Annotated in this window: 775 protein-coding genes, 12 tRNA genes, 3 rRNA genes, 1 other RNA gene, 16 pseudogenes and 3 riboswitches (2 of these 810 running past the window's edge); of the genes and pseudogenes, 346 read left to right on the top strand and 461 right to left on the bottom strand. The window is 73.3% G+C overall.

All coding sequences use genetic code 11. From position 1 onward, the window contains the following. From prfA to ACSLIC_RS19145, 10 genes are all read right to left on the bottom strand, one after another. Positions 1-883, bottom strand: partial view of a peptide chain release factor 1 gene (gene prfA, locus ACSLIC_RS19190; protein ID WP_436738939.1) — the 5' portion only. Its footprint begins 194 nt before the window's first position; 883 of the gene's 1,077 nt are visible here — the first part of the coding sequence; the start codon lies at positions 881-883; the stop codon falls past the left edge of the window. Positions 884-1,020: 137 nt separating this feature from the next. Beyond that, on the bottom strand, positions 1,021-1,242 hold the full coding sequence (gene rpmE, locus ACSLIC_RS19185; protein ID WP_436738938.1) for a 50S ribosomal protein L31: 222 nt from the start codon (positions 1,240-1,242) through the stop codon (positions 1,021-1,023). A 281-nt stretch (positions 1,243-1,523) separates the two neighbouring features. Continuing rightward, entirely contained in the window at positions 1,524-2,669 is a 1,146-nt protein-coding gene (locus tag ACSLIC_RS19180) for an LCP family protein (RefSeq protein WP_436738937.1), read from the bottom strand. A gap of 470 nt (positions 2,670-3,139) precedes the next feature. Further along, positions 3,140-5,191 carry a transcription termination factor Rho gene (rho, locus tag ACSLIC_RS19175; RefSeq protein ID WP_436738936.1) on the bottom strand — a complete coding sequence of 684 codons (2,052 nt, stop codon included), beginning with the start codon at positions 5,189-5,191 and terminating at the stop codon, positions 3,140-3,142. A 383-nt stretch (positions 5,192-5,574) separates the two neighbouring features. Next, positions 5,575-6,492, bottom strand: coding sequence for a homoserine kinase (gene thrB / locus ACSLIC_RS19170; protein WP_436738935.1), 918 nt, complete (start codon positions 6,490-6,492; stop codon positions 5,575-5,577). 398 nt (positions 6,493-6,890) lie between these two features. Then, positions 6,891-7,949, bottom strand: coding sequence for a threonine synthase (gene thrC, locus ACSLIC_RS19165; RefSeq protein ID WP_436738934.1), 1,059 nt, complete (start codon positions 7,947-7,949; stop codon positions 6,891-6,893). 6 nt (positions 7,950-7,955) lie between these two features. Next, positions 7,956-9,248 carry a homoserine dehydrogenase gene (locus ACSLIC_RS19160; protein WP_436738933.1) on the bottom strand — a complete coding sequence of 431 codons (1,293 nt, stop codon included), beginning with the start codon at positions 9,246-9,248 and terminating at the stop codon, positions 7,956-7,958. Positions 9,249-9,361: 113 nt separating this feature from the next. After that, a complete protein-coding gene (gene lysA / locus ACSLIC_RS19155; protein ID WP_436738932.1) occupies positions 9,362-10,753 on the bottom strand; it encodes a diaminopimelate decarboxylase in 1,392 nt (463 codons plus the stop codon). Positions 10,754-10,771: 18 nt separating this feature from the next. Next, entirely contained in the window at positions 10,772-11,746 is a 975-nt protein-coding gene (gene nrtL, locus ACSLIC_RS19150) for an ArgS-related anticodon-binding protein NrtL (protein WP_436738931.1), read from the bottom strand. 155 nt (positions 11,747-11,901) lie between these two features. Continuing rightward, on the bottom strand, positions 11,902-12,354 hold the full coding sequence (locus ACSLIC_RS19145; RefSeq protein WP_436738930.1) for a response regulator: 453 nt from the start codon (positions 12,352-12,354) through the stop codon (positions 11,902-11,904). A gap of 163 nt (positions 12,355-12,517) precedes the next feature. Between ACSLIC_RS19145 and ACSLIC_RS19140 the strand changes: the two genes are divergently transcribed. The 4 genes from ACSLIC_RS19140 to ACSLIC_RS19125 all read left to right on the top strand — a co-directional run bounded on the left by ACSLIC_RS19140 (position 12,518) and on the right by ACSLIC_RS19125 (position 17,808). Then, positions 12,518-12,589: transfer RNA gene (locus ACSLIC_RS19140), tRNA-Arg, on the top strand. Positions 12,590-12,894: 305 nt separating this feature from the next. Continuing rightward, positions 12,895-13,284, top strand: a complete 390-nt coding sequence (locus ACSLIC_RS19135; RefSeq protein ID WP_436738929.1) for a hypothetical protein — start codon at positions 12,895-12,897, stop codon at positions 13,282-13,284. Between the two features lie 1,126 nt (positions 13,285-14,410). Continuing rightward, a complete protein-coding gene (locus ACSLIC_RS19130; protein WP_436738928.1) occupies positions 14,411-16,558 on the top strand; it encodes an AAA family ATPase in 2,148 nt (715 codons plus the stop codon). Further along, positions 16,555-17,808, top strand: a complete 1,254-nt coding sequence (locus ACSLIC_RS19125) for an McrC family protein (RefSeq protein WP_436738927.1) — start codon at positions 16,555-16,557, stop codon at positions 17,806-17,808. Before ACSLIC_RS19130 ends, ACSLIC_RS19125 begins: the two co-directional genes overlap by 4 nt. 700 nt (positions 17,809-18,508) lie before the next feature. Here the strand turns inward: ACSLIC_RS19125 and ACSLIC_RS19120 are convergent. The 4 genes and pseudogenes from ACSLIC_RS19120 to ACSLIC_RS19105 form a co-directional block, all read right to left on the bottom strand. After that, positions 18,509-19,315, bottom strand: coding sequence for an SAM-dependent methyltransferase (locus ACSLIC_RS19120; RefSeq protein ID WP_436738926.1), 807 nt, complete (start codon positions 19,313-19,315; stop codon positions 18,509-18,511). 79 nt (positions 19,316-19,394) lie between these two features. Further along, positions 19,395-20,461 (bottom strand): annotated as a pseudogene (locus tag ACSLIC_RS19115) (aldehyde dehydrogenase family protein); the annotation flags it as partial. 107 nt (positions 20,462-20,568) lie between these two features. After that, positions 20,569-21,027: a hypothetical protein gene (locus tag ACSLIC_RS19110; RefSeq protein WP_436738925.1), complete on the bottom strand. Its 459-nt coding sequence runs from the start codon at positions 21,025-21,027 to the stop codon at positions 20,569-20,571. A gap of 75 nt (positions 21,028-21,102) precedes the next feature. Then, complete coding sequence (locus tag ACSLIC_RS19105; RefSeq protein WP_436740417.1) at positions 21,103-21,999, bottom strand: RNA polymerase sigma factor SigF; 897 nt, start codon at positions 21,997-21,999, stop codon at positions 21,103-21,105. A gap of 521 nt (positions 22,000-22,520) precedes the next feature. On the opposite strand from ACSLIC_RS19105, the gene ACSLIC_RS19100 reads away from it, so the two are divergent. Then, positions 22,521-23,327 carry a DsbA family protein gene (locus tag ACSLIC_RS19100; RefSeq protein ID WP_436738924.1) on the top strand — a complete coding sequence of 269 codons (807 nt, stop codon included), beginning with the start codon at positions 22,521-22,523 and terminating at the stop codon, positions 23,325-23,327. Continuing rightward, positions 23,324-24,238, top strand: a complete 915-nt coding sequence (locus ACSLIC_RS19095) for a cytochrome c biogenesis CcdA family protein (RefSeq protein ID WP_436738923.1) — start codon at positions 23,324-23,326, stop codon at positions 24,236-24,238. The genes ACSLIC_RS19100 and ACSLIC_RS19095 overlap by 4 nt, the downstream gene beginning before the upstream one ends. Before the next feature lie 339 nt (positions 24,239-24,577). Here the strand turns inward: ACSLIC_RS19095 and ACSLIC_RS19090 are convergent, their stop codons facing one another. Next, positions 24,578-25,660 carry a Ku protein gene (locus ACSLIC_RS19090; RefSeq protein WP_436738922.1) on the bottom strand — a complete coding sequence of 361 codons (1,083 nt, stop codon included), beginning with the start codon at positions 25,658-25,660 and terminating at the stop codon, positions 24,578-24,580. A 73-nt stretch (positions 25,661-25,733) separates the two neighbouring features. On the opposite strand from ACSLIC_RS19090, the gene ligD reads away from it, so the two are divergent. The 4 genes from ligD (at position 25,734) to ACSLIC_RS19070 (ending at position 30,158) form a co-directional block, all read left to right on the top strand. Next, complete coding sequence (gene ligD, locus ACSLIC_RS19085; protein ID WP_436738921.1) at positions 25,734-26,639, top strand: non-homologous end-joining DNA ligase; 906 nt, start codon at positions 25,734-25,736, stop codon at positions 26,637-26,639. Positions 26,640-26,785: 146 nt separating this feature from the next. Further along, the gene (locus tag ACSLIC_RS19080) at positions 26,786-27,157 is read left to right on the top strand and encodes an SH3 domain-containing protein (protein ID WP_436738920.1); all 372 of its coding nucleotides are present in this window, start codon (positions 26,786-26,788) and stop codon (positions 27,155-27,157) included. A gap of 143 nt (positions 27,158-27,300) precedes the next feature. Then, positions 27,301-28,698, top strand: coding sequence for an FtsW/RodA/SpoVE family cell cycle protein (locus ACSLIC_RS19075; RefSeq protein WP_436738919.1), 1,398 nt, complete (start codon positions 27,301-27,303; stop codon positions 28,696-28,698). Continuing rightward, positions 28,695-30,158: a penicillin-binding transpeptidase domain-containing protein gene (locus ACSLIC_RS19070; protein WP_436738918.1), complete on the top strand. Its 1,464-nt coding sequence runs from the start codon at positions 28,695-28,697 to the stop codon at positions 30,156-30,158. The genes ACSLIC_RS19075 and ACSLIC_RS19070 overlap by 4 nt, the downstream gene beginning before the upstream one ends. A 30-nt stretch (positions 30,159-30,188) precedes the next feature. Here ACSLIC_RS19070 and ACSLIC_RS19065 read toward each other — a convergent pair whose 3' ends face one another. Both ACSLIC_RS19065 and ACSLIC_RS19060 read right to left on the bottom strand, forming a co-directional pair. After that, positions 30,189-31,295, bottom strand: a complete 1,107-nt coding sequence (locus tag ACSLIC_RS19065; protein WP_436738917.1) for a ferritin-like domain-containing protein — start codon at positions 31,293-31,295, stop codon at positions 30,189-30,191. Positions 31,296-31,592: 297 nt separating this feature from the next. Further along, positions 31,593-32,747: a hypothetical protein gene (locus tag ACSLIC_RS19060; RefSeq protein WP_436738916.1), complete on the bottom strand. Its 1,155-nt coding sequence runs from the start codon at positions 32,745-32,747 to the stop codon at positions 31,593-31,595. Between the two features lie 157 nt (positions 32,748-32,904). Between ACSLIC_RS19060 and ACSLIC_RS19055 the strand changes: the two genes are divergently transcribed. Next, on the top strand, positions 32,905-33,168 hold the full coding sequence (locus ACSLIC_RS19055; protein WP_436738915.1) for a hypothetical protein: 264 nt from the start codon (positions 32,905-32,907) through the stop codon (positions 33,166-33,168). 176 nt (positions 33,169-33,344) lie between these two features. Beyond that, positions 33,345-34,451, top strand: a complete 1,107-nt coding sequence (locus ACSLIC_RS19050) for an NlpC/P60 family protein (protein WP_436740416.1) — start codon at positions 33,345-33,347, stop codon at positions 34,449-34,451. A 151-nt stretch (positions 34,452-34,602) separates the two neighbouring features. On the opposite strand, the gene ACSLIC_RS19045 is transcribed toward ACSLIC_RS19050, so the two are convergent. The 5 genes from ACSLIC_RS19045 to ACSLIC_RS19025 are packed head-to-tail and all read right to left on the bottom strand — an operon-like array spanning position 34,603 to position 40,394. Continuing rightward, the gene (locus ACSLIC_RS19045; protein WP_436738914.1) at positions 34,603-35,847 is read right to left on the bottom strand and encodes a styrene monooxygenase/indole monooxygenase family protein; all 1,245 of its coding nucleotides are present in this window, start codon (positions 35,845-35,847) and stop codon (positions 34,603-34,605) included. Positions 35,848-35,904: 57 nt separating this feature from the next. Then, the gene (locus tag ACSLIC_RS19040) at positions 35,905-36,534 is read right to left on the bottom strand and encodes a GTP-binding protein (protein ID WP_436738913.1); all 630 of its coding nucleotides are present in this window, start codon (positions 36,532-36,534) and stop codon (positions 35,905-35,907) included. Further along, positions 36,515-36,916 carry a DUF742 domain-containing protein gene (locus tag ACSLIC_RS19035; RefSeq protein ID WP_436738912.1) on the bottom strand — a complete coding sequence of 134 codons (402 nt, stop codon included), beginning with the start codon at positions 36,914-36,916 and terminating at the stop codon, positions 36,515-36,517. Before ACSLIC_RS19035 ends, ACSLIC_RS19040 begins: the two co-directional genes overlap by 20 nt. Next, on the bottom strand, positions 36,913-37,413 hold the full coding sequence (locus tag ACSLIC_RS19030) for a roadblock/LC7 domain-containing protein (protein ID WP_436738911.1): 501 nt from the start codon (positions 37,411-37,413) through the stop codon (positions 36,913-36,915). The genes ACSLIC_RS19035 and ACSLIC_RS19030 overlap by 4 nt, the downstream gene beginning before the upstream one ends. Then, on the bottom strand, positions 37,410-40,394 hold the full coding sequence (locus ACSLIC_RS19025) for a sensor histidine kinase (protein WP_436738910.1): 2,985 nt from the start codon (positions 40,392-40,394) through the stop codon (positions 37,410-37,412). Before ACSLIC_RS19025 ends, ACSLIC_RS19030 begins: the two co-directional genes overlap by 4 nt. A gap of 331 nt (positions 40,395-40,725) precedes the next feature. Between ACSLIC_RS19025 and ACSLIC_RS19020 the strand changes: the two genes are divergently transcribed. Next, complete coding sequence (locus tag ACSLIC_RS19020) at positions 40,726-41,577, top strand: hypothetical protein (RefSeq protein ID WP_436738909.1); 852 nt, start codon at positions 40,726-40,728, stop codon at positions 41,575-41,577. A gap of 75 nt (positions 41,578-41,652) precedes the next feature. Here ACSLIC_RS19020 and ACSLIC_RS19015 read toward each other — a convergent pair whose 3' ends face one another. Next, positions 41,653-42,108, bottom strand: a complete 456-nt coding sequence (locus ACSLIC_RS19015; RefSeq protein ID WP_436738908.1) for a MarR family winged helix-turn-helix transcriptional regulator — start codon at positions 42,106-42,108, stop codon at positions 41,653-41,655. A gap of 186 nt (positions 42,109-42,294) precedes the next feature. On the opposite strand from ACSLIC_RS19015, the gene ACSLIC_RS19010 reads away from it, so the two are divergent. Next, complete coding sequence (locus ACSLIC_RS19010; protein WP_436738907.1) at positions 42,295-43,119, top strand: lysozyme; 825 nt, start codon at positions 42,295-42,297, stop codon at positions 43,117-43,119. A gap of 140 nt (positions 43,120-43,259) precedes the next feature. Further along, the gene (locus ACSLIC_RS19005) at positions 43,260-44,084 is read left to right on the top strand and encodes a polysaccharide deacetylase family protein (RefSeq protein ID WP_436738906.1); all 825 of its coding nucleotides are present in this window, start codon (positions 43,260-43,262) and stop codon (positions 44,082-44,084) included. A 103-nt stretch (positions 44,085-44,187) separates the two neighbouring features. On the opposite strand, the gene lon is transcribed toward ACSLIC_RS19005, so the two are convergent. Beyond that, complete coding sequence (gene lon, locus ACSLIC_RS19000; RefSeq protein WP_436738905.1) at positions 44,188-46,599, bottom strand: endopeptidase La; 2,412 nt, start codon at positions 46,597-46,599, stop codon at positions 44,188-44,190. Between the two features lie 487 nt (positions 46,600-47,086). Next, positions 47,087-48,532, bottom strand: coding sequence for an argininosuccinate synthase (argG, locus tag ACSLIC_RS18995; protein WP_436738904.1), 1,446 nt, complete (start codon positions 48,530-48,532; stop codon positions 47,087-47,089). 114 nt (positions 48,533-48,646) lie between these two features. Between argG and ACSLIC_RS18990 the strand changes: the two genes are divergently transcribed. From ACSLIC_RS18990 to ACSLIC_RS18950, 9 genes and pseudogenes are all read left to right on the top strand, one after another. After that, positions 48,647-49,276, top strand: a complete 630-nt coding sequence (locus ACSLIC_RS18990; RefSeq protein ID WP_436738903.1) for an RNA polymerase sigma factor — start codon at positions 48,647-48,649, stop codon at positions 49,274-49,276. After that, positions 49,273-50,151, top strand: coding sequence for a zf-HC2 domain-containing protein (locus ACSLIC_RS18985; RefSeq protein ID WP_436738902.1), 879 nt, complete (start codon positions 49,273-49,275; stop codon positions 50,149-50,151). Before ACSLIC_RS18990 ends, ACSLIC_RS18985 begins: the two co-directional genes overlap by 4 nt. Positions 50,152-50,159: 8 nt before the next feature. Beyond that, positions 50,160-50,936 carry an ATP-binding cassette domain-containing protein gene (locus ACSLIC_RS18980; RefSeq protein ID WP_436740415.1) on the top strand — a complete coding sequence of 259 codons (777 nt, stop codon included), beginning with the start codon at positions 50,160-50,162 and terminating at the stop codon, positions 50,934-50,936. Further along, positions 50,933-52,309 (top strand): hypothetical protein, encoded by a 1,377-nt coding sequence (locus ACSLIC_RS18975; protein ID WP_436738901.1) that lies wholly within the window; start codon positions 50,933-50,935, stop codon positions 52,307-52,309. The genes ACSLIC_RS18980 and ACSLIC_RS18975 overlap by 4 nt, the downstream gene beginning before the upstream one ends. A gap of 109 nt (positions 52,310-52,418) precedes the next feature. Next, positions 52,419-53,027: a hypothetical protein gene (locus ACSLIC_RS18970; protein ID WP_436738900.1), complete on the top strand. Its 609-nt coding sequence runs from the start codon at positions 52,419-52,421 to the stop codon at positions 53,025-53,027. Between the two features lie 157 nt (positions 53,028-53,184). Beyond that, positions 53,185-53,382: pseudogene (locus ACSLIC_RS18965) on the top strand (spermidine synthase); the annotation flags it as partial. Positions 53,383-53,477: 95 nt separating this feature from the next. Next, complete coding sequence (locus tag ACSLIC_RS18960; protein WP_436738899.1) at positions 53,478-54,218, top strand: response regulator transcription factor; 741 nt, start codon at positions 53,478-53,480, stop codon at positions 54,216-54,218. Continuing rightward, on the top strand, positions 54,215-55,300 hold the full coding sequence (locus tag ACSLIC_RS18955) for a HAMP domain-containing sensor histidine kinase (protein WP_436738898.1): 1,086 nt from the start codon (positions 54,215-54,217) through the stop codon (positions 55,298-55,300). Before ACSLIC_RS18960 ends, ACSLIC_RS18955 begins: the two co-directional genes overlap by 4 nt. 270 nt (positions 55,301-55,570) lie before the next feature. Further along, positions 55,571-59,329 (top strand): multifunctional oxoglutarate decarboxylase/oxoglutarate dehydrogenase thiamine pyrophosphate-binding subunit/dihydrolipoyllysine-residue succinyltransferase subunit, encoded by a 3,759-nt coding sequence (locus ACSLIC_RS18950; protein WP_436738897.1) that lies wholly within the window; start codon positions 55,571-55,573, stop codon positions 59,327-59,329. Positions 59,330-59,396: 67 nt separating this feature from the next. Here the strand turns inward: ACSLIC_RS18950 and fxsT are convergent, their stop codons facing one another. The 3 genes from fxsT to ACSLIC_RS18935 all read right to left on the bottom strand — a co-directional run bounded on the left by fxsT (position 59,397) and on the right by ACSLIC_RS18935 (position 65,221). Beyond that, positions 59,397-62,402: an FxSxx-COOH system tetratricopeptide repeat protein gene (gene fxsT / locus ACSLIC_RS18945; RefSeq protein WP_436738896.1), complete on the bottom strand. Its 3,006-nt coding sequence runs from the start codon at positions 62,400-62,402 to the stop codon at positions 59,397-59,399. A 165-nt stretch (positions 62,403-62,567) separates the two neighbouring features. Further along, a complete protein-coding gene (locus tag ACSLIC_RS18940) occupies positions 62,568-63,977 on the bottom strand; it encodes an aKG-HExxH-type peptide beta-hydroxylase (protein WP_436738895.1) in 1,410 nt (469 codons plus the stop codon). Continuing rightward, positions 63,974-65,221 carry an FxsB family cyclophane-forming radical SAM/SPASM peptide maturase gene (locus ACSLIC_RS18935; RefSeq protein WP_436738894.1) on the bottom strand — a complete coding sequence of 416 codons (1,248 nt, stop codon included), beginning with the start codon at positions 65,219-65,221 and terminating at the stop codon, positions 63,974-63,976. Before ACSLIC_RS18935 ends, ACSLIC_RS18940 begins: the two co-directional genes overlap by 4 nt. Before the next feature lie 527 nt (positions 65,222-65,748). Between ACSLIC_RS18935 and ACSLIC_RS18930 the strand changes: the two genes are divergently transcribed. Beyond that, positions 65,749-66,111, top strand: a complete 363-nt coding sequence (locus tag ACSLIC_RS18930) for an antibiotic biosynthesis monooxygenase family protein (protein WP_436738893.1) — start codon at positions 65,749-65,751, stop codon at positions 66,109-66,111. 351 nt (positions 66,112-66,462) lie between these two features. Here the strand turns inward: ACSLIC_RS18930 and fxsA are convergent, their stop codons facing one another. The 5 genes from fxsA to ACSLIC_RS18905 form a co-directional block, all read right to left on the bottom strand. Beyond that, positions 66,463-66,663 (bottom strand): FxSxx-COOH cyclophane-containing RiPP peptide, encoded by a 201-nt coding sequence (gene fxsA, locus ACSLIC_RS18925; protein ID WP_436738892.1) that lies wholly within the window; start codon positions 66,661-66,663, stop codon positions 66,463-66,465. Positions 66,664-66,701: 38 nt separating this feature from the next. After that, positions 66,702-70,100, bottom strand: a complete 3,399-nt coding sequence (locus tag ACSLIC_RS18920) for an SAV_2336 N-terminal domain-related protein (RefSeq protein WP_436738891.1) — start codon at positions 70,098-70,100, stop codon at positions 66,702-66,704. A 6-nt stretch (positions 70,101-70,106) separates the two neighbouring features. Next, a complete protein-coding gene (locus ACSLIC_RS18915; protein ID WP_436738890.1) occupies positions 70,107-71,129 on the bottom strand; it encodes an AAA family ATPase in 1,023 nt (340 codons plus the stop codon). 120 nt (positions 71,130-71,249) lie between these two features. Then, a complete protein-coding gene (locus tag ACSLIC_RS18910; protein ID WP_436738889.1) occupies positions 71,250-73,514 on the bottom strand; it encodes a trypsin-like peptidase domain-containing protein in 2,265 nt (754 codons plus the stop codon). Further along, positions 73,511-74,029: a CU044_2847 family protein gene (locus tag ACSLIC_RS18905; RefSeq protein ID WP_436738888.1), complete on the bottom strand. Its 519-nt coding sequence runs from the start codon at positions 74,027-74,029 to the stop codon at positions 73,511-73,513. The genes ACSLIC_RS18910 and ACSLIC_RS18905 overlap by 4 nt, the downstream gene beginning before the upstream one ends. Positions 74,030-74,310: 281 nt before the next feature. Between ACSLIC_RS18905 and ACSLIC_RS18900 the strand changes: the two genes are divergently transcribed. Then, positions 74,311-74,493: a DUF6104 family protein gene (locus tag ACSLIC_RS18900; RefSeq protein WP_037695221.1), complete on the top strand. Its 183-nt coding sequence runs from the start codon at positions 74,311-74,313 to the stop codon at positions 74,491-74,493. Positions 74,494-74,525: 32 nt separating this feature from the next. Here ACSLIC_RS18900 and ACSLIC_RS18895 read toward each other — a convergent pair whose 3' ends face one another. Next, positions 74,526-75,380 carry a hypothetical protein gene (locus tag ACSLIC_RS18895; protein ID WP_436738887.1) on the bottom strand — a complete coding sequence of 285 codons (855 nt, stop codon included), beginning with the start codon at positions 75,378-75,380 and terminating at the stop codon, positions 74,526-74,528. Positions 75,381-75,551: 171 nt separating this feature from the next. Here ACSLIC_RS18895 and ACSLIC_RS18890 point away from each other — a divergent pair, with 171 nt between their 5' ends. Both ACSLIC_RS18890 and ACSLIC_RS18885 read left to right on the top strand, forming a co-directional pair. Next, positions 75,552-76,490: a DUF4097 family beta strand repeat-containing protein gene (locus ACSLIC_RS18890; protein WP_436738886.1), complete on the top strand. Its 939-nt coding sequence runs from the start codon at positions 75,552-75,554 to the stop codon at positions 76,488-76,490. A 1-nt stretch (position 76,491) separates the two neighbouring features. Further along, positions 76,492-77,571, top strand: a complete 1,080-nt coding sequence (locus ACSLIC_RS18885; protein ID WP_436738885.1) for a helix-turn-helix transcriptional regulator — start codon at positions 76,492-76,494, stop codon at positions 77,569-77,571. Positions 77,572-77,758: 187 nt separating this feature from the next. On the opposite strand, the gene ACSLIC_RS18880 is transcribed toward ACSLIC_RS18885, so the two are convergent. The 3 genes from ACSLIC_RS18880 to ACSLIC_RS18870 form a co-directional block, all read right to left on the bottom strand. Further along, positions 77,759-78,358, bottom strand: a complete 600-nt coding sequence (locus ACSLIC_RS18880; protein WP_436738884.1) for a GNAT family N-acetyltransferase — start codon at positions 78,356-78,358, stop codon at positions 77,759-77,761. Positions 78,359-78,377: 19 nt separating this feature from the next. Next, positions 78,378-79,343 (bottom strand): zinc-binding dehydrogenase, encoded by a 966-nt coding sequence (locus ACSLIC_RS18875; RefSeq protein ID WP_436738883.1) that lies wholly within the window; start codon positions 79,341-79,343, stop codon positions 78,378-78,380. A 336-nt stretch (positions 79,344-79,679) separates the two neighbouring features. Then, positions 79,680-80,903, bottom strand: coding sequence for an NAD(P)-dependent malic enzyme (locus ACSLIC_RS18870; RefSeq protein ID WP_436738882.1), 1,224 nt, complete (start codon positions 80,901-80,903; stop codon positions 79,680-79,682). 534 nt (positions 80,904-81,437) lie between these two features. On the opposite strand from ACSLIC_RS18870, the gene ACSLIC_RS18865 reads away from it, so the two are divergent. The 3 genes from ACSLIC_RS18865 to ACSLIC_RS18855 are packed head-to-tail and all read left to right on the top strand — an operon-like array spanning position 81,438 to position 84,127. After that, on the top strand, positions 81,438-82,391 hold the full coding sequence (locus ACSLIC_RS18865; RefSeq protein ID WP_436738881.1) for an ABC transporter substrate-binding protein: 954 nt from the start codon (positions 81,438-81,440) through the stop codon (positions 82,389-82,391). A 30-nt stretch (positions 82,392-82,421) separates the two neighbouring features. After that, a complete protein-coding gene (locus ACSLIC_RS18860) occupies positions 82,422-83,369 on the top strand; it encodes an amino acid ABC transporter permease (protein ID WP_436738880.1) in 948 nt (315 codons plus the stop codon). Then, the gene (locus ACSLIC_RS18855; protein WP_436738879.1) at positions 83,366-84,127 is read left to right on the top strand and encodes an amino acid ABC transporter ATP-binding protein; all 762 of its coding nucleotides are present in this window, start codon (positions 83,366-83,368) and stop codon (positions 84,125-84,127) included. The genes ACSLIC_RS18860 and ACSLIC_RS18855 overlap by 4 nt, the downstream gene beginning before the upstream one ends. Before the next feature lie 95 nt (positions 84,128-84,222). Here the strand turns inward: ACSLIC_RS18855 and ACSLIC_RS18850 are convergent, their stop codons facing one another. Continuing rightward, positions 84,223-85,035, bottom strand: a complete 813-nt coding sequence (locus tag ACSLIC_RS18850; protein ID WP_436738878.1) for a class I SAM-dependent methyltransferase — start codon at positions 85,033-85,035, stop codon at positions 84,223-84,225. Positions 85,036-85,130: 95 nt separating this feature from the next. Between ACSLIC_RS18850 and ACSLIC_RS18845 the strand changes: the two genes are divergently transcribed. Further along, positions 85,131-85,727 (top strand): CGNR zinc finger domain-containing protein, encoded by a 597-nt coding sequence (locus tag ACSLIC_RS18845; RefSeq protein ID WP_436738877.1) that lies wholly within the window; start codon positions 85,131-85,133, stop codon positions 85,725-85,727. On the opposite strand, the gene sodX is transcribed toward ACSLIC_RS18845, so the two are convergent. Further along, on the bottom strand, positions 85,664-86,134 hold the full coding sequence (sodX, locus tag ACSLIC_RS18840; protein WP_436738876.1) for a nickel-type superoxide dismutase maturation protease: 471 nt from the start codon (positions 86,132-86,134) through the stop codon (positions 85,664-85,666). The genes ACSLIC_RS18845 and sodX overlap by 64 nt on opposite strands. Positions 86,135-86,476: 342 nt before the next feature. Here sodX and sodN point away from each other — a divergent pair, with 342 nt between their 5' ends. Further along, positions 86,477-86,872, top strand: a complete 396-nt coding sequence (sodN, locus tag ACSLIC_RS18835; RefSeq protein ID WP_003950798.1) for a superoxide dismutase, Ni — start codon at positions 86,477-86,479, stop codon at positions 86,870-86,872. 252 nt (positions 86,873-87,124) lie between these two features. Here the strand turns inward: sodN and ACSLIC_RS18830 are convergent, their stop codons facing one another. The 3 genes from ACSLIC_RS18830 to ACSLIC_RS18820 all read right to left on the bottom strand — a co-directional run bounded on the left by ACSLIC_RS18830 (position 87,125) and on the right by ACSLIC_RS18820 (position 91,484). Beyond that, a complete protein-coding gene (locus ACSLIC_RS18830; RefSeq protein ID WP_436738875.1) occupies positions 87,125-87,715 on the bottom strand; it encodes a GNAT family N-acetyltransferase in 591 nt (196 codons plus the stop codon). Positions 87,716-87,919: 204 nt separating this feature from the next. Then, a complete protein-coding gene (locus tag ACSLIC_RS18825; RefSeq protein ID WP_436738874.1) occupies positions 87,920-88,963 on the bottom strand; it encodes a family 2 encapsulin nanocompartment cargo protein polyprenyl transferase in 1,044 nt (347 codons plus the stop codon). Positions 88,964-90,077: 1,114 nt separating this feature from the next. Beyond that, the gene (locus ACSLIC_RS18820) at positions 90,078-91,484 is read right to left on the bottom strand and encodes a family 2B encapsulin nanocompartment shell protein (protein WP_436738873.1); all 1,407 of its coding nucleotides are present in this window, start codon (positions 91,482-91,484) and stop codon (positions 90,078-90,080) included. Between the two features lie 187 nt (positions 91,485-91,671). On the opposite strand from ACSLIC_RS18820, the gene ACSLIC_RS18815 reads away from it, so the two are divergent. The 5 genes from ACSLIC_RS18815 to ACSLIC_RS18795 all read left to right on the top strand — a co-directional run bounded on the left by ACSLIC_RS18815 (position 91,672) and on the right by ACSLIC_RS18795 (position 95,704). Next, positions 91,672-92,133, top strand: coding sequence for an RrF2 family transcriptional regulator (locus tag ACSLIC_RS18815; RefSeq protein WP_436738872.1), 462 nt, complete (start codon positions 91,672-91,674; stop codon positions 92,131-92,133). Positions 92,134-92,289: 156 nt separating this feature from the next. Then, on the top strand, positions 92,290-93,513 hold the full coding sequence (locus tag ACSLIC_RS18810; protein ID WP_436738871.1) for a globin domain-containing protein: 1,224 nt from the start codon (positions 92,290-92,292) through the stop codon (positions 93,511-93,513). Positions 93,514-93,690: 177 nt separating this feature from the next. After that, entirely contained in the window at positions 93,691-93,921 is a 231-nt protein-coding gene (locus ACSLIC_RS18805) for a hypothetical protein (RefSeq protein WP_436738870.1), read from the top strand. 174 nt (positions 93,922-94,095) lie between these two features. Then, positions 94,096-94,689 carry an N-acetylmuramoyl-L-alanine amidase gene (locus ACSLIC_RS18800; protein WP_436738869.1) on the top strand — a complete coding sequence of 198 codons (594 nt, stop codon included), beginning with the start codon at positions 94,096-94,098 and terminating at the stop codon, positions 94,687-94,689. A 31-nt stretch (positions 94,690-94,720) separates the two neighbouring features. After that, the gene (locus tag ACSLIC_RS18795) at positions 94,721-95,704 is read left to right on the top strand and encodes a 1-aminocyclopropane-1-carboxylate deaminase/D-cysteine desulfhydrase (protein WP_436738868.1); all 984 of its coding nucleotides are present in this window, start codon (positions 94,721-94,723) and stop codon (positions 95,702-95,704) included. A gap of 7 nt (positions 95,705-95,711) precedes the next feature. Here ACSLIC_RS18795 and ACSLIC_RS18790 read toward each other — a convergent pair whose 3' ends face one another. Beyond that, entirely contained in the window at positions 95,712-97,307 is a 1,596-nt protein-coding gene (locus ACSLIC_RS18790) for a Na+/H+ antiporter (RefSeq protein ID WP_436738867.1), read from the bottom strand. 78 nt (positions 97,308-97,385) lie between these two features. Here ACSLIC_RS18790 and ACSLIC_RS18785 point away from each other — a divergent pair, with 78 nt between their 5' ends. From ACSLIC_RS18785 to ACSLIC_RS18775, 3 genes are all read left to right on the top strand, one after another. Beyond that, on the top strand, positions 97,386-97,646 hold the full coding sequence (locus ACSLIC_RS18785; protein ID WP_436738866.1) for a UBP-type zinc finger domain-containing protein: 261 nt from the start codon (positions 97,386-97,388) through the stop codon (positions 97,644-97,646). 218 nt (positions 97,647-97,864) lie between these two features. Further along, positions 97,865-98,278 (top strand): anti-sigma regulatory factor, encoded by a 414-nt coding sequence (locus ACSLIC_RS18780; protein WP_436738865.1) that lies wholly within the window; start codon positions 97,865-97,867, stop codon positions 98,276-98,278. Then, positions 98,275-99,372 carry an RNA polymerase sigma factor SigF gene (locus ACSLIC_RS18775; protein WP_436738864.1) on the top strand — a complete coding sequence of 366 codons (1,098 nt, stop codon included), beginning with the start codon at positions 98,275-98,277 and terminating at the stop codon, positions 99,370-99,372. The genes ACSLIC_RS18780 and ACSLIC_RS18775 overlap by 4 nt, the downstream gene beginning before the upstream one ends. Positions 99,373-99,376: 4 nt before the next feature. On the opposite strand, the gene ACSLIC_RS18770 is transcribed toward ACSLIC_RS18775, so the two are convergent. Continuing rightward, the gene (locus tag ACSLIC_RS18770) at positions 99,377-99,802 is read right to left on the bottom strand and encodes a hypothetical protein (protein WP_436738863.1); all 426 of its coding nucleotides are present in this window, start codon (positions 99,800-99,802) and stop codon (positions 99,377-99,379) included. Between the two features lie 101 nt (positions 99,803-99,903). Here ACSLIC_RS18770 and ACSLIC_RS18765 point away from each other — a divergent pair, with 101 nt between their 5' ends. Together ACSLIC_RS18765 and ACSLIC_RS18760 are read left to right on the top strand one after the other, a co-directional pair. Beyond that, complete coding sequence (locus ACSLIC_RS18765; protein ID WP_436738862.1) at positions 99,904-100,872, top strand: diacylglycerol/lipid kinase family protein; 969 nt, start codon at positions 99,904-99,906, stop codon at positions 100,870-100,872. Positions 100,873-101,189: 317 nt separating this feature from the next. Then, positions 101,190-101,447: a WhiB family transcriptional regulator gene (locus ACSLIC_RS18760; protein WP_003950777.1), complete on the top strand. Its 258-nt coding sequence runs from the start codon at positions 101,190-101,192 to the stop codon at positions 101,445-101,447. Between the two features lie 233 nt (positions 101,448-101,680). On the opposite strand, the gene ACSLIC_RS18755 is transcribed toward ACSLIC_RS18760, so the two are convergent. Next, entirely contained in the window at positions 101,681-103,147 is a 1,467-nt protein-coding gene (locus ACSLIC_RS18755; RefSeq protein WP_436740414.1) for a sensor histidine kinase, read from the bottom strand. A 616-nt stretch (positions 103,148-103,763) separates the two neighbouring features. Here ACSLIC_RS18755 and nagB point away from each other — a divergent pair. Beyond that, positions 103,764-104,546 carry a glucosamine-6-phosphate deaminase gene (nagB, locus tag ACSLIC_RS18750; RefSeq protein WP_436738861.1) on the top strand — a complete coding sequence of 261 codons (783 nt, stop codon included), beginning with the start codon at positions 103,764-103,766 and terminating at the stop codon, positions 104,544-104,546. A gap of 145 nt (positions 104,547-104,691) precedes the next feature. On the opposite strand, the gene ACSLIC_RS18745 is transcribed toward nagB, so the two are convergent. The 4 genes from ACSLIC_RS18745 to ACSLIC_RS18730 form a co-directional block, all read right to left on the bottom strand. After that, the gene (locus ACSLIC_RS18745) at positions 104,692-106,185 is read right to left on the bottom strand and encodes a glycoside hydrolase family 3 protein (RefSeq protein WP_436738860.1); all 1,494 of its coding nucleotides are present in this window, start codon (positions 106,183-106,185) and stop codon (positions 104,692-104,694) included. 5 nt (positions 106,186-106,190) lie between these two features. Further along, on the bottom strand, positions 106,191-107,090 hold the full coding sequence (locus ACSLIC_RS18740) for a carbohydrate ABC transporter permease (RefSeq protein WP_436738859.1): 900 nt from the start codon (positions 107,088-107,090) through the stop codon (positions 106,191-106,193). Continuing rightward, the gene (locus ACSLIC_RS18735) at positions 107,087-108,094 is read right to left on the bottom strand and encodes a carbohydrate ABC transporter permease (protein WP_436738858.1); all 1,008 of its coding nucleotides are present in this window, start codon (positions 108,092-108,094) and stop codon (positions 107,087-107,089) included. Before ACSLIC_RS18735 ends, ACSLIC_RS18740 begins: the two co-directional genes overlap by 4 nt. A 91-nt stretch (positions 108,095-108,185) precedes the next feature. Beyond that, complete coding sequence (locus ACSLIC_RS18730) at positions 108,186-109,484, bottom strand: sugar ABC transporter substrate-binding protein (protein ID WP_436738857.1); 1,299 nt, start codon at positions 109,482-109,484, stop codon at positions 108,186-108,188. A 285-nt stretch (positions 109,485-109,769) separates the two neighbouring features. Between ACSLIC_RS18730 and ACSLIC_RS18725 the strand changes: the two genes are divergently transcribed. The 5 genes from ACSLIC_RS18725 (at position 109,770) to ACSLIC_RS18705 (ending at position 117,567) form a co-directional block, all read left to right on the top strand. After that, entirely contained in the window at positions 109,770-110,558 is a 789-nt protein-coding gene (locus tag ACSLIC_RS18725; protein ID WP_436738856.1) for a GntR family transcriptional regulator, read from the top strand. Between the two features lie 504 nt (positions 110,559-111,062). Then, a complete protein-coding gene (locus tag ACSLIC_RS18720; RefSeq protein WP_436738855.1) occupies positions 111,063-113,285 on the top strand; it encodes a carbon starvation CstA family protein in 2,223 nt (740 codons plus the stop codon). Next, complete coding sequence (locus tag ACSLIC_RS18715; RefSeq protein WP_436738854.1) at positions 113,282-113,524, top strand: YbdD/YjiX family protein; 243 nt, start codon at positions 113,282-113,284, stop codon at positions 113,522-113,524. The genes ACSLIC_RS18720 and ACSLIC_RS18715 overlap by 4 nt, the downstream gene beginning before the upstream one ends. 354 nt (positions 113,525-113,878) lie before the next feature. Beyond that, positions 113,879-114,001, top strand: a riboswitch (cobalamin riboswitch). Between the two features lie 138 nt (positions 114,002-114,139). After that, positions 114,140-116,515: a ribonucleoside-diphosphate reductase subunit alpha gene (locus ACSLIC_RS18710; protein ID WP_436738853.1), complete on the top strand. Its 2,376-nt coding sequence runs from the start codon at positions 114,140-114,142 to the stop codon at positions 116,513-116,515. Continuing rightward, on the top strand, positions 116,515-117,567 hold the full coding sequence (locus tag ACSLIC_RS18705; RefSeq protein WP_436738852.1) for a ribonucleotide-diphosphate reductase subunit beta: 1,053 nt from the start codon (positions 116,515-116,517) through the stop codon (positions 117,565-117,567). The genes ACSLIC_RS18710 and ACSLIC_RS18705 overlap by 1 nt, the downstream gene beginning before the upstream one ends. An 88-nt stretch (positions 117,568-117,655) precedes the next feature. Here ACSLIC_RS18705 and ACSLIC_RS18700 read toward each other — a convergent pair whose 3' ends face one another. The 8 genes from ACSLIC_RS18700 to ACSLIC_RS18665 form a co-directional block, all read right to left on the bottom strand. Then, on the bottom strand, positions 117,656-119,023 hold the full coding sequence (locus tag ACSLIC_RS18700) for a bifunctional albaflavenone monooxygenase/terpene synthase (RefSeq protein WP_436738851.1): 1,368 nt from the start codon (positions 119,021-119,023) through the stop codon (positions 117,656-117,658). Further along, positions 119,020-120,117, bottom strand: a complete 1,098-nt coding sequence (locus ACSLIC_RS18695) for a terpene synthase family protein (protein WP_436738850.1) — start codon at positions 120,115-120,117, stop codon at positions 119,020-119,022. The genes ACSLIC_RS18700 and ACSLIC_RS18695 overlap by 4 nt, the downstream gene beginning before the upstream one ends. A gap of 309 nt (positions 120,118-120,426) precedes the next feature. Continuing rightward, positions 120,427-121,083, bottom strand: coding sequence for a peptide deformylase (gene def / locus ACSLIC_RS18690; protein WP_436738849.1), 657 nt, complete (start codon positions 121,081-121,083; stop codon positions 120,427-120,429). 115 nt (positions 121,084-121,198) lie between these two features. Further along, complete coding sequence (locus ACSLIC_RS18685; RefSeq protein WP_436738848.1) at positions 121,199-122,191, bottom strand: tetratricopeptide repeat protein; 993 nt, start codon at positions 122,189-122,191, stop codon at positions 121,199-121,201. Between the two features lie 233 nt (positions 122,192-122,424). Beyond that, positions 122,425-122,733 carry a mycothiol system anti-sigma-R factor gene (gene rsrA / locus ACSLIC_RS18680; protein ID WP_436738847.1) on the bottom strand — a complete coding sequence of 103 codons (309 nt, stop codon included), beginning with the start codon at positions 122,731-122,733 and terminating at the stop codon, positions 122,425-122,427. Beyond that, positions 122,730-123,407, bottom strand: a complete 678-nt coding sequence (locus ACSLIC_RS18675) for a sigma-70 family RNA polymerase sigma factor (protein ID WP_436740413.1) — start codon at positions 123,405-123,407, stop codon at positions 122,730-122,732. The genes rsrA and ACSLIC_RS18675 overlap by 4 nt, the downstream gene beginning before the upstream one ends. Positions 123,408-123,676: 269 nt before the next feature. After that, positions 123,677-124,363 (bottom strand): alpha/beta hydrolase family protein, encoded by a 687-nt coding sequence (locus ACSLIC_RS18670; RefSeq protein ID WP_436738846.1) that lies wholly within the window; start codon positions 124,361-124,363, stop codon positions 123,677-123,679. 102 nt (positions 124,364-124,465) lie between these two features. Continuing rightward, a complete protein-coding gene (locus ACSLIC_RS18665; protein ID WP_436738845.1) occupies positions 124,466-125,326 on the bottom strand; it encodes an SOS response-associated peptidase in 861 nt (286 codons plus the stop codon). A gap of 91 nt (positions 125,327-125,417) precedes the next feature. On the opposite strand from ACSLIC_RS18665, the gene ACSLIC_RS18660 reads away from it, so the two are divergent. The 5 genes from ACSLIC_RS18660 (at position 125,418) to hisN (ending at position 130,055) form a co-directional block, all read left to right on the top strand. Beyond that, complete coding sequence (locus ACSLIC_RS18660; protein WP_436738844.1) at positions 125,418-126,140, top strand: M50 family metallopeptidase; 723 nt, start codon at positions 125,418-125,420, stop codon at positions 126,138-126,140. 89 nt (positions 126,141-126,229) lie between these two features. Next, positions 126,230-127,582, top strand: coding sequence for a 3-phosphoshikimate 1-carboxyvinyltransferase (gene aroA, locus ACSLIC_RS18655; RefSeq protein WP_436738843.1), 1,353 nt, complete (start codon positions 126,230-126,232; stop codon positions 127,580-127,582). Positions 127,583-127,598: 16 nt separating this feature from the next. Further along, positions 127,599-128,615, top strand: a complete 1,017-nt coding sequence (gene rsgA / locus ACSLIC_RS18650; protein WP_436738842.1) for a ribosome small subunit-dependent GTPase A — start codon at positions 127,599-127,601, stop codon at positions 128,613-128,615. A gap of 115 nt (positions 128,616-128,730) precedes the next feature. After that, on the top strand, positions 128,731-129,054 hold the full coding sequence (locus tag ACSLIC_RS18645) for a DMT family transporter (RefSeq protein WP_436738841.1): 324 nt from the start codon (positions 128,731-128,733) through the stop codon (positions 129,052-129,054). Between the two features lie 194 nt (positions 129,055-129,248). Then, positions 129,249-130,055, top strand: a complete 807-nt coding sequence (gene hisN, locus ACSLIC_RS18640) for a histidinol-phosphatase (RefSeq protein WP_436738840.1) — start codon at positions 129,249-129,251, stop codon at positions 130,053-130,055. Positions 130,056-130,127: 72 nt separating this feature from the next. On the opposite strand, the gene ACSLIC_RS18635 is transcribed toward hisN, so the two are convergent. Beyond that, the gene (locus ACSLIC_RS18635) at positions 130,128-131,579 is read right to left on the bottom strand and encodes a catalase (RefSeq protein ID WP_436738839.1); all 1,452 of its coding nucleotides are present in this window, start codon (positions 131,577-131,579) and stop codon (positions 130,128-130,130) included. 144 nt (positions 131,580-131,723) lie between these two features. Between ACSLIC_RS18635 and ACSLIC_RS18630 the strand changes: the two genes are divergently transcribed. Continuing rightward, complete coding sequence (locus ACSLIC_RS18630) at positions 131,724-132,140, top strand: Fur family transcriptional regulator (RefSeq protein ID WP_436738838.1); 417 nt, start codon at positions 131,724-131,726, stop codon at positions 132,138-132,140. Positions 132,141-132,300: 160 nt separating this feature from the next. On the opposite strand, the gene ACSLIC_RS18625 is transcribed toward ACSLIC_RS18630, so the two are convergent. After that, positions 132,301-132,374: transfer RNA gene (locus ACSLIC_RS18625), tRNA-Met, on the bottom strand. A 135-nt stretch (positions 132,375-132,509) separates the two neighbouring features. Then, positions 132,510-132,911, bottom strand: a complete 402-nt coding sequence (locus ACSLIC_RS18620; RefSeq protein ID WP_436740412.1) for a RidA family protein — start codon at positions 132,909-132,911, stop codon at positions 132,510-132,512. Positions 132,912-133,012: 101 nt separating this feature from the next. Here ACSLIC_RS18620 and ACSLIC_RS18615 point away from each other — a divergent pair, with 101 nt between their 5' ends. Beyond that, complete coding sequence (locus tag ACSLIC_RS18615; RefSeq protein ID WP_436738837.1) at positions 133,013-133,396, top strand: winged helix-turn-helix transcriptional regulator; 384 nt, start codon at positions 133,013-133,015, stop codon at positions 133,394-133,396. Between the two features lie 344 nt (positions 133,397-133,740). Here ACSLIC_RS18615 and ACSLIC_RS18610 read toward each other — a convergent pair whose 3' ends face one another. The 3 genes from ACSLIC_RS18610 to ACSLIC_RS18600 form a co-directional block, all read right to left on the bottom strand. Further along, a complete protein-coding gene (locus tag ACSLIC_RS18610) occupies positions 133,741-135,522 on the bottom strand; it encodes a sel1 repeat family protein (RefSeq protein ID WP_436738836.1) in 1,782 nt (593 codons plus the stop codon). A gap of 340 nt (positions 135,523-135,862) precedes the next feature. Next, positions 135,863-135,936, bottom strand: a tRNA-Met gene (locus ACSLIC_RS18605). 41 nt (positions 135,937-135,977) lie between these two features. Beyond that, entirely contained in the window at positions 135,978-138,974 is a 2,997-nt protein-coding gene (locus ACSLIC_RS18600) for a UPF0182 family membrane protein (RefSeq protein ID WP_436740411.1), read from the bottom strand. A 179-nt stretch (positions 138,975-139,153) separates the two neighbouring features. Between ACSLIC_RS18600 and ACSLIC_RS18595 the strand changes: the two genes are divergently transcribed. Beyond that, a complete protein-coding gene (locus ACSLIC_RS18595) occupies positions 139,154-139,714 on the top strand; it encodes a PPA1309 family protein (RefSeq protein ID WP_436738835.1) in 561 nt (186 codons plus the stop codon). Positions 139,715-139,800: 86 nt separating this feature from the next. On the opposite strand, the gene ACSLIC_RS18590 is transcribed toward ACSLIC_RS18595, so the two are convergent. The 4 genes from ACSLIC_RS18590 to ACSLIC_RS18575 all read right to left on the bottom strand — a co-directional run bounded on the left by ACSLIC_RS18590 (position 139,801) and on the right by ACSLIC_RS18575 (position 143,242). Continuing rightward, positions 139,801-140,901, bottom strand: coding sequence for a YlbL family protein (locus tag ACSLIC_RS18590; RefSeq protein ID WP_436738834.1), 1,101 nt, complete (start codon positions 140,899-140,901; stop codon positions 139,801-139,803). A gap of 25 nt (positions 140,902-140,926) precedes the next feature. Then, a complete protein-coding gene (locus ACSLIC_RS18585; RefSeq protein ID WP_436738833.1) occupies positions 140,927-141,184 on the bottom strand; it encodes a hypothetical protein in 258 nt (85 codons plus the stop codon). A gap of 210 nt (positions 141,185-141,394) precedes the next feature. After that, positions 141,395-141,877, bottom strand: a complete 483-nt coding sequence (locus ACSLIC_RS18580; RefSeq protein WP_436738832.1) for a molybdenum cofactor biosynthesis protein MoaE — start codon at positions 141,875-141,877, stop codon at positions 141,395-141,397. A gap of 102 nt (positions 141,878-141,979) precedes the next feature. Further along, positions 141,980-143,242: an SDR family oxidoreductase gene (locus ACSLIC_RS18575; RefSeq protein ID WP_436738831.1), complete on the bottom strand. Its 1,263-nt coding sequence runs from the start codon at positions 143,240-143,242 to the stop codon at positions 141,980-141,982. 192 nt (positions 143,243-143,434) lie between these two features. On the opposite strand from ACSLIC_RS18575, the gene ACSLIC_RS18570 reads away from it, so the two are divergent. Further along, the gene (locus ACSLIC_RS18570; RefSeq protein ID WP_436738830.1) at positions 143,435-144,922 is read left to right on the top strand and encodes a zinc-dependent metalloprotease; all 1,488 of its coding nucleotides are present in this window, start codon (positions 143,435-143,437) and stop codon (positions 144,920-144,922) included. Beyond that, positions 144,919-145,455 carry an NUDIX hydrolase gene (locus ACSLIC_RS18565; RefSeq protein ID WP_436738829.1) on the top strand — a complete coding sequence of 179 codons (537 nt, stop codon included), beginning with the start codon at positions 144,919-144,921 and terminating at the stop codon, positions 145,453-145,455. Before ACSLIC_RS18570 ends, ACSLIC_RS18565 begins: the two co-directional genes overlap by 4 nt. A 523-nt stretch (positions 145,456-145,978) precedes the next feature. On the opposite strand, the gene ACSLIC_RS18560 is transcribed toward ACSLIC_RS18565, so the two are convergent. From ACSLIC_RS18560 to ACSLIC_RS18545, 4 genes are all read right to left on the bottom strand, one after another. Then, entirely contained in the window at positions 145,979-146,731 is a 753-nt protein-coding gene (locus ACSLIC_RS18560; protein WP_436738828.1) for an AIM24 family protein, read from the bottom strand. Positions 146,732-146,746: 15 nt separating this feature from the next. Further along, positions 146,747-147,427 carry an AIM24 family protein gene (locus ACSLIC_RS18555; RefSeq protein WP_436738827.1) on the bottom strand — a complete coding sequence of 227 codons (681 nt, stop codon included), beginning with the start codon at positions 147,425-147,427 and terminating at the stop codon, positions 146,747-146,749. Between the two features lie 11 nt (positions 147,428-147,438). After that, positions 147,439-149,151: a TerD family protein gene (locus ACSLIC_RS18550; RefSeq protein ID WP_436738826.1), complete on the bottom strand. Its 1,713-nt coding sequence runs from the start codon at positions 149,149-149,151 to the stop codon at positions 147,439-147,441. A 163-nt stretch (positions 149,152-149,314) separates the two neighbouring features. Further along, positions 149,315-149,848, bottom strand: a complete 534-nt coding sequence (locus ACSLIC_RS18545; RefSeq protein ID WP_436740410.1) for a M48 metallopeptidase family protein — start codon at positions 149,846-149,848, stop codon at positions 149,315-149,317. 328 nt (positions 149,849-150,176) lie between these two features. On the opposite strand from ACSLIC_RS18545, the gene ACSLIC_RS18540 reads away from it, so the two are divergent. Both ACSLIC_RS18540 and ACSLIC_RS18535 read left to right on the top strand, forming a co-directional pair. Further along, the gene (locus tag ACSLIC_RS18540; protein WP_436738825.1) at positions 150,177-151,379 is read left to right on the top strand and encodes a ThiF family adenylyltransferase; all 1,203 of its coding nucleotides are present in this window, start codon (positions 150,177-150,179) and stop codon (positions 151,377-151,379) included. Positions 151,380-151,420: 41 nt separating this feature from the next. Next, a complete protein-coding gene (locus ACSLIC_RS18535; protein WP_436738824.1) occupies positions 151,421-152,896 on the top strand; it encodes an ABC1 kinase family protein in 1,476 nt (491 codons plus the stop codon). Between the two features lie 110 nt (positions 152,897-153,006). Here the strand turns inward: ACSLIC_RS18535 and ACSLIC_RS18530 are convergent, their stop codons facing one another. From ACSLIC_RS18530 to ACSLIC_RS18515, 4 genes are all read right to left on the bottom strand, one after another. Beyond that, positions 153,007-153,345, bottom strand: a complete 339-nt coding sequence (locus ACSLIC_RS18530) for a hypothetical protein (RefSeq protein ID WP_436738823.1) — start codon at positions 153,343-153,345, stop codon at positions 153,007-153,009. Further along, positions 153,342-153,713: a WhiB family transcriptional regulator gene (locus ACSLIC_RS18525; protein WP_436738822.1), complete on the bottom strand. Its 372-nt coding sequence runs from the start codon at positions 153,711-153,713 to the stop codon at positions 153,342-153,344. Before ACSLIC_RS18525 ends, ACSLIC_RS18530 begins: the two co-directional genes overlap by 4 nt. A gap of 160 nt (positions 153,714-153,873) precedes the next feature. After that, positions 153,874-154,188 carry a hypothetical protein gene (locus ACSLIC_RS18520; protein WP_436738821.1) on the bottom strand — a complete coding sequence of 105 codons (315 nt, stop codon included), beginning with the start codon at positions 154,186-154,188 and terminating at the stop codon, positions 153,874-153,876. A 160-nt stretch (positions 154,189-154,348) separates the two neighbouring features. Beyond that, the gene (locus tag ACSLIC_RS18515; RefSeq protein ID WP_436738820.1) at positions 154,349-156,532 is read right to left on the bottom strand and encodes an ATP-dependent DNA helicase UvrD2; all 2,184 of its coding nucleotides are present in this window, start codon (positions 156,530-156,532) and stop codon (positions 154,349-154,351) included. 225 nt (positions 156,533-156,757) lie between these two features. On the opposite strand from ACSLIC_RS18515, the gene ACSLIC_RS18510 reads away from it, so the two are divergent. Beyond that, complete coding sequence (locus ACSLIC_RS18510) at positions 156,758-157,015, top strand: mycoredoxin (RefSeq protein ID WP_436738819.1); 258 nt, start codon at positions 156,758-156,760, stop codon at positions 157,013-157,015. Positions 157,016-157,084: 69 nt separating this feature from the next. On the opposite strand, the gene nudC is transcribed toward ACSLIC_RS18510, so the two are convergent. From nudC to ACSLIC_RS18485, 5 genes are all read right to left on the bottom strand, one after another. Beyond that, entirely contained in the window at positions 157,085-158,029 is a 945-nt protein-coding gene (nudC, locus tag ACSLIC_RS18505; RefSeq protein WP_436738818.1) for an NAD(+) diphosphatase, read from the bottom strand. 135 nt (positions 158,030-158,164) lie between these two features. Then, positions 158,165-159,568, bottom strand: coding sequence for a dipeptidase (locus ACSLIC_RS18500; protein ID WP_436738817.1), 1,404 nt, complete (start codon positions 159,566-159,568; stop codon positions 158,165-158,167). Positions 159,569-159,577: 9 nt separating this feature from the next. Then, positions 159,578-163,087: a UvrD-helicase domain-containing protein gene (locus tag ACSLIC_RS18495; RefSeq protein WP_436738816.1), complete on the bottom strand. Its 3,510-nt coding sequence runs from the start codon at positions 163,085-163,087 to the stop codon at positions 159,578-159,580. A gap of 172 nt (positions 163,088-163,259) precedes the next feature. Beyond that, on the bottom strand, positions 163,260-166,487 hold the full coding sequence (locus ACSLIC_RS18490) for an ATP-dependent helicase (RefSeq protein ID WP_436738815.1): 3,228 nt from the start codon (positions 166,485-166,487) through the stop codon (positions 163,260-163,262). A gap of 405 nt (positions 166,488-166,892) precedes the next feature. Further along, positions 166,893-167,273 (bottom strand): MGMT family protein, encoded by a 381-nt coding sequence (locus ACSLIC_RS18485; RefSeq protein ID WP_436738814.1) that lies wholly within the window; start codon positions 167,271-167,273, stop codon positions 166,893-166,895. Positions 167,274-167,625: 352 nt separating this feature from the next. On the opposite strand from ACSLIC_RS18485, the gene ACSLIC_RS18480 reads away from it, so the two are divergent. The 3 genes from ACSLIC_RS18480 (at position 167,626) to ACSLIC_RS18470 (ending at position 173,872) form a co-directional block, all read left to right on the top strand. After that, on the top strand, positions 167,626-170,379 hold the full coding sequence (locus ACSLIC_RS18480; protein WP_436738813.1) for a lysylphosphatidylglycerol synthase domain-containing protein: 2,754 nt from the start codon (positions 167,626-167,628) through the stop codon (positions 170,377-170,379). Between the two features lie 103 nt (positions 170,380-170,482). Then, on the top strand, positions 170,483-172,069 hold the full coding sequence (locus ACSLIC_RS18475) for an alpha/beta hydrolase (RefSeq protein WP_436738812.1): 1,587 nt from the start codon (positions 170,483-170,485) through the stop codon (positions 172,067-172,069). A 186-nt stretch (positions 172,070-172,255) separates the two neighbouring features. Further along, positions 172,256-173,872: an alpha/beta hydrolase gene (locus ACSLIC_RS18470; protein WP_436738811.1), complete on the top strand. Its 1,617-nt coding sequence runs from the start codon at positions 172,256-172,258 to the stop codon at positions 173,870-173,872. Between the two features lie 190 nt (positions 173,873-174,062). On the opposite strand, the gene moeZ is transcribed toward ACSLIC_RS18470, so the two are convergent. From moeZ to ACSLIC_RS18435, 7 genes are all read right to left on the bottom strand, one after another. Beyond that, entirely contained in the window at positions 174,063-175,241 is a 1,179-nt protein-coding gene (gene moeZ, locus ACSLIC_RS18465; protein WP_436738810.1) for an adenylyltransferase/sulfurtransferase MoeZ, read from the bottom strand. Positions 175,242-175,322: 81 nt separating this feature from the next. Next, entirely contained in the window at positions 175,323-176,072 is a 750-nt protein-coding gene (locus ACSLIC_RS18460; protein WP_436738809.1) for a spherulation-specific family 4 protein, read from the bottom strand. After that, positions 176,060-177,076: an NAD-dependent epimerase/dehydratase gene (locus ACSLIC_RS18455; protein ID WP_436738808.1), complete on the bottom strand. Its 1,017-nt coding sequence runs from the start codon at positions 177,074-177,076 to the stop codon at positions 176,060-176,062. Before ACSLIC_RS18455 ends, ACSLIC_RS18460 begins: the two co-directional genes overlap by 13 nt. 141 nt (positions 177,077-177,217) lie before the next feature. Continuing rightward, positions 177,218-178,567: a hypothetical protein gene (locus ACSLIC_RS18450; protein WP_436738807.1), complete on the bottom strand. Its 1,350-nt coding sequence runs from the start codon at positions 178,565-178,567 to the stop codon at positions 177,218-177,220. Continuing rightward, positions 178,564-181,212, bottom strand: coding sequence for a DUF3492 domain-containing protein (locus ACSLIC_RS18445; RefSeq protein WP_436738806.1), 2,649 nt, complete (start codon positions 181,210-181,212; stop codon positions 178,564-178,566). The genes ACSLIC_RS18450 and ACSLIC_RS18445 overlap by 4 nt, the downstream gene beginning before the upstream one ends. Before the next feature lie 199 nt (positions 181,213-181,411). After that, a complete protein-coding gene (locus tag ACSLIC_RS18440; protein WP_436738805.1) occupies positions 181,412-182,737 on the bottom strand; it encodes a DUF3152 domain-containing protein in 1,326 nt (441 codons plus the stop codon). An 8-nt stretch (positions 182,738-182,745) separates the two neighbouring features. Continuing rightward, positions 182,746-183,792, bottom strand: a complete 1,047-nt coding sequence (locus ACSLIC_RS18435; RefSeq protein ID WP_436738804.1) for an alpha/beta fold hydrolase — start codon at positions 183,790-183,792, stop codon at positions 182,746-182,748. Between the two features lie 246 nt (positions 183,793-184,038). Between ACSLIC_RS18435 and ACSLIC_RS18430 the strand changes: the two genes are divergently transcribed. The 4 genes from ACSLIC_RS18430 to ACSLIC_RS18415 all read left to right on the top strand — a co-directional run bounded on the left by ACSLIC_RS18430 (position 184,039) and on the right by ACSLIC_RS18415 (position 186,052). Further along, complete coding sequence (locus ACSLIC_RS18430) at positions 184,039-184,281, top strand: hypothetical protein (protein WP_436738803.1); 243 nt, start codon at positions 184,039-184,041, stop codon at positions 184,279-184,281. A 205-nt stretch (positions 184,282-184,486) separates the two neighbouring features. Then, positions 184,487-185,128 (top strand): TetR/AcrR family transcriptional regulator, encoded by a 642-nt coding sequence (locus ACSLIC_RS18425; RefSeq protein WP_436738802.1) that lies wholly within the window; start codon positions 184,487-184,489, stop codon positions 185,126-185,128. A gap of 140 nt (positions 185,129-185,268) precedes the next feature. Then, a complete protein-coding gene (locus ACSLIC_RS18420) occupies positions 185,269-185,499 on the top strand; it encodes a DUF3107 domain-containing protein (RefSeq protein WP_436738801.1) in 231 nt (76 codons plus the stop codon). 277 nt (positions 185,500-185,776) lie between these two features. Then, positions 185,777-186,052: a hypothetical protein gene (locus tag ACSLIC_RS18415; protein ID WP_436738800.1), complete on the top strand. Its 276-nt coding sequence runs from the start codon at positions 185,777-185,779 to the stop codon at positions 186,050-186,052. A gap of 22 nt (positions 186,053-186,074) precedes the next feature. On the opposite strand, the gene ACSLIC_RS18410 is transcribed toward ACSLIC_RS18415, so the two are convergent. Continuing rightward, positions 186,075-186,806 (bottom strand): ferritin-like fold-containing protein, encoded by a 732-nt coding sequence (locus tag ACSLIC_RS18410; protein ID WP_436738799.1) that lies wholly within the window; start codon positions 186,804-186,806, stop codon positions 186,075-186,077. Between the two features lie 493 nt (positions 186,807-187,299). Between ACSLIC_RS18410 and ACSLIC_RS18405 the strand changes: the two genes are divergently transcribed. Further along, positions 187,300-189,342, top strand: coding sequence for a DEAD/DEAH box helicase (locus ACSLIC_RS18405; protein WP_436740409.1), 2,043 nt, complete (start codon positions 187,300-187,302; stop codon positions 189,340-189,342). Between the two features lie 87 nt (positions 189,343-189,429). After that, positions 189,430-190,296 (top strand): alpha/beta fold hydrolase, encoded by an 867-nt coding sequence (locus ACSLIC_RS18400; protein WP_436738798.1) that lies wholly within the window; start codon positions 189,430-189,432, stop codon positions 190,294-190,296. A gap of 168 nt (positions 190,297-190,464) precedes the next feature. On the opposite strand, the gene ACSLIC_RS18395 is transcribed toward ACSLIC_RS18400, so the two are convergent. Next, entirely contained in the window at positions 190,465-191,370 is a 906-nt protein-coding gene (locus ACSLIC_RS18395) for an NYN domain-containing protein (protein ID WP_436738797.1), read from the bottom strand. Between the two features lie 291 nt (positions 191,371-191,661). Here ACSLIC_RS18395 and ACSLIC_RS18390 point away from each other — a divergent pair, with 291 nt between their 5' ends. Then, on the top strand, positions 191,662-191,814 hold the full coding sequence (locus ACSLIC_RS18390) for a hypothetical protein (RefSeq protein WP_436738796.1): 153 nt from the start codon (positions 191,662-191,664) through the stop codon (positions 191,812-191,814). A gap of 95 nt (positions 191,815-191,909) precedes the next feature. Here the strand turns inward: ACSLIC_RS18390 and ACSLIC_RS18385 are convergent, their stop codons facing one another. Next, on the bottom strand, positions 191,910-192,515 hold the full coding sequence (locus tag ACSLIC_RS18385) for a MarC family protein (RefSeq protein ID WP_436738795.1): 606 nt from the start codon (positions 192,513-192,515) through the stop codon (positions 191,910-191,912). Between the two features lie 126 nt (positions 192,516-192,641). After that, positions 192,642-193,520, bottom strand: a complete 879-nt coding sequence (locus ACSLIC_RS18380) for a PHP domain-containing protein (protein ID WP_436738794.1) — start codon at positions 193,518-193,520, stop codon at positions 192,642-192,644. 227 nt (positions 193,521-193,747) lie between these two features. Here ACSLIC_RS18380 and ACSLIC_RS18375 point away from each other — a divergent pair, with 227 nt between their 5' ends. Beyond that, positions 193,748-194,998: an MFS transporter gene (locus ACSLIC_RS18375; protein WP_436738793.1), complete on the top strand. Its 1,251-nt coding sequence runs from the start codon at positions 193,748-193,750 to the stop codon at positions 194,996-194,998. Between the two features lie 76 nt (positions 194,999-195,074). On the opposite strand, the gene ACSLIC_RS18370 is transcribed toward ACSLIC_RS18375, so the two are convergent. Continuing rightward, complete coding sequence (locus ACSLIC_RS18370; RefSeq protein WP_436738792.1) at positions 195,075-195,692, bottom strand: suppressor of fused domain protein; 618 nt, start codon at positions 195,690-195,692, stop codon at positions 195,075-195,077. A 569-nt stretch (positions 195,693-196,261) separates the two neighbouring features. Between ACSLIC_RS18370 and ACSLIC_RS18365 the strand changes: the two genes are divergently transcribed. Next, a complete protein-coding gene (locus ACSLIC_RS18365) occupies positions 196,262-197,377 on the top strand; it encodes a magnesium and cobalt transport protein CorA (protein WP_436738791.1) in 1,116 nt (371 codons plus the stop codon). Between the two features lie 246 nt (positions 197,378-197,623). Beyond that, positions 197,624-198,154: a hypothetical protein gene (locus tag ACSLIC_RS18360; RefSeq protein WP_436738790.1), complete on the top strand. Its 531-nt coding sequence runs from the start codon at positions 197,624-197,626 to the stop codon at positions 198,152-198,154. Between the two features lie 13 nt (positions 198,155-198,167). On the opposite strand, the gene ACSLIC_RS18355 is transcribed toward ACSLIC_RS18360, so the two are convergent. Continuing rightward, positions 198,168-198,941, bottom strand: a complete 774-nt coding sequence (locus tag ACSLIC_RS18355; protein WP_436740408.1) for a hypothetical protein — start codon at positions 198,939-198,941, stop codon at positions 198,168-198,170. A 296-nt stretch (positions 198,942-199,237) separates the two neighbouring features. On the opposite strand from ACSLIC_RS18355, the gene ACSLIC_RS18350 reads away from it, so the two are divergent. The 3 genes from ACSLIC_RS18350 (at position 199,238) to ACSLIC_RS18340 (ending at position 202,397) form a co-directional block, all read left to right on the top strand. Next, complete coding sequence (locus ACSLIC_RS18350) at positions 199,238-200,512, top strand: magnesium transporter MgtE N-terminal domain-containing protein (RefSeq protein WP_436738789.1); 1,275 nt, start codon at positions 199,238-199,240, stop codon at positions 200,510-200,512. Then, the gene (locus ACSLIC_RS18345; protein WP_436738788.1) at positions 200,505-201,122 is read left to right on the top strand and encodes a DUF1003 domain-containing protein; all 618 of its coding nucleotides are present in this window, start codon (positions 200,505-200,507) and stop codon (positions 201,120-201,122) included. Before ACSLIC_RS18350 ends, ACSLIC_RS18345 begins: the two co-directional genes overlap by 8 nt. A gap of 138 nt (positions 201,123-201,260) precedes the next feature. Then, positions 201,261-202,397 (top strand): Mrp/NBP35 family ATP-binding protein, encoded by a 1,137-nt coding sequence (locus tag ACSLIC_RS18340; protein WP_436738787.1) that lies wholly within the window; start codon positions 201,261-201,263, stop codon positions 202,395-202,397. 90 nt (positions 202,398-202,487) lie between these two features. Here the strand turns inward: ACSLIC_RS18340 and ACSLIC_RS18335 are convergent, their stop codons facing one another. The 5 genes from ACSLIC_RS18335 to sigE all read right to left on the bottom strand — a co-directional run bounded on the left by ACSLIC_RS18335 (position 202,488) and on the right by sigE (position 207,819). Then, positions 202,488-203,231, bottom strand: a complete 744-nt coding sequence (locus tag ACSLIC_RS18335; RefSeq protein WP_436738786.1) for a hypothetical protein — start codon at positions 203,229-203,231, stop codon at positions 202,488-202,490. A 158-nt stretch (positions 203,232-203,389) separates the two neighbouring features. Continuing rightward, entirely contained in the window at positions 203,390-203,833 is a 444-nt protein-coding gene (locus ACSLIC_RS18330; RefSeq protein ID WP_436738785.1) for a sec-independent translocase, read from the bottom strand. A gap of 194 nt (positions 203,834-204,027) precedes the next feature. Further along, positions 204,028-205,947 (bottom strand): trypsin-like peptidase domain-containing protein, encoded by a 1,920-nt coding sequence (locus ACSLIC_RS18325; protein WP_436738784.1) that lies wholly within the window; start codon positions 205,945-205,947, stop codon positions 204,028-204,030. Between the two features lie 178 nt (positions 205,948-206,125). Then, positions 206,126-207,013 (bottom strand): zf-HC2 domain-containing protein, encoded by an 888-nt coding sequence (locus ACSLIC_RS18320; protein ID WP_436738783.1) that lies wholly within the window; start codon positions 207,011-207,013, stop codon positions 206,126-206,128. Beyond that, positions 207,010-207,819: an RNA polymerase sigma factor SigE gene (sigE, locus tag ACSLIC_RS18315; protein WP_436738782.1), complete on the bottom strand. Its 810-nt coding sequence runs from the start codon at positions 207,817-207,819 to the stop codon at positions 207,010-207,012. The genes ACSLIC_RS18320 and sigE overlap by 4 nt, the downstream gene beginning before the upstream one ends. Positions 207,820-208,021: 202 nt before the next feature. Between sigE and ACSLIC_RS18310 the strand changes: the two genes are divergently transcribed. Further along, positions 208,022-208,795 carry an O-methyltransferase gene (locus tag ACSLIC_RS18310; RefSeq protein WP_436740407.1) on the top strand — a complete coding sequence of 258 codons (774 nt, stop codon included), beginning with the start codon at positions 208,022-208,024 and terminating at the stop codon, positions 208,793-208,795. A gap of 98 nt (positions 208,796-208,893) precedes the next feature. Here the strand turns inward: ACSLIC_RS18310 and ACSLIC_RS18305 are convergent, their stop codons facing one another. Continuing rightward, complete coding sequence (locus ACSLIC_RS18305; protein ID WP_003966491.1) at positions 208,894-209,061, bottom strand: DUF3117 domain-containing protein; 168 nt, start codon at positions 209,059-209,061, stop codon at positions 208,894-208,896. 340 nt (positions 209,062-209,401) lie between these two features. Between ACSLIC_RS18305 and ACSLIC_RS18300 the strand changes: the two genes are divergently transcribed. Beyond that, complete coding sequence (locus ACSLIC_RS18300) at positions 209,402-210,202, top strand: enoyl-CoA hydratase-related protein (RefSeq protein WP_436738781.1); 801 nt, start codon at positions 209,402-209,404, stop codon at positions 210,200-210,202. A gap of 65 nt (positions 210,203-210,267) precedes the next feature. On the opposite strand, the gene aac(6') is transcribed toward ACSLIC_RS18300, so the two are convergent. From aac(6') to ACSLIC_RS18285, 3 genes are read right to left on the bottom strand one after another with little or no spacing between them, the layout of a single operon-like run. Next, on the bottom strand, positions 210,268-210,750 hold the full coding sequence (gene aac(6'), locus ACSLIC_RS18295; protein ID WP_436738780.1) for an aminoglycoside 6'-N-acetyltransferase: 483 nt from the start codon (positions 210,748-210,750) through the stop codon (positions 210,268-210,270). Continuing rightward, positions 210,747-211,352, bottom strand: coding sequence for a DNA-3-methyladenine glycosylase I (locus ACSLIC_RS18290; protein WP_436738779.1), 606 nt, complete (start codon positions 211,350-211,352; stop codon positions 210,747-210,749). Before ACSLIC_RS18290 ends, aac(6') begins: the two co-directional genes overlap by 4 nt. After that, positions 211,349-211,750 (bottom strand): DivIVA domain-containing protein, encoded by a 402-nt coding sequence (locus ACSLIC_RS18285; RefSeq protein ID WP_436738778.1) that lies wholly within the window; start codon positions 211,748-211,750, stop codon positions 211,349-211,351. Before ACSLIC_RS18285 ends, ACSLIC_RS18290 begins: the two co-directional genes overlap by 4 nt. A 138-nt stretch (positions 211,751-211,888) precedes the next feature. On the opposite strand from ACSLIC_RS18285, the gene folP reads away from it, so the two are divergent. Then, positions 211,889-212,749, top strand: a complete 861-nt coding sequence (gene folP / locus ACSLIC_RS18280; RefSeq protein WP_436738777.1) for a dihydropteroate synthase — start codon at positions 211,889-211,891, stop codon at positions 212,747-212,749. Positions 212,750-213,039: 290 nt separating this feature from the next. On the opposite strand, the gene ACSLIC_RS18275 is transcribed toward folP, so the two are convergent. Beyond that, a complete protein-coding gene (locus tag ACSLIC_RS18275) occupies positions 213,040-213,474 on the bottom strand; it encodes a DUF2000 family protein (protein ID WP_436738776.1) in 435 nt (144 codons plus the stop codon). Between the two features lie 49 nt (positions 213,475-213,523). On the opposite strand from ACSLIC_RS18275, the gene ACSLIC_RS18270 reads away from it, so the two are divergent. Further along, on the top strand, positions 213,524-214,330 hold the full coding sequence (locus ACSLIC_RS18270) for an AraC family transcriptional regulator (protein WP_436738775.1): 807 nt from the start codon (positions 213,524-213,526) through the stop codon (positions 214,328-214,330). 53 nt (positions 214,331-214,383) lie between these two features. Here ACSLIC_RS18270 and ACSLIC_RS18265 read toward each other — a convergent pair whose 3' ends face one another. Together ACSLIC_RS18265 and dapE are read right to left on the bottom strand one after the other, a co-directional pair. Then, positions 214,384-215,175, bottom strand: coding sequence for a TIGR00730 family Rossman fold protein (locus ACSLIC_RS18265; protein ID WP_436738774.1), 792 nt, complete (start codon positions 215,173-215,175; stop codon positions 214,384-214,386). Positions 215,176-215,330: 155 nt separating this feature from the next. Then, positions 215,331-216,410 carry a succinyl-diaminopimelate desuccinylase gene (gene dapE / locus ACSLIC_RS18260; protein WP_436738773.1) on the bottom strand — a complete coding sequence of 360 codons (1,080 nt, stop codon included), beginning with the start codon at positions 216,408-216,410 and terminating at the stop codon, positions 215,331-215,333. A gap of 62 nt (positions 216,411-216,472) precedes the next feature. On the opposite strand from dapE, the gene ACSLIC_RS18255 reads away from it, so the two are divergent. The 3 genes from ACSLIC_RS18255 to ACSLIC_RS18245 all read left to right on the top strand — a co-directional run bounded on the left by ACSLIC_RS18255 (position 216,473) and on the right by ACSLIC_RS18245 (position 218,899). Next, positions 216,473-217,390, top strand: coding sequence for a hypothetical protein (locus tag ACSLIC_RS18255; RefSeq protein ID WP_436738772.1), 918 nt, complete (start codon positions 216,473-216,475; stop codon positions 217,388-217,390). Positions 217,391-217,441: 51 nt separating this feature from the next. Beyond that, a complete protein-coding gene (locus ACSLIC_RS18250) occupies positions 217,442-218,257 on the top strand; it encodes a pyridoxamine 5'-phosphate oxidase family protein (protein ID WP_436738771.1) in 816 nt (271 codons plus the stop codon). Positions 218,258-218,488: 231 nt separating this feature from the next. Then, positions 218,489-218,899 carry an ATP-binding protein gene (locus tag ACSLIC_RS18245; RefSeq protein ID WP_436738770.1) on the top strand — a complete coding sequence of 137 codons (411 nt, stop codon included), beginning with the start codon at positions 218,489-218,491 and terminating at the stop codon, positions 218,897-218,899. Between the two features lie 61 nt (positions 218,900-218,960). On the opposite strand, the gene dapC is transcribed toward ACSLIC_RS18245, so the two are convergent. Beyond that, positions 218,961-220,079, bottom strand: coding sequence for a succinyldiaminopimelate transaminase (gene dapC / locus ACSLIC_RS18240; RefSeq protein WP_436738769.1), 1,119 nt, complete (start codon positions 220,077-220,079; stop codon positions 218,961-218,963). A gap of 122 nt (positions 220,080-220,201) precedes the next feature. Next, positions 220,202-220,522, bottom strand: coding sequence for a ferredoxin (gene fdxA, locus ACSLIC_RS18235; protein WP_030669097.1), 321 nt, complete (start codon positions 220,520-220,522; stop codon positions 220,202-220,204). Between the two features lie 143 nt (positions 220,523-220,665). Here fdxA and ACSLIC_RS18230 point away from each other — a divergent pair, with 143 nt between their 5' ends. Beyond that, the gene (locus ACSLIC_RS18230; RefSeq protein ID WP_436738768.1) at positions 220,666-221,673 is read left to right on the top strand and encodes a GNAT family N-acetyltransferase; all 1,008 of its coding nucleotides are present in this window, start codon (positions 220,666-220,668) and stop codon (positions 221,671-221,673) included. Beyond that, positions 221,673-222,506 (top strand): transglutaminase family protein, encoded by an 834-nt coding sequence (locus ACSLIC_RS18225; protein WP_436738767.1) that lies wholly within the window; start codon positions 221,673-221,675, stop codon positions 222,504-222,506. Before ACSLIC_RS18230 ends, ACSLIC_RS18225 begins: the two co-directional genes overlap by 1 nt. Positions 222,507-222,920: 414 nt before the next feature. Here ACSLIC_RS18225 and ACSLIC_RS18220 read toward each other — a convergent pair whose 3' ends face one another. The 5 genes from ACSLIC_RS18220 to ACSLIC_RS18200 form a co-directional block, all read right to left on the bottom strand. Continuing rightward, complete coding sequence (locus ACSLIC_RS18220; RefSeq protein ID WP_436738766.1) at positions 222,921-223,784, bottom strand: ABC transporter substrate-binding protein; 864 nt, start codon at positions 223,782-223,784, stop codon at positions 222,921-222,923. A gap of 189 nt (positions 223,785-223,973) precedes the next feature. After that, complete coding sequence (locus ACSLIC_RS18215; RefSeq protein WP_436738765.1) at positions 223,974-226,031, bottom strand: hypothetical protein; 2,058 nt, start codon at positions 226,029-226,031, stop codon at positions 223,974-223,976. 222 nt (positions 226,032-226,253) lie between these two features. Continuing rightward, the gene (locus tag ACSLIC_RS18210) at positions 226,254-226,718 is read right to left on the bottom strand and encodes a DUF6113 family protein (RefSeq protein WP_436738764.1); all 465 of its coding nucleotides are present in this window, start codon (positions 226,716-226,718) and stop codon (positions 226,254-226,256) included. Next, positions 226,715-227,638 carry an N-acetyl-1-D-myo-inositol-2-amino-2-deoxy-alpha-D-glucopyranoside deacetylase gene (gene mshB, locus ACSLIC_RS18205; RefSeq protein WP_436738763.1) on the bottom strand — a complete coding sequence of 308 codons (924 nt, stop codon included), beginning with the start codon at positions 227,636-227,638 and terminating at the stop codon, positions 226,715-226,717. Before mshB ends, ACSLIC_RS18210 begins: the two co-directional genes overlap by 4 nt. A gap of 81 nt (positions 227,639-227,719) precedes the next feature. Further along, positions 227,720-227,914: a hypothetical protein gene (locus ACSLIC_RS18200; RefSeq protein WP_003950656.1), complete on the bottom strand. Its 195-nt coding sequence runs from the start codon at positions 227,912-227,914 to the stop codon at positions 227,720-227,722. 216 nt (positions 227,915-228,130) lie between these two features. Between ACSLIC_RS18200 and ACSLIC_RS18195 the strand changes: the two genes are divergently transcribed. Continuing rightward, on the top strand, positions 228,131-230,272 hold the full coding sequence (locus ACSLIC_RS18195) for an alpha/beta fold hydrolase (protein ID WP_436738762.1): 2,142 nt from the start codon (positions 228,131-228,133) through the stop codon (positions 230,270-230,272). Here ACSLIC_RS18195 and ACSLIC_RS18190 read toward each other — a convergent pair. The 14 genes from ACSLIC_RS18190 to ACSLIC_RS18125 form a co-directional block, all read right to left on the bottom strand. Continuing rightward, entirely contained in the window at positions 230,269-231,267 is a 999-nt protein-coding gene (locus ACSLIC_RS18190) for a hypothetical protein (RefSeq protein ID WP_436738761.1), read from the bottom strand. The two genes, ACSLIC_RS18195 and ACSLIC_RS18190, sit on opposite strands and share 4 nt — an antisense overlap. A 736-nt stretch (positions 231,268-232,003) precedes the next feature. Then, a complete protein-coding gene (locus tag ACSLIC_RS18185) occupies positions 232,004-233,239 on the bottom strand; it encodes an ABC transporter ATP-binding protein (RefSeq protein WP_436738760.1) in 1,236 nt (411 codons plus the stop codon). Continuing rightward, positions 233,226-234,206 (bottom strand): ABC transporter ATP-binding protein, encoded by a 981-nt coding sequence (locus ACSLIC_RS18180; RefSeq protein ID WP_436738759.1) that lies wholly within the window; start codon positions 234,204-234,206, stop codon positions 233,226-233,228. Before ACSLIC_RS18180 ends, ACSLIC_RS18185 begins: the two co-directional genes overlap by 14 nt. 13 nt (positions 234,207-234,219) lie before the next feature. Further along, positions 234,220-235,206: an ABC transporter permease gene (locus ACSLIC_RS18175; RefSeq protein ID WP_436738758.1), complete on the bottom strand. Its 987-nt coding sequence runs from the start codon at positions 235,204-235,206 to the stop codon at positions 234,220-234,222. After that, the gene (locus tag ACSLIC_RS18170) at positions 235,199-236,122 is read right to left on the bottom strand and encodes an ABC transporter permease (RefSeq protein ID WP_436738757.1); all 924 of its coding nucleotides are present in this window, start codon (positions 236,120-236,122) and stop codon (positions 235,199-235,201) included. Before ACSLIC_RS18170 ends, ACSLIC_RS18175 begins: the two co-directional genes overlap by 8 nt. An 86-nt stretch (positions 236,123-236,208) precedes the next feature. Then, a complete protein-coding gene (locus tag ACSLIC_RS18165) occupies positions 236,209-237,840 on the bottom strand; it encodes a peptide ABC transporter substrate-binding protein (RefSeq protein ID WP_436738756.1) in 1,632 nt (543 codons plus the stop codon). Between the two features lie 203 nt (positions 237,841-238,043). Continuing rightward, the gene (locus ACSLIC_RS18160) at positions 238,044-239,192 is read right to left on the bottom strand and encodes an ABC transporter ATP-binding protein (protein WP_436738755.1); all 1,149 of its coding nucleotides are present in this window, start codon (positions 239,190-239,192) and stop codon (positions 238,044-238,046) included. Next, the gene (locus ACSLIC_RS18155; protein WP_436738754.1) at positions 239,185-240,243 is read right to left on the bottom strand and encodes an ABC transporter ATP-binding protein; all 1,059 of its coding nucleotides are present in this window, start codon (positions 240,241-240,243) and stop codon (positions 239,185-239,187) included. Before ACSLIC_RS18155 ends, ACSLIC_RS18160 begins: the two co-directional genes overlap by 8 nt. Before the next feature lie 11 nt (positions 240,244-240,254). After that, positions 240,255-241,223: an ABC transporter permease gene (locus ACSLIC_RS18150; RefSeq protein ID WP_436738753.1), complete on the bottom strand. Its 969-nt coding sequence runs from the start codon at positions 241,221-241,223 to the stop codon at positions 240,255-240,257. Further along, positions 241,216-242,145: an ABC transporter permease gene (locus ACSLIC_RS18145; RefSeq protein ID WP_436738752.1), complete on the bottom strand. Its 930-nt coding sequence runs from the start codon at positions 242,143-242,145 to the stop codon at positions 241,216-241,218. The genes ACSLIC_RS18150 and ACSLIC_RS18145 overlap by 8 nt, the downstream gene beginning before the upstream one ends. A 138-nt stretch (positions 242,146-242,283) precedes the next feature. Next, on the bottom strand, positions 242,284-243,906 hold the full coding sequence (locus tag ACSLIC_RS18140) for a peptide ABC transporter substrate-binding protein (RefSeq protein WP_436738751.1): 1,623 nt from the start codon (positions 243,904-243,906) through the stop codon (positions 242,284-242,286). 508 nt (positions 243,907-244,414) lie between these two features. Continuing rightward, positions 244,415-246,322: a translational GTPase TypA gene (typA, locus tag ACSLIC_RS18135; protein ID WP_436738750.1), complete on the bottom strand. Its 1,908-nt coding sequence runs from the start codon at positions 246,320-246,322 to the stop codon at positions 244,415-244,417. A 181-nt stretch (positions 246,323-246,503) separates the two neighbouring features. Beyond that, entirely contained in the window at positions 246,504-247,256 is a 753-nt protein-coding gene (locus tag ACSLIC_RS18130) for a hypothetical protein (RefSeq protein ID WP_436738749.1), read from the bottom strand. Positions 247,257-247,517: 261 nt separating this feature from the next. Then, positions 247,518-249,788 (bottom strand): ABC transporter family substrate-binding protein, encoded by a 2,271-nt coding sequence (locus ACSLIC_RS18125; protein ID WP_436738748.1) that lies wholly within the window; start codon positions 249,786-249,788, stop codon positions 247,518-247,520. Positions 249,789-250,138: 350 nt separating this feature from the next. Here ACSLIC_RS18125 and ACSLIC_RS18120 point away from each other — a divergent pair, with 350 nt between their 5' ends. Next, on the top strand, positions 250,139-250,558 hold the full coding sequence (locus ACSLIC_RS18120) for a hypothetical protein (RefSeq protein WP_436738747.1): 420 nt from the start codon (positions 250,139-250,141) through the stop codon (positions 250,556-250,558). 3 nt (positions 250,559-250,561) lie between these two features. Here ACSLIC_RS18120 and ACSLIC_RS18115 read toward each other — a convergent pair whose 3' ends face one another. The 7 genes from ACSLIC_RS18115 to ACSLIC_RS18085 form a co-directional block, all read right to left on the bottom strand. Then, on the bottom strand, positions 250,562-253,192 hold the full coding sequence (locus tag ACSLIC_RS18115; protein ID WP_436738746.1) for a SpoIIE family protein phosphatase: 2,631 nt from the start codon (positions 253,190-253,192) through the stop codon (positions 250,562-250,564). A gap of 339 nt (positions 253,193-253,531) precedes the next feature. Beyond that, positions 253,532-253,939 (bottom strand): ATP-binding protein, encoded by a 408-nt coding sequence (locus ACSLIC_RS18110; RefSeq protein WP_436740406.1) that lies wholly within the window; start codon positions 253,937-253,939, stop codon positions 253,532-253,534. Positions 253,940-254,192: 253 nt separating this feature from the next. After that, entirely contained in the window at positions 254,193-254,630 is a 438-nt protein-coding gene (locus tag ACSLIC_RS18105; protein ID WP_436738745.1) for a (deoxy)nucleoside triphosphate pyrophosphohydrolase, read from the bottom strand. Between the two features lie 38 nt (positions 254,631-254,668). Next, positions 254,669-254,839, bottom strand: a complete 171-nt coding sequence (locus ACSLIC_RS18100) for an SPOR domain-containing protein (RefSeq protein WP_436740405.1) — start codon at positions 254,837-254,839, stop codon at positions 254,669-254,671. A gap of 304 nt (positions 254,840-255,143) precedes the next feature. Next, positions 255,144-255,896 (bottom strand): GntR family transcriptional regulator, encoded by a 753-nt coding sequence (locus ACSLIC_RS18095; RefSeq protein WP_436738744.1) that lies wholly within the window; start codon positions 255,894-255,896, stop codon positions 255,144-255,146. Positions 255,897-256,029: 133 nt separating this feature from the next. Next, entirely contained in the window at positions 256,030-256,932 is a 903-nt protein-coding gene (locus tag ACSLIC_RS18090) for a DUF4190 domain-containing protein (RefSeq protein ID WP_436738743.1), read from the bottom strand. A 261-nt stretch (positions 256,933-257,193) separates the two neighbouring features. After that, on the bottom strand, positions 257,194-258,777 hold the full coding sequence (locus tag ACSLIC_RS18085; RefSeq protein ID WP_436738742.1) for a S8 family peptidase: 1,584 nt from the start codon (positions 258,775-258,777) through the stop codon (positions 257,194-257,196). 346 nt (positions 258,778-259,123) lie between these two features. Here ACSLIC_RS18085 and ACSLIC_RS18080 point away from each other — a divergent pair, with 346 nt between their 5' ends. The 8 genes and pseudogenes from ACSLIC_RS18080 to ACSLIC_RS18045 all read left to right on the top strand — a co-directional run bounded on the left by ACSLIC_RS18080 (position 259,124) and on the right by ACSLIC_RS18045 (position 269,420). Next, entirely contained in the window at positions 259,124-261,889 is a 2,766-nt protein-coding gene (locus ACSLIC_RS18080) for a glycosyl hydrolase family 65 protein (RefSeq protein ID WP_436738741.1), read from the top strand. Between the two features lie 671 nt (positions 261,890-262,560). Next, a pseudogene (locus tag ACSLIC_RS18075) lies at positions 262,561-263,196 on the top strand (SUKH-4 family immunity protein); the annotation flags it as partial. A 124-nt stretch (positions 263,197-263,320) separates the two neighbouring features. Further along, positions 263,321-264,502, top strand: a complete 1,182-nt coding sequence (locus tag ACSLIC_RS18070) for a hypothetical protein (RefSeq protein WP_436738740.1) — start codon at positions 263,321-263,323, stop codon at positions 264,500-264,502. Beyond that, positions 264,493-266,121, top strand: coding sequence for a hypothetical protein (locus ACSLIC_RS18065; protein ID WP_436738739.1), 1,629 nt, complete (start codon positions 264,493-264,495; stop codon positions 266,119-266,121). The genes ACSLIC_RS18070 and ACSLIC_RS18065 overlap by 10 nt, the downstream gene beginning before the upstream one ends. A gap of 124 nt (positions 266,122-266,245) precedes the next feature. Then, complete coding sequence (locus ACSLIC_RS18060; RefSeq protein ID WP_436738738.1) at positions 266,246-267,622, top strand: AAA domain-containing protein; 1,377 nt, start codon at positions 266,246-266,248, stop codon at positions 267,620-267,622. 543 nt (positions 267,623-268,165) lie between these two features. Then, positions 268,166-268,510, top strand: coding sequence for a hypothetical protein (locus tag ACSLIC_RS18055; protein ID WP_436738737.1), 345 nt, complete (start codon positions 268,166-268,168; stop codon positions 268,508-268,510). Between the two features lie 123 nt (positions 268,511-268,633). After that, complete coding sequence (locus ACSLIC_RS18050) at positions 268,634-269,356, top strand: hypothetical protein (RefSeq protein ID WP_436738736.1); 723 nt, start codon at positions 268,634-268,636, stop codon at positions 269,354-269,356. Beyond that, positions 269,347-269,420, top strand: a tRNA-Lys gene (locus tag ACSLIC_RS18045). The genes ACSLIC_RS18050 and ACSLIC_RS18045 overlap by 10 nt, the downstream gene beginning before the upstream one ends. Before the next feature lie 70 nt (positions 269,421-269,490). Here ACSLIC_RS18045 and ACSLIC_RS18040 read toward each other — a convergent pair. Continuing rightward, positions 269,491-270,771, bottom strand: coding sequence for a M6 family metalloprotease domain-containing protein (locus ACSLIC_RS18040; protein ID WP_436738735.1), 1,281 nt, complete (start codon positions 270,769-270,771; stop codon positions 269,491-269,493). A gap of 393 nt (positions 270,772-271,164) precedes the next feature. On the opposite strand from ACSLIC_RS18040, the gene ACSLIC_RS18035 reads away from it, so the two are divergent. Continuing rightward, positions 271,165-273,105: a putative bifunctional diguanylate cyclase/phosphodiesterase gene (locus ACSLIC_RS18035; RefSeq protein ID WP_436738734.1), complete on the top strand. Its 1,941-nt coding sequence runs from the start codon at positions 271,165-271,167 to the stop codon at positions 273,103-273,105. A gap of 9 nt (positions 273,106-273,114) precedes the next feature. Here the strand turns inward: ACSLIC_RS18035 and ACSLIC_RS18030 are convergent, their stop codons facing one another. Continuing rightward, positions 273,115-273,726, bottom strand: coding sequence for a TetR/AcrR family transcriptional regulator (locus ACSLIC_RS18030; protein ID WP_436738733.1), 612 nt, complete (start codon positions 273,724-273,726; stop codon positions 273,115-273,117). Positions 273,727-273,790: 64 nt separating this feature from the next. Between ACSLIC_RS18030 and ACSLIC_RS18025 the strand changes: the two genes are divergently transcribed. Further along, positions 273,791-274,621: an SDR family oxidoreductase gene (locus tag ACSLIC_RS18025; RefSeq protein ID WP_436738732.1), complete on the top strand. Its 831-nt coding sequence runs from the start codon at positions 273,791-273,793 to the stop codon at positions 274,619-274,621. Between the two features lie 18 nt (positions 274,622-274,639). Here ACSLIC_RS18025 and ACSLIC_RS18020 read toward each other — a convergent pair whose 3' ends face one another. The 3 genes from ACSLIC_RS18020 to ACSLIC_RS18010 all read right to left on the bottom strand — a co-directional run bounded on the left by ACSLIC_RS18020 (position 274,640) and on the right by ACSLIC_RS18010 (position 277,556). After that, entirely contained in the window at positions 274,640-275,725 is a 1,086-nt protein-coding gene (locus ACSLIC_RS18020) for an LLM class flavin-dependent oxidoreductase (RefSeq protein ID WP_436738731.1), read from the bottom strand. A gap of 81 nt (positions 275,726-275,806) precedes the next feature. Continuing rightward, positions 275,807-276,538, bottom strand: coding sequence for a maleate cis-trans isomerase family protein (locus ACSLIC_RS18015; protein WP_436738730.1), 732 nt, complete (start codon positions 276,536-276,538; stop codon positions 275,807-275,809). Positions 276,539-276,716: 178 nt separating this feature from the next. Beyond that, positions 276,717-277,556, bottom strand: coding sequence for a maleate cis-trans isomerase family protein (locus ACSLIC_RS18010; protein WP_436738729.1), 840 nt, complete (start codon positions 277,554-277,556; stop codon positions 276,717-276,719). Positions 277,557-277,827: 271 nt separating this feature from the next. Here ACSLIC_RS18010 and ACSLIC_RS18005 point away from each other — a divergent pair, with 271 nt between their 5' ends. After that, complete coding sequence (locus ACSLIC_RS18005) at positions 277,828-278,832, top strand: D-2-hydroxyacid dehydrogenase (RefSeq protein ID WP_436738728.1); 1,005 nt, start codon at positions 277,828-277,830, stop codon at positions 278,830-278,832. Between the two features lie 124 nt (positions 278,833-278,956). Beyond that, positions 278,957-280,450, top strand: coding sequence for an amidase (locus ACSLIC_RS18000; protein ID WP_436738727.1), 1,494 nt, complete (start codon positions 278,957-278,959; stop codon positions 280,448-280,450). Positions 280,451-280,559: 109 nt separating this feature from the next. Here ACSLIC_RS18000 and ACSLIC_RS17995 read toward each other — a convergent pair whose 3' ends face one another. Beyond that, the gene (locus tag ACSLIC_RS17995) at positions 280,560-281,063 is read right to left on the bottom strand and encodes a DUF3830 family protein (protein ID WP_436738726.1); all 504 of its coding nucleotides are present in this window, start codon (positions 281,061-281,063) and stop codon (positions 280,560-280,562) included. Positions 281,064-281,159: 96 nt separating this feature from the next. Between ACSLIC_RS17995 and ehuB the strand changes: the two genes are divergently transcribed. The 5 genes from ehuB to ACSLIC_RS17970 all read left to right on the top strand — a co-directional run bounded on the left by ehuB (position 281,160) and on the right by ACSLIC_RS17970 (position 285,201). Beyond that, entirely contained in the window at positions 281,160-282,041 is an 882-nt protein-coding gene (ehuB, locus tag ACSLIC_RS17990; RefSeq protein ID WP_436738725.1) for an ectoine/hydroxyectoine ABC transporter substrate-binding protein EhuB, read from the top strand. Beyond that, positions 282,038-282,775 (top strand): ectoine/hydroxyectoine ABC transporter permease subunit EhuC, encoded by a 738-nt coding sequence (gene ehuC, locus ACSLIC_RS17985; RefSeq protein WP_436738724.1) that lies wholly within the window; start codon positions 282,038-282,040, stop codon positions 282,773-282,775. Before ehuB ends, ehuC begins: the two co-directional genes overlap by 4 nt. Further along, positions 282,772-283,422 carry an ectoine/hydroxyectoine ABC transporter permease subunit EhuD gene (ehuD, locus tag ACSLIC_RS17980; RefSeq protein WP_436738723.1) on the top strand — a complete coding sequence of 217 codons (651 nt, stop codon included), beginning with the start codon at positions 282,772-282,774 and terminating at the stop codon, positions 283,420-283,422. The genes ehuC and ehuD overlap by 4 nt, the downstream gene beginning before the upstream one ends. Next, complete coding sequence (gene ehuA / locus ACSLIC_RS17975) at positions 283,412-284,227, top strand: ectoine/hydroxyectoine ABC transporter ATP-binding protein EhuA (RefSeq protein ID WP_436738722.1); 816 nt, start codon at positions 283,412-283,414, stop codon at positions 284,225-284,227. Before ehuD ends, ehuA begins: the two co-directional genes overlap by 11 nt. 230 nt (positions 284,228-284,457) lie before the next feature. Beyond that, positions 284,458-285,201: an IclR family transcriptional regulator gene (locus ACSLIC_RS17970; RefSeq protein WP_436738721.1), complete on the top strand. Its 744-nt coding sequence runs from the start codon at positions 284,458-284,460 to the stop codon at positions 285,199-285,201. 31 nt (positions 285,202-285,232) lie between these two features. Here ACSLIC_RS17970 and ACSLIC_RS17965 read toward each other — a convergent pair whose 3' ends face one another. After that, complete coding sequence (locus ACSLIC_RS17965; RefSeq protein ID WP_436738720.1) at positions 285,233-285,667, bottom strand: pyridoxamine 5'-phosphate oxidase family protein; 435 nt, start codon at positions 285,665-285,667, stop codon at positions 285,233-285,235. 197 nt (positions 285,668-285,864) lie between these two features. Between ACSLIC_RS17965 and ACSLIC_RS17960 the strand changes: the two genes are divergently transcribed. Continuing rightward, positions 285,865-285,938 (top strand) — tRNA-Lys (locus ACSLIC_RS17960). Between the two features lie 257 nt (positions 285,939-286,195). Here the strand turns inward: ACSLIC_RS17960 and ACSLIC_RS17955 are convergent. Both ACSLIC_RS17955 and ACSLIC_RS17950 read right to left on the bottom strand, forming a co-directional pair. Further along, positions 286,196-287,578: an SPFH domain-containing protein gene (locus ACSLIC_RS17955; RefSeq protein WP_436738719.1), complete on the bottom strand. Its 1,383-nt coding sequence runs from the start codon at positions 287,576-287,578 to the stop codon at positions 286,196-286,198. A 93-nt stretch (positions 287,579-287,671) separates the two neighbouring features. Continuing rightward, the gene (locus tag ACSLIC_RS17950) at positions 287,672-288,490 is read right to left on the bottom strand and encodes an NlpC/P60 family protein (protein ID WP_436738718.1); all 819 of its coding nucleotides are present in this window, start codon (positions 288,488-288,490) and stop codon (positions 287,672-287,674) included. A gap of 408 nt (positions 288,491-288,898) precedes the next feature. Between ACSLIC_RS17950 and ACSLIC_RS17945 the strand changes: the two genes are divergently transcribed. The 3 genes from ACSLIC_RS17945 (at position 288,899) to ACSLIC_RS17935 (ending at position 293,323) form a co-directional block, all read left to right on the top strand. Next, positions 288,899-288,972: transfer RNA gene (locus tag ACSLIC_RS17945), tRNA-Lys, on the top strand. A gap of 434 nt (positions 288,973-289,406) precedes the next feature. After that, positions 289,407-291,383, top strand: a complete 1,977-nt coding sequence (locus ACSLIC_RS17940; protein WP_436738717.1) for a glycosyltransferase family 2 protein — start codon at positions 289,407-289,409, stop codon at positions 291,381-291,383. Further along, entirely contained in the window at positions 291,380-293,323 is a 1,944-nt protein-coding gene (locus ACSLIC_RS17935) for a galactose oxidase-like domain-containing protein (protein ID WP_436738716.1), read from the top strand. Before ACSLIC_RS17940 ends, ACSLIC_RS17935 begins: the two co-directional genes overlap by 4 nt. Before the next feature lie 81 nt (positions 293,324-293,404). Here the strand turns inward: ACSLIC_RS17935 and ACSLIC_RS17930 are convergent, their stop codons facing one another. From ACSLIC_RS17930 to ACSLIC_RS17920, 3 genes are all read right to left on the bottom strand, one after another. Further along, a complete protein-coding gene (locus ACSLIC_RS17930; protein WP_436738715.1) occupies positions 293,405-294,433 on the bottom strand; it encodes a glycoside hydrolase family 6 protein in 1,029 nt (342 codons plus the stop codon). A 148-nt stretch (positions 294,434-294,581) separates the two neighbouring features. Then, positions 294,582-295,409 (bottom strand): class F sortase, encoded by an 828-nt coding sequence (locus tag ACSLIC_RS17925; RefSeq protein WP_436738714.1) that lies wholly within the window; start codon positions 295,407-295,409, stop codon positions 294,582-294,584. 2 nt (positions 295,410-295,411) lie between these two features. Further along, a complete protein-coding gene (locus ACSLIC_RS17920) occupies positions 295,412-295,978 on the bottom strand; it encodes a hypothetical protein (protein WP_436738713.1) in 567 nt (188 codons plus the stop codon). Between the two features lie 196 nt (positions 295,979-296,174). Here ACSLIC_RS17920 and ACSLIC_RS17915 point away from each other — a divergent pair, with 196 nt between their 5' ends. Continuing rightward, positions 296,175-296,954, top strand: coding sequence for an HAD-IIA family hydrolase (locus ACSLIC_RS17915; RefSeq protein WP_436738712.1), 780 nt, complete (start codon positions 296,175-296,177; stop codon positions 296,952-296,954). A gap of 13 nt (positions 296,955-296,967) precedes the next feature. Here the strand turns inward: ACSLIC_RS17915 and ACSLIC_RS17910 are convergent, their stop codons facing one another. After that, complete coding sequence (locus tag ACSLIC_RS17910) at positions 296,968-298,350, bottom strand: hypothetical protein (RefSeq protein ID WP_436738711.1); 1,383 nt, start codon at positions 298,348-298,350, stop codon at positions 296,968-296,970. A 235-nt stretch (positions 298,351-298,585) separates the two neighbouring features. Between ACSLIC_RS17910 and ACSLIC_RS17905 the strand changes: the two genes are divergently transcribed. Then, a complete protein-coding gene (locus tag ACSLIC_RS17905) occupies positions 298,586-299,704 on the top strand; it encodes a Gfo/Idh/MocA family oxidoreductase (protein WP_436738710.1) in 1,119 nt (372 codons plus the stop codon). A 46-nt stretch (positions 299,705-299,750) separates the two neighbouring features. On the opposite strand, the gene ACSLIC_RS17900 is transcribed toward ACSLIC_RS17905, so the two are convergent. Both ACSLIC_RS17900 and ACSLIC_RS17895 read right to left on the bottom strand, forming a co-directional pair. Next, positions 299,751-300,512, bottom strand: a complete 762-nt coding sequence (locus ACSLIC_RS17900; protein WP_436738709.1) for a YidC/Oxa1 family membrane protein insertase — start codon at positions 300,510-300,512, stop codon at positions 299,751-299,753. 142 nt (positions 300,513-300,654) lie between these two features. Continuing rightward, positions 300,655-300,987 carry a DUF6412 domain-containing protein gene (locus ACSLIC_RS17895; protein ID WP_436738708.1) on the bottom strand — a complete coding sequence of 111 codons (333 nt, stop codon included), beginning with the start codon at positions 300,985-300,987 and terminating at the stop codon, positions 300,655-300,657. A gap of 200 nt (positions 300,988-301,187) precedes the next feature. On the opposite strand from ACSLIC_RS17895, the gene ACSLIC_RS17890 reads away from it, so the two are divergent. Next, a complete protein-coding gene (locus ACSLIC_RS17890) occupies positions 301,188-302,201 on the top strand; it encodes an SEC-C metal-binding domain-containing protein (protein WP_436738707.1) in 1,014 nt (337 codons plus the stop codon). Between the two features lie 83 nt (positions 302,202-302,284). Here ACSLIC_RS17890 and ACSLIC_RS17885 read toward each other — a convergent pair whose 3' ends face one another. From ACSLIC_RS17885 to ACSLIC_RS17870, 4 genes are all read right to left on the bottom strand, one after another. After that, a complete protein-coding gene (locus ACSLIC_RS17885) occupies positions 302,285-303,514 on the bottom strand; it encodes a DNA cytosine methyltransferase (RefSeq protein ID WP_436738706.1) in 1,230 nt (409 codons plus the stop codon). 215 nt (positions 303,515-303,729) lie between these two features. Next, positions 303,730-305,556, bottom strand: a complete 1,827-nt coding sequence (locus ACSLIC_RS17880; protein WP_436738705.1) for a DEAD/DEAH box helicase — start codon at positions 305,554-305,556, stop codon at positions 303,730-303,732. Beyond that, positions 305,553-306,959: a transcriptional regulator gene (locus tag ACSLIC_RS17875; protein WP_436738704.1), complete on the bottom strand. Its 1,407-nt coding sequence runs from the start codon at positions 306,957-306,959 to the stop codon at positions 305,553-305,555. Before ACSLIC_RS17875 ends, ACSLIC_RS17880 begins: the two co-directional genes overlap by 4 nt. Before the next feature lie 81 nt (positions 306,960-307,040). Further along, positions 307,041-307,718, bottom strand: coding sequence for a hypothetical protein (locus ACSLIC_RS17870; protein ID WP_436738703.1), 678 nt, complete (start codon positions 307,716-307,718; stop codon positions 307,041-307,043). 236 nt (positions 307,719-307,954) lie between these two features. On the opposite strand from ACSLIC_RS17870, the gene ACSLIC_RS17865 reads away from it, so the two are divergent. Further along, positions 307,955-308,716 carry a helix-turn-helix domain-containing protein gene (locus ACSLIC_RS17865; protein ID WP_436738702.1) on the top strand — a complete coding sequence of 254 codons (762 nt, stop codon included), beginning with the start codon at positions 307,955-307,957 and terminating at the stop codon, positions 308,714-308,716. Positions 308,717-308,835: 119 nt separating this feature from the next. Here ACSLIC_RS17865 and ACSLIC_RS17860 read toward each other — a convergent pair whose 3' ends face one another. Next, on the bottom strand, positions 308,836-309,804 hold the full coding sequence (locus ACSLIC_RS17860; protein ID WP_436738701.1) for a GlxA family transcriptional regulator: 969 nt from the start codon (positions 309,802-309,804) through the stop codon (positions 308,836-308,838). A gap of 144 nt (positions 309,805-309,948) precedes the next feature. Here ACSLIC_RS17860 and ACSLIC_RS17855 point away from each other — a divergent pair, with 144 nt between their 5' ends. Next, on the top strand, positions 309,949-311,256 hold the full coding sequence (locus ACSLIC_RS17855) for an MFS transporter (RefSeq protein WP_436738700.1): 1,308 nt from the start codon (positions 309,949-309,951) through the stop codon (positions 311,254-311,256). Here ACSLIC_RS17855 and ACSLIC_RS17850 read toward each other — a convergent pair. Continuing rightward, on the bottom strand, positions 311,226-312,635 hold the full coding sequence (locus ACSLIC_RS17850) for a DUF445 domain-containing protein (RefSeq protein WP_436738699.1): 1,410 nt from the start codon (positions 312,633-312,635) through the stop codon (positions 311,226-311,228). The genes ACSLIC_RS17855 and ACSLIC_RS17850 overlap by 31 nt on opposite strands. Before the next feature lie 383 nt (positions 312,636-313,018). Between ACSLIC_RS17850 and ACSLIC_RS17845 the strand changes: the two genes are divergently transcribed. Beyond that, complete coding sequence (locus ACSLIC_RS17845) at positions 313,019-314,338, top strand: SGNH/GDSL hydrolase family protein (protein WP_436738698.1); 1,320 nt, start codon at positions 313,019-313,021, stop codon at positions 314,336-314,338. A gap of 13 nt (positions 314,339-314,351) precedes the next feature. On the opposite strand, the gene ACSLIC_RS17840 is transcribed toward ACSLIC_RS17845, so the two are convergent. The 4 genes from ACSLIC_RS17840 to ACSLIC_RS17825 form a co-directional block, all read right to left on the bottom strand. Then, positions 314,352-315,023, bottom strand: a complete 672-nt coding sequence (locus ACSLIC_RS17840; RefSeq protein ID WP_436738697.1) for a DUF1707 SHOCT-like domain-containing protein — start codon at positions 315,021-315,023, stop codon at positions 314,352-314,354. 111 nt (positions 315,024-315,134) lie between these two features. Further along, positions 315,135-316,178, bottom strand: a complete 1,044-nt coding sequence (locus tag ACSLIC_RS17835; protein ID WP_436738696.1) for an ABC transporter ATP-binding protein — start codon at positions 316,176-316,178, stop codon at positions 315,135-315,137. Positions 316,179-316,280: 102 nt separating this feature from the next. Next, positions 316,281-317,150, bottom strand: a complete 870-nt coding sequence (locus ACSLIC_RS17830) for an ABC transporter permease (RefSeq protein WP_436738695.1) — start codon at positions 317,148-317,150, stop codon at positions 316,281-316,283. Further along, positions 317,143-317,964, bottom strand: a complete 822-nt coding sequence (locus ACSLIC_RS17825; RefSeq protein WP_436738694.1) for an ABC transporter permease — start codon at positions 317,962-317,964, stop codon at positions 317,143-317,145. The genes ACSLIC_RS17830 and ACSLIC_RS17825 overlap by 8 nt, the downstream gene beginning before the upstream one ends. Before the next feature lie 223 nt (positions 317,965-318,187). On the opposite strand from ACSLIC_RS17825, the gene ACSLIC_RS17820 reads away from it, so the two are divergent. Beyond that, positions 318,188-320,548 carry a transglycosylase domain-containing protein gene (locus tag ACSLIC_RS17820; protein WP_436738693.1) on the top strand — a complete coding sequence of 787 codons (2,361 nt, stop codon included), beginning with the start codon at positions 318,188-318,190 and terminating at the stop codon, positions 320,546-320,548. Positions 320,549-320,615: 67 nt separating this feature from the next. On the opposite strand, the gene ACSLIC_RS17815 is transcribed toward ACSLIC_RS17820, so the two are convergent. The 3 genes from ACSLIC_RS17815 to ACSLIC_RS17805 all read right to left on the bottom strand — a co-directional run bounded on the left by ACSLIC_RS17815 (position 320,616) and on the right by ACSLIC_RS17805 (position 321,869). Continuing rightward, the gene (locus ACSLIC_RS17815) at positions 320,616-320,936 is read right to left on the bottom strand and encodes a DMT family transporter (RefSeq protein WP_436738692.1); all 321 of its coding nucleotides are present in this window, start codon (positions 320,934-320,936) and stop codon (positions 320,616-320,618) included. A 33-nt stretch (positions 320,937-320,969) separates the two neighbouring features. Next, a riboswitch (guanidine-III (ykkC-III) riboswitch) is annotated at positions 320,970-321,042 on the bottom strand. Between the two features lie 56 nt (positions 321,043-321,098). After that, a complete protein-coding gene (locus ACSLIC_RS17810) occupies positions 321,099-321,440 on the bottom strand; it encodes a GroES family chaperonin (RefSeq protein WP_003950575.1) in 342 nt (113 codons plus the stop codon). A gap of 75 nt (positions 321,441-321,515) precedes the next feature. Beyond that, complete coding sequence (locus ACSLIC_RS17805) at positions 321,516-321,869, bottom strand: DUF3618 domain-containing protein (protein WP_436738691.1); 354 nt, start codon at positions 321,867-321,869, stop codon at positions 321,516-321,518. 147 nt (positions 321,870-322,016) lie between these two features. Here ACSLIC_RS17805 and bcp point away from each other — a divergent pair, with 147 nt between their 5' ends. From bcp to ACSLIC_RS17790, 3 genes are all read left to right on the top strand, one after another. Next, the gene (gene bcp / locus ACSLIC_RS17800) at positions 322,017-322,484 is read left to right on the top strand and encodes a thioredoxin-dependent thiol peroxidase (RefSeq protein ID WP_436738690.1); all 468 of its coding nucleotides are present in this window, start codon (positions 322,017-322,019) and stop codon (positions 322,482-322,484) included. A 172-nt stretch (positions 322,485-322,656) separates the two neighbouring features. Continuing rightward, positions 322,657-324,156, top strand: coding sequence for a glycine betaine/L-proline transporter ProP (gene proP / locus ACSLIC_RS17795; protein ID WP_436738689.1), 1,500 nt, complete (start codon positions 322,657-322,659; stop codon positions 324,154-324,156). Between the two features lie 42 nt (positions 324,157-324,198). Then, positions 324,199-324,281 (top strand) — tRNA-Leu (locus ACSLIC_RS17790). Positions 324,282-324,421: 140 nt separating this feature from the next. Here ACSLIC_RS17790 and rdgB read toward each other — a convergent pair. The 4 genes from rdgB to ACSLIC_RS17770 all read right to left on the bottom strand — a co-directional run bounded on the left by rdgB (position 324,422) and on the right by ACSLIC_RS17770 (position 326,934). After that, positions 324,422-325,024, bottom strand: a complete 603-nt coding sequence (rdgB, locus tag ACSLIC_RS17785; protein ID WP_436738688.1) for an RdgB/HAM1 family non-canonical purine NTP pyrophosphatase — start codon at positions 325,022-325,024, stop codon at positions 324,422-324,424. Positions 325,025-325,346: 322 nt separating this feature from the next. Next, positions 325,347-325,730: a hypothetical protein gene (locus ACSLIC_RS17780; RefSeq protein WP_436738687.1), complete on the bottom strand. Its 384-nt coding sequence runs from the start codon at positions 325,728-325,730 to the stop codon at positions 325,347-325,349. 132 nt (positions 325,731-325,862) lie between these two features. Beyond that, positions 325,863-326,588 carry a ribonuclease PH gene (rph, locus tag ACSLIC_RS17775; RefSeq protein ID WP_436738686.1) on the bottom strand — a complete coding sequence of 242 codons (726 nt, stop codon included), beginning with the start codon at positions 326,586-326,588 and terminating at the stop codon, positions 325,863-325,865. Positions 326,589-326,700: 112 nt separating this feature from the next. Beyond that, positions 326,701-326,934: a glucose PTS transporter subunit EIIB gene (locus tag ACSLIC_RS17770; RefSeq protein ID WP_436738685.1), complete on the bottom strand. Its 234-nt coding sequence runs from the start codon at positions 326,932-326,934 to the stop codon at positions 326,701-326,703. A gap of 165 nt (positions 326,935-327,099) precedes the next feature. On the opposite strand from ACSLIC_RS17770, the gene ACSLIC_RS17765 reads away from it, so the two are divergent. Beyond that, positions 327,100-328,386: a PTS transporter subunit EIIC gene (locus tag ACSLIC_RS17765; RefSeq protein ID WP_436738684.1), complete on the top strand. Its 1,287-nt coding sequence runs from the start codon at positions 327,100-327,102 to the stop codon at positions 328,384-328,386. A gap of 57 nt (positions 328,387-328,443) precedes the next feature. Here the strand turns inward: ACSLIC_RS17765 and ACSLIC_RS17760 are convergent, their stop codons facing one another. The 9 genes from ACSLIC_RS17760 to clpS form a co-directional block, all read right to left on the bottom strand. After that, positions 328,444-329,193 carry an MBL fold metallo-hydrolase gene (locus ACSLIC_RS17760; RefSeq protein ID WP_436738683.1) on the bottom strand — a complete coding sequence of 250 codons (750 nt, stop codon included), beginning with the start codon at positions 329,191-329,193 and terminating at the stop codon, positions 328,444-328,446. A 263-nt stretch (positions 329,194-329,456) separates the two neighbouring features. Continuing rightward, on the bottom strand, positions 329,457-330,407 hold the full coding sequence (locus tag ACSLIC_RS17755) for a PLP-dependent cysteine synthase family protein (protein ID WP_436738682.1): 951 nt from the start codon (positions 330,405-330,407) through the stop codon (positions 329,457-329,459). Then, a complete protein-coding gene (locus ACSLIC_RS17750) occupies positions 330,407-330,691 on the bottom strand; it encodes a MoaD/ThiS family protein (protein WP_436738681.1) in 285 nt (94 codons plus the stop codon). Before ACSLIC_RS17750 ends, ACSLIC_RS17755 begins: the two co-directional genes overlap by 1 nt. Positions 330,692-330,796: 105 nt before the next feature. Then, positions 330,797-330,952, bottom strand: coding sequence for a putative leader peptide (locus tag ACSLIC_RS17745; protein WP_436738680.1), 156 nt, complete (start codon positions 330,950-330,952; stop codon positions 330,797-330,799). 129 nt (positions 330,953-331,081) lie between these two features. Next, the gene (locus ACSLIC_RS17740; protein ID WP_436738679.1) at positions 331,082-331,516 is read right to left on the bottom strand and encodes a Mov34/MPN/PAD-1 family protein; all 435 of its coding nucleotides are present in this window, start codon (positions 331,514-331,516) and stop codon (positions 331,082-331,084) included. Positions 331,517-331,618: 102 nt separating this feature from the next. Further along, the gene (locus tag ACSLIC_RS17735; RefSeq protein ID WP_436738678.1) at positions 331,619-333,064 is read right to left on the bottom strand and encodes an amino acid permease; all 1,446 of its coding nucleotides are present in this window, start codon (positions 333,062-333,064) and stop codon (positions 331,619-331,621) included. A gap of 368 nt (positions 333,065-333,432) precedes the next feature. Further along, positions 333,433-334,551 carry an ABC transporter substrate-binding protein gene (locus ACSLIC_RS17730; protein WP_436738677.1) on the bottom strand — a complete coding sequence of 373 codons (1,119 nt, stop codon included), beginning with the start codon at positions 334,549-334,551 and terminating at the stop codon, positions 333,433-333,435. Between the two features lie 261 nt (positions 334,552-334,812). Next, positions 334,813-335,415, bottom strand: a complete 603-nt coding sequence (locus tag ACSLIC_RS17725; RefSeq protein ID WP_436738676.1) for a DUF2017 domain-containing protein — start codon at positions 335,413-335,415, stop codon at positions 334,813-334,815. After that, entirely contained in the window at positions 335,415-335,729 is a 315-nt protein-coding gene (gene clpS / locus ACSLIC_RS17720; RefSeq protein WP_030696422.1) for an ATP-dependent Clp protease adapter ClpS, read from the bottom strand. Before clpS ends, ACSLIC_RS17725 begins: the two co-directional genes overlap by 1 nt. Before the next feature lie 172 nt (positions 335,730-335,901). Between clpS and ACSLIC_RS17715 the strand changes: the two genes are divergently transcribed. Beyond that, entirely contained in the window at positions 335,902-337,296 is a 1,395-nt protein-coding gene (locus ACSLIC_RS17715; protein ID WP_436738675.1) for a nicotinate phosphoribosyltransferase, read from the top strand. 107 nt (positions 337,297-337,403) lie between these two features. Continuing rightward, the gene (locus tag ACSLIC_RS17710; RefSeq protein WP_436738674.1) at positions 337,404-337,994 is read left to right on the top strand and encodes a nicotinamidase; all 591 of its coding nucleotides are present in this window, start codon (positions 337,404-337,406) and stop codon (positions 337,992-337,994) included. Between the two features lie 192 nt (positions 337,995-338,186). Here ACSLIC_RS17710 and ACSLIC_RS17705 read toward each other — a convergent pair whose 3' ends face one another. The 4 genes from ACSLIC_RS17705 to ACSLIC_RS17690 all read right to left on the bottom strand — a co-directional run bounded on the left by ACSLIC_RS17705 (position 338,187) and on the right by ACSLIC_RS17690 (position 344,328). Further along, entirely contained in the window at positions 338,187-338,522 is a 336-nt protein-coding gene (locus ACSLIC_RS17705) for a hypothetical protein (protein WP_436738673.1), read from the bottom strand. Between the two features lie 121 nt (positions 338,523-338,643). Then, positions 338,644-341,049 carry an immune inhibitor A domain-containing protein gene (locus ACSLIC_RS17700; RefSeq protein ID WP_436738672.1) on the bottom strand — a complete coding sequence of 802 codons (2,406 nt, stop codon included), beginning with the start codon at positions 341,047-341,049 and terminating at the stop codon, positions 338,644-338,646. A 1,085-nt stretch (positions 341,050-342,134) separates the two neighbouring features. After that, on the bottom strand, positions 342,135-342,803 hold the full coding sequence (locus ACSLIC_RS17695) for an RDD family protein (protein ID WP_436738671.1): 669 nt from the start codon (positions 342,801-342,803) through the stop codon (positions 342,135-342,137). Positions 342,804-342,882: 79 nt separating this feature from the next. After that, on the bottom strand, positions 342,883-344,328 hold the full coding sequence (locus ACSLIC_RS17690) for an RDD family protein (protein ID WP_436738670.1): 1,446 nt from the start codon (positions 344,326-344,328) through the stop codon (positions 342,883-342,885). Positions 344,329-344,636: 308 nt separating this feature from the next. Between ACSLIC_RS17690 and ACSLIC_RS17685 the strand changes: the two genes are divergently transcribed. Continuing rightward, the gene (locus ACSLIC_RS17685) at positions 344,637-345,113 is read left to right on the top strand and encodes an SsgA family sporulation/cell division regulator (RefSeq protein ID WP_436738669.1); all 477 of its coding nucleotides are present in this window, start codon (positions 344,637-344,639) and stop codon (positions 345,111-345,113) included. A gap of 81 nt (positions 345,114-345,194) precedes the next feature. Here ACSLIC_RS17685 and ACSLIC_RS17680 read toward each other — a convergent pair whose 3' ends face one another. Together ACSLIC_RS17680 and hppD are read right to left on the bottom strand one after the other, a co-directional pair. Then, positions 345,195-346,619, bottom strand: a complete 1,425-nt coding sequence (locus ACSLIC_RS17680; RefSeq protein ID WP_436738668.1) for an FAD-binding oxidoreductase — start codon at positions 346,617-346,619, stop codon at positions 345,195-345,197. Positions 346,620-347,039: 420 nt separating this feature from the next. Beyond that, the gene (gene hppD, locus ACSLIC_RS17675) at positions 347,040-348,203 is read right to left on the bottom strand and encodes a 4-hydroxyphenylpyruvate dioxygenase (protein WP_436738667.1); all 1,164 of its coding nucleotides are present in this window, start codon (positions 348,201-348,203) and stop codon (positions 347,040-347,042) included. Between the two features lie 132 nt (positions 348,204-348,335). Between hppD and ACSLIC_RS17670 the strand changes: the two genes are divergently transcribed. The 9 genes from ACSLIC_RS17670 to ACSLIC_RS17630 all read left to right on the top strand — a co-directional run bounded on the left by ACSLIC_RS17670 (position 348,336) and on the right by ACSLIC_RS17630 (position 355,813). Next, complete coding sequence (locus ACSLIC_RS17670; protein WP_100457756.1) at positions 348,336-348,806, top strand: Lrp/AsnC family transcriptional regulator; 471 nt, start codon at positions 348,336-348,338, stop codon at positions 348,804-348,806. A 39-nt stretch (positions 348,807-348,845) separates the two neighbouring features. After that, positions 348,846-349,493, top strand: a complete 648-nt coding sequence (locus ACSLIC_RS17665) for an ABC transporter permease (RefSeq protein WP_436740404.1) — start codon at positions 348,846-348,848, stop codon at positions 349,491-349,493. Next, a complete protein-coding gene (locus ACSLIC_RS17660) occupies positions 349,486-350,808 on the top strand; it encodes a betaine/proline/choline family ABC transporter ATP-binding protein (protein ID WP_436738666.1) in 1,323 nt (440 codons plus the stop codon). The genes ACSLIC_RS17665 and ACSLIC_RS17660 overlap by 8 nt, the downstream gene beginning before the upstream one ends. Then, entirely contained in the window at positions 350,805-351,668 is an 864-nt protein-coding gene (locus ACSLIC_RS17655) for an ABC transporter permease (RefSeq protein WP_436738665.1), read from the top strand. The genes ACSLIC_RS17660 and ACSLIC_RS17655 overlap by 4 nt, the downstream gene beginning before the upstream one ends. Then, a complete protein-coding gene (locus ACSLIC_RS17650; protein WP_436738664.1) occupies positions 351,665-352,648 on the top strand; it encodes a glycine betaine ABC transporter substrate-binding protein in 984 nt (327 codons plus the stop codon). The genes ACSLIC_RS17655 and ACSLIC_RS17650 overlap by 4 nt, the downstream gene beginning before the upstream one ends. A gap of 120 nt (positions 352,649-352,768) precedes the next feature. After that, entirely contained in the window at positions 352,769-353,425 is a 657-nt protein-coding gene (locus tag ACSLIC_RS17645) for a helix-turn-helix domain-containing protein (protein ID WP_436738663.1), read from the top strand. Further along, positions 353,422-353,610, top strand: coding sequence for a hypothetical protein (locus ACSLIC_RS17640; protein WP_436738662.1), 189 nt, complete (start codon positions 353,422-353,424; stop codon positions 353,608-353,610). The genes ACSLIC_RS17645 and ACSLIC_RS17640 overlap by 4 nt, the downstream gene beginning before the upstream one ends. Then, positions 353,607-354,920, top strand: a complete 1,314-nt coding sequence (locus tag ACSLIC_RS17635; RefSeq protein ID WP_436738661.1) for an MFS transporter — start codon at positions 353,607-353,609, stop codon at positions 354,918-354,920. The genes ACSLIC_RS17640 and ACSLIC_RS17635 overlap by 4 nt, the downstream gene beginning before the upstream one ends. Next, positions 354,917-355,813, top strand: coding sequence for an aminoglycoside phosphotransferase family protein (locus tag ACSLIC_RS17630; RefSeq protein WP_436738660.1), 897 nt, complete (start codon positions 354,917-354,919; stop codon positions 355,811-355,813). Before ACSLIC_RS17635 ends, ACSLIC_RS17630 begins: the two co-directional genes overlap by 4 nt. A 24-nt stretch (positions 355,814-355,837) precedes the next feature. Here ACSLIC_RS17630 and ACSLIC_RS17625 read toward each other — a convergent pair whose 3' ends face one another. The 3 genes from ACSLIC_RS17625 to ACSLIC_RS17615 all read right to left on the bottom strand — a co-directional run bounded on the left by ACSLIC_RS17625 (position 355,838) and on the right by ACSLIC_RS17615 (position 358,159). Then, positions 355,838-356,635, bottom strand: a complete 798-nt coding sequence (locus tag ACSLIC_RS17625; protein ID WP_436738659.1) for a YlbL family protein — start codon at positions 356,633-356,635, stop codon at positions 355,838-355,840. 80 nt (positions 356,636-356,715) lie between these two features. Beyond that, complete coding sequence (locus ACSLIC_RS17620; protein ID WP_436738658.1) at positions 356,716-357,357, bottom strand: IclR family transcriptional regulator; 642 nt, start codon at positions 357,355-357,357, stop codon at positions 356,716-356,718. A gap of 283 nt (positions 357,358-357,640) precedes the next feature. After that, on the bottom strand, positions 357,641-358,159 hold the full coding sequence (locus ACSLIC_RS17615) for a DinB family protein (RefSeq protein ID WP_436738657.1): 519 nt from the start codon (positions 358,157-358,159) through the stop codon (positions 357,641-357,643). Positions 358,160-358,274: 115 nt separating this feature from the next. Between ACSLIC_RS17615 and ACSLIC_RS17610 the strand changes: the two genes are divergently transcribed. Beyond that, positions 358,275-359,438: a helix-turn-helix domain-containing protein gene (locus ACSLIC_RS17610; protein WP_436738656.1), complete on the top strand. Its 1,164-nt coding sequence runs from the start codon at positions 358,275-358,277 to the stop codon at positions 359,436-359,438. 13 nt (positions 359,439-359,451) lie between these two features. Here the strand turns inward: ACSLIC_RS17610 and ACSLIC_RS17605 are convergent, their stop codons facing one another. From ACSLIC_RS17605 to ACSLIC_RS17595, 3 genes are all read right to left on the bottom strand, one after another. After that, on the bottom strand, positions 359,452-359,661 hold the full coding sequence (locus ACSLIC_RS17605; protein WP_436738655.1) for a DUF397 domain-containing protein: 210 nt from the start codon (positions 359,659-359,661) through the stop codon (positions 359,452-359,454). Between the two features lie 116 nt (positions 359,662-359,777). Further along, positions 359,778-359,987 (bottom strand): DUF397 domain-containing protein, encoded by a 210-nt coding sequence (locus ACSLIC_RS17600; RefSeq protein ID WP_436738654.1) that lies wholly within the window; start codon positions 359,985-359,987, stop codon positions 359,778-359,780. After that, positions 359,984-360,814 carry a helix-turn-helix domain-containing protein gene (locus ACSLIC_RS17595; protein WP_436738653.1) on the bottom strand — a complete coding sequence of 277 codons (831 nt, stop codon included), beginning with the start codon at positions 360,812-360,814 and terminating at the stop codon, positions 359,984-359,986. Before ACSLIC_RS17595 ends, ACSLIC_RS17600 begins: the two co-directional genes overlap by 4 nt. 104 nt (positions 360,815-360,918) lie before the next feature. Here ACSLIC_RS17595 and ACSLIC_RS17590 point away from each other — a divergent pair, with 104 nt between their 5' ends. The 3 genes and pseudogenes from ACSLIC_RS17590 to ACSLIC_RS17580 all read left to right on the top strand — a co-directional run. Further along, complete coding sequence (locus tag ACSLIC_RS17590) at positions 360,919-361,089, top strand: hypothetical protein (protein WP_436738652.1); 171 nt, start codon at positions 360,919-360,921, stop codon at positions 361,087-361,089. Next, positions 361,086-361,280, top strand: coding sequence for a hypothetical protein (locus ACSLIC_RS17585; protein WP_436738651.1), 195 nt, complete (start codon positions 361,086-361,088; stop codon positions 361,278-361,280). The genes ACSLIC_RS17590 and ACSLIC_RS17585 overlap by 4 nt, the downstream gene beginning before the upstream one ends. Beyond that, positions 361,277-361,645, top strand: a pseudogene (locus ACSLIC_RS17580) (hypothetical protein); the annotation flags it as partial. The gene ACSLIC_RS17585 and the pseudogene ACSLIC_RS17580, both read left to right, overlap by 4 nt. Positions 361,646-362,040: 395 nt before the next feature. On the opposite strand, the gene ACSLIC_RS17575 reads toward ACSLIC_RS17580, so the two are convergent. Next, positions 362,041-363,822, bottom strand: a complete 1,782-nt coding sequence (locus ACSLIC_RS17575) for a DEAD/DEAH box helicase (protein WP_436738650.1) — start codon at positions 363,820-363,822, stop codon at positions 362,041-362,043. Positions 363,823-364,107: 285 nt separating this feature from the next. Here ACSLIC_RS17575 and ACSLIC_RS17570 point away from each other — a divergent pair. Further along, a tRNA-Cys gene (locus tag ACSLIC_RS17570) sits at positions 364,108-364,179 on the top strand. A 21-nt stretch (positions 364,180-364,200) separates the two neighbouring features. Here the strand turns inward: ACSLIC_RS17570 and ACSLIC_RS17565 are convergent. The 9 genes from ACSLIC_RS17565 to ACSLIC_RS17525 all read right to left on the bottom strand — a co-directional run bounded on the left by ACSLIC_RS17565 (position 364,201) and on the right by ACSLIC_RS17525 (position 376,292). Beyond that, positions 364,201-366,504 carry a xanthine dehydrogenase family protein molybdopterin-binding subunit gene (locus ACSLIC_RS17565; protein WP_436738649.1) on the bottom strand — a complete coding sequence of 768 codons (2,304 nt, stop codon included), beginning with the start codon at positions 366,502-366,504 and terminating at the stop codon, positions 364,201-364,203. Then, positions 366,501-368,420, bottom strand: a complete 1,920-nt coding sequence (locus ACSLIC_RS17560; protein WP_436738648.1) for a 2Fe-2S iron-sulfur cluster-binding protein — start codon at positions 368,418-368,420, stop codon at positions 366,501-366,503. The genes ACSLIC_RS17565 and ACSLIC_RS17560 overlap by 4 nt, the downstream gene beginning before the upstream one ends. Next, positions 368,417-369,313 (bottom strand): FAD binding domain-containing protein, encoded by an 897-nt coding sequence (locus ACSLIC_RS17555; protein WP_436738647.1) that lies wholly within the window; start codon positions 369,311-369,313, stop codon positions 368,417-368,419. The genes ACSLIC_RS17560 and ACSLIC_RS17555 overlap by 4 nt, the downstream gene beginning before the upstream one ends. A 340-nt stretch (positions 369,314-369,653) precedes the next feature. Then, entirely contained in the window at positions 369,654-371,291 is a 1,638-nt protein-coding gene (locus ACSLIC_RS17550; RefSeq protein WP_436738646.1) for a beta-N-acetylhexosaminidase, read from the bottom strand. A 1-nt stretch (position 371,292) separates the two neighbouring features. Next, positions 371,293-372,126 carry a carbohydrate ABC transporter permease gene (locus ACSLIC_RS17545; protein ID WP_436738645.1) on the bottom strand — a complete coding sequence of 278 codons (834 nt, stop codon included), beginning with the start codon at positions 372,124-372,126 and terminating at the stop codon, positions 371,293-371,295. Then, complete coding sequence (locus ACSLIC_RS17540) at positions 372,123-373,079, bottom strand: carbohydrate ABC transporter permease (protein WP_436738644.1); 957 nt, start codon at positions 373,077-373,079, stop codon at positions 372,123-372,125. Before ACSLIC_RS17540 ends, ACSLIC_RS17545 begins: the two co-directional genes overlap by 4 nt. 31 nt (positions 373,080-373,110) lie before the next feature. Further along, entirely contained in the window at positions 373,111-374,415 is a 1,305-nt protein-coding gene (locus tag ACSLIC_RS17535; RefSeq protein WP_436738643.1) for an extracellular solute-binding protein, read from the bottom strand. Between the two features lie 949 nt (positions 374,416-375,364). After that, a complete protein-coding gene (locus ACSLIC_RS17530) occupies positions 375,365-375,658 on the bottom strand; it encodes a DUF3039 domain-containing protein (protein WP_047142095.1) in 294 nt (97 codons plus the stop codon). A gap of 61 nt (positions 375,659-375,719) precedes the next feature. Further along, on the bottom strand, positions 375,720-376,292 hold the full coding sequence (locus ACSLIC_RS17525; protein ID WP_383173471.1) for a YqgE/AlgH family protein: 573 nt from the start codon (positions 376,290-376,292) through the stop codon (positions 375,720-375,722). Between the two features lie 351 nt (positions 376,293-376,643). Here ACSLIC_RS17525 and murA point away from each other — a divergent pair, with 351 nt between their 5' ends. Continuing rightward, positions 376,644-377,984 carry a UDP-N-acetylglucosamine 1-carboxyvinyltransferase gene (murA, locus tag ACSLIC_RS17520; protein ID WP_436738642.1) on the top strand — a complete coding sequence of 447 codons (1,341 nt, stop codon included), beginning with the start codon at positions 376,644-376,646 and terminating at the stop codon, positions 377,982-377,984. A gap of 303 nt (positions 377,985-378,287) precedes the next feature. On the opposite strand, the gene ACSLIC_RS17515 is transcribed toward murA, so the two are convergent. From ACSLIC_RS17515 to ACSLIC_RS17500, 4 genes are all read right to left on the bottom strand, one after another. Beyond that, on the bottom strand, positions 378,288-378,569 hold the full coding sequence (locus tag ACSLIC_RS17515) for an HU family DNA-binding protein (RefSeq protein ID WP_003950507.1): 282 nt from the start codon (positions 378,567-378,569) through the stop codon (positions 378,288-378,290). A gap of 405 nt (positions 378,570-378,974) precedes the next feature. After that, positions 378,975-380,405, bottom strand: a complete 1,431-nt coding sequence (locus ACSLIC_RS17510) for an NAD-dependent malic enzyme (RefSeq protein ID WP_436738641.1) — start codon at positions 380,403-380,405, stop codon at positions 378,975-378,977. Between the two features lie 511 nt (positions 380,406-380,916). Further along, entirely contained in the window at positions 380,917-383,298 is a 2,382-nt protein-coding gene (locus ACSLIC_RS17505) for a HelD family protein (protein ID WP_436738640.1), read from the bottom strand. A 131-nt stretch (positions 383,299-383,429) separates the two neighbouring features. Beyond that, entirely contained in the window at positions 383,430-384,017 is a 588-nt protein-coding gene (locus ACSLIC_RS17500; RefSeq protein ID WP_436738639.1) for a CGNR zinc finger domain-containing protein, read from the bottom strand. A 170-nt stretch (positions 384,018-384,187) separates the two neighbouring features. Here ACSLIC_RS17500 and ACSLIC_RS17495 point away from each other — a divergent pair, with 170 nt between their 5' ends. Then, a complete protein-coding gene (locus tag ACSLIC_RS17495; RefSeq protein ID WP_436738638.1) occupies positions 384,188-384,805 on the top strand; it encodes a GNAT family N-acetyltransferase in 618 nt (205 codons plus the stop codon). 350 nt (positions 384,806-385,155) lie between these two features. Here ACSLIC_RS17495 and ACSLIC_RS17490 read toward each other — a convergent pair whose 3' ends face one another. The 4 genes from ACSLIC_RS17490 to ACSLIC_RS17475 all read right to left on the bottom strand — a co-directional run bounded on the left by ACSLIC_RS17490 (position 385,156) and on the right by ACSLIC_RS17475 (position 390,637). Continuing rightward, positions 385,156-386,505: an acyltransferase family protein gene (locus ACSLIC_RS17490; RefSeq protein ID WP_436738637.1), complete on the bottom strand. Its 1,350-nt coding sequence runs from the start codon at positions 386,503-386,505 to the stop codon at positions 385,156-385,158. Further along, positions 386,502-388,670, bottom strand: coding sequence for a polysaccharide deacetylase family protein (locus tag ACSLIC_RS17485; protein WP_436738636.1), 2,169 nt, complete (start codon positions 388,668-388,670; stop codon positions 386,502-386,504). The genes ACSLIC_RS17490 and ACSLIC_RS17485 overlap by 4 nt, the downstream gene beginning before the upstream one ends. A gap of 11 nt (positions 388,671-388,681) precedes the next feature. Beyond that, complete coding sequence (locus ACSLIC_RS17480; protein ID WP_436738635.1) at positions 388,682-389,485, bottom strand: hypothetical protein; 804 nt, start codon at positions 389,483-389,485, stop codon at positions 388,682-388,684. A gap of 189 nt (positions 389,486-389,674) precedes the next feature. After that, positions 389,675-390,637: a LysR family transcriptional regulator gene (locus ACSLIC_RS17475; protein WP_436738634.1), complete on the bottom strand. Its 963-nt coding sequence runs from the start codon at positions 390,635-390,637 to the stop codon at positions 389,675-389,677. Positions 390,638-390,720: 83 nt separating this feature from the next. Between ACSLIC_RS17475 and ACSLIC_RS17470 the strand changes: the two genes are divergently transcribed. Continuing rightward, complete coding sequence (locus ACSLIC_RS17470; RefSeq protein ID WP_436738633.1) at positions 390,721-392,127, top strand: MFS transporter; 1,407 nt, start codon at positions 390,721-390,723, stop codon at positions 392,125-392,127. 51 nt (positions 392,128-392,178) lie between these two features. On the opposite strand, the gene ssrA is transcribed toward ACSLIC_RS17470, so the two are convergent. The 5 genes from ssrA to ftsE form a co-directional block, all read right to left on the bottom strand. After that, positions 392,179-392,565: a transfer-messenger RNA gene (gene ssrA, locus ACSLIC_RS17465) on the bottom strand. A 154-nt stretch (positions 392,566-392,719) separates the two neighbouring features. Continuing rightward, complete coding sequence (gene smpB / locus ACSLIC_RS17460) at positions 392,720-393,199, bottom strand: SsrA-binding protein SmpB (protein ID WP_436738632.1); 480 nt, start codon at positions 393,197-393,199, stop codon at positions 392,720-392,722. Positions 393,200-393,217: 18 nt separating this feature from the next. Then, on the bottom strand, positions 393,218-394,387 hold the full coding sequence (locus ACSLIC_RS17455) for a S41 family peptidase (protein WP_436738631.1): 1,170 nt from the start codon (positions 394,385-394,387) through the stop codon (positions 393,218-393,220). A gap of 68 nt (positions 394,388-394,455) precedes the next feature. Next, positions 394,456-395,373: a permease-like cell division protein FtsX gene (ftsX, locus tag ACSLIC_RS17450; RefSeq protein WP_436738630.1), complete on the bottom strand. Its 918-nt coding sequence runs from the start codon at positions 395,371-395,373 to the stop codon at positions 394,456-394,458. Between the two features lie 27 nt (positions 395,374-395,400). After that, positions 395,401-396,090, bottom strand: coding sequence for a cell division ATP-binding protein FtsE (ftsE, locus tag ACSLIC_RS17445; RefSeq protein ID WP_436738629.1), 690 nt, complete (start codon positions 396,088-396,090; stop codon positions 395,401-395,403). A 290-nt stretch (positions 396,091-396,380) separates the two neighbouring features. Here ftsE and ACSLIC_RS17440 point away from each other — a divergent pair, with 290 nt between their 5' ends. Continuing rightward, positions 396,381-396,572, top strand: a complete 192-nt coding sequence (locus ACSLIC_RS17440) for a hypothetical protein (protein ID WP_436738628.1) — start codon at positions 396,381-396,383, stop codon at positions 396,570-396,572. Positions 396,573-396,751: 179 nt separating this feature from the next. Here ACSLIC_RS17440 and ACSLIC_RS17435 read toward each other — a convergent pair whose 3' ends face one another. The 4 genes from ACSLIC_RS17435 to ACSLIC_RS17420 all read right to left on the bottom strand — a co-directional run bounded on the left by ACSLIC_RS17435 (position 396,752) and on the right by ACSLIC_RS17420 (position 402,976). Then, entirely contained in the window at positions 396,752-397,465 is a 714-nt protein-coding gene (locus tag ACSLIC_RS17435; RefSeq protein ID WP_436738627.1) for a hypothetical protein, read from the bottom strand. A 307-nt stretch (positions 397,466-397,772) separates the two neighbouring features. After that, on the bottom strand, positions 397,773-398,888 hold the full coding sequence (prfB, locus tag ACSLIC_RS17430; protein ID WP_436738626.1) for a peptide chain release factor 2: 1,116 nt from the start codon (positions 398,886-398,888) through the stop codon (positions 397,773-397,775). A gap of 633 nt (positions 398,889-399,521) precedes the next feature. Next, positions 399,522-400,784 carry a protein kinase domain-containing protein gene (locus tag ACSLIC_RS17425; RefSeq protein ID WP_436738625.1) on the bottom strand — a complete coding sequence of 421 codons (1,263 nt, stop codon included), beginning with the start codon at positions 400,782-400,784 and terminating at the stop codon, positions 399,522-399,524. A gap of 521 nt (positions 400,785-401,305) precedes the next feature. Next, positions 401,306-402,976, bottom strand: coding sequence for a serine/threonine-protein kinase (locus ACSLIC_RS17420; RefSeq protein WP_436738624.1), 1,671 nt, complete (start codon positions 402,974-402,976; stop codon positions 401,306-401,308). Between the two features lie 599 nt (positions 402,977-403,575). Between ACSLIC_RS17420 and ACSLIC_RS17415 the strand changes: the two genes are divergently transcribed. The 10 genes from ACSLIC_RS17415 (at position 403,576) to ACSLIC_RS17370 (ending at position 417,321) form a co-directional block, all read left to right on the top strand. Continuing rightward, on the top strand, positions 403,576-403,875 hold the full coding sequence (locus ACSLIC_RS17415) for a hypothetical protein (RefSeq protein WP_436738623.1): 300 nt from the start codon (positions 403,576-403,578) through the stop codon (positions 403,873-403,875). 1 nt (position 403,876) lies between these two features. Continuing rightward, positions 403,877-405,145, top strand: a complete 1,269-nt coding sequence (locus ACSLIC_RS17410; RefSeq protein ID WP_436738622.1) for an enoyl-CoA hydratase/isomerase family protein — start codon at positions 403,877-403,879, stop codon at positions 405,143-405,145. A 63-nt stretch (positions 405,146-405,208) separates the two neighbouring features. After that, complete coding sequence (locus ACSLIC_RS17405) at positions 405,209-406,123, top strand: hypothetical protein (protein ID WP_436738621.1); 915 nt, start codon at positions 405,209-405,211, stop codon at positions 406,121-406,123. 5 nt (positions 406,124-406,128) lie between these two features. Further along, positions 406,129-407,100, top strand: a complete 972-nt coding sequence (locus ACSLIC_RS17400; protein WP_436738620.1) for a hypothetical protein — start codon at positions 406,129-406,131, stop codon at positions 407,098-407,100. Between the two features lie 35 nt (positions 407,101-407,135). Next, positions 407,136-407,846 carry a hypothetical protein gene (locus tag ACSLIC_RS17395; protein ID WP_436738619.1) on the top strand — a complete coding sequence of 237 codons (711 nt, stop codon included), beginning with the start codon at positions 407,136-407,138 and terminating at the stop codon, positions 407,844-407,846. A gap of 273 nt (positions 407,847-408,119) precedes the next feature. Further along, positions 408,120-411,110, top strand: a complete 2,991-nt coding sequence (locus tag ACSLIC_RS17390; RefSeq protein WP_436738618.1) for an FHA domain-containing protein — start codon at positions 408,120-408,122, stop codon at positions 411,108-411,110. A 342-nt stretch (positions 411,111-411,452) separates the two neighbouring features. Then, positions 411,453-412,787: an ABC transporter substrate-binding protein gene (locus ACSLIC_RS17385; protein WP_436738617.1), complete on the top strand. Its 1,335-nt coding sequence runs from the start codon at positions 411,453-411,455 to the stop codon at positions 412,785-412,787. A 3-nt stretch (positions 412,788-412,790) separates the two neighbouring features. Further along, a complete protein-coding gene (locus tag ACSLIC_RS17380; RefSeq protein ID WP_436738616.1) occupies positions 412,791-414,119 on the top strand; it encodes a carbohydrate ABC transporter permease in 1,329 nt (442 codons plus the stop codon). Further along, positions 414,116-414,979, top strand: a complete 864-nt coding sequence (locus tag ACSLIC_RS17375) for a carbohydrate ABC transporter permease (protein ID WP_436738615.1) — start codon at positions 414,116-414,118, stop codon at positions 414,977-414,979. The genes ACSLIC_RS17380 and ACSLIC_RS17375 overlap by 4 nt, the downstream gene beginning before the upstream one ends. 179 nt (positions 414,980-415,158) lie before the next feature. Then, positions 415,159-417,321, top strand: coding sequence for a bifunctional glycosyltransferase/CDP-glycerol:glycerophosphate glycerophosphotransferase (locus ACSLIC_RS17370; protein WP_436738614.1), 2,163 nt, complete (start codon positions 415,159-415,161; stop codon positions 417,319-417,321). Here ACSLIC_RS17370 and ACSLIC_RS17365 read toward each other — a convergent pair whose 3' ends face one another. From ACSLIC_RS17365 to ACSLIC_RS17345, 5 genes are all read right to left on the bottom strand, one after another. Continuing rightward, on the bottom strand, positions 417,322-418,509 hold the full coding sequence (locus ACSLIC_RS17365) for a glycosyltransferase (protein ID WP_436738613.1): 1,188 nt from the start codon (positions 418,507-418,509) through the stop codon (positions 417,322-417,324). It lies immediately after the preceding gene. After that, positions 418,506-421,406 (bottom strand): CDP-glycerol glycerophosphotransferase family protein, encoded by a 2,901-nt coding sequence (locus tag ACSLIC_RS17360; RefSeq protein WP_436738612.1) that lies wholly within the window; start codon positions 421,404-421,406, stop codon positions 418,506-418,508. Before ACSLIC_RS17360 ends, ACSLIC_RS17365 begins: the two co-directional genes overlap by 4 nt. Then, the gene (locus ACSLIC_RS17355) at positions 421,403-424,975 is read right to left on the bottom strand and encodes a CDP-glycerol glycerophosphotransferase family protein (protein WP_436738611.1); all 3,573 of its coding nucleotides are present in this window, start codon (positions 424,973-424,975) and stop codon (positions 421,403-421,405) included. Before ACSLIC_RS17355 ends, ACSLIC_RS17360 begins: the two co-directional genes overlap by 4 nt. Before the next feature lie 199 nt (positions 424,976-425,174). Continuing rightward, complete coding sequence (locus ACSLIC_RS17350) at positions 425,175-425,987, bottom strand: TylF/MycF/NovP-related O-methyltransferase (protein ID WP_436738610.1); 813 nt, start codon at positions 425,985-425,987, stop codon at positions 425,175-425,177. Positions 425,988-426,054: 67 nt separating this feature from the next. Further along, positions 426,055-427,251 (bottom strand): acyltransferase family protein, encoded by a 1,197-nt coding sequence (locus ACSLIC_RS17345; protein ID WP_436738609.1) that lies wholly within the window; start codon positions 427,249-427,251, stop codon positions 426,055-426,057. Positions 427,252-427,436: 185 nt separating this feature from the next. Between ACSLIC_RS17345 and galE (ACSLIC_RS17340) the strand changes: the two genes are divergently transcribed. After that, positions 427,437-428,399 (top strand): UDP-glucose 4-epimerase GalE, encoded by a 963-nt coding sequence (galE, locus tag ACSLIC_RS17340; RefSeq protein WP_436738608.1) that lies wholly within the window; start codon positions 427,437-427,439, stop codon positions 428,397-428,399. Positions 428,400-428,486: 87 nt separating this feature from the next. On the opposite strand, the gene ACSLIC_RS17335 is transcribed toward galE (ACSLIC_RS17340), so the two are convergent. From ACSLIC_RS17335 to ACSLIC_RS17325, 3 genes are all read right to left on the bottom strand, one after another. Then, positions 428,487-433,412 carry an NAD-glutamate dehydrogenase gene (locus ACSLIC_RS17335; RefSeq protein WP_436738607.1) on the bottom strand — a complete coding sequence of 1,642 codons (4,926 nt, stop codon included), beginning with the start codon at positions 433,410-433,412 and terminating at the stop codon, positions 428,487-428,489. Between the two features lie 778 nt (positions 433,413-434,190). After that, a complete protein-coding gene (locus tag ACSLIC_RS17330; RefSeq protein WP_436738606.1) occupies positions 434,191-434,859 on the bottom strand; it encodes an HAD family hydrolase in 669 nt (222 codons plus the stop codon). A gap of 72 nt (positions 434,860-434,931) precedes the next feature. Then, on the bottom strand, positions 434,932-435,441 hold the full coding sequence (locus tag ACSLIC_RS17325) for a DUF6912 family protein (protein WP_436738605.1): 510 nt from the start codon (positions 435,439-435,441) through the stop codon (positions 434,932-434,934). A 318-nt stretch (positions 435,442-435,759) separates the two neighbouring features. Between ACSLIC_RS17325 and ACSLIC_RS17320 the strand changes: the two genes are divergently transcribed. Further along, complete coding sequence (locus tag ACSLIC_RS17320) at positions 435,760-436,230, top strand: Rv3235 family protein (protein ID WP_436738604.1); 471 nt, start codon at positions 435,760-435,762, stop codon at positions 436,228-436,230. A 23-nt stretch (positions 436,231-436,253) separates the two neighbouring features. On the opposite strand, the gene ACSLIC_RS17315 is transcribed toward ACSLIC_RS17320, so the two are convergent. The 3 genes from ACSLIC_RS17315 to secA all read right to left on the bottom strand — a co-directional run bounded on the left by ACSLIC_RS17315 (position 436,254) and on the right by secA (position 442,592). Further along, positions 436,254-437,156: a LysR family transcriptional regulator gene (locus tag ACSLIC_RS17315; RefSeq protein ID WP_436738603.1), complete on the bottom strand. Its 903-nt coding sequence runs from the start codon at positions 437,154-437,156 to the stop codon at positions 436,254-436,256. A gap of 1,447 nt (positions 437,157-438,603) precedes the next feature. Beyond that, entirely contained in the window at positions 438,604-439,104 is a 501-nt protein-coding gene (locus ACSLIC_RS17310) for a hypothetical protein (RefSeq protein WP_436738602.1), read from the bottom strand. 671 nt (positions 439,105-439,775) lie between these two features. Then, complete coding sequence (secA, locus tag ACSLIC_RS17305; protein ID WP_436738601.1) at positions 439,776-442,592, bottom strand: preprotein translocase subunit SecA; 2,817 nt, start codon at positions 442,590-442,592, stop codon at positions 439,776-439,778. Positions 442,593-442,779: 187 nt separating this feature from the next. Here secA and ACSLIC_RS17300 point away from each other — a divergent pair, with 187 nt between their 5' ends. Next, positions 442,780-443,397 (top strand): GNAT family N-acetyltransferase, encoded by a 618-nt coding sequence (locus ACSLIC_RS17300; protein ID WP_436738600.1) that lies wholly within the window; start codon positions 442,780-442,782, stop codon positions 443,395-443,397. Positions 443,398-443,617: 220 nt separating this feature from the next. After that, entirely contained in the window at positions 443,618-444,859 is a 1,242-nt protein-coding gene (locus ACSLIC_RS17295) for a winged helix-turn-helix domain-containing protein (protein WP_436738599.1), read from the top strand. 56 nt (positions 444,860-444,915) lie between these two features. On the opposite strand, the gene ACSLIC_RS17290 is transcribed toward ACSLIC_RS17295, so the two are convergent. The 7 genes from ACSLIC_RS17290 to mtnA form a co-directional block, all read right to left on the bottom strand. Beyond that, a complete protein-coding gene (locus tag ACSLIC_RS17290) occupies positions 444,916-445,719 on the bottom strand; it encodes a response regulator (RefSeq protein WP_436738598.1) in 804 nt (267 codons plus the stop codon). 190 nt (positions 445,720-445,909) lie between these two features. Next, positions 445,910-446,602, bottom strand: coding sequence for a ribosome hibernation-promoting factor, HPF/YfiA family (gene hpf / locus ACSLIC_RS17285; protein WP_436740403.1), 693 nt, complete (start codon positions 446,600-446,602; stop codon positions 445,910-445,912). Between the two features lie 314 nt (positions 446,603-446,916). After that, positions 446,917-447,723, bottom strand: coding sequence for a ComF family protein (locus ACSLIC_RS17280; RefSeq protein ID WP_436740402.1), 807 nt, complete (start codon positions 447,721-447,723; stop codon positions 446,917-446,919). 214 nt (positions 447,724-447,937) lie between these two features. After that, positions 447,938-449,692, bottom strand: a complete 1,755-nt coding sequence (locus ACSLIC_RS17275; RefSeq protein ID WP_436738597.1) for an LpqB family beta-propeller domain-containing protein — start codon at positions 449,690-449,692, stop codon at positions 447,938-447,940. 130 nt (positions 449,693-449,822) lie between these two features. Continuing rightward, the gene (gene mtrB / locus ACSLIC_RS17270) at positions 449,823-451,985 is read right to left on the bottom strand and encodes an MtrAB system histidine kinase MtrB (protein WP_436738596.1); all 2,163 of its coding nucleotides are present in this window, start codon (positions 451,983-451,985) and stop codon (positions 449,823-449,825) included. 1 nt (position 451,986) lies between these two features. Next, positions 451,987-452,664 carry a two-component system response regulator MtrA gene (mtrA, locus tag ACSLIC_RS17265; RefSeq protein WP_003950455.1) on the bottom strand — a complete coding sequence of 226 codons (678 nt, stop codon included), beginning with the start codon at positions 452,662-452,664 and terminating at the stop codon, positions 451,987-451,989. A 15-nt stretch (positions 452,665-452,679) separates the two neighbouring features. Next, entirely contained in the window at positions 452,680-453,825 is a 1,146-nt protein-coding gene (mtnA, locus tag ACSLIC_RS17260; RefSeq protein ID WP_436738595.1) for an S-methyl-5-thioribose-1-phosphate isomerase, read from the bottom strand. Positions 453,826-453,961: 136 nt separating this feature from the next. On the opposite strand from mtnA, the gene ACSLIC_RS17255 reads away from it, so the two are divergent. Next, positions 453,962-455,248, top strand: a complete 1,287-nt coding sequence (locus ACSLIC_RS17255) for a hypothetical protein (RefSeq protein WP_436738594.1) — start codon at positions 453,962-453,964, stop codon at positions 455,246-455,248. 1,206 nt (positions 455,249-456,454) lie between these two features. On the opposite strand, the gene rrf is transcribed toward ACSLIC_RS17255, so the two are convergent. From rrf to ACSLIC_RS17200, 11 genes are all read right to left on the bottom strand, one after another. After that, positions 456,455-456,571: ribosomal RNA gene (rrf, locus tag ACSLIC_RS17250) — 5S ribosomal RNA — on the bottom strand. A gap of 97 nt (positions 456,572-456,668) precedes the next feature. Beyond that, a 23S ribosomal RNA gene (locus ACSLIC_RS17245) occupies positions 456,669-459,790 on the bottom strand. 309 nt (positions 459,791-460,099) lie between these two features. Then, positions 460,100-461,624: ribosomal RNA gene (locus ACSLIC_RS17240) — 16S ribosomal RNA — on the bottom strand. The 16S, 23S and 5S rRNA genes sit together here, the layout of an rRNA operon. Positions 461,625-462,160: 536 nt before the next feature. Further along, positions 462,161-462,460 carry a hypothetical protein gene (locus ACSLIC_RS17235; protein WP_436738593.1) on the bottom strand — a complete coding sequence of 100 codons (300 nt, stop codon included), beginning with the start codon at positions 462,458-462,460 and terminating at the stop codon, positions 462,161-462,163. A gap of 1,139 nt (positions 462,461-463,599) precedes the next feature. Then, positions 463,600-464,277: a hypothetical protein gene (locus ACSLIC_RS17230; RefSeq protein WP_436738592.1), complete on the bottom strand. Its 678-nt coding sequence runs from the start codon at positions 464,275-464,277 to the stop codon at positions 463,600-463,602. Positions 464,278-464,418: 141 nt separating this feature from the next. Further along, a complete protein-coding gene (gene ahcY, locus ACSLIC_RS17225; protein WP_436738591.1) occupies positions 464,419-465,873 on the bottom strand; it encodes an adenosylhomocysteinase in 1,455 nt (484 codons plus the stop codon). Positions 465,874-466,109: 236 nt separating this feature from the next. Further along, a complete protein-coding gene (locus ACSLIC_RS17220; RefSeq protein ID WP_436738590.1) occupies positions 466,110-467,081 on the bottom strand; it encodes a cation diffusion facilitator family transporter in 972 nt (323 codons plus the stop codon). Between the two features lie 121 nt (positions 467,082-467,202). Next, a complete protein-coding gene (gene manA / locus ACSLIC_RS17215; protein WP_436738589.1) occupies positions 467,203-468,366 on the bottom strand; it encodes a mannose-6-phosphate isomerase, class I in 1,164 nt (387 codons plus the stop codon). 122 nt (positions 468,367-468,488) lie between these two features. Beyond that, entirely contained in the window at positions 468,489-469,646 is a 1,158-nt protein-coding gene (locus ACSLIC_RS17210; protein WP_436738588.1) for an SIS domain-containing protein, read from the bottom strand. A 255-nt stretch (positions 469,647-469,901) separates the two neighbouring features. Next, positions 469,902-470,084, bottom strand: coding sequence for a Trm112 family protein (locus tag ACSLIC_RS17205; RefSeq protein ID WP_436738587.1), 183 nt, complete (start codon positions 470,082-470,084; stop codon positions 469,902-469,904). Between the two features lie 578 nt (positions 470,085-470,662). Next, positions 470,663-472,045, bottom strand: coding sequence for a phosphomannomutase/phosphoglucomutase (locus tag ACSLIC_RS17200; protein ID WP_436738586.1), 1,383 nt, complete (start codon positions 472,043-472,045; stop codon positions 470,663-470,665). A 124-nt stretch (positions 472,046-472,169) separates the two neighbouring features. On the opposite strand from ACSLIC_RS17200, the gene ACSLIC_RS17195 reads away from it, so the two are divergent. Beyond that, entirely contained in the window at positions 472,170-472,739 is a 570-nt protein-coding gene (locus ACSLIC_RS17195; RefSeq protein WP_436738585.1) for an N-acetyltransferase family protein, read from the top strand. 372 nt (positions 472,740-473,111) lie between these two features. Here the strand turns inward: ACSLIC_RS17195 and ACSLIC_RS17190 are convergent, their stop codons facing one another. Continuing rightward, entirely contained in the window at positions 473,112-473,507 is a 396-nt protein-coding gene (locus ACSLIC_RS17190) for a DUF3499 domain-containing protein (RefSeq protein WP_436738584.1), read from the bottom strand. A 410-nt stretch (positions 473,508-473,917) separates the two neighbouring features. On the opposite strand from ACSLIC_RS17190, the gene ACSLIC_RS17185 reads away from it, so the two are divergent. Next, positions 473,918-474,301 carry a metallopeptidase family protein gene (locus ACSLIC_RS17185; protein WP_436740401.1) on the top strand — a complete coding sequence of 128 codons (384 nt, stop codon included), beginning with the start codon at positions 473,918-473,920 and terminating at the stop codon, positions 474,299-474,301. Between the two features lie 65 nt (positions 474,302-474,366). Here the strand turns inward: ACSLIC_RS17185 and ACSLIC_RS17180 are convergent, their stop codons facing one another. From ACSLIC_RS17180 to ACSLIC_RS17170, 3 genes are all read right to left on the bottom strand, one after another. After that, the gene (locus ACSLIC_RS17180) at positions 474,367-475,899 is read right to left on the bottom strand and encodes a DUF5719 family protein (RefSeq protein ID WP_436738583.1); all 1,533 of its coding nucleotides are present in this window, start codon (positions 475,897-475,899) and stop codon (positions 474,367-474,369) included. Further along, positions 475,896-479,651, bottom strand: a complete 3,756-nt coding sequence (locus ACSLIC_RS17175; protein WP_436738582.1) for a glycosyltransferase — start codon at positions 479,649-479,651, stop codon at positions 475,896-475,898. The genes ACSLIC_RS17180 and ACSLIC_RS17175 overlap by 4 nt, the downstream gene beginning before the upstream one ends. Positions 479,652-480,287: 636 nt before the next feature. Then, positions 480,288-480,551, bottom strand: a complete 264-nt coding sequence (locus ACSLIC_RS17170; protein ID WP_003950432.1) for a WhiB family transcriptional regulator — start codon at positions 480,549-480,551, stop codon at positions 480,288-480,290. Positions 480,552-481,457: 906 nt separating this feature from the next. Between ACSLIC_RS17170 and ACSLIC_RS17165 the strand changes: the two genes are divergently transcribed. Genes ACSLIC_RS17165 through ACSLIC_RS17155 form a run of 3 tightly spaced genes read left to right on the top strand, consistent with a single transcriptional unit; the run spans position 481,458 to position 484,232 of the window. After that, positions 481,458-481,970, top strand: a complete 513-nt coding sequence (locus ACSLIC_RS17165; protein WP_436738581.1) for a cysteine dioxygenase — start codon at positions 481,458-481,460, stop codon at positions 481,968-481,970. Between the two features lie 4 nt (positions 481,971-481,974). After that, positions 481,975-482,931 carry a 2-phospho-L-lactate transferase gene (gene cofD / locus ACSLIC_RS17160; protein WP_436738580.1) on the top strand — a complete coding sequence of 319 codons (957 nt, stop codon included), beginning with the start codon at positions 481,975-481,977 and terminating at the stop codon, positions 482,929-482,931. Continuing rightward, positions 482,928-484,232: a coenzyme F420-0:L-glutamate ligase gene (locus ACSLIC_RS17155; protein WP_436738579.1), complete on the top strand. Its 1,305-nt coding sequence runs from the start codon at positions 482,928-482,930 to the stop codon at positions 484,230-484,232. Before cofD ends, ACSLIC_RS17155 begins: the two co-directional genes overlap by 4 nt. 18 nt (positions 484,233-484,250) lie before the next feature. Here ACSLIC_RS17155 and ACSLIC_RS17150 read toward each other — a convergent pair whose 3' ends face one another. The 3 genes from ACSLIC_RS17150 to ACSLIC_RS17140 all read right to left on the bottom strand — a co-directional run bounded on the left by ACSLIC_RS17150 (position 484,251) and on the right by ACSLIC_RS17140 (position 488,286). Further along, positions 484,251-485,303: a DNA-3-methyladenine glycosylase family protein gene (locus ACSLIC_RS17150; protein WP_436738578.1), complete on the bottom strand. Its 1,053-nt coding sequence runs from the start codon at positions 485,301-485,303 to the stop codon at positions 484,251-484,253. Positions 485,304-485,631: 328 nt separating this feature from the next. Next, positions 485,632-486,723 carry a sugar phosphate nucleotidyltransferase gene (locus ACSLIC_RS17145; protein WP_436738577.1) on the bottom strand — a complete coding sequence of 364 codons (1,092 nt, stop codon included), beginning with the start codon at positions 486,721-486,723 and terminating at the stop codon, positions 485,632-485,634. A 117-nt stretch (positions 486,724-486,840) separates the two neighbouring features. Next, positions 486,841-488,286, bottom strand: coding sequence for an N-acetylmuramoyl-L-alanine amidase (locus ACSLIC_RS17140; protein ID WP_436738576.1), 1,446 nt, complete (start codon positions 488,284-488,286; stop codon positions 486,841-486,843). A gap of 127 nt (positions 488,287-488,413) precedes the next feature. Between ACSLIC_RS17140 and ACSLIC_RS17135 the strand changes: the two genes are divergently transcribed. The 5 genes from ACSLIC_RS17135 to ACSLIC_RS17115 all read left to right on the top strand — a co-directional run bounded on the left by ACSLIC_RS17135 (position 488,414) and on the right by ACSLIC_RS17115 (position 496,509). Then, positions 488,414-489,166 (top strand): TIGR03089 family protein, encoded by a 753-nt coding sequence (locus tag ACSLIC_RS17135; RefSeq protein ID WP_436738575.1) that lies wholly within the window; start codon positions 488,414-488,416, stop codon positions 489,164-489,166. Between the two features lie 135 nt (positions 489,167-489,301). Further along, positions 489,302-490,585 carry an LCP family protein gene (locus ACSLIC_RS17130; RefSeq protein ID WP_436738574.1) on the top strand — a complete coding sequence of 428 codons (1,284 nt, stop codon included), beginning with the start codon at positions 489,302-489,304 and terminating at the stop codon, positions 490,583-490,585. 323 nt (positions 490,586-490,908) lie between these two features. Beyond that, positions 490,909-492,642, top strand: a complete 1,734-nt coding sequence (locus ACSLIC_RS17125; protein ID WP_436738573.1) for an LCP family glycopolymer transferase — start codon at positions 490,909-490,911, stop codon at positions 492,640-492,642. An 81-nt stretch (positions 492,643-492,723) separates the two neighbouring features. After that, positions 492,724-494,634 carry an LCP family glycopolymer transferase gene (locus tag ACSLIC_RS17120; protein ID WP_436738572.1) on the top strand — a complete coding sequence of 637 codons (1,911 nt, stop codon included), beginning with the start codon at positions 492,724-492,726 and terminating at the stop codon, positions 494,632-494,634. A 384-nt stretch (positions 494,635-495,018) separates the two neighbouring features. Next, on the top strand, positions 495,019-496,509 hold the full coding sequence (locus ACSLIC_RS17115) for an LCP family protein (RefSeq protein ID WP_436738571.1): 1,491 nt from the start codon (positions 495,019-495,021) through the stop codon (positions 496,507-496,509). A gap of 42 nt (positions 496,510-496,551) precedes the next feature. Here ACSLIC_RS17115 and ACSLIC_RS17110 read toward each other — a convergent pair whose 3' ends face one another. Further along, positions 496,552-497,106 (bottom strand): acyl-CoA thioesterase, encoded by a 555-nt coding sequence (locus ACSLIC_RS17110; RefSeq protein WP_436738570.1) that lies wholly within the window; start codon positions 497,104-497,106, stop codon positions 496,552-496,554. Between the two features lie 119 nt (positions 497,107-497,225). Here ACSLIC_RS17110 and ACSLIC_RS17105 point away from each other — a divergent pair, with 119 nt between their 5' ends. Then, positions 497,226-498,488, top strand: a complete 1,263-nt coding sequence (locus tag ACSLIC_RS17105) for an LCP family protein (protein ID WP_436738569.1) — start codon at positions 497,226-497,228, stop codon at positions 498,486-498,488. Between the two features lie 63 nt (positions 498,489-498,551). Beyond that, positions 498,552-498,635: pseudogene (locus ACSLIC_RS17100) on the top strand (DUF397 domain-containing protein); the annotation flags it as partial. Positions 498,636-498,717: 82 nt separating this feature from the next. Here ACSLIC_RS17100 and ACSLIC_RS17095 read toward each other — a convergent pair. From ACSLIC_RS17095 to ACSLIC_RS17075, 5 genes are all read right to left on the bottom strand, one after another. Beyond that, positions 498,718-499,674, bottom strand: a complete 957-nt coding sequence (locus ACSLIC_RS17095) for a hypothetical protein (protein ID WP_436738568.1) — start codon at positions 499,672-499,674, stop codon at positions 498,718-498,720. After that, positions 499,671-500,927, bottom strand: coding sequence for a protein phosphatase 2C domain-containing protein (locus ACSLIC_RS17090; protein ID WP_436738567.1), 1,257 nt, complete (start codon positions 500,925-500,927; stop codon positions 499,671-499,673). The genes ACSLIC_RS17095 and ACSLIC_RS17090 overlap by 4 nt, the downstream gene beginning before the upstream one ends. Position 500,928: 1 nt before the next feature. Continuing rightward, positions 500,929-501,594 carry a vWA domain-containing protein gene (locus ACSLIC_RS17085; protein WP_436738566.1) on the bottom strand — a complete coding sequence of 222 codons (666 nt, stop codon included), beginning with the start codon at positions 501,592-501,594 and terminating at the stop codon, positions 500,929-500,931. 62 nt (positions 501,595-501,656) lie between these two features. After that, positions 501,657-502,139 (bottom strand): hypothetical protein, encoded by a 483-nt coding sequence (locus ACSLIC_RS17080; RefSeq protein ID WP_436738565.1) that lies wholly within the window; start codon positions 502,137-502,139, stop codon positions 501,657-501,659. Continuing rightward, positions 502,136-503,410, bottom strand: a complete 1,275-nt coding sequence (locus ACSLIC_RS17075; RefSeq protein ID WP_436738564.1) for a hypothetical protein — start codon at positions 503,408-503,410, stop codon at positions 502,136-502,138. Before ACSLIC_RS17075 ends, ACSLIC_RS17080 begins: the two co-directional genes overlap by 4 nt. 195 nt (positions 503,411-503,605) lie before the next feature. On the opposite strand from ACSLIC_RS17075, the gene ACSLIC_RS17070 reads away from it, so the two are divergent. The 11 genes from ACSLIC_RS17070 (at position 503,606) to ACSLIC_RS17020 (ending at position 509,523) form a co-directional block, all read left to right on the top strand. Beyond that, positions 503,606-504,346 (top strand): tellurium resistance protein TerA, encoded by a 741-nt coding sequence (locus tag ACSLIC_RS17070; protein WP_436738563.1) that lies wholly within the window; start codon positions 503,606-503,608, stop codon positions 504,344-504,346. A gap of 361 nt (positions 504,347-504,707) precedes the next feature. Next, positions 504,708-505,217 (top strand): GNAT family N-acetyltransferase, encoded by a 510-nt coding sequence (locus ACSLIC_RS17065; protein ID WP_436740400.1) that lies wholly within the window; start codon positions 504,708-504,710, stop codon positions 505,215-505,217. Between the two features lie 198 nt (positions 505,218-505,415). Beyond that, positions 505,416-505,682, top strand: coding sequence for a hypothetical protein (locus tag ACSLIC_RS17060; RefSeq protein ID WP_436738562.1), 267 nt, complete (start codon positions 505,416-505,418; stop codon positions 505,680-505,682). A 310-nt stretch (positions 505,683-505,992) separates the two neighbouring features. Continuing rightward, positions 505,993-506,202, top strand: a complete 210-nt coding sequence (locus tag ACSLIC_RS17055; protein WP_436738561.1) for a hypothetical protein — start codon at positions 505,993-505,995, stop codon at positions 506,200-506,202. Further along, a complete protein-coding gene (locus ACSLIC_RS17050) occupies positions 506,186-506,710 on the top strand; it encodes a DUF6879 family protein (RefSeq protein WP_436738560.1) in 525 nt (174 codons plus the stop codon). Before ACSLIC_RS17055 ends, ACSLIC_RS17050 begins: the two co-directional genes overlap by 17 nt. Continuing rightward, positions 506,700-507,542 (top strand): helix-turn-helix domain-containing protein, encoded by an 843-nt coding sequence (locus ACSLIC_RS17045; protein ID WP_436738559.1) that lies wholly within the window; start codon positions 506,700-506,702, stop codon positions 507,540-507,542. Before ACSLIC_RS17050 ends, ACSLIC_RS17045 begins: the two co-directional genes overlap by 11 nt. Positions 507,543-507,580: 38 nt before the next feature. Next, on the top strand, positions 507,581-507,895 hold the full coding sequence (locus ACSLIC_RS17040) for a hypothetical protein (RefSeq protein WP_436738558.1): 315 nt from the start codon (positions 507,581-507,583) through the stop codon (positions 507,893-507,895). A 38-nt stretch (positions 507,896-507,933) separates the two neighbouring features. Beyond that, complete coding sequence (locus tag ACSLIC_RS17035; RefSeq protein WP_436738557.1) at positions 507,934-508,164, top strand: DUF397 domain-containing protein; 231 nt, start codon at positions 507,934-507,936, stop codon at positions 508,162-508,164. Positions 508,165-508,256: 92 nt separating this feature from the next. Further along, positions 508,257-508,730 carry a hypothetical protein gene (locus tag ACSLIC_RS17030; RefSeq protein WP_436738556.1) on the top strand — a complete coding sequence of 158 codons (474 nt, stop codon included), beginning with the start codon at positions 508,257-508,259 and terminating at the stop codon, positions 508,728-508,730. Positions 508,731-508,765: 35 nt separating this feature from the next. Further along, positions 508,766-509,146: a DUF7848 domain-containing protein gene (locus ACSLIC_RS17025; protein ID WP_436738555.1), complete on the top strand. Its 381-nt coding sequence runs from the start codon at positions 508,766-508,768 to the stop codon at positions 509,144-509,146. Between the two features lie 251 nt (positions 509,147-509,397). Further along, positions 509,398-509,523: a hypothetical protein gene (locus ACSLIC_RS17020; RefSeq protein WP_436738554.1), complete on the top strand. Its 126-nt coding sequence runs from the start codon at positions 509,398-509,400 to the stop codon at positions 509,521-509,523. Positions 509,524-509,720: 197 nt separating this feature from the next. Here ACSLIC_RS17020 and ACSLIC_RS17015 read toward each other — a convergent pair whose 3' ends face one another. Next, positions 509,721-510,878 (bottom strand): acyl-CoA dehydrogenase, encoded by a 1,158-nt coding sequence (locus tag ACSLIC_RS17015; RefSeq protein WP_436738553.1) that lies wholly within the window; start codon positions 510,876-510,878, stop codon positions 509,721-509,723. Positions 510,879-511,089: 211 nt separating this feature from the next. Here ACSLIC_RS17015 and ACSLIC_RS17010 point away from each other — a divergent pair, with 211 nt between their 5' ends. Further along, complete coding sequence (locus ACSLIC_RS17010; RefSeq protein ID WP_436738552.1) at positions 511,090-512,433, top strand: UDP-glucose dehydrogenase family protein; 1,344 nt, start codon at positions 511,090-511,092, stop codon at positions 512,431-512,433. Positions 512,434-512,446: 13 nt separating this feature from the next. On the opposite strand, the gene ACSLIC_RS17005 is transcribed toward ACSLIC_RS17010, so the two are convergent. Then, positions 512,447-513,130, bottom strand: a complete 684-nt coding sequence (locus tag ACSLIC_RS17005; protein WP_436738551.1) for a response regulator — start codon at positions 513,128-513,130, stop codon at positions 512,447-512,449. Further along, positions 513,127-513,990 (bottom strand): sensor histidine kinase, encoded by an 864-nt coding sequence (locus tag ACSLIC_RS17000; protein WP_436738550.1) that lies wholly within the window; start codon positions 513,988-513,990, stop codon positions 513,127-513,129. Before ACSLIC_RS17000 ends, ACSLIC_RS17005 begins: the two co-directional genes overlap by 4 nt. Before the next feature lie 76 nt (positions 513,991-514,066). On the opposite strand from ACSLIC_RS17000, the gene ACSLIC_RS16995 reads away from it, so the two are divergent. Next, positions 514,067-514,783, top strand: coding sequence for an ABC transporter ATP-binding protein (locus ACSLIC_RS16995; protein ID WP_436738549.1), 717 nt, complete (start codon positions 514,067-514,069; stop codon positions 514,781-514,783). Continuing rightward, a complete protein-coding gene (locus ACSLIC_RS16990) occupies positions 514,780-517,071 on the top strand; it encodes an FtsX-like permease family protein (protein WP_436738548.1) in 2,292 nt (763 codons plus the stop codon). The genes ACSLIC_RS16995 and ACSLIC_RS16990 overlap by 4 nt, the downstream gene beginning before the upstream one ends. A 19-nt stretch (positions 517,072-517,090) precedes the next feature. Here the strand turns inward: ACSLIC_RS16990 and ACSLIC_RS16985 are convergent, their stop codons facing one another. Both ACSLIC_RS16985 and ACSLIC_RS16980 read right to left on the bottom strand, forming a co-directional pair. Further along, positions 517,091-517,600 carry a CGNR zinc finger domain-containing protein gene (locus tag ACSLIC_RS16985; RefSeq protein ID WP_436738547.1) on the bottom strand — a complete coding sequence of 170 codons (510 nt, stop codon included), beginning with the start codon at positions 517,598-517,600 and terminating at the stop codon, positions 517,091-517,093. Positions 517,601-517,626: 26 nt separating this feature from the next. Continuing rightward, complete coding sequence (locus ACSLIC_RS16980) at positions 517,627-519,435, bottom strand: flavin-containing monooxygenase (RefSeq protein ID WP_436738546.1); 1,809 nt, start codon at positions 519,433-519,435, stop codon at positions 517,627-517,629. A 244-nt stretch (positions 519,436-519,679) separates the two neighbouring features. Here ACSLIC_RS16980 and ACSLIC_RS16975 point away from each other — a divergent pair, with 244 nt between their 5' ends. Continuing rightward, on the top strand, positions 519,680-520,699 hold the full coding sequence (locus ACSLIC_RS16975; protein WP_436738545.1) for an SMP-30/gluconolactonase/LRE family protein: 1,020 nt from the start codon (positions 519,680-519,682) through the stop codon (positions 520,697-520,699). Between the two features lie 13 nt (positions 520,700-520,712). Here the strand turns inward: ACSLIC_RS16975 and ACSLIC_RS16970 are convergent, their stop codons facing one another. Further along, entirely contained in the window at positions 520,713-521,264 is a 552-nt protein-coding gene (locus ACSLIC_RS16970; RefSeq protein ID WP_436740399.1) for a TetR/AcrR family transcriptional regulator, read from the bottom strand. A gap of 157 nt (positions 521,265-521,421) precedes the next feature. Between ACSLIC_RS16970 and ACSLIC_RS16965 the strand changes: the two genes are divergently transcribed. After that, positions 521,422-521,778: a VOC family protein gene (locus ACSLIC_RS16965; protein ID WP_436738544.1), complete on the top strand. Its 357-nt coding sequence runs from the start codon at positions 521,422-521,424 to the stop codon at positions 521,776-521,778. 75 nt (positions 521,779-521,853) lie between these two features. Here the strand turns inward: ACSLIC_RS16965 and ACSLIC_RS16960 are convergent, their stop codons facing one another. The 3 genes from ACSLIC_RS16960 to ACSLIC_RS16950 are packed head-to-tail and all read right to left on the bottom strand — an operon-like array spanning position 521,854 to position 524,730. Beyond that, on the bottom strand, positions 521,854-523,071 hold the full coding sequence (locus ACSLIC_RS16960) for a dipeptidase (RefSeq protein ID WP_436738543.1): 1,218 nt from the start codon (positions 523,069-523,071) through the stop codon (positions 521,854-521,856). 10 nt (positions 523,072-523,081) lie between these two features. Next, positions 523,082-523,624: a 5-(carboxyamino)imidazole ribonucleotide mutase gene (gene purE / locus ACSLIC_RS16955; RefSeq protein ID WP_436738542.1), complete on the bottom strand. Its 543-nt coding sequence runs from the start codon at positions 523,622-523,624 to the stop codon at positions 523,082-523,084. Then, positions 523,621-524,730 (bottom strand): 5-(carboxyamino)imidazole ribonucleotide synthase, encoded by a 1,110-nt coding sequence (locus ACSLIC_RS16950; protein WP_436740398.1) that lies wholly within the window; start codon positions 524,728-524,730, stop codon positions 523,621-523,623. Before ACSLIC_RS16950 ends, purE begins: the two co-directional genes overlap by 4 nt. 244 nt (positions 524,731-524,974) lie before the next feature. Between ACSLIC_RS16950 and ACSLIC_RS16945 the strand changes: the two genes are divergently transcribed. Beyond that, a complete protein-coding gene (locus tag ACSLIC_RS16945; protein WP_436738541.1) occupies positions 524,975-525,520 on the top strand; it encodes a GtrA family protein in 546 nt (181 codons plus the stop codon). Positions 525,521-525,536: 16 nt separating this feature from the next. Here the strand turns inward: ACSLIC_RS16945 and ACSLIC_RS16940 are convergent, their stop codons facing one another. Next, the gene (locus ACSLIC_RS16940; RefSeq protein WP_436738540.1) at positions 525,537-526,775 is read right to left on the bottom strand and encodes an ATP-binding protein; all 1,239 of its coding nucleotides are present in this window, start codon (positions 526,773-526,775) and stop codon (positions 525,537-525,539) included. A 33-nt stretch (positions 526,776-526,808) separates the two neighbouring features. Then, positions 526,809-527,486 carry a response regulator transcription factor gene (locus ACSLIC_RS16935; RefSeq protein WP_436738539.1) on the bottom strand — a complete coding sequence of 226 codons (678 nt, stop codon included), beginning with the start codon at positions 527,484-527,486 and terminating at the stop codon, positions 526,809-526,811. Positions 527,487-528,013: 527 nt separating this feature from the next. Between ACSLIC_RS16935 and ACSLIC_RS16930 the strand changes: the two genes are divergently transcribed. Continuing rightward, a complete protein-coding gene (locus tag ACSLIC_RS16930) occupies positions 528,014-529,504 on the top strand; it encodes a peptide MFS transporter (RefSeq protein WP_436738538.1) in 1,491 nt (496 codons plus the stop codon). Between the two features lie 476 nt (positions 529,505-529,980). Here ACSLIC_RS16930 and ACSLIC_RS16925 read toward each other — a convergent pair whose 3' ends face one another. Then, on the bottom strand, positions 529,981-530,763 hold the full coding sequence (locus ACSLIC_RS16925; RefSeq protein ID WP_436738537.1) for an MBL fold metallo-hydrolase: 783 nt from the start codon (positions 530,761-530,763) through the stop codon (positions 529,981-529,983). 92 nt (positions 530,764-530,855) lie between these two features. Between ACSLIC_RS16925 and ACSLIC_RS16920 the strand changes: the two genes are divergently transcribed. Then, a complete protein-coding gene (locus ACSLIC_RS16920; protein WP_436738536.1) occupies positions 530,856-531,458 on the top strand; it encodes a TetR/AcrR family transcriptional regulator in 603 nt (200 codons plus the stop codon). A gap of 405 nt (positions 531,459-531,863) precedes the next feature. On the opposite strand, the gene ACSLIC_RS16915 is transcribed toward ACSLIC_RS16920, so the two are convergent. Both ACSLIC_RS16915 and ACSLIC_RS16910 read right to left on the bottom strand, forming a co-directional pair. After that, complete coding sequence (locus ACSLIC_RS16915; RefSeq protein ID WP_436738535.1) at positions 531,864-532,382, bottom strand: ATP-binding protein; 519 nt, start codon at positions 532,380-532,382, stop codon at positions 531,864-531,866. 254 nt (positions 532,383-532,636) lie between these two features. Further along, positions 532,637-533,005 carry an STAS domain-containing protein gene (locus ACSLIC_RS16910; protein WP_436738534.1) on the bottom strand — a complete coding sequence of 123 codons (369 nt, stop codon included), beginning with the start codon at positions 533,003-533,005 and terminating at the stop codon, positions 532,637-532,639. A 242-nt stretch (positions 533,006-533,247) separates the two neighbouring features. Between ACSLIC_RS16910 and ACSLIC_RS16905 the strand changes: the two genes are divergently transcribed. Continuing rightward, a complete protein-coding gene (locus ACSLIC_RS16905; RefSeq protein WP_436738533.1) occupies positions 533,248-534,234 on the top strand; it encodes an RNA polymerase sigma factor SigF in 987 nt (328 codons plus the stop codon). An 89-nt stretch (positions 534,235-534,323) separates the two neighbouring features. Here ACSLIC_RS16905 and hutI read toward each other — a convergent pair whose 3' ends face one another. From hutI to ACSLIC_RS16890, 3 genes are read right to left on the bottom strand one after another with little or no spacing between them, the layout of a single operon-like run. Continuing rightward, complete coding sequence (gene hutI / locus ACSLIC_RS16900; protein ID WP_436738532.1) at positions 534,324-535,538, bottom strand: imidazolonepropionase; 1,215 nt, start codon at positions 535,536-535,538, stop codon at positions 534,324-534,326. 51 nt (positions 535,539-535,589) lie between these two features. After that, positions 535,590-537,002 carry a formimidoylglutamate deiminase gene (locus ACSLIC_RS16895; protein WP_436740397.1) on the bottom strand — a complete coding sequence of 471 codons (1,413 nt, stop codon included), beginning with the start codon at positions 537,000-537,002 and terminating at the stop codon, positions 535,590-535,592. Continuing rightward, positions 536,999-538,279 (bottom strand): allantoate amidohydrolase, encoded by a 1,281-nt coding sequence (locus ACSLIC_RS16890; RefSeq protein WP_436738531.1) that lies wholly within the window; start codon positions 538,277-538,279, stop codon positions 536,999-537,001. The genes ACSLIC_RS16895 and ACSLIC_RS16890 overlap by 4 nt, the downstream gene beginning before the upstream one ends. A gap of 134 nt (positions 538,280-538,413) precedes the next feature. On the opposite strand from ACSLIC_RS16890, the gene ACSLIC_RS16885 reads away from it, so the two are divergent. From ACSLIC_RS16885 to ACSLIC_RS16860, 6 genes are all read left to right on the top strand, one after another. Further along, a complete protein-coding gene (locus ACSLIC_RS16885) occupies positions 538,414-539,838 on the top strand; it encodes a diaminopimelate decarboxylase (RefSeq protein ID WP_436738530.1) in 1,425 nt (474 codons plus the stop codon). Positions 539,839-539,936: 98 nt separating this feature from the next. Then, positions 539,937-541,322, top strand: coding sequence for an APC family permease (locus tag ACSLIC_RS16880; RefSeq protein WP_436738529.1), 1,386 nt, complete (start codon positions 539,937-539,939; stop codon positions 541,320-541,322). A gap of 451 nt (positions 541,323-541,773) precedes the next feature. Further along, complete coding sequence (locus ACSLIC_RS16875; protein ID WP_436738528.1) at positions 541,774-542,184, top strand: hypothetical protein; 411 nt, start codon at positions 541,774-541,776, stop codon at positions 542,182-542,184. Continuing rightward, positions 542,181-542,984: a transcriptional regulator gene (locus tag ACSLIC_RS16870; RefSeq protein WP_436738527.1), complete on the top strand. Its 804-nt coding sequence runs from the start codon at positions 542,181-542,183 to the stop codon at positions 542,982-542,984. Before ACSLIC_RS16875 ends, ACSLIC_RS16870 begins: the two co-directional genes overlap by 4 nt. A 38-nt stretch (positions 542,985-543,022) precedes the next feature. Beyond that, positions 543,023-543,532 carry a roadblock/LC7 domain-containing protein gene (locus tag ACSLIC_RS16865; protein ID WP_436738526.1) on the top strand — a complete coding sequence of 170 codons (510 nt, stop codon included), beginning with the start codon at positions 543,023-543,025 and terminating at the stop codon, positions 543,530-543,532. Positions 543,533-543,591: 59 nt separating this feature from the next. Continuing rightward, on the top strand, positions 543,592-543,966 hold the full coding sequence (locus ACSLIC_RS16860; RefSeq protein ID WP_436738525.1) for a hypothetical protein: 375 nt from the start codon (positions 543,592-543,594) through the stop codon (positions 543,964-543,966). Positions 543,967-544,013: 47 nt separating this feature from the next. Here the strand turns inward: ACSLIC_RS16860 and ACSLIC_RS16855 are convergent, their stop codons facing one another. The 3 genes from ACSLIC_RS16855 to ACSLIC_RS16845 all read right to left on the bottom strand — a co-directional run bounded on the left by ACSLIC_RS16855 (position 544,014) and on the right by ACSLIC_RS16845 (position 547,551). After that, positions 544,014-544,553 carry a hypothetical protein gene (locus ACSLIC_RS16855; protein ID WP_436740396.1) on the bottom strand — a complete coding sequence of 180 codons (540 nt, stop codon included), beginning with the start codon at positions 544,551-544,553 and terminating at the stop codon, positions 544,014-544,016. A 151-nt stretch (positions 544,554-544,704) separates the two neighbouring features. Further along, a complete protein-coding gene (locus tag ACSLIC_RS16850) occupies positions 544,705-545,538 on the bottom strand; it encodes a MurR/RpiR family transcriptional regulator (RefSeq protein ID WP_436738524.1) in 834 nt (277 codons plus the stop codon). A gap of 615 nt (positions 545,539-546,153) precedes the next feature. After that, positions 546,154-547,551, bottom strand: a complete 1,398-nt coding sequence (locus tag ACSLIC_RS16845) for a cystathionine beta-synthase (protein WP_436738523.1) — start codon at positions 547,549-547,551, stop codon at positions 546,154-546,156. Between the two features lie 171 nt (positions 547,552-547,722). Here ACSLIC_RS16845 and ACSLIC_RS16840 point away from each other — a divergent pair, with 171 nt between their 5' ends. The 3 genes from ACSLIC_RS16840 (at position 547,723) to ACSLIC_RS16830 (ending at position 551,484) form a co-directional block, all read left to right on the top strand. Further along, entirely contained in the window at positions 547,723-548,772 is a 1,050-nt protein-coding gene (locus ACSLIC_RS16840; RefSeq protein WP_436740395.1) for an SGNH/GDSL hydrolase family protein, read from the top strand. A 366-nt stretch (positions 548,773-549,138) separates the two neighbouring features. Next, positions 549,139-550,359: an acetyl-CoA C-acetyltransferase gene (locus ACSLIC_RS16835; RefSeq protein ID WP_436738522.1), complete on the top strand. Its 1,221-nt coding sequence runs from the start codon at positions 549,139-549,141 to the stop codon at positions 550,357-550,359. Between the two features lie 324 nt (positions 550,360-550,683). Then, the gene (locus tag ACSLIC_RS16830) at positions 550,684-551,484 is read left to right on the top strand and encodes a hypothetical protein (RefSeq protein WP_436740394.1); all 801 of its coding nucleotides are present in this window, start codon (positions 550,684-550,686) and stop codon (positions 551,482-551,484) included. Positions 551,485-551,581: 97 nt separating this feature from the next. Here ACSLIC_RS16830 and ACSLIC_RS16825 read toward each other — a convergent pair whose 3' ends face one another. The 6 genes from ACSLIC_RS16825 to ACSLIC_RS16800 all read right to left on the bottom strand — a co-directional run bounded on the left by ACSLIC_RS16825 (position 551,582) and on the right by ACSLIC_RS16800 (position 555,696). Next, the gene (locus ACSLIC_RS16825) at positions 551,582-551,893 is read right to left on the bottom strand and encodes a hypothetical protein (RefSeq protein WP_436738521.1); all 312 of its coding nucleotides are present in this window, start codon (positions 551,891-551,893) and stop codon (positions 551,582-551,584) included. Positions 551,894-551,994: 101 nt separating this feature from the next. Next, positions 551,995-552,927, bottom strand: a complete 933-nt coding sequence (locus ACSLIC_RS16820; protein WP_436738520.1) for a Bax inhibitor-1/YccA family protein — start codon at positions 552,925-552,927, stop codon at positions 551,995-551,997. 324 nt (positions 552,928-553,251) lie between these two features. Next, positions 553,252-553,509, bottom strand: coding sequence for a hypothetical protein (locus ACSLIC_RS16815; protein ID WP_436738519.1), 258 nt, complete (start codon positions 553,507-553,509; stop codon positions 553,252-553,254). A 51-nt stretch (positions 553,510-553,560) separates the two neighbouring features. Next, positions 553,561-553,827, bottom strand: a complete 267-nt coding sequence (locus ACSLIC_RS16810) for a helix-turn-helix transcriptional regulator (RefSeq protein ID WP_436738518.1) — start codon at positions 553,825-553,827, stop codon at positions 553,561-553,563. A 10-nt stretch (positions 553,828-553,837) separates the two neighbouring features. Then, positions 553,838-554,737 carry an ABC transporter permease gene (locus ACSLIC_RS16805; protein ID WP_436738517.1) on the bottom strand — a complete coding sequence of 300 codons (900 nt, stop codon included), beginning with the start codon at positions 554,735-554,737 and terminating at the stop codon, positions 553,838-553,840. Next, complete coding sequence (locus tag ACSLIC_RS16800; RefSeq protein ID WP_436738516.1) at positions 554,734-555,696, bottom strand: ABC transporter ATP-binding protein; 963 nt, start codon at positions 555,694-555,696, stop codon at positions 554,734-554,736. Before ACSLIC_RS16800 ends, ACSLIC_RS16805 begins: the two co-directional genes overlap by 4 nt. Positions 555,697-555,891: 195 nt before the next feature. On the opposite strand from ACSLIC_RS16800, the gene ACSLIC_RS16795 reads away from it, so the two are divergent. Beyond that, positions 555,892-556,497 (top strand): GrpB family protein, encoded by a 606-nt coding sequence (locus tag ACSLIC_RS16795; protein ID WP_436738515.1) that lies wholly within the window; start codon positions 555,892-555,894, stop codon positions 556,495-556,497. A gap of 273 nt (positions 556,498-556,770) precedes the next feature. Here the strand turns inward: ACSLIC_RS16795 and ACSLIC_RS16790 are convergent. Next, a tRNA-Leu gene (locus ACSLIC_RS16790) sits at positions 556,771-556,853 on the bottom strand. Between the two features lie 630 nt (positions 556,854-557,483). Here ACSLIC_RS16790 and ACSLIC_RS16785 point away from each other — a divergent pair. Then, positions 557,484-558,254: an ABC transporter ATP-binding protein gene (locus ACSLIC_RS16785; RefSeq protein ID WP_436738514.1), complete on the top strand. Its 771-nt coding sequence runs from the start codon at positions 557,484-557,486 to the stop codon at positions 558,252-558,254. 75 nt (positions 558,255-558,329) lie between these two features. Next, on the top strand, positions 558,330-560,855 hold the full coding sequence (locus tag ACSLIC_RS16780) for an ABC transporter permease (protein WP_436738513.1): 2,526 nt from the start codon (positions 558,330-558,332) through the stop codon (positions 560,853-560,855). A 95-nt stretch (positions 560,856-560,950) separates the two neighbouring features. Here ACSLIC_RS16780 and ACSLIC_RS16775 read toward each other — a convergent pair whose 3' ends face one another. The 18 genes from ACSLIC_RS16775 to ACSLIC_RS16690 all read right to left on the bottom strand — a co-directional run bounded on the left by ACSLIC_RS16775 (position 560,951) and on the right by ACSLIC_RS16690 (position 580,968). Further along, positions 560,951-562,423 (bottom strand): class I SAM-dependent methyltransferase, encoded by a 1,473-nt coding sequence (locus tag ACSLIC_RS16775; protein WP_436738512.1) that lies wholly within the window; start codon positions 562,421-562,423, stop codon positions 560,951-560,953. A gap of 275 nt (positions 562,424-562,698) precedes the next feature. Then, positions 562,699-564,090: an NAD(P)/FAD-dependent oxidoreductase gene (locus ACSLIC_RS16770; RefSeq protein WP_436738511.1), complete on the bottom strand. Its 1,392-nt coding sequence runs from the start codon at positions 564,088-564,090 to the stop codon at positions 562,699-562,701. 634 nt (positions 564,091-564,724) lie between these two features. Further along, a complete protein-coding gene (locus ACSLIC_RS16765) occupies positions 564,725-565,681 on the bottom strand; it encodes a Ppx/GppA phosphatase family protein (protein WP_436738510.1) in 957 nt (318 codons plus the stop codon). Then, positions 565,678-566,250, bottom strand: a complete 573-nt coding sequence (locus ACSLIC_RS16760) for a DUF501 domain-containing protein (RefSeq protein ID WP_436738509.1) — start codon at positions 566,248-566,250, stop codon at positions 565,678-565,680. Before ACSLIC_RS16760 ends, ACSLIC_RS16765 begins: the two co-directional genes overlap by 4 nt. Before the next feature lie 24 nt (positions 566,251-566,274). Next, a complete protein-coding gene (locus ACSLIC_RS16755; RefSeq protein ID WP_436738508.1) occupies positions 566,275-566,784 on the bottom strand; it encodes an FtsB family cell division protein in 510 nt (169 codons plus the stop codon). 174 nt (positions 566,785-566,958) lie between these two features. After that, the gene (gene eno, locus ACSLIC_RS16750; protein ID WP_436738507.1) at positions 566,959-568,245 is read right to left on the bottom strand and encodes a phosphopyruvate hydratase; all 1,287 of its coding nucleotides are present in this window, start codon (positions 568,243-568,245) and stop codon (positions 566,959-566,961) included. A 477-nt stretch (positions 568,246-568,722) separates the two neighbouring features. Next, on the bottom strand, positions 568,723-569,409 hold the full coding sequence (locus ACSLIC_RS16745) for a transglycosylase family protein (protein WP_436738506.1): 687 nt from the start codon (positions 569,407-569,409) through the stop codon (positions 568,723-568,725). Positions 569,410-569,414: 5 nt separating this feature from the next. Beyond that, a riboswitch (cyclic di-AMP (ydaO/yuaA leader) is annotated at positions 569,415-569,604 on the bottom strand. A gap of 175 nt (positions 569,605-569,779) precedes the next feature. Beyond that, positions 569,780-570,763, bottom strand: coding sequence for a transglycosylase family protein (locus tag ACSLIC_RS16740; RefSeq protein ID WP_436738505.1), 984 nt, complete (start codon positions 570,761-570,763; stop codon positions 569,780-569,782). A 129-nt stretch (positions 570,764-570,892) separates the two neighbouring features. After that, entirely contained in the window at positions 570,893-572,209 is a 1,317-nt protein-coding gene (locus tag ACSLIC_RS16735; protein WP_436738504.1) for a cytochrome P450 family protein, read from the bottom strand. Between the two features lie 33 nt (positions 572,210-572,242). Continuing rightward, entirely contained in the window at positions 572,243-573,232 is a 990-nt protein-coding gene (locus ACSLIC_RS16730) for a nucleoside triphosphate pyrophosphohydrolase (protein ID WP_436738503.1), read from the bottom strand. A gap of 61 nt (positions 573,233-573,293) precedes the next feature. Then, positions 573,294-574,079 (bottom strand): hypothetical protein, encoded by a 786-nt coding sequence (locus tag ACSLIC_RS16725; protein WP_436738502.1) that lies wholly within the window; start codon positions 574,077-574,079, stop codon positions 573,294-573,296. A gap of 206 nt (positions 574,080-574,285) precedes the next feature. Next, a complete protein-coding gene (locus ACSLIC_RS16720) occupies positions 574,286-575,806 on the bottom strand; it encodes a protein kinase domain-containing protein (RefSeq protein ID WP_436738501.1) in 1,521 nt (506 codons plus the stop codon). After that, positions 575,803-576,519 carry a hypothetical protein gene (locus tag ACSLIC_RS16715; RefSeq protein ID WP_436738500.1) on the bottom strand — a complete coding sequence of 239 codons (717 nt, stop codon included), beginning with the start codon at positions 576,517-576,519 and terminating at the stop codon, positions 575,803-575,805. The genes ACSLIC_RS16720 and ACSLIC_RS16715 overlap by 4 nt, the downstream gene beginning before the upstream one ends. A 203-nt stretch (positions 576,520-576,722) precedes the next feature. Further along, positions 576,723-577,502, bottom strand: a complete 780-nt coding sequence (locus ACSLIC_RS16710) for an HNH endonuclease family protein (RefSeq protein WP_436738499.1) — start codon at positions 577,500-577,502, stop codon at positions 576,723-576,725. After that, positions 577,483-577,989, bottom strand: coding sequence for a transposase (locus ACSLIC_RS16705; protein WP_436738498.1), 507 nt, complete (start codon positions 577,987-577,989; stop codon positions 577,483-577,485). Before ACSLIC_RS16705 ends, ACSLIC_RS16710 begins: the two co-directional genes overlap by 20 nt. A gap of 524 nt (positions 577,990-578,513) precedes the next feature. Next, entirely contained in the window at positions 578,514-579,059 is a 546-nt protein-coding gene (locus tag ACSLIC_RS16700; RefSeq protein WP_436738497.1) for a class IV adenylate cyclase, read from the bottom strand. 70 nt (positions 579,060-579,129) lie between these two features. Then, positions 579,130-580,233 carry a radical SAM protein gene (locus tag ACSLIC_RS16695; protein WP_436738496.1) on the bottom strand — a complete coding sequence of 368 codons (1,104 nt, stop codon included), beginning with the start codon at positions 580,231-580,233 and terminating at the stop codon, positions 579,130-579,132. A gap of 357 nt (positions 580,234-580,590) precedes the next feature. Further along, positions 580,591-580,968 (bottom strand): hypothetical protein, encoded by a 378-nt coding sequence (locus ACSLIC_RS16690; protein ID WP_436738495.1) that lies wholly within the window; start codon positions 580,966-580,968, stop codon positions 580,591-580,593. 198 nt (positions 580,969-581,166) lie between these two features. Here ACSLIC_RS16690 and ACSLIC_RS16685 point away from each other — a divergent pair, with 198 nt between their 5' ends. Further along, positions 581,167-582,441, top strand: a complete 1,275-nt coding sequence (locus ACSLIC_RS16685; protein WP_436738494.1) for a transcriptional regulator — start codon at positions 581,167-581,169, stop codon at positions 582,439-582,441. Here ACSLIC_RS16685 and ACSLIC_RS16680 read toward each other — a convergent pair. Together ACSLIC_RS16680 and mfd are read right to left on the bottom strand one after the other, a co-directional pair. Further along, a complete protein-coding gene (locus ACSLIC_RS16680; RefSeq protein WP_436738493.1) occupies positions 582,422-583,081 on the bottom strand; it encodes an HAD family hydrolase in 660 nt (219 codons plus the stop codon). The genes ACSLIC_RS16685 and ACSLIC_RS16680 overlap by 20 nt on opposite strands. 228 nt (positions 583,082-583,309) lie before the next feature. Beyond that, a complete protein-coding gene (gene mfd / locus ACSLIC_RS16675) occupies positions 583,310-586,843 on the bottom strand; it encodes a transcription-repair coupling factor (RefSeq protein WP_436738492.1) in 3,534 nt (1,177 codons plus the stop codon). A 420-nt stretch (positions 586,844-587,263) separates the two neighbouring features. Here mfd and ACSLIC_RS16670 point away from each other — a divergent pair, with 420 nt between their 5' ends. Beyond that, positions 587,264-588,256, top strand: coding sequence for a helix-turn-helix transcriptional regulator (locus ACSLIC_RS16670; RefSeq protein WP_436738491.1), 993 nt, complete (start codon positions 587,264-587,266; stop codon positions 588,254-588,256). A gap of 48 nt (positions 588,257-588,304) precedes the next feature. Here the strand turns inward: ACSLIC_RS16670 and ACSLIC_RS16665 are convergent, their stop codons facing one another. From ACSLIC_RS16665 to ACSLIC_RS16655, 3 genes are all read right to left on the bottom strand, one after another. Then, a complete protein-coding gene (locus tag ACSLIC_RS16665) occupies positions 588,305-588,469 on the bottom strand; it encodes a hypothetical protein (RefSeq protein WP_436738490.1) in 165 nt (54 codons plus the stop codon). Between the two features lie 89 nt (positions 588,470-588,558). Continuing rightward, positions 588,559-588,951, bottom strand: coding sequence for a DUF6415 family natural product biosynthesis protein (locus ACSLIC_RS16660; RefSeq protein WP_436738489.1), 393 nt, complete (start codon positions 588,949-588,951; stop codon positions 588,559-588,561). Further along, positions 588,951-589,361, bottom strand: a complete 411-nt coding sequence (locus tag ACSLIC_RS16655) for an ATP-binding protein (protein ID WP_436738488.1) — start codon at positions 589,359-589,361, stop codon at positions 588,951-588,953. Before ACSLIC_RS16655 ends, ACSLIC_RS16660 begins: the two co-directional genes overlap by 1 nt. A 267-nt stretch (positions 589,362-589,628) precedes the next feature. Here ACSLIC_RS16655 and ACSLIC_RS16650 point away from each other — a divergent pair, with 267 nt between their 5' ends. After that, positions 589,629-590,987, top strand: a complete 1,359-nt coding sequence (locus tag ACSLIC_RS16650) for a hypothetical protein (protein WP_436738487.1) — start codon at positions 589,629-589,631, stop codon at positions 590,985-590,987. A 3-nt stretch (positions 590,988-590,990) separates the two neighbouring features. Here the strand turns inward: ACSLIC_RS16650 and ACSLIC_RS16645 are convergent, their stop codons facing one another. Beyond that, positions 590,991-592,022, bottom strand: coding sequence for an NAD-dependent epimerase/dehydratase family protein (locus tag ACSLIC_RS16645; protein WP_436738486.1), 1,032 nt, complete (start codon positions 592,020-592,022; stop codon positions 590,991-590,993). Positions 592,023-592,128: 106 nt separating this feature from the next. Here ACSLIC_RS16645 and ACSLIC_RS16640 point away from each other — a divergent pair. Further along, positions 592,129-592,266: pseudogene (locus ACSLIC_RS16640) on the top strand (helix-turn-helix transcriptional regulator); the annotation flags it as partial. Positions 592,267-592,314: 48 nt separating this feature from the next. Here the strand turns inward: ACSLIC_RS16640 and ACSLIC_RS16635 are convergent. After that, positions 592,315-592,494 carry a hypothetical protein gene (locus ACSLIC_RS16635; protein WP_436738485.1) on the bottom strand — a complete coding sequence of 60 codons (180 nt, stop codon included), beginning with the start codon at positions 592,492-592,494 and terminating at the stop codon, positions 592,315-592,317. A 54-nt stretch (positions 592,495-592,548) separates the two neighbouring features. Then, complete coding sequence (locus ACSLIC_RS16630; protein ID WP_436738484.1) at positions 592,549-592,920, bottom strand: hypothetical protein; 372 nt, start codon at positions 592,918-592,920, stop codon at positions 592,549-592,551. 125 nt (positions 592,921-593,045) lie between these two features. Here ACSLIC_RS16630 and ACSLIC_RS16625 point away from each other — a divergent pair, with 125 nt between their 5' ends. Together ACSLIC_RS16625 and ACSLIC_RS16620 are read left to right on the top strand one after the other, a co-directional pair. Continuing rightward, the gene (locus ACSLIC_RS16625; protein WP_436738483.1) at positions 593,046-593,867 is read left to right on the top strand and encodes a helix-turn-helix domain-containing protein; all 822 of its coding nucleotides are present in this window, start codon (positions 593,046-593,048) and stop codon (positions 593,865-593,867) included. Beyond that, positions 593,851-594,054 carry a DUF397 domain-containing protein gene (locus ACSLIC_RS16620; RefSeq protein ID WP_436738482.1) on the top strand — a complete coding sequence of 68 codons (204 nt, stop codon included), beginning with the start codon at positions 593,851-593,853 and terminating at the stop codon, positions 594,052-594,054. The genes ACSLIC_RS16625 and ACSLIC_RS16620 overlap by 17 nt, the downstream gene beginning before the upstream one ends. A gap of 442 nt (positions 594,055-594,496) precedes the next feature. Here ACSLIC_RS16620 and ACSLIC_RS16615 read toward each other — a convergent pair whose 3' ends face one another. The 3 genes and pseudogenes from ACSLIC_RS16615 to ACSLIC_RS16605 all read right to left on the bottom strand — a co-directional run. Further along, positions 594,497-595,462, bottom strand: coding sequence for an FAD-dependent oxidoreductase (locus ACSLIC_RS16615; protein ID WP_436738481.1), 966 nt, complete (start codon positions 595,460-595,462; stop codon positions 594,497-594,499). Positions 595,463-595,548: 86 nt separating this feature from the next. Continuing rightward, entirely contained in the window at positions 595,549-596,580 is a 1,032-nt protein-coding gene (locus ACSLIC_RS16610) for an XRE family transcriptional regulator (RefSeq protein ID WP_436740393.1), read from the bottom strand. A 138-nt stretch (positions 596,581-596,718) separates the two neighbouring features. Beyond that, positions 596,719-596,931, bottom strand: a pseudogene (locus ACSLIC_RS16605) (helix-turn-helix domain-containing protein); the annotation flags it as partial. A gap of 205 nt (positions 596,932-597,136) precedes the next feature. On the opposite strand from ACSLIC_RS16605, the gene ACSLIC_RS16600 reads away from it, so the two are divergent. The 3 genes from ACSLIC_RS16600 to ACSLIC_RS16590 are packed head-to-tail and all read left to right on the top strand — an operon-like array spanning position 597,137 to position 599,849. Continuing rightward, a complete protein-coding gene (locus ACSLIC_RS16600) occupies positions 597,137-598,138 on the top strand; it encodes a Gfo/Idh/MocA family protein (RefSeq protein ID WP_436738480.1) in 1,002 nt (333 codons plus the stop codon). Continuing rightward, positions 598,135-599,391: a DegT/DnrJ/EryC1/StrS family aminotransferase gene (locus ACSLIC_RS16595; RefSeq protein WP_436738479.1), complete on the top strand. Its 1,257-nt coding sequence runs from the start codon at positions 598,135-598,137 to the stop codon at positions 599,389-599,391. Before ACSLIC_RS16600 ends, ACSLIC_RS16595 begins: the two co-directional genes overlap by 4 nt. Then, entirely contained in the window at positions 599,388-599,849 is a 462-nt protein-coding gene (locus tag ACSLIC_RS16590; protein ID WP_436738478.1) for an NUDIX hydrolase, read from the top strand. The genes ACSLIC_RS16595 and ACSLIC_RS16590 overlap by 4 nt, the downstream gene beginning before the upstream one ends. Before the next feature lie 75 nt (positions 599,850-599,924). On the opposite strand, the gene ACSLIC_RS16585 is transcribed toward ACSLIC_RS16590, so the two are convergent. Both ACSLIC_RS16585 and ACSLIC_RS16580 read right to left on the bottom strand, forming a co-directional pair. Next, positions 599,925-600,188 (bottom strand): hypothetical protein, encoded by a 264-nt coding sequence (locus tag ACSLIC_RS16585; RefSeq protein WP_436738477.1) that lies wholly within the window; start codon positions 600,186-600,188, stop codon positions 599,925-599,927. Further along, positions 600,185-601,471 carry an amidohydrolase gene (locus tag ACSLIC_RS16580; protein WP_436738476.1) on the bottom strand — a complete coding sequence of 429 codons (1,287 nt, stop codon included), beginning with the start codon at positions 601,469-601,471 and terminating at the stop codon, positions 600,185-600,187. Before ACSLIC_RS16580 ends, ACSLIC_RS16585 begins: the two co-directional genes overlap by 4 nt. A gap of 207 nt (positions 601,472-601,678) precedes the next feature. Here ACSLIC_RS16580 and ACSLIC_RS16575 point away from each other — a divergent pair, with 207 nt between their 5' ends. Further along, on the top strand, positions 601,679-601,855 hold the full coding sequence (locus ACSLIC_RS16575) for a thiazolylpeptide-type bacteriocin (RefSeq protein WP_026048345.1): 177 nt from the start codon (positions 601,679-601,681) through the stop codon (positions 601,853-601,855). An 83-nt stretch (positions 601,856-601,938) separates the two neighbouring features. On the opposite strand, the gene ACSLIC_RS16570 is transcribed toward ACSLIC_RS16575, so the two are convergent. From ACSLIC_RS16570 to ACSLIC_RS16515, 12 genes are all read right to left on the bottom strand, one after another. Next, the gene (locus ACSLIC_RS16570; protein ID WP_436738475.1) at positions 601,939-603,945 is read right to left on the bottom strand and encodes a TOMM precursor leader peptide-binding protein; all 2,007 of its coding nucleotides are present in this window, start codon (positions 603,943-603,945) and stop codon (positions 601,939-601,941) included. 266 nt (positions 603,946-604,211) lie between these two features. Further along, entirely contained in the window at positions 604,212-604,967 is a 756-nt protein-coding gene (locus tag ACSLIC_RS16565; protein WP_436738474.1) for an ABC transporter permease, read from the bottom strand. Between the two features lie 39 nt (positions 604,968-605,006). Then, a complete protein-coding gene (locus ACSLIC_RS16560; RefSeq protein WP_436738473.1) occupies positions 605,007-605,954 on the bottom strand; it encodes an ABC transporter ATP-binding protein in 948 nt (315 codons plus the stop codon). 51 nt (positions 605,955-606,005) lie between these two features. Further along, positions 606,006-607,121, bottom strand: a complete 1,116-nt coding sequence (locus tag ACSLIC_RS16555) for a site-2 protease family protein (protein ID WP_436738472.1) — start codon at positions 607,119-607,121, stop codon at positions 606,006-606,008. After that, positions 607,118-608,185 carry a lantibiotic dehydratase C-terminal domain-containing protein gene (locus ACSLIC_RS16550; protein ID WP_436738471.1) on the bottom strand — a complete coding sequence of 356 codons (1,068 nt, stop codon included), beginning with the start codon at positions 608,183-608,185 and terminating at the stop codon, positions 607,118-607,120. Before ACSLIC_RS16550 ends, ACSLIC_RS16555 begins: the two co-directional genes overlap by 4 nt. Then, positions 608,182-610,947 (bottom strand): lantibiotic dehydratase, encoded by a 2,766-nt coding sequence (locus ACSLIC_RS16545; protein WP_436738470.1) that lies wholly within the window; start codon positions 610,945-610,947, stop codon positions 608,182-608,184. Before ACSLIC_RS16545 ends, ACSLIC_RS16550 begins: the two co-directional genes overlap by 4 nt. Further along, the gene (locus tag ACSLIC_RS16540; RefSeq protein WP_436738469.1) at positions 610,944-612,551 is read right to left on the bottom strand and encodes a SagB family peptide dehydrogenase; all 1,608 of its coding nucleotides are present in this window, start codon (positions 612,549-612,551) and stop codon (positions 610,944-610,946) included. The genes ACSLIC_RS16545 and ACSLIC_RS16540 overlap by 4 nt, the downstream gene beginning before the upstream one ends. A 51-nt stretch (positions 612,552-612,602) precedes the next feature. Beyond that, complete coding sequence (locus tag ACSLIC_RS16535; RefSeq protein ID WP_436738468.1) at positions 612,603-614,555, bottom strand: TOMM precursor leader peptide-binding protein; 1,953 nt, start codon at positions 614,553-614,555, stop codon at positions 612,603-612,605. Next, positions 614,545-616,761, bottom strand: a complete 2,217-nt coding sequence (locus ACSLIC_RS16530) for a TOMM precursor leader peptide-binding protein (RefSeq protein WP_436738467.1) — start codon at positions 616,759-616,761, stop codon at positions 614,545-614,547. The genes ACSLIC_RS16535 and ACSLIC_RS16530 overlap by 11 nt, the downstream gene beginning before the upstream one ends. A 6-nt stretch (positions 616,762-616,767) precedes the next feature. Beyond that, positions 616,768-618,654: a BTAD domain-containing putative transcriptional regulator gene (locus ACSLIC_RS16525; RefSeq protein ID WP_436738466.1), complete on the bottom strand. Its 1,887-nt coding sequence runs from the start codon at positions 618,652-618,654 to the stop codon at positions 616,768-616,770. Between the two features lie 8 nt (positions 618,655-618,662). Beyond that, positions 618,663-618,890: a hypothetical protein gene (locus ACSLIC_RS16520; protein WP_436738465.1), complete on the bottom strand. Its 228-nt coding sequence runs from the start codon at positions 618,888-618,890 to the stop codon at positions 618,663-618,665. Positions 618,891-619,301: 411 nt separating this feature from the next. Then, the gene (locus tag ACSLIC_RS16515) at positions 619,302-620,069 is read right to left on the bottom strand and encodes an NPP1 family protein (protein WP_436738464.1); all 768 of its coding nucleotides are present in this window, start codon (positions 620,067-620,069) and stop codon (positions 619,302-619,304) included. 303 nt (positions 620,070-620,372) lie between these two features. Here ACSLIC_RS16515 and ACSLIC_RS16510 point away from each other — a divergent pair, with 303 nt between their 5' ends. Beyond that, on the top strand, positions 620,373-621,254 hold the full coding sequence (locus ACSLIC_RS16510; protein WP_436738463.1) for an alpha/beta fold hydrolase: 882 nt from the start codon (positions 620,373-620,375) through the stop codon (positions 621,252-621,254). A gap of 262 nt (positions 621,255-621,516) precedes the next feature. Here the strand turns inward: ACSLIC_RS16510 and ACSLIC_RS16505 are convergent, their stop codons facing one another. From ACSLIC_RS16505 to ACSLIC_RS16495, 3 genes and pseudogenes are all read right to left on the bottom strand, one after another. Further along, complete coding sequence (locus tag ACSLIC_RS16505; RefSeq protein WP_436738462.1) at positions 621,517-622,509, bottom strand: cellulose-binding protein; 993 nt, start codon at positions 622,507-622,509, stop codon at positions 621,517-621,519. Positions 622,510-622,647: 138 nt separating this feature from the next. Next, positions 622,648-623,592 carry an LCP family protein gene (locus tag ACSLIC_RS16500; RefSeq protein ID WP_436740392.1) on the bottom strand — a complete coding sequence of 315 codons (945 nt, stop codon included), beginning with the start codon at positions 623,590-623,592 and terminating at the stop codon, positions 622,648-622,650. A gap of 196 nt (positions 623,593-623,788) precedes the next feature. Beyond that, positions 623,789-624,010 (bottom strand): annotated as a pseudogene (locus tag ACSLIC_RS16495) (SDR family oxidoreductase); the annotation flags it as partial. A gap of 195 nt (positions 624,011-624,205) precedes the next feature. Between ACSLIC_RS16495 and ACSLIC_RS16490 the strand changes: the two are divergent. Beyond that, positions 624,206-624,598 carry a DUF4440 domain-containing protein gene (locus ACSLIC_RS16490; RefSeq protein ID WP_436738461.1) on the top strand — a complete coding sequence of 131 codons (393 nt, stop codon included), beginning with the start codon at positions 624,206-624,208 and terminating at the stop codon, positions 624,596-624,598. Between the two features lie 84 nt (positions 624,599-624,682). Here the strand turns inward: ACSLIC_RS16490 and ACSLIC_RS16485 are convergent, their stop codons facing one another. Then, positions 624,683-627,190 (bottom strand): SUKH-4 family immunity protein, encoded by a 2,508-nt coding sequence (locus ACSLIC_RS16485; RefSeq protein WP_436738460.1) that lies wholly within the window; start codon positions 627,188-627,190, stop codon positions 624,683-624,685. Positions 627,191-627,195: 5 nt separating this feature from the next. Then, on the bottom strand, positions 627,196-628,173 hold the full coding sequence (locus tag ACSLIC_RS16480; RefSeq protein ID WP_436738459.1) for an SMI1/KNR4 family protein: 978 nt from the start codon (positions 628,171-628,173) through the stop codon (positions 627,196-627,198). Between the two features lie 875 nt (positions 628,174-629,048). Between ACSLIC_RS16480 and ACSLIC_RS16475 the strand changes: the two genes are divergently transcribed. Further along, positions 629,049-629,483, top strand: a complete 435-nt coding sequence (locus ACSLIC_RS16475) for a YwqJ-related putative deaminase (protein ID WP_436740391.1) — start codon at positions 629,049-629,051, stop codon at positions 629,481-629,483. Continuing rightward, positions 629,483-629,989 carry an SUKH-3 domain-containing protein gene (locus ACSLIC_RS16470; RefSeq protein ID WP_436738458.1) on the top strand — a complete coding sequence of 169 codons (507 nt, stop codon included), beginning with the start codon at positions 629,483-629,485 and terminating at the stop codon, positions 629,987-629,989. Before ACSLIC_RS16475 ends, ACSLIC_RS16470 begins: the two co-directional genes overlap by 1 nt. A 128-nt stretch (positions 629,990-630,117) precedes the next feature. On the opposite strand, the gene ACSLIC_RS16465 is transcribed toward ACSLIC_RS16470, so the two are convergent. Then, positions 630,118-631,497, bottom strand: a complete 1,380-nt coding sequence (locus ACSLIC_RS16465) for a sensor histidine kinase (protein WP_436738457.1) — start codon at positions 631,495-631,497, stop codon at positions 630,118-630,120. A 227-nt stretch (positions 631,498-631,724) separates the two neighbouring features. Here ACSLIC_RS16465 and ACSLIC_RS16460 point away from each other — a divergent pair. The 4 genes from ACSLIC_RS16460 to ACSLIC_RS16445 all read left to right on the top strand — a co-directional run bounded on the left by ACSLIC_RS16460 (position 631,725) and on the right by ACSLIC_RS16445 (position 635,259). Then, a tRNA-Gln gene (locus ACSLIC_RS16460) sits at positions 631,725-631,795 on the top strand. 142 nt (positions 631,796-631,937) lie between these two features. Continuing rightward, the gene (gene glmU / locus ACSLIC_RS16455; RefSeq protein WP_436738456.1) at positions 631,938-633,383 is read left to right on the top strand and encodes a bifunctional UDP-N-acetylglucosamine diphosphorylase/glucosamine-1-phosphate N-acetyltransferase GlmU; all 1,446 of its coding nucleotides are present in this window, start codon (positions 631,938-631,940) and stop codon (positions 633,381-633,383) included. A 143-nt stretch (positions 633,384-633,526) separates the two neighbouring features. Beyond that, positions 633,527-634,501 (top strand): ribose-phosphate diphosphokinase, encoded by a 975-nt coding sequence (locus tag ACSLIC_RS16450; protein WP_436738455.1) that lies wholly within the window; start codon positions 633,527-633,529, stop codon positions 634,499-634,501. 545 nt (positions 634,502-635,046) lie between these two features. Then, positions 635,047-635,259: a hypothetical protein gene (locus tag ACSLIC_RS16445; RefSeq protein WP_436738454.1), complete on the top strand. Its 213-nt coding sequence runs from the start codon at positions 635,047-635,049 to the stop codon at positions 635,257-635,259. Here the strand turns inward: ACSLIC_RS16445 and ACSLIC_RS16440 are convergent. Beyond that, positions 635,244-635,636, bottom strand: a complete 393-nt coding sequence (locus ACSLIC_RS16440; RefSeq protein WP_436738453.1) for a hypothetical protein — start codon at positions 635,634-635,636, stop codon at positions 635,244-635,246. The genes ACSLIC_RS16445 and ACSLIC_RS16440 overlap by 16 nt on opposite strands. A 252-nt stretch (positions 635,637-635,888) precedes the next feature. On the opposite strand from ACSLIC_RS16440, the gene ACSLIC_RS16435 reads away from it, so the two are divergent. The 3 genes from ACSLIC_RS16435 to ACSLIC_RS16425 all read left to right on the top strand — a co-directional run bounded on the left by ACSLIC_RS16435 (position 635,889) and on the right by ACSLIC_RS16425 (position 637,811). After that, positions 635,889-636,467 carry a 50S ribosomal protein L25/general stress protein Ctc gene (locus ACSLIC_RS16435; RefSeq protein WP_436738452.1) on the top strand — a complete coding sequence of 193 codons (579 nt, stop codon included), beginning with the start codon at positions 635,889-635,891 and terminating at the stop codon, positions 636,465-636,467. Between the two features lie 123 nt (positions 636,468-636,590). Then, positions 636,591-637,178, top strand: a complete 588-nt coding sequence (gene pth / locus ACSLIC_RS16430) for an aminoacyl-tRNA hydrolase (protein WP_436738451.1) — start codon at positions 636,591-636,593, stop codon at positions 637,176-637,178. Between the two features lie 102 nt (positions 637,179-637,280). Next, entirely contained in the window at positions 637,281-637,811 is a 531-nt protein-coding gene (locus ACSLIC_RS16425) for a hypothetical protein (RefSeq protein WP_436738450.1), read from the top strand. A 93-nt stretch (positions 637,812-637,904) separates the two neighbouring features. On the opposite strand, the gene ppc is transcribed toward ACSLIC_RS16425, so the two are convergent. Then, positions 637,905-640,583 carry a phosphoenolpyruvate carboxylase gene (gene ppc, locus ACSLIC_RS16420; protein WP_436740390.1) on the bottom strand — a complete coding sequence of 893 codons (2,679 nt, stop codon included), beginning with the start codon at positions 640,581-640,583 and terminating at the stop codon, positions 637,905-637,907. A gap of 351 nt (positions 640,584-640,934) precedes the next feature. Here ppc and ACSLIC_RS16415 point away from each other — a divergent pair, with 351 nt between their 5' ends. Together ACSLIC_RS16415 and ACSLIC_RS16410 are read left to right on the top strand one after the other, a co-directional pair. Further along, positions 640,935-641,924, top strand: coding sequence for an acyl-CoA desaturase (locus ACSLIC_RS16415; protein ID WP_436738449.1), 990 nt, complete (start codon positions 640,935-640,937; stop codon positions 641,922-641,924). Continuing rightward, positions 641,921-642,598 (top strand): TetR family transcriptional regulator, encoded by a 678-nt coding sequence (locus ACSLIC_RS16410; protein ID WP_436738448.1) that lies wholly within the window; start codon positions 641,921-641,923, stop codon positions 642,596-642,598. Before ACSLIC_RS16415 ends, ACSLIC_RS16410 begins: the two co-directional genes overlap by 4 nt. 94 nt (positions 642,599-642,692) lie before the next feature. Here ACSLIC_RS16410 and ACSLIC_RS16405 read toward each other — a convergent pair whose 3' ends face one another. Together ACSLIC_RS16405 and ACSLIC_RS16400 are read right to left on the bottom strand one after the other, a co-directional pair. Further along, positions 642,693-643,061, bottom strand: a complete 369-nt coding sequence (locus ACSLIC_RS16405) for a VOC family protein (RefSeq protein ID WP_436738447.1) — start codon at positions 643,059-643,061, stop codon at positions 642,693-642,695. After that, positions 643,061-643,891: a trans-aconitate 2-methyltransferase gene (locus tag ACSLIC_RS16400; RefSeq protein WP_436738446.1), complete on the bottom strand. Its 831-nt coding sequence runs from the start codon at positions 643,889-643,891 to the stop codon at positions 643,061-643,063. Before ACSLIC_RS16400 ends, ACSLIC_RS16405 begins: the two co-directional genes overlap by 1 nt. Before the next feature lie 120 nt (positions 643,892-644,011). Here ACSLIC_RS16400 and ACSLIC_RS16395 point away from each other — a divergent pair, with 120 nt between their 5' ends. Continuing rightward, positions 644,012-644,509 carry a MarR family winged helix-turn-helix transcriptional regulator gene (locus ACSLIC_RS16395; RefSeq protein ID WP_436738445.1) on the top strand — a complete coding sequence of 166 codons (498 nt, stop codon included), beginning with the start codon at positions 644,012-644,014 and terminating at the stop codon, positions 644,507-644,509. A gap of 434 nt (positions 644,510-644,943) precedes the next feature. Here ACSLIC_RS16395 and ACSLIC_RS16390 read toward each other — a convergent pair whose 3' ends face one another. Both ACSLIC_RS16390 and ACSLIC_RS16385 read right to left on the bottom strand, forming a co-directional pair. Further along, the gene (locus ACSLIC_RS16390) at positions 644,944-645,138 is read right to left on the bottom strand and encodes a DUF397 domain-containing protein (protein WP_436738444.1); all 195 of its coding nucleotides are present in this window, start codon (positions 645,136-645,138) and stop codon (positions 644,944-644,946) included. Continuing rightward, complete coding sequence (locus ACSLIC_RS16385; protein WP_436738443.1) at positions 645,117-645,959, bottom strand: helix-turn-helix domain-containing protein; 843 nt, start codon at positions 645,957-645,959, stop codon at positions 645,117-645,119. Before ACSLIC_RS16385 ends, ACSLIC_RS16390 begins: the two co-directional genes overlap by 22 nt. A gap of 175 nt (positions 645,960-646,134) precedes the next feature. Between ACSLIC_RS16385 and ACSLIC_RS16380 the strand changes: the two genes are divergently transcribed. The 5 genes from ACSLIC_RS16380 (at position 646,135) to ACSLIC_RS16360 (ending at position 649,104) form a co-directional block, all read left to right on the top strand. Then, the gene (locus tag ACSLIC_RS16380; protein ID WP_436740493.1) at positions 646,135-646,311 is read left to right on the top strand and encodes a hypothetical protein; all 177 of its coding nucleotides are present in this window, start codon (positions 646,135-646,137) and stop codon (positions 646,309-646,311) included. A 175-nt stretch (positions 646,312-646,486) separates the two neighbouring features. Then, the gene (locus ACSLIC_RS16375) at positions 646,487-646,903 is read left to right on the top strand and encodes a hypothetical protein (protein ID WP_436738442.1); all 417 of its coding nucleotides are present in this window, start codon (positions 646,487-646,489) and stop codon (positions 646,901-646,903) included. A 40-nt stretch (positions 646,904-646,943) separates the two neighbouring features. Then, a complete protein-coding gene (locus tag ACSLIC_RS16370) occupies positions 646,944-647,084 on the top strand; it encodes a hypothetical protein (RefSeq protein ID WP_436738441.1) in 141 nt (46 codons plus the stop codon). 575 nt (positions 647,085-647,659) lie between these two features. Continuing rightward, positions 647,660-648,118 (top strand): NUDIX domain-containing protein, encoded by a 459-nt coding sequence (locus tag ACSLIC_RS16365; RefSeq protein WP_436738440.1) that lies wholly within the window; start codon positions 647,660-647,662, stop codon positions 648,116-648,118. Continuing rightward, a complete protein-coding gene (locus ACSLIC_RS16360; RefSeq protein WP_436738439.1) occupies positions 648,115-649,104 on the top strand; it encodes a hypothetical protein in 990 nt (329 codons plus the stop codon). The genes ACSLIC_RS16365 and ACSLIC_RS16360 overlap by 4 nt, the downstream gene beginning before the upstream one ends. Before the next feature lie 268 nt (positions 649,105-649,372). On the opposite strand, the gene ACSLIC_RS16355 is transcribed toward ACSLIC_RS16360, so the two are convergent. Further along, positions 649,373-649,654 carry a GntR family transcriptional regulator gene (locus ACSLIC_RS16355; protein ID WP_436738438.1) on the bottom strand — a complete coding sequence of 94 codons (282 nt, stop codon included), beginning with the start codon at positions 649,652-649,654 and terminating at the stop codon, positions 649,373-649,375. Between the two features lie 180 nt (positions 649,655-649,834). Between ACSLIC_RS16355 and ACSLIC_RS16350 the strand changes: the two genes are divergently transcribed. Genes ACSLIC_RS16350 through ACSLIC_RS16340 form a run of 3 tightly spaced genes read left to right on the top strand, consistent with a single transcriptional unit; the run spans position 649,835 to position 650,670 of the window. Further along, positions 649,835-650,152: a hypothetical protein gene (locus ACSLIC_RS16350; RefSeq protein ID WP_436738437.1), complete on the top strand. Its 318-nt coding sequence runs from the start codon at positions 649,835-649,837 to the stop codon at positions 650,150-650,152. Next, complete coding sequence (locus ACSLIC_RS16345; protein ID WP_436738436.1) at positions 650,133-650,474, top strand: hypothetical protein; 342 nt, start codon at positions 650,133-650,135, stop codon at positions 650,472-650,474. Before ACSLIC_RS16350 ends, ACSLIC_RS16345 begins: the two co-directional genes overlap by 20 nt. Before the next feature lie 13 nt (positions 650,475-650,487). Next, positions 650,488-650,670, top strand: a complete 183-nt coding sequence (locus ACSLIC_RS16340; RefSeq protein ID WP_436738435.1) for a hypothetical protein — start codon at positions 650,488-650,490, stop codon at positions 650,668-650,670. Positions 650,671-651,005: 335 nt separating this feature from the next. On the opposite strand, the gene ACSLIC_RS16335 is transcribed toward ACSLIC_RS16340, so the two are convergent. The 4 genes from ACSLIC_RS16335 to galT form a co-directional block, all read right to left on the bottom strand. Beyond that, entirely contained in the window at positions 651,006-651,767 is a 762-nt protein-coding gene (locus ACSLIC_RS16335) for a LuxR C-terminal-related transcriptional regulator (protein WP_436738434.1), read from the bottom strand. 349 nt (positions 651,768-652,116) lie between these two features. Beyond that, positions 652,117-653,304 carry a galactokinase gene (gene galK / locus ACSLIC_RS16330; RefSeq protein WP_436738433.1) on the bottom strand — a complete coding sequence of 396 codons (1,188 nt, stop codon included), beginning with the start codon at positions 653,302-653,304 and terminating at the stop codon, positions 652,117-652,119. After that, the gene (gene galE / locus ACSLIC_RS16325; protein ID WP_436738432.1) at positions 653,301-654,305 is read right to left on the bottom strand and encodes a UDP-glucose 4-epimerase GalE; all 1,005 of its coding nucleotides are present in this window, start codon (positions 654,303-654,305) and stop codon (positions 653,301-653,303) included. The genes galK and galE (ACSLIC_RS16325) overlap by 4 nt, the downstream gene beginning before the upstream one ends. Beyond that, a complete protein-coding gene (galT, locus tag ACSLIC_RS16320; RefSeq protein WP_436738431.1) occupies positions 654,302-655,369 on the bottom strand; it encodes a galactose-1-phosphate uridylyltransferase in 1,068 nt (355 codons plus the stop codon). Before galT ends, galE (ACSLIC_RS16325) begins: the two co-directional genes overlap by 4 nt. 227 nt (positions 655,370-655,596) lie before the next feature. Between galT and ACSLIC_RS16315 the strand changes: the two genes are divergently transcribed. Together ACSLIC_RS16315 and ACSLIC_RS16310 are read left to right on the top strand one after the other, a co-directional pair. Next, positions 655,597-657,270, top strand: coding sequence for a sodium:solute symporter family protein (locus tag ACSLIC_RS16315; protein WP_436738430.1), 1,674 nt, complete (start codon positions 655,597-655,599; stop codon positions 657,268-657,270). Positions 657,271-657,303: 33 nt separating this feature from the next. Next, the gene (locus ACSLIC_RS16310; RefSeq protein WP_436738429.1) at positions 657,304-657,660 is read left to right on the top strand and encodes a hypothetical protein; all 357 of its coding nucleotides are present in this window, start codon (positions 657,304-657,306) and stop codon (positions 657,658-657,660) included. Between the two features lie 34 nt (positions 657,661-657,694). Here ACSLIC_RS16310 and ACSLIC_RS16305 read toward each other — a convergent pair whose 3' ends face one another. From ACSLIC_RS16305 to rsmI, 9 genes are all read right to left on the bottom strand, one after another. Further along, positions 657,695-658,426, bottom strand: a complete 732-nt coding sequence (locus ACSLIC_RS16305) for a helix-turn-helix transcriptional regulator (protein ID WP_436738428.1) — start codon at positions 658,424-658,426, stop codon at positions 657,695-657,697. A 328-nt stretch (positions 658,427-658,754) separates the two neighbouring features. Further along, positions 658,755-660,641 carry an outer membrane protein assembly factor BamB family protein gene (locus tag ACSLIC_RS16300; RefSeq protein WP_436738427.1) on the bottom strand — a complete coding sequence of 629 codons (1,887 nt, stop codon included), beginning with the start codon at positions 660,639-660,641 and terminating at the stop codon, positions 658,755-658,757. Positions 660,642-660,747: 106 nt separating this feature from the next. Then, positions 660,748-662,487, bottom strand: coding sequence for an outer membrane protein assembly factor BamB family protein (locus ACSLIC_RS16295; RefSeq protein ID WP_436738426.1), 1,740 nt, complete (start codon positions 662,485-662,487; stop codon positions 660,748-660,750). A gap of 147 nt (positions 662,488-662,634) precedes the next feature. Continuing rightward, positions 662,635-664,446 (bottom strand): ABC-F family ATP-binding cassette domain-containing protein, encoded by a 1,812-nt coding sequence (locus tag ACSLIC_RS16290; protein ID WP_436738425.1) that lies wholly within the window; start codon positions 664,444-664,446, stop codon positions 662,635-662,637. A gap of 68 nt (positions 664,447-664,514) precedes the next feature. Then, positions 664,515-665,462: a 4-(cytidine 5'-diphospho)-2-C-methyl-D-erythritol kinase gene (locus tag ACSLIC_RS16285; protein ID WP_436738424.1), complete on the bottom strand. Its 948-nt coding sequence runs from the start codon at positions 665,460-665,462 to the stop codon at positions 664,515-664,517. Between the two features lie 57 nt (positions 665,463-665,519). After that, on the bottom strand, positions 665,520-666,425 hold the full coding sequence (gene rsmA, locus ACSLIC_RS16280) for a 16S rRNA (adenine(1518)-N(6)/adenine(1519)-N(6))-dimethyltransferase RsmA (RefSeq protein WP_436738423.1): 906 nt from the start codon (positions 666,423-666,425) through the stop codon (positions 665,520-665,522). 140 nt (positions 666,426-666,565) lie between these two features. Then, complete coding sequence (locus ACSLIC_RS16275; protein ID WP_436738422.1) at positions 666,566-667,453, bottom strand: TatD family hydrolase; 888 nt, start codon at positions 667,451-667,453, stop codon at positions 666,566-666,568. Positions 667,454-667,805: 352 nt separating this feature from the next. After that, positions 667,806-668,264, bottom strand: a complete 459-nt coding sequence (locus ACSLIC_RS16270; protein ID WP_436738421.1) for a hypothetical protein — start codon at positions 668,262-668,264, stop codon at positions 667,806-667,808. A 150-nt stretch (positions 668,265-668,414) separates the two neighbouring features. Next, positions 668,415-669,281, bottom strand: a complete 867-nt coding sequence (gene rsmI, locus ACSLIC_RS16265) for a 16S rRNA (cytidine(1402)-2'-O)-methyltransferase (protein ID WP_436738420.1) — start codon at positions 669,279-669,281, stop codon at positions 668,415-668,417. Between the two features lie 137 nt (positions 669,282-669,418). Between rsmI and ACSLIC_RS16260 the strand changes: the two genes are divergently transcribed. Continuing rightward, positions 669,419-671,155, top strand: coding sequence for a dolichyl-phosphate-mannose--protein mannosyltransferase (locus ACSLIC_RS16260; RefSeq protein WP_436738419.1), 1,737 nt, complete (start codon positions 669,419-669,421; stop codon positions 671,153-671,155). A 44-nt stretch (positions 671,156-671,199) separates the two neighbouring features. Here the strand turns inward: ACSLIC_RS16260 and ACSLIC_RS16255 are convergent, their stop codons facing one another. Continuing rightward, positions 671,200-671,547 carry a DUF1330 domain-containing protein gene (locus tag ACSLIC_RS16255; protein WP_436738418.1) on the bottom strand — a complete coding sequence of 116 codons (348 nt, stop codon included), beginning with the start codon at positions 671,545-671,547 and terminating at the stop codon, positions 671,200-671,202. Positions 671,548-671,934: 387 nt separating this feature from the next. Between ACSLIC_RS16255 and ACSLIC_RS16250 the strand changes: the two genes are divergently transcribed. Beyond that, positions 671,935-672,390 carry a MarR family winged helix-turn-helix transcriptional regulator gene (locus ACSLIC_RS16250; RefSeq protein WP_436738417.1) on the top strand — a complete coding sequence of 152 codons (456 nt, stop codon included), beginning with the start codon at positions 671,935-671,937 and terminating at the stop codon, positions 672,388-672,390. Here ACSLIC_RS16250 and ACSLIC_RS16245 read toward each other — a convergent pair whose 3' ends face one another. Further along, on the bottom strand, positions 672,391-673,497 hold the full coding sequence (locus ACSLIC_RS16245) for a lipocalin family protein (RefSeq protein ID WP_436738416.1): 1,107 nt from the start codon (positions 673,495-673,497) through the stop codon (positions 672,391-672,393). It abuts the gene before it with no gap. A gap of 630 nt (positions 673,498-674,127) precedes the next feature. Between ACSLIC_RS16245 and ACSLIC_RS16240 the strand changes: the two genes are divergently transcribed. The 5 genes from ACSLIC_RS16240 (at position 674,128) to ACSLIC_RS16220 (ending at position 680,302) form a co-directional block, all read left to right on the top strand. Then, complete coding sequence (locus tag ACSLIC_RS16240) at positions 674,128-675,750, top strand: penicillin-binding transpeptidase domain-containing protein (protein ID WP_436738415.1); 1,623 nt, start codon at positions 674,128-674,130, stop codon at positions 675,748-675,750. 129 nt (positions 675,751-675,879) lie between these two features. Beyond that, positions 675,880-677,583: a penicillin-binding transpeptidase domain-containing protein gene (locus tag ACSLIC_RS16235; protein WP_436738414.1), complete on the top strand. Its 1,704-nt coding sequence runs from the start codon at positions 675,880-675,882 to the stop codon at positions 677,581-677,583. Between the two features lie 505 nt (positions 677,584-678,088). Next, complete coding sequence (locus ACSLIC_RS16230) at positions 678,089-678,349, top strand: hypothetical protein (protein ID WP_436738413.1); 261 nt, start codon at positions 678,089-678,091, stop codon at positions 678,347-678,349. Between the two features lie 553 nt (positions 678,350-678,902). Continuing rightward, a complete protein-coding gene (locus tag ACSLIC_RS16225) occupies positions 678,903-679,454 on the top strand; it encodes a YbaK/EbsC family protein (RefSeq protein ID WP_436738412.1) in 552 nt (183 codons plus the stop codon). Next, the gene (locus ACSLIC_RS16220; RefSeq protein ID WP_436738411.1) at positions 679,451-680,302 is read left to right on the top strand and encodes an EamA family transporter; all 852 of its coding nucleotides are present in this window, start codon (positions 679,451-679,453) and stop codon (positions 680,300-680,302) included. The genes ACSLIC_RS16225 and ACSLIC_RS16220 overlap by 4 nt, the downstream gene beginning before the upstream one ends. Positions 680,303-681,363: 1,061 nt before the next feature. Here the strand turns inward: ACSLIC_RS16220 and ACSLIC_RS16215 are convergent. After that, a complete protein-coding gene (locus tag ACSLIC_RS16215; RefSeq protein ID WP_436738410.1) occupies positions 681,364-682,593 on the bottom strand; it encodes a serine hydrolase domain-containing protein in 1,230 nt (409 codons plus the stop codon). Positions 682,594-682,876: 283 nt separating this feature from the next. Between ACSLIC_RS16215 and ACSLIC_RS16210 the strand changes: the two genes are divergently transcribed. Next, positions 682,877-683,335 carry an SsgA family sporulation/cell division regulator gene (locus ACSLIC_RS16210; RefSeq protein ID WP_436738409.1) on the top strand — a complete coding sequence of 153 codons (459 nt, stop codon included), beginning with the start codon at positions 682,877-682,879 and terminating at the stop codon, positions 683,333-683,335. A 78-nt stretch (positions 683,336-683,413) separates the two neighbouring features. Here the strand turns inward: ACSLIC_RS16210 and ACSLIC_RS16205 are convergent, their stop codons facing one another. Together ACSLIC_RS16205 and ACSLIC_RS16200 are read right to left on the bottom strand one after the other, a co-directional pair. After that, on the bottom strand, positions 683,414-685,672 hold the full coding sequence (locus tag ACSLIC_RS16205; protein ID WP_436738408.1) for an MMPL family transporter: 2,259 nt from the start codon (positions 685,670-685,672) through the stop codon (positions 683,414-683,416). A 183-nt stretch (positions 685,673-685,855) separates the two neighbouring features. Continuing rightward, on the bottom strand, positions 685,856-686,428 hold the full coding sequence (locus ACSLIC_RS16200; RefSeq protein WP_436738407.1) for a TetR/AcrR family transcriptional regulator: 573 nt from the start codon (positions 686,426-686,428) through the stop codon (positions 685,856-685,858). A gap of 218 nt (positions 686,429-686,646) precedes the next feature. Here ACSLIC_RS16200 and ACSLIC_RS16195 point away from each other — a divergent pair, with 218 nt between their 5' ends. Together ACSLIC_RS16195 and ACSLIC_RS16190 are read left to right on the top strand one after the other, a co-directional pair. Continuing rightward, the gene (locus ACSLIC_RS16195; RefSeq protein ID WP_436738406.1) at positions 686,647-689,997 is read left to right on the top strand and encodes a S41 family peptidase; all 3,351 of its coding nucleotides are present in this window, start codon (positions 686,647-686,649) and stop codon (positions 689,995-689,997) included. Positions 689,998-690,097: 100 nt separating this feature from the next. Then, complete coding sequence (locus tag ACSLIC_RS16190) at positions 690,098-690,283, top strand: hypothetical protein (protein ID WP_436738405.1); 186 nt, start codon at positions 690,098-690,100, stop codon at positions 690,281-690,283. 79 nt (positions 690,284-690,362) lie between these two features. Here ACSLIC_RS16190 and ACSLIC_RS16185 read toward each other — a convergent pair whose 3' ends face one another. From ACSLIC_RS16185 to ACSLIC_RS16175, 3 genes are read right to left on the bottom strand one after another with little or no spacing between them, the layout of a single operon-like run. Next, entirely contained in the window at positions 690,363-691,238 is an 876-nt protein-coding gene (locus tag ACSLIC_RS16185; RefSeq protein WP_436738404.1) for an SDR family oxidoreductase, read from the bottom strand. Then, the gene (locus tag ACSLIC_RS16180; RefSeq protein ID WP_436738403.1) at positions 691,235-692,152 is read right to left on the bottom strand and encodes an alpha/beta fold hydrolase; all 918 of its coding nucleotides are present in this window, start codon (positions 692,150-692,152) and stop codon (positions 691,235-691,237) included. The genes ACSLIC_RS16185 and ACSLIC_RS16180 overlap by 4 nt, the downstream gene beginning before the upstream one ends. Beyond that, complete coding sequence (locus ACSLIC_RS16175; RefSeq protein WP_436740389.1) at positions 692,149-693,699, bottom strand: flavin-containing monooxygenase; 1,551 nt, start codon at positions 693,697-693,699, stop codon at positions 692,149-692,151. Before ACSLIC_RS16175 ends, ACSLIC_RS16180 begins: the two co-directional genes overlap by 4 nt. Before the next feature lie 133 nt (positions 693,700-693,832). On the opposite strand from ACSLIC_RS16175, the gene ACSLIC_RS16170 reads away from it, so the two are divergent. Then, complete coding sequence (locus ACSLIC_RS16170; protein ID WP_436738402.1) at positions 693,833-694,507, top strand: MerR family transcriptional regulator; 675 nt, start codon at positions 693,833-693,835, stop codon at positions 694,505-694,507. Positions 694,508-694,543: 36 nt separating this feature from the next. Here the strand turns inward: ACSLIC_RS16170 and ACSLIC_RS16165 are convergent, their stop codons facing one another. Next, entirely contained in the window at positions 694,544-695,338 is a 795-nt protein-coding gene (locus ACSLIC_RS16165) for an exodeoxyribonuclease III (RefSeq protein ID WP_436738401.1), read from the bottom strand. A 98-nt stretch (positions 695,339-695,436) separates the two neighbouring features. Here ACSLIC_RS16165 and ACSLIC_RS16160 point away from each other — a divergent pair, with 98 nt between their 5' ends. Further along, positions 695,437-695,970, top strand: a complete 534-nt coding sequence (locus tag ACSLIC_RS16160; RefSeq protein WP_436738400.1) for a GNAT family N-acetyltransferase — start codon at positions 695,437-695,439, stop codon at positions 695,968-695,970. Positions 695,971-696,180: 210 nt separating this feature from the next. On the opposite strand, the gene ACSLIC_RS16155 is transcribed toward ACSLIC_RS16160, so the two are convergent. The 8 genes from ACSLIC_RS16155 to galU form a co-directional block, all read right to left on the bottom strand. Continuing rightward, on the bottom strand, positions 696,181-696,984 hold the full coding sequence (locus ACSLIC_RS16155) for an alpha/beta fold hydrolase (protein WP_436738399.1): 804 nt from the start codon (positions 696,982-696,984) through the stop codon (positions 696,181-696,183). 415 nt (positions 696,985-697,399) lie between these two features. Beyond that, positions 697,400-697,473: transfer RNA gene (locus tag ACSLIC_RS16150), tRNA-Ala, on the bottom strand. 73 nt (positions 697,474-697,546) lie between these two features. Then, on the bottom strand, positions 697,547-698,686 hold the full coding sequence (gene sepX, locus ACSLIC_RS16145; RefSeq protein WP_436738398.1) for a divisome protein SepX/GlpR: 1,140 nt from the start codon (positions 698,684-698,686) through the stop codon (positions 697,547-697,549). Positions 698,687-698,908: 222 nt separating this feature from the next. After that, positions 698,909-699,469, bottom strand: a complete 561-nt coding sequence (locus ACSLIC_RS16140) for a GNAT family N-acetyltransferase (protein WP_436740388.1) — start codon at positions 699,467-699,469, stop codon at positions 698,909-698,911. 59 nt (positions 699,470-699,528) lie between these two features. Next, the gene (locus tag ACSLIC_RS16135) at positions 699,529-700,041 is read right to left on the bottom strand and encodes a MogA/MoaB family molybdenum cofactor biosynthesis protein (RefSeq protein ID WP_436738397.1); all 513 of its coding nucleotides are present in this window, start codon (positions 700,039-700,041) and stop codon (positions 699,529-699,531) included. Beyond that, positions 700,038-700,568, bottom strand: a complete 531-nt coding sequence (gene moaC / locus ACSLIC_RS16130; protein ID WP_436738396.1) for a cyclic pyranopterin monophosphate synthase MoaC — start codon at positions 700,566-700,568, stop codon at positions 700,038-700,040. The genes ACSLIC_RS16135 and moaC overlap by 4 nt, the downstream gene beginning before the upstream one ends. Before the next feature lie 82 nt (positions 700,569-700,650). Then, positions 700,651-702,057 carry a molybdotransferase-like divisome protein Glp gene (gene glp, locus ACSLIC_RS16125; protein ID WP_436738395.1) on the bottom strand — a complete coding sequence of 469 codons (1,407 nt, stop codon included), beginning with the start codon at positions 702,055-702,057 and terminating at the stop codon, positions 700,651-700,653. 4 nt (positions 702,058-702,061) lie between these two features. Then, entirely contained in the window at positions 702,062-702,964 is a 903-nt protein-coding gene (galU, locus tag ACSLIC_RS16120; protein WP_436738394.1) for a UTP--glucose-1-phosphate uridylyltransferase GalU, read from the bottom strand. An 87-nt stretch (positions 702,965-703,051) separates the two neighbouring features. Here galU and ACSLIC_RS16115 point away from each other — a divergent pair, with 87 nt between their 5' ends. Then, positions 703,052-703,660, top strand: a complete 609-nt coding sequence (locus tag ACSLIC_RS16115) for a 5-formyltetrahydrofolate cyclo-ligase (protein WP_436738393.1) — start codon at positions 703,052-703,054, stop codon at positions 703,658-703,660. Between the two features lie 73 nt (positions 703,661-703,733). Here the strand turns inward: ACSLIC_RS16115 and ACSLIC_RS16110 are convergent, their stop codons facing one another. Further along, entirely contained in the window at positions 703,734-706,562 is a 2,829-nt protein-coding gene (locus ACSLIC_RS16110; RefSeq protein WP_436738392.1) for a penicillin acylase family protein, read from the bottom strand. Positions 706,563-706,889: 327 nt separating this feature from the next. Between ACSLIC_RS16110 and ACSLIC_RS16105 the strand changes: the two genes are divergently transcribed. The 6 genes from ACSLIC_RS16105 to mscL all read left to right on the top strand — a co-directional run bounded on the left by ACSLIC_RS16105 (position 706,890) and on the right by mscL (position 713,405). Continuing rightward, on the top strand, positions 706,890-708,344 hold the full coding sequence (locus ACSLIC_RS16105; RefSeq protein WP_436738391.1) for a potassium/proton antiporter: 1,455 nt from the start codon (positions 706,890-706,892) through the stop codon (positions 708,342-708,344). 257 nt (positions 708,345-708,601) lie between these two features. Beyond that, entirely contained in the window at positions 708,602-709,927 is a 1,326-nt protein-coding gene (locus ACSLIC_RS16100) for an MFS transporter (RefSeq protein ID WP_436738390.1), read from the top strand. A gap of 67 nt (positions 709,928-709,994) precedes the next feature. After that, positions 709,995-710,339 carry an FmdB family zinc ribbon protein gene (locus ACSLIC_RS16095; protein WP_436738389.1) on the top strand — a complete coding sequence of 115 codons (345 nt, stop codon included), beginning with the start codon at positions 709,995-709,997 and terminating at the stop codon, positions 710,337-710,339. Positions 710,340-710,455: 116 nt separating this feature from the next. After that, positions 710,456-711,349: an S-methyl-5'-thioadenosine phosphorylase gene (locus ACSLIC_RS16090; RefSeq protein WP_436738388.1), complete on the top strand. Its 894-nt coding sequence runs from the start codon at positions 710,456-710,458 to the stop codon at positions 711,347-711,349. A gap of 820 nt (positions 711,350-712,169) precedes the next feature. Next, on the top strand, positions 712,170-712,733 hold the full coding sequence (locus ACSLIC_RS16085; protein ID WP_436738387.1) for an RcpC/CpaB family pilus assembly protein: 564 nt from the start codon (positions 712,170-712,172) through the stop codon (positions 712,731-712,733). A 141-nt stretch (positions 712,734-712,874) separates the two neighbouring features. Further along, the gene (gene mscL / locus ACSLIC_RS16080) at positions 712,875-713,405 is read left to right on the top strand and encodes a large conductance mechanosensitive channel protein MscL (RefSeq protein ID WP_436738386.1); all 531 of its coding nucleotides are present in this window, start codon (positions 712,875-712,877) and stop codon (positions 713,403-713,405) included. 107 nt (positions 713,406-713,512) lie between these two features. Here the strand turns inward: mscL and ACSLIC_RS16075 are convergent, their stop codons facing one another. The 3 genes from ACSLIC_RS16075 to ACSLIC_RS16065 all read right to left on the bottom strand — a co-directional run bounded on the left by ACSLIC_RS16075 (position 713,513) and on the right by ACSLIC_RS16065 (position 715,057). Continuing rightward, a complete protein-coding gene (locus tag ACSLIC_RS16075) occupies positions 713,513-713,692 on the bottom strand; it encodes a hypothetical protein (RefSeq protein ID WP_436738385.1) in 180 nt (59 codons plus the stop codon). Positions 713,693-714,007: 315 nt separating this feature from the next. Beyond that, positions 714,008-714,838 (bottom strand): radical SAM protein, encoded by an 831-nt coding sequence (locus ACSLIC_RS16070; protein WP_436738384.1) that lies wholly within the window; start codon positions 714,836-714,838, stop codon positions 714,008-714,010. Between the two features lie 84 nt (positions 714,839-714,922). Further along, entirely contained in the window at positions 714,923-715,057 is a 135-nt protein-coding gene (locus ACSLIC_RS16065) for a hypothetical protein (RefSeq protein WP_436738383.1), read from the bottom strand. 392 nt (positions 715,058-715,449) lie between these two features. On the opposite strand from ACSLIC_RS16065, the gene ACSLIC_RS16060 reads away from it, so the two are divergent. Together ACSLIC_RS16060 and ACSLIC_RS16055 are read left to right on the top strand one after the other, a co-directional pair. After that, entirely contained in the window at positions 715,450-716,622 is a 1,173-nt protein-coding gene (locus tag ACSLIC_RS16060; protein WP_436738382.1) for a P1 family peptidase, read from the top strand. 320 nt (positions 716,623-716,942) lie between these two features. Continuing rightward, positions 716,943-717,695 carry a DUF6227 family protein gene (locus tag ACSLIC_RS16055; protein WP_436738381.1) on the top strand — a complete coding sequence of 251 codons (753 nt, stop codon included), beginning with the start codon at positions 716,943-716,945 and terminating at the stop codon, positions 717,693-717,695. 275 nt (positions 717,696-717,970) lie between these two features. On the opposite strand, the gene ACSLIC_RS16050 is transcribed toward ACSLIC_RS16055, so the two are convergent. Continuing rightward, positions 717,971-718,969 carry a sigma-70 family RNA polymerase sigma factor gene (locus ACSLIC_RS16050; RefSeq protein WP_436738380.1) on the bottom strand — a complete coding sequence of 333 codons (999 nt, stop codon included), beginning with the start codon at positions 718,967-718,969 and terminating at the stop codon, positions 717,971-717,973. A 173-nt stretch (positions 718,970-719,142) separates the two neighbouring features. On the opposite strand from ACSLIC_RS16050, the gene ACSLIC_RS16045 reads away from it, so the two are divergent. Then, positions 719,143-719,703 (top strand): N-acetyltransferase family protein, encoded by a 561-nt coding sequence (locus ACSLIC_RS16045; protein WP_436740387.1) that lies wholly within the window; start codon positions 719,143-719,145, stop codon positions 719,701-719,703. Positions 719,704-719,736: 33 nt separating this feature from the next. Here ACSLIC_RS16045 and ACSLIC_RS16040 read toward each other — a convergent pair whose 3' ends face one another. Then, positions 719,737-720,519, bottom strand: a complete 783-nt coding sequence (locus ACSLIC_RS16040; RefSeq protein ID WP_436738379.1) for a dioxygenase family protein — start codon at positions 720,517-720,519, stop codon at positions 719,737-719,739. Positions 720,520-720,606: 87 nt separating this feature from the next. On the opposite strand from ACSLIC_RS16040, the gene ACSLIC_RS16035 reads away from it, so the two are divergent. The 7 genes from ACSLIC_RS16035 to ACSLIC_RS16005 all read left to right on the top strand — a co-directional run bounded on the left by ACSLIC_RS16035 (position 720,607) and on the right by ACSLIC_RS16005 (position 726,733). Further along, positions 720,607-721,134, top strand: coding sequence for a MarR family winged helix-turn-helix transcriptional regulator (locus ACSLIC_RS16035; protein WP_436738378.1), 528 nt, complete (start codon positions 720,607-720,609; stop codon positions 721,132-721,134). A gap of 828 nt (positions 721,135-721,962) precedes the next feature. Further along, the gene (locus ACSLIC_RS16030; RefSeq protein WP_436738377.1) at positions 721,963-723,240 is read left to right on the top strand and encodes a M6 family metalloprotease domain-containing protein; all 1,278 of its coding nucleotides are present in this window, start codon (positions 721,963-721,965) and stop codon (positions 723,238-723,240) included. A gap of 176 nt (positions 723,241-723,416) precedes the next feature. After that, on the top strand, positions 723,417-723,821 hold the full coding sequence (locus tag ACSLIC_RS16025; protein WP_436738376.1) for a hypothetical protein: 405 nt from the start codon (positions 723,417-723,419) through the stop codon (positions 723,819-723,821). An 88-nt stretch (positions 723,822-723,909) separates the two neighbouring features. Next, entirely contained in the window at positions 723,910-724,413 is a 504-nt protein-coding gene (locus ACSLIC_RS16020) for a helix-turn-helix domain-containing protein (protein ID WP_436738375.1), read from the top strand. A gap of 344 nt (positions 724,414-724,757) precedes the next feature. Next, the gene (locus ACSLIC_RS16015; protein WP_436738374.1) at positions 724,758-724,991 is read left to right on the top strand and encodes a chaplin; all 234 of its coding nucleotides are present in this window, start codon (positions 724,758-724,760) and stop codon (positions 724,989-724,991) included. Between the two features lie 158 nt (positions 724,992-725,149). Beyond that, positions 725,150-725,917: a chaplin family protein gene (locus ACSLIC_RS16010; RefSeq protein WP_436740386.1), complete on the top strand. Its 768-nt coding sequence runs from the start codon at positions 725,150-725,152 to the stop codon at positions 725,915-725,917. A gap of 489 nt (positions 725,918-726,406) precedes the next feature. Beyond that, positions 726,407-726,733 carry a hypothetical protein gene (locus ACSLIC_RS16005; RefSeq protein ID WP_436738373.1) on the top strand — a complete coding sequence of 109 codons (327 nt, stop codon included), beginning with the start codon at positions 726,407-726,409 and terminating at the stop codon, positions 726,731-726,733. A gap of 90 nt (positions 726,734-726,823) precedes the next feature. Here the strand turns inward: ACSLIC_RS16005 and paaK are convergent, their stop codons facing one another. Together paaK and paaI are read right to left on the bottom strand one after the other, a co-directional pair. Then, on the bottom strand, positions 726,824-728,176 hold the full coding sequence (gene paaK, locus ACSLIC_RS16000) for a phenylacetate--CoA ligase PaaK (RefSeq protein WP_436738372.1): 1,353 nt from the start codon (positions 728,174-728,176) through the stop codon (positions 726,824-726,826). Beyond that, entirely contained in the window at positions 728,173-728,724 is a 552-nt protein-coding gene (paaI, locus tag ACSLIC_RS15995; RefSeq protein ID WP_436738371.1) for a hydroxyphenylacetyl-CoA thioesterase PaaI, read from the bottom strand. Before paaI ends, paaK begins: the two co-directional genes overlap by 4 nt. Before the next feature lie 93 nt (positions 728,725-728,817). On the opposite strand from paaI, the gene paaN reads away from it, so the two are divergent. The 9 genes and pseudogenes from paaN (at position 728,818) to paaE (ending at position 736,840) form a co-directional block, all read left to right on the top strand. After that, positions 728,818-730,536 (top strand): phenylacetic acid degradation protein PaaN, encoded by a 1,719-nt coding sequence (gene paaN, locus ACSLIC_RS15990; RefSeq protein WP_436738370.1) that lies wholly within the window; start codon positions 728,818-728,820, stop codon positions 730,534-730,536. Position 730,537: 1 nt separating this feature from the next. Continuing rightward, complete coding sequence (locus ACSLIC_RS15985) at positions 730,538-731,749, top strand: thiolase family protein (RefSeq protein ID WP_436738369.1); 1,212 nt, start codon at positions 730,538-730,540, stop codon at positions 731,747-731,749. Next, positions 731,746-731,910, top strand: a pseudogene (locus ACSLIC_RS15980) (enoyl-CoA hydratase/isomerase family protein); the annotation flags it as partial. The gene ACSLIC_RS15985 and the pseudogene ACSLIC_RS15980, both read left to right, overlap by 4 nt. A 68-nt stretch (positions 731,911-731,978) precedes the next feature. Beyond that, complete coding sequence (locus ACSLIC_RS15975) at positions 731,979-732,860, top strand: 3-hydroxyacyl-CoA dehydrogenase family protein (RefSeq protein WP_436738368.1); 882 nt, start codon at positions 731,979-731,981, stop codon at positions 732,858-732,860. A gap of 5 nt (positions 732,861-732,865) precedes the next feature. Further along, a complete protein-coding gene (gene paaA / locus ACSLIC_RS15970; RefSeq protein WP_436738367.1) occupies positions 732,866-733,846 on the top strand; it encodes a 1,2-phenylacetyl-CoA epoxidase subunit PaaA in 981 nt (326 codons plus the stop codon). Next, positions 733,843-734,163 (top strand): 1,2-phenylacetyl-CoA epoxidase subunit PaaB, encoded by a 321-nt coding sequence (paaB, locus tag ACSLIC_RS15965; protein ID WP_436738366.1) that lies wholly within the window; start codon positions 733,843-733,845, stop codon positions 734,161-734,163. The genes paaA and paaB overlap by 4 nt, the downstream gene beginning before the upstream one ends. Before the next feature lie 53 nt (positions 734,164-734,216). Further along, the gene (gene paaC / locus ACSLIC_RS15960) at positions 734,217-735,077 is read left to right on the top strand and encodes a 1,2-phenylacetyl-CoA epoxidase subunit PaaC (protein ID WP_436738365.1); all 861 of its coding nucleotides are present in this window, start codon (positions 734,217-734,219) and stop codon (positions 735,075-735,077) included. Next, entirely contained in the window at positions 735,074-735,727 is a 654-nt protein-coding gene (paaD, locus tag ACSLIC_RS15955; RefSeq protein ID WP_436740385.1) for a 1,2-phenylacetyl-CoA epoxidase subunit PaaD, read from the top strand. The genes paaC and paaD overlap by 4 nt, the downstream gene beginning before the upstream one ends. After that, on the top strand, positions 735,728-736,840 hold the full coding sequence (gene paaE / locus ACSLIC_RS15950) for a 1,2-phenylacetyl-CoA epoxidase subunit PaaE (protein ID WP_436738364.1): 1,113 nt from the start codon (positions 735,728-735,730) through the stop codon (positions 736,838-736,840). Between the two features lie 163 nt (positions 736,841-737,003). Here the strand turns inward: paaE and ACSLIC_RS15945 are convergent, their stop codons facing one another. Further along, on the bottom strand, positions 737,004-737,414 hold the full coding sequence (locus ACSLIC_RS15945; protein WP_436738363.1) for a rodlin: 411 nt from the start codon (positions 737,412-737,414) through the stop codon (positions 737,004-737,006). Between the two features lie 284 nt (positions 737,415-737,698). On the opposite strand from ACSLIC_RS15945, the gene ACSLIC_RS15940 reads away from it, so the two are divergent. Continuing rightward, a complete protein-coding gene (locus ACSLIC_RS15940) occupies positions 737,699-738,109 on the top strand; it encodes a rodlin (protein ID WP_436738362.1) in 411 nt (136 codons plus the stop codon). A 207-nt stretch (positions 738,110-738,316) separates the two neighbouring features. On the opposite strand, the gene ACSLIC_RS15935 is transcribed toward ACSLIC_RS15940, so the two are convergent. Further along, a complete protein-coding gene (locus ACSLIC_RS15935; protein ID WP_436738361.1) occupies positions 738,317-738,817 on the bottom strand; it encodes a DUF5949 family protein in 501 nt (166 codons plus the stop codon). A 109-nt stretch (positions 738,818-738,926) separates the two neighbouring features. Next, positions 738,927-739,094 (bottom strand): hypothetical protein, encoded by a 168-nt coding sequence (locus ACSLIC_RS15930; protein ID WP_436738360.1) that lies wholly within the window; start codon positions 739,092-739,094, stop codon positions 738,927-738,929. A gap of 89 nt (positions 739,095-739,183) precedes the next feature. Between ACSLIC_RS15930 and ACSLIC_RS15925 the strand changes: the two genes are divergently transcribed. After that, on the top strand, positions 739,184-740,911 hold the full coding sequence (locus tag ACSLIC_RS15925) for a translation initiation factor 2 (protein ID WP_436738359.1): 1,728 nt from the start codon (positions 739,184-739,186) through the stop codon (positions 740,909-740,911). On the opposite strand, the gene ACSLIC_RS15920 is transcribed toward ACSLIC_RS15925, so the two are convergent. Further along, positions 740,899-742,989 carry an NB-ARC domain-containing protein gene (locus ACSLIC_RS15920; protein ID WP_436738358.1) on the bottom strand — a complete coding sequence of 697 codons (2,091 nt, stop codon included), beginning with the start codon at positions 742,987-742,989 and terminating at the stop codon, positions 740,899-740,901. The two genes, ACSLIC_RS15925 and ACSLIC_RS15920, sit on opposite strands and share 13 nt — an antisense overlap. A gap of 320 nt (positions 742,990-743,309) precedes the next feature. On the opposite strand from ACSLIC_RS15920, the gene ACSLIC_RS15915 reads away from it, so the two are divergent. After that, positions 743,310-743,385, top strand: a tRNA-Arg gene (locus tag ACSLIC_RS15915). 623 nt (positions 743,386-744,008) lie between these two features. Here ACSLIC_RS15915 and ACSLIC_RS15910 read toward each other — a convergent pair. Then, positions 744,009-744,494: a cold-shock protein gene (locus ACSLIC_RS15910; protein WP_436738357.1), complete on the bottom strand. Its 486-nt coding sequence runs from the start codon at positions 744,492-744,494 to the stop codon at positions 744,009-744,011. Positions 744,495-744,759: 265 nt separating this feature from the next. Here ACSLIC_RS15910 and ACSLIC_RS15905 point away from each other — a divergent pair, with 265 nt between their 5' ends. After that, entirely contained in the window at positions 744,760-745,596 is an 837-nt protein-coding gene (locus ACSLIC_RS15905; RefSeq protein WP_436740384.1) for a hypothetical protein, read from the top strand. Positions 745,597-745,802: 206 nt separating this feature from the next. Here the strand turns inward: ACSLIC_RS15905 and ACSLIC_RS15900 are convergent, their stop codons facing one another. After that, positions 745,803-746,093: a helix-turn-helix domain-containing protein gene (locus ACSLIC_RS15900; protein WP_436738356.1), complete on the bottom strand. Its 291-nt coding sequence runs from the start codon at positions 746,091-746,093 to the stop codon at positions 745,803-745,805. Positions 746,094-746,205: 112 nt separating this feature from the next. On the opposite strand from ACSLIC_RS15900, the gene map reads away from it, so the two are divergent. Further along, positions 746,206-746,973 carry a type I methionyl aminopeptidase gene (gene map / locus ACSLIC_RS15895; RefSeq protein ID WP_436738355.1) on the top strand — a complete coding sequence of 256 codons (768 nt, stop codon included), beginning with the start codon at positions 746,206-746,208 and terminating at the stop codon, positions 746,971-746,973. Between the two features lie 9 nt (positions 746,974-746,982). Here map and ACSLIC_RS15890 read toward each other — a convergent pair whose 3' ends face one another. Then, positions 746,983-748,791, bottom strand: coding sequence for an MFS transporter (locus ACSLIC_RS15890; RefSeq protein ID WP_436738354.1), 1,809 nt, complete (start codon positions 748,789-748,791; stop codon positions 746,983-746,985). A gap of 152 nt (positions 748,792-748,943) precedes the next feature. Further along, the gene (locus ACSLIC_RS15885; protein WP_436738353.1) at positions 748,944-751,973 is read right to left on the bottom strand and encodes a serine hydrolase; all 3,030 of its coding nucleotides are present in this window, start codon (positions 751,971-751,973) and stop codon (positions 748,944-748,946) included. Positions 751,974-752,172: 199 nt separating this feature from the next. Here ACSLIC_RS15885 and ACSLIC_RS15880 point away from each other — a divergent pair, with 199 nt between their 5' ends. The 3 genes from ACSLIC_RS15880 to ACSLIC_RS15870 all read left to right on the top strand — a co-directional run bounded on the left by ACSLIC_RS15880 (position 752,173) and on the right by ACSLIC_RS15870 (position 754,773). Then, the gene (locus ACSLIC_RS15880; RefSeq protein WP_436738352.1) at positions 752,173-752,934 is read left to right on the top strand and encodes a GOLPH3/VPS74 family protein; all 762 of its coding nucleotides are present in this window, start codon (positions 752,173-752,175) and stop codon (positions 752,932-752,934) included. 347 nt (positions 752,935-753,281) lie between these two features. After that, positions 753,282-754,139: a helix-turn-helix domain-containing protein gene (locus ACSLIC_RS15875; protein ID WP_436738351.1), complete on the top strand. Its 858-nt coding sequence runs from the start codon at positions 753,282-753,284 to the stop codon at positions 754,137-754,139. A 424-nt stretch (positions 754,140-754,563) separates the two neighbouring features. Beyond that, the gene (locus ACSLIC_RS15870) at positions 754,564-754,773 is read left to right on the top strand and encodes a DUF397 domain-containing protein (RefSeq protein ID WP_030697854.1); all 210 of its coding nucleotides are present in this window, start codon (positions 754,564-754,566) and stop codon (positions 754,771-754,773) included. A 100-nt stretch (positions 754,774-754,873) separates the two neighbouring features. Here ACSLIC_RS15870 and ACSLIC_RS15865 read toward each other — a convergent pair whose 3' ends face one another. Then, positions 754,874-755,989, bottom strand: coding sequence for an ADP-ribosylglycohydrolase family protein (locus tag ACSLIC_RS15865; protein ID WP_436738350.1), 1,116 nt, complete (start codon positions 755,987-755,989; stop codon positions 754,874-754,876). A 430-nt stretch (positions 755,990-756,419) separates the two neighbouring features. Here ACSLIC_RS15865 and ACSLIC_RS15860 point away from each other — a divergent pair, with 430 nt between their 5' ends. Both ACSLIC_RS15860 and ACSLIC_RS15855 read left to right on the top strand, forming a co-directional pair. Further along, positions 756,420-758,225 (top strand): SpoIIE family protein phosphatase, encoded by a 1,806-nt coding sequence (locus ACSLIC_RS15860; protein WP_436738349.1) that lies wholly within the window; start codon positions 756,420-756,422, stop codon positions 758,223-758,225. Positions 758,226-758,290: 65 nt separating this feature from the next. Next, the gene (locus ACSLIC_RS15855; RefSeq protein WP_436740383.1) at positions 758,291-759,037 is read left to right on the top strand and encodes an N-acetyltransferase; all 747 of its coding nucleotides are present in this window, start codon (positions 758,291-758,293) and stop codon (positions 759,035-759,037) included. Positions 759,038-759,187: 150 nt separating this feature from the next. On the opposite strand, the pseudogene ACSLIC_RS15850 reads toward ACSLIC_RS15855, so the two are convergent. The 12 genes and pseudogenes from ACSLIC_RS15850 to ACSLIC_RS15795 form a co-directional block, all read right to left on the bottom strand. After that, positions 759,188-760,679 (bottom strand): annotated as a pseudogene (locus tag ACSLIC_RS15850) (glycoside hydrolase family 6 protein); the annotation flags it as partial. A gap of 243 nt (positions 760,680-760,922) precedes the next feature. After that, the gene (locus tag ACSLIC_RS15845) at positions 760,923-762,065 is read right to left on the bottom strand and encodes a Rieske 2Fe-2S domain-containing protein (RefSeq protein WP_436738348.1); all 1,143 of its coding nucleotides are present in this window, start codon (positions 762,063-762,065) and stop codon (positions 760,923-760,925) included. A gap of 338 nt (positions 762,066-762,403) precedes the next feature. Further along, entirely contained in the window at positions 762,404-763,045 is a 642-nt protein-coding gene (locus tag ACSLIC_RS15840) for a hypothetical protein (RefSeq protein WP_436738347.1), read from the bottom strand. 101 nt (positions 763,046-763,146) lie between these two features. Further along, on the bottom strand, positions 763,147-763,908 hold the full coding sequence (locus ACSLIC_RS15835) for a CPBP family intramembrane glutamic endopeptidase (protein WP_436738346.1): 762 nt from the start codon (positions 763,906-763,908) through the stop codon (positions 763,147-763,149). Positions 763,909-764,366: 458 nt separating this feature from the next. Next, on the bottom strand, positions 764,367-766,946 hold the full coding sequence (locus tag ACSLIC_RS15830; RefSeq protein WP_436738345.1) for a bifunctional FO biosynthesis protein CofGH: 2,580 nt from the start codon (positions 766,944-766,946) through the stop codon (positions 764,367-764,369). Positions 766,947-766,989: 43 nt separating this feature from the next. After that, on the bottom strand, positions 766,990-767,307 hold the full coding sequence (locus ACSLIC_RS15825) for a cupin (RefSeq protein ID WP_436738344.1): 318 nt from the start codon (positions 767,305-767,307) through the stop codon (positions 766,990-766,992). Positions 767,308-767,352: 45 nt separating this feature from the next. Continuing rightward, positions 767,353-767,961 (bottom strand): GNAT family N-acetyltransferase, encoded by a 609-nt coding sequence (locus ACSLIC_RS15820; protein WP_436738343.1) that lies wholly within the window; start codon positions 767,959-767,961, stop codon positions 767,353-767,355. Next, entirely contained in the window at positions 767,958-770,144 is a 2,187-nt protein-coding gene (locus ACSLIC_RS15815) for a penicillin acylase family protein (protein WP_436738342.1), read from the bottom strand. Before ACSLIC_RS15815 ends, ACSLIC_RS15820 begins: the two co-directional genes overlap by 4 nt. A 468-nt stretch (positions 770,145-770,612) precedes the next feature. Next, positions 770,613-770,825 (bottom strand): hypothetical protein, encoded by a 213-nt coding sequence (locus ACSLIC_RS15810; protein WP_436738341.1) that lies wholly within the window; start codon positions 770,823-770,825, stop codon positions 770,613-770,615. Between the two features lie 17 nt (positions 770,826-770,842). Further along, positions 770,843-771,322, bottom strand: coding sequence for an NUDIX domain-containing protein (locus ACSLIC_RS15805; protein ID WP_436738340.1), 480 nt, complete (start codon positions 771,320-771,322; stop codon positions 770,843-770,845). A gap of 271 nt (positions 771,323-771,593) precedes the next feature. Further along, the gene (locus ACSLIC_RS15800; RefSeq protein ID WP_436738339.1) at positions 771,594-772,250 is read right to left on the bottom strand and encodes a pentapeptide repeat-containing protein; all 657 of its coding nucleotides are present in this window, start codon (positions 772,248-772,250) and stop codon (positions 771,594-771,596) included. Between the two features lie 68 nt (positions 772,251-772,318). Next, positions 772,319-773,446, bottom strand: a complete 1,128-nt coding sequence (locus ACSLIC_RS15795; protein WP_436738338.1) for a hypothetical protein — start codon at positions 773,444-773,446, stop codon at positions 772,319-772,321. Between the two features lie 279 nt (positions 773,447-773,725). Here ACSLIC_RS15795 and ACSLIC_RS15790 point away from each other — a divergent pair, with 279 nt between their 5' ends. From ACSLIC_RS15790 to ACSLIC_RS15775, 4 genes and pseudogenes are all read left to right on the top strand, one after another. Next, positions 773,726-776,749 carry an AfsR/SARP family transcriptional regulator gene (locus tag ACSLIC_RS15790; protein ID WP_436738337.1) on the top strand — a complete coding sequence of 1,008 codons (3,024 nt, stop codon included), beginning with the start codon at positions 773,726-773,728 and terminating at the stop codon, positions 776,747-776,749. 271 nt (positions 776,750-777,020) lie between these two features. After that, complete coding sequence (locus ACSLIC_RS15785) at positions 777,021-777,164, top strand: hypothetical protein (RefSeq protein ID WP_436738336.1); 144 nt, start codon at positions 777,021-777,023, stop codon at positions 777,162-777,164. Positions 777,165-777,372: 208 nt separating this feature from the next. Continuing rightward, positions 777,373-777,744, top strand: a pseudogene (locus ACSLIC_RS15780) (VOC family protein); the annotation flags it as partial. 55 nt (positions 777,745-777,799) lie between these two features. Beyond that, positions 777,800-778,324 (top strand): GNAT family N-acetyltransferase, encoded by a 525-nt coding sequence (locus ACSLIC_RS15775; protein ID WP_436738335.1) that lies wholly within the window; start codon positions 777,800-777,802, stop codon positions 778,322-778,324. A gap of 22 nt (positions 778,325-778,346) precedes the next feature. Here ACSLIC_RS15775 and ACSLIC_RS15770 read toward each other — a convergent pair whose 3' ends face one another. Then, positions 778,347-778,958: a TetR/AcrR family transcriptional regulator C-terminal domain-containing protein gene (locus ACSLIC_RS15770; RefSeq protein WP_436738334.1), complete on the bottom strand. Its 612-nt coding sequence runs from the start codon at positions 778,956-778,958 to the stop codon at positions 778,347-778,349. A gap of 65 nt (positions 778,959-779,023) precedes the next feature. Here ACSLIC_RS15770 and ACSLIC_RS15765 point away from each other — a divergent pair, with 65 nt between their 5' ends. Then, on the top strand, positions 779,024-780,274 hold the full coding sequence (locus ACSLIC_RS15765; RefSeq protein ID WP_436738333.1) for a beta-ketoacyl-[acyl-carrier-protein] synthase family protein: 1,251 nt from the start codon (positions 779,024-779,026) through the stop codon (positions 780,272-780,274). A 32-nt stretch (positions 780,275-780,306) separates the two neighbouring features. On the opposite strand, the gene ACSLIC_RS15760 is transcribed toward ACSLIC_RS15765, so the two are convergent. Beyond that, positions 780,307-780,858 carry a hypothetical protein gene (locus tag ACSLIC_RS15760; RefSeq protein ID WP_436738332.1) on the bottom strand — a complete coding sequence of 184 codons (552 nt, stop codon included), beginning with the start codon at positions 780,856-780,858 and terminating at the stop codon, positions 780,307-780,309. 154 nt (positions 780,859-781,012) lie between these two features. After that, positions 781,013-783,388: an outer membrane protein assembly factor BamB family protein gene (locus tag ACSLIC_RS15755; protein ID WP_436738331.1), complete on the bottom strand. Its 2,376-nt coding sequence runs from the start codon at positions 783,386-783,388 to the stop codon at positions 781,013-781,015. A 623-nt stretch (positions 783,389-784,011) separates the two neighbouring features. On the opposite strand from ACSLIC_RS15755, the gene ACSLIC_RS15750 reads away from it, so the two are divergent. Both ACSLIC_RS15750 and ACSLIC_RS15745 read left to right on the top strand, forming a co-directional pair. After that, positions 784,012-784,659 carry a TetR family transcriptional regulator gene (locus ACSLIC_RS15750; protein ID WP_436738330.1) on the top strand — a complete coding sequence of 216 codons (648 nt, stop codon included), beginning with the start codon at positions 784,012-784,014 and terminating at the stop codon, positions 784,657-784,659. A 288-nt stretch (positions 784,660-784,947) separates the two neighbouring features. Continuing rightward, positions 784,948-785,622, top strand: coding sequence for a pyridoxine/pyridoxamine 5'-phosphate oxidase (locus ACSLIC_RS15745; RefSeq protein ID WP_436738329.1), 675 nt, complete (start codon positions 784,948-784,950; stop codon positions 785,620-785,622). A 79-nt stretch (positions 785,623-785,701) separates the two neighbouring features. Here ACSLIC_RS15745 and ACSLIC_RS15740 read toward each other — a convergent pair whose 3' ends face one another. Beyond that, positions 785,702-786,142: a peptidoglycan-binding domain-containing protein gene (locus ACSLIC_RS15740; protein WP_436738328.1), complete on the bottom strand. Its 441-nt coding sequence runs from the start codon at positions 786,140-786,142 to the stop codon at positions 785,702-785,704. A gap of 194 nt (positions 786,143-786,336) precedes the next feature. Beyond that, a pseudogene (locus tag ACSLIC_RS15735) lies at positions 786,337-787,215 on the bottom strand (GNAT family N-acetyltransferase); the annotation flags it as partial. A 262-nt stretch (positions 787,216-787,477) separates the two neighbouring features. On the opposite strand from ACSLIC_RS15735, the gene ACSLIC_RS15730 reads away from it, so the two are divergent. Next, a complete protein-coding gene (locus ACSLIC_RS15730) occupies positions 787,478-788,785 on the top strand; it encodes a flavin-containing monooxygenase (protein WP_436738327.1) in 1,308 nt (435 codons plus the stop codon). 1,017 nt (positions 788,786-789,802) lie between these two features. Here ACSLIC_RS15730 and ACSLIC_RS15725 read toward each other — a convergent pair. From ACSLIC_RS15725 to ACSLIC_RS15715, 3 genes are all read right to left on the bottom strand, one after another. After that, positions 789,803-790,273, bottom strand: coding sequence for an ATP-binding protein (locus ACSLIC_RS15725; protein WP_436738326.1), 471 nt, complete (start codon positions 790,271-790,273; stop codon positions 789,803-789,805). A 475-nt stretch (positions 790,274-790,748) separates the two neighbouring features. Further along, positions 790,749-791,276 (bottom strand): EF-hand domain-containing protein, encoded by a 528-nt coding sequence (locus tag ACSLIC_RS15720; RefSeq protein WP_436738325.1) that lies wholly within the window; start codon positions 791,274-791,276, stop codon positions 790,749-790,751. Positions 791,277-791,506: 230 nt separating this feature from the next. Then, on the bottom strand, positions 791,507-791,917 hold the full coding sequence (locus tag ACSLIC_RS15715) for an STAS domain-containing protein (RefSeq protein WP_436738324.1): 411 nt from the start codon (positions 791,915-791,917) through the stop codon (positions 791,507-791,509). A 443-nt stretch (positions 791,918-792,360) separates the two neighbouring features. Between ACSLIC_RS15715 and ACSLIC_RS15710 the strand changes: the two genes are divergently transcribed. Both ACSLIC_RS15710 and ACSLIC_RS15705 read left to right on the top strand, forming a co-directional pair. After that, positions 792,361-792,930 (top strand): RNA polymerase sigma factor, encoded by a 570-nt coding sequence (locus ACSLIC_RS15710; protein WP_436738323.1) that lies wholly within the window; start codon positions 792,361-792,363, stop codon positions 792,928-792,930. Further along, positions 792,927-794,045 carry a zf-HC2 domain-containing protein gene (locus ACSLIC_RS15705; protein ID WP_436738322.1) on the top strand — a complete coding sequence of 373 codons (1,119 nt, stop codon included), beginning with the start codon at positions 792,927-792,929 and terminating at the stop codon, positions 794,043-794,045. Before ACSLIC_RS15710 ends, ACSLIC_RS15705 begins: the two co-directional genes overlap by 4 nt. Before the next feature lie 77 nt (positions 794,046-794,122). Here ACSLIC_RS15705 and purU read toward each other — a convergent pair whose 3' ends face one another. From purU to ACSLIC_RS15685, 4 genes are all read right to left on the bottom strand, one after another. Further along, complete coding sequence (gene purU, locus ACSLIC_RS15700; RefSeq protein WP_436738321.1) at positions 794,123-795,028, bottom strand: formyltetrahydrofolate deformylase; 906 nt, start codon at positions 795,026-795,028, stop codon at positions 794,123-794,125. Between the two features lie 1,023 nt (positions 795,029-796,051). Next, positions 796,052-796,549 (bottom strand): SCO4402 family protein, encoded by a 498-nt coding sequence (locus ACSLIC_RS15695; RefSeq protein WP_436738320.1) that lies wholly within the window; start codon positions 796,547-796,549, stop codon positions 796,052-796,054. A 927-nt stretch (positions 796,550-797,476) separates the two neighbouring features. Further along, entirely contained in the window at positions 797,477-799,009 is a 1,533-nt protein-coding gene (locus ACSLIC_RS15690) for a hypothetical protein (RefSeq protein ID WP_436738319.1), read from the bottom strand. Positions 799,010-799,283: 274 nt separating this feature from the next. Continuing rightward, positions 799,284-800,666, bottom strand: coding sequence for a transcriptional regulator (locus ACSLIC_RS15685; RefSeq protein ID WP_436738318.1), 1,383 nt, complete (start codon positions 800,664-800,666; stop codon positions 799,284-799,286). 439 nt (positions 800,667-801,105) lie between these two features. Between ACSLIC_RS15685 and ACSLIC_RS15680 the strand changes: the two genes are divergently transcribed. Together ACSLIC_RS15680 and ACSLIC_RS15675 are read left to right on the top strand one after the other, a co-directional pair. Then, on the top strand, positions 801,106-801,759 hold the full coding sequence (locus ACSLIC_RS15680; RefSeq protein ID WP_436738317.1) for a bifunctional DNA primase/polymerase: 654 nt from the start codon (positions 801,106-801,108) through the stop codon (positions 801,757-801,759). Between the two features lie 302 nt (positions 801,760-802,061). Beyond that, complete coding sequence (locus ACSLIC_RS15675) at positions 802,062-802,910, top strand: ABC transporter ATP-binding protein (RefSeq protein WP_436738316.1); 849 nt, start codon at positions 802,062-802,064, stop codon at positions 802,908-802,910. Positions 802,911-803,422: 512 nt separating this feature from the next. Here ACSLIC_RS15675 and ACSLIC_RS15670 read toward each other — a convergent pair. The 3 genes from ACSLIC_RS15670 to ACSLIC_RS15660 form a co-directional block, all read right to left on the bottom strand. After that, positions 803,423-804,301: an alpha/beta fold hydrolase gene (locus ACSLIC_RS15670; protein WP_436740382.1), complete on the bottom strand. Its 879-nt coding sequence runs from the start codon at positions 804,299-804,301 to the stop codon at positions 803,423-803,425. 928 nt (positions 804,302-805,229) lie between these two features. Beyond that, on the bottom strand, positions 805,230-805,430 hold the full coding sequence (locus ACSLIC_RS15665; protein WP_436738315.1) for a hypothetical protein: 201 nt from the start codon (positions 805,428-805,430) through the stop codon (positions 805,230-805,232). 24 nt (positions 805,431-805,454) lie between these two features. After that, positions 805,455-806,147 carry a metal-dependent transcriptional regulator gene (locus ACSLIC_RS15660; RefSeq protein ID WP_436738314.1) on the bottom strand — a complete coding sequence of 231 codons (693 nt, stop codon included), beginning with the start codon at positions 806,145-806,147 and terminating at the stop codon, positions 805,455-805,457. Positions 806,148-806,424: 277 nt separating this feature from the next. On the opposite strand from ACSLIC_RS15660, the gene ACSLIC_RS15655 reads away from it, so the two are divergent. Beyond that, positions 806,425-807,219, top strand: a complete 795-nt coding sequence (locus ACSLIC_RS15655; protein ID WP_436738313.1) for an SIS domain-containing protein — start codon at positions 806,425-806,427, stop codon at positions 807,217-807,219. Positions 807,220-807,298: 79 nt separating this feature from the next. Here the strand turns inward: ACSLIC_RS15655 and ACSLIC_RS15650 are convergent, their stop codons facing one another. Together ACSLIC_RS15650 and pdxH are read right to left on the bottom strand one after the other, a co-directional pair. Next, a complete protein-coding gene (locus ACSLIC_RS15650) occupies positions 807,299-808,693 on the bottom strand; it encodes a PAS domain-containing protein (RefSeq protein ID WP_436738312.1) in 1,395 nt (464 codons plus the stop codon). 500 nt (positions 808,694-809,193) lie between these two features. Next, positions 809,194-809,883, bottom strand: coding sequence for a pyridoxamine 5'-phosphate oxidase (gene pdxH, locus ACSLIC_RS15645; RefSeq protein ID WP_436738311.1), 690 nt, complete (start codon positions 809,881-809,883; stop codon positions 809,194-809,196). A gap of 221 nt (positions 809,884-810,104) precedes the next feature. On the opposite strand from pdxH, the gene ACSLIC_RS15640 reads away from it, so the two are divergent. After that, entirely contained in the window at positions 810,105-811,214 is a 1,110-nt protein-coding gene (locus ACSLIC_RS15640; protein ID WP_436738310.1) for a citrate synthase 2, read from the top strand. A gap of 71 nt (positions 811,215-811,285) precedes the next feature. Here ACSLIC_RS15640 and ACSLIC_RS15635 read toward each other — a convergent pair whose 3' ends face one another. Continuing rightward, positions 811,286-812,914: an alpha/beta hydrolase gene (locus ACSLIC_RS15635; protein WP_436738309.1), complete on the bottom strand. Its 1,629-nt coding sequence runs from the start codon at positions 812,912-812,914 to the stop codon at positions 811,286-811,288. Positions 812,915-813,382: 468 nt separating this feature from the next. On the opposite strand from ACSLIC_RS15635, the gene ACSLIC_RS15630 reads away from it, so the two are divergent. Continuing rightward, positions 813,383-814,654 (top strand): eCIS core domain-containing protein, encoded by a 1,272-nt coding sequence (locus ACSLIC_RS15630; protein WP_436738308.1) that lies wholly within the window; start codon positions 813,383-813,385, stop codon positions 814,652-814,654. A gap of 176 nt (positions 814,655-814,830) precedes the next feature. On the opposite strand, the gene ACSLIC_RS15625 is transcribed toward ACSLIC_RS15630, so the two are convergent. Further along, positions 814,831-815,628 carry a TIGR03084 family metal-binding protein gene (locus ACSLIC_RS15625; RefSeq protein ID WP_436738307.1) on the bottom strand — a complete coding sequence of 266 codons (798 nt, stop codon included), beginning with the start codon at positions 815,626-815,628 and terminating at the stop codon, positions 814,831-814,833. A gap of 299 nt (positions 815,629-815,927) precedes the next feature. Here ACSLIC_RS15625 and ACSLIC_RS15620 point away from each other — a divergent pair, with 299 nt between their 5' ends. Then, complete coding sequence (locus ACSLIC_RS15620) at positions 815,928-817,175, top strand: RICIN domain-containing protein (RefSeq protein WP_436738306.1); 1,248 nt, start codon at positions 815,928-815,930, stop codon at positions 817,173-817,175. Between the two features lie 28 nt (positions 817,176-817,203). On the opposite strand, the gene ACSLIC_RS15615 is transcribed toward ACSLIC_RS15620, so the two are convergent. After that, on the bottom strand, positions 817,204-817,800 hold the full coding sequence (locus ACSLIC_RS15615) for a TIGR03086 family metal-binding protein (protein ID WP_436738305.1): 597 nt from the start codon (positions 817,798-817,800) through the stop codon (positions 817,204-817,206). 180 nt (positions 817,801-817,980) lie between these two features. Here ACSLIC_RS15615 and ACSLIC_RS15610 point away from each other — a divergent pair, with 180 nt between their 5' ends. The 4 genes from ACSLIC_RS15610 to ACSLIC_RS15595 are packed head-to-tail and all read left to right on the top strand — an operon-like array spanning position 817,981 to position 820,992. Beyond that, positions 817,981-819,561 carry a WXG100 family type VII secretion target gene (locus ACSLIC_RS15610; RefSeq protein ID WP_436738304.1) on the top strand — a complete coding sequence of 527 codons (1,581 nt, stop codon included), beginning with the start codon at positions 817,981-817,983 and terminating at the stop codon, positions 819,559-819,561. Between the two features lie 25 nt (positions 819,562-819,586). Next, complete coding sequence (locus ACSLIC_RS15605) at positions 819,587-819,982, top strand: hypothetical protein (RefSeq protein ID WP_436738303.1); 396 nt, start codon at positions 819,587-819,589, stop codon at positions 819,980-819,982. A 37-nt stretch (positions 819,983-820,019) separates the two neighbouring features. Then, positions 820,020-820,625 (top strand): hypothetical protein, encoded by a 606-nt coding sequence (locus tag ACSLIC_RS15600; RefSeq protein WP_436738302.1) that lies wholly within the window; start codon positions 820,020-820,022, stop codon positions 820,623-820,625. A gap of 25 nt (positions 820,626-820,650) precedes the next feature. Beyond that, the gene (locus ACSLIC_RS15595) at positions 820,651-820,992 is read left to right on the top strand and encodes a hypothetical protein (protein WP_436738301.1); all 342 of its coding nucleotides are present in this window, start codon (positions 820,651-820,653) and stop codon (positions 820,990-820,992) included. Positions 820,993-821,234: 242 nt separating this feature from the next. Here ACSLIC_RS15595 and ACSLIC_RS15590 read toward each other — a convergent pair whose 3' ends face one another. Next, complete coding sequence (locus tag ACSLIC_RS15590) at positions 821,235-822,233, bottom strand: EamA family transporter (RefSeq protein ID WP_436738300.1); 999 nt, start codon at positions 822,231-822,233, stop codon at positions 821,235-821,237. Between the two features lie 188 nt (positions 822,234-822,421). Between ACSLIC_RS15590 and ACSLIC_RS15585 the strand changes: the two genes are divergently transcribed. Continuing rightward, on the top strand, positions 822,422-823,300 hold the full coding sequence (locus ACSLIC_RS15585; protein WP_436738299.1) for a LysR family transcriptional regulator: 879 nt from the start codon (positions 822,422-822,424) through the stop codon (positions 823,298-823,300). A gap of 20 nt (positions 823,301-823,320) precedes the next feature. Here ACSLIC_RS15585 and ACSLIC_RS15580 read toward each other — a convergent pair whose 3' ends face one another. Next, positions 823,321-826,194 carry an FAD-binding and (Fe-S)-binding domain-containing protein gene (locus tag ACSLIC_RS15580; RefSeq protein WP_436738298.1) on the bottom strand — a complete coding sequence of 958 codons (2,874 nt, stop codon included), beginning with the start codon at positions 826,192-826,194 and terminating at the stop codon, positions 823,321-823,323. A 570-nt stretch (positions 826,195-826,764) separates the two neighbouring features. Between ACSLIC_RS15580 and ACSLIC_RS15575 the strand changes: the two genes are divergently transcribed. The 7 genes from ACSLIC_RS15575 to serC all read left to right on the top strand — a co-directional run bounded on the left by ACSLIC_RS15575 (position 826,765) and on the right by serC (position 833,787). Further along, entirely contained in the window at positions 826,765-828,387 is a 1,623-nt protein-coding gene (locus ACSLIC_RS15575; RefSeq protein ID WP_436738297.1) for an ATP-binding protein, read from the top strand. After that, positions 828,384-828,800 carry a roadblock/LC7 domain-containing protein gene (locus tag ACSLIC_RS15570; RefSeq protein WP_436738296.1) on the top strand — a complete coding sequence of 139 codons (417 nt, stop codon included), beginning with the start codon at positions 828,384-828,386 and terminating at the stop codon, positions 828,798-828,800. The genes ACSLIC_RS15575 and ACSLIC_RS15570 overlap by 4 nt, the downstream gene beginning before the upstream one ends. After that, positions 828,800-829,153, top strand: coding sequence for a DUF742 domain-containing protein (locus ACSLIC_RS15565; RefSeq protein WP_436738295.1), 354 nt, complete (start codon positions 828,800-828,802; stop codon positions 829,151-829,153). Before ACSLIC_RS15570 ends, ACSLIC_RS15565 begins: the two co-directional genes overlap by 1 nt. After that, on the top strand, positions 829,134-829,793 hold the full coding sequence (locus ACSLIC_RS15560; RefSeq protein ID WP_436738294.1) for a GTP-binding protein: 660 nt from the start codon (positions 829,134-829,136) through the stop codon (positions 829,791-829,793). The genes ACSLIC_RS15565 and ACSLIC_RS15560 overlap by 20 nt, the downstream gene beginning before the upstream one ends. After that, positions 829,790-831,148: a cytochrome P450 gene (locus ACSLIC_RS15555; RefSeq protein WP_436738293.1), complete on the top strand. Its 1,359-nt coding sequence runs from the start codon at positions 829,790-829,792 to the stop codon at positions 831,146-831,148. Before ACSLIC_RS15560 ends, ACSLIC_RS15555 begins: the two co-directional genes overlap by 4 nt. A gap of 95 nt (positions 831,149-831,243) precedes the next feature. Next, positions 831,244-832,545, top strand: coding sequence for a cytochrome P450 family protein (locus ACSLIC_RS15550; protein WP_436738292.1), 1,302 nt, complete (start codon positions 831,244-831,246; stop codon positions 832,543-832,545). 123 nt (positions 832,546-832,668) lie between these two features. Continuing rightward, positions 832,669-833,787 (top strand): phosphoserine transaminase, encoded by a 1,119-nt coding sequence (gene serC / locus ACSLIC_RS15545; RefSeq protein WP_436738291.1) that lies wholly within the window; start codon positions 832,669-832,671, stop codon positions 833,785-833,787. 85 nt (positions 833,788-833,872) lie between these two features. On the opposite strand, the gene ACSLIC_RS15540 is transcribed toward serC, so the two are convergent. Next, the gene (locus ACSLIC_RS15540; RefSeq protein WP_436738290.1) at positions 833,873-834,841 is read right to left on the bottom strand and encodes a pyridoxal-phosphate dependent enzyme; all 969 of its coding nucleotides are present in this window, start codon (positions 834,839-834,841) and stop codon (positions 833,873-833,875) included. 138 nt (positions 834,842-834,979) lie between these two features. Beyond that, positions 834,980-835,228, bottom strand: a pseudogene (locus tag ACSLIC_RS15535) (ABC transporter permease); the annotation flags it as partial. Between ACSLIC_RS15535 and ACSLIC_RS15530 the strand changes: the two are divergent. Then, a pseudogene (locus tag ACSLIC_RS15530) lies at positions 835,229-835,438 on the top strand (TetR/AcrR family transcriptional regulator C-terminal domain-containing protein); the annotation flags it as partial. Between the two features lie 11 nt (positions 835,439-835,449). Here the strand turns inward: ACSLIC_RS15530 and ACSLIC_RS15525 are convergent. Next, positions 835,450-836,469 carry a WD40 repeat domain-containing protein gene (locus ACSLIC_RS15525; protein ID WP_436738289.1) on the bottom strand — a complete coding sequence of 340 codons (1,020 nt, stop codon included), beginning with the start codon at positions 836,467-836,469 and terminating at the stop codon, positions 835,450-835,452. Positions 836,470-836,572: 103 nt separating this feature from the next. Here ACSLIC_RS15525 and ACSLIC_RS15520 point away from each other — a divergent pair, with 103 nt between their 5' ends. The 5 genes from ACSLIC_RS15520 (at position 836,573) to ACSLIC_RS15500 (ending at position 839,906) form a co-directional block, all read left to right on the top strand. Continuing rightward, positions 836,573-837,286, top strand: coding sequence for a GDSL-type esterase/lipase family protein (locus tag ACSLIC_RS15520; RefSeq protein ID WP_436740381.1), 714 nt, complete (start codon positions 836,573-836,575; stop codon positions 837,284-837,286). Between the two features lie 191 nt (positions 837,287-837,477). After that, complete coding sequence (locus tag ACSLIC_RS15515) at positions 837,478-838,353, top strand: nitroreductase/quinone reductase family protein (RefSeq protein WP_436738288.1); 876 nt, start codon at positions 837,478-837,480, stop codon at positions 838,351-838,353. A gap of 363 nt (positions 838,354-838,716) precedes the next feature. Beyond that, a complete protein-coding gene (locus ACSLIC_RS15510) occupies positions 838,717-838,851 on the top strand; it encodes a hypothetical protein (RefSeq protein WP_436738287.1) in 135 nt (44 codons plus the stop codon). Then, positions 838,841-839,143 carry a hypothetical protein gene (locus tag ACSLIC_RS15505; protein WP_436738286.1) on the top strand — a complete coding sequence of 101 codons (303 nt, stop codon included), beginning with the start codon at positions 838,841-838,843 and terminating at the stop codon, positions 839,141-839,143. Before ACSLIC_RS15510 ends, ACSLIC_RS15505 begins: the two co-directional genes overlap by 11 nt. Next, a complete protein-coding gene (locus ACSLIC_RS15500) occupies positions 839,136-839,906 on the top strand; it encodes a hypothetical protein (RefSeq protein ID WP_436738285.1) in 771 nt (256 codons plus the stop codon). The genes ACSLIC_RS15505 and ACSLIC_RS15500 overlap by 8 nt, the downstream gene beginning before the upstream one ends. A 31-nt stretch (positions 839,907-839,937) precedes the next feature. Here the strand turns inward: ACSLIC_RS15500 and ACSLIC_RS15495 are convergent, their stop codons facing one another. The 6 genes from ACSLIC_RS15495 to ACSLIC_RS15470 all read right to left on the bottom strand — a co-directional run bounded on the left by ACSLIC_RS15495 (position 839,938) and on the right by ACSLIC_RS15470 (position 843,904). Continuing rightward, positions 839,938-840,969 carry a hypothetical protein gene (locus ACSLIC_RS15495; RefSeq protein WP_436738284.1) on the bottom strand — a complete coding sequence of 344 codons (1,032 nt, stop codon included), beginning with the start codon at positions 840,967-840,969 and terminating at the stop codon, positions 839,938-839,940. After that, positions 840,957-841,625 (bottom strand): hypothetical protein, encoded by a 669-nt coding sequence (locus ACSLIC_RS15490; RefSeq protein WP_436738283.1) that lies wholly within the window; start codon positions 841,623-841,625, stop codon positions 840,957-840,959. Before ACSLIC_RS15490 ends, ACSLIC_RS15495 begins: the two co-directional genes overlap by 13 nt. Positions 841,626-841,953: 328 nt before the next feature. Further along, complete coding sequence (locus tag ACSLIC_RS15485; protein WP_436738282.1) at positions 841,954-842,076, bottom strand: hypothetical protein; 123 nt, start codon at positions 842,074-842,076, stop codon at positions 841,954-841,956. Between the two features lie 288 nt (positions 842,077-842,364). Beyond that, positions 842,365-842,802 carry a hypothetical protein gene (locus tag ACSLIC_RS15480; RefSeq protein WP_436738281.1) on the bottom strand — a complete coding sequence of 146 codons (438 nt, stop codon included), beginning with the start codon at positions 842,800-842,802 and terminating at the stop codon, positions 842,365-842,367. Between the two features lie 234 nt (positions 842,803-843,036). Next, positions 843,037-843,369, bottom strand: coding sequence for a YkvA family protein (locus ACSLIC_RS15475; RefSeq protein WP_436738280.1), 333 nt, complete (start codon positions 843,367-843,369; stop codon positions 843,037-843,039). Between the two features lie 31 nt (positions 843,370-843,400). After that, positions 843,401-843,904, bottom strand: coding sequence for a hypothetical protein (locus ACSLIC_RS15470; protein WP_436738279.1), 504 nt, complete (start codon positions 843,902-843,904; stop codon positions 843,401-843,403). A gap of 87 nt (positions 843,905-843,991) precedes the next feature. On the opposite strand from ACSLIC_RS15470, the gene ACSLIC_RS15465 reads away from it, so the two are divergent. Continuing rightward, positions 843,992-844,987: an aldo/keto reductase gene (locus tag ACSLIC_RS15465; RefSeq protein WP_436738278.1), complete on the top strand. Its 996-nt coding sequence runs from the start codon at positions 843,992-843,994 to the stop codon at positions 844,985-844,987. Between the two features lie 243 nt (positions 844,988-845,230). Here the strand turns inward: ACSLIC_RS15465 and thpR are convergent, their stop codons facing one another. The 3 genes from thpR to ACSLIC_RS15450 form a co-directional block, all read right to left on the bottom strand. Continuing rightward, on the bottom strand, positions 845,231-845,821 hold the full coding sequence (gene thpR, locus ACSLIC_RS15460) for an RNA 2',3'-cyclic phosphodiesterase (protein WP_436738277.1): 591 nt from the start codon (positions 845,819-845,821) through the stop codon (positions 845,231-845,233). An 82-nt stretch (positions 845,822-845,903) separates the two neighbouring features. Beyond that, complete coding sequence (locus tag ACSLIC_RS15455; RefSeq protein WP_436738276.1) at positions 845,904-847,250, bottom strand: MFS transporter; 1,347 nt, start codon at positions 847,248-847,250, stop codon at positions 845,904-845,906. 112 nt (positions 847,251-847,362) lie between these two features. Further along, complete coding sequence (locus tag ACSLIC_RS15450; protein WP_436738275.1) at positions 847,363-847,800, bottom strand: MarR family winged helix-turn-helix transcriptional regulator; 438 nt, start codon at positions 847,798-847,800, stop codon at positions 847,363-847,365. Between the two features lie 198 nt (positions 847,801-847,998). On the opposite strand from ACSLIC_RS15450, the gene ACSLIC_RS15445 reads away from it, so the two are divergent. After that, a complete protein-coding gene (locus tag ACSLIC_RS15445) occupies positions 847,999-848,271 on the top strand; it encodes a hypothetical protein (protein WP_436738274.1) in 273 nt (90 codons plus the stop codon). 78 nt (positions 848,272-848,349) lie between these two features. Here ACSLIC_RS15445 and ACSLIC_RS15440 read toward each other — a convergent pair whose 3' ends face one another. Beyond that, positions 848,350-849,795: an NCS2 family permease gene (locus ACSLIC_RS15440; RefSeq protein WP_436738273.1), complete on the bottom strand. Its 1,446-nt coding sequence runs from the start codon at positions 849,793-849,795 to the stop codon at positions 848,350-848,352. Positions 849,796-850,118: 323 nt separating this feature from the next. Here ACSLIC_RS15440 and ACSLIC_RS15435 point away from each other — a divergent pair, with 323 nt between their 5' ends. Together ACSLIC_RS15435 and ACSLIC_RS15430 are read left to right on the top strand one after the other, a co-directional pair. Further along, entirely contained in the window at positions 850,119-850,385 is a 267-nt protein-coding gene (locus ACSLIC_RS15435) for a DUF2530 domain-containing protein (RefSeq protein WP_436738272.1), read from the top strand. A gap of 169 nt (positions 850,386-850,554) precedes the next feature. Then, entirely contained in the window at positions 850,555-852,993 is a 2,439-nt protein-coding gene (locus tag ACSLIC_RS15430) for an HAD-IC family P-type ATPase (protein ID WP_436738271.1), read from the top strand. A 92-nt stretch (positions 852,994-853,085) separates the two neighbouring features. Here the strand turns inward: ACSLIC_RS15430 and ACSLIC_RS15425 are convergent, their stop codons facing one another. The 3 genes from ACSLIC_RS15425 to ACSLIC_RS15415 form a co-directional block, all read right to left on the bottom strand. Then, positions 853,086-853,946 (bottom strand): calcium-binding protein, encoded by an 861-nt coding sequence (locus ACSLIC_RS15425; protein ID WP_436738270.1) that lies wholly within the window; start codon positions 853,944-853,946, stop codon positions 853,086-853,088. A 498-nt stretch (positions 853,947-854,444) separates the two neighbouring features. Further along, positions 854,445-857,636 (bottom strand): sacsin N-terminal ATP-binding-like domain-containing protein, encoded by a 3,192-nt coding sequence (locus tag ACSLIC_RS15420; RefSeq protein ID WP_436738269.1) that lies wholly within the window; start codon positions 857,634-857,636, stop codon positions 854,445-854,447. Positions 857,637-858,404: 768 nt separating this feature from the next. Continuing rightward, positions 858,405-859,265 (bottom strand): DUF3027 domain-containing protein, encoded by an 861-nt coding sequence (locus ACSLIC_RS15415; RefSeq protein ID WP_436738268.1) that lies wholly within the window; start codon positions 859,263-859,265, stop codon positions 858,405-858,407. Between the two features lie 372 nt (positions 859,266-859,637). On the opposite strand from ACSLIC_RS15415, the gene ACSLIC_RS15410 reads away from it, so the two are divergent. The 4 genes from ACSLIC_RS15410 (at position 859,638) to ACSLIC_RS15395 (ending at position 863,357) form a co-directional block, all read left to right on the top strand. After that, positions 859,638-861,098: an MFS transporter gene (locus ACSLIC_RS15410; protein WP_436738267.1), complete on the top strand. Its 1,461-nt coding sequence runs from the start codon at positions 859,638-859,640 to the stop codon at positions 861,096-861,098. Between the two features lie 29 nt (positions 861,099-861,127). Continuing rightward, a complete protein-coding gene (locus ACSLIC_RS15405; RefSeq protein WP_436738266.1) occupies positions 861,128-861,646 on the top strand; it encodes a DUF2771 domain-containing protein in 519 nt (172 codons plus the stop codon). A 20-nt stretch (positions 861,647-861,666) separates the two neighbouring features. Next, the gene (locus ACSLIC_RS15400; RefSeq protein ID WP_436738265.1) at positions 861,667-862,392 is read left to right on the top strand and encodes a futalosine hydrolase; all 726 of its coding nucleotides are present in this window, start codon (positions 861,667-861,669) and stop codon (positions 862,390-862,392) included. A 71-nt stretch (positions 862,393-862,463) separates the two neighbouring features. Next, entirely contained in the window at positions 862,464-863,357 is an 894-nt protein-coding gene (locus ACSLIC_RS15395; RefSeq protein WP_436738264.1) for a 1,4-dihydroxy-6-naphthoate synthase, read from the top strand. A 99-nt stretch (positions 863,358-863,456) separates the two neighbouring features. Here the strand turns inward: ACSLIC_RS15395 and ACSLIC_RS15390 are convergent, their stop codons facing one another. Beyond that, positions 863,457-863,840: a cold-shock protein gene (locus tag ACSLIC_RS15390; protein ID WP_436738263.1), complete on the bottom strand. Its 384-nt coding sequence runs from the start codon at positions 863,838-863,840 to the stop codon at positions 863,457-863,459. A gap of 142 nt (positions 863,841-863,982) precedes the next feature. Between ACSLIC_RS15390 and ACSLIC_RS15385 the strand changes: the two genes are divergently transcribed. The 3 genes from ACSLIC_RS15385 (at position 863,983) to ACSLIC_RS15375 (ending at position 865,468) form a co-directional block, all read left to right on the top strand. Further along, complete coding sequence (locus ACSLIC_RS15385; protein ID WP_436738262.1) at positions 863,983-864,234, top strand: hypothetical protein; 252 nt, start codon at positions 863,983-863,985, stop codon at positions 864,232-864,234. A 185-nt stretch (positions 864,235-864,419) separates the two neighbouring features. After that, positions 864,420-865,115, top strand: a complete 696-nt coding sequence (locus tag ACSLIC_RS15380) for a DUF6232 family protein (RefSeq protein WP_436738261.1) — start codon at positions 864,420-864,422, stop codon at positions 865,113-865,115. Then, the gene (locus tag ACSLIC_RS15375; protein WP_436738260.1) at positions 865,112-865,468 is read left to right on the top strand and encodes a hypothetical protein; all 357 of its coding nucleotides are present in this window, start codon (positions 865,112-865,114) and stop codon (positions 865,466-865,468) included. Before ACSLIC_RS15380 ends, ACSLIC_RS15375 begins: the two co-directional genes overlap by 4 nt. Positions 865,469-865,482: 14 nt before the next feature. Here the strand turns inward: ACSLIC_RS15375 and ACSLIC_RS15370 are convergent, their stop codons facing one another. Genes ACSLIC_RS15370 through ACSLIC_RS15355 form a run of 4 tightly spaced genes read right to left on the bottom strand, consistent with a single transcriptional unit; the run spans position 865,483 to position 869,481 of the window. Next, positions 865,483-866,457, bottom strand: coding sequence for an ABC transporter substrate-binding protein (locus tag ACSLIC_RS15370; RefSeq protein WP_436738259.1), 975 nt, complete (start codon positions 866,455-866,457; stop codon positions 865,483-865,485). Next, positions 866,454-867,305 carry an ABC transporter ATP-binding protein gene (locus ACSLIC_RS15365; RefSeq protein ID WP_436738258.1) on the bottom strand — a complete coding sequence of 284 codons (852 nt, stop codon included), beginning with the start codon at positions 867,303-867,305 and terminating at the stop codon, positions 866,454-866,456. Before ACSLIC_RS15365 ends, ACSLIC_RS15370 begins: the two co-directional genes overlap by 4 nt. Next, positions 867,302-868,417 (bottom strand): FecCD family ABC transporter permease, encoded by a 1,116-nt coding sequence (locus tag ACSLIC_RS15360; RefSeq protein ID WP_436740380.1) that lies wholly within the window; start codon positions 868,415-868,417, stop codon positions 867,302-867,304. Before ACSLIC_RS15360 ends, ACSLIC_RS15365 begins: the two co-directional genes overlap by 4 nt. 2 nt (positions 868,418-868,419) lie before the next feature. After that, positions 868,420-869,481 (bottom strand): FecCD family ABC transporter permease, encoded by a 1,062-nt coding sequence (locus ACSLIC_RS15355; RefSeq protein WP_436738257.1) that lies wholly within the window; start codon positions 869,479-869,481, stop codon positions 868,420-868,422. Positions 869,482-869,625: 144 nt separating this feature from the next. Here ACSLIC_RS15355 and ACSLIC_RS15350 point away from each other — a divergent pair, with 144 nt between their 5' ends. Further along, positions 869,626-870,321, top strand: coding sequence for an HAD family hydrolase (locus tag ACSLIC_RS15350; RefSeq protein ID WP_436738256.1), 696 nt, complete (start codon positions 869,626-869,628; stop codon positions 870,319-870,321). Positions 870,322-871,288: 967 nt separating this feature from the next. On the opposite strand, the gene ACSLIC_RS15345 is transcribed toward ACSLIC_RS15350, so the two are convergent. Beyond that, a complete protein-coding gene (locus ACSLIC_RS15345) occupies positions 871,289-871,840 on the bottom strand; it encodes a GNAT family N-acetyltransferase (protein WP_436738255.1) in 552 nt (183 codons plus the stop codon). Between the two features lie 171 nt (positions 871,841-872,011). Here ACSLIC_RS15345 and ACSLIC_RS15340 point away from each other — a divergent pair, with 171 nt between their 5' ends. Continuing rightward, on the top strand, positions 872,012-873,019 hold the full coding sequence (locus ACSLIC_RS15340; RefSeq protein WP_436738254.1) for a YihY/virulence factor BrkB family protein: 1,008 nt from the start codon (positions 872,012-872,014) through the stop codon (positions 873,017-873,019). 119 nt (positions 873,020-873,138) lie between these two features. Continuing rightward, complete coding sequence (locus ACSLIC_RS15335) at positions 873,139-874,989, top strand: acyl-CoA dehydrogenase family protein (RefSeq protein ID WP_436738253.1); 1,851 nt, start codon at positions 873,139-873,141, stop codon at positions 874,987-874,989. Between the two features lie 108 nt (positions 874,990-875,097). Here the strand turns inward: ACSLIC_RS15335 and ACSLIC_RS15330 are convergent, their stop codons facing one another. The 7 genes from ACSLIC_RS15330 to ACSLIC_RS15300 form a co-directional block, all read right to left on the bottom strand. Beyond that, the gene (locus ACSLIC_RS15330; RefSeq protein ID WP_436740379.1) at positions 875,098-876,411 is read right to left on the bottom strand and encodes a cytochrome P450; all 1,314 of its coding nucleotides are present in this window, start codon (positions 876,409-876,411) and stop codon (positions 875,098-875,100) included. Between the two features lie 124 nt (positions 876,412-876,535). Further along, entirely contained in the window at positions 876,536-877,144 is a 609-nt protein-coding gene (locus tag ACSLIC_RS15325) for a GTP-binding protein (RefSeq protein WP_436738252.1), read from the bottom strand. Continuing rightward, the gene (locus tag ACSLIC_RS15320) at positions 877,119-877,493 is read right to left on the bottom strand and encodes a DUF742 domain-containing protein (RefSeq protein ID WP_436738251.1); all 375 of its coding nucleotides are present in this window, start codon (positions 877,491-877,493) and stop codon (positions 877,119-877,121) included. Before ACSLIC_RS15320 ends, ACSLIC_RS15325 begins: the two co-directional genes overlap by 26 nt. After that, positions 877,490-877,891: a roadblock/LC7 domain-containing protein gene (locus ACSLIC_RS15315; protein ID WP_436738250.1), complete on the bottom strand. Its 402-nt coding sequence runs from the start codon at positions 877,889-877,891 to the stop codon at positions 877,490-877,492. Before ACSLIC_RS15315 ends, ACSLIC_RS15320 begins: the two co-directional genes overlap by 4 nt. Next, a complete protein-coding gene (locus tag ACSLIC_RS15310; RefSeq protein ID WP_436738249.1) occupies positions 877,888-879,096 on the bottom strand; it encodes an ATP-binding protein in 1,209 nt (402 codons plus the stop codon). The genes ACSLIC_RS15315 and ACSLIC_RS15310 overlap by 4 nt, the downstream gene beginning before the upstream one ends. A 362-nt stretch (positions 879,097-879,458) precedes the next feature. After that, entirely contained in the window at positions 879,459-880,637 is a 1,179-nt protein-coding gene (locus tag ACSLIC_RS15305; RefSeq protein WP_436738248.1) for a UDP-N-acetylglucosamine--N-acetylmuramyl-(pentapeptide) pyrophosphoryl-undecaprenol N-acetylglucosamine transferase, read from the bottom strand. 44 nt (positions 880,638-880,681) lie between these two features. Continuing rightward, entirely contained in the window at positions 880,682-881,761 is a 1,080-nt protein-coding gene (locus tag ACSLIC_RS15300) for a hypothetical protein (protein WP_436738247.1), read from the bottom strand. Between the two features lie 400 nt (positions 881,762-882,161). Between ACSLIC_RS15300 and ACSLIC_RS15295 the strand changes: the two genes are divergently transcribed. Beyond that, a complete protein-coding gene (locus ACSLIC_RS15295; protein WP_436738246.1) occupies positions 882,162-884,813 on the top strand; it encodes a helicase-associated domain-containing protein in 2,652 nt (883 codons plus the stop codon). 39 nt (positions 884,814-884,852) lie between these two features. Here ACSLIC_RS15295 and ACSLIC_RS15290 read toward each other — a convergent pair whose 3' ends face one another. Further along, positions 884,853-885,176, bottom strand: a complete 324-nt coding sequence (locus ACSLIC_RS15290; RefSeq protein ID WP_436738245.1) for a helix-turn-helix domain-containing protein — start codon at positions 885,174-885,176, stop codon at positions 884,853-884,855. Continuing rightward, the gene (locus ACSLIC_RS15285) at positions 885,176-885,541 is read right to left on the bottom strand and encodes a type II toxin-antitoxin system RelE/ParE family toxin (protein WP_436738244.1); all 366 of its coding nucleotides are present in this window, start codon (positions 885,539-885,541) and stop codon (positions 885,176-885,178) included. The genes ACSLIC_RS15290 and ACSLIC_RS15285 overlap by 1 nt, the downstream gene beginning before the upstream one ends. Before the next feature lie 197 nt (positions 885,542-885,738). Between ACSLIC_RS15285 and ACSLIC_RS15280 the strand changes: the two genes are divergently transcribed. Next, positions 885,739-887,376, top strand: coding sequence for a DNA repair helicase XPB (locus ACSLIC_RS15280; protein ID WP_436738243.1), 1,638 nt, complete (start codon positions 885,739-885,741; stop codon positions 887,374-887,376). Between the two features lie 33 nt (positions 887,377-887,409). On the opposite strand, the gene ACSLIC_RS15275 is transcribed toward ACSLIC_RS15280, so the two are convergent. Continuing rightward, the gene (locus ACSLIC_RS15275; RefSeq protein WP_436740378.1) at positions 887,410-887,733 is read right to left on the bottom strand and encodes a hypothetical protein; all 324 of its coding nucleotides are present in this window, start codon (positions 887,731-887,733) and stop codon (positions 887,410-887,412) included. Positions 887,734-887,963: 230 nt separating this feature from the next. Between ACSLIC_RS15275 and ACSLIC_RS15270 the strand changes: the two genes are divergently transcribed. The 7 genes and pseudogenes from ACSLIC_RS15270 to ACSLIC_RS15240 all read left to right on the top strand — a co-directional run bounded on the left by ACSLIC_RS15270 (position 887,964) and on the right by ACSLIC_RS15240 (position 891,539). After that, positions 887,964-888,929: a helix-turn-helix domain-containing protein gene (locus ACSLIC_RS15270; protein ID WP_436738242.1), complete on the top strand. Its 966-nt coding sequence runs from the start codon at positions 887,964-887,966 to the stop codon at positions 888,927-888,929. Next, positions 888,883-889,011: pseudogene (locus ACSLIC_RS15265) on the top strand (DUF397 domain-containing protein); the annotation flags it as partial. The gene ACSLIC_RS15270 and the pseudogene ACSLIC_RS15265, both read left to right, overlap by 47 nt. 61 nt (positions 889,012-889,072) lie before the next feature. Further along, entirely contained in the window at positions 889,073-889,291 is a 219-nt protein-coding gene (locus tag ACSLIC_RS15260; protein ID WP_436738241.1) for a DUF397 domain-containing protein, read from the top strand. A gap of 90 nt (positions 889,292-889,381) precedes the next feature. Then, the gene (locus ACSLIC_RS15255; RefSeq protein ID WP_436738240.1) at positions 889,382-889,825 is read left to right on the top strand and encodes a VOC family protein; all 444 of its coding nucleotides are present in this window, start codon (positions 889,382-889,384) and stop codon (positions 889,823-889,825) included. 56 nt (positions 889,826-889,881) lie between these two features. After that, positions 889,882-890,148, top strand: a pseudogene (locus tag ACSLIC_RS15250) (N-acetyltransferase family protein); the annotation flags it as partial. 33 nt (positions 890,149-890,181) lie between these two features. Then, entirely contained in the window at positions 890,182-891,123 is a 942-nt protein-coding gene (locus ACSLIC_RS15245; RefSeq protein ID WP_436738239.1) for an aldo/keto reductase, read from the top strand. A 65-nt stretch (positions 891,124-891,188) separates the two neighbouring features. Continuing rightward, a complete protein-coding gene (locus ACSLIC_RS15240; RefSeq protein WP_436738238.1) occupies positions 891,189-891,539 on the top strand; it encodes a MerR family transcriptional regulator in 351 nt (116 codons plus the stop codon). Between the two features lie 39 nt (positions 891,540-891,578). On the opposite strand, the gene ACSLIC_RS15235 is transcribed toward ACSLIC_RS15240, so the two are convergent. Further along, positions 891,579-892,013: a VOC family protein gene (locus ACSLIC_RS15235; protein WP_436738237.1), complete on the bottom strand. Its 435-nt coding sequence runs from the start codon at positions 892,011-892,013 to the stop codon at positions 891,579-891,581. Between the two features lie 271 nt (positions 892,014-892,284). Here ACSLIC_RS15235 and ACSLIC_RS15230 point away from each other — a divergent pair, with 271 nt between their 5' ends. Next, complete coding sequence (locus ACSLIC_RS15230; RefSeq protein ID WP_436738236.1) at positions 892,285-893,778, top strand: glutamate-cysteine ligase family protein; 1,494 nt, start codon at positions 892,285-892,287, stop codon at positions 893,776-893,778. Positions 893,779-893,875: 97 nt separating this feature from the next. On the opposite strand, the gene ACSLIC_RS15225 is transcribed toward ACSLIC_RS15230, so the two are convergent. Beyond that, positions 893,876-895,060: a glycosyltransferase 87 family protein gene (locus ACSLIC_RS15225; RefSeq protein WP_436740377.1), complete on the bottom strand. Its 1,185-nt coding sequence runs from the start codon at positions 895,058-895,060 to the stop codon at positions 893,876-893,878. Positions 895,061-895,532: 472 nt separating this feature from the next. On the opposite strand from ACSLIC_RS15225, the gene ACSLIC_RS15220 reads away from it, so the two are divergent. Next, positions 895,533-897,644, top strand: coding sequence for a HelD family protein (locus tag ACSLIC_RS15220; protein ID WP_436738235.1), 2,112 nt, complete (start codon positions 895,533-895,535; stop codon positions 897,642-897,644). A 118-nt stretch (positions 897,645-897,762) separates the two neighbouring features. After that, on the top strand, positions 897,763-898,704 hold the full coding sequence (gene bla / locus ACSLIC_RS15215; RefSeq protein WP_436738234.1) for a class A beta-lactamase: 942 nt from the start codon (positions 897,763-897,765) through the stop codon (positions 898,702-898,704). Positions 898,705-898,764: 60 nt separating this feature from the next. Here bla and ACSLIC_RS15210 read toward each other — a convergent pair whose 3' ends face one another. After that, positions 898,765-899,478, bottom strand: coding sequence for a copper homeostasis protein CutC (locus ACSLIC_RS15210; protein ID WP_436738233.1), 714 nt, complete (start codon positions 899,476-899,478; stop codon positions 898,765-898,767). Between the two features lie 226 nt (positions 899,479-899,704). On the opposite strand from ACSLIC_RS15210, the gene ACSLIC_RS15205 reads away from it, so the two are divergent. Beyond that, on the top strand, positions 899,705-900,391 hold the full coding sequence (locus tag ACSLIC_RS15205; RefSeq protein ID WP_436738232.1) for an HD domain-containing protein: 687 nt from the start codon (positions 899,705-899,707) through the stop codon (positions 900,389-900,391). Positions 900,392-900,476: 85 nt separating this feature from the next. On the opposite strand, the gene ACSLIC_RS15200 is transcribed toward ACSLIC_RS15205, so the two are convergent. The 6 genes from ACSLIC_RS15200 to ACSLIC_RS15175 all read right to left on the bottom strand — a co-directional run bounded on the left by ACSLIC_RS15200 (position 900,477) and on the right by ACSLIC_RS15175 (position 905,940). Further along, complete coding sequence (locus tag ACSLIC_RS15200) at positions 900,477-900,665, bottom strand: hypothetical protein (RefSeq protein ID WP_436738231.1); 189 nt, start codon at positions 900,663-900,665, stop codon at positions 900,477-900,479. Positions 900,666-900,713: 48 nt separating this feature from the next. After that, positions 900,714-902,336 (bottom strand): ABC transporter permease, encoded by a 1,623-nt coding sequence (locus ACSLIC_RS15195; protein ID WP_436738230.1) that lies wholly within the window; start codon positions 902,334-902,336, stop codon positions 900,714-900,716. Then, entirely contained in the window at positions 902,333-903,235 is a 903-nt protein-coding gene (locus tag ACSLIC_RS15190; RefSeq protein ID WP_436738229.1) for an ABC transporter ATP-binding protein, read from the bottom strand. Before ACSLIC_RS15190 ends, ACSLIC_RS15195 begins: the two co-directional genes overlap by 4 nt. Before the next feature lie 86 nt (positions 903,236-903,321). Beyond that, positions 903,322-903,720 (bottom strand): hypothetical protein, encoded by a 399-nt coding sequence (locus tag ACSLIC_RS15185; protein WP_436738228.1) that lies wholly within the window; start codon positions 903,718-903,720, stop codon positions 903,322-903,324. A 282-nt stretch (positions 903,721-904,002) separates the two neighbouring features. Further along, positions 904,003-905,187 (bottom strand): sensor histidine kinase, encoded by a 1,185-nt coding sequence (locus ACSLIC_RS15180; RefSeq protein WP_436738227.1) that lies wholly within the window; start codon positions 905,185-905,187, stop codon positions 904,003-904,005. Positions 905,188-905,268: 81 nt separating this feature from the next. Beyond that, the gene (locus tag ACSLIC_RS15175) at positions 905,269-905,940 is read right to left on the bottom strand and encodes a response regulator (RefSeq protein WP_436738226.1); all 672 of its coding nucleotides are present in this window, start codon (positions 905,938-905,940) and stop codon (positions 905,269-905,271) included. A 439-nt stretch (positions 905,941-906,379) separates the two neighbouring features. Here ACSLIC_RS15175 and ACSLIC_RS15170 point away from each other — a divergent pair, with 439 nt between their 5' ends. Continuing rightward, on the top strand, positions 906,380-907,612 hold the full coding sequence (locus tag ACSLIC_RS15170; protein ID WP_436738225.1) for a Cmx/CmrA family chloramphenicol efflux MFS transporter: 1,233 nt from the start codon (positions 906,380-906,382) through the stop codon (positions 907,610-907,612). Positions 907,613-907,652: 40 nt separating this feature from the next. Further along, positions 907,653-908,768, top strand: a complete 1,116-nt coding sequence (locus ACSLIC_RS15165) for a GNAT family N-acetyltransferase (protein WP_436738224.1) — start codon at positions 907,653-907,655, stop codon at positions 908,766-908,768. A gap of 18 nt (positions 908,769-908,786) precedes the next feature. Here the strand turns inward: ACSLIC_RS15165 and ACSLIC_RS15160 are convergent, their stop codons facing one another. Further along, on the bottom strand, positions 908,787-908,906 hold the end of the coding sequence (locus ACSLIC_RS15160) for a DUF4031 domain-containing protein (RefSeq protein ID WP_436738223.1). 156 nt of this gene lie beyond the right edge of the window; the window shows 120 of its 276 coding nt (coding positions 157-276); its start codon lies off the right edge, out of view — the gene reads right to left on this strand; it ends in the stop codon at positions 908,787-908,789.

Below are 908,906 nucleotides of genomic sequence, written 5' to 3'. Positions count from 1 at the left end.
CGTCGGCGGCCTCGCGCTCGGCCTCCTCCTGGGCGGCGGCCAGCAGCCGCGAGCGCAGGATGCGCATGGCCTGCTCCTTGTTCTGGAGCTGGCTCTTCTCGTTCTGGCAGGAGGCGACGACGCCGGTCGGCAGGTGCGTGATGCGGACCGCGGAGTCGGTGGTGTTGACGGACTGGCCGCCGGGCCCGGAGGAGCGGTAGACGTCGATCCGCAGGTCGTTCTGGTTGATCTCGACGTCGATCTCCTCGGCCTCGGGCGTCACCAGGACACCGGCGGCGGAGGTGTGGATGCGGCCCTGCGACTCGGTGGCGGGCACGCGCTGGACGCGGTGGACGCCGCCCTCGTACTTCAGTCGGGCCCAGACGCCCTGGCCGGGCTCGGTGGCGCCCTGGCCGCCCTTGGTCTTCACGGCGACCTGGACGTCCTTGTAGCCGCCCAGCTCCGACTCGGTGGAGTCGATCAGCTCGGTCTTCCAGCCGGCGCGCTCGGCGTAGCGCAGGTACATCCGCAGCAGGTCACCGGCGAACAGGGCCGACTCGTCGCCGCCCGCCCCGGCCTTGATCTCCAGGATGACGTCCTTGTCGTCGCTGGGGTCGCGGGGCACCAGCAGCAGCCGCAGCTTCTCGGTCAGCTGCTCGCGAGTGGCTTCCAGCTCCTTGACCTCGGCGGCGAAGTCCGGGTCCTCGGCGGCCAGCTCACGGGCGGTCTCGATGTCGTCCCCGGTCTGCTTCCAGGAGCGGTACGCGGTGACGATCGGCGTCAGCTCGGCGTAGCGCTTGTTGAGCTTGCGGGCGCCGGCCTGGTCGGCGTGGACCGCGGGGTCGGCGAGCCGCTTCTCGATGTCGGCGTGCTCGCCGATCAGTTCCTCGACCGCCTCGAACATCTTCGGGCTCCTGGTTCCTGCTGGTGACTGCGGGGGCTGGGAGGCGGCGGGGCCGGGGGCCGGGCCGCTCAGAACGGACAAAGCGCCGGTCCCGGCCGCCCGCTGAGGGGCGGCCCGAGGACCGGCGCAGTGGCTCGCTACTTCTTGGTGCTGCCAGCCTTGCCGAAGCGGGCCTCGAAGCGGGCCACGCGGCCACCCGTGTCGAGGATCTTCTGCTTGCCCGTGTAGAACGGGTGGCACTCGGAGCAGACATCGGCGCGGACGGTGCCGCTGGCGATGGTGCTGTGCGTGGTGAACGCCGCACCGCAGGTGCAGCTCACCTGGGTCTCGACGTACTCGGGGTGGATGTCGCGCTTCAAGGTGTCTCCTAGTTTCGGGAGGGCGCCGGGTCGTACGCGCGGTTTGCGCTCACGTGAACCGGGGCCGACAGTCCAGTCTGCCAGGGACCGCCGCATCTCCCAAAACCGGGGTACGGCCCCGCGTATTCCCCGCACCGGCCCGGCCGGCGTTCGAGCCAATCCGCGGCCTCAACTGTCAACGAATCCCGGCCACTCCCGGCCCGGCCGGCGCTTGAGGCCGCCTGTGACTCCAGGGGTCGCCACCCGCACCCGGAACCGGAAGCCCTGCCGGCCCCGCCGGCTCACCCGGCGCTGACGACGCCGTCGATGTCGGCCTTGTCCCCGGCCGACCCCTCGGTCGCGGAGGCGGGCACCTCCCGGTCGGCCCGCAACGCCTTCCACACCTGCGCCCCGGCCTCCTCCTGGGGCAGCACCCGGTTGGCGTCGACCGGGTCGTACTCGACCGGCAGCGTCAGCATCTCCATCCCCCCGGGCTTGAGCCCCTTGAGCCCCTGGGCGAAATCGAGCAGCGCGGGCACCGAGTCGAGCTCGGCGTCGGTGGTCAGGGACCTGGTGGCCGCGTCGGCGACCCCGTACAGCTTCTTGGGGCTGGTGAGCAGCCCCATGTCCTGCACCCGATGCATCAGCGCGGTGAGGAAGGTCTGCTGGAGCTGGATGCGCCCGAGGTCGCTGCCGTCGCCGACCCCGTGCCGGGTGCGGACCAACCCGAGGGACTGCTCGCCGTCGAGGATGTGGGTGCCCGGGTCGAGGTGGAGGCCGCTCCTGTCGTCGTCTATCGCCTTGCCGGTGGTGATCTCGACCCCGCCGAGCCGGTCGATGATCTGCTGGAAGCCGCTGAAATCGACCTCCAGGTAATGGTCCATGCGGACGCCGGACAGCTGCTCGACGGTCTTGACCGCGCAGGCCGGACCGCCCAGTTCGTAGGCGGTGTTGAACATCTGCCGCCGGCCACCGGAGACCGTGGTGCCGTCCTCGGTGCCGCAGTCGGGGCGGGTGACGAGGGTGTCGCGCGGTATGGAGACGACGGTGGCCTTCTTCCGGCCCTCGTGGAGGTGGACGACCATCGCGGTGTCGGAGCGCGCGCCGCCCTCGTCACGGCCGTACCTGCCGTTGTCGCCGGAGCGCGAGTCGGAGCCGAGCACCAGCAGGTCGAGCGAGCCGTCGTCGGCCTCCTCGGGCCGGTCGCTGCCGAGCGCCGCGTTGATGTCGACGCCCTGGAGGTTCCCGTTGAGCTTCACGTACGCGAAGCCGAGCCCGGCGCCCCCGACCAGGATGCCGCCGGCGGCGGTCCAGGCGGCTGCGGCGAGTATCTTGCGGCGGCGGCTGCGCGGACGGCGGCGCCGCCCGGTGGGACGCATCCGCCGCGTACGCCGGGCGCTGCCATCACGCTCGGGCGTACCGCCGTCCTGACTCGTCTGCTCGGCCATGCTCCTCAGTCCCTCGTGGCGCTCGTCGGCGGTCTGCTCCCCTGCGGGTCGGGGGGGTGGGGGCTCCGTCGGTCTTCCCTGGTGGGCGGGCGAAGTACGCCGTACGGAGCGGGCCGGGGGCTGCCGGCCGTCCGCGACACCGGGGTGCACGGGGGGGCGCCCCACCACGTGTACGCGCTCGTCCGACGGCGAGACCTGAAGAAGGGTTGCACAGGCGTCTGTGAGCGCGGCGTGAGCGGACGGGCCCGAGAACCACGCTCACGGCGACCGCGCGTACCGCTGCGACCAGGGGTTTCTTCGCCCTTGAAGATCACCTTTGGGGGCCTTTGCGGCCGGGGGGTGTGTGGTCAAGGTCTCGCCGGGGGCGGCGGTCGTGCGTGCTGTTCGCAGGCGCACAGCGAAGCGCCCCCTCCACCGCGGTGGAGGGGGCGCTTGTGGCCCTGCCGGAACCGGTCCGGCGAGGAGATCCGTCAGTCGTTTCCGCCCGCGGTCGGCGTCGTCTTCTGGATCTGGAGCAGGAACTCGGCGTTCGACTGCGTCTTGCGCATCTTGTCGAGCAGCAGCTCGATCGCCTGCTGCTGGTCGAGCGCGTGCAGCACCCGGCGCAGCTTCCAGACGATGCCCAACTCCTCGCCGCTGAGGAGGATCTCCTCCTTGCGGGTACCGGAGGCGTCGACGTCGACGGCCGGGAAGATCCGCTTGTCGGCGAGCTTCCGGTCGAGCTTGAGCTCCATGTTGCCGGTGCCCTTGAACTCCTCGAAGATCACCTCGTCCATCCGCGAGCCGGTGTCCACCAGCGCGGTGGCGAGGATGGTCAGCGAGCCGCCGTCCTCGATGTTGCGCGCCGCACCGAAGAAGCGCTTCGGCGGGTAGAGCGCGGTCGAGTCGACACCACCGGAGAGGATGCGGCCGGAGGCGGGCGCGGCCAGGTTGTAGGCGCGGCCCAGGCGGGTGATGGAGTCCAGCAGGACGACCACGTCGTGACCCAGCTCCACGAGGCGCTTGGCCCGCTCGATGGCCAGTTCGGCGACGGTGGTGTGGTCCTCGGCGGGGCGGTCGAAGGTCGAGGAGATGACCTCGCCCTTGACCGACCGCTGCATGTCGGTGACCTCTTCGGGCCGCTCGTCGACGAGGACGACCATCAGGTGGCACTCGGGGTTGTTCTGCGTGATGGCGTTGGCCACGGCCTGCATGATCATGGTCTTGCCGGTCTTCGGCGGGGCCACGATCAGACCACGCTGGCCCTTGCCGATCGGCGACACGAGGTCGATGATCCGCGTGGTCAGCACGCCCGGGTCGGTCTCCAGGCGGAGCCGGTCCTGCGGGTACAGCGGCGTCAGCTTGTTGAACTCCGGGCGGCCTCGGCCCGATTCGGGTGCCATGCCGTTGACGGAGTCGAGGCGGACCAGCGCGTTGAACTTCTCGCGGCGCTCGCCGTCCTTGGGCTGGCGGACCGCGCCGGTGACGTGGTCGCCCTTGCGCAGGCCGTTCTTGCGGACCTGGGCGAGCGAGACGTACACGTCGTTCGGGCCCGGCAGGTAGCCGGAGGTCCGGATGAACGCGTAGTTGTCGAGGATGTCGAGGATGCCCGCGACGGGGATCAGCACGTCGTCCTCGTTGACCTGCGGCTCGCCGACCTCGTCGCGGCCACGGCGGCCCCGGCGGTCGCGGTAGCGGCCCCGACGGCCGCGACGGCCGCCGCCGTCATCGTCGAAGTCGTCGTGGCGGTCGCGGTTCTGACCGCCGCCCTGCTGCTGGCGGTTGCCGCCGCCCTGGCCGCCGTCGTCACCCTTGCGGCGGTCACGGTCACGGTCACGGTCACGGCCGCCACGGTCGGAGCGCTCGCCCCGCTCGCGGTCCCCGCGGTCGCGGTCCCGGCGGTTCTGGCGGTCGCGGCGGCCCTCGCCACCGTCCTGCTGCTGGCCGGAGCCGTCGTCGCCGCGGGCCTCGCCCTTCTGGTCCTGCTGCTTGACGGTGCGCTCCTGCTTGGTCTCGGCCTGCTCGGGGCTGCCCGCCTCGGCGGTGGCGCGGCGGCGGCGGCGCTCACCGGCCGGCTGCTCGTCCCCGGCGCCCTGGCCGGGGATGTCGATCTGCTGCTGGGAGCCCTGCTGCGCCTCGGGCTCGGCCTGCTCGGCCTTGGCCTGCTTCTTCTCGGCGGCCTTGGCGGGCTTCTGCGCCGCTTCGGCGGCCTCGGCCTCGCCGGTGCGGGCCTTGGAGGTGGCCCGGCGCTTCGGCTTGGCGGCGGCCTCGGTGTCGCCCTTGGCCGGGGCGGCCGCGCCGCCACCCGCCTGCGCTTCCTTGATGACCTCGATCAGCTGGCTCTTGCGCATGCGCGCGGTGCCCCTGATTCCGAGGCCCGAGGCGACCTGCTGAAGCTCGGCCAGCACCATGCCCTCTAGGCCGGTGCCGCGGCGCCGCCGGGAACCGGCCGCAGGCGCCGCTGAGGCGTCCGTGGCGGGCGCGGCAGCGGAATCGACCGTGCTGTCGGCAGTCACGCCCATCAGATCGGTGGTGTCGCTCACGAAGGGTCCTTCCCTGGAGCGGACGTCGGCCTGTCTGGCTCGGCGACCGGTTGTGCTGTCCGGCAGGTCCTCGGTGTGCGGATGTGCCGGGGCGATGGTCCGCCTGAGGCGGCGGAGGGATTCACTGGGTTCGCTGGCGATCGGCTGTGCCTGAGCCGTGGCGCCGAGGTGCTGTGGCACGCGGCGGCTCTCTCACGCCAGCTCCGGAGCATGCTCGGCGCTGCTCAGTGCGGTGCACAGGGCAGTTTGGGAGGCTCCCAGAAGAATGTCTGTCCCGAACGGGGACAAGAAGCACCTCGCCGTGCTGAGGTCGGGTGCGTACTTGAGGTTAACACTACCGGACTCCACGCATATTCCCCCTCTTCATGGTGCGGCGCCGCAACTCACGGCGCCAGCGGCAGCACACCGGCACCCGACAGGTCGAGTGCCAGCCGGTTCGCGGCCCAGCCGTCCCCGGCCAGCCGGGCGACCTTCTCCGCGGCGCCGTCGGTGGCGAAGGCCAGCACGGTGGGTCCGGCGCCGGAGATGACCGCCGGGACACCGTCCGCCCGCAGCCGCTCCACCAGAGCGGTGCTGTCGGGCATGGCGGGGGCCCGGTACTCCTGGTGCAGCCGGTCCTCGGTGGCGGCCAGCAGCAGCTCGGGGCGCCGGGTCAGGGCCTCGACGAGCAGCGCGGCGCGGCCGGCGTTGGCGGCGGCGTCGACGTGCGGGACGGTCCGGGGCAGCAGGCCGCGGGCGGTCTCGGTGAGGACGGGCTTGCCGGGGACGAAGACGACCGGCACGACGGAGGGGGCAGGCTCCATCCGGATGGCGCGGGCGGCCCCGGCATCCGTCCACGCGAGGGTGAATCCGCCGAGCAGGCAGGCGGCGACGTTGTCGGGGTGGCCCTCGATCTCGGTGGCCAGTTCCAGCAGGGCCGCGTCGTCGAGCTTGGCCTCGGCGCCTATGGTCACGGCGCGGGCGGCGACGATGCCGGCGCAGATGGCGGCGGAGGAGGAGCCCAGGCCCCGGCCGTGCGGGATGCGGTTGGCACAGACGATCTCCAGACCGCGCGGCTGTCCGCCGAGGAGGTCGAAGGCGGTGCGCATCGCCCGTACGAGCAGGTGGTCCTCGTCGCGGGGCAGCGTCTCACTGCCTTCGCCCGCGATGTCGATGTGCAGTCCGGAGTCGGCCACCCGGACGACCACGTCGTCGTAGAGCCCCAGCGACAGGCCGAAGGCGTCGTAGCCCGGTCCGAGGTTGGCGCTGGTGGCGGGGGTGCGCACCCGGACGGCGGCGGCTCGGAAGGCGGGACCGGCCATCGCTTTGATGACTCTCCTTGTGACGGCGATACGTGCGGGACGTACGGGCGGTTCGGCGGGCTGGGACGCGGCGTGGCGGTGGTGGTGTCTGGCGGGGTCTCGGCGGTGTCTTCCCGTCGGCGGGGGCGGATGCGCACCCGGCTGCGGAATCACCCGTGGCCAACACGGCGGCAGCACTCCGACTCGGGCGGCGACGCGGGTTGGTACAGCCTATCGAAGGAAGGATGCCTGGCGACATAGGGCGCACGGGAGGCGCACGATGCGTGTCGTAGGAACCGTTGTGCACCTGTTCCCCACGCTTTCACGCTGTACGCCCGGCCCGGCGCCCTCACCGGTACGCCCGCGGCCGGCCTCGCCCGGGGAGGGCGGGACCGGCCGCGGACGGCACGGCGGCGGCGTTACGCCAGGCCGAGCCGCTCGGCGGCGGCTGCGGCGTCGACCGGGACGGTGAGCGGCTGCGGGGCGCCGGCGACGGCCCAGTCGGGGTCCTTGAGGCCGTTACCGGTGACGGTGCAGACGATGCGCTGCCCCGGGTCGACCTTGCCCTGCTCGGCCGCCTTGAGCAGCCCGGCCACCGACGCTGCCGAGGCGGGCTCGACGAAGACGCCCTCCTGGGAGGCCAACAGGCGGTAGGCCGAAAGGATCTGACGGTCGGTCACCTCGTCGATGAAGCCGCCCGACTCGTCCCGCGCCTGGATGGCGTACTCCCAGGAGGCCGGGTTGCCGATCCGGATGGCGGTGGCGATGGTCGCCGGGTCCTTGACGACCTCGCCGCGGACCAGCGGCGCCGAGCCGGACGCCTGGAAGCCCCACATGCGCGGCGTCCGGGTCGCGACCGCGTCGGCGGCGTACTCGCGGTACCCGCGCCAGTAGGCGGTGATGTTGCCCGCGTTGCCGACCGGGAGGACGTGGATGTCGGGGGCGTCGCCGAGGAAGTCGACGATCTCGAAGGCGGCGGTCTTCTGGCCCTCGATGCGCACCGGGTTGACGGAGTTGACCAGCGCCACCGGGTACCGCTCGGAGAGCGCGCGGGCCAGCGTGAGGCAGTCGTCGAAGTTGCCGTCGACCTGGAGGATCTTCGCGCCGTGCACGAGGGCCTGGCCCATCTTGCCGAGCGCGATCTTGCCCTGCGGCACGAGGACGGCGCTGACCATGCCGGCCCGGACCGCGTAGGCGGCGGCCGAGGCGGAGGTGTTGCCCGTGGAGGCGCAGATGACCGCCTGCGCGCCCTCCTCCTTGGCCTTGCTGATGGCCATGGTCATGCCCCGGTCTTTGAAGGAGCCGGTGGGGTTGGCCCCCTCGACCTTCAGGTGGACCTCGCAGCCGGTGCGCTCGGAGAGCACCTGCGCGGGGACGAGCGGCGTCCCGCCCTCACGGAGCGTGACCACCGGCGTCGTGTCGGAGACGGGCAGCCGGTCCCGGTATTCCTCGATGATTCCGCGCCACTGGTGGGTCATTGCTCGTTACTCTCCTTCAACCCGCATGATGCTCGCGACACCGCGGACGGTGCCGAGGTTCCGCAGCGCCTCGACGGTTCCGCTCAGGGCGGCGTCGTGAGCGCGGTGAGTGACGACGACGAGGCTGGCCTCGCCGTCCTTGCCCGACTGGCGCACCGTGTCGATGGACACGCCGTGCTCGGCGAAGACCGTCGCGACCTGGGCGAGGACACCCGGCTTGTCGGCCACGTCGAGGCTGATGTGGTACCGCGTGACGACCTTGCCCATGGGGCTGACGGGCAGCCGGGTGTACGCGGACTCGCCGGGGCCGCGCGAGGCGGCGAGGCGGTTGCGGCAGACGGCGACCAGGTCGCCGAGGACGGCGGAGGCGGTGGGCGCGCCGCCCGCCCCGGGACCGTAGAACATGAGCTGGCCTGCGGCCTCGGACTCGACGAAGACCGCGTTGTACGCCTCGCGGACGGAGGCCAGCGGGTGGGTGAGCGGGATCATCGCGGGGTGCACCCGGGCGGTGACCGACTCTCCGTCGGCGGCCCGCTCGCAGATGGCGAGGAGCTTGATGGTGCAGCCCATCCGCCGGGCCGAGACGATGTCGGCGGCGGTGACCTCGGCCATGCCCTCGCGGTGGACGTCGTCCAGGCGGACCCGGGTGTGGAAGGCGATCCCGGCCAGGATGGCGGCCTTGGCGGCCGCGTCGAAGCCCTCGACGTCGGCGGTGGGGTCGGCCTCGGCGTACCCCAGCGCGGTGGCCTCGTCCAGCGCCTCCTGGTACCCGGCGCCGGTGGAGTCCATCTTGTCGAGGATGAAGTTGGTGGTGCCGTTGACGATGCCGAGAACGCGGTTGACCTTGTCGCCGGCGAGGGACTCGCGCAGCGGGCGGATCAGCGGGATGGCGCCGGCGACGGCGGCCTCGTAGTAGAGGTCCCGGCCGTTCACCTCGGCGGCGGCGTGCAGGGCGGCGCCGTCCTGGGCGAGGAGCGCCTTGTTGGCGGAGACGACCGAGGCGCCGTGCTCGAAGGCGGTGGTGATGAGGGTGCGGGCGGGCTCGATGCCGCCGATCACCTCGACCACCACGTCGATGTCGCCGCGTTTGACCAGTGCCGTCGCGTCGGTGGTGACCAGGGAGGGGTCGATGCCCTCCCGGACGCGGTCCGGGCGGCGGACGGCGACCCCGGCCAGTTCGACCGGGGCACCGATCCGCGCGGCGAGGTCGGCGGCGTGCGTCGTCATGATGCGCGCCACCTCTGAGCCGACTACCCCACAGCCAAGGAGCGCCACCTTCAGCGGACGCGTACGCATCATCCGACCTACGCCTTTCATCAGAGCCTCAGTCCCGGAATTCCCTCAGTTGCTCCAGTCTCGCCCACCCCTCCGGACTTTCCGCGGAAAGTCCGGATGATGAGACGGGTATTTCATCACCCGACATCGAGCCGCAGGAGGTCCTCCTCCGTCTCCCGGCGCACGACGACGCGCGCCGACCCCTCGTCCACGGCCACCACCGGCGGGCGCAGCGCGTGGTTGTAGTTGCTGGCCATGGAGCGGCAGTAGGCCCCGGTGGCCGGTACGGCGAGCAGGTCGCCGGGGGCGAGGTCGGCGGGGAGGAACGCGTCGCGCACCACGATGTCGCCACTCTCACAGTGCTTGCCGACCACCCGGACCAGCATCGGCTCGGCGTCGGAGGTCCGCGAGGCGAGCGTGACGGTGTACTCGGCGTCGTAGAGCGCGGTGCGGATGTTGTCCGACATCCCGCCGTCCACCGAGACGTACGTCCTGAGCCCCTCCAGCGGCTTGACGGTCCCCACCTCGTACAGCGTGAAGGCGGTCGGCCCGACGATCGCGCGGCCCGGCTCCACCGAGATGCGCGGGGTGGCCAGCGCGGCCGCCTCGCACTCGCGGGTCACGATCTCGCCGAGCGCCTTGGCGATCTCGTGCGGCTCGCGCGGATCGTCGTCCGGGGTGTACGCGATGCCGAGGCCGCCGCCGAGGTCGATCTCGGGCAGTTCGACGCCGTGCTCGTCGCGGATCTCGGCGAGCAGCCGCACGACACGACGGGCGGAGACCTCGAAGCCGGCCATGTCGAAGATCTGCGAGCCGATGTGCGAGTGGATGCCGATCAGCTCCAGGCCGTCCAGCTTCAGCGCGCGGCGGACGGCCTCGGCGGCCTGGCCGCCGGCGAGCGCGAGGCCGAACTTCTGGTCCTCGTGGGCGGTGGCGATGAACTCGTGGGTGTGCGCCTCGACGCCGACCGTGACGCGGATCTGCACCGGCTGGCGCACGCCCAGTTCGTCGGCGACGTGCGCGACGCGGACGATCTCCTCGAAGGAGTCCAGCACGATCCGGCCGACGCCCGCCTCGACGGCCCGGCGGATCTCGGCGGTCGTCTTGTTGTTGCCGTGGAAGGCGATCCGGGCGGCCGGCATACCGGCGCCCAGCGCGGTGGCCAGTTCGCCGCCGGAGCAGACGTCGAGGTTGAGCCCCTCCTCGTGCAGCCAGCGGACGACGGCGCGGGAGAGGAACGCCTTGCCGGCGTAGAAGACGTCGGCGTCGGCGCCGAAAGCCTCGCGCCAGGCGCGGCAGCGGGCCCGGAAGTCGCTCTCGTCCAGGAAGAAGGCGGGGGTGCCGAACTCCTCGGCGAGGCGGGTCGCCGGCAGACCGCCGACGGTCAGCACGCCGTCCTCGTCGCGGCGGACGGTACGCGCCCAGACCTTGGGGTCCAGGGCGTTGAGGTCCTTCGCCGGGGCGCTGTAGTGGCCCTCGGGCAGGACGTCGGCGTAGCGGGGCCCGGCGGGGTGGGCGGAACGGCTCATGATGCGGTCTCTCTCAGGTCACAGATGATCGGGTGCGCTGATGCCGAGCAGGGACAGGCCGCCGGCCAGCACCGTCCCGGCGGCTTCGGCGAGCGCCAGCCGGGCGCGGTGGGCGGCCCCGGGTTTCTCCCCGCCCCGGGGCAGCACGTCACCGCTGTCGTGGAAGTCGAAGAAGGCGTCGGCGAGGGTGACCAGCTGCCGGGCGAGCCGGTCGGGCGCCCCCTTGCGCGCCGCCGCCGCCAGCACTGCCGGCTGCTCCCCGAGCAGCCCCACGAGCACCCGCGCGGCGTCCCCCGGCACGGGCCCGGCCTCGGGTGCGAAGCCGAGCGCGGCCCCGCCCGCCACCAGCGCCCGGCTGCGCGCGTACGCGTACCGGACCCGGAAGAGCGGATTGCGCGCGCGCTGCTCCAGTACCTCGGGGCCGTGCGGCACGTCGTGCGGCGCGGGGTGCAGCAGCGCCCAGCGCAGCCCGTCGGCCCCGAGCGCGGCCTCGTCGCGCCGGTCCGCCCCGGCGGGCACCGGCGCCGCTCCGCCACCCCGGACGCTCCCCCCCTGCGCCCGCACCAGCCGCCCGGCCGCCTCGGCGACGAGCAGGGCCCGGACCTCGGAACCGTCCGGTACGGGGACGAGCGGGGCGCCGTGCAGGGCGTCCCCCCAGCCGTACGCGTCCCCCTCGGCGGCGATCCGGGCGACCAGCGTGCCGACGGGGTCGCCCGCCAGGGTCACGTTCAGGAATCCGGGCCCGGTCACCTCGACCTCGGCGACCCCCGGAACAGCGGCCAGCCTGCCGCGCAGCACCTCGGCGACCTCCCGCGGCGGCCGGCCGGCCTCCCGGGCCAGCCGCAGCGCCACGTTGCTCGCCCACTCCCCCGCCCCACCGGGCCCCGGCCGCTCCACCACCACCCGCTCGGGCACGGCGACCGCCAACTCTCCCCCGTCCACGGCGGAACGCACCGCGCTGAGCACGGCACGGGAGAGGTCGGCGGGGGTCACAGGACAAGGGTAGGGAGGTCGGGGGCGCTGAGGCGAATTGATTCCGGATGATGGGCGGAAGCTCGGCGCCGGGTACGCCAGAGGGCCACGCTCGTCCCCGGCCGGAGCCCAGCGGCGGGCGCGCCTCACGAGGCGTGCCCGCCCACGGGGCGGTCTCACCCCTGGGCGCGTCCCGCACCCTCGGGGAACTCGCCCTCGTCCTCGTCACCCCGGTCGCCGGAGTCCTGGGCCCCGGGCGCCCTGCGCCGCTCCCGCAACTGCCCGACCACCCGCACCAGCTCCTGGGGGTCGAACGGCTTGGCCAGGAACGCGTCCACCTCCGCATCGGCCGGACCCGGGGCGGCGGCGCCGTCGCACCCGCTGACCATCACGATCGGCACGTCCCGCGTCCGCTCGTCGGCCCGCAGCCGCGCGGCGGTCCGCACCCCGTCGAGCCGGGGCATGACCACGTCCAGCGTCACGACGTCCGGCCGCACCCGGTGCACCACGTCCAGGCACTCGGCACCGTCGACCGCGGTCACCACCTCGAAGCCCTCCAGCTCAAGGTTGACCCTGATCAGTTGCCGAATCACCTTGTTGTCGTCGACGACAAGCACTCGGCCGCACATGCCTGGCACACCCCAGAGAGTAGGACGCCCCCTCCCCCGCCGCCCCCGTTTTCCCCACTTCCGCCCCCTCCGGGTGACCCGCCCCGCCTCCCACGAAACCGGTTCCGACCCACCCCCCACAAGCTGGTAGTGTTCAACCCGTCGCCGAGCAACACCGGCGGACGCCCCCGTAGCTCAGGGGATAGAGCAACGGCCTCCGGAGCCGTGTGCGCAGGTTCGAATCCTGCCGGGGGCACTTCGCAGGAAGTGTCCTGAGGCTCTGACCAGTAGAAATACCGGTCAGAGCCTTTTTGCGTCGGTGCGTTGCCCTCTCGTTCTCCTCCCCCTGCCACGCCGCCGCCCGTGCCGTGTGTCGCGGCCGACCGGTACGAAGGAGCGGACTGCTGGGCGAGGAGGGGATGCGACGCGGACGTCACTGGCCCGGCGGGCCGCCGCGGGGTGGATCGAGTTGAGCGGCTGCTGGGTCGCGGGGACCGTGCAGTGGGACGGTCTGGCTCGCGATCGCGGCGTGTGGACCCCGTTCGTCTCGGAGTTGCCGCCATGCTGGCCACGGTACTGGTCTTCGTGGTGGCCCTCGCTCCGCTGCTGGTGCAGATGCAGTTCCGGCTCACCGCCGGACTGGCTGTCTCCGCCCTGGACGGCTCGTACGCGGTCTTCATCTCGGGCACCATCCTCCCGGTGCTGGCGGGGGCCGTTCCCTCCGACCGACCACGGTCGCGGTGGTGGCCGGTCCTGCCGGTCCTCGGCTCGCTGGTTCCCGCCGTTCTGCTCTTCGTGCGCAGGCTCAGGGCGAGCTGGCTTCTTCAACGCCGGGTCGCCCGCGCGGAGGCCAAGCCCCTCAGGCCCGTGCGCAACGAGGCCCGGTGCGGCGGGGACTGGCGCCGTTCGACGCGGTCAGGGCGACGGCGGGACCGACCCGTGTGGTCATGAGGCACGCCGGCGACTCGCACGACGACCGGAACGCGGCCTGGCAGAGCGCGGTCCGACTGGTGAGAGCGGCCGCGACCACGGACGCCTTCGCCCGGCGCCGGTGGATCGTCCAAGAGATCAAGGCGCTGACCTGGCTGGGCAGGGAACACCACAGCGCCTCGGTACACCGCGACGTGGTGCACACCATCGAGAGTGCCGCGCGCAGCGGACCCGTCGACAGGGCGGGAGATCATCTCCACGGTCCTCACCGGCTTGCCCAGCCGGGGCGAGGGGAACGGCGTCACTTCCACAGAACAGCTGGAGCTGCCGCGGGCGGCCGGGGACATCACGTTGCCGTGGATGGTGTCGACTTCCCCTACGGTCCGCCCCATGACTCGCGAAGGCGCAAGGAGCCGACCCGCCCCGAGAACACCGCGACGCGGCCGACGTGGGCAGGCTGGCGTTACGAAATCGCTCGCGTGGTAGTTCGGGAGGTACTCAACCGGGTTGTCCAAGCCGTACGCGAACTCGTCGGTCCCCCGTTGTGACAGACAGACGACGGCCGTTCCTCGCGCATGCAGGCACACATATTCAGCGGGGGATGGCGTGCCTCGCCGAAGAGCTGCTGAAGGCGGACTGCTGGGGCGACCACGGTCCGGTCATCGAGTGCCCGGGACTCTGACACGAGCACAGATCGAGGCTGGCCGGAGCGCATCTACGCCTCGGCACCGACGGAGGATCAGCAATTCCCGTACGCCGTCGAGCTGAAGGCGGTTTCCCCCGGACGGCAGTTCTCGGCTGTCGTCCGGTGTGGATCTGGACCACGAGCAGTCTCCCTCCCCCGCCACCTCACGCTCGACGCGCTCGGCCGGCTCGCGCGCTGCCCTGTCTGTCACGGGGGTTCCGCCGCCGACCGAATGCCCGGCTGGTGCCCGGCCTGTCGTGGCCTGCGGTGGCATCCGGATCTCCCCCCGGCCGAGGATGCGGTCGTGCGCGTTGTCGGCAGCGGCAGCGGCAGCCGGCGGAGCGAAGCGGGAACTGAGTTGCACTCAACTCCTCGACGTAATGGCTGGATGACTCCGCACGTCGCTCCATATCCTGGACAGCCGTCAGCCGTACCTCGACCCCGGAGCCGGAGTCCCCCCACATGTCTACCCGTCAGGCCCGTACCAAGCCGCGTACCCGCCGCTCCATGGAGATCCTCGCGGAGCAGTCCGAGGACATGCACCACGCCGAGCTGTGGACGCAGGTGCGTGAAGAGCTGCCGCCGGACGCCGAGGACGCCGAGACGTACGACAACGGCCAGGAGAAGGCGGAGAACGCCTGGCGTTGGCAGACCTCGGATCTGGTCATGGCGGGCTGGCTGCACAAGAACAACGGGCTGTGGCGGATCACCAGTCTCGGCCGGTCCGCGCTGGGCGAACACCCCGACCCGGCCTCCTTCTACGAAGCGGGCCAGGCAGCACTGTCGTACTGGAAGCGGCACAAGCCCGGTTTCGCGTACGCCGCCCGCCTGGTCCGTGCGATCCCCCGAGGCCGGTGGCTGTCCCTGGACGACCTGTCGGCCGCGACCGGCTGCGACCGGGGGCCGCTCAGCCGGTGGCTCTGGGGCGTCCGTCCTCCGGGCGCGCACCGGGTGCTGGGTTCCGACGGCCTCCCTCCACCGGAGGTGCTGCCTGACGACCGGGAGGCCAATGCGGTGCTGCGCGCGGTCGCCGCCGAGCAGGGCCGTGCGGACGCCGCGGCTGCGCGCGAGGACCACCGCATCGGTGTCGCCGGCCTTCAGCCCCACCTCGCCTCCGAGGAGCCGGCGGGGCCGAGAACTGCCAGCGCCTGGCTGCTGCGTGGCGGCGGCGAGGCCGGACGGAACATGGTGACGCAGTGGCGGGAGACGGGATTCTGCTCCCTGGCGGCATCCCGGCTCGGGCCGGTGGAGCCTCCGGTCACCAAGGAAGAGCTACGCCTGCGGGTCGAGGACAGATACGCCTACCTGTCCTACAACAAGCGGGGTGAACTGGCCGCCGAGTTCGATCTCTTCCTGAACCGGATGCGCGAGGATGATCTGGTCTGCGCCACCAACGGGGGATTCCTCTTCCTGGGACGGGTCGCCGGCGACCCGGAATGGACGAGTGCCCCGGACCAGCATGCCGTTCTGCGGCGGGCGGTCGAGTGGTCCGATCTGGCTGTGGCGCACGAGGAGCTTCCGCAGGAGCTGCGCGGCCGGCTCCAGAGCCAGCACGACGTGGTGGACCTGACCGGTTCCATCAGCCTCGTCCGCGAGCTGACCGGAACGGGCCGGGCCGCCGCTGCCGGGCGTGAGGTACCAGAGGACGAATCCACTCTGCTCTCCCAGAGCACCCCCTCGGCAGCCTCCCGCTCCGGCGCCGAGCTTCCGGTTCCCTCAGCCTCGCTGGCCTCGAAACTCCTGGTGGACGGGGAGTGGCTGCGCGAGGTGCGTGACCTGTTGCAGGACTGCCGTCAACTGATCTTCTACGGACCGCCCGGAACCGGCAAGACCTACCTGGCACAGCACATCGCCGAGCACCTGGCCGGCGACCCCCGGGCGGTCAAGCTGGTCCAGTTCCACCCTTCGTACGCCTACGAGGACTTCTTCGAAGGCATCCGGCCGGTCGTCCAGGACAAGGAGGGAGCGGGGCCCCTGTCCTTCGCCCTCCGGCCGGGCCCCTTCCGCCAGCTCGTCGACCTCGCGGACGAGGACCCGGACACGCCGTACTTCCTGATCATCGACGAGATCAACCGGGCCAACCTCGCCAAGGTGTTCGGCGAACTGTACTTCCTCCTGGAGTACCGCGACAGCACCATCGACCTTCCGTACTCGGGTGAGTTCCGGCTCCCCCGGAACGTGTTCCTGATCGGCACGATGAACACCGCCGACCGGTCGATCGCCCTGGTGGACGCGGCCATGCGCCGGCGCTTCGCCTTCATGACGCTCCATCCCGACCAAGAACCCGCCAGGGATCTCCTGACGCGTTGGATCGAGCGGAAGGAGGGGGCAGGCGAGATCAGCCCGGGCGAGGACGTTCCCGCGCTGCACCGGGCGCTCAACCAGCTTATCGAGGACAAGGACTTCAGGATCGGCCCTTCGTACCTCATGCGGCCCTCGGTCTACGAGGAGGGCGGGCTGGAGCGGGTGTGGCGGTCGGCGATCCTGCCCCTGCTCGAAGAGCACCACTACGGAGACGACCTGGTCGACGTCGAGGCCCGGTACGGTCTCACTGCGTTGCGCGGGGCTGTCGGCCAAGCCACCCCGGCGGGGAACGGTCTCGCGCCGTGACGGCCGAGCCCGAGGTGACCCGCGTGGATCTGGTGGAACACGGCCCGTGGACCGGGACGTCCCTGCCGCCGGAGGTGGGATGTGCGCTGGCGGCGTCCGGCATCGTGGACGCACGGCCCGACCCGTTCGCCGCCGGCACCGGCTCCTCCTGGCAACTGCGCGGGCTGGCCAAGGTCGGTGCGGTGCGGCTGGGCGACGTGGAGGTGCACATCGCACCCAAACTGCCCGTGGGCCGCCTCTTCTTCCTCCTCGGCTACACGGCCGACCCCGAGCGGCACTGGCGCCGCGGCTTCGGGGAGGTGGAGGTGGGCGACGAGGAGGAGCTGCTGCCCACGCTGGCTGACGCCTTCCTGCGGCAGGCTGAGCGCGCCTTGGGGCCGGGCCCGCTCCAGGGCTACCGCACCAGGGACGATGCTCTGAGCGTGGTACGCGGGCGGCTTAGGCCGGACGAACAGCTGCGCCGGCGCTTCGGGGTTCCGCTGCCGGTGGAGGTGACGTACGACGAGTACACGGTGGACATCGCCGAGAACCAGTTGCTCCTGGCGGCCTGTACGCGTCTGATGCGTGTCCCGGGCCTGGCCCCCGCCGCCCGCCGGCGGCTGTCCCGGGTGCGAGCCCGCCTTGTGGATGTCACCCCGCTCGCCCTCCGTGACCGGCTCCCCGTCTGGCGCCCCACTCGGCTCAATCAGCGCTACCATGTCGCGCTGCGCCTTGCCGAGCTGATCCTGGCCGAACGTTCTGCCGAACTGCCGGGCGCGGGTGTCCGGCTGGACGGCTTCATCATCGACCTCGCGGTGGTCTTCGAACACTTCGTCTGTACGGCACTGTCCCGCGCCCTCCGCCGCCACGGGGGACGCACCGCCGCCCAGGACCGCCACTACCTGGATGTATCGGCGGAGGTACGGCTGAAACCGGACCTGATCTGGTACGACACCTCGGGTCGGCCGCTGGCGGTAGCCGATGCTAAATACAAGGCCGAGAGGCATGGCGGGTTCCCCGGCTCCGACCTCTACCAGATGCTCGCCTACTGCACGGTGCTGGGCCTGCCTCGCGGCCATCTGGTCTACGCCAAGGGGAACGAGCCCCAGCGGAGCCACGTGGTCCGGGGTACGGGCACAGTTCTCCTCCAGCACGCGCTCGATCTCGGGCTTGCACCCGGAGCCCTCCTCGACTCGGTCTCCGCCGTCGCGGACACCATCGCAGCTGATTCCGGCTCGCGTCCGCGCGGCGTCACCTGGCCCGTCGCATGAACCACACCCGCGTTTGCCACGCTCTGTCCCCCTTGCGCCCCGGGCACGCGCGGTTGAAGCACCGCCAGTACCACTCCCCGTTACGCCAGGGCGCAGGTCCACCTCGTCCCGTCGGCACACACACCGCACTTCGGCGGAGCGGCGAAGTCTTCCACGTACTCATGAGTGAGGATCTTCCGGGCGAAGTGAGCGCCGCTGATCTCGTGCGGCCAGGCGCCGTCGGGGACGTGGCCGAGCTGGCGTTGCCGGACGGCAAGTGGGCGATCGACGGGACCTTGTCCACCTTCGAGGGGCAGCGGTGGGTGCGCGTGGTCGGGGTGAGAGGGGGACACCGACGTCGAGCGAACCTGTACCTCGCGTAGATGAACAGCCCCACCGAGCCGACCGGGCCGCGGTACGTCATCTCGCAGCCGTGGGAGAGCCGGGATCGGGTGGTGGGGAACCCGTTCGCCAACGAGGAGCCCGAGCCGGTCATGGGCCCGAAGGGGCAACTGCACATCGCGCACTCGGGCAACGGGAACGGGAGCGACCAGTACAGCGTCGCCTACCTGCGGCCGCATAAGGGCGGCGACCCCTGGTCCGTCTGGGACTGGTACGAGTCCAACGGCTGCCTCTTCGGTTCGCACCGGGAGACGATGGCGCCAGGGGGGCCCGACGCTGTACGTCTACGGGACTGGGCTACTTCGAGTAGGGCGCCCCCTCACCCCTTCCGCCCCACCCCGCACACCGCATGCCCCCGGATCGCCGCCCCCGGATACACCGACAGCTCCGGCCGCCAGTCCGGGGTGGGCACGACCCCGGGCTCCACCAGGTCGAGCCCCTCGAAGAACGTGGCGATCTCTTCCGGGGCCCGAAGGTGGTATGTGTGCGCCGACTGGGAGTTGTAGGCGGCGACCGCGGTGTTGAGGGCCTCGCTGGTGTCGGTGCCGTCGCTGAGGGCGAGGTAGCTGCCGGCGGGGAGGGCGGCGAGGAGTTCGGCGACGACGGCGGCGGGGTTCTCGTCGTCGGAAAGCTGGCCCATGATGCCGAGCAGGGTGAGGGCGATCGGCTGGTCGAAGTCGAGGGTGCGGCGGGCCTCGGTGAGGAGGTGTGCGGGGTCGCGGACGTCGGCGTCGACGTAGGCGCAGTGGCCTTCGGGGGTGCTGGTGAGCAGGGCGCGGGCATGGACGAGGACCAGGGGGTCGTTGTCGACGTAGACGACGCGGCTCTCGGGGGCGATGCGCTGGGCCAGTTCGTGGGTGTTGTCGGCGGTGGGCAGGCCGGTGCCGACGTCGAGGAACTGGCGGATGCCGGCTTCGCCGGCGAGGTGGCGTACGGCGCGGGCCAGGAAGTGGCGCTGGAGGCGGGCGACGGCGGCGAAGTCGGGGAAAGCGGTGAGGATCTGCTCGCCGATGGCGGCGTCCGGCGGGTAGTGGTCCTTGCCTCCGAGGAGGTAGTTCCATACGCGGGCGGAGTGCGGACGGTCGGTCCGGAGGCGGGCGGCGCGGCGGTCCCCAGGAGTCGTCATGCGGAGGATCATCACACGATCGGCGCCGCTCCCTCCCGTACGGAGGGGGCGGCGGCGCCCGGGCGCGCGGTGTGGGCGGTCAGCCCGCGATGCCGTGGAGTTCGGTGTCCGGCGGGAGGACGCGGACGAGCCTCCTGTCGACGAACTCGCGCATGCCGAGGTGGCCGAGTTCGCGGCCGTAGCCGGAGCGCTTGTTGCCGCCGAAGGGGAGGTCGGCCTGGGTGGGGGTCGGGTGGTTGATCCAGACCATGCCGGTCTCGATGTGTCCGGCGACGCGGCGGGCCCGGTCGGTGTCGGCGCAGAAGACGGTGGAGCCGAGGCGTTCTCGCTGTCGTCGGCCAGGGCGATCGCCTCGTCCTCGTCGTCGACGCGGTACACGACGGCGGCGGGGCCGAAGAGTTCCTCGGCGTAGGCGCGCATGCCTGGCTCGACGCCGGTGAGGATGGTCGGCTCGACGTACGCGCCGGGGCGGTAGACGCGCTTGCCGCCCATGACCAGTTCGGCGCCCTGGCGGACGGTCTCCTCGATCTGTTCGACCAGGGTTTCGGCGGCCCCCTCGGAGGAGAGCGGGCCGAGCGTGGTCGTCTCGTCGGCCGGGTCGCCGGGCTTCAGCCGGGCGGAGGCGGACCTGAGGCCGTCCAGGAACGCGTCGTGGTGCGCGTCGAGGACGATGAGGCGCTTGGCGGCGACGCAGCTCCGGCCGGTGTTGGCGAGACGGCCCGCCGCGGCGGCCTCGACCGTGTGCTCCAGGTTCTCCCCGTCGCGGACGACGAGGGCGTCGCTGCCGCCCAGTTCCAGCAGAGGGGGCTTCACGTTGGCCCCGGCGCGCTCGGCGACCTTGGCGCCCGCGCCCTCGCTGCCGGTGAGCGAGGCGCCGCGCACCACTCGGCTGTCGATGATGCGGGAGACCTCGTCGTGGCCGACGAAGAGATCGGTGTACGCGCGCGGCGGGAGTCCGGCGTCCTGGAAGACCTTCTCCAGGGCCAGCGCGGACTGGGCGCAGATCCCGGCGTGCTTGACCAGCACGGTGTTGCCGAGCACGAGCTTGGGCCCGGCGAAGCGGACGACCTGGTAGAGCGGGAAGTTCCACGGCATCACGCCGAGCAGCACCCCCAGCCGCTCGCTGACCAGGTATGCCTGGCCTTCACCCTTGCCCGCCGGAGCTCGGGGCAGCCGAGCGCCCCGGCTCCCACCTGGCGGAACAGGGGAATCCGGGGCGTTCACGGCGTCGGGGCGGACCCCTGCGGACCGGCTCAGGCGCGGGCCGCTTCGCCGGGCTCGGGCTGCCCGCCCGCACCGGGTGCGCCGCCCTGCGGTGAGGCCGGGGCGCCCTGCTGCCGGGGCGCGAAGCTCGGCGGGGGCGGAGCGCCCTGCGGGGGGCGCGGGCCGGACGGGACCTGCGGGCCGCCGCCCCGCATCGCCGCGAACCCCTGCGCCGAGGCGGGGCCTGCGGGGCCCTGGGGGCCGGGAGCGCCGGAGCCGCGCCGGGGCGCGGGCATTGCGGCGGCCGGGGAGCCGGGGCCGGGAGCGGGGGCGCCGGGGCCCTGCTGGGGGCGCTGGTGCTGCTCGGGGCGCCGCGGCGGGAGGATGCTGCTCCAGTCGAGGGCGCTCTGAGCCTCCAGACGGGCCTGGTCGGCGACTCGACGCGTCTCGGTGAGGACGTCGCCCTGCTCGCGTACCAGCTGGTCGTAGATCGGAGGATTCGGTGACACTTCGGTTGGGTCTTCCCTTGTGCGGTCGTGCCGACGAGCGGCTTGCAGTCGCCCACCGTACTGGGTGGCGCCGACTCACTCCTCGGCGAGCATCCCCGAACGCAGCCGGGTCAGGATGCGCGACAGCAACCGGGAGACGTGCATCTGGGAGATTCCGAGCTCGGCGCCGATCTGCGACTGGGTCAGTTCCTCGCCGAACCGCATTTCCACGATGCGCCGTTCACGGTCGTCGAGGGTCTCCAGGAGCGGGGCGAGCGCGTGCAGGTCCTCGACCAGCTCCTGGGCCGGGTCGGGGGCACCGAGGGTGTCGGCGAGCGAGCGGGGGCTGCCGCCGGCGCGGTTGTCGTCGCCGGACTCGGTGGGCACGTCGAGCGACCCGGCGGTGTAGCCGTTGGCGGCCACCAGGCCCTCGACGACCTCCTCCTCGGTCCGGCCGAGCTTGGCGGCGAGTTCCTTGACGGTGGGCTCGCGGTCCAGCTGGGCTGCGAGCGACTCCTTGGCCTTGGCCATGTCGACGCGCAGCTCCTGGAGCCGGCGCGGGACGTGCACGGCCCAGCTGGTGTCCCGGAAGAACCGCTTGATCTCCCCGACGATGTACGGCACGGCGAAGGTGGTGAACTCCACCTCGCGGGAGAGGTCGAAGCGGTCGATCGCCTTGATCAGGCCGATCGTGCCGACCTGGACGATGTCCTCCATCTCGCCCGGGCCACGGTGCCGGAAGCGCCCGGCGGCGTAGCGGACCAGGGAGAGGTTCATCTCGATGAGGGTGCTGCGGGCGTACTGGTGCTCGGGCGTGCCCTCCTCCAGCGTCCGGAGGCGGTCGAAGAAGATCTTCGACAGGTCCCGGGCGTCCTGCGGGGCGATCTTGCCGCCGTCCTCCACCCAGGGCAGGTCCGCGGCCGCTGCGGGGCCGCCGGCCGGGGCGACCGCGGTCCCCTTGCCCCGTCGTCCCTCTTCAGTCTGTGCGGACATCGCCGTCATCAGTACCCTCCCCTTCGCGCGTGGCCGGTCGCCGGTGGGCCTGTGACCCGAGTGCCCGGCCAATCCGCCCCGAAACCAGCGACCTTGACATCACTGTTCGATAACGGCGCCTTCCCGCGACGGAGCCGCGCATGCGCGTCCTCCCGGAACTTCTCTGTGCGATACGCAACTCCACCGCCGGGAACCACTCGTTCCGGCCAGGGGGCACCGCTTCCCGGCCGCCCTCACGCACCCGTGCCCGCCACCTCGCGGACCGGTGCGGAACCCGTCCCTCCCTCCTTCCGCGCGGGCGCCCCTGACGCCCGGTCATCCTGGCCGGGCACCGGGCGCGTCACCCCTCCGGCCCACCGCGTGCGCCCCCTGCGGCGGCGCGCCGGTGTCGCCTCGGGCCGCGCGCCGGGGGTGTCCTATCGTGGTCGCGGGCAGGCCGGGCCGCACGCCTGCGGGCCCCGGCCCGGGAGGGCTCCGGCACCCCCGCATCACCGAGCCGACCGAGCCAGGAGCCCCGCGCCATGACCTCCGCGCCGCCCGCCGCCCGTCCCCCTTCCCGTTCCCGACGGCCCCACCGCCGCAAGGTCGTCGCCGCGCTGGTGCTGGTCGCCGCGCTGGTCGGCGGGACCTTCGCACTCACCCTCGACGGGAGCCGCGACCGGGAGCGGGAGCGCTCGGACCGGACCGCGACCGAGGCGAGTTCGGGACCGGAGGAGCGGGACGAGGCGCTGCTGAGGCTGGCCCGGCGGGAGAAGGGCGACCCGATGGCGGTCGGGGACGTGGACGCGCCGGTGGTGATGATCGAGTACTCCGACTTCCAGTGCCCCTACTGCGGGCGGTTCGCGCGCGAGACCAAGCCGGCGCTCCTGCGCGAGCAGGTCGAAGAGGGCGTGCTGCGCATCGAGTGGCGCAACTTCCCGCTCTTCGGGGAGGAGTCGGAACGGGCCGCGCTGGCCGCCTGGGCCGCCGGGCGGCAGGGGAAGTTCTGGGAGTTCCACGACCTGGCGTACGCGAAGCCGCGCAAGCGCAACTCCGGCGCGTTCTCCGAGAAGGCCGTGGTGGACATGGCGGAGGAGGCCGGTGTCGGCGACCTCGGCCGGTTCCGGAAGGACCTCGGCGGGGCCGAGGGGCGGGCCGCCCTCGAACGGGACCAGCAGGAGGGCTCGGGGCTCGGCGTGAGCAGCACCCCCGCCTTCCTCGTCAACGGGCAGCCCATCCTCGGCGCCCAGCCCGGTTCCACCTTCACCCAGGCCGTCGAGTCCGCCGAGGCGGATGCCCGGCGCAACAGCGAGGCCGCCGGGCCCGACGCCGAGGACGCCGCCAAGTGACCGAGGCCGGGCTGCTGATGGCCTTCCTCGGCGGCCTGCTGGCACTCCTCAGCCCATGCGGCGCGCTCCTGCTGCCCGCCTTCTTCGCCTACTCCTTCGCCGGCCCGACCCGGCTGCTGCTGCGCACCCTGTTCTTCTACGCGGGGCTCTGCGCCACGCTGGTGCCGCTGGGCGCGGCCGGGGCGCTGGCGGGACGGCTGCTGACCGGCCACCGCGAGCTGCTGGTGGCCGTGGGCGGGTGGACGCTGGTGGCGCTGGGGCTGACCCAGATCGCCGGGCTCGGTTTCGGCTCGCGCCGGATGCAGCAGGCGGCGGGCGCGCGCCGCGACGGGTCCGCGCTGTCGGTGGCGGCGCTGGGCGCGGTCTACGGGCTCGCCGGGTTCTGCGCCGGGCCGATCCTCGGCTCGGTGCTGACCGTCTCCGCGGTGGGCGGCGACCCGGTGCGGGGCGCGCTGCTGCTGGCGGTGTACGCGCTGGGGATGGCCGTACCGCTCTTCCTGCTGGCGCTCGCCTGGGACCGCTTCGAGCTGGGGCGCAGGCGGTGGCTGCGCGGCCGGGCGGTGCGGCTGGGCCCGCTGACGGTGCACTCCACGTCGGCGGCGGGCGGGCTGCTCTTCGTCCTGACCGGGGTCGCCTTCCTGGTCTTCGACGGCATGGCCTCGCTCGGCTCCGTGGTGGACCTGGAGACCGAGTACGCCTGGGAGGAGCGGCTGGCCGAGGTGGGCGCACTGGTCTCCGACCGCACCGTGCTGCTGGCCCTCTGCGCGGTGGCCGCCGCGGGCGCGCTGGCGGTGCTGCTGCGGCCGGGGCGGCGCACGGCGGACCCGGCGGCCGACAGGACGGCGCCCGAGGCGGCCGGCGAAGAGGCCGGGGGGGCGCGCGAGAGAGAGCCGTCCGGCGGGGGCGGCTGAGGCGGGGTACCCGGGGCACGTACGCGGACGTCCCGGCCGGGTACCCGGCGAGGCCGGGGCGTGCGTAGGGGGTGCGGACGACCCGCGAGGAGACGGCGGCGCGGGCCGTGCTCAGGCCCGTCGGGCGGACCGGCCGAGGCATCCTTTCCGGCTGCCGCTTCGGCCTCGACTACGGCGTGCTGCTGGACGCCGTCCACGAGAACCGCGCCCCGGGTGTACTCCGCGTGGGCCGCGTCTTCCCCGGCGCCCTGCGGGGCGGGCGGGAGCGGGTCGGGGTGCACCGTGACGCTCTGCCGGGTGTGGGCCAGGCCGCCCCGTCGCGGGAGCCGGGGCGGCCGGTCAGGCGGAGCGCTTGCGCGAGGAGGCCGCCTTCTTCTTGGTGCCCGAGGAGGAGGACTTCTTCGTGCCGGAGCCGGAGGAGGCGGACTTCTTGGCGGTGGAGCGCCCGGAGCCGCTCTTCGCGCGGGAGGACGAGGAGGCGGACTTGCCCGCGCCCGAGCGGCTGGACGCCGTCTTCTTCGCGGGGGCGGACTTCTTCTCGGCCCCCGAGCCGGAGCCGGACTTGGCGCGGGTGCCCGTCTTGCGGCGCGAGCTGAGCGAGGTCACCTCGGCGTCCTTGCCCTTCTCACCGCCCTCGTCCTCGCCCCGGGAGCGCTTGGCTTCGCGGACGCTGCTCTCCAGGGCCGACATGAGGTCGATGACGGTGCCCTCGCCCTGCGCCGGCTCCTTCTCGGGGGCCGGTTCGCGTCCCTCCGCCTTGGCGGTGACCAGTTCCTCGACCGCCTCGCGGTAGTCGTCGTGGAGGGAGTCGAGGTCGACGTCGCCGAGGGTGTCCATCAGGGCGTCGGCGAGGTCCAGCTCGGCGTCGCGGACGGTCACGTCGGTCTCGGGGGCCGCCTGATCGGGTGAGCGGATCTCGTCGGGCCAGTGCAGGGTGTGCATGGCGATGACGTCCTCGACGACACGGAGCATGCCCAGGCGCTCGCGGCCGCGCAGGGCGAACTTGGCGATGGCGACCCGCTCGCTGCGCCGCAGCGCCTCCCGCAGGAGGGCGTAGGGCTTGGCGGCGGGGGCGCCGTTGACCATGAGGTAGTAGGCGTTGCCCATCTGGAGCGGGTCGATCCGCTCGGACTCCACGAAGGCGACGATGTCGATCGTGCGGGTGGTGGGCAGCGGCAGGCTCGCCAGGTCCTCCTCGGTGATCGGGACGATGGACCCGTCCGCGTCCTCGTACCCCTTGCCGATCTCGGAGGAGGGCACCTCCTTCTCCTCCAGCTCGCAGACCTTGCGGTAGCGGATGCGGCCGCCGTCCTCCGTGTGGATCTGGCGGAACGAGACCGCGTGGTTGACGGTGGCGTTCGCCAGCTTCACGGGGATGCTGACCAGGCCGAACGAGATCGCGCCGTTCCATATCGACTGCACGCTGAGCACCTTCCCGGCCATCGGTTTGGAGAGGTATCGGCATTGTGTGGCGTTTTCGTGCGATTCTCATCGTATGACGCCCATCACCCACGTGGAGGGGCGGCGGCTCGCGCTCAGCAACCTCGACAAGGTCCTCTATCCGGCCACCGGCTTCACCAAGGGTGAGGTGCTGCACTACTACGCGTCCGTGGCGCCGGTCCTCCTGCCGCATCTGCGGCACCGGCCGCTCTCCTTCCTGCGCTATCCGGACGGTGCGCGGGGCGAGACCTTCTTCGCCAAGAACGTGCCGCCCGGTACGCCCGACTGGGTACGGGTGGCCGAGGTGCCGCGTTCGGCACGGGACGCCGCCGGCGCGCGGCAGGTGGTCGTGGACGACCTGCCGTCCCTGATGTGGGCGGCCAATCTGGTGACCGAGTTCCACACACCGCAGTGGCGGGCCGAGGAGCCCGGCGTCGCCGACCGGCTGGTCCTGGACCTCGACCCGGGCGAACCGGCCGGGATCGCCGAGTGCTGCGAGATGGCGCTGCTGCTTCGCGAGCGACTGGCCGCCGACGGGCTGGCCGCCTTCGCCAAGACCTCCGGGTCGAAGGGGCTCCACCTGCTGTCCCCGCTGACCGGTGCCCCCTCACGCGAGGTGACGGCGTACGCGAAGGAACTGGCGCTGGCGGCCGAGCGGGCGGCGCCCGGACTGGTCGTACACCGGATGGCGAAGCGGCTGCGCGCCGGCAAGGTCTTCGTCGACTTCAGCCAGAACTCGGCGTCGAAGACCACCGCCACCCCCTACACCCTGCGCGCCCGGCCCCGCCCGACCGTCTCGGCACCCCTGACCTGGGACGAGGTCGCCTCCCGGGGCGAGGGGAGCCGGCTGCCCGGGTTGCGGATCGAGGCGGACGAGGCGCTGGCGCGCGTCGAGCGGCACGGGGACCTGCTGGCGCCGCTCGCCACCGGGGAGGCGGCGGCACCGCTGCCGGGGAGCTGACGGCCCGACTCCGCCTCCGGGCCACCCGTCCGGCGGGCCGTTCCGGCGGACGGCCTAGCTGACGCCCCGTGCGGTGGCGGGACCGACATACCCCTCATAGCGTCAGATCCGTCGGAACAACACCTTCGTTCTCTCAAGGAGAGTTCATGTCCCTGCGGTCCCAGGTCATCAAGGTCGGCACTCTCGTCGCCGCCGGCACCCTCGCCCTCGCCGCCCCGGCCGGCGCGCTCGCCCCCGCGCCCGACGACGCCCAGGCGTCCACCCAGGCCGCCGCCCCCGCGGTCTACAAGGGCCGGGTCATCGCGAAGACGGGCCTGATCCTGCGCGACGCCCCGACCCGCGGCGGCGCGCCCGTCGGCACCGTGCCCTACGGCAAGGTCGTCGACATCCGCTGCAAGGTCGAGTCCGGCGACGTGGTGGACGGCAACCCGCGCTGGTACCTGCTGACCAACGGCACGTGGGCCTGGGGCTCGGCCCGCTACATCGAGAACATCGGCGAGGCCCCGCGCTGGTGCTGACGTAGCCCCACACGCAAAGGAGCCCGGCCGGAGCCCGCGAGGCACGGTCGGGCTCCGGCGTGTCCCGGACCGCCGGGAAGACCAGTGCCCGGACATAACGGCGCGCGGCGGACATCCCGCCCGATACTTGCTACGTTCCCGCCATGACCGGAACGACGACCGGCCCGACCACCGGTCCCCCGCCGCGCCCGGTCGCCCCGGGCGAAGGCCCCACCGGTCCGGCGGCCGACGGGCCGAGCCGGCGCGGCACCGAGTTCTTCCTCGTCCTGGTGGCCGTCCTGCTCTCCGTCTCCGGCTACCTGGTGGTGGGCCTGACCCTGCACGGCGCTGCCCCGCCCGACACCCTGCGGTACGCCGCCGGGCTCGGCGCGCTGGCGCTGCTGGCGCACGGCGCCGTCCGGCTCGCCGCCCCGTACGCCGATCCGCTGCTGCTGCCCATCGCGGTACTGCTCAACGGCATGGGGCTGGTCCTGATCCACCGTCTGGACCAGGAGACGCCGCACGACCAGGCGGCCGGATCGCAGCTCGTCTGGTCGACGGCGGGGGCGGCCCTGTTCATCCTGGTGGTGCTGGTGGTCCGCGACCACCGGGTGCTCCGGCGGTACACCTTCCCGCCGGTGGCCGCCGCGCTCACCCTGATGGTGCTGCCGGTCTTCTTCCCGCCGGTCAACGGCGCCCGCATCTGGATCAGGTTCGGCGGGTTCTCCTTCCAGCCCGCCGAGTTCGCCAAGGTGCTGCTCGCCGTCTTCTTCGCCGGGCACCTGGCGGCCGGGCTCACCGTGCTGCGTGACAAGGGGCGCACGGTGTGGGGGGTGCGGCTGCCGACCGGCCGGGCGCTGGGCCCGGTGGTGGCGGTGTGGCTGCTGAGCGTCGGCGTCCTCGTGCTGGAGCGGGACCTCGGCACCTCGCTGCTCTTCTTCGGCCTCTTCGTGGTGATGCTCTACGTGGCGACCGGCTGGACGGGGTGGATCACCGTGGGGCTGCTGCTGGCCGGAGCGGGGGCGTGGGCGGTGGGGCGGCTGGAGCCGCACGTCCACGCCCGCGTCACCGACTGGCTGCACCCGCTCGCCTCCATCGAGGCGGGCGAGGGCTCCAGCCAGCTGGCCCAGTCGCTCTTCGCCTTCGCCTCCGGCGGCCTCTTCGGCACCGGCCTGGGCGCCGGCCACTCGGCCCTCATCGGCTTCGCCGCCAAGTCCGACTTCATCCTCGCCACCGCCGGCGAGGAACTGGGCTGGGCGGGCCTGGCCGCGCTCTTCGTGCTGTACGGGCTGCTGGTGGAGCGGGGCTTCCGGTGCGGCCTGGCGCTGGGTGACCCGTTCGGGCGGCTGCTGGCGACGGGGCTGGCCTCGATCGTGGCGCTCCAGGTCTTCGTCATCGCGGGCGGGGTGACCGGGCTCATCCCGCTGACCGGCATGGCCATGCCCTTCCTCGCGCAGGGCGGTTCCTCGGTGGTGACCAACTGGGTGATCGTGGCACTGCTGATCCGGCTCAGCGACTCCGCCCGACGCCAGGCGCCCGCCCTCGGGGAGGACGGCCGGTGACCCGCTGCATCCGCCGCGCGGGCGTGCTCTGCCTGCTCCTCCTGCTGGCCCTGCTGGTCCACACCGCCCGCCTCCAGCTCTTCACCGGCGCCGAACTCAGCGACAGCTCCGCCAACCGGCGGACCGCCATCACCCGGTACGCCCAGCCGCGCGGCGAGATCCTGGTCGGCCAACGCCCCGTCACGGGCTCCCGCGACACCGGCGAACTCCTGCGCTACGAACGGACCTACACCGACGGCCCGCTGTACGCCCCGGTGACCGGCTTCGCCTCCCAGCAGTACGGCACCAGCCTGCTGGAGGAGGCCGAGGACGGCGTGCTGTCCGGCACCGACCCGGGGCTGGCCCCGCTGCCGTTCTGGAACGACCTGACGGGCGGTCGCAGCCCCGGCGGCAGGGTCGCCACCACCATCAGTGAGGCCGCGCAGCGGGCGGCCTACGAAGGGCTCGCCGGGCGCAAGGGCGCGGTGGCGGCCCTGGAGCCGTCCAGCGGCCGCGTCCTCGCCCTGGTCTCCTCGCCCTCCTACGACCCCGGCCGCCTCTCCGGCACCGGCCCGGCGGCGGCCGGGGCGTGGCAGGAGCTGACCCGCGCCCCCGACGAGCCGATGCTCAACCGGGCGATCCGGCAGACCTATCCGCCCGGATCGGCCTTCAAGGTGGTGACGGCCGCAGCCGCCCTCGACTCGGGCACGGTCACCGACCCGGACGCGCCGACCCGCTCCCCCGACCCGTACACCCTGCCGGGGAGCGAGAACCAGCTGAGCAACGAGGTCCAGGGGTGCGCGGACGCCTCGCTGCGGTACGCCTTCCAGTGGTCGTGCAACACGGTCTTCGCGGGGCTCGGGGTGCGGGTGGGGCTGGAGGGCATGGTCGCCGCCGCCGAGCGGTTCGGCTTCAACGACCGGGGGCTGCGCGTCCCCTCACGGGTCGCGCCGAGCACCTTCGCCACCGGGATGGACGACGCGCAGCTGGCCCTCTCCTCGATCGGGCAGTACGACACCCGCGCCACGCCGCTGCAGATGGCGTCGGTGGCGGCGGCCGTGGCGGCGGGGGGTTCGCTGCGTCCGCCCCGGCTGGTCGAGGGGACCACCACCGGGTCCGGCTCGCCGGTGTGGACCGGTGGCCCGCCCGGATACCGCCAGGTGATGAACGCCGGGACCGCCTCGGTGCTGCGGCGGATGATGCGCGACGTCGTGGAGGACGGCACCGGCACCAACGCCGCGATCGAGGGCGCCGAGGTCGGCGGGAAGACCGGCACGGCCCAGCACGGGGTGGGCAACGCGGGCGTCCCGTACGCCTGGTTCATCTCCTGGGCGCGCGCCGAGGAGGCGATCGAACCGGCGGTGGCCGTCGCGGTGGTGGTCGAGGACGAGGGGGCGCGGCGGGAGGCGATCAGCGGCGGGGGGACGGCCGCGCCGATCGCCAGGGCGGTGATGGAGGCGGTGCTGGGAGAGGGAGAGTGAACCGGCACCGCCCCCGGGCGCCGCGCGCCGTCAGCTCTCGGCGCCCGCGCGGATGGCGTCGGTGACCTCGCCGACCCGCTCCCGCTCCTCGGCGGCGAACCGCTCGGCGTCCAGCTTCTCGGCGATCTCCTCGTCCTGGGCCATCAGCAGGTCGAGGTTGTGGTCGCCGAGGTCGAAGACGCCCATGTCGACGTAGGCCCGCTGGAGGCGTTCGCCCCACAGGCCGATGTCCTTGACGCAGGGGACGATCCGGCTGAACAGCAGTTTGCGGAAGAGGTGCAGGAACTCCGACTGCTCGCTGTACTCGTGGGCCTCGGCCTTGGGGATGCCGAAGTTCTCCAGCACCTCGACGCCGCGCAGCCGGTCGCGCATCAGGTAGCAGCCCTCGATGACGAACTCCTCGCGCTCGCGCAGTTCGGCGTCGGTGAGCTGGCGGTAGTAGTCGCGCAGCGCCATCCGGCCGAAGGCGACGTGCCGGGCCTCGTCCTGCATGACGTAGGCGAGGATCTGCCGGGGCAGCGGCTTGTCGGTGGTGTCGCGGATCATCCCGAAGGCGGCCAGCGCCAGCCCCTCGATGAGGACCTGCATGCCGAGGTAGGGCATGTCCCAGCGGGAGTCGCGCAGGGTGTCGCCGAGGAGCGACTGGAGGTCGTCGTTGACCGGGTAGAGCATCCCGATCTTCTCGTGGAGGAAGCGCCCGTAGATCTCGGCGTGCCGGGCCTCGTCCATGGTCTGGGTGGCGGAGTAGAACTTGGCGTCCATGTCCGGGACGGACTCCACGATCCGGGCGGCGCAGATCATCGCGCCCTGCTCGCCGTGGAGGAACTGGCTGAACTGCCAGGAGGCGTAGTGCCGCCGAAGCTCCGCCTTGTCACGCTCGGTCATCCGCGCCCAGTGGCGGGTGCCGTGCAGGGTCAGCGCCTCGTCGGGGGTACCGAGGGGGTCGTACGGGTCGACCTCCAGCTCCCAGTCGATGCGGCGGGCGCCGTCCCACTGCTTGTCCTTGCCCTTCTGGTACAGGGAGAGCAGGCGGTCGCGGCCTTCGTCGTACTCCCAGCTGAAGCGGGCGGCGCCGGTGGCCGGGACCTGCCACAGGGGGTCGGCGGGGGGTTGGGTGTAGAGATCACGGGTCGACACGGTGGCACTCCTCCACTCGGTCCGGGGCGAGACATGCCGCCGGGCCGGGCGGCAACGCCCGCTCGCAGGCTCACACGCCCGGGGGGCGTGGTCAACGGGGCGTGCGAGGGGAGTCCGCGGCGTGCGGTGTCGCACCGGGCACCCGGTGTAACCCTGGGTTACCCCCAGGTGGGGAGAGTGCTCGACCCATGGGTCACGTTTCGGCCGGGCTGGATTTCCAGCCCGGCCGGCGATTGAGGCCATCGGTGACCGGGGCCCAGGCGCCACCCCGGCCCCTCACGGCCCGGCCGGGGCGGGTCAGAACCGGACGACGGCCGCCACGCGGCCATCCCCGGTGAGGGTTCCGTCCGGAACGAACCGCACCTGGGCGTCCCCGTCGAGGGCCGTCTCGACGAGCGTGTCGACGATGTCGGTCCCGGCCGACACCCCCACCTCGACATCGAGCGGCGGCTCGGTCCCCTCGGGCACCTCCTCCAGGTGGAGCCGCCCCTCCTCGTCCACCTGCCCCACGGCCACGAAGCTCTCCTCGACCAGCAGCAGCCCGACCCGGCGCTCGGCCGCCATCGTCCACACCTCGGGCAGGCCCCCGGCGAACCGCTTGGCGCTGCGGGCGTCGTCGAGCGCGGCCATGTCCTGCCGGACCCGCTCCCTGGCCCACTCCTCGCGGGCGGGGACGAGCCGTTCGGCCAGCTTGGTCCGGCTGTCCGTGTCCTGTCCGGCCAGCTCGACGCGCCCGGCGAACCTGGCGGCGTGCCGGGTGACCTGGTCGAAGCGGGAGAGCACCTCGACCCCGCCGACCACGAAGAGCGGCAGCGGCTGGGCGTCCAGCGCCCGGGTGAGCCGCTCGTCCACGTCGGTCATGTACTGGCGGACGCGCTCCTCGCGAATGGCGCTGGGGCTGCGGCCGTAGAGCGGGCCCGGGACGGCGTCCTCCGGGTCGGGGATCCGGGGCGGGGCAGGGAACCCGTGGTCCTCCACCTCGGTCAGCCGCTCCCCCTCGCCGACCCACAGCCGGCTCGTCTCCTGGTCCAGGACGAGGACGTAGTACGGGTGGGCGTGCAGGCGGGCGTTGACCAGCGAGCGGGTCAGGTAGGTGTCGGAGAAGACGATCCGGGTGGGCACCTCCACCGGGGTGGACAGCTGCCAGGTCTGCAGCTCCTCACCGGGGGCGACGAGCAGGAGCAGCCCGTCACCGGCGTAGACGATGTCCTCGAACTCGCGGAAGGACTCCTCGCTCAGCTTCCCCTCCAGCTCCAGCCGGGCGTCGCGCTCCACCCGGGGGTCCTCCCGCAGGCGCTTGCGGGCCTCGGAGAGGAGGTTGCGCAGCCGGATGAAGTCCTGGTCGCGCTCGGGTCGGGTTCGGTGCGTCGGCATGAGCAGCGAGACCGCCGGGTAGGGCCGGGGCCTGCGCAACTCCTTCAGCACGGCCGGGGTCAGTTCGCTGGTGTGCATCGACGGCTCCCAGTGCGCTTCGGCGAAAGGTCCACTCCAGGGGAACACCGGCGGGGTGATCCCGCGACTCGCGTGCCCCGGGGCCCCCGGGGGAGGACCCCGCCGGTGAGAACCTCCCGCGAGCGGCGGCGCCGGGCGCGTGGGCGACACTGGGCGGGTGAGAACCGAGGACACCGCCTTCGTCGGAGGGCCGCTGGACGGCCGCGTACTGCCCGTGGTGACCGGGCTGACCGGCCAGGTCCCGGCCCGCTACGAGGTCCCCGTACCCGAGGGCGACACCCTCGTCTACCTCCGCGAACCGGCCGCCCGAGGCCGCCGCACCGGCATCGTGCGCGGCTGGCTGTACGTGTACGCGCCCGACACCCCGCCCGGTGGGCGCCGGGTGCGCTGGCCCTGGTCGAAGCGGGAGGCCCGCGACTGACCCACGCCCGTGCGGCGGAACGGGTGACAGCACCCCCCGGGGTGGCCCATCGCCGGGCGCGGGGCCGCCGGTGGACCCGCAGGCTCACAGGTGCGGGGCGGAGGGCCCGCCCCGCTCCGGGAGGTGCGCGGGTGTCGGGCAGATGGAGGGCGGCCGCGACCGCGGCACTGGCGGCGATGGCGCTGGGGTCGGCGCCGGGGGCTCCGGCGGCGCCCGATCCGGCGGGCGGCGGACCCGCCCGGCAGGTCGGCGGTCCCGCCCGGCTGCTGACGGAGCTTCAGCGGCTCCACCGGGAGCTGGGCGAGGCCACCGAGACGTACCAGGCGACCGCCCGCACCCTCGCCGAGCGGCGGGCGCACAACAAGCGCCTCGGCACCGGGCTGGCCAAGGCCAGGGTCGCGCTGGCGGCGGGACGGGACGCGGCGGGGCAACTGGCGCGGCGGCAGTACCAGGGCGTGGTCGAGGTCTCCCCCACGCTGCGGCTGCTGCTGGCCGCCGACGCGCAGGGCGCCCTCGACCAGGAACACGTGCTGCGCCGGGCCGCCCGCGACCGGGTGGCGACGGTGGAGCGGCTGGCCTCGGCCGAGCGGCGCGCCTCCGGGCTGGCCCGCCGGGCGCGGGCGGCTCTCGACGAGGAGCAGGTGCTGGCGGCCCGGCAGCGCGCCGAGCACCGGGCGGCGCGGGACAAGCTGGACGAGGTGGAGTCGCTGATCTCCTCACTCTCGCCCCGGCAGCTCGCCGAGGTGGACGGCCTGGAGGCGGACCGGGGCCAGGAGGCCCGGCGCGACCTGGTGGCGGCGGGCGCCCTCAGCTCGGCCTCGGCGGTGCCGACCCGGCGCGGTCAGCGGGCGGTGCGGTTCGCGGTGGACCAGATCGGCAAGCCGTACGAGTGGGGCGCCGAGGGGCCCGAGGCGTACGACTGCTCCGGGCTGACCCGGCGGGCCTGGGGGGCGGCGGGTACCGGGCTGCCGCGCACCAGTCAGGAGCAGTGGGCCCGGCTGAAGCGGGTGCCGCTGCGCGGACTGCGCCCCGGCGACCTGGTCGTCTACTTCCCGAAGGCCACCCACGTCGCCCTCTACCTCGGCGACGGCCTGGTCGTCCACGCCCCCCGCCCAGGTGCCGACGTCAAGGTCTCCCCCGTCGCCGCCAACCCGGTCCTCGGCGCGGTCCGCCCCGACCCCGACGGCCCCCCGGTCGCGGAGTACGAGCCGCCGGCGCTGCCGGAGGGCGCGCGCGAGGGGGCGGACACCGGGTACGCGCGGGAGGCGGCCCCCGAGGGGTGAGGCGCCCCGGCCGACGCGCGAGGGCGGTGCCCCGGGGTGGCCGTCGCGGTCGTCCTGGAGGCGGGGCTGCGTACCCCGGGGCGTCCCCGGGGTACGCCGGGAGCCGCCCCCCGGAGGCGGTCCGGGGGGCGGCTCCTCACAGGCCGGCCGGTCAGGCCGCTTCCGCCTGGGCCACCTGGGCCAGGTACGCCTCCGTCTTCTCGGGCTCGTAGAAGAAGTGCTCGAAGTCGGCCGGGTTGTTGAAGCCGTTGGCGACCCGGTTGGCGACTTCCTGGTACCGCATGCCGGAGTGGAGCAGCTTCAGCACGTGCTCCGGCACGGCGCCGAGCATGGAGTTGGTCCACTTCACGACGGGCTGGGCGGTGTTCCAGTAGCTGTCGAAGGCGGCCTGCATCCACTCCGCGTCGAACGGGCGGTCGCCGTGTCCGAGGATCGAGGAGAGGTAGGAGGCCGCGCACTTGGAGGCCGAGTTGGACCCCTGCCCGGTGACCGGGTCGTTGGCGACGACCACGTCCGCGACGCCGAGGACCAGGCCGCCGGAGGGCAGCCGGCCGATCGGCTTGCGGACGGTCGGCGCGTACCGGCCGGCGAGGGTGCCGCCCGCGTCGGTCAGCTCGACCTGGGTGGAGCGCGCGTACTCCCAGGGCGTGAACTTCTCCATCAGCTCCAGGGTGAGCGCCAGGTGCTCGGAGGGGTCCTTGATGCCCTTGAAGGCGTCGACGGGGCCGCCCGGTATGCCCTCCCAGAACAGGATGTCGGCCCGCCCGGAGGTGGTGTACGTCGGCATGACGAAGAGTTCGCCGACGCCGGGGACCAGGTTGCAGCGGACCGCGTCGAACTCGGGGTGCTCGGGACGCGGTCCCATGCCGTGCACGTAGGCGACCGAGAGGGCGCGCTGCGGGGTGGTGAACGGGGAGCGCGAGGCGTCCCGTTCGAACATGGAGACCAGCTCGCCCTTGCCCGCGGAGACCATGACCAGGTCGTAGGTGCGGGCGAAGTAGTCGAGGTCGGAGACGGCGGCGCCGTGGATGACGACCTGGCCGCCGCGCTCGGCGAAGGTCTCCATCCAGCCGGCCATCTTCACCCGCTGGTCGACGGACTGGGCGTGGCCGTCGAGCATGCCGACCCAGTCGACGGCGCGTGAGGAGTCGGGGGCGGCCACGGAGAGGCCGAGTCCCTTGATCTTCGGGGCCTGCGACTCCCAGAAGTTCGCCTGTATGTCCCGCTCGTGCTGGAGGGCGGTGTGGAACATGCACTGGGTCGACATGACCCGCCCGGTCCGGATCTCGTCCGCGGTGCGGTTCGACATGAGGGTGACCTCATAGCCGCCTGCCTGGAGTCCGAGGGCGAGCTGGAGGCCGGACTGGCCGGCTCCGACGATCAGTATTCTCCGCATGGCTGGTTCTCCTTGCGTTGCGCGCGCGGCGATCGGTCCGCCGCGGCTCGCCTGCTGCTATTCGGGGGTGACGTCGAGCGCGTGGCCGACCAGCGTGAGCAGCGTCTCGATGGCCGAGACCCGCATCCGGGCGTCCATGACGATCACAGGGATGTGCGGCGGCACTGTCAATGCCTCCCGCACGTCCTCGGGCTCGAACTTGGTACTCCCGTCGAAGTGGTTGACGGCGACGACGTAGGGCAACCCGCAGCTCTCGAAGTAGTCGAGGGCGGGGAAGCAGTCGGAGAGCCGCCGGGTGTCGGCGAGGACGACGGCGCCGATGGCGCCGCGCACCAGGTCGTCCCACATGAACCAGAACCGCTGCTGCCCCGGCGTGCCGAACAGGTACAGGACCAGGTCGTCGTCGAGGGTGATGCGGCCGAAGTCCATGGCGACGGTGGTCGTCGTCTTGTCCGGCGTCTCGGTGAGGTCGTCGGTCTCCTCGCTGGCCTGCGTCATCAGCGCCTCGGTCTGCAGAGGAGTGATCTCCGAGACCGTGGTGACGAGCGTCGTCTTGCCGACGCCGAAGCCGCCCGCCACCACGATCTTGGTGGCTATGGGGGCCCGGGTCTTGTCCCGCTGCCAGGGCTGGAGGGGCTCCTCCGACTCGTCGGCAACGGGGAGGAGGTCAGAGACGGCGGAGTCCATTCAGCACCCTTTCGAGCAGTGCGCGATCGGGCTGGCCCGGGCCGTGCCCGTTGCCGTACACGCGGATCTTTCCCTGGTCGGCGAGGTCGCTGAGAAGCACCCTCACCACGCCGAGCGGCATCTTCAGCATCGCCGCGATCTCGGCGACGGTGCGCATGCGCCGGCAGAGTTCCACGATCGCCTGCATCTCGGGCATGACCCGGGCCACGCCGAACGTGCCGTTGGGCAGTTCCTTGCGCTCCTCGGGTGCCTCCAGGGCGGCGACGAAGGTCTCCACGAGCAGGACGTGCCCGAACCGGGTCCGGCCGCCGGTCAGCGAGTACGGGCGGACGCGGGCGGGTTTGCGGTCCCCGCCCCGGCGGGGCAACTTGGCGGTGCTCACTTGGCGTTCTCCAACGACTGGCGTAGTTCACTGCGGAGTTCGGGGGTGAGCACGTGTCCGGCCCGGCCCACGAACAGCGCCATGTGGTAGGCGACGACGCTCATGTCGCAGTCGGGGGTGGCGTGGACACCGAGCAGCGAGCCGTCACTGATGGACATGACGAAGAGGCTGCCCTCCTCCATGGCGACCATCGTCTGCTTGACGTTGCCTGCTTCCATGAGCTTGGAAGCCCCGATGGTGAGGCTCCCGACGCCGGAGACGATGGTGGCGAGGTCGGCGCTGGAGCCTTTCGGGCCCTGCGGAGCCTCTCTCTTCTCGGGCTCGTTCCTCCCCGGGTCGGAGGAGAGCAGCATCAGCCCGTCGGAGGAGACCACCGCGACCGAATTGAGCCCCGGCACCTCCTCCACGAGGTTGGTCAGCAGCCAGTGCAGGTTCCGTGCTTCTGAGCTGAGACCGTTCTGACGGGAAGTAGCGGATGTCGGACTGGACGCAGTCAACTGCGAGCCTCCTCGGCTGAGTCCCCCTGAGCTTCACCGGTTGGTCCTGCCAGGTCCGGCTGGTCCGCGATCTCGGCTTCGACATCGCGGCGGCCGGCCTGGGCCCCCGAGTGGAATCCGCCGAGCCGGTGCCGCAGCTTCTCGGCGTCGACACCGCCGACGCGCTTCTTCGGCGCGGCGGTCGGGGCGGTCAGTTTCGGGGTGCGCTTGGGCAGTCCCTTGTCCGTGACCCGCTCGGCGGGTTCGGCGGGCTGCTGGTCGAGGGCCGGCCTGGGGGCCGGTACGGAGTCGGACGGAGCGGCGGCCTCGTCCCGGGTGCGCTCGTGCGCGTCGGGCCCTATCGCGTACGGGCCCGGGGCGGCGGGCCCGTCGGCCGCGCGCTCCTCCTCGGCGGCGGCCTTCCCGGCGGCCTCCTGCTCCTCGGCGGGGGCCGGCTGCTCGCGGCGCGGGGAGGGGAGGTGCAGCTCCATCGTCGTCTCGGGGGACGCCTTCGGTGCCGTCTCCCCGGCCGGGGCCCGCGTACCGGCCGCGGCGTCGGCGGCGGCCGTCTCCTCGACGGCCGTCTCCTCGGCGGCGGGCTCCTCGGCGACCGGGGTCGCCAGCTCGTCGGCGGACTCGGCGGCGACCGGGGCGGCGGACTCGGCGGCAGCCTGGGCGGCGGGTTCGGCGGCAGCCTGGGCGCGGGCCTTGTCCGCCGGCTCACCGCGTTCCCGTACGGCCTTCTCGGCGGCGGCGATGACCCGGTCGGTGGAGCCTCGGGCCAGCGAGTCGTCGTCCTGGGAGTCGCGGCGCGGGGCCGGCAGGACGTTCGAGTTGGCCTCGGCGTCCGCGCCCGGCAGCTGGACCGCGGCCGAGCCGCCGGCGCTGTCGGCGGAGGGGGGCAGGGTGCCCGAGGGGGCGGCGGCCAGGATCGACTTGGGCAGCACCACGACGCTGGTGACGCCGCCCTGCTGCTGGGTGCGGAGCTGGACCCGGATGCCGTGCCGGGCCGCGATGCGGGCCACCACGTACAGGCCGAGCCCGAGGCCGCCGTCGCCGTCCGGCTCGTAGAGGCCGTCCGTGCCGACGCGGGCGAGGCGCTTGTTGAGCTCCGCCAGGCGCTCCTCGGCCATGCCGATGCCCTCGTCCTGCACGGAGAGCATCACCTCGCCGTTCTCCAGCAGCCAGCCGGAGACCTCGACCTGCGCGTCCGGCGGGGAGAACGAGGTGGCGTTCTCCATCAGTTCGGCGAGCAGGTGGCTGAGGTCGTCCGCGGCGAAGCCCGCGAGGTGCGAGTGCGGGGGCAGCGTGGAGATGCGGACGCGCTCGTACCGCTCGGTCTCGCTGACGGCGGCGCGGGCGACGTCGACCAGCGGGACCGGGCCCGCGTGGCTGTGTCCGTGCTCGGCGCCCGCGAGGACCAGCAGGTTCTCGCTGTGGCGGCGCATCACCGTGGCGAAGTGGTCGAGCTTGAAGAGGGTGGCGAGGCGGTCCGGGTCCTGCTCGCTCTCCTCCAGGTTCTCGATCACGGTCAGCTGGCGCTCGACCAGGCCGAGCGAGCGCAGCGCCAGGTTGACGAAGGTGCCGTGGATGGACTGGCGGGCCCGCTCCAGGTGGACGGTGGAGGCGGCCAGTTCCTTGCGGAGGGCGTCGCGCTCCTCGGCCATCGAGACGCGCTCGCCGACCAGGTGCTTACGGTCGGTCTCCAGGCCGGAGAGCCGCTCGTGCAGGCTCGTGAGGTGGGCGTGCAGGGCGTTGACCGAGCGGACGACCTCGGCGAACTCGTCGTTGCGGCCGGTGAACTTGACCGGCTCCTCGCCCGCCGGGTCGGCGGCGAGACGGGCGGTGCCCAGCCGCAGCACGGCCAGCGGCCGGGTCAGCGAGCGGGCCATGCCCATGCTCATGCCGGCCGCCAGCAGCAGGCAGAGCCCGACCAGCCCGATCTGGATCTCCAGCGCCAGCACGTCCTCGTCGCGCTGCTCGGCGAGCTGCCCGGTGCGGGCCGCCGCCAAGGCGTTCTCCACTCCGCGCATCTGCTCGATCCGCGCGGTGAGGGCGGCGTCGACCTTGTCCGGCTTGAGCGCGGCGTCCTCGTCCGAGAGGGTCGGCGCGCTCGTGAGCCGCGCCAGGTACTTCTCGGCGGTGGTCACCTCGGGCCCGCTGACCGTGTTCCGGTACGACGCCTTGTTCTCCGGGGAGGCGCCCCGCTCGAACGCCGCCAGCGCGGCCCGCTCGGCGACCTGCGCCTGCTGGGCGGCGGCGCTGAGCGCGTTGCGGGTACGGGTCTCCTCGGCGGCGGGGGCCTGGGTCTGCACGGGCAGGCCGGTGACGGGGTCGGTGCCCGTCTGCGGGGCGCCGCCCGGCACCGCGAGGGCGGCCAGCAGCAGACCGCGGGCGGCGGTGGCCTGCTCGACGGCACGGTCGAGGTCGGTGAGGGCGAGCCGGCCGGGGCCGCTGCGGGTGGGGAGCCTGGCGACCAGTTCCTGGGCGGTGCCGTGGAGTTCGTCGATCGCGGTCGCGTACGCGTTGTGCGCGTCGAGGGCATCGCCCTTGCCGGTCAGCGCCTGGCGGCGGACCGAGCCGATGGCGTCCAGGATCTCCCGCAGGGTGCGCGGGGCGCCCGCGCGGATCTCCTCGATCTGCAGGTCGACCCGGGCGCTGCGCTTCTCGGAGAGGCCGCTGCCCTCGGGTCGCCCGGCCGCGATGTAGGCGGTGACCTCGTCGCGTTCGTCGGCCAGCGAGTGGGAGAGCGTCACCGCCTGCTGGGTCAGTTCGGAGAACTCCACCAGTTCCTGGGCGTCCGTGGCCTGCCCGGAGGCGGTGACGACCGAGGGGACGCCCGCGCCCGCGACGGCGGCCGCGACGACGGCGACGGCGATGATCAGGCGGTTGCGCACGCGGGCCTTGCGCGCGGGACGGGCGGCGGTCTCGGGGGTCGGGGCGGGGGCGTCCGACTGGTTGCCCGTCCGGCTGTCCTCGCCCCGCGGCCTCTTCTTCTGCACCGGTGCTCGCATTCTTGACTCGTCTACCCAAGGGCCCGGGTGACGTCCTGTCAGCACGAGCTCCCTTCCGGAACGGCTCTCGACCCTCCCAGTGCGTGTGAGCAGTGGTCGCACATCGTCTGCCGGGCCACCCGAAGGAGTGAACATCGACCGGGAGTTGACGGGCAAGTCTTCCCGCCCCCGCTGACGACGTACGCGGAGCGCCGGTTGGACGTTACCCGTCCGCTTTGGCAGGATGCCCCGCCCCCGCAGGGCCGGAGTTGATCATTCCAGGCAAAACCCGGCGGCGTGGCCGAGCGTCCCTCACCTGCCGCCGCGGCCAGAGCCCATCATGCAGACTGAGCCGGTGCACATCGACCTGACAACGGAACCCGGGGCCCCGGATCACCCGAACGAGGACTACTGCTCGGTCGCGCTTCCCGCACACGGGCACGGGGGTTGCCTCGTCCTGCTGGACGGGGTCACGCCTCCGGAGGGGGCCGACGGCTGCGTGCACTCGGTGCACTGGTTCACCGCGCGGCTCGGCGGGGCCCTGCATGAACTGTCCGCTTCCCGGAGGGATATGACGCTCGGGAAGATCCTGGCGGAGGGTGTCGCGCGTACCGCCGAAGCACACCGCCAAACCTGTGACCTTTCTCACCCCCGGACGCCTCAGGCGACGGTGGTGCTGGCGCGTTGGGACGAGGAGGCCGTCGAACACCTCGTCCTCTCCGACTCCACGCTCCTGCTGGAACGCGCCGACGGCACGCTCGTCCCGGTCCAGGACGCGCGGCTCGACGAACTGCCCGCCCCGGTGCCCGAACTGCGGGCGGCCGTGCGGGCACTGCCCGACCACACCCCGCCGCCCCGGCGCGAGGCCGCCGTACGGGCCTACGTCGACGCCGTCGAGGCACTGCGGAACGCCGAGGGGGGCTTCCACACCGCCGCCGCCGATCCCGCCGTCGCCCGGCTCGCCGTCACCGGCCGTACGCCGCGTGCGGATCTGCGCTCCCTGACCGCGATGACCGACGGCGCCACCCGCTGGGTGGACCGCTTCGGCGGGACCTGGGCCGGGGCCCTGGACCTCGTCCGCTCCCAGGGCACGGCCCACCTCGTCCAGGCCGTCCGCGACCTGGAACGCGCCGTCCCGTCCCCCCGCGGCAAACGCCACGACGACGCCACGGCGGCGTACGTGGCCCTCTGATCCCCCTTGCCCTCAAACGCCGGGCGGGCTCCTTGGCCTCAAGCGCCGGCCGGGCCGATCTCCCGCCCGGGAAGGCTAGTCCGGGTCGGTCAGGACCCCGTTGAGGCGGCGCAGGAGCCGGGCCAGCTCCCCCACATCCCGCCGCCCCCAGCCGGCAAGCCGCCGCACGTAGACGCTCCGCCGCGCCGCGGCCACCGCGGCCACCCGCTCGGACCCGAGCGACGTCACCCGCAAGAGGGACGCCCTCCGGTCCGCGGGGTCCACCGCCCGGTCGATGAGGCCCAGCCCTTCCAGCCCTGAGAGCTGCCTGCTGATGGTGGCCTTGCCGACACCCATGTAGGCCGCGAGGTCGGTGGCCCGCTGGGGCCCGCCCTCGATGAGCCGGACGAGGAGTCCGTACGCGGCCGGTTCGAGTTCGGGGTGGACCGCCCTGGCCAGTTCGCCCTGCCCGGCCCTGGCCCGCCGGAAGAGCAGCGAGAGTTCGCGCTCCAGGGCCAGGAACTCCGCGTCCGCCTCGCCGTCAACACCCATGTACCGATTTCCGTCCCTGAAAGATTCCCCGCGCCGGGGCCGGTCCTCCCAGCTTGGCGCAGTCCGCCGCAGGAGTAGACCACCGGCGGGGCCGGAACCCTCTTCCCCGCTCCCGGTCGACGCGCGTAGTTTTCGTGCGGCATGCACACGTCAGGTCACGCTCGCCCACCGCCTCGGAGGCCCCCCATGCGCGTACCCAGGTCCGGAGCCCGCCCTTCCCGTCGCACCGCGGCAGGGGCGCTCCTCGCCGCCCTCTCCCTGTTGGTCACCCTGCCGTCGGCCGCCCACGCCGCGGACCGACCGGAGCGGGGCGAGGCCCACATGGGCATGGGCGTCGTCGAGCACGACGGCCGGGGCTCGGCGCGGGGCGTGGCGCCGCTCGCCGAGCAGACGGAGGGCGTGGACGTCTCCAGCCACCAGGGGAACGTCGACTGGAACGCGCTGTGGAACAGCGGCGTCAAGTGGTCGTACGTGAAGGCCACCGAGGGCACGTACTACAAGAACCCGTCCTTCGCGCAGCAGTACAACGGCAGTTACAACGTGGGCATGATCCGCGGCGCCTACCACTTCGCCACGCCCGACAGCGCGAGCGGCGCCGCCCAGGCCAACTACTTCGTGGACAACGGCGGCGGCTGGTCGGCCGACGGCAAGACGCTGCCCGGCGTCCTGGACATCGAGTGGAACCCGTACGGCGACCAGTGCTACGGCCTGAGCCAGTCCGCGATGGTCGAATGGGTTCGCGACTTCCTCAACACCTACAAGGCCCGCACCGGCCGCGACGCGGTCATCTACACCGCGACCAGCTGGTGGAGCTCCTGCACCGGCAACTACGCGGGCTTCGGCGCCACCAACCCGCTCTGGGTCGCCCGGTACGCCTCCTCGGTGGGTGAACTCCCGGCCGGCTGGGGCTTCTACACGATGTGGCAGTACACCTCCACGGGCCCGATCGTCGGTGACCACAACCACTTCAACGGCGCGTACGACCGGCTCCAGGCGCTCGCCAAGGGCTGAGCCCGCACGACCGGACACCCGCGTCCGCCACGAAGGCCCGGTGACTCGGTCACCGGGCCTTCGCCAGGTCCGGCGCGGGGTGCGGAAGAATTTTCCGGGGCAAGGCAACCGTTCGACTATGCACCTCATCTATACACGACGTGAACACTCTGACGCGCCCCGAGCCCAGCCCCCGCCCCCCGCGCCGCACCCGCGGCCGTCGTACCGCCGCCGCCGCTCTGGCGCTGGCCGCCCTCACCGCACTCAGCGCCTGCACGCCCGGCACGGTCGCGCCGGCCGACGAGCGCACCGAGGCCCACGAGGCGGGCGGTGACGGGAAACCGGGGGCGCGGGTGAAGCCCGCCGAGGGCGAAGTGGACTGCGCGGTCGCCAAGTGCATCGCGCTGACCTTCGACGGCGGTCCCGGCAAGGACACCCCCGAACTCCTCGACCTGCTCCAGCGCGAGGAGGTGCCCGCCACCTTCTTCCTGCTGGGAAAGAAGCACATCGAGAAGTACCCGGAGACGGTCCGCAGGATCGCGAGGGAGGGGCACGAGGTCGCCAACCACACCTGGAACCACCCCCGCCTGACCGAGATCGAGCCGGACGAGATACGCGAGGAACTCACCCGTACGCAGAAGGAGCTCGCGAAGCTCACCGGCTCCGAGCCGACCCTGATGCGCCCGCCGCAGGGCCGCACCGACGACACGGTCTCCGAGATCAGCAAGGAGCTGGGGCTCTCCCAGGTGCTCTGGTCCACCACGGCGAAGGACTACTCGACGAACGACTCCGCGCTGATCACCGAGCGCACCCTGGACCAGGCGGGCCGGGACGGCATCATCCTGCTGCACGACATCTACAAGGGGACGGTCCCGGCGGTGCCCGGCATCATCCACGCGCTGAAGGAGGACGGGTACACCTTCGTCACCGTCCCGCAGCTCATGGCCCCGGCGAAGCCGGAGCCGGGGACGATCTACCGCCCCTGAGCCGTCCGGCGCCGGGCGGGGCGTCCTGCGGTACGGCGGAGCCCGGGCCGGTCCCCCGGTAGGGACCCGGCCCGGGCTCGGGACGGTGGCGCGGGGCGGCGGCTCAGGCGGCGGCCGGGACCGCCACGCCGGCCGGGGCCAGGGCGATCTCCAGCACCTGGCGGACGTCGCTCACCGGGTGGACGTCGAGCCCTTGCAGGATCTCGGCGGGGACGTCGTCCAGGTCGGCCTCGTTCCGCTTGGGGATGACCACCGTGGTGATCCCCGCCCGGTGCGCCGCCAGCAGCTTCTGCTTGACGCCGCCGATCGGCAGCACCCGCCCGGTCAGCGAGACCTCGCCGGTCATCGCCACATCGGTGCGGACCAGCCGCCCGGAGAGGAGCGAGGCGAGGGCGGTGGTCATGGTGACACCCGCGCTCGGCCCGTCCTTCGGGACCGCCCCGGCCGGGAAGTGGATGTGCGTGCCCCGGTCCTTGAGGTCGGCGACGGGCAGCTCCAGTTCGGCGCCGTGCGACCGGAGGAAGCTCAGCGCGATCTGCGCCGACTCCTTCATGACGTCACCGAGCTGACCGGTCAGGGTCAGGCCGGACGCCCCGGTCTCCGGGTCGGCCAGCGACGCCTCGACGTAGAGCACGTCGCCGCCCGCGCCGGTGACCGCCAGTCCGGTGGCCACGCCCGGCACCGAGGTGCGGCGCTCGGACGGGTCCTGGGCGGACTCGGGCACGTGGTGCGGCCGACCGATCAGACCGCGCAGGTCGGCGTCGGTCACGGTGAACGGAAGCTCCCGCTCGCCCAGTTCGTGCTGGGCCGCGACCTTGCGCAGCAGCCTCGCCACGGAACGCTCCAGGTTCCGCACACCGGCCTCGCGGGTGTACTCCCCGGCGAGCCTGCGCAGCGCGGAGTCGGCCAGTTCGACCTCGCCGGGCTCCAGACCGGCCCGCTCCAGCTGGCGCGGGAGCAGGTGGTCGCGGGCGATGACGACCTTCTCGTCCTCGGTGTAGCCGTCGAGGCGGACCAGTTCCATCCGGTCGAGCAGGGCCTCGGGGATGGCTTCCAGGACGTTGGCGGTGGCAAGGAAGACGACGTCGCTGAGGTCGAGTTCGACCTCCAGGTAGTGGTCGCGGAAGGTGTGGTTCTGCGCCGGGTCGAGGACCTCCAGCAGCGCCGCCGCCGGGTCGCCCCGGAAGTCGGAGCCGACCTTGTCGATCTCGTCGAGCAGGACCACCGGGTTCATCGATCCGGCCTCCTTGACCGCCCGGACGATGCGGCCGGGCAGCGCGCCGACGTAGGTCCGCCGGTGGCCCCGGATCTCCGCCTCGTCGCGGACGCCGCCGAGGGCGACGCGGACGAACTCGCGGCCCATCGCGTGGGCGACGCTCTCACCGAGGGAGGTCTTGCCGACGCCGGGCGGGCCGACGAGGGCCAGCACGGCACCGCCGCGCCGTCCGCCGACGACGCCGAGGCCCCGGTCGGCGCGGCGCTTGCGCACCGCGAGGTACTCGGTGATGCGCTCCTTCACGTCCTCCAGGCCCGCGTGCTCGGCGTCGAGCACGGCCCGCGCGCCGGGGATGTCGTAGGCGTCCTCGGTCCGCTCGGTCCAGGGGAGTTCCAGGACGGTGTCGAGCCAGGTCCGTATCCAGGAGCCCTCGGGGCTCTGGTCGGAGGCCCGCTCCAGCTTGTCGACCTCCTTGAGGGCGGCCTCGCGGACCTTCTCGGGGAGGTCGGCGGCCTCGACGCGGGCGCGGTAGTCGTCGCTCTCGTCCTCGCCGTCCTCGCCGTTCAGCTCGCGCAGCTCCTTGCGGACCGCGTCGAGCTGGCGGCGGAGCAGGAACTCGCGCTGCTGCTTGTCGACGCCCTCCTGGACGTCCTTGGCGATGGTCTCGGCGACGTCCTGCTCGGCGAGGTGCTCGCTGAGGTGCTCGGTGGCGAGCTTCAGCCGGGCCACGGGGTCGCCGGTCTCCAGCAACTCCACCTTCTGCGCGGTGGTCAGGAAGGGGGAGTACCCGGAGTTGTCCGCGAGGGCTCCCGGGGTGTCGATCTGCTGGATGCGGTCGACCACCTGCCAGGCGCCGCGCTTCTGCAGCCAGGAGGCGGCCAGCGCCTTGTACGCCGTCATCAGCTCGGCCACCGAGCCGGGCAGCGGCGAGGGCGCCGTCTCCTCGACGGGGCTCCCCTCGACCCAGAGCGCGGCGCCGGGCCCGGTGGTACCGGCCCCGATCCGCACCCGGTTGCGGCCGCGCACCAGCGCTCCGGGGTCGCCGTCGGACAGCCGTCCGACCTGTTCCACGGTGGCGAGGACGCCGACCGCCGCGTACGTGCCGTCCACCCGTGGGACGAGCAGCACCTGCGGCTTGCCGCCACCGGGTCCGGCCGCGGCCTGCGCGGCTTCGACGGCGGCCCGCACATCGGTTTCGTTGAGGTCCAGTGGCACGACCATCCCGGGCAGCACCACTTCGTCATCGAGCGGCAGCACCGGAAGAGTCAGCGGTGTGTTGGCCTGGGACTCAGCAGCCATGATCTCCCCTTCGGCAGTCAAGTTGAGCTATACCGACTCAATGCTTCTGCGTCTCCAGGTGTTCCCCGGGACTGTTCGCTGTGAGCGAACCGGTGGCGGACCGGCCGTGGGGCTTCGCGAACGCACCCGGCCCCGGACTCCGGCTCTCGCCCTGGGCAACACCCCGCAGGCGCTGCGGATTCCTGGCGGGACGGCTCGCTCCGGATCGCGGGACGTACGGATGGGGGCCGGGCTGAGCCGCTGTCAGACGGGAGGGGCGGCCACGCCCGGGGGCGATGGAGCGGCGGGCGCCACCGGCCGCGGGCGCGGCCCGGGGCCCGCCACCGACGGGCGGCGGCTCCACGAGTCGCCGAGTGGACGGCGGTTCGGCCCACAGCCGCGCCGGACCGCGGCCGGGCGGATCGCCCCGGGCGAGCGCGCCGCCGACGCGCGACGGCGGGCCCGGCCGTGATGGCCGGGCCCGCCGTGCGGGGCGTACGGAGCGGAGTCAGTCGGTGCCGGACTCGATGGCGGCGCGGTCGAGCGCCGTCTCCTCCTCGGTGGTCTCGCCGCGCGAGGCGATGGCCTCGGCGCCGCCCCGGTCCATGGCGCCGATCAGGCCGGTCGAGGCCGCCTGGGCGGCGCCGATCGTCGGGTGCTCGGTGCCGACGATGCCGATGCCGGCGTACTGCTCCAGGCGGGCGCGGGAGTCGGCGATGTCGAGGTTGCGCATGGTCAGCTGGCCGATGCGGTCGACCGGGCCGAAGGCGGAGTCCTCGGTGCGCTCCATGGAGAGCTTGTCCGGGTGGTAGCTGAGGGCGGGGCCCTGGGTGTCGAGGATCGAGTAGTCCTCGCCGCGCCGCAGCCGCACGGTGACCTCACCGGTGATCGCGGAGCCGACCCAGCGCTGGAGCGACTCGCGGATCATCAGCGCCTGCGGGTCCAGCCAGCGGCCCTCGTAGAGCAGCCGGCCGAGGCGGCGGCCCTCGTTGTGGTAGGCGGCGACCGTGTCCTCGTTGTGGATGGCGTTGACGAGGCGCTCGTAGGCGAGGTGCAGCAGCGCCATGGCGGGGGCCTCGTAGATGCCGCGGCTCTTGGCCTCGATGACGCGGTTCTCGATCTGGTCGGACATGCCGAGCCCGTGGCGTCCGCCGATGGCGTTGGCCTCCATGACGAGGTCGACGGCGGAGGCGAACTCCTTGCCGTTGATGGTGACCGGGCGGCCCTGCTCGAAGCCGATGGTCACGTCCTCGGTGTCGATCCGCACCGACGGGTCCCAGAACTTGACGCCCATGATCGGGTCGACCGTCTCGATCCCGGTGTCCAGGTGCTCCAGGGTCTTCGCCTCGTGGGTGGCGCCCCAGATGTTGGCGTCGGTGGAGTACGCCTTCTCGGTCGAGTCCCGGTAGGGCAGCTCGTGGGCGAGCAGCCACTCGGACATCTCCTTGCGGCCGCCCAGCTCGGAGACGAAGTCCGCGTCGAGCCAGGGCTTGTAGATCCGCAGGTGGGGGTTGGCGAGCAGGCCGTAGCGGTAGAACCGCTCGATGTCGTTGCCCTTGAAGGTGGAGCCGTCGCCCCAGATCTGCACCCCGTCCTCCAGCATCGCCCGCACCAGCAGCGTGCCGGTGACGGCGCGGCCCAGCGGCGTGGTGTTGAAGTACGGGCGCCCGCCCGAGCGGATGTGGAAGGCGCCGCAGGCCAGCGCCGCCAGCCCTTCCTCGACCAGCGCGGCCCGGCAGTCGACGAGACGGGTGATCTCGGCGCCGTAGGCGGTGGCCCGGCCGGGCACGGAGGCGATGTCGGGCTCGTCGTACTGGCCGATGTCGGCGGTGTACGTGCAGGGGACCGCGCCCTTGTCACGCATCCAGGCGACGGCGACCGAGGTGTCGAGCCCGCCGGAGAAGGCGATGCCGACGCGCTCGCCGGTGGGGAGGGAGGTCAGGACTTTGGACATAGCAAGAGTATGCAACGGAACGCATGCTCATGCAACGTCGGCAGGTCGGGGGCTCGTGCGAACCCGCACGCGTACCTGTGAACCGTTCGCGCCCCGCCCGTCGATAGAGGGGACGTGAGACTGTTCCGCCCCGTGGGGGCACCGGAGGAGAACGACGCGGCCCTGCTGCGCGCCGTCGCCGCGGGCGACCCGGCGGCCCTGGCCCGGCTCTACGACCGGCACGCCGGCTGGCTCCAGGTACGGCTGACCCGGCGCTGCGCGGACCCCGAGACGGTCCGCGAGGTCCTCCAGGACACCTTCGTGACCGTGTGGCGCTCGGCCGGGGCGCACCGGGGCGGCGAGGCCGGCGGCTGGCTGTGGACCATCGCGGCCCGGCGGCTCGTGGACGCGTTGCGGGTACGCGAACGCGCCGAGCGGTACACGCCCGCCCCCGCGCCGCCCGCGCCCTCGGCCGAGGACCGCGTCCTGGACGGCCTGGAGTACGGCGACGTCGGCACCGCCCTCGGTCGGCTCGGCCCCGAACTGCGGGACGTACTGCGCGCCACCGTCGTCGACGGGCTGACCACCCGGGAGGCCGCCACCCTGCTCGGCGTCCCCGAGGGCACCGTCAAGTCCCGGGCCCTGCGCGCCCGCAAGGAGCTACGGGCCGCCCTCGCCCGGATCGCCGGGGAACCCGGTGCCCCGCCGCCCCCGGCCACCACTCCCCCTTCTCCGCTGCGCCACCCTCTGGGAGACCCCGCATGACCGCGCACCGCACGGGCCCGTCCCGGCGCCACCTGGACGCCGCCACGGCCGCCCGCTACGCCTCGGGGGAGATCCCCGAGCCCGACTCCTGGCAGGTCGAACGCCATCTGGAGGGCTGCGGCACCTGCGCCGGCCGGGTCTCCGCCGCCGCCCGCTCGGGCTCGGCGGGCCCGTCGCTGGCGGCGGTGCGCTCGGCACTGCTGGCCGAGGTGGCGGGGTCCGCCCCCGCCCCGGTGCGGGCGTTCGGCCGGTGGCGGCGGCTGCGCTGGGCCGCCGGGCCCGCCGTGCGCGGCCCCTGGCTGCCGGCGGTCGCCGGGGTCTGCCTGGTGGCGCTGGCCCTGGCGCACGGCGGGGCACTCCCCGGGGCGCGCCCGGCCCTGCTGCTGCTGGCGCCGCTGCTGCCGCTCGCCGGGGTGGCCCTGTCGTACGGCCGGCACACCGATCCGCTGCACGAGTTGGCGGCGGTCTCGCCCGGGGGCGGTCTGCGGCTGCTGCTGGTGCGCGGCGCCGCCGTGCTGGCCCTGTGCGTACCGGTGCTGACGGTGGCCGGGGCGCTGCTGCCGGCGGTGGAGGGCGGGCCGGGACCGGCCGCGTGGCTGCTCCCGGCGCTGGCGCTGGTCCTCGGCACGCTGGCCCTCGGCTCGTACCTGGGGTGCCGGAGCGCGGCGGCGGTGGTCGGCGGCCTGTGGGCGCTCGGGGTGCTCGCCCCGGTGACGGTCCGGTACGGCGCCCTCCCGGCGGAACTCCTCGCCCGCGCCCTCACTCCCTGGTTCTCCTCCCCCGCCGCGCAGGCCGGCTGGGCGGGCGCGGCCGTGTGCTCGGCCGCGCTGCTCGCCGTGCGCCGCCATTCCTTCGACCGACCGGAGTTCTCGTGACCACGACCATGACCACGATCAGGGTGGACGGGCTGCACGTCCGCCACCGCAGGACCACCGCCCTGGACGGGGTGGACCTGGACTTCTCCACGGGGGTGCACGGACTGCTCGGGCCCAACGGCGCGGGGAAGACCTCCCTGATCCGGGTGCTGGCCACCGCCGCCGGACCGGCGGCGGGCCGCGTGGAGATCCTCGGCCACGACCTCGCGGACCGCGCAGGGCGCACCGAGGTGCGGCGCCGGCTCGGCTACCTGCCGCAGCACTTCGGCCACTACCCCGGTTTCACCGTGCGGGAGTTCGTCTCCTACATGGCGTGGCTCAAGGAGGTCCCGGCGGCGCTCGCCCCCGGGGCGGTGCAACGCGCCCTGGACCGGGTGGGGCTCGCGGCCGGCGCCGACACCCCGCTCAAGCGGCTCTCCGGCGGCATGGTCCGGCGGGCCGGGATCGCCCAGGCCCTGGTCAACGAACCGGCGGTGCTGCTGCTGGACGAGCCGACCGCCGGGCTCGACCCCGAGCAGCGGCTCGACTTCCGGGCGCTGCTGCGCTCGCTCGCCGACGACACCACCGTGCTGGTCTCCACCCATCTGGTGGAGGACGTGGCCGACGCCTGCTCGACGGTGACCCTGCTCGACGCGGGCCGCGTCGCCCTGCGCGACACCCCCTCGGACCTGGCCCGCAAGGGCACCGAGGCGCCGAAGGAACTGGGCGGCAGCGCCCTGGAGCGCGGCTACACCCTCGCCCTGCGCGACCACCGCTCGGCGCCGGCCACCGGGGGTGCGCGATGAGCGCGCCCACCGCGACCCGCCCCGCGCCCGCTCCCCCGTACCCCGGCGCGGCCCCGAGCCCCTGGCGCAGCGAACTGCGGCGCGGGCTCGCCCTCTGGGCCGGGGCGGCCGTACTGCTGACCACCGCCGTGACGATGGGGGCGAAGGCGGCCCAGTGGCAGGGCGACTGGGCCCAGACCCACGGCCTGCTGCGCTGGACGACCATGCTCCTCCTCGGCCCGCTGGCAGCCGCCGCCGGCTGCTGGCAGGGCGGCCGGGAGGCCCGCCGGGGCACCGGTGACCTGCTGCGGCAGGCGGTACGCGGCCACGGGTCCCGGACGCTCCCGGCGCTGGGCCCGCTGGCGGCCTGCGTGGTGGCGGCCCACTTCCTCGGCACGGCCGGGGTGTACCTGGCGACCTGGCCGTACTCGATGGGTGGCGGGCTCACCTGGGGGCACGGGCTGCTGCACGGGGCCGACGCGGTGTTCCTGGCCGGGACGACGGCGGTCGGGTTCGTGGTGGGGCGGCTGGTGCGGTGGCGGGGGGCCGCGCTGCTGGTGGCACTCGGCTGCTACGTGCTGCTGGGGATCTCCACGTACGCCGACTCCTTTCCGGGGTGGCTCACCCCGGCGCGGAAGCCGGAGCTGAGCGAGGAGATACCGGTGCTCTGGCTGGCCCCGGTGATCGCGGTGTGGGTCGGCGGCCTCGCCCTGGCCGTGCTGGTGGGCCACCTCGCCCGCCGCAAGCAGCTCGCCCTGGTGCCCCTGGTGGCCGCCGCACTGGCCGGGACCGTGCTGGTCCAGACCGGCGACGCCGCCTGGCGCACGGACCCGCGCGGCCAGCGGCTGGTCTGCGACGACGGGACGCCGCAGATCTGCGTGACCGAGCGGCACCGGAACATGCTCGCCCCGGCCGGGGAAGCGCTGTCGGGGCTGCGGAAGCGGCTGGCGGGGGCGCCCGACCTGCCCGAGCGGTTCGTGGAGGAGCGGCAGGGACACCGCGTCCGCCGGGGCTCGGGGGACGTCCAGCTCCCCTCGTTCACTCCGCTCGGGCAGAGCGTGGTGCGCGGTGAGCTGACCGACCATGCGGTGTTCACGTGGGAGACGGTGGCGCCGCTGCTCTCCCCGGACTGCCCGGACCCCACCGGCGGCACGCTGGACGACGTGGTGTGGACGTACCTGGCCCCGGCCCACCAGCGGAACCTCAGTGATCCGCAGGACGCCCTCCACAGGGCCGAGCGGCACTGGGGTGCCGAGAGGGCCGCCGAGACCCGTGCCGGCCTCAAGAAGCTCGACCGCCTCCGGGCCCTTCCCGAGGCTGAGCGCGCCGCCTGGCTCGGGGCGTACATCACCGCCGCCCAGCGCTGCGACTTCGCGGCCCAGCCGGCCCTCTGACCGTGCGCGGGACGCCGCCCCACGAGGGGAGGGCGGCGCCCCGCGCACCGCACCGCACCACGCCCGCACCCCGCCGGAGACACCCCGACCAGATTGGACCAGACCTCTGATGGCCACCGCCGCGAGCACCGCAGCCCCACCCCTGCTCCACGCCCGCCTCCACCGCCTCGCCCCGGCCGCCGCCTGCCTCGCCCTGCTCGTCGCCGCCGTCTGGTGGACCGGCGCGGCGTCGGCCGGTGTCGGCGACCAGGACCGGGCCCCGCTCGCCGCCCTCGCCCCGGCACTGGCCGCCGCCCTCGCGGTGGGCACCTCGGCCTCGTGGGGGCCGGAGGTCGAGGTGGGGGCGGTCCGGGCCCGCTGGTGGCTGCGCCTGTGGCCGCTGCTGGCGCTGGCCGGGCCCGCCACCGCCCTGGTCGCCCTCGCCCCCGGCGCCGACGCCGCCGCGACCGTGCGGAACGCGGTCGGCGCGGCCGGCCTCGCCGCCGGTGCCTCGGTCCTGGCCGGGGCGCCGCTCGGCGCGCTGCTCGGCCCCGTCCACGCGGTGGGGGTGTGGCTGGCGGCGCCGCCCGTCCACGGTCGCCGGTACGAGGTGCTGGCCTGGCCGGCCGCCGGAGCCGGAGCGCCGCTCGCCTGGGCGGTGGCGCTGGTCGTGGGGGTGGCGGGGATCGCGGTGTGGCTGGTGCGGGGGCCGCGTGCGGTGCGGGCCGCCGTCAGGTGAGCCCGGGCTCCGGACCCGGCCGGGTGGACCGCGCCCGATCGGCTTGTCGCCCGCGCCGCCGCCCGGCCAGGCTGGGGGCTGCCACCGCACACCGCACCCCTTCTGAAGTCACCGCCGTGTCCGCCCCGTACGCCCTCCCCTCCGCCCCTGAGGACAGCTGTACGCACCGGCCGGTCTCGCCGCCCGCGCCGCTCGGCTGACCGGCGGCGGAGTCCTCGCCGTCTGGTCGGCCCGGCCGTCCGCCGCTTTCGAAGGAACACTGCGCAAAAGCGGATTCCGGGCGGTCCGTACCGAAGAAATCCCCGTTGCCCGGGGCGTCCCGGACGTCGTGCACCTCGCCGTCAAGGCCGCGTAGCCCCGAGCCCCGTCCAGCCCTTACGCTGCTCACCATCCCCCGGATCTCCCCACGAGGTCCGGCACACCAACCAGGCGCACTTCCAGGGGCGGGCGATGGAGCACACACAGACCTCCCACAGCGGCAACTCGGCGGCGACGCCGGGTGCACAGCGCCGGGTGCTGGTGGTCGAGGACGACACCACGATCGTCGAAGCCATCTCCGCCCGGCTGCGGGCCGAGGGCTTCCTCGTGCAGACGGCGATGGACGGGCCCTCGGCGGTCGACACCGCCGAGGCGTGGCAGCCCGATCTGCTGATCCTCGACATCATGCTGCCCGGCTTCGACGGCCTGGAGGTCTGCCGCAGAGTCCAGGCGCAGCGCCCCGTGCCGGTGATGATGCTGACGGCGCGCGACGACGAGACCGACATGCTGGTCGGGCTCGGCGTCGGCGCGGACGACTACATGACCAAACCGTTCTCCATGCGGGAACTGGCGGCCCGGGTGCACGTCCTGCTGCGCCGCGTCGAGCGGGCGGCGCTCGCCGCGGCGACGCCCCGCAGCGGCATCCTCCGCCTCGGCGAACTGGAGATCGACCACGCCCAGCGCCGGGTGCGGGTGCAGGCGGAGGACGTCCACCTGACGCCCACCGAGTTCGACCTGCTCGTCTGCCTGGCCAACACCCCGCGCGCCGTCCTCTCCCGGGAGCAGCTGCTCGCCGAGGTCTGGGACTGGGCCGACGCCTCCGGCACGCGCACGGTCGACAGCCACATCAAGGCACTGCGGCGGAAGATCGGCGCGGAGCGCATCCGCACCGTCCACGGTGTCGGCTACGCCCTGGAGACGCCGACGCCATGAGCGGCCCAGCGGCCCCCCGGGGCGGGTACCGGCCCTTCTCCGTGAAGACGAAGCTCGGCGCGCTGGTCGTCATCTCCGTGCTGATCACCACCGGGCTGCTGATGGTCGCCGTCCGCACCGACACCGAACTCCGCTTCATCACCGTCTTCTCCATGATCGCCACGCTGCTGATCACGCAGTTCGTGGCGCACGGCCTGACGGCGCCGCTGGACGAGATGAACGCCGTGGCCCGCTCCGTCTCGCACGGCGACTACACCCGCCGGGCGCGCGGGGCGGACCGCCGCGACGAGCTGGGCGACCTGGCGCACACCATCAACAAGATGGCCGACGAACTGGAGTCGCAGGACCTGCACCGCAAGGAGCTGGTCGCCAACGTCTCGCACGAACTGCGCACCCCCATCGCGGCGCTCCGCGCGGTGCTGGAGAACGTCGTGGACGGGGTCTCGGCGGCCGACCCGGAGACGATGCGCACGGCGCTGAAACAGACGGAGCGGCTGGGCCGGCTGGTCGAGACCCTGCTCGACCTCTCCCGCCTCGACAACGGTGTCGTCCCCCTCAAGGCCCACCGCTTCGAGGTCTGGCCCTATCTCTCGGGGGTGCTGAAGGAGGCCAACCTGGTCGCCTCCCAGCGCCGGACCACCTCCGGGTCGGGCAACCACAGCCGTACCGACGTCCACCTGATCCTGGACGTGGAACCGCTGGACCTGACCGCCTACGCGGACGTGGAGCGGCTCCACCAGGTGGTGGCCAACCTCATCGACAACGCGGTCAAGCACTCCCCGCCGAGCGGCGCCGTCACTGTCCGTGCCCGGCCGGGTCCCGGTCCGCAGTCGCTGGAGCTGGAGGTGCTGGACGAAGGGCCGGGCATCCCCGAGTCGGAGTGGCACCGGGTCTTCGAGCGGTTCAACCGGGGCAGCGCGGCCAAACCGCACGAGCCGGGGGCGGACGGTGGCACCGGACTGGGCCTGGCCATCGCGCGGTGGGCGGTGGATCTGCACGGCGGGCACGTCGGAGTAGCCGAATCCGCACGTGGCTGCCGTATTCGCGTCAGCCTGCCGGGGCTGCCCGAAGCACACGGCTGACCCTCGGGTGGCGTACTGTTCATAGCGGTAACGCAGTAACGACGTGCCAACTGACAGGGATGCGGGCCCGAGGGACCGCAGCCGAGCGCGAAGGCGTCCGGGCTGGAGGGAAATCCCGCTTGTTTCCCGCCAATCAGAGCCCCGAAACCCGGGATCTGGTGTGACTTTCACGACGGATGCCCGGCCCGGCCTGCGCCTCTCGGTGACGAGGGCGTAGCCTTTATTCCCGCTGTCCACCACCTTGTGAAGCGGAAGAGGGCGGTTGCCGCCGTGTCGCCACAGTCCCCCAGTAATTCGAGCGTCTCGACCGACCAAGCGGGGCAGGGCAAGAGCCCTGCCGCCGCCTTCGGGTCGAACGAGTGGCTCGTCGACGAGATCTACCAGCAGTACCTCCAGGACCCGAACTCGGTAGACCGAGCCTGGTGGGACTTCTTCGCCGACTACAAGCCCGGCGGGGGTGGCACCGCTCCCGTGGAGACCGCGGCCCCCTCGGCCGCGACCCCGGTCGCCCCGGTGAAGTCCGCCCCGGCGGCGAAGGCCCCCGAGACGAAGCCGGCCGCCGCCCCGCAGGCCGCGGCCCCGGCGAAGGCTCCGGCCGCGAAGGCGGCTCCCGCCAAGGCCGCTCCGGCCAAGCCCGCCGCGAAGGCCGCCGCGCCCGCGGACGGCCCGGAGTTCGTCACGCTGCGTGGCCCGTCGGCCGCGGTCGCGAAGAACATGAGCGCCTCGCTGGAGCTGCCCACGGCCACGTCCGTGCGCGCGGTGCCGGTCAAGCTCCTCTTCGACAACCGCATCGTCATCAACAACCACCTGAAGCGCGCCCGGGGCGGGAAGATCTCCTTCACGCACCTGATCGGCTACGCCATGGTGCAGGCCATCAAGGCCATGCCGTCGATGAACTACTCCTTCACGCAGAAGGACGGCAAGCCGACGCTGGTCAAGCCCGAGCACATCAACTTCGGGCTCGCCATCGACCTGGTCAAGCCCAACGGCGACCGCCAGCTCGTCGTCGCGGCCATCAAGAAGGCCGAGACCCTCAACTTCTTCGAGTTCTGGCAGGCGTACGAGGACATCGTCCGCCGCGCCCGGGACAACAAGCTGACGATGGACGACTTCTCCGGCGTCACCGTCTCGCTGACCAACCCCGGCGGCATCGGCACCGTCCACTCGGTGCCGCGCCTGATGCCCGGCCAGTCGGTGATCCTCGGCGTGGGCGCGATGGAGTACCCGGCGGAGTTCCAGGGCACCTCCCAGGACACCCTGAACAAGCTCGGCATCTCCAAGGTCATGACCCTGACGTCGACCTACGACCACCGGGTCATCCAGGGCGCGGCCTCCGGCGAGTTCCTGCGGACCGTCGCCAACTCGCTGCTCGGCGAGAACGAGTTCTACGACGACATCTTCAAGGCGCTGCGCATCCCCTACGAGCCGGTCCGCTGGCTCAAGGACATCGACGCCTCGCACGACGACGACGTCACCAAGGCCGCCCGGGTCTTCGAGCTGATCCACTCCTACCGGGTCCGCGGCCACGTCATGGCCGACACCGACCCGCTCGAGTACCACCAGCGCAAGCACCCCGACCTCGACATCAACGAGCACGGGCTGACGCTGTGGGACCTGGAGCGCACCTTCGCGGTCGGCGGCTTCGCCGGCAAGTCGATGATGAAGCTCCGCGACATCCTCGGTGTCCTGCGCGACTCGTACTGCCGCACCACCGGCATCGAGTTCATGCACATCCAGGACCCGAAGCAGCGCAAGTGGATCCAGGACCGGGTGGAGCGCGGTCCGGGCAAGCCCGAGCGCGAGGAGCAGCTGCGCATCCTGCGCCGGCTCAACAGCGCCGAGGCGTTCGAGACCTTCCTCCAGACCAAGTACGTCGGCCAGAAGCGGTTCTCGCTGGAGGGCGGCGAGTCCGTCATCCCGCTGCTCGACGCGGTCCTCGACTCCGCGGCCGAGTCGCGCCTGGACGAGGTCGTCATCGGCATGGCCCACCGCGGCCGCCTGAACGTCCTCGCCAACATCGTCGGCAAGTCGTACGCGCAGATCTTCCGGGAGTTCGAGGGCAACCTCGACCCGAAGTCGATGCACGGCTCCGGCGACGTCAAGTACCACCTGGGTGCCGAGGGCACCTTCACCGGTCTGGACGGCGAGCAGATCAAGGTCTCGCTCACCGCCAACCCCTCCCACCTGGAGGCGGTCGACCCGGTGATGGAGGGCGTGGTCCGCGCCAAGCAGGACATCATCAACAAGGGCGGCACGGACTTCACCGTCCTGCCCGTCGCCCTCCACGGTGACGCGGCCTTCGCGGGCCAGGGCGTGGTGGCCGAGACGCTCAACATGTCGCAGCTGCGCGGCTACCGCACCGGCGGCACGGTCCACATCGTCATCAACAACCAGGTCGGCTTCACCGCCGCGCCGGAGTCCTCGCGCTCCTCGATGTACGCCACCGACGTGGCCCGCATGATCGAGGCGCCGATCTTCCACGTGAACGGTGACGACCCGGAGGCCGTCGTCCGCGTCGGGCGGCTCGCCTTCGAGTTCCGCCAGGCGTTCAACAAGGACGTCGTCATCGACCTGATCTGCTACCGCCGCCGCGGGCACAACGAGTCGGACAACCCGGCCTTCACCCAGCCGCTGATGTACGACCTGATCGACAAGAAGCGCTCGGTGCGCAAGCTCTACACCGAGTCGCTGATCGGCCGGGGCGACATCACCCTCGAAGAGGCGGAGCAGGCGCTCCAGGACTTCCAGGGCCAGCTGGAGAAGGTCTTCACCGAGGTCCGCGAGGCCACCTCGCACCCGGTGCAGCACGAGCCGGAGGGCGCCGAGGCCCAGTTCCCGGTCGCGGTCCGGACCGCGGTCTCCCCCGAGGTCGTCAAGCGGATCGCCGAGTCGCAGGTCAACATCCCCGAGCGGGTCACCGTCCACCCCCGTCTGCTGCCGCAGCTCCAGCGCCGCGCGGCGATGGTCCAGGACGGCACGATCGACTGGGGCATGGGCGAGACCCTGGCCATCGGTTCGCTGCTGATGGAGGGCACCCCGGTGCGCCTCTCCGGCCAGGACTCGCGCCGCGGCACCTTCGGCCAGCGCCACGCGGTCCTCATCGACCGGGAGACCGGCGACGACTACACGCCGCTGCTGTACCTCTCGGACAACCAGGCCCGCTACAACACCTACGACTCGCTGCTCTCCGAGTACGCGGCGATGGGCTTCGAGTACGGCTACTCGCTGGCCCGTCCGGAGGCGCTGGTGCTGTGGGAGGCCCAGTTCGGTGACTTCGTCAACGGCGCGCAGACCGTCGTGGACGAGTTCATCTCCTCGGCCGAGCAGAAGTGGAACCAGCACTCCGGTGTGACGCTGCTGCTGCCGCACGGCTACGAGGGCCAGGGACCGGACCACTCCTCGGCCCGCCCGGAGCGGTTCCTGCAGCTCTGCGCGCAGAACAACATGACGGTCGCCATGCCGACCCTCCCGTCGAACTACTTCCACCTCCTGCGGTGGCAGGTGCACAACCCGCACCACAAGCCGCTGGTGGTCTTCACCCCGAAGTCGATGCTGCGCCTGAAGGCCGCCGCGTCGAAGGCGGAGGAGTTCACGACGGGCGCCTTCCGCCCGGTCATCGGCGACGACTCGGTGGACGCCTCGCAGGTCCGCAAGGTCGTCCTGTGCGCCGGCAAGGTCTACTACGACCTGGAGGCCGAGCGGCAGAAGCGCGGCGTCACGGACACCGCGATCATCCGCGTCGAGCGGCTGTACCCGCTGCCGGGTGCCGAGCTCCAGGCGGAGATCGCCAAGTACCCGAACGCCGAGAAGTTCCTGTGGGCCCAGGAGGAGCCGGCGAACCAGGGCTTCTGGCCGTTCATCGCGCTCAACCTGATCGACCACCTCGACCTGGGTGTCGGCGCCGACCTTCCGGCGGCCGAGCGGCTGCGGCGCATCTCGCGTCCGCACTCCTCGTCCCCGGCGGTCGGTTCGGCCAAGCGCCACCAGGCCGAGCAGGCCCAGCTGGTCGCTGAGGTCTTCGACGCCTGACCCCGGCCCGCGAAGTCCGAAGGCCCGCTCCCGCTTCGGCGGGGCGGGCCTTCGGGCTTGGGGCGGCTCAGGTCGAGTACGGCTCGAAGTCCCAGTACGGGCGGTTGCGGGAGCGGGCCGAGATGGTGTGGACGTGCTGGGCGCCGAGGACGGCGGCGAAGTCCTGGAGCGCCTCGTCCTCGATCTTCTCGGCTTCCTTGCGGCGGCGCAGGCCCCTCAGGTCGGCGGCGTACGCGACGCGGGTGGAGAGGGTCAGCGGGTGCGTGCGGCCCAGCGACTCGGTGGCGCGGTCGACGGTGGCGCGGGAGAGTTCGGCGGCGGCCTCGGGGTCCCCGACGACGTTGCGGACGGCGGAGACGTTGAGGGCGCAGCCCAGCGTCCAGGGGTGGAACTCGCCGACGGCCCCGGCCATGTCGGCGTACGCCTGCTCGGCGAAACGGGCGTAGTCGCGGCGCTCGCCGACGTTCCGCAGGACCAGGGCGTGGTTGGCGCGGACGCCGGCGACGAAGGGGTGGCCGGGGCCGAGCAGGGTGGTGTAGCGGCTCAGGGCGGACTCGCTCAGTTCACGGGCTTGGTCGATGTCCCCGTGCTCGCGGGCGTGGCAGCTCTGCGAGACGGTCAGGCGCAGGGTCAGCGGGTGGTTCTCGCCGACGGTGCGCTCGCAACGGTCCCGGAGGTCGCCGAGGCGGACGCCGGCCGCCTCCCGGTCGCCGAGGCGGTAGTGGCACAGGGCGAGGTTGTGCTCGGCGTCGAGGGTGACCGGGTTGTCCCGGCCCATCACCAACCGCTGTTCGCGGACGTTCCTCGCCTGGAGGGACTCGGCGTCCTTGTAGCGGCCGACCAGGCGGAGGTCCAGGGCGTAGGAGTGCTCGGAGGAGAGCGTCCAGTTGTGGCGCGGCCGCAGGAGTTCGCGGCGGCGCTCCATGGTGTCCTTGTCGAGGAGGAGCGCCTCCTCGTAGTGGCCGAGCAGGCGTAGCGAGACGGCGACGTTGTTGCGCGCGCTGAGGGTGCGGGAGTCCTGGTCGCCGAGGAGTTCGCCGTAGGCGTCCATGATCTCGGCGGAGAGCTCGTACGCCTCCTCGTAGCGGCCGAGCCCGCGCAGGTCGGCCGCGAGTCCGCTGGAGGCGCGCAGGTAGGCGAGGTCGCGGGGGCCTTCGAGGGCGCGCAGGCGCGCGGTGGCGGCGCGCTCGATCACCTCGGTGCCGGCGAAGTCGCCGCCGGCGCGCAGGAGGTTGGCGTAGTGGTGGACCAGGTCCCAGATGCGCGGGTGCTGCTCGCCGAAGAGGCGCTGCCAGCTCTCCAGGGCGCGCCGGCCGAGGGCGACGCCGGTCTTGTACTCGCCGGAGAGGTAGAGGTAGCGCAGGCAGTTGAGGACGAGGTTCTGCACGGCCGGGTCGGTGGACTCCAGCGCCTCGGCGTGTACGAGGTGCGGGACGATCTCGGCGTACCGGGTCCACAGGCGGGTGTCGGTGGGCCTGCCGGGGTCGGCGGCGGCCAGCGCGGCGCGGACGACCTGGGCGAAGGGGGCGCGCTCGGTCTCGGGCAGGTCGCGGTGGACGATCTGGTGGACCATGCGGTGGAGGTAGAACGCCTCGCCGGGCAGGGCGGTGTCGTCGCCGGAGAACTCGTGGGAGTCGAGGCTGACGACGGAGTACTGGCGGAGCTGGTTGACGGCGCGGTTCCACAGCAGGGGGTCGCGGAGCAGCCCGGCGACCGGCTCGGGGGCCTCCTGGTGGTCGAGGTCGCGCAGGATGCGGACCGGGATGGTGCCGGGGGCGAAGAAGGTGCACAGGCCGAGCAGGGCGACGGACTCCGGGACGGTCTCGCGGAGCTTGTTGAGCAGTATCGACCAGGCGGTCTGGAAGGCGAGCGGGAAGTCCGGGGAGACCTTGACGATGTCCTGGTCGATGCCGCCTTCGAGGAGGGCGATGTAGTCGTCGACGGAGAGGTCGGAGTCGTTGAGCCAGCCGGCCGTCTGGTCGAGGAGCAGCGGCAGGTCACCGAGGGCCTCGGCGAGTTGCTGGGAGTCGGCGCCGCCGAGCCGGGGGGCACGGCGGCGGACGAAGGCCACCGACTCGGCGCGGTTGTAGACGCCGATCTCCAGCATGCGGCTGTTGTGCTCGCCCCATTCCGGGTTGCGGGAGGTGATGAGGACGTGGCCCGGGCCGGTGGGGACGAGGTCGGAGATCTGGTGCGGCTCGTCGGCGCCGTCGAGGACGAGGAGCCAGCGGCCGTAGGGCCGGCCCCGGCGCAGGGAGTCGCGGACGGCGCGGAGCCGCTCGCCGTACCCGGGGCCGGTTTCCAGGCCCAGCGCGGTGGCGAGTTCGGCGACGCGCAGGCGGAAGGAGGCGCGGCTCTCCGCGTCGACCCACCAGACCACGTCGTACTCGGAGCCGAAGCGGTAGACGTATTCGGCGGCGAGCTGGGTCTTGCCGACGCCGGGCATGCCGTGGAGGGTGACGACGCCGGCGCCGCGGGCGGCGTCCTGGAGGATCTGGTGGGCGTCGGTGAGGATGCGCTCGCGTCCGGTGAAGCGGGTGTTGCGGCGCGGGACGCCGCTCCAGACCTCGGGCGTGTCGAGCGGGAAGCGGGGGGCGCCCTCGGGACGGGGTGCCAGTCCGGGGGTGTCGGGCAGGCCGAGGCGGGCCAGGACCCGGCGTTCGGCCTCGTCGGAGCCGATGCCGGTGAGGTTGACCGCGGCGAGGGCGGAGGTGGCGGTGGGCAGGGAGGCCGTGGTGACGGAGACGGCGGCGAAGCGGCCGGGGTGGGTGGCGGCGACCTCGCGCAGCGCGGCGTTCCACTCCTCGTGGGTGCGCGGGCCGAGCTGGACGTACCAGCCGGAGAGGACGATCAGGACGGGGCCCGGGGCGAGGGTGAGGTCGCGGAGCGAGTCGGCCAGCGGCTCCCGGACGGAAGGGTCCCAGCGTTGGAGGACGACGCCGTGGCCGCGCCGCTCCAGCATGCCGCCGATCCAGGCGGCCCAGGCGCGGTCGAACCCGGCGAAGCTGATGGTCACCGTGGGCGGCACGCCGCCTCCGGGGGGCGCCGCCTCCGGGGTGAGGAACTGACTCATGGGCCCTCTCCTGCTCCTCTAGACGCTCGACGGGTCCGGCGGGCGGGTCCGGTCAGGGCGCTCGCGCGGTGCGGTGACCGGCCGGGCGGGCCGGACGTCATCCGTTCGACTTCCCACAATTGGAGCAGTGTTCACGGCTCCGCGCGGGTGATTCGCGGAAGAGGTTCAGGAAGGACGCGTTCCGCCGTTGCGCTGGAGCCAGAGCGCCCGGGTGGTGGCGACGTAGGCGACGGCCCGGGCCAGGTGACCGGCGGGCACCTCGGCGTGGGTGAGCCGGGTGTAGACCGTCACCATGCCCTCGGCGACGGTGCGTCCGACGGGCGTCAGCGCGTCGGAGCCGACGAGGACCGGCAGGGCGGCGCCGACCTGCTCCCGGCGGCGGGCGTGCTCGGCCCAGGCCCGCTCGCGGCCCGGGCCCGGCGGGAGGGCGCGGGCGCGGTGCAGCCACCAGTCGGCGAGGGCGAGGTGGCTGTAGACGCCGTGCCAGAGCCCGTCGAAGGGGCGCGGGTCGGGCCGCCAGGGCGCGAAGTGGCGGGGGGCGGGGTCGGCGTGGTGGAGCGGGCTGAGGGCGGCGAGCGCGGCGAGTTTGAGGTGCTGCGTCTCGTGGACGAGGGTCTCGGCGAACCCGGCCGCGTCGGGCGGTTCGCTGCTCAGTACCGCGCCGAAGGCTTCCCGCCGCGTCCCGCTGCGACCGCCCGGCGGCGGCTCGCCCACCGCGCCGCCGCCCCTCGGGGCCAGCGGGACGAGGCAGCGCGGCAGGGTCGCGGCCTCGGCGACCCGGTGCGGGCCACCGTGGGCGAGCGCCGCGGCGGTCGCGGACCAGGCCGCGCCCCAGCGTTTGCGGGCCAGGTCGTCGAGGTCGGTGCCGCCGGTGAACCCGGGCCGGCCCGGACGGTGCGGTACGCGGTACGGGTCGAGGTCGTCCAGCGGTACGGGGTGGCCGCCGGGGACGAGCGGCGGCAGGGCGTGCGCGGCGCGCCAGGCGGGGGATGCCGCCCAGGCCCCGTAGCCGCGCTGCGGGCGGACGGTGACGGTCCGCGGGCCGTCGGCGCGCAGGACGAGCCGGCCGCCGCCGTGGTGGGCGTCGACCGGGACGGTGCCGGGGCCGGTGCGCAGGGCGCCGAGGGTGGGCAGGGCGAGGGCGCCGCCGGTGGCGGTGAGCCGCAGGCGGAACGGCAGTCCGGCCCGGACGGCCGCCGCGGCGGCGAGCGGGGCGAGGTGGCCGAGGACCTGGGCGGTGGCGGCCGGGTCGGGCTGGTCGGCGCCGGTGAGCAGGGCGAGGGCGCGTTCGGCCCAGGGGCCCACGAGGGGGGCGAGGAGCAGGGAGCGAACGGTGGCGCCCCGGTCGGGCGCGGTGCGTTCGGCGGCCTCCAGCAGGGCCCAGCTCTCGGCGAGGGCGTGCCGGGCGGCGGGTGGGCAGCGGTCGGCGCCGGCCGCGTCGGCGGCGTCCAGGACCGCGCGCAGCAGCAGGAGCCTGCGCCGGTCCTGGTCGCGGGCGAGGAGCCCCAGGGTGGCCGGGGAGCCTTCGGTGCACCCCAGTTCGTACAGGACGTGGTGGGGGATCGGCGGGGTCACCGCGTTCCTCCTTCCCCGGCCCCGGTGGGGTCAGGGGCCGGTCCGGTGCCGGTGGCGCGGGCCAGGGCGGCGGCCACGTGGTGGAGGAACCGCTGCTGGTCGGCGCAGTAGACGCTGGGGTGGCCGAAGCCGCTTCCGGCGCGGTGGCGGTGGGCGTAGTGTCCGCCGCCGCAGGCGTGCAGGAGGGGGCAGGCGCGGCAGTCGGCGGCGAGGGCGGCGGGGCCCGACTGGCGGGCGGCGACGCCGGGGTGGGCGAGGGCGTCGTCGAAGGGGTTCTCCGCGAGGGTGAGGCCGGTGGCGGCGGCGCCGGGGTAGGCCGATTTGAGCGAGTCGACCTGTTCGAGGGAACCGTCGGTCTCGATGACGACGGCGGTGAACGGGTCCAGACCGAGCGACTCGGCGCCGGCCGGCAGGCCGAGCAGGGCGGCCACCGCGTCCTCGAAGAGCCGTACCCGGGTCTGTCGGCGCCCGGCGGCCCACCAGAGGTCGAAGACGGCCGCGAGCCAGTCGCCGTACGGGGCGGGCCCGCCGGCCCGGGCCCGGGCCGGCGGGCCCGGCGGCGGGTGGAGGCCGGGAGGCGGGGCGCTCCAGTTGCCGTGCGGCAGCAGCAGGTGGACGGCGGGCGGCCGCAGCCGGAGCAGCGAGGTGTAGACGTCGGCCGGGTCGAGCGCCAGGTCGACGACGACCAGGATGCCCGCGTACGCCTCGGGCGCCCGCTCGGCGAGGAGCCGGGTGCCCCGGACGGCGGCGGGCCAGGAGGGGCGTCCGGCGTGGTCGACGCGGGCGGTGTTGTGGTGGGCGCGACCGCCGTCGAGGCTGACGCCGACGGCGATGCGGGCCCGGGCCAGGTCACGGACGCGGGCCTCGGTGAGCAGGGTGGCGTTGGTCTGGAGGGCGACCCGCACCCGGGTGCCGTCCGGGACGCGGCGGCGGACCAGCCCGGCGAAGGCGGCGAGCCGGTCGGTGCCGGCCAGCAGGGGTTCCCCGCCGTGCAGCACGACGGAGACGGCGGGCAGGCGGTGGGCGGCGGCGTGCTCGGCGATCCGGTCGGCGGTCAGCGCGAGCACCGCGTCGGAGGCGACGGCCGGGCGGTCGCGCCAGCCCGTGTCGGGACCCTCGTAGAGGTAGCAGTAGCGGCAGGCCAGGTTGCACCGGCCGTGGACCTTGACGATGAACTGGCGGAAGGGGTGGGCGGGCCCGTCGCCTCCGGTGGGCGGGCGCGGCGGCCACACTGGTCGTGGCATAGGCACCCCCGTGTCGTCCGCCCGCCCCTTCCCCGGGCACGGGCCGTCTCCCCGCGCCCCTCCGGCCGGCCCGACCTGGATGGTGCCCGCCCGGGCGCCGCGGCGAAACCGGCCGTGCCCCGGCTGTCCTGTTGGCTCGGCCGGGACGGGGAAAGGTGGCTGAAAGCGAGGGGCGGAGCTGCCGGGTGCCCGCACCGGCGGCACCGGCTTCGCCCGGTGGGACCGCCTTGGGCGGCGACGCTTGCCGAAACGGCCTCGCTCCCCACGGCACCGACCACGGCAGGAGGCCCCTTGCCCGGAGAACCCGCGGATTCCCACCGGGGGGCGGCCCTGCCGACGCGTTCGCCGCCTCCCCGTACGACGTCGGAGCGCACTCTGGCGTGCTGCCCGTGCGCGGCACTCCTCGGGCAGGCGCGTGATCGGGGTGCGGGCACGTGAACCGGCCGTTCACGGCCACCGGCGGCGTGCCCCGTGGTTCATCAGGTACGGCCGAAGCCCGGTCGGGGGTGGGCCGTTAGGCTGCCGAAATGACCACAGGAACCCTGCGTGACGAGGTCCCCGGCTCAGCGGACTCGACCGTCACCTTCATCAACGTCTTCGAGATCGACGCCGACCAGCTCGACGAGTTCGTCGTGAAGTGGGAGCAGCGGGCGAGGCTCATGCGGGACAAGCCTGGCTTCATCGACTCCCGGATGCACAGGGCCCGTTCCGCCGGCTCCCGCTTCCAGCTGGTCAACGTCTCGCACTGGGAGAGCCAGGAAGCGTGGGAGGCCGCCACCGCCGACCCCGACTTCGCGTCGCGCACGCGGGCGGCACGGGAGGAGACCGGACAGCCGATCACGCCGAACCCCGGGGTGTACGACGTGGTCGTCGAACTCACCGCCCCCTGAGGGCTGTCCGGCGAGGGCCACCGTGCTGTGGGGGACCTACGCTCCCCTGGGGCGGGAGCGGTACGCCCTTGTCGCCGCAGACGTGGTCCGGCGTGGGGCACGGCAGCGGCCCTGGACCGGTCATCGACCGGCTTGCCCCGTTCTTCGGCAGGTACGGGGCAAGGCGGGCCCACTCCCGATCCGGCGGATCAGCAGGCCCGGCGACCGCCGGGCCCCCTTCGGCCTCGCCGCGAGGGCGACCTGGCGCAGGGGGGCCAGGGGCGAGCCGGGGAGGGCCCTCCGGGCCGCGGGCGTAGCCGTCGCGTCGGGTCCGTCCGGGCGCCGTGGGGGATTCTCGGACACCCTCGGTTGTCAGAAGGAGTTGTCGAAGGTCCAGACCGTCTCGCCCGGGGCCGAGGTCCGGTCCCGGAGGTCGTCGAGGAGTTCGGTGAGGACGGGGTGGTCCAGCGTCCGCAGCGACTCCAGGTCGAGGTCGAGCAGGTCGGGCAGGACGGCTGCCCCCTCCAGTGCGGGCGGCCGGGCGGGCGGAATCTGGTGGACGGAGTCGGACATGGCGGAGTCCTTCCTTTCCCGGGTGCGGCCGGTCCCGCTCAGGCGAGTTCGGCCAGGCGTTGCGCCGTCTGCCGGGGTGTCGGCTCGACGGTGGGGCGTGTACCGGGCGGGAGTTGGCCCCAGGCCCGGTGGGCGGCCCCGTACGCCTCTCGCGCCGCGCGCGGACGCCCCGCGGTCTCATAGGTCATACCCCGCCAGTGCTCCGCCTGAGCGTCCAGCGTCACGGATTCCGCGAGAGCCCGTTCGGAATCCGCCTCCTCGCGGGCGCGCCGGGCGGCGTCGGCCGCCGCCCGGAAGGCGTCCGCGGCCTCGTCCAGCCGGGCCGGCCTGCCGAGGGTCTGGGCCGCCTCGAACCGGGCCTGGCCCACCTCCAGCAGGCAGCGCGCGCGCTCCAGCGGCCCGGCCGCCTCCTGCGCGGCCAGGCCCAGCAGGTGCTCGCCCTCGCGCAGGTCGACCCGGTCGCCGGTGAGCCGGTGGCGGGTCATCAGGCCGCGCCCCAGCAGCACCAGGCGGTGGGCGAAGGCCCGGTCGCCACGCGGGGTCTCGGCGCGGCAGCCGCGCAGCACCCGGACCGCCGCCACCACCCGGTCCAGCCGCTCCGCCCGGGTGCCGTCACCGAGCAGGGCGCGCCGCAGCAGCGCCTCGCCCCACTCCGCGAGCAGCGCGGCGTGGGCGGGGGCATCGCGCGGGATACCGGGGGCGGCCTCCTCGAACCGGGCGGCGGCGCGGACCAGTTCGGCCGGGTCGCCGCTCTCCTCGTACCGGGCGGTGTGGACGCGGCCGGCCCGGGTCAGCAGGGCGGAGCGGCGGCGGGCGGCGGGCGGCGGGGTGGCGCCGAGGGCCGCCTCGACGCGGTCGGCGGCCTCCTGGTGGTACTCGGGCCCGGCGCGCAGCAGGGCGTCGGCGAGGTCGAGGAGGGCCGCCTCGCGCTCGGCGGGCTCCAGCGCCCCGTCCTCGGTGGCGTCCACCTCCCGCTCGACGACGGTCCGCAGGGCGCGGGCGGCCTGCCGGGCGTGGGCGCGGCCCTGGTCGCCGAGCGACCCGGTACCGGCCAGGCGCAGCAGGGTACGGCCGTGGGCGAGGGCGAGGGCCGGGGGGCGGCGGTGCTGGTCGGGCCAGATATCGGTGAAGGCTTCGAGCATGCCGACGGCGGCCTGGAGCAGGGAGCTGTCGCCGCCCAGCCGCCACTGGGTCTCCAGGGCGCGGACGCGCTCCAGGGTGAGGCGGAGCGCCTGGTCGGGGCCGAGGTCGGGGGCGGCGCAGGCGACGGCGTACTCCCGGTCGGCGCGGCGCAGCAGGTCGAGGGCCTCGTGGCGGTCGCCGCGGCGGCGCCGGTCGTCGGCGGTGGCGTGCAGGGCGGCGGCGAGGACGTCGCGGTGCCCGGTGCGGCCGGTGGCGTCGTCGGCGCCCGCGCGCTCGGCGGCCTCGCGGGCGGCGGTGAGCAGCTCCCTGCCGCCCTGGACACGCCAGAGCCGCAGCGTCTCGCGGGCGTACCGGGCCCACAGGGCGGGTCGGAGCGTGCCCTGGCTGTTCTCGGCGGCGCCGCGCAGGAGCTGGACGGCGTCCATCAGGTACTGGACCATGCCCTCCTGCTCGTAGCGCCGGGTGAGGGCGGCGGCGGCCGCGAGGGCGGGGTGGTCCGGGCCGTTCGAGGCGGGCGAGGGGCCGGTGTGCTGCAGGGGGACGGTCATGAAGCGCTCCAGCACGTCGGCGGCGACCTCGGCGAAGGGCTGCGGGACGGTGGGGGCGCTCTCCTCGCCGGCCTCGGCGCCCGGGGTCCGGCCGGGCCGGGCGGAGTGCCCGGTGGCCGAGGGCGGGCCGGTGGTGGTGGAGCGGCCGAGCTGGGCGTAGGCGAGGGCGGGGAAGTTGGGGCCGCCCTTGCCGAAGCGCTGCTCGATGTACTCGGAGCAGTGTTTGAGCACGAGCATGGCCTCGTCGCGGCCCAGCGGCCCGAGCAGCGCCTGGCGCACGCCGGGTACGAAGTCGTACCACTGCTCCTGCTCGCCGGCACCGGCGGCCTCCTCGTCGGCGCGGACGAGGAGACCGCTGAGGAGGACCTCGGCGAGTTCCGCGGGGCCGGAGTCGGGCAGCATCGTGCGCTGGACCAGCTGCATGACGGGGAGGCTGAGGGGGGCGGCGGCCAGGCAGACGGCGAGGCGGCCGGCGGCGGGCGAGGCGGTGGAGCGGAACCGGCTGACGAGCTGGAGCGGGGTGAGGGTGCGGCGGGCGCGGACGGGCCGGGCCGGTTCCTGGGCGGCGCTGACCCAGCCGATCGCGCCGGGGGTGCGGACGGGTCCGGTGCCCGACAGCAGCCGGGCCCAGGAGCCGAGGGCGGTGGCGGTGGGCGGCAGTACCGGGACGGGGCGGGCGCCGGGCGGGGGCGGCGGCCCGTCGGAGGCGACCTTGAGCAGTCCGGCGCCGCTGACGCCCTGTCCGCGCCGCAGTTCGCCGAAGGTGACCTGGAGGCGGGTGCGGGGCCAGAGCCGCTGCGGCAGTGGCTGGACGACGGCGACGGGGCCCTGGCCGGCGAGGCGGTGCAGGGTGCGATGGGCGGCGCCGCTGTGCCACAGGGGTCCGGCGCAGTCGCTGACCAGGAGGGTGACGCGGCGTCCGGTGGCGTCGGCGAGGCGGTCGGTGGAGTGCAGGGGCGCTCCCTCGCGGCGCGGGCTGCGGCTGACGGCGGCGCGCCCGTCGTCGGTGGGGTGGAGGTAGCGGACGTGCAGGTCGCGGAAGGCGCCGAGGCCGCCGAAGACCTCCCGCAGTTCGTCGAAGAGCCGTTGCCAGACCCGCATGGAGCCGGAGGCGTCGAGGACCAGCTGGAGCAGCGCGTCGCGGCGGGTGACCGGCCGGAAGACGGGGAGCACCAGCCCCCCGGCGCGGGCGGTCAGTTCGGCGGTGGCGCCCTCGTCCAGCACCTTTCGGCGGGGGGCGGCGCCGGTCCGGTACGCCTGGAGCGGGCGCAGGGCGCGCTGGAGCCTGAGCGGCGAGGCGAGCACCGCGGCGGCGGGTACGCCGACCGGCAGCGCGCCGGTGGCCGGGCCCTCGTCGGCGGTCATGGTGGTGGGCCGGGTGTGCAGGGGTACGCGGGCCTCGGCGGGCTCGCCGGTGTCGGGGCCGGGCGGGGCCGGCGGACGGCCGGGCGGCTCCGTGGCCCGGCCGGTGCGCGGCGCGGCGGTGCGGGGGCGGTCCTCGGCGGTGGTGCCGGGGGCGGCCTCGCGCTGCGTCCCGGCGGCCGACGGGCAGGCCGGGGCGGGGCGGCCGGTGCGTTCGGCGAGCCAGAGGGCGTCGAGGAGGTGTTCGGCGTCGACGTCGAGTCCGGCGCCGCGCAGCCGGGCCACCAGGTCGGGCAGCGGGTCGCTGGGCGCCTGCCGCTGCGGCGGGACGGGCGGCCGGTCAGGACGGCCGTCCGGGCCGTGTCGGGCCGAGGCTCCGGTCATCCTCGCTCACCTCGGCCGGTCGAGTCGCTGGATGAGCAGGTCGGCGAGGCGGTCCCGGTCCAGGTCGGGGGCGGTCTGGGTGAGGTGGATGGCGTTGAGGAGCTGGTCGGCGGCGAGGAGTTCGCTGCGCGAGCGCTCCAGGAAGCGGACGATGAGGTCGCTTCCGCCGCGTTCGCGGTCGCGGCCCAGGTGGGCGCGGACGAAGCTGGCGAGCCGGGCGTGGTCGGGCCGGCCCAGCTCCAGGTGGATGCAGCGGCGCATCAGGGGGGCGGGGAAGTCGCGTTCCTCGTTGCTGGTCAGGACGGTGAAGGGGAAGGCGGTGCACTGCACCCGCCCGTCCTTCACGGGGACGCGCCGTCCGTCGTGGGTGAGGACGTGGGCGGTCCGGTCGGGCAGCCGGTCGGCGATCCGCTGGAGTTCGGGGATGGCGAACTCGCCCTCCTCCAGGACGTTCAGGAGGTCGTTGGGCAGGTCGATGTCGCTCTTGTCGAGTTCGTCGATGAGCAGCACGCGGGGCAGTTCGCCGGGGAGCAGCGCGGTGCCGAGCGGCCCCAGGCGCAGGTAGTCGCCGATGGACTCGACGGAGCCGGGGGCGCCGGGCTCGGTGGCGGTACCGCTGTGGGCGGCGATCTGCACGTCCTGGAGCCGGGCGATGGCGTCGTAGTGGTACAGGCCGTCCTGGAGGGTGGAGCGGCTGACGACGGGCCAGCGCAGGACGTCGCCGAGGCCGAGTTCGTCGGCGACGGAGTGGGCGAGGCTGCTCTTGCCGACGCCGGGGCCGCCGGTGACGAGGAGGGGGCGGCGCAGGTAGAGCGCGGCGTTGATGACTTCGAGTTCCTCGGCCTCGGGGCGCAGCGAGACGGCTTGGTCGCGGTAGGCGCCCAGGCGCCGGGTCTCGGTGGTGCCGGTTCCCTCGCGGCGGCGGAAGTCCCGCCAGGGCGGCGGGTCGGGCAGCCGGAGGATGCCGTCGTGGGGTTCGCCGGCGCCTCGGTAGATGAGCCACTCGCCGGACTCGTCGGTTGCGCTCATGGCAGTCCTCGTCGTCGCTGGATCGCACAGGTCGGGTGGCCGGGCCCGGAGGGGGCGGCCGGTCGGCGCCGGTTCGCGGCTCACGGTAGCGAGCCGCGGGCCGGGCCGTCAGGCGGTTGCTCAGAGTGGGGTGAACAGGTCGTCGGAGCCGGGCAGGGGCTGGTGCGGATCGTCGTACAGCAGGGCCACGCCGTCGGCCCAGAAGCTGTCGGTACGCCCCTCGCCGAGGGCGGCGCGCAGGGCGTGGACCAGGGGCGGGAGCCGCTGGGCGGTGCGGGCGCGGGCCAGTTCGGCCTCGGCGCGCCGGTGGAACTCGGCGCACGTCCGCTCCGGTCCGTCCGCCCCTCTGCGCCACAGCGCGACCCCGAAGCCGCCTTCGGCGAGCCGGGCGAGCGCCTCGGCGGAGCCGGCGTGCCCGTGCTCCCGGTAGTGGCAGAGCACTGGCACCGACGCGTGGGCCAGCGACCGCAGTTGGGCCGTCGAGGGTACGGGTACCCGCGCTCCCGCGTCGCAGTCCAGGACCCTGCCGCGGACGCCGGGGGCGAGCGGGGCCTCGTCGTGGGTCCAGCGCCAGCGGTCGTACCGGTCGGCGGCGGCCGGGTCCGGCTCACCGGCTCCGCCCGGCGGTTCGGCGGGCCGGACGACGACCGGCCGGAGCCGGCCGAGCGGGGGGCCGCCGGGGCGGGCCGGCCAGGTGTCGACGGGCAGGCCGAGCAGGCCGCGCTCCAGGGCGACCTGGAGCAGGGCGGGGGCGCCGGGTTCGTCGGCGAGGACGAAGGCGCGGCCGAGCGGTTCGGCGAGGCGGTCGGGGAGGTCGGCGAGCGGGGTGCCGGTGTGGTCGTCGTGGAGCGGTTCGGGGTCCGGTGGGTCGGGGTGGCCGTCGGGCCGTCCTCCGGCGGGGCGGGGCGGACCGGGGGCGGGGAGCAGGCCGATCCGCCAGTCGAAGCTGTCCTGTTCCCAGGGGCGGCGGGTCAGTTCGAGCAGGACGCTGTGGCGGGCGCCCTGGGCGGGGTCCTGGGGCGGCGGGGGCGCGGGGGCGGCGGCGTGGCGGCGCAGTTCGGCGGTGATCTCACCGCGCACCGGCCGGTCGAGGGTGGCGGTGGTGCGGTGCAGCCAGGTGCGCAGGGCGGCCTCGGCCTCGGTGGTGCCGGGGTCGTGGCGGGTGCGCGGGGCGTGCAGCACGGCGACCACGTACCGCAGGACGGAGAGCCGGCGGCCCTCGTCGGTGGCGTGGCTCTCGTAGAGCCCGCCGAGTCCGTCGCGCCAGGCGCGGGGCGGCGGGACGGAGCGGGCGGCCGAGGCGCAGCCGGGGACGGAGCGGAGCAGGGCGGCGAGGTCGGCGGTGGACGGGGGCGGCGGGAGTTCGCCGAGGGCGCCGAGGAGCCGGGTCCGCTCACGGGGGCCGAAGGGGATGGTGCGGGCGCCGTCCAGGACGGACTGGGTGTCGGCCCAGGCGGGCGGCGCGCCGTCCCGGTCGGCGTGGCGCAGCCGGTCGCGGTGGAAGCGGTCGTGGCCGCGCAGGACCTCCTGGTAGAGGTCGCCGGTCTCGAAAGCGGGCTCCGGCGGCGGCCCCACCGGTGCCGCGAGGTGGCCGGGGTCGCCGTCCTGGGAGGCGTAGGCGCGGGTGTGCGCGCCGGGATCGGCCGGGGCGGGCGGCGGCCCGGCGGCGACGGGGAGGTGGCGGAGCTGCCCGGTGCGGACGGCCGTGCCGCCCTGCTCGCGGGTGCGGCGGGACTTGACCAGGGCGACCACCTCACCCCGGTGCGGGTCGAAGACGGGGCCGCCGGAGACACCGTCGGGCAGGTCGTCGTCGCCGAGCCGCAGCTCCTCGTCGGCGCCCCAGCCGATCCGGCCGAGGACGGTGACCGTGCCGTCGTACCGGCTGAGGCGGCGTCCGGAGCGGAACCACCCGGCGAAGCCGAGCAGGAGCCCGGAGCGGCCCGCGGCGGGGGTGGCCGGGCGGCCGTAGTCGGTGAGCGGCTGCTCGGCGAGGTGGACGCAGGCGTGCTCGGTCGGCTTCTGGAGGCGGATCAGCGCGAGGTCGGGCGCGGCCCAGCCCTCGCCCGGGCGGGGCCGGGTCTCGGGCAGCGCGACGGCGACCTCGCCGGGCACCACGGCGGGCGGACCGCCTGGCTCCGGCTCATGGACGATGTCCACGTGGCCCCCTCCCTCCGCCAGCGCCACGTGGGCACAGGTCAGAACCCAGTTCGGCGCGACGAAGAAGCCGCTCCCGAGAAAAGTCCGGACGCCGTCGTCCGGCCCGCTGGGGTCATACCCGGGCCGCCGTCCATGGATGCGTACGGTGGCCGCCGCGATGAGGTGTTCCAGGGGCGGTTCGTCGCCCGCCGCCGCGCCCCTCGCGCCGGTGTCGACCTCCGCCGTCACGGAACGGCTCCGGCGCCGCTCCCCCCGTGCCCCGGCTGCCCCGATGCGCCGGCGGGCGCGCCCCTCTGCCCGGGGCCGGCCGGAGCGTCGGCCTCCGCGAGTGCGGAGTCGGCACCGTCCCCCTCGGCCGTCCCAGTGAGTTCCGGCGGTCCGCCGTTCTGCCAGGTCAGCGTGACGGTGAGCGCGGCCTTGGCCTCGCCGTCGGCGAGCAGCCCGACGACCTTGCCCGCTTTGGCGGTCAGTTCGATCCCGAACTCCACACTGACCTCGTCGGGCCGGACCGCCCGGAGCCCCTGGGCGACCGACCGGGCGACCCCGGTGATCAGCCCGCCGAGCCCGGCGACCTGTGCCTGGACGCGCTCGCCGGCCCGTCCGGCGAAACCGGCGTCGGTGTAGAGCGGCGCGCCGTCCGGCAGTTCCAGCTCGTCGGCCTGCGAGATCCGGGCCCAGACCGGCGTGCCGTCGGGCAGTTCGACGTACGCGACCCGCGACCGGCCGTCCTCGTCGGCGGTCATCCGGCGCACCGCCCGGCGCTCAGGACGTCTACCCGCCGCTCACGCCGGGGCGCACACGGGCGTGCGGTGCGCGCCCTGCGCGGGGTCGCCACTTCCTCTGCGGTCATGCTGGGGTCCCCCTCGTCTCCCACGTCTCCGCTGCACCTGTCCGTGGGGGGTGCAGGGTAGCTCCCGGGCGCCGGGGGTGGCGAGGCCCCGGCCGTCCGCGCGAGGCCCGCCTATCATGGTTCGGCGGCCCGTGGCGGCCACCCGTACCCCTTGCGACCTGTGACGGAGCACCCATGTACTTCACCGACCGCGGTATCGAGGAGCTGGAGAAGCGGCGGGGCGAGGAGGAGGTCAGCTTCGAGTGGCTCGCCGAGCAGCTGCGCACCTTCGTCGACCTCAACCCCGACTTCGAGGTTCCCGTCGAACGCCTCGCCACCTGGCTGGCCCGCCTCGACGACGAGGACGAGGACGAGTAGCGCCCCGGTCCCCGCCCCCGGCCCGGGCCCGCTCAGTCCGGCGGCACCGGGACCCGCTCCCCGTCGCCCCTGAACCAGTCGTAGGCGAGTCCCGCGACCCCCTGGGCCACCAGCAGCCCGCCCACCGCGGCCCGGCCCCCGCTGTGCCGCGCGAGCCCCCAGAACGCGAGGGCGCTCCCCGCCACCAGGTGTCCGGCCGCCAGCAGGCGGGCCGGCCGCCCCCGCATCAGCGGCCCGACCACACTGGCCTCGACCAGCTCGGGCCGTACGACCTCCCGCCACCCGGCGCGGTCCGCCAGCCGCACACCGCGCGCCGTCCACGCCGCCTCGGCCAGCGCGTCGGACGGCCGGACCGGCACCAGCCCGGTCGGCAGCGCGAGCCCCGCGTGGGCCAGCACCGCGAGGACGCCCCGCAGCCGCGCGGCCGCGTCCGCCTCGGGGTCCGGGCGGGTCAGCCCGTCGAGCGCCTCGACGGCGAAGACCGGGTCGAGCCCCAGACGCCCGGCGAAGGTACGCATCGCCTCGTCCTCCCCTGCCGGGGTGCCGTCCGCCAGCCACACGTAACCCACCGGCCGCCGGACCCCCGAGGCGAGGCTGAAGCCCGCCCGGCCGGCGTCCCACCAGAGGGCGAGAACCGGCCAGGGTGCCCCTACGGCGAGCGCCGCCGCCCAGCCGTTCAGCACCAGATCGACCGGCTCCTCCTCACCCTGCCAGGACAGGTCGGACGGGACGAGCACGCTCCACCTGCGGCCGGCGGGGGCGAGCAGCATGGGGCACCTGAGCAGGGCGGCGGCCGGCGCCACGGCGCCGGGGGCGGCCCGGCAGAGCAGCAGCCCACCGGTACCCCGCAGGGGCTGTTCGAGTTTCCGCGCGGCGTCCGTCGGCATGCTGCTCACGCTAGGACACGGCGGACCATCGCGCCTTTTCGGCCACTTCTCCTTCTCCGACCGTTTCCCCCCTTCCCCGAGCCCTTGACTTCCCCCGGCCGCGATATATCGTGTGTTGCAGGCGATGCGATATGACGCGTCGCCGCGCGCCAGGCCGAGGAGGTCAGCACCATGTCCGAGTCTCCACACACCTCGTCACCCGTGCCCGGAACGGGAGCCGAATCCCCCCAGGGCGCGGACGGCGGGGCGGGCGACGGCACCTGGTCCGTGGACGCCCCGCGCCGGATGTCCTTCGAGGACCCCGTGACGACCCTGCGCATCCGCGTGGTCAACGGCGCGGTGAACGTCGTGGGTTCCCCCGACCCCACCACCCACCTCGACGTCTCCGAGCTGTCCGATCGCCCGCTCACGGTCCGGCGCGAGGGTGGCACCCTCACCGTCGAGTACGAGGAGTTCAGCTGGCAGGGGCTGCGCCGCCTCATCGAGCGCGGCAAGCTCCCGGACCCGCGCACCCTGGACCACCGCGCCGTCGTCTCCGTCGCGGTACCCGAATCCGCCCGGCTGGAGATCCGCGCGGTCGGCGCCGACACCGTCGTCTCCAGCGTCGCGGGGCCGGCCGACGTCAAGGCCGTCTCGGGCGAGACCACCCTGGTCGGCCTCTCCGGCACGGTGCGGGCGGACACCGTCACCGGCCGCGTCGAGGCCCAGTCCGTGACCGGCCCCCTCACCGTCGCCTCGGTCTCCGGCGACCTCACGGTGGTGGACGGCACCAGCCCCACCCTCCGCGCCGACTCCGTCAACGGCGACATGATCGTCGACGTCGACCAGGCCGACTCCCCCGCCGACATCGAGCTGTCCAGCGTCTCCGGCGAGATCGCCGTCCGCCTCCCGCACCCGGCGGACGCCCGCGTCGAGGCCAACACCACCAGCGGCTCCCTCTCGCACGCCTTCGAGGACCTGCGGGTCTCCGGCCAGTTCGGTATGAAGAAGATCACCGGCAAACTGGGCTCGGGCACCGGGCGCCTGAAGGCGAGCACCGTCTCCGGCTCGATCGCGCTGCTGCGGCGCCCCCCGTCCGGTGCCGGACCGAACGACAAGAAGGTGCTCTGACATGCCCCCCGTTTTCGCCCACGGCCGCCTGCGCCTCTACCTCCTCAAGCTCCTCGACGAGGCCCCCCGCCACGGCTACGAGGTGATCCGCCTCCTCGAAGAGCGCTTCCAGGGCCTCTACGCCCCCTCGGCCGGCACGGTCTACCCGCGCCTGGCCAAACTGGAGGCCGAGGGCCTGGTCCGCCACACCACGGAGGGCGGCCGCAAGGTCTACGCCATCACCGACGCGGGCCGCGCCGAACTGGCCGACCGCCAGGGCGAGCTGGCCGACCTGGAGATCGAGATCCGCGACTCGGTCGCCGAGCTGGCGGCGGAGATCCGCGACGATGTCCGGGGCGCCGCGGGCGACCTGCGCCGCGAGATGCGGGCGGCTGCCTCCCGCACCCGCGACGGCGCGGCACCGGGCCCCGACGACACGGAGCGGGAGTCCTGGCAGCTCGCCAAGGAGGAGCTGCGCCGCGCCAAGCAGGAGTGGAAGGAGCAGGCCCGCCGCGCCAAGGACGAGAGCCGCCGTGCCCGCAAGGAGGCGGAGCGCGCCCGCAGCCAGGCCCGGGAGGCCCAGGACCGGGCCCGCGAGCAGGCCAGCCAGGCGCAGGAGGAGATGCGCCGGATGGCCAAGCGCGTCCAGGACCAGGTCCAGGACCACTTCGCCCGCGGCGACTGGCCGGCCGGGGTCCGCGAAGGACTCTCCGAACTGGGCAAGGAATTCGCCCGGTTCGGCTGGGGCACGGAGAAGCAGGCCCCCGGCCAGCCCGGTCCCGGGAAGCAGGCGAGCCCCGCTCCGCGCACCGAGGGACCGGTCTTCGAGGCCCCGGGCCCGGAGAGCGACCTCTTCACCTACGTCCCGGCATGGTCCAGCGAGCCTTCCTCCGGCGACCCGGCCCGCGATCTGGACCGCCTCCTGGACCGCTTCCGCGACGACATCCGTGACGCGGCCCGCGACCACGGCGTCACCGAGCACCAACTCCGCGAGACCCGCCGCCACCTCTCCACCGCCGCCGCCCACATCGGGGCGACCCTCCGGGCGACGGACGGGGAGCCGGAGCAGAGCGGAGACGGGCAGGGCCGCGAGCAGAGCTGAGCGGCGTCCGGCCCGGCCGCACCGACGCGGTCCGGGCACCTCGCCCCCCCCTCGCCGTCGGGGTGCCAGCCAGGGCCGGGCCGAACAGGCCGCCCGGGCAGACCCCAGGGCCCGCCCGGCACCAGGACCCGCCCGGGGCTGGGTGTCGGCGCGTCGGACTCCGCCGAAGTCGAATGCCGCCGCCCGGTCAGCCCCCTCCGGCCTCGTCCGTCGCCAGCCGCGCGTGCCGCTCGACGTCGTAACGCCGGTCGCCGTAGCGGAGGCGCGCTCGTTCCAGGCCCTCCACGGCGAAGCCGGCGCGGCGGGCGACGGCACAGGACGCGGGGTTGTTCGTGCGGTGGCCCAGTTCCAGGCGGAAGGGGCCCACTTCGGTGAAGGCCCAGTCGGCGAGGGCGCACAGGCCGGTGGTGGCGACGCCCCTGCCGCGGGCGGAGGCCAGGGTCCAGTAGGAGATCCAGCCCGTCTGGTGGACGGGGTCGACGGCGCCGACGGTGACGTTGCCGAGCAGACGGCCCCCCTCGGCGTGGTCCCCCGCGCCGGGCGCCAGCACCGCGAAGGAGTGCTCCCGGCCTGCCTCCCGGGCCGCACGACGGTCGGTGATCCAGGCGGCGGCCTCGGCGAGCGTGGTGACGGGGCGGCCACTCTGCCGGGCCATCTCGGCGGTGGCGAAGGCCCCCAGGACGGCGCGGGCGTCGGAGGGCTCCCAGTACCGGAGCCGGATGCCGGGCGCCTGCGGCAGGGGGGCTGAAGGCGTCGGTTCCGGCGCCGTCGTCGGCCGCGTGGTCATCCGTGCCGCCTTTCCCCGCTCACTCCGTGCTGAGCACGATCTTGCCGAACTGGTCGCCGGCCGCCAGCCGGGTGAACCCGTCGCGGGCCCGGTCCAGCGGCAACACCTGGTCGATGACCGGGCGTACGCCGGTGGTGGCGCAGAAGCTGAGCAGGTCCTCCAGCTCGTCCTTGGAGCCCATGGTGGAGCCCACCACCTTCAGCTCCAGGAAGAAGATACGGGTCAGTTCGGCGTGGGAGGGCCGGTCGCCGCTGGTGGCGCCGCTGATGACCAGGGTGCCGCCGGGCCGCAGGGACTTGACCGAGTGGGACCAGGTGGCGGCGCCGACCGTCTCGATGACGGCGTCGACCTTGTGCGGCAGCCGGGCGCCCGGCTCCACGGCCTCGACGGCGCCCAGCTCGACGGCCCTCCCCCGCTTCGCCTCGTCCCGGCTGACCGCGTACACGCGGAGCCCGGCGGCGCTGCCGAGGACGATCGCGGCGGTGGCGACGCCGCCGCCCGCGCCCTGGACGAGGACGGAGTCGCCGGGGCGCACGCCGGCGTTGGTGAAGAGCATCCGGTAGGCGGTCAGCCAGGCCGTGGGGAGGCAGGCGGCCTCGGCGAAGGAGAGCTCCTTCGGCTTGGGCAGGACGTTCCAGGTGGGGACGGCGACCTGTTCGGCGAAGGTGCCCTGGTACTTCTCGGTGAGGATCGACCGCTGTTCGCGCGGGCCGACGCCGTGGCCGCTCTGCCCGATGACCGAGTGGAGGACGACCTCGTTGCCGTCCTCGTCGACGCCGGCCGCGTCGCAGCCGAGGATCATCGGCAGCCTGCCCTCGGAAAGGCCCACACCGCGCAGCGACCAGAGATCGTGGTGGTTGAGCGAGGCCGCCTTGACCTGGACCGTCGTCCAGCCGGGGCGGGCGGCGGGGGCGGGGCGCTCGCCCAACTCCAGGCCGTTGAGGGGCTGGTCGCGGTCGATGCGGGCGGCGTAGGCGGCGAACATGCCCTGACCTTAAGGCGGGGGGCCTGGCGACGGAACCACCGCGGGGTGTGACCCGCCGCTCGTCGGCGCAGGAGGCACCGGAATCCTTGGTGCGTCCCGTCGGCTGGGGCGCGGTTGGTCCCCCGGGCCTCGGGGGGCGGTACTCGCCGTTGCCGATGGCCTCGATCGTCGGCCGGGCCCGGGTAGTTGAGCCAGGTCGGCGATCGAGGACACTCCCGGCCGGGCTCGGACGGGGCAGCCCCGCCCCGGACGGTCCCTGGGGGGCGTCCGGGGCGGGGCTGGGTGCTCCCGGGGCTTCCGGCGTGGTGCTCGACGTCGGAACGGCCGGGGGCGGGGTCAGCGGCGGGCCACTCCGGCGGCGCGGGCGGCTTCGGCGACGGCGGCGGTGACGGCGGGGGCCACGCGCTCGTCGAAGGGGGACGGGATGACGTAGTCGGCGGAGAGTTCGTCACCGACCACCCCGGCCAGCGCCTCGGCGGCGGCGATCTTCATCGACTCGGTGATGCGGGAGGCCCGCACCTGGAGGGCGCCGGCGAAGATCCCCGGGAAGGCGAGGACGTTGTTGATCTGGTTGGGGAAGTCGCTGCGCCCGGTGGCGACGACCGCCGCGTACTTGTGGGCGATGTCCGGGTGGACCTCGGGGGTCGGGTTGGCCATCGCGAAGACGAAGGCGCCCGGTGCCATCGAGGCGACGGCGGGCTCGGGAACCGTACCGCCGGAGACGCCGATGAAGACGTCGGCGCCGTCCAGGGCGTGGTCGAGGGAGCCGGCGAGACCCGCGCGGTTGGTGATCCCGGCGAGTTCGCGCTTGACCTCGGTGAGGTCGCCGCGGTCGCGGCTGACGATGCCCTTGCGGTCGGTGACGGTGACGTCGCCGATCCCCGCCGCCAGCAGGAACTTGGCGATGGCCACCCCGGCGGCCCCGGCGCCGGAGATGACGGCCCGCAGGTCGCCCAGCTCGCGGCCGGTCAGCCTGGCCGCGTTGCGCAGGGCGGCGAGGGTGACGACGGCCGTGCCGTGCTGGTCGTCGTGGAAGACGGGGATGTCCAGCCGCTCCTGGAGCCTGCGCTCGATCTCGAAGCAGCGGGGCGCCGAGATGTCCTCCAGGTTGACGCCGCCGAAGGACGGGGCGAGCCGCACCACGGTGTCGACGATCTCGTCGGTGTCGGTGGTGGCCAGCGCGAGCGGGACCGCGTCGACCCCGCCGAACTGCTTGAAGAGGATGGCCTTGCCCTCCATCACGGGGAGGGATGCCTCGGGCCCGATGTCGCCGAGGCCGAGGACCGCGGTGCCGTCGGTGACGACGGCGACGACCTGGGACTTCCAGGTGTAGTCGTGCACGAGCTCGGGCCGCTCGGCGATGGCGCTGCACACCTTGGCGACGCCGGGCGTGTAGGCGAGGGACAGGTCGTCCCGGTCCCGGACCGGGACGGTCGCCTGGACGGCCATCTTGCCGCCACGATGCAGCGCGAAGGCCGGGTCGAACGAGTCGGGGGGAGAGTTCTCCCCGTCCGGTTCCGGCGCGCTGCCGCTGCGAGGATTGACGATCTCCGCTGCCACGTTGGTGACCCCTTAAGTCATGGGCGTTCGAGGGTTGTTGTCCACCCCCTGGATGGGGGGTGGGCGGGCACCGCGTGCGCTCCGTGTCCGGGCGGATGGGCCCGCCTCCACACGGGGAGGCCGCACGCGCGGACGCGCCGCACACGCGTCCTGAGCCCCGGATGAGGGGTGTAACCGTCTTTTCTACCTGATCGCGCGGGTCCGCGCCGAGCCGAATTCGCCATACCAGCCGCTCACATGTCCGACTTCCCGGGAACCTCCCCCGGCGCCACATCCCTGTCCCACATGGCGAGATGTGCGATATATGGGTGACCTAAGTAACGCACTCCGACGGCATGACCGACGCCCTTGGTGAACAGGGCCGTTGGGGTCCCCGAACCACCCGTTATCCGATTTTGACATGGGCGGCGCCTCGCTCTTCGCGGTCCGAATGGCAAGATGCCACCCATCGCACGAGGTCGCGACACCCGAAGGTGTGTGCCAACGACCCGTCGGCCACCCTCGTCATCCGCTCACCTGTCGGAGGAACCTCTCATGACCGCCAGCATCACGCGTCGCCCCCGGCCCCTTCGCTCCCGTCTCGCCGCGGCCGGCGCGATCACGGCCGTGGGCGCCCTCCTCCTCACCGGCTGCGGTGACCAGACCGCGGGCGCCGAGGGCTCCGGGGAGAAGAAGGAGGCCGCCGCCCCGCTCGCCGACAAGCTGCCGAAGAAGTACCAGGACAGCGGTGTCGTCAAGGTCGGCTCGGACATCGCGTACCCGCCGGTGGAGTTCAAGGACAAGGATGGCAGGACCGTCGGCCTGGACGTCGACCTCGCCGCCGCGCTCGGGGAGCAGCTCGGGGTGGAGCTGAAGTTCGAGAACGGCACCTTCGACACGCTCCTCGGCGGCCTGCGCTCCAAGCGGTACGACATCGCGATGTCGGCGATGACCGACACGAAGGCCCGCCAGGAGGGCCTGGACTCCGACACGGGCAAGAAGGTCGGCGAGGGCGTCGACTTCCTCGACTACTTCACCGCCGGTGTCTCCATCTACACCACCAAGGGCGACGACCAGGGGATCAAGACCTGGCAGGACCTCTGCGGCAAGAAGATCGTCGTCCAGCGCGGCACCGTCTCGCACGACCTGGCCAAGGCCGAGTCGAAGAAGTGCGAGAAGGGCGAGATCAAGATGGAGACCTTCGACAACGACCAGCAGGCGCAGACCCGGCTGCGCTCCGGCGGCGCCGACGCCGGCTCCTCCGACTTCCCGGTCGCCGCGTACGCGGTGAAGACCTCGGGCGGCGGCAAGCACTTCGAGCTGGTCGGCGAGCAGGTCGAGGCCGCGCCGTACGGCATCGCGGTCTCCAAGTCCAACCCGGAACTGCGGGACGCTCTCAAGGCCGCACTGGACGCGATCATCGAGAACGGCGAGTACGACAAGATCATCAAGAAGTGGGGCGTCGAGGACGGCGCGGTCACCGAGGCGGTCGTCAACGGCGGCAAGTGACCCCTCCGGCGTCGCTGAAAGGCAACACCTGTGTCTGCTGACATCCACAAGAAGGGCCGGGAGGCCACCCCTCCCGGCCCGGCGCCGACCCCGGCGGCTCCCATCAAGGCCGTCCCGGTCCGCCACTACGGCCGGTACGTCTCGGCGCTGATCGCGCTCGCGGCGCTCGGCTCGGTCGTGTACGCGTTCTCCGAGGGCGACATCAACTGGGGCTTCATCCCCGACTACTTCTTCAACGACCGCATCCTCAGCGGCGTCCGCGAGACGCTGGTGCTGACCTTCCTGTCGATGGTCATCGGCGTGGTCGGCGGTGTGCTGCTGGCGGTGATGCGGCTGTCGAAGAACCCGGTGGTCTCCTCGATCGCGTGGTTCTACATCTGGTTCTTCCGGGGCACCCCGGTCCTGGTGCAGCTCTTCGTCTGGTTCAACCTCGGCTTCGTCTTCGAGTACATGAACCTCGGCCCGTTCTACAAGGACGAGTGGTCGGACTTCATGACGCCGTTCCTGACGGCGCTGCTCGGCCTCGGCCTCAACGAGGCCGCGTACATGGCGGAGATCTGCCGGGCCGGCCTGCTCTCGGTCGACGAGGGCCAGTCCGAGGCGGCCCACGCGCTCGGCATGAGCCAGGGCAGGACGCTGCGCCGCATCGTGCTGCCGCAGGCGATGCGCGTGATCGTGCCGCCCACCGGCAACGAGGTCATCAACATGCTGAAGACGACCTCCCTGGTGGCGGCCGTCCAGTACTACGAGTTGTTCAAGCACGCGCAGGACATCGGCATGACCTCCGGTGCCACCGTGGAGGCGCTCTTCCTGGCCGCCACCTGGTACCTGATCCTCACCTCGGTCCTCAGCGTCGGCCAGTACTACGTCGAGCGGTACTACGCCCGCGGTTCGCTGCGGCAGCTGCCGCAGACCCCCTGGCAGAAGGTGCGCGCGCACCTGACCAAGTTCTCCAGCCGTTCGGAGGTGGCCCGATGACCGCCATGGTGAAGGCCGAGGGCGTCCACAAGTCCTTCGGCCAGGTCGAGGTGCTCAAGGGCATCGACCTGGAGGTCGCCACCGGCGAGGTGTTCTGCCTCATCGGCCCCTCGGGCTCCGGCAAGTCGACCTTCCTGCGCTGCATCAACCACCTGGAGAAGATCAACGCCGGGCGGCTCTACGTCGACGGCGACCTGGTCGGCTACCGGCAGAAGGGCGACAGGCTCTACGAGCTGAAGGACTCCGAGGTCGCCCTGAAGCGCCGGGACATCGGCATGGTCTTCCAGCGCTTCAACCTCTTCCCGCACAAGACGGCGCTGGAGAACGTGATGGAGGCGCCCGTCCAGGTCCGGGGCGTCGCCAAGGCGGCGGCCCGGGAGCGGGCCGGCCAGCTCCTGGAGCGGGTGGGGCTCTCCGACAAGGCGGGCAACTACCCCTCCCAGCTCTCCGGCGGCCAGCAGCAGCGCGTGGCGATCGCCCGGGCGCTGGCGATGGACCCGAAGCTGATGCTCTTCGACGAGCCGACCTCGGCGCTCGACCCGGAGCTGGTCGGCGAGGTGCTGGACGTCATGCGCCAACTCGCCGAGGAGGGCATGACGATGATCGTCGTCACCCACGAGATGGGCTTCGCCCGGGAGGTCGGCGACTCGCTGGTCTTCATGGACGGGGGCGTGGTCGTGGAGGCCGGCGACCCGCGCGAGGTGCTGACCGACCCGCAGCACGAGCGGACCCAGTCGTTCCTGTCGAAGGTGCTCTGAGCACCACGGGGCCACCCGGTCCGACGCACGCGCGGGGGCGGTACGGAACCTGGTGTTCCGTACCGCCCCCGCGGCGTTGCGCACCGCCCCCGCGACTACTTCAACCCGAGCACCATGGCGTCCGACGGCGACTGCCAGACCGTGCGGGCCTCCGCGAAGCCGGCCTCACGCAGAGTGCGGGCGTGCCACTCGGCGGGGGGCGTGTCGCCGTCGGCGTGCTCCCCGTAGATCTCGAAGCGGCGGGCGACCGGCCCGGCCAGGACCGGGTCGGCGGCGGCCAGTTGCCACCAGGAGGACCAGTCGACGGCGCCCTCGGCCTTGGCCTCCTCCATCCTGCGGTGGCGCAGCTCACGCTCGGCGGCGTTGAGGCGCGGGGTGGCGGGGTCGGGCATGTGGTCGGCGTTGAGGAAGACGCCGCCGTCGCGGACGATCCCGGCGATCTGGCCGTAGAGCACGGCGAGCGGTTCGCTGTGCAGCCAGTGCAGGGCGGTGGCGGTGAGGACAGCGTCGTAGCTGTCGTGCGGGAGCAACGCCGGCCAGTGGGGGTCCTTGAGGTCGGCGGTGACGAAGGTGACCCGGCCGTCCCCGGCGAAGGTGCCCTCGGCGATGGTGAGCAGCGCCGGGTCCAGGTCGACGCCGGTACTCTGCGCCTTCGGGAACCTCTTGAGGAGCCGGTCCGTGATACTTCCCGTACCGCAGGCGAGGTCGAGCACGCGCGGTTCGGGGCCGGCCAGCGCCTCGACCATGTCGAGCATGACGCGGAAGCGTTCCTCGCGGTCGGGGAGGTACCACTCCTGCTGCTGGTCCCAGCTGATCTGCCAGGCGGCCCAGTCGGCCCCCGGGGTGGCGCCGGTCCGCACCGCGCCCGCGTCGGCGGTACCGGCTGGCGCCGTTTTTGCGTCCGTCATCCGAACTCCTCCGTAGAGTAATACCCTGAGGGCGGAGTTAGCCATTACATCCGCCCCCTCCGGCCGACCCTAGACCGAGCCCGTAAGGACTACAAGTGGAACTCGCCTCTTACTCGGATTACGCCCTGCGTCTGGTCAACAGCGAGGAACCGGCGCGGGGCACCGACACGCTCACCTCCGTGGACGCGGTCCGCGCCCTCTTCGGGTCGAGTACCCAGGCCGCCCGCCGCGCCACCGAGGCGGACGTCACCCGCTTCCGCTCGGTACGCGGCCGGCTCCGCGCGGTCTTCGAGGCGGCGGCCGACGGCGACCAGCAGCAGGCGGTGCACCTGCTCAACGCCCTGCTGCTGGAGTTCCCGGTGAGCCCGCAGATCTCCGGCCACGGCGAACTCGACGCCGAGGGCCGCCCCGACTGGCACATGCACCTCGCCGACCATCCCTCCAACGCCACCAGCGGGTACGCCGCCATCGCCGCGATGGGACTCGCCTTCCACCTCACCGAGTTCGGCGCCGACCGCCTCGGCGTCTGCGAGGCGGCGCCCTGCCGCAACGCCTACCTCGACACCTCCACCAACCGCTCCCGGCGCTACTGCTCGGACCGGTGCGCGACCCGCGCCAACGTCGCCGCCTACCGCGCCCGCAAGCGCCGCGAGAGCGACACGTCCGAGCGGACCGGACGCACCGCCGAGTAGGCCCAGCCGAGCGTCGCCCGCACGCCGCGCACCGGCTCACGCCCGGGGCCGGCCGTCCCGCGCGGCCGCAGCCGGGCGGTGACCCGGGCCAGCACCATGGCAGGAGGGACCACGCCGTACACCGTGCTGTCGCCACCCGCGAAGGCGTTGTCGCCCAGCACCCACCAGCCGCCCTCCCGGCGCTCCACGGCGCGCTTGACCACCAGCAGGTCCTGCTGGAAGGGGTGGCGCAGGATCACCACGTCCCCCGGGCGGACGCGGGCGCCGTACCGGACCAGGAGCCAGTCGCCGTGCTCGAGTGTCGGCACCATGGACGGCCCGTCCACCTCGACCACGCCCAACCGCCCCTTGCCACGCCGCTCGCGCGCCGCCTCGGCGGCCCCCGCCGCACCTCGTCTCATCGCCACCTTCTCGCCCTTCCATCCGCCTCACTCGCCTACCCGTCCGCGTGCGGGACGGCACGCCCCCGGTCCCAGTCTCACCCCGTCCTTTCGCCCTAGGGCCTGTCCGGCGGATCTTCGTGGAACAGCCTGCGGCGTCTGGTGCGTGCTCTCGGTGTGCGCCCGGATCTCCCTCGTACTGGACGTACTCGGGTGATCTGGGCGTACGGCGAGAGTGCGTGCCAGGCGTCGCAGGCCCACGAAGATCCGCCGGATAGGCCCTAGGCCCCCGGGGGCGACCGAGAAAACCCGTCTCACACCGAGTAGTCTCACCTGCGAGAAGACGATCACGAGGAAGGACCGCACCTCATGCTTTCCCGCCTGTTTGCCCCCAAGGTGAAGGTCAGCGCCCACTGCGACCTGCCCTGCGGCGTGTACGACCCGGCCCAGGCCCGCATCGAGGCGGAGTCCGTCAAGGCCGTCCAGGACAAGATGCAGGCCAACGACGACCCGCAGTTCCAGACGCGCGCCATCGTCATCAAGGAGCAGCGCGCCGAGCTGGCCAAGCACCACGTCTCGGTCCTGTGGAGCGACTACTTCAAGCCGCCGCACTTCGAGAGCTACCCGCAGCTGCACCAGCTGGTCAACGACACCCTGAAGGCCCTCTCGGCCGCCAAGGGCTCCTCGGACCCGGCCACCGGCCAGAAGGCCCTGGACCTCATCGCCGAGATCGACCGCATCTTCTGGGAGACCAAGAAGGCTTGATCTCCGACTGGGCGGCCTGACCCGCGGTTTCGCGGGTCAGGCCGCCCAGCTCTGTCCGCACCCGGCCCGCAGACCGCCGAACACGGCGTCCAGCGCGGACCGGGTGCGGTCGTTCGGGGACGCTGTCGGACGTACGCGAAGGGGCGGGAGGCGGCGGGCCTCGGCGCCCGCGGCGCTCCTCGGCGGCCTTCTCCGCCGCGGCGAACACGGCGACGGGGCGGGCGCCTTGGCGACGGACCGCCGCCCCACCCGTCAGCCCGTCGCGGGCTCCCGCCACATGGGCCACATGAGGGGGCCGTCCGGCAGCCGCAGCGGCTCTCCGTGGTCGGTGAAGCCGAGGCGGAGGTACAGCGCGCGGCTGCGGGCGCTGCTGGCCTCCAGGTACGCGGGCAGGCCGTCCCGGTCGCACCGCTCCAGGACGGGGGCGAGCAGGGCGGTGCCCAGCCCCGCGCCCTGCCGGTCCGGGGCGACCGCGATCAGCAGCAGGTAGGCGTGGGCGCGCCCGGTGGGGTGGATCGCGCCGGTGAGGCGGCCGACGAGTTCGGCGCGCTCGTTGCCGGGGTCGGCGGTGCGCCGCATCCGGGCGGGCATGTCGTCGTCCTCCTCCGGTTCCCCGGCCGGCACGGAGAGCCACAGGGCGGCGGCCGAACCGTCCTCCAGGAGGTCGACGCGCCCCTCGGTGAGCGCCGCGTCGAGGAAGCACCCCATGAAGATCCCGTGAACGGCGCGGCGGTGCTCCTCCTCGGGGAAGACCCAGCCGCTCACCGGGTCGTCGTGGAAGGCGGTGTCGAGCAGGGCCGCCACCCGGTCCCGGTCGGCGGCCTCCGCCGTACGCGTCGCCACTCCCACAGCCGCTCCTCACTCCCCCCGCCCGCGCGGGCGGTCCGGCGTTCGCCCGGGCGCCCGTTGCCGCCCGGTGCGCCCCCTCGGCCCCGCACCTGGCGGTGGTCGTCAACCCCCTTGCAGTGCATGCCCGTTGCAGGGTAGGCCATCGACGGGGCCTGGGGGTGCGGTTCAGGCCGCATCCGGCCGGGAGGCGGCACGGGATCAGTAGGAGCGGCGTGTGACGAACTCGGCCAGCGAGAGCAGTCCTCCCGCCCGGGCGGGATCGGGGACGGCCAGGGAGAGCTGCTGTACGGCGCGCCCCATCCGGTCGGCCGCCTCGGCCTGCGCCCAGTCCCGCCCGCCGGCCGCCTCCACCAGGGCGATGGTGCGGGCCAGTTCGCCCGGCTCGGGCGGACCTGCGTACCGTTGCGCCAGTTCCTCCCCGGCGGCCGTACCGGAGGTGAGGGCGGCGACCACCGGCAGCGACTTCTTGCGTGCGGTGAGGTCCGCGCCCGCGGGTTTGCCGGTGCGCGAGGGGTCGCCCCAGATGCCGATGATGTCGTCGATGAGCTGGAAGGCGAGTCCGGCCTCGCGTCCGAAGGCGTCGAGGGCGGCGATCCGGTCCGGTTCGGCGTCGGCGTGGAGCGCGCCGAGTGCGCAGGCGCAGCCGAGCAGGGCGCCGGTCTTGGACTCCGCCATGGTCAGGCACTCGTCGAGGGAGACCTCGGTGGGCGCGCGGTCCTCCAGGGCGCAGTCGGTGTGCTGGCCGGCGCACAGCTCGATCACGCAACGGGCGAGGCGGGCGACGGCCGCCGCCGCCCGCGGGTGCGGGTCCTCGGCCAGCCACTGCTGGGCGAGGGACTGGAGGGCGTCCCCGGCGAGGATCGCGTCGGCGTCACCGAAGACGGTCCAGGCGGTGGGCCGGTGCCGCCTGGTGCGGTCGCGGTCGATGACGTCGTCGTGGAGCAGGGTGAAGTTGTGGGTGAGTTCGACGGCGGCGGCACTGCGCAGGGCACGCTCGGGCCGTCCGCCGAGGGCGTGCACGGCGGCGAGCACCAGCGCCGGTCGTACCGCCTTTCCGCCGTTGGCCCCGGTGGCCGCCCCGGCCGCGTCCTCCCAGCCGAAGTGGTAGCGGGCGACGCGGCGTACCGGCGCCGGCAGCGTGTCGACCGCGCGGCGCAGTTCGGGCCCGACCACCGCCCTCGCCTCGTCCAGGATCTCCGCCGCCTCGTGGCTGTCGGTTCTGCTCTGCGTGGTGTGCGTCATCGGTGTTCCCTTCTCCCCTTCTCCCCGGTTCCGCCCGTCGCGCTGTCCGTCCCGCCGTCCGGCCGCCGCACCGGCGACCGCCTCCCGCCCCGCCCCCATACGGCCGCCACCGGCACTCGGGGGTCGCATGCCGGCATCGGCCCGGACCCGGCGGTCCGCGCCGAACGCGCGACACCCTTCGGCCTTGAGCCACAGCGACGGCCCCGTCCGGGTTCCTGCCCACGAACGGGCCTCGTACAACGACACGACGACATGTCTCCACACGCCCGGACGCCGGTCCCGTCCAGCGCCGGATGACGCAAGACCCGTGGGGCCGACCCCTCCGTGGGAACTGCTGCTCCCCGCGCCTGGTCACGGCCCGGCGCTCCGGCGCCGGGCAGCCCCGTCGCCCCGCGCTCCGCCCTGGCCCCGTCTCCCACCGGAACTCCCGCCAGGCGTCCGGCGGACCGGCCCGCGCTCCACTTTCGCCTTCCGCTCCCGCGCGTCGGCACGCCCGCACACGACCGGTGCTTCCCCGGGGGCCTTCTCGGCTCCCCGCACTTCGCCCGCACGCGCGCGCCCGTCCGCGCCCCCGTGCGTCGGCTCTATCCCGGGCCGGGCTCCAGGGGTTCAGCCCCGTCCTCTCCCGCGCCCCGGAACGAGGCGGCGCGCGAGCAGGGCCCCGCCCCGGCCGGGCAGGACTGCTGTCCTCACCTGCGCCCCAACCGCCGGGGCGCCGGTGGCGGCCGGTGCGGGCAACGGGCGAGGCGGGGCACGTGCGGCATGGCGCAGTAGGGCGAGGGGGCCTTCCGCCGGGCCGGAGTCAGGGCGGGGCGTCGACCCTCTCCTGGGGCGGGTCCCCGAGGTGGGGGCAGGCCGCCGGGCCAGGCGGCCCCGGCCTCCTGCCCGCCCCCGCCCGGCCGGGTGCCGGGCAGGAGGCGGGCGAGGGTGGTGCAGAGCAGCCGCAGCGGCACGGTCAAAGCCCACCGGCCGACCCGCAGAACGGTGGCCCTGAGCCCGCCACCAACCTGGCCCAGGGCGGCGGACGGCGCCGCGGCCCCCGGCCCGCCGCCCTGGGCGGACGACCGGCTGGGCGGACCGTGGTGGGTGCGGTTCATCAGCGATCAGCGACCGCTCAGTGCCAGCGGCCGATTTCGACGTTCTCCAGGACTCCGAGGGCGTCCGGGACCAGGACCGCCGCCGAGTAGTAGGTCGTCACCAGGTAGGAGATGATCGCCTGCTCACTGATCCCCATGAAGCGGACCGAGAGGCTGGGCTCGATCTCGTCCGGGATGCCGCTCTGCCGCAGGCCGATGACGCCCTGGTCCTCTTCGCCCGTACGCATGCAGATGATGGAGCTGGTGCGGGCCTCGGTGACCGGGATCTTGTTGCACGGGTAGATCGGGACGCCGCGCCAGGCCGGGAGGCGGTTCCCGGCGATCTCCACCGACTCCGGGTAGATGCCGCGCCGGCTGCACTCACGACCGAAGGCGGCGATGGCGCGCGGGTGGGCGAGGAAGAGCTTCGATCCCCGGCGCCGGCTGAGGAGTTCGTCCATGTCGTCCGGGCCGGGCACGCCGTCGTGCGGCTGGAGCCGCTGGTCGTACTCGCAGTTGTTGAGCAGGCCGAACTCGCGGTTGTTGATGAGCTCGTGCTCCTGGCGCTCCTTGAGCGCCTCGACGGTCAGCCGGAGCTGGTGCTCCGTCTGGTTCATCGGCTGGTTGTAGAGGTCGGCGACGCGGCTGTGGATGCGCAGGACGGTCTGGGCGACGCTCAGCTCGTACTCGCGGGGGGACGCCTCGTAGTCGACGTAGGTGCCGGGGAGGACGGCCTCGCCGACGTGGCCGGCGGAGAGGTCGATGGGCGCCTCGCCGTACTTGTTGGTCCGCTGCTGCGGCAGGGCGCGGAGCTGCCGGAGGTGGGCGGCGAGCGGCTCGGCGCGCTCGGCGACCTGCGCGACCTGGTCGCCGGGGAGGACCAGGACGGTGCAGTGGGTGGCGGCGCGCGCCGTGTACTCCCAGATGGCCTCCGGGTCGGTGAGGGCCTGCTCGCCGAAGTACGCGCCGTCGGCGAGGACGCCGAGGACGGAGTCGTCGCCGTAGGGGCCGGTGCCGATCTTCTCGACGCGGCCGTGCGCCAGGAGGAAGACGGCATCGGTGCGGCTGCCGAAGGAGGCGAGCGTCTCACCGGCCTCGAACTCGCGCTGCTCGCAGCGCGAGGCCAGCTCTCCGAGGACGTCCTGCTCCTGGAAGTCCCGCAGCGCGGGCAGCTCGCCCAGCTCCGCGGGGATGACCTGGACCCGGTCCCCGGTCTTCACAAAGGTGACCCGGCCGTCGCCGACCGAGTAGCTGAGCCTGCGGTTGACCCGGTATGTACCGCCCTGCACATCCACCCAGGGCAGCGTGCGCAGCAGCCAGCGCGAGCTGATCTCCTGCATCTGCGGCACGGACTTGGTGGTGGTGGCCAGATTCCGCGCGGCGGAGGTGGCCAGACTCTGCTGGGGTGTGGCCTGCTCCGCGCGGATCTCTTCGCCTACCGACATTGAAATTGTCCTCCCGATCAAACACTGAACTCGGCGCCCAGACTTCCATCACCCAGAGCGGTCGCGCCATTACACAAACGAGTGGGAATGATCGACTCCCCGGCGGGGCAGCTTGCTGTTTCTTTCGAACATCTCCCTGCGAGAGCCTTAAGTTGCATCAACCGTGCAAGTTTCCTAGGCTGCGGCCATGCGGCTCACGCGCTTCACCGATCTGGCCCTGCGCGTCCTCATGCGGCTCGCCGTCGAGGACCCGAAGGCCACCGACGACCTGCCCACCACCCGGGAGGTCGCCGCCGGGATGCGTGTCCCGTACACCCACACCACCAAGGCGGTCGCCCGGCTCCAGCACCTCGGCCTCATCGAGGCCCGCCGGGGACGCGGCGGCGGCCTCACCCTCACCGCGGCCGGAAGATCCGCCTCCGTCGGCGCCCTGGTGCGCGAACTGGAGGGCACCGGCGACGTCGTGGAGTGCGAGGGCGCCGAGCCGTGCCCGCTGCGCTCCGCCTGCCGGCTGCGCGGCGCCCTCCAGCAGGCCCAGGAGGCCTTCTTCGCCGCCCTGGACCCGTTGACCGTCGGCACCCTCGCGGCCGCCCCGGCCGGCCCCGTCCTGCTCACCATCGCCCGCAGCCGGGCCCCTGACGACACCTGACGCCCCTTCGGGCGCACCCCGGCGGAACCGCCACGGCCACTCCGCCCGCCCCCGCGCGACGATAAATTGGAGTATCAGAAACCAATTTAAACCGGGCGTGGGCCACGGACCACCTGTCACCCATCCGTCCCACCTCACCTCATCTCAAGGAGCCCCATGCTCACCGAGCGATCGGCCGCCACCGTCCGCGCCACCCTGCCCGCCGTCGGCGCGGCGATCGGCGAGATCACCGGGCAGTTCTACGACCGGCTCTTCGCCGACCGCCCGGAGCTGCTGCGGGACCTGTTCAACCGCGGCAACCAGGCGGCCGGGACCCAGCGGCAGGCGCTCGCCGGATCGATAGCCGCGTTCGCCGGCCACCTGCTCGACCACCCGGACGGCCGCCCCGACGCGATGCTCGCCCGGATCGCCCACAAGCACGCCTCGCTCGGCGTCACCCGCGCCCAGTACGCCCTGGTCCACCAGCACCTCTTCGCCGCCATCGCGGACGTGCTCGGCGAGGCCGTCACGCCCGAGGTCGCCGAGGCGTGGGACGAGGTGTACTGGCTGATGGCCAACGCCCTGGCCACGCAGGAGGAGCGCCTCATGGCCGAGCAGAACGCCCTGGCCGGCGGGACCTGGCGCCCCTGGGAGGTGGTGGCGCGCCGCGACGACACCGCCGAGGTCGCCGTCCTGCGGCTGCGCCCCGCCGACGGCCGCCCCGCCGCCCCCTTCCGGGCCGGGCAGTACGTCTCCGTACAGGTCGAACTGCCCGACGGCGCCCGGCAGATCCGCCAGTACTCGCTCACCGGCGCCCCCGAGGGCGACGAGCGGACCATCGCGGTCAAGCGCGTGCCCGGCGGTCCGGGCCCGGAGGGCGAGGTCTCCGGCCACCTGCACGCCCGCACCCGCACCGGTGACGTGCTGCACCTCTCCGCGCCCTACGGCGACCTCGTCCTCGACCGCACCCCGGGCGCCGACGGCCGCCCGGCCCCGCTCCTGCTCGCCTCCGCGGGCATCGGCTGCACCCCGGTCGTCGCCATGCTCCGCGAACTGGCCGACAGCGCCTACGCGGGCCACGTCACCGTGGTGCACGGCGACCGCGCCCCCGCCACCCACCCGCTGCGCACCCTCCACACCGACCTGACCGGCCGGCTCACCGACGCCGAGGCCCACTTCTGGTACGAGGAGCCCACCGCCGGACCCGGCGCGCTCACCGGCCGGGTCGACCTCAAGGCGGTCCCGCTGGCCCCCGGCACCCGGGCCTACCTCTGCGGACCGCTGCCGTTCATGCGCGCCGTCCGCGAACAGCTCCTGGAGCAGGGGGTGCGCCCCGCCGACATCCACTACGAGGTGTTCGGGCCCGACCTGTGGCTGGCCTCGGCCGAGAGCGCCGCCTGACCTCCCGCCCCGCCACCGGCCAGGCCGGGCGGACTCACCGGGAACCACCGGTGCGCGCGGGCCGTTGGACCGGACGGAAGCCGCCGCCCGGTCCACGGTCGGCCCGGGCGGCGGCCCCGCACCTCGCGGAGACCGGGGCCCCGGGGCGGGGCACCCAGGACAGAAGGAGCACGGACCATGGCTGGATTCCTCGACCGCGCCAAGGAACAGGCCCAGCGCGGCCTCGCCCAGGGCAAGCAGAAGCTCGACGAGGTGCAGGTGCAGCGGGCCGGTGCCGACCTGCTGAAGAAACTGGGCTCCGCCTACTACGCCGAGCAGCGCCAGGGCGGTGACCCCCGGGCCACCCAGGACGCCCTGCGCGCCCTGGAGCAGCACGTCGCCACCCACGGGGAGCAGGGGCTGCGCTGACGGTCCGGCGGGGGCGGCGCCGGCGGACACCACGCCCCCGCTGGCCGGATCGCGTCGCACAAACGTCCTGTGGGCGTCGCGCGGTCTTGACGGACTCCCATTCCGGGTACGAAGCGATCCAGACGAGGTGCCCGCGCACCGGGCGGGCGCCGCTTCGCACCCGAAGGAGGCGGCATGGCCCCACCCATGTCAGCGGAGAGGTTCCTCAAGGCGCTCAAGGACGAAGGGGTCACCGTCGTCGAGGTGGGCAGCTGGCGCAGCCACAACCGCAACAGCAAGGGCGCCTGGGGCCCCGTGCACGGCGTGATGATCCACCACACGGTCACCTCCGGCAGCGCCCGGACCGTCGAGATCTGCCGCAACGGCCACGCGGAGCTGCCCGGCCCCCTCTGCCACGGCGTCATCACCAAGGACGGCCGGGTCCACCTGGTCGGCTACGGCCGGGCCAACCACGCCGGGCTCGGCGACGACGACGTCCTCGCCGCGGTCATCGCCGAACGCGCCGTCTACCCCCCGGTCAACGAGGCCAACACCGACGGGAACGCCCGCTTCTACGGCTTCGAGTGCGAGAACATGGGCGACGGCAAGGACCCCTGGACCAGCGCCCAGCTCGACGCGATCGAGAAGGTCTCGGCCGCGGTCTGCCGCGTCCACGGCTGGAACGAGCGGTCCGTCATCGGCCACCTGGAGTGGCAGCCCGGCAAGATCGACCCGCGCGGCTTCACCATGGCGGTGATGCGCGAGCGCATCAAGGGCCGCCTGAAGTGAGGGGCGTGACGGCCGGGCCGACAATGGAGGGGTGAACGCCCACCCCGGCCCCGTACCGCCGGACCCCCTGCCGCTGGTCCCCGTGCCCCGTGCCCGGGACGGCCGGACGCACCGTGAACCGCCGCGTCCGCTGCTCCCCTCACCGGTGCAGGAACTGCGCGAACCGGCCTTCGAGCGGTACGGGGTCCGGCTGCTGCTGAAGCGGGACGACCTGATCCACCCGGACATCCCGGGCAACAAGTGGCGCAAGCTCGCGCCGGTCCTCGACGCGGCCGACCACCGGACGGTGGTGACGTTCGGCGGGGCCTGGTCCAACCACCTGCGGGCGACGGCGGCGGCCGGGCGGCTCCTCGGCTTCCCCACCGTCGGCGTCGTCCGGGGCGAGGAACTGGCCGGCCGGCCCCTCAACGCCTCTCTGGCCCGGTGCCGCGCCGACGGCATGCGGCTGGTCTTCGTCAGCCGTTCCCGGTACCGGCTCAAGGGCGACCCGGCCGTCCGGGACGTGCTGGTGGCCGAGGCCGCGGGCCCCGGGCTGCCGGTGCGCGTCGTGCCCGAGGGCGGCTCGGACGATGCGGCGGTCCGGGCGTGCGCGGTGCTCGGCGAGGAGCTGGCCGCGCTGCGCCGGAGCGTGCCGGCGGTCGCCGTCGCCTGCGGCACCGGGGGCACCCTGGCCGGCCTGGCGGCTGGGCTGGCCTCGGAGCAGGAAGCGGTGGGCGTGGCGGTACTGAAGGGCGGCTTCCTCGGCGCGGAGGTGGCGGCGCACCAGCGGACGGCGTTCGGCCGGGAACGCGGCCGGTGGACCGTCGAGGACGGCTTCCACCACGGCGGTTACGCGCGCACCAGCCCGGAACTGGAGGAGTTCGCCACCGCCTTCGAGCAGCGGCACGGGCTCGCCGTGGAACGCACCTATGTCGCCAAACTCCTGCACGGCCTGGCCACACTGGCGGCGAGTGGCCGCTTCCGCCGGGGTACGGCGCTGGCGGCAGTGGTCACCGGCCGCCCGTTTGCCCCCTGAGGCCCCCTCACTCCTCCCCCCGGTAGGCCGCCGCCTCCTCCAGGTCGAGGCGGCGCAACAGGTCGCGGAGCATCTCGTCGTCGATGTGGCGCCCGTCCCGCAAGGCGACGAAGACCTGGCGTTCGGCGGCGATCATGGAGCGGGCCAGCCGCCGGTAGGTGTCGTCGGCGCTCTCCCCCGTCTCCGGGTTGACGGTGCCCAGGCGCTCCCAGACCGCGTTGCGGCGGCGCTCCAGCACGGCCCGGAGCCGTGCGGCGAGCGGCTCCGGGAGGGCGTTGCGCGGATCGGCGAGCAACTCGTCGAGGCGTCGCTCGGCGGCCTCGGAGGCGGCGCTCTGCGCCTGCGCCTCCAGCAGGGTCTCCGCGCGCGTGTCGCGGCCGGGCAGGCGGAGCAGCCGGGTGAGGGCGGGCAGGGTGAGGCCCTGCACCACGAGGGTGCCGATGACGGTGGTGAAGGTCAAGAAGAGGATCAGGTTCCGGTACGGGAAGGGGCCGCCCTCGTGGACCGTGTGCGGGATCGAGAAGGCGACGGCGAGCGAGACGACACCGCGCATCCCGGCCCAGGCGACGACGAAGGGGCCCTTCCAGGTGGGGTCGGGTTCGCGGGCGCGGATGCGGCGGGAGACCAGCCGGGGCAGGCCGACGGCCGGGTAGGTCCAGACGAACCGGGTGGCGACCACCACCAGGAAGACCGCGAGGGCGTACCAGAGGACCTGGCCGGCGCGGTAGTCGCCGAGGCCGCCGACGACCAGCGGCAGCTGGAGGCCGATCAGCGCGAAGACGGCCGACTCCAGGACGAAGGCGACCATCTTCCAGACCGCCTCCTCCTGGAGCCGGGTGGCGAAGTCGACCTGCCAGGAGCGGTGGCCGAGATGGAGGGCGACGACCACGACGGCGAGCACCCCGGAGGCGCCGGCGTACTCGGCCAGCGCGTAGGCGGCGAACGGGATGAGCAGCGAGAGGGTGTTCTTGAACAGGGGTTCGCGCAGGTGGGTGCGGAGCCACTGGAGCGGCACCATGAGGACCAGGCCGACAGCGACACCGCCGAGTGAGGCGACGAGGAACTCTCCGCCGGCGTGCAGCGGCCCCGCGCTCTCGCCCACGGCTGCGGCGACGGCGACCCGGTAGGCGGTGATGGCGGTGGCGTCGTTCACCAGGGACTCGCCCTGGAGGATGGTGGTGATGCGTGAGGGCAGCCCGACCCGCCGGGCGACGGCGGTGGCGGCGACCGCGTCCGGCGGCGCGACGACCGCACCGAGGACCAGGGCGGCGGTGAGCGGCAGGCCGGGCACGATCAGGTGGACGGCCCAGCCGACGGCGAGCGCGGCGAAGAGCGTGTAGCCGACCGAGAGCAGCGCGACGGAGCGGAGCTGGGCCCGCAGGTCCAGGTAGGAGCTGTCCATGGCGGCCGTGTGGAGCAGCGGCGGCAGCACCATGGGCAGCACGATCTCCGGGTCGAGCGTGTAGGCGGGCACGCCCGGGAGGTACGACACGAGCAGGCCGGCGGTGACCAGGAGCAGCGGCGCGGGGACCGCCGTCCGCCGGCTCGCTCCCGCGACGGCGGTGCTGCCCGCGACCAGGAGCAGCAGCGGCAGTACGTCCATGGCGGGTGGCCCCGTCCTTCCCGGCGGCGGGCGGCGGACCACGACGGAGGCCACAGAAGCCGCGTTAACCTGCCCATCATGAACAAATGCCCCCATGTCGACGAACTGCCGCACCCCGAGCCCGCCCCGTCGGCGGACACCTGCTTGGAGTGCGTGGCCGTCGGGAGCAATCCGGTCCAGCTGCGGAAGTGCCTGCACTGCGGCCATGTGGCGTGCTGCGACTCCTCGCCGCACCAGCACGCGACGGCCCACTTCCGACAGAGCGGCCACCCGGTGATGCGCAGCGCGGAGCCGGGCGAGTCGTGGCGCTGGTGCTACGCGGACGGTTCGATCGCCTGAGCGCTGGGTACGTCAACCCGGCGCCCGGACTTTCCAATTGAGCCCCGCAGACCCCTAGCCACCCTGTGTATAAGTATGCTTACTATGAGTGAGGCGCGGGGGCGGGGGTCCTGGGACACGGACCTCCACGGCGCGGTAGCGTCACGGCTGGAACGTGGCGCGCCCCGGGGACTCCTCCCCGGAGCCCCGAAAGTGCTTGTACCACCTTGGAGGTGAGGGTGTCCCCTATCGCAGGCGAGCCCGGGACCCAGGACTTCGTGGAAGTCCGGCTGCCGGCAGCGGGTGCCTACCTGTCGGTGCTGCGGACGGCCACGGCCGGCCTCGCGGCGCGTTTGGACTTCACCCTCGACGAGATCGAGGACCTGCGCATCGCCGTGGACGAGGCGTGCGCGATTCTGCTCCAGCAGGCCGTGCCGGGCTCAGTCCTCGGCTGCGTCTTCCGGCTGATCGACGACTCACTGGAGGTGACGGTGTCGGCACCCACCACCGACGGCAAGGCCCCCGAGCGGGACACGTTCGCCTGGACGGTGCTCTCCGCGCTCGCGGGCAAGGTCGACTCCTCGGTCGCCGAGGACAAGACCGTCTCGATCAGCCTGCACAAGCAACGCGGCGCGGGCCCTGGTCCGGCGTGAGGGACGGGGAACCGGTGCCCGAGGAGACGCACAGCACCTGGAGTCCCCCCGCCACCGGCGGCGGGGACCGACCGGCCGCCCGGCCCGCCGCCGCCCCAGGGAACCTCCCGGGGCAGCAGCAGGCCCGGCAGCACCCCGAGGGCGTGGAGCGGCCGCCGCCCCGCGCCCCGGGCGGGAAGGACGGACGGGCTGCGCACGGCCCCTGGGATGTCGCGGAGCAGGCGGGACCAATGACCGAGGACAAGCACCAGGACGACCGGCCGGGCGGGCAGGCCGAGCAGCCGGAGCACCAGAAGGACCAGGCGCCCGCGACGGGCGCCCCGGTGGACCGCCCCGACCCGCACGACCGCAGCGCGGCCCGCGCCCTCTTCATCGAGCTGCGTACCCTTCCGGCCGGCGGCCCCGCGTACGCGGAACTGCGCAACCGGCTGGTCCGGATGCACCTGCCGCTGGTCGAGCACCTGGCCCGCCGCTTCCGCAACCGCGGCGAGCCGCTCGACGACCTGACCCAGGTGGCGACGATCGGCCTGATCAAGTCGGTCGACCGGTTCGACCCGGAGCGCGGCGTGGAGTTCTCCACCTACGCCACGCCCACGGTGGTCGGCGAGATCAAGCGGCACTTCCGCGACAAGGGGTGGGCGGTGCGGGTGCCGCGCCGCCTCCAGGAGCTGCGGCTCTCGCTCACCTCGGCCACCGCCGAGCTCTCCCAGCTGCACGGGCGCTCGCCGACCGTCCACGAGCTGGCCGGGAAACTGGGCATCTCCGAGGAGGAGGTGCTGGAGGGCCTGGAGTCGGCCAACGCCTACTCGACGCTCTCCCTGGACGTCCCCGACACCGACGACGAGTCCCCGGCCGTCGCCGACACGCTCGGCTCGGAGGACGAGGCGCTGGAGGGCGTGGAGTACCGGGAGTCGCTCAAGCCGCTGCTGGAGGACCTCCCGCCGCGCGAGAAGCGCATCCTGCTGCTCCGCTTCTTCGGCAACATGACCCAGTCCCAGATCGCCCAGGAGGTCGGCATCTCGCAGATGCACGTCTCCCGGCTGCTGGCCAGGACCCTCGCGCAGCTGCGCGAGAAGCTCCTGGTGGAGGAGTAGGCGGTCAGCGTTCGGCGCCGGGCGGCCGGATGCCGAGGTCGATGGTGGTCGCCGGATTGACCAGCAGCACCAGCCCGCTGACCGCGATCACGGCGAGCGCGATGCCGCCGGGGATGAGGACGCTGTCGGCCTGGAGGAACTGCCAGGCCACCGGCAGCGCCAGGATCTGCGTGATGATCGCGGGCCCGCGGCTCCAGCTGCGGCGGGCCAGCAACCCGCGGGCAGCGGCCAGCGGGATGACGCCGAGCGCGATCAGGGTCAGGCCGCCGGTCAGGGCCGAGCGCAGTTCCCCGTCGCCGAGCAGGGCGCGGACGGCGAGGACGAGGCCGACGACGACCAGCGCCAGACCCTCCACCGCCGCGATGGCGGCGGCCACGGTGAGCCGGTTGGGCCTCGGGCCCGGGTCGGTGGGGGTCTGCTCAGTACTCACCCCAGCAGGGTAGCGCCGCTCCTTTGGCGGAGCCCTCCCCGGGGCCCCGCGCAGACGGACCGGGGTGAGCCGGGCGCCCGTCGCTGGGTACTCTGCAAAGCATGCGCGCACTCCTCGTGGTCAACCCGGCAGCCACCACCACAAGTGCCCGTACACGGGACGTGCTGATCCACGCGCTGGCCAGCGAGGTCGAGCTGGAGGCGGTGACGACCGAGTACCGCGGCCACGCCCGGGACATCGGACGGCTCGCGGCGGCCAGCGCCGACGTCGACATGGTGGTCGCCCTCGGTGGCGACGGCACCGTCAACGAGGTCGTCAACGGCCTGCTCCACGACGGCCCCGACCCCGAACGGCTGCCCGGCCTCGCCGTCGTCCCCGGCGGCTCCACCAACGTCTTCGCCCGCGCGCTGGGGCTGCCCAACGACCCGGTGGAGGCGACCGGCGCCCTGCTGGACGCCCTGCGCACCGGCAGCGAGCGCACGGTCAGCCTGGGTCTGGCGAGCGGCACCCCCGGCTCCGAGGACGAGGCGGTCCCCGGCCGCTGGTTCACCTTCACCGCCGGACTGGGTTTCGACGCCGGCGTGATCGGCCGGGTCGAACAGCACCGCGAGCGCGGCCGGCGCTCCACCCACCCGCTCTACGTCCGCCAGGTGCTGCGCCAGTTCGTCGGCGAGCCGCACCGCCGGCACGGCCTGATCACCCTGGAGCAGCCGGGCGAGGAACCCGTCGACGACCTGGTCCTCTCGGTCGTCTGCAACACCGCGCCCTGGACCTACCTGGGCAACCGCCCGATATACGCCTCGCCCCGCGCCTCCTTCGACACGGGTTTGGACATCTTCGGCCTGAGCAGGCTCTCCACCATGGCGGTGGCCCGCTACGGCACGCAGTTGCTGGCGTCGAGCCCCGAGCGCGGACCTCGCGGTCGTCACGCCCTGTCACGGCATGACCTGACCGCGTTCACCTTGCATTCGAAGGCTCCGCTGCCCTTCCAGATGGACGGCGACCACCTGGGACTGCGTACCAGCGTGACGTTCGCAGGCGTTCGCCGTGCACTGCGTGTGATTGTGTGAGCGGAAAGGGCGAAAGTCCTTTCACTCGAACGTTTAGACCAGGGTCCACCCCATGGAAGTACGGCTGTGACCTAGTCGACACCGAGGAATCCAAAAAAAGTTCCCGGAAGGGGTTGTATCCGCTGCCGAGGTTTGGGAATCTCTACATGGCACTCGGGACGGCCCGCAACACCGGCCTCCGCTGAGAGTCAGAACCCCTCCTCAAAGTCGGACCCACACCAGTCCATCTGGCTGTCGGCCTTCACCTGTTGAGGGTTTCGTGAAAGCGTTCACATTCACAAGCAACTTGCATGTAACACCACGGAGAGGTAGCAGCCATGGACTGGCGTCACAACGCCGTTTGCCGCGAGGAAGACCCCGAGCTCTTCTTCCCCATCGGCAACACCGGTCCTGCGCTGCTGCAGATCGAGGAAGCCAAGGCCGTCTGCCGTCGCTGCCCCGTTGCTGAGCAGTGCCTGCAGTGGGCGCTCGAGTCCGGTCAGGACTCCGGCGTCTGGGGTGGCCTCAGCGAGGACGAGCGCCGCGCGATGAAGCGCCGCGCCGCCCGCAACCGGGCGCGCAACGCGAGCGCCTGACACCCAGAGCCTGGCCGGCGGCGCGTACGACGTGTGCGCACACCCCGCCCTTGAAACGCAGCGCGCAGTACCCTCGGATGCGCTCGAAGACTGAAACGAGCCCCCGGACCCCATCAGGGTCCGGGGGCTCGGCGCATTCCGGGGCGTGTAACGGGCGGACGCCGCACGCTGGTTGAACGCCTCGGGCGCCCCCGGGTGACCGAAGGCGCCCGCAGACCCGGCGGCCGGGGCGCTCAGAGGTCGCCGCGGACCGGGATGTCGAGCAGGACGCGGGTGCCGCCCCCGGGAGCGGCGTTCATGTCGAAGGTGCCGCCCAACTCGCCCTCCACCAGGGTCCGGACGATCTGGAGACCCAGGTTGCCCGCGGTGTGGGCGTCGAAACCCTCGGGCAGGCCCACCCCGTCGTCCTGCACGGTGATGAGCAGCCGGGCGTCCTTGCGGGTGCCGCCGCGGACCGCCGACACCTCGACCTCGCCGGTGTCGCCGGGGCCGAAGCCGTGCTCCAGGGCGTTCTGGAGGACTTCGGTCAGGACCATGGAGAGCGGGGTGGCCACCTCGGCGTCGAGAATGCCGAACCGGCCGGTACGCCGGCCCTCGACCCGGCCGGGCGAGATCTCGGCGACCATCGCGAGGACCCGGTCGGCGATCTCGTCGAACTCCACGCGCTCGTCGAGGTTCTGGGAGAGCGTCTCGTGGACGATGGCGATCGAGCCGACCCGGCGGACCGCCTCCACCAGTGCCTCCCGGCCGCGCTCGGACTCGATGCGGCGGGCCTGGAGCCGCAGCAGTGCGGCCACCGTCTGGAGGTTGTTCTTCACCCGGTGGTGGATCTCCCGGATGGTGGCGTCCTTGGTCATCAGCTCACGCTCACGACGGCGCAGTTCCGTGACATCCCGGAGGAGGACCAGCGAACCGATGCGGGTGCCCTTGGGCCGCAGCGGGATGGCCCGCAACTGGATGACGCCGTCACTCCCCTCGACCTCCGCCTCGCGCGGGGCGTACCCGCTGGCCAGCTTGACCATCGCCTCGTCGACCGCGCCCCGCGCCGGCGCCAGCTCGGTGGTGGTCTGGCCGAGGTGGTGGCCGACCAGGTCGGCGGCGAGGCCGAGCCGGTGGTACGCGGAGAGGGCGTTCGGGGAGGCGTACTGGACGATGCCGTCGGCGTCCAGGCGGATCAGACCGTCTCCGGCGCGCGGGGAGACGTCGGTGTCGCCCTGCTGGTCGGCGAAGGGGAAGGCGCCGGCGGCGATCATCTGCGCCAGGTCGGAGGCGCTCTGGAGGTAGGTCAGCTCCAGGCGGCTCGGGGTGCGCACGGTCAGCAGGTTGGTGTTGCGGGCGATGACGCCGAGGATGCGGCCCTCGCGGCAGACCGGGATGGACTCGACCCGTACCGGCACCTCCTCGCGCCACTCCGGGTCGCCCTCACGCACGATGCGGCCCTCGTCCAGGGCCAGGTCGAGCATGGGGCGCCGACCGCGCGGGACGAGGTGGCCGACCATGTCGTTCTGGTACGAGGTCGGGCCCGTGTTCGGGCGCATCTGGGCGACGGAGACGTAGCGGGTGCCGTCCCGGGTCGGGACCCACAGGATGAGGTCGGCGAAGGAGAGGTCGGAGAGGAGTTGCCACTCCGAGACCAGCAGGTGGAGCCACTCCAGGTCGGTGTCACCTAGAGCGGTGTGCTGGCGGACGAGTTCGTTCATGGACGGCACACCGGCGAGCGTACCCGGCGGACGCCGGGGGCCTCCCGGGGGCCGGGCCGGACCTCGGTCCCCGCGTCCCGGCGTATCAGGGCGGGCGCTCACGGTGGCCTCGGTCCCGGTAGGCCTGGATGGAGGCCGCTGCGCGTCCGTGAGGATCGCGCCCCCTCAGACACCCACGGGCCGCGGCGCCTGGGTGGGACCCTCAGCCCACCCGGCACCGCAGCCCGGAGCAACCACCGGCCGTCGGGTGTGCGGTCCCGTGGCCGGTCAGGGGGAACCGGAACAGTCAGGGCAGAGAGTGCCGGGTCCCCGGTCCGCCCTTCTGTGCGGGAAGGGCGGAGGCTTCACGTCGCCATTGTGGACTAGACCATTCGCCCTGTCCATGCGTGCGGCCGATGTTCTGTTCAGCAGTTCACGGCAGGGGCACCGCGTCCGCACCCCGCCGCCCCCTATCTCCCACACGGACCGGGCGGCGGGGTGGTTCACCCTCGCCGGCACCGGGTCCGGCGGGGGCGCGAGGCGGCGCGGCGCGGGGCGCGAGGCAGACCCCGGAAAGATCCCCCCTCTGTTAGATTGGTCTATACCAGCTGTCCCACCACAGATCGGCAGGCCACGCGTGGAAGTTGTCATCGTTCCGGACGCCAGGTCGGGCGGCGAGCTGATCGCCGACGCCATCGGCGCCCTCCTGCGGCGCAAGCCCGACGCCCTGCTCGGAGTCGCCACGGGTTCGACACCGCTGCCCGTCTACCAGGCGCTGGCCACCAAGGTCTCCGAGGGCGCGGTGGACGCCTCACGGGCCCGGATCTGCCAGCTCGACGAGTACGTGGGACTGCCGCCCGGCCACCCCGAGTCGTACCGCTCGGTGGTGCTGCGCGAGGTCGTCGAGCCGCTCGGCCTGCCGGCCGCCTCCTTCATGGGGCCCGACGGCTCCGCCGAGGACGTCCAGGCCGCCTGCGAGGCGTACGACGCGGCGCTCGGCGCGGCCGGGGGCGTCGACCTCCAGCTCCTGGGTATCGGCACCGACGGGCACATCGGGTTCAACGAGCCGTGCTCCTCGCTCGCCTCGCGCACCCGGATCAAGACGCTGACCGAGCAGACCCGGCGGGACAACGCCCGGTTCTTCGACAGCCTGGACGAGGTCCCCCACCACGTCATCACCCAGGGCATCGGCACCATCCTGGACGCCCGCCACCTGGTGCTGCTCGCCACCGGTGAGGGCAAGGCGCAGGCCGTGGCCGACACGGTGGAGGGCCCGGTCGCCTCGGTGGTGCCCGCCTCGGCGCTCCAGCTCCACCGGCACGCGACCGTGGTGGTGGACGAGGCGGCCGCCTCCAAACTGCGGCTCGCCCCGTACTTCCGGGACACCTACGCCACCAAGCCCGCGTGGCAGGGGCTCTAGAGGACGGGCCTTCCGTACTCGAAGCAAGCCCGGCCGGAACGTTCCGGCCGGGCTCGTCGCGTTCCCGGGGGACGATCGCGCCCGCCCCCGGGGTGGCGGGGCGGGCGCGGTCCGGGCGGGGGCCGCGTGTGCCCGGGCCCCGGGGTCAGGCGGTGACGGCCTCGGCGGCGGCCTGGCCGCAGACCCGGGAGGCGCCGTGCGTGGCCACGTACAGCGAGCCGCGCGGGGTGGACTGCGGGATGCCCATCTCGACCACCACGGTGTCCGGGCGGGCCGCGAGGAGCGCGTCCAGCGCGCGGGCCATCCACGGGTGCCGGTGCTCGTCGCGGACGACGGCGACCAGCCGCCGCTCCCCCGCCTCGCCGAGGACGCGGGCGGCCAGTTCCCCACCGTCCTGCTCGGTGTACGAGGCGGAGGTGGTGCCGGGGAGCCGGGCCGCCAGCTCGGCGGCGACGCCCCAGGGGGTCTCGGCGCCGACGGCGATGTTGGCGACCGGCGCGAAGGAGACCACGTGCGGGGCGGGGGTCAGCGCCCGGTGCCCCTCGGTGCGGGTGACCTCCAGCGCCCGGCGCGCGGCGACGAGGCCGATGTCCGGGGTGCGCTCCCCCGTCGCGCGGGGGGTGGAGGTGGTCCAGGCGGCCAGCGCGCGGACCCGGGCGGCGGCGTCGGCGAGGCGTTCCTCGGCCAGTTCACCGGAGCGCACGGCGCGGACCAGGGCGTCCCGGAGCCTGATCACCGTCTGCTCGTCGGCGAGGCCGCCGCCGACGCAGATCGCGTCGGCGCCCGCGGCGATGGCGAGGACGCTGCCGTGCTCGATGCCGTAGGTCGCGGAGATCGCCTGCATCTCCATGCCGTCGGTGACGATCAGCCCCTCGTAGCCGAGTTCCTCGCGAAGCAGGCCGGTGAGGATGCGGCGGCTGAGGGTGGCGGGCCGGTCGGGGTCGAGCGCCGGGACCAGGATGTGGGCGCTCATGACCGCCTTGGACCCGGCCGCGACGGCGGCCCGGAAGGGGGTGAGGTCGCGGGCGGCCAGGACGTCCGCGCCGACCTCGACGGTCGGCAGGGCGTGGTGCGAGTCGACCGCGGTGTCGCCGTGCCCCGGGAAGTGCTTGGTGCAGGCGGCGACGCCGGCGGACTGCATGCCCTCGACGTAGGCGGTGGTGTGGCGGGCCACCAGTTCCGGGTCGGAGCCGAAGGAGCGGACGCCGATGACCGGGTTGTCGGGGTCGGAGTTGACGTCGGCCGAGGGCGCCCAGTTGAGGTGGACTCCGCAGTCGGCGAGCCGGCGGGCCAGCTCGTGGGCGACGGCCCGGGTCAGGCCGGGGTCGTCGACCGCGCCGAGGGCGTGGTTGCCGGGCACGGAGGAGCCGCCGACGGCCTCCAGGCGGGTGACGTCGCCGCCCTCCTCGTCGATGGCGACGAGGATGTCCTCGCGCTCGGCCCGCAACTGCGCGGTGAGTGCGGCGAGCTGGCCGGGCGAGGTGATGTTGCGGCCGAAGAGTCCGACCGAGGCCAGGCCCGCGCGGATCTGCCGCAGCAGCCACTCGGGGGCCTCGGTGCCGGTGAAGCCGGGCTGGAGGACGGCGAGGGCGTCGCGGGTGAGCTGGTCGCCGGGGGCGGTGGTGGGCTGGGCGGTCATGGTGCTCATCCCTTCACGGCGCCGGAGGTGAGGCCGGCCGCCATCTTGGACTGGATGATCATGAAGAAGACGACGACCGGGAGGGCGATCATCGTGGAGGCGGCCATCAGCGCGCCGTAGTCCGTCCCGCGCTCGGTGGTGAAGGTCATCAGCCACACGTTGAGCGTGTACTTGGAGTTGTCGTTGATCAGGATGTACGCGAAGAGGTACTCGTTCCAGGCGTTGACCAGCGCGAAGATCGACGCGGCGGCGAGGCCCGGGGCGAGCAGCGGGAAGATGACCCGGCGGAAGGCGCCCATCCGGGTACAGCCGTCCACCATCGCGGACTCCTCCAGCTCCACGGGGATGTTGACCACGAAGCCGCGGATCATCACCACCGCGAAGGGCAGCGTGGAGACCAGGTAGACGACGATCAGGCCCCAGTACTCGTCCAGCCCGCCCATGGCGTTGAGCTGGGCGTAGATGGGGATGAGCATCGCGGTCGGCGGCAGCATCTGGACCAGGATGAGGACCATCAGCAGGGCGCGGCGGCCGAAGAAGCGGAAGCGGCCGATGGCCAGCGCCGCCAGGGTGGCGATGATCATGCCGCCGACGACGGCGGTGAGGGAGACGACGAGGCTGGACTGGATCGCGGTGACGAAGTTGTCCTGCTTCACCGCGCGGGCGAAGTTGTCGAAGGTGATCGACGAGGGCCACAGGGTCTGGTCGTAGGACCGGATCTCGTGGTTGGGGCGCAGGGCGCTGACGATCAGCCAGTAGACCGGGAAGGCCATGACGGCCGCGGTGACCAGCGCGATGATGTGGTAACCGAGCCGGGTCTTCTTCCGGTCGGGGCGGATGGCCTGGGGCTCGGGGGCCTCGGCCGCGGGGGAACCCGCCAGGGGCGTCCTCGTCGCGGTGCTCATTCGACCTCTCCCGTCTTCATCAGCTGGCGCAGGTAGTAGACGGCCACGCCGGACAGCAGCACGACCGTGATGAGGGCGATGGCAGTGCCCTGGCTGAACGAGGTGGAGGAGAACGCCTTGGAGAAGGAGTAGAGGCCGAGGGTCTCGTACTCGGGCTCGGGCTTGTTGCCCCGCAGCAGCCAGATCTGGCCGAAGACGTTGAAGTCCCAGATCACCGAGAGGGTGGTGACCATGACGAAGACCGGCTTGATCACCGGCCAGGTGACGAAGCGGAAGATCCCGGCCGCGGACGCGCCGTCGAGGGCGGCGGCCTCCTCCAGTTCCTTGGGGACCTGGGTGAGGGCGGCGTAGAGGGTGACCACCACGAAGGGGACGGCGCCCCAGACGACCAGGGCGGTGATGACGCCGAAGCCCTGCCAGGGGTCGAGGAACCAGTTGTGGCCGAGGAAGTCCTCCCCGACGACCTTGGCGATCAGGGTGTTGACCAGGCCGTAGTCGGAGTCGGAGAGCCACCGGAAGATGGAGGCGGCGACCATCAGCGGCATCGACCAGGCGGCGATCAGCGCCACGGTCAGCACGATCCGCACCCAGGTGGTCAGCCGCGTCATCAGCAGCGCGAGCAGCAGCCCGATCGCCATGGTGAGGGTGACGCAGACGGCCATGAACAGCACCGTCCGCCCGACGACGTACCAGAACTCGCTGTCGCCGAGGATGGCCGTGTACTGGTCGAGGCCGACCCACGGCGGGGTGTTCCCGGACCAGAGTTCGCGGCGGCCCATGTCCTGGAAGGACATGATGACCGACTTGACGAGCGGAAAGGCGTACACGGCCGCGACCGCGATGACCGCCGGGAGGATCAGGAGGTAGGGCAGCAGCGCGCCCTTCTTCCGTCTCGGCGGCCCGGGGTGCGGCGGGGGGCCCGCCGGTGGTGGGGTCCCTTTGTCGAGGGGAGCGCTCGGTATGGCGGCCGGCGGGTCGGCGGCCTGAGTCTCGGCGGCAGTCACGTGGCTGACCTTCCGTTTCCTGTTCTGCACCGCAAGGGGACGGACGGAACCCGCGTGAGGCGGGTCCCGTCCGCGGTGATCGTGGGGCCCGTCAGCCCTTGTTGATCAGCTCGTCGATCTTCGCGTCGGCGGCCTTGGTGGCCTTCTCGACGGAGTCGCCCTTGATGATCCGGAGCAGCATGTTCTTCAGGACCTCCTCCTTCTCGATGGAGGTCCAGCCCGGCGCGATCGGGGTGAACCAGGCGTCCGGCACCGCGTTGGCGACGGCGGCCGTCTCCGGGTTCTCCTTCAGCGGCTCAAGCTGCTTGGTGTTGTTCGGCAGGATGTTCTTGCCGGCCAGCACCTCCATGGACTTCTCGTTGGTGAAGAGGGAGACCCACTCCTGCGCGAGGTCCTTGGCCTTGGACTTCTCGACGATGCCGAGGTCCGAACCGCCGATGAAGGAAGGCAGCGCCTTGCCCTCGGGGCCGGGCATGCCCGCTGTGGCGATCTTGCCCTTGAGCTTGGCGTTGCCGTTGTTCTCACCGTCGACGACGGAACCGGCCTCCCAGCCGTTGCCGTAGATGACGCCGGCCTTCTCGTTGGCCACGACGTTGGCGTGGTCCTGCTCGTCCTTGGTCAGGTCCGCCTTGTTGTACTTCTCGACCAGGTCGACGAAGTGCCGGATGCCCTTCTGCGCCTGGGGGGCGGAGAGCGTGCCCTTCCACTCCTTGGAGCCCTCGTCGTACTCGGCGATCTGGCCGCCGTACGCCGCGACGTAGGACATCGCCGCGTACCAGTAGCGGCCCGGGAGGTAGAGGGAGGAGTAGCGCTTGTCCTTCGCGCCGTACTCCTTGGAGACCTTGTCCATCGCCTTGAGGAAGGCGTCCTCGGTCTCGGGGAGGGCGTCGGAGCCGGTCGCCTTCTTCAGCATCTCCTGGTTGTAGACCGCGACGCGGGCACCGGCGTAGTAGGGCACGCAGTACTGCTTGCCCTCGAAGGTGCAGGTGTCGGTGAGGCCCTGGATCCAGGTGTCCGAGTTCTCGTACTTCTCGGGGTCGATCTCGGCGAGGGCGCCGTTGAGGATGTACTGCATCGTCTCGGTGTTGCCGAGTTCGACGACGTCCGGGAACTTGTCCCCGCCGAGGGCGGTGTCGAGCTTCTTGGCCTTGTCGGCCCAGCTTTGGTACTGGACGTTCACCTTGACGTTGGGGTACTTCTTCTTGAACTGCGCGTTGACGTCCTTGACCAGCTCCGGCCAGGTGCTCTGGGCGTCGACCATCAGCCAGACGGTCAGGTCTTCCTTGCGGTCCTCGGGCTTGGCGTCGCTCGCCGTCTCCGAGTCCCCGCACGCCGCGAGACCAGCCATCATGCCAGCGACACCGATGGCCGCAATGAGCTTGCGCTTCACGTCACCCTCCTCAGGGAACCCTCTACCCCCACCCGCAGCGATGACATCGAGGACGAGTTACTGCCGTGGGACTGGGAACTGGTCTTTAATGGTGTAGACCAGTAAGCCGGAGCTTGGCCTAGACCTTTAGGGGTGTCAAGGGTGTATAAGAAGGGCAGTCGCGTCCGTTATCGGACCGACACCTGAGGCAGTCCGGACCGGCGATCACCGGCCGTGCCACGATGTGAGCCGCGACAGACGGAGGAGCCGGTGACGGCAGCAGCGCAGGAGCCGGGGAGGCGGAGCATGACGACGGACGCGGGCGGTACGAGGGCCCGAACGGCCGACGAACCCGCCACCGAGCCCACCAGTCCGGTACGGGCCACCCGGGTGCCCAAGTACTACCGTCTCAAGCGGCACTTGCTCGACATGACGCGGACGCTGCCCCCGGGAACCTCCGTACCCCCCGAGCGCACGCTCGCCGCCGAGTTCGACACCTCGCGGACCACGGTGCGCCAGGCGCTCCAGGAGCTGGTGGTCGAGGGCCGGCTCGAACGCATCCAGGGCAAGGGCACCTTCGTCGCCAAGCCCAAGGTCTCCCAGGCGCTCCAGCTGACCTCCTACACCGAGGACATGCGCGCCCAGGGCCTGGAGCCCACCTCGCAACTGCTGGAGGTCGGCTACATCACCGCGGACGAACCGCTCGCCGCCCTGCTCGACATCACCGCCGGCGGCCGCGTGCTGCGCATCGAGCGGCTGCGACTGGCCAGCGGCGAGCCGATGGCGATCGAGACCACCCATCTCTCCGCCAAGCGCTTCCCGGCCCTGCGCCGCTCCCTGTCCAAGTACACCTCCCTGTACACGGCGCTCTACGAGGTCTACGGCGTCCGCCCCGCCGAGGCCGAGGAGACCATCGAGACCTCGCTCGCCACCCCGCGCGAGGCGGCCCTGCTCGCCACCGACGTGGGCCTGCCGATGCTCATGCTCTCCCGCCACTCCCGCGACGAGACGGGCGCGCCGGTGGAGTGGGTGCGCTCGGTCTACCGCGGCGACCGGTACAAGTTCCTGGCGCGGCTGAAGCGGCCGGTGGAGTAGGCCCGGCGCGCGTCCGGACGACAGGGCGGCATCCCCTACCGGGGGGTGCCGCCCTTCCCTGTGTCCGGACACGGGGAAGGGCGTCGGGGAGGACGGAGCGCCTGGCGGGAATTCGCCCCTCGTTTTTCCGCCACTCCGCTATGCCCCTATCGCCCCGTACAGCTCCCGCCGCACGATTCGCTCGTACGTGTGTGCTTTTCGGCGCATGCCCACCCGACGGCGAGGGGTACGCAAGTCACCGGCGGAAGGTCACGGTTGGGAGGCGATCGGCGCGGGGCCTCTCGGGCGGGGCGGGCGCTCGGCGGGGGGACAAATGCGCGGGGAGACGTGCGTAAGGGACGCGGACGCGGCGGCTGCGGCACGCGGTTGCCCGGGAAGTGAAGTCGTTGCCGTTCCGATACGCGGACAGGGGGTGCCAAAGCCCGGACCGGTCGCCTACATTTCCGACGCATTACAGGAGTTCAGCGCAGGTGTTTCCACCTGCGCTCATGTGAGGGGACCATCATGGCCGAGCCGGCTCCACCCGCTTCCGGAAACCGGAAGCCGTCCGCCAGATCCATCGCCGTCTGGTCGCTGGTCGCCGTGGTCGGCGCCATCGCCTGGAGCGTGCTGGCGCTCTCCCGGGGGGAGGAGATCTCCGCCGTCTGGATGCTGGGGGCGGCCCTCGGCTCCTACGCCATCGCGTACCGCTTCTACTCGCGGTTCATCGCCAACAAGGTCCTGAAGGTCGACAAGAACCGGGCCACCCCGGCGGAACGCCTGGACAACGGGGTCGATTTCCAGCCGACCGACCGCCGGGTGCTCTTCGGCCACCACTTCGCGGCGATCGCGGGCGCGGGCCCGCTGGTCGGCCCGATCCTGGCGGCCCAGATGGGCTACCTTCCGGGCACCATCTGGATCGTGGCCGGCGTGATCTTCGCCGGCGCCGTCCAGGACATGGTCACCCTCTTCTTCTCCACCCGCCGCAACGGCCGTTCGCTCGGCCAGATGGCCCGGGACGAGATCGGCCCGGTCGGCGGTGTCGCCGCCCTGATCGCGGTCTTCATGATCATGATCATCCTGCTGGCGGTGCTGGCCCTCGTCATCGTCAACGCGCTGGCGGGCTCGCCGTGGGGTGTCTTCTCCATCGGCATGACCATCCCGATCGCCCTTTTCATGGGCGTCTACCTGCGCACGCTGCGCCCGGGCAAGGTCACCGAGGTCTCCGTCCTCGGTGTGGCGCTGCTGCTGCTGGCGATCGTGGGCGGCGGCTGGGTCGCGGAGTCCTCGATGGCGGACTTCTTCACCCTGGAGCCGAGCACCCTGGTCGTCTGGATGGTGGTCTACGGCTTCTTCGCCTCGGTGCTGCCGGTCTGGATGCTGCTCGCCCCGCGTGACTACCTCTCCACCTTCATGAAGGTCGGCACGATCGTGCTGATGGCGGTCTGCGTCGTCATCGCGATGCCGACGCTGAAGATGGACGGCGTCACCTCCTTCGCGACCAGCGGCGCGGGCCCGGTCTTCTCCGGCTCGCTCTTCCCGTTCGTCTTCATCACCATCGCCTGTGGCGCGCTCTCCGGCTTCCACTCCCTGGTCTCCTCGGGCACCACCCCGAAGATGGTCCAGAAGGAGACCCAGATCCGGATGATCGGGTACGGCGCGATGCTCACCGAGTCGTTCGTCGCCATCATGGCGATGATCGCCGCCTGCATCATCGACCCGGGCCTCTACTTCGCGATCAACTCCCCGGCCGGTGTGCTCGGTGACACGGTCAACAGCGCGTCGGAGGCGATCGCCAACCTCGGCTTCACCATCAGCCCGGACCAACTGGCCCAGGCGGCCAAGGACGTCGAGGAGCAGTCCCTGCTGTCGCGGACCGGCGGCGCCCCGACCTTCGCCTTCGGTATGGCGGAGATCTTCGCGGCCGCCCTCGGCGGCGCCGGGATGAAGGCGTTCTGGTACCACTTCGCGATCATGTTCGAGGCGCTCTTCATCCTCACCACCGTCGACGCCGGTACGCGGGTCGGCCGCTTCATGCTCCAGGACACCCTGGGCAACGTCTGGAAGCCGATGCGCCGCGTCAGCTGGTGGCCGGGCGTCTGGCTGACCTCGGCGATCGTGGTCGGCTGTTGGGGCTACTTCCTCTGGGTCGGTGTCCACGACCCGCTGGGCGGCATCAACCAGCTCTTCCCGCTCTTCGGTATCGCCAACCAGCTGCTGGCCGCCGTCGCGCTGGCCGTCTGCACCACGCTGCTGATCAAGTCCGGCCGCCTCAAGTGGGCCTGGGTGACGGGTATCCCGCTCGCCTGGGACGTGGCGGTCACGCTCACCGCGAGCTGGCAGAAGGTCTTCTCGGACGACCCGACCATCGGCTTCTTCGCGCAGCGCGCCAAGTACCAGGACGGCATCGACGCGGGCGAGGTGCTGGCCCCGGCCAAGTCGATGAGCGACATGCACACCGTGGTGACCAACTCCACCGTGGACGGCGTCCTGTCGATCGTCTTCGCGCTGCTGATCGTCATCGTCCTGGTCGACGCGGGCCGGGTCAGCTACCAGGCGATCCGCAGGCCCGAGTCGGTCAAGCTGGCCGAGGCACCGTTCGAGCAGTCGAAGATCGTCGCGCCGGCCGGGATGTTCCCGACCGCCGAGGAGAAGGCCGAACTGGCCCTCGTCGGCGCCGCAGCCCCGCTCCCCGACTCCGCCGGTGACGGCGGCGTCCCCGCGAAGCAGGGCGGCGACAAGGCATGAGCGGCGAGGCGGCCCGCCACCCCGGACGCCTCGGCGTGCTGGCCCACCGCGTGCGCGCCGGTGCGCGCTGGATCGGCTGGTACGTCCGGGAGGTGTCGGGCGAGACCGCGTACGAGAAGTACGCCGCGCACGTGCGGCGCCACGACCCGGACGCCGAGGTGATGACCCGCAGGCAGTTCGAACGCAGTCGCATGGACGCCCGCGAGGCGGACCCGCGCGACGGATTCCGCTGCTGCTGACCGCCCGGCGAGGCCGCCGATCCCCCGAGGGGGTCGGCGGCCTCGCCGTTTCCCGGACCGGGCGGTGCCCCTGGCGGCTCGCGTGCCGATCCGGGCGCGTACGCTCTCCGAGGTCGCCGCACCCCTTCGCGCGCCCCCCGTGAAACCCCGCCGGCCTGCGCACCGGGGCATCTCCCCGAGGCGTCGACAGCCCCTCGGGGACGGGCTCCGAAGCCGTTCCCGCAGAGATCCGGGCCCGGTCCGAGGGCGTCCACGAGGGGTTCGGGCATCCCGTGCGGGCGGGGTCGAATGACCCACCTCACAGCACACCTGACACAAGATATGGGGCCGCTTCGCGAGCGCGGCACAAGATGTATGCTCATGCTCGCTGTCGCCGCAGGGGAATCCGGTGGAAGTCCGGAACTGTCCCGCAACGGTGTGTTGGTGCGCTTTCGCGTACCCGCGAGTCCGAGGACCTGCCGGCAGCGCACCCGGCCGTCCGGTCCGGGTGCCGATGTCGTCCGGGCCTCGTGGAATGGGTTCGCGGACACGTGCGGACCCGTGTGCCCTGAGCCCGGCCTCCCGCCCGTACCCGCCGCCCTCCGCGAGGCTCCGAGCCGAGCGAGGGAGAGCTTCATGACCATCGCGCCAGCCGATCCGTCCACGGCCGAGGTGCGGGCCGAGGAGATCCAGGGCCCCGGGGGCGCGCTGCTGCGTACCCTCACCGACCTCACCGCGGATCTCCCCGACACCGACCCCGGCCGGGTGGCCGCCGCCGCGCTCCGGGGCCGCAACGCCGCCTCGGACGAGGCCGAGCTGCGCTCGCTCGCGACGGAGGCCGCCGCCGGTCTGATCTCCGAGGACCCCGCCTACTCCCGGCTCGCCGCCCGCCTGCTGACCCTCACCATCGCCGAGGAGGCCGCGGGCCAGGGCGTCACCACCTTCACCGGGTCGGTGGCCACCGGGCATCGCGAGGGCCTGATCGCGGACCGCACCGCCGCGTTCGTGGCCGCGCACGCCGAGCGGCTCGACGCGCTGATCGACCAGGCGGCCGACGACCGGTTCGGCTACTTCGGCCTGCGCACCGTGCACAGCCGCTACCTGCTGCGCCACCCGCACACCCGCCAGGTCATCGAGACGCCCCAGCACTTCATGCTCCGCGTCGCCTGCGGCCTCGCCGAGGACGACTCGGTCCGGGCGGTCGAGGAGGTCGCCTCGCTCTACCGGCTGATGAGCGCCCTGTCCTACCTGCCCTCCTCCCCCACCCTCTTCAACTCCGGCACCCGGCACCCGCAGATGTCCTCCTGCTACCTGCTGGACTCCCCCAAGGACGAGCTGGAGTCGATCTACGACCGCTACCACCAGGTCGCCCGGCTCTCCAAGCACGCGGGCGGCATCGGTCTCGCCTACTCCCGCATCCGCGCCCGGGGTTCGCTGATCCGGGGCACCAACGGGCACTCCAACGGCATCGTGCCGTTCCTCAACACGCTCGACGCCTCGGTGGCCGCCGTCAACCAGGGCGGCCGGCGCAAGGGCGCGGCCGCGGTCTACCTGGAGACCTGGCACGCCGACGTCGAGGAGTTCCTGGAGCTGCGGGACAACACCGGCGAAGACGCCCGGCGCACCCACAACCTCAACCTGGCGCACTGGATTCCGGACGAGTTCATGCGCCGGGTCGACGCCGACGCCCACTGGTCGCTCTTCTCCCCCTCGGACGTCCCCGAGCTGACCGACCTGTGGGGAGACGCCTTCGACGCGGCCTACCGCGCGGCCGAGGCGGCGGGTCTGGCCAAGCGGACCATCCCGGCGCGTGAGCTGTACGGCCGGATGATGCGCACCCTCGCCCAGACCGGCAACGGCTGGATGACCTTCAAGGACGCCTCCAACCGCACCGCCAACCAGACGGCGCTGCCGGGCCACACCGTGCACTCCTCGAACCTGTGCACGGAGATCCTGGAGGTCACCGACGACGGCGAGACGGCCGTCTGCAACCTCGGCTCGGTCAACCTCGGGGCCTTCGTCACCGACGGCGCCGTCGACTGGGAACGGCTGGACGAGGCGGTGCGCACCGCGGTGGTCTTCCTGGACCGCGTGGTCGACATCAACTTCTACCCGACCGAGCAGGCCGAGCGCTCCAACTCCCGCTGGCGGCCGGTGGGCCTGGGTGCGATGGGCCTCCAGGACGTCTTCTTCCAGCTCCGGCTCCCCTTCGACTCCGCCGAGGCCCGGCAGCTCTCCACGCGGATCGCCGAGCGCATCATGCTCACCGCGTACGAGACCTCCTGCGACCTCGCCGAGAAGAACGGGCCGCTGCCCCACTGGGACCGCACCCGCACCGCGCGGGGCGTGCTCCACCCGGACCACTACGACACCGAGCTGACGTGGCCCGAGCGGTGGGAGGCGCTGCGCGCCCGGGTAGCGAAGAGCGGTATGCGCAACGCGCTGCTCCTGGCCATCGCCCCGACGGCCACCATCGCCTCGATCGCGGGCGTCTACGAGTGCATCGAGCCGCAGGTCTCCAACCTCTTCAAGCGCGAGACGCTCAGCGGGGAGTTCCTCCAGGTCAACTCGTACCTGGTCCAGGACCTGAAGCGGCTCGGCGTCTGGGACGCGCGCACCCGTGAGGCGCTGCGCGAGGCGAGCGGCTCGGTGCAGGGCTTCGCGTGGGTCCCCGAGGAGTTGCGGGCGCTGTACCGCACCGCCTGGGAGCTGCCGCAGCGCGGCCTGATCGACATGGCGGCGGCCCGGACCCCGTTCCTGGACCAGAGCCAGTCGCTCAACCTGTTCATGGAGACGCCCACCATCGGCAAGCTCAGCTCGATGTACGCGTACGCCTGGCGGAAGGGGCTCAAGACCACGTACTACCTGCGGTCCCGTCCGGCCACGCGGATCGCGCGTGCCGCCGGCGGCTCCGCCCCCACCACCGCCACCGTCCCGGCGCAGGCGGCCCCCGACGCGGAGGCCATCGCCTGCTCCCTGGAGAACCCCGAGTCCTGCGAGGCATGCCAGTAATGACCACCCCCGACACCACCCCGGCAGCGAACGCGCACACCGCGGGCACCGCGAAGAACCTGCTGGACCCCGGCTTCGAGCTGACGCTGCGCCCGATGCGGTACCCGGACTTCTACGAGCGCTACCGGGACGCGATCAAGAACACCTGGACCGTCGAGGAGGTCGACCTCCACTCCGACGTCGCCGACCTGGCGAAGCTCTCGCCGGGTGAGCAGCACCTGATCGGCCGGCTGGTCGCGTTCTTCGCCACGGGCGACTCGATCGTCGCCAACAACCTCGTGCTGACCCTGTACAAGCACATCAACTCCCCCGAGGCGCGGCTGTACCTGAGCCGGCAGCTCTTCGAGGAGGCCGTGCACGTCCAGTTCTATCTGACGCTGCTCGACACCTACCTGCCCGACCCGGCCGACCGCGCCGACGCCTTCGCGGCGGTGGAGAACATCCCCTCGATCCGCGAGAAGGCGGAGTTCTGCTTCCGCTGGATGGACTCGGTGGACAAGCTGGACCAGTTGGAGAGCCCGGCGGACCGCCGCAGGTTCCTGCTCAACCTGATCTGCTTCGCCGCCTGCATCGAGGGCCTGTTCTTCTACGGGGCCTTCGCCTACGTGTACTGGTTCCGCTCGCGCGGGCTGCTGCACGGCCTGGCCACCGGCACCAACTGGGTCTTCCGCGACGAGACGATGCACATGAGCTTCGCCTTCGACGTGGTCGACACGGTCCGCAAGGAGGAGCCGCAGCTCTTCGACGACAAGCTGGAGGAGCAGGTCGTCGCGATGCTCAAGGAGGCCGTCGAGGCGGAGCTGCAGTTCGCCCGCGACCTGTGCGGTGACGGCCTGCCCGGCATGAACACCGAGTCGATGCGCGCGTACCTGGAGTGCGTCGCCGACCAGCGGCTCACGCGGCTGGGCTTCGCCCCGGTGTACGGCTCCGAGAACCCCTTCTCCTTCATGGAACTCCAGGGCGTGCAGGAGCTGACCAACTTCTTCGAGCGCCGCGTCTCGGCCTACCAGGTCGCGGTGGAGGGCACCGTCTCCTTCGACGACGACTTCTGACCGGCCCCGTCCCCGGCGAACGCCCGCCGCCCGGCCCCTCGTCCTGAGGGCCGGGCGGCGGGCGTCGGCGCTGGGCACGCGGTGCGGGTCAGCGGCTCTCGACCCGGAAGACGGCGCGCTTGGGCTGGAGGGTGATCCCGATCCGGGGCGCAGGGTCGGTCCCGGCGACGGGGACGAGCCGCCAGCGCGGCACCACGGTGGCGAGCATCAGCGTGGCCTCCACCATGCTGAAGTGGTCGCCGGGGCATTTCCGGTTGCCGGTACTGAACGGCATCATCGCGTACTGCGGTACCTTTCCAGCCCGTTCAGGAATCCACCGGTCCGGGTCGAAGACGTCCGGCCGGTCGAATGAGCGCGGATCGTGCTGCATCGCATACGCGCTGTAGATGATGTCCGCTCCGGCTGGAATGCGATAGCCGCCGAGTTCCGTGTCGGCGACGGCACGGCGAGTGAATATCCACGCCGCGGGCCGTACCCGCATCGATTCGACGATGACATTACGGGTGTGGCCGAGGGAGTCCAGATCGCCGAAAGCGACCGGCCGGTCCGGCGCCACGGATAGCGCCTCCTCGGCCACCCGCTGTTCCTCGGCCGGGTGTTCCGTGAGGAGCTGGAAGCACCAGGCGAGTGTCGAGGCGACGTTTTCGGCCCCGGCGACGATCAGCGAGACGAGATGGTCGTGAATCTCCTGAGCACTGAGCGGTCGGCCCTCGCCGTCCTCGGAGGTGAGCAGGATGTCGAGGAGGTCGTCGGCGCCCTTGCCCTCGGCGTGGCGTTCGGCGATCACCTCGTCGACGAGCTGGTGGAGGTCGGCGAGCGCCCGCTCGAAGCGCCGGTTGGCGGGCGTCGGCAGCCGGTGCAGCGGTCCGAAGGAGAGGATCATCCGCCGGTACAGGCCGCTGAAGACGGTGTGCAGCGAGGCGCTGATGCGGTCGGCCTTGGCGCCGATCGAGTCGACCTCCAGCAGCGAGCGGGCGACCACCCGGACCGCGCAACTGAACGTCTCGGCGCCGACGTCCACCACCTGCCCGTCCCGCCAGCGGTCGGCCATCGCCCGCGCCTCCTCCTCCATCACGGCCGCGTACGAGGCGATCCGCTCGGGCCGGAAGGCGGGCTGCATCATGCGGCGCTGACGGCGGTGGTCGGCTCCGTTGCTGGTGGCCACGCCCTTGCCGAGCAGCACTTCGAGGTTCTCCCAGAGCGGGCCGCCGACCACGAACTCCTGGGAGTTGCGCAGCAGCGCGCCGACCAGCTCCGGCGCACAGACCGCGTACGCCGTCTTCGGGCCGAGTCGCACGCGGACCAGGTCGCCGTGGTCACGCAGCCCGGTGAGAAAGGCCAGCGGGTCGCGGACCAGGCTCGGGGCGTGGCCGAGCACGGGAATCCCGCCGGCCACCAGGGGGGCGGTGCGCGGGCTCGGGGCGGCGGGGCGTTCGGTGGTGGAGTCGGCGCTCACGCGTCACCTGCCAGGTCGCTGACGTAGGGCGGGGTGCTCCGGTCGTCCCAGCTGTCGACGCGGTATCGGCCGGACTCGTGGTGGAACCAGTAGACGGAGGAGAACCAGTTGCGCATGTTGAAGACGGCCGACTCGACGGCCGTGCCGACGGACCTGGCCTCCTCGGACCCCGTTCCGCCCGGCAGCGCGGAGAGATGTCCGGCGAGCAGTTCCCGCAATTCCTTCTCCGCCACCTCGAATTCGGTGACGCAGCCCTCCACGCGTCTTCTCACCTCCGCCGCCGCTTCTTCGAGCGACAGTCCCTCATGGCGTATGAGGCTGATTCCCAGATTGTGCTGGTCGCCGCCCGCGAGTTCTTTGGGAAGTGAGCAGAGGTCGTTGTACCACGCGGAGAAATCCTGGCAGTACCGCGCCGCCGCCATGAACGGACCGCTCGTCCGCAGCATTTCGGGGACTTCGCGTCCCGCCGTCGGTTCGAGGAGGTCGATCCAGACGGAGTGGCCGAAGGTGTGGCGCCGCAGTTCGATGTACTCGGCGACCGCCGGGGTGACTTTGGTGACCCGGTTCTCGAACTCCTGGTCGTAGGCGCCGACGATGGCGTGGAAATGGCGGGCGAACCGCTCGTTCCAGGCGGGGCTGAGGAAGCCGTTCAGCCGGTGGACGGTCTCGGCGAAGGCCGCGACCAGCGGGTCCGGGTGCGCCAGGTGGTCGCCGGGGGCGTCCAACGCGGTGTGCAGTTCGGCGCTCAACCGGTACCAGGCGGCGCGCCGCCCGTGGACGGCGTCGCGGTCGTGCTGGTCGTCCCAGACGAAGAACCAGGTACTGAAGTCGGAAATCGCCGAGATGACCTCCCTCGGCGCTCCCACGTAGTAGCCGGCGATGAGGTCGGTGTAGCGCAGTTCGTCCGCATAGCGGGTGACCTTGTCGGCGGGCATCAGGCGTTTTTCGAGCAGCCACGCGCGGGACTCCGCCTGAAGCTTTGGCCAGTACTCATGGCGATGCCGCGGAAACGCTTGTTCGATCACGGGCAGCGCCAGCGCCTCGGGCACCGAAGTCGTCTGCGCCGGTGCGGTGCCGTGTGGGAAAGCAGGCACGAACAAACCCCTTTCATCCGCCTTCTGCCGGTACCCCGCTCCGAGCGGGGCCCGCGCGGTGGTGTATCCCCCCGCCCCTTCCATTGAGCACCACAACTGGCCAATCAGGGAACAGATTTACTCTATTCGCCACCCCTGACCGACCCGAAGATCGCCATGACTGTCTCAAAACTGATCATGCGGGCCGGGCAGCCGTCGGCGCGGCCGGGGAAGGGCGCGGCACCCCGTCACGGCACCACTCCGCCCCGCCTCCCGTGCGGGGAGAGCGGGGCGGAGCGTGGCTGTACGGGGTGCCGGAGGGGGTGCGCCTCAGTCGTTGGGGACCGTCTCGTAGCGCGGGGTGCCCTCGGCCATCTGGCGCAGGGCGTCCTTGCGCTCGCGCTTGGAGAGCCGGTCGATGTAGAGGTAGCCGTACAGGTGATCCGTCTCGTGCTGGAGGCAGCGGGCGAAGTAGCCGGTGCCGCGCACCACGATCGGGTTGCCCTTCTCGTCCTGGCCGCGCACCACCGCGTAGTCGGGGCGGGCCAGCTCCGCGTAGGCGGTGGGGACCGAGAGGCACCCCTCGTTGGAGTCGTCGAGCACGCGGCGCTCGGCCGGCAGCTCGTCGAGGACCGGGTTGCAGACCACGCCGACGTGGCGCGTGCCCTCGTCGTCCGGGCAGTCGTAGACGAAGACCTTCTTGTCCACGCCGATCTGGTTGGCGGCCAGGCCCACGCCCTCCGCCGCCCGCTGGCTGGCGAACATGTCGTCCACCAGCTGGGCCAGCTCCGCGTCGAAGACCGTCACGTCCTTCATCTCGCGGTGCAGCACCGGGTTGCCCACCACGGTGATCGGACGCGCGGTGCCCCGGGCGCGGTAGGCCGCCTCACGCTCCTCGGTGTCCTGGGTGTCGATGACGAGCCCCTCGTCGTCGACCGGCAGCACACCGCCTGCCACCGCCTGCTGCTCCGTGTCCTGCTGCGCCATGTCCGCTTCCGCGCCTTCCTGGGAACCGTTGTCCGTGCCCGTACAGCCTACGCGGGGGCCGGGGCGCGGGTGGCCGCGCGGAAGGGACCGCACCCGGCCGGGGGCGCGGACCGGGTCAGCACACCTCTTCGAGGTCGCGCCAGGCACGGCTGTCCGCACTGTCGGCGACCCAGCCGTCGAGCAGGCCGCGCACCAAGGCGGGCGGCGCGGCGATGCCGCACTCGCGCTCGGGGACCCAGAGTTCGCCTTCGCCGCCGGTGGTCCGGTGGCCCAGCGGACCCGGCTGGCCCGGTTCGCTGTGGTCGTGCGGGTCGACGTGGCGCTCGCCGCCGTCCTCGTCGCTCGGCATCCGGCTCTCCGAGCAGGTCCGGCAGAGCAGCCGCACCGACGACGACCAGTCCTCGGCGGCGAAGCCGGCGTCGGCGGCCAGCAGCTCCAGGGCGTCCCGGTCGGCCGGGGACTGCGCCTCCAGCAGCACCACCCAGGTCGGCACCGGCGAGGGCGCCCACAGCTCGATCTCGTCGAAGACCGGGTACGTGTCACCCGAAGCGGTGGTCCGCTCGCCGTGCGGGACCCCGTCGTGCAGGATCACCTCGCCCCAGCGGCGGCCGGAGGACGGCAGCGGGATCGACTGCACCTCGATGCGGGCCGGGTCCAGCCGCCGGCCCCAGACCACCTCGGCCTCCCCCTCGGGGGAGATCCGCACGGCGGCGCTGCCCAGCCCCATCCCGGACGGCTCCCCGGAGGCGGCGGCGTCCCCGGGGATCTTCAGGCCGTACGCCTGCCAGGCGCGGCGGGCCAGCGGCCAGTCCTGGAGGGCGGTGGCGGCGATGCCGACGTTCCACCAGTCGGGGGCGCCGGTGTCCCGGTCGAGCAGAGCGACGGCGCGCAGGCCCGCGGTACGGGCCTGTTCCCAGTCGTGGCGGAACTTGTGGAGCAGGGCGAGGTTGAACCAGGACTCGGAGAGCCACGGCTCCAGGTCGGCGGCGCGCGTGAGCAGGGCGCCCGCGTCCTCGTAGCGGCCGTCGCCGATCAAGGTGAACGCTCGGTCGGTCGCCTGCCGCCAGGAGGCGGAGGGGCGGTGCCGTCCCTTGCCGAAGATCCTCACGATTCCCGCCTGCCGGTGTCCGGTCCCTTCGGGCCCCCGCCCGTGCAGCGGCGCTGGGCCTGGGGACGGGGTACCTCTTCGCATCCAACCACGGACGGTTGGGACGTCGCTCATTACCCATGGGTTACCCACCGGCGTGAGGTGCAGACCTTCTCGGGCCGGGTCGCCCTATCGAGTGACTTGCCCCGGGAGCGGCCGGAAGGTATCCGTCCGCTCCCGGGCCGCGCCGGCCGTCAGGGCGTGTCCGCCGCCTCCGTCGGGACGATGTCGTGCTGCGGGACCGGCTGGCCCGCGCGGATCATGTCCAACCGGCCGATCACCTTGTCCCGCAGGTCCGCGGGGACGTCGTCGTGGCCGCAGCACCGCTTGACGAGCTTCTTGACGGCCTGCTCCAGGCCGTACTTCTCCAGGCAGGGGGAGCACTCGTCGAAATGCGTGCGGATCTTGTTGGAGTCACTGTCGGGCATCTCGTGGTCGAGGAACTCGTAGAGATGGTCCAGGACGTCCGCGCAATCCGTCTCGTGCGGCTCTCCGCAGCTCATGAGCCCGCGCCTTTCCGCTCGTTCGGTTCCGCCGCGCCCGCCCCGGAACCGGCGGGGACCAGCCCGCGCTCGCGGGCGTAGTCCTCCAGCATGCCGCGCAGTTGGCGGCGGCCGCGGTGCAGGCGGGACATCACCGTCCCGATGGGTGTACCCATGATGTCCGCGATCTCCTTGTAGGCAAAGCCCTCGACATCGGCCAGGTAGACGGCGATGCGGAACTCCTCGGGGATCGCCTGGAGGGCGGACTTCACGTCGGAGTCGGGAAGGTGGTCCAGTGCCTGGGACTCGGCGGAGCGCAGGCCGGTCGACATGTGCGACTCGGCGCGCGCCAGCTGCCAGTCCTCGATCTCCTCGGCGGCGCTGCGCTGGGGCTCACGCTGCTTCTTGCGGTACGAGTTGATGAAGGTGTTGGTGAGAATCCGGTAGAGCCACGCCTTGAGGTTGGTGCCCTCACGGAACTGGTGGAAGGACGCGTACGCCTTGGCGTAGGTCTCCTGGACCAGGTCCTCCGCGTCGGCCGGGTTGCGGGTCATCCGCAGGGCCGCCGAGTACATCTGGTCGAGGAAGGCGAGCGCGTCCCGCTCGAACCGCGCGGTCCGCTCCACCGAGGTCTCCTCGGGCTTCTCAGGCACGTCGTCCTTGCTTCCCGCGTCGGTCCCCGTGACCGGACCCACCTCCTTCAGCGCTGTGGCGGGCCCGCCGTCCGGACCGCCCGAATCGGAGGATAGACCACGCTCCTGGACTTCCCGGCGATCCCGGCCGGAGCCCGTGCGCACGGGCGCGTGCAGCACCGACCACTCCAGGTCGGTGGCGCGCTCACGGCTCGGGCAGATGGTCGAACCCATGCGGCGGACTTCCTCTCCTGATCAACGCTGGCGAAGCACCTTCGACCGGCACAACAGCCGCCGCCCGCTCGGCATTCCCGGCCCCCCGGCGACGCGCGTCAGTCCGCCGGGAGCCGCTCCAGCCACGCGCCCACCGTGTCCGTGATCACGCCGAGCGCCTCCTCCTGGGTGACCGGCGCCTTCTTCGGTACGGCGAAACCGTGGTCGCCGTAGGCCACCTCGGCCAGCCCGTGGCTTCCCGCCGGGAACTCCTCGGGCCGCCCGAACGGGTCCCGCCCGCCCTGCACCACGAGCGTCGGCAGCCCGGTGCCGAGCAGCTCCTCGGCCCGGCTGCGCTCCGGGCGCCCCGGCGGGTGCAGCGGGAAGCTCAGCGCGAGCACACCCCGCGCCCCCAGCTCGTACCCCGTCCGGCAGACGACCCGCGCGCCCGCGCTCCGCCCACCCGCCACGACCGGCAACCCCGCCCGGGTCAACTCGGGCCACACCGCCCGCCATCCCGTGTCCAGCGTCTTCGGCGCGGGCGCCACCTTCTTCCCGGCCACCCGCCACGGCTGCTCGACCAGCGCCACACTCACCCCGCCCGCCGGCAGCACCTCGGCCAACGCCACCAGATCCCGCGCCTCGATCCCGCCCCCCGCCCCGTGCCCGAGCGCCAGCACGAGCCGCGGCCTCTTCGCCCGCGCCCAGGTGACCCGCGCGTCCCCCACCGACGTGGCAACGGTCACCCGCTCCCCCGCCACCGGCACAGCGGAGCCGCCCTCACCCTGGGACACCGATACGTTCATCCCGCCATCCTGCCCCCTCCGGGCCCGCCCCCGCGAGAACCGGCTCGACCGGCGATCCCGGCCCGGTCGGCGCCCGAGGCCACCCGCGGCGAAACCCGTGGCCTAGAACAGGGTGCCCACCTCGGGCCCCTCCAGCTCGGAGACGAGCCCGGGCCCGTTGTTCCGCACGTTGCTCACCGCGGTGGCCACGGGATAGGCCCGCATCAGCCCCTCAGGAGGCGCCGACAGCAACGCCCTCACCTCCTCCACATCCGTCTTCGACGGATCGAGCCACGCGTCCCACCGGTCCGGCGTCAGCATCAACGGCATCCGGGGATGGATGTCGGCCAACGCCCGAGGCCCCTCCTCTGGTCCCACCGCGAGCGGCGCCTCCTCCGCCGCGGTGGTGATGACCGAACACGTCACCCACCACGCCCGCGGATGGTCCCCCGGCAACGAAGGGTCCCGCCAGAACTCGTACAGCCCGGCCATCGCGAAGACCGACCCGTCGGCGGGCGTCACGAAGTAGGGCTGTTTGCGGGCCCGCTTCCGCTTCCCCTCCTCCTCCAGCCTCCGCTCCTCGGGGGCGGTCACCCACTCGTAATAGCCGTCGGCGGGCAGGACGCAGCGCCGCGAGGCGAACGCCCGGCGGTAGGCGGGCTTCTCGTGGACGGTCTCGGCCCGGGCGTTGATCATCCGGGCGCCGCCGTCGGGCGACTTGGCCCAGGAGGGGACGAGCCCCCAGGTCAGCATCCTCAACTGCCGTACGGGCCGGGGGTCGCCGCTCCCCTTGACCGGCCGGTCGAGGATCGCGGGAACCTCCTTGGTGGGCGCCACGTTCCAGTCGGGGACGAGGGTCTCAGAGGGTGCGGGGGACTCCCCCGCCTCCAGGCCGTCCGGCGCCCCGCTCAGCTCGGTCTTCCCGACACCGAAGATCTCGCCGAGGTCCTCGGGGCTCCTGGTGGCCGCATACCGTCCGCACATACGTGCCAGACTGCCAGGCCGGACCGTCGGGCCGCCACCAGTTGGGGGTCGGGCGGGCGCTCGTCCCACCCCCGCGAGGAGCCGCCAGAGTATGCAGAGCACCACCACCGCCCCCGCCGCCGATCTGTGGGACCGGGTCACCGGGACGCAGGCCGCCCCCGAGTTCTGGCTGGTCGTGGCGACCGGCGTGGCGGCGCTCGCCGTGGTCCTGTGGGGCCCGGCCTGGCGCCCGGCACGGAACGCGATCACCATCGCCCACGAGGGCGGCCACGGCCTGATCGCCCTGGTCACCGGCCGCACGCTGGAGGGGATACGCCTCCACTCGGACACCTCCGGGCTGACCGTGAGCCGCGGCAGGCCGACCGGCCCCGGCATGATCCTCACCGCCCTCGCCGGCTACACCGCCCCTTCCCTCCTGGGGCTGGGCGGCGCGTGGCTGCTGGCCGCCGGGCGCGTCACGGCGCTGCTGTGGGTGGCGACGGCGCTGCTGCTGGCCCTGCTGGTGATGGTCCGCAACCCCTACGGAGTGCTGACCGTGCTGATCACCGGCGGGCTCTTCGTGGCGGTCTCCTGGCTCGCCGACCTCGAGGTGCAGGCCCTCTTCGCCTACGCGGCGGTCTGGTTCCTGCTGCTGGGCGGGGTGCGTCCGGTCTTCGAACTCCAGTCGAAGCGCCGGCACGGCGGCGCCCCGGACTCCGACGCCGACCAGCTCGCCCGGCTGACCCACGCCCCGGCGGCCCTCTGGCTCTTCCTCTTCCACGCGGTCGCGCTCTGCTCCCTGATCGGCGGGGGCCGCTGGCTGCTCGACCGCTGACCGTTCCCGCACACCGGTGCCCGCCCCGTACCCGGTGGGGGCGCCTCCCGTGCGCCGGTGCGACCGGCTGGGCGCACTAAAGTGACGGCATGACCCTGAACCCCGTATCCACCCCCCTCTGGCCTGCCCCGCACGCGACCGGAGCCGTCGAGGCGACGGTCCAGGTACCGGGGTCCAAGTCGGTCACCAACCGTGCCCTGGTGCTGGCGGCGCTCGCCGCCGAGCCGGGCTGGCTGCGCCGCCCGCTGCGCTCGCGCGACACCCTGCTGATGGCGGACGCGCTGCGCACCCTCGGCGTCGGCATCGAGGAGACCGTCTCGTCGGAATCGGCCGCGCCGGGCAGCGCCCTGGGCGGGGGCGGCGAGGCGTGGCGGATCATCCCGTCGGGCCTGCGCGGCCCGGCCACCGTCGACGTCGGCAACGCCGGCACGGTCATGCGCTTTCTGCCGCCGCTCGCCACCCTCGCCGACGGCGACATCCGTTTCGACGGCGACCCGCGCTCCTACGAGCGTCCGCTGCACGGCGTGATCGACGCGCTGCGCGCCCTCGGCGCCCGGATCGACGACGACGACCGGGGCAGCCTGCCGCTGACGGTGCACGGCACGGGCTCGCTGGACGGCGGCACGGTCGAGATCGACGCCTCCTCGTCCTCCCAGTTCGTGAGCGCCCTGCTGCTGTCGGCACCCCGCTTCAACCAGGGCGTCGAGGTCCGCCACATCGGTCCCCGGCTGCCCTCGATGCCGCACATCCGGATGACGGTCGACATGCTGCGCCGGGTCGGCGCCCAGGTGGACGAGCCGGAGTCGGGTGGCGAGCCGAACGTCTGGCGGGTCACGCCGGGCGCCCTGCTGGGCCGCGACCTGACCGTCGAGCCCGACCTGTCCAACGCCCAGCCGTTCCTGGCGGCGGCGCTGGTCACCGGGGGCCGCGTGGTGATCCCGGACTGGCCGGCGCACACCACGCAGCCGGGCGACCGGCTGCGGGAGATCTTCACCACGATGGGTGGTTCCTGCGAACTCACCGAGGCCGGCCTGGTCTTCACCGGCTCGGGCCGCGTCCACGGCATCGACGTGGACCTCGGCGAGGTCGGCGAGCTGACCCCGGGCATCGCGGCCGTCGCGGCGCTGGCCGACGGCGAGTCCGTGCTGCGCGGCGTCGCGCACCTGCGGCTGCACGAGACGGACCGGCTGGCGGCGCTCACCAAGGAGATCAACGAGCTGGGCGGCGACGTCACGGAGACCGCCGACGGCCTGCGCATCCGGCCCCGCCCGCTGCACGGCGGCGTCTTCCACACCTACGACGACCACCGGATGGCGACCGCAGGTGCGATCCTGGGACTGGTGGTGAAGGGCGTCGAGATCGAGAACGTCGCCACCACCGCGAAGACCCTGCCCGACTTCCCCGACCTGTGGACCGGCATGCTCGACGGGACCGGGCAGTGACGGCCGGGAGCTGACGATGCGCCGCTACGGAAAGAACCCCGACGAGGACGACATCCGCGTCCGCCCCAGCCGCCGGGGCAGCCGCCCCCGTACCCACACCCGCCCCAAGCACGAGGACGCCGCCGAGGGCATGGTGCTGACCGTGGACCGGGGCCGGATCACCTGCCTGGTCGAGGACCGCACGGTGACCGCGATGAAGGCCCGCGAACTGGGCCGCAAGGCGGCGGTGGTGGGCGACCGGGTGGCCCTGGTCGGGGATCTCTCCGGGCAGAAGGACACCCTGGCCCGCCTCGTGCGGATCGAGGAGCGCGCCTCGGTGCTGCGCCGCACGGCCGACGACGACGACCCCTACGAGCGGGTGGTCGTCGCCAACGCCGACCGGCTCGCGATCGTCACGGCCCTGGCCGATCCGGAGCCGCGGCCCCGGATGATCGACCGCTGCCTGGTCGCGGCGTACGACGGCGGCCTGGAACCGGTGCTGGTGCTGACCAAGTCGGACCTGGCCTCCCCCGACTCCCTGCTGGACACCTACCGCGCGCTGGGCGTGCCGTACGTGGTGACCAGCCGGGAGGAACTGGAGGACGGCTCGGCCGTGGACCGGGTCCGGGAACTGCTCGACGGCCATGTGACGGCGTTCGTGGGCCATTCGGGCGTAGGAAAGACGACGCTGGTCAACGCGCTGGTCCCCGAGGAGCAGCGGCGGATCACCGGCCACGTCAACGCGGTGACCGGCCGGGGCCGGCACACCACGGTGTCGGCGCTGGCGCTGCCGCTGGCCGGCGCCGCCCCGGGCAGCTGGGTGATCGACACACCGGGCGTGCGGTCGTTCGGGCTGCACCACGTCGACCCGTCGCGGGTCATCCACGCCTTCCCCGACCTGGAGCCGGGGACGGAGGAGTGCCCGCGCGGCTGCAGCCACGACGAGTCGGAGTGCGCGCTCGACCAGTGGGTGGCCGACGGCCACGCCGACCCGGCCCGCCTCAACTCGCTGCGGCGGCTGCTGGCGACGCGCGAACGGCGCGAGGGCGACTGACCCGGGCGCGACGGGCCGGGCCGGATCTCGGGCGGCACAGGACCGCGCGGGCATAATCGCCCGAAGCGGGACAAGGTGCGCGCGGGATCGTTTCGGCGGGCGGAAAGGCACATTCATGGCATGGCTGCTGGTCGTCGTCGCGGGGCTGCTGGAGACGGGGTTCGCCGTCTGCCTCAAGCTGTCGCACGGGTTCACCCGGCTGTGGCCGACGATCGCCTTCGCCGCGTTCGCGCTGGGCAGCTTCGGCCTGCTGACGCTGGCCCTCAAGCGCCTGGACGTCGGCCCGGCGTACGCGGTGTGGACCGGCATCGGCGCGGCCGGCACCGCGATCTACGGCATGGTCTTCCTCGGCGACGTGGTCTCGGTGCTGAAGATCTTCTCGATCACGCTTGTCGTCTGCGGTGTCATCGGCCTCCAGCTCTCGGGCTCGGCCCAGTGACCCGGCCCGGCGCGCCGCTCGCACCCCCGAGCGGCGGCGCGGCGATCCGCGGTCAGCAGGGCTGCGCGGACTTCCGGCACGGTCGCCCTCCCCGGTACGGGCCGTGCGGGGAAGTCCGGCGCGCACGGTGCGGGCGCCGCGCCCGCTTGTGACCGGATGGCCCGGCGCGGCCGGAGATCGATACTGTTTCGCCCATGGCCGACTATCACGATGATCTGCGTCTCGCCCACGTGCTGGCGGACGCCGCCGACGCGACCACGATGGAGCGGTTCAAGGCCCTCGATCTGAAGGTCGAGACGAAGCCGGACCTCACCCCGGTGACGGAGGCCGACAAGGCGGCCGAGGAGTTGATCCGCGGTCACCTCGCCCGGGCCAGGCCGCGCGACGCGATCCTCGGCGAGGAGTACGGCGTGGAGGGCACCGGTTCGCGGCGCTGGGTGATCGATCCGATCGACGGGACGAAGAACTACGTCCGCGGGGTGCCGGTCTGGGCGACGCTGATCTCGCTGATGGAGGCCGACCCCCAGGGGGGCGGTTTCCGGCCGGTGGTCGGACTGGTGTCGGCTCCCGCGCTGGGCCGCCGCTGGTGGGCGGCGAAGGGCGCCGGCGCGTTCACCGGGCGGAGCCTCACCTCGGCGAGCCGCCTGAAGGTGTCGTCGGTGGACCGGGTGGAGAACGCCTCGTTCGCCTACTCCTCGCTCTCCGGCTGGGAGGCGCAGGGGCGCCTGGACGGCTTCCTCGACCTGACGCGCACCTGCTGGCGCACCCGGGGCTACGGCGACTTCTGGCCGTACATGATGGTCGCCGAGGGCAGTGTGGACATCTGCGCGGAGCCTGAGCTGTCGCTGTGGGACATGGCGGCCAACGCGGTGATCGTGGAGGAGGCCGGCGGCACCTTCACCTCGCTGGACGGCGCCCCGGGCCCCTCGGGCGAGAACGCGGCCGCCTCCAACGGCCTGCTCCACGACGAGCTGCTGGGGTACCTCAACCAGCGCTACTGACCACAGGACGGCACAGCACGGCGGGCCGGGACCCCCGAGGGGTTCCGGCCCGCCGCCTGCGACAAGCGTCCGTCAGCCGCGCAGGGCCTGGACCGCGGCCTCCAGCCGCTTGCCGAAGTCCGCGTCCGCCTGGCGGAAGTTGTTGATGGCCCGCTCGGCGATGTCGTCGCGCGAGACCCCGGCGATGTTCTGCGAGAGGTTCTCGACCAGGCGGGTCTTCTCGTCCTCGGACATCAGCCGGTAGAGGTTGCCGGCCTGGACGAAGTCGTTGTCCTCGGCGTGGCTGGGCGCCACGGCGTCACCGGTCTCGCCGCTGACGGGCAGGGGCTGCCAGAGCGGCCGGCCGGTCTCGGCGGGGCCGCCGAAGCTGTTGGGCTCGTAGTTCTTCGCGCCCTTGTGGCGGCCGTCGTAGAGGAAGCCGTCACGGGAGTGGGTGCGCGCCTCGGTGGCGTGCGGGCGGTTGACCGGCAGGTGGTCGGCGTTGATGCCGACGCGGTAGCGGTGCGCGTCGCCGTAGGCGAAGAGGCGGCCCTGGAGCATCTTGTCGGGCGAGGGGCCGATGCCCGGCACGAAGTGCGAGGGGCTGAAGATGGACTGCTCGACCTCGGCGAAGATGTTCTCCGGGTTGCGGTTGAGCTCCAGCTTGCCGATCTCGATCGGCGGGTAGTCCTCGTGCGGCCACACCTTGGTGAGGTCGAACGGGTTGAAGCGGTAGTTCGCCGCGTCGGCCGCCGGCATGATCTGCACCTGCACGGTCCAGGACGGGAAGTCACCGCGCTCGATCGACTCGCGCAGGTCGCGCTGGTGGCTGTCGGGGTCGAGCCCGGAGGTCTCGGCCGCCTCGGAGGCGGTGAGGTTCTTGATGCCCTGGTCGGTCTTGAAGTGGTACTTGACCCAGAAGACCTCGCCGGCCTCGTTGTTCCACTGGTAGGTGTGCGAGCCGTAGCCGTTCATGTGGCGGTACGAGGCGGGGATGCCGCGGTCACCGAAGAGCCAGGTCACCTGGTGGGTGGATTCGGGGCTGAGTCCCCAGAAGTCCCAGACGTTGTCCGCCTCCTGGGAGCCGGTGTACGGGTCGCGCTTCTGGGTGTGGATGAAGTCCGGGAACTTGATGGCGTCCTTGACGAAGAACACCGGGGTGTTGTTCCCGACGAGGTCGTAGTTGCCGTCCTCGGTGTAGAACTTCAGCGCGAAGCCGCGCGGGTCACGGACGGCGTCGGCCGCGCCGAGGTTGCCCGCCACCGTGGAGAAGCGCAGGAAGGTCTCGGTCTGCTTGCCGACCTCGGAGAGGAACGTGGCGCGCGTCCACCGCGTGACGTCGGCGGTCACCGTGAAGGTGCCGTAGGCGCCGGCGCCGCGGGCGTGCACCACGCGCTCCGGGATGCGCTCCCGGTTGAAGTGGGCGAGCTTCTCGAGCAGCAGCTGGTCCTGGACCAGGACCGGACCCCCGACGCCCGCCGTCTCGCTGTTCTGGTTGTCGGCGACCGGAGCTCCGGCCTCGGTCGTGAGCGGTCCCTGCGTCACGTGCGCCTCCTGCGATGAATCCTGCACAAACCTGTCCCTTGGCGAATGCCATGACCGATCCTACAATGGACAATGTCTAAGTCAAGTGACCATCCAAAGTCACACCGGTTCGGGACTGGGTCCCCTCCCTGTTAGGCTGGTTTCATGAGTGACCTGCTGGAACGACTTCGCGGACGCGGCTGGCGCATGACCGCCCAGCGGCGCGTCGTGGCCGAGGTCCTCGACGGAGACCACGTGCACCTGACCGCCGACGAGGTGCACGCCCAAGCAACCGCGAAGCTCCCGGAGATCTCCCGCGCGACCGTCTACAACACGCTCGGCGAGATGGTGACGCTCGGCGAGGTCATCGAGGTGGCCACGGACGGTCGCGCCAAGCGGTACGACCCGAACGCGCACCGCCCCCACCACCACCTGGTCTGCGCCCGGTGCGGCGCCATCCGCGACGTGCACCCCACCGGGAACCCGCTGGCGGACCTGCCCGCCCAGGAGCGCTTCGGCTTCACCGTCTCGGCGGTCGAGGTCACCTACCGGGGCCTGTGCCCCCACTGCGCCGCCGCCTGACCTCACCCGCCCGCACCCTCCCCGGACCCCGGACGCGCCTCAGGCCGCCGGGGTCCCGCCGTCCCGTGCCCTCACCCTGTCCACCCGACAGCCCCGGCAACCCCCGAACACGACGAAGGCCCGGACTCTCCAGAAGAGAATCCGGGCCTTCACCCTTCAGTAGCGGGGACAGGATTTGAACCTGCGACCTCTGGGTTATGAGCCCAGCGAGCTACCGAGCTGCTCCACCCCGCGTCGACTCCCCCAACACTACGCGCCCCCACCCATCAGCGCAAACCCCTTCCAGGGCGCGCAGGTTCCGGGAAATTCGGGCCATCCGGCCTCTCGGCCGGAGCCCCCTGCGACCGCGGGACCCGCGAGGAGGAGACCTCAAGCGGGCAGTTCCGTGTCGACGGCGAAGCTGATCTCGACGACCTGGCCGGGCAGGGTCAGTTCAGTGACACCCAGGACCGTACTGACCGGGCGGTGGTCGCCGAAGTACCCCAGGTTGCCCTCCGCCGCCGCCGCGGCGTTCTGCCGCAGGTCCACCACGTACAGGGTCTGCGAAAGGACCTGGTTCCGGGTGGCGCCGTAGTGGTCCAGGACCTTGTCCATGTTGGCGTAGGTCCGCTTGAGCTGGGCGGCGAAGTCGCCCGCGTGGAGGAACTCGCCCGCCTCGTCGAAGGAGAGCTGTCCAGAGACGTGGATCAGCCCGCCGGACCTGATCGCCTGCGAGTAGCCGAAGTCGCCCTCGGCCGGCACGTCGTGGCTGAAGGCATCGATGGTGTTCAGGGTGCTCACCCTTCCGTTTCGCTCTCTTGTAGTTACTCGGAAACTGTAGGAGAGTGTCGGCCGAACTGGAAGAACGCACTTTTCGGTGATTGAGGAACTCCATGGTGACCAAGCAACTGCTCAAGGGCCTGCCCGAGGACGCTGACCTGCGGCGCGCCGACTCCCTGGCCCGGGAGATCTTCTCCGACGTCGCCAACAAGTGGGCGCTCCTGATCATCGAGGCGCTCGGCGAGCGCACCCTGCGCTTCAGCGAGCTGCGGAACGAGGTCGAGGGCATCAGCCACAAGATGCTCACCCAGAACCTGCGCATGCTGGAGCGCAACGGCCTGGCCGACCGGAAGGTGCACCCCACCGTGCCGCCTCGGGTCGAGTACACCCTCACCGAGCCGGGCCGGGCCCTGCGCACCGCGGTCGACGCCATATGCGAATGGACCCACCAGCACCTCGGTCACATCGAGGGGGCGCGCGGCCGTTTCCACGCCTGACGGGCACGCGGCGAGGCCCTCGCGCGCCGCGCGATCCCTTCGATCCGTCTCACGTGATCGCGCAACTGGGCCATCCCGTGCCACCGGTTCGGAACAGACATCTCCGCAAGCGCGGGGCCCGGCCCATGGACTGCGGCTGCTTCTCGTGAACATCCACGAGCCCCAAGCTCGCCGACTGCTGCCCGGAGCGGGGCACGCGCCTGCCGAAGGCCGACCGATCGGCGCACTGCCGACGCGGCGCGGAATCCGCAGCCCCCTGCCGACGGAGCGGCCGAATCCGCGCACGGCCCCTTCAGCCGGGCCGCAGCCCCGTCGCCGAGGGCCGCGGGCCAGGCCCGGGCTGGTCAGGCCGTGAGCTCCTGCTGAAGCTGATCCCGCAGCTTCCCGGCCCGGGCGGCGACCTCGGCGGGCCCCAGCTCAACGGCCCGCCCGCACCACCGGTCGGACTCGGCCAGCTCCCCGTGCCGCGCGTGCAGCAGCGCCAGCCGCAACGCCGCCCGCCCGTGCCCGGCGTCGGCGGCCTGCTCCCACCAGACGGCGGCCTCGGGCTCACTGCCTTCCCGCGCCAGCAGCAGCCCGAGATTGAAGGCCCCGTTCCGGCTCCCGGCCTCGGCCGCCGCCCGGTACCACCGCGCGGCGGACACCACGTCCCCGCGCGCCGCGGCGATCATCCCGATCCGCACCTGCGCACGCCGGTGCCCCAGGTCCGCGGCACGCTCGTACCACTCCTCGCTCTCGGTCCGCTCCAGCACCGGCTCGCCCAGCGCGGGCTGCTCCCCGGGCGGGGTGCGGGCGTCGAGCAGGGAGGCCAGGTAGTACGCCCCGTCCGCGCTGCCGCCACCCGCCGCGCACCGCAGGTGGCGCTCGGCGCCGCGCTCGTCACCGTCCCGGAGGAGGGCGATGCCGGCCTGGAAGGCGGCCTCGGTGTGCCCGGCCGCGGCGGCCCGCTCGTACCAGCGCTGGGCGCCGCGCTGGTCACCGCGCCCGGCGTGCAGGATGCCCAGGTTGAACGCGGCGTCGACGCTGCCGAGTTCCGCGGCCTTGGAGAACCAGGGCTCGGCGCCGTCCGCGTCGTTCTCCTGGAGCAGGAGGACGGCGAGGGCGTTGGCGGCCTCGCGGTGGCCCGCGTAGGCGGCGCGGCGGTACCACTGGTCGGCCTGGGCGGTGCGGTTCTGGGCGGCGCAGAGCAGCCCGAGGTTGTAGGCGCCGTTGACGTCGCCCGCCTCCAGCGCCGCGCGGTACCAGCGCTCGGCGGTCTGGGTCTCGCCGCGCTCGGCGTGGAGCGCGCCGAGCGCGTTGGCGGCATTGCCGTCGCCCTCCTTGGCGGCCTTGAGCCACCACAGGGCGGCGTTCTCCTCGTCTCCGGCGTCGCGCAGCAAGAAGCCCAGGGCGCAGGCGGCCTCCGGCTCGCCCTCCTTGGCGGAGGTGAGGTACCAGCGGCCGGCCTCCTTCAGCCTGCCCCGGCCCTCCAGGATGGTGCCGAGCCTCAACGCGGCGCGCCGGTGCCCGCGCGCTGCGGCCTGGCGGTACCACTGCTCTGCCTCGTGGGCGGCGTCCTCGCTGGTGCGGCCCCGCTCGTCGAGGATGCGGGCGAGCCGGTGCGCGGCCTCCCGGTGGCCCCGCTCCGCGGCGGCCCGCATCCACCTCTCGGCACCCTCCTCGCGGCGGTGTTCCAGCAGGTCGGCGAGGGCGTAGGCGCCGAGCGCGTGGCCCTGCTCGGCGGACTGGCGCAGCCAGTACTCGGCGGCGGGCTCGTCCCCCCGCTCACGGTGGTGGCGGCCGAGCGCGTGCGCGGCGGCGGCCGAACCGGCGACGGCGGCCACCTTCCACCACCCGGCGGCCTCTTCGGCGTAGCCCCGCTGGTGGAGGAGGACGCCCAGGTTGTTGGCGGCGGCACGGTCGCCCTCGGCGGTGGCTCCGCGCAGCAGCGGTTCGGCGCCGTCGAGATCACCCCGGCGCAGCAGTTCGGCGCCGATCACGCTCATCGAGGCGGCGTCGCCCGCCCCCACCACGCCGAGTCGGCGCACCTCGTCCTCAGCCGTACCGGTGTCGATGTCCTCCCGGTCGGCCGACTCCACAAACCGGCCCATGTTCAACAGAGTCGCCTTGTCCCCCATAACGTCCATCGTTGCACCATCCGCAACCTTGGTACATCGGGAATCCCGATGCCAGAAGGTCACTTCGGCGTTTTGTCGACATGCCCACAGGGAGACAAGTCAAACACATCTCGACCCCGGGGCGTCACGATCCGCCTACCCTGCCGACGCGCTGTGACGTCGGACGCCTTCGCACCTTTCGTACGTGACGAGGGCCACGCCGGGAAGCCGATGGCGTGCCAGGGCTGTGGAGGGTTGGGGGAGAAGCCTCCGCAGAAGTGCCGCGACGGCGCGGCCGGTTCAGCGTCGGCCGGCGCCGGACATGACGAAGGCCCGGATTCCGATGAGGAATCCGGGCCTCGCCCTGCAGTAGCGGGGACAGGATTTGAACCTGCGACCTCTGGGTTATGAGCCCAGCGAGCTACCGAGCTGCTCCACCCCGCGCCGTTGTGTGTCAACCGTACCACGGCGCGGGGTGGGGCCGGTCAGCTCCGGTCGGCCGCCTGATCGGCCGGCTTCTCGCCGGCTTCCTTGTCGCCCTTCCCGTCCTGCTCTTCCTTGCCCGCGTCCTTGGAACCGGCCGCGCCGGCCGGGTCCTTGTCGGCGTTCTTGCCGCTGCCCGCCTCGGCTGCGGCCTTCTCCATGGCCTCAAGGGCCTTCTCCAGCTCGGCCTGGGCCTTGCCGTAGGCTTCCCAGTCGCTTTCCTTCAGCGCGGTCTGCCCGTCGTCGTACGCCTTCTGGGCGTCCTTCAGAGCGTCCTCCACCGCGTTGCCGCCGGTCGGCGGGTCGGTCGGCTTCTCCGGCTGCTCGCCCGGCGGCTGTTCGGCGCCCTCGGCCCCGAAGATCTTGTCCAGCGCGTCCCCGAGGGTGTCCTCGAAGGCGGTGGCGCCGCCGTAGGTGACGAGGACCTTGCGGAGCAGCGGGTACTTGAGGCCGCCGCCCCGGACGTAGACCGGCTCCACGTAGAGCAGGCCGCCGTCGAGGGGCACCGTCAGCAGGTTTCCGTACTCGACCTCGGAGTCGCCGCCGCGCAGCAGGCGGATCGACTCGGCGATGTCCTGTTCGGAGTTGAACTGGCTCTGTACCTGTTTGGGACCGCTGACCGTGGTGCTGGCCGGGAGTTTCAGGACTCTGATCTTCCCGTAGTCGTCCGCGTCCGCCTCCGCGTTGACCGCCATGAAGGCGCTCAGGTTGTCGCGGTTGTTGGGCGTGAACGTCGTGGTCAGGGAGAACGCCTGCTTCTCCTGGTCCGGCATCCGCATGCTGAGGTAGTAGGCGGGGACGGACTCGCCCGACTTGTTGGTCGGGTCGTCCGGGACCTGCCAGACCTGGCTGCCGGAGAGGAAGGTGTTGGCGTTGTCCACGTGGTAGCGGGTGAGCAGTTCACGCTGGACCTTGAAGAGGTCCTGCGGGTACCGCAGGTGGTCCATCAGCTCGTCGGAGATGTCGCTCCGGGGCTCCACCGTCCCGGGGAAGGACTTCATCCAGGTCTTGAGGACCGGGTCCTTGGTGTCCCACTCGTAGAGCTTGACCGTGCCGTCGTAGGCGTCGACGGTGGCCTTGACGGAGTTGCGGATGTAGTTGACCTGGTTCTCCTGGGCCACCACCGCCCGCTGCTGGTTCTCCGCGGTCAGCGAGTCCGCCGTGGTGTCGCCGAGAGTGGTGCGCGAGGAGTACGGGTAGCCGTTGCTCGTCGTGTACGCGTCGACGATCCACTGGATCTTGCCGTCGACCACTGCCGGGTAGGCGTCGCCGTCGATGGTCAGCCAGGGGGCGACCGCCTCGACGCGGTCCTTCGGGGTGCGGTTGTAGAGGACCTGGGAGCCCTCACCGATCGCTCCCGAGTAGAGGATCTGCGGCTCGCCGAAGGCGACGGCGTAGGCGGCGCGGTTGACCGGGTTGGAGAGGTCGACCCCGCCCTTGCCGGAGAAGCTCGTCGTCTTCTCGCCGTCGTCGTCGGAGTAGTCGATCTCCTTCTGGGGGCCGCCGACGATCGAGTACTGCTCGGTGCGCTCGCCGTAGTAGATCCGCTGCTCGTACTTGTTCTTGACCAGGTCGCCCTCGGAGGGCAGGTCCGACTCGGTGAAGACCGGACGGCCCTCGCTGTCGGCCGTGGTGCCCTCGGCGGCGACCACGCCGAACCCGTGGGTGTAGCGGAAGTGGTCGTTGATCCAGTTGTTCTTCGGGATGCCGTTGAGGTTCAGCTCCCGCAGGCCGATGACGGTGTCCTTGGTGTTGCCGTCGGCGTCCTGGTAGCGGTCCACGTCCAGGTTCTGCGGGAAGGCGTAGTACCCCTTCATCTGCTGCAGCTGCTGGAAGGTGGGCGAGACGATGTTGGGGTCGAGGAGGCGGATGCTGGCGGCCTTGCCGACCTCGCCGCGCAGCTCGGTGCGGTCCTCCGTCTGCGCCTTGCCCGAGTACTCGGTGACCTGGGCGTCGTCGATCCCGTAGGCCTTCTTGGTGGCCTTGAGGTTCTGCTCGACGTACGGCGCTTCCTTGGCCTGCTCGTTCGGGTCGACCTGGAACTTCTGGACGATGGCCGGGTAGAGACCGCCGATGAGGATGGCGGAGAGGACCATCAGGCCGAAGCCGATCACCGGCAGCTGCCAGGTGCGGCGCCAGAGCGTCGCGAAGAACAGCAGGGCGCAGATGACGGCGATGCAGAACAGGATCGTCTTCGCCGGCAGATAGGCGTTGGCGTCGACGAAGCGCAGGCCGGTCCAGTTGCCGGCGGCCTTGAAGTCACTGGACTTCACCGCGAGGCCGTACCGGTCCAGCCAGTAGGCGACCGCCTTGAGGGCGACGAAGAGGCCGAGCAGCACCGAGAGGTGGCCGGTGGCCGCGCCGGTGGCGCGGGCGCCGGGACTGGTGACGCGCAGCCCGCCGTAGAGGTAGTGGACCAGGGCGGCGGCGACCAGCGAGAGCACCACGGCGGCGAAGCCGAAGCCCAGCAGGAAGCGGTACCACGGCAGGTCGAAGGCGTAGAACGAGACGTCCTTGCCGAACTGCGGGTCCTTCTCGCCGAAGGAGACGCCGTTGATCCACAGCAGCCAGGTCCGCCACTGGCCGGCCGCCGAGGCGCCGGAGATCAGGCCGATCACGGCGGTGGCGCCGATGAGCATCCACTTCTTGTACGGCGCGATGCTCATCCGGTAACGGTCGAGGCTCTGCTGCTCCAGCGACATGGCGCTGAGCGGCGGGCGCAGGCGGTGCGCCAGCCAGATGTTCACCCCCACCGCGAGCGCCATCAGGAGTCCGAAGACGAAGAACAGGCCGATCTTGGTCCACAGCGTGGTGGTGAAGACGGATGAGTAGTCGACTGCCTTGTACCAGAGCCAGTCCGTCCAGAACCCGGCGAACATGACGAAGAGCATGGCCAGTACGGCCAGCACGCCCAACGTCATGAGCAGGGTCCTGGAGCGCCGGGACGGTCGGCCGACTCTCATCCGTGGCCCCGTGGGGCCTCCGCCGCGGTCCGGCATCTGGAAAGCCAAGGTGCGCACCTCGAAGTTCGCGGGTTGGTTGTTCGCGTCGTTTTGTCGCGTTGTCGATCGCTTTTGTCAATCCGATCGGGCCCCGCGATCCTAGGGCCCACTGATGCAACTTACGGAAGCTTTACTCAGTTCCCGATTCCGGGGGTGGACGAGGCAGGATGTTGTGCATGTCCACTCTCTCCCCCTCCGGCCCCCCGATGGCCGGCTCCCCCCTCACCCGCGCCGTGCTGGAGATCGACGAGTACGTCGCCGGTCTCGGCTGGGACCGTCCCGCCCTGCTCTTCGCCCTGGTCGACACCGCGCGCCTGCGTGCCGACGAGCCCGGTCTCGCCGACCGCCTCGGCATCGGCGAGGGCGTCCCCGACGCCGCGCCCCTCACCCCGGTCGAACAGGAGGAGATCCCGGCCGGGAAGCCCCTGGACGAGTTCCTCGCCACGATCGCCTGGCCGGAGGCGGTGGCCGGCTGCGCCCTCGCCGTGGAGCGGCTGATGCTGCCGCCGTCCGCCGAGGCGCAGGTGCCCGACGGCCTGGACGACGCCGCGCTGGCGAAGTGGGTCGCCGCCCACCCGGACCGCCAGGAGGTGCGGATGACGGTCGGCGTGCTCCGCGACGGCGACCGTGACTCCGCGCTGCGGCTGCGGGAGAAGGACGCCTCGACCGAGGTGCTGACCGGCTCCGGCCTGGTGCCGGGGCTCGCCGAGGCACTGGCGGCGACCTTCGAGGAGTAGCCCGCGCTCCGGCACCGCGCCGCAGACGTACCGGGGGCCCGGGTCCGTAGGACGGACGCGGGCCCCCGGTGTACGCGCGGCAGCCGTCAGCCGGTGGTGCAGGCGGGGAGGGCCTCGGTGCGGTCGTCGCGGATCTTCTCCAGGGAGTCGACGGCGTCATCGATGGTGTCGACCTTGACCAGGGTGAGGCCGTCGGGGACGTCCTTGGCGGCGGTGGCGCAGTTGTCGGCGGGGGTGAGGAAGTACTCGGCGCCCTTGGCCCTGGCACCCACGGTCTTCATGCTGATGCCGCCGATGGGGCCGACCGTGCCCTCCTCGTCGATGGTGCCGGTGCCGGCGATGAACTTCCCGCCCGTCAGGTCGTCGGGGCTGAGTTTGTCGACGATGCCGAGGGCGAACATCAGCCCCGCGCTGGGGCCGCCGACGTCGGCGAGCTTGATGTCGACGGTGAACGGGAAGGTGTGGTCGGTCCCGGCCTGGATGCCGACGATGGCCCGCTTCGCCTCGGCACCGCTCTTGCCGGCGGGGGCGGTGGTGACGGTGACGCGCTCGGTCGGGCCGGGCTCCTCGCCGGCCTTCTCGGCGGCGGCCGCGTCGGCGGCGGGGACGATGGTGAAGACGACCGGCTCGCCCGGCTTGTGCTCGGTGACCAGTTCGGCGACGTCGCCGGGCTTGCGGACCGGGGAGCCGTCCACGCTCTTGATGACGTCCCCGGCGTGCAGCTTGCCCTCGGCCGGGTTGCCCTTGACGACGGTGGCGACGACGACCCGGGTGGAGACCGGGATGTCCAACTCGCGCAGGGCGGCGACCTTGGCGCTCTCCTGCGACTGGGAGAACTCCTCGGCGTTCTCCTGAGTGGACTGCTCCTCGGTCTTGCCGTCGGGGTAGAGCGTCTCGTGCGGCACCACGACGTTGTCGTGGGCGATCCAGCCGGCGACGGCCTGGAAGAGGTTCATCCGGTAGTCGGGGCTGGTGACCCGGACGGTGGTCATGTTCAGGTGGCCGTCGGTCGGGTACGTCTTGTGGCCCTTGATGTTGAGGACGGGCTCCCCGTCGTGGTCGCCCAGGGTGTTGACGGTCGGCCCGGGCGTCATCTCCGCGTACGGCACCTTGATGAGGACTCCCGCGCAGAGCAGCGCGATCAGCAGCAAGGTGGACGTCAGCATCGTCGCGGTACGGCGTGGCATGTCACGACAGTACGGGACCGGACCGTCAGCGCACCGCCGGGGCCGGTCCGTCCGAGGGCTGCCGAGCCTGCTCCTGCTCACCCGCCGCGGCCACCTCCGCGGGCAGGCCGGGGTCCGCCCCGGCCGCGTCACCGTGCGACTTCGCCATGGCGGCGCGGAAGCGCGCGTAGCCCGCCAGTTCCGGTCCGTCGTTCCTGCCCGGGTTGCGGGCGGCCCAGCTCCCCCAGAGGGCCGCGCCTATCGCGGCCATGAGCGGGATGAGCAGCCAGGCGAGCGCAGCCATGCGTACCTCCACGGAGCTGTGTCGAGCCGGCCGGTCGGCGGATCAGCGGACAAAGGTCCGCACGCCCCACGCTCGGCCCGAGGGCGTGATTGCGCAACCGGAACGGTTCTGCCCCGTGGTGGCGGGCCCGGCGACGGTTCCCCGGCCGGACGGCCGTGACCCGCTCGGACGCGTTGCGGCGAGCGGGTCAGGGGGAGCCGGACGGGCGGGTCAGCAGGCGCCGACCCACTCCTCGGTGCCGTCGCCGAAGGTCTGGTGCTTCCAGAGCGGGACCTCGTGCTTGAGATCGTCGATGAGCATCCGGCAGGCGGTGAAGGCTTCGGCACGGTGCGGGCAGGAGACCGCGACGATCACCGCGATCTCGCCGACCGCGAGGTCGCCGGTGCGGTGGACGGCGGCGAGCGCCCGTACCGGATGGGCGGCGACGACCCGCTCGGCGACCCGGCGCAGCTCCGCCTCGGCCGTGGGGTGGGCCGAGTAGCCGAGCCGGGCCACCTCCGCGCCGCCGTCGTGGTTGCGCACGGTGCCCACGAAGAGGGCGGTCCCGCCGGCGGCGTCCTCGCCGACCGCCTTGAACACCTCGTCCAGCGAGAGCGGGGTGTCCCGGACCGCCAGCAGCGCGATCGGGTCCGCGGCGGCCCGCTCGCCCGGGTGGTCCGGACGTTCCAGGTGCTCGGTGTGGGTGGATGCCATACGGCCATCGTGCCCCACCGCACGTCCCGGGGGAACGGTGGTTCCCGGCGGCCGGGGGCGTGCCGCGCCGGAGCCTCCGGCGGACAGCCGCCCCTCGGCCGGTCAGATCCGGCGCCGCGCCTTCCGCGCCCGGCGGACGATGGCGGCGGTGCCGAGCAGGGCGACGGTGGCTCCGGCGGCACCCGCGGCGGTGGCGTCCTTGCGGCCCAGGCGGCGCCCGGCGACGGTGTGGCGTCCGGCGACCTCCTCCAGCAGTTCCCCGAGGACCTCCTCGTTGGTCCACTTCGGCCGCCATCCGGCGTGGTGCAGCCTGCTGCCGCTGACCACCCACGGGTACATCGTGTACGCCAGGTCACCGGCGGGCGACGGAGTGAGACCGATCCGGTGGAGGCGGGCGGCGGCGCCCAGCGCCACGGCGGACGGCAGCTCCATGCGGCGGATGCCGCTCAGCTCCTCGACCTCCTCCTGCTCCAGCCAGCCGTCGCACCCCACGGCGAGGTCGCCCTCGACACGTTCGAGCACCGCGTACTCCAGCGCCGCGCACAGGTCCTCGATGTGGCAGAACTGCCAGGCGGGGCGCGAGTCGGCGACGACCAGCAGCCGGGGCGACTCGAAGTACCTGGTCAGCGCGGTGTCGGTGCCACCGCCGACCAGGACGGCGGGGCGCACCACGGTGACGTTGAGTCCCGGGTGGGTGCGCGGGGCGCGCTTGGCGAGCCGCTCGATCTCCAGGAGGTCGCCGACGCCGGTCGCCTCGGCGGTGGCACGCAGCTCGGCGTCCTCGGAGAGCGGCAGCTCGTTGTCGGGGAGCGCGCCGTAGACCATGGCGGAGGTGCACAGCACCACGCGGTGGACCCCGGCGGCCGGGGCGGCGGTCAGCACGGTCTGGGTGCCGCGGACGTTGAACGCCGTGCGGGCCGCCGGGTCGGACTCGAGGTCGAGGTCGAGGGCGAGGTGGACGACGACGTCGACGCCGCGCAGCTTCTCGGCGAGGGCCGGGTCACGGACGTCGAGGATCTGCCACTCGGCTCCCTCGCACTCCCCACGCCGCTCGTCGATGGCGATGACCCGCCTGATCTCCTCGGAGGCGGCGAGCCGCTCGGTCAGCAGGGCGCCGACTCCGCTCGCGGCACCGGTGACGGCGACCACCGGGCCGCGGACCGGACGGGCGGCGCGCTCCGCCGCGGGTTCGGGCGTGTCAGCGGCCTCGAAGGGCCCTGCGGGCGGGTTCCGGCCGTCGGGGAGCGGGTCGGCGGGGCCGGACGTTTCGGTCACTTGCGTGCGGTCCGCATCGGCCGCGGTCGGTTCGGACGAGAGGTCGGCCGGGTTTCGCGCTGCGCGAACCTGCGGATCTGGGGAACTCACCAGGTGTCTCCAGCGGTTGTCTTCAGTACGTACCCGAATGACACGTACGTACCAGGTGGCGTCCATCCTGCCGCAGCCCGGTGCCCGGCGGAGCACCGAGCCCCGACCGGCTCTTGGTGTCTACGCTGGGAAGTGAAGTCGGGCAAGCCGCCGCCGGAGGTACACCGGCGGCCCTACCAGCCGAGGATTCCCGTGAGTGACACCCCATTCGGATTCGGCCTTCCGCCGGAGGAGCCGGACGACGGCGACGAAGGCAAGAAGAAGGACCCCCAGGGCGGTGGCGCTGGTCAGGGCCCGGCGAACCCGCTCGGATTCGGGATGCCCGGCATGCCGGGCATCGGTCCGGGCGGCGGCGACAACCCGTTCGCCGCGATGTTCGGTTCGCTGAACCCGGCTGACCTGGGCGCCGCCTTCCAGCAGCTCGGCCAGATGCTCTCGTACGAGGGCGGCCCGGTGAACTGGGACATGGCCAAGCAGATCGCCCGCCAGACAGTGGCCCAGGGCACCCCGGACGGCACCAAGGACGCCAGCGTCGGCGCCTCCGAGCGGCACGCCGTCGACGAGGCGGTGCGCCTGGCCGACCACTGGCTGGACGGCGTGACCACGCTGCCCTCGGGCGCCAGCACCTCGGTGGCGTGGAGCCGCGCGGAGTGGGTCGAGGCGACGCTGCCGGTCTGGCAGGAGCTGGTCGACCCGGTGGCCGAGCGGGTCGGCGCGGCCATGGGCGACGTGCTGCCCGAGGAGATGAAGTCCATGGCGGGCCCGCTGCTCGGCATGATGCGCTCCATGGGCGGCGCCATGTTCGGCACGCAGATGGGCCAGGCCGTCGGCACCCTCGCCGGCGAGGTCGTCGGTTCCACGGACGTGGGGCTGCCGCTGGGCCCGGCCGGCAAGGCCGCGCTGCTGCCGCTGAACATCGAGGCCCTGGGTAAGGACCTCGGCGTCCCGCTGGAGGAGGTCCGGCTCTACCTCGCCCTGCGCGAGGCCGCCCACCAGCGACTCTTCGCCCACGTGCCGTGGCTGCGCTCGCACCTGTTCGGCGCCGTCGAGGGGTACGCCCGCGGCATCGACGTCGACACCGCCAAGCTGGAGGACGCCGTCAGCCAGCTCGACCCGTCCAACCCGGAGCAGTTGCAGGAAGCTCTTCAGCAGGGCATGTTCCAGCCGGAGGACACCCCGCAGCAGAAGGCGGCGCTGGCCCGTCTGGAGACGGCGCTGGCGCTGGTCGAGGGCTGGGTCGACGCCGTGGTGCACGAGGCCGCCAAGCCGCGCCTGGCCTCGGCGGACGCGCTTCGCGAGACGCTGCGCCGCCGCCGTGCCTCCGGCGGCCCGGCGGAGCAGACCTTCGCCACGCTGATCGGTCTCGAACTGCGCCCGCGCCGCCTGCGGGACGCCTCCCGGCTGTGGGCCTCGCTGGCCGACGCCCGGGGCGCGGACGGGCGGGACGCGCTCTGGGAGCACCCGGACATGCTGCCGACCGCGCACGACCTGGACGACCCGGACGGCTTCGTCCACCGCGAGCACGCCGACTTCTCCGAGTTGGACAAGCTCCTCGGCGAGGCGGCCGGCGGCCCGTCCCTCTCCAAGGACGGGCCCGCCGAGTCCGCCGAGAAGGACCAGGGCCCCGACGACGGCGAGGGCGACGGCCCGGACCGGGAGGGCGGCGAGGGCACCCGGTGACCCTGCACGACGACGCGGTCCTCGTCCTGAAGGGGTACGAGGACCAGCCCGGGCTGCGCCAGCAGTACCTGGACCACCTGGCGGCCCACCCCGACGGCATGTACAAGCCGTGCGGGGCCGGGCACCTCACCGCCAGCGCCCTGGTGCTCGACCCGTCCCGTGGGCAGGCCCTGCTCACCCTCCACCGCAAGCTGAACATGTGGCTCCAGATGGGCGGCCACTGCGAGCCCGAGGACACCTCGGTGGCCCGCGCCGCCTTGCGCGAGGCGACCGAGGAATCCGGCATCCCCGGCCTGGAGCTCCTCCCCGGCGGCCCGGTCCGCCTCGACCGCCACCCCATCCCGCCCCCCTGCAACTGGCACCTGGACATCCAGTACGCCGCCCTGGCCCCGCCGGGCGCGGCGGCGGCGATCAGCGAGGAGTCCCTGGACGTGCGCTGGTTCCCGTACGACGAGGTCGCCGACGTGGCCGACACCTCGGTGGTCTGTCTGCTGAACGCGGCCCGGGAACGGCTGGGGGCGGCGACGGGCTGAGGGGCCGCGTTCCGCCGCTCTCCGGCGCCGCAGGACGCTGGGTCGTGCCCCGTGCGGGCCCACGCTCTGCGGTGCCGCCGGTGGGGACGTCGGCGGGGGCCGTGGGGTGCTCGGTACCGACCGGCGTCCGGCGTACCCCGGTGCGGGGCCGCGAGGCGGGAGTGGGTCCCCGCCCCGTCGTGCCTGACGCGGGCACTGGCGGGGCGAGGTCGCGTGGCGGCCGGCCGACGGGGGCGCCGCTCACGACGCGGGCCCGTCCATGTCCCGGCGGAGGGGAGTCCCGTCGGTCGAGGCCTTGGTGCCGCTGCCAGTCGAGGGCTGGGCGAGTTGCTGGATGAGTGACACGGGCCCGCCCGGCGCCCGTCCCACCGGGCTCGCCGTCGACGCCGGCGGCTTCGTCGACGGGCCTGGTCGTGGGCGGAACGGCCGGGCGGTCTGGGCCCGGTCGCGTGAAGGCCCGGCCCGGTGCCACCGGCCGACTCCCGCACGGCGCTCCGGGGAGGCCGCCCGGACTCCCCGGCCGTCAGCTCCAGACGTTTCCCTGGTTCTGACCGCGGGCGCCCTGCTGGCCCATGCCGAACTGGCCCGCGAGGCCACCGGTGGCGGCGTCCTGCGGGGGCAGCAGCTCGCTCGGCTGAACCAGGGCGGAGCCGGAGCCGAGGAAGCTCAGCTCCCAGCCTTCCCCGGTGCTGCCGCGTCGCCGCCAGACGCCGGAGGAGTGCGTCTGGGCCTGCATCTGCACGCGTAGCGAGGTGGACCAGGCGACGACGGCATCGGCGTCGGCGCTGACGTACTTCTCCGGGGTGACCTGGAGCATCAGGGGCGGGCCGGAGGTCATCAGGGCGATCGTGCCCCGGCCGGTGATGTTGAGCTGGTACTTGCCCGAGCCGGAGATGCCGCACTGACTGTCCACCGCGAGGACCTCGGCGTGCAGCGAGGAGTCCATGGCGAGGACGTAGGAGCTGTCGACGGTCAGTCCGTCCTGCTCGACGTCGAGGACGTGGACGTACTGGGCGAGGTTGGCGAAGTAGACACTGCCCTGGCCGGAGCAGCGCATGAGGTCGAGCCCTTCGCCGGTCCAGGCGCGGGCCCGCTGCTGCTGGTGGGACTGGTACTCCCCGTCGAACTCGATCAGGCCCTGGTAGGCGACCATGGCGCCCTTGCGGGCCAGGACGTCGTCGTGGCCGGTGAGGGCGACCCGCAGCATCTGCGCGTTCTGCAGCGCGTAGCGGTCCCGGGACTGCTGCTCGGTGAAGGCGAAAAGCGGACTCTGCATGGTGGTGCTCCCCCCTCAGCCCCGGACCCGGAGGCGGTCGGTGCTGTCCTCGCTGGGCTGGACGACGACGATCCCCTCCCCGGAGAACGCCATCTGGTACGCCTCGCCGCTGCCCCGGCCGATCATCGAGGACGCCTTGAAGCTGCGTTTCCCCTTGACCCTGAGGTGGGGCGACCAGGCGATGAGCGCGTCCGGGTCGACGTACGTCTCGTCCTCGCCGCGCCCGCAGTCGACGACGATCGGTGTGCCGCGCGAGGTCAGCGCGACCCAGCCCTGGCCGCCGACGCGGACGTTCCACAGCCCTTGTCCGGCGAACTTGGCCAGCCCCTTGACCCGCTCCACGCCCCAGTCGAGCTGGGCGTCGAAGGCGAGGAGGTTGGTGCCGTTGACGGAGAGGGAGTCACCGCCGAGATCGATGGCCACGACGTCCGCGCCGTAGTCGGCGAGGTAGAGCAGGCCGTCGCCGGTGCACTTCATCAGCGGGGTGCTCTCGCCGGTGATCCACTGACCGGCGATCTGGCGCACGGCCGGCGGGTTGGGCTCGTACTGGACGAAGCCCTCGTAGGCGACCATGGAGCCGGTACGCGCGTACAGGTCGTAGCCGCTCCGCATGGCGACCTTGACCATGCTGTGGCCGTGGTTCTCCATCCGGGCCGCGACGGGCGTCGGGGCGAAGCCCGCGAGCTGCTGGTTCATGGCTTGCTCCCTCAGATCTCGTAGGGCTGGACGACGACGAAGTTGCCGGGGGCGCCCCGGAACTGGAGGTTCACGCCCTCTCCGCTGTGGCCCGGGTAGGCGTTGCGCCTCATCCTGACCTGCGAGGAGACGACGACCTGGGCGGCGGCGGACCAGGCGACGACGGCGTTGCTGTCGGCGAAGGTGGTCGGGGTGACGGGGAGGACCACCGGAGTGCCGCGGGTCTTCACCACGACGGTGCCCGTGCCCTGGAACTGCAGGGTGAACAGGGCGCCGCCCGGGATGCCGTGGCCGTCGATCCGCCGGACCTCGTAGGCGAGGGTCTCGTCGAAGGCGAGGACGTTCTCCGCGCTGACGCAGAGCGCGTCGCCCTGGAGCTCGACGGGGTGGAGGTTGGCCTCGTTCTCGGCGAGGAAGACCTGGCCGCTGCCGGTGCAGCGCATGAGCGACAGCCCCTGGCCGGTGGCGTTCCCCGTGACGCGGCCGGCGAGGCCCGCGCCCTTGTAACCGAAGTCGACCTTGCCCTGGTACAGCACCATGCTGCCCTGCCGGGCGAGGACGGGCTGCGCGTCGGCACCGAGGTCGACCCGGACGAGCTGGCTGTTCTGCTGGGTCCAGCGGGTGCCCGTCGGGACCTCACGGTACTTCTGGAAGGCGGCCGACACTCCAGGCGTGCCGCTTTGACCGCCGACGGGCTGCGGCTGACCGTACGGCCCGGGCGGCTGTGGCTGCTGGCCGGGGAAGCCGCCGGGGGCGGGCTGCGGGTGGCCGTAGCCGGGCGGAGGGCCGTGGCTGCCGAGGTGCAGGGCGGGCGGTTGACCGTATCCGGGCGCCGGGGGCTGACCGTACGGGCCCGGTGGTGGAGGCGGGGGCGGAACCTGGCCGCCGGGCTGCGGCGCCGGGGGCGCGAGGGGCGCCGCCATGGTGGGGGCGGCGTGCACGGGCGTGGGGTGGGGCGCCGCAGGAGGCCCCTGGTGCCCGGCGTGCGGGTGGGGTGCGGGGGTGTGCGGCACCTGCGGCGGGACGTACCCGTCCGGGGTCTGCTGCGGCGCGGGGGCGGGCGGGGCCTGCTGCGGCTGGGGCTGCGCGGGCGGCGGGGCCGGAGCCCGCGGGGTGGCGGGCGGCGCGAAGGCGGGCGGCGCGAAGGCGGGGGCGGCCTCGGGAGGCTGCGGTGCGGGAGCCTCCGGTTCCTCCTCTTCCAGGACCTCACCGCCGAAGTTCCGCAGCAGCGCCTCCAGGCCGCCGTCGAAGCCCTGGCCGACGGCGGCGAACCGCCAGACGTCCTTGACGTAGAAGTCGCCGAGCATCACCGCGCGCTCGGTGCTGAACTCCGAACCGTCGAAGGAGTATCGCGCGACCTCCTCGCCACCGGCCACGATCCGCAGGTAGCCGGGGCCGATCTGGGACATCTGTCCGACGCCGTCGAGCGTCGCGGTGAAGGACAGCTTCCGGATCTGCGGCGGAATCCGCTCCAGCGTCACCCGGAACGACTCGGTGTCGCCCGCTTGCGCCCCCAGCAGTTGGAGGGACTCCTCGGGCGAGGCGGGCTGGTTGAAGAAGATGAAGTACCGGTCGTCGGAGAGGCGTTCGTCGGCGTCGAGACCGAAGCAGCTGATGTCGAAGGTCAGCCCCGGTCCGGTGATCTGCACGCCGACGTACAGGTCCGTGCCGGCCGTCAGGTCACTGATCCTGGCCTTGTGGCCGCGCTGGAATTCCCTGGCCATACGAAACGTCCGTCCCCCATCCCGAAGCTGCTGCGTCGAGTCAGGCTAACCGCCCGCACCGACAACGCCGCGGGCCGGTACGGAGCCGGTACACAACGGTGGTGGCCCGGCCACTCCCCCGGTCCGGCGAGGCGACGGGCCCGCCCTTCGCGATGCCGGTGAGCTACAGGCCGACGCCGCTGTCGTCCTCGTCCCCGTCCTGGTGGTCAGCGGCGTGCGGGAGGCGTGCCGTCGCGGCCACGCCCTCCAGGTAGCCGCGCGCCCGCTCGGTTCTCGGGTATGCCTCCAACAGCTCCCAGAAGCGCGCGCCGTGACCGGGCACCAGCAGATGGGCCAGCTCGTGGAGGAGTACGTAGTCGACGACGTACTCGGGCATGTCCTGGAGGCGGTGGGAGAGCCGGATGCTGCCCTCGGCGGGGGTGCAGGAGCCCCAGCGGGTGTTCTGGTTGGTGACCCAGCGCACCGAGTCGGGGCGCGCCCGGCCCCCGAGGAACTGCGCGGAGAGCCGCCCGGCCCGCTCGGCGAGCACGTCGTCGGTCGGCCTGCGGCGCTTCTCCTGCCGGGCCAGCTTCTCCAGCATCAACCCGACCCAGCGGCGCTCCTCGGCCTGGGACATCCGCGCGGGGAGCAGGACCACGGTCCGGCCGTCCTCCCGGTAGGCGGAGACCGTACGGCGCCGGCGCGCACTGCGGCGCACCTCGACCTCACCGGCCTCACCCGGTGCGGTGCGGGGCGCGGCGGACGGGGCAGGACTGGTCGGCGCGGCCTGGGGGCGCCGTGCGGGTTCGACTGGCACCCTTCGACGGTACCCGGACGACCAGCGGAAACACGGCTGCCCGCCGCCGCTCCCCCGGAATCCGCACCCCTGGGGGAGGCATCGGTACGACTATTCACGCTGCCTGTGGACAACTCCGGGCAGACTCCCCCGCCCTTGATCCATCCTGTGCTCCGTGACCGGCCGCGCCAGGCGTCCGGCCCGCTGACGCCGCCCGCACGCGGCACCGGCCGACCACCCAGGGGGAACCGTGCACCTGTCCCACCCGCTTCTCAAGCCCGCCCTGCGGCGCGGCTGGCGCGACCTGCGCACGGTCCAGTTCGGGGCGACCCCGGCCCACGCCGTGGTTCTCGGTCCGATCGACACGGCGACCGGCAGCCTCATGGAACTCCTCGACGGCACCCGCGGCATGCCGCTGCTGCGCGAGGAGGCCCACCGCATGGGCCTCGCCGAGGGGTACGCCGACCTGCTCGTGGGCCGGCTCGCCCGCGCGGGGCTGCTCGACGACTCCACCGGCGGCGGCCCGGAGGCGGCGGCGCTGCGGGAACGCCCGGCGGTGGTGGAGCGGCTCCGGCCCGACCTCGGCTCCCTCACCGTGACCACCCGGGAGCCGGGCGGCGCCATGGCCCGCATGGCCGCCCGCCGGGCGTCCCGGGTCCAGGTGCGCGGGGCGGGCCGGGTGGGCGCGGCCCTCGCCGCGGTGCTCTCGGGCGCGGGGGTCGGCCAGGTCGACGTGGTGGACGGCGGATGTGTGGACGTCGGTGACGTGGCGCCCGGAGGCATGCCGGTCCGGGCGGTCGGCGAGCGCCGTTCCGAAGCGGCCCGCAAGGTGGTCCGGCAGGCGTCGCCCGGCGCGTCCCGCCGCTCCCGCAAGGGGCCGCGGTCGGGCAGTGGCGAACCGGGCCTCTCGCTCGTCGTCCTGGCTCCGAGGGACGGGCTCGGGGTGTTCGCGCCGGACCCGGCCACGGTGGAGCAGTTCGTGGCGTCCGGCGTCCCGCACCTGTTCGCGGGGGTGCTGGAGGCGACCGGAATGGTCGGGCCGCTGGTCGTCCCGGGGGCGACGGCCTGCGCCCGGTGCGTGTCACTGGATCGGGTGGACCGCGACCCGATCTGGCCGCGGCTGATCACGCAGTGGCGAGCGAGCCGCCGGCGCTCCTCCCCGGCCTGCGATCTGGCGCTGGCCACCACCGTCGCCGGCTTCGCGGCCACGCAGGCGCTCGCCTTCCTCGACGGCACCCTGCCGTCGGGCGCCGACACCCGGTGGGAGCTGGCCCTGCCCGAGTCGGCCTGGCGCGCGGTGCCCTTGGCCCCGCATCCGGAGTGCCCGTGCGACGCGGTCAACTCGCCGGACCGGGCTCCCGGCCCCGGCGAACGGGCCGCCCGTTCCGGAGAGGAGCCTCCGCGGTCGGCACCGGCCGGGCCCGTGCGGGCCACAATGGCTGAGAGCCGTTGACCGTCCGATGCGGCTCGGCAGTCTGGGACTTGGAGGGGCGCATGTCTGATCTTCCCCGGAAGGCGGTCACCAGGACCGCCAAGCTCGCTGCCCTGCCGCTGGGGTTCGCGGGACGGGCCACATGGGGCCTCGGCAGAAGGATCGGCGGCATCTCCGCCGACATCGTCGGCCGTGAACTCCAGCAGCGGACCGCAGACCAGCTGTTCAGAGTTCTCGGAGAACTGAAGGGCGGCGCCATGAAGGTCGGCCAGGCCCTGTCGGTCTTCGAGTCGGCGCTTCCCGAGGAGATCGCCGGCCCTTACCGCGCGGCGCTGACCAAGCTCCAGGAGGCCGCGCCGCCCCTGCCTGCGGAGACCGTGCACGCGGTGCTGCGGGAGCGGCTGGGCGAGGAGTGGCACTCGCTGTTCCGCTCCTTCGACGACCGGCCCGCGGCCGCCGCCTCCATCGGACAGGTGCACCGCGCGGTCTGGCACGACGGGCGCTCCGTCGCAGTCAAGGTGCAGTACCCGGGGGCGGGCGAGGCCCTCCTCTCCGACCTCGGCCAGCTCAGCCGTTTCGCCCGCCTGCTGGGCCCGCTCGTCCCGGGCCTGGACGTCAAGCCGCTGATCACCGAGTTGCGCGACCGGGTCTCGGAGGAACTGGACTACGCCCTGGAGGCGAAGGCGCAGCAGGCCCACGCGGAGGAGTTCGCCGACGACCCCTACATGCTGGTCCCCGGTGTGGTGCACCAGAGCGACCAGGTGTTGGTGACCGAGTGGCTGGAGGGCATCCCGCTCTCCGAGGTCATCGCGGAGGGGACCGAGGAACAGCGGGACTGGGCTGGCCAGTTGCTCTCCCGCTTCCTCTTCTCCGGTCCGGCCCGCACCGGTCTGCTCCACGCTGATCCGCACCCGGGCAACTTCCGCCTGGTCCCCGCCGAGGACGAGGACGGCTGGCTGTTGGGCATCCTCGACTTCGGCACGGTCGACCGCCTGCCGGGCGGCCTGCCGGAGACGATCGGCACCTCACTGCGGCTGGCCCTGGAGAACCGCGCGGACACGGTGTACGCAGCGCTCGGGACGGAGGGATTCGTCAAGGACTCGGTGGAGCTGGACCCGGTCGAGGTCCTCGACTACCTCCGGCCGATCATCGAGCCCGCCGAGGTGGACGAGTTCACCTTCACCCGCGCGTGGATGCGCGGCCAGGCGGCCCGCCTCGCCGACCCCCGCTCCCCCGCCCACCAACTGGGCCGACAGCTCAACCTCCCGCCCTCCTACCTCCTCATCCACCGCGTCACCCTCAGCACCATCGGAGTCCTCTGCCAACTCGGGGCCACGGTCCGGCTCCGGGAGGAACTGGAGGACTGGCTCCCCGGATTCGTGGACGACGAGGGAGCCGGGACCGCCACTCCGACCGGTGGCGAGTTCGGGGTGCCGGCCCAGCGTCCCGAGGCGGAGGACGTCGGCACGCACAGCGCCGAGCCGCGCGTCCCCGAGACGGGGAGCGTCGGTGCCGGGGGGCCTGGAATCACTCGCTGAGCCACCGCAGGCCGAACCTGGCGGCGGCACGGAGCGGCCCCGTTCAGGGCCGCCGACCGAGCCGCCGCCGTATCCGGCCGAGCCCCCCGCCGGGACGGAGCAGGCGTCGGTCAGTGCATGACGGCGATGGCGAGCGCACGGCGGGCACGCAGGGAGGCGCGCTCGGCCTTGCGCTGCATACGCCGGGCGGCCACGAGCCGCTGTCCGGGCCGGGCCTGTTCGGCCTCGGCGGTGCGTTGCTCCATGTGCGCACGCGCCATGGCTTCTGGGATGAGTTGCATCTCTCGGGTCCTGTTCTGACGCGATTCGTTCGCGCCGGTGATGGTGGTGTCGGGGGTGGCGGAGCCTGCGGGCGCGCTGTCTGCGGTCCTGGCGGACGCTCGCTTCATCGGGGCCTGCTTCATGGGGTCGTGCGTGAGGGGGCGGTCGATCGTTCCGGTGATGTTCATGCTGCGACCGGGTTCTTGCGCGGGCGGCCACGGGGCCGCTTGCGGGCGACGACGACGCCCTGGACGAAGAGCTCTCCGCCCCAGACGCCCCAGGGCTCGCGCCGGTCCTTGGCGCCGGCGAGGCACGCCTCGACGAGCGGGCAGGCGCGGCACAGGGACTTGGCGTACTCGACGTCGGCCGGCGACTCGGCGAAGAAGACCTCGGGGTCGTAGGCGCGGCACGGCGGCGGGGTGACGAGGTTCTCGATGGCGTCGTCGAGAGCGGTGAGAGCGGTGAGCTGCGAAGACAAGGTGGAATCCTCCGGGATACCGGGTGGCGAGATCTCTTGTGTGAGCGGTGCTGACGGGACGTGCGTTTCGGTCTGCACGGGCTTTGGTTCCTCGTCTGGTCGGTCCGGCCGGTGGGCCGGGTGGCGGCTGGTACCTGCACCTGTCCAGGGCCCTGTCTCGCCCCGCTCGGGGCAAAACAAAAGGGCCGCGGTTCCCTGGTGGGGTTCCGCGGCCCTGAAGGCGCCTGCCTGATCGAGATCAGGCTGGATCACTCCAGGGTTCGAGCCCACGGAAGGCCCACATCGTGTGCTGCTTCGTCTTCGGGAATCCGGCACCGGCTGCTGCGAAGGCATAGGCATGTGCCTGTGCCGCTGCGTCCACTGCCGGTGCCTGGGTCGGTCGCTCGTTCCGCTCTCGGACCGGGAGGTTCGAGAGGGAAATGGGGGACACGGGACGCACGGCGGCGAGGCCGGACATACCGGTACCCAGGGACGAGACGCCGGACATGCACAGGTTGACGACGGAACGATCGGTCATTTTCACGACCGTGCTGGTGGTGTTGATGCTGATCACTTCCATCGCCTCCTCTCGGCGTCTCGTGGACCGCGAACGGCCCTGCGGTTGAACTCGGTACAGCACGGATCCAGGGCTTCGAAGAAGCGCCTGTTCCCGTGCCTAAGAACCTATGGGGATTCGCGGGGCATGCGCAAACTATTTTCCGGACGAGTTTCCGTCAGCTGCCGACCGCCCCACTCACACCTTCTTGACCTGCGCAGATGGCGAGAACATCGGTCCCGTACCGGCGAAACTTCCGCATGCCGACCCCGGCGATGCGGATCAGCTCGGGCTCGTCCTCGGGCAGCAGCTCGGCGATGGCCATCAGGGTCTTGTCGGTGAAGACGCAGTAGCTGGGCTGGCCCAGCCGTTCCGCCTCGGCGGCGCGCCAGCTGTGGAGCCGCTCGTAGACCCCTTCGTCCATGTCCGACGGGCAGCCTTCGCAGCGCATCAGCTTCATCTCGCCGGCGTCGGTGAGGCTCCTGCCGCAGCTACGGCATCGGATCGGCTTCCTCGGGCCCCGGCGGAGCGCGGCGGTGGCCGACGAGCCACCGCTCCCACCGGCCAGGGAGAGGGCCGAGGCCCCTCTGGTCGCCGGTGCACCCCGGAGGTCCTTCAGGAAGCGGCTGGGGACACGGTGCGCACGTCCGCCGGGGGTACGGGAGAGCGCCCAGGAGAGCGTCAGCCGGAACCGGGCCCGGGTGATGCCCACGTAGAGCAGGCGGCGCTCCTCCTCAAGCTGTTCGTCCGTGCGGGCGTAGGCGATCGGCAGCATGCCCTCGGTCAGCCCGGCCAGGAAGACGGCGTCCCATTCGAGGCCCTTGGCGGCGTGCAGCGAGGCGAGGGTGACGCCCTGGACGGTGGGGGCGTGCTGGGAGGCGGCGCGCTCGTCGAGCTCCGCGACGAAGTCGGTGAGGGAGGCTTCCGGCCGGGCCGCGCCGAAGTCCTCGGCGAGCTGGGCGAGGGCGGCGAGGGACTCCCATCGGTCCCGGGAGGCGCCGGAGCCCGCCGGGGGCCGCGCGCTCCAACCCGAGGCGGAGAGGACGGCGCGCACCTGGGAGGAGAGGTCGTCGGCCAGATCGAGTGCGGCGTCGTTTCCGCCGAAGCGGGCGGCGCCGCGCAGCGCGGACTTGGCTTCGCGGACCTCGCGGCGCTCGAAGAACCGCTCGGCCCCCCGGAGCTGGTAGGGGACACCCGCGTCGGTGAGGGCCTGCTCGTACAGGCCGGACTGGCCGTTGGTGCGGAAGAGCACCGCGATCTCCCCGGCGGGGACGCCCGCGGCGATGAGCTCGCGGATGCGGCGGGCGGTGCCCTCGGCCTCGGAGGGCTCGTCGCCGTACTCGATGTGCTGTGGTTCGGGCCCGGTGTCGCGCTGGGAGACGAGTTCCAGCCGGTGGTCGGCGGCACGGCCGCGGGCCTGGGAGAGCAGTCCGTTGGCGAGGTGGACGATCTGCGGGGTGGAGCGGTAGTCGCGGACCAGCTTGACCACGGTCGCCCCGGGGTGGCGGAGGCGGAAGTTCAGCAGGTGCTCGGGAGTGGCGCCGGTGAACGAGTAGATCGTCTGGCTGGCGTCGCCGACGACGCAGAGGCTGTCGCGGTCCCCGAGCCAGAGTTCGAGGAGCCGCTGCTGGAGGGGGCTGACGTCCTGGTACTCGTCGACGACGAAGTGCTGGTACTGGGCGCGGACGTGGTCGGCGATGTCCCGGCGGTCCTGGAGTATGCCGATGGTCAGGAGCAGGACGTCCTCGAAGTCGATGACGCCCCTGTCCCGCTTGAGCTGTTCGTACCGGGCGTAGACCTGGGCCAGCTCGGCCGGGTCGCGGGGAGCGTGGCGCTGGCTCTTGGCGATGCTCTCCACGTAGTCGCCGGGGACGGTCTGGGTGACCTTGGCCCACTCGATCTCGCCGGTGGCGTCGCGGAGCTGGTTGCGGTCGAGGCGGATGCCGCAGGCCGCGCCTGCCTCCGCTACCAGTTGGGCCTTGCGTTCGACCAGGCGCGGGAGTGTCCCGCCGACGGCTTTCGGCCAGAAGTACTGGAGCTGGCGCAGGGCCGCGGAGTGGAAGGTGCGGGCCTGTACGCCGCCGGCGCCGAGCTGGCGGAGGCGGCCGCGCATCTCCCCGGCGGCGCGGTTGGTGAAGGTCACGGCGAGGACGCTGGTGGGCTGGAAGCGGTTGGTCCGGACCCCGTAGGCGATGCGGTGGGTCAGGGCGCGGGTCTTGCCCGTGCCGGCTCCGGCGAGCACGCACACCGGCCCGTGCAGCGCCGTGGCCACGGCGCGCTGCTCGGGGTCCAGGCCCGCGAGCACGTCGTCGGCCGATTCCGGGACGCGCGGGAAGGAAGAGGTGTGCGGTGCAGATGTCACCCCGCCATGCTGCCAGGTCCGCCGGGCTGGGTGCCGGGCTCGTCCACAGCGGACGACCCCCGGTCGTATTGATCACACCATCCGAGTGTGCGGTGGACCACGCCGACGGGAATCTCGCCGCGCTCGGTTACGTTCGATCCATTGCCACCGGGCGTCTCAGCTCGGCGGAGTTCACCCCGTGTGCCCTTCCGGGTACGCGGCAGAGCGATCGAGGAGCGTCTGGACATGTCGGGCACTGTGACGATGTACAGCACCACCTGGTGCGGATACTGCCGTCGGCTGAAGAGCCAGATGGAGCGCGAGGGCATCGCGTACGAAGAGGTCAACATCGAGCACGACCCGGAGTCGGCCGCCTTCGTGGAGAAGGCGAACGGCGGGAACCAGACCGTGCCGACTCTGCAGATCGTCCCGAAGGCCGGTGGGGAGCCGGTGGTGATGACCAACCCGAGCCTCGCCCAGGTCAAGCAGGCGCTGGGCGCCTGATCCGGGACCCGGCGCGCCCCGGCCGCACCGTCACCGGATGCGGCCGGGAGCAGGCGGGCCCCGGGACAGTCAGCGGCCGACGCCCGGCTTGGGGAGGGGCTCGCCGTACCAGAGCTCGATGAGGCGGGCGGCGATCGAGATGCCGTACGGCGGGCGGACCTCGCCTGAGGCGAAGGCGGCCCGGAGTTCCTCGCGGGAGAACCAGCGGGCCTCCTCGATCTCTTCGCCGTCCACGGTGATGTGGGGGGAGGTGGCCTTGGCGGTGAAGCCCAGCATGAGGCTGGACGGGAAGGGCCAGGGCTGGCTGGCCACGTAGGTGACCTCGCCGACAGTCACTCCGGCCTCCTCGAAGACCTCGCGGCGGACCGACTCCTCGATGGACTCCCCCGGTTCGACGAAACCGGCCAGGGTGGAGAAGCGGCCTTCGGGCCAGTGGACCTGCCGACCGAGCAGCGCCCTGTCCTGGTCGTCGGTGACGAGCATGATGACGGCCGGGTCGGTGCGCGGGTAGTGCTCGGCGCCGCAGGCGGGGCAGCGCCGGATGTGTCCCGCGGCGGCGATGACGGTGCGCTCGCCACAGCGGGAGCAGAAGCGGTGCAGGCGCTGCCAGTTCTCCAGGGCGACCGCGTGGACGAGCAGTCCGGCGTCGCGCGGCGACAGCAGCAGTCCGGCTTCACGCAGGCCGGCGGCGCGGGCGGACTGGTCGAAGCGGCCGGGCAGGGAGTCCTTCTGGAGGGCGAAGTAGCTCACGCCGTCCTCGTCGCAGCCGAGGAAGTAGCGGTGGGAGCGGGTGAGGGGCGCTTCGAAGGTGGGGGTCAGCACCAGTTCGGTGGTGCCGTCCTCGGTCTCGTCGATGAGTGCCTGGCCGCCGGACACCACGAAGACCCGGGTGGTGGGGTGGCTCCAGGCGGCGGCCAGCCATGCCTCGTCGAGGCGGTGGTGGGCCGCTCGGTCGATGCCGCTGGGCGCGGTGAGCGACAGCGGTTCCTTGGGCTCGTCGGTCCAGGTGGTCACAGTGGGTTCCAACTCCCCGGTGGCGTGGATGATTCCGTGCGTCCTGCCGGGGTGGCCGGGGCGGGCGCGGGGTGCGGTCGCTCCTGGTCCGCGGGGGCCGCGGTCTCGGGGTGGCCGTCGGTGGAGTGGGGCGGCTCAGGGGGCATGGCGCCCCTGCTGGGCGAGGTCGCCCCAGAGATGGGCGGCGGTTTCGACGCCCTTCATGAGGAGGTCGAGTTCGACCTTCTCATTGGGGGCGTGCCAGCCGTCGGACGGTACGGAGATGCCGAGGAAGAGGACGGGGGCGCCGAGCACGTCCTGCAGGTCGGCGGCGGGGCCGGAACCGCCCTCGCGGGTGAAGAGCACGGGGCGCTGGAAAGCGCGGCTCATGGCACGGACGACGGATTGGAGGGCGGGATGGTCGAGGGGGGTCAGACAGGGGCGGGTGGCGCCGCCGAAGTCCACGGTGTGGCCGACTCCGGCCGGGAGGCGCTCCGCGATCCAGGCGCGTACCTGCTTCTCGATGTGGGCGGGGTCCTGCCCGGCGACCAGCCGGAAGGAGAGCTTCAGCATCGCGGTGGCGGGGATGATCGTCTTGCCGCCGGGGCCCTGGTAGCCGCCGCCGATGCCGTTGACCTCGGCGGTGGGCCGGGCCCAGATGCGCTCCAGTGTGGTGTGGCCCGCTTCGCCGCTGGCGGCGTGGGACTTGGCGGTGCGCAGCCACTGCTCCTCGTCAAAGGGCAGCTCGGCGAAGAGGGCGCGCTCCCGTTCGGTGAGGGGGATCACACCGTCGTAGAAGCCGGGGACGGCGACGGCGCCGCGGTCGTCGTGGAGGGCGGCGACGAGCCGAGCCGCCTCGGTGGCCGGATTGGGCACGGCTCCGCCGAAGGAGCCGGAGTGGATGTCCTGGCCGGGACCGGTGAGCGTGACCTCGCAGTCGATGAGGCCGCGCATGCCGGTGCAGACGGTGGGGGTGTCCTCGGACCACATCCCGGTGTCGGAGACGAGCACGGTGTCGGCGGCCAGCCGGTCGCTGCGCTCCTCGATGAGCTGGCGGAAGTGCGGGGAGCCCGACTCCTCCTCACCCTCGATGAGCAGCTTGAGGTGGACGGCGGGGCTGGTGCGGCCGGTCGCGGCGAGGTGGGCGCGCAGGCCAAGGGTGTGGAAGAAGACCTGGCCCTTGTCGTCGGCGGCGCCTCGCCCGTACATCCGGCCGTCCCGGACGACGGGGTCGAACGGGTCGGTGTCCCATCCGTCCTCGCGGGCGGCGGGCTGCACGTCGTGGTGGCCGTAGACGAGGGCGGTGGGCGCGTCCGCGTCGTCGGAAGGCCAGGAGGCGAAGACGGCGGGGGCACCGGCCGTGGGCCATATCTCGACGATGGGGAAGCCTGTCTCGCGGAGCTTGGCGGCCAGCCATTCCGCGCTGCGCCGTACATCGGCTCCGTGCTCGGGCTGGGCCGAGACGGAGGGGATGCGCAGCCACTCGGCGAGGTCGTCGAGGAAGGCGGCGCGGTGGTTCTCGATGTACGCGCGGACGGCGTTGTCCAAGGTCTCGCTCATGTCAAAAGCCTATCGGGCGACAGTCGCGGACCGGTCCGGTGGTTCGCCGGTCTGCTGCGCCGGCTCCGCGGGCTCGTGGGGTGCGGGCCCCTGTTCCGGGGGCGGGCCGGACGCGGTGCCGAGGAGGATGTGCTCGATCTCTCGTCGGCCGGGGAGGTGGCGGGGCCGGACGGTCTCCCCGGTGCGGATGTAGACGAAGGCGGCGGTGACCGCTTCGAGGGGCAAGCGGTGGTGCTCTGCCCAGGCCAGTCGGTAGATGGCGAGCTGGAGCGGGTCGGCGTCGCGGGTGTGGCTGGTCTTCCAGTCCACGATCTCGTACAGGGGCGTGGCCGGGCCGGTGTCCGGTTCGAGCCGGTAGACGGCGTCCATACGGCCTCGGACGGTGCGTCCGGCGAGGGTGAGCTGGAAGGGCACCTCGACGCCGAGCGGGGTGCGGTGGGCGTACTCGGTCTGCTCGAAGGCTTCCTTGAGGGCTTCGAGGTCGTGCTCGTCGGCGATGTCGGCGTCGTGGCCCGGAAGCTCGTCGGGGTCGAGCATCGGCAGCTGGACGTCTTCGAAGCGGGATTCGACCCAGGCGTGGAAGCGGGTCCCGCGCCTGGCGGCCGGTTGGGGAGGGCGGGGCATGGGCCGGGCCAGTTCTGCCGCGAACCCGGCGGGATCGGCGGCGAGCCGCATCAACTCGGAGGCGGTCAGCGAGGCGGGCAGGACCACCTCCCGGGTGCCTTCGCGGGCCCGCAGCAGCTCGCCTCGGAGTGCTTCCAGGTCCTGGTCCCAGGAGTGGATGAGGCGGGCTTCCTCCGGAGTGGGGCCTTCCGTGGCGGCCGGTGCGGGGCCGGGCGGGGCCGGAACCGGAGCCGGACGGTCTGTGGTCCAGGACTCCCAGTCGCCGTCCTCGTGAGCCTCCGCGTCCTCCGGCTCCGGTTCCGCTGGGAAGTCGTCCGGTCCGTCGGGTGCGGCGTACGCGGGTTCGGGCGCCTTTCCGCCGGTGGGGGAGGTTCCGGAGGGTTCGGCTGCCAAGGCGTCGAGGTGGGCGCGGACGGTGGCGGCGGCGGCCTGGCGGCGGCCGAGCGCGACGGCGTCGAGCGGCAGCGGCCAGGCGAGGTCGGCCGTGGGCTTCGCCAGCGCCGGGTTCTCGGCGTCGGCCTCCGGGCGCTGGGCCCACGCCTCCGTCTCCCCGTGTCCGGCGAGGCAGTGGTCATGCAGGGCCAGCAGGAAGTCGGAGGGCCCACGGGGGCGCTTCTGGGTGGGGCCCCACCAGTGGCCCGAGCCGAGCAGGAGCTTGCGGGGCCGGGTGAACGTGACGTACCCCAGGCGCAGCTCCTCCGTGTGCTGGTGGTCGCGCATCGCCTCCTGGAACGCCTTGAGGCCCTTGGAGTCCAGAGCGCCGACGTCCGGCAGGGTGGCGGCGTCGCCGCGCAGGGAGTGCGGCAGGACCCGGGGCTGGGCGGTCCACTTCTCGCGCCCCTGCTCGCTGGGGAACTGCTTGGCGACCAGTCCGGGGACCGCGACGACGTCCCACTCCAGTCCCTTGGACTTGTGGGCGGTGAGGACCTTGACGGTGTTCTCGCCGCCGGGCAGGGCGTTGTCCAGGCCCTTCTCGTACTGCGCCGCCGTGCGCAGGAAGCCGAGGAAGGCGAGGAGGGAGGCGTCCTTCTCCTGGGCGGCGAAGGAGGCCGCGACATCCAGGAAGTTGGAGAGTGTCTCCCGGCGGCGGGCGGCGAGGGCCTGCGGAGAGGAGGAGAGTTCGACTTCGAGGCCGGTGGTGGTCAGGACGCGGTGCAGGACATCCATGAGCGGATCGGCGAGGGAGCGACGCAGGTCACGCAGTTCGGTGGCGAGCTGTGCGTACCGGACGCGGGCCTCTGCGGAGAAGGGCAGGTCGTCGGCGGCGGAGCCGTCGAGAAAGGTGTCCAGGGCGTCGGCGAGGGAGACGACCTCGGCCGGGTCGACGCCTTCCACCGCTTCGGCGAGCCGCCGGTCGGGGTCGTCGGTGCCCGCGCGCTCGCGGCCCACGAGGAGCCGGGCGCGGCGGCCGAGGAGGGCGAGGTCACGCGGGCCGATGCGCCAGCGGGGGCCGGTGAGGAGGCGGACCAGGGAGGCGTTGGCGCCGGGGTCCTGGAGCACTTCGCAGACGGCGACGAGGTCGGCGACCTCCGGCAGGTGGAGGAGGCCGGAGAGGCCGACCACCTCGACCGGCACGTCCCGGTCGACCAGGGCGCTCTGGATCGCCCCGAAGTCGCCGGCCGTCCGGCACAGCACGGCGATCTCGCCGGGGGGTGTCCCGGTGGCGACGAGGTGGGCGATCTGGCCGGCGAGCCAGGTGAGCTCGTCGGCGTGGGTGTCGAGGAGGGCGCAGCGGACGGTGCCGTCCCGTTCGGCTCCGGGGGCGGGCCGCAGGGCTTCGACGCCGGTGTGCATGGCGCGCAGCGGGGCGGCCATGGTGTTGGCGAGGTCGAGCAGGCGCCCGCCGCTGCGCCGGTTCTCGCTGAGGGAGTGGCGGGCGGCGGGGGCGCCGTCGGTGTGGGGGAAGTGGTCGGGGAAGTCGTCGAGGTTGGCGACGGAGGCGCCGCGCCAGCCGTAGATGGCCTGGCAGGGGTCGCCGACGGCGGTGACGGGGTGGCCGGTGCCGTGGCCGAAGAGCCCGGCGAGCAGGATGCGCTGGGCGACCGAGGTGTCCTGGTACTCGTCGAGGAGGACGACCCGGAACTCTTCGCGGAGCAGGGCGCCCACCGCCGGGTGGCTGTCGGCGAGGGTGGCGGAGAGGGCGATCTGGTCGCCGAAGTCGATGAGGTCGCGGTCGCGTTTGGCAATCCGGTACTGCTCGACGAGGCCGGCCAGGTCATGGCGGGCGCGGGCGACTTCGGGAAGTTTCCGCAGGTCGGGGTTGGTGAGCCGGGTGTTCTCCAGGGTGCCGAGCAGGTCCTCGTCGTGGTGGCGCAGCCGCTTTGGGGTGACGAGGTGTTCGGAGAGTTCCCCGTCGAGGGCGAGGAGGTCGCCGACGAGGTCGGGGAACGAACGCGTCAGCGCGGGGTGGGTGCCGGGTGCCTCCCGCAGCACCCGGGCGGCGAGCTGGAAGCGGGTGGCGTCGGCGAGCAGGCGGGTGCTCGGCTCCAGTCCGAGCCTCAGGCCGTGGTCGGTGAGGAGCCGTCCGGCGAAGGCGTGGTACGTGGAGATGACCGGTTCGCCGGGGGTGTGGTCGTCCTGGGGTCCTGCGCCCGGCGGGGCGAGCGGCTCGGGTCCGGTGACGCCCGCCTGGGCGAGTGCTTTGCGGACGCGTTCGGCGAGTTCGCCCGCGGCCTTGTTGGTGAAGGTCAGCCCGAGGACCTGCTCGGGCGCCACCTGTCCGGTGCCGACGAGCCAGACGACGCGGGCCGCCATCACCGTGGTCTTGCCGGAGCCCGCTCCGGCGACGATCACCTGGGGAGCGGGCGGCGCGGTGATGCAGGCCGTCTGCTCCGGGGTGAAGGGGATGCCGAGCAGCTCCTTGAGCTGCTCGGGGTCGCTGAGAGGTGCGGGCATGCCAGCGAGGCTAGCGCCGTCGGACGACACCCGGCCTCCGCTCAGCGACACGGTTCGGTGTCCTTCCTGGTCAGAACGGTAGAGGCGGAGGTTGTGGACTCGGCCACCGGGGGCCCAGGCCGCGTCCCGGTCGTGCGGGAGCCGGAGCGGGGCGCCCGGTGGGCGCTCCCACTCACTCGACCACCTGCCGCCCCTCCTCCCGGGCGCTGCACGAGGAGCGAAAGGAGCAGTGGGCGCAGTGCTGTCCGGCGGTCGGGGAGAAGCGTTCGTCGAGGACCTTGCCGGCTGCGGTGGCCAGGAGATCGCCGACCCAGTCGCCCTCGGGCGTGGGCTGGTGCTGTACGCGGGGCAGTGCGTCACCGCCCTCCTTCCTGGGCGCGGGCTGGCGCAGGTGGACCAGTTCGGCGCCACCGGACTGCGGGCGTACACCGTCGAAGAGCGGGTCGACGGCGCCTTCGGTGACGGCGAGCTGGTAGACGGCGAGCTGGGGGTGGTGGGCGACCTCGGCGGCGGTGGGCGCCTGCTTGCCGGTCTTGAAGTCGACGACGTAGGCGCGGCCGCGCGGGTCCTGTTCGACCCGGTCCATGCTGCCCCTCACACGGACCTCGTAGGGCCCGGCGCCGAGCGTGACGTCGAAGTCGTGCTCGCTGGCGACGGGGGTGCGGCCGGCCCGGTCGAGGGTGTGCCACTCCAGGAAGCGTTCCAGGGCCTGGCGGGCGTTCTCCTTCTCCTGGACGGATTTCCAGGGGGCGTCGAAGGCGAGCGCGTCCCAGACCGAGTCGAGGCGTTCCATGAGTACGTCGAGGTCGGCCGGGGTACGGCCGGAGGCCACCTCGTCGGCGAGAACGTGGACGACGTTGCCGAAGCCCTGGGCGGCCGAAGCGGGGGCATCGGCCTTGACCTCGCGGCCGAGGAACCACTGGAGGGCGCAGGTGTTGGCGAGCTGCTCCAGGGCGCTGCCGGAGAGGACGACGGGGGCGTCGCGGTCCCGCAGCGGCATCTGGGAACGGGTCGGCTCGCGCATGCCCCACCAGCGGTCGGGGTGCGCGGTGGGGACGAGGGGTCTGCCGTCCTCGTCGGTGAGGGCGGCGAGCCGGGCGAGACGGTGCGCGGCGGCTTCGCGGAGGGTTTCGGAGACGCGCGGGTCGACGGTGGTGGCCCGCAGCTCGGCGACGAGGGCGGCGACGGAGAGGGGGCGGCGGGGCCGGGAGGAGACGTCCTTGGGCTCGACGCCGAGTTCGGCGAGGAAGCGGGAGGGCTGGTCGCCGTCCTCGGCGGGGGCCTTGACCGCCGTGACGACGAGGCGTTCGGCGGCGCGGGTGGCGGCGACGTAGAAGAGGCGGCGCTCCTCGGCGAGAAGCGCGCCGGGGGGCAGGGGTTCGGCGAGGCCGTCGCGTCCGATGCGGTCGGCCTCCAGCAGCGAGCCGCGGCGGCGCAGGTCGGGCCAGACCCCCTCCTGCACCCCGGCGACGACGACGAGCCGCCACTCCAGGCCCTTGGCGCGGTGCGCGGTCATGAGGCGGACGGCATCCGGGCGGGCGGCGCGGCGGGTGAGGGTGTCGGCGGCGATGTCCTGCGCCTCTATCTCGGCGAGGAAGTTGAGCGTGCCCCGGCCTCCGGTACGTTCCTCGGCCCGGGCGGCGGTGGCGAAGAGGGCGCAGACGGCGTCGAGGTCGCGGTCGGCGTTGCGCCCGGCGGCGCCGCCCCGGCGGGCGGACCGCTCAAGCCGCTGCGGCCAGGTGGTGCCGTCCCACAGTTCCCAGAGCGCCTCCTCGGCGCTGCCGCCCTTGGCGAGGAGCGTGCGGGCGCGGCGCAGCAACTCGCCGAGGAGGCGCGCGCCGTGGGCGTACCCCTCGTGGGTGACGAGCCGCTCCGGTTCGGCGAGCGCATGGGCGAGCAGGGTGTCGGAGGGCGGCGGGAGCGGATTTCCGGCGGCGCGCTCCTCGTCGCGCAGGGCGCGTCCGAGGCGGCGCTGGTCGGCGGCGTCGAGGGCGGCGAGCGGCGAGGCCAGCAGGGTGAGGGCGGTCTCGGTGTCGAGCCAGGCAGGAGCCGCGTCCCCGGCCTCGGTGCCGGGGCCCGGGCCCGCCTCCTCCTGGGCCCGGTCGTGCAGGGCGGCGGTCGCGGCGGCACGCAGGGCGGTGAGCAGCGGGGCGACGGCGGGCTCGTGGCGCAGCGGGAGGTCGTTGCCGTCGATGTCCAGCGGTACCCCGGCCGAGGTGAGGGCCCGGCGGACGGCGGGAATGGTGTGGCCGCCGGAGCGGACCAGGACCGCCATCTCCCCCCACGGAACGCCTTCCTCCAGGTGGGCGCGGCGCAGGATGTCGGCGATGTTGTCGAGTTCGGCACCGGTGGTGGGGTACGTGTAGGCGTCGACGCGGCCCCCGTCCCGGGCCGGGCTGAGGGAGCGATGAGCGCGGACGGTGTCGGCGGAGAGCCTGGTCAGCGGCATCCGGCGGGTGAGGTGCCGGGTGGCTTCGACCAGGTGCGCGCCGGAGCGGCGGCCGGTGGTGAGGACGGCGACGGGCGCGGGCGCGCCGTCGGCGCGGCGGAAGGTCTCGGGGAACTCCAGGATGCCGTTCACGTCGGCGCCGCGGAAGGCGTAGATCGACTGGTCCGGGTCCCCGAAGGCGACCAGGGTGCGCCCGCCGCCGGCTCCGGGCACGGCGGGGCCGTGGTTGCCGGCGAGCGCCCGCACCAGCCTGACCTGGGCGGGGTCGGTGTCCTGGTACTCGTCCACGTAGACGGCGTCGTAGGTGTCGGCGAGCTGCCGGGCGGTCTCGGGCGTCTCGGCGAGCAGGACGGCCCGGTGGACGAGTTCGGCGTAGTCGAGGGTGCCCTGCGCGTCGAGCAGGTCGAGGTATTCGGCGAGGAAGGAGGCGGCGGCGGACCAGTCGGGGCGGCCCCCGCGCCGGGCGAATTCGGCGAGAGCGTCGGGGCCGAGGCCGAGTTCCCGGGAGCGGGCGAGGACGGCGCGGACCTCGTCGGCGAAGCCGCGGGTGGTGAGGCAGGCGCGCAGTTCGTCGGGCCAGCGCACGCGGGCGCGGCCCTGGCGTCCGAGTTCGATCTGTCCGGCGAGCAGTTCGCGGACCGCGACGTCCTGCTCCGGGCCGGAGAGCAGCCGCAGGGGTTCGGCGAAGAGATCGGCGTCCTGGTGGGCGCGGACCAGGGCGTAACAGAAGGAGTGGAAGGTGGTGGCGCGCGGCGCGGTGGCCGTGGAGAGGCGCCGCGCCATGCGGTCGCGCAGGTCCACGGCGGCGCGGCGGCTGAAGGTGAGGACCAGGACGCGTTCGGGCACGGTGCCCGCGGCGAGGCGGGCGGCGACGGATTCGACCAGGGTGGTGGTCTTGCCGGTACCCGGTCCGGCGAGGACGAGCAGTGGTCCCGCGTCATGGTCAACCACGGCCCGCTGGGCTGCGTCCAGTCGAGGGGGCTCCTCCGCCACGGGGGCGGAACGGACCAGTCGGTACGTGCCGGAGGCCCTCTGCCGCGCCTGTTGGTGGGGCAGGCGGCCGCTGGGAGGAGAGGAGCTCACGTGCATCGCCGGTCCTGGTGGGTGTGCTGGTGGAAGGCGCTCGGTGCGGGCCGGGGAGGGAAGGCCGCCGACGCCGTCCGCCGGGCTGCCCGGTGCGGCCGTGGCGGCCAGGTGCCGACCACCGACCGTACCCCGAGCGGCCTTCCGTCCGGCGGGCTTCCCCTGCCGCGCGCCCGGCAGCACGCGCCCGGGCGCAACCCGGGTGGCGCCAACCGCGCCGGTCAGCGCGTCGGAGCCGCGCGGAGCCGGGTGCGGGGCGGCTCGCAGCGCGTGTCAGGAGTGAGGTGTGTCACCGGTGCTGCCGTCCCAGCGGGCCCGGCGCATGTCGATCCGGGGCGCGCTGCCCGGGGAGCCGGCCGTGCGCCGGGCCTCGCGCAGCGGGGTGCCCTCCGCCCGGTAGCGCTCCAGGGCGCGGAGCTCGTGGCCGGGGAGCAGGGCCCCGTCGGAGCGGACGACCCGCCACCAGGGCACGGCCGATCCGTAGAGCGCCATGACGCGGCCGACCTGACGGGGGCCGCCCTCCTCCAGCCACTCGGCCATGTCGCCGTAGGTCATCACGCGGCCGGGCGGGATCAGCTCGGCCACGTCGAGCACCCGCTCGGCGTAGGGCGGCAGGGCGGGCGGTTCCACGGGCGGCGGGGTGTCCTGGCTCACGCGGCCATCCTGCCGCACACCGCCGACAGCCCAGCCGGACACAGCTCGCGGCCCGCGGGAGGGATCGGCCGCCGGAGCGTCGGACGGGGGCCCGAAATGCGGGCCATGGGGCTTATCAGAGCGGATTCGGCAGCGCGCATTGCCCCCTCATGCCCCGCGGTGTCGCCCGCTCGTGCCACCATCGTGCGGGCGGTGACAGCCAAGCCAAGATCGACAGGACACGACGGAACGGACGGGTGTGAGTGCCGAAGCACGACGGAGCACGGCACCGGTGCCGCCGCGTCCCGATGACGACGATGCCGCCCGGGCCGTACCCGGCAGCCGTCCCGCCGACGGGGAGAGGGGCGGCGCGATGAACGCCGGCGACGACGAGGGCGCACGCGCGGACGACTCCGGCGCGCCCGCACACACCGACGTCGACCGCGGCGCCACCTCCGCCGATCCGCACCCCGGCCTTTTGAAGTACCCCCGGCCGGAGGGCACCCCGCACCGGGCCGAGCGCGACCCGGTCGAGGTGGACGAGCCGCTGCTGGCGGCCCGAGTGCACCGGCCCTCGGATCTGATGCGCCTGCTCATCGGCGTCCTGGCCATCGCGGTCCTGCTCGCGGTGGCGGCCTTCGCGCACGGCACCACCTCGGGGCTGGAGCAGGACATCCGCGAGGGCACCGGCCAGGCGCCCGACCTGCTGATCAAGTTCGCCGGTCTGGCGTCGAGCATCGCGGTGCTGCTGGTCCCGGTGGCCTTCGCCGTCGAGCGGCTCATCAAACGCGACGGCCTGCGCATCGCCGACGGCGTGCTGGCGGCGGTGCTGGCCCACGGGGTGACCCTCGCCACCGATCTGTGGGTGGCGAAATCCGCCCCCGGGTCGATCCAGGACGCGCTGACCCAGCCCTCCCCCGGCGACATCCACGCGCTCACCGATCCGGTGCACGGCTACCTCGCCCCGGTCATCGCGTACATGACGGCTGTCGGCATGGCGCGCAGACCCCGGTGGCGCGTGGTGCTCTGGGTGGTGCTGCTGCTCGACGCGCTCGCGATGCTGGTCACCGGGTACACCACGCCGTTCTCGATCGCCCTGACCATCCTGATCGGCTGGAGCGTCGCCTACGGCACGCTGTACACGGTCGGCTCGCCCAACGTCCGGCCCACCGGCCAGACGCTGCTGGCGGGGTTGCGCCATGTCGGCTTCCGGCCGGTCGCGGCGGCCCGCGCCGAGGACGTACCGGAGCCCGCGGGCGGCCTTGCCGGAAGGGCCGGACTGACGCCCCCGGACCAGGGCGACCGCGGCCGGCGCTACTTCGTCACGCTGGAGGACGGCCCTCCGCTGGACGTGACGGTCGTCGACCGCGAGCAGCAGGCCCACGGCTTCTTCTACCGCGTGTGGCGCCGGATGACGCTGCGCTCCATCACCACCCGCCGCAGCCTGCAGTCCCTGCGCCAGGCACTGGAGCAGGAGGCGCTCCTCGCGTACGCCGCGATCGCCGCCGGGGCCAACGCACCGAAGCTCATCGCCACCTCCGAACTCGGCCCGGACGCCGTGATGCTCGTCTACGAGCACATTGGCGGCAGCTCGCTGGACTCCCTGGCCGACACGGAGGTGACCGACGAGCTGATGCGTGACACCTGGCGGCAGGTACGGGCGTTGCAGTCCCGTCGGATCGCGCACCGGAGGCTGGCCGGGGACGCCATCCTGGTGGATCGTTCCGGCAAGGTGATCATCACCGACCTGCGCGGCGGGGAGATCGCCGCGGGCGACCTGGTCCTGCGGATGGACATCGCCCAGCTCCTGACCACGTTCGGGCTGCGGGTCGGCGCCGAGCGGTCGGTGGCCGCGGCCGTCGGCGTGCTGGGGCCGGACACCGTCGCCGACTGCCTGCCCCTGCTCCAGCCGATCGCGCTGTCCCGCTCGACCCGCTCCACGCTGCGCCGACTCGCGCGGGAGCGCTCGCAGCGCGAACGCGAAGCGGTGCTGGACGCCTCCCGGGAGGCCAAGCAGCTGCGCCGGGAGACCGGTCAGCACGAGGACCGCAAGACGGCCAAGGCCGAGAAGCAGGCCGAGAAGCGCGCCATCGACGAGGCGCTGGACGAGGCCCGCGAAGAGGATCTGCTCACCCAGATCCGGCACCAGGTGCTCCGCATCCGCCCGCAGGCCCCGGTCGAACCCGCGCGGCTGGAGCGGATCAGACCCCGCACCCTGGTCAGTTTCATCGCCGGTGCGATCGGCGCGTACTTCCTGCTGTCACAGCTGACCCACATCGAGTTCGGCACGCTCTTCTCGGACGTCCAGTGGGGCTGGCTGGCGGCGGCCGTCCTCTGCTCCGCGCTCAGCTACTTCGCGGCGGCCATGAGCCTGCTCGGCTTCGTGCCGGAGCGGGTCTCCTTCCTGCGCACGGTGAGCGCCCAGGTCGCCGGCTCCTTCGTGAAGATCGTCGCGCCGGCGGCCGTCGGCGGCGTGGCCCTCAACACCCGCTTCCTCCAGCGCTCCGGCGTACGCCCCGGGCTCGCGGTGGCCAGCGTCGGCGCGTCCCAGCTCTTCGGGCTCGGGTCGCACATCCTGCTGCTCCTCCTCTTCGGCTACGTCACGGGCACCGAGAAGACCCCGTCGCTCACCCCGTCCCGGACGGTGATCGCCGGTCTCCTCACCGTGGCCGTGCTGGTGCTGGTGGTGACCGCGGTGCCGTTCCTGCGGAAGTTCATCGTCACCCGGGTGCGGTCGCTCTTCGCCGGCGTGGTGCCGCGCATGCTCGACGTGCTCCAGCGGCCGCAGAAGCTGCTCACCGGCATCGGCGGCATGCTGCTGCTGACGGCCTGCTTCGTGATGTGCCTGACCGCCTCCGTGCGCGCCTTCGGCGACGGGAGCACCACCGTGTCGCTGGCGGGCGTGGCGGTGGTCTTCCTCGCCGGCAACGCCCTCGGGTCGGCCGCCCCCACGCCCGGCGGCGTCGGCGCGGTCGAGGCCACGCTGACGGTCGGCCTCATCGCGGTCGGCCTGCCCAAGGAGGTGGCGGCCCCCGCGGTGCTGCTGTACCGGCTGCTGACGCTGTGGCTGCCGGTGTTGCCGGGGTGGCTGTTCTTCAACCAGCTGACGCGCAAGGGGTATCTGTAGGGCACTCGGAGCACAGGGGGCGTGCCCACAAGGTAGGGGGCGCACTCACTCGCACGGCCCCCGCCCCGCGCGCCGGGATTGCGTGGCGCGCAGGATGGGGGACATGCCGACTCGCCCCCACCGCCGCCACACCGTCCTGCTCCCGACCGCGCTGCTGCTCACCGTCGCCGCCTCGGTCTCCGCCTGCTCGGCCTCCGGGAGCGACGAGCCGGGCAGCCAGAACGGTTCCACCCCGGCCGGCGGGCTCACCTCGCAGAAGCTCGACTGGTCGAAGTGCCCCGCCCCCGACGACGCCCAGGGCGGCGGTACGGCACCCTCGCCGCTGCCGGGCGGTGCCGAGTGGCAGTGCGCGACGATGAAGGCGCCTCTCGACTGGGACCGCCCGGACGGCGACACCCTCGACCTGGCACTGGTACGGGCGAGGACCAGCGGCAAGAACGAGGACCAGCGGATCGGTTCGCTCATCTTCAACTTCGGCGGACCCGGCGGTTCCGGGGTCAGCACCCTGCCCGCCTTCGGCGACAGCTACGAGACCCTGCGCAAGCGGTACGACCTGGTCAGCTTCGACCCGCGCGGGGTGGGCCGCAGTTCCCCTGTCACCTGCCTCGACGACGCACAGCTGGACGACTTCTTCCAGGCCGACTCGACGCCTGACGACGCGGCCGAGCGGGCCGGCCTGGTCAAGCGGACGCAGCAGTTCAACGCGGCCTGCGAGAAGAACTCCGGCACGGTCCTCCCGCAGGTCGCCACCACCGACGCGGCCCGCGACATGGACCTGATGCGCCAGGTGCTCGGCGACGACAAGCTGTACTACATGGGCATCTCCTACGGCACCGAGCTGGGCGGGGTCTACGCCCACCTCTTCCCCCACACGGTGGGCCGCGCGGTCTTCGACGCCGTGGTGGACCCGACGCAGGACGCCGAGCAGGGCTCGCTGGGCCAGGCCAGGGGGTTCCAGCTCGCGCTCGACAACTACGCCGAGGCGTGCACCGCGACGGCCGACGGGTGCCCGGTCGGCTCCGACCCCGACGACGTGAAGAAACGCATCGCCGACCTGCTGGCCTCCCTCGACAAGAAGCCGTTGCCGGCCGACGGCGACCGCGAGCTGACCCAGGCCGCCGCGCTGAACGGCATCGCCCAGTCCCTCTATTCCGAGGACTTCTGGGAGTACCTGACGCAGGGCCTGGAGGACGCCTACGACGGGGACGGACGCATCCTGCTGGCCCTCTCGGACAGCATGACCGGCCGGAACCAGAACGGGACCTACAGCAATCTGCAGGCCGCCAACATCGCCGTCAACTGCGCCGACGACAAGCCGCGCTACACCGAGGCCGACGTCCGCGAGAAGCTGCCCGAGTTCCGCAAGGCGTCCCCCGTCTTCGGCGACTTCCTCGCCTGGGGGCTGCTGAGCTGCACCGACTGGCCGGTCTCCGGCGCGGCCGAGCACCCCGACGTGTCGGCCGAGGGTTCCGCACCCATCGTCGTCATCGGCAACACCGGGGACCCGGCGACCCCTTACGAGGGCGCGCGGCAGATGGCGAAGGCGCTCGGCAAGGGCGTCGGTGTCGAGATCACCTACAAGGGCCAGGGCCACGGCGCCTACGACAGCGGCAACTCCTGCGTCCGCAAGGCGGTCGACGGATACCTGCTGGACGGGATCGTGCCGAAGAACGGGACCGTCTGCTCCTGACGCGCTGATGAGGTTCGCGCGGGCCGCGGGTGGGAGCGGTGATCCCCTCCCACCCGCGCTTTCCGCATACGGACCGGGCAGCTCCAGAAGTCGCATCACTTCCCCCTTGATTACTCTCCGTAGTCGACTTTACGATGGCGGAGCCGTCCCGAATCCCGGGGCTGCTGAGGGATCACGGGGGAAACCATGAAGCCTGGACGCCTGCTGCGCGCTGCCGCCTTGCTGTTCGCGAGCCTGTTGGCCGCTACCGCGACGCTCGGCTGCACGGCCGAGGAACGCCCGGACACCGAGGCCCCGCCGCCGACCGGCGGTGACGCTCCGTCGGGCTCCTCCACGGCGACCGCCCCGGCGCCGGGACCAGGGGCGGCGAAGGGGGACCCGCCGTTGCCGGAGGCGCTGGCGGGCCAACGCCTGAAGTGGGGACCGTGCAAGGCCCGTCACGGTGCGCCCGCACCGGGCCCCGCATGGCGTTGCGCCACTTTGCGGGCCCCTCTGGACTACGCCGAACCACGAGGCGACACCCTCGGCATCGCCCTGATCAAGGCAGCCGCCACTGGCCCCGAAGAGCGGCGCATCGGTTCTCTGCTCTTCAACTTCGGCGGTCCCGGAGGCTCCGGGGTCGAGATGCTGCCGGCCTTCGCCCCCGGATACGAGCGGCTGCGCGCACGATACGACCTGGTGAGCTTCGACCCCCGCGGCGTCGGAGGCAGTTCCGGCATCCGATGCCGCGACGACCTGCGCATCGCCGCCGCGGAGACACAGGTCGACCTGACTCCGGACAACACCGACGAGGAGGCGGTCTACTTCGAGGACGCCGCCCACTTCGGCCGAGGCTGCGCCGAGGGCGCAGGCGATCTCCTCCCGCACGTCGGGACGGCCGAGGCGGCCCGCGACCTGGACCTGCTGAGGCACGCCCTCGGAGACCGGACCCTCCACTACTTCGGCACCTCCTACGGCACCCAGCTGGGCGCGGCCTACGCCCACCGGTTCCCCGGCCGGGCGGGGCGCCTGGTGCTGGACGCCGCCGTGGACCCCGAGGCCGACACGATCGGCCACGCGCGCAACCAGGCGACGGGATTCCAGCGCGCGTTGGAGAACTACCTGCGGAGCGAGCGACGCGCCCCAGGGCCTGGCAGCCGCGAGATCGCCTCCCTGCTGAAGCAGATCGACCGCGAGCCGCTGCCGACGGCTTCGGGACGGAAGCTGACGGAGTCCCACGCCCTCACCGGGATCGTCAGCGCGCTCTACAGCGAGCTGAGCTGGCCCCGCCTCACCGAGGCGCTGGACCAGGCGGAGCGGGGGTCGGGGACCGCCCTGCTCCTGCTCGCCGACTCTTACAACGACCGTGACAAGCAAGGGCGTTACGGCACGCAGGGCCACGCACAACGGGCGATATCCTGCGCCGACGATCCCGGCCGGCCGACTGCCGAGGAGGTCCGGAAGCTGTTGCCCGAGTTCCGCGCCATCTCGCCGGTCTTCGGGGAGTTCCTCGGCTGGGACGCGGCTGGCTGGTGCCACGAGTGGCCGGTCGACGGGGCGGCGGAGCCCCCAGGTGTGGAGGCGAAGGGCGCCCCGCCGGTGCTGGTCGTCGGGACCACAGGCGACCCGGCGACCCCGTACGAAGGCGCGCGGCGCCTCGCCGATGGCCTGGGTCGGAGTGTCGGTGTCCTCCTCACCCACCGGGGAGAGGGGCACGGGGCCTACGGATCGGGCAGCGACTGCGTGGACCGGACGGTGGACGCCTACCTACTGGACGCCACCGTCCCGAAGGAGGGAAAGGAGTGCGCGACGGACCAGCGCTGAGGGGGCGGCCGAGGCGAACGCGCTCCCCTCACGTCACCCCACGGCCACGTCCGCCCGCCGGCTCCTCTCGGCCGGCGCAGCCGAGAGGCCCGTCCACCTCGCGGGCGGACGGGCCTCGGGCCCTGCCATGGTGACGGCTTCACCGTCGGCCGGTTCTCTGCGAAACCGGGCGGCCGAAGCGTCGTCGGGCTCAGTAGATGGGCTTCTCCGGCTCGATCTGGTTGACCCAGCCGACCACGCCGCCGCCCACGTGCACGGCGTCGGAGAAGCCGGCGGACTTCAGGACGGCGAGGACTTCCGCACTGCGGACACCCGTCTTGCAATGCAAGACGATCTTCTTGTCCTGCGGGAGGTCCTGGAGCGCGGTGCCCATGAGGAACTCGTTCTTGGGGATCAGACGCGCGCCGGGGATGGAGACGATCTCGTACTCGTTCGGCTCTCGGACGTCGATGATCTCGATGTTCTCCTCGTCGTCGATCCACTCCTTGAGCTGCTTGGGAGTGATCGTCGAACCGGCGGCGGCCTCCTGGGCCTCGTCGGAGACGACGCCGCAGAACGCCTCGTAGTCGATGAGCTCGGTGACCGTGGGGTTGTCGCCGCAGATCGCGCAGTCGGGGTCCTTGCGGACCTTGACCTGGCGGTACTGCATCTCCAGGGCGTCGTAGATCATCAGGCGGCCGACCAGCGGGTCGCCGATACCGGCGAGGAGCTTGACGGCCTCGGTGGCCTGGATGGAGCCGACCGACGCGCAGAGCACACCGAGGACGCCACCCTCAGCGCAGGAGGGGACCATGCCGGGGGGCGGGGGCTCCGGGTAAAGGCACCGGTAGCAGGGGCCGTGCTCGGACCAGAAGACCGACGCCTGGCCGTCGAAGCGGTAGATGGAGCCCCAGACGTACGGCTTGTTCAGCAGCACGCAGGCGTCGTTGACCAGGTAGCGGGTGGCGAAGTTGTCGGTGCCGTCCACGATCAGGTCGTACTGGCTGAAGATGTCCATCACGTTGTCGGCCTCAAGCCGCATCTCGTGGAGGATCACGTTCGTGTACGGGTTGATGCCCTTGACCGTGTCGCGGGCGGACTCGGCCTTGGAGCGGCCGATGTCGGCCTGGCTGTGGATGATCTGGCGCTGGAGGTTCGACTCGTCGACCTCGTCGAACTCGATGATCCCCAGCGTGCCCACACCGGCTGCGGCCAGGTACATGAGAGCGGGCGAACCGAGGCCGCCGGCGCCCACACAGAGCACCTTGGCGTTCTTCAACCGCTTCTGCCCGTCCATCCCCACGTCGGGGATGATCAGGTGGCGGGAGTACCTGCGGACCTCGTCGACGGTGAGCTCAGCAGCTGGCTCGACCAGGGGTGGCAGCGACACGGGGACTCCGTTGGTCGATCGGGGACAGGACAACCCCCGCACGGGCGGGGACCACTAGCCGTAACACTGCCACGCCCTTCTTCATTCCGAGACACCCGTTCCGACCTGCGAGACAATCACGTCCCAGTAGCCGGGCATGGTCTCCCAGCAGGCACTTCGGCTCTCCTTGGCAGTGCGGTCGGTGAACCAGATGGTGCCTGCGCCCTGCCAGCGGGCGATGCGCAGGGCCTGGGGGAGGTGGCCGCGCGGCAGACCGTGGACGAGGTGGCAGAAGCGCTCCGGCGGGTAGGCGGCGGTCCACTCGGGCGCCTGGGACCAGCGGTAGTCGTGCCAGGGGCCGCTGAAGGTCACCAGCTGGTCCGCGACCTCGGCGTATCCGGGGTGCGGGTGCGTTCCGTGGGCGGTCACCAGGTGTCCGCCGCCGAGCAGGTCCCGCAGCGCTCCGACGACGCGGCGCAGTTCGGGGAGGGCGGCACGCTCGGTGGGGCACCGGTCGAGGTAGAAGCCATCGACCAGGTACCAGTCGCGGAAGCGGTGGGCGTCGGAGACGAGGGCGCCGAAGCTCCGTTGGCCGCCCGCCAGATCGAGCTGCCCCACCACTCGGACCTGTGCGTTCCGCAGACGGCCGGCGGCTTCCAGGCAGTGCGGGTCGGGGCGCTCACCGGGCCCGTCGGCGACGTTGAGGACGGTCCAGTGGACTCCGGTGCCGACCCCCGGCAGCACCTCCCACTCGCGCGGGGCCAGCAGGGGGTGGGCGTATCCGGGGACGCCGAGACGGAGTCGACCGGCACTGACGGCGGGCTGGGCGTCGGGCTGCGTCAGATACGGCACGCCGCCTCCATCCAGATGTCGGCGAGGGACTCCTCCAGGTTGATCCGCGGCCGCCAGCCGAGCCGGTCGCGGGCGGTGCGGACGTCGGCCTGCTGCCAGCTTCCGCAGCCGTCCGGGTACGGGTACACGGCGGGTGACGGGGCGAGGTCCGGGTCCGGGCGGGGATGGCCGATGGCGGCGCGGAGTCCGCCATGGCCGTGCTCGGCGCGAGCGTGGAGGCCCGTGGGGGCGGCGGACGGGTACCCGGGGGGAGAGTCCAGTTCGTGCAGGGCGCCGCCGTAACCGGCGACGCGGGCGAGGACGGCGGCGGCGTCGCGGAGGCGGACGGCGCGGCCGGAACCGATGTTGATCACCCCTTGGGCGGCGGAGAGGGAGGCGGCATGGACGGCCCGGGCGACGTCACGGACGTCGACGAAGTCGCGTTGCACACCAAGGCCGCTGAGCTTCAGTTCGCCGTCGCCGGACTGCATGGCCCGGCGCATCGCCTCGGCGAGCCGGCCGAGTGGCGATCCAGCGGGGGTTCCCGGTCCGGCGGGCGAGAAGACGCGCAGGACGACGGCGTCGAGTCCGGAGCCGAGGACGAGTTCGGTGGCGGCGAGTTTGCTCACACCGTAGGGCCCGCCGGGGCGGGGTACGGCGTCCTCGGCGGTGGAGGAGCCGGGCTGGCTCGGCCCGTACTCGGCGCCGCAGCCGATCTGGACGAGGCGGGCTCCGCAGCCGCTGCGCCGCAGGGCCTCGCAGACGGTGGCGACGGCGACGGTGTTGTGCCGGGTCAGTTCGCGGGCACCGGCACGGGTGGCCCCGGCGCAGTTGACGACCACTCCGGGGTGGACGGCGTCGAGGAACCGGGTGAGCGCGCCGGGGCTGCCGGTGGAGAGGTCGAACCGCACGTCGGCGTCGTCGCCCCGGCCCAGCGCGGTGAGCTGGACAGCGGGGTCGGCGAGCAGACGGTCGGCGACGAAGCGGCCGATGTATCCGTTGGCTCCGATCAGCAGCACCCTCATCGGTCGGCTCCCGGGCTGTTCCGGTGTCGGCTGGTCGTCATCTGGTGGTCTCCTTCGGAAGGGGTGTGGTTCGGGTGCGGCGCCGTGCCCTCCACCGGCCGTGGCGCCCGGCCGCGTCTCCGGCGCCGGCGGCCGCGCGGGTCAGCGGGTGCCGGGATCGGTGTGGGCGGAGGCCCGGGAGAGCGCCGGTACGGCACGGACCAGCAGGGCGAAGGCGGCGACGGCGCAGGCGAGGGTGGGTACCGCCTCGGCGCCGCACACCTCGATGAGCGTCTCGACGGGTGCGGCGAGGAAGCCGCAGCCGGGCAGCCGGGACGCGAACACGCTGCACAGGGCGACCAGTTCGACGCCGGCAGCGGTGGCGAGGGCGACAGCGGGGGTGGCCCGGTGCCCGTGCACCAGGAGCAGGCGGGCCAGGAGCAGCAGGGCGCCCAGGGCGCAGGCCCCGGCAAGGGGCGGGGAGCCGCCGAGCAGAGCGCCGGCCAGCGCGAGCAGACCGGCGAGCGCAGCGAGGTAACAGGCCAGGGAGACGAGCAGCAGGGGCCGGGTGGCCGCGGCGAACTCGCCGAGTCCCCGGCTGCGGGCGAGCCTGCGGCGGGCCCCGGCGGTGAAGAGCCGGGCGCACAGCGTGGCCGGCCACATCGCCAGGGCGAGACCGAGGGCGGTGGCGGTGTCCACCGGCCAGAACCGGTCGGGGCCACCACGGACGGCGGCGTCCAGGAGACCGTCACCGAGGACGGCATAGCCCATCAGCCACAAAGTGGCGAACCGCACGGCTGTCCCCGCCGTGCGGGGAGTGCGCAACGGACCGTGCCGCAGGCACAGCTGCACGGCGGTGAGGACGGCGAGCACACCCGCCACCACGGCGAGAGTCCCGGCGCGGCCGGGAGGTGCCTGCGCGAGACCGAGGAGCAGCCCGGCGCAGAGCGCACCCGGCAGGCCGGGCAGCAGGACGAGGGTGAGCAGCCGGGACGGGCCCGGGCTGCCGGCGGGACCTGCCATCGGTTCCGGAACGGCCTGCGGGGGGGCCGGCGAGGCAAAGCGGTCGGAGCTGTGGCGGGGCACCCGGGCGTACATCTCCTCCGCCAGCGAGAAGACGTCCCGGTGCCGGAAGCGGGCGGCGGTGCGGTCCGTCATCCCGCGCGCCTCCAGCGCGGCGGCGATCTCCAGCGGGTCGACGGCACGGGCGCAGAGTTCGCGGTGGCGGCGCATGAGTGCCTTGACCGGGTCACCGCCGGCGTATGCCGCCATACCCGGACCACCGGTCGCCGCATCAGGGCTCTCGCCCACGCCGGACGCGGGCCTGGCCGCGCCGGACATGGGCCCGGCCACACCGGACGCGGGCCTGGCCGCGTTGACGCCGGAGTGCCCGGCCGTGTCACCGGCCCTCGCGGGGTTCCGGGCCTGATCGGTCTTCCCGGGTCCGGTGGAGACGGGCCGCGCGGGGCGGCCGGGCGCGTCGAGCGGGCCCGAGGCATGGTGGGTGGTCATGGGGTGCACTCCCTGAGATTCCTCAGCTGCCTGGCCGCGTTGGGTGGCGCGGCGGCACTCTCCGCCGTTCCTGTGCTCATCCCCAGCCCTCCCCGCTCACGGGCGCCACCAGGGCGCGCGGCGGACGGCGCGGCGGCGGAACGTGCGGGGGATGCCGAGGTGCCCGGGCCCGGGCCCGGGCCCGCACCCGCACCCGCACCCGCACCCGCACCCGCACCCGCACCCAGCCTCGTGCCCCCACCCGCCAGAGCCCACTCGGCGCCCCGAGCCTCCCGGCCCGGAGACACCTCACCCTTCACCGCGGACTCCCCACGGGTACCGCCCACCGGCGTACCCGCGGCCCCGTCGGCCCGCCACGTCGGCACCGGCCCAGCCGACGACCCGTACGCCGCTCCCCCCGTCCTCAGCTCGACCCCTTCCCCAGGCCGGCCGCCCTCCCGCCGCCTCCCCAGAAAGGCAGGTCCTGTAGCCGCCTCGTTCGCCTCTGCGCAGGCGGTGGTCCTCGCCTGTTGCCCGCCCCCGGCCGAAAGCCCCTCCGGACCCCGCACCCCTTCGCCTGCCGGGCCCACCGCGCCCACCGCCGTCTGAACGCCACCCGCGGGCTGCCTCACCGAAGCCTCAGCCTGCGCGTCGGCCGCACCACGCCCTCCCACGAAGACCGGTCCCCCGGCCACAGCCCCACCAGCCACATCCGCCCCACCGGGCCCGTCCTTCGCGGCGGGAGCCTTCGCAACGAAGACCTGGCGCGAAAGGGCCTCCGGGCGCGGCCTGGCGGCGGACTGCGCTCGCCGGGCCGCCACGGTTTCGTCCAGCACTGCCCAGGTCGGCACCCGGCGTAGTTCCGCTCCGCTGGCGGTGACCGGGTCGCCGGTGAACGGGGTCCGGGGGCGGACGCCCGCGGGGGCGGCGTCGGTGGCCGACGGGTCGGTCTCGGGGAGTCCGGCCGCGGGGACGCCCCAGGTTCCGGGGGCCGACGACGCGTTCGGATGGGCCGCCTCGGCCCAGGTGCCGCGTACCCGGGTCTCCGCCGGGTGGGCGAAGGGCATCGGGGTGCCTTCCTCGTCGGTGTGGGGGCGGCGGACCGGGTAGTGGGAGACGATCTCCAGGTAGAGCGCGCGGAAGCGTTCGACGTTCTGGTCGACGGAGAAGAGTTCCAGGGCGCGGGAGCGGGCTGCGGCGCCGAGGCGGTCGCGGCGGGCGGGGTCGCGGAGCAGTGCCAGGCACGCCGTGGCCAGGGCGGCCGGGTCCTTCGGCGGCACGACCAGGCCCGTTCCGCCGACCGCCTCGACGACGGCGCCGACCTCGGTGGAGACGGTGGCGCGGCCGCAGAGCATCGCCTCGACCACGCTCACCGGGAAGCCTTCGACCGCACTGGAGAGGACGACGACGGCGCCCGCGGCGTAGGCGGTGGCCAGGTCGGCCGAGCCCGCCTCGGCCTCGCCCAGTTCCTCGAAGCTGACCGGCGCGTCCTCGGCGTCCGCGTCTCCCACCCCGGCGCACACCTCGCGGGCCAGTTCGCGGCAGTGCGCCAGGTAGGCGACGGCTTCCGCGTCCCCGGGGACGAGCCGGCCCACGAGGCGCAGCCGCGTGGTGGGCTCGGCACGGTGGATCTCGGCGAAGGCGTGCAGCAGCGTGACGAGGTCCTTGCCGGGCTCGATCCGCCCCACCCACACCAGCGTGCGGGGGTCACCCGCGGGGCCCTCGCCGACCTCCGCGAAGGGCTGGGCGTCGAGCCCGGGGGGGACGGTGCGCAGCCGGTGCTGTTCGGCGCCGCACTGCTCCTGCCAACGGCGCACGTGGGCGCTGCCGGGGGTGATCAGGGCGGCCTGTTCGTAGACCTCGGCGGTGAGGAGTTGGTGGAAGGCGGCGCCCAGCGCGCGGACTGCGGGGCTCGAATCCCGGCCGGCGGCGGCGAGGTAGTGGCTGCGCAGCGGCACATGGTGCTCGGTGACGAGCAGGGGGACGCCGAAGAAGTACTGGGCGAGGAGCCCGGGCAGGGCCGCGATGCCCCCGGAGGCGGCGTGGCAGAGGTCGACGCTGCCCAGCCCGCCCCAGCCCGCGCCCCCGGAGTGCGCCCCGCGCGCGTCGCTCTCGGCGTACCAGTCGAGCGAGAGGGGCCGCAGGGCGCCTTCGATCAGCGCGGCGACGGCGAGGAGGTCGGGGACCCGGGCGTCGTGGGCGGCGCGCAGGGCGCCAGGGGCGCGGCAGGCGCGTTCGAGGATGCGGACGACGCCCTCGGAGCGCAGCGCCGCGACCAGGCCGCCTTCCTCGCGGGCCAGGTCGGCGAGACCGTACAACCCCTTGCGGAAACGGTCCTTCTGCCCTCGGTGCGCGTGCTCGTCCGCGCGGGGTGCGCCGGAGCAGACGGCGGCGACGAGGTCGGCGTAGTGGGTGTGGAGGCGGCGGCGGGCGCGGCGGCCGTAGGCGGCGCCGTCCTCCTCGGCGCTCCAGAGGGGCGCGGTGCGCACCCGGTCGATCTCCGGCGGGAGCGGGACCCAGCCGGACTCCTCCTGGGAGGCGGTGCGGCTGAGGGCGTAGAGGTCGAACTCGTGGGGCGCGAGCCCGCGCACGAGCCGGTCGCACCACAGCCCGCCCTCGCCGTCCGCATAGGGGTAGCCACCTTCGGTCAGCAGTCCGATGCGCATCTGTCCACCTCCGATCTCCCGTACGGGGAGCCGCCGTTGTCCTCTCGCCGGGGGCATCGGCCCCGCAGCGGGAAGAACGTATGCGGACAGGAGGGTGGTACGACGGACGGTTGTCCGTCGCACCATCAAAAGGGGTGAACGGACGTAACTTTCCCTGCGCGTGGGCGTTCAGCGTGCTGCCCTGCCGAGGGGGCGCGGGTCAGTTCGGGTAGGCCCAGGGGTTGGCCTTGCAGGTGATGCCGTCCAGGGACAGGAACTTGGTCTGCTGCTGCATCACCGGCGCCAGGGCCCCGTCACGGCTGCAGCTGACGTGGTTGAAGCCGAGCCGGTGTCCGACCTCGTGGTTGATCAGCATCTGCCGGTAGGGGTGTATGGCGTCGCCGTACGTCTCGGCGCCCTGCGCCCAGCGGTAGGCGTTGACCATGACGCGGTCGGTGTAGGCCGAGTCGCAGGAGACGTTGTCGATGGTGGTGTCCAGGCCGGACTTGGCGCACCACTCGGCGGTGGTGCCGGGGCTGGCCAGGGTGATGACGAAGTCCGGCTGGCCGGAGTCGATCCGCTCGAAGGTGCGGGCGCCGTCGTGGGCCCAGCTGCGGTCGTCGTTGAGCGTCTTCTGCACGGCCTCGGCAAACAGCTTGCCGTCGAGTCCGAGGCCCTTCTCGACGTCGACGCGGTAGCGGAAGAGCCGCCCCTTGCCGGGGGCCTTCTCGATGCCGGGAACGGCGGCGAAGTCGCCGTCGGCCGTCAGGTCGGGGTCGAGCTTCAGCTTCTTGCCCATCCGCTGCTCGTAGGTGGGCGGCGCCGCCTTCGGCGCGGGCGCCGGCGAGGCGGGCGTGGGACGGCCCTCGGAGCGCGAGGCGGTGCCCTCGGCGGCCCGGCCGGAGTCGGCGGCGGACCGGGATGCGGCCCCGTCGTCCTGGCCGCCGAGCATCTGCCCGCCGACCACCACCGCGAGCACGGTGACCACGGCGGCGGCGCCGATACCGGCGGCGGCCCAGCCGCGTGGCCCCCGTCGGCGGTCCGGTCCGGCGGGCTCGCCGTCGCCCTCGCCTCTGTGGCCGTCGCCCGCACCGGCGGGAGCCTGGTCAGGGGAGAGGAAGTCGCCGGAGGCGTACGCCGTCGCGCCCGGGGTGCGCCCCCCACGCGCCTCCGTCACCTGGACGGGGGACCTTCGGGGTGCGCCGGGCGCGAAGAGGTCTTCCTCCTCGAAGGCGTCCAGGTACTCCTGGCGCGGCCCGGGCATCTCCCGGCCTCCGGCCCGGCGGCCCGTCGCGTCGGGCTCGTGCGGCCCCCGGCCCCAGCCTCCGCCGGGTTCGCGCTGTTCGGGGTGGCCGCCGCGAACGTCCTCCGGGGCGAGCGGCGGCGGGACGGGCCCGGGCGGAACGCCTCGGGGGTTTCGTCGGGCAGCCGTTCCAGGCGGCGGCCCGTCGGTCCGGTACTGCTCGGTGGCGCCGGTGCCGCCCGGCCTGGCCCGCCCCTGCGCGGCGGACCCGGCGGACGACGAGGGGCGACGGTGACGTCCCACGCGCGGGTTCAGCTCCCCTGGCTCGGGTCGCCCGCGCCGTCGGCGGGCAACGCTTCTTCTGCGGTCGCGGTCGCGTTGCCGCGGTGCGAGGCGGGCGGCAGGGTCTCCCCCACGTCCGCGAGCAGTTCCCGGACGGCGGCCGCGACCTCGTCCGGATACTCCATCATGGCCACGTGCCCCGCGTCCGGGAGAGTCAGCAGCCGGGAGCCGCGGAAGGCGACGGCGGCGCGGCGCGCCATCCGGTGACCGACGAGCCGGTCGCGGCCGCCGTAGACCAGCAGCGTGGGCGCGAGCACCCGTCCTGCCTGGCGCCACAGACCGTGCTGGCCACCGAGGGTGTACGCGTCGACGATGCCTCGGGCCGAGCGGACCATGGCGTCCCAGAAGTACGGCAGCGCCATCCGGCGCTCCATCTCCTCGACGGCGCTGCGGAACCCCTCGGGGGAGACCCGCGCCGGGTCGCCGTAGCAGAGGCCGAGGACACCTCGGGTGCGCTGTTCCGCCGTCAGCTCCCGGGCCAGGCGGCCCAGCAGGGCGCCCATGCCGGGCAGGGCGAGCATGCCCGTGGGGATGGCGGAGCGCTGGATGCGCAGCTCGGGCAGGGCCGGGGAGACCAGGGTGAGGGTGCGCACCAGGTCGGGGCGGGCGGCGGCGACGCGGGTGGAGACGGAGCCGCCGAGCGAGTTGCCGATCAGGTGGACCGGGCCGCGGCCCGCCGCGTCGAGGTGGCGGATGACGGCGCGGGCGTGGGCGGTGACCGAGTAGTCGCCGTCGTCCGGCGGCGGCGAGTCGCCGAAGCCCGGCAGGTCCAGGGCCTCCCCGTCGACGGTGTCGGCCAGCAGCGGCATCAGCGCCGACCAGTTCTGCGAGGAACCGCCGAGGCCGTGGATGTACAGAGCGGGCGGCAGGCCCTCGCGGGACGGCGGGCGCGATCGCACGGTCAGCGTGAGTCCGGACAGACTCACCTGGCGCAGCCGCTCGCCCTCCTCGACGCGGACCGCGCTCACCTCGGGCGGCACCGCGCCGTTCACGTCGGGCAGGTCGGTCGAAGACATGCGGCAATGTTACGAGACGATCACACCGCCTTCGGTGTGTTCGGGGTCACAGACCGCGGGCGCGCCACCCCGCCCCCCTCTCGCGCTCACGTCGGGTACCCGCGGGGCGACGCAGCGCGCTCGCCCGAACCGCTCCGGGCGGGGTGGCGCACCGCGTCGCGCCACCCCGCCGACTCTCCTACGCTCGAAAGGGCGGGGCGGAGCCCTGGTGACGCGAGACCACGCAGACGAGGAGAGGCGGCACCCATGACGACCGACCCGACCGGCACCGGACCCGACCGGCCGGACCCGGCGACCGAGGACGACCCGCTGCCGCAGGTCCCCGAGGGAGACGCGGCCGAGCAGCGCGAGCCGGCGGGCCCCGACGACGCCGACGACGCCGAGGAGACCGACGCGGCCCTGGCCGACGTCGACCCCGGCACCGCCAACGAGGCGGACGTGGTGGAGCAGCTCCTGGTGGTCGAGGAGGACGAGGACGACTACCGCTGAGCCTGCGGGCCCGGCGAGCGCGGCCGGGTGCCCCCGGAGGCTTCTTCGCGTATGTCCGCTTCCGGCGGGATTTCGGCAGGCCACGGGCGGTTCCGGAAGCGCTCACTCCGTGAAATTCTGCGCTCGCACCGCGCACGCCCCGGTTACCGAAAAGTACGATGGCCGCGCGGCGCACACCGCACACGCAACGATCTTGGGAGGCGGCGTGACAGCCATCGAGCAGGCAGAGGCAGCTCGTCCGCGGGGAACACGTCTGCCGCGCCGTGCCCGCAGGAACCAGCTCCTGGGCGCGGCCCAGGAGGTCTTCGTCGCGCAGGGGTACCACGCGGCGGCCATGGACGACATCGCCGAGCGGGCGGGCGTCAGCAAGCCCGTGCTGTACCAGCACTTCCCCGGCAAGCTCGACCTCTACCTCGCCCTGCTCGACCAGCACTGCGAGGCGCTTCTCCAGGCCGTCCAGACGGCCCTGTCGTCCACCTCGGACAACAAGCTGCGGGTCGCCGCGACGATGGACGCCTACTTCGCCTACGTCGAGGACGAGGGGGGCGCCTTCCGGCTGGTCTTCGAGTCCGACCTGACCAACGAGGCGTCGGTGCGCGAGCGCGTCGACAGGGTGACGCTGCAGTGCGCGGAGGCGATCAGCGCCGTCATCGCGGAGGACACCGGGCTGCCCAAGGAGGAGTCGATGCTGCTGGCCGTGGGCCTCGGCGGCTTCTCCCAGGTGGTGGCGCGGTACTGGCTCTCCAGCTCCAGCCCGGTGCCGCGCGACAAGGCGGTGCAGCTGCTCTCCTCGCTGGCCTGGCGGGGCATCGCCGGTTTCCCGAAGTACTCGGAGCAGGGCGACTGACCGCGGTCACGCCCCGGCGCCCGCGCCCGCTGTTCGCTACCGGCGTGCGGCCGGGCGGACCGCCGTCCGGCACGACCGGGCTAATGTGTGCGCGAAGGGCGCACTTCGCGCACAACACCGACCCTCGGAGGGACATAGCCGTGGAGGTCAAGATCGGCGTGCAGCACGCGCCTCGCGAGATCGTTCTGGAGAGCGCGCAGACCGCCGAGGAGGTCGAGGACTCCGTGACCGAGGCGCTCGCCGGCAAGGCGAAGCTGCTGTCCCTCACGGACGAGCACGGCCGCAAGGTCCTGGTTCCCGCGGAGCGGATCGCGTACGTGGAGCTGGGCGAGCCGACCACCCGCCGGGTGGGCTTCAACGCCGCGCTGTAGGACACCTGGACTCCCCCGGCCCGCCGGGGAGCGTCCGCAGGGCCGGAAGGGGCGCCTCCGTCAGGGAGGCGCCCCTTCCGCGTGCCCGGCCCACCTGCTCCGTGACGAGGGCGCCGGGCGGGTACGCCTGGAGCCGCCCGGCCCGCTCCCGCACCGCGTACGGCCGTCGACCGATGATTGCCCCTCGAACGGCCCGGGTAGGACTGGCTACGACCGTTTTGTGACGGCCGGAGCCGTTCGCGGAGCCGCCGGAGCGGAGCCCAGCGAGGGGGACCCGGTGATCGTGGAGACAGCAGGCGCCCTGGCTATCGGACTCGCGGTGGCGTGGCTCGCCCTGCGGCGGCTGCCGCACCGGCTCCCCGGCGCCCGCCTGGTCGGCCCGACCGGGGCCGTCGGCGCGCTGCTCGGCGTCTTCGTCACCCACACCGCGCTCGGCGGTGCCCAGCCCCCGGCCCTGGTCGGCGGGGCGCTGGTGATGGCTGCCGCGCTGCTGTCACTGCTGCTGCGGCCCGCCGGAGGGCGGCCGGTCGGGCCGACCGCCCGGCCCGCCTGACCGCACGCGGGTCAGGCGCGGCTCAGGCGGCCAGGCCGAGCGCGGCCATCCGCTTGGTGTGCGCCTCGGTGATGCGGGAGAACATCCGCCCCACCTCGGCGAGGTCGAAGCCGTCGGCGAGGCCGCCGACCAGCATGGTGGAGAGGGCGTCGCGCTCGGCGACGACCCGCTGCGCCTGCGACAGCGCCTCCCCCATCAGCCGCCGCGCCCACAGCGCGAGCCGCCCGCCGAGTCGGGGGTCCTCCTCGATGGCCGCCCGCACCTTGCCGACCGCGAACTCCGCGTGGCCGGTGTCGTCGAGCACCTCCAGGACCAGGTCGCGGGTGTCGGAGTCGAGCCGGACCGCGACCTCCCGGTAGAAGTCGCTGGCGATGGCGTCCCCGACATACGCCTTGACCAGGCCCTCCAGCCAGTCCGACGGCGCGGTCTGCCGGTGGAAGCCGTCGAGGGCGGCGGCGAACGGGTCCATGGCCTCGGTCGGCTCGACGTCGATCGCGGCGAGGCGGTCGCGCAACTTCTCGAAGTGGTGGAACTCGGCGGACGCCATCTTCGCCAGCTCCGCCTTGTCGGCCACGGTGGGCGCCAGCTTGGCGTCCTCGGCGAGCCGCTCGAAGGCGGCCAGCTCACCGTAGGCGAGCGCGCCGAGCAGGTCGACGACGGCGGCCCGGTACTGGGGCTCGGCGGCGGCGGTCTCCCAGTTCTGGGCGGCGCTGCCCGTGGGCGTCTCGGCTGCGGGTGTGTCGGGCGTCTCCATCAGTCTCCTAGCGAACGGCCGCCGGGCGGGCCGGCTGCGGGAACGCACTGTCCCCGCGCGGGTGGTCTGTCACCGCGGGGGCGCGGTGCGGGCTCGACCGCACAATAGCCCGGTGACCCCCTGCCGCCGGGAGCGGTCGCGGGCTGTGAGACGGGCTACGTCGTCAATTCGCCCAACACGTATGCGCGAATCCGGGGTACAGTGGTAATGCGCCTGCCGAATATTCGACGGGCCGTACGAATGAGGATGCCCGGTCGGTGGCCCGATCGGCTCCGACCCGACAGCCCTCCGGCGCCGGACCGCGCGGTGATCATCCTTGATCGCACACGCGCGTGCGACGTGCGGCGGGACCCTCAGCGGCACGATCGCTCGAGCGTCGGCTGTGGTCCCGTGCCACCCGGCCCGCCCCTTCCGCGGCGGCGGCCGGCGGTAACGGCACGGTCAAGATCCCCGCGTTCGCCTCGTACCGCGTCTCACAGAAGAGGCCAGCGCCCTGACTACCTTTCGAGAACTCGGAATCCTTTCCGAGACCGCCGAGGCCCTCGAAGCCGTCGGCATCACCAGCCCCTTTCCCATCCAGGAACTGACGCTGCCGGTCGCCCTCTCGGGCACCGACGTCATCGGCCAGGCCAAGACCGGCACGGGCAAGACCCTCGGTTTCGGCCTCCCCCTGCTGGAGCGCGTCACCGTCGCCGCCGACGTCGAGGCGGGCCGGGCCAAGCCCGAGCAGCTCACCAACGCGCCGCAGGCCCTGGTCGTCGTCCCCACCCGTGAGCTGTGCCAACAGGTCACCAACGACCTGCTCACCGCCGGCAAGGTCCGCAACGTCCGCGTCCTCGCCATATACGGCGGCCGCGCCTACGAGCCCCAGGTGGAAGCGCTCAACAAGGGCGTCGACGTCATCGTCGGGACCCCGGGCCGCCTGCTCGACCTGGCCGGGCAGCGCAAGCTCGACCTCGGGCACGTCAAGGCCCTCGTCCTGGACGAGGCCGACGAGATGCTCGACCTGGGCTTCCTCCCCGACGTCGAGCGCATCGTGACGATGCTGCCGGCCAAGCGCCAGACCATGCTGTTCTCGGCGACCATGCCGGGCGCGGTCATCGGCCTCGCCCGCCGGTACATGACGCAGCCCACGCACATCCGCGCCACCTCGCCGGACGACGAGGGCGCCACCGTCGCCAACATCGCGCAGCACGTCTTCCGCGCCCACTCGATGGACAAGCCGGAGCTGGTCTCCCGCATCCTCCAGGCCGAGGGCCGGGGCCTGGCGATGATCTTCTGCCGGACCAAGCGCACCGCCGCCGACATCGCCGACCAGCTCCAGCGCCGCGGCTTCGCCTCCGGCGCGGTCCACGGCGACCTCGGCCAGGGCGCCCGCGAGCAGGCGCTGCGCGCCTTCCGCAACGGCAAGGTCGACGTCCTGGTCTGCACCGACGTGGCCGCCCGCGGCATCGACGTCGAGGGCGTGACACACGTCATCAACTACCAGACGCCCGAGGACGAGAAGACCTACCTGCACCGGATCGGCCGTACCGGCCGCGCCGGGCGGGCCGGCATCGCGATCACGCTGGTCGACTGGGACGACATCCCGCGCTGGCAGCTGATCAACAAGGCGCTGGAGCTGTCCTTCAACGACCCGGTCGAGACGTACTCCACCTCCCCGCACCTCTACGAGGAGCTGCGCATCCCGCAGGGCACCAAGGGCACGCTGCCCCGTGCCGACCGCACCCGTGCCGGGCTGGCCGCCGAAGAGGTCGAGGACCTCGGCGAGACCGGCGGGCGGGGCGGCCGCAGTGGCCGCGGCGACGCGCGCCGCGGCAAGGGCGGCCGGTCCGAGGGGCGCGAGGAGCGCCAGGAGGAGCGGAGCGAGCCGGGCGAGCGTCCGGCCCGCCAGCCGCGCCGCCGTCGCCGGACCCGCTCCGGCGAAGCGCTCGCGGCCGGCGCCGCCGCTCCGGCGATCGCCGAGGCCCCGGCCAAGACCACCGCGGCCAGGGCCGAGGCTCCGGCCAAGGCGGAGGCTCCGGCGAAGGCCGCCGCCTCGGCGAAGGCCAAGGCGGCCGTCGCCGTCTCCGAGACCGTCGAGGCTCCGGCCGAGACGCGCGCGCCGCGCCGCCGTCGCCGGACCCGGCCGGTGGCCGAGGCCCCTGCCTTCCAGACCGTCGAGAGCGCCGCGGCGGCAGCGGCCGAGGCGGCGTCCGCGCCGCGCGGCCGCACCGGCAGGACGGCCACCGCGACGGCCGAGGCCGAGATCCCCGCGCAGAGCCCCGCCGCCGAGCAGGCCGGGGAGAGCGCCGAGGCCGCACCGGCCAGGCCGCGCCGCCGCGCCCGCAAGGCCGCCCCGGCCGAGCCGGTCGCGGAGCAGGCCCCGGCCGCCGCGGACGAGGCCCCCGCACCCCGCCGCCGCACCCGCAAGGCCGCCGCCAAGGCCGAGCAGGCACCCGCCGAGCAGGCGGCCACCGCCGAGGAGTCCGCTCCCCGCGCACCCCGCCGCCGCACCCGCAAGGCCGCCCAGGCGGCTCCGGCGGACGCCGAGTAGGCGGCGGACACGACCGGCCCGATGGCCCGGCTCCCCTCTGGGGGCCGGGCCATCGGCGTGTGGTCGGCCCAACGCTAGCCTGCGGGCATGAGTAAGCCACCTACCTTCGTTCCACCCGCCTGTGCCCGTGCCGAAAGGCTGGCCACGGAGCGCGGGGAGTTCGCCGTACTGGACGCGCGCCCGGCGGGGGTGGTGCGGGGGACGGCCTTGCTGCTGCCGGGGTACACCGGGAGCAAGGAGGACTTCATCGCGCTGCTGGAGCCGCTGGCCGACGCCGGGTTCCGGGTGGTCGCGGTGGACGGGCGGGGCCAGTACGAGACGCCCGGGCCCCTGGACGAGGCGGCGTACGCGCGCCCGGAGCTGGCGGCGGACGTGCTGGCCCAGGCGGCGGCGGTGCGCGGGCCGGGGCGGGTGCATCTGCTGGGGCACTCACTGGGCGGGCAGATCGCGCGGGCGGCGGTGCTGGCCGACGCGGAGCCGTTCTGCTCGCTGACGCTGCTGTCGTCGGGGCCCGCCGAGGTCTGCGAGGAGCAGCGGCAGCGCATCGAGCTGCTGACGGCGGCGATGGCGGCGATGGACATGGGGCAGGTCTGGGACGCGATCCAGGCGCTGGCCACGCCGGAGGACCTGACCGAGCCGGACGAGGACGGGGTACGGGCCGAGGCGGCGCTGCGGGCCCGCTGGCTCAAGCACTCCCCCGCCCAGCTCGCGGCGACCGGCCGCCAGCTGCGGACCGAGCCGGACCTCGTGGCGGAGCTGGCCGCGTGCGGGGTGCCGGCCCAGGTGGTCTCGGGAGAGCGGGACGACACCTGGCCGGTGGAGCTGATGGACGACATGGCCCGGCGGCTGGAGGCGGACCGGGTGGTGATCCGGGGTGCCGGGCACTCCCCCAACACCGACGACCCGGCGGACACCGCGCGGGCTCTCGCCGGGTTCTGGGGCGCTCACGCGTAGGCGTGCGGCCGGCCCGGAACGGGGGACGGCGACCGGCGGCGAGCGGAAAGGGTGAGAGCGGGTCCGCCCCGGGCGTCGTCAGGGAGTGCGCGGCGCTCGCCCGCCGACCCGGTTCCGGCCGGGACCCCCGGGCCGACGGCGCGTTGGAGGGCGCGTGGACCCGGTGGCTCAGTACTGCGTGCGCAGGTGCTCCCAGAAGCCGTCGCGCAGGGCGCGGCGCAGGTCCGACTGGCCGCGCAGGGAGTAGGCGAGCTGGCGTTCGGCCTCGACGAGGAGGGCATGGTCGTCGGCGGCGGGCAGGTAGGGGTGGCCGGGGAGCAGGTCGATGAGGGCGGTGCGGCCACGTTCGGCGAGCCACTGGGCGGCGACGCGGGCCCCGGTGAAGCGCACGTCGTCGCGGGTGGGGCGGGGGGTACCGGTGGCGTCGTACGAGGGGGTGGTGGCACGGCGCGTCAGGTACGGCTGGAAGAAGGCGAGGTCGAGGGTGCGCTGGGTGTCGACCTCCCACAGGAGCGGGTCGGCCTGGTTGCGGCCCTCGGTGGCCTCGATGCCCCAGAGGTGGACGCGGGCGCCGTGGCCCTGGGCGGACTCGACGGCGGAGACCAGGTCCTCGTCGCCGCCGATGAGGACGGCGTCGCTGATGGCGCGGTGGCGGGCGAGGGATTCGAGGTCGCCGCGGATGAGGGAGTCCACGCCCTTCTGCTGGTTGTTGGCGTTGAGGTTGCCGAGGCGGACCTTGACGTCGGGGAGGGCGGCGATGGCGAGCTGCTCGGCGGTGTGGATGCGGCGGCGGGCGCCGTCGTACCAGTAGACGCGGAGCAGGCGGCTGTCGGCGAAGATCTGGCGGGCGCGGTCGATGAGGGCGTCGATCAGGCCCTCGGCGTCGAGGTCGAAGGCGCCGCGCTCCTCGGTTCCGGTGACCAGGCGGCCGGCGGCGGCGTAGAGGTATCCGGCGTCGACGAAGACGGCGTGGGTGGAGGGGGTCTTCGCCACCTCCGCCAGCATGCGTTCCAGGAGTTCGTTGGTGCGGTCGATGCGGGCGTGGAGCGCGGTCTGGTCGTCGTCGTTCAGCACCGGTCCATTGTCGCGCCGGGGCGGCGCCGGGGACACCACCTGGGGTGGTCCGGAGCCCGATGCATACCCGTCAGTAATTAGATACGCGAAAAATTTCATTAGCGTAGGGAATGTTCTAGGCCGCGCAGTCGTTGAACCTCTCGGAGCACCGCCCGGCGAGTTCCGGCGGGCTCCCCGCACCTCACTCTTGACCGTCCGGCAATGCCGCGGCACCGGAACGGGGCAAGACTGATGTCTCGCACCACGCGTTCCCCGGCACCCCGGCCGGAGGACCGACGAAGGGAGAAGCACTTGCGCTTCGAGATCATGCGACTCGACGACGTCGACGGCACGGCGCTGGAGAGCACCGTGGTGGACGCCGACTCCGTGAACCGGATCGTGCAGCAGGCCGCCGCGATCGGCCAGCGCCTCTACATCCGGCCGGCGGACACCTCCGCCCCCTGACACCGCACGACGGCCCGCTGACGTAGCGGGCGAAGCAGACGGAAGCCTCCGCGCCGGAACCGCCGGCGCGGAGGCTTCCGTGTGCGCGGACCCGGTCAGGCGCCCTGGACGACCTGGGTGACCCCGTTGATGATCTGCTGCACCGCGAGGGCGGAGAGCATCATGCCGGCCAGCCGGGTCACCAGGACCACGCCGCCGTCCTTGATGACGCGGATGATCAGCAGGGAGTACCGCATCGTCAGCCAGAGCACGACGTGCATGGCGATGATGGCGACCCAGACGGCGACCTGCGCCGAGGCGCCGTCGGCGTCCTGGACGGCGAGGATGACCGAGACGATGGCGCCGGGACCGGCCAGCAAGGGCATACCGAGGGGGACCAGGGCGACGTTGACGTCCTTGGTCTGCTGCGGCTCCTCGGCCTTGCCGGTGAGCAGGTCGAGCGCGATGAGCAGCAGCAGGAGGCCACCGGCGATCATCAGCGCCGGTACGGAGACGTGCAGGTAGGCGAGGATCTGGTGGCCCAGCACGCCGAAGACGGCGATGACGCCGAAGGCGACGCAGACGGCCTGGAAGGCCATCTTCCGCTGAACCTTGGCGGGGCGTCCGGCGGTGAGCGCCAGGAAGATCGGCATGATCCCCGGCGGGTCCATGATCACGAAGAGGGTGACGAAGAGGGAGGCGAATACGGCGACGTCGAACACGGTGGGGCCTTGACTTGCTCAGGGGCGGGCACGGCGGCACGGTGAGGCCGCCGCGGGTCCGCGGGAAGGGGTACGGAGGGAGGGGCGCCCGGGCGCGGGGGAAGGCGGCCGGGGAGGGCAGGCCGGTCAGTCGCGCGGGCGTCCGCCGGCGCCGGGGACCGGGAAGGCCCCCGTGGCACGGCGGGTGATCTCGCCGTAGATCTCGGGGTCGGTGGTGTGGGCGCCGAGGGCGATGTCCTTGCGGGTGCCGTGGTAGTCGCTGGAGCCGGTGACGAGCAGGCCGAGGCCGGCCGCGAGGGCGCGCACCCGGGCGCGGTCGGCGGGGCCGTGCTCGGCGTGGTCCGCCTCCAGGCCGTCGAGCCCGGCCTCGGCGAGGCGGGCGACGGCCTCCTCGGGCACCACGTGGCCGCGCTTGGCGGCGAGCGGGTGGGCGAGGACGGTGACGCCGCCGGCGGCCTTCACCAGACGGACCGCCTCGAAGGGGTCCAGCTCGTGCTTGGGGGCGTACGCCCGGCCGCCGTCGGCCAGCCACTCCTCGGTGAAGGCGTCCGAGACGGAGCCGACCACGCCCAGCTCGACCAGGGCCTCGGCGAGGTGCGGGCGGCCGACCGAGCCGGCCCCGGCGATGCGCGCGACCTGCTCCCAGGTGATGCCGACGCCGAGGGCGCGGAGCTTTTCGACCATGGCGCGGGCGCGCGGCACCCGGTCGTCGCGGACCAGTTCGCGCTGGCGCAGCAGCTCCGGCTCGGCCGGGTCGAAGAGGTAGGCGAGCAGGTGCACCCCGATGGGGCCGTCGGGCCCGGTGAGGCGGCAGGAGAGTTCGGCACCCGGGACGAGCGTGAGCCCCTCGGGGAGCGCGGCCACCGCCTCGGCGTGGCCGCGGGTGGTGTCGTGGTCGGTGAGCGCGACGACGTCCAACCCCTGCCCGGCCGCCGCGCGCATCAGCGCCGCAGGGGTGTCCGTGCCGTCCGACGCCGTGGAGTGGGTGTGCAGGTCGATGCGCACGACGCGGTACTCCAGACGTGGGGGGCGGACAACTTTCCACGGGCCGCGCGTACGGGCCCGTAGAAGAGGATAACGGGACGCGCAGGGCAAGCCGACACGCCGAGGGGCAGACCGGGGAGTCGGGGACGACTGCCGCACCGCCCCCGCATAGGTGTAGCTTGCACTAATTAGCTTGACTAACTTACCGTGGGCGTACCTCGTCCCCCCAGGCAGAAGGAGCCCAAACGATGCGGAGCGAGACCCCGGCCCCAGATCCCCTGGCCCGCGGCACCGAGCGCCCCTCCCTGCTGCGTCAGCCCATGGCGGTCTGGGCCACGGCCGGCGCCTCGGTCGTCGCCTTCATGGGGATCGGGCTCGTCGACCCGATCCTTCCGTCGATCGCCCAGGGACTGGACGCCAGCGCCTCCCAGGTGTCCCTGCTCTTCACCTCGTACTTCCTGATCACCGCCGTGGCGATGCTGGTCACCGGGTTCGTCTCCAGCCGGATGGGCGGGCGCAAGACGCTGCTGCTCGGCCTCGCCCTGGTGGTGGTCTTCGCGGCGCTCTCCGGCACCTCGGACTCGGTCGGCGAACTGGTCGGCTTCCGCGCGGGCTGGGGACTGGGCAACGCGCTGTTCGTCTCGACCTCGCTCGCCGTGATCGTCGGTGCGGCGGCCGGCGGCAGCGCCGCGGCGATCCTGCTCTACGAGTCGGCGCTCGGCCTCGGCATGGCCTGCGGCCCGCTGCTCGGCGCCGTGCTCGGCGACGCCAGCTGGCGGTACCCGTTCTTCGGCACGGCAGCCCTGATGGCCATCGGCTTCCTCGCCATCACGGCCCTGCTGAAGGAGCAGCCGAAGCCCGCCCGCAAGACGGCCCTGCTCGACCCGCTGAGGGCGCTCGGCCACGGCGGCCTCGCCTCGGTGGCGGCCTCGGCGTTCTTCTACAACTACACGTTCTTCACCGTGCTGGCCTTCACCCCGTTCGTGCTGGACATGACGCCCTACAAGTCCGGCGCCGTCTTCTTCGCCTGGGGTCTGCTGCTCGCGGTCTTCTCGGTGCTGGTCGCCCCGCGCCTCCAGCGGCGGTTCGGCTCGCTGAAGGTGCTGGGCGGCTCGCTGCTGCTGCTCGCCGTGGACGTCCTGGTGCTCGGCTACGGCAGCCACACCACCGCCATCGTCTGCACCGTCCTCGCCGGTGCCTTCATCGGCGTCAACAACACCGTCTACACCGAGCTGGCGCTGGGCGTCTCCGACGCGCCCCGGCCGGTGGCGAGCGCCGGGTACAACTTCGTGCGCTGGTTCGCCGCGGCGGCCGCCCCGTTCTTCGCCCCGAAGATCGAGGAGTGGACCGACCCGCACATCCCGTTCGTGGTCGCGGCGGTCACCGCCGTCCTCGGCGCGGGTGTCGTCCGGGTGCGCCGCCGCGCCCTGGCCGAGGAGGCCGCCGAGGAGGAGCCGTGCCACGCCGCCGGGGACGGGGTCGCCGCCCTCGCCGAGTGAATGCCGCACCGTGGCCACAGCACGGCGGGCCGTCCATCCTGGGGGGTGGACGGCCCGCCGTGCTGGATATGACGCCTCAGTCGAGCGGTACGGAGGTGCGGTGCGGGTCGCGCAGGTCGGTCTCGTGGGTGAGCCAGCGGTCCTGGAGGGCCTGGGCGCCGTGCACCCGCTTCCAGGCGGCCTCGTTGGGCGTCATCGGCAGCAGCGGCAGGAAGCGGACCGGCTCCCTCGGAGCGTCCAGCTCCAGGTCCTCCACCAGCCCGCCCGGCTCGGCGACCAGCACGGAGCTGAAGGGCGCCCCGGGCCACAGCGGCTCACCGACGTCCAGCGAGGCACCGGGAGCCACGATCACCCCCTCCACCTGCGGCGAGGCGGCCAGGACGGCGAGCGGGCGGAGCACCTTGTCGGTGTCGGCGACCCCGGCGGCCACGGTCAGCACCAACTCGGCGCGGGGACCCTTGACCGGGTCGGCCAGCGCCGCCGTGGGGTCGGCCATCGGCTGGGCGGACATGCCGAGGGTGGCGTACCGCACCAGGGGCCGGCCGGCCGGGGAGGCGGGCCCGGAGGCACCCGCGTCGAGGAAACGCAGCACCTCGACGCGGTCGGTACCGAGGAAGGTGATCGCGGCGCGGGCGTCCGGCTCACCGAGCGCGCTGCGCAGCCGGGCCTCGACCAGCGGGAGTACATCAGCCATGCCGTGACCTTAACCGGCCACCGCCGCCGGCCCCGGAGCGGGCGGAGCTCCGGGCAGGGGGCGCGGCCGGGTGGCGCAACCGGGCGGGGGAGGCGGACCCCGGACGTGAAGTACCGCGTACGGAACAGGCCAGGCGGGGTCTTGACACCACGACCGACTGCTAGTCTGGCCGCCGGTCAGGGCAGCGCGCCGCGCGCGCTTTCTCGCCCGACATCGTCATCCCTCAAGGGGGACCGGCCGGAGGAGGTGGGGCTCTCATGGATCGAAGTCGACCGTGTAGTACGACCCGCCCTTCCTCCGGCGGCAACGTCGCCGCCGCCAGCCGCCCTCCGCGGAACCGAAGCTGAACCACCCGGGCCCGGCCCGGTCACACTTCTCGGTCTTCTCTCCGCGCGGCTCGACGGAAGGGCTTCAGGCACCACGCCCGTTCCCCGTTCAGCCGCGTTGGCCACCAGCATGCCGGTGCGGTGCTCCCCGCTTTGCGGATGAGCCGGCCGCCCTGGTCCGGACGTCCTCATTCCGGGTAGTTCCACCCGTCGGCTGAGGCCCCGTCGCAAGGAGCCCGCCCCATGTCGATGATCCGTGATCTGCGTGCCGTTGTCCGGCCCTCGCTGCGCAAGGCCAGTCCGTCCGGCGCCGCCTACGACACCACGCGTTCCGCCTCCGCCCACTCCGCCGTGGTGGACTGCGCCGTCTACCGGGAAGGCCGCCGCCTCGTCCACGAGGAGCCGCTCACGCCGCACGAGGCGATGCTGCGGGTCCGCCGTGGCGGCGGCTTCGCCTGGATCGGCCTGCACGAGCCGACCGAGGAGGAATTCGCCGGGATCGCCGCCGAGTTCGGCCTGCATCCGCTCGCGGTCGAGGACGCCGTCCACGCACACCAGCGGCCGAAGCTGGAGCGGTACGACGACACCCTGTTCACCGTCTTCAAGACCATCCACTACGTCGATCACGCCGAACTCACCGCCACCAGCGAGGTGGTGGAGACCGGCGAGGTGATGTGCTTCACCGGCCGGGACTTCTTCATCACCGTCCGGCACGGCGGCCAGGGCTCGCTGCGGGCACTCCGCCGCCGCCTCCAGGAGGACCCCGAGCTGCTGTCGAAGGGCCCCTCGGCGGTGCTGCACGCCATCGCGGACCACATCGTCGACGGCTACCTCGCGGTGGCCGACGCGATGCAGGACGACATCGACGAGGTGGAGACGGAGGTCTTCACCGCGCCGGGCAAGGGCACCTCGCGGGGCGTGGACGCCGGGCGCATCTACCAGCTCAAGCGGGAAGTGCTGGAGTTCAAGCGGGCGGTGGCACCGCTGTCGCGCCCGCTCCAGCTGCTCAGCGAGCGGCCCATGCGGCTGATCGACCCGGACATCCAGAAGTACTTCCGCGACGTCGCCGACCACCTCACCCGGGTCCAGGAGCACGTCCTCGGCTTCGACGAACTCCTCAACTCCATCCTCCAGGCCAACCTGGCGCAGGCCACCCTCGCCCAGAACTCGGACATGCGGAAGATCACCTCCTGGGCGGCGATCATCGCCGTCCCCACGATGATCTGCGGCGTCTACGGCATGAACTTCGAGTACATGCCCGAGGTGGAGTGGAAGTTCGGCTATCCGCTGGTGCTCGGCGTGATCTTCGGCACCTGTGTCGCCATCCACCGCACGCTGAAGCGCAACGGCTGGCTCTGAGCCGGCCGGCAGCGGGCCCGGGCCGGGGAGAACGGTGGTCCGGGACCCGGGGCGCGGCCATGAGTGCCTGATCGCAGAGCGCCCCCGCCTCCCCAGGCTTCGGCGCACTGGTCGCCGTGGCGTACACGACCGGCTGCGCGCCCGCGCGGGCGGACCACCGCCGAGGGCCCCGTCGCCGCCGGCTCCGTCCGCGCCCTCGTCGAGGCCGGCCGTCCGGCGGGCACGGCGGGCTCTACGCTTGGCGGCATGACGCAGACGACGCTGCTGGAGCGGGCCCTCATCGAGGAGGCCACCAAGAAGTCGGGGCTCATCTGGGTCCAGGGCGGCCCGAAGGCGGCCCGACCGGTGTGGCACGGGTGGCTGGACGGCGCGGCGGTGCTGGTCGGTGACGGGCCGGGCGAGCAGCCGCTGCCCGAGCTGGCGGACGGCGGCGAGGCGTCGGTGACGGTCCGCAGCAAGGACAAGGGCGGGCGCCTGCTGACCTGGCGGGCGGCGGTGTCCGAGGTGGCGCCGGGGACCGAGGCGTGGGAGGCGGCCGTCGCCGAGCTGAAGGGAAAGCGGCTCAACGCCCCCGACAGCGAGCACCTGACCGCACGCTGGGCGGGGGGCTGCCGCGTCGTCCGCCTCACCCCGACCGGGTCCGTCGAGCCGCTGCCCGACTCCAGCCTCGCCGAGCCGCCCGCCGCGACCCCGGCGACCACCCGCGAGCCGGTCCCGGCGGCCCTGCCCAAGCTGCTGTTCGGGCTGGGGCGGCGCAAGGGGCGTAAGGCGGAGTGAGGCGCGTCCCCGGTCAGTCGCTGGGCAGTTCGCGGCCGTAGTCGACCATCTCGTCCTCGGCCGGGGCCTTGAGGGTGAACTTCTCGTTCCAGTCGCGCATGCGCAGCTCGCCCGCGTCCCCGGCCCGGGTCAGGCGCAGCGGGTACGCGGTGCCCTCCAGGGAGACGTCGAGGGTGCCGCCGGCGCCGCCGTCACCGGAGACGGCGATGGTGCGGGTGGAGCCGACGGTGTCCCGTTCACCGGTGGCGACCTTGCCGTGCAGGGTGAGCAGTCCTTCGAGGAGGGCGTCCTTGTCGGTGAAGGTGGTGAGCTGCTCGTAGGCGGGGTCGCCCTCGGGGACCTTGACGAACATGCTGTCCAGCTTGTCGGCGGCCTCGGAGTCCGCCTCGGTGGGCTTGCCCTCGCCCTGGTCGTGGGTCCAGAAGTCGGCCCGGGCCTTGAGGAAGAGCTGCTCGCCCACCCGCATCAGCTGGAACTCACCGTTCTTCGACGCGACCTTGCCGAGCCCGCCGTCCTTCTTCAGCTGCATGTCGAGCTTGAAGGTCTCGCCCTCGCTGATCAGCGAGCCGGTGAGGCGGACGGTGGCGGAGGCGCCGGCGGCCTTCTTGGCCTTGGCGTGGATCTGGGCGGCGGAGAGCTTGCCGACGCCGTTGGTGCCCTCGTCGGGGTCGGGCGAGGAGCAGCCGGCGAGCGCGGTGATCCCGGCGACCAGCCCCGCGCAGAGGGCCGTTGTACGCGGCGCGGCCTTGCGGGCACGGCGCTGGGGGTGGCTCCCCGGGGCAATCACAGTCACGTCGGTCGCTGCCTCTCGTCGGGGGGGGGGGCGTCGTGGTGGCCGCGCGTGGGGCGGGTCGGCCGACTGCCGTACGCGGCAGTACGGCAGCGTACCCGGGGTCACAGCCGCCGTCCGGAGCTCCCCCTTCCGCGGCCGGGAGGACCGCTCCGCGCTTCGCGCCCGTCGGGCCGTACGGACCTCGGGGCCGGGCGGCGGGGCCCCGGACGGGCTAGCCTGATTCCGTTCCCGATCTTGGGGAACGCGCAACAGGTCATACATCTGTCCCCGAGGAGGAGGTGGCGCGGCCCATGGCGGGAGGCACTCCGAGGATCTTCGTCTCGCACCTGTCCGGTGTCGCCGTCTTCGACCCCAACGGCGACCAGGTCGGCCGGGTGCGGGACCTGGTGGCGATGTTGCGGGTGGGGCGCAAGCCGCCGCGGCTGCTGGGACTGGTGGTGGAGGTGGCGACGCGCCGCCGCATCTTCCTGCCCATCACCCGCGTCACCGGCATCGAGTCCGGCCAGGTCATCACCACCGGCGTGCTCAACGTCCGGCGGTTCGAGCAGCGGCCGACCGAGCGCCTGGTCCTCGGTGAACTGCTGGACCGGCGGGTGCGGCTGCTGGAGACCGACGAGGAGGCCACCGTCCTCGACGTGTCGATCCGTCAGCTTCCGGCCCGCCGCGACTGGGAGATCGACCGGGTCTTCGTCCGCAAGGGGCGCGGCGGGGCGCTGCGCCGGCGCGGGGAGACGCTGACGGTCGAGTGGTCGGCGGTCAGCGGGTTCTCGCTGGAGGAGGAGGGCCAGGGCGCGGAGAGCCTGCTGGCCACCTTCGAGCAGCTGCGCCCCGCGGACCTCGCCAACGTCCTGCACCACCTCTCGCCCAAGCGCCGGGCGGAGGTGGCGGCGGCGCTCCAGGACGACCGGCTCGCCGACGTGCTGGAGGAGCTGCCGGAGGACGACCAGATCGAGATCCTCGGCAAGCTCAAGGAGGAGCGGGCGGCCGACGTCCTGGAGGCGATGGACCCGGACGACGCGGCGGACCTGCTGGCGGAGCTGCCGGAGGAGGAGAAGGAGCGGCTGCTCACCCTGATGCGGCCGAGCGACGCGGCGGACGTGCGGCGGCTGATGTCGTACGAGGAGCGGACGGCGGGCGGTCTGATGACCACCGAGCCGGTGGTGGTGCGGCCCGACTCGACGGTCGCGGACGCGCTGGCCCGGGTGCGCAACCCGGACCTCTCGCCGGCGCTGGCCGCCCAGGTCTACGTCTGCCGCCCGCCGGACCAGACCCCGACCGGCAAGTACCTGGGCACGGTGCACTTCCAGCGGCTGCTGCGGGAACCGCCGTTCACGCTGGTCAGCGCGATGCTCGATGACGATCTCCAGCCGCTGTCGCCCAAGACGCCGCTGCGCGCGGTGGCCGGGTTCTTCGCGACGTACGACATCGTGGCGGCGGCCGTGGTGGACGGGAGCGGGTCGCTGCTGGGCGCGGTGACGGTGGACGACGTCCTGGACCACCTGCTGCCGGACGACTGGCGCGAGACGGAGTTCCTGCTGTCGGGGGAGGAGAGCGACGATGAGTGAGCGGGGGAAGGAGACGCGCGAGGACCGGGAGGCGCGGGAGAGCCGCGAGCGCGAGCGGCGGGTGAACGAGTCGGCGCGCCCCCGCATCCGCCTCGACGTACCGCGCGCCCCGCGCCGCCGGGTGCTCCCGGAGTACGACCCGGACGCCTTCGGGCGGCTCTCCGAGCGGATCGCGCGGTTCCTGGGGACGGGCCGGTTCATCGTCTGGATGACGGTCATCATCATCATGTGGGTGGTGTGGAACGTCTCCGTCCCCGACTCGCTGCGCTTCGACGAGTACCCGTTCATCTTCCTGACCCTGGCCCTCTCCCTCCAGGCGTCGTACGCGGCCCCGCTGATCCTGCTGGCGCAGAACCGTCAGGACGACCGGGACAAGGTCAACCTGGAACAGGACCGCAAGCAGAACGAGCGGTCGATCGCGGACACCGAGTTCCTGAGCCGTGAGGTGGCGGCGCTGCGGCAGAACCTCGGCGAGGTGGCGACCCGGGACTGGATGCGCTCCGAACTCCAGGACCTGCTGCGTGAGCTGGACGAGCGGGGCCGGCCGGCGCGGGAGCGTGCCGGGCACGGGGAGCACCGTGCGGGCGAGGGCGGTTCCGACCGGACCTGACCCGGCGTGACGAAACAGACAGCGGGCCGTCGCCGGGACCCACGCCGCTACTGGCCAGTAGCATCGCGGGTCCCGTACCCGCCCGGGCCCTCCCCCGCCCTTCCGGGAACGCTGGACGGCCCCCGTACTATCGGGGGTATGGCAGCTACGGAAGACGCGGTGCGCGAGGCACTGGCGACAGTGGACGACCCCGAGATCCATCGGCCGATCACCGAACTCGGCATGGTCAAATCGGTGGAGATCGGCGCGGACGGAGCGGTCGCTGTCACGGTGTACCTCACCGTCTCGGGCTGCCCCATGCGCGAGACCATCACCCAGCGGGTCACCGACGCGGTCCAGGCCGTGGAGGGTGTCACCTCCGTCGAGGTGAGCCTCGACGTGATGAGCGACGAGCAGCGCCGCGAGCTGGCGAGCGCCCTGCGCGGCGGCACCGCCGAGCGCGAGGTGCCCTTCGCCAAGCCGGGCTCGCTCACCCGGGTCTACGCGGTCGCCTCGGGCAAGGGCGGCGTCGGCAAGTCCTCGGTGACGGTCAACCTGGCCGCCGCGATGGCCGCCGACGGCCTCAAGGTCGGCGTGGTCGACGCGGACATCTACGGTCACAGCGTGCCCCGGATGCTCGGCGTGGACGGACGCCCGACCCAGGTCGAGGACATGATCATGCCGCCGTCGGCGCACGGCGTGAAGGTCATCTCGATCGGCATGTTCACCCCGGGCAACGCCCCCGTGGTGTGGCGCGGCCCGATGCTCCACCGCGCGCTCCAGCAGTTCCTCGCGGACGTCTTCTGGGGTGACCTGGACGTCCTCCTGCTCGACCTGCCGCCCGGCACCGGCGACATCGCCATCTCCGTGGCCCAGCTGGTGCCGAACGCCGAGATCCTGGTGGTGACCACCCCGCAGCAGGCCGCCGCCGAGGTCGCCGAGCGGGCCGGCTCGATCGCTGTGCAGACCCACCAGAAGATCGTCGGCGTGGTCGAGAACATGTCGGGCCTGCCCTGCCCGCACTGCGACGAGATGGTCGACGTCTTCGGCACCGGCGGCGGCCAGCTCGTCGCCGACGGCCTGACCCGCACCACCGGCGCCACCGTGCCGGTCCTCGGCTCCATCCCGATCGACGTGCGGCTGCGCGAGGGCGGCGACGACGGGCGTCCGGTGGTCCTCACCGACCCCGAGTCCCCCGCCGGCAGCGCCCTGCGCTCCATCGCCGGGAAGCTGGGCGGCCGTCAGCGCGGCCTGTCGGGCCTCTCGCTGGGGATCACCCCGCGCAACAAGTTCTGACCGGACACGGCTCGGCCCGCACGGACCACCGGGGCGCCTCCCCGCCGGGGAGGCGCCCCGTCCCGTACTCCGGGGAGCGCGGGAGAGGCTTCACCGCGGGTCGGCGTAGGCCGCCACGTCCTTGACGACGGCGAAGCCGAGCCCGTACGCGCTGAGCCCGCGCCCGTACGCGCCGAGGTGGACGTCGCCGGGGGTGGAGCCGGCCAGGACCCAGCCGAACTCGGACTCGCGGTAGTGGAAGGGGGTGGAGACGCCGTCGACCGGAAGCATCAGCGTCGACCAGTCCGGGCCCTGGAGGTCGTCGGCGAGCGCCCAGGCCGTCTCGGTCTGCTGCTCCAGCCAGTCGTCGCGCAGGGTGTGGTCCATCTGCGCGGGCCAGGTCACGGCGAGCAGGCCCTGTCCGGCCAGCCACGCCGCCGACGCCTCGGAGGTGGCCTCCAGGACGCCGGTGCCGTCGGCGCTGCGGCGTACGGGGCTGTCGCCGACCGTCACCACCACGGCGAACCGCTCGCGGGGGCCGTCGGCGTCGCCGAGGTCGGCCCGGACCACGGGCTCGTCACCGTGGCCGAGCGAGCCGTGCTGGACGGAGCCGTCGGCGTCCTGCCCGATGTGGTGCAGGCGGCGCGGCCCGGTGTACGCCTCGTCCAGCGCGTACCAGGGGAACGGCGCGGCCAGGAAGCCGTCGAGGGGGACCCGGCGCCGGGGGCGCGCCGGAGCGGGCCGTTCCTCCTCCGGTGCCGGTCCGCCACCCGCTTCGTCGGGGGCCGTTCCGTCCTCGTCGGGGCCCTCCAGGACCGTCGCCGACTCGCCCTGGGACTTACCCGTGGTCTCCACCTTGCGGACCCTTCCTTCGCTCTCGCCCGTCCGGAGCGGCCCGCCCCCCTCGGGCGTCCTCGGTCCGGACAACAACAAGGGGAGAATAGCCACCCCGTCCCGGGGACACGGGATTGAAGGGGCTGCGCGGGCGCCGGTTTGGCCCGGACGCCAGGCGATCAGGTGGCGTCGATGTCGAAGGGCGGGCGCTCGCCCGCGGCCACGGGGGTGCTCGTCGCGGGGCGCTTGGTGAGGTCCACGGGGCCGTTCTCGGCGGGCCCGGCGACCGAATCGGCGTCCTCGCGGCCGTTGACCGCGTCGGCGACCTCGCCCATCTCCTTGCGGAGGTCGAAGCTGTCGCGGAGCTCCTTCAGCCCGAGGTCGTCGCTCTCCAGCTGCTTGCGGATGAAGGTCTTCGGGTTCAGGTCCTCGAACTCGAAGTCCTTGAACTCGGGGCCGAGTTCCTCGCGGATGTCGCGCTTGGCGCTGTCGGAGAAGTCCCGGATCTTGCGGATGAAGCCCGCGACGTCCTGGATGACCTTGGGGAGCTTGTCGGGGCCGAAGATGAGTACGGCGAGCACGACGATCGTCAGGACTTCGAGTAGACCAATGTCGTTGAACACCTAGCAGCTCCTTGCGGCGGTCCGCGGCCCCACGGCTGGACATCACTCGACCGGGGCGCGCTCCACGTTACCCGGCCCGCCCGGGCGGGCGGTACCGTACCGCCCCGCCCACCTCGGCGCGCACCCGGCGTCCGCCCCCCGCCGTGCGCGGTACGTCCCGGGGCGCGGCCGGCTCCGGGGGGCGTCGCGGCAGATCAGGAGGGGTCCGAGGAGCCCAGTTCGAGGGTGACCCGGCGGCTCTCGCCGTCGCGCTCCACGGTGAGGTCGAGGCGGTCGCCGGGCCGGTGCGAGCGGATCTTGATGATCAGCTCCTCGCCGGAGGCGACCGGGACACCGTCGACCTCGGTGATCACCTCGCCGGGGGCGATGTCCGCCTGGTCGGCCGGGCCGCCCGGGGTGACGGCGGGGCCGCCCCCGGCCGCCTCGCCGCCGACCTTGGCACCCTCGCCCTCGTACCCCATGTCGAGGGTGACCCCGATGACCGGGTGGGTGGCCCGGCCGTCGTTGATCAGTTCCTCGGCCACCCGCTTCGCCTGGTTGACCGGGATGGCGAAGCCGAGGCCGACGCTGCCGGCCGGTTCGTCCTGGCGGGCGGAGCCGCCGGGGGCGTGGATGGCGCTGTTGATGCCGACGACACGGGCCCGCGCGTCGACCAGGGGGCCGCCGGAGTTGCCCGGGTTGATCGGAGCGTCGGTCTGCAGGGCGTCGACGTAGCTGACGTCGGTGCCGTCGCCCTTCTCGCCGCCCGCCGTGATGGGGCGCTCCTTGGCGCTGATGATGCCGGAGGTGACGGTGTTGGCCAGGTCGAAGGGGGCGCCGATCGCCACCACCGGATCGCCGACGCGGACCTCGTCGGAGTCGCCGAGCGGCAGCGGGGTCAGACCGGAGACACCCGAGACCTTCACCACGGCCAGGTCGTAGCCCGGGTCGCCGCCGACCAGGCGGGCCCGGGCGGTCTCGCCGCCGTTGAAGGTGACTCTTATCGACCCGCCGCCCTGGGCGGAGTCCACCACGTGGTGGTTGGTGAGGATGTGGCCGCGTCCGTCCAGGACGAAGCCGGTGCCCAGCGACCCGCCCTCGCCGCCGCTGACGTGCAGGGTGACCACTCCGGGCAGGGTCCGCGCGGCGATCCCCGCGACGCTGTCCGGGGCGCGCTCACCGGTCTCCCCGGACGCCTGCTCCAACTCGACCGTCCCGAATCCGCCGTGCCGCTCCAGCCGCATCCCGGCGTACCCGCCGACGGTCCCCGCGACCAGCGCCAGCGCCAGTGCCGCGCCGAGCAGCCGCCCCCGCCCGGCCCGCCGCTCCCGACGCCGCTCCCCGGGCCCGCCCCCGGCCTGCGCCACCAGCGCCCCCTGCACCGCCCAGGGGTCGTAACGGCCCCAGTCACCGCCCTGCCCGGGCGGGACGCCGTCGGGGGCGGGCGCGGTGTGCGCGGGCGGTACGGGCGTGCCGTGGGCCGGGGTCGGGGTCGGGACCGGGCGCTGGACCGGCGGCGCGGGCGCCCAGGGGCCCGGCTCGCCGTAGGGCGGGGTGCTGTACGGGTCCGGGGCGTGCAGCGGGCGGGCCCGGTCGGCGGGGGCCGGGACCGAGGCGTCCGGGCAGGCTCCGGCGCGCGGGCCGGGAGCGGTCGGCCCCCCGGCCCCGCTCACGCCGGGGCCCGGGGGCGTCGCCGTGCCGGCCGGCTCCGGGGAGGCGGCCCCTTCTCCCGCCTGTGCGGGGAGCGTGGGTGCGGGAGCCTCCACGGGCCCGCCCGCGCGGGAGCGGGCCCGGCCCGGCCCGCTGGGCTCAGGGGCTCGGTACGGCGTCACGGCGGCGGCGCCGGAGCCGGGGGCCGGGGTGTCCTCGGGAACCCCGTCGCAGGCCGCTGAGGGAGCCGCCGTGGCGACGGAGGACGTCACGGAGTCGGCTCGCCCGCAGGTGGCCCCGGAACGCTCCGGGGCGGCGTCGGCGCTCCTCGGCGGACGCCCCGCCGGAGGGCCCTGGGTGGACGCGGCCTCACCGGAGGCGGTCCGGTCCCGTCCGCCGGACGTCGCCGTGCCGGAGTGGGCGGCGGCAGCGGCACGTGCGGCCCCGGCCGCGTCGGGCGTTCCGGTGGGCTTCGCCTTGTCCATGGTCTCCCCGCAGCCTGATGACGGGCCGGGTGTGCGTGGACGCACGGCGGCCTGCTCCGTCCGATCGAGTGCCGGGCCCTCCCTCGCCCTCGGGGCGTCCGGGCGCGGCCCTCGGAGAATTCAACCAGGTTCTCCGAGGGGCCGTGGCGGGCTCGGGCGCAGCGGGGCTGACCGCACGTCAGGGCGCGGCGGAGAGCCCGGTGACACCCGGGAGGCCGGCCGGCGAGGCGGCGGCGATCCCGGTCCGGGCGGGGTCCTCCGGCGCGGCCGACGGCAGGGGCAGCGGGTGGGCGGTCAACAGCGCGGGCCCGCCGGGCGCCTTGAGGAGCGCGGCGGAGTACGGGTACGGCTCCAGCTCCTCCAGGAGCGGCGGCGTGCCAGGCCGGCGCGGGGCGGCTGAGCCGACCTGCTCGCGCGGACCGGAGCGGGTCTCGCCCTGCGCGGCGAAGGCCGACGGGGAGGCGCCCCGGCGGCTGCGGGAGTCGGGGGCGGGCTGGCCGGCGCCGGTCTGGGTACGCAGCGGGGTGACGTTGCTCTTGCCGCCCCCCGCGCGCTCCGTGGTGTCGACCGGGGTGCCCGCGGCGACCCCGCCGAGGGCCAGCGCGGCCAGCGAGACGGCGCCGGCCGCGGCGAAGGCGAACCGGCGGCCCCGCGAGGCGGAGCGCTCGGCCTCGGCGCGGCCGATGTCGTGGATGCGGAAGCCGGAGCGCGGCTCGTCGGGGAGCACCGGTGAGAGGGGTTCGTACCGGAAGGGGCCCGGCGCCATGCCGAAGTCGGAGGAGCTGCCGAAGGGCGGCCCGGAGCCGAAGCCGGCCGGCCCGTCGGGGCCAGCCTCGGGGAGCCCCTGGAGGCGGGCGAGGAAGCTCTCGGAGGGGGGTGGGGGAGCCGCCGTGGCGAAGACCGACTTCAGGCGGCGCTGCGCGTCGGCCTCGGCTTTGCACTTGCAGCAGGTCGCCAGGTGGGCCAGGACCCGCTCACGGGCCTCGTGCCCCAGTTCGCCGTCGACCAGTGCGGCGAGCCGGTCCCCCAGGTGCTGCTCGACGGGTGTCGGGCGTGATCCGCTCACGTGGACGCGCCTCCTCCTCCCGGCATCGGAGCCACCGCCCCGGCCAGGGAGCGGCGCTCGGCACGAGCCTCGGGCGAACGGTGCTTGAGCGCCTTGCGCAGCTGGGAACGGCCGCGGTGGATACGGCTGCGGACCGTGCCGAGCTTCACGCCGAGGGTCGCGGCGATCTCCTCGTACGACAGGCCCTCGATGTCGCAGAGGACGACGGCCGCGCGGAACTCGGGCGCGAGGGTGTCCAGCGCCTGCTGCACGTCGGCGTCGAAATGGGTGTCCTGGAAGACCTGCTGCGGCGACGGCTCGCGGCTGGGCAGCCGCTCGGCGGCGTCCTCGGCGAGGGCGTCGAAGCGGATGCGCTGCTTGCGGCGCACCATGTCCAGGAAGAGGTTGGTGGTGATGCGGTGCAGCCAGCCCTCGAAGGTGCCGGGCGTGTACGTCGACAGCGAGCGGAAGACGCGGACGAAGACTTCCTGCGTGAGGTCCTCGGCGTCGTGCTGGTTGCCCGTGAGGCGGTAGGCGAGGCGGTAGACGCGACCGCTGTGGGTGCTGACGATCTCCTCCCAGCTGGGCGGCGTCCACGTCGGCGAGTCCGCGTCGGCGGCGAAGGTCGCGGTCCGCACGGATTCGGCGGCGGACGCACCTCCCTGGGCTGCCGTACGGCGGCGCGGAAGGCTTCGGTCAGCGGTGTCGGTCACGGATCTCGGCTCGCCGGCCGACCTGAGAAGACGCCTGAGCACACCTCCCCGGTCACCGGCCGCAGCCGCACCTCCCCTGTCGGCTCTGGTGGTGTCCAGTGGAGCCCCTACCATAGCCACCCCCGCTGTTAGCTCGAGATAAGAGGTTTTACCAGGAATTGACATGGGGCACGGAAGAGCGTCCTCCGCGGGCCCGTGGACCCCCGCGCCGGCCGGGCGGACTCCGGCGGGACGTGCGAACGCCCTGCTCACCGCCGTGCGGGGCGCCTGGTGCGCCGCACCGCGGGACGGTCTCACCGCCTCCGCCACCGCCGTCATGGGCCACTCCTCGCGCCGGGCCGCCGGAACGCCCTGCGCGTCCCGCTCTCCACCCACCTCAACGACCGGTCCCATCTGCGGGTTCCCGGCCCCAACGGATACAGTCACCGCCAGGCAACTTTGGGGACAGGAGAGGGCCATTACCGGCAACCGGCAGACGAGCTGGACGTTCGCCGACGCCTTCGTAGCCGAGGACGAGGCGCTCCTGTGGGCCCGGGACCAGGCGCACGCGGCGGGACTGCGGCCGGTGTCCCCCGCCACGGGCGCCGTACTGCGGATGCTCTCCGCGACCGTCGACGCCAAAGCGGTGGCGGAGATCGGCACCGGCACCGGTGTCTCCGGCATCCATCTGCTGAGCGGGATGCGCCCCGACGGGGTCCTCACCACCGTCGACACCGAGCCGGACTGCCAGCAGTTCGCCCGGGAGGCGTTCCGCGCGGCCGGCTTCGCCGCCAACCGGGCGCGCTTCATCCCCGGCCGCGCCCTGGACGTACTGCCCCGCCTCGCCGACGGTGGCTATGACCTGGTCTTCTGCGACGGGGACCGGACGGAGGGGCTGGCGTACCTCGCTGAATCGTTGCGTCTGCTGCGCCCCGGTGGCCTCGTCTGCTTCGAGGGCGTCCTCGCCGACGGCCGGACCGTGGAGTCGGGGCCGCAGCCGGTGGAGGTCGTGCGGCTGCGCGAGCTGGTGCGCGAGGTCAGGGAGAGCCCGGAGCTGATCCCCTCACTGGTGCCGGTCGGGGACGGACTGCTCTGCGGCGTCAAGCGCTGACGGGCCGCCCAAAGGCGGTTGCGGACCCCGGGCACAACACCGCCCCCGGCACCGCGTACGGTGCCGGGGGCGGTGTCACAGGTTCATCGCTCCGTGGGTCAGCCGACGACCTTCTTGAGGGCATCGCCCAACGCGTCCGCCTCGTCCGGGGTCAGCTCGACCACGAGTCGCCCGCCACCTTCGAGCGGAACCCGCATGACGATGCCCCGCCCCTCCTTGGTCACCTCGAGCGGGCCGTCACCCGTCCGCGGCTTCATGGCCGCCATGCTCGTTCCCCTTCCTGAAACCAGCTCGTCGCAGCCGGCGGCCCCATGACAGGCGCTGTGTCACCGGCATCGAACACATTGCTTCCCGGCCATTATCCCGCATCCCTGGACCCGATGACCAACATCGGCCGGCATCGCTTGCGCAACGCACTTGAGCAAAACCACCCAATTCGGCGATGCGGCTGCGATACTGCGCCGCCGCATACACCCTGGCGGCGCCGATTTCTTTGACGCAGGTCACACCCCCGCGCCGTACGGGCCCAGGTGCTCTGGGGGATGCTTGCCCGGGGTCCCGGTGCCGGGCCGGGACACGGACGCACAACTTGTGAGGAGCAGACTCATGGCCGACGCCGTGCTGTACGAGGTCAGCGACGGACTCGCGACGATCACGCTGAACCGACCCGAGGCCATGAACGCTCTCAACACCGAGGCCAAAGTGGCGCTGCGCGAGGCGCTGCTGGCGGCCGAGGCCGACGAGGCGGTGCGCGCCGTGCTGCTGACCGCCAACGGGCGGGCGTTCTGCGTGGGCCAGGACCTCAAGGAGCACGTCGGCAACCTCATGTCGGACAAGGAGTCCGGCACCGAGCTGACCATGACCACCGTCCGGGAGCACTACAACCCGATCACGCTGGCGATCACGCGGATGCGCAAGCCGGTCGTGGCCGCCGTCAACGGCGCCGCCGCCGGTGCCGGTTTCGGCTTCGCGCTCGCCGCCGACTACCGGATCGCCGCGGACACCGCCAAGTTCAACACCTCGTTCGCCGGGGTGGCGCTCTCCGCCGACTCGGGCCTGTCCTGGACGCTGCCCCGCGTGATCGGCACCACCCCCGCCACGGAGCTGCTGCTCTTCCCGCAGAACATCACCGCCGAGCGCGCCCTGGAACTGGGCATCCTGCACCGCGTGGTGCCCGCCGACGAGCTGGCCGCCACCGCGTTGGAGCTGGCCCGCCGGCTGGCGGCCGGACCGACGGTGGCGCTGGCCGCGATCAAGGAGGCGGTGGCCTTCGGCGCCGGGCACACCCTGGAGGAGTCCCTGGAGAAGGAGGACGAGCTCCAGACCCGCGCCGGCACCTCCGAGGACCACGTCATCGCGGTCCGCGCCTTCCTCGCCAAGGAGGAGCCGAAGTACCTGGGCCGCTGACCCGGCCCCTCCCGTACGTGTACGGCCGCGCTTCCCCGAGCCGGGAGGGCGGCCGTACGCGGCTCTCAGGTCAGTTCGTCCGCGAGCAGGTCCATCAGCAGGCCGTCCTCCCACTCGCCCGTGCGGTGGTCGCGCCCGTACGCGCGCATGATCCCCACGGGTGTGAACCCGACCTTGCGGTAGCTGCGGACGGCGGCCGTGTTGGCGGCGGCCGGGTCGATGACGAGCCGGTGGTGGCCGCGCTCGCGCACGAGCCAGCGGGCCAGGGTGCGGACGGCGTCGGGGCCCAGGCCCTGCCCGTGCCACCGGGCCGACAGGAAGATGTCGATCCCGGCGTGGCGGAACTCCGGATCGGTCTCCTCGTTGAACTGGATCGCGCCGATCACCTCGCCCTCGACGACGACGGCCAGCATGGACGCGTACTCCTCGGGCGGCGACCACCACCGGGCGACCTCCGGCTCACGGACGATCGCGTCGAGGCGGTCGGTGTCGGCGGGGACGGTGGGACGCAGCACGACGCGCTCGCCCCGTAGCTCCGGGGCGCTCACCGGGTGCCCGTCCCGCGTGCCGCGCAGTCGGCGAGGTGGTCGTCGACCAGGCCGCACGCCTGCATGAGGGCGTAGGCGGTGGTCGGGCCGATGAAGCGGACACCGCGCTTCTTGAGGTCCTTGGCGAGGGCCGTCGAGGCGTCGGTGACGGCGGGCACGTCGGCGAGGGTGCGCGGCGCCGGACGGTCCGCCCGCTCGGGGGCGTACGACCAGATCAGGGCGTCGAGTTCGCCCTCGGGCCAGTCGGCCAGGAGGCGGGCGTTGGCGAGGGTGGCGTCGACCTTGGCGCGGTTGCGGATGATGCCGGGGTCGGCCAGCAGCCGGGCGCGGTCGGCCTCGGTGAACTCGGCGACGGCGGCGATCTCGAAGCCGGCGAAGGCGGCCCGGAAGGACTCCCGGCGGCGCAGGATGGTGATCCAGGAGAGCCCCGACTGGAACGCCTCCAGGCAGAGCCGTTCGAAGAGGGCGTCGTCGCCGTGGACGGGGCGGCCCCACTCGGTGTCGTGGTAGACGAGGTAGTCCTCGGTGGACAGGCCCCACGGGCAGCGCGGGGCGCCGTCGGGGCCGGGCAGGGCTCCCCGGGCGGGGGTCGGCTCGCTCATCGCCGCTCCCCCTCGCTCCCGGGGCCGGCGGGGTCTTCGTCGTCGGTGCCCGGTGCGGGTGGCGGGCCGAGGAGTCCGGCTCCGCCGACGGCGTGCGCCTGGTCGCCCGCGCGGGCGCTCTCCAGTTCGGCGATGCGGGCGTCGCGTTCGGCGAGTTCGGCGCCGAGGCGGCTGAGCGCGTCGTCGACCTCGGTCATCCGGTAGCCGCGCAGGACCACGGGGAAGCGCAGCGCGTCGATGTCGGCGCGGCCCAGCGGCCGGTCCTCGGGGAAGGCGTCGACGACGGTCTCCGGCCCGGCCTCGGGCAGTACGGGCCGCGAGCCGCCGCCCACCACGGCGAGCGTCACCGCGGCCACCACCGCGACCAGCGCGATGACCAGGAACACGAACATGACCATCTCGGGGACTCCACCGCTCGTACGTCGTGACGATCACGCGCGCGGGTCCGTGGCCCGCCACGCGTCGGACCCCGATCGTGCCATGCGCGACCGCCCGTTAAGGTCGCAGGCGACCATCAGCGAGAAGGAGTACGACGGATGCTGCGTCTGGGACGCCGTGAGTTCGGGCCGCACGAGCCGGTGATCATGGCGATCGTCAACCGGACCCCCGACTCCTTCTACGACCAGGGGGCGACCTTCGACGACCGGCCCGCCCTGGAGCGGGTCGACCGGGCGGTCGCCGAGGGCGCCGCCATCGTGGACATCGGCGGGGTCAAGGCGGGCCCGGGCGACGAGGTGGACGCCGCGGAGGAGGCGCGCCGCACCGTCGGCTTCGTCGCCCGGGTCCGCGAGCGCCACCCCGACGTGGTGATCAGCGTCGACACCTGGCGCCACGAGGTCGGCGAGGCGGTCTGCGAGGCGGGGGCCGACGTGCTGAACGACGCCTGGGGCGGGGTCGACCCGAAGCTGGCGGAGGTGGCCGCCCGCCACGACGCCGGCCTGGTCTGCACCCACGCGGGCGGAGCGCGCCCACGGACCCGGCCGCACCGGGTCGCGTACGAGGACGTGGTGGCCGACATCCTCCGGGTGACCACGGGGCTGGCCGAGCGGGCGGTGGCGCTCGGGGTGCGCCGCGACCGGATCATGATCGACCCGGGCCACGACTTCGGGAAGAACACCCGGCACAGCCTGGAGGCCACCCGCCGCCTCGGCGAACTGGCCGCGACCGGCTGGCCGGTCCTGGTCTCCCTCTCCAACAAGGACTTCGTCGGAGAGACCCTGGACCGCCCGGTCAAGGAGCGGCTGCTCGGCACCCTGGCGACCACGGCCGTCTCGGCGTGGCTCGGCGCCCAGGTCTACCGCGTCCACGAGGTGGCCGAGACCCGCCAGGTCCTCGACATGGTCGCCTCGATCGCCGGCCACCGGGAGCCCGCGGTGGCGCGGCGGGGGCTGGCGTAGCCGGCTGATCCGCTCGGCCTCCGCCGTTGCCCTCGGCGGCCCGGCCTCGCCCCGGCCCGGCCGGCGAGGGTCCCGGATCGGGTACGACGGTTCGCTTGACCCCGCGCTCGGCGTCCCGCGCCCGCACCACCGGCATCCTCCGCGAACTCGTGCACGCCGCGCCCGGCGGGGAACGGCTGCTCCCCCGGGGCCGCGTGTCGGGTACCGCTTCGAGCACGTGGGGCGGGTGCGGTCAAGGTGCCGCCCACGGCCTGCTCGCGACGGGGCGGGTGGCTGGGCGGCGTCGGGCCTCAGGGGTGCATGCGGGCGCCCTTGAACACCTTGTCCACCGCGTTGCGCGGGCCGTACACGGCGAGGCCCACCAGGTCGAGCCGGTCCTTGCCGACGGCCCGCACGGCGGCGCGGTTGTCCCGGTCGTTGCCGGTGGCGAAGAGGTCGGAGGTGAAGACGGCCCGGGGCAGCACCCGGGCCAGCGCCTTGCCGTGAGCGGCCGTCAGGACCTCCTTGCTCCCCTCGAAGACGAGCACGGGCTGGCGGAACATCGGCAGGTACGCGGTGCCGTCGGCGTCCTCGTACCGCTCGCCGACCACCTCGGGGTGGTCCGCGCCGAGCCCGCTGACCAGGAACGCGGTCACGTTGAGCCGCTGCCAGCTCTCCAGGTCCTCGCGGAGCAGCACGGCGATCTTGGTGTCGAAGCGGACGGGCGCGGTGTCGTTCGTCGTCATACCCCCAGCCTGCCGACCGGCCCGCCGCCCGGTCTTGTACGTTCTTCGCATGGCGGCCCGGCAGGAGATCCACGCGTGGCGCCCCCGGGTCGCCGGGGTGGCGGAGGTCTTCCACGCGCACTTCACCGAGCACGCCTACCCGATGCACGTGCACGACGTGTGGACGCTGCTCATCGTGGACGACGGCGCGGTCCGCTACGACCTGGACCGGCACCCGCACGGCACTCCGGCCGACACGGTCACCCTGCTGCCGCCGCACGTCCCGCACAACGGTTCCCCGGCCACCGCGCGCGGCTTCCGCAAACGGGTCCTCTACCTGGACCTCAGCCAGCTCGGCGCCGAGCTGGTCGGCCCGGCGGTGGACCGGCCCGAGCTGGCCGACGCCCTGCTGCGCCGGCGCGTCGGCCGGCTGCACACCGCGCTGGCGGCCCCGGGAGACGAGCTGGAGGCGGAGAGCAGGCTCACCCTGATCCGCGAACGGCTCCGCGCCCACCTGCGGCCCCGGCCCGCCGCCCCGGCCCGCGTACCGGACCACGGCCTCGCCCACCGGCTGCGGGAACTCCTCGACGCCCGGCTCCTCCAGGGGCTCACCCTCGCCGAGGCGGCCACGCTGCTGCACGCCCACCCCGCCCATCTGGTCCGCGCCTTCAGCGGCGCCTTCGGCATCGCCCCGCACCAGTACCTGACGACGCTGCGGGTGGGCCGGGCCCGGCGGATGCTGCTCGACGGGGTGCCGCCGGGCGAGGTGGCGCCGTCCGCCGGGTTCTACGACCAGTCGCACCTGAACCGGCACTTCAAGAAGGTGGTGGGCACCACCCCGGGCCACTACGCCCGCACCGGTGCCCCGGGCGTCTGACCCCTCCCGCTCCCCCGCCGCCCCGGCCGTACCGGGGCGGCGGGCCGGGGCGGTCAGGCGCCGACGGCGACGGCCGGGCCGCTGCCGGGGTGGCGGCGCGGCTCGGTCTCCTTGGTGACCAGGGCCACGGCCTCCTCGACGTCGTCGGTGACGTGGAAGAGCAGGAGGTCCTTGGCGGCGCACTTGCCCTGCGCGACGACCGTGTCCCGCAGCCAGTCGACCAGCCCGCTCCAGTACTCCCGGCCGAACAGCACGATCGGGAACCGCGTGACCTTGCGGGTCTGCACCAGCGTCAGCGCCTCGAAGAGCTCGTCCAGCGTGCCGAGGCCGCCGGGGAGGACCACGAACCCTTGCGCGTACTTCACGAACATCGTCTTGCGGACGAAGAAGTAGCGGAAGTTCACGCCGATGTCGACGTGCCGGTTGAGGCCCTGCTCGAAGGGCAGCTCGATGCCGAGGCCGACGGAGACGCCGCCGGCCTCGCGGGCGCCCTTGTTGGCCGCCTCCATGGCGCCGGGCCCGCCGCCGGTGATGACCGCGAACCCGGCCTCCACGAGGGCCTTGCCCAGTTCCACGCCGGTCTGGTACTCGAAGGACTCCGGGCCGGTCCGGGCCGAGCCGAAGACGCTGATGGCGCTGGGGAGTTCGGCGAGCGCGCCGAACCCCTCCACGAACTCCGACTGGATGCGCATGACCCGCCAGGGGTCGGTGTGCACCCAGCTGGAGTCGCTCTTGGTGTCCAGCAGCCGCTGGTCGGTGGTGCCGGGCTGGATCTGCTCGCGCCGTCGCACGACGGGGCCGAGCCGCTGCTCCTCGGGCACATCCGCTGTTTGTGGAGTGGCCATGTACTCCCCTTTTCTTCCGGTACTTCGGCGCCGTCCGCCGGGGGTCCCGGTGGACGTCCTGCCATGTCAGCCTAGGCGGAGCGCTGTTACGGCGGGCGAAACCGGTCAGGCCCGCCCTGATGCGGTGAACGGGCGGCCCGGGCCGGCGGGGTGGCTCAGGCGGTCAGCCAGGCCGCCAGGCGCTTCTCGGCGTCCAGGATCTTGGCCGTCTCGACCCGCTCGTCGCGCCGGTGGGCGAGGTGCGGGTTGCCGGGGCCGTAGTTGACGGCGGGGACGCCGAGCGCGCTGAAGCGGGCCACGTCGGTCCAGCCGTACTTGGGCATCGGGGTGCCGCCGACGGCCTCGGCGAAGGCGGCCGCGGCCGGGTGGGAGAGGCCGGGCAGGGCGCCGCCGCTGTGGTCGTCGACGACGAACTCGGCCACGCCGCAGCCGTCGAAGACCTCCTTGACGTGGGCGAGGGCCTCCTCGGGGGTGCGGTCGGGGGCGTAGCGGAAGTTGACGGTGACGGTGCAGGCGTCGGGGATGACGTTGCCGGCGACGCCGCCCTCGACGCGGACCGCGTTGAGGCCCTCGCGGTACTCCAGGCCGTCGATGAGGGGGTAGCGGGGCTGGTAGGCGGCGAGCCGTTCCAGGATGGGGGCGGCGGCGTGGATGGCGTTCGACCCCATCCAGGAGCGGGCGGAGTGGGCGCGCTCGCCGGTGGTGCGCAGCAGCACCCGCAGGGTGCCCTGGCAGCCGCCCTCGACCTGGCCGTCGGAGGGCTCCAGGAGGACCGCGAAGTCCCCTTCGAGCCAGTCCGGACGGGCGTCCGCGACGTGGCCGAGGCCGTTGAGGTCGGCGGCGACCTCCTCGTTGTCGTAGAAGACGAAGGTGAGGTCGTGCTGGGGCTCGGGGACGGTGGCGGCGATGCGCAGCTGGACGGCGAGACCGGACTTCATGTCGCAGGTGCCGCAGCCCCACAGGACGCCCTCCTCGTCGAGCCGGGAGGGCACGTTCTCCGCGATCGGCACGGTGTCGATGTGCCCCGCGAGGACGACGCGCTCGGCGCGGCCGAGGCGGGTGCGGGCCACGACGTTGTTGCCGTACCGGTCGACGGTCAGGTGCGGCAGCGGGCGCAGGGCCGCCTCGATCGCGTCGGCGAGGGCGTGCTCGTCGCCGCTCTCGGAGGGGAGGTCGACGAGGGCGGCGGTGAGGGCGGCGGCGTCGAGGGTGAGGTCAAGGGAGGTCGGAGCCATGGCTTCGACCCTAACGCGGCTCCTGCGGGCGGCCCGGCACTCCCCGGGGCCGCTCCAGTACCTTGGGCAGCGTGTCTGAGCCCTCCTTCTTCCGGCGCGGCCGTGTGCTGCGCGTCGGCGCGGCCCTGGTCGTGCTGCTGGCGCTCGCCGGCTACCTGGCGGCGCAGCAGCGCGGCGGTGCCCCGGCCAACGCCCGGTGCGTGGTCCGCTCCGCCGACGACCCCGCCGAGACGTACGAGCTGACCGCGGTGATGGCGGTCAACGCCGCGACCGTCTCGGCGGTCGGCACCGGCAAGGGCATGCCCGAACGGGCGGTGACGATCGCGCTGGCCACCGCGATCCAGGAGTCCTCGCTGCGCAACATCGACTACGGCGACCGCGACTCGCTCGGCCTCTTCCAGCAGCGGCCCTCGCAGGGTTGGGGCGAACCCGAGCAGATCATGGACCCGGTCTACTCCTCGGAGAAGTTCTACGACCACCTGGCCGAGGTCCCCGGCTACTCCCGGCTGCCGCTGACGGTGGCGGCCCAGCGGGTCCAGAAGAGCGGCTTCCCGCAGGCGTACGCCAAGCACGAGCGGGACGCCTCGCTGCTGGCGGCGGCTCTCACCGGCCGTGCCGCCACGACGCTGACCTGCGGCGGCGCCACCGAGGAGCCCGGCGACGAGAAGGCGGTCCGCGCGGCGCTGACCCGCGACTTCGGCAAGGACGTCCTACCCGCGACGGGCGCGGCCGGCTCGGAGCGGGGCGCGGACGAGGCGGCGGACGGCCCCCGGGTGGTCGAGGTGCCCGTCCCCTCGGCCGACGGCAGGCGCCGGGGCTGGGAGCTGGCCCACTGGGCGGTCGCCAACGCCACCAGGCTCGGCGTCTCGCAGGTCGCGTACGCGGGCCGCTCCTGGCACACCGGGAGCGGCTGGGAGACCTCGGCGGACGAGGCGAAGGGCGGCACGGGCACGGTGCGGATCGTGCTCGCGGAGGGCTGAGTCCGCCGCCGCCCCGTTCCCCTCGGGCGAGGCGGGCGCCACCTTCCGGGCATGGCCACTTCCGACGTGCGCGAGTTCCTCGCCCGGCCGCTGGTGGCCCGGGTCGCGACCGCCGGGCCGACGGTGCGGCCGGTCCGGTTCCTCTGGGAGGACGGGGCTTTCCGGTGGCTGACGGGAGCGTACGCCCGGCTCGGGCACCGGCTCGCCGAAGACCGCGCGGTCGCCCTCGTGGTGGACACCTGCGACCTCGCCACCGGCCGGGTGCTCTCGGTGACCTGCCGGGGCACCGCCGAGGTGGTCGAGCTGGACCGGGCCCGCGCGGTGCGGAAACTGACCCGCTACCTCGGTCCGAGGAGGGGTGGCCGGTGCGGTTCTCGGCCTCGCCGGACGACCCGGCGGCCCGGCTGGTGCGGTGTGTGCCCGAACGTCCGCCGGTGGTGCGCGACGTGTCGTGGTGAGGGAGGCGGTACCGGCAGGGCGGGGCGCACGGCGGGCTTCGGGCCGGCGGCGGCGTACGAACGGTACCGGCCGGGGTGTTCGGCGGAACTCCTCGGCCTGGTGACGGCCTGTGGGGGCGGCCCGGTCCGGACGGCCCCGGAGATCGGCGCCGCAACGGGCCGCCACGACCAGGCTGTCGCCTCGCGCGGGGAGCGCGGTCACCGGCCCCGGCACGGCCGTGCTCACCGCGCCGCGCCGGCACGTGCCGGCGGATGTCCGGACCGAGGAACCTGTTCTTCCGGCGGGGCGCCCGGGGCCGGCCCGTCACCACCGCACGTCCGTACGGGAAGGTCGCCCGGACGGTGGGGTGTGCGTGTGGGGCGCACCCCGGCGCGCGCGGAGCCGGAGGCCGGGTCGGCGGGCTGGTGAACGCCTAGTTCAGAGGGTGCGGAAAGCATTCGGCTGACGAGTCGCCGGGCCGCTTGTCGGGCGGGACGACAATGTGACGCGTTATCGATTCGTGATCCGGTCGTGCCGCAACCTTCGCCGGTCTGGCGCGGTAGTCACGGCGTCGCAGGGCCGGGCGGACCGGCCCGGACGGCGCGTCGGCCGCCTCACCGGCCCGTGCCCCACGTCCCACGTCCCCCCAGAAGGAGCATCATGTCCCTCCCCCTGAGCCGCCGGATCGCCCGAGCCGCCCTGCTGGTCGCCGCCGTCGCGGCCCCCGTGGCCGGTGCCGCCGGTACGGCCAACGCCGCCGAGCTGCCCACCGGGTCGAACCTGGGCGGGGTGACCGCCCTGGACGGCGAGGGCCTCGGCACCACCCTCGACGGAGTCGCGCAGGGCGCCACCGACACGGTCGGCAAGACCGGCACCGGGGCCGTCGGTGCCGCTGTGCCCGCCCTCGGCAAGACCAGCCGGGCCATCGCCCCGGCCGATGGGGGCGCCAAGGACGCCGTCGGCGCCGTCGCGGGCTCCGCGGGCGACGCGCTCGGCGACACGGTCGGCTCCGCCGCCCAGAACGGCCTGCCCGGCAAGGGCCTGCCCACCGGCGACCTGTCGGTCGGCTGACGCCTCAGTACGCCGCAGGGCCCGGGGAGCGCTCCCCGGGCCCTGCGGCGTATCCGGGCTCTCAGACGGCGGTGAGGCGGGCGACGGCCGCCGCGACGCGCTCGTCGGTGGCGGTGAAGGCGATCCGTACGAAGCGGTCGCCGGCCGGGCCGTAGAAGTCGCCCGGGGCGGCGAGGACACCCAGCGAGGCGAGGTGGGCGACGGTGTCCCAGCAGGGCTCGTCGCGGGTGGCCCACAGGTAGAGGCCGGCCTCGCTGTGCTCCACGCGGAAGCCGTGGGCGAGCAGGGCCTCGCGCAGGGCGGTGCGGCGGGCGGCGTACCGTTCGCGCTGGTCGGCCACGTGGGCGTCGTCACCGAGGGCGGCGACGGTGGCGGCCTGGACGGGAGCGGGCGTCATCATCCCGCCGTGCTTGCGGATCTGGAGCAGCTCGCCGAGGACGGCCGCGTCGCCGAGGATGAACGCCGAACGGTATCCGGCGAGGTTGGAGCGCTTGGAGAGCGAGTGCACGGCGACGAGCCCCTCGTGGCTCCCGCCGCACACCTCGGGGTGGAGGACCGAGACCGGGTCGGCCTCCCAGCCCAGTTCGAGGTAGCACTCGTCGCTGACGACCAGCACGTCGTGCTCGCGGGCCCAGGCCACGACGCGGGCCAGTTCGTCCTTGCCGAGGACGCGGCCGGTCGGGTTGGAGGGCGAGTTGAGCCAGAGCAGCCTGAGGGGGCCCGGGTCGAGGTCGGTGACCGGGTCGTCGTAGACCACCGGTTCGGCGCGGGCCAGACGGGCGCCGACCTCGTACGTCGGGTAGGCCAGGCGCGGGAAGGCCACGGTGTCGCCGGGGCCGAGGCCCAGCTGGGTGGGGAGCCAGGCGACGAGCTCCTTGGAGCCCACCACCGGCAGGACGTTCCGCTCGGTCAGCCCTTCGGCGCCCAGGCTGCGGCCGGCCCAGCCGAGGACGGCGGCACGCAGCTCGGCGGTGCCCCACACCGTCGGGTAGCCGGGCGAGTCGGCGGCGGCCGTCAGCGCCTCGCGCACGAGCGGCGGGACCGGGTCGACGGGGGTGCCGACGGAGAGGTCGACGAGGCCGTCCGGGTGGGCGGCGGCGGTCTCCTTGTACGGCTGGAGCCTGTCCCACGGGAAGGCGGGGAGGAGCGCGGAGACGGGAGAGGGCGCGGCTGCGGACACGGCTGCTCTTTTCGGGTCCTGGTGGGGTGGGTGCGGGTCGCGGAGACGACGAGGTCCCGCCGGTGCACGACCGGCGGGACCTCGTACGAACTGTCTCGGCAGAGCCGGGCGGGGCCGGGGCCCTACTGGTTCTGCGGCGGCAGTGCGGCGATGAAGGGGTGGTCGCGCTCGATGAGACCGAGCTTGCTGGCCCCGCCGGGCGAACCCAGCTCGTCGAAGAACTCGACGTTCGCCTTGTAGTAGTCCTTCCACTCCTCAGGAGTGTCGTCCTCGTAGAAGATCGCCTCGACCGGGCAGACCGGCTCACAGGCTCCGCAGTCGACGCATTCGTCCGGGTGGATGTACAAGGACCGCTGGCCCTCGTAGATGCAGTCGACCGGGCACTCCTCGATGCACGCCTTGTCCTTCACGTCGACACAAGGCTGCGCGATGACGTAGGTCACGCTGTCGTTCCTCCTCGATAGGGCGCTGGCGGGCCGTCTCTACAGGCTCCGCCGCCTGGCGCGCGGGAGCGCGGCGTCGTCGATGCCCGCCCCTAGTATCTCCGTTCCGGGAGATGATCCGAACAGGAGGGGCGGCCGAAGCTGTGGAATTCACTGCCGGCGGACGGCTGGAAGTCCGCATTACCCCCGCTGACGTGGGAAAACGCGTCTCGGTACGTACGTTCACGGATACCGGAACGGGGGACGCGCGGTTCACCGACACGGTGGGGGTTCTCACATCGTGGTCCGGTGGCGTGCTGAGCATCACACGCCGCTCCGGCGAGTCGGTGCGGGTCGCCGAGGCGGCGCTGGCCGCCGCCAAGACGGTCCCGGCGGCCCCGGCCCGGCGCCGCGGCCCGGCCGCCTCCTATCCGGAGCTGGCCCGCATCGCCGCGCGCGGCTGGCCGCCCGTCGAGAGCGAGCGGCTCGGCGACTGGGAGCTGCGCGCCGCCGCCGGTTTCACCCGGCGCGCCAACTCCGTACTGCCGCTGGGCGATCCGGGTACCGAGCTGCCCGAGGCGCTGGCGGCGGTCGTCCGCTGGTACGCCGCGCGCGGTCTGCCCGCGTACGTCCAGACCGCCACCGGCGGCGCGGGGACGCAGGAGCGGCTGGCGGCGGCCCTGGAGGAGCGGGGCTGGCTGCGGGAGGTCTCGGCCGAGCTGCGCACCGGCGCGCTGGCGCCGCTCGCCGACCGGGCGCCGGGCGCGGCCGTCCGGCTGCTCCGCGAGCCGGACGCGGCCTGGCTGAGCCGCTATCAGCGGGTGGGAGCGGTACGGCCGGAGGTCACGGCGGTGCTGACCGGCGGGCCCTCGGTCTGGTTCGCGGTCGTCGACGGCGAACCGGGCGGCCCGGCGCGGGCGATCGGGCGGTGCGTGGTGGACGGGCGCTGGGCCGGGTTCGCCGCGGTCGAGGTCGGTCCGGAGCACCGGCGGCGGGGGCTCGCCTCCGACGTGATGGCGGCGCTGGCGGCCCGCGCGCTGGACGAGGGCGCCTCGGCGGCCTGGCTCCAGGTGGAGCGGGAGAACACCGCGGCCCGCGCCCTGTACGAGCGGGCCGGGTTCACCGTGCACCACCACTACCACCACCACCGCGCCCCGGGGGACGGAGCCTGATGGAACTGCCCGACCCGCTGCGGCTGCGGACCGAGTTCGCCGAGGAGGCCCGCTCCGAGCGGCCGGGGCTCGCCCGGCTCTGCCTGCTCGTCGGGGCGGTCGCCGACCCCGCCCGGGGTGAGCCGGGCATCGACGCGGCCGAGGTGGAACTGGACCGGCTGGCCGGGGAACTGCCCTACCGCCCCGGCTCGCCCCGCGAGTGGGCGCTGGCGCTGGCGGAGCTGCTCGGCGACCGGTACGGCTTCCACGGCACCGAGTCCGACTACCGGCGGCTGGAGTCCTCGCTGCTCCAGGAGGTGCTGCGGCGCCGCAGGGGCCTGCCGATCCTGCTGTCGGTGGTGTGGCTGGAGGTGGCCCGCCGCGCGGGCGCCCCGGTGCACGGGGTGGCGCTGCCGGGCCATTTCACGGTCGGCTTCGGCCCGCCGGACGACCTCGTGCTGGCCGACCCCTTCGACGGCGGCACGCTCCTCTCACCCGCCGACGCCTCGCTCCTGGTGACCGGCGTGACGGGCGCCCCGCTCGATCCGTCGCTGCTGCGCCCGGCCGACCCGCTGGAGGTGGTCCGCCGGGTGCTCAACAACGTCCGCGCCTGGGCGGCGGCCCGCCCCGAGCGCACCGACGTGGCGCTGTGGGCGGTCGAGCTGTCCCTGCTGCTCCCCTCCCACCCGGCTGACCTGCGGTACGAACACGCGCAACTCCTCGTCAAATGCGCCGACTTCGTGCGCGGCGCACGCGAACTGGAGTCGTACGCCGAAGTGGTGGCCGCCGTGGACCCAGAGGCGGCGGAGCTGATCCGGGGCCAGGCACGGGCGGCGCGGGCGCGGCTGAACTGAGCGCACCGGGTGCCCGGGTCCGACCCTGCCCGGGTGAGCGAAGCGGTACGCCGAACTCCTGGCCGGGCGGGGCGGTGACAGGGGTTCGGGAGGGCTGGGCGAGTCGGGGAGCCGCCGGGTCTCCAGGCGGGCGGCGCGGCGGCGACGTTGTCGATGGCGATGGGGCCGTAGGACGCCTCGTACTGGCGCTCGCCCTGATCCCCGGCTGGAAACCGCTGCCGCCCAACGGGACGACGCCCCGTCAAGGGAGGCCGGAGCCCTCGTCCCTCGGGGCACGCGCCCACGTCACTCCACGACCTGTCCCGCCGGCACCACCCGCTCCCCGAAATCCCTCCGGCCCCCGGCCGGTCCCGCACCGCGAACGGCCCCGACCCCGGTCCAGGTCCTGGTGCCGCAGTCGGGGCACGTGCGGGCTCAGGCAGGCCGGGCCAGTCCCTCCAGCGCCCCGGCCAGCCGCTCCAGGAACGCCGCGACGGCCCGGCGGCTGCACGGCAGTTCGGGGTTCCACGGCAGCACCGGGGCCTCGGCGGTCAGGGTGCGCCAGGCCGGCAGGTGCGCCAGGGCAGCCGGCTGCTCGGCGTTGCCCCGGGCGTCGCTGAGGACCAGGTCGGGAGTGAGCCCGACGGCCTTGCCCCAGCCCGTCGTACGCCAGTTGACGCCGCCCTCCTCGCCGGGATCGGTGAGCCGCACCCCGAGGTCGACCAGGCGGCGCAGCTCCGGCCAGGCCAGCGGGCGGGCCAGGTGGACCCGTTCCTCCCCCGCCGGGGAGAGGGCCAGCACGCGGACGCCGGGGGCGCGCAGTACGGCCGAACGCAGCCGCTCCTCGGCGGCCGCCAGCCGGTCCGCGCCCTCCTCTGCCCGGCCGCCGAGGGCCACCGCCAGCTCCGCGAACCGCTCCAGCAGCCGGGCCTGCGGCACCTCGCCCGCGACCGACAGGGCGACGACGGGCAGGTGCGCCCGCTCGGCCGCCCCGTCGTCCACGGCGTAGGCGTGCTTTCCGTCGTACGTCACGTCCACGATCAGGTCGGGGCGCTCGCTCAGCAGGCGTTCCTCGTCGAGCGCGCCGGCCGCCCCGAGGTAGGGGACCGAAGCGGGGGCGTCCGGGCCCCACTTGGCCGGGTCGGGCCGGTCCCCGTCGTGCCCGGAACCGAACACGGCGACGGGCACCACCCCGAGGTCCGCCAGTCCCGCGCCCGCCCTGAGATAGGCCGCCACCCGCTGCGGCCTGTGCTCCGACCGCACCGTGACACCCCGGTCGTCGGTGAACTCCCACGCCATACGCCACCCGCCCCTTCGCACACTCGCCCGGTCCTGCCGGTCCCCACCATCCGCCCGCCGTTGACTCCGCACAACCCCCCGCGCGGCGCCCAACCCCCTTGACCGGCCGCCCAGTCGACGTGGTCCCGAAAGCGGAGAACGCGACGGCCGCCCACCCCCGGCAGGGGGTGGGCGGCCGTCGTGGGCGGGTCAGCTCGCGTCGGTCTCGATGACCCCGACGCGCTCCTCGGGCGTCGTGCCGAGCAGCGCCTGGCGCATCGCGCCGATGACGTCCTCGGGGGTGACGGGCGTCTTGTCGCCGGTCCCCCGGGTGATCAGGATGCCGTCGAAGGTGTTGCCGTACAGCTTCTTCACCGCGGCCTGGTCGTACTTCTCGACCAGTTTGCCGTCGACCGCCTGCACGCCGAGGATCTGCCGCAGCGAGCGCTCCGGGCCGAACGGGATGGAGGCGTCCTCCGCCTCCACCTTCACGATGCCGGACATCGCCGGGACGGCGAACTCCTTCATCATGCGGTCCACCTCGGCCTTGGAGACCGTCGGTTCACGGGTCGCCATCGGCACCGCCACCGGCCCGGCCTCCCCGGTCGCCACCTGCGTGCGGTACGCCTGCTCGACCGCGTTGACCGAGCCCTTGACGTCGAGGGTCTTGCCGGCCTTGCCGTAGACCGGGACGGGCTTGCCGGACGTGAAGGAGATCGAGCCCTCCACGGCCGACCCGGCGGTGCCCGCGAGCCGGTCGAGGGCGTCGGCCAGCTTCTCCCGGTCGACCGGCATCGACGGTTCGACCACGCGCTCCTGGCCGAAGAGCGAGCCGATCACGGTGACCGGGTTGTAGTCGCTGGCGGCGGCGGACCGGGCGGTCGCCTCGCTGTCCAGCGAGAGGCCGGCCTGGGCGGGCTTGAGGTCGGCCTGCTTGCCGTCGACGTCCAGGGCGAGCGGCAGGGCGGTGCGCTCGCCGAAGGCGGCGTCGAGCTTCTTGACCGCCTCGTCGTGGGTGGAACCGCCGATGTCCACGCCGAGGACGGTGGTGCCCTTGGGCACGTCGGCGTGGCCCATGAGCAGCCCCGCGCCGTACAGCCCGGCACCGGCCACGACCACCAACACGCCGACCAGGACCAGCTTGTTGCGGCCCTTCTTCTTCGCCGGCCCGGCCGGCTCGGACTCGGGCTCCTCCAGTGGCTCGGGCAGCCGGGGCGGGGTGTGCGGCAGGGGCCCGTCCCGGTGGGCACCCGGTCCGCCGGGGCCACCGGAGCCGAACGGTCCGCCCGGGCCGCCCGCGGCGGGGCCGGGCGGGACGACGGGCAGGCCGCTGGTGGGCGTGTCGCCGGAGACGCGCCCGCCGGTCCGCTCCGGCGCCGGCTTCTGCGGGGTGAGGACGGCGGTGTCGTCGCCCATCGGCCCTGCCGGTGGGCGCACGCCGCCGGGACGCGGGGTGCTCCCGGTGTCACCGGGCCGGGCGGGCGGGCCGGCTGCGTCGGAGAGGACGGAGCGGACCGTCGAGTCGCCGCTGACCGGGCCGCCGGTGGGGCCCTCGGGCCCACCGGGGCCGGGGCCCAGCGGTCCCTGGGCGACGGCCCGGGAGACGTCGAAGGAGCCGGTGGTGCCGTTGCGGCCCGGGGTGCCGGTCGGGCCGGTGTCGCCGACGGCGCCCGAACCGTAGGGCGCCTTCCCGGAGCCCGGACGCGGGCCGGACCCGGAGGAGCCGGGGCCGCCCGCGGCGGGGCCCGAGGAGCCGGGCGCGGGCGGGGTGCCGCCCTGGCCGGCGCCACCGCGCGGGGCGGCACCCGCGCCGCCGGTGCTACCGGCACCCGGACGGGTGGTGCTCTTGCGCGGCGCGAACCAGTCGCTGGTCGGCTTGTCGGCGGGGCGCGGCGCCTCGTCGGCGGGCGCGTCGGCACCGGCGTGGCCGCCGGGGCGCTCTCCGCCGTCCTGGGCAGGGGGCGCGGGCCGCTCGGCGGCGGGCTCGGGCGCCGCCGTCCCGCCCGTCTCGGCGTCGGCCTCCTTGTCGGCGACGGGGGTGCGCATGACGACCGGCGGGATGGGCCGCGATCCGGGGATGTTGATCCGGATACGCGTCGTCAGCGTGGTCTCGGTCTTCCGTTCGGCGTCGCCTCGGCCGTCCGCGGCCGGGCCGCGCTCGTCGGCGCCACCCGCGGCGGACGCCCCGTACGGCGGTGTCCCCGAGGGGTAGGCGGTGGTGTCGCGGCCCTGGGGTCCGGACGACGAACTGTCAGTTTCACGACTCAAGGCAGGTTCTCCCGATCGGCTCCACCGCCCCTGTCGGCCTTGCTCGGGGCTCTTCAGACACCCCCTGGGGCGGTTCGGCGGCGCGCACCACCATACTGTCCGCCACCGGTCCTTATCGTGCGCCGGGCGTTCAAACCATCCGTGGGGCTCATGGTGCCGGTGTGCCGGAAGTGGTAAGTCCGGTCCCAACTGGGACGCCTCGGGCGTCCTGGGACCCTCCCGTCAGCCGTCGCCCGGACTGGGGCGCCAGATGGTGGCGCACATCACAGCCAGCGCCATCCCGCCGAGCAGGAAGAGGTACGAGCCGCCGCCCGCCGCGAAGACGAAGTCGCCCTCGGGCCGCGTGGTGGTGAGCAGGATGACGGCGGCCATCCACCCGGCGACCGACGCGACGGCCCCGCCTCGCGCCCCGGCCAGCCGCCCGGAGCCGGTGAAGACCCCCACGGCGGCGACGAGCGCCAGCAGCAGCCCGCCGGGGAACCAGGCCGCCTGGACCAGGCTGCCCGCCACCCCGACCACCGCGCCGAGCAGGAACAGCGGGACGTACAGCGCCAGTCGGCGCGGGGCGAAGCCGGCGCCGGAGAAGCCGAGCAGCTGCGCCGCCGACGGCGGCTTCTCCCCGGCCTGGGCGCGGGCACGGGCGGCTCCGGAGGGGCGGGACGCGCCGCTGCCCCGGGCGGGGCTCATCGCGCGCTCCCGGCGCCGGTGCCGTCGGCGCCGCCGAGCCCCGCGAACAGGTCCGTCTCCCGCTCGCCCCGGGGCGCTCCGGGCGGACCGGCGACCCGCTCGTAGTACTCGACGGCGAAGAGCGGCTGGGCCTGCTCGTTGGAGAGGACGAAGAGCGGTTCGGCGACGGTGATCTGGGTGGCGTGCGCGCGCATCGCGGCGGCCTTGGCCCCCGCGTACGCGGTGCCGTCCACCACGGTGGTGACCCGCTCGTCCGCGACGACGCCGGGGAGGTCGGCGACGGCGGCGGACCGGGTGAACGGGGAGTCGGCCAGCACCTCGGGGAGCGCCGCGAACGCCTCCTCGGCCACCGTGCGCGGCAGGCGGTTCCAGTAGATCCGGGTGATCCGGTGGGCCGGGCCGAGGTCGGGGCGGAGCGCCGGGTCGGCGGCGAGTTCGGCGGCGCGGTGGGCGACCCGGTGGGCCTGGATGTGGTCGGGGTGGCCGTAGCCGCCGTCGGGGTCGTAGGTGACCAGGACCTGCGGGCGGACCTCGCGGACCACCTCGACCAGGTGGAGCGCGGCCTCGTCCACGTCGGCGCTCCAGAAGGCGCGGGGAGCGGTGTTCTGGGGCAGGCCCATCATCCCGGAGTCGCGGTAGCGTCCGGCGCCGCCGAGGAAGCGGTGGTCCCGGACGCCGAGTTCCCGCATGGCGGCGGACAGCTCGCCGATCCGGTGCGGGCCGAGCGTGTCGTCCCGGTCGGCGGCGAGCCGCGCCAGTTCGGGCGGGATGATCTCGCCCTCCTCACCGAGGGTGCAGGTCACCAGGGTGACGTGGACGCCCTCGGCGGCGTAGCGGGCCATGGTGGCGCCGTTGTTGATGGACTCGTCGTCCGGGTGCGCGTGGACGAGCAGGAGCCGTAGGGCGGGCAGATCCGTCATACGCCCACCCTACGAGGCGGCCGGGCGCACGACGGAGCAGGCCACGGGGACGGCGCCGTCGGGCGCCCCCACCGCGGGCGGTCAGAACTTGATGCCGCCGATCATGCCCGCCACGTTCGAGGTGAAGTCCCCGATCATGGGGCCCACGGACGAGCTGGCCAGATAGAAGCCCAGCAGGACGCAGACCAGGGCGTGCGCGCTCTTGAGACCCGATTTACGGATCAGCAGGACGACGACGATCAGCAGCAGCACCACCGCCGAAATCGAGAGTGCCACGGCGGATCACCTCCGGTTTCCTCGGTGGACCGATCTCTTTGGATCTGCGACGCCGTCCCCGGGCGGGGCGACGCGGTCAACTCGTGTGCGGGCAGGGCGGAACAGCCCGGTCAGGAGATACATACCCACCAGGCGCTACGGATCATAACTATCCGTACACGCGCATGGATCGGCGCACGGCAGCACAAGGGGGCGCTTGAGCCATAGTCTCCTGGCATGCCTACCGATCACCTCAGCTTCCCGCGGCAGCACGCGCGGACCCAGCGGTTCACCCTCGGGGCGCCCCGGGCGTTCACGGTCGCCCCCGACGGTTCCCGGGTCGTCTTCCTGCGCTCCGCCTCCGGCACCGAGCGGGCCCAGGCCCTCTGGGTGCTGGACCTGGACGGAGCCCCGCACGAACGCCCCGTCGCCGATCCGGCGGCTCTGCTGGCCGGCGCCGGCGAGCGGCTCTCGGCCGCCGAGCGGGCCCGCCGCGAGCGCAGCCGGGAGGGCGGCGCGGGCATCGTCGGGTACGCCGTGGACGAGGCGGTCGGCACGGCGGCGTTCACTCTCTCGGGGCGGCTCTACGTGGCCGACCTGCGTCCCGAGGGCAGTTCGCCCGCGCCGGTGCGTCAACTCGACGTGCCCGGACCGGTGATCGACCCGCGCCCCTCGCCCGACGGCCGGCACGTCGCGTACACGGTGGGCGGCGCGCTCAGGGTGGTGGCGGCCGACGGCAGCGGTGACCGGGCGGTGGCCGAGCCGGAGTCGGAGTCGGTGACGTACGGCCTGGCGGAGTTCGCGGCGGCCGAGGAGATGGACCGCGCGCGGGGCTTCTGGTGGGCGCCGGACAGCTCTGCGCTGCTGGTGGAGCGGGCCGACGACGCGCCCGTGGCCCGCTGGTGGATCGCCGACCCGGCCCGCCCGGCGGCCGAACCGGCCCGGGTGGCGTACCCGGCGGCGGGCACCCCCAACGCCGAGGTGCGGCTCTTCGCGTACCCGCTGGACGGGTCGGAGCGCACCGAGATCAGCTGGGACCGGGGGCGTTACCCGTACCTGGCACGGGTGTTGTGGGACGGAACGGGCCCGCTGCTGCTGGTGCAGAGCCGGGACCAGCGCGGCCAGCTCTACCTGGCCGCCGACCCGGCCACCGGCGCGACCCGGATGATCCACGCCGACGAGGACCCGCGCTGGCTGGACCTGCACGCGGGCGCCCCGGCGCGCACCGGGGACGGGCGGCTGGTGCGGATCACCGACGAGGGCGGCGCGCGGGTGCTGGCCGTCGGCGACCGGCCGCTGACCTCGGACGCCTTCCACGTCCGGGGCCTGCTCGACGTGGGCGCCGACGACGTGCTGGTCTCGGTCTCGGCGGGGCCGGGCGCCCAGGCGCCGGAGACCGGCGAGATCCACGTGCTGCGCGTCAACGAGCTGGGCACCGAGCGGCTCAGCACCGAGCCGGGTGTGCACGGCGCGGTGCGCGGCGGCCCGGTCACGGTGCTGGTCTCCGCCACGCTGGAGCGGCCCGGCCAGCGGGTGCGCGTCCTGCGCGAGGGCAAGGAGATCGCCGTCGTCGCCTCGCACGCAGAAAGTCCGGTAATCGCCCCTCGGCCGACGCTCACCCGGGCCGGCGGGAGCCAGATCCCCGCCGCCGTGCTGCTCCCCGCCGGCTACCGCGAAGGTGACGGCCGGCTCCCGGTCCTCCTCGACCCGTACGGCGGCCCGCACGGTCAGCGGGTGCTCGCCTCCCACAACGCCTACCTGACCTCCCAGTGGTTCGCCGACCAGGGGTTCGCGGTGATCGTCGCCGACGGCCGGGGCACCCCGGGTACCTCCCCCGCCTGGGAGAAGGCGATCCGCCACGAGTTCACCGCCACCCTGGACGACCAGGTGGAGGCGGTCCACGCACTGGCGGAGGAGTTCCCGCTCGACCTGACCCGGGTCGGCATCCGGGGCTGGTCGTACGGCGGTTACCTGTCGGCCCTCGCCGTGCTGCGCCGCCCCGACGTCTTCCACGCGGGCGTGGCCGGGGCCCCGGTGACCGACTGGCGGCTCTACGACACCCACTACACCGAGCGGTACCTCGGCGACCCGGCCGAGGCCGACGGCGCGGTCTACGCCCGCAACTCGCTGGTCACCGACGAGGGGCTGTCCGCCCCCGCCGAGCAGCACCGGCCGCTGATGATCGTGCACGGCCTCGCCGACGACAACGTGGTGGCCGCGCACACCCTGCGCCTGTCCAGCGCCCTGCTGGCGGCGGGCCGCCCGCACGAGGTGCTGCCGCTCTCCGGCGTCACCCACATGACCCCGCAGGAACAGGTCGCGGAGAACCTGCTCCTGCTCCAGGTCGACTTCCTCAAGCGGTCGCTGGGCGTGGTCTAACGCGGGCCGGGGGCGCCGTACGGCCCCGGTGCCGGTGTCTGCCAGGGCGCCGGGCCGGGGCCGTACGGGCCGGCCTGCCCGGGGTCGCCGGCGGCCGGGCGCGGCAGCAGCACGGCGAGCACCACGGCCGCGAGCACGCAGAGCACCGGCGGCGTCACCAGCGCCAGCTGGGCGTAGGTGTCGACGAGCGTGAGCTGCTCGTACACCGAGCCTTCGAGGTAGGCGCCGAGGACGAGTGCCTGGGTGCCGCCGACCAGGAGGGCGGCCGGCACCCCGAGGGCCCGGGCGCCCCGGCCCCGTCGCAGGCAGACCACCCCGGCGGCCAGCGCGAAGCCGGCCAGGGCGACCGTCTGCCAGCCGACCTCGCCCAGCAGCACCGAGCCGCGGGGGCCGCCGGTGCCGAAGTAGACCGCGGCGTACCGCTCCCAGCCGTAGGTCACGATCGTGTGGGCCTGCCAGGCCAGCAGCACGGCCCCGCCGAGCAGCAGCAGCGTTCCGGCCCAGGCGGCGGGCGCGCGCCCCGGTACGCCGGCCCGCGCCCTCGGTCCGGCCGGTCGCCGTCCGGCGCCGGCGACGGCGATCAGGACGAGCCCGCCGAGCACGGAGCCCGCCGCGGTCGCCAGCGCCCCCGGAGCCGGCCCGCCGAACAGCTCGGCCCCGCCCGCCCGCTGGAGGTGGTCGACCACCGCGGGCAGCCGCAGGGCGACGGTGAGCGCGCCCGTGGCCCCCAGCAGCACGGCCGCCGAGTCCGAGCGCATGGCCTTGACGGCCACCACCGCGTGGATCGCGAGCAGCAGCACGTCCAGGCCGGTGGTGCGGGAGCTCTCCAGCAGCCCGAACCCCGCCGACCTCCCCGCCCACTGCCACCACAGGCCCGGCGGCCCGACGACGGCGAGATCGCGGACCACCCATCCGAGCAGCACGGCGGCGAGCAAGGAACTGACGACGGACCCGGCGACACGCCCGCCCCGCCCGAGTATCTGTGTCTCCCCCATGCCCGCGATCCTTCCGGCAACCCGCGTTCCCCACAAGGGGGCCCGCACCAAGGGAAGTTGGGCCGACGAAGCCGGGAGCACCGTGCGCTCCGGGAGCGGGCCCAGAGCAGCAGGACGAGGCACGCGGGGCGGGCGCGGGCGCCCGGAGCCGGCCCGCCGCCATCAGCTCGCCCACCGCACCGGGCGGGACGGCGGGCGGCTCCGCCGCCTGCGTGCCGGGCGCGACCTCCTCCAGCCCACCGCACCGGCCTCGGCGTCGAGGGCGAGGCCGGTGGGCGCCCGGTCCGAGGCGCGAACCACTCCAGCATCACGGCCCGTTCGGCGAGCAGCTCCCGCTCCGGGGTGAGCGTCAGGACGGCGGGTGCGCCGTCCGGCAGACGGCACCTCGGCGCGGTCGACGAGGCGCCGTCCGCGAGGGGCACCGGGCGCCGGTCCCCACCGCGAGGCCAGTCGGGCGAGGAGTTCCGGCGTGGCGGCGCACCAGTCGGCGATCTGGGAGGGGGCGAACCGGCCCGCCGGCCGCGCGGTGACGCTCTCCACATCCACCAGTGGCCGGCCCCCGAGGGCGGGTCTGGCAGCGCGCCACAGACGACCGACCGGAGCACCTGAGCGCTCCGGTCGGCCTACGGCACCCGCACGGCCGTACGCTGCCGACTCTGACGCGTCCGTATATCGGTGCCGCTACCGTCGAGTTGCCGTCGTGTTAACGCGGTTGATCCTGGTTTGCCGTCCTGGATCAGGACTCCGCCGAACCGGTGTCCCGTGCACCGCCGTCCGCGTCCTCGGCGTCGTCGCGCGGTGCCTCGCCGGCCTGGACCACGATCTGCTTCTCCTCCGCGAAGTGGCAGGCGGAGGGGTGCACCTCGGGCCCCTGCGCCCCGCGGAGGACCTCCGGCACCGCGAGCAGCGGCTCCTCCAGGGCGCAGCGGTCCTGCGCCTTCCAGCAGCGGGTGCGGAAGTGGCAGCCGGAGGGCGGGTTGGCGGGTGAGGGGACGTCACCGGTGAGGATGATGCGCTCACGGCGGTCGCGGGCGCCCGGGTCGGGGACGGGGACGGCGGAGAGCAGGGCCTGGGTGTAGGGGTGGGTGGGGTGCTGGTAGATCTCCTCGTCGGTGCCGATCTCGGCGACCTTGCCGAGGTACATGACGGCGACCCGGTCGGAGATGTGCCGCACGATGGAGAGGTCGTGCGCGATGAAGACGTAGGAGAGGTCGAACTGGTCCTGGAGGCGCTCCAGGAGGTTGACGACCTGGGCCTGGACGGACACGTCGAGGGCGGAGACCGGTTCGTCGGCGACGATGACCTCGGGGCGCAGGGCCAGGCCGCGGGCGATGCCGATGCGCTGGCGCTGGCCGCCGGAGAACTGGTGCGGGTACCGGTTGATGTACTCCGGGTTGAGGCCGACCACGTCGAGGAGTTCCCGCACCCGCTTGCGGCGCGAACCCTTGGGCGCGACCTCGGGGTGGATCTCGTACGGCTCGCCGATGATGTCGCCGACCGTCATACGCGGGTTGAGCGAGGTGTACGGGTCCTGGAAGACCATCTGGATGTTGCGGCGGACGGCCTTCAGGGCGCGGCCGGACAGGCGGGCGATGTCCTCGCCCTTGTAGCGGATCTCGCCGCCGGTGGGGGTCTCCAGGTGGACCAGCATCCGGGCGACCGTCGACTTGCCGCAGCCGGACTCGCCGACGATGCCGAGGGTCTCGCCCCGGTGCAGGTCGAAGGAGACCCCGTCGACCGCCTTGACCGCGCCGACCTGGCGGCGGAAGACGATGCCCTGGGTCAGCGGGAAGTGCTTGACCAGGTGGTGCACCTCCAGGATGGGCTCACCCGCGGCGTGGGCGGACTCCACGCGGGAGCGGGTCAGCAGGTCCTCGCTGGAGGGCGGCTGGTTGCGGACGGTCTGGTCGTCGCGGGTGGCGCCGGTGTTCGCCTCGCCCCCGCCGGGGCCGGGCCGCTCATCGGGCTCCATCGAGCGTCTCCTTCCAGAAGTGGCAGGCGCTCCGGCGGCGCGGGTCCACCTCGTAGAGCGGCGGCTCGTCGGTGCGGCAGACCGGCTGGGCCAGTGGGCAGCGCGGGTGGAAGGCGCAGCCGGGCGGGATGGCCAGCAGGTTGGGCGGCAGCCCCTTGATCGCGTACAGCTCCCGGCCCTTCTGGTCCAGGCGCGGGATGGAGTCGAGCAGGCCGCGGGTGTAGGGGTGGGCGGGGGCCCGGTAGATGTCGTGGACGGGGGCGGTCTCGACGATCCGCCCGGCGTACATCACGGCGATCTTGTCGGCGACGTCGGCGACGACGCCCAGGTCATGGGTGATGAGGATGAGCCCCATGTTGTACTCGCGCTGGAGTTCGGCGAGCAACTCCATGACCTGGGCCTGGACGGTGACGTCGAGGGCGGTGGTGGGCTCGTCGGCGATGATCAGCTTGGGCTCCAGCGCCATCGCCATGGCGATCATGATGCGCTGGCGCATGCCGCCGGAGAACTGGTGCGGGTACTGGTCGACGCGCTCGGCGGCGGCCGGGATGCGGACCCGGTCCATCAGCTCGACCGCCTTGGCCTTGGCCTCCTTGCGGGACATGCCGCGGTGGACGGTGAACATCTCGCCGAGCTGGTCGCCGACGGTGAGCACCGGGTTGAGCGAGGAGAGCGCGTCCTGGAAGATCATCGCCATCTCGGCGCCGCGCACCTTGCGGCGCCGGTCCTCCTTGAGGGTCAGCAGGTCGCGCCCCTCGAAGAGGATCTGCCCGCCCGTGATGTGCCCGGGCGGGGTGTCGAGGATGCCCATGATGGCCTGGGCGGTGACGGACTTCCCGGAGCCGGACTCGCCGAGCACCGCCAGGGTCTCCCCCGCGTCGACGCGGTAGGAGACACCGTTGACGGCCTTGGCGACGCCTTCCCTGGTGTGGAACTCCACCTGGAGGTCGCGCACGTCGAGCAACATCGGCAGCAGCTCCTCAGCGCAGCTTGGGGTCGAGGGCGTCGCGGACGGCGTCGCCGAGCATGATGAACGCCAGCACGGTGATGGCCAGCGCCCCGGCCGGCCAGAGCAGCATGTGCGGGGCGTTGCGGACGTTGGCGGAGGCGTCCGAGATGTCGATGCCCCAGGAGACCGTGGGCGGCCTGAGCCCGACGCCGAGGAAGGAGAGCGTCGCCTCCAGCGCGATGTACGTCCCCAGCGCGATCGTGGCGACGACGATGACCGGGGCGACGGCGTTCGGGGTGATGTGGCGCAGCAGCATCCGGGTGTTGGAGGCGCCGAGCGCCCGCGCGGCCTGCACGTAGTCGTTCTGCTTGGCGGTGATGACCGAGCCGCGGGCGATGCGGGAGATCTGCGGCCAGCCCAGCAGCACCATGAAGCCGATCACCGGCCAGATGGTGTTGGAGGTGACCACGGAGAGCAGGACGAGCCCGCCGAGGACCACCGGGATGGCGAAGAACACGTCGGTGATCCGGGAGAGGATCGCGTCCCAGACACCGCCGAAGAAGCCGGCGAGGCCGCCGAGGACGCTGCCGAGGACGGCGACGCCGAGGGTGGCGAGGACACCGACGGCGACCGAGGTGCGGGCGCCGTAGACGGTCCGGGTGTACACGTCGCAGCCCTGCTGGTTGAAGCCGAAGGGGTGGCCCGGCTGGGACCCTTCCTGGGACTTGGCGAGGTCGCAGGAGAGCGGGTTGCCGGAGGCGATGAGCGAGGGCCAGATCGAGATGACCACCAGGAAGAGGATGATCAGTGAGGAGATCAGGAAGACCGGGTTGCGGCGCAGTTCGCGCCAGGCGTCCGACCACAGGGAGCGCGGCTTGGTGTCGGGCCCGCCACCCTGGGGGTCCCGCCCCTCCAGGCTGATGCCCTCGCTCATCGCCATGTCGGTGGCGGCACCCGCCCCGGCCGCCGAGATGGCCGACTTGTCGTCCGGGAGGCCCGGCTGCTGCGGGTCAGGCATAGCGAATCCTCGGGTCGAGTACGGCGTAGAGGAGGTCGACGATGAGGTTGGCGACGAGGAAGACGAGGACCAGGATGGTGACGAAACCGACCACGGTCTGCGTGTTCTGCCGCAGGATGCCCTGGTAGAGCTGGAAACCGACGCCGTGGATGTTGAAGATCCGCTCGGTGACGATGGCGCCGCCCATCAGCGCGCCGATGTCGGTGCCGATGAAGGTGACGACGGGGATCAGCGAGTTGCGCAGCAGGTGCCGGGTGATGATCCGGCGCCGGGGCAGCCCCTTGGCGACGGCGGTGCGGACGTAGTCGGCGCGCCGGTTCTCCGCGATCGAGGTGCGGGTGAGCCGGGTGACGTACGCCAGGGAGACCGAGGCGAGGACGAGGCCGGGGACGAAGAGTTCACCGAACGTGGCCTCGGAGGAGACGGCCGGTTTGATCCAGCCCCACTTGACGCCGAGCAGCAGCTGCACGAGCAGGCCGGTGACGAAGGTGGGCACGGAGATCACCACGAGGGTGAGGATGAGGACCCCGGTGTCGACCGGCTTGCCGCGGCGCAGGCCGGTGACGACGCCGAGGGCGATCCCGATGATGATCTCCAGGACGATCGCCACGATGGTCAGCCGGATCGTCACGGGGAAGGCCGTGCCCATCAGCTCGGTGACCTTCTGGCCGTTGAACGCCGTCCCGAAGTCGCCGGTGAAGACGTTCCCCATGTACGTCAGGTACTGCTGCCACACGGGCTTGTCGAGGCCGAGGTCGGTGCGGAGCCGCTGGGCGGTGGCGGGGTCGCACTGCCGGTCGCCGCAGAGTCCGGCGACGGGGTCGCCCATCACGTTGACCATCAGGAAGATCAGCAGCGTGGCGCCGATGAAGACGGGGATCATCTGCAGCAGGCGCCGGATCACATAACGTCCCATGGACGGCTCCGGGTTCGGATCGGGCGGCGGGCGGGTACGGGCGCCCGGCCCGGTGCCGCGCGGGGCGGCCGGGCCGGGCGGGGCGCTCAGCCGACCTTGATCTCGTTGTAGACGGGGACGCTGAACGGGTTCAGCTCGACGTTGGAGATGCGGTCGGAGTAACCGGCGCTGCCGTTCTGGTACCAGAGCGGGATGGCGCCCATCTCGTCCCGCAGCACCTCCTCGGCCTGCTGGAACTTCTTCACCGCCTTGGCGGTGTCCGACTCGGCGTTGGCCTCGTCGACCAGCTTGTCGAACTTCTCGTTGGACCAGTCGCCGTCGTTGGACGAGGCGTCGGTGTAGTAGAGCGGCTGGAGGAAGTTCTGGATCAGCGGGTAGTCCATCTGCCAGCCGGCGCGGAACGGGCCGGGCATCTTCCGCTCGCTGATCTTGTTGCGGAAGTCGGCGAAGGTGCCGGTGGGGTCGCCGACGCAGGCACGGTCCTGGTCCAGCGCCTTGTTGATGCTGTTGCAGACCGCGTCGACCCATTCCTTGTGGCTGCCGGTGTCGGCGTTGTAGCCGAGCCTCATGGTGCCGCCGGGGATGCCCCCGCCCTCCTCGACCAGGCGCTTGGCCTCTGCCGGGTCGTACTCGCAGGCGTCGCCGCAGAGCCCTTCCTTGTAGCCGCCCTCCTTGCCGAGGACCGGTGAGGTCCAGTCGGTGGCGGGGGTGCGGGTGTTCTGGAAGATGGTCTTGGTGATCTGCTCGCGGTTGATCGCCCGGGAGATGCCGGTGCGGAGCTTGGCGCCGTCGGGGGTGTCCCACGCCTTGTCGTAGAAGGGGAACGTCAGGGTCTGGATGATGCCGGCGGGGGTGTTGAGGTACCGGTCGCCCAGGTCCTTCTTGGCGTTCTTGATCTGGGAGGCCGGGATGTCGTCGACCAGGTCGAGGTTGCCCGCGGTCAGGTCGGTGTAGGCGGTGTTGTTGTCGGTGTAGACCTTGAGGTCGACGCCGCCGTTCTGCGCCTTGTCGTCGCCCGGGTAGTCGTCCCAGGTGCGCAGGGACATCTGGGAGCCCTTGGCGTAGTTGTCCACCTTGTAGGGCCCGTTGCCGACCGGCTTGGCGAGCCAGCCGTCGTGGTCCTCGAAGAAGGAGGTGGGCAGCGGGGCGAAGGCGGCGTAGCCGAGCGTCTCCGGCCAGGTGGAGAACTTCTGGTTGAGCTTGACGGTGAAGGTGCGCTCACCGGTGGCCTTCAGCCCCGAGAGGGTGCGCGCGGTGGCGTCGCCCTCCTCGGGGTGGACCTCGTCGTAGCCCTCGATGTAGCCGAAGAAGTAGGCGTTCTTCTGGTTGTTGTCCAGGTGGGCGCCGTAGTTCCAGGCGTCGACGAAGGACTTGGCGGTGACCTTCTCTCCGTTGGAGAAGGTCCAGCCGTCCTTGACGGTGATCCGGTAGTTGACCGAGTCGTCGGTCTCGATCTTCTCGGCGAGGGCGTCCTCGGCGGCACCGGTCTTCGGGTTGTACCGCTTGAGCCCCCGGAAGATCATGTCGAGGACCTTGCCGCCCTGGACCTCGTTGGTGTTGGACGGCTCCAGCGGGTTCTGCGGGTCCCCCCAGGAGGAACTCACGATCCCGGAACCTTCTCCTGACCCACCGCCGTCCCCGCCCCCGCCGCAGCCCGTCGCGGCGAGCGCGACGGCGACGGCGACGGCGGTCCACCTGGCGTGCGTGGCTCCGCGCATGAGGTGCCTCCCTCTGGGTTCCCGTGCCTGATGCACTTCGGCCCCCATACCACCGCGAACCCACCTGCACCGCACGCGCACCAGGACCGTCCGGGGGATTCAGGGCCGCCCGGACTCCCCCCGGACGCGCACGAACCAGGGGCGCCCCCGGCCGCGTACGGCCGGGGGCGCCCCTGGTTCCACGAGGGTGCGGATCTGCCGCCTCAGGCGGCGCCCACCACGTCCTTCTCCTCGGCGAAGTGGCACGCCGACTCGTGCGCTGCCGGGGTGTCCTTTCCGGTGAAGCGCTGCGGCACGGCCAGCAGCGGCTCCTCGGTGGCGCACCGCTCCTCCGCCTTCCAGCAGCGGGTGCGGAAGCGGCAGCCCGACGGCGGGTTGGCCGGCGAGGGCACGTCCCCGGTGAGGATGATCCGCTCGCGTCCCTCGCGGGAGGCGGGGTCCGGCACCGGCACCGCGGAGAGCAGCGCCTGCGTGTACGGGTGGGTGGGGTGGTCGTAGATCTGCTCGTCGGAGCCGATCTCGGCCATCTTGCCCAGGTACATCACGCCGACCCGGTCGGAGATGTGCCGCACGATGGAGAGGTCGTGCGCGATGAAGAGGTAGGAGAGGTTGAACTCGTCCTGGAGCTTCTCCATCAGGTTGACGACCTGCGCCTGCACCGACACGTCGAGCGCGGAGACCGGCTCGTCGCAGACGATGATCTCCGGGTTGAGCGCGAGGCCGCGGGCGATGCCGATGCGCTGGCGCTGGCCGCCGGAGAACTGGTGCGGGTACCGGTTGATGTACTCCGGGTTGAGGCCGACCACGTCGAGGAGTTCCTGCACCCGCTTGCGGCGGTCGCCCTTGGGCGCCACCTCGGGGTGGATCTCGAAGGGCTCGCCGATGATGTCGCCGACCGTCATGCGCGGGTTGAGCGAGGTGTACGGGTCCTGGAACACCATCTGGATGTTGCGGCGGACCGCCTTCAGCGCCCGGCCCGACAGCTTGGTGATGTCGGTGCCCTTGTAGAAGACCTCACCGGAGGTGGCGGCCTCCAGGGTCATCAGCAGCTTGGCGACGGTGGACTTGCCGCAGCCGGACTCGCCGACGATGCCGAGCGTCTCGCCCTGGTACAGGTCGAAGGAGATGCCGTCGACGGCCTTGACCGCGCCGATCTGCTTCTTGAAGAGGATGCCCTGGGTCAGCGGGAAGTGCTTGACCAGGTTCCGCACCTGGAGGATGGGCTCGCCGCGCTCCACCGGGGCGGTGATGGCCGCGATGGCCTCGTCCTTGGTGGGGTCGGCGACCACGTCGACGTCGGAGACGTTCGGGGTGACGTCGGCCGGTTCGGTCTTCTTGGCCATGTCAGCCATGGATCGTCTCCTTCCAGAAGTGGCAGGCGCTGCCGCGGCCGGGCAGGTCCGTGCCGTCCTGCTCGGTGACGAGGGCCAGCTCGGGCACCTCGGTCCGGCAGATGTCCTGCGCCATCGGGCAGCGCGGGTTGAAGGCGCAGCCGGACGGGATACGCGTCAGGTTGGGCGGCAGGCCCTTGATCGCGTACAGCTCCTGGCCCTTCTGGTCCAGGCGCGGGATGGAGTCGAGCAGACCCCGGGTGTACGGGTGCGCCGGGCGGGCGTACAGCTCGTGGACCGGGGCGGTCTCGACGATCCGGCCCGCGTACATCACCGCGATCTTGTCGGCGACGTCGGCGACGACACCGAGGTCGTGGGTGATGAGGATGAGCCCCATGTTGTACTCGCGCTGGAGCTCCGCGAGCAGGTCCATGACCTGGGCCTGCACCGTCACGTCGAGCGCCGTGGTGGGCTCGTCGGCGATGATCAGGTCGGGCTCCAGGGCGAGCGCCATGGCGATCATGATGCGCTGGCGCATACCGCCGGAGAACTGGTGCGGGTAGTCGTTGACCCGCTCCTTGGCGGCCGGGATCTTCACCCGGTCCATCAGCTCGATCGCCTTGGCCTTGGCCTCCTTCTTGGAGAGGCCCTGGTGGACGCGGAACATCTCGCCGAGCTGGTAGCCCACGGAGAGGACCGGGTTGAGCGAGGAGAGCGCGTCCTGGAAGATCATGGCGATCTTCTGGCCGCGGATCTTCCGCCGCTCCTCCTTGCCCATGGTGAGCATGTCCTGGCCGCGGAAGAGCACCTCGCCCTGCGGGATGCGGCCGGGCGGCATGTCGAGGATGCCCATGATGGCCTGGGCGGTGACGGACTTGCCGGAGCCCGACTCACCGAGGACGGCGAGGGTCTCGCCGGCGTCGACGGTGTAGTTGACCCCGTTGACGGCCTTGGCGACACCGTCGCGGGTGTGGAACTCCACGTGCAGGTCGCGGACTTCGAGCAGGTGGCCGTCGTAGTCGGCGGCAGCGCGCGGTCCGGGGACCGTCGCGGTCTTGGCGGTGGTGGTCACGTACGCCTCCCTCAGCGCATCTTGGGATCGAGGGCGTTGCGGACCGCATCGCCGAACATGAGGAACGACAGCACCGTGATCGCGACCATGACGGACGGGATCATCAGGACGTACGGCGCGTTGCGCAGCTGGTCCTTGCCGGAGGCGACGTCGATACCCCACGAGACCGTCGGCTCGGCGAGGCCGATACCGAGGTACGAGAGGGTGGCCTCGGCACCGATGTAGCCACCGAGCGCGATGGTGGCGACCACGATGATCGGGGCCATGGCGTTGGGCAGGATGTGCTTGAACATGATCCGGCTGGTGGAGGCGCCCAGAGCCCGGGCCGCCACCACGTAGTCGGACTGCTTGATGGTGATCACCGCGCCGCGGGCGACACGGGCGATCTGCGTCCAGCCGAGGAAGGCCAGCGCCAGGATGACCACCCAGACCGCGCGCTCCTCGAAGGTGGTCAGGATGACCATGGCGCCGACGATGAACGGCACACCGAAGAAGACGTCGGTGACGCGCGACAGCACGCTGTCCACCCAGCCGCCGAAGTAGCCGGCGACCATGCCGACGATGGTGCCGATGATCGTCACCGCGAGGGTGACGACGACGCCGACCGAGATCGAGGCGCGGGCGCCGTGGACCACGCGGGCGTAGATGGAGCGGCCCTGCACGTCGTAGCCGAACCAGTCGGCGGCGAAGAAGTGGCTCCAGTTCGGGTGCTGGAGGTAGTGGTTCTTCAGGTCGGCGTCGCGCGGGGAGGCGTCCGTGAAGAGGCTCGGCCAGATCGCCATGACGATCAGGAAGAGGATCAGCAGCGCGGAGACGATGAAGAGCGGGCTGCGCCGCAGGTCGTGCCAGGCGTCCGACCAGAGCGAACGCGGCTTGCCGGGCGCGGGACCGGCGTCCAGTGTCAGCGGGACCTCGGTGGAGGAGGGCGCGACGGCCTTCCCCACGGTCTTCTTTTCCAGGTCTGCGGTCTTGTCAGGCATACCGGATCCTCGGGTCCAGGACCGCGTAAAGCAGGTCGACGATCAGGCTGGCGAGGAGGTAGACGATCACGATGATGGTGACGACACCGACGACGGTCGCGCCCTCGCGGCGGCTCAGGGCTTCGTAGATGAGTCCACCGACGCCCTTGATGTTGAAGATGCCCTCGGTGACGATCGCGCCGCCCATCAGGGAACCGATGTCGGTACCGAGGAAGGTGACCACGGGAATCAGCGAGTTGCGCATCAGGTGCACGCCGATGATCCGGCGCTTGGGCAGCCCCTTGGCCACCGCCGTCCGCATGTAGTCGGCTCTCAGGTTCTCCGCGATGGAGGTCCGGGTGAGCCGGGCCACGTAGGCGAGGGAGAGCGAGGCCAGCACCATGGCCGGCATCAGCAGCTCGTTCCAGCTGGGTTCGAGTCCGACGTTGGGCGGGACCAGGCCGAGCTTGAACGCGAAGACGAACTGCGCCATGTAGCCGGTCACGAACGACGGGACCGCGATGAGGAGCAGGGTCAGACCGAGCAGGCCGCGGTCGCGGACCGAGTTCGGCTTGAGGCCGGCGACGAGGCCGAGCAGGATGCCGGCGACCACGATGAAGGTGAACGCGAAGAGCGCCAGCTGGACCGTGATCGGGTAGGCGTCGAGGATGACCTCGGAGATGGGGCGCTGGCTCGCGATCTGCGTGCCGAAGTCGCCCTGGAAGACGTTCCCGATGTACGAGACGTACTGCACCAGGATCGGCCGGTCGAGGCCGAGTTCGGCCTTGAGAGCGGCGATCTGCGCCTGGTCGACGGCCTGCTCTCCGGCCAGCGCTCTCACGGGATCGCCGGGCAGCGCGAACATCATCAGGAAGATCAGCAAGGTTGACCCGATGAAGACCGGGATCATCTGGAGCAGTCGTCGTGCGACATAACGCCCCATGGGGTGCCTCCGTGTGGATAACTACGGGCCGGGGGCCGCCCCCGTGCGAGCGGGAACGGCCCCCGGTCCCCCCGTCACCGGGTCAGCGGCCCGGTGACGGGGTGATGGCCGAAGTGGGGAATTGGCCCGTGGGCGTGTTTACTTGACCGTGACGCCGGTGAGCACGAAGTCACCGCGGTAGTCGACCTCGACGTTGTCGACGTCCTTGCCGTGGCCACCGTTGATCTGGTACGTCCAGAGCGGGATGGCGGGCATCTTCTCCACCAGGGCCTCTTCGGCCTCCTGGTAGAACTTGACGGACTCCTCCAGCGACTTGGCGTTGTCGCCCTTCTTGAACAGGCCGTCGACCTCCTTGTCGGAGAACCGGCCGTTGTTCGCCTCGGCGGTGGTGCCGTACAGCTCACGCATGAAGTTGACGTTCAGCGGGTAGTCGGCGACCCAGCCACCGCGGTAGAACGACTTGACCTCGTCGTTGTCGCGGGCCTCAAGGTCGGTGGCGAAGTCGGGCTTGGCGTCGCCGAGGCACTCGACCCCGGTGGCGTTGCGGATGGACTCGCAGACCGCGGTCACCCACTCCTTGTGCCCACCGTCGGTGTTGTACTGGATGAAGATCTTGTTGTCCGGCACGCCACCGCCGTCCTTGATGAGCTTCTTCGCCTCGTCCGGGTCGTAGTCGAAGATGTGGGTGTCGAGGTCCTGGTTGCCCTTGACCTGCGAGGGGGTGAAGCTCTTCGCCGGCTTACGCGTGTTGTTGAGGACGGTCTTGGTGATCGTCTCGCGGTCGATCGCCATCGACAGGCCCTGCAGGACCTTGGGGTCGATGTCCTTCCACTGCTTGCTGTAGAAGACCGGGTGGATCGACTGGACGGCCGCGTACTCCTGCTCGATGGCGCCGTCGCCGAGGTCGGACTTGAACTTCGGCAGGTCCTTCGGACCGACCTGGCGGATCATGTCCAGGTTGCCGGAGAGGACGTCCTGGTAGGCGGCCTCGACGGTGGCGTAGTTCTTGAACTGGACGCCCTTGTTCTTCGGCTTGTCCGCGCCGGCGTAGTCCTTGTTGGCCTTGACCTGGATGAGCTTCTTGTGGGTCCACTTCTCGAAGCTGTAAGGCCCGTTGCCGACCGGCTTCTGGCCGAACGCCTTCGGGTCGTCGAAGAAGACCTTGGGGAGCGGCGCCCAGGTGTAGTAGCCGAGCTTGTACTCGAAGTACGGAACCGGCTTGGAGAGCTCGATGGTGAAGGTGGTGTCGTCCACGGCCTTCAGGCCGGACATCTCCTTGGCCTTGGGCTTGGCGCCCTCGCCGTCGGGGTGGACGTCCTCGTAGCCCTTGATGTCCTCGAACCAGAACGAGTTCTGCATCTTGTTCTCGATGTTCGCGGACCAGTTCCACGCATCGATGTAGGACTGGGAGGTGACGGGGGTGCCGTCGTGGAACTTCCAGCCCTTCTTCAGCTTCACCGTCCAGGTCTTCGAGTCCTTGGTCTCGATCGACTCGGCGTTGGTGTAGACGATGTTGCCGTCGGCGTCGAATTCCAGGAGCTGGGTGAAGAGCGACTGGATGACGTACGAGCCGAGGCTCTCGTTGGTGTCGGCCGGGATCAGGGCCTTCTGCGGCTCGCCGACGTCGATCGAGACGTAGCCGGCGGGCTTGCCCGACGCCTTCGACTTGTTGTCACCGTCGTCGTTACCACCGCAGGCGGTCGCGGCCAGGGCGACGACTATCGCACCCGCGACCCACTTGGCGCTCTTGGCACCACGCATGGGTTCCTCCTCATGAGTCCACTTGTTCACTGCGAGAGAGGGCACAAGACGTATCGCCGACACCCCTGACGGCGAAGATCGAGTGCCCCAGTGTGCTCGTGAGTCGGCGCTCCCCACAGCGCGTGACCCATTGACCCGAGCTCTACGCGCTCAACTATTAGCCATGGTGTTCGGCCCGACCACACCCTTTTGGTCTCGGTTCGATCACACCTGACACTCACATCTTCCAAAATCCGGACAAACCGATCCGAGATAGATGGTTGCGAAACGGACTCGTTACACATCTATCGGGCGTGGTTGTCCGTATACCGGACACTCTGCCCTCGAAAACCGGTTGCCCGGCTCCCCTGCCGGCGTCTCCGGGACGGAGCTGGGGAGCATCTTTCAGCGCCCGGGCGCTGCGCGCATCCGGTTCGGACGGCTCCATGGCGTCAGAACGGCCGGTGCCCGGCACCGCACCACCCGTGAGGGGGGAACGGGGCCGGGCACCGTCGGCCTGCGGCGGGACTCAGCCGTGCTTGGCCTTGGAGGCGGCGCGGGCGCGGGTGCGCGCGTCCAGGTCCACCTTGCGGATGCGGACCGACTCCGGGGTCACCTCGACGCACTCGTCGTCGCGGCAGAACTCCAGCGACTGCTCCAGGGAGAGCTTGCGCGGCGGCACCAGCGACTCGGAGACGTCGGCGGTGGAGGAGCGCATGTTGGTGAGCTTCTTCTCCTTGGTGATGTTGACGTCCATGTCGTCGGCGCGGGAGTTCTCGCCGACGATCATGCCCTCGTACACCTCGGTGCCGGGCTCGACGAAGAGGACGCCGCGCTCCTGGAGGTTGGTCATCGCGAAGGCGGTGACCGTACCGGCGCGGTCGGCGACCAGGGAGCCGTTGTTGCGGGTCTTCAGCTCGCCGAACCACGGCTCGTGGCCCTCGTGGAGGGAGTGGGCGATGCCGGTGCCGCGGGTGTTGGTGAGGAACTCCGTACGGAAGCCGATGAGGCCGCGGGAGGGGATGATGAACTCCATGCGGACCCAGCCGGAGCCGTGGTTCGACATGTTGTCCATGCGGCCCTTGCGGGTGCCCATGAGCTGGGTGACGGCGCCCATGTGCTCCTCGGGCACGTCGATGGTGATGCGCTCGACCGGCTCGTGGACCTTGCCGTCCACGTCCTTGGTGACCACCTGCGGCTTGCCGACGGTCAGCTCGTAGCCCTCGCGGCGCATCTGCTCGACCAGGATGGCCAGCGCCAGTTCACCACGGCCCTGCACCTCCCAGGCGTCGGGGCGCTTGGTGTCCAGGACGCGCAGCGAGACGTTACCGATCAGCTCGCGCTCCAGGCGGTCCTTGACCTGGCGGGCGGTGACCTTGCGGTCCTTGACGGCCGCCTTGTTGTCGGCGCCCTTGCCGGTACCGCCGCGGCCGACCAGCGGCGAGGTGTTGGTGCCGACGGTCATCGAGATCGCGGGCTCGTCGACGGTGATGAGCGGCAGCGCGACCGGGTTCTCCGGGTCGGCCAGCGTCTCGCCGATCATGATCTCCGGGATGCCGGCGACGGCGCAGATGTCACCGGGGCCCGCCTTCTCGGCGGGCTTGCGGGTGAGCGCCTCGGTCATCATCAGCTCGGAGATGCGGACGTTGGACATGGTCCCGTCACGCTTGATCCAGGCGACGGTCTGGCCCTTCTTCAGCTCACCCTGCTCGACCCGGAGCAGCGCGATACGGCCGAGGAAGTTGTCGGCGTCCAGGTTGGTGACGTGCGCCTGGAGGGGGGCGGCCTCGTCGTACTGGGGGGCCGGGACCGTCTCCAGCAGGGTGGTGAAGAACGGCTCCAGGTTGTCGCTGTCGGCCGGGACGGTGCCGTCCTTCGGCTTGGTCAGCGAGGCGACGCCGTCACGGGCGCAGGCGTAGACGATCGGGAACTCGATCTGGTCCTCGTCGGCGTCCAGGTCGAGGAAGAGGTCGTACGTCTCGTCGACGACCTCGTCGATGCGGGAGTCCGGGCGGTCCGTCTTGTTGATGCAGAGGATGACCGGCATCCGGGCGGCGAGCGCCTTGCGCAGCACGAAGCGGGTCTGCGGGAGCGGGCCCTCGGAGGCGTCCACCAGGAGCACGACGGCGTCGACCATCGACAGACCGCGCTCGACCTCGCCGCCGAAGTCGGCGTGGCCGGGGGTGTCGATGATGTTGATCGTGATCGGGTCCCCGCCGGACTTGGGGTGGTACTTCACCGCCGTGTTCTTGGCGAGGATCGTGATGCCCTTCTCACGCTCCAGGTCGTTGGAGTCCATGACCCGGTCGTCGACCGAATCCAGCTGGTGGGCGGCGAACCCGCCGGCCTGCTTGAGCATGGCGTCGACCAGGGTGGTCTTGCCGTGGTCGACGTGGGCGACGATGGCGACGTTACGGATGTCGTGACGCGTGGGCATGCTTGCTGGGGCTTCTCTCGGATCGGGGAATCAGGCGTCTCGTCCTTCGTACGCCAAGCCGGGCGGAGCCGCCACGGCTTCTTCCCATGGTACGGGGCGCGGACAACCCCCGCCGAACACAGGGCATCCGGGGGCCGGCGGCACCACCGCGACCGGGTCGCGGAAGGCGCCGTCGGCAGGGTCAGGAACCCTCCGGGCCGCCCGCCTCCGGCTTCGGTTTCCGTCCGGTGTTGGCGGGGTCGTCGCCCGCGCAGGAGAGCAGGGCGGCCTCGCGGGCCGTGGCGGACGCGCCGTCGGTCAGCGGCTCCTGGCAGGCCAGCACCCCCGCGCCGTCCACGGTCCAGCTCTCGGCCCGCCCGTAGACGTCCCGGCCGTCCCCGCACTCCAGCCGGAACTGCGCCCTCACGCTCGCGACCTGGGCCCATTCGACGGTGCCCGTGCCGTCGTCATCGTCGAACTCGATGCCCCCGCCGTCCAGCTCGTACGCGTCCGCGGGGTCGGCGAAGGCCAGGCTGTTCTTTCCGTCGTCCGCGTCGTCCGGCCCCGCCTCCCCGATGTGCAGGGCGAGCGAGTAGAGCGTCTCGCGGGGGTCGACGCCGGCGCCGCGCGGCGCGTGGACGGCCCGCTTCGGCCGGGCCACGGCCACCAGCGGAGGCGTCTCGCCCTTCCGCGACGACGCCCGGCTCACCCCGGTCAGCAGCGGCTCCTCGTGCACCCCGAACCAGGTGTACGTGCCGCCCCGGCAGGGCGCCGCGGACTTCACCGGCGCGGGCCCGGCCCCGGTGGCCCCGGCTTCCGGCGCGGTGGAGCGGCCGACGGCGAAGGAGGCGGCGCCCACCACGAGGCAGGCGGCCACGGCCGCGAGGACGGCCCGGCGCGTGCCGCGCGGGGCGACGGGACCGGGCGGGACGGTGGGGCGGTCCTGTTCAGTCATCTGTACCCCCGTGTGGCGTGCGGGTGCGGAACGTTCGCGCGGCCCGGCGCCGGTGCCGGTACACGGTCCTGCGATGGCGCGGTGGGGCGGTGGCGCGCTCCTGGGCGCGGCACCGCCGGCCCGGATCTTGGGGAATCCGGGCCGGCGGGTGGGGTGGGGGGAATGCGTAGAGCTCGACGGGTCGAAGGGACCGGGACGACCTTGCCCGCCGGGCGGGCCGGCGGGCAAGGGAGTTGAGCCAGTTCTGAGGTGCGGGTCGGGTCAGGACCCGGCCTCGCGGTTCTGCTTCCCGGGCTTGGCGCCCTTCTTCAGGAACCCGATGTCCTGGTAGCGCGGGGTCGCGAAGCCGAAGGCGCCGGCGTTGGCCACGTTCGGCCGGGCCGCCACCAGCTCCGGGCGCTGGTAGAGCGGGATCGCCCCGGCGACGGCCCAGATGCGGGCGTCCGCCTCCTTGATCAGCTTCTTCCGGGCGCCGTCGTCCAGCTCGCCGACGGCCTGGTCGAAGAGCTGGTCGATGCGGTCGGTGCCGACCCGGGTGTAGTTCTGCGCGACGTTGAGCGACCCGTCGGCCGCCGGGACCGGCTTGGCGTGGATGGGGCGGCCGTCGGTCGCCGGGTAGGCCGTCCCCGGCCAGGAGTAGAGCGCCATGTCGTACTGGCCGGAGGCGACGTGGTCGGTGAAGTAGCCCGCACTCGGGACCTTCTTCATCGCCGTGGTCACCCCGATCCTCTCCAGCTGCTCCGCGATCTTGTCGGCGACCGCCCGCAGCTGCTCGGACCCGGCCCCCGAGGGCACCACGAACCGCAGCGTCAACTGCTGGCCGTCCTTGGCCAGCGGTCCCGCCGCGCCCTCGGCCCCCGGGCTCCGCTGCTCCTCCGGCGCCGCCGTGCCCTTGGGCGCGTACGCCCCGGGCGGGCCCCCCTGCTGGGCGTGCGCCCCCTGCTCGGCCTTGCCGTCGCCGTCCTGCCGCGCCATCAGGTCGGCCTGGCGCCACAGGGCCGCGCCCTGTCCGGCGGCGACCGCGCCCGTCGGCACCGGGCCGCCGCGCTCGCCGGACTTGCCCTCGTCCTCGCCGACGATGTACTCGCCGCCGTCGTCGCCCGGCCGGTCCTCGTTCCCGGAGTCCCGGACCCCCTCCTCGCCCTCGGCCGGCTCACCGGAGGCACCGGCGTTCTGCGGCCGGCCCACGCTCCCCCCCGGCTTCCAGCCCGCCTCGGCGAGCAGGGCGCGGGCCTCGGCGGTGTCCTGCGCGCCGAGCGCGTCGCTGGCGTCCTCGTACGCGTCCTGCCCGTCCAGCGCCAGGTGGCTGCCGACCGGCCGGGCGGGCAGACCCAGCGGCTTCAGCACCGTCTCGGCCAGTTCCTCGCGGTCCAGGGCGCGGGCCACGGCCCGGCGCACCCGCTCGTCGGCGAGGGGGCCGTCGGCGCCGTTCAGCGCCAGCTGGGTGAAGGCGGGCTCCAGCGCCTTGCGGACCTCGTAGGCGGCGAGGGACTTCTGCTCGGAGGCGTACGCGGCGACCGCCTCACGGGTCTGCTCGCGGGCCAGCTGCTCCGACTCGGCCGCCTCCTGCTCGGTGCCGTGCGCGACCGCCCAGGACATCAGCGCGTCCGCCGGGGTGCGCCCGGCGCCGGGGCCGTGCGCGAGCGGGCCCTCGGCGCCCTCGTCCCGGCGGGCCAGCGAGACCCGCTCCGCCTCGCCGGGGCCGAGCTGCGCCAGGTCGACGCGGCCCGCGGTGAGCGCCCGTCCGCGGTCCTCCGGCGCGACCTCGCGGAAGACCAGCTGGTCGAGTTTTGGCTGGTCACCCCACCAGCGGGGGTTGCGGGCCAGGGTGATGTCGCCGGTCTTCCGGTCGACCTTCTTCAGGCTGAACGGGCCCGCCGTGTTCTTCAGGGTGCCGCGCGCGCTGTCGTTGAAGGAGTCCGGGGTGCCCATGACCTCCTTCGGGTACAGCGGGGTGAAGAGGCTGCGCCACTCCGCGTACGGCTTGTCGAAGGTGACCTGGACCTCCAGGTCGTCCTTGCCCCGCTCGACCTTGGCGATCCGGTCGTACCCGGCGTTCCTGGCCGTCCAGTACGCCGGGTCCTTGCCGCGCAGGGCACGCCACTGGGCGGCGAAGTCGGGGGCGCCGATCTCGCGGCCGTCGCTCCACACCGCCTTCTGGTTCAGCCGGTAGACGACGACCTGGCGCGGCTCGCGCGCGACCACCTCGGCGGACTCCAGGTAGTCCGGGTTGGCCTGCGGGCGGCCCCGGTCGTCCAAGGTGAACAGGGCCGGCAGGACGGCGCCGGCCACCCGGGTCGTCCCGGCGTCGGCGTCCGCCTGGTACGCGTTCAAGGTGCCCGGTACGGCATCGATCGCCCAGGTCAGGGTGGAGCCGTCGGCGACCAGGTCGCGGGGGGCGGGGGCGAGGTCCTGGCTGGCTGCCGGAACGTTTCCTTCCTCGGACGCGCCGCACGCCGCGACGGCCGGGAGTGCGAGGACTCCGGTCGTCAGGAGCGCGACCGAACGCCGTCTTGCGCCGTCGTGGAACATGGGGCGTACCTCCGGGGGTCACCGGGATTTGATCACGTTTGGCGGTATATGGAGCTGATCACATCTATCGCCACGGAACGCCCCCGGCACCGGCTCGTCCCGCCGACACGCCGGTCGGGCTCCCGGGTTCCACCCGTGCGGACCCGCCTCCTCGCCGTCCGGGCCGGCGGCCTCGGGCGCCGCCGGTCCTCACGCGCGCCCGGCCGGCGCCCGAGGCCACGCCGGGGCGGGCGGGTTCGTCCACGGGCACCCCCCACGTTGAGCGGAGATTCCGCCCACCCCGCTCGCCACGGCGCCCCCCGTCGCCCTACTCTCCGAAGGAGCGGTCTAGCACGGCGAAGGGTGACACGGTGCGGGCGGACCTGATCCTGCCGATCCTGGTGCTGGCAGCCGCGCTGACCGCCGCCGTGTACACGTACCGCAGGCGCGAGCGCCGGGTCAGCACCCGCACCACCCCGGCGGGAGCCGAGATATGGGGCGCGGGTGGCGACACCCGCACCCCGGTGCTCTCCCCGGCGGAGGCCCTGGCCCAGGCGGAGCACGCGATCCGGGTCAGGGCGGCCCAGGTGGCGGGCGCCTCCCCCGCGGCCCCGCCGGAGGCGCTGATCGCCGCCGAGGCCGCCCTGACGACGGCCCGCACCGAGCTGGCGGAGGCCCGCAGGCAGTGGGCGAAGGGCGAGAACCCGACCGCGGTGCGCGAGCACAGCGCGCGGGCCGACGCCGTCCTCCAGGCGCAGGCCCCGGCGTTCGCGGCGCTCGGAGAGGGCTGACGCTCAGAAGAGACTGAGCAGCGCCTCGGTCGGGTCGGGCGCCTCTCCCCCGTCGGGCAGCGCCAGCTCGAACCAGACCGTCTTCCCCCGGGGCGTGCGCCGCGAGCCCCAGGAGGCGCTGAGCAGCCCGACGAGCTGGAGCCCGCGTCCGCCCTCGTCGGTGTCCCGCGCCCGCCGGCGCCGCGGCTGGACCAGCCCGGCGTCCCAGACCTCGCAGACCAGGGTCCGGTCCAGGAGCAGCCGGAGCCGGATCTCCCCCTCGCCGTAGCGCAGGGCGTTGGTGACGAGTTCGCTGACGAGGAGTTCGACGGTGTCGACGAGGGCGTCGAGCCCCCAGCCCTGCAACTGGGCGCGGGCGAGTTCGCGGGCCCGGCCGACCGACTTGGGTTCGCGGGGCAGCGTCCAGTCGCCGACGTTCCCGGCGGGCAGGCCCTGGACGCGCGCCATGAGCAGGGCGATGTCGTCCTCGCCGTGGTGGGTGTCGAGGGTGGACAGGACGTGGTCGCAGGCGTCCTCCAGGGCCATCGCGGGCCCGGTGAGGGCGGCACGGAAGGCGCCGAGCCCCTCGTCCAGGGTCTGGTCGCGGGATTCGACGAGGCCGTCGGTGTAGAGGGCGAGCAGCGCCCCTTCGGGGAGCTCGGCCTCGACCTCCTCGAAGGGCTCGCCGCCGACGCCGAGCGGCAGCCCGGGCGGTACGTCGAGGAGGAGGGCCGGCTCACCGGGCTCGCCCGGCTCCACGATGACGGGAGGCAGGTGGCCCGCGTTGGCGAAGGTGACGCGCCGGGTGACGGCGTCGTAGACCGCGTAGACGCAGGTGGCGAGGTAGACCTCGGAGAGGTCGGCGTCGCGGTTCTGGAGGGCGGCGCGGGTGGACTGCTGGGAGCCGGGGCCGCGTGCGGGGGCGCCCAGGCCGCGGGCGATCTCGTCCAGGTGGGAGAGGACCTCGGCCGGTTCGAGGTCGAGCAGGGCGAGGGTACGCACGGCGGTGCGCAGTTCGCCCATGGCGACGGCGGCGCGCAGGCCGCGGCCCATCACGTCGCCGATGACCAGGGCGGTGCGGTGGCCGGGGAGTTCGATGACGTCGAACCAGTCGCCACCGACCTCGGTGGCGGCGTTGCCCGGCAGGTAGCGGCAGGCGATGTCGAGCCCGGACGCCTCGGGGGCGCCGGGCGGCAGCAGGCTGCGCTGGAGGATGAGGGCGCGTTCGTGCTCGCGGCGGTAGAGGCGGGCGTTGTCGATGCAGACGGCGGTGCGCGCGGCCAGTTCGGTGGCGAGCGCCCGGTCGCGCTCGCTGAACGGCTCGCTGCCCTTCGTACGGGAGAACTTGACCAGCCCGACCACGGTGTCCCGGGCGACCAGCGGCACGGCGAGGGTGGAGTGGACCAGGCCGGTGGGGCCTTCGACGCTCTGGGCTCGGGCGGTGCGCAGCGCGGTGGCGCAGGGGGAGCCGGGCTCGTAGTGGTGGACGGAGTTGACGGGGACCGGGGCGGTGCCCGGGCGGCCTGCCTCGTCGCCGATGCCGGGGCTGAAGGGAGTGTCGGCGACGGCGCTGGAGAAGGCGACCCGGCGCAGGTCGGCGCCGGCCCGGCCGCCGTCGGCCATGGACTGGCCCCACAGGCTCTGCGGTGCCTCGTCGCCCTCCAGGAGGGCCTGGTAGAGGTCGACGGAGGCGAGGTCGCAGAAGGCCGGGACGGTGACGTCGAGGAGTTCGCGGGCAGTGGTGTCCAGGTCGAGGCTGGTGCCGATGCGGGAGGCGGCGTCGTTGAGCAGGGCGAGGTTGCGCCGGGCGTGGGCGGCCTCGCGGGCGGCGGCGTCGCGGCGGGTGACGTCGGTGCAGATGGCGGCGACGCCGAGGGGGCGTCCGGCGCCGTCGTGGACGCGGTAGAGGTTGATCGCCCAGTGGCGCCGCTCGCCGGACTCGAAGTCGGCGGCCGCCCCGGCGAGCTGGAGGTCGTTGACCGGGTCGCCGGTGTCCAGGACGCGGCGCAGGGCGGTGCTGAGCCGGTCGGCCTCGCGCGGGGAGAGGTAGTCCTCGACGGTGCGGCCGCGGTGGGCCTCGGCGGGGGCGCCGAAGACGGAGGCGAACCGCTGGTTGGCCCGCTGGATGCGCAGATCGGTGCCGAAGAGGAGGAACCCGATGGGAGATTGGCCGAAAATCGCCTCCGAGGCGGCCAGTCCCGACTCGATGCCCCGCAGCGTGCGGACGTCGACCACGATGCAGACGGCGGCGCGGTCGCCCGTCTCGGTGCGGGTGGGCATCACGTAGATCTCTGCCAGCCCCTCGCGCACCGCGGCCGGGGAGCCCTCGGGAGCGGTGCGGGGCGCGGGCAGCCGGACCGGGAGGACCCCGGTCCACTCCTTGCCGTCGAGGATCTCGGCCATCTTGCGGTGCCCGCGTTCCCGCAGGCGGCCCGGGACGAAGGCGTCTACGGGGTCGCGGCCGAGGACGTCCTGGGCGCGGATGCCGAAGATGCGCTCGGCGCGTTCGCTCCACTGGTCGACCAGCCCGTCGGGGCCGATCGAGAAGGAGGCGACCTTGATGTAGTCGTAGATCGACCCGGGCGGGCTGCTCTGCCACACGATCCGGCCCGCCGGCTCCTGGTGAGCCGTGGCCTTCGCTGGTATCTCGCTCACGCGAACCGTCCCCTCCAGCTCACCGCCCCCGGACCCGGTACCGGGGCAGCAGTCCGCAGTATCCAGCACTGCGGCGCGGCATCACATCTCGTTCACGATCACAGCACGGTCTCGACGCTTTCAGGTCGCGGGCGACCTGCCGGGCCTTCGAGGCCGACGCACTGACACTCCTAACCATGGGGAACGCCCTCCTAACCTCGAAGGGCCCACCGAGAATGAACGAGAGTGCACGAGGTCGCACGCACGTGACCGGACCCGACCGGTCACCGGGCGTACGGACCACTCGCGCCCGGATGCGAGCACCGAGTGCCGCCATCCGCCCGTTTCACACCGGCAGCGTCACCCGGGAAGCGCCAGTTCGAACCAGACGGTCTTGCCCCGCCGCCCGCGCCGGGTGCCCCAGCGGCACGAGGTGCAGGCGACGAGCTGGAGACCGCGGCCGGTCTCCTCGTCGGGTCCCGCGCGGCGCTCGCGGGGTGCTTCGGGAACGGGGTCGGAGACCTCCACGAGCAAGGGCGAGGCGCCGTCCACGGAGTGGGTGAGGCGGACCCCGATGGGCCCGTGCGCGTACCGCAGGGAGTTGGTCACCAGCTCACTGACCAGCAGCGCGGTCACGTCCTCCAGGGCGTCGAGCCCCCAGGCGGCGAGCTGCCGCCGGACCACGGTCCGCGCGGTGCGCACGACCCCCGGGTCGGCGGGGAAGGTCCACGCGGCACAGTCGCCACGGGTGTCGATCACACCGATCACTTCCAAACACCGGCAGCGGTCTCCACGGCCGGCGCGGGGCGGGGATCGTCGCGGCGGGAGCCGCGGGGCGCCGCCGGGCGCGGGCGGGGACGACTGCGGGACGAAGGGACGACGGACACGCCGGCATTCCCCGGACGAGGAGCACCGGGCGATTGCGGTGACTATTGCCCGAATGCTCCTCGTTCATAGCGCCGCGCCCGCTATTCGCGCCCCGGTGTCGCCCCGTCGGCCCAGCGGACCTCCCCGGCCCGGCTCAGTCCAGCGCCGGGGTCTCCATCCGCCGGGCGGTCTCCATCACGGCGGGCCGGTCCTGGGGCAGCCAGTCGACGTCCCAGATCTCCTCGGCGGAGAGCCAGCGCAGCTCGTCGTGGTCCTCCAGCGGTTCGGGCTCGCCCTCCACGAGGCGGGCGGTCCACACCTGGAGGACGTATCCGGGTTTCAGGTCCCAGGTGCCCGGGATGCGCTCCACCGGTTCCGCCCGTACGCCGAGTTCCTCGCGGAGTTCGCGCACGAGGGCCGCCTCGGGCCGCTCGCCGGGCTCGGTCTTGCCGCCAGGCAGCTCCCAGCGGCCCGCGAGTTCCGGCGGGGCGCTGCGGCGGGCCGCGAGGAGTCGCTCGGTCACGGGTCCACCCCGGCTGCCGGCGCGCGTGTCCCGCAGCGCGGCGGCGACCACCACGATCTGTTCCGTCATGCGCGGGAGCCTACGCGGCACCGGGACCCTCCTGAAGATCAGGCGGGCTGCCGCTCGACCCAGTAGTGCTGTTCGTCGCCGCGCGAGCCGAGCGACTCGACGAGCTTCTGGGCCTCGACACGCGTGGCACAGGCGGCCACCCGGTACCGATTGCCGTTGGTCTCCTGCCGTATGACGTGCCAGGTGAGCGCGGTACCGCCCTCACCCATCGCACGCCTCGCTTCGCGCACCCGGCTCACTTCTCGCTCCGTTCGTCGAGGAAACCGCACTCCGCATATGCCGGAGCCTACGCCCGACCTTCACTCAGCGGATACGGAATGGCACAAAGAGGTGAGCAACCAGCCAAGCCCAAGGGGGCGCATCCGAATGGACGCGCCCCCTCGGGAACGGGTTGAGTCTTCAATCAGCAGCGAGGAAACCCTTGTTGGCGATGCGGAGGCAGATCACCGGTCAGTCCCCGGCGCACGCCCCCGGCATGCGCGCGCCCCCAGAGACCCCGCCGGGGCCCCGCGCTCACTTGACCGGAAGGTGGTAGGCCACCCGGTAGCGGTCGGCCGGGACCACCACGTCGGCGGTCTCCACCGGGCGGCCCGAGGCGTAGTACGTGCGCCGGATGGTGAGGACGGCGTGGCCCGGGACGCCGCCGAGGGCGAGGAGTTCCTCGGCGAGGCCGGGGCGGCAGCCGACCTCCTCCGCGACGTTGTCCACCACGATGTCGATGGCGGCCATCCGCTCGACCACGCCGGAGCCGCCGAGCGGGCCCTCCTCGGGCAGCATCACAGGGGTGCGGCCGGTGAGCGCCAGCGGCTCCCAGGAGGTGGAGAGCATCATCGCCTCACCGGCCTCCCGGAAGACGTACCGCGTGCGCATCACACGGTCGCCCGGCTCGACGCCGAGCCGCTCGGCGACCTCGGCCGAGGCGCCCTCCTGCTCACTGCGGGACTCCCAGGTCCCGCGCACCCCGCTCAGCGCCTGCTCCTGCCGGAACGGCGTGGAGCCGCCGGGGTCGCGGTACCCGGTGCGGGCGATCCGGCGCGGCTCGGGGCGCTCACGCACGTACGTCCCCGAGCCCGACCGGCCCTCGACCAGCCCCTCGGCCATCAGGACCTTGCGCGCCTCTAGCGCGACCGTGTCCGAGACGCCGTACTCCTGCCGGATGCGGGCCTGCGAGGGGAGGCGGGTGTTCGGCGGAAGGGCACCGTCGACGATCTTCTTGCGGAGATCGTCCGCCACGCGCAGATACGCAGGCCGCTCACCGAACGTCACTGGCCACTCCCATCAGCTTGACAGACAGCGACAGCCTGACAACCGTAGGTTGCCGCCCGCAACCTCGGGCCAGAGATTCACTGGAAGTGACGAACTCGTAGGTCGCCGGGAACTTCTCGCCCGCCCGCCCCCGTCACCCCGCGAGATGGCGCGAGAGCCCCACCGGCGAGATCTCCCCGGGCGGCTCCTCCTCGCCCGTGCCAGTGCCTCCGGCGCCCTGTCCGGCGTCGGCGAGGCTGCCGGCGAGCTTCCCGCCGTCCTTGCCGAACAGGCAGCTGACCTCGCGGTCGCCGAAGGCCCAGCTCTCGGGGGTCGGCAGGTAGTAGTAGACGAAGACGTCCTCGGGCAGGTCGCCGGCGGACCTGCCCGCGTACCCGTCGACCAGGGCCGTGCAGCGCCGGTCGGCAATGGCGTCGATGCGGTCCTCGCCCGGGTACGCGTCGCCGTCGGGGAGATCGAAGGCGCCGAAGACCTCGCCGTCGTGCGGGCGGGCGCAGTCGATCTTGTCGACGTCGTACGTCTCGCCCTCCAGTCCCCCGCCGGGGACGTCGAAGCAATCGCCGACGCGCAACGTGAAGGGGGTGCCACTGCCCTCGCGCATCCCCTCGCGGAAGCCCTCCATGAAGGCGGAGAAGCCGCCGGTGGCGAGCATCAGCGTCCACAGGGCCAGCCCGCAGGAGGAGAGGATCATGCCCGCCACCGCCAGGCCCTTGCCACGCTCCCGGCGCCGCTTGACGCTGGGCAGCGCGAGGGCGCCGAGGATCAGGCCGAGTGCCGGAACGAAGAACAGGACGCCGGTGACCAGAGAGGCGACGGCCAGGCCGTTGACCGGCGGCTGCGGGGCCGGATAGCCGTAACCGTAGTCGTATCCGTAGCCGGGCCCCGGCTGCCCCGGGTACGCACCGTACGGGCCCGGGTGCGGCTGCTGGTAAGGGCCCGGGGCGCCCTGCGGTGGCACGTACGGCGGGGGCGGTGCCCCCGGTCCTGGCTGCTGGGGCTGGCCCGGCGGTGTCCCCGGGGTCGGCGGTGTGGCCACGCTCGCTCGCTCCTTCGGTCCCCTCCCGCGGGCCGCGCGCCACCACCGGCGGCGGGGCGTGGCCCGCACGCCGCGCCGTGCGCGCGGTCGTGGAGCGCATCGTATGCGGGGCCGCCGACGGAGCCGGCGGCCCCGCATACGGCACCGGTCCGGGACACCGTGGATACGGCGCCCCGGACCGGGTTCCGAGGGGAGGGGCTGCGCGTGCCCCTGCCCCCCGGTCAGTTCCGTTCAGTCCCACTCAGTGCCGTACGGCAGCGGTCAGAACTGGAGACCCCAGGAGTTGATCCGCCCGGAGTCGTAGCTGGCGTTGTCGGTGACGCGGAGCTTCCAGACGCCGTTGGCGGCCTGGCCGGCCGCGTCGACCGTGTAGGTGGTCTTGATGTCGTCCGCGCTGCCGCCGGTGCCGAACGCCTTCAGCGTGTAGACGGTGCCGGCCGGGGAGACGAGCTGGACGCGCAGGTCACCGATGTAGGTGTGGGTGATGTCGACGTTGACGCCCAGAGTGGAGGGCGCGGCGCCGGAGACTCCGCTGACGGTCACCGGCGACTCCACGGTGGAGTTGTCGGGGACGGCCACGGCGGTCTTGTTCTCGAAGAGCGGACCGGTGGGCGGGGTGGTGCCGCCCGAGCCGACGCGCAGGAGCAGGTTGGGCGAGCCGGTGCCCGGGCTGGTGACGGCGCCGCTGGTGGCGGCGGCCTTCAGCGCGGCCTCGACCTGGGCCGGGGTCGCCGAGGGGTTCTCCGCGGCGTAGAGGGCTGCGGCGCCGACCACGTGCGGGGTCGCCATCGAGGTGCCGGAGATGGTGTTGGTCGCCGAGTCGCTGGTGTTCCACGAGGAGGTGATCGAGGAACCGGGGGCGAAGATGTCGACGGAGGTGCCCCAGTTGGAGAACGAGGAGCGGGCGTCGGTGTTGGTGGTGGAACCGACGGTGATGGCCTCGCTGACGCGGGCCGGGGAGTAGTTCGCGGCGTTCTGGTTGTCGTTGCCCGCGGCGACGCCGTAGGTGACGCCGGAGGCTATGGAGTTGCGGACCGCCTGGTCGAGGGCGGCGTCGGCGCCGCCGCCGAGGCTCATGTTGGCGACGGCCGGCTTCACGGCGTTCTGGGTGACCCAGTCGATGCCGGCGACGACCTGCGCGGTCGTACCGGAGCCCGCGTCGTTGAGGACGCGGACGCCGACGATCTTCGCCTTCTTGGCGACGCCGTGGGCGGTGCCGGCGACGGTGCCCGCGACGTGGGTGCCGTGGCCGTTGCCGTCCTGGGCGACGTTGTCGTTGTCGACGGCGTCGTAGCCGTTGGCCGCGCGACCGCCGAAGTCGCTGTGGCTGATCCGGACACCGGTGTCGATGATGTAGGCGGTGACGCCCTCACCGGCCTTGTCCGGGTAGGTGTACTTGCCGTCCAGCGGCAGCGACGCCTGGTCGATGCGGTCCAGGCCCCACGACGGCGGGCTGGTCTGGGTCGCGTCGATGGTGAAGGTGCGGTTCTGGATGACCGACTCGACGGCCGGGTCCGCCGCGAACTTCTCCGCCTCGGCGCGACTGAGCTCCACGGCGTACCCGTTGAGCGCGGCCTTGTACGTCCGCTCGATGGTGGCGCCGTACTCCTTGGCGAGCGCCTTGCTCTTCGCCGAGGTCGCCTTGCCGACCTGGTCGGCGTCGAGGGTGACGATGTAGCTGTCCTTGACGCGGTCCGGGGCGTCCGCGTTGATGATCAGGCTCGCGCCCGAAGGGTCGGGCGCGGCGCTCGCGGGGAGCGCGGCGACGCCGCCGAAGGCGAGAGCGGCCACGGCCGTCGCACTGATGGCGGCCATTCTTCGGCGGTTGTGACGCATCACTGCCATCTGAGGGGTCCTCCTCGTCGATGGTGCACTGGTGGGGGCGGTGCGTGGCGGTGCTTTGGGGCACACCGGCACAGCAACGGGTCAGGGTCATGACAACCCCGAGGGCGGAGTGCCGCCCGCGTCGCCGTCGAAAGATTGACCGATCCACAGGAATCACACAAGAGGGCAACCACAGGGTTAACACTCCTGCCACACACGGCAGTTGAGGGACGGTCACGCTTTCTCCGCATGCCCGTGGCCGAAATCCGGCACCCCTGACAGGACGCCTCCGCGCCGCTCCTCCATCCGTGGGAACCGCCGCCGCGCCCGCCGGGGCGGCCCGCGCCGGGACCGCATCGTCTCCTGGGTGAGGATCACCCGTGCGACCCGCCTGACGACGGCCCCGCTCCTCGCGGCGGCCCTCCTGACCCCCGCTCATCACACCGCGGCCGCCCCCGGTCCCGGGCCCGCCGCGCCCGCCGCCCCGACCCGGTGCGCGCCCTCCCCCGGCTGGACCCCGGCAGCCACCGACCGCGAGGACGCCACTCCCCACGCGTACGTCGGCAACGGCTACCTCGCCGTGCGCGTCCCCGCCGCCGGCGCCGGATTCCGGCCACCGGGCGAGGGCGGCGAACCCGAGGTGGACACCGGCTGGCCGCTCTTCACCCCGCGCTACGACGGCGCGTTCGTCTCCGGCCTCTACGCCCGGGGCCCGGAGAACACCGCCGGCCGACAGGCCGTCGCGGCCCTGCCGAACTGGACCGGCCTCGACGTCACGGCGGGCGGCGAGACCTACGGCCCCACCTCCCGCGTCACCGGCTACCGCCAGACCCTCCTCCTGCGCTGCGGCCTGGTCCGCACCGCCCTGACCTGGACCGGGTCCGACGGCCGCCGCACGGACCTGGTCCACGAGGTCCTCGCCGACCGGAACGCCCCGCACGGTGCCGCCGTCCGGCTGCGGGTCACCCCGCACTGGTCGGGGACGGCCACCGTCACCGACCGGATCGACGGCCGGGCCGCCCGCCGCGTGAAGCAGACCGGGGGCGGCGCCGAACCGCACGCGTCCGGCGCCATGGCCGTCGCCTTCCGCACCGACGGCACCGGCGTGAAGGGCGCCGTCGCCTCGGTACTGCGGGCACCCGAGGGCACCGTCCGCCCCGCGGAAGGGGCCCGCTCGCTGAGCGCGACCCAGTCGGCGTCCTTCCCGGTCCGCTCCGGGCACACCTACGAGGCCGTCAAGTACATCGGCGTGGACACCTCGCTGACCTCCCGCAGCCCGCGCGCCGACGCGGTCTCCGCCGCCCGGGCCGGGGCCCGGCGGGGCTGGCGGGCGCTGTACGACGCGCACGCGGACGCCTGGCGCGCGCTGTGGGAGTCCGGCGCCGACCTGGACACCGTGCCCGGCGGCCCGCCCGGCCGGGGCACGGCACCGGTGCCGACCGCCCGCCAGGAGGAGCTGCGGCTCTGGCTCCGCTCGGCCCGCTACGGACTGCTCTCCTCGACCCGGCCCGGCGCCCGCGACTCCCTGGGCCCCACCGGACTGACCAGCGACAACTACGCCGGGATGATCTTCTGGGACGCCGAGACCTGGATGTTCCCCTCCCTGCTCGCCACCGATCCCGACCTGGCCAGGACGGTCCTCGACCACCGGGTGCGCACCTCGCCCGCCGCCCGCGACAACGCCCGCAAGCTCGGCTTCGAGGGCCTCTTCTTCCCCTGGACCAGCGCCTCCACGGGCGACCTGTGGGCCGAGTGCCAGAGCTGGAACCCCCCGCACTGCGTCACCCAGAACCACCTCCAGGGCGACATCGCGCTCGCCGCCTGGCAGTACTGGCTCGCCACCGGTGACCGGACCTGGCTGCGCCGCGACGGGGAGCCGCTGCTGCGCGGCATCGCGGAGTTCTGGGCCTCCCGTGTCACGGCCAACCCCGACGGCGGTTACTCGGTGAAGGGCGTCGCCGGTCCCGACGAGTACAGCAACGGCGTGGACGACGGCGTCTACACCAACGCCGTGGCCGCCACCGCCCTGCGCCACGCCGCGAGCGCCGCCGAGGAGACCGGCTCCACCGCCCCGCCCGAGTGGCGCCGCATCGCCGACCGCCTGCGCATCCCCTACGACGCGGACCGCAAGGTCTTCCTCCAGTACGACGGCTACGACGGCTCCCGCATCAAGCAGGCCGACGCGGTCCTCCTCGCCCACCCCCTGGACTGGCCCATGCCGGACGGCGCGGCCGCCGCCACCCTCGACTACTACGCCGCCCGCACCGACCCGGACGGGCCCGCCATGACCGACTCGGTCCACTCGGTGATCGCCGCCGCCGCCGACGAACCGGGCTGCGCCGCCTACACCTACCTGGAGCGCTCGGTCCGCCCCTTCGCACGCGGCCCGTACGCCCTCTTCGCCGAGGCTCGCGGCGACAAGGCGGGGGCCGACGACCCGCTCTCCGGCACCCCGGCGGAGGACTTCCTCACCGGCAAGGGCGGCTTCCTCCAGACCTTCACGCACGGCCTGACCGGGATGCGGCTGCGCGCCGCCGACCGCCTCCACCTGGACCCGGTCCTGCCGCCGCAGCTGGCCCGCACCGCCGACGGCACCGAGTCCGGCGGGGTGACCGTCCGCGGGCTGCGCTGGCGCGGGCGCGTCTTCGACGTCGCGATCGGCCCCGAGACCACCGAGGTCCGGCTCACCACCGGCGCCCCCTTCACCGTCGAGACCCCGGAGGGCCGCTCCGCCGTCGCTCCCGGCGCGCCGCTGACCCTCAAGACCCGCCGCCCCGACCTGACCCCCTCCTCCGACCCGGCGCGCTGCGCTCCCGTACGCGCCGATTCCGAGGAGCCCGGCCTCTACGCGGAGGCCGCCGTCGACGGAGCCGGGGCCACCGTGTGGTCCCCCGCCGCCGACGCCACCACGGCGACCCTCACCGCCGAACTGGCCTCGCCCTCCCCGATCGCCTCGGTCACCCCCGACTGGGCGGTCGAGCCCGCCTCGTACCAGGTCGAGGTCTCGGCCGACGGCCGACGCTGGCGGCGACCCGCACCCGGGACACCGGTCCGCCAGGTGCGGCTGACGCTCCGCAAGGAGGCCGAGGGGGAGCTGCCCGCGCTGCGGGAACTGGGGGTGCGGGCGGAGTAGGGGCCCGGGCGGCGCGCCCGCCCGGGCCCGCCCGTCACCCACGGCCCCGGGGCGCGCCGTACCAGAGCCGCCCCCCGGTCGGCGGGCGGCGCGGAGTCGCAGGCGGTTCCGTCGAACGGGGAGCTTCCACCTCGGCCAGGGGCCTCAGGCGCCGGCCGGGCTGTCCTGGTGGCTGGGCTCCGTCGTGCCCGTGCCGGTCGCTGACGGCCTCAAACGCCGGCCGGGCTGGGAGGTTCGCGGTTCGTTCGCCGCACGGTCGGGCGGCGCCGCACCGGGGCACCTCCTCACAAACCGCCCGCTGGGACAGCCGCTTCAAGGCCGCCGGGAGCGGCAGTCTGCTGCGGGGGTACCCCGGCACGACCCCGTCCTTCCGCCTCGTCGGCGTCGACCCGCCGGTGGAGGGAGAGAGAGGCCGCCGCCGAGCAGTCTGTGCGGCCATCGGAAACGTCCGGCGGCGCTCACTCCGGAGGGGCGAGTCTGCGAGGGACGGCCCCCGCCCGGCCACCCGGATCGGACACCCCACGCTGACCTGCCCGCTGAGATCCTCAGCCACCACCACAGCACCTGCCCCCACCGCTCCATCCGGCCACTCCCCCCTCGCACCGCTCACTCGCGCTTGCCAGCCTGCGGCACGCCACTGACAATCCGTCGCCAGGGCATCACCCGCAGTGATGCGCGTCTGCTCCGGCGGGTGCTCCCCGCGGCCCTCGGCACGGCCCGGGGCCGGTCGGGTTCCGGACGTGAGCCGCGGCGGCGGGCACGTGCCGACCGGGGGCTGGGCCCGGTCGTGCACCGGTCTGGGAGGATCGCGCCGGGGCGAAGGGCCGAGCGGTGGAGGTCGTCGGGTGCCGGACACGTCGTGGCCGCCGTACGACGCGGAGGTCCTCGCGGGGCTGCGTCCGGGCGGCGAGGCCGTCTCCGCGCTGGTCCGGCGGGGGTTGCCGACCGATTGCCACCGTGTGTTCGTACGGGACCCGGCGCGGGAACTGGAGGTTCGGGAGCCTCCGCGGGGCCGGGCCGCGTTCCTCGGCGCGTTCGAGGACGGCGTCAACTCGTACTGGCCGCTGGTGGGCGGCGGCGCGGTGTGGATGGTGCGCGGCTACGACGGCGCCGGGGAGCAGCGGTACGCGCGGGTCAACTCCTCGGTCACCGGGCTCCAGCGGGTTCTGAGGGTGTGGGAGGAGTTCGTCGGCTCGGGGAGGAGCAACAAGGACGACGACTACGAGGAGTACGTCGAGGACGTGGTCGCCCGGGCCCGGCGCGGCGACCCGGAGGCGTTCGACGACGAGGAGTCCTGGTGGTCGCGGCTCTTCGAGGAGGTCGAGCTGGGAGTCCTGGTGCCGGAGGCCGCGCAGCCGAGGGCCTCGCAGGTCAGCGCGTGGGTGGCGCCCGTGCCCCCGGATTGTCGGTGCGGGATGCCAGACTTCCCGTGTGAGCGAAGACCCGAACGGCGCCGCCTCCGCGGCCCCCGCACTCCGGCAGCGGCTGGCCCAGGTGCGGGGCGTCTCCGTGGAGCCCCGGCCGCTCGACGCCCGTGCCCTGGCGGCGCTCGCCGCCAATCCGGGGTGCCACCGCCGCGCCCTGCTCGACGGCGCGGGGGTGGACAAGCCCAGACTCGCCGAGGCGCTGGGGGTCCCCTCGGGGTTCGGCCAGTCGCAGTTCGCGTTCATGCGCGGGCACGCCTTCGAGGCGCGGGTGAAGGCAGACGGGGGCGCGGAGTTGCTGCGGCTCGCCCACGCCTGCCTCGGCGGCGGACCTCCGCCGGACGGTGGCGGCGAGGTGCCCCGCCTCGCGGCCCCCGGGCAGGCCGAGCGGGTCGCGCTGACCGAGGAGGCACTGCGCGAGGCGGCCGGGCGCCGGGGCGGCTGGACGCTGCTGGACCACCCCATGCTCGCCCTGGAGGTGGCCGGTTCGGGCGTCTTCCTGGAGCCGGACGCGGTCGTGGTTCATCCCGACGGCGGCTGGTCGGTGGTCGAGATCAAGTCGTTCCCGATGCTGGACGGTTCGGCGGACGCCGCCAAGGTCGGGGCGGCCGCCCGGCAGGCCGCGGTCTACGTCCTGGCGCTGGAGGAGGCCGCCGACCGGCTCTCCGACCAGCTGGGCGAGGCCCCGGCCGTCCGCCACCAGGTGCTGCTGGTCTGCCCCAAGGACTTCTCCAACCTCCCCACCGGCGCCGCCGTCGACGTGCGTAAGCAGCGGGCGGTGACGAGGCGCCAGCTCTCCCGGCTCACCAAGGTCGGGGAACTGGCCGCCATGCTGCCGCTCGACGTCTGCTTCGACCCGGACCGGCCTGCCGGCGCACTGCTGCACGCCGTCGAGTCGGTCCCCGCCTCCTACGCCCCGGAGTGCCTCTCCGCCTGCGAACTGGCCTTCCACTGCCGCGAGCGGGCCCGCGCCGCGGGCGACGTGACCGCGCTGGGCCGCTCGGTCCGGGGCGAGCTGGGCGGACTGACCTCGGTGGAAGAGGTCCTGGCCGCCGCCGCGTCCCCCGAGACCGACGGGGGCGGGGCCGACCCGGGGACCGATGCGACGGTGGCGGCCCTGCGCCGGGCCGCCCGGCTGCGTGCCGAGGCGCTGGCCGGCGTGCCGGATCGGAGGCCGGGATGCCGCTGATCAGCACCCTCGCCCGGCTGGAGGCGGTGCGCACGGGCCGGGCCCAGCCTGCCACGACCGTGCTCCACCGCCACCTCTCCGCCCGCCCGCTGGTCCTCGTGCCGCTCACCACGGCCGGCGAGGCGGGGGCCCCGCTCGGCGCCCTCGTCGGCACCGACCGGGAGGAGCCCCGCCTGCTGGTGGTCCCGCAGCCGGCCGACCGGGAACTGCGGTTCACCTTCCTCGCCCGCCTCGCCTCGGTGGTCCTGCCGTACATCGAGGAGTACGCGGCGCGGGTGGAGCCCGCCGAGCGCACCGAGGCGGACCCGGAGACGGGCAAGCGCGTCAAGGTCGTGACCGAGCTGTGCGCCGACGCCCCGCAGCTCCTCGTGCCGGGCCGGGCCGGGATCGAGCTGGTCCGGTTGCTGGGGCGGGCCAACCGCTTCCGCCGCACCGCCGAGGAGGACCCCGAGGGCCCGTACCCGGCGCCGGAGCAGGTGCCGCTGCTGGGCCGCTGGTTCACCCACCTCGGCGAGCGGGCCCGGGTGCCCGGTTCCTCGCTGCTGGTCGCCATGACGGACCTGCTGGCCCGGCACTGGGCGACGGGTCAGAGCGCGCTGGAGGACCAGCACCTCGGGGCGTTGCTCGCCTGGATCGACCCGCCGGCGGGCGACGACGGCGACCGGGCCGCGCGCCGGGCCGAACTGGCCCGTGACGAAGACGGCCAGCTGCTCTGCCCACCCGCCGGACCCGCCACCGACCCCGCCTTCGACAACAAGCTGCTGGCACCCGCCGTCGAGCGGTACGACCGGGCCCGCCGCGCCCTGGCCGAGGCGCGGGACGGCGAGAGCGCCGACCGTCTGCTGGCCGGGATGACGGTGTCCGAGCGGGAGCTGCGCGCCCTGGTCGAGAGCCGGACCAAGCCCACCTGGGACGCGGTCTGGCGCGGCGTCGACCTGCTGCGGGAACTGCCCGAGGGCGCCCACGTCACCGACCGCTGGACCCGTGACCGCTGGTCCTTCACCGCGCACCGTGACCGGCTGGCCGCCGGCGAGCCCCCGCAGCCGCGCCGCGACGACGCGGTGACCGCCGCCCAGAAGCTCGCCACCCGCGAGCGGGAGCAGGCCCGGCTCGACGCGCAGGAGGCACTGGACGATCCGCTGGTGATGGCCGGGCGGCGGCTGGCCGGTGAGGCGTTCGTCGCCGAGGTGCTGGACGTGGAGATGACGTACACCGGGAGCAAGCGGCCCAGTCCGCGCCCGGTGCTCACGGTGCGCACGGAGGACGCCCCGCACGTGGCGGTCGGCGCCAAGGTCCACCGCGAGCTGGGCGGGCGCCCGCAGACCGCCGAAGTGCTCGCGCCGGAGGAGGCCGGGGACGGTGCGGGTCCCGGGGAGCGGCTGCTCCTGCTGCGGGTGCTGGACCGGATGGGCCGGGGCCGGGAGCCGGAGGAGCGGTCGGTCCCGGAGAAGGGCGACCGGAGCTGCTGGACGCTCTTCGCGCACGACCAGCGGAACGGCCCCAAGCTGCCCGACCCCGATCAGACGCCGTGGACCCATGGCGGCCCTCCGGAGCCGCCGGGCGCCCTGCCCGGCCCCGCGACCGCCCCCGACCCGGTGACTCCCGAGGACCTGCTGTGACGCGGCGGCCGGAGGTACGGCCGCGGGGCGGCGGCCAGGACACCACGAGCATCACGAGCACGACAAGCCCAGCGCGCACGACGCGTACGACGCGCCGCACGAGCACGACGAGGAAGAGCACCGGATGACGGCGGTGGACCAGGCGGCGGGCGCGGAGGCGAACGGCCGGGAGCTCTCCCCGGGCGAGCAGGCGACCCGGGCCACCGAGGCGATCCTGGCGAAGACCCTGCACGGCACGGCTCGCGGGGTCGTGGTCGACTCGCCGCCGGGGGCCGGGAAGTCGACGCTGGTGGTGCGGGCCGCCCGGGAGCTGGCCGCTGCGGGCCGACCGCTGATGATCATCGCGCAGACCAACGCGCAGGTGGACGACCTCGTGCTGCGCCTGGCGGAGAAGGACCCTGAACTGCCGGTGGGGCGGCTGCACAGCAGCGACCGGGACGCCTACGACAAGGCCCTCGACCCGCTGCCCTCGGTGCGGACCTCCACCAAGGTGAAGGATCTCGCCGGGCTCGACGTGGTGGTCTCCACGGCGGCGAAGTGGGCGCACGTCAAGGACGTCGAGCCGTGGGGGCACGCCATCGTGGACGAGGCGTACCAGATGCGGTCGGACGCGCTGCTGGCCGTCGCCGGCCTCTTCGAGCGGGCGCTGTTCGTGGGCGACCCGGGGCAACTCGACCCGTTCGCCCTGGTCGGCGCCGAGCAGTGGGCCGGGCTCTCCTACGATCCCTCGGCGAGCGCGGTGGCGACGCTGCTGGCCCACAATCCGGAGCTGCCCCAGCTGCGGCTGCCCGTCTCCTGGCGGCTGCCCGCCTCGGCGGCGCCGCTGGTCTCCGACGCCTTCTACCCGTTCACGCCGTTCCGCAGCGGCACCGGGCCCGGGGACCGCAGCCTCGGCTTCGGGGTCCCCTCGGCCGGGACGCCGTACGACGAGGTGATCGACGAGGCGGCGCGCAGCGGCTGGGGGTTGCTGGAGCTGCCCGCGCGGCACACGCCGAGAACCGACCCGGAGGCGGTACGGGCGGTGGCCATGGTGGTGCGGCGGCTCCTCGACCGGGAGGGGGCGGCGGTCTCGGAGACCTCGCCCGAGCCGGTGCCGCTCGGGGCGCGGCGGATCGCCGTGGGGACCGCCCACCGCGACCAGGCCGCGGCGGTGCGGGCCGAGCTGGCGGCGCTCGGCGTCGAGGGGGTGGCGGTGGACACCGCCAATCGGCTCCAGGGGCGGGAGTTCGATGTGACCGTGGTGCTGCATCCGCTGTCGGGGCGGCCGGACGCCACCGCCTTCCATCTGGAGACCGGGCGGTTGTGCGTGCTGGCCTCGCGGCACCGGCACGCGTGCGTGGTGGTGTGCCGGGAGGGGGTGCAGGAGGTGTTGGACGCGCATCCGTCCACCGAGCCGGTGATGCTGGGGGTGGGGGTGCGGTTCCCTGACGGGTGGGAGGCCCATCACTCCGTGCTCGGAGTGCTGGGTGGGCATCGGGTTCGGCTGCCGTCCGCGGGGTGACCTGCGGTCGGCTTCCGGGGTGCGGTGGGGCTGGGGTGGTGTTCTCGGGTCCGCCGTACCCGGTGTCGGTCACCGTTTGCCTCAAGCGCCGGCCGGGCTGGTATGCGGCTTCGGTGGGCCCTGACCTGACGGTCGGAGATGGCCTCGAACGCCGGCCGGGCTGTTGGGGCGGACGGCCGGGAAGTGGCCAGATGGGCTGCCAGGACCGTCAGGCGGGCGACCGGGCGGCGCCCAGGCGGGCGGTCGACTGGGCGGGCGGGCGCACAGGCGGCCAGACAGGCAGGCGGGCAAGCGGCCGGACAGGCGGGCGTCGGCCGGACGGGCAAGTGGGCGCGCGGGCAAGCGGCCGAACGGGCGCGCGGGTGGCCGGGCGACCGGGGTGGGTGGCGGACGGTCGGGGTGGTCAGGGGGAGGGGTGGCCGGAGGGTTGTGGGCGGTCGGGGCGGGGAGCGGTGGCGGGTCGGGGGTGGGGATGGACGGTGGAGTGGGTGGGGACAATGGAAGGTGGTTCTGGGGCGTGGGTCCTGGGTTTGGAGGAATGTGATGGCGGAGTCCGAGCGGGACACGCCGAGGTTGCGGCCTGCGCCGCTGCTGTTCGAACCGACGGAGGCCGTGGAGGACCCGGAGCACTTCTTCGATCTGGAGTCGATGGAGGACCCGGGGGCCCTGCTGGACCGGGCGACCGAACTGGCGGTGGCGTTCCGGGCCGCCGCCGACCGGTCGGTGGAGTTTCAGGCGATGGCCGCCGCGCAGCTCGCGGACCCGCGGCGGTTCGACCGGCTGAGCGCGGAGGCGGTCGGGGAGCGGGCGCAGTGGACCGAGGCGTACGCGAAGAAGATGATCGAGTTCGGGCGTGACCTGCTGCGGGCGCGCCCTGCGGGAGGCTGAGGGAGACAGTGACATATGCCATCGGCGTATGTGAGGGGGCAAGGTACCTCATCGCTGTCGCCGGTGTCCCGCCTTTCGGCAACTCTGCGATACCGCCTGCTCACCACCGGTAGATCTGTCCGCATGAGCAGCCCACACGTCACCGCCACCGCCCGCCATCGCCCCTCCACGTCCACGGCCCGGGTGTCCGGTCCGCGTGACGGCCAGGACCAGGCGGCCCGCGTGACGGCGGAGGGGGCCGCGTGGCTCGCCTCGGCCGGGACGTACCCGGGGACGGCCGGGCCGGCGGTGCTGCGGTGCGGGATCGCCTTCGACGTGGTGAACGTCCCGCCCGTCTTCGGCCACCGGATACTGGACCGCCTCTGGGAGGAGGGTCCCGGTTCGGGGCCGGCCGCGGTGCAGCGGGGCCGGCTACTCCTGTTCACCGCGCCGGGGACGGCCCAGCGGCTACCCGCCCTGCTGCGCTGGGAGGAGTGCGGGAGCGCCATCCCGCCGCTGCTCTGCCACGGCGTCGGGGACGCGGTGACGGTGCCCGGCCCGGACCCGGCGGAGGCCGCCGGGGCCCCCGTACCGACGCTGCGGGCGGCGACGGGGCACCCGAGGGACGGTGAGCGGGAGCGAGAGCACCCGGTCCGGCGGGGTGGCGGTCACCAGGGGCCTGAGCTGCGGGGAGCCGGCGCCCAGGACCGGTGGCTGGTGGCGCCGGGAGCGCGGTACCCGTGGCTGCCGGGGGCGGACGTCCTGCGCTGGGCCTGTGTGCGGGCGGCACGGAGCGCGCGCCCGGTATCGATTTTTCCTCCGGTCGGTCCTGGTGCTAAGGTCTACGACGTCAGCAGGCGCCGCTAGCTCAGTTGGTTAGAGCAGCTGACTCTTAATCAGCGGGTCCGGGGTTCGAGTCCCTGGCGGCGCACAGACGATGAGAAGGCCCCTCGCGCAAGCGGGGGGCCTTCTCATGTTCCGAGGGCCTTCCGGCGTGCCGGTCAGAGCCGTGTGGTGAGGTTGACGGTCCAGCTGCCCGAGGGGGTGCGGTCCTCCACCTCCACGCGTACGCCCTCGCCGGGGGCGGTGCCGGGGACAGTGAAGGTCTCACCCTCCTGGACAGGGGCGTCGGCGAGGTCGGGATAGACCGAGCGGCCCCAGCACGCGGCGGTGTCCGGGTGGGCGTCGAGGACCTCGACGGGGCCGGCGCCGGAGGGCAGGTCGGTGCGGACCCGGTAGACGAGGACGCCTTCGCGGCAGACGTCCACGTCGTTGCCCTCGGCGGTCCGCGCCTCCACGGCGACGACGGTGCCCGGCCCCTCGGGAACGACCGCGAGGCGGGTGCCGGAGCCCGGGAGGGGGGCGTCGGCGGCCACGGGCTCCAGGGAGAGGCGGTGGGGGCCCACGCCCTGCACACAGGTGACCTGCTGGTGGCCGAGCCAGCCGAGCTTCCACTTGTGCCAGGCGAAGAGGTCCGGGCCCAGTCCGAACTGGCTGCCCATGAGGTCCCAGTCGCCGACGTGGGTGTCCCAGTCGCCCTTGTTGTCGGTGGGCCGGCGGTAGAGGTCGGGCAGGTCGAAGACGTGTCCGGTCTCGTGGGCCAGGACGTTGCGGTCGGGCGGGTGGCGTTCGAAGAGGGTGACGACGCGGTGGATCGGGGTGCCGTCGGCCTCCAGAGGGCGGCTGAAGTTGACCACCTTGGTGGCGTCGGAGTCCACGCCGGGGGCGTCCGGGTCGGCGACGAAGTACACGATGTCGTAGCGCGAGAAGTCGACGACCGGGTCGGCGGCCTCCAGGGCGTCGCGGAGGTAGGCGGAACGGCTCGCCGCGTTCCAGTCGCGCCTTATCTCGTAGGCCGTGGAGGGCTGCGGCATGGTCAGCCACTCCTTCTGGGGGTGCGGGCGCAGGGTGAAGCGGCCGTAGGAGGAGCGGTCGAAGAAGTTGGTGGCGTCGGGGAAGTAGTCGGCGGTGAGTTCGGCGGGGGTGGTGCGCGGGGTGGCGTCGGGGAACGAGAGGAAGACGAGGACGGCATCGAGGCCGCCGAGCGGGCGCGGGTAGGCGCCGTTCCAGGTGTCCAGGCCCTCGGAGTGGTGGGCCGGCGTGCGGGGCAGGGCGCACGGGCCGCCCGGGGGCGCGGCCGAGGCGGGGCCCGCCACCAGGGAGGTCGCGACGAGGGCGAGCAGGGCGACGGTGCCCGCGCCCAGCGCACGCGGTGTGACGCGTTCCGCGCCCCCGGCCGGGCCGGTCGGCGCGTGCTCCCGCGGGTCCTCCTGACGCGGCAAGGCGGCCTCCGGGTCGGTCGGGGACGGCACATCCCGGCCAGCCTGGTCGCTTTTCTGCCGTGACGCCTCGTTTGTCTCGCCCGGAGGAGTGATCTCCGCTCGAACTGGGCAACCCCTCGCCGGACTCGTTCGGGTGGAGGCGGTGTCCGGTGGGTGCGGCAACCGGGCGGCAGATGCCCGCACGGCGGCCGTTCTGTACCCCCCGGCGCAGGCGTGATGCGCCTGAGCGCCGGGCGCGCGCCCCCACGCGCCGTGCTGGATGCCCTCTCCACGCGGCCTCTATGATCGGCACACTTCCCCTACGAGGACGCCGGAACGCCGACGCCAGCGCGGCCGGGCTCATGGGCCGCGCGCCCGGCCGGACGCGTCCCCCTCACGGAACGGGAGCGAGTGGTGAGCGGAACGACCGAAGGCCCGTCGGCCGCGACCGGGCAGGCACCGGCTGCGCCCCAGGAACACCGGCTCCACGAGACCAGGCCCAAGGAGCGGCCGCCGCACGACAGTCCGCCGTTCGACCCACCGGGCCCGGCGCCCGCCGGGTGCGAGGCGCGACCGCCGGTGCCGGGCGCCCGCGCCCACTCCCCCGCCGACGTCCGCGCGGACGCCTTCCGGCGCGCCCCACTGGCGCTGGCGGTGTTGGACCGTGCGGGGCGCGTGGTGGAGGCCAACGACGCGTTCGCGGGGCTGCTGGGCACCGGCCCCGGCCCCGGCGCGCTGAGCCGGGTGGCGGCCGAGTTGCTCGGGCGCCAGGGGGACGAGACCGTACGCGCGGTACTGGAGGGGCGGCGGGCCGGGCTCAGACGGACCCGGCGGGTGCGGGACGCCGAGGGGCGCGCCCGGTGGTTACTGGTGGCCGTGGAGCCGCCCCGGGCCGACGGGCCGGGGGGCGCGCTGCTGTCGGTGACCGACATCAGCGCGCGGCGGGAGCTGGAGGCGCGCGTCCGCGATCTGCGGATGCACGATCCGGTGACCCGGCTGCCCAACCGGGCGCTCTTCTTCGAACGGCTCGCCTCGGTGGCCGGACCCGCCGCTCCGGAGGGCGCGGCCGAGCACGGGGAACACCCCGAGGACCGCTGGCCGCCGGAGGCCGGGCAGGCCAGGACCGGCCGGATCGGCGTGTGCTACCTGGACCTGGACGGCTTCAAGGCGGTCAACGACACCTTCGGCCACCGCACCGGCGACCTGCTGCTGACCGCGGTCGCCGAGCGGCTGCGCCGGGTCGCGACCGCGGGGGCGCGGGGCGGGCGTACGCCGCTGGTGGCGCGGCTCGGCGGCGACGAGTTCGCCCTGCTGGTGCCGGACTCCTCGGGCACCGAGCAGCTCACCTCGCTGGCGGCGGCGGCGCTGGTGGCGCTGGAGGAGCCGTTCGACGCGGACGGGGAGCGGCTCTCCGTGTCGGCCTCGGTGGGCGTGGTGGAGCGGCCCGCCTCCGCCACCACCGCGACCGAGCTGATGCAGGACGCCGACACCACGCTGTACTGGGCGAAGGCCGACGGGGGCGGGCGGTGGACCCTCTTCGACCCCGAGCGCAACGCCCACCGGATGACGCGCCAGGTCCTCGCGGCCGAGCTGCGGCCCGCCATCGGGCGCGGCGAGTTCGTCCTCGACTACCAGCCGCTGGTCGATCTGGCCGACGGGACGACCAGCGGGGTGGAGGCGCTGGTGCGCTGGCGGCACCCCCACTTCGGGACGCTGCCGCCGAGCCGCTTCATCGGGCAGGCGGAGGAGGACGGCTCCGTCGTCCAGCTGGGCCGGTGGGTGCTGCGGACGGCGTGCGCGCAGGCGCGGGCCTGGCAGGTGGCGCGGCCCGGGCGCCGGGCGATCTTCGTCAGCGTCAACGTGGCCGTGCGCCAGGTGTGGGACTCCGACCTGGTGGCGGACGTGGCGGCGGCGCTGGAGGCGACCGGGCTGCCGCCCGAGCTGTTGCAGCTGGAGCTGACCGAGTCGGCGCTGATGGGGTCGGCGGGGCGGCCGCTCCGTGTTCTCCAGGCGCTGAGCGCCATGGGGGTGCGGATCGCCATCGACGACTTCGGTACGGGGTACTCGAACCTCTCGTACCTCAGCAGGCTGCCGGTCTCCGTGCTGAAGCTCGACGGGTCGTTCGTCCGCAGCTTCCGGGACGACGTGCCGCCCGGCGCGGCGGACGAGGTGGTGGTCGAGGCGATGGTGTCGCTGGCCCACCGGCTGGGGCTGACCGTGACCGCGGAGTGCGTCGAGACGGCGCAGCAGGCCCGCCGGCTGCTGGGGATCGGGTGTGACACCGGGCAGGGGTGGCTGTGGTCGCGGCCGGTCGGCCCGGAGCGGATCGCCGGGTTGTTGCGGCAGCAGCGCTGACCGGCGTGGTCAGGCCGGGCGGCCGGTGTCGCGCAGCCCGGCCAGGAGGATCTGGAGCAGGTGCTCGGCCCGGGCGGACGCGGCCTGCTCCGTACGGGTGAGCAACTGGTAGAGGAGGGAGCCGATCAGGGCGTCCGCGACGGCCTCCAGGTCGGCGTCGGCACGGAACTCGCCGCTCGCCACCCCGGCCCGGAGGTGGCCGACGACGCTCTCGTACTGCCCCCGGGTGTGCTCGCGGTAGAGGCTCTCGGCGTCGTGCGGGCTCTCCGCGGCGGCTGCGGTCAGGGCGCGGATCATCGCGGCGTGGTGCGGGTCGCCGACCGAGGCCGCGTACGCCCGGAACCAGTCGGCCAGCCGCTGGGAGCCGGTGCCGCGGGCGCCGGGCGCAGCGGGAGCCGGCGCCGAGGCGAGGAAGCTGTGCAGCACCGTGTCGGCGACCAGGGTGGCCTTGGAGGTCCAGCGGCGGTAGAGCGTCGGCTTGCCGACTCCGGCGAGGGTGGCCACCTTCTCCATCGACAGACCGGCGTAGCCGTCGCGCAGCAGGACCTGCCGGGCCGCGTCCAGCATGGCGTCGTCCCGCGCCGCGTCCCTGGGCCGTCCGGGCCGTCGTACCTCGTCCATGGCGCACCTTCCTACGAGTAGACTTCCATTACGAAACGTATCGTAACGATATTGAGGAGTCTCCATGCTCGCGAACGTGGTCGTCGTCATCGGCGCGGGAGGGATGGGCGAGGCCATAGCCCGGCGCCAGGGACCGGGCCACACGGTGCTGCTCGCCGACTTCGACGAGGCGGCGCTCGCCACCGTGGCGGACCGGCTGCGCGGCCAGGGGCACAAGGTCACCACCCGGGCCGTCGACGTCTCCTCGTCGCCCTCGGTCGCCGCTCTCGCGGAGGCCGCCACCTCGCTGGGGCCCGTCACCCAGGTCGTGCACACGGCCGGCCTCTCGCCCGTCCAGGCGCCCGCCGCCGACGTCCTGAGGGTGGACCTGCTCGGCACCGCGCTGGTCATCGAGGAGTTCGGGCGCGTGATCGCTCCCGGCGGCGCCGGTGTGATGATCTCCAGCATGGCCGGCCACATGCTGCCGGCCCCGCTCAGCGCCGAACAGGAGAGCGCGCTCGCCCACGCCCCGGCGGAGGACCTGCTGAGCCTCCCCTTCACCGACCCCGACGCCCTCGGGCAGAGCGCCTACGGGCTGGCGAAGTACGGGAACCGGCTGCGCGTCCAGGCGGCGAGCGCCACCTGGGGAGCGCGGGGAGCGCGCATCAACTCCATCAGCCCGGGGGTGATCGCCACCCCCATGGGACAGCAGGAGCTGGACGGGGCCAGCGGCCGGGCCATGCGCGCCATGATCACCGCGTCGGGCACGGGCCGGCTGGGCACACCCGAGGACATCGCCGAGGCCGCCGCCTTCCTGCTCGGCCCCGGCGCGTCCTTCATCACCGGGAACGACCTGCTGGTCGACGGCGGTGTCGTGGCGGCCCTTCGCGCCGGGCGCCTCACCCCGGCCGGCTGACCCCGCCCCGGCCCCGGCTCACCCCAGGGCGGGCATGCCGTAGGCGTCGGCGATCAGCTCGTAGGAGCGGACCCGGGCGTCCTGGGAGTGGGCGTTGGCGGTGAGCATGAGTTCGTCGGCGCCGGTGCGCTTGTGGAGGTCGTCGAGGCCGGCGCGCACCTCGTCCGGGGTGCCGTGGACGACGTTGGAGAGCCAGTCGTCGACGAAGTCCCGCTCGACCGGGGAGAAGGAGTGCGCCTCGGCCTCCTCGGGCGTCGGCACGAGCCCCGGGGCGCCCCGGCGCAGGCGGACCATGTTGAGGGCGCCGGTGAGCACCTGGCGCCGTGCCTCCGCGGCCTCGTCGGCGGCGAACGCGGAGACGCCGATCATGGCGTACGGGGCGTCCAGCACGGCCGACGGGCGGAACGACTCGCGGTAGAGGTCGAGCGCCGGGATGGTGTTGCGCGCCGAGAAGTGGTGGGCGAAGGAGAACGGCAGCCCCATCATCCCGGCCAGGCGGGCGCTGAAGCCGGAGGAGCCGAGCAGCCAGATCTGCGGCCGGTGCGGGGACTGGACGCCGCCCGCGGTGGTGGACTGCACCGGGCCGGGTACCGCGTGGATGCGCCGGTACGGGTGGCCGTCGGGGAAGTCGTCGTCCAGGAAGCGGATCAGCTCGGCGAGCTGCTCGGGGAAGTCGTCGGCGCCCTCGTGGAGCCGGTCGGTGCGGCGCAGGGCGGCGGCGGTGGCGCCGTCGGTGCCCGGGGCGCGCCCGAGGCCGAGGTCGACGCGGCCCGGCGCCAGCGCCTCCAGGGTGCCGAACTGCTCGGCGATCACGAGGGGCGCGTGGTTGGGCAGCATGACGCCGCCGGAGCCGAGGCGGACCCGCTCCGTGTGGGCGGCGAGGTGGGCGAGGATCACCGCCGGGGAGGACGAGGCGACGCCGGGCATGGAGTGGTGCTCCGCCACCCAGTGGCGGGTGAAGCCGCGGCGGTCGGCGGTCCGGGCGATCCGGACCGCCGCGTGCAGCGCGTCCGTGGACGTCTGGCCGGCGCCGACGGTGGCCAGGTCCAGTACGGAGAGGGGGGCCGGGGCGGTGCCCTGGGCCTTTCCTCGGATGTCGTCCACCGGGGTGCCTCCTGTTGACGGGGGTGCGAACCCCCCACTCAACGGGAGGGTGGCTCCGTTTTATTCCCGGTCCCCGTCCGCTCAGGAGACGACCTGGGGCTTCTGGAGGAAGAGGGTGCCGAGGGCGGGCTCGCGGACCTTGCGTCCGGCCAGCCGCAGCCCCTCCCAGACGGTGACCTGGTTGGCGGTGAGGACGGGCTTGCGCAGTTCCCTCTCCAGCTCCGTGAGGTACGCGGCGGTGTGCAGGGCGGTGTCGGGCAGCAGGACGGCCTCGGCGTCGGGGTGGTCGCCCGAGCGGGCCAGTTCGCGGACCTCGTCCCAGCCCCAGGTGCCGACCTCGGCCGCGGTGACGATGCCGCTCGCCTTCTCCTGGACGACCTCGGCTCCGGACGCTTCGAGGAAGTCGGAGAAGCGGCCCGCGATGTCGTCCGGGTAGGTCGCGGCGACCGCCACCCTGCTCGCACCGATCTCCTTGACGGCGTGCGCGAAGGCGAAGGAGGTGCTGGAGGCGGGCAGCCCGGCGGCCTGGGCGAGCGTGCGGACCTGGTCGTGGGCGCCGTCCCAGCCGTAGACGAAGCTGCCGCTGGTGCACGCCCACACGACCGCCTCGGCGCCGGAGCGGCGCAACTCCTCGACGCCCGCGCCGAGCCGGGCGGGTGAGCCCATCTCCAGCAGGGCATCGACGCGGTGGGCGTCCTCGCCGATGTCGGTGTGGATGACGTGCAGCCGGACGCTGCCGCCCATCAGCACCTCGATGCGCGGGTAGTCGTCCTCGGCGGAGTGCCCCGGGTAGAGAAGGCCGAGCGCTGTCATGGATGCCCTTTCCCTTTCGACGTGGCCTCTGGGGCCTCTGGTGGGACCTCTGGTCTCCCTCACGGGCCTACCGGCTCCGATTCCCGCACATCCGGCCGCCATGTCACGCGAGGCCCGCCCGGGCGCGCCGGGATTTTCGCGGCGTACCCGGGCGGACCCCTGCCGCAGGGCCCGCGCCCTACAGGAGCGGGCCCTCCGGCAGGGCCGGGTGGTCGCTGCCGCCCTTGCGGGGCGCGGCCGGGCCGGACGCCGTCGAGCCGAATTCGCCCGCGCCGGGGCGGGCGGACGGGTTGAGCAGCGCCTGGTACGGGCCGACGGCACCGATCCCCAGTCGGCGCAGGGCGGACCAGACGGTGACCTGGTTGGCGGAGAGCACCGGGATGCGCAGCTCCGCCTCCAGCTGGGGGATGACGTCGTAGGTGGGCAGGTTGGTGCAGCTGATGAAGAGGGCGTCGACCGGCTTGCGGCGGACGGCGCGGTGGGCCATGGCGGAGACGTCCCGGTAGGGGACCTGCCAGATGTGGTGGGTCAGGCCGAGGTTGGCGCGGGCGGTGACCTCGATGGCGCCCCGGGCCAGGTACCGCTCCAGCGAGCGGGTGACCGACCTTGTGTAGGGCGTGACCAGGGCTATCCGTCCGGCGCCGAGTTCCGCGAGGGCTTCGAGCAGGGCGCCGGAGGTGGTGACGGAGGGGACGCCGCCGGCCTCGGTCATCGCCGCGCACATGGCGCGCTCGCCGGCGTGGCCGCCGACGAAACTGCCCGAGGTGCAGGCGTAGGCGAGGACCTGGGGCTCGGCGGCTCTGAGAGCGCGGACCGCCTCGTGGAGCGTGGCGTGTTCGCTGACCAGCCGGGCGAGGTCGAGGCTGACCTCGACGGGGACGTACGGCGTCCGGGTGAGATGGAGCGAGACCTCGTCGGGTACCCATCGCCAGAGTTCCCGGTCGAGTGCGAAATCGAAGGGTGCGACCACACCGACACCGTGCTGAGGGTGCGGTCCGCCCAGAAAGGAGACGTCCATGAGCAGGCCCCAATTTTCGATATGACGCTCGCGGAACCGGCCGTGGCCGGGAGGGGTGCGGGATGCCGGCGCGTTCACCGGGACGTCGGGACAGAGCCTGAAGCGTGTGATCGGCCGGGGACTCTCCGTGACTCCGGCGGCTCCCCGTGGCGAAGGGCTTCTGTTGACGACGGTAGTTTCGGGTGCCAGCGTGGTCAATCCGCACGTCTCGGACAGCTTCGGACCGGCCTTCGCGGCCGGTACCCACCACGGAAGCGGAAGCACGTTGCCCATGGGTTTCCCGCACGTATCCGACGAGGCGCCCTCGCCTCACCCGACGCGGGGCCGCCCCGCGGAGCCGACTCTCCTGGTACTCGACGCGGACCCGCCGCCTCGGCTGGAATCACTCGCCGGACGGGCGCGGGTCCTCCACGCGGACGCCGCCTCGCTGGCCTCGCTGCTGCCCGAGGCGGACGTCCTGCTGGTGTGGGACTTCCTCTCCGACGCGGTCCGCGGCGCCTGGCCCGGACCGGGCGCGCGGCCCGGCTGGGTGCACACCGCGAGTGCCGGTGCGGACCGTCTGATCTGCCCGGAGCTGGTCGCCTCGGACACCGTGGTGACCAACGCGCGGGGCGTCTTCGACCAGCCCATCGCCGAGTACGTGGCCGCGCTGGTGCTGGCCTTCGCCAAGGACCTGCCGCGCACGCTGGAGCTGGGGGCGGCCCGCGAGTGGCGTCACCGGGAGACCCGGCGGGTGGCCGGAACGCGCGCCTGCGTCGTCGGCTCGGGTCCCATCGGCCGGGCGATCTCCCGGGTGCTCACCGCACTCGGGGTGCACGTCTCGGTGGTCGGCCGCACGGCCCGTAGCGGAATCCACGGGCAGGAGGACCTGGACGAGCTGCTCGCCGCCTCCGACTGGGTGGTCTGCGCCGCACCGCTCACCGACGAGACGCGCGGCCTCTTCGACACCGGCCGGTTCGCCCGGATGAGGGACTCGGCGTACTTCGTGAACATCGGGCGCGGCGCCCACGTCGTGGAGGCGGACCTCGCCGCCGCCCTGGCGGCCGGGCGGATCGCGGGGGCGGCGCTCGACGTCTTCGCCGAGGAGCCGCTGCCCGCCGCCAGCCCGCTGTGGCAGGCGCCCGGGCTGGTGGTCTCCCCGCACATGAGCGGCGACACCGTGGGCTGGCGCGACGAGCTGGGCGAGCAGTTCCTGGAGCTGTACGCCCTGTGGGAGGCGGGCCGGCCGCTGCGGAACGTGGTCGACAAGGAACGCGGGTACGTCCCGGGCCACTGACGCCCAGGGCCTGCCCGACGGCCCCCGCCCGGCGGGTACGCCACCGGCCGCGCGGAAGACCGCCGTACGGAACTGATCGGCTGCACCCGGTCCCCCGCGGACCGGCGAACCCCAGGAGGGGCGGATGACCGACCGCATCGCACCGACCGACACCGAGGGCCCTACCGCCGCCCCGCCGCCCGCCGTCCCGGGGGCCCAGATCCCCGCCCCCGGGACGAAGGCACGCCCCGCCCCGCCCACCGCGACCGCCCTGCTGGCCGCCTACCGGGCGGGCACGCTCAGCCCGGTCGACGCCACCCGGGACGCGCTGGCCCGGATCGCGGCGACCGAGCCGTCGGTCAACGCCTTCGTCCGGGTGGACGGCGAGGCGGCGCTCGCCCAGGCCGAGGAGTCGGCGCGGCGCTGGGAGCGCGGGGAGCCGGCCGGGCTGCTGGACGGGGTGCCGGTCACGGTGAAGGACATCCTGCTCCAGCGCGGCGGGCCGACGTCCAAGGGGTCGCGGACGGTCCGGGCCGAGGGGCCGTGGGAGGAGGACGCGCCCTCGGTGGCGCGGCTGCGTGAACACGGCGCGGTCCTCCTCGGCAAGACGACGACCCCGGAGTTCGGCTGGAAGGGCGTGACCGACTCCCCGCTGAGCGGCGCGACCCGCAATCCGTACGACCCGGCGCTCACCTCCGGCGGCTCCAGCGGCGGCGGGGCCGCTGCGGTGGCGGTCGGCGCGGGCCCCCTCGCGCTCGGCACGGACGGCGGCGGGTCGGTGCGCATCCCGGCCGCGTTCTGCGGGGTCTTCGCGCTCAAGCCGACCTACGGGCGGGTGCCGCTCTACCCGGCGAGCGCCTTCGGGACGCTGGCGCACGTCGGGCCGATGACGCTGGACGCACGGGACGCGGCGCTGATGATGGACGTGATCAGCGGGCCCGACCCGCGCGACTGGTCGCAGCTGGGCCCGGTCGCGGAGGGCTTCCGCACCGGCCTGGACGAGGGGGTGCGCGGGCTGCGCGTCGCCTACTCCCCCACCCTTGGCGGCCAGGTCGCCGTCGCCCCGGCGGTGGCGGCGGCGGTGCGGGCCGGGGTGGAACGGCTGGCGGCGCTGGGCGCCTGGGTGAGCGAGGACGACCCGGACTTCACCGATCCGGTCGACGCCTTCCACACGCTGTGGTTCAGCGGGGCGGCCCGCGTGGTGCAGCCGCTGGGCCCCGAGGCGCGGGCCCTGCTCGACCCGGGGCTGCGGGAGATCTGCGGGCGGGGCGAGCGGTACAGCGCGCTGGACTACCTGGCGGCGGTCGACACCCGGATGGAGCTGGGCCGCCGGATGGGCCGCTTCCACGAGCGGTACGACCTGCTGGTGACGCCGACGCTGCCCCTCACGGCGTTCGAGGCGGGCCTGGAGGCGCCGAGGGGGTCGGGTCACCGCCGGTGGACGGGGTGGACGCCGTTCACCTACCCGTTCAACCTCACCCAGCAGCCCGCGGCCTCCGTACCGATCGGCACCGACGCGCACGGCCTGCCCGTCGGCCTCCAGATCGTCGGGCCGCGCCACGCCGACGCCCTGGTGCTGCGGGCGGCGCACGCCCTGTACGCGGCGGGCGCGGCCGGCATCGCACCCCCCGCGCTCTGACCGGGCGTACGCCCGCCGCGGTGGGCGTACGCCCCGGAGCGGAGTCGCCCGGTAACGCCCCTGGGTCCGGACCGGTGTCCGGCTCCCGGGGGCGCGTGCGGGGGCGCACTCAGGCGCGGCGAAAGCTCAGGGTCTCGCCGAGCGCCCCCGCGCGCCAGAGGTCGTTGCAGGCGGCGGCCATCTCCTCCAGGCCCTCGACGACCGTGCCCCAGACGATGCCGGGAATCCAGCCCAGGTCGCCGTTGATGAGCAGGTTGTTGCGCTCGTAGAAGAGGGCGAGGTCGACGAGGGTCGCCCCGGCCCGCACGTCCGCCCCGGTGGTGTCGTAGCCGTAGGCGCGGTTGCCGAGCTGGGTGCCGTTGAAGGTGAAGTAGCAGAGGTCCCCGGGGATGGGGGTGACCGTGGGGTTCTCCAGGGGCGGTTCCTGGGCGGCGAAGGGTTCGAAGAGGGCGTAGACCTCGTTGCGGGCGTACTTCGCGTGGTAGACGTCACCGCTCAGTGGCAGTGCCTCCCACACCGCCGCGCAGGTGACCGGGGCCTTGTCGTCGAGGAGCCGTGCGGTGCAGTGGACGCCCCGCCCGGGCAGGGAGATGTCGAGGAAGCGTTCGGTCATGCGCCCATGGTGCCCACTGCTCCCGGCCGCCCTCTCGCGCGACATGGGCGCAAATTCATCCGCATACCTTGGTTGAGTTCGGGTAGCCGCGCGCCCATGGTTCCGAGTAGACGACGAGGCATACGACGAAGGTCGCTCCTCGCCGGTGCGGCCGTGCTGGGCACGGCCGGGGCGGTGGGTGCGACGGGCTGTTCACGGGTGCCCCAGGGCAGCACGCTGGAGCGGCTGCGCTCCGCCGGCACGGTGCGTCTGGGCATCGCGGGGGAGGTGCCCTTCGGGTACATCGACGAGAGCGGCGAGTTCACCGGAGAGGCCCCGGAACTCGCCAAGGTGATCTTCAAACGGCTGGGAATAGCCAATGTCCAGCCGGTGGCGACCGAGTTCGGCTCGCTCATACCGGGGCTTGGCTCCCAGCAGTTCGACGTGGTGTCGGCAGGCATGTACATCAACAAGGAACGGTGCGGCCAGGTCCTCTTCGCCGACCCGGAGTACCAGATGCTGGACGCCTTCATCGTCCGCAAGGGCAATCCCGAGAACCTCCGGAACTACCAGGACGTGGTCAAGGCCAAGGCCAGGTTCGCCACCGGCGCCGGGTACGCCGAGATCGGCTACGCCGTGGAAGCCGGGATTCCCGAGAAGGACATCGTGATCCTCCAGGACCAGGTCGCCGGCCTCAACGCCGTCGAGTCCGGCCGCGTCGACGTCTTCGCCGGGACCGCGCTGACCACCCGCACGGTGGTCGCCAAGAGCCGCAAGGCCGAGGTCACCGAGGCGTTCGCCCCGCTGGTCGGCGGCAAGGAGAAGGTCGACGGCGGCGGCTTCGCCTTCCGCCTCAACGACACCGAGCTGCGGGACGCGGTCAACACCGAGCTGCACAAGATGAAGAAGAGCGGTGAGCTCTTCCGCATCCTGCGCCCCTTCGGGTTCTCGAAGGACGAGATGACCACGATGACGGCGAAGGAGCTCTGCGCCGTATGACGACCGGTCTGTGGGAAAACTGGGTCCTGCCCGGCATCTGGGTCACCGTCCAGCTGACGGTCTACAGCGCCGTCCTCGCCACCGTGGTGGCCTTCGGGATCGGCATGGCGCGGACGCACCGCTCGAAGTTCGTGCGCTTCCTCGCCGGCTTCTACACGGAGATCTTCCGGGGCACCTCGGCACTGGTGCTGATGTTCTGGCTGTTCTTCGTGGTGCCGCCGCTCTTCGGCTGGCAGTTCGTGCCCATGTACGCCGCCGTGCTCGCTCTCGGCCTGTCCTACGGCGCGTACGGCGCCGAGGTGGTGCGGGGCGCGCTCAACTCGGTCACCCCGGCTCAGCGCGAGGCGGGGGTCGCGCTCAGCTTCACGCCCTGGCAGCGGATGCGCCTGATCCTGCTGCCGCAGGCCGTGCCCGAGATGATCCCGCCCTTCAACAACCTGCTGATCGAGCTGCTCAAGGGCACCGCGATCGTCTCGCTGCTCGGCGTGGGTGACGTCTCCTTCGCCGCCTACCTGGTGCGGCTGGCCACCCAGGAGAGCGCGCAGATCTACACGATCTCGCTGCTCATCTACTTCGTCATCGCCTTCGTCCTGACCCGGGGCATGCGCGCCCTGGAGACCAAGGCCAAGGCCGGCATCGGGCAGAAGCCCGAGAAGGGGCCGGGCCTCATGGCCAAGCTGGGCCTGCGGCAGGGGACCGAGCTGTCCGACAAGCCCGGAGGTGCCGGCATATGAACTGGGACTGGTCGGCCGTCGCCGACTTCATGCCGCGCTTCTGGGACGGGGTGCTCGTCACCCTCCAGGCCACGGTGATCGGCTCGCTCATCTCCTTCAGCCTCGGGCTCGTCTGGGCCATCGCCTTCCGGGCGCCGACGCGGTTCGTCCGCTGGCCCGTCACGGTCGTCACCGAGTTCATCCGGAACACGCCGCTGCTGGTGCAGCTGTTCTTCCTCTTCTTCGTACTGCCCGAGTGGGGCGTCCAGTTCTCCGCCCTCACCACCGGCATCATCGCCATCGGGCTGCACTACTCGACGTACACCGCGCAGGTCTACCGCGCGGGCATCGACGCCGTCCCCGTCGGCCAGTGGGAGGCGGCGACCGCGCTGAGCCTGCCCGCCCGCCGCACCTGGACCGCGGTGATCCTGCCGCAGGCGATCCGCCGTGTGGTCCCGGCCCTCGGCAACTACGTCGTGTCGATGCTGAAGGACACGCCGCTGCTGGCCGGCATCGGCGTGCTGGAGATGCTCCAGCAGTCCCGCCTGGAGGGCGCCGCGACCTTCCAGTACACGGAACCGCTGACCGTCGTCGGCATCGCCTTCATCCTCATCGCCTACCCGGCGTCTCTTCTTCTGCGAGCCCTGGAGCGTCGTCTTGTCCGCTGACACCACCCCCAGCAACCAGGAAGCCAACCCGCCGGTGGACGGGAAGGAGCTGATCCGCTTCGACAAGGTCACCAAGCGGTTCGGCACCAACACCGTCCTCGACGACCTGAGCTTCGGCGTCGACTCCGGCAAGCACGTCACCCTGATCGGGCCGTCCGGTTCGGGCAAGACCACGATCCTCAGACTCCTGATGACCCTGCTCAAGCCCGACGAGGGCACGATCAAGGTCAACGGTGACTACCTCACCCACGAGGAGCGGGGCGGCAGGCTCGTCCCGGCCGGGGAGAAGCACATCCGCGAGGTGCGCAAGAACATCGGCATGGTGTTCCAGCAGTTCAACCTCTTCCCCAACATGAAGGTGCTGCGGAACATCACCGAGGCGCCCGTCACCGTGCTCGGCCTCTCCAAGGACGAGGCGGAGGCCCGCGCCCGCGACCTGCTGGAACTGGTCGGGCTCACCGACCACCTCGACAAGTACCCCTCGCAGCTCTCCGGCGGCCAGCAGCAGCGCGTCGCCATCGCCCGCGCGCTGGCGATGCGGCCGCAGGTGCTGCTCCTGGACGAGGTCACCTCGGCGCTCGACCCCGAGCTGGTCGCGGGCGTCCTCGACGTGCTGCGGGACATCGCGCGCAGCACCGACATCACGATGCTCTGCGTCACCCACGAGATGAACTTCGCCCGGGACATCTCGGACCAGGTGATGATGTTCGACCAGGGGCACGTCATCGAGACAGGCACCGCCGAGAAGATCTTCGGCGACCCGGACCACGACCGGACCCGCGAGTTCCTCAGCGCCGTCCTCTGACCCCCGGGCACCCCGCAGGGCCGGTACGCCACCACGGCGCACCGGCCCTGCGCCGTGCGCCCCCGTGCGCGCAGGCGGGCGTCGCGGGTATGCCACGGGCACGTGCCAGGATGGCGCGTTCCTGACCAGCGGGGCGGCCAATCGCCCAACAGCCCGGCGCACGGGGGAGCTTGGCGGCTATCGTGACGACGAGCCCAGCGATCCGCGTCCGGTCCAGGCAAGGGGAAACCGTGGCACTGACCTACGAGTCCGCCGCCCCGTACCGCTCCGTCCGCAGGGCGCTGCGGGTCCTGGAGACCGTCTCCCGCCACCCCTCGGGCATCACCGAGCCACGCGTCGCCGCCGCCACCGGCCTGCCGCGCGCCGAGGTCGCCGGGCTGCTGCGGATGCTCCGCGCGGAGGAGTACGTACGGCGGCTGCCCGACGGCGGGTACGTCGCCGGGGCCTTCGGCGGGGAGCCGGGGCGGGCCGTGGTGCGCGGGCGGCTCCAGCGGCAGCTGGAGAAGCTGCGGGACAGCATCGGGGCGGCCGTCTACGTCAGCCGGTACGTCGACGGGGAGATCCGGGTCACCGACGTCGCCGACGGCCCCGGAGCGCCGCGGGTCAACGAGTGGGTCGACTTCCGGTCGGCGGCGCATGCGAGCGCCATCGGGAAGAGCCTGCTGAGCCAGCTCGACGTGAACGGGCGCCGGGACCACCTCGCCCGGCACCGCCCGGCGCGGCTGACCTCCCACACCATCACCAGCGAGCGCGCGCTCTTCACCCGCCTGGAGGCGCACGCGCCCAGCGTGCCCGTGCTCGACCTCCAGGAGTACGCCGTCGGCACCGTCTGCGCGGCCGTCCCCCTCACCGCCGGCGCCTCCGCCAACTGCCTCGCCCTCTCCCTCCCCGTCGAACGCGCCCACCGCCTCCACGACGCCTCGCTCGCGCTGAACCGCAACGCGGCGCCCGTCCTGCTCTCGCTGGCACTGTGAGGCGTGGCGGGGCCGGGCGGGGTGGGGCCGGCTAGCCCCAGCCGAGGTCGGCCGAGAGCCAGTGTTCGGGGCGCATGGCGAGGGTGAGGAGCCCGGCGGAGTCGGTGTCGGTGACGCCGGTGCCCGAGACGTAGTCGTCGACCCCCTCGGCGTCGAGGTAGCGGGACGCCTCGGTGACCATGTCGTCCACGGTCGTGGGGGTGGCGGCGATCACGGGTCCGTCCACGCTGACGTAGAGATAGGTGGGCTTCGTCTGCTGCACCAGCAGGCTGAACCGGCCGGCGGCCGAGATGAACCGGGCCTTGACCGAGTCGGCGCCGGTGATGATCCGGACCTCCCCGCCGGGCTCGTACCAGTACCAGATCGGCACCGTCAGCGGCGCCCGCCCGTCCGCCCGCTCCACCGCGAGGGACGCCACGTGCCGGCCGGCGAGGAATTCCTCGCGTTCCTGTGCGCCGAGTGCCATGGGGAAGGTCCTTTCGTCGCGCCGCCCGGTGAGCCGCCTCCCTGGGTTGATGCCAGGCGGGGTGGCCGCTCTCGCGCGCGGACGCCGCCTCTCCCCCGATCGGACGCGCCGCAGCGGCGGCGGTCCCCGTGTGAGGCGGACCACGGCCGGGTGGTCGGGAGCACCTGTCGGGCCGGGTATTATTTTCTCGTCAGCGCGCGCCGCTAGCTCAGTTGGTTAGAGCAGCTGACTCTTAATCAGCGGGTCCGGGGTTCGAGTCCCTGGCGGCGCACAGACAAGGAGAAGCCCCTCGCGGAAGCGGGGGGCTTCTCCCGTACGTGCAGGAAGACGCTGCGGCCTGCCCACGGGGCGCGGCGGGGCCGGCGGCGGCGAGGTGCCGCGGGGGGACGCCGCCGGGACACGGCGGACAGGCCGCACACGGACACAAGGGTCGGTATCGAGCGCTTTCGGCCGATCCGCCCCCTCGACGCGAACCGCTCCCCGCCTTCCGGAGACTTGCGCCCACCGGCCGGCGGAACCGGCGCCGCCTCACCCTCCGGTACCCCGCCCGGCGCAGAACGCCACGGTCAGGTCGCGCACCAGCGCCTGGTACGCGCACTCGTCCGGCTCGACCAGGCCGCGCGCGGTCAGCCGCCGCACCGTCTCCTCGACCGCGTCGACCGCCTCCGTGAGAAGGGCGTCCCGGTGCAGCGCGTCGAGCGCGGCCAGCCGGCGCCGCCCCATCGCGGCCGCCACCTCGGGGGCGTACTCGATCCGCACCGGCTGCACCGCGAACACCTCCAGCCCGGCCACCGCGGCCGCTCCCGCCACCAGCCCGGTCAGCTCCTCCGCCACCGCCTCCGTGTGCCGCAGCGTCGGCACGCCCGGGCGAAAGGCGTCCACCGGCCGCCGCGACACCACCCGGGCGAGCGCCGCCTCCGCGCACTCGGCGAGGTGACGGGGTACGTCATCCACCGCGTACGCGGCCCGCGCGGTATCGGCCACCCGCCACACCGCGTGCAGCACCACCCGCACCGCCACCCCGTCGGTGTCCACGGCGGGCAGCGGCTCACTGCGCCAGTGCCGCACCCGTACGTCCATCCGGCGCCGGCCCACCAGCGGGTTGAGCCAGACCAGGCCGGTCCTGCGCACCGTCCCCCGGTACCGGCCGAAGCGGCCCCGCACCCAGACCCAGCCGGTCCTCCCCCGGGCCAGCCCGCCGAGCGACACCGCCGTCACGGCACCGGCACCGGCGGCCAGCGCCCAGGCCGTCGCCCCGCCGGCCTCGGTCCCGGGCGGCGGCAGCCAGGCCACCGCCGGGAGCAGGCCGCCCCACCACAGGGCGGCCCCGGCGGTGGCTGCCCCGCCGGTGGCCGCGGCCACCGCGAGAGCGCCGGGAAGTGAGGGCGCCGGGTGCTCGGCGGGGACCGCCTCGTCCAGGGCGGACGGGCAGCGCAGCACACCGCGCGGGGCGGCCCGTTCGCCCCGGGACGGTCCGGCGGGGCCTCGCTGCCGGGCCGCCGCCACGGCGAACCCAGCCTCGGGGTCCGGCCGCGGCGCGAACGGGTCGGGCAGGCGCACGGCCCCGCCCTCACCGCCCCCCGGCTCCTCGCGGAAGAGCAGGTGGACGGGGATCTCCATGGTGTCGGCGCTACGGATGAGGCGGACCGCCCGGCTCGGGGACCCGGACGTCTCCGTACCGCCGGCCTCGGCGGCGGGGACCGGGGTGGAGCCGGTGGCCGATCCCGTGGCGGACCCGGGCGCGGGAGCCGGCGGCGCGGTCGGCCCCGCGTGCGGGGGTGCCGGGTCCGGGGCCGCCGCTCCGGGACCGGCCTCGGCGGCCGGGTCGGCGGGGCCGGGGAGGCCGGCGCGCGCGACGGGTTCCGCGAGGCCGCCGCACTCGCGGCCGGTACCGCTGCTGGTGGTGCCCATCCGTGCCTCCGTCAAGAGAAGAGTCGCCGCCTGGTCTCACGGCCCGGGGCTCCGTCGGCCTGCGGGCCGCGCCGGCTCCGCGCGCGCGGGAAGTCATCGGTGCCGCGCCGGCCGGTCTCGCTCCGGCGCCGCCCCGGCCCGCGCCGATGGTCGCGGCCGGACCCCTCGCCGCCCGAACCCCTCCCCCGCCGGGCGGCTGCGGCCGGGCCGGAACACGGCCGCCCCCGGGTGAGCGGGCACGGCACCGGCTCGCTCGGCGCCGGGCGCGCCGGGCGCCGCCCGCTCCGCCGGGATGTCCCGCCCCCTCCCCTCGGCCAGGCCCCGGTACCGGTACGGAAGAAACCGCGAGCCGTTGGTCCAGTAGGCGTACGGGGTGGCTTGTCTGCGGGTGGCGGGGCGGGTCTGCTCGTACGCCGTGTACTGCGTGCGGGAGCTGTTGGTCCAGCCGCCGAAAAGGGTGACGTGCGAGCCCTTCTCCGGGTTCTCCGCATTGTGGAAGAGGAGAATGTCGCCGGGCCGGAGTTCGTCCTTGGTGATGCGTTCGGCAAAGCCCGCGAGGCTTCCCGTCCATTCGCTGCGGCCCAGGTTCCAGGCCATCGAGACGAACCCCGAGCAGTCCTGCCGGTACCCGTCGGCCCCGTACCCGTCCATGGCGTACGGGACCTTCGCGCGGGTCCACTTCTCGGCCCGCTCGATGATCGCCTCACGCGTGGTCGGCGGGGTGGCGGGCGGGCCGGGCAGCGGGACGGACGGCCGTCCGGGCGGGCCGTAGAGCGGGGCGGGAGCGCCCTGCGGGCTGCCCTGCGCCGCGTCCGTGAGCCGCGCCGGAGCCCCGAGCGAGGGGGGCGGCTCGTCGGCGAGGGCGGGGGTGAGGTGGCCGCAGGCGACGGCGACGGCGGTGGCGGCCAGCACCAGGGCCCGGCGCGCCCGGTCCCGGCCTCGCTGATGTACCGCCAGGAAATCCCCGCCGGAAATCCGGAACCGGGCGCATCCGGCGCAGTCGCAATCGACCCCGGGGTGGAATTCCTCGAATGCGGGGGACCGCACGCCTTTCCCGTCGCGAGCCGTGGTGAATTCGACACACATCTGCACGGGCGTCAGTTTCTCAACGGGCCGGTGCGGGCGCATGCTGACGACCCGGCGAACGGGCGCGGCCGGCCTCCGCCGGAAGGGGCTTCCTCCGGCGTTCCGCGGCCTGCGGCACCGGACGCCGGGCACCGTCGCCACGCGCCCGGGGGTGACCTGGGTCACCCCCGGGCGGTGCCGGTACGGGCGTCCGGACCACTCCCCGGCATCGGGTAGAGTTGTGCAGGTCAGCGCGCGCCGCTAGCTCAGTTGGTTAGAGCAGCTGACTCTTAATCAGCGGGTCCGGGGTTCGAGTCCCTGGCGGCGCACCGACACGAAGAGGCTCCCTGCGAAGCGGGGGGCCTCTTCTGTTGCCGTCCCGGCCCGCAGGCGCACACCCTCGCCGCGAACGCGCCCCCTCCGCACCCCGCGAGCCCCGCCCCGGGCACCCTCTTGCGATCATGCGGGCAGGCGTAGAACCCTGACCTGGAGCCGCGGGCTCGGACGAGGCGGGCGTCCCGGGACAGAGGGGGACCGGACGACCGCCACGGGGGGAGACGGGGAGGGGGCCCGTTCGAAAACGGGCGCGGCTGAGGGCATCATGCAACCGGAAGGCCGCCCGAGCTGTCTGAGGTGAGGGACACCGCGCCGCACAGGCGGGTGCGCCTCCCACTGACGCGTCCGCGAGGTCCGGGGGAGACCGTCGCCGGGCGAAAGGACCAACGACCACGCGGGCCGTGCCCGCGTGCGGGGGGAATGACACATGACGTCGAGCCCGACGGGTGGGCGGAGCGAATCCGACCCGTCACAGACCACCCAACTGCGGGCGGTGTCGCACCGGACGGGCGGAGCGCGGCGCATCAAGAAGACGCTGCCGCGCTACGACTACGAGCACTACAGCAGACTCGCCGGCCCGCTCACGCAGCCGGACCCGTCCAAGCCGTACAAGGTGCGCTACCGCTCGCTGCTCTCGCAGGAGCCGCACCGCATCCGCGCGGCAGCCCTGCTCTGCGCCGCTCCCCTGCTCTCGCTCACCCTCTTCGTCTGGTTGATGCAGCCCGAGCACTGGACCGAGCGGGACTACCCGGCGTACGACTTCCTGCCCGCGCTGGACACGGTCATGCTCGTCTCGATCGGGCTGATCGAGTTCTTCCGCTGCATGAACGTGATATCCAACGCGCACGCCACGCTCGTCGCCCGGGACCCGATACCCGTGGTGCCCGAGACGGGCACCAAGGTCGCTTTCCTCACCTCGTTCGTGCCCGGCAAGGAGCCGATCGAGATGGTGACGAAGACCCTGGAGGCGGCGGTCAAGCTGCGCCACCGGGGTCTGCTGCACATCTGGCTGCTGGACGAGGGGAACGACCCGGAGGTCCGCGAGGTCTGCGAACGCCTCGGCGTGCACCACTTCTCCCGCAAGGGGGTGGCCCGCTGGAACCAGGCGAAGGGCCCGCACCGCGCCAAGACCAAGCACGGCAACTACAACGCCTGGCTCGACGCGCACGGCGACGACTACGACTACTTCGCCTCCGTCGACACCGACCACGTGCCGCTCCCCAACTACCTGGAGCGGATGCTCGGCTACTTCCGCGACCCGGACGTCGGCTTCGTCATCGGCCCGCAGGTCTACGGCAACTACGACACCTTCGTCACCAAGGCCGCCGAGTCGCAGCAGTTCCTCTTCCACGCGCTGATCCAGCGGGCCGGCAACCGCTACGGCGCCCCGATGTTCGTCGGCACCTCCAACGCGGTCCGCATCAAGGCGCTGAAGCAGATCGGCGGCCTGTACGACTCGATCACCGAGGACATGGCGACCGGGTTCGAGATGCACCGCGCCAAGAACCCGGCCACCGGCAGGAAGTGGCGCTCCGTGTACACCCCGGACGTGCTGGCCGTCGGCGAGGGCCCGACCGCCTGGACCGACTTCTTCACCCAGCAGCTGCGCTGGTCGCGCGGGACGTACGAGACGATCCTCAAGCAGTACTGGAAGGGCTTCTACTCGCTGCCGCCGACGAAGCTCTTCAACTACACGATGATGATCATCTTCTACCCGATGTCGGCGCTGAACTGGATTCTGGCCGCGCTGTCCTGCGCGCTCTTCCTCGGCCTCGGTGCCTCCGGCGTCAACATCGACCCGACGATCTGGCTGATGCTCTACGGCAACGCCTCGGCGCTCCAGATCGGCCTGTACATCTGGAACCGCCGCCACAACGTCTCGCCGCACGAGCCCGAGGGCTCCGGCGGCGTGGCCGGCATGGCGATGTCGGCGATGTCGGCGCCGCTGTACGCGCGCTCGCTGATGGACTCGGTACTGCGCCGCAAGAGCAAGTTCGTGGTGACGCCGAAGGGCGACTCGTCCAGCCCGGACACGCTCTTCGGGACCTTCCGCATCCACCTCTTCTTCATCTTCGTCTTCGCCGCCTCGGTGACGGTCTCCTTCTTCTTCGGCAACAACCACCCCGCCATGATCGTCTGGGCCACGCTCGCCCTGATGATCACGGCCGCGCCGATCGTCGCCTGGCGGCTGTCGATGCGCCAGGAGCGGCGGAGCAAGGCCGCGCACGCGGCGGGCCGCCCCCAGCCCGCCGTCCCGGAGCCGGGCGCCGGGCCGACCCCGCCCGGCGAGCCCGCCGCCCCGCCGGGGCCGGACGGCCGGCCCCCGGAGCAGGGGCAGCCCGGGCCCAGCTGGGCCGCCAACGACCAGACGATGCAGATCGCCCTCGGGGGACGTAAGAAATGACCGACCGCACCACCAGCCGCCGCCGGGCCCGCCGTCTCGCCATCGGGGGTGCCGTGGTCCTGGCCGTCGCAGGCATGAACGGGCCCGCGCTGTACCGTTTCGGCTCGGCCCAGTACCACGAGTACAAGATCAACCAGCCGGAGTACAAGGCGGAGAACGGGCACTGGGACTTCGTCGACATCCCGGCCAAGTACCGGCTCAACACCATCCACGCGGCGCTGCTGCGGACCGGGAAGGTGCTGCTGGTCGCCGGGTCCGGCAACAACCAGGCCAACTTCGACGCGAAGAAGTTCGACACGACCCTCTGGGACCCGGTCGAGAACACCTTCAAGAGCATCCACACCCCCAACGACCTCTTCTGCACCGGCCACACCCAGCTCGGCGACGGCAAGCTGCTGGTGGCCGGCGGCACCAAGCGGTACGAGAAGCTCAAGGGCGACGTCACCAAGGCCGGCGGCCTGATGGTGGTGCACAACGAGGACCCGGACGCGCCGAAGACCATCAAGGCCGGGACCAAGTTCACCGGCAAGGAGAACGGCCAGACCTTCGTCGCCAAGGACAACATCACCGTCGAGCGCGCCGAGAAGATCTTCGACAAGGAGACCGGCGCCTTCCTGCGGACCGAGGCGGGCCTCGGCCGGGTCTACGTCGAGGCGGAGCGCAGCGGCCGCAAGTACGAGACCGGCACCGAGGACAACTACCGCGTCCAGGGCCTCAAGGGCTCCGACACCCGCAACCTCTACGGCATCGCGCAGAAACTCGCCCTGGACAAGAAGGACTTCCAGGGAATCAAGGACGCCTACGAGTTCGACCCGGTCGCGGAGAAGTACATCCCCGTCGACCCGATGAACGAGGCCCGCTGGTACCCGACCCTCACCACCCTCTCCGACGGCAAGGTCCTCAGCCTCTCCGGCCTGGACGAGATAGGCCAGCTGGTCCCGGGCAAGAACGAGCTGTACGACCCCGAGACCAAGAAGTGGACGTACGCCGAGGGCATCCGGCAGCTGCCGACCTACCCGGCGGTCTTCCTGCTCCCCGACGGCAAGCTCTTCTACTCCGGTTCCAACGCCGGGTACGGCCCGGCGGACGTCGGCCGCGACCCGGGCATCTGGAACTTCGAGTCCAACAAGTTCCGCAAGCTGCCCGGGCTGAGCGACCCCAAGCTGATGGAGACCTCCGCGACGGTGCTGCTGCCGCCCGCGCAGGACGAGCGGTTCATGGTGGTCGGCGGCGGCGGGGTCGGTGAGTCCGAGCGCTCCAGCAAGAAGACCCGGATCATCGACCTCAAGGACGACGCCCCGCGCTTCACCGACGGGCCCTCCCTCGACAAGGGCACCCGCTACCCGCAGACCTCGGTCCTCCCCGACGACAGCGTGCTGATCACCGGCGGTTCCGAGGACTACCGGGGACGCGGCGACTCCGACATCAAGGAGGCCCGCCTCTACGACACGGCCGAGAACACCCTGCGCCGGGTGGCCGACCCGGCGGTGGGCCGCAACTACCACTCCGGTTCGATCCTGCTCCCCGACGGCCGCGTCGTGGTCTTCGGCTCCGACCCGCTCTACGCGGACGAGGGCAACACCAAGCCGGGCACCTTCGACCAGCGCGTCGAGATCTACACGCCGCCGTACCTCTACAAGGACGCCCGGCCGACCCTGAGCGGCGGCCCGGAGAAGATGGCCCGGGGTGAGAGCGGCGTCTTCGACTCGCTGCACGCCTCCTCCATCAAGGAGGCCCGGCTGATGCGGCCGAGCGCCTCCACCCACGTCACCGACGTCGACCAGCGCTCCATCGCGCTGGACATGGAGAAGACCGACGACGGCATCCAGGTGACGATCCCGAAGAACCGCAACCTCGTCCAGGACGGCTGGTACATGCTCTTCGCCGTGGACGACGCGGGAACGCCCTCGAAGGCGGTCTGGGTGCACATCGACAGCTGACGCCCCGCCGACTCGTGTACGGACGAGGGCGCCTCCCCCGTGCTGGGGGGAGGCGCCCTCGTCGTAGGCCGGAGGCTGCCGCTACTTCGCCGCCTCGGCCAGCCCCAGCGCGTACTCGGGCCACCACTGCCCGGCCTTCGGGCCGCCCTTGCACTCGCCGTCGGACTCGCCGGGGCGCTTGACCCACAGGTAGGCGTCGACCAGGTCGTCGCCGGTCTTCGTGGTGGGGACCTCGCCGAGGGCGCGGCCGGGCGGGTTGCACCAGCGTTCGGCCGGGTCGCCGCCGGTGAAGGGGCCGTTGCCGTTGCGGCTGGTGTCGACGACGAAGGGCTTGTCGCCGACCTTCGCCGACAGTTGCCTGCCGTAGGCGACGGAGTCCTCGGTGGAGTAGAAGTTGGAGACGTTGACCGCGAAGCCGTCGGCCTCGGCGACGCCGGCCCAGGTCAGGGGCTCGAAGATCTGGTCGGGCTTGCCCCAGCCGGCGTTGCCCGCGTCCAGGTAGACCTTGGTGTCCGGCAGGCCCTTGAGGGTCTTGATCGCGCCCTTGAGCAGGTCGTACCGCTCCTCGTGGAACTGGTCGGGCGTGCAGCCGTCGACCAGGTGGAGGACGGCGTCCGGCTCCAGGATGACGGTGGCCGGGCGGTCACCGATGCCCTTGGCGACGGAGTCGACGAAGGCGCGGTAGGTGTCTCCGTCGGCGGCGCCGCCGCCCGAGTAGTTGCCGCAGTCGCGGTGCGGGATGTTGTAGAGGACCAGCAGCGCCTCGCGGTCGGCGGCCTTCGCCGCCTCGGTGAAGCCGCGCGCCTCCTCCTCGGGTTTCTCGGTGCCCAGCCAGTCGGCCACCGGCTGCTCCGCGATCCGGCGGACCGACGCCGCCTCGCCCTTCTTGCCGTCCTCCGCGAACTCGGCCGCCTGGCGGGCCGCGTTGCCGTCCGGGTTGACCCAGTACGGGTCCTCGCCCTTGGGCTGCTGGCTCACGCCGGGCTTCGCCTCGCCGCCGCTGTCGGACGAACCGGAACAGCCGGAGAGGAGCAGCGCCGCCCCCACGGCCGCCGCTCCCACCCCCCGGCGCCGGAAACCTCGGCCGCGGCCGGTGTCTTTGCCGTACATCCACTCCCCCTCAGGTGCGCCGTCGTGCGGCAATCCTGACATAGCCGGGCGGTCCGCTCGCAGGGGTGAACCGGATCGTGGGGCAGGTGTGACACACGGGCGTCCGGGGAGCCGTCCGCCGCCGGACGGGCCGGCGGCGGAGGGGGTTTCAGGGGGCCATCGCCATGGAGGGCAGCAGGGCCTCGCCGCTTCCGGCGCGGCGGACACCGGCCGGGGGCGGGACGGCCGCCTCTGTGCGGGGTCCGGCGCCGGCGGTCTCGGCGCGGGCGGCCCGCGCGGTCCGGTCCTCGGCCGTGTTCTGGGCCTCGGCGCCGTCCGCGGTGGCGGAGCCGGTGAGGTAGGCGGAGACGACGACGTTGGCCGTGTAGGTGTTGCGGGTCTTGTCGAAGGTGCCGCCGCAGGTGATCAGCCGCAGCTCCGCGCGCCCCTTCTCCCGGGGGGCGTACGCCTTCTGCGCGTCGAACCCTTCGCGCTCCAGCACCTGGACGTCCTCGACGGTGAACTCGGCGACCGTGCCGTCCTGGCGCGCCACCCGGACGCGGGCGCCGGGCTCGGTGGTGCTCAGGGTGTAGAAGACGGCCGGCCGGGTGCGGGTGTCGACGTGGCCGACGAGCAGGGCCGCGCCCTCCTCGCCGGGCTGGGGGCCGGAGTCGTACCAGCCGACCGTGTCCGGGGTGTCGAACGACGGCGGGGCGACGGCCCCCGCGCCGTCGAGGCCGCGTGAGACCACCTCGGCCGAGGAGACGCCGATGGACGGGACGTCGACCCGGACCGGACGGGACCCCGGCAGCGGATCGCGGGCCGGCGGCAGGTCGGCGCCGGCCGCGCCGCCCACCGCCGCCGACCGCCCGTTCCCCGAGCCCGGCGGCGGGGAGCCGCCGGAGACCTCGCGCCCCCAGATCCACAGGCCGAGCAGGAGCACGGCCCACGCCGTGGCGGTGATCAGCCTGCTGTGCGCGCGCTTGCCTTCGGCCATGGTCAGTCCGTACGCCTGCTGCGGCGCACCCGGTGGCTCGCGAAGGCGAGGACGGCGGCGGAGACCAGGGCGCCGCCGATGACCGCCTGCGAGGTGCCCGGCCCCTCGCCACCCGCCTCGGCCGCGACCTGGGCGGTACCGCCGCCGCCGGCGCTGACCGGGGCGTGCGGGCGCGGCTTGTGGTGGACGACGGTGACCGTGCCGCGGGCGTGCCGGTTCCCCTTGTCCTTGCAGTCGACCTTTATCTCGTACTGGCGGGGCTCGGCGTCGGACCGGATACGGGCCTCCGCGTACAGCTCGCCCCGGTCGGCCGAGGGGCCGAACCAGGCGTCCCCGGCGAACGCCTCCGAGAAGCCGACCGCCTCCTTGCCCCGGCAGACGTCGACACGCAGGGTGACCTCGCCGCCGGGCGAGACGGTGGACGGGGTGACGGTGACCCGGCCCGGCCGGTGGTGGCCGCCGTAGTTCTCCTCGTCGCCGGCGACCGCGCCGGAGGCGGCGGCGAGAGGGGTCAGGGTCAGTGCTGCGGCCAGAGCGGCGGCACGCACGGTGTTGCCATGAATGCGCATGGTGAACCTCCTGTCCCCCGCAGGTTCACCCGGGCACGGGGGCCGCGCCACTCGGATGCGCGGGGAAGGGGGCGCGTCGGGCAAGGGTTGCGCTGCCCGGGTGAACGCCGGGGCGGCCCGCTCCCGGCGGCGGGGGCCGGGGGTGCTGAGTAAGCTGTCGATCCCATGAGTTACGCGTAGGCAGGAGCCCGCACCCATGACAGAGCGTAAGCCGATCGAATCGTGGCTCACGGACATGGACGGCGTCCTCATGCACGAGGGGGTGCCGATCCCGGGCGCCGACACCTTCATCACCAAGCTCCGCGACTCGGGCAAGCCCTTCCTGGTGCTCACCAACAACTCGATCTACACCGCGCGTGACCTGCACGCCCGGCTGAAGCGGATCGGCCTGGACGTGCCGATCGAGAACATCTGGACCTCCGCGCTGGCCACCGCCAAGTTCGTGAGCAGCCAGCACCCCGAAGGCACCGCCTACGTCATCGGCGAGGCGGGGCTGACCACCGCCCTGCACGAGACCGGCTACATCCTCACCGACAGCGACCCGGACTTCGTCATCCTGGGCGAGACCCGGACGTACTCCTTCGAGGCGCTGACCAAGGCGATCCGGCTGATCAAGGACGGCGCCCGGTTCATCGCGACCAACCCGGACCACACGGGCCCGTCCGCCGAGGGCGTCCTGCCGGCGACGGGCTCGGTGGCGGCGCTGATCACCAAGGCCACCGGCAAGGAGCCGTACTTCGTCGGCAAGCCCAACCCGCTGATGATGCGGACCGCGCTCAACACCATCGGCGCCCACTCGGAGTCGAGCGCGATGATCGGCGACCGGATGGACACCGATGTCCTCGCCGGCCTGGAGGCGGGGATGACGACCTACCTGGTGCTGACCGGCCTGACCTCGGCCTCCGAGGTGGACCGGTTCCCGTACCGGGCCACCGAGGTCGTGGAATCGATCGCGGATCTGGTCGACCGGGTCTGACGGACCGCCGGTCTCAGGACCGGCGCAGGCGCCGGGCCAGTCGCAGCAGGGCGGCGCCGCAGGTCAGCAGGGCCGCCGCGAGCAGTCCGAGCGAGGTGGCGCTGCCCCCGGTCTCGGCCAGCTCGGGGCGGCCCTTTCCGCTCTCCAGGCCGGGGTGGCGCGGGTCTCCATCGCCGCCCGGGGTGTGGTCCGGCCCGGTGCCGGGGGTGTGGCCGGGCACCTCCGTACGCTCCTCGCGGCCACGGCCACGGTGGTCGCGCGGCGGGACCTCGCCGTCCGGGGCGGCCGAGCGGGCGGCGTCCGGGTGTCCGGGCGGCAGGGTGCGGTGCGGGCCGGGGCTGGCCGGGCCCGGCCGCCGGACGGGCGGCGGGGAGTCCGGCCGACCTGCCGGATCGGGCGCCTCCGTGGGAAGGCGGGAGGCCGACGGGGACACCTCGGTCGCCCACGGATCAGGCAGGGGCCAGGGGCGGGGCGGGACGGGGACGGCGGGCGGGCGGCCGGTCGGCGCCGGGGTCGCGTCGCGCGGGCCGGCGGACCGCTCACTCCCGGGCGGGCGCGCGGGCGCCGACGGCATGGCATCGCGCGGGTCGGCGGACCGCTCACTCCGAGGCGGGTGCACGGGCGCCGACGGCGTGGCATCGCGCGGGTCGGCGGACCGCTCACTCCGAGGCGGATGCACGGGCGCCGACGGCGTGGCGTCGCGCGGGTCGGCGGGCCGCTCGCTCCGGGGCGGGTGAGGGGGCGAGGGCGGTACGGGCGGCCGGGTGCCGGTGCCGTCGGCGGCCCGGAGCGCGAAGGTGTACGTGTCCGAGTGGCCGACCCAGTGGCCGTCCCGGTCGTGGTGCTGGACCAGGGCGGCCTGGACGGCGACCCGGTTGGGCCGGGCGTCCTCGCGGACGGCGAGCCGCAGCCGTACGTCCTTCTCGGCGCCGGGCCGCACGGTGAAGCCGCGGAAGCCCTGGCCGCCGTCGAGGACGCCGACGTTCTCGTCGCGCGTGGTGTGGCGCAGGCGGACCGGGAGCCAGCGCCGCCCGTCGTGGAAGTCGAGCCGGAGCTGCGAGGGGGCCAGGGCCCGGTCCTCGTCGAGCAGGAGGACCACCGGGTGGACGCGGTGGCAGGTGATCCGGCTGGTGTTGCGGATGCGCACGGTGAAGCCGCTCGGCTCGTCGCCCGCGCGCACGTGGGCGGGGCCGTCGCGCAACTGCCCGGTGAGCGGCAGAACGGCCGCGTCGGGCTGGACGCAGAGCGGGATGGGCGGCCCGGCCGGGCGGGCGCCGGGGGCGGCCGGGGCGTGAGCGGCCCCGGCGGGCGCTCCGGTGGGCGTGGCGTGGGCGGAGGCGGTGGCGAGGGGCGAGACGACTACCAGGACCAGGGCCAGGGGTGTGCGCGAGCGCATGAGTGTGTCCGCCTCCAGGTCGTGCCGGCGGCCGACGGCACTGGGAGGGGCCGTCGGCCGTTGGCGCGACCCTGCCACGCGGGCGGGGGCGCGGCGGGGCGCGCCACGCCTGGTTCGGCTGTTCGAGCCGGTCGTGGCGGCCGGAGATCGCCCGGTCGGCCGATAATCCGACCAATGCGGGGCGAAGCCCTCGTCGCCGGGCGGCGCGGGCGGCGGATCGTGCTTGGCTGGGGCCATGTCCGACACCACCACCTCGCCCACCCCGGGCGCCGCCACCGCGCCGGTCCGGGTCGCCCTCGTCGGGTACGGCCTGGCCGGTTCCGTCTTCCACGCCCCGCTGATCGCCGCCGCCGAGGGCCTGGTCCTCGACACCGTCGTCACCTCCTCGCCCGAACGGCGCCGGGCGGCCCGGGCCGCGTTCGGCGAGGTCCGGTTCGCCGGCACCGCCGACGAGCTGTGGCCGCGCGCGGACGAACTGGACCTGGTGGTCGTCGCCTCCCCCAACAGGACGCACGTCGCCCTCGCCGAGGCGGCCCTGCGCGCCGGGCTGCCGGTGGTGGTGGACAAGCCACTGGCCGGTACGGCGGGCGAGGCCCGGTCCCTGGCGGCGCTGGCCGAGGAGCGCGGGCTGCTGCTCTCGGTCTTCCAGAACCGCCGCTGGGACAACGACTTCCGCACCCTGGCCGCCCTGGTGGAAGCGGGCACGCTCGGCGACGTCTGGCGGTTCGAGTCGCGGTTCGAGCGCTGGCGGCCCAAGCCGAAGGGCGGCTGGCGCGAGTCGGGCCGCCCGGAGGAGATCGGCGGCCTCCTCTACGACCTGGGCAGCCATGTCGTCGACCAGGCCCTGCACCTCTTCGGCCCGGTCGACCGGGTCTACGCCGAGTCGGACGTACGCCGGTTCGGCGCCGAGGCCGACGACGACACCTTCCTCTCCCTGCGCCACCGCGGCGGCGTCCGCTCCCACCTGTACGTCAGCTCCACCACCGCCCAGCTCGGCCCGCGCTTCCGGGTCCTCGGCTCGGTCGCCGGGTACGTCAAGTACGGACTCGACCCGCAGGAGGCGGCCCTGCGCGCGGGCGAGCGCCCCCGGCCGGGTGAGCCGTGGGGTGTGGAGGGCGAGGCGATGTGGGGTCGCGTCGGCTCGGGCGAGTCCCCGCTGACCGGCGGCGGCACCCCCGAGCCGACCCTGCCGGGCGACTACCCGGCGTACTACCGCGCCGTTCACGCGGCCCTGCGCGGGGGCGGCCCGAACCCGGTCACCGCGCTGGAGGCGGCGGACGCCCTGACCGTGCTGGAGGCGGCCCGGGAATCGGCGCGCACCGGCGCGACGGTGGACCTGGTCGGGCGCGTCTGAGCCCCACGCGGGCCGGGCGGACGTGTCGGCCGGGGCGCCCGTCGGGTCAGGCGGTCACGGCGACGGCGGCCGGCTCCTCCCGGTACAGCACGGTCCGCTCGACCGCCGTCCACAGGGTGCTGGTGACCACGTACAGCGCGGCGGCGAGCGGCACGAAACCCACGGTGAACAGGGTCATGAACGACATCAGCGGCGCGATCTTGGCCATCGCCCCCATGCCCGGCATCCCTTCCGCGCCCCCGCCGGCCCCGGCGCCGAGCGCCGCGCCGGCGGCCATCTGGCGCTTGGTGCGCCGGTAGTTGTGGACGGCGACGGCCACCACCACGGCGAAGAGCACCAGGTAGACCTGGCCGTGCGCGCCGAACATCCCGCCGTCGGCCAGCGCGTCCTTCCACCGGTCGCCCAGCGGCGCGGCGAAGAGGGAGTGGCCGAGGAGGGTGTTGGGGGCGCCGCCGATCTCGGCGGAGGCGAAGAGGTGGTACATCAGGAAGAAGGCGGGCAACTGGCACAGGCTCGGCAGGATGCCGGAGAACGGCGACACCTTCTCGGCCGCGTACAGCTCCAGCGTGGCCTTCTGCAGCCGTTCCGGATTCTTCTTGTACTTCTCGCGCAAGGCGGCGACCTGCGGTGCGAGGCGGGTCCGCGCCTTCTGGCCCCGGGCCGCGGCCCGGGAGAGCGGCAGCACCAGCAGCCGGACGAACGCGGTGAACAGGACGATGGCGGCGGCGGTCGAGGCGGTGCCGGCGAGCGGTTCGAGGACATCGCCGAGCCCGTCGACGAGATCGGCGAAGGTGGAGAAGAACGACAAGGGAAACCCTCCCGTGGCGGCGCGCGCACAGCGGCACCGGGGTTGTCAGGCCGGGGAAGCGAGCCGGCAGGGCTCGCGGCAGCGTGACGGGACCGCACGTCCTCGCCCCGCCCGTCGGCGGAGCCGGCGTCGGGGGGAGGGGTTACGCGGCCGTCGGGAGGGGCGCCCCGGGCGCCCGGGGCCTGCGGCGGCCCGGTGCGTCGGGGTCTCGCTGCGGCAGGAAGGCGGTGCGGCGGGCGCGGTCCCTGAGCGCGGTCCGCACCCGTGCCACCGGCACCCTGGGCACGGCCCGGGCGGCGACCACCGCGCAGAGCGCGAGCGCGGATCCGGCGGCGGCGGTGGCGGCCACCGCGACGGCGGCGGCCCCGAGCGCGGTCTCGGCGAGCAGGTACTGGGCGGTGAGCAGGACGAGCAGCACGCCGAGCAGGCGCAACTGCCGTAGCTGGTTCGTCGTGGCCGACACCACGTCCGTCATACCCGCCTCCTTCCGCGTACCGCCGGGCCGAGAGTTCCCGCCAGCCTACCGGGGGCACCGCCGGTCGCGGGAGGGGCGCGGGGCGCGGGCTCGGGCACGCGGGCGCCTCCCGCGCCGGGCGTGCCCCGGCGTACGTGGCCCCGCCCACACCGCGCGCACCGCCCCTTCCACGGTCCACGCCCGGCAGTACCGTGTCCCGTATGCGCCCCGACACGCCAGCCGAGACCACGCCGCACGCCTCGCACAGCGCCGAGGCCGAACGACTCGAACGCGCCGCCGCGCTGTACCCCGAGGACGCCGAGCAGCTCCTGCTCCAGGCCGCCGCCCACCACGAGGTCGCAGGCAGTCGCGAACGCGCCACCGCCCTCTACGACCGCCTGCTGGCCCTCCCCGCCGAGCAGCCCGTCCTGGTCCGCGCCCTGAAGGCCGCCAACCTCTGGGAGTACGGCCACGAGGCGGAGGCCCGCGCCGTCATCGACGGTGTCCGCCTCGCCGCGCCCCGCTCCCCCGAGCCGTGGATCATCGTCGCCGAGGCGCTGGAGGCCCACGACGAGCTGGAGAGCGCCCACCGCGTCTTCACCGACGCCATCGAACTCCTCGTCGGCGACAGGGCGAACCCGCCCCGCGAGGTACGGCCGCTGCTCTTCGGCCGCCACCGCGTCCGCCGCCTGCTCGGCGCCTGCCACGATGCCCGCGACGACCTCGCCGACCGCCTCCACGAGGCCCCCGTCCCCCTCGACGAGCTGCACGACCCGAACCGCCTCTGGTCCCTCGGCTCCGACAACCCCGCCGAACTCCGCGCCGAGATCGACCGCCTCCGCGCCGAACTGGGCTCCTACCGCGCCGCCCTCTCCCGCCCGTTCCCGGTTGCCGTCCTGCACTGGCCCGAGGACGAACTGACCCAGCTCCTCACCGCCCACCCCGCCCTCGCCACGGAGTACCCCTCCCACGAAGCCCACCTGACCGCCGTCGAATCCTCCCTCCGCGAACTCGCCACCACTGGCGCCCCCAACCTCGGCACCGTCTCCGCCACCCTCCCCTCCTACGAGGCCTTCGCCGCCTCGGAGACCACCTCCCCCACCGACCCGACCCTGCTCCCGCTGTACGCGACGACCCTGGCGGCGAGAGGGCGAGCGAAGGCTTGGCCGCCGGCGAAGGAGGCAGGGTGCTGGTGCGGGAGTGGCCAAAGGTATGGGGAGTGTCACGGAGCGTAGGAGCTCAGGCCTGGACTGACCACGCATAGATCCCTGGAGCCAGACACGGGCCCAGCCAGCCAAGCCATCACCCAGATACCGCTTCAGACTTGGCTGGGCACCGTGCTCCGGTTGTCGGCCGACTGCGGCCAGCTCTCGGTAAAGCTCTCCTGAACTGCCGTGAGTGCGGGGTCTTCCTCCGGCTCGAACTCGGATGCCGGGTCGTGGTGAAGCTCCCCGGTCCGCCGGAGCGCCTCCGCGATAGCGTGCCCCACAGCCTCCGCTACCGGGGGAGGAAAGGCATTTCCCACCTGCCGGTACTGAGCCGTTTTCCTCCCCGCGAACTCCCAGTACGCAGGAAACCCCTGAATGAGCGCCGCTTGTTCGACTGTCAGCATGGGACCGCGCTTCTGCGTGAGGTTCCCCAGATCACGGTCACGGTCAACGATTCTGTCTTCGTCATTGGCTACCCCCATGCCGTTGACGCCGAGGGCCTTCCATGCCTTCTTGGCCCGGCTCGGTCCGAGGTCAGCGCCGCCATGCTTCTTCGAGCCGCCCACAAGGGTGGGTGCGACGGTGCCGAGCTTCGCCTGGTCCCACCACTGCTTGAACAGAGGTGAGTCTTTGCCGCCGAGGCGCCGGGCCATGGACTCTTCAAGCGCCTCCGCCACTGTCTTCAGCTTCTTGCGCGGCACAGGCCAGTCGAAGCCCCTGTACTGGTCCTTCCGGATGGCAACCAGAATCGCTCGCGGCCGCAGCTGCGGCACCCCGTAATCCTGAGCGTGCAGAACGTTCCAGCCACAGATCACGTACCCGGATTTACGCAGCCGGTTCTTGATGTGATTGCGGTAGTACCGGAACTTAGGCTCCGGCTCCACAAGGCCGCGCACGTTCTCGATCATCACCGCACGCGGGAGGAGCTGGTCAACGAGATCCAGCATTTTAGGGAAGAGATCGCGTTCATCGTCGCGGCCGAGCTGCTTTCCCGCAGTGGAGAATGGCGGGCACGGAACACCGCCAGCCAGGAGATCCAGGTCTCCCGGCTTCAGGAATTCCGCCTGCTGACGCGACCCCGCACCCCCCGGCACCTTGAGAGGGTTCAACACTCTCTCAAGCGGCTTAAAGTTGTTTACGTCCTCATTGAGGATGAGGCAGTGCTCTCGCTCCCACGCCCACTTCGGATGCTTTCCCACGTTATGAGCAAGAGTCGCGGCGGCATGGGGGTCGATCTCTACGAGCGCCAGATGGCGAAAGTTCGCATCATGCAGTCCGACCGCCTGACCGCCAGCACCGGCACAGATCTCAATCGAGGTCAGCCTGTCGGCGGTGCTCATGATCGGCTTCTCCTGGGGTGCAGTACTGGCAGACACGCAAGTGTCGCATCCTCGCCACCCCAGGAGAACACTGAACCCCCTCTTCACCCATCGCCGCCCGCCCTCGGGGCAGGTCAGCCGCTCGTACCATAGAACCAAGCAACTGCCCGACTCCCGACGGACTACCTATGCGGCACCGGCCGGACACCGGGCCATCACTCTAAGGCTGCACTCAACTACTTACCGCTCCCGTCCAGGTAGCTCATCAGCGCTCGGACATCTCCCATGTCCATACCGGCGGCAATCGAAGGCTCCTCCTGCAGGTCCGCGAGCTGCTGGACTGAGGGGTCGTCCAGGATCTTCCCCATGAACTCAAGCTTCTGTTCCAGCCGGAGTGCTACCACCTCGTCAATGGTCCTCTCCGCGGCCAGAACGGTTACCCGGGTCTCCGCGTCCGGCGCCAGACCCAGGCGGTGAATGCGGTCGAGGCTCTGCAGGAAGCGGCCTGCCATGAAGTCCCGATCGACGTACACCGCGTCGTGGCAGTCACGGTGCAGGCTGATCCCCTCCCCGAGGGTGGCCGGGTTGGATAGCAGCACCATGCAGTCCGGATCGGTGCGGAAGCGCCGGATCTGCTCCTCGCGGTCCTGGGTACCGCCGTGTACCACGGCTGGCTCAAACGCCGCGAACAGTCGCTCCATGGTTGTCAGGCTCCGTACGAACGTTGTCCAGACCAGGGTCTTACGCCCGGCCGAGGCATTCTCGGAGACGATCTTCAGCACCTCATTGTATTTCGGGGATAGCTCATACGAGGGCAGATCCCTCATCAGCGTGAACAGCGAGTCACTGGCCGGAACCTGCAGGGGCGGCACCCGGTAGGTAAGCGGCTCATAACGGCTCTCCACCTCGCCTAGGAGGGCGGGGCTCGTCGCCGCCATCAGCAGGCGCAGCATGGCCTTGCCCAGCGAGTCGAAGTCCTCACGTTCCACTGAGGCCCTGGCGGAGTACCGGCCGACCAGAGCGTCGTAGATCTCACGGTGCAGCGACCCATTCGGGAGCGTCACGTACCGAATCCGCGTCTCGAAGGGCGGCAGGCCCAACTCACGCTTGGTCGTCCTGGTGAACATGGGCCGCAGCACCTGGCTGGCGTAGCTGAGGTCACCCCCGTCGACCGCGTTGGTCACGACCCTGCGCCCCTGGCCCGGCCAGACAAAGGAGAGCAGGTTCTCAAGATCTCTGGCCCCGTTGGGTGCCGGAGTCCCCGTGAGGATCAAACGGCGTCGACTGAGCGGCCCCAGCGCCATACACGCACTGCCGTAAATGCCACGCGCGCCAAGCTTCATCCTGTGCGCCTCGTCGAGGATGACCATGGACGGCGCGGCCCGGAGCCACGCCGCAAGGGCATTGAGCGACTTGTCGAGACGCTCGTAGTTCAGGATCAGAATCTCGGCGGACGGGTCCGGGGCTCCCGCCATGACGGTGGTTACGGGCGGCCTCTTGAAGCACTCACCCGCCTCGAACAACCAGGACTCGTAGGCGGACTTCGGGCTCACCACGAGAAGCCGACGCACCTCGCCCTGCTCCTTCATCGCGGAGTACACGGCTAGCCCAACGCGGGTCTTACCCGCGCCCGGAACACTGAAGTTGGCGCCGTGCTGCGTGGAGAGCAGGTGAGCGATGTCCCGCCGCTGGAAGCTGGTGAGGTCCGCCCGCCAGCTTGTGCCCAGCATGCTCACGACCTCGTCCACGCCAACGAGTTGTGCGGGCTCGCCCTGGAGCTGGCGTTCCGCGAGGTCGGAGTCGTCCATGACGCTCTCGACGAGCGCCAGCAGGTCCTTGTCCCACTCGACGTTGTCGTCTGGCCAGTCAGCCAGCGCTTCGATGCCGGCCAGGAAGTCATCGAGCCCGACTTCGGCCATGAGCAGGCTCCGCTGGCCGCCTACGGAGAAACGTATGGCCAGCGAGGCCAGGTCCCGCTGGAACGGCTCCGAGGCCCGGAGCACCACCTTGGTCCTGGTGATGTCGAAGCCGACCGTAAGCGCATACTGGGCTGCCTCGGTCACGCTCGCCCCTTGCTGATCACGTCGAGAAGCCAGGCCACGCCGTCGCCGGGCTCAGCCACGCTGCGCCTGGTCTCTCGCGCGAGCTTCTCCAGGCTCGCCTTGAGCTTCTGGATAGAATCATCGAGTGCCTCCTCGTCCAGGCTGTTCGACGCGCGGGCGAGCCCGATGTCGACCGTGCACTGCTCGATGTCCTGGCAGGCGTCGTTCAGGCGGTCGGACGCCGCCTGCTTCCGCTTGCGCACGCGCGCATCCTTGCCGGCGGGCTCCAGCGCGTCCTCGATCGCCTTCCGCGCGCCCTGCACGACCTTGGAGGCACCCTCCGTCTCCGCTCCGCCCCCGGCCCGCTCCAGCGCCATGGCACGCAGAACCTCGTTGGTGAACGCCTGCGCTTCAAGGTGGGGCTGGGCGCCCGCCTTCACCGTGCGGCTCATGCCCGGGATACTGCGCTCCTTCGGAGCAGAGACCTCCGACTTGAGGAAGGACGGCAGACGCGTGCCCAGGTATCGGTCGCGGAAGTCCGGCTCAATCAGACGCACGTCGGTCTTCGAGAACTTCAGAGCGATCGCCGCGAGCCGACTCTCCTTCATCACTTCCGCACGGTCCCGGTTCCTCTTCGACTCCTTTACCCAGGCGCGGTAAAGCTCCCGGAGCTTTTCCTTGGCGTCCTCGAAATCAAGCAGCTGCAACTGAACCGCCCCGGCGCGGGACCTGCTCCGCAGATCCTCAAGCGTCGAGAGGATCCACATGTCCGCCTCTACAGTATCGGCGCGCTTACGGAAAACCTTCGCGATGTCGGCGACCGGCCGTCCCATCTGCAGCAGTTCCTGCATCGCGATGAGCTCGTTGATGTACGAGTAGTCACGCCGCTTATCCTGACGGAGTTGCAGCGAGAGTTCCACCGCGTCGATGTCCGCCCATGTGCAGGAGGCCGGCAGCACTCCTACGCGGATGTTCGGTACACCCAGCTGCTTGAGGGCGGCGGCACGGGTGTTGCCGTTCACTAGGATGCCGTCTCTGGTGATGAGGCCGGGCTCGTTCTGCCGGTGCTCCTTGAGGCTGTCCCTCAGCTCCTCGAACGCGGGGTCCAGCCTGGACGGGTCATCCGGCTTGGCCTGCAGGAGGCCCTCCAGGTATTCCTGGCTCTCCGGGGTCCAGGGGTTTTCCTCAAGGAGGATGTCCTTCTCCGGGCTAAAGCTCCGCTGAGCCCGGATGCGGTGCGTGGCGGGGTTGAAGTAGAGATCCCCGACCGGCATGTCGATGACCTCGACGACCGTCGGCTGTGTCCGCCACTCGACGGTCAGGGTCTCCCTCAAACCCTGGTCGGCCTGTGCCTCCTTGAGGCGCTGGTCCACAGTCTCGCGATTCTGCACGGCGCGGGGCGGCACACCGAAGTCCTTGCTCACGTCTTCCTCCGAAAGAAAAGGCCAGGGCCTGGGCGGGGCCGGTCGGCCCCGCCCAGAAATCAACAGAAAGGAGCAGTCTTCCTAGATTCCGAGAGTCGCGCGTACCCGCTCACGGGACTCAGCGGGGAGGGTGCAGTAAAGCGCCCAGATCTCTTCCACCGTGCTGAAGTCCCGCCGGTCGTTCTTCATCCAGGAGACGAGCACGTCGCGCTCGAAGCCGCCCAGGCCGGAGATCTTCAGCTCGACCTCCGGGAAATCCACCTTCGTCCCACGCCCGCCCACACGACAGCGATTACACTCGGCGACGAGTTCGGTCTTCTCCGTGCCGTCAGCCTGAATTACCGGCCGCCGGGCGATGTCGATCTGCGCGGCCTCAACTCCGTCGCTGTACTCCCCGCCCGCCGCGATGCCGCACGACCGGCACATGTTGCCGTCAGCGACCAGGACTTCACGGCGGCGCCTGTCCGTGATCGACGCCCGCGGGGAACTGCCGCCGTTGCCGGGCTCCCACACGGGCTTGCCGGCCGACACGAACCGCTGCTCATGCTGGTCCAGCCTCGAGTCATCACGATTCGTGTGAATCTGCCACCCGTACTGGCGCAGATCGCGTACGCGGCGGTCCGCCTGCGCCACGCCGGGGAACGCGCCGGCCACGTCAGCCTTCGTGAAGGTATTGCCCTCGCCGATCACCTGGATCAGCCACAAGGCGGCCCTCTTCATCGTTCCGAGCTTCGGGTCGTTCCAGTCCGGAATACCCATACCGCACCCCCTGAGAATCGGTCAGCCAGACGACGCACCGGATACGGCAAGGCAAGGCGCCCGACCCGGCGGTCCCACAACCATGACCGGCCGACCCCGGGCAATTCCAGCGCCGGAAGACTTTCACTGGTGCGCGTAAGTCACACCAGCCCCACAGCCCTTTCCCTGGCCCGCGGTTTCTCCGAGAATCGGGCTCCCTTAGCCTGTTCTGGCGTACCGCCCGAGGAGAGGAAGCCGTGGCCCCGAGAACGCAGAGTTGGAAGGACCTCCCGCCGGAGTGCCCGGACGAGAAGCGCCTGATGGCCATCTGCCTGCGCAGGGTGAAGGACTGCACGGACCTCACTCAGCAGCGGCTCGCCGCGAAATGCGGGATCGCCACGAGCACACTGAACGGCTACCTCAACGCACGGAATCAGCCAACGCCTGAGGTGCTCCGCTGCTTCTACTTCGCAGTGAAGGAGGACACCGACCTGCGCGGACTCCAGCTCCCGCACTCCTTGCATGAGCTGGAGTCGATACTTTCCAGCCAGACGGAAAAGGCCCGTCCAGCCAGTCAAAGGCCGGCTGTGCGAATCTCGAACCGGAGCCATGGTGCGGAGTTCGCTCGACGGCGCAGGTCACGGGCGAACTACCGTGCGCGTGTGCCGGTCCCCCCTCAAAGGGGGGACCGGCACACGCGCACGGCCACGGGGCCAGACTGGACGGGGCTGGAGACGCTTCTGGACCGCGTTCTGCGGCGCCAGACGCAGGACGCCTTCTTCATGATCTGGCAGTCCGCGATGAATCTCCCGACCTCCGAGATCCCCCGCGTAGTCGCGTCGTGCCGTGGAGCGGGGCTCTCCGATGCCGCTGACGCCGTAATCACCAACGCCGCACGCAGGGACCTGAGCGCCGTACTACGCATAGCTGCGTGCTTCCACGAAGCCCACCAGTACGAGGACGCGAAACTGCTGCTCAACTCCGCCACCGTGGCGGGCAGGGCCTCGCAGAGCAGTTGACCCTCGTCGGGCGGTAGGCCCAGAATCCGCGCCGGCGCGCAAAATCGGGTCGGCTGTCTTGCCATCAGGCCGGGCGGAACGAGACGCGCATCGCCGCCGCAGTCGACGCCGAATAGCCCTCACCCCCGAAACGCCGCCCGATAGTTGCGCGGTGTCGTCCCCAGGGCCGCGTGGAAGTGGTGGCGCAGCGAGACGTCGGTGCCGAAGCCGCAGGCGGTGGCGATGCGGTCGATGGTGTGGTCGGTTTCCTCCAGGTACTGGCGGGCGCGGTCCAGGCGGCGTTGGGTGAGCCAGCGCAGGGGGGTCTGGCCGGTCTCCTGGCGGAAGTGGCGGGTGTAGGTGCGGACGCTCATCGCTGCCTGGGCGGCCAGGTCGGCGAGGGTGAGCGGATCGGCGAGGTGGTCCAGGGCCCAGGTGCGGGAGCCGGCGGTGGAGGCGATGCCCGGTTCGGGGACGGGGCGGCGGATGTACTGGGCCTGGCCGCCCTCGCGGTGCGGGGGGACCACGGTGCGGCGGGCCACGTCGGCGGCGGCGGCGGCACCGTGGTCGCGGCGGATGAGGTGGAGGCAGAGGTCGATGCCGGCGGCCTCGCCCGCCGAGGTGAGGACCTCGCCCTCGTCGACGTAGAGGACGTCGGCGTCGACCTCGACGCGGGGGTGGGCGCGGGCGAGGCGGTCGGCGGAGAGCCAGTGCGTGGTGGCGCGGCGGCCGTCGAGGAGGCCGTACGCGGCGAGGACGAAGGCGCCGGTGCAGACGGAGGCGAGGCGGGCGCCGGCGCCCCGGGCCGTGTCGAGGGCGGCGCGGAGGTCGGCGGGGAGGGGCTCGCCGGCGAGGCGTTCGTCCTGTTCGTGGGAGGCGGGGACGAGGACGGTACGGGCCTCGGCGAGGATCTCCGGCCCGTGCGGCGCGTACACGGAGAAGTCGGCGTCGGTGCGGACGGGGCCGGGCCGGGTGGCGCAGGTGCGGACCGTGTAGAGGGGGGTGCCGTCGGTGGCGCGTGCGCTGCCGAACAGCTGGTGGATCAGGCCGAGTTCCATCGGGAGGACGCCGTCGCGGATGAGGACGGCGACGAGGTGCGGGGCGGGCATGGAGGTCCTGTCGGTGGGCGGCCTGGGGACGGGGACGCGAGGGGGTCCGTGGAGGGCTCTGCCCAGCCCCCGGTGGCCGTAATCTTCTGTTGGTTGTCCATCTGGCCACTGATGCCTGCCCGGGCCGGGCGGGAACGTCGTGGCATGGCAATTTCCTCATCGGGTCAAGATCCGGAACAGGGCCGAGCAGCCCATGGCTGGACCGTCGTCGCCGTTGCGGGCGCGGCGATCGTCACGGCCGGGGCGTTCACGACCTTCGGCGGACTACTCCTCGTCCCGCTGCACGAGGAACGTGGCTGGTCGCGGGCGTCGATCGGGGTGGCGTTCGCGATCAGCACGGTCCTGTACGGGGTGACGGCGCCGTTCGCGGCGGCGCTGACGGACCGGTTCGGGGTGCGGCGCGTCCTGGTGGGCGCGCTGCTGCTGGCCGGGGGCGGAGCGGCGGGGACGGGGGTGGCGGGTTCGCCGGCGCAGGTGGCGGTGGCCTGGGGGCTGGGGGTGGGGCTGGGCACGGGAGCCGCCTCCACCGCGCTGGCCGCGGGCGTCGCGGAGCGGTCCGGGGCCGGGCGGCGCGGCCTGGTGGCGGGGTTGCTGACGGCGGCCGGGGTGGTCGGGCAGTTCGTGTTCCTGCCCGTGCTGTCCCAGGTGGTCGAGGCGTACGGCTGGCAGGCGGCGGCCTGGGGGCTGGCGGGTGCGGCGGGGCTGGTGGCCGTGGGCGCGCTGGTGGTGTTGCGGGGTGCGCGGGCGCGAGGCCACGCGGGAGCGGGCGCCGGGACGCCCGGAGCCGGCTACACGCCCCCGTTCGTCACCCGAGCCCTGCGCGTCCTCACCATCGCCACGCGGCGCCCGGCGTTCTGGCTGCTGGCCGGGGTGTTCGCGGTCTGCGGAGCCTCGACCAACGGCCTGCTCTGGAACCACTTCACTCCCGCCGCCCACGACCACGGCATGCCCGCCACCTCGGCCTCGACCCTGCTGGCCCTGGTCGGCGTCTTCAACGTGGCCGGAACCATCGCCGCGGGCCGCCTCACCGACCGGGTCGACCCCCGCCGCGTCCTCGCCGCCTGCTTCGGCCTGCGCGCCCTGGCCCTGGTGAGCCTGCCCCTGCTCTGGTCTCCCTCGGTCGGGGTGCCGCTGGTGGCCTTCGCCGTGCTGTTCGGCCTGCTCGACGTGGCGACGGTGCCCCCGACTCTCGCCCTGTGCCGGGTCCACTTCGGCCAGGACGCCGTGGTCGTCTTCGGCTGGGTCAACGCCGCCCACCAACTGGGCGCGGGCACCATGGCCCACCTCGGCGGCCTGACCCGCGACGCGTTCGGCTCGTACGACCCGGTGTGGGCGGGGGCGGGGGCGCTGTGCGCGGGGGCGGCGGTCCTGGCGGGGGTGGTGCGGGGTGGCCGGACGGACCGCCCGGAGCGGCCCTCCCTCTACGCCCCCACCCCCCGCGACACCGTGTAGATCACCAACCCCGCCAGCGACCCCACCACCGTGCCGTTGATCCGGATGAACTGGAGGTCGCGGCCGATGTGGGCCTCGATCTTGCGGGAGGTGTGGTCGGCGTCCCAGCTCGCGACGGTGTCGGTGATCAGGGAGGTGATCTGGGCGCGGTAGTTGGTGACGACGTAGGCGGCGGCCGATTCGGCCCAGCCGTCGACCTTCTGCTGGAGGCGGGGGTCGGCGGCCATGCGGTTGCCGAGGGAGAGGAGGGCGGCGCGGGCGCGGAGGCGCAGTTCGCTCTGTTCGTCCTCGGCGGCGGCCACGATCATGGCGCGCACGGCGGACCAGGCGGAGGCGATGAGGTCCTGGACCTCGGGGCGGTGGATGATCTCGGACTTGAGGCGTTCGACACGGGCGCGGGTGTCGGGGTCGGTGCGCAGGTCGGCGGCGAAGTCGGCGAGGAAGGTGTCGATGGCGGCGCGGGCCGGGTGGTCGGGCATGTCGCGCATCTCGGTGAGGAAGCGCAGGAGTTCCTTGTAGACGCGCTCGCCGACGCGCTTGTCGACGAAGCGCGGGGTCCAGCCGGGGGCGCCGCCCTGGACGGCGTTCATCACGCGGTCGCCGTGGAGGACCAGCCAGTCCTGGGCGCGGGAGCAGACGAGGTCGACGACGCGACGGTGGCCGCCGTCCTCGACGATCCGCTCCAGCGTCCGGCCGAGGCCCGGCGCGATCTCCTGGGCGTCGGCGCGGCGGGTGACGGCCTCGCCGACGATGGCCTGGACGTCGTTGTCGCGCAGGACGGTGAGGGCGCCGCGCAGGGCGGTGGAGAGTTCGGAGGTGACGCGGTCGGCGTTCGCGGGGACGGTCAGCCAGTCGCCGACGCGGCTGCCGAGGCGCAGGGCCCGCAGCCGGGTGCGGATGACGTCCGGGGAGAGGAAGTTCTCGCCGACGAAGGCGCCGAGCGAGGCGCCGAGCTGGTCCTTCTTGCGCGGGATGATCGCGGTGTGCGGGATGGGCAGGCCGAGCGGGTGCCGGAAGAGGGCGGTGACGGCGAACCAGTCGGCGAGCGCACCGACCATGCCCGCCTCGGCGGCGGCGGCGACGTACCCGGCCCAGGCTCCGGCGCCGGAGTGTTCGGCCCAGGTGGCGAGGGCGTAGACGACCGCGACGAGGACGAGCAGGCCGGTGGCGGTGATCTTCATGCGGCGGACGCCGCGCCGCTTCTCCTCGTCGGCGGCGGTGAACGCCATCGGGTCGGCGCCGCTGCCGGGGGCGCCCGCTCCGGCGCCGAGCAGGGCGCCCAGGGCGCTGCCTCGTGCCCCGGGCGCACCGGGCTCGCGAGGTGTGCCTGTGTCCTGCGCCCGCGCGCCCTCGCCCCCGCGGTCGTCCTGTGCTGCCATGGCGTCCCGTCCCGTCGACCGTCGCTGCCCGTGGCCGAATCCGCGCGCGTCACGCCCGGTATGGCCCCCGTACGGCACGATACGGCGCCCGCCCGCCTCGCCGTCGCGGCACACCGCCGCCGGCCCCCCAGTGACCCTCCGCGCACGGACCCCCACACCCCACTCCCGCATCTCACCCTCCGTCAGCATGCGGGGACGCCACGTGCGCCTCTTGTCCCCCGGCTCCCGCAATCGCCCGGTTCCGCGCCGCTTCGGGGAACGGACGGCGGGCGGGCCGCGTCTGTCCCTCCGGGGGCGCCCCGCGCGGCACTCCGCGCCATGACGCATCATGGAAGATCCACCCGGAGCCCCGGCGCTCCCCCGGCCCGAGGAGTAACAGGCGCATGACCAAGCGTCACGGTTATGCCTTGCTCGCCGCCCTCGCGGCGATCGTCGTCCTGGTATCGGCCGCCATCCACCTGGGCGTGACCGGGACCGGCGCCCGCGACGAGTCGGCGGACCAGGGCGCCCGCACCCCGCGCAGCTCGGCGGCTCCGGCCTCGTCGGGCAGCTGGGTCGCGGCGTGGTCGGCCTCCCCGGTCGGCGGTGAGCCGGGCACCGAACTGCGCGGCTACGCCGGGCAGTCGATCCGTAACGTGGTGCACACCCACACCGGCGGCACCAGCGCCCGGGTCACCCTCTCCAACCTCTACGGGCAGCAGCCGCTCAACCTCACCCGCGCCTCGATCGCGCTGACCGCCGCCCCCAACAACCCCTCGGCAGCCCCGGGAACGCTCCGCGCCCTGACCTTCGACGGCCGCAGCGACGTCGTCATACCCCCGGGCGAGCAGCGGGTCAGCGACGCGGTGCGCATCCGCGTCCCCGACGGCTCGGACCTGCTGATCACGACGTTCAGCCCCACGCCTTCGGGCCCGGTCACCTACCACCCGCACGCCCGGCAGATCAGTTACGTGGCGCGCGGCGAGCGGACCGACGAGGAGTCGGGGGCGGCGTACACGCAGCAGAGCCCGTTCTGGCGGTACGTGACGGCGGTGGACGTCCACAGCAACGAGTCGCAGGGCGCCGTGGTCGTCCTCGGCGACTCGCTGACCGACGGCATCACCTCGACCATGGGCGCCAACCGCCGCTGGACCGACGTCCTGGCGCAGCGGATGCGCGACGAGCCGGGCAACCTCGACCTGAGCGTGGTCAACCAGGGCATCAGCGGCAACCGGCTGCTCTCGGACGGCCTGGGCCGTCCGGCCGGCAATCCGAGCGGCCTCAACCGGTTCGAGCGGGACGCGCTCTCCCGGTCGGGGGTGCGCGGGGTCGTGGTCGCCCTCGGCATCAACGACATCCTGCGCAACCCGAACGACAACTCCGCCGCCGACATCGCCGACGGCCTGCGCGACCTGACCCGCCAGGCCCACCGGCGGGGCCTGAGGGTCACCGGCGCGACGCTCATGCCGTTCGGCGGGCACCGCGGGTGGACGCCGGAGAAGGAGCAGATGCGCCAGGAGGTCAACGCCGCGATCCGGGCCGGCGAGGTCTTCGACCACTACGTCGACTTCGACAAGGCCGTCCGCGACCCGTACGACGCCCAGAAGCTGCGCCCGGCATACGACTCCGGGGACCACCTGCACCCGAGCGACGCGGGCTTCCGCAGGATGGGCGAGTCCTTCGACCTGACGCTGCTGCGCAAGACGGCCCCGGCGCAGCTCTGAGCGGGGGCGGGACTCAGCCCAGTTCCTTGCGGTCCCCCGACTCGTCCCGGCGGCGCTCCTCCTCCAGGCGCTGCTGGGCGCGGGTCGGCTTGCGTTCGGTGCCGACGCCACCCCAGAAGGCGAAGCCGCGGACGATGACACGCGGGGCGTCAGGGTCGGGGGCGTCGTCACCGGCCGGGCGCCCGAAGCCGCCCATGATGCCGATGCCGCGCACCTCGACGTGGACGCCGGGCGGGACGACGATGTTGACGCCGCCCATCACCGTCCAGCAGTCGATGACCGTCTCGCGGGACTCGAAGCGGGCCTCGCGCAGGTCGAGCTGACCGCCGCCCCAGAAGGCGATGGCCTTGAAACGGGCGGGCACGGTCCAGCGGCCGGTGTGCTGGAAGCCGGAGAGCACGCCGATGCCCCAGCGGCTCTCGCCGGTGCCGCCGATACGGGCCGGCCAGTTCTCCCGGCCGGGCCCTGCGGTGGCGCGGGCGGCGGGCACGCCGGTCCCGGTGGCGGGCAGGTCGCGGGTGAGAGGTTCCAGTTCGGCGTAGGTGCGGGCCCGGTAGACGGCATCCAGCCGCTGCCCGAACTCGTCCATGTCCAGGCGGCCTTCGGCCATGGCGTCGCGAAGTCGTTCCGCGACCTTCTCCCGGTCGGCGTCGGAGGCGCGCAGTTCGGGCAGCTCTTCACTCATACGGTCAGCCTATGAGGCGCGGGCCCCGGGGGGACAGGGCCGGCGGGCGGACCGCAACGATCCCGTCACCGGGCGGGACCGGTCGCCGGCTCCTCCCTGCGAGCCTGGCCCTCACCCCACCGAACGCCCCGCGTACATCAGCGCGATGACGTCCTCGATGTCGGGTTCCCGTACCGAGAGGTCGAGCAGTGGCCAGCCGGCGGCGATCTCCGCGACGATCGGGGCGGCCGGGCGGCCGGCGGGGAAGGCGAGCCACTGGCGCGGCCCCTCGACCCTGACGGTGCGGGCGGACTCCAGGGAGATGGGTGCCAGTTCGGTGGCGAGGTCGACGACCAGGGTGCGTTCCACCTCGGCGATCCGGTGCAGCCCGGCCACGGCGCCGTCGTACATGAGGCGGCCGTGGTCGATGACCATCACTCGGCGGCAGAGCTGCTCGATGTCGGTGAGGTCGTGGGTGGTGAGCAGGACGGTGGTGCCGCGTTCGGCGTTCAGGTCGGCGAGGAACCGCCGCACGTTGGCCTTGGAGACGACGTCGAGGCCGATGGTCGGCTCGTCGAGGTACAGCACCTCGGGGTCGTGCAGGAGGGCGGCCGCGATGTCGCCGCGCATCCGCTGGCCGAGGGAGAGCTGGCGTACGGGGACGTCCAGCAGGTCGCCGAGGCCGAGGAGTTCGACGCACCGGTCGAGGTTCTCCCGGTAACGGGCGTCGGGGATGCGGTACATGCGGTGGATGAGCTGGTAGGAGTCGAGCAGCGGCAGGTCCCACCACAGGGTGGTGCGCTGGCCGAAGACGACGCCGATGCGGCGGGCGAGCCGGGCCCGGTCGCGGGCGGGTTCGACGCCGGCGACGCGCAGGGTGCCGCCGCTCGGGGTGAGGATGCCGGTGAGCATCTTGATGGTGGTGGACTTGCCCGCGCCGTTGGGTCCGACGAAGCCGACCACCTCGCCGCGCGCCACCGAGAAGGAGAGCCCGTCCACGGCTCTGACCTCCCGCTTCTCCCGCCGTAGGAGACCGGCGCGGCGGCGCACCTCGAAGGTCTTCTCGACTCCGTCGAGGTGGATCACCTCCTCGCCGTCGCGCGGCCCGGGCAGCACGGCGGGGCCCGCCTCCGTCCCGGCGTCCTCGTCGGCCGCCGGTCGCTCCGTCGCGTCCATCGCTGTTCTCTCTCCTGCCTCTGGGTGGGGTGGGGGTGGGCCGGTTCAGCTCCCGGTGGAGCGGTACGCCCGCAGCCCGAGCCGGGGTGGGGGTGGGCCGGTTCAGCTCCCGGTGGAGCGGTACGCCCGCAGCCCGAGCCGCCACAGCAGCCCCGCCGCCACGCAGCAGAGGGCGGCCACGAGCGGTGGGGCGAAGGCCGCCGGGGCCGGCAGGCCGAGCGGCAGGGGGCGGTCCAGGACGTACGACGCGGGCACCCAGTTGACGAAGGCCAGCGGCAGCACGAAGGTCACCGAGGCGACCAGTTCCCTGGTGAAGACGGTCGGCGGGTACTGGAGCAGGGTGGTGCCGCCGTAGGTGAAGGCGTTCTGCACCTCGGCCGCGTCCTGGGCGTAGAACTGGAAGACGGCCCCGGCGACGAAGAGCGCGCCGAACAGGGCGGCGCCGCTGACCAGCATCATCGGGACCATCAGCACCTTGGTCCAGCTCCAGTCGATCTCCAGCACCAGCAGCGCGTACGCGAGGACCAGGCCGCCCTGGGTGATGCGGCCCAGGCGGCGCAGGGCGAAGCGGTCGGCGGCGAGCTGGGCGAGGACGGGGACGGGGCGGACCAGCAGGGTGTCCAGGGAGCCGTCCCGGATGCGGCGGCCGAGCCGGTCCATGGAGCCGACGGTGAGGTGGGCGAGGCCGAAGGCGGTGGCGGAGGTGCCGTAGAGGAAGGCGACCTCGCCGAGGGTGAAGCCGCCGAGCCGGTCGACGTGCGTGAACATCAGCAGGATCGCCACGAAGTCGAGGCCGTTGGCGGCGATGGCGACGGTCAGCGCCAGGGCGAACGACGCCCGGTAGGTGAGGGTGGAGCGCACCCACATGGCGACGACGAGCCGGTACGCGCGCAGCCCCTCGGCGAGCGGGGCGCCGAAGCGGGCGTCGACGTCGGCGGGCGCGGGGCGCCGGGGCGCGACGGGGTCAGCCACCCTGGACCACCACCCGGCGGGTCGCGAGCTTCTGGAGGGCGCGTCCGGCGGCCAGCAGCGCCACCGCCCAGGCGAGCTGGAAGGCGTAGACGCCGAGCAGGCCGGTGCCGGTGTGGACGCCTAGCAGCACGTCGGCGGGGAGTTGGAGGATCGAGGACCAGGGCAGCACGCGGGCGACCTCGCCGAGCAGTCCGGGGAAGACGTTGAGCGGGAGCAGCATGCCGGAGAAGAACATCCCGACCAGCCAGGCGAGCTGGCCGACGCCCGCGCCGTCCAGCAGCCAGAAGGCGCTCAGCGCGACCAGGTAGCGGATGCCGAAGCTGACCAGGAGGCCGAGGGCGACCGCCGTGAAGAAGGCGGCCCAGGTGCCGGGGGAGGTGGGGAGCGCGAGGTCGAAGACGAGGGCGCCGAAGGCGAGCGGCAGGGCGCCGCGCGCGATCAGCTGGAAGCAGGCGCGGCCGGCGTCCTGGGCGAGCCACCAGAGCTGGAGGTCGACGGGGCGGTAGAGGTCGACGGCGATGTCACCCGAACGGATGCGTTCCATCAGCTCTTCCTCCGAGCCGCCGCCCATCGCGGCGACGGCCATGTGGAGGGACTGCCCGATCCACACGAAGGTCAGGGCCTGGGCCTGGTCGTAGCCGCCGAGGCCCGGGCGTTCGTGCCAGAGGGCGAGGTAGGTCTGGGCGAGGATGAGTCCGAAGACGGTGTTGGTGAAGATTCCGGCGAGGGTGGCCGCCCGGTAGGTGGCGTACCGCCGGAATCCCTTGGCGGCCACCGCCGCGTACAGCGCCGCCCCTGCTGGGCCGTGGGCCATCGTGCTGCTGCTCCGTTCCCCCGCGGCACACCCGCCGGACGGGTGATGTCCGCCTTCTGTGTGATCGGCGCCGCTTTGGCACCAAAGGGCAGGAGCTTAGGCGTCGACCGCTACCCGCCGCCACGGGTTTTCGTTGTGCGGGCGCGTGCCGGTCGGCGCGGCGGAACGCATGATGCGAAAGTGACGTAACGGGCGTACCGGGCAATTCGGGAATCGGGGAGTCATGAGCGAGGAGCGGCAGCAGCCGGACGGCACGGGCGAGGAGCACGAGCGCTGGCCCGGATGGGAGGAGCGCGACCCTGAGCCGGGCGGGAGGCGCAAGCGCGGCATCCGCCGGTTCCTGCCGGGCTGGCGGCTGGTGCTGGGCTCGTTCCTCGCCCTGGTGGTGCTGGTCTGCGGCGGCTTCCTCGTCGGCTACCTGCTGGTGGACATCCCCGCCGCCAACGCCTCCGCCACCCAGCAGTCCAACGTCTACCTGTACGCCGACGGCACCCAGCTCGCCAGCGACGGCGACATCAACCGCGAGAACATCGCCCTCTCCGACCTCCCCGAGCCGGTACGGCACGCGGTCCTCGCCGCCGAGGACCGCGACTTCTACACCGGCTCCGCCGTCGACCCGCAGGCGATGATCCGCGGCGCCTGGAAGACCCTCACCGGCAAGGGCAAGCAGTCCGGCTCCACCATCACCCAGCAGTACGTGAAGAACTACTACCTGGACCAGGACCAGACGGTCACCCGCAAGGCCAAGGAGTTCTTCATCGCGATCAAGCTGGACCGCGAGACCTCCAAGGACGAGATCCTGGAGGGGTACCTCAACACCAGCTACTTCGGCCGCAACGCCTACGGCATCCAGGCCGCCGCCCAGGCGTACTACGGCATCGGCGCCGACGACCTGAACACCGCCCAGGGCGCCTACCTCGCCTCGCTCCTCAACGCCCCCAGCGCCTACGACGTCATCGCCCAGCCCGCCAACCGCTCCCGCGCCGAAGCCCGCTGGAACTACGTACTGGACGGCATGGTCAAGGAGAACTGGCTCTCCGGGGCAGAGCGCGCCCGCCTCTCCTTCCCCACCCCCGACGAGCAGCACCTCCCGCGCGGGCTCTCCGGCCAGCGCGGCTACCTGGTGCAGGCGGTGGACGCGTACCTGGTGGCCAACGGCGTCGTCACCGAGGCGGCGCTCGCCAAGGGCGGCCACCGGATCACCACCACCCTGGTCAAGGACCACCAGGACGCGCTGGTGAAGGCGGTCGACGACCGGCTCGTCTCCAAGCTCGACAAGAAGAAGCGCAAGGCCGACCGGAACGTCCGCGCAGGCGGCGTCGCCATCGACCCGGACACCGGCAAGGTCCTCGCCATGTACGGCGGCTTCGACTACACGAAGCAGTACGTCAACAACGCGACCCGCCGCGACTACCAGGTCGGCTCCACCTTCAAGCCGTTCGTCCTCACCGCCGCCCTCCAGCACAGGGCCCGCACCCAGGACGGCCGCACCATCAACCCCAACGCCCGCTACGACGGCACCAACAAGCGCCGCGTGCAGGGGTGGTCCGGCGGACCGTACGAGCCGGAGAACGAGGACGAGCGGGACTACGGCGACATCACCCTGAAGGTCGCCACCGACCGCTCCGTCAACGCGGTCTACGCCCAGCTCGCCGTCGACGTCGGCCCCCAGAAGGTCAAGGACACCGCCGTCGCACTGGGGCTGCCGAAGGGGACCCCGGACCTCCAGCCGTACCCCTCGATCGCGCTGGGCACCGCCACCGCCAGTGTCCTGGACATGGCCGAGGCGTACGCGACCCTCGCCGACCACGGCCGCCACCGCGACCACCGGCTGGTCCAGGAGATCAGCCACCTCGGCGAGAAGCTGGAGCTGCCGAAGGAGCGGGTCCAGGGCGCGGTGACCCGGCGCGCCGCCGACACCACCACCGAGGTGCTGCGCAGCGTGGTGCGCGGCGGCACCGGCATGGCGGCCCGCGAGGCCGGGCGCCCGGCGGCCGGCAAGACCGGTACGGCGGAGGAGGACACGGCCGCCTGGTTCGCCGGGTACACCCCGGACCTGACCACGGTGATCGCGGTGATGGGCCAGGACCCGAAGTCCGGCGCCCACACCCCGCTCTACGGCGCCCTGGGCCTGCCCCGCGTCAACGGCGGCGGGCCCCCGGCCGAGATCTGGGCCCAGTTCACCCGGGCCGCGCTGGCCGGGCAGCCGGTGCGCGACTTCGACCTCGAAGCGGACCGCTCGGCGGAGGACTCCCCCACCGCCTCCCCGAGCGAGACGGCCGCCGCCTCCCGCGAACCCGGCGACCCGGACGGCGACGCCTCCAGCGAGCCGGGCGACGGCGGCTCCTCGACCCGCGACCCGGACGGCGGCTCCCCGAGCGCCCCGGGCGGCACCGACGCTCCCCCGGGCACCGGGGAGGACCCGGGCCGCAACGGCGACTCACCCCCGCCGGGCGCCCCGGCCCCCGCTCCCCCGGCCCCGCCCCGCGCCCCGGACGAACCCCCGGCCCCGCCCCGCGCCCCGGACGAACCTCCGGGCCCGCCCGCCCCGCCGAGCGGACTGGAGGCGCCGGAACCGGGCTGACACCGGCACGCGTACGAGAAGGGCCCCGCCTGTCCGGCGGGGCCCTTCTCGTACGTATGGACAGGCCCTAGTGGCCGGAGGTCAGCTTGAGCCCGACCACGGCGACGATCAGCAGGCAGACGAAGAAGATGCGGGCGGCGGTCGCCGGTTCGCCGAGGACCAGCATGCCGAGGACGGCGGCGCCCGCGGCGCCGATGCCGACCCAGACGCCGTAGGCGGTGCCGATCGGCAGGGTCCTGGCGGCCTGGGCGAGCAGCAGCATGCTGGCGACGATTCCGGCGGCGGTGAAGACACTCGGCCAGAGCCGGGTGAATCCCTCGGTGTACTTCATCCCGACCGACCAGCCGACTTCGAGCAGGCCGGCGACGAGCAGCAGAATCCAGGCCACGGGGGCACCTCCGGAAAACGCGGGATCAACGGGGGTGCGTCGTCTTTGCCTCAACCCGGTACGGCGCGTCTCGTCGGGGTGTCTCCACGGTAGCAAGAGGCGGGCCCGGCTGCCGGTGACCTCGATCACCGGCAGCCGGGCCCGAAGCCCCGCGCTCGCGTCCTACAGGTAGAGCCCCGTGGCGTCCTCCGACCCCTCGAAGCGGTCGGCGGCGACCGCGTGCAGGTCACGCTCGCGCATCAGGACGTACGCGACGCCGCGCACCTCGACCTCGGCGCGGTCCTCGGGGTCGTACAGCACCCGGTCCCCGGGCTCGACCGCGCGGACGTTCTGCCCGACGGCGACCACCTCGGCCCAGCCCAGGCGGCGGCCGACCGCGGCCGTGGCGGGGATGACGATGCCGCCGGTCGAGCGCCGCTCCCCCTCGGGGATGTCGGTGCGGACCAGGACGCGGTCGTGCAGCATGCGAATGGGCAACTTGTCGTGCCGGCTGTTCTCACTCACGCCACGAACCTACCTGGCGCCCGCTCCCCCGTACGGAGAAGGGTCCAGCCCGCCCACGAGGGCCCGTACGGTGCCCTACTTGCCGGAGTCCCGGCGGGAGGAGACCACCAGCAGGCCGACGACCCCGGCCGCGACCAGCGCCACCGGAATCACCCGCTCCGGGCGCACGGAGCCGTCCTCGCGGACGAACTCGGCGCGCACCTGCGAGAAGGCGCGGTGCACCCCCACGTAGGCCCGGCCGAGGGTCGCGTCGACCCGCGAGGCCACCTGGGCCTTCGCGTCGCCGGCGATGGTCTTGGGGTGCACCCGCACCCCGATCTCGTCGAGGGTCTCGGCGAGCGTGTCACGCCGCCGCTTGATGTCCGCCTCGATCTGCGCAGGGGTCCTGGCATCCGACACCGCGCTGCCTCCGTCGTCGTCCGTACCCATGGGTCCCCGGGTACCCGGGGAAACCCGGACCATCCCGTGAGCCGTCTCTGTCCGTCGACAGTCTGTCAGCTCTGGCCTGATCCCACCCCACGGCACCCCTATTAGGCTCAACCCGAACCAGAACCGCGCACCGCGAGGAGACCGACCATGAGCGAGCGACTCAAGCCGGGCGACACCGCCCCCGCCTTCACCCTGCCCGACGCCGACGGCAACGAGGTCTCCCTCGCCTCCCACAAGGGCCGCAAGGTCATCGTCTACTTCTACCCGGCCGCCCTCACCCCCGGCTGCACCAAGCAGGCCTGCGACTTCACCGACAACCTGGACGCGCTGGCGAGCGCCGGGTACGACGTGATCGGCGTCTCCCCGGACAAGCCGGAGAAGCTCGCGAAGTTCCGCGAGAAGGAGGACCTGAAGGTCACGCTGGTCGGCGATCCGTCCAAGGAGACGCTGGCCGCGTACGGCGCCTTCGGCGAGAAGAAGCTCTACGGCAAAACGGTGACGGGCGTGATCCGCTCCACGATCGTGGTCGGCGAGGACGGCACCGTCGAGCACGCCTTCTACAACGTCAAGGCCACCGGGCACGTCGCCAAGATCATGCGGGACCTGGGCGTCTGAACCCCACGGGCGTCTCCCTCTCCTCGCGGCCCCGCCGCGTCAGCCACTCGGACGCGACGGGGTCGCGCGGGTTCTGCGAGCGGGGCCACACTTCTACGGCGTGGCGGTTTGCGGGTGCGATGCGCGCGCAGAAGCAGTCCCTGCAACCACCGCCGAGGGAAAGGGAGCAGCCATGGCCGACAGCGGCCCGCAGGCCGGGGACGACCCGGAGGCGGTCAAACGGCACCCCCGCCTCTTCCGTGCCGTCCATCAGCGCAGGAACCCCCGGCTGCGGCGCAGTGACATCACCGTCACCGACGAGCGGGCCGTCAAGCGCGCGGTGAAGGCCGCCTCGCTCGGCAACGCCATGGAGTGGTTCGACTTCGGGATCTACTCCTACCTCGCGGTCACCATCGGCCACGTGTTCTTCCCGTCCGAGAACGACACGGCGCAGCTGCTCTCCTCGTTCGCCACCTTCGCCGTGGCCTTCCTGGTGCGACCGCTGGGCGGCATGTTCTTCGGCCCGATGGGCGACCGGCTGGGCCGCAAGAAGGTCCTGGCGCTGACGATGGTCCTGATGGCGCTGGGCACCTTCTGCATCGGCCTGATCCCCTCGTACGACTCGATCGGCTTCTGGGCGCCGCTGCTGCTGATCCTCTTCCGGCTGGTGCAGGGATTCTCGACCGGCGGGGAGTACGGCGGCGCCTCGACCTTCATCGCCGAGTACGCGCCCGACAAGCGGCGCGGATTCTTCGGCAGCTTCCTGGAGCTGGGCACCCTGCTCGGCTACACGGGCGCAGCGGGCCTGGTCACCGGGCTCTACGCGGTGCTGGACGACGGGGCGATGGAGAGCTGGGGGTGGCGCATCCCGTTCCTGGTCGCGGGCCCCCTCGGCTTCGTCGGCATCTACCTGCGGCTCAAGCTGGACGAGACCCCGGCCTTCCAGAAGCTGGAGGACGGCACCGCCGCGCACGCCACCGAGGCCGCGGACGGCGTGGAGACCACCCACAAGGGCGACCTGGCGAAGATCTTCCGCCGCTACTGGCCCTCGCTGATCCTCTGCGTCTGCCTGGTCGGCGCGTACAACATCACCGACTACATGCTGCTGTCGTACATGCCGACGTACCTCTCCGACGAGATGGGCTACGACGAGAGCCACGGGCTGCTCATCCTGATCGGCGTGATGGTGCTGCTGATGCTGATCATGAACCAGGTGGGCAGGCTCAGCGACCACTTCGGGCGCAAGCCGCTGCTGATGGCCGGCATGATCAGCTTCTTCTTCCTCTCCATCCCGTCGTTCCTGCTGGTCAAGCAGGGCAGCCTGATCGCCGTCTCGGGCGGCATGCTCATGCTCGGCCTCTCCCTGGTCTGCCTGCTCGGCACCATGTCGGCGGCGCTCCCCGCGCTCTTCCCGACGCCGGTGCGGTACGGCTCCCTCTCGGTCGGCTACAACCTCTCCGCCTCGCTCTTCGGCGGCACCACCCCGCTGGTCATCACCGGACTGATCGGGATCACCGGGGACGACATGATGCCCGCCTACTACGCGATGGCGGCGGCGCTGGTCGGGATCATCGCGGTCGCCTGCATGAAGGAGACGGCGCACCGGCCGCTCGCCGGGTCGCCGCCCTCGGTGGCGACCGAGGAGGAGGCGCAGGAGATCCTGGACGCGCAGTCGCCCGATCCCAAGTTCTAGCCCTGTCTCAGGCCCGGGGCTGCCGGTAGGATGGCGCTGCTCGCGGCCGTGTCGGAACTGGCAGACGAGCTGGGTTTAGGTCCCAGTGGGCATTGCCCGTGAGGGTTCGAGTCCCTCCGGCCGCACAACCCGGGCCACCTTGTGGTGGTCCGGGTTTTTCCTTTCCCGCCTGTCCTTCGGGCCGGCCGAAAGGGGTGGCCTCAAGCGCCGGCCGGGGTGGGGGTTGGCCGGGGTGGGGGTGGTTCGGTCAGTTGGCGCGGGGGTGTCAGGTGAGGAGTTCTCGGACGACCGGGGCCAGGGCGCGGAAAGCCTTGCCGCGGTGGCTGATGGCGTTCTTTTCGGCGGGGGTGAGTTCGGCGCAGGTGCGGGTTTCGCCGTCGGGCTGGAGGATCGGGTCGTAGCCGAAGCCGTTGGCGCCTGCGGGCGCGTGGCGGAGGGTGCCGGTGAGGCGGCCCTCGACGACGCGCTCGGTGCCGTCGGGGAGCGCCAGGGCGGCGGCGCAGGCGAAGTGGGCGGCGCGGTGCGGGTCGGCGATGTCGGCGAGCTGGGCGAGGAGCAGGTCGAGGTTGGCCTGGTCGTCGCCGTGCCGGCCGGACCAGCGGGCGGAGAAGATGCCGGGGGCTCCGCCCAGCACCTCGACGCAGAGGCCGGAGTCGTCGGCGACCGCGGGCAGGCCCGTCGCCTGTGCCAGGGCGTGTGCCTTGAGCAGGGCGTTCTCGGCGAAGGTGACGCCGGTCTCCTTGACGTCGGGGATCTGCGGGTAGGCGTCGGCGCCGACGAGTTCATGGGTGAGGCCGGCGTCGGCGAGGATCGCGCGCAGCTCGGTGATCTTTCCGGTGTTCCGGGTGGCGAGAATCAGGCGGGTCATGCCCTCAGTATCGGACACGGTCCGTGGGCCGCTTCAGGCGCCGGCCGCGGAGGGGGCGCCAGGTGAACAGACGTCAGCGCCAGCCCCCAGCCACGCCGCTACTGCCGCCCGGCCACCACTTGAACCACCCTCGAAGCCCGGCCTCCACCCAAGGCCCCTCGAAGCCCGGCCGGCGCTTGAGGCCGACTCTGACGGATGCAGGCATCCGAAGCCCAGCCCAGAACAGCCCGGCCGGCGCTTGAGGCCGTCTTTGACGGATGCGGGCATCCGAAGCCCAGCCCAGAACAGCCCGGCCGGCGCTTGAGGCCGACTCCCGCACCGGCTACGGCGTGCAGACCTTGGTCAGCTCGCCGGCCGCGTCCACGACCGGGCTGATGTCAGGGACCTCGTCGCCCTTCTCGATGGAGTCCCGCACATTCCCCACAGCCGTGTCGAGGTGCTCGACGGCCTTCTTGACGTCGGCGTCGCCGGTCTCCTTCTGAACGGCGTCGACGCTCTTGTCTATCCGGTCGAGCGCCTCGGCCGCCTGCCCGGGCTCCTCGGTCGCCCCGTCGAACGCCCGCTGGAGGTCGACGACGGACTCGGCTATCGCGTCGGCGGTGCGTACGCAGTCGGCCGCCTTCTCCAGCGCCCCGCATCCCAGCAGGAAGGGGACGAGCAGGGCGGCGCCGGTGGTCGCGGTGGCAAGGCGGCGGCTCGTGGGCATGGGGGTTCCTCTCCCGGGCGTGGACGCGGGACCGGCCGATGCCGGCCCGCACACCTAGGGGACGCCCGGGAGAGGGCTCCGGTTGCCCTGTGACTTGATCGTTTCTTTACCCGGCACCCGTGAGCGCGGGGCTCATTCCGCCAGCGCGGCGAGCTGCCCCTTCGTCAGGTCGGCGCAGCCGGCGGCGCCGAGGTCGAGCAGGGCGTTCAGCTCGTCGCGGTCGAAGGGGGCGCCCTCGGCGGTGCCCTGGACCTCGACGAAGCGCCCGTCGCCGGTGCAGACCACGTTCATGTCGGTCTCGGCGCGCACGTCCTCCTCGTAGCAGAGGTCCAGGAGCGGGGTGGAGCCGACGATACCGACGCTGACGGCGGCGACGCTGCCGGTCAGCGGCTTGCGGCCGGGCTTGATGATCTTCTTGCCCTGGGCCCAGGCGATGGCGTCGGCCAGCGCGACGTAGGCGCCGGTGATGGCGGCGGTGCGGGTGCCGCCGTCGGCCTGGAGGACGTCGCAGTCGAGGACGATCGTGTTCTCGCCGAGCGCCTTGTAGTCGATGACAGCGCGCAGCGAGCGGCCGATGAGGCGGGAGATCTCGTGGGTGCGGCCGCCGATCTTGCCGCGCACGGACTCACGGTCGCCGCGGGTGTTGGTGGCGCGCGGCAGCATCGAGTACTCGGCGGTGACCCATCCCTCGCCGCTGCCCTTGCGCCAGCGCGGGACGCCCTCCGTGAAGGAGGCGGTACAGAGGACCTTGGTGTCGCCGAAGGCGACCAGTACGGAGCCCTCCGCGTGCTTGCTCCAGCTGCGTTCGATGGTCAGGGGGCGAAGCTGGTCGGGCGTGCGGCCGTCGATGCGATCCATGGCGAGGAGCCTACGCGGTCACCGGCGGGCGGTGGTCCCCGGTGGCCGGCGCACGACGACGGGGCCGCCTCCGCACGAGGAGGGCGGCCCCCGGGCACGTACCGTTCCGCCCCTACATCATGTCCTCGATCTCGGCGGCGATCGGGTCGGCGTCGGTGCCGATGACGACCTGGACGGCGGTGCCCATCTTCACCACGCCGTGGGCGCCGGCGGCCTTGAGCGCGGCTTCGTCGACCTTCGACGTGTCGTGGACCTCGGTGCGCAGGCGGGTGATGCAGCCTTCGACCTCGTCGATGTTCTCGATGCCGCCGAGCCCGTCGACGATCTTCTCAGCCTTGCTGGCCATGGGTTCTCCCTCGGGGTGTACGGGCGCCGACCGGGCGCGACCGGTCCGGTTCGTCACGTTAGCGCACGGTTGGCCCAACTTCGCGGGCGGGCAAACCTGACGTCCCGAAGGATGGCGGTCACCAGCAGGCGACAGCGGGCCGGCCGGCCGCGCAGGAGGATGCCGATGAGCACGCCGAACGAGGCACTCCCCCGCAAGCGGTGGTGGAACAGCCTCTTCCAGGGCCTCCAGAAGATGGGGCGCAGCCTGCAGCTCCCGATCGCCGTCCTGCCGGCGGCGGGCATCCTCAACCGGCTCGGCCAGCCGGACGTCTTCGGCGACGAGGGGCTGGGCTGGTCGGGCGTCGCCAAGGTGATGGCGGGCGCGGGCGGTGGTCTGCTCGACCCGAACATCGGGCTGCCGCTGCTGTTCTGCGTGGGCGTGGCCATCGGCATGGCCAAGAAGTCCGACGGCTCGACCGCGCTGGCGGCGGTCGCGGGCTTCCTCGTCTACTACAACGTCCTCCAGCAGTTCCCGAAGGACTGCCCGGCCGACACCAAGGACGTACTGGCGGGGTGTCAGGCGGCCGACGGCTCGGTGGTGGCGTACGAGTTCCAGAACCCGGGAGTGTTCGGCGGCATCGTCATCGGCCTGCTGGCCGCCTACTTCTGGCAGCGGTTCCACCGGACCAGGCTGGTGGACTGGCTGGGCTTCTTCAACGGCCGCCGGCTGGTGCCGATCATCATGGCCTTCGTCGCCATCGCCTTCGCCGCGCTCTGCCTGTGGATCTGGCCGCCGATCGGCAGCGGCCTGGAGAGCTTCAGCGACTGGCTGATCGGGCTCGGCTCCTGGGGCGCGGGCATCTTCGGTGTCGCCAACCGGGCGCTGCTGGTGATCGGCCTGCACCAGTTCCTCAACGTGCCCATCTGGTTCCAGTTCGGCAGTTACACCACGCCGGACGGCCAGGTCGTGCACGGCGACATCACCCGGTTCCTGGCGGGCGACCCGACGGCCGGCCAGTTCACCTCGGGCTTCTTCCCGATCATGATGTTCGCCCTGCCGGCCGCCGCCCTCGCCATCGCCCACTCCGCCAAGCCGCACCGCCGCAAGGAGGTCGGCGGCCTGATGCTCTCGGTGGGCCTGACCTCCTTCGTCACCGGCATCACCGAGCCGCTGGAGTACTCGTTCCTCTTCATCGCCCCGGTCCTCTACGTCATCCACGCCCTGCTGACCGGGGTCTCGATGGCGGTGACCTGGGCGTTCGGCGTCCATGACGGCTTCAGCTTCTCGGCCGGCCTGATCGACTACGTCATCAACTGGGGCCTGGCGACCAAACCCTGGCTCATCATCCCGATCGGCCTCGCCTTCGCCGTCGTCTACTACGTGGTCTTCCGCGTCCTCATCACCAAGCTCGACCTGAAGACCCCGGGCAGGGAGGACGAGGAGGAGGTCGAGGACACGACGAAGGCGTGACCCCGTCGCTCCCGGTCGGGGAAGCCCGGCGCTCCGTGCGTGCGGACGTGTACTGGTTCAGACCGTGTACGTGACGCCGGCCTCGGCCAGTTCCGCGCGGCCGTCGTAGACCTCGCGGGCGTCGGTGAGGTTGGTGCGCGGGTCGGTCCACGGGGGGATGTGGGTGAGGAGCAGCCGGCCCACTCCGGCGCGCTGGGCGGACTCGCCCGCCTCGCGGCCGTTGAGGTGCAGGTCGGGGATGTTCTCCTTGCCGTGCGTGAAGGCCGCCTCGCAGAGGTAGAGGTCGGTGCCGGCCGCGAGGGCGTCGATCTCGGCGCAGGGCCCGGTGTCGCCGGAGTAGGTCAGCGACCGGCCGTCGTGCTCGACGCGGATCGCGTACGCCTCGACGGGGTGCGGGACGCGGACGGTGCGGATCTGGAAGGGGCCCAGCTCGAAGGCGCCGTCCGTGAGGGTGCGGAAGTCGAAGACCTCCGGCATGTGTTCGGCGGAGCTGTCGCCGTAGGCGGTGATGAGCCGCTGCTGGGTGCCCTCGGGGCCGTACACCGGCAGCGCGTCGCAGGGGCCGTCGCCGTGCCGGTAGTACCGGGCGACGAAGTAGGCGCACATGTCGATGCAGTGGTCGGCGTGGAGGTGGCTGAGGAAGACCGCGTCGAGGTCGTAGAGACCGGTGTGGCGCTGCAGCTCGCCCAGGGCGCCGTTGCCCATGTCGAGGAGCAGCTGGAAGCCGTCGGCCTCGACGAGGTAGCTCGAACACGCCGATTCCGCGGACGGAAACGACCCGGAGCAGCCGACGACGGTGAGCTTCATGGAGCTGGAACCTCCGCGCTGTCTGATACGGACGGGGGGCGTGCGGGTCCGTCGAGACTACGGGCCGAAGGGGGTGCCCGGTCCCGCGCGCCGGTCGGTTGTGGGGCAACTCACCTGGCGTGTCACCGGTTCGGAGTGCGGCGGGAGCGGGGGTCCGGGTGGTGTGCGGGCTCCTCCTGCCCGGGCGTGGCGCGGCGGCGGGAAGGGTGCGGGCACACGTACGGCCGGGCTCCACGCGGGAGCCCGGCCGGGGACCGAGGGGATCAGGCCCAGAGCTGGCCGTGCAGGGTCTCGATCGCCTCTTCGGTGGTGGCGGCGGTGTAGACGCCGGTGGAGAGGTACTTCCAGCCGCCGTCGGCGACGACGAAGACGATGTCGGCGCTCTCGCCGGCCTTGGCCGCCTTGCGGCCCACGCCGATGGCCGCGTGCAGGGCGGCGCCGGTGGAGACCCCGGCGAAGATGCCTTCCCGCTGGAGCAGTTCCCGGGTGCGGCCGACCGCGTCGGCGGAGCCGACCGAGAAGCGGGTGGTGAGGACGGAGGCGTCGTACAGCTCGGGGACGAAGCCCTCGTCGAGGTTGCGCAGCCCGTAGACCACGTCGTCGTACCGGGGTTCGGCGGCGACGATCGCGACGTCGGGCTTGTGCTCGCGCAGGTAGCGGCCGACGCCCATCAGGGTGCCGGTGGTGCCCAGCCCGGCCACGAAGTGGGTGACCGAGGGGAGGTCGGCGAGGATCTCGGGGCCGGTGGTGGCGTAGTGGGCGCCCGCGTTGTCCGGGTTGCCGTACTGGTAGAGCATGACCCAGTCCGGGTGCTCGGCGGCCAGTTCCTTGGCGAGGCGGACGGCGGTGTTGGAGCCGCCGGCGGCCGGGCTGGAGACGATCTCCGCACCCCACATGGCGAGCAGGTCGCGCCGCTCCCGGGAGGTGTTCTCGGGCAGGACGCAGACGATGCGGTAGCCCTTGAGCTTGGCCGCCATGGCGAGCGAGATGCCGGTGTTGCCGCTGGTGGGCTCCAGGATGGTGCAGCCCGGGGTGAGCCGGCCGTCCTTCTCGGCCTGCTCGACCATGTGCAGGGCCGGGCGGTCCTTGACGGAGCCGGTGGGGTTGCGGTCCTCCAGCTTGGCCCAGATCCGTACGTCCTCGGCGGGCGACAGCCTCGGGAGCCGGACCAGCGGGGTGTTCCCGACGGCCGCGAGCGGGGAGTCGTAGCGCATCAGAGCGCCGCGGAGCCGCCGGCGACGGCCGGGAGGATGGTGACGTTGTCCCCGTCGGCGACCTTGGTGTCGATCGCGTCGAGGAAGCGGACGTCCTCGTCGTTCAGGTAGACGTTGACGAAGCGGCGGAGCTGCTCGCCGTCGACGATGCGCTCCTTGATCCCGGCGTGCCGCGTCTCCAGGTCGTCGATCAGCTCGCCCAGCGTGGTGCCGCTGCCTTCGACGGTCTTGGCGCCGTCGGTGTAGGTGCGGAGGATGGTCGGGATGCGGACCTCGATGGCCATGGCGTGGGCTCCTGTCGTGGAGTGGGTACGGCGTGCGTGCGCGGCTCGGCTGCACGGGGGTGCCCGTCGGGCGCGGGGCCGCGGGTTCGGGCGGTCGGGGCGGGATCAGCCCTGACAGATGGTGCTGGTGGTCCGGCACAGGTCGACGTGCAGGCGCTGACTGGCTCCGCGTCCGAAGGCTCCCAGGAGGTGGGTGGAGGCGGAGCACAGTGCGGTGGGCGCCGTGCCCCGCGTCCTGTCGCTCACGTCATGGGGAACCATGCGGTCATCGTATCGATTCCCGCACGGTGTTCCGCAGCTCCGTCTTGACTGGCGGACGGTTTGCGGCCGCATGACGGACAGACCGGGGAAACGGGGCCCCGGAGCCCCCGCCGGCGCCCGGAACCGGCCTCAGTCGGCGGCGGGGTACTCCGCCACCACCTGCACGTCTTCCTCCGTGATCTCACCGTCCACGATCCGGAACGACCGGAACTGGAAGGGGCCGGCGTCGTCCGTGTCGGCGGTCGAGACGAGGACGTAGTGGGCGTTCGGCTCGTTGGCGTAGGTCACGTCGGTGCGCGAGGGGTACGCCTCGGTGGCGGTGTGCGAGTGGTAGACGATCACCGGCTCCTCGTCCCGGTCGTCCAGTTCCCGGTAGAGCTTGAGCAGGTCCATCGAGTCGAACTCGTAGAAGGTGGGGGACCTGGCGGCGTTGAGCATCGGGACGAACCGCTCGGGCCGGTCGCCGCCCGCCGGGCCGGCCACGATGCCGCACGCCTCGTCGGGGTGGTCGGCGCGCGCGTGGGCGACGATCTGGTCGTGGAGGGCCTGGGTCAGAGTCAGCATGGGCCCAGGATAAGCAGACGGGCCCGTCCGTACCGAGGGGTGGTACGAGCGGGCCCGCATGGTGGACAAGGGGTGTCCGGAGGCCGGCCCGGGGGCCTGCCGTCAGCGCTTGGCGAACGCCGTGTTCTGCGGGTCGCGGGCGCGCAGCACCCGGTAGGAGACGAGCAGGGCGGCGGCCCAGAGCGGCGCGCAGTACAGCGAGATCCGGGTGTCCGGGTCGATGCCCATCATCACCACGACCAGTGCGAGGAAGAGCAGCGCGAACCAGCTGGTGAACGGTGCCCCCGGCGCCCGGAAGGGGGAGACCGGCAGCTCGCCGCGGTCGGCCTTGGCCCGGTAGCGGATCTGGCAGACCAGGATCATCACCCAGGCCCACATGCCGGAGATGGTGGCGAAGGAGACCACGTAGTTGAACGCCTCGCCGGGCCACTGGTAGTTGATCCAGACGCCGACCATCATGAGCGCCGCCGAGAAGGTGGTGCCGGCCAGCGGGGTGCCACTGCGGGTGAGGCGGGTGAAGAACGTCGGGCCCTGCCCGTTGAGGGCGAGGTCGCGCAGCATCCGGCCGGTGGAGTACATGCCGGAGTTGCAGGAGGAGAGCGCCGCCGTCAGCACGACGAAGTTGACGATGGCCGCGCCGACGCCGAGCCCCATCTTCTCGAAGGCCGCGACGAAGGGACTGACGCCCGCCTGGAACTCGCTCCAGGGCACCACCGAGAGGATCATGATCAGCGCGCCGACGTAGAAGACGGCGATGCGCCACGGCACGGTGTTGATCGCCTTGGGCAGCGTCTTCTCCGGGTCCTTGGACTCGCCGGCGGTGACGCCGACCAGCTCGACCGCGAGGAAGGCGAACATGACGATCTGGAGCGTCATGAGCGTGCCGCCGACACCCTCCGGGAAGAAGCCGCCCTGGTTCCACAGGTGGGCGACGGTCGCGGTGTCCCCGGCGTCGGAGAAGCCGAGGGTGAGGATGCCGACGCAGATCAGGATCATGCCGACGATGGCGGTGACCTTGACCATGGAGAACCAGAACTCCAGCTCACCGAAGATCTTCACGGAGATCAGGTTGGCCCCGTAGAGGATGACCGTGAACAGCAGGGCCGACACCCATTGCGGGACGGGGAACCAGTACGTCATGTACTGGGCGGCGGCGGTCACCTCCGTGATGCCGGTGACCACCCAGAACAGCCAGTAGGTCCAGCCGGTGACGAACCCGGCGAACGGGCCGATGAACTCGCGGGCGTACTCCGAGAAGGAGCCGGAGACCGGCCGGTACATCAGCAGTTCGCCCAGGGCGCGCATGATGAAGAAGATGACGAGGCCGGCGATCGCGTAGGCCAGGATGAGACTGGGGCCGGCCTTCGAGATGGCCTTGCCCGCGCCGAGGAAGAGGCCGGTGCCGATGGCCCCGCCGATGGCGATCATCTGGATCTGACGGGCGCCGAGGCCCCGCTGGTAACCCTCGGCGCCGTGCGGCGCGGACGGGCCGCCTCGCCCGGGGCCCGGCTCTCCGTCGCTGACGGTGTCGACCTGAGTCGAGGACATGATTGCGCCTTTCTCCGCCGGATCGCGGCCTTCCGTCGGCCGTGACCCGGGTCCCGATCCCCCGGATGTGGATGTGGAGTACCACCCACCGGGGTCCACCGGCGGGGACGCGCCCGCGAGGACAGGGGTGGCGTCCGCGCGGGTGGTCGTGAAGGTCTACCACGCGGAAGCTTTCATTCCACTTGGCCGTCTGTGACCCGGTCCACAAACAGAAGGGGACATTCCGCCTGCCGGACGGCATAGGCGGCCGGGCCTTTGACGCCATCATTATGCGGATTTGGGCGTCCGTTGGGCGAACAGCGCCCCGGCCGCGGCAGGCTCCGGAAGGCGCCCCCGGGCCCCCCGGAGCCAGGCCCCGCCTTGCGGGCTCAGCCCTGGTGCAGTACGCGGAACCGGCCCGGCTCCGCCGGGTCCCGATCGGCCACCTGGACCGGCGGCCAGGCCCACTGCCGCACCCCGGTCCCCGGCAGCCGGGAGAACCGGATCTCGCCCCGGGTGCCCGCGACCGTCCCGCCCTCCCAGGCCCGGACCAGGTCCGCCCGCCCGGTGCCGTACGTCCGCAGCGCCTCAGCGAGGACGGCCACGGTGTCCCACCCCTCGTAGGCGACGAAGGAGGGCTCCTCGCCCAGCCGCGCCCGCAGCGCCTCGCCGACGCGGACGGCCAGCGGGCCGGGCCGCTCCGGCAGGTAACGCAGGAAGGGGACCCCGGCACCGTCCGCGCCCAGCGCCGCGAGCCACCCCGGGAACTCCGGCTGCCCGGCCGGGGCCCCGATCAGCACCCCGCCGAGCCGCCGGTCGGCGCGGACGGCACGGGCCAGCGGGACCGCCGGTTCCGGGGTCCCGGCGAGCAGCAGGAGCGCCGTCGCACCGTCCTCGGCCAGCGCGTCGCACAGCTCCCCGGGGGTGAGCGCGTCGGCGTCCAGCTCGGTGACGGAGCCGCCCCGCTGCCCCAGGTGGTCGCGCAGGATGCGGGTCCCCGTCTCCCAGTAGAGGCTCGCCTGCCGTGCCACGGCGATCCGGTGGTGACCCGCCGCCAGGAGGAAGTCGGCGTAGCTCCGCCAGCCGTACGACTGGGCCGGGGCCAGCCGCGCGACCCATGCGGCCGGCTCCTCGGTGAGCGCGTCCAGCACCGCCGAGGAGCAGAGGAACGGCACCCCGAGCGCCTCGGCCCGGCCGGCGGCGGCCCGGGCGACGACACTGTGGTACTCCCCCGCCACGGCGGCGACCCCGAGCCCCGCCAGCTCCTCGACGGCCGCCTCGGCCCGCTCCGGGTCCGCCGCGGTGTCCCGCACCAGCAGCTCCATCGGCCGCCCGCCGATCCCGCCGCCCGCGTTCACCTCACCCACGGCCAGCTCCAGCCCCGCGAGCAACTGCCGGCCCGCCTCGGTCCAGCCGGGCCGGGTCAGCGGGACGAGGGCGCCCACGGCGACGGGCGACCCGCCCGCGGGTCCGGCTCCGGACTGCGGCGACGAGGAAGACACGTTCATCGGGCTGACCCTCCCTGGGGACGAGGACGGGCGCCACTGCGGCGCGCGACCACTCCGGGCCATTGCAGCCCCGCCGCCGCCGGAGATCAACCGATGACGCGCGATCGCACCGACGCGTCTCCCCGCCGCCCCGCGACAAGTCGGCTCCGGGAGCCGAAGGGGCGCGTCGTCGTCAAGACGCCCGTCGCGTGCAGGGGGCGAAGCGGACGAGCGCGTCGGGTGGCTCGACGACGACGCGGGCGCCCCGGCGGCGAGCGAAGCTCAAAGAGAACCAGCCAGCGTCTCGATCAGGCTTTCCTGGAGGCCCGCCAGCCACAGCTGGGCGATGACCATGGGCTTGCGCGGGTCGGAGTCGGGGAGCTGGAACAGCTCGTCCGTGTCGGACTCGTCGCGCAGGTCGAGCCGGGCCGCGATGGCCAGGCGCAGGTCGTTGAGGGCGCCGATCCACTGGCGGGACTGGTCGGGGGTCAGCTCGACGGTGCCGCCGCCCTCGCTGTCGACCGGGACGGCGTCGAGGGTGCGGACGACCAGCAGGGCGGACGCGCGCTTGGCGGCCCGCAGGTCGTTCTCGGTGAAGCGGCGGAACTCGGCCGAACGCTCCCGCAGCTCCTCGGCCTCCTGAGCGGTGGCGGCGGTGGCCGGGTCGGCGTACGCGTCGGGGAAGAGGCGGCGCAGGACGGGGTCGGTGGGCGCCTCGCTCGGGCCCTCGGCGAACAGCTCGGCGAGCGGGTCGTCGCCGAGGTTGTCGTCGCCGGGGCCGATCAGCTCCAGGAGCTGGACGGCCAGCGAGCGGATGATGGAGATCTCGACGGCGTCGAGGGTGGCCGCGGCGCCCTTCTCGGTGGGCTCGAAGTGCCCGGCCATCAGGCGCGGTCCTGCTGGAGGGTGGCCCAGAGCCCGTAGCCGTGCATGGCCTGCACGTCGCGCTCCATCTCTTCGCGGCTGCCGCTGGAGACGACGGCGCGCCCCTTGTGGTGGACGTCGAGCATCAGCTTGTTGGCCTTCTCCTTGGAGTACCCGAAGTACGCCTGGAAGACGTAGGCGACGTAGCTCATCAGGTTCACCGGGTCGTTGTGGACGATGGTGACCCAGGGCAGGTCGGGTTCGGGCACGGCGAAGGTCTCCTCCGCCGCTGCGGGTTGCTCGGTCTCTGCGGGCGACACACTCACCCTGCCCATGCTGCCATCCGGGGCGCGCAAGCGCACAAACGGCATGGCCCGTAAGGTTCCGCGCCGCACGGGTGGGCCTCGGCGCTCGAAATCGTCATACTGACGCTAAGTGCGGTAGCATCCAGCCGTGCCCGCCGCTGTGGCGGTCGTCGGCCGCACCCGGAAATGCGAGGTTGTCCCCGTGAGCACTGCGGAACCCAGGAACACGGCACCCGGTGACCGGCCGGCCCGGACCGGCGAGGGCGCGCTGCGCCTGCCGGTCGCGGTGCCGTCCACGGCCCTGTTCACCGACCACTACGAGCTGACGATGCTCCAGGCGGCCCTCGCCGCCGGGACCGCCGACCGCCCCTGCGTCTTCGAGGTCTTCACCCGCAAGCTCCCCGAGGGCCGCCGCTACGGCGTGCTGGCCGGGGTCGGCCGGGTCCTGGACGCCGTCGAGCACTTCCGCTTCGAGCCGGCCCAGCTCGACCACCTGCGGACCCACCGCGTCGTCGACGAGGCGACTCTCGCCTACCTGGCCGGCCACCGCTTCAGCGGGAACATCGTCGGCTACCCGGAGGGCGAGGTGTACTTCCCCGGCTCCCCGGTGCTGCGGGTCGAGGGCACCTTCGCGGAATGCGTGCTGCTGGAGACGGTGATCCTCTCCATCCTCAACCACGACTCGGCCATCGCGGCAGCCGCCTCCCGGATGTCCTCGGCGGCCGCCGGGCGGCCGCTGATCGAGATGGGGGCGCGCCGCACCCACGAACTCGCGGCGGTGGCCGCCTCCCGTGCCGCGTACATCGGCGGCTTCACCACCACCTCCGACCTGGCCGCCGGGTTCCGCTACGACATCCCGACCGCCGGGACCAGCGCGCACGCCTTCACCCTGCTGCACGACAGCGAGCGGGACGCCTTCGAGGCGCAGGTGGCCGCGCTCGGCCGGGACACGACGCTGCTGGTCGACACCTACGACGTCCAGGAGGCCGTGCGGACCGCCGTCGAGGTGGCCGGGCCGGAGCTGGGCGCGGTCCGGATCGACTCCGGGGACCTGCTGCTCGTCGCCCACCGGGTCCGCGATCAGCTCGACCGGCTGGGGGCGCGCGACACCCGGATCGTCGTCACCTCCGACCTCGACGAGTACGCCATCGCCTCGCTGGCGGCGGCGCCGGTGGACGCGTACGGGGTCGGCACCCAGCTGGTGACCGGCAGCGGGCACCCGACCTGCTCGATGGTCTACAAGCTGGTGGCACGGGCCCGCTCCACCGAGCCGGGGGCGCCGCTGGAGCCGGTGGCGAAGAAGTCGCTGGGCGGGAAGACCTCGCTGGGCGGACGGAAGTGGGCGGCCCGGCGCCGCGACTCCGAGGGGGTCGCCGAGGCCGAGGTGGTCGGGACCGGGCCGGTTCCGGCGGAGCTGGCCGACGCGCAGCTGCTGGTGGAGCTGGTGCGCGACGGCGAGGTGGTCGGGCGGGAGCCGATGGACGTGGCGCGCGAACGGCACGCCGCCGCCCGGGCCGCGCTGCCGCTCTCCGCCACCCAGCTCTCCAAGGGCGAGCCGGTCATCCCCACCGAGTACCTGGCTCAGCAGCCGGGCTGAGGCCCGCCCGCCCCTGCCGCCCGGGGCCGCCGGTGCCTACGCTCGGCAGAGGGAGCGGCCCGGCCCCGCCGCACCTCCGTATCCGCCCCGCCACCGAAGGACACGCCATGCGCCGCGCACTGATCGTCGTCGACGTCCAGAACGACTTCTGCGAGGGCGGCAGCCTCGCCGTCACCGGTGGGGCGGAGGTGGCCGCCGCGATCACCGAGCACCTCGACGGGCCCGGACGGGAGCTGTACGACCACGTCGTCGCCACCCGCGACCACCACAGAGAACCGGGCGACCACTTCTCGGCCCGGCCCGATTTCCGCGACTCCTGGCCACCGCACTGCGTCGCCGGGACCGAAGGGGCGGGCTTCCACCCGAACTTCGCACCCGCCCTCGCCTCCGGCGCCGTCGAGGCCGTCTTCGACAAGGGGGCGTACACGGCGGCCTACAGCGGGTTCGAGGGGGCCGACGAGAACGGGGTCGGCCTGGCGGACTGGCTGCGGGAGCAGGGGGTCACCGATGTCGACGTGGTCGGGCTGGCGACCGACCACTGCGTCCGGGCCACGGCGCTGGACGCCCTGTCGGCAGGGTTCGGCACGCGGGTCCTGCTCGACCTCGCCGCCGGGGTCGCGCCCGACTCCGTCGCCGCCGCCGTGGCCGAACTCCGGGAGGCGGGTGTCTCCGTCACCGGGGAGGCGTACCGGAACTGAGCTGGGCCGCCCTCTGCCCATGTGCCGGTGTGCCCGCACCGGTCACAGGTCGGCCTCGAACGCCGACCGGGCTGAGATGCGCCTGGGCACCGTCCCGACCGTGCCGGTCGCAGACCGGCCTCGCGCCGGACGGGCTGAGCTGCGGTCCCGCTCCGTCCGGGGCTCGGCCGGGACGGAGAAGGGTGGTCCGGGTCAGGTGAGGAGGGCGCGGATGGGGCGCCACAGCTCGGGAGGGCGGGAGACGGGCGCGTCCGCGGACGGTGTGGCCGCCGCGCGCCATATGAGGCCGTCGGGATGGTGCAGGACGGCCGTGATCTCGTCCGGCGTCGGCGGCGCGGCGTTCCCCCGGAGGTAGACGGCGCGCAGGCCGAGATTACGGAGCCGGGTCAGGGCCCGGGCCCTGTTCTTGGCGTGGACGAGCACCCGCACCCGCTGCTCCCCCGCCCCTGTGGCCTGCACAGGCGCGGGCAGACTCAGCGCGACGACCACGCTGCCCCCCGGCATCCGGACAAATCCGCCTGCGGCCATCCCTCAGCTCACCCCCGTGAGAAGTCGTGTCAATAAGACGGTCACGGGTGCATCTAAGCGCGATCGGCCGCCGCCCGCTAGGGGGCGGCGGCCGATACGGCTCTGGCCTGCGGTTCGCGGGCTACTTCAGCGAGGGTCCGACCTTCACCGTGATCGTCTTGCCGCTCAGCGGTTCCTTGGTGATGGAGATCCGGGTGCCGGTGTCAGTGACCTTGACCGAACCGGTGGGGTTCGACGCGTCGTAGTACCGGCCGGGGAAGCCGTCGTCGAAGGCCGGGATGCCGGGCTTCGGCTTGACCTTGGCGGGCTTGCCGTCCTGGTGGAGGGTGAAGCCCTGCGTCGGGTACCGGCTGAACGGCGCGTCGTACGCCTGGACACGGTTGCGCATGATCGTCCCGTCGGCCCACTTCTCGGCCTTCGGGTGGGCGTCGATCGGCAGCACGCGGCCCTCACCGGGGTGGACGCCGGTGTTGTTGTCCTTCTGGGAGGTGTCCCACAGCCAGATCATCAGACCGTTCTGGTAGGGGAAGTGCTCGACCCAGTCGGGGCGCGTCGAGCTCCAGCCGAAGTTGTACGGGCCGGTCTTCAGCGTGGTGTCGTAGCTGGTGTACTGGCGGTTCTCGGCGATGTAGTACTGCGGGTAGTCCTGGGTGAAGGAGGCCCCGATGCGCTGGAAGCCGTCGGCGGTCCAGCCGTTGTCGCCGTCCTCGGCCCCGTCGGCGAAGAGCTCCTCGCCGTCGGCGGTCAGGGAGATCGCGTCGGCGGCGAAGCCGGGCTCGGCCAGGCCGCCGTCGGTCTGGTAGCGGAACCGCAGCTCGATCTTCTGGCCGGCGTAGGCGTCCAGCGGGAAGGAGAGCGCGCGGTAGCCGTCGGAGACGCCGTGCAGGGCGGGGGTGTCGCCGCCGTCGCGGGGCAGGGGCTTGCCGTCGACGGTGCCGTCGAGCGCGGTCCAGTCGGCGCCGCCGTCGGTGGAGACCTCGGTGTAGAGGAAGTCGTAGTTCTCCTCGATGTTCCACCAGCCCTTGAGATCCAGGGCGGCGGCGGACTTACCGGTGAGGTCGACCGGGCGGGTCAGGGTGTTCTTGAGGTCGTCGCCGCTGTCGGACCACCACTGGGCGGAGCCCTCGGCGGGCTCGGTGATGGTGGTGGTGACTTCCTTCTCGGGCAGCTCGACCACGAGGGCCTGCTTGTCCTCGGTGTTGTACTCGGCGAGGCCCAGCTTGTGCGTCGACCTGGTGCCGGCCTTGGCGGTGGCGTGGTCGAGCCAGCCCAGCTGGAGCTTGTCCCAGGCGGTCATGTCACCGGGCAGGTCGCCGATCTCGGTCTTGCCGGTGCCGAGCCAGGAGCCCGAGGACATCAGCGTCCAGAAGGCGGTGGAGTTCTCGCCGGCGCCGCTGGTGTCGTAGTGGTCGGGGAGGCCGAGGTCGTGGCCGTACTCGTGGGCGAAGACGCCGAGGCCGCCGTTCTCGGGCTGGATGGTGTAGTCGCCGACCCAGACACCGGTGTCGCCGATCTGGGCGCCGCCCGCCTTGTTGCCGGCGGGGCCGGTCTTGCCGGCGTCGGTGCCGTAGGCGTACCAGCGGTGGGCCCAGATGGCGTCGGTGCCCTGGGCGCCGCCGCCCGCGGACTCGTCCTCGCCGGCGTGCACGATCTGGAAGTGGTCGATGTAGCCGTCGGGCTCGTTGAAGTCGCCGTCGCCGTCGAAGTCGTAGCGGTCCCAGGTGTCGTACGTGGCCAGCTGCTCCTTGATCTCGGCGTCGGTGCGGCCGGCGGCCTTCTGGCCCTCGGCCCACTTGGTGACGCCGTCGCGGACGACGTCCCAGACGTTGGCGCAGTTGGTGTCGCCGCAGTAGTTGGAGCCGTAACGGGCCTCGTTGTAGTCGACCTTGACCCAGTCGGCGACCTCGCCGTCGACCGAGTAGCGGCCCGAGGACTGCTTCTCGTAGTACTTCTTGACCGACTCCTTGTTCTTCTCCGTGGAGAAGTACAGGTCCTGGAAGTGCTCCTGGGAGAAGTCCGCCTTCCAGTCCGTGGAGTTGTCGTTCTTCCGGTCGGGCTCGGCGATCTGGTTGCGCTGCGGGCCGGGCTCCCCGCCGTACTTGGCGACGGGCTCCTCGGGGCCCTCGGGGCCGTCCGGGTCGTACATCGTGGTGTCGTCGACCTTGTCGCCGAACTCCACGAGGATGGTGAAGATCTGGTCGGTCTTCTCACGGCCCAGTTCGACGTACTTGCCGTCGTCGAGCCTGAGGACCCGGGAGGCACCGCGCTGGCTGGCCTTCTTGTCGCCCGATATGAGCTGGCGCAGGGCCTCGCCGCGCTGCTTCTCCTGCTTCTCGCTGAACGGGCCTTCGAGGTTGTGCTCGACGTGGCCCTTGGCCGGCGCCGGGTCCCGGCGCTCGACGGCCGGGTCGTCTCCCGCCGGGCGGTCGGCCGCCTGTGCGGTGCCGACCGCCACGGTGGTGGCGCCTATCGCGGCGACGGCCACGCCCAGGGCGGTGGCCCTGAAGGCTCTGCGATCTCTGCTCACGTGTGCGCTGTCCTCCCGAGAGGCCGGGCGCCGGGGACTGCGGCCTGTTGCCGCGTCCGCGCCCGGCACGGAACACAAGTGACGACATTCGACCGGAGTGGCGACAGAAAAGACAGGTCTTGACTTGAACAGGTCAATGGCGTTATGCGGACGCCCCGTTGAGAGGAACGGGCACCCGGGCGCCGGGCGACTGTACGGCCGCGCGCCACCGCGCGCCGGCCTTCCGCACCCGGTGACCCCGTGCGCCCCCGCGTGCCTCACCGCCGACGAGGCGGGCGGCTTACCGCTCACGGGGGTGGGGCATCGCCTCCCTTGAGGCCCACACGGCCCGGCCCGGCCGCCCGGTGCCCCACCCGAGCGGCCGGCCGCACCAATCCGCCACCGCCTCGCCGTCCGTCCCTCGGGACCCGAGGCTCGACACCCCTACGCCGAGGACGGCCCGCCCGCCCAGGCTCGCCCCACCCCCGCCGTACGCCACCGGCTCGGCCACCGTGGTGCTCGCCACGCTCGCCCTGCTGCTGCTCACCGGGACGACCGGGGGCGCGGGCGCCGCCCTGGTCGCGGCCACCGCGCTCGGGCCTCGGGCTCCGCGCCGCGGTGGGCCGGCCCCCGGACGCGCCCGGCGGTTCAGGCGGGCCGACCCGCCACGGCCGCGCGGAGCGCCGGGGCCGGCCGTCTCACGGGGTCCGTCGGCACGCGTCCCTGAGTCGGGCCGACCGCTCCTGACGCGGCGGCGGGCGCGCGGCGCCGGATCAGGGCTTCCCGGCACGTCGCCGGCCGTGCGGAGGCCGTCCCGGGGCCGGCGGGGGACGCCCGGCCCGCGCCGAGCGAGTACGGGGTCCCGGTCACGGGATGCCGATGGCCCACCGGCCCGGCCCGGTGGCGCCGGCCTTACGCGAAACGAGACCGACGCCCCGCACGGTGCGCCGCACGGGACCGGCGGCGGCCGGGATCCGCTTGCGCGACCGCACCGCCGACGTCCGCGAGACGGACCACGCGCGCCAAGCGCCCCTCTCCCGCCGCCCGGCGGAGGACGACGGGGGCGACCCGCACGAGGCGGGGGTTTTCCACGGGATGAGCGCTCCTCAGGCCGTGGTGACCTCGACGGTCTTCGCCGCCTTGTCGTGGAGCCCCTGCTTGTACGGGCGGTCGAAGAAGCTCCAGCCGCCGCAGATGACGGTCCAGACGCAGGCGCAGCAGAAGGCGAAGGGGAGCCAGAGGACGGCCGCGCGGATCAGTGAGGTCTGCGTGCTGGGGGTCGCGCCGTTGCTCAGGTCCGCGACGCGCAGGTGCATCAGCCGCTTGCCGACGGTCTGGCCGGTGCGGGCGATGAGGATCGTGTCGTAGCCGATGTAGAGGATCGCGGCGATCAGCGACTGGCCGAAGGACTTGCCGGCGTCGATGTCGTCGACGTCGGTGTCCCAGGTGCCGACGCTGAACAGCAGCGACAGCAGCCAGACCACGATGCCGACGATGATCATGTCGATGACGCGGGCCAGGATGCGCTTGCCGCTCGGCGCCAGCGGCGGCATCCCCGCCAGCGGGTCGCCGCCGTACGGGCCGCCTCCTCCGGCGCCGCCGTAGGGGCCGCCGCCGGAGGGGGGCGGGGGGGTGTCGTACGGATTGCGGCCGTACGGTTCGCCCCCGCCGGGCGGCGGGTCGTACGGGCTGCCGCCGCCGGACCGGGGCGGCTTGCGGAACGGGTCGTCGTCCGGCGAGGGGCCGGACCCGGGGGGCGGCGGTTCGGTCGTCATGGGGCGAGTCGACCCCGCCCCGGGTCCGGCCGCATCCGCCGGGCCGCCGTCCGGGGGAGGCGGCGGGCGGGGGCTGGGCCTATCGGGCGACGAAGGTACGGGCCGCCTTGTCGTGCCAGCACTGGCGCCAGGGTCGGTCGAAGAGGCACCACAGGACGCCGACCACGCCGATCACCAGGAGCCCGGGGACGCTGTACACCAGCCAGCGCCTGAGTGCCGCCCCGAAGGCCGGGGCGTCGTGCTCCTCGATGTCCTGGACGCGCAGGCCGAGCAGCTTCTTGCCCAGGGTGCGGCCCCACTTGGCGGTGGGCAGCGCCTCGTAGACCACCCCGAAGAGGAGGAGGACGGCGAGGGCCGCGCCGAGGTATCCGGCGGTGGTGCCGTCGACGAGCCAGACGGTGACGGTCCGTCCGGAGAGTCTGGCGGTCTCGATCTTGGCGTCGATGTGGTCGCGGGCGCGCGCCGCCAGCGGGACGGCGGCGGCCCCGGTGACGGCGCCCACCACCAGGGTGTCGACGAGCCGGGCGGCCAGCCGGCGCCCGAGCCCGGCCGGGCGGGCGGCGGCCTGCGCGCGGGCGGCCGCGAGGAACGGGTCCTCGACGGGCGGCTTCCACGGCACCACGGGGACGTTCTCGTCGGCCCGGCCGGGCCCGGGGACGGCCGGGGCGGCGGAGGCCGACGGCTGGGCCCAGCCGGGCCGGGCCGTGGCGGGCCGGGGCTGGGGGACGGCGGCAGCGGGGGCGGCGGGCGGCTGGGCGGTGGGCGGCTGGGCGGCGGGCGGCTGGGCGGCGGGCGGCTGGGCCTGGGCGGGCAGGGACGGGGCGGCGGGCGGCTGGGCGGTGGGCTGCTCGGCGGCGCTCGGCGGGGTCTGGGACCGGGGCGGCGGGGACGGGGCGGCGGGCTGCTCGGCAGCGGGCGCCGGGGGGCGGGGCAGCGCCCGCATCGACAGGGTGCCGGGGTCCTGGCGCTGCGCGGGGGTGGCGGGCGCGGCCGGGGCGGAGGTGCCGCGCGGGTCCACGGGGGCCTGGGACAGACCGGGCGGTGCGGCGGCGTCGTCGCGGCGGGCGGCCGGGGTGACGGGGCCGGACGGGCGGCGGAACATCAGGGCGCCCTCGGCGGGCTCGGCCCGGGCGACGGGCTCGCCGGTGCGCGGGTCGGGGACGGCCGGGTCGCCGCCGCCCCAGGAGACGCGGTGGTCCCCGGCACCGCCGAAGCCGGACTGGCGGGCGGGGTCGGCGCCCCAGGCCCTGTCGCGGGCCGGGCCCTCGGCGCTGGGGGCGGCCGGGTCCTCGTCGAGGAAGACGGGGCCGGTCTCCTCGGCGGGGGCCGGGGCGGCGGGAGGTGGTGCGGGGACGGAGCCCGGGGGCGGCGCGGGCAGGGGTTCGCCGTCGGCGGGGGCCGGGCGGCTGGTGCCCGGGACCCAGGAGGCGCCGTTCCAGTACCGGACGTAGCCGGGGATGGACGGGTCGGGGTAGTAGGCCGGGCCGGGCCTGTCGTCACCGGGTGCCGGAGTGGGGGCGCTCATGGTCCGTCGTCCCGTATCTGTTCGGGGGTGTTGTGGTGGCGTCCACATTTATCAGAACTCCCAGCCCGGCGGGCCGGTGTGCGCGGACCGGCCCGTGGGCGGGCGGCGCCGGGCACTGTACGGAGGGGGACGTGCGGACGGTCGCGGGGGCGACGGAAAAGATCTCCGCCGAAGTCGCGTAATGCCCGGCACCGGGCGGGCTCTCGCCTGGTGACGGACCATCCGGCGGCCCTGCGGGGGCGGGCGGACGGCAGGACGTCCGGCCCCGGGGGGCCGGACTTTGCGGGAGAGCTGAGGAGCGCACCGAGATGAACACCGTTGTGGAACGCGAGTTGGTACTGCGGCTGGTCCTTTCGCCCGAGCGGAGCATCGCCGTCCCGGCGCGGCTGGTGTACGCGGTGGCCGATCCGTTCGCGGTGAGTGTCACCTTCCACCTGGGTTCGCGGAACCCGGTGCACTGGACGTTCGCGCGGGAGTTGCTGGTGGAGGGGGTGTTCCGGCCGTGCGGCCACGGGGACGTGCGGATCTGGCCGTCGAAGGTGGACGGGCGCAACGTGTTGCAGATCGCACTGAGTTCACCGGACGGGGACGCGATGCTCCAGGCGCCCTCGGTGGCGGTGTCGGCCTGGCTGGAGCGCACTCTCGCGCTGGTGCCCCCGGGCACGGAGCACGAGCGGCTGGAGCTGGACGCGGGCCTGGCCCGGCTGCTGGAGCCCGCCCCCGCGGACGACCTGTGGCGCGGCGACCTGTGGTCGGACGAGGCGCCCGGGCCGGACGGCGAGTGAGCCCGGCCGTCCCCTCCCCCGCATCCGGGCGCGCCGAGGGGGCACCCGTCATGCCGGGTTGACGCGGGGGAGGGCGGCGGGTCAGAAGAGTTTGCCGGGGTTGAGGAGGCCGTACGGGTCGAGGGCCGCCTTGACCGAGCGCTGCACCTCGACGCCGGTGGGCCCGAGTTCGCGGGCGAGCCACTCCTTCTTGAGGACGCCGACGCCGTGCTCGCCGGTGATGGTGCCGCCCAGTTCCAGCCCGAGTGCCATGATCGCGTCGAAGGACTCGCGGGCGCGGCGGGCCTCGTCGGCGTCGGTGGCGTCGAAGCAGACCGTGGGGTGGGTGTTGCCGTCGCCGGCGTGGGCGCAGACGCCGATGGTGAGGTCGTACCGGGCGGCGATCTCCTCGACGCCTTCGAGGAGTTCGGCGAGGCGGGAGCGGGGCACGCAGACGTCGTCGATCATCGTGGTGCCCTTGACGGCCTCCAGGGCGACCAGCGCCATCCGCCGTGCGGCGAGGAGGAGTTCGGACTCGGCCTCGGTGTCGGCGGGGACCACGCCGGTGGCTCCGGCGGCTTCGCACAGGGCGCCGACGGCGGCGAGGTCGGCCGCCGGGTCGGGCGTGTCGAAGGCGGCGAGCAGCAGTGCCTCGGTGGTCTCCGGCAGGCCCATGCGGGCCATCGCGTTGACGGCGCGGACGGTGGTGCGGTCCATGAGTTCGAGCAGGGACGGGGTGTGCCCCTCGGCCATGATCCGGCAGACGGCGTCCCCCGCGGCGGCGGCCGAGGGGAACTCGGCGGCGAGTGCGAGCTGCCGGGGCGGGCGGGGCCTGAGGGCGAGGACGGCCTTGACGACGACACCGAGGCTGCCCTCGGAGCCGACGAAGAGCCGGGTCAGGTCGTACCCGGCGACGCCCTTGGCGGTGCGGCGGCCGGTGGTGAGCAGACGGCCGTCGGCGAGGACCACGTCGAGGCCGAGGACGTACTCGGCGGTGACCCCGTACTTGACGCAGCACAGGCCGCCGGAGGCGGTGCCGATGTTGCCGCCGATGGTGCAGGTCTCCCAGGAGGAGGGGTCGGGCGGGTAGCTGAGGCCGTGTTCCTCGACGGCGCGGGAGAGGACCGCGTTGACGACGCCGGGTTCGGCGACGGCGATGCGGTTGACGGGGTCGATCTCCAGGATGCGGTCCATCTTGACCAGGGAGAGGACGAGGCAGCCGTCGACGGCGTTGGCGGCGCCGGAGAGTCCGGTGCGGGCGCCCTGCGGGACGACGGGGACGCGCAGCGCGGTGGCGGTCCGCATGACGTGCCGCACCTGTTCGGTGGTGCGGGGCAGCACGACGGCGGCGGGTTTGCCGGCCTCGCAGAAGCTCGCCATGTCGTGGGCGTAGGCGGCGGTGACGTCGGGGTCGGTGAGGACGGCTTCCGGGGGCAGGCCCTCGCGGAGCCGGTCGAGGAGGGCGGTGGGGCCGGTGGGCGCGGGTGGCTCTGCGACGGGGGGCGCGGGCAGCTGCGGCTCAGGCATGGGCACAGGGTGGCACCGGCGGCCATCGGTGTGAACCCGTCGGCCACCGGCGGCTTGCCGTCGCCGGGATCGTCGTACCGGCGCACCGTGTGCGGCGTGGGCGGGGAGAGCGGGCGGTCCGGTACGGGGCCTCGGACGGCCCCCGCGCACCGCTGCCCGGGGTGGCGCGCCCCGCGCCCGCGCCTGCCGCCTGGCGGCCCGGCGCTCTCCCGGCCTCCCGCGCGACTCCGCGCCGCCGACCGCCAGCCGGGCCCGCGTCCGCCGACCGCCGCCGGCGTGGGGCGGCTGCGGCGGGCGGCGCGGTGGTGGCCGTGGACCGGTCCGGCCAGGGCCGGACCGCCCTGGCCCGGCCGTACGCCGACGGCCCGCCTCCCGGGGTGCGGGTGGCGGGCCGTCGCCCCCCGTCGGGGCGGACCTTGGTCAGAGGTTGCCGCGGCGCTCCTGCTCGCGCTCGATCGCCTCGAAGAGGGCCTTGAAGTTGCCCTTGCCGAAGCCCATGGAGCCGTGCCGCTCGATCATCTCGAAGAAGACGGTCGGCTTGTCCTGGACCGGCTTGGTGAAGATCTGCAGCAGGTAGCCGTCCTCGTCGCGGTCGACGAGGATCTTCAGCTCGCGCAGGGTCTCGACCGGCACGCGGGTCTCACCGGCCCACTCGCCGAGCGTGTCGTAGTACGAGTCGGGGGTGTCGAGGAACTCGACCCCGGCCTCGCGCATGGTGCGCACGGTCCGCACGATGTCGTTGGTAGCGAGCGCGATGTGCTGGACACCGGCGCCGCCGTAGAACTCCAGGTACTCGTCGATCTGCGACTTCTTCTTGGCGACGGCCGGCTCGTTGATCGGGAACTTGACCTTGAGCGTGCCGTCGGCGACCACCTTCGACATGAGGGCGGAGTACTCGGTGGCGATGTCGTCGCCGACGAACTCCTTCATGTTGGTGAAGCCCATGACCTTGTTGTAGAAGGCCACCCACTCGTTCATCCTGCCGAGTTCGACGTTGCCCACGCAGTGGTCGATCGCCTGGAAGGTGCGCTTGGCGGGCGGGGCGACGATCGGCTCGGCGGCGACGTAGCCGGGCAGGTAGGGGCCCGCGTAGCCGGAGCGCTCCACCAGGGTGTGGCGGGTCTTGCCGTAGGTGGCGATCGCGGCGAGGACGACGGTGCCGTGCTCGTCCTTGACCTCGTGCGGCTCCTCCAGGCCGGTGGCGCCGTGCTCGACGGCGTAGGCGTAGGCGGCGCGGGCGTCGGGCACCTCGATGGCGAGGTCGACGACGCCGTCGCCGTGGGCGGCCACGTGGCTCTCCAGGAAGGCGCCGCGCTCGGTGCTGGCCTTGATGACGGAGGTGAGGACGAACCGGGCCCCGCCGTTCTCCAGGACGTAGGAGGCGGTCTCGCGGCTGCCGTTCTCCGGCCCGGAGTAGGCGACGAGCTTCATCCCGAAGGCGGAGGAGTAGTAGTGGGCGGCCTGCTTGGCGTTGCCGACCGCGAAGACCACGGCGTCCATTCCCTTGACGGGGAACGGGTCGGCCTCGCGCGCGGTGGTGGGGGCGGACTGGGGGGCCTGGGGGTTCGTCGATGTCGCTGCCATGGCCGCAGCTTCACTCCGTTCCGCAAGCTGCGCAATAGTTCGCGGAAGCACTGGGCAAGGTGTCCGGTGACCCGTCAGTATGGGCGGCCCATCTGTACAGGATGACCATGCGGAAGTGGGGAGGGTGGCCTGATGGGGATCGACGAGCTGGACGGCCGGCTGATCGTGCTGCTGGCGCGGGAGCCGCGGATAGGGGTGCTGGAGGCGTCGCGCAGGCTGGGGGTGGCGCGGGGCACGGTGCAGTCGCGGATGGACCGCCTCCAGTCGAACGGCGTCATCCGCGGCTTCGGCCCGGACGTCGACCCGGCGGCCCTGGGCTACCGCGTCACGGCCTTCGCGACGCTGGAGATCCGCCAGGGCCAGGGCCCGGACGTACGGGCGCACCTGGCCGAGGTCCCGGAGGTGCTGGAGCTGCACACCATCACCGGGGAGGGCGACATGCTGTGCCGCCTGGTGGCCCGCTCGAACGGCGACCTCCAGCGGGTGATCGACCGGGTTGTGGGTTTTGATGGCATCGTCCGGGCCGCCACGGCGATCGTGATGGAGAACCCGGTGCCGCTGCGCGTCATCCCGTTGGTGGAGCAGGCGGCCCGGGAGACCTGACCTCGACCGCTCCCGAGAGCGAAGGGCGCGGTGTCGCAGGTGAACTTCTGGGAGTACGTGGGCAACCGGCACCAGCAGTTGCTCGCCGACGCCTACCAGCACGCCAGTGCCGTCTTCCAGTGCATGGTGGTGGCCACCGTGATCGGGGTGCTGATCGGCATCGCCACGTACCGCAGCGGGTGGGCGGGGAACCTGGCGACGCTCACCACCTCCTCGATCCTGACCGTCCCCTCGCTGGCCATGATCGGTCTGCTGATCCCGCTGGTGGGGCTCGGGGTGGCGCCGACGGTGATCGCGCTGACGCTCTACGGGCTGCTGCCGATCGTGCGGAACTCCATCGTGGGGCTGCGCGGGGTGGACGCGACGCTGGTGGACGCGGCCAGGGGCATCGGGATGTCACGGTGGGCGCGGCTGCTGCGGGTGGAACTGCCGCTCGCCTGGCCGCCGATCCTCACCGGCATCCGCGTCTCCACGCAGATGCTGATGGGGATCGCGGCCATCGCCGCCTTCGCCTCGGGCCCGGGGCTCGGCAACGAGATCTTCCGCGGCATCTCCTCCCTGGGCAGCGCCAACGCGCTCAACCAGGTCCTGGCGGGGACGCTCGCCGTGATCGTGCTGGCCCTGCTGTTCGACGCGGCGTACGTGCTGATCGGCCGCCTGACGATTCCGAGGGGTATCCGTGCCTGAGTCGCCCGCAGCACCCGGCTCCCCCGACGGCCCCGGCCCCGGCCCCGGCGCGGCGGGGGCGACGCTCGCCGAGGCGGCGCCCGGCCCCGGCGCGGCCTCCGGTGCCTCGATCGAGCTGGAGCACCTGACCAAGCGGTACCCGGGCACGTCCGTGCCGGCGGTGGACGACGTGAGCCTGGAGATCAGGGCGGGCGAGACGGTGGTCTTCGTCGGCCCGTCGGGCGGCGGCAAGACCACCCTGCTGAAGATGATCAACCGCTTGATCGAGCCCACCAGCGGCCGCATCCGGATCGGTGGCGAGGACGTCACCGACATGGACCCGGTCAGGCTCCGCCGCAAGATCGGGTACGCCATCCAGTCCTCGGGCCTGTTCCCGCACATGACGGTGGCGCAGAACATCGCCCTGGTGCCGAAGATGACCGGCTGGCCCAAGGGCCGGACCAAGGCCCGCGTCGAGGAGATGCTCGACCTGGTGGGCCTGGACCCCGGCGAGTTCCAGGGCCGCTATCCGCGCCAGCTCTCCGGCGGCCAGCAGCAGCGGGTCGGGGTGGCGCGGGCGCTGGCTGCCGACCCGCCGGTGCTGCTGATGGACGAGCCGTTCGGCGCCGTCGACCCGATCACCCGGGACCACCTCCAGGACGAGCTGATCCGGCTCCAGCGCGAGTTGCACAAGACGATCGTCTTCGTCACCCACGACTTCGACGAGGCGATCAAGATCGGCGACCGGATCGTGGTCCTGCGGGACCGTTCGCAGATCGCCCAGTTCGACACCCCGGAGGCGATCCTCACCAACCCGGCCGACGACTTCGTCTCCGGTTTCGTCGGCGCGGGCGCGGCGTTGAAGCGGCTCAACCTGACCCGGGTCCGCGACGTGGAGATCCGCGACTGGCCGACGGTGGGCGTGGACGACCCGTTGCAGAGCATCTTCGCGTCGCTGCGCTCGGGCCGTACCAACGAGCTGCTGATGCTGGACCGGCGAGGCCGCCCCTACAAGTGGCTCCGGCGCGGCGACCTGATGCGCGCCAGGGGCTCGCTGGCGGCGGCGGGCACGCTGGTGCACGACACGGTGACCCGCGACGCGACGCTGCGGGACGCGCTGGAGGCGGTCCTCACCGACAACGCGGGCCGGGTCGCGGTGACCGGGCGGCGCGGCGAGTACACCGGGGTGGTCGACATGGAGACCCTGATGAACTCGGTCCAGGAGATGCTGGAGGAGGACCGGCTGGACGCGATGGAGCACCAGCAGGACCTGGCCGACCAGCGCGCCGGGCAGGAGCGCGAGCCGGGGGCGGGCGGCGGGGAGGCGGGCGCATGAGCCACCCCGCGCCCCGCGACCCGGGTACGCACGAGTCGCACGGCCACGTCTTCCGCGACGCCGGCGAGGCCGACAACGACGACCGGCCGGCGCCCGAGCCGCCCGGGCCGGGGAAGCCGGCCCGGCGGGTGAGCTGGCGGAAGCTGACCTTCCTGCCGGTCTTCCTGCTGCTGGTGCTGCTCGGGACCTGGCTGTGGTTCCGGGGCGCCGACCTGGACGCCATCTCGCGGAACGCGCTGGGCGACGGCAACGTCTGGCTGCGGCTGCGGCAGCACGTCCAGCTCACCGTGATCTCGACCTTCTTCGTGCTGGTCATCGCGATCCCGCTGGGCATCCTGCTGACCCGCCCGCGCCTGCGCCGCGCCGCGCCGATCGCCACCGCCCTGGCCAACATCGGCCAGGCCACCCCGGCGATCGGCCTGCTGGCGCTGATGGTCATCTGGCTGGGCATCGGTGAGCGCCCGGCCCTGATCGGCATCATCATCTACGCCGTGCTGCCGGTCCTCTCCAACACGGTGGCGGGGCTGAAGGCCAACGACCCGACGCTGCTGGAGGCGGCCCGGGGCATCGGGATGTCGGCGCGCGGCGTCCTGCTCAAGGTCGAACTGCCGCTGGCCGTCCCGCTGATCCTGGCCGGGGTGCGCACGGCGCTGGTCCTCAACGTCGGCACGGCCACCCTGGCGACCTTCGGCGGCGGCGGGGGCCTGGGGGACCTCATCACCACCGGCATCACCAACCAGCGCATGCCGGTGCTGGTGCTGGGCTCGATCCTCACCGTGGCGCTGGCCCTGCTCGTCGACTGGCTGGCCTCGCTGGCCGAACTGCTGCTGCGTCCGCGCGGCCTGGAGGTGGGCACGTGAACCGGGGACGCGCGGCACGGGCGCGGGCCGGGGCGGCGCTGCTGCTCTGCGGGGCGCTGCTGGCCGGGTGCGGCCTGAAGAGCGGCAGCCCAATGGTGGACGACGTCCGGCCCGGCACCGTCGGCAGGGGGCGCCCGCTCAAGGGTGCGCAGCTCACCGTCACCTCGAAGGAGTTCACCGAGCAACTGGTCCTCGGCGCCGTCATGGGCATCGCCTTCCAGGCGGCCGGCGCCTCGGTCCAGGACCGCACCGGCATCCAGGGGTCGATCGGCGCCCGCGAGGCGGTCAAGTCGGGCGACGCCGACGCCATGTACGAGTACACGGGCACCGCCTGGATCACCTACCTCGGCAACAACGAGCCGATCGCCGACCCGCACGGGCAGTGGGTGGCGGTCCGCGACGCCGACAAGGCCAACGGCGTCACCTGGCTGCCCCCGGCCCGTCTCGACAACACGTACGCGCTGGCGGTGAACCCGGCGACGGAGAAGAAGTACGGCGTCAAGAGCCTCTCCCAGGCCGCGGAGCTGGCCAGGCGGGACCCGGGCGCGGTGACGCTCTGCGTGGAGAGCGAGTTCGCGTCCCGGCAGGACGGGCTGCCCGGCATGCAGAGGAAGTACGGGATGGACATCCCCGCCTCCGACGTCCGCAAGATGGACGGCGGCATCGTCTACACCGAGCTGTCCAGCGGCCGTTCCTGCGCCTTCGGCGAGGTCTTCACCACCGACGGCCGCATCAAGGCCCTGGATCTGACGGTCCTGGACGACGACAAGGACTTCTTCCCCAACTACAACGTCGCCCCCGAGATCAACTCCGCGACCCTGGAGAAGTACCCGGCCATCCCCGAGGTGCTGGCCCCCATCACCGCCAAGCTCGACAACGCCCTCGCCCGGGAGCTGAACGCCAAGGTGGCCGTCCAGGGCCAGGACCCGCACACCGTGGCGCTGGAGTGGATGCTGTCGGAGGGGTTCGTCAAGGACTGAGCGGGCGGCGGACTGGCCCGCCTGCGGGAACGAGAACGTCCGCTTGAAAAGGTTTCCTTGCAGAGGAATCCGCGCAAAGAATCGCTTGCAAAGGAGTCTTTGCACGCCTACGTTTCCGATATGCCCTCCCCCGCAGAGCCCGGTACCCCGGGCCCCTCTGATCCCGCCCCCGCCCACAAGGTCCACCGACTCGACCCCCGTTCCCTGCGCGGACTCGCCCACCCCCTGCGGCTGAGACTCTTCCGGAAGCTGCGCGAGGGCGGGCCCGCAACCGCCTCCCAACTCGCCCAGCGGCTCGGCGAGTCGAGCGGCGCGACCAGTTACCACCTGCGCCAGCTCGCCGCGTACGGCTTCGCGGAGGACGCCCCGGAGCACGGCAAGGGGCGCGAGCGGTGGTGGCGGGCTGCCACAGAAGGCATCCGCCTGGAGCCGGACCGCCTCGACCTCGCCGACCCGGTCCAGCGCGGCGCCGTCGACGTCCTCCTCTACGACCTGGCCGACACCCACACCGAGGAGGTGTCGACCTGGCTCGGCACCCGCCACACCTGGCCGGACGAGTGGCAGGAGGCGTACGACATGAGCGACTTCACGTACCGCCTCACCCCCGCCCAGGCAACGGACCTCCGCGCACGCGCCCAGGAGTTGCTGGAGTCCTACCGCGCCTACGACGCCGAGAACGCCGGCGCCGGGGAGGCCGCCTCCTACCGCGTCCACCTGCACGCCTTCCCCCGCGAGACCTCCCCCGGACAGCCGGACTTCCCGAAGGACCCGTCATGACCCCGCACCCGGACGTCCACCACCTCCTCCACATTCAGGCCGTACGCGCCCTCCCCGCCGGCCCGGCCCCGGAACCGTCCCCCCGCGAGGGAGCCGCCTCCCCGCGTGTCCGCCTCGGCTGGGCCCTGGTCTCCGTCGGCCTGCGCCTCGCGACACCCCCGGCCGCACACCCCGTCCTGCGGTGACCGCCGACGCCCTCGCTCCCCCACCCGACCGCCGCCCGCTCGCCCTCACCCTCGCCGCCAACACCGTCTCGATCACCGGCAACGCGCTCACCGTGATCGGCGTCCCCTGGTTCGTCCTCCAGACCACCGGCTCGGCCACCCGGGCCGGGGTCGTCGCCCTCTGCGCGACGCTGCCCGTCGTGGTCTCCGCCCTCTTCGGCGGCCCGCTGATCGACCGCGTCGGCCGGCGCCGGGCCAGCATCCTCTCGGACCTGGTCTGCGCCGCCGCGGTCGGCGCCATCCCTCTCCTGCACCACCTGGACGCCCTGCCGTTCTGGCTGCTCTGCGCCCTGATGGGGGTCAGCGGCCTCTTCCACGCCCCGGGCGAGACCTCCCGCAGCTCGCTGCTTCCGGCCCTGGCGACCCGCGCCCACACCCCGCTGTCCCGCGCCGCCAGCCTGTACGACGGGGTGTCCCGGGGCGCGAGGATGCTGGGTGCGGCCCTCGGCGGCGTCCTCATCGCCGTGCTGGGCCCGACCTCGGTCCTCGCCCTGGACGCGGCCACCTTCGCCGTCTCCGCCCTCCTCATGGCGTACGGCTTCCGGCACGTACCCGAGGCGCGGCCGGTGCCCCGGGCCGCCCGCACCGGCTCCTACCGGGCCGAACTCGCCGAGGGCTACCGCTACTTGGCGCGTACGCCGCTCCTCCTGGCGATCTGCGCCATGGTGATGGTGACCAACGGCCTCGACCAGGGCTGGTCCTCCGTGCTGCTCCCCTCCCATGCCTCGACCCACCTCGGCGGCGCGGCCCACCTGGGCATGCTCTCCGCCCTGTGGGGCGCGGGCGCGCTGACCGGGACCCTCCTGTACGCCGCGTTCGGGCACCGGCTGCCCCGGTGGCCGGTCTTCACCGCCTGCTTCCTGCTGATGGGCGCGCCCCGGTTCGCCACCGCCGCCTTCACCGACACCGCTCTCCCGCTCGCCGTGCTGCTGCCGCTCACCGGCCTCGGCGCGGGCGCTCTCAACCCGATCCTCTCCACGGTGACCTTCGAGCTCGTCCCCGAGCGGCTGCGCACCCGGGTGCTGGGTGCCACCACCGCCGCCGTCCTGCTCACCACGCCGCTCGGCGGCCTCTTCGCCGGCCTGCTCACCGACCACTTCGGCCTGCGCACCGCCTTCCTGGTGATCGGCGGCGGCTACTTCCTCGCCACGCTCAGCCCCCTGGTCTTCCCGGTGTGGCGCACCATGGACCACACGGGCCCGGTCCCGGCCGCCGGCGAGCGCAAACCGGTAGACACCCCGGCCCCCACACGGTCGGATGGTGCCCCATGAGCACTCAACCCGCCTTGCCCCCTGTCGACGAAGCCCTCGTGCGGCGGCTGGTCTGCGCCCAGTTCCCCGAATGGGCCGGGCTGCCGGTCCGGCGGTTCCCCTCCGGCGGGACGGTGAACGCCATGTTCCGGCTGGGCGAGGAGCTGGCGGTGCGGCTGCCGCTCACCGAGGGCGGCGCGGGCGACGTCCCGCTGGAGTGCGCGTGGCTGCCCCGGCTCGCTCCCCTGCTGCCGTGCCCCGTACCCGAGGTGGTGGCCGCCGGGAAGCCCGGCGAGGGGTACCCGTGGCCGTGGTCGGTGGGCCGCTGGCTGCCCGGCCGGAACCCGGAGGTGGGGACGCTCACCCGAACCCGCCTCCTGGCAAGGGACTTGGCGGAGTTCGTACGGGCGATGCGCGCCGTGGAGCTGCCGGGCGCCCCGGCCGCGCACCGGGGCGGGCCGCTCGCCGCCCTGGACGCGGAGACACGCGAGGCGCTGGAGTGGCTGCGCCGCGACCCCGAGGAGGGCGTGGACGCGGCGGCCCTGACCGCACTCTGGGAGGAGGCGCGGTCACTGCCCGCCTGGGACGGGCCACCGGTGTGGCTGCACGCCGACCTGATGCCGGGCAACCTCCTGGTGGACGGCGCCGGGCGGCTCAGCGGCGTCATCGACTTCGGCTGCCTGGGCGCGGGCGACCCGGCCTGCGACCTGTTCCCCGCCTGGAACCTGCTCCCGACCGAGGCCCGCCCGGTCTTCCGGGACGCCGTCGGTGTGGACGGGGCGACCTGGGCGCGCGGCCGGGCGCGGACCCTCTCGCAGGCGGTGATCGCCCTCCCGTACTACCGGCGCGGCCGCAACGAGGCGATGGCCGCCAACGCGCGCCACGTCATCCGGGAGGTACTGGCGGAGGGCTGAGCCCGGCCGGGGCGCGCCCGGAACTCAGCAGGAGGGGACCTTGCCGCCGCGCTCCAGTGCCCGCAGCGCGTCGACGGCGCCGTTCAGCGTGGTGACCGGGATCAGCCGCATGCCGGAGGGCAGCTCGGCCTGCGCGTCCTCGCACTCGGCCTTCGGGACGAGGAAGACCGTGGCGCCGTCGCGGGCGGCGGCGCGGGTCTTCAGCGAGACCCCGCCGACCGCACCGACCTTGCCGTCGGCGGTGATGGTGCCGGTACCGGCGATGGAACGGCCGCCGGTCAGGTCGCCGCCGCTGCCGTCACCGTCCAGCTTGTCGACGATGCCGAGCGAGAAGAGCAGCCCGGCACTGGGCCCGCCCACGTCGGCCAGTTCCAGCTTCACGTCGACACTGCCGGGTTTCAGGCCGAGCTGCTTCAAGGCCGCCTCGACGGCGACGTGCTGCGACTGGACCATCTGGTCCCGGTTGTACTTCTGGATCTCCTTCGGGGTGTCGCCGCTCGGGTAGACCGCGTCCACCGGCATCACCGCCCGGTCGGAGCGGAACCAGCCGTCCGCCACCTGCCCGATCCGCACCGGCGTCTGCGGGCCGGTCGCCTCGATGGTGGTCATCCGCAGCTCACCGGTGGTCTTCCGGGCCTGTTCGCCCTCGATCGTGATGACCTCGGTCCCGTCGTGGGAACCGAGCACGTTGGCGGTCATCCCCGGCTGCGCCACCGCGAACGGCAGCGGCGCCAGCGCGGTCACCGCCAGCAGCGCCACCACGGGCGCGGCACAGATCGCGAGGGCACGGGGACGCGGAAGAGCGACGAGCTTGGAGAACACGGGCCCCAATCTAGTCGTACGGGGGCGCGGGGGCGGGCAGAGACGTCACCGGTACGCACCCACCGCCGGCCCCGTACCGCTCAGCGCAGCGCGTCCGCGACCTCCCGGGCCGCGTCCACGACCCGGAGGCCGACCCGCTCGGGTACGGCCTCGGAGAGCATGACCACGCCGACGCTGCCCTCGATCCCGGTCAGTCCGAGCAGCGGGGCGGCGGCGCCGCAGGCTCCGGCCTCCAGCTCGCTCCGGGTCAGGGTGTAGCCGGGGGCGGGCAGCTCGTTCTGGCGGACGGCGAGTATGGCCCGGCCCGCCGCGCCCCGGTCGAGGGCGTGCCGGAAGCCGGTGCGGTAGGCGACGTGGTAGTCGGTCCAGGTCGGCTCCACCACCGCGACCGCCAGCGCCTCGGCACCGTCGACCAAAGTCAGGTGGGCGGTGGCGCCGATGTCCTCGGCCAGCGAGCGCAGCGCGGGCAGTGCCGCCTCGCGCACCAGCGGGTGCACCTGCCGGCCCAGCCGCAGCACTCCGAGCCCGACCCGGGCCCGGCCTCCCAAGTCGCGTCTGACGAGGGCGTGTTGTTCGAGGGTGGCGAGCAGGCGGTAGACCACCGTCCGGTTGACGCCGAGCTTGTTGGACAGCTCGGTGACGGTCAGGCCGTGGTCGGTGTCGGCGAGCAGCTTGAGGACCCTGAGGCCCCGGTCGAGCGTCTGAGAAGTCTCCGCGGTCACGACGCCCACTCCTTAGGTGTGAGGGTGCGGCAGTGGTGAGGTGCGGCGGCATCCGAAGGGGCGGCGCCGGTCCCAGCGGCGACGCGCGTCAGAGGCCGCCGAGCGCAAGGCACCGGCTGCGCTCCGCGGCGACGCTGCCACGGGGCGTGTACGTTGCCGGGAATGTAGCGAGCCGCCCCGCTCAGCGGAAGGGTCCGTCCAGAATCCGGGCGACCACCGGGGAGTGCGCCCCGTTATGCCCTCGGTGTCCCCGCCGATCACACCCTCGCCCGCACCGGTCCCGTCAGGTCCCGGTGCGCCCGTCCACCAGCTCCCGCACCACGTCCAGGTGCCCGTTGTGCCGGGAGATCTCCTCGATGAGGTGGAGCAGAATCCAGCGCAGGTCGACGTGCCGGCCGTCCCGGAGGGGGCGCTCGGCCTTCGTGTCCAGGCTGCGCCCGGCCACGATCTCCCGGTACCGCGCGCTCTGCTCCTCGTACTCGGCGAGCAACCGGGGCAACGGAACCTCCACCGCCGTCCGCATCTCGGGGTCCGGGTCCTCCTCGGTGGCGTGGACCAGAGGCCCGGCCTCCTCCCGGCCGAGGAACATCTCCTCCACCCAGTAGTGCTCGACCCACCGCAGATGGCTGATCAGCCCGCAGAGCGTCATGAGCGGCGACCCGGGCAGCGGGGCCCTCACGGCGCCCTCGGCCGAGACCCCCTCGCACGTGGCCACCGCGGTGGCCCGGGCGTAGTCGAGGAAGGTGGTGAGCTGGGTACGTTCGTCCCAGGCGGCGGGGGTGTCGGTTCGCTGAGTCGTCATCGCGAGGAGTCTGGCCTACGGGGCGGCCTTCGGCGATCCATTAACCGCACCGGTACGCCCCTGAGCGCTCCCCGCGCCCCTGACGCACCCGGCCACGCCGCCTACTCTGGCCCCTATGACCTACGCGGGGAAGAAGGTCAAGGAAGCCCGTAAGCGAACCGGGCTCACGCGACGAGAGTTGGCAGAGCACTCCGGGGTTCCGCTCTCGGCCATCCGACAGCTCGAACAGGGCGGGCGTTCCGGGCCCCCCATGGAAACGCTGCTCGCCCTCGCGAGGGCGCTGCGGCTGCCGACCATGGCGCTGGTCGCCGAACCTGACGTGCGGAACCCCCCGGCCGAGACGTACGAACGGTGGGCGCAGGTCCGCACCGAGCTGATGCGTCCCCCGGCCCGCGAACTGGACGTCCCGGCCACGTCGGCCGGTGTCGCCGCGGCCCTTGCGGCATCGGTGCCCCTCTACCGCGAACACCGCTTCTCCGAACTGGCGTCGGTACTCCCCGCCCTGCTGCGGGACGCCGACACCCTGCCGGACGAAGGCCGAGGCGTCCGGGTCAGGGTGCTGCAACTCGCGGCGAGCGCGCTGACGCACACCCGCCAGTTCGACCTCGCGGAGATCGCGGTCCGCCGCGCCCTGGCAGAAGGACAGGACCGCATGTCGGCATCCGCGAGCGCCAACACTCTGGCGTGGCTGCTACTCCGGCAAGGGCGACTGGATGAGGCTCTGAGCCTCGCGACGCGGTGGGCCGACGACATGGAACCCCGTTTGAGCCGGGCCTCCACAGCGGAGTTGGCCACCTGGGGCCTGCTGCTCCTGAGGGCCTCCGGCGCGGCAGCGCGGAACAACCAGGTCGGCGTCGCGGCGGACACGCTGAGGCTGGCCCGCAGCGCCGCCACAGCCATCGGACACGAAGTCGACGCCGAGCACCAGAACGTACGCACCTTCGGCCCCACCAGCGTCCGCATGCTGAGCGTGGAGGACGCCCTCATCAAGGATCGCCCTGACGTCGCCCTGCGGCTCGCCGAGAACATGCCACGCCACTCCGTACGCCCCACCCGCAGCGTCCGCAGCCGGCACGGCCTGGACGTGGCCAACGCGCATGCCCGACTCGGCCAGTACACGGAAGCCTTCGGTAAGTTGACCGAGGTTCAGGCTGGCTCCCCGGAGTGGTTCCCCCACCAGACCTCCGCCCGGGACACCCTCCGGATCATCATCGACAGGAGCCGCACACCGACCCCGGAGATGCGCCTGATGGCGAAGACGTTACGGCTCGGTCGGTGAGCGGACGGGATCGTCAGCCCCCGCCGAACTCCCCGACCTTGGCCCCGGCAAGGAAGCACGAGAACGCGGCAGCGGGAAAGCCCAGCACCGGCCCGGCCAGCTCCTTGGAATCACGAACCGGAACCAGGCCGTGCGAGGCGACGAGATCGGTGGCCACCTCGACGCACTGGCCGCCGTTCTCGCTGTAGGAAGACTTGAACCAACGAGGGGATTCACTCGTCATCCCGCACCTCTCACACCGCTCGGCCGAAGAACGTCGTACGCGGAGGCAGCCCTCCCCGCAGAGAAGCCCCGCCACACTCCCAGCGGAGCACTGACGGGGCCACCCGCAAGAACCGGTCAGACGGGCCGAAACTCTCCCGCCTTGACTCCCGCCACAAAGGACGAGAACGCGGCGACAGGAAAGCCCAGCACCGGCCCGGCCAGCTCCTTGGAATCACGAACCGGAACCAGGCCGTGCGAGGCGACGAGATCGGTGGCCACCTCGACGCACTGGCCGCCGTTGCCGCTGTAGGAAGACTTGAACCAACGAGGGGATTCACTCGTCACGATGTGCCCTTTCGTAGCTGCTCAATCATGGCCACGGAAGCCGCTTGCGACATGGCCTCGGCCTGTAGTTGATGATAGGCCGCCAACAGGGGGAGCACCGCTTCGCTGTTGCGCTCAAGACGGCCATGCTGCGAGGACTCGGCGTAGGAGATCAGCGATCGATCGCGCATGGTCAGCACCGTCAGGGGAAGACTGAGGGGCCGCCTCGCCCCCATGCTGAAGGGAGCGATCTGCAACACGGTATGGGGCCGTTCAGCGAACTCCAGCAGCTTCGCGAACTGAGCACCCATGATCTCCGGAGTGCCCATGGGCCGGAGAACGCATCCCTCGTCCAGCACAACGAACAGCAGTGGCGCGGGTGATCGGTCAAGTGCCGCCTGGCGCCGCTCGACCAGCCTGACGCGCTCCTCGGCCTGGTGCGGGGTGATGGCCTCCCTGCGCACTGCATCGGCTTCCAGCGCCTCCGCGTACTCCGGCGTCTGGAGCAGACCAGGTATGACCCCCACCTCGTAAAGCCGCACCTCTATGGCCCGCTCCTCGTACCCGATGTACTGCGGGAACCCCTCGATCAACGCCGTGTGCCGCACCGCCTGGCTCTGGCTCACCAGTCTCCCGCGCGCCCCCAACGCCTGGTCGCACCTTGCCGCCAACCGCTGGGTTGGTGGGCGTCGGCCGATTTCCACGGCCGAGATGTGGGCGCCCGAGCAGCCCACGTGTTCGCCCAGTTGATCCTGGGTCCAGCCGCGTTCGTCTCGCAGCCTGCGGAGAAGCGCGCCGAAGGCCGCGCTCGGCGACCGCTCGGGGTCCAGCTCTCTACGGTTGACCATGGTGCACCCAACTCGTCTGCCAGTTTGCGTCAGTTGATGACACTCTGAACGATAGGCCAAGCTGTGCGCTCCCGGTAGCGAAACGGCTACAGAGAGGAGCAGTCATGTCTGCACAAGCCGAGCAGCCGGCCCCCTGCCGCACCTGCCAGGAGTTCGCCCTCGCCGAAGCGGTGGCCAACGGGGAACGCGACTACAGCAGGGCCACCGACTGCCGCGTCCTCCTCGGGCGGCACCGGCAGAGCGGCGAGTGCGCGGGCGCCCGGGAGGGGGAGTGATGGGCGAGGACCCGGTGTCCGCACAGGAGCCGCCGGAGTTCAACCCGCTCCGCTACCCGCCCTGCGCCTGCCCGCGCCACTCCCCCGGCCCCGGGCCGGGCGAGGACGAGGACTCCGCCCTCCTGCGCACACTCCGCGCCCGCATGAACGAGGAGAACCGCTTGCGCCGGTGGGCGCGGGGGCAGTCGTGACCGGCGTCGAGCACGTCGAGTACCTGGCGGACACGTACGGCGGGAGCGGCGCCCGGGGCGTCTTCCTCGGCGGAATCATCGCCCCGACCCGGCGCCTCACCCTCCGCCGGCTCCGCCGCCAGGCGCACCGCCTCGCCGACGCCCTCGACCCCGATCCGCACACCACCCGCCTCCCCGCCCGCGTCCTGCGCCCGGCACCGCACGGCGCGGAGCACGCCCCCTCCCCACTCCGCTTCTGGGCGGCCGATCTGGCGTACGCCGAGGAAGCGGCCGACCGCCTCGCGACCGGCTACCCGTACTGCTTCACCGCCCGCGAGGGTCCGGCCTGGTACCGAATCACCGCGCGCCCCCTCTTCACGACGGCGCGCCCCTCCCTCTTCGCCCGGGCCGTCGCGGTGACGGACGCCGGCCCGGCGAGCCACGAGGAGAGGGACCCGGCCGAGAAGGAGAACCATGGACACCGGCCCACACGCGAGCGGCGGCGACGGCCTGCCCGGGGGCCGGCCTCGGACCGCGCCAGCCGCCGACCTCGGACGGCACCCCGGCGGCCTCGTCCTGCTCCTTGGCAGACACAGCCACCCGGCCTTCTCCAACACCCCCGCCCCACCCAGCACTTGGCTCATCCCGCGCCGGGAGAACGACGGGGCCGCATGCAGCCGGGCCCCGTCCAGCCCGGCCGGCGCTTGAGGCCGCCCCGGCGCAAGGCCCGCAGGGCCGAGCCGAAAGCCCGGGCCCCGCACAGGGCGGGCCCCGAAAAAGGTCAGCCCCGCGTAGCCCACTCCCGCACCTTGTCGATCCGCTGCCGGATCTGCCCGGCGGTCGCCTCCGCGCTGGGCGGCCCCCCGCAGGCCCGCCGCAGCTCGTTGTGGATGACGCCGTGCGGCTTGCCGGTCTGGTGGACGTACGCCCCGACCAGGGTGTTGAGCTGCTTGCGCAGTTCCAGTAGTTCCTTGTGGGAGACGACGGGCCGGCGGTCGGCGGGCAGTTCCAGCAGGTCGGCCTCGCTGTCGGGCTTCTTGCGGCTGTGCGCGATCTGGCGGGCCTGGCGCTTCTGGAGGAGGAGCTGGACCTGGTCGGGTTCGAGGAGGCCGGGGATGCCGAGGTAGTCCTGCTCCTCCTCGGAGCCGGGGTGGGCCTGCATGCCGAACTCGGCGCCGTCGAAGAGGACCCGGTCGAAGACGGCCTCGGACTCCAGGGCCTCGAAGGAGAACTGCTCCTGCTCCCCGGTGTCCTCGTCCTGCTCCTTGTTGGCCTCGTCCATCTCCTTCTCGGACTCGGCGTACGGGTCCTCCTCGCCGTCCTTCTTCGGCTTGTCCAGGACGTGGTCGCGCTCGACCTCCATCTCGTTGGCGAAGGTGAGCAGGTTCGGGACGGTCGGCAGGAAGACCGAGGCGGTCTCGCCGCGCCGCCGGGAGCGCACGAAGCGCCCGACGGCCTGGGCGAAGAAGAGCGGGGTGGAGATGGTGGTGGCGTAGACGCCGACGGCCAGGCGCGGCACGTCGACGCCTTCGGAGACCATGCGGACGGCGACCATCCACCGGTCCTGGCTCTGGCTGAAGTCGTCGATGCGCTGCGAGGCGCCCGAATCGTCGGAGAGGACGAGGGTCGCCTTGCCGCCGGTGATCTCGCGGATCAGCTTGGCGTAGGCGCGGGCCTGCTCCTGGTCGGTGGCGATGACCAGGGCCCCGGCGTCGGGGATGGCCTTGCGGACCTCGGTGAGCCGCTGGTCGGCGGCGCGCAGCACGTTGGGCATCCAGTCGCCGCGCGGGTCGAGCGCGGTCCGCCACGCCTGCGAGACGGCGTCCTTGGTCATCGGCTCGCCGAGCCGGGCCGCGATCTCGTCCCCCGCCTTGGTGCGCCACCGCATCTGCCCGCTGTAGCTGAGGAAGATCACGGGCCGCACGACGCCGTCGCCGAGCGCGCTGCCGTAGCCGTAGGTGAAGTCGGCGGCGGAGCGGCGGATGCCGTCGTTGCCCTCCTCGTACGTGACGAAGGGGATCGGGTTGGTGTCGGAGCGGAACGGGGTACCGGTGAGGGCCAGGCGCCGGGTGGCCGGCTCGAACGCCTCCAGGCACGCCTCGCCCCAGGACTTCGAGTCACCGGCGTGGTGGATCTCGTCGAGGATGACGAGGGTCTTGCGCTGCTCGACCCGGTTGCGGTGGAGCATCGGGCGGACGCCCACCCCGGCGTAGGTGACGGCGACGCCCTGGTACTCCCTGCTGAGCGGCCCGGCGCTGTACTCGGGGTCCAGCTTGATACCCACCCGGGCGGCGGCCTCGGCCCACTGCTTCTTCAGGTGCTCGGTCGGGGCGACCACCGTGATCTGCTGCACGACGTGGTGGTGCAGCATCCAGGAGGCCAGGGTGAGCGCGAAGGTGGTCTTCCCGGCGCCCGGCGTGGCGACCGCGAGGAAGTCGCGGGGCTGCTCCTGGACGTACTTGTCCATCGCGGCCTGCTGCCAGGCCCGCAGCTTTCCGGCGGTACCCCAGGGGGCCCGTCCGGGAAAGGCGGGTGAGAGGTGATGGGAGGCGGAAGTAGTCACGGTCTCCGATTCGGTGCTCTCGGCTCGGGCCGGGTCGCGCCCTGGCCCACGTACGACAACCCGGGCCACCCTACCCGTGCCGGACCCCTCCCCCGGCCCGCCGAACCAGGAGTGCCGGACGATGCGACGGGGGTCACAGCGGTACGGGCGCGGACGGCCGGGGCGCGGTTGTGTCGGCAGCGTGGCAGTCGCGTCGCGTGCCCGCCCGATCGCTTGCGGCCGCCTGCCGCACGGGCCCAACGTCGTCAGTGCGCCGGGGAGATCCCCCCTGATCTCCCCGGTCAGGACCGCGTGCCCGAGGGGCTCAGGGACTCGTCCGCAAAGCGGGGAACGCGGGTTCGCATCCCGCCGCGGTCTCGGTCCCGGCCCCGCGCCCTCTCAGCTCTGGGCCACCGCGGCCTGCGGGCGGATCGGCAGGCGGTTGACCGGGCGGCCGGAGGCGGCGCGGACCGCGGAGGCGACGGCGGCCGGGGCGGTGACGACCGGCGCGGCGCTGGCCGCCTTGGCGCCGAAGGGGGCCACCACGTCCCGCTCCTCGACCAGCCGGACGATCCGGACGTCGGGGGCGTCCAGCGCGGTCGGCAGGGCGTAGCCGGTGAGGTCGGGGTGGCGCAGGACGCCCTGGGGCGCGCGCAGGTTCTCGGTGAGGGCGGCGCCGAGGCCCTGGATGAGCCCGGCCTCGATGCGGGCGGAGATCTGCGCCGGGTTGAGGACCCGGCCGACGTCCTGGGCCACGGCCAGCTCGACCACCCGGACCGAGCCGATCTCCACGTCCACGTCGACCACGGCACGCACCGCGCAGAAGACCAGGCCGACGAAGGCGTCTCCCTGCCCGGCGCCGTCCAGCGGCTCGGTGGGGTGCGGGCGGCACTGGGCGGTGGCCCAGAGTTCCTTGCCGTCCATCGCCTCGGTGACGGTGGTGGAGAGCACCCCGTCGTAGGAGGTGATCTTGCCGTCGGTGATCTGGAGGAGTTCGGTGGACATGCCGAACTGGTGGGCCAGCGGCTGGAGCAACTGCGTACGCACCATCTTCGCGGCGCGTTCCACCGCCCCGGCGGAGACCCAGGTGTGGCGGCTGTGGCAGGAGGGCCCGGCCGGCGGCTGGTCGGTGTCGACGGGGGCGACGTCCACCTCGTCGATCCCCAGGATCTCCTGGACGATCTGCCGGGCCAGCGTGGTGAAGCCCTGCCCGGTCTCGACGGCGGCGCAGATGACGGTGGCCCGGCCGTCCTGGACGCGGACGGTGGCGGTGGAGACCTCGTCGGCGCCCTCGGCCCCGAGCATGTGGACCATGCCCAGCCCGTAGCCGACGCCGCGCCGCACGGCGCCTGGCTCGCCCGCGCCCTCGGGGCCGCCGGGGAGCAGCCACTCCTCCTCGGGGGTGTCCTTGGGGAGCGCGGGCAGCGGGAAGTCCTGGACGGCCTGGAGGAGTTCGGCGACCGGTGCCGGGCAGGTCACGGTCTGCCCGGTGGGCAGCACGTCGCCGGTGGCGAGCACGTTGCGCGCCCTCACCTCGGCCGGCTCCAGGCCGAGCTTCTTGGCGAGCTTGTCCATCTGCGCCTCGTACGCCGCGCAGACCTGGAGGGCGCCCTCGCCCCGGACGTGTCCGGCGGGCGGGTTGTTGGTGCGTACCGCCCAGCCGTCGATGGTGGCGTGCGGGACGACGTACGGGCCGCAGGCGAAGGCGACGGCGGCGGCGAGCGACTCGCGGGAGGAGTCGGTGTACGCGCCGCAGTCCATCAGGATCTGCGCCTCCACGCGGACGAGCTTGCCCTCGGCGTCGGCGTGGTGGCGGTAGCGGAGCAGCGTCGGGTGGCGGTGGGCGTGGCCGAGGAAGGACTCCTCGCGGGTGGCCGCCAGTTTGACCGGGCAGCCGGTGCGCATCGCGAGCAGGCCGAGCGGCAGCAGGAAACCGGGGTCCTCGCGGTCGGCGGTGGCGCCGGGGACGCCGGTGACGACGACCTTGACCCGCTCCGGGTCGAGCCCGTAGACGGCGGCGGCGCGGTCGCGGTCGGCGTGCGGGTCGGTGGAGGCCACGTACAGCTCGACGCCGCCGTCCGGGCGCGGCACGGCGAGTCCGGCCTCGGCGCCGACGGGGGCGGGGTCCTGGCGGCCGATGCGGTAGACGCCCTCGACGACCGTCTCGCCGGTGGCCTCCTGGTCGCCGTGGCGCAGCGGGATGTGGCGCACCACGTTGCCGTCGGGGTGGAGCGGTTCGGCGGTGAAGGCTTCCTCTGGGTCGGTCTGGGCGGGCAGCACCTCGTACTCGACCATGATCGCGGCGGCTGCCATCCGGGCGGTGTCCGGGTGGTCGGCGGCGACGGCGGCCAGCGGTTCGCCGTGGTGGCGGACGACCTCGGAGGCGAAGACGGGCCGGTCGGCGCCGTAGCGGCCGTGCAGCTTCTCGCCGGGCACGTCCTCGTGGGTGACGATCGCGTGCACGCCCGGCATCCGGGCGGCCTGCCGGGTGTCGAGGGAGACCACGCGGGCGTGGGCGTGCGGGGAGCGCAGCACAGCGGCCCAGAGCAGCCCCTCGGCCCACAGGTCGGCGGCGTACGGGAAGGTGCCCTCGGTCTTGGCGCGGGCCTCGGCGAGCGGCAGCGAGACCCCGAGCCCGTGCGGGGCCGACTCGGCCTCGCTCTCGGCCTGGGCGGGGATACCGGTGGCGGTGTCGTGGCTCACGCCTGGCCTCCGTCCGGGTGGTGTCCCTGGTGCGGGTCGGGTGTGTGCGGGCCGGGCGGGTCCTGCTCGCCGTAGCCGTGGCCGTCCTGGCCGTGGTGGGGCGGCTGGCCGCCGGCGTCGTACGAGGGCGGGGGCTGGGGCAGCCCGGAGTAGCCCTCGGGCAGGGTGCCGTACGGGTGGGCGGGGGCCTCCCCGTCGGCGGGTCCCGCCTGGTGCGGGATGACCACCTCGGCCTGTCCCTCCTCGGCGGCGCCGTCGGCCTCGGCCGCGGCGCCCTCCTCGGCCGCCGCGGCGGCCTCGCGCTCGCCGACGACGTCGCGGACGGACTCCAGGATGGCGCGGTAGCCCGAGCAGCGGCAGAGGTTGCCGGAGAGGGCCTGGCGGGTCTCCAGGTCGGTGGGGCGCGGGTTGCCCTCCAGCAGGTCGTGGATGGTCATCGCCATACCGGGGATGCAGAACCCGCACTGGACGGCGCACCGGCGGGCCAGCGCCCGCTGCACGTCGGAGGGCTCGCCGGGACCGCCGTCCTCGGCGGCGCCGAGGCCCTCGACGGTGCGGATGTCGCTGCCCTCGGTGGTGGCCGCGGGGACCAGGCAGGAGGCGACGGCGCGCCCGTCGACGCGGACCGCGCAGGCGCCGCACTCGCCCTGCGAGCAGCCGTCCTTGGCGCCGGCGAGGCCGAGCCGCTCGCGCAGCACGTGCAGCAGCGACTCACCGATCCACGCCTCGGTGACGGGCCGGTCGATGCCGTTGACGTTGAGCGTGTACGAGACGACCGGCCGCTCGTCGTGGAACACGTCGGCCTCGGGCGCGGGGGCGGGCTCCGCACCGGCCTCGGCGGGGCCGTCCTGCGCCTCGCCCGCGGTTTCCGCCTCGGCTTCCGTCCCGGGGCCGGACTCGGTCTCGTCCGGGGTCTCCTGGGCGCTCCCGGCGTCCGGGAGGGCTTCCGGCCGGTCCTGCGTCTCGGGGTGGGCCGCGAAGTCCTGAGCGGGCGCGGGGGCCGGTTCGGGCTCCGGCTCCGGCTCCGGCTCCGGGCGGGCGGCCTCCGCCTCCCCGGCCCACGGCGCCGTCGCGCCGCCGGGGAGGGTGGCGGGGGCCTGGTGGGTCGGGGCCGTCGCCCAGGCGCCGGTCTGCGGCACGGTGGTGGAGAGCGGGTACTCGCCGGACTCCTCGGGCACGTCCTCCGGTGCGAGCGGGACCGACCACTGGCCGGTGGCCCCCGGCTCGGCGCCGGGGCCGGGCGCGGGCGGGGCGCTCTCGCCGAGGGCGGCGCTGAAGTCCCAGTGCCCGGTGGCGTCCTGGCCGGGCGCGGGCGAGCCGGGGCCCTGCTGCTGGCCGGGGATGGCGGGCTGGTCGTGCGGCTGGCCGGCGCGCTCGGCGCCCGTGAAGGCGTCGCCGAGGTCGGGCCGGGGGTCGTCGGTGAAGAGCCCGGGCGGGATCGTCAGGGGGCGGGTGTCACCGAAGGCGTCGGTGGCGGCGAAGGCGTCGGCGGGGGCCTGCGGGTAGCCGTCGGCGCCCGGGACCTGCGCGCCGTCCGGGTAGACGTCGGCGACGACCTGGCCGGGCGCGGGCTCGGGCGCCCCCCGCGGCGGCAGCGTGCCGTACGGGTCGGGCCCCTGGCCGGGCGGCTGCGCGTAGGGGTCGGCCGCGAGGGCTCCGCCCGCGACGGCGCCGGGAACGGGCCACCCGCCGGTGGCGGCCGGGTCGGCCGGGCCGCTGGCGGGGGTGACGGTGATGGGGGGCACGTACCCCTGGCCGGGGGCGGCGAGGGGGATGTCGGCGATGCCCTCGGGGAGTTGGACGAAGGCGGTGGCCCCGTCGTCGTACTCCTCGCCGCCCTGGTGGGGGATGGCACCCCAGCCCAGGGAGGCGCCGGGGGCCGCTCCGGTCCCCTCGCGCCGCTCGTCGTCGGTCATGACAGCGCTCTTCCCAGTGCTCGTCGGGCCAGCGCGGCGACGGTGCGCCGCAGGTGCAGTACGGCGGGCGGCAGTTTCGGCGGCTCGCCGCCGTCGGCCGGGGCCTCCGGGTCGGGTACGCAGGCCGTGGCGACGTACGTCCCGAAGGCGGTCAGGGCCTCCTGCGGCAGGCCCCGTTCGCCGTCCCAGTCGATGAGGGAGGCGGCCCAGCGTTCCGCCTCCAGGGGCCGCAGCGGCATGGGGGCGATGGCGCCGATGGCGCACCGGACCTCGCGCCGGGCCGGGTCGACGACCAGGGCGACGGAGGCGGTGGCGCGCCCCGGGCCGGTGCGTCCGGTGGCCTTGAGGAAGACCTGCGGGGCGTGGAGCAGCGGGATGCGGACCCAGCCGATGAGTTCACCCCCGCGCAACATGTCCATGCCCGCCAGCAGATGGGAGACGGCGACCTCCCTGCGGCCGCCGCCGGGCGAGGCCACGACGAGGCTGGCCTCCAGGGCGGCGAGGACGGGCAGGGTGTCGCCGGAGGGGGCGGCGGTGGCGATGTTGCCGCCGAGCGTCCCGGCGTTGCGGATCTGCGGGGGCCCGGCGGCGCGGGCGGCGGCGGCCAGCGCCGGGATGAGCGCGGCGAAGTCCGGGCGGCCCATGCGGGCGTGGGTGAGTCCGGCGCCGAGCAGGGCGTGTCCGTCGAGGTACTGCCAGCCCCGGATCTCGCGGACCCGGGCGAGGCCGACGAGGGCGGTGGGCCGCAGCTGACCGGCGTTGACGGAGGTCATGAGGTCGGTGCCGCCCGCGACGGGGACGGCGGCGGGCGTGGCGGCGAGCGCGGCCACGGCCTCGTCCAGGGAGGCGGGCAGCGTCACCGACGCTGCCGCCTGCGGTGCGTGCGTGGTCAAAACCGGCTGCCCCTTCCGTCACCCCGCCTGGTCCCGGCTGTTGCGCCGTACGGTACGTCCTCACAGGCGGGACGTGGCAACTCTGGCACATCTTGCCGTTGCCTCGGAGCGGGGGTCCGCTAGGGGAGTTTTGCCCCTTCTGGCAGCCGCGCGAGGGGTTTTGCCGTTATGTACGGGCGGAAGCGGGCCGTCCGCATACTGGACCTGCGGGGGCGCACGCCGGGGGCGCGCGGGGACCGTCGAGCCACTCTCCCGACCGGTCGGGCGTCAGGAGACCGCCGTCCGCGCCGTGCGGCGCCCCTCGGGGAGCACCGCACGGCGGACCGGGACCGGGGCCGGCTCAGCCCGGCTGCGGCACCCCCTCCAACGGGCGGCCCAGGACGCCGGGGCGGCGCTGCCAGGGGCGCGGGCCGGTGCGGGGGCGGTAGGCCACACCGAGGGCGTCGAGGCGGCGGAAGTGCTCCTCCATGCGGGCGTCGAAGGCGGCGAAGTCCCGCTCCTCGGCGGCGGGCAGCGGCGACCAGGCGACCTCGGCGAGCGCGGCCAGGCGCGGGTAGAGCTGGTAGTCGACGCGGTCCTGGTTCTCCAGCACCTCCGTCCAGACGTTGGCCTGGACGCCGATGACGTGGGCGGCCTCGGCCGCCGTCAGCTCCGGCGGGACGGGCTCGAAGCGGTAGACGTCCTCCAGCGTGCGGACGTAGCCGATCGGCACCGGTTCGTCGGGGCCGCCGTCCTCCCGGTAGTTCAGGTAGACCTGCTGCTCGGGGCACATGATGACGTCGTGACCCGCGCGGGCGGCGGCGACGCCTGCGGCGTAGCCGCGCCAGGAGGAGACCGTGGCGCCCTCGGCGAGGCCGCCCTCCAGGATCTCGTCCCAGCCGACCAGGCGCCGCCCGCGCGCGGTGAGCCAGCTGTCGAAATGCCGGATGAACCAGGACTGGAGGCCGTCCTCGTCACCGACGCCGAGTTCGGCGATACGGGCCTGGGCCGCCGGCGAACGCCTCCATTCCTCCTTGTCGCATTCGTCGCCGCCGACGTGGACGAAGCGGGACGGGAAGAGTTCCAGGACTTCCTCGAAGACCCCTTCGTAGAAACGCAGGGTGTCCTCGGTCGGCGCCAGCGCGTGCGGATTGACGCCCCAGGTGTCCCAGACGCCCAGGCTCGCGGTGTCGGTGACATCGGTGTTGCCGAGTTCCGGATAGGCGGCGATGGCGGCCTGCGAGTGGCCCGGAATCTCGATCTCGGGAACGACGGTGATGTGGCGTTCGGCGGCGTAGGCGACGATCTCCCGGATGTCGTCGTGGGTGTAGTGGCCGCCGTGCGGCGTGTCGTTCCACAACTCCGAGGCGCGGTGCCCCCATTTGCTGCGCGGACGCCAGCTGCCGGTGCGCACGAGTTCGGGATGGCGGCGGATGTCGATGCGCCAGCCCTGGTCGTCGGTGAGGTGGAGGTGGAAAACGTTGAGTTTGTGCGCGGCGAGCAGGTCGAGATGGCGCAGCACGCCGTCCTTCGGCATGAAGTGCCGGGCCACGTCCAGCATCATGCCGCGCCACGCGAACCGCGGCGCGTCCTCGATCGCCACGTGGCCGAGCAGCCAGGCGCGCCCCGGGTTGAGCGGGGCCCGGCGGAAGGCGTCCGGGCCCAGCAGCTGACGCAGGGTCTGCGCGCCCCAGAAGACGCCGGCCGCGTCGCCGCCCTCGATCAGCACCCCGCCGGCGGAGACGGTGAGCCGGTACGCCTCGGCGCCCAGCCCACCCGCCTCCCCCGAGAGGCGCAGGTCGACGACGGGGCCGGGGTGCCCGGCGGCGGCCTCGGGCAGGGCGAGCCCGGTGGCGGCGCCGACGGTGGTGCGCAGCCAGCGCGCGGCGGTGCCGGTACCCGCGCCGGTGCGCAGGGCGGTGTCCGGGCCGAGGGTGAGGCGGGCGTCGGCGCCCTCCTCGGGGGTGTGGGTGCGTGGTGCGGGGATGAGGTGGTGCACGTCAGTCCTTGACCGCGCCGCCGAGCCCGGAGACCAGGCGGCGCTGAACGAGTACGAAGAAGACGAGGACGGGAACGGTCATGACGGTGGACGCGGCCATGATGCCGCCCCAGTCGTTCTCCTCCGGCTTGAAGAAGAGCAGCAGCGCCATCGGGAGAGTCGACTGGGAGGTGTCGCTGATGATGAAGGACTTGGCGAAGAGGAAGTCGTTCCAGGTGCTGATGAAGGAGAACACGCTGGTCGCCACCAGGCCCGGGAGGACCAGCGGGAAAAGGATCTGCCAGAGAAAGCGGGCGCGGCTCGCGCCGTCGATGAGCGCGGCCTCCTCCAGCGCCTCGGGGACGGCTTTCACGAATCCCCGCAGCATCCAGATGGCGAACGGCAGCGAAAAGGCGAGATGCGGCAGGATCAGCGCGCCGACCGTGTTGAGCAGCCCGAAGTCCCGCATCTGGAAGAAGAGCGGAATGGTGAGCGCCTCGACCGGCACCATCTGCGCCACCAGGAACATGATGAGCAGCGTGGTCCGGAACCGGAAGTTGAACCGCGTCACGGCGGTCGCCGCGAGGAACGCGATCAGCGCCGACAGCACCACCACGCTCCCCGCCACGAAAAGGCTGTTGAGGAAGTAGCGCCCGAATTCCTCCTGCTGGAAGACGCGCCGGAACGAGTCGAGCGAGGGCGCCAGCGTCCAGGGCCGGGGGCTGTCCGACTGGATCTCCCCGGCCGGTTTGAACGCCGAGAGCACCATCCAGTACAGCGGAAAGGCCACGACGGCGGCGGCCAGCAACGCGAACGCCTCGGCGGCGAGGCGCCAGGGGCGGCGGACGAGGTTCACAGTTCTTCTCCCTGGCGTCGCATCAGCCGGAGGTACACGAGGGTGACGGCGAGCAGGACGAGGAGCATGACCACGCCGATGGCGGCGCCGAGGCTGTACTCCGAGGAGGCGAACGCCTGCTGGTAGGCGTAGACGTTGAGGACCAGGTTCTGGCCGGCGATGCCGCCGCCGTCGGTCATCACGTAGATCTGGGTGAAGATCTTGAAGTCCCAGATGACGGACTGGATGGTGACGACCAACAGGATCGGGCGGAGCATCGGCGCGAGGACCGAGCGCCAGATGCGCCACTGCGAGGCGCCGTCCAGCGAGGCGGCTTCCAGGACCTCGGTGGGGACCGCGCGGATGCCCGCGTAGACGGTGACCATCACGAACGGGAAGGAGCACCAGACCACTTCGAGGAGGACCAGGGCGAAGGCGCTGTAGCGTCCGTACGTCCAGGAGAAGTCTCCGAGCCCGAGCAGCCGGTTGACCGGGCCGAAGTCGGCGTCGAAGAGGAACATCCAGACGGTGGAGCCGGTGATGGCCGGGGTCGCCCAGGCGCCGAGCGAGGCGACGAGCAGGGCCAGCCGCGGCAGGGCGCGGACGCGGGTCAGCAGGACGGCGAGGGCGCAGCCGACGAAGAGCGTGGAGAGCACGCAGAGCACGGCGAAGACCACGGTGGCGCTCAGGACCTGCCAGAACCGCGGGTCGGTGAAGAGCGTTCGGTAGTTGCCGAGCCCCTGGAACGTGGTCGGCTCGCCGCCGCTGACCTGCGCCTGGGTGTACTCCAGGACGGATATCAGGCCGAGCTGGTAGACGGGGTAGACCAGCAGTCCGGCGAGGACCACCAGGGCGGGGGCGAGGTAGAGCCAGGGGGTCCAGCCGGGACGGCGGGAGCCTGCTCTCGGGGGCCGGGCACCCCCGCCGCCCTTGCGGGCGGTCGGGGTGGCCGGGGCGGTGGGGGTCTGGGTCACGGGAGTGCCGTTCTTCCGGTACGCGGGGGCGTCAGCCCGCGCTCGCGAAGGCGTCGTCCATCTTCTCGGCCGCGTCGCGGGAGGCCGTGGCGACGTCCTTCCGGCCGCTGACGATCTCCTGGAACAGGGTCGGCAGCACCAGCGAGGAGTCGATCCGCGCCCACGCCGGGGAGGCGGGCACGAAGGTCGCGCCGGCGTCGAGGGTCTCGACGAAGGGCTTGACGAAGGGCTCCTCGGCGGCGGCCTCGGCGCGGGTGTCGGTGAAGGTGGGCAGGAAGCCCATCGCGTCGAAGAGTTCGCCCTGCGCCTTCTTCCCGGCCAGTTCCTCGACCAGGTCGACGGCGAGGGAGCGGCGCTCGGTGGACTTGAGGACGCCGAGGTTGTTGCCACCCGCGAACGCCGGGGCGATCTCCCCCTTCTCGGTGCCGGGCAGCGGGACGACCGCGTACTTGCCCTTGACCTTGCCGTCCTCCATCGCCTGGTGGCTGAAGTCGCCGCCGATGGCCATACCGGCCTTCCCGGCCGCGAACGCCGTCACGGTGTCGTTGCCGCCCATCTGCGCGCACTTGGCGGCGGGGCAGTTGTCCGGGCCGAACAGGTCGGTGTAGGCGGTGATCCCGGCCTGCGACTCCTTGTCGGCGAGGGTGGAGGTGTACGTACCGCCCTTCTCCTCGGCGAGGCCGCCGCCGTGCGCCCAGAGGAAGGGCATGGCGCCGTAGGTGTAGGCGCCGCCGACCGCGATGCCGTACAGGCCGGGCTCGGCCGCGCGGATCTTCTTCGCCGCGGACGCCACCTCGTCCAGGGTCTTCGGCACCTCGACGGAGTGCTTCTCGAAGAGGTCGGTGCGGTAGTACAGGGCGCGGACGCCGACGAAGTAGGGGGCGCCGTACGTCTTGCCGTCGACGGTGACCGAGGCGCGGGCCGCCTCGTCGGTGTCGGCGGCCTCGTCCCAGGCCGCGAACTCCTCGCTGATGTCGGCGAGTCCGCCGTCGCGGACGTACCCGGCGGTGTCGGTGTTGCCGTACTCGATGACGTCCGGGGCACTGCTCGGGTCGTTGAAGGCGGCCTTGATCTTCTCGGCCCTGGAGTCGACGGGGATGTACTGGACGTCCACCTCGCTGCCCTGGTGCGCCTTCTCGTAGGCGGCCACGGCCCGGTCGACCACCTTGGCCTTGGGGCCGTTGTTGACCTCCTGGAAGAGCCAGACCCGCAGGTCCCCGGTCTTCTCGTCCTTGCCGGAGGAGGTGGCGGAGGTCTGCGGGGCACAGGCGGTGGCGGTGAGTCCGGCGAGGACGAGGGCCGCGACGGGGGCGGCCAGGCGGGGCAGGAGTCTCATCTGCGGTCCCTAGGTAGGCGCGTTGCATTCTCTGCAACGCTCGTTTCGCGCTGCACAACAGGCAGGAGCGTAGGGCGGCTGCCGCCGCCCGACAAGGGGGGACTCGCCAGTAGGGGGTGAGGGGGTCGGGGGGAGTTGGGCCCCCGACCCCAACTGCGGTGCGCACGGCGGGTGTTCGGCCAGATGGGCGCCCTCGGGTTGGCCCGGGTGGGCATACCGGTGCTTGTGTCGCTCGCGGCGACGAATCAGTCGAACTCGGCTGCCCGGACGGGGGCGGGGTGGGCTATGACCGGCCCTCGCCCGCGCCCCGAAGGGGGGTGGCCTCAAACGCCGGCCGGGCTTCATTTGCCGCCGACCGCGCCACAGGCGGCCTCAAACGCCGACCCGGCTCCTTCACGGCCGAGCACCACCGCCAGGCGCACCTCACAAACGGCCTCAACCGCCGGCCCGGCCTCACATACTGCCGAGCCCCGCCGCCGACCGCGCCCCACAGACTGCCTCAAACGCCGGCCGGGCTTCACGTACCGCCGCCAGGGCGCGCCCCACACGTCGACCGGGCTGGGAACGGCGCGGCCGGGGTGCGCCACCGAGCGTGCCCCGAGGGCGGCCTGGGGCCCGGTAGGGCTCTCCAGGTCGCCAGCCGGGGCCCCCGGCGCCAACAACCCCCCGTCACCGAGCCGGCCGCCCCCAGCCCGAATTCAGCCCGGCCGGCGCTTGAGGCCATCGGTGACCACGGCCATAGCCGTCGGGCACAGCCCCACCGGCCGCGCCCGACGCGAATCCCCGCCCGGCCGGCGCTTGAGGCCACCCCGCCTCCAAGCAAAAGCCCCCGGCAGCACCCCTTGAAGGGGCACCCCGGGGGAACCGAGTCCGCGCGGGCAGAGCAGGGCCGTGGAGAGGGAGGAAGAGGGCGGGGAAGCGGCAGGGAACCCCCGTCGGAGGGTGTTCCCTACTTCTTGTCCTTGCCTCCGCCGCCCTTGCCCTTGTCGCCGCCCGGGCCCATGGACTCGTAGATCTCCTTGCACATCGGACACACCGGATACTTCTTGGGGTCCCGGCCGGGAACCCAGACCTTGCCGCAGAGGGCGACCACGGGGGTGCCGTCCAGGGCACTGGCCATGATCTTGTCCTTCTGGACGTAATGGGCGTAGCGCTCGTGGTCGCCGTCGCCGCTGGAGGTCTGCGGCGTCGGCTCGACGAGGGTCCCCGTACCTGCCCCGCGCTCGGGCTCAAGAGTGCTCATGGAGTCCAAGGGTACCCAGCTCCGGCACGTCCCCGGGCTGACGCCCGCCGCGCGGGGCGGGTCAGTTCAGCGAGGGGTCGTCCGGGTAGGTGGCGATCATCGCCAGCTCGCTGCGCTGGCGGCGCAGGACCGCGCGCCACAGGCCCTCGGGGCGGGGCGCGGAGATGTCACCGGGCTCGGACTCCACGACGTACCAGGCGCCTTGGACCAGTTCCTCCTCCAGCTGGCCGGGGCCCCAGCCGGCGTACCCGGCGAAGATCCGCAGCGAGCCCAGGGCCGCCGCGAGCAGTTCGGGCGGGGCCTCCAGGTCGACCAGGCCGATCGCGCCGTGCACCGGACGCCAGCCGAGGGGCGGCTCGGCGCAGCCGGGTCCGCCCGGGACGACGGCGACGCCGAGGGCGGAGTCGAGGGAGACGGGCCCGCCCTGGAAGACGACGCCGGGGTCGCCCGCCAGTTCGCCCCACCCCTCCAGGATGTCGCCGACCCCGACCGGCGTGGGCCGGTTGAGGACCACGCCGAGGGACCCCTCGGCGTCGTGGTCGAGGAGGAGGACCACCGCCCGGTCGAAGTGCGGATCGGCGAGTGCGGGGGTGGCCACGAGCAGTCGCCCTGTGAGCGAGGACACCTCGGTCATGTGCCACATGATCCCGCATGGGCGGCGCGTGCGGGGAGCACTCCGCGCCATCCGTGGGTGCGCAGCTCAGGGCGCACGGAGGCGCGGCGGGCGCGCACGCGCTTCGGTGACCGTCCGCCACCGGTTCCGCACCGTACGTGTTGTGGCGAACTCATGACGCTCCAGAGCCCCCCTCGGCCTTACTCAAGGGGGGTGGCGGGCCATTACGCTTGCGGGGTGCCGTGGCAGACGGCGTCCGCCCGCCGAGGAGCGGCGCCCGGGGCGGATCAAGCACGTCCGGGGCCGGCCCTCGGCGGGCGAGCGCCGCGTGCCGGGCACGTGCCCTGCCCCTTTCATCGGAACGCGAGATTCATGACCGTCAACGACGATGTACTGCTGGTCCACGGCGGAACCCCGCTGGAGGGCGAGATCCGGGTCCGTGGCGCGAAGAACCTCGTGCCCAAGGCCATGGTCGCCGCGCTGCTCGGCAGCGCCCCGAGCCGGCTGGGCAACGTCCCTGACATCCGCGACGTCCGGGTGGTCCGCGGTCTGCTCCAGCTGCACGGCGTGACCGTGCGCCCCGGTGACGAGCCGGGCGAGCTGGTCATGGACCCGTCGCACGTGGAGAGTGCCAACGTCGCCGACATCGACGCGCACGCCGGTTCCTCGCGCATCCCCATCCTCTTCTGCGGCCCGCTGCTGCACCGTCTGGGCCACGCCTTCATCCCGGGGCTCGGCGGCTGTGACATCGGCGGCCGTCCGATCGACTTCCACTTCGAGGTGCTGCGGCAGTTCGGCGCGAAGATCGAGAAGCGCGCCGACGGCCAGTACCTGGAGGCGCCGCAGCGGCTGCGCGGCACCAAGATCGAGCTGCCCTACCCGTCGGTCGGCGCGACCGAGCAGGTGCTGCTGACCGCGGTCCTCGCGGAGGGCGTCACCGAGCTGTCCAACGCCGCGGTGGAGCCGGAGATCGAGGACCTGATCTGCGTCCTCCAGAAGATGGGTGCCATCATCGCGATGGACACCGACCGGACCATCCGCGTGACCGGTGTCGACAAGCTCGGCGGCTACCGCCACAAGGCGCTCCCGGACCGGCTGGAGGCGGCCTCCTGGGCGTCCGCCGCGCTGGCCACCGAGGGCAACATCTACGTGCGCGGCGCCCAGCAGCGCTCGATGATGACCTTCCTCAACACCTACCGCAAGGTCGGCGGCGCCTTCGAGATCGACGACGAGGGCATCCGTTTCTGGCACCCGGGCGGACAGCTCAACGCCATCGCGCTGGAGACGGACGTGCACCCCGGCTTCCAGACCGACTGGCAGCAGCCGCTGGTGGTGGCGCTGACCCAGGCGACGGGCCTGTCGATCATCCACGAGACGGTCTACGAGTCGCGGCTCGGCTTCACCTCCGCGCTGAACCAGATGGGCGCCCACATCCAGCTGTACCGCGAGTGCCTGGGCGGCTCCGACTGCCGCTTCGGCCAGCGCAACTTCCTGCACTCGGCGGTCGTGTCGGGCCCGACCCGCCTCCAGGGCGCCGACCTGGTCATCCCCGACCTGCGCGGCGGCTTCTCCTACCTGATCGCGGCACTGGCCGCGCAGGGCACCTCCCGGGTGCACGGCATCGACCTGATCAACCGGGGCTACGAGAACTTCCTCGACAAGCTGGTCGAGCTGGGCGGCAAGGTCGAGCTGCCGGGCAAGGCCCTGGGCTGACCGGAACCCCGGGGGCGGCGGCCCCCACCTGGCGCCGCTGAGGCGGCCGTACGCGGGCGTACGGCCGCCTCAGCGGCGTGCTGGGCCCCGGAGGTCTCCGCGGGGCCCTCCGGGTCGCCGCGCAGCCCTGAACGGGCGTACGGCCCTGCTCAGGGCCCTGCCGGGGGCCGGGCGTGCCGAAGGGGGGCGGCCACCCGCATCGGGTGGCCGCCCCCCTTCGCTGTCCCTGCGGCGCGCGGTCCACGGGCTGCCGCTCCCCGCCGACTGGGACGGTGCGGCGCCGAATGGCGCACCCTCGGGGCCTTACTTGCCCTTCGCGGCTTCCTTCAGCTTGGAGCCCGCGGAGACCTTGACGCTGTAGCCGGCCGGAATCTGGATCGGCTCGCCGGTCTGCGGGTTGCGGGCGGTGCGAGCGGCACGGTGGGTGCGCTCGAAGGTCAGGAAACCGGGGATGGTGACCTTCTCGTCGCCCTTGGAGACGATGTCGCCGACGACCTCGGCGAACGCGGCCAGCACGGCGTCGGCATCCTTGCGGGTCACCTCGGCGCGGTCGGCCAGGGCGGCCACCAGCTCACTGCGGTTCATGTTTGTACTCCCGTGTTCATCTTGCCGTTGAGGCGTGAGATCGAAGCCGATGCTGCCAGGGCCCCCCGAGGAGCCCCGTAACCGGGTCCGTCGTCGGACTCTCTTCCGCCCGGGTTCACCCTGGACGTAGCCCTCGAAGAGGCATCCTGCCCCCACCTGCGGCGCGAAAGCCAATTCAGCACCCGTGAGAGTCACACGGACAGCGCCACGGCCTCGGATCGTGACGCTCCGTCCGCTCTCGGCAGCGGACCGCAGGGCCGGGCGCCCGCCCGTGAGGGCGGTTCCCGCGCCGTTTCGCCACCCTAGAGCGGGGGCGGCCGGGCTCTTCCGCGACGCGCCGGGCCCCCGCCCCCGTGCGCCGCCCCCGTTCAGGCGTACGGCGGGGCGGCCTGGCCCGGCCGGGTGTCAGACGGCGGTGGGGGCGGGCGCCGAGCCGACCGACTTGGCGGCGCTGCTGACAGCGTCGGCGACGGCGCCGGCCACCTTGTCGTTGAAGACGCTCGGGATGATGTAGTTGGCGTTGATCTCGTCCTCGGCGACGACGTCGGCCAGGGCGCCGGCGGCGGCCAGCATCATCTCGGTGTCGACCGTGCGGGACTGGGCGTCCAGCAGGCCGCGGAAGACGCCCGGGAAGACCAGCACGTTGTTGATCTGGTTCGGGAAGTCCGAGCGGCCGGTGGCCACGACGGCGGCGGTCTCGCGGGCCACCGCCGGGTCGACCTCCGGGTCCGGGTTGGCCAGCGCGAAGACGATGCTGCCCTCGGCCATGGCGGCCACGTCGGCGCCGTCCAGGACGTTGGGGGCGGAGACGCCGATGAAGACGTCCGCGCCGACCACGGCCTCCTTGAGGGTGCCGGTGACGCCCTCGGGGTTGGTGTTGTCGGCGATCCAGCGCAGCGGGGAGTCGGCCTCGGCGCCGACGAGGTCCTCGCGGCCGGCGTGCACGACGCCGTGGATGTCGGCGACGACGGCGTGCTTGACCCCGGCGGCCAGCAGCAGCTTGAGGATGGCGGTGCCGGCCGCGCCGGCACCGGACATGACGACCCGGACGTCGCCGATGGACTTGCCGACCACTCGCAGCGCGTTGGTGAGCGCGGCGAGGACCACGATGGCGGTGCCGTGCTGGTCGTCGTGGAAGACGGGGATGTCGAGCGCCTCGCGGAGCCGGGCCTCGATCTCGAAGCAGCGGGGCGCCGAGATGTCCTCCAGGTTGATGCCGGCGAAGCCGGGGGCGATGGCCTTGACGATCTCCACGATCGCGTCGGTGTCCTGGGTGTCCAGGCAGAGCGGCCAGGCGTCGATCCCGGCGAACCGCTTGAAGAGGGCCGCCTTGCCCTCCATCACCGGAAGCGCGGCCTTCGGGCCGATGTTGCCGAGGCCGAGGACGGCCGAGCCGTCGGTGACCACGGCGACGGAGTTGCGCTTGATGGTGAGGCGGCGGGCGTCCTCGGGGTTCTCGGCGATGGCCATGCAGACCCGGGCGACGCCGGGCGTGTAGACCATCGAGAGGTCGTCGCGGTTGCGGATGGGGTGCTTGGACGCCATCTCGATCTTGCCGCCGAGGTGCATCAGGAACGTACGGTCGGAGACCTTGCCGAGCACGACGCCGTCGATGCCCCGCAGGCCCTCGACGATCTCCTCGGCGTGCGAGGTGGAGCTCGCGGCGATGGTGACGTCGATCCGGAGCGCCTCGTGGCCGGAGGCGGTGACGTCGAGGCCGGTCACCGAGCCGCCGTGGGACTCCACGGCCGTGGTGAGCTGGGAGACCGCGGTGCCGCTGGCGGGCACTTCCAGCCGGACCGTCATCGAGTAGGAGACGCTGGGCGCCGTTGCCATGGCCGACTTCCTCTGCTTTCCCTGGTTCGCATACACACCGGCCACCTCTGTGCGTGGCGAGTGCTGTCCGATCGTCGCACCTACCGGGCAGTACGCGGTAGCCGCCTGGATTACGGACGTTGTGTTCCCGGCCGCAGACCCGTTCGGGCCCCGACAGCGGAAAGTGAATTCCACCATACGAGAATCGCGTCTCACGCGGAACCCCCTCCTCCGCTCGCTGAGGCCGGAGAGGGGCGACGGGCGACGACGTACCGTCCGTGCCGGGCGACCGGAAGCGGGCGGAGAACGGCGAGGGCCCGCCCCGTCGGTGACGGAGGCGGGCCCTCGCCGCTCAAGTCATGACACCGGCCCGCCATGCTCGCCTCGCGGCAAGTGGTCGCTCGAAGCGACTATGGTTGGGCCCGGGGGCTTGGATCGAGCCGGTGCCATCTCCCAGGCTAACAAACCTCCCCGCCCCGTCCACTCCTGCGGAGCCGCGGATTCCGCGAACTCCCGGATACCGGGCGCCCTCTCACTCCCCCAGCAGTCCGGGCAGCACGTCGTCGCGCAGCAGGTCCGGCACCCCGTCCGCGTCCGGCTGATCGCGGCGCCCGGAGACCACGGTCAGCTCCTGCGTCGCCCGGGTCAGCGCCACGTACAGCACCCGCAGCCCGGCCGGGGACTCGTCGGCCACCTCGGCCGGGGAGACCACCACCGTCGCGTCGTACTCCAGCCCCTTCGCCTCCAGCGAGCCGAGCGCCACCACGCGCTCGCCGAGCCCGGCGACCCAGCGGGCGGCCTGCTCGCGACGCTCCATGGGGACCACCACGCCGATCGTGCCGTCGACCGCCTCCAGCAGCCGGGCCGCCTCGGCGCGCACCGTCTCGCCCATCCGCTCCCCGGCCACCACGAAGCGCGGCTCGACGCCGGTGGAGCGGACGGCGCGCGGGGAGGGGGAGCCGGGCATGGCGAGGGCCAGCACGCGGGAGGCGAGTGCGGCGATCTCGGCGGGGTTGCGGTAGTTGACGGTCAGCGTGAAGCGGCGGCGCGGCCGGTTGCCGAGCGCCTCGTCGCGGGCGGCGGCGGCCTCGTCGGGGTCGGACCAGGAGGACTGGGCGGGGTCGCCGACCACGGTCCAGGTGGCCTGGCGGCCACGCCGGCCGACCATGCGCCACTGCATCGGCGTCAGGTCCTGGGCCTCGTCGACGATGACGTGGGTGTACTCGGTGCGCTCCTGCGCCAGCCGCTCGGCCCGCTCCCACTGGGTCTCCTCGCGGTGGGGCATCAGCTCCTGAAGACCCGTCAGGTGGTCCAGCGGGTCGGCCTCGCGCTTGCGGCGGGGCCGGGGCGGGGTGCCGAGGACGGCGTCCAGCTCGTCGAGGAGGGCCACGTCGTGGACCGAGAGCGGGCCTTCCCCGGCCGGGCCGAGCCGGGCCAGCGAGCGGGCGACGCGGCGTACCTCACCCTGGTTCAGGACCTTGCGCGACCAGCGGGCGAGCCGCTTCTCGTCGGCCATCGCGGCGAGCACGGCACGCGGGGTCAGTTCGGGCCACCAGGCGTCGAGGAAAGCGGTGAAGGAGTCCTCGGAGAGGACGTCCTCGTCGAAGCCGGAGCGCAGTTCGGCGGCGAGTCGGGGGTCCTGGTGGCGCCCTGAGGCGCCCGACCTGGCCCACAACGCGTCGAGCAGCAGGCGGCGGGCACGGGGGCGCAGCAGGTTGACGGGGGCGGTGCCGCTGAGGGCGTTGCGCCGGACGCGGCCCAGTTCGGCGGCGTCCAGCTCGACACGGCGGCCGAAGGCGACGACCCGCAGCCGCTCGGGCGGCCCGGCGGGGGCGACGGGCAGGCCGAGGTCGAGCTGCCCCTCGGGCACCTCGCCGTCCTCGTCGGCCTGGGCGGGCCGGACCGCGCCGAGGTCCAGGGCGCCCCGGGCGACGCGGCGCAGCACCTGGACCATGCGGGCGGAGCCCTTGGCGCGGGCGGTGGCCGGAGTGTCGTAGGCGGTGGCCTCGGCCCCGTCGACCAGGGAGCCGAGGGCGCGGATGGCGACCTGGCCCTCCTCGCCGAGGGAGGGCAGCACGCCCTCGGTGTAGGAGACGAGGAGCGGGGTCGGGGAGACGATGAGGATGCCGCCCGCGTACCGGCGCCGGTCCTGGTAGAGGAGGTAGGCGGCACGGTGCAGGGCGACGGCGGTCTTGCCGGTGCCGGGGCCGCCCTCGACCAGGGTGACGGAGGCGGCGGGGGCGCGGATGACGCGGTCCTGCTCGGCCTGGATGGAGGCGACGATGTCGCGCATGGTGTGGCTGCGGGCCTGGCCCAGGGCGGCCATCAGGGCGCCGTCGCCGACCACGGCGAGCGGTTCGCCGTCGAGCCGCGCCGTCAGTTCGGGGCGCATCAGGTCGTCCTCGACGCCGAGCACCTGGCGCCCCTTGGAGCGGATGACGCGGCGGCGTACGACCCGGCCGGGCTCGACGGGGGTGGAGCGGTAGAAGGGCGCGGCGGCGGGGGCGCGCCAGTCGATGACCAGCGGCGCGTAGTCGGCGTCGAGGACGCCGATGCGGCCGATGTGCAGGGTCTCGGCGATGTCGGCGGTGCCGTCGGGGTGGACGGCGTCGTCGGCGGGTTCGACGGAGGTGTAGGCGCCGTCGGGGCCCTTCTCGCCGTCCTTGCCGAGGAGCAGGTCGATGCGGCCGAAGAGGAAGTCCTCGAACTCGCTGTTGAGCCGGTTGAGGTGGATGCCGGCCCGGAACACCTGGGCGTCGCGTTCGGCGAGCGCGCCGGGCGTGCCGACCTGGCCGCGGCGTGCCGCGTCCCGCATCAGGAACTCCGCCTCGTGGATCTTCTCCTCCAGGCGCCGGTACACCCGGTCGAGGTGGTCCTGTTCGGTGCTGATCTCACGGTCGCGTACGTCGGCCACCGACGCCCCCTTCTCACATGCGCTGGGCAGCCGTCCAACTTACGCGACCGGCGGGGCCGCGTGCACGCCGCACACCCAATCGGAAGGCAAACTTCCGCTTGCCCGGGGCAGGACGGCACCGGGACGGGGAGCTATCCCTTGCGGCTGCGGCGGTGGCGGGCGACCCGTTCGCGGTTGCCGCAGGTCTCGCCGGAGCACCAGCGGCGCCGACGGCCGCGTGAGGTGTCGAGGTAGACCAGCGGGCAGTCCTGCCCGGCGCAGCGGCGCAGCAGGGCGCGCGCCCCGGAGTCGGTGAGGAGTTCCACCGCGTCGCGGGCGACCGCGCCGAGCAGCGCCTGGCAGTCGGGGTCGCCGGCCAGCCCCCGGCCGAGGGTGCCGTCGGCCCTGCGGACGGCGCGCGGCGGGGGCGGCGGGTTGCGCGCGACGGCGTTGACCCGGTCGAGGGCGTGACCGGGCGGGCGGCCGTCGAGTTCGGCGCCGACCACCGCGGCGATCTGGGTGCGCAGGTCGCGGAAGGCGGCGAGCCAGCCGGGGCCGGCCCGCTCCAGCGGGGTGCCGGGCGGCACCAGGCCGGCGCCGGCCAGCCACTGCCGCAGCCGGTCGGGGCCGTCGAGCCGCTCCACGGGGTGCGCGGTGGCGACGAGGTCCAGGCAGACCCGTCCGCAGTCGAAGCGCAGCACCCGTGCGCTCGCCCCTGCCCGGTACACGTACCCCGTCATCGTGCGCCTCCGCCCGCCGAGAGCCGGGGCCGTCCGCCGCGGCCCCGCCCCGTCCACCGTGCCCGCCACCCGGGCGCCCGGGGAAGCCCCCGGGCACCGGACGGCATCAACCGCCGTCTCGGGCCGACCTGTTGACCCTTCCTGTACGTCTTCCCCCTTAACCTGTCCCCATGTACGCGCCGGTGAGCATGCCCGCCTTCCTCCCGGCAGGGCCGGGGCTCTCGCTGCGGCCCTGGCGGGCCCACGACGCCCGGGAGCTGATCGACGCCTACCGCGATCCGCTGCTGCGGAAGTTCACCCGCACCTGGCCCGAGGACGAGGCGGGCGCCCGGGCCTGGCTGGCCCGCGAGGGGGCGGGCGCGCGCGACGGAGGCCGCTACTCCTTCGCCGTGGAGCTGTCCGCCCAGGCTCCGGACGGCACCGGTCCCGCGCCCACCGGCGTACGGGACCCGGCGGCGACCGGCCTGCTCGCCGGGTGCGTGGTCCTGAAGGCGTTCCCCTCCGAGGACCGCCCGGCCCGCACCGACACCGCCGAGGTCGGCTACTGGACGACCGCCTCGGTACGCGGCCGGGGTCTGGCGGGCCGCGCCGTGCTGGCCCTCGCCGACTGGGCCTTCACGGCCCTGCCCGCGCTGACCCGCCTCGAACTCCTCCACCAGGTCGACAACGAGCCGTCCTGCCGGGTCGCCGAGAAGGCCGGCTTCCCGCACCACGAGACGCTGGCGGCGCAGCCGCCGCTGTTCCCGCTGCCGGGCCACGTCCACGTGCGGCTGCGCCCCGGCGCCTGATCAGGCCGCCGGAAGCAGCCGCCCCTGCGCGACGACACGATGCCGTGCGGCATCGCCTGGACGAGAGCGGAAGGCGTCGTCGAGCGCCGGCTGATGGGCCGCGCCGGACGGCTGCCCCTTGTCGACCTCCGTGACGGCGTCCCTCGGGCCGGTTGATGTCAGGACGCTCCCCAGCGCCTCACCCGCCCTCGCCGCGAGGGGGAGGGCGCGACGGGCCACGGTGGGACTTCTTCTCGTACCGCTCCTGGGAACGGAAGGGATGCCCGGCCTGTGGCCGGGCATCCCAGGACGTACCGACGGAGGGAGAGGGGACCGGGCGTACGCGGTTCTTTCACGCCTCGGGAACGGGGTCACTGGCGGTGGGCGGCCCCCGGGTCGGCGGCGGAGCCCCGCTTCGTCCCGTCGGGCCACAGGCGCGGTGGCCGCTTGGCCGCCAGGTCCTCGACCCAGCCGACGGCCAGCACCATGAGCCCGATCAGCGGCCAGACCAGGACGAACATCCAGAGGGTGTACGTGCTGGAGAGGGCGTTCTCCCACTGCGGGTCGTCCATGAAGGGGAGCCGGTACAGCAGGTCGATCAGCGGCACCGTCGCCATGATGAGCAGGTTGTGCCAGAGGTAGATCGTCACGGCCCGGTTGTTGGAGAGCGTGATGAGCGGGTCCCACTTGGCGAGCCGGCCCGGGAGGGTCTGCCAGGAGGGCGAGTACAGCAGGAGGATGGTGACGAAGCCGAAGGACCAGGCGGCCTGGGCGAGGGGGATGTCGTTGAGGTCCCAGCCGTCCGGACCGAGGTGTCCGGAGGCCCACCACAGGCCGAAGGCCATGACGAGGCTGGCCAGCGAGACGGCCAGGTAGCGGGGGATCTCGCGGAGCAGCCCTCGCTGGTGGGCGAAGCCGAGCGTCCAGCACCCGGCGTAGACGGTGAAGTCGGTGACGGCGTTGCCGAGTTCGCCGGGGATCTCGACCAGGCCGGTGCCGACGACGGCGGTGAGCGCGAGCGGCGCCAGCATGGTCGGCCACGGGGCACGCCGGAAGGCCCACAGCAGCAGCGGCGAGGCGAGGACGAACCACAGGTAGGCCCGCAGGTACCAGAGCGGCCCGGCGGCCTGCACCGCCCAGGTCTGTTCCAGCAGGCCGGAGGCGTCGCCGATCGACCAGGGGTAGGGCGGGGCGCCTACCGGCACGAGGTAGTTGACGAGCTCGGCCCAGCCCCAGGCGCCCTCGGGCCGGCCCGGGTTCCAGCCCGCGTAGGCGAGCATGGCGAGCAGCAGCGCGCCGAAGACCCACAGGGGCGGGAGCAGCCGGCGGACGCGGCTCTTGATGACGCCCGCCGCCGGGCGGGCCAGCGAACGGGCCATCAGGGAGCCGGCCAGGGCGAACATGACGCCCATGGAGGGGAAGAGGACGGTCAGCCAGGCCCAGCCGAAGATGTGGTAGAGCACGACGCGGACCAGGGCGATGGAGCGCAGGAGGTCCAGGTAGCGGTCGCGGCCGGGTTTCCTGGGGGCGGCGGGCGCCGGGGGCTTCCCGGGGGACGCCGCGGCGGCGGGCGGGACCGTCGCCGGGTACGGGTCCGGGGCACCGGGCACACCCGGGACCCGGGGGACGCCGGGGGCGCCCGCCCGGGGGTAGCGGTCGCCGCCGGAGCCGTCGTACGGGGGCCGGGGCGGGGGCGCGGCGGACCAGGGGGTCTCGGTCATGCGAGGGGCCTTCGCGCGGGTTCGGCCGGGCGGGCGCCGGAGGGGGCGGCCGCACCGGGCATCTCGACGACGCCGGTGCGCCGGAGCTTCTGCCAGCGCAGCCGGCCGCCGGTGAGCGCGGTGATCCAGGACTGGAGCAGCACGACGTACATCAGCTGCCGGTAGAGGATCTGCTGGAGGGGCAGGGAGACGAGGTGGGTCATACGTTCCTTGTCGAGCCGGAAGGCGTAGGCGGCGCAGACCCCCTGGACGGCCAGGACGCCCAGCCAGGCGAGGACGGTCTTGCCGGTGTCGCCGAAGACCAGGCCGTAGAGGAGGAAGACGTCGATGAGCGGGGCGAGCAGCGGCGCGAGGACCATGAAGAGGGAGACCAGGGGCAGGCCGACGCGGCCGAAGCGGCCGGAGGGGCCCTTCTCCACCAGGGCGCGGCGGTGCTTCCAGATGGCCTGCATGGTGCCGTAGCTCCAGCGGTACCGCTGCGACCAGAGCTGCTGGACGGACTCGGGGGCCTCGGTCCAGGCGCGGGCGTTCTCCGCGTAGACGACCTTCCAGCCGTCGCGGTGCAGGGCCATGGTGACGTCGGTGTCCTCGGCGAGGGTGTCCTCGCTCATGCCCCCGATCCGCTCCAGGGCGCTGCGCCGGAAGGCGCCGACCGCGCCGGGGATGGTCGGCATGCAGCCGAGCACGTCGTACATGCGGCGGTCGAGGTTGAAGCCCATCACGTACTCGATGTGCTGCCAGGCGCCGATGAGGGTGTCGCGGTTGCCGACCTTGGCGTTGCCCGCGACGGCGCCGACCTGCGGGTCGCCGAAGGGCTGGACCAGTTCGCGCACGGTGGCGGCCTCGAAGACGGTGTCGCCGTCCATCATCACGATCAGGTCGTGGCCGGCGTTGGCGAGGCCCCGGTTGAGGGCGGCGGGCTTGCCGGCGTTCTGCTGCCGCACGACACGGACGTTGGGGATGCGCAGGTCCTCGACGATGCGCGCGGTGCCGTCGCTGGAGCCGTCGTCGATGACGATGACCTCGACCGGATGGTCGCTGGCGGTCAGCGAGGTGACCGTGTTGACGATGCATTTCGCCTCGTTGTACGCGGGCACGAGCACGGTGACCGGTTCGGTGACCGGCGGGCCCCAGCGGAACTTCCGCGAGCGCACCCTGCGGGCGTGGACGAAGGAGAGCACCAGCATCAGCCCGAAGCGCGCGAAGACGAGGACGCCGATGACGGCGAGCCCGGCCACCAGGACCCCGGTGACGTTCTCGGAGATGCCGACCGCGGTGACCCAGGCGAGGCCCTGCCAGCGGGCGGCGCCGGTGACGGGGGTGTGGGCGCTGGGCGCGTTCAGGGCCTCGGTGAGGTTGGTGAACTCGTACCCCTTCTCCTTCAGCGACGGCAGGAACCGGCCGAGGGCCTCGACGGTCTGCGAGCGGTCGCCGCCGGAGTCGTGCATGAGGACGACGGCGCCCTCGCCGCCGCGCGGGGTGGCGCGGCGGATGATCTCGTCGGCGCCGGGGCGCTTCCAGTCCTCGCTGTCGGTGTTGTTGACGACGGTGAGGTAGCCGAGCGAGCCGATGTACTCGGTGACCGGCCAGGACTTGTTGTCCATGGCGTCGGAGAACGAGGAGTACGGCGGCCGGAACAGCGAGGTCCGCACCCCGGCGGCGCCGGCCAGGGCCAGCTGGTTCTGGGTCAGCTCCCAGTCGATGCGGCTCTTGGACTGGAAGGAGAGGTCGGGGTGGTTGAAGGTGTGCAGGCCCAGTTCGTGGCCCTCGTCGACCATCCGCCTGACCAGGTCCGGGTGGCGGGAGGCCATCGTGCCGGTGACGAAGAAGACGCCGTGCGCGTCGTGTTCGGCGAGCACGTCGAGGACCTTCGGCGTCCACTCGGGGTCGGGGCCGTCGTCGAAGGTGAGGACGAGCTTGTGGTCGGGGACGGAGAAGGTGGTGGGCCTGCCGTCACGGTTCGCGATGACGGGCCCGCCCTCCAGGATCTCCTCCGGCACCTGGTCGGTGGCGGCGGGCGGCTGGACGCGGTGGTCGGCGAGTATCTCGCTGTGCACGTAGCCGCGGAGCATCAGCATGGCGCTGAGGGCGACGAGGAAGAGCGAGGGCAGCAGATACCTCAGCGGCAGTCCGCGGCGCCGCGCCGCACGGGAACGGGAAGTCATGGTGTGCGGCCTCAGGCGGCCTGGTTCTCCTCGGGCGGGGCGGTGCGCGCCAGGGTGTGGGCGGGGTGCGGTGCGGTGGCGGCCGAGCGGGCCTGCGGCACCGTGCCGCCGCCGTCGGCGGGCGGCGTCTCGGGCCCGCCCGGCGGTGCCTCGGACTCGGCCGGGGTCTCCTCGGGCCGACTCGGCGGGTCGACGGGAGTGACGGGGCCGCGGGTGCCGGAGGGGTTCGGGTCCGGAGCGGCCGGGGTGGTGGCGGTGGGCTCCGGGTCCGTACCGGTCTCCGCTCGTCCGGGCGTGCCCGCGGGCCCGTCGGCGGGGGCGCCGGTGCCGGCGGGGGCGTCCGGGGCCTGCCTGGTCCCGGCGGCGGGGGCGGTCTCGTCGGCGGGGACGGTCGTGCCGCCCGGGTCGTCCGTGGCGCCGGCGGACTCCTCGGGCAGGCCCGGGGCGTCGACGGTGGCCGGACGTTCGGCCTCCGGTCCGGGCAGCGGGAGCCACGGGGCGGAGGAGTTGCCGGAGAAGAGGGTGGCGACGACCACGGCGGCGTACCCGGCGAAGGCGAGGCCGCAGACCAGGCCGATGCGCCGCAGGTGACGGCCGCGCCGCCCGGACTCGTCGACGAACACCGGCCCGTCGGCCGGTTCCTGAGGCGGCCGGGACTGCGGCTTGGCGTGAGCGCCGCGCGGCCGGTGGGCACCTTCGAGGTGGCGCCCGATGCCGTCCATCTGGATGGTGACCTCGAACGGGTCGTGCACGTGCGGCGCGGCGGTCGGCCTGCCCACGTCCGGCCCGTCCGCACCGTCGTCGATCCGGTTCACGGGTGCTTCTCCCGGTGTTACGGCCATGGCGCGGCGCCACTCCCCCATCAAGGTGTCCGGGCGCACGGAAACGAAGAACCCGGGCCATGCCGTCGGACCAGGCCCCCACCCCGTCCGAGCGCCCCCCTATCACACAGAGCCCGGACCAAGAATGTAGCGCACGCCGCAATCAGAAGTAATTCTGTGGTGTCACGGTTGACCCATGCTGTGACGGTCGGCCTCCGGCAGCCACGAACCGGGGGGCGCTTCGAGCCAGTTCCCGGCGCGCGCGAGGGTGGCGGCGGCGGTCCGGACGGCGTCCAGCGCGGGGTGGCTGAGCCCTTTGCGCCACACCAGGGAGACCGGGGAGAGCGGCACGGGGTCGGTCAGCGGCCGCAGGACGCACCCCGGCATCGGAGGGAAGTCGACCACGACGAGCACCGGGTGCCGGTACTTCGCCATGACACGTTCGAATTCCTCACGGCCGACGGCGAGCGGCGCGGGCGGCGCGACGCGGATGCCCCGGCCCGCGAAGAGCGCGCGGGCGAGGTCGGTCCACTCGGGGGTGCGGGGGTTTCCCGCGCCCGCGTAGACGTACTCCCCGGCCAGGGCCTCCAGCGGCACCTCGGGCAGGCCGGCGAGCGGGTGGTCCTCCGGCAGGACCACCGCCATGGGTTCCAGCCGTACGGGCTGGTGGTCGAGCTGCTCGCGCAGGCCGGGCTCCAGCCCGGCCCAGCGCCCGAAGGAGGCGTCGAGGCGCCCGGCGCCGATCTCCAGCGCGGCCCCGGTCAGCCCGCTCTCGTACCGGGCCATCACCTCCAGCTCGGGGACGAGGCGGCGGGCGTGCTCCAGGACCCGCTCGAAGACCAGGCCCGGTGAGTTGACGTCGACCAGGAGCGGCCTCGCCTGCCCGAAGGCGGCGCCCAACTCCTCGTACGCGGCGAGGACGCGGCGCGCGTACGGGACAAAGCGCTCGCCGTCGGCGGTGAGTTCGACGCGCCGGGTGGAGCGGGCCAGCAGGTCGGTGCCGAGTTCCCCCTCCAGCCGCCGCACATCGCGGCTGAGGGCCTGCTGGGCGACGTAGAGGCGGGCGGCGGCCCGGGTGAAGTGCAGTTCCTCGGCGACGGCCAGGAAGGCGCGCAACAGGCGTGGCGCGGGCTCGGGTTGCGACATCCGGCGAACCTACAACGAAAGTGCGTGAACGCGTGCGGCACAGGTGTTGGACCCCCGCGACCCGCCCGCCGCAGACTCCTGCCGTGCCCTCCCTCCCCGCGCTCCGGCGCCGCCCCGCCCTGCCCGCCGCCGCCCCGCTGTTCGCGGTCACCGGCCACACCCTGGCCGTCGCGGCCCCCGCCGCGCCCTCCGGCTCGGACCCGGGCGGCCCGCCCGCCGCGCCCCGACGCCGGCCGGACCTGTCCGGCCGCCGGACAGGCCCCGGCGCTCCCGCGCCCGGCCCGCCCGGACACGCCTCCTACCTGGCCCTGCTCCGCATCCCCGGCGCCGCCGCGTTCACCCTCGGCGGGCTGCTGGCGCGGCTGCCCGCCGGGATGTTCTCGGTCAGCGCGGTCCTGATGATCGCCGCCTCGCGGGGCTCCTACGCCCTGGCCGGCGCCGTCACCGCGACCGGGCTGGCCGCCACCGCGCTGGTCGCCCCGTGGACGGCCCGCCTCGTCGACCGGTACGGCCAGCGCCGCGTCGCGCGGCCCGCCGCCGCACTGGCCGCCTGCGGCGCGCTCGCCCTGGTGGCCTGCGTCCACCTCGGCGCCCCGGCCTGGACCCTCTTCGCGGCGTACGCGGCGACCGCCACCGTCCCCAACACGGGGGCGATGGCCCGCGCCCGCTGGCAGGCCCTGCTCGGCGAGGACCCGGCCCGCAGGCACATCGCGACCTCCTTCGAGCAGGCCGTCGACGAGGTCTGCTTCATGGCCGGGCCGGCGCTCGCCGCCGTGCTGTGCACCACCCTCTTCCCGGAGGCGGGCACCCTGACCGGGGTGGCGCTGCTGGTCGTCGGCATGACCCTGTTCACCGCCCAGCGCGCCACCGAGCCCCGGCCGCACCCGCGCTCCGCCACGGGACCCGCCGCCCCGCTGCGCCGGCCCGGCACCGCCACGCTGCTCGCCGTCTTCCTCGCCACCGGAATCGTCTTCGGCACCCTGGAGGTCACCACCCTGGCCTTCGCCGACAGTGCGGGCCACGCCGCCGTCGGCGGCCTGATCGTCGGCCTCCAGGCGGCCGGGTCCTGCGTGGCCGGGCTGGTCTACGGGGCCCGGGCACCGGCGGGCCCGGCGGCGGACCGGCTCCCGGCGCTGCTGGCCCTGCTCGCCGCCGCCCTCGCCCTGCCCGCGCTGGCCGCCGCCACCGGCTCGGCGGCACTGCTGGCCCCGGCGGTGCTGGGCGCGGGGATGGCCACGGCCCCGGTCATGATCACCGCGATGACCCTGGTCCAGCACCGCACCCCGCCGGCCCGCCTCAACGAGGGCCTCACCCTCGCCGTCACCGCGATCCTCACCGGCATCGCCCTGGGCTCCGCCCTCGCCGGGCAGGCGGCCGACCACCTGACCCCGGGCACCGGCTACTCCGTGGCTCTCGCGGCGGCCTGCGCGGGCGTCGCGCTCGCCGCCCGCCTGCGTGCCCTGGCCGGCGCCCCGGACGTCCGGGGGTGAGGAACGACGAAGCCCCTGGTCCGGGGACCAGGGGCTTCGCCTACATGGGAATTGTGGAGATGGCGGGAATCGAACCCGCGTCCAACGGTGCGGAACCAGGGCTTCTCCGAGTGCAGTTCGCTACGATTTTCTCGGCCCCGGCGATCACGCGAACAAGTCGCCGACGGGCCCAGTCACTGTTTGATTTCCCACCAGGCCCCGTGACCGGGTCTAGTGGTTTAGTTCCCTAGTTGATGCCAGGGTCCGGGTCGGGAACAGCCCCGGGCTGACACTCCGCAGAGTCTTCGCAGCTACCTAATCAGGCAGCGAGGGCGAAGGCGGAGGAATCGCGCTTGGAATTGGCGATTATTGTTTGCGACATATGGTTTACGAGATCATTGCCGCTTCCTCGACTCGCTTCCCCTGCTTCGACATCCGCTGTCGAAACCGATCATCCCCATGTGGTGTTTTCAAAGTGGACCGGAATCAGAGGTTCGAAGCCTCGATCCCGAGCTTCCGGCCCGGCCGTCCCGTCCTGCGGAACGCTTCCCATCGTACGTGACCAACCCACGCCCGTGCCAGCCTATTCCCGGCGGCCCGGGCGGCGGCCCGGTCAGCCGCGCTGCTTGCGGCGCACCGCCGACATCGCGCGCTCGGCCTCACGGCGGTCCTGCTTCTCCCGCAGGGTCTGCCGCTTGTCGTACTCCCTCTTGCCCTTGGCCAGCGCGATCTCGATCTTGGCGCGGCCGTCCTTGAAGTACAGGGCCAGCGGCACGATGGTGTGGCCGGTCTCCTGGGACTTCGACTCCAGCTTGTCGATCTCCTCCCGGTGCAGCAGCAGCTTGCGCTTGCGGCGCGCCGAGTGGTTGGTCCAGGTGCCCTGGCTGTACTCGGGGACGTGGACGTTGTGCAGCCACGCCTCGTGCCCGTCGAGCTGGATGAAGCCGTCGACGAGGGAGGCCCGGCCCTGCCGGAGCGACTTCACCTCGGTACCCGTGAGGACCAGACCGGCCTCGTAGGTGTCGATGATGAGGTAGTCGTGGCGCGCCTTCTTGTTCTGGGCGATGAGCTTGCGCCCTTTTTCCTTAGCCATAGTGCCGCCATCTTCGCATCAGGAGGGGGTCCCGAGGCCACTCAATACCGTCTCGGCCCGCTCGGCGGCGTCCCCGGTCCCCGCCTCCAGATCGGGGGCGAGGCCGCGCCCGTCGAGTCTGCGGCCGGAGGGGGTGCGGTAGTGGCCGACGGTCAGCTCCGCGACGGCGCCGCCGGGCAGCCGGGTCGGCATCTGCACCGATCCCTTGCCGTAGGTGCGGCTGCCGACGACCACCGCTCGGCCCCGGTCCTGGAGCGCCCCGGCCAGCAGCTCGGCGGCGCTCATCGTGGTCCCGTCGACCAGCACCACCACCGGGCGCCCGGTGTCGCCGCCGGGCCGCGCGTGCAGGGCGCGCGGCTCGCCGCGGACGTCGTAGGTGGCGACCAGGCCGCCGTCGAGGAGGGCGGAGGCGGCCGTGACGGCCTCGCTGACCAGGCCGCCGGAGTTGCCGCGCAGGTCCAGGACGAGGCCGGCCCGGTCGGGGGCGGCGGCCAGCGCGGAGCGCACCTCGCCGCCGGAGCCCTTGGTGAAGGCGCTGACCTTGATCCGGACCGCGCCGTGCGGCAGCCGGCCCACGGTGACGGACTCGGTGTGCAGACGGGCCCGGCTCAGGGTGCGCACGCGGGAGCCGCCGGCCCGCTCGGTGGCGAGGACGACCCGGCTTCCTGGGGCGGCGTCGGCGCCGCCCCGCAGCAGGCGGACCACCTCGGCGCTGGGCAGTCCGGTGACGGTACGCCCGTCGACGGCGCGGAGCAGGTCGCCGGGGCGTATCCCGGCCCGGTCGGCGGGCCCGTCCTCCTGGACGCGGGCCACCTCCACAGCGCGGTCGGCGCGGGCGCGGACCCTGAGGCCGACCCCGGTGTAGCGGCCGTCGAGGGCCTGCTCGAAGGCGGCGTACTCCTCGGGGTCGTAGACCGTGCCCCAGCGGTCGCCGGAGCGGCTGACGGCCTCCTCGGCGGCGTCGGCGCCGGACTTGCCGTCGGCCTCGGCCCGGGCGGCGGCCTCCACGACGGCGTCGTGGGCGGCGGCCGGGGCCAGGGCGGCCGGACGGTCCCCGGCCGCCGGGCGCTCGCCGCCGGGCAGAGGGCAGGTGAGCTGGGCGGCGGCGACTCCGGTGGTGACGAGGGTCAGGGCGAGCGCCCCGCAGCGTCCGGCCCGGGGCCGGGAGAATGCGCTGAGACCCGACATGCGGGTGAGTCTAGGACAGCGCGAAGCGCCCCACGGAGGCTCTCCGTGGGGCGCTCGGGGGACATCTGTCACACCTTCAGATACTTACGCAACGCGAAGAAGGCGGCGAGTGCCGGCATCAGCACACTGGTGGCGAGGATCAGCGGGAGCTTGGTGAGGACCGCGTCCCAGCCGATGAAGTTGATGAGGTTGAGCTTCTCGGAGAGCGCCAGGCCGTTGTCGATGATGAAGTACCGGCCGAGCACCAGCATGCCGGAGGCGCCGATGCCGCCGATCAGTCCGGCGACGGCCGCCTCCATGATGAACGGCGCCTGGATGTAGAAGCCGGAGGCGCCGACCAGCCGCATGATGCCGGTCTCGCGCCGCCGGCTGAACGCCGAGACCCGCACCGTGTTGACGATCAGCATCAGCGCCACGACGAGCATCAGCGCCATCACCGCCCGGGCCGCCCAGTTCATGCCGCCGAGCATGACGAACAGGTTCTCCAGGATGCCCTTCTGGTCCTGGACGGACTGCACGCCGTCGCGCCCCGCGAACGCGGAGGCGATGACCTTGTAGTTCTCCGGGTCCTTCAGCTTGATGCGGTACGACTCCTGGAGCTGGTCCGGGGTGAGCGAACTGGCCAGCGGCGAGTCCCCGAACTGCTCCTTGTAGTGCTTGTACGCCTCGTCGCTCGACTCGTGGACGACCTTGTCGACGGTCGGCATCTTCTGGAGGTCGGCGAGGATCAGCTTCTTCTGCTCGCCGGTGACGGCGCCCTTGGCGCAGTTGGGGTCGGTCTCGCCGTCACTCTTGTTGCACAGGAAGATGGAGACGTTGACCTTGTCGTACCAGAAGCCCTTCATCGTGTTCACCTGGTCGCTCAGCAGGAGCGAGGCGCCGAACAGGGCGAGGGAGAGGGCCACGGAGACGACGACCGCGAAGGTCATCGTGAGATTGCGACGGAGACCGACGCCGATCTCCGACAGGACGAACTGGGCGCGCATGGCGTCCTTTCAGTGATCTGGGTGGTCTCAGTGCTGGTAGCCGTAGACGCCGCGGGACTGGTCGCGGACGAGGCGGCCCTTCTCCAGCTCGATGACGCGCTTGCGCATCTGGTCCACGATCTGCTGGTCGTGGGTGGCCATGACCACGGTGGTGCCGGTCCGGTTGATCCGGTCGAGCAGCTTCATGATCCCGACCGAGGTCTGCGGGTCGAGGTTGCCGGTCGGCTCGTCGGCGATGAGGAGCTTGGGGCGGTTGACGAAGGCGCGGGCGATGGCGACGCGCTGCTGCTCACCGCCGGACAGCTCGCCGGGCCTGCGCTCCTCCTTGCCGCCGAGGCCGACCAGGTCGAGGACCTGCGGGACGGACTTGCGGATCTCGCCGCGGGACTTGCCGATGACCTCCTGCGCGAAGGCGACGTTCTCGGCCACCGTCTTGTTGGGCAGCAGCCGGAAGTCCTGGAAGACCGTGCCGAGCTGGCGCCGCATCTGCGGCACCTTCCAGTTGGAGAGCCGGGCCAGGTCCTTGCCGAGCACGTGGACCTGGCCCTGGCTGGTGCGCTCCTCGCGCAGGATCAGCCTGAGGAAGGTGGACTTGCCCGAACCGGACGACCCCACGAGGAACACGAACTCGCCACGCTCGACCTCCAGGGAGACATCCCTGAGTGCGGGGCGGTTCTGCTTGGGGTAGACCTTGGAGACATTGTCGAATCGGATCACGAAAGCACCACGTGTCGCCGGGGGTAGGTGAGCGTGACCCTACGCGAAGGCGATGTGGGGGCGCAGGCGACGGTCCGTGATGCGTGGTTGTTCCCCGCACCTTCCGGACAATGCGGGTCAAGGCCTCCCTCCGCACGCCCGCGCGAGGGACGCGGACCGCGCCTCGGGGCGCGCAAGCTGGCACAGTGGAGGCAGGCCCCGGGGAACGCTCGCGGCGCCGTCGGCGTTGACGCCGGTGGGGCCCGGTCCGACCGGCGCGAGTCCCGCCCGGGAGCGGGAGAGGAGAGCGGATGACCTACGACAGGCTGGTGTGCGCCAACTGCGCCTCGCCGGTCAGCGAGGGCCGCTGCCGCGTGTGCCGGGCGCACCGCGAGCGGATGCGCCAGGAGGGCCCTTTCGGCGGGCTGAGCCCGGCGGTGCTGGCGGGCCTGGCCGTGGTGCTGCTGCTGGCCCTGGCCCTGCTGGCCACCCAGGCCGCCTGAGCGGGCCCGCGCCCGCCGCACGGACACCCAGGACACCCGAGGGGCCGGCCCCCGGACGCCGGATGCGTCCGCGGACCGGCCCCTCGGCCTCGCGCGTTTCCTACGGTCCGTACGGGCCCCGGGGCGCGTACGGACGGCTCCTCACCCGGCGTGCCGGGCCGGCGCTGCCGAGCCGTGGCTCAGGCGGCGGCGCCGCCGTCACGGCCGCCCACGAGGCGGGGCAGCAGCCGGAAGCCGATGCCGCCCGCGATCATGGTGGCGGCGCCGATCAGCAGGAACGAGGTCTCGGCGGCGCCGGTCGCTGCCAGCTCCTCCTTGGCCTTGCCCTGGGCGACGGGCTGCTGCCCGGCGCTGTCGGGACCCGTGTTGACGTCGTCACCGGTGCCGCCGTTGGGGTCGGTGCCGTTGCCGTCACCCGGGAGGGTCGGGTCGGTGCTCGGGGCCTCGGACGGGTCCGGGGTACCGGGCTCGGTCGGGTCCGGCGTGCCCGGGTCCGTCGGGTCCGGCGTACCGGGGTCCGTCGGGTCCGGGGTGCCCGGGTCGGTCGGGTCCGGGGTGCCCGGGTCGGTCGGCTCGGGGTCCGTCGGCTCGGGGTCCGTCGGCTCCGGGTCGGTCGGGTCCGTGGGCTCCGGGTCGGTCGGCTCGGGGTCCGTCGGTCCCGGGTCGGTCGGGATCTCGGTCGGCTCGGTCGGCTCCGGCTCCGGGTCGTCGTCGCCGGCCTGGATGCCGAGCTCCAGACCCTGGTCGTCAGCCTGCACCGAAGCACCGAGGCCGCCGGTCTCCGCGTCCGCTCCGAGGGCCTGGGCGGCCCCCGCGGCGGTCAGCGAGGCACCTGCGGCGATCACGGCACCGGCCGCGATCCGTGCCACGCGCATCCGCGTCTTCTTGGTCATCTGCCTGCTACCCCCTGTAGCTCATCCATCGGAGAAGCAGCGCCAGGGGCAGGCGGACACCGGGGGCTCATGAGATCCCGCCCCCGTTTCCCTCACACATGCCCCAGTGAAACGCATGCCGCGCGTCAGCCTTGCCAGTTTCCCCAGGGGCGTCAAGGGCGTTGCGTACGTGATGCCAGGTATGCGGCGACTTGACGGTGTGATGGTGCGGTGACTGTGACGAAAAAGGTAACTGCCGCCTCGGGGGCGGCAGTTACCTTGTCGACAAAGAGCGTCGGCCGGCCCGGTCGGGCCCGCCGTCACGCTCCTACTCGCTCTGCTGTTCGCGCTGCTTGCGCCAGCGGATCCCGGCCTCCAGGAAGCCGTCGATCTCGCCGTTGAAGACGGCCTCCGGGTTGCCCATCTCCTCTTCCGTCCGCAGGTCCTTGACCATCTGGTACGGGTGGAGGACGTAGCTGCGCATCTGGTTGCCCCAGGAGTTGCCGCCGTCGCCCTTGAGGGCGTCCATCTTGGCCTGTTCCTCCTGGCGGCGCCGCTCCAGCAGCTTGGCCTGGAGGACGTTCATCGCGGACGCCTTGTTCTGGATCTGCGAGCGCTCGTTCTGGCAGGAGACGACGATGCCGGTCGGGAGGTGGGTCAGGCGCACCGCCGAGTCGGTGGTGTTGACGCCCTGGCCGCCGGGGCCCGAGGAGCGGTAGACGTCGACGCGCAGCTCCGACTCGTCGATCTCGATGTGGTCGGTCTGCTCGACCACCGGGAGGACCTCGACGCCGGCGAAGGAGGTCTGGCGGCGGCCCTGGTTGTCGAAGGGGGAGATGCGCACCAGGCGGTGCGTGCCCTGCTCGACGGAGAGCGTGCCGTAGGCGTACGGAGCCTGGACGGCGAAGGTGGTCGACTTGATGCCGGCCTCCTCCGCGTACGAGGTCTCGTAGACCTCGGTCTTGTAGCCGCGCTGCTCGGCCCAGCGCAGGTACATCCGCTGGAGCTTCTCCGCGAAGTCGGCCGCGTCGACGCCGCCGGCCTCGGCCCGGATGTTCACCAGGGCCTCGCGGGCGTCGTACTCGCCGGAGAGGAGGGTGCGGACCTCCATCTCGTCCAGCGCCTTGCGGACCGCCGTCAGCTCGCTCTCGGCCTCCGCACGGGTGTCGGCGTCGTCCTCGGCCTCGGCCAGCTCGAAGAGGACACCCAGGTCGTCCAGGCGCGCGCGCAGGGCCTCGGTCTTGCGGACCTCGGCCTGGAGGTGGGAAAGCTTGCTCGTGATCTTCTGGGCCGCTTCGGGGTCGTCCCAGAGGGACGGGGCCGCTGCCTGCTCCTCGAGCACGGCGATTTCTGCCCTCAGCCTGTCGAGGTCGAGGACGGCCTCGATCGACTCCATGGTGGAGGAGAGGGACTTCAGCTCTTCGGATACATCGACGACTGCCACGCGTCCAGCGTAACGGCTGGGGAGCCGTGCCGTGCGGGGCGCCCTGCGGGCGCGGAGTCGGGGGTGCCGCTTGTCACACGGGTTTCCCTCGGTGCCCTGCGGGCACCGGTGGGGGTCGGTTCGGCTCGGCGGCTCGGCGAGAGCCCTGGTCGTCTCCGTCGCAGATGTCCTCAAACGCCGGACGGGCTGGGATGTCTCCTCGGACGCCGGACGGGCCGCGACGCGGCCTCGCCGGAAAGCCCGAGACGTATCCGCGACCGGCGGGCGGGACGAGATGTGCCCCACGACCGCCGGGCGGGCGAGACGTCCTCGGCCCCCGAGCAGGCCGGGATGTGCCCACGCCGGAAAGCCCGCGACATGTCCGCGACCGACGGGCGGAGCGGAACGTGCCCTCGGCCGTCGAACAGGCCGGGATTGTGTCCGCGTCCCGCCGAACGGGCGGAGACGTACCCGCGCCCGCCGGGCGGGCTGGCGTGTCCCGGCCGGGGCGAGGGCGTCCTCCGTGCCGGGCGGGCATGAACCGGCCGGGAGTGAGGGCGCCCACCGGACCCGGCCGGCACAGCACACCCGGCGTTCCAGGAGACCCGAGCCCGTCCGGCGTTTGAGGACGCCCCGGCCGGGGTGGGCCGGGGGTCAGGGGCGGGCGTCAGGGCCGTGCTGCACGGGGGCCGTGGGGGGCGGCGGGTCGGACTGGGTGGCGGTGTAGCCGGCGATGGCCAGGGCGACGGCGGTGGCGGCCGCGGCGAGGGTGAGACGGAGGCGGCGGCGGCGTTGTTCGGCACGGTGGCGGGCGGAACCGGGGCGGGGGGCGCCGGAGGCGCGGGGGGCGCGGGCAGTGCCCCGGGCGCCGCCGGCCAGTTCGTCCGGGGCGGGGACGCGCATGCTGGTGTGGGTGTCGCAGCTGGCGCCGTCACGGGCCGGGGCCCCGGGGACGAGGGGGACGGCGGCCCTGCGCGGCGCCCTCTCGGTGGGGGCTGCGGGCTCCTCGGGGACGGCGGGCGGTTCGGCCTCGTCGGCCTCGGGCTCGTCGACGTCCAGCGGGGCGATCCCCGCGAGCCCCGGCAGCTGCTCGCGCAGCCGGGAGGCCAGCTCGGCGGCGCGCAGCCGGGAGGCGGGGGCCTTGGCCAGGCACTGGACGAGGAGCTGCCAGAGTTCCTCGGGGATGCCGGGGAGCGGCACCACGGTCTCGGTGACGTGCCGGCGCAGCACCGCCCCGGGGTGCCCGCCACCGAACGGCGTGAAGCCGGCCAGCAGCTCGTAGAGCACGGTGGCGAGGGCGTAGATGTCCACGGCGGCGCGCGGTGGCAGGCCCTCGACGATCTCGGGGGCGAGGTAGTCGGGCGTACCGATGATCCTGGTGGCGGGTGCCCGCCCCGCGGCCCGGTCCGGGGTGCGGCGCGGGGTGTCGATGAGCTTGGCCACGCCGAAGTCGGTCAGCAGTGCCGGGTGGGCGCCTCCGGGGCCGAGCGGGCCCTCCATGTCGAGGAGGACGTTCTCGGGCTTCACGTCGCGGTGGATGACCCCGGCGGCGTGCGCGGCGGCCAGCCCGTCGGCGATGTCGGCCGTGATCGCGACGGCGGCCTCGGGGGCGAGCCGGCGCTCCCGGTTGAGCCGGGTGCGCAGGTCGGTGCCGCGGACCAGGTCCATGACGAGGGCGAGGTCGTTGCCGTCGACGACCAGGTCGCGTACGGCGACCACGTGCGGGTGGTCGAGGCCGAGCAGCACGGTCCGCTCCTGGACGAAGCGGCCGACGAGTTCCTGGTCGGCGGCGAGGTCGTCGCGGAGGATCTTCACGGCGACGGGCCCCTCGGGCCCCTCGCCGAGCCACACCGTCCCGGCGCTGCCCCGGCCCAGGATCTGGTGGGCGGTGTACCGGCTGCCGATCTTCCGTGCCAAGACGTGCTCCGACGTGTCGGGCCCCGGGGGCGCGCCCGCGGGGGCTGGGGGGTGTGGGCACCGCTGGGCGGGGGCGGCCTTCTCCAGGCCCGCCCGGCGTACGTCCGCAGCCGCCCGCCCGGTCAAAATACGCGCCGCCGGCCGGCCACCGAGCCCGGGTGGGCGGACCGGGCCGCCGCGACGACGGGGTTTGCCCGGTTTCCCGGGGGTTCCGGTCCGAAATTGACCAGGCCACATGTCGACTTGTCTGCAAACCCGCTCCCGCGCCCCCGCGGGCGTGCGGACGAACCGGTCCGGGCCGCCCGCGGCCGGCAGGACGCGCCACGACCCGGCCCGGAAGGCGGCCCGCGGCCGGCCTGGGACTTGTCCGGCGGATCTTCGCGGAACAGCCTGCGGCGTCCGGTGCGTGCTCTCCGCGTGCACCCGGATCTCCCTCGTACGGGACGCACTCGGGTGATCCGGGCGTACGGCGAGAGTGCGTGCCAGGCGTCGCAGGCCCACGAAGATCCGCCGGACAGGCCCTAGTTGAAGCTGGAGACCCAGTCGACGACCGACCCCACCCAGCTGCTGATCTGCGCCCAGTAGCCCTTTCCGGCGCCGATCCACTCCTGGAGCGGGGTCAGCTCCCAGATCAGCCAGCCGGCCACGAAGAGGATCACCAGGGTGAAGAGACAGCCCTTGAGGCATCCGAGGCCGGGGATGCGCATCGGGTTGGCGCTGCGGCGGCGCGGCTCGCGCGGCTCCCTCGGGGGCCGCTCGGCGCGCGGCGGCGGCTGCGGTTCGTACCGCTGGGGCTGCGGCTGGGGCGGCGGGGGCGGCGCGTACCGCTGGGGCTGGGGCTGGGGCTGGGGCGGCGGGGCGTACTGCTGCTGGTTCGGGTACGGCTGGGGCGGCGGGGCCTGCTGGTGCCGCCGGCTGTCGTAGCCGCCCTGGTGCTGGCCCTGGCCGGGGGCCGGGGGTGCGGGGCGGCGCTGGGGGCGGCGGCGCAGCGGGTCCTCGCCCGGGTCGAGGTACTGGACCTGGGTCTGCTCGTTGCGGTCGCGGGCGGCGCGGAGCTGGTTCTGCCAGGGGTGCGGGTCGTCCGGGTTCTGGCCGGGCGGGACCGGCGGCATCATCGCGGTCGGGTCGGCGTCGCCGCCGGGGCCGCCCGCGCCGGGGCCGGTGTTCGGCAGGACACTGGTGGCGGCGGCCGGGTCGTGGGAGCCGGGGCCGCCGGTGGTGGGCAGGACGGTGGTGGCGGCGTTCGGGTCGCCGTCGGCCTCCTGCGGGACGGGGGCCGGGGCCGGGTCGGGGGCGAGCAGCGCGCCCACGCCCTCGGCGGCGGCGATCTGCGCGCTCGTGGCGTGCACGCCGACGCCCTGGGCGACGGTGCGCAGGGCCCGGGCGAGGTTCTCGGCGCTGGGCCGCTCGTCCGGGTTCTTGCGCAGGCAGCGCTCGACCACGGTCCACAGGGGCTCGGGGACGTTCCCGGGACGGGCGGGCTCCTCCTCCAGGTGGCGGTGGAGGACCTCCAGGGCGGTGGCGCCGGCGAACGGCGGGCGGCCGGTGAGCAGCTCGTAGAGGAGGATGCCGGCGCCGTAGATGTCGACGGCGGAGGTCTGCGGGCGGCCCTCGGCGGACTCGGGGGCCACGTACGCCGGGGTACCGACGAACTCGTGGGTGCGGGTGAGCCCCGGGGAGTCGGCGAGGCGGGCGATGCCGAAGTCGGTGAGGAGCGGGTGCAGCTCGCCGCCGGACTCCCGCAGCAGCACGTTGGCCGGCTTGAGGTCGCGGTGGACGACGCCGTCGGCGTGGCTGGCGGCGAGCGCGTCGGCGATCTGCGCGGTCAGCAGGCTCGCGGCGACCGGGGAGAACGGCCCGTTCTCCCGCAGGTGGCGGTGGAGGTCGGGGCCGTCGACCAGGTCCATGACGAGGGCGAGCAGATCGCCCTCGACGACGAGGTCGCGGACCCGGACGATGTTCGGGTGAGTGAGGCGGAGCAGGACGGAACGCTCGCGCAGGAAGCGCATCACGATGTCCGGATCGCTCGCCAGCTCCTCCTTGAGGACCTTGATCGCGACGGTCTCCCCCGGGCTGCCGGCGACGGCCGCCTCGGCTCCGGCGGGCACGGTCTGACGGGCCCGCCAGACGGTGCCGGTGGCGCCGCGCCCGAGCGGCTCCTCCAGGAGGTACTTGCTGCCTACCGGCCGCACGTCATGCGCTCCCTGCTGATCAGGTGGGTCCGGCGCCCCGCCCGGGGCGCCGATCCTGGTCGGTGTGGTGTCTCGTGGTCTTCGGTCGGGTGCCTGCTGCCGGGTCCGGGACCCCTCTGGGCTCCGTACCCGCCCGGCGGCCTGCTCAGCCCACCGGACCGGGTCCGGTGGCCCGGGTGACCGGCGGCCGCCCGGACGCCCGCGCGGAAACGGGCTTGTACGGGCCTCTTCCGGTCACCGGCGAAGCAAACCGTTCCCGGATGTTCGGTCCACTGTAGTGCCGCACCGCCCGGGCCGTCCGGGCCAACCCCCGCGGCCACGCGCGTGAGCGGGCTCGCGGGCCCGCGTGCGGGGCACGGTTCCGCTCCCGACCCGCGCGGAGTTCCGGTCGAAGTGCGACGGCCCCGGCCCGGCCGCCCCGGTCGCTTTCTCCCCGTTCGCACCTGTTTCGCCCGAGAGGGAGGAGGCCGGCCCCGCGATGATCCGGCCAACAGGGACTTTCGCGGGCCGGTCGGCCACGCCCGGCACTCCTATCGTTGATCGCCCGGAAATCCCGCCCGGCGACGGGCACGGGCGGACAGGAGAGGACGGGCCGGGACATGAGTGATCTGACCATCGACGGCACGGTGTTCGAGGGGCTGCGCAAGACGTTCACCTCGGTCGCGGACCGGATGGACGGCGCACGCCGGGCCCTGCGCAACGCCGACGGCTCCGCGGTCGGCGCCGAGAAGCTGGTGGACGAGGTCCACGACTTCGCCCAGGAGTGGGGCCATGGCGTCAAGCAGCTCGGCAAGCACACCCAGGGCGCGGTGAAGATCATCGACCGCATCGACCGCGAGTTCACCAAGCTCGACCAGGAGCTGGCCAAGGCCCTGAACTCGGGCAAGAAGGACCGCTGACATGCCCGGAAAACGCCCCGCCTTCCCCCACATCGGCTGGGACCCCACCCCCGGCGACGTCACCGACACCCGCGACCTGGCCAAAACCCTCGGCGGCCTCGCGACCGACCTCGGCGAAGCCGTACGCGACCTGGACCGCATCGACGCCGGCGCCTGGAAGGGCAAGGCCGCCAACGCCTTCGTCGCCTACGTCGGCGAGGACGTCACCCCCCTGATCCGCAAGAGCCACCAGTCCTTCGGCAAGGCATCCCGCGCACTGCACCGCTGGTCCCGCGAACTCCAGGACTTCCAGGACGAGGCCGACCGCCTGGAAGTCAAAGCCGGGGAGAAACTGGCGGCCAGGGAAAAGGCGGAGAAGGCCGCCGAGGGCAAAGGCAGCAAAGAACTCGGCGAAGCCTCCGGCGAGGTCGACGAGATCACCAGCAAGGTCCGCGACCTCCAGGACCGCTACAACCGGGCCGCCGCCGAAATCACCAAGGAACTCGACAAGGCCGGCGACATCGCCCCCGACGAACCAGGCTTCTGGGGCAAACTCACCCAGGGCGTCAAGGACGCCTGGGACGCCACCACCGACTGGGTCAAGGAACACGCGGACCTGATCGCGCTGATCGGCGACCTCATCAGCGACCTGACCGCCCTGCTGGGCTTCCTCGCGATCATCAGCCTTCCCTTCCCGCCGCTGACCGCCGTCTTCGGCACCGCCGCCCTCCTCACCAGCGGCCTGGCCCTGGCCGCCCACGGCATCGCCAAGGCCGGCGGCGCCGACGTGAGCTGGGCCAAGATCGGCCTGGACGCGGTGGGGCTGCTGCCGGGGATCGGGATGTTCGGCAAGGGGATCAAGGTGGTGGGGGACGCCAAGGCCCTCGCCTTGACGGAGAAGCTGGGGAAGGGGTTCAGCCATACCAAGCTTCCCGACACCCGAGTCCTGAAAGCGTTCGGAAAGGACTCGGCGAACATCACCGGAGGTATCGGCAAGCAGGGCCTCATCAAGATCGGCGGGAAATCGTCGGACGTCTACGAGGTCTCCCATTCGGGCAGCGGTCTCGCCTCCCGCATGGCCGGAGTCGCTGATGCCGGCTATCTCCAAGGGCAGCTGATCGGCAGCAAGACACTCAACCTGCTGCCCGGAGTGAACATCAATCCGGCCGGCGCCGGCATCGCGCTGGACGGAGCGCTGAAGATCCTGCCCAAAGCGGCGGAGGTACCTCAGCACGTCGGCGAGGCGGTGTCCTTGGGTGACCAGTTCGAGCGATCGGCGGCGAGCAGATGACGCGACGCGACGACGGGGCCGTACGCCGCTCATCGGTCGGCACGCAGAAAGGTGCACGCTGAAATGCCGGCATGGCAGCCCGACGAGGGCGAGACGCTGCTGTTCCGTTCCCGGGCCTCTTTCGCCACGGGCGAGGCCATGCGGGTGCGCGGCATGCGATGGTTCCGGGACACGGAAAGACAGGACATCCAGCGCGACCTTCCGGGCTGGCCCGAGGGACCTTCCTACCGGGTCCGCACTCTCCGGTCCGCGATCGGAAGACAAGCTCCCAAGGTCATTCTGCTGGCGGCGGGCCTTGCCGTTCTCTTCGCCGTCCAGGCAGCGGGCGCCACTGTGGCGGGCAGCGGCTCCGGAGGAGACGAGGGGGTCGGCAAGCCCCAGGACCGGCCGGACGAGGTCGACGACTTCCCCGTGATGTGGGCCGCTCCAGGAGCGATCGCCCGAACCCTCCCCTGGCAACTCGACCCTAGCCGGGCGAAGCGGAAACGGTACGAGACGCATCTCGTCGTCACCGATCGCCGGCTTCTCGTCCTCGGGCTCCCGTTCGACAGGAAGAACCTCGACAAGGTCGACGACGAGGTGCTGTGGGAGCTGCCTCGCACCAAGGTGGCGTCGGTGGAGCCGAGGGATTACAGAACGGGCCGGGACATCCGAATCCTCTTCACCGACGGCTCCTGGGCGCGCTGGGAATGCCACAAGCGGAGACGCCTGCTTCGGTACGTGGACAACTCCCGGACCCTCATGTCTGTCGCCTCGTTGCCCGCACAGCACCAGCGCACCGTCCAGGCGTTCATGGCCGATCTGCCCGCCGACTCCGGTCCGCCGGCCGTCACCCGGAACAAGTGCGGTTGCTACGCCCTGGTCGTCGTCTCCCCCACCCACGTCAGTTCCTTCTTCGGTTCGCGTACCTGGGAGATGACGATGGCCCCTGACGGCGCGGCACAGAAGGACCGCCATCCCGACGATTTCGAAAGCTGATCCCTATGCCCGACGAAGCCGCCGGCACCGCTCCCGAGCACGCCGCCCTCGACAGACGGAAACCCGCAACGACCGCCATCTGGCGGCCTGACGAGGGCGAGACCCTGCTGTACCGGTCCAGGGTCTCCTTCGCCACCGGTGAAGCCATGCGGGTACGCGGAATGCGATGGTTCCGGGACACGGAAGGTAGGGATGTCCAGAGCGACTTGCCAGGCTGGCCGGACGGGCCCTCGTACGAAGTGCGGACGCTGCGCGCCGCACTCGGAAGGCAGGCGCCCAGGGTCGCGCTGATGGCGTTGGGGGTGGCCGTCATGGTCGTGCTCTCGGCCGCGGGCGGGAACGTCAGTAGTGGCTCCGGCGGTGGTCAGGACCAGCCCGACGACCGGGCGGAAGAGGTCGAGGACTACCCCGTGATGCGAGCCGCGCCGGGAGCGGTCGCGCGGTCCCTGCCGTGGCAACTCGACCCGGGACGTTCGAACCCCAAGCGCTACAAGACCCACTTGGTCGTCACCGATCGCCGGATGCTCATCCTGGGGCTGCCCTACAAAGAGAAGAACAGGGCATCGGTCAAGGACGAGGTGCTCTGGGAAGCCCCACGCGACGTGGTCGACCGGGTCGAACCGAAGGACTTCAAAACCGGGTGGGATGTCAAGATCCATTTCCGTGACGGCTCGTGGGTTCGGTGGACCGTGGCTGACAGACTGCGCCTGTTGCGGTACTTGAACGCCACCCGAGCCCTGGTGGCACCGGGCTCACTGCCACCTGTGCAGCAGCGCAGGGTCGAAGAGTTCATGGCCGATCAGCCGGACAGCGCCGGGCCGCCGATCATCACTCGGAGCACCTGTGGCTGCCTCCAGGTCTCCGTCTGCTCCCCCACCGAGGTCGACGGATTCTTCGGCTCACGTACCAGTGACTTCCTCATGAACGCCCGAGGCGAGGAGCAGGAGACGCCTCACCCCGACGACTACGAGGAATGATCCGCCCCCTCCCGCCGGTCCGAGAAAGGCTCCGCATGCTCACCGCACCCCCGCCCTCCCCTGAACCCCCGCCCTTCTGGTTCGTAGCCCCCGACGGCTTCTACGCCCTCCCCCTCGCCGATACGGCCGAGGAGCGGGTGGCAGCGGCCGAGAAGTTCGTGCGGGGGCTCTACGTGGACGGGGACGAGAGCATCTGGGGGCCGGCGGCGCCGTACTACGCGGGCATGGGCGAGCTGATGGGGGCGCAGGGGATCTCGTACGCGGCGGTGGGGCTGTACGCGACCGGGGAGGAGGGGGCCGGGCGCGGTGTGGCGCAGGCTGTGTTCACCTCGGCGGTCGTGCCGACCGACCAGTCGCCGGGCGACACGGAGACCGTGGCGCAAGGGGTACTGGCAGTGCTGCGGAGTGACCCGCACAACGACGTCCGCTGGCTGGACCTGCCCTGCGGCCCCGCCGTCTCCTGCGTGGCCCTGACCGCGTACACCCTGGCTCCGGAGGTGACCGCCACGGGTGAGCCCGAGGAGTTGCTGACGGGTCAGGTCCAGGTGCACGTTCCGTTCCCGACCGGGCCCTACACGGCGGTGTTCACGCTGTTCACGGCGTTCACGGACTACTGGCGGGAGTTCAGCGACCTGCTGGCCGAGTTGCTGCGTTCCGTCTCCTTCGTGGAGCCGGCGCTCGTCGCGCTGGAGGGGGAGGACGGGGACGTGGCCTATCTGCCCGGGAGGGCCGGGGCTTCTGGTTGAGGAGAGGGCGGGCGCGCTCGGTGTGCGCCGACGTGCGTGGATGCGCGCCCGGGCGTGGTGGAGGGGGTCGGAGGGTGACGCTCGGCCGGTCTCCGGCGGGACTTTTCCGAGCAGAGACGGCCAATCAAGATCACTTACTGTTGGGCGGGGCGCGCGTTGTCACCGGCAAGTGACAGGATGCCTCCGAAGTACTGGCCGACGTGCCGGTGCGCGGCGGATGTCCGGGCCTTCGGGCCTTCCGCCGTCCCGGCGCAGAAGGGACCGCTGACCGCGATGCAGATCCGGCTGACCGTCCTCGGACCGCCCGGCGGCCCGGCCGCCCCGCACGGCTGCGACGTCCTGGTCACCGCTCCCCCGGGCACTCCGCTCGCGGCGGTCTCCGGGGCCCTCGCGCAGGCGGCACAGGCGGGCGAGGGGCCCGTCGTGCTGTACGCGGGCGGGGACCGGCTCGACGCCCAGCGCTCCCTGCTCGGTGACCCGCCGCTGATCGACGGCGCGGTCCTCTCCCTGCACGGCCCGGGCCCCGCCCCGGTCCCGCCGGAGGCGAGCATCCGGCTGCACGTCGTCTCGGGGCCGGACGCCGGCGGCGTCCACCTGCTGCACGGCGGCCGCGCCGGGGTCGGCCGGGCCGAGGAGGCCGACATCGCGCTGGACGACCCGGACGTCTCCCGAGCCCACTGCGCCGTCACCGTCAGGGCCGACGGCCGGGCGCTCGTCGCGGACCTCGACTCGACCAACGGCACCACGGTGGACGGCGAGCCGGTCGGTCCCGAGCCCGTCCGGCTGGCCCCGGGCGCCCTGCTGCGCATCGGCGAGTCCGGACTGCGCCTCACCGACGGGCCGCCGCCCGCCGTGCCCGCCACCGCCGACGGCGAGGGCCGGCTCCGCGTCGCCACCCCCGACGCCGGGCCCGTCGTCCCTTTCGCCCCGGCAAAGGCGCCGGTGCCGTCCGCCCCGGCGCCCGCCCCGGCCCGTGCGAACGGTCGGCAGGGGCAGCAGGCGTACGAGCCCCGAGAGGCGGCGGCGCCCCGCAGGCGCGGCGGCCTCGGCGCGTGGGCCCGGCGCTTCGCCGCGCCCCGCGCCGCCGACGCGGCCCGGCCCGAGCCGGCGGCCCCGCCGGCGCCCGCCCCCCGGCTGCCGGACGCCTGGCCGGACCCGGCCGCCCTGCTGCTGACCGCGCTCGGCCCGGGCCCGCGCCTGTGGGAGCGGGCGCAGGGCCACCCCGAGACGCTCACCGTGCGCCTGGGCACCGCCGACCGCTCCGCCGGCCCGGGCGCCGGGCCGCTCCAGGCGGTGCCGGTCACCGTCAGCCTGCTGGAGGCCGGTTCGCTCGGCCTCGCCGGTCCCCGGCCACGGCTGACGGGGCTGGCCCGTTCCGTCCTCGCCCAGCTCACCGCGTTGCACGCGCCGGACCGGCTGGACCTGGTCCTGATCTCCGCCGACCGGTCCCGGCCCGTGCGGGCGCGCACGGCCGACTGGTCCTGGCTGGGCTGGCTGCCGCACGTGCGTCCGGCCCGGGGCCAGGACTGCCGCCTGCTGCTGGCCCACGACCGCGAACAGGCCGTCGCCCGCACCGGCGAGCTGCTGCGCCGCCTGGACGACACGCTCCACGAGCAGGCCGCGCGCCGCGCCGCCGGAGTCGCGGTGGACGAGGCGGTGAGCGGCCCCTACACCGTGGTGGTGCTCGACGGTGATCCCGGTACGGCCGAGCTGCGGGAGGCGGCCGAGCGGCTCGCCGCGCAGGGTGCGGCGGCCGGAATCCACGTGCTGTGCCTGGCCGAGACGGAGCCGGCCTCGCCGACCTCGCCGCTGACCGCCACCTTCGACACCGCCGCCGGCCAGAACCCGGCCTTCAGGTCCTGCGGGGCCGTGGCCCTGCTCACCGGTGACGTCGCCACCTCGCTCAGGCTGCTGCGGGTCGCCGGGGGCAGCCCGGTCGGGCAGGGCGCGGGCGCCTCGGTCGACGCGGTCTCGCCCGCCTGGGCCGAGCGGTTCGCCCGCGCCCTGGCCCCGCTGCGCCCCGACACCCCCTCGGCGGAGCCGCACGCCCGGGTCACCGCCCCGCTGCCCCGGACCGCCCGCCTCCTGGACGAACTGGGCCTGGCCCGCGCCACCCCGGCCTCGCTGCTGGCCCGCTGGGCGGCCGCCGCCGACCAGCCCGATCCGCCGCAGGGACCGCCCGGGTGCGTACAGGCGGTCCTCGGCGCCGGGAGGCACGGGCCCGTCACCGTCGACCTGGCCGCCGACCACGGGGCCCACCTGCTGATCGAGGGCCCGTCCGGCAGCGGGCGTACGGAACTGCTGCGCGCGCTCGCCGCCTCGCTCTGCGCGGCCGAGCGGCCCGAGCGGCTGGGGCTGATCCTGCTCGACGGGGGCGACACGGGCGGACCGGGCACCGGGGAGGGGCTGCGCTCCTGTACGGAGCTGCCGCACGTCACCGCGCGCCTCGGGGCCCACGACCCGGTGGTCATGCGGGAGTTCGCGCAGACGCTGGCGGCCGAGCTGAAGCGCCGGGCCGAACTCCTCACCCCGGCCGCCGCGCCCACCCCCTCGGTACCCGCGCCGCGTTCGGCCCGGACGACGGCGATAGCCCGTGACGGTGCCGCGGCCCGCCCCGGCACCGTCTCCCACCAGGCGCTCACCGGGGACACCCGGACCGTGCCCGCGCCGCTCCCCGCCCAGCAACAGCACGGCGAGGTGGAGGCGCCCCCGAGCCGCACCCTGCGGCTGCGCACCACTCCCGGGGCCGCGACCGAACCGGCGGCCGCCGCGCCCCCGCCCCGCCTCGTCGTCCTCGTCGACGACCTGGACGCGCTCCTCTCCCCGGCGCTCGGCTCGCCCGGCAGGCCGTCTGCCGGATCGGTGGTCCGGGCCCTGGAGGCGGTCGCCCGGGACGGCGAACGCCTGGGCGTCCACCTGATCGCCACCACCGCCTCGACGCAACGCGTCGGCGCCACCGAACTGGCCCGCCGCACCCTGCTCCGCGTCACCCTGGACACCCCGCTCGGCGGCCCCGAGGACCCCGCCCCCGGCCGCGGCGCCCTGGTCGCCCCGGACACCGACCTCCCCACTCCCTTCCAGGCAGGCCGGGTCAGCGGCCGTATCCCCCGCACGGCCACCCTGCGCCCCACCGTCGTCCCGCTGGACTGGGCCCGCGTCGGCGACCCGCCGACCCGCCGCCCGGTCCGCGAACTGGGCAACGGCCCGACGGACCTCGCCCTGCTGGCCAGCGCCCTGGACAGGGCGGCGAAGGCCGGCACCTGATCCGGGGGCTGGGGGGCCCGCAGTCTCCGGGCCCCGTCGGGAGCTGCCGCGGGCAGGGACGACGGCCACCCGGCCGAGTGCGGCGATGCGGCGGACCGTTGCCGGGCGCCACGCGCGGCGGTCGCGACCGTGCCGCCTCCCTGACGCCGCGAGGCGACCCCCACGACCGCCGTGAACCGTCCGGAGGTCGCACTGACGCCACGTCACAAGCCGATCACATAAGGGAGTTGGCGCTTACGCGCCTCTTGCCGACCCCGGGCCGCCCGCGTAGACCGGAACACCACATCGGTGGGCCCTCCTGGAGCGGGTCCGCCGGACGGAACCGACCAGAACGGGGAAGCCATGAGTGGAGCTTCGCGTATCCGAAGGGCGGCCGTCCTGGCGGCGGTGGCCGCCCTGGCCCTCAGCGCGTGCGGCGGCTCGGGCGGCGACGGCGGCAAGGACGACGCGCCGAAGGCGAAGGGGCCGGACCTTCGGGGTCAGACGGTCTCGGTGGCCGCGGTGTGGAGCGGGCCGGAGAAGGACGCGTTCCGCAAGGTGCTGGACGCCTTCGAGGAGGCCACCGGCGCGAAGGTCACGCTGGTTCCGGCGCAGGACCCGATCATCGGCTTCCTGGAGTCGAAGGTGGCGGGTGGCGGCCAGCCCGACGTGGCCATGCTGCCTCAGGTGGGTGCGGTGGAGCAGGCGGTGGCCAACGGCTGGGCCAAGCCGCTCGGCAAGAACGCACGAAAGGCCCTGAAGGACAACTTCAGCAAGGGCTGGGCGGACCTCGGCTCGGTCGACGGCACCCCGTACGGCGTGTACTTCAAGGCGGCGAACAAGTCGCTGGTCTGGTACAACACGGCCGTCTTCGAGAACGCGGGCGTCGAGGAGCCGAAGACCTGGGACGAGTTCCTCAAGACGGCCCGGACCGTCTTCGACTCGGGGATCACGCCGGTCTCGGTGGCGGGCGCGGACGGCTGGACGCTCACCGACTGGTTCGAGAACGTCTACCTCTCGCAGGCGGGCCCCAAGAAGTACGACCAGCTGGCGAAGCACGAGATCAAGTGGACCGACCCTTCGGTGACCGATGCGCTGGAGACCCTGGCGGACCTCTTCGGCAACAAGGACTTCCTGGCGGGCGGCCAGAGCGGCGCGCTCCAGACGGAGTTCCCGGCCTCGGTGACGCAGACCTTCACCGGCGGCGACCAGCCGAAGGCCGGCATGGTCTTCGAGGGCGACTTCGTCTCCGTCAACATCGGGCAGACCGACGCCGGGATCGGCACGGACGCCAAGGTCTTCCCGTTCCCGGCGGTCGGCGAGAACTCGCCGGCCGTGGTGGGCGGTGACGCCGCCGTGGCGCTGAAGGACAGCAAGGGCGCGCAGGCGCTGCTGACCTTCCTGGCCGCCCCCGAGAGCGCCGAGATCTGGGCGAAGGAGGGCGGGTTCCTCTCCCCCAACAAGGCTGTGGACACCGCCGCCTACCCCGACGACGTGCAACGGGGCATCGCCGAGGCGCTGATCGCGGCCGGCGACGATATCCGCTTCGACATGTCGGACCAGGCGCCGCAGGCGTTCGGCGGGACACCCGGCAAGGGCGAGTGGAAGGCGCTCCAGGACTTCCTGAAGGACCCGGAGGACGTCGCCGGCACCCAGAAGGCCCTGGAGCGGGCCGCCGCCGCTGCCTACGAGGAGTGAGTGATGGCGGACGGGACGAAGGCCGATCCGGCGGTGGCCCCGCCGGCTCCAGCCCGCAGGCGGAGCCGCTGGACACCCGTGCTGTTCCTGCTCCCGGCGCTGGTGCTGCTGGGGGCGCTGGTGGTGTACCCGATCGGGTACTCGGTGGTCCGCAGCGTGCTGGACCGGACCGGCGAGTCGTTCGTCGGCGCCGACAACTACGTCACGCTCCTGACCGACGAATCCATCCGCACCGCGCTCGCCAACAACCTGATCTGGGTGGTGCTGGCGCCGACCGTCGCCACCGCGCTCGGCCTGGTCTTCGCGGTGCTGACCGAACGGGTCCGCTGGGGCACGGCGTTCAAGCTGGTCGTCTTCATGCCGATGGCCATCTCCATGCTGGCCTCCGGCATCATCTTCCGGCTGGTCTACGAGCAGGACCCCGACCGGGGTGTCGCCAACGCGGCCTGGGTCGCGGTCCACGACACCTTCAACGAGTCCTCGGCCTTCCCGAAGGCGCACCCGGGACCCGACTCCCCGCTGGAGAAGGGCGAGGATGGCGCGTTCACCACCCGTGAGCCGGCCCGCGCCGGTGAGCCGGTGCCGCTGCCGCTGGTCGGCGTGGCCCCGGACCGGATGCCCGAGGACGCGGCCCCGGCCGCCCAGGCCCAGGCCGGCCCGGGGAAGGTCACCGGCACCGCCTGGCAGGACTTCACCCGGGGCGGCGGCGGGACCCCGTCGGTGGTCGACCCGAAGGAGCTGGGCTATCCCGGCATCCGGGTGGAGGCGGTCAAGGACGGCGAGGTGGTCGCCGAGACCCGGGCCGGTCCCGACGGGACCTTCACGCTGCCCGCCGAGGCCGACGGGGCGCACCTGCGCTTGCCGGCGGACAACTTCCGCGAGCCGTACAACGGCGTCGACTGGCTCGGCCCGTCGCTGGTGACCCTCTCGGTGATCAGCGCGTACGTGTGGATGTGGGCCGGGTTCGCGATGGTGCTGATCGCGGCCGGGCTCGCGGGCGTACCCCGGGAGCTGCTGGAGGCGGCCCGGATCGACGGGGCCGGCGAGTGGCAGGTCTTCCGGCGGATCACGGTGCCGATGCTGGCGCCGGTGCTCGGCGTGGTCCTGGTGACGCTGATGATCAACGTCCTGAAGATCTTCGACCTGATCGTGGTGATCGCCCCGGGCTCCTCGCGGGACGACGCCAACGTACTGGCGGTCCAGCTCTACGACTCGGCCTTCGGCGACCGGGACCTCGGGGTGGCGAGCGCCATCGCGGTACTGCTCTTCCTGCTGGTGGTGCCGGTGATGGTGACCAATGTGCGGCGGCTGCGGAAGGAGGCACGGCGATGAGCGCGCGTGAGCCCGCGCCGGGAGCGCGGATCGCGGCCCGGCTGAGCGGCGCCCTGGTGCAGTTCGCCCTGGTGGTGGTCGGCCTGTTCTGGCTGATGCCGACGGTGGGGCTGCTGCTCTCCTCGCTGCGCGCCCCCGGCGACATCGCGGAGAGCGGCTGGTGGACGGTGCTCACCGCCCCGGCCCAGCTGACCTGGGAGAACTACCGGGGAGTGCTGGAGGACGGCGCGATCACCGGTTCGCTGCTCTCCACGCTCGCGATCACCGTCCCGGCGACCGTGCTGGTCATCGTCATCGGCTCGCTCGCCGGGTACGCCTTCGCGTGGCTGGAGTTCCCGGGCCGCGACTGGTGGTTCGTGCTGGTGGTGGCGTTGCTGGCGGTGCCGGTGCAGGTGGCGCTGGTGCCGGTGTCGGAGCTGTTCGGCTGGGTCGGGCTCTTCGAGACGACGGCCGGGGTGGTCCTCTTCCACGTGGCGTTCGGCCTGCCGTTCGCGGTCTTCCTGATGCGGAACTTCTTCGCGCAGATCCCCAAGGAGCTGATGGAGGCGGCCCGGCTGGACGGCGCGGGCGAGGTGCGGCTCTTCACGCGGGTGGTGCTGCCGCTGGGCGGTCCCGCCATCGCCTCGCTCGGCATCTTCCAGTTCCTGTGGGTGTGGAACGACATGCTGGTGGCGCTGGTCTTCGCCGACTCGGACAGCCCGCCGGTGACGGTCGCGCTCCAGCAGCAGGTACGCCAGTTCGGCAACAACATCGACATCCTCGCCCCGGGCGCGTTCCTGTCGATGGTCGTCCCGCTGGCGGTCTTCTTCGCCTTCCAGCGGCAGTTCGTCTCCGGCCTGATGTCGGGGGCGGTCAAGTAGGGCCGGTTCTCGAGGTGTTGGCGGGGCCGTGTGGTGGCAACACCGCACGGCCCCGCCGTCCGTCGCGCGTCTGTGCGTCACCCCGGCGGTTCCCCCGGATGCCGCATCGCGCGTAACCGGCACGCCGGAGCGCGCGTTCTGGGGCGGTAAGCCCCCAGAGCCGACCCCCCGGATGTGCCGTGCCCAGGTTCAGTGTCATCGTCCCCGCCCACCGTGTGGAGGCGTACCTCGGCGCCTGCCTGGAGTCGGTGCTCGGCCAGTCCTTCGGCGATCTGGAGGTGATCGCGGTGGACGACCGCTCGCCGGACGGCTGCGGGGAGCTGATCGACGCGTACGCGGAGCGCGACCCCCGGGTGGTGCCGGTGCACCTGGCGGAGAACGGCGGTCTCGGCCGGGCGCGCAACCAGGGCCTGGCGCGGGCCACCGGCGAGTACGTCCTCTTCCTCGACGGGGACGACACGCTCACCCCGGACGCGCTGCACACCCTCTCCGACCGGATCAAGGAGACCGACAGCCCCGAGATCGTCGTCTTCGACTACGCCCGCACCTACCTGTCGGGCCAGGTCCTGCGCAACCAGCTCGCCGCCGAACTCCACGAGGGCGACCCCCAGGTCTTCACCCTCTCCGAACGGCCCGGCCTGCTGCGGCTGCTGATGGTGGTGTGGAACAAGGCGTACCGCCGCGACTTCGTCGAGCGGACCGGGCTCACCTTCCCGCCGGGCTACTACGAGGACACGCCGTGGACCTTCCCGGCGCTGATGAGCGCCGAGACCATCGCGGTGCTCGACCGGGTCTGCGTCCACTACCGGCAGCGGCGGCAGGGCTCCATCCTCGGCACCGTCAGCCACCGGCACTTCGACGTCTTCGACCAGTACGACCGGGTCTTCGCCTTCCTCGACGCCCACCCGGAGCTGGCGCGGTGGCGGCCGGTGGTCTTCCGCCGCATGGTCGACCACTTCACCGCCGTCTACACCAAGCCGGGCCGGCTGCCCGCCGGGGAGCGGGCCGCCTTCCTGCGCCGGGCCCGCGACCAGTACCGCCTGCACCACACGCCACTGCCGCCGCTGGGCCCGCGCGACCGGCTGCGGCACGCGCTGGTCCGGCACGGCAGCCACCGGGCGTTCGGCGCGCTGCGGCTGGCCGCCCGCGCCTCGGGCCGGGTCCGCCGCACCGCCCGCTCGTTCAAGGCGCGCGCCCGGAGGGCCGGCCTACGGGCCCACTACGCGCTCCAGCGCTGTCTGCCCCTGCGTGAGCGCGACGCCCTCTTCGGCGCGAGCGACGGCCACGGGCACACCCCCCACCCGGCCGCGCTGGAGCGGGCCGCCCGCGACCTCGTCCCCGGCCTCAGGAGCTTGTGGATCACCCGCCCCGAGCACCAGCACACCACGCCGACGGCCGCCCGCCCGGTGACGCCGGGCAGCGCGGCGTACCTCACGGCGCTGGCCCGCGCCCGGTACCTGGTGACCGACGGCGAGCCGGAGTCCGGCCACGTCAAGCGGCGCGGCCAGTGCGTCGTGCAGACCGGCCGGGGCACCCCGCTCAAGCGGGTCGGCGCCGAACTCCTGGACCGCCCGGCGGCCGGGACCACCGACCTGGACCGTGTGGTGGCCGCCGCCGACCAGTGGGACTTCGCCCTCTCCGGCAACCGCCACACCACCCTCACCTGGGAGCGGGCCCACCCCGCCGCGTACACCGTGCTGGAGTACGGGCACCCGCGCGCCGACGCCTTCCACCGCCCCGACCCGGCCGAACGCGCCCGCCTCCGCGAGACGCTCGGGCTCGGCCCGGGGGTCACCGCCCTGCTGTACGCGCCGACCTACCGGGAGCACCGCACCGGCCCGCCCCGGACGCCGGACCTCGCCCGGATGCTGCGCCGGCTCGGCCCGCGCTTCGTCGTACTGGCCCGGGCGCACCCCCGCTGCGGGGCTCCCCTGGTGCCGCCCGGCACGGCATCCTCCGCCCGCCTGATCGACGTCGGCGACCACCCGTCCGTCGAGCGCCTCTGCCTCGCCTCCGACGCGCTGATCACCGACTACTCGTCCCTGATGGTGGAGTACGCGGTGCTGGACCGGCCGATCGTGCTGTACGCCGACGACTGGGCGGCGTTCGAGGCGGCGCGGGGGCTCTCGGTCGACCTGCGCGGCCGCGCGCCGGGCCCGGTCGCCTGCGACGAGGACGACCTGACCGGGATCTTCACCTCCGGCGCCTGGTGCGGGCCGGGCTCCGCCGCCCGGCGGGCCGCCTTCCGCGCGCGCTGGTGCCCGTGGGACGACGGCCGGGCGGCGGAACGGGTCGTCCGCCGTGTCTTCCTCGGCGAGGAGCCGCCCGCGCCCCCGCTGTAGCTAGCGGTCGAGGAGGCGGAAGAGGGCCTCCCACTCTTCGAGGACGTGGGCCTCGGAGAAGCGCTGGACGTTGACGCGGGCCTGGTCGCCCATGGTGTCGCGCAGTGCCTGGTCCCCGGTGAGCCGCAGCAGCCGGTCGGCGAGGGAGGCGAGGTCGCCGGGCGGGGCGAGCAGGCCGTCCTCGCCGTCGCGGACGATCTCCCGCACCCCGGGCGCGCAGTCGAAGGCGGCGCAGGGCACGCCGGAGGCCATCGCCTCCATCAGGGCGAGCGGGAACCCCTCCCCCCGCGAGGACTGCACGAAGACCGACCCCTCGGCGAGCGCCGCCGGCACGTCGCCGGTACGGCCCATCCACTCCACGGAGGTGTCCAGTCCGAGGCTGGTGCACTGGTTCTTCAGCGCCGTCTCGTCCTCCCCGGCCCCGTAGATCCGCAGCCGCCAGTCGGGCCGGTGCGGGGCGACCAGGGCCCACGTGTCGAGGAGCATGTCCACGCCCTTCTGGTCGGCGAGCCGCCCGATGCTGACGACGTTGCGCCCGGTGCGCGGCGAGGGGGTCTCGGGCAGGTGGGCGAGGGCGTTGGGCATGGCACCGACGTTCTGCATGCCGTCGAGGGTGATCCAGTCGTCGGCGTCCTCCTGGGTGAGCACCAGCCACCGGTCCACGTGCGGATAGTTCTCCTTGACCCAGCGGTGGCGGTGGCAGGCGCGGGTGTACGCGTACGACTCGTGGCTCATCCCGATCAGCCGGACCCGGGAGGTGTCGGCCTGGCGCAGCCACTCCATCGGCCAGACCTGGGTGACGACGGCGACGGCGCCGGGGGCGGCCTGGCCGAGGATGCCGGAGAGCCGGGCGACGGCGGCTCGTTTGGCGGTGAGGCGCCGCCGCTCGCGCAGCCGGGCGGCGGGGCTGAGGCGGCGGCGTCCGACGAGGGGGCGGGCGGTCGGCGGGTGGCTCGGGTAGAGCGCGGTGACCGGGTAGTCCGGCGGGGCGGGCAGGGTCAGTTTCAGCTCCGCCTCGTGGATGCCGATGACGTGCACCGGGTGGCCGTGGCGGCGGAAGAGGCGGGCCATCTGGTGGGTCCAGGCGGTGACCCCGCCGAGTTCGTCGACGGTGTTGCCGATGAGGTAGATCTCCCGGGGCCCGGCCTCGGCGGGCGCGGGGGTCTCCTGGGCGGCGGGCGCGGTCATGTGCCGGTCCTCTCTGCGGGGCGCCGCCGGGTGGCCGGGCAGGGCTTCGGACGGCGCCGGGGGGTGTGGGCGGCGAAGAGGGTGTCGACCACCGCGGCAGCCGCGCCGCCGGTGTCGTAGGCGCCGAACTCCTCGGCGAACCGGGCGCGGGCCGCCTTCCAGTGCGGGTCGGCCTCTTCCAGGCGGGCGAGCACCTCGTGGAGTTCGTCCTGGGTGTCGACGACCGGCCCGCCGGCGCGTTCGCGCAGGTCGAAGTAGCTGCCCCGCTCGGCGGTGTAGGCGTCGAGGTCGGGGGCGAAGTGGACGAGGGGCCGGTCGAGGAGGGCGTAGTCGAACATGATGGACGAGTAGTCGGTGACCAGGACGTCGGCGAGGCAGAGGAGTTCGCTGACGTCGTGGTGGCCGGAGACGTCGTGGACGGTGCCCGGCACGGTGGCGGGCAGGGCCGCGCGCTCCAGGTAGTGGCTGCGCACGAGCAGGACGTGACTGGAGCCGAACTCCTCGGCGAACCGGCGTACGTCCAGGGCCAGTTCGGCGTCCTTGTGACCGGGCCCGCCCCGGAAGGTCGGCGCGTACAGGACCACCGTGCGGTCGTCGGGGATGCCGAGGGCGGCGGCGAGCGGCGGCCGGGGCGCGCCCTGTTCGCGGGCGGCGACGAGCCGGTCGTTGCGCGGGTAGCCGGTGGGCAGCAGCTTGTCCGGGTCGAGGCGGTAGGCGCGGCCGAGGGTGTCGGCGTCGTGCGGGGCGCGGATGAGGAAGTGGTCGAAGCGGTCGACGGCGCGCTGGAGCCGGCGCCGCCGCGGGTCGTTCTGCGTCTTGACCCGCGCCTCGTCGAACCCCATCCGCTTGTAGGCGCTGCCGTGCCAGGTCTGGAGGTACGTGGTGTGCCGGGGCTTGTCGAGGGCGTGCGGGAAGCCCTGGTTGTCCACCCAGTACTGGGCGCGGGCCAGCGCCCACAGATAGGGCCAGGACCAGCGGCGCACCAGCCGGGCGTCGGCGGGGAACCCGTCGGGCGTCTCGGCGTACGACCAGACCGGGCGCAGCGGCAGGCCCCTGCGCGTCGCCTCCTCGTGGATGGCGCGGGGGCTGTCGCCGTACTGCTTGCCCATGTGGGCCTCGTAGACGACCTGGCCCTTGCGGACCGGCAGGCGCAGCAGGAGGGTGCGGTAGACGCGGGCCTTGACGGCCTGTCCGGCCAGGCGTTTGCGGCGGGCGGCGACGGCGGCGAGGCGGCGGCGCAGGGCGCGGGCGGGCCGGAAGTGGGTCGCGTAGTGCAGGAGTCTCTCGGCCAGGCGGGCGGGCCTGCGGCGGGCCAGCAGGCAGACGGCGAGGCGGTGGTGGGCGGTGACGTAGGGCTGCCAGGTGTCGCCGGCGAGGCGGCCGAGGCGGGGGCGGGCGCGGAGGGCGCCGGCGGGTTTGACGGTCTCGGGCTCGGCGAAGAGCGGGGTGGTCAGCCTCTCGCCGCCGGCGGTGACGGTGAGGGCGGGGTCCCAGACGCGGTCGCCGACGCCGCGCGCGCCGAGCAGCCGGGTGAGGTCGGCGCAGGCCCGCCAGACCAGGGCGTCCTTGGCGTAGCGGATGTCGTCCACCGGCAGGGTGAGCCGCCGGCCGGGCTGGTCGCGGCAGGTCAGGACGAGGGTGGCGGTCACCTCGGGCCGGTCGGGCAGGGCGTGGGCGGGCAGCACGATGCGGCCGACCAGCAGCAGGCGGCCCTGGGCGCGGGTGGCGCGGGTGACGGTGTTGAGCAGGTTCAGCTGGGAGAACGGGCGGTACTGGAGCCCGAGTGCGGTGACGTCGAGCGGGCCGTCCGCCGGGTCCGGGTCCGCGCCGGGCCGCCAGTGGACGCGTCCGGCGTGCTCGGTGACCGGGGAGACGACGGTGCCGGGGTTGGCCAGTGCGTAGGCCGCGTCGCGGGCGCCGTCGGCGTCGCCGTCGGCGAGCAGCCGGAGGCAGGCGCGGGCGACGGGGTCGAGCGGGGCGAGGGCGTCGGCGCTCAGGTGCCCGGCGAGCAGCGGCGCGACCTGGGCGACGGTGCGGGCGCGCTCCTCGCGGCCCATCCGCAGCAGGGCGGCGGCGCAGGGCAGGACGTGGTCGGTGAGCAGGGCGCGGTCGCGGGCGGCGGCCAGCCCCGGGTGGCCGTGCCGGGCGAGCAGGCGGGCGGCGCGGGCGGCGGCGGTGATCCGGGCGGGCGCGTCGGCGGCCGGGTCGGGGGCGGCGCGGTGGGTGGTGATGGTGTTGGGGATCAGGGCGACGGTGCGGGCGGCGAGGGCGGCGCGGACGCCGAAGAGCAGGTCACCGACGGGCGGCGGCTCCTCGTGGCGCACGGGGGGCCGGGCGTCGGGGGCGAGCAGGGAGCGGCGGACGCAGAAGCCGGTGACGAGGGAGTCGTGGACGACGAGGCCCGGGGCGCCGGTGAGGCTGCCGACGGTCCGGGTGCGGGCGTGCAACGGCCGCTGCCAGGGGGGTTCGGTCTGTTCGGCGCCGCGCGGCGGCTTCTCGCCCGGGGCGGGCAGCCGGGTCCAGGTGCCGGCGACGAGGTCGGCGCCGGTGGCGAGCGCCGCGGCGAGGAGGTTGCGTCCGGCGTCCTTCTGGAGCCGTTCGCCGGGGCCGAGGAAGGTGGCCCAGGTGCCCCGGGCGTGGTCGGCGCCGGTGTCGCGCAGGTCGGCGCCGGGAGCGGCGGTGACGTGCCGTACGCGCCCGGGGTGCCGTTCGGCGAGGGCGGCGGCGGCGCGGGTGGTGGCGCTGTCCCGGCCGGGGTCGACGAGGACGGCCTCGGTGTGCCTCAGGGTCTGCTCCAGGACGGAGGCGGCCGAGGCGCCCAGGGCTTCGGGGCCGCAGTCGGCGGGGATGACGACGCTGAGGTCGGGGGCGTCGGCGGGGTGGGGTTCGGTGGTCATGCGGGCTCCCCGGTGAACGCGGCGGTGCGGATGGCGGATCGGCTGGCCGGGGTGTGCGGGGCGGCGGCCAGCAGGGCGTCGACCACGCGGGCGGCGGCGGTGCCGTCGTCCAGGTCGCAGAACCGGGCCCGGAAGGCGTCGTACGCCTCGCGCTGTCCGGCGGTGGCGGCCTTGGGGTCGCGCAGCGCCTCGACGACCTGCTCGGCGTCGGTGAGGAGCGGGCCGGGGGCGCTGGACTCGAAGTCGAAGTAGAAGCCGCGCAGGGTGTCGCGGTAGTGGTCGAGGTCCCAGGTGTGGAAGAGCATGGGGCGCCCGGTCCGGGCGAAGTCGAACATCAGCGAGGAGTAGTCGGTGACCAGGACGTCGCTGATGAGGAGGAGTTCGGCGACGTCGGGGTGGCGGCTGACGTCGCGTACGTTGGCGCCGCCGGGGATCGAGCCGCCGACCAGGTAGTGGCGGCGGACCAGCAGCAGGTGGCTGTCGCCGAGTTCGGCGGCGGCCCGCGCCGGGTCGAGGGGGAGGTCGAGGGCGTACCGGCCGCCGCGCTTGGGCCGGTCCTCGCGCCAGGTGGGGGCGTAGAGGACGACGGTGCGGTCCTCGGGGATGCCGAGGCGGCGGCGGACCCGGGCGGCGCGCTCGGCGCGGGCCGTCTCGTGCAGCAGGTCGTTGCGCGGGTAGCCGGACTCCAGGACGGGTCCGGTGTAGCCGAAGGCGTGGCGCAGGATCGGGGTGGAGAACCGGTTCGGCGAGACCAGCAGCGACCACTGGGCGCTGCGGTGCGGCAGCGCGGCGATGTAGTGCGGGTCGGCGGCGGGTGAGCCGGCCAGGTCGCGGCCGATGCGCTTGAGCGGGGTGCCGTGCCAGGTCTGCACGACGTGCTGGCCCTCGGCGCGCTCGAACCACTCGGGGAGCTGGGTGTTGGTGACGATGTGCCGGGAGCGGGCCAGCGCCTCGTACCACTCGGCGCTCCACAGGGCGACGGGGGTGAGCCCGGGCGGCAGGTCGACCTGCTGGTCGCGGACGGTCCACAGGTGGGCCAGGGAGGTGTCGCGGGCGGCCAGCTCCTCGTGGATCGCGCGCGGTGAGTCGGAGTACTGGCGCCCGTCGAAGCTGCTGTAGAGCACGGCCTCGCGCAACGGCCCGCGCGCCCGCCGGGTGGTGTACGCGGCACGCAGCCCCTGCTGCTGGGTGCGGCCCCGGTCGGCGGCGGGCAGCGAGGAGCCGGAGTGGAGCTGGAGCCGGTCGTAGCGGCGGCGCTCGACGAGGAACTCGCGGCCGCCGAGGTGGCGGGCGAGCGGAAGCCCGGTGTGCAGGGCGGGCGCGATGTGCACCGGGGTGTAGAGCGCGGGGTCGCTCTCGCCGGGGCGGCGCAGGTGCATCGTCCAGTTGCCCTCGGCGAGCGGCAGGATGCCGCCGGGCCCGTCGACCGCCTCGGGGGTGAGGGGGGCGGTGAAGCGGGGCCCGTCGCGGTGGGCGTCGAGGACGGTCTCCTCGCCGTGGGTGCCGTGGACGAGGACGAGTTCGCGCGGGTCGTCGTCGGCGGCGGGAAAACTCCCGGCGAGCGTGAGGGGGCCGTGCGCGGGCCAGGTCAGCTCGGTGACGATGGGCCGCACGGGCTGGTCGCGCAGTTCCAGGTCGCCGGCCGAGTTGGCGCCGACGAGCAGTTCGCGGCCCTCGCCCAGCGGGTAGCGGCCCGACGCGATCTCGGGGTGGACGGCGACGGGGCTGGTGGTGCCGTCGGCGCGGAAGAGGGAGACGCCCCAGGGCTGGGGGCGGCGGACCGGCGCCCCGGTGTCGAGGGGTTCGGCGCCTTCGGCGAGGGCGGCCAGCGGCAGTTCGGCGGTGAAGGTCTTCCCGTCGAGACCGATCGGCAGGTCGAGGGTCTCCTTGGTGTACCAGTTGGTGGCGCGCAGCCCGGCCCACGCCTCCTCGCCAGTGGGCGGGGAGGCGGCGAGGTGGCCTTCGAGGTGGAGGGTGCCCCCGTCCTCGTGGTGGGCGGCGAGGCGCGAGGGCACGTTCTCGGCGCGCAGCCGCAGCCGCCCGGCGCTGAGGGTGGCCCCGACCCGGCGGAACTCCCCGAGGTAGTGCACGGGCAGTCCGTCGAGCCCGGCCATCCGGACCGGACCGGTGCGCGGCAGCAGCCCGCCGACGGCGGCCATCTCCAGCTTCCACGTGGTGCTGGGGCGGCCGGTGGAGAGCCGGGCCGGGTCGACGACGGTGGTGAAGCCGGCCCGGTCGTAGCGGTGCAGGGCCTGCCGGGAGCGGTAGGTGGCCTCGCGGGAGCGGACCGGGCGGACCTTCAGCGGGACGACGCGGTGGCGCCCGGCCCGCAGCCACAGGGCCTTGCCACGGGCCTGGAGGCGGCCGGGGGGCAGGTTGCGGACGTAGGCGTAGCCGGTGAGGTGGAGCTTGCCGTCCTCCCAGTGGGCGCGGGTGACGCGGGCGATGAGCGGCAGGTCCCGGGGGCGCAACCGGGTCGCCGGGGCGGGCAGCGGGGTGCGGGTGACGGGGTAGGCGGCGCGGCGGCGGGCCAGGCCCCGGACCTGGAAGGCGTCGGGGTTGGCGCGGACGAAGGCCATCAGGTCGAGGAGTTCGGGCAGGCGGCGGCGCCGGATGAGGGCCCATTTGGCGCGCAGGTGCAGGGGGAGGGCGGCGAGCGCGGCCGGGTCGGCGTGGTCGGCGAAGGCGTTGGCGTGGTCGAGGAACGCCTGGTGGTAGTCGGCGTCGCCCTCGGGCAGTGCCTCCATGAACATCCAGAGGTCACCGGCGAGGACGGACTGGTCGTAGCGGCGTTTGGCCTCGGCCCAGTCGGCCTCGAACGGGGTGCCGGCGGCTTCGGCGAGGCGGCGGCCGAGGAAGGTGCTGGCGGCGGTGACGGCGGCGGCGCGGTCGTGGACGGCGCGGCGGTTGGCCCGCTTGTTGCTGATGGAGCCATGCCGGTCGCGCCAGAAGTAGACGGTGTCGCTGAGCACGTCGACGCTGCCGGCGAGGAAGTGCGCGGGCACGATGACGGGGATGTCCTCGAAGAGCACGCCTTCGGGGAAGGCCAGGTCGTGCTTGTCCCAGAACTCCCTGCGGAACACCTTGTTGCAGGCGATGCGGTCGCCGAGCAGGCCCCAGTCGCGCAGGACGTGGGTGGAGAGCCGGGTGGTGGCCATGGCCCGCCGGAACATCGGGGACTGCTCGGTGGTGCCGTCGGTCCTGAGCCGGTGGACGTTGCCGGTGACGAAGTCGGAGCCGCTGGTCTCCAGGGCGTCCAGCATCAGCGCGTAGGCGTCGTCGGGGATGACGTCGTCGCTGTCGACGAAGGCGAGGTACTCGCCGTTCGCGTGCCGGACGCCGGTGTTGCGGGCGGCGCCGAGGCCCGCGTTCTCCTGCTGGACGAGGTGGAACCGGGAGTCCCGGGCGGCGTGGGCCCGGGCGATCCGTGCGCTGGAGTCCGTCGAACCGTCGTCGACCATGACGACCTCCAGGTCCCGCATCGTCTGCCGGCCCAGTGAGGCGAGGCAGGCGTCGAGGTACTCCTCGACGTTGTAGACGGGGACGACGACGGTGAGTCGGGGTGTCATGCGCGGCGCACGATCCTTCCGGAGACTGGGGTGACGGGGGGAAGGCGTCCCGCCGGGGCCCGGTGGGGGTTCCCGGCAGCTCCGGAGCGGGGCACCCTCAAGGGTTAACAACCCCGCGCCCCGGCACAGGTCACTTGCGCGGGTCCGTTCGGGTGACGGTGCCGGGGCGGGCAGGTGTTCCGGCCGCGGGGCCGGGGCGTCAGGGCTTGACCGCGATGCGGCCCTCGTCCATGCGGAGCAGCAGCAGCCGCTCGCCGGTGACCTCCAGGAACTCGTCCACGGCCCGGCGGGAGCCCTGCCAGTAGCCGTAGTCGTCGATGAGCAGGACGCCGCCGGAGACCAGCCGGGGGTAGAGGTGCTCCAGCTCGTGCCGGGTGGAGGCGTACCAGTCGGTGTCCAGGCGCAGGACGGAGATCTGCTCGGGCGCCTCGACGGGCACGGTCTTCTCCACCAGGCCCTGCACGTAGTGGAGCCGTTCCTTCGGGTAGGGCACCTGGTCGAAGCCGGCCTGGACGTCGTCGAGGGAGGCGACGGCCCAGATGGGGCGGTCCTTGCCCTGGGCTGCGAGGAGTTCCTCGGCGGAGCGGCCGTCGCGGCGCAGGTCCTCCTCGGTGGGCGGCGGCATGCCCTCGAAGGTGTCGAAGAGGTACAGGTCGCGGTCGGCGGCGTCCAGGCTCAGCAGCGTCTTCGCACAGGCTTGCATCGAACCGCCGCGCCAGACCCCGCACTCCACGACGGCGCCGGGGATCTCGTGGCGCACCACGTACCGGGTGGCGAGGATGAAGGCGTTGAGCCGCTCCGGGGAGGTCATGGTCCACGGCTTGACGGCGCGGACGATCTCCTTGGCCTCCTCGTCGTAGTCCTCGGGGAGGTGGAACTTCTTCGGCCGGGGCTTCGGCGCGGGCTCGGGGGCCGGGACGGCGGCGGTGCGGGGAGCGGGGACCGCGGCGCGGGTGAGGTGGTATCCGGTGAGCTGCTTGAGGACGGAGTTCACCGTGTTCTTCCATGCCATGCCACCTGACAGTACGCACGCCTTGTCCCAGATGTCACGTCTCGTCAACTGAGCGTTGATAAGTGGCTTACGCGCCCGGTACCGTCCGGCCCACCGCCGAGCCCGCCCAGCGCGGCGGACGCGCCGCCCACCACCGCCGGGCGGGCTCCTCCACCCCGTGGTACAGCGCCCCGGCCAGCGCGGTCGCCGCCACCGCCGTCCCGATCATGGTGAACAGGGCCACCCCGCCGGCCGGCTGGTGCCCCCACCGGTCGGTGATGGCGCAGTTGAGCGTCTGGTGCAGCAGGTAGAAGGCGTACGACCAGAGGCCGAGCCGGACCATCACCGGCGAGGCCAGCCACCCTTCGCGGCGCGCCCCGCCGCCGGTGGCCCGCACCACGCAGGCCACCACGAGCCCCACCGCGAGCACCGCCACCACCGGCCGCACCGTCGCCTCCAGCACCACCGTCCCCTGCCCCGCCCACTCCGCCCGCCGGGTGTACGCCACCGTGTACGCGGCCAGCACCACCACCACCGGCCAGGCCCGCAGGGCGGGACGCGAGCCCCGGCGCAGGGTGAGCGCGACGGCCAGCCCGAGGCCGAACTCCGGGAGGCGGGCCAGCGGATGGCGCATCACCCACTCGGCCGCCGCCCCGGAGAGGTGGGTCAGCAGCCAGAGGTTGACGGCGGCCATGACGGCGAGTGAGGAGCCGCAGACCGCGAGCAGGGTCCGGGTGCGCAGGGCCAGCGCGCCCCGCACGAGCAGCGGGAAGAGGGCGTAGAAGAAGAGTTCGACGCTGAGGGTCCAGGCGACGCTGTTGCCCGGCAGGGTCGGCGTCACCCCGGGGAACCAGGTCTGCACGAGCAGGACCGAGGACAGCACCGAGAAGGCGTCGGTGGCCCGGCCGCCCCACCAGAAGAGCAGCACCAGGGCGAGCAGGCTGGCGGCGAGGTGGGCCGGCCAGATCCGCCCGGCGCGCCGCCAGTAGAAGAGCCGGGCCGAGGCGCCGGGACGGTACCCCCAGGCCAGCAGGAAGCCGGAGAGCACGAAGAAGAACCCGACCCCGTGCACCCCCATCGTGGTGTACGGGAAGAGGGCGGGAACCCGGGCCACCCCGCTCTGCGGCCCGCCGAGCCCGGTGAAGTGGTGGGCGAAGACGGCGAGCGCGGCGAGGAAGCGCAGGCCGGTCAGCGCGTCCACCCGGCCGCCGGGGGCGAGCGTGTCGGGTGGATTCGCCGGCTTGGTGGGGGCGGGGGACGCGGAGGCGGGGGCGGGGGCAGGCATCGCGACCGACGGTAGGTTCACCGTCACGCCCTGTCGATGATCCGCCGCGTGCCCCGGGCCGATACGCCCCGGCTGGCGGCATCCGACCGCCCGGCGGGGATACGGTCGGGGGCACACGGCCGCCCGGGGCCCGCCCCGCGTACCCCGCACGACGGGCGGCCCGGGACACGACGAAACAGGTGACCATGACCTGGCTGATCACTGGCGGCGCCGGATACATCGGCGCGCACGTAGTCCGCGCCCTGGCCGAGGCGGGCGAGGACGCCGTGGTCCTCGACGACCTCTCCACCGGCGTCGAAGGCCGCCTCCCCGCGTCCGCCACGCTGGTCCGGGGCACGACCCTGGACCGCCCGCTGCTCGACGAGATCTTCGCCGACCACTCCATCACCGGCGTCATCCACCTCGCCGCGAAGAAGCAGGTCGGCGAGTCGGTCTCGGTGCCGCTGCGCTACTACCACGACAACGTCGAGGGCTTGCGCGTCCTGCTCGCCGCCACCGTCGCCGCCGGCGTCGACTCCTTCGTCCTCTCCTCCTCGGCCGCCGTCTACGGCATGACCGACGTCGACCTCGTCACCGAACAGACGCCGTGCGCGCCGATGAGCCCCTACGGCGAGACCAAGCTGGCGGGCGAATGGCTGGTCCGCGCCACGGGCCGCGCCCACGGCCTGCGCACCGCCTGCCTGCGGTACTTCAACGTGGCGGGCGCCGGGGCCCCCGAACTCGCCGACACCGGCGTCTTCAACATCGTCCCGATGGTCTTCGAGCGGCTCACCGACGGCGTGCCCCCGCAGATCTTCGGCGACGACTACCCGACCGCGGACGGCACCTGCGTCCGCGACTACATCCACGTCGTCGACCTCGCCGAGGCCCACGTCGCCGCCGCCCGCGCCCTGGCCGCCACCACGGCGGGCGAGGACCTCACCGTCAACGTGGGCAGCGGGCAGGGCGTCTCGGTCCGCGAGCTGGTCGACCTGATCAACGAGGTCACCGGCAAGCACATCGCCCCCGTCGTCCTGCCCCGCCGCCCCGGCGATCCGGCCCGCGTCGTCGCCTCCACCGAACGCGCCGCCGACGCGCTGGGCTGGCGTGCCCGGCTGACCCCGCGCGACATGGTCGCGTCGGCGTGGGAGGGATGGCCGGGGCGGTAGCGCCCGGCAGCGCGGACGTCCGCCTACGGCCACCGGCCCGCCCCCGCCGAAGCGGGAGCGGGCCGGTGTCGCGTCCGGACGGCGGGGTCAGCCCCGGCTGCGGAGCAGGGTGCGCATGGTGCGCATGGCGACCGAGAGGTTGGCCAGGTCGAAGCTGTCGGAGTTCTGGATCTCCTCCAGCGTGGCGCGGGCGCGGGCGAGGATCGCCGCGTTCTGGCGCTCCCAGGACTCGAACCGCTCCTTGGGGCCGGCGTCGTCGCCACCCGCCTCCAGCACGTCGGCGGTGAGCGCCGCGTGGGCCGCGTACAGCTCCTCGCGGATGGAGGCGCGGGCCATGGACTGCCAGCGGTCGGCGCGCGGCAGCTCGATGATGCGGTCCATGAGCTGGGTGATCCGCAGCCGGTCGGCGAGGTCGTAGAAGACCTCGGCGACGGCGATCGGGTCCTTGCCGGTGCGGTCGGCGATGGCCACCAGGTCGAGAGTGGGGAAGGCGGAGGAGAACCCGGCGACCCGCCCGGCCAGTTCCTCCGGCACCCCGGCCTCGACCAACTCGGCGAGGATCGTCTCGTACCACTCCAGGTCGGAGCCGCGCAGCAGCGTGGGGAGCTGGGCCCAGATCCGGCCGACCCGGTCCTGGAAGAAGTCGATGGTGTCGGCGAGGGCGAGGGGCTGCGGCCGGTTGTTGAGCAGCCAGCGGGCGCCGCGTTCCACCAGGCGGCGCGAGTGGAGCCGGATGCGGGTCTGGACGTCGGCCGGCACCTGGTTGTCGAGCGCCTCGACGGCGTCCCAGACAGCGCTGAGGCCGAAGATCTCGCGGGCGGCGAGCTGGGCGCGGACGATCTCCTCCATGGAGGCGCCGGTCTCCTCGCGGAGCCGGTGCAGGAAGGTCGTACCACCGGTGTTGACGGTGTCGTTGACCAGCATCGTCGTGATGATCTCGCGGCGCAGGGCGTGCGCGACGATCTGCTCGGGGAACTGCTCGACCAGTGCCTTCGGGAAGTAGGCGTGGAGCAGCCGCATCAGGTAGGGGTCGTCGGGGAGCCGGGTGGAGATCAGCTCCTCGGCGGCGGTGATCTTGGTGTAGGCGAGCAGCACGGCCAGCTCGGGCTGGGTGAGGCCGCGCTGGTTGTTCAGCAGCTCGCGGATCTGCCGGTCGCCGGGGAGGAACTCCAGGGCCCGGTCGAGGGCGCCGTCACGGGTCAGGCGGCGCATGAAGCGCTGCTGGGCGTGGAGGAGCGAGGGCGCCTGGGCGGCGGAGTTGGCCAGGGCGGTGTTCTGCGCGTAGTTGTTGCGCAGCACCATCGTGCCGACCTCGTCGGTCATCTCGGCGAGCAGCGCGTTGCGCTGCTTGACCGTCATGTCGCCGTCGGTGACCACCGAGTTGAGCAGGATCTTGATGTTCACCTCGTGGTCGGAGGTGTCCACGCCGGCGCTGTTGTCGATGGCGTCGGTGTTGATCCGGCCGCCGGTACGGGCGAACTCGATGCGGCCGAGCTGGGTGACGCCCAGGTTGCCGCCCTCGCCGACGACCTTGGCCCGCAGGTCGGCGCCGTCGACGCGGACGGCGTCGTTGGCCTTGTCGCCGACGGCCGCGTCGGACTCGGCGGACGACTTGACGTACGTGCCGATGCCGCCGTTCCACAGCAGGTCCACCGGGGCGGTGAGGACGGCCCGCATGAGGTCGGCCGGGGTCAACTTGGTGGTCCCGGCGGGCAGGCCGAGGGCCTCGCGGATGTGGGCGTTGACCGTCACGGACTTGGCGGTGCGCGGGAAGACTCCGCCGCCCGCCGAGATCAGGTCGGTGTCGTAGTCGGCCCAGGAGGATCGGGGCAGCTCGAACAGGCGGCGCCGCTCGGCGTAGGAGGTGGCGGCGTCCGGGTTCGGGTCGATGAAGATGTGCCGGTGGTCGAAGGCGGCGACCAGGCGGATGTGCTCGCTGAGCAACATGCCGTTGCCGAAGACGTCGCCGGACATGTCGCCGACGCCGACGACGGTGAAGTCCTCGGTCTGGGTGTCGTGGCCCAGCTCGCGGAAGTGCCGCTTGACCGACTCCCAGGCACCCCGGGCGGTGATGCCCATGCCCTTGTGGTCGTAGCCGGCCGAGCCGCCGGAGGCGAAGGCGTCGCCGAGCCAGAAGTCGTACTCGGCGGCGACCTGGTTGGCGGTGTCGGAGAACTTGGCGGTGCCCTTGTCGGCGGCGACGACGAGGTAGGTGTCGTCCTCGTCGTGCCGGACCACGTCGGCCGGGGGCACGACCTCGCCGGCGACCATGTTGTCGGTGACGTCGAGCAGCGCCGAGATGAAGGTCTTGTACGCGGCGATGCCCTCGGCCTGCCACGCGTCGCGGTCCTTGGCCGGGTCGGGCAGCTGCTTGGCGACGAAGCCGCCCTTGGCGCCGACCGGCACGATGACGGTGTTCTTCACCATCTGCGCCTTGACCAGGCCGAGGATCTCGGTACGGAAGTCCTCGCGCCGGTCGGACCAGCGCAGGCCGCCGCGGGCGACCTTGCCGAACCGCAGGTGGACGCCCTCGACGCGCGGCGAGTACACCCAGATCTCGAAGGCCGGGCGGGGCGCGGGCAGGTCGGGGATGGCCTGCGGGTCGAACTTCATCGAGACGTAGCCGTGCGGCTCGCCGCTCTCGGTGTGCTGGAAGAAGTTGGTCCTCAGGGTCGCCTTGATGACGGTGAGGAAGGAGCGCAGGATGCGGTCCTCGTCGAGCGAGGCGACCTGGTCGAGGGCGCCGTCCAGCTCCTCCAGGATGCCCTCGGTCAGCTCCAGCGCGGCGGCCTGCCGCTCGGGGGCCATCCGCGCCTCGAAGAGGGAGATGAGCAGGCGGGTGGTGTGGACGTTGTTGCGGAGGGTGTCCTCCATGTAGTCCTGGCTGAAGGTCGACCCGGCCTGCCGCAGGTACTTGGCGTACGCGCGCAGCACCATCGCCTCGCGCCAGGTCAGCCCGGCGCCGAGGACCAGGGCGTTGAAGCCGTCGTTCTCCGCGGCCCCGGTCCAGGTGGCGGCGAACGCCTCCTGGAACCGCTCGCGGCCGTCGTCGCCGAGGAAGTCGTTGGCGTGGCTGAGGCCGGGGACGCGCAGCCCGAAGTCGTAGATCCAGGCGGTGGAGCGGTCGGCGCGGCGCAGCTCGTAGGGGCGCTCGTCGACGACCTCGACGCCCAGGCGCTGCAGGACGGGGAGGACGGCGCTGAGCGAGACGGGCTCGCCGGTGCGGTAGATCTTGAAGCGGCGCTCGTCGGGGGCGGCGCCGACCGGCTCGTAGAGGCTGAGGGCGAAGTCCCGCTCGCCCTCGCCGCGCAGCCGCTCCAGGTGGACGAGGTCGGCGACGGCGGAGCGCGGGGAGTGGTCGGCCTTGTACCCCTCGGGGAAGGCGCCCTGGTAGCGGCGGAGGAGTTCGGCGGCGCGCTCCTCGCCGCACTCGGCGTTGAGCGCCTCACCGAAGCCGTCGGCCCAGGAGCGGGCGGCCTCGACCAGGCGGGCCTCGATCCGGTCGTGGTCGGCGTCGGTCAGCTCGGGCAGCGTGGTGCCCGAGGCGACGCGCACCACGAAGTGCAGGCGGGAGAGGATCGACTCGGTGTTCCAGGCGGTGAAGTCGACGTTGGTGCCGCCGAGTTCCTCCTTCAGGATGTCGATGATCCGCAGCCGCACGCCGGTGGTGTAGCGGTCGCGCGGCAGGTAGACGAGGGCCGAGTAGTAGCGGCCGTACTCGTCCTTGCGCAGGTAGAGCCGCAGGCGGCGGCGTTCCTGGAGGTAGAGGACGCTGGTGGCGATCGGCAGCAGTTCCTCGGCGGAGATCTGGAACATCTCGTCGCGCGGGTAGGTCTCCAGGATCTGGAGGAGGTCGCGCCCGTCATGGCTGTTGGGCGAGAACCCGGCGGCCTTGAGGATGTCGGCGACCTTGCGGCGGATGACCGGGACGCGGCGGACCGACTCGGTGTAGGCGGCGGAGGAGAAGAGGCCGAGGAAGCGGCGCTCGCCGATGACGTTGCCCTCGGCGTCGAACTTCTTCACGCCGATGTAGTCGAGGTAGCTGGGCCGGTGCACGGTGGCGCGGCTGTTGGCCTTGGTGAGGACGAGCAGCCGGTGCTCGCGGGCCTTGGCTCGGGCGTCGGCGGGGAGCCGCTCGAAGGACGGGCTGACCGGGTGGCGGTCCTCGTCCTGGTGCGGGTCGGCGCGGAGGATGCCGAGGCCGGTGCCGGGGACGGCGGCCAGCGAGTCGTCGTCCATCAGGCGGTACTCGCGGTAGCCGAGGAAGGTGAAGTGGTCGGCGGCGAGCCAGCGCATCAGCTCGCGGGCCTCCTCCACGTCCTCGTCGGAGAGGTCGTCGAGCGGCTCGGCGGGCAGGTCCTCGGCGATGTGCAGCGCGGCGCCGCGCATCTTCTCCCAGTCCTCGACGGCCTCGCGGACGTCGGAGAGGACGCGGAGCAGGTCGGTGGTGATCTGCTTGAGGTCGCCCTTGTCGGTCTCCCGGTCGATCTCGACGTGGATCCACGACTCGGTGACGGCGTCCAGCGGCCGGTCGGCGGCGCCGCCGGGCAGCACCTCGACGAGCTTGCCGGCGATGTCGCGGCGGACGAGGACCTGCGGGTGGATGACGACGTGGATGCCGCGGTTCTGCCGGGAGAGCTCGTTGGTGACCGAGTCGACGAGGAAGGGCATGTCGTCGGTGACGACCTCGACCACGGAGTGGCTGCTGGTCCAGCCGTTCTCCTCGACGGTCGGGGTGTGCACCCGGACGTTGGCGGTGCCCTGCGGACGATTTTCGGCCAGCCGGTAATGGGAGTAGGCGGCGCCGAACATGTCGACCGGGTCACGGTCGGCGATGTCCTCGGCGGCCGTGTGCAGGTAGTAGCGCTGGAGGAAGGCGTGCACGGAGTCCTGGTCCGGCACGCCCCCGCCCGTCGCCCCGACGGGGAGGCGCCCCCCTGCCGGGCTGTTCTCAGCGACCTCGGCCGCCCTTTCGAGCAGCTCGGCCTTGGCTTCGTCCAGCTTGGTCTGCATGGTCCTCTGGCTCCTGTCACGCGCCGTTGCGAGACGTTGATGAAACGTGTGGGACATAACGCCGCGGCGCGGGGTCTCCGGTCGGATTCGACGTTATGCCGGGAAGCGGGAGGAGCGGGGCGTTATCGGCCATTGTGGGCGGCCCGCTCTCCCGGTGGGGACCAGCACAAAGGGCCCGGGACGGCACACAAGCCGCACACCGGGCACAGTCCGGGGGCGTCACTGCCCCCGCCGTGTATCGCGCTGATCACGAGGCCAGGCTATCCCGCATCCGGGGGAGGACGTCATGAGCCGCTTTCGTACAAAAGCACCGGAGGAACTTGGCCGGTCCGCCCATCAGGGACCGCGCCAGAAGGGGGTAGTGGGGCGCCCGGGCCCCGTGGAGCGCACGAGGCACGGCCCACCCCACCCCCGACGACCTGGGGACACCCCCGCTTCCCGGCCAGGTGGCCGCCGGGGCCAAGAGGGCTGGAACCGGGCCCTCCGGCACCCCGCACGAGTGAGGCGGTTTTCGGCCACGCGGGACGGCGGTACGCGGGGGCGAGCGGGGGCGTTCCCGCCCGGAGCGACCCCCCGGGCACCGCCCTGGGCGCCCCGGCGCAGGGCCGGGAAGGGGAACGCGGGGCTCGCCTTCGGCGCCCCCCGTGGCCGGAAGGCGCCGCGGCCCGCACGGTGAGTGCGGGAACGCTCGGCAGACCCCGGCCGGGCCGGGCGTGACGGAACTCACCCCCGCCCGGGGGTGCGGAACCCTCCCCGCCCCGGGACCGGCCCAGCACCGTCACCCCTGTGCGAACACCCCGTGCGCCACCTCGACGGCCTCCGCGAGCGTGTCGACCACCACGGCGCCGGTCCCCTCCAGGCGCCCCCGACTGTGCGTCCCGCCGGTGTACAGCACCGCCCGGGCACCCACGGCGTGCGCGGCCACGGCGTCGTCGGCGGCGTCCCCGATCACCACGGCGTGCTCCGCCCGTACGGCGTCCAGAGCGCCCAGATGGCGTTCCATGTGCGCGGCCTTGGAACCGCCGGCGGTGCCGGTGCGCCCTTCGACCCGCAGGAAGTGCCGGTCGATGCCCAGCTCCCGTACCAGCGGCACCAGTTCCTCGTGCCCGTGCATGCTCAGGATCGACTGGCTGTGGCCCGCCTGCCCCCACCCCTTCAGCAACGCCTCGGCACCCTCTGCGAGGCCGCACCGGGTGCGGTGCTCCTCGTAGTACCGGTGGAAGACGCCGTCCATCGCCTCCCATTCGTCAGCGGTGGGGGTCCGCCCCATCATCCGCGCGTAGAAGCGCGGGATCGGCACGCAGTACAGCTCGCGGTACTGCTCCAGGGTGATCGGCGCGACCCCGAACTCGGCGAACGCCGCGTTGGTGGCGCCGACGACCGCCTCGGTGTCGTGGAAGAGCGTGCCGTTCCAGTCCCAGACGATGTGCGGCGTGGTGATGGGCATGGTGCGACGGTATCGGGGAGCTCGGGAGCCCGGCCAGGCGGTCTCCGGGCCGCCCGGTGCCGGGCGGCGGCGTCAGCCGGCAAGGAGGTGCTCGATCTCCTGGGTGGCGAACCAGAGCAGCTCGTGGTCGTCGGCACCGTCCACCACGAACTGGGCGTCCGCGTCACCGCCCGCCGCCCGGGCCACCGCCTCGGCCGCGCGGGCGACGTCCGCCTCCGCGCCGTCCGCGTCGACGTGGACGGCTGCGGCCTTGTCCAGCGGCACGGCAGCCTCCAGCCGCACCTCGCCGAGGGCGTCCGGCTCCAGCGCCCGGTCGGGGTCGGCGAAGGCGGCACCGTCGGCGACGTCCACCGCGACGACGACCCGCTTGCGGACCGCCTCGGGGTCGGCGGCGAGCAGCCGCAGCGAGCCGTGGGCGGCCCGCGTCAGCGCGGCGTACTCCAACTCCTCGATGTCGTCGGACACGTACCACTCGCGCAGCCCCGGAGTGACGGCGTACGCGGTGAGCGGCCCGGGCCCCAGTTCGCCCGCCCGGTGCGCCTGGGCGAGAGCCGGCAGGGTCAGGGGGACGTAGACGCGCATGGTGGGCCGCTTCCGTGGTCGGGTCTGGACGGGGTCAGGATACGTGTCCGGCGTCCCCCTTCGGAGGGGGAGGCGCCGGGTGAGCGGTCAGCGCGGCACCGCCTCCTCACCCCCGCGCGCCGGACGGCGGCAGCCCCCTGCGCCCCGCTACTCATCCTGATAGGTGAACTTTCCGGCCCTTTCCCCCGGCCCTGCCCCACCTTGTCTGCGGCGGCCCCGGCCCGCACGCTGCGGCCAACGGTTACCGCCCGGTAGAGCGTGTGCCCGACCCCGAAGCCCGCACCCGTCGTCCGCCCGCAGCCACGAGGAGACGCCCCCATGGACCGGCCCCCGCCCGGCCCCGGCAGGACCGCCGCCCGCCGCTCACCCGCCCGATCCGCGACCACCCGGCCCGCCACCGCCCGCCGCGACGGCCGCCGCCCCGGGCGGAGCCCGGCCCGGCGCCCCCGCGAGACCGTCCCGCGCTACTGGTTCGCCGACCGCCTCCTCGCCGTCCTCACCGGCCGCCGCCCCGTCCACTCGATGCTGAGCCACACGGTCGGCGACGCGTACGAGCAACTGGTCCAGCTGGCCCCGGCGGACGCGCCGTTCCTGCCCGGCCGCGAACCGGAGGTCCGCCACTGCGACGAGTACGCCCCACGGGACGGGGTCATCGAGGCGTTCGCCCGGATCACCAGCGGCGAGCGCGTGCACGCGCTCGCCTTCCGACTGGAACGCGGCCCCGACCTGCGCTGGCGCTGCGCGGCCGTGGAGGCGGGCCGCCGCCCGCGCGAGGCGGCCGACGCGTGACGGCGCCCGCTCCCCCGGTCCGGTCAGCCGCGCGTCGCGCGCTGCCCCACGCCCCGGGCGATCCGCGCGAACTCCCTGGTGCGCGGCGCGTCCTTGGTCCGCAGCCACGTCGCGGCCCATTCGATGGGGGGCGCGTCGTGGAAGGGGACGTACACCACATCGGGCCGGCTGTGGAACCGCTGGGCCTGGGCACCGACGATGACGGCACCCACTCCGGCCCCGGCCAGCTGCAACGCCTCCTGGAAGGTCTTCACCCGCGGCCCGCCGACGATCTCGGCCCCCTCGGGCGTCCGGTGGGGGTGGCGGTCGGAGGGCCACGCGTCCGGACCGACGTGAACCGGCCGCAGCAGGGTGACCCCGGCGAGGTCCTCCAGCGACACCGTCGCCCGGCCGGCCAGCCGGTGCCCGGCGGGGACCCCGAGCATCCGGGGTTCGGAGAAGAGGACCGGGCCCACCACGATGTCGGGCGCGGTGACCGGCAGGCTGATCGCCAGCACGTCGACGTGCCCCTCACGCAGACTCGTGAGGGATTCGAAAACCTGCACCTCCCGCATGAGAACGGGGAATCCGCTTTCGCCCTCCGCGCATTTCCGCGCGGCCTGGTGGACCACCTGTCCGGCGAGGGCGCCGATGAATCCGGCCCGCAGCGAATTCCGCGCGCCGTTGGCCGCCTCCACGGCCCGCGCCATTCCCCGGGCGATCTGGTCATAACCGCTCTGGAGGTCCTCGCGGAGCTGGCTTCCGATCTCGGTGAGTTCGACGATGCGACTGCTGCGCGTGAACAGGGGTGCGCCGACGCGGCCTTCGAGCTTCTTGAGGAGCTGGCTGACGCGCCCTGTCGTGACGTGCAGCCGCTCGGCGGTACGCCCGAAGTGCAGCTCCTCGGCGAGCGCGAGAAAGGCTTCCAACTCCAGCCGTTCCAGCATGCGTTCCCCCAGCCGAGCAGGTGCCGCCCCTAAACGAGCGTTTAACGATCTTAACTTGTTCACGCCAACACCACCCGGCAGGATGGACGAGGCGGGCCCCGGCCGGCGCAGCACACCCCCGCGAGCCCACCGCTCAGGGACACCCGCACCCTTTTCCCCTTCAGTACCGCATTCCTCCGCACCGCACCCCGATAGGCCAATTCCCCATGCGTACGCGGATATCCGACAGAGCCGGAACAACAGCGGAGAGAAACGCCGCCTCCCCCACGCTCAGCACAACCGGCCACCTGGCCCGCGACCCGCAGAACGTACCGCTCGCCCCCAACAGGCGGTGAATGAACACCCGTCCGCCCACACCGCATTCGCGATCACCCGGACAGCACCTGGCACGGGCCCGCTCGTACAGCGGTATCGCCCGGCAGCCACGCCGGCGCGGGGGCCGGGCCGGAGTCGTCGGCGAGCGACACGAGAGACCGACACCGCCTGAGAAGGCGGCGGCAGGCGTGCGGGGCCCGATACGGGGGTTCGGGCCCCGCACGCGTGCCGCCGGCTCGGGGAAGCGCCGGGCGAGGGCTCTCCCGCGCATGCGCGATGCGGGGTGGCCGGCCACGTATGCCGGGATTGCGGGACGCGGGCCGCGACCACGCCCACGACTCGTCGGGCCGACGCCCCGAGCGCCCTCCCCAGACCGCTCCCGCCCCACCGTCACCCAGTTCACCGTTACGGGCAGACGCCGAACGGGCCACCTGACACACAGCACCGCCCTCACACGGGCCCACCCCACAAGCACCCGGCACCCCCGTGGCCCCCGAAGCGGAGACCTCCCACCCGGAGCGCGGCCAAACCCCCTCCACCGGCCCAGCGATCCCCCGGCCCCGCAACAACCGGCCCACAGCCGCCCCCACGCCACGCCGATCGCACCTCAGCCCCCGATGACACGGACGGCCACGGGCCAGCTCCCCGTTCGCCCCGGGGCCGCTGGCACAGGGCCAGGCAGCCGACGCCTCCTCCGCACGAGCCCGGGCCGGGCAGCTCGCCTCCGACGCGACGCCGAGCCCGGCCCGTCGGCACCGGGCCGACCTGTCCGGGCACCCCTAATGAGTGAACCTCACCCCGAATTTCTCCCCTCCCGAAGGGCCGCCCGCACCGCCCTCGACCGAACATCGGACAGCCGACCGAACAGAGTTCCCTCCCCCAAGCTCCAGCCCCGAGCCCCTCACCTCGTCACTTCGCCTTGCCCGCCCCTCGCCCCCGGCAACCGCGATCGCGTTGGGCCGCCGACCTCTCGCCGAGGCCTTCTGACCCCCCGTCCGCCGCGATCCCCCGAACTCCCGGCACCCTTCGGCTCAAGGCTGTGGCGCGAGTTGTTCTCGCGGGGTGCGACGGACGGGGTGCCAGAGGTCTTCGGCGTAGAGGTCGGCGGCCACAGGAGCGGGACGACGCCGGATCAGGTGAACAGGGGCCGGGCGGCCTCGCGGAACGTGCGGTAAATGCTGCCGTCGCGACGGTACACGCGGCGGTACTGAGTGGCGCTGACGTGCGGCGTGACGCCGACGCAGCGGCCAGTGGCGGCGGTGGCCGTGGCGGCGGCGAGACAGTCGTCGATGCCGTGGGTGGCTTCCAGGTTGGGGCGTTCGGCGTTGGGCCAGAGGTGGGCGGTGACCGTTCCCGTGCGGCGGTCTACGACGAGGGTGCGGCGGCACGGTTCTCGTCCAGGGGGACCGAGCGGCCTCTGGCCGAGGCATCGGAAGCCATGGCCACGCGGCGGCGTTCGTAGCCGACGAGGGTGTGCCCGTAGGGGCTCGTCGCTGGCGGTCCGAACCACGGCGGGGTCGCAGAGGCCCTCGGCGGAGCCACCGGTGGGGCTGTTGTGGGGGACGAGGTGGAGGGCGATGCCGGAGTACCGCTCGTGCCAGCGGCGCCGGAACTCACGGGTGTGGGCGCCCACCGCGGGCCCCGTACCTGGCCGGTGCGCAGCCGGGCATGGCCGGCGATGGCCGGGTGGACCAGGTTGGCGGCCTCGGCCAGCAGGCGCGGGGACGCCTATGCGGGCGCGCGCCGCCCGGAGAGCCTGTGCGGCCTCAATGCTTGGCAGCGGGCTCTCCAACCAGGGCGGGGCCGCTGTCAGGGCGCTCGCCTTACCGGTGATCGGGTCGGCCGGGGACGGGGCGGAAGGCAGTGAGTGGCGGCCTGTGCACTGTTGATCGGAAAGGGGCCCTGAGTGAGGGGGTTCAACGCTCACCAGTGGCGACCGATGCTGGGTTTGCGGCGGCCTTCACGATCATGGATCTCTCACTGTGCACGGCCGCTCCCAGGTTTTCGGGCACCCGGCCGCCCTGGCTCCCAGAGAAGCCCCCCCCTGGCAGCACCCGAACCCTCCCACACGGCCCAGCCCAGGCGCGGGCCGCACCCGGTCCGGGGAGTACCTACCCGGCCTGGGACAACCCAGGGCAGGAAAGCCTCCCGGACAGGGAGTAACTGCCTCCCGGGCACGGACAATCGGGGCCGGGGGCCTGCTCCGGGGGCCCCGGAGCAGGCCCCCGGAGCAAGGGCCCCGGAGCAGGGGCCCCGGAGCGGAGCGGTCGCCCCCCACAGGGCCGACCGCCCCGCGAGTCGCGCCTACTTCTTGCGGCGCCGCCCGCCCTTCTGCGCCTTGCGCCGCTCCGCGCGGGTGAGCCCGTCGGAGTTGGCGGTCCGCCCCGAAGCGCCCTCACTGGCGAAGTCGCCCTCGACGACGCCGCCTTCACCGTCCACGGTCGGGGCGGAGAAGCGGAGCCGGTCGGAACGCTGCGGCGCGTCGAGCCCCTTCGCCCTGATCTCGGGCCTGCCACCGGCCGGAACGGCGTCCCGCTTGGTGAGGTCGGGGCCCTGCTCCGACTCCGCCACCGGAACTTCCTCGACCTGCTGCTCGACCTGGACCTCCAGGTTGAACAGGTAGCCGACCGACTCCTCCTTGATGCCCTCCATCATGGCCGTGAACATGTCGAAGCCCTCACGCTGGTACTCCACCAGCGGGTCCTTCTGCGCCATGGCCCGCAGGCCGATGCCCTCCTGGAGGTAGTCCATCTCGTAGAGGTGCTCACGCCACTTGCGGTCCAGCACGGAGAGGACCACACGACGCTCCAGCTCGCGCATGATCTCCGAACCGAGCTGCTCCTCGCGCGCCTCGTACTGCGCGTGGATGTCGTCCTTGATGGAGTCCGCGATGAACTCGGCGGTCAGCCCGGCACGGTCGCCGGCCTCGTCCTCCAGCTCCTCGACGGTGACCTTCACCGGGTAGAGCTGCTTGAAGGCACCCCACAGCCGGTCGAGGTCCCACTCCTCGGCGAAGCCCTCAGCGGTCTCCGCCTGGATGTAGGCGTCGATGGTGTCGTCCATGAAGTGCTGGATCTGCTCCTGGAGGTTCTCCCCCTCCAGGACGCGACGGCGCTCGCCGTAGATGACCTCGCGCTGGCGGTTCAGCACCTCGTCGTACTTCAGGACGTTCTTACGCGTCTCGAAGTTCTGCTGCTCCACCTGGGACTGGGCGGAGGCGATGGCCCGGGTCACCATCTTGTTCTCGATCGGCACGTCGTCCGGGACGTTGGCCATGGCCATGACGCGCTCGACCATGGCGGCCTTGAAGAGCCTCATCAGGTCGTCACCGAGGGACAGGTAGAACCGGGACTCACCCGGGTCCCCCTGACGTCCGGAACGACCGCGCAGCTGGTTGTCGATACGGCGCGACTCGTGCCGCTCGGTGCCCAGCACGTAGAGGCCACCGGCCTCCTTGACCGCCTCGAACTCGGCCTTCACCGACGCCTCGGCTCGCTCCAGGGCCTCGGGCAGCGCCGCCGCCCACTCCTCGACGTGCTCGACCGGGTCGAGCCCGCGCTGGCGCAGCTCCGCCTCGGCGAGGTCGTCCGGGTTGCCTCCGAGCTTGATGTCGGTACCACGGCCGGCCATGTTGGTGGCCACCGTGACCGCGCCCCGTCGGCCGGCCTGGGCGACGATCGACGCCTCCCGCTCGTGGTGCTTGGCGTTGAGCACCTCGTGCTGGATGCCACGCTTGGAGAGCTGCTGCGAGAGGTACTCGGACTTCTCGACCGAGGTGGTGCCGACCAGGATCGGCTGCCCCTTCTCGTGCTTCTCCGCGATGTCGTCCACGACCGCGTCGAACTTGGCGACCTCGGTCCGGTAGATGAGGTCGGACTGGTCCATGCGGACCATCGGCCGGTTGGTGGGGATGGGGACGACGCCCAGCTTGTAGATCTGGTGGAACTCGGCGGCCTCGGTCATGGCCGTACCGGTCATGCCGGAGAGCTTGTCGTAGAGGCGGAAGAAGTTCTGGAGGGTGATCGTGGCGAGCGTCTGGTTCTCGTCCTTGATGTCCACCCCTTCCTTCGCCTCGATCGCCTGGTGCATGCCCTCGTTGTAGCGGCGGCCGGCGAGGATACGGCCGGTGTGCTCGTCGACGATCATGACTTCGCCGTCGATGACGACGTAGTCCTTGTCCTTCTTGAAGAGTTCCTTCGCCTTGATGGCGTTGTTGAGGTAGCCGACGAGCGGGGTGTTGACCGACTCGTAGAGGTTGTCGATGCCGAGCCAGTCCTCGACCTTCGCGACACCCGACTCGTGGATGGCGACGGTGCGCTTCTTCTCGTCGACCTCGTAGTCGCCGGTCTCCTCGATGCCCTTGAGCTGGTTCCCCGCCTCACCCTTGGTCAGGCGGGTCACGAGCTTCGCGAAGTCGCCGTACCACTTGGTCGCCTGGTCGGCGGGGCCGGAGATGATCAGCGGCGTGCGGGCCTCGTCCACGAGGATCGAGTCGACTTCGTCGACGATCGCGAAGTTGTGCCCCCGCTGCACCAGCTCGTCCTTCGACCACGCCATGTTGTCGCGCAGGTAGTCGAAGCCGAACTCGTTGTTGGTGCCGTAGGTGATGTCGCAGGCGTACTGCTCGCGGCGCTGCGCCGGGGTCATGTTGGCGACGATGCAGCCGACGTTCAGCCCCAGGAACTTGTGGACGCGGCCCATCAACTCGGAGTCGCGCTCGGCGAGGTAGTCGTTCACCGTGATCAGGTGGACGCCCTCGCCGGAGAGCGCGTTGAGGTAGGCCGGCAGCGTACCGACGAGGGTCTTGCCCTCACCGGTCTTCATCTCAGCGACATAACCGAGGTGCAGCGCGGCGCCACCCATGAGCTGAACGTCGTAGTGACGCTGGCCGAGGACCCGCTTGGCCGCCTCCCGGACGGTCGCGAACGCCTCCGGCAGGAGGTCGTCGAGGCTCTCGCCGTCGGCGTAGCGCTCCTTGTACTCATCAGTGAGGGCGCGCAGCTCGGCGTCGGAGAGGCTGACGAAGTCCTCTTCGATGGAGTTGACCTGGTCCGCGATGCGGTGCAGCTTGCGCAGGATCTTGCCTTCGCCTGCACGCATGAGCTTTGAGAGGACGGACACGGGGGTTGGTCTCCTTGCCGGTCGGGCCTGGCACGGTCGGAATTCTCTTGGGCAACGGCCATCGTATGCGAGGACCCCACCGCGTCGGGAGGTCTGTCGTCACGACAACGGACGGGCCACCGCGAACGTGCCGGGGGAGCTCCCGCTCTTCTGGCGCGGGAACACTCGGCACCTGCACCATCACACGATGGAGCCGATCACCCTCACGACCCCGCGCCTCATCCTGCGGGCGCTGACCGCGGCGGACGTAGACGCGGTGTACCGAGCATGCCAGGACCACGAGATCCAGCGGTGGACCACCGTGCCGTCGCCCTACCGCCGCACGGACGCCGAGCATTTCGTGAACCGGGTCTGCGCCGAGGGGTGGCAGCAAGGGACCGAGTTCGCCTTCGGCGCCGTGGACACCGTCGGCCACGGCGCCCTGGTGGCCGCGATCGGCCTGTCGATGCGCGCGACGAGGACCGCGGAGCTCGGTTTCTGGACGGCGGCGGAGTACCGCGGCCGAGGTCTGATGACGGAGGCGGTCGAGGCCGTCACCTCCTGGGGGTTCACCCAGGCCCCGGTGGACCGGATCGTCTGGCGGGCCGAGGTCGGCAACCTCGCGTCCCGGGCGACGGCTCTGCGCACCGGATTCACGCTCGAAGGGATCGAGCGCGCGGGCATCCTCAACAACGGCGTACGCCGGGACTGCTGGGTGGCGGGGCTGCTCCCCACGGACATCGGCCTCCCTTCCACGGACGCCTACGTGCCCGCGCGCGTACCACCCGCCGGCCCCGCACCGGCGCCACCCGCCGAGCCGAGGTAGGCCGACGGTCCGCGTCGGCCTGGCCGTCGGAGCCTCCGAGGCGATGGCGCGCCGCACCATGACCCACACCGCGGCCACCAGGCCCACGATCCGCCTCATCGCCCTCCCCCTCCCTCACCCGCTTCGTCACTCTCTGTAACGACCATGCCCGCCTCCCGGCGCGCTAACCCTCGGATCAGAAGCAATTCGCGCTGTCGGTGTCACGTCCTACAGTGCGCTCATGACGAGTCTGCCGAGCGCCGCCGACACCCTGGAAACCCCCCGCCCCGTCGCCAGCCTCTCCGCTGACGAAGCCCGTCGCATCGCGCTGCGCGCGCAGGGCTTCCTGGGCGCCCCGGACCGGCGCGCGGGCGTCCGCGGCGTGCTCCGCGGCACCGGCGCCGTACAGCTCGACACCATCTCCGTCCTGGCCCGCTCCCACGAGCTGGTGCCCTACGCCCGCCTGGGGGCCATCGGCCGCCCGACCGTGGAAGCCGCCTACTGGAGCTCCGACGCGGACGGCTCGCCGCACGCCTTCGAGTACTGGTCGCACGCGGCGTGCATCCTGCCCATCGAGGAGTGGCCCCACTTCGCCTTCCGTCGCCGCGCCTACCGCGACCGTCCGCACTGGCACCACGACCTGCCCCGAGCCGCGTACGACAAGGTGCTCGCGCAGCTGACGGCCGAAGGCCCGCTCACCGCCTCGGAGCTGGGCGGCGCCAAGAACGGCGGCGAGTGGTGGGACTGGTCGGATACGAAGATCGCCGTCGAGCGGGCACTCATGTACGGCGAGGTCGTCTGCACCAGCCGACGCGGCTGGAAGCGGGTCTACGACCTCGCGGAGCGAGCCATCCCGGCCCCTCTCCTCCACGACGACCTCGACGACCGGGCGTGCCTTCGCGAACTGGTCGGCCAAGCGGGCCGGACGCTGGGCGTCGGCACCCGTTCCGACCTCGCCGACTACCACCGAGTCAAGGGAGAGAGCTTCGACTCGGTGATCGCCGAAACCGGCCTGGTCCCGGTCGAGGTCGAAGGCTGGTCCAAGCCGGCCTGGGCTGATCCCGAGGCCCTGAGTACGCCTCCGCGCGGCCGGCACCGAACCACGTTGCTCTCCCCCTTCGACTCACTCATCTGGGAGCGCGCCCGCACGGAGCGGATCTTCCGCTTCACGCACCGGCTGGAGGCGTACACCCCGAAGGCCAAGCGGCTGTACGGCTACTTCGCGATGCCCGTCCTCGCGGGCGGCAAGCTGGTGGGCCGCGTGGACCCCGCCCGCTCCGGCGACACGCTCGTGGCCCGGCACGTAGCCCTCGGCGGCGACCTGCCTGGCAGCCCCGGCCCCGCCAAGTCCGTCGGAGCGACGGCGGCGGCCCTCGTCGAAGCCGCCCGCTGGGTGGGCTGCACCGAGGTGCGGGTGGAGCACATGACGCAGCCGGAGCTGCGCCCCGCACTCAACGCCGAACTGGCAGCCGCGCTGATCTGAGCGTGGCGGGGCGGGCGCGGTGCCGGGTCATGGGGCGCCACCTGCCGCCGCCGGGTTCAGCGGATCTCCAGGATTTTCTCCCGCATCGCGTAGACCACGGCCTCCATGCGCGAGTGGAGCTGGAGTTTCTCCAGGATGTTGCGGACGTGATTCTTCACGGTGTTCTCACTGATGAACAATTCCTTCGCGATATCGCGATTGTTCATCCCGGTGGCGACGAGCTTCAGCACCTCCAGTTCACGATCGGTGAGCCGGGGAGCGGGAACGAGGCGACGGTCGTCCGTCCGCTGGATCATCGATTTGAATTCTGTGAGCAGTTTCGAGGCCATCGACGGGCTGATCTGCGACTGGCCGTCGGCGACCGCGCGAATCGCGGTCGCCACTTCGTCGGTGGAGATCTCCTTCAGCAGATAGCCGGTGGCACCCGCCTTGATGGCCTCGTAGAGATCAGCCTCTTCGTCGCTGATGGTGAGCATGATGATTTTGGCACTGGGTGCCACTTCCTTGATGGCCGTGCATGCTTCGATACCGCCGCGCTTCGGCATCCTCACGTCCATCAACACGATGTCGGGCAGGAGGTCAGCGGCCTTCTCCACCGCTTCGGCGCCGTCACCGGCCTCGCCGATCACCTCGATGTCCTCTTCCGCCTCCAGGACGATCTCCAGTCCGCGGCGGAACAGGGCGTGGTCGTCCACCACGAGCACCCGGATGGGCTCCACCGGGTCCTCTTCGAACTCTTCCTCCAGATCGGGACCTCGCGAGGCGAATCCCGGCAACCCGCTGACCACCTCTCGCCCCGCGCCGGCCCCGGAGCCCGCAGCGGGCCCGCCGTTGTGCAACGGTCCGAAAGTCTCCGGCATCGTTCCTCCCCCTGAAGGCCGTGGCCCGTCTCACCGTGCCTCCCCAACCTGGGGCGGCCGTACGCCGGTTGACCGGCTCGGTCATGATTTCATGCCACGGCGGCGGCGCGCGGCAGAGCTACGGAGACGGGGTGCGCCCCGGGGCGCACCAACGCTCCCGGGGGCACTCGCGCGGACCTGTCGCGACGGCTCAGCCGCCCAGTGCGCCTCCGGCGCCGCCGACGGCCGGCTCGGCCACCATCGGGTCCGGCCGGAGGTGGATCACGCCGTAGTCGTACGCGTGGCGCCGGTAGACCACTGCGGGCTCCTTGGTCTCCGAGTCGACGAACAGATAGAAGTCGTGTCCGACCAACTCCATCTCGTAGAGCGCCTGGTCTAGCGACATGGGAGCAGCCGCGTGGGTCTTCTCGCGAACGATCAGCGGCCCTTCGCCCTGGACCTCCAGAGACCCCATCCGGGTGGTCTTGACGGCCTCCTCGTCCTGCTCCGTGATGAGGGTGCCGTCGCTGGCCAGCCTGGCCGCGTCCGGAATGTGGTCCACGACTTCCGCGGCGGACAGGCGTCCCGTGCCCCGCCGGGAGTAGCGCTTGTCGTGCTCCTTGCGCATCCGCGCGTCGAGCTTGGCGGTGGCCAGGTCGAGCGCCGCGTAGGGGTCGGCCGCCGACGCCTCGGCGCGGATCACGGGTCCACGGGAACGGACCGTGATCTCGACCCGGTCCTTCCGTTCGGACTGCCTCGGGTTCGGCTCCTTGGACACCTCGACGTCCAGGCTGATCACCTTGCCGTCGAGCTTCTGGAGTTTCTCCAGCTTCAACTTGTCGGCCACGTGCTTGCGGAACCGCTCGGGCACCTCGGTCTTGCGTCCCTTGACGACGATGTCCACGCAGAACTCCGTTCCCGGATCGCCCCGCTCCATTGGCGGAGCATCTTCCTCTTGCACCGGCTCCGAATCATTCCGGAGCCTCGGACTCGGTGACTTACGCCTTCTCCTCCCCGCGGGACCGGGCTCTCACCTCGCCGATACGAGTGAACGATCACGTCACCGCACTGGCAATTCGGTTATCGGGGGAATGCTGTCGAGCCATTCCTCCCAACGAACATATCCCGCTCGGAGGGATGCCGTCACCCTCTACCGCCGCGTACCTCCATTCAGGTGACTCAACCCCCCTCACCATCTGCAACGATGGAAGCTTCTCGTCAGTTCCAGTTCATTTCGAAGGACGATGGTGAAGAGGCGACGACCGCTGCTCGCGGAAGCCATGCCCCACGACTTCCCCGGAAGTCCGTCGGATACCCGTCCGACCGGCCCTCCGTGAGTCCCGGGCCACGGTTCCAATTGTCCTCCTCCCAGCCCTTGCGCACCGCCCGAGCGGCCTCGGCCAGCGTCGCCCCGGTCGTCATCAGGTCGTCGACCAGGACCACTCGCCCCTGCCCCAGCACGGCTCCACCACCCGGGACCACCCGCAGAGCCCCGGCGAGATTGGCGGTGCGCCCCTCCGCGTCCAGCCCGCTCTGATCGGACACGCGGCGCCGCTGCGTGAGGAGCGGCGCCGCTCTCGCCGGCACTCCCGCCCGGCGCAGTTCCGCAGCCGCGCACGAGGCCATCCGGCGCACGGGGTCGTGCCCCCGCGACCGCACGGCCCGCGGCGCCGACGGGACCGGCACCAACAGGAGTCGCTCCGTTCGCAACGCGTGACGAGGCCCCGGGCTCGCACTCACCGCGCTCACGACCGCGGCCAGTACGCCACCCAGAACGCGAGCGAGCCAGAGCGCCCCACGCTCCTTGTGCTCCAGCAGCAGAGCACGGGCCGCTCCCTGGTACGGCACTGCGGCCCGTACGGCCGGGAGCCCTGCCGGCGCCGGGCACGGCCGCACCGGACGCACCACCGCACCGCCCATCTCCGCCAGGCAGCGTCGGCAGAGCCGCGCCCCGCGCTCTCCGCAGCCAGCGCAGTCGAGCGGCATCATCAGGTCGCTGAACGCCTGCCACCACCATGTGTCCATGCCGCGCACCCTGCCGCCCGAAGCGCCCGCCACACCGGCTCCTGGGGACAGTCGGCCGCTTGTGGATAACTCCGTCACCGCATCAGGCGAAAACTGCACGAGGGCGACTTTCCCGGCATCAGGTGGAAGGTGCGCGGGCATGCAGCCCCACATGACGCACTCCGAACACACGCCCGGTCACCGCCGAGCCGCCGCATTCCCGAACCGCTCGGCCTCAGCCTGGGTAGACCGGGGCCGCGCCCTCCTTGACCACTGTCTGCCAGTTCCCGCCCGGAGGAAGCCGCACGATTCCGTCGTCAGAGCGCGCGACCAGCGGCAGCCGGTCGTCCTCGGAAGCGGTGATCTCCTTGACGCCGGTGAGAGCGGGCAGCGAACCCCCGGAAGGCGTGGACCCGTCGCTCTGCACGTACCGCAGTTGCTGGACCCCACCGGATTCCCGTCCGACGACGACCAGGCGGCTGCCGCCGGCCCAGGACATGGCGGTGACCTCCTCCATGTGCGGGGCGGCCGTACGCAGCTCGGCCACTGCCACCTGCGAGGAGTCCCCGTCCGTCTGGCGTTCCACCCTGCCGATCCGGAGCGACGTCCGGTCGTCCTCGGCGACGATCAGCGCGACGCGAACGCCGTCGGCGGAGATGCGGACGGCCCGGACCGTCCCTTCCCCGAGTCCTGCCACCTTCACCTCCTGCGCTTCCTCCGCGCCCTGCTCCAGCCGCAGCAGACGGGACCGCGCGCCGTCGCGGTCCGCTATCCACAGGTCACCCCGGCCATCCCAGCTGGGGGCGGAGAGGCGCTCCTTCTCGGACTTGGCCCGACTGCGTATCTCGGTCTTCTTCAGCCCGTCCCCCGAGGTGAGGGAGCCTATGAAGAGGGACCGCCCGTCGAGCGAGACTCCGGCGGCCCGCTCCTCGTCTCGCGAGATCGCGGCCGACCGCAGGCCCTGCTCGCCGACGCCGAGGGAACCGGGCACCGGTTCGGCGCTCGATCCGCTCTCTCCGCCGGCACCGCCGGTCATCCGCACCAGCCGGTGACCGTCGTCCACGAAGTACTGGTAGTCGGGGTGACCAGCCGTGACCGCGGGTACCACGCTGTCCGCCCGGTTCCCGTCCAGGACGCACAGCTGGGAACCGTTCGACCTCAGCAGCTCCACCTCGTCCACGCCGGACGAGGTGAGATCACGCAGGGTGAACAGCAGTTGGGTCGCCATCCTCACGCACTGGGCCTGGCCGACCCCGTCGGCCTGCTTGTTGAGCGGCACCTTCAGCCTGCTCTGGTCGTCCGGGACCAGCGCCTTCGTGGGCGACCGGAGCCGCGTGCCTTCCGGGAAGACCGAGTCCACCACCGGGGCGATCCAGTCGCTCGGTCCGGCGAGCACCGACCGCACCGCCTCCGTGACGGGGTCTATGCGCTGGCGGACGTAGACCGGGTCGGCCACGAGCCCCACGGGCCTGCCGGGCTGCTGGGACGCCTCGTTCGCCCAGAAGTACTTGTTGACCGGACGGTAGATCCGCAGGAAGTCCGACTCCCCGAGGACCACGCCGGTGGGGGGCGCGTCGATACGCCACCGCATACCGTCCGGCCCCTTGACCTCCACGAGGTGCACGGGTTCGCTGTAGGCGCCCTCGGACGGCTGGTAGGCCCGCTGCTGGTCCACCCTGGCGACCATCCGGCCGGTCAGCGTGTACTGGAACCCGCCGTCCCGGTCGGACCTGGCGCGCTCCGCCCCCCGGTTGGGGCCGTCACGCAGGACGGTGGTGCTGCGCTCCGGCTCCCAGTTGTCCGCCGCTTCCTCCGTCAAGTACTCCCTGGCTATCGAGAACTCAGGGTCATCACTGGTCAGAGCCTCCAGGAAACCGTCGAGTATCTCCTCGGGCCGTGCTCCGTCCCTCGGCGGGACTCCGAAGACGCGGACCTGCGCGTCGGTCCGCTGCGTGGCGTCCACAGCCGTCACGTCACCGCTGTCGGGCATGGAGGCACATCCGGCGAGCAGAGCGGCAGCGGCTACCGCGCAGACCGCCGTCCCGGAACGCCGAGGCCCCCTCTCGTCGCTGCCCTTGAGCACCTCGCGGGACCACCGCACGCTGTTCCGACGACCGCTGTCACTGCCCACGCCGGCCCCCCTCCTCTTCACGGCCCACCCGCGCGGAGCCGTCCGTTCGCTCACCAGAACCCCGGACCGGGGCAGACCCCGATACGGCTGGCCCCGCTTCTCCGGCCCCGTGCTCCCTGGAGGCTTCCGGGGGACTGGACCGCGCCACCACCCGGGAACCGCTGCCGGGCAGCGCGGCCGGGTCCACCACGGGCCGGGGCGTTGCCCGCGAGGGCAGACGGCAGCGGTCCGCTCCGTCCTCCGCGCCAGGCCGGGCAGCGGTCGAGAGCCGCGCCAGGCCGACGCCCGGCGCGTGGAGCACCGTCGTCGCCCCATCGGTGCGCGGCGCGGCCTCCACGGACGGCGCGGGCACCCGCACGTCCTTCGGCGCGTCCTGGTTCCGTCGGGAGTCCGCGGGTTCCAGTGGAATCGGCGAACCGCGGAGCGCCTCATCGGCGGTACGCGGCACCGTCAGCCGGAACTGCGATCCGCCGCCGGGCTCGCCCCACGCCTGGAGCCAGCCGCCGTGCAGCCGCGCGTCCTCCAAGGCGATCGAGAGGCCGAGCCCGGTCCCGCCCGTCGTCCTGGCCCGTGCGGGGTCGGCGCGCCAGAAGCGGCTGAACACCCTGGTCGCCTCTCCCGGCTTCAGCCCCACCCCGTAGTCGCGGACCGCGACGGCCACGGCGCCTCCTGCGGAGGCTAGCCGTACGACCACGTCCCTGCCCTCGCCGTGCTCCACCGCGTTCACCACGAGGTTCCTCAGCACGCGCTCCACACGCCGCGGGTCCACCTCCGCGACGACGGGCCGCTCGTCGCCAAGAACCCGTATCCGGGTGCCCTTACGCTCGGCGAGCAGCTCAGCACCGCCGACGACGCGGCGCACGACGTCGCGCAGGTCGGTGTGCTCGGCCTCCAGGGCGGCCGCGCCGGCGTCGAAGCGGCTGATCTCCAGGAGGTCGGCGAGCAGCGACTCGAACCGGTCCAGCTGGTCGGCGAGCAGTTCGGCGGACCGGGCGGTGACGGGGTCGAAGTCCTCCCGCGCCTCGTGGATGACGTCCGCCGCCATCCGCACCGTCGTCAGCGGCGTCCGCAGTTCGTGGGACACATCCGACACGAAGCGGCGCTGCATCCGGGACAGGTCCTCAAGCTGCTGGATCTTGTGCTGGAGGTTCTGAGCCATCTTGTTGAACGCCTCACCGAGGCGGGCGATGTCGTCCTCCCCGGTGACCTTCATCCGCTCCTGGAGGCGCCCGGCCGACAGTCTCTCGGCGATACCGGCCGCCATCCGGACCGGAGTGACGACCTGCCGGACCACGACCCAGGCGATGGCGCCGAGCAGCACCACGACGAACAGGCCGGCGGTGGCGAGGGTCGTCTTGATCAAGGTGAGGGACTTCTCCTCCTGCGTCAGCGGGAAGAGGTAGTAGAGCTGGTAGGCGTCCCCGTTGGGGTCGTTCAGACGCTTGCCGATGACCAGGCCGGGCTGCGACGCCTGGCTGGCGTAGGTGATCCGTGTGTAGCTCTGGTACAGGCCCCCGGGCGAACCGGCGGTCTCGTCCACAGCCCGCCGGAGGTCGACCGGCACACTCTGCACGGGAACCACACCGCCGGAGGCGCGGGGCCCTCGGATACTCCCCGTGTCGTCGAGCGCGTCGGCACTGAGCGCGACGACGTCGAACGCGGACTGGCCGCCGCTGGACAACTGCTCGACCAGGTCGGACATCCAGACCGTGGCGTTCTGGGTACGCCCGTCCGCCACACCCCCGTCCTGGGCGGACCGGGCACTGGCGGTGTCGGCCTTGTCCTGCGCGACCTGGAAGCCGCCGCGGGCCTGACTCTGCGCGGCCCGCTGCTTGGCGTCGAGCAGGCCGTTGCGCACCTGCCCGATCACGACGAAGCCGAGCAGCAGCACCACACCGAGCGACATCAGCAGCGTGGTCACGACGACCTTCAGCTGGATACTGCGACGCCACAGGCGCACCGCCGGGAGCAGCGGGCGCCGCACCCAGCGGGCGAAGAGGCGCAGGAAGGGACTGCTGGGGACCCCTCCCTGGAGAACGCGCCGGCTCTCCCCGAGCCAGCCGAGGCCAGGGCGCCTGTTCGTCCGTCCGACAGGCCGCCCGGCGCCGTTGCCCTGTTCCTGCGACGGCGGGGCGGCACTGTCTCTGCTCATCTCAGCTCGGTCCGGCCTTGTAGCCGACACCGCGCACAGTCACCACGATCTCGGGGCGCTCCGGGTCACGCTCGACCTTGGAGCGCAGCCGCTGGACGTGCACATTGACCAGACGGGTGTCGGCGGCGTGCCGGTACCCCCACACCTGCTCCAGGAGCACCTCCCGGGTGAAGACCTGCCAGGGCTTGCGGGCCAGCGCCACCAGCAGATCGAACTCGAGCGGCGTCAGCGCGATCGACTGGCCGTCGCGCTTCACCGAGTGACCGGCGACGTCGATGACGAGGTCGCCGATGGTGAGCTGCTCGGGTGCCGGCTCCTCCGACCTGCGCAGGCGCGCCCGGATGCGGGCGACCAGTTCCTTGGGCTTGAACGGCTTCACGATGTAGTCGTCGGCGCCGGACTCCAGTCCGACCACCACGTCCACCGTGTCGCTCTTGGCTGTGAGCATGACGATCGGCACACCGGACTCCGCCCTGATCAGGCGGCACACTTCGATTCCGTCGCGGCCAGGCAGCATCTGGTCGAGAAGCACCAGGTCCGGCTTGGTCTCACGGAAGGCAGCGAGAGCCTTGTCGCCGTCAGCGACGAACGAGGGTTCGAAGCCTTCACCGCGCAGCACAATCCCGAGCATTTCCGCCAATGCGGTGTCGTCGTCGACGACGAGAACGCGTCCCTTCATTACGACATCATCCCATTAGCTCATCGATACCTGGCGTGACCTGACGCACAGCTGCTCCAACGCCCCTTCGGTCACGGGCGAGACAACGCCCCATTCGGTCACTACTGCGGTCACCAGCTCCGGAGGTGTGACATCGAACGCCGGGTTGTACGCCTGCGTCCCCGGGGGAGCGATCGGCACACAGCCGCCCGCTTCCCCGCCGAACCCACGCCCCGACGGCGAGATCGCCTCCGTCACCTCGTGACCGCTCCGCTGCTCGACCTCGATGGCCGCCCCGTCCGGGGTGTCCATGTCGATCGTCGTCACCGGCGCGACCACGATGAACGGCACGTGGTGGTAGCGCGCCAGCACGGCGAGCGGATAACTCCCTACCTTATTCGCCACCGAACCGTCCGCCGCTATCCGATCGGCCCCGATCAGCACAGCATCCACCTCCCCCGCCGCGAAAAGCGAGCCGGCGGCGTTGTCGGTGAGCAGGGTGTACGGCATTCCGCGCTGTGCCGCCTCGTAGGCGGTGAGCCGCGCGCCTTGCAGCAACGGCCGTGTCTCGTCGACCCACAGCCGACGGAGCCTGCCCTCGCGGTGCGCGGCGAGGACGACCGCGAAGGCAGTCCCCTCGCCCCCGGAAACCAGCGCTCCGGTGTTGCAGTGGGTGAGGAGGCGGTGCTGCCCGCCGGGAACCAGCTCGTCGAGGAGGGCCAGCCCTTCCCGGGCCATGCTCCGGCTGCCCTCGGCGTCCTCCCGGTGCAGGGCACGGGCAGCGGCGAGCGCGGCGGCAGCGGCCGCCCGCCCGTCCCCGCCGGCGGCGAGCGCCGCCGCATGTGCCTCCTGGGCCCTTCGGACCCCGCGCGCGAGGTTGACCGCGGTGGGCCGGGCCCCGGCCAGCATCCTCGCCGCGTCGGCGACGTCGTAGCCACGGGCTGCGGCGAGCGCGACCCCGTAGGCGCCCGCGATGCCCAGGAGCGGCGCGCCCCGGACCACCAGGGTCCGGACCGCGTCGACCAGGGCCGGAGCGTCCGTGCAGGCCAGCTCTCTCTCCTCGCCGGGCAGCCGTGTCTGGTCGAGCAGCACCAGCACCGGTCCGTCGGGCGGCTCCTCCCAGCGGAGAGCGGGAATCGAGTCCGGCATGCCCGCGACGCCTCGTCTGTACTGATCAGCCATCCGTTCAGTCTGCCCTGTGGACACCCGGCAAAAGAAGGCGTGGGCGGCGATGGAGCCGGACGGTACCGGGCTTGCCCGTGGGACCATGGCAGACAACCGGCCGCCGCGACCACGCGGGCACCGTGAAGGAGCGACGATGAACGACACTCCGGGCTGGGCAGCGCCCGGACCTGGTCCCTCGGACGACCGCGACCAGGGGCCCGCGACGCCCGAGGGACCCGAGGGAACGGAAGGCGGCGACCCTGGCACCTCTCCGTCGAAGTGGTCCAAGGAACAACCGCCTCCGGGTCAGTGGTCGGCCCCCGGGTCGACCAGCTCCGGCTCCGTCGACAGCCGGGGCGGACGCCGCGCACGTGCGGAGAGCGGTAGCCGGACGCCGCCGCCAGGAGGCGGCTGGGGCGGGGGCGGCTGGACCCAGCCTCCCGCCGCGGCCAAGCCCGGAGTCATCCCGCTCCGCCCGCTCGGGGTGGGCGAGATCCTCGACGGTGCCGTCGCCACGCTGCGTGCGCACTGGCGCACCGTGCTCGGCATATCGCTGATGATCGCGGTGGCGACGCAGGTGGTGCTGATCCTGCTGCAGCGCTTCGTACTGCGCGGCTCCGTGGACGTCTCGGCGCTCGAGGACCCGTCGGCGACCACCGACGAACTTCTCTCCGCCATGGGTGACGCGCTGCTGGACTCGGGCCTCGTCCTGTTGGTCTCGCTGCTCGGCACCATCGTGGCGACCTCCCTGCTGACCATGGTGACGAGCAGGGCGGTGCTCGGGAGGCCGGTGTCGCTCTCCGACGCCTGGCGCGACGCCCGCCCGCAATTGCCCCGGCTCGCCGGCCTGACGCTGTTGCTGCCGCTGATCGCCATCGCCGTCGTGGCCGTCGCGATGGTGCCGGGTGCACTCCTCGGCATGGTCTCCGGGCCGGACGGCGGGGCGGCGCTGCTGGCGCTCGGAGCGCTCGGCGGTGCCGTCGTGGCCGTCTGGCTCACGATCCGCTTCTCCCTCTCCTCGGCCGCGCTGATGTTGGAGAAGCAGGGCGTCGTCAAGGCCATGAAGCGGTCGGTGAAGCTGGTCCGCGGCTCCTGGTGGCGCGTCTTCGGCATCCAGTTGCTGGCACAGCTTCTCGCGATGATCGCGTCGTCGATCATCCTCCTGCCCTTCTCCCGGATTGCCGCCGTCATCACCGGCGAGAGCGCGGCGGGCGCCCTCGACGAGATGGCCGTCACCAACTTCGGCTGGACGTACCTGATCATCACCGGCGTCGGCTCGGTGATCGGCACCATGCTGACGCTGCCGATCGTGGCGGGCGTGACCGTGCTGCTCTACATCGACCAGCGCATCCGCCGCGAGGCCCTCGACGTGGAACTGGCCAGGGCAGCCGACGCGCCGCCGGACCACGAGAGCCAGCCGCCGTCCACACCCGGGAGCTGATACGGCGACCTGGCCGGCGGCTCCGACTGTCGCGGCACACGGCGACGGCGGGCCGCCGGCCTCTTGAGACCACGCCCGGCCCGGAAGGCCGCCACCGGGAACTCCTCCACCCCGGGTACCACGAGCACAGCCCGACCCTGCCCCAAAGGGCCTGAACAGCCTTCCGGGACTGATCCCAAGACCTCTTCGGCGCCAGCAACCGGTGCGGCGCCTGGAGGCGGTGCCAGCGCGGCCCTGATCGTCCTCGCCCTGGTCACTCTGGCCGTCGCCCTGCACCCCTGACTGGGCGCGCCGCCCCTGCCTCCGCCCCATAGGCAGGGGCGAGCGCAGCCGCGCACAGCGCCACCGTCCGCTCGTACGGGTCGCTGGGACTCTTCCCCGCCGGCCGACGCACTCCGTTCCGGGGCGGTCGCCGCGTACTGCCGCCACCCTCTCCCTGCGAGGACAGCCCGCCTTGGGCGAACTGGACCAGCACACTCGCCGCAGGCAAGGACAGCGAGTTCGACACTCTGCGCAGGTAGGTCCCGGGGGACGACACCTGTTACCTCGACTGGCACGCAACCGGGAGGCGGGTCGGTCGCCACACGGGCCTGGTGCGCCGAACACGGCTGACGCGTGCTGATCGCGCTCGATGTCGGGTAGGCGTCGGCGGGTCCCGTGGGAGACGCTCTACGACTGGACTTGGCGATGGACGCCGCTCCACTCCTGGCAACTCTGGCCCCTCTCGCGGAACCGCGTGGACCTCCTCGTCCTCGCCAACGAACCGGCACGCGGCAAGGCTGCTACTTCAGGGCTGCCAGCCCTGGTGGGCGGTCTGGCAGCCCTGGAACCGCAGTTGGTCGAGTCCGACGCTCAATGCCCGGACAGCCGCGACCCAGCAGAACACCTCGCGCAAGGCCCTGGTGGTACTGCCCCCCCACGTTCGATTCCTCGGACAGCTCACCGCCCGCCGTACTCCCCTGATTGCTTCCCTCCGAGGCTTGAGGAGATGCCGATGCTCCGTGGAGAAGTCCACCGCGCACGATGCTCAGGCCGGTGGTGAACGCACCACTCGCCAAGCTGGCCCCAGCTCTCGCGGCGCCTCCCCTCGGCCAGGGCTACGGGAAATGTGGGCCTCGCCCACCAGAAAAAGCCCCTGAACGCAAAAATGCCTCGGACCCCGGAAACCTGTTTTCACAAGATTTCCAGGGCCCGAGGCCACAAATAGTTCGGCGGCGTCCTACTCTCCCACAGGGTCCCCCCTGCAGTACCATCGGCGCTGTGAGGCTTAGCTTCCGGGTTCGGAATGTAACCGGGCGTTTCCCTCACGCTATGACCACCGAAACACTACGAAACACACCAGCAACCACACCCACCCAAACAGGGAGGCCTATGGTTGGTGTTCGTGGTTTCAGAACCAACACAGTGGACGCGAGCAACTGAGGACAAGCCCTCGGCCTATTAGTACCGGTCAACTCCACCCCTTACAGGGCTTCCATATCCGGCCTATCAACCCAGTCGTCTACTGGGAGCCTTACCCTCTCAAGGAGGTGGGAATACTCATCTCGAAGCAGGCTTCCCGCTTAGATGCTTTCAGCGGTTATCCCTCCCGAACGTAGCCAACCAGCCATGCCCTTGGCAGAACAACTGGCACACCAGAGGTTCGTCCGTCCCGGTCCTCTCGTACTAGGGACAGCCCTTCTCAATATTCCTACGCGCACAGCGGATAGGGACCGAACTGTCTCACGACGTTCTAAACCCAGCTCGCGTACCGCTTTAATGGGCGAACAGCCCAACCCTTGGGACCGACTCCAGCCCCAGGATGCGACGAGCCGACATCGAGGTGCCAAACCATCCCGTCGATATGGACTCTTGGGGAAGATCAGCCTGTTATCCCCGGGGTACCTTTTATCCGTTGAGCGACGGCGCTTCCACAAGCCACCGCCGGATCACTAGTCCCGACTTTCGTCCCTGCTCGACCCGTCGGTCTCACAGTCAAGCTCCCTTGTGCACTTACACTCAACACCTGATTACCAACCAGGCTGAGGGAACCTTTGGGCGCCTCCGTTACTCTTTAGGAGGCAACCGCCCCAGTTAAACTACCCATCAGACACTGTCCCTGATCCGGATCACGGACCCAGGTTAGACATCCAGCACGACCAGAGTGGTATTTCAACGACGACTCCACACACACTGGCGTGCATGCTTCACAGTCTCCCACCTATCCTACACAAGCCGAACCGAACACCAATATCAAACTGTAGTAAAGGTCCCGGGGTCTTTCCGTCCTGCTGCGCGAAACGAGCATCTTTACTCGTAATGCAATTTCACCGGGCCTATGGTTGAGACAGTCGAGAAGTCGTTACGCCATTCGTGCAGGTCGGAACTTACCCGACAAGGAATTTCGCTACCTTAGGATGGTTATAGTTACCACCGCCGTTTACTGGCGCTTAAGTTCTCAGCTTCGCCACACCGAAATGTGACTAACCGGTCCCCTTAACGTTCCAGCACCGGGCAGGCGTCAGTCCGTATACATCGCCTTACGGCTTCGCACGGACCTGTGTTTTTAGTAAACAGTCGCTTCTCGCTGGTCTCTGCGGCCACACCCAGCTCACCGAGAAAATCGGATCACCAGACATGGCCCCCCTTCTCCCGAAGTTACGGGGGCATTTTGCCGAGTTCCTTAACCATAGTTCACCCGAACGCCTCGGTATTCTCTACCTGACCACCTGAGTCGGTTTAGGGTACGGGCCGCCATGAAACTCGCTAGAGGCTTTTCTCGACAGCATAGGATCATCCACTTCACCACAATCGGCTCGGCATCAGGTCTCAGACACAAGCCAGGCGGATTTACCTACCTGACGTCCTACACCCTTACCCCGGGACAACCACCGCCCGGGATGGACTACCTTCCTGCGTCACCCCATCACTCACCTACTACCAGCTCGGGTCACCGGCTCCACCACTTTCCATCCCCCGAAGGGTCCGGAACGGCTTCACGGGCTTAGCATCACTGGATTCAATGTTTGACGCTTCACAGCGGGTACCGGAATATCAACCGGTTATCCATCGACTACGCCTGTCGGCCTCGCCTTAGGTCCCGACTTACCCTGGGCAGATCAGCTTGACCCAGGAACCCTTAGTCAATCGGCGCACACGTTTCTCACGTGTGAATCGCTACTCATGCCTGCATTCTCACTCGTGAACCGTCCACAACTCGCTTCCACGGCTGCTTCACCCGGCACACGACGCTCCCCTACCCATCACAGCCTCCGTTGGGAGTATTGCTGCAATGACACGACTTCGGCGGTACGCTTGAGCCCCGCTACATTGTCGGCGCGGAATCACTAGACCAGTGAGCTATTACGCACTCTTTCAAGGGTGGCTGCTTCTAAGCCAACCTCCTGGTTGTCTCTGCGACTCCACATCCTTTCCCACTTAGCGTACGCTTAGGGGCCTTAGTCGATGCTCTGGGCTGTTTCCCTCTCGACCATGGAGCTTATCCCCCACAGTCTCACTGCCGCGCTCTCACTTACCGGCATTCGGAGTTTGGCTAAGGTCAGTAACCCGGTAGGGCCCATCGCCTATCCAGTGCTCTACCTCCGGCAAGAAACACACGACGCTGCACCTAAATGCATTTCGGGGAGAACCAGCTATCACGGAGTTTGATTGGCCTTTCACCCCTAACCACAGGTCATCCCCCAGGTTTTCAACCCTGGTGGGTTCGGTCCTCCACGACCTCTTACAGCCGCTTCAACCTGCCCATGGCTAGATCACTCCGCTTCGGGTCTAGAGCGTGCAACTCAAACGCCCTATTCGGACTCGCTTTCGCTACGGCTTCCCCACACGGGTTAACCTCGCTACACACCGCTAACTCGCAGGCTCATTCTTCAAAAGGCACGCAGTCACGACGCACCGAGAAAACTCGATGCGCGACGCTCCCACGGCTTGTAGGCACACGGTTTCAGGTACTATTTCACTCCGCTCCCGCGGTACTTTTCACCATTCCCTCACGGTACTATCCGCTATCGGTCACCAGGGAATATTTAGGCTTAGCGGGTGGTCCCGCCAGATTCACACGGGATTTCTCGGGCCCCGTGCTACTTGGGTGTCTCTCAAACGAGCCGCTGATGTTTCGACTACGGGGGTCTTACCCTCTACGCCGGACCTTTCGCATGTCCTTCGCCTACATCAACGGTTTCTGACTCGTCCCACGGCCGGCAGACCGTAGAAGAGAGATCCCACAACCCCGCATGCGCAACCCCTGCCGGGTATCACACACATACGGTTTGGCCTCATCCAGTTTCGCTCGCCACTACTCCCGGAATCACGGTTGTTTTCTCTTCCTGCGGGTACTGAGATGTTTCACTTCCCCGCGTTCCCTCCACACTGCCTATGAGTTCAGCAGCGGGTGACAGCCCATGACGACTGCCGGGTTTCCCCATTCGGAAACCCCCGGATCAAAGCCTGGTTGACGACTCCCCGGGGACTATCGTGGCCTCCCACGTCCTTCATCGGTTCCTGGTGCCAAGGCATCCACCGTGCGCCCTTAAAAACTTGGCCACAGATGCTCGCGTCCACTGTGCAGTTCTCAAACAACGACCAACCACCCACCACCCCGAGACATACATCCCGAGTTCACTGGGGCCGGCACCGAAGAAACAGCCACAACATGGCCGCTCCCTCAGACACCCAACAGCGTGCCCGACACCCCCAACCCCAAGATCCGTTTTCCACGCCGAAGCAGTACTCACATCTCAAGCAGATTGACAGTGCCGAATAGTCAACGTTCCACCCATGAGCAACCAGCACCAGACATTCGCTGATGAACTGGCCTCTGACCAGGCAAACCTGGTAAGAAGTGCTCCTTAGAAAGGAGGTGATCCAGCCGCACCTTCCGGTACGGCTACCTTGTTACGACTTCGTCCCAATCGCCAGTCCCACCTTCGACAGCTCCCTCCCACAAGGGGTTGGGCCACCGGCTTCGGGTGTTACCGACTTTCGTGACGTGACGGGCGGTGTGTACAAGGCCCGGGAACGTATTCACCGCAGCAATGCTGATCTGCGATTACTAGCGACTCCGACTTCATGGGGTCGAGTTGCAGACCCCAATCCGAACTGAGACCGGCTTTTTGAGATTCGCTCCACCTCACGGTATCGCAGCTCATTGTACCGGCCATTGTAGCACGTGTGCAGCCCAAGACATAAGGGGCATGATGACTTGACGTCGTCCCCACCTTCCTCCGAGTTGACCCCGGCGGTCTCCCGTGAGTCCCCAGCACCACAAGGGCCTGCTGGCAACACGGGACAAGGGTTGCGCTCGTTGCGGGACTTAACCCAACATCTCACGACACGAGCTGACGACAGCCATGCACCACCTGTACACCGACCACAAGGGGGCGCCCATCTCTGGACGTTTCCGGTGTATGTCAAGCCTTGGTAAGGTTCTTCGCGTTGCGTCGAATTAAGCCACATGCTCCGCCGCTTGTGCGGGCCCCCGTCAATTCCTTTGAGTTTTAGCCTTGCGGCCGTACTCCCCAGGCGGGGCACTTAATGCGTTAGCTGCGGCACGGACAACGTGGAATGTTGCCCACACCTAGTGCCCACCGTTTACGGCGTGGACTACCAGGGTATCTAATCCTGTTCGCTCCCCACGCTTTCGCTCCTCAGCGTCAGTATCGGCCCAGAGATCCGCCTTCGCCACCGGTGTTCCTCCTGATATCTGCGCATTTCACCGCTACACCAGGAATTCCGATCTCCCCTACCGAACTCTAGCCTGCCCGTATCGACTGCAGACCCGGGGTTAAGCCCCGGGCTTTCACAACCGACGTGACAAGCCGCCTACGAGCTCTTTACGCCCAATAATTCCGGACAACGCTTGCGCCCTACGTATTACCGCGGCTGCTGGCACGTAGTTAGCCGGCGCTTCTTCTGCAGGTACCGTCACTTTCGCTTCTTCCCTGCTGAAAGAGGTTTACAACCCGAAGGCCGTCATCCCTCACGCGGCGTCGCTGCATCAGGCTTTCGCCCATTGTGCAATATTCCCCACTGCTGCCTCCCGTAGGAGTCTGGGCCGTGTCTCAGTCCCAGTGTGGCCGGTCGCCCTCTCAGGCCGGCTACCCGTCGTCGCCTTGGTGAGCCACTACCTCACCAACAAGCTGATAGGCCGCGGGCTCATCCTGCACCGCCGGAGCTTTACACCGTCCAACATGCGTTGGACGGTCATATCCGGTATTAGACCCCGTTTCCAGGGCTTGTCCCAGAGTGCAGGGCAGATTGCCCACGTGTTACTCACCCGTTCGCCACTAATCCACCCCGAAGGGCTTCATCGTTCGACTTGCATGTGTTAAGCACGCCGCCAGCGTTCGTCCTGAGCCAGGATCAAACTCTCCGTGAATGTGTACCCGACTTCGTCCGGTTAAAGACTGCGGGTGCAACAGACACAAGAGCGGTACGACAAGGAGGAATAGTCCCTGTCGTACACAGCGTCCTCGCTGTTGTATTTCAAAGGAACCTCAACCTGCCAGAAACCTGGCCGGTCGGGGTATCAACATATCTGGCGTTGACTTTTAGCACGCTGTTGAGTTCTCAAGGAACGGACGCTTCCTTTGTACTCACCCTCTCGGGCTTTCCTCCGGGCGCTTCCCTTCGGTATTTCGTGTTCCGACTCTATCAGACTCTTTCGTGTCCGACTTCCTCGGCGCCTTTCCGGTTCCAGCTCCGCGTTTCCGCTTCGCTTTTCCCTTTCCAGCGGTTCCGACTCTATCAGAGGAATTTCTCCGGTTTGACCGGCGGTTCACTCTGGCGAATCGAGGACTCCTCCATCTGGATGCGTGATCCGGAATGAGAAGCAGGAAGATGTTGAACCTTCACCTCCAGGACTGTACCAGCTCCCGGGCAACTGTTCGAATCTACCTACCCGGTCTGACCGTGTCAACGGTTTTTCCGGGGCGTCGAGGACAGTACCAGTTCGCACCCGTCGGGCGCACATCGGGAGGGCGCAGGGACACCGCTACCGAACAGGTCGGCCGCGAGATCACCGGTCCGGCCTGGTCGCGGGGCTCGCCCGCCCACCGCGTAGGCGAAGACGTGGACGAGGACGGGGACGGCTGCCTCGGCGGCAGCGCCGATGATGACGCGGGCCAGGTGGGCGGACGCGGCGACGAAGAAGGCGCTCAGTTCGAGCGGGCTGCGTGGGACGAGAAGGCCGAGGAGGGTGGCAAGGCGGTCCACGGAGGCCACAGGGCAGATGCCCAGTCCGGGTTCACCGCGACGAGGCGCAGGAACGCGCTGATGAGCAGGGCACCGTGGGCGGCTTGGGCGCTATTCGTCCAGACCTGGGCGGCGTAGGAAGGCGTCGGACGCCTGGAGTAGTACGCCTTGGAGTACCCGGCGGCGTACGTGCGCGGAGTTCGGTGGGGACGGCGATGGCGGCCGGGACCAGAGCGTGTCGCCGCCCGCCAGCCGACCAGGGGTGACGACGGTCGGCGCCCAACTGGCGCAGGGTCGGTACGGGGCCGCGGGGAAGTCGTTGACGGGGCAGTCCGTGAGGTCGCGCTGGGTGGCGTCGGCGCAGGACGGTTTCCGGGGGTGCCGTTCCGCCTCGTGGACGGCGGTGAAGACGTCGAGGTCCATCGGACGTGCGGTCCGGTGAGGGCGAGGTAGTCACGCTGGAGCTGCGGCCCGCGAAGCTGCTGCGCCCGGGGCAGCAGTGCTGGTCGGCCTGGTCGTGACGTGGCTGGTCCAGCTGCGGGTCGTGGTGGAGGTGCTGGTCACCACGGCCTCGTTGGAAGTGGCTGCGGTGGCGGCGGTCTCCGTCGCCGTTTTTCTGCTGGGGCCGGTCGGTGGGCCGATCGCCGTGGAGACGCTCGGCCGTATAGGGCCGCTGGGCCTGTGGGTGGTGGGAGGACGGGCCGGTCCCGAGCGGGCACGCGCTGGTGCGCGTGCCCTGCCGTGTTCGAGATTCTGTTGGCGGTCGGCGGGTGGAACGTATCGCGGGACGCCGGTGTGGGAGCGGCTTCGGGCGGGGGCCTCGAGTTGGCAGCGCTGAGACGTCGCTCAGTGAGCTGGTGGACAGAGTGGATCTGTCGTTCTTTCCCATTCCTTGTGGCTCCTGGTGCGCCAGTCCCGGGCCGGGGTGCCTGCCCGGGCGCTGCCTGTCGGCGGTGGCGTAGGTGCGGCGGAAGGTGGCCGCCGTGCCACCGTGCTGGTCGGAGGCAGGGGTTCCGGGAGCGGGCGGAGTGGGGGCCGTACGGGAGGTGAGATGCGGCGGGTGGATTTCCGTCGTCGGAGGACAAGGGAAGCGGAGCGACCTGTTCGGGTGGCGGGGCGACGACGCGGCTCGTGCCGCCAGCGTGCGGGTTTGTCCCAGGTCAGGCGGTGAAGCGGGTCGGAGGTGTCTCCAGGTCTTCGAGTTCGATGCCGGGGGCGTTCAGGATCACGTCGCCGGCGAGGTGGACGGTGTGCTGTTCCCCGGTTTCGACGTCGCCGACGAGGTATTCGTCCACGGTGAGCGGGCCGCTGTCGGTGGCGCGTGTTTCGCTCGTTCGCAAGGCCCACTGCTGATCGAGAGTGCGGGGAGCGAGGGCCTGGCCGGTGAAGGAGACGAGGCGGACGCGGGTCGGGGGTGACGTGGTCGTGAGGCGCAGCAGACGGGCGGTGGCGACGAGGAAGGCCGGGGAGTTCCCGGTGAAGGCATGGGCGGCGACGTTGCCTTCGGTCGCTTCCTGGCCGGTCGGGTCGGTGCGCACCCAGGTGACACCCTCCAGAGCGCCGCCGCGGACCTGCCAGCCCCCGGAGTGGAGTTCGAGGCGGAGCGGGCGCCCGAGGTCGTCCAGAGTGAGGTCGACGGAGCCGAGGTGGTCGGGACCGTCGGCGGGGTCGGGTACGCCGGTTTCGGTGCCGTGTGTGTGGGCGCCGGACGTCGTCGAGGGAGTGGTGAGCTGGGCGACGTAGCGCCAGCCGTGGGGGCCCGGCGCGCAGTGGAAGTGTTCTTCGGCAAGGGGGGTGTGGTCGTGCGGATCGTGCAGGGAGTAGCGGCCTTTGGGCATGGGCTGCGGGTCCTCGTCGGTGGCCGGTATGGGGACAGGCCCCCGCCGGGATGGCGGGGGCCTGCGGTGAGGCTGTGGAACCGGTTGCTCCGGCGCCGGCCGACGGGGCCGGTGCGGCGCACGGACGTGGCCGGGCCGGAGTCAGTACCGGTAGTGGTCCGGCTTGTACGGGCCTTCGACGGAGACGCCGATGTACGCGGCCTGCTCCGGGCGGAGGGTCGTCAGCTTGACGCCGAGGGCGTCGAGGTGGAGGCGGGCGACCTTCTCGTCGAGGTGCTTGGGCAGCACGTACACGTCGGTGGGGTACTCGTCGGGCTTGGTGAACAGCTCGATCTGGGCCAGCGTCTGGTCCGCGAACGAGTTCGACATCACGAAGGACGGGTGGCCGGTCGCGTTGCCGAGGTTGAGCAGGCGGCCCTCGGACAGCACGATGAGGACCTTGCCGTCGGGGAAGGTCCAGGTGTGGACCTGCGGCTTGACCTCGTCCTTGACGATGCCGGGGATGGCGGCGAGGCCGGCCATGTCGATCTCGTTGTCGAAGTGGCCGATGTTCCCCACGATGGCCTGGTGCTTCATCTTGGCCATGTCGGCGGCCATGATGATGTCCTTGTTGCCGGTGGTGGTGACGAAGATGTCGGCCTGGCCGATCACGTCGTCGAGGGTGGCGACCTGGTAGCCGTCCATCGCCGCCTGGAGCGCGCAGATCGGGTCGATCTCGGTGACGATGACCCGGGCGCCCTGGCCGCGCAGGGACTCGGCGCAGCCCTTGCCGACGTCGCCGTAGCCGCAGACCACGGCGGTCTTGCCGCCGATGAGGACGTCGGTGGCACGGTTGATGCCGTCGATCAGGGAGTGCCGGCAGCCGTACTTGTTGTCGAACTTCGACTTGGTGACCGCGTCGTTGACGTTGATCGCCGGGAAGAGGAGCACACCGTCGCGCTGCATCTCGTACAGGCGGTGGACGCCGGTGGTGGTCTCCTCGGTGACGCCGCGGATCTCCGAGGCGAGCTGGGTCCACTTCTGCGGGTTCTCGCCGAGGGTGCGGGTCAGCAGCTGGAGGATGACGCGGTGCTCGTCGGACTCGGCGGTGACCGGGTCGGGGACCTTGCCGTCCTTCTCGTACTGGACGCCGTTGTGGACGAGGAGGGTGGCGTCACCGCCGTCGTCCAGGATCATGTTCGGGCCGCCGGTGGGCGTGTTCGGCCAGGTCAGCGCCTGCTCGGTGCACCACCAGTACTCCTCCAGGCTCTCGCCCTTCCAGGCGAAGACCGGGACGCCCTGCGGGTTGTCCGGGGTGCCGTTGGGGCCGACCGCGATGGCGGCGGCGGCGTGGTCCTGGGTGGAGAAGATGTTGCAGGAGGCCCAGCGGACCTCCGCGCCCAGGGCGGTGAGCGTCTCGATGAGGACGGCCGTCTGGACGGTCATGTGCAGCGAGCCGGTGACGCGGGCGCCGGCCAGCGGCTGGGCGGCGGCGTACTCCTCGCGGATCGACATCAGGCCGGGCATCTCGTGCTCGGCGAGGGTGATCTCCTTGCGGCCGAACTCCGCGAGGGAGAGGTCGGCGACCTTGAAGTCGTGCTGCTGGGCGCTTGCCATGATGGGCTGCTCCTCGTATCGGGTCGAGGGTGGGTACGGCTGACAGGGCGGACGGGCGGACACACCGGTGTCCGGCCACCCGCGCTCGCAGTCCGTCGGAGGCCCTCTCTCCCTCGGCCGGCCCGGTGGGGGCCGCCCGACCGCCATCAGCAGCGACGTCTGTCTCGGGGACCGAATCTACACCGGTCGGCCCCGCGGACCCCAGCCCGCACCGGAGTCCGCGGCGATCGTGCAGGTCAGTGCGGTGACGCGTCCGGCGAAGGAGACATAGCGGGGTTGATCCCCTTCGCGGCGGCGGCTTCGTCGTAGATGTCGGGTTCGAGGTAGATGGCGCGGGCGATGGGGACGGCTTCGCGGATGCGGGCCTCGGCAGCGTTGATGGCGGCGGCGACCTCCGCGGCGGTGTCGTCGTGCTGGACGGCGACCTTGGCGGCGACGAGGAGTTCCTCGGGGCCGAGGTGGAGGGTTCGCATGTGGATGACTCGGGTCACGGTGTCGCCGTCGACCAGGGCCGCCTCGATCTTGCGGACCTCGTCGAGGCCGGCCGACTCGCCGAGCAGGAGCGACTTGGTCTCGGCGGCCAGGACGATCGCGATGACGATGAGGAGGACACCGATGCAGAGGGTGCCGATGCCGTCCCAGACACCGTTGCCGGTGGCGAGGGCGAGGCCGACGCCGCCGAGGGCGAGGACGAGGCCGACGAGGGCACCGAAGTCCTCCAGGAGGACGACAGGCAGCTCGGGGGCCTTGGCCCGGCGGATGAACTGGCTCCAGCTCTGCTTGCCGCGAAGCGTGTTGGACTCCTTGATCGCGGTACGGAAGGAGAAGCCCTCGGCGATGATCGCGAAGAGCAGGACGCCCACGGGCCAGTACCAGTGCTCGATCTCGTGGGGGTGCTTGATCTTCTCGTAGCCCTCGTAGATGGCGAACATGCCGCCGACGGAGAAGAGGACGATGGAGACGAGGAAGGCGTAGATGTACCGCTCGCGGCCGTAGCCGAAGGGGTGCTCGGGGGTGGCCTGGCGCTTGGCGCGCTTGCCTCCGATGAGCAGCAGGCCCTGGTTGCCGGAGTCGGCCACCGAGTGGACGCTCTCGGCCAGCATCGAGGACGACCCGCTGAAGAGGAAGGCCACGAATTTCGCCACCGCGATGGCGAGGTTGGCGGAGAGTGCCGCGACGATCGCTTTGGTGCCGCCTGACGCGCTCATGGTTTCTGGCTCCCAGTCCCTTGGTCCTCCCGGGCCGCGGCGACGGTCCGGGTGCCGCGGCCCGGATGGGCCGGACCGCAGCGGCACATTGTTACAGCCGCAGGAGGGAGCGAAGTGAGGGTCAGGTGAGGGCGGTGGCGCGGAAGGCCGTTCCCGGGCCGCGCAGTTCCACCGGCTCGCCCGCGGGGACGAAGACGGACTGCCCGGGGCCGAGGACGAGGTTCCCCACGGTGGGCGAGCCCTCGGCGCCCAGGAGGATCTGCGGGGTGGACAGGGTCAGGTCGCGGGCAGAGGCGCCCGGGGCGAGCGCGAACCGGGAGAGGCGGAAGTCGTGGACGGGGGTGTCGTAGACCTCCTCGCCGTCGGGGGACGCCTCCGGGCGCAGGATGGCGGGGACGGCGGGGTCGAAGCGGACGATCCGCAGGAGTTCGGGGACGTCGATGTGCTTGGGGGTGAGGCCGCAGCGCAGGACGTTGTCGGAGGAGGCCATGATCTCCACGCCGAGGCCGCGCAGGTAGGCGTGGGGGACGCCGGCGCCGAGGTAGAGGGCCTCGCCGGGCTGGAGGCTGACCTGGTTGAGAAGCATGGCGGCGAGGACGCCGGGGTCGCCGGGGTAGTGACGGGCGAGGTCGGCATAGGTGGCGTGGGGCCCGCCCAGGCGGGCGGAGGCGGCTGCGGCCTCGGTGACGGTGGCGGCCGTCTCGTCGCGGTCGGCGGTGAGTACGGCGGTGAGCACCTCGCGCAGGGCTGCCTGCTCGGGGTGGGCGTGGAGCAGGTCGACGTAGGGCTTCAGGGAGTCCAGGTCGAGGGCGGCGAAGGTGTCGGCGGCCTCGGCGGGGTCGCGGAAGCCGCAGAGCCCCTCGAAGGGGGTGAGGGCGCAGAGCAGTTCGGGCTTGTGGTGCGGGTCCTTGTAGTTGCGCTCGGGCGCGGTGCGGGGGACGCCTCGTCGCTCCTCGTCGGCGTAGCCGGCGGCGGCCTGGTCGCTGTCGGGGTGGACCTGGAGGGAGAGGGGGGCGTCGGCGGCGAGGAGTTTGAGGAGGAAGGGGAGCTGGGGGCCGTAGCGGGCGGTAGTGGCGGCGCCGAGTTCGCGGTCGGGGTCGGTGGTGATCAGGTCGGCGAGGGAGCGCGGGCCCGCACCCCGGTCGACGAGGGAGGGCGCGCCGGGGTGGGCGCCCATCCAGAGTTCGGCCTGCGGTTCGCCGGTGGGCTCGGTGCCGGTGAAGTGCGGGATGGCGGTGACGGAGCCCCAGGCGTAGGGGCGGACGGTGTTCTGGAGGCGGTCCATGGCGTGGCTCCACAGGCGTGGGACGGGGGAAGGCGGGCCCGCCACCGTCGGGCTCGGCTCCGGGCGCGGCCTGCGGGTGGGATGCGCCGGGCCGGACGGTCAGCGGCGGGTTCGGTGCCCCGTCATGATCGGGGTGTGGTGGCGAGCGCGAGGTAAACGGCGGCGAAATCCGTGGTGGCGATCAGTTCCGCGGTGGCGGCGAGGTCACCGCCCTCTCCCGGTTCGAGTTCGCTGAGCGGGGTGGAGTGGGCGAGGGCCAGTTCCCGGGCGGCGGGGGCCGCGGTGAGTCCGCCGGGCGGGCGGTCGCGGAGCAGGACGACGCGGGCGCGCAGCAGCTCGGTCTCGTCCACGCGGTCCCGGAAGAAGTCGTCGGGGTCGCCTGCGTCGGAGAGGCCGGTGACGAGGAGCGCGCCGTGGGCGGGCAGGGCCTCGGGGAGCGCCGCGGTGAGGGCGGGGTGGCCGGCCAGCTCGGCGAGGAGGGCCGTGAAGCGGCGGCCGATCGGTCCGGCGCCCGGGCCCTCGGTCCAGACGAGAGGGAGGGAATCGGCCAGCTCTGCGGCGAGGGTCTTGGCCGGGTTGGAGTAGGCGGCCACGGCGGGGCCGCAGCGTTTCGCGGTGGTGTCCAGGCGGTCGGCGAGGTCGTGGACGGCCTCGGTGTCCGCGTCGACCAGGCCGGTCCGGCCGAGGAGCAGCAACAGGGGGGTGAGCAGGGCCCAGAAGGCGCCGGGGGCGGCGGTCGTGCCGTTGGCGTACGCCTCGACGGGCTCCTCCTGCGGAAGCTCACCCGGGGCGGTGGCCATGGGAACGGCCAGGCCGTGGGTGCTCTGGGCCGCCTCGGCGACCGGGGTGCCGAGGGGGGCGACGGCGACGACGGTGCAACCGCGCCGGTACGCCTGTTCGGCGAGGAGGGCGAGGCCGGGTTCGCCGCCGTCGGGGGTGGCGATCAGGAGCAGGTCGACGGGGCCGGCCCAGCCCGGCAGGGTCCACCGCAGGGCGCCCGCCGCGGCGGCGACACCGGTCGGGCCGAGCGGGACCACGGGGCAGGCGCCGCCCGCGAGGGTGCCGAGGAGGTCGGCGGTCGCGGTGGCGGCCGTACCGGGGCCAGCGATCAGTACGGTGCGGGGGCGGCCGTCGGGACGTAGCTCGGTGATGCCCGCCTCGGCGGCGAGGCGGGCTGCCGTACGGACCCGGGCGCCGGCTCCGGCCGCGTCGCGCAGGAGGCCGCGCGGGTCGGCGCGGGTGAGTGCCTCTGGGTCGTCGAGCAGGGTCTCGTCGAACATGGGAGGGGCCTCCGGGTTCGCTGGCGGGGCGCGCCTCGGGGCGGCGGCCCGTGCGGGTGCTCCTGCGTGTGCCCCGGGGCGGGCGGCCTGCCTCGGTGAGGCTCGGTCGCGCCGCGTGCGGGGGCTCGCGTTCCGCGTTCTGGGGTCCGTTGCGGGCGTGCGGGTCCGGTCCGCGTACGGGGTGCTCGCGTTCCGACGTGAGCGGGGTACGCCTGGTCCCGTTGCGCGTGCCGGGGGAGACCTGGGTCGTCCCGGTCAGGCGGGGCGGCGGGCCTCGTCGACGAGGAGGACCGGGATGCCGTCGCGGATCGGGTAAGCGAGGGCGCAGCCCTCGCCGGTGCAGAGCAGCTCCGGGGTGGCGTCGGTCTTCGACTCCTCAAGGGGGGCGTGGCACGCCGGGCAGGCGAGGATTTCCAGGAGGCCGGCTTCGAGTGCCATGGGGGTTCCCTTCGGGATGCGGTGGGCCTGCGGCCCGCTTGATCAGAGCCTACCGGTGGGGAGCTGGGGTGGGGCTTCAGGTGTGGATGAGCTGTGTGTCCTGTGCCTCCCGGCTGGGGGCGGTGGGGTGGGGTGGGGTGGCCTCAAGCGCCGGCCGGGCTGGGTTCGGCTTCGGTCCGCTCGGCAGTGGCGCTTACTGATGGCCTCAAACGTCGGCCGGGCTGAGAGGTGGCTGCCGGGCAGGGGGCGCTGCCCGGCTGGAGAGCCAGCTGCCGGGCGAGGAGCCATATGTCGGGCGGAAAGGTAGCCGCCGGGCGAGGAGCCATGTGTCGGGTGGGGAGGTAGCCGCCGGGCGAGGAGCCATGTGTCGGGCGGGGAGGTAGCTGTCGGGCGAGGGGGCTGTTGGGGTGGGGCGGTTGCTCCGGGAAAGGGAGGGGAGTGCCTCCCCCGGCACTCGGCGGGCGGCCGTGGGTGGCCGGTCTCGGGGAGGCTCCCATCGTCCCGGCTCCGCTCCGCGCACGGGGTGCCGCCCGTTGCTCGGCCTCGTGCGTGGGCGGGCAGGCGGGACCCAGGCCCCCCTACTGGCGGACCAGTTCCAGGACCTGCTTCGTCAAGCGCTCCAGGGTGTCCGGGTCGCGGGCTTCGACATTGAGGCGGAGGAGGGGTTCGGTGTTGGAGGGGCGGAGGTTGAACCACCAGTCGCGGGTGGTGACGGTGAGGCCGTCGAGGGTGTCGGTGGTGGCGTCGGGGTGGCCGGCGTAGGCGGCGCGGACGCGGGCGGTGGTGGCCTGCTGGTCGGTGACGGTGGAGTTGATCTCGCCGGAGGCCGGGTAGCGGTCGTACTCGGCGACGAGGGTGGAGAAGGGCGCGGGCTGGCCGCCGAGGGCGGCGAGGACGTGGAGGGCGGCGAGCATGCCGGTGTCGGCGTTCCAGAAGTCGCGGAAGTAGTAGTGGGCGGAGTGCTCGCCGCCGAAGATGGCGCCGGTGGCGGCCATCTCGGCCTTGATGAAGGAGTGGCCGACGCGGGTGCGGGCGGGGGTGCCGCCGTGCTCGCGGACGACCTCGGGGACCGACCACGAGGTGATGAGGTTGTGGATGACGGTGCCGTGGCCGCCGTTGCGGGCCAGTTCGCGGGCGGCGACCAGGGCGGTGACGGCGGACGGGGGGACCGGCTCGCCGCGCTCGTCCACCACGAAGCAGCGGTCGGCGTCGCCGTCGAAGGCGAGGCCGAGGTCGGCACCCTCCGCGCGGACGCGGGCCTGGAGGTCGACCAGGTTCTCGGGATCGAGAGGGTTGGCCTCGTGGTTGGGGAAGGTGCCGTCGAGCTCGAAGTAGAGCGGGACGACCGTCAGGGGCAGGCCGCCCAGGACGGTGGGGACGGTGTGGCCGCCCATGCCGTTGCCGGCGTCGACCACGATCTTGAGCGGGCGGACACCGCTCACGTCGACCAGCGAGCGGAGGTACGCGGCGTAGTCGGCGAGGGTGTCGCGGCGGCTGAGGGTGCCGGGGGTGGCGGCGGGCGCGGGGGCCGACGCCGGGTCGTCGAGCCAGCCCTCGGCCAGGGCGCGGATCTCGGCGAGGCCGGTGTCCTGGCCGACGGGGGCGGCTCCGGCGCGGCAGAGCTTGATGCCGTTGTACTGGGCCGGGTTGTGCGAGGCGGTGAACATCGCGCCGGGCAGGTCGAGGGCGCCGGAGGCGTAGTAGAGCTGGTCGGTGGAGCAGAGGCCGATCTCGACCACGTCGAGGCCCTGCTCGGCGGCGCCCCGGGCGAAGGCGTGCGAGAGGCCCGGCGAGGAGGGCCGCATGTCGTGGCCGACGACGATCGCCCTACTGCCCGCGGGGACGGCGGTGACCTGGGCGAAGGCGGCGCCGAACAGGGCGGAGAGGTGCTCGTCCCACTGGTCGGGCACGACTCCGCGCACGTCGTACGCCTTGACGATCTGTGAGAGGTCCGCGGTCACGGCTGGCCCTTCTTGCCGGTGGGGCTTCTTCGGACCGCCCAAGCTACCCGGAGCCGCGGACGGGCCCGCCGGGCGGGCGGGAAAGGCCGGGCGGGCGGGCTCGGTGGCGCTCTACGGTGCCGCCATGACGCGAATCAGGGAGATGGCGATGGGCGACGTGGCGGCCGTGTCGGCGGTGCGCGTGGCCGGGTGGCGGGCGGCGTACGCCGGGGTGATCCCCAGCGCGTACCTCGGCGCGATGAGCGTGGCGCGGGACGCCGAGCTGCGCGGGTGCCGGTTCGCCGCGGCGCGGGCGGCCGGGGTGCGCGACCTGGTCGCGGTCGACGCCGCCGGAGGGGTCGTCGGCTGGGCCTGCTGCGGCCCGCGCGGGGTGCCCGCATCCGGGCCGGGCGGCGTCCCGGGGGCGGGTGAGGGAGAGCTGTACGCCCTGTACGTGCGGCCCGATCTGCTGGGCCGGGGCGTCGGCCGCGCCCTGCTCGGCGCGGTCCACGACGAGGCTGCGGCGCGCGGCTGGGGCGCGCTGGTGCTGTGGGTCGTCGAGGCCAACGCGCGGGCCCGCCACTTCTACGAGGCGGCGGGGTACCGGGCGGACGGGGCCGCGCAGAGCGAGGAGTACGAGGGGGTGGCGGTGCGGGAGGTGCGGTACCGCCGGGAAGGCGCGCCCGAGGCGGGCGGAACCACCGGGGCTCCCTGAGCGGAGGGCCGGCCCCTCCCGTGGGCCGCTCCCTGACCGCACAGCTCGGGAAACCCTCTCGGCCGCGCCGCCTCACTGGCCGTCAGGGCGGCATCCACCCCGGCACGACCCTGCTCTGTCCCACCACGATCAGGCACCTGACCAGCGGTGGCGGACACGCGTGCCTCCTGGCGGGGGTGGGATGGAGCGCGGTCGCCGTTCGTGCGTGCCGGGGGTGGGCGCCTTTCCGGTGGCCGGAAGGTGGTCTCCGGCTGTTGGGCATGGTCGTGGGCGCCGGGGGAGTTCGTCGACGGGGTGAACGGGATCGGCGACCGGTCGCGGTGACCGGTCGCCGAGAGGCGTACTGGAGGGGCTCGGCAGGCTGCGCCGGGGTCAGGAGTCCGGCGAGCGGAGCACCCGCAGGTGGGCGCGGCGGGTGATCGGCAGCTGCGGGTCGGGGGCGGGGCGCGGCGCCGGGTCCGGGATGCGGTGGCCGGGGGCGGCCGGGCGGTCGTGCGGGCGGGCGGCCTCGCGGACGGCGTCGGCGAGCGCTTCGAGGTCGTCGCCGCGGGGGCGGGCCGGGCCGGCGGAGTCGGCGAGGCGCACGACTTCCCAGCCTCGGGGCGCGGTGAGGCGCTCGGAGTGCTCGGCGCACAGGTCGTAGCAGTGCGGTTCGGCGTAGGTGGCGAGCGGACCGAGGACTGCGGTCGAATCGGCGTAGACGTACGTCAGTGTTGCGACGGCAGGGCGACCGCACGCGGTGCGCGAACAGCGACGTACAGGGCTCACGATGTTGGACGGTACCGCACTCTTGAACGGGCCGCGACGACTCTCCCCCCGCCCGCCTCGCCGTGTCGGCCCGGCGACCGGTCCGGCGGGGCCCCTCTGAGGTGGGGTGATGCGGCGCGGAGCGCCGGGCCGGGCGGGGGCTGCGGGGGTGCGACGAGGGTGCCGGAAAGTCGTCCTCGTCGGGTTCGCGCCCCGGTTTGGCCGAAACCGACCGACGCTTCCGGGGGCGGCCGGACCTCCGGTCCGGGTGCCGGCCACGGGCGGCGGACTACGCTGCGACGGTGATGGACGACGTATCTCCGGGTTCGCCGGACCCCGCAGGCGTGCCGGACACGCCGGGCACCACCGGTCCGCCCTGCCCGCCGGCCGGCGGTCCGCGCCCGCGCCACCGCGACCGGCACGGGCGCGGTATGCGGGGGCCGGTGGCGCCGCCGCAGGTGCCGCTGTCGGCGAGCAGGGCGCAGGTCTTCGACGACTTCGTGCGGGACGCGGTGGAGCGGCTGGAGCGGCACGTGCCGCAGATCGCCGACATCGAGTTCGTCGTCCAGGAGGTTCCCAGGCCGCAGGGACCCGGTGACGAGTGGCTGGACGAGGCGGTCCCGCTGGGTGCCGCCGTGGGGGCCGCCAAGGGCCGTCCCCCGCAGGTGGTGGTCTACCGCCGGCCGGTGGAGATCCGCGCCAAGGGGCGCGACGAGCGGGCGCTGCTGGTGCACGAGGTCGTGGTGGAGCAGGTCGCCGACGTGCTGGGCCTGACCCCGGAGGCGGTCGACCCCCGGTACGGCGAGGGGGAATGACCGACGCCGCCCGCCGCGCCCGCGGAGTTCCGGGGCGGGGCGGGCGGCCGTGCGGTCGGGCGGGCTCAGTCGAGCAGGACGCCCATCTCCGGGCGGGCTGACGGGACCGTGACGGTGCCCCGGTCGTCGGTGAGGTTCTGGACGGTGAACATCGGGATGCCGTCGGCCGCCGCGCCGCTCCGGGTGAGGGTGCGGGAGGCGTGGACGGGGCCGCCGGAGATGGTCTCGACGGTCAGGGCGTAGGTGCCCTTCAGCGAGTCCGGTACGGGGATGTCCGCGGCGAGGGTGCGGCCCGCGCCGACGGAGTACGTCTTGGTGGCGGCGGTGCCGCCCCCGGTGCCGGCGGAGGCGGTGACCCGGACCTTGGCGGCCTTGCCGGGCGCGGTCAGCGACAGGTACGTGCCCTTGGCGGCGTTGCCGGTGACGGTGGCGCGGGCGCCGACCGGGCCGGCGGCCGGGATGAAGGCGCTCTCCTGATCGCCGCCCTTGCCGCGGATGACGCGTACGGCGGCCACCACGGGGGTGTCGCCGGAGTCCCCGGTCGGGGTGAGGACCAGGGAGCCGGGCTCGCCCCGGGTGACGTCGGCGAGGTCGACGGCGGTGGTCATGCCCGACTTCAGGTGCAGGGTCTCGTTGCCGGCGGGCGACAGGGAGCCGTTGGGTCCGGCGAGGGAGACCTTCAGGTCGGCGTCGGCGGAGCCGGGCGCGAAGGCGATCAGGCGGACCGCGGTGGCGTCCTTGGGGATGCCGGGCAGCACGACGGAGGCGGCGGGCTCGGCGGACGGCGTGAGCCAGTCGCCGCCGACCTTCTCGTCCAGGGCCTGCACGGCGGCGGCGACCCGGCCGCTGCGCGCGGTGACGTGCGCGGTCAGGTTGGTCTGCGGCTTGCCGGTGAGGGTGGACAGCAGCACGGGGACGCTGGAGCGCGGCGGCACCTGGATGCCCTCGCCGATCTCGGAGTCGAGCGCGCCGGCCTTGCCGTACAACTCGATGTCGACCACGGCGGCCGCGTCGTCCGGGTTGGTCAGGTGGAGGTAGTCGCCGCGGTCCTCGGCGGTGGAGGCGCCGGGGAACCAGAAGTCCGTGTCGGGCGCGGCGCAGGCGACGCCGTGCAGCCCGCGTCCGGCGCCCGCGGTGAAGACGGTGGTCTGCTGGGCGCTCCACCCCGGCGCGAGGCTGCCCTCGGCGAGGCCGATCAGCGCGGGCGCCCCGGAACCGTCCTTCTCGGCGGTGACGGGCGTCCCCTGCTTCTTCACGGCGAGGAACGGCTCGGCCTCCTTGCCGCCCTTGCCCTTCTTGCCCCTGCCGTCCTTGTCGCCCTTGCCGTCCTTGTCCGCGAGGGCGCGGGTGGCCGGGAGCAGGGCGGCCGTGCCGGAGCCGGCGGAGACCTCGGTCTTCGGGGTGTACGCGGTGTACGCCGTCTCCGCCAGCTCCGAGCTGCTGGGCGCCGGGCAGAGCAGCGAGGTGCGCTCCACGGGCTGCCTCACGGCCGTACCGGTGGGGGCGGGGCCCTCGTCGGGGGCGGCGACGGCGGCCACCGAGGTGACGGCGGCCAGCGCGGCGCCGGCCGCGATCAGGGACAGGGTGGTGCGCTTCACTGCTGGCTCCCGTCGGGACGCTCACGGCCGGGGCCGTGGGGCGGCTGCTCGTACTGCCCGTACTCCGGCGCCGCCGGGTCGTGGCCGTAGCCCTGCTGCGGCTGCTGCTCGTACCCGGGGTAGCCCTGCTGCCCCTGCTGCCAGCCGCCCTGCTGGTACGGGTCCTGGGGCTGGGCCTGCTGCTGGTACGGGTCGTAGGCGTTCGGGTCGTAGCCCGGCTGGGCCGGGTAGCCCTGCGGGGACTGGTCGTAGCCCTGGTTCTGGTAGCCGTACGGGTCGTAGCCGCCCTGCTGGGGCTCGGGGGGCTCGGGGGCGGTCCAGGCCGGTTCGGGCTCGGCGGGGGCGGCGTCGCGCTGTGCGGGCAGCTCCGCCTCCGGCTCGGGGTCCTGGGCGGTCGCCTCGGCCTCCGCCTCGGCCTGGGCGCGCAGGCGGCGGGCGCGGCGGCCCTCGCCCTCGACGGGCTGGGCGGGGACGGGCGCGGGCTCGTCGGGCAGGTCGTCGTCGACGACGCGGCGACGGCCGGGCAGGGCGAGGACGACCAGGACCAGGCCGAGGAAGCCCTGCGTCCAGAGCCACGCCGTGTGGGTGAACGGCGCCTCGAAGGTGATGTCGAGGCGGCCGCCGCCCTCGGGGAGGGTGAAGCCCTGCGCCCAGTCGTCGACGGTGACCCGCTCCAGCGGTTCGCCGTCGAGGGTGGCCCGCCAGCCCTCGTCGGCGGTGTCGGCGAGGCGCAGGACGCGTCCGGCCGGGCCCGCGGGGATCTCGGTGTGCAGTTCGACGGGGCCCGCGGCGACCGGCAGCGGTTCACCCGAGCCGTCCTTCGCGACCACGGCGGCGCGCGAGACCTGCCGGTCGACGCGCCACAGGGCGCTGCCGTCCTGCTGGCTGAGGCGGGTGAGGCCGGGCGTGGAGTCGAGGACGCGGCTCATCTCGCGCGGCGAGCCGTCGCGGACCAGGACGTAGCGGACGGCGAAGCCGCCGAGCTGGTCGGCCTGGTCGGCGCCGGACCCCGCGACGAGGCGGGCGACGACGGCGGAGAGCCGGTCGTCGGTCCCCGCGGCGGCGGCCAGTTCGGCGTCGCCGAGCCGTCCGCCGGAGCCGCGCACCAGGGCGTAGTCGACCTCGGCGGCGGAGTCCCCGGCGAGGACGAGGGTGCGGGCCTGGTCCTGGGTGCGGCTCTCCTCGGCGACGAACGCCGGTACCTGCACCGGGTCGCGGCGCTCCAGCGGTCCGTCGGCCCCGGCGGCCATCCAGGTCAGGGCGGCGGCGGCCGGGCCGAGCGCGCAGGCCAGCGCGATGAGCGCGGCGAGCGGCTGGCGCCAGCCGAAGCTCTGCTCGGCGACCCGGTGCCGGGCGCCGTCGGCGCCGACCAGCGCGGCCCCGAGCAGGGCGGCGCCCTGGACGAGGGTGGCCGGGCCGGCCCAGGTGGAGGAGTTGGCCAGGGCCGCGAAGAGCAGGGCGGCCAGGGCGACGGCCCAGGCGGTGAGGATGGCCCGGCGCCGCTCCTCGCGGAGCAGGGCGGCGAGCGCGGCGGCGAGTACGCCGAGGAAGAGGAGGGCGCTGAGGGTGCCGGGGCCGCCGGGGGAGGCGCCGAGCAGGTCGAGGGGGCCGGCGCCGCCGGCGGCGGTGTCGAGCCCTGCGGTCCGGAAGAAGCCGAACGGCAGCAGCGTCAGCGACCAGGGCGCCAGCACCAGCAGCGGGGTGGCGGACTGGGCGACGAACCGCGGCGCGTAGGCGCCGAGCGCGCCCCGGCGCAGCACGAGCACGCCGACGCCGAGGAGCACGGCCAGCGGCCACACCATCGGCGTGAACGCGGTCGCCAGCGTCAGCAGCAGGGTGTACGCCCAGGTGGCACGCCAGGTGCCGGGGTGGCCGAGGAGCCCGGCGGCGGAGAGAGCGGCGCGGGCCATGACCGGCAACAGCACGGCGAGGACGGCGGTGCCGAGGTGGCCGCCGGCCAGCGCGCCGGTGACGGCGGGCAGGAAGGCGTAGACGACCGAGCCCCAGGCGCGCAGCAGCCGGGAGGGGACCAGGGAGCCGGAGGCGAGGTAGGCGGCGCAGCCCGCGAGCGGGACGGAGGCGACCAGGACCACGGTGACGGCGGTGTGGGTGGAGCCCAGGAGGAGCGCGGCGAGGGTGGCCAGCAGCGCCAGGTAGGGCGGGGCGGGCTCGGTGGTGCCGGTGCCGACGGCGTGCCAGCCGTCCGCGTAGCGGCCCCAGAGGTCGCCGAGCTGGTCCGGTACGGGCAGCAGGGCGCCGCCGGCCAGCGCGCCGCCGCCGAGCAGGGCGCGGCAGGCGGCCAGCGAAGCGAGCAGCAGGACGGCGAAGAGGACCGGGCCCGGCCTGCGGGCCAGCCGCTTCAGGCGGGCGAACTGCTCGACCTCCAGGAAGTCGGCGTCGTCGCCGCCGGGCCCTGACTCGACGGCGCCGCCGTGACGGCCCGCGCCGGGGGCGTCGGTGTCGGAGCCGCCCGCGAGGCTGCCCGCGACCTGTTCGACAGTGGCCCGGACGGTGGCGCCGGGCGGCGGGAACAGGGGCCGCAGCTCTGCGGGTTCGACGGTGCCCTTGCCGCGTCTGCGGCGGGCGCCGAGGACGCGGCCGGGGCGCAGCAGGGTGCCGAGCAGTCCGGAGATCTCGTCCACGGCCTGGCCGGGGGCCTTGCCGACGAGGTAGGCGAGGGTGCGCGCCACGGTGCCGACGACCAGCCGCAGCAGCACCCACGGCAGGACGGCCCCGCGGCTGTTGACGAGCAGGGTGTGGACGGCGCCGGCCTTGTCGACCCGGTGCGGGCTGGTGGTGCCGCGCCCGGCGCAGTCGACGGTACGGCGCTCCCGGGAGGCGGCCTCGGCGTGCCGCAGGACCGCCTCGGGGGCGACGAGGACGCGGTGCCCGGCGGCCTGGGCGCGCCAGCACAGGTCGACGTCGTCGCGCATCAGGGGCAGGGCGCGGTCGAAGCCGCCCAGTTCCTCGTAGACGTCGCGGCGGATCAGCATGCCCGCGGTGGAGACGGAGAGGACGGGGCGGACGTGGTCGTGCTGGCCCTGGTCCTGCTCGCGCCGGTCCAGGCCGGTCCAACGGCGTCCGCTGTGCGCGATGGTGACGCCCACTTCGAGGAGCTGGCGGCGGTCGTACCAGCCGCGCAGCTTGGGCCCGACGACGGCGACGTCACCGCCGGCCTCGCGCTCGGCCTCGACGGCGCGCAGCAGTTCGGCCAGGGCGCCCGGTGCGGGGGCGCAGTCGTCGTGCAGGAGCCAGAGCCACTGCTCCGGTTCGCCGTACGGCAGTTCCGGCAGGTCGTAGTTCTCGTCGTGCCACTGGCGGGTGACGGGGTCCCAGCCGCCCGGCCGCTTCAGGTACGGCAGGTCGTCGGGGGTGGGGACGCCCGCGGCGCGGACGGCCTCGTCGACGGCGGCGCCGAACCCGGTGCGCCGGGCGAGGTGGAGGACGCGGTCGTCGCCGAAGGCGTCGGCCACCAGGCGGGCGGAGTCGTCCGCGCTGCCGGTGTCGGCGGCGACGGCGTTCTGCACCGGCCGCTCCTGGCCGAGGAGTCCGGCGAGGGCGTCGGGGAGCCATCGGGCACCGTCGTGCGTGACGAGCACGGCGGTGACGACGTGGCGCGCGTAGGCGGGTGCGCTGGTGGGGTCGAGGCCCGGGAGGCTGGTCGGGGTGGCCGTCATGGCGGCGGCCGGGTCCGACATCGACCCTGCGGAGGCGGCCGGGTAGTGGGCCGCCGAGTGGCTGTGCACGGACATCGAGGTACGGGCCCCGGTTCGGTGGACTGCGGTGACGCCCGCCGCGGGCGGGCGGGAGTCTCGGACGGGGCCCCACACTAACGGCACGTCGGGTGCCGGGTTGCCGCCCGGCGTTCTCGGGGGCCGCCCCGGGCCGGGTTCGGGGTCCCGGGTGCCGGGAAGGGGCGGCGGCGGCTCGTGCCCGCCGTCACGGACGGCCTCAGGTACGGGCCGGGCCTTTCGTCCTCGGACGCCGACCGGGCCGGAGTGTGCCGGCCGGGATCGAGGGGCCGTCCAACGGACCGGGAGACCGCCGCACGCACGTGGTGGCGCGCGAGGACCGGACAGGGATGCGCCTGCCTGGTCACTGGGTTCGCATACGCCGGGGCGGCTGGAGAGGAAGGGGCTCCGGCGGCGGAGCGCTGGGACGGGCGCTCCGCTCGGAGCCGTGGGTGGTGGCCGGTCGGGCTGGGTGCCGGGCGGCGGTGGGACGGCCCGCTCGCGAGGGACGGCGCGGGCGGGGGGCGCGCTGGTACGGGTGGGGCGGCGGCCGGGGGCCGGGGCCTCGGGGGCCGTACGGCTCGGGTGGCCGTGCGGGTCGTGCGGTGGTGCGGTGGTGCGGGCCCAGGTGGGGCGGGCCGGGCGCTGGAGCCCGGGTCAGACGGCGGCCTTCTTCAGGCGCCGCCTCTCGCGCTCGGACAAACCGCCCCAGATTCCGAAGCGTTCATCGTTGGCGAGCGCGTATTCGAGGCATTCCGAACGGACTTCACAGGCGAGGCAGACCTTCTTGGCCTCACGGGTGGAGCCGCCCTTCTCGGGGAAGAAGGACTCGGGATCGGTCTGGGCGCAGAGTGCGCGCTCCTGCCAGCCGAGTTCTTCGTCCGCTTCCTCGACCAGCAGTTGTTCGAACAGCTCGGTCATTAGCGCCCCTCGTCTGTCTTTATGTCCCCGTGATGCTGTCGTTACCGGTTCCGGCCGGGCGACACGAGTGAAATTACAGGTGCGCCGATCCGGGCGAGTCAAGCCGGGATCTGCTATTGAGCCCCTGATTCACTCTGCGGAACCAAGCCTTCGCGGTAAGTGTACAAATCGTCCTAAACCTGCATCTTTTCCGTCGCGCAGCGGCGAGGGAAGCGAAAATTCCGCTCCCGTACGGCCTTCGAGGGGTTCACGCGCACCCTCCGAAACGGGGGACGCCGACCCTCGCGGCCCCAGTTGCGCGCGCACCGCCGAAGCGAACTTGATCACAGTGCGATCACGGGTCGGCAACGGCGATCACTCTCGCTGATCACCTGCTCGACCTGGTCCGCCGTGTGTCCCGGCAGGAGAGCGCACAAACCTTTCTCCCCGCCGCGCGACCGGATGTGGTGAAACATATGCCGTAATCCGGACCATGAGTTGACATCACGGGTGTCGGCCGGTCTCCTGTGGGGCATGCTCGCGAATTCGGCGCTTTCCTGGACCCGCCCTGCCGGCTCCGACGACGCTGCCCACCGCTGCGAGCCCTGTCCGCGGAGCCTCTGTCCCTCCGCCGCCGGCTGTCGCCCCGCCGGCCCCGACTGCCGCTGACCGCACCGGCCGCCCACCCGCGGGCCGACCCGCGCAGCCCTTCCCGTACCGCACCCAGGACCGACCGGTCCGCCCCCCGGCCGTACCCCGGCCCCGGTGGCACCGGCCGCCCGCAGGCCGTACCCCGGCGCGGTACGCGCCACGGCCCCCGCGCACCCCGCACCCGGCCGCCCGGCAGTCGCCCCTCCTCCCCACTCCCCCGCGCCCGCCGGCGGGCGGCCGTCCGCCCGCCTCTTCCCGCCGAGGAAACCCCGCACCATGAACCAGGACAGCGACCTCCAGATCGCCGGAGACCTGCTGGCAGCGCAGCACCTGCTGCGGCCCGCCCCAGAACACCCGAGCACCGTCGCCGGGTTCGTCCGGCTCGCCCGGACCGTCGCCGCCAACCGCGCCGCCTGGGCGCCGCTGGTCGCGTACGACCCGGCCAGCCGCTGGTACCACCGGCTCCGGACCGGACCCGGCTACGAGGTGTGGCTGCTCTCCTGGCTGCCCGGGCAGGGCAGCGGCGCCCACGACCACGGGCGCTCGGCCGGGGTCATGGCCGTCCTCGACGGAGCCCTCACCGAACACACGCCCGGCGGGTGCGAGGTGCTGCGGCCCGGCCGGCACCGGGTCGTCGCGCCCGGCCACGCCCACGAGGTGGTCAACGACGCCCTGGAGCCCGCCGTCAGCCTCCACGTCTACTTCCCCGGGCTGACGAGCATGCCGGTACGGACCCTGGAGCGGGCCGCGACCACCCCGGCCGGGGAGCGGGCGCGCCTGACACACTGAGCCCATGCGCATTGTGGTTCTGGCAGGCGGCATCGGCGGCGCCCGGTTTCTTCGCGGTCTCAAGGCCGCGGCCCCGGACGCGGACATCACCGTCATCGGCAACACCGGTGACGACATCCACCTCTTCGGCCTGAAGGTCTGTCCCGACCTCGACACGGTCATGTACACCCTCGGCGGCGGCATCAACGAGGAGCAGGGCTGGGGGCGGACCGACGAGACCTTCCACGTGAAGGACGAGCTGAAGGCGTACGGCGTCGGCCCCGACTGGTTCGGCCTCGGCGACCGGGACTTCGCCACGCACATCGTGCGCACCCAGATGCTCGGCGCGGGCTACCCGCTCTCCGCCGTCACCGAGGCGCTCTGCGAGCGGTGGCAGCCCGGGGTGCGGCTGCTGCCGATGAGCGACGACCGGGTCGAGACCCATGTCGCCGTCGACCTCGACGGGGAGCGGCGCGCGGTCCACTTCCAGGAGTACTGGGTGCGGCTGCGGGCCTCCGTCGACGCGCTGGCCGTGGTCCCGGTCGGCGCCGAGCAGGCCAAGCCCGCGCCGGGCGTGCTGGAGGCGCTGGCCGAGGCCGACGTGGTGCTCTTCCCGCCGTCCAACCCGGTGGTCAGCATCGGCACCATCCTCGCGGTGCCCGGTGTCCGCGAGGCCATCGCGGAGGCCGGCGTGCCGGTGGTGGGACTGTCGCCCATCGTCGGCGGCGCCCCGGTGCGCGGCATGGCCGACAAGATGCTCTCCGCGATCGGCGTCGAGACCTCCGCGGCGGCCGTCGCGGAGCACTACGGCTCGGGGCTGCTCGACGGCTGGCTGGTGGACGGCGCCGACACGGCCGCGGTGGCCGAGGTCGAGGCGGCGGGCATCCGCTGCCGCGCGGTGCCGTTGATGATGACCGACCTGGACGCCACCGCCGCCATGGCCCGCGAGGCGCTCGCCCTGGCCGAGGAGGTCCGCGCGTGAGCACCGCTCCCGCCTTCCAGGTCCGGGCGGTGCCCGGGCTGCCCGAGGTCGGCGAGGGCGACGACCTCGCCGAGCTGATCGCGGCCGCCGCCCCCACCCTGGCCGACGGCGACATCGTCCTGGTCACCTCGAAGATCGTCTCCAAGGCGGAGGGCCGGGTGCTCGCCGCCGACTCCCGCGAGGCCGCCATCGACGCCGAGACCGTACGGGTCGTGGCGCGGCGCGGCGCAGTGCGCATCGTGGAGAACCGGCAGGGCCTGATCATGGCCGCCGCCGGCGTCGACGCCTCCAACACCCCGCCCGGGACGGTGCTGCTGCTCCCGGAGGACCCCGACGCCTCGGCCCGGGCGATCCGCGCCGGGCTCGCCGAGGCGCTCGGCGTGGACGTGGGCGTGGTCGTCACGGACACCTTCGGGCGGCCCTGGCGCTTCGGCCTGACCGACGTGGCGATCGGCTCCGCCGGGGTCCGCGTCCTGGACGACCTGCGCGGCGGAACCGACGCCCACGGCAACCCGCTGCACGCCACCGTCATCGCCCTCGCCGACGAACTGGCCGCCGCCGGTGACCTGGTCAAGGGCAAGTCCGAGGGGCTGCCGGTCGCCGTGGTCAGCGGGCTGGGCGCGCTGGTCGGCGGCGCGGACGGGCCGGGCGCGCGCGAGCTGGTGCGCAGCGCGGCCGACGACATGTTCCGGCTGGGCACCTCCGAGGCGGTCCGCGAGGCGGTCACGCTGCGGCGGACGGTGCGCTCCTTCACCGACGAGCCGGTCGACCCGGGTGCGGTCCGCCGGGCCGTGGCGGCGGCCGTCACCGCGCCCGCGCCGCACCACACCACCCCGTGGCGGTTCGTACTGCTGGAGTCGGCCGCCTCCCGCACCCGGCTGCTCGACGCGATGCGCGACGCCTGGATCGCCGACCTGCGCCGGGACGGCAGGAGCGAGGAGTCGGTCGCCAAGCGGGTCCGCCGCGGCGACGTCCTGCGCGACGCCCCGTGCCTGGTCGTCCCCTGCCTGGTCATGGACGGCTCGCACACCTACCCGGACGAACGCCGGGCCGCCGCCGAACGCGAGATGTTCGTGGTCGCCGCCGGCGCCGGGGTGCAGAACTTCCTGGTCGCGCTCGCCGGTGAGCAGCTCGGCTCGGCGTGGGTCTCCTCGACCATGTTCTGCCGCGAGGTGGTCCGCGAGACGCTGGACCTCCCGGACACCTGGGACCCGATGGGCGCCGTCGCCGTGGGCCGCGCCGCCGTCCCGCCCGCCGACCGGCCCGGGCGCGACCCGGAGGCGTTCCTGACGGTGCGGTAGTCCGCTGGGGGCGCGGCCTCAGAGCCGCGAGATGTCGCTGTACGGCATCTTCGGCGTCCGGCGCGGGGGTACGCGGCCCGCCAGCAGGATCAGGCGGGCCGCCCGGTGGCGCTGGCCCGCGTACGGGGCGAGCAGTTCCAGCATGGCCTCGTCGTCGGTGGTCCGGTCGCCGGTCAGGGCGTAGCCGATGGTGCCCGGCAGGTGGAGGTCGCCGGTGGTGACCGCGTCGGGGGCGCCGTGGGTGCGCTGGACGACCTCGGCGGAGGTCCAGGGGCCGATGCCCGGCACCGCCTCCAGGAGGGCCGCCGCCTTCTCCGGAGGCAGACCCGCCGCCCGCTCCAGCCGGGAGTGGAGGCGTACGGCGCGCAGGATGGTGGCGGCCCGCTTGTCGTCGACGCCGGCGCGGTGCCACTCCCAGGACGGGATCAGCGACCAGGCCCGGGGGTCCGGCATGACCGCCATCCGCTCCGGGGCGGGGCCGGGGGCCGGTTCGCCGTGCCGGGTCAGCAGGCGGCGCCAGGCGCGGTACGCCTCGTCGGCGGTGACCTTCTGCTCCAGCACCGAGGGGATCAGGGACTCCAGCACCAGGCCGGTCCTGGTCAGCCGCAGGCCGGGGCTGCGGCGGGCGGAGTCGGCCACCAGGCGGTGGCGGGGCGTGAACTCCTGAGGGGTGTCGGCGGCGCCCAGCAGCTCCGGGAGCCGGTCCAGGAACCAGTCGGCGCCGGGGCCCCAGGCGGTCGCCTCGGCGCGGCCCCCGCGCAGCGCCACCCTGAGCGTGGCGGGGCCCTGGGGCGTGCGGCTGGCCCGCCACACGGCGCGGTCCCGGGTCAGCCGGAACGCCGGATCGCCCGGGCCCCGGCGCAGCACGCCCAGGATCAGGCCGAGGTCGGCCTGGTAGGGCGGGGTCCAGCTCCTGGACCTGGCAGGCGCCTCCGCCTCGGCGGCGGCGCAGGCGCGCGTGGCCGCGCGGAAGGTGCGGGCGCCCGTGGGGTCGGGCCGGATGTCCGGGCAGGGGGTGCCCGGGCTCGTGCCGTACGGGGCGCGGGGCCTCGGGGGGAAACGTCCTGCCATGCGCCAGAGCGTACTGGCGCGGGGCGCCAGGAAACTGGGGCTCAGGGTGTTCCCGGGACCTTCCGCGCCCCGACTGGCCCCCGCCCCCGCCCCGTTGCGAACCCGTGCGACACCGGTCACAGACGGCCTCAGACGTCGGCCGGGCTCAAGTGGCCGCAGACGCCGGCCAGGCTGATTTCCGGTGCGGACCGGCTCCAGAGCGCCGGCTCAAGACGGCCTCGATCGCCGGCCGGGCTGTTAGCGGCCCGGCCGGCGATCGTGGCCGTCTGTGAGGTGCGGGAGCCCACTCGGCGGAACCGCGTCCCGGCGGCCCGGCGCCGGCCGAAGCTCACCGGTCGGGCGAGAACCGAACCCCGCCGTCCGGCAGGACGGCATCGCACCACAGCCGCAGCCCGTCCCGCAGCTCGTTGTCGGCCCCGGCGTCGGCCCCGTCACCGATGACGGCCCCGGTGACCTGGGTGCGGGCCCCGACCCGCGCCCCGGCACCGATGAGGGAGTCGGTGACGACGGCGCCCTCGGCGACGTACGCCCCGTCGAGGAGGATGGACCCCGTCACCCGGGCCCCGGCGCCGACGAAGGCGCCGGCCCCGACCACGGTGCCCTCGGAGAGCTTGGCGTCGGGTGCGACCCGGGCGCCGTCGAGGACGAGGGACTCGCCGCGGCGGCCGGGGACGGCGGGCGAGGGCGCCCGGCCGAGGACCAGGTCGGCGGAGCCGCGGACGAACGCCTGCGGGGTGCCGAGGTCGAGCCAGTAGGTGGAGTCGACCATGCCCTGCAGGTGGGCCCCGCTCTCCAGCAGCCCGGGGAAGGTCTCGCGTTCGACGGAGACCGGGCGACCGGTGGGGATGGTGTCGATGACGGAGCGGCGGAAGACGTACGCCCCGGCGTTGATCTGGTCGGTGACGATCTCCTCGGGCGTCTGCGGCTTCTCCAGGAAGGCGAGGACGCGCCCGGCCTCGTCGGTGGGGACCAGCCCGAAGGCGCGCGGGTCCTCGACGCGGCTGAGGTGGAGGGAGACGTCGGCGCCGCCGCGCCGGTGGGTGTCGACCAGCGCGGGGATGTCGAGTCCGGTGAGGATGTCGCCGTTGAAGATGAGGACCGGGTCGTCGGGTCCGGAGTGGAGCCGGTGGGCGACGTTGCGGATGGCGCCGCCGGTGCCGAGGGGCTCCTCCTCGGTGACGTACTCGAGGTGGAGCCCGAGGTCGGAGCCGTCGCCGAAGTACGGCTCGAAGACCTCGGCGAGGTACGAGGTGGCCATCACCACGTGTTCGACACCGGCGGCGCGGGCGCGGGCCAGTTGGTGGGTGAGGAAGGGGACGCCCGCGGCGGGCACCATCGGCTTCGGCGTGCGCACCGTGAGCGGCCGGAGCCGGGTGCCCTTGCCGCCCACCAGGAGGATCGCTTCTGGGGCCTGAGTCACTGTGCGTCTCTGCTTCCTGCCGGGGCCGGCCGAACTGTCTTTCGGCCGGCCAGTCTATGCAGACCGGTACGGCACGCCCCATTCCCCGGCGCGCGGTGCCCGCCGGACCGGCGCCGTTCAGCGCCCCTGGAGTTTGGCGGAGGCGGAGCGGGCCGTGCCGAGCTGGCCGTAGAGGCGGGTGCCCGGGCATTCGGTGGAGTAGCCGTCCCGGTGGCCGGAGATGACGTGGAGACTCACCTTCTTGCCCTTCGCGTAGAGGTTGCTGCCGCCCGAGGTGAGCGTGACCTTCCCCTTGGGGTTGGCCCCGGACAGGCCGAGTTTCCAGGCCGTCAGCTTGGCCACCGCGTCGACGGCCGCCTTGGGCGGTTTGACGCTGCTGTAGCTGCCCAGGACGGCGATGCCCGTGCTGTTGCTGTTGAAACCGAGCGTGTGGGCGCCGAGGACGGCCTTGCTGACGCCGCCGGCCCGGCCCTCGTACACGGTGCCGCACTTGTCGACCATGAAGTTGTAGCCGAGGTCGCGCCAGCCGCTGCTCTTGGTGTGGTAGCGGTAGATGCCGCGGATGACGGAGGGGGCTTCGGCGCAGCTGTAGTTGTTGCCGGTGGCGCTGTGGTGGACGAAGGCGGCCTTCACCGTGCCGGTGTACACGAAGTTCTTCTCGCGCAGTCTCTCGTCGGCGCCCCATCCCTTGCGGGTGACGATCTTCGGGCGCGGTCCCACGTAGGGCTGTGCGCGCTGCTCCGGGCCGGTGGCGGCCTGCGCCGCCCCGGCGGAGAGTTCGGCGGCACGGGCCGCCTCCAGTTGGGCGAGGGTCTCCCCGCGGGTCAGTTCCGGCAGCACCGCGGGTTCGGTCCCGGGTGCGGGGAGCGCGGCGGGCCCGGCGGCGGCTCCGGCCCGGGTGGGCTGCGGGGCGGGCACCTCGGGAGCGGGCGCGTCGCCGGGGTCGACGAGGTCCAGGCGCAGCCCCTCGGGGAGCCGGTCGGTGGTGCGTTCGCCCTGGTGGCGGTGGTCGCCGCGAGAGGTCACCCGCAGTTCGACGGCGTCCGAACGCCCGACCCACAGCGGGGCGGTGGCGCCGTGGCCGCCCGCTCCCTCGGGGGTGGAGCGGTCGGCTCCGTGGTCGTCGTGGTGGGTCTCCAGCTCCTGCCAGCCGGACCAGGCTCCGGTGGCGGTGGAGCGGGTGCGCACCTGAACCCGGCCCTCCAGGTGGGCGTCCGGGTCGTCCCACACGACGCCGAGCAGCGAGAACGGCTCGACCTCACGCGGGGTCAGGGCCCTCTCGTCCGGGCCCTCGTCGGGCGCGGCCGAGCGGTCGGCGGGGGCTTCGGGGAGGGGCAGGGAGCGGGTGGTGCCGGGGGTCGTGTCGTCGGCGGTGGGCAGGGCGCGCGCGCCGGGCGGCGGAGCGGAGAGGGCGTTTGCGGCGCGCACGCCGGTCGAGGTGTCAGCCGCGCCGGCCCCGAGGTGGGCGGTGGTCGCGGCGAGGGCTCCGGAGGGCAGGGCGACGGGCAGGGCCAGGACGGCCGCACAGGTCACGCCGATCGAGGAAGCAAGGAATCCACGCATACAGATGATCATCGGCATAACCGACCAAAGCTGTCCATAGGTGACTTGACGGCGCATCGGCGTGTCGCCCCGCTCCGCGCTCCGGCGTCCGCTACCCGCACACTGCGCCCCGCGTACGCTTGCGCGCGTGAACGCCATCGACCGCACCCCCGCCGACCTGCTGCGATCCGCGCTCGCCGCCGATCCGGCCCGCCCGCTCGTGACCTTCTACGACGACGCGACGGGCGAGCGCGTCGAACTCTCCGTCGCCACCTTCGCCAATTGGGTGGCCAAGACCGCCAACCTCCTCCAGGGCGACCTCTCCGCCGAGCCGGGCGACCGGCTCGCGCTGCTGCTCCCGGCGCACTGGCAGACCGCCGTGTGGCTGCTGGCCTGCCACTCGACCGGCGTCGTCGCCGAGGTCGGCGGCGACCCGGCCGCCGCCGACCTGGTGGTGAGCGGGCCGGACACCCTGGAGGCGGCCCGTGCCTGCTCCGGCGAGCGGATCGCGCTGGCGCTGCGCCCCCTGGGCGGGCGGTTCCCGCACGCTCCGAAGGGCTTCGCCGACTACGCGGTGGAGGTCCCCGGGCAGGGCGACCGGTTCGCCCCGTTCGCCCCGGTGCGGCCCGGCGAGCCGGCCCTGTCCGTCGCGGGCCGCGAGCTGTCCGGCGCCGAGCTGGTCGAGGAGGCCCGCGCGGAGGCGGCCCGCCTCGGTCTCGGCCCGGGCGACCGGGTGCTGACCGGGCTCGCCTGGGACGGCTGGGAGGGGCTGGCGGCCGGGCTGTACGCGCCGCTGGCCGCCGGCGGCTCGGTCGTGCTGTGCCGCGACGCCGGACGGCTGTCGGACGAAGGGCTGGCCCGCCGGGTCGCCGACGAGCGCGTGGGGCTGACCCTGCTCTGAGCCCCCGGGCTCACTCGTACGGCCCACACCACCCCCTGGCCCGCGCGCCCCGCGCGCCGGGGGGTGGTGTCGTCGTGAGGGAGGGGTGCCCGGGCTTCGGGGACGCCGTACCGAGACGGAGGGTGGTGGCCGACCGTGGCGGACCGCGCGGACCGGCCCGGCGACCAGGGGGACGGGGGACGGGAGGAGCGGGAGGCGGACCGGGGTGCGCGCTGGGGCCCGCGCCCGGCCGCCGCGGGCCCGGCGCCGCGGCCGTTCCTGCGACGGCGCTGGGTGCGGTGGACGGCGGCCGGGACGGTGGCGGCGCTGATCGGCGGCGGGTTCGGCGCGTGGGCGCTCTACGGCCGACTCCAGGGGAACATCACCCGGGACGAGGCCGTGATCGCGGAACTGGAGCGGCACGAGAAGGAGCGACCACTCCCCTCGAAGCAGGGGGCGCTCAACATCCTGCTGGTCGGCTCCGACACCCGAGCCGGACAGGGCAACGGCCGGTACGGTGTCGCCCGGGGCCAGCGTTCGGACACCGTGATCCTGCTCCACCTCGCGGCCGACCGGCGCAGCGCGACGGCCGTGTCGATTCCGCGCGACCTCATGGTGGACATCCCCTCCTGCCGTCGCGCGGACGGGCGCAGCGCACCGGCGCGCACGGCGCAGTTCAACTACGCGTACTCCTACGGCGGAACGGCGTGCACCATCCGGACGGTCGAGCGCCTGACCCGGATCAGGGTGGACCACCACATGGTGGTGGACTTCCAGGGGTTCAAGCGGATGGTGGACGCGGTCGACGGGGTGCGCATCTGCCTCAAGCAGCCGATGGACGACAAGGACGCGCGCGTCCGGCTCCCGGCGGGCGAACACACCCTCAACGGCGAGCAGTCGCTCGGCTTCGTCCGCGCCCGCAAGAGCCTCGGCGACGGCAGCGACACCGACCGGATGGCGCGCCAGCAGCAGTTCCTGGGCGCGCTGGTGGCCAAGGTGCAGAGCAACGGCGTCCTGCTCAACCCGGGCAAGCTCTACCCCCTGCTGGACGCGGCCACCTCCTCGCTGACGACCGACCCGGCCATCGCCTCCCTGGTCGACCTGTACGACCTGGCGCGCTCCATGCGGAACATCCCCACAGAAGAGGTGCGATTCCTGACGGTTCCGCGCGAGGCGTACGCGGGGGACCCCAATCGTGACCAATTGGTGGAGCCCGCCGCCGGCCGGCTCTTCGCCTTGCTGCGGAAGGACGAACCGGTAAGGATCGCCCCGCGCCCCGACGGCTCCGCGAGCCCCTCCCCCTCCGCCAGCCCCACGGGCACGAGCCCGGCCTCCCCGCGCGGTCCGAGCACCCCGTCGGGCGCGTCGGGGGCGCGCACAACGCCTGCTCCTGATCCGACCTTCAGCGGTAATAGCGCGTCCCGTTCCGCCTGTGAATGATTCCTGCGGGTAAAAGACCACTCAATACCGTGGAACAGCGCACGGGATTGCGCCGTAATGCCCACTTGTAAGCAAAAGCAATGCCTCACCACCGTCGCCTTGGCACGAAGAGGCCGGATAGTGTGAGCGATCCGGCGAGCCTGACACGGCCGCCGGAGACTGACGGACCGACCGAATGAGCGTCTTGCGGGGAGGGGACCCGAGGCGCCGCGTGGCCCTGACGGAGGATTCGGACAACCGTGGACGCGCAAGGCCGTGGGCGGGCGGAGAATATCGACCCCGCAGACCAGTGGGTGCTCAACCCGGAAACCGGCGATTACGAATTGCGACTGAGCACTTCCGATGGGCAACCGCCCGGCAACGGGCGGCGGGGCTCCGCCGCGCGCTCCCGCCAGGTTCCCGACCGCGAGCGCCCCCGGCGCGGTCCCGGCGGGGAGCGCCCGCGCCGGCCCGCCCCCGCGGACCGCGAGCGCGACGCGGACACCGAGTCCCGGCCGTCCCGTGAGGCGGCCCCGGGGCAGCGCAGGCGCCGGGGCGCCGAGCCCGAGCCGCCGCCGGGGCGTGCCGCCTCGCGGCGCGCGGACGGGCGGAAAGGGCGCGGCCAGAAGCAGAAGTCGGGCAAGAAGAAGGTCCTGCTGTGGACCGGCGGTGTGCTCGCCTTCGTGATGGTGGCGCTGGCCGCGTCGGCCTACGCCTACCTGGAGCACCTGAAGGGCAACATCAACTCGGTCGCCGACGACGGCGCGGGCACCGGCGGCTTCAGCAAGGACCGGGCCATCAACGTCCTGCTGATCGGCACGGACAAGCGCAGCGGCGAGGGCAACCAGGGGTACGGGGACAAGGACAGCCCCGGCCACGCCGACACCACCTTCATCCTCCACGTCTCCAAGGACCGCTCCAACGCGACCGCGCTCAGCATCCCGCGCGACCTGATCACGGACATCCCGGACTGCCCCACGCAGCAGGAGGACGGCACCGAGACGGTCATCCCGGGCAAGCAGAGCACCAAGTTCAACGAGAGCCTCGGCCAGGGCGAGCGCACTCCCAGCTGCACCATGCGGACGGTCACCGAGCTGACCGGCATAAAGATGGACCACTTCATGGTGGCCGACTTCAACGCGGTGAAGACCCTCTCCTCGGCGGTCGGCGGCGTCGACGTCTGCCTCGCCAAGGACATCGACGACCCGGACTCCCACCTGAAGCTCTCCAAGGGCACCCACACCATCGAGGGCGAGGAGGCGCTGGCCTTCGTCCGCACCCGGCACTCGGTGGGCTTCGGCGGCGACCTCAGCCGGATCGAGATCCAGCAGCAGTTCCTCAGCTCGCTGATGCGCAAGCTGAGTTCGAACGACACGCTGACCAGCCCCACCAAGATGTTCGCCCTGGCCGAGGCGGGCACCAAGGCGCTGACCGTCGACTCGACGCTGGCCGACATCTCCACACTCCGTGACCTCGGCATGGAGCTCGGCAAACTCGACCCGAAGAACCTGACGTTCGCCACCGTCCCGGTCAAGGACAACCCGGCCGAGCCGACCCCGGTGACGGTGGTGCTGGACGACCCGAAGGCGCAGAGCGTCTTCCAGATGGTCCGCGAGGACGTCTCCTTCACGGCGGTCAAGAAGAAGGAGAAGAAGGAGAAGGCGGCGGTCGCGGCCCGGCTCAAGGGCGAGCGCGCGGACGCCTCGGAGGTCCGGGTCGACGTCTACAACGGCGGTGCGGCCACCGGTTCGGCACAGACCACGCTGACCTGGCTCCAGAACACCCAGGGCGTCGTGAAGTCCACGCAGTTGGGCAACGCCCCGGAGGAACTGGCCAAGACCACCGTGGAGTACGGCGAGGACGAGGCCCCGCAGGCCCGCAAGCTCGCCGATCTGATGGGGCTGCCGGCCTCCGCGCTGAAGCCGGGCGATTCCGTGAGCAACTCTCAGGGGCTCCCGGCGGTCAAGCTCACACTGGGCCGCGACTTCAAGGGCGCGGGCATACCGCTCGTCGCCCCGAAGGAAGCCCCTAAGGACGTGAAGAAGGTCAGCGCGGACAAGACCGTCTGCGCGAAGTGATCCACCGTCGCATCCGCCCCGGCCGCTCACCACGGCCGGGGCGGCTCTCGGGCGTGCGGTGCGAGGCGGGGAGGGCACAACATGGGCTCAGCACGGTCGGAGGGCGGTCCCGAACGGGACCAGGACCCCGCCGGGGCACTGGGGTGGGACGACGGACTGTACGAGGGCCAGGACGCGGCGGTGGAGACCGGGCGGGCGAAGGTCCCCGGTCAGCGCGGTGCCGGTGACACCCGGAGTGCGGACGGCGAGGGCGACGCGGAGCCGGAGGACCCCGACGGACAACCGGGCCGGGGCTCCGGCGCGCCCGGCACCGTCGGCGTACCGGAGCAACCGGGCCCGCCCACCGGGGAGTCGGCCCCGGAGCCTGGCGGTCCCGAGGCCGGCCCCGAACCGGAGACGGCCGGGGACGTGGCGCGGGAAGCCCCCTCGAAGAACCCTGAGGCCGCCTCCGAGGAGGCGGCCGGGGCCGAGCCGCGCAAGCCGAAGCGCCGCCGCAGGCGCCGCGTCCTCGCCTGGACGGCGGCCGGACTGTCCCTGACCCTGGTGGCCGCGGGCACGGCGGGCTGGCTCTACTACCAGCACCTCAACGACAATCTGGACCGCAAGCCGCTGCACATCGGCAAGTCCCGCGCCCCCGAGCCGACGCCCAACGCGGCCGGGCAGACGCCTCTCAACATCCTGCTGATCGGTTCGGACGCGCGCGACTCCAAGGAGAACCAGCAGCTCGGCGGCGCCCGGGAGACCTTCGGCGGCCCGCCCCTGGCCGACGTGCAGATGCTGCTCCACCTCTCGGCGGACCGCTCCAACATGTCGGTGATCAGCATGCCCCGGGACACCCTGCTGAAGATCCCGGAGTGCACCGACCCGGAGTCCGGCAAGGTCTACCCGGCGACGGTCGGCACCCGGATGACCAACCAGACGCTGATGCGCGGCGGTCCCGGCTGCACCGTGGCGACCTGGGAGGAGCTGACCGGCATCAGGATCGACCACTTCATGATGGTCGACTTCGCGGGCGTGGTCTCGATGGCCGACGCGATCGGCGGCGTGCCCGTCTGCGTCGACGCCAACCTGCACTCCCGGACCTCCGACGGCAAGGGCTCCGGCCTCAAGCTCAGCAAGGGCACCACGAAGATCAAGGGCAAGGACGCGCTGGCCTGGCTGCGGACCCGCTACGGCTTCGGCGACGGCTCGGACATAGCCCGGGCCAAGGCCCAGCACATGTACATGAACTCCCTGGTGCGCAAGTTGCGCGAGAACACCGGGCTGAGCAGTCCGGGCAAGCTGCGCAACCTGGCCGAGGAGGCCACCGAGGCGCTGACCGTCAACGAGGAGCTGGCCTCGGTCGCCGAACTGTACGGGCTGGCCGAGGAGTTGAAGAAGGTCGCGCCCGACAGGACCACCATGGCGACGATGCCGTGGGTCTGGTCGCCCTCGGACCGCAACCGGGTGGAGCCGAAGCCGGACGACGCCGAGCAGTTGTTCCGCCTGGTCCGCGAGGACATCGCGCTGGACGGCCGGGACGGGGGCGCCGCCTCGCCCTCCCCGGAGGCGGACGAGACCTCCGAGGACCCGGCGGCCGACCCCGCGGAGATCGCCGTCCTGGTCCGCAACGGCACCGGCACCCAGCTCGCCGCCCCGGTCTCCGGCCGGGCCGCGGACCTCGTGGAGCTGCTGGCGGAAGCCGGGTTCACCCGCGCCTCGGCCGACCGGAACCAGACCGGGAGCCGCGAGGAGACCGCGGTCCTCTACCCCAGCGCCGAGCTGGAGGGCGACGCCCAGTCGGTCGCCGAGGCGCTCGGCATGCCGCTGGGCACCGTCCGCAAGTCCGCCGAGGTCTCCGGGGTGACGCTGGAGATCGGCGCGGACTGGGCCGAGGGCGACACCTTCCCGAAGCCGAAGAAGAGCGACCACGAGCCCCCGGACTCCGCCGAGGCCCTCAACGGCTCCGACGACACCGCCTGCATGGAGGTCGACCCGGCCTTCACCTGGTGATCCCGTACGCCCGGAGGGGCCGTACCGCCGGCCCCGGCGGTACGGCCCCTCCGGGCGTGAACCGGGCCGGACGGCCCCGGCGGCCGGCGATGACCTTGCGGGCCGCGAGCCCGGGGTGGGGAAAGCCCCGGCCCACGCATGTCCGGGGTCGTCGGCACGAGGGGGTGCCCGGCCCGGCGCCTGGCCGGGCCACGATCCCACTCGCCGGGCCGGGCCCCGGCGGGCCAGGCGTTCACCGGCGGTCGCGTTACCGCGTACGGGGGACACGGACGCGCGCCGACCGCCGCGCTCCCCGGTCGGTAAGTCATATCTGCCTACCGTGCTGCGCATCCCGTCCCCGTCCCCTGTCCCCCGCCCGTGTCCGTCACGCGGAGGTGTCCCCCCGTGCCCACGCCGTCCCGCCCCGCAGCCCGCACCCCCCGTCCCCTCGCCCGCCGACGGTCCGTCCCGCCGAGGCGGGGGCGCCGGGGCCGGCCCCGGTGGGCGGTACGGGTGGCGACGGCCCTGTCGGTCGCGGTGCTCGCCGCCTCCGGGGTGGGGCACGCGGTGCTGTCCGGGCTGGACAGCGGCATCGAGCGGGTCGACCCGTTCAAGGACATGAAGAACCGGCCCACCGGAGGCGTGGGCCTGAACATCCTGCTCGCCGGGACCGACGGCCGGGACACGATCACCGAGGAGCAGCGCCGGACGTACCGGCTCGGCGGCAAGCCCTGCCACTGCACCGACGCCCTGATGCTGGTGCACCTCTCGGCGGACCACTCGCGGGTCAGCGTGGTGAGCCTGCCGCGTGACAGCTACGCGACGGTGCCGCCGCACACCGACCGCACCTCCGGCGAGGAGCACCGGGCGCACCCGGTCAAGCTGAACGCCGCGTACGCGGAGGGCGGGCCCGAGCTGACCGTGCGGACCGTCGAGAGGATGACCGAGGTGAAGATCGACCACTACGTGGAGGTCGACTTCACCAGCTTCATGGAGACGGTCGACGCGGTCGGCGGCGTGGAGATCTGCACCGTCCGCCGCCTCAAGGACCCGTACACCGGGCTCGACCTGGCCCCGGGCCCGCACCGCCTCGACGGCGGCCAGGCCCTCCAGTACGTCCGCTCCCGCCACCTCGACTCCACCGGCGACCTCAGCCGGATGCAGCGCCAGCAGCGCTTCCTCGCCGCCCTCACCTCCGAGGTCACCGGCAGCGGGGTGCTGCTCAATCCGGTGCGGTTCCGCGAGGTGACCCGGACGGTGCTGGGCTCGGTGCGGGCCGACAGCGGCTTCACCACCGAGCGGATGCTCGACCTCGGCAAGGCGCTGCGGGACTTCGCACCGGCCTCCGCCGAGTTCACCTCGGTGCCGGTCCTGGAGGAGGGCCGCGAGATCCCGAAGACCGGTACCGCCCTGGTCTGGGACCCGAAGGAGGCCGGTCGCATCTTCGGGGCACTCCGCGAGGACCGGCCGCTCGCCGCCCGCAGCCCCGCGGGACGGAAGGCGACGGTGGTGGACGTGCCGCCGGAGCAGATCCGCGTACGGGTGGAGAACGGCACCGCGCGCCAGGGGCTCGGCGCCCAGGCGGAGCACGCGCTGCGCGCCACCGGATTCGGCACCGGAGGCGAGGCCGTCGACGCCCCGGACCGCGCCACCGCCCGTACGACCGTCCTGTACGACCCCCGCTGGGACCGCTCGGCGCGTACGGTCGCCGCGGCTCTGCCCGACGCCGAGCTGAAGGCGGTGGCCGGGCTGGGCGACACGCTGCGGGTGGTGCTGGGCGCCGACTTCACCGAGGTCGTGCCGGTCCGCGCGGAGGACTCGCCGGAGGGCAGGATCGAGGCGGTCCGTGGGGACGAGGTCGTCTGTCCCGGGGGGCGGGCCGCCGGCAGGGCGTGAATCAGGTCATGGTCACGCCCGCCGCCGGACCAGCGGCACGGCTCAGTCGTCCGTGTCGAGGCCCTCGGCGGCGCGCCGCTCGCGCAGGTCGAGGATGGCGCGGCGGCGGGCCAGCCGGTGGGTGCGGCGGATCTGCGCCTCCTGGTAGCGGCGCCGGTCGCGCTCGGTCTCCGGGATGACCGGCGGGACCTGGCGGGGCTTGCCCTCGGCGTCGACGGCGGTGAAGACGAGGTAGGCGGTGCCGACCTGCTGGGCCGGGGTCGAGTCGTTCCAGCGCTCGGCCACCACGCGCACGCCGACCTCCATGGAGGAGCGGCCGGTCCAGTTGACCTGGGCGCGCACGTGCAGGAGGTCGCCGACCCGCACGGGCATGAGGAAGGCCATCTCGTCCATGGAGGCGGTGACGGCGGGCCCCTCGGAGTGGCGTCCGGCGACCGCGCCGGCCGCGTCGTCCACCAGTTTCATGATCACTCCACCGTGCACCGTTCCGAGGAGGTTGGTGTCGCTGTGCGTCATGATGTGCGAAAGCGTCGTTCGGGAAGCTGAGGTGGGCTTGCCGGGAATCTCCGATTCCGAGCCGCGGGCCGGGTCTGTCATGGGGTCCACTGTATGTCGCACCCGCTCACCTGCTCGAATGCATCAGCTTCGCAACAGCCCTGGCCGGATTCCGGCACCCCTCTGTCTGCGGGTCCCCCGGACGGCGCACACTGGCACGCATGAATGACTGGCCCGCCGGGCGCGACGAGCAGCCCAGATACGGGCGGGGCAGCGGCTCCGCCCGACCCGAGAGTGCCCGCTCCCTTCCGCACGCGCGGCGCCGCCAGGCCCCGCCCGCCCCGGCGGGGCCCCCGCGCACCACGGTTCCGCCGCAGCCCCAGTACGGCCGTCCGGGTGGCGGCCACCAGGACGGCTACAGCACCGGCCAGGTCTACGGCGGCGGTGGCGGCCGGGGTGGCGGCGGCCAGCAGGACGGCCCCGGCGGACCGGGCGGCCCGCGTCCGGCACCCGACTGGGGCCGGCGCGTCAAGGTGGGCCTCATCACCTTCCTCGTCGCCGCGCTGGTGGTCAGCGTCGGCACGTACATGTGGGCCAGCTCCAAGCTGCGTGGCGAGGTCGACCTCGCCAAGGTCATCGAGCGGCCCGAGGAGGGCGAGGGGACCAACTACCTCATCGTCGGCTCCGACAGCCGCGACGGCATGACCGACGACGACAAGAAGCGCCTGCACACCGGCTCCGCCGAGGGCAAGCGCACCGACTCGATGATGATCCTGCACGTCGGGTCCAACGGGAACACGATGGTCTCCCTCCCCCGCGACTCCGAGGTCGAGATCCCGTCGTTCAAGGGCTCCGAGTCCGGCAAGCTCTTCCCGGCCCAGGGCCGCCGCGTCAAGCTCAACGCCGCCTACGCCGAGGACGGCCCGGAGCTGCTGGTCCGCACGGTGGAGTACAACACCGGCCTGCGCATCGACCACTACGCGGAGATCGGCTTCGGCGGCTTCGCCAACATCGTGGACGCGCTCGGCGGCGTCGAGATGGACATCCCGAAGGCGTTCAAGGACAAGAAGTCCGGCGCCGACTTCCCGGCGGGCGAGCAGACCCTCGACGGTGAGCAGGCCCTCGCCTTCGTCCGTACCCGGTACGCCTTCGCCGGCAGCGACCTGGACCGCACGAAGAACCAGCAGAAGTTCCTGGCGACCCTCGCCAACCAGGCCGCCACCCCGTCCACGGTGCTGAACCCGTTCCGCCTGTACCCGACGCTCGGCGCGGGCCTGGACACCCTGATCGTCGACGAGGACATGGGCCTGTTCGACCTGGCCGGCATGTTCTGGGCGATGAAGGGCCTGACCGGCGGCGAGGGCACCTCGATGAACATGCCGATCTCCGGCTCCAACGGCGGCAACCTCGTCTGGGACAAGGCCAAGAAGGACCAGCTCATGCAGCAGCTCCGCAACGACGAGAAGGTCACCGTCACGGAGTGACGCACCCCGGGCACCCCCTGGTCCCGCCCCTTCGGCTGTACCCCCACCACCGTCGCCGTCCGCGACAGCGAACACCCCCACGGCCCGGCCCTGCTCTTCTCCACGGCCGCCCTGGCCGCCTTCGTCAAGGGTCTCGCCGTCGGCTGACCGCGCGCCGCTGCGGCCCGCTCCCCGCGTACGCGAGGGGCGGGCCGCAGTCGTGGGCCTCGGCCCGGCCGGTGGGGCGGTGTCACTCGCCGCGCAGGGGGATCGTCCCCCGCGGGCCGCGCTGCTGGAAGACGGCCGGGTCGGCGCCGGACGGGGCGGGGCGGGGGACGCCCCGGCGTAGCGGGATGGTCGCCCGGCCGCTGAGGGCGGTGCGCCAGCGGCCCAGGTCCGGGCGCGTGCCCGCTGCTCCGGCCGCCTGGCGCCACAGCGGGCCCACCTGGCCGGCGCGGCGGTCGTCCAGGGTGCCGGGGAGCGGAGTCAGCGGCTCGCCGGGGCTGACGAGCGGGGTCCGGCAGAGGATGCGGCCGATCATCAGGGCGGCCTTGTAGCGGTCGCTGTCGAGGGAGGCGGGGAGTCCGGCGGGGGCCAGCGGGTCGTGCCAGTCGGGGGTGTCGGCCTGGTCGAGGACCGGGTCCTGACCGCAGGCCCGGATTCCGTCGCAGTCGAGGAGGTGGACGGCCGGTTCGGGAGTGAGGGTCCACAGGACGTTGGCGTGCGAGAGGTCGCCCACCACCAGCCCCAGCCCGTGCAGCCACTCCAGCAGGGAGACGAGCCGGGTCACCAGGTCGAGGCGCTGCGCCGGGACCGGCTGCGGCACGGCGCTCCAGGCGGCCTTGGCCTCCCGGAGCAGGTACGACAGCTCGATGAGCTTGCCGTCCCCCTTCGCGGTCGTCCAGGTCATCTCCTCCGGGGCCCGCCGCATGAGGAACCCGGTGACCCGGCCGCCGTCGGTCACCCGGCAGAGCGGCCACGCGGTCTGCCGGTCGAGCCGGTCCCGTTCGGCCGGGGCCATCCCCTGCCGGACGCGGACCAGGTGCGTCAGGGCGTCCCCGCGCACCTTGTGCGGCTCCCGGTACTCCTTGTAGAGGAGGCGACCGGGCCCGCCCGCCTCGAAGACCTCGCCCTGTCCGCCGTCGCCGATCCGGGCCAGCCGCTTGACCTGGTGGAGGGCGAGGTCCTGTCCGTCGTGCACGGTCATCGGGCGGGGCCTTCCCACAGGACGGCGGCGCTGCGGTCGTCGTCGTAGGACTTCACCCGGTACTGGAGCTGCCAGAGGAAGTCCGCCGGTCCGGGGACGCGTTCCCCGGACCAGGTCCTGGCCAGGAACCCGGCGGTGTCCTGGTCGCCGGCGAGCGGTGTGGACAGGCCGTCGGTGCAGACCACCAGGACGTCGCCGGGGAGGGTGCGGATCAGGGTCGCCGCCGGCTCGCGGGTGGTGGGCAGGGCGGGGGTGCGGGTGTCGATGACGGCGGCGTCCTCCTCCTCCGCACCGCCGGCGGCCAGGTCCCACCGGCCCTCGCGCAGCAGCGCGGTCCCGCCGTCGCCGAGGGTGAGCAGGCCCCGGAACCGCACCGCCGGATCGAGGGGGACGACGAGCAGGCGCAGCGTGGTGGCGAACTCCGCGGGCTGCCGCCCGTACCGCTCGGCCTCGTGCCGCAGCAGCGTCGCCACCTCGGCGACGGCCTGGCGGGCCAGGGCCCTGAACCCGGCGAGGTCGCCCTCGGCGACGGCTGTCGCGAGCGGCGCCGCCACCCGGTCCAGGGCACCGGCGGCGAAGGCGCACGCCTTCTGCGAGCCGAGGTGGGAGAGCGGGGCGGAGCCGACCCCGTCGGCCACTCCCAGCACCAGCAGTTCCGACTCCCCGGAGCCGATCCGGGCCACGCAGACGGAGTCCTGGCGCGGCTCGGCCTGGTAGCGGTGCGAGTCGCCGCGTACCGAGGCGGCCCGGACGGTGAGCGCCCCGTGCTCCGCCCCGTCCACCACGAGGTCGGGGACCATGGCGCCCTCGATTCCGGCGCTGCCGACGGAAGGGGCCGCCTGCGGGACGGGCCGGTACAGGGGCGGCTTGGGCCCGCCGTGCCAGGGGTCGCCCAACTCCGGGGCGACGGGGGCGGGTTCGGGCTCGGGGGCCGGAGCCGTCGGCCGGGCGGTGAACGGTGGTTCGGGGGCCGTCGCGGGGGCGGGCGGCCGGGAAGGCCCGGCCTCGTCCGGCAGTGGCCCGGGCGGGTCCTGGCGCGAGGGCCCGTACGCCGGTGTGGGGGCGTACGCCGGGAGCGGCTCGGCCTCGTCGGCGGGGGCGGGGTGCCGGGGGCTCGCCTGGGCCGGTACCGGCGGGGCGGCTTCGTCCGCCGGAGCGGTGGGGACGGACTCGCTCAGGATCGCCTCGTTCTGGCGGAACCTGGCGCCCAGGCTGTCGGGTCCCTCGGGCGGGTACTCGGTGGGTTCGGGCATCTCAGACCTTGTCGAGGGTGACGGTTTCGAAGCCGGTGACCTTCTCCTCGACCGCGAGGGTGAAGTCCGAACTGCCGTCGCTGGAGATGCTGGAGGCCGAGCGGACGATGGAACGGGTCAGGCTGGAGGCGAACTCGCGCAGCGCCTGGGCGGGCGAGACGCTGTTGTCCTTCTGGATGAAGGCCCGGAAGTTGGCGACCTGGCCGATGATCTGCGCCTCGGCGTCCCCGATCCCGAAGGCGATGATCTTCGGCGCGTACCGCGAGCTGAGGAGTTCGCGGTGGGCCGTGGGCCAGTCCTCGTCGGTGGGGATGCCGTCGGAGAGGAAGAAGGCGACGGGCCGGTACACCTCGTGGCCCTGGGCCTTCAGCTCGGCCACGTCCTTCTCGACGGAGCGCAGCAGGGTGCGGAAGGCCGTGCCGTAGTCGGTGAGGCCGCCCGCGGAGAGGGCCGGGACGCCGTCGATGTCGCTGAGGTCGACCAGCGGCTGGAGGACGCTGGCGTCGTTCGAGAAGCCGATGAGGCAGAACCGGGTCTTGTCGGCCACGGTCGGGTTGGTGCTGATCTCGTGGTGCAGGTCGGGCAGGGCCCGGTTGATGGCGTCGATGGGGTCGCCGGACATCGAGCCGGACTCGTCGCACAGCAGGTAGAAGGGAAGGATCTGCACGGGGTACCTCCGTGGCTGCTCGGATGGGGGCGGGGTGCCGCCCCGGCGGGGCGCCGGAGCGTTCAGTAGGTGTAGAAGTAGATCTCGACCGAGGCGTGTCCGGCGGCACCGCCCTTCCAGAAGTCGCGCTTGGTCGTCTTCTCGAACATGTCCGAACGGGCCTTCACCAGCAGGGAGTTGACCCGCCGGGCGTACGCCTGGCCGCCACCCGGGTCGGGGTGGCGGCCGAAGGTGAGGACGATGGCCGCCTGCCGTCCGGCGTACCGCTTCGTCGCCGCCCGGAGCTTCTTCTCCAGGCCCGCGCGGTCACCGTAGTCCGCGTCGACGCTGAGGGTGACCGGTTCGCGGCTGACCGAGCGCGGGCCTTTCGGCCGGGGCTTCTTCGGTTCGGCCGCCGTGGCGGAGGGGCTCGGTCCGGGCGAGGGCACGGCCTTGGCCGCCTGCGGGTCCCCGCGGTCCCCGAGGCCGACCAGAGCGAGGACCAGCAGCATGTCCGCGAAGAGCCATCCCGCGAGGTGCCACGGCTTGAACCGGTGGCGCCTCATCGGCTGTCACCGGACGACCTGGCCGGCAGCGCGGCGGGACCCCGCCCCCGTCGCTTCCACCAGGTGCGCTTCGACGCGGTGGGCGTCTTTGCGGCGGGCTCCCAACCGGCGGACTCCGGCGGCCGGGGGGCGTGCGCCTGGAGCGCGGCGGTCAGTTCGGCGAACCGGTCCGCCGTGCGGATCAACGCCTCGCTCTGCTCGGCGAGTTGGCGCAGCGCGGCCCCCGCCGCCTCGTCACCGGCCGCCGACCGCTCGGCGTAGGAGTCGAGCCGGGAGAGCAGCCGGGCGGTGACGTCGGCGGACACCTCGATGCCGGTGGTGAAGGACTGCTGGGCGGCCGCGAGCACAACCGCCGACTCCTCGACCCGCTCGGCGGCGGCGCCGATCCCCTCGTGGAGCTCCCGCTGTCCGCCGCGCACCTCGCCGAGGGCGCCGCCGATCCCGTCGCCGTTCACCCGTACGGCCTTCTCGATCTGCCCGGCGGCCCGCTCCAGGGGGCGTACGGAGGTGTCGACGGCGCTCAGGGCGGTCTCGGCGCCGCGGACCGCCGACTCCACGGAGGTGGCGGCCGTCCCCAGCTCCGTCTGCACGCGCAGCGCGTCCTCACCGAGCTGGCGCAGCGTGCTGGCGGACTCGGTGAGTTCGGCGGCGAACCGCAGCGGCGAGGCGCGCCGGTGGGCGCTCAGGTGGAGCTGGGTGCGGGAGAGCGTGACCGTGAGGCGGCCGAGCACGGCCTCGGTGGCACGGCGGCCCTGCTCCTCGCGCCGGTCCACGGCGGCGCCGCGCGCCCCGTGCACCAGGGCGAGGGCGAGCAGCACCACGATGACGGCGGTGGCGCTCAGCGCGACGGCACCGAAGGTGTGGATGCCCGAGAGGTGTCCCTCGAAGCCGGTCTGCCAGAGCTGGAGGAAGGGGCGGGTGGCAGCTTCCGGACGTTCGGCGACCAGCTCCTGATAGGCGCGGGACGCCTGGGTGAGGCCGTACCAGCTGAGGACGAGCGGCAGGAAGACGAAGGCGCCGAGTCCGGTCTCCAGCCAGGCCCAGCCCCGGTGCTCCTCGGGGCTGCGGGTGGCGGCGGCCACGGACTCGGGGCGCACGAAGGTGTGCAGCAGGTCGACCTCGGCCCACCGGTCGAGCCCTCGCGCGTCCTGGTCGCGGACGGCTTCCGCCAGGTGTTCCAGTTCACCGCAACGGGTGGCCAGCGCCGGTTCCGCGGCCAGCCTCTTCAGGGACCTGCCCAGCACACCGCTGTCGGTCAGTTCTCCGGTCATCGTCTGCGACCCCCCGGCAGGCGCGTCCCGGGGGCGCTCGCTTGCCGCGCGGCGCGCCCACGCACCCCGCTCCCCCGACCGGCGGCACACCCACCTCTACCACCGGAACCGCACAGCATAGTGCAGCTGTCACCGGTCGCTTACACTCCGACAGGGCCGTGAATTGCGTGCCAACACGACGGCATGGAGGCCGAGTTGAGCAGCGACGGGCGTGAACGGAAGATCATCAGACTGCGCCCGGGGGGCGCGGAGGGGCCCGCGCGCCGGGAGAGTGCGCCCGGTGCGCGGACGCCGCCTCCGCCCTCCGGCGCCCAGGCGCGGGAGGCCGCCGAGCGGCGCCGGAGGGCGGCCCTCGCCAAGGAGGTCCGCCTCACCCGCGCCGAGCCCGCCGCCCGGCTCGGCGGCGGCGGTCTCCTCCAGGTCAACCTCAACTGGTCGGCACGCGCCGAGGCCGACGTGGACCTGTGCGTGCTGGCCGAGTTCACCGACGGGACGCTCCAGGTGGTGCAGGCCCTCGGCGACGCCTTCGGGCAGTTGGACGCCTGGCCGTACATCGCCCTCGACCACGACGACCGCAGCGGCGCCAGCCCCGACGGGGAGACCCTCCGGGTCAACCTCGACCACCACCACCTCTTCCGCCGCCTGCTCTTCTTCACCTACCTCTACGAGGGCTCCGTGTCCTTCCGGGAGCTGGGCGCCTCAGTGACGGTCAGCGGTACCGCGGGCACGTTCCGCATCCTGCTGGACGGCGCCCCGGCCACCGCCGCGGGCTGCGCGGTGGCCGTCACGGAGTCCGACGGCAGCGGCCTGACCGTGCGCCGCGAGGTCCGCTGGTTCGACGGCCACCCCGAACTCGGCTTCCACCAGCTCGTCGACCAGGCCTACGGCTTCGGCCTCTCCTGGACCCGCACGGACAAGCCGCCACGGCTGGGCTGACGCCCGGAAGGTGCCCGGCCTCCGCCCGGAACACAACCGGCCCCCACCCGGGAGGCGGGCCGAGCGCGGCTCGTGTGGAGCAGTCACCGACGCCGGAATCCTCCGTACGGAGGATTCCCGGTGCCAACGATGAGAAGAACTCGACGCCGCCGCGCACCGGCGACCGGGCCGCCCTGCGCCCTGCCCCACCACGGGCCGGTGCTGCACGCGGTACTGGAGCGGCACACCGCCCTGGACCACCGCTTCGCGTACCTCCCTGGCCGCACACCGGACAGAGAGCGACATGCGGCGGGAACACGGCGGCGACCACGACTACGCCGCCTGCATCCTCCGCCCCCACGTCACCACGGAGAAGGAATCCATGACGACCTGGACCACCCGTCCCGAAACCGCCGACGACATCCCCGCCGTCCGCGACATCCTCCTCGCCGCCTTCCCCACCGCCGCCGAGGCGTCCATCGTCGACGCCCTGCGCGCTGACCCGCAGGCGTGGCTGGACGGCCTGTCGATGGTGGCCGCAGCCCCCGACGGCGCCCCGGTCGGGTACGCGCTGCTCACCCGCTGCCACGTCGACGGTCGACCCGCCCTCGCCCTGGCCCCGTGCGCGACACTGCCCTCGGCCCAGCGCGCCGGCGCCGGTTCAGCGGCCATCCGCGCCGCCCTGGCCGCCGCCCGCGCCAGGGGAGAGAACCTCGTTCTCGTCCTGGGGCATGCCGACTACTACCCTCGGTTCGGCTTCACACCGGCTTCCCGCTTCGGCATCCGAGCCCCCTTCGACGTACCTGACGAGGCCATGATGGCGCTGGCGCTGGACGACACTCGCCCGGTCCCGGCGGGCACCATCCAGTACCCCGCCGCGTTTGGCGTCTGACCACTCCCGTGGCGCCCCGGGGCTTGTTCCCCGGGGCGCCACACCCTTCGGGGCCGGATGGCGAACCGGATGGCGAAGGAGAGAGCTTCCCCCCCACCTGGCCCGCGGAGTGCAGGGTGCGGGACTTGCCCAGGCACGCCCACGCACCCCGGGAGGCGCGCGTCTGCCTGCCGGCCCGGCTCGTAGAATCCCGCCGCGATGAAGATGCGCGTGCAGTTGACCGAGCAAGTCGCGCGTTTCCGTGACTACATACCGCCCGGGGACCGGGAGAAACTCCTGCGTCTCGTCGACAGGGTCGCCGCCGACCCTGAAGGCGGCGACAGTTGCCTCGCCTACACGAACGACGCTGTCACCCGCACGGCGTGGGAAGACCGCGTGATGATCCACTACGCCGTGACGCGCTTCTTCGTGGTCGTCTTCGAGGCTGACATCTACGACCCCTCACGCGGCTTCAACGAGGTGTAGTCGGGCAAGGGGGCCTGGCGCCGCGTCACCGAGGTTCGGGGCTGGGAGCCTTCGCGGCATCACTGGCCGACCCCTGGCTCGCCACACATCGGGCCGGACCGACCCTCGTTCCCGCCCCCGACCCCTCTGCTGGTCATGCGTTGCTCACGTGAGCCTGCCACGCCGCACCCAAAGCCGCCTCCGGCGGTGGGCGAGCCCCACAGTTTTATGCGACAACGCAAATATTGATGTGCCCGCATGGACGGCGTGGCACGCCCTCCGTACGGTCGTGGAGCCGCCCCACAAGGGGGCGGGGACAAGGGGCTTCACCATGACTCGTGAGGAACTGACCCGACTCACCGGAAACGGCAACGGGGGGCCGTGCGGCAAGGACGACTGCCCGAACGTCTACCGCACCCCTTCCGGCTCCATCGTCGTCCAGGGCGACGTGTCCAAGGCCTTCCAGCCCCCGGAGGGGGAAGGGCTTGTCGAGATCCCCGAAGACGTTCTGAGGGAGGCTGTCCGTGCTCTTGGCTGGTGAAGAGTGGGCCGCACGCTTCGAGAGCTTCCGGCGGGAAGCATGGCGTCTTGAGACGCTGCCGCAGTACCTCATGCCGCAGGAAGCCGAGGAGCTTCAGGCCTTCCGCGACGGCGCGCGTATCGACCCCGCAACGGTCCACAACGAGTACACAGAACGGCTCCGCAGACAGGTCACGGAGGGGCGCGTTCAAGGACGCGTCCACATCGTCACTCGACCTCTGTCTGAGTACCTGCGGTTCGAGTTCTCCCAGTACTACCGGCCGCACCTCTTGGCTGGGGAGCAGATCCGCATTCTCGACGTGACCGACAGAACCAACCCTCTTGAGAGGGTTCAAGACTTCTGGATGTTCGACCAGTCAGAGGTCGTGCTCATGAACTATGAGCCTGACGGGAGGCAGATCAACCGCGAGGTGTTCGAGGGCGCCGTGACCCAGTTCATCGAATACCAGCGAATCGCGGTAGCCGAATCCGTTCCCTTCGAGGAGTTCGTGAAGGGTCTTGAGCTTTGAGCCTGAACGGCTAGGTCAGTCCAGGTCGGACCTAGCGGAAGCACTGCGAAGCCTGCGTAAGCGAGCCGGGAAGACTCAGACCTGGCTCGCTCACCGCTGCACCATGTCACAAACCAAGGTCAGCAACATGGAGAGCGGGAAACTCACTCCCGCCATTGTCGACGTAGAGCTGATCCTTGAAGCGCTCGGTACCGATGATCCGGCAGCCTCGCAGATCCTCGAACTGGTTCGCACCGCGAATACCGAGTGGCAGGACCATTGGTCTTCGCGGCGCCGGGGTCTCGATAAGAAGCAGAACGAGCTAGCCAGGATCGAAACGGTCACAACGGAGTTCCGATTCTTCCTGCTCTCGGCGATCACAGGGCTACTCGCTACGCCGGAGTATGTGCGTGCCAGCATCGCGGACACTCCCGGAGACCAATCCAGGACCATTGCGAAGAAGCTGGAACGCCAGAGCGTCCTCTACGACTCGCCAAAGTCGTTCACGTTCCTGCTGACGGAACAGGCCGTTCGCTGGCCCTTACTGCCACCTCTCGCCATGGCACTGCAGCTCGACCGACTGGCTTCGGTATCTCGAATTCCTAGTGTCCGCCTTGGGGTCATCCCCTTGGCAGGCCACATTTCAGAGATGCCGCTGAATACTTTCACGGTATACGACCGGCGACTAGTCACCGTGGAAACCGGCACCGGTGCATTGATCCTGCGGGACCATCGTGACGTGAACGCATACCGCGAGGACTTCGAGAGGTACGAGTCGTACGCGGTGTTCGGAGACGAGTGCCGAGAACTCCTGAAAGAGTGGTCCGGGATCTTTACCCGACAACGCAAATAGCACTAGAGATCCCTCGCCTGCGGCCCGAGGATGTACTCATGCCGACCGAACCGAAGAAGGACAGACAGAAGGCTCCGGCGGGTTGGCGGATGGACCCGATCCCAAGCCGTCCGGCCTACCGGGATGATGACGGGAACCTTCGCGCCCCTCTGTGGTTGACGAAGAACGGTCGGCACATGGCAGACACGGAAATGATTCTGCTCCCGCCCGAGGCGGCCTTACTGGCCGACAACCTGACCCACGCGATGCGCGACAACTCCAGGTCGATACTGCAGGAGACCTTTCGAGAGGGCGCAACGGCTCTTGGCCCGGGTGTCGTGTTCGTGTCGAAGTCGGATCAGTACCAGCTCTGAGTCTGCCCCCAGCACTGATCTCACAGGAAGGCATACCCATGCCCGAAACCGACCTGTACAGCCTGCCTGTCGACGGCGCCACGTTCCGTAAGGCGTGCGGAGGCAACACGCACCCCGACGGCGAGTCCTGCGCCACGCTGGCGAAGATCGGCCCCGGCGCTTGGGCGTTGGGCGACAGCAAGCGGCCCGGTGCGGAGCCGTTGCGCTTCACCACTGCCGAGCTGGACGCGGCCGGGATCGACCCTGCCCGCTTCGGCCTGTCCGCCTGACGGCCATCCCTGACGCCCCCGGTCCTGACTCGCCCCCGAGAGGCAGGGCCGGTCGGGCGCCCCTCTTCTTCCTGCTCCGAACGGGACGACAGTTGCACCACCACGGCTACCTGTGGACCGACTCCAAGCAACGGTTCGATGACGAGGCGCTGAGACGGCCCCCGCACCCCGACCCTCCTCCGGCCGACAAGCCGGAGCTGTTCGCGAGGCACAGGGAAGTGAAGGCGGAGTTCCCCACCGTGGACCTGCCGCCGCTGGAAACGGCCCACTGGCTGATCAAGCCCGCGAAGTTGGTGCGTGGCACCTGGGAGGAGCCGAAGAAGGCGGCGGAATGGCTCGGGCAACGACTGGCGGAGTACGCGCCCCGGTTCGCCCGCGAGTCGGACCGCGACAGTACACGGCTGGCGCTGTCGGTCCACTCCGCTACGGAACGGCTGGGTTGGGGTGGAGATGTGTCCCACGGCTTCTACCTGGAGAGGCCCGCGTTCCTGTCCGTAGCTCTGGTGACGTGCTCCCCGAACCGGGCCGCACCGGACCTTGCCTGCCCGACCGTCCGCATCCGATGAGGGGAGCGCACCACGACGCCCCGCTCGGTCCTCCGGTGTCGAAGCACCGGATCACTCAACAGCCGGACACAGAGGTGACGTTCGCGGCGAAGTGCCTGATGTGCGCCTGGGCGGCTGAGCCCGCGTCCGACGGCGCCACCGTCGATGTGGCGTGCATGAGTCATACCGACCGAACGGGGCACGCCCGGTTCCGACGCCTGTGCACACCGGTGGCCCTGGTCGAACGCGCCGAGATGACATATGGATCGATGGCCAAGGAGTGGCGGGGACTACGCCTCTGCGCTCGACATGGATTGAAGCGGACGGCGTTCTGGTACGACCCGGACGGCAAGCAGCGACAGAAGACGTTCGAGACCAAGAAGCGGGCCGACGACCAGCGCAAGTGCAAGGAGCAGGAGCTTGACGCCGCGACCTAGCTGGACGACCGGCTGGGCAAGCAGCCCGCGACGTCCGTGTGGGAGCAGTGGACGACTCAAAGGAAGCTGGAGAACAGCGCCATCCAGCGTCGGCGTATCAAGGCTCGTGACGAAGGGGAGCCAGGGCGAACCGTCCCCCTCCCGTCGCACGTCGCCTTCGAGCTGCGGCGACACATCAAGAACCACGGCGTATGGGGGCCGGAACGACTCCTCTTCCCCAACGTGACGCGGACCGGGTACCTCTACGCGTCGTGGACGTACTGAGGGAGCACTGCCGCTACATCTTCGAAGGAGCTGAGCAGCGCGGCAGGGCCGCCATCGCGACGATGCCGACGCCCGGCGCGGACGACCCCCCGGAGGCGTCAGAGGTCGCCTGATCGACGTACGGCGACAGCCCCCGGCATCACGCCGGGGGCTGTGTTGTTCGTACAGGTCAGCAGCTGTTCCTAGTCCGGCATCCGCCCAGGATTCCCCCAGCATGACGCCCTGGAACAGTCCCGATCGGGCAGCAACGCACAGAAAGCCAAAGCAGTCCTCTCGGATCTTCGAATCAGCCTCTGACCTGCAAAACCTGCTAGGGAAGGTTCCTCGCCATCACGATCCGCTGAACCTGGTTCGTGCCTTCATAGATCTGGGTGATCTTCGCGTCCCGCATCATGCGCTCGACCGGGTAGTCGCGGGTGTAGCCGTAGCCGCCGAGGAGCTGGACGGCGTCGGTGGTGATCTCCATGGCGGCGTCGGAGGCGTAGCACTTGGCGGCGGCGCCGAAGAAGGTGAGGTCGTCCTCGACGCGCTCGGACTTGGCGGCGGCGGCGTAGGTGAGCTGGCGGGCCGCCTCCAGCTTCATCGCCATGTCGGCCAGCATGAACTGGACGCCCTGGAAGTCGCCGATCGGCTTGCCGAACTGCTTGCGCTCCTGGACGTATCCCTTGGCGTAGTCCAGCGCGCCCTGGGCGATGCCGAGGGCCTGGGCCGCGATGGTGATGCGGGTGTGGTCCAGGGTCTTCATCGCGGTGGCGAAGCCGGTGCCCTCCTCGCCGATCATGCGGTCGGCGGGGATGCGGACGTTGTCGAAGTAGACCTCGCGGGTCGGGGAGCCCTTGATGCCGAGCTTCTTCTCGGGGGCGCCGAAGGAGACGCCCTCGTCGCCCTTCTCCACGACGAAGGCGCTGATGCCCTTGGAGCGCTTGGTCGGGTCGGTGACGGCCATCACCGTGTAGTACTCGGAGACGCCGGCGTTGGTGATCCAGCGCTTGACGCCGTTGAGCACCCAGAAGTCGCCGTCGCGGACGGCCTTGGTCTTCATGCCGGCGGCGTCGGAACCCGCGTCGGGCTCGGAGAGGCAGTACGAGAACATGCCCTCGCCCTTGGCCAGCGGGCCCAGGTACTTCTTCTTCAGCTCCTCGGAGCCGGAGAGGATCACCGGGAGCGAGCCGAGCTTGTTGACGGCCGGGATCAGGGAGGAGGAGGCGCAGACGCGGGCCACCTCCTCGATGACCAGGACGGTGGCGAGGGCGTCGGCCCCGGCGCCGCCGTAGCTCTCCGGTACGTGGACCGCGTGGAGGTCGGCGGCGGTGAGCGCGTCGAGTGCCTCCTGCGGGAACCTGGCCTCCTCGTCGACGGCGGCGGCGTGCGGGGCGATCTTCGCCTCGGCGAGCGCGCGCACCGTCTCACGGAGCATCGTGTGCTCCTCGGACAGGCGGTACAGGTCGAAATCAGGCGCTCCGGCCACGGTCTCTCACTCCCCAGACATGCTAACTACCGTTAAGTAACCCAGTAACTCGCCCAAAGCTTAGGGCCCGCGTCGCCCCCAGCGGTACGTGAGGTTGACGACAGAGGGGAAATGCCCAGCTGAGGCCCGCGCCACGCGCGGGGCTATGCTCGGTCGGCGCATCACCCGTACCGCCTCGATCCGCCTCCCCGGACGCACTGGAGCACTCACCATGGCCCTCAGGATCACCGTGATCGGCACCGGCTACCTCGGCGCCACCCATGCCGCCGCCATGGCCGAGCTGGGCTTCGAGGTGCTCGGGCTCGACGTCGTCCCGGAGAAGATCGAGCTGCTGTCCAAGGGCCGGGTCCCCATGTACGAGCCGGGGCTCGAAGAGCTGCTCGCCCGGCACGTCGCGGGCATCGAGGGTTCCACCGGGCGGCTGCGGTTCACCACCTCCTTCGAGGAGGCCGCGGACTTCGGCGACGTCCACTTCGTCTGCGTCAACACCCCGCAGAAGCAGGGTGAGTACGCCTGCGACATGAGCTACGTCGAGAGCGCCTTCGCCTCGCTCGCCGCGCACCTGAAGCGGCCCGCGCTGGTGGTCGGCAAGTCGACGGTGCCGGTGGGCTCCGCCGAGCGCCTCGCCGCCGAGCTGGCCGCGGCCGCGCCGGTGGGCGAGGGCGCCGAGCTGGCCTGGAACCCGGAGTTCCTGCGCGAGGGCTTCGCGGTCGACGACACCCTGCACCCGGACCGGATCGTGGTCGGCGTGCGCAGCGCCCGCGCCGAGGAGCTGCTGCGCGAGGTGTACGCGACGCCGGTCGGCGAGGGTTCGCCCTTCATCGTCACCGACTTCCCCACCGCCGAGCTGGTGAAGACGGCCGCCAACTCCTTCCTCGCCACCAAGATCTCCTTCATCAACGCGATGGCCGAGGTCTGCGAGGCGGCCGACGGCGACGTGGCCAAGCTCGCCGAGGCGCTGGGCCACGACGACCGGATCGGCCGCAAGTTCCTGCGCGCCGGGATCGGCTTCGGCGGCGGCTGCCTGCCCAAGGACATCCGGGCGTTCATGGCCCGCGCCGGCGAGCTGGGCGCCGACCAGGCGCTGACCTTCCTGCGCGAGGTCGACTCGGTCAACATGCGGCGCCGGGGGCACATGGTGGAGCTGGCCCTGGAGGCGGTCGGCAACACCTCCTTCCTCGGCAAGCGGGTCGCCGTGCTGGGCGCCACCTTCAAGCCCGACTCGGACGACGTCCGCGACTCCCCGGCGCTCAACGTGGCCGGCCAGATCCACCTCCAGGGCGGCCAGGTCACCGTCTACGACCCCAAGGGCATGGACAACGCCCGCCGCGTCTTCCCGACCCTCGGCTACGCCGGCTCGGCGCTGGAGGCGGTCCGCGGCGCCGACGTCGTCCTCCACCTCACCGAGTGGAGCGAGTTCCGCGAGCTGGACCCGGCGGAGCTGGCCGCCGCCGTGAGCACCCCGATACTGCTGGACGGCCGCAACGCCCTGGACCCGGAGGTCTGGCGCAAGGCCGGCTGGACGTTCCGGGCGATGGGGCGCCCGCGGGCGTGAGGGGCCGTACCGCTCAGCGCGGGTCGCCCGCCGAGACGAGCCCGGTCTCGTAGGCGAGGACGACCGCCTGGGCGCGGTCGCGCAGCGCCAGCTTGGCGAAGATGCGGGCGACGTGGGTCTTGACGGTGGCCTCGCTGAGGCTGAGCCGTGCCGCGAGTTCGGCGTTGGACAGCCCCCGGCCGACCAGGCCCAGTACCTCCCGCTCGCGCGGGGTGAGCGCGGCCAGGTCGCGGTGGACCGCCGGGACGCGCGGGCCCGGGGCCGGGACGCCGGCCGCGTGGCGTTCGACCAGGCGGCGGGTTATCGAGGGGGCGAGCAGCGCGTCCCCGGTGTCGACGAGCCGGACGGCGGCGGCAAGGTGGGCCGGGGTGACGTCCTTGAGCAGGAAGCCGCTGGCACCGGCGGCGAGCGCGTCGTAGACGTAGGCGTCGAGGTCGAAGGTGGTCAGCATGATCACCCGGCAGGGGAGGTTCTGCGCGAGGATGCGGCGGGTGGCCTCCAGGCCGTCCAGGACGGGCATCCGGATGTCCATCAGGACGACGTCGGGGCGCAGCCGCCGGGCCAGCTCGACGGCCTCGGCGCCGTCGGCGGCCTCCCCCACCACGTCGAGGCCGCGTGAGGTGAGGATCAGCCGGAAGCCGGTGCGGACCAGTTCCTGGTCGTCGGCGACGAGGACGCGCGGGGCGGAGGCGTTCACAGCGGGTCCAGGGGAAGGCGGGCGCGGACGCGGTAGCCGCCGCCGAGGCGGCGGCGGGCGTCGAGGTCGCCGCCGTGGACGGCGACGCGTTCGCGCAGGCCGAGCAGGCCGCGCCCGGTGCCGTCCGCGGCGGGGGCGGCGGGGGAGCCGGTGCTGAGCACCTCGACGCGCAGGGCGTTCTCGGCGTACCGGATGCGGACCTCGGCGTGGGCCTGGTCGCCACCGTGTTTGAGGGCGTTGGTCAGCGCCTCCTGGACGATGCGGAAGGCGGTGGCGTCGAGGCCGGCGGGGAGGGCGCGGGGGGCGCCGGAGACGCGGACCTCGACGGGCAGGCCGGCGAAGGCGATGCGGTCGATGAGCGGGCTGAGGCGGCTGAGGGTGGGCTGGGGCGCGAGGGCCGGGCGGTCGTCGTGGTCGGCGCCGTCCTGGGCGGGGGCGAGCAGGCCGAGGAGGTGGCGCAGTTCGGTCATGGCGTTCCGCCCAGCCTCCTCGACGGCGGCCATGGCGGTGGCGGCCTCCTCGGGGAGGGTGGTGAGGATCTCCCGGGCGGCGCCGGCCTGGACGACCATGAGGCTGACGTTGTGGCTGACGATGTCGTGGAGATCGGCGGCGATCCGGGCCCGCTCCCCGTCGACGGCACCGAGGGCGGCGCTCTCCCGCTCGCGCTCCAGCAGCCAGCCGCGCTCCTCCAGCGCCGCGCGGTGCAGCCGCCGCTCCCGCACGAGGCCGACCGCGAGGACGGCCGCTGCCCCGTACCCGGCGACCGCCAGGACCACCCACATCACCTCTGGACTCCCCACACCCGCAGCCTTCCAGAGCCCCGGCCCGGCCGCGTCCTCCTCGGGGAGCAGCCCGTACATCCGGGGGTGTAGAGGCCCGCCGGGTTACCACCAGGGAGGGACGCGACGCCGGTCCGCCCGCTTCTAGGTTCGTGCCATGACAAGTGACCGTAACAGTACGCGGAATGCCGGGCCGGTCGTCCAACTGGACGGTGTGATCAAGGAGTACGGGGAGGCCAAGGCGCTGGACGGACTGACGCTCTCCGTCGCGGCCGGGGAGGCGGTGGCCGTGATGGGCCCGTCGGGATGCGGCAAGTCGACGCTGCTGAACCTGGTGGCGGGGCTGGACCGGCCGAGCGCGGGCGGGGTACGGGTCGCCGGGCAGGAGCTGACGGAGCTGAACGAGACCGGGCTCGCTCTCTTCCGGCGTCGGCGCATCGGCATGGTCTTCCAGTTCTTCAACCTCATCGACGACTTGCCCGCCCTCGACAACGTGGCGCTCGTCGCCCAGCTGACCGGCACCCCGGCGCGCCAGGCCCGCCGTCGCGCCCTGGAACTCCTCGGCGAACTCGGTATCGCCGACCGCAAGGACGCCTATCCGGCGGTGCTCAGCGGGGGTGAGCGGCAGCGGGTCGCGGTGGCCCGGGCTCTGATGAACCGGCCCGCCCTGCTGCTGGCCGACGAGCCGACCGGTGCCCTGGACAGCCGCTCGGGGGAGCAGGTGATGGACCTGCTCATCGATCTGAACCAGCTCGGGCAGACCCTGCTGATCGTCACCCACGACCGGAACTTGGCCATCCGGTGCGCGGGCCGGCTGGTGGAGATGGCGGACGGCCGGGTGGCCCGCGAGAGTGCGCTGGAGCCCGCCGCATGAGCGCGGTGTGGTCGGCCTCCCGGGCGGCGGTGCGGCGCCGGCGGCTCCAGACGGTGGTGATCGGGCTGGTCGTGACGGCGACGACCACGACCCTGCTGCTGGGCCTCACCCTGCTGCACGCGGCCTCCGGGCCCTTCGACCGGGCCTTCGCCGGGCAGCGCGGCGCGCACGCCGTGGCCTCCTTCGACCTGGACCGGGTGGGCACCGGCGAACTGGCGGCAGCCGGGCGCGAGTCCGGGGCCGACACCGCCGGGCCCTTCGAGGTGGCGGCGCTGGAGCTCGACGAGGACTGGCTGTGGAACCCGCCCGGCACCCTGGTGGTGGCCGGACGGGCGGGCCCCGGCGGCGCGGTGGACCGCATCAGGATGGTGGCGGGCCGCTGGGCCGAGGCCCCGGGCGAGATCGTCGTCAACTGGGACATCGACGGCTCCCCCGGCACGGAACTGCTCGGTACGCGCCTGGAGGCCCCCGGCGCCCCGCCGCTGACGGTCGTCGGCTTCGCCACGAGCCTCAGCAGGTCGGCCGGGGCCTGGGTCACCCCCGGCCAGGCCACGGAACTGCACCCGTACGGAGCCCAGTTGCTCTACCGGTTCGCGAACGACCCGGACGGCGCAGCACTGGACGCGGCCGTCCGTGAGGCGACGGCCGGGCTGCCCGAGGACGCGCTCACCGGCACCCAGTCGTACCTCTCCCTGCGGGACGCCTTCTCCGCCCAGGCCGACGCCTATCTCCCGTTCCTCGCCTTCTTCGGCGTCCTCGGGCTGCTGGTCGCCCTGCTGATCACGGGGAACGTGGTCAGCGGAGCGGTGATCTCGGGCCGTCGGCACATCGGCGTACTGAAGGCGCTCGGCTTCACCCCGAACCAGGTGGTCGCCGTCTACCTGCTGATGGTCTCCGTCCCCGCGCTGACCGGCGCCCTCCTCGGTACCGCGGCCGGGGCTGCGACCGCCGGGCCGTTCCTGAAGCTCGCCTTCACCGGCATCGAGACGGGCGGCGTCCCGATCGGCGTCAGCCCCTGGCTGGTCGCCGGCTGCCTGCTCGGCATGCCGCTGCTGGTGCTGCTCATCGCCCTGGTCCCGGCCTCCCGGGCGCACCGCCTCTCGGCGGTCCAGACCATCTCGGCGGGGAGCGCGCCCCGCCCGGGACGCGGCCTGCGGGCTCAGCGGCGGCTCGGCTCCAGCCGCCTGCCGCGGTCGGTCAGCCTGGGACTCGGGCGGCTCTTCGCGCGGCCGGTGCGCAGTGCGGTCACCCTGGCCGCGGTGGCGCTCGGGGTGACGACCGTGACGCTGACGACCGGGCTGAGCGCCACCCTGGTCGCCTTCGCGGGCGACGGCCAGCGGACGCCGGTGGTGGGCGTGGCCCGGGACTCCCCGGCCGGGGAGTCCCGCCGCTCCGCGGACCGGGGGGCCGAGGCACGGCTGCGGGCGCTGCCCGGCACCGAGGCCGTGACCGCGCGTGCCCTGGTCCGGGCCCAACTGCAGGGCGGGACACGGACCGTCTCGGCCGACTTCTACCGCGGCGATCTCGATGGCCCCGCCTCCCGTGTCGTCGAGGGCCGATGGCCGGTGCGTACGGGGGAGGCGGCGGCCGGGCCGGGGTTCCTGCGGCAGCAGGGGCTGGCGGTCGGCGACCGGTTCGTGCTGCGCGCGGGCGGGCGGCAGGTGCCGATGACGGTGGTGGGCAAGCTCCTCGACGGCGACGCCCGGGCCTTCACCGCCTCCTGGCCGACCCTGGCCCGGCTGGACCCGGGGGCGGCGGCCGAGGAGTACCGGGTGGTACTGGCCGAGGGCGCCGATGCGGCGGCGTACGCGCGGGCGGTCCGGGCGGCCGGTGCCGGGCTGCGCGCCTCGGTGAGCGAGCCGGCCCCCGATGCGGTCACCGCGGTGATCGGCTTCGCCTCCGTCTTCACACTGCTGCTCGCCCTGGTGGCGGCGCTGGGCGTGCTGCACTCGGTGCTGCTGGACGTCCGGGAGCGCCGCCGCGATCTCGGGATGCTGAAGGCGGTGGGGATGACCCCGCGCCAAGTGGTGGTGATGACGGTGGTCTCGGTGGCGGCGCTGGGCGCGGCCGGCGGGGTGCTCGGCGTGCCGCTCGGCATCGGGGCGCACCGCCTGGTGGTGGAGCACATCGGGGTGATCGCCTTCCCCGACTCCATGAAGGACGTCTGGCACCTGCCGCACCTCACCGGCGTGGCGCTGGCGGGGGTGCTGATCGCGACGGCGGGGGCGCTGCTCCCGGCCCGCTCGGCCGCCCGGCTGCCGATCGCCGAGGTGCTGCACACCGAGTAGGCGGACGGGCGGCCCGCCCCTACTGCCCCGCCCGCCGCGCCCGGTACGCCCGCATCTTCGCCCGGGCCCCGCACACCTCCATCGAGCACCAGCGGCCCCGCCCCGCCGGACTGCGGTCGTAGTAGGCCCAGCGGCACGTCTCGTCCTCGCAGACCTTCAGCCGCCGCCAGCTCCCGTCCAGGGAGCCCAGGGCGACGGCGAGGGCGATGCGGGCGGTGAGGGAGCCGGGGTCGGCCGGGGTCAGGCGGGCGGAGCCGTCGGCGGGGTCGACGGCGGCCAGGAGGGGGGCGCGGGCCAGGAGGTCGCCGAGGGCGGGGACCTCGGCGTGGGGCGGGTGTCCGGCGTGGGCGAGGCAGGCGGCGCGCAGGGATTCGCGCAGTTCCCGGGCGGCCGGTGCGTCCGCCTCGCCCACGCCGAGGGCCGCCCGGCCCTCGGCGGTGTCGAGCGCGTCGGTCCCCTCCTCCAGGTCCACCGTGTTGACCAGGGCCTGGACGAGGGCGAGGGGCCCGGGGGCGGAAGGTCTGGCCATGGCGACGACGTTACTCGTACCCGGGGCTACCGGGTCCCGGCGGTGGTCCGGGGGGTGAGGATCTCGGCGAGGGAGTCGGTGCGCCACTGCCGCAGGAGGGCGTGGAAGGCGACGGCGCCGTGCGGGTAGGCGGCGGAGTTGGGGCGGCCCCGGCCTTCCCGGTTGTAGTAGCCGGGGGTGCACTCGGCGTGGAACCACTCGTGGTCGGCGGCGCCTTCGGCGATCTCGGCGAGCCAGGCGTCCTCGGCCTGCCGGGAGGGTTCGAGTACCGCGTCCGCCTCCTGGGCCGCGGCGACCAGGGCCGCCGCGTGGACGGCCTGTTCGTCGAGGATGTGGGTGAAGTTGACGCTGCTGGCGTTCTGCAGGCTGCCCATCTGGATCAGGTTGGGGAAGCCGTTGCTGGTGAAGCCGTGCAGGGTGCGCGGGCCCCGCTGCCCCCAGGCGTGGAGCAGGGGCAGGCCGTCGCGGCCGTGCACGGGGAGTTTGCCGGAGAGGACGCCGGAGACCCCGACGGAGAAGCCGGTGGCGAAGATCAGGCAGTCGAGCGGGTAGGTGGTGCCGTCGACGACGACGCCGTCCTCGGTGAGGCGCTCGATGCCGTGGGTGGCGGCGGTGTCGACCAGGGTGACGTTCTCCCGGTTGAACGCCGGGTAGTACGCGTCCGAGAAGGTGGGGCGCTTGCAGGCGTACCGGTACCAGGGCTTGAGGGCGTCGGCGGTGTCCGCGTCGGCGACGAGCTGCCCGACGCGGGCGCGGAGTTCGTTCATCTGGGCGGCGTCCGCCACCTCGTAGGCCGCCTCGAACGCCTCGGGGTCGCCGTCGCGGCGGAAGCTCGGCAGCAGCTTCTCCAGCAGCCCCGCGGAGGCCGTCCAGCCGTCGGCCACCAGGTCCTCCTCGGCCGGCTCGCCGGAGACGATGCGCAGGAAGTTCTCCCGGCGTTCGCGCGCCCAGCCGTCGCGGTCGGCCCCGACGTCGGCGGCGGTGGTCCGGCGGTTGCCGCGTACGCCCACGGAGGACGGGGTGCGCTGGAAGACGTAGACGTGCTCGGCGTCCTCGGCGAGTTTCGGGATGGCCTGCACGCCGGTGGCGCCGGTGCCGACGACGCCGACGCGCTTGCCGGCCAGCCCCGTCATGCCGCCGTCGGCGTCTCCTCGGGTGTAGCCGTAGTCCCACCGGGAGGTGTGGAAGGTGTGGCCGGCGAACTTCTCGATGCCCTCGATGGCCGGCAGCTTGGGTTCGGAGAGGGTGCCGGTGGCCGTGATCACGTACCGCGCCCGGAACGCGTCGTCCCGGTCGGTGGTGACCAGCCATTCCTCGGCCGCCTCGTCCCAGGTGAGTGAGGTGACGGTGGTGGAGAAGAGGGCGTCGTCGCCCAGCTCGAACTGCTCGGCGACGCGCACCGCGTGGCGGCGGATCTCCTCGCCGGGGGCGTACTTCCACTCGGGGACGTAGCCGGTCTCGTCGAGCAGCGGGAGGTAGACGTGCGACTCGATGTCGCAGTGCACGCCGGGGTACCTGTTCCAGTACCAGGTGCCCCCGAAGCCGCCGCCCGTCTCGACGATCCGGATGCGCGCCACGCCCTGCTGCCGCAGGCGGGCCCCGGCGAGGATGCCGCCGAACCCGCCGCCGACGACCACCACGTCGACGGTGTCGTTCAGCGGGTCGCGATCGGGAACACCGTCGATGTACGGGTCAGCGGCGTAGTAGCCGAACTCCGCCTCGGCCCCGCGGTACTGGCTGGCGCCGTCCGGGCGCACCCGGCGCTCGCGTTCCTGGCGGTAGCGCTTCCTCAGTTCGGCGAGTTCATCTGCGCTGACGTGGTGAGCGGTCGTCATGTGGAGCTGTTCCTCGGTCTGTTGGGGGCCTTCTTCGGGGGACGGGCCGATCCGGGAAGAGTGGGGGTGGCCCGTACCGCGAGCGGAGTGCCCACTACCGTACACCTCAACCGGACAGTAGTGTCCGGTACTTGGGCGGCGTCCTCCGCAGCCTGCTCCGGCGAGCGCCCCTCCCCCGTTCGCGCCTGCGAAGACAGGCCGCACGGCCCCCACGACCAGCCGACAGGAAGAGTGATCCCCCCTCATGCGACGCCTCACGACCCCCTCACTGGCCGGGCTCGCGGCCGCCGGCCTGCTCGCCCTCACCGGCTGCGGCACGCAGCAGGGCACCACCGCGGGCGGCGAGCCCGCCGCCACCGCCGACCGGACCATCGTGGCCAAGCGGCTCGCCCACCTGACCCGGCCGCACGAGGAGACGGGCATGACCCTGCTGGAGGGTCCGCTGCTCGACGAGAAGGGCCGCCTGCTGGTGGTCGACGTCACCGCGCCGGCCGGCGAGCCCAAGGTGATCCGCGTCGACGTGGACCGGGGCAAGGGCAGGCCGTTCCACACCGACGAGCGCGGCGTCTACACCTCCGCCCAGTTCAGCCCGTACGACGGGCGGATCTACCTCACCGACTTCGCGCACGGCGAGATCGTCAGCCTCGCCCCGGGCGGCGGCGACCGGCAGGTCTTCTTCACGGGGGAGGTCGACGGCGCCCGGATGAGCCCCGACGACCTCGCCTTCGACCGACAGGGGAACCTGTACGTCAGCGACTCGCGGGGGATGACCGAGGGCAAGGCCGAGGGCCGCATCGTGCGGATCGACCGGGACGGGGAGAAGGCCACCGTCCTCGCCGACCGGCTCGCCGCCCCGAACGGCGTCTCCTTCGACGAGGAGTACCGGGGCCTGTGGTTCAGCGAACTGACCGAGAACCGGATCTCCTACCTCAAGCTCGACGACAAGGGCGAGGGTGCCTCCCGGCACACCGCCATCCGCGTCGACGGCGGCGTCGCGCAGACCGACTCGATCGCCGTGGACGCCGACGGCAACCTCTACCAGGGGCTGCACGGCCGCCCCGCCATGGCGGTGTACGACCGGCACGGGGCGCGGTTGGCGACGATCGAGGTGCCCGCCCGCCACCAGGGACTCGAATCCGCGACGAACGTGGCCATCACGCCCGGCGGCACCCGCGCGTACATGACGGTGAGCGGCCCCTCGGGCGGGTACGTGTACACCTTCGACGCGCTCGCCGAGGGCATCCGGCAGTCCAACGGGGGCTGATCCGCGAGGCCGGTCAGCCCGTGAACGGCCGTACCGGTCCCACCTCGACGCCGAGGAGCGCCCAGGCCGCCAGCGCCCGGCGCACACGGTCTTGCGGGGTGGGGCCGGTGACGGCGCCGGAGACCATGGCGACGGCGAGCATCAGGTCCTCCACCGGCAGCGGGCTGCCCCCGCGCAGCGCCGTGCGCAGGGCTCCCTCCAGGCGTCCCGCCAGTTCCTCCGCGTGGCCGCGCGCCTCGCGCAGCGAGGTGGTCCCCTCCGCGCGGAGCAGGCCGATGAAGGCGGCCGACTCCGCGAGGTGCCAGGTCAGCACGGCCAGCACGTCGGCGAGGGCGGCCCCCTCGACGGCGGCGGCCCGCTCGACCTGGAGCACGTTCTCCTCCAGGACGGTGGCGGCGATGGCGGAACGGTCCGGGAAGTGCCGGTAGAGGCTGCCCTGCCCGACCCCGGCCCGGCGTGCGATCTCCGCCATCGGGGCGTCGAGCCCCAGCTCGGCGTAGACCTCCCGGGCGGCGGCGACCAGCGCGGCGCGGTTCCGCGCGGCGGCCCTCGGCCCCTGGTTCACGCGGGGCCGCGTCTGGGGCCCGGTCGGTTCTGTCACCCCGGAAGGATAGCCAGGCCGACACGCAGACCCCGAAGCGCGTTACCCCTTGAAAGAGTCAGTCGGTAACGCCATGATGGCGGAGCACGCTTCCCCGACCCGCCCCACGAGGAGCCCGCCCATGCCCATCGCCACCCTCGCCGTGGTCGTCCTGGACACCCCGACGCCCCTGGCCCTCGCCCACTTCTACGAGGCGATCCTCGGCGGCACCGTGGAGCAGCCCGCCGAGAACTGGGTCGAGCTGCACGGGCCGGGCGTCAAGCTCGCCTTCCAGGAGGCCCCGGACATGGTCCCGCCCGCCTGGCCGTCGCCGGACGGCTCCCAGCAGCTCCACCTCGACCTGAACGTCCCCGACCTGGACGCGGCCGAGGGCCAGGTCCTCGCGCTGGGCGCCCGCCCCCTCGACACCCGCGCCGACCGCGCCTTCCGCGTCTACGCCGACCCGTCCGGCCACCCCTTCTGCCTCTGCCAGGAGTAGTCGGGAACGCGAGGAGCCCCCGCCCGGACACCGACGGGGGCTCCTCGTGTTCGGCCGTACGGCCACGGGTGCGGCTCAGCCGTCGAGCTGCTCCAGGGTCGCGTTGGAGGGGCCGCGCCGAGCGGAGAGGTCCCGCGAGACGGCCTCGGCGTCGCGCAGCACGCGCACCGCGTTCCCCCAGGTCAGCTTGGCCAGGTCGGCCGTGGACCACGTGCGGCTCAGCAGTTCGGCGACCAGGTTCGGGTAGCCCGCGACGTCCTCCAGGCCGGCCGGGGTGAAGGCCGTGCCGTCGTAGTCGCCGCCGATGCCGATGTGGTCGATACCGGCCACCTCGCGCATGTGGTCGAGGTGGTCGGCGACGGTGGAGGCGGTCGCGACGGGGCGCGGGTGGGCCGCCTCGAAGGCGCGGTGCAGGGCCATCGCCTCCTCGCCGGTGTCGAGGTGGTGGTGGCCGTGCGAGCGCAGGTTCTCGTCGGCGCGCAGGGTCCACTCGACGGCGGCCGGGAGGATGAACTTCGGCACGAAGGTGGCCATGGCGACGCCGCCGTTGGCGGGGAGCTGGGCCAGCACGTCGTCGGGGATGTTGCGCGGGTGGTCGCAGACCGCGCGGGACGAGGAGTGCGAGAAGATCACCGGCGCCTCGCTGGTGGCGAGCGCGTCCCGCATGGTCCCGGCCGAGACGTGGCTCAGGTCGACCAGCATGCCGGTCCGGTTCATCTCCCGGACCACCTCGCGCCCGAAGGCGGAGAGCCCGCCGAGGCGTTCGGTGTCGGTGGCGGAGTCGGCCCACGCGATGTTGTCGTTGTGCGTGAGCGTCATGTAGCGCACGCCGAGCGCGTACAGGGCGCGCAGGGTGGCGAGCGAGTTGTTGATGGAGTGGCCGCCCTCGGCCCCCTTGAGGGAGGCGATACGGCCCTCGCCGCGCGCCTTCTCCATCGCGTCGGCGCTCCCGGCGGGTGCCAGGTCCGCCGGGTAGCGGGCGAGGAGCTGGTCGACGCAGTCGATCTGCTCCAGGGTGGCGCTGACCGCCTCGTCGCCGCCGAGGTCGGAGCGGACGTAGACCGACCAGAACTGCGCGCCGACCCCGCCGGCCCGCATCCGGGCGATGTCGGTGTGCAGGTGGGCCGACTGGTCCTCGGCGATGTCGCGCCGGGACAGGTCGTAGCGGACCTGCTCGCGCAGCGCCCAGGGCAGGTCGTTGTGGCCGTCGACCACGGGGTGCTCGGCCAGGAACTCCAGTGCCGTGGGCAGGAGTTCCGCGTTGGGTACGGAACCGGTGGGGGTGCTCGTCATGTCGTACGCCTCACTTTCCGAAGCCGAAGCCGGCCGGGCCGCCGGAGGTCTTGGCACGCAGGCGCTTGCCCTTCTCGGTGGCCTGCTCGTTCAGCTCGCGCTGGAAGTCCTTCATGCGGCCGAGCAGTTCCTCGTCGTGGGCGGCGAGGATGCGCGCGGCCAGCAGCCCGGCGTTGCGGGCGCCGCCGACCGAGACGGTGGCGACCGGGACCCCGGCGGGCATCTGCACGATGGACAGCAGCGAGTCCATGCCGTCGAGGTACTTCAACGGCACCGGCACGCCGATGACCGGTAGCGGCGTGACGGAGGCCAGCATGCCGGGCAGGTGGGCGGCGCCGCCCGCCCCGGCGATGATCGCCTTGAGTCCGCGCGCGGCGGCCTGCTCGCCGTAGGCGATCATCTCGTGCGGCATGCGGTGGGCGGAGACGACGTCGACCTCGTAGGCGATCTCGAACTCGTCGAGCGCCTGGGCGGCGGCCTCCATGACGGGCCAGTCCGAGTCCGAGCCCATGACGACGCCGACGACGGGGTTCTGGCTGGTGTGTGCGGTCACTCGGTGATCGTTCCCCTGAGGTATCCGGCAGCGTGCCGGGCGCGCTCCAGCACCGCGTCCAGGTCGTCGCCGTAGGTGTTGACGTGGCCGACCTTGCGACCGGGCTTCACGTCCTTGCCGTACATGTGGATCTTCAACTGCGGGTCGCGCGCCATGCAGTGCAGGTACGCGGCGTACATGTCGGGGTAGTCGCCGCCCAGCACGTTGCACATCACGGTCCACGGCGCGCGCGGGCGCGGATCGCCCAGCGGCAGGTCGAGGACGGCGCGGACGTGGTTGGCGAACTGCGAGGTGACCGCACCGTCCATGGTCCAGTGGCCGGAGTTGTGCGGGCGCATGGCCAGCTCGTTGACGAGGACGCGGCCGTCCTCGGTCTCGAACAGCTCGACCGCGAGGTGGCCGACGACGCCCAGTTCGTCGGCGATCCGCAGCGCCAGCTCCTGCGCCCGGCCGGACAGCTCCTGGCCGAGGCCGGGAGCCGGGGCGATGACCGTGTCGCAGACGCCGTCGACCTGGCGGGACTCGACGACCGGGTAGGCGACGGCCTGGCCGTGCGGGGAACGGACGATGTTGGCGGCCAGCTCGCGGCGGAAGGGCACCATCTCCTCGGCGAGGACCGGCACGCCCGCGCGGAACGGCTCGGCCGCGTCCGCCTCGGAGCGGACCACCCAGACGCCCTTGCCGTCGTATCCGCCGCGCACGGTCTTGAGGACGACGGGGAAGCCGCCGCCCTCGGGCGAGGCGGCCAGTTCCGCGGCGAAGGCCGTCACGTCGCCCGGGTCGGCCACGATGCGGTGCCGGGGGCAGGGCACGCCGATCTCGGTCAGGCGGGCCCGCATCACCCCCTTGTCCTGGGCGTGCACCAGCGCGTCGGGCCCGGGGCGGACGGGGATGCCGTCCGCCTCCAGGGCCCGTAGGTGTTCGGTCGGGACGTGCTCGTGATCGAAGGTGATCACGTCACAGCCCCGCGCGAAGGCGCGCAGTGTCTCCAGGTCGCGGTGGTCGCCGACGACGACCTCGCCGGCGACCAGGGCCGCCGAGTCCTGGGGGGTGTCACTGAGAAGCTTGAACCTGATGCCGAGCGGGATGCCTGCCTCGTGCGTCATGCGCGCGAGCTGCCCACCGCCGACCATGCCGACTACCGGAAACGTCACGCGGTCCAGGGTATCGGCCCTTCCCCAGGGCACCGGGGTCGCGCACCGTCGGTCACGGCGCCGGGACAGCGCGTCGGCGCCCGGGACGGGGCAGGCGACGCCTGGTTAGCATGACCGGGTTGACGCGGCCACGGTGAGCCCGGCCGCCCGACGCACCGGCGGTACCGACGACGAGCGACAGGGGCTGAGCCCGTACATGAGTCCTGCACCGGGAGAACCGACGCCCGCCGCCACCGCGACGGGCGCCACCGCGCTCCGGGGGCGGGTACGCCGGCTGGTCCGCGAGGCGGTGCGGTTCGGCGCGGTCGGCGGCGCCGGCGTCCTGGTCAACCTCGCCGTCTTCAACCTCGTGCGGCACACGACCGAACTCGCGGTGGTCCGCGCCAGCGTCCTCGCCACGGTGGTGGCGATCGTCTTCAACTACCTCGGGTTCCGCTACTTCACCTACCGCGACCGCGACAAGGGCGGCCGGACCCGCGAGATGTCGCTCTTCCTCGCCTTCAGCGTGATCGGCCTGGTCGTCGAGAACGGCATCCTCTACACCGGCACCTACGGCCTGGGCCTCGACGGGCGGCTGGAGTCGAACGTCCTGAAGTTCGCCGGCATCGGCCTGGCCACCCTGTTCCGCTTCTGGTCCTACCGCACCTGGGTCTTCCGCGCCCCGGATGCCGACCGCGCGGCGCGGCCGGCGAAACCGGCGCGCGAGCCCGTCGCCTCCGGCTCGCCCGCCGGCCGGAGCTGAGCCCGGGGGGCCCGGCTCACTCCTCGGGCGCGCGGGAGAGGAAGAGCCCGAAGACCGCCGGGTGGGCCTGGAGCATCTCCAGCCGCCCCCCGTCCGCCTCGGCCAGGTCCCGCGCCACCGCCAGCCCGATCCCGGTGGAGTTGCGCCCGCTGATCGCCCGCTCGAAGATCCGCGCGCCCAGGTCGGGGGGGACGCCGGGGCCCTCGTCGGCGACCTCGACCACGGCTTGGTTCCCGGTCACCCGGGTGCGCAGGGCGACCGTGCCGCCGCCGTGCATCAGGGAGTTCTCGATCAGCGCCGCCAGCACCTGGGCGACCGCGCCCGGGGTGGCGACGGCCCGCAGGTCGCGACGGCCCGAGCAGACGATGGCCCGGCCCTCGGAGCGGTAGGCGGGCCGCCACTCCTCCAGCTGCTGCTTGACCACCTCGTACAGGTCGAAGGCGACGGCCGAGCCGGTCATGGGGTCGCGGGCGTTGGTCAACAGCCGCTCGACCACGTCGGTGAGCCGCTCGACCTGGGTCAGCGCGATGGTCGCCTCCTCGCGGGCCGTGGCCAGGTCCTCGGTGAGGGTGATCTCGTCGAGCCGCATGGACAGGGCGGTCAGCGGGGTGCGGAGCTGGTGCGAGGCGTCGGCGGCGAGCCGCCGCTCGGCGGTGAGCATCCGGGCGATCCGTTCGGCCGACCGGTCCAGCACGTCGGCGACCCGGTCCAGCTCGGGCACCCCGTACCGCTTGTGGCGCGGCCGGGGATCGCCGGAGCCGAGGCGTTCGGCGGTCTCGGCGAGGTCGGTCAGGGGCGCGGCGAGCCGGTTGCCCTGGCGGACGGCGAGGAGTACGGCGGCGACGACGGCGAGCAGCGCGACCCCGCCGATGATCAGCAGCGTGCGGCCGACCTCGCCGGTGACGGCGGCGCGCGGCTCCTGGACGAGGACGGACTCGCCCTCCTCCCCGGTGGCCCGGGCCTCGATGGCGTCGCCGCCGGGGCGGTCGCCGATCTCGATGGCCTCCCGCCCGGGGATCTCGATACGGGCGTAGCGCTTGGCGCCGATCTGGTCGCGCAGAAGGCCCGCGCTGATGCGCTCCTCGCTGATCAGGCGGCTGTCGACGATGGAGGCGAGCCGCACCGCCTCGGACTCGACGCTCTCCCGCGCGCTGTTGGTGATGGTGCGGGTCTCCACGATCACCAGGGAGCCGCCGAAGACGGCGATCACCACGAGTACCACGGCGAGGGTGGAGTTGATCAGACGGCGGCGCACTGTGGTCCTCGCGGGATCAGGGGTCCTCGGGGGTCAGGACTTCTCGAAACGGAAGCCGACGCCCCGCACGGTGGCGATGTAGCGGGGGTTGGCCGCGTCGTCGCCGAGTTTCTTGCGCAGCCAGGAGATGTGCATGTCGAGGGTCTTGGTCGAGGACCACCAGGTGGTGTCCCAGACCTCGCGCATCAGCTGGTCGCGGGTGACGACCCGGCCGGCGTCGCGCACCAGGACCCGCAGCAGGTCGAACTCCTTTGCCGTGAGCTGGAGTTCCTCCTCGCCCATCCAGGCCCGGTGCGACTCGACGTCGATCCGCACGCCGTGCGTCGTGGTGGGCTGGGGCACTTCCGCGGCGCCGCGCCGCAGCAGGGCCCGGACCCGGGCCAGCAGCTCGGCGAGGCGGAACGGCTTGGTGACGTAGTCGTCGGCGCCCGCGTCGAGGCCGACGACGGTGTCCACCTCGTCCGCGCGGGCGGTGAGGATCAGGATCGGAACCGTGTGCCCGTCGGAACGGAGCCGGCGGGCGACCTCCAGACCGTCCATGCCGGGCAGCCCCAGGTCCAGGACGACGAGGTCGACGCCTCCCCGCAGTCCGGCGTCGAGGGCGGTGGGCCCGTCCTGGCGGACTTCCACCTCGTATCCCTCCCTGCGCAGGGCGCGGGCCAGCGGCTCCGAGATGGACGCGTCGTCCTCGGCGAGCAGTACACGGGTCATGGGGTGATGGTAGTCCGCGCGGCCCCGGGGGCGCCCGGGCTCCGCCCCCGGTCCGCGCAACCTCGGGGCATACCCTTCAAGGTGAGGCTGGAATGATCCATTCACCTTCGAATGAGGCGTGGAGCACACCTTTCGCCTGTGATCCATGTCTCAGATGCTTCCCTAACGTGGACAGTCATGACGTATGGTGGCGAGACGCCTGTAGCACTACATGATGACCTTTGGCGCGCTACGCGGGCTGAAGGTCACTTTTGTGTGCGGGCCGGCTTCCGGTCGGCCCTGAAAGGAATGACCTGCGGCCGGGCCCCGGCCTCCCTCGCCCCGAGATCCCGCGTGGACCCGGAGGCGGTGGTGGGGACCGGGGCGTGGCTCCCGGTGTCGCCGTCCCCCGCCTCACGCGCTGCGCGAGGTCAGGGCCCCTGGGCGTGGGGGAACCGGGACGGAGGACGACGCCGGTGCCGGCCGAACCCCCCACCGGGCGCGCAGCGGCTCACGCGTGCGCGTCCCGAACCCACAAGGATCGACCCATGGCGTCCAGCCTGACGAAGGACGCGGCCGGCAACCCCGGCTCGCAGAAGACCTTCTTCGGCCACCCCCGCGGACTGGCCACACTGTTCCTCACAGAGATGTGGGAGCGCTTCAGCTACTACGGCATGCGCGCGCTCCTCCCCCTGTACCTCATCGCGCCCGGAGGACTCGCCCTCGACGCGGCGACGGCCACGATCATCTACTCGGTCTACGTGGCCCTCGTCTACCTGCTGGCCCTCCCCGGCGGCTGGTTCGGCGACCGCTACTGGGGGCCGCGGAAGACGGTCGCCGTCGCGGCCGCGGTCATCATGGTGGGCCACCTGACCCTCGCCCTCCCCGGTGACGCGGTCTTCTACGCCGGCCTGGTGCTGGTCGCCATCGGCTCCGGCCTGCTCAAGGCCAACATCTCCACGATGGTCGGCCACCTCTACGACGGGCCCAACGACCCGCGTCGCGACGGCGGCTTCACCATCTTCTACATGGGCATCAACGTCGGTGCCTTCGTCGCGCCCCTGATCATCGGCACCATCGGCGAGAACGTCGGCTGGCACTACGGCTTCGGCCTCGCCGCCCTCGGCATGGGCCTGGGTCTGCTCCAGTTCCTGCTGGCCGGGAAGAACCTGAGCCCGCTCTCCTCGCAGGTCCCCAAGCCGCTCAGCAGCGACGAGCGGAACAACGTGATCCGCAAGGCGCTCATCTGGCTGCTCATCGCCGTCGTCTTCTACGGGATCGTCAGCTTCACCGGCAGCTTCACCCTCAAGTGGGCCACCGTCCCGCTGACCGTCCTCGGCCTGGTCATCCCGATCATGGTCCTGGGCCGGATGAAGCGCGACAGGGAACTGACCGGCACCGAGCAGTCCAAGCTCTCCGCCTACATCTGGTTCTTCGTCGCGGCGGCCGTCTTCTGGATGATCTACGACCAGGGCGGCTCGACGATGGCGATCTTCGCCGAGGGCAAGGTCGACAACCAGGTGTTCGGCTGGGAGTTCCCGGTCTCCTGGTTCCAGTCGGTCAACCCGATCCTGGTGATGGCGCTCGCGCCGGTCTTCGCCTGGATCTGGCTCTACCTGAACCGGAAGGGCAAGGAGCCCAGCACGATCACCAAGTTCGCCGGTGGTCTGGTGCTGGTCGGCATCTCCTTCTTCGTCTTCCTGCTGCCCCTGACGGCCAGCTCCGACGGGACGCTGGTCAACCCGTGGTGGCTCGTGGTCATCTACTTCTGCCAGACCGCGGGTGAGCTGATGCTCTCACCGGTCGGGCTGTCGGTGACGACCAAGATGGCACCGGCCAAGTACGCCTCCCAGATGATGGGCGTCTGGTTCCTCGCGGTGACCGCGGGCGACAGTGTCACCGGGCTGCTGGCGGCGGCCGAGATCAACCTCGACCGCACCGGGATCGTCGCGCTGGAGGCCGCGCTCGCCGTGGCCGGGGGTGTCGCGATCTTCATGTACCGCCGCAAGGTCAAGGCCCTCATGGGCGAGATCCACTGACCTCGCCCCACCTCGCGTCCCGAGCCCCGCGCTTGGCCTCCCGGCCAGGGCAGCGGGGCTCGGGTGTTCTCGGCCCCGGGTGCCGGGCCGGGCCGCGCCCGGGGGTTCTGGGGCCTCGGGCTCCGGCCCGCTCGGAAGGGGGGCCTCTTCGCCGGCCGGGCCGAGAGTGCGGCTGGGCTCCGGCCCCGTGCACCGGTTTCAGGATGGCCTCGAACTGGCCTTGTCGAGCAAGGGTGACGATGAGGAGATGGAGGGGCTGCGGCGGTTCCCGGAGCTCGGCCGGGAGGACTTGTTCCGGTTCTTCACCCTGGCCCCAGCCGGACGTGGCGTTCGTCGGCCCCGGCGGAACTGCGGCTTCGCGCTCCCGCCCTTCACCGCCGCGGGCGATGCCTCCACCGGCCCTTCGCCCGGCCACCGCGCGCATCGGACCTGTCTCCTGTCGCTGCCTGAGCCGGTTGGCACGGCGGGGTTTCCGGTCATGTGGCCAGGTCCAGCCATTCCCCGACGGCCAGCACGTGTGCGCGCCGTCCGGCGTGCGTGCGGAACTCCTTCTCCGGATCGGAGACCTCGACGTAGCCCGCGATCTTGTCCGGCTGCGCCGTCTCGTAGTGGATCGGTACTGCGTACCGGGCGGCGAGGATCTCCGCGGCTGCGGCGGCCTGCCTCGGGTCCAGCGCGGCGGGCAGCGGGCTCGGCGGTCGCAGGTGCGGCGCGTCGACCACCGCGCCGTTGGCGGGCAGGAACACCGCGTCGAATGGGCTGAATCGGCGCGCGATGAGCCACCAGTAGCCGTGGAACATCGTGTCACCGCCGTGGAAGACCCGCTGCCCGTCGGCCTGCACCACCCAGTTCAGCTGCGGGTCACCCAGCCCGTCGACGGAGGGGACCGCGGTGACGCGGAACGGCCCGACTTCGCGGGTGGACCACGTATCCACGACCTCGGCGGCCAGCCGGTGCAGGGCCAGCTCACGCTCGGCCAGCAGCGTCGTCACGTTGTCCACGTCGTCGCCGTGACCGGGCGCCGGTCGCAGCACCGGCGCCCCCGGCGTCAGCACGTCCGCGAGCGCGGACGCGTCGGTGTGGTCCCGGTGCAGGTGGGTGACGAGTGCGGCGGTGACCTTCCCGCTCGGCACCACCAGCCCCTCACCGGGCTTCCACCCCGTGAACAGCGGTGAGAGGTCCCGCACGTGGTCGATCACCAGTCGCTTGCCGCCTGCCTCGATCTCGAGTCCGGCCCAGCCCAGTCGTCGCACCCGCATCTCGCGCTCCTTCGTCTCGGTGGCTGGCCCGAAATTTAGCGTACGACCGTTCTCCAAATCAATAGCGAACGCACGTACGCTATCCTCCTCGCATGTCACCACGACGCTCAGCAGCCGAAGCTCAGGCCACCAGGGGCCGGATCCTCGACCGTGCCGCCGAGATCGCCTCCGAGGAGGGGCTGGACGGCATCACCATCGGCCGGCTCGCCGAGGAGCTGGAGATGAGCAAGTCCGGGGTGCACAAGCACTTCGGCACCAAGGAAACGCTGCAAATCTCCACACTGGACAAGGCGTTCGTGGACTTCTGGCACCGAGTGGTCGAGCCCGCGCTGGCTGAGCCGCCGGGTCTGCGGCGGCTGCGCGCGGTGTGCGCCAACTCCGTGGGCTACCTGGAAGCGCCACTACTGCCCGGCGGCTGCCTGATGACCGCGGCGCTCACCGAGTACGACGGCCGCCCCGGCCGGGTCCGCGACGCGGTGGCCGAGGTGTGGTCGCGCTGGCGGGAACGGCTGCGGGCTGACCTGACCACGGCGGTGGAGAACGGCGAGCTACCCGCCGGGTTCGACATCGACCAGGCGCTGTTCGAGATCATCGCCGCCGGGCTGGCGCTGAACGCGGCCATGCAGCTCCAGCACGACCGGGCAGCCGCGGGCCGGGCCCGCCGCGCGATCGAACGGGCCTTGGACCAGTCCTGACCGCTCGCCCGACCGGGCGCCGGCCAAGCGCGCCGAGCGAGCGGCCTCCCCCACCGGCTTCGCCACCCTGGATACGACCGCCTGACCGCGTTCCCACCGGTCGGCCCGTATCCGCCCGAGATCTCCCGAGTACCGCGGGGGCCCAGCCTCGACGGCCAGCCGCCCTGACGGCACTGCCATGGCCGTCCGCCCCGCGGCCATGGCAGTGCCGTCATCCCTGTTCGGCATTCACGAGCCCGTCGATTACCAACCGCCTCCAGACCCCGTCGACAAACGCTGCCCAGAGAGATCAACGAAGCCGCTCACGCGCCGGCCAGGCTGAGGATGCGGCTCAGCTCCGTGCCGGCCCGGCTCGGTCGGTGGTTGAGGCGCCGGGGGGCCGGGCGGGTGGAGAAGCGGGGGCTGTCAGGGCATTGTGGGGGCCGGGAGGCCGGCCGGGGACGCGAGTTCGGCCCAGACGGTCTTGCCGGGGACGCCGGGGACGCGGACGACACCCCAGTCGAGGCAGAGGCGCTGGACGATGAACATGCCGTGGCCGCCGGGACGCCCGGCCCGGTGAGGCGTACGGGGAGCGGGCTCCCCGGCCCCTTTGTCGGCGACCTCCAGCCGCAGCACCTTCCCCTGCGCGCCCACGCGCAACTCCTGCGGCCCGCCCGCGTGCAGGCACGCGTTGGTGACCAGCTCGGAGACGACCAGCAGCACGTCCTCCGCCGCCGCCCTGCGCTCGGCGTTGGGCGCCGGCAGCCAGCCCCAGTCGTAGAGGGCCTGCCGGGTGAAGTCCCGGGCCATCGGGACGATGCCGGTGGCGTCGGCGAGCCCGAGCTTGCGCACCAGGCGCTCCACGGGCGCCAGGGGCCCCTGGGCGACGTGCGCGTCCGTCTCGGGCCCGCGGTCGCCCGGCAGAGAGGGCCGGGTGGTGCTCATCAGCGCTTCACCTCACCGATTCGCCAGTTCAACGATGTGCCTGGTCGATCCTGCGGAACATAGGGGGAACTTATAAGGGTTCGAGGCGCTCCGCCCGAAGATCCGGACGAGGCGTCCAGGGTCTCTCCTGCCCGAAGTGACCGTGAGAACACCCACGTGTTTCGCGCCCGGCCCGTGACACTGGTAACGCGTCGGTCACGGCCCGGCAACTGTGGGGTAAATCCTGGTCCCGTCAGCGAAGAGCGCCCGGGGAGTCAGCCGGCGAGCGCCGACCCGAGGGAGTCGTGGACGGTGAAGACCGCCTCGGCCCCGGTGATCTGGAAGACACGCGCGACCACCGGCCGCATCGCGGCGAGATGGACCCCGCCCCCGACGGCCTCCGCCTTGAGGCGGGCGCCGAGCAGGACGTTGAGCCCGGTGGAATCGCAGAACTCCAGTTGCGAGCAGTCGACGACGAGGCGCGCCCTGCCTTGGGATACGGCCTCTTCCAGAGGCTCGCGGAGCAGATCGGCGGTGTGGTGGTCCAACTCACCCGCGGGAGTCACCACGGCACTGCCGCCCTCGTTCCGGACGTCCACCCGGAGTCGGCCCCGCGAGGTGCCGCCGACCGTCTGACGGTCCATGCCGTTACTCACTTCCGACCCGTCCTGACCACTGACTGACGCCTTCGAACACTACGCCCTCGCCAACCTCTCCGGGTACCTGAACAGGCCCCGGAAAACGGACATTTCACCACGAAGCTCACTTGCGACCAGGTCAGAGGATTCGGTAGGGCTATAGGAGCACCCATTCGACACGGCCGGCTTCGGAGGCGCCGCACACCCTCAGTGCACGTATTGGCATCGGCAGCCATATGCCGAGAACGATGGAGGACATCATGTCACCCCAGCTCGACGCGCAGACCCGCCTGACGGCGTCGACCGCCCCACCGGCACACCTGTCCGCCGACGGCGCGGGGGAAACCCGGGAATCGCGCGAGGACTCCCCGGTGGCCACCGCCACCGACGACCCCCCCTATGCAGGCCCGGGCCACGAGTTCCCGGCCCTCCTCGCGGACCTGCCGGAGATCCCCCCGTACGACGAGGTGGGGCCGCTGGACGCCCGCGCCCTCTCCAAGACCCTCTTCGCCCGGCTGGAGGCGCTGGTGGAGGGCACCGCGGAGTTCGCCTACGTACGGAACACCCTGGTCGAGCTGAACCTCGCCCTGGTGAAGTTCGCCGCCTCCCGCTTCCGCTCCCGCAGCGAGCCGATGGAGGACATCATCCAGGTCGGCACGATCGGCCTGATCAAGGCGATCGACCGGTTCGAGCTGAGCCGCGGCGTGGAGTTCCCCACGTTCGCCATGCCGACGATCATCGGCGAGATCAAGCGGTTCTTCCGCGACACCTCCTGGTCGGTGCGGGTCCCGCGCCGCCTGCAGGAACTGCGCCTGGACCTGGCGAAGGCCGGGGACGAGCTGGCGCAGAAGCTGGACCGCGCGCCGACCGTGCGCGAGCTGGCCGACCGCCTGGAGCTGAGCCAGGAGGAGGTCGTCGAGGGGATGGCGGCGTCCAACGCGTACACCGCCAGTTCGCTGGACGCCCAGCCCGAGGAGGACGACTCCGAGGGCGCGCTGGCCGACCGCATCGGTTACGAGGACCACGGCATCGAGGGCATCGAGTACGTCGAGTCCCTCAAGCCGCTCATCGCGGAGCTTCCCGCCCGCGACCGCCGCATCCTGTCGCTGCGCTTCACCGCCAACATGACGCAGTCGGAGATCGGCGAGGAACTGGGGATCTCCCAGATGCACGTCTCCCGTCTGCTGACCCGCACGCTGAACCGGCTGCGCAAGGGGCTGACGGTCGTGGAGTGACCGGCCCCGCACGGCCGCGCCTTCGCACACAGGCTTCGGCAGGGCCCGCTTCCCGAGTACCGGGGAGGCGGGCCCTGCCGCGTCCGGGGTCAGCCCGCCGGGACGACCTGCTCCCCCGCCCGCCAGACGCCCGCCACCAGCGGCACTCCCGGCCGGTAGGCGAGGTGGACGTGGCTGGGCGCGTCGAGGAGCACCAGGTCGGCGCGGGCGCCGGGCGCCAGGCGGCCGACGTCCTCACGGCGCAGGGCGGCGGCCCCTCCCGCGGTGGCCGCCCACAGCGCCTCGTCGGGGGTCATCCCCATGTCGCGGACGGCGAGGGCGATGCAGAAGGGGACGGAGGAGGTGAAGGAGGAGCCGGGGTTGCAGTCGGTGGAGAGCGCCACGGTGGCCCCGGCGTCGAGCAGGCGCCGGGCGTCGGGCCAGGGGGCGCGGGTGGAGAACTCCGCGCCGGGGAGCAGGGTGGCGACGGTGTTCCCGGCGGCGAGGGCGTCCACGTCGGCGTCGGTGAGGTGGGTGCAGTGGTCGGCGCTGGCCGCGTCCAGCTCGACGGCGAGCCGGACGCCGGGGCCGTGGCCGAGCTGGTTGGCGTGGACGCGCGGGACGAGGCCCTTGGCGCGGCCGGCGGTGAGGATCGCGCGGGCGGCGTCGCCGTCGAAGGCGCCCCGTTCGCAGAAGACGTCGACCCAGCGGGCGTGGGGCGCGCAGGCGTCCAGCATGGGGCCGGTGACGAGGTCGACGTAGGCGGCGGGGTCGTCGGCGTACTCGGGGGCGACGATGTGGGCACCGAGGTAGGTGACCTCGTCGGTGTGGGCGGCGGCGACCCGCAGCGAGCGGGCCTCGTCCTCGACGGTGAGGCCGTAGCCGGACTTGGTCTCGACGGTGGTGGTGCCCTGCCGCAGCGCCTCGGCGAGGTAGCGGGAGACGTTGGCGGAGAGCGCCGCGTCGCTGGCGGCCCGGGTCGCGGCGACGGTGGTGCGGATGCCCCCGGCGCTGTAGGGGCGGCCCGACATGCGGGCGGCGAACTCCTCGGTGCGGTCGCCCGCGAAGACGAGGTGCGAGTGGGAGTCGACGAAGCCGGGGACGGCGGCCCGTCCGCCCGCGTCGACGACGTGGTCGGTGGCGGGGACGCGGGCGGCCTCCCCCGTCCACACGATCCGCTCGCCTTCGATGACGACGGCCGCGTCCCGGACCACCCCGAGCGGCGAACCGTCGCCCTGCTCCGGGTCGTTGGTCACCAGCGAGGCGATCCCCACCACCGCCGCCGAACCGGCCTCCGCGTTCGCACGCGCACTGCTCTGCACCACAACCACCGTTCCTGACAGGGGACTTGCTGACGACTGCACGGACGCGCGCGGCTACCGGCCGCCTCCGTCCCGGACGGCGGCCACCGCCTCGGCGAGCGCCCGGCCGGTCTCGGGGAGCCGTACGTGGACGCCGTCGCGGACGATGACGCGCCCGCCGACCAGGACGTGCGTCACGTCGGCGGCGCTCGCGGCGAAGACGGCGGTCTCGCCGCCGAGCGCCGGGGGCGCCCCGGCCGTCCGTACGGTGTCCAGGGCGAGCGTGGTGAGGTCGGCGGGGGCGCCGGGGGCGAGGGTGCCCGCCTCGGGGCGGCCGAGGGCGGCGTGGCCGTCGGCGGTGGCGGCGCGCAGCAGCGCGGCGGCGGTCCAGTGGCCGCGGGTGCGGGTGCGCAGCCGCTCGTCGAGTTCGAGGGCGCGGGCCTCCTCGAAGAGGTCGATGACGGCGTGGCTGTCGCTGCCGAGGCTGAGCGGGCTGCCGGCGCGCTGGAGGCGGGGCGCGGGGCCGATGCCGTCGGCGAGGTCGCGTTCGGTGGTGGGGCACACGCAGGTGCCGGTTCCGCTGGCGCCGATGAGGGCGATGTCCTCGTCGGTGAGGTGGGTGTTGTGGACGCCGGTGGTGCGCGGGGAGAGGACGCCGTGGTCGGCGAGGAGCCGGGTGGGGGTGCGGCCGGTGGCGGCCAGGCACGCCTCGTTCTCGGCGCGCTGCTCGGAGAGGTGGACGTGCAGGGGCGCGCCCCGGTGCCGGGCGAAGGCGGCGACGGTGGCGAGCTGGTCGGCGGGGACGGCGCGCACCGAGTGGACGGCGGCGCCGATCAGGGTGTGGCTGTCGCCGCGCAGCAGGCTCGCGCGCTCGGCCCAGGCGTCGGCGGTGGTGTCGCTGAACCGGCGCTGGTGGCGGTCGGGTTCGGCGCCGAAGCCGGAGGAGAGGTAGGCGGTGTCGAGCAGGGTGAGGCGGATTCCCGCGTCGGCGGCGGCCGCGATCAGCGCCTCGCCCATGGCGTTGGGGTTGTCGTAGGGGCGGCCGTCGGGCTGGTGGTGGAGGTAGTGGAACTCGCCGACGGCGGTGATCCCGGCCAGCGCCATCTCGGCGTAGACCGCGCGGGCCAGCGCGTGGTAGCTGTCCGGGGTGAGGGCGGCGGCGCAGCGGTACATGGTCTCGCGCCAGGTCCAGAAGGTGCCGGAGCCGACCTGGGCGGTGGCGCGCAGCGCCCGGTGGAAGGCGTGCGAGTGGGCGTTGGCCAGGCCCGGCAGGGTGAGGCCGGGCAGCCGGACGGCGCCGGGCGGGGGCGCGGGGACGCCGGTGCGGACGGCGAGGAGGTGGCCGGGCGGGACGGGGGCGGTGGCCCCGTCGCCCAGCTCCTCATCGAGGGGGACGGGGCCGGGGGCGTCCGGCGGTACGAGGTCGACGAGGACCCCGTCCGCGACGCGGTCGCCGAGCCAGGCGTGCTCCAGCCAGTACGTGTTCAGCCGCACGCGAGCCCCTCCAGGACGTCGGTGAGGGCCTGGACGCCGGCGAGGCAGTCGTCCTCGGTGGCGTGTTCGGCCGGGGAGTGGGAGACGCCGGTGGGGTTGCGGACGAAGAGCATGGCGGCCGGTACGGAGTCGGCGAGGATGCCCGCGTCGTGTCCGGCGCCGGTGCCGAGGACGGGGACGGGCGGCATGCCGGGGGCGTCGAGGATGCGGCCGAGTTCGGCACCGAGGGCCTGGTGGAACTCCACGACGGGGGTGAACGACTCGCGGGTGACGCTGAGTTCGATGCCGTCGCGGTCGGCGCGGGTGCGGGCGGCGGCCTCGACGGCGGTGGTGACGGCGTCCAGGCTCGCCTGGTCGGGGGCGCGGGAGTCGAGCCAGCCGCGGACCAGCGAGGGGATGGCGTTGACGCCGTTGGGCTCGACGGCGACCTTGCCGAAGGTGGCGACGGCGCCGGCGAGTTCGGCCTCGCGGCGGGCCTCCAGGACGGTCCCGGCGTAGGTCGGCATCGGGTCGCGGCGGTCGCCGAGGCGGGTGGTGCCGGCGTGGTTGGCCTCGCCGTGGAAGTCGTAGCGCCAGCGGCCGTGCGGCCAGATGGAGCCGGCGATGCCGACGGGGTCGCCGGTGAGGTCGAGGGAGCGGCCCTGTTCGACGTGGAGTTCGACGAAGGCGCCGATCCGGGAGAGGCGTTCGGGGTCGGGGCCGAGACGGTCCGGGTCGTAGCCGGCGGCCTCCATGGCGGCGGGCAGGGTGGTGCCGTCGGCGTCCCGGAGCCGCTGGGCGTCGGCGGGGGTGAGGCGGCCGGTGGCGAGCCGGGAGCCGACGCAGGCGAGGCCGAAGCGGGCGCCCTCCTCGTCGCCGAAGTTGACCAGGGCGATGGGGCGGGTGGGGACGGCGCCCCGTGCCAGGAGCCGGTCGAGCGCGGCGAAGGCGGAGACGACGCCGAGGGGGCCGTCGAAGGCGCCGCCGTCGGGGACCGAGTCGAGGTGCGAGCCGGTGACCACGGCCCGGCCGGGGCCGACCTCGGCCCAGCCTCCGGCGCCGTGCCACGCCCACTGGTTGCCGTTGCGGTCGATCTCGTAGGCCAGGCCGCGCAGTTCGGCCTGTTCGCGGAACCAGGCCCGGCACTCGCGGTCGGCGCCGCCCCAGGCGTAGCGCCGGTAGCCGCCGCTCGTGGCGTTGCGGCCGAGGGGGGCGAGATCGCGCCACATGGTGAGGAAGTCGGGGGCCTGGCGGGCGGCACCCGTCGGGCTCGCGGGGCGGGGCTGGGACACAGGGGTCTCCTCCGGAGGGGGACGGCCCGCACCCTGCTCATTCACGAGCCGTTCCGCTGAATATAGCTAGTCAGAGCAGGCCCGTCAGCCCCGGCGCCCTGGCCACGGGCGCGTCGCGGTGGTTGCCTGACCGCATGGGTGATCATCAGAGCGACCTCAGCCTCCTCCCGGGCGGCGCGCACGCCGCCGCCGACCCCGACGAGCCCGCCGTACGCGCGGCCCGCCGCGACCGCGCCGTCCGCGCCGCCGTCGCCCAGGGCCTGGTCGGCCCGGACGAGCCGATCGCCGGGCTCCTCGACACCGCCGGCATCCGCGCCTCCGCCGCCGCCCTGCACGCCGCCTTCGACGCCGTCACCGCGCCCGGCACCCCGGTCCTGCACGCCTTCGCCGTCAAGGCCACCCCGCTGGTGCCCGTGCTGCGCCTGCTGGCCGAGGCGGGGCTCGGCGCCGAGGTCGCCTCCCCCGGCGAACTCGCCCTCGCCACCGCCGCGGGCGTCCCGCCGGAGCGCATCGTCCTCGACTCCCCCGCCAAGACCCCCGCCGAGATCCGCGAGGCGCTGCGCCTGGGCATCGCCCTCAACGCCGACAACCCGCAGGAACTGGAGCGCCTCGACGCCATCCTGGACGGCGCCGCCCCCTCCTCCCCCATCGGCGTCCGCGTCAACCCGCAGGTCGGCGGCGGTTCCATCGGCGCCCTCTCCACCGCCACCCCCACCTCCAAGTTCGGCGTCGCGCTACGCGACCCGGGCGCCCGCGACTGGGTCCTGAACGCCTACGCCGCCCGCCCCTGGCTGACCCGGCTGCACGCCCACTCCGGCTCGCAGGGCATGCCGCTGGAACTCCTCGCCGAGGGGCTCGGCGCCCTGTACGAACTGGCCGAGGAGATCAACGAGGCGGCCGGGCGCCAGCAGATCGACACCCTGGACATCGGCGGCGGCCTGCCCGTCAACTTCGGCTCGGACGCGGACGACCCGGGCCACGCCGCGTACGCCGCGCTGCTCAAGAAGCACGTCCCCGGCCTCTTCGACGGGCGGTACGGCCTGGTCACCGAGTTCGGCCGGTCGCTGCTGGCCAAGCACGGCACCGTCCTCGCCCGCGTCGAGTACACCAAGTCGGCCGGCGGGCGCCCCATCGCCGTCACCCACGCCGGGGTCCAGGTCGCCACCCGCACCGTCTACAACCCCGAGTCCTGGCCGCTGCGCATCGCCGCCTACGACGCCGAGGGGCGCCCGCGCACCGGTGACACGGTCGTCCAGGACGTGGCGGGACCCGCCTGCTTCGCCGGGGACCTGCTCGCCACCGGGCAGAGCATGCCGCGCCTGCACCCCGGCGACTGGGCGGCGGCCCTGGACACCGGGGCGTACTACTTCGCCCACCACTACGCGTACAACAGCCTGCCGCGGCCGGCCGTGCACGGCTGGACGGAGACGGCCGCAGCGCCCGGGAAGGAGCCGGAGGTCCGGTTCGCGACGGTACGGCCGGCGCAGACCGTGGCCGAGATCGTCGCCGAGGGCGGGTCGGCCCACCGGGACGGCCTGACGGACCTCGCCGGTCTCTGACGGCCTGCCCCGAGTCGCCCTTGCGAGGCCGGGATCTCCGTTGCTTGTGCGGGTCGGGGGCGGGTAAGGAAGCCTCCACCACTCACAGGGGAGGCCCCATGGACACCGCCCGACCCGCCGGAGCATCCGGCAACCCGCCCGAGGAGAAGGCCGGTTCCCCCACCGGGGAGCCGGCCCTCAAACGGGCCATCGGCCCCAAGCTGCTGATCCTCTTCGTCATCGGCGACATCCTCGGCACCGGGATCTACGCCACCACCGGCAAGGTCGCCGGGAAGGTCGGCGGCGCGCTCTGGGTCCCGTTCGCGATCGGCTTCGCGGTGGCGCTGCTGACCGCCGCCTCCTACGTCGAACTGGTCGGCAAGTACCCGAAGGCGGCCGGGGCGGCGCTCTACACCCAGAAGGCGTTCAAGGTCCCCTTCCTCACCTTCATCATCGCCTTCATGGTGATGTGCTCGGGCCTCTCCTCGGCCAGCGCCGCCGCCCTCGCCTTCAGCGGCGACTACCTGAGCGAGCTGACCGAGGGCGCCCTGCCGCCCACCCTCGTCGCCGTCGCCTTCGTCCTGGTCCTCGCCGCCGTCAACCTCCGCGGCGTCGCCGAGTCGGTCAAGATGAACGTCGTCCTCACCCTGGTCGAACTCAGCGGCCTCGCCGTCATCCTGGGCATCGGCGCGTACGCCGTGCTGACCGGCGGCGGCGAGCCGTCCCGGCTGGTCGAGTTCGAGTCGAGCGGGACCGGCTTCGCCCTGATGACCGGGGTGCTCGGCGCCACCGCGCTCGGCTTCTTCGCCTTCGTCGGCTTCGAGGACTCGGTCAACATGGCCGAGGAGACCAAGGACCCCGCCCGCACCTTCCCCCGCGCGATCTTCATCGGCGTGGGCGTCACCGGGACCGTCTACATCCTGGTGGCACTGGTCTCCTCGCTCCTGGTCGACCCCGGCACGCTCTCCGGCTCCGACGGCCCGCTGCTGGAAGTGGTCAAGGCCGGCGGGATGAACTTCCCGCCACAGCTCTTCGCGCTGATCGCGCTCTTCGCCGTCACCAACTCGGCCCTGATCAACCTGATGATGGCCTCCCGCCTCTGCTACGGCATGGCCAACGAACGCATCCTGCCGCGCGCCATGGGCCGGGTGCTGCCCAGGCGCCGGACGCCCGTGGTCGGCATCGCCTTCGTCACCGTGCTCGCCCTCGGCATGGTCCTCACCGGCGAGATCGAGGGTCTCGGCGACACCACCGCCTTCCTCCTCCTCTGCGTCTTCGCCGTCGTCAACATCGCCGTCCTGGTCCTCCGCAAGGACCGCGTCGACCACGCCCACTTCCGCACCCCCACCCCCCTCCCCGTCCTCGGCGCCGTCACCGCCCTCATCCTCGCCAGCCCCCTCGCCGACCGCCCCGCCGACGTCTACATCCGCGCCGCCGTCCTCCTCCTCCTGGGCACAGCCCTCTGGGGCCTCAACAAACTGGCCCTGCGCAGGGAAACCCCCTGACGCCAGCGCCGACCGGGCAGTCCCCCAGCCCGACCAGGCAACCCCACAGCCCGGCCGGACGATCCCACAGCCCGGCCAGAACACCCATGGCCCGGCCGGACGAACCCAGCCCGGCCGGGTAATCCCCCAGCCCGGCCGGCGCTTGAGGCCACATTCCCAGCCCGGCCGGCGCTTGAGGCCATCGTGAACCGGCACTCAGAGCCGGACCCGGCAAAAGACAGCCCGGCCGGCGCTTGAGGCCACCGCCACCCCTCGCGCCCGGGCCGACCGCACGCCCCACTACAGCTCAGCCGGCGCTTGAGGCAACCCCGAGAGCCAGGAGGGCCGAACCTTATCGCCCCGAACGCAAGTACCCCTGGAAAATGCCAGAACTTCCCCGAGCCCCCACCACCATGCGTAGCCTCGTGCTCACACCCCAGCCGCTGCCCCACCGTCCGGGAGGAACCCCCGCATGCCCGGAATCGACGAATGCCTGCTCGACATCATGAAACTCCCCGGTGCCCGAGGCGCGGCCGTCGTCGACTGGACGAGCGGCCTCGCCCTGGGCACGATCGGCGAGTCCCCGCACGACGACCACGAGGCCACCGCCGCCGAGACCGCCGAGGTCGCCCGGATGGCCGCCGAACAGCCCGCGTTCGCCCAGGAGTCGGCGCGCACCCCGGCCCCGCCCGAGGAGCCGCGGGCCACCGGAGTGGAGGACGTGATCGTCACCTCCCCGGCGGGCTACCACATCCTCCGCTTCGTCGAGACCGACTTCGACAGCAGCGTCTTCGTCCACCTCTGGCTGCACCGTTCCGAAGGCAACCTGGCCCTCGCCCGCATCCGCCTCGGCGAACTGGCCCAGCGGCTGGTCCTGGCATGACGTCCGCGGCCTCCCCCACCGCGCACATACCCGCGGTCTCCCCGATGCTCCGGCGCCTCGGCGAGGAGCGGGCCACCGGTGCGCTGATACGCGAGAGCGGCACGCTCTACCTGGTGGACGGCCAGGTGGTGCACGCGGAGTCCCCGGTGACCCCGGGCATCGACGTCCTCCTGACGGCCGGCGGCACGCTGGCCGAGGCCGGCTGGTGGGAGGCGGTGGCCGCCGCGGGGGCGCGGCAGCGGGTCGCGGCGTACCTGGTGGACAGCGGGCGCGTGCCGGGCGGCGCGCTGGAACTCTGCCACCTGGGCGCCCTGTACGACGCCGCCTTCTTCGCCCTCGCCCCCGCCAGCACCCCGGCCCGCTTCCGGTACGGCGTGTCGCACTGGATCGGCGCGGTGCACCCGGTCGCGGCCGGCTCGGTGGAGCGCGAGACGCTGCGCCGCCGCGAACTGCTCGACCGGATCTGGCCGGACGCCACGGTCGACTCCGCGCCCCTGCTCCGCCTCACCGACACCGCGGAACTGCCGCTGACGCCGCGCCGCCGCGCCGTGCTGGAGGCGGTCGACGGGACCAGCACCGCCGCCGACATCGCCCGCGCGCTGGGCCGCTCCGCCTTCCACACCCTGGTCGACGTACGGCGACTGGCGGCGGCGGGCGCGCTGGACGCCGTCCGGTCCTACGACCGTCCCGGGCACGCCTCGTCGGGCCCGCGCGTCGGCGCCCCCGTGCTCCCCGAGGTGACGCCCGACCCGGACATCGCCCTGCTGCGCCGGCTCCGAGACGCCCTGGAGGTCCTGTGATACGCGCGCGCCGACAGCGTGCCGAGAGGAGACAACTGATGGCCGCCGAGCGGGAAGTCCTCGACGAACTCCAGCGGTTGCGGGCCCGGGTCCCGCTGCTCTCGGGGGCGCTGGCGGCCTCGGCCGACGGCCTGGTCCTCGCGCAGGACACGGCCGGCGTCGAGGCGGAGAGCCTCGCGGCGCTGACCGCCGCCGCGCTCGGCGTCGCGGTCCGCCTGACCGACGCGACCGCCCGCGGCTCCTTCCGCGAACTCCTGGTCCGCGGCGAGAAGGGGTACGTGGCGACGTACGCGGCGGGCTCCTCGGCGGTGCTGACGCTGCTCGCCGAGGACCGCATCAACGTGGGCCGCCTCCATCTGGAGGGCCGCCGCGCCGGTGCCCGGGTCGGTGCCCTGGTCGACGCGGCCCTGGAACGGGCCGCGCCCGCGCAGCCCCGTACCGAACACACCCGCGCCGGAGCACCGGCCCGCCCGGCCGGCCCGCCGCCGCAGGCACCGGGCCCGGCCCCGGGCACCCCGCCGGGCGCCCTGCCCCGGCGTCCCGTATGAGTCCGCGAACCGCACCACATCCGAAACGCAAGCAATCGAAGAAGAAGAGGACCACACCCATGGCGAACACCGAAACGTCCCTCAAGGAAGCGATGAGCATCATCGAGGGCGCCACCGGCGTCGCCCTCGTCGACTACACGAGCGGCATGGCGCTGGGCACCCTCGGCGGCGGCAAGGAATTCAACCTGGAGGTCGCGGCGGCAGGCAACACCGACGTGGTCCGCGCCAAGCTCCGCACCATGGAGCACCTGGGGCTGAAGGACGAGATCGAGGACATCCTGATCACCCTCGGCAGCCAGTACCACCTGATCCGGCTGCTCCGGTCCCGTGGCGGCAACGGCCTCTTCCTCTACCTGGTGCTGGACTCGGGCCGCGCCAACCTGGCGATGGCGCGCCACCAGCTCCGCCGCATCGAGACCGAACTGGAGGTCTGAGCCGGTACGCCCCGGGACGGGGCACTGACCGCGCCCACCCGGCGCGGTCAGTGCCGCTTTCCGCCGCCGGGGGCGGCGTCCCCGGCCCCCGTCCCGGTCGTCCACAGCCGGGTCGTCCGCGCCCCCAACGGGGCGCCGGCGCCCCGGCCGAGCGCGTCGACGGCGGTCCACAGCAGGGCCTCGCGGGCCTCCTCGGCCCGTCCGGTCCCGCGGGCCCGCAGCCACAGCCCCGTCCCCCAGCCGGCCAGCAGCATGCCGCCGGCCGCGGGCAGGGCGAAGGCGCTGCCCAGGGCGGCGGCGAAGGCGAGCGCGAGCCACCAGGCGTGGCCGCGCCGCCAGGTGCGTACCGTCACCGAGCGGGCCTGGAGGACGTCGGCGCGGGCGGCGCGTTCGGCGTCCTCGGCGAGGGCCGCGGCCCGGCCGCGGCGCACCAGCGGGACCGCCCCCGCCGCCAGCAGGAAGAGCAGGGCGCCGACGAGGACGCCGATGCGGCGGCCGGTCAGCCCCTCCGGGACCAGCCCGGCGCCCGCCGCGATCAGGCCGAGCCACCACAGGGGTGCGGCACCGGCCCGCTGGACCACCGCCACCCGCACCAGTACCCGTGCTCCGCGTCTCAACTCCCGCTCCTTCCACTCCCGCCCGATCCGGCCGCCGGGGCCTGCGTGGGCCCGGAGATTACCGGCCGTTCCTGAGACGCGGGTGAGAAACGGTCCCCCGGGTGGAGGAGTCGCCGAGCCGCTACTCGGCGAACAGCCCCCGGTCGGCGGCGCGGGCGTCGAACCGCTCCAGCCGGGCCTGCGCGTCGGGCAGCGCGTCGCACATCGCCTCCAGCAGGACCCGGCCGAGCAGCATGGGCGCGCAGGCCGTGTCGAAGGCGAGGCCGGTGCCGACCGCGCCCGGGACGAGGACGTCGGAATGGGCCGCGACCGGCGCGAACGCCGAGTCGGCCACGGTCACCACGCCGAGCCCGCCCTCCCTGGCGTGGGCCAGTGCCTCGACCACCTCGCGCGGGTGGCGGGGCAGCGCGAAGCAGAGCAGCGCGGACGCCCCGGCGAGGCGGGCGGCGTCGATCCGGTCGACCAGCATGGTGCCGCCCTCGTCGAGCAGCCGTACGTCCGGGTGGACCTTGGCGGCGAAGTAGGCGAAGCCGCGCGCCTGGGCGGCCGCCGCCCGCAGCCCCAGTACGGGCAGCGGCCGCGAGCCGGCCAGCAGCCGCCCGGCGCGCTCCAGCGGAGCCGGGTCGGCGAGGAAGTCGGCAAGCCGCCGCAGGTTGGCGATCTCGCCCTCGACGGCCTGCTGGTAGCCGTTGGCCGCAGCGGGGGAGGCCTGGGCGGCGGGTGCCCGTTCCCGCAGGTCGCGGCGGAGTGCCGGGTAGCCGTCGAAGCCGAGGGCGACCGCGAACCGCGTCACCGAGGGCTGGCTGACCCCGGCCAGCTCCGCCAGCTCCACGCTGGACAGGAACGGCACCTCGTCGGCGTGACGCACCATGCAGTGCGCGATCCTGCGCTGCGTGGGCGTCAGCCGCCGACCCTCGAAGAGCCCCTGGAGCCTCCCGGCCGGGCTGTGGGTCATCCCTCGCGTCCCCTCGGAGCTAGCCGCCATTCATCCATCATCCGCTGTGCATGAGCCTATACAGGGTGCGGGCGGCGGGGCGGGGGCGGGCGTACCGGGGACGGCGGCGGCAGGGGCCCCCGCGATCTCGTCCCATCCCGGGTCGAGGGGCGGTTCCTCGTCGCGGGTCTCGACGCGGAGGACGAAGTCGCCCGTGCGGGCGTGTTGTTGAGGCATGGGACGGAGGCTAGGACAGCCCACCGACAACGGCCGGCGGCGCCGGGGAGGAGAGATGCGCGGGGACCGCCGCACCCCCCGGGCGGGCCCGGGAGGGCGGGACGACGGCGGTCCCCGCGAGGGGCGGGCGCCGGGTCAGGGCCGGGCGCCGCGCCCACGGGCGTCGTTCGGAGGCCCGGGAGCCGCTCCGGAGGTCCGTGACGCCGTTCGCGTGCCGGTGGAGGACGGCCCGTCGCCCCCGGATTCCCCGGTGGTCGTGTGCCCTCCCCTGCCGACACCCACCACTGTGCCGGACGCGTGTTAACCAGATGCTGCGCCGACGTGTCGGGCTCGTACCACGTGCGCGAAGGGGGGCGCGGCCCGCCCCGGGAGGTCCGGGAGGCGGGCCGCGCGCGGCGGTCAGCCGGTGGCGGTGCCGGCCGAGCGGGCCAGGAAGGTGAGCAGGTCCTGGCGGCTGACGACGCCGGTCGGCTTGCCCTCCACCAGCACGACCGCGGCGTCCGCCTTGCCCAGGACCGCCATCAGGTCGGCGACCGGCTCACCGGAGCCGACCTGGGGCAGCGGGCGCGACATGTGCTTCTCCAGCGGGTCGCCCAGGGCCGCCCGGTTGGCGAAGAGGGCGTCGAGCAGTTCCCGCTCGACGACCGAGCCGACGACCTCGGCGGCCATCACGTCGGGGTGGCCGGCGCCCGGCTTGACGATCGGCATCTGCGAGACGCCGTACTCGCGCAGCACCTCGATGGCCTCGCCGACGGTCTCCTCGGGGTGCATGTGGACGAGGGAGGGCATGGCGCCCTCCTTGTCGCGCAGCACGTCGCCGACGCGGGGCTCGTCGCCGCCCTGGTCGAGGAAGCCGTAGTCGTTCATCCACTCGTCGCTGAAGATCTTCGAGAGGTAGCCACGGCCGCTGTCCGGCAGCAGCACGACGACCACGTCGTCGGGGCCCAGCTCGCGGGCGACCTCCAGCGCGGCGACGACCGCCATCCCGCACGAACCGCCGACCAGCAGCCCCTCCTCCTTCGCGAGGCGGCGGGTCATCTGGAAGGAGTCCTTGTCGGAGACCGCGACGATCCGGTCGGTGATCTTCTGGTCGTAGGCGGTCGGCCAGAAGTCCTCGCCGACGCCCTCGACCAGGTACGGACGGCCGGAACCGCCGGAGTAGACCGAGCCCTCGGGGTCGGCGCCGACCACACGCACGGCCCCGTCGCTGGCTTCCTTCAGGTAGCGGCCGGTGCCGGAGATGGTGCCCCCGGTGCCGATGCCCGCGACGAAGTGGGTGATCTTCCCGTCGGTCTGCTCCCACAGCTCCGGGCCGGTCGAGTGGTAGTGGGAGAGGGGGTTGTTCGGGTTGGAGTACTGGTCGGGCTTCCACGCGCCCGGCGTCTCACGGACCAGCCGGTCGGAGACGTTGTAGTACGAGTCCGGGTGCTCCGGGTCGACGGCGGTCGGGCAGACCACGACCTCGGCGCCGTACGCCCGCAGGACGTTGATCTTGTCGAGCGAGACCTTGTCGGGGCAGACGAAGACGCACTTGTACCCCTTCTGCTGCGCGACGATGGCCAGGCCGACGCCGGTGTTGCCGCTGGTCGGCTCGACGATCGTGGAACCGGGGCCGAGCAGTCCGCGCTCCTCGGCGTCCTCGATCATGCGCAGGGCGATGCGGTCCTTCACGGAACCGCCGGGGTTGAAGTACTCGACCTTGGCCAGGACCGTCGCCTGGATTCCCTCGGTCACGTTGTTGAGCCTGACCAGCGGGGTGTTGCCGACCAGGTCGACCATCGAGTCGTGGATGTGCACCGTTGTCTCCGGGCGTCGATGACTGCGTAACGCAGGGCTGTATGGGTGCGCACAGCGTAAGCCGCCCGGGCCCCCGCGTGTGGCCGCCGGGGATTGGCGGACGGCCCCGGCGGGGCACAGTGTGGGTGTACGGCTACGAGGAGGTGGCTGCCGGTGTTGTCGAGGGCGAGGGTGGCACGGCGGATCGCGGCGGGCGCGGCTTACGGCGGCGGCGGCATCGGGCTGCTCGGCGTGGCCGGCGTCGGAGTGCTGCTGGCCGAGGCGCAACTGGCCAAGCGCTCGGTGGGGAGCCAGGGGCACGGGGCGGCGCCGCCGCGCGCCGACGGGGTCTACGGGAGGGCGTTCGGCGTCCGTGCCGAGGGCGAGCCCCCGCTGGAGCCGCTGCGGTTCCTGATGCTGGGCGACTCGACCGCCGCCGGACAGGGGGTGCACCGGTCCCGGCAGACCCCCGCGGCCCTGCTCGCCAGCGGACTGGCGGCCGTCGCCGAGCGGCCGGTCGAGCTGCGGAACGTCGCCGTCCCCGGTGCCCGCTCCGACGACCTCGACCGCCAGGTGTCGCTGGGGCTGGCCGACGGCGGGTGGGTGCCCGACGTCTGCGTGCTGATGGTCGGCGCCAACGACGTCACCCACCGCATGGCCGCCACCGAGTCGGTACGACTGCTCGCCTCGGCGGTACGGCGGCTGCGGACGGCCGGGGCCGAGGTGGTGGTCGGGACCTGCCCCGACCTCGGCACCATCGAGCCCGTCTACCAGCCGCTGCGCTGGCTCGCCCGGCGGGCCTCGCGGCAGCTGGCCGCCGCGCAGACCATCGGGACGGTGGAGCAGGGCGGGCGGACCGTCTCGCTCGGCGATCTGCTCGGGCCCGAGTTCGCGCAGAACCCGCGCGAGCTGTTCGGGCCCGACAACTACCACCCCTCGGCCGAGGGGTACGCGACGGCCGCGATGGCCGTCCTGCCCACGCTCTGCGCCTCGCTCGGCCTCTGGCCCGAGGGGGAGCGGCCGGAGGCCGCCCGCGACGAGGGGTTCCTGCCCGTGGCCCGCGCCGCCGCCCGCGCCGCCTCCGAGGGCGGCACCGAGGTCACCGCCGCCGGGGGCGCGCGGGGCCCCCTCGCCCTCCTCAAGCGCCGCCGACGCCGCCGCATCGCCCACGAGCCCTCCCCCGCCCCACCCGCGAACACCCCACCCCCCGAACGAAACGGCCTCAACCAGCAACTGGGGTGAACCTCAAGCGCGCGGCCGGGCTATTGGTAGCCCGGCCGCGCGCTTGAGGCCACCGGTGACCGGCAGACGAAAGCCGGAGCCCAGCAAGAATCCAGCCCGGCCGGCGCTTGAGGCCAAGGAGCCCGGCCGGCGCTTGAGGCCAAGGAGCCCGGCCGGCGCTTGAGGCCCGCCCTGCGGCGCAGGAATGCCGCACTCACCCCACCCGGGCCCAGCCCCCGCCAGGCCCCACCCCTCCCTCGACCACGCGGCCGTGAGCAAGCGCTTAGAAAGTGCGGCCGGTGTCACAGCCCGGAGTGGGTGACCCGCACGCTACGTACGGGTAGCTTCCGCAAGGAAGCCCCGCCCCGTACCGACTGGAGCCGCCCGATGCCCGAAGCCGTGATCGTCTCTGCCGCCCGCTCCCCCATCGGCCGCGCCTTCAAGGGCTCCCTGAAGGACGTACGCCCGGACGACCTGACCGCCCACATCATCGAGACGGCCCTGGCCAAGGTCCCCGAGCTGAACCCTCGTGACATCGACGACCTGATGCTCGGCTGCGGCCTCCCCGGCGGCGAGCAGGGCAACAACCTCGGCCGGATCATCGCCGTCCAGATGGGCATGGACCACCTGCCCGGCTGCACGGTGACCCGCTACTGTTCCTCGTCCCTCCAGACCAGCCGCATGGCCCTGCACGCCATCAAGGCCGGCGAGGGCGACGTCTTCATCTCGGCCGGTGTCGAGACGGTCTCCCGGTTCGCCAAGGGCAACTCCGACTCCCTGCCGGACACCCGCAACCCGGTCTTCGACGAGGCCCAGGCCCGTACCGCCGCCGTCGCCGAGCAGGGCGCGGACTCCTGGCACGACCCGCGCGAGGACGGCAAGCTGCCCGACGCGTACATCGCGATGGGCCAGACCGCCGAGAACCTGGCCCGGCTGAAGGGCGTCACCCGCGAGGAGATGGACGAGTTCGGCGTCCGCTCGCAGAACCTCGCCGAGGAAGCCATCAAGAAGGGCTTCTGGGAGCGCGAGATCACCCCCGTCACCACCCCCGACGGCACCGTGGTGAGCCAGGACGACGGCCCGCGCGCCGGCGTCACCCTGGAGGGCGTGCAGGGCCTCAAGCCCGTCTTCCGGCCCGACGGCCGCGTCACCGCGGGCAACTGCTGCCCCCTCAACGACGGCGCCGCCGCCCTGGTGATCATGTCCGACACCAAGGCGCGCGAGCTGGGCCTGACCCCGCTGGCCCGGATCGTCTCCACCGGCGTCTCCGGCCTCTCCCCCGAGATCATGGGCTACGGCCCGGTCGAGGCGAGCAACCAGGCCCTGCGCCGGGCGGGCCTGACCATCGACGACATCGACCTCGCCGAGATCAACGAGGCGTTCGCCGCCCAGGTCATCCCGTCCTACCGGGACCTCGGCCTGCCGCTGGAGAAGGTCAACGTCAACGGCGGCGCCATCGCCGTCGGCCACCCCTTCGGCATGACCGGCGCCCGCATCACCACCACCCTCATCAACAGCCTCCAGTTCCACGACAAGCAGTTCGGTCTGGAGACCATGTGCGTGGGCGGCGGCCAGGGCATGGCCATGGTCATCGAGCGCCTCAGCTGACGTCCCGAGGACACCGGCAGCACGTACGGAGGGTGGCCTGGCGCGTACGCCGGGCCACCCTTCGCAGGTGGGGAGGGAAGCGGCCGTACCGCGCCCCTTCCGGTCGGCCCGCCCCTCCTCCGTTCCGTGATCCAATCTCCCCCAGGATGTGACCTGTATCCCGGGGCTTCGGCGTTTCCCCAGGTCACTATGGGTCGGGGGTACACCCCACCGAAAGACCTGTCCCTTTCGTGACGTAATGCACTGACAGCCGGATGGTTCGCCCTTCAAGCTGATGTAGGAAGTCGGGGACCGACTCGAACCGGGAGTACGTCAGTGAGCGCCATGACCCTTGCCCTGCTGATCGCCCTCGCCGCCGTGGTGGCCGGGGGCGCCGTCGCCCTGCACGCCGTGTACGGGCTGCGTCGGCAGATCACGGCGCTCCGCGCCGAGCTGCACGCCACCCACCGCGGCCGCGCCACCGTCCCGGCCGCCCGGGCCGAGGCGGACTCCATCCGCGAGGCCGTCGCCGAGGCGCTGGCCGAGGAGCGGGAGCGGGAGCTGGCCGAGGCGCGGGCGTTCTGGGCGGCGCAGGAGGCGCGGGACGCCTCTGACGCGCCCACGCTCCTGGGCGGCCTGCACGGCCTGGTGGACGACCTGTTCATCCCGCGCCAGGCGGACCTGGCCGGGCTGGACGCGCTGGACGCCGCCGAGGCCGCGCCGCACCCCCCGGCCGCCGAGCCGGAGGAGGACTCCCCCGAGCTGGCCGCCGCCCGCCGCCGTCACCCCTCGCACCCGGACTTCGTCCCGGTCCGCCCCACCCCGGTGGAGCGCGAGAGCTCCGGTGACGACCACGAGACGACGGTGGCCGTGCTGGAGGAGCTGGCGCAGGCCCGCACCGCCCTGGCCGACGTGCGCCCGGGCCCGCTGGGCACCCTGGACGTCTACGTCTTCGCCGACGGCACCACCCTCTGCATGACCCCGGGCCACCGGGAGACGGCCGAGCTGCTGGCGGGTTCGCTGCGGGCCGGTGAGGCGCCGGTACTGCTGGGCGGCTCCGGCGTCTCGGGCGCGTACGCCCTGACCTTCGCCTGCGGCGAGGACAACGTCTATCTGCTGGCCGACCGCGTCATAGCCTCCGTCTGACCCCTGGTCCGCCCCGGCGCCCCCTCCCCACCCGAGTCCGCGCCCCGTCCGGGGAGCGCGGGCCTCGCACGTCGGGCCCCGGGAGGCGTACGCCCCGTCAGATCCCGGCGCGCTCCCGCGCCTCGGCGACCCGTGCCACGGCCGACTCCAGGGCCTCCCGGCCGGGCAGGACGAGGGCGAGGTCGTGGGCGGCGACGGTCACCTGGTCGGCGACGGCGAACATCCCGGCGTCGGGCATCACGCGCACCTCCCCGGCGGGCTCCTCCAGGCGCTGGGCGCGGGCGGACAGTTCACGGGCCAGCTCCAGCGCCTCGGCGGCGGCGCCGCGCTGGAGCTTGCTCTGCGGGGCGGCCCGCAGCCGGTCGGCGAACCGGGCCACGGCGCTGGTCAGCGGGGTCGTATCAAGCACACCGCCGACCCTATGCCCTGGGGCGTCCCGGCAAGGTCCCGGGAACGGCGAAGCGCCCCGCGGAACTCCGCGGGGCGCTTCGCCGTGCGTGGGGCCTGCCGTCAGTCGTCGCCCTGGAGGATGGCGATCAGGCGCAGGAACTCCATGTAGATCCAGACCAGGGTCATGGTCAGGCCGAAGGCGGCCAGCCAGGACTCCTCGCGCGGAGCGCCGTAGGCGATGCCGTCCTCGACCTGCTTGAAGTCGAGGGCGAGGAAGCAGGCGCCGAGCAGGACGCCGATGATGCCGAAGACGATGCCGAGGCCGCCGCTGCGGAAGCCGAGGCCGTCGCCGCCGCCGAAGACGGCGAAGAGCAGGTTGACCGCCATCAGGAGCACGAAGCCCATCGCGGCGGCCATCACGAAGCCGTAGAAGCGGCGGTTGACGCGAATCCAGCCGGCCTTGTAGGCGACGAGGACCGCGGTGAAGACCGCCATGGTGCCGATCACGGCCTGCATGGCCGCGCCGTCGGCGATGTGGGTGTCGACGACGTTGCTCACGACGCCGAGGAAGACGCCTTCGAGGGCCGCGTACGCCAGGATCAGCGCGGGCGACGCCTTGCGCTTGAACGACTGGACGAGCGCCAGCACCATCGCGACGAGACCGGCGCCGATGGCGATGCCGTAGGACTTGCCCATGCTGGCCGCGTCGACCGGCAGGAACCACCAGGCGAGGGCGGCCGTGACGATCAGCGTGCCGAGGGTCGTCGCCGTGCGCATGACGACGTCGTCCATCGTCATGCGGTCGGTGGTGGGCGCCTGGACGCCGTACTGGTCCTGCGCGTACGGGTTGGCGTACGTCTGCTGGTCACCCTGGGCGTACGGGTTCTGACCGGCGTACGGGTTCTCACCCGCGTAAGGGTTGGCGCCCGCGTACGGGTTGCCCTGCTGCGTTCCTACGGCGGGGCCCCCGGCCTGCGGCGCCGCGTTGAACTGCGCGTGGCCGTTGTCGCGGCTGAACCCCCGTCGCGAGAAGACCGGGTTGCTGCTCCTCATCTCACTCCTCCGTGGCCGCCCTGCGCGGCCTTGGCCCAAGAGTAATGGGTGGGCAAAAGAATGACCCTACTGCTCGGGAAGGATCTTTCCGCGCTCTTGACCGTTTTCCTCCGGGGTCAAACCCCCGAAGCGGGCACTCCCGGGCAACTCGCCGAAGCCGCTCCCGCACCGCGTCGTCGCAGGCGGGGAAGGGCGCGTGTGGCGCGGGCGGCCGACCCGGGCGGGGAGCGCGCGCGGGAGGGCCGCGCAGCCGTGCGCCCGGCGCGTGACCTTCGCCTCACGAGGGGCGGGCGCGCGCCGGTGTGAAGGGCGGACCGCCGCCCGCTACTCCGGGCGTGCCGCCGCCCCGTCCTCCGAGGGGCCTTCGGGCGCGGGCCACACCTCGGGCCCGCCGCCACGCCACTCGACGGCCCCGGCCTCGCCGACGCTCTCCTCGGTCACCTCGACCATCCCGGCCTGGCGCACCAGCTCCGCCACGTCCCGCGCCGAACGGGCGAGGCCCAGGATCTCCCCGTCGGCCCAGACCCGGCGCCCGCCGGTCGGCGAGGGCGGATAGACGATCACCCGTACGAGTCCGCTCATGCCCCCAGCCTGACCCGCTCCCGGGGACCCCGCACGCCGGGACGGGCCGGGCTACGGCTTGAGCGGCGCGAACGGCGTCAGGGAGAAGACGAACTCCACCGGCACGTCGAAGTAGGCGGCGATGCGCAGGGCGAGGTGGAGGCTGGGGCTGTACTCGCCGCGCTCCAGGTAGCCGACGGTCTGGTAGTGGACGCCGAGGGCGTCGGCCAGCTGGCGGCGCGTCACCTGGCGTTCGACGCGGAGCATCGCGATGCGGTTGTGGACCGGGTCGGGCGCGGCACCCGCGCCCGACCCGGCCCCGGCCGTACGGGACGTCATCTGCGGCTCCTCAGTACCGCTGGAGCGCCGTCTCCCGACGGGCCGACACCGAGGCGCCCGACTCCCGGCGCGCCATCCGGCGCAGCAGTACGGGCGCCAGGACGAGTCCGACCAGCGCCCAGGCCCCGAGGACCGCGTAGCTCTCCCACACCTGCCAGCTTCCGTTGATCTCTGCGGCCGCCGCGGCCTCCGGCAGCATCGCCGCCCGCAGGCCGTGCCCCAGCCAGTAGAGCGGGAAGACCTGCGCGAGCCCGGCCGCCCAGCCGGGCAGCAGCGCCAGCGGGAAAAAGGTACCGGAGATCGCGACCATGCCGCCCATCAGCAGGAAGCCCCAGCCGCCCAGCGTGCGCGGGTTCTTGACCAGCGAGCCGACGACGAAGCCGAGGGGGGTCGAGGCGAGCACCCCGAGCAGCACCAGCGAGGCCACCCGCGGCACCCCCCGGACACCGCCCGACCAGGCGTTGTCGAGCAGGATGAGGGTGGGCACCAGCAGCAGGGTGAGGGAGAGGAGGACCTCCAGCGCGGCCCGGGTGCTCTGCCCCACGACGTACCCGGTGATGCCGTGCGGCAGCGACTTGGCGCGCAGCAGGGTGCCGTCCTCGCGCTCGGTGGCGACGGAGGTGGCCAGCCCGAAGAGGGCGCCGAAGATCATCGTGAAGGCGAGTACGCCGGGCAGCATGAACGCGCCCGCGCTGATCCCGGTCGTCTCGTCGACGGTGTGGCGGTTGAAGAACATGACGAGGACGAAGACGGTCGAGCCGATGAGGTAGTACCCCACGTCGGCCGGCGTGCGCAGGGAGTTCATGAACTCCGTGCCGCCGCGCCGGACCCCGGGCCCGTAGCCGTTGCCCCAGGCGGACCGGGCGGCCCCCCGCTCCCGTGCACCCGTCCCGCGCACCGCTTCACTCATGCCGACTCCCCCGTCAGTACCCTGGCCGCCTCCGTGCCCGGGGCCGGCCCCTCCGCCTCACTCCGCGCGACCATCCGCAGGTAGGTCTCCTCCAGGCTGGCCCGGCGCACCTCCAGCTCGGCGACCTCCTCGCCGTACCGCTCGAACAGCTCGCGGGTGAAGCGCGTGCCGTCGGGAGTCAGGTGGACCTCGCGCACGCCCTCGCGCGTCCAGCGGACCTCGTCCTCGCCCGCGACCTCCCGGGCCAGCTGCTCCGCGCTGCCGTCGGCGACGATCTTCCCGCCGTCGAGGATCAGGATGCGGTCGGCGAGCTTCTCCGCCTCGGCGAGGTCGTGGGTGGTGAGCAGGACCGTGGTGTCCTCCAGGTCGGAGAGGGCGTGCACCAGGTCGTGGAAGTCGCTGCGCGCCTGCGGGTCGAAACCGGTGGTCGGCTCGTCCAGGAAGAGCAGGCCGGGACGCCCCACGATGCCCACCGCGACGTCGAGCCGCCGCCGCTGGCCGCCGGAGAGCGCACCGACCCGGGCCCCGGCCTTGTCCGCGAGCCCGACGCGGTCGAGCAGTTCCGCCACCTCGTAGGGCCCCGGGTGCCCCTCGCGCCCGGCGTACGGCCGGTAGTACGAGGCGAACTGCTCCAGCAGCGCGCCGACCCGCCAGCGGCTGTGGTCGCGCCAGGACTGGAGCACCACGCCGATCCGCGCCCGCCAGGCGTCGTCCCCGTGCAGCGGGTCGGCGCCGAGCACCCGCACCCGCCCGGAGGAGGGCTGCCGGAACCCCTCCATGATCTCGATGGTCGTGGTCTTGCCCGCTCCGTTGGGTCCAAGCAGCCCCAGCACCTCACCCCGCCGGATCTCGAACGAGACCCCGCGCAGCACGTCCTTCTCCCCGTACCTCATCCACAGGTCCCGCACCTCGACGACGCTCTCCCCGCCGCCTGGCGTTCCCCCGTTGTCGTACGTCATCGCTCCCCGTCCGTTCGTGGGTCCACTGCCCCGTCTTGCTCCTACGATCGAACGTAGCAGGAGTACTACATCCTTTCCAGGGTTCCCCCTCGACCGCGCCAAGGGACGGCAAAGCCGACGAGCGGAGGGCACGGAGGTCTCCCGGAGAGGAGAATCGCGGCAGCGCCCCGCCCTCCCGACGCCCAGGAGCAGCCCGTGCCCGACCAGCAGCGCTCCGCCCGGCCGGCGGACCGCACCCCCATGACCGACCAGGAGATCGAGGCCGCGTACGTCGCGGACGCACCCCGGCTGGACGGACCGGTCGCCCTCGCGCCGTACGACCCGCGCTGGCCGGAGGCGTACGCGAGGGAGGCGGCCCGGATCGGAGAGCGGCTGTCCGGTCTCGCGCACCGCCTCGACCACGCGGGCTCGACCTCGGTCCCCGGTCTGCCGGCCAAGCCGGTACTGGACCTCGTCCTGACCGTCCCGGACCCGGCCGACGAGGGCGCCTACGTCCCCGCGCTCGCCCGGATCGGCCTGCGCCTGACCATCCGCGAACCCGGCTGGTACGAGCACCGCCTGCTCCGGGGCACGTCCGGGCATCCCGCGGCGGACGCCGTCAACCTGCACGTCTTCCCCGAGGACTGCCCCGAGACGGCGCGCATGCTCCGCTTCCGCGACCACCTGCGCGCCAGCGCGGCCGACCGCGACCTGTACGCGCGCACCAAGCGCGAGCTGGCCGCACGGACGTGGCGGTACATGCAGCAGTACGCGGACGCGAAGAGCGCGGTGGTGGAGGAGATCCTTCGCCGGGCGGAGTGAGGGCGAGGGCTCACGCGGCCCGGCGGGCGGACGCCGGGCCGAACCCGCCGCCGCCACGAAGCGGTCCCGGCCGGGGCTGGACCGACCGGAGGCGCAGCCCCCGCAGAACCCGTCCGGGCACGGCGCCGCCCAGTCGGCAGGTGCCGCCTTTGCGCGCTTTCGCGCGTGCCATGGCGCGGGAACCTGGGGCCGTGCGCGAACCGTGCTCCCACGCACCCCGCGACAGAGGGCGAGCCACGATATAAGCCCAGCTCAGAGCGGGTGCAAGGGGAGTGCCCGGAACCGGATTCGAACCGGTACGCCCGCGAAGGGCAGCGAGGTTTAAGCTCGCCGTGTCTGCATTCCACCATCCGGGCAAGCTGGGGGCCGCATACGCGGTGTGAGCCTATCCGGGCAAGTCACTCGGACAGCGGGCCCTCAAGCCGATGTTGTCTTATTTTATTGGCGCCTGAGGGTGCGTCAGAACCTGGCGCGGGTCCCCTACGCCGCCCTTCGACAGGCACCCACCCGTACCCGGTCGCGGGCGGGCCGAGCCGAGAATGACCGGAATGCAACCAGCGGACGGACGAAGATCATTGCCCCTCTTGCGGGTTGGGCCCGCGCGGGTCCCACGGGCCTGCCGGCCCACGCCGGTACCGGGGCCCGGGACGGGCCACGAGAACCACCGGAAAGCGTGATCAGGGTCTCCCCCCGTCCGGGCCTTCCGGGAGCCGCGCGGGCCGCCGGACCCCCGCCTCAGGGGTGGCCTCAGGGTCGGGGCGGACGCGAGGTCATACCCAGGTATGACGAGCGGCCCCCACGTCACCCCGCGGAGTGGCACGCGAAAGGGAACTGTGGGGTGATGGCCCGCGCGGTCCCGGCGGGAAGGATGGACGCAGACCGTCAGACGACTCACCCCGGCCTCCGGAAGGGGCGGCTTGCCGTGCCCGCCCGCCGGGCAGCCGCCACAAGCCCCGAGTCAGTCGCCCACCGACAGGAGTTACCCCGTGACCACCACCCCTCTGGCCTCCAGGTCCACCGCGGTGGCCGCCCGCGCCACCGAACTCAGCAAGGTCTACGGCACGGGCGAGACCCGGGTGGTCGCGCTGGACCAGGTCTCCATCGACTTCCGGCAGGGCGAGCTGACCGCGATCATGGGCCCCTCGGGCTCCGGCAAGTCCACGCTGATGCACTGCGTGGCCGGGCTGGACACCTTCGACGGCGGCTCGGTGCGGATCGGCTCCACGGAGCTGGGCGCGCTGAAGGACAAGCAGCTCACGCAGTTGCGGCGGGACAAGATCGGCTTCATCTTCCAGGCGTTCAACCTGCTGCCGACGCTCACCGCCCTGGAGAACATCACCCTCCCGATGGACATCGCCGGGCGCAGGCCCGACAAGGCCTGGCTGGAGCAGGTCATCGACATGGTGGGCCTTCGCGACCGGCTGAAGCACCGCCCGGCCCAGCTCTCCGGCGGGCAGCAGCAGCGTGTCGCCGTGGCCCGGGCGCTCGCCTCGCAGCCGGAGATCATCTTCGGTGACGAGCCCACCGGCAACCTGGACTCCCGCTCCGGTGCCGAGGTGCTGGGCTTCCTGCGCAACTCCGTGCGGACGATGAACCAGACCGTGGTGATGGTGACCCACGACGCGGTCGCCGCCTCCTACGCGGACCGGGTGGTCTTCCTCGCCGACGGCCGCATCGTCGACGAGATGCACCGGCCGACGGCCGACGGCGTGCTGGACCGGATGAAGGAGTTCGACGCGAAGGGCCGTACCAGCTAGCCCCGGCCCCGCTCGCAGGCCCCTCCCCTCCCGCGCGGCCCCGCCGCCCGCCCTTCCTTCCTTCCAGGACTCCTCATGTTCCGTACCGCCCTGCGCAATGTCCTCGCGCACAAGGCCAGGCTGCTGATGACCGTGCTCGCCGTGATGCTCGGCGTGGCCTTCGTCTCCGGCACCCTGGTCTTCACCGACACCCTCGGCAGCGCCCTGCGCAACCAGTCCGCCAAGAGCTACGACGAGGTCGCCGTCTCCGTCCAGACCTACGCGGACCAGCGCGACCAGGAGAAGACCGGCGTCGACGCCGCGACGCTGGAGAAGATCCGGCGCATCGACGGCGTCGCCGCGGCGCACGGCCGGGTCTCCGGCTTCGCGGGCGTCGCCGACCCCGACGGCAAGCTGATCGGCAGCGGCTGGTCCAACACCGGCGCCAACTTCGCCCCGGGCCCCGACGGCAAGGACCCGCACTACACCTTCACCGACGGCACCGGCCCGAAGGCCGGGCAGGTCGCACTCGACCGGGTCACCGCCGACAAGGGCGAGTACCGGATCGGCGACAAGGTCCGCGTCGCCACCAACGGGCCCGTCCAGGAGCTGACCCTCGCCGGCGTCTTCACCACCGAGGACGGCACGGTCAACGCCGGCGGCAGCCTCGTCCTCTTCGACCAGCGCACCGCCCAGGAGCAGTACCTGCGCCCGGGCTACTTCCAGGACGTGACGGTCACCGCGGCGGCCGGCGCCTCGGACGCCGCGCTGCTGAAGAAGGTCCAGGCGCTGCTTCCCGAGAACGCCACGGCGCAGACCGGGCAGGCCCTCGCCGAGGAGCAGGCCAAGGAGATCGAGTCGGGGCTGAAGAACCTCAACGCCATGCTGCTGGCCTTTGCCGGGATCGCCCTCTTCGTCGGTGTCTTCCTCATCGCCAACACCTTCACGATGCTGATCGCCCAGCGCACCCGGGAGCTGGCGCTGATGCGCGCGGTCGGCGCCTCCCGCCGCCAGGTGAAGCGTTCGGTGCTGGCGGAGGCGGCGCTGGTCGGGCTGGTCGCCTCGGTGGTCGGCTTCGGCCTCGGGCTCGGGCTCGCGGTGGGGCTGCGTGCGGCGATGGACGCCTTCGGCGCCCGGATGCCCGCGGGTCCGCTGGTGGTCTCGCCGGTGGCGGTGGGGGCCGCGTTCGGCGTCGGGATCGTGATCACCGTGCTGGCCGCCTGGCTGCCGGCCCGCCGGGCCGCGAAGATCCCGCCGGTGGCGGCGATGAACAGCGTGCACGCGGTGGCCACGGTGAAGTCCCTGGTGGTGCGGAACACCCTCGGTTCGATCATCACGGCGGCGGGCACGGTGGCGATCGTCGCGGGCGCCTCGAAGGGCGGTGGCGAGGGCCGGTACCTGATCGCGGGCGGCGCGTTCTTCACGCTGCTCGGCGTGATGGTGCTGATCCCGCTGCTGTCGCGGCCGGTGATCGCGGCGCTCCGGCCGCTGCTGACCAAGGTGTTCGGCGTCTCCGGCAAGCTGGCCGCGCAGAACGCGGTGCGCAACCCGCGCCGTACCGGCACGACGGCCTCCGCGCTCGCCATCGGCCTGACCCTGGTCACCGGGCTGTCGGTGCTGGGGCTGACCGTCGGCCAGGCCATCGACCGGACGACCACGGACCACCTCAAGGCCGACTACATGGTGGCGATGGCCTCCGGCCGCCCGCTGGACTCCTCGGCGCTGAAGGCACTGCAGGACGCGGACGGCGTGAGCGCGGTGTCGCCGCGCCAGGTGACCGGTTTCCAGGTCGACGACGAGTACGTGGGCGCCTCCTCGGTGACACCGGGCGCGGTGGAGAAGGTTCTCCGCCTCGACGTGGTCGACGGTTCGCTCGCCGCGCTGAAGGACGGTGCGGTGGCGGTCGACACCGAGACCGCCGAGGAGCGGGGCTGGAAGATCGGCGACACGCTGCCGGTCACCTTCGACGACGAGAAGAAGGGGAAGCTGACGGTCGGCGCCACCTTCAAGGCCAACGACTTCCTCGACGGTGTGCTGATCGACCGCGCGGTGGCCGATCCCCACGACGCGGCCCCGATGATCCTGGAGATCTGGGTCAACGCCGACGGCGGCGCCTCCGACTCCGCCCGCCAGGCCCTGGTGGACGCCCTCGGCAACAACCCGGCGATCGACGTGATGACCCAGCAGGACGTCCGCAACACGGTCGGCGGCATGATCAACACGATGCTCTACATCATGTACGGGCTGCTGGCGATGGCCCTGGTCATCGCGGTGCTGGGTGTGGTGAACACGCTGGCCATGTCGGTCTTCGAGCGGCAGCAGGAGATCGGGATGCTGCGGGCGATCGGCCTGGACCGGCGCCGGGTGAAGCGGATGATCCGGCTGGAGGCCGTGGTGATCTCGCTCTTCGGCGCGGTCCTCGGCACCGGGCTCGGGGTCTTCCTGGGCTGGGCGATCGGCGAGACGATATCGGGGGCCGTCTCCGGGTACGAGCTGGTGCTCCCGTGGGGCCGGATCGCGCTCTTCCTGGCTCTGGCCGCACTGGTCGGGGTGCTGGCCGCCCTCTGGCCGGCCCGCAGCGCGGCCCGGCTGAACATGCTCACCGCGATCAAGACCGAGTAGCGGCAGCGGCGTTCCGCGCGAGGCGCCGGGCCTCACCCCTGAACGCGGGGGTGAGGCCCGGCGCCGTGCGCGCGGACCGTCGGGCGGGGTGCTCCTCAGACCGACTCGGGGGAGCGCGGGGCCGGAGTGGTCCCGTCGTCACCGGAGCCGGGGGCCCGGCCGCGCGACTCCCCGTGACGCGCCCCGGCCTCCCGCCGGCCCGCCGAGGCGCCGTCGGCCCGGTCGGGCGAGGCTGACGCCCCTTCCCCTCCCGTGTCGCTCCGGGCGGAGAGGGCGGTCCACGTCCGGGCCCGCAGCGGCAGCCCGGGGTGGCCCTCGACGGGGGTGCGGACGGCGAGGATCTGGTTGACGCCGATCCGGTTGCGTTCGAAGGAGAGGGCCGAGGCGGCCATGTAGAGCAGCCAGACCCGGGCCCGTCCCGCCCCGGCCAGCCGGACGCACTCCTCCCAGTGGTCCTGGAGGTTGTGCACCCAGGCCCGCAGCGTCAGCCCGTAGTGCTCGCGCAGCACCTCCAGGTCGCGGACCTCGAACCCGGCGCGCTCCAGCTGGGTGACGGTGGAGCCGACGGGGGCGAGTTCGCCGTCGGGGAAGACGTAGGCGTCGATGAAGGCGTCCACGTGGTAGGCCGACTCGTCGTCCTGCGGGCGGCGGGCGATCTGGTGGTTGAGGAGCCGTCCGCCGGGCTTGAGCAGGGCGTACAGGTCCTCGGCGTACTCCAGGTACCGGACGGCGCCGACGTGCTCGGCCATGCCGATGGAGGAGATCGCGTCGTAGGGCCCGTCACGGACGTCGCGGTAGTCCTGGACGCGGATCTCCACGCGGTCGGCGAGTCCCTGCTCGGCGGCGCGCCCGCGGGCGTAGGCGGCCTGTTCGCGCGAGAGGGTGACGCCGACGACCTGGACGCCGTACTCGCGGGCCGCGTGCAGCGCCATCGAGCCCCAGCCGCAGCCGACGTCGAGCAGGCGCATGCCGGGGGCCAGGCCGAGCTTGCGGCAGATCAGGTCGAGCTTGTCGCGCTGAGCACTCTCCAGGGTGGCTCCGTCGCACCAGTAGGCGCAGGAGTAGACCATGGAAGGGCCGAGGACCCGCTCGTAGAAGTCGTTGCCGACGTCGTAGTGGTGGCTGATGGCCTCGCGGTCGCGGCCCTTGCTGTGCCTGCTGCCGAGGCGGCGCCGGGCGGGTGCCTCCTCCGGCGGGGGCGGCGGGGGCAGGAACGGTCCGACCAGCCGGGCGACGTCCAGGGCGGCGGCCCGCACCCGCGGGTCCCGGACGGCGTCGAGGGGGCCGAGTGGGGGACGCTCGGTCTCCCAGACGACTCCTGCGAGGAGGTCGAGCGCCTCGTAGAGGTCGCCCTCGATGGTGAGGTCGCCGGAGACCCAGGCACGCACGAGGCCGAGTTCGCCGGGCTTGAAGAGGATGCGGCGCAGGGCGCGGCGGTTGCGGAGGACGATCACGGGGGTTCCGGGCGGACCGTGTTCGGTGCCGTCCCAGGCGCGCAGGCGGAGTGGGAGGGGGACTCCCAGTATCTGTTCGGCGTGTGTGGCCAGCCGCGGGGCGGCACCGTGCATGACGCGTCACCTTCCGGGTTCGGTGTGCCGGAGCTCCTGTGTCGGTGGTCGGCCGTGCGCGCGGACACGGCCGCTGCTGTACGTACACATGTGAACACCGATGGGGGGCGCTCGCAGTCCCGGTTCCGGGTAAGGAATCCGTAAAGCGGGTGCAGCGGCCATCTACTTTGTGGCGGGCGGTCGCGGGGCACCGCGGGCTCCGGGCACGCCGAAGGGGGCGCTCGCACCACGGATGGCGAGCGCCCCCTCAGGAGGTCCTGCGTGCGGTCAGGGCGTCAGGACGCCTTGGCCTTGGCCGACTCGGGCTCCTCCGCCTTGGCGGCCGGGGCCGGGGCGGGCTTGGCCGCCTCGTAGAACTCCTCGCGCGGCGTCTCCATCGCGCCGAGGGAGACCACCTCGCGCTTGAGGAACATGCCGAGGGTCCAGTCCGCGAAGACGCGGATCTTGCGGTTGAACGTCGGCATCGCCATGCCGTGGTACGCGCGGTGCATGTACCAGGCGAGACGGCCCTTGAGCTTGATCTTCATCTTGCCCACGACGATCATCGCGACGCCCTTGTGCAGGCCGAGACCGGCGACCGCACCCTTGTTGGCGTGGCTGTACTCCTTCTGCGGGAAGCCCCGCATGCCGGAGATCACGTTGTCGCCGAGGACCTTGGCCTGCCGCAGCGCGTGCTGCGCGTTGGGCGGGCACCAGGCGTTCGGGTTGCCGTTCTTGCGGCCGATGACGTCGGGGATCTGCGCGTTGTCGCCGGCCGCCCAGATGTAGTCCGTGCCCTGCACCTGGAGGTTGGCGGCGGTGTCGACGTGACCGCGCGGGCCGAGCGGCAGACCGAAGCGGCTGAGCGCCGGGTTCGGCTTCACACCGGCGGTCCACACGATGGTGGAGGCGTCGACCTCAAGGCCGTTCTTGAGCACCACGTGGCCGTCGACGCAGGAGTCCATGGAGGTCGAGAGGTAGACCTCGACACCCCGGCTCTCCAGGTGCTTCTTGCCGTAGGCGCCGAGCTTCGGACCCACCTCGGGGAGGATCTTGTCGGCCGCGTCCACGAGGACGAACCGCATGTCCTCGCGGGAGACGTTGTTGTAGTACTTCGCGGCGTCCCGGGCGAGGTCCTCGACCTCACCGATCGTCTCGGCCCCGGCGAAGCCACCGCCGACGAAGACGAAGGTCAACGCCTTGCGGCGGACCTCCTCGTCGGTCGTGGAGTCAGCCTTGTCGAGCTGCTCCAGGACGTGGTTGCGCAGGCCGATGGCCTCCTCGATGCCCTTCATGCCGATGCCCTGCTCGGCGAGGCCGGGGATCGGGAAGGTACGGGAGACCGCGCCCATCGCGATGACGAGGTAGTCGAAAGGCAGCTCGTACGCCTCGCCGACCAGCGGCGCGACGGTGGCGACCTTGCGGTCCTGGTCGATGGTGGTGACCCGGCCGGTCAGCACCTCGGCCTTCGGCAGTACGCGTCGCAGCGGGACGACGACGTGGCGCGGCGAGATGTTGCCGGCTGCGGCTTCGGGGAGGAAGGGCTGGTACGTCATGTACGAGCGCGGGTCGACGACCGTGACGGTCGCCTCGCCGTAGCGCATCTTCTTCAGAATGCGTCGCGCTGCGTACAAGCCAACGTACCCACCGCCTACAACGAGGATCCTGGGACGCTCCGTGGTGCTCATGGCATCGAGTATCCACCCGCCCCCAGGGGGTCGTTCGTGCGCCCCTTCACAAGGTTCTCCACCCCCTCTGCTACACTGCGCCGCCCACGTGACCCAGGTCATGCTCCCTCGGCGGAACCACCACCCTCCCTCAGACGTTCCCCACCCCCTGTGAGCTGCTTGCTCGCCCCTTCCGGGGGCAAGGGGCCGGCCGGCCCTCCCTCCCCAGGCGACGCGCGGGAGACGCCCCTCGCACAGGGGGCCGGGGCCAGGAGTCGCCCATATGGAGGCCGAAAGACCCTCGACTTCGCCCGTCGGAGCACTTTCTCTTGTGAAGAACTTCACGAAGTTTCCCGGCGGTGCGCCGGAGAGCGTCCCAGGACACCCCTCCGGGGGTGCCCAGGGCCCCCGCACGACACTCGAACCGGTGGGGAAGGCGCCAGAGTTGAAGGGCGTGCGCGCGGGCGTCCGCGCCGGTGCGCGCCACGGCCTGGCACGGTACGCCGCGCTCGCCGAGAGGGGCACCCCCACGGAGACCGGCTGTCCCAGAGGTCGGCATGGCGCGAGGCTGATCGGGCGGCCTGTCCTCCGGGTACGCGAAAGGGCGGCCCGGCTCAGGCATCCGCCCGCGCCGGACCGCCCCGTACCGGAGTCCCTAGGCTCCCGCCGCCTTCCAGGCGATCCCGTCGAGGATGTCGTGCTCGCTGACGACCACCTCGTCCGCGCCGGTGCGCTCCATCAGGGTGAGGAGGATCAGGGCGCCGGCCGTGATGACGTCGACGCGGCCGGGGTGGATGACCGGGTTGGCGGCGCGTTCGGCGTGGGTGGAGGTCAGGAGGGTGTCGGTGACCTCCTTGACCTTGGCGTAGGGGATGCGGGCGTGGTGGATGGCGGTGGAGTCGTACGCGGTGAGGCCGAGGGCGAGGCCGGCCACCGTGGTGACGGAGCCGGCGAGGCCGACCAGGGTGCGGGCCTCGGTGAGCGGGACGGTGCGGGCGGCCTCGTCGAGGGCGGCGCCGATGTCCCGGCGGATCGCCGCGACCTGCTCGGCGGTGGGCGGGTCGGTCACCGTGCCGTCGGGGCGGGAGAGGTGACGCTCGGTCAGGCGGACGCAGCCGATGTCGACGGAGCGGGCGGCGCGGACGGCGTCCGTACCGACGACGCACTCGGTGGAGCCGCCGCCGATGTCGACCACCAGGTACGGGGTGTCCAGGTCCGCGCGGCCGGTCAGTTCCTTGGTGGCGCCGGTGAAGGAGAGCGCGGCCTCCTCGTCGCCGGTGACGACCTCGGGGGTGACGCCGAGGAGGTCGCGGACGCCCTCGGTGAACTCGGCGCGGTTCTCCGCGTCGCGGGTGGCCGAGGTGGCGGTGAACCGGACTGCGGTGGCACCGAGTTCGCGGATGACGGCGGCGTACTCGCGGCACGCCTCGAAGGTCCGCTCCAGGGCGTCGGGGGCGAGGCGGCCGGTGCGGTCGACGCCCTGGCCGAGGCGGACGATCCGCATCCGGCGGTCGAGGTCGGTCAGCTCCCCGGTGGACGGGTCGGCGTCGGCGACCAGCAGGCGGATGGAGTTGGTGCCGCAGTCGATCGCGGCGACGCGACGGGCGCTCACCGGCCCTCCCCCGCGGCCTCGCCGGCGCCGGAAGCGGCTGCCGGTCCGGCGGTCTGCGGCAGCGTCACGCAGGAGCCCTTGCGCCACCACTCGGGGAGCATGGCGAGCGCCTCGTCGCCGAGCGGGTTGACGCCGGGGCCGGCCGCCAGCGAGTGGGCGACCAGGACGTGCAGGCACTTCACCCGGTCCGGCATGCCGCCGGCGGAGGGGAAGTCCTTCAACTCCTCGATCTCGTCGCGGCGCTTGATGTAGTCCTCGTGGGCGGCCCGGTAGGCGGCGGCCAGTTCCGGGTCGGTGGCCAGCCGCTCGGTCATCTCCCTCATCACGCCGTTGGCCTCCAGCGTGCCGATGGCCGAGGCGGCGCGCGGGCACGTCAGGTAGTACAGCGTGGGGAAGGGCGTGCCGTCCTCCAGGCGGGGCGCGGTCTCGACGACGTCGGGCTGGCCGCAGGGGCAGCGGTGCGCGATGGCGCGCAGGCCGCGTGGCGGACGGCCCAGCTGCTGCTGGAAGGCGTCGACGTCGGCGGCGGTCGGCTCGGTGCGCGGGGTGGGCGGCGGGGGCGTGTCCATGGCGGGGTCAGGTCTCTCGGTCGTTCACTCGGTGGCGGGGCGGATGGGGCGGGGCCCGGCGGCCTGGTCGGCGCGGTCGACACCGTCCAGGAGGTTGGTGTACCAGGGCCGGGTGGCGGCCGTGCGGTCGGTGCGGCTCGGTTCTGCCGCGTCCGGGTCGATCATGGTGTAGCCGGTCTCGCCGGGGCGTACGTAGTGCAGGCGCTCGCGGATGCGCTGCTCGGCGTAGCGGTCGTCCGTCCAGCGGGCCTTCTCGTCGCGCAGCTGCTCGACCTTGGCGCGGTGGGCCTCCCGCTCGCGCTGGAGGTCGGTGATCTCGGCGCGCTGGGAGACGTACTGCCGCATCGGGTAGGCGAGGGCGACGATCAGGGAGCAGAGGACGAGGGCGAGGAGGGCGGCGCGACCGGTGAGGCGGGAGCGGCGGGCCTGGCGGCGGTTCTGCGAGCGGTAGACGCGGGCGGCGGTCTGCTCGCCGAGCACCCTGAGTCTGGTCGCGGTGGAGAAGCGGTCCGCACCGCTCTTCTTCCCGGCCATGCCCGCCTCCCCTCGGCCGCGCGCCGTGCGCGGCCGCTGTGCCCGTCCGTCAGGTGTCCGCCGCTCGCACGCTCTGCTGGTCCTCGCCCGCACGTGCCCGCGTCCCCGCCCACGGTACGGGACCGTGGGCGGGGACGCGGGGAGGCCGGGGGTGGCCGTCGGCGGCCCGCCGGATCAGCCCTTGAAGCGCGGGAAGGCGCTGCGGCCGGCGTAGACCGCGGCGTCGTCGAGGATCTCCTCGATGCGCAGGAGCTGGTTGTACTTGGCGACGCGCTCGGAGCGGGCCGGGGCGCCGGTCTTGATCTGGCCGCAGTTGGTGGCGACCGCGAGGTCGGCGATGGTGACGTCCTCGGTCTCGCCGGAGCGGTGGCTCATCATGCACTTGAAGCCGTTGCGCTGGGCCAGCTCGACGGCGTCCAGGGTCTCGGTGAGCGAGCCGATCTGGTTGACCTTGACGAGCAGGGCGTTGGCCGACTTCTCCTCGATGCCGCGGGCGAGGCGCTCGGGGTTGGTGACGAACAGGTCGTCGCCGACGAGCTGGACCTTGTCGCCGAGCTTCTCGGTGATGACGTTCCAGCCGGCCCAGTCGTCCTCGAACAGCGGGTCCTCGATGGAGACCAGCGGGTACGCGGCGACGAGCTCCTCGTAGTACTCGGTCATCTCGGCGGCCGAGCGGGTCTTGCCCTCGAACTCGTAGCCGCCGTCCTTGTAGAACTCGGAGGCGGCGACGTCCAGGGCGAGCGCGATGTCCTTGCCGGGGACGTAGCCGGCCTCCTTGACGGCCTCCAGGATGAGGTCGAGGGCGGCGCGGTTGGAGTCGAGGTTCGGGGCGAAGCCGCCCTCGTCGCCGAGGCCGGTGGCCAGGCCCTTGCTCTTCAGGACCTTCTTCAGCGTGTGGTAGACCTCGGTGCCCCAGCGCAGGGCCTCGGAGAAGGACTCCGCGCCGATCGGGGCGATCATGAACTCCTGGATGTCCACGTTGGAGTCGGCGTGCGAGCCGCCGTTCAGGATGTTCATCATCGGCACCGGGAGCAGGTGCGCGTTGGGGCCGCCGAGGTAGCGGAAGAGCGGCAGGTCGCTGGCCTCGGAGGCGGCGTGGGCGACGGCGAGGGAGACGCCGAGGATGGCGTTGGCGCCGAGCGAGCCCTTGTTGTCGGTGGCGTCCAGGTCGAACATGGCCTGGTCGATGAGGCGCTGCTCGGTGGCGTCGTAGCCGACGAGCTCCGGGCCGATCTGCTCGATGACGGCGAGGACGGCCTTCTCGACACCCTTGCCCTGGTAGCGGTTGGGGTCACCGTCACGCAGTTCGATGGCCTCGAAGGCTCCGGTGGAGGCGCCGGACGGCACGGCCGCGCGGCCGGTGCTGCCGTCGTCGAGGCCGACCTCGACCTCGACGGTGGGGTTGCCTCGGGAGTCCAGGATTTCCCGGGCTACGACGACGTCGATGGACGGCACGAGCATCTCCTTCTGGGATGTGACGCGGGTCGGCCTTCGGTCGGCCGTTCGCTCCAGAGCCTATCCGGCGGCCGGCCCCATTCCGGCGTCGCGCCCGGACGCCGGGACGAAAAGAGCCCCGTACGGGGCGAAACCGTACGCGACCGCCCATTCCTACTTACCGGTAACGACCGCGGCCGGGCGACGGGGAGGGAAACGGGGAAGCCCCGTCCCGACGCGCTGAGGGGGGAGTCACGCATCGGGACGGGGCTGTCGGTGGGGGGCGGGGTCAGTCCCTCACCCCGCAGACCCGTGGGGGGGGGAGCGCCGGGGGCGGGGAGGCCCGTGGGGAGCCTTCTCACCCCGCCTCCCGGGAGCGGCTTCGGGAGCCGAAGGGGCGCGTCGTCGCCCAGACGCCCGTCGCGCGCGGGCCGCGAGGCGGTTGAGCACGTCGGGCGGCTCGGCGACGACACCCAGCACCCCGGGGGCGAGCGAAGCGCGCGATCAGGAGAGGTGGAGCTGCTGGCCCGGGAAGATCAGGTCGGCGTCCTCGACGATGTCCTTGTTCAGCTCGAAGAGCTTCTTCCAGCCGCCGTCGACGTTCTCGTCCTTCGCGATCTGGCTGAGGGTGTCGCCCTTGACGACCTCGTACTCGCCGTCACCCTTGGCGACAGTCTCGCCGGTGGGGGTCTCGACGGTCTCCTCGGCCGGGGCGGTCCGCTGCTCGCTGCGGTCGGCGCGCGGCTCGGGGCGCTCGGGGGCGGCCTGCTCGGCCGGCTCCTCGGCGGGCTTCTCGGCCTCGGCGCCGCCGCCGTTGTACGCGGCGTTGCTCAGGCCGGTGCCGCAGTTGGGCCAGGCGCCCTTGCCCTGGCCGGCCAGGACCTTCTCGGCCACGGCTATCTGCTGCTCCTTGGTGGCCTGGTGGGCGCTGGAGGCGTAGGCGGTGCCACCGAAGGCGGCCCAGGTGGAGGGCGTGAACTGGAGCCCGCCGTAGAAGCCGTTGCCGGTGTTGATGGACCAGTTGCCGCCGGACTCGCACTGGGCGACGGCGTCCCACTCGGAGGCCGTGGCGGCGGAGGCCGAGCCGGTCGCGACGAGCGGCGCGGCGACGGCGAGGCCGGCGACACCGGCGAGCGACAGGATGCGGGTGACCTTGGAGGGACGGCGGTGCTTGGCCTTGTTGGTCAGCATGAAGGGAATCTCCTCACCGACGCCTACGAGGTGAGCTGTCGGGTTCGGGCCGGATGAGTGCCCGGCCGCGCGTCCCTGTCCGGAACGCGCGGCTTCACCCCGAGCCGCCCCGGCCACCCGCCCCGCTGGGGAGCGAACGGCCGGTGCGGCGGCAAACCTTGGGTCCCCCGCTCCTGTCTACGGCGCTTGCGCGACGACTGTCCCAGGCGGCCGTCGACAGGATTCGGCGTAACGACCGCTGGAGCCCGCCAGTGGCGAGCGGCACGACCGTAAGCACGGCCGACGGCAGATTCCAAAGACGATCAGGGGGTCTGAGATCCATGTCTCACTTCCCCCGATTCGGACATTCCCGCCCGAACTGGCGCCCGATTCAGTCCTTTTCGGCCTTCGGGTCCGATCCGAGATCAAGGGCCTGACCGGGCAGGATGCGGTCCGCGTCGTCGCCGACGACCTCCTTGTTCGCCTCGTACAGCGCGGGCCATCCGCCGTCCACCTCGTGGAGCCAGGCGATGACGGAGAGGCTGTCGCCCTCCTTCACGGTGTACGAGCCGGAAGCGTCGGGCGCGTCGCCGCGCTCCCCCCGCGAGGCGTGCCGCCCGGAGCCCTCGCGCCCCTCACCGGAGCCCGGCTCGGCCTCGGCGCCGCCCCGGTGGCGTCCGCCGCCGGAGTCCTCCCCCTCGCCGGGGGTCGCGGAGGGGGTGTCCGAGGGGGTCCCGGCGCGGTCGCCACGTCCCTCCGCGGCCCCCTCTCCGGGGATCGGGGTCGGCGAACCCTCAGGGATGGAGGTCGGCTCGGCGGAGGGGGTGGACGACTTCCCGTCACCCTTCTCCCCCTTCTCCTCCTTGTCGGCCTTGTCCTCGTTGTCTGCGTCGGACCCCTCGCCGCCCTTGCCGTCCTCCTGCTCGGCGGGCGAGGTCGGGGAGGCGGAGGGGGTGCCGCTGTCGCCGGGGACGCCCGGGTTCACCTCGGCGGTGCCGCCGCCCTGCTGGAGCCCGATCGCGGGGGCGCAGGTGGCCCAGGCGGCGGTGCCCTCGGCGTCGAGGACGCGCTCGGCCACCACGATCTGCTGGGAGCGGCTGGCGAGGTCGGCGGAGGGCGCGTAGCTGAGGCCGCCGTGGCGCTCCCAGAGTTCCTGGGTGACCTGGAGGCCGCCGTAGTAGCCGTTGCCGGCGTTGGCGCTCCAGGCGCCACCGCTCTCGCATTCGGCGAGCCGGTCCCACGTGGCGGTGTCGGCCGCGCTGGCCGAACCGGCGCCGAGCAGGGGGATGGCGATGGCCGAACCGGTCACCCCGGCCGCGACGACGAAGGCGGGAGCCTGTCGGGGGCGTCGGTGACGTCCGTTCCCGGAGAGCATGCGGTTGCCTTTCGCGTGACGACTGCTGACCGGCGCCCCGCTCGGTGGCGGCGGGGCTTCCGGTTGGCGCCGAAGGTAGCGGCTGTCGAACGTTCGTCACAAGTCGATGCAGCGGAGATCACGCCGACATCACATTCCTGATGTCTCGTCAGTTCCGGCGTCCGGAGGGCGCGGCTCGCGCACCTGCTTCCCGGGCCCGGCCGGCTCCGGGGTGAACTCGACCGGCAGGGTGCGCAGTCCCCGCATGATGAGTCCGCCGCGCCAGCGCAGGTCGTCGGGTGCGGCGCCGAGCCGCAGGTCCGGAAGGCGCGTCAGCAGGGTCGCGAGAGCGGCCTTGCCCTCCAGTCGGGCCAGCGGGGCGCCGATGCAGTAGTGGATGCCGTGGCCGTAGCCGAGGTGCTGGTTGTCGGTGCGGGCGAGGTCGAGCCGGCCGGGGTCCCGGAAGCGTTCGGGGTCGCGGTCGGCGGCGGCCAGGACGACCAGGACCGGGTCCCCGGCGGCGATGTCGGCCCCGCCGATCCGCAGCGGCTCGGTGGCGTACCGCCAGGTGGCCATCTCCACCGGGCCGTCGTACCGCAGGAGTTCCTCGATGCCGGTGTCGAGCAGCGCCTCGTCGCCGTCGGCGAGGGCCCGCTGGAGGCGGGCGCGTTCGGCGGGGTTGCGGAGCAGGGCCAGGGTGCCGTTGCCGATCAGGTTGACGGTCGTCTCGAAGCCGGCGAAGAGGAGCACGAAGCACATGGCGGCGGCCTCCTCCTCGGTGAGGTGCTCGCCGTGGTCGCTGGCGCGGATCAGGCCGGAGATCAGGTCGTCGCCGAGGTCGGCCCGTTTGCGGTGGATCAGCTCGGCGAGGTAGTTCCGTATCTTCTTCACCGAGCGGGCGACGCCGCCGCGCGGCCCGCCGCCGTGCCGGATCATCATCCCGGCCCAGTCGCGGAAGTCGTCCTGGTCCTCGCGCGGGACGCCGAGCAGGTCGCAGATGGCGTAGATGGGCAGCGGGAAGGCGAACTCGTGGATGAGGTCGGCCTCGCCGCGCCCGGCGAAGCCGTCGATGAGCCCGTCGGTCAGCTCCTGCACCCGGGGCGCGAACCGGGCGACGCGGCGCGGGGTGAACGCCTTCGACACCAGGCGGCGCAGCCGGGTGTGGTCCGGCGGGTCGATGTTGAGCAGGTGCGTCATCAGTCCGGCGCTGCGCTCGCCGGGGATGCCGGTGCGGCTGCGCCCGGCGTCGTCGGCGGCGTGGTGCGCCGGGTTCTTGCTGAGCCGGGGGTCGGCGAGGGTCTGCCGGGCGTCCGCGTACCGCGTGACCAGCCACGCCTCCACGCCGCTGGGCAGCCGGGTCTTGTGGACCGGCTCGTGGGTGCGCAGCCAGGCGTAGGCGGGGTACGGGTCGGCGGCGAACTCCCAGCCGAAGAGTGCGGGACGCCCGGCTGCCTGGGTTTCGCTCATGGTCCGACCGTATCGGGGGCCCGGCGGGGCGGCTCAGTGCCCCTCGGCCGCCCGGATGGCCTCGCGGTAGCGCCGGGCGCTCTCGCGCAGGGCGGCCTCGGGGTCGGCGCCCTGCCGTTCGGTCTCGACGGCGAGGGCGAGCAGGGCGGGGCCGGGCCCGGGGCCCTCGGGGAGCGGCACGTTCAGCCCGGCGGCCCGGGCACGGGAGGCGAGCTTGGCGGCGAGGGCCAGGGCGGGCTGGGCGACGGGCACGCCGTCGGTGACCGAGGTGCGCTCCTTCTCCTCCCCCTTCACCCGCAGCCAGTGGGCGCGGACTTCCTGCGGTGTCTCGGCGACGGCGTCCCCGAAGACGTGCGGGTGGCGGCGGACCAGCTTGTCGATGAGGGCGGCGGCCACGTCGTCGATGGAGAACGGCCCGCCGTCCCCTTCCTCGTCGCCGGCCGCCGGTCGGCCGTCCTCGGCGATCCGGGCGTGGAAGACGACCTGGAGCAGCACGTCGCCCAGTTCCTCCCGCAGGGCGTCGCGGTCGCCCTCCTCGATGGCCTCGATGAGTTCGAACGCCTCCTCCATGGCGTACGTGGCGAGCCCTTCGTGGGTCTGCCCGGACGACCAGGGGCACTCCTCGCGGATGCGGTCCATGACCTGGACGAGGTCGATCAGGCGGGCGCCCGGGAGGTCGTAGGCACCGGGGAGCAGTTCCAGATCGGGCATGGCGACGCGGCCGGACCCGGCGAGGCGGGAGAGGGCGTCGGTCAGTCGGCGGTCGCCCTCGCCGGACTGGACGAGGACGGCGGTGCGCCCGCCGGCGAGGAAGTCGACCAGGTCGGCCGCGTCCGGGATGGCCGCGATCTCGACCTCGACGCCCGCCTCCCGCAGGTAGGGCAGCTGCGGGTGGGCCGGGTCGGCGCAGAGCACCCGGTCGGCCTGGTGCAGGGCCTGCCAGGCGGGCCAGGAGAGCTGGCCGGGGGCCACCCGGTGGCTGGTGGTGAGCAGGACGAGGCGGCCGGGGCTGGGTGCGTTCACGCCTCGAACGTAACGCACCCCGGGACCCGGCCGCCGGGGCCGGTGCGGCGGTGGGCGCCCCTCAGAGCGCCGGGAGGCCCGCGCTCTGCGCCTCGGAGCGGGCCTCGGCCTTCTCCTCGCCGACGCGGCGCGGGTCGGTGCTGAGCCAGGGGTCGGAGCCCGCGACCATGAGCAGCTGCTCGCCGTCCCAGGAGCCGTAGCGGGGGCTGATGTCGATACCGAGCCGCTCGGCGGTCCTGACCAGTTCCTGCCGGACCCGCGCGTCGGCCTGCTCGGGCGAGGCGCCGGGCGCGTACGTCTGGCGGAGCCCGTCGAGGCGGAGCTGGTAGCCGAGGTGGTCGTCGATCCGGGCGGCCGGAATGCCGTAGGTCCGCAGGTACGCCTCCTCCAGTTGCTCGGCGCCGCCGCCGGTCTGCGCCTGGAGCTGGGCGCGGCGCTCGCGGAGGTCCTTGCGGGTGAGGCTGACGCCGGCCTCGTCGGCGGCGGCCCGCACGACGCGCTCGCTGATCATCCCGGCGAGGGTGGCGCGGTCGGGGGCGCAGGTCTCGCGGCCCTCGACGGCCTTCTCGCCCTGGGCGGCGGCCTCGTCGCGCTGCTGCAGCTCGGCCTGGCGGGCGGCGGAGCACTGCTGGTCGAGGGCGTCCGCGTATCCCTCCTCGCCGAAGACGGCGACCTGGGCGTCGCGGGTCTGGCCGACCTGGGCCTCCAGCTGGGCGACGGTGATCCGCTCGCCGCCGACCACGGCGGCGGCGCCCGGCCGGGCGCCGTCCCCGCAGGCGGTCAGCAGCGGGGCCGCGAGCAGGGTGGCGGCCATGAGGGCGAGCGAGGTGCGACGGCGGCGGTGCAAAGGGAGCCTCCCGGCGTGATCGTTCGGCGGTGCGGGGACTGTTGACGACCTGACGATCTGACGACGTGTACGACCTGGCGGTCCGGACGTCCTTGCGAAGATCGATCGTAGGCAGTCGGCGTGATCTGGGCCACTGTCCGGAGCAACGATTCCCCGCGTGTCCGGTTCCTGCCTGTCCCCTCCGTCCCCCGCCGCCGGGCGGCGGCTCAGACCAGGCCGAGCCAGTGCAGGGTGCGGCGCACCTCACCGGGGAGCGGGTGGGCGAGCCCGTACCGCTGTTCGGCGTCGTGGAGCAGGCGGAGCAGGGTGTCCTGGGCTGCCGGGCGGTCACCGAGGGCGAGCAGGAGGTGGCCGATGCGGCGGCGGATCTCCAGCGGAAGGTCCCGGTCGGTACTGACGTACTGGTTCTCGAAGTACGGGAGCAGGGCGCGGTATTCGGCCAGGGCGGCGCCGGGTTCGCCGAGCTGTTCGAGGCACTGGGCCGACTCGTAGCGGAACTGGAGGGAGCGCGGGTCGGCGGTGCCGGCCTCGGCTGCGTACTCGTCGGCGAGGCGGCGCAGTTCGGGCAGGGCGCGGCGGTACTGGCCGTCGTCGAGCAGGGTGGCGGCGTACTGCTTGCGCAGGGTGCGGACGACGGCGGAGTGCTCGCCGTGCTGCCGGGCGGCGGTGGGCAGGATCGCGCCGAGGATGTCGACGGCCTGGGTGATGCGGCCCTCGCCGAGCAGCCGCTTGACGTCGTCCACGGCGGCGGCGACGTCGGCGCCCTCGCCACCGCCGGGCGCGGCCGGGGGCTGGGCGGGGCGGGGCGCGGGGGCCAGCGGGTGGTCGGGCCAGGGGGCGTGCGGGCGCAGGAAGGGCCGGGCCGGGTCGAGCGGGGCGCCGCGCGGGACGCCGCGGGGCGGCAGCAGCGGGGCGAGGGCCTGGTAGACCTCCTGGGCGGAGGCGGGCCGGTCCTGGGGTTCCTTGGCGAGCAGCCGCATGACGAGCGGTTCGAGCCCGTCGGGCAGTCCGGGGCGCAGCCGGCCGATCGGCAGCGGTGCCTCGTAGAGGTGGCGGTGGAGGACGCCGAGGACGGTGGCCCCGTCGAACGGCACGGTCCCGCTGAGGAGTTCGTAGAGGACGATGCCGAGCGCGTACAGGTCGGTGTACGGGCCGACGGCGCCGCCCATGGCCTGTTCGGGGGCCATGTAGGCGGGGCTGCCGATGGGCGAGCCGGTGTGGGTGAGGCGGGTGGTGTCGCTGTCCATGACGGAGGCGACGCCGAGGTCGAGGACGGTGACGGTGCCGTCCTGGCGGATCATGATGTTCCGCGGCTTGAGGTCCCGGTGGACGATCGGCACGGCGTGCACGGCGGAGAGCACCGCGCACAACTGGGCGGCGACCGAGACGGCCCACTCCCATGGGTAGGGCGTGTGCTCGACCAGGTGGTCGCCGAGGTCGGAGCCGTCCACGAACTGCATGACGAGGTACAGCTCGTCGCCCTCGGTCCCCGCGTCGTGCACGGTGACCAGGCCCGGGTGGTCGACCTGCGCGGTGACCCGGCACTCCCGCACGAAGCGGCTCCGCAGCTCCTTGACCTCGGCTCCGGCGACCCGGTCGGGCCGCAGCAGCTTGACGGCGACGCGCCGGTCGAGCCGCTGGTCGTACCCGGTCCACACCTGGCCCATGCCCCCCTCCCCGATGAGGGAGGAGAGTTCGTAGCGCTCGGCGATGACCCGCCCGCTCAACGGGACTCCTCCTGCGGGCCGTTGCCCCGGCCGTCGGACTGCTGGCCCTCGGGGTGGCGCAGGTAGGCGCTGAGTTCGTCCAGTTCGGCCCGGACCTGGTCGATGCGGGCGGGGCCGCCGGGCGGCGGGGTGTTGGCGGTGGGGCGCGGCCCGGCCGGGGCCGGCGTCGGGCCGCCCTGCGGGCGGGTCCAGGCGTCGGCGGGGTTGGTGGGAGCGGCCGGCTGCGCGAACTGCTGGGTGTGCGGGGGCTGGTGGGGCGGGGAGTACGGGCCGGGGGCCTGCTGGTGCAGGGGGGCGGCGGCCGGACGGGTCACGCCGTGCGGCGGGTACGGGGCGGCGGGGTGCGGGCCCGGGACTCGGGGGCGGGCGACGCCGTAGGTCTTCCGGTCGTGGCGGATGTCGGCCCAGAGGTAGTACCAGGTGACGGCGACCACATTGAGCAGGATGAGCCCCGCCCCCAGGTCGTCGACGATCGTGCTGGTGTCGTCGCCGTCGGGCATCATCGAGATGGCGAGGACCACGGCACCGATGGAGACGACCATCAGCACCCAGTCCCGCTTCCTGCGGGTCACGCAGGCCAGGCGGATCAGCGCGCCGAAGGCGAAGAGCCCGCAACTCATCACCGTCAGAGCGGTGAACAGCACCCGAAGCCAGATCCGGGCCTCCTGGGACGGACCCTGGGGCCCCGGGGCCACCGGGTAAATGCTGTGCATGGCCTGCTCCCTGAAGATCGTGGGCCGCGCCGGACGCGCGTGCGGTCCGAGCGTATACACCCCCCGCAAGTGGTCGGACCACGCTGTACGGAACCGTTGCCCACCTGGTGACGGGGTGTGACGTGGTCCGAGCATGACATGAATGGAGAAGGCGCCGGGCGAGGGCCCCGGCCAAGGCGGCTCCCTACGCGCTCACTTGGCGCTCACCTGGCGCTGAACCGGTCCGGTGCCCTCGTCGGCGCGTCCCCCTCCGGCAGCTCCTCCCGAGGGCAGCCGTCGAGGACCGCGCGCATCGCGGAGTGCTCCTCGGGGGTCACCCACACCCCGTACTTCTTCTTCACCGCCACCTGCCCGGCGACGTACGCGCAGTGGTACGCCTCGTTGGGCGGCAGCCACTTCGCGGCGTCGCCGTCGCCCTTGGCGCGGTTGGGGCCGGCGTTGACCGCGAGGAGGTTGAGCGGGTCGTTGGCGAAGGCTATGCGCTTGGCCGGCTCCCACTGCGACGCCCCCTTCTTCCAGGCGTCGGAGAGCGCGACCAGGTGGTCGATGTCCACCTTGCTTGCCCCCCGCCGGAACTCCACGTCCTCGCCCGAGTACGGGTCGTCCCGCAGCGTTCCGGAGGCCACCACGCAGTCGTCGCCGTCCTTGTACACGACGTCGGCGAGGTCCCGCTTGAGGATGTCGTCCCGCGTACCGCAGGAGTTCCCGTCCACATCGGCCCAGGCCGAGCCGAACCGCTCCCGGCCGTACCCGTCCTTGCCCCCCTCCTCCTGGACGGTCAGCTCCTCCAGCGCCGCCGGCGCCGTCCCGGCGGTGGTCCCGCCCTCGGTGCCCTTCCCGCCGGCCCCCGCCGACGGCTCCTGGAGCCCGCACCCCGCACTCCACAGCAGCGCCCCGACCGCGAGCCCCACCAGTCCGTACCGTCGCACCGTCACCACGCACACCCTTCTCCCGCCCGACCACTCACCCGATCCCGGAGGCATCCTGCCCTGCGGGGTGCTGGGCAGTCGGGTGGGCCGCCCCGGTCCGCTCGTAGTCCCGCACCAGACGGCGGCAGTTGACCAGCCACGCAAGGGCGCGTCCCACCACCCACCGCCTGGGCAGCACCACGAAGCCGCTCATGTCGTCGCCGGTGAGCGTGGCCGCGCCGCGCAGGGACCGCGAATCGACGATCGCCGCACTCGGTTCGGGATCATCCCGGCCCTCCAGGAGCCGCACCTGCTCACGCAGCCGGTCGTGCAGGACGTCGAGGAGTTCCTCGGCCTGCCAGCCGCGCGCGAAGGCGTAGACCGCGCCCCAGGGCGGGAAGTCGGACGGCATCGCCCGCCACTTGATGTCCTCGGAGTCGAAATAGCGCACCGCATCGGACATCTCACGGTGGCAGTAGCCCTCCGGGTTGCCCCCGCGCCCGCGCAGCCAGCCCGGCAAGGGCATCCTCCGCCGGACGACCCGCCACTCCTCCTCGCTCATGTCCGTGGAGTAGAAGCAGGTCCGCAGCCGGCGGTCCCCGGCGTTTCCGTACAGGTGAGCGAGGCAGTCGCACGGCGCCGTGAACCGGAGGTCGGGCAGCGGACGATCAGCAGCGCAGGCGGTGACGTGAGAGACAACGAGGCTCTGTTTCTTGCGGGTTCGGCGTAGACAACCGACACGCTAGGAAGGGGCCTCGTCTTCGTGTCCTCTCCTGCCACCAGATCACACGATCAGGCTCGCCGTACGGACCGCCATAGAACACCCGAGGGTTGGACAACAGCTAGTGACACCACGCATCCCCGGCAGCCCCCAGATCACCGCTCCGGACTATCGCGAACGTCCCTGACTCTGAACGCACCTCAGGCCCGACCGAAGCATCGGCTGTATCTGCCACATCCTGGGCAGTACCGTGCAGGTTGACGTCACGGCCCCGGCCCGGCCCCTGCGCAGCGGCGAATCCAAGGATGTGAGGGCCCGGCCGGGGCCATTACAAGAGGCGGCTCGGTGCTGTCGCCGGATACCCGTCAGGCGAAGAGCAAAGTGGGTTCGGCGAGGATGTCGCGGTCCAGCTCGCTCTTGTAGATGAGGTCGATGCTGCCGAAGCGGGCCTGTTCGTAGTCGAGGCCGAGAGCGGACACAGCCTTGCGGACGGCTTCCTCGGAGCTGGCTTCGACCTCCAGGAAGGTGGGGAGGCCGGGCCAAGTGTCGAGGTCGTAGGCGACGCCGTCGAGCTGCCATTCCTCGCGGTAGTTCTGCTGGTACCGCACCTGACGAAGGCCAAGGGCTGCGAGAAGTTCCGCAGTGCGCTCCAGGTCGTTGACCTCGATCTCGATCTCAGTAGTGCCGTTGATGTGGGTGGCGTCGCTGACCTGCTTGAGGGTCAGCGTGGTCTTGCCGCCCTCATCACGCAGACGCAGCCACTGCTCGCCCTGGACGGCATCGTTCTCGAAGATGAGCCGGGTGAACATCGTCTTGTCGAAGGCCCGCTCGGCGCCGGCAGCCCGCAGCTGGTCTCGGACGGCGTCGACGTCGATCTGCAGGAACTTCGCTTCGTATTCGTGCTGAGCCAAGGCTTTCTCGCTTTCGGTGTGTTGGAGGTGGCATCCGTGCCTTGCGGGGCACGGTGGTCTTACGACGGTTCTACGCGGCCAGGGCCTGGAGTTCATGCAGATCTTGCTCGCGGACCTTGCGAACCTCGGCGCATATCTCGCTGGCCACGAACTCTTCCACGGGCAGGCAGAGATCCATGCGCTGAATGCACACGCCCACGTGGAACACACCTTCCGGGTCGCGGTACAACCGGACGCCGTAGTAGCCCTCCTGGCAGTCGGTGCTGTTGTTGAGAGGGCACCTCGTGCAAGTCTCCGGCAGCCGCAGCGGGCGTATGTGCTTGACGACCAGTCGTTGTCCGTCAGGCAGCCGGTATCCCATGCGAAATCCGGAGGTGCCCGCGATCAGCCGGACTTCTTCAGGCTCGGCATCGAGCTGGTCCAGAAGCACGTCGACGGCGCCGAGGGAAGCGTTGCCGTCAGCCAGTGACGTCAGGACTCGTACGGACACCTGCGGCGAGTACCTCTCCAGGAGACGGTGTACGCGGGGGATGTGGCTGTGATTGGGGATGACGATGTTCGCGCGTACGCCGATACCGAGAGAGGTTGCCAGGCGTAGCGACTGCTCCAACGCCTCAATCTTGCGGGTGGCTCGCTGTCGGGAGCGGCACCGATCACCCTGAACCTGGGCGAGTTCCTCGGAAGTCGTACCGAAGATTGAGAAGTTGGCGTGGTCGAGTCCCGCCCGGGCGCACTCGGGTAGCGACCGTGCGCCATTCTCGCCGTTCGAGGTGACGCTGGTCGTGTAACCAGCGCTCCTGGCGAGGGTGATGATCTGGGCAAGGCGGGGGTGGAGGGTCGGCTCGCCGCCGGTGAGGTGGACCTCGTCGAAGCCGAGCGCCTCTCGCAGCCGGGCAAGGGCGGTACGGAACGACTCGTCGGGAATGACGGGGGCGCTGAGGAAGCGGGCGCCATTCGAGCCGAGGTAGATCGACGTCCGTCCGGATCTACCTGCGGACGCGAAGGGGACTGATCGGCGACCGGGGTTGTCCGCGCTGACAGGGGTTCCCTCGTTGTGGCAAAAGGTGCAGGTCAGGCCACAGGCGTCGATGACCTTCACACGTAGCGTCCGGTCCATCGAGATACGTAGGGGTACGTCGCTGCTGATCTGCCGTAAGGCATGGTGCTGGAACATGAGCCGCTGCTCCTTCGAGACGGGAGTGGTTCATGGCGTGAGGGAGACGAAGAGGCGGCCAGGAAGGAGGGCCGCCGCCTGCCGTCACGAGGTGACCGGCAGGTCCGGGGTGACCGCAGCAGGCTTGTCGGCGCTGGCGGGCGCCGCCTCCTGCATCAAGTAGCCGAGGCCACGCAGATCAGCGCGCCCAGGGCCCAGACATCGCCGAGGAGCGTGCCGAGCACGTCCCGTCCGGCGGACGGAGCGGGAACCAAGGACACCAAGCCCTGTAGTCCGGGACGGCAAAGCGCGTGGGGGGGTCCTGAGAGGGCTGCGGTGGGGGCCACGTCGTCTCCTTGAGTGGTGCCCGCAGAGGAGTCATGGCGTCCCGGACAGCAGCACGGAGGGCGTCGACGTCGGTGAAGAGCGCGCCGTCGGCGGGGCCAATCCGCCAGTGCGGGCCGGGTCCCTGAACGCGCCCCGAGGGTGGGACAACGAGGTGCTGAGCCAAGCCGAGCAGACGGGTACGGCCGTGTCCCAGGAGTCCGCGGTGCCGGTCGGCACGAACCAGTAGAGAGCGGGTGCGTGCGGGTCCTCGATGACGGCGCCGTTGCGGGGGCCCAGCAGCTCCAGGGCACGTATGCCCGCACAGCGCGGGACGCGGATGGCGTCCCAGCACACACCGACGGCCTGGAGCGTGTAGCCGCCGACGGTATCCATCGAGGGCGGGTCCGCCTTCTCTCGTGATCGTGTCATGACGTAGGGCTCCTAGCCGGAGGGCTGGAATATGGAGCTGTCATCGTCGCGATCGAGCAAGTCCCTTTCGAGGACTCGCAGAGGTCACCTACAGGACCTCAAGAGGGCTTTGCTTCAGGCTTGTCGGTGATGACGAGATCCGAATTGGACCTTGCGTGGGACCCTCAGAACAGAGCCCGTCGCGTTACGGAGGTGCCCATGTCCCGCCCCATAGGCAACACCCGCCTGAAGGCCGCTCGTGTAGCGGCGGGGTACAACTCCCAACAGGCCCTGGCCGATGTCATTACGCGTACGGGTCCCCAACTAGGCATCCGGGGCTTGGCCGTTGGCGTCCGTCAGGTCCGGCGTTGGGAGTCCGCCAATCCTCCGTGGCCGCAGCCTGATGTCCGTCGGGTTCTCACCCATGTCCTCTGCCAGGACGTCGAGGACCTCGGCTTCACGGCCCCCTGGGACGCGGGCCAGGGGCCGCAGGAACCCGGCCACAGAGCTTCAACGGGCGCTGCCGTCCCCCGGATGCGCCTGACCACGGTGCCCACACAGACCGTGCTCATCACACAGCCGGCCACCGTCAGTACAGACTTCGCGGCAGTTACCCGCTCTCACCGACACCTGTACTGGTCTGTCGCCCCGGCCACCCTCCACCCGGCCGTCCTGGAACACTCACGGCTCGGCTGTGCCCTGCTCCCCGAGGTCACTTCGGCCACTCGCCCCCGTCTGGCGGCCGCGCTGGCGGAGACGTACCTCCTGGCCGGGCGCATCGAATTCTTCGACCTGCGCGAACCCGAGCGGGCCAGCGAGACCCTGCTCAGGGCCCTACAGGCAGCAGGAGAGGCGGACGATCCCCTCATGGGCTCTGCCGTCCTCGCCCACACCGCGTTCATCTCCGGCTGGGCCGAGGACCGCGATGCGGCGGTCGAGCGGATGGTCGCCGCCCGCGCCTACGCCCGCCGAGGCCCTGCCTCCGCCGAGTTCTGGGCCTGGCTCGACGCCGTTGAGGCCGAATGCGAGACCCGCTGCGGCAATACCCGCATCGCCTTGCACCTCATAAGCCACGCGGAGGACGTACTCGCCGACGGCTCGGAGCACACGACGCCCCCGTGGATGGACTGGTTCAGCCCTACCCGCCTAGCCGCCTTCAAGGGAAACACCCAGCTCAAAGCCGGTCACATCCCGCAAGCCCGCGAAACACTCCTCCAGGTCCTCGAAGCGCTGCCACCCGAGTCGGACAAACAGCGCACCGTCGTCCTCGGCGACCTCGCCGCCGTCGAGGTCGCCGACCGCAGTCCGCAGCCGGCTTGTGCCTTCGCCGGCCAAGCCCTCGATCAGCTCGCCCTGACTTGGTACGCAACCGGCATGGACCGCATCCGCGAGGTCCGCCGCACCCTTGCTCCATGGCAGAACGAGCAGTGCGTACGAACCCTCGACGACCGACTCTACGATTGGGGAATGACAGTTAGCGCTCTCCAGCGTTGAACTCCGCCACTCTCGCCGGAAGTTCAGCCAGAGAGTCGATCCGCATCGTCGTCATCGCGCCCGCATCCGGGGCGTCCTGCTGAATGGTCCCCCAGGGACCACGACGGATCAGCGCCGTCAGGAGTCCGGCCTGCACAGCGGGCCGGATGTCGTTGTCGAGCCGGTCACCCACGTACAGAATCTCCCCGGCCTCTGCCGGGGTCGCCTCGATGACGTGCTCGAAGAACGCCACGTCCGGCTTGGAGGCTCCCCAGTCGTCGCTGGTAGCGATCATGTCGGCGGGCAGATCGAGCCCGCGCAGCAACCCGCCGGCGCGCACGGTCTGGTTCCCGGCGATCCCCACCCAGAGCCCGTCCCGGCGCAGCTCCTCCAATGAAGGCCGTACGTCCGTGTACAGATCGTCCTCCCCGAACCACTCGGGCAGCCCGGCATCGGCCCGCTTCTGCCGCTCCTCGGTCAAATCGAAGCCAGGCCGGAAGACCTGGAACGTCTCCCGATAGTCCCGGCCCTGCGCGATGACCGCCCCGAACATCGCCGCGAACGTGTGCCGCGGCACCCCCAACCAGTCCGCCCACGTCCCGTACTCACGGGTCTCGTCCACCAGGCACTCACCGACGTCGAACACCACTGCGCGAATCATGGGCGGCAGCGTAGAACATGGGTGTGGCAGAGGGGACGGGGACCGTAGGGAACGGGGTCAGTCGTCCGCGCCGTCCGTCCCTTCCAGGCGTTCCCTCTGGCTCCGGGCAATTTGCCGTTCCAGGGCGAACAGACCCAAGGCTGTGCCCTCCAGCGAGTGCTGTGCGCCTCTCAGGGCACTCAGCCGAGATGCCTGCTCGGTCGCGGGGCGGAGGGCAGCCCCACGCCCCTACGACCCCGGAATCGAAGTCAGAAACTCCCCCACCCACGACAGCAACTCCCGCCCCACCACAGGCTTCCCCCCGATCTTCCCGGTCGTCGGACGGGGAACCAGGACCTGGTGGGCGTTGGCCTTGATGACCGTACGGGGGTAGAGGCGGTTCAGGCGGAGTTGCTGGGACTCGCGGAGTTCGACGGGGGCGAAGCGGATGTTGTTGCCCTGGAGGACGATCTCCGCGACGCCGCAGGAGCGGGCGAGCATGCGGAGGCCGGCGACCAGGAGGAGGTTCTCGACGGGCTCGGGGAGTTTGCCGTAGCGGTCGGTGAGTTCCTCGCGGACGGCGCGGATGTCGTCCTCGGTGGTGGCGGAGGCGATGGCGCGGTACGCCTGGAGGCGCAGGCGCTCGCCGGGGGCGTAGTCGTGCGGGACGTGGGCATCGACGGGGAGTTCGATCTTGACCTCGGGGGCCGGTTCCTCCTCGACGCCGCCGTCGAGGGCCGCGCGGTAGTCGGCGACGGCCTCGCCGACCATGCGGACGTACAGGTCGAAGCCGACGCCGGCGATGTGGCCGGACTGCTCGCCGCCGAGGAGGTTGCCGGCGCCGCGGATCTCCAGGTCCTTCATGGCGACGTACATGCCGGCGCCCATCTCGGTGTGCTGGGCGATGGTGGCGAGGCGCTCGTGGGCGGTCTCGGTCAGGGGCTTCTCGGGCGGGTAGAGGAAGTAGGCGTATCCGCGTTCGCGGCCCCGGCCGACGCGACCGCGGAGCTGGTGGAGCTGGGAGAGGCCGAAGTTGTCGCCGCGCTCGACGATGAGGGTGTTGGCGTTGGAGATGTCGATGCCGGACTCGACGATCGTGGTGGAGACCAGGACGTCGAACTTCTTCTCCCAGAAGTCCACGACCACCTGTTCCAGGGCCTGTTCGGACATCTTGCCGTGGGCGGTGGCGATCCTGGCCTCGGGGACGATCTCGCGCAGGCGGGCGGCGGCCTTGTCGATGGACTCGACGCGGTTGTGGATGTAGAAGACCTGGCCCTCGCGCAGGAGTTCGCGGCGGATGGCGGCGCCGATCTGCTTCGGGTCGTAGGGGCCGACGAAGGTGAGGACCGGGTGGCGCTCCTCGGGCGGGGTGGTGATCGTCGACATCTCGCGGATGCCGGTGACCGCCATCTCCAGGGTGCGCGGGATGGGCGTGGCGGACATGGTGAGCACGTCGACGTTGGCGCGGAGCTTCTTCAGCTGCTCCTTGTGCTCGACGCCGAACCGCTGCTCCTCGTCGACGATGACCAGGCCCAGGTCCTTGAACTTGGTCTCGGAGGAGAAGAGGCGGTGGGTGCCGATGACGATGTCGACCGAGCCGTCCCGCAGCCCCTCCAGGGTGGCCTTGGCCTCCGCGTCGGACTGGAAGCGGGAGAGGGCGCGGACGTTGACGGGGAACTGCGCGTACCGCTCGGAGAAGGTGCCGAAGTGCTGCTGGACCAGGAGGGTGGTGGGGACGAGGACGGCGACCTGCTTGCCGTCCTGGACGGCCTTGAAGGCGGCGCGGACCGCGATCTCGGTCTTGCCGTAGCCGACGTCGCCGCAGATCAGGCGGTCCATCGGGACCGTCTTCTCCATGTCCTCCTTGACCTCGGCGATGGTGGAGAGCTGGTCGGCCGTCTCCATGTACGGGAAGGCGTCCTCCAGTTCGCGCTGCCAGGGGGTGTCCTGTCCGAAGGCGTGGCCGGGGGCGGCCATCCGGGCCGAGTAGAGCTTGATGAGGTCGGCGGCGATCTCCTTGACGGCCTTCTTGGCGCGCGCCTTGGTCTTGGTCCAGTCGGCGCCGCCGAGCCGGTGCAGGGTGGGGGCCTCGCCGCCGACGTACTTGGTGACCTGTTCCAGCTGGTCGGTGGGGATGTAGAGGCGGTCGCCGGGCTGGCCGCGCTTGGCGGGCGCGTACTCGACGAGGAGGTACTCGCGGGTGGCGCCCTGGACGGTCCGCTGGACCATCTCGATGTAGCGGCCGACGCCGTGCTGTTCGTGGACGATGTAGTCGCCCGGCTCCAGGGTGAGCGGGTCGATGGTCTTGCGGCGCCGGGTGGGCATCCGCTGGCCGTCCTTGCCGGCCGCCTTCTGGCCGGAGATGTCGGTCTCGGTGAGCACGGCGAGCTTGAGGCGCTCGTCGGTGAAACCGTGGTCGATGGCGCCGCAGGCGACGTGCACCACGGAGGGGCTGATCTCCGCGAGGTCCCCGTCGAGCCGGGCCGGGACGCCCTCGGAGCCCAGCACCTCGACGGTACGGGAGGCGGGACCCTGCGCCTCGGTGACGAAGACGGTCCGCCAGCCCTCGCCGAGCCACCGCTTGGTGTCGGCCAGGGCGCGGGCGGTGTCGCCCCGGTACGTCTCGGGGGCGTGCATCCCCAGCTGCCAGGTGTCGCCGTCGTACGTCTCCTCGTCGGCGGCGAACGGCGAGACGGACCACCACATCATGTCCAGCTCGCGGGCGCGTTCGCGGACGTCGGCGATGCCCCACAGGGAGGCCGCGCCGACGTCGATGGGTGCCTGGCCGCCCTCGGCGGAGGCGGCCCAGGACGCCTGGAGGAACTCAAGGCTGGTGGCGACCAGGTCGGCGGCGCGGGTGCGGACCCGTTCGGGGTCGCAGACCAGGGTCATGGCGCCCTCGGGCAGGACGTCGAGGAGGAGTTCCATCTCGTCCACGAGGACGGGGGCCAGGGACTCCATGCCCTCCACGGCGACGCCCTCGGCGATCTTGCCGAGGAGTTCGCCGAGTTCGGGGTGGTCCTCGGCGAGGGCGGCGGCCCGCTCGCGGACCTGGTCGGTGAGGAGCAGTTCGCGGCAGGGCGGGGCCCACAGGCCGTGCTCGGCGATCTCCAGGGAGCGCTGGTCGGCGACCTTGAAGTAGCGGATCTCCTCGACCTCGTCGCCCCAGAACTCGATGCGGACCGGGTAGTCCTCGGTCGGCGGGAAGACGTCGAGGATGCCGCCGCGCACGGCGAACTCGCCGCGCTTCTCGACCAGCTCCACCCGGGAGTACGCGGCGGCGGCCAGGGCGCGCACCACTTCCTCCAGGTCGGCGGTCTGCCCGCCCTTCAGCGCCACCGGCTCCAGGTCGCCGAGCCCCTTGACCTGCGGCTGGAGGACGGAGCGTACGGAGGCGACGACGACGGAGACCGGGCCGGTCTCGGGGTCGTCCGCGTTCGGGTGGGCGAGGCGGCGCAGCACGGCCAGGCGGCGGCCTACGGTGTCGGAGCGCGGGGAGAGCCGCTCGTGCGGCAGCGTCTCCCAGGACGGGTACTCCACGACGCCGTCCGGCGGGAGCAGGGTGCGCAGGGCTGCCGCCAGGTCGTCGGCCTCGCGGCCGGTGGCGGTGACGGCGAGCACGGTGCGGCCGGTCTCGCGGGCGAGCGCGGCGACGGTGAAGGGGCGGGCGGCGGGCGGGCCGACCAGGTCGGCGGCGAGGAGGTGCCCGTCCCCGGCCGCTTTCAGCGCTTGTGACAGCGCGGGGTCCTCGATCACCGCGTCGAGCAGTCCGTGCAGGCTCATGAAAGGGATTCCGTCCTCGTCGTCCTCGTCGTCCACCGCGTGCCCGGCGCTCCCCGGGCGCCGAGGCGTCCGGGCGGGGCGGAGTCGTCACGCCGCCGGGAAACACGCGAGTGCCCGACACGTCCAACGGGCCGGGGGTCTCCAGCGTACGACGTGCGGCCTCCGGACGCGTCCGGCACGGTGGGTCGCGTCCCGCTCGCGCTGGGTGGCCGGGAGTGGCCCGGTACGGACGGCGGGCCTCCCGGGTTCACGCGGACGCGGCCACGGTTGGCTCACTCTTCGCACACAATTCGCACCGGCCCATCCCGGCGCGCCGAATGAGCCCTTACGCTGTGCCGAAAAAACCTCGACCGTCGCGGCACCCGCCCGGAGGATCTTCCGGAGAGTGCCGTCGGCCCATGACGCAGCCGGGGGCAGAGCGTGGGTGACAACGAGATGGCCGTCTTCGGGCTCTCCGCGACCGAGGAGGAGCTGTACCGGCATTTCCTGCGTAATCCGGGCACCTCCGCCGACGGGGTGCACCTGCTGCTGCGCACCGCCGACGAGGACGCGGCCCGGGCACTGGACCGGCTCCGCGAGCTGGGCCTGCTGCTGCCCGCCACAGACGGGCGGGTGGTCCCGGCCGACCCGGAGCAGGCCGTCTCCCACCTCGCCGACCGACGGCTGCACGAGCTGCACCAGGATCTGCGGCGGGTCACCCGCGCCCGGCACGTGGTGGAGGGGCTGCGGGCCGAGCAGGGGGCGCGGGCCGCCACCCCGCAGGGCATCGAGCAGATCGAGGGGCTGGCGGCGATCCGCGGCCGCATCGAGGACCTGGCCTTCTTCGCCCGCGCCGAGATCCTCTCCGTGGAGCCCTACACCCGGCTCTCCCCGGAGAACATCGCCCGCTCCCGCCCACTGGACCTGCGGTGCCTGGCGCGCGGCGTCACCATCCGCAACGTGGTCCGCCGCTCGGCCCTCGCCGACCCGCCGACCGCCGCCTACCTGCGGGAGCTGGCCGCCTCCGGCGCGCACATCCGGGTCGCCGACGAGGGCGAGGCCGGCGAGCGGCTCCTCGTCTACGACCGCCGGACCGTACTGGTCCCCCTCGATCCGCGCGACACCGCGCGCGGCGCGCTGCTGGCCCACAAGAGCGGCCTGGTCGCGGGCATCATCGCCCTCTTCGAGAAGATCTGGGCCCAGGCCGCCCCGCTGGACGACGCCGCGGGACAGCACGGCGAGAGCCCCCTGAGCGAGATGGAACGCCGGGTGCTCCTGGCCATGTGCTCGGTCGGCAAGGACGAAGCGGGGGCGCGGGAGCTGGGGGTGTCGGTGCGGACGTACCGGCGGCACGTGGCTGACCTGATGCAGCTGCTGGGGGCGGCGAGCCGGGCGCAGGCGGCGTTGCTGGCGCGGGAGCGGGGGTGGGTGTGAGCCGGGGGCCGGGCCCCGGCACTCCGTGCGGCGGGAAGGCTGCCGGCACTACCGGCCCTGCTCGCCGTACATCCGACGCCAACAGGGGATGCGCTCCTCAAGGTGCTCCTCCGGGACCTCGTAGACCTGGCTCAGGGCGGGGAGCGAGTAGCCGTGCCGGAGTTGTTCGAGGATCTGCTCGGCCTTCCACTCCAGGTGGGCGAAGAGACTCACGGTGTTCCTTTCAGGTGGAGAAGAGGCCGATACCTGGGGGCCAGGCGTCTACGTCCTCATGGTGGGAGGCAGGGGCGACCGCCTCTGGATCAAGCGATGTCGCGGATGGCTCCGGCCCTCGCCAACCGCTCCAGAAGCACCTGGACGGAGCCGGCCATCAGGCGCAGGTGGGTGAGGGCGGGGCCTTGGCCGTCGGGCAGCACCTCGGAGGTCAGGGCACGTGCCCTGGCAGCGAGGCCGGACAGGGCGGGGTCCCGGTCGGTCGCGGCGATGGCGATGTCTGCCAGCCTGGTGAGGTCCGCCTGTAGCCGCTCTCCGAGGTCGGCGAACTCCTCCTCGGGCGGGTCCTGCCCGCTGAGCACGTCACCGGCGTCGTCCAGGATCGCTTCCAACGACCGCAGAGCGCGCAGCCGCCCCGCGACGTGGGCGAGCCCGTCGTACCCCAGTGGCGGCGTCCAGCCGACTGCGAGCAGAACGCCCATCAGCCGGCCTTCCCGGGCGAGCGGAAGGTCGCCCACGTCGTCCGGCCTTCGTCGCGGACGCCCCAGTCGTGCGCGAGTACGGAGACGAGGAAGAGTCCGCGTCCCCTCACCTCGTCGTCCGTGGGGGTCCTGAGCCGGGCGGGTGCGGGACTCTCGTCTCCGACCTCGATGAGGACCTTCCCGTCGGTGAGCCGGGCCCGGAGAGTGACCGTGCCCTCGCCGTGTTCGATCGCGTTCGTCACCAGCTCGGAGACGGTGACCACGATGTCGTCGGCGAGGGCGGCGGGGACGGACCGACGCAGGAGGAATGTCTTCGTGATCTGTCGCAGTCGTGCCACCAGGTCCGGCTCCGGTGCGATCACCACCTCGAAGGTGCGGGCCGCCTGCTGGGACGGCCCGAAGCGCAGCACGCATCGCTCATCGCTGTCCTCACCCTCGTCAGACGCAAGGGGCGGGATGGACGCCATTGTCCCCATTGACTACTCCTCGTCACGGTCGGGCCACACAGCCTGGTGCGCCGAGGGGTGACGGGGCTATGTCGCAGTGGTGACTTCTCCCGGCCCTTTCGGGGGACGTGACGACGTGGTCCTGACTTCTTCCCGCCTTCTGGTGTACGGCAGTTCACGGGTGCGGGCGTGGAGGTATGAGATGGGGGAGCAACCGAATCCGGAGGGGACATGGACGAGGCCCGGCGCACCGTGCTGTACCTGCTCGCGACCTGGCGGAGTATCCGCTCGCACCGCGCGTTCAGCGAGGAGTACCAACGCGCCGCACGGCAACTGAGCAGCGAGGGCTACGACGTCGCCCCGCCTCCCGGGGCCCGGCACTACGAGCGCCTGCTGACCGTGGGAGGCGTGAAGACCGCGCCCCATGGCCCGACGGCCCGGGTCCTGGAGAGGATGTTCCAGCGCCCCATAGGGGACCTGCTGCGTCCGGCGGCCGAAGTGGCCTCCGACGAGCACGGCGAGTCCGCCGAACTCCCCTCTCCGCACGTGCTCAACGAAAGTGATCTGCTGATGACCGCTCGGGACGCCGCCTCCCACTCCGGCGAAGCCGCCGCGCTACGCCTGGACGAGCTGACGCTCGACCAACTGACCGACGACCTCGTGGCGCTGTCCCGCGCCTACGCCCGTACCGCGCCGGCTGACGTCTTCCACGAGGCACGCGGGCTGCTCCAGCGAGCGCAGGTCGGTCTGGAGCGCACCCGTTCCCCGGAACAGCACTCCCGGCTGTACTACGCGGCGGCCCAGGCCAGTGCCCTTCTCGCGGCGGTCTCGTTCGACCTGGGCGCGATGGCGCCGACGGTCTCGTTCGCGCGTTCCGCAGCTCAGTACGGCCGGACGATCGACAACGGGCCGGTGCAGGCGTACGCGTACGGCGTCCTCGCCTACGCCGCCTTCTGGAGCGGGCGCCCCGCAGAGGCCGTGCGGCTCACCAGGACCGCCCAGCAGATGGGCGGCCTGGGAGACACCGCCCGGCGGCGCCTGTACGCCATCGAAGCGCGTGCCCACGGCCACCTTCGGGCGGAGGAGCAGGCCCAGCGTGCCATCAGGAGCGCCGACGAGCCGGCCCCCGGCGGCCTACGCGACGAGCTGCACGACGACATCGGTGGGGAGTTCGCCTTCGACGACGCCCGCACCGCCATGAGCAACGCGACGACCGCACTGCTCCTGCGGGACCCGGCGACCGCCGAGGGGTACGCCAGTAGCGCCCTCGCCCTGCTCGCGGACCGGCAGGAGACGGACGTACCCCTGGCGGTGTCGGGACCGGCAGCCATCGACCTGGCGCGTGCCCGGCTCATGCGCGGGGAGGTCGAAGGGGCGAAGGAAGCCCTCGCTCCGGTCTTCCAGGTGGCACCGATGTGGCGGGGCTCCGGGATGCTGGAGCGGCTGACCGCCGCGCGGCTGGAGCTGACGCGCCCCGAGTTCCGAGGCGCGCCGACAGCCCTGGCGTTGGCCGACCGCATCGAGGAGTTCTCCGCGCTCTCCCCTGTCCGGCGCCTCGGCGCCCAGAGCCCCTTGGCACTCGACGGCTGAGTTCTACCGTCCGAGAGCGGCCAGGAGTGCTGCCTCCTTCTGCGGCGAGATTCCGTGTTCGGCCCAGCGGGGATGCTCGACGGGCGCCCCGCCACCGCTGAGCCACGACCAGGTGTCCGCGACCGTCTCCGAGAGCGGCCGGCAGTCGAGCCCGGCCGCCTGGGCACGGGTGGAGTCGATGCTCCAGACGCCAGGGCTGGTGCGCCACAGGGGGAGTTCCGTCCACTCCTGGACGCCGTGGTCCCGGAGCAGCTTGTCCGGGGCCCAGACGAGTTGGGCGTCGCCTCCGGTGACCAGGGCGCAGGCCGTGAGCAGGTCGCTCATGGTCTCCCGGCCGGTCGGGGCCACGCAGTTGTAGGCGCCGCCCTGGCCGGCGACGGCCTGGTCGAGGGCGAAGGCCGCCACGTCCCGCACGTCGATGGGCTGGATGCTCCGGTCCGGTGCGCCGGGGGCGATCATCCGGCCTCCTCGTGCCGCGCGGGTGAGCCACCAGGGCAGCCGGCCCACGTACTCGCCGGGGCCGAGGATGACTCCCGGCCGCAGGATCACCGCACGCTTCTCACCGAAGACCGTGGTGGTGGCCCGCTCGGCGCCTGCCTTCTGCTTGCCGTAGTACCAGTCCGGCCCGTCCCAGTCCTCGGGGAGGCGGCCGTACTCGGCGTCGGCGTCGACGGGAGCGTCGAGGAGCTCGGAGTCCTCCGTGAGCGGCTCGGCCGGCCACCCGCGGTAGGCATTCACCGTCGAGACGTAGACGTAGCGTCCGGCGACCGGTTCGAGGGCCTTCGCGGCAGCGAGAACATCACGCGGGGCCATCTCCGACGCCGAGGTGTCCACGACCCCGTCCCACCCGCCTTCACCCGCGAGGCGGGCCAGGTCAGCGTCAACCGTGCGGTCCCCCCGCACCAGGCGGGCGCCGTCGGGAACGGTCCCCGACCGCCCCCTGTTGAAGACGGTCACCTCCCACCGCCGGTCCAGCGCGCCCTGCGCGACCGCACGGCCCAGGAACCAGCTTCCTCCGAGCACCAGAATCTTCATGGCGGCGATCTTGCCGGGTCCCGAGGGCGAGGGGAAGGACACCCGCACCCCCTCGGCCCTGCCCCCGGCCCTCATCCCTGAACACCACGATCGGTCAGCGCCGACGAAGGACGAGGCGGGCGCCCGCGAACCGGGCGTCTCGGTGCGTGCCTACCGGCGCCACGTCGCCGACCTGCTGCACCTGCTGGGGGCGGCGAGCCGGGCGCAGGCGGCGTTGCTGGCGCGGGAGCGGGGGTGGGTGTGAGCCGGGGGCCGGGCCCCGGCACTCCGTGCGGCGGGAAGGCTGCCGGCACTACCGGCCCTGCTCGCCGTACATCCGACGCCAGCAAGGGACGCGCTCCTCAAGGTGCTCCTCCGGGACCTCGTAGACCTGGCTCAGGGCGGGGAGCGAGTAGCCGTGCCGGAGTTGTTCGAGGATCTGCTCCGCCTTCCACTCCAGGTGGGCGAAGAGAGCGGGGTTCACGGGGTTCACGGGTTTCCTTCCGAGGGGAGGGCGGCGGTGGACGTGGTGACGCGGAGCGGCGAGTCAGAGGGTCCGCCCGCCTGCCGGTGGACGCCGGTACGCGACGCGCGGCGCGGCGAGCACCCACTTCCCGTACCCCTCCAGCTCCAGCAACCGGCTCCCGGCCGAGTACGAGGCCAACGCCCGCACCCGCCGCGCACACCCCACGACCACCACCCAGTCCCCTTCACGCACGGCCTGCGGGGTGTCCACCAGGACGGCGACGAACCCCGGGGGCGCGTGGGGATCGGCGGCCCACGGATAGTGCTGGAGTTCCCCGACGGGCACCTCGAAGGGGACCTCGCTATGGACCAGGCGCACTTTCGCGCAGGGCCCGGAACGGGTCAGGACGACCAGCGGGCGACGGGTGCGGGGGTGCCAGGCGACGTAGGGCATGGGGTGCCTCTCGGAGAACCGGTTTCACCGTGTGTGAGACAAGCGTCGCTCTCCGCACCTACGATTTGAAGCCTTATCTGTCCCGACCTGTGATTTGGGAAGTTGGGCACGTGCCAAGAGAGAAAATGCTTCAACCGGACAAGAGTGCAAGGGACTTGTTCGGATCGAAGGTGCGCGACGCACGGAACGAGGAGGGCTGGTCCCTCGAACAGCTCGGCCGGAAGGTGGGCCTCAGCAAGAGCCATCTGGGACGCATCGAGACGGCGGACTACATGCCGCCTCCAGGCTTGGCCGAGCGGCTGGACGAACTCTTCGGCAGAGGCAACGACTTCCGCGACCTGTACCGGCTCGCACGTCGCGAGATCCACCCCGATCAGTTCCGGCGGCGGATGGAGCTGGAGTCGAAGGCGGTCGCGATCCGGGAGTACGCGCCTCAGATCGTCCCGGGTCTGCTTCAGACGGCGGACTACGCGAGGGCGCACTGTCTCAGTTACTACCCGATGGCTGAACCAGAGCGGTTGAGGGAGCTGGTGGGAGCCCGCATCGCCAGGCAGCGTGAACTGCGGTCCCGGGGTGCGCACCTCTCCGTAATCCTTGATGAAGCCGTACTTCACCGGGCTTATGGTGGCCAGAACGTGATGCGGGAGCAGTTCGCCCGTCTTCTGGGTGCCCCGCTTACTCCGTACTCAGTCATCCAGGTGCTGCCGTTCTCGCACGGAGGCCATGCGTTCGCCGGCGGCTCGGTGTCGCTGCTCACGCTCGATCGGGGAAGCGTGGTCGCGTACGAAGAAGCCGTCACGACAGGTGTCTTGTTCGAAGACCAGGACGAGGCCAACGAGCGTGCCAGGCACTACGATTTGCTGGCGGCGTCCGCCCTGTCCCCGAAGGAATCGGCGGACATGATCAGGTCAGCTATGGAGGCACTACCTCATGAGCACCACCCCTGACGGCCACTGGGTCAAGTCCTCTTACAGCGCCAACGGGGGGAACAACTGCGTGGAGTGGGCGCCGACCACCGCCCTGGCAACCGGCGCCGTCCCGGTCCGCGACAGCAAGGACACGAGCCTCCCCGGTCTCACCGTGAGCGGTTCCGCCTGGTCCACCTTCGTGGGCTCGTTGAAGACGCGGGGCTGAGCGAAAGCCCCGAGCAGTCCGGGCTGCTCGTCAGCCGGGCCGCGCGGCAGGTCTTCGCGGAGGGGCCTCGGCGCCCAGAGCCCCCTGGCGCTCGACGGCTGAGTTCTACCGTCCGAGAGCGGCCAGGAGGGCTGCCTCCCTCTCCGGCGAGATCCCGTGTTCGGCCCAGCGGGGGTGCTCGACGGGTGCCCCGCCACCGCTGAGCCACGACCAGGTGTCCGCGACCGTCTCCGAGAGCGGCCGGCACACGAGCCCGGCCGCCTGGGCACGGGTGGAGTCGATGCTCCAGACGCCGGGGCTGGTGCGCCGCAGGGGGAGTTCCGTCCACTCCTGGACGCCGTGGTCGCGGAGCAGCTTGTCCGGGGCCCAGACGAGTCGGGCGTCGCCTCCGGTGACCAGGGCGCAGGCGGCGCTGCTGGCGCGGGAGCGGGGTGGGTGTGAGTCAGGGACTGGTCACACCTTTGCCGATGAGTCGGCGAACCTCATCGGCGCAGCCCCACGACAAGGTGACACCAGCGCCCCCATGCCCGTAGTTGTGCACGACCACCGTGCCGCCCCCTACCTGCTCCGCCTCCAGCCGGACCGCGCCCCGGGTCGGGCGGCCCCCGACGCGATGTTCCAGGACGCGGGCCCCGGAGAGGCGGGGTTCGACCTCGGCACAACGGGCCACGATGCCCGCCGCCGCCTTGCCGTCCGGAGCCAGGTCCGCGTCGCCCTCTACGGCGGTGCCGCCCAGGACGACGGTGTCGCCGTGGGGGTAGAAGCACAGCAGCTCTGGTGAGGGGCCGGTGTCCTCGGAGAAGAACCCGGTCAGCCCCGGGTTGGTGACGACGACGTGCTGGCCGCGAATGGGCCGGAGGCCAGGGTCAGGAACCAGTTCCTTGGCACCCAGGCCCGTGCAGTTGACGATCACGGAAGCGGGACCGGCGTCCGCGAACGAAGCCAGGCGTCGCCGCTCGACCGTTCCCCCAGCGGCATCGAGCCGACGCAGGAGGTAGTCGAGGTAGGTGGGCATGTCGATCAGCGGCACCGTGAACCGGTAGCCGGCCGAGAACCCGGCCGGCAGTTCAGTCGGCTCGCACGGCCGGAAGCCAGGCAGAGTAGCGGCCCAGTCCGGTGGCTCCTCCGCCGTGCGGGACGCCTCGACGCCGCTGGTGAGCCGGACGCCCGTGGGAGGGTCCTCGGCGAGTCGGCGGAAGATCTCCAGCGACCGTTGTCCCCACCGGTCGACCTTGTCCTTCGGCTCGACCAGGTACGGGCCCCACATCGCCCCGGCCGCGAGCGAGGTGACGCCCGGCACCTGCTCGGCGATCACGTGCACCGAGACTCCGGCCTCGGCGAGAACGACGGCGGTGGTGAGCCCTGCCACCCCGGCCCCGACAACGACAACGCGCTCCGCTGCGGTCATGATCCTGAGGCCAACCAGTTCTGCGGCGTCGTTCCTGTACGGCGTTGTCCGTGGCCAGCTCGGTGCGCCCATGGGCCGTGCCCTGGTCAGAGGAGAGCGCCAGCGCGGGCGGCGAGGGCGCGGAGCTCGGGTGTGGTGCGGCCGGACAGCAGGAGCCCGGAGATGAGAGACCGCACCGCGGGTCGGGAATGCGTCTCCTGGGGTGCCTGGTGCTCGGCCGCCAAAAGGGAGCGCACGCACTCGTCCCGGCGCCCCCGCTGGGCCAGAGCGGCCGCTACGTCGGTGTAGTACCGGGCCCGGCGTTCCACGCTGGGCAGGCTCTGTGGCGGCAGGGCGCGGGCGGCGGCCAGGGCCGCGGAGGGGTCGCCGGTGGAGAACTCGGCGGAGATGCGGTGGAGCTGGACGGTGGCCGGGCTGAAGCCGCCGCCGTGGTCACGCAAAGCAGTGGTGCCGCCGAGGTCTGCGGCGATGGCGGCGGCCTCGTCCGTCAGCTTCCGCATCCCCTCCCGGTCACCGCCTCTTGCCGCACTGTACGCAGCTGACTGGATCAACAGGCCGCGTTCGGCGGCGCCGCTGCGGGAGGCGCGCAGGGCTGGGTCGTCGGCGGCGTTGAGCGCGATCGACAGCGCCTGCTCCTCCCAGCCGGCGCGGCGGGCGAGCACAGCCAGGTTCCGGGCGGCCTCAGCCACGGCGAGGGGGTGTCCGGCGGCTTCGGCCACCTGGCGTGCGCGGTCGGCTGCCATCCAGCCGAGCTGCTGCTCGTCCAGCTTGACGAGCATGCGGGTCGCGAGGAGGTAGCTCTGCACGAGCAGGTCGAGGTGGTCTCCCTCGCCGGCGGGTCCACGTGCGTGCCCGGCACGGATCAGGCGGGGCAGACGGACAGCGAGATTGGCGTAGTTGCAGGTGTGGAAGTCGGCATGCACGCGGGCGAGTTCGACAGGCAACTGCTCGGGAGCCAACAGCTCGCGGTCCTGGCCGATACCGAGCATCGCGTCCCGCAGACGACCGACGAGGAGCTGTCCCACCGGGACGTCCTGAGCCGCTGCTGCCCCCGTGGCCGGGAGCGAGACGCCGACGGTCGCCGCGGCCGAGAGAGCCAGGAACTTCCGTCGCCGCACTGGGGCGTCACCCTCCTCCCGCTGAGTTCGTCCCAGCCTAGGGCCGGGAAGGCGCGGGTACGCGAGACCAGGGGCGACAGGGCATCCGTGCCGGGTCTGCGCGGGGGGCGAAGTCGCGGTGAGCCCGAACTCCTTGGGTGGGATGTCGAGCACGTCGGCGAAGTGTCTGAGGAGGTCGACGTCGGACAGCGGCGAGATGCCCCGCTCGTACCGGGAGACCTGGGAGGCGGAGTAGCCGGATCGGTCACCGAGGTCAGCGAGCGTCCAGCCCCGGGCCTGGCGCCTGCTGCGGATCAACTCGCCGGGTGTTCGTGGCCGTTCGGATCGATTTCGCGCCGTACTGGCTGGCATCCACGCTCCCGTCGATAGCCGAGGTGGCCCCTGCCCACCGTAGACCGGGCCGCCGGGCGGCAACAGCGTCCTTGCACCAGATGCAAACGGCTTTGCAGCCCGTGGCAGCACCCCTGCCGCAGCCGGATCGAGTGCGGTGCTCTGGAGTTTGCCAAGGCCCGCAGCAGGCGGGCCGACGTACTTTCACCGAGGGGCGTGAACGCGAATGAGCGTACGCAAGAAGGCAGCCGTCATCGGGCTTGGCCACCAGGCCCTACAGGACCACCTGCCGGGGCTGGCCGACTCCCTGTTCGCCCAGCTCGCCGCGGTGTGCGACACCGACTCCAGCAAGGTCGCCGCCCAGGCCCAGCGGTACAACGTGCCCGGCTTCACCGACATCCGCTCCCTGCTGGAGAACGTGCGCCCGGACTTCGCCATCGTCGCGGTGCCCCACCACGCCGGCCGTGGGGTCATCGAATCCTGCGCGGCGGCCGGGGTGCACGTGATGAAGGAGAAGCCGTTCGCGACCAGCCCGGCCGAGGCCGCCGAGCTGGTGACGCTGTGCGACAAGGCCGGCATCGAGCTGATGGTCACCGTCCAGCGCCGTTTCCACCCGGTCTACATCGCGGCGGTGCAGGTACTGGAGCAGATCGGGCAGCCGTACCTGGTCGAGGGCCGCTACACCTTCCACTGCCCCGACCCGGCCGCCGGCTGGCGCGGCCGGGCCTCCCTGTCCGGCGGCGGTGCCCTGATGGATATGGGCTACCACCTCATCGACCTGCTCATCTGGTACCTCGGCCTGCCCGACCGCATCCTGGCCGACACCTCCACCGCCGCCCGTCCCGATGCGGACTACGACGCCGAGGACACCGCGCTGGTCCACCTCGCCTACGACTGGGGCCTGTACGGCTCACTGCTCATCTCCCGCTCCGCCGGACCGAAGACCGAACATCTGACAGTGACCGGCCCCCGCGGCGCCGTCGTGATCGAGCGAGGACGGGTGCGGCGCCTCGCCCCGGACGGGCAGCTGATCGAGTCCCTGACCCGTGAGCCGGCCTGGCCCTCCGCCGCGGCCGCGCAGATCGACTGCTTCTGCCGCGTCCTCGACGGCGAGCGGACCAACCCGTCCGGCCCGAGCACCCACGTGGCACACGCCGCGCTCCTGGCCGCCGCCTACACCTCCCAGAACTCCCACGCGTCCGCCGACCCGAAGGAGTACCTGCTGTGACCACCTCCCCCCTCGCCCTCCTCGGCGGCCCACCCGTCCTCGGACTTCCCGGGCCGCACTTCGCCTGGCCCCCGATCGAGGACCGCGACGTCGAGGCGGTCACCGGCCAGCTGCTGTCGGCGGTGTCCATCCCCGACCGCTCCGGCGTCGTCGCCGACCTGGAGGACTCTTTGGCGTCCTTGCTGGGCGTCCGCCACGTCGTCACCACGTGCACGGGGACGGCCGCCCTGCACTCGATGTACGCGGCTGCCGGCATCGGTCCGGGGGACGAGGTGATCGTGCCGGCACTGACGTTCCACGCCACGGCCACCCCGCTCTTCCACCTCGGCGCCCGCCCCGTGCTCGCCGACATCGACGAGCACGGGCAGCTCGACCTTGACGACGCCGCCCACCGCATCACAGCGCGGACGAAAGCCGTGGTCGCCGTCCATCTGTGGGGCCTGCCCGAGAACATGGACGCCCTCACCGCCTTCAGCACCCGGCACGATCTGATGCTGCTGGAAGACGGCTCCCACGCCCACGGCGCCACCTGGCGCGGCCAGCAGGTCGGCTCCTTCGGCTGCGCCGCGGCCTTCAGTCTGAACGGACCCAAGCCGCTGTCTGCAGGTGAGGGCGGATTCGTCGCCACCGACGACACCGAGCTGTACTACCGCGTACTGCTGCACGGCCAGTACAACAAGCGGTGCCGCCGCGAGATCCCCGCCGACCACGACCTCGCCCCGTACGCGGTCACCGGCATGGGACTCAAGCTCCGCATTCACCCCCTGGCCGCCGCACTGGCGTACTCCCAGCTTCCCCGCTTGAAGGGCTATCTGGCCGGACGAGACGCTGCCGCCGAGCGGATGCGGCGGGCTCTGCGCGGCGTCCCGGGCATCGACGTGCCGCACCTGCCGTCCCATGCCGGTCCGGCCTGGTACGCGCTGCCCCTGCGCTACCGCCCGGACCAGCTCGCCGGCCTGCCGGTCGATCGGTTCCTCGAAGCCGTCCACGCCGAGGGCGCCGGCGAGGTCGACCTTCCCGGCTCCACCCGCGCTCTCGGCGACCACCCGCTGTTCCACACCCCCGGTGCACTCCTGCCCGGCTACGCTGACCACCAGAGCCCCGCCGCCGGCAGCTTCACCACCGCCCGGCGCGTGCACGGCGGCACGGTGAAGCTCCCGGTGTGGCACCGCGGCCAGGACCTCCACCTCGCCGACGCGTACACCGCGGCCATCATCAAGGTCGCCGAACACCACAAGGACCTCGTGAAGTGAAGGCCCCCGTCGACGCCGCCCTCCTGGGCGACCTCATCCACGCCGCCGACGCCGACGGCATCACCAAGCACGTCGTCGGCGCCGTCATCCCCAACGCGGAAGGCAGGGTACTGCTGCTGCACCGCGCCGCCGACGACTACCTCGGCGGCCTGTGGGAGCTCCCCTCCGGCGGTGTCGACGCGGGCGAGACCCTGACCGAGGCCCTGCACCGGGAAGTCACCGAGGAGACCGGCCTCACGGTCACCGTGATCGGGGAATACCTCGGACACTTCGACTACCTCTCCAAGAGCGGCAAGCAGACCCGACAGTTCAACTTCACCGCCGACGTCACCCATGAGAGTGACACGGTGAAGCTCAGCGAACACGATGGACACCTGTGGGCAGACCGTAGGGAACAGGAGCAGGTCTCCAGCGCCGTACGGTCCGTCCTGGCAGCCTGGCGGGAGGAAGCCGCGTGAGGGATGTCCGTCCGCCCGACACGGAACCCCTTCTCGCCGGGCAGCGAGGGCGAGGGAAGGGACGCCCGGACCCCCTCACCCCCGCCCCTCCAGCACCCCCCACCCGCTGAGCGCCGGATCGGTCAGCGCCCGCGCCAGCGCCGGCCCCGGCTCGGCCGGTGCCGGCCGGACCCGTAGCCGTAGCCGGTCCGTCCCCGCGTCCGGGTGGCAGCACCAGTCGGGCGGCAACAGCGCGAGCAGGCGGATGACGGTGATCTGGCCGGGTGGGGCGGTGGGGTCGGCGCGGTGGAGGGTGACGTCCAGGGCGGGTAGGGGGTGGGCGGGGGGCCGGGGGGTCATGGGGTGGCCTCCGAGCGGTGCGGGACCGCTCCCACGATCGGCGGGCCGGCCGCGAGGAGGTGGCGGGCGGCGGCGGTGAGGGCGGTGATGCCGGTGGGGAGGGCCTGGCGGAGGTCGGGGGCGAAGTCGGGGGCGTGGTTGGCGGGGACGGGGCGGCCCTCGGCGGTGGCGGCGCGCCAGGTGGCCACCGGGGTGGTGCCGAGCATCCAGTAGGCGAGCGGGACGCGGGTGCCGTCGGCCAGGTCGGTGAGGTGGGTGAGGTCCTCGGTGGCCGGGGAGGGTACGGCGGGCAGGACGCGTCCGGCGCCGAGGTGTTCGGCGTGGACGGCGCGCAGGGCCGTGGTGAGCCCGGGGTCGGGGGTGAGGACGGGCGAGCGGGCGGTGAGGGTCAGTTCGGGCGGCCGGGGTGCGGCGGCGGCCTCGCTCTCGGCGGCCAGGACGCGCCGTACGGCCTCGTGGAGCCGGTCGAGGGTGGCCTCGGAGAAGGCGCGCAGGCCCAGCGAGAGGGTGGCGCGGTCGGGGATGACGTTGGCGCGGGTCCCGGCGTGCAGGGTGCCGACGGTCAGGACGGCGCCTTCGGCGGGGGCGCTCTCGCGGGCGGTGAGGGTGTGCAGCCGGACCACGGCGGAGGCGGCCATCAGCAGGGGGTCGGTGGCGAGGTGCGGGGTGGCGGCGTGGCCGCCGCGCCCGTGCAGGACGGCGTCCAGGGTGCGGCTGCCGGCCATCAGGGGGCCGCCGGTGGCGTGGGCGACCGTGCCGGCGGGGAGCGGGGCGGCGTGCTGGGCGAGGATCGCGTCGGGGCGGCCGAACCGGTCGTACAGCCCGTCGTCGGCCAGCGCGCGGGCGCCGGTCAGGGTCTCCTCGGCGGACTGGCCGAGGACCAGCAGGCGGCCCCGCCACGCGGTGCGGGTGGCGGCGAGGCGGGCGGCGGCGCCGAGGGCGGCGGCGGCGTGCAGGTCGTGGCCGCAGGCGTGCATGGCGCCGGGGACGGTGGAGGCGTAGGGCAGGCCGGTGGCCTCGGTGACGGGGAGGGCGTCGAGTTCGGTGCGGATGAGGACGGTGGGGCCGGGGCCGTTGCTCAGTTCGGCGAGGAAGGAGGGGGTGGAGGCCAGGCCCCGGTGGACGGTGAGGCCCAGCGCGGTGAGGCGGTCGGCGAGCAGGGCGGCGGTGGCGTGTTCGGCGCCGGAGAGTTCGGGGGCGCGGTGCAGGGCGAGGTACAGCTCGACGGCGGCTTTCACCTCGGTTCGGGGCGGCTGGGTCTCGGGGGCGGCCACGGGCGTCACCTCTTCGTCCTCAGGTACGGGGGTGGGGGCCGTCCGGGCAGCGTGCGGCGCGGCCGTGTCAGGGGCGTCTCGTTCCGCTGTCAGGGCGCTGTCAGCGGGTGACAGCGCCCTGGGGGCGGATCTGACAGCGGGTGGGGCTGGGATGGGTTGAGCAGGTGAGTTCCGCCGGAGCGGCCGGCGGGCCCCTGGGACCGCAGGGAGTACGCGATGACCCCCAAGACCGAGCTGGCCACCCTCGCCGACGAGATCCTGGAGCTGGAGTCGGAGACCTTCGAGATCTCGGACTACTCGGACGCGGCCGAGGTCGTGCTCGCCGGTTCGACGTCCTGCTCCTCGACGTCGACCTGCTCCAGCACCACCAGCACCACCTCCTGCTCGGCCTGATCCGGCCGATCGCGCGTACGGCCCCTGTCCCCGCGGCGTCCACCGCCGGGACAGGGGCCTTCGTGTGCCGTGGGCCGGGGTGCTCACGGGAAGGGGTGCGGGGCCAGGTGGACGGCGTCGGCGGGCAGGTCGTCCGGGCGGCGTCCGGCGGTGCGCAGCCCGGTGCGCAGGCGGTCCATGGTCAGGGCGCGCTGCCTGGTCCAGCCGAAGTCGATGGGGAGCAGCCCGGGGACGGCGGTGGCGACGGTGCTGAGGCCCGCGCGGGCCTGTTCCGGGGTGGTCTGGTCGATCGCGATGACGTCGTGGCCCTGGTCGGCGAGGGCGCCGGTGAGCAGCGCCAGGTCGTCGCGGAGGTCGCCGGTGCGGGGGCGGACGGTGTTCCAGTCGGCGAAGGCCTCGGCGAGCGGGAGGCGGTCCTGGGGGTCGAGGAAGGGCGCGGCGTGGCGCGCCATCTCGGGCAGGCCGTAGAGCTGGGCGTGGTCCTTGAGTTCCCGTACGAGGGTGAAGTCGGCGGCCATGGCGGTGAGTTCGGCCCGGCGTTCGGTGACCTGGTAGGGCAGGTGCGGGATGTAGGTGAGGACCTCGGAGAGGGCGGAGGCGACCGTCTCGGCGGGGTCGAACCCGGCGGCGGCGGCGAAGGCGAGGGTGCCGGGGCCGCCGTCGCGGCGGTGGGCGAGGGCGGTGACGACGGGGACGGGCGGGCCCATCCGGGTGTCGTAGACGTGGATGTCGTAGCCGTGCAGGGCGGCCCGGCCGGTCATGGCGCGGACCTCGGGGTCGGCGACGGTGGCGAGGTCGATCTCGGTGAGCCGGGCGCGGCCGTACCAGGCGAGCAGGAACGCGTCCCGCTCCACGCGTTCGAGAAGGCCGAAAAGGATCGCCTCGGCGAGGCCGGAGCCGGTGGCGCAGCCGTTGGAGCACTCGAAGACGAAGTTGTCCGCCTCGACGCCGGCGCTGTAGTGGGCGAGCCGGGCGGGGACGAGCACGGGGCGGTCGTCGCGCAGCGAGTGGCCCCGGACCCAGGGGATCTCGCGGTCCGGGTCGAAGGGGCTGACCAGGGGGTCGTTCGCGTACGTCTCGGGGGCGTAGACCCCGCAGGTGCGCGGGTCGAGGGCGTCGGCGGCGAGGTCGTGGTAGCTGCCGAGGACGGGGGTGGTGCCGCGTCGGCGGTGGGTGCCGGCGTACCGCTCCAGGCCCTCCAGGAAGGCCAGGCGGCGGCTGGTGGCGGTGCGGTTGGCCTGGCCGGACCAGGTGACGTCGGTGAGTCCGGCGTAGCCGCGCACGAAGTGGGTGCCGGCGACGGGGGCGGTGGTGGTGGAGGCCGGGTTGATCCAGGTGTCGGAGCCGAGGGCGCCGCAGACCGGGTTGGCGAGGGCGGCGACGGGCAGGGCGTACGCGCCGAGCGGGCGTACGCGGTACGTGCCCGGGTCGGGCTTGGGCGCCGGGTCGAGGGTGAGGGCCCTCTCGGCGGTGTCGGGGCGCGGGGTGACGCAGACCGGGCAGAGCGGGTCGGGCAGCAGGGGGAAGGTGGCGGTGGCGAGGGTGACCAGGTCGGTGCGGGTGACCCGGGGCAGGGCCCGGTCGGCGGGCTCCTCGGCCTCCGGGGCGGCGCGGCCGGGCTGGTGCACGGCCCGGTACGCGGCCCAGACGGCGTCCACGGCCCAGTCGGTGACGACCGGCCAGCCGGAGGCGCCGTGCGGCACGTGCCGCCGCTCCAGCGCCTCCCGTTCGGTGCGGCCCCGCAGCCGCTGCCACCGCATGCCCAGGCACTGCCCGCACGCCCCGGCGGTCTCGGGGCCGGCTCCCTCGGGCAGCCACGGCCCGGTGAGGACGGCCCGCGAGGTGAGGTGGACGGTGGCGCCGGGGCGCTCGGCGGCGTACGGGTCGCCGGCGCCGGTGCCGAGGGTGTCGGCGGCGCCGAGGGGGACCACCGACGGGGCCGGGAGCAGAGCGCGTTCGGCCTCGGGGAGGGCGGTGTGGCGGGCGGTGAGGGCTGCCTGGAGCTGGTCGCGGGCGGCGTCCAGGGGGCGGGGCGCGGCGGGTGGCGCGGGGGCGGGCGGGGGCGTGGCGGGCGGGGGGGTGGCGGGCATGACGGGCTCCTGACGGGCCGGGGCGGGGAGGGACGCTGGGCCTGGGGCGGGGGCGCGTACGCTCCCCGCCCAGGCGGGAGGACCGGTGCCTGCTCCGGCTCCGGTGGGTGTCCGGCGCGTCCTGTGCGGCGTCCGCGGTTCGGTGCGTGCTCGCGGCGTGCCGGGCGAGGCTCCTGGTGGCGGACCAGCTCGGGCCCTTGGCGGGCGCGGGCGCCGTGCGGGACCTTGCTGACCTGGCCTCGGGGCGGCCGGTGGCCGCGTGGCGGTCAGGTGCGGTCGGACCAGCGGAAGGTCTTGAGCGCGACGGCCGTGAAGACGACGGCGAACCCGGCGAGGACGCCGCAGGAGAGCAGGATGTCGCCGGTGGTGCCGGAGCCGGTGAGGGCGGCCGAGACGCCGTCGTTCAGGTAACGCAGCGGCAGCACGCGGGAGATGGCCTGCATCCAGCCGGGCATGGCGTCGAGCGGGAAGAAGGAGCCGGAGAGGAAGGCCATCGGCAGCATCACGCAGTTGGCGACGGCGGCGACCGCCTCCGGGGTGCGGGTGAAGGAGCCGACGATGACGCCGAGGGCGAGGAAGGCGGTGACGCCGACGATCAGCATGAGGAAGGCGTAGGGCCAGCCGGAGGAGAGTTCCAGGCCGAACGGCGGCAGCATGGCGACGGCGACGAAGAGGACCGCCTGGACGGCGCCGATGCCGAGCGCCAGCACGTAGCGGGAGGCAAGGACGGCGGAGGTGGGGGTGGGGGTCATCCGGATGAGGCGGAGGATGTCGTCGCGCCGCCACTGCATGAGGACGAAGCCGACGCCGAAGACGGCGGCGTTGCCCAGGCCCCAGGAGAGGACGCCGGGGGCGATGTAGCTGATGTAGGGGCGGCCGGACTGCTCGACCTCCTGGCCGCTGAAGATGAGGCCGAAGACGACGAGGAAGATCAGCGGGAAGGCGAAGGTGAAGAAGAGGGTGGTCTTGTCGCGGGTGTAGGCCCGGTATCCGGCCTGGCTGAGGGCGGCGTAGGCGCTCAAGGAGGTCTCCGTGGGTGGTGGTGCGGGTGGGGGCGCCGGTCAGCTCTCGGCGGGGGCGGGGTCCGGGGCGGGGGACGCCTCGCCGGTGAGGGTGAGGTAGACGTCCTCCAGGCTGGGGGTGCGGGTCTGGACGCCGTGCAGGCCGCCCCGGGCGTCGACGGCGGCGAGGACCGGGCCGGAGTCCTCGGTCTCCAGGACCGTCATGTCGCCGTCGGCGGTGGCCCGCAGGACGCCGGGCAGGGCGGCGCCCTGTTCGGGGGTGAGCCGGTCGGCGGGGACCAGCAGGCGGGTGGCGGCGCTGCTCGCGGCGATCAGGCGGCCGGGGCTGTCGAGGGCGCGGACGGCGCCGCCGACCAGGATGGCGACCCGGTCGCAGAGGGCCTCGGCCTCGTCGAGGTGGTGGGTGGTGTAGACGATGGTGCGGCCCGCTCCCTTGAGGTCGCGGAGCACCTTCCACAGGTCGCGGCGGGCCTGCGGGTCGAGGGCGGCGGTCGGCTCGTCCAGGAAGATCAGTTCGGGTTCGTGGACGAGGGCGGAGGCGATGGCCAGGCGCTGGCGCTGGCCGCCGGAGAGGTCGTCGACCCGCACGTCGCCGTGGTCGGTGAGGCCGACCAGGGCGAGCGCCTGCTCGGCGGCCTCGCGTCCCACCCGGTACAGGGCGGCGACGGTGGTGAGGTGTTCGCGGGCGGTGAGGCGGACGAAGAAGGCGCTGGACTGGGTCTGCACGCCGATGCGCGGGAGCAGCGCGGTGTCCCGGGGCCAGGGGTGGTGGCCGAGGACGGTGACGGTCCCGGCGTCGGCCTCGCGCTGGCCCTCCATGATCTCCACGAGGGTGGTCTTGCCGGCGCCGTTGGGCCCGAGCAGCCCGAAGAACTCGCCACGGGCGACGGTGAGGGTCACCCCGGCGACGGCCTCGGTCCGCCCGTACGTCTTGCGGACACCGTCGAGGACGACGGCTCCGTCGGGGTCGTGGGGCTGGGGGGTCATGTGGTGCTCCTCGATCGGGGTGTGCGGGGTGTACGTCCGGGAGGCTGGGGGTCAGCTCCCGGTCAGCAGATGGCGGGCGGCGGCCCACAGGGCGAGTCCGATCCCCGCGAGGACCAGCAGCACGGCCGCCGGGTACGCCAGGTAGGCGCGGCGGGCCGGGGCCGGGTAGGCGCGGGCGGCCGGGTCGCGGCGCAGGGCCAGCCCGAGGTAGGTGCGACTGGCGGTGAACAGACCGAGGGTGCGGGTGAGTTGGCCGGCGATCTGGTACCCGTCGAGCGGCGGCAGCGGGACCAGCATGGCGAGGGCCTGCACGGTGCCGAGGAGGACGAGGGCGGCGCAGGCGTCGCGGGTGGCGTCGTCGGGCGGGGCGAGGAGCCAGAGCGCGCCGAACGGCAGCAGGAAGAGGAGGTTCATGACGGCTCCGGCGACGGCCGTCGCGATTCTCGCCCAACGGGTCGGCAGGTAAGGGTAGTTGTCGACTGTGCAGTACATGATGACCACGGGCAGTCGCCATCGCAGTCCGATCTCGGCCACGGTGCCGCCGTAGTGCCGGGCCACCACGCCGTGCGCCAGTTCGTGCAGGGCGGTGGAGAGCCAGAGCAGGGTGGCGGCGGCAACCAGGAGCACGGGGCTGCCAAGCAGCGCCCAGGTGGCGTCGAGCGCCTCCCCGGCGCGCAGCACCAGCGCCGTCTCCAGGGCGAGGACCAGGAGCAGCAACGGGACCAGTGCGGCCGGGTGGAGCAGGGGCCGCACCACCCGGTGGAGCCGGGCGGTGGTGGTGTCGGCGTCGGCGACCAGGCGCAGGCTGCCGCGCCACAGGGTGCGCGGCGCGGCGGGCTCGGCCGGGGCCGCCGCCGGGCGCGGGGCGCCGTCGAGCAGGCCCCGGGTGCCGAGCAGGGCGAGGAGCTGGCGCCACTGGGCCTCGCCGAGCCGCTTGCCGTGGGCGGCGGCGTACTCCGTGCCCAGCTCGTCCAGGGCGTGGCTGCCGTCCATCCGGGCCAGCAGGAACGCCTCGCGCGGGCCGACCTTGAAGGCGTGGCCGGTGCCGGTGTCCTTGACCAGGTGGACGGTGGCCGGGCCGTCGAACAGGGGCCCGCCGACGAGCACGCCCGCGCGCAGGGCGGGCCGGTAGGAGCCCGGGACGGCCCGTTCGGCGGGCGCGCTCACGCGGCGCCCTCGCGCAGCACCCGGCCGAGGACGTGCGAGAGGTACGCCTCGTCGCGGATGGTGACGTGCAGCCGGTTGTTGGTCATGTGCATGTACGGGGAGAGGAGCAGCGGCAGCGCGACGGCCGGGTCGGTGACCTGCTCGTCGCGAGTGCCGTCCCAGGAGCGGAAGACCAGCTCGCCGTCGCGCGTCAGCTGCTCGGCGCGGGCGCGCAGTTCGGCGCAGTGCTCGGCCCAGCCGGCGAGGAAGCCGGGCAGCCGGGGCCGGTCGGCCCGAGCGGTGGCGGGGTCGGTGGCGGTGCGGACGCGGGCGAAGCGTTCGCCGAGGCCGGGGGCGAGGGCCGCGTAGTTGCGGTCGTACTCGTCGGTGCCGATGAAGTTGGTGCCGGGGAAGGCGCGGTGCCAGAACGCGTAGTAGCTGTCGAGGTAGTCGGTGAGTTCGGCCCGGTCGGGCAGGAAGGTCGCGGCCATCACCATCATCAGCTGGGCGGAGGTGCCGAGCAGCACGGTGCGCAGGTGGAGGTTGATGGTGGCGAAGGCGTCGATGACCAGGTCGGAGGAGTGCCTGAAGTGCCACTCGGCCAGCTCGATCCCGGCGGGCCCGCCGTACTTGCCGTACTCCGGCTCGTACGGTTCGGCGCTGCGGCTGTTGTTGGGGCGGATGTTCATCCGGCCGTCGGCGCCGGTGTGGTGGCCGCGTTCGGCGCCGGGGAACTCGATGTCGAAGAGGGTGTTGTAGAAGTCGTTGAGGAACCCGGCGTCGACCTCGTAGAGCGCGGGGCGTTCGCGCAGGAAGGTGTCGACGGCCTCCTCGGTGCGGCGGCGGACCTCGGCCTCCGCCTGGGGCGTGGCGGGCTTGAGGCGCAGCCGCACGTGCGGGCCCTCCAGCCAGTAGTTGATGAAGAAGTAGCCGCTGATCAGCCCTTCCGCCTCCAGCTCGGCGACGAGCGGGCGCACGCAGGTGAGCAGGAAGGGGCGGGGGTTGGCGGCGTAGAAGACGTGGGTGGCCTGCCAGGCGCCGGACACCGTGGCGGCCCGGGTGCCGGGGAGGGTCGGGTCGGTCATGGCGCGGTCCTCGCGGGGGTGGGGGCGGGCAGGGTCTCCACGGCCAGTTCGCTGACGTGCCGGCCGCGTGGCGAGGCGGCGTGCAGCCCGTCCTCGTCGGGCAGCGCCTCGCGGAAGACGGCCCGGGCCTTGTCGGTGCGCAGCAGCGCCTCGAAGGCGGCGAGCGAGAGCGGACTGTCGAAGTCGAGGTAGCTCGGCTTGGCGCCGGTCGCGCCGCGCGCCCCGCTGTCCGAGACGGTGACGTAGGCCCGGGCGGGCAGGCCGTGGGCGCGGCGGAAGCGGTGCCAGCCGAGGAACCAGGTGGCCTCGTCGGTGCCCGGGGCGCGCAGCGGCAGGCGGCTCGCGTCCACGCCCCAGCTGCGGCGGGCGAGGACCAGGCTGCCGTGGCGGACCCGGGGCCGGTGGGTGACGCCGTCGACGGGCGGCCGGTCGGGGACGCCGCCCCAGACGTTGAGCGGGGCCATGGAGGTCGGGGAGAGCAGCAGCAGGGTGCGCGGGAGTTCGGGCAGGGCGAGCGGGACGAGGTAGCCGAGGTAGACCGGGACCACCTCGCGGTCCAGGCGGGCCGAGCGCAGCACGAGGCGGTCCCGCTCCTCGTCGTGGACGAGGAAGAGGTCGTCCAGGCCGAGCCGGTACTCCTCCTCCAGGGTGCCGCTCTCGCCGGGGCCGACGATCTCGTACTCGGTGAGGCGGGCGTGCAGGTTGAGGTTGGAGGTGACGGGTCCGCCGGTGACCTCGGCGAGGACGGCGCCGGGCGGCGCGGCCTGGGCGCCGGCCGCGAGGAGCCGCTCGTCCAGGCCCTCGAAGAGGTGGGTGAAGCGGCTGAAGGGGAAGGACAGGCCGCCGTACGAGCGGTTGAGGACGGCGAGCGGGCCGCCCGGCCGGTCGGCGAGCTGGACGTGGTGGCTCATCGGCGCGAAGGCCGGCGCGATCGGCTCCAGCGGTGCGGCGGCGGCCTCCAGCAGGGCCTCGTCCAGGACGAGGTCGCCGTCGCCCTCGTGCGCGGCCCAGCGCTCCCGCATCCCGGCGAGGAAGGTGGCGCGGGCGGCGTCCAGCGACTTCAGCTCGGGCAGGCCGAGCCAGTTCTCCTCGGGGTTGTGGTCGCCGTCGGGGCCGAAGGCGGGGCGCTGGGCGGTGAAGGAGAGGTACTGGTCGAAGAAGTCCTCGTGGAAGTCGTGGACCAGTTTGACCAGGTCGTCGCAGCGCCCGCCCCGGCCGAAGCGGGCGGTGAAGAAGCCCTTGAGGGTGAGCCGGTGCGGCAGGGTCAGGTCGAAGGCGGGCAGCACCCGCTCCAGGCGGGACAGGGGCTCCCCCGCGACCTCGGCCCAGCGTCCGGCGGAGAGGGTGAGGCCGGTGGGCCCGTCGGCGGGGACGGCGCAGTCCTCGTAGAGCACGGTCTGCGGGACGCGGTGCTGTTCGGCGCCCAGCGACCGTTGTACGGCGGCGAGTTCGCCGCGCAGCTGTTCCAGGAGCAGCCTTCTGCGGCCGGGCTCGGCGGCGGCGAACTTGTCGACGCAGGCCGCGGCGGTCTCCAGCCGGTCGGCGAGGCGGTCGGCCCACGGGCGGCCCACACCGCGCAGGGCGGCCTGGAAGGCGCGCAGCGGGTCGGTGTCGTGGACGGTGACGTCGAGGCAGGGCACCCGGACCAGGCCGAGGGCGAGCAGCGCGTCGAGGTACTGGGCGACGTCGGCCTCGGTGGCCCCCCGGTCGGCGGCGAGCCAGGAGGAGAGGGCGCCGTACCTGAGGGTGCCGTGCTCCTCGAAGTGGCCGAGGAGCCGGTCGAGGGTGCCGCTGCGGCGGAGGTAGAAGAGGCGGTCCTTGACGGAGTCGAAGGTGACGGCGGTGGCCTCGTCGCCCTCGGTGACCCAGCGCCGCACGTACCGCACCCGGTCGGCCTCGCGCCCCCACCCGGAGGCGACGGTGACGGGCAGGTCGGCGCGGCGGCCCGGGTCGGCGAGGACGGTGGCGGCGAGCCGGCCCACGGCGGCGGTGTTGAGGCGGGCGGCGGTGGGCCACGCGTCGGCGACGGCCAGCGGGAAGGCGCCGGGCCCGGGGTGCGGCCCGCCGTCGGTGAAGGTGCCGAGGCCGACTCCGGTGAAGGTGGAGAAGGGGCTCGTCTTGCAGGCGGTGCGGTACAGGTAGGACAGGAGCGAGCGTTCGATCTTGCGGTGCCTCTTGCCGGGGGTGGCGGCCGGGTCGGCGGCGGTGCGCCGGACGTAGTCGTCGAGGCCGGCGTCGAGGGTCGGCGAGGCGAGCAGCAGGCCCTTGCGGAGCCGGTCCTCGCCGGCGGCGGCGCACAGGGCGGCGCGGGCGCGGGCCGTCTCGGAGGCGAGCAGTCCGGCGCCCTCGGCCTCGCGGGCGGCGAGCGCGGCGCGCCGCTCCAGCCAGCCGGCCAGCGCCTCGGCGGTGCGCGGGTCGCGGGCGGCGACCAGGGCGTGGGCCGCCTCGGGCTCCTTGGGCAGCCGGTTGTTGAAGACCTCGCGGCGCAGTTTCAGCAGGGCCCGGCGTTCGGCCTCGTCCTCGGTCCCGCCGATCAGCGGGTGGAGGAGGTCGCCGAGGGCCTCGCCGTCGGCGGTGAGGCGGGCGGCGGCGTCGAGCACGTCGTCGGCCCAGCGGCGGGCGCCGGGGGCGCGCAGCGGGCGGACCGTCTCGACGGGCAGCCCGGAGGTACGCAGGACGAAGGCTTCCCTGGGGAGGCCGGGACGCGGGTCGCGGTCGGCGGGTGCGGGCATGGCGGCGGGGGTGCCCCTTCCGGAGGTCACGTCAGCTCGTGGCGGTAGTCGGCGGGGGCGGGCCGCTCGTGCCCGACCATCATGATCAGCAGCGGGGCCTCGCCGGTGGCCTCCAGGCCGAGTTCCTCGACGTAGGAGACGTTGTCGAAGCCGAGGGCCACCCCGCAGCCGACGTCGAGCGCGGAGGCGGCGGTGTAGACGGACTGGGCGACGGCGCCGATGGTGGCGTTGACCAGGCGGTACCCCCGGTCGCCGACCGCGTCCAGGACGGCGGTGGTGCGCACGGTGGGCACCAGGACGGCCCCGGCCTGCTCCAGGTTGTAGTTGGAGAGGAAGTAGTTCTTCTGGAGGAAGGGGCCGGGGGCGCCCTCCTTGACCAGGCGCAGGGTGTGCGCCTGGTGGTCGTAGACGTACGCCCCCGGCGCGAGCCCTTCGGCGTGGTTGACGAAGACGTAGAGCCCGGCGAGGCGTTCGCCCCCGGCGCCGGTGCCGGTGTCGCCGCCGAGGTACGAGCCGTCGGTGGCGGCCCGGCAGCAGGCGGCGAGGTCGGCACCGGCCAGCGGGCGGGAGGCGTCGAACCGGCCGAAGCTGCTGCGGCGTTGGCGCAGCGCGGTGCGGACGTCGGTGGTGAGCGGGGTCGCGGCGGGCAGCGGCGCCTCGGGCAGGGCGGGGTCGGCCCGGTGGGCGGCGGCCGGGGCGAGGGCGCCGGGGGCGGGCCGGTCGCAGGCCCCCTCGGCGGTGGCCGCCTGCATGGCGGTGACGGCCTCGAAGGTGAGGACGGTACGGGAGCGCTCGACGTCCCGGTGCCGCACGGCGAACGGGGTGGCCGGGGGCGCGGCGGCCCCGGTGGCCCCCCGCCATTTCAGCGGCACCACGGCGAAGATCCCCTCCTCCTCGGTCCGCACCCCGAGCAGCCGCGCGAGCCGTTCCTCGTCGAACCAGAGCGCGGGCTCCACGTCGAGCCCCCGCGCGCGGGCCCACAGCCGCCAGGTCTGCACGCAGGCGCCGAGGTCCATGGAGACGGCGTGGAAGGAGAAGCTGTTGTACTTGAAGGCGTTCTGCCAGTACTTGATGGACAGCACGAGGTACTGGTCGGTGGCGTCGGCCCCGTCCGGCGCGCCCGGCCCGGCCGCCTCCAGGGCGGTGCGGACCTCGCCGGTGGCGTCGCCGGTGAGCAGGCGGCGCATGGCGTGGTGGCGGGTGGCGTAGTGGTGGACGCCGGGCGGCAGCGGTGCGGAGGGGCCGGAGACCCAGTAGACGCTGACCGGGTAGAGGCCGCCGCCGGAGGCCGAGCCGCGCGAGAAGTTGGCGAGCGGGTAGTGCGGGAGCGCGTCGAGGTCGGTGTTGGCCTGGACGCCGAGGCGGCGCCCGGTCAGGCCGTAGGAGTCGCGGAGCATCCCGGAGAGCGCGGCGAGGTCGAAGTGGCCCGGATCGGCGAGGGGTTCGGGGTCCAGGCCCCGGTCGAGGCCGGCTCCCGCCGGGTAGCCGGAGTCGGGCAGCGGCAGCAGGTCGGTGTCCGGGTAGTGCTTGGTCTTGCGCGGGCCGTCGGCCCAGTTGGGCACGTGGTCGACCGGCTCCATGTGGACCCGGCCGCGCCGCATGATGGCGGCGGCGTAGTCGTAGGCGTACCCCACGGAAGGCTCCCTGGCTTGTCGGGGCGGCTGGCTGGTGGCGTCGGTCCCCGGTCAGGGGAAGGGGTGCGGGGCCGGGTTGAGGTCGGCGTCGGTGAGGTCGTGGGCGGCGAGGCCCGCCTCGCGCAGGGCGGTGCGCAGCCGGGGCATGCCCAGGGCGCGCTGGCGGGTCCAGCCGAAGTCGATCGGCAGCAGGCCGGGGACGAGGACGCTGACGGTCCTGAGGCCCAGCGCCCGCTGTTCGGGCATGGTCTGGTCGACGACGACCACGTCGAAACCGGCGCCGGTGACGGCGTGCACGCAGCGCGCGAGGTCGTCGCGGAGGTCGTCGGAGACGGGCGGCAGCGATCCGTCGCCGTACAGCGCGGTGAAGGAGCGCTTCGGCGGGCGCGGGGCGCCGGGCTCGCCGAGGAGGAAGTGGGCGTGGTCGCCCATCTCGGGGATGCCGTAGGCGAGCGGGTGGTCGTGGAGCGCCTCGACGCGGTGGAAGTCGTCGGCCATGGCGCGCAGCCGGGCCTCGTCGCGCCGGGTGCGGCCGGGCAGGTTGACGGCGTCGGTGGCGATCTCGCAGAGGGCGCCGGCGAGCGCCGCCTCGGGGTCGAGCCCGGCCCCGGCACCGAAGCACATCCGGCCGGGCCCGCCGTCGGGGCGGACGGCGACGCCGGTGACGACGGGGACGGGGAAGGTGATCCGGGTGTCGAAGAAGCGGGCCTCGTAGCCGTAGAGCGCGAGCCGGTCGACCATGTGGCGGGTGGCGGCGCTGGTGCTGGTCGCCGGGTCGATCTCGGGCAGGGCGGCCCGCCCGTACCAGGCGAGGAGGAAGGCGTCGCGTTCGACGACCTCCATCAGCCCGCAGTAGACCGCCTCCTCCAGGCAGCCGCCGGTGGCGCAGCCGTTGGAGGACTCCTGCACGAACCGGTTCTCCAGCCCCGGCGCGTGGTAGTACGTCAGCACCTCGGGGACGAGGACGGGCCGCTCGTCGCGGAGCGAGTACCCCCACACCCAGGGGATCTCGCGGTCGGTGGTGAAGGGCGGCACATGCGGGTTGGCGGCGTGGAAGGCGTCGTCGTACAGCCCGGCCACGCGCGGGTCCACCACCTGCTCCCCGCGCGCCACGAGCTGGTCGAGCGAGGCCCTGACCTCGGCCTTCTTCGCCCGCGACCGCATGCCGGCGTACCGCTCCAGCCCTTCCAGGACGCCGATGCGCAGACTCTGCCCGAAGGTGTCGGCGTGGCCGCCCCAGAAGGTCTCGCGGAGGTAGTCGCCGGAGCGCATCGAGAAGCAGCCGACGGTGGCGGAGGTCGTCCCGGAGGAGACGTCCTGGACGACGGAGGGCCCCAGCGAGCCGCAGAGCGGGTTGGCGTACGGCTGGACCGGCAGCTCGTACGTGGCGAGGTCGCGGACGCGGAAGCTGCCGGGCCGGTGCTTGGGCGCGGGGCCGAGGGTGAGGGTGGCGGCCTCGGCGGTGTCCTCCTCGGCCACCGAGCAGCGCGGGCACTCCGGGTCGGGGACGAGCGGGTAGTGGCGGGTCCGCAGCGTCTGGAGGTCGACCAGGTGCACGGCGGCGAACGCCCCCGTGTCCGGGCCGCGCCCGCCGAGCCGCGCCGCGATCAGCGCGGCCACCGCGTCGGCCCCGAACGGCGTCAGGTACGGGTTGTGCCCCGCCGCCCGCGTCTGGGCCCCCAGCTCCAGCGCCTCCCGCAGCGTCACGCTGCGCACCGCCTGCCAGCGCCGCTCCAGGCAGCGGGCGCAGGGCTGGTCCCGCTCCCCGGGGAACGGCCCGACCACCGCCTGCCGCCCGTAGAGCCGCACCGGTACCGCCCCCTCCTCGTACGCGGCGAGCGGCGCCCGGAAGGCGTCGTGCACGCCGAGCGGGGCGAGGTCGAGCGGGACGGGCGTGGCGTGGGCGGCGAGCGCCCGGCGCAGCCCGGCCGCGAAGGCGGCCCCCGGGTCGCCGGCGGCGCGCCCCGGCGCTCCGGCCGCCTGGTCGAGAGTGTCAGCGGGCATCGGTGCCGTCCTCACAGGCGGGCCCGGTCAGCAGGACGCGGGCGGTGGCGAGGTGGCCGGTGGCGAGGTCGGCGGGGGTGGTGTCCAGGTACAGGGCGTCGTGGCCGCGCTCCCCGAGGCGGGCCAGGATCTCGGGGAAGGTGGTGGCGGCGTCGAGCGGCCCGCCCGGTACCCCGGCGAGGGTGAGGGCGGCGGGCGCCAGGTCGGTGACGAACGGGTCGCCGGTGTCGGGCTCCTGGCCGGTCTCGGCGGCTAGTTGGGCGTCCCCGAGCAGGTCGCGCAGGGCGGCGCGGGCGGCCTCGCGCCGGGTGAGGTCGGCGGCGACGGCCCAGCGACCGCCGGGCTCACGGGCCAGGACGACGGGGGCGGGCCCTTCGCCGGTGAGGTCGAGCAGTTCCACGCCGAGGTCGAGCGCGGCGGCGGTCTTGTGCAGGAACTCCAGCTCGGCGTCGCCCGCCGCGTCCTCGGCGAGCGGCACGGCCGGGGTGCCCCGGACGGCGTCCAGCACGGCGGTGTGGGCGAGGGCGGCGAGCAGCGCGGCCCCGGCCGCCTCGGCGGCGGAGCCGCCGGCCCCGGCCCCGGCGGCGTGCGCCAGATGGGTGCGGAGCCGGTTGTGCGGCCCGAAGGGGCGGGCGGCCGAGACGGGCACGCGGTGCGGCTCCCCCGTGCGCAGCGAGAGCGCCGGGGTCCAGGCGGTGGCCGGGCTCTCGTCGGTGCCGCCGTAGGTCGCCAGCGCGGCCGGGGGGACCCGGGCGCCGTGCTCCTGCCCGGCGGCGGGCGCGGGGACGGTGTGGTCGACGTAGAGGACGGCGGCCCGGCGCAGGGCGCGGGTGCGGGCGCCGGCCAGGTGGTGGATGTCGGCGGCGGCGGGCGCGCGCACCGTGCCGTCGGGCAGGGCCAGTTCGACGCGGCTGACCTTGAGCGGGGTCTGCGTGAGGTCGTCGTCGTCGAAGCGGATGAAGACGCCGGTGTGCGGGCGGACCAGGGCGCTCGCGGTGGCGTTGAGGGCGTCCACGGCCTCCTGCGCCTCCTCGGCCCCGGCCACGCTCGGCGTGCGGGGGACCTCCGGTGTCCCGGGCGAGGTCACCGGGACACCGGAGGGGGCGCAGTGGCGGCAGCGCGGGTGCGGGGGGACGGGTTCGGCGAGGACGTCCAGCGAGGAGAGGTCCTGGAGGAGGACCTGCCCGCGCGTCTCGGCCGGCTGCACCCCGCTGGTCAGCCGGAACACCTCGTAGGCGAGGAGGTTCCCGCACATCGCGGCGACCGGCCCGGTCAGCGGCCCCGGCGCGCCCGCGTCCACGCTCCGGGCGCCGCCGGCCACCTCGCTCCACAGGGCGGCGGCGGTGCCCGCGTCGACGTTGGCGCCGAGGCGGAGCAGGGCGCAGGACCAGCAGCCGCCGGCGGCCGGGGCGGCGGCACCGGTGGTGAGCGGGCCCATGACGAGGCGTTCCCCGAAGGCCCAGGCGGGCAGCAGGGTGCGGCCCTCGGGCACCCCCTCGGTGAGCAGCCGGTGGGTGAGCCCGGCCGCGCCGGGGCCGGTGACCACGACGACGTCGTACCCCTCCAGCGCCGCCCAGCCGGGCCCCTCGGCGGGGTCGGGCAGCCGGTCGAGGCTGACCGGGCAGCCCTCGTCGGCGAGTTGGGCCGCCTCGCGGTCCACCTCGGGGAAGTCCGCGGCGAGCCCGACGCCGCCGCAGCCGTTGCGGACCAGGCCGAGGGCGACCCAGCGGGCGGTCTCGTCGGTGCCGAGGACGGCGACGCGGGCGGCCCGGTAGCGGGCGAACCGGTCGGGGGCGGCGTCGGTGTAGTGGTCGATGTAGGCGATCTGCGCGGCGAACCGCTGCCCGGCGGCGTCCTCGGGCGCCGGTCGCAGGGCGTCGGCCTCGGGGATGTCGCGGGCGAAGTCGCGGGCGTAGAGGGTACGGACCAGTTCGGCGGCCATCGCCCGCTGGGCCGGGCCGAACCCGGCGCAGACCTCGTCCAGGCGGTGGCGTCCGGTCAGGTGCGGCAGGACGAGGGAGGCGAACCGGTAGGCGGTGCGGCCGGTGAGGTGGAAGCCGCCGTCGGCGTTGTGGAAGAGGACCCCGCCGGGGGTCTGGGTGAAGAGCACGTCGCGGCGGACCCGGGGCCGGGTGGCGGCGAGCGCGCCGAAGGCGTCGGCGGCGGGGTCGGTCGCCGGGGCGGGGTCGGTCGTGGGGTCGGCCATCAGGGGTCACACCTTCTCTGCGGAGCGCGGGAGTTCGGGGCGGTGCACGCGAGCGGTACGGCAGTGGGGGCACCGCCCGGTGGGAGCGGGTTCGGGCGCCCGGGCGTGCGGGCCGGGCGCGGCGGGGGCGCGGCCACGCCCCTTCGCCCAGGCCCGCAGCAGCGGCAGGGTGCGGTACGGGCCGGGCGGACCCTCCTCCAGGAACCCGGCGTCGGCGAGCCGGTCGAGGAGCTGCTCGGTGTCGGCCTCGCCGAGTCCGAGCGCGGGCGCGGCCTCGTCGGCACCGCAGTCGGGTCCGAGCGCGGCGACGCGCGGGAAGGCGTCGGCGAGCGCGGGGTCCAGCCGTCCCAGCGCCTCCCCCAGCACCTCGGGCACGGAGAGCCCGGGGGCGTCGGGGAGGGCGAGCCGTCCGGCCTGGTCGGGGCCGAGCCAGCGCGCCGAGTCGGCGAGGCCGAGCCCGGGCCGGGTCAGCAGCCGGGCCGTCATGATGCGCAGGGCCAGCGGGTGGTGGCCGCAGGACTCGGCGATCCGGCGGGCCTCGTCCGGTTCGGCGTCGACGCGTTCCGCGCCGAGGACGGCGCGGAGCAGGGCGTGCGACTCGGCCGGGCGGAACGGCCCGAGCCGCACCACCCGCCCGCCGTGGGTGGCGACCAGTCCGGCGAGGCCGCGCCGGCTGGTGACCACCACCGCCCCGCCCGTACAGGCGGCGAGCAGCGGCCGTACCTGGTCGGCGCCGACGGCGTCGTCCAGGACCAGCAGGGTGCCGCTGCCCGGCGGGCGGGCCTCCAGGGCGCGGGTGAGCCGGGCCGCGACGGCCGCCGGGTCGTACGGCCGCCCGTCGGGGCCGGTCAGGCGGACCAGCAGCCGCCCGCCGGGGAAGCGGTCGGCGAGCCGGGTGGCGACGTGCCGGGCCAGTGCCGACTTGCCGACGCCGGGCGCGCCGGAGAGGACGACCGTCAGCGGGCCGCCGGGCCGGTGCGCGGCGTCGGCGGTGAGGTACGCGGTGAGCGCGGCCACCTCGGCGGCGCGGCCGGCGAAGTCGGGGACGGGGGTGAGCGGGGTGACGGGGTCGACGGCCGCGGGCCCGGTGTCGGGGGCGGCCGGGAGCGCCGCCGGCTCGACGCCCGGGGGCGCGGATGCCTCCACCGCGCCGAGGTCGTCCCCGCGCAGGATGGCCAGTTCGAGCCGCTGGAGGGCGGCCCCCGGGTCGACCCCGAGCTCCTGGAGCAGGTACTCCTTGACGCGCCGGTACTCGGCGAGCGCCTCGGCCTGGCGGCCGGTCCGGTACAGCGCCTCGACCAGTTGCTCGTGGAACCGCTCGTGCCCCGGGTGGGCGCGGGTCACCTCCCAGAGGTCGCCCAGCGCCTCCCCGCACCGCCCGAGCCGCAGGTGCAGGTCGCCGAGGCGCTCCACGGCGCGCAGCCGTTCCTCGGCCAGGCGCGGCACCTCGTCGCGGTGGAGCAGGTCCGAGCGGACGTTGGCCAGCAGCGGGCCCTGCCAGAGCGCCAGCGCCTCACGCAGCGCGGTCAGTTCGGCCTGCGGGTCGTGGGTCAGGGCGGCGGACCGCCGGACCCGCTCCCGGAACCCGATGAGGTCCAGGGTGTGCGGGCCGGCGGTGATGCGGTAGCCGCCGGGGACGGCCTCGATCGGCGTCTCGGTGACCCCGTGCTTGGTGAAGAGCCGCCGCAGCCTGAGGACACAGGTCTGGAGGGCGGCCTTGGCGGTGGCCGGCTGCTCCTCCCCCCAGATGGCCCGCTGGAGGTAGTCGGCGCAGACCACCGAGTTGGCGTGCAGGAGCAGCGCGGTCAGCAGGACGGTGGGCTTGGCGGGCTGGAGGACGACCGATTCGGGGCCGTCGTGCAGCGACAAGGGCCCGAGCACCTGGAACCGCATGCCGGCACCTAGTCCCAGCCGTTGACCAGCTTGCCGTACCCCGGATCGGCCGGGGCGCCGTCCCAGCCGTTGACCAGCGGGCTCACCGGGACGGGAGCGGCGGACGGCTGGGCGGCGGCCTGCCCGGCCCCGAGGGCGAGCACGGCGGCGGCCCCGGCGAGGGCGGCGGCGGCCCGGCGGGCGCGGGCGGAGGGGGCGGAGTGCTGCGGACGGTGGACTTCACGGTTCCCGGACACGGTTCTCCCTGGAGAGTCTGGTCATGGCTCGTGGGCGGCTGCGCGAACAGGGCTCGCCGGTGTGCGGCACGGGCGCCCCGAGATGGGCCGAAGGTGAAGGTGGGGGGATGGGGGTGGCACGGTACGAAGCGGAGGCGAGGGCACCGTGGGTTCCGGGCGCCCGCCTGACGGGCCGTCGAGCGATTGTCACGACCATGCCAGCATTGCCGTCTGCCGTGGTGGACGCGCGTTGACAGCTTGTTGCAGGGACTCCGGCAGCTTCGTGCAACCAGGGGGCGGCATTCGGCGCGTTCCACCCGAACCGGCTCCGCACCGCCCCCTCGCCGGACACCCCCGCACAACGGCACCGGGAGCCGCGCGCCCGCACGGCCCGGGCGCGCGACCGGCCCGCGAGGACCCGCCGGACAGGCCCTAGCCGTACGGGTCGAACTCGACCCCCGACGGCTTCGCCTTCTCCAGGTGGGAGCCGAAACTGGCGTCCTTGAGGCCGAAGTTGCCGCTCCCCCAGTCAGCCTGGCTCAGCTTGTCGCGCAGCCCTTCGGGATAGCCCTCCCAGCCGACGAGGGCCGGGTACTGCCAGGTGCCCCGGTGGTTCTCCGGGGGCTCGTCGGCGGCGGTGGCCGCGCGGAAGCAGTGCGTGCTGATCCCGTCCTTGTGGTAGACGACCTTGGGGTGGCTGCCGTCCCAGCGGACGGCGTCCCGGTCGTGCACGTCGAAGTCGCCGTGCGCCGAGGTGGCCACGTACCGGGCCTCGCCGTCGCGCACCCAGACCACCACGTGCTCCCAGTCGTGCCGGTGCCCGCCCAGCCCGCTCCCGACGACGGCCTGGTCCTTCTCGAAGTACGAGCCGTAGAGGATGGCGCACCAGTCGCCGTCGCACTTGGCGCGGGAGTAGGTGTTGGTGTTGTCGAGGTCCCAGGCGTCCCGGCACTGGCCGTTGAGGGCGCCGGAGGGGTTGAGGCCGCTGTTCAGGGTGGCGTCGGGGCCGATGGCGGGGGTGGCGTAGCAGCCGTCGGTGTCGTAGTCGTAGGCCGGCTGGTACGCCTGCTCCAGCGCGTCGGCGCTGGCCGGCAGCGCGGTGGGCGGATCGGCGTGGGCGCTGCCGGCGAAGGCGACGACGAGGCCGGTGGCGGCGGTGAAGGTGAACGCGGCTCTGCGGATGCGGGAACCCGTTTTCAAGACGTCCTCCTGAGGACGGTGGGGGGATGACGCACAGGCAGATTTGACATGCCCAACTCACATCCTCCGAACCCCGGGTGCCCCCGGCGGCCGTCAGGCCGCACGGCGCCGTAGCCGGAGGGAGGACCGGGAGACCCCGACTCCCGGCGGGCCGCACCGGACGGAGCGCCGGGACAGCCTCGGCGACGACTCCGGCCGGATCTCCCCCCTTCGCCACACGGGCCGGCGGGCGGTACGACGAGAAGGCCGGCCCCGCCCGGAAGACGAGCGCACCCCGCTTCCCCGGTGGCACAATCCCGCCCCATGACCGCCTTCCCCGCCCCCGACGGCACTCTCCTCGCCCACCACACGGCGGGCGACGGCCCGCCACTCGTCTGCCTGCCCGGGGGCCCGATGCACCCGGCCGCCTACCTCGGTGACCTCGGCGGCCTCACCGCCCACCGGCGGCTGACCGCGCTCGACCCGCGCGGCACCGGCGCCTCCGAGGTCCCGGCGGACCCCGCCTCGTACCGCTGCGACCGGCTGGTGGCCGACGTGGAGGCGCTCCGACGCCATCTCGGCGTGGACCGCGTCGACGTGCTGGGCCACTCCGCCGGCGCCAACCTGGCCGTCCGCTACGCCGAGCGGCACCCCGACCGCGTGGACCGGCTGGTGCTGGTCACCCCGAGCACCTTCGGCGTCGGCGTCGACGTCCCCGGGCCCCTGCGCGCGAGGACGGCCCGGCTGCGCGAGGGCGAGCCGTGGTTCCCCGAGGCGTACGCGGCACTGGAGGACGTGGCGGCGGGGCGCGCCACGGCCGCCTCCTGGGAGGCCATGGCGCCCTTCATGTACGCCCGTTGGGACGAGGCGGCCCGGGCCCACCGCGCCCTCGGCACCCCCTGGCGCGGCACCGAGGCCGCCGCCGCGTACGGCGCCGACGGCGCCTTCGACCCGCCCGCGACCCGCGCCGCCCTGGCCGCCTTCGACCGCCCGGTCCTCCTCGTCGCGGGCGAGCTGGACCTGAACTCCCCGCCCGAGGCCGTGACGTCGTACGCCGCCCTCTTCCCGGACGCCCGACTGGCCGTCCTGCCCGGCGTCAGCCACTTCCCCTGGGTGGACGACCCTCGGGGGTTCGCTTCGGCGGTGGCGGGGTTTCTGGGGCGAGACCCCCGAGACGGCCGGAAACAGGACGCCACCGCGGCGTAGCCCACTCGGTCGCGGCCGGATCGCACCACCGCGCCCGCGCCGTGCCGGGCCGGCGCCGCGCGCCTCTCGACTCCGCCCGCGTCCCGCGAGGGGCTTGCGGCGCCTTCGCCACGGGTGCGGGAGCAGGCGCCGCCGTCCTCAGCGGAAGTGAGGCAGCCCTCCGGGCCGCCGACCGCAAGCGGTCCGCGCACGAGGGAGCGGGGGGCGCCGGCGGAGCCGCACCCAGGCAGCGCGGCGGCACCGAGCGCTCACCCCGTGCCCCTCACGCCACGTCCGGCTCCGCCCCGCTCCCCGGCCGCTCGCGACGGGCCCCCGGCAGCTCGACCGGGCCGTCGGAGGTGGCGGCCTCGCCCTCCGGAGCCGCCGGCACCCCCACCACCCCCCGCCCCGTGAGCGCGGCCAGCGCCGTCCGGATGTGTTCCATCCGGGCCCGCAGCGCCTCGCGCCGCTCCTCGTGGTCGCGGACGAGGCGTTCGGCGTCGGCGGCGACGCGGTCGGCGGCGGCCTGGGCGCGCTGGAGGAGGTCGGCGGCCTGGGTCCGGGCCTCCTCGTCGGTGCCGCGCACGGCCTCCTCGGCCTCGGCGTGGTGGCGGCGGGCCTCGGCGAGGACGGCGTCGCCGTGGTCGGCGAGGGCGCCCTCGTGGCCGCTCGCCACGGTGTCCCGCTCGGCCAGCTCCCGCTCGGCCCCGGCGCCCCTGGCCGCCAGCTCGCGCTCCTGGTCGGTGAGGGTGCGGGCGGTCAGCTGCCGGGCCTCGTCGAGCGCGGCCTCGGCCGCCGCCCGCTCGGCCTGGGCCTCGGCGCGGGCGTCCGCGAGCAGCTGGTGGGCCTCGGCGCGGGCGGCTGCGAGGCGGTCGTCGGCCCGCCGCTCGGCCTCGGCGCGGGTCTCGGCGGCGTACCGGCGGGCGGCCTCGCGCAGGTCGGCGGCGGCCTGCTCGGCCGCGGCGGTGAGGGCGGCGGCCTCGGCCCGGCCGGCCGCGTCGAGGGCCTCGGACTGCTCCTGGACGAGGGCGTGGAGGAGCCGGGCGCGCTCGCTGAGGTTGTCGTAGGTCGGCTCGGGGAGGGTGGCGACGGTCTCGGCGAGGGTGGCGGCCTCGGCGCCGAGCTGTTCGGCGAGGGCGGTGAGCCGCTCGGCCTCCTCGTGCGCCTCGTCCCGCTCCCGCTCCAGGGCGGCGACGTACCTGTCGGCCTGGGCCGGGCGGTAGCCGCGCCCCCAGGTCGTCGTGAAGCCGTGCGGCGACGCCGGTGTACTGCTCATCGTCCGATTCCTCCCGGTCCGCTGGGAACCGCTCGTGCCACGCCGCGCCGCCCGGTCGACCACCCCGCGCCGACCGTCACGCGACCGCCACGGCGCCTCCGTGGGCACCGTATCCGCATCCTTTCGCTCAAGGATGCGTCATTTCAGGTCAGAAGTCGGAATCGGGCGATCTTCGCGAAGGGCCGCGAACAGCTCTCCGGCCCGCCGCCGGTCCCAGACGACCACGTCCCCGACGCCCGGGACCTGCGGTTCCGACCCCACCGGCACCGTCACCGCGCGCTTCTCGTCCCCGGCCGCCCCGCGCAGCCCCCGGCCGAGCCCGACGAGCTCGCGGAGGTCGGCCCGCCGATCGACGGTGACCGCGTCGAGGGAGGCCGTGAGGAAGGGCCCGGCCCGCCACGGGTCGAGCGCCACCGACGGGCTCGTCGCCTTCCCGGCGACGGCCGAGACCAGCTGCCGCTGGCGCCGCACCCGGCCGAGGTCGCCCTCGGGGTCGCTGTAGCGGGCCCGTACGTAGGCGAGCGCCTGGGCTCCGTCCATCTCCTGGCAGCCGGCCGCGAAGTCCGCCCCCGACCTCTCGTCGCGCAGCCCGCCCGCCGGTACGCAGATCCGCACCCCGCCCAGGGCGTCCACCACGTCGACGAAGCCGAGGAAGTCGACCTCGGCGAAGTGGTCCAGCCTCAGCCCCGTCGCCTGCTCGACGGTCCGGGTCAGCAGCTTCGGCCCGCCCAGCGCGAAGGCGGAGTTGATCTTGCCCCGGCCGTGCCCGGGGATCGCCACGTACGAGTCGCGCGGCAGCGAGACCATCGTCGTGCCGCGCTCCCCCTGGTGGACGATCATGAGGGTGTCGGTGTTGCGCACCTCGTTCGCGCCGACGTGCAGGTCGCGGCGTTCCTCGGGGGTGAGCGTGGCGCGGCTGTCCGAGCCGATCAGCAGCCAGTCGGTGCCGCGCCCGGCCCGTGGCCGCCCCGGGTACTCGCCGAAGGCGTCCGTGGTCCGCAGCCGCCCGTCGGCCCAGAAGTACACCGCGGTCCCCGCCCCGGCCACCACCACGGCCAGCGCCACCACCGTCCACAGCACCACCCACGGCCAGCGCCGCCGGCGCCGGCGTCCGCCGCCCGCCCCCGGCCCGCCCGTGGCGGGCGGTGACCAGCCGCCCGCCGCTCCCGCTCCCGCCTCGCCCGTGCCCGTCATGCCGGCATGATCCGCCGGGCCCGGCGGGGGCGCAGGGCGGGAGCGGCAGACGGCGGTACGGCCGGGCGGCCTGACCGGGCCCCGGTCAGGCCCCTTGCAGCGCCTGGAGCAGAGCCCGGTTGCCGTTGAGGACGCCGCCGTCCACGGGCAGGGTCACACCGGTGATCCAGGCGGCGTCCCGGGAGGCCAGGAAGGCGACGGCCGCCGCGACGTCCTCGGCCCGGCCCACCCGCCCGAGCGGGTAGGGCCTGTCCGGCGCCGCTGACCAGGACGCGATCCCTCGAATCGCTGCACGGACCGGGGCTACCCCGTCCCCTGTTCCGTACCCCTCCCCGGTCCCGGGGGTCGGCGCCGTCGTCTGTCCCGGGGGCCCGGCAGCGGCCCTGGTTCCCCGCCAGCCTCGCAGGTGCCCCCGAAATCCCCTCGCCGTCCCCGTTCCCCGCGTGCTCGACTGGCCCTCGCCCCGCCGCGCCCACGTGCCGAGCCGAGAGGACAGCCCGCCGTGTCCACCCCTGACTCCGACCGCCGCTGGTCCCCCGACGCCTCCGTCCGGGCCGCCGTCGCGGGTGAACTGGCCCTCCTCACCCCCGAAGTCCGCTCCGACCCCGCCGAGGCGGCCCGCTTCCTCGACCCGGAGTTCACCGAGATCGGCGCCTCCGGCACCCTCTGGACCCGCGAGGCCGTCCTCGCCGCCCTCCCCGCCTTCGAGGACGACTCCGACCCGGGCGTCGAGGTGCTGGAGATGACCGGCACGCTGCTCGCGCCCGGCTGGGTCCAGCTGCGGTTCGTGACGGTGCGCGAGGAGCGGCGGGCACGGCGAAGCTCGCTGTGGCGGCTGGCGGGGGACGGGGAACGGTGGCTGATGTACTTCCACCAGGGGACGCTGACCGGGTAGGGGGGTCCCCGGCCGTACGGAGGCCCCCGTACGCGCTCGACGTGTACGGGGGCCTGGGTACGGCCGGGGCTCAGGGGCCCGGGGTCAGAACAGCCCGTCCCACATCTGCTCCAGGACCACCGACCACCAGTTCTCCGGGGAGCCGAGGGCCGCCTGGTCGAGGGCGGCCAGCTGGGCCTGGAAGTCGACCGTCCAGCGGCCGGCCTGCTCCTGGTTGAGGCCGAAGCGCAGGCGCCACATGCGGGCCAGCAGCGCCAGGCAGCGGACGAACTCGGGCAGCCCGGTGTTGACGAACTGCGGCGGGACGGGAGCGCCGCCGGGGCCCGCCTCCACCGGCACCGCCACGATGTGCGCGGTGCCGTACTGGACGCAGAGCGCCTTGCCGAAGTCGCTTCCCATGACCAGGTACGACCCGGCGTCGGAGGCGGGCTGCACGCCGCGTTCCTGGGCCAGTTCGGCGAGGGTCGGGACGGGGCGGCCGGGCTGGGCCTGGGCCCAGAAGAACGGGCCGAGGTCCAGCGGCAGCCCGGCCCACACCAGGGTGTGCGCGACGATGTCGGGGACGCCCTGCCGGGAGACGGCGTGCTGGTCGAAGCGGAAGACGCCCTGCGGGCCGACGGCGCCGGCCAGTTCCTGGGCGATGGCCTCCGGGCCGACCTGGGGCGCCGGAGCCACCGGCGGCAGCGGCGCCCGGACCGGCGCCGGACGAGCCGGACCGTCCGCCACCTGATGCAACTCCCCTTGGTGCGCCAGGAGTTGACGCATGCCTTCCTGTCGGGAGGCGTGGTCGCGGCCGTACCGGGCGATGGAGGTGATGCGGGCCTGCGGGAAGGTCTCACGGATCATCCGGGCGCAGTACGCACCGGGCAGTTCGCAGGACTCCAGCTCGGTGTGGAGCTCCAGCACCTGCTGCGGCGGTACGCCCATCGCCCGCAGCTCGTGCAGCATCTGCCACTCGGGGTGCGGGGTGCCGGGCGCGGAACGGCGGATGAGCTGCTGCTCGGAGCCGTCCTGGGCGCGGTAGCGCAGCACCGCCTGGTAGCCGGGGCCGACGGTGGGCAGGCCGACGGGCTGCTGGGGGTAGCCGTAGCCGGCGCCGGGGACGTGCGGCGGGGGCCCGGGCGGGCCGGGGGGACGGGGCACGCCGACGCCGTGGCTCGGGTCCGGCCCGGCCAGCACGGTCGCGGCGTGGTGGGCCCCGCCGGGCGGAGCGCCGGGGGCGGCCGGAGGCGGCGTGCCCGGTGCGCCCGGGGGCCCGGGCGGCCGGGGGACGTTCCCGCTCTGCCCCGGACCGGCCAGCATCGTCGCCGCGTGGTGCACCCCACCCGAGGACGCGCCCGGAGCACCGGGCGGAGGCGGCGGCGTACCCGGGGCGCCGGGAGGCCCGGGCGGCCGGGGAACGTTCCCGCTCTCACCCGGACCGGCCAGCATCGTCGCCGCGTGGTGCACCCCACCCGAGGACGCACCCGGAGCACCGGGCGGAGGCGGCGGCGTACCCGGGGCGCCGGGAGGCCCGGGCGGCCGGGGAACGTTCCCGCTCTCACCCGGACCGGCCAGCATCGTCGCCGCGTGGTGCACCCCACCCGAGGACGCACCCGGAGCACCGGGCGGAGGCGGCGGCGTACCGGGAGCGGCGGAGGCGCCCGGAGTGGACGAATCCGGGGACTGGGAGGCGAGTTGGGTCGGCAGGTGGGCCACGCCGCCGCCCTGCGACGGGGCACCGGGCGGCGGGGGCGGGGTCGCGCCGGGGGCGCGGGGGCCGCGCGGAAGGGCCTGGGCCTTGCTGGTGGTGGCGTCCGCGATGTCCTCGGCGCCGGGCGGGACCGGGCGGGACGGCTGCGGGGCGGCCGGGGCCTCCTGGGCGGGGACGACGGCGGTGGGCGGCAGGGCGCTGCCGCCGGAGAGCAGCGCGGTCCTGGCTTCCGGGGAGGCCCCGGGCGGCGGGGTGCGCTCGTCGTCGTCACCGCTGAAGACGGTGGCGGGCGCGGGCACGGCCCGGTCGTCGTCGGCCTCGCTGGTGTCCGTACCGGCCCACGGGGTCGCCTCGACGGCCGCGCCGTCGGCCTCGGCCGCGGCGGGCCAGGGCGTACCGCCGGGGGTGCTGCCGGGCGGGGCGGGGTCGGCGGGCGGGCGGGCTGCGGGAGGCGCGACGGGGGCGCCCTGGTCCGTACCCGCGGCGGGGCCGCCGCCCGTACCGGCGGACTCGGCCCGGCGGTCCGGGATGCCGAGCTTGTCGGCCGCCTCCTGGAGCCATTCGGGCGGGCTCAGCAGGAAGGAGGTCTGTTCGAGGTCGACGTTCCTGGGCGGCGCGGGGGGCTCGACGGCCTGTCCGGCGCGGCCGTACTCCTCCTCGTACCGGCGGATCACCTCACCGACCGGCAGGCCCGGCCACAGGGTGGTGTCGCCGCTGTCGCGGGCGATGACCAGGCGCTGGCGGCCACCGTCGGAGACGGGCCCGCCCTCGCGGTCCTCGGCCCACACCACGAACCCCAGGTCGAACTCGCGGACCTTCACCTCGCGGTGCTGGTACGCGGGCAGCTCGGCGTTGATCCACTCCTCGGCGCGCTCCTGCGCCTGTGCGAAGGTCACCATCGGGCTCACCCCTCCACCGGGACGGCCTCGGCGAAGCCGCCGTCCACCATCAGGTTGGCCACGGTCTCCAGCTCCGGCGGGCTGCCCGCCAGCCGGTCCAGGAACGCGTCGAAATCGTCACCGCAGGGCAGCAGCAGCCGCTCCACACGGTCCTGCACCGACCAGCCGTCCTGGTCGCGTGCGTCGTCGTAGGCGCAGAACCACACCGAGCCGGTGCGCTCACCGCGCGCCTTCACCGCCAGCAGGCCGCCCTGGACGAAGGCGACGCCCAGATAGTCCTTGGTGAGGTGGTCGCGCAGGCACTTGTTGGCGTACACCAGGTCGTTGACGGCGGCCTGGTCGCGCAGGGTCAGGAAGGGCTGGTCGACGAGGAGGCCCAGCTCCGCGTCGAGCGCCACCCCGGCGGGGGCACAGCCGCCCGCCGCCTTGAGGAAGTCGCGGTAGGCGCCCGGCAGGCGGTAGCCGAGCTCCTCCTCGGCGGCCAGCACCTGCTGCTCGCTGACGGCCGCGGCGCCCTTGGGCAGGGCGAAGTGGGCGGGCCGGGTCTCCTGGAGCGGGCGGGTGCCGCGCTTGGCGTGGTCGACGGCGGTGGTGGCGAGCCCGGCGTGGTGCCGCAGCAGCGCCTTGACCTCGACCGGGACCAGCTGGAGGCGGCGGGTGCGCGCGACGTGGTGCCAGGTCCAGCCGTGCGGGGTGGCGACGGGCGGGACGGTTTCCCACAGCTCGTGACCGGCGGCGGCGAGCGCCGCGTTGGCCGACACGTAGTCCGTCAGGCGCAGTTCGTCCACGCCGAAGCCCTCGGGCGGATCGGCGATCTCGACGGCCGCGCGCGCGTACGGCGTGAAGTCCGGGTAGCCGTCACCGTCGACGCCGACCCCGGCGGGGTGGCGCTTCGCGCGGACCGGGTCCGGGAAGTGCACGACCTGCCCGGCGTACGCCGCGTTCGGCGGCGCGGCCTGCTGCCCGAGCCGACCTGTCGTCATGGCGGTTGCCCCCTGCGGCACTGTGTTTGGTTCGCGGACAGCGACAGCCTATGCGGTGGTACCGGGCCGGGTCACCGGCCGCCCGCCGCCGTCACAAGCGGTGGCGCGGCCGTCACGGGAGCACCCGCGCACCCGCGGAAAGCCCCCTTTGACCGCGACGCCCGGACCCCGCCCACCGGTTGCGCCCCCTTCGTACGCGCTTGCGCCCCCCACCTCCTCCGTGGGAACCCCCGCACCCCGCCACCCACCTCCCCACGAAAGCCGCATCCCACCCCAAACCGACACCAACACCCGATCCCACGACGCCTCTTGACCGTGCGTCGGCCGGACGCCCCGAGCGCACACCGTGTCCCCGCACCGCCACAACCTCGCGACACGTACGCCGCAACCCGGCCCCAGCTTCGCCCCGAGGCCCCCGATTTGGCAGGCTGGACCCTCAAACCGGGGGCGTGACACACGTGGCGGCGACCACGGGCACGGGAGGGACGAGCACGACGATGCGTACCGTTTGGCGCAGTACCGACGACGACACACCGGCAGGCCGGACCGGCGGACCCGGCCCGGCACCCGGCCGTGGACCGGGCCAGGACCGCCCCGGCGCACGCCTCGGGCACACCGGTCACCTCGGCGCACCCGCGGGTCCCGGCGCGGCTGCCCGTGCCCGGGGCGCCGACCGGCCCTTCGGCTTCACCGCCCCGGCGCCGGCCCGCCCGGCCGCCCGCTTCGGCGGCCCGGCCGGTGACCCGGGCCGCACCCCGGTCAGCGGCCCCACTCTCACCCTCACCACCGAACCGGCCGCCTCCGGCGTCCCGGCCCCGGCATCCTCGCCGGAAGCGGCGGGCGATCCACGTGTCGGCTGGAGCAGCACCGCGCCGGTGCCGTTCCTGCGCCACCGCCGGGACGGCATCCTGCCCGCGGTCGCCGCCGCGCTCTCCTGCCGCGGACTCACCCTGACGGCGACGGCGGGCCGCGCCGACCGGCCCCCGGAGCTGCACCCGCTCGTCCAGGACTTCCTGGACACGCTCACCAGCGACCGGCGGGAGAGGTTCACCGGGCGGTGTGCGGAAACGATCCTGATCTCGCGCCGCATCACCTCGGCCGACGAGACGCGCTCCAAGCGCGCCGCCCGCAAGCCGATGACGGTGGGCGAGGCCCGCAAGGCGCTCAAGCACGCCAAACTCACCACCCGCCGCATCCGCGAGGACGGCGACCCGGAGCACGGCGCCTTCGCCCCGCCCTGCCGCAGCTGCACCGCCCTCGCCGCCCACTTCGGCGTCCACGTCGTCGACCCCACCCCGGACCAGCCCTGATGCCGAACCGCACCTCCACGACCCGCTTCCCGATCACCGTGGACGCCGCACTGCGCGCCGCCGGGTGGCAGCCGGGCCGCTGGGACATCCAGCAGGCGGAGACCTGGGCCGACGCCCTGCGCGCCCACACCACCCCCGGCGGCCACCAGCACACCGTCTCCCCGGCGGCCGTGGAGTCCTGGGCGGAGTTCGGCGGCCTGCGCATCGCCCCCAAGGGCCCCGGCCGCCAGCTCACCCCCAGCACCTTCCGCGTCGACCCCCTGGCCGGGCTCCACATGGCCCGTACCCTCGGCGACCTCGGCCGCGCCCTGGAGACCGAGCTCTGCCCCCTCGGCGAGGAGACCACCGCCGACACCAGCGCCCCCCAGTCCCTCCTCGCCATCGACGCCGAGGGCCGCGTCTACGCCATCGACCACACCGGCGACTGGTACCTCGGCCCCGACATCGACGCCGCCCTGACCACCTTGCTCTCGGGGACACCCCCGATAAGGCTGACGGCCGGCTGAGGCGCCCCTCCGGGGCCGGCCGCAGGTCGAGGCCCCCTTCGGGCCCGGGCTGACCGCTGAGGCCACCCTTCGAGCCCGGCCAACGCCCGAGGCCACCTCACAGCCTGGTCGGCGATCGAGGCCGCCCTTCAGCCGGACCGGCGCCCGAGGCCCCCTTCGAGCCCCGCCGGCGCCTGAGGCCGGTCAGCTCCGCCCGCGCTCAAGGGCTCCGCGGGCAGCACGGCGGAGACCCGGAACCCCCCGGCCTCGGTCTCCCCGGAGACGAACACCCCGCCCAGGGCGAGCACCCGCTCCCGCATCCCCACAAGCCCGTTGCCCCCGCTGGGCAACATCGCCGCGGCCCCGGCCCGAGCGGGCGGCGGCCCGTTCTCGACCTGCATGGCGACCTCGTCCCCCCGGTGCGCGAGCCGCACCACCGCCCCGGCCCCGGCAGCGTGCTTGTGCACGTTGGTCAGCGCCTCCTGCACCACCCGGTACGCGGCCTGCTCCACCTGTGGCGCGTACCCCCGTGCCTCCCCCTGCACCGACAGCTCGACGCTCATCCCGGCGGCCCGGGAGTGCCCCAGCAGCTCTTCCAGCTCGGCGAGCGAGGGGCCGTCCTCGGCGGCCCCGGCCCGGCTCGCGGCGGCGGCCGCGGCCACCCCCACGGCGGCCAGCGGCACCCCGGCTCGCGCGGAGCCGCTCAGCGCCTCCCCGGCCCGCAGCACCCCGAGCATCTCGCGCAGCTCGGTGAGGGCCTGCCGCCCCATGTCGCCGACGAGCGCGGCGTTCTTCACCGCCTTCTGCGGGTCCTTGAGCGCCACCGCCTGCACGGCCGCGGCATGCACCACCATCAGGCTGACCCGGTGGGCCACCACGTCGTGCATCTCCCGGGCGATCCGGGTCCGCTCCTCGCCGCGCGCCCAGTCGGCCCGCTCCTCGGCCCGCTCGGCCAGCAGCTGCAACTCGGTCTCCAGGCTGTCCGCCCGGTCCCGGAGGCTCTCCATCAGCCGGCGCCGCGCCCCCACGTACAGCCCGAGCAGCACGGGCGGCGCGGTCATCGCCACCGAGGCCAGTACGGACATCAGCGGAAGGAACCAGACGTCGATGCCGGAGCCCGCCATGTCCCCCATCCCCTGGTGGGTCCGCATCAGCGTGACGATCAAGGTGGCGGCCAGTGACATCCCGGTGGTGACGCCGATGATCCGGCGCGGCGTCTGCGAGGCGGCCAGGGTGTAGAGGCCGACCGTCGCCAGCAGGAACCCCATCTCCGCCGGGGTGACCGCGATGGCGACCAGCACCACCGCCACCGGCCACCGCCGCCGCACCACCAGCACCGACCCGGCGACGACACCGAGCAGCACCCCGATCCCCGCCGGCAGCCCGGCGCCCTCGGCGAACCCCACCCCCTCGACCGCGCACTCCAGGGCCGACCCCAGGGCCAGCCCCCCGTCCAGCACGGCGCTTCGCCGCCGCTCCCACCACCACGGCCCCCCGGCCGCGCGGTGCTCTTCCCCCGTCGTGGTCATACGCACCAGCGTACGGGTGGGGTCTGCGACAATTCCGGCGAGTGCGGCGTCCCGCGCCGCCCACGCCCCGGGCGCCCGGGCCCCTCGCGACGGGCGGGGAGCCGCCGCGTACGGACCGGTCCTCCGCCCCGCTCGGGTGGATCGTCGCGCCGAGGCCGGACGTTGGGGCATAGTGGTGTCGCGCGCGAACGGGCCGATCGTGGATGGGCCCTCGTGCGGGCGTACCTTCCCGGGTCGTCTAATGGCAGGACAAATGGTTTTGGTCCATTGAATGAGGGTTCGATTCCTTCCCCGGGAGCGCGTCGGCTCCGCCTTCGGAGCACCCCAGCGGGTCCCGGCCTCCTCGGCCGGGACCCGCTGCGCGTTCGGGGCGCCCGGGCGGGCCGGGGGCTCCCCGGTATCCTTCGGGTGACCAGCACCCGAAGCCGAAGGGCACATCCGTGAGCGCCATCCGCCCGGCAGCCGTCATCGTCCTCGCAGCGGGTGAAGGCACCCGTATGAAGTCGGCCACTCCCAAGGTCCTGCACGAGATCTCCGGCCGTTCCCTGGTGGGCCACGTACTGACCGCCGCCCGCGAGCTGGACCCGGCCGAGCTGGTCGTCGTCGTCGGCCACGCCCGCGAGCGGGTCACCACGCACCTCGCCGAGACCCACCCCGGCGTCCGCACCGCCCACCAGCAGGAGCAGAACGGCACCGGCCACGCCGTCCGTACCGCTCTCGCCGAGTTGGGCGGCTCCGTCGACGGCACCGTGATCGTCGTCTGCGGCGACACCCCGCTGCTGACCGGCGGGACGCTGACCGCGCTCGCCGAGCAGCACGCCAAGGACGAGAACGCCGTCACCGTGCTGACCGCCGAGGTCCCCGACGCGACCGGGTACGGCCGCATCGTCCGGGACGCCGACGGCGCGGTCACCGCGATCGTCGAGCACAAGGACGCCACCGCCGAGCAGCGCGCCGTGCGCGAGATCAACTCCGGCGTCTTCGCCTTCGACGGCCGCCGGCTCGCCGAGGCCCTGGCCGCCGTGCGCACCGACAACAGCCAGGGCGAGGAGTACCTCACCGACGTCCTGGGCATCCTCGGCGGCGCGGGCCACCGGGTGGGCGCCTCGCTCGCCGCCGACCACCGCGAGATCGCCGGCATCAACAACCGCGTCCAGCTGGCCGCCGCCCGCCGCGTCCTCAACGACCGCCTCCTGGAGCAGGCCATGCTGGCCGGCGTCACGATCGTCGACCCGGCCTCCACCTGGATCGACGCGACGGTCACTTTCGGCCAGGACGCGCTGGTCCACCCGGGCACGCAGCTGCTGGGCGCCACCCACGTCGCCGAGGGCGCCGAGGTCGGTCCGAACTCCCGGCTGACCGACACCGCCGTCGGCGAGGGCGCCCGCGTCGACAACACGGTCGCCCTGGGCGCGCAGATCGGCCCCGAGGCGAGCGTCGGCCCCTTCGCCTACCTGCGCCCCGGCACCCGCCTGGGCCGCGCGGCGAAGGCCGGTACGTACGTGGAGATGAAGAACGCCACGGTCGGCGAGGGCACCAAGGTCCCGCACCTGAGCTACGTGGGCGACGCCACCATCGGCGACCACAGCAACATCGGCGCCGCCAGCGTCTTCGTCAACTACGACGGCGTGAACAAGCACCACACCACGATCGGCAGCCACTGCCGCACCGGATCGGACAACATGTTTGTGGCACCGGTCACGCTCGGGGACGGTGTCTACACCGCCGCCGGCTCGGTGATCACCAAGGACGTCCCCTCCGGCGCTCTCGCCGTAGCCCGGGGCCAGCAAAGGAATATCGACGGCTGGGTGGCCCGCAAGCGCCCCGGAAGCGCCGCCGCAAAGGCCGCCGGGAGCAGCTCGGAGGGGGCCCCGGCCGAAAGCTGACCGGAAACGGCTGCGCCAGACACGGCGTACCGTGATAGATGCACGTGATTTGGCTGGCTCGCTGTTCCGAGGTCTGGCACGTCAGGGATGACCGGACCGGGGCGGGTGCAGCGGCGGAAGATTCGTCTGAGGAGACAAGTGCTGTGACCGGGATCAAGACGACCGGCGAGAAGAAGCTGATGCTCTTCTCCGGCCGCGCCCACCCCGAGCTTGCCGAGGAGGTCGCCCACCAGCTGGGGGTCGGTCTCGTACCGACCAAGGCATTCGATTTCGCCAACGGCGAGATCTACGTGCGGTTCCAGGAGTCGGCGCGCGGCGCGGACTGCTTCCTGATGCAGAGCCACACCGCCCCGATCAACAAGTGGATCATGGAACAGCTGATCATGATCGACGCTCTGAAGCGGGCCTCCGCCCGGAGCATCACCGTGATCGTCCCGTTCTACGGCTACGCCCGCCAGGACAAGAAGCACCGCGGCCGCGAGCCCATCTCGGCCCGCCTCATGGCGGACCTGCTGAAGACGGCGGGTGCCACCCGCATCCTCACCGTCGACCTGCACACCGACCAGATCCAGGGCTTCTTCAACGGCCCCGTCGACCACCTCTTCGCCCTCCCCATCCTCGCGGACTACGTGGGCACCAAGGTCGACCGCTCCAAGCTCACCATCGTCTCCCCCGACGCCGGCCGCGTCCGCGTGGCCGACCGCTGGTGCGACCGGCTCGGCGCCCCGCTGGCCATCGTCCACAAGCGGCGCGACAAGGACGTGGCCAACCAGGTCACCGTCCACGAGGTCGTCGGTGACGTGAAGGGCCGCGTCTGCGTCCTGGTCGACGACATGATCGACACCGGCGGCACCATCTGCGCCGCCGCCGACGCCCTCTACGCCCACGGCGCCGAGGACGTCATCGTCACCGCCACCCACGGCGTCCTCTCCGGCCCCGCCGCCGACCGCCTGAAGAACTCCAAGGTCAGCGAGTTCGTCCTCACCAACACCCTCCCCACCCCCAACGAGCTGGAGCTGGACAAGCTCACCGTCCTCTCCATCGCCCCGATGATCGCCCGCGCGGTCCGCGAGGTCTTCGAGGACGGCTCGGTCACCAGCCTCTTCGAGGAGGAGTAACCACTCCTCGCGCGGAGCGACCCACCCCGCAGAACACGGGAGACTCCGCAGGAACGCTTCTGCGACGTAAGGCCCGGCACCTTCGAGGTCCGGGCCTTACGCGTACCCGGCCGGTCCCCCGCTGCCAGCATGGCCCCGTTGCTCCACGCCCCGGATCGCGCACGCCCGTTGGCCCGCGCCTTGGACGACCACGACCTCCGAGGAGTCGCCCCTGCTCGTACGCCGCCGCGATGGCCCTGGTCCGCTCGGCCACGCGGTCGCGCGCACGGGGCACCTGATCAGCCGTTGAGCCGACACACCCGGACCAGGTCCGCGCACGAGAGCTGACACGTCGGACGCGCCCCCTCGTCGCGCTCGCTCCGCTGCCCGACCGCGCGCACCCGGCAGCCCCGGCCGAGCCCTCATGGATGCGGAACAACGCACTCCGACAGAGGAGACACACGGCGGAAGGGATGAGGAAGAGGTCCAGGCCGAATCGCGCCTGGGGAGGAGGGGATTCCCTCATTATCCTGCCAACTCCGGCATCCCCGCATCGGAGGAGCTCCATGGACACTTGCCCTGACTGCGGACACTCCAAGGACACCGACGGGTGCGGGTACTGCTGGGGGCTGGCGGCCGGGGCCGCCTTTCACCGCGGAGGGATCGAAGAGGTCGAGCGGATGAACAAGAAGGGCGGTTCCGGAAGTAGCTGCCTTCTCGTCCTTCTCTCCGGAGCCGCGCTTCCGGTCGCGTTCGAGATCGTTCAGCGGATCACCTGACGGGCGGAGCGGCGCAACCGCGGGGCCCGGTGCCGTGCTCGCCCCGAGCCCCCTCGCAACTGCCTCCCGGCCTCCCTCACCAGCCCGGCCATCCCCTCCCTGGTCCGCACCCGCCCCTCATCCAGTTCCCCTCTGCTCTCCGCCTTGTGCAGCTCGGACACCACGTCCAGCAGCCGGGAGCCCTCACGCCCCAGCCCTTCGTCCGCCGTGAGCGTCTGGACGCGGAACAGCGACTCCCGGGCGCGCGTACGCAGGTCGTAGCTGCGGATGCGGACCTCGTCGGGGTCTTCCGGGGGTGGGGACTCGTGGAGGCGGAACCAGAGGTGGATGAGGCAGCGGCGGTAGTCGACGAGGGCGCCGGCGATGACTGATTCCACGAGGGACGGACGAGCACGGTTTCAGGTGCCTGTCGCCGGTCCGCCCCCGTCCCGGCCCGGCCAGGCCCCCCAGTGATCGATTTCCGCCCCTTCCCCACCCCCGGGTACACTGCCCCACGTTGCTCGGCGAGGGACGCCAGCCCGGTTCTCCGGGTTCGTGGTCCGTTATCGACGCGCTCTTCGTAGCAGGCCGGTCGTGTCAGTCGTGGCCGAGTGACCACCACCGTCCGTACCGCTACACGAGGAGTGCACATGGCTGACGTCAACATCTCCGCCGAGACCCGCACCGAGTTCGGCAAGGGTGCCGCTCGCCGCATCCGCCGCGAGTCCAAGGTTCCCGGCGTGGTCTACGGCCACGGTGCCGAGCCCGCCCACATCGTTCTGCCGGGTCACCAGCTGATGATGGCGCTCAAGACCTCCAACGTCCTGATCGGCCTTGAGGTCGACGGCAAGACCGAGCTGGTCATCCCCAAGGCGATCCAGCGTGACCCGCTGAAGGGCCACCTGGTCCACATCGACCTGCTCACCGTCAAGCGCGGCGAGAAGGTCCAGGTCGAGATCCCGGTCCAGGCCGAGGGCGACCTCGCTCCGGGTGCCAACCTGCTGGAGCACGTCCTCTCCGCCCTGCCGGTCGTCGCCGAGGCCACCAGCATCCCCGACTTCCTGCCGATCTCCATCGCCGGCCTGGAAGCGGGTGCCGCCGTCCTCGCCAAGGACGTCAAGCTGCCCGAGGGCGTCTCCCTGGACATCGAGGCCGACGCCGTCGTCCTCCAGGTCCTGAGCACGAAGGTCGAGGAGGCCCCGGCCGAGGGTGAGGGCGCCGAGTCCTGACCGGACCCGCGCCCCGGCAGTACCCGCAGCACCGCACCGCCGTCCCGCGCGCCCTTCGCGCCGGGACGGCGGTTCGCTGTACGGCTCCCCTTCCCCCTTTCCCCCGCTCCGAGGAGAACGTCAGTGACGGACGACAGCCCCTGGCTCGTGGTGGGCCTCGGCAACCCCGGCCCCGAGTACGCGGCCAACCGCCACAACGTCGGCTTCATGGTCGCCGACCTGCTCGCCGCGCGGGCGGGCGGGAAGTTCAAGGCGCACAAGGCCCGCGCCCAGGTGCTGGAGGCGCGGATCGGGGCGCCCGGACCGGGCAGCCGGCGGATCGTGCTGGCGAAGCCCCAGTCGTACATGAACCTCTCCGGCGGGCCGGTGACCGCGCTCCGGGACTTCTACAAGGTGCCCACGGAGCGGATCGTCGCGATCCACGACGAGCTGGACCTCGACTACGGCGCGCTGCGCCTCAAGCTCGGCGGCGGCGACAACGGGCACAACGGCCTCAAGTCCATGACCAAGTCGCTCGGCCCCGACTACCACCGGGTGCGGTTCGGCATCGGCCGCCCGCCCGGGCGGATGCAGGTCGCCGACTTCGTGCTGAAGGACTTCTCGTCCACCGAGCGCAAGGAGCTGGACTACTTCGTGGACCGCGCCGCCGACGCCGTGGAGGCCCTGGTGGTGGCCGGCCTGGAGCGCGCGCAGAGCTCGTACAACGCGTAGCCGCGCCTGTCCCGTACCTCCCCGGTCGTCACCGAACGTCCGCAGCGACGAAGGTTGGCCGGAAGATTGACCCGTCCGGGGGCTACGGCCCAGTATCCCGCCATGCCCTCGTCAGCCAAGGCCCCGTCCGCGAAGAAGACCCGGCGCAGCCGTACGCGCCGTGCCGGGGAGAGCGCCTACGGGCTGCTGCTGCTCGGCGGGCGGGCCCTGATGGGGTTCCTCGCCGTGCTGCTGCTGGTCGCGGGGGCCTGGGCCTCGTGGCCCGCGGCCCAGCACGTGATGTTCCCGCAGAGCCGCGAACAGGGCACGGTGACCGTCGTCCGGTGCGGCGCGGAACGCTGCGCCGGCCCGTTCGCCCCGGCCTCGGACGACGCCGAGCGCCGCGGCCAGGTCACCCTCGACCGCTCGGCCGCCGCCGACAAGGGCACCGAACTCCCGGTCGTCCTCAAGCCCGGCACCACCTCCGCGGTCCGCTCCGGCTTCCCCGGCCTCCTCCACGCCTGGGTCCCCCTCGGCGGCGCCCTCCTCCTCGCCTCCGTGGTCGTCGCCGGAGGCATCCGGATGCGCCGCACGGCGTGGGGGCTGGCGGGCGCGGGGGCGCTGCTGCTGACGGGGGCGTTCCTGCTGCTGTGAGGGGGCGTACCCCCGCGCGCACAGCCGACGGCGCCCGTCCCCTCCCGCTACGGGGTGGGGACGGGCGCCGTCGGCTGTGCGCGCGGGCCGGGGTCAGCCGGTGTTGCGCAGTCCCGCGGCCACGCCGTTGACCGTGAGGAGCAGGGCGCGGGCCAGGAGGGGGTCGGGGTCCTCGCCGCGTTCGGCGGCGGCGCGCTGGCGGGCGAGGAGGGAGACCTGGAGGTAGGAGATCGGGTCGAGGTAGGCGTCGCGGATGGCGAAGGTCTGCTGGAGCACGGGGTTGCTGTCGAGCAGTTCCTCCCCGCCGGTGACGCGGAGGATCTCGGCCACGGTGAGCGCGTGCTCCTCCTCGATGGCGTCGAAGACGTGGCGCAGTTCGTCGGGGACGAGGCTCTCGACGTAGTGGCGGGCGATCCGCAGGTCGGTCTTGGCCAGCGTCATCTCGACGTTGGAGAGGAAGTTGCCGAAGAAGTGCCACTGCTCGTACATCTCGGCGAGGACGCCGTCGAGCCCGGCCTCGCGCAGCGCCTTCAGGCCGGAGCCGACGCCGAACCAGCCGGGCACGATCTGCCGCGACTGGGTCCAGCCGAAGACCCAGGGGATGGCCCGCAGCCCGTCGAGCGAGACGCCCGAACCGGGGCGGCGCGAGGGGCGCGAGCCGAGGTGCAGCTCGGCGAGCTGGTCCACGGGCGTCGACGCGAGGAAGTACGAGGGCAGGTCCGGGTCCTCGACGAGCTTGCGGTAGGCGGTGTGGGCCGCCTCGCTCACCACGTCCATGGCGGCGTCCCAGCGGGCCAGCGCCTCGACCGACTGGCGGGGCGCGGTGTGCAGGGCGGACGCCTGGAGGGTGGCCGCGACGGTCAGCTCCAGGTTCTCCCTGGCCAGGGAGGGGACGAGGTACTTGTCGGAGATGACCTCGCCCTGCTCGGTCACCTTGATCTCGCCCTCCAGGGTGCCCCAGGGCTGGGCGAGGATCGCGTCGTGCGAGGGGCCGCCGCCGCGGCCGACGGTGCCGCCGCGGCCGTGGAAGAGCCGCAGCCGCACGCCGTACCGGTGGGCGACGTCGCGCAGGCGGCGCTGGGCGCGGTGGATCTCCCACTGGGAGGTGGTGATGCCACCGAACTTGGAGGAGTCGGAGTAGCCGAGCATGACCTCCTGGACATCGCCGCGGAGCGAGACGAGCAGGCGGTACGAGGGGTCGGCGAGCATCTCGTCGAGGATGGCGTCGGCGGCGCGCAGCTCGTCGGTGGTCTCCAGGAGCGGCACGATGCCGATCTTGGCCCAGCCGGCGTGCAGGTCGATCAGTCCGGCCTCGCGGGCGAGGACGGCGGCGGCGAAGACGTCGTCGGCGCCCTGGCACATCGAGATGATGTACGACTCGACGACCTCGGGCCCGAAGACGGCCAGCGCCCGCTTGACGGTGAGGAAGACGTCGAGGGTCTTCTCTCCGGCGGCGTCGAGCGGGGCCGGGCTCGGGGCGAGCGGCCGGCGGGAGCGGAGTTCCTTGGCGAGCAGCCGGGTGCGGTAGTCGCGCGGCATGTCGGCGTACCGCCAGGACTCCTCGCCGAGCCGGTCGAAGAGCTGGCCGAGGGCGTGGTGGTGGGCTTCGGCGTGCTCGCGGACGTCCATGGTGGCGAGCTGGAGGCCGAAGGCCGCCAGGGTGCGGATGGTGCGGTTCATCCGGCCGTCGGCGAAGAGGCCGCCGCGGTGCTCGCGCAGCGAGTCCTGGATGAGGGTGAGGTCGGTGAGCAGCTCGGCGGTGCCGAGGTAGTCGCGGCCGGGCTGGTGTGCGGTGCCCTGGGCCAGGCGCTCCTTGGTGTTCTCCAGCTTCTGGCGGACGCAGGTGGCCTTGAGCCGGTAGGGCTCCTCGGCGTTGAGCCGCTTGTAGCGGGGGCTGATCTCGGGGAGGTGGTCGAGGTCGGCCTGGAGGGAGGCGAGGAGTTCCTCGGTGGCTCCGGTGTAGCGGATGGAGTTGGAGAGGAAGGCGCGCAGCTCGTCGACGACTTCGAGGGCGTCGTTGATGCCGTGCTCGTGCTGGAGGATCAGCACGTCCCAGGTGACCTGGGGGGTGACGTTCGGGTTGCCGTCGCGGTCGCCGCCGATCCAGGTGCCGAAGGTCAGCGGGCGGGAGTCCTCGGGCAGCTCGACGCCGACCCGGGCCAGCTCGGCGGTGAGGTCCTCCAGGACGTCGCCGACGGCGCCGGCGTGCAGCTCGTCCAGGTAGTAGACGGCGTTGCGGGCCTCGTCGGCGGGCTCGGGGCGGGCCACGCGGAGTTCGTCGGTCTGCCACACGAGGTCGATGTTCTCGGCGAGCCGCGTGTCGTGGCGGCGCCGGTCGGCCTCGATGACCGGGGTCTCCAGCAGCTCGGCGATGCGGCGGAGCTTGCCGAGGACGGAGCGGCGGGCGGCCTCGGTGGGGTGGGCGGTGAAGACCGGCCGGACGTTGAGGTGCTGGACGGTGGCCCGCAGGTGCTCGGGGTCGGCGTCCTTGAGCCGGTCGGCGGTGCGGGCCAGCAGCCCGCCCTCCTCGGCGCGGCGGGCGCGCAGCTCGCGGCCGCGGTGGACCTGCTCGGTGACGTTGGCGAGGTGGAAGTAGGTGGAGAAGGCGCGGACCAGCTTGGCCGCGATCTCCAGTTCGAGGCCGCCGAGGAGTTCGGCGGCGGCCTCCCCGTCCGTACGGGTCAAGGCGCGGACACGCTCGACCAGGTCGAGGAGTTCGTGCCCCTCCTGGCGTACCAGGGCCTCGCCCAGCAGGTCACCCAGCCGACGGATGTCCGCGCGGAGTGCGGGGCTGGTGGTGCGGGCGGGGTCGGGGGTCTCGGTGGGCCCAGGGCGGCCGGTGGCGCTGGACGTGGTGGCCTGGGCGTCGGCACTGCTCACAGGTGCGGCTCCTTGCAGTGTGTCGAGCACGTTCTGGAGGTGGCGGACCGCGCTGTCCGACGCGACCAGGATAGGTCGGCTGCCCGGACGGCAGGAGACACCCCCGTTCGGGGCCTCTTGCCGCGGGGCGGGTCGCTGCCATACTTACGTCACCGTAGGTTACGGAACCGTAGGTGGCCGATGCCCTCCTCTTTCCCGGTTCCTCGGCCATCGACCGCATTCCCTCAACCCTCAGGGGCGCCCATGACCTCGACCTCCGAAGTGATCGACGAAGAGCCGCGCACCTCACCACCGGATTCCGGTTCCGTTCCGTCCGCCACGCTGGGTGGCGACCGGAAGGGCACGGTGGAGCAGCTCGCCCTCCTCCTGTTCATCGTGGTGCCGTTCGTGGCACTGCTGGCGGCGGTGCCGCTGGCCTGGGGCTGGGGGGTGAGCTGGCTGGACCTCGGGCTGATGGTCTTCTTCTACTTCCTGGGGTGCCACGGCATCACCATCGGCTTCCACCGGTACTTCACCCACGGCTCGTTCAAGGCCAAGCGGCCGCTGCGGATCGCGCTGGCCGTCGCCGGGTCGATGGCGGTGGAGGGCCCGCTGGTGCGGTGGGTGGCGGACCACCGCAAGCACCACCGCTTCTCCGACGCGGAGGGTGACCCGCACAGCCCGTGGAAGTACGGCGAGACGGTGCCGGCCCTGCTGAAGGGCCTGTGGTGGGCGCACATGGCGTGGATGTTCGACGAGGAGCAGACGCCGCAGTCGAAGTACGCGCCGGACCTGATCAAGGACCCGGTGATCCGCCGGATCTCGCGGCAGTTCGTGCTGTGGACGATCGTGTCGCTGGGGCTGCCGCCGCTGATCGGCGGTCTGGTGACGATGTCGTGGTGGGGCGCGTTCACGGCGTTCTTCTGGGGCTCCCTCGTGCGGGTGGCGCTGCTGCATCACGTGACCTGGTCGATCAACTCGATCTGCCACGCGGTGGGCAAGCGCCCGTTCAAGTCCCGGGACCGCTCGGGCAACGTCTGGTGGCTGGCCGTGCTCTCCTGCGGCGAGTCGTGGCACAACCTGCACCACGCCGACCCGACCTCGGCCCGGCACGGGGTGCAGCGCGGCCAGATCGACTCCTCGGCGCGGATCATCCGCTGGTGCGAGCAGCTGGGGTGGGCGTACGACGTCCGGTGGCCCTCGGCGGAACGCATCGACTCCCGCCGTCAGCGGAAGAGTGCCGACCCGGCATGATGGAGGGCGTGGCGACCGACTCGAGCACCAGTACCAGCAGTGAGAAACCGCGCCGGCCCCGGCGGACCCGGATGACGGGTGCCGAGCGACGCGAGCAGCTACTGGACATCGGTCGCACGCTGTTCGCCGCCAAGGGCTTCGAGGGCACCTCGGTGGAGGAGATCGCGGCGAAGGCCGGGGTCTCCAAGCCGGTGGTGTACGAGCACTTCGGCGGCAAGGAGGGGCTGTACGCGGTCGTGGTCGACCGGGAGATGCGCCAGTTGCTGGACATGGTGACGGGCGCGCTCACCGCGGGCCACCCCCGCGAACTCCTCGAACAGGCGGCCTTCGCCCTGCTCGACTACATCGAGTCGTACACCGACGGCTTCCGCATCCTGGTGCGGGATTCGCCGGTGGCCCAGTCGACGGGCACCTTCGCCTCGCTGATCAGCGACATCGCCACCCAGGTGGAGGACATCCTCGGCACCGAGTTCAAGAACCGCGGCTTCGACGCGAAGCTGGCCCCGCTGTACGCGCAGGCGCTGGTGGGGATGGTGGCGCTGACCGGCCAGTGGTGGCTGGACGCCCGGAAGCCGAAGAAGGCCGAAGTCGCCGCCCACCTGGTGAACCTGGCCTGGCACGGCCTGGACGGCATGGAGCAGAAGCCCCGTCTGATCGGGCACCGCAAGAGCTGACCGGCCGCGCCGTACGGCGCCGAGGAGGCGGGCGGGCATCCGTGGGTGCCCGCCCGCCTCCTTCTCCTTGTACCCGCCCGCGCACGCGCCCGCCTCACGCCTCGGCGTCGGGCTCCAGGAACTCCAGGCGGTTTCCGGCCGGGTCGTGGGCGTAGAAGCGGCGGTGGCCCGGCAGGTTGTCGTCCCAGACGACCTCGACGCCGTGGGAGGCGAGGCGGACGGCGAACGCCTCGATGCCGGTGACGCGCAGACCGGGGTGGGCCTTGGGCGAGGGCCGGTGGCCGGGGTCGACGCCCAGGTGGAGCTGGACGCCCCCGGCCTGGAACCAGCAGCCGCCGCGCGCGGCCAGCACCGGCGGCTTGGGGATCTCGGTCATGCCGAGCGCGTCGGCGTAGAAGCGGCGCAGGGTGTCCTCGGTACCGGGGAGCGCGGCGAGCTGGACGTGGTCGACGGCGGCAAGCATCAGAGAGCCTCCTGCGGCGTGGTGCCCGGCACGGTGGTGACCGCGAAGACACGGCGGAAGGGGAACGGGGTGGTGCCGTCCGCCGTCGCCGGGTACGCCTCGCGGAGCAGGGCGCGGTAGGCGTCGGTGAAGGCGGTGCGGGCGGCAGGGTCGTCGGCCAGCGCGTCCAGGACGGGCCGCAGACCAGTACCGGTCACCCAGTCGAGGACGGCGTCCTGGCCGGTCAGCAGGTGCAGGTAGGTGGTCTCCCACAGGTCCGCCGTACGGCCGGGCCCGGCGAGGTACGGCAGGTATCCGGCCGGGTCCAGGACGGCGTCGGCGCCGCGCAGGACACCGTCCAGCCGCGTGCGCCAGGGCCCCTCACTCGCGGCGAGGCGGCGCATCAGGGCGTGGCTGGGGGCGTCGAAGTTGCTCGGGACCTGGAAGGCGAGGGTGCCGCCCGGGGCGAGGGCGGCGGCCCAGTCGGCGAGGCGGTGCTGGTGACCGGGGACCCACTGGAAGGTGGCGTTGGAGGCGATGACGTCGTACGGCTCGTCCGGCGTCCAGGTGCGCAGGTCGGCGTGGGCGAAGGCGGCGCCGGTGTCGGCGAGGTCGACGCGGGCGCGGTCCAGCATGGCGTCGGAGTGGTCGTAGCCGGTGATCTGCGCCCCGGGCCAGCGTTCGGTGAGCAGGCGGGTGGAGTTGCCCGGGCCGCAGCCGAGGTCGGCGATGCGCAGGGGGCGGTCGCCCGCCGGGGCGGGTGGTTCCGGGACACGGGCCAGGAGGTCGGCGAAGGCTCGGGTGCGGTGATCTGCGTGCCGCAGGTACTGGGCGGGGTCCCAGGTGGGCATGGGGTACCTCCTCGACGGGGCTTCGGGGGAGTCCGGCCCTCCCCCGCCGTGCCCATACTCACCCCGAACTATCTTGACGTCAAGAGACTTCACGTCGACAGACCTACTACACTGATCCGCATGGAGGACGAGGTCGATCGACTGGTCGCAGCGTGGCGCCGGGAGCGCCCGGACCTCGACGTGGAGCCGCTGGAAGTGCTCAGCCGCGTCAGCAGGCTGGCGCGGCATCTCGACCGGGCCCGGAGGATCGCCTTCGCCGAGCACCAGCTCGAACCCTGGGAGTTCGATGTGCTGACCGCCTTGCGGCGGTCGGGGGAGCCCTATCAGCTCTCGCCCGGGCAGTTGCTGACCCAGACGCTGGTCACCTCCGGGACCATGACGAACCGGATCGACCGGCTCGCCAAGAAGGGGCTGGTCGAGCGGTTGCCCGACCCCAGTGACCGGCGAGGTGTGCTGGTCCGTCTCACCGACGAGGGGTGCGACCGGGCCGACCGCTCCCTCGCCGGGCTGCTCGCCCAGGAGCGGGCGATCCTGGGCGAGCTGTCCCCGGCTCAGCGGGCCGAACTGGCCCGCCTCCTCCGGGCGCTGACGGCCCCGTTCGACAACATCCCGGGGTGACCCTGCGGGGCTCGCCTGGGGGTGGCTGGGCTCTGCCCCGACTGGGCCGCCTTCCGACCGTGCCGGTCCCCGACTGGCCTCAGGCGCCGGCCGGGCTGGGGCTGGGCTGGGCTCCGCCCCGACTGGGCAACTCCTCGACCGTGCCGGTCACGGACTGGCCTCAGCGCCGGCCGGGCTGGGGTGGCCCGGGTGTGGCCGGGTTGTCGTCCGCCCGATGCACACCGCCACGCTGCTCGTCTCCGGATGGGGCGTCTACCTCACCGGCCGGTACCCCGACCAGCCCCGCCCTGCCGGCCCCGCCCCGCCGGCTCCGCCGCTGCTGCCCTCTCGCAGTGGGCCACGGCCGCGTAACCGGCAGCACTACGAAAGCCCCGCCAGGCTCCCAACTCGGGTGCGTGGCAGGGCTTTCGGCATGTCTAGGCAGGTGCCCGGCGTCAGCCCAGGCCACCCACAAACACTCGCCAGGCCGAGGCTGGGAAGACCAGTGCCGGACCGGTCGGGCGCTTTGAGTCTCGGACCGGCACAACGCCGTTGAAGCCGTCTGCAACCTCGACGCAGTCTCCCCCGCCCGCGTTGCTGTAAGAGGACTTCCGCCAGGTGGCCGAGGTCAGGTCGGGTCGGGATCGCATCCGGTGCTCTCCTTGCTCAAGGACTCCATGAACTCACGAGACGCCTCCGGGGAGAGCGCATCGTCACGTAGCAGATCGTAGGACAGCCGGAGCTGTTCCACCCGCCCCGGCTCCTCCACCAACTCCCCGGAATCGGAACTCTCCAGATAGGCGACCGCCTTGCCGGTGGGCAGCCACAGAACCGTGAGCGAACCGCCTTCCAGACCGTGCAGGCCCGCGGAGAACGGCACCACTTGAATCGTCACGTTCGGACGCTGCGCGGCCTCGATGAGCACGGCCAGCTGCTCACGCCAGATGGGCTCCGGAGGCGTCCGGCGGAACACCGTCTCATCGAGTATCACCCGCACGTGGGGTGGCTTCTCGGCCGTGAGGATCTCCTGTCGGCTCAGCCGCTTGGAAACCTCCTCGCGTAGCTCCTCCTCGCTCCGCGTCGGGTAGCGCGACATCAGAGCACGGGCGTACTCCGCCGTCTGGAACAGTCCCGGCACCACGCTGCACGAATACTTGTACTGGACCGTCGCCACGCGCTCCTTGTCCATGAACACCCGGTACCGGTCCCCAAAGGCGTCGTCACGCGCCAGGGTCCAGAGGTGTTGGAGCTGGGTGCCCGAGCCATACACACCGTCCAAGGACTCCATCACCTCCGGGGTCCCGATGCTGGCCCCGGCGTGAAGCCGATGAAGGTAGGCGCGGTTCCACCCCGTCTTTTCGTTCAGCTCCTCGAACGACAGGTCAGCCTGCGTGCGTAGGCGCTCCAAGTTCTCCTGAAGCACGGTTCGCGCGGTCACCGTCGCGCCGGATTCGGACTTGCGTTTGGGCATCCCCACTCCCTTGTCGCCGTTCGGAAAACGGCTACAGAAAACCTCTTCCGAGGGTAGCGAGAACTACCGATTGCGGGAGCAGATCGAAACCGGACGACTACGGAAGGCGAGGAAGATGACGCGCAGACAGCGGGTGCCCGCCACCGCTTACCCGCCGCCGTCCCGGGGGGCCGCCGTGACCACATCGCCTGTTGCACTGCCGCTCTCCAGTGGCTGCTCGGACTGTGCGGCGTACCAGCGCGCCGAGAAGGCCGCCAGCGCCGAGTACGACTACAGCAAGGCGACGGACTGCCGGGTCCTGCTGGCCCGGCACCGGAAGTCGTCGGAGTGCTCGGCGCGGGGGTCGTCGTGATGGCTGCCGACTACGCGTGTTCTGACGACAACCCGTTGCGGTACCCGCCGTGCGGGTGCAAGCACTGTCGCCCCGAGCCCGCCCCCGAGCCGGGCGACGACTCCGCCTCGCTGGGCCAGCTTCGGGCCCGCATGGCAGATGAGAACCGGATGCGCAGGATGATTCGGGGGCAGTCGTGAGCGGCGCCGTCGAATTCCTCGCCGAGACGTATGGCGGCGACGACCGGCGGGCCGTGTTCCTCGGGGGCACCGTCGCCCCGACGCGTCGGCTCGCTCTCCGGTGGCTGCGCGGGCAGGCTCTCCGGCTCGCGGACGGTCTCGACCCGCCCCCCGGTGTTCCGTGGGCCCCGGCGGGGGTGCTCCGCCGAATACCGGCGGCTGCCCGTGACGCCCCCGGTGCCCTGCGCGGCTGGGCCGCATCTCTTGAGTGCCAGGACGACGCCGCGCAGCGTCTCGCGTTCGGCGAGCCGTTCGTGTTCATCGCCCGGGACGCCGCCGGCTGGTACCGGCTGACCGCCCGCCCCCTGCTCGTTCCGTGCTCCGTCCAACCCACGACGGCGCACCCCCTCCGCTTCGCCCGGTCGCCGGTGTGACGGTCGTCGGCCGGGCGAACTACCACCCCGAGGAGTAGACGTGAAGACCAAGCCCGACGACCACGTTGAGCACCGCCAGGCCGAGAACGACGGCCAGGCCGACGAGCCCGCGCCCCGCTCCGTCAAGTGCCCGATGCTCGCGTGCGGTCGTACGCACGAGCTGCCGCCGGACCTCGCGTGACGCGGAACGTCCTGGTCACCCTCGCGTCCCTCGCCTGGATCGCGACGGTGGCCGTCCTGACCGCCCGCATGCAGCCCCCTGACCACCCGCCTCCCGAAAGCGTGCCCGTGCCCTTACGGATCATCGATCGCATCACCGCCGCCGCCCGGGGCCGATCCACTGGCTGTGGCTCGGCTGGTGGTGGGTCCCGTGGGACCACCTGTACCCGCTCAAGGGGCAGGACGATCCCGAGCGCGAGCACCCCACCCCGCCGGAGTCTCCTCCGGCTTAAGCCCCCCGTTCCGGCACCGCCCACACGCGCCGGGACGGGTGAGAAGCCGTCCGGCTGTCTTCGGACAGGTCGGCAGCCGGACGACCCAGACTTCCGCCCTCGGTGGAAACTCCCCGGGGCGCCGGTGCTCCATCACGATCGGCAGCCCAACCGAGGGCGGTCCGTTCGGCGCCGCATCACGAACAACGCGGAGTTGAACGACTGGGGCGGGTCCGCGGAGGCATGGGCGTGACCCGCCCCGCACGCCATAGGTTGATCCGTCACCGCAAGCGCGCTTCGTGCTTGCCCGAACGAAAGGGTGCCTGTGAAACGAGTTGTTGCCCGCGTGTGGAAGCTCATTCGCGGCCCGTTGCAGTGGCGCGTCCTGTGGTTCGCCCACGCCAAGTTCATGATCGGCGTCACGGGTGTGGTGCGGAACGAAGCGGGGGAAGTCCTGCTGCTCAAGCACCGCATGTGGCCCGCCGATCGACCGTGGGGACTCCCGACCGGCTACGCCGTCAAGGAGGAGGAATTCCCGAAGACCATCGTTCGCGAGGTCAGGGAAGAGACCGGCCTAGACGTCGTGCCGGGGCGGCTGGTTCAGGTGACCAGCGGCTACAAGCTCCGCGTAGAGATCGCGTACGAAGCTCTCTGCGTGGGCGGAACTCTCAAGCTCGACAGCTTCGAGATTCTGGAGGCAAAGTGGTTCAGCCCGGATGCGCTCCCGGAAGGGATGCAAGAGGCGCACATTCAGCTCATCACGACCGGACCGGCGGCGACTTGACGGTCCTCGCCCCGAACGAGTCCGTCAGCGGGTCCGAAGCGTTGGCGGGACTGGCAGCAATGCGTGCCGATGCTGCCCCACTCACGGGCAAGCACCCGGATCACACGTTCCGCCCCCTCTCGGAACGGCTCGCCCAGTGGGCAACGGACGGCATCGACACCGCGTTGATCCGCGCCGGGATCGAGGGGACACGGCGCCGGTACTCCGGATACGGGCTCACGAGGATGCTGCCGCTCGACCGTGTGTTGGTCGGCTGCGAGTCCACGCGGGCGGGTGCCTTCGGCGGGTTCCACCACCCGGACCAGGGATACCGGCACTTTCAGATGGTGGCCGTGATCACGATGTTCGGGCCCATGGAACGGCCGAACCCCGAACGGCCCTCGCTGGCGCTGCTCGATCTGCTGCGGGCGTACGCCCATGACTGCCTTCACTACGGATCGCGACGGCGGTACGTGGAAGTGGCAGGGATGCCCGTACGCACTCAGTACGGCATCAACTTCCGCCGGGCAACCGGTCAGTCGTATTCGGCTTCCGACGAGCGCGGGACGCCGCACACGCGAAATCTCGGCATCGTGATGGAAGGCGCCTGCGACCGCGAGGCACGTTCCATCACGCGTCATGCGGCGAGGCTGTTCGGCATCGAGGAGCCCCCGGACGTTCTCGGCGCGCTCGCGTTCCGGGACGTGACGGGAACACTCACGGAAGCAGACACCACGCGGGTACTCGATGTGCCTGAGAGCGAGGAGCAGACGCGCTATGCGGCGGCGCTCGCCGGCTACGAGAAGGGCGTAGACCGGCGGTACGCCCACTTCCTCAAGGAGTTCGCCTGCGGGGAAGAGCACGAGTGCCACACCCGTCTTCTCGCGGCCATCATCACCGGTGACATGTCGGAACTGGTCGCGTGGCTGGACGCCCGGCACGGCCCTGGCACCTTTGCGGGGCTGTTCCGCACACCGGGGTACTTCCAGCCCGGATTGGCTGCCTAGCGGCCGGCCCAACCGCCCCCGTCCGTACCTCCTGCCCCCGGGGAAACGCGGGCGGGGCTCTCCCCACCCGTCTGGGCAACCCATGAGGAACGGCCGTAGATCCATGCCTCCGCCCTCGGGGAGGGACTTCCCGGGGCGCCGGTACTCCATCACGCCGGCTGCCCACCCGAGGGCGGCGCCGTACGACCCCGGGGCACCCGAGAGTCGTACGGCACTGCCCCTCGTACCGCTGGTCCCACGCGGTGCGGGCGGGGCACTTCCTTGATGGCTAGGTGTCGCCCTGGCGCTCGTCCTCGGCCCTCGATGCGCACACGTAGGTGCCTCGCTGCGGCACGGTGAAAACGAGTCCGGCGGACACCAGCTCGGCAACGGCGCGGCGCACCGTGGGGCGGGACAGCCCGTACTCATCGCACAGACGCGCTTCTGAGGGGATGGGGCGGCGGGGCTTCCAATCGCCACGTTCGAGACGAGCCCGCAGGATGCCCGCGAGCTGTTCGTAAGGCGCTTCGGGGGCGTCGCGCTCCACCTGGTCATCCGGGCCGAATTCCATGGGCGAACCGTATCGGGCGCGCCCCGGAGAGGCACATTCGGCCACGTTGCTTGACGTGCCTTGACAAGTGCTCACATGTGTTGACGTGAAGCCCCGTGCTCGGCAAAGAAAAAGCCCCGACGGACCGCGTAGGACCGGTCCGCCGAGGCAGCCGAGACAGCCTTAGGGAGCTGAAACGACATGCGCGACCTTATCGCCCGCACCCTCGCCTGGGTGCTCTCCGTCCTCGCCCCCCGCCGACCCGGACGCCACAGTGCCCAGCACTTCGCCGGACCCGCCTCGATGCCGGCCCCCGCCGCGAACCCCTGGTCCCGCCCGTGGACCTCGCCGTCCTCGCGGGAAGTCCGGGCCATCTTCACCAACCCGCGCACGCGAGAGCTGTCCCCGGAGCAGCGCGAAAGGGTGTGGGCAGCCGAGTTTGCCCGCCTGGGGGTGGACTACGACTTTCCGACCATGCCGCTCGGCAGCATCGTGAAGCGTGAGCGGGTGGCCGCGTGAGCTTCCGCACCCCGACCGTCCCCGCCCCGAGCGGCGCCGCCTGCTGCCGCTGCAAGCGCTGGACGTACGCCCCCGTAGCCGTTCGCTGGATACTGGCTGGCAATCGCAGGGGCGTTGCTCGTCATTGGGGGGGATCGGCAGCCTGTTTGAAGACGACACCACAGCGGACACGGCCAAGCTCGCCGTTGCCGAGACGACACCCGAGCCGAGCAAGGAACCAGCAGCCGACGCCGAGACCGACGAGCCCGCCAAGCCGTCCGCCATTTCATCGCCCAACGCCGCGCAGACCGCCGACCTGATAGCTGGACTACCGCGTCGTTGACCCGGGGCCAGTCGTGAAGGAAGACCGAGCGGCGAGCCGGGCCCGCAACATCTGCATGAACATTCAGGCCGGAGAGGACGGCGAGGCCGTCCGCACGAAAGCCGTCCTCAGGTACGAGGGGGGCACCGTGCCGAGCCTCAGCGACGACCAGGGGGAAGCCATCGTGAAGGCAGTGAAGTCTTCGTTCTGCGACTGACGTCCCCAAGGAGCCCCCGCTCGGACGCGAACCGGGCGGGGGTTCTCTTACGTCTGACCTGGTGTTTTTCGAGCTGCACGGGTGTAGGTCCTACCCCGGTGCGGCCACGCCCGACCAACACGACGAACGAACCGCGAACCCCCACAGCCCGGCCGGCGCTTGAGGCCAATCAGTGACCGGCACGGGCAGGAGGCGGCAGAACGGGGCGAAGCCCAGCCCCAGCCCGGCCGGCGTTTGAGGCCAGTCGGTGACCGGCACGGTCGGCCGGGGTGGCGGCCGAAGACAGCCCGGACGGGGCTGAGCCTGGTGAGGGACACGGCCCGGCACGGCCGGGCCTACCCCACCCGCACCCCGTTCGCGGGCGTGGCCAGGTCGGCCGGATCGACCCCCGCGCGGCGGGCCAGGGCCACCGCGGCGAGGGTGGAGTGGACGCCGAGCTTGCCGAGAACGTTCTGCATGTGGGTGCGGACGGTGTGCGGGGAGAGGAACAGGCGCTCGGCGACGGCCTTGCGGCCGAGCCCGGCCACCATGCAGCGGAGCACCTCGCGCTCGCGCGGTGTCAGCGACTCGACCAGGCGCTCGCTGTCGCTGCGGTGCTTGCGCGCGGCGGTGAGCTCCCGCAGGACCCCGGTGAGCAGCGCGGGCGGCAGGTGCGTCTCGTCCCGTAGCACCCCGCGCACGACGGTGAGCAGCCGCGAGAGCGAACAGTCCTTGGCGACCCAGCCGACGGCCCCGGCCTGGAGGGCGAGCGCGGCCCGCCGGGGATCGTCCCGCTCGGCGAGGACGACCGTACGGACATCAGGCCGCACCGTCCGCACCCCCGCGACGAGCGCGATCCCGTCGACGGGCGCCCCCTCGCCCCCGACCTCGCGCACCGGCGCGATCTGCTGCGGCGGGCGCCCCGCGCCGAGGTCGGCGTCGACCAGCAGGACGTCGTAGGGGCGGCCCTCGGCGGTGCCGCGTTCCAGGCGGCGCAGGGCGGCCGGGCCGCTGCCGGCGGCGGAGACGTCCACGTCGGGCTCGGCGGTGAGCGCCGCCGCCAGGGACTCGGCGAAGATGCGATGGTCGTCGACGACCAGGACTCGGATACGGACCACGTTGCGAAACCCCCACTGGCCGGGGGAACGGACGGTCACGGTCGCGGTACCCGGCGCGGCCTCCGCCCGCGGCGGAGGATGCGGGCCACCCGGCCGCCGCCCGGTCCCCGTCCCGCTCCGGGCGCCAGACCCCGACGGTCTCGCCCCCTGAACGGCACCGGCCCCCACCGGCGCTGGTCTCTCAGAGTACGGACGGGGCCCCCGGGCGGAAGTGGATTTGCAGAACTGGCCACCAACCGACCGGCACAGACCGGCCCCGACCGGCCGGACCCGTGACGTGTGTGGTCCGGGGGACGGAAGGGACCGGAGTGCGCCGGCTCAGGTCGCCTTTGGGCCCACCGGGCCCTTCTCAGCCGATCCGGCGCGCTCCCGCCGACGGCAGCGCGGGGAAGATCCGCGGCTCGGGGTGACCGGCGGCGGCGAAGGCCGCGCGGACCGCGTCGCCGGTGCGGTCGGCCGCGTCGGCTTCGGTGAGGACCACCGCGGAGCCGCCGAAGCCTCCCCCGGTCATCCGGGCGCCCAGCGCGCCCGCCGCGAGCGCCGACTCGACGACCAGGTCGAGTTCGGCGCAGGAGACCCGCAGGTCGTCGCGGAGGGAGCGGTGGCCCTCGGTGAGGACGGGGCCGACCGCGCGGACCTCTCCGGCGTCGAGCAGGGCGATGACCTCGCCGACGCGGTGGTTGTCCTCGACGATGTGGCGGACGTAGCGGACGACGTGCTCACCGGCGTCCGCCAGCCGCTCCAGGGCGGTCGGCAGTTCGGCGTGCGGCACGTCCCGCAGATGGCTCACGCCCAGGCGCCGCGCACCCTCCTCGCACCCCGCGCGCCGCTCGGCGTACGCCCCGTCGCCCAGCGCGTGCTGGACGCGGGTGTCGACGACCAGCAGGGCGAGGCCGTCGTCGGCGGGGGCGAAGGGGACCTGGCGCAGGGAGAGGTCGCGGGTGTCCAGGTGCAGGGCGTGGCCCTCGGTGCAGCAGGCGGCGGCCGTCTGGTCCATGAGGCCGCAGGGGACGCCGACGAACTCGTTCTCGGCGCGCTGGGCGAGCCGGGCCAGTTCAAGGCGGGTGAGCCCGAGGCCGTACAGGTCGTTCAGGGCGAGGGCGGTCACCACCTCCAGGGCGGCCGAGGAGGAGAGCCCGGCGCCGGTCGGCACGGTGGAGGCGAGGTGCAGGTCGGCGCCGCCGACGGGGTGGCCGGCGGTACGCAGGGCGTACACGACCCCGGCCGGGTAGGCGGCCCAGGAGGTGTCGCGGCCGGGGGCCAGTCCGTCGACGCCGACTTCGGTGACCGGGTGCGGGAGGTCGGCGGAGTGGACGCGCAGGACGCCGTCGTCGCGGCGGGCGACGGCGGCGACGGCGGTGTGCGGCAGGGCGAGCGGCAGCACGAAGCCGTCGTTGAAGTCGGTGTACTCGCCGATGAGGTTGACCCGTCCTGGCGCGGCCCAGACGCCCTCGGGGTCGCGGCCGTACAGCTCGCGGAAGCCTTCCGCGACCGCCTCGGCCCGGCGCGTCTCGTCCTCTGGCCCGGCGGCGGTCACGCGCCGCCCCCGGCGGTCACGGCGGCCTCGGCGCCACGGGCGCGGCCGTGGCGGGCGAAGTCCCAGGCGTCCTGGACGATGCGGTCGAGGCCGGGGCGGGCGGGCACCCAGCCGAGGCGGGTGCGGGCGGTCTCGGCGGAGGCGACGAGGACGGCCGGGTCGCCCGCGCGGCGCGCGGCGGGGGTCTCGGGGACGGGGTGGCCGGTGACCTTCCGGACCGTCTCGATCACCTCGCGGACGGAGAAGCCGTTGCCGTTGCCCAGGTTGCAGACGAGGTGTTCGCCGGGGGCGACGGCGCCGAGGGCGAGGAGGTGGGCCTCCGCGAGGTCGGCGACGTGGATGTAGTCGCGGACGCAGGTGCCGTCGGGCGTCGGGTAGTCGTCGCCGTAGACGGAGACGGCCTCACGGCGGCCCTGGGCGACCTGGAGGACGAGGGGGATGAGGTGCGACTCGGGATCGTGGCGCTCGCCGCAGCCGCCGTAGGCGCCGGCCACGTTGAAGTAGCGCAGGGAGGCGGCGGCCAGGCCGTGGGCGTGGCACTCGCCGCTGATCATGTGGTCGACGGCGAGCTTGGAGGCGCCGTACGGGCTGGTCGGCGCGGTCGGGTCGGTCTCGGTGAGGGGGACGGAGAGAGGCTCGCCGTAGGTGGCGGCGGTGGAGGAGAAGACCAGGCGGCGCACGCCGGCCCCGCGCATGGCGGCGAGCAGCGCGGTGGTGCCGCCGACGTTGTTGACCCAGTACTTCTCGGGGTCGACGACGGACTCGCCGACCTGGGAGAAGGCGGCGAAGTGGAGGACGCCGTCGTAGCTGGCGTCGAGCCACCGGGCGGCGTCCTGGACGCGGCCCTCGATGAACTCGGCACCCTCGGGAAGGCCCTCGCGGAAGCCGGTGGAGAGGTCGTCCAGGACGACCACCTGGTGGCCGGCCTCCAGCAGGTGCCGGGCGACGACGCTGCCGACGTAACCGGCGCCCCCGGTGACCAGGTACTTGCCTACGCTCATGAACTCGCTACCTCTCTCAGTCGCCGCGCCGCGGCCTCCGGCGGCACATCGTTGACGAACACACTCATGCCGGACTCGGAACCGGCGAGGAACTTCAGCTTTCCCTCGGTGCGTCGCACGGTGAAGAGTTCCAGGTGGAGGGCGAACTCCTCGCGCGCCACGGCCGGCTCGCCGGGCCTCGGCCCGCCGAAGGGCGCCTGGTGCCAGCCGGAGACGTACGGGGTCGGCGGGCGTCCCTCGCCGAAGATCCGGTCGAAGCGGCGCAGCAGCTCCAGGTAGACCCCGGGGAACTCGGCGCGCGCGGCCTCGTCCAGCGCGGTGAGGTCGGCGACCCGGCGGCGGGGGTACAGGTGGATCTCGTACGGCCAGTGGGCGGCGTACGGGACGAAGGCGGTCCAGTGCCCGGTCTCCAGGACGATCCGCTCGCCGTCGGCGCGTTCGCGGGCCACCAGGTCGTCGAAGAGGTTGCGGCCGGTGGCGGCGCGGTGGCCGGCGACCGACTGGAGCATGAGCCTGGTGCGGGGGGTGATCTGCGGGTAGCCGTAGATCTGGCCGTGCGGGTGGCCGAGGGTGACGCCGATCTCGACGCCCCGGTTCTCGAAGCAGTAGACCTGGCGCACGGAGTCGAGCCGGGAGAGGGCGGCTGTGCGGTCACGCCATACCTCCAGGACGAGGCGGGCCGACTCCTCGTCGAGGCCGGCGAAGGAGGTGTCGTGGTCGGAGGTGAAGCAGACCACCTCGCAGCGGCCGGTGGGGCCGGAGAGCGAGGGGAAGCGGTTCTCGAAGACCACCACGTCGTAGGCGTCGTCCGGGATCTCGCCCTGGTGGCCGCCGGGCCGGGCCGGGCAGAGCGGGCAGGCGTCGGCGGGCGGCAGGTGGGTGCGGCCCTGGCGGTGCGAGGCGATGGCGACGAAGTCGCCGAGCAGCCGGTCCTGGCGGACCTCGGAGGCGGTGGCGACCTGGTCGGCCGGGCGCGGGTCGGGGGCGGCGCGCTCCCGGCTGTCGTCCCGGTCGTAGTAGATGAGCTCGCGGCCGTCGGACAGCCGGGTCGAGGTCTTCTTCACGCGAGCACCCTCACACACCCAATCAATCAACATAACCCAACACAATCAATCATAGGGCAACAGTGCCGTCAACCCAGGGCCCCCCGGCGGCAATCTGCGGGAAACCTGGAGGAACCACCCCGTCCCATCACGATCAAACAAAGAAAATCAACAAAACTGTTCAGATCTTGACGCTTAGCGCGTAGGTTCCCGTCTCGTTCAGTTCGCGCAACGAAGCGAGTTCCCCCATGCTCTATCTCGCCGAGGGGCTCCGGCTCCCGACCAACGGGCTCGACTACACGATCCTGGCGATCTACTTCGCCGTGGTCCTGGGCATCGGCTTCGCCGCCAGGCGTTCGGTGAGGACCAGCCTCGACTTCTTCCTCTCGGGACGCTCCCTGCCTGCCTGGGTGACCGGACTCGCGTTCGTCGCGGCCAACCTCGGCGCCACCGAGATCCTCGGCATGGCGGCCAACGGTGTGCAGTACGGCGCGTACACCGTGCACTGGTACTGGATCGGCGCCATCCCGGCCATGGTCTTCCTGGGCCTGGTGATGATGCCGTTCTACTACGGGTCGAAGGTCCGGTCGGTCCCCGAGTTCCTGCTCCACCGGTTCGGGCCCTCCTCCCACCTGCTCTCCTCCGTGATCTTCGCCGTCTCCTCGGTGCTGATCGCGGGCGTCAACCTCTACGCCATGGCGATCGTGCTGGAGGCGCTGCTCGGCTGGCCCGAGTGGGTCGCCATCGTCGTCGCCGGCTTCTTCGTCCTCGCCTACATCACGATCGGCGGGCTCTCCTCGGCGATCTACAACGAGGTCCTCCAGTTCTTCGTGATCCTGGCGGCGCTGATCCCGCTGACCGTCGTCGGCCTCAAGCGGGTCGGCGGCTGGCAGGGCATCACCGACTCGCTCTCCGCCTCCCAGGGCGGCGACTTCCTCACCGCCTGGGACGGCACCGGCATCGGCGAGGCCAATCCGCTGGGCGCCAACTGGCTGACCATCGTGCTGGGCCTCGGCTTCGTCATGAGCTTCGGCTACTGGACGACCAACTTCGCCGAGGTGCAGCGCGCGCTCTCCGCGAAGAACCTGTCGGCCGCCAAGCGCACCCCGCTGATCGCCGCCTTCCCGAAGATCCTCATCCCGATGGTCGTCGTGGTGCCCGGCTTCATCGCGCTGGTCATGGAGCCGACCATCGGCCAGGCCGGCAGCGGGCTCGACTACAACGACGCCATCCCGGTCCTCATGCGCGACCTGCTGCCCAACGGTGTCCTCGGCATCGCGGTGACCGGTCTGCTCGCCGCCTTCATGGCGGGCATGGCGGCCAACGTCTCCTCGTTCAACACGGTCTTCACCAACGACATCTGGGCCGCGTACCTGAAGAAGGGCCGCGAGGACGGCTACTACCTGAAGGCCGGCCGGGTCGTCACGGCCGTGGGTGTGCTGATCGGCATGGGTACCGCGTTCATCGCGGCCGGGTTCAGCAACATCATGAACTACCTGCAGACCCTCTTCTCGTTCTTCAACGTCCCGCTGTTCGTGGTCTTCATCATCGGCATGTTCTGGAAGCGCACCACCCCGGCCGCCGGCTTCTGGGGCCTGCTCTCCGGCACCGCGGCCGCCATGGTGAACTACTTCTGGCTGTACCAGCAGGGCATCATCGACATCCCGAGCGACCAGGGCGCCAACTTCGTCTCCTCGATCGTCGCGTTCGTCGTCGGCGGCCTCGTCATGGTGGTGGTCACCCTGGTGACGAAGCCGAAGCCGGTCGAGCAGCTCGCCGGCCTCGTCTACGGCACCAGGTCGCCCGGCCTCGACCTGGAGGGCGCCGAGGAGGGCGACGAGGTCTGGTACCGCAAGCCGGCCCTGCTGGGCTGGGGCGCGGTCATCCTCGCCGCCGTCTGCTACGTGCCGTTCTCCTTCTGACCCGGCCCGCACCCACGCCAAGGACGCCCCACCATGACCGAGAAGCAGAATCCGCCCGCGGAGGGCCACGCCTTCCAGGACGAGGTCACCGAGCTGGAAGCCAAGTCGGCCACGGCCGCCCGGCTGTTCGACATCCGCCGCATCATCGGCGCGCTCTTCGTCGTCTACGGCCTGATCGTCGGCGCCGCCGGGCTCTTCGCCACCGACGCCGACCTGGAGAAGGCCCAGGACATCAACATCAACCTGTGGACCGGGCTGGGCATGCTCGCCCTCGGCCTGTTCTTCGTGATCTGGGTCAGGCTCCGGCCGACCGTCCCGCCCACCCCGCCGCTCCCCCAGGAAGCGGCCGGCGCCGCCGGGCCGGAGACCGGGCCCACCGGACGCGACTGACCCGTACGGCACGCGCCGTGGGGGCGGCGGTTCTTCACGGGGACCGCCGCCCCCACGGCCTTTCCGGGACCCCGGTGGGCCCGCCGCGCTGCATGGGGACGACCGGCGCCGCCCGGTCCAGCAGTCCGGTACGGGCGGCGAGCGCGGCGGCCTCCAGCCGGGAGCCGACCCCCAGCTTCATCAGCACCCGCTGCACATGGGTCCGGGCGGTGCTCGGGGCGATGCCCATGCCCGCGGCGATCACCCGGGTGTCCTCGCCCTCGGCGACCCGGACCAGCACCTCCACCTCGCGCGGGGTGAGCAGGGCGAGCAGCCGCTGGCCCTCGTCGTCGGGCTGGGCGGCCGGGTTGAGCAGTTCCGCGAAGGCGCCGGCGAGGAGCTGGGGCGCCACCACGGCCTCGCCCTTGCAGGCCCGGACGATGGCGCGCTCCACGCCCTCTATCCGCTCGTCGTGCCGGACGTAGCCGCAGGCCCCGGCCGCGAAGGCGGCGGCGATGCCGCGCGGGCTGGGCACCGGGCCGAGGACCACCACGGCCACCTGCGGCGCCTCGGCGCGGATGCGGACGACCGGGTCGAAGATGCCCGGCTCGGCGGGGGTGGCGGTACCGATGAGGCAGACCTCGGGGGCCCGGGCGACCACCAGGTCGGCGGCGCCCCTGGCCGGGGCGGCTGCCGCGAGCACCCGGTGACCGCGCAGTTTCAGCGCCGAGGCCAGTGCCTCCGCCAGCAGCCGGTGATCGTCCACCACCATCACCCGCACGCCCATCCGGCCGCCCTCCACGCAGTCCCCGCTCCGGCCCACCGGCCGTACGTCTCCCGGAAGTTACACGCTCCCTCACGACCGTGGCCCGGTTTCGCGGCATTCGCCGCCCCTCCGCCACACCGCGCCGCCCCGAACCTCTCCACCTGCCCCCGGCCCTCAAACGCGGCCCGCTCCGTCGACGAAAACCCCTATGAGCGCGCCGAGTTCGGCCCGGCCCCGGTCTCGCTCCCGGACCTGGTCCCCCTTCCGCCGACGGTTCTGCCCCGCACCCGGCGGAACCGGGGACGGGGCAGGACCTGGGTGCGCGCCCTCGAAGGGCGGCGCGATCAGCTCACTTGGTGCCGAAGGCGATGGCCAGGTACTCCGGCTCCTTCGTCACCTCGCTGGGCTCGCGGATGTACAGGGCGGACATGAACAGGCGGCCGTCGCCGTAGACGACCTCGCCGAAGTCCGGGAGGAAGTTCCGCTCGACGTTGCGGACGGCTTCGGCGGCCGGGTTCTCCAACAGGACCGTCTGCTTACCGCTGGTCGGGTCGATGGTGACGATCTGCCCGCCCTTGTCGTAGGGCGGCGCCTTGTAGGCGAGGAGGTTCTCTCCGTCCATGCGCAGCGGGTAGATCTTGTACTTGCCGCCGGCGTCGAAGCGGTCGCCGGTCTGCTTGCCGGTCGTCAGGTCGAACGACAGGATCTCGTTGGTCTGGCCGAACTCCTCACCCTGGGCGTCGTGCTCGGCGGTGGGGACGTAGAGCTTGCCGTTGCCCGCGAAGATCTGCCGGCAGTCGTGGACCTTGTTGACGCCGCAGTCGTGCTGGTACCTGCCCTCCTCCAGCGGGAAGCGGCTCTGCAGGCCGCCCTTGTCGTCGAGGGCGAAGACGTCGGTGACGCCGGAGGCGGTGATCTCCTGCGAGTCGGTGCCGAAGACCACCGGGTCGACGGAGATGACCTTGGCGTTGTCGAGCCCGGCGGGGAGCTTGTAGCTCCACTTCGGGGTGCCGTCGGAGGCGTCGAGGAGCTGCACCTCCATCTTCGGGTTGTCGAGGCTGCCGCACTTGCGGACCGCCACGAGCGCCTCGCCGCCGCGGTAGCCGACGTCCTCGCAGGCGTCGCCGTTCTGCGGCTTCCACAGCTCCTTGCCGGTCTTCAGGTCGAAGGCGGCGCCGCCGTCGGTGCCCCCTCCGACAGCCACCGTGCTGCCGCTGATGGAGACCTCGTCGTAGCGCGCGGGGCGCGAGGTGACCTCGACCGACTCGGTCCACAGGATCTCGCCGGTGCCCAGGTCGATCGCGGAGATCTTGTCGCAGCCGGGAGCCTTGTTGTCCGCCGTCTGCTTGGCGTTCTGGTAGACGACCGCCGCGATGTCACCGTCGCCGATCTCCGGCGAGGAGGCGCAGTGCTGGCCCGAGAGCGGTGTCGTCCAGGCTGCCTTGCCGGAGTCGAGGTCGTAGCCGTTGATCTCGGAGAGGCCGGGCTTGGCGAAGACCTTGCCGGTCAGCCAGGAGCCCTTGACGGGGTAGCTGCCCTCGTCCCCGATCTTGGGCGCGGGCAGTTGGAAGAGCACCTTGGAGCCGGGGTCGGCCGGGATCTTCTCTTCTCCACCGCCGGAGGCGCCGGGCGCCTCACCGGAGCCGCCCTTGCCCTCGCCGGTCCCGCCCTGCCCGCTGCCGCCGGCGGTGGTCCCGCCGTCCTGCGAGGACTTGTACCAGAGGCCGCCGCCGACGATCAGCGCGATGGCCACCACGGCCGCCGTGATGATCATGGCCTGTGGGCCGAACCTGCGGCCGCCGCCCGGGGAGCTCTGGGCGTTCATCGGCACGGTGGTGGGCTGCGGATAGCCGTAGGGCTGCGGCGGCTGGCCGTACGGGGGCGTCGGTTGGCCCGGGTAGCCGTAGCCGGGGGCGCCCTGCGGCGGCTGGCCCGGCTGCTGCGGGAAGCCGTACCCGGGGGCGGCCTGCGGCTGCTGGCCCGGCTGCTGCGGATAGCCGTAGCCGGGTTGGCCCGGGGGCGGGGTCTGCGGGTAGCCGTAGCCGGGCTGCGCGGGCGGGGTCCGGGGCTGGTCGCCTCCGGCGGCGGGGCCGTCCTGGTCGGCGGGGGCCGGGGGCGGGGTCTGCGGCGGCTGGGCCGGCGGGGGCGCGCCGAATCCGCCGGGCGGCGGGTCCTGCGGGGCGCCGAATCCGCCCTGGGGCGGCTCGTTGGGCGGCTGGGACGGCGGCTGTGTCATGGCGTGGGTACCTCGGTGCACGGGGGGAGGTGGGCGGGGACGTCGGGGAGGAGGAGCGGGGGCACCACGAACGGGCTCGGGGCCCGGCCCGGGCGCCCCCGGTGAGTCACTCGGCGTAGGCCAGCATCAGTTTCTCCGCCGCGTCGCTCTTGCCGCTGAGGCGGGTGGTGGAGAGGTAGAAACGTCCGTCGACCCAGTCGACGGCCCGGGAGTAGAAGCCTCGCTCGATCGCCGCGGTGCCCTCGGGCAGCTTCAGCAGCGTGGTCGGCTTGCCACCGGAGGTGGGGATGGAGACGATCTCCCCGCCCTTGCGGTAGGACGCCTCGACGTAGGCGACGAGCTTGCCGCCCTCCCTCTTCAGCGGCAGCATCGACCGGCCCTCGGGGGCCTGGACGGACCACTTCTTCTTGCCGGTGGCCAGGCTGGTGGCGACGATCTCGTTGGAGCCGCTCTTGGCCTCGGTCGGCAGGTAGAGGGTGGTGTCGTCGGCGACGGCGCCCACACAGCCTCGCAGGGCGCGGGAGGTGATCGCCCAGCCGCACTGCGGGGTGAAGGGGACCTCGGACTCGACCTGGGTGGTGATCTTCCCGTCGTCGACGCGGGAGATGTTCCAGGCGTCCTTCTCCTTGTTGGAGGAGTAGATGACCAGCGGGTCCATGGAGTAGACCCGCTCGACGCGCCAGCCCTTGCCGACGGCCAGGTTGGACTTGACCTTGCCGGTGGCCGGGTCGAGGACGCTGACCTCGTCGTGCTCCTCGGGCTTGGTCGCGGCGCAGGAGGAGACCATGACGAGGTGGTCGCCCTCGCCGGCCCAGGCGCCGGGGAAGCAGGACGGGCCGTACTTCTTCTTGGTGTACAGCTCCTTGCCGTCGCTCAGGCGGAAGGCGACGCCCGACATGGAGCGCCCGGCGATGACGGTGTCCCCGGCGATGACGACGTCGAGTTCGAGGGTGCTGTCGAACAGGGCGCCCTCGTCGAGGGTGTTGGTCCAGGCGCTCTTGCCGGTGGCGAGGTCCAGCTGCATCAGCCGGTTGCACCTGGACTTGTCGGTGTTGCCGTTCTTGTGGGCGATGACGACCTGGCCGTCGACCGCCTGCTTGCTGGCCGCGCAGATCGGGCCCGGCAGTTCGACCTCGTCCCAGCTGGGCTTGCCGCCCTCGATGTCCCAGGCGAGGACGGAGCGGTAGACGGCCTTGACCGCGGTGGTGTCGGTGATCCACATACCGGGGGCGTCGGCCCCCCTGCCGGGCGCGGCCGGCGCCTCCTTGTACCAGAGGACCTGCGCCTCGCCGGGCTGACGGCCCGCGTTGAGGTCCTCGTCCTCGCCGTTGCGGTCGCCCTTGCCGTCGCCCGGGTTGTCCGGGGCGGAGGGGGCGGCGCCGGAGGCGGAGGGAGCCTTGGACGGGGAGGCGACGGGGTCCTCCGCGTCGCCGGTGGTCAGCAGGACGATGCCGACCACGGCGAGCAGCGCCACCGCCACCGCGCCGCCGACGATCGCCCCGGTCTTCCCCTTGGACGGGCCACGCCCACCACCGGGTCCGCCGGGACCGGGCTGGCCGGGGACGGTCGGCGGCTGCCCCGGGTAGCCGTACCCCTGCTGGGGCTGGCCGTAGGGGCCGGGCTGACTGTACGGACCGGGCTGACTGTAGGGGCCCGGCTGCTGGGGAGCGCCGTACGGGCCGGGCTGCTGCGGGTAGCCGTGGCCGGGCTGCGCGGGCGGGGTCCGGGGCGGCTGGCCAGGAGGCTGGGTGGGCGGCTGGCCGCCGTCGTCGCCGGGCCCGGGCTCCGGTGGTGGCCCGAAGCCGCCCTGGGGCGGCTGCGGAGGCTGGTTGGGCGGCTGACTCATCAGCGGCTCCCCCTCTTCACTGATATTTCGGCACGCCAGTGCTGGCCCACTTTTCTACCACTCGGACAACGGGGCGCGCCGAAGCGGTCCTGCCCTTGTTCCCAAGGGAGGACCGGTCCGTGATGCGTCCGTTACGCCAGGTGAGGGCTAGTCGGCTTCCTCCGCCAGCTCCAGCCAGCGCATCTCCAACTCGTCCCGCTCATCGGCGAGTTGGCGCAGCTCGGCGTCGAGTTCGGCCACCTTGGCGAAGTCCGTGGCGTTGGCGGCGATCTGCGTGTGCAGCTTCTGCTCCCGTGTGGAGAGCTTGTCGAGCTGGCGCTCCAGCCGCTGGAGTTCCTTCTTCGCCGCCCGCTGGTCGGCGGCCGGCTTCTCCTTGTGCTCGGCCTGCGGGGCGGGCACCGGGGCACCGGGCGCCTGGGTCTCGGCCATCCGCCGCCTGCGCTCCAGGTACTCGTCGACGCCGCGCGGCAGCATCCTGAGCGCGCCGTCGCCGAGCAGGGCGAAGACCCGGTCGGTGGTCCGCTCGACGAAGAACCGGTCGTGGGAGATGACGATCATCGACCCGGGCCAGCCGTCGAGCAGGTCCTCCAGCTGGGTCAGGGTCTCGATGTCCAGGTCGTTGGTGGGCTCGTCGAGGAGGAGGACGTTGGGCTCGTCCATGAGGAGCCGGAGGATCTGCAGGCGGCGGCGCTCACCGCCGGAGAGGTCGCCGACCGGCGTCCACTGCTTCTCCTTGGAGAAGCCGAACTTCTCGCAGAGCTGCCCGGCCGTCATCTCCCGGCCCTTGCCGAGGTCGACCCGGTCCTTGACCTGCTGGACGGCCTCCAGGACCCGGGTGGCGGGGTCGAGTTCGGCGACCTCCTGGGAGAGGTGGGCGAGCTTGACGGTCTTGCCGACGACCACCTTGCCCTCGACGGGCTGGGCCTCGCCTCCGGTGCGGGCCGCCTCGGTGAGGGTGCGCAGCAGGGAGGTCTTGCCCGCTCCGTTGACGCCGACCAGGCCGATGCGGTCGCCGGGGCCGAGCTGCCAGGTCAGGTGCTTGAGCAGCACCTTGGGCCCGGCCTGCACGGTGACGTCCTCCAGGTCGAACACGGTCTTGCCGAGCCGGGCGGAGGCGAACTTCATCAGCTCGCTGGTGTCGCGCGGCGGGGGCACGTCGGCGATCAGCTCGTTGGCCGCCTCGATGCGGTAGCGGGGCTTGGAGGTGCGGGCGGGGGCGCCGCGGCGCAGCCAGGCCAGCTCCTTGCGCATGAGGTTCTGCCGCTTGGTCTCCTCGGTGGCGGCGCGCCGCTCGCGCTCGGCACGGGCGAAGACGTAGTCGCTGTAACCGCCCTCGTACTCGTGGACGTCACCGCGCTGCACGTCCCACATGCGGGTGCAGACCTGGTCGAGGAACCAGCGGTCGTGGGTGACGCAGACGAGGGCGGAGCGGCGGGCCCGCAGGTGGCCGGCGAGCCAGGAGATGCCCTCGACGTCGAGGTGGTTGGTCGGCTCGTCCAGGACGATCAGGTCGGGCTCGCCGATGAGCAGCTTGGCCAGCGCGATGCGGCGGCGCTCGCCGCCGGAGAGCGGGCCGATGACCGTCTCCAGGCCCTGCGGGAAGCCGGGCAGGTCCAAGCCGCCGAAGAGGCCGGTGAGGACGTCGCGGATCTTGGCGTTGCCCGCCCACTCGTGGTCGGCGAGGTCCCCGATGATCTCCTGGCGGACGGTGGCGGCCGGGTCGAGCGAGTCGTGCTGGGTGAGGACGCCCAGCCGCAGCCCGCCGCTGTGGGTGACGCGGCCGGTGTCGGCCTCCTCCAGCTTGGCGAGCATCCGGATGAGGGTGGTCTTGCCATCGCCGTTGCGGCCGACGACGCCGATCCGGTCGCCCTCGGAGACACCGAGCGAAACCCCGTCGAGCAGGGCACGGGTGCCGTAGACCTTGCTGACGGCCTCGACGTTGACCAGATTGACGGCCATTTCACTCCTGTACGGGGATGGGTGCGGCCTCCAGCGTAAACCGGTCGGCGTGGTGCGGTCGGGGCGTCTCAGCCCCGGTCGGCGCGGGCGGCCACGGTGTCGCGGTCCGGCGCCGGGTCCTGGCCGACGACGGTGGCGCCGGGCGCCGGGGAGAGGGCGACACGGGCGCTGCGGCAGGTGCCGGAGGCGGTGAGGGCCTCGGCGATGCGGTCGGCGGCGGGGGCGTCCTCGGCGAGGAAGGCGGTGGTGGGGCCGGAGCCGGAGACCAGGGCGGCGAGCGCGCCGGCCTCGGTGCCCGCGGCGAGGGTGGCGGCGAGCGCCGGGTCGAGGGAGAGGGCGGCGGCCTGGAGGTCGTTGTCGACGGTGGCCGCGAGCGCGTGCGGGTCGCCGTCACGCAGAGCGGCCAGCAGCGCCGGAGAGGCGGTCGGCGCGGGCACCTCGCGGCCCTCGCAGAGCCGGTCGAACTCGCGGTAGACCGCCGGGGTGGAGAGGCCGCCGTCAGCGGCGGCGAAGACCCAGTGGAAGGTCCCCCCGACCCGGAGCGGCTCCAGCCTCTCGCCCCGCCCGGTGCCGAGCGCGGCCTCGCCGACCAGGCTGAACGGCACGTCGCTGCCGAGGTCGGCGCAGATGCTCAGCAACACCTCGCGCGGGGTGGCCAGGCCCCACAGCGCGTCGCAGGCGACCAGGGCGGCGGCCGCGTCGGCGCTGCCCCCGGCCATGCCGCCGGCCACCGGGATGTCCTTGGCGATGTGCAGGTGGACGTCGGCGGTCCGCCCCGCGCGCTCGGCCAGCGCCAGGGCGGCGCGGGCGGCGAGGTTGGAGCCGTCCAGCGGGACCTGGGCGGCGTCGGGACCGGTGACGGTCAGCCGCAGGCCGTCGGCGGGTGTCGCGGTGACGGTGTCGTACAGGCCGACGGCGAGGAAGACGTTGGCCAGGTCGTGGTAGCCGTCGGGGCGCGGGGCGCCCACCGCGAGCTGGACGTTGACCTTGGCGGGGACGCGGACCGTGATGCTCACTGGGGGGGGTGGGCCTTCCGGGAGGGGTCGGGGGTCGGGTGCGGCGGGCGGTCCGGGTCAGCGGGCGGGGGCGTGCTCGGCGATGGCGGCGAACTCCTCGACGGTCAGCGACTCGCCCCTGGCCTGCGGGGAGACCCCGGCTGCGACCAGCGCGGCCTCGGCCGCGGCGGCCGATCCCGCCCAGCCGGAGAGGGCGGCCCGCAGCGTCTTGCGGCGCTGGGCGAAGGCCGCGTCGACCACGGCGAAGACCTGCTGCCGGGTGGCCTTGGTCGCCGGGGGCTCGGCGCGGCGGACCAGGGAGACCAGGCCGCTGTCGACGTTGGGCGCGGGCCAGAAGACGTTCCGGCCGATGGCGCCGGCGCGCTTGACCTCGGCGTACCAGTTGGCCTTGACCGAGGGCACGCCGTACACCTTCGAGCCGGGGGCGGCGGCGAGCCGGTCCGCGACCTCCGCCTGCACCATGACGAGCGTCCGCTCGATGGTGGGGAACCGCTCCAGCATGTGCAGCAGCACGGGGACGGCGACGTTGTACGGCAGGTTGGCGACGAGCGCGGTGGGCGGGGGGCCCGGCAGCTCGGTGACGCGCAGGGCGTCGGCGTGGACCAGCGCGAAGTGCGCGGCCCGCCCGGGGAGCCGGGCGGTGACCGTGGCCGGGAGTGCCGCTGCGAGGGTGTCGTCGATCTCCACGGCGACGACGCGGTCCGCGGCCTCCAGGAGGCCCAGGGTCAGGGAGCCGAGGCCCGGGCCCACCTCCACCACCACGTCGTCGTCGCGGACACCCGCGGTGCGGATGATGCGGCGGACGGTGTTCGCGTCGATGACGAAGTTCTGGCCGCGCTGCTTCGTCGGGCGTACGCCCAGGGCGGAAGCGAGGTCGCGGATGTCGCCGGGGCCCAGGAGGGCGTCCTGTCCGGGGGACAGGGGGTTCTCCGGTGGCTGGGGGTCAGTGGGGCTGCTGGTCACCGGTCAAGCGTACGGGGCTCCGGCCCGGGGGTTGCCTCCGGCGGCGGCGGGGCTCGAATTTGCCGGGGGGTCCGTCCCCGGCCTGCCGGTCAGGGACGGACCCCAAGCGCCGGCCGGGCTGCTGTGGCCGGACAGAACAGCTAGTGCCTGACCGGCGGCTGGTAGCCGAAGGACTCGGCGGTGTTGGTGGCCAGCGCCTTGGCGAGGGCTTCGGTGGGTTCGTCGCGGATCTCGGCCATGGCGCGGACGGTGACGGGGATGAGGTACGGGGCGTTGGGGCGGCCCCGGTAGGGGGCGGGGGTGAGGAAGGGGGCGTCGGTCTCGACGAGGAGGAGTTCGCGGGGGGCCGCCCTGAGGGCTTCGCGCAGGGGGTGGGCGTTCTTGAAGGTGACGTTGCCGGCGAAGGACATGTAGTAGCCGTGGCGGGCGCAGGTCTCGGCCATCTCGGCGTCGCCGGAGAAGCAGTGGAAGACGGTGCGGTCCGGGGCGCCCTCCTCGCGGAGGATGCGCAGGACGTCGGCGTGGGCCTCGCGGTCGTGGATGACCAGGGCCTTGTCGTGGCGCTTGGCCAGTTCGATGTGGGCGCGGAAGGAACGCTCCTGGGCGGCCATGCCTTCGGGACCGGTGCGGAAGTGGTCGAGGCCGGTCTCGCCGACGCCGAGGACGTGGGGCAGGGCGGCCAGTTCCTCGATCTGGCCGAGGGCCTCGTCCAGGGCCGCGTCGCCGCCCGCGGGGCGCTCGCCCTGGCGGGACCAGCCGTCGGGGTCGCCGAGGACGATGCGCGGCGCCTCGTTGGGGTGCAGGGCGACGGCGGCGTGGACCCGTTCGTGGGCAGCGGCGGCCTCGGCGGCCCACCGCGACCCCGCCACGTCGCAGCCGACCTGGATCAGGGTGGTCACGCCGACCGAGGCGGCCTTGGCCAGGGTCTCCTCCATCGAGTCCGCCTGCATGTCCACATGGGTGTGGGAATCGGCGACCTCGACCGTCAGCGCCTCCGGCAGCGGCGGCGCCCCTTGCTCACGACTCATACCGGCGATCCTACGAAGCCGGGCGCCGGTTCCGTTCACCGCCGCCCGGCCCCGGTCGGCGCGATGGTCGGCGGCCCCGGCCGGGAGGGGTGTCGGGGACACCGTCGCGCGGGCCTTGGGCCGGGCGGTGCCCCGCGTGTCGCGAGGCGGGCCGACGCGGACGGCCCGGGCCTGTTCCGGGAGGCCCTGGGACTCGGCCGCCGGTCCCGGTCGCCACGGGCCCGGGAGCGCCGAGGGTGTCGGCAGCCCGGCCCACCGGACAGCGGCTCAGACCCCCGCGAGCCTCCCGCCGCGCACACGCCCGCCGGGGAAGCGCCCGGACGGGCACCACCACCAGCCGGTTCCGGCCCGGCTACCCGTGCCCGAAGATCCTCGACCAGATCGACCGCCGTGACCCGGCCGCGGCGGCTCCGGTGTCCTCCCTGGGCGTGGACCGCTCGCTGGGCACGTGCGCCTCCATGCCGCCTCGCGCCGCGGACCCGCCCGAGGCGGTGCCGCGCAGGGCGGCCTTGGCGGCGGCCACCCGCCCCGCCTGCATGATCCGTACGACGTGGCCCCCGCAGTTGAAGCAGGTGGGCCGGGACAGCGGCGAGGGCACCCGGTGCCCGTCGGCGAGGTAGAGGAAGAACTCGTGCCCGTCCTGGTCGGTGAAGCGCTGGATGTCGTACTCCTGCTCCCAGCCGTGCCCGCACCGCAGGCACGCGAAGGAGTACGCCTCGTGCATGGTGTCGTGGGGGGCGCGGGGGATCGGGGCTCCGGAGGCCGGGCTGGAGGTACCGGTGGGGGTGCCTGTCCGCGATGTCTGGCTCATGCCGACTCCTTCGGTCGTCTCCCACCAGTGGACTCCGGTGGGGACCGGGGCGCATCAGGGCCGGTCGCCTCATGGACGGGATTTGGGGCCGCCATGGCGGGGCGGCCTCACCAATGCCCCCCGCTTTACCTTTCAGGCTAGCCCTTTACCTCATTTCGAGCCGTTTCGTTCCGCGTTCTTTGCCGTCACGACGGCATCGAAGACCTGCCGTTTGGGCAGCCCCGCCTCGGCGGCGACGGCGGCGATGGCCTCCTTGCGCCGCTCCCCCGCCTCCTCCCGGTCGCGGACCCGGCGCACCAGCTCCGCGTCGTCCAGGTCGGCGGGCCCGGCCTCGGGCGCCCCCTCGACGACGATCGTGATCTCCCCGCGTACGCCCTCGGCGGCCCAGGCGGCCAGCTCGCCGAGGCCGCCGCGCTTGACCTCCTCGTACGTCTTGGTCAGCTCGCGGCAGACGGCGGCGCGGCGCTCGGCGCCGAAGGCCTCGGTCATCGCCTCCAGGGTGGCCGCGAGCCGGTGCGGCGCCTCGAAGTAGACGAGGGTGCGGCGCTCCTCGGCGACCTCGCGCAGCCGCCCCAGCCGCTCCCCGGCCTTGCGCGGCGGGAACCCCTCGAAGCAGAACCGGTCGACGGGCAGCCCGGAGAGGGCCAGCGCGGTCAGGACGGCGGAGGGGCCGGGTACGGCGGTGATGCGCAGGCCGCGTTCGACGGCGGCGGCGACCAGCCGGTAGCCGGGGTCGGAGACCGAGGGCATGCCCGCGTCGGTGACCAGCAGCACCCGGGCGCCCTGGGCCAGCTCCTCGACGAGTTCGGGGGTGCGCGCGCTCTCGTTGCCCTCGAAGTAGGAGACGGTGCGTCCGGTGGTGTGGACGCCGAGGGCCTGGGTGAGGCGGCGCAGCCGGCGGGTGTCCTCGGCGGCGATGACGTCGGCGCGCTCCAGTTCGGCGGCGAGCCGGGGCGGGGCGTCGGCGGTGTCGCCGATGGGGGTGCCTGCGAGTACGAGGGTTCCGGTTCCTGTCACGGCTCCATCCTCGCAGCCGGACGGAAGGGACGTTTCCGCCCGGCCGCCGCACAGCCCCCGGGGGACGGGGTGACGCAGAAAGGGAGGTACCGGCACGGGGACGGGACCCGCCCCGAACGGTTCCCTACGATGACCCGGTGACCAAGACCGCCTCCTCGACCGGGGCCCCCACGGACCGGCCCGATGCGCCCGCGCAGCTCTGGCCGCGGCGGCTGCGCCGATTCGGGTACACGGCGCGCCCGCGGCAGGACGTGCGGGAGCGGCTGGTGCCGCCGTACACCGCGCCCGATCCCCGGCTCTGGCGGGGCCTGGGCATCGGCGAGGCGGCGGGGCGGCGGCTGGCGGCGCTCTCCGGCTGGGGCGGTCCGCTGCTGGTGGCGCTCCTCGCCGGGGTGCTGCGGTTCTGGAACCTGGGCAGCCCCAAGGCGGTGATATTCGACGAGACGTACTACGCCAAGGACGCGTGGGCCCTCATCCACCGCGGCTTCGAGGTGAGCTGGCCGAAGAACGCCGACTCCTCGATCCTCGCCGACCCGTCCTCGGTACAGATCCCCACCGACGCCTCGTACGTCGTCCACCCGCCGGTCGGCAAGTACGTCATCGGGATCGGTGAGTGGCTGTTCGGCTTCGAACCGTTCGGCTGGCGGTTCATGACGGCGCTGCTCGGCACCCTGTCGGTGCTGATGCTCTGCCGCATCGGCCGCCGCCTGTTCCGCTCGACCTTCCTCGGGTGCCTGGCCGGGCTGCTGCTGGCCGTGGACGGCCTGCACTTCGTGATGAGCCGCACCGCCCTGCTCGACCTGGTGCTGATGTTCTTCGTGCTGGCCGCCTTCGGCTGCCTGCTCGTCGACCGCGACAGAGCGCGGGCCCGGCTGGCGGCGGCCCTCCCGCTCGGCACGGACGGCCGGCCGCGCCCCGACTCCGGTGTCGCGGGCACCCTGCGCCTGGGCTGGCGCCCCTGGCGGATCGCGGCCGGCCTCAGCCTGGGCCTGGCCTTCGCCACCAAGTGGAACGGCCTGTACATCCTGGCCGCCTTCGGCCTGCTCACCGTCGCCTGGGACGTGGGCGCCCGCCGCGTCGCCGGCGCCCGCCGCCCGTACACGGCCGTGCTGCGCCGCGACGTCCTGCCCGCCTTCGTCTCGACGGTCCCGGTCGCCCTCGCCACCTACGTCGCCTCCTGGGCCGCCTGGATCGCCTCCCCCTCGGACGGCACCGGCGGCTACTACCGCGACTGGGCCGCGGACGCCGGCCGGGGCGGCTCCTTCACCTGGCTCCCCGACTGGCTGCGCAGCCTGTGGCACTACGAGAACAAGGTCTACGACTTCCACGTCGGCCTGAACTCCGGCCACACCTACGAGTCCAACCCCTGGTCCTGGCTGGTCGTGGGCCGCCCCGTCTCCTACTTCTACGAGTCCCCGGCCCCCGGCAAGGACGGCTGCCCCGCCGACACCGTCGACAAGTGCGCCCGCGAGGTCCTCGCCCTCGGCACCCCCGCCCTGTGGTGGGCCGCCTGCTTCGCCGTCGCCTACTGCCTCTGGCGCTGGGGCCTGCGCCGCGACTGGCGCGCCGGCGCCCTCCTCTGCGGCGTGGCCGCCGGCTACCTCCCCTGGTTCGCCTACCAGGAACGCACCATCTTCGTCTTCTACGCCGTCGTCTTCGTCCCGTTCCTCTGCCTCGCCCTCGCCATGCTCCTCGGCGCGATCATCGGCCCCCCGGGCTCCTCGGAACGCCGCCGCACCGCGGGCGCGGCGGCGGCGGGCGTGATCGTGCTGCTCATCCTGTGGAACTTCATCTACTTCTGGCCGCTGTACACCGGCGAGCCGATCCCGGTGGACCAGTGGCAGGGGAGGATGTGGCTGGACACGTGGGTCTAGCGGCGCGGCGGAACCGGGGGCGCGGCCGGCACCGGGAGCGCGGCCTACTCCTTCGCGGCCGCCGCCCGGATCGCCTGGGCCGCCCCGGTCGGGTCGTACCCCTCCGGCACCCCGTCGACGAGGATGATGTCGCCCTCGATGCGGCGGGAGCGGAGCGGGGCTAGCTCGCGGTAGGCCGGGGAGTGCCACCAGGCACGGGCCTGGGCGAGGTCGGGGAAGCCGATCATGACGACGGCGCCGGACCAGGTGCCCTCGACGGTCTCGTGCGGGGTGGCGTGGACCAGGAAGCGTCCGCCGTACGGGGTGAAGGTGGCGGGGAGGCGTTCGATGTACTCGGCGATATCGGGGTGGGGGGCGGCGTCCTGGAGGCGGGCGATGGCGTAGGCGGGCATGGTTGCCTTCCGGTCGGGCGCAGGGGCGCGCACCTCGCAAGCATGGCAAGTCGAGTGCGGGACAGGGGAGTTGTCCGCTGCGCGCTGAAACGGGGGCGGGGGTTCCGCGTCGTCCGGTGGCGGGGCCGGGCGCCTTCCCGCTCCCCGGTGGCGACGAACCGTTCGAGGGTGTCCCGGTGCGCGGAGGGGGCCAGGCCCTGGGCGGTGAGCCATGCCGGATCGGGGTGGGTGGCGCGGTACGGGCCGGCCCCGCGCGTGCTCTTCTCCGCAGACTCCCGCCCCCGGCCGGCGCCCGCACCCCGAGAGCGGTCACGCCAACCCGCTGACCTGCCACTTCAAGGTGGCGGAGGCCCACTTGAAGAGCGAGGTGACGGGTAACGTAGCCGCATGACTTCCGACGCCCTGGTGGATGCCCTGGTCCGCAGCACCTTTCAGGTGGTGGGCGTGCTCACCCGCATCGGAGCCGAGCGCGACCTCTCGCTCACGCAGCTGCGGGTCCTCGGCATCCTTCGCGACCGCCGTCCACGCATGACGGAACTGGCGGCCCTCCTCGGTCTCGACAAATCGACCCTGTCCGGCCTCGTCGACCGTGCCGAACACCGCGGGCTGGTGGCCAGGGGCAAGAACCCGCAGGACCGGCGTGTCGTCGACGTGTTCCTCACCCCCGCCGGCGCGGAACTGGCCGAGCAGGTGTACGCCGAGGTCCGACGCACCCTGGCACCCGTGACGAAGCGGCTCGACGCGCGGGAGCGCGGCCAACTCGTCCAGCTGCTGCACGCCACCATCCGCCCGCCCGACCGGGACCGCCTTCCCGAGTCGGGCGGGGACGGCTCGTCCGGATGATCAGGGGTTCCAGTCGCCGGTCATCTCGACGTAGTTCTCGCCGCGGACCTTCTTGCCGTGGTATGTGCCTGTGAAGGCCGCTGCGGCTTCGAGGTAACCACTCCCGTCAGGAGTCTCGATCTCCTGGTCCGGGTCTCCGATGACCCGCACGTCCAGCTCGGAGCGCAGCGCGGGGATGCTGATGCGCCAACGGGTGGGGTACGTCTGGCCGGTGGCCGGACTGGTCCACTGCCGGGAGACGCCCTGCACGAGCGGTTCGACGTCGACCACGTCGTAGGAGCCGTCCGGATGGAGGACCGTCGCCCAGCTGTCCTTGGTCCGGCTGCCGACCGTGTCCCAGACCGCCACCTTGTCACCGTTGGGCATGCTGAGGTTCATCCACGTCCACCGGGTCAGCGACATCGGCATCTCGCCCCACTGCCGGTCCAGCCAGGAGGTACCGGTGATCCCGTGCTTCCTGCCGTCGACGGCGAGCGTTCCGGATGTCCGCATCTCCGGAAACGCGAACTGGTGGTTCGGTACGCCGTCCACGAGGTTGAACACGCCGGTCGACGCGTAGTTCATGGCGGGACCGGTGGGCTCCAGCTGTACGTCGAGAGCCCCCCAGGGCGTCTCCACCTGCACCGACTGACGGACGGAATCGCCGGTCCAGCTCAACCCCGGGGCCTTGATGTCGAGCTTGCCCTCACTCCACCGGTAGTCCTCCGGCTCGACCACCAGGGCGTGGTCCTTGTACCAGCCGGTGGTCTTGTTGATCACCGCGAACGTCCACCGGTATGCGGCCTCACCCCGGTTCGGGAGGATGCGCGTGTGCACCTGGAGGCCGAACTCCTGGCCGCCCGCCTTCACCGAGCTGGTGAAGTAGACCGAGTCGAACCAGGTCCGCTCCGGCCCGGCGGCGTGCCGGCCCAGGTCGACCGCGGGATCGACCACCGCCGGAATCCCTGACGTGGCGGAGCTGGCCGACGAGGCGGCGGCCGGTGGTGTGGACGGCGCCGCGGGCGGTGGGGTCGCCTGGGCCGAAGGGCCGGCGACCGCACCGAACGTCAGAGCCGCCGCCGTGGAGACCAGGGCCGCCACCGGGCGTTTGATCCGGGAGGTGGGCATGGGAGTTCCCCTCACTGTTTGTTTGTAATGCCAACCATCTCATATTGGTTGGCATGGCAAACAACGTCAAGCGGTGCGCCTTCACCCACGTGGACTCGCGGACCGAAGAGCCGGCGTGACCGGCCGTCAGGTGCTCGCACCGGCCACGGGCGACCGCCTGCGAGGGAGAGCGCCTGCCGGCGGCGGACTCCGGGATTCGCCAGCGGGCGGTTCATGGACCTCGGTTCGCGGTCGTTGGCCCGGTGACGCGACCGGGCAGGTGGACGCAAGCCGCACCCGAGAGGCACGTCCAGCCGTTGCCCGAAGCCCTGGAACTGCGGGGCAAGCCGCCGGGCCCTGGCCGTCGGCCTCCGTGGGCAGATCGACGGCCCGCAGAACCGGTTGCGGGACGCGGCACCCTTCGCAGGGCCTGGTGCGGGCGGGAACGTCGGGCTCGGTCGTACGCCGACGGTAGCGGTGAGTGCGGCCCTGGTCGGCGGGGATCTGGCGGCACGTGACGGAATGGTCCATTCCCAAGCGTGATCGCCGCATTCTTACCTCCACATGACCATTCCCGTGCTTAGAGTGCACGGAGAGCGGTTGTTCGAACACGTTCACATGGCCGCCCGGGGAGACGGGGAGGGAAGGTCAGTGCGCAACGGAGCCAAGGCCGCGCTGGTCGGCGGGGTGTTTCTGGGCATGGTGGCGGCTGCCGGGTACGGCGTGTACGACCTGGTCGGCGACGTGGGAGAGGGCGACCGGGTCCCGGCGGCCGAGGCCGAGAGGCCGGCCGGCCCGCCGACCCGCGCCGAAGCGGCCAAGGCGGCCGAGGAGTTCTTCGCGGCCTGGGCCCGTCGGGACGTGGCCGGGGCGGCCCAACTCACCGACGACGCCGTCTCCGCCCGTACCGCGCTCACCGACTACTTCGAGACCGCCCGCGTCAGCCACGTGCGCGTCACCGCCGAGGAGCCGGTCGGCCGCACCGTCGGTTACGCGGTCGAGGCCACCGTCGCCGTCGGCGAACACCGCGGCACCTGGAAGTACGACGGTGAGCTGGAGGTCGTCCGGGGCGAGACGACCGGGCGGGCCCTGGTCGACTGGTCGCCCCAGGTGCTCCACCCCGACCTCCAGGCGGGCGACACCCTGGAGGCCGGGGAGGCCGAGGTGCCGCCGATCCGCCTGGTCGACCGGGCGGGCCAGGAATTGAAGCGCTCCGAGCACCCCTCGCTCGGCCCGCTGCTGGACACCCTGCGGGACCGGTACGGCAAGCAGGCGGGCGGCGAGCCCGGCGTCGAACTGTGGATCGACCCCGAGGGCGGCGAGCCGAGGCAGACCCTGCTCACCCTCGCCAAGGGCGAGCCGGGCACGGTCCGCACCACACTCTCCGCGGCGGCCCAGCGCGCCGCCGAGCAGGCGGTGGCAGGCCGGGCGGAGGCGTCGGTGGTGGCGCTGCGGCCCAGTACCGGCGAGATCCTGGCCGTGGCCGACCACCGGAAGGACGGCTTCGACGCCTCCGTGCTCGGCCAGCTCGCCCCCGGCTCCACGATGAAGATCGTCTCGGCCTCGCTCCTCATCGACAAGGGACTGACCGCCGCCGAACGGCCCGCGCCCTGCCCGCCGTCGGCCGTCTGGCAGAACCAGACCTTCGGCAACCTGCCGGGGCTCGCGCCGAACGAGAACGCCACCCTCGCCGACAGCTTCGCCCGCTCCTGCAACACCGCCTTCGTGAAGTTCGCCGACGAGCTGAAGGACGACGACCTCACCCGCCAGGCCCAGGAGGTCTTCGGCCTGGCCCGCGACGACTGGCGCGTAGGTGTCCCCACCTTCGACGGCAAGGTCCCGGCCTCGGGCGGCCCCGACACGGCGGCCGCGCTGATCGGCCAGGGCCAGGTCCAGCTGAACCCGCTCACCCTCGCCTCGATCACCGCCACCGCCCGCACCGGCGCCTTCCGGCAGCCGGTGCTGGTGCCGCGCGAGATGATCGACGGCCCGCTCGCCCGGGCGCGCGGCCTGGCGCCGGGCACCGCGGCACAGCTGCGCGCCATGATGCACCGCACCGCGACCTCCGGCAGCGCGGCCGGTGCCCTCGCCGGGCTGGGCGGCGACATCGGCGCGAAGACCGGCTCGGCGGAGGTCGACGGGCAGACGGCGGCCAACAGCTGGTTCACCGCCTACCGCGGCGACCTGGCCGTCGCCGCCGTCGCCGAACAGGGCGGCCGGGGCGGCGAGAACGCCGGCCCGATCGTCGCCGCCGTACTGCGCTCCGGCGCCTGACCCGGCGTACGGAACCACCTGCTCCGCGCGCCCGTCCCCGGCCGAGCTGCCAGGGGACGGGGTGTCGGTGCGCGGCACTACGCTGGGCCCCGTCGGTGCCGAGGGGGCGGCGGAGCTGCGGAGGGGACTGTGGGCAAGAGACGACGCGAGGTGCGGCGCGAGCCGGGCGGCAACAACACCAGGAAGTACGCGGTGATCGGCGCGGCCACCGCCGCGGTGATAGGCGCCGGGGTGGGCGCCTGGGCGTTCACCGGCGGGAACGGGGCGGCCGACCAGGCCGCCGAGATACCCACCGGCCCGCTGACGGCGGCCGAGGTCAAGGGTGCCGCGACCAAGTTCCTCGACGCCTGGGCGGCGGGCGAACCCGCCAGGGCCGCCCGGCAGACCGACGCGCCCACCGCCGCCCAGGCCGCTCTGGACGCGTACGCGAAGAGCGCGAGGACCGGGCCGGTGGAGATCCAGAAGGGCAAGCGCGCCAAGGCGAAGGTGCCCTTCTCGGTGGCCACCACCGTCACCTGGGAGAAGACCGACAAGCCCTGGGCGTACGAGTCGGAGCTGACCGTGGTGCGCCGCGCCTCCGACGGCCGCCCGCTGGTCCACTGGCAGCCCTCCGTCCTCCACCCCGACCTCGCCGAAGGCGACCGGCTGGTGACCGGCGAGGCCGGCACCCCCCCGATCCGCGCCCTGGACCGGGACGGCGGGGAGCTGACGAAGGAGAAGTACCCCTCGCTCGGCAACGTCCTGGACAGCCTGCGCGAGCGGTACGGCGAGAAGGCCGGCGGCACACCCGGCGTCGAACTCCGCGTCGTCCGGGCCGAGAAGTCCGACGCGGAGAAGAAGGCCGCCAAGGGCGCGGACGCCGGGTCCGAGGAGGCCGACGAGGTCCCCGACAAGACCTTGCTGACCCTCGCCGAGGGCGAGGAGGGCACGCTGCGGACCACGCTCAGCGCCAAGGCCCAGGCCACCGCGGAGAAGGAGGTGGCCGAGCGGAAGAAGGCGTCGGTGGTGGCGCTGCGCCCCTCCACCGGGGAGATCCTCGCCTTCGCCAACTCCAACCCGGCCGGGTTCAACGTCGCCTTCCAGGGCTCGCTGGCCCCCGGCTCCACGATGAAGATCGTCTCGGCGTCGATGCTCCTGGAGAAGGACCTCGCGGCGATCGACCGCAAGCACCCCTGCCCCAAGTACTCCTCGTACGGCGGCTGGAAGTTCCAGAACGTCGAGAAGTTCAAGATCACCGGCGGTACGTTCCGGGACAGCTTCGGCTCCTCCTGCAACACGGCCTTCATCAGCCAGGCGAAGAAGCTGGAGGACGACGACCTGACCAAGCAGGCGCAGCAGGTCTTCGGGCTGGGCAAGGACGACTGGGCGATCGGGGTCCCCTCGTTCGACGGCGCCGTCCCCGTCCAGTCGGACGCCTCGATGGCGGCCTCGCTGATCGGCCAGGGCGGCGTCCGCGCCAACCCGCTGAACATGGCCTCCGTCATCGCCACCGCCAAGACCGGCGACTTCCACCAGCCCTACCTGGTCTCGCCCGAGGTCGACGACCGGTCCCTGGCCAAGGCCGGGCGGAAGCTCTCCGAGTCGGCGCAGAGCCAGCTCAAGGCGCTGCTCACGCACACCGCCGTCGCCGGGTCCGGGGCGGAGCCGATGGCCGGGCTCGGCACGGATGTCGGCGCCAAGACCGGCAGCGCCGAGGTGGACAACCAGAAGAAGCCCAACGGATGGTTCACCGCCTGGCGCGGGGACGTGGCGGCTGCGGCCGTCGTCCAGGAGGGGGGCCGGGGCGGGGCGTCGGCAGGTCCGTTGGTGCGGGCGGTGCTGCTGGGGTCCTGACGGGGTAGGGGTGAGCGGGGCCGGGCCGACCTGGCTCGGTCGTCGCTGGATTCCCTGCCTGTGGAGGATGCTCCGTGGATGTGCGGTCTGTGCGCAAGGTGATTCTGTTGGGGACCCTCGTGCTGGGGCTGGTCCTCATCACCCTGGTGGCGGGGGCCATCGCCTGGGTGGATGCCACGGGGTGACGTGGGCGGGGTGGCCTCAGGTGCCGGCGGGGCTGTGGGGTGGCCCGGGTGTCCGGGCCGTCCGTCAAGGGTGGCCTCTTGGGCCGGCCGGGCTGGGGTGGCCGGGGTGGCGCCTGACCTCCGGTCAAGGGTGGCCTCGCGGGCCGACCGGGCTGGACTTCGCCCGGCCGGATGTGGCCGAGGTGACCCCGACCTGCCGGTCGAAGGCGGCCTCAAGCGCCGGCCGGGCTGGAAGTGGCTGAGCGGGCGCCCGACCTGCCGGTCAAGGATGGCCTCAAACGCCGGCCGGGCTGGATTTCGCCCGGCCGGATGTGGCCGAGGTGGATGTGGTCGAGGTGGGTGCGACCGGGGTGGATACGGCCGAGGCGGATACGGCCGAAGTGGATGTGGCCGAGGCGGATGTGGCCGAGGCGGATACGGCCGAGGCGGATACGACCGAGGCGGATGCGACCGAGGTGGATGTGACCGAGGTGGATGCGACCGAGGTGGATGCGACCGAGGTGGATGCGACCGAGGTGGATGTGGTCAGGGTGGGGGGTGCCTGGGTGGGGGGTGTTGAGGTGCACGGGGGGCAGCTGTAGAGGGTGGTGGTGGGGCCGCAGGTGCTGCGGATGGTGCGGAGGGGGACGGGGCTCTTGGTGAGGCGGTGGCAGTGCATGCAGCAGGCGATGCCTACCGAGGCTGCGGCCTGGCCCCGCTCCTCGCGCGGCACGGCAAGGGTGCGGTCGTACACAGTGGTTCAGCTCCTCCTGGGCTGGCGTCACCGTACGGGCTGAACGCATAGCCATGTCCGCCCACGCATAACCCTGTCCGGATGCCGTTGCAGGGTTGGCCGGTTGTACGCGCCCGGGGTGCGGGTCAGCCGACGGGCGCCCCGGGCTCCCAGGGGGCGGTCCTGCTTCCTCCCGCCCAGGCGGACATCGGCTACCCGGCCGGCGGTTCGCGACCCGGCGCCACCTCGCCGATCGTCCTCGGCCCACCCCTCACAACGGCTCGGTCCCTCCCACCCGCCTGCACCGCGCGGCCGGAACCATGGTCGACGCGCCGCCCCGAGCCCCCGTGCACCACCTGTGCACCGTCCCGAGCAGGGAACGCCCTCGCGTGGCGCTGACACCTGCCGTTACGGTGCGCACCATGAGCACATCCGAGACCACCGCGCCGACCGCCGCGGAGGCCGCCCCCTCCGTCGTCCTCCCCCGCTTCGCCGAGGCGCTCCAGGCGCTCGGCCTGGGCGAAGTGACCGCGCGTGTACGGAAGTTCCCCGAGGCCACCCGGACCGCCGAGGAGGCCGCCGCGGCCGTCGGCTGCGAACTGGCCGCCATCGTCAAGTCGCTGATCTTCGCCGCCCACGGCCTGCCCGGCTCGGAGGGCCCCGTCCCCGTGCTGGTCCTCCTCGACGGCGCCTCCCGCGCCGATCTCGACCAGATCCGCGACGCGCTCGGCGCCGCCAAGGTGACCCGGGCCAAGGCCGAGCTGGTGCGCGAGACCACCGGGTACGCCATCGGCGGGGTCCCGCCCTTCGGGCACCGCACCCGTACCCCCGTCCTCGCCGACCGCCGCCTGCTGGCGCACCCCGAGGTGTGGGCTGCCGCCGGCACCCCGCACACCGTCTTCCCGATGGCCCCGGCCGACCTGGTCCGCCATGCGGGGGCGACCCTCGTGGACGTACGCGAGTCGGCTGAATGACGCCGGTGGTCGCGGCGGCCGTGCTGCTGGCCGCCTTCACTCACGCCGCGTGGAACGCCCTCGCCCACGCCATCAAGGACCAGCTGACCGCGTTCACGCTGATCAGCGGCGGGGCCGCGGTGATCGCCGCGGTGCTCGCCTGCTTCACCGCGCTGCCCGCCGCCGGAGCCTGGCCGTACCTGCTGGTGTCGGCGGCCCTCCACGTCGGCTACCAGTTGCTGCTGATGCGGTCGTTCTCGCTCGGCGACTTCGGCCAGATGTACCCGATCGCGCGCGGTACCGCGCCGCTGGTCGTCACCGTGCTGGCCGCCGTCCTCCTCGGCGAGCGCCTGGACCGCTGGCAGGGGGCGGGGGTCGCGCTCGCCAGCGCCGGGCTGGTCGGGCTCGCCCTCTGGGGCGTCCGCAGCTCCGGCAAGCGGCCCGACTGGCCCGCGCTGACCGCCGCCGTGACGACGGGGCTCGCCATCGCCGCGTACACCGTCGTGGACGGGGCGGGGGTACGGGCCGCCGGCAGCCCCGTCGGGTACCTCGCCTGGCTGATGGTCCTGGAAGGCATCGCCATCCCCGCGTACGCCTTTGCCCGGCGGGGGCGTGCCCTGCTCCCCTCGCTTCGGCCGCACGCGGCACGGGGGTTGCTCGGGGCGGCGCTGTCCATGGCGGCCTACGGGCTCGTCCTCTGGGCACAGACCCGGGCACCGCTCGCCCCGGTGGCGGCGCTGCGGGAGTCGTCGATCATCGTGGGCGCGCTGATCGGGGCGTTCTTCTTCAAGGAGCGGTTCGGGGCGCCGCGGCTGCTGGCCGCGGCTGTGATGGCTGCGGGGATCGGGCTGATGCTGCACCTCGGCTAGGGCGGGCCTCACTTGCCGGCCCGGCTCATTGGCCTGCGGCCCGGCTTACTGGGCTGCGGCCCTGCTGGTTGGCCTGCGGCCCGGCTTGGCTTTCCTCCGGCTCGGCTCTGTCCGCCCGTGCCGGTCGCCGACTGGCCTCGGCCCCGACGGGGCTGCCCTTGGCCGGGGGCCGCCCCGGCTGTGCGGCTCCTTGACCGTTCCGGTCACCGATGGCCTCAAACGCCGGCCGGGCTATAGGGGTTCGCGGTTCCTCCGGTGCGTGGGTGGGGCGGTGCCGCGCCGGGGTACCTCCTCACAAACTGCCAGGTGCGGGGACAGTTGGAGCATGGCGGGTTGGCGGCAGTTTGCTGCGGGGGCACCCCGACACGACCCCACCCCACGGTCTCGTACGCGGCCAACCGCCGGAGGGCGGAGGAGGCCGTCCCCGATTGTTCTGTTCGCCACAGTCACCACCGACCTCCCCTCAGCAGGCCCCAAAGACTCCTCGGGGACGGTCTGTTTTCTCTCCTCCCACCGGCGGTTCGACGCCGACGAGAGGGAAGGGCGGGGCCGTGCCGGGGTGCCCCCGCAGCAAACTGCCCCGAGCCCGCCTTGAAGCGACAGTCCCCGCACCTGGCAGTTTGTGAGGAGGTACCCCGGCACGGCCACGCCCGACCAACACGACGAACGAACCGCGAACCCCCACAGCCCGGCCGGCGTTTGAGGCCAATCGGTGACCGGCACGGGCAGAAGGCGGCACAGTCGAGGCGGACCCCAGCCGAAGACAGCCCGGCCGGCGCCTGAGGCCATCCGTGACCGGCACGGTCGAGAAGGCCGCAGAACGGGGCGAAGCCCAGCCGAAACCCAGCCCGGCCGGCGCTTGAGGCCAGCGCGGGCCGGCACGGCCAGAAGGCGGCAGAACGGGGCGGAGCCCAGCCAAGGACAGCCCGGCCCGGGCGCAGCCCAGCCAAGGACAGCCCGGCCCGGGCGCAGCCCAGCCAAGGACAGCCCGGCCCGGGCGCAGCCCAGCCAAGGACAGCCCGGCCCGGGCTGAGGCCAACGAGCCCAGCCGACGAGTGAGGCTACCCCTGGAGAACCCCGCGCACCGCGCGGACAAGCGCTTGGGCCCGCGGGTCGTTGGTGACGGTCTTCTGGAGCCCGTTGGTGACGTAACCGAAGGCGACCCCGCTCTCCGGGTCGGCGAAGCCGAGGGACCCCCCGCGGCCGGGGTGGCCGAAGGACCCGTCGGCGAGCAGGGGCGCGGCAGCCCCGTGCAGCATGAACCCGGGCCCGAACCGCGTCGGAACGACCAGCACCCGGTCAGCCCCCTCGGACTCCACCGTGCGAGCCAGCGCCAGCGTGGCGGGAGCGAAGAGACGCGGCCCGTGTTCGACGGGGCCGATCAGGGAGGCGTAGAAGCGGGAGAGGGCGTGCGCGGTGGCGATGCCGTTGGCGCCGGGGAGTTCGGCGGCGTGGTAGGCGGGGCTGTTCTGGTCGGCGGGCGGGGCGACGGCGTCGAAGGCGCGGCGGGTGAGGGAGGCGGGGTCGCGGTAGGCGTCCTGGACGTTCCGGCGCGGACGGAGCCGCAGCCCTCCGCCGCGCTCGGGGGCGGCGACGGGCCCGGACCGCCCGACGCGGTCCTTCTCTGCGGCCGGGAGCCCGATCCACAGGTCGAGCCCGAGCGGCCCGGCGATCTCCTCGGCGACGTGGCGGCCGAGCGACACCCCGGTGACGCGGCGGACGAGTTCGCCGGTGAGCCAGCTGTAGGTCTGCGCGTGGTAGCCGTGCTCGGTGCCGGGTTCCCAGACGGGGGCCTGGGCGGCGACGGCGGCGGCGCCGGTGCCGGGGCGGGCGGCCTGCTCGGGGGTGAGCGGCCGGTCCAGGACGGGGACGCCCGCCCGGTGGGCGAGGAGGTGGCGGACGAGGGTGCGCCCCTTGCCCTGGGCGGCGTACTCGGGCCAGTAGGTGCTGACCGGGGCGTCGAGGTCGAGACGGCCGCGCTGGTGGAGCAGGAGGAGGGCGGCGGCGGAGACGCCCTTGGTGACGGAGTGGACGACCTGCGCGGTGCCGCGCTCCCAGGGCGCCGTGCCGTCGTGGTCGCGGGTGCCGGCCCACAGGTCGACGACGGGGCTGCCGTGGCGGTGGACGGTGACGGCGGCACCGCGGTCGCCGAGCTGGGCGAAGTTGCGGGCGAAGGCGTCGCGGACCGGCTCGTAGCCGGGGGCGACCGTGCCGTGGACGGCGACGGGTTCCGGCGCGGGGTCCTGCTCGTCGGGGGCGGGGTGGCCGGTGGCCTCGGCGGTGTCGTTCACCGTTCCATGGTCACAGATGCGAGGGCCGGGGCTGACGGGGGTGGCCCCGGGGCCCCGGCCCGGTCACCGAGGGTGCTCGGCAGCACGCGGTGGGGTGGGAGGGCGGGACCTCGCCAGGAGGATTTCCCCTTCTTATGGGATATTCATCGCACAAGGGGCGGGCTTCTGGGCGACACAGCGCAGGAGTACAAGGGTTCCGCCGCCCTCACCGGCCGGGACCCGCCGGACGAGTCCGCCGCGACGACCCCGCCGCCGGACTCCTTCGCCTCAGGAGGACAGCACGATGACTGCCGCAGTCGAGCAGCGCGCCCGTGGGTACATCGTCACCGACGGCAACGACCACTTCGCCGTCCCGGTCCTGCTGCGGTACACCCCCGAGGCGGCCGACAGCGCGGAGTGCCCGGTCGTCCTCCACTTCCCCGGGGCCGGTTTCGCCTCCCCGGACCGGGAGGTTCCGCGCGCCCTGCTGGAGGCGGGCCTGCGCACCGCCCGTGCCGAGGGCCCGGTCCGGGTGTGGCCGTGCGGGCGGGTGCAGACCGTCGTGGAGTTCCACGCCCAGGGCGAGGAGCCGCTGGTCATCCAGTTCGACGCGGTGGTGCTCGTCCGCTTCCTGCGGCGTACGCACGCGGAGGGGCCGGCCGGTGAGCCCGCTGTGGCGGCCTCCGCTCACGATCCCGGGTCCGGGCCCACCGCCGCGACCACCGCCACCACCGGTACGACCCGGGTCGGCGCCCCCGGCTGACCCGCGCCGGCCGGGGCGGCCCCGGACGCGGGGCGGCCCCGCACCGACTCCCGGTGCGGGGCCGCCCTGGGGCCGTGGTCAGGCGGAGACCGTCTGACGCTCCTCCTTGCCCGCACCGCCCTCGGCGGCGTCCGCGTCGAGCTTCTTGCGGAGCTTGTCGCCCTCCACGTCGAAGTCGGGCAGGGCACGGTCCAGCCAGCGCGGCAGCCACCAGGCGCGCTGGCCGAGCAGGGCGAGCACTGCCGGGACGATCGCCATCCGCACCACGAAGGCGTCGAAGAAGACGGCGATGGCGAGGCCGAAGCCGATCATCTTGATCATCTGCTCGGTGGAGCCGATGAACCCGGCGAAGACCGCGATCATGATGACCGCCGCCGCCGTCACGACGCGGGCGCCGTGGCGGAAGCCGGTGGTGATGGCCTGCGAGGGCGACTCCCCGTGGACGTACGCCTCGCGCATGCGGGTGACGAGGAAGACCTCGTAGTCCATGGCGAGGCCGAAGACCACGCCGACCATCAGGATCGGCATCACGCTCATGATCGGGCCGGGCTGCTCGACCCCGAAGAGCCCGCCGAGCCAACCCCACTGGAAGACCGCGACGACGGCGCCGAGCGCGGCCACCACCGAGAGCAGGAAGCCGAGTGCGGCCTTGAGCGGCACCAGGACCGACCGGAAGACCACCATCAGCAGCAGGAAGGCGAGGCCGACGACGAGCGCCAGGTAGGGCAGCAGGGCGTCGTTCATCTTCTCCGAGAAGTCGATGTTCATCGCGGTGGCGCCGGTGACGGAGACCTCGGCTCCGTCCTCGGCCTTCAGCGTGTCGCCGAGGTCGCGGATGTCGTGGACGAGCGTCTCGGTCTCAAAGGAGTTGGGCCGGTCCTTGGGGATGACCGTGAACATCGCGGTGTCGCCGGCCCGGTTGGGCACCGGCGGCGTCACGGCGACGACGTGCTCGTTCTTCTGGATCTCCCCGGTGATCCGCTCCAGCACGGCCTCCTGGTCGCCGCTCCCCTTGAGGTCGACGACGCCGACCAGCGGGCCGTTGAAGCCGGGGCCGAAGCCGTCGGAGAGCAGGTCGTACGCCTTGCGCGGGGAGCTGGACGTGGGCTGGGCGCCGTCGTCCGGCAGGCCCATCTCCAGCGAGGCGGCCGGGACGGCGATGACGCCGAGGCCGATCACGCCGGCGAGCAGCACCATGACGGGGCGGCGCTGGACGAAGCGGGCCCAGCGGGTGCCGCCGTTGTCGCGCGGAATGTCCTCGGCGAGGACCTCGCCGGTGGCGGCCCGCCCGGCGGCGGCCTTGCGGGCTTTGCGGTCCTTGCGCGAGACGATCCGCTCCCCGGCGAAGCCGAGGAAGGCCGGGATGAGGGTGATGGCGACGAGGACGGCCAGGACGACGGTGCCCGCGGCGGCCACACCCATCTTGGTGAGGATCGGGATGTTGACGACGGCCAGGCCCGCCAGGGCGATGACCACGGTCAGGCCGGCGAAGACCACGGCGGAGCCGGCGGTGCCCACGGCCCGTCCGGCGGCCTCCTCGCGCTCCCGGCCCTCGGCCAGTTCGGCGCGGTAGCGGGAGACGATGAAGAGGGCGTAGTCGATGCCGACGGCCAGGCCGATCATCATCGCGAGGGTCGCGGTGGTGGAGCCGAGGTCCATCACGGAGGCGAGCGCGGTGATGGTGGAGACGCCGATGCCGACGCCGATCAGCGCGGTGATCAGCGGCAGTCCGGCGGCGACCAGCGAGCCGAAGGTGACGACCAGGACGATGCCGGCCACGACCACGCCGATGACCTCGGTGATCCCGGTCTGAGGCATCACCATCAGCGCGTCACCGCCGATCTCCACGGTCATGCCGCCCTCGCGGGCGTCGTTCCCGGCGTTCTTCAGGGAGTCCCGGGTCTTCTCGGTCAGTTCGAAGGAGCTGACGTCGTAGGTGACGGTGATGTAGGCGGTGGTGCCGTCCCGGCTGACGGCGGGGGCCTTCTCGTCGAAGGGGTCGGCGACGGAGGCGATCTGGTCCGAGCCGTCCTTCAACTCCTTGACGATGCCGGAGACCTCGGCCGCGTTCTCGGGCGCGGTGATCTTCTCGCCCTCGGGCGCCTTGAAGACGACGCGCGCGGAGGCCCCGTCGGCGCTCTGGCCCGGGTAGCGCTCCTCCAGCAGGTCGAAGGCGCGCTGCGCCTCCGTGCCGGGTATGGAGAAGGAGTTGGAGGTCGCGGTGGACGCGGTGGCGGCGCCGACTCCGGCGAGCGCCAGCAGCGCCACCCACACCAGGGCGACGATGCCGCGGCGCCGGAAGGCGAACCGTCCGATCGTGTGGAGGAAAGTGGCCACGGGGGCGTACTCCCGTTCATGTCGTAGGGGTTCGGGACGCAGGTGCTCAGCCCGACGACGAGAGCGGCGTGTCGGTCAGGTGCGGACGGGTGCCTGCCGCGCCCGGGGACGCGGCGTGTTCGTACGCGGCTGCGCTGTGCGGTCGTCGCGACGCCCGGCCCCTGGCCGGGGCGGGCGGCGCGGTCAGGCTCCGAGGGCGGGGAAGACCACGGAGTGCACGTAGTGGCGGAGGAAGGCCCGGTCCACCGGCCGGTTCTCGATGAGCAGCCGCGCGGCGAGCGCGCCGATCATCATGTGCGTCACGTAACCGAGTGCCGGGTTGTCGGCCGCGACCTCGCCGCGGTCGACGGCCCGGCGCAGCAGGGTGCCGACTCCCTCCGTCTCCGGGTTGATCAGCTGGCTGATCAGCGCGTCGTGGAGTTCGGGGCTGGCCGAGGCCGCCTGCATCAGGCCGCGCATCAGCGCGGTGTCCTGCTCCAGCCGCTCGTCGTCGGCCAGCTCCAGGACGGCGTCGAGGTCGCCGCGGAGCGAGCCGGTGTCCACTTCGTCGAGGTGGACCGGCTTCTCGCATCTGAGTGCCCGCACGACCAGTTCGGCCTTGCTCCCCCACTGGCGGTAGAGGGTGGCCTTGCTGGTGCGGGCGCGCGCCGCGACGGCGTCCATCGTCAGGGCGTCGTACCCGACCTCACGGAGCAGGCCGAGGACGGCGGTGTACAGCTCGCCCTCCCGCTCGGGTGTGAAGCGCGTACCTGCCATGCCGGTGTCTCCTCGCAGCCTGCCGGGTGTCCCCGGGCACGGGCGCGTGCCGGCGGACGACCCCGTCATGAACGAAACGGTTTCGTACAGCTCGTACGACGTTACCCCGCGGGAAAACCCGTGCGCGCCCCCTTCCGTGTGCCCTCGGCCACACCGGGCCGCACGCGTCGGCGGCCGGGGCCCGAGTTGCCGCCCCGGCGTGGCGGGAAAAGCATGGAGTGGTGAGTGCCGACGACGCGTACCTCCGCTTCCCCGATCTCCACGAGGACCGCCTCTGCTTCGTCGCCGAGGACGACCTGTGGCTGGCCGAGCTGCCCGCGCCCGGCCAGGCCACGCCCGGCCGGGCGTGGCGGATGACCGCCGACCGCACCCGCCTGGGCCTGCCGCGCTTCTCGCCGGACGGCAGCCAGGTCGCGTACACGTCCTGGCGCAGCCTCGACCCGGAGATCCACCTGGCCCCGGCCGGCGGCGGCCCGGTCCGCCGCCTCACCTACTGGGGGAACCAGGACACCCGGGTCCGCGGCTGGTACCCGCCGGGCCACGAGTCGGTCGGCGAGATCATCGCCGTCTCCTCCCACGGCCAGCCCTTCTCCTACGTGACGTGGGCGTACAGCCTGCTCACCGACGGCTCACCGGGCGCCAGACTCCCCTGGGGCCCGGTCACCGACCTGACCGTCGGCCTGGTCGACGGCGAGTACCGCACTCTGCTGCTGACCGCGACGCCGCCGCACGAGCCGGCGTACTGGAAGCGGTACCGGGGCGGGGCCCAGGGGCGGCTGTGGCTGCACGGGGAGCGGCTGCTCGCCGACCTGGACGGGCACCTGGAGTCGCCGATGATCGTGGACGGCCGGATCGCCTTCCTCTCCGACCACGAGGGCATCGGAAACCTCTACTCGTGCGCGGCCGACGGCGGTGACCTGCGCCGCCACACCGACCACGACGCGTGCTACGCCCGCAACGCCTCCAGCGACGGCCGCCGCGTCGTCTACCAGTGCGCGGGCGACCTGTGGATCGTCGACGACCTGGCCCGCGACTCCCTCCCGCGCCGCCTCGACGTGCGCCTGGGCGGGCCGCGTTCCGGTCGGCGCCGCTACCAGGTCCCGGCCGCGCAGCACGTCCGCGGCATCTCGGTGGACGCCACCGGCCGGGCCAGCGCCGTCAACGTCCGCGGCAGCCTGTACTGGCTGACCCACCGCGACGGCCCCGCCCGCACCATCGCCGACGCCCCCGGGGTGCGCACCCGGATGCCGGAGATGCTCGGCTCGGGCGGCACCGTCGCCTACGTCACCGACGCCGCCGGCGAGGACGCCGTGGAGATCGCCTACCTGCCGCGCGCCACCGGCGGCCGGCCCAAGCGGCGCCTGGCGGGCGGGCGGCTCGGCCACGTCCTGGAGATGGTCGCCGACCCGGCCGGCGAACGCATCGCGCTGGCCTCGGGCGACGGACGGCTGCTGATCCTGGACGCCACCGATCCGGTCGGCGACACGGTGCTCGCCCCGGCGCCCGAGGGCGAGCGCGCCCCGGAGGCCGAGGTGGTCATCGAGGAGGGGGCGCCGCTGACCGAACTGGTCCGCTCGCTCAACGGGCCCGTCCGCGACCTGGCCTTCTCCCCCGACGGCCACTGGCTGACCTGGTCCCACCCGGGCATCGGGCGCTCCCTGCGGCAGATCAGGATGGCCCGGGTCACCGACTCCGAACCGCAGATCGTGGACGTCACCAACGGCCGCTTCGAGGACGAGAGCCCGGTCTTCACCCGCGACGGCCGCTACCTGGTCTTCCTCTCCTGGCGCGGCTTCGACCCGGTCTACGACGTGCACACCGGCGACCTGTCCTTCCCGCTCGGCTCGCGCCCGTACCTCGTCCCGCTCTCCTCGGCGACGCCCTCACCGTTCGCGCTGCTCCCCGACGGGCGCCCGGCGGCGGGCGGCATGGACCCCTCGGACGCGGACGCGAAGGACGGCGCGGCCATGGTCGAGGTGGAGGGGCTGGAGAACCGGGTGACGCCGTTCCCGGTGGCCGCCTCGAAGTACTCCTCGCTCTGCCCGGTGGCGGGCGGCGGGGTGGTCTGGCTGCGTTGGCCGATCTCCGGCGCGCTCGGCGAGACCTTCGCCAACCCGGCCGACACCTCCGGGCGGCCCACCCTGGAGCACTTCGACATCGTCCGTGGCCGCCGCACCGAACTCGTCCGCCACCTCGACTCGTTCGCCCCCAGCGGCGACGGCACCCGGCTGGTCGTGCTGGACGAGGGCGACCTGCGTGCGATGCCCGCCACCGAGCAGGGCGACGAGGACACCTCGGTCTGGCTCGACCTGCGCCGCATCCTGCACGAGGTCGACCCGCCCGCCGAGTGGCGCCAGGCGTACGCGGAGGCCGGGCGGCTGACCCGGGACTACTTCTGGGACCCGGGCATGTGCGGCGTCGACTGGCCGGGCGTGCTCGACCAGTACCGGCCGCTGGTGGAGCGGGTCGCGACCCCGGACGAGTTCGCCGACCTGCTCCGGGAGGTCCTCGGCGAACTGGGCACCTCGCACGCCTACGTCTCCCCCGCCCGCCGCAACGAGGGCCCGCCGCACTACCAGCGCGCCCAGGGCCTGCTCGGCGCCGACCTGGTGCGGGTCGGCGACCAGTGGCTGGTCCGGCGCATCCTGCCCGGTGACTCCTCCGACACCAAGGCCCGTTCCCCGCTGGCCGGCACCGGCATCCGCGAGGGGGCGGCGCTCACCCACGTCGACGGGCGGCCGGTCGACCCGGTGACCGGGCCGTACCCGCTGCTGGCGGGGGCCGGCGGCACCACCGTCGAGCTGACCTTCCGCGCCGCCGAGGGGGGCCGCTCGCGCCGGGTCGCCGTGGTCCCCCTGGTCGACGAACGGCCGTTGCGGTACCAGGACTGGGTGGCCCGGCGCCGCGCGGTGGTCCGCGAGCTGTCCGGCGGGCAGTGCGGCTACCTGCACATCCCGGACCTGGGCGGCTCGGGGTGGGCCCAGTTCAACCGCGACGTGCGCATGGAGGTCTCCCGCCCGGCGCTCATCGTCGACGTCCGCGGCAACGCCGGCGGGCACATCAGCGAACTGGTCATCGAGAAGCTGACCCGCACGATCCTCGGCTGGGACCTCACCCGCGACGCCCAGCCCGTCTCGTACACCTCGAACGCCCCGCGCGGCCCGATCGTCGCGGTGGCCGACGAGGCGACCTCCTCCGACGGCGACATGATCACCGCCGCCATCAAGCTGCTGGGGCTCGGCCCGGTGGTCGGCTCGCGGACCTGGGGCGGCGTCGTCGGCATCACCGGACGGCACCGGCTCGGCGACGGCACGTTCATCACGGTGCCGATGAACGCGGCCTGGTTCGAGGCGTACGGCTGGGGCGTCGAGAACCACGGGGTCGAACCGGACCTGGAGGCGGTGCGCACGCCGCTGGACTGGGTCGAGGGGCACCACGCGGTCCTGGACGACGCGATCCGCCTCGCCCTGGAGCTGCTGGAGCGCGAGCCGGCGAAGAGCCCGCCCGACCACTCCGGCGTCCCGGACCTGGCCCGGCCGCCGCTGCCGCCGAAGCCGCAGGTCGGGTGAGCGCCCGCCGGGCGGATGCGGGCGGCGGGCGGGCGTGCCAGGCTGGAGAGTGTTCAGCCATGCCCCCTATCTCCCCAGGGGAGGAGTTGCGATGGGCCTCATGGACCAGTTCAGGAACAAGGCCGAACGCCTCGCCGACCAGGCGAAGGAACGGATGGCCGCCTCGAAGGAGAGCGCGTCGAAGGAGAGCGGCAAGCACGGCTCCGGTCGCTCGCACGGCCGCCACGGCCGCTCCGCCGAGGGCCACGCAGGCCACCCGAAGCACGGCCACCACCACAACCAGTGACGCTGTCCCACCCGTACGCCTGTCGGGGCCCGGTCCGTCCCCGCGGACCGGGCCCCGGCGCTTTCCGGGGGCGGGCCCCTCAGCCCGCCCGGTGCTTCTCGTCGGCCGCGCCGCCCGAGCCGACCAGCCCGGTGGCGGCCTCGTCCATGCGGGGCGCGAACCGCTTCATCTCGCGCTGCCCGACGGTGGCGATGATCCCCGGCAGATGGCCGCGCACCGCCTGCATCCCGCGCAGCCACCCCTGCGCGTACACCTTGGCGGACCGCCGCTCGATGCCCGTCACGATCCGGTCGACGGCCGGGTCCAGCGGGTACGTCTTGTTGGCCGGCCAGGGCAGCCGCTGGCGCAGCTCGCGCATGACGGCGTTCTCGTCGGCGCCGCGCACCATGTCGGTGTCGGTCCAGCTCAGGTATCCGACCCCGACCTTCACCCCCTGGTACGCCACCTCGGCCCGCAGGCAGTGGGCGTACGCCTCGACGCCCGACTTGGAGGCGCAGTACGCCGACATCATCGGGGCCGGGGTGATGGCGGCGAGCGAGGCGATCTGGAGGAGGTAGCCGCGGCTCTCCTTCAGCACCGGCAGGAAGGCCCGCGCGGTGACGGCCGAGCCGATGAGGTTGACCTCGATCACCCGGCGCCAGGAGACCGGATCGGACACCTCGAACGGGCCGCCGGCCGCGACCCCGGCGTTGGCGACCACGATGTCGACCTTCCCGAACCGGGCCTTGACCTCCTGGGCGACCCGTGCGAGCGCCTCGTGGTCGGTGACGTCGGCGTACCACCAGTCGGCGTCCGAGGGCAGCCGCCCGGCCACCGCCTTCAGCTCCTCCGGCTCCAGGCCGATCAGCGCCACCTTCGCGCCGCGCGCCGACAGCTTGCGGGCCAGCAGCTCGCCGACCCCGCGCGCGGCGCCGGTGACGACCGCGACCTGTCCCTCCAGGCTGACCTTGCTCATGCCCCCTCCTTCACTCGGGTGTCGCCGACGGTGATGTACGTGGCGGCCAGCTCCCGGATGCGGGCGGTGACGGCCTCGGGCGCCTCGATCGGCGTCATGTGGCCCTGGCCGGTGAGCTGGGTCAGCCCCAGCGAGGCGGGCAGTGCCGCGGCGAGCGCGCGGGCGTGCACCGGCGGGGTGAGCCGGTCGGCGGTGCCGACGAGGACTGCGGTCGGTGCCGTCAGCGCCCGTACGCCGGCCCGCAGGTCCAGCGTCTTGAGCACCTTCGACCAGCCGACCCGGGCCCGGCGCGGGCAGGCGTGCACGACGCGGGCGCAGGCGTCCACCCGGTCCGGGGCGGAACCGGGGCCCATCGTCCCGTACTTGAGGATCTTCCGGGAGAGCGCGGTGACCGGCCCGAGCGGGGCGCGGGCGCCCAGCACCTTGCCGGTCAGCCAGGTCCTGGCGCGCCCGCGCCGCAGCGGCAGCACGGTGGCCTCGGCGACCAGGTCGGCGGGGCCGGTGGAGCAGAGCAGCACGGCGGCGGCCCGCTCGCGGAAGGCGGGGCGGTCGGCGGCGGCCATGATCGTCATGCCGCCCATCGAGTGCCCGGCGAAGACCGCCTGTTCGCCCGGGGCGAGGGTGGCGGCGGCGACCGCTTCGAGGTCGTCGGCGAGAGCCCGGGTCGAGTACGCGGCGTGGGTGGCCGGGAGGGGGCTGGCGCCGTGGCCGCGCTGGTCGTAGGCGATGACGCGGTGGTCGCGGGCGAGTTCGGCGATCTGCGCGGCCCAGAAGCGGGTGGAGCAGGTCCAGCCGTGGGCGAGGACGACCGCGGGCGCGTCCTCGGCGCCGTGCACCTCGACGTTCAGCCGCGCCCCGTCGGCGGAGACGGCGGTCAGCTTCCGGTACGGGACGGCCGCGGGGCGGGGACTCACGCGCTCACCCCGGCCTTCTCGCCGCGCGGGCCCTGCCCGGCGGTTCCGGGGGCGGGACGCAGCACCTCGTACTCGGAGAGGTCGACGCGGCGGGTGGCGTTGCGGAACTCGGTGGTGGTGCCGGGCCAGACGGTGGTGTTGCGGCCTGACGCGTCGAGGTACCAGCTGTTGCAGCCGCCGGTGGCCCAGACGGTGCGCTCCATCCGCTCCTGGACCTTGGCGTTCCACGCGGTGACGGCCGAGTCGCGGGCGTCGAGCGCGGCCTTGCCGCCGAGCACGTCGAGCTGGCGCAGGTAGTCGGCCATGTAGGTGAGCTGGGACTCGATCATCAGGATCATCGAGGAGTTCCCGAGGCCGGTGTTGGGGCCGATGATCGTCATCCAGTTGGGGAACCCGCTGGCGGTGGCGCCGCGCAGCGCGTTCATGCCGTCCTTCCAGGTGGCGGCGAGGGTCTCGCCGCTCTCGCCGACGACGCGTTCGGCGATCGGCATGTCGGTGACGTGGAAGCCGGTGCCGAAGATGATCGCGTCGACCTCGGCCTCGCTGCCGTCGGCGCCGACCAGGGTGTTGCCGCGGATCTCGCTGAGCCCGGCGGCGACCAGGTCGACGTTGGGCCGGGCGAGCGCCGGGTAGTACGTGTTCGACAGCAGGATGCGCTTGCAGCCGATGCGGTAGTCCGGGGTGAGCTTGGCGCGCAGCGCCGGGTCCTTGATGGCCCGGGCGAGGTTCCACTTGGCCAGCGCCTCGACGGCGCCCAGCTCGCCGGGCCGCTTGGTGAACGCCTGCACCTGGAGTTCGCGGATGCCCCAGAGGATGCCGCGCCGGGCGGTGGCGGTGACGGGCAGCTTGCGGTGCAGCCAGCGCTCGGCGCCGGTGACCTCGCGGTCCATCCGCGGCATGACCCACGGGGGCGTGCGCTGGAAGAGGGTGAGGTGGCCGGCCTCGGGCTGGATGGCGGGCACGATCTGGATGGCGGAGGCGCCGGTACCGATCACCGCGACGCGCTTGCCGCGCAGGTCGTAGTCGTGGTCCCAGCGGGCGGAGTGGAAGATCTTGCCGGGGAAGGTGTCGATCCCGGGCACGTCCGGCAGCTTCGGGTCGGAGAGCGGCCCGGTCGCGGAGACCACCACGTCGGCGGTGAAGGTGCCCCGGCTGGTCTCCACCTCCCAGATCAGCCGCTCGGTGTCCCAGCGCATCATCGTCACCTCGTGGTCGAAGCGGATGTGCGGGCGCAGCCCGAAGGCGTCGGTGACCTGCTCCAGGTAGGCGCGGATGTGCTGCTGGCCGGAGAAGGTGCGCGGCCATTCGGCGTTGGGCGCGAAGGAGAAGGAGTAGAGGTGGGAGGGGACGTCGCAGGCGCACCCCGGGTAGCTGTTGTCGCGCCAGGTGCCGCCGACGGAGTCGGAGCGCTCCAGCACGACGAAGTCGGTGACGCCCTCACGGCGCAGCCGGACGGCGGCTCCGAGGCCGCCGAAGCCGGTGCCGATCACGATCACCCGGTGATGCCCGCCGCGTTCCGCCCGCGGTTCCTTGCTCTTCCCGGCCATGGCTTCGCCTCCCGCACCTTCTGCCATCGCGCCAGCAATCACTGGCATGGTTGGGAGGGTAGGGCAGCGGCATACCGATGGGTAGGGGTACGGCAGAGGAAAGTTACCGGCGGTACGGCATAGGGTTCCCGGCGTGGACGACCAAGGAGAGCGCGAGTACCGGACCGCCGAGCTGGCCGCGGCGGCCGGCATCACCGTGCGCACCCTGCGCTTCTACCGGGAGCGCAGGCTCCTCCCGCCACCCCGCCGCGAGGGCCGCATCGCCTGGTACGACCACCACCATCTGGCCCGGCTGCGCACCATCACGGCACTGCTGGAGCGCGGCCACACCCTCGGCGGCATCACCGAGCTGGTGACCGCCTTCGAGGAGGGCCAGGACGTCGGCTCCCTGCTCGGCGTCACGCCGACCGAGGAGATCCCGGTCCGCCTCTCCCCCGAGGAACTGGCCGACGCCTTCGCGGGCGAGGTCACCCCGGAGAACTTCGCCGAAGCCCTGAAACTCGGCTACCTCGCCACCGACGGCGACGAGATCGTCCACATCAGCCGCCGCCTGCTGGACGTCTCGGTCGCCCTGATCCGCGAGGGCGTCCCCCTGGCCGCCGTCCTGGAGGCGGGCTCCCGCGTCCGCGTCCACGCCGAGGCCCTCGCCTCCCTCTTCCTGGACACCATGGCCACCCACGCCCCCGGCGCCGACCTGGACCGCCTGCGCCCCCTGGCCAAGAGCGTGGTCGAGGCGGAACTCTCCCTGGCGATGGACCGCCACCTGGCGGCTCCGCACGGGTCGGCGACGCGGGACGCGGGGGCGTAGCGAGGGCGCCCGCACGTCGGCGGACGCCCGCCGCCCTCACCCGTAGACGACCGTCACCGGCGCGTGGTCCGACCACCGCCCCTCGTGGGTCGCCGCCCGCTCGACCAGGCCCTTGACGGCGCGGGCCGCGAGGCCGGGGGTGGCCACGTGCAGGTCGATGCGCCAGCCCGAGTCGTTGTCGAAGGCGCGCCCCCGGTACGACCACCACGAGTACGGCCCCGACTGGTCCGGGTGGAGGGCGCGCATCACGTCCGCGTATCCGGCCTCCGCGTAGACCCGGTCGAGCCAGGCCCGCTCCTCGGGGAGGAAGCCGGAGGACTTCCGGTTGGCCTTCCAGTTCTTCAGGTCGGCCTCCTGGTGGGCGATGTTCCAGTCGCCGCACACCACGACCTCGCGGCCGTCCGCCGCCGCCCGCGCCCGCAGCCCCTTCAGGTACTCCAGGAACTCGGCCATGAACCGCTCCTTCTCCTCCTGCCGCTCGGTGCCGACCTCGCCGGAGGGCAGGTAGAGGCTGGCCACGGTCACGCCGGGCAGGTCCGCCTCGACATACCGCCCGCTCGTGTCGAACTCGGCGCTGCCGAAGCCGACCCGCACCCGCTCCGGCGCGCGCCGCGTGAGCAAGGCCACTCCGGCCCTGCCCTTGGCGGCGGCGGGGGCGAAGACGGCGTGCCAGCCCGCCGGGGCCCGTACGGCGTCGGGGAGCTGGGACTCCTCGGCACGGACCTCCTGGAGGCAGACGACGTCGGCGTCGGTGGCGGCGAGCCACTCGACGTAGCCCTTCTTGGCCGCGGCCCTCAGGCCGTTTACATTCGCAGTGGTGACGGTGAGCATCCCGGAACCCTACCCAGCGGGTCGGACATTCCCGGCTCTCGCACCTCCACCTCTACCTCTACCTCTACCTCTACCCGCATAGAAGTACGCTGATCCGCATGACCATGCACACCTTGCGTCCGGTCGCCTTCGACCACCCCGACGCCGTCAAGCTCAATGACGAGGTCCAGCTCGAATACGCCGAGCGGTACGGCGACGACGGCGACGCCACCTGGCTCGACCCGGGCATGTTCGCCCCGCCGCGCGGGCTGTACCTGCTCGCCTACGACGAGCGGGACCGCCCGGTGGCCTCCGGCGGCTGGCGCTCCCAGGACGCCAACGAGGAGGCGTACTCCGACGGCGACGCCGAGCTGAAGCGCATGTTCGTCGTCCGCGAGGCCCGGGGGCACGGCCTGGCGCGGAGCATCCTCGCGGCCCTGGAGGAGGACGCGCGGACCGCCGGGCGCACCCGCATGGTCCTGGAGACCGGCACGAAGCAGCCGGAGGCGATGAACCTCTACGCCTCCAGCGGCTACACCCCGTGCGCCAAGTTCGGCCTGTACCGCTTCGACGCGCTGAGCCGCTGCTACGCCAAACCGCTGCACCCCGCCCGTCCGGCCGACACGCCACAGCCGACCGAGGCCCCCGCCTGACCACGGCCGCGCCCGGCGCCACACCGGCCGACCGCCAGGTGCCACCCCAGGTCGGCCCCGCCTGAACGAGACGGAGAACCAAACCGCCTTCGACGCCTGCCGGCCGGAGCTGAACCGGACCCCGCCCTCCGCGACCCGGACGACACCCCGTCGCCGGCTTCCCGCCGGATCGACGAGCCCGTCGAGGGCCCGGAAACCTGGCGCCGCCCGTCAGCCCAGCCGCGTGACGAACTCCACCAGCGCCCGCCCGGCCTCCTCCGGCTGCTCCAGGTGCGGCAGGTGTCCGGCGCCGTCGATCACCGTGAGGGTGGCGTGCGGGACCAGGCGGCGGATCACTTCGGCGTCCGCGACCGTGGTGAAGGAGTCGTCGGCGCCGACCACGATCAGCACGGGCACGGTCACGGCCGCCAGTGTCGCCTCGTAGTCCTCGCGCTCCGCCCGGCCGCGCAGCGCCGCGGCGGCGCCCTCCGGGTCGGTGGAGCGCATCATGCGGAGCACGTGCGCGGTCGCGTCCGGCTTCGCCACAAGGTTGTACGGCGCGACCATCCTGCCGATGACCTCGTCGGCGTACCCGTCCATCCCCTCCGCGAGCAGCCGTTCGGCCAGCGCGAGGCGGCCCGCCCTGCCCTCCTCGGTCTCGGCCGGGTACGAGGTGTCGGCCAGCACCAGGGCGCGTACCCGCTCCGGGTGCAGCCGACGGATCTCCATGGCGATCTGCCCGCCCATGGAGACCCCGCCGACCACGGCGTCCGCGATCCCCAGATGGTCGAGGAGGGCGACCACGTCACCGGCGAAGACCGGGAAGGGCGTGACCCCCGGCACCACCTGGCTCTCCCCGTACCCGCGCAGGTCCGGCAGCACCACCCGGCACCCCGCCTCGGCCAGCCGCCGCCCCTGCTCCCGCCACAGGCTCCGGTCGAAGGGGTGCCCGTGCACCAGCACCACCGGCACCCCGCCCTCCGGCCCCCACACCTCGTACGCCAGCTTCACGCCGTCGACCTCGTAAGTCCCCATGAGGGAAGGGTAGATGGGCGGCACCCGTCCGGCGGCGCCCGAACACCCCGGCGTGACGCAGGCCGAGGGTCCGTCCGGCCACCGGGGCTCGCCACGGCAGCGCCCCGCCCCGCTCGCCCGTCCCGCCGGCTCGCCCTGGGAGCCGGGGACGCCGTTGACGGAAGAAGCGGATGCCCCTTGACCGCTCGTGCGGGGGCCGGCGGAAACGGGGGCGGGCGCGCTACGCACCGTCGGGCGCTCCCCCAGCCCAGCCGAGGAGGACCGGGCGGGAACCACCGCAGGACTGGTCGTGTACGCCGACGGCGCCCTACCGGGCCTGCTGTGCCGCACCGGGCGCCGGCCCCGACACAGCAGGGGGAGTCCGGACAGCGAGAAGCCCCTCCCAGGTAACCCTGGGAGGGGCTTCTCCTTTGCGTGGACCTGAGGGGATTCGAACCCCTGACCCCCTCGATGCGAACGAGGTGCGCTACCAGACTGCGCCACAGGCCCTTGCAACGGGTGAAACTTTAGCACCCCGATCGGGGTGGTCGGTAATCCGATCCCGGGTGGCCGGGGGCGGGGGTCACTCGTTGGCCGCGCGGGGGCGGTCGCCCTCGTCGTACTGGTCGAACAGGGGGGTGCGGCCTCGTTCGCGGGAGCGGCGGGCGGAGGCGGCGCGGCGGGCCGGAGCGGCTTCGGCCGGCCCCTCGGGAGCCTCACCGGCCGGGGCCTCGCCGGCGGGGGTGTCCGGGGCGGCGCCGGAGCGGGCGGAGCTCCAGGCGTCGGGGGCGCCGAGGTCGACCGGCGGGGTGGCGCGGGGGGCGACCGGGGCCGTGACGTAGGTGGGGAGCGGGACGGGGACGGGGTCCCAGCTGTCACCGCCGGCCGGGCGGCGGCGGGCCCGCTGCTGGTCGACCCATTCGGCGTGGTCGGTCTGCTCGACCAGCGCCCTGCGGTCGGCGGCGAGCGCGGTGCGCTCCGGGTCGGGAGCCCTGACGGGCTCCTCGGCCTCGCCGGCGGGCTCGGCGGCGGGGCGCTGGGGGCGGCGGCCCCGTTCGCGCAGGTGCTGGGCGGCGGCCTCGGCCTGGCGGCGGTCCATCGCGTAGACGAAGCGGCGGCGTTCCTGTCGGCGCAGGTACGCGATGTAGACGCTGAGGAGGATCGCGGGGACCGCGGGGGCCCAGAGGAGGGCGAGGCCGCCGACGGCGGCGGCGACCGCGCCGAGGGTGAAGACGAGGAAGAGCAGCATCGTGGTGCGGCGGCGGCGCGCGAGGACCTTGGAGCGCCGGGCTCGCGCGGTGGCGCCGGGGGCGTCGGCGGTGCGGGCGGAGGCGTGCTGCGGTTCGGGCCGCTCCTGCTGCGGGGCCTGCTCGGGCGGCCGGGGCGCGGTGCGGCGCGGCGGTGCGGGCTCCTCACGCACCGGGGGCATGGCGAAGGACCGGACGTCGACCGAGCCGGTCGCGGTGTCCGGGGCGCGGGTCGCGCCGTCGGCCGGTCCACCCTCGCCGGAGGGCTCGCCGGTGTCGGCGGTGCGGGCCTGGACGGCACCCTTGGCGTACCGCCGCTCCATTCCCGCACGTCCGGACAGGAGCCGGATGGCGGTGCTGAAGCGTTCCGTCGGACGGGCTTCGTTCAGCTCGTCCTGCCGACGGAGCCACATGGGCACCAAGTAGGCGGCCCAGGCCCCCACGATGACTGCGTAAATGAGGCCGCTGCTGCTCACGACTCACACGGTAGAGGGGTTTCGTTGGGGCCATCCGCCAATTGGGCCGGTGTGTCGCACGATCTGGCTGATATCTCCAGAAGTTTTTCCTACAGATGTGACCGAACGATCGCACTCCGCGACTGCCGGGTGATCGATCCCTAAAGAATTCGAACGCCTATTCGTATTCTTGGGATCATGGCCGTGGTGTGCGGTTTCGGCGGGCGCGAGCGGCTTTCCGGGTCAGGTGGTGGGGTGCGGCCGGACGCGGCGCCAGCGGCGCAGGACACCGTCGGGCACTTCCTCGGCGGTGAGTGCGAATACCAGGTGGTCGCGCCAGGCTCCGTCGATATGCAGATAGCGCGGGCGCAGCCCTTCCTCACGGAATCCGAGTTTCTCCACGACGCGGCGGCTCGGGCCGTTCTCGGGGCGGATGCACACCTCGACGCGGTGCAGTCCGAGCCCGCGGAAGCAGTGGTCGACGGCGGCGGCGACGGCGGTGGGCATCACACCCCGGCCGGCCACCTCCCGGTCCACCCAGTAGCCGACGTGGGCCGAGCACATCGAGCCCCAGGTGATGCCGGCGACGGTGAGCTGGCCGGCGAGGCGGCCCTGGTACTCGATGACGAAGGGCATCATGCGGCCCGCCCCGGCCTCCTTGTGGAGGTGCCGGACCATCTGGCGGTAGGTGGGGCGGTGGATGACGGGGCCGAAGGGCGTGGGCGGCGGGATGGTGGCTTCCCAGGGGCGCAGCCAGTCGCGGTTGCGGCGGTTGGCCTCGCGCCAGGCCCGCTGGTCGCGCATCCGGATCGGCCGGAGCAGGACGTCTCCCTCGCGGAGTTCCACCGGCCAGTACCGCGGGTTCAGCGGGCCCTCCCGGGAGCGGGCGGGCCGGCGAGGTGGTCGCCGCCCCGGATCTGGTCGACGGCGTGCGGCAGGAGGCGGCCGAGGACGGCGAGTCCGTCGCGGACCCCGCCGGTGGAGCCGGGCAGGTTGACGATCAGGGTGCGTCCGGCGAGTCCGGCCAGGCCCCGGGAGAGGGCGGCGGTGGGCACCTCGGGAAGGCCCTCGGCGCGGATGGCCTCGGCGATGCCGGGGATCTCGCGGTCGAGCAGCGGGCGGGTCGCCTCGGGGGTGCGGTCGGTGGGGCTCAGGCCCGTACCGCCGGTGGTGACGACCACGGCGTAGCCCTCGGCGACGGCGGTGCGCAGGGCGTCGGCCACCGGGTCGCCGTCGGGGACGACGCGGGGGCCGTCGACGGCGAAGCCGAGGCCGGTGAGTGCCTCGGCGACGAGGGGGCCGCCGCGGTCCTCGTAGACGCCCGCGGCGGCCCGGTTGGAAGCGGTGACGACGAGGGCGCGGTCGGCGGCGCTCACGCGGCGGGCCCGTCGCTCGCGCGCCGCCAGGTGCCGGACTTGCCGCCGGTCTTCTCCTCGACGCGGACGTCGGTGATGACGGCGCCCTTGTCGACGGCCTTGACCATGTCGACGACGGTGAGCGCGGCGACGGTGACGGCGGTGAGCGCCTCCATCTCGACGCCGGTGCGGCCGGTGGTCTTCACGGTGGCGAGGATCTCCACCGCCTCGTCGGTGACGGCGAGGTCGACCGTGGCGCCGGAGACGGCGAGCGGGTGGCAGAGCGGGATCAGGTCGGGGGTGCGCTTGGCGCCCATGATGCCCGCGATGCGGGCGGTGGCGAGGGCGTCGCCCTTGGGGACGCCCTCGCCGCGCAGGAGTTCCACCACGCGGGGTGCCACGAGGACCCTGCCAAAGGCGCGGGCGGTGCGGGCGGTGACGTCCTTCGCGGAGACGTCGACCATGCGGGCCGCGCCGGCCTCGTCGAGGTGGGTGAGGTGTCCTTGCTCAGGGGGGCCGGAGGGGTCCCCCGGCGTAAACGCTGTCATGTGCTGTGCGACTCCCGGCCCGCGGCCCACCGCGTCCATGTCGGCCTGTGTGGGCGACCACCGTACCCGCACCGGGGGCCGGTCAGCCGAGCAGGATGACCTCGACCTCGCTGCCCCAGACGGCCTCGGTGACCGTCTCGGGCAGGACGATGAGCGCGTCGGCGTGGGCGAGGGCGCCGATGAGGTGGGAGCCCGAGCCGCCGACGGGCCGTACCTCGGGCCGCTCGCCGCCGGTGTACGTCCCGCGCAGGAACTGCCGCTTCCCCTCGGGTGAGGTGAGCGGCTCGGGCGCCTCGTCCCCGGCTGCCGTCGGCGGGGCGAGGACGGCGCGGACGGTGGGCCGGTGGAGGTCGGCCAGCCCCATCATGGCGCGGATGGCCGGCCGGACGAAGAGTTCGAAGCTGACGTACGAGGAGACCGGGTTGCCCGGGAGGGTGAGGATCGGGGTGCGGTCGGGGCCGATGGTGCCGAAGCCCTGGGGCTTGCCCGGCTGCATGGCGAGGGTGCGGAACTCGACGTGCGCGCGGTGCGCGGCCGCCTCGCCGTCCTCGCCCTCCGCTCCCTCCTCCGCCGTCTCGAACGGCTCCTCCTCGCTGACGGCGGTGAGCGCCTCCTTGACGACGTCGTACGCGCCGACGCTGACGCCGCCGGTGGTGACGAGGAGGTCGGCGCGGATGAGCTGGTCCTCGATGGTGGCGCGGAGCGTCTCGGCGTCGTCGGTGACGGCGCCGACGCGGTAGACGATGGCGCCCGCGTCCTTGGCGGCGGCGGCCAGCGTGAAGCTGTTGGAGTCGTAGATCTGGCCGGCGGCCAGTTCCTCGCCGGGCTGGGCCAGTTCGCTGCCGGTGGACAGGACGACGACGCGCGGGCGGGGGCGGACCCGGGCGGCGGGCCGGCCGATGGCGGCGAGCAGGGCGATCTGGGGCGGGCCGAGGACCGTCCCGGCCTCCAGGGCGACGTCCCCGGCGCAGACGTCGCCGCCGCGGGCCCGCACGTGGGCGTGCCCGGTGACCGGGCGGTGGACGCGGACCTGGCCGCCGGCCCCCTGCGGCGAGGCGCTGTGCGGGGCCATGGCGCGGGCGGGCCCGGCGCCGGCGCCGCCGTCGGTCCATTCGACGGGGACGACGGCGTCGGCGCCGGGGGGCAGCGGCGCGCCCGTCATGATGCGGGCGGCCCGGCCGGGGCCGACGGTCAGCTCGGTGCCGCTGGAGCCGGCCGCGACGTCCCCGATGACGGTGAGGACGGTCGGGGAGGCTGCCGAGGCCCGCTCGGTGTCGGCGGCGCGGACCGCGTAGCCGTCCATGGAGCTGTTGTCGAAGGGGGGCAGCGCGACGGGCACGGTCACCTGCTCGGCCAGGACGCAGCCCTGGGCGTCGAGCAGGTTCAGCTCGATGGGCTCCAGCGGCTGGACCGCGGTGAGGATGTCGTCGAGGTGCTCGGCCACCGACCAGGTGCGCGCGCCGGTGGCCTGCTCAGTCGTGCTGCTCAAGGTGCTACATCTCCTCGGTCACGTAACTGCGGAGCCAGGCCCGGAAGTCGGGTCCCAGGTCTTCACGTTCGCACGCCAGTCTGACGATGGCGCGCAGGTAGTCGCCCCGGTCGCCGGTGTCGTAGCGGCGGCCCTTGAAGACGACGCCGTGCACGGGGCCGCCCGCCTCCTCGTCCTCGGTGAGCTTCTGGAGCGCGTCGGTGAGCTGGATCTCGCCGCCGCGCCCCGGCCCGGTCTCCCGCAGTATGCCGAAGATGGCGGGGTCCAGGACGTACCGGCCGATGACGGCGTAGTTGCTGGGGGCGTCGGCGGGGTCGGGCTTCTCGACCAGGCCGGTGACGCGGACGACGTCGTCCTCGCCGGTGGTCTCGACGGCGGCCGAACCGTAGAGGTGGATCTGCTCGGGCGCGACCTCCATCAGGGCGATGACGCTGCCGCCCTCGCGCTCCTGGACGTCGACCATGCGGGCGAGCAGCGGGTCGCGGGGGTCGATCAGGTCGTCGCCGAGGAGGACGGCGAAGGGCTCGTTGCCCACGTGGGGTGCGGCGCACAGGACGGCGTGGCCGAGGCCGCGCGGGTCGCCCTGGCGGACGTAGTGCATGGTGGCGAGGTCGCTGGACTCCTGGACGCGGGCGAGGCGGGCCTCGTCACCCTTGCGGCTGAGGGCCTGCTCCAGCTCGTAGTTGCGGTCGAAGTGGTCCTCCAGGGGGCGCTTGTTGCGTCCGGTGACCATGAGGACGTCGGAGAGCCCGGCGGCGACGGCTTCCTCGACGACGTACTGGATGGCCGGCTTGTCGACGACAGGAAGCATTTCCTTCGGCGTGGCCTTGGTGGCGGGGAGGAAGCGTGTCCCGAGGCCGGCGGCGGGCACCACCGCTTTGCTGATCCTGGCGTTCGACTGATTCATGCCGCACACCATAACCGCTGGGTGCCGGAAATCTGTTGATCCGACAAAATGGCGCGAATATATGCCGATTGGCGAGGTTCAGGACGTATGAGCGGAATCGATGCTGTCAAACGCGGGTTGCGCCGGGAGCTCCTGGCGGTGAGATCCCGGTTGACTGGAGATGACGCACGGGAGGCGGCCGCGGTTCTGGCCCGGCGCGCCCTTCTGCTGCCCGAGCTGGCCGGGGCCCGGCAGGTGGCGGCCTACGTGTCGGTCGGCGGCGAGCCCGGCACGGAGGCGCTGCTGGAGGAGTTGCGGCGGCGCGGCACCCGGGTGCTGCTGCCCGTGCTGCTCCCCGACGACGACCTGGACTGGGCGGAGTACGAGGGGCCCGCCTCGCTGGCCGAGGTCGGCCGGGTGGGCCGGCTGACGCTGCGTGAGCCCTCGGGGCCCCGGCTCGGCCGGGAGGCGGTGACCGGGGTGGACGCGGTGCTGCTGCCGGGCCTGGCGGCGGATCGGGCGGGGCGGCGGCTGGGCCGGGGCGGCGGCAGTTACGACCGGGTGCTAGCGCGGCTGGCGGCGGCGGGGGCCGATCCGGTGCTGCTGGTCCTGCTCCACGACCACGAGTTGCTGGAGGAGGTGCCGGCGGAGCCGCACGACCGCCCGGTGCACGTGGTGCTCACGCCGTCCGGCGCGCACCGGGTGGGCGGGGGCTGACGGGCCGCGCACGCGCGGGGCCCCCGCGACCTGTGCCGGTCGCGGGGGCCCGTGCGGTCTGCGCGGTGCCGGGTCAGGGCTTGAGGACCAGGGTGTCCTGGGTGGCCTTCTTGACCGCCTTGTCGGTGAACGCCCAGGGCAGCAGTTCGCCCTTGACCCACTTCTCCGTCTGGTCGGTGTAGTGGGGGCTGTAGACGTGCCCGGAGGCGCCGGTGAGGTTGATCCACTCGGACTTGTCGAGGTCGCCGAGGTTGACGACCATCCGCATGGAGGGCACCCAGACCACCTCGTAGCCGGCGGCCGCGTTCCACCCGGTGGCGTTGACGGTGGCCTCGCCGCCGCCGAGGTCCCAGGGGCCGCGGTTGAGGATCTTCTGGACCAGGTCGGGGCCGCTGGTGCCGAGGGTCTGGTTCTTCAGGGTCAGCTGGTGGAGCCGGCCCCAGCTCCAGGAGTCCATGTCCTTGCCGAGCTTGGCGGTCAGCTCCCAGCGGGCGTCCTCCATGGCCCGCTCGAAGAGCTGGTCACGGGTCTTGGTCGCGTCGTCGGTGCGGGTGGCCGGGGAGTGCCACCACTCGCCGTCCTCGTTCGCCAGCTGCTGGCGGACCACCTCGAACCAGCGGTCGCCGCCGTCGGGCTGCGCGGAGTCGGCGGAGCGCTGGCCGCACTCGCGGACCTTGCGGGTCTCGTCGGCGGGACCGGTCTGGCTGGCCGGCTCGACGTTGAGGCACTGGCCCTTGACGCGGACCTCCTTGGGCAGCTTGTCCCCGAAGCCCAGCTTGAGGATGTTGCGCCAGACGGCGTTGAAGTAGGCGGCGGGCGCGGACTCGGCGGTCTGCGTGTAGTCCCAGCCCTCCAGCAGCTTCTGCGCCTCGCGGACGTGGCTGTCCTTGACGTCGATCTTCAGCAGGTAGGGCGTGAGCAGCTTGGCGATGGAGCTGGAGTCGTCGAGCTGCATGGTGCGCATGTCGCCCATGGAGATCTTGCCGCCGTCCTCGGTCTTCGACTTCAGGAGGTCGTTGATCCGCTGGCTGCGCGCCCCGTAGCCCCAGTCCTCGGTGAGGAGGTACGGGTACTTCTCGGCGTCCACGACGGCCTGGTTGGCGGTGACGATGTAGCCGCGGTCCGGGTTGTACTCGTAGGGCAGCGCGTCCTGGGGGACGTAGCCCTTCCAGTTGTACGCGGGGTCCCAGCCGGGCGCCGGGAGGGTGCCGTCGTGGCCCTGGGCGCGGACCGGGACGCGGCCGGGCGCCTGGTAGCCGATGTTGCCCTCGGTGTCGGCGTAGATCAGGTTCTGCGAGGGGACCTCGAAGAGGGCGGCGGCGGAGCGGAACTCCTTGAAGTCCGTGGCCTTGTTGAGCTGGAAGACGGCGTCCATGGAGCGGCCGGGGGTCAGTGCCGTCCAGCGGAGCGAGACGCCGTAGCCGTCGCCGCGGTCGGGGGCGGCGGCCTGGACGGGCGCCTTCTTGCCGACCGTGCCGAGTTCGCCGTTGCGGTCGGAGAGGAGGGGCCCGTTGTCGGTCTCGCGGACCGTGATGGTGCGGCTCTTGGCGCCGGCCACCTTGATCGTCTCGCGCCGGGTCTCGAACGGGACGGTCTTGCCGCCGTACTGGTAACCGCCCGAGCCGACCTTCTCCAGGTACAGGTCGGTGACGTCCGCGCCGAGGTTGGTCATGCCCCAGGAGATCTGGTCGTTGTGGCCGATGACCACGCCGGGCATGCCGGAAAAGGTGTAACCGGAGACGTCGTACTGGCACTTCTCGGAGACGCTGCGGCAGTGCAGGCCCATCTGGTACCAGAGGGACGGCAGTTGCGGGGAGAGGTGCGGGTCGTTGGCGAGCAGCGGCTTGCCGGTGGTGGTGTGCTCGCCCGCGACGACCCAGGAGTTGGAGCCGATGCCGTTGCCGTTGGGGCCGAGCAGGGCGGGGATGGTGTCCAGGACGTCCGACAGGCCCGAGAGGCCGGAGAGCTGGCTCTGCGTGCCGGGGTCGGTGCCGGTTCCGGCGTCCAGCCCGCCCTCGGTGCCGGTGCCGGTGCCGTCGCTGCCGGGGGTCGTGGTTCCGGTGCCCGTTCCGTCGGCGTTCTCGCCGGCCGGGGCGTCCCCGGCGTTCTGGGTCGGGGTCGCGGACGGGTCGTACTCGCCGGTGGCCGGGTCGACGGCGCCCTTGTCGACGATGGGCTGGTTCCGGTCGACCGGGTAGTCCGGGTACAGGTCGGCGATCTCGGCCGGGCCCAGGCGGCTGGTCAGCAGGGAGCGGTCGATCTCGTCCTGCATGTTGCCGCGCAGGTCCCAGGCCATGGCCTTGAGCCAGGCGACCGAGTCGACGGGCGTCCAGGGCTCGGGCTCGTAGTCGTTGGTGAGGCCGAGCGCCGCGTACTCGACGGAGCGCTCCTCGGGGCTCTTCGTGGAGAGGTAGGCGTTGACGCCGTCGGAGTAGGCGTCCAGGTACGCCTTGGTGCTCTTGGACAGCTTGGTCTCGTACTCCTGCTTGGCCACCCGGTGCCAGCCGAGGGTGCGCAGGAAGGCGTCGGTGTCGACCTGGCTCTCGCCGAACATCTCGGAGAGGCGGCCCGCGGTGGTGTGCCGGCGGACGTCCATCTCCCAGAAGCGGTCCTGCGCCTGGACGTAGCCCTGGGCGCGGAAGAGGTCCTCGTCGCTGTCGGCGTAGAGATGGGGGATGCCGTTGCCGTCCCGACGGACCTCGACCGGGGCGCTGAGGCCGTCGAGTTCGAGGCTTCCCTTGGTTTCCGGGAAGGCCGACCGGACCGTGCTGACGCCCCAGTACGCGCCGTATCCGACACCCGCGACTAGTGCGAGGACCAGGACGAGGACGAATCTGCGGGCTCGGCGACCCTTTCTCCTGCCGGGCGCATTGCCGGATGAGGCGGTGGTGGTGGAGGGCATCGCTGTCCTTGCTGTCCTTCGAGCGGCGTACGGTCCGCGTGGGCCTGAGGAGTGCTGGAGCAACCATAGGCGCAGCGCCCGGGCGGGCAGGACGCGGAGTGGGGAAGCCGTTCGGCCCAGGCGGGGGCGGGCGTTGGGCGGCTCGCACACGGGCGGGCGGCGTGCGGGGGTGTCGGCCGGTGCGGGGGATTCCTCGCGATCGGCATCAAGGAACCGTTAACGATTAGGTAAGGTAACGAAGTACCTCCGGTACCTTGTCCCGCCGCAGGGAAGGAACGGCCACTGTCTGTCCACGATCTCAACCAGCTTCTGCTCCTGTGTTCGCTCGTGCTGCTCGTCGCCGTCGCGGCGGTGCGGGTCTCCTCACGCAGCGGCCTTCCGAGCCTGCTCGTCTATCTCGGCATCGGCGTCGCGATGGGCGTCGACGGCGTGGGCCATCTCTCCTTCAGCGACGCGGAACTGACGCAGGTGATCGGTTACGCGGCCCTGGTCGTCATCCTCGCCGAGGGCGGACTGGGCACCTCCTGGAAGGAGATGAGACCGGCACTGCCCTCGGCCGCCGCGCTCGCCCTGGCCGGGGTGGCGGTGAGCGTCGGCGTGACGGCGAGTGCCGCGCACTACCTGGCGGGGCTGGAGTGGCGGCAAGCCCTCATCATCGGCGCCGTCGTCTCCTCGACCGACGCGGCCGCGGTCTTCTCGGTGCTGCGCCGGGTGCCGCTGCCCTCACGCATCACCGGCACGTTGGAGGCCGAATCGGGGTTCAACGACGCCCCGGTGGTCATCCTGGTCGTCGCCTTCTGCACCGCGGGCCCCATCGAGCACTGGTACGTGCTGGTCGGCGAGATCCTGCTGGAGCTGGCGATCGGCGCCGCGATCGGCCTCGCCATCGGCTGGCTGGGGGCGCTGGGGCTGCGCCATGTCGCCCTGCCCGCCTCGGGCCTGTACCCGATCGCGGTCCTCGCCATCGCCACCACCGCCTACGCGGCCGGGGCGATGGCGCACGGCAGCGGGTTCCTCGCCGTGTACCTGTGCGCCCTGGTCCTCGGCAACGCCAAGCTGCCGCACGCGCCCGCCACCCGCGGCTTCGCCGACGGGCTGGGGTGGATCGCGCAGATCGGCATGTTCGTGCTGCTGGGGCTGCTGGTCACCCCGCACGAGCTGGCCGACGACATCCTCCCGGCGCTCGTCATCGGGCTGGTGCTGACCATGGTGGCCCGCCCGCTGAGCGTCTTCGTGAGCCTCACGCCCTTCAAGCGGCCGTGGCGCGAGCAGGCGCTGATGTCGTGGGCCGGGCTGCGGGGCGCGGTCCCGATCATCCTGGCGACGATCCCGATGGTGGCGGGGGTGCGGGGCAGCGAGCGCCTCTTCAACATCGTCTTCATCCTGGTCGTCGTCTACACCCTGGTGCAGGGCCCGACCCTGCCGTGGCTCGCGCGCAGGCTGGGGCTGGGCAACCAGGCGGAGGCGGCCGATCTCGGCGTGGAGTCGGCGCCGCTGGAGCGGCTGCGCGGCCATCTCCTCTCGGTCGCCGTACCGGAGCACTCCCGGATGCACGGCGTGGAGGTGAGCGAGTTGCGGCTGCCCACCGGCGCCGCCGTCACCCTGGTCGTCCGCGACGGCCGCAGCTTCGTCCCGACCCCCAGCACACTGCTCCAGCGCGGCGACGAACTGCTGGTCGTCGCCACCGACCCGGTCCGCGACGCCGCGGAGGAGCGGCTGCGGGCAGTGGGCCGCGGCGGCAAACTCGCCGGGTGGCTGGGGACCTCGGGCAAGGAGGAGTGAGCCCGGGCCCGCCCCGCGGCGAGGGCGGACCCGGGCCGTACCGGCGGCTTGCGGGCAGGTCTGCCCCGCGTGCGGCTGTACGATGAACGGGCTCTGAACCGACCAACTCTGCCTGACGCGGAGCTGGCGCGACCGTATGGCGGCCGTGGAGTCCGCCCCACCGGGTGGCCCGGCATCTACCGCAGTTCCGCGCGTTAGTGGACAGCTCTCGGCGCCCGCCAGCGGGCACGCCCTCAGGCGGCAGAAAGGGACGGGCCGTGGAATCCACGGTCACTGTCGACCCCTCCGGCGATCGCCCCGCCAAGCGCCCCGGATACGGGCAGTTGCTGCGCACCCCGGGGGCCTGGACGTTCCTGCTGCCGGGCTTCGCGGCCCGGCTGCCGTTCGCGATGCTGACGATCTCCCTGGTGTTGCTGGTGCAGCACACCACCGGCTCCTACGGTGTGGCCGGCGCGGTCGCGGCCGTCGCCGGTGTCTCCATGGCGCTGCTCGCCCCGCAGGCGGGCAAACTCGCCGACCGCTTCGGGCAGCGCGCCGTCCTCGTACCGGGTGTCCTGCTGCACTCGGCGGCGGTCGCCCTGCTGACCGTGCTGGCCCTGGCCGACGCCCCGCTGTGGACGCTCTTCGCGGCGGCGGTGCCCACCGGCGCCTCGGTGCCGCAGATCGGGCCGATGGTCCGCTCGCGGTGGGCGGCACGGCTCGGCGACACCCCGCTCGCGGGGACGGCCGCCGCCTTCGAGTCGGTCACCGACGAACTGACCTTCGTCCTCGGCCCGGTGATCGCCACGGCGCTCTGCACCAGCGTGCACCCGGCGGCCGGTCTCGCCGCCGAGGGCGCCCTCTCCCTCGTCGGGGGCCTCCTCTTCGCCGCCCAGCGCTCCACCCAGCCCGAGGTCACTCCGCGTCCCGCCGCCGGCGCGGCGACGGCCGGAGCCTCCCACTCCGCCCTCTCCATCGCCGGCGTGCGCGTCCTCGCGGTCGCCTTCCTCGGCATCGGCACGGTCTTCGGCGGCCTCCAGGTCTCCCTGACGGCCTTCGCCGAGGAGGCCGGCCACCCGGGCGTCAACGGGCTGCTCTACGGCGTCTTCGCGGCGGGCAACACCCTCGCCGGGATCGTCTACGGCGTGGTCGCCTGGTCTGCCCCGCCGCAGCGCCGCCTCCTTCTGGGGTACGCGGGGCTGGCCGTGACCGCCTCCACGCTGTGGGCGATGCCCTCGCTGGCGCCGCTGGCGGTGGCGGGGCTGCTGACCGGGCTCTGCGTGGCCCCGGCCCTGATCACCGGCTACACGCTGATCGACGGCCTGGTCCCGCCGGGCGCCCGGACGGAGTCGTTCACCTGGCTGACCGGCGCGGTCGCCCTCGGGCAGGCCGGGGCGGTCACGGCCTCGGGTGCGCTGGCCGACGCCTTCGGGGCGCGGGCCGGTTTCGCGGTGCCGCTGGGCGGAACGGTGCTGGCCCTGATGGTGCTGGTGGCCCTGCGTTCCCGGCTGGCGCCGAGGGCCGGCGGCACCGGGCGCGGGCCGGTGGCGTCCGGCGGAACCGGGCGTGGTATCGGTCACCGAACCCCGGCGGCAGTGGACTGAGGGCGCGGAATGCGTCACTATGGATCGTCGTTAGCACTCAATGAGTGAGAGTGCCAGGAGGAAGCAAGTGCCGACGTATCAGTACCAGTGCACCGAGTGCGGCGAGGGCCTTGAGGCGGTGCAGAAGTTCACGGACGACGCGCTGACCGTGTGCCCCAGCTGCGAGGGCCGCCTGAAGAAGGTGTTCTCGGCCGTCGGTATCGTCTTCAAGGGGTCCGGCTTCTACCGCAACGACAGCCGGGGAGCCTCGTCGAGCAGCGCCCCCGCCTCGTCGTCGAAGCCCGCGGAGAAGTCGGAGAAGGCCGCCTCCGGGTCGTCCTCCTCCTCGGAGAAGGCGGCGTCGTCCTCCGGTTCGGCGTCGTCCGGATCGGGTTCCTCCGGTTCCAGCTCCACCAGCACGGCGAGCGCCTGACCCTCAGCGGGTCCCCGGCGCCGCCCGATTCCTTCCGCGACCCCGTCCGCCCGGCTCCGGCCCGGCGGACGGGGTCGTCGGCGTGCGCGGACGGGCGGGCCGCTACCGTACGGCCCATGGTGAACACGGTGCAGGCGACGGCGGACGACGGGCGCGCGGCCCCCCTGGCGGAGATCGGGGTCATCGGCGGGTCGGGGTTCTACTCCTTCCTCGACGACGTGCGGGAGGTCCAGGTCGACACCCCGTACGGGGCTCCCAGCGACTCCCTCTTCCTCGGCGAGGTCGCCGGTCGGCGCGTCGCCTTCCTCCCCCGGCACGGCCGCGCCCACCACCTGCCGCCGCACCGCATCAACTACCGCGCCAACCTGTGGGCGCTTCGCTCGGTGGGCGTACGCCAGGTCCTCGGCCCGTGCGCGGTCGGCGGGCTGCGCCCCGAGTACGGGCCGGGCACGCTGCTGGTCCCCGACCAGTTCGTGGACCGCACCAGGAACCGCGTCCAGTCGTACTACGACGGCCTCCCCGTCGAGGACCCCCGGGCGCCCGGCGGGGAGCGGGTGCCCGAGGTCGTCCACGTGTCGCTGGCCGACCCCTACTGCCCCGTCGGGCGCAAGGCCGCGCTGCGGGCGGCCCAGGGGCGCCGCTGGGACGCGGTCGACGGCGGCACCCTCGTCGTCGTGGAGGGGCCTCGCTTCTCCACCCGGGCGGAATCCCTCTGGCACCGGGCGCAGGGCTGGTCGGTGGTGGGCATGACCGGCCACCCGGAGGCCGCTCTCGCCCGCGAACTGGAGCTCTGCTACACCTCCCTGACCCTCGTCACCGACCTGGACGCGGGCGCCGAGACCGGCGAGGGCGTCTCTCACGGCGAGGTCCTGGAAGTCTTCGCCGCCAACATCGAGCGGCTGCGCGCGGTGCTCTTCGACGCGGTGGCGCAGCTACCGGCCGGGCCGGAGCGGGAGTGCCTGTGTGCGCGGGCGCTCGGGGGGCGGGAGACGGGGATCGGGTTGCCGTAGGGGCGGGGAGCTGGTTGCCGCAGGGGGACGAGGAGCGGGCGGGGTAGGGCTCGGCTGGACGGGACCGAAGGTGCCGGGCCGGCTGAGGGGAGATCGCGCGGGCGGGCGGATGTGGGGCGTGGCTGGGTGCCGGGCCGGCCGAGAGGGATCGCGGGGTCGGCGGATGTTGGGGGGCTGGGCCGGTGCGGGCTGTGAGGCTGGCGGCTGGGGGCCCGCAAGCCGCGTGTGGAGCGGGCGGACGTGCTGGGCCCTGGGGGTGGCGTGGTGGTGGGGCACGGACAGGTGATGAGGCGTGCGACGTGGTGTACGGGTCGGCGGGGCTGGGGAGGGGGCCGAGTGGGGACACATGGCGGAACGTCCCGTTCGGGTGCCCGGGTTGTCCACAACCCCACCGCCGTCCCCAACCCCCGGCAGCGGGCTTGGCCGAACCGCATCGTGAGGGAGCCACTCCTCCTCACGAAAGGCGGTGCCCACGGTGCCCTCCTACGCCCCTGACGGGTTCCCCACGGCGGCGGCCTCGCCCCGCGCCTCGGCTACGGCCCCCTCTTCGCCCGGCCTGGCCAAGGTGGCAGCTCGGGGCGGCCTCCCCCAGGCGCCGACCCCATATCGCCTGCCGCAGACTTCTGGTTCCCCGTCGTCCGCCCTGTTGAGGCCGTCTCCTCCGGTGCCGCCCGCCGGGGCCCCCTGCCTGAGCCTCGAAGAGCCCGCCGTGCCCGGGTACGGGGTGCCGCCGCCCGGCCGGGTCGCCCCCTTCACACCGGTCCGGGTTCGTGGCGGGTCCCGCTCCGGCTCGGCGGGGCGGTGGCGCGGGTGGGTGTGGGTGGCGGGGCTGCTCGTGGGGGTCGCGGGGTGGGCGATGCCCGGTGTGGGGACGGAGCGGGACGCCTCGGGCGGGGAGGCGGCGGCCGGCGTCCAGGCGTCGGCGAGCGCCGAGGCGGCTGGCGCTCGCGGCGGGGCGAGTTCCGGTTCCGGCGCCGGTTCCGATTCCGACGCCCGCTATGTGGCGGCGCCCGTGCGCCTGGCGGACGGCGGGGTGGTCGGCTTCCTGCGGGCAGGCGACCGGGTGGATGTCCTGGCGGCGGGACCGGACGGTGACGGCGGTCGGCCCGGGCGCAAGGCCCGGCGGATCGCCTCCTGCGCGCAGGTGCTGCGCGTGCCGGGCACCCCCGCTCCGGAGGGGACGCGGGAGGAGGACCCGGGCGAGGAGGAGGCCCGCGGGGAGGCTCCCTGGCCGGAGTTCGGCACTCCCGGCGGTTCTCGCGACGGGCTGGTGCTGCTGCGGGTGCGCCGGTCGACGGCCGAGGCGTTGGCCGGTGCGGAGATGGGCGCCCAGGCGTCCCCCGGCGCCGGGGCGGGGAGCCATCTGGTGGTGGCGGTGTGCTGAACCTGATGCGAACGTTTCACGCCCTGCTCACCTCTTGTCCGTCAAGTCCCTCGATCGTGGGACGCGATTGGACAGGCTGGCCCAACGCTGGCGTAGGTTGCGGAGCTGATTCCTCCACAACCGTCAGTGAAGAAGGGCCCCGTGGTGAGCAAGAAGAAGGAACCGAGCCTCCTGGACGGCTTCAAGGCGTTCCTGATGCGCGGCAACGTGATCGACCTGGCGGTCGCGGTCGTCATCGGCGCCGCGTTCACCAAGATCGTGAACTCGGTGGTCGAGGGGGTCATCAACCCCCTGGTCGGCGCGATCGGCACGCAGGACCTGAACCGCTACAGCTCCTGCCTCTCCGGCCCGTGCGAGTACAACCAGGAGACCGGGGAGGTCGTCAAGGGCATCCCCATCATGTGGGGCAACGTCCTCAGCGCCACCCTGAGCTTCCTCATCACGGCGGCCGTCGTGTACTTCCTCATGGTCCTGCCGATGGCGAAGTACCTGGCCCGCCAGGCCGCCCGCAGGGCGGAGAAGGAGGGGGTCGCCGAGGCCATGGAGGTCAGCGAGCTGGAGGTGCTGAAGGAGATCCGGGACGAGCTGGTCGCCCAGCGCTCCGGGACGGCTGGTCCGGCCTCTCGCGAGGGCGGGCCCGGTACCACGGGGCCGCAGCCGCCGCAGAGCTGATCCGCAGCGCCGCCGCGACGGTGGCGGCGGCTGAGGACAGGGCAGTGCGCGTGGCCCGCCGCGCGGGTTGGTGGCGGCGGGAGGCGCGGTCCCGGTCGCGTCCCTGCTCAGATGTGGTGCGGGGGCTTCTCGTCGAGGAAGCGCGCGAGGTCCGCCGCGGAACCACTGCTGGCGGGCCGCTCGCCCCAGCCTCGGTCGGTGTCGTCCGAGGACGGTCGGCTCAGCGGGTCGTCGAAGTCCAGCACGTCCTTGGGGTCGCGCGGCTCGGGGTTCTGGGCGGTGCTCATGGCTCCAGCGTACGTCCGGCGGGGACGCGCTCGCGGCGGTGCGTGCTGGTGTGGTCCGCCACTCCGGTACATGGCGGCCTTGGGTGGCCTCGGCCCGGCGTGTGGCGGAGGGTGGGCTCCTGGACAGCGGGCGCTCCCCGGAAGGCCACGGATCACCGGAGGGCCGCCGATCGCCCGAAGGCCGACTGCGGTTCCCGCGCAGGGGCCGCGAGCGGGCCGGGCCGAGGACGTGGCGCTGACGGGGCGCCCGGCGGGGAGCCCGGATGGCGATGTGGCGCCCGGGCTGCGCCCGTCGGCTGGAACTCCGGGCGGGGGTCAGGTGGCGTTCAGGCCGTGTGCGGTGAAGACCGCCCGCGCGGTGGCGACCTGCTCCTCCGTGGGTGCGGAGGTGTGCCGGAGCGGCCGGGCTCGGACGATCGCCTCCCCTCCGCTCGTGCGGGCGGGGTGGTACGGGATGACGTCGACGCCCGTGACGTTGCCGAGGGAGGCGGCGAAACGGGCGATGCCGGTGACGTTCTCCTCGGCGTCGGTCAGCCCGGGGACGAGCACGAAGCGGACCCGGACCTCGTTGCCGAGGCGGGCGAGGCGGCGGGCGAAGGCGACGGTCGGAATCAGGTCGCGGCCGGTCACGCGCCGGTAGGTGTCGCGTCGCCAGGACTTGATGTCGAGGAGCACCAGGTCGACGTCGCGCAGCAGGGCGTTGCCCGCCCTCGCGCCGAGAAACCCGGAGGTGTCGAGCACGGTGTGGTAGCCCAGTTCGTACTTGAACCGGTGGAGGAGTTCCCCGGTGAAGACGGGCTGGAGCAGCGGTTCGCCGCCGCTGACGGTGGCGCCCCCGCCGTCCGCCGCGATGAGCGTCCGGTGCCGGGCGGCCTCCTCGACCAGTTCGTCGGCGGAGGCCCGGCGTCCGTTGCGTGTCCGCAACGCCTCCGGGTTGTGGCAGTACAGGCAGGTGAGCGGGCAGCCGGCGAGAAGGACGGTGAAACGGGTGCCGGGGCCGTACGCACCGGTGGACAGCTGCCAGGAGTGGACGGAGCCGTTGACCAGCCGCCGGGTCGCCGCTCCGGCCGGGGTCGCCGCGCCGCTGTCCGGCGGGTGCCCCGCGCCGGAGCGTACGAGGGAGTCTTTGCCGAGCAGAGCGGTCATGGCGGGTCTCCTGACAGGAGGGTCGGTGCGGGTCGGGCCGAGCGGCAAGGCGGGGACGGCGTCGGGCGTTCGGGGGCGACTGGGTCAGGTGGGGCGCGGGGTGCGCGAGGGGTGCGGCGGCGTCGAGGGCCGCGGGTCGAGGGCCGCCTCGTGCCGGGACTCCTCCGCCGGGCTGTCGCGGGCCTCGGCTCCGGGTGTGGTCACCGGGTCAGGGGGCATGGCGGGTACCTTCCGGGCAGTTGCGGGCGTACCTGTTCATTGCAGCGGCTCGTGCGGCCGTGTGGGGTCGGCGAAGGTCCCCGTTTCGTCGCCGCTGGTCACCGTTCCCCTGCGGCCAGTCGGTGGGGAACGCGCCTTCAGGGCGCGTATGCGGTCCTGACCTGCGCGTTCTTCGGGGACTTTGGTCCCGTGGGAGGGGCCTGGTGGCCCCCTGGGCCACGGAGAGGGCAGGAGGGGGACACCGCTGGAATCGGAGGCGCTGCCGCTCGCGCCGGGGCGTGTTCGCGGCGCGGGCCCCCTGTGGAGGGGACGGGAGGGGCGCGACCTGCATCATCCAGGTCCCGGTCCACGGCCAGGTGGCGCCCCCGACCCGACCGGGTACGGATGAGGCCATGACACAACGCCCCGCCACCGGCTCCGACCCCGGCCCGACCACACCCCACTCCCCTGCTCCCGGCCCCCGAGACGCCCTGACCGACGTCCCCGGCCTCCGGGTCGGCCATGCCACCCGTCGAGGCGACGGCTGGCTCTCGGGTACCACCGTGGTGCTGACGGAGCCGGGCGGAGCGGTGGCCGCCGTCGAGGTGCGCGGCGGTGGTCCCGGGACGCGGGAGACCGATGCGCTCGACCCGCGCAACCTGGTGCAGCGGGTCGAGGCGGTGGTGCTGACGGGCGGTTCGGCGTTCGGGCTGGACGCCGCCTCCGGGGTGGCGGCCTGGCTGGAGGAGCGGGGCCGGGGTGTGCGGGTGGGGCCCGGCCCGCATCAGGTGGTCCCGGTGGTTCCGGCGGCCTGCCTCTTCGACCTGGGAAGGGGCGGGGACTGGCGGGCCCGGCCGGGGACGGCGCTCGGCCGGGAGGCGGTGGAGCGCGCGGCGGTCGGAGGACCGGTCGGGCAGGGCGTGGTGGGTGCGGGCACGGGAGCGGTCGCGGGTGGGATGAAGGGAGGTGTGGGGACGGCGAGTCTGCGGCTGGCGTCGGGCCACACGGTGGCGGCGCTGGTGGTGGTGAACGCGGTGGGTTCGGTGTGCGATCCGGAGACGGGGGTGTTGTACGGCAGGTACTTCGCGCAGCGGCCCGGGCCGGGGGGACGCGTGGTGTGGCCGTCCCCCGAGGCGCACGAGCGGGCGCGGGCGCGGCTGGCGGCGGCGGTCGCGGAGACCGAGCGGCGCGGCGCGGCGACGGTGCGGCCGGGCACCGAGGAGCCCTCGGCGTCCGGCGCGCCGTCGGCCGGCCGGCCCCCGCTGAACACCACGCTCGCCGTGGTGGCCACCGACGCCGCGCTCACCCGGGCCCAGGCGCAGAAACTGGCTGGGACCTCGCACGACGGGCTGGCGCGCGCGGTGCGTCCGGTGCATCTGCTGCACGACGGGGACACGGTGTTCACCCTGGCCACCGGGGCGAGGCCGATCGAGGGCGCGGCGGTGAACGAGGTGCTGGCCGCAGGTGCCGACGCGGTGACCCGCGCCATCGTGAAGGCGGTCCTGTCGGCGGAGTCGGTGGAGACTGCGGCGGGTGTGTTCCCCTCGTACCGCGAGTTGTACGGGGACCTCGCCCCCAAGCCGTGACGGCGCCCCTGCCCTGCCGCTCTCCGCGCTCCCGCTCTTCGGGACACCCCGCAACCCCCTGCCTCTTCGCCTGGCCGCGAGGCTCCCGGGCCCCGCTCACGCCGGGGGCGGGCAGCGGGGGCTCGAAGACAGGGGGGATGAAGGGCCGCAAGGCGGGTACGGACACGCATGGGTGACAGGGCGTCGGGTGAGAAAAGGCTGCCCTTACTGCGGGAACTCCGGCGGGGCGTCATGCGTTTTCCGTTTCCCGGGCAAGATGTCCGAGCCAGGGGCTACGGTATGCACCCACCAGGTGACATGGAGCAACGCCGGGAGAAACCTTGAGCGTTCCGTACGAGACATGTGGGACCCACGAGGCATTCGAGTCGCCGGACGCCTGCCTTCAGCGACTTCTCGCCCGCACCCTCAACTCCTTCGAACTTCCCGACGAGACGCTGTCCCGGCTCGATACGGCGCTCGCCTATGACAGTTGCCTGCACTCCGCCGCGCACCACAGCGACGGCAGACGCCGGGAGACGTACCGGCACGTGTGGTTGGTGGCCGACGGAAGTGCCGTCACCCTGTGGGAGCTGACGCACAACACCGCCCCGGACGGGCGGCTCCACCACGAGGTGTACACCGACCACGAGGAGCTGCGGATCGCCACGGCGCGGCTGCCGCTCCCGAGCACCGATCCCGTGGAGCTGGAGGGCGCGCCGCGGCTGGAGGTGGACGACAGTCCTGCCCAGCCGCCGCCCGAGCGCGAGTACGAGTGGGGCGACTCCCCGGACCACGCGCGGCGGGTGCTGCGCCGGGCGGAGAACACCGACCGGCCGGGCGAGGAGGTGGCCGTGCTGCTGGCGGGGGCTTTCGCGCACCAGATCACCCAGGCGTTCGGCCGACTCGACCCGCTGCGGGGCCGCCGCCCGGGCTTCTCCCTCTACGAGCACGCGTTCCTCCTCGCGGACGGCCGCGAGGTGAGCCTCTGGGAGGTGGAGCACACGGCGACGCCCGACGGACGTCACATGTGCGAGGTCTACGAGACGGAGGACGCCGCCCAGGCGGCGATGGAGCGCCGGGCCGCCTCGCTCTGAGGGCCGCCTGCCCGCCGGGCCCGGGTCTGCCGACCCAGGTCCGGACAGAGAGGGACCCCAGCACCCCGGGGGGGGGATGGAGTGCTGGGGCCGGGCCCCGGCACCAGGGGGGGCGGGTGCCGGGGGTTCAGGGGAGCCGGGGCTCTGGGGTCAGCCTGGCTCATATGGGTCGAGCGTAGGGCGAGCCACGCCGGGGCGCGGGGCCGACAGGGCCGATCGGGGGCCACGGATGTTCCACCGGGCCCCGTCACGGCCCGGGTCGGGGCCCCGGGACATCAGGCCGCCGCGTCGAATCCGGTGTCGTGCGCCATGCGCTTCAGCTCCAGGAGGGCGTGCTTCTCTATCTGGCGGATGCGCTCGCGGGTGAGGCCGTGCTGCTTGCCGACCTCGGTGAGGGTGCGCTCGCGGCCGTCCTCGATGCCGTACCGCATCTTGATGATGGAGGCGGTGCGGTCGTCGAGCTGGCCGATGAGGTCGTCCAGTTCCTCGCTGCGCAGCAGGGTGAGGACGGACTGCTCGGGGGAGACCGCGGAGGTGTCCTCCAGGAGGTCGCCGAACTGGGTGTCGCCCTCGTCGTCCACCGACATGTTGAGCGAGACCGGGTCGCGGGCCCAGTCGAGGACGTCGGTGACGCGCTCGGGGGTGCTGCTCAGCTCGGCCGCGATCTCGGCGTGCTCGGGGTCCCGGCCGTGCTCGCGGTTGAACTCGCGCTGGACGCGGCGGATGCGGCCCAGCTCCTCCACGAGGTGCACGGGCAGCCGGATGGTCCGGGACTGGTCGGCGATGGAGCGCGTGATGGCCTGCCTGATCCACCAGGTGGCGTACGTGGAGAACTTGAAGCCCTTGGCGTAGTCGAACTTCTCGACGGCGCGGACCAGGCCGGCGTTCCCCTCCTGGATGAGGTCGAGCAGGGGGAGGCCGCTGCGTGGGTAGCGGCGGGCCACGGCGACGACGAGGCGGAGGTTGGACCGGATGAAGACGTCCTTGGCCCGCTCCCCTTCGGCGACGAGCGCTTCCAGTTCCTCGCGGGAAGCTCCGGCGGAGTCGCTGTCGACCTCGCCTTCCAGGATCTTCTGGGCGTAGACGCCGGCCTCGATGGTCTGGGACAGCTCCACTTCCTTCGCGGCGTCCAGCAGCGGTGTGCGGGCGATCTCGTCGAGATACATGCCCACAAGGTCGCGGTCGGCGATCTCGCCGGTCGCGCGGACGCTGCCTGCCGCGCCGGTCTCGCCGGAGGCGGCGGGCTTACGACGGGCGACGGCACGGGTTGCCATGCGTGCTCCCTTGCGATGAGTGGTGGACGACCTGGCGGACTCCACATCCGGCGACCCGGTTGCGGCATCCGTAGGAATCAACGATTGCAATCCGGACAGAATTCCCCACCTGCTCATTGTTTTTCGGGGTCATGCAGTACCCTGTCCGGCCACAGGCGGGGAGGATGATCGGAATGACACCGCGCGGAACAGCGGAACCGCAGGTCAGGCCGGGAATCGCGGCGGACCTCAGCGGCCTCACGGACCTCTGCAACCACTACGTTCTCCGGACTCCGATCACCTTCGACACGGTGCCGCTTACCCCGGAGGGACGCACGCAGTGGTTCCTCTCCCACCCGAAGGACGGCCCGCACCGCCTGATGGTTGCCACGGAACCCGCCGCGTCCGGCCCCGCGCGCCTGCTCGGCTACGCGACCAGCTCACCCCTGCGCCCGAAGGCGGCGTACGCGACCTCGGTCGAGGTCAGCGTCTACTGCGCCCCCAACGCGGCGGGCCGCGGCGTGGGCAGCGCCCTGTACACGGCCCTCTTCGGCGCCCTGGCCGGTGAGGACCTGCACCGCGCCTACGCCGGCGTCACCCAGCCCAACGACGCCTCCCACCGCCTGCACACCCGCTTCGGCTTCCGCCCGATCGGGACGTACGGGCAGGTGGGCCGCAAGTTCGGGCGGTACTGGGACGTGCGGTGGTACGAGAAGGGGCTGGGCGGGGGCGGAAGCAGCCCGGCCGGCGTCTGAGGCCGAAGAGCCGGACCGGCGTTCGAGGCCCCCCTAGCCGAACTGCACCGACCGCTTCGCGAGCCCCATCCAGAAGCCGTCGATGACGCTGCGCTGGGTGGCGAGGTCGCCGGTGGCGTCGGCGGCGCCGAGGGTGACGAAGAGGGGGGCGAAGTGTTCCGTACGGGGGTGGGCGAGGGCGCCGGCGGGGGCGGCGTGGGTGAAGTCGAGCAGGGTGTCGACGTCACCGCCGTCGAGGGCGGCCCGCCCCCAGTCGTCGAACTCGGCCGACCAGGACGGAGTCCCGCCCTGTCGCAGCGCGGCCAGGTTGTGGGTGAAGAAGCCGGAGCCGACGATCAGGACGCCCTCGTCGCGCAGGGGCGCCAGCTTGCGGCCGATCTCCATGAGGCGGCGCGGGTCGAGGGTGGGCAGTGACATCTGGAGGACGGGGACGTCGGCCTCGGGATACATCTCGACGAGGGGGACGTAGGCGCCGTGGTCCAGGCCCCGGTCGGGGATGGACTGGACCGGGGTGCCGGGGGCGGCCAGGAGCTTGCGGACCGAGTCGGCGAGGGCGGGGGCGCCGGGGGCGGCGTACTGGACGCGGTAGTAGTGCTCGGGGAAGCCCCAGAAGTCGTAGACCAGGGGGAGGGTGCGGACGGCGCCGAGGGCGAGGGGGGCCTCCTCCCAGTGGGCGGAGACCATGAGGATCGCGGTGGGGCGGGGCAGCCCGGCGGACCAGGCGGCCAGCTGGCCGGGCCAGACGGGGTCGTCGGCGAGGGGCGGGGCGCCGTGACTGAGGTAGAGGGCGGGCATCCGCTCGGCGGTGCTGTTCATGGCGACTCCACTCCTGATACTTGAAACCTCAAGTTCTGGGTCGACCGTAACGTCCTTTTGTTCAACTTTCAAGAATGGTTTCGTAGAGTGGATGACATGACCACTTCCCCCGGCGACCGGCCCGGGCCCCCGCGGCCCCGCTGGCTCTCCGACGACGAACAACGCGCCTGGCAGGCGTACCTGCACGCGACGACCCTGCTGGAGGACCACCTCGACCGGCAGTTGCAGCGCGACGCCGGGATGCCGCACGTCTACTACGGGCTCCTGGTCCAGCTCTCCGAGGCGCCCGAGAAGCGGCTGCGGATGACCGAGCTGGCCGAGGGTGCGAAGATCACCCGCTCGCGGCTCTCCCACGCGGTGGCGCGGCTGGAGAAGAACGGCTGGGTACGGCGCGAGGACTGCCCTTCCGACAGACGGGGGCAGCTCGCGGTGCTCACCGAGGAGGGCGAGGCGATGCTGACCCGCAGCGCACCCGGCCATGTCGCGGCCGTCCGCCAGGCCCTCTTCGACCGGCTCACCCCGGAACAGGTCGACTCCCTCGGCGCGATCATGGCGACCGTCGCCGAGGGACTCCAGCCCTCGGGGAGCGACTCGGACCTGCCCTGGCGGCGCTGACCGCGCCCCCGCTCGCGGGGCTTCCGCCGCACGGGTCGGTCCAGGTGGACGTCGCCGGGCCGCAGGCGACGAGGAGTACGCCGACACCCGACGACCCGGCGCGGACGCGGCCACCACCGCCTCGGCCCGGACCGGCCGGGCCGGGCACTCACCGGTGGTGGTGAGGCAGGAGGCGGCGAGGGCTTTCATCAGTACGGCGCCGAGGGCGCCGCCGGCCCGCTACGAGGTGGTGACCCACCACCGAGGCGACCCCGGCATCACTCGGCACGAGCCGCGTCGCCGCCGGCCCGGCGGACACGAACCCGTACCGAGGCCGAGCGGCACCGTCATCGCGGTGCCACGGAGACGTACGGGCCGCCGACCCCGGCTCGGCGGGCAGCGGCGTTCCGGCGGCGACCGGGGCGCGGCCCGGGTTCATCCTCCGGGCGCCGATCCGCGTCGAGTCGGTGATCACGCCCGCGCTCATCGGCGAAGGGGCAAAGCCGGTCCCCGACCGACGAGTTCGCGGGCGGCCTCGGTGATCCGCTCGCGGCGGCGCCGCGCGGACGCAGGTCCTTCCGCTCCGGTGGTGGCGCCGGAGCGCCCCACGGCCGCCTCCCTCGCGCACGGGGAGCTGGCCCCCGCTTCGCCGGACACCGCCTTCGGGCGGGGAGAGAGCCCCTGCCCATGTCCGCTCCGGCCCCGGAAGGGGCTTTGTGAGCCGCTTCACGAAGTGCCCGGGCATGCCCCCGTTCGGTCGCACCCAGCGAGCGTCCCCTCACCCTCCGGATGAGGGTGAACGGACAGGCGCAGCCGGGCCGGTCGGCTGCCGCGACCGAAGGGCACCGTATGTCGCGCACCCGTCGGCGGATATCCGGGACCCGGCGCCACGTCCTGCTCGCCTCGGTCACCGCCCTCGCCCTCGCGGTCACCACCTCGGCCAGCACCGGCCGCCTGCTGGAGGGGCCGCCCACGGCGGGCCCGGCCGCGATGGCCCGTTCGACGGTGCTGGGACCCTGCATGATCAGCGGCCCGATGGGGGTCCAGATGTCCGAGGGGCTGCCGACCGCCCCCGGCTACACCCGCTCCACCGGCACCGTCCGCGCCCTCAACCTGATGATCGACTTCCCCGACGCCCCCGGTGAGGGGAGCGCCCAGGACCGGCTCGCGGAGTTCTTCCCGCAGACCACCGACTGGTTCCGCACCAGTTCCTACGGCCGCCTCGCCTACCGGCCCGACGCCCCGATAGCCGACTGGCTGCGGATGCCCGCCCCCTTCGCCTCGTACGGGATAGACCGGGGCGCGCCCTTCGACCCGGGTTACCGGGAGCTGGTCCAGGACATCGTGGCCGAGGCCGACCCCGAGGTGGACTTCAGCGAGTACGACCTGCTCAACATCCTCATCACGCCGAACGCCGGGCCGGACGCCCTGGAGACCGTGCTGTCGGTGACCTTCGCGGGGAACCAGGAGGCGCCGGTGGCCGACGGCGTCCCCGTCGCCAACGCCTCGTTCGTCTACAGCCGCCAGGACGACGGCTCGGGCAACCTGGAGGAGACCGGGTACCGCGTCCTGCCGCACGAGAACGGCCATGTCTTCGGCCTCCCCGACCTGTACACCGGCGACGGCGGGGCGGCGGTCGGCCACTGGGACATCATGAGCGAGGACTGGGGCGCCAACAACGACCTGCTCGGCTGGCACAAGTGGAAACTGGGGTGGCTCGACGACGACCAGGTCCGCTGCGCCGCCACTCCGGGCACCACCGAGCACCGCCTGCGCCCGCTCGCCGAGAGGGGCGGCACCAAGCTCGTCTTCATCCCGCTGACCGGCTCCGCCGGGTACGCCCTGGAGGTGCGCACCCAGGAGGGCAACGACGAGGCCGTCTGCCGCCCGGGGGTACTCGTCTACCGGGTGGACGCCGAGGTCGACACCGGGCTCGGCCCGATCGAGGTGGTCGACGCCACCCGCGACAGCGGCGGCTGCACCCGGCGCCCCAACGTCCACGCGGAACTCTCCGACGCCCCGTTCCGCCCCGGCGAGACCTTCGACGCCGACAAGGACGGCGTCCGGGTCACCGTCGCCGGGGCCGACCTCGAAGGTACGTACACGGTGCGCGTCAGCCGGAAGTGAGCGGGACGCCCCGGCAGATCTCCGGAAACGCACGGGCCGGTGCGGCGCTCCACACGCGGACGGAGGCCCGGCCGCCCGGACGGCCCAGTGTGCGTGACCCGGTCGGCCCCGTGTCGTTGGCGTCATCGTCCGTCGGCCCCGGCGGACTCCCACGACACCTCTGACCTAGGAGAATCATGCGCAACCGCCGCACCGCCCGCGCCGCCGCCCTCACCGTCCTGATGGGCGGTGCGGCGCTCGCCGCAGCGGGTGCCGCGCAGGCGGACGCGGGCCCGTCCTCGCAGCCCGTCCCCTCGGGCGCCTCCGCCCAGGACACCCCGCAGGGCCTGCCGATCGTGGGCGACGTCGCGAAGGGGCTGCCCACCCAGGCGATCTCGGGTCTGCTCCCCGGTGGCCTCCCCACCGACCAGATCCTGGGCAGCGCGCCCGCCGACGCGATCACCGGCCAGTTGTCCGGCGCGACGGACACGGTCACCGGCGCCGCATCCCGCGCGCTGCCCGCCGACGCGATCGGAAACAGCCTGCCCACCGACGGCCTGCCCCTCCAGCAGTTCCTCGGCGGTCTGCCCATCACCGGCTGACCCCGCGCCGTGGCCGTCGGCGCCCGCACCCCCGCCGGGCCCCGACCTGTACGCGAACCACCCTCCCCCCACACGGACGGAGCAGCACATGCCGACGCGGAAAGGCCGCCAGCACAAGGCCCGCAAACAGAAGGGCCGCCGCCACCGCACCGTCAACCGCACCCCGCGCCCCGTCACCCGGTCTCGGCTCCCGGGCGCTTCCGGGCAGGGCACCGGGCCCGCGGCACCGGCGGCCGCCTCCCGGACCGCGCCCTCCGCGCGGCCGGCGCCCGGCCCGGTGGCCGTCGGGCCCCCGGCGAAGGCGCGGACCCCCGCACCCGAGGCGTCCCCCACCCCGCTCCCCGGCGTCCCTGCCGAGGTCTTCGCCCCCGTCGGCGCGGGCGGGCTCGGGCGGACCGCCGAGCGCAGCTGGCGCCACCTGGCCGCGGCCGGCGCCCAGGGCGCCACGCTCGACGAGGTGAGCGCCGGCGCGGGCTACCAGCCGACCACCGTCACCCGCCATCTGGCGGGCCTCGCCGAGCGCGGGCTCGCGCGGCTGGACGGGGAGCGCTGGTACGCCGTGGCCCCGGCCGACGCACCCGCTTGCGCCTGACGGACAGGGCGCCTGTCCCGGGCGGCACGCAAATAGAACTATTCGCGGCCTCCGTTACGTGCACGTAGCAGGCAACGTTGGCACTGCGGTTCGTTCCCTGGCCGGGCCGGGGCGGCATCCAGCCGCCCCGGCCCGGCGCCGCGCAGAAACCGTTCCCCCATTACCCGGTCGGCATCCGACACGGGGCGTTCGGGTGGCGGAGGAAGACCGCCCGCATTTCCTCAGTTTCCTCCCACCCGTCCGGTCGTTACCGATATCGACGGCGACGAAACGGGGCGTGACACCGACTCGTGCAGCGCGAAAGACGTGGCTGTGTAGGGCGTCGCCGCCGGAAAGGTACAACCGTGAAGTACATGAAGAGCGCCGCATTCATCGCCGGTTCGCTGATGGCCGTCGGCGTGGCCACCCCGGCCCTGGCCGACGCGGGCGCCGGCGCCGCCGCGACCCACTCCCCCGGCGTCATCTCGGGCAACGCGGTCCAGGTTCCGGTCCACGTCCCCGTGAACGCCTGCGGCAACACCATCAACGTCGTCGGCCTGCTCAACCCGGCCTTCGGCAACGCGTGCGCCAACCTCTGACGGCGCCTTCGGGCGCCTGACGCCCGGATTCGTGGAACGGCCCCTGAGCGCACGCCATGCGTTCGGGGGCCGTTCCCCCAGCAGCACGGGCGGGCATCGGGCCCTCCCGACCTGAACAGACAGGGAACGATCAAGTGCGACAGGTTATGAGCAGGAGCATGCTCGCCGCCGCGGCGGCGACCGGCCTCCTCTCGGTGACGGGCGCGGCCGCCCACGCCGACGCGGGTGCGGCGGGAGCCGCCGTGAACTCCCCGGGCGTGGCTTCCGGCAACACCGTCCAGGCCCCGGTCCACGTGCCGGTGAACCTCTGCGGCAACACCGTGAACGTCATCGGGCTCCTCAACCCGGCGTTCGGCAACAAGTGCGCCAACGTGGGCGACGGGGGCGCCGAGGCCGAGGGCGTAGCCACCAACTCCCCCGGCGTGGCCTCGGGCAACGCCGTCCAGGCCCCGGTCGACGTGCCGCTCGACGTGTGCGGCAACTCGGTCGACGTGGTCGGCCTGCTCAACCCGGCCTTCGGCAACGAGTGCGCCAACAGCGACGGGAAGCCGCCCACCGAGCAGCCCCCCACCGAGCAGCCTCCGACCGAGCAGCCCCCCACGGAGCAGCCGCCCACCGAGCAGCCCCCCACGGAGCAGCCGCCCACCGAGCAGCCCCCCACGGAGCAGCCGCCCACCGAGCAGCCCCCCACGGAGCAGCCGCCCACCGAGCAGCCCCCCACGGAGCAGCCGCCCACCGAGCAGCCCCCCACGGAGCAGCCGCCCACCGAGCAGCGCCTCACGGAGCAGCCGCCCACGCGCGACATGCCGAAGGAGGAGCTGGCTGAGACCGGCGCCGACCAGATCGGTACCGCGGCCGCCCTCTCCGCCGCTCTGCTCGGCGGTGGCCTGCTGATGGTCCGCCGCGGCAGGTCTGCCCGCCGCTGACCGACCGGGCCCTCGGCCCACCGCGTCCCGCCCGCCCGGCAATCGCCCGCCGGGCGGGACGCCCCCTCCGGGTCTCCTCGCCAACGCGCGCGAGGCGACCCGGTCGGCGTTTTCGGGGGCGGGTCGGCGCTCCGTACCACCGTCTCGTGGGGCCGGGCCGCGTTCTCTCCGGGGCTTTCGCACCGGCCCGGGAAAGCCCTTCGCCGTATTCCCGACGGGCCGCGGCCTTATCCCGGTCGGGTGCGAGCACGCTTTCCGCGCCCGGCGTGCGCTCCCTTCTCGGGGCGCGCCGCCTCCTTGACACCGCGCCACGCGTCCGGGTGAATCAACCGGCCCCGGGCTGTTCTCCCGGTTTCCCCGGTGGACGCCTTTCGTTGAGCAGTCGCATTCACGCAGTCGAATTCACGCGGCCGTATACGAGGAGCCTCCGGCGGCCCGTGGATTCGGCCGGATCGCCGGGCCGTCTCCCGGCACGGAAGAAGGACGCACATGAAGCACCGCAGGACCGCCTCCGCCCTCGTCGTCTCGATGCTGGCGGCCGGTGCCGCGGCAGCCGCCGCGACCCCCGCGCTCGCCGTCGACACCTCGGGGGTGCCGATGAGCCTCAACGCGGGCGCGGACAAGCTGACCGGGTCGCTGGAGACGCACCGCCTCGGCGGCCAGGTCACCGACCCGCTGCTGCGCGGCGCCGACAGCGCCGTGGAGCAGGTGCGCGGCAGCGACCTCGGGAAGGCCGGGGAGGGCGTCAGCAAGGTCGCCGACGGCGCCAAGACGCTGCTCGGCGGGGTGCCGCTGAAGGACCTGCCGCTGCAGTGAGGCGCGCTCCGGCGGCACGCCGGGACACGGTGGGGCGGGGAGGACCGCCCGGTGTGCCGCCGCCCGGACCCCGTCGGTCCGGCCGCCGGGTCAGCCGGTCGCGGCCCGCTCGTCGACGATGCGGCGGATCTTGCCGACGGAGCGCTCCAGCGTCTCCGGGTCGACGATCTCCACGGCGGCGCTGACCCCCACGCCGTCCTTGACGGCCTTGCCTATCGCGGCGGCGGCGCGCTCGCGCAGCGCGGCGTCGGCGGTGGGCCGGGCCTCGGCGCGCACCGTCAGGTGGTCCATCCGGCCGCGCTTGGTCAGCCGGAGCTGGAAGTGCGGGGCGACGCCCTCGGTGCGCAGCAGGATCTCCTCGATCTGGCTGGGGAAGAGGTTGACCCCGCGCAGGATGATCATGTCGTCGGAGCGCCCGCTGATCTTCTCCATGCGGCGCATGGCGGGGCGGGCGGTGCCGGGCAGCAGCCGGGTCAGGTCGCGGGTGCGGTAGCGGACGACCGGCATGGCCTCCTTGGTGAGGCTGGTGAGGACCAGTTCACCGTGTTCGCCGTCGGGCAGCACCTCGCCGGTGACCGGGTCGACGATCTCCGGGTAGAAGTGGTCCTCCCACAGGTGCAGGCCGTCCTTGGTGTCGACGCACTCCTGGGCGACGCCGGGTCCCATGACCTCGGAGAGGCCGTAGATGTCGACCGCGTGGAGGTCCATGCGGTCCTCGATCTCGCGGCGCATCTCCTCGGTCCACGGCTCGGCGCCGAAGACCCCGGCGCGCAGCGAGGTGGCGCGCGGGTCGATGCCCTGGCGCTCGAACTCGTCGAGGAGGGTGAGCAGGTAGGACGGGGTGACCATGATGATCTCGGGCCGGAAGTCCTGGATGATCTGGACCTGCCGGGCGGTCATGCCGCCGGAGGCGGGGATCACGGTGCACCCCGCACGCTCGACGCCGTAGTGCGCGCCGAGGCCGCCGGTGAACAGCCCGTAGCCGTACGCCACGTGGACCTTGTCGCCGGGGCGGGCGCCGGCGGCGCGCAGCGAGCGGGCGACGAGGTCGGCCCAGACGGAGAGGTCGTGGTCGGTGTAGCCGACGACGGTGGGGCGTCCGGTGGTGCCGCTGGAGGCGTGGATGCGGCGGATGTCGGCCTGCGGGACGGCGAACATGCCGAAGGGGTACGACTCGCGGAAGTCCGCCTTGGCGGTGAAGGGGAAGCGCGCGAGGTCGTCGAGGGTGCGGCAGTCGTCCGGGGTGACGCCCGCCTCCTCGAACTTGCGGCGGTACAGCGGCACGTTGTCGTACGCGTGGCGCAGGCTCGTGCGCAGCCGCTCCAGTTGGAGGGTGCGCAGTCCGGAGAGGGTGAGGCGCTCGGCGGAGTCCTTCAGCTCGTCGGGCAGCGGCTCGCCCAGCCGGGACGTCCCGGTCCCGGCCGCAGTGCTGTTCATGATCATCCTTCCACGGCTCGTCTCACGCGGCTGTGGCCGCGGAATTCGGCGACGACCCGGTCGTCGCGGGTGATGCGGACGTCGTAGATCCCGCTGCGTCCGAAGCGGGTGCGTTCCACGGCGTGGGCCGTCAGTACGTCGCCCTCGCGGGCGGGGGCGACGAAGACGATGTCGGCGGCGGCCCCCACGGCCTGCGGACCGTAGCTGTTGCAGGCGCAGGCGAAGGCGGTGTCGGCGAGGGTGAAGAGGAAGCCGCCGTGGGCGTCGCCGTGGCCGTTGACCATGGCGGCGGTGACGGTCATGCCGACGCTCGCGGTGCCTTCGCCGACGGCCTGGAGGGTCATCCCGAGCCCCCGGGAGGCGGCGTCGGCGGCGAACATCCGGGCGGCGGGGCCGCCGGTGCGGGCGCCGTCCGGCGTCACCCGGTCGGCCCTACCGCCCGCGTCGGGCGCCTGAGCGGTCCCGGAGGCCGGCGCCGTCCCCGCGAACCCCGGCTCCGCCGGCTCCTGGAGACCGGCGCGCGGGCCGGTCGTCACGTCCTCGCGACGTCCCATGTGGCCATCACCCCTTGCTGCCCGACCGAACATTCGGTTAGCTTGCGACCAGCTCAGTAATTCAGCATCCGATCTGCCTGTCAAGGGGTGCCCATGCCTTCTCCCGACGCCACCGCCACCACCGGCGCGGCCGACTTCTTCGCCCGTCACGAGACCCTGCTGAGCAGGGCTTCTGCCGAGATCACCGCCCGCGGCTTCTGGTCGGCGTACCCGGAGTCGCCGAGTCGTTCCGTCTACGGCGACGGCGCGGCCGAGGCGGGCGAGGCCGCTTTCGAGGCGCGGCTCGGACGCCCCTTCGAGCTGTCCGGCCACCCCGGTGAGCCGGGTGCCGTCGGCGGCGAGGTCTCCCCCTACGGCCGCGTCCTCGGCGTGACCTACCCGCGCCTGGCCCCGGCCGACGCGGTGGCCGCCGCCAAGGCCGCCGGGCGCACCTGGCGGCGGGCCACCCCGGACGAGCGCGCCGGGGTCGCCGCCGAGATCCTGGCCCGGCTCAACGCCGCCTCCTTCGAGATCGGCCACGCCGTCCACCACACGACGGGCCAGCCCTTCGTGATGGCCTTCCAGGCGGGCGGGCCGAACGCGCAGGACCGGGGTCTGGAGGCGGTGGCGTACGCGTGGGCGGAGCAGAAGCGGCACCCGGCGGCGGCGCGGTGGGAGAAGCCGGCGCGCAAGGGTGAGCCGACGGTGCTGGAGAAGACGTTCACGCCGGTCGGCGCGGGTGTCTCGCTGCTGGTCGCCTGCAACACCTTCCCGACCTGGAACGGCTACCCGGGCCTGTTCGCCTCGCTGGTCACCGGCAACCCGGTGATCGTCAAGCCGCACCCGGGCGCGGTCCTGCCGCTGGCCATCAGCGTCGGCATCGCCCGTGAGGTGCTGGCCGAGGCCGGGTTCGACCCGGACGTGGTGCTGCTCGCCGCCGAGGAGGCGGGCGGGCGCAGCGCCGCCGAGCTGGCCGTCCACCCGGACGTGCGGATCGTCGACTTCACCGGCTCCTCGGAGTTCGGCACCTGGCTGGAGCGCAACGCCCTCCAGGCCGCCGTCTTCACCGAGAAGGCCGGGCTGAACACGGTCGTCCTGGACTCCACCGACGACTACAAGGGGCTGCTGCGGAACCTCTCGTTCTCGCTCTCCCTCTACAGCGGTCAGATGTGCACCACCCCGCAGAACCTCTACGTACCGCGCGAGGGTTTCGCCACCGACCAGGGCGTGAAGACCCCGGCCGAGTTCGGCGCGGACCTCGGCGCGGCCCTCGACAAGCTGCTCGGTGACCCGGAGCGGGCGGCCGGGACGCTGGGCGCGCTGGTCGGCACGCCGGTGGTGGAGCGGGTCGAGCGGGCCGCGAAGCTCGGCGGGACGAGCTGGGGCGGGCAGGCTCTGGTCCACCCGTCCTCGGAGGCGGCCGTGCAGCGCTTGCCGCTGGTCACGCTGCTGGACGCCGACGCGGACGCCCAGACGTACCGCAGCGAGTGGTTCGGGCCGATCTCCTTCGTGGTCGCCGCCGACTCCACCGACCACGCGCTGGCGCTCTTCCGGGAGACCGTCGGCGAGCACGGCGCGCTGACCGCCACCGTCCACTCGACCAGCGAGGACGTCCTGGAGCGGGCCCGGGAGGCGGCGCTGGACGCGGGCGTGCACCTGGCGGAGAACTTCACCGGTCCGGTCTTCGTCAACCAGTCGGCGGCCTTCAGCGACTTCCACGGCTCGGCCGCCAACCCGGCCGCCTCCGCCACCCTCACCGACCCGGCCTTCGTCACCGGCCGCTTCCACACCCTCCAGTCCCGCCGCCCGGCCCGCCCCGTCCAGGGGGCCTGAGGTGCCCGAGGAGGTCTACCTGGTCGACGGGGCGCGCACCCCGCAGGGCAAGTACGGCGGGGCCCTCGCCCAGGTGCGCCCCGACGACCTGGCCGCGCTCGTCGTCGGCGAGGCCGTGCGGCGCGCCCAGGTGCCCGCCGACGCGGTCGACGAGGTGATCCTCGGCGCCGCCAACCAGGCCGGCGAGGACAACCGGGACGTCGCACGGATGGCGGTGCTTCTCGCAGGGCTGCCGCACACCGTGCCCGGCTACACCGTCAACCGGCTCTGCGCCTCGGGCCTGACCGCCGTCGCCTCGGCCGCGCAGGCCATCCGCTCCGGCGAGGCCGAGGTCGTGGTGGCGGGCGGGGTCGAGTCGATGACCCGGGCGCCGTGGGTGATGGCGAAGCCCGGCACGCCCTGGGCCAAGCCCGGCGAGGTCTTCGACACCTCGCTGGGGTGGCGGTTCACCAACCCGAGGTTCGCCGCGGCCGACCGGGCCCCGGCGCCCGGCGAGGGCCCGGTGACGCTCTCCATGGGCGAGACGGCCGAGGAGGTCGCCGCGCTCGACGGGATCACCCGGGAGCAGTCGGACGCCTTCGCGCTCCGCTCGCACCAGCGGGCGGTCGCGGCCCGGCGCGCCGGGCACTTCGACCGCGAACTCGTCCCCGTCCCCGTCAAGGACGGCGAGGTCACCGCGGACGAGGGCCCGCGCCCCTCCACCACCCTGGAGAAGCTGGCCACGCTGCGGACCGTCTTCCGGGCTGACGGCATCGTCACCGCCGGCGCCTCCTCGCCGCTCTCGGACGGCGCCTCGGCGCTGGTCGTGGCGAGCGGCGCGGCCGTCGAGCGGTACGGACTGACGCCGCGCGCCCGGATCACCGCCGCCGCCTCGGCCGGGGTGGAGCCGCACCTGATGGGCCTCGGCCCGGTCCCGGCGACGCGGAAGGCGCTGGAGCGGGCCGGGTGGACGGCGGCCGACGTGGAGGCCGTCGAGCTGAACGAGGCGTTCGCCGCGCAGGCACTCGCGGTGATCGCCCGCCTGGGGCTCGACCCGGAGCGGGTCAACGGCGACGGCGGCGCCATCGCGCTGGGCCACCCGCTGGGCTCCTCCGGCTCCCGCATCCTGCTGACCCTGCTGGGCCGCCTGGAGCGCGAGGACGCCCGCCGCGGCCTGGCCACGCTCTGCGTCGGCGTCGGGCAGGGCGTCGCGATGCTGGTGGAGCGGGTATGAGTACGCACACGACGGGCGCCGCCTTCACCACGCTCACCGTGGAGGAGCGGGCCGACCGGGTCGTCGTGACCCTGGACCGGCCCGAGGCGCGCAACGCGATCAGCGCCCGCATGATCCGCGAGCCGCACACGGTCTGCGAGGTGCTGGAGGACGAGCCGCGAGCGGATGACCGCCTTCCTGGAGCGCGGCTCTGCCCGCTCCACCACCCCCGCCCCGAGGAGGCCCGCTCATGACCACCGCAGCCGCCGTTCCCGCCCTCCCCCGGAGCGTCGCCGTGATCGGCGGCGGCCGGATGGGCGCGGGCATCGCCCAGTCCTTCGCCACCGCCGGGGCGCCGGTCACCGTGGTCGAGCACAGCCGCGAGGCGGCAGAGGCGGTCCGCGAGCGGATCGCCGGGTCGCTGGAGCGGGCCGCCGGGCGCGGGCTGATCGACGCCGCCCCCGCCGAGGTGCTGGACCGGATGGCCTTCGCCGACGCGGTGACCGGGCTGGACCCGGCGACCGAGCTGGTCGTGGAGGCCGTACCGGAGGAGGCCGGGCTGAAGGCGGAGCTGCTGGCCGCCGCCGAGCAGGTGGTGGGCGAGCAGGCGGTGCTGGCGACCAACACCAGTTCGCTGTCGGTCACCGAGCTGGCCGCGGTGCTTCAGCGGCCCGCCCGCTTCCTCGGCCTGCACTTCTTCAACCCGGTCCCGGCCTCCGCCCTGATCGAGCTGGTGGTGGCCGAGGACACCGACCCGGCCGTGGTCGACCGGGCGCTGGCCTGGACGGCGGCGCTCGGCAAGAAGGACGTCGTCGTCAAGGACTCGCCCGGCTTCGCCTCCAGCCGCCTCGGCGTGGCGCTCGGCCTGGAGGCGATCCGCATGGTCGAGGAGGGCGTGGCCTCCGCCGAGGCCATCGACGACGCCATGCGGCTCGGCTACAAGCACCCGATGGGTCCGCTGCGCCTGACCGACCTGGTCGGCCTGGACGTACGCCTGGCCATCGCCGAGTACCTGCACGCCACCCTCGGCGAGCGGTTCGCCCCGCCCCGGCTGCTGCGCGACAAGGTGGCCCGCGGCGAGCTGGGGCGCTCCACCGGACAGGGGTTCCACACATGGGAGAAGCAGAGGTGAACGACATGACCACGGCCAAGGCGCCCGGCGAGGGCGCGCTCCAGGAGTACTTCGACACGACGATCGCCCGCGACCAGCGGGTGGAGCCGCGCGACTGGATGCCCGAGGGGTACCGCAGGACGCTGATCCGGCAGATCGCCCAGCACGCCCACTCCGAGATCATCGGCATGCAGCCGGAGGGCGACTGGATCACCCGTGCGCCCTCGCTGCGCCGCAAGTCGATCCTCCTCGCCAAGGTGCAGGACGAGGCCGGGCACGGGCTGTACCTGTACAGCGCGGCCGAGACGCTCGGCGCCGACCGCGACGACCTGACCGAGCGGCTGATCACCGGCCGCCAGAAGTACTCGTCGATCTTCAACTACCCGACGCCGACCTTCGCCGACGTGGGCGTCATCGGCTGGTTCGTGGACGGCGCCGCCATCTGCAACCAGGTCCCGCTCTGCCGCAGTTCGTACGGCCCGTACGCGCGGGCCATGGTGCGGGTCTGCAAGGAGGAGTCGTTCCACCAGCGGCAGGGCTACGAGCTGCTGATGACGATGATGGCCGGCACCGAGGCGCAGCGGGCGATGGTGCAGGACGCGGTGGACCGCTGGTGGTGGCCCTCGCTGATGATGTTCGGCCCGCCGGACGACAACTCGCCCAACTCCGAGCGTTCCATGGCCTGGAAGATCAAGCGGCACTCCAACGACGAGCTGCGCCAGCGCTTCGTCGACATGACCGTCCCGCAGGCCGAGCACCTGGGCGTCACCCTCCCCGACCCCGAGCTGCGGTGGAACGAGGAGCGCGGCCGGTACGACTTCGGCACGCCCGACTACGCCGAGCTGATGCGGGTCATCTCCGGCGACGGCCCCCGCAACGCCGAGCGCGTCGCCCGCCGCCGCGCCGCCCACGAGGACGGCGCCTGGGTCCGCGAGGCCGCCGCCGCCCACGCCGCCAAGCACACCGCCCGCCACACCGGGCCCGACCGGACGGAGGCCGCCGCATGAGCGAGACCCCTACCCCCGCCCCCGCCGAGAGCCCGCGCGGCTCCTGGCCGCTCTACGAGATCTTCGTGCGCGGCAAGCGCGGCCTCAACCACGTCCACGTCGGCTCGCTGCGCGCCGCCGACGACCGGATGGCCCTGCTCAACGCCCGGGACCTGTACACGCGCCGCAACGAGGGCGTCTCCGTCTGGGCGGTGCGCTCCACCGACATCGCCGCCTCGGCCCCGGACGAGAAGGACCCGTTCTTCGCGCCCAGCGGCGACAAGGTCTACCGCCACCCGACGTTCTACGACATCCCCGAGGACGTCCCGCACATCTAGCGGCCCCACCCCACCCCGAGCAGCACAGAACCACGGAACAAGGAGCACCCTCGATGAGTGACGACCACCTCTCGGCGTCCCTGGCCGCCGGAGCGGAGGACGGCGAAGGCCGCTGGGCGTTCGGCACGGGCTTCGAGGACCCGCTGCACGGCGTGGACACGACGCTGCCCGACGGGGTCGACGCCGCCGCGCTGGCCGCGCTCTGCCTGGCCCTCGGCGACGACGCCCTGGTCGGCGCGCAGCGCCTCGCCCAGTGGACCACCGACGCCCCCGAGCTGGAGATCGAGCTGGCCCTCGCCAACATCGGCCTCGACCTGCTCGGCCAGGCCCGCCTGCTCTACGCCCGCACCGGCCAGGTGGACGGCACCGGGCGCGGCGAGGACGCCTACGCCTACTGGCGTGACGCCGACGCCTTCCGCAACGTCCGCCTCGCCGAACTGCCGCGCGGCGACTTCGCCTTCTCCATGGCGCGGCTGCTGGCCCTGGCCGCCTGGCGGCTCGCCCTCTTCCAGCGGCTGGCCACGGCGCCCGACCCGGTGCTGGCCGCCATCGCCGCCAAGGGCGTCAAGGAGCTGGCGTACCACCGCCAGTTCGCCGCCGACTGGATCGTGCGGCTCGGCGACGGCACCGAGGAGTCGGCCCGCCGTATGCAGGCCGGGTACGACGCGGTCGGGCCGTGGCTGGGCGAGCTGGCCGCCGACACCTCGGCCGACGCGCTCGGCGGGGACGCGGCGGAGGCCGGGGCCGAGCTGCGGCAGGTGTGGGAGGAGACGGCGCGCGCGGCCGGGCTGACGGTGGGCGCCTACCCGGCGCACTCCGGCGCGGGCCGGACCGGGGAGCGTACCGAGCACCTGGCGCCGCTCCTGGACGAGCTCCAGTCGGTGGCCCGCGCGCACCCCGGGGCGGCGTGGTGACCCGGCCCGGCGCGGCGGTCACCGTCCCGGCCGCGCTCTTCGACGCCGGGCTCGACGCGGTCCTCGCCGAGGCCGCCCGCACCACCGGCGGCCCGGCCCCTCGCGCGCTCCCCGGCGCGGGGCCGGCCACCGCTGCGGACGGGGACGGCCTGGAGCGGGCCCGCGCCGCCGCGGCCGCCGTCCGCGACCCCGAACTGCCCATGCTGACCCTGGCCGACCTCGGCGTGCTGCGCTCGGTGGCGTACGCCGGGGACGGCGCGGTCGAGGTGGCGCTCACCCCCACCTACTCGGGCTGTCCGGCGCTGGCCGAGATGCGCGCGGAGACCGTACGGGCCCTGCACGGCGCCGGCTTCCCCGAGGTACGGGTGGTCACCGTGCTGGACCCGCCGTGGTCGACGGACTGGATCAGCGAGGCCGGGCGACGCGCCCTCGCCGAGCACCACATCGCTCCGCCGGGTCCAGCCCCGCGCTCCTCGGGCCCGGTGCCGCTCACGCTGTCGCCGACCCGTACCGCCGCGCCTGAGGTGGCGTGCCCGCTGTGCGGGTCGGGGCGGACGGAGGAGATCTCCCGGTTCTCCGCCACCTCCTGCCGGGCGCTGCGCCGCTGCCTCGCCTGCCGGGAACCCTTCGAGCACGTCAAGGAGATCTAGATGTCCGCGCCCACCTCGCCCGCCCCCGCCCCGGTCCCCGCCCGGCGCAGGCCCCGCTTCCACACGCTGCGGGTGGCGTCCGTGGAGCCGCTGTGCGAGGACGCGGCCGCCGTCACCTTCGACGTGCCCGACGCCCTCGCGGACGCCTTCGCCTTCGCCCCGGGCCAGTCCCTGACGGTCCGCCGCACCGTGGACGGCCGCGACGAGCGCCGCTCGTACTCGCTCTGCGCCCCGGCGGGCGCCCCGCCCCGGATCGGCGTACGGGTGGTGCCGGACGGGCTCTTCTCGACCTGGCTGGTGCGCGAGGTGCGGCCCGGCGACGTGCTCGACGTGATGGAGCCGACCGGCCTGTTCACCCCGGCCCTCGGTGAGCCGGAGCACCATGTCCTGGTCGCCGCCGGCTCCGGCATCACCCCGATGCTCTCCATCGCCGCCTCGGTCCTCGCCGGGCACCCCGGGGCCCGCGTCACCCTGCTGTACGGCAACCGCCGCTCGGGCACGGTGATGTTCGCCGACGAGATCGCCGACCTGAAGGACCGCTACGCCGACCGCTTCCAGGTCGCGCACGTCCTCTCCCGGGAGCCGCGCGAGGCCGAGATCCTCTCCGGCCGCCTCGACGCCGACCGCCTCGCCGCCCTGGTCCCGGCCCTGCTGGAGGTGGCCGACACCGACCACTGGTGGCTCTGCGGCCCGCACGGCATGGTCCGTGACGCCCAGGCCCTGCTGAAGCGGCTGGGGGTGCCCGGCGACCGGGTCCACCAGGAACTGTTCTTCGCCGACGACCAGGAGGAGCCGGCCCCGGTCCGCCGCGACGAGGACGCGCTGCCCGAGGGCCCGGTCTCCGAGGTGACCCTGGTCCTGGACGGGCGTGCCTCCACCTTCCCGGCGAGCCGCGCGGAGACGGTCCTCGACGGTGCCCAGCGGGTCCGCCCGGACATGCCGTTCGCCTGCAAGGGCGGCGTCTGCGGCACCTGCCGGGCCAAGGTCACCGCCGGCGGGACCGAGATGCGCCGGAACTTCGCCCTGGAGGAGGCGGAGGTCGAGCAGGGGTACGTCCTGACCTGCCAGACCCGGCCGGTGTCGGACGAGGTCACGGTCGACTTCGACGTGTGAGCCCGGCGCGTACCCGCGCAGCACGAAGCCCCTGACGCGTGGTCAGGGGCTTCGTCGCCGGTCGGCCGGTCACCGGCGGGGCGCCCTCGGGGCTCGGTGGGCGCGCTTCCGCAGCCGACGGGGATTGCGGCGCGGCGCGGGCCCGGGAGCCGGGCGGGGCGCGTCAGCTGTTGCCGGCGCCGTTGCCCGAGAGGACCGGGATGTTGCTCAGGAGGTGCGAGAGCGGCTCGTCACCCTTGGTCTGGGTGGAGTTCTCGACGCACTGCTGCTGCTGCGGCGAGGAGAGGACGTTGAGGTCCTGGACGGTGACCGGCACGAGGCCGATCAGCGAACCGACGTTGGCGTCGGCGGGCAGGCCGATGCACGGCTTGTTGAACGAGCCCTGGATGAGGCCGATCTGCGGGCTCATGTCACCGGAGGTGGAGGAGTTGCCGTAGTACTGCTCGGCGCCGTTGCCGCTCAGCGAGGTGTGGCCGTTGTCGTCGCCGATGGCCATCGCGGGGGCGGCACCGGCGGCGCCCATACCGATCGCGGAAGCGGCCACGGCCGCGGAGACCATCATCTTCTTCAGCATCTGCTTTTCCTCTTCGTCCGAAGTGCACGGGTCGTGCTCCCCGCGCTCCCTGGACAACTCACCACTCCGTATTTGGTGACGCCGATTCACCCGAACGGAAGGCGAGCCCACCTCCCCTCGCCCATCAGCACCTTTCCAGGCCCCGGCTCCGATAATCACAGGACTCCGCGCCCCCTCCCCCACCATTGGAGTGACACCGCCCGTACAGGCATAACCTCCCCGATGACGATGAGTTGTTCAGGGAGCCTCATCCCCGGGGCACTCCATCGGAAAGAGGAATCACTGTGATCAAGAAGGTCATGGCTACCGCTGCCGTCGCCGTCTCCATCCTGGGTGCGGGCGCCGCCGCGGCCGCTCCGGCGATGGCCATCGGCGACGACGGCGGCCACACGTCGCTGAGCGGCAACGGTGCCGAGCAGACCTACGGCAACACCTCGATCGCCGGCGACCAGAGCCCCCAGCTCGGCCTGGTTCAGGGCTCCCTGAACAAGCCCTGCGTCGGCGTGCCCGTCGACGCCAACGTCGGTTCGCTGATCGGCCTCGTGCCGGTCACCGTCCAGGACCTCGACGTCCTGTCCTCGCCGCAGCAGCAGCAGTGCGTCGAGAACTCCACCCAGACCAAGGGTGACGAGCCGCTCTCGCACATCCTGAGCAACATCCCGGTCCTCTCGGGCAACGGCGCCGGCAACAGCTGAGCCGTCCCCCGCTCGCCGGGCAGCGATCGCAGAGCAGGCCCCGCCGTGCGGCGGGGCCTGCTCTGCCTTCCCTTCCGCGGGGCGCGATTCCCCTCCTCCTCCGCCACCGGGGAATTCCGGTGACGGAAAGCGGCGCACCCCGGTAACGGAAAGCGGCGCACCGGGGAGTTCCGGTGCGCCGATGAACGGAGTGTGGCGGACACGCTCTCAGCGCAGGGTGCTGACCGGTACCAGGCAGTGGGCCGAGGCCATGATCACTTCCTCGTCGCCGATGAACCCCTTCAGCGCCTCCTCCTCCACCGGGACCCCCGGCGCGGCCTGCGGCCACGGCTTGGTGGTGAACATGAAGTACACCTGCCCGCGGGCGTGCGCGGCGGCCGTCCACTCCGGCGGCACCACGCACTGGGCGTTGAGGTGCTGCACCGTCAGGGTCGCGCTGTTCCCGGTGACGAGGACCGACACGGGGATGCTGGAGGGCGAACCGTCGACGATCCCGCCGCCGACCGGCAGCGCCGAGCGCTCCAGCAGGGCCCGTACGGCCACCTCGCCCGCCTCGGGGCCGGCCGCGCCGTCGCCGAGGGAGTAGGCCAGCAGGAAGGGCATGTCCTGGCCGTCGTTGACGTTCTCCCCGGCCCAGGCGATCACCGTGATGGTGCCGAGGTGGCTCGGGTCGAGCTGGGTTCCGGTGGCTGAGGTAGCAGAGGTCATAGCCCCGGACCCTAGGGGCGCCCGGCCCCACCGGGCATCCCGCGTCACCCGAACGGCCCAGCGCGGGGGCGCCCTTGTAGCCCGTACGGGGACACCGGCCGCCTCGCAGTCAGGCGGTCCGGCCGAGCACGAGGTAGCGCGGCCGGACGGAGAGCGCGGCCACCGCGATCGACAGGGCGGTCACCACGAGTCCGTACGTGCCGAACTTCCGGAAAACGATGCGGTGTCCGTGGCGGGCGGCGGTGCCGACCGTGACGAAGGACCGCGAAGAAGGCAAGCGTCTCCCCCCGACGTCCTTGACGGTCGCCGGGCCGGACTTCGCCCTCTCCCCCACGCCCCACCCGGCACCTGGATACGATCGGGACCATGCCGCACCCGGCCTCCCCCGACTCTCACGACGCACCCCGGCGCGCCCTCCACCCGCCCGCCCCCCGGACCCGGGAGCGGACGGTCGAAGGCGGGCAGCGGAGCGTGCTGGTCGCCATCCGCTCGGCGGTGGCGCTGCACCGGCTGCTGGACGTCCTGCCGGTCTTCGACGGCGACGACCGCGTCCGGGTCCGCTTCACCCTGGTCCCCGGTTCCCGCTTCGACGTCGACGCGCTCACCGCGCTGGACCGTACCGGCGCCCGGACGATGCCCTGGCAGGAAGCCTGCGGCACCCGGCACGACCTGGTCCTCAGTGCCAGTCCCAAAGGCGACCTGCACCTGCTGCCCGGCCCCCGGGCGCTCCTGCCGCACGGCGCCGGGTTCGGCAAGGCCCTCAGCGACGAGGGCTCCGCCGAGGTGCCCTCGGGCCTGGACCCCGCGCACCTGCTGACCGACGGCAAGCCCTGGGCCGACCTGCACGCCCTGGCCCACGAGGAGCAGGTGCTCCGGCTGGCCCGCCACTGCCCCGAGGCCGGCCCCGCCGTCGTCGTCGGCGACCCCACGGCCGACCGCCTGCTGCGTTCCCTGCCCCGCCGCGAGGAGTACCGCGCGGCCGTGGGCACCGGCCCGCGCCAACTCGTCGTCCTCACCTCGACCTGGGGTCCCGAATCGCTGATCGCCCGCCGCCCCGGGCTCCCCGCCGACCTGCTCGCACTCCTGCCCCACGACGCCTTCCAGGTCGCCCTGGTCCTGCACCCCAACGCCCACAGCCGGACCGGAAGCTTCGACCTCACGCGGTGGATGGCGCCGGCGCTGCGCGCGGGCCTCGTGCTGGCCCGCCCGCACGAGGAGTGGGCCGCGCTGCTGGTCGCCGCCGACGCCGTGGTCACCGACCACGGCTCGACCGGCCTGTACGCCGCCGCGCTGGGCCGCCCGGTCATCGGCGCCTACGACGGCGGGCACGAACTGGTCCCGCACAGCCCGATGGCCCGCCTGCTCGCCGCGATCCCGCACCTGGCGACCGCCCGCGGCCTGGCCGCCGCGCTGGAGACCGCCCGCGGTACCGACCCGCGCGGGCCCGCCGCGCACGCCTTCGCCCACCCGGGCGAGTCGCTGGCCCTGCTGCGCGGGCACCTCTACCGCCTGCTCGGCCTGTGCCCGCCGGCCACCCGGGTCGACGCCCCCGCCTTCCCACCGCCCACCACCGCCCCGCGCCGGCCGACCGCCCTCGCCGTACGCACCGAGGTCAGCGGGGACCACGTCACCGTGCACCGCTTCCCCCCGGACACCCCCGAACCCGCCCACCACCTGGCCGCCGAACACCCCACAGCCGGCCCCGGCGCGCTCCAGAGCGCGGCGGTGCTGTGGCGTCACGCGCGTACCCGGCCGCGGTCCGCCCACGACTCGGCGTGGACGGCGTCCGGCTGGACGGCTTCCGTGCTGGCGGAGCTGCCTGGCTGCCGGACCGCGGCGGCGATCCTCACCCGGGAGCGCTACCTGCTCCACCACCGCGGCGTCGGCCCGCTGACCGTGACCACCGAGCCCCAACGGGGCCAGGGCCGCTCCCACCACGCCGACCCGACCGCCGTCGTCAGCGCCGTCCACGCCTGGCTGGCCGCCGGCCCGCCCGACCGGCGGGCCGGGACCCTGCTGTGCGACACCGGACCCGTCCGCGTCCCGGTCCACCTGGCCCCGGCCGAGAAGGGCGACCTCGACTACGAGTTGTGAGCCGCCGGGAGCCCGCCCGAGCGCGCGACGATGCGCGCGGCGTCGGCGCGGTGCCTCTCCGCCCGCCCGGCTTCTCCGAGCGACTCCGCCACCTCGGCCAACTCCCGCAGCACCCGCACCTCGTCGGTGGCCGAACGCCGCTCACGGGCGCTCTCCAGCGCCGCCCGCACCCGCTCCTCCGCCTCCTGGAGGCGGCCGGCGGCCCTGAGCGCCCGCCCCAGTTCGAAAGCGGTGCGCCCGATCATCCGCTCCCGATCCAGGCCGACGGCGGCCGCGTGCGCCCGCCGCAGCAGCTCGATCGCCCGCCGGCTGTCCCCGCGCCGCAGCGCCACCTTGCCTTCCTGGTGGGTCAGGAGCATCACCCCGTAGGCGTTGCCGATCCGGGCGTGGATCTCCCGGGAGGCCGCGAAGTCGCCGACGGCTCCCGGCAGATCGCCCGTCTCCACCTTCAGCAGGCCCCGGAACTCCACGACCGAGGCGCGCAGCTTGTCGTCCTTCTTGTCGGTGCCCAGAGCCCGCGCGGCGTGCAGCGCCTGCCGCAGTTCCCGCGCAGCCTCCTCGTGGCGTCCCAGCTCCCACAGGGGCCGGGCCAGCTGGCACCGCATCCGCACCATCGCCCGCAGGGACTCCGTACGGTCGGCGGCCTCCACTCCCGTGCGGAAGGCGGCCACGGCCTCGCCGAGGTGCGGGTGGTCCAGGTAGTGCGTCCACAGCGACTCGCACAGCCCCCACGCCTCCTCGTACAGCCCCGCGTCGAAGGCCAGCCGTACGCACCCGTACAGCGCGAGCCGGTGCTGCTCCAGCCACCGGTCCGCCTGGGCCTTGTCCTCGAAGACCAGGCCGTGGGAGTCCCGCTCGACGGGTCCCGGCTCGGGGGCGAAGGTCATGCGGGGCCCGGCGGAGGCGCGGTCGGCGCGCGCCGCCTGCCGCCGGTACCAGCGGACCAGCGCGGCGAGCGCCTGGTCGCGCTCCCCGCCCGACGGGTCCGCCTGGCGCAGCCGCCGCTCGGCGTGCCCGCGCAGCAGGTCGTGCATCCGCCAGGCTTCGACGCCCTCCTCCAGCAGTCCGGCGCGTTGCAGCTCCTCCAGGAGGTCGCCGGCCTCCTGGGACCCGCAGCCCAGCAGGGCCGCCGCCGGTTCTTCGCCGATCACGGGGGCCGGCAGCAGGGGCAGCAGCCGGTACAGCCGGGCGGCCGGAGCGTCCAGGCCCTCGTAGGCGGCGTCCCACACGGCCTCGACCATGGGAATGCCCTTCTCGCGCAGTTCGGCGGTGAGTTCTTCGACCAGGCGCGACAGGGGCCGCCGTCGGTACTTGCGCACCCAACGCCCGGCCACCAGCAGCGCCGCGGGCAGCCCCGCGCAGCCTTCGACCAGGTCGGCCAGGGCCTCCGGTTCCGCCGCCAGCCGTGGATCGTCGACCAGGTGCCGCAGCAGTTCCCCGGCGTCCTCGGCCGGCAGCGGGCCGACCGGCACCTCCACCGCGGCGGCCACGTCCAGGTCGTACAGGGTGCCCTGGCTGGTGACGAGGACCAGGCTGTGGTCGGAGGCGGGCAGCAGGGGCGTGACCTCGCTGCCGAACCGGGCGTTGTCGATCACGAGGAGGAGCCGCTTGTCGCGGGTCAGGGTCCACAGTTGCTTGACGCGGGCGGCGAACGGCCGCTCCCGCCACTCCTTGTTCACGCCGAGCCCGGCCAGCAACTCCCCAAGCGCTTCATCGACCTCGACGGTGCCGTCGCGGCGCAGGTCGTTCAGGTCGACGTAGAGGACACCGTCCGGGTAGCGGTCGGCGAGGCGGCGGGCGACGTGGAACCCCAACGCGGTCTTGCCCACCCCGCCGATACCGGTCAGCAGGGCCACCAGCGGTCCGGCCTGCGGCGCGTGGTCCTCCACGGCCCGCCGAATCCGTTCCTGCTCGGCCACACGGTTCTCGAACCGGCGCCTCGCGGGCGGCAGTTCGAACGGCACGGCCGCCCCGGCCGGTTCGCCGCCGCTGATGTGCTGGTGCAACTCCTCGATCCGGCCGCTCTGGACGACGACGTGCGCCCGCCCGTCCAGGTGGTTACGCGTCTCGTCCGCCATGAACCAACAGTATTGCCTCGCCCACGGTCCGCCAGCAAGAAGCACCAAGCCGGTCAGCCGACCCGCCCCCACGGCCCCACGGCCCCACGGCCCCACGGCGAGGAACACGAAGACGCCCCCCGTCGATGACATGGGCAAGCCCGAAAGGAAGGGCAAGCCCCGACCATCCCGCCCCGGACGCCTCAACGCCGACCCGCCTCCCAGGGCCACGGGCCCGGCCCAGCCCCGCTAACCCCCGACGGGGGCGACCCCGGCAACCTCCATCCGCTACGCTGTCAGCGGTCGGCGACGACCAGGGCGCACCCTCACGGTCGCGCCCCGCCTCCGTAGCTCAGGGGATAGAGCACCGCTCTCCTAAAGCGGGTGTCGCAGGTTCGAATCCTGCCGGGGGCACCAGTGTGGAGGCCCCGGACCTGGCGTGGTCCGGGGCCTTTGGTGTTGCCGTTCGGGGACAGGAGGGTCAGGCCCTGGTCTCGGTCAGGGTGACGCCGTTTCCGCCGGGGCGTGGAGGGTCGCGAAGCGGACGGTTCCGGGGCGCTCTCCTGAGGGAGGGGCGGCTCCAGGCCGCGTGCGGGCAGTTCGGCCGGGGCTCTGTCCAGGTTCGGGATGCCGAGGTCGGTCAGGGTGGAGTCGGCGTGCTCCGGCGGGTGGAAGAGCTGGAGCCGGGCGTCCGGGGCGAGGTGCCGCTCGGTGGGGCTGGGCGTGGGGCGGCCGAGGGGGTGGGTGTACCTGGTGGCGGCGCGGGGGAGGTCGGTGACCGGGGCCACGGCGACGAGGGTGGTGACGGGCAACGGGAAGTCGGCGGCAGGGGTGTTCACGGGGAATCGGTACCGGCAGGGGCCTGGGCCGTCGCGCTTCTGCCCGGGGGCCTGCGTGCCCCGAGGGCCCGTATGCCCCGAGGGCCCGTATGCCCCGAGGGCCCATGCGCCCCGAGGACCCATGCGCCCCGAGGACCCGTGTGCCCCGGGGGCCCAGCGCGGGCGGGCCGGGGCACGTAGGGAAGAGCGGGAACGGTTCGCCTACGAAGCCACCCACCCGTGCACGCGGGCCAGTTCCGTCACCCGGGTGCGGATGCGCTTGATCTGGTCGGCGGTGAGGGTGTCGTCGGTGTCGAGGAGGAGGTCGGTGAGTTCGGTGCGGAGTTCGGCGACGGTCAGGGTGTCGGCGTCGTCCTGGTCGTCGTACTCGTCGAGTTCGGTGTCCGCGTCGGGCTCGCCCACGCCGGGGTTGGTGATGCGGGGGGCGTCGGGGCCGCCGGAGGAGAAGCCGACGGCGGGGGTGGAGCGGCGCGGGGAGGAACGGTAGACGAGACGGATCTGGGACGCCTTGGGGCCCTTCTCGCCCAGCTCCTCGAAGAACTCGACCTCGCGGCCGCTCTGGTACAGGTACTTCTCGTCGACCAGGTCGTTGGCGTGCATGAAGACGTCCTCACCGCCTTCGTTGGGCACGATGAACCCGTAGCCACGCACCTCGTCGAAGCGCAGGATCTTCCCGGTCTTCAGCACGACACCACACCTCCGCTGTATCTGGCACGCTGCCGGAGAACCGTTTCCGGCGTGCTGTGCGCGGCCGTCCCCTGGGCGCGGCCGTACCCGTCTGCGCCGCGTCCGCGTCAGGCGGGCGCGGCTTCACTCGGCCGGATGATACGCGTCCGGGTACGGCCGGGGGGAGCGGCCGTGGGTCCCCGTGGCACGGGCGGGTCCGCCCGCGGCGGGGGGCGGTACAGTCGCGGGCGGCCTTCGGCCGAGGTATCGGGACCGAAACGGGGTGGTGCGGGTGAGCAAGAAGCAAGTTCGCAAGATGTTCGAGCTGATGGGGCACGGGCAGCCGATCGTGTTGACGAGCCCGATGGCGTCGGTGAAGAAGCTGGCCAAACTGGCTTGCACCGCCCAGCAGTTCGGCTACGAGTACATCGACGTGCGGCAGGGCGGCGGGCGCAGTTCCGCGCTCCAGATGTACCTCGCGCCCGACCCGAGCCCCGCCGCGCGGCAGCGGGCGGCGGCCAACTGGCAGCAGTACCCGAAGGCGGGTGACGACGGTCCGCTGCCCCCGTATCCGGCGGACATGTTCGAACTGCTCAAGGCCCGCATCAACTTCGACCTGACCGGCCGGATGACGGAGCCCAACCGGCTCGTCATGGCGGGGCTGGGTGTGACGGTCGCCTCCGGGGTCATGGCTCTGCGGGACATGCCGCTGACCGGTGTGGCGATCTTCTGGGTGCTGGGCATGGCGGTGCTCGGCATCAGCGTCATGGTGCAGCGGCAGCGGAACGTGAAGTTCGCGGCGTACCTGGAGCGGCTCGGCTTCCTGCGGGTGACCGACGGGGAGGGCCGCGCCCGTTACCTGCCGCCGGGCACCCAGACCGGCTGGGGCGCGCCGCAGGCCGCCCCGTACGCACCGCCCCCGCAGCCCGCGCCGTACGGCTACCCGCAGCCGGGCCAGCCGCAGCAGCAGCCCGCTCCCTACGGCCAGGCGGCACCCCAGCAGCCGGGCCCCTACGGCCACCCCCAGCAGGGCCTGCCGCCCCAGCACCAGCCCGAGCCGGGCCAGTGGCCGCAGCAGGCCCCGCAGCAGCCCGGGCCGTACGGACAGCCGCCGCAGCAGTAGGGAGCGTCTCGCGTCTGGGCGCAACCTCCGGCCCGGACGGGCCTCCGCCTGCCGACAGCGGGCGTATGAGCGGTACGTGGGCCCAGAGGCCGGCTCCTCCCGCGTCGACCCGCCCCTGGTGCGCCTCTGGCGGGGCGCCCGCGGGGGCGTGGTCGGCCGCGGGGCCGCCGCCCGGGGCGCCGCGCGAGGGGTAGGCGCCCGCCCGGTCAGGCCGACCGGGCCGCCTCGGCCTCCTCGCCGGTGTCCGCCCCGGCCGCCCGCGCCGCCGCCTCGGCCAGCTCGTCCAGCGACAGGCCCAGCGTGGCGGCGAGGGCCGCGACCGTGAAGAAGGCGGGGGTCGGGGCGCGGCCCGTCTCGATCTTGCGGAGGGTTTCCGCGGAGACGCCGGCGGCGGCGGCGACCTCGACCATGCTGCGGTCGCCGCGGGCCCTGCGCAGGAGGGCGCCGAAGTGTTCGCCGCGGGAACGTTCCCAGGGGGTCAGAGCTGTTCGCACCATGACCGTGATACTAATACCGGTATAGAAATTGGATGCGCCGGGGAGGCGGCATGCCGTCCCCCGGCGCGCCCGCATGCCCCGGGGCCGGTCACCGAGGGCGGGGCAGCACGGCATGGTGGAGATCAAGACCGACGGGGAACTGGACGCGATGCGGGAGGCGGGCCGGGTCGTCGCCCAGGCACTGGCCGCCGTCGAGGAGGCGGCGGCTCCCGGGGTGTCGCTGCGGGAGCTGGACGAAGTGGCCCGGGGCGTGCTCGCCGCCGCCCGCGCGACCTCGCCGTTCCTCGGCTACCAGCCGGGGTTCGCGCCGATCCCGTTCCCGGCGGTGATCTGCGCCTCGGTCAACGACGCGGTGCAGCACGGCATCCCGACCGACTACCGGCTCCGCGACGGCGATCTGCTGAGCGTGGACTGCGGGGCCCGGCTGGACGGCTGGACCGGTGACGCCGCCACCACCTTCTCGGTGGGCACGCCCCGCCCCGAGGACGCCAGGCTGGTCGCCGACACCCGCGTCGCCCTGGCGGCGGGCATCGCCGCGGCCACCGCCGGCCACCGGATCGGCGACATCTCGCACGCGATCGGCTCGGCGGCCCGGCGCGGCGGCTACGGCGTCCCGGCGGACTTCGGCGGACACGGCATCGGCCGCCGCATGCACGAGGACCCGCACATCCCCAACCGGGGCCGCCCCCGGCGCGGCTTCCCGCTCCGCCCGGGTCTCGCCCTCGCGATCGAGCCGATGTTCCTCGCGGGCGGCTCGGACGCCTGCTGGACCGGCGAGGACGGCTGGACCATGTTCACCGCCGACGGCAGCCGGGCGGCGCACATCGAGCACACCATCGCCGTCACGGAGTCGGGCCCGCGCCTGCTGACCGTCGTCTGACCCCGCGCCTCAGCGCAGCTCCTCCGGGCAGGCCGTCCCGCGCGGGATCTCGTACGGGGCCGCGATGCGGTACGTGCCGGCCTTCGGGGCGACGAGTTCGGTCCAGGTGGAGCCGGTGGCGTCGGGTTCCGTGGGGGCGAGGCAGCCGTGGCGGTTGGCGTACTCCTCGGGCAGGCCGGGGCCGGCCTCGGTGCGGTCCCGGGAGGCGGCGGTCTCCTCAGGGGCCGGCAGGGTGTCGCCGTCGGCGTCCACCAGGCCGAGCCACGGGGAGTACGGGAGGCGGACCAGGACGCGGCCGGGGCGCAGCACGTCGAGGGTGATGGTGCCCTGTTCGGCGCGGCGGACCAGGGCGGGCGGGTCGGCGATGGGGGTGGGGTTCTCGACGGCGTAGAGCCGCCAGTTGGCGTCACTCCAGACGAGGTCGAGGTAGGGCATGCCGCGTTCGATGAGGGCGCGTTCGCGTTCGCCGCCCTCGCCGTCGACGTTTCCGTCGGGCAGCACGATGTGGTGCACGGCCCAGCGGTCGAGCCAGGCGCGGTAGGTGGCCGCGTTGAGGGAACGGTCGTAGAAGAGGGGGTTCCGCTCGACGTCGGCCTGGCGGTTCCAGCCGCGCGCGAGGTTGACGTACGGGGCGAGGGCGGAAGCCTCGCGGTGGCTGCGGGAGGGGACGACCTCTACGCGGCCCTGGTCGGCACCGGCCTGGTCGAGGTGGCTGATGAGGGGGGCCAGTTCGCGGTTCCAGGAGGCGATGGGGGTGGTGTTGACGATGTCGTCGACGGTCTTGACGCCGATCCACCCGGTGAACAGCACGAGGGAGGCGACGAGGGCGTACCACTTGCGGCTGGCGCGGACGGTGAAGGGCAGCGCCGCCAGCAGCACGGCGCCCGCGAAGAGCATCGGCAGCCGGGTGACGTTGGAGCCGATCTGCGAGTGGACCGCCCAGACCAGCAGCACCGCGAGGGCGTAGACACCGCTGGTGACGCGGACCGTCACCCAGTGCCGGGGCACCAGGACGCAGACCAGCACGCCGTACAGGAAGGGGATCGCCGCCGAGCCCAGGGACATCGGCTGGGTACCGGAGAAGGGGAACAGCACGGTGGAGAGGCCCACGACGGCGGCCGGGGCGAGGCCCAGGGCGTAGGCGGCGGGGCGTCGGCGGACGAGGAAGAGGGCGGCGGCGACGAAGCCGACGAAGAGCCCGGCGACCGGTGACCCGGCGGTGGAGAGCCCCGCGAGGACGGCCGCGACGGCGCCCTTGGTCCAGCGGCGGTGGCGCCAGCGGTGCGGCCAGCAGAAGCACACGGCGACGGCGGCCAGGCCGAACATCATGCCGAGGCCGAAGGTGACCCGGCCGGACACGGCGTTGCAGAACAGTCCGTACACACCCGCGAAGGCGGGAAGCAGGGTGCGCCGCGGTGCCCCCGGCCCGGAGACCGCGCCGCTGCGGATCAGCAGCAGGGCGAGCAGCCCCGCCGAGACGGTGCCGGCCAGCATCATCGTGGTGCGCACGCCCAGGACGTGCATGAGGTAGGGCGAGACGACGCTGTACGAGACGGGGTGCATCCCGCCGTACCAGGCGAGGTTGTACGCCGAGCCGGGGTTGCGCCCGACGAACTCGGCCCACGCGTCCTGGGCCGCGAGGTCGCCGCCGCTGTTCGCGAAGGTGAAGAACCACAGGACGTGCAGGGCGGCGGCGAGCGCGGTGGTGAGGGTGACCGGGTGGAGCAGCAGGCGGCGGGCCCGGGACGGCCCGGCGGCGGGTATCTCCGGGGGCGCGGCCTCGTCCAGCTCGGCCTGTCCGGTCTCGGCGGTGGTCACTGGCGGTTCTCCCCGTTCGTCCCCGGCCGGTGGGCGCGGGTGCCGTGCGGCGCCGCCTCGTCCGACTGGTCCCGGCGCCCGGGACGCTAACACGGCTCCGGCGGCCCTCCCCCGCCTGGGGGGAACGCCGCCGGAGCCGGTGGTGCGGCAGGTCAGCCGACGCGCTGGATCCTGGCTCCGAAGGACGGCTCGGCCAGGTCGCTCTGGAGCGCGACGGGCACCTCGACGGCGTCCCCGGTGCCGTCGCCGACGCTGAGCACGCCGACCTCGGTCCCGGCCTTCGCCTCGTGCGGCAGGGCCTTGCCACCGTCGTCCAGGGCCAGCTTCACGGTCAGGCCGGGCCAGCCGACGGCAGGTACGTCCTTGGTGGCGACGACCGGCGTGGTGGAGCCGAGCCCGTCGTCGACGTGGCCGACGACGTCGCCCTTCCTGACCACCTGCTTGGAGGTGAGCAGCTCCTGGGTGCGCAGGATCAGGTCCTTGGAGTGGGCGGTGGCGGTGTCCAGGATGGGCGGCGCGTGCTGGCCGAAGACGGCGCCGATGATCAGCTGCTTCTCGCCGTCGACCTCCTTCTCGGCGGCGAAGAGCAGGTTGCCGCCGGCCTTGGTGGTGGAGCCGGTCTTGATGCCGACGACGCCGTACATCGGGACGAGGTTGTTGTAGTTCTTCTCGCGCTGGCCCGAGGTGGTCGACTCGTAGAACGGCAGCCGGACGACCGAGCTGAACGCCTCGAACTCCATGACGGCCTTGCCGAGCTTCACCTGGTCCTCGGCGGAGGAGACGGTGGTCTCCTTGAGGCCGCTGGGGTCGGTGTAGGTGGTGTTCTCCATGCCCAGCTCGGCGGCGTACTTGTTCATCTTCTCGACGAAGGCCCCCTCGTCGCCGTCACTGTCCCAACGCGCCAGCTGGCGGGCGATGTTGTTGGCGGAGGGCAGCATGATCGCCTCTATGGCCTCCTTGACGGAGATCTTCTGGCCCTCGGTGACCTTGACGGTCGACTCCTGCCCGGCGTTCTCGTAGTCCTGTTGGGCCTTGGCGTCGATGGTGAGCCGCTCGCCCTTGGTGCCCTTCTTGACGGGGTGCTCGCGCAGGATCGTGTACGCCGTCATGACCTTGGCGACCGAGCCGATCGGGATCGGCTTCTGCTCGCCGTACGAGCCGAGCGAGCCGATGCCGTCGACGGTGACCATCGCCTGGCCCTCGCTCGGCCACGGCATGGCCGGCTCCTCGCCCTCGAAGGTGTACGTCTCCTCGGCGGTCAGCGCCAGCGTGCCCTGGGGCAGCGGACGCACCGACTGGACCACCGCGAAGACGATGAGCAGCAGGATCACCAGCGGCGTCCAGATCTTCACCCGGCGCACGGCGGTGCGCAGCGGGGTCTCCGGCGGCGGCGGGGTGTTGGTCAGCTCGGCGAGCAGGTCCAGCGGCGGCAGCGGCTGCTGGGTGGTGCGCTCGGCGACGGGCAGCGCGGCCGTCTCGTCGGCGGCCGGGGCGGGCGGTGGCACGACCTTGGCGCGCGGCGCCTCGTCGGCCTCGGCCGGCTTGGCCGCCGCCGGCTCGGACTTGACCGCCGCCGGACCCTCCAGCCCGCGCAACGGCACGAACTTGCTGGTCCGCTCGGCCTCCGACTCGCGCCCGGCCCCCTTCGCGGCCTTCGGCTCCTCGGCCTTCGACTCCTCGGCCTCGGGCTTCCCGGCGCCGGACTTCCCGGCGCCGGACTCCTTGGTGTCGGACTCCTTGGTGTCGGACTCCTTGGTGTCGGACTCCTCGGGCTTGGCGTCGCCGACCTTCAGCATGGTCGTCGGGTGGTCGACCTCGGGCTCGGACTTCGGCGCCCGGAACACGGCGGTCGGCTGGTCGACCCCCTGCCGCTTGCCCACCTTGCGGAGCTTCACCCCGGAGGAGACGGCAGCGGCGTCCTCCTCCTCGTCCGCCTCGCCGCCCTCGTCGGCGTCCCCGGCCTCGGGGTCCTTCGCCGGCCCGTCCTTCGCCGACTCCCCCTCGCCGCCCGGCTTCCCGCCCTGCGCGGGCACACCGGCCCGCCCGACATCCTTCTTCACGCCGGATTCGCCCGCACCGTCCGACTCCCCGGCTTCCGTCGCCGCGGTCTTCCCGGCACCGGCCCCCGACTCGTCCGACTCGTCCGACTCGTCGGCCTCGTCGGCAGCGGCGTCCCCGCCCGGCTTCGGCGCGCCCCCGGCGTCGTGGTTGGCGGCGTCGGCGTCGTTGGCGTCGGCGTCGTTGGCGTCGGCGGCATCACCGGCGCCCGGCTCGCCTGAGTCGGCGTCAGCATCGCCCGCCTCGCGCGCCGCGGGCACCTTGGGGGCACCCGGACCCCGCACAGGCTCGTCGGGCGCCTCTGAAGCGTCCCCAGCGCCCTCCTCGCCCTCGCCGCGGGCGTCGTGGGGGCCGGCGTCGGCGGAACCCGCCTCACCTTCACCCGACTTGCCCTCTTCGTCACCTTCGTCGGTGGCCACCCAGGCGGCCACGGCATCCCGCAGCCGACCGTCCGTACCGGACTCGGTGTCACTCGCACCGACTTCGGCGGCGCCCTCGTCGGTGGCGGCGTCGGCGCTGGTGGCGGCGTCACCCTTCTCCGACTTCTCCGACTCCTCGGCCTTCTCGGGCTTGTCGGCCGTCTCGGGCTTGTCGGCCGCGTCAGCGCGGTCAGCGTCGGCATCGGCACGCTCGCCGGAACCACCGGCCTCGCCCTCCGCGTCCTCCCCCTTCGCGGAACCGCCCGCCTCCCCGGCCGTATCGGCTTCCTCCGCACCGGTGTTGACGTCGGATTCGACGTCCCCGTCGGAGTCAGCCTGGGCGCCGGAGCCGGAGGCCGCATCGGAGCCGGAGTCCGCGTCCGAGCCGGAATCCGCATCCGTACCGGCGTCGCGAGCCTCCCCCGCGCCGTCGGCGGCGTCCGCACCGTCAGCCGCGTCCGCACCGCCGGCGCGCCCCTCGGCGTCGGCCGGCTCCTCGGCGTCGGCGGGCTTCCCGTCGGCGCCGTGCTGCCCGTCCGTCCTCAGGACGGTCGTGGCCTGATCGGTGCGGTCCGGTGTCTCGCGGGCGACCGCGATCCGGGGGTCGCGGTTGTCCGTGGCCGGGGACGGAGCGTCGGTGGCCGGGGTGCCGGAATCCCCCGCCGCCTTCTTCTGCTCCGACCTGTCGGGGAACTCGCCCGCCACCGATGCCTCCTCGATAAGCCGTCCGTCGTGCCGGACGACGTCGTGTCCGAACCATGTACCAGTGTCCTGTGTGACCCACGGACCCTCTTGCCAGACGAGAACGACATACCTACTGGTTCCCGTACATAGCGTCCACGTGCTCTCGACAGACCAATGTGAGAGGGGTCACCCTGTCACTCATCCACGCGGGGAGGCATGGATGGGCAGGAGCCGCAGAACGATTCCGGAGGAGCTTCTGCTGCTCGCTCTGGACCCGGCCACGGGTACCACAGCGCAGCCGCAGTCGCTCGACCTCGGTCTGGCCGGAGCACAGCTAGTGGAGCTGGCGCTGGCCGGACGTATAGCCCCGGACGGGGATCGTATCGCCGTGGTCGTACCACGGCCGACCGGAGATCCGACACTGGATTCCGCACTGGAGCTGCTGCGCAGACGCGGCGCGCCGGTGCGGGCCGTGCACTGGATCGGCGGGCCCCGGCTGGGGCTGCGCCAGACCTATCTCTCGCATCTGGAGCGGCGCGGCATGGTGCACGCCGTCGAAGGCCAGATGTGCGGGGTGCTGCCGACGACGCGCTACCAGGCGACGGAGACGGCGATCAGCCGGGAGATCAGAGCCCGGCTGGACAACGCGATCCGCACCGGCGTCCCGCCGGACCCGCGGACCGCGGCGCTCGCCGCACTGGCCCACGCGGTCGGTCTCGGCAAGCACCTGTACCCGGGGAACGAAGGGCGCTCCTCGCGCTCCCGCCTCCGGGACCTCATCAGGCACGACCCGATGGGCGGACTCGTGGCGCACGCCGTGATGGACGTCCAGAACGGCGCGGCGACCCCGCCGCGGCGCGGGGGTGCCACGGCGGTGCGCCCGGCCCACGGGCCACGCACCGCGGAACCGGCGGCCGGACCGGGGCACCACGTCCCGGGCCAGCCGCACCGCTCGACGATGGCCCGCGCCGCGGCCCACTGAGAGCGGCGACCGAACAGCAGGACCCCAGTGCGCCGTACCGCCACGCCCTCACGCGACCTGTCGCGTGAGGGCCCCTGAACCGGTCCGGGAGCCGCGAGGTGGCCGCGCGGGGTGGCGGGAGGACGTCCGGACGACGCCTCCGCCCGCCGCCCCGCGCGGCCGTGCGCGTGTGGGGCGGGGGCCCGCCGAGCCGGGCGCCGGACGGCCACGCTGGGCCACCGTACGGATACGGCATCGGCCGTTTCCCAGCGCTGGCCGGGCCGTTGGTGGCACTCTGCTGAACAGCAGATAAGCAGAACCCGCCAGGCCCTGCCCCGCAGGGCCCGCAGTCGGAGGTGCACGTATCCGTGGCGTCCAGCGTCAATCCCACCGTCAGGCGACGCCGCCTGGGTCAGGAGCTGCGAAGGCTCCGCGAACTCAAGGGCATGACCGCCGAGCAGGTCGCCGAACGCCTCCTGGTCTCGCAGTCGAAGATCAGCCGCCTGGAGAACGGCCGCCGCTCCATCAGCCAGCGCGACGTACGTGACCTCTGCGGCGTCTACGAGGTCGAGGACCACCGCATCGTCGACTCGCTGATGCAGATGGCCAAGGACTCGCGCCAGCAGGGCTGGTGGCACAGCTTCGGCGACATCCCGTACAGCGTCTACATCGGGCTGGAGACCGACGCCGCCTCGCTGCGCGCCTACGACCCGCAGGTGGTGCCGGGCCTGCTCCAGACCCGGCCGTACGCGGAGGCGCTCATCCAGGGCGCCATCCCGGAGATCAGCCCGGCCGACGCGGAGAAGCGCGTCCAGGTGCGGATGCGCCGCCAGGACCGGGTCTCCTCGCCGGACAACCCGCTGCGGCTGTGGACGGTGATGGACGAGGCGGCGCTGCACCGGGCGGTGGGCACGCCGAAGATCATGAAGGAGCAGTTGGAACATCTCGTGCAGATGTCGGAGCTGCCGCACGTGACCGTCCAGGTCATTCCGTTCACGACGGGCGCCCACCCGGGACTCAACGGGCAATACGCGATTCTGGAGTTCCCCGACTCCACCGATTCCAGCGTGGTCTACATCGAAGGCGTCACCAGCGATCTTTATCTGGAGAAGTCGAACGACGTACAGAAGTACAGCGTCATGTACGAACATCTGCGGGCTCAGGCGCTGAACCCGGAAGCCTCACGCGAGTACATCGCGAAGATGGCACGCGAGCACGGCGGCTGACCCTCGAACTCCACTCGCCGTTGATTTCACCCCCGTTTTCCGACCCCTTGTCCCGACGCCGTCCGGCAGGCGTGCTGCCGCCGGACGGCGTCGACGCGTTCGCGACGTCTTCGCAGGCGGGGGCGGGTGCGACGGGGGCGGGCGCGGCGGCCCTTTACGGTGGCCGGAATTACCCTGTCCGCAGAAACCCGGGTTTATTCCGCGGTATCGCTCAAATGCGCGCACCCGCTCGGTGTGCGCACGGACGATACACGTTCCTTCACTCACCCGGAGGTGAACCGGGTAATTTGCCTTCAGTCGGGTGATCGACTTCCGCTCGGGACGATGTCGGCGAGTAGCGTCAACGACGTCATCGGGACCGATGGCACCCGCCGGCCCACACGGCCGGCGCAACGGCACATCCACCGCCTGAACCGGAGCAATCATGGCTATTCACCAGGGTGCGACCACCGACTGGACCAAGTCCTCCTACTCCACCGGAAACGGTGCCTGCGTCGAGGTGAAGTCCCCCGTCGTGGCGTCCATCGCCGTGCGCGACTCGAAGGTCGCCCAGGGCCCGGCGATCGGCTTCGCCGCCAACTCCTGGAACGCCTTCGTCGCCGGGGTCGGCCGGGGGAACTTCGACCTCGTGTGACCCGACCGCACGCGGTGCGGCACCTACGGCCCTCTCGACTGGATCGCCGTCCCGGCCGAGGGGGCTTTCCCCTGCCGCCACCCGGCCGCCCTCCCTCCGGTCACGCACGCGGATACCGGGCGAGCCAGCCGGGCGAGGCGCCCTCGGGCCCGTGCAGGGCGGCGCCGTGGGTCATCTCCAGCGCGAAGTCGTCGGCCAGCTCCAGCACCGTGGCCCGGCCCTCCAGTTCGGCGAGCCAGGCGGGCGGCAGCGCCGTCTCGCCGTGCAGCGCGCCGAGCAGACCGCCGCAGACCGTGCCGACCGCCGGCGAGGGCCCGCCGTGGCGCACCGCCAGCCGCAGCCCGTGCGGGACGTCCTCGCAGACCAGGGCGGCGTACAGAGCGGCGGCCAGGACCCCTCCGGCCCCGCCGCCCCCGGCCAGCTCCTCGACCAGGGCGGTGTCGGGCGGGCCTTGGCGCACCCCGTGGACGGCGGCGCGCAGCGCCTCGCCGACCTCCTCGCCGCCGGGGCGCTCCGCGACGAGGGCCAGCACCCGGCCGGTTGCCGCCTCCAGCGCTTCGCCACGGGCCGCGCCGTGCACCAGCAGGGCGTACGCCCCGGCCGCGAGGCGGGCCGCCGGATGCCCGTGGCTCTGCGCGGCGGCCTCCAGGGCGAGTTGGAGGACGAGCTCCGGCTCCCAGCCGACCAGCAGCCCGAACGGCGCCGAGCGGGTCAACGCCCCCGGCCCGCGCTCGCCGGGATTGCGCACCGCCTCCAGGGTTCCCATCCCCCGGTCCCCGAACCCGGAGAGGCAACCGCGCTCCGGCCCGCGCCGGCTGTACAGCCATTCCTGCCGCGCCAGCCAGCCGTCGCCGGCGCGCCGTTCGTCGGGGCCCCAGTCGGACTGGGTGGCGGCCCAGCGCCGGTAGGCCAGGTGCAGGTCGGTCGGCGGGTGCCAGGCGCCGGTGTCGCGGCGTACCTGGGCGCGGATCAGGCCGTCCACGGTGAAGAGGCTGAGCTGCGTGTGGGCGGTGACGGCACCGCGCCGCCCGTACGCCTCCCCGGGCCCGTCGGGGCCTTCGTCGCCGCAGACCTCCCGTACGGCGCGGGGGTCGAGCCCGGCGAGCGGTGCTCCGAGGGCGTCGCCGAGGGCCGCGCCGAGCAGCGTCCCGCGCACCCGGCTCCGGAAGTCCTGCTGCTCGGTCCGCCCCCAGACGGGCCCGACGGCCGTGACCACAGCGCCCCTCCCGTCCTGCCGGTCCGCTTACGCCTCGTCCCGCACTGTAATTGACCGGCGGTGAGCGGATGGGGGCGAACGCGGTATGTGAACGGTCGTCCCGGTGGCGGAGTTTGAGCGGATGGGGGTGGGTCTGGGACCCCCACAGGGTCCGGTCGGGCCACCGGCCCGGCAGCCCCGCCGACGAGCGGCGAGGTGTCGTCGACCCGCGCGGCCCGGTCCCGCCACGGCCCGGGCCGCGGCCGGGGTGGGACCGCGGGGGAGCTGAGCGCCGCCCCGTGGCGCCCGGCTCCTCCGGCGCGGCGGGGTCGACGCCCGCCGACGGCGAGTCCTGCCTGCCCGCACGCGGGCGAGCGGCACCACCCGGAAGGCTGGCCTACTCTGACGGGAGCAGGTGGGCACAGGGCACTGAACAGGAAGGTCCGCCGCCATGGCACAGGACAGCGGCCCTCACCCGGGCGACTCCCGGGCGTCCCACGCTCCTGGCCGGGAGGCGGCGCGGCTGCTCGCGCTGGAGCAGGCGGGACTGTCGTCCGAGCCCGACCCCGGCATGGACCGCTTCGCCCGGGTGGCGGCTCAGCTCGTGGACGCCCCGGTGGCGCTGGTCGCGGTCGCCGGCGCCCAGCACCACGTCTTCCCCGGCATGACCGGTCTGGCGCCGCCCTGGCCCGAACGGCGCAGGACGGGGCTGTGCGCCGAGCTGGTGGAGGCCGGCCGGCTGATCGTGCGGGACGCCCGGACCGACCCCCGGATGCGGGGCCTGCCGGTGGTCGAGGAGCTGTCGATGGCCGGGTACGCGGGGCTGCCGCTGGTGGACGACGACGGGGTGGTGCTGGGCTCGCTCTGCGCCGTCGACCGACGGCCCCGGGAGTGGACCGACCGCGAGGTGCGGGCGCTGACCGATCTGGCGGAGGCGTGCGCGGCCGAGATCCGGCTGCGGATCGTCACCCACCGGGTCGAGGAGGCGCGCGGCGAGACGGCGGCGCTGCTGGCCCGCTCCGAGCTGGTGCTGCGCGCCTCCGAGGTGCTCGCCGACACCACCGGCGTCGACCAGGTGCGCCACCAGGTCGGCGACCTCATCACCAGCGACCTTCAGCCCTCCTTCGCCGGTCTCAGCCTGGCCCAGGAGCGCATCCCCTGGGACGCCGCCGAGGGCCGCTGGCCCGACGGCACCCCGCAGGACCCCGCGGTGGACCCGGTCGCCACGCCGTGGCCGACGGGCCGGGCCGCCCGCGAGAAGCGCGCCGTCGCCGTGCACGGCACCGAGGCGGTCCGCGCCGACTACGGGGACGAGGCGGCGGCGCGCTGGGGGCGGCTGGGGTTCGCCTCCATGGTGTGCGTACCGCTGGCGGGCACCCGGCGCGTCCTGGGCGCGCTCGCCGTCGCCTGGCGGACCCCGCACACACCGGACCTCGGTGAGCTGGCGGTGCTGACCGCCACCGCCGCCTACGCCGCCCGCGCCCTGGAACGCGCCCTCTTCGTCGACGAACAGATCGACGTGGCCCGCCAGTTGCAGGACGCCATGCTCACCGAACTGCCCTCGGTCGACGGGCTGGAGCTGGCCGCGCTGTACCGCCCGGCCGCCGCCCGGGACCGGGTGGGCGGCGACTGGTACGACGCGTACCGGCTGCCGCCCGCCGCCGAGGGGGCGGACGGACCGACGCTCGCGGCGACCATCGGCGACATCACCGGCCACGACATCCGCGCCGCGACCCTGATGGGCCAGGCCCGCAGCATGCTCCGCCAGGCCGACCACGACCATCCCGGAGCCGGACCCGCCGCGGCCGTCGAGGCCCTGCACCACTCCACGACCACCCTGGACCTCGGCCTCAGCGGCACCCTCGTCCACGCCCACCTCACCCCGGCCGCCGACGGCTGGCAGTTCACCTGGACCAACGCCGGACACCCGCCGCCGCTGCTCGCGGTGCCGGGCTCCCCCGCCCGCATGCTGACCGAGCACGACATGCTTCTCTACCCGGGGCTGGGCGAGGGCTGGCGGGAGCACCGGCGCACCCTGCCGCCGGGCAGCACGCTGCTGCTCTACACCGACGGCCTGGTGGAGCGCCCGGGCCAGGACATCGAGGCGGCCGTGGAGCGCCTGGGCGCCCTCCTGGCGGCCGGGGCGGACACCCCGTTGCGGCGACTGGCCGGTGAACTCGCCGTCAGCATGACCGGAGAGGACCCCGACGACGACGTGGCCCTCCTCGTCCTGCGCGTTCCCGCCCCGCGCCCCTGAACGTACGGGCCGACCAGCGAGAACCCTGTGGCCGGGCGGAGTTCGGGCTGCGTAGGCTCGCGCGCATGAAGCTGGAGATCACCACCCTGGCCGACCGCCCCGAGCTGGCCGCGGCGCTGGGCGACATGCCCGACACCTGGCCCCGGTTCGTCCTGGAGGACCTGGTCGGCTGGGCCAACTTCCCCCGGATCGCGGTGGAGTTCCCCGAGTACGTCCTGGTGGCCACGGACTCCGACGGAGTGGTGGTCGCCCGGGGCTACAGCGTGCCGTTCGCCCTCGACGCCCCCGGACGCGGCGAGCTGCCCGCCGGCGGCTGGGACCAGGAACTGCTGTGGGCCTTCTCGGACCTGCGGCACGGCCGTACGCCCGACACGGTCGGGGCCGTCGAGATCACCGTGGCCCGTGACCACCTGGGCAAGGGGCTGTCGGGCCGCATGGTCGAGGCGATGCGCGAGAACGCCCGCGCCCACGGCCACCGCGAACTCGTCGCCCCCGTCCGCCCCAGCGCCAAGCACCTGCGGCCGACCCTGCCGATGGCACGGTACGCGCGGCTGACCCGCGCCGAGGACGGCCTGCCCGAGGACCCGTGGCTGCGCGTCCACGTCCGCGCGGGCGGGGTCGTCGACTCGGTCGCGCCGGTGTCGATGACGGTCAGCGGCACTCTGGAGCAGTGGCGCGACTGGACCGGTCTGCCCTTCGACACCGAGGGCCCCGTCGAGGTCCCGGGCGCGCTGGTCCCGGTCCACTGCTCGCTCACCCACGGCTACGCGGTGTACGCCGAGCCCAACGTCTGGGTCCGCCACCGGCTCTGATCCGGTCGGCACGGGCGGCAGGCCCGGCACGCCGTCAGGTGCGTGCCGGGCCTGCCTGCCGATGGGCGGGTCAGGGGGCGGTGCCCCAGGTGAGGCCGGTGCCGAGGTGGAGGCCGATCCTCTCGTGGTCGGTGAGGGGGGTGGAGGTGGCGTGGCTGTGGTCGTCGTTCTCTTCGAAGCCGGACCAGTCGGCCTTGTTGGGGCGGAGCTGGGTCTCGCCGGTGGCGCCGCCGGGCTCGCCGCCGGGCAGCGGCGGATGGGCGTTGGCCAGCAGTTCCTGGAACTGGGCGGAGAACCAGTGCCCGGCGACCGGTGAGTCGGGCAGCGCGCCCGTCGGGCTGAAGCCGTTGCGGCCGTTGCCCTCGTAGGTCGGGTCGCACATCCGGTCGAAGCCCTTGCCCTCGTCGTTGTCGATCGGCTCGCTGCTGCCGTCCGACTCTCCCGGAGGCTTCGCCCAGACGTACGCGTCGATACCCGGCTCGGGTGCGGTCGCGGGGCGCTCCCCGACGCCGGCGCCGCTCTGGTTGCACCAGTTGCCCGCGTGGATGCGGCGGTCGGCCCGGCCGCCGTCCACGTAGGCGTCGACGCTGGTCGTCGGGCCGGGTCCGGTGGGCCGGTCGGCGCCGCCCCAGCCGTTGCGGGCGGTGTCGATGAGCATGCCGAGGCCGGAGTCGAAGCCCTGGCGCACCAGTTCCTCCCGCAGGGCCTGGGCGAAGGTCAGCTCGTCCATGTGGTAGTTCCAGTCGACCCACTTCGACTGGCGCACCGTGGTGCCGTTCACCGTGTCGGTGATCTTGAGGTGCGGCTCCTTGAGCACGGAGTAGTTGGCGGTGTTGACGATGAAGCCGTGCACGTCGTCGACGGTGGCGCCCTCGGTGGTCGCGGCCTTCTTGAACTGCTCGGCCGCCGGGACGAAGTTGGAGTCCCAGCCGAGCCAGCCGTGGTGGGCGGCGTCCACGTAGTTGTAGACGTTGGGGATGGCGCCGAGGGTGTGCAGGGCGTAGCCGACGCCCTTCTCGTAGTTCCCGTTCTCCTTCATCACGGCGCACTCGGGCGTGGAGCCGGCGGTGCCGCCCGCGTTGGTGACGAGGTTCGGCAGGGAGTCGGGCTCGATGAGGGCGACGATGCGCAGTTCGGCGTAGGCCGGGTCGTCGAGGATGTCGGCGATGGGGTCGATGTACTCGCTCTCGTAGCGGCCGATCTCGGTCGGGCCCAGCTCGCCGTTGGAGGCGAGGGCCGAGCAGTCGCGGCCCGGCAGGTCGTAGACGACCACCTGGAAGAGGTCGGCGCCCTGGTCGAGCGCCGTGTCCAAGTGTTCCTTGAGGCCGCGGGCGCCGGGGGTGCCCTCGATGGCGGCGATGCGGTCCATCCAGACGAAGGACGGCTCGTCCGCGATGACGCCCCCGCCTGGTTCGGCGGCGGCCTTGGCCGACCAGTCCGGGTTCACGTACGGGGTGGCGCCCACGTACGGGTTGTCCACCCGGGCGGCGGCCACCTCCCGCGCGTCGGCCGACGCGGCACCGGGGGCGGCGACCGCCAGGGAGGCCCCCAGGGCCAGGGCGGTCAGGGCGGCGGCCGTCCGCGCCCGAAGCGGGCGTCCGGCTCCGCCGGGCGGTCTCGTGCCTCTGCTTCTCGTGCTCATGCGGCTCCGTGCTCCTCTCGTACGCCTTCGGCAGCGCTGCCGGGGCGGAATCGGGGGTGCGGGTGGTGCTCGGAGAGCTTGGTGCTGAGGTGCGCGTGGTTCTTCCGGGAAGTGAACTGTGGGAGCGCTCCCAAGGTCTCGCTGTGACCAGTACCTGTCAATACTTCGCGCGGAGATCGCCCATACGGGCGGACCGGTCGGCGGGTCCGCCCGGGGCGGGAGGTGACCGTGGTGCGGGCGGGGTCAGTGGGGGCCGGGCTGCTCGGGCAGGCCCGCCTCCGGTACGCGTCCGGGGGCGTCGTCGCGGCGGGCGGTGCCCGGGGCGGTGCCCTCGGCCGGACCGGGGGCGGTGTGGGGCCGCGGCGGGTAGAAGCGGCGGGCCCAGCGCCGGAACGGCCCGATCGGGCCGTCGCCATGGGCCAGGCGGGGCGGCTGCAGGTACTGCTTGTGGTGCCAGATGGGGAAGTCGGCCGCCGTGAACGCGCAACTGGCCTGGAACACGGCCCGGTCCAGCACCCGCGTCGCCGTCCGGCTCACCGCGCGGGCGAGCGGGGCCGGCAGCCGGGCGGGCTCGTCGAAGGTGAGGCGGTTGAGCTGGCGGAGCTGCATCCGGTTCGGGCCGATCGCCGTCGGCAGCACCGTCGTGCACATGCGCAGGCCGATCCTGGGCGTGTGGACGTCGGCATGGAGGACGGCGAGGCCGTACCCCTCCACGTCGACGTCCACGGTGAAGTCCCCGAGCAGCGGCGCCGACTCGTGAGCCCGCATCGACAGCCGGAACCCGGCGCCGTCGTACCGCACCGGCCCGTCGATCTCCGCCCGCTTCCAGCCGTGCAAGGTCGCGAAGTGCCCGAGGTCGACCGAGTTCTCGATCACCTCCTGCGCGTTCCCCGCCAGCTCCCACGCTCCCGACCGGGCCGGCCGGTGCCCCACCACGTGCCACTCCGGGACGGTCCAGTCCGGCTCCCGCCCGTCGTGGTGCCGCCACACGAAGACGGCTCCGTTCACCTCGCACACCGGCAACTGCGCCAGTGGCGACCTGGGCGGCGCCGTGTCGTACCCCGTGCGCACGCAGGCCCCGTCGGGCCCGAACGCGAAGAGGTGAAAGGGGCACACCAGGTCGTCCCCTTCGACCTTGCCCAGACCGAGATGCGCCCCGAGGTGGGGGCAGTAGGGCTTGACGGCCCGCAGGGCTCCGGTCCCGAGCCGGTAGACCACGACGTCCTCGCCGGCGAGAGGCCGGGTCAGCACCTTCCCTCTCGCCAGCTCCGCGGAGAAGGCGACCGCCGCCCACCCGCTCGGGTAGGGCAGGGCGGCCGCTCCTGTGGCATCGGCCGGGGTGGGCCCCTCGCTGATGGCCCTCCGACGCTCCCGGGACAGTCCCACGCGCACCCCTCTCAGATCGACTTCCTGAAGAGGCTGCCCGAGGGGTCCGCGCATCCACCTGCGGGAGGGCGGATCACCCGAAGGGGGCATGGGTGTGGGGTGTGGGGTGTCGGGGCTCGGGGGGCCCTTCCCGATCTTCGGGGATCTCCCCCGCCGGCCCTGGAAAAACGGACCGACCACGGCCTTCCGCCCGACACCGAGACGACGGGTCACGGCACCCGCGTGGGAGCCGCGTACGGGCCACACCTGCGAAGGCCCCGCCCGGTCTCGACGCGCGACGTCGTCTCGGGCGGGGCCGCGCCCGCCGACAGGGGGCCGGGGGCGGTGGGTGGGGTGCGTCAGTTGGCCTCGGGGGTGGCGGCGTCCGGGCTGGGATACCAGTCGGTGACGGCGGACTCGCTCACGGTGTAGGTGTCCGGGAGCTTGACGAAGGCGGGGTCGGACTCGTCCTCGCCGATGACGATGTGCGCCGCGTCGACGTCCACCACGTCCTCGGCCCGGTTGGTGTTCGGAATGAGGGCGGCGTAGGCGGCCTTGGTGCCGGAGAGCTCGATCGAGTCCGGGGGCGTGAGCTTCATCAGTTCGGCCGGGTAGGGCTTGGTCCTCTCGGAGGAGTTGAAGATGACCAGGGGCGCCGTGTGGTCCAGCTGGCACATGAGGTGGTTCTGGGCCTTGGCCTTGATGATGAGGACGCCGCCGTCCTTGGCGGTGACGGAGTACTCCAGGTCTCCGGTGCGGCAGGTGTCACCGGGTTCCCGCGCGGGCTCGTCCTTGGACGAACCGCCCGAATCCTTCGAGGGCTTCGCGTCCCCGGGGGAGCTGTCGCCGGGAGCCTCGGCCCCGCCGGACGATTGCGCCGGGCTCTGCCCCTCGGCCGCTCTGTCGTCGGGGTCGCAGGCGGTGAGGCCGGCGGTCAGTGCCACCGTGGCGGAGAGGGCCAGGACCAGGCGGGTGGATCGGGCGGCGAGTTGCGCACGCATGGGAATCTCCATCGACTTACCGGGGTTCAGGGGCTCAGCGGTCGAAGCCGGTCGCCGAGCCCGGTTCAGAGGTCAGGGGGGCGGTTGCCGGTACCTGGTGTTCAGCGGCGACTGCGGCGCATGGGCAGCAGGTTGCCGCGCCGGTGGGCGGCGATGAGCATGGGCACCGCGAGCAGCAGGCTGACGATGACGGGCACGATCGACGCCTCCAGGCCGAAGTCGCCACCGGTCAGCAGGTCGGGGCCCGTCGGGGTGGTGGTCATCAGGCCCTGCGAGGCGTGGCCGGAGACGGGGATGCCGATCAGGCCCACGGTGGTGTTCCAGGCGAAGTGCAGGCCCACGGCGAACCAGATGTTGCGCTTCCACAGGAACGCGGCACCGAGCAGGACACCGGCCTCCAGGGCGATCGCGATCGAACTCCACAGCGTGGCACCCGGGTTGGCCAGGTGCAGGCCACCGAACAGCACCGCGGTGATCGTCAGCGCCGCCCAACTGCCGCACAGTTTCTCCAGCGCTTGGAGGGCGAGGCCCCGGAAGAGCAGTTCCTCGGTCACGGCGGCGCCGAGCGACATCGCGGCCATGCTCGCCACGATCGACAGGCCGTTACCGGGCCGTTCGTCGAACGAGAACTCGGTGAGGAGCATGAGCATCGACACGGTGATGAACCCGAAGCCGATCGCGAACCCGGACAACGTCTGGGTCACCGCCCCCGACTTCGCGATCTCCGGCATGTCCCGCCGGGCGACGTAGCGCATGACCGCCCAGTAGACGACGACCGCCACGGCCGCGCCCAGGACGGCGACCACCCCACCCGCGGAGGCCAGGCTGGACGCCAGGCCCACACCCACTATCCCGGTCAGCATCCAGCCGAGGGGAGACCGGAAGAAGCGGCCACCTCCCCGGCGTGTGGGCTGGAGAGACGCGGTGGGCGTCGTACTCATGGTGACCTCTCGTAGGGCGTCGGCCGCATGCCTCCCGCGACCTGCCCGGAACGCTACGAGAATGCCGACGTCCGCGAATCACCCCTGAGCGGACAGCCCGGGTAGCTCTCACGGGGGACACGGAGGGGGGACCGGACGCCGCCGGAGGCGGTGCGTTCACGGTGTGGCACCCGGGACCGCGCCGGCCTCACCTCACGTGACGGGGCGCCCGAAGGCGAGCCACTCCGTCGAGCGACGGCCCGCTCCACGTGGACGCCATCGAGGCCGAGTTCTCGGGGCAGGGCCTGGGGCCGGGCGAGGACGGGCCGGCGCTGACGGGAGGCGCGTCGGCGGGCTGAGCGGGCCGGGGCGCGGCCCGACCCGCGCCCGGGCCCGCCCGCTCACTCCGCCAGCGGCAGCAGCTCCGGCAGGTGCCCGTCGGACGCCTCGGCCGCCGCGACGCGCTCGGCCGGGACCTCGCCGTACAGGGTGGTGCGCGGCTTGGCGGGGCGGCCGGCGAGGGTGGCGATGGCACGCAGGTCCTCGATGGAGCGGTACGAGCCGTAACGCGAGCCCGCCATACGGGAGATGGTCTCCTCCATCAGAGTGCCGCCGAGGTCGTTGGCACCGGAGCGGAGCATCTCGGCGGCGCCTTCCGCGCCGAGCTTGACCCAGCTGGTCTGGATGTTGGTGATGTGCGGGTGGAGCAGCACGCGGGCCATCGCGGTGACGGCCCGGTTGTCGCGCGTGGTGGGGCCGGGGCGGGCGATGCCAGCGAGGTAGACGGGCGCGTTGGTGTGGATGAAGGGGAGCGTCACGAACTCGGTGAATCCGCCCGTCTCCTGCTGAATCCGGGCCAGCGTGCGGAAGTGGCCGAGCCAGTGGCGGGGCTGGTCCACGTGCCCGTACATCATGGTGGACGAGGAGCGCAGGCCCAGTTCGTGGGCGGTCCTGACGACCTCGATCCAGTCGGCGGCGGGCAGTTTGCCCTTGGTGAGGACCCAGCGGACCTCGTCGTCGAGGATCTCTGCGGCGGTGCCGGGGATCGAGTCGAGCCCGGCCTCCTTGGCGGCGGTGAGCCAGTCGCGGATGGACAGGCCGGTGCGGCTGGCGCCGTTGACGACCTCCATCGGCGAGAAGGCGTGCACGTGCATGCCGGGGACGCGTTCCTTGACCGCCCGCGCGATGTCGAAGTACGCCGTGCCGGGCAGGTCGGGGTGGATGCCGCCCTGCATGCAGACCTCGGTGGCGCCGACCTCCCACGCCTGGGCGGCGCGGTCGGCGACCTGGTCGAGGGAGAGGGTGTAGGCGTCGGCGTCGGTGCGGCGCTGGGCGAAGGCGCAGAAACGGCAGCCGGTGTAGCAGACGTTGGTGAAGTTGATGTTGCGCGTGACGATGTACGTGACGTCGTCGCCGACGGTGGCGCGGCGCAGGTCGTCGGCGATGCCGCAGAGCGCGTCGAGGGCCGGTCCTTCGGCGTGCAGCAGGGCGAGGGCCTGCTCGTCGCCGAGCCGGGTCGGGTCGTCGGCGGCCTGGGCGAGGGCTTCGCGGACGTCGCTGTCGATGCGCTGCGGGACCATCCCCGGGGCGGCCTGCTCGCGCAGGGCCTCCCAGTCGCCGTAGACGGCGTCGAAGTCGGCGCGGCGGTCGCCGGTGCGGCCCTCGGTGTCGATGGTCCGGTGCAGGTCGGTACGGCCGCTCGCGGTGAACCCCTCGTCGGGCTCCTGCCAGGGCAGCCCCTCGGGCCGGGCGTCCGCGCGGGCGAGGCCGGTGGCGGGGTCGGCCAGCGCGCGGACGTGCGGGAGCAGCCGCGGGTCGAGCCAGGGTTCGCCGCGGGCGATGAACTCCGGGTAGACGGTGAGGCGTTCGCGCAGCTCGAAGCCGGACTCGCGGGTGCGCGCGGCGAGCTGGTCGATGTGCGGCCAGGGGCGCTCGGGGTTGACGTGGTCCGGGGTGAGCGGGGAGACGCCGCCCCAGTCGTCGATGCCGGCGCCGACGATCAGCGCGTACTCGGCGTCGACCAGGTTCGGCGGGGCCTGGATGCGGGCGGCGGGGCCCAGGACGTGGCGGGCGACGGCGATGCAGGCGGCCAGCTCCTCCAGTTCGGCGTCGGGCATGGCGCGCATCGCGGTGTCGGGCTTGGCGCGGAAGTTCTGGACGATGACTTCCTGGATCGACTGGTACTGGCGCTGGATGCGCCGGAGCTGGAAGAGGGCGTCGGCGCGCTCCTCGTAGCTCTCGCCGATACCGATGAGGACACCGGTGGTGAAGGGGACGTTGGAGCGGCCGGCGTCCTCCAGGACGCGCAGGCGGACGGCGGGTTCCTTGTCGGGCGAGCCGTGGTGCGGGCCGCCCGGCTCGGACCACAGGCGCGTCGCGGTGGTCTCCAGCATCATGCCGAGCGAGGGCGCGACGGGCTTGAGCCGCTGGAGGTCGGTCCAGCTCATGACGCCCGGGTTGAGGTGCGGGAGCAGGCCCGTCTCCTCCAGGACCCGGATGGCCATGGCGCGGACGTAGGCGAGGGTGTCGTCGTACCCGTGGGCGTCGAGCCATTCGCGGGCCTCGGGCCAGCGGTCCTCGGGCCGGTCGCCGAGGGTGAACAGGGCTTCCTTGCAGCCGAGGGCGGCGCCCTGGCGGGCGATCTCCACCACCTCGTCGGGCGAGAGGTACATGCCGTGGCCCTCGCGGCGCAGCTTGCCGGGGACGGTCACGAAGGTGCAGTAGTGGCAGCGGTCCCGGCAGAGCCTGGTCAGCGGGATGAAGACCTTCTTGGAGTAGGTGATGACCCCCGGTCGCCCGGCGGCCTCCAGGCCCGCGTCGCGCACCCGCGCGGCCGAGGCCGAAAGGTCCCGCAACTGCTCGCCCCGCGCCTGGAGCAGCACCGCCGCCTCCGCGGTGTCCAGGGCGACTCCGTCCCGGGCCCGCTTGAGCGCTCGGCGCATGGCATTCTCGGTCGGCCGTACCGGCTGCGCATCAGTCATGCACGCAGCATACGAGCGGCGTACGGGGGAAGGGGCGGCCCGTTCAGTCGTTGACGGCGGTCAGCAGGACGACGGTGTCCTCCACGGCGAGCAGGCCGTGCCGCTCCTGCGGGATCGGGTGGAGCTGGCCGGAGCGCAGTTCGGTGTCGCCGGAGACGGTGGTGATGAGGACGATGCCGCGCAGCACCTGGAGGGAGGCGGCCGGGGGCGCGTTGTGTTCGTCCAGGCGGGTTCCGGCGGTCAGCGCGATGAGGCTCTGGCGCAGGCAGTCCTCGTGCAGGAGGAGGTGGGCGCTGCGCCCGTGCGGGTCGGCGTGGGCCGCGGTGGCGTGCTCGTCCGCGAGGGCGTTGAGGTCGTCCATGGGGCCACTGTGCCCCAGCCTCGACGCCCTCGCGATCCGAGGCCGTCACCGGTGGGAGACGGCCTCGACGGCGGCCTCGGCCTCGGCCCGCTCCAGGAAGGCGAGGCGGGCCCGCTTCTCGGGCTTGTCGATCTCCGGGCCGAGGACGAAGCCGACCCGGCGCACCCGCTCGACGGCCTTGGCGTTGCGCGCGTCGGGCTCGACGACGATCCGGCGGCGGGCGGGGTCGGTGAGGACGTAGGAGAGCAGCGCCCCGATCAGGCCGCTGCTGAAGCCGGAGACGGGCCGGCTGCCGTGGGCGGGGCCGATCAGCAGGTGGACGCCGTAGTCGCCGGGCCGGACGTCGTAGCACGCGCCGAGCGGGTCGGCCTCGGGCTCGTACGTCTGGAAGAGGGCGGCGGGGCGCCCGCCGAGGACGGCGAGGAAGGCGTGGTGGGTGGTGAGGCCGTCGAGGAAGGTGTACGTCTCGTGGACCTGCTCGCGGGTGAGGCCGTTCATGCCCCAGAACCGGGCGCGTTCCTCGGTGACCCAGGCGTACAGCAGGTCGAGGTCGGCGTCGGGGTCGACGGGGACGAGGCGGACCTCGCCGATGCCCTCCACGTGGTGGCGGTGGACGGGGGTGCGGTCGCCGGGGGCGGGGCTGGGGGTGCTCATCGGGCGGGGCTCCTGTCGGACGGGACGGGGACGCGTCGCAGCCGGGCGAAGTCGGTGACGACGGGGACCAGGCCGCCCTCGCGCCACCGGGGCAGCTGGTCGCGGGCGTGCGGGTCGCCGGGGACGCCCGAGGCGCCGAAGGGGACGGCCCAGAGGCTGTCGTCGCGGCGGGCGAGGTCCCAGACGTAGCGGGCGGCGGGGCCGCGCGCGAAGAGGTGGGTGATGCCGGGGAGGCTGGAGGTGGACAGCACGCAGTCGTGGTCGCCGCCGACCGGGGGCCCCTGTTCGCCGGAGGCCACCGCCTGCCAGGGCGCGAGCTTGTGCAGCGTGCCCCACGGCTGCCCGGTGTCCTCCCCCGCTGCGGTCTCCAGGGCCCGGGCGACCAGCGAGAGCCGGTCCGCCTCGGGCACGGGCCCCCCGGTGAGCAGCGATTCGAGGGCGTACGCGATCCGGGCGGTGGCGGACAGCCAGGGCCGGAAGACCGTCGGGTAGCCGTCGGCGCGGGCGGGCCCGGCGGGGCCGGTCAGCTCGGCGAGCGCCGGATGGGCGGCGAGCCGCCGGACGACCTCGGCGCGCAGGCCCGCGTACCGGGCGGCGTCCACCGAGTCGGCGGCCATGTGCCGGTCCCAGGCGAGCAGCCGCTCCCGCAGGCGGCGGGCGGGGACGCCGAGCGGGGCCGGGTCGAGGCGGTCGAGGAGGGCCAGCAGCGGCCGGGCGGAGGCGAGGTACGTGTCCGTGTGCACCTGCGCCATCTCCCCCGCCCGCCAGCCGGTGCGGGCGGTGAGCAGGGCCCGGATGCGGTCGGCGCGGTAGGGCGGGGCGAACTCGGTGCCGAGCGGGGCGGCGAGCCCGCGCTCGTTGGCCATCACGGCGAGCCGCGGGTCGGCCCAGGTCGCGACGGGCGCCTCGGGCAGCGGTTCCGGCTCCTCCCGCCAGGCGTGGCCGGCGGCCCAGGCGGGGACGGGGCCGAGCCGGTTGGCGGCCGGGCGGCGCGGGACGTACCCGGCGACGCGGTGCAGCAGGCCGCCCTCGGTGTCGGCGGCGAGCAGGACGTTGACCGGCTCGATCCAGTGGTCGACGGCGGCCGACACGTCGGCGACCGTCCGCGCGGTGAGCAGCGCGGGCAGCGTCTCGAACCCCAGGCGCCCGGAGACGCGCGGGTGGTGGCGGAGCGCCAGCGCGTTGGCGGGTTCCGCCTCGCCCTCCTCGCCGGGCAGCGGCCCGGCGTCCGGCCCGCCCACGACCACGGTCCCGCGCGGCGTCTCCACCACCTCCACGCTCACCGGCCCCCCGCCCGCGACCGCGTACGTCTCGGTGTGCGCCGCGACCTCCTCCCAGCCGCCGGGCCCGTACGCCTCGACGCCGCCGCCGGTGCGCCGCAGCCGCTCCCGGTACAGGTCCTGGTAGTCCGCCATGGCGTTGGTGATGGCCCAGGCGACGTGCCCGGTGTGGCCGAAGTGGGCGAGGCCCGGTACGCCGGGGACGGCGAGCCCGACCACGTCCCCGGCCCCCGCCACGAGGTGGATCTGCTGGTAGACCCCGGGGTCCTCGATGAAGCGGTGCGGGTCGCCGGCGAGGAGCGCGGCACCGCTGGCCGTACGGTCGCCGGTGACCAGCCAGCCGTTGCTGCCGGCCGTGCCGGGCCCGTCGGTGGCGAAGAGCGGTACGGCGTCGGCGCCGAGCCGGCGGGTCAGTTCGCCGCGCCAGAGCTTGGCGGGGAACCCCGCGAAGAGCAGATGGGTGGAGAGCCACACCCCCAGCGGCATCCACGGCTCCCACGGGCCGGGCGTACTCCCGGTCCGCGCGAACTCGGGCGCCCCGTGATGCGCCCCGTCCGCGAACGCGTCGGTGACCCCGGCGGCGTACGCGGCGACCCAGGCGGCCGTGTCCGTGTCCAGCCGCCCGTAACACCGGCGGGCGGTGTCCGCGAGCCGCGTGCGGCGGGCGAGGCCGTCCCAGTCGGCCGAGTCGGCGCCGAGGAAGGCGGCGCTGGTGCCGAGCACCCGGCGCCGCTCGACGTGGAGCTGCCAGGCCCGGTCGAGCGCGGTCACATACCCCTGGGCGTACGCCAGTTCCCGCGCCCCGCCCGCGCGGACGTGCGGGATGCCCCAGTCGTCCCGGAACAGCTCGAAGACGGGCCGCCCCCCGTCCTCCCCCGCGCTCGCACCGCTCTCGGCTCTCATCCGTGTCGTCACTCCTCGCCCGTCACCAGGCATCGCCGTGCCGCCAGGTGCGTGCCCTGCCGCCGGTCGCCCGGCTCCCCCGCGCCGTCCCCCAGCCTCCACACCCGCCGAAGATTTAGGTTAGCCTAACCTAAAGTCCCCCTCGGGGAGGGAGCCGCCACGGGCCACCGCCGGGAAGGCGTCGCCACCCCGGCCACCGTCCGGTCCGAGACCCTGGGCGGGACGGCCCCCGCCCCTCAGCCCCCTCTCCTTCCGCACCGCCCCCACCCGCCACACGGTCGGCCCCGCAAACGCGCCGGCGCCCACCTCACGGAAGCCGCGAAGTCCGCTCTCCCCGCCTCCCCCTCGGACGCCCGCCTCCGGACAGGCACCGACGCCCACACCTCCCGCACCCGGCGTGCCGGGCACGAGGAACCGGGGGCGGCCGAGGAGAGGGTGAGCGCGCCGGGTAGGCGGCCGTAGGCCGGTTCAGCGCTGCCGCCGCCCGTGCCGTATCCACTCCCAGCGCAGGACGCAGACCACGAAGGGCGCCACCAGGGCGGTGAGCGCCCACAGGCCGACGCTCGCCGGGGAGTGGACGACGGGGTGCCAGGCCGTCGGCAGCGGCGACGGCGCGAGCAGCGCGACCAGCAGCACCGCCCAGGCCGCCGCGAGCGCTCCCACCAGGCGCGGGAACCACATGGCCGCGCCCCCTCCCCCTACGGGGCCCCCTGGGAGTCAACACCGACCACCGAGCCCAGGATCAACTCCCGATGCGAGGCGATCAGCCCCTCCGGCAGTTCGTCCACCGGGAACCACCCCGCGTCCAGGATCTCGCGCGGGTCCAGACGTGGCGTGCCCCCGGTGAAGCGGGCCTCGTAGGCGGCCTCGACGCGGAGACGGTAGCCGCTGGTGAGGCGGACCAGGGGGCCGGGGGTCACGTCGAGGTTCGTCTCCTCCTTGACCTCGCGGACGACGGTCTGCTCGAAGGTCTCGCCACGGCGGGCGTAGCCGGTGGGCAGGCCCCAGGGGGTGTCCTTGCGCCACAGGCGGTGGTGGAGGAGGAGGACGCGGCCCTCGTCGTCGCGGACCACGCCGGTGACGCCGACCATGAAGGTGGCGTGCGCCAGCCACATGAGGCGCCATTGCACGGGGCCGCGCAGCCGGTGCCAGAGCGCGCCGATGAAACGGTTGACCATGTCCGCACCTCGTCCTTCGCCGCCGCAGGCCGTCACCGGCAGCGTACGAGGCCCCGGCGGCGGGCGGCGGCGCGGCGCGGGGGCGGCCGGGAGCAGGGGGGCGGACAGCGGGCGGTACGCCCCCGGCACGCTCGCCGCGGGGCCGGCGGCGGCCGGGCTGACGGTGCGGGAGGCGTACGGGGATGCGATGGGCGCGCCCCGTACGCGCCGGGCCGCACTTCGCGGTGGGGACGGGCGGGTGCCGACGCCCTGCCCGGCGCCCGCCCCGGCCTCACCCCACCTCGAACCCCATCGCCACCGCGATGCCGATCGCCTGCGCCGGGTCGATCCGGGCCCCGGCCAGCGCGGTGCGGTCCAGGGTGTGGGCGTCCAGGGCGGTGAGGTCGGAGCCGCGCAGGTCGGCGCCGGTGAGGCTGACTCCGGCGAGGAGGGCGCCGGAGAGATCGGTGCCGGTGACCTGGGCCTCGTCCAGGCGGGCGCCGCGCAGGTCCGCCTCGCGCATGCGGACCCCGTCGAGGGTGGACTTGCGCAGGTCGGCGCGGGGGAACGCGGTGAACGACCAGTCGCCACCGGTCACTTCCAGGAGCTGGAAGGAACAGGCGTCGAAGGTGGAGCCGACGGCCTTGCACTGGTCGAGGCGGGCGTCGAAGAAGGAGCAGCGGCGGAATACGCAGTGGGTGAAGGCGGTGGCGGCGAGACGGGCGACGTTGAAACGGACGCCGGAGAAGGTGCAGCGGTCGAAGCGGGCGCCGCTGCCGGTGGTCTCCGACCAGTCCGTGTCGTAGAAGTCGCAGGCCGTGTAGGTGAGGCCGGTGAGGTCGCGGCCGTACCAGTCGTCGCCGCGCAGGGTCTCGCCGGTGACGGGCGAGGGCGCGGCGGCGGGGTCGGCGGGCCGGCCGTGGGGGGTCGGGTCGTCAGGTGCGGGCATGAGGCCGATTGAACACCCCGGCACCGACGGCGCCCGCCCGGCCCGGCACGTGGCCCGCCGGGACCGCCCTACCGCAGCAGCGCCCCGGCGCCGTCCGGAACCTGATGGGGCGTGGGGATCTCCGAGAACTCCGCCCCGGCCGCCACCGCAGACCTCAGCAGCAGCGCCCCGGCCTGTCCGGCGAAGGCGGTCGGGTCGCCGTCCAGGGCGGGGGCCTGAGTGGCCAGCGCGCGCGGGTCGGCGGCGGAGGCGTACAGCCGGGGGTCGTGGTCGCGGTCGGCGGCGAGGAGGAGGGCGGTGGCGCGGCCCCGGGCGAAAGCACCGGCGGTGGCGGTGACGCCCTCGGCGGCACGGTGGCGGGCCAGGTCGCCGCGGAACCGCTCCAGGGCGGCGCGGTGGTGGGCGGTGGCCGCGTCGCGCAGGGCGGCGTCGACACTGCGGCGCAGGGCGGCGAGGGCCGCGGGGTCGCCGGCGCTGGGGCGACCGCCGGTGATCAGGACCAGGTCGGGCGGGACGTCGCCGGGGGCCGAGAAGGCGGGCGAGACCCGGTCGCGGAGCGATTCGAGGGCGCCGGCGTCACCGGTGACCACGACCATGCGGGCCCCGACCTCGCGGACCGCCGCCAGCACGTCGCGCGCGACCTGGTCGGCGATGTCGGCCCAGGCGCCCTCGCGGCGGCGCCGGGTGACGCCGGTGACGGGCCCGTCGGCCAGCAGCCCGGCCACGTGCAGGGTGGTGCCGTGGAAGGTACGGCGGGTGTCGGGCTGTTCGGCGCTGACCGGGAAGGCGTCGACGTCGGCGCCGTACCCGTCCACGGCCACGACGACGTGCGGCAGTTGGTGGTCGAGGTCGATGACGAGGGCCAGCGCGTCGGGGACCGGCAGCAGCGAGGCGTGGTCGCGCGAGGGCGGCGCGGCGAGGGTGTGCACACCGAGCAGCCGGCCGTCGGCGGCGAAGACCGACTCGCCCTGCGGCCCCGGCAGGTCGGGGACGCCGCCGACCGCCTTGTCGAGGACGGTCAGGGTCGCCTCGTCGCAGCCGTGCTCGGCCAGGCCCTCGCGCAGGGCGCGCCAGCGGTGCTCGATGCGGGTGGCGCGGAGCCGGTCGTCGTGGGTGGTGTCGAGGTGGACGGAGGCGACGGGCGCCCCCAGGCTCTCGGCACTTTCGTAGAGGGATGCGACGGAACGCAGATCCATGACGTCGGGGGCCGGCCCCCTCCACCTCCAGCTCACACCGGTCCAGCGCGGACAGGATGCCCTTTTTAACACGATGGAGACGATTTGCCGGGCGGGGTGCGCCGCCCGGCCCGTCGGCCCACGGATGCCCGATCCGTACGGGGCGCGCGGGCGGGCCCTGTGAGAGCTGCCTCCCACGCCTGCCGCAAGCGGAGTGGACAAGGCAGACTGTCCTTGCGTTTCCCCGTATGCACAGGGCGGGACCGAAGAGGCGCGGACGAGTGGACGCAGGGGGTCGGGATGAACGGCGGAGCACCGGTACCGGAGCAGCGCTCGGTCTCCGGCGGCGTGCCGGAGCAGCCCCCTCCGCCGGATACGGAGCGAATCGCTCCGGCGGGCGGCTCCCGACCGGCGGACGGCGCCGAAGGCGCCGACTCCGGTTCCGCGATGCGGTACGCGGTCCTCGGGCCCGTCCGGGCCTGGCGCGGCGGCGACCGGCTCACCCCCGGCACCCCGCAGCAGCAGGCCCTGCTCGCCGTCCTGTTGCTGCGTGAGGGCCGTACCGCCACCGCGCCGGAACTCATCGACGCCCTGTGGGGCGAGGACCCGCCCTCGCAGGCACTCTCCGCGATCCGCACGTACGCCTCGCGGTTGCGGAAGATCCTCGACCCGGGCGACCTCACCAGCGTCTCCGGCGGCTACGCGCTGAGCGTGCCGCACGGCGCCCTGGACCTGACGGTCGCCCAGGAGCTGACGGCCGAGGCGGAGAAGGCGGCCGGTTCGGGCGACCTGTGCCAGGCCCGCACTCTGCTCAACAAGGCGCTCGGGCTGTGGGACGGCGAGGCGCTGGCCGGAGTGCCGGGCCCGCACGGCCGCACCCAGCGGACCCGCCTGGAGGAGTGGCGCCTGCAACTCCAGGAGAACCTGCTGGAGATGGACCTCGAACAGGGCTGCCACACCGAGGCCGTCTCGGAGTTGACGGCGCTCACCGCGGCCCACCCGCTCCGCGAGCACCTGCGTGAGCTGCTGATGCTGGCCCTCTACCGCTCCGGCCGCCAGGCCGAGGCACTCGCCGTCTACGCCGACACCCGCCGCCTGCTCGCCGAGGAGCTGGGCGTCGACCCGCGCGCCGGCCTGCGGGAGCTCCAGAGCCGCATCCTCGCCGGGGACCCGGCCCTCGCCGAGCCCGAGACGTCGGCCGAGCAGCCCGCGTCGGCGCCGGTGCGACCGGCCCAGCTCCCGGCCGCCGTGCCGGACTTCACCGGGCGGGCCGCCTTCGTCGCCGAACTGGGCGACGCGCTCGGTTCGGCCGGCGGCCGGGTGATGGCGGTCTCCGCCGTCGCGGGCATCGGCGGCGTCGGCAAGACCACCCTGGCCGTGCACGTCGCGCACGCCGCCCGGGCCGCCTTCCCCGACGGCCAGCTCTACGTCGACCTCCAGGGCACCGACGGCAGCGCCGCCGACCCGGAGACGGTCCTCGGCGCGTTCCTGCGCGCCCTCGGCACCCCGGAGTCGGCCGTTCCGAGCGGCCTGGACGAGCGGGCCGCCCTGTACCGCTCCATCCTCGACGGCCGCCGCGTCCTGGTCCTCCTCGACAACGCCCGCGACGCCGCCCAGATCCGGCCGCTGCTGCCCGGCGCCGGAGGCTGCACCGCCCTCATCACCTCCCGGGTGCGGATGGTGGACCTGGCCGGGGCCCACCTGGTCGACCTGGACGTGATGTCGCCGGAGGAAGCGCTCGAACTCTTCACCCGCATCGTCGGCGCCGAACGCGTCGGCGCGGAGCGCGAGGCCGCCCTCGACGTGGTCGCCGCCTGCGGCTTCCTCCCGCTCGCCATCCGCATCGCCGCCTCCCGGCTGGCCTCCCGCCGCACCTGGACGGTCTCGGTGCTGGCCGCCAAGCTCGCCGACGAGCGCCGCCGCCTCGACGAACTCCAGGCCGGCGACCTCGCCGTGAAGGCCACCTTCGAGCTGGGCTACGGCCAGTTGGAGCCCGCGCAGGCCCGCGCCTTCCGGCTGCTGGGCCTCGCCGACGGGCCCGACATCTCGCTGAACGCGGCCGCCGCCCTGCTCGACCTGGACGCCGACGCCACCGAGGACCTCCTCGAATCCCTCGTCGACACCAGCCTCCTGGAGTCCGCGGCCCCGGGCCGCTACCGCTACCACGACCTGGTCCGCCTCTACGCCCGCGCCTGCGCCGAGCGCGACGAGGGCCCGGCCCGGGCCGCCGCCCTCTCCCGCCTCCTCGACTTCTACCTGGCGACCGCCGCCGGCGTGTACGCCCTGGAGCGCCCCGGCGACCAGCTCCACGCCCACCTGGCCCCCACCGAGGTGCCGGGCCTGGCCTTCACCGACCGTACGGCCGCCTGGGACTGGCTCTACCGGGAGGCGTCCTGCCTGCTGGCCTGCGTGCGCCAGCACGCCGGGGGCGCCACGCTGCGGCGCGCCGTCGACCTGCTCTTCGCGGCGAAGGACCTGGCCGAGTCGGGGGCCGACGCGCGCCAGTACGAGCAGGTGGCCGCGGTGGCGCTGGCCGCCGCCGAGGAGCAGGGCGACCTGCTGGCGCAGGCCAGGGCGCGCACCACGCTCGCCCACTCCTACCGGCTGACCGGCAAGTTCGCCCAGGCGGACGAGGAGGCGGACCACGGCGTGCGACTCAGCGCCGCCGCCGGCGACCCGGTGGCAGGCGGCTATGCCTCCAACATCCGCGGCATCGCGGCGATCTACCAGAACCGGCACGCCGAGGCACGTGTGTACCTCGGCCGCGCCATCGAGGAGTTCCGCGCCGACGCCAACCGCCCCGGCGAGGCCAGCGCCCTCAGCAACCTCTCCCGCGTCCTGCTGGAGAACGGCGAGTCCACCGAGGCGGTCGCCCTCGCCGAACGCGCTCTCGCCATCTACAACGAGGTCGGCCTCACCTGGCGGCTGGCCAACGGCATGTACGCCCTCGGGCTCGCCCTCGCCGCCTCCGGGCGCCACGACGAGGCGATGGACCAGCTCGGTGGGGCGCTGCCGGTCTTCCAGGAGAACCGCCAGCCGCTCTGGGAGGGCATGACGCTCTTCCGCATGGCCGAGATCGCGCTGGACACCGGGGAGCCCGCCAGGGCCGCCACCCTCGCCGAACAGGCCCTCGCGCAGCTGCGCAGGATCGGCGGCGACTGGCGGCGCGGCAACGTCCTCACCGTCCTCGGCAAGGCGCTCTTCGCCCTCGGTCAGCAAGGCCGTGCGCGCGCCTGCTGGACGGAGGCCCTGGGCGTCTACGAGCACCTGAGCAGGCCGGAGGCGTCGGACGTGCGCGAACTGCTGGCGCACGCCCCGCAGTGAGTGTCAGTCACCCCCTCTAAGGTGCGAGCACGTTCATCGAACGTTTATCGGCCTCCGCCATGCTCCTCGTATCGATCCGTCGCGTCGGGGGGCAGGCGGATCGCCGAGGCCGCCCCGCGGGGTGGTCAGGGTTCTGTCCGGCGTCCTCGGGGGAGGCGCCGGGCGCACCCCTTTCCGGCGACGGCCTGTCCGGCCTGATCAACCGCACCGGCCGGCCGCCGGAACCGCGCACCATCCGGACCGTTCAGGACATCAAGACATGGAGTCCCGCATGAGTGAAGAGAAGAAGAAGGACCCGACCGTGGTCAAGCCCCAGGACGACCACGTCACCGGCGGCAAGGACCTGAAGCCGCTCGACGACCACGTCACGGGCACCAAGCCGCTGGACGACCACGTCACCGGCGAAGAGGTCTGACCTTCCTCCGCACGTCCTCCACCCGCACGGGGGGTGCGGGTCCGCGGTCCCAGGGGGGAGCCGCGGGCCCAGAGGGAGGAGGAACGGGGGGAATGCACGGGGGATCGGCCGCGGCGGCGCGGAGGGGGAGCCGTCGCGGCCGACGTGCGTCCGGGCGCGGGCCGCAAAACCAGGTGCGCGACCGGCGCCGGTACGCCACCGTGCCCCCATGAGTTCACGCGTACGCCACATCACTCTCGACAGCCACGACCCTTACGCCTTGGGCCAGTTCTGGGCCCAGGTCCTCGGCGGGCGCCTCGCCGACGACGACTTCCCCGGCGACCCGGAGGCCCTGGTCCTCGCCGAAGGCGCCACGCTCCTCCTCGTCACCGTGCCGGAGACCAAGACGCTGAAGAACCGCGTCCACCTCGACCTCCAGCCCGAGGACCGCTCCCGGGACGAGGAGGTCACCCGCCTGCTGGGGCTCGGAGCCCGCCTGGTCGACGATCGGCGCCGCCCGGACGGCCGCGGCTTCGCGGTCCTCGCCGACCCGGAGGGCAACGAGTTCTGCGTGGAGCCGTCGGCCGCCGAACGTGCCGCCTGACCCGTCGCCGTTCCGCGTCCGCCGCCCCGCAGCCTCCCCGAAAGCGAGCCACGTGCCCGGCCGCTCCCCCGTCTTCACCCCCCGCCCCCTGCGCACCGACCGCCTCGACCTGCTCCCCCTGCTCCCGGCCCACGCCGACGCGCTGGCTCCCGTCCTCGCCGACCGGGCCCTGCGCACCTACACCGGCGGCGAGCCGCTGGACGCCCCGGCGCTGCGGGAGCGGTACGCGCGCTGGGCTGCCGGGTCGCCCGATCCCCAGGTGGTGTGGGCCAACTGGGCGGTGCGGCTGCGGGAGGCCGAAGCCCTGGTGGGGACCGTGCAGGTGACCGCGGGCCCGGGGCCGGCCGCCGAGGTGGCGTGGGTGACGGGCACGGCGTGGCAGGGCCGGGGCATCGCCACCGAGGCGGCCACGGCCCTGGTGTCGGAGCTGCTGCGGCAGGGCGTGCCGACCGTGGTCGCCCACGTCCACCCGGAACATGCCGCCTCCGTCGCGGTCGCCTCGGCGGCCGGCCTGCGCCCGACCCCGCACTGGCAGGACGGGGAACGGCGGTGGGAGCGGACCGGAGGGACCTCCTAGGAAGCGGTCCGCCCCGGCCGGCTCAGGCGGGTGCGTCGCGGAGGGTCAGTGCCCCGGCGAGGTCGAGGTCGGCCTGGGTGCCGTGCGCGCCGGCGCGGACGAGGAGCACCGCGCCGAGCGCGGTGCTCCAGAACGTCCTGGCCTCCACGTCGAGGGGGCGCCCGACGCTCCAGCCGCGTTCGTCGAGGAGCTGACGCACGAACCGCTCCGACTGCCGGAAGAGCAGCTGGAGATGCTGGTCGATCACGGGGGCCAGCTCCGGCTTGGCGATCCCGGTGGCGAGCGCCCGGGAGACCGGCGGGAGCGAGGGCAGCGACAGGACGGCGCGGGAGACGTTGCGCCGGAAGGCGGCGGCGTCCGGGGCCTGGCGGCCGACGCGTTCGACGCGCCGGGTGTCGTGCAGCAGCCCGAGGAAGGCGGCGCGCACGAGAAGCGAGTCCTTGGACCCGAAGTAATAGGTGACCTGGTTGGGGAAGACCCCGGCCGCCTTCGCGATCTCCGCGACGCTCACCTCGGCGCCCGACCGTTCCTTGCAGAGCCGGGCGGTGACCTCGATCAGCCGGTACCGCGTCGCGCGACCACGGTCGAGCGACGCAGCCGGGTCAGTCCGGGTTTCACCTGGCTTCTTCTTCATCCGGGAATTGTATGTGATACAACTCGGCCGTTGACTTGTATCGCATACAAGAAGGGTGGAACGGTATGGCGGCGACTGAGGTCGTGGTGACCGGACTCGGCGCGATCACCCCGCTCGGTGGAGACGTGGGCTCCACCTGGGAGGCCCTGCTCGCCGGCGAGTCCGGCATCCGCGGGGACACCCTGCCCGGCCAGGAGGAGACCGGCCTTCCCGACCCCGTCGCGGGAACGATGGCGGCCGACCCTGCCACCTCGCTCCCGCCGGTTCGGGCCAGGCGGCTGGACCGCGCGCAGCAGGCGGTCCTCGTGGCGACGGCCGAGGCGTGGACCGACGCGGGCGCCCCCGAGGTGGACCCGGATCGGCTGGCCTCGGCGATCGGGACCGGTATCGGCGGCGTACGGACGCTACTGAAGGAGGACGACGTACTGGAGGCATCCGGGGCCCGGCGCGTCTCACCCCGTACGGTCCCGATGCTCATGCCCAACGCGGCGGCGGCGCTGGTCAGCATCGAGTACGGCGCCCGGGCCGGGGCCTACACGCCCGTGTCCGCGTGCGCCTCCGGTGCCGAGGCGATCGCCCTGGGGGCCCGGCTCATCCGGGCCGGTGAGGCGGATCTGGTGATCGCCGGCGGGACGGAGGCCGCGATCACTCCCCTCACCCTCGCCGGCTTCGCCCGGGCGCAGGCACTGTCGCGGTGGACCGCCGACCCGGCCTCCGCCTCCCGCCCCTTCGCCGCGGACCGCGGCGGCTTCGTCCTCGGCGAAGGCGCTGCCGTCCTGGTGCTGGAGAGCGCCGCACATGCCGCCGCCCGGGGCGTGCACGTCCACGCGGTGCTCGCGGGTGTCGGGATCGCCGCCGACGCCCACCACATCACCGCGCCCGCCCCCGACGGCGCCGGGCAGATCTCCGCCATGCGCAAGGCCCTCGCCCAGGCAGGTCTGGAACCCGGCCGGATCAGCCACGTCAACGCCCACGCCACCGGCACCCCGGTCGGCGACCTCGCGGAGGCGCGGGCGATCGGGCAGCTCTTCGGCCGCGCCACCACGACCGCCCCCAAGGCGTCCCTCGGCCATCTCTTCGGCGCCGCCGGGGCGATCGAGGCACTCCTCGCCGTCCTCAGCGTCGAACACGGCGTCGTCCCGCCGACCCGCAACCTCTCAATGGCCGGCGTCGACCCCGAGATCACCCTCGACGTCGTCACGGAGCGGCGCGACGCCCCGCAGGAGGCCGTACTCAGCAACTCCTTCGGGTTCGGCGGGCAGAACGTCTCACTCGTCGTCACCGCCGCCCGGCACCGGGCGTCCCGCGCCGCGTAGCCCGGCCCCCGCGCCCCGGTCTCGCGGCGGGGTCAGGCGGTCACCGCGCTGACCCGGTCGACCTCGCAGTCGCGGACCTGGGCGGCCTTGCGCGGGCTGGTCATGCGGACGGTGACGGTGCGGGTCTCGCCGGGGGCCAGGCGCAGGCTGGTGGTGGGACTGTCGAGGGTGGCGCCGGCGGCGTTCTCGAAGTGCAGGGCGAGGCTCACGCTCAGGTCGTCCACGGCGGCGTGGGAGGTGACCCGGAGCGCCGCCGTGGAGTCGGCCCTGGCGCGCTTGGTCCGGCCGGGGCCCGCGCAGTCCACGACGGTGACGGTGACCTGGTCGGTGGTGGTGGACGAGGAGGAGCCGCCGGTGGAGGACGCGGTGTCGTCCTGGCGCGAGTCGCGGTAGCTCCCCCGGTACCCGCCGCCGCGCGAAGTGTCGTTGTCCTTCTTGGAGCTGGAGCAGCCGCCACCGGAACCACTCGACGAACGGCTCTTGCCCTTGGAACCGCTCTTGGAGCCGCCGCTCGCGCTGGAGAAGCCGGTCAGTGCCAGCACCACCACGATCAGCACCGCCGAGAAGCGCAGGTGTCGTCGCATCCGAAGTCCCCCGTGTCTCCTTGCCGCGCGCCCGTACGCCGGCGCCGTACGGGTGTTCACGCTAGCGGCGCCCGCCACCCGGCCGGCCGCCGGGGACAGGGCTGCGACGGGACCTTTACCCGCTCTTGACCGAGCGCGGACAAGCTTTCCCGGGTCAGGGCCGGGCCGCCGTCCCCGTCCCCTTGACCGCGTCCAGCGCGTACACGCAGCGGTCCTTGCTGCACGCGTACACCACGTTGCCGTGGACGACGGGGGTGCCGGTGATCTCGCCGCCGGTGGCGAGCTTCCAGCGGAGCTGGCCGCCGGCCGCGTCGAGGGTGTAGAGGCAGTGGTCGGCGGAGCCGAAGTGGATGCGGCCGCCGGCCGCGACGGGCGAGCCGATGACCTCGCCGCCCGCCTGGAACCGCCACTTCGGGGTGCCGGTGACCGCGTCCAGGGTGTACAGGCCCTTGCCGCTGCCGACGTGCACGTGGCCGCCGGCGACCAGCACCGGTTCGGTGGCCGAGCGCGCCTCGGTGGCGATCCGCCAGCGATCGCGGCCGTCGGTGGCGTCGAGGGCGTAGACCGTACCGAGGTAGTCGGTGAGGTAGACGCCGCCGCCGGTGACGGACGGGCCGGGGGCGAAGGCGGGCGGGGCGAGGAAGACGGCGGGCGACTCGAAGTGCCAGCGGACATGGCCGCCGAGCACGTCGATGGCGAGCGCGCGGGTACCCGCCGCCACGTACACGTACCCGTCGGACGCCTGGGTGAGCCGGACCGGGACGCCACCGCAGGAGGCCGCGTCGCCGATCGGGTACGACCAGCGCTCCTGGCCGGTACGGGCCTCCAGGGCGCGCAGCCGGGCGTCCTGCCAGACGTAGACGGTGCCGTCGTGGACGACGGGGCCGGCCTCGGGGGTCTCGAAGTCGGTCTGGGTGCCGTTCAGTTCCCACAGCTTCTCGCCGTTGGCCGCCTCCCACGCCTGGACGCCGCCGCCCCGGGTGCCGGTGACCACGGTGCCCCGGTCGGCCTTGAGGGAGTAGACCCAGGCGTCGGTCGGCATCCGCCACAGGTCGGAGCCGTCGGCTGCGTCCAGGGCGTAGAGGGTGGGCCCGTCGGAGGCGTGGATGCGGCCGTCGGCGACCGTCATCGACCAGGCGACGTCACGGGTCTTGAACCGGCGGCGGCCGGTGGCCACGTCGAGCGCGTGCACCTCGAAGGAGGTGACGTAGACGAGGTCGCCGGCGAGCGTCGGGGTGCCCCACACGTCGTTGGACATGCGGAACCGCCACGGCCGCCAGGAGGCCGGACCGGCGTCCGGCGGCGCGGCCGGCGGCGGGACGGCCGGCACCGGCGGCGCCACGGGCCCGCCGGACGCGGCGGCACCCCGCGACCAGGAGGCGGCCAGGCCCCCGCCGGGCGGCCCGGCGCGCCGGGCCGCCGCCCTGCTGTCGGCGACACGCGGGCCGGGGCCGATCGGCACCGGCAGCCCGGCGAGCCGGACCGGGCCGCCGTCGGGGCCGCCCCCGCCCGGCCGGACGGGCTCGGCGGGCACCCCGTCCGGGGTGTAGGCGGGCGGCGGTGGCATCGGCGGCTGGTGGCGCGGCGGCGGCGGGACGGCGGGCCGGGACCGGGAGCCGGCCGCGACGGCGACACGGCCGCCGCGGCGCTCCTCGATCAGGGCGACGGCGGATTCGGGCAGCCAGGCGGAGGCGGTGCCGCTGTCGTCGCTGCCGGAGCCGAAGAGGTGCGGGGCGAGCTGGGCCTGGAGGTCGGCGGGGCTGGGGCGCAGCGGCGCCTCCATCTGCATGCAGGACTCGATGAGCGGCCGCAGTTCGTCGGGCAGCCCGTCGAGGTCGGGCCCCTCGCGGAGCAGCATGAAGACCGTCTCGACCGGGTTGGCACCGTGGTACGGGGCGTGCCCGGTGGCGGCGAAGACGAGGGTGGAGCCGAGCGAGAAGACATCGCTGGCGCCGGTGACGCTGCGGGAGTCCTTGGCCTGCTCGGGCGACATGTAGGCGGGGGTGCCGACGGCGACGTTGGTCATGGTCAGCCGGGTGTTGGAGACGCCGGAGGCGATGCCGAAGTCGATGACGCGCGGGCCGTCCTCGACGACCAGGACGTTGGAGGGCTTGAGGTCGCGGTGGACCAGCCCGGCGCCGTGGATCGACTGGAGGGCCTCGGCGATGCCGGCGGCGAGCCAGCGGACGGCGGGCGCGGGCAGCGGCCCGCACTCGTTCACTATCTCCTCCAGCGAGGGCGCCGGCACGTAGGCGGTGGCGAGCCAGGGCACGGGGGCGCGGGGGTCGGCGTCGACGACGGCGGCGGTGTAGAAGCCGGAGACGGCGCGCGCGGCCTCGACCTCACGGGTGAAGCGGACCCGGAACAGCTGGTCCTCCGCCAGCTCGGTGCGGACCGTCTTGATCGCCACCCGGCGCCCCGAGGCCGACCTGGCCAGATACACCAGGCCCATACCGCCGGCCCCGAGCCGCGACAGCACCTCGAACGGTCCGATCCGTCTCGGATCGTGCTGCGTCAGCTGCTCCACCACTACCTACCCACCTCCCCGTACGGACCGCCCTCGAAGGCGGTCCCGTGCAGCGTCTCACCCACCGCACCGCCCCCGGCGGTACGCCCCCCGATTGTTCCTGGCCGGGGGGTGCGTGGCGAACCCGGTACCGAACCGGGATGTCCCGTCATGATCCCCTACGAACCGGGCATGCTGCGGCGCCCCGGCCCCCACCGCATCCCACCATGCCCGCTACCCGGTGATGCCACCAGCGTTGGGGAGGGGGTGGCGCCGGGCCACCGGAGCGGCATCGGAGGCCGCCCCCTCCTCCACAGGCTGTGGACGACGGACGGTCACCCCCGGCTCGCGCCGCCCGGCACCCCGGCACCACTCGTCCGGCCCAGCGGACGTCCGCCCGAGGTGCCCGCAGGGCGTACGGGAGGTAGGGGGACGACACCGCCGCAAGGCGTGGACAATCCCCAGGACAACAGTCCGCGCCCCGCCCCCGCACCCCTGCCGAATAAGCGTCCGAGCGCAATGCGAGAGCCATATTCCGGAGCCGTTCGCGGGCCCCTTTACCCCCTCACGAAGGCCATTTCCCTTGGCCTGACCCCATTTGCAGTCGATCGAATCGCGCTCTGTTCGGCCGTCGGTAAGCTGACAGCATGACAGGACAAGTACGCACAGTCGACGGCCGCGTGGCCGGGCGACGCGGTCAGGCGACGCGCCAGAAGTTGCTCGACTGCCTCAGCGAAATGCTCCACTCGTCGCCTTACCGGGACGTCAAAGTCATCGATGTCGCCCGCAAGGCCGGAACATCGCCCGCGACCTTCTACCAGTACTTCCCCGATGTCGAAGGGGCGGTGCTGGAGATCGCCGAACAAATGGCCTCGGAAAGCGGCTCTTTGTCGGAAGTCCTGGAAGGGCGCAGCTGGGTCGGGAAAGCCGGCTGGCAGACGGCCCAGGACTTCGTGGACGACTTCCTCGACTTCTGGAAGAAGAACGACGCGATCCTCCGCGTGGTCGATCTCGGCGCCGCCGAGGGCGACAAGCGGTTCGCCAAACTCCGCGTGAAGATCCTCAACTCCGCGACGACCCCGCTCACCGGCTCCATCAAGGAGCTCCAGGCGAAGGGCCGCGTCGACAAGGACATCACCCCCGCCGCGGTCTCCGGCGCCCTGGTCGTGATGCTCTCGGGCGTCGCCTCCCAGCTCAAGGGCTTCCAGACCTGGGGGGTCAAACAGGCCGACCTCCGTCCGAACCTGGCCCAACTGGTCCACCTCGGCGTCACCGGAAAAAAGCCCACGAAGTAATCCCCGCCCCCACCCCAGCGGAAACGTCCCTCCGCCCCCCTGCCTCCGACCCCCTGTCCTGTCTACACGACGGAGACGAACCACCCCGCCGACACCTGAGGCCACCGAGAACCGACACGGCCGCCCTGAAGCCCAGCCACACCCCAGCCCGGCCGGCGCTTGAGGCCATCTTGAACCGGCACGGTAGAAACCGAAGCCCAGCAGAGAACAGCCCGGCCGGCGCCTGAGACCACCCCACCCCGGCCCAGAGGCCGAACCGCACCCCGAGCTCATGGGCAACCATGCCCCATGAGCACCCCAGCCAAGACCCTCGAAACCCTGCTGCGCCAGCAGCACCCCGCACAGACCAACCCCCCACCCTTCAACCCTGCGGGCACCCCGGCGGAGCCGCTCCCCCTGTTCGTGGAGTGGTTCGCCGAAGCCGTCGAGGCCGGCCAGCCGGAACCGCACACCCTGTCCCTGGCCACGGTGGACACCGAGAGCACCCCGGACGTCAGAACGGTCACCCTGCGCGGCGCCGACGAACGGGGCTGGCGCGTCGCCACCCGCGCCGACAGCCGCAAGGGCCGTCAGCTGGCGGCCACCCCGAAAGCCGCCCTGGGGTTCTACTGGCCCACCCGGGCCCGCCAGATCCGCATCCGCGGCCCGGTCCTCCCCGCCTCCCCCGAGGAGTCCCAGGCGGACCTGCACGCCCGCTCCACCGGCGCGCTGGCGGCGGCCCTGACCGGGCGGCAGAGCACCCCGCTGGGCTCGCTGGACGAGCTGGCCGCGGCCTCCACCGAGGCGTGGCGCACGGCGAAGGCGGAACCGGAGCTGAACGTGGCGCAGTGGACGGTGTACGTCGTGGCCGCCACCGAGGTCGAGTTCTGGCAGCACGACCCCGCCCGCCGCCACGTCCGCCTCGCCTACCGCCGCCCCTCCCCGGACACCGCCACCTGGACCAGGCGACTCCTGTGGCCCTGACCCGCCGCCCGGGACGCGCGTACGCACCGGAGGCGGCCGAGCCGGTCCTCCGGTGCGTACCCGCGTGTGGGCGCGGGTGTCAGAGCTGGTTGGCGAGACGCTTGAACGCGGCCTTGGTACCGGAGCCGGCGATGCCGTCGATGGCGCCGGTGTAGCCGTACCGGGCCTTCAGCAGGCGCTGGAGCGCCTTCACGGTCTCCTTGCCGACGATGCCGTCGATCTTCCCCTTGTAGCCGTTGTACTTCTTCAGCGGCCGCTGGATGCCCTTCCAGCTCTCGGTGCCGAGCAGCCCGTCGATGGCGCCCCGGTAGCCCCAGTTGGCCTTGATGTCGCGCTGGACCTTCTTGGCCTCGGCGGAGGTGAGGCCGAGGTTGTCGACGGCGCGCGGGGCGAGGGCGGCGGCGCTCGCCGCGGGCTGCGCGGCCGGGGCGGCGGCGGCCGTCCCGGCCACCCCGAGGGTGCCGGCCGCGATCCCGACGGCGGTGGTGACACTGACGAGCGTCCTGGTCAGGGCACGCATGTGATTCCCCTTCGCTGGGCGGAGAGCCGATCCGACGCCGGCTCTGCGCCCAGACTGAGCCCGTCGCCCCGGCCGGGGCGACGTCCGCCGCGCCGATGCGGAGCGGACGGGACGGCACCCCCGCTGACCTGGTGGGACGCGGCGGGGCGCGGGAGACGGTGGGACGCCCCCCGGTCTTCGGCCCGGCCCGCCCCGAAGGCGTACTCCTCGAACGCGGCCAGCGGCTCGTAACCGAGCCTGCGGTACAGCCCGTTGCTGGTCGGGTTGGCGAGGTCGGTGAAGAGGACGGCCTCGTCGCCGCCCGCGGTGATCCGGGCGCTGAGGTCGGCGGTGACGGCGCCCGCGTAACCGCGGCCACGCAGCTCGGGCGGGGTGTAGACGGTGCTGACGCGGACCGAGCCCGCGACGGGGCGGGTGGCGACGGCCATGGCGACGGGCCGCCCGCCGTCCTCCCAGAGCCGGATGCCGCGCCGGGCGAGGCCCGCGTCCACCCAGGCGCTCGCGCCGAGGCCGGCCGTCACCCCCACCGCGGCGGCGAACCCGTCGTGCCACCGCTCCAGCGTCGCCCGGTCGTCCTCGCGCGCGGTGCGGGCGCGGCCGGGGGGCGGTGCGGGGCGGTGGAGGGTGCCCAGCCGGTGGAGGCGCTTGCGGAAGGTGCGGCGGGTGGCCTGGCCGGTCGCGCGGGCCCACTCCTCCGCGAAGGCGCGGGCCTGTTCCGCCTCGGCGCCGATGCCGCCGAGCGCGGACCCGTCGTCCCCGGCCAGCGACCGGGCCAGCCCCCGCGCGCCCGCCTCGTCGCCGCCGAACAGCATCGCCGGGAACGGCGGGGTCCACAGCAGCACGGCGGCCACCTCGCCGGACACCTCGCGCCAGCCGAAGCGCGGGCGCTCGTCGCCGTACAGGTCCTGGCCCTGCCGGGCGAGCGTGTCCGAGACCGTCAACGCCACGGTGTGCAGGGCGGGCCGGGACCGCAGGTACGGCCCGGCGACCTCCAGGAACCCCTCCAGCGACCTGGTACGCCGCCACCCTCCCGCCGCCTGAACGCCGTTCGGCCCGTCGCCGGCAACTCCCATGTCCCACTCCTCGTCCTCTCGGCCGGACCGGCGCGGCACCGCCCGCCCAGGTCCCGGCATCCTCACCGCACCCCCGGCCACCCGCCACCGAATTCACCACCCCCGTCCCGGGCCCCTCCCCGGCCGCACGTCGTATCAACTGCCCGACCGCACCGGTGATTTCCGCATACGTCCCGCCTCATCCGCGACCGTGACCCATTCGCAACGGATTTCAGCCGTCCACGCCGTCCTCCGGCCGCCAGGATCACTACGCTCGACGCTCATGACCGACGCTCAGCCCTTCACCGCTCCCACCCCCGCGCACACCGTGCACCCCGTGTACGTGATCGGCGGCGGGCCCGGTGGGTTGGCGGTCGCCGCCGCGCTGCGCGGGCACGGGGTGCGCGCGGTGGTCCTGGAGAGGGCGGACGCGGTCGGCGCCGCCTGGCGCGGCCACTACGAACGTCTGCGGCTGACCACCACCCGGCGCCACTCGGCCCTGCCGGGCGTACCCATGCCGCGCTCCTTCGGCCGCTGGACCTCCCGCGCCGACCTGGTCCGCTACCTCGACAAGTACGCGGAGTTCCACGAGCTGGAGATCGTCACCGGCGTCGAGGTCGCCCGCGTCGCCCCGGCCGAGGGGGACCTGTGGCGTCTGGAGGCATCCGGCGGCAGGATGCTGACCGGCAGTGCCGTGGTCGTCGCCACCGGCTGGAACCACACCCCGCACCTGCCCGAGTGGCCCGGCCGGAAGAAGTGGACAGGAACGTTCCTGCACGCCTCCCGCTACCGCGACGCCCGCCCGTACGAGGGCCAGGACGTCCTGGTCGTCGGCGCGGGCGCCACCGGCTGCGACCTCGCCGCCGACCTGGCCGAGGGCGGCGCCGGCCGGGTCCGCCTCGCCGTCCGCACACCCCCGCACCTGCTGCGCCGCTCCACCCTCGGCTGGCCCGCCCAGCGCTCCGCGCGGCTGGCCCGGCGCATCCCCGCCGGGCTCGCCGACGCCCTGCTGCGCCTGCACCGGATCGGCGTGCCCGACCTGTCCGCGCACGGGCTGCCGCGTCCGCCCCATGGCCCGTACAGCGGGGCCAGGGCCGGACGGCCTCCGGTCCACGCCACGGAACTCGCGGCGCTGGTGCGGCGGGGCGCGGTCGAGCCGGTCGCCGCCGTCGAGGCGTTCGACGGGGCCGAGGTGGTCCTCGCCGACGGCGCCCGGATCACCCCGGACGCCGTCATCGCCGCCACCGGCTACCGGCGCGGCCTCGACGAACTCCTCGACGGCCTCGACCTCCTCGCCCCCGACGGCACGCCGTCCCCCGACACCTCCGCACCCGGCCTCTACTTCACCGGCTTCGGCGACCCGGTCGACGGCACCCTCCGCCACCTCGCCCGCGACGCCGCCCGCACCGCCAAGGCCATCCCCCGCGACCGGGCCCGCCTCCTACGGAGCCGCGCCAAGGCCGCAGCGGAACGGTCCAGGGCCACGTCCAGAACCGGGCGCAAGAACTCCGGCAGGGCCGTGGATGCCCCACCCGCCAACCTGCCCACCCCGAGCGGGACCCACCCCGACAAGGACTCGACCCCGGCCTGACCCCCCGTCCACCCCCACGCGGCCTCGCGCCCCGGCGAGGCTGTCTCCTGCCGAGCTCCGACTCGCCCCTACCGGCGCCGACTGGCCTCATGCGCCGGCCGGGCTGTCCTCGGCTGGGGTTCGCCCAGACTGTGCCGCCTCCTGGCCGTGCCGGCCCGGGATGGCCTCAAGCGCCGGCCGGGCTGTCTTCGGCTGGGCTCCGCCCCGATCTGCCGCCTTCTGACCGTTCCGGTCACCGATTGGCCTCAAGCGCCGGCCGGGCTGGGGTGGCCGGGGTGTGGCTGGGCTGTCGTCCGCCCGCGCCTCTTTGCCCGTGCCGGTCACCGATGGCCTCAAACGCCGGCCGGGCTATAGGGGTTCGCGGTTCCTCCGGTGCGTGGGTGGGGCGTGGCCGCGCCGGGGTACCTCCTCACAAACTGCCGGGTGCGGGGACAGTTGGAGCATGGCGGGTTGGCGGCAGTTTGCTGCGGGGGCACCCCGACACGACCCCACCCCACGGTCTCGTACGCGGCCAACCGCCGGGAAGTGGATAGGGCCGTCACCCATTGCCCGCTCCCCCACAGTCACCACCGTCCTCCCCTCAGCAGGCCACAAAGACTCCTCGGGGACGGTCTGTTTTCTCTCCTCCCACCGGCGGTTCGACGCCGACGAGAGGGAAGGGCGGGGCCGTGCCGGGGTGCCCCCGCAGCAAACTGCCCCGAGCCCGCCTTGAAGCGACTGTCCCCGCACCCGGCAGTTTGTGAGGAGGTACCCCGGCACGGCCACGCCCGACCAACACGACGAACGAACCGCGAACCCCCACAGCCCGGCCGGCGTTTGAGGCCAATCGTTGACCGGCACGGGCAAGAAGGCGGCAGAACGGGGCGAACCCCAGCCCCATCCCAGCCCGGCCGGCGCCTGAGGCCATCCCGGGCCGGCACGGCCAGGAGGCGGCATAGTCTGGGCGAACCCCAGCCGAAGACAGCCCGGCCGGCGCATGAGGCCAGTCAGCGGGCAGGACCGCCCAGTTCCAGCGCCTCAGAGCCCCCGCGGCAGCGCATACCCCGGCACCACGGCAGTCTCGAAGGCGGACGCCGGGCCAACGACCTGCGGGTCGATCTCGCACCAGATGCGCTTCCCCTCACCCTCAGGCTGCCACCCCCAGCGGTCGGCGAGTCCGTCGACCAGTTCCAGGCCGCGGCCACCCGTCTCGTCGCGGCCGGCGTGCCGCTGGAGCGGCGGGTGGGAGCTGGCGTCCGCGACCTCGACCCGGACGGTGCCGGACGGGCAGCCGGGCGCGGCGGGCAGCCGTATCCGCAGCACGGCCGGGGAGCCGGTGTGCACCACCGCGTTGGTGACCAGCTCGGACACGATGAGGATCAGGGTGTCGGCGAGCGCGTCGTCGACCCCCGTACCGGGACCCGTGAGCCGGGAACGGGCCCATCGGCGGGCCCGCCCGACCTCCGCGGGATCGGCCCCGACCTCCAGCTGAACTTGAAGCACCTGCACCGCTCACACCATCCGAACCGGCGGACACATCGCCTCGCGCCTCCACAGGGTCACGGAACGTGATCCCCTGGAGAGACAGCATGGTTGACGTACAGTCACCCCAACAAGCGCTTCGGGCATATTCCAGCGCGAAGGAGTACGCGTGCCGCATACTGTGCGACGCGCGCCGAGGGGAGTCGAACACGAGGCCTCCCCGCGTCGCCGCGCCCGGCGACCGGCGCACGCGACGGGTTGCGGGGCCGTCTCGTGGCACCGCCGGGTCGAATCGGACGCGCACCGCTCGTCTCCGCCGCAGGTACCTGAGCGGCCGGGCGACTCCATGCCGTGACGGGTGATCGCGACGGCGCAATCCGGTATCGACAGACCGTGACCATGTGCGCCCCCGGCGCACGCCGTCGGGACGCGTTTCGCTCCGAGGCGCCGTACGTTCTCCCGGCGCCCCTCGTTCACGGCGCGGGCTCCCTCCTCCGCGCCCTCACAGGTCCCGGGCGTCGGGGTCGGCGGTGGTGAAGTAGGCGGCGACGGCCTGGAGCAGGCGGTCCTCGCCGATGCGGCCCTCCTCGCCGTCGAGCGTCTCCACGGCGGCGGTGGCCGTGCCGGGCTCGACGCCCAGCGCGGTGAGCATGCGCACGGTCTGCGTCCGCCCGGCGGCGCGGTCCTCGCCGCCGTCGGCGACGGCCACGGCGGCCCGTACGAAGGGGCGGGCGATCTCCGCGAACCGCTCGGGGCCGTCCCGCAGCCGCTTCACGGCGCTGTGCGCGAACTCGGAGCGGGTGATGCGCTGGTCGCCGTCGCGGTCCGCGATCCCGGCCAGCCCCTGCCAGAGGGCCTCGGCGCCGTAGTAGAGGGCTTGGCCCTTCTCGGAGCGGGCGGTCGCGCCGAACTCGGCGAGCAGGGCCGCCGCGGCGGCGCTGAAGTCCTCGCGGGAGATGTGGCCGTTGCCGTCCTGGTCGAACACGGCGAACCTGGCGGCGATGGTGCGCTGGTACTGGGCACTGTCCATGGCTGGGGAGCGCCTCTCGATCGGTCTGGGCTGCGGTTCCTGACGTGGTCCGCGCACCGCGAGCGGAGCGGCGGCCATCGCCTGGGAGATTACGTCGCCCCAGCCGCGACCTGCGCCGGTTCTCCGCGTTCCGTGCCAGGACCGCGACACTGCGGGCCGCGTGGCCACAGCGGTATCGCGGTACGGAACGGGCAGACCACGGCGCGGGGCAGGGGCGGGGCGCGGGCGGATCAGGCGGTGAGGGGGCTGGCCTGCTCGTCGAGGGCGGCGGCGACGTCCGGGTAGACCTCGAAGAGCCGGCGTACGCCGAGCGCGGCGAGGACACGGTTGACGTGCGACCCGTCCTCGGCGCCCTTGGCCGGGAGGATCAGCCGCAGGCTGCCCTGGCAGGAGCGGATCAGGCGGCGGGTCGCGATCAGGACACCGACGCCGCTGGAGTCGCAGAACAGGACGTCGGAGAGGTCGAGGACGAGTTCGTGCCGTCCCTTCGCCACCACGTCGTGGACCCGCTGGCGCACCACCGGGGAGCTGACCAGGTCGAGTTCGCCCGCCACATGGAGCACAGCCCACCCGTCGTGCTCCGCGTCGGTCACTGTGAGCGCCACGCCGCCCTGCCTCCCGTTCGCTGATCCGGAAGCCATTCCTACGCTTCCGCTTCGTACGCGGCTGCCCGGCCGCACTCCCATGAAACACCGCCGTGCGTACCGTTCATGATCCAGCACACCCCGTCATGGCCGAATACCACCCCTCCCCTGCCGCCGTGGCCGGTTCCGGCCGCCCCCACGGCGCGATCAGCACCGACGAGCCGCCCCGCGCGCCCCCTCACGCGTCACGCGCCTCAGCTCGCACCGGGCGACTCCGGGGCGTTCAGGGCACACCGGTACGGCGTACCCGAAGCCCCGCACACCCACTACCACCAGCACGTCCCCTGTGTCAGCACATTCCCGCAAAGGGGGGTGTGAACGCTTTCGGCGCACTACATTGCCTCCCAGAGCCCTGTGCGCGCACCGGCATCCGGAGAACGGCCGGTTCACGTCCGGCCGCTTCCGGGCGCCCTGGGCTCACCGGACCGGGAGGGGACCGTATGACGCCGCGCGACCGGGACCGGCTGATGCGCGAGCGCCTCCTCGACGGCGAGGCAGCCGCCCTCGGCGAGCTGTACGACCGTTACGCGCCCCTCGTGCACAGCCTGGCCCACCGGGTTCTGGAGGACGAGCGGGCCGCCGACCGCGTCACCCGGGACGTCTTCACCCATGCCTGGGAGCGGCCGGGCGACTTCACCCCGGGCGAACGGTCCCTGCGCTCCTGGGTCGCCTCGCTCGCCCACCACCGCGCGGTCGAACTCCTGCGCGCCACCGGCGCCGCCGAGCACGCCGTCACCGGCAACGGCAGCGCCGAGGAGCTGGAGCTGACCGTGAACCGGGCCGCCACCGCCGCCCGCGCCGACTACATCGTCACCGCGATGCCCGCCCCGCTGCGGGCCGCGCTGAAGCTCGCGTACCACCAGCGGCGCGACCACCGGCAGACCGCCGCCGACCTGGGAGTCAGCGAGGAAGAGGTGCGCCGCAGGCTGCGCCTGGGCCTGCAGATGCTGGCCACCGCCGGTGCGCCCCGCCCGCCGGGCGCCCCGCCCGCCTTCTCCGGTGCGATATGAGCGGCGCCCGGCTCGACGTGGACCACCGCGCCCTGATGTCGTACCTCGGCGCCTGGGCGCTCTCCGCCTGCTCGCCCGAGGAGGCGGCGGCGGTCGAGAGCCACCTGCCCGAGTGCGCGCGGTGCGCCGAGGAGGCCCGTCGGCTGCGCGACGCGGTCGGCCTCCTCCACCACGAAGAGCCCCTCAATCTCGATCCGGGATTGCGCGCCCGCGTCCTGGAGAGCTGCCTGGACCGGCGTCCGCCGAAGATCCCGGTACCGGAGTGGGCAGCCGCGTACGACACGGAGACGGCGCGGCTGGACGCGCTGCTCCAGGACATCCAGGACGCCGAATGGCACGCGCCGGTGCGGCTGCGCTGGTTCGAGGGAGAGGAGCAGGTGGGGCGGCGGACCACGGTCGCCGGGGTGATCGGGCACCTGATGACGGTGGACGGCCTGGTCGCGGTCGCCCTCGGCCTGGAGGACCCGCTCGGTGCACGGACCCCGGCCCACCTGGTGGCGCCCGACGCCCGGACCGAGGCCCTGTGGAACGCCTCCCCGGTGCCGCAGACCAGGTCGGTGCGCGGGCCGTGGCGCGAGCAGAGCCACCGGTTGGTCAGCGCGCTGTCGCTGGAGAGCGACCGGTCTGCCGCCCTGGCCGTGGCGTACGGCGGGTACGCGTTGCCGCTGCGGGACTCGCTGCTGGACCGGGCGTTCGAGTGCTGGGTGCACGCGGAGGACATCGCGGCGGCCGTGGACTACCCGTACGACCCGCCCAAGCCGCGCCATCTGCACGGGATGATCGATCTGGCGGCGCGGATGCTGCCCCAGGTGATCGGGCGGCGCCGGCGGGCGGGGCTCGGCCGGGGTGTGCCGGAGCCGGGCGGCGTGCTGCACCTGGAGATCGAGGGCGCGGGCGGCGGCGACTGGTACATCGGGCTGGACGGGACAACCGGGACCGAGGGGACCTCCCGGGACGCCGGGCGGGAGGTGGCGCACGTGGCGCTGGACGGCGTGGAGTTCTGCCGGCTGGCCGCCGGGCGCGTGCCGCCCCGGGAGGCGGCGGCCGGGCAGGACGGGGACGTGGAGGCGGTCCACGAGGTGCTGTTCGCGACGGCGTCGCTCAGCCGGATGTGAGGCCGCGCCGGGCGCACGCCGAGAGGCGTGCGGCGCGCCCGGGGTGGGCCGGGCGCGCCGGGTCCGGCCTGTCCGCCTCAGGCGAAGACGACGGTGCGGTGCCCGTTGAGCAGGATGCGGTGCTCGGCGTGCCACTTCACGGCGCGGGCGAGCGCCTGGCACTCGACGTCGCGTCCGACGGCGACGAGCTGCTCGGGGGTGACCTCGTGGCCGACCCGCTCGACCTCCTGCTCGATGATCGGGCCTTCGTCGAGGTCGCTGGTGACGTAGTGCGCGGTGGCGCCGATGAGCTTCACGCCCCGGGCGTGCGCCTGGTGGTACGGCTTGGCGCCCTTGAAGCTCGGCAGGAAGGAGTGGTGGATGTTGATGATCCGGCCGCTGAGCTGCTTGCAGAAGTCCTCCGAGAGCACCTGCATGTAGCGGGCGAGCACCACCAGCTCGACGCCCTCCCGCTCGACCAGGTCGAGGACGCGCTGCTCGGCCTCGGCCTTGGTGTCCTTGGTGACGGGGATGTGGTGGAAGGGGATGCCGTACGACTCGACCAGTTCGCTGAAGGTCGGGTGGTTGGAGACGACGGCGGCGATGTCCACCGGAAGGGCGCCGATGCGGGCGCGGAAGAGCAGGTCGTTGAGGCAGTGGCCGAACTTGCTGACCATGAGGACGATCCGCATCCGCTCGTCGGAGCGGTGGATCTGCCACTCCATACGGAAGGAGTCGCCGATCGCCGCGAAGGAGGCGCGCAGTTTCTCGACGGAGACCGGGGACTCGGCGGAGAAGGAGACCCGCATGAAGAACAGGCCCGTGTCGTGGTCGCCGAACTGCTGGCTGTCCTCGATGTTGCACCCGGTCATGAAGAGGTAGCTCGACACGGCGTGGACGATGCCCTGCTTGTCCGGGCAGGCGAGGGTGAGGACGTAGCTGTCGGTCGGCTCCTGGGTGGAGCCGCGCGGGGCGGCGGTGGACGGAACGGGCTGGTCAGTCATGCCCGCCAGGGTCCCATATCCGCGAGGGCGTGGCCTCACTCGCCGGCCCGGCTCACTGGCCTGCGGCCCGGCTTACTGGGCTGCGCCCTGCTGGTTGGCCTGCGGCCCTGCTTGGTGGTCCTCCGGCTCGGCTCTGTCCGCCCGTGCCGGTTGCCGACTGGCCTCAAGCGTCGGCCGGGCTGGGGCTGGGCTTCGCCCCGGCTGGGCGGCTCTTTGACCGTTCCGGTCACCGATGGCCTCAGGCGTCGGCCGGGCTGTCTTCGGCTGGGCTTCGCCCCGTTCTGCCGCCCTCTCGACCGTGCCGGTCAACGATTGGCCTCAAACGCCGGCCGGGCTGTAGGGGTTCGCGGTTCGTTCGTCGTCTTGGTCGGGCGTGGCCGCACCGGGGTACCTCCTCACAAACTGCCAGGTGCGGGGACAGTCGCTTCAAGACGGGCTCAGGGCAGTTTGCTGCGGGGGCACCCCGGCACGACCCCGCCCTTCCCTCTCGTCGGCGTCGAACCGCCGGTGGGAGGAGAGAAAACAGACCGTCCCCGAGCAGTCCTTGTGGCCTGCTGAGGGGAGGACTGTGGCCACCGTGGGGGAGCGGGCAATAGGTGACGGCCCTATCCACCCACCGGCGGTTGGCCGCGTACGAGACCGTGGGGTGGGGTCGTGTCGGGGTGCCCCCGCAGCAAACTGCCGCCAACCCGCCATGCTCCAACTGTCCCCGCACCTGGCAGTTTGTGAGGAGGTACCCCGGCGCGGCGCCGCCCCACCCACGTACCGGAGGAACCGCGAACCCCTATAGCCCGGCCGACGTTTGAGGCCATCGGTGACCGGCACGGGCAAAGAGGCGCGGGTGGACGACAGCCCAGCCACATCCGGGCCACCCCAGCCCGGCCGGCGCTTGAGGCCAGCGTGGGCCGGCACGGGCGGACAGAGCCGAGCCGGAGGAAAGCCAAGCAGGGCCGCAGGCCAACCAGCAGGGCCGCAGCCCAGTAAGCCGGGCCGCAGGCCAGTGAGCTGGGCCGGCGAGTGACGCTAGGGGCGCTTGAGGGCGGTCAGGGTTTCCAGGGTGCGCGGGGGCGTGTCGGGGTCTTCGCCGTCTCCGGCGGCGAGCGCCACATGGGCTTGGCGGGCGGCGAGGACGGCCTCGGGCCAGTCGGGGTGCTGGAGATAGACGGGGACGGCCGCGTCCGGGCCCACCTCGTGGAGTATCCGCAGCACCCTGAGGACGGCGGCGTCGACGAGGGCGGCCTCCTGGGCGTCGCGGAAGACGGTGCCCACGTACTTCTCGGCGGACCAGTTGTCGAGCCAGGTGTCCTCGACCAGGCGGTAGACGGCGTCGGTGACGTCGCCGTAGCCGGGGAGGCCGGCGAGCCAGACGGTCTGCTGGAAGGCGGCGTCGGAGAGCATGTGCAGCCCTGAGCGCACATTCAGGCGCCAGCGCCACCACGGCATGTCGGTCATGGGCATGCCGCCCATGGTGGGGGAACGGCGGGCACGACGGGAAGACTTCTCCGAGCTTTGCACGGTCATGGATGGTACGTTCCCGGGCAACCCGCCCGCCGCGCACCCCCAATTCACCTGCCCGTCACGTGCTGTCGCACGCGGATGACGCCAGGTGTCGCCCCGTGGGGAGAGCGTGCGGCCCAGGACCGGCCGTCGCTCCAGCCCCTCACTCGCCCGCAGAACGCGCCGCGCGCGCCCCTGCGCGCCGTACGGCCGACGCCCCACGGGCGCCGTGCGTACGCCGAGGCGCCGTCCTCGGCGCCTTCACGCTGGCGCTGGCGGTGCCGACGGCCGACGGCGGACCGCTGCCCCGCCGGCGCCAGGAGCAGCGGGCGGACGCCGGTCACGGTGATGACCTGGGCACCGGAGCTGACGGGGAGGCCCGCCAGGGCCGAGGCCATCGCCCGCTGGGTCGACGCGTCGCGCGGCGGCGACGGCCAGGAGTGAAGGTGCCGACCTGCGACGGCGGCGTGGACGCGGCGTGCGGTGCGCGAGGAGGTGGTGGCGGTCGTCGGCTCGTACAGCCCGCGCGGGCGGTCGGTCCTCTCGCTGCTGGAGGCGGACGACGCCTCCTACAACGGCGGGTACGGGGTGACCGGCGAAGAATTCACCAGCCCGCTCTCCCGCCCGGTCCGGTCTACGGCGGGCAGGCGGCGCTACTCGGGGCAGCGGGCGGCGGGCTCGGCGAGGAGTACGGCCGGGCCCTCCCGGTGCGGCCCGACTCGGTCGCGGGCGACGCGCTGCCGAGGCTCCTTGACGCGGGAGTGGCCGAGGCGGGCGCGGGGCGCCGGGTCGGCTGACCGCCCACGCTGCCGGGGCTCCTCGACACGGAGTGTCCGCGGCGGGCGCGGGGCGCCGGGTCGGCTGACCGCCCCGGGCGCCGGGCCGCACGGCCTGACGGGGACGCCGGGCGTCGCTCCGTGAGGAGGTGCGGCACCGGTCCGGCCCGGCCGCTCAGAGCTGGGTGGGGGTGTGCTTGGTCAGGCCGTGCTCGGTGGCGATGGAGTTCCAGAGCGGGGCGGCCTCGTTCTTGGCCTTGGTCGCCTCGCCGCTGGCGCGGTTGCCGGCGGCGGTCTGGCCGGTGGAGCGGGCCTGGCCGCCGCGGCAGCCGTGCTTGCCCTTGGTCTGGTCGGCCCAGGTGGCGTACCGGTTGTCGGCCTCCGCGGACGCCTTCCAGGCCTTGGTCAGCGCGGCGGTCAGCCGCTGGTGCTCGGGGAGCTTGTCCACCTGTATCTCGCCGAGCCGGCGGACCAGGTCGTTCCGCTGCTTGGCGGCGTCCCTCAGGTCGGAGGCGGCCTGGTCGAGCGACTCGCACTTCTGGATGTTGGCGACCGAGCGGATGACGGCGGCACGGCTGTTGTTGCTGTCGGCGAGGAGCTGGTCGAGGGCGACGGCCTGCTCGCGCACCGGGTCCGCGGACGGGGAGGGCGAGGGCTTCTCCTCGGCGGGCGCCGGGGCCGACACGTTCTCCGGCTCGCCGCCCTTCTTCTCGTCGTCGCCACCGCTGCTGAGGAGCGCACCCGCACCGAGGCCGAGGACCGCGCAGCCGACCACGACCGCCGCGACCAGCGGCCCCTTGGAACCGGTGCGTCCCCGGGGCGCCGGCTCGGCGGCCTTGCGGGCGGCGGCCCGGCCGGCGGGCGGCTGGGCGGGGCCGCCGTACCCGGGACCGGGCTGGGGCGGGCCCGGGTCGATCCGGGGCATCTGCTGCGTGGCACCGGGGGCGTCGCCGTCGGCCGGGGCCGAGCGGAAGAGGTTGTCGAACTCGGCCGGGGGCTGGCGCTCGCCGGGCTCCTGGCCGTACCCGGCGGGCGGCGACTGGGCGGGGACGGGCGCGATGTACTGGGTCGCGTCCTCGTCCGGCGAGGCCGGGGGCTGCGGGTGGGCGGCGTGGGCGGGGCCACCGGCGCCGGGGTACCGGGTGGGCGCCTGGGGCGCCTCGGGCGGCAGGGCGCCGGGCAGCGGACCGCCGCCCGCCGGGCCCGCGGGCACCGGCGGTATGTACTGGGTGGCGCCCTCGTCGTAGGGCTGGGGATGCGCGGGGGCGGCCGGCACCGGCGCGATGAACTGCGTGGCGTCCTGGTCGCCCGCTGCCGGCGCGGGCTGCTGGGGCGGCTGCGCGGGCGGCAGCGGTCCGGCGCCCTGCGGGGCCGGCGCGGGCGCGCCGGAGCCGTACGGCGGCTGGGGCTGCTCGTGCGGCGGCGGGTACCCGTAGCCCTGCGGCTGCCCGGCCTGCTGGGGCGGCGGGTACCCGTACCCCGGCGGCGGCCCGGCCTGCTGCGCGGGCGGGTAGCCGTAGCCCTGCGGGGGCTGCGGTGCGCCGTGCCAGGCCGGGGCTTCGCCTGTGCCGTACCCGGCGGGCTGCGCCTGGCCGCCCCACCGCTGCTCCTGTTCCTGGGGCCTGCCCCAGGGAGCGGCGCCGGCCGGTCCGGCGGCGTCACCGGCGGGTCCGGGCAGCAGGGGAGAGCTGCCGTCGCCGGGGTGCACGACACCTTCGTGTGCCGGGCCCGTCGGGCGTGGGTGCGGCTCTGCGCCCTGTCCGCTCTGGCTCACCGAGGACTCCTACGTAGGGGGGAACTTCGTCATCGCCGGTTTACGCTACCGGGTTCCCTCCGTACGGTGCCACGCAGCTCAGGGCGGACCGGCCCCTCCCGGAGGCCGGTCCGGCGGGGTGTAACAGAACACGCACCGACGGCGCTGTTGACGGCCGTGCGGCGGCCGTCGGCCGTTCACGGGCGGGGCCGGACCGGGTCGTTCCACCTCAGGCCGCCCGCAGTTCGAGCCGGGCGCCGAACTCCCGTACCACCGGCTCGTCCTGGAAGGGCGTCAGCCGCTGCTGGAGGTCGTCGAGGTACTCCGTGCCCCGGCTGGAGCGGAGCGTGCCGAGGAGTTCGGCGGCGCGGGTGCCGGTGTGGCAGGCGCGCTCGATGTCCCGCTCCTGGACCTGGGCGGCGGCGAGCAGGCTGAGACCGATGGCGCGCCGCCTCACCCGGGTGACGGGGTGCCCGGCGATGGCCTGTTCCGCGTACCGGGCGGCCTGGGCGGGGCGGCCGAGGTCGCGGTGGCAGTGGGCCAGTTCGTCGGCGAGGTAGGCGTGGTCGAAATGGCTGATCCACACCGGGTCGTCGGCGCTCTCGGTGCCGGCCTGTTCCATGGAGTCGGCGGCCCGGCCCATCGCGGCGTCGGCGGCCGGGCCGTCACCGAGCAGGGCGTGGCCACGGGCCTCGGCGGCGTGGAAGAGGGCTTCGGCGCGCGGGGTGGCCCGGCCCTTGGCTCCTTCCTGGGCGGCCCGGGCCAGCTGGGCGATCTCGCGCGGATTGCCGAGTTGGGCGGCGAGGTGGCTCATGGAGGCGGCCAGGACGTACCCGCCGTACCCCCGGTCGCCCGCGGCCTGGGCCAGGCGGAGGGCCTGGATGTAGTAGCGCTGGGCCAGCCCGGGCTGTCCGGTGTCGACCGCCATGTACCCGGCCAGCTCGGTGAGGCGGGAGACGGCCAGGAACAGCTCCCGGCCGACGACCTCCCGGTAGGACCCGGCGAGCAGTCCGGAGACGACGCTGTTGAGGTAGTGGACGACGACGGGCCGCACGTGTCCGCTGCCGTACTGGTGGTCCAGGTCGACGAGGGCCTGGGTCATGGCGCGCACGGCCGCGACGTCGGCCTGGCCGACGCGCGGCCCCGCCTGGCGGCTGACCTGGCCGTCGGGGACGGAGATCAGCCAGTCGCGGCTGGGCTCCACGAGGGCCGAGGAGGCGACCGTGGAGCCGGAGAGGAAGTCGCGGCGGCCGACGTCGCTGCGCCACAGCTCGCAGACCTGCTCGATGGCGCCGAGCACTGTCGGCGAGAACTGGAGACCGACGCCGGAGGCGAGGTTCTTGCCGTTGGCCATACCGATCTCGTCGATCGTGACCGTGCGGCCGAGTTTGCGGCCGAGCGCCTCGGCGATGATGCCCGGGGCGCGGCCGCGTGGCTGCTGCCCGCGCAGCCAGCGCGCCACGGACGTCTTGTCGTAGCGCAGGTCCAGTCCGTGTTCGGCTCCGCACATGTTGACCCGGCGGGCGAGACCGGCGTTGGAACAGCCCGCTTCCTGGATGAGCGCTTGCAGCCTTTCGTTGGGCTGGCGCGCGACGAGTGGCCTGGCGGCCATGGCGTACCCCCTGCTGTGCACCGTGGACCATCGGATGGGCCTGAGGGACCCGCTCCCTCAGGCGGTGGTGGCTGTCTGTCACCGTCCTGGCGTGATCAATGCCCGGGCAACACGCGGAAGATGCGCGCTTATCCGGAAATGCCCCTGTGTCCCATTCTTCGAACGAACGCGCTGTGTACCGTTTTTCACCCCAGTGAGTGAGGTTGGGAGGCCGAACCCCCGTGGGGCCAGGGCTCGTCGGGCCGGTACCGGCGTACGGACTTGCCACCGCGCCCAGCGTCCCTCCGTCCTGGCTACCCCCGGCCCGCCCCCGCCGCCCGTACGCGCCCCCGGAGATGCCCCCGTGCGCCCCGGGTGCGGAATCGATGCGCCATCCCGGCGCACGCGGGGCCCGTAACCGGAGGTGGGCGCGGGAGTTGAGCTGGGCGTGGAAAAGACCATGGGAGTCACAGCGTCCGGGCAGATCCCCCAGCAGCGCGGCGAGCAGCCGCTGGACACGGCGGTGCGGTACGCCGAGGAACGCCATTGGGACGTGGTCCCCGGCGCCTGGCTGGAGGCGGTCGCGGGCGACGAACGCTGCTCCTGCGGCGAGAGGGCCTGCCCCGCGCCCGGCGCGCACCCCGCTCATGCGGAGTGGCAGGCGCAGGCCACCGGCAGCGCCACGGTCGCCCGCAAGCTGTGGACGGGGCAGCCCAGGGCTTCCGTCCTCCTCCCGACCGGCCGGGCATTCGACGCGATCGACGTCCCCGAGACCGCCGGGTTCCTCGCGCTGGCACGAATGGAGCGGATGGAGCTGGCGCTCGGCCCGGTCACCCTCAGCCCTGACCGCCGTATGCAGTTCTTCGTCCTGCCCGGCGCCGCCGACAAGGTCCCCGACCTGATCCGCGCCATCGGCTGGCTCCCCTCCCGCCTGGACCTGACCGTCCTCGGCGAGGGCGACTACGTGGCGGCGCCCCCGACCCGCTTCGGCTCCGTCGGCGCCGTCCAGTGGGCGTGCCGCCCGACCTCGGCCAACCGCTGGCTCCCGGACGCCGAGAACGTCATCAGCCCGCTGGCTTACGCGTGCGGAAGGGATATCGGCGCCGGGGTGTGATCTCCCCAGTGCGTGAGCGCGGGCGGGCAGGCGGACCGATCGGGGCGCCTGCCCGCCCGCCTGCCGTGGCGGTGGATACACGCGCCCGCCAGCCCGCCCGGGCGACTCACGACCACCTCGCCGCGACACACCCACACAACCCCTCCGACCTGCCGGTACGCGGACTTTTCCACAGGCCGACAACACCCCCCGGGGAGCCTCCACCGAGGTTATCCACAGGCTCGCCCCGGTTCTTCCGTCCGCTCGTAGGGTGACCGTCATCGGGGGCGGGAGACCGCCCGACGGGGACGAAGGGGCTGGACATGACGAGGGAAGCCGAACGGGCCCGCGTACGCGACGAGGAGGCCGCGACCGCCGCCTCGGGCGCGAGGACACCGGGGGCCGCCGTACCGGCCGTGCGGGTGCGCGGGCTGGGGAAGCGGTTCGGGCGGCAGACCGCTGTCGCGGGGATCGACCTGGATCTACCGGCGGGCAGGCTGATCGGGCTGGCCGGGCCGAACGGCGCGGGCAAGACGACCACCCTCTCCATGGTCACCGGCCTGCTCCGGCCCGACGAGGGCACCGTGGAGGTGGTGGGCCACGACGTGTGGCGCGACCCGGCCGAGGCCAAGGCCCGGATCGGTGTGCCGCCGCAAGGGCTGCGCCTCTTCGAGCGGTTGTCCGGCCGCGAACTCCTCTCCTACGTCGGCCGCTTGCGCGGACTGCCCGGCGAGGTCACCGACCAGCGCGCCACCCGGCTCCTGGACGTCCTCGGCCTGGCCGGCTCGCAGCACAAGCTGGTCGTGGACTACTCGACCGGCATGCGGAAGAAGATCGGCCTCGCCTCGGCGCTCCTCCACGACCCCGAGATCCTCTTCCTCGACGAGCCCTTCGAGGGCATCGACCCGCACTCCGCGCAGACCATCCGGGAAGTGCTGGAGGGATACACGGCCGCGGGCACCACCGTCGTCTTCTCCAGCCATGTCATGGAACTGGTCGAGTCGCTCTGCGACCGGGTCGTGGTGATGGCCGCCGGGTCGATCCGTGCCGACGGCACCGTGGCCGAGGTGCGCGGCGACGCGGACTCCCTCCAGGCCGCCTTCCTGGAACTGGTCGGCACCCAGGACCGCGACACCGGCGGCACCCTCGACTGGCTACGGGGCGCCCGGTGACCTCGGCGACCCCGGTGACCTCCGTGAGCGACCACACGCCGCCGACCCCCGCACCGCCGACGCCCACCGCCGCCGGACGGCCGGGTAGCGCCGGACGGCCGAGCGGCACCGGACAGCGGAGGAGCGCCGGACAGCGGAGCGGCGCCGGTCGACCAGGCAGCGCCCACGGAGGGCTGCTGCCCGGAGCCGTGATGCCGTTCTGGTACATCGCCTGGCTGGTCCTCGCCGCCGTCTGGGCCGTCGCCGGGTGGCGTGACCCGGGGGGCGGCCTCGTCGCCGCCTCCGGGGCCGGCCCGCTCGTCGTCAGCGTGCTCATGTCGGCACTGGCGCTCGTCCCGACCGACAACCGGGGCAGGGCCTGGGCCCCCGAGACTCGGCCGGACGACGAGAAGGGCCCGGATGAAACGCTGGGACAGCACCACCAGGCACGCGTCGCGGCGGTCGCCACCGTCCGTCCGCTGCCGGCCGTCGCCCGTGGCCGCACCTGCGGGCGGCCGACCCCACCGCCCTCATCACCCTTCCGACAGGCCGTCCAAGAAGGGCTGAACCGCCGCCTGCCAGGCTCCCGGCTGGTCGTAGTGGACGAGATGGCCCGCGTCGGTGACCTCGGCGTACTGGCCCTGGGGCAGGACGCGGACCATTTCCTGGGCCTCGGCGCGGCCGAGGGCGCCGTCGAGGCCGCGGACGACGAGGGTGGGACAGGTGACCTGGGCCAGCTCGTCCCAGTGGGCGTCGTGGACCCAGGTCTCGCGGGTGCGGAGCATCTGGCGGCGGGAGAAGACGGGGCGCCAGCCGTCCTCGTGCTCGGCCATGACCTCGGCGTAGAACTCGCCGCGGGCGGCGTTGGGGCGCTCGACCCACGGGTCGTCCTCGCCGAACCACTTGCGGACGTCGCCGAGGGTGGCGAACGGGGTGGGCCAGGCGTCGAACCACTGCTCCCACTCCCGCTGCGAGGCGGCGCCCAGCGCGGAGGCGCGCATGTCGCAGATGACGAGCCCGCGCACGAGGTCGGGCCGGGCCGCGGCGAGCTGCCAGGCGGTGAGAGCGCCCATGGCGTGGCCGACGAGGACGGCGGGGCCGAGACCGAGCTGCTCGATGGCGGCGACGGCGTCGGCGACGTAGGTCTCGCGGGTGTAGGGCGCGTCGGTGGGCTTGGCGCTCCGGCCGTGGCCGCGCTGGTCGAGGGCGACGGCGCGGTGGCGCTCGGCGAGCCAGCGGGCGGTGCCGGCCCAGTGCGAGGCCCGGCCCATCAGTCCGTGCAGCAACAGCACACCCGGGGCGCGTCCGGCCTCGCCCTCCCCCGCCCTGTCCCCGTCCTTGGGCGGGTCGGCGAACTCCCAGGCGACCAGGGGCACACCCCCGGACCCGGTCACTTCGATGCGCCGCACCATGCTCTGGTACCCCCACAGTCTCTGGCTCGCCCGATCCGTGTCCTGGCTCTCGATCACGGCCGCGCCCTCCACCTCACGTTACCGAACAAGCATTCGACGATGTCTCCTCCTACGGGCTACACCCCACTTTCGAGTGACACCTTGCAAGGATTGCCACCCGCGCCCGAGGGGAGATCTCCAGCGGGAGGCGGACCGCTCGGGGAAACCGGTCCGACGGGAGTGATCCTGGGAGCTCGGGGCTCCGGATCACGACAGGGGAGGACAGGCCCCGGCGCCGATGGCGCCGGGGCCTCGTACTGTCCCGGCCGCCTCGTCGCACGCGCCTCCTCCGGCCCGGAGGGGGGAAGCCGGGGTGCGGGGAAGGGACGGGGCGAGTGAAGTGGGTGGTCAACGGGATGGCGGGGCGGCCGGGGCCCGACGCGGGGCGCGTGAAGGATCGGCGCATGGTCCGCCCCCTCCCCAGGCACCCCGGGTGGCACCGCGCGGGCAGGCGGAACCGGACCCAGGACGGTCAAGAGTCTTCACGTCATATGCCTGACGACAGCCTCGCACGAGCCACCCGCCGCGCGCTGCCGTTCCGCACACAGAATCTCCAACTCCCGGTCGAGAGCGGGCCCGTCGCCCCTTGCGGACCGGAGCACGGGCCTCAACCGCCCCGCGCGCTCACGCCCGGCCGCACCGACACGGGCAGCCCCGCCGCCACACGCGGCCCCGCAGTCACGGGCGGAGCCCCACCGGCACGCGCAGCCTCACCAGGCACCCGCGGCCTCACCCGACACGGGCAGCCCCGCCGGCACGGGCAGCCCCGCTGACGCCCGGCCGCCACCCGGCCGCCGCCCGGTCACCCGCGCCTGCCTCGACTGGAGACCGCACGCCGTCCGCGCCGCGCCGGCCACGCCGGAGCCCTCCTGTGCCGCCACGTCCTCAATCACGGCTGGTGCCGTCGCATCGGCACGGACGGGGCCGTCGAGATCACCCCGAGGGTGAACGGCGGCTGGGCACCCTGCTCGGCGCCGGGGGCACGGCCCCGCCAGTACGCGGTCACACCGACACACGCGGCCCCGGCGGCCGGGGCGGCGGCCCAGGGCGTGAAGAGGCCGGGGCGTCCCGGGTGGGGCGCCCCGGCCACGGGTGGACGGCTACGGCGGGCGGGTCAGCGCTTGGCGACGAAGACGTGCGAGGCGATCTCGCTGTTCAGCTCGGCGGCCTCACCGCTGGAGCCGACGAGGACGCCGCCGGCCGACTCGGTGACGCTGACCACCGAGCCGGGCTGCACGCCGGCCCGGCGCAGCGTGTACATGAGCTGGGCGTCGGTCTGGATGGGCTCGCCGATCCGCCGGACGACGGCGGTCTTGCCCTCGCTGCCGGGGTCGAGGTCGGCCAGCGAGACCATGCTCTCGTCGAGGAAGGGGTCGGCGCCCGCCTCCTCGCCCAGCTCCTCCAGGCCCGGGATGGGGTTGCCGTAGGGGGACTCGGTGGGGTGGCGGAGCAGGTCGAGGACGCGGCGTTCGACCGCCTCGCTCATGACGTGCTCCCAGCGGCACGCCTCGGCGTGCACCTGTTCCCACTCCAGGCCGATCACGTCGACCAGCAGGCACTCGGCCAGCCGGTGCTTGCGCATGACCCGGGTGGCCAGGCGCCTGCCCTCCTCGGTCAGCTCCAGGTGGCGGTCGCTGGCGACGGCGACGAGGCCGTCCCGCTCCATCCGGGCGACCGTCTGGCTGACCGTGGGCCCGCTCTGGTCCAGGCGCTCCGCGATCCGGGCGCGCATGGGGACCACGCCTTCTTCCTCGAGTTCGAGGATGGTGCGGAGGTACATCTCCGTGGTGTCGATCAGTCCGGACATTCGTGCCCCTCAGATGCTGTCGTGCGCTGGCCCTGGCCTCAATTCTGACCCATCGGCCAGGGAACCGTGCCGGGCCGCTCACGAGGGCGCTCACGGGAGCGCCGCGGCCGGGACACACACCCTCCACGTGCCTTGGGCGAACCGTCGGGACACCTTGACAGTGCACTGGTCCGGACCGCACCGTGAGCGCGTCGCGGCCCGGAGTCGATGCCGCCGGCCGCCCGCTCCGTACGCCACGCGCCCGCGCCACGTGCCGCTCACCGAAAGGCCACCGCCGATGACCTCCACGCCCGGTACGACGACCGCGCCCCCCTCCGCCGAGGCGGGCGGCCTCGCCACCGGCTTCCTGGACGCGGCGATGGCGCTGCTGGCCCGGGTCCGCGAGGAGGAGGCCGGGGCGATCACCGCGGCGGGGGCGCTGCTCGCCGACACGGCGGCCTCGGGCGGGCGGCTCTTCGCCTTCGGCGCGGGCCACTCCTCGCTCCCCGCCCAGGACCTGGTCTACCGGGCGGGTGGTCTCGCTCTGATGAACCTGCTGGCCGGCCCCGGTCTGGTCGGCGTCGACGTGCGGCCGGCGACGCTCGGATCGGCGCTGGAGCGGGTCGAGGGGTACGCCACGGCGGTGCTGGACGGTTCCCCGCTGGAGGCCGGGGACGCTCTGGTGGTCATCTCCCTGTCGGGCCGCAACGCGCTGCCGGTGGAGATGGCGCAGGCGGCCCGGGCGCGCGGGGTGCGGGTGATCGGGGTGACCTCGGTGGCGTACGCGGAGGGGACCACGGCGCGCAATCCTTCGGGGACGTTCCTCAGGGACCACTGCGACGTGGTGCTCGACAACAAGATCGCGGTGGGGGACGCGGAGTTGTCGGTGGAGGGGATCGGGGCGCCGTTCGCGCCCGCGTCCACGGTGGTGACCAGTGCCATGCTCCAGGCGGTGATGGCGAGTGCGGCGGGCGCGCTGCTGGAGCGCGGGGTGGAGCCGCCGATGCTCCGCTCGGGCAACGTCGACGGCGGCCACGCCTGGAACGCCGAGGTCTTCGCGACCTACCGCGACCGGATCTTCTACCAGCACTGACGCACCCGGGGTCGGTGCCTTCGTACGTGCCGTACCAAGCCACGCCGCCCCCGGGTGCGCGGATACGCGGATGCCCGTGTCAGGGGCGGGTCGCCAGGTCCAGGAGCGGGGCGATGTGGGCGGCGACGCATTCGGCGTGGGCGAGGTCGGCGCGTTCGAAGGGGGTGCGGGAGCCGACGCGCAGGAAGGTGAGGACGCCCAGGGTGCGGCCACGGCTGCGCAGGACGGTGCACAAGGCGTGCCGGGTGGTCTCGGGCCAGAGGTGGGCGGTGGCCCAGGCGCGGGCGGCCTCCTCGCCGCCGGGGCGGTCGGGGGCGATGGCGCCCGGCCCGGTGCCGGCGGCGGCGCGCAGGGTGCCGCCGCGTTCGGCGCACTGGAGGGCGGGGTGGCCCTCGGGATAGCGGGCGGGCATCCCGGCGGGGGCGCCGTTGGGCGGCTGGCCGGGTTCGCCGGAGGGGCTGGCGGCGGTGCGCAGCAGGCGGGCGGGGGTGTCGGCGGCTCCCGGGGCGACGGTGTCGATGAGGGCGTGGTCGGCGAAGCCGGCGAGGGCGAAGTCGAGGTGGGTGAGGGCGCCTTCGGCGGGGTCCTCGCACTCGGTGGCGACGCGGGCGGCCCGGTGGAGCTGGTGGGAGCGGAAGCGGAGTCGGGCGTTCTCCTGTTCGGTCTGCTTGGCCTCGGTGAGGTCCTGGAAGAGCCAGCCGACGCCGAGCGGGACGGGTTCCTGGGCCAGGGGTGAGGCGAGGCGGACGAAGCCGGACCGCCAGCAGCGGCGTTGCTCGCCCTCGTCGGTGCGGACGGTGACCCAGAGCTCGACGGGTGCGGCGGGGGTGCCGTCGGCGAGCACGTGGGTGAGGGCGGATTCGAGTTCCTCGACGCCCTGGAGGACGAGGTCGCCCAGGGGGCGGCCCAGCGCGGTGGAGCGGCTGGTGCCGAGCGCGAAGGCGGCGTGGGCGTTGAGGACGGCGAGGCGCAGGTCCGCGTCGACGAGGACCACGCCCCAGGCGGCGTCCTCGAAGAGGGCTTCACTGAGCGCGATGGAGCGTTCGAGGTCGATCTGGGTGTGGACCTCGCTGAAGGCGCAGTAGATCCCGGCGGGTTCGCCGTCGGGGCCGCGGACGGCGGAGGTCTGGGCGCGGACGAGGACGCGGCGGCCGTCACGGGTGAGGAGGGCGACGTCGTGGACCTCGCGGCCGCGTTCGGTGGTGACGCCGAAGAGGCGGTGCTCGACGTCGGCGGCGTCGCCGGGGCGGACGGCCCAGCCGGCGAGACCACGGTGGCCGACGGCTTCGGCGGCGCTCCAGCCGAGGACGCGCTCGGCCTCGCGGTTCCAGTGGGTGAGGACGTGGTTGGCGTCGAAGGCGCAGAGCGCGGCGTCCATGCCGTCGAGGAGGGCGGCGAGGAGGTCGCCGCCGTCGGGGCCCGGGTCCTCGGGGCCGAGCGCGTCGGTGGTTCCGCTGTGCCCGTAAGCACTCATCGGGCGCCCTCCATGGGCCGATTGCACACGATGTCCCGCATGTTGTCGCGCATGCCGTCCCGCACGTGGTCGAGCGTGTCCGCGCGCGGGCCTGGCCGCTGCACGGGATCTTGCACGTGCTGCTGCACGTACCGGCATTCAACTCGACTGTGGCGCGCCCCACACGGGGTTCGGGGAAATCGCCGGGGGCGGGGGGCTGCGAATATCCGGTTGAACACGATCGGGGGGCTTTCTAGGCTGGTGGTACACGAGAAGGGAGGTGGTTCGGCAGATGTACACATACCGGACGCGTGAGGTGACTGCGGGCTAGCGGCCCGTTGTCGCGTCTCCCCGGCTTCGGCCGGGTCAAGCGTGGCGCCGGTCCGGTGCGGGGTTCCGCTCCGCACAGCCGGCCAATCCCGAGCAGTCGCCCGGCCCGCGAGCCGCCGGTACGTCCGGCCGGCTCCCCCGCGAGGGGGAACCAGGTTCGCGGGCCGTCGCGTGTCCGCGCGGGGGTGGGCTCAGGGCGCGAGGCGTTCGATGCGCCAGCCGTCGTCCCCGTCGAGCCGGACGTACCGCAGCCGGTCGTGGAGGCGGTTCTCGCGTCCCTGCCAGAACTCGACGGTGCGCGGGGTGACGCGGTAGCCGCCCCAGTGCGGCGGTACGGGGACGTCCTCGCCTTCGGGGTGCCGGGCGGCGAGGTCGGCGTAGGCGCGGTCGAGGGTGGCGCGGTCGGGGACGACGGCGGACTGCTCGGAGGCCCAGGCGCCGATCCGGGAGCCGTGCGGGCGGGTGCGGAAGTAGGCGGCGGTCTCCTCGCGGGGGACCTTGGCGGCGGTGCCGGTGACGCGGACCTGACGGGCCAGCGGGTGCCAGGGGAAGAGGAGGGCGACCCGCGGGTTCTCCGCGATCTCGGCGCCCTTGCGGGAGTGGTGGTTGGTGTAGAAGACGAAGCCGCGCCGGTCGTACTGCTTGAGCAGGACGGTGCGGCTGTCGGGGGTGCCGTCGGCGCCCGCCGTCGAGACGATCATGGCGTTGGGTTCGTAGAGGCCGTCTCGGGCCGCGTCGGCGAACCAGCGGGCGAACTGCTCCATCGGTTCGGCGGCGAGCGCGCTCGCGTCGAGGCCCTCCCGGCGGTACTGCTTGCGCATCGCGGCGGGGTTCAGTGATTCGGACGCGGCCCGCGCGGGGCCGCCCTCTGCGTCGGTCACGCCGCCATCCTGCCGCACGCCGGCCGGGGCACGCCCGGGCCCGCCCGCCACCCGCTTCGCCCCGAGTGGCGCGGGGCTCGCGTACCGCGTTCGTGGCACTGAGTGCCACAGGGGCTCCCCAAAGGTGGCACTCGGAGGTATCGTCCGTGTTTCCCGGAGGGGCCGGCCGTACCCGCCCCCGGGCGCCCCGTCTGCTTGCACGCAATCGAAGGAGCCGCCTGATGTCCGACTTCGTACCCGGTCTCGAAGGGGTCGTCGCGTTCGAAACGGAGATCGCCGAACCGGACAAGGAGGGCGGTGCGCTCCGTTACCGGGGCGTCGACATCGAGGACCTGGTGGGCCACGTCTCGTTCGGGAACGTGTGGGGCCTGCTGGTCGACGGCGCGTTCGACCCGGGGCTGCCGCCCGCCGAGCCGTTCCCGATCCCGGTGCACTCCGGGGACGTCCGCGTGGACGTGCAGTCGGCGCTCGCCCTGCTCGCCCCGGCCTGGGGCCTGCGCCCGCTGCTCGACATCGACGAGAAGCAGGCCCGTGACGACCTCGCCCGGGCCGCCGTGATGGCGCTCTCCTACGTGGCGCAGTCGGCGCGCGGCCAGGGGCTGCCGATGGTGCCGCAGAGCGAGATCGACAAGGCCGACTCCGTCGTGGAGCGGTTCATGATCCGCTGGCGCGGTGAGCCGGACCCGCGCCACGTCAAGGCCGTCGACGCCTACTGGACCTCGGCCGCCGAGCACGGCATGAACGCCTCCACCTTCACCGCCCGGGTCATCGCCTCCACCGGCGCCGACGTGGCGGCCGCCCTGTCCGGCGCGGTCGGCGCGATGTCCGGCCCGCTGCACGGCGGGGCGCCCTCGCGGGTGCTCGGCATGGTCGAGGAGATCGAGCGGACCGGCGACGCCCGCGCCTGGGTGCGCCAGGCGCTCGACAAGGGCGAGCGGCTGATGGGCTTCGGCCACCGCGTCTACCGCGCCGAGGACCCGCGCGCCCGCGTCCTGCGCCGCACCGCGAAGGAACTGGCGGCGCCGCGTTACGAGGTGGCGGCGGCGCTGGAGCAGGCGGCGCTGGAGGAGCTGCACGCGCGGCGCCCGGACCGTGTCCTCGCCACCAACGTGGAGTTCTGGGCGGCGATCCTGCTGGACTTCGCCGAGGTCCCCGCCCCCATGTTCACCTCGATGTTCACCTGTGCCCGCACCGCCGGCTGGTCGGCGCACATCCTGGAGCAGAAGCGCACCGGCCGCCTGGTCCGCCCCTCCGCCCGCTACACGGGCCCGGCCTCGCGTTCGCCGCGCGCCATCGAGGGGTTCGACCAGATCCCCGACCTGGCCGCCTGACGGCCTCACGTACGTACGGAAGCGGGGCCCGGTCGCCGTGGTGGCGGCCGGGCCCGTCGCCGTGTCCGGGGTCAGAAGCGGTCCGGGGCGCGCTCGGGGAGCGGGGCGCGCGGAAGGGTGTCCGGCCGCTGGTTCTCGCGGGCCGCGGCGTTCGACTCGGGCGTCGCCCGGCAGGTGACGTCCCTGGCCGGGAGCCTGCCGGTGAGGAGGTAGCGCTCGACGGTGCCGTCGGTGCAGGCGTTGCCGCTCGGGTAGACGCCGTGGCCCTCGCCGCCGAGGACGGTGAGCATCGTGGAGCGCTTGAGGTCGGCGTGCAGGGCCTGGCCGCTGGGCAGCGGGGTCTGCGGGTCCCACTCGTTCTGCACGATGAGGGAGGGGACCTTGTTGCGGACCTCGGTGGCCGGTTCCTCGGACGCGTCCCAGAAGGCGCAGGGCTTGACGGAGGAGACGAAGTCGCCGTAGAGCGGGTGGCGGCCCTTGTCCTCGATCGCCTCGCGCCGGTAGGTCTCCGGGTCGCGGGGCCAGGCGGCGGAGTTGTCGCCGCAGGCCACGGCGAAGAAGCCGGCCGTCGCGTTGTCGCCGGGCGCCTCTGCGGTGGTGCGCGCCTCGGCGGCCCGGCCGGCCCCGGTGAACGGGGTGAGCTTCTTCGCGGCGGCGGGCTCACCGGCCGCGGCCTTCTTCAGCTCGGCGACGGCCTCACTGGCGTACCGCGGGGCGTGGACCGCCTGGCGCAGGCCGCCGCGGATGGCGTCGCCGTCGAGGGGCTGCCCGTCGATCACGATCGGCTCCTCGTCGGCCTGGCCGACCAGTTCCCAGAAGGTCCGGTCGACCTGCTTGGGGGTGGTGCCGAGGTCGTAGGTGTCGGAGCGGGCGGCGGCCCACCCGGTCCACCGGTCGAAGGCGGGTTCGGCACCCCACGCCCACCACTGGACCATGCCCCGCCAGGCCAGCGCGGGATCGACGGCGCTGTCCAGCACGAACCGGTCGGCCCGCCGGGGGAACATCTGCGTGTAGACGGCGCCCAGGTAGGTGCCGTACGAGTAGCCGAGGTAGGAGACCTTCTTCTCGCCGAGGACGGCGCGCAGCAGGTCCATGTCGCGGGCGGTGTTGCGGGTGGTGATGTGCGGGAGGACGTCTCCGGCCTTCTCGCGGCACTTGTCGGCGACGCCCCGCGCCCAGGCGACGTCCTTGTCGAAGGTCTCCGCCTTGTACGGCCGCAGCCAGTCCCCCTCCTCGGGGGTGAGGCCGCAGGAGACGGGGCTGCTCTCGCCGATGCCGCGCGGGTCGAAGCCGATGAGGTCGTACGAGGCCAGGGCCTTCTCGGGCAGCATCTCCTGGAGGCTCAGCGGCATGTACAGCCCCGGTCCGCCGGGGCCGCCCGGGTTGGAGAGCAGGACGCCGTGGCGCTTGCCGGGGGCGGTGCTCCTGATCCGGGATATCGCCAGGTCGAGCTGTTTGCCCTCGGGGGCGCGGTAGTCGAGCGGGACCTTGATGGTGGCGCACTGGAACTCGACCGGGACGTCGGCGTGGCACCTCTTCCACCGGGGCTTCTGCTGGGCGTACCGGTCGAGTCCGTGCTCGGCGGCCTGGGTCGCGGTGGCGGGCTGGGGGGCGGCGGCTGCCGGCGGGGTGGCGAGCAGCGGGGCCAGCAGCGCCGTGACGCCGACGGTGAGCGCGGGCGTGAGACGTCGTCTGCGCACGTCTTCGTTCCTTCCGGTCGCGTGGTCGGACAGGAGGGATCATTCAGCGGGATCGGGGGCGGCGGCATCGGCCGATCGGTATCTACTCCCCTCGTTCTCAAGGGTGTTGACGACCCGTGGCGGTGGGTCCGCGGGCGTAGGGGGGCAGCCGGGGGCCGTGTCGGGGGACCGTCCGCCGGGCGACGGCCTCGCGGCGGCGGGCCGTGTCGTCGGTGAGGAGGTGGGCGAGGCCGCGGGCCATGTCCATGCGGCCCTGGGACCGGTTCGCGGACGCCGGAGCGGGACTCGTCGGCGCCGAGGACGCCCGCCAGCCGGCTCCGCGAGGACCGCGTCCTCCGGCCCTTCGCCGACGGCCTCGCGGCCAACTGACACTGCTCGTTCGGCGACCCGCGCTGCCCTGATGCACCTGGCGTCCGCGCCACCCACCGCGTATCCATGGGATGACGCATCCACGGAGAAAGAGGCACCATGCACGACCGGGCCCATGCCAAGCCGACCGCCGCGCGGAACAGCCGTGTACCGGTCCGCACACCCGCGGTCGACGCGCCGACACGCCCGCTCGGACCGGCGTCGCCGCAGGGCCTCCTCGCGCTGCAACGCACTGCGGGCAATGCCGCCGTCGTCCAGACGCTCCGGCAGGCCGGGCACCTCCCGGAGCAGCATCAGCACGGAGCGGGCTGCGGCCATCAGCCGGCCGGGCAGCCCCAGGTCCAGCGCTCCGCCGTCCATGATGTCCTGCGCAGCGGTGGCCAGCCTCTCAGCGGTACCGTGCGCGCCGATATGGAGGCCCGGCTCGGAGCCGACTTCTCCGACGTCCGCATCCATAACGACAGCGCCGCCAAAGCCTCAGCCGCCGAGGTGGGCGCCCGCGCCTACACCTCCGGCCGCCACGTGGTGATCGGTGACGGCGGCGCGGACCGCCACACCCTCGCGCACGAGCTGACCCACGTCATTCAGCAGCGCCAAGGCCCGGTGGCAGGCACCGACAACGGCGCGGGCCTGAAGGTCTCCGACCCATCGGACCGCTTCGAGCGGGAGGCCGAGGCGAACGCGACGCGTGCGCTGTCCGGGCCCGCACCGGCGCGGGCGACCGACCACGGCCAGGGGCACGACCACGGGCCGGGGCACGCCGCCCACGCTGAAGCGCAGGTGCAGCGCGTACAAGAGGACGGGCCTCAGCTCTCCATCAGCCCTGGCAGCATCAGTGAGGGCACCTACGCCTACAAGGGCGGCACCATCACGGCGGCCGACTTCGCCACGGTGGCCAAGGCTCAGGCGGGCAAGCGCGGAGACGACTGGCACGCCTGCTACTTCGGCAGTGAGGTCGAGGTCTCGCTCGGCTACATGGTCCCCACCGATGAGCAGCTCGAGAATCACATGGCGAGCGGGAAGCGGCGGATGCCGGACATCGGCCTCACCCTGCTGGCGGCGCGGCTCACCAAGGGTCTGAAGGTCCTTGACATCACCGGCTCCGCCGCCGACTCCGAAGACATGGACGGGGCAAGCAAGGCCGCCCTCATCAAGGAGCAGCTCGGCATCCCGCAGGGGACGACCCTGATGGAGTGGGCCGCCGCCAACCAGTACGCCGTGCGCATGAGTTCCGCGCAGAACGCCACCACCAAGGAGATCATCGTCCCCTGGGAGCTGGTCACCCAGTACTTCAAGGCCGTGACGGCTTCGGAGCAACCCACGTGGAACGAACGCGAGATGAAGTACGAGGGCGGCTCACACACCCCCTGACGACCTCGTCCGCCCGAGGAGGTCCCCGCACCACCCGCGAGTTCGGCTACGCGTCCCCGTCGGGCATCGCGGCTCCGCGGCCCTTCGGCATCTCGCGCGGGGCGTCGAACCGGTCCCCGGGGAACCCGGAGGCGTCGCCGATCCGCTGCGGCGCGGCCCCCGGGGCGCCGGGATGCTCACGCGCCTTCCCCGCGCGGGGCTCGCGGGGTGCCGGGCGGCCCGGCGAACGCCTGGGCGAGGTCCAGCCAGCGGTCGGCGTCCGGCCCTTCGGCGTGTACGGCGAGGTCGCCCCGGTGGGCGCGGCGGGTGACGAGGAGGCAGAAGTCGAGCGCCGGGCCGGCCACCCGCTGGGGCGCTTCCTCGGGACCGTAGGCCCACCGGCCCTCCCCGTCCGGCGGGGTCAGCTCGATCCGGAACGGCGCCTCGGGCGGGGTCAGCCCGTTCATCGCGTACGCGAAGTCCCTGGTCCGCCAGCCCAGTCGGGCGATGTGCCGGAGCCGGGCGGTGGGCGCTCGGCGTACCCCGAGGGCGTCGGCGACGTCCTGGCCGTGCGCCCAGGTCTCCATCAGCCGGGCCGTGGCCATCGACGGCACGCTCATCGGCGGCCCGTACCAGGGCACCCGCGCCCCCGGTCCGGCCCCGCGCAACGCGGCGTCGAGCGCGGCCCGACCGGAGCGCCACCCGGCGAGCAGGTCGGCGGGCGGCAGCGCGGCCCCCGCCTCGGCGCCCTCGTCCACGAAGGTGAACGGCCGGGCCGCCGCCTCGGCCAGGTGCGCGTCGAACGCCGCCGGGTCGGTGACTGCCGTCAGCGCCACCCGGTCGGTCCAGATCAGATGCGCGACCTGATGTGCGACCGTCCACCCCTCGGCGGGCGTCTGGGCCTTCCATTCGGCTTCGCTCAACTCCGTTACCAGAGCGTCTAGTTCGCCACTCTCGGCGGCCAGGTCGTCCAGTACGGGCAAGGGATCGGACACGGCTCGTTCCTCCCGGGCGCGGCGGGCACTGCGGCGTGGCCGGAGCATGGCAGTGCGGGGGGAAACAATCAAGCGCGCTTGCGGGTTCCTTCGAGACCGGGCGCCGGGGAGCGCGGGTCCACGGGGAACAGGCCATTCCGCCCTCCCGGCCCCGTTGGCCGGTTCGGGCGTCGCCCCGCTCTCCCCCACCGCACTAGGTTCGCTCACGCTCACCAACCGGACCGGACGGACCACCGGCCCGGACCGGCGCCCGCGCGCGGGCGGCCCGCCTGCGCACCACCCCGAGAGGGAGACGCACCATGCCGCACACCACACCGGCGAGCCGCTTACGCCGAGGGCTCCTCGCCCTCACCGCCACGGCCGTCTCGGCGACGGCCGCGCTGGGCTTCGCCGCCGCACCGGCCGCCGCCGGGACGCCGTCACCCCGAGCCGGCGCGGCGGGGGCGGAGCTGGGCGGGGCCTGTACCGCCGCCGACCTCGGCAAGCGCCACGCGTTCGTCAAGAGCGCCGAAGTCGCCCCGACCATCACCCACTTCAAGGGCTGGTACGTCACCGAGGGCTCGCTGGGCTCGCAGACCGTCGAGACCACCACGCAGACCGTCATCGAGGTGTCGGTCGGGCAGAAGACCTCGCTCAACGCCGGCTTCGACGTGGAGACCCTCACCGAGGCGGGCGCCTCGGTGGACCTGGAGGTGCAGCTGACCGCCACCTCCACCGGCACCACGTCGAAGAAGATCACGTGGGACTTCCAGAAGCCCGGCTACTACGGCCTCTACCAGGGGACGAAGAAGGTCACCGGGACCTACGGCAGCCTCAACTGCAACCGGGTCGACCTCGGCGACGGCACCTGGGGCCTGCGCTGGGTCGAGGCCGCCGACCGGGGCAGCTACACCACGTACACGACGCTCGAAGAGGGCGCGGTGCGCTGCGAGGACTCGGTGCCGGCCGACAGCATCATGCGCAAGGCGCAGGACCTCCTCGACTGCGACCCGGCCGCCACCGGGCCCCGCCAGGCACCGGCGCCGAAGGAGAAGGCCGTACCGGCGCAGGCCACCCCGGACCGGGCGGACCGCACCACCGGCACCCGGGCGGCGCTCACCTGCGCCGAGGGCTACTACAAGATCGGCACCCCCGACCAGTCCCTCTTCTGGACCGCGCCGCCCGTCCTCCAGGGCGACACCGTCCAGCTGAAGCCCTCCACGGTCTTCAGCCTGAACCTGGACCAGTGGCAGATGTGCGACGCGCCCGAGGAGAACGGCATCGTCGAGCGGGTCTTCGTCAACCGCTCCAGCAACAAGTGCCTGGCCGTCGCGGAGCAGACCCCCGCCGACGAGGGGGCGCCCCTGGTGCAGACCGACTGCCGGACCGACGACCTCCAGCGCTTCCACCTCTACCGCGACGTCCCCGGCTCCGACCGGGTCGGCGTCCAGAACAAGCACACCGGCTACATGGCCGGCCACGACCGGCATGCCGAGAACCAGCCCGTGCGCCAGTACAGCGGCGGCCGGCAGGACGGCTCCGGTACGTACATCCTGGTGCGGGCCTGACCCTTGGCCGGACGCGCCCGGCGCCGCCTCAGGGCGTCCACGCCGGGTCGCGTCCGCTCAGGCCGACGACCTGGTCCAGCAGGGACGCGTTCTCGTCCACCGGGACCGGCGGACCGAACATGCCGCCGGTGTCCTCGCCGGACTCGGCCGCCGCCGACAGCATGGTGTACGCGACCTCCAGGTCCGCCGCTTCGGGGGCGTAGGGCTGGCCGGTGGCGCGGGCCAGGTCCCAGCCGTGGAGGACGAGTTCGTTCAGGGCGACCACTCCGGCGTCGGCGGCCGGGAAGGCCACGCCGCCCGCCTGCGTCATACCGTCCCACGCACCCGGGCTGCGCCAGGCGGCGGGCAGCTCGGTCAGCCGCGCGGCCAGCACCGGGCGCCACTCCTCATCGATGTCCGGGAGGCTCGCCCCCGGGTCGGTGTCCGTGGTGGGGCCCACGTTCTTCAGGGCCGCGTCCCGGAAGGCGAGGCTGAGCCCGCTGAGGTGGCCGAGGACGTTCCGTACCGCGTAGTCGGGGCAGGGCGTCGGGTCGTCGAGCTGTTCCGGGGTCACCCCGTCGGCCAGGGCGGCGACCGCCATGGCGGCGGGTCCGAGGTCGGGGTGGCTGTCGTGGGGCGTGGTCATGGCGCACTTCCTCTCTCTCCTCACCATGGTGACGGGGTGGGGCCTCGGAACTCGGCGGTGACGCGCGGGGCCTGCCGATCCTCGACTCTCGACAAGAACCCGCCCTCTTCGGCAACATGCGCACGAAGTTCATACGCGCGTTCTGAGCGCGACGTATCGCACGTGTGCGGGGAGAAGACGGTGTCGCACAGGCCCACGGACTGGCACGTACTCGATCTCGAACGCGACCCGACGCCGGGCGACCCGCAACGCGTACGCAGACTCGCCGGCACCCTGCACGACTTCGCCGACGACGTGGGCGACGTACTGCGTGATCTCAAGGGCATCGCCAAGGAGGAGGAGATCCTCTCCTGGGCGGGCAAGACCGCGGCCGTGTTCGCGGAGGAGTTCGGGGACGTCCCGAAGAAGCTCCGCAAGCTGAAGAAGTCGTACGACCTGGCGGGTGACGCCCTGACCACGTTCTGGCCTGACCTCCAGGACGCCCAGGACAAGGCGGACAGGGCACTGCGCGACGGCCGCAAGGCACACGAGGAACTCTCCACCGCCCAGTCCGCGCTGACCGGCGCCGACGACTGGGTCCGCAGGGCGACCGAGAAGACCGACTCGTACGACCCCGCCAAGAACGGCGGCAAGGACGTCCCCAAGCCCGACGAGGCCGACGTCCGCCGCGCGACCCGGGACGCCCAGCACGCGAAGGCCCGCCAGGCGGCAGCGGAGCGGAACGTCGAGAGCGCGCAGAACGCCCTGGACGCGGCCAAGAAGCTCGCCGCGCAGGCCATGGGCCTGCGCGAAGACGCCGCCCGCCGGACCGTGACCAAGCTGCGGGAAGCCTCCGACGCCGGAATCCCGAACCGGCACTGGTGGGAAGAGATCGGCGACTGGGTCACCGACAACTGGGACGAGATCGTCACCGTCTGCAAGTGGGTCGTGGCCATCGCCGGCATCATCGTGATGATCGTCGGGGGCCCGCTCGGCTGGCTGGTCTTCGCGGCGGCGCTTGTCGTGATGGCCGACACGATAAGAAGAGTCATCAAAGGCGAGGCGGGGTGGGGCGATCTCCTCTGGGCAGCCCTGGACTGCATACCCGCCACGAAGGGCTTCACCAGCCTCGCCAAGCTCGGCAAGCTCTGGAAAGCGGGCGGACTCAAGGGGCTCGGCGCCGGCGCCATGGGCGGCATCGGCGGTGGTTTGGAGAACCTCGCCAACAGCGTACGCAACCTGAGAAATGTACGCTTCTCGCTGTACAGCATGATGGGTAAGAGTCGATGGTGGAAGGCAGACTCACCCCACGTCGCTCCGCCCGGCCGACAAGCAGACGACGCCCTGCCATCCGACATGCCCATTTATCACAAGCCGGGGGCGACTGCTATCGGATATGACCCGGCAACCCTCCGGAATTTCGATGTCGCGGAGCGACTGCCCGGCTACCAGGATGTCATCCTTCACGGCACGACCGATGGCCGAATGGTTGCTGGCCAGATCAACCGAGCAGGACAGCGAGCGGGCGGACACGACGTGCACCCCAACCATGTCCTCGACACGATCAATCGAATACCGGACTATAATGGCGAGCCCATCCGCATGCTCACCTGCCATTCCGGGACGGCTCAGCCCGAAGTGATCCAGCACATGGCCAACTCTCTGGGGGTCCCCGTCAAGGCCCCGACCAACGCAGTTGGCGTTCCCTCCTTTGGAGACGGACCCTTCACCCCTCATATCAAGGACAAGGGGTCATGGCTCACCTTCCTTCCCATGGCATGAGCCTCAGCGAACACATGGAGCCCACATGATTAACCCGGTAGGTTTCTTCTCAGAGCTCAGCCCTGGATGGGGGCTTCCTGAGAGTGGCTCGATCAGAGATGCCGTACGGTCTTCGGGCGAGGCGGACGAAGCGGAGATCGTCTCGTACCTGCTGAACGGCACGGAGATCTGGAGCGAAATGAGCGCGGGGCCAGACGTACTGGACCCCGAGGGCCAGATCTTGACCGGTATCGGTTCTTTGCGCACGGACGGCGAATGGATCTGGCGCGGAGACCTGTCGTACTACGTTTCCCACCATCACGTCGCCCTGCCCGATCAATTCGTCACGCACATCCGCGATTCACGTTACTCACCACCGAGGGTTCCAGAAAACAGGCTCGTGGCGATCGCGACAGAAGATCTTGGCATGTCCCTCGATTAAGGCCTCACAGGACAGACAGAAAGGGAATGGTAAATCGATGCCCAGCTTCTCGCTGGCCGTTCCGGATTCCTGGTGGGAATGTGACATACGCCCGGAGGGGCGTGAGGCCACGGTACGGACCATGGTCGACGAACGTGTCCGGGAGACACCGGAGTTGGCCCCTTACCGCACCGACCTGACCACCATGCTCCGGAAGATGACCAAGGACGCTCACGACTCCGGTGCCCTCTACCTGGGCTGCATGGCCGAGAACTTCGACGGTGTCCCGCTCTCCGCGACCGTCACGGTGTCCGTCGTCGGCGCCAAGAACCAGCAGGGCGTAGTGCTGTCCACCGACCCCCGGGCCATCGCCGAAAGCCTGCGCACGATCACGCCCCGCCGCGAAGGCGACGCCTGGCGCAAGGTCACGACCGTCGGCATCCCGGACGTGGGGCCCGCCGCCCGGACGTACGGCGTGGAGGACGTGCCCGTCGCTCAGGGCGACAGTCGCACCCTGCGTATGGTGCTGACACAGACGTACATCCCGGTACCGGGAGCCACCGACCAGATCGTCCTTGTCTCAGGAGCCAGTCCGGTGCTGGATCTCGCGGATGCCTTCCACGACATCTTCGACGCTGTGACCGGCACGTTCCGATTCGTCTGACCCGCCCGCAGAGAGGACTTCGCGCATGGGCAAGAGTGACCTCGCACTGCCGTTGACCGAGCTGGAGGACTACGGACGCCGGCTGCGGTCGCTCAAGACGCGGCTGAACCACACGAAGAAGCTCTTCGAGTCCTACAGGGACGACATCGGCGACGGCAGCGTCAACGACGCCCTCGGCGACTTCGAGTCCAACTGGGAGGACGGCCGCGAGGACATCACCCAGCAGCTCGACGCGCTCGGCGACATGTCGGACGCCGTGGTCCGCGAGTTCAAGAAGCTCGAAGACGAACTCACCAAGAAGCTCAACAAGGCGGTGAAGACCGAGGACAAGCGGGGCGGAAAGGGTGGCAAGGGGGGCGGCGCATAGGGTCGCCCTCTGGCGGCCCCACCCAGAGGACAGGTGCTGCCCCTCGGCGGCCTCGCTGGTCACCGACTGGATCTCCCGCACCGCCACGTCCCGCGCAGCTCCGAACATGCCGTCCGAGCCGGATGCGCGCGGGTGCGCTGCGGCCCGCCTCACCCGCCTGCCGGCAGCCGGTGTCGAGGATGGCGGCGGTCCCCAGCGAGTTCCGTGGCCAGGCCCCGTGGTGGCGAGGCGACCGTACGGGCTCAGATGCCGCCCGACGCCACCGGCTCCCCCTCCGCCCCCTTCGGCCGCCGCCCCACCTGGGTGCGGACCGCTCCGAAGCTGGCGCCGATGACCAGGGCGATGGCGACGGCCTGGACGGCGGTGAGGGCCTGGCTGAGGACGAGGAAGCCGGCGAGGGAGGCGATGGCCGGTTCCAGGCTCATCATGATGGCGAAGGTGGAGGCGGGGAGCCTGCGCAGGGCGATCAGTTCCAGGGTGTAGGGCAGGACCGAGGAGAGCAGGGCGACGCCCGCGCCGAGGGCTAGGGTGACCGGGTCGAGCAGGGCCCCGCCCGCGTCGGCCACGCCGAACGGCAGCACCAGCACAGCGGCGACGACCAGCGCCAGCGCCAGCCCGTCGGCCTGCGGGAAGCGGCGGCCCGTACCGGCGCTGAACAGGATGTACGCCGCCCAGCACGCGCCCGCGCCGAGGGCGAAGGCGACGCCCGACAGGTCCAGGCCGCCGAAGCCGCTGCCGCCGAGCAGGAACACCCCGGCGAGGGCGAGCAGCGCCCACAGGCCGTTGATGAGGCGGCGGGAGGCGAGCACGGAGAGGGCGAGCGGGCCCAGCACCTCCAGGGTGACGGCGGGGCCGAGCGGGATGCGGTCGACCGACTGGTAGAAGAGGGCGTTCATGCCGCCCATGGCCGTGCCGAAGGCGAGGACGGTGCCCCAGTCGGCGCGGGTGTAGCCGCGCAGCGAGGGGCGGCAGACCGCCATCATCACGAGGGCGGCGACGGCCAGCCGGATCGAGACGACGCCGAGCGCGCCCGCCCTCGGCATCAGCGTCACCGCGAGCGCCCCGCCGAACTGCACGGAGAGCCCGCCGGCGAGGACCAGCCCGACCGGGCCGAGGGCACCCCTGCTCCCGGCACCCCGGCGGCGCCTCCCGCCGGCGGCGCCGGTGGCCTCCGGTGTGCTGACGGCGGCTCCCGCCGCCACCGTCGCGGCCGCGACCGCGTCCGACCCCTGCCCGCTCACTGGCTGTTCCGCCCTTCGTCCGTCCGGACCCACGTCGCGGCGACAGCCCGTCGCCCGGCACCGCAGAGTCCGGAGTCCCGCACCGCGCCCGGCCGCGACCCCTGCGCGACCCGCGCACGCCACCTCACGTTACGCACCCCCGCGCGCCCCGTGAAATGCCTCCTGCGCAGCCGTTATGCTCCCCAGACATGAGCCCTGCGCGTACCCGTCGCGACCTGGAACTCCGCCACCTCCGCTGCTTCCTCGCCATCGCGGAGGAGCGCAACATCACCCGGGCCGCGGCCCGCCTCGGCCTCACCCAGCCGGCCGTCTCCCGCACCCTCGCCACCCTGGAGGCCGCGCTCGGCGTACGCCTCGTGGACCGCTCCACCCACCACCTCACGCTCACCCCGGAGGGCGAGACGTTCCGGGTCCGGGCCGCCGCGGCCGTCACCGCCTTCGGCGACGCCCTCGACGTCGGCCGCGCCGTGGCCCGGCCGCTGCGGCTGGGCCACTCCTGGTCCGCGGCCGGGCACTTCACCACCCCGCTGCTGCGCCGCTGGCGCCGCGCCCACCCCGGCGTACCGCTGGAGCTGCTGCGCCACGACGACCGCACCGCCGGGCTGGCCTCCGGCTCGACCGACGCGGCGTTGCTGCGCGGGCCCGTGGACTCCCCCGGCCTGGTCGCGGTCACCCTCTTCAGCGAACACCGGGTGGCGGCCGTGCCCTCGGACAGCCCGCTCGCCGGCCGGCCCGAACTGGACCTGGCCGACCTCGCCCCGTACCCGGTCGCCCTCAACCCGGTCTCCGGGACCACCACCCTGGCCCTGTGGCCCGCCGCGACCCGCCCCACCCGCGCTCTGACCGTCGCCAACACCGACGACTGGCTCGCCGTCATCGCCGCCGACCGGGCCGTGGGCGTCACCAGCGCCGCCACCCCGGGCATGCACCCCCACCCCGGCGTCACCTTCGTCCCCCTCACCGACGCGCCCCCGCTCCCGGTCAGCCTCGCCTGGCCGGACCGCACCACCCACCCGGCGCTCCCGGCGCTGGTGAGGCTGGCGCAGGAGATCACGGCAGGGGCGTGAGCGGGCCGGGTGCCTCGGCGTCAGCCCTCGTGGGGCACCTCCGGGCGGGCGACCGGTACGACGGTGCGGAGATCGTCCAGCCCCTCCGCCAGCACCTCCGCCAGGTGTCGCGGTCGGGCGTCGGTGAGCTGGGTGAGCTGGGTGCGGCAGGAGTAGCCGTCGGTGACGACGGCGGCGCCGGCCGGGGCGGCGGCCACGGCGGGGAGGAGCTGGTCCTCGGCGCAGGCGACGGAGACCTCGTAATGGCCCTGCTCGAAGCCGAAGTTGCCGGCGAGGCCGCAGCAGCCGCCGGTGAGCGTGCCGGTGAGGCCGGCGCGTTCGCGCAGGACGCGGTCGGCCTCGGTGTCGAGGACGGCGTGCTGGTGGCAGTGGGTCTGGCCGGTGACGGGGCGGTCGAGGCGCGGCGGCTGGTAGTCGGCGCCGACGAGGGTCTGGGCGAAGGTGCGGACGCGGGCGGCGAGGCGGTGGGCGCGCGGGTCGTCCGGGTTCAGTTCGGGCAGGTCGGTGGCGAGGGCGGCGGCGCAGCTCGGTTCGAGGACGGTGAGCGGGGTGGTGTCGCCCTCGTCGAGGAGCCCTTCGCCCTCCAGGGTGTCGAGGGTGGCGCGCTGGACCTTGCGGGCGGCGTCGAGCTGGCCGGTGGAGACGTAGGTGAGGCCGCAGCAGACGCGGCCCTTCGGGGTGAGGGGGGTCAGCCCCGCGTCGTCCAGGACGCGGCGGGCGGCTGCCTCGACGGACGGGGTGAGGTGGGTGGTGAACGTGTCGGGGAACAGGAGGACGGGCCGGCCGTCGCGGCGGCCCGGGGTGGTGCGGGCGCGGCGGCGCTCGGCGGGGGTGGCCAGCGGCGGGATGGGGCGTTCGGGGGCGATCCCGGCGAGGTACTTGGCGGCGGTGGCGAGCGGGCCGACCCGGGTGGCGGCGTTGAGCAGCGGGGTGACCGGCGCGGCGAGGCGCAGCCAGCGGGGCAGGCGGCCGAGCGCGTAGTGGGCGCGGGGGCGGAGCCTGCCCTCGTAGTGGTGGTGGAGGAACTCGGCCTTGTACGTGGCCATGTCGACGCCTACGGGGCAGTCGCTGCGGCAGCCCTTGCAGGAGAGGCAGAGGTCGAGGGCGTCGCGGACCTCGGGCGACCGCCAGCCCTCGGGGACCAGGCCGCCGCGTGTGCCCGCCAGCATCTCGTGGAGGAGGCGGGCGCGGCCCCGGGTGGAGTGCTCCTCCTCGCCGGTGGCCCGGAAGGAGGGGCACATGACGGCGGGGCCGGAGACCGACTCCGTACGGCACTTGGCGACGCCGACGCAGCGGCGGACGGCGGCGGAGAAGTCGCCGCCGTCGTGGGGGTAGGCGAAGGCGGTCTCGACCGGGGCCTCGGGGAGGACGGCGAAGCGCAGGTCGGCGTCGAGCGGGGCGGGGCGGACGAGGACGCCGGGGTTGAGGGCGCCGTCGGGGTCCCAGACGTCCTTGGCGTCGCCGAAGAGGCGGACCAGGTCGTCGCCGTAGAGGGCGGGGAGGAGTTCGGCGCGGGCCATGCCGTCGCCGTGCTCGCCGGAGAGGGAGCCGCCGTGCCTCACGACGAGGGCGGCCAGTTCCTCGGAGAAGCGCCGGAAGCGGCCGACGCCGTCGGGGGTGAGCAGGTCGAAGTCGATGCGCACGTGGATGCAGCCGTCGCCGAAGTGCCCGTACGGGGTGCCGCGCAGCCCGTACTCGGCGAGCAGGGCACGGAACTCCCGCAGGTAGGCGCCGAGCCGGGCGGGCGGGACCGCGCAGTCCTCCCAGCCGGGCCACGCCTCGGAGCCGTCGGGCATCCGGGTGGCGGTGCCGGAGGCGTCCTCGCGGACCCGCCACAGGGCGCGCTGGCCGGCGGGGTCGTCGACGACGAGGCTGTCGAGGGCGTCGGCGGCGCGGGCCAGCGCCTCGGCGCCCGCGCGCGCCTCGGCACGGGTGGCGCCGCCGGTCTCGACGAAGAGCCAGGCGCCGCCCCGGGGCAGGCCGCGCGGGTCGGGGACGAGGTCGGCGGCCATGCCCTCGACGGTGAGCGGCGCGTACGGCAGGAGGCCGGGGGCGGCCTCGGCGGCGGCGGACTCGTCGGCGTACCCGAGGACGGCGAGGGCGCGGGCGGCTGGTGCCTCGACCAGGCGGACGGTGGCCTCGGTGAGCAGGCCGAGGGTGCCCTCGGTGCCGCAGAAGAAGCGGGGCAGGTCGGCGCCGCGTTCGGGGAGCAGGGCGTCCATCGCGTAGCCGGAGATGCGGCGGGGCAGGTCGGGGTAGCCGGTGCGGAGCAGGGCGAGGTGGCCGTGGACGAGGTCGCGCAGGCCCTCGGGGGCGCCGGTCCAGTCGCCGGGGGCCAGGTGGTGGGCGGTGCCCCGGTACGTGCGGACGTCGAGCGCGTGGACGTTGTCGGCGGTGGTGCCCCAGGCCACCGAGTGGGAGCCGCAGGAGTTGTTGCCGATCATGCCGCCGAGGGTGCAGCGGTTGTGCGTGGAGGGGTCGGGGCCGAAGGTGAGGCCGTGCGGGGCGGCGGCGTCGCGGAGCCGGTCGAGGATCAGGCCGGGCTGGACGCGGGCGGTGCGGGCCTCGGGGTCGAGGGCGAGCAGGCCGTTCATGTGCCGGGTGAAGTCGAGCACGACACCGGTGCCGGTGGCCTGTCCGGCGATGGAGGTGCCCGCGCCCCGGGCGACCACCGGCACGCCGTACTCCCGGCACACCGCGAGGGCGGCGGCCACGTCGTCGGCGTCGCGCGGCGCGACCGTGCCCAGGGGCACGCGCCGGTAGTTGGAGGCGTCCATCGTGTTCAGCGCGCGGGCGGTGACCGAGAAGTCGGCCTCCCCCGCGACCTCGGCGGCCAGGGCACGGGCCAGGTCGGTGCGGAGGACCTGCTCGGGGGTGGTGACGGGGTGCGGCATGGGCGGGTCCTCGGTCGGGTGGGGCCTGGTCGAACGCGGGCGAGGCGGCCCATCGGACGGCCGTCACCCACCTCCCCACGGTACGCACCGGGTGGCGGCGCGCCCGGGCGACGTGTCCGCCCGTCAGCCGGGGGTGGTCCACCTCTGCGGGCCCGCCGCCCGCCGGGCTCCCCGTGGCCGGGCCGGTCGCGGCGGACGAGCCCCTCCGGCGGCCTGCCGGCCCTTCCGGTGCGGGTGCGGCGGGAGCCCCGGCTTCCGGGGCGTGAGCGACGTCACATCACGCAGTGCGTACGGAACCCCGGTCCACGGCCCGATAAACCGCCATACAGCGGAATTGATCATTCGCGAACCGTCACCATCCCGATCCCCATCGCTCAGGATCTTCCCAAATCGCACACGAACCCTCTTATAGTTGCCGCGAGTTACGGGGAGTCAGCTATTCCGGGCAGCGACGGACGCCGGTCGGGTGGCCGTCGCGCCCCGCAGCCGTACCACCCTGTTCCCGCATCGGCCCCGGGCGCTGACCACGCCCCCGGCCGCCGCCCGCACGCGTCCATGAGGACCCGATTGATGACAGCGACCACCCCCCTCACGCGCCCGGGGACGGAGCGGTTGCCGCTTCGTCCCGCCGTGCGGGCCCTGCTCGTCTCCGTACTCGTCACCGGGGTACTCGGCACAGCCTTCGTCCTCTCCGCGCCGCCGTCCGTGCGCACGCCCCTGGCCTGGTGCACCGCGGCGGGGGCGCTGCTGCTGTGCGTGGCCGCGGTGACCGTGGCCCGTCTCGTCCAGCTGGACGAGACGCTGCGCGAGCGGCTCGGCTCGCTCGGCGAGGAGGTGGCCCGGGGCGACCGGGAGCGGGTGCGGCTGACCGGGGAGAACACCCGCCTGACCGAGGAGCGGCGCCGCGCGCTGGCCGAACGCGACGCCGCGCTTGCCTCGTTCGCCAACGCCGCCGGCCGCATGCAGGCCCTGTCCACCGGGATGCTCGCCGACCTGCGGGCCATGCAGGAACGCCACAGCGACGAGGACGTCCTCGGCGACCTCTTCCACCTCGACCACCGCACCGCCCAGGCCGGCCGCCTCGCCGACTCCGTCGCCGTGCTCTCCGGCGCCCGGTCGGGCCGCCGCTGGGCCCGGCCGATCGTCATGGAGTCGATCCTGCGCGGCGCGCTCGGCCGGATCAGCGGCTACCAGCGGGTGCGCACCCACGCCGCCAGCGACGTCCACGTCGCCGGGCACGCCGCCGAGGGCGTCATTCACGTCCTCGCCGAACTCCTCGACAACGCCACCACGTTCTCGCCGCCCAACGCCGAGGTGCACGTCTACGCGGAGGAGGTCCCGGCCGGGCTCATCGTCTCCGTCGAGGACGCCGGGCTGGTCATGAGCGAGGTGCAGCTGCGCCGGGCGGAGGCCGCCGTCTCCGGCACCACCGACCTCGCCTCGCTCTCCGGCACCCGCATGGGCCTCGCCGTCGTCGGCCGCCTCGCCCGCAAGCACGGGCTGAAGGTCTCCTTCCGCCCCTCGGCGCGCGGCGGCACCGGTGTGCTGGTGCTGCTCCCCCAGGACCTCCTCTCCCGCCCCTCGCACCCGGCGGGCCCCGGCGCCCCGGCGGTGACCGCCTCTCCGGAAGCGCGCGAGCACCCCTTCGCCGGCCTCCCGGCCGCCCCTGCGGCGGGTACGGCCGCCCCGGCGGCCGACACCGCCGTGCTCCCGGCCACGCCCGGCGCCGAGGACGCCCCGGACGGCGGCCCGGACCCGTACGACTCCGGCGCCTTCCGGACCGTGCCGTACGACCCGGCGGCGTACCGGGGCGACCGCGAGGACGGCTCCGGCGGGCACACCCGCCCGGCCGCCGACGCGGAGCCCGCCGAGACGCCCGACGGCCACGCCCGCACCCCGCTGCCCTCCCGCCGCGAACCCCGTACGGGCGCGATCGCCCAGGCGCGGCCCCGTACCGCATCCCCCTCACCGGCCACCGGCACCACCTCCGGGGCCACCGAGTCCGGCCCCGCCGGACTCCCCAAGCGGCGGCGCGGCCAGACCCTGGCGGCGGCTCACCCGGACGGGGCCCCCGCCTCCCCGGGCGCGGCCACCGCCCCGGTCGACGCCCGACTGCGGGCCGCCCGGTTCAGCAGCTTCCGCAACGCCGTCCGCCCGACCGAACCGACCCCGGAAGGCACTGACTCCCCATGACCGGCACCACCACCGACGAGAAGCTCAACTGGCTGCTGGAGAGGCTCCTTGAGCGCACTCCCGGCGCCCGCCACGCCCTCGTCCTCTCCCGCGACGGCCTGAAGCTGTGCCGTACCCCCGAACTCTCCGTCGACCAGGCCGACCAGCTCGCGGCCATCGCCGCGGGCATCCAGAGCCTGTCGCACGGCGCCTCCGTGGAGTTCGGCGACGGCTCCGGCGGGGTCCGGTCGGCGATGGCCGAGTTCTACGGCGGGGTGCTGTTCATCGTGGAGGCCGGTGACGGCGCGCACCTCGCGGTCGTCGCCGACGAGGACGGCGACCCCGGCCTGGTCGGGCACAACATGAGCGAACTGGTGGAGCAGCTCGGCGAGCACCTGGCCGCCGAACCGCGGGCCACCGAGGCCACCACCTGATGGGCAGGCCGGGCCGCGACGACGCCCCCGACCGGCTGTTCACGCTCACCGGCGGACGCAGCCGCGCCGACAGTGACGCCTTCGACCTGGTGACGCTCGTGGTGACGGAGAGCGGGCCGACCGCGGGCATGCAGTCCGAACACGTAACGATCCTCACCACCTGCCGCCGGCCCACCGCCGTGGTCGAACTCGCGGCCGACCTGAAGCTGCCCGTCTCGATCGTGCGGGTGCTCCTGACGGACCTGCTCGACCAGGGCCGGATCAGCGCCCGCCACCCCCGTTCCACCCCGGCCTCCGGCACGGTGGACCCCGAACTTCTGGAGCAGGTGCTCGTTGGACTCCGCAATCTCTGACGCGGCCGCGGACCCGGCCGCCACCGCCCGGCCCGAGCGCGCGGCCCTGGCCGGTACCGCCGACAACGGGCTGAAGATCGTCGTCGTCGGCGGGTTCGGTGTCGGCAAGACCACGCTGGTCCGCTCGGTGAGCGAGATCCGTCCCCTCAACACCGAGGAGACGATGACCCGGGCGGGCGAGGACGTCGACGACACGGCGGGCGTCGCCGGCAAGACGGCGACCACCGTCGCCTTCGACTTCGGCCGCATCACCCTCGACGCGCGCAACGTCCTGTACCTCTTCGGCGCCCCCGGCCAGGAGCGGTTCTGGTTCCTGTGGGACCGGCTGTTCTCCGGCACCCTCGGCGCCGTCGTCCTGGTGGACACCCGGCGCATCGCCGACTCCTGGTACGCGATCGACCGGCTGGAGCACCACGGCACGCCGTTCATCGTGGCCTGCAACGACTTCGGCGGGCCGCGCCACGGCGAAGCCGACCTCCGCGAGGCCCTCGACCTGCACCCGCGCGTCCCCCTCGTCCACTGCGACGCCCGCTCCCGCGACTCCTCCCGGGACGTGCTGATCGCCCTGGTGGAGCACCTGCGGACGCTGTACGTCCCCGGCGCGCGCCCCGCCGCCCCGGCACAGGAGGCCCTGTCGTGACCCCCTCCCACAGCCCCTCGGCCGCCACCGGCGCCCCCGAGAGCACCGCGGCGGAACCCGCCGTCCAGGCCGCCCCGACGGCCGGCGGCTGCCCCGTCGCCCACGGGGGCGGCGGTGAGGCCGCCCCCCTGCTGCTGGGCGGCGACCGCTTCCAGTCCGACCCGATCGGCCTCTACCGTGACCTGCGGCGCGAGCACGGCGCGGTCGCCCCCGTGGTCCTGCCCGGCCGGCTGCCCGCCTGGCTGGTCATCGGCTACCGCGAACTGCACCAGGTCACCAGCGACCCGGTGCTCTACAGCCGCGACTCCGACCTGTGGAACCAGTGGGACCAGGTGCCGGAGAACTGGCCGCTGCGGCCGATGATCGGCAAACAGGAGTCGATCCTCTACACCGTCGGCGAACGCCACCGGCGGCGCGCCGCCGTCATGGAGGGGGGCCTGGAGGCGGTCCAGGCACACGAGTTGCGCGCCACCACCGAGCGGCTCGCCGACTCCCTGATCGACGACTTCTGCGGGAGCGGCGAGGCCGACGTCATCGCCGACTACGCGATGATGATGCCCGCCCTCGTCCTCTTCCAGCTCTTCGGCCTGCCGGACAGCGAGGGCCGGGGCCTGGCCCACGCCATCAACGACATGATCAACGGCGGCGAGCGCGCCCTCGCCGGACAGCAGCACATCCGCGAGTGCGTCGGCCGGATGGTCGCCGACCTGCAGACCCATCCCCGCGACCACGTCACCAGCCGCATGCTGCGGCTCTCCGGGCACCTGCCCGGAGAGGACCGGTCGGTGATCACCGACGAGTTCAGTGCCACCGAGATCATCCAGGACGTCCTGGTGATGGTGGTCGCCGGCCACCAGCCGACCGCCGACTGGATCGGCAACACGCTCCGGCTGATGCTGACCGACACCCGGTTCGCCGCCTCCCTCTTCGGCGGGCGCCACTCCATCGCGGAGGCGATGAACGAGGTCCTCTGGGAGGACACCCCGAGCCAGAACATCGCCGGCCGCTGGGCCACCCGCGACACCCACATCGGCGGACGCCGCATCCGCGAGGGCGACCTGCTGATCCTCAGCTTCGCGGGGGCCAACTACGACCCGCTGGTGCGCACCGACCAGTCGGCGCTGACCGGCGGCAACAACGCCTTCTTCTCGTTCGGCCACGGCGAGCACCGCTGCCCGTTCCCGGCCCGGGAGATCGCCGAGATCGTCGCCCGCACCTCCATCGAGGTCATCCTCGACCGGCTGCCCGACATCGACCTGGCCGTCCCCGCCGAGGAACTGACCCGCCGCCCCTCGCCGTGGCTGCGCGGCCTCACCCGGCTCCCGGTGAGCTTCACCCCGGTCCCCGCCGGCTGACCGGCCGGGCCCCGGGCCGTACGACGCCGCGGGGGCCGGCCCTCCTGATCCCACCCCCCGCGACGCCGACCGACCCCCGCCCCTGGAGGCACCGCATGTCCCTGTCCGAGACGTCCGCCGCCGAGACGCCCGCCACGCCGCCTCCCGGCTGCCCGGCCCACGCCCACGCCCACGGCGACGCCGACGCGTACATCGCGCTCGACCCGCTCGTCCGCGACCTCGACGGCGAGAGCGCGCAGCTGCGGGCGGCGGGGCCGCTGGCCAAGGTCATGCTGATCGGGGGCATCCCGGTCTACTCGGTCACCCACCACGCCGAGGCCCGCAAGCTGCTCACCGACAGCCGGCTGGTCAAGGACATCAACCAGTGGAACGCCTGGAACAACGGCGAGATCCCGGCCGACTGGCCGCTGATGGGCCTCGCCAACCCGGGCCGCTCCATGCTCACCGCCGACGGCCCCGAGCACCGGCGGCTGCGCAACTTCGTCGCCCAGGCGCTCACCGCGCGCCGGGTGCAGAAGCTCCGCCCGGGCATCGAGGCGCTCTGCGCGCGGATGCTGGACGGCATGGCGCGGGCCGCCGACGAGGACGGCGTGGTCGACCTCAAGGCCCACTACGCCCACCCGGTGCCGATGACGGTCATCACCGAACTCTTCGGAATGCCCTCGCACCACATCCCGCGGCTCAAGGAACTCTTCGACATCTTCTTCTCGACGGTGGTGCCGCGCGAGCAGGTGCCGCCGATGATGGCCGAACTCGACGACATCTTCCAGGCGTTCGTCCAGTCGAAGCGGGACAACCCGGGCGACGACCTGACCAGCGGCCTGCTGGAGGCGGCGGCCGACGGCGACACCCTCACCAACCAGGAGATCGTCAACACGCTGAAGATCATCGTCACCGCCGGCCACGAGACGACGATCAGCCTCATCGTCAACGCCGTCCGCGCCCTCTCCGCCCACCCCGACCAGCTCGCCCGGGTGCTGGCGGGCGAGATCCCCTGGTCCCAGGTGATCGAGGAGACGCTGCGCTACAACACCCCGACCTCGCACCTGCTGATCCGCTTCCCCACCGAGGACATCGAGGTCGGCGACCAGATCCTGCCCAAGGGCGAGGGCCTGATCGTCTCCTTCTCCGCCGCGGGCCGCGACGAGCGGCAGCACGGCCCCACCGCCGGGGAGTTCGACGTCACCCGCGACCCGATCCGGCACATCGCCTTCGGCCACGGCCCGCACGTCTGCCCCGGCGCCTCCCTCTCCCGCCTTGAGGCCGAGGTCGCCCTCCCCGCCCTCTACGCCCGCTTCCCCGAACTGACCCTCGCGGTCGACGACTCGGAGCTGCGCAACAAGCCGATCCTCACCCAGAACGACCTCTTCGACCTCCCGGTCCGCCTCCACGGCTGACCGGCGGCGTACGCGTACGGACCGGCCCGCCCGGAGATGGGGGGGCCGGTCCGCACCCCGGATGCCGTGTCTCACCCCCCGGACATTTCGCCGCGCCGTCCACCGACGGGCTAGGCTCGCGCCGTGGCTGAGATCCGGATTCCCGCTGACATCAAGCCCGCCGACGGTCGATTCGGCGCTGGCCCCTCCAAGGTGCGCACTCAGGCGCTGGACGCGCTCGCCGCCACCGGCACCTCCCTGCTGGGCACCTCCCACCGCCAGGCCCCGGTCAAGAACCTGGTCGGCCGGGTCCGCGAGGGCGTACGCGAGCTGTTCTCCCTCCCCGAGGGGTACGAGGTGATCCTGGGCAACGGCGGCTCCACCGCCTTCTGGGACGTCGCCACCCACGGCCTGATCGAGAACAAGTCCCAGCACCTCTCCTTCGGCGAGTTCTCCTCGAAGTTCGCCAAGGCGGCCAAGCTCGCCCCGTGGCTGGCCGAGCCGACCGTCATCTCCTCCGAGCCCGGCACCCACCCCGAGGCGCGCGCCGAGGCCGGCGTCGACGCCTACGGCCTCACCCACAACGAGACCTCCACCGGTGTCGCCGCCCCGATCAAGCGCGTCGCGGGCGCCGACGAGGGCGCGCTCGTGCTGGTCGACGCCACCTCCGGCGCGGGCGGCCTGCCGGTCGACATCACCGAGACCGACGTCTACTACTTCGCCCCGCAGAAGTCCTTCGCCTCCGACGGCGGCCTGTGGATCGGCGTCTTCTCCCCCGCCGCCCTGGAGCGCGCCCGCCGCGTCCACGCCTCGGGCCGCCACGTCCCCGAGTTCTTCTCGCTGCCGACCGCGATCGACAACTCCCTGAAGAACCAGACGTACAACACCCCGGCGCTCGCCACCCTCTTCCTCCTCGCCGAGCAGCTCGACTGGTTCAACGGCCAGGGCGGCCTGGACTGGGCCACCACCCGCACCGCCGAGTCGGCCCGCACGCTGTACGGCTGGGCCGAGGACGTGAAGTACGCCGACCCCTTCGTCACCGACCCGGCCAAGCGCTCCTCGGTGATCGGCACCATCGACTTCACCGACGACATCGACGCCGCCGCGGTCGCGGGGGCCCTGCGCGCCAACGGCATCGTCGACACCGAGCCCTACCGCAAGCTCGGCCGCAACCAGCTCCGCGTCGCGATGTTCCCGGCCGTCGACCCGGCCGACGTCGCCGCCCTGACGAAGTGCGTGGACTACGTCATCGAGCAGCTCTGAGGCCGGGGGCGGACGCCCGCCCCCGTGACCACCCCCGAGGCCCGCGCCGGTTCGTACGGCGCGGGCCTCGGGCGCGTCAGGGGACTCAGCCCGCGCACAACTCCGCGAACCGCTCCACCGACACGTTCCCGCCGGAGAGGATCACGCCGACCCGGGACGGGAGCGGGCCGAGACGCCCCGCCAGCAGGGCGGCCAGCCCCGTGGCGCCGCTCGGCTCCAGAACCGTCTTCAGGCGTTCGAAGGCGAAGGCCATGGCGGCGCGGATCTCGTCGTCGGTGACGGTCTCCACGGCGTCCGCGAGGAGGCGGTTGACCTGGAAGGTGAGGGCGCCGGGGGTGGCGAGGGCCTGACCGTCGGCGATGGTGCGGGGGACGGGCACGGTGACCCGCTCGCCGGCCGCCAGCGACCGGCGCGTGTCGTCGCCCGCCTCCGGTTCGACCCCGACGATGCGAATCGCCGGGTACAGCCCCTTCGCCGCCGTCGCCGACCCGGCCATCAGCCCGCCGCCGCCCACCGGCATCACCAGCGCCTCCAGTTCCCCGACCTCCTCGACGAGTTCCAGCGCCGCCGTGCCCTGTCCGGCCATCACGTCCGGGTGGTCGTACGGCGGGATCACCGGCAGCCCCCGTTCGGCGGCCAAGGCGGCGCCGATGGCCTCCCGGTCGCCGGTGTACCGGTCGTAGGTGACGACCTCCGCGCCGTACCCCTCGGTCGCCGCCCGCTTGGAGGCCGGGGCGTCCTCGGGCATCAGGATGACGGCGGTGGTGCCCAGTTCCCGGGCGGCCAGGGCGACGGCCTGGGCGTGGTTGCCCGAGGAGTAGGCGGCGATGCCGCGGGCCCGCGTCCGGGGGGCGAGGCGGGAGGCCGCGTGGTAGGCGCCCCGGAACTTGAAGGCGCCGGCCCGCTGGAGGTTCTCGGCCTTGAGGTGGACCTCGGCGCCGACCAGTCCGTCCAGCGTGCGGGAGCGCAGCACGGGGGTGCGGTGCACGACACCCTCGATGCGGCCGGCGGCGGCGCGTACGTCGTCCAAGGTGACGGGAAGCGAGGGGGTCACGGCTCTCCTCGGGTGCGGGACTGCGTGGGGCGGGGCGGCGGGGCGGCGGGGCGGCGGACCCATCGGCCCGTAGGGATCACTGATCCGCACCGCCCCTTACCCTAGGCAGTCGGCCGCCGCGCCGCACGCACTTTCCGCTCAGCGGCCCAGCCGCTGGAACCTCCGCACCGCCAGCGGCAGGAAGACGGCTGTGATGACCAACGGCCATACGAACGCGATCAGTTGGGCGTTCTGACTGATCCAGGTGGCGTCCGCGCCGACCGGGTTGCCGAAGAGTTCCCGGGTGGCGCTCGCGGTCGAGGAGATCGGGTTCCAAGCGGCGACGGCGCCGAGCCAGTCGGGCATGGTCGAGGGCGCGACGAAGACACTGGAGACCATGGTGAACGGGCGGCCCGTACCTCGGGGCTCGCGGAGGAGGAGTTCCGGGGAGCCCAGGTCCCGTACCTCAACGCCGCCACGGAGAGTGGCGCCCGCCCCCTGATGGCCTCCCTCTCCGAGGACACCTTCGCCCCCGGCTTCGACCACTTCGCCTTCGGCCTGGAACGCCTCGTCGCCGGGTTCGAGGCCCTGGTGGCGGATCGGCGCGCCGGGAAGTGACGGACGGGCGGCTACTTCGCCCCGCGCCGCCCCTTGCGCACCCCGAGCCATGCCAGCGCCACCGCGCCGACCGCGACCAGGCCGAGTGTGCTGGTCGGCTTCTCCTCGTCCCCGCCGGCCCGCCCCCGCCCGGGCTCGCCCGAGGCGGCCCCGCCCTGCGGCGCCTCGCCCTCGTCGTCGCGCTTCTCGACGTCGACCCGGACGACCCGGCTCCGCGCGCCCTCCGCCCCGTACATGAGCCCCGCCCCGTCGGCGGTGTACGTCACCGACTCCGACTGGCCGAGCAGCGGCGCCGAGAGCCGCCGGGGCTCGCCCAGGTGGCCGTCGCCCTTCCAGTCGTACGCCTTGGCGCCCAGGTAGGAGCGGAGGACCAGCTCGGAGCCGTCCGGGGAGAACGCGCCGTCGGTCACCCAGTCGACGTCGGCGCCGGTCGGGCGGAAGAGGTTGACGCCTTGGGCGGACAGCTTCTCGGGGCCCTCGTAGAGCCTGCCGCCGCTCTGCTTCTTGGAGGCGATGTAGACCCGCCCGGTCTTCGGGTGGACCATCAGCGCCTCGGCGTCGCGCGGCCCGCCCTCGTACTGGACGGTGAACTGCGTGGCGGCCACTGTCTGGTCCCGCAGCTCGGCCGGCTCCGGCAGGCGGTAGATCCAGACGTGGTCCCAGGTGCCGCCGAGGTTGTCGCCGATGTCGCCGACGTAGAGGTCGCCGTCGGGGCCGAGCGAGAGCGCCTCGACGTCCCGCGGCTCGCCGACGCCCGTCATCGTCACCGTGGCGACGGTCTTCCCGGTGCGCGAGTCGACGGCGTAGAGATAGGCGCCGTCGTCGCTGTCGTTGTGCGTCCAGTACACGCCCGGGTGCTTCCGGCTGGCCGCCAGTCCGCTGGACTCGGTGATCCGGGGGTCCTCGATGGTGAACTCCTGGTCCGCCCCCGACGCAGCCGAGGCCGGCGCCGCCGGGAGCAGCACCGCCCCGGCGGCGAGGGCGGCGGCGGCCACCGGCCGGCGGCGGGCGGTGCGGGTACGGCGGCTCATGGCCCCAGTCTGCTACGTACCGGGGCCGCCCGTGGCCCTGGCCGAGCCGGTCGTGGCCGGGCTCACGTCCCCGGCCCCGGCCGGCTGGGGGATGATGCTGCCCATGCGCTTCCTCTTCGTCGGCGACTCCATGACGGTCGGCCGGGCCGGGGACTTCACCTGGCGCCACCGGATGTGGCAGCACCTGGAGAGGACCCTGGGCCCCGGCGCGTACACCGTCACCGGCCCGCGTACCGGCCTGTACGCGGGCGACGGCGCCGACGCCTCCCAGGCGTACGCCGACCCGGACTTCCCCCGCGCCGCCCGCCGCCACCTCGCGGGCTGGGGCGAGGGGTGGCGGCACATGGCGCCGCTGATCCAGCCGGTCGTCGCCACCACCCGCGCCGACGTGCTGCTGATCTCCCTCGGCCTGATCGACCTCGGCTTCTACGCGCACGCCGAGGAGACCGCCGAGCACGCCCGCACCTTCCTGGCCCGCGCCCGCGCCGCCAAGCCTGACGTCCGCGCCGTGATCCTCCCGGTGATCCCCAACATCCGCGCCCGCACCGACCCGTTCTTCGCCGACGACTGCGCCCGCTTCAACACCCTCCTCGCCAAGGCCGTCGCCGACCTCGACCACCCCGGCTCCCCGCTGCTGCTCGCCTCCCACCCGGCGGGCTACACCCTGGACGCCGACACCTACGACGGCACCCACCCCGGCCCCACCGGCGAGCACCGCATCGCCGCCGCCTTCGCCGACGCGCTGCACCAGGCATGGGGCGTCGGGGGGCCGTACCGGGGTCTTCCGGAATCACACGCGCCGGAACAACTCGCCTGATTCTCACGACACTTGGGCTACTCTGAGGCCATGACTGCCGGGTCGGCCTCGCGCCGTTCACGAGTAGGGCACCCGGCCTCCGCTTGACGCGGAGGCGGGGACGAGCCCCGCCCTTCACCTTTCTCCACCCCGCCCGCCGCCGCGCGCTCCCGCGCCGCGTGCCCGCCGCGCCCGGAGAAAGGCCCACCCTCTTGACCACCACCACGACCACCGGTTCCGCCACGCCCGAACCCCACCCGATCCACGCCTTCAACCAGGGTGTGATCGACGAGTTCCGCGCCAATCAGGGCAAGGTCGGCGGCCCCTTCGAAGGCGGCCGCCTGCTCCTGATCACCACCACCGGCGCCCGCTCGGGCCGCCCGCACACCAGCCCGGTCAGCTACCTGCCCGACGGCGACCGCGTCCTGATCATCGCCTCGGCGGGCGGCAGTCCGCACCACCCCGCCTGGTACCACAACCTGGTCGCCCACCCCGTCCTCACCGTCGAGGACGGCACCTTCACCTACGAGGCGCGCGCCGAGATCCTCACCGGCGAGGAACGCGACCACCTCTACGCCCGCGCCGCCGAGGCCGACCCGGGCTGGACCGCGTACCAGCGGAAGACCACCCGGACCATCCCCGTGGTCGCCCTCACCCGGATCGACGCCGGCCCGCCCGCCGACGGCGTCCCGGCGGCCGTGCTGCTCGCCGTCCACGACGCCTTCCGGCGTGAACTGGGTATCGTCCGCCGGGAGTTCGCCGCGTCCGGCCCGACCCTGGCGGCCCAGCTGAAGGTCAACTGCCTGACCGCCTGCGACGGCCTCCACTTCCACCACACCATGGAGGACCGGGGCCTGTTCCCCGCCATGGCCCAGCAGCACCCCGACCTGGCCCCGGCCCTCGACCGCCTCCACGAGGAGCACGAGACCATCGCCGCCCTCCTGACCGCGCTCCGCGCCACCCTCGACCGCACCGACGCCACCCCGGCCGACCTCCTCCCGGACGTCGACCGCCTCATCGGCGAACTGGAGGACCACCTCACCTACGAGGAGGAGACCCTGATCCCTCTGCTCAGGGCCACCGCCTGACCACTGCCTCCCGCCCCCGCCCGGCGCCGCGCCCCGGACCACCGTCACCGTCCGGGGCGGGGCGCCCGCCGCCGTTCGCCGCGCCGCACCGGCGGCCGGATGTGCCGGTTGTGCCGGTTGTGCGTCACACGTAAAGGACGGCGGCCTTCCGACCCCCACACCGTCCAGGCCCTCGTATGCTGCGCCAGCGGCGTCCTGGTCCCCTAGCCTCGGCCAGGGGCAGGACCAGGACATCGCGGCCGGCTCCGCGAGGCGCACGAGTCCGGCCAGGTCGTCACCCTCCCCACACCGGACGACGAGAGCCTCGACAAGAACCACCCCGAGGAGTGGGGCAGCACCTACCACACCAACCACGCGTACTACGTGCGAGGCTTCACCGCCGACGGCAAGGTCATCCTCGGCAATCCCTGGGGCGTGCAGGACTACGCGCCGATCACCGTGAGCCAGGACCAGCTCGACCAGTACTTCCACTACCCCGAGGCGTTCGATGTCCCCTGACGACGATGCTGTTCCGCAGGCCAAGTACCCCTTCGAGGGCGACGGGCGATGGGCGCCGCGCTACCACATCCCCCACTCCGTCACCCGCGAAGGCCGCACCCACCGGCTCGTGGCGACGAACTCCGCGCGCCCATCGGTGCACGGCCGTATCCAGATCAGCTGCGCGGACCTGCCCCTCATCGAGCACGACGACCTGACCCCCGGCGACACCGTCGAGATCACGGGCGACCTCTGGCGGGTGGCGGAGGTCGACTACCGCACCCGGATCGTCCTGGAGCGCGCCGATGCGTAGGTACGGCGGCGGCACGGGAGCGGCCCTGCTGGCGCTGCTGGCCCTGGCCGGGTGCGGCACCGCTCCCGACACCGGCGGCGAGGGCGACGGCGGCAGGGCGACCCCGGCCGCCCGGGACAAAGGCCCCGCCTGCGTGGGCGAGGACACCGGCGACTCCGTCCACGTCCTGCGCGGAGGCGGCTTCAAGCTGCCCGGCGGGGGCGGCGTGCAGTACGCGGAGGCCACCGCCGACGGTACGAAGCGCACGGCCACCCTGCGCGACGGCGCCACGTACGCCTCCGGCCAGGACCAGTGGAAAGTGGCACCCGGCGCCAAGGTCACCGTCTCCAGCCACGCCTACACCGTCCGCCAGATCTGCGCCCACCGCGTGGCCCTGGAGCCGGCGTCGGCCAAGGCCCGCACCGCCCTCGCCGCCGATCCCGCCTCGCTCGAACCCCGCCGGGGCGCCGCCGACGACGCCCTCTGCTTCACCACCAGCCCCACCGTCCTGGCCGCCGCCTCCCAGGGCTTCCCCGCCCAGGGCGACACCCTCACCCTCCTCGCCAACGGCGGCGTCCAGCGCTTCCCCACCGGCCTGTCCGTCACCGTCGCCTACGTCCACCCGGACACCGGCACCGCCGGCATCGACGCCAACTGCGCCTCCGTACCCGTCGCCGGCTACGAGGACCTACGGCCCGGGTACGCCGTGGAGTTCGCCGGTGTCGAGTTCGAGGTATCGACGGTGACCGAACAGGCGGTACGACTCACGCGCACGAGCGGATAGGAGGCGGAAGCCCGGCCCCCGCCCCCACCCGTCAGCGGTTGACCGACTGGATCTCCTCGACCTCGACCGCCTGCTCGTTGCCGAACGTCCCGTCCGGCAACGCCTGCGGATTCGCCACCCCGGTCCCGGTCCAGCTGATCTCCCAGGTCACGGTCGCCTCCATCGCGTACGACGCACCGCCCGACGAACGCAGATACGTCACCCCGCACGGCGGCTCCCGATCCGCCTTCCCCTTGGCGTACGGCTCCCCGATCGACCCGTCACCGTTGATGACGCACTCCCCCGACACCGGGTGGAGCCGCGCGTCCTTCGTCCCCGGCTCGATCTTCAACGACCTGGGCGTCGCCGTCGTCGTCGCCGACATGTCCAGCCCACCCACCGCCAACGAGGCCGTCACCGAAACCGGCTTGAACTCCCCACCGTCCAACCAAGCCCAGGTCGGCAGATTCACCTTGCTCTTCTTACCAGGAGCAAGCATCACCTCGGTCCCGGGCACCTTGATCTGCTCGTAGGCAAGACCGGCCAGAATCTCAGGGGTGATGATGTTCTCGACATCGGGGGTTTCACCGTTGTCGGCCCAGAAAGGCAGGCGACTACAGGTGAATTGCTCATCCAGGGGAGCGTTTGGGTTCTGAACAGCACCCCACCACATTCCCTCCCCCTTCTTCTCCCTGTTGAAATCCTCATAGTCCCCATCGATGTAGTTGCGCCGCTCCTCATTCCACTGGCTCGCAGCATCCGGAGGAATCCCCGGGTCGTTACGCATCCCGTTGTGCATCCGCTGGTAGTAGTCGCTCAGTTCATCCGGGCTCCACTTGGGCGCATACCAGCACGGAGGGGGGCTCCAATCCGTCTGCACAGCGGAAACCGGCCCAGCCAAGGCCCCACTACCGTTCTTGGAAGTGTCATACTCGATCACCGCCACCTGCGCCGCGAGATCACCATTCTTCTGCTTGCCTTCGGCGTCGATGACTCGCCCAGCTACGGCGGGCCCACCGAAGACCATCAGCAGGGCCCCAGAGGTAGCGGCCACCAGCGTGCCCCTGATTATTACCCCGCGCATTCAACGGCCCCCCTGCTCCCCTCGATCGCCTTGACTCGCCACAAACCCTTGATCTTCTTCGCCTCCTCAAGAACAATCTGGAAGTGGAAGGTGTTCGACGCCTTGGCGTCACCCTTCAATGTCTTGCCGGAACCCACTTCCTTGTTGAAGAATTCGTCCTCGTTCTGGCAGTACGTAACGGAGGCCAGGGAGTTCTTCATCAGCTTGACCCTGGCGGCACTGAAGCGCTGCACACCCGTAACGCTGTACCCGGCATCGACCGTACTCTCGATCTGCTCCTTCGCGTATTCAGCTCCCGATCCTGAAGGAACCGAGTAGAACTTATAGGCCGGACTCTCCGGGTCCTGTTCCGTAATTCCGAAGATGACGGCCTTCAAGTACTCCTGGGTATCGCCGAGGACAGCGGCCTCCTCGGCGCCTGAAGGCTTCTCCCAGTTGAACTCGAGCTCAACGTCCTTGGGAAACTTCATCTCCGGCCGATCGATCGCGTCCGCACCCGTTTCCTCCTCACCCGCCGAAGGCGAAGCCTTCGCGGAACTCTCCCCCGCCCCCGGGATCTTGTCGTCCGGCCCGGACGACTCCCCTCCGCAAGCCGTCAGGAGGAGTGCGGTCGCCGTGGCGAGCGCGGTGAGGGCGGGCAACGTTCGGCGGTTCACGTGTGACTCCCGGTGGGACGAAAGTTCGGACTGAGGCAACTGACGTTAACGCCGCGCCATTTGCCTTCGCCAGGCGCCTCGTGGGCGCGATGCGCCACAGAGGCCGAAAGCTTCCCCTCGTACGGCGCCCCTCTCACTGATCGACCGAATGGGTGCGCGGCCGTCGACCGATACGCCGCTGGCGATCACCCCTGCTTCTCGGAAATTCCTCCAGGGCAACGCGGCCTCGAAACGTCCTTGCGGGGAAGGGGTTTGACGTCGGAAGGGCACGCCCCTCGGGCGCCGTCGCCATGGCGTTGGCGATGGCAGGCGGCGTATCGGTCGCCGCTCAGACGGCCGCCCCGGTCTCCCCGGCTGCCGTCCGGGCAGCGGCCACCCGTTCGTACCCGTACGTCCACGTCTTCAAGACGACACGAAGATCGGCCAGTTCCAGGTCGTCATCAGCGGCCACCGGAACCTGCCGTCCAGCCCTCCGGCCCGAATCCGACCAGCCAGAACACCCGTGACGACGATGTGGCGCAAATCCGCCGTTCGCGCGGCGGTGGCACCCCGATCGCGCCGAAGAGGACGCGCACCCTCAACAGCGGAACGCTGACGGGGAAACGGATCTCCAGCTCAGTGATCCGCTGATCCGGGCGGCCCCACGGAGCGGCCCGTGCCGCTGGGCGACGAGACTCCCGGCGGACCGGTCCTCAGCCGAGGGGGACCGGCTCTGCCGGGAGCGCGCTCAGGCCCGTGCTCAGGTGGTCCGCTCGTAGGTCCCCGGCCCCCGCTTGCCCTCGCCGGTGACGGTCAGCGTCTGCGCCGGGTCGGCGTCGGGCAGGGTCAGGGTCAGGGTGCGGTCGGGGCCCGAGGTGCAGGTCAGGTCGGCGGTGTACGCGGTGCGACCGGCGCGCTGGGCCTCGCCGTTGCAGGTGGCGTCCTCGGCCGTGAGCGTGACGGCCCCGTCGTCGCTGACCGTGAGGGTGGCCGGAGCTTCCGGGTCGGCCTTGTCCCACACGCCGGTGAGCGGCCCGCCCGGCCCGGTCGTGGCGGGGCTGGGCGCGGGCATGGCGGACGTGCCGGTGGGCCGGGGGGACGGGGCGTCGTCGCCGGAGCCGCAGGCGGCGGTGAGAGTGAGCAGCGGGGCGCACAGGAGGAGGGCGGCGGTCCGGCCTCGCGGTGTTCGCTTGGGCACGGGTTCCCCCGATGGTCTGCGGGACGGCGACGGATGTCGCTGGGCACGCTGCCAGCAGCTTCGTCCCACGTCAAGCACGCCTCCGCCGCCGCGCCGGTCAGCGAGCGGTCCCGCCTGGCCGAGCCGCCCCCCGACCTGTTCCCGCACGCCGCGTACGACGTCTCGGACATCGTCTACCCGACGGGCGTCGGCACCTTCCCGGGGTACGCGCTGCGCAAGCGAGAACGTCCTGATCTAACCCTTGAGGTCCTTGGCCGGGGAGGTCGGCCCCGTCGCCGCCCGCTTCTCGCGCCGGGCGGCGACGGCGTGGGCGCCGGCCGAGTGCAGGGAGCGCAGGGCGAGCAGGAGGAAGCCGACGTCGTCGAGGTAGATCGGGTCGGGCAGCAGGTCGACGGGGGAGACGGCGTAGACGACGGCGGTCCAGAACAGGGCCTTGTTCTGGAGCGGGACGCCGGCGTCCGCGAGGAGTCTGCGGGCGCGGAAGACGCGGACCAGCAGGACGAGGACGGCCGCCAGCCCCGCCAGGGCGACGACCACGGCGAGGGCGATCCACTGGCCGGTGCTCATGGGGCCGCTCCTGCCCCGTCGGGCAGGCGGCTCACGGGTACTCTTCGCCGCACCGCGAGCAGAAGAGGGGCGCCGGGTCGTCGGAGACACGGCCGCAGCCGGGGCAGACCCGGTCCGTGAAGCAGGGCGGCTCGCCGCCGGGCGGCTCGGGGGCGCGGACGGCGCCGGGCGGGGCGGAGCCGATGGTGAGGCCGGGGCGGCGGCGGTGGACGGTGAGGTAGGCGAGGCCGCGGTGCCCGGCCGTGAAGGCGCGCCGGGCACCGCGCGGCAGCCACAGCACGGCGGACTCCTCCAGTGCCAGGCCGTCCGGGTCGACCCGGCCACTTCCGGCCACGACCACCAGCAGGACGTCCAGGACGGACTCGCGGTGCTCGCCGACGACCGCGCCGGGCGCCAGCCGCACCAGGTTGGCGTCCAGCTCCCGCCCGTCCTCGGCCAGCCGCCACAGCGCGCCGCGCTCCTCGTCGCCGGCCGCCGCCAGCCGCTCCCGCAGCAGTGCCAGCAGGTGGGGCCTGGCCCCCGTCGTCTCGGTCATGGGACCGAGCCTGCCACAGCACTCCGGCGAAGCCACGCCGTCCGGCCCCCTTGCCTGGAGTCCACCGGAGGAGCTTGGCTGTCAGCCATGGAGTACACGCAGCTCGGACGTACGGGCCTCAAGGTCAGCCGCCTCGTGCTCGGCACGATGAACTTCGGGCCGAAGACCGGCGAGGCGGAGAGCCACGCCCTCATGGACACGGCTCTCGACGACGGCATCAACTTCTTCGACACGGCCAACGTGTACGGCTGGGGCGAGAACAAGGGGCGCACCGAGGAGATCCTCGGCACCTGGTTCGCCCAGGGCGCGGGCCGCCGCGACAAGGTGGTCCTGGCCACCAAGGTCTACGGGAACATGGGCGCGGACGGCGACGTCTGGCCCAACCACGACCGGCTCTCCGCCCTCAACATCCGCCGCGCGGTGGACGCCAGCCTGCGCAGGCTCCAGACCGACCACATCGACCTGTACCAGTTCCACCACGTCGACCGGCGCACCCCGTTCGACGAGATCTGGCAGGCCATGGACACCCTGGTCCAGCAGGGCAAGGTCCTTTACGCCGGTTCCTCGAACTTCCCCGGCTACAAGATCGCCCAGGCCAACGAGGCGGCGGCCCGCCGCGGCAGCCTCGGCCTGGTCAGCGAGCAGTGCCTCTACAACCTCGCGGAGCGCCGCGCGGAGATGGAGGTCGTCCCGGCCGCCCGGGAGTACGGCCTCGGCGTCATCGCCTGGTCGCCGCTGCACGGGGGGCTGCTCGGCGGGGCCATCCGCAAGGAGCGGGAGGGCGTCGGGGCGCGCAGCACCGCCGGCCGCTCGGGCGACGCGCTGGCCAACTCCACGATCCGCGCGAAGGTCCAGGCGTACGAGGACCTGGTGGAGAAGCACGGTCTGGAGCCGGGTGAAGTGGCGCTGGCCTGGCTGCTGTCGCGGCCGGGGGTGACCGGGCCGATCGTCGGGCCGCGCACCGAAGAGCAACTCGCCTCGGCGGTCCGCGCCGTCGGCCTGGAGCTGCCGGAGGAACTGCTCACGGCGCTCGACGGGATCTTCCCGGGCCCGGGGCCGTCCCCGGAGGCGTTCGCCTGGTGACAGCGGCCACGCGGCGACAGCGCCCCCGGAGCCGTACGGCTCCGGGGGCGCTGTCGCGCGTACCTGTCAGGCGCCGACGGCCGCCGAGACGGCGACGACGGCGAACATCAGTACAAGCACACCGGCCATGATCCGGTTCCTGGTCTTGGGGTCCACGCCTACGAGGTTAACGGCCCGGTGGCCCCGCCCGGGCCCGGGGTGACCGACCCCACGCCCCGCCCGTCACCCGTCACCCGTCACCCGTCACCCGCCGAGCGGCCACCGCCCCGCCGTCCCGTACGTCGGCCGGGCCCCGGGCACTCCCCCGGGCGGTGGCACGCTGCGGACCAGCCGCACCTCGGTGACCTGCCAGGGCCCGGCCGCCAACCGCGCCAGCGCCTCGGTGTACGGGGCGAGCCGTACGGGCTGTCCGGGCCGGGCGCGGGCCAGTGTCAGATGGGGCCGGAAGGCGTGCTCGGCGTCGGGCGGCAGCCCGGCCCGGGTGGCGGCGGCGCGGACCCGGTCGGCGAGGCGGCCGAGGGCGGTCAGGTCGCCGTCGGGGCGGGCCCACAGCACGCGGTCGCCGAAGCGGCCGGCGCCGCGCAGGGCGAGCGGGAAGGGCGCGGTGCGGTGTGCGGCCCGGGCGAGCCGCTCGGCGAGGCCGTCCAGGCGGGCGGGGTCGCAGGGGCCGAGGAAGGCGAGGGTGAGGTGGCGTCCGCCCGCCTCGGTGCGCCGTAGCCGGTCGGCGCCGGGCAGGGCGTCCAGCGCGGCGGTGGCGCGGTCGAGGTCGGCGAGGACCGCGTCGGGCGGCACGACGGCGACGAAGAGGCGGGGGCGGGGCGCGGGACTGGCCATGGGCGCAGTCTGCCGGGCCCCGGGTACGGCGACGGCCGCTCCCCGGCGTGGGGAGCGGCCGTGTGCGGGCCCCGGGGTGCGGTCAGGCGGCTGCCGTCAGCCGCTTCTCGGCCGGCACGAACCGGATGTGCTTGCGGCCCCGGCGCAGGTCGACCTTGAGCTTCAGCCCGCCGACGCGGGCCAGGACCAGGCCGACGGCGACAGCGGCCAGCAGCGAGACGGCACCGCCGGCGGCGAAGCCGGTACGGGCGCCGTACTCGTCGGTGATCCAGCCGAGCAGCGGGGCGCCCAGCGGCGTGCCGCCGGTGAAGACCATCATGAAGAGCGCCATGACGCGCCCGCGCATCTGCGGTTCGGTGGCCATCTGCACGTAGGAGTTGGCCGTGACGTTGACGGTCAGGCCGAACATGCCGGTCAGCACCATGAGGACGGCGAAGATCCAGAAGGACGGCGCGAAGGCGGCGACGACCTCCAGGATGCCGAAGCCCACGGCGGCGGCGACCAGCAGCCGCAGCCGTCCCGCTCCGCGCCGGGCGGCGAGCAGGGCGCCGGCCAGGGAGCCGGCAGCCATCAGCGTGTTGAGCGTGCCGTACATGCCGGGTCCGCCGTCGAAGACCTTGTCGGCGAAGGCGGAGAGCCAGATCGGGAAGTTGAACCCGAAGGTGCCGATGAAGCCCACCAGGACGATCGGCCAGATCAGGTCGGGCCGCCCGGCGACGTACCTGAGGCCCTCGCGGAGCTGGCCCTTGCCGCGCGGGGCGCGCGGGGCCCGGTGCAGGTCGCCCATCCGCATCATCAGCAGTCCCGCGATGGGTGCGGCGAAGGAGAGCCCGTTGATGAGGAAGGCGTAGCCGGAGCCGACGGCGCTGATCAGCACGGCGGCGACGGCCGGGCCGACCAGGCGGGCGGACTGGAAGTTGGCCGAGTTCAGGGAGACCGCGTTGGCGAGCTGGCGGGGTCCGACCATCTCGCTGACGAAGGTCTGCCGCGCCGGGTTGTCGACGACGGTGACGAGGCCGAGGACGAACGCGGTGACGTAGACGTGCCAGACCTGGACCTGGCCGGTGAGGGTCAGCCCGGCGAGGGCGAGGCCGGTGAGGCCCATGGCGGCCTGGGTGAGGAGGAGCAGCGGGCGCTTGGGCAGCCGGTCGACGAGGACACCGCCGTAGAGGCCGAAGAGGAGCATCGGCAGGAACTGGAGGGCGGTGGTGACACCGACGGCGGCGGACGACCCGGTGAGGGTCAGGACCAGCCAGTCCTGGGCGATGCGCTGCATCCAGGTGCCGGTGTTGGAGATGACCTGTCCGGCGAAGAAGAGCCGGTAGTTGTGGATCTTCAGCGAGCTGAACATGGACTGCTTGGGGGCGGGCGGGGTGGTCTCGTGGGCGGCTGGTGCGGGGGCGGAGTCTGCTCCGGGTCCCGTACTCAAAGGACGTCGCCTCCTCGTGTCGGGGATGTCAGGCCGTTCTTCGTCGATCGGTGCTGCTGGGTCCTGCTGTTGCTGCCGGTCCTGCGGTGTCGCTGCCCGGCCGGGGCGCGGGTCAGAGGTGGGCGAGCTTCTCCAGGACGGGGGCGGCGGCGCGGACCTTGGCCCACTCGTCCTCGTCGAGTTCGGCGGCGAGGGAGGCGAGCCAGGCGTTCCGCCTGCTACGGCTCTCCTCCAGCATCGCCTCGGCCACCTCGGTCTGGGTGACCACCTTCTGGCGGCGGTCCTCGGGGTGCGGCTCCAGCCGGACCAGGCCCTTGGCCTCCAGGAGCGCCACGATCCGCGTCATGGAGGGCGGCTGCACGTGCTCTCTGCGGGCCAGTTCGCCGGGGGTGGCGGTGCCGCAGCGGGCGAGGGTCCCGAGGACCGACATCTCGGTGGGGCTCAGCGACTCGTCGACCCGCTGATGCTTGAGTCGGCGGGAGAGGCGCATGACGGAGGAGCGCAGTGCGTTCACGGCGTCGGCGTCTTCGCCATGGGTGAGGTCCAGCATGGTCGTTAGAGTAACTCATTACTGTGCCTAAAGACCACTCGCGGTGGCGGGCGTCACGGGCTCTGACCGGACGCCCTCCGTAGGAGTGACCAGCCTCACCCGGCGGGCTCCCGACCGGCACGTGGTCGTCACCCGAAAGAGTGAGGCGGGCACGAAAAGCGGCACGATCGCGCCAGACGTGCGGGGACCCTGACAGGTATGGACACCCACGTACTCAGCCTGCGCATGGACTCAGAGCTGTTCGAACGTCTTCGGGGTCACGCGGCCAGACGCGGCATGAGCGTCCAGGACTACGTCGTGCGGACGATGATCCGGGACGACTTCGACCAGCGGTTCCAGACGGCGGTGGAGGAGACCGAGAAGTTCTACGGGGACGAGGAGTGCGGCGCGGCCGGCGCCGGGGACGTACGGGACGAGACCGCGCCCGCCGCGCAGGACGGGGCCGTGAACGGCGCGGCCCGGCCCACCTGACCCCCGCACACGCGGGGGCCGGGCGGACCGGGCCGGTGCCGCTCCGGCCCGCGACCGGGGGCGCGGACCGGGGCCTCGTCAGGTGAGGCCGAGGGCGGGCATCAGGTAGTAGAAGGCGAAGACCGCCGAGACCGCGTACATCGCCACGGGCACCGAGCGGCCGCGGCCGGCGGCCAGGCGCAGCACGCAGAAGCTGATGAAGCCCATGCCGATGCCGTTGGTGATCGAGTACGTGAACGGCATCATCATGAAGGTGATGAAGGCCGGGATCGCGATGGTGAAGTCCGTCCAGTCGATCGCGCCGATCGAGCCGGAGAGGATCAGGAAGCCCACCGCGACCAGGGCCGGGGTGGCCGCCTGCGAGGGGACCATCGTCACGATCGGCGTCAGGAAGAGGCCGATCGTGAAGAGGCCGCCCGTGACGATGTTGGCGAAGCCGGTCCGGGCGCCCTCGCCGACTCCGGCGGTGGACTCCACGAAGCAGGTGGTGGCCGAGGAGGACGAGGCGCCACCCGCCGCGACGGCGATGCCGTCGACGAAGAGGACCTTGTTCATGCCGGGCATGTTGCCCTTGGCGTCGGTCAGCTCGGCCTCGTCGCCGACCGCCATGATCGTGCCCATCGCGTCGAAGAAGCACGACAGCAGCACGGTGAAGACGAAGAGGATGCCGGTGAGCAGCCCCACCTTGGCGAATCCACCGAAGAGGCTGACCTGTCCGATCAGGCCGAAGTCCGGGGTGGCCACCGGGTTGCCGGGCCACTCGGGCGTGGTCAGGCCCCAGGACGGGATGTCGGCGACGGCGTTGATGATCACCGCCAGTACGGTCATCGCGACGATGGAGATGAGGATGGCGCCGGGCACCTTGCGCACCAGGAGGGCCAGCGTCAGCAGCACCCCGAGGACGAAGACGAGCACGGTCCAGCCGTTGAGGTGACCGTCGGCGCCGAGCTGGAGCGGGACGGTGGTCTGCGCGGCGTCCGGCATGCGGGAGACGAAGCCGGAGTCGACCAGGCCGATCAGCATGATGAACAGGCCGATACCGATGGCGATGCCCTTGCGCAGGCCGAGCGGTACCGCGCTCATGACCCGCTCGCGCAGCCCGGTGGCGACCAGCAGCATGACGACGAAGCCGGCGAGGACGACCATGCCCATCGCGTCCGGCCAGCTCATCCGGGGCGCGAGCTGGAGGGCGACCACCGTGTTCACGCCGAGTCCGGCGGCCAGGGCCACCGGCACGTTGCCGATGACACCCATGAGCAGGGTGGTGAGGGCCGCGGTCAGCACGGTGGCGGTGACCAGCTGGCCGTTGTCCAGCTGGTGGCCGTACATGTCCTTGGCGCTGCCGAGGATGATCGGGTTCAGCACGATGATGTACGCCATCGCGAAGAACGTGGCGAAACCGCCGCGCACCTCGCGGGCGATCGTGGAACCTCGCTCAGAGATCTTGAAGTAGCGGTCGAGCGCGCCGGACGGCGGGTTCGGCTGCTCGGACGTGGCGTCCTGGGCAGGGGCCGAGGTGGGCATGGAAACCTCAGGGGTGCGAGGCGTACGGGCTCTTTGGCGGGAGGCCCGTACGAGGGGACGGGGGGTGCGCGGTGACCGCACAGAATCAGCCAGGCATGTCCTCCGGGTCACGACGGTGTGACCGGCGGATCAACCCGGCCGGGGGCGGAAACCTACCGATACTTGCGGCCCTTGTGTCTTCCTACGAAAGAAAACAGTCAGCCCCAAGCCGTTTCAGTATGAATACATGAACCCGAAATTGCTATCTCCGCGCGTAGAGGCATAAGCCACAAGGCCCGGCGGGCTCCGCGCGGGACCGGCGGGGCCGGCCGTAAGCTGGGGGCATGAAGAAGTGGACGCCCCGGCACGAGGCACCGGAACCCCTGGAAGGGCCCGTGGTGGCCACCATCACCGGCGGCACGATCATCTGGTTCGTCCTCTTCCTCGCGCAGCTCCCCTTCTACGGCTGGTTCTCCGACCACGGCCGCACCTGGTGGATCTGGACCTGCCTGGCCGGCGCCGGCCTCGGCTGCCTCGGCGTCTGGTACGTCCGCCGCCGCGACGCCGCACTGAAGCGGGCGGCGGCGGCCGCCTCGCGGGCCGGGGTCTGAGCCGCTTCGCGGCACGCCGTGTAGCACCCCTCCGGTAGGGGGCGGGGCTACCTCGGTCGGGGTTGCGGCGGCCGTACCCCTACGTCGGTGCCACCCCGTTCTCGTACCCTGGGTGGATCTTTGGACCCTCGTGCAGTGAAGCGGGGGCGGGGGCCTTAACGTCTGTGTCATGACGCAGCGGGGACAGGTGGACACCGGGGGTTCGGACTCCGGGAACAGTCGGATCGACACAGTGGCGGAGCCGGACACCGCCCCTCCCCCCGTGCCGCCCGAACCCGGGCTGACCTCGGCGGAGGTCGCCGAGGCGGTCACGCGCGGCGAGGTCAACGACGTGCCCGTGCGCAGCTCCCGCTCGCTGGCGGAGATCGCCCGGGCCAACATCTTCACCCGGTTCAACGCCATCATCGGCTTCCTCTGGGTGATCATGCTCTTCGTCGCGCCGATCCAGGACAGCCTCTTCGGCTTCGTCATCGTCGCCAACACCGGCATCGGCATCTTCCAGGAGTGGCGCGCCAAGCGGACCCTCGACGGTCTCGCGGTGATCGGCGAGGCCAAGCCGACCGTGCGCCGGGACGGCACCGCGGGCGAGGTCTCCACCTCCGAGATCGTCCTCGGCGACCTCATCGAGATCGGGCCGGGCGACAAGATCGTCGTCGACGGCGAGGTGCGCGAGGCCGACGGCCTGGAGGTCGACGAGTCCTTGCTCACCGGCGAGGCCGACCCGGTCGTCAAGCGCCCGGGCGACGAGGTGATGTCCGGTTCCTTCGTCACCGCCGGCGGCGGCGCCTTCCGCGCCACCAAGGTCGGCCGTCAGGCGTACGCGGCGCAGCTCGCCGAGGAGGCGTCCCGCTTCACCCTGGTCCACTCCGAGCTGCGCTCGGGGATCAGCACCATCCTCAAGTACGTGACGTGGATGATGGTGCCCACCGCGGTCGGCCTCATCATCAGCCAACTGGTCGTCCGCGAGAACGACTTCAAGAACTCGGTGGCCCGCACCGTCGGCGGCATCGTGCCCATGGTCCCCGAGGGCCTGGTGCTGCTCACCTCGGTCGCCTTCGCGATCGGTGTGATCCGGCTCGGCCGCAAGCAGTGCCTGGTGCAGGAGCTGCCCGCCATCGAGGGCCTCGCCCGCGTCGACACGGTCTGCCTCGACAAGACCGGCACCCTCACCGAGGGCGGCATGGACGTAACGGCGATCCGCCCGCTCGGCGGCGCCGACGAGGCGTACGTCCGGCGGGTGCTCGGCGCTCTCGGCGGCAGCGACCCCCGGCCCAACGCCAGCCTCCAGGCCGTCATCGACGCCTGCCCGGCCCCCGGCGGCTGGCGCACCACCGGCACGCTCCCCTTCTCCTCCGCCCGCAAGTACAGCGGCGCCTCCTTCGACGAGGGCGACGACACCCACCGCACCTGGCTGCTCGGCGCCCCGGACGTCCTGCTGTCCCCGGGCTCCGAGGCGCTCGCCGAGACCGACGCGCTCAACGAGCGGGGTCTCAGGGTCCTGCTCCTCTCCCGGGCCACGGGCGCCCTGGACGCCGCCGACCCGGGGGCCGGGGCCGAGCCCACCGCCCTGGTCGTCCTGGAGCAGCGCCTGCGTCCGGACGCCGCCGACACCCTGCGCTACTTCGAGGAGCAGCACGTCGCGGCCAAGGTCATCTCCGGGGACAACGCCGTCTCGGTCGGCGCGGTCGCCGGAAAGCTGGGGCTGCCGGGGGCGGAGCGGACGTACGACGCGCGCGAGCTGCCCAAGGAGCCGGAGGCGCTCGCCGACACGCTCGACGAGAACACCGTCTTCGGCCGGGTCACCCCGCAGCAGAAGCGGGACATGGTCGGGGCCCTCCAGTCGCACGGCCACACGGTCGCCATGACCGGCGACGGGGTCAACGACGTCCTCGCCCTCAAGGACGCCGACATCGGCGTCAGCATGGGCTCGGGCTCGGAGGCCACCCGCGCGGTCGCCCAGATCGTCCTGCTGAACAACAGCTTCTCGACGCTGCCGTCGGTGGTCGCCGAGGGCCGCCGGGTCATCGGCAACATCACCCGCGTCGCCACGCTCTTCCTGGTCAAGACGGTCTACTCGGTCCTGCTCGCGATCCTCGTCGTCATGTCCCAGACCGAGTACCCCTTCCTCCCCCGGCACCTGACGCTGCTCTCCACCCTGACCATCGGCGTCCCCGCCTTCTTCCTCGCCCTCGCCCCCAACAACGAGCGCGCCCAGCCGCACTTCGTGAAACGCGTGATGCGGTACGCGATCCCCGGCGGTGTGATCGCCGCCCTCGCCACCTTCACCACGTACATGACGGCGCGGGCCTACTACACGGGCCCCGACTCCCTCCCAGCGGAGACGAGCGCGGCGACGCTGACGCTCTTCCTGGTCTCCATCTGGGTACTGGCGATCATCGCCCGCCCCTACACCTGGTGGCGGATCGGTCTGGTCGCGACGATGGCCGGCGCCTTCCTCGTGGTCCTGGTCGTCCCGTGGCTCCAGGACTTCTTCGCCCTGCGGCTGGTCGGCTCGGTGATGCCGTGGGCGGCGGTCGGCATCGCGGTGGTCGCGGCGGCCCTGGTCGAGGTGGTGTGGCGGATCGTCGACCGGCGCATACCGGTCTGACCCGGCCGTTCCTCCCCGGACACGGCCGAGGGCCGCTCTCCCTGTCGCAGGCGACAGGGAGAGCGGCCCTCGGGCGGTTCCGGAGTCCCGGGTTACTTCACGTCCACGTAGTCGGCCTTGGATTTGATGGCCGGGGTGGTGGAGGTGCCGGCGAAGCTCCAGCGCCAGTAGCCGTCCGAGGCGGCCTTGACGGTGGTCTTCAGCGCACCCTTGGAGCCGCTCTTGACCGTCTTCACGGTCGAGTAGCTGGCGGCGCCCTTCTTCTTGAACTGGAGCTTCACCGACTGCTGGGTGTAGCCGGCGTACTTCCAGGTGTCCCAGTTGGCGCGGGAGAGGGTGCCCTTGACGGTGAGGGTCTTGCCCTTCTTCACCGGCTCGGGCGTGGCGTTGGTCTCCAGCCGGGAGGCACGCTGGACGCGGGTCTTGGCGGCCTTCGGGTTCCAGGTGAAGTCGGTGTCGTTGGCGGCGTCCACGCCGACGAGGACGTTCCAGCTGCCGGCCAGGCTGTTGATGAGGTCCCACTGCGGGTCGGCCAGGACGGACATCTTGCAGGTGGAGGTGGTGGCGCTGGACGCCTCGCAGCTCGCGTACCCCTCGCTCTGCCACATCACGCCGTCGGCCTTCTCGGGCGTGGAGCCGTGCCAGAGGTAGACGTAGGCGTCGGCGATGCCGCTGGCGTGCGAGGCGGTGACGCTGACGGAGACCGTCTTCAGCTTGGTGGTGCCGAGGACGATGTCCTTGCCCCCGTTGACCTTGACCTTGGAGATCTTCGGAGCGGCGGCGGCCTTGAAGGTCCGCCCCTCGGAGTTCGCCTTCTTGCCGAACACCGAGGCGGCGGTGGGAACTTCGGCCCGCTCCCGGTCGGGCCCCGGAGCGGCCTGGGCGGCGGCTCCGGTGAGGACGGACAGGGCCAGGGCGCCGCTGACGGCAGCCGCGGTGGCGCGCATACGCATGTGTGTTTCCCCAGGTGGAGAAGGGCCCCCCGTGGAGGCCGTCCCCAGACCCCGGCGGTACGCGACCGCCGCCAGGTCTGTCGAGTCCCATGACTCGCCTCGATAGACACCTGGGGCAAGTGAAGGGTTGCAGGACAGTACGACTTTTGTGTGACCAGAGCGGTGCGCGACGGCGGTTACCGGGCGGTCGGCCTCGTGCGGCGGGGGCATCGCGCGTTCGGCGCGCCGCCTCCGCGGGTGGTGGTGCGAGGGCTCGCCGCAGGCCGCCCGGAAGGTCCGGCTGAAGTGGGCGGTGAGGCACGGCCGGCGCGCGCCGGCGCGGGGGCGTCCAGAGGCCGCGCCGAGGCGCGGTCCGTGGCGTTCCGGGCCCGCGGCGAGCGGCGGTTGGTCTCGTCGGCGGCACGGCTCACCGCGTCACCCCACGGGCACGGCCCGGCGTGTGCCCGCGCGTACGGCACCGCGACCAGGGCCACGGGCCGTACGCCTGCCTCGCGTCCGTCAGTCGAACCAGCGGTCGCGGGCGAGTTCGGCGGCGCGGGAGGGGTCCTCCAGGAGGGCGGCGACCTCGAAACGGCGGGGCCACTGGCCCGCCGCCCAGGCGAGCCCGGCGGCGACGCCCTCCAGGGTGGCGGCGTGCAGGACCCGGGAGGGGGTGAGGTGCCAGTCCAGTTCGACGCCGTCGGCGAGGAGTTCGTCGTGCTCCCGGTACGAGGCGGGGACTTCGTCCCCGAGCAGCTCACGCACCGCCTCCGGCACCGGATGCTCCACCCCCTGCCCCGCGGGGGTGACCCGCACCGCCTCCGAGAGACGCCCGACCTGGAGCAGCTCGGCGAGCCGCGCGGCCAGGGCGGGGGCCACCGGCAGCAGGGGACGCCCGGCCGCGAAGGGCAGCAGATCGGGTGCGTCCGCGACCAGCGCGTCCCGCGCGTCCACGACGGTCACCACCCCGTCGGCCACCGCCCGCAGTTCGTCGGGGAGTGTCACCTCCTCGGGGTCCAGCTCGGCCAGCAGGCCGTGGAGCGCGTGCAACTGGCGTGCGGAGACCTCGCGTTCCGGGTCGGCGAGGCGGTCCAGGAGTTCGGCGGCGCCGCCGGGTTCGTCGAGCAGGGCGGCGGCGGTGGTGCGCACCCCGAGGGCGCGCAGCACCAGTGCGTCGTCGAACCCGGCCGCGTCCACCTCGTCGTAGAGCCCTGCCAGCAGCGGGTCGCCCGAGGCGGCGCGCAGGCCCGCCGGGCGGCGGCCGGCGAGCACGGGGTGGCCGCGCAACCACCAGGCGGTGTACGGGCGGACCGACTCGGTGGTGCCGTCGGGGAGCAGGACGCGCACCGGCTGGGTGAGGGCGTCGCGCAACGGCGGGCGGGAGAGGAGAGCGAGCGCCTCGGGCCAGCGGTCGTCGTCGACGAGGTCGAGGTCGCGGACTGCGGTGATCTCGGTGGCGACCGGCGGGACAGGCCCGTCGGGCAGCTGGTCGAGGACGTCCTCGCACCACACGTCCACGGCGTCGAGCAGCCCGACGTCGTCCGGTTCTGCGAAGTCGGAGTCGCGCGGCTCCAGTTCGTCGGGGTCGAGGACCACGTCGGTGGCGCGTACGAGAGTGAAGCGGGCGAGCACGCCGCAGGCGGCGAGGGGCTGTTCGCCCCAGCGGTCGGCCCACTCCTCGTCCACCATGGCGAGTTCGCCCTCCCGCATCACGGAGGCGAACTCGCCTGACGGCAGGACCAGTTCCCCGGCGGGCGAGAGTTCGCAGTCCTCGTCGGGGAGGGCGAGGGCCCCGAGCCACGGTTCGTCGCCCGGGGCCAGTTCGGCGTCGCGGGCCAAGGTCAGGACCAGCTCGGCGAGTTCCTCGGCGTCGGGGGCGTCGTCGCGCAGCGCGTACCCGTCGCCCTCCAGCGACTCGGCGACGGCCGCGCGCACCTGCGGTGTGCGGAGCACCGCGCGCGGCGTCGCGGGCAGCGCGCCGAGCTTCTCCAGGAGCGGGTGGGCGGCCTCGGGGTGGGCGACCTTCAGGCCGAGGCGGGCCAGCGCGGAAGGCCGCGGCCCGTCGCCGGCCGGGCCGGGCAGCAGCACCTGGCGCGGGCTGCCCGCCGTGGACCCGGCCGCCAGCGGCACCGGCAGCCCCTGGAGGCGGTCCGGGTCGACGCCGGCGAGGCTGTCGTAGAGGCGGTACCACCAGGCCGGGGACCGCTCCACGCCGGCCAGCCGGTCGATCGCCTCGCCCAGCGACAGCCGGCCGACCCCGAGGGTGCGCAGCTCGGCGCGGCGCTCCAGCCCGGCGGGCAACAGCGTCGGCAGCACCTCGGCGAGGACGCGTACGGTCGCCTCGCCCGCCCCCTCGACCAGCTCCGCCTCGATCGGACGCAGCGCCTCGGGGCGGTCGGCGCGCAGCAGGGGCACCTCGGCGTCGGGCTCCTCGTCCGGCCCGGCCGGGGGCAGCGCGGGCGCGAGGAACGCCGTACGCGGCAGCAGCTCCAGTACGGCGGCGCGTACGGCCCCGTCCACGGCGGCCTGGCCCAGCGGACCGGGGACCAGTCCGACGGTGGCCGGGCCGACCGGGCGCCACGCGCCGAGCAGCCCGGCGTACGCCTCGGCGGCGCGGGCCACCAGGAAGTCGGTGAGCGGGCCCGGGGCGACGTGGCGGCGGGCCGTGTCCAGCGGGAACGAGGCGATGAGCAGCGCGGGCACGCCCAGCGGCTCGTCGCTGGGCGTGGGGGCGTGGACGACCGGGGCGGTCGCCGGGCGGACCGGGGCTCCCTCGGCGTCGACCGGGACGGCCCACACCACCGACCAGTACGGCCGCAGCCGCTCCTCCACCGGGCGGTCGGCCAGCAGGGCCGCGTCCAGCGGGCCGTCGGCTCTCGCGGTACGCCAGCGGCGCGTCTGCCCCGGGGTGCCGGTCGTTGCGGCGCCGCCGACCGACTCCTCGATCACGACGTACGGCTCTTCGTCGCGGCGGCGCAGGACGCGGGTCGCCTCCGGGGTCTCCACCACGATCTCGGTCAGGCCCGGCAGAGCGAGCAGGAGGGCGTCGTCCACGCCCCCGAGCAGGCGCTCGGCCAGGTCCTGGGCGACCGCGTCCCGCAGGGGGAGCACGACCACCGTGTCGTACCCCTTCGGCGGGGCGCCCTCGGCGGCGAACGGGAGGCGCAGCAACGGCACCTGCTCGTCGCGGCGGATCAGTTCGTCGCCGAGGCCCGGGCTGTGGCGGGCGACCTCGCGGGCGGCCTCACGGGCCTGCGCCAGGTCCCAGCGGACGCCGCCGGTGCGGCTGAGCACCGCCGGTTCGTCGCTGACCGCGAGGACCGCGGCGAAGCCGACGCCGAAGCGGCCGACGCTCGGGCCGGCCGCGGCGGCCCGCTTCGCGGACGCGCGGAGCGTCGACAGGGATTCGACGCCGGTGGCGTCGAGCGGGGCGCCCGTGTTGGCCGCGGCCAGGACGTGGGTGCCCGCGCTCTCGTGCAGGGTCAGGCGCAGGCGGCCCGCGACGCCTGCCCGGGCTGCCGCGTCGGCGGCGTTCTGGGCCAGTTCCACGACCAGGCGGTCGCGGTAGCCGCCGAGGACCAGGTCCTCCTCGGCGTTGGCGTCCTCACGGAACCTGGCCGGGGAGGCGGCCCACGAGTCCAGCACGGTCCGCCTGCGGCGGGCGGTACCGAAAGGGTCCGTGCCCTCCTGGGCGGGGGTGGGGTGGGTCACCGTCTGCTCCTTGGGATCTGGGCTGCGCCTGCTGATCGGGGCCAAGCGTGCCCCGGGAGCGCGGGGCGCTCCAAACGGGGGTGCGCTTCCGCGTGGCCGCCTGGTCGGCGGGGCTGTCCTTCGGCAGTCCGCGCGACCGGGGCGAGTCCCGGCGGGGCCTTCTTCGGCCGGGCTCCGACCCGCCCGCGCCGGGGTGGCCTCAAGCGCCGGCCGGGCTGCGCTCCGCCCCGGTCTGCGGCTCCTCGACCGTGCCGGTCACGGACTGGCCTCAAACGCCGGCCGGGCTGTCAGGGTCGCGGTTCCCCCGGCACATGGGTCTGGGTGGGGCGTGGTCGCGGCACCGCCCGCCCAAGACGACGAACGAACCGCGAAACCCACCGCCACGGCCGCCGCCTGCGGCCAGCCCGTGACCGGCACACTCCGGGCGAAGCCCCGCCAGAACAGCCCGGCCGGCGCCCGAGGCCAGTCCGTGACCGGCAGGGTCACGCCGCGCCAGATCGGGGCGAAGCCCGGCCGAAGACAGCCCGGCCGGTGCCTGAGGCCATCCGTGACCGGCACACTCCAGGCGAAGCCCGCCAGAACAGCCCGGCCGGCGCCTGAGGCCAGTCCGTGACCGCCACGGTCGAGCAGCGCCAGATCCGGCGAAGCCCAGCCGAAGACAGCCCGGCCGGGGCTTGAGGCCAGTCCGTGACCGCCACGGTCAGGCAAGCGGGCGGCTGGAGGAGGTCCACCGGGGCCAGGCGGCCCGCGCGGGGAGTGGCGCCGGTTCTAGTCGAGGGAGAGCGGGTCGAGTCGGGTCTCGTCCAGGGCGGGGTCGGGGGGCCGGGGAGGCGTGGGCATGACGGCCGCCTCGGAGTGGCCCCCGCAGCCGTAGGCGAGGGAGACGACATGGCCGTCGGCCGGGGAGTAGGCGTTGGCGCAGATCCCGAACGCCTGCCGGAGCGACCCGGCCAGCGGCAACAGGAACCCGCAGCTGACACAGGGCGCCGGCGCGGCCTGCGCCATCGCCGACTCGGCCCCGAAATGGGCCTCCCAGCGCTCGGCCGCGTCGAGCAGCCCGTAGCGGGAGAGGACCCGGGAACGCCGCAGCCCCAGTTCCTCGGCGACGGAGGCGACGGACCCGCGCTCGGGGGCGAGGGGCAGGTCGGCGGGCGGTCCGGCGGAGAGGTCGGCGTCCTCGGCCTCGACCAGTTCGGCCATGTCGGCGGAGACGGCCGAGTTGGGCGGCGGCTCCTCGTCGGCGATCCAGCCGGGTTCGAGGCGCAGGTCGTCGGCCTCGGTGGGAAGGAGGTCGCCGGGGCCGAGGTCGCCGGGGCGCAGCCGCTCGCTCCACGGCACCCACTCGGGGGCGAGAAGGGCGTCGGGCCCGGGCAGCAGTACGGACTCGTCGACGGTGACGTACTTGGCGCGGGAGGCGCGGGCGACGGTGACGGCCCAGCGCCAGCCCCGGTAGCCGGGGTCGTGGCAGGCGAAGTAGTGGGTGGCGACGCGGTCGCCGTCGGCGGTGACGGCGAGGTGCTCGCCGACCACCCCGGGTGCGGCGGTCTCCTCGGCCACGGTCCGGGCGAGGTCGACCGCCTCGGCGCACAAGCGGTCGGGGGTGCGGCTTCGCGTTGTCGCTGCGCTCACAGGTATCGCTTCTCTCCTACGCCGTCTCACGAGTCGCATGCGGCGGGGACGGGGAGCGGACGGAGCGGACCGATGGGCCGCGTCGACGTCCGCGCCCGATCGTCCAGGGCACGCCCACGCGATCCATTCTGGGGGATCGCGAAGAGGCGCGCGGCCAGGAGTACCGCCGCAAGCGCGTGAGTGCACGCTACCCTCTCGCGGCCCCGTCTCCCACACCGACGTGGGAAGCCGGGCCGCTCAGAGGCGTCGGCGACGCGTCGCGGGGGTACCGGGGAACGCCCGGGCGAGGGGTGGTGCGGCCCGGCTTCGGCCACAGGGGTTGCTCGGGACGTATCAGGTCATACTCGGCCCCCCAGGGGGCACTATGACCACGTGACCGCCTCAGGCTCGCCGCGCGAGGAACCCAGCCCGGTGCGCAGGGCCGCCCGGGTTGCGGGCCGCGCGCTGCGGGCCCCCGTGACGGGCCCTGCCCGCGGCATCCGCAAGGTGACGCACGCGCAGGGCGCGGGCGAGTCGGGGCTCGGGCGGCTGATCGAGCTGCACGGGGTGAACGGCGCCGGCGACGTGATGATCACGGTGGCACTGGCCTCGACGGTCTTCTTCTCGGTGCCGACGGACGAGGCGCGCGGCCGGGTGGCGCTGTACCTGGCGGTGACGATGCTGCCGTTCACCCTGCTGGCGCCGGTGGTGGGTCCGCTGCTCGACCGGTTGCCGCACGGGCGGCGGGCGGCGATGGCCGGGTCGATGCTGGCGCGGGCGGTGCTGGCGCTGGTCCTGTCGGAAGCGGTGGCGACCGGGAGCCTGGAGATGTATCCGGCGGCGCTCGGCGTCCTGGTGGCCTCGAAGGCGTACGGGGTGGTGCGCAGTGCGGTGGTGCCCCGGCTGTTGCCGCAGGGGTTCTCGCTGGTCAAGGCCAACTCGCGGGTGACGCTGGGCGGGCTGCTGGCGACGGGGGTGGCGGCGCCGGTCGCGGCGGGGCTCCAGATGGTCGGGCCGGGGTGGCCGTTGTACGGGGCGTGTGTCCTCTTCCTCTCCGGCGCCTTCCTGTCGTTCCGGCTGCCGCCGAAGGTCGACTCGGCGCGCGGGGAGCGGCGGGCGCTGCTGGCGGCGGACGAGCGGCGGCCGGCGGCGGTGGACGCCCGCCGGGACCCGGCGGGCGAGCCGGCACCGGGTGGACGGGCGACCGTACGCGAGGGCGTGCCGGAGGTGGGCGACGCGGGGCGGAAGCGGAAGGGGCCGGGGCTCAGGACCGTCGGCCCGGCGGTGACACACGCGCTGGCCGCCAACGCCGGGGTGCGTTGCCAGAGCGGCTTCCTCATCTTCTTCCTGGCGTTCCTGCTGCGCGAGCATCCGCTGACCGGGCAGAGCGCGGCGGTGTCCCTGGCGGTGGTGGGGGTGGCGGCGGGGGCGGGCAACGCGCTGGGGACGGCGGTCGGCGCGTGGCTGCGGGCCCGGGCGCCGGGGATGATCATCGTGACGGTGGTGGGGGCGCTGGTGCTGGTGGCGGTGTCGGCGGCGGTGTTCTTCGGGGCCGCGGTGGTCGCCGTGCTGGGCGCGGTGGCCGGGTTCACCCAGGCGCTGGCCAAGCTGTCGCTGGACGCGCTGATCCAGCGTGATGTGCCGGAGTCGGTGCGGACGTCGGCGTTCGCCCGTTCGGAGACCTTGTTGCAGATGGCGTGGGTGGTGGGCGGCGCGGTGGGGATCGCCTTGCCGCTGCGCGGTCCGCTGGGCCTGACGGTGGGGGCGTTGATCGTGGCACTCGGCTGGCTGACGACCGTACGGGCGCTGTTGGCGTCGGCCGGACGCGGCGCGCCGCACCCCCGCGTGGCGTGACCCTCCAACCGGCCCGATAGCCTTCGCCCATGACATCCCTGCCCCGCGGCGGAGCCGCACGTCAGTTCAGCCCGGCCACGCGCCGCGGGTTCGCCGTCCTCGGCGCGGTGTCCGCCGGCCTGCTCGTCCTGTCGGCCTGCGACAAGCCGACGCCGGTCGCCACCGTCACCATCGGCACCGAGTCGGTGAACTCCGAGGCGACGTGCTGGAACGGCGGCTCCAAGATCGATGAGAAGCAGCTCCAGCAGTGCCTGCAGGACAAGGGCGACGCCGGTGAGGGCGCCGAGGTGAAGACCGTGAAGGTCGACACCGAGGCCGAGGTCCACATCGGCGTGGACCCGGAGATCGCCGAGAAGGGCTGGACGATCCTGATGAACGGCCAGCCGCTGACCGACGCGTCCGAGAAGACGTTCCGGACGATTCCCGGCAGCGTCTTCTTCAACCAGCAGTACGGCGCCTCCGGCAACTCCACCGTGCTCTCCATCCTGGAGAACGACGGCAGCTCGGCGACCGGCCTGTGGTCGTTCAAGCTGGAGAAGGACTCCTGACCCGCCTGCCCACGCCTGCCGTGCGGCTGCTCGTCGCCACCGCGGTCCCGCCCGAGCGGGACGCGGTGGCGCGCGCGTTCGGGGCGTCGCGGCCACCGGAGGAGACGGCCCTGCCCGGCGCGGTGCTGCTGCGCACCCCGGGTGCCGACGTGCTGGCCGCCGGGGTCGGCCCGGCCGCCGCGGCGAGCGCCACCTCGGCGGCGCTGACGGCGGCCCGGCTCGCGGGCAACCCGTACGACCTCGTCGTCTCGGCCGGGATCGGTGGCGGTTTCGCCGAGCGGGCGCCGGTGGGCGCGGTGGTGGTCGCGGACCGGATCGTCGCGGCCGACCTGGGCGCCGAGACGCCGGACGGCTTCGTTCCGGTGACTGGTCTGGGCTTCGGTACGGACGTGCACGTGCCGCCCGCCGCGCTGGTCGAGGCGGCCCGCGAGGCGGGGCTCGTGCCCGGCGCGGTGCTCACCGTGTCGACGGTGACGGGCAGCGCCACCCGCGCCGCCGAGCTGCTGGCCCGCCACCCGTCGGCGGTGGCCGAGGCGATGGAGGGCTTCGGGGTGGCGGAGGCCGCCGCCGCGCACGGCGTGCCGGCGTTGGAGATCCGCGCGATCTCCAACGCGATCGGCCCGCGCGACCGCGACGCCTGGCGGATTCCCGCCGCTCTGACCGCGCTGACCTCGGCCTTCGTCCGGCTCGCCCCGGCCGACGCGGGGAGCCCCTTCGCGCTGGCCCGCACCCGGCTCGTACCGTGAGCGGTGGCAGTGACGGCGGCCGAAGGGCCGAAGTGGTCGTAAGCGGGGGCAGGGAAGGCGAGGGTGGCGACATGAGCGGGAGCGACACGGACGGCGGCGTGGGGGACGCGCACGGGGCCGGGCGGCTGAGCATCGCCTACTCCCCCTGCCCCAACGACACCTTCGTCTTCGACGCGGTGGCCCACGGCCGGGTCCCGGGGGCGCCCGCGCTCGACGTGACCTTCGCCGACATCGACCTGACCAACGGCATGGCCGAGCGCGCCGAGTACGACGTCCTGAAGGTCTCGTACGCGGCCCTGCCCTGGCTGCTCGACGCGTACGCGCTGCTGCCGTGCGGCGGGGCGCTCGGCCGGGGCTGCGGTCCGCTGGTGCTGACCCGCGAGGCGGGCCTGCCGGGGTCGCTGGCCGGGAAGACGGTCGCGGTGCCGAGCGAGCGCTCGACGGCGTACCTGCTGTTCCGGCTCTGGGCCGCGGACCTGGTGCCGGGCGGGGTCGGGGAGATCGTGGTGATGCCGTTCCACGAGATCATGCCGGCGGTGCGGGACGGCGCTGTGGACGCGGGCCTGGTCATCCACGAGGCGCGCTTCACCTACCAGAACTACGGCCTGCACAAGCTGGCCGACATGGGCGAGCACTGGGAGGCGACGACGGGCCTGCCGATCCCGCTCGGCGCGATCATCGCCCGCCGCTCGCTGGGCGCCGAGCGCCTGACGGAACTGGCGGAGGCGCTGCGTACCTCGGTGCGCATGGCGTGGGACGACCCGGCGGCCTCCCGCCCGTACGTCCTGGCGCACGCCCAGGAGATGGACGCGGACGTCGCCGACCAGCACATCGGCCTGTACGTCAACGAGTTCACCGCCGACCTCGGCGAGGACGGGTACGCGGCCGTACGCGGCCTGCTGACCCGCGCCGCGGCCGAGGGCCTGGTCCCGCCGCTGGCGCCGGACGCCCTGCGTTTCCCGTGACGGGAACGGCCGGAAACCGCGCCTACGACGGCGTACGGCGAGGCCGCCGGGCCCTGCGCGGCCCGGCGGCCTCGTCGTAGGTGCGCGTGGCGCGGCGGCTCAGACGTCGAGCTGGTCGGCGACGGCGCGGAGCATGCCGGCGATCTTGGTGCCGGACGCCCTGTCCGGGTAGCGTCCGCGCTCCAGTTGCTGGCTGACGTTCTCCAGGACGGTGGTGAGGTCCTGGACGATGGAGGCCAGCTCGTCGGGCTTGCGGCGCTGCGCGGCGGCGACCGAGGGTGCCGGGTCGAGGAGCGCCACGGAAAGGGCCTGGTCACCGCGCTGCCCGGCGACCACGCCGAACTCCACCCGCTGGCCGGGCTTGAGCGCTTCGACGCCGGCGGGCAGCACGGACGAGTGCACGAAGACGTCGCCGCCGTCGTCGCGGGAGAGGAAGCCGAAGCCCTTCTCGCTGTTGAACCACTTGACCTTGCCAGTCGGCAAAGCACTGTCCCTTCTCGCCCTGCCGCCGTCCGGCCGCAGTGTCCTGGTCACCTATCAGGGGGGGATGTACCCACGGCGAAGCTATCCCATCCGCTCCACCCCGGCCCGGAGATTACGAGGGCCGGGGAACTACCCTGGACCCGTGTCCGACACCACCCAGCAGACCCCGGCCCCCGGCGACCGCCTCGTGAAGACCGGCGGCATCGTCTTCATCATCGGCGCCGTGGCGACCCTCGTCACCCTCGCGCCCCTCTTCCTCGGCTCCGACCCGTTCCCGACCGCCGCCTACCTCGTCTCCATGCTGATGGGCGTCGGCTTCCTCATCGCGGGGGCCGGGCTGGTCCGCTCGATCTGCGCGCAGCGGCGGGAGACCCGGGCGGCTGTGGAGGGCTGAGGACGGCCCCCGCGCCCGGCATCCGTGACCGGCGGCGCGTCAACGGGCTGTCCGCTCCTCCCCGCTCCGGCGAGAACGGGTTTGCGCGAGACGCACGGCGAGGAGCTCAATAGGAGCTGTCCGAGTCGGGGGACTCGCGCGCGAGCCGGTGCCCCTCGGCGCCCGTACCCGCCGCAGGGGGATCGATGACGCCAGGAGAACAGGGACCGCCGGAGCCGGCGGTCCCGCGACAGCCCAGCGCCCCGCCGGGGACGGGCACCGCCCACCACCCGGCCCCCGCCGCACCGGTCGCGCCGCCTCCGCCGCCCGCCCCGCCGTGGCACCCGGGCGCGGTCGACCTCCAGGTCGGCAAGCGGCTGCTGTGGGTCGGCGGGGCCGTCTACCCGCTGCACAACATCGCCCGCGTCTACACGTTCGTCCTGCATCCCCGCCGCAAGGAAGCCTGGGAGCGGTTCTTCGGCAGGATCGCCCTGATCGCGGTCGCGGTCGCGGTACTCACCCTGCTGAACCTGCTGATGGTGGGCCTCGCCTCGCTGGGGGGCGGCGGTGAGGGGTTCTTCCTGGTCATCGTCCTGGCCTGGCTCGCGGGGATCGGCGCCGGCATCTACCACGTCACACAGCTGGCGTCGGTGCTGTCCGCGAAGCCCCGCTTCGTCCTGGCCATCGAGACCTCCGGCGCCTCCACCGCCCTGGTGACCAGCGCCAGCGCCGACCACCTGCGCGACCTGGTGGGCCGCATCTCGTACGCCATCGACCACCCGGAGACGGAGTTCCAGGTGACGGTGGAGATGGTCAACGCCAGCCCGAACCACTTCTACTTCGGGGACAACGTCAACATGTACGGCGGCAGGGGCAACGTGGGGATGGAGAAGACGGGATGAGCGGCGACACCTTCCACTTCGGCGACAGCGTGACGATGAACGGCGGCGTCGGGAACACCGGCATCGTCAAGCACCAGGCCGCCCCGGCGGCCACCGGGGCCGACAGCGCGCTCCAGGAGGCGCTGCGGGACCTCGCCCCGCTCCTGCGGGACCTGCGTGAGCGGGTCTCCCCGATGAGCGCCGAGATGATCGACGACTCCCTCGACGACCTCGACGCCGAGGGGGAGAGCACGCCGCGCGGACGCCACCGGGCCCTGATGGCTGTCTCCGGCATCGCCCAGTCGGTGGGGGCGGTCGGCGCCCCCGCGCTGGAGGCGGTCAACCGCGTACTCGCCATGCTCTCCCCCGGCTGAGCCGCCGGGCCGCCTCAGGCGGTCAGTGCCTCCTCCAGCTCGTCCAGGATCTGCTGGGCGGCGGTGTAGCCGATCCCCTGGAGCCACAGCTCGTCGTCGACCTTGTGGACGGCGCCGGACTTCACGGCGTCCAGGGAGCGCCAGAGGGCGGACCTGGTCGTCTGGGTCTCCTTGGCCTTGTCGGGGTCGCCGTAGGTGGCGGTGAAGACGGCGTCGGCGTCGGCCAGGTCGATCTTCTCGGGGCTGACGTCGTACGAGAAGCCGTCGGTGGCCTTGTCGGTGACGGCGGGGCGGCCGAGGCCGACGTCGGCGAGGAGGGTGCCGAGGTAGTTCTTCTTGCCGTAGACGCGGATGTCGGCGCCCTCGACGAAGCGGACCACGTTGACCTCGGTCGCCTTGGCCTTGGCCGGGCCGCCGACCGCCTCGGTGACCTCGGCGGTCCGCTTGTCGTAGGCGGCGGTGGCGCGGTCGGCCTCCTTCTGCTTGCCGAGGGCCTCGGCGTGCAGCTGGAAGTTCTCCTTCCAGGGGTAGCCGGTGTTCTCCGTCATCACGGTGGCGGCGATCTTGCTGAGCTGGGCGTAGCGGGCCTCGTCGCGGACCTTGGAGGTGAGGATCAGGTCGGGCCGGAGGGCGGCGATGGCCTCCAGGTTGGGCTGGGCGATGACGCCGACGTTCTCGATTCCGGCCAGTTCCTTCTTCGGCAGGTAGCTCGCGAACCCGCCGGCGGCCTCGGAGCGGACGGCGCCGACCGGCTTCACCCCGAGGGTGAGCGCGGAGTCCAGCTCGGCGGTGTCGAGGACGACGACCCGCTTCGGCGCGGCCGGGACCTCGACCTCGCCCATGGCGGTCCTGACCGTACGGGTGGCTCCCGCGCCCTTGCCCGTGTCGGCGGCGGTGTCGTCGCCGGAGCCGCAGGCGGTCAGGGTGACGGCGAGGGTGAGCGCGCCGGTGACGGCCAGGAGCGGACGGGCGGCGGTGCGTCGGGTCATGGGGTGGCCCTGCTTTCTTCGTGGTCGTGGGTGGGGAGGGCGGTCGCCTCCCGGGTGCCCCAGGGCGCGCCCGGGACGACGAGCGGGGAGCCGGTGACGGGGTCGGGGACGACGACGCACTCCAGGCCGAAGATGTCCCGGACCAGGTCGGCGGTGACGACCTCGGCGGGGGCGCCCTCGGCGACGACGCGGCCCTCGCGCAGCGCGATGAGGTGGTCGGCGTAGCGGGCGGCCTGGTTGAGGTCGTGCAGGACGAGGACGACGGTGCGGCCCTGTTCGCGGTTGAGGCGGCGGACCAGGTCGAGGACTTCGACCTGGTGGGCGAGGTCGAGATAGGTGGTGGGCTCGTCGAGCAGGAGCAGTTCCGTCTCCTGGGCGAGGGCCATGGCGATCCAGACGCGCTGGCGCTGGCCGCCGGAGAGGGCGTCGACGGGCCGGTCGGCGAGGGCGGTGGTGGCGGTGCGGGCCATCGCCTCGGTGACCGCCCGCTCGTCCTCCTCGGACCACTGCCGCCACCACCGCTGGTGGGGCTGGCGGCCCCGGGCCACCAGGTCGGCCACGGTGATCGCCTCCGGCGCCACCGGTGTCTGCGGCAGCAGTCCGATCCGGCGGGCGATGTGCCGGGTGGGCAGCCGGGCGAGTTCGGTGCCGTCGAGGAGGACGGCACCGCCGGTGGGGCGCAGGAGCCGGCCGAGCGCCCGCAGGGTGGTGGACTTGCCGCAGGCGTTGGGCCCGATGATGACGGTGACCCGGCCGTCGGGGATGTCCAGGTCGAGGCCGGGGACGACGGTGCGGTCCTCGTAGGCAAGGGTGAGGTCCCGGGCGGTGAGGCGGGCGGGGCCGGTCATGAGGTGCCTCCGGTGGCGCGGGGGCCGTGTCGGGTGACGAGCAGCCAGATCAGGTACGGGGCGCCGACCGCCGCGGTGAGCACCCCCACCGGCAGTTCGGTGGGGGCGAAGAGGCGGCGGGCCAGCAGGTCGGCGGCGACCACGGTGACGGCTCCGGCCAGCGCGGAGCAGACCAGCGGGATCTGCGCGGTGCGGGTCAGCCTGCGGGCGATCTGCGGGGCGAGCAGCGCGACGAAGTCGACGGGCCCGGCGGCGCCGGTGGCGACCGAGGCGAGCACCACCCCAACGAGTACGAGGCCGAGGCGGGCGCGGCCCAGGTGGGCGCCGAGCCCGGTGGCGGTGGCGTCGTCCAGGGTGACGGTGCGCTGGGCGCGGGCGGCCCAGACCAGGGCGGGCAGGGCGGCGAGCAGCGTCCAGCCGACGAGGGCGGCCTCCGGCCAGGCGCGGCCGTTGAGGGAACCGCTCATCCACACCTGGGCCTGCTGGGCGACGGTCTGGTCGCCCTTGGTCAGGAAGAGCGTGGTCAGCGCGCGCAGGGCGACCGCGAAGCCGATCCCGACCAGCACGAACCGGGTGGCCTGGAGCCCGCCCCGCCACGCGAAGACGTAGACGAGCAGCGCCGCGATCAGGCCGCCGCCCACCGAGATCCAGGGCAGCACGGTGTACGAGGTGACGCCGAAGGTCAGCGCGGCGACGGTGGCGGCGCTCGCACCCTGGCTGACGCCGATCAGGTCCGGGCTGGCCAGCGGGTTGCGGGCGACGGTCTGGATGAGCGCGCCGGCGATCCCGAACGCGGCCCCCACGTACAGCCCCGCCACCATCCTGGGCAGCCGCAGCTCCCCCACGACCAGCGTGTCCGGCGAGGGGCGCCCGAGCAGCACGTCGACCACGGCCCCCGGTGCGACGAAGGCCTCGCCGACGCTCAGGTACGCGACGCAGACCACGGCGAGCACGGCCGCCAGCACGGCGGCGGTGGCGACGGCCCGCACGGGGACGAGCAGGCTGACGGGGCCCACGCGTACGGGGGCGTGCCCGGCGGGACGTACGCGGGCGGGGGCCGGCTCCCGGGCTCCGGCGGGCCGGGCGGCGGGGGCGGGGACGCCGGTTCGCACGCTCACCGCACCGTCCTTCCCCGGACGAGCGCCACCAGGAACGGCACGCCGATCAGCGCCGTCATGACCCCGGCCGGGACCTCGCCCGGCGGGAAGAGGACGCGGCCGACGGTGTCGGAGGCGAGGAGCATGACGGGTCCGGTCAGGGCGGCGAGCGGGAGGACCCAGCGGTGGTCGCCGCCGACCAGGTGGCGCACGAGGTGCGGGACGGCGAGGCCGACGAAGGCGATCGGCCCGGCGGCGGCGACGCCGACCCCGGTCAGCACGGCGGCACCGGCCCCCGCCGCGATCCGTACCGCGGCGAGCCGCTGCCCCAGCCCCCTGGCCACGTCCTCCCCCAGCGCCAGTGCGTCGAGACCCCGGGCCGACGACGCCACCAGCACCAGCCCCGCCAGCAGGAACGGCCACAGCTGCGCGGCCACGGCGGCGTCCCGGCCCTGGAGCGCGCCGACGTTCCAGAAGCGGAACTCGTCCAGGGCGCTGGAACTGGTGGTCAGCACGGCGGTGGTGACCGACACCAGCAGGGCGTTGACGGCGGCGCCGCTCAGCGCCAGCTTGACCGGGGTCGCGCCGCCCCGGCCCCCTGCCGCGACCGCGTACACGGCGACCGCCGCGAAGCCCGCCCCGGCGAGGGCGAACCACACATACCCGGTCAGCGTGTGCACGCCCGCGAAGGCGATGGCGAGGACCACCCCCACCGACGCGCCCTGGCTGATGCCGAGGATGCCGGGGTCGGCGACGGGGTTGCGGGTGACGCCCTGGAGAGCGGTGCCCGCGACGGCGAGCGCGGCGCCCACCATGACGCCGGTCAGCGTGCGCGGCAGCCGCATCTCCCGCACCACCTCGGCGTCCGGTCCGGTGGCTCCCTGGAACAGGGCCTCCACGACGGTGCCGGGCGCGACCGTACGGGCACCGACCGCCAGGCTGAGGACGACGGCGGCCAGCAGTGCCGCCAGCGCCGCCACCGTCCAGCCCACCCGGCGTACGGCGGTCCCCCGGCGGGCCCCGGACACGGCGGGCGGGGCCTCGGCCAGGGGCGGGGCGGCTGGTGGTGCGGGGGCCATCGGGTCCTTTTCACGTCGTCGGCCGAGGGCGGGGGCGTACACCCGGGTACACCGAAGTCGGGGCATACGACCCCAATTGCCCGCTCTGTGCCCGTACTTAGGCTTGGCTAAGTGTACGGGTGCCGGGGGCTGCACAATGGGGGGATGCCCGAGCACCTCGCCTCCCCCAGCGCCCTCTCCCCCACCGACCCCGCCCAAGCCGGCGTCCCGGCCGCGCGTCCGGCCCCGGCCGGGGCGGGGCCCGTCGTCGGGTTCGATCTCGACATGACGCTGATCGACTCCCGGCCGGGCATCGGGGCCGCGTACCGCGTGCTCGCCGCCGAGACCGGCGTTCCGATCGACGTCGACCTGGTCGTCTCCCGGCTCGGGCCGCCGCTGGAGGCCGAGCTGGCCCACTGGTTCCCGGCCGACCAGGTCCCCGCCGCCGCCGCGCGCTACCGCGAGGTGTACCCGTCCACCGCCATCGCCCCCTCGCTCGCCCTGCCCGGAGCGGCCCAGGCGCTCGACGCCGTCCGGGCCCACGGCGGGCGCTCGCTCGTCGTCACCGCCAAGAACGAGGAGCACGCCCGGCTCCACCTCGATCACCTCGGCCTCCGGGCCGATCTCGTCGTGGGGAGCCTCTGGGCCGAGGCCAAGGGGGGTGCGCTGCGCGCACAGGGGGCCAGTGTGTACGTCGGGGACCACGTCGGGGATGTGCGTGGGGCGCGGGTCGCCGGGGCCTTCGCCGTGGGCGTCGCCACCGGGGGGTGCGGCTCCGGCGAGCTTCGCGACGCCGGGGCCGATGTGGTGCTCTCCGGCTTGGCCGAATTCCCCGCCTGGCTTGGGGAGTTCACGCGCTGAGCCGCCGCGTGCGGCGGCTGGGCCGCAGTCTGGCTGGGCTCCGCCCCGTCCGCGCCGGTGGCCTCGTGCGCCGGCCGGGCTGTCTTCGGCTGGGGTCCGCCCCGTTCTGCCGCCTCCTGGCCGTGCCGGCCCGCGCTGGCCTCAAACGCCGGCCGGGCTGTCTTCGGCTGGGCTTCGCCCCGTTCTGCCGCTCTTCGCCCGTGCCGGTCAACGATTGGCCTCAAACGCCGGCCGGGCTATAGGGGTTCGCGGTTCGTTCGCCGTTGTGTCGGGCGTGGCCGCACCGGGGTACCTCCTCACAAACTGCCAGGTGCGGGGACAGTCGCTTCAAGACGGGCTCAGGGCAGTTTGCTGCGGGGGCACCCCGGCACGACCCCGCCCTTGCGTTTCGTCGGCGTCGTCCCGCCGGTGGGAGGAGAAAAGACAGACCGTCCCGGAGCAGTTTTTGTGGGCTGCCGAGAGGAGGACGGTGGTGACTGTGGCGAACAGAACAATCGGGGACGGCCTCCTCCGCCCACCGGCGGTTGGCCGCGTACGAGACCGTGGGGTGGGGTCGTGTCGGGGTGCCCCCGCAGCAAACTGCCGCCAACCCGCCATGCTCCAACTGTCCCCGCACCCGGCAGTTTGTGAGGAGGTACCCCGGCGCGGCACCGCCCCACCCACGCACCGGAGAAACCGCGAACCCCACAGCCCGGCCGGCGTTTGAGGCCAATCAGTGACCGGCACGGTCAAGGAGGCGCGGGCGGACGACAGCCCAGCCACATCCGGGCCACCCCAGCCCGGCCGGCGCTTGAGGCCAATCGTTGACCGGAACGGTCAGAAGGCGGCAGACCGGGGCGGAGCCCAGCCCCAGCCCGGCCGGCGCTTGAGGCCAGTCGGCGACCGGCACGGTCAGAAGGCGGCACGGGCGAACCGGAGCCCGGCCAGGGCAGCCCGGTCGGGGGACGAGCCAGGTCGCGAGTTCTGCTCAGCCGCCGGAGGCAACATGCTCGGGCCCCGTGATCCCGAGCAGCACCATGTCGTGGTGGGCCCCGGCGAGGAAGGCATGGTCCCGCAACCGCCCCTCCTCGACGAACCCGAGCCCCCGGAACAACGCGAGGGACGCCTCGTTGAAGGCGAACACCTCCACCTCGCACTTGTGGAACCGCTCCTCGCCGAACATGTACCCGAGCAGGAGCGAGACCGCCTCGTGGGCGTACCCGCGGCGCCGGTGGGCGCGCCCGATCTCGACGCCGAGCCGGAAGCGCCCGGCCCGCCGGTCCACCTCCCCGACGGTCACGGACCCGGCGAAGCTCCCGTCGGCCACGGCCTCGACGACGAGCCGGAAGACGTCACCCCCGGGCGACCGCCGAGCCCGCTCGGCCGTCCACTCCCGGAAGCCCTCCTCGGAGCGAGGAGGCTCGACCAGGTCGGCGGCGCGCACGCCGTCGAGATCCCGGGCCAGGTCGCGAAAGCCGCGCCAGTCCTCGGGCTCGACCCCGCGCAGCCGCGCCCTCTCGCCAGTCCAGATGTCACCCACGACGCCCCCCGAGTCCGTATCCGGCGCGGGCCACCGGCCGCACGCTCACCGGCGCCACCGTACCGGCGGGCGGGCGCGCCCGCCCGGGATAATGTGCCACTCCCGTCCGCGCGGGCCGACCGCCGCACCGCGAACGGGGTGGGAACCCCCGGTACGCGGCGAGGAGGAACGATGGAGCACCCGGCGCAGGCAGCGGGCGGGGCCGTGGCCGAGGAGGGCCCGCCGGTGGAGGAGGCCGGGGAGGGGCGGGCGAGCGGTGTCCTGGGGCGGGTGGCGCAGTGGTGGGGGGCGTTGCGGCGTACGCCGGGGGCGTTCTGGCGGGACGACGTCTCGGACTACGCGGCGGCCCTGACGTACTACTCGATCCTCACCGTGCTGCCCGCGCTGCTGGTCGCGGTGATCGCCTTCGGGCTGATCAGCCCGGACACGGCGGAGCGGTTCGTGGGGCAGGTGGCCACGTGGGCGCCGGGCGACTCGGGAGCCTCCTTGCGTGACGTGCTGACGCGAGTGGTGCGGGTCGACTCGACGGCGTGGACGCTGCTGGTCACCGGCGGGGCGAGCGCGCTGTGGTCGGCCTGCAGCTACCTCGCCGTCTTCCGGCGCGCGCTGCACCGCATGTACGGCGTGCCGGACCGGCGTTCGCCCTGGGGGAAGGCGCACCGCATCCTGGCGACCGCGCTGGCCCTGCTGGCGCTGCTGGTGGTCAGCTCGCTGCTGCTGATGGTGACCGAGCCGGTGGCGGAGTCGGTCGGGCGGCTGCTGGGGCTGGACGCCGGGGTGGCGTGGGCGTGGAGCGTGCTGCGCTGGCCGCTGCTGCTCTTCCTGGTGGCCTGCCTGGTCGTGGTGGTCTTCCGGAACGGCCCCCTCGCCGCCCGCCGCCGCGCCCACAGCGTCCCGGGCGGCGCCCTGGCCGCGACCCTCTGGCTGACCGCCTCGGCGGGCCTCGCCGTGTACACCTCGGTGCTCAGCACGTACAGCCGCCTCTACGGCTCCCTCGCGGGCATCGTGGTCTTCCTGGTGTGGCTGTGGCTCTCCAACGTCGCCCTGCTGCTCGGCGCCCAGTTCACGGCCGAGCTGAGCCGGGCGGAAAAGGCCCGGGCGGAACAGGGCCGGGGCTCGCCTGGCCGCCGTCGCGCCGACGACGCCGCGACCCGTGGGCGGGGCTCGTCCGGAGCGTGACCCCCGTTCCGCTACGCGCCCGGAGGGGACTTCGCGCGCCATTGACGATCAATGACGCGTTTCCGCGCAGAGGGGACGTCCTTCCCGCCAGGAGCTGTCCTGAACCAGCCACTTGACATATGACACATGATCAGTTGGGCCCTATCCATAACTCACTGACGACCGATAATTTACGGGGTGTGACTACTGAACGAGAGATTCCGCTCCGCCACGCCTCCGCTCCCGACGGCCTGCTGTTCGCGAGCCAGGGCGAAGACCACCGGCGTTGGCGAGAGCTATTCAGCACACACGAGTTCGGCCACCGGGACCTCCCGCACCACGAGAGGGTGGAGTTGTCCTATCGCCGCCTGCGCACCGTCGCCGCGGCGATACCCGACGCCCGCGCGCTCGCCCTGAGCGCGCCGGCGCTGTCCGCGCTCCACGAGTGGGCGGGCCCGGCCGACCCCGGGATGGCCACGGTGGCCTCCATCCACTACAACCTCTTCCTCGGCAGCCTCCTCGACCACGACCACGAGGAACGGGACCTGGAGCCGTGGGTCCGGATGGACCGCATCGGCACGTTCCTGTGCACCGAGGCCGAGCACGGCAACGACGCCGTGAACCTGGAGACGACCGCCGAGTACAACCGCGCCTCCCGCCGGTTCGTCCTCAACACACCCGGTCCGGGGGCGGCCAAGTGGATGCCCAACACCTCGCTGACCGGCGGCCCGAAGGACGCCGTGGTCGCCGCCCGGCTGCTGGTCGACGGGCGCGACCGGGGCGTCTTCCTCTTCCTCACCCCGCTCAGTGACGAGCGGGGCCACCTGCCCGGTGTCAGCGTGGAGCGGCTGCCGCACACCGCCGGCGCGCCCGTGGACCACTGCGCGACCACCTTCCGCCACGTGACGCTGCCGCACAGCGCCATGCTCCAGGGCGACCACGGGCGGCTCAGCCCCGCCGGGGAGTTCAGCAGCTCCCTGGGCAGCTCCCGCATCCGCTTCCTGCGCGCCATCGACCGGGTGTCGATGGGCAAGCTCTGCATGTCCGGTTACAGCCTCGGCGCCACCAGGCAGGCGGTCGCGATCGCCGTGCGGCACGCCGCCGCGCGGCTGACCTCCGGGATGACCAAGGGGCGGCGGGTCCCGCTGATGGCCCACCGCAGCCACCACGAGCCGCTGCTCGACGCGGTGGCCACCACGTACGCGGCGACGCTGCTGCACCGCTCGGTGGTACGCCAGTGGGAGGCGGCCCGGGAGACCGAGCGCGCGGAGGTCGACCGTCTCGTCGCGGTGGCCAAGGGGTGGATCACCTGGGCCGCGCGGGAGACCATGACGACCTGCCGGGAGCGGTGCGGCGCCAGGGGACTGCTGCTGACGGAGGGCATCGCGGGGCAACTGGCCGCCAACGAGGGCACGATCACCGCCGAGGGGGACAACAAGGTCATCTGGGTCAAGGCCGCCGGTGAGCTGCTGATGGGCGGGTTCACGCCGAAGCCGCCCAGCGAGACCGCGCCCGAGCAGCGGTCCCTGCGCGACGGCACCCACCTTCAGGACCTGATGGCGGACGTGGAGCGGATCTGGCACGAGCGGGCGCGGACCCGGCTGCGCTCCGGGGAGGCCCGGGGCAACCCGATGGCCCGCTGGAACGGGGCGGTGACCCCGGCGCTGGAGCTGGTCGCCGCCCACGCGCACCGGCTGGCCGGGGAGGCGCTGCTGGAGGGCGCCGACCTGACCGCGGCAGACGAGGCGGAGCGCGTCCGCGACCTGCACCGCCTGTTCGCACTGCGCCAGGTGGCCGCGCACAGCGGGGAGCTGCTGGCCTGCGCGCGGCTGACGGCGGAGCAGGTACGGCGGCTGCCCGACGAGATCGAGCGGGTCGTGACGGACCTGGAGCCTCACGCCCTCGCCCTGGTGGAGCGCTTCTTCGTGCCGGAGAACCTGCCGGGCAGCGACCCCGCGCGCCTCGCGGAGAGCGAGCCGAACGCGGCGTGACCGTACGCGGGACGGCCCGCCGTGCGCGGGCACGGCGGGCCGTCCTTCACCTCTCGTCCGAGGTCACACGCCGCTGGTCCGGAGGCCAGACCGGGCGGAGCCGCCCGGTCAGACCCGGAAGATGTCGAGGAAGGAGCTCCAGAAGCCCTTCCTGCGGCCGCTCTCCGAGGACGGCGGGGCGGTGTGCTGCGGCTGCGGGGCGGCGGGCGCCGCCTGCTGCTGCGGGATGCCCCGGTTCTGGAGGGCCGCGGCCATCCGGGTGGCCGGGGTCGGGCTGAAGGCGACCGGCAGCGAGACCATGGCCCGGTGGAAGGGGCCCGGCCGCCACTGGAGTTCCTCCTCCTGGACGGCGAGGGAGAGGTCCGGCAGGGCGTTGAGGATCTTCTCGACCGCGGTCACCGCGATGACCTGCGCCGGGTCCTTGGCCGGGCAGGCGTGCGAGCCCGCGCCCCAGGCGAGGTGGGCGCCGCGACCCGCGCTGTGGCGGGCCTCGGCGAGGGCGGGGTCGGTGTTGGCGCCCGCGAAGGAGATCAGGACCGGGCTGCCGGCGGGCGCGACGACGCCGTTGCCGAAGTCCGTGTCCTGGGCCGGGTAGTGGGCGGCGTAGTTGGCGATCGGGGTGCGGTGCCACAGGACGTGGTCGACCGCCTCCTCGACCATCATCCCGGCGCCCCGGCCGCCTTCGGCGCCGGAGAGCAGTTCCAGCAGGGCGTTGCCGATGAGGTTGCGCTCCGGCTCGATGCCGGCGCCCATCAACATCACCAGTTGGTCCTTCAGCTCCTCGTCGGTCAGGCCGGCGGGGTGCTGGATGAGCCAGGAGATGACGTCGTCGGCCGGCTCGCGGCGCTTGATCGCGATGAGCTGCATCAGGCAGGCGTCGAGGCGGGCCTTGGTCCGCACCGGGTCCTTGCCGTCGAACATCGCGGACATCTCGGTGGTGAGGGTGTCGCCGATCTCGGCCGGGCAGCCGAAGAGCTTGTTGAACAGCAGCAGCGGCAGCAGCTTGGCGTACTCCGCGAGGAGGTCGGCACGGCCGCGCTCGCTGAACTGGTCGATGAGGTAGTCGGCGATCGGCTCGACGTCGCGGCGCACGCGCGTGATGTTCAGCTTGGCGAGGCTGTCGGTGACCGCCTTGCGCAGCCGCAGGTGCACGGCGCCGTCGGTGAACAGGGCGTTCGGCCGGTACGCCATCATCGGCAGGACCGGGCTGTCCATCGGGACGCGGCCCTCGTTCAGCGCGGTCCAGCGGCGGGCGTCGCGGGGGAAGCCCGTCGGGTTCTGGAGCACGCGCAGCGCCGTCTCGTACCCCACGACCAGCGTCGCGTCGACTCCGGGAGCCAGCTCGACCGGGCCGGCCGAGCCCTGCTCGCGCAGTCGGTCGTAGACCGCCTGGGGGTCGGCGGCGAAGTTGGCGTCGTGCATCGGGCATCTGCCGGGCGTCGCCGAGGCGTACGGGGAGTGGCTTTCCATGGGGTCTCTCTCTGTGTCCCGGGCGGTCCGGGCGGGCGGGGGTCCTGGCGGGCGTCCCGTCGGGGGCGGGGGTCGGTCAGGCGACGCGCTCGCGCGTGAGGAGGTGGCGTACGAGGGCGATCAGGGCGCGGGCGGAGGACTCGCGGTCGCGGGCGTCGCAGTACACGACCGGGGTGTCCGGCAGCAGGTCGAGGGCCTCGCGGACCTCGCCCTCGCCGTACTTCCGCTCCGGGGTGAAGCTGTTGACGGCGATGGCGTAGTCCAGGCCGTAGCTCTCGATGAGGTCGATGACCGGGAAGGTCTCCTCCAGGCGCTCCGGGTCGACCAGGAGCAGGGCGCCGAGGGCGCCGCGTGCCGTGTCCTCCCACAGCTGCATGAAGCGCTGCTGGCCCGGGGTGCCGAAGAGGTACAGGACCAGGTCGTCGGCGAGGGTCAGCCGCCCGAAGTCCAGGGCGACCGTGGTCGTGCGCTTGTCGGGAGCGGCGCTCAGGTCGTCGAACTGTACCGACGCCTGGCTCATCTTCTCCTCGGTGCGCAGCGGCTTGATCTCCGACAGCGCGCCGATGAGGGTCGTCTTGCCGACGGCGAAGTGGCCCACCACCAGGATCTTGGCAGCGGTGGTCACCGCCTCGGAGACGTAGAGCGGTCCCCGGGCCGTCTCAGCCGATGAGGGATTGGAGTCCATTCAGAACCTTCTCAAGAGTGTCTCTCTCGACGTTCTGCGCCCGCGGCGGTTCGGCACGGCGCAGCAGGTGGCCCTGGTCGAGTAAATCGGTGAGCAGCAACCGGGCCACGCCGACCGGCAGGGCGACGTGGGCGGCCACTTCCGCTACGGACAGGTAACCCCCGCCCAGCAGCTCCCAGATGGCCTTGACCTCCGGGGACGCCCCCAGCGGGAGCGTCCGGTCGGGGGCGATGGTGACCAGGGTCTGGAGGGCCAGCTGGTCGCCGGCGGGCAGCGTCCGCCCGCCGGTGATGACGTAGGACCGGACGAAGTCGCTGGTGACGGAAGCTTCCTCGCCGGGCCTCGTCATACGCTCACACCGTTGTTCGAGCGTGGCGCCACGCCCATCGCTCTGCTCAGCGCCGCCACCGTCTTCTGCATCCGGATGGACATCGACTCCATGTCGACGTCGACGGCCGCCGAGACCGCCAGGTAGGCGCCCTGGCCGGCGGCGATGAGGAAGATCCAGCCGCCGTCGTACTCCATGAGCGTCTGCTTCCACATGCCGCGGCCGAGGCCGACGAAGCCGGCGACGGCGCGGCTGAGGGACTGCATGGAGCTCATGGCTGCCGCGTTGGTCTCGGCCTCGCCGCGCTCGATGCCGTCCGAACGCTGGAGGAGCAGGCCGTCACCCGAGACGAGGACGGCGTGACGGGCACCGCGCACTTCCAGCACGTCGTTCAGCACCCAGGACAGATCGGTGTTCACTGGTACTCGGGTCCTTCCGTGGTCATCGTGTCCCGGCCGATCCGCGTCCCCCGGGCGAACGCCCCGAGTCGCGACGCGGTCATCTCGCTGTCGGCGGCCGGCGTCTCTGCGGTGGTGGCGGGCTCGCTGAGCGCGGCCGCGGCCGCCACCTCGCCCGCGCGCCTGCGGCGCTTGGGCAGGCCGCCGGTGGTGGTGCCCACGACCTGCGAGGTGTGGGCGTCCGGTACGGCCGTCAGGTGCTGCGGGGGGTGGGGCGTGGCGAGCTCGACCCGGGCGGGGGCCTGGGCGGGTTCGCTGAACTCCGTCGTGAGCAGTTCCTCCGGAACACGGATCACCGCGCGCACACCTCCGTAGGGGGACACCGACCCGACCGAGACGGCGAAGCCGTAGCGGGCGGCGAGCATGCCGCTGACGGCGAATCCGACCCGGGGAGGGTCCCCGAGACTCGTGATGTCGACGCTTCCGTCGGTGGCCAGCAGCGTGGCCGCGCGGTCCTTCGTCTCCTGGTCCATGCCGAGGCCGGCGTCGTCCACGATGAAGCAGACGCCGCTGGGGACGGCCTGGATGTTGACCTCGACGGGGGTGCCGGGAGCGCTGTAGTTGGTGGCGTTCTCCAGCAGCTCGGCGAGGACGACCGCGACGGGCTCCACGGCCTTGCTGGTGACGGCGACGTTCACCTGCGAGTGGACGCTGACCCGGCCGAAGTCCTTGATCCGGCCCTGGGCGCTGCGCGCCACGTCGTACACGGTGGCGGTGACGTCGCGGCGCCCGAGCCAGCCGCCGCACAGGACGGAGATGCCCTTGGCGCGGCGCGAGAACTGGCTGCCGGTGTGGTCGACGGACATCAGGTCGCCGAGGACCTCGGCGTCGTTGCCGTACTTCTTGAGCAGCCCGTCCAGGAGCAGCTGCTGCTCCTCGGCGAGGGACTGCAGGGTGCCCATGGCGGACTTCAGCACGGCCTTGGTGGCGGACTCCGCGTCCGCGCGTACGTCGGCGACGTCGTGGGTGTGGCGGGCGCCCATCTCCTGCTGGCGCAGGTGCAGGCGGCCGATCTCGCCACGGGTCTCGGCGAGGCTCCTCTCCAGCTCCCCTTTCCCCCGCCGCAGGGCGAGGTTGGTTCTGCGGGCGCTCAGCACTGCGAGCGCCGCAGCGACCAGAACAACAAGCAGGACCCACAGCAGTGGCTCCTGGATGAATGACGTCATGAGACTCTCTTCAAGTCGCATCGCGTCGGAGCTTCGGGCAGCCGAGGGAGCCCGCGACGGAGCCGGCGGGCCTCCTCCACTCGGAAGGTCAAGGCCGCGGGCCGCCTCATACGGACCTCACTGGGGGGACCACACCCGCTCCTCCACGATGGAGCCTTCGCGACTGCCCCCCGTGGCACGTGATCTCACGTACCGTCAGTCTGCTCAAAGTTTGATGATCGTATCACCGCGTCAACTGGTGCAGGCTTGATCGCGGCTTTGGCGGGGGAAGCCTACAGGAGCATCACAACACGCCTTGTTTGAACACCTGTTGGACAGGTCGGACGGCGTCTGCCAACCCGCTCCAGCGGTGTCCGCGGCCGTCAGCGGTAGGCGGCGGCGAGGACGACGTCGACCAGCCGGTCAGCGGCGTCCGGGCGGCCGTGCGCCCGCGCCGCCGTGGCCATCGCCTCGCGCCGCGCCGGGTCGGTGAGCAGCGGCTCGACCGCCTGCCGCAGCCCCTCGGGGGTCGCCGCCCGGCCCTCCAGGGCGAGCGCGGCTCCGGCACGCGCCAGGTGCCGCGCGTTGTGCCCCTGTTCGTCGCCGGCCGAGGAGGCCAGGGGGACGAAGACCGCCGGCTTGCCGAGCGCGGTCAGCTCCGCGAGCGTGCCGGCGCCGCTCCGGGAGACCACGACATCCGCCAGGGCCAGGACGTCCGGCAGCTCCGGGCCGACGAAACCCGTCAGGAAGTAGCGGCCCGCCCCTTCGGGCCCGAGCCCCGCCGTGCCCGCCCGCAGGGTCTCGACGTGGGCCGGGCCGCACTGGTGGACCACGTTGGCCCGTTCCAGGAGCCACGGCAGGGCGCTGACGGCCATGTCGTTGATCTGCCGGGCCCCTTGGGCGCCCCCGGTCACGTAGAGCGTCGGGAGGCGGGGGTCGAACCCGGTCAGGCCGAGAGCGGCCACGGCCTTGTCGGCGCGCCCGGCGAGCACCTCGGGCCGCACCGGGTTGCCGGTGACGACGGCGGAGGCGCGCAGGCTCTCCGGCAGCAGCGGGAGGGAGGAGTCCGAGGAGACGGCGATCCGGGTGGCCGAGGAGGCGAGCCTGCGGTTGGCGAGCCCGAGCCGCACGGTCTGCTCGTGCAGCACCAGGGGTCGTTCGCAGGCCCGCGCGGCGAGACCGGCCGGCACGGCGACGTAGCCGCCGGTCGCCAGGACCACGTCCGGGCCGAACGCCTTGATCGCCCGGCGGGCCTGCACGACGCCCAGGGGGACGCGTGCCATGTCCCGGAGGTTGGCGGGGCCGAGCATCCGCAGGGGGTTCCGGTGGCGGCGGATCTTGCCGGTGGCCACCGCGGTGAACGCGATCCCCTCGTCGCGGGCGACCCTGGCCTCCAGCCCGTCGGCGGTGCCGATCCACAGGACGTCGAGGCCGCGGCCCGCCTCGGCCAGCCGTTGCCGCAGGGTGCGGACGGCCGTCAGCGCCGGGTACGTATGACCGCCGGTCCCTCCCCCCGACACGACGAGGCGGAACGGGGACTGGGGTGCGGCGTCTGCGATCACGCGGCCACGCTACTGCTCCGGGCGCGCTCCCGCCCGTGCCCCGCTCACCCCTGCCGCCGCGCCCGCCACAGCAGGTACACCGCCGACGCCACGGCCGCCGTCCGCAGCAGCACCGGCCACAGGCCGGTGATCGCGTCGGCCATGCCCGCCTGCGGGATCGCCTCGCCCCAGCGGCGCTCGGCGCGGCCCCACAGCCAGACGGCGCCGCCCAGCAGGGTCAGGGCGGGGATGCCGAGGGCGGCGAACTTGGCCTGGAGGGGGGTGAGTCGCTTGGTGAGGTAGGCGGTCAGCCAGCCGAGGAGGAGGCAGAAGAGGTTGCCGAGGACGGCTCCGGCGACGAGGAGGGCGGCGGCCAGCAGGAGCAGGGGGCTGCCGAGCCCGCCGCCGACGAGGGCGCGCGGCGAGAACCGGCGGCGGCCCGGCGCGGCGCCGAGGGGGGCCTCACCGGCCTCCGCCGGGGCGTCGTCGGCCGCCGTGGTCCCGGCCTCCTCGCCCTCGTCCTCGCCCTCGGCCCGGCCCGGGGTCCGGGGCTTGTCCGTCCGCACGCCGGGGTTGAGGAGTTCGGGCACCTCCACCCCGCCCTGGAACCCGGCGAACTCCCCGGGCAGCCGGTTCCCGAAGGTCCCCGCGCCCCCGCCGCCGCCCAGCCCTTCGGGCGTGGCCTCGACCCGCCACCAGTCCGGCGAGGCTCCCGCCAGGTCGGGCCCGGAGACTCCGCGTCCGACGTCCTCCAGTCCGGGGATGCGCCGGGGCGCGGGCGGCGCCTGCTCGCTCTCCCTGGTCTCCCGGGGCCCGGGGAACACCTTGCGCAGGCTCGGCCGCGACGGTTGCGGGTCCGGTTCGGCGGGGCGCGGCGGCGGTACGGGGGTGTGCGCGGGCGCCTCGGGCGCGGCGGCGGTGCCGCCCGCCTTGGCCACCACCTCGGCCGGGCTGCCGAGCCTGCCGAGCGCCCGCCGCACGGCCGCGGGGCTGTCGCCGCCGGGCCGGGCCCTGCGCTGGTCGATGTCGCGCCGCAACTCGGTGATGAGCCGCATCCGTTCGGCCGCCGGAACGTGCCGTTGCTGGGCCAGGTCGCCGACGCGGCTCAGATAGTCGAAGACGAGCTGATCGCTCTCGATCCCCACGCTGCCCCTCACTCCGCTCGTACGCGCCCCGCCCACCCGGGGAACGGGAAACCGCCGGGTCCAACGGTACGCATCGGCGGGGCGGCGCGGGGGTGTTGGCCGCCTGAACCGCGCTCGGCCCGGTTCCCGTCCCGGTGCCCGGCTGCGGGCGGGCGTCCGTCCCCGGGGGCCTTCGGCGGCGGTCCAGGGCGCGGGTGTCCCTGGCCTGCCCTCGCCCGACCGCCGTCGTGGGGCACCGGGCCACCGGCGCGCGGTGACGGCCGGCTCGATCGGTACGGCCGGGCGGCCGACCGGCATCCTCGGCGGGCGCCGCCGAGGGCGGCGCGCCCCGCCTGCCGACCCGGTGACGGTTCGGGCCGGTCGGCGCCGGGAGCGGGTGCGGGCGGCTACCGTTAGCCGGATGAGCGCTGAGCAGCAGCACAGGGACGGTCAGGCGGCGGACCCGGGACCGAGGTCGCTGGCGCAGGCCCTGCGCGAGCGCGACGACGCCTCGCTCGCGGCCCTGCTCCGGGCCCGCCCGGACCTGCTCCACCCGGTGCCGACGGACGTCACCCAGCTGGCGACCCGGGCCGGGACCCGCGCCTCGGTGCTGCGGGCGCTGGAGCACCTGGACCGGTTCGCCCTCCAGAGCGCCGAGGCGCTGGCGGTCGCGCCGGACCCGGCCTCGTACCAGGAACTGCTGGGTCTGCTCGCCGGGGACGAGGGCGACGAGGCGGTGGCCGGGGCGCTGCCCGCCACGGTGGCGCTGCTGCGGGAGCGGGCGCTGGTGTGGGGCGGCGAGGACCGGCTGCGGCTGCTGCGCACCGCCCGCGAACTGCTGGCGCCGTCGGCCTCGCACTCCTCGCCGACCGGTCTGGGCCCGTCGGTGGCGGAGGCGACCTCGGGCATGTCGCCGGGCCGCGTCCAGGAGATCGTGACGGCGGCCGGGCTGCCCCACACCCATGACGCGGTGTCGGCGGTGGCCGCTCTCAGCGCCCTCTTCGCCGACCGGGAGCGGATGGCCGCGCTGCTGGAGCAGGCTCCCGAGGCGTCCCGGGAGGTGCTGGGGCGGCTGGTGTGGGGCCCGCCGTACGGCCAGGTGACGGCCGAACCGGCGGCCCACCTGCGCTGGCTGCTGGACCGGGGGCTGCTGCTGCCGACCACGCCGGGCACGGTGGTCCTGCCGCGCGAGGCCGCGCTGTCGCTGCGCGGGGGCCGCGCCCACCGCGTACCGGAGCCGGTACGTCCACGGGTGGCGGTGGCGGCCGAGCGCACTCCTCAGGTGGTGGACGCGGCGGCGGGCGGGCAGGCGTTCGCGGCGCTGGCCACCGTGGAGGAGCTGCTGCGGTCCTGGGACGAGGGAGGGCCGGCCGTGCTGCGGGCCGGCGGGCTGAGCATCCGCGACCTCAAACGGACGGCCGCCGTCCTGGAGGTGCCCGAGCCGGTCGCCGCCTTCTGGGTGGAGTTGGCGTACGCGGCCGGGCTGATCGCCTCCGACGGCGGCCACGCCGAGGAGCGCCACGACCGGGCCGAGGACGACGGCGAGGGGTACGACGAGCAGGAGCGCGAGGCGCGCCCCCGCCGCCGCACCGGCGAGGCGGAGCACTACGCGCCCACCCCGGAGTCCGACGCCTGGCGCGACCTGCCGCCCGCCGACCGCTGGGCCTGGCTGCTCGAAGCCTGGCTGCCCGGCACCCGCACCCCCGGCCTGATCGGGGGGCGCGACGGCCGCGACCGCACCCTGTCCGCGCTCGGCCCCGGCCTGGACCGCTCCCCCGCGCCCGAGGTGCGGCGCCGGGTGCTGGAGCTGATGGCGGAGCTGGAGCCGGGCCAGGCCCCGGACCCGGCGGCCCTGCTGGAGCGGCTGCGCTGGGAGCGCCCGCTGCGTTCGGCGGGGCCGCGCCGCGAGCGGCCCGAGCCGCCGCGCACCGGCGCGCGCTCCGCGTACGGCGGCGGGGTCGCAGCCAACGACCCGGAGGCCCTGCGCACCAAGCTCACCGAGTGGGCGCTGCTGGAGGCCGAGATGCTGGGCGTGACCGGGCGCGGGGCGCTGGCCGCCCATGGCCGGGCGCTGCTCGCGGCGCCGGGCCGGCCCGGGGAGGCGGGGGCCGCGCGCGCCTCCGCGGTGGCCGCCCTGCTCGCCCCGCACCTCCCGGAGCCCCTGGACCACGTCCTGCTCCAGGCCGACCTGACGGCGGTGGCGCCGGGCCCGCTGGTCCGGCCGCTGGCGGAGGCGCTGGCGGTACTGGCCGACGTCGAGTCGAAGGGCGGGGCGACGGTCTACCGCTTCACGCCGGGCTCGGTACGCCGCGCCCTGGACGCCGGGCGCGGCGCCACCGAGCTGCACGCCTTCCTCGCCCAGCACTCCCGCACGCCGGTGCCGCAGCCCCTGACGTACCTGATCGACGATGTGGCCCGCCGCCACGGTCGGCTGCGGGTCGGCGCCGCCTCCTCGTACGTCCGCTGCGACGACGAGTCGGTCCTCGACGAGATCCTCGCCGACCGCCGGGCCGCCGCCCTGCGCCCGCGCCGCCTGGCGCCCACCGTCCTCGCCGCCCAGGCCGACCCGCGCACCCTCATCGAGGGGCTGCGCGCGATGGGCTTCGCCCCGGCCGCCGAGTCCGCCGAGGGCGACGTGATGATCGCCCGCCCCCACTCCCACCGCACCCCGCCGCGCACGCCCCCGGCGCCCGTACCCGACGGCCCGCCCGCCCCGGACGCGACCCTGCTGACCGCCGCCGTACGGGCGGTCCGCGCGGGCGACCGGGCGGCGACCGCCCCGCGCAAGGACGCCCCGGCCGACGAGTCCCCCGGCGGCCTGCCGCGCACCTCCCCGGCGGACACCCTCGCCACCGTCCAGGCCGCCGCGATGACCGGCGAGTCCGTCTGGATCGGCCACGTCAACGCCGAGGGCGCCGCCTCCCAGCGCCTCCTGGCCCCCCTGCGCGTCGAGGGCGGCTACGTCACCGGCTACGACCACACGGCCGACGAGGTCCGCACCTACGCCCTGCACCGGATCACGGGGGTGGCAGAACTGGCGGAGGACCCGGACGGGGCCGACTCCCCCCACTGAGCCACCGGCGGGGGAGCGGGAACCGGTTCAGATCCCTCGTCACGCGGCACGCGGCGTGAACGTGACGCGGGAGTCACCCTCCTCGATCGCCAGGTTGAGCGAACCTTCCAGGGCCTTGGCCAGCCGCCGCAGCAGCGGAAGCGTCGGCACCGTGTCGCCACCCTCCATCCGCGACACCTGCGGCTGCGTCATCCCCGCCCGCTCGGCCAGCTCGGCCTGCGAGAGACCCAGCTCGACACGGCGGTCGTACACGGCCTGCCCGAGGTCGCCCGCCAGCCGCGCGTCGACGTACTCCTGGTCGTACTCCACCGCCTCCCCGGCAAGCCGCCGGGCCCGGCGCGTCTTCCACGTGTGGTGATCCATCAGCTGTCCTCACGCCGCTCGTAGGTGTGCTCCGCCTTGCCGTGCTCGCTCTCACAGACCCACTGGGCCTGGTACGCCCGCTCGACTTCCGCTGCCTCGCGCATCTTCGTCTTCCGGAACACCGTCAACAGCACGATCCGCCTCTCTGGAGCAAGCCAGTACGGAATCCGTACGGCCTCGCCGTCCAACTCGAACCGGAGCTCGCGCAACTTGCCGCCGAGGTGCCGGGAGTACGGCTCGCCGAGCGTCGTAGGAGCATCCAGCAGACGGTCGGTCTTGTCCTCGACCCGCCGATACAGGCGGAACGGCAGTAGGTCCAACCACTCCCGCACTTCCGGCTCGATCTCGATCCCCCACCCCGTCATGCAATCAAAGGTATATGCACTTGATTGCATGGGCAAGGATTCCGACCCCGCGCACCCCCGAACGTGACCCGTCCGACACCGCCACGCCCCCGCTCCGTCCCGCCATGCGCGACCATGGAGGACTGGCCCGGTGCGTCCGTGGGGCGTCGCCGGGCCGGGTGACGGGTGCGGACGGGCGTAAGACGGAGGTTGTTCGGGTGTCCTGTTTGATCGTGCAGAGCGACAAGACGCTGCTGCTGGAGGTCGACCACGAGCGGGCCGACGCCTGCCGGCGGGCCATCGCGCCCTTCGCCGAGCTGGAGCGTGCGCCGGAGCACATCCACACCTACCGGCTGACGCCGCTGGGCCTGTGGAACGCGCGGGCCGCAGGCCACGACGCCGAGCAGGTCGTGGACGCGCTGGTGGAGTACTCGCGGTACCCGGTGCCGCACGCCCTGCTGGTCGACATCGCCGAGACGATGGACCGGTACGGCCGCCTCACCCTCACCAAGCACCCCGCGCACGGCCTGGTCCTCACCTCCACCGACCGCCCGGTGCTGGAGGAGATCCTCCGCTCGAAGAAGATCCAGCCGCTGGTCGGCGCCCGCATCGACCCGGACACCGTCGCGGTGCACCCCTCGGAACGCGGCCAGATCAAGCAGGCCCTCCTGAAGCTGGGCTGGCCCGCCGAGGACCTCGCGGGGTATGTGGACGGCGAGGCGCACGCCATCGAGCTGGCCGAGGACGGCTGGACGCTGCGCCCGTACCAGAAGCAGGCCGTGGAGGGGTTCTGGCACGGCGGGTCCGGGGTGGTCGTGCTGCCCTGCGGCGCGGGCAAGACGCTGGTCGGCGCGGGCGCGATGGCCCAGGCGAAGGCGACCACGCTGATCCTCGTCACCAACACCGTCTCCGCCCGCCAGTGGAAGAGCGAGCTGGTCAAGCGGACCTCGCTGACCGAGGACGAGATCGGCGAGTACAGCGGGACGAGGAAGGAGATCCGCCCGGTCACCATCGCCACGTACCAGGTCCTGACGACCAAGCGGAAGGGCGTCTACCCGCACCTGGAGCTGTTCGACTCCCGGGACTGGGGCCTGGTCGTCTACGACGAGGTGCACCTGCTGCCCGCCCCGGTCTTCAAGTTCACCGCCGACCTCCAGGCGCGCCGCCGCCTGGGCCTGACCGCGACCCTGGTCCGCGAGGACGGCCGCGAGTCCGACGTCTTCTCCCTCATCGGCCCCAAGCGGTTCGACGCGCCGTGGAAGGAGATCGAGGCGCAGGGGTACATCGCCCCCGCCGACTGCGTCGAGGTCCGCGTCAACCTCACCGAGAGCGAGCGCCTGGCCTACGCCACCGCCGAGTCCGACGAGAAGTACCGCTTCTGCGCGACGACCGCCTCCAAGCAGAAGGTGACGGAGGCGCTGGTCCGCAAGCACCAGGGCGAGCAGACCCTCGTCATCGGCCAGTACATCGACCAGCTCGACGAACTGGGCGAGCACCTGGGCGCCCCCGTGATCAAGGGCGACACCTCCAACGCCCAGCGCGAGAAGCTCTTCGACGCCTTCCGCACCGGCGAGCTGTCGGTGCTGGTCGTCTCGAAGGTCGCCAACTTCTCCATCGACCTGCCCGAGGCCACCGTCGCCATCCAGGTCTCCGGCACCTTCGGCTCCCGCCAGGAGGAGGCACAGCGCCTGGGCCGTGTCCTGCGCCCGAAGGCCGACGGCCACGAGGCCCGCTTCTACTCGGTCGTCGCCCGCGACACCATCGACCAGGACTTCGCCGCCCACCGCCAGCGCTTCCTGGCCGAGCAGGGGTACGCGTACCGGATCGTCGACGCGGACGAGCTGCTGGCGGGGTGAGGCCCGGCCGACCGCCCGGGACGGCTCGGGCGGTCAGGCCGCGTGGTCGGCGTTCTGGTGGCGGCGCAGGAGGACGTTGGCGTCGGTCTGCGCGCTCCAGTCGTACGCGGCCCGGGCGGCGGCCCGCTCCCGGTCGAGCCGCGCGCACTCGGCACACCCCGTGACGGCCTGCGGCGGGCGGTCCGGGTCCACGTCGAGCGCGTGGGCCACCGTCCGCCGCGCCCGCCGGTTGGCCGCCTGCACCCCCGCGCTCAGCCGCTCGGCGAGCGTCGCCGCCCGCACCCGGTCCGGGTCGGTCCGCCACTCGCCGCCCCCGCCGACGGGCCGCAGCACGGCGTACGCCCCGTCCTGCCCCACGTACTCCCCCGCCCGCCCCGAGGCCCCGTCGTAGACGACGGCCCCGCGCCGCGTGGGGTCACCGTTGCTCGCTCGGCTCGCCAATTGCTCTCTCCGTACTGGGTTTTCGCCCGGCGAACCGGGACGAGCGGTTACTTTGTGTGCGGTCAGTGTCGCCCAGCGCGACCTCGCGTCGCCATGCCCGACGCGTGTCACTGACCGCCTGTCACAGCGATCACGAAGGAGTGTTCGTGAGCCGACGCAAGGCCGCCCCCGGTGCCCTGACCGCCGCCACCACCGCCGACGTCTTCGGCGAGGTCCTGCGCTACTTCCGCGAGGAGGCCGGCCTCACCCAGGAGGCCCTGGCGAGACACATCCCGTGCGATCGGTCGCTGGTCAGCCACGTCGAGGGCGGCGCCCGGGTACCGGATGACACCTTCGTCCAGACGTGCGACAGGGTGCTGGGAACCAACGGCGCCCTGATGCGCTTGTGGGTCCGCATCGACTGGTATCCCCAGGTGGAACATCCCGACTGGTTCAAGCGCCGGGCGGAGATGGACGAGGTGGCGGTGGCGGTGCGGGAGTACCAGCAACAGACCATGCCTGGGCTTCTCCAAACGGAGGAGTACGCGACAGCGCAGTTCGGTCAGGTGGCGGGTCCGGACGAGGTTGCCGATCGCGTGATGGCTCGCATGAGTCGGCAGCAACGATTCCTGGCGCCGGATGGGCCCCTGTATCTCGTCGTGTTGGACGAAAGCTGCCTACGGAACGTCATGGGAAGCCCTGCGATCATGGCGCGCCAGGTTGCCCATCTTCGCGCCGTCGGCGCCAGGCCGAACATCAGGATTCAAGTGATACCCGGTAGCCACACCGAAGCGGTCCTACCCAACACCTCCTTGTCTCTGATCACCCTGCCGGATGGGCAGGAATGGGTGTACTCGGAGTCGCTGGACAGAGGGCATTTCAGCAACGCGCCAGACGTCCTGGCACAACACAAGCAGACCTATGATGTGCTCAGGGCGGACGCGCTGTCGGCCAGGGAAACCGCCGCTCTGTTCGACGCGGCGATTGAGAGGAACGGGCACTATGGACAGGCAGAGCTTCAGCGCAGCGTCCTGGGCGAAGAGCAGCTACAGCGGAAACAACGGCGGCAACTGCCTCGAACTCGCCCCCGCGTTCCCCGGCCTCGCCCCCGTCCGCGACAGCAAGATCGCTGAGACCGGCCCCGTCCTCCCCTTCACCCGCCCCGCCTGGGCGTCCTTCGTCTCCGCCGTCCAGCAGGGCGAACTGTCCGTCTGAATCAGGTCAGTTACGAGGACCAGCGCATCCCCCATCGGCCCACCCCGCCCGGAGGGCCACCATGCGCACCCCAGACCTCACCCACGCCCACTGGACCAAGAGCAGCCACAGCGGCCACGACGGCGGGAACTGCCTCGAACTCGCGCTCTCCGTCCCTGACTTCGCTCCGGTCCGCGACAGCAAACACGCCACCCACGGCCCTGTGCTCCCCCTCTCCCGCCCCGCCTGGGCGACCTTCGTGACGGCCCTACGTCACGCGGACGGCCCCGGCGGCGCCTGACGCCGTACGCCCACGGCCCCGGCCCTCCCCCGCTTCACCGGAGGGCCGGGGCTCCCGGGACACCGGCCCACAGGCAGGTACCTTGCCGCCATGGAGCAACGCATCAGCCTGGTCACCCTGGGCGTCACGGATCTGGCCCGCGCCCGGCGTTTCTACGAAGCGCTGGGGTGGCGGGGGCAGGAGGTCGAGGAGACCGTGTTCTTCCAGGCGGGCGGGCTCGGCCTGGTGCTGTGGGGGCGGGACAAGCTCGCCCGGGACAGCGGGTTCGGGGAGGCGCCCACCGGCACGGGCACCGGCTTCGGCGGGATCGTCCTCGCGCACAACGTACGGTCCCGGGAGGAGGTCGACGCGCTCCTCTCCCAGGCGGAGGAGGCGGGCGGCCGGGTCACCAAGCCGGCGGCCGATTCCCCGCACGGCTTCTACGCGGGGTCCTTCGCCGACCCGGACGGCCACCCGTGGGAGGTCGCCCACAACCCGGGCTTCCCCCTCGCCGGGGACGGCACCCTCACCCTGCCGGACTTCGACACCCTCTGAGCAAGGCCCTTCTCCCGCTCTAGGCTGGGCCCATGAACCGGCCGCAGACCGTGCCCCTCCTCCTGGACGCCGCCGCGCACGGGCAGGGGGCGGGCAGGGCGCTGACGGCCGCCCTGGTCGCCGACGCCCGCGAGGCGGGGGTGGAGGTGCTGACGCTGGACGCCCGGGGCGACAACACGGGCGCCCTGCGCCTGTACCGCTCGCTGGGCTTCAAGGAGTACGGCCGTCTCCCGGACTTCGTGGCGGTCGGGGAGCGGCGGTACGACAAGGTCTTCTGCATGGTGGACCTGCGCACCGGGAAGCGTCCGGCGCCCGGGGCTTGACCTGGAGCGCGCTCCGGTTACGAGCATGAGGCCATGGACCTCAACACGACTGACCGTCAGATGGTGCTCGGCACGATGGACTTCGGCACCCGCGTTCCGGCCGACCGCGCGTTCGCGATACTCGACTCCTTCGTGGCGGGAGGCGGGGTCTGGCTCGACACCGCGAACTGCTACTCCTTCTGGAACGACCCCCAGGGTGTCGGCGGGGCCAGCGAACGGGTCATCGGCGCCTGGCTCCGCGAGCGCCCCGGAGCCCGCGACACGGTGCGCATCGCCACCAAGGTCCGCCACAACCCGCTCGTCCCGCACGAGCGGGACAGCGCGGAGGGGCTGTCCGCACAGGCCGTCCGCACCGGGGCGGAGGAGAGCCTGAGGCGGCTCGGGGTGGATCACGTCGACCTGCTCTGGGCCCACGCCGAGGACCGGGACGTTCCGCTGGAGGAGACGGTCCTCGCCTTCGGGGAGCTGGCCGCGAAGGGAGCCGTCGCCCGGGTCGGGGCGGCGAACCATCCCGCCTGGCGCGTCGAACGTGCCCGGTCGCTCGCGCGGGAGCGGGGACTCGAACCGTGGACGGCGCTGCAACTGCGCCACTCGCTCGTCCAGCCGCGCCCCCTCACCCCGCTCGCGGAGGGCGGCCACCGTATGCTCACCGCCGAAGACCTTGACCTGGCCAGGTCCGAAGGGCTCGCCGTATGGTCGTACACCTCGCTGATGTGGGGTTCCTACGTCCGCCCGGACCAGCCCCTTCCGGACTCCTACCAGCACCTCGGGACCAGCCGGGTCCTCCAGGTCCTCGGCGAGGTGGCCGAGGAGCTGGAGGCCACGCGAAACCAGGTCGTCCTGGCGTGGCTGATGTGCCAGGGCATCGATCCGATCGTGGGAGCCAGTCGCGTCGGGCAGGTCGAGGAGGCGCTCGCCGCCCGCCGCGTGAGGCTGGACGACGGGCACCTCGCGCGCTTCGCCGAAGCGCGCTGACCGGCGATCGGCAATCGACGACGGGCCACCGGCGACGGGCCACCGGCGACCGGAAAGGGACTCGTATGACCACGTTGCACACCCCGGCGGCGACCGCCGACCGTACCGGCGTCTCCCTCGACACCTTGCGCTACTACGAACGCGAAGGGCTGATCGGCCCGATCCGGCGCTCCCCCGGCGGTCACCGGGAGTACACGGAGGACGACCTCTTCTGGATCGGGCTGATCAGGTGCCTGCGCACGGCCGGGCTCGGCATAGCGGACCTCAGGGCGTTCGTCGCCGTCCTGCGCTCCGACCGGTCACCTCAGGACCGGGCCGCCTTCCTCCGGGGGCGCCGGGCGGCGCTGGAGGAGCGGGTGGTGGGGCTGCAACGGGCCATCGACGTCCTCGACGACAAGATCGCCTACTACAGCTGAGGCGGTGCGGCCCGGCGCGCCCCGCCGGGCCGCACCGCCTCAGTCCAGGCAGAACTCGTTGCCCTCCACGTCCCGCATGTTCTGGCAGGACTCGTTCTCCTCGTCGGCGAGGAGGAGGGTGCCGCGGGTCGCGCCGAGGGCTTCGAGGCGTACGCACTCGGACTCCAGGGCGGCGAGGCGTTCCTCGCCGACGAGGCCGGTGCCGGTGCGGACGTCGAGGTGGACACGGTTCTTCGCGGCCTTGCCCTCGGGGACGCGCTGGAAGTAGAGCCGCGGGCCCGCGCCCGTGGGGTCGGCGGCGGCGGACCAGGTGTCCCGCTCCCCGGGCGGCTGCGCCTCGTGGTACGCCTCCCAGGTCGGGAAGCCCTCCGGCGGGGCCGCGAGGGTGTAGCCCAGCGCCTCGCTCCAGAAGCGGGCCACGCGCAGGGGGCTCGCGCAGTCGAAGGTGATCTGGACCTGCTTGACCGTCGCCATGCGGGCACCCTAAGGGCCGCACCGGGGGTGGCTTCAACCGCTTTGCCGGGCACGGCGGTTCGGGTGCCTACTCGGCCGGTCCCGGGCGCGGGGGGCACTCGATCCGGTCAGCCGTCGGCTTCCGTGGTGTGGGGCGGCGTGCGCGCGGGCAAGCAACGCCGGGCGCTTGTGCGGCCCCGAACCGACCGCCGGTGGGCGGCGGAGGTCCGATTCGACGGCCGGTCCGGCGGCAGCCGCGGGCCCGGCCCCTGACGACAGCCGGGAGCAGGCCATGGGACGTGATCTTCCCCAGCGCGACTTCACCGACGAGGACAGGGAACGGTTCGGGGCACGGCTGCGGGCCTCGCTCGGGCTCCTCGACGCGCTCCTCGCCTCGCCGGGTTTCGGGGCCGGGGAGCCGACGCTCGGAGCCGAGCTGGAGATGTTCCTGGTGACGCGGGACGGCGTGCCCGTCCCCCGGAACGAGGAGGTCCGCCTGGCCGCCGCCGACCCCCGCCTCGTCCTGGAGATCAACCGGTACAACCTGGAGGCCAACCTCACCCCCGTCCCGCTGCGCCCCCGCCCCTTCACCGCGCTGCACGACGAGGCCGGCACCCTGCTGGAGGCGGTACGCCGGTCGGGCGCCCCGTACGGCGCCGAGCCGTACTGCGCGGGCCTGCTGCCGACCCTGCGCCCGGGCGACCTGACGCGCCGCAACATGTCGCCGCGCGGACGGTACGCGGTGCTCGACGACGCCCTCGGGCGGGCCGGGCGCGGGCTGCGGGTCACCGGGGAGCAGCGGTGCCGGATGCGCTCGGACACGTTCTGCGCGCAGGGCGCCACCAGCTCCTGGCAGGTCCATCTGACCGTACGGCCCGAGGAGTTCACCCGCGTCCACAACGCCGCCCAGCTCATGATCGCCCCCGTCCTCGCGGTCGCCGCCAACTCGCCGCTGCTGCTGGGAAGACGGGCCTGGGAGGAGTCCCGCGTCCCGTGGTACGAGCAGGGCTTCGGCCAGCACCGGCGCCGCGTCGCCCCGGCCGACCGGCGCTCCGGCTTCGGCCACGGCTGGCTGCGCGGGGGCGTACGGGAGCTGGCCGAGGAGGCGGTGCGCCGGTACGCGCCGCTGGTGCCGCTCTGCTCCGACGGCGAGTGGGACCGTCCGCTGCGGCCCGGCGGCCCGCCCGCGCTGGAGGAACTCCGCCTCCACCTGGGCACGGTGTGGTGGTGGAACCGCCCGGTGTACGACCCGGGCGGCGACGGCCACCTGCGGATAGAGCTGCGCGCCCTGCCCTCGGGCCCCACCCCCGCCGACATGGTCGCCAACACCGCCCTGCTGACCGGCCTCGTCCTGGACCGCGCGGCCCGCGAGCCCGGCGGCGAACTCCCCTTCGCCCTGGCCCGGGAGAACTTCTACACCGCTGCCCGCGACGGCATGGCGGCCCGCCTCTGGTGGCCCTGCGGCAGGGCCGCCCCGGTCCGCCTGGCCGCCCGCGACCTCGTACGGGCCCTGCTGCCGCGCGCGGCCGAGGGGCTGGCCGGTGCCGGGGTCGCCGACGACGAGGTGCAGCGGTGGCTGGGGGTGGTGGAGGGGCGGGTGCTGACCGGGCGTTCCGGGGCGCACTGGCAGCGGCGCACCCACCGCGCGCTCGGTTCGGACCGGGCGACGGTCCGCCGCTACCTGGAGCTGAGTGCGACGGGGGCGCCGGTGCACAGCTGGCCGGCGCCGCAGCCGGCGGCGCGGGGGACAGTGCCCGGGCCGAGGCGGGCGGGGAGCGCGCGGTAGTCCCGGCGCGGCGCACGGCCGGGGCGCCGGGGCCTCGCGGACCGCACGGGACGGCTGGAGCGGGGGGCGGGCTCCGGCCGCGTGGGGCGGCCCCTCCTCACCCCGTCCGCTCCCCCACCGGCTCCCCGGCCTCGCTCCCCGCCTCCCGGCGGTCCTGGCCCGGCACCCGCGCCCCGGCCCCGCCGCGCCACGGCCGCCCGCGGGCCACCCAGGCGGCGACCGCGAGGAGGCCGAGCCCCAGGACCGGGTACGGCGCACCCAACGGCTGCTGCCACCAGGGGAAGTGGAGGTCCAGGTCACCCTGGTGGGGCAGGAGCCAGTGCGGGCGGGCGAGGAAGAGCACGGTGAGGGCGGCGGCGAGGAGGGTGTTGCCGCGCGCGAGCACGACGACGAGCAGCGGCACGCACCACACCCAGTGGTGCGACCAGCTGATCGGGGAGACGAGCAGGCCGGTCACGGCGGTCACCAGGACCGGCCAGGGGCTGGCCGCGCCGAGCCGCCGGACCAGGCGCCGGGCCAGCCACAGCCCTGCCACGCCGACGGCGGCGGTCGGCACCGCCCAGGCCAGGCCCGGGTGTTCGGTGTGCAGGGCGCGGGCGATCAGGCCCTGCATGGACTGGTTGTCGACGATCCAGGCGAGGCCGACCCGGCCCGTCTCGTAGAGGCGGCGGGTGAAGAAGTCGACGGTGGCCGACGGCAGGACCAGCGCGCCCAGCAGCACGGTGCCGACGAAGGAGGCCAGCGCGGTCAGGCCCTCGCGGACGCGGCCCGTGATCAACAGGTGGACGATGAAGATGCCGGGGGTCAGCTTGACGCCGGTGGCGATGCCGAGGGCGACGCCCCTGCCGAGGGCGCCGGCCGGGCGGGTCAGGTCCCACAGGACGAGGCAGACCAGGGCCAGGTTGATCTGGCCGAAGAGCAGCGTCTGGAAGACCGGCTCCAGCCAGATCCCGACCGCCACCGCGAGGAGCAGGAACGGGGCGCGGGTGGCACGCCCGGCGAGGCGGCAGGAGAGGTGCACGAGGAGGGCGAGGAGCGCGAGGTTGCCGAGGATGAAGCAGACCTTGAGCACCGTGACCGACGGCCAGGTCGTCGGCACGAAGAGGAGCGCCGCGAACGGCGGGTAGGTCGCCGGCAGCTTCCACTCGGTGACGGTGAAGCCGTAGAGGTCGGCGCCGCTCACGACCGCCCGGCCCTCGGCGCGGTAGACGAGCGTGTCCGCCATCGCGATGTGCTGGATCAGGCACAGGGCGACGAACGCGGTGGACGAGAGGGCCAGCACGCAGGCCGCCAGTCGTACACCGGGTGACCTTTTGATCACTGCCAGGTGTGTCACGGGCGTGACCCTAGTGGATCGCCGCGCCCCGGCAAGCGGACCCGCAGGGTTCCGGCCGAACACCTGACCGGTTCGGACCCCGGCCGGGGGAACGCCGGTCGCACGGGGGAGGAGCGGGGAGCGTCCGCACACGGGCCGTCGCGCCACCCCGCGCGGGCCGCCGGAAAACCCATTGGCCCCGGCCGCCCTCCCCCGCCTACAATCTGCGGCCTTGCCCGCCTCCCCCTCGGGGAGTGCCGCCGGCCGGACGGAAACCGGCCGACGCGTCGTGAAGTGACCGCCCTCGCGGCGGACCGACCCTCACACACCCGGTACGCCTCGCCGCGCGCCGGGCCCCGCCTTCGCCCGGGCCCGGTGCGCCCCGCCCGCGTGCCCGCACGATGCCCGTACGAAGACCGCACCACGGAGGCAAGCGCCCGTGCCCACGCACGACACCCCCGAGACCGAGACCCCGCGCCCCGCCGGCGCCGCGACCGGCGGCGACCCGCTCGCCCGCGAACGCGCCCATCTGGCCGCCTCCCGGGCCGCCCTGCGGGCGATGCGCGAGGACGTCGAGTCGCTCGACCTCACCGACGTGACGGCGAACTGGGTCAACGCCGCCGTCCTGAACGCCCAGATCGAGGAGCGGATCAAGTCCCTCGCCGACCTCGCCCACACCCCGCTCTTCTTCGGCCGTCTCGACTACGTACGCGAGGTCGCCGCCGAGGAGGAGGGCGGCACCCCCGACGGCCCGTACCGCGCCGAACGCTTCTACATCGGCCGCCGCCACGTCCACGACCCGGCCGGCGACCCCATGGTCATCGACTGGCGCGCCCCCGTCTCCCAGCCCTTCTACCAGGCGTCCCGCACCAACCCCCTGGACGTCGCGCTGCGCCGCCGCTTCGGCTACACCGGCGGCGACATCACCGCCTACGAGGACGAGGACCTGACCGTCTCCGGCGACGGCGGCGAGCGGACCAGCCGCCTCCTCCAGCAGGAGATCGAACGCCCCCGCGTCGGCCCCATGCGCGACATCGTCGCCACCATCCAGCCCGAGCAGGACGAGATCGTCCGCTCCGGCCTGGCCGGCACCGTCTGCGTCCAGGGCGGCCCCGGCACCGGAAAGACCGCCGTCGGCCTGCACCGCGTCGCCTACCTGCTGTACGCGCACCGGGAGCGGCTCGCCCGCACCGGCACCCTCGTCATCGGGCCGAACGACTCCTTCCTCCGCTACATCGAGCAGGTCCTCCCCGCCCTCGGCGAGCTGACCGTGCGCCAGGCCACCGTGGACACCCTCGTCGCCCACGTCCCGGTCACCGGCACCGACCCGGCCCCGGCCGCCGTCGTCAAGGGCGACGCCCGCATGGCCGAGGTGCTGCGCCGCGCCCTGCGCTCCCACGTGGGCCGCCCCACCGAGTCCCTCGTCGTGGTGCGCGGCTCCCGCCGCTGGCGCGTCCCCGCCGACGAGATCGCCACGCTGATCGAGGAACTCCTCGCCCGCGACATCCGCTACGCCGCCGCCCGCGAGGCCCTCCCGCAGCGCATCGCGCACGCCGTGCTGATCCGCATGGAGCAGGCGGGCGAGGCCCCCGACGACCGCGTCCAGAACGCCGTGGCCCGCGACCGCGCCGTGAAAGCCCTGGTCAAGGAGGTGTGGCCGCCCGTCGACCCGGCCAAGCTGGTCCTGCGCCTCCTCGGCGACGCCGACTTCCTCCGCAGCCACTCCGAGGACCTCCTCACCGACGAGGAACGCACCGCCCTGCTCTGGCCCAAGCCGTACCGGGGCGTGAAGTCGGCCCGCTGGTCCGCCGCCGACGCCGTCCTCATCGACGAGGCCCGCGACCTGGTCGAACGCACCCCCTCCCTGGGCCACGTCGTCCTCGACGAGGCCCAGGACCTCTCCCCCATGCAGTACCGCGCGGTCGGCCGCCGCTGCTCCACCGGCTCCGCCACCGTCCTGGGCGACCTCGCCCAGGGCACCACCGCCTGGGCCACCCCCGCCTGGTCCGAAGCCCTCCACCACCTCGGCAAGCCCGAAGCCCACGTGGAAGAACTCACGGCCGGCTTCCGTGTCCCCCGCGAGGTCATCGCCTACGCCTCCCGCCTGCTCCCCGCCATCGCCCCCGGCCTGGCGGAGGTCCGCTCGGTCCGGGAGTCGCCGGGGTCGCTGCGGCTGGTGCGGACGGGCGAGGGCGCCCTGCTGCCCGCCCTGGTGGAGGCGTGCCACGAGGCCCTCACCCACGAGGGCTCGACGGGCCTGATCGTCCCCGACCCCCTGGTGGAGGAGGCGGGGGAGGCGCTGGTGCGGGCCGGGCTTTCGGCGCTGGCACCGGGTGAGGAGACACGGGCCGATGCGCGACTGACCTTGGTGCCGGCTTCGCTGGCGAAGGGCCTGGAGTACGACTACGTGGTGCTGGCCGAGCCCGGCGCCGTGGTGGCGGCGGAGCCGACCCGGGGGGCGGGGTTGCGGCGGTTGTACGTGGCGCTCACGCGGGCTGTGTCGGGGCTGGCTGTGGTACATGAGGGGGAGTTGCCAAAGGAGCTGGGGTGAGGTTCACGTGTTGGGCCATTCGGCCCAACTGGGCTGTTCGAACAGGCCGTTGAAACCATCCCTCGCGATCACGGCGTCCTGTACGAAGCCCCCATCCCCGTCCGAGAGGAACCACCCCGTGCACCCCAGCGCCCCCCGCCCCTCCCGCCGTACCCTCCTGACCGCCACGGCCGGCGCCGCCCTGGCCGCCGCCACGCTCGTCCCCGGCACCTCCCAGGCCGCCTCCCCGGGCAGCCGGGGCGCCGGACACGGCTCCGCCTCCGACGCCGTCCGGCGGCTCGCGGAGCTGGAGCGGGCCAGTGGGGCGCGGCTCGGGGTGTACGCCTACGACAGCGGGAGCGGGCGGTCGGTGGCGTACCGGGCCGACGAGCTGTTCCCGATGTGCTCGGTGTTCAAGACGCTGTCGTCGGCGGCCGTGCTGCGCGACCTCGACCAGGACGGGGAGGTCCTGTCCCGCCGGATCTTCTACACCGAGCGCGACGTCGAGCGGGCCGGCGGGGCCCCCGAGACGGGCAAGGAGGAGAACCTGGCCAACGGGATGACCGTCGAGGAGCTGTGCGCGGTCGCCATCACCGCCTCCGACAACTGCGCCGCCAACCTCGTCCTCCGCGAGCTGGGCGGCCCCACCGCCGTCACCCGGTTCGCGCGGTCACTCGGTGACCAGGTCACCCGGCTCGACCGCTGGGAGCCGGAGCTGAACTCGGCCGAGCCCGGCCGCGTCACCGACACCACCTCGCCGCGCGCCCTCACCCGCACCTACGGCCGCCTCGTCCTCGGCGACGCCCTGAACCCGCGCGACCGCCGCCTGCTCACCAGCTGGCTCCTGGCCAACACGACGAGCGGCGACCGCTTCCGCGCGGGCCTTCCCGAGGACTGGACCCTCGGCGACAAGACGGGCTCCGGCCGCTACGGCACCGGCAACGACGCGGGCGTCACCTGGCCCCCCGGCCGCCCGCCGATCGTCCTGACCGTCCTCACCACCCGGACCGAGGAGGACGCCGTCCGCGACGACGGCCTCGTCGCGGACGCGGCCCGGGTGCTGGCGGCGGCGCTGGGCTGACCAACCCGCGGGGCGGGGCGGCCTCCCAGGGCGCCCGCCCCGCCTCGCCCCGAGGCCCCCTCACCCCCCGAGCACCCTCCGCCACTCCCCCACCGCCGAAGCCGCCACCGGGCCCGCCCAGCCCTGCGGCCGTGCCGCTCCCCCGATGTGGAAGGCCGTGATCCCGGCGGCGAGCAGGTGGGGGAGGTGGGGGAGGCGGAGGCCGCCGCCGACCATGAGGACGGGCTCGTAGCCCGGTTCGGCGGAGTGGGTGAGGGCGGTCTCGGCGAGGAGGGTGGGGAGGCCGTCGGTGACGCCCTCGGGGGAGCCGGCGGTGAGGTAGGTGTCGAGGCCGGGGAGGTCGGTGAGGTGTTTGCGGAGGGATGCGCGGGAGGCGGCCCGGTCGATGGCGCGGTGGAAGGTCCAGCGGGCCGGTACCGGGTCGGCGAGGACGGCCAGGAGGGCGTCGAGGGCGCGCAGGTCGGGGCCGCCGGTCTCGTCGAGGAAGCCGAAGACGAACTCGTCGGCGCCCGCGTCGCGCAGGGCGCGGGCGGTCTCGGTGAGGGCGCGCAGGTCGGCGGGGGTCCCGGCGGCGAAGCCGTCACAGGCGCGGAGCATCACCCGGACCGGCAGCGGGACGGCGGCCCGGACCTCGCGGAAGGTGGCGAGGGAGGGGGTGAGCCCGTCGGCGGCCATGTCGGTGACGAGTTCCAGCCGGTCGGCTCCGCCTTCGGCCGCCGCGACGGCGTCCCGCGCGTCGAGGGCGATCACCTCAAGGAGGGCGCGCTTGTTCATGGGTGACCCCTATTCCGACCGCCGGTTCCGACGACCACCGCTGCCTGTCCCACTGACGGACAACACGTTGAGCAATGCGTCAAGCATGGGTAATGCGGACATGAGCGGCCCGTAGGCACCACACGGGGCGAGACAGGTCTAGTCCAATGTGCCACCCTACGCGGAGCGGCCCCGCCACGGCAGGGTGCCTCCGCGCGGACCCCCTACCGGCCGCCACAATGGACGTATGGCCTCCGTACCCGCCGGGCCCGCTCCGGCCGCCGATCCCCGCCCCGCCCTGGTCGCCCGCTGGGTGGCCACCGTCGACGCCGTACGCGGACCGGCCGCGGCGGGCCCGTCCCCTGAGCCGTACGCCGAGAACCTGCTCGGGCGGTGGAGCGAGCCGCAGCGCGCGTACCACACGGTGGCGCACCTGGCGGCGGTGCTCGACCGGGTCGACCTGCTGGCCGCGCACTCCTACGCCGAGGACGCCGAACTGGTCCGTCTGGCCGCCTGGTTCCACGACGCGGTCTACCTGCCCGAGCGGGACAACAACGAGGAGCGCAGCGCCCGCCTCGCCGAGCGGGCCCTGGCCGAACTGGGCCTGGACGAGCGGCGCGTCGCCGAGGTGGTCCGCCTGGTCCGCCTCACCCTGAGCCACGACCCGGCCGAGGCCGACGGCAACGGCGCCCTCCTGTGCGACGCCGACCTCGGGGTGCTGGCCGGCAGCCCCGAGGAGTACGCGGCGTACGCCTCGGCGGTGCGGACCGAGTACGGCTTCGTGGAGGGCGAGACCTTCCGGGCGGTCCGCGCCGAGCTGCTCCTGCAGATGCTGGAGCGCCCCGCCCTGTTCCGCACCGAGTACGGCCACCGGCACTGGGAGGAGCTGGCGCGGCGGAACCTGCGGACGGAGCTGGACCTGCTGGTGATGTGAGGCCCCTGGGCCGTGCCGTGCCCCCGGGGAACCCGCCGGTGCTCCGGGGGATGTAAGGGGTCGGCGGCGTTCTTGGGGGCGGGGATCAGACAGGTGCGTCCAGGGGGCCGGAGCCGGGGCAGGCGTAGGAGCCGATGAGCCTGATCAGGATGCCGTTGGCCTGGCGCAGCTCCTCGTTCTCCGCTTCGAGGTGGGAGATCCGGCGCTCGGCCGAACGGCAGGGCCGGTACCGGAGTTCCGCTGGGGCGGGGTCGGGCTGATGGTCGTGGTCCACGTTCTTTCCCTCCAGGATCGGTCGTGGGGCGGGCGGGGCCGGCGCGGTTCAGGCCGTGAGGCCGCGCCTGGTCTCGGCGGCCAGGAAGACCGCGCCGAGCATGAGCAGGGCCGCGACGTGGAAGAGGGGCGTGGGGCCGGCGGGCGCGCCCGCGTCCCGTACGGCGCCCATGAAGTCGACGGCGGCGACCCTGTTGACCACGAGGTACCAGATCGGCAGGTAGACCGCCTGGAACACCCGGTGCGTACGGCACAGGACGCCGAGCAGCATGGCCAGCGACGGGATGAACAGCACCCCGGCCAGCCAGGCGGCGAGGCCCGGGGCGTCCGCGGCGAGCGCCATCCGGATCAGCGGGGCCACGCCCAGCACCGCGGTCAGCACGGCACCGGAGCCCCATTCGGCCAGCAGCCTCCGGCGGGCCGCCGGGTACGCGCCCAGCAGGCCCTCCATGCCGTGCTCCACCTGCTGGCTGCCCAGGCGGGACCAGATCAGCACCGGCCAGATCCACACGGCGGGCAGGACGAGCCCGGTGACCACGGCCCCGGGGACGGTGAGGCCGGCCACGGTCAGCGCGGCGGCCACCGCCCACCACCACGGGGAGACACCGCCCACCAGGATGCGTACCTCTCCGGCGAGGAGTCGGCCGAAGGTGCCGCCGCCGCTCTCGGTGGCGGTCCTCGGCAGGGTGAGGGCCGCGGTGGGGGCCGGGCGGTACACGGGGGCGGCGGCGGAAGCGGACGCACCGGCCCCGGCCGGGGAGCCGGCCCCGGCCCCGGCCTCGGCCAGGACGCGCGCGGCGTCGCCGCGCCGGTGGCGTGAGGGGTCGAAGCGGCCGAACCAGAAGGCCGGGAGCAGGGCCAGCGCCACCGCGGTCACCACGATCAGCAGGCGGCTCGCCAGGAACCCGCCGCCCAGTTCGAAGCCGTCCCAGCGGAAGGGCGTCAGCGGTTCGGCGATCTGTGTGAGCCCGAGGCTGAAGGTGCGGTCGCCGCCCTCTCCCCGCTCCTCGGTCAGGGCCGCGCCCAACGACTCGGCGGCCCGCCCGACGCCGAGCCCGCCGAGCGGGGCGTCGGAGGACTGCCCGCCGATCCCCACCACCAGGGCGACGAAGAACCACACCACGTTGCCGACGCCGCCGCGCAGCACCGGCACGGTCTCGAAGAACACGGCCGCGGCGGCCGTCAGCGCCAGCAGCGGCAGCGCCAGCACCAGGAAGGGCTTGAGCAGGGCGATCAGGTCGACGGCACGGTCCTCGCCGCGCATCAGCTGCATGGCGAGCGCGGTCACCGCCAGCACGCCGAGCATCGAGGCCAGCACCAGGAAGCTGCTCAGGAACTTGGAGGCCAGGAACGAGGCGGTACGGACGGGGGTGGCGGCCAGGATCTGGCCGACCCGGGTCTCCTCGTCCCGGGCGATGCCCTTGCGGACGACGTAGAAGCCGCCCAGGGTCAGCCAGAGCGCCCCGGCCAGGGCGGTGGCCACACCGACGTACGCGCTGTTGTACGTGCCCCGGTACTCGCCGAGCGCGAGGATCACCCAGCGGCCGTCGGCCGGGGGCACCGCCAGGGAGCCGAGGCCGACGGCGGCGAGCAGGACCACCAGGTAGACGGGGCGGCGCACCCGGTCCTTGAAGTCCCCGACGGTCAGGCCGGGCAGGGCGCTCAGGTTCATCGCCGCACCGCCGGGCGGTCGTCGCGGCGGCGGTCCCCGGCGCCCCGGATGACGCCGAGGTAGGCGTCCTCCAGGTCCGGGGCGACCTGGGTGGCATCGCCGGCCGGGGGCTGGGCCGACAGGACCCGCAGCCGTACCCCGGACGAGGTGCGGATCACGCGGCTGACCACGTGGTGGCTCTGCACGGCGGAGACGGCGGAGGGGTCGACGAGGATCTCCCAGACCCGTCCCTCCAGGTCCCCCGTCAGCTCCTCGGGGGCGCCCCGGCGCAGCAGCCGGCCGCCGGCCATGACCGCGATGTCGGAGGCGACGGACTCCACGTCGGAGACGATGTGGGTCGACAGCATCACCACGCGGTCGGCGGAGAGGTCGCTCAGCAGGTTGCGGAACCGGACCCGCTCCTCCGGGTCGAGGCCGGCGGTGGGTTCGTCGACGACGATCACCCGGGGGTCGCCGAGCAGCGCCTGGGCGATGCCGACCCGGCGCAGCATGCCCCCGGAGTACGCGCCGAGCGGCCTCTTCACGGCCTCGGTGAGGTTGACCAGTTCGAGCAGTTCCTCGATCCGGGCCCTGGCCGAGCGGGCGGAGAGGCCCTTGGCGGCGGCGAGGTAGGCGAGGAACTCGCGCGAGGTCAGGTGCGGGTAGACGCCGAAGTCCTGTGGCAGGTAGCCGAGGTGGCGGCGGATCGCGTCCGGGTCGGCGGTGAGGTCGGTGCCCTCGTAGCGGAGGGTTCCGCTGGTGGGTCTGGTCACCGTGGAGATGATCCGCATCAGGGAGGACTTGCCGGCGCCGTTGGGACCGAGCAGTCCCACCATTCCGTGGCCGAGGGTCAGGGAGAGCCCGTCGACCGCGCGTCTACCTCCCTTGTGGACCTTGGTGATGTCGATCAGCTCAAGCATGGTCTCCGCCTTCTCGTCTTCTCCGGCTGTTCCGGCCGGCGGTTGTGCGTACGTGAGGGGTGCTCACGGTGCGGCTCGCGGCCCGTTCAGCCCTTGAGGTCGGTGGGGTCGCCGTTGCGCAGCACGGTCAGGTCACGCGGGACCTCCACGCGGAACCTGGTGTCGCAGTCGGCCAGGCCGCTGCAGGAGGCGTCCAGGTCGAGGGTGTCGCCCTTCAGCTCCCAGGTGACGTCGCTGCCGCCGAGCGAGGCGCCCTCGTGGAACCAGAGGGTGACGCGGACGTCCTCGATGTCGGCGGCGACCAGGTCGGTCGGGTTGTCGTGGGTGCGGACGTCCAGCTTCCTGCCGCTGAAGGGGAACGCCTTCTCCTGCGGGTCGGCCTTCTTCGCGTCGGCGCAGCCGGCCGTGGTGAGCAGCAGTCCGGCGGCGAGGGCGATCAGGGTGGTGGCGGTCCTGCCGCGGGTGTTCTCGGCTCGGGTGAACATCGGGTGCTCCGTCTCCGGTCGGATGGTGACGGCTCCAGATTCCCGGAGTACGGGTCCGCCGCCATCTGCCGTTCGGCAGATATCCGGGGACGGGGCGCGACGCCCTGGAGGCGGTCCCCAAGGCTTGTCCGGCGGATCTTCGTGGAACAGCCTGCGGCGTCTGGTGCGTGCTCTCGGCCTGCGCCCGGATCTCCCTCGTACGGGACGTACTCGGGTGATCCGGGCGTACGGCGAGAGTGCGTGCCAGGCGTCGCAGGCCCACGAAGATCCGCCGGACAGGCCCTAAGGAGCGTCGAGGGGCAGTACGCCGACGACGGTCCAGCCCACCGGGCCGGGGCCCGCCTCGACGTGGCCGCGCAGGCCGGTGAAGCGCTCGGTGAGCGCCGGCAGGCCCGTGCCGCCGTCGGCGCGGGGGCCGGGGGCGTAACCGGTGGGGCGGCCTCCGTCGTCGGAGACGGCGACCCTGAGCCCGTCCGGATCGCGGCCCACCGCGACCCTCACCAGACGGGCGGCGGGGGCGTGCCTGCGGATGTTGGTCAGCGCCTCGATGACCAGGCGGTAGGCGGCGTCCTCGGTCTCCCGGGGCAGCGTTCCGGCGACCCCGGGCGCCAGGTCGAGGGTGGTACGGACGTTCCCCGACCCCTCGAAGCGCCGCAGCAGGCCGGCGAGGTCGCCGAGGCCGTGCACGCGGGTGGCGGGGGGCTCCGTCCGGGTGCCGGGCTCGCGCAGGACCCGCAGGGTGTCGTCCATGGAGGCCAGGGCCCGCTGGCCGGCGGCCTCCAGCCGCTCCAGCAGCGCCCTGGTCCGCGCCTCGTCGTAGTCGACGAGGCGCGCCGCCTGGGTCTCCAGCAGGATGCCGGTCACCTCGTGCGCGACGAAGTCGTGGAGGTCCCGGGCGACGTGGAGGCGTTGTTCGCGCCGGGCCCGGTCGATCGCCTCGGCGCGGCGCTCGTCCTGGGCGCGCTGGTGCAGCCCGATCCCCACCGCGGTCAGGGCGAGGACGGTCGCCGCCAGGGCGCCGAGGACCGACTGCTCCAGCACGCTGTGGGAGTTCCTCAGCGAGAAGCGCAGCGGCAGGACGACGGCGGCGGCCCCGGTGAGCGTCCCGAGCACGGCGGCCGGGAGTACGGGCGCCCGGCGTACCACCCGCAGCAGCAGCACCAGCAGCGCCGTCAGTTCGAACGGCAGCCAGGGCAGGGCCCACTTGACCTCCGCCCAGCCGTCGCGGGTCAGCAGGAAGCCGAGGTCTCCCAGTACGGAGAGCGCCGTGGCGGCCGTCACCGCCTTCGGCAGCGTGAGGCCGCCCAGGGGGAAGCGCGCCGTGGAGGCCACCACGGCGAGGGCGGTGGGGGCCACCACGAACAGGGCTTCGAGGGGTGCCGCGAGGCCGGGGAGGACAATCAGGCAGACCACCAGGGCGCGGGGCGTGGCCCAGCGGTCGGTGTCACGCGTCGTCTCGGTCCGCATGGGGGCGAGCGTACGCACGACGGGCCCGCCTGGTATCCGCCGTTCGGCAGAGGCGGAAACGGCGCCGCCGCCCCCGCGCCGTCACTTCGGGCGGCGGCTGGCGGTGTATCCGCGTTCGAAAGCCCGGACGGCGATGCCGACCCGGTTCCGCACCCCGAACTTCCGCTGGATGCTCGCCACATGGGTCTTGACGGTGCCCGGGGAGATGAACAGCTCGGCGGCGATGTCGGCGTTGGTGCCGCCCTCGGCGACCAGCGCGGCGATCTCCCCCTCCCGCTCGGTCAGCGCCTCGGTGCGGGGTGCCGGGTCGCCCGGCGCCCGGTTGCCGGTGACGTGCCGCAGCAGCCGCACCGTGGTGGAGGGGCTGATCAGGCTGTCCCCGGCCATGGCGGCGCGGACCGCCTCCACCAGCAGGGCCGGGCCCGAGCGCTTCAGCAGGAAGCCCGAGGCGCCGTTGCGCAGCGCAGGGTAGACGTACTCGTCGAGGTCGAAGGTGGTGACGACGACGACCTTGGGCCGCGGTTCGGGCGCCTGGGGACCGGCCAGCCGCCGGACCACCTCCAGCCCGTCCATCCGCGGCATCCTGATGTCCGCCAGGACCACGTCCGGCCGGAGGCGGCGGGCGGCCTCCACCGCCTCCACCCCGTCGGCGGCCTCGCCGACCACCTCCATGCCCTGCTGGTTCCCGAAGATGACCCGCATACCCCGCCGGACCATCTCCTGATCGTCCACCAGCACCAGTTTCACCGTCATGAGGGGCAGCTTGTCAGCAACTCCGCGCCGGGAGCGTCGACTTGCCTACGAGGTCCCGCGTGCGGTCGATCACAGGCGCGTCGCGTACGAGCGCGGTCCGTACCGCTGGACCCCGCCGGCTGGGGCCGGTCCACGCGCTCCACCGGCACGCGAGTCGGCCGGCGGCCCGCCGGGCTCCTCGTTCAGGCCGGTCGTTCAAGGCCGGGCACAGGCGGCGCCAGTTGTACGCACCGACCAAGTCCCGGGGCGCGCGCGGGACCTCCGACGCGCCCTCCGGAGGCGCGGGGAATGCCGTTCTCCCGGCGGCCGTTGCACCCACGTGTCCGATTCAGCTGAGCGCCATCGCGAGCCCGAGCCCGCCCACCCCCCAGCCCCCGCGAGCACCCCGAAGCAGCCGGCCGCCGCTCAGGAGCAGACCGGGCGACCCGCCCGGGAACGCATGCCCCTCGCCGTCTACGTCCTCGGCCTGGCCGTCTTCGCCCTCGGCACCAGCGAGTTCATGCTGTCGGGGCTGCTGCCGCCGATCGCGCGCGACATGGACGTCACCATTCCGCAGGCGGGGCTGCTGATCTCGGCGTTCGCCGTCGGCATGGTGGTGGGCGCCCCGCTGCTGGCGGTGGCGACGCTCCGGCTGCCGCGCCGGCTGACGCTGATCGCGCTCCTCACCGTCTTCGGCCTCGGCCAGGTCGCGGGCGCGCTCGCCCCCTCGTACGCCGTGCTGTTCGCCTCCCGGGTGGTCAGCGCGCTGGCCTGCGCCGGGTTCTGGGCGGTCGGGGCGGCCGTGGCCATCGCGATGGTGCCGGTCACCTCGCGGGCGCGGGCGATGGCCGTGATGCTCGGCGGGCTCTCCGTCGCCAACGTGCTCGGAGTGCCGATGGGCGCCTTCCTCGGCGACCAGCTCGGCTGGCGCTCGGCGTTCTGGGCCGTGGCGGGGGCCTCGGCGGTGGCGCTGATCGGGGTGGCGGCCCGGGTGCCGCATCTCCCGCGTCCGGCCGAGACGCCGGTGCTGCGCCGGGAGTCGGCGATCTACGCCGACCGGCAGGTGTGGCTCGCGATCCTCGCCACGGCCTTCGCGGCGGGCGGTGTCTTCTGCGCGTTCAGCTACATGGCGCCCCTGCTCACCGATGTCGCCGGGCTCGCCGAGTCCACGGTGCCGTGGGTGCTGGCGCTCTTCGGCGCGGGCGCGCTGGTGGGTACGGCGATCGGCGGGCGGGTGGCCGACGCTCACCTGTTCGGGGTGCTGCTGGGCGGCATGGCGGCCTCCGCCGTCTTCCTCACGGCCCTGGCCCTGCTCGCCTCCACGGCCGCCTTCGCCGTCGCCCTCTCCTTCCTGCTGGGCCTCTCCTCCTTCTTCACCGGCCCGGCTCTCAACGTCCGCATGTTCAACGTCGCGGGCGCCGCCCCCACCCTGGCCGGTGCCACCGCCACCGCCGCCTTCAACCTCGGCAACACCGGCGGCCCCTGGCTCGGCGGCACCGTCATCGACGCGGGCCTCGGCTACCCGTCCACCGCCTGGGCGGGCGCGGCCATGCTCCTGGCCGGCATCGCCGCCGTCACGCTCGCCCTGCGGCTGGGCAGGGGCGGCGGAAGCAGCCGGGTCGCGGCCCGGTCGGCCGGGCGCTCCGCCGACGCGCCCGGACCTCAGGCCGCACGGGCCCCCGGCCCCGCGTAAAACCCCTGCCGCGCACGGGGGCAGCGCCTACGCTCGGCCCATGCTGGAGATGGGCGCGGATCAGGTGGACGAGGCGGTCGCGGAGTGCGCGGAGCTGCTGCGGTCGGTCGCGGACCGGGACTGGGCGGTGCCGGCCGGCTCCCTGGAGTGGTCGGTGCGCCGCACGGTGGAACACGTGGCGGACGATCTCATCGCGTATGCCGGGCAGTTGACCGGCCGCGCCGCCTCCGGGTACGTCGGGTACGGCATCGCCCTCGACGAAGGGCTGAGCAACGAGGACGCGGCGGGCGTCGTCACCGCCACCGGCGGCCTGCTCTCGGCGGTGGTCCGCACGACCCCGCCGGGGGTGCGCGGCTGGCACTCCTTCGCGTACGGGGCCGGGGACCGGACGGGGTTCGCGGGGATGGGCGTCGCCGAGGTCCTGCTGCACACGTACGACATCGCGTGCGGGCTCGGGGTGGCGCGCTGGCGACCGCCGTCCCGGCTCAGCCAGTCGCTGCTGGCCCACCTCTTCCCGCACGTCCAGCCCGGCCCCGACCCGGCGCGCACCCTGCTGTGGGCGACCGGCCGCGCCGACCTCCCGGGGCGGCCCCGGGTCACCTCCTGGCACTGGCACAACGCGATCGTGCTCCCCGTCGAGGACGAGGAGGACGAGGAGGCGCCGGCCGTGCTGGAGCTGCGCGAACTCTCCCCGGCCGCCGCGATGGACCTGTCGGTGGGCGGCACCGCCGGCCACACCTGGCTCGGCGGCGACCCCGACGAGGGCAGCCGCGCGGCGGGCGCGATGGTGGCGCGGACGTACGCCCGGGGCACGCACCGGCCCGAATGGGGCACCTTCGTCCTCGTCCGGCTCCGCGACGAGCGGGCGCTCGGCACGATCGGCTTCCACGGCCCGCCCGACGAGAGGAACAGCGCCGAGGTCGGCTACGGCCTCCAGGAGCGGGCCCGAGGCCACGGCTACGCCACCGCCGCCCTGCGCACCCTCACCGCCTGGGGCCTGGGCCGGCCCGGCTCCCCGGCCTTGCGCGCCCGCGTCGACCCCGGCAACAAGGCGTCCCAGCACGTCCTGCGCCGCGCCGGTTTCACCCCGGCCGACCCACCGGTCGTCCAGGACCTGGCCGAGGGGCTGGACCTGCGGTACGAGCGGCGGGGCTGATCCCCGCCGCCCACGGTGCTATCCGCCGCCGCCCGCGCCCCACCGCTTGCGCCGCCTGAGCCCGGCCCGGGTCAGCAGCACCACCACCTCGCGGCTGGACACCTCGGCGGCCCCGGCCCGTACCGCGTCGGCGTAGCG

It is taken from the genome of Streptomyces sp. BBFR102 (assembly GCF_051397025.1).
In the GTDB taxonomy this organism is placed as follows: domain Bacteria; phylum Actinomycetota; class Actinomycetes; order Streptomycetales; family Streptomycetaceae; genus Streptomyces.
This window is presented reverse-complemented; position numbering and strand designations above follow the sequence as displayed.

Excerpts from the sequence above, each read along its gene's own strand:
- ACSLIC_RS19180 (WP_436738937.1), bottom strand. The coding sequence starts at position 2,669 with ATGGCCGAGCAGACGAGTCAGGACGGCGGTACGCCCGAGCGTGATGGC.
- thrB (WP_436738935.1), bottom strand. The coding sequence starts at position 6,492 with ATGGCCGGTCCCGCCTTCCGAGCCGCCGCCGTCCGGGTGCGCACCCCC.
- thrC (WP_436738934.1), bottom strand. The coding sequence starts at position 7,949 with ATGACCCACCAGTGGCGCGGAATCATCGAGGAATACCGGGACCGGCTG.
- ACSLIC_RS19160 (WP_436738933.1), bottom strand. The coding sequence starts at position 9,248 with ATGATGCGTACGCGTCCGCTGAAGGTGGCGCTCCTTGGCTGTGGGGTA.
- lysA (WP_436738932.1), bottom strand. The coding sequence starts at position 10,753 with ATGAGCCGTTCCGCCCACCCCGCCGGGCCCCGCTACGCCGACGTCCTG.
- ACSLIC_RS19145 (WP_436738930.1), bottom strand. The coding sequence starts at position 12,354 with ATGTGCGGCCGAGTGCTTGTCGTCGACGACAACAAGGTGATTCGGCAA.
- ACSLIC_RS19135 (WP_436738929.1), top strand. The coding sequence starts at position 12,895 with ATGCTGGCCACGGTACTGGTCTTCGTGGTGGCCCTCGCTCCGCTGCTG.
- ACSLIC_RS19130 (WP_436738928.1), top strand. The coding sequence starts at position 14,411 with ATGTCTACCCGTCAGGCCCGTACCAAGCCGCGTACCCGCCGCTCCATG.
- ACSLIC_RS19120 (WP_436738926.1), bottom strand. The coding sequence starts at position 19,315 with ATGACGACTCCTGGGGACCGCCGCGCCGCCCGCCTCCGGACCGACCGT.
- ACSLIC_RS19105 (WP_436740417.1), bottom strand. The coding sequence starts at position 21,999 with ATGTCCGCACAGACTGAAGAGGGACGACGGGGCAAGGGGACCGCGGTC.
- ACSLIC_RS19100 (WP_436738924.1), top strand. The coding sequence starts at position 22,521 with ATGACCTCCGCGCCGCCCGCCGCCCGTCCCCCTTCCCGTTCCCGACGG.
- ligD (WP_436738921.1), top strand. The coding sequence starts at position 25,734 with ATGACGCCCATCACCCACGTGGAGGGGCGGCGGCTCGCGCTCAGCAAC.
- ACSLIC_RS19080 (WP_436738920.1), top strand. The coding sequence starts at position 26,786 with ATGTCCCTGCGGTCCCAGGTCATCAAGGTCGGCACTCTCGTCGCCGCC.
- ACSLIC_RS19075 (WP_436738919.1), top strand. The coding sequence starts at position 27,301 with ATGACCGGAACGACGACCGGCCCGACCACCGGTCCCCCGCCGCGCCCG.
- ACSLIC_RS19060 (WP_436738916.1), bottom strand. The coding sequence starts at position 32,747 with ATGCACACCAGCGAACTGACCCCGGCCGTGCTGAAGGAGTTGCGCAGG.
- ACSLIC_RS19050 (WP_436740416.1), top strand. The coding sequence starts at position 33,345 with ATGGCGCTGGGGTCGGCGCCGGGGGCTCCGGCGGCGCCCGATCCGGCG.
- ACSLIC_RS19045 (WP_436738914.1), bottom strand. The coding sequence starts at position 35,847 with ATGCGGAGAATACTGATCGTCGGAGCCGGCCAGTCCGGCCTCCAGCTC.
- ACSLIC_RS19040 (WP_436738913.1), bottom strand. The coding sequence starts at position 36,534 with ATGGACTCCGCCGTCTCTGACCTCCTCCCCGTTGCCGACGAGTCGGAG.
- ACSLIC_RS19020 (WP_436738909.1), top strand. The coding sequence starts at position 40,726 with ATGCAGACTGAGCCGGTGCACATCGACCTGACAACGGAACCCGGGGCC.
- ACSLIC_RS19015 (WP_436738908.1), bottom strand. The coding sequence starts at position 42,108 with ATGGGTGTTGACGGCGAGGCGGACGCGGAGTTCCTGGCCCTGGAGCGC.
- ACSLIC_RS19010 (WP_436738907.1), top strand. The coding sequence starts at position 42,295 with ATGCGCGTACCCAGGTCCGGAGCCCGCCCTTCCCGTCGCACCGCGGCA.
- lon (WP_436738905.1), bottom strand. The coding sequence starts at position 46,599 with ATGGCTGCTGAGTCCCAGGCCAACACACCGCTGACTCTTCCGGTGCTG.
- argG (WP_436738904.1), bottom strand. The coding sequence starts at position 48,532 with ATGTCCAAAGTCCTGACCTCCCTCCCCACCGGCGAGCGCGTCGGCATC.
- ACSLIC_RS18985 (WP_436738902.1), top strand. The coding sequence starts at position 49,273 with ATGACCGCGCACCGCACGGGCCCGTCCCGGCGCCACCTGGACGCCGCC.
- ACSLIC_RS18980 (WP_436740415.1), top strand. The coding sequence starts at position 50,160 with ATGACCACGATCAGGGTGGACGGGCTGCACGTCCGCCACCGCAGGACC.
- ACSLIC_RS18975 (WP_436738901.1), top strand. The coding sequence starts at position 50,933 with ATGAGCGCGCCCACCGCGACCCGCCCCGCGCCCGCTCCCCCGTACCCC.
- ACSLIC_RS18970 (WP_436738900.1), top strand. The coding sequence starts at position 52,419 with ATGGCCACCGCCGCGAGCACCGCAGCCCCACCCCTGCTCCACGCCCGC.
- ACSLIC_RS18960 (WP_436738899.1), top strand. The coding sequence starts at position 53,478 with ATGGAGCACACACAGACCTCCCACAGCGGCAACTCGGCGGCGACGCCG.
- ACSLIC_RS18955 (WP_436738898.1), top strand. The coding sequence starts at position 54,215 with ATGAGCGGCCCAGCGGCCCCCCGGGGCGGGTACCGGCCCTTCTCCGTG.
- fxsT (WP_436738896.1), bottom strand. The coding sequence starts at position 62,402 with ATGAGTCAGTTCCTCACCCCGGAGGCGGCGCCCCCCGGAGGCGGCGTG.
- ACSLIC_RS18935 (WP_436738894.1), bottom strand. The coding sequence starts at position 65,221 with ATGCCACGACCAGTGTGGCCGCCGCGCCCGCCCACCGGAGGCGACGGG.
- ACSLIC_RS18930 (WP_436738893.1), top strand. The coding sequence starts at position 65,749 with ATGACCACAGGAACCCTGCGTGACGAGGTCCCCGGCTCAGCGGACTCG.
- fxsA (WP_436738892.1), bottom strand. The coding sequence starts at position 66,663 with ATGTCCGACTCCGTCCACCAGATTCCGCCCGCCCGGCCGCCCGCACTG.
- ACSLIC_RS18920 (WP_436738891.1), bottom strand. The coding sequence starts at position 70,100 with ATGACCGGAGCCTCGGCCCGACACGGCCCGGACGGCCGTCCTGACCGG.
- ACSLIC_RS18915 (WP_436738890.1), bottom strand. The coding sequence starts at position 71,129 with ATGAGCGCAACCGACGAGTCCGGCGAGTGGCTCATCTACCGAGGCGCC.
- ACSLIC_RS18905 (WP_436738888.1), bottom strand. The coding sequence starts at position 74,029 with ATGACCGCCGACGAGGACGGCCGGTCGCGGGTCGCGTACGTCGAACTG.
- ACSLIC_RS18900 (WP_037695221.1), top strand. The coding sequence starts at position 74,311 with ATGTACTTCACCGACCGCGGTATCGAGGAGCTGGAGAAGCGGCGGGGC.
- ACSLIC_RS18895 (WP_436738887.1), bottom strand. The coding sequence starts at position 75,380 with ATGCCGACGGACGCCGCGCGGAAACTCGAACAGCCCCTGCGGGGTACC.
- ACSLIC_RS18890 (WP_436738886.1), top strand. The coding sequence starts at position 75,552 with ATGTCCGAGTCTCCACACACCTCGTCACCCGTGCCCGGAACGGGAGCC.
- ACSLIC_RS18885 (WP_436738885.1), top strand. The coding sequence starts at position 76,492 with ATGCCCCCCGTTTTCGCCCACGGCCGCCTGCGCCTCTACCTCCTCAAG.
- ACSLIC_RS18880 (WP_436738884.1), bottom strand. The coding sequence starts at position 78,358 with ATGACCACGCGGCCGACGACGGCGCCGGAACCGACGCCTTCAGCCCCC.
- ACSLIC_RS18875 (WP_436738883.1), bottom strand. The coding sequence starts at position 79,343 with ATGTTCGCCGCCTACGCCGCCCGCATCGACCGCGACCAGCCCCTCAAC.
- ACSLIC_RS18865 (WP_436738881.1), top strand. The coding sequence starts at position 81,438 with ATGACCGCCAGCATCACGCGTCGCCCCCGGCCCCTTCGCTCCCGTCTC.
- ACSLIC_RS18855 (WP_436738879.1), top strand. The coding sequence starts at position 83,366 with ATGACCGCCATGGTGAAGGCCGAGGGCGTCCACAAGTCCTTCGGCCAG.
- ACSLIC_RS18850 (WP_436738878.1), bottom strand. The coding sequence starts at position 85,035 with ATGACGGACGCAAAAACGGCGCCAGCCGGTACCGCCGACGCGGGCGCG.
- sodN (WP_003950798.1), top strand. The coding sequence starts at position 86,477 with ATGCTTTCCCGCCTGTTTGCCCCCAAGGTGAAGGTCAGCGCCCACTGC.
- ACSLIC_RS18825 (WP_436738874.1), bottom strand. The coding sequence starts at position 88,963 with ATGACGCACACCACGCAGAGCAGAACCGACAGCCACGAGGCGGCGGAG.
- ACSLIC_RS18820 (WP_436738873.1), bottom strand. The coding sequence starts at position 91,484 with ATGTCGGTAGGCGAAGAGATCCGCGCGGAGCAGGCCACACCCCAGCAG.
- ACSLIC_RS18815 (WP_436738872.1), top strand. The coding sequence starts at position 91,672 with ATGCGGCTCACGCGCTTCACCGATCTGGCCCTGCGCGTCCTCATGCGG.
- ACSLIC_RS18810 (WP_436738871.1), top strand. The coding sequence starts at position 92,290 with ATGCTCACCGAGCGATCGGCCGCCACCGTCCGCGCCACCCTGCCCGCC.
- ACSLIC_RS18805 (WP_436738870.1), top strand. The coding sequence starts at position 93,691 with ATGGCTGGATTCCTCGACCGCGCCAAGGAACAGGCCCAGCGCGGCCTC.
- ACSLIC_RS18800 (WP_436738869.1), top strand. The coding sequence starts at position 94,096 with ATGGCCCCACCCATGTCAGCGGAGAGGTTCCTCAAGGCGCTCAAGGAC.
- ACSLIC_RS18790 (WP_436738867.1), bottom strand. The coding sequence starts at position 97,307 with ATGGACGTACTGCCGCTGCTGCTCCTGGTCGCGGGCAGCACCGCCGTC.
- ACSLIC_RS18785 (WP_436738866.1), top strand. The coding sequence starts at position 97,386 with ATGAACAAATGCCCCCATGTCGACGAACTGCCGCACCCCGAGCCCGCC.
- ACSLIC_RS18765 (WP_436738862.1), top strand. The coding sequence starts at position 99,904 with ATGCGCGCACTCCTCGTGGTCAACCCGGCAGCCACCACCACAAGTGCC.
- ACSLIC_RS18760 (WP_003950777.1), top strand. The coding sequence starts at position 101,190 with ATGGACTGGCGTCACAACGCCGTTTGCCGCGAGGAAGACCCCGAGCTC.
- ACSLIC_RS18755 (WP_436740414.1), bottom strand. The coding sequence starts at position 103,147 with ATGAACGAACTCGTCCGCCAGCACACCGCTCTAGGTGACACCGACCTG.
- ACSLIC_RS18745 (WP_436738860.1), bottom strand. The coding sequence starts at position 106,185 with ATGACCGCCCAGCCCACCACCGCCCCCGGCGACCAGCTCACCCGCGAC.
- ACSLIC_RS18740 (WP_436738859.1), bottom strand. The coding sequence starts at position 107,090 with ATGAGCACCGCGACGAGGACGCCCCTGGCGGGTTCCCCCGCGGCCGAG.
- ACSLIC_RS18725 (WP_436738856.1), top strand. The coding sequence starts at position 109,770 with ATGACGACGGACGCGGGCGGTACGAGGGCCCGAACGGCCGACGAACCC.
- ACSLIC_RS18720 (WP_436738855.1), top strand. The coding sequence starts at position 111,063 with ATGGCCGAGCCGGCTCCACCCGCTTCCGGAAACCGGAAGCCGTCCGCC.
- ACSLIC_RS18715 (WP_436738854.1), top strand. The coding sequence starts at position 113,282 with ATGAGCGGCGAGGCGGCCCGCCACCCCGGACGCCTCGGCGTGCTGGCC.
- ACSLIC_RS18710 (WP_436738853.1), top strand. The coding sequence starts at position 114,140 with ATGACCATCGCGCCAGCCGATCCGTCCACGGCCGAGGTGCGGGCCGAG.
- ACSLIC_RS18705 (WP_436738852.1), top strand. The coding sequence starts at position 116,515 with ATGACCACCCCCGACACCACCCCGGCAGCGAACGCGCACACCGCGGGC.
- def (WP_436738849.1), bottom strand. The coding sequence starts at position 121,083 with ATGGCGCAGCAGGACACGGAGCAGCAGGCGGTGGCAGGCGGTGTGCTG.
- rsrA (WP_436738847.1), bottom strand. The coding sequence starts at position 122,733 with ATGAGCTGCGGAGAGCCGCACGAGACGGATTGCGCGGACGTCCTGGAC.
- ACSLIC_RS18670 (WP_436738846.1), bottom strand. The coding sequence starts at position 124,363 with ATGAACGTATCGGTGTCCCAGGGTGAGGGCGGCTCCGCTGTGCCGGTG.
- ACSLIC_RS18665 (WP_436738845.1), bottom strand. The coding sequence starts at position 125,326 with ATGTGCGGACGGTATGCGGCCACCAGGAGCCCCGAGGACCTCGGCGAG.
- ACSLIC_RS18660 (WP_436738844.1), top strand. The coding sequence starts at position 125,418 with ATGCAGAGCACCACCACCGCCCCCGCCGCCGATCTGTGGGACCGGGTC.
- aroA (WP_436738843.1), top strand. The coding sequence starts at position 126,230 with ATGACCCTGAACCCCGTATCCACCCCCCTCTGGCCTGCCCCGCACGCG.
- rsgA (WP_436738842.1), top strand. The coding sequence starts at position 127,599 with ATGCGCCGCTACGGAAAGAACCCCGACGAGGACGACATCCGCGTCCGC.
- ACSLIC_RS18645 (WP_436738841.1), top strand. The coding sequence starts at position 128,731 with ATGGCATGGCTGCTGGTCGTCGTCGCGGGGCTGCTGGAGACGGGGTTC.
- hisN (WP_436738840.1), top strand. The coding sequence starts at position 129,249 with ATGGCCGACTATCACGATGATCTGCGTCTCGCCCACGTGCTGGCGGAC.
- ACSLIC_RS18630 (WP_436738838.1), top strand. The coding sequence starts at position 131,724 with ATGAGTGACCTGCTGGAACGACTTCGCGGACGCGGCTGGCGCATGACC.
- ACSLIC_RS18615 (WP_436738837.1), top strand. The coding sequence starts at position 133,013 with ATGGTGACCAAGCAACTGCTCAAGGGCCTGCCCGAGGACGCTGACCTG.
- ACSLIC_RS18610 (WP_436738836.1), bottom strand. The coding sequence starts at position 135,522 with ATGGACGTTATGGGGGACAAGGCGACTCTGTTGAACATGGGCCGGTTT.
- ACSLIC_RS18600 (WP_436740411.1), bottom strand. The coding sequence starts at position 138,974 with ATGCCGGACCGCGGCGGAGGCCCCACGGGGCCACGGATGAGAGTCGGC.
- ACSLIC_RS18595 (WP_436738835.1), top strand. The coding sequence starts at position 139,154 with ATGTCCACTCTCTCCCCCTCCGGCCCCCCGATGGCCGGCTCCCCCCTC.
- ACSLIC_RS18590 (WP_436738834.1), bottom strand. The coding sequence starts at position 140,901 with ATGCCACGCCGTACCGCGACGATGCTGACGTCCACCTTGCTGCTGATC.
- ACSLIC_RS18585 (WP_436738833.1), bottom strand. The coding sequence starts at position 141,184 with ATGGCTGCGCTCGCCTGGCTGCTCATCCCGCTCATGGCCGCGATAGGC.
- ACSLIC_RS18580 (WP_436738832.1), bottom strand. The coding sequence starts at position 141,877 with ATGGCATCCACCCACACCGAGCACCTGGAACGTCCGGACCACCCGGGC.
- ACSLIC_RS18560 (WP_436738828.1), bottom strand. The coding sequence starts at position 146,731 with ATGCAGAGTCCGCTTTTCGCCTTCACCGAGCAGCAGTCCCGGGACCGC.
- ACSLIC_RS18555 (WP_436738827.1), bottom strand. The coding sequence starts at position 147,427 with ATGAACCAGCAGCTCGCGGGCTTCGCCCCGACGCCCGTCGCGGCCCGG.
- ACSLIC_RS18550 (WP_436738826.1), bottom strand. The coding sequence starts at position 149,151 with ATGGCCAGGGAATTCCAGCGCGGCCACAAGGCCAGGATCAGTGACCTG.
- ACSLIC_RS18535 (WP_436738824.1), top strand. The coding sequence starts at position 151,421 with ATGTCTGATCTTCCCCGGAAGGCGGTCACCAGGACCGCCAAGCTCGCT.
- ACSLIC_RS18530 (WP_436738823.1), bottom strand. The coding sequence starts at position 153,345 with ATGAACATCACCGGAACGATCGACCGCCCCCTCACGCACGACCCCATG.
- ACSLIC_RS18510 (WP_436738819.1), top strand. The coding sequence starts at position 156,758 with ATGTCGGGCACTGTGACGATGTACAGCACCACCTGGTGCGGATACTGC.
- ACSLIC_RS18500 (WP_436738817.1), bottom strand. The coding sequence starts at position 159,568 with ATGAGCGAGACCTTGGACAACGCCGTCCGCGCGTACATCGAGAACCAC.
- ACSLIC_RS18495 (WP_436738816.1), bottom strand. The coding sequence starts at position 163,087 with ATGCCCGCACCTCTCAGCGACCCCGAGCAGCTCAAGGAGCTGCTCGGC.
- ACSLIC_RS18480 (WP_436738813.1), top strand. The coding sequence starts at position 167,626 with ATGAACGCCGGCGACGACGAGGGCGCACGCGCGGACGACTCCGGCGCG.
- ACSLIC_RS18475 (WP_436738812.1), top strand. The coding sequence starts at position 170,483 with ATGCCGACTCGCCCCCACCGCCGCCACACCGTCCTGCTCCCGACCGCG.
- ACSLIC_RS18470 (WP_436738811.1), top strand. The coding sequence starts at position 172,256 with ATGAAGCCTGGACGCCTGCTGCGCGCTGCCGCCTTGCTGTTCGCGAGC.
- ACSLIC_RS18455 (WP_436738808.1), bottom strand. The coding sequence starts at position 177,076 with ATGAGGGTGCTGCTGATCGGAGCCAACGGATACATCGGCCGCTTCGTC.
- ACSLIC_RS18450 (WP_436738807.1), bottom strand. The coding sequence starts at position 178,567 with ATGACCACCCACCATGCCTCGGGCCCGCTCGACGCGCCCGGCCGCCCC.
- ACSLIC_RS18445 (WP_436738806.1), bottom strand. The coding sequence starts at position 181,212 with ATGCGCATCGGACTGCTGACCGAAGGTGGCTACCCCTATGCGGACGGC.
- ACSLIC_RS18435 (WP_436738804.1), bottom strand. The coding sequence starts at position 183,792 with ATGTCTTCGACCGACCTGCCCGACGTGAACGGCGCGGTGCCGCCCGAG.
- ACSLIC_RS18430 (WP_436738803.1), top strand. The coding sequence starts at position 184,039 with ATGACGACCGACCCGACCGGCACCGGACCCGACCGGCCGGACCCGGCG.
- ACSLIC_RS18410 (WP_436738799.1), bottom strand. The coding sequence starts at position 186,806 with ATGGAGACGCCCGACACACCCGCAGCCGAGACGCCCACGGGCAGCGCC.
- ACSLIC_RS18400 (WP_436738798.1), top strand. The coding sequence starts at position 189,430 with ATGAGTAAGCCACCTACCTTCGTTCCACCCGCCTGTGCCCGTGCCGAA.
- ACSLIC_RS18375 (WP_436738793.1), top strand. The coding sequence starts at position 193,748 with ATGCGGAGCGAGACCCCGGCCCCAGATCCCCTGGCCCGCGGCACCGAG.
- ACSLIC_RS18370 (WP_436738792.1), bottom strand. The coding sequence starts at position 195,692 with ATGGCTGATGTACTCCCGCTGGTCGAGGCCCGGCTGCGCAGCGCGCTC.
- ACSLIC_RS18365 (WP_436738791.1), top strand. The coding sequence starts at position 196,262 with ATGTCGATGATCCGTGATCTGCGTGCCGTTGTCCGGCCCTCGCTGCGC.
- ACSLIC_RS18360 (WP_436738790.1), top strand. The coding sequence starts at position 197,624 with ATGACGCAGACGACGCTGCTGGAGCGGGCCCTCATCGAGGAGGCCACC.
- ACSLIC_RS18350 (WP_436738789.1), top strand. The coding sequence starts at position 199,238 with ATGGCGGGAGGCACTCCGAGGATCTTCGTCTCGCACCTGTCCGGTGTC.
- ACSLIC_RS18345 (WP_436738788.1), top strand. The coding sequence starts at position 200,505 with ATGAGTGAGCGGGGGAAGGAGACGCGCGAGGACCGGGAGGCGCGGGAG.
- ACSLIC_RS18340 (WP_436738787.1), top strand. The coding sequence starts at position 201,261 with ATGGCAGCTACGGAAGACGCGGTGCGCGAGGCACTGGCGACAGTGGAC.
- ACSLIC_RS18325 (WP_436738784.1), bottom strand. The coding sequence starts at position 205,947 with ATGGACAAGGCGAAGCCCACCGGAACGCCCGACGCGGCCGGGGCCGCA.
- sigE (WP_436738782.1), bottom strand. The coding sequence starts at position 207,819 with ATGGTAGGGGCTCCACTGGACACCACCAGAGCCGACAGGGGAGGTGCG.
- ACSLIC_RS18310 (WP_436740407.1), top strand. The coding sequence starts at position 208,022 with ATGGGCCACTCCTCGCGCCGGGCCGCCGGAACGCCCTGCGCGTCCCGC.
- ACSLIC_RS18305 (WP_003966491.1), bottom strand. The coding sequence starts at position 209,061 with ATGGCGGCCATGAAGCCGCGGACGGGTGACGGCCCGCTCGAGGTGACC.
- ACSLIC_RS18300 (WP_436738781.1), top strand. The coding sequence starts at position 209,402 with ATGGCCGACGCCGTGCTGTACGAGGTCAGCGACGGACTCGCGACGATC.
- ACSLIC_RS18290 (WP_436738779.1), bottom strand. The coding sequence starts at position 211,352 with ATGAGCGAGCCGACCCCCGCCCGGGGAGCCCTGCCCGGCCCCGACGGC.
- ACSLIC_RS18285 (WP_436738778.1), bottom strand. The coding sequence starts at position 211,750 with ATGGTCATGTTCGTGTTCCTGGTCATCGCGCTGGTCGCGGTGGTGGCC.
- folP (WP_436738777.1), top strand. The coding sequence starts at position 211,889 with ATGCTGCGTCTGGGACGCCGTGAGTTCGGGCCGCACGAGCCGGTGATC.
- ACSLIC_RS18275 (WP_436738776.1), bottom strand. The coding sequence starts at position 213,474 with ATGACGACGAACGACACCGCGCCCGTCCGCTTCGACACCAAGATCGCC.
- ACSLIC_RS18270 (WP_436738775.1), top strand. The coding sequence starts at position 213,524 with ATGGCGGCCCGGCAGGAGATCCACGCGTGGCGCCCCCGGGTCGCCGGG.
- ACSLIC_RS18265 (WP_436738774.1), bottom strand. The coding sequence starts at position 215,175 with ATGGCCACTCCACAAACAGCGGATGTGCCCGAGGAGCAGCGGCTCGGC.
- dapE (WP_436738773.1), bottom strand. The coding sequence starts at position 216,410 with ATGGCTCCGACCTCCCTTGACCTCACCCTCGACGCCGCCGCCCTCACC.
- ACSLIC_RS18250 (WP_436738771.1), top strand. The coding sequence starts at position 217,442 with ATGGCCACTTCCGACGTGCGCGAGTTCCTCGCCCGGCCGCTGGTGGCC.
- ACSLIC_RS18245 (WP_436738770.1), top strand. The coding sequence starts at position 218,489 with ATGTCCCTCCCCCTGAGCCGCCGGATCGCCCGAGCCGCCCTGCTGGTC.
- ACSLIC_RS18225 (WP_436738767.1), top strand. The coding sequence starts at position 221,673 with ATGGAACTGCCCGACCCGCTGCGGCTGCGGACCGAGTTCGCCGAGGAG.
- ACSLIC_RS18220 (WP_436738766.1), bottom strand. The coding sequence starts at position 223,784 with ATGGCGTGGGAGTTCACCGACGACCGGGGTGTCACGGTGCGGTCGGAG.
- ACSLIC_RS18210 (WP_436738764.1), bottom strand. The coding sequence starts at position 226,718 with ATGAGCCCCGCCCGGGGCAGCGGCGCGTCCCGCCCCTCCGGAGCCGCC.
- mshB (WP_436738763.1), bottom strand. The coding sequence starts at position 227,638 with ATGACGGATCTGCCCGCCCTACGGCTCCTGCTCGTCCACGCGCACCCG.
- ACSLIC_RS18195 (WP_436738762.1), top strand. The coding sequence starts at position 228,131 with ATGCCTACCGATCACCTCAGCTTCCCGCGGCAGCACGCGCGGACCCAG.
- ACSLIC_RS18190 (WP_436738761.1), bottom strand. The coding sequence starts at position 231,267 with ATGGGGGAGACACAGATACTCGGGCGGGGCGGGCGTGTCGCCGGGTCC.
- ACSLIC_RS18185 (WP_436738760.1), bottom strand. The coding sequence starts at position 233,239 with ATGGAGCCCGATGAGCGGCCCGGCCCCGGCGGGGGCGAGGCGAACACC.
- ACSLIC_RS18180 (WP_436738759.1), bottom strand. The coding sequence starts at position 234,206 with ATGTTGCTCGACGTGCGCGACCTCCAGGTGGAGTTCCACACCAGGGAA.
- ACSLIC_RS18175 (WP_436738758.1), bottom strand. The coding sequence starts at position 235,206 with ATGCCTGACCCGCAGCAGCCGGGCCTCCCGGACGACAAGTCGGCCATC.
- ACSLIC_RS18170 (WP_436738757.1), bottom strand. The coding sequence starts at position 236,122 with ATGGGACGTTATGTGATCCGGCGCCTGCTGCAGATGATCCCCGTCTTC.
- ACSLIC_RS18165 (WP_436738756.1), bottom strand. The coding sequence starts at position 237,840 with ATGCGCGGAGCCACGCACGCCAGGTGGACCGCCGTCGCCGTCGCCGTC.
- ACSLIC_RS18160 (WP_436738755.1), bottom strand. The coding sequence starts at position 239,192 with ATGGCTGACATGGCCAAGAAGACCGAACCGGCCGACGTCACCCCGAAC.
- ACSLIC_RS18150 (WP_436738753.1), bottom strand. The coding sequence starts at position 241,223 with ATGCCTGACAAGACCGCAGACCTGGAAAAGAAGACCGTGGGGAAGGCC.
- ACSLIC_RS18145 (WP_436738752.1), bottom strand. The coding sequence starts at position 242,145 with ATGGGGCGTTATGTCGCACGACGACTGCTCCAGATGATCCCGGTCTTC.
- ACSLIC_RS18140 (WP_436738751.1), bottom strand. The coding sequence starts at position 243,906 with ATGCGTGGTGCCAAGAGCGCCAAGTGGGTCGCGGGTGCGATAGTCGTC.
- typA (WP_436738750.1), bottom strand. The coding sequence starts at position 246,322 with ATGCCCACGCGTCACGACATCCGTAACGTCGCCATCGTCGCCCACGTC.
- ACSLIC_RS18130 (WP_436738749.1), bottom strand. The coding sequence starts at position 247,256 with ATGACTGAACAGGACCGCCCCACCGTCCCGCCCGGTCCCGTCGCCCCG.
- ACSLIC_RS18125 (WP_436738748.1), bottom strand. The coding sequence starts at position 249,788 with ATGTTCCACGACGGCGCAAGACGGCGTTCGGTCGCGCTCCTGACGACC.
- ACSLIC_RS18105 (WP_436738745.1), bottom strand. The coding sequence starts at position 254,630 with ATGACGGAACAGATCGTGGTGGTCGCCGCCGCGCTGCGGGACACGCGC.
- ACSLIC_RS18100 (WP_436740405.1), bottom strand. The coding sequence starts at position 254,839 with ATGGGTGAGGGCGGTACCGCGCTCACCTGGCACGTCATACGGCAGGAG.
- ACSLIC_RS18085 (WP_436738742.1), bottom strand. The coding sequence starts at position 258,777 with ATGGCAGTGATGCGTCACAACCGCCGAAGAATGGCCGCCATCAGTGCG.
- ACSLIC_RS18065 (WP_436738739.1), top strand. The coding sequence starts at position 264,493 with ATGCCGCTGATCAGCACCCTCGCCCGGCTGGAGGCGGTGCGCACGGGC.
- ACSLIC_RS18060 (WP_436738738.1), top strand. The coding sequence starts at position 266,246 with ATGACGGCGGTGGACCAGGCGGCGGGCGCGGAGGCGAACGGCCGGGAG.
- ACSLIC_RS18055 (WP_436738737.1), top strand. The coding sequence starts at position 268,166 with ATGGCGGAGTCCGAGCGGGACACGCCGAGGTTGCGGCCTGCGCCGCTG.
- ACSLIC_RS18050 (WP_436738736.1), top strand. The coding sequence starts at position 268,634 with ATGAGCAGCCCACACGTCACCGCCACCGCCCGCCATCGCCCCTCCACG.
- ACSLIC_RS18030 (WP_436738733.1), bottom strand. The coding sequence starts at position 273,726 with ATGGACGAGGTACGACGGCCCGGACGGCCCAGGGACGCGGCGCGGGAC.
- ACSLIC_RS18025 (WP_436738732.1), top strand. The coding sequence starts at position 273,791 with ATGCTCGCGAACGTGGTCGTCGTCATCGGCGCGGGAGGGATGGGCGAG.
- ACSLIC_RS18015 (WP_436738730.1), bottom strand. The coding sequence starts at position 276,538 with ATGACAGCGCTCGGCCTTCTCTACCCGGGGCACTCCGCCGAGGACGAC.
- ACSLIC_RS18010 (WP_436738729.1), bottom strand. The coding sequence starts at position 277,556 with ATGGACGTCTCCTTTCTGGGCGGACCGCACCCTCAGCACGGTGTCGGT.
- ACSLIC_RS18005 (WP_436738728.1), top strand. The coding sequence starts at position 277,828 with ATGGGTTTCCCGCACGTATCCGACGAGGCGCCCTCGCCTCACCCGACG.
- ACSLIC_RS18000 (WP_436738727.1), top strand. The coding sequence starts at position 278,957 with ATGACCGACCGCATCGCACCGACCGACACCGAGGGCCCTACCGCCGCC.
- ACSLIC_RS17995 (WP_436738726.1), bottom strand. The coding sequence starts at position 281,063 with ATGACCGAACGCTTCCTCGACATCTCCCTGCCCGGGCGGGGCGTCCAC.
- ehuB (WP_436738725.1), top strand. The coding sequence starts at position 281,160 with ATGGTTCCGAGTAGACGACGAGGCATACGACGAAGGTCGCTCCTCGCC.
- ehuC (WP_436738724.1), top strand. The coding sequence starts at position 282,038 with ATGACGACCGGTCTGTGGGAAAACTGGGTCCTGCCCGGCATCTGGGTC.
- ehuD (WP_436738723.1), top strand. The coding sequence starts at position 282,772 with ATGAACTGGGACTGGTCGGCCGTCGCCGACTTCATGCCGCGCTTCTGG.
- ACSLIC_RS17965 (WP_436738720.1), bottom strand. The coding sequence starts at position 285,667 with ATGGCACTCGGCGCACAGGAACGCGAGGAATTCCTCGCCGGCCGGCAC.
- ACSLIC_RS17955 (WP_436738719.1), bottom strand. The coding sequence starts at position 287,578 with ATGGGCACCACCAGCAGCGGTACCGGCCGCGAGTGCGGCGGCCTCGCG.
- ACSLIC_RS17940 (WP_436738717.1), top strand. The coding sequence starts at position 289,407 with ATGACGTCGAGCCCGACGGGTGGGCGGAGCGAATCCGACCCGTCACAG.
- ACSLIC_RS17935 (WP_436738716.1), top strand. The coding sequence starts at position 291,380 with ATGACCGACCGCACCACCAGCCGCCGCCGGGCCCGCCGTCTCGCCATC.
- ACSLIC_RS17930 (WP_436738715.1), bottom strand. The coding sequence starts at position 294,433 with ATGTACGGCAAAGACACCGGCCGCGGCCGAGGTTTCCGGCGCCGGGGG.
- ACSLIC_RS17925 (WP_436738714.1), bottom strand. The coding sequence starts at position 295,409 with ATGGCCGAAGGCAAGCGCGCGCACAGCAGGCTGATCACCGCCACGGCG.
- ACSLIC_RS17920 (WP_436738713.1), bottom strand. The coding sequence starts at position 295,978 with ATGCGCATTCATGGCAACACCGTGCGTGCCGCCGCTCTGGCCGCAGCA.
- ACSLIC_RS17915 (WP_436738712.1), top strand. The coding sequence starts at position 296,175 with ATGACAGAGCGTAAGCCGATCGAATCGTGGCTCACGGACATGGACGGC.
- ACSLIC_RS17910 (WP_436738711.1), bottom strand. The coding sequence starts at position 298,350 with ATGCGCTCGCGCACACCCCTGGCCCTGGTCCTGGTAGTCGTCTCGCCC.
- ACSLIC_RS17905 (WP_436738710.1), top strand. The coding sequence starts at position 298,586 with ATGTCCGACACCACCACCTCGCCCACCCCGGGCGCCGCCACCGCGCCG.
- ACSLIC_RS17895 (WP_436738708.1), bottom strand. The coding sequence starts at position 300,987 with ATGACGGACGTGGTGTCGGCCACGACGAACCAGCTACGGCAGTTGCGC.
- ACSLIC_RS17890 (WP_436738707.1), top strand. The coding sequence starts at position 301,188 with ATGCGCCCCGACACGCCAGCCGAGACCACGCCGCACGCCTCGCACAGC.
- ACSLIC_RS17885 (WP_436738706.1), bottom strand. The coding sequence starts at position 303,514 with ATGAGCACCGCCGACAGGCTGACCTCGATTGAGATCTGTGCCGGTGCT.
- ACSLIC_RS17870 (WP_436738703.1), bottom strand. The coding sequence starts at position 307,718 with ATGGGTATTCCGGACTGGAACGACCCGAAGCTCGGAACGATGAAGAGG.
- ACSLIC_RS17860 (WP_436738701.1), bottom strand. The coding sequence starts at position 309,804 with ATGCCCGCCCCGCACCTCGTCGCCGTCCTCATCCGCGACGGCGTCCTC.
- ACSLIC_RS17855 (WP_436738700.1), top strand. The coding sequence starts at position 309,949 with ATGGCAATTTCCTCATCGGGTCAAGATCCGGAACAGGGCCGAGCAGCC.
- ACSLIC_RS17850 (WP_436738699.1), bottom strand. The coding sequence starts at position 312,635 with ATGGCAGCACAGGACGACCGCGGGGGCGAGGGCGCGCGGGCGCAGGAC.
- ACSLIC_RS17845 (WP_436738698.1), top strand. The coding sequence starts at position 313,019 with ATGACCAAGCGTCACGGTTATGCCTTGCTCGCCGCCCTCGCGGCGATC.
- ACSLIC_RS17840 (WP_436738697.1), bottom strand. The coding sequence starts at position 315,023 with ATGAGTGAAGAGCTGCCCGAACTGCGCGCCTCCGACGCCGACCGGGAG.
- ACSLIC_RS17835 (WP_436738696.1), bottom strand. The coding sequence starts at position 316,178 with ATGGACGCGACGGAGCGACCGGCGGCCGACGAGGACGCCGGGACGGAG.
- ACSLIC_RS17825 (WP_436738694.1), bottom strand. The coding sequence starts at position 317,964 with ATGGCCCACGGCCCAGCAGGGGCGGCGCTGTACGCGGCGGTGGCCGCC.
- ACSLIC_RS17820 (WP_436738693.1), top strand. The coding sequence starts at position 318,188 with ATGAGCGAGGAGCGGCAGCAGCCGGACGGCACGGGCGAGGAGCACGAG.
- ACSLIC_RS17805 (WP_436738691.1), bottom strand. The coding sequence starts at position 321,869 with ATGGGTACGGACGACGACGGAGGCAGCGCGGTGTCGGATGCCAGGACC.
- bcp (WP_436738690.1), top strand. The coding sequence starts at position 322,017 with ATGAGCGAGCGACTCAAGCCGGGCGACACCGCCCCCGCCTTCACCCTG.
- proP (WP_436738689.1), top strand. The coding sequence starts at position 322,657 with ATGGCCGACAGCGGCCCGCAGGCCGGGGACGACCCGGAGGCGGTCAAA.
- rdgB (WP_436738688.1), bottom strand. The coding sequence starts at position 325,024 with ATGACCCGCCTGATTCTCGCCACCCGGAACACCGGAAAGATCACCGAG.
- ACSLIC_RS17780 (WP_436738687.1), bottom strand. The coding sequence starts at position 325,730 with ATGCCCACGAGCCGCCGCCTTGCCACCGCGACCACCGGCGCCGCCCTG.
- rph (WP_436738686.1), bottom strand. The coding sequence starts at position 326,588 with ATGGATCGCATCGACGGCCGCACGCCCGACCAGCTTCGCCCCCTGACC.
- ACSLIC_RS17770 (WP_436738685.1), bottom strand. The coding sequence starts at position 326,934 with ATGGCCAGCAAGGCTGAGAAGATCGTCGACGGGCTCGGCGGCATCGAG.
- ACSLIC_RS17765 (WP_436738684.1), top strand. The coding sequence starts at position 327,100 with ATGAGCACGCCGAACGAGGCACTCCCCCGCAAGCGGTGGTGGAACAGC.
- ACSLIC_RS17760 (WP_436738683.1), bottom strand. The coding sequence starts at position 329,193 with ATGAAGCTCACCGTCGTCGGCTGCTCCGGGTCGTTTCCGTCCGCGGAA.
- ACSLIC_RS17755 (WP_436738682.1), bottom strand. The coding sequence starts at position 330,407 with ATGCGCTACGACTCCCCGCTCGCGGCCGTCGGGAACACCCCGCTGGTC.
- ACSLIC_RS17750 (WP_436738681.1), bottom strand. The coding sequence starts at position 330,691 with ATGGCCATCGAGGTCCGCATCCCGACCATCCTCCGCACCTACACCGAC.
- ACSLIC_RS17745 (WP_436738680.1), bottom strand. The coding sequence starts at position 330,952 with ATGGTTCCCCATGACGTGAGCGACAGGACGCGGGGCACGGCGCCCACC.
- ACSLIC_RS17740 (WP_436738679.1), bottom strand. The coding sequence starts at position 331,516 with ATGCTGACTCTGACCCAGGCCCTCCACGACCAGATCGTCGCCCACGCG.
- ACSLIC_RS17735 (WP_436738678.1), bottom strand. The coding sequence starts at position 333,064 with ATGTCCTCGACTCAGGTCGACACCGTCAGCGACGGAGAGCCGGGCCCC.
- ACSLIC_RS17730 (WP_436738677.1), bottom strand. The coding sequence starts at position 334,551 with ATGAACGTGTCTTCCTCGTCGCCGCAGTCCGGAGCCGGACCCGCGGGC.
- ACSLIC_RS17725 (WP_436738676.1), bottom strand. The coding sequence starts at position 335,415 with ATGGCCGGGCACTTCGAGCCCACCGAGAAGGGCGCCGCGGCCACCCTC.
- clpS (WP_030696422.1), bottom strand. The coding sequence starts at position 335,729 with ATGGGCAGGGTGAGTGTGTCGCCCGCAGAGACCGAGCAACCCGCAGCG.
- ACSLIC_RS17710 (WP_436738674.1), top strand. The coding sequence starts at position 337,404 with ATGCGCCGCGCACTGATCGTCGTCGACGTCCAGAACGACTTCTGCGAG.
- ACSLIC_RS17705 (WP_436738673.1), bottom strand. The coding sequence starts at position 338,522 with ATGGCCGCAGGCGGATTTGTCCGGATGCCGGGGGGCAGCGTGGTCGTC.
- ACSLIC_RS17695 (WP_436738671.1), bottom strand. The coding sequence starts at position 342,803 with ATGACGACCGAACCGCCGCCCCCCGGGTCCGGCCCCTCGCCGGACGAC.
- ACSLIC_RS17690 (WP_436738670.1), bottom strand. The coding sequence starts at position 344,328 with ATGAGCGCCCCCACTCCGGCACCCGGTGACGACAGGCCCGGCCCGGCC.
- ACSLIC_RS17685 (WP_436738669.1), top strand. The coding sequence starts at position 344,637 with ATGAACACCGTTGTGGAACGCGAGTTGGTACTGCGGCTGGTCCTTTCG.
- ACSLIC_RS17680 (WP_436738668.1), bottom strand. The coding sequence starts at position 346,619 with ATGCCTGAGCCGCAGCTGCCCGCGCCCCCCGTCGCAGAGCCACCCGCG.
- hppD (WP_436738667.1), bottom strand. The coding sequence starts at position 348,203 with ATGGCAGCGACATCGACGAACCCCCAGGCCCCCCAGTCCGCCCCCACC.
- ACSLIC_RS17670 (WP_100457756.1), top strand. The coding sequence starts at position 348,336 with ATGGGGATCGACGAGCTGGACGGCCGGCTGATCGTGCTGCTGGCGCGG.
- ACSLIC_RS17655 (WP_436738665.1), top strand. The coding sequence starts at position 350,805 with ATGAGCCACCCCGCGCCCCGCGACCCGGGTACGCACGAGTCGCACGGC.
- ACSLIC_RS17645 (WP_436738663.1), top strand. The coding sequence starts at position 352,769 with ATGCCCTCCCCCGCAGAGCCCGGTACCCCGGGCCCCTCTGATCCCGCC.
- ACSLIC_RS17640 (WP_436738662.1), top strand. The coding sequence starts at position 353,422 with ATGACCCCGCACCCGGACGTCCACCACCTCCTCCACATTCAGGCCGTA.
- ACSLIC_RS17630 (WP_436738660.1), top strand. The coding sequence starts at position 354,917 with ATGAGCACTCAACCCGCCTTGCCCCCTGTCGACGAAGCCCTCGTGCGG.
- ACSLIC_RS17615 (WP_436738657.1), bottom strand. The coding sequence starts at position 358,159 with ATGACGACTCAGCGAACCGACACCCCCGCCGCCTGGGACGAACGTACC.
- ACSLIC_RS17610 (WP_436738656.1), top strand. The coding sequence starts at position 358,275 with ATGACCTACGCGGGGAAGAAGGTCAAGGAAGCCCGTAAGCGAACCGGG.
- ACSLIC_RS17605 (WP_436738655.1), bottom strand. The coding sequence starts at position 359,661 with ATGACGAGTGAATCCCCTCGTTGGTTCAAGTCTTCCTACAGCGAGAAC.
- ACSLIC_RS17595 (WP_436738653.1), bottom strand. The coding sequence starts at position 360,814 with ATGGTCAACCGTAGAGAGCTGGACCCCGAGCGGTCGCCGAGCGCGGCC.
- ACSLIC_RS17590 (WP_436738652.1), top strand. The coding sequence starts at position 360,919 with ATGTCTGCACAAGCCGAGCAGCCGGCCCCCTGCCGCACCTGCCAGGAG.
- ACSLIC_RS17560 (WP_436738648.1), bottom strand. The coding sequence starts at position 368,420 with ATGACCGACGACGAGCGGCGCGAGGGGACCGGAGCGGCCCCCGGCGCC.
- ACSLIC_RS17535 (WP_436738643.1), bottom strand. The coding sequence starts at position 374,415 with ATGAGACTCCTGCCCCGCCTGGCCGCCCCCGTCGCGGCCCTCGTCCTC.
- ACSLIC_RS17530 (WP_047142095.1), bottom strand. The coding sequence starts at position 375,658 with ATGAGCACTCTTGAGCCCGAGCGCGGGGCAGGTACGGGGACCCTCGTC.
- ACSLIC_RS17525 (WP_383173471.1), bottom strand. The coding sequence starts at position 376,292 with ATGACCGAGGTGTCCTCGCTCACAGGGCGACTGCTCGTGGCCACCCCC.
- murA (WP_436738642.1), top strand. The coding sequence starts at position 376,644 with ATGACCGTCAACGACGATGTACTGCTGGTCCACGGCGGAACCCCGCTG.
- ACSLIC_RS17515 (WP_003950507.1), bottom strand. The coding sequence starts at position 378,569 with ATGAACCGCAGTGAGCTGGTGGCCGCCCTGGCCGACCGCGCCGAGGTG.
- ACSLIC_RS17510 (WP_436738641.1), bottom strand. The coding sequence starts at position 380,405 with ATGGCAACGGCGCCCAGCGTCTCCTACTCGATGACGGTCCGGCTGGAA.
- ACSLIC_RS17500 (WP_436738639.1), bottom strand. The coding sequence starts at position 384,017 with ATGACGGGGTACGTGTACCGGGCAGGGGCGAGCGCACGGGTGCTGCGC.
- ACSLIC_RS17495 (WP_436738638.1), top strand. The coding sequence starts at position 384,188 with ATGTACGCGCCGGTGAGCATGCCCGCCTTCCTCCCGGCAGGGCCGGGG.
- ACSLIC_RS17490 (WP_436738637.1), bottom strand. The coding sequence starts at position 386,505 with ATGACCGAGACCCCCTGGTCCGCCGCGCCCCCGCCCCGGCCCCCGTAC.
- ACSLIC_RS17485 (WP_436738636.1), bottom strand. The coding sequence starts at position 388,670 with ATGACTTCCCGTTCCCGTGCGGCGCGGCGCCGCGGACTGCCGCTGAGG.
- ACSLIC_RS17475 (WP_436738634.1), bottom strand. The coding sequence starts at position 390,637 with ATGTCGCAACCCGAGCCCGCGCCACGCCTGTTGCGCGCCTTCCTGGCC.
- smpB (WP_436738632.1), bottom strand. The coding sequence starts at position 393,199 with ATGGCTAAGGAAAAAGGGCGCAAGCTCATCGCCCAGAACAAGAAGGCG.
- ACSLIC_RS17455 (WP_436738631.1), bottom strand. The coding sequence starts at position 394,387 with ATGTCGGGTCTCAGCGCATTCTCCCGGCCCCGGGCCGGACGCTGCGGG.
- ftsX (WP_436738630.1), bottom strand. The coding sequence starts at position 395,373 with ATGCGCGCCCAGTTCGTCCTGTCGGAGATCGGCGTCGGTCTCCGTCGC.
- ACSLIC_RS17440 (WP_436738628.1), top strand. The coding sequence starts at position 396,381 with ATGACCTACGACAGGCTGGTGTGCGCCAACTGCGCCTCGCCGGTCAGC.
- ACSLIC_RS17435 (WP_436738627.1), bottom strand. The coding sequence starts at position 397,465 with ATGACCAAGAAGACGCGGATGCGCGTGGCACGGATCGCGGCCGGTGCC.
- ACSLIC_RS17415 (WP_436738623.1), top strand. The coding sequence starts at position 403,576 with ATGAGTGATCTGACCATCGACGGCACGGTGTTCGAGGGGCTGCGCAAG.
- ACSLIC_RS17410 (WP_436738622.1), top strand. The coding sequence starts at position 403,877 with ATGCCCGGAAAACGCCCCGCCTTCCCCCACATCGGCTGGGACCCCACC.
- ACSLIC_RS17405 (WP_436738621.1), top strand. The coding sequence starts at position 405,209 with ATGCCGGCATGGCAGCCCGACGAGGGCGAGACGCTGCTGTTCCGTTCC.
- ACSLIC_RS17400 (WP_436738620.1), top strand. The coding sequence starts at position 406,129 with ATGCCCGACGAAGCCGCCGGCACCGCTCCCGAGCACGCCGCCCTCGAC.
- ACSLIC_RS17395 (WP_436738619.1), top strand. The coding sequence starts at position 407,136 with ATGCTCACCGCACCCCCGCCCTCCCCTGAACCCCCGCCCTTCTGGTTC.
- ACSLIC_RS17390 (WP_436738618.1), top strand. The coding sequence starts at position 408,120 with ATGCAGATCCGGCTGACCGTCCTCGGACCGCCCGGCGGCCCGGCCGCC.
- ACSLIC_RS17385 (WP_436738617.1), top strand. The coding sequence starts at position 411,453 with ATGAGTGGAGCTTCGCGTATCCGAAGGGCGGCCGTCCTGGCGGCGGTG.
- ACSLIC_RS17380 (WP_436738616.1), top strand. The coding sequence starts at position 412,791 with ATGGCGGACGGGACGAAGGCCGATCCGGCGGTGGCCCCGCCGGCTCCA.
- ACSLIC_RS17375 (WP_436738615.1), top strand. The coding sequence starts at position 414,116 with ATGAGCGCGCGTGAGCCCGCGCCGGGAGCGCGGATCGCGGCCCGGCTG.
- ACSLIC_RS17365 (WP_436738613.1), bottom strand. The coding sequence starts at position 418,509 with ATGACCGCGCCCGCCGCCCAGGAGACCCCCGCGCCCGCCGAGGCCGGG.
- ACSLIC_RS17360 (WP_436738612.1), bottom strand. The coding sequence starts at position 421,406 with ATGACCACCGAACCCCACCCCGCCGACGCCCCCGACCTCAGCGTCGTC.
- ACSLIC_RS17355 (WP_436738611.1), bottom strand. The coding sequence starts at position 424,975 with ATGACACCCCGACTCACCGTCGTCGTCCCCGTCTACAACGTCGAGGAG.
- ACSLIC_RS17350 (WP_436738610.1), bottom strand. The coding sequence starts at position 425,987 with ATGGCATGGAAGAACACGGTGAACTCCGTCCTCAAGCAGCTCACCGGA.
- ACSLIC_RS17345 (WP_436738609.1), bottom strand. The coding sequence starts at position 427,251 with ATGCCTGCCCCCGCCCCCGCCTCCGCGTCCCCCGCCCCCACCAAGCCG.
- galE (WP_436738608.1), top strand. The coding sequence starts at position 427,437 with ATGACCTGGCTGATCACTGGCGGCGCCGGATACATCGGCGCGCACGTA.
- ACSLIC_RS17335 (WP_436738607.1), bottom strand. The coding sequence starts at position 433,412 with ATGCAGACCAAGCTGGACGAAGCCAAGGCCGAGCTGCTCGAAAGGGCG.
- ACSLIC_RS17330 (WP_436738606.1), bottom strand. The coding sequence starts at position 434,859 with ATGCCCATCACCACGCCGCACATCGTCTGGGACTGGAACGGCACGCTC.
- ACSLIC_RS17325 (WP_436738605.1), bottom strand. The coding sequence starts at position 435,441 with ATGCGCGTCTACGTCCCCCTGACCCTGCCGGCTCTCGCCCAGGCGCAC.
- ACSLIC_RS17320 (WP_436738604.1), top strand. The coding sequence starts at position 435,760 with ATGGACCGGCCCCCGCCCGGCCCCGGCAGGACCGCCGCCCGCCGCTCA.
- ACSLIC_RS17315 (WP_436738603.1), bottom strand. The coding sequence starts at position 437,156 with ATGCTGGAACGGCTGGAGTTGGAAGCCTTTCTCGCGCTCGCCGAGGAG.
- ACSLIC_RS17300 (WP_436738600.1), top strand. The coding sequence starts at position 442,780 with ATGGAGCCGATCACCCTCACGACCCCGCGCCTCATCCTGCGGGCGCTG.
- ACSLIC_RS17295 (WP_436738599.1), top strand. The coding sequence starts at position 443,618 with ATGACGAGTCTGCCGAGCGCCGCCGACACCCTGGAAACCCCCCGCCCC.
- ACSLIC_RS17290 (WP_436738598.1), bottom strand. The coding sequence starts at position 445,719 with ATGCCGGAGACTTTCGGACCGTTGCACAACGGCGGGCCCGCTGCGGGC.
- ACSLIC_RS17280 (WP_436740402.1), bottom strand. The coding sequence starts at position 447,723 with ATGGACACATGGTGGTGGCAGGCGTTCAGCGACCTGATGATGCCGCTC.
- ACSLIC_RS17275 (WP_436738597.1), bottom strand. The coding sequence starts at position 449,692 with ATGCCCGACAGCGGTGACGTGACGGCTGTGGACGCCACGCAGCGGACC.
- mtrB (WP_436738596.1), bottom strand. The coding sequence starts at position 451,985 with ATGAGCAGAGACAGTGCCGCCCCGCCGTCGCAGGAACAGGGCAACGGC.
- mtrA (WP_003950455.1), bottom strand. The coding sequence starts at position 452,664 with ATGAAGGGACGCGTTCTCGTCGTCGACGACGACACCGCATTGGCGGAA.
- mtnA (WP_436738595.1), bottom strand. The coding sequence starts at position 453,825 with ATGGCTGATCAGTACAGACGAGGCGTCGCGGGCATGCCGGACTCGATT.
- ACSLIC_RS17255 (WP_436738594.1), top strand. The coding sequence starts at position 453,962 with ATGAACGACACTCCGGGCTGGGCAGCGCCCGGACCTGGTCCCTCGGAC.
- ACSLIC_RS17230 (WP_436738592.1), bottom strand. The coding sequence starts at position 464,277 with ATGCCCAAAGGCCGCTACTCCCTGCACGATCCGCACGACCACACCCCC.
- ahcY (WP_436738591.1), bottom strand. The coding sequence starts at position 465,873 with ATGGCAAGCGCCCAGCAGCACGACTTCAAGGTCGCCGACCTCTCCCTC.
- ACSLIC_RS17220 (WP_436738590.1), bottom strand. The coding sequence starts at position 467,081 with ATGAGCGCGTCAGGCGGCACCAAAGCGATCGTCGCGGCACTCTCCGCC.
- manA (WP_436738589.1), bottom strand. The coding sequence starts at position 468,366 with ATGGACCGCCTCCAGAACACCGTCCGCCCCTACGCCTGGGGCTCCGTC.
- ACSLIC_RS17210 (WP_436738588.1), bottom strand. The coding sequence starts at position 469,646 with ATGTTCGACGAGACCCTGCTCGACGACCCAGAGGCACTCACCCGCGCC.
- ACSLIC_RS17205 (WP_436738587.1), bottom strand. The coding sequence starts at position 470,084 with ATGGCACTCGAAGCCGGCCTCCTGGAAATCCTCGCCTGCCCGGCGTGC.
- ACSLIC_RS17195 (WP_436738585.1), top strand. The coding sequence starts at position 472,170 with ATGACGCGAATCAGGGAGATGGCGATGGGCGACGTGGCGGCCGTGTCG.
- ACSLIC_RS17185 (WP_436740401.1), top strand. The coding sequence starts at position 473,918 with ATGCGGGGGCCGGTGGCGCCGCCGCAGGTGCCGCTGTCGGCGAGCAGG.
- ACSLIC_RS17175 (WP_436738582.1), bottom strand. The coding sequence starts at position 479,651 with ATGTCCGTGCACAGCCACTCGGCGGCCCACTACCCGGCCGCCTCCGCA.
- ACSLIC_RS17170 (WP_003950432.1), bottom strand. The coding sequence starts at position 480,551 with ATGACCGAGCTGTTCGAACAACTGCTGGTCGAGGAAGCGGACGAAGAA.
- ACSLIC_RS17165 (WP_436738581.1), top strand. The coding sequence starts at position 481,458 with ATGAACCAGGACAGCGACCTCCAGATCGCCGGAGACCTGCTGGCAGCG.
- cofD (WP_436738580.1), top strand. The coding sequence starts at position 481,975 with ATGCGCATTGTGGTTCTGGCAGGCGGCATCGGCGGCGCCCGGTTTCTT.
- ACSLIC_RS17150 (WP_436738578.1), bottom strand. The coding sequence starts at position 485,303 with ATGGCAGGACGTTTCCCCCCGAGGCCCCGCGCCCCGTACGGCACGAGC.
- ACSLIC_RS17140 (WP_436738576.1), bottom strand. The coding sequence starts at position 488,286 with ATGCGTGGATTCCTTGCTTCCTCGATCGGCGTGACCTGTGCGGCCGTC.
- ACSLIC_RS17120 (WP_436738572.1), top strand. The coding sequence starts at position 492,724 with ATGGGCTCAGCACGGTCGGAGGGCGGTCCCGAACGGGACCAGGACCCC.
- ACSLIC_RS17110 (WP_436738570.1), bottom strand. The coding sequence starts at position 497,106 with ATGACAGACCCGGCCCGCGGCTCGGAATCGGAGATTCCCGGCAAGCCC.
- ACSLIC_RS17105 (WP_436738569.1), top strand. The coding sequence starts at position 497,226 with ATGAATGACTGGCCCGCCGGGCGCGACGAGCAGCCCAGATACGGGCGG.
- ACSLIC_RS17095 (WP_436738568.1), bottom strand. The coding sequence starts at position 499,674 with ATGACCGTGCACGACGGACAGGACCTCGCCCTCCACCAGGTCAAGCGG.
- ACSLIC_RS17090 (WP_436738567.1), bottom strand. The coding sequence starts at position 500,927 with ATGCCCGAACCCACCGAGTACCCGCCCGAGGGACCCGACAGCCTGGGC.
- ACSLIC_RS17080 (WP_436738565.1), bottom strand. The coding sequence starts at position 502,139 with ATGAGGCGCCACCGGTTCAAGCCGTGGCACCTCGCGGGATGGCTCTTC.
- ACSLIC_RS17075 (WP_436738564.1), bottom strand. The coding sequence starts at position 503,410 with ATGACCGGAGAACTGACCGACAGCGGTGTGCTGGGCAGGTCCCTGAAG.
- ACSLIC_RS17065 (WP_436740400.1), top strand. The coding sequence starts at position 504,708 with ATGACGACCTGGACCACCCGTCCCGAAACCGCCGACGACATCCCCGCC.
- ACSLIC_RS17060 (WP_436738562.1), top strand. The coding sequence starts at position 505,416 with ATGAAGATGCGCGTGCAGTTGACCGAGCAAGTCGCGCGTTTCCGTGAC.
- ACSLIC_RS17055 (WP_436738561.1), top strand. The coding sequence starts at position 505,993 with ATGACTCGTGAGGAACTGACCCGACTCACCGGAAACGGCAACGGGGGG.
- ACSLIC_RS17040 (WP_436738558.1), top strand. The coding sequence starts at position 507,581 with ATGCCGACCGAACCGAAGAAGGACAGACAGAAGGCTCCGGCGGGTTGG.
- ACSLIC_RS17035 (WP_436738557.1), top strand. The coding sequence starts at position 507,934 with ATGCCCGAAACCGACCTGTACAGCCTGCCTGTCGACGGCGCCACGTTC.
- ACSLIC_RS17010 (WP_436738552.1), top strand. The coding sequence starts at position 511,090 with ATGGCCCTCAGGATCACCGTGATCGGCACCGGCTACCTCGGCGCCACC.
- ACSLIC_RS17000 (WP_436738550.1), bottom strand. The coding sequence starts at position 513,990 with ATGTACGGGCTGCTCCCCGAGGAGGACGCGGCCGGGCCGGGGCTCTGG.
- ACSLIC_RS16995 (WP_436738549.1), top strand. The coding sequence starts at position 514,067 with ATGACAAGTGACCGTAACAGTACGCGGAATGCCGGGCCGGTCGTCCAA.
- ACSLIC_RS16990 (WP_436738548.1), top strand. The coding sequence starts at position 514,780 with ATGAGCGCGGTGTGGTCGGCCTCCCGGGCGGCGGTGCGGCGCCGGCGG.
- ACSLIC_RS16985 (WP_436738547.1), bottom strand. The coding sequence starts at position 517,600 with ATGGCCAGACCTTCCGCCCCCGGGCCCCTCGCCCTCGTCCAGGCCCTG.
- ACSLIC_RS16980 (WP_436738546.1), bottom strand. The coding sequence starts at position 519,435 with ATGACGACCGCTCACCACGTCAGCGCAGATGAACTCGCCGAACTGAGG.
- ACSLIC_RS16975 (WP_436738545.1), top strand. The coding sequence starts at position 519,680 with ATGCGACGCCTCACGACCCCCTCACTGGCCGGGCTCGCGGCCGCCGGC.
- ACSLIC_RS16965 (WP_436738544.1), top strand. The coding sequence starts at position 521,422 with ATGCCCATCGCCACCCTCGCCGTGGTCGTCCTGGACACCCCGACGCCC.
- ACSLIC_RS16960 (WP_436738543.1), bottom strand. The coding sequence starts at position 523,071 with ATGACGAGCACCCCCACCGGTTCCGTACCCAACGCGGAACTCCTGCCC.
- ACSLIC_RS16950 (WP_436740398.1), bottom strand. The coding sequence starts at position 524,730 with ATGACGCACGAGGCAGGCATCCCGCTCGGCATCAGGTTCAAGCTTCTC.
- ACSLIC_RS16945 (WP_436738541.1), top strand. The coding sequence starts at position 524,975 with ATGAGTCCTGCACCGGGAGAACCGACGCCCGCCGCCACCGCGACGGGC.
- ACSLIC_RS16935 (WP_436738539.1), bottom strand. The coding sequence starts at position 527,486 with ATGACCCGTGTACTGCTCGCCGAGGACGACGCGTCCATCTCGGAGCCG.
- ACSLIC_RS16930 (WP_436738538.1), top strand. The coding sequence starts at position 528,014 with ATGGCGTCCAGCCTGACGAAGGACGCGGCCGGCAACCCCGGCTCGCAG.
- ACSLIC_RS16925 (WP_436738537.1), bottom strand. The coding sequence starts at position 530,763 with ATGCGGGTGCGACGACTGGGCTGGGCCGGACTCGAGATCGAGGCAGGC.
- ACSLIC_RS16920 (WP_436738536.1), top strand. The coding sequence starts at position 530,856 with ATGTCACCACGACGCTCAGCAGCCGAAGCTCAGGCCACCAGGGGCCGG.
- ACSLIC_RS16915 (WP_436738535.1), bottom strand. The coding sequence starts at position 532,382 with ATGAGCACCACCCGGCCCTCTCTGCCGGGCGACCGCGGGCCCGAGACG.
- ACSLIC_RS16910 (WP_436738534.1), bottom strand. The coding sequence starts at position 533,005 with ATGGACCGTCAGACGGTCGGCGGCACCTCGCGGGGCCGACTCCGGGTG.
- ACSLIC_RS16905 (WP_436738533.1), top strand. The coding sequence starts at position 533,248 with ATGGAGGACATCATGTCACCCCAGCTCGACGCGCAGACCCGCCTGACG.
- ACSLIC_RS16885 (WP_436738530.1), top strand. The coding sequence starts at position 538,414 with ATGGGTGATCATCAGAGCGACCTCAGCCTCCTCCCGGGCGGCGCGCAC.
- ACSLIC_RS16880 (WP_436738529.1), top strand. The coding sequence starts at position 539,937 with ATGGACACCGCCCGACCCGCCGGAGCATCCGGCAACCCGCCCGAGGAG.
- ACSLIC_RS16875 (WP_436738528.1), top strand. The coding sequence starts at position 541,774 with ATGCCCGGAATCGACGAATGCCTGCTCGACATCATGAAACTCCCCGGT.
- ACSLIC_RS16870 (WP_436738527.1), top strand. The coding sequence starts at position 542,181 with ATGACGTCCGCGGCCTCCCCCACCGCGCACATACCCGCGGTCTCCCCG.
- ACSLIC_RS16865 (WP_436738526.1), top strand. The coding sequence starts at position 543,023 with ATGGCCGCCGAGCGGGAAGTCCTCGACGAACTCCAGCGGTTGCGGGCC.
- ACSLIC_RS16860 (WP_436738525.1), top strand. The coding sequence starts at position 543,592 with ATGGCGAACACCGAAACGTCCCTCAAGGAAGCGATGAGCATCATCGAG.
- ACSLIC_RS16850 (WP_436738524.1), bottom strand. The coding sequence starts at position 545,538 with ATGACCCACAGCCCGGCCGGGAGGCTCCAGGGGCTCTTCGAGGGTCGG.
- ACSLIC_RS16835 (WP_436738522.1), top strand. The coding sequence starts at position 549,139 with ATGCCCGAAGCCGTGATCGTCTCTGCCGCCCGCTCCCCCATCGGCCGC.
- ACSLIC_RS16830 (WP_436740394.1), top strand. The coding sequence starts at position 550,684 with ATGACCCTTGCCCTGCTGATCGCCCTCGCCGCCGTGGTGGCCGGGGGC.
- ACSLIC_RS16820 (WP_436738520.1), bottom strand. The coding sequence starts at position 552,927 with ATGAGGAGCAGCAACCCGGTCTTCTCGCGACGGGGGTTCAGCCGCGAC.
- ACSLIC_RS16815 (WP_436738519.1), bottom strand. The coding sequence starts at position 553,509 with ATGAGCGGACTCGTACGGGTGATCGTCTATCCGCCCTCGCCGACCGGC.
- ACSLIC_RS16810 (WP_436738518.1), bottom strand. The coding sequence starts at position 553,827 with ATGACGTCCCGTACGGCCGGGGCCGGGTCGGGCGCGGGTGCCGCGCCC.
- ACSLIC_RS16805 (WP_436738517.1), bottom strand. The coding sequence starts at position 554,737 with ATGAGTGAAGCGGTGCGCGGGACGGGTGCACGGGAGCGGGGGGCCGCC.
- ACSLIC_RS16800 (WP_436738516.1), bottom strand. The coding sequence starts at position 555,696 with ATGACGTACGACAACGGGGGAACGCCAGGCGGCGGGGAGAGCGTCGTC.
- ACSLIC_RS16780 (WP_436738513.1), top strand. The coding sequence starts at position 558,330 with ATGTTCCGTACCGCCCTGCGCAATGTCCTCGCGCACAAGGCCAGGCTG.
- ACSLIC_RS16775 (WP_436738512.1), bottom strand. The coding sequence starts at position 562,423 with ATGCACGGTGCCGCCCCGCGGCTGGCCACACACGCCGAACAGATACTG.
- ACSLIC_RS16770 (WP_436738511.1), bottom strand. The coding sequence starts at position 564,090 with ATGAGCACCACGGAGCGTCCCAGGATCCTCGTTGTAGGCGGTGGGTAC.
- ACSLIC_RS16760 (WP_436738509.1), bottom strand. The coding sequence starts at position 566,250 with ATGGACACGCCCCCGCCGCCCACCCCGCGCACCGAGCCGACCGCCGCC.
- ACSLIC_RS16755 (WP_436738508.1), bottom strand. The coding sequence starts at position 566,784 with ATGGCCGGGAAGAAGAGCGGTGCGGACCGCTTCTCCACCGCGACCAGA.
- eno (WP_436738507.1), bottom strand. The coding sequence starts at position 568,245 with ATGCTCGTGCCGTCCATCGACGTCGTCGTAGCCCGGGAAATCCTGGAC.
- ACSLIC_RS16745 (WP_436738506.1), bottom strand. The coding sequence starts at position 569,409 with ATGCTGACCAACAAGGCCAAGCACCGCCGTCCCTCCAAGGTCACCCGC.
- ACSLIC_RS16740 (WP_436738505.1), bottom strand. The coding sequence starts at position 570,763 with ATGCTCTCCGGGAACGGACGTCACCGACGCCCCCGACAGGCTCCCGCC.
- ACSLIC_RS16735 (WP_436738504.1), bottom strand. The coding sequence starts at position 572,209 with ATGAGCGAAACCCAGGCAGCCGGGCGTCCCGCACTCTTCGGCTGGGAG.
- ACSLIC_RS16715 (WP_436738500.1), bottom strand. The coding sequence starts at position 576,519 with ATGCACAGCATTTACCCGGTGGCCCCGGGGCCCCAGGGTCCGTCCCAG.
- ACSLIC_RS16710 (WP_436738499.1), bottom strand. The coding sequence starts at position 577,502 with ATGCCTCCGGGATCGGGTGAGTGGTCGGGCGGGAGAAGGGTGTGCGTG.
- ACSLIC_RS16705 (WP_436738498.1), bottom strand. The coding sequence starts at position 577,989 with ATGAGCGAGGAGGAGTGGCGGGTCGTCCGGCGGAGGATGCCCTTGCCG.
- ACSLIC_RS16695 (WP_436738496.1), bottom strand. The coding sequence starts at position 580,233 with ATGTTCCAGCACCATGCCTTACGGCAGATCAGCAGCGACGTACCCCTA.
- ACSLIC_RS16690 (WP_436738495.1), bottom strand. The coding sequence starts at position 580,968 with ATGACACGATCACGAGAGAAGGCGGACCCGCCCTCGATGGATACCGTC.
- ACSLIC_RS16685 (WP_436738494.1), top strand. The coding sequence starts at position 581,167 with ATGTCCCGCCCCATAGGCAACACCCGCCTGAAGGCCGCTCGTGTAGCG.
- ACSLIC_RS16680 (WP_436738493.1), bottom strand. The coding sequence starts at position 583,081 with ATGATTCGCGCAGTGGTGTTCGACGTCGGTGAGTGCCTGGTGGACGAG.
- mfd (WP_436738492.1), bottom strand. The coding sequence starts at position 586,843 with ATGAGCCTGCACGGACTGCTCGACGCGGTGATCGAGGACCCCGCGCTG.
- ACSLIC_RS16660 (WP_436738489.1), bottom strand. The coding sequence starts at position 588,951 with ATGGGCGTTCTGCTCGCAGTCGGCTGGACGCCGCCACTGGGGTACGAC.
- ACSLIC_RS16650 (WP_436738487.1), top strand. The coding sequence starts at position 589,629 with ATGGACGAGGCCCGGCGCACCGTGCTGTACCTGCTCGCGACCTGGCGG.
- ACSLIC_RS16645 (WP_436738486.1), bottom strand. The coding sequence starts at position 592,022 with ATGAAGATTCTGGTGCTCGGAGGAAGCTGGTTCCTGGGCCGTGCGGTC.
- ACSLIC_RS16630 (WP_436738484.1), bottom strand. The coding sequence starts at position 592,920 with ATGCCCTACGTCGCCTGGCACCCCCGCACCCGTCGCCCGCTGGTCGTC.
- ACSLIC_RS16625 (WP_436738483.1), top strand. The coding sequence starts at position 593,046 with ATGCTTCAACCGGACAAGAGTGCAAGGGACTTGTTCGGATCGAAGGTG.
- ACSLIC_RS16620 (WP_436738482.1), top strand. The coding sequence starts at position 593,851 with ATGAGCACCACCCCTGACGGCCACTGGGTCAAGTCCTCTTACAGCGCC.
- ACSLIC_RS16615 (WP_436738481.1), bottom strand. The coding sequence starts at position 595,462 with ATGACCGCAGCGGAGCGCGTTGTCGTTGTCGGGGCCGGGGTGGCAGGG.
- ACSLIC_RS16600 (WP_436738480.1), top strand. The coding sequence starts at position 597,137 with ATGAGCGTACGCAAGAAGGCAGCCGTCATCGGGCTTGGCCACCAGGCC.
- ACSLIC_RS16585 (WP_436738477.1), bottom strand. The coding sequence starts at position 600,188 with ATGACCCCCCGGCCCCCCGCCCACCCCCTACCCGCCCTGGACGTCACC.
- ACSLIC_RS16575 (WP_026048345.1), top strand. The coding sequence starts at position 601,679 with ATGACCCCCAAGACCGAGCTGGCCACCCTCGCCGACGAGATCCTGGAG.
- ACSLIC_RS16570 (WP_436738475.1), bottom strand. The coding sequence starts at position 603,945 with ATGCCCGCCACCCCCCCGCCCGCCACGCCCCCGCCCGCCCCCGCGCCA.
- ACSLIC_RS16560 (WP_436738473.1), bottom strand. The coding sequence starts at position 605,954 with ATGACCCCCCAGCCCCACGACCCCGACGGAGCCGTCGTCCTCGACGGT.
- ACSLIC_RS16550 (WP_436738471.1), bottom strand. The coding sequence starts at position 608,185 with ATGACCGACCCGACCCTCCCCGGCACCCGGGCCGCCACGGTGTCCGGC.
- ACSLIC_RS16535 (WP_436738468.1), bottom strand. The coding sequence starts at position 614,555 with ATGCCCGCTGACACTCTCGACCAGGCGGCCGGAGCGCCGGGGCGCGCC.
- ACSLIC_RS16530 (WP_436738467.1), bottom strand. The coding sequence starts at position 616,761 with ATGGCCGACCCCACGACCGACCCCGCCCCGGCGACCGACCCCGCCGCC.
- ACSLIC_RS16525 (WP_436738466.1), bottom strand. The coding sequence starts at position 618,654 with ATGCGGTTCCAGGTGCTCGGGCCCTTGTCGCTGCACGACGGCCCCGAA.
- ACSLIC_RS16510 (WP_436738463.1), top strand. The coding sequence starts at position 620,373 with ATGACCGCCTTCCCCGCCCCCGACGGCACTCTCCTCGCCCACCACACG.
- ACSLIC_RS16505 (WP_436738462.1), bottom strand. The coding sequence starts at position 622,509 with ATGAGCAGTACACCGGCGTCGCCGCACGGCTTCACGACGACCTGGGGG.
- ACSLIC_RS16485 (WP_436738460.1), bottom strand. The coding sequence starts at position 627,190 with ATGGTGACCTTCGCACAGGCGCAGGAGCGCGCCGAGGAGTGGATCAAC.
- ACSLIC_RS16480 (WP_436738459.1), bottom strand. The coding sequence starts at position 628,173 with ATGACGACAGGTCGGCTCGGGCAGCAGGCCGCGCCGCCGAACGCGGCG.
- ACSLIC_RS16470 (WP_436738458.1), top strand. The coding sequence starts at position 629,483 with ATGCCGAACCGCACCTCCACGACCCGCTTCCCGATCACCGTGGACGCC.
- ACSLIC_RS16465 (WP_436738457.1), bottom strand. The coding sequence starts at position 631,497 with ATGACCACGACGGGGGAAGAGCACCGCGCGGCCGGGGGGCCGTGGTGG.
- ACSLIC_RS16445 (WP_436738454.1), top strand. The coding sequence starts at position 635,047 with ATGGACACTTGCCCTGACTGCGGACACTCCAAGGACACCGACGGGTGC.
- ACSLIC_RS16435 (WP_436738452.1), top strand. The coding sequence starts at position 635,889 with ATGGCTGACGTCAACATCTCCGCCGAGACCCGCACCGAGTTCGGCAAG.
- ACSLIC_RS16425 (WP_436738450.1), top strand. The coding sequence starts at position 637,281 with ATGCCCTCGTCAGCCAAGGCCCCGTCCGCGAAGAAGACCCGGCGCAGC.
- ACSLIC_RS16415 (WP_436738449.1), top strand. The coding sequence starts at position 640,935 with ATGACCTCGACCTCCGAAGTGATCGACGAAGAGCCGCGCACCTCACCA.
- ACSLIC_RS16410 (WP_436738448.1), top strand. The coding sequence starts at position 641,921 with ATGATGGAGGGCGTGGCGACCGACTCGAGCACCAGTACCAGCAGTGAG.
- ACSLIC_RS16405 (WP_436738447.1), bottom strand. The coding sequence starts at position 643,061 with ATGCTTGCCGCCGTCGACCACGTCCAGCTCGCCGCGCTCCCCGGTACC.
- ACSLIC_RS16400 (WP_436738446.1), bottom strand. The coding sequence starts at position 643,891 with ATGCCCACCTGGGACCCCGCCCAGTACCTGCGGCACGCAGATCACCGC.
- ACSLIC_RS16395 (WP_436738445.1), top strand. The coding sequence starts at position 644,012 with ATGGAGGACGAGGTCGATCGACTGGTCGCAGCGTGGCGCCGGGAGCGC.
- ACSLIC_RS16390 (WP_436738444.1), bottom strand. The coding sequence starts at position 645,138 with ATGCGATCCCGACCCGACCTGACCTCGGCCACCTGGCGGAAGTCCTCT.
- ACSLIC_RS16385 (WP_436738443.1), bottom strand. The coding sequence starts at position 645,959 with ATGCCCAAACGCAAGTCCGAATCCGGCGCGACGGTGACCGCGCGAACC.
- ACSLIC_RS16355 (WP_436738438.1), bottom strand. The coding sequence starts at position 649,654 with ATGGAATTCGGCCCGGATGACCAGGTGGAGCGCGACGCCCCCGAAGCG.
- ACSLIC_RS16350 (WP_436738437.1), top strand. The coding sequence starts at position 649,835 with ATGCGCGACCTTATCGCCCGCACCCTCGCCTGGGTGCTCTCCGTCCTC.
- galE (WP_436738432.1), bottom strand. The coding sequence starts at position 654,305 with ATGAGCGTAGGCAAGTACCTGGTCACCGGGGGCGCCGGTTACGTCGGC.
- ACSLIC_RS16315 (WP_436738430.1), top strand. The coding sequence starts at position 655,597 with ATGCTCTATCTCGCCGAGGGGCTCCGGCTCCCGACCAACGGGCTCGAC.
- ACSLIC_RS16310 (WP_436738429.1), top strand. The coding sequence starts at position 657,304 with ATGACCGAGAAGCAGAATCCGCCCGCGGAGGGCCACGCCTTCCAGGAC.
- ACSLIC_RS16305 (WP_436738428.1), bottom strand. The coding sequence starts at position 658,426 with ATGGGCGTGCGGGTGATGGTGGTGGACGATCACCGGCTGCTGGCGGAG.
- ACSLIC_RS16300 (WP_436738427.1), bottom strand. The coding sequence starts at position 660,641 with ATGACACAGCCGCCGTCCCAGCCGCCCAACGAGCCGCCCCAGGGCGGA.
- ACSLIC_RS16295 (WP_436738426.1), bottom strand. The coding sequence starts at position 662,487 with ATGAGTCAGCCGCCCAACCAGCCTCCGCAGCCGCCCCAGGGCGGCTTC.
- ACSLIC_RS16290 (WP_436738425.1), bottom strand. The coding sequence starts at position 664,446 with ATGGCCGTCAATCTGGTCAACGTCGAGGCCGTCAGCAAGGTCTACGGC.
- ACSLIC_RS16275 (WP_436738422.1), bottom strand. The coding sequence starts at position 667,453 with ATGAGTCGTGAGCAAGGGGCGCCGCCGCTGCCGGAGGCGCTGACGGTC.
- ACSLIC_RS16270 (WP_436738421.1), bottom strand. The coding sequence starts at position 668,264 with ATGAGCCAGACATCGCGGACAGGCACCCCCACCGGTACCTCCAGCCCG.
- ACSLIC_RS16255 (WP_436738418.1), bottom strand. The coding sequence starts at position 671,547 with ATGCCCGCCTACGCCATCGCCCGCCTCCAGGACGCCGCCCCCCACCCC.
- ACSLIC_RS16250 (WP_436738417.1), top strand. The coding sequence starts at position 671,935 with ATGACTTCCGACGCCCTGGTGGATGCCCTGGTCCGCAGCACCTTTCAG.
- ACSLIC_RS16245 (WP_436738416.1), bottom strand. The coding sequence starts at position 673,497 with ATGCCCACCTCCCGGATCAAACGCCCGGTGGCGGCCCTGGTCTCCACG.
- ACSLIC_RS16225 (WP_436738412.1), top strand. The coding sequence starts at position 678,903 with ATGAGCACATCCGAGACCACCGCGCCGACCGCCGCGGAGGCCGCCCCC.
- ACSLIC_RS16220 (WP_436738411.1), top strand. The coding sequence starts at position 679,451 with ATGACGCCGGTGGTCGCGGCGGCCGTGCTGCTGGCCGCCTTCACTCAC.
- ACSLIC_RS16210 (WP_436738409.1), top strand. The coding sequence starts at position 682,877 with ATGACTGCCGCAGTCGAGCAGCGCGCCCGTGGGTACATCGTCACCGAC.
- ACSLIC_RS16200 (WP_436738407.1), bottom strand. The coding sequence starts at position 686,428 with ATGGCAGGTACGCGCTTCACACCCGAGCGGGAGGGCGAGCTGTACACC.
- ACSLIC_RS16190 (WP_436738405.1), top strand. The coding sequence starts at position 690,098 with ATGGACCAGTTCAGGAACAAGGCCGAACGCCTCGCCGACCAGGCGAAG.
- ACSLIC_RS16185 (WP_436738404.1), bottom strand. The coding sequence starts at position 691,238 with ATGAGCAAGGTCAGCCTGGAGGGACAGGTCGCGGTCGTCACCGGCGCC.
- ACSLIC_RS16175 (WP_436740389.1), bottom strand. The coding sequence starts at position 693,699 with ATGGCCGGGAAGAGCAAGGAACCGCGGGCGGAACGCGGCGGGCATCAC.
- ACSLIC_RS16165 (WP_436738401.1), bottom strand. The coding sequence starts at position 695,338 with ATGCTCACCGTCACCACTGCGAATGTAAACGGCCTGAGGGCCGCGGCC.
- ACSLIC_RS16160 (WP_436738400.1), top strand. The coding sequence starts at position 695,437 with ATGACCATGCACACCTTGCGTCCGGTCGCCTTCGACCACCCCGACGCC.
- ACSLIC_RS16155 (WP_436738399.1), bottom strand. The coding sequence starts at position 696,984 with ATGGGGACTTACGAGGTCGACGGCGTGAAGCTGGCGTACGAGGTGTGG.
- ACSLIC_RS16140 (WP_436740388.1), bottom strand. The coding sequence starts at position 699,469 with ATGCGCGACCAGCGGGCCTGGCGCGAGGCCAACCGCCGCAACCGCGAC.
- moaC (WP_436738396.1), bottom strand. The coding sequence starts at position 700,568 with ATGACAGCGTTTACGCCGGGGGACCCCTCCGGCCCCCCTGAGCAAGGA.
- galU (WP_436738394.1), bottom strand. The coding sequence starts at position 702,964 with ATGAATCAGTCGAACGCCAGGATCAGCAAAGCGGTGGTGCCCGCCGCC.
- ACSLIC_RS16115 (WP_436738393.1), top strand. The coding sequence starts at position 703,052 with ATGAGCGGAATCGATGCTGTCAAACGCGGGTTGCGCCGGGAGCTCCTG.
- ACSLIC_RS16110 (WP_436738392.1), bottom strand. The coding sequence starts at position 706,562 with ATGCCCTCCACCACCACCGCCTCATCCGGCAATGCGCCCGGCAGGAGA.
- ACSLIC_RS16090 (WP_436738388.1), top strand. The coding sequence starts at position 710,456 with ATGGTGAACACGGTGCAGGCGACGGCGGACGACGGGCGCGCGGCCCCC.
- ACSLIC_RS16075 (WP_436738385.1), bottom strand. The coding sequence starts at position 713,692 with ATGAGCACCGCCCAGAACCCCGAGCCGCGCGACCCCAAGGACGTGCTG.
- ACSLIC_RS16070 (WP_436738384.1), bottom strand. The coding sequence starts at position 714,838 with ATGACCGCTCTGCTCGGCAAAGACTCCCTCGTACGCTCCGGCGCGGGG.
- ACSLIC_RS16065 (WP_436738383.1), bottom strand. The coding sequence starts at position 715,057 with ATGCCCCCTGACCCGGTGACCACACCCGGAGCCGAGGCCCGCGACAGC.
- ACSLIC_RS16060 (WP_436738382.1), top strand. The coding sequence starts at position 715,450 with ATGACACAACGCCCCGCCACCGGCTCCGACCCCGGCCCGACCACACCC.
- ACSLIC_RS16050 (WP_436738380.1), bottom strand. The coding sequence starts at position 718,969 with ATGGCAACCCGTGCCGTCGCCCGTCGTAAGCCCGCCGCCTCCGGCGAG.
- ACSLIC_RS16045 (WP_436740387.1), top strand. The coding sequence starts at position 719,143 with ATGACACCGCGCGGAACAGCGGAACCGCAGGTCAGGCCGGGAATCGCG.
- ACSLIC_RS16040 (WP_436738379.1), bottom strand. The coding sequence starts at position 720,519 with ATGAACAGCACCGCCGAGCGGATGCCCGCCCTCTACCTCAGTCACGGC.
- ACSLIC_RS16030 (WP_436738377.1), top strand. The coding sequence starts at position 721,963 with ATGTCGCGCACCCGTCGGCGGATATCCGGGACCCGGCGCCACGTCCTG.
- ACSLIC_RS16025 (WP_436738376.1), top strand. The coding sequence starts at position 723,417 with ATGCGCAACCGCCGCACCGCCCGCGCCGCCGCCCTCACCGTCCTGATG.
- ACSLIC_RS16020 (WP_436738375.1), top strand. The coding sequence starts at position 723,910 with ATGCCGACGCGGAAAGGCCGCCAGCACAAGGCCCGCAAACAGAAGGGC.
- ACSLIC_RS16010 (WP_436740386.1), top strand. The coding sequence starts at position 725,150 with ATGCTCGCCGCCGCGGCGGCGACCGGCCTCCTCTCGGTGACGGGCGCG.
- ACSLIC_RS16005 (WP_436738373.1), top strand. The coding sequence starts at position 726,407 with ATGAAGCACCGCAGGACCGCCTCCGCCCTCGTCGTCTCGATGCTGGCG.
- paaK (WP_436738372.1), bottom strand. The coding sequence starts at position 728,176 with ATGATCATGAACAGCACTGCGGCCGGGACCGGGACGTCCCGGCTGGGC.
- paaI (WP_436738371.1), bottom strand. The coding sequence starts at position 728,724 with ATGGGACGTCGCGAGGACGTGACGACCGGCCCGCGCGCCGGTCTCCAG.
- paaN (WP_436738370.1), top strand. The coding sequence starts at position 728,818 with ATGCCTTCTCCCGACGCCACCGCCACCACCGGCGCGGCCGACTTCTTC.
- ACSLIC_RS15975 (WP_436738368.1), top strand. The coding sequence starts at position 731,979 with ATGACCACCGCAGCCGCCGTTCCCGCCCTCCCCCGGAGCGTCGCCGTG.
- paaA (WP_436738367.1), top strand. The coding sequence starts at position 732,866 with ATGACCACGGCCAAGGCGCCCGGCGAGGGCGCGCTCCAGGAGTACTTC.
- paaB (WP_436738366.1), top strand. The coding sequence starts at position 733,843 with ATGAGCGAGACCCCTACCCCCGCCCCCGCCGAGAGCCCGCGCGGCTCC.
- paaC (WP_436738365.1), top strand. The coding sequence starts at position 734,217 with ATGAGTGACGACCACCTCTCGGCGTCCCTGGCCGCCGGAGCGGAGGAC.
- paaE (WP_436738364.1), top strand. The coding sequence starts at position 735,728 with ATGTCCGCGCCCACCTCGCCCGCCCCCGCCCCGGTCCCCGCCCGGCGC.
- ACSLIC_RS15945 (WP_436738363.1), bottom strand. The coding sequence starts at position 737,414 with ATGCTGAAGAAGATGATGGTCTCCGCGGCCGTGGCCGCTTCCGCGATC.
- ACSLIC_RS15935 (WP_436738361.1), bottom strand. The coding sequence starts at position 738,817 with ATGACCTCTGCTACCTCAGCCACCGGAACCCAGCTCGACCCGAGCCAC.
- ACSLIC_RS15925 (WP_436738359.1), top strand. The coding sequence starts at position 739,184 with ATGCCGCACCCGGCCTCCCCCGACTCTCACGACGCACCCCGGCGCGCC.
- ACSLIC_RS15920 (WP_436738358.1), bottom strand. The coding sequence starts at position 742,989 with ATGGCGGACGAGACGCGTAACCACCTGGACGGGCGGGCGCACGTCGTC.
- ACSLIC_RS15900 (WP_436738356.1), bottom strand. The coding sequence starts at position 746,093 with ATGGTGCGAACAGCTCTGACCCCCTGGGAACGTTCCCGCGGCGAACAC.
- map (WP_436738355.1), top strand. The coding sequence starts at position 746,206 with ATGGTGGAGATCAAGACCGACGGGGAACTGGACGCGATGCGGGAGGCG.
- ACSLIC_RS15880 (WP_436738352.1), top strand. The coding sequence starts at position 752,173 with ATGGGCAGGAGCCGCAGAACGATTCCGGAGGAGCTTCTGCTGCTCGCT.
- ACSLIC_RS15870 (WP_030697854.1), top strand. The coding sequence starts at position 754,564 with ATGGCTATTCACCAGGGTGCGACCACCGACTGGACCAAGTCCTCCTAC.
- ACSLIC_RS15860 (WP_436738349.1), top strand. The coding sequence starts at position 756,420 with ATGGCACAGGACAGCGGCCCTCACCCGGGCGACTCCCGGGCGTCCCAC.
- ACSLIC_RS15855 (WP_436740383.1), top strand. The coding sequence starts at position 758,291 with ATGAAGCTGGAGATCACCACCCTGGCCGACCGCCCCGAGCTGGCCGCG.
- ACSLIC_RS15840 (WP_436738347.1), bottom strand. The coding sequence starts at position 763,045 with ATGCGTGCGCAACTCGCCGCCCGATCCACCCGCCTGGTCCTGGCCCTC.
- ACSLIC_RS15835 (WP_436738346.1), bottom strand. The coding sequence starts at position 763,908 with ATGCTGACCGGGATAGTGGGTGTGGGCCTGGCGTCCAGCCTGGCCTCC.
- ACSLIC_RS15830 (WP_436738345.1), bottom strand. The coding sequence starts at position 766,946 with ATGACTGATGCGCAGCCGGTACGGCCGACCGAGAATGCCATGCGCCGA.
- ACSLIC_RS15825 (WP_436738344.1), bottom strand. The coding sequence starts at position 767,307 with ATGGACGACCTCAACGCCCTCGCGGACGAGCACGCCACCGCGGCCCAC.
- ACSLIC_RS15820 (WP_436738343.1), bottom strand. The coding sequence starts at position 767,961 with ATGAGCACCCCCAGCCCCGCCCCCGGCGACCGCACCCCCGTCCACCGC.
- ACSLIC_RS15815 (WP_436738342.1), bottom strand. The coding sequence starts at position 770,144 with ATGAGAGCCGAGAGCGGTGCGAGCGCGGGGGAGGACGGGGGGCGGCCC.
- ACSLIC_RS15810 (WP_436738341.1), bottom strand. The coding sequence starts at position 770,825 with ATGTGGTTCCCGCGCCTGGTGGGAGCGCTCGCGGCGGCCTGGGCGGTG.
- ACSLIC_RS15805 (WP_436738340.1), bottom strand. The coding sequence starts at position 771,322 with ATGGTCAACCGTTTCATCGGCGCGCTCTGGCACCGGCTGCGCGGCCCC.
- ACSLIC_RS15800 (WP_436738339.1), bottom strand. The coding sequence starts at position 772,250 with ATGCCCGCACCTGACGACCCGACCCCCCACGGCCGGCCCGCCGACCCC.
- ACSLIC_RS15795 (WP_436738338.1), bottom strand. The coding sequence starts at position 773,446 with ATGGATCTGCGTTCCGTCGCATCCCTCTACGAAAGTGCCGAGAGCCTG.
- ACSLIC_RS15790 (WP_436738337.1), top strand. The coding sequence starts at position 773,726 with ATGAACGGCGGAGCACCGGTACCGGAGCAGCGCTCGGTCTCCGGCGGC.
- ACSLIC_RS15785 (WP_436738336.1), top strand. The coding sequence starts at position 777,021 with ATGAGTGAAGAGAAGAAGAAGGACCCGACCGTGGTCAAGCCCCAGGAC.
- ACSLIC_RS15770 (WP_436738334.1), bottom strand. The coding sequence starts at position 778,958 with ATGAAGAAGAAGCCAGGTGAAACCCGGACTGACCCGGCTGCGTCGCTC.
- ACSLIC_RS15765 (WP_436738333.1), top strand. The coding sequence starts at position 779,024 with ATGGCGGCGACTGAGGTCGTGGTGACCGGACTCGGCGCGATCACCCCG.
- ACSLIC_RS15760 (WP_436738332.1), bottom strand. The coding sequence starts at position 780,858 with ATGCGACGACACCTGCGCTTCTCGGCGGTGCTGATCGTGGTGGTGCTG.
- ACSLIC_RS15750 (WP_436738330.1), top strand. The coding sequence starts at position 784,012 with ATGACAGGACAAGTACGCACAGTCGACGGCCGCGTGGCCGGGCGACGC.
- ACSLIC_RS15745 (WP_436738329.1), top strand. The coding sequence starts at position 784,948 with ATGAGCACCCCAGCCAAGACCCTCGAAACCCTGCTGCGCCAGCAGCAC.
- ACSLIC_RS15740 (WP_436738328.1), bottom strand. The coding sequence starts at position 786,142 with ATGCGTGCCCTGACCAGGACGCTCGTCAGTGTCACCACCGCCGTCGGG.
- ACSLIC_RS15730 (WP_436738327.1), top strand. The coding sequence starts at position 787,478 with ATGACCGACGCTCAGCCCTTCACCGCTCCCACCCCCGCGCACACCGTG.
- ACSLIC_RS15720 (WP_436738325.1), bottom strand. The coding sequence starts at position 791,276 with ATGGACAGTGCCCAGTACCAGCGCACCATCGCCGCCAGGTTCGCCGTG.
- ACSLIC_RS15715 (WP_436738324.1), bottom strand. The coding sequence starts at position 791,917 with ATGGCTTCCGGATCAGCGAACGGGAGGCAGGGCGGCGTGGCGCTCACA.
- ACSLIC_RS15710 (WP_436738323.1), top strand. The coding sequence starts at position 792,361 with ATGACGCCGCGCGACCGGGACCGGCTGATGCGCGAGCGCCTCCTCGAC.
- ACSLIC_RS15705 (WP_436738322.1), top strand. The coding sequence starts at position 792,927 with ATGAGCGGCGCCCGGCTCGACGTGGACCACCGCGCCCTGATGTCGTAC.
- purU (WP_436738321.1), bottom strand. The coding sequence starts at position 795,028 with ATGACTGACCAGCCCGTTCCGTCCACCGCCGCCCCGCGCGGCTCCACC.
- ACSLIC_RS15695 (WP_436738320.1), bottom strand. The coding sequence starts at position 796,549 with ATGACCGTGCAAAGCTCGGAGAAGTCTTCCCGTCGTGCCCGCCGTTCC.
- ACSLIC_RS15685 (WP_436738318.1), bottom strand. The coding sequence starts at position 800,666 with ATGGCCGCCAGGCCACTCGTCGCGCGCCAGCCCAACGAAAGGCTGCAA.
- ACSLIC_RS15680 (WP_436738317.1), top strand. The coding sequence starts at position 801,106 with ATGGGAGTCACAGCGTCCGGGCAGATCCCCCAGCAGCGCGGCGAGCAG.
- ACSLIC_RS15675 (WP_436738316.1), top strand. The coding sequence starts at position 802,062 with ATGACGAGGGAAGCCGAACGGGCCCGCGTACGCGACGAGGAGGCCGCG.
- ACSLIC_RS15670 (WP_436740382.1), bottom strand. The coding sequence starts at position 804,301 with ATGGTGCGGCGCATCGAAGTGACCGGGTCCGGGGGTGTGCCCCTGGTC.
- ACSLIC_RS15660 (WP_436738314.1), bottom strand. The coding sequence starts at position 806,147 with ATGTCCGGACTGATCGACACCACGGAGATGTACCTCCGCACCATCCTC.
- ACSLIC_RS15655 (WP_436738313.1), top strand. The coding sequence starts at position 806,425 with ATGACCTCCACGCCCGGTACGACGACCGCGCCCCCCTCCGCCGAGGCG.
- ACSLIC_RS15650 (WP_436738312.1), bottom strand. The coding sequence starts at position 808,693 with ATGAGTGCTTACGGGCACAGCGGAACCACCGACGCGCTCGGCCCCGAG.
- ACSLIC_RS15640 (WP_436738310.1), top strand. The coding sequence starts at position 810,105 with ATGTCCGACTTCGTACCCGGTCTCGAAGGGGTCGTCGCGTTCGAAACG.
- ACSLIC_RS15630 (WP_436738308.1), top strand. The coding sequence starts at position 813,383 with ATGCACGACCGGGCCCATGCCAAGCCGACCGCCGCGCGGAACAGCCGT.
- ACSLIC_RS15620 (WP_436738306.1), top strand. The coding sequence starts at position 815,928 with ATGCCGCACACCACACCGGCGAGCCGCTTACGCCGAGGGCTCCTCGCC.
- ACSLIC_RS15615 (WP_436738305.1), bottom strand. The coding sequence starts at position 817,800 with ATGACCACGCCCCACGACAGCCACCCCGACCTCGGACCCGCCGCCATG.
- ACSLIC_RS15605 (WP_436738303.1), top strand. The coding sequence starts at position 819,587 with ATGATTAACCCGGTAGGTTTCTTCTCAGAGCTCAGCCCTGGATGGGGG.
- ACSLIC_RS15600 (WP_436738302.1), top strand. The coding sequence starts at position 820,020 with ATGCCCAGCTTCTCGCTGGCCGTTCCGGATTCCTGGTGGGAATGTGAC.
- ACSLIC_RS15595 (WP_436738301.1), top strand. The coding sequence starts at position 820,651 with ATGGGCAAGAGTGACCTCGCACTGCCGTTGACCGAGCTGGAGGACTAC.
- ACSLIC_RS15585 (WP_436738299.1), top strand. The coding sequence starts at position 822,422 with ATGAGCCCTGCGCGTACCCGTCGCGACCTGGAACTCCGCCACCTCCGC.
- ACSLIC_RS15580 (WP_436738298.1), bottom strand. The coding sequence starts at position 826,194 with ATGCCGCACCCCGTCACCACCCCCGAGCAGGTCCTCCGCACCGACCTG.
- ACSLIC_RS15575 (WP_436738297.1), top strand. The coding sequence starts at position 826,765 with ATGACAGCGACCACCCCCCTCACGCGCCCGGGGACGGAGCGGTTGCCG.
- ACSLIC_RS15570 (WP_436738296.1), top strand. The coding sequence starts at position 828,384 with ATGACCGGCACCACCACCGACGAGAAGCTCAACTGGCTGCTGGAGAGG.
- ACSLIC_RS15565 (WP_436738295.1), top strand. The coding sequence starts at position 828,800 with ATGGGCAGGCCGGGCCGCGACGACGCCCCCGACCGGCTGTTCACGCTC.
- ACSLIC_RS15550 (WP_436738292.1), top strand. The coding sequence starts at position 831,244 with ATGTCCCTGTCCGAGACGTCCGCCGCCGAGACGCCCGCCACGCCGCCT.
- ACSLIC_RS15525 (WP_436738289.1), bottom strand. The coding sequence starts at position 836,469 with ATGAGCCGCCGTACCCGCACCGCCCGCCGCCGGCCGGTGGCCGCCGCC.
- ACSLIC_RS15520 (WP_436740381.1), top strand. The coding sequence starts at position 836,573 with ATGCGCTTCCTCTTCGTCGGCGACTCCATGACGGTCGGCCGGGCCGGG.
- ACSLIC_RS15505 (WP_436738286.1), top strand. The coding sequence starts at position 838,841 with ATGTCCCCTGACGACGATGCTGTTCCGCAGGCCAAGTACCCCTTCGAG.
- ACSLIC_RS15500 (WP_436738285.1), top strand. The coding sequence starts at position 839,136 with ATGCGTAGGTACGGCGGCGGCACGGGAGCGGCCCTGCTGGCGCTGCTG.
- ACSLIC_RS15495 (WP_436738284.1), bottom strand. The coding sequence starts at position 840,969 with ATGCGCGGGGTAATAATCAGGGGCACGCTGGTGGCCGCTACCTCTGGG.
- ACSLIC_RS15475 (WP_436738280.1), bottom strand. The coding sequence starts at position 843,369 with ATGAGCACCGGCCAGTGGATCGCCCTCGCCGTGGTCGTCGCCCTGGCG.
- ACSLIC_RS15470 (WP_436738279.1), bottom strand. The coding sequence starts at position 843,904 with ATGACCGAGACGACGGGGGCCAGGCCCCACCTGCTGGCACTGCTGCGG.
- ACSLIC_RS15465 (WP_436738278.1), top strand. The coding sequence starts at position 843,992 with ATGGAGTACACGCAGCTCGGACGTACGGGCCTCAAGGTCAGCCGCCTC.
- thpR (WP_436738277.1), bottom strand. The coding sequence starts at position 845,821 with ATGGCCAGTCCCGCGCCCCGCCCCCGCCTCTTCGTCGCCGTCGTGCCG.
- ACSLIC_RS15450 (WP_436738275.1), bottom strand. The coding sequence starts at position 847,800 with ATGCTGGACCTCACCCATGGCGAAGACGCCGACGCCGTGAACGCACTG.
- ACSLIC_RS15445 (WP_436738274.1), top strand. The coding sequence starts at position 847,999 with ATGGACACCCACGTACTCAGCCTGCGCATGGACTCAGAGCTGTTCGAA.
- ACSLIC_RS15440 (WP_436738273.1), bottom strand. The coding sequence starts at position 849,795 with ATGCCCACCTCGGCCCCTGCCCAGGACGCCACGTCCGAGCAGCCGAAC.
- ACSLIC_RS15435 (WP_436738272.1), top strand. The coding sequence starts at position 850,119 with ATGAAGAAGTGGACGCCCCGGCACGAGGCACCGGAACCCCTGGAAGGG.
- ACSLIC_RS15430 (WP_436738271.1), top strand. The coding sequence starts at position 850,555 with ATGACGCAGCGGGGACAGGTGGACACCGGGGGTTCGGACTCCGGGAAC.
- ACSLIC_RS15425 (WP_436738270.1), bottom strand. The coding sequence starts at position 853,946 with ATGCGTATGCGCGCCACCGCGGCTGCCGTCAGCGGCGCCCTGGCCCTG.
- ACSLIC_RS15405 (WP_436738266.1), top strand. The coding sequence starts at position 861,128 with ATGACATCCCTGCCCCGCGGCGGAGCCGCACGTCAGTTCAGCCCGGCC.
- ACSLIC_RS15395 (WP_436738264.1), top strand. The coding sequence starts at position 862,464 with ATGAGCGGGAGCGACACGGACGGCGGCGTGGGGGACGCGCACGGGGCC.
- ACSLIC_RS15380 (WP_436738261.1), top strand. The coding sequence starts at position 864,420 with ATGACGCCAGGAGAACAGGGACCGCCGGAGCCGGCGGTCCCGCGACAG.
- ACSLIC_RS15375 (WP_436738260.1), top strand. The coding sequence starts at position 865,112 with ATGAGCGGCGACACCTTCCACTTCGGCGACAGCGTGACGATGAACGGC.
- ACSLIC_RS15370 (WP_436738259.1), bottom strand. The coding sequence starts at position 866,457 with ATGACCCGACGCACCGCCGCCCGTCCGCTCCTGGCCGTCACCGGCGCG.
- ACSLIC_RS15365 (WP_436738258.1), bottom strand. The coding sequence starts at position 867,305 with ATGACCGGCCCCGCCCGCCTCACCGCCCGGGACCTCACCCTTGCCTAC.
- ACSLIC_RS15355 (WP_436738257.1), bottom strand. The coding sequence starts at position 869,481 with ATGGCCCCCGCACCACCAGCCGCCCCGCCCCTGGCCGAGGCCCCGCCC.
- ACSLIC_RS15350 (WP_436738256.1), top strand. The coding sequence starts at position 869,626 with ATGCCCGAGCACCTCGCCTCCCCCAGCGCCCTCTCCCCCACCGACCCC.
- ACSLIC_RS15340 (WP_436738254.1), top strand. The coding sequence starts at position 872,012 with ATGGAGCACCCGGCGCAGGCAGCGGGCGGGGCCGTGGCCGAGGAGGGC.
- ACSLIC_RS15335 (WP_436738253.1), top strand. The coding sequence starts at position 873,139 with ATGACACATGATCAGTTGGGCCCTATCCATAACTCACTGACGACCGAT.
- ACSLIC_RS15330 (WP_436740379.1), bottom strand. The coding sequence starts at position 876,411 with ATGCACGACGCCAACTTCGCCGCCGACCCCCAGGCGGTCTACGACCGA.
- ACSLIC_RS15325 (WP_436738252.1), bottom strand. The coding sequence starts at position 877,144 with ATGGACTCCAATCCCTCATCGGCTGAGACGGCCCGGGGACCGCTCTAC.
- ACSLIC_RS15320 (WP_436738251.1), bottom strand. The coding sequence starts at position 877,493 with ATGACGAGGCCCGGCGAGGAAGCTTCCGTCACCAGCGACTTCGTCCGG.
- ACSLIC_RS15310 (WP_436738249.1), bottom strand. The coding sequence starts at position 879,096 with ATGACGTCATTCATCCAGGAGCCACTGCTGTGGGTCCTGCTTGTTGTT.
- ACSLIC_RS15295 (WP_436738246.1), top strand. The coding sequence starts at position 882,162 with ATGAGCGCTGAGCAGCAGCACAGGGACGGTCAGGCGGCGGACCCGGGA.
- ACSLIC_RS15290 (WP_436738245.1), bottom strand. The coding sequence starts at position 885,176 with ATGGATCACCACACGTGGAAGACGCGCCGGGCCCGGCGGCTTGCCGGG.
- ACSLIC_RS15285 (WP_436738244.1), bottom strand. The coding sequence starts at position 885,541 with ATGACGGGGTGGGGGATCGAGATCGAGCCGGAAGTGCGGGAGTGGTTG.
- ACSLIC_RS15260 (WP_436738241.1), top strand. The coding sequence starts at position 889,073 with ATGCGCACCCCAGACCTCACCCACGCCCACTGGACCAAGAGCAGCCAC.
- ACSLIC_RS15255 (WP_436738240.1), top strand. The coding sequence starts at position 889,382 with ATGGAGCAACGCATCAGCCTGGTCACCCTGGGCGTCACGGATCTGGCC.
- ACSLIC_RS15245 (WP_436738239.1), top strand. The coding sequence starts at position 890,182 with ATGGACCTCAACACGACTGACCGTCAGATGGTGCTCGGCACGATGGAC.
- ACSLIC_RS15240 (WP_436738238.1), top strand. The coding sequence starts at position 891,189 with ATGACCACGTTGCACACCCCGGCGGCGACCGCCGACCGTACCGGCGTC.
- ACSLIC_RS15235 (WP_436738237.1), bottom strand. The coding sequence starts at position 892,013 with ATGGCGACGGTCAAGCAGGTCCAGATCACCTTCGACTGCGCGAGCCCC.
- ACSLIC_RS15230 (WP_436738236.1), top strand. The coding sequence starts at position 892,285 with ATGGGACGTGATCTTCCCCAGCGCGACTTCACCGACGAGGACAGGGAA.
- ACSLIC_RS15210 (WP_436738233.1), bottom strand. The coding sequence starts at position 899,478 with ATGAACAAGCGCGCCCTCCTTGAGGTGATCGCCCTCGACGCGCGGGAC.
- ACSLIC_RS15205 (WP_436738232.1), top strand. The coding sequence starts at position 899,705 with ATGGCCTCCGTACCCGCCGGGCCCGCTCCGGCCGCCGATCCCCGCCCC.
- ACSLIC_RS15195 (WP_436738230.1), bottom strand. The coding sequence starts at position 902,336 with ATGAACCTGAGCGCCCTGCCCGGCCTGACCGTCGGGGACTTCAAGGAC.
- ACSLIC_RS15190 (WP_436738229.1), bottom strand. The coding sequence starts at position 903,235 with ATGCTTGAGCTGATCGACATCACCAAGGTCCACAAGGGAGGTAGACGC.
- ACSLIC_RS15185 (WP_436738228.1), bottom strand. The coding sequence starts at position 903,720 with ATGTTCACCCGAGCCGAGAACACCCGCGGCAGGACCGCCACCACCCTG.
- ACSLIC_RS15180 (WP_436738227.1), bottom strand. The coding sequence starts at position 905,187 with ATGCGGACCGAGACGACGCGTGACACCGACCGCTGGGCCACGCCCCGC.
- ACSLIC_RS15175 (WP_436738226.1), bottom strand. The coding sequence starts at position 905,940 with ATGACGGTGAAACTGGTGCTGGTGGACGATCAGGAGATGGTCCGGCGG.
- ACSLIC_RS15170 (WP_436738225.1), top strand. The coding sequence starts at position 906,380 with ATGCCCCTCGCCGTCTACGTCCTCGGCCTGGCCGTCTTCGCCCTCGGC.
- ACSLIC_RS15165 (WP_436738224.1), top strand. The coding sequence starts at position 907,653 with ATGCTGGAGATGGGCGCGGATCAGGTGGACGAGGCGGTCGCGGAGTGC.